We start from the raw sequence: 908,415 nt of genomic DNA, 5'->3' as shown, positions 1-908,415 counted from the left end.
ACTCGAGCTACCCGAGCGATCTCAAAGCCGCCATCCCCTTCTACGTGACGCCCGAATGCAAGTCCAACGCGCATGGCGGCACGACCTGTAGCGAGATCAAGAACCCGATGTTCCCGTTCGACTACACCCGCGACGAGAACTCACCGGGCGACCCCAACCCGCCCGCTGAGCCACCGGACACACCGCGGCCCACCGATCCGCTCAAGGTGATGGTGGTGGGCGATTCGATGACACAAGGGCATGAGGGCATGAGGGCGACTGGACCTGGCGATATCGGCTGTGGCAATGGTTCAGGGACCAGCGTGTGGCCGTGGATTTCGTGGGCCCGTACACGGGAACCGTGCCGCCCGACCCCGCGTCGGCACCACAGCCTCCCCCGCTCCAGGGCAAGCAGCAAGCGGTCACGCGACCGCCACGGACGTCCGGCGGGTACGCCAGGGGCGCGGAGGAGTTCGACAGCGACCATTTCGCCGTGTGGGGAAGGCAGGCGGCCCAGGACAAGACCCTGATCCGTGAGCAGGTGAAGAACCACCGGCCGGACCTGCTGCTGGTCGGGCTCGGGTTCAACGACATGGGCTGGTTCGTCAGCGATGCGAACGGCACCCTGGCGAGCATGAAGTCACTGGTCGACGAGGCCCGCGCCGCCGATCCCGAGTTGAAGTTCGCGCTGGCCAACGTCCCCCAGCTCACCCGGATCGGCGGACGGGACGATCTGATCGCCAACACCGACACCTACAACCAGCTGCTGAGCGATGCGATCCCGCGGTGGAGCACCGACCGGTCCCCGGTCGAACTGGTCGACTGACGCGGAGAGTACTCCTGCGAGCCGGACGGATGCCCCGCCGGTTACGACGGCCTGCACCCCAACGCGCTCGGCGAATACCAAATCGCCCACGCCTTCGAGAAGACCCTGCACGACCGCTACCACCTGGGCACCGCCGTACCGGCCGTCCCGGCGAACGTGCCCGCCCGGCGACACCCGTGCCGGACAACATCATCGTCTCCTCCGAGGACAGTGGCATCAAGGTGACCTGGGATGCGGTCTACGGAGCCATTGGCTACCAGGTCCGCTACCGGCTGGTCGGCGTGACCGACTGGACCGACTGGACCGAGTTCCCTGTCGCGGCGAACCGCTTCGACACCACCTGGACCCAGGACGGAATGGAGTGGGAGTACCAAGTCCGCACCGACAACGGCGACACGGTGAAGTCGGACTGGTCGCCGACCGTCAGGGCCACTGCGCATCCCAGGACCGCTCCACCACCCGTCGGCATCGTCACCACGGCCACCGCGACCGGCGTCGATGTCGTGTGGGGCGCCCCCACCGGCCCGCACACCGACACCATCGACCGCTACCAGGTGATCACCTTCGACAAGGACACCCCGGGCGCCTTCATCGACAGCACCTCGGTCACCGGCAAGTCCATCCACATCGACGGCCTCACACCCGGCCACCACTACGTCGTGGCCGTCGTGACGTGGAATGCCGCGGGCGGCGGCCTGCCGGGCGCCGGGCCGTCACCATCGGGGCGGGTAGCCCGCCTGCGCCCGGCGACCTCCAGGTGACCTCAACCGACCCCACCACGGTGCAACTCACCTGGTCGGGCTCCGCGCAGGCGGCCGGATACCGCGTCTGGGTCCGCAACATCAACGACGGGAGCCGTTCCTCCGCCGACGAGTTCATCGTCGACACCACGCACCGTGACATCGCGTACCTCTTCCCCGGCACCTGGAACTACGAGTTCTGCGTCACCGCCGTCAACGGAGCCCTGAAGTCCGCGAAGTCCGACTGCGTCGTCGCACCCCACCCCGCGAGCGGCTAGTTCAGCAGACACGAGCGCAGACGTCCTTCGGGGGTCAGCGGTGCGTTCCGATGTCCCTTCTGGTGGCGCTCCTGGACTCGGCTGCCGCGTTCACCGGGAGCCCTGGGATCTCAGGGCTCCCGGTGAGCGGCTGTGCGTGGATTCAGCGTGCAAACTTTTCGATGGCCTCCGGGGTGACGGGGGTGAAGAAGTTGACGAGGTTGCCGTCGGGGTCGCGGAACAGCAGCGACCGGTTGCCCCAGGGCATCGTGGTGGGCTCGTTGACGAAGTCGGTGACGAAGCCGGTCAGGTTCTGGTGAACGCGGTCCACGTCGTCGACGAAGAACTCGGTGATCACGCTGTGGTTGTCCGCCGGGCGGGCAGAGCCCGGGGCGAACAGCGGGACGGTGCGGGTGCCGGCGATCGCGAGGGTGGCGCCCGCGGTCTGGAGTTCGGCGAAGTCCTCGGTGGCCCACGTCGCCCGCGCCCCTGTGGCTCGCTCGTAGAAGTCGACGAGGCGTGCGACGTCGCTGGTGATGATGCGGATCGAGACGAAGTCCATGGGAATCTCCTTGGCTGTGCTGGAGGCTTGCTCGTCGCAGGCTAGGAGAAATAGTGGACAGAATCCGTCCTGTATTCGCGCTAGGCTGCCAACATGCCTCGACCAACCGGCCGCGTGCTGACACTCCTGGAGCTGCTGCAGTCGGGCGGCACCCGGACGGCGGCCGAACTCGCCGACCGGCTCGGCGTCGAAGGGCGCACCGTGCGCCGGTACGTGGATCAACTGATCGACCTCGACGTGCCCGTGGAATCGGTGCGCGGCCGCTACGGCGGGTACCGGCTGGCTCCCGGGGGCCGCTTGCCTCCGCTCATGCTCAGCGACGACGAGGCGCTGGCCGTGGTGCTCGGCCTGGTCGCGGGCCGCCGAGCAGGGTTGACGACGACGGAGCGCACGGCAAGCGAGACGGCGTCGGCGAAGATCCGGCGGGTGCTGCCCAAGCACATCGCCCGTCGGCTCGACACACTCCTGGAAGCGCTCGCCTTCACGGATCAGCCCGGCGAGTTCGACACCCCGGACGCTGGGGTCCTGCTCACGATCGCCGATGCGGTGCGCCACTGCCGACCGGTCTCGATCCGCTACACCGACCGTGACGGACGGCGCAGCGAACGCACGCTGCACGCGTACGGGATCGTTGCCCATGCGGGCCGGTGGTACGTCACGGGCAAGGACGCCCAGATCGGCAAGGACCGAACCTTCCGGCTCGATCGCATCGCAGACGCGCGGACCCTGCCCGGCTCGTTCGAAGCGCCAGTGGGTCCCGGTCCGGAACAGCGCGTGTTGTCCGGGTTCGCCACGGCCGAGTACCAGCATGAGGTGACCTTGCGGATCCACGGGACAGTTGAGCAGATCCGCGCCCACCTTCCGGCTAGCGTCGCGAGCCTGGAGGAGCACGAGTCCGCGGCCGGCGAGGATCGCGCGACCGAGCGCTGGCTGCGCGTCGAGCTCCGGGCGGAGCGGCTCGACTGGATACCCCGGGTACTCGCCTCACTCGACCGGCCGTTCGTCATCGAGCGCTCCGATGAACTCCGCGACCTCGTCATCGCACTCGCCGATCGTCTCAGGTCCTACGCCGCCGAGCCTGACCGCGAGGAACCAAAGTGAACCGACTCCGCCGGCGGATGGTGCCACTGGTGTGGCCTTCGCCGACTGCGCATCGCAGTCCACCTCTTCGCTCGCGGGGTGCACGAACTGGATCTGCCGCTGACGACCGTGATGGCCAACGCCCACGATCCGCCCGACGCCTGGACCTGGTCTCCTGGTCTCCTGGTCTCAGACGGGCCCCTCCGACAGACGCGGCCTCGCTCGCGGCGACCCTGCCGCCTACGGGCCAGGGACGTACGCCCAGGTTCTCGCCTCCGGGCAGGTCACCGCCGGCCTATCCCCGACAGCAGCCCAGCAGCTGACCGAGGCGCTGAATACCCGCCACAGAGCCAACTCGCCGAACCCGTGCGGCCCCCTCCTCACGTCACGGTCCGACTGCCGCCGCTCCCAAGGTCGTTAGCGGAAGTCGTAGTCCTCATCCATGCCGCTCGAGAGCCAAATCTCCTCGGCGCCAGCGAACGAGTGGCCCTCAGTCTCCTCCTCGTAGTCACCCAAGTCCGCGCCCTCGATGTGATCGTCACCGATCATGCACCGGCAGGGGAAGACCTCCTGTGTGGGTTCACCGTTGACGATGCTGTTGACGGCGCGGTCATGCAAAGGTCCCGTAGGCATAGCCCCAGGCTACCGAGTCGGACCAAAGCTTCCTCTAGCGCTGTCCCGTAAATGATCTCCGAATCGTTGGTTCACATAGGGCACCCCTCACGTGATCTGGCGCCGCATGGGCACCCACTCGATCCTCGCCGGGCCCTGACTGCCGGGTGTGCCCGCCGAGACGTATCGACAGCGATCACGGGGTGCCAGCATCGCGCTGACTGGCTGCACCTGTTGGGCGGGATACGAAGCACTTCACCTCCTTGGATCCGCTAGCCGAGAGCGCGGTGGTCGCGGTGTGTGCACTCGCCGACGCCGCCGGACCCGAGCGGTGGACTGCCGGCGCCATAGAGGACGCGGCCACCGCGCTGGAGGTACTCGCCGGGGCGCTGTCCGAGCTCGGCCGGGAGGCCACCGAGCTCCTGGAAGTCATCCCGGCCGCCGTTGCCGCGCTCCGAGAACGCGTCGAACACGTACCGGCGACAGCCGGGCCGGCCCGCCGAGTCGACCACGCAGAGGACCCGGTGGTGTTGAGCCCGAGCCTGCGGCGAGCTCTCGGCGGGCACAGCCTCGGCGCGCACCGGGTTCACCCAGCTCGGTCCCGCTCTGCTGACCGTCGCGCTGGACGCGACTCACGCCCAGGCCCTCGCCGTACTCCTCGCCGCACGCCGCGAACTCCCCCGCCAGGCGCCCGCCGCCGAGGACGGACCCCGCTGGGGCGCAGGGCCGGCCGAGACAGCCGCGGCCCCGTCGCCGCGGGCTCGGGCACGGCTGGAAGGGCATCGACGCAGGGCGTTGACGGGTGGACAGCGGAAGGGCCCGGCCACCCATAGGTGGCCGGGCCGGGCAAATTCCGCCGGAGCGGTCATGGCCCTGCTTCGGCCGAGTCGGCAGGGATGGGCTGCCGAGCACTGGAGACGATCGAGTGGCCGACCTGGTCGCCGTCGCGGACACCACCCCATGCTGTACCGCTGCGCGAGCGGCTCTACCGGTGACGTTGAGGCACGACGCCGGCTTCGGCGGAACAGAGTGTCGCCGTGCCGGCGCACCGAAAGGCCGGTCACCAATTCCATTCCGCCTTCACCGGTTGCTCCGGGAAGGCGCCGACCGCGATCTTGAGGGCGACCCGTCGGGGTTCGGGCAGCGGCCCCAGCACGCATACTGGGCCCCAGTTACCGTCACCGGGATCCACCGGGTCGACTCCTCTATGCCATCCGGCAGGGAGCATGGCGTTATCCGCCGTACAGATACTGACCGGCCTGGCGACACGGGCGGCCACGGCGGCGCGGAGCGAGGCGGGCCCCGCGAGGGCGGCGCGGCCGTCCTCGGAAGTACCCAGCCGCGCCCGCACGAGGTCGCCCACGGACGGGGTCAGCGCCGACCCCGCGGATCCTTCGGCAGTCCGGGGGTTGCAGGAGGCGATCCGGGACGCGCTGGCTGCCGATCTCACGTCCGGGCGCAGCCGCTGGAAGCGGAGCGGGTGGCGGTAGACGCCGCCGTGGTCGATGGCGCGATCCGTGCTGAACTCGGCGACCAGGCGGGGTTGGACGAGGGTTTCAGGTGGGGTGCGCGGCAAGCACGAAGTCTCCCGGCGACGGACGATCTTCGCCGAAGTCATCCCCCCGACCAGCATGGACATCCCGAACATCCCGGATATCACGCACACCAGGCTCGTGACCTGCAACTTCACAATGCACAGTGCTCGATGGCCCAAACGACAGCCCCTGAGCTACTTGCCATTCAAGTGAGCGGTCAGGCGTGACAGCAGAGGCAGCGCCGCCTCAAGCGTCTTTCGTTCATCGGAACTGAGGACATCGTTGATCGCGGTGCCGAGCCGGTCCGCACGCCTTCGGCGCTCGTCGGCCAGACGGCCACTTCCCGTCGGCGTGAGGCGGAGCAACAGCTTGCGCCCGTCGCTGGGGTGCGCCTCGGCATGTACAAGGCCCTGGGCCAGGAGTTCTTTGACCGCCTTGGCAGCCGACTGGTGACTGACTCCCCGCTGTTGTGCGATATCGGCGGTAGTCAGCGGGCCGCTGCGGTCCAGGTAGCCCAGGACGGCGGCCTCGCCGGACGGCATCTCGTCGGCAGTGCGCACAGTGCGTACGAGCCGTCCGATGGTCAGGCGAAGTTCTTCAGCCAGCTGATTCTCGTCCACGATGCCAGCTTACCCACATCCATCAACCAAACTGTACACCTTGACTCCATTGTTTGCTTTGGCGCTACAGGAGCGCCACCGGCCCTCGCCGTAGCGAGGGGCGGTGGCGCCGGAGTCAAGTCGCAGTCGACACTCACGGCGCTATGTCTACAACCACACTGTACAGTCTGGTTGTAGACATTCGGTTGGCTCGGAAAGGACCCGCTGTGCAGCTCACCAAGCACGCCCATGCCTGCGTCACGCTCGAGAAGGACGGCACCCGCCTGGTCATCGACCCCGGCACCTTCACCCCGGACGCGGCGGAGGCCGTCACCCAGGCTCACGCCGTCCTGATCACCCACGAACACTTCGACCACTTCGACGAAAAGCTGGTCGCCGCCGCTCTCGCAACCCAGCCCGGGCTGCAGGTCTACGGCACGGCCACGGTCGCAGCCACCCTCGGCAGCCACGATGGCCGCGTCCACGCCGTCGCCGCGGGCGACACCTTCAGCGTCGGTTCCATCACCGCCACCGTCCACGGCCACCGCCACGCGCTGATCCACGCCGACATCCCGTGCCCCGACAACGTCGGCTACCTCCTCGACGACGGAGCCGTCTACCACCCCGGCGACGCCTACTTCGCGCCCGACGCTCCCGTACGCACCCTCCTGCTGCCGACCAGCGGCCCATGGACAAAGCTCGGCGAAGCCGCCGACTACGTCCGGACCGTCAAGCCCGAGCGCATCATCCAGATCCACGAACTCATGCTCAGCGACCTCGGCCAGCACTCCACCGCCAATCTCCTCGGCGAGAAGGGCCTGACCGGCACCCCGATCGACCGCCTCGAGCCCGGCACCACCGTCCAGCTGTAAGAGCTCGTTCCCAACGGATGCGGAGCCGGCGGAAGCCACGGAGCCAGGCGATGGTCCGCCACATCCCGGACCATCGACACCATCTGGGAGTGCGTCGCCGGGTGCACCTGCAGCTACTTCAGGGCGCGGGCCCGGTTGTTGAGGTCGAGGTCGCGGGAGACGTCCATGCCCTCGGCGGCCCCAGGAGCGTTTCGCGTCCGCGCGCCAGCGGTGACGCCCACCCGGTACCGCCACCCGCGCTCACACAAACGCGGCGTAGTAGCTGCGGCAACCGCTGCTACGCCGCCTCCCGCCGTCCAGGTCAACTCACCCCGGCGTGATGTATCCCGCGCTACGTCGATGTTGCGCTGTGAATGAAAGGCCTTGGCCGTCGATCGGGGCCGAGACTAGTTTTGCCGCCATGCGCGAGTTGATCACCGACGACTGTCGGACGTTGGCGGTGGAGGAATGGGGGGACCCCACCGGAATACCGGTGGTCTACCTGCACGGCACCCCGATGAGCCGACTGGCCCGATACCCGAACGATTCCCTGTTCCACGAGCTCGGCGTTCGGCTGATCACCTATGACCGGCCCGGGTTCGGGGGCTCCACGCGGAACCCGGGGCGTCGGGTCATCGATGCCGCCGCTGATGTCGCCGCCATCACCGCCGCACTCGGCCTGCACCGCCTCGCGGTGTTCGGGGTGTCCGGGGGCGGCCCGCATGCCATGGCTTTCGCGGCCCGGTATCCCGAACGAGTGACCCGGCTGGGGGCGCTGGCGAGCCCGGCGCCGCGTGATGCGGCTGGGCTGGACTGGACCGCCGGCATGAGCGAGGGAAACCGCCGCAGCGCCGCCGTGGCGCTGATCGGAAGGCAGGCCGTCACGGAACACCTGGCAAACGTCGGAACGGCCGGTTTCCCGACGCTGCCGGAGATCGAACAGGCGGTCGTTTCCCGACCGGAGATCAGCGCGATGATGGGCCCGGCGTTCGCCGAAGCGGTCCGGCCGGGGCTGGACGGCTGGGCGGACGACGTCACCGCCATCTTCGGCACGGAATGGGGGTTCAACCCGGCAAGCATCACAGTTCCGACGCGGATCTGGCACGGTGGCCTCGACACTCTGGTGCCCCCTGCGCACGGCGAGTGGCTCGCTGCACGCATGCCGACCGCGACGCTGATCAGGCAAGCCGATGCCGGGCACGGCGGCCACTTCGACGCCACCCCCGCGATGCTCGCCTGGCTGATCAGCGACATCAACGACATCAACGACGAAGCCCACGCCCCCGGAAGCTGACCTCAACATCACAAGTGCGGCGGTCACGCTGACCGGCTTGAAGAGGCCGGTGTGACGGCTCTCCGGGTGCGGGAGAGGCTGCGGAAAGTGCTCCGCGAAGGAGGCGCCCATGTGGCACTTCTTCCGCCCGCCGTACCCGTGGTGGGCCGACGGGCCCCAGGTGCCCCGCATCGCGGCGGGCCAAGGCCGAGGGCCAGCGCACTCGGTGGCAGCGGTGGGCGGTCGTGGAGGCGGCCGTGAACGGGTACGTGCTACGCGAAGTGCTACTCGGACCGAACGGGTCCGACCACCACCTGGCGAACCGTGCGCCGCGGGTGCCGGTCCCGGTCCGAGCCGAGGAGGCACGGTGACGGTGGTGGCGCTACCGCAGTGGGCGCGTGAAGATCACGGCTGGTGGGTCTGGGCGCACACCGGGTGGCCGGTGGACGCCCCCGGGCGGATCGAGGACCCTCCGCAAGCGTTCGCTCCGTCCGCCGAGGTGTGCTGGAAGGTCGCGGTGTGGCTGGACCTCAGCTGGGAGAACGGCGAGGTGCTCGGCGGAAACTACGGGGGCGGGTGTCCGCGTGGCAGACCGTGGGATGGTGCGCGACCGGGCAGAGGCCCAGCTGATCGCCCGGTCCTACGCCGCGCATCGCGGTCCGTACGCTCGGGCCGACGTCCTACAGCACGGCCCCGACCTCGGGTACGCCTCCCTGGTCCACGACAGCTACGTCCGGCCGCTCGACGCCCTGGAGCGCCCCCGCCCCGCGGTGGTGCCCGGTCCGCGCCCGGTCTCCCGGGACCGGACGGAGATCCCCGAGCCGGTGTGGCACGTCGCCGAGAGGCACCCGCCCACGTCCTCGCTGATCGTGTGGACCGGCACCGGCTGGCAAACCTGGTCTGGACGGGCTGGCAGACGTCCGCCATCGCGGCCGCGGTCGGCGTAGGGGCCGACGGGGCCTTCGCGTGGGCGGAGAGCTGGGGGCCGCAGCACCCGGACCGGGTCTGGCGGCCGCGGCATCCGGACCGGGTCCTGCACGACTGGACGCAGGAACGCCGGGAGCTGTGCGCCCGGCTCCCCGACACGACCTACGCGGAGCGCTCCGCGCTGATCGACGCCGAACGGGCCGCCCAGGAAAACGGGCTGGTGGCTGCGCTCGCCGACCGCGGCGCGATGACCCGCGAGGAGTCGTCCGCGCGGCTGGAGCGGGGCGGGACGGTGTACCGGCCGCTCCTCGACGTCGGGCAGGCCACCATCTGCCGAGCACTGCACACCGCCCGCCGGGCGCTCCCGGAGGGGCCGGAGCTGACCGCGGTCCGGCACACCATCGACGAACTGATGTACCGGCACGTGCGGCCCGCCGGGGCGGAGGGAATCGCCGGGGCGGAGCGGATCGCCGGCGCGCAGCTCGACACCGAGATTCTGGCTGGCCGCGTGTTGGAGAAGCGCGGCAGGCTTCGCGGAGGAGATGGCCTCGGAGGGGGACGGTGGCTTCCCCCACGTGGGGGAAGCCACCGTCCCCCTCTCGTTCCACAGGACCGTCTGAGTCGGCCGCGCAGGCTGATGAAGCCTGTCTGGCGAAGCGTGACGATGTGTGGCGTGAGCATTCAATCGAGCGACTCGACGGTAATCTCCGCAGCGGCGCCGCCCCGCTGGGCTGTCTGCGCTGCGCACCTGACGACATGGGTGGTCCTGCCGAGCGGACTGTGGCGCATTGCCCTGGTGCTCGGATACCCCGCCGGATACACCGACGTTGGCTTCGAGAGCTTCCAGACGATCGCCGCGAAGGTATGGATGCTGTCACTCAGCGTGCTCTGCGAGCTCGCAGCTTTCCTCACCATCGGTCTGGTACGGCCGTGGGGCGACGTCGTGCCCCGCTGGATACCGCTGATCGGAGGGTGAAGAGTCCGCCCCATGGCCGCCGTGGTCCCTGCCGCCCTCGGCGCGGCGGCCCTGACCGCACTCTGGGCCTTCACCCCGTGGTGGTGGACCTTTCCTCACGATGACATGACGCCCACCGGAAGCCTCGTGGTCGGCATCCTCTACCTACCGCTGTTCCTCTGGGGCCCGCTCCTCGCCGCCGTCACCATCTCCTACCACCGCCGCCATCGCACCCCGCGCCGCCCAGCAGGGATCGCCGTGTGAGCGCCCGCCCAGCGGCAATTCAGTGGCTGGCTTTGTACGCGTCGAACAGCAGCGTGCGCACAGCAGTTCGGGACTCACTCTGGCCGTAGGCGCCGGGACGTAGCGCCAGCGATCCGGGCGTCCGCGGGAGCCGGGTCACCAGGGACAAAGCGCTGGCTACGGAGCCAGGTGACCGATGGCCCGGCTACGACGCCGTCCCGCGGCCGGCCGTGGCGTACTGCCTCCGGTTCTCGTGAAAATCGACCTCCGGTCTCAGCCGGTGCCTCCCGAAGTCATGACGAACGGGCTTCGCGACCCGTGTACGAAGCCAAGGCGGAGTGTGGGCGGCTCGGCCGTGTCCTGCAGCGTTGGTGTGTCGGCCTTCGTCACTGCTGGCCGGCGATGGTGGGCGATCAGGAAGCGGCGTCGGCAAGGATCGCACGACGGGCGTCGATCGCGGCGGCGAGCAGACTCTCGTCCAGCATCATCTCGCCGTCCCGCGTGGAGTCGTTGACCGGTATGCGGGTACGCCGGTCGATCAGTGCCGTCAGCGACGGCAGCGCGGGCAACGCGTACCGGCCCATTCGTGCCAGGCCTCCCGAGTAGTACTCGCCAACCCCGTAGTCACCGAGGTGCGGTGTCATGAGAGCGAGAATGCGGGGCAGGACGGTGGGGCCGGCGTGCCGCAGCCATAGTGGAGCGCATATCGCCTGCATGCGTCCGGGCCGTTTGAAGGTGAGGTTGTACAGCTGGGCAGCCTGCCGGAAAGTCAGCGGACCCGCGTCCAGCAGGGCCCCGAAGATCTCAGGGGCTCGGTGAAGCCGCCCGGTGTCCACGGGCTTGGCTTGAAGGACCGCGGTGGCGGTGGCGCTGTCGTACGACGGCGCCGGACTGCCGTCAGGCCGACGTGCCTTGGGGTACGGAGTGAAGGGAACCCTGGCGACCAGCGCGCCATGCGCGTGCATCGCGGCCTCCGAGATGGAGGCGGTGGTGAGGGCTTTGGCCATGGCCGGGCTGATTCCTCGTCCGCAGTGACGGACGAGGAGGGGCAGGAGCTCGATCGGGGCCGCCCGCCAGTCATGACAGGCCTCCCGGGCCAGGTCGGCGCCGATGTCCTGGGTGGCGGGATCGGCAAGGAGCCGCGCCACCAGGGCGTAGACGTGATGCTCACGCCCCAGCCCGTACAGGACCCGGCCCCAGCGCCACCCGACGCCGTCCAGGTGGCGCGAGGCCTCCCGGGCCTCGGCGAGCAGCGCCCTGTCGATCGGGAGCCATTGCTGCGCAGTGGCGACGCTCAGGGTCTCCAGCCGGGCAAGGAAGCGGACGGAGGCCAAGGAGTCGTCCTGCAGGCGCGTGACGGAGCCCCGCAGCCACTCGGCGAGGGCAGTACGCACCACGGGCTCGGTGAGTTCGCCGAGAGCCCTGAGCGCAGCATCGTTACCTCCGGCGTGCACGACGAGATACGCGGCTCGGCGCCGTACCACGGCGTCAGGGTCGGTGAGCCGAGCGAGCGCGGCCTCGGCGGCATCAGGCCAAGGATGTCTGGCCGCGGCGGATGACAGGAGGTCCATGACCTCACGGCGTACGAACGCGTCCTCAGCCCGGGAGAGCTGAAGCAGCCGGACGGGCACGGGACCGGTGCGGTCGGCGCGGATCGCGTCGAGGACCGCGATGCGGGCAGGGTGGGCGGCAGTCGTGGCGTGTCCCGCGGACACGGCCTCGTCCAGCCACTTCATCGGACGGGGCGGTGGCCGCCCTTCCGTGCAGAGAATTCGCTCATGCGGCTGATCATGTCACGCGCGGCAACCGCCGGGCCACGGCATTGATCCTCCGAGGCAGTCCCCCTCGGCCACTGCCGCCAGCTGGAACACTCCCGTCCCACGGTCACCTGCGGAACGGCGGTCATGTACGTGACGGCCGGCGGCACCCCCGCCGGCCCCAGCCGCGAACGGCTCCGCGCCCTCGCCCACGAGCCGCACGACCCCCACAACACCACCGCCCGCATCGGAGCGAGGGGCAACACCAGGGCTACGGCAAGCGCATGATCACTTCTCGACCCGCGGGGACCATCCGCTCCAGGCCGGTTAGTCTCGGGACATGCGGATCTCCGTTTCCTCGGACATGGACGAACCCGTGGCTCGCGCACTCCTCGGGCAACTGCGCGACCGCGGACACGACGTGGTGACGTACGGCGCGCTGAACCCCGGCGACGATCCGCAGTGGGCAGCCTGCTCGGAGGCGGCCGCCCGCGAGGTCGCCGCCGGGAACGCCGACCAGGCCGTCGTGTGCTGCTGGACCGGTACGGGTGCGTCGATCGCCGCGAACAAGGTTCCCGGCGTACGCGCAGCCCTGTGCACGGACGCCTACACGGCGGACGGTGCGCGCCGCTGGAACGACGCCAACGTGCTCGCGCTCAGCCTGCGCCTGACCTCGGAACCGCTGCTCAAGGAGATCCTCGACGCCTGGTTCGCCGCCGAGGCGAGCACGGACGCCGAGGACCGAGAGAACGTAGCGCGCGTCAAACGGCTCGACAACACCAGCACCACACCCTGAATGAACGCGGCGAGCCTCCAGCCGCGAACGCGGAAGGTCTCGTTGGCGAGCTGCGTGCGGACGATGGCCGCCAACCCGGAAATAGCGCCTCGGCCGATGCCAACACGGCCTGCGGAACGGACTCTCACTCCGCCGGAGGAGTGGATACACCGCAGGAACGACGCGCTGCCCCGCCATGACCGTTCCAGGCTCGCGGGCTTCGCCGCACGCAGCGGGTTCACCTTCATCCCTCGGAACTGGTGAGCCTCTCGATCTTCCGGGCCGCTGCCTCCGCCTGGTGCCGCGCCTTCGCGGCGGCCCGCCCGGCATCCCGCAAGGCGGTGGCAGCGTCCGCACTCACCGCTCGTGCCGTCTCCAGCCGCTCCCCCGCGGCCCGTACATCCTCCTCGGCCTCCCCTACCGCCGCACCAGCCCGGTCTGCCCGCTCCTGCGCGGCGGCGTGCTCCTCCTCCAGACGCTCCGCCTCCCCTTGGGCCTCGACCAACGCCGTGCGGGCCGCCTCCACACGCCCGTACCGCGCCCGTCCCGCAGCAGCATCCGCGTCCGGTGCCGGTGCCGGTGCCGGTGCCGGTGCCGGCTCTGCTGGTGGCACCGTCTCCGACCGGGATCCGGCGGGGCCGACAGGTTGCTTCCACCGTGGCGGTGCGACGCCCGGATCCGGTTCCAGGCCCGTGAACCCCGACACCGCATCCGGAGCCTTCACCAGCCGGCCTTCCGCCCACCGCTCGGCGACGTCGGGATCGACGAGGACCGCGTGGAGGATCCGCTCGACCTCGTGCAGCACCGGCTCGCTCACCACCTGCCCGGCCTCGGCGGCCAGTGTGCGCGCCGTACGCGCGAGCTCGCCGATCACCACATGCTGATCATGCGACAGCTTTCGCAACCGTCCCGCGTCCAACGTCCGGTGCGCGGCACGCAGCGCCTCACCGAGCTGGATGAGGCTGTGCGCTTCCTCCGGCCGACGGCGCGCCAGAAGACCGGCCGTCCACGCCGCGATCGTCGGCCTCCGCAACGCCGCGACCGCGGCGGCGAGCTGCCTGTCCCCGGCCTTGCGGGCTCTGGCCGCGTACGCGTCCCGGACCTTGGTGAACTCCGACGGCCGCAGCCCGTACAACTCCACCGCCACCGACTCCACATCCATGGGCGGAAGTCTCCCGCCCAGGCCCGGGACCGTCCGACACCTGCCAGGACACCGCGCGTCGCGCGTGCGGGCTCCTCGCCCTCACCGCCGTCCGGCACGCCCCGGCACTGGTCGAACGGCGCACCACCTTCGGATGGATCCCCCTCGTCGCCTCACTGGTGGGCCTGGCGATATCCGTCCTGCGCCTGCCCATGCCGCCGATCGTCGTCCTCGCCGCCACCAGCTGCGCCTTCCCCCTGTCCTTGCGCCGGGCGACGCCCTGATCCGGTCACGGCGGGACGTGCGGCGCACGCCCCGCCGGTCGGCCCGGCCCCCTCCGCACCAGCCGCCGGGCAACCGGGTGCACCACCTCGACGTCCCGTACGAGCACGTGGAGACGGAAGGGGCGTCCCCGCTGGGACGGTGGCTCTCCGATCAGAGGCGGGCCTACCGGGCCGGGACGGCGGCCGGGGAGCGGGCGGCCGAGCGGACGGCCGAGCTGGAGGAGCTGGGGATCGTGTGGGACACCGCCGACGCCGCCTTCGAGCAGAACCTCGCCGCCGCACGCGCCTACTACGAGCTGCACGGAACCCTCGCGGCCCCACGGAACGCCACCATCCTGGACATCGCGATCGGGCAGTACCTCACGAACATCCGCCGCCCCGGCGGACTGGGCAAAAACCCGGGCCGGGCGCTGCGGCGGGCCGCCGCGCTCGCCGCCATCGCCCCCGACTGCAACCCCCGCGAGCTCGGGTGGACGGTCGACCGGCAACGCCACTACGCCTACCTCGCGCAGCTCCTGGCCGAAGGTGCGCGGCTGACGGCCGTCGTCCCCGGCGTCACCCGGACGGCGAAGACATCGGACGCTGGCTCACCGCCCAACGACGGAACTGGGCTCAGCTGAACGAGGAACAGCAGCGCCCACTCGCCACGCTCGGCGTGAAGAAGGCCCGGGCCCGCAGGGTGGTGGCGAAGACGGCTGCGGCGTTCCGGGCCGCTCGCGGGCGGCGAAGCCTTCCAGAAGGCCTCCAAGCCCTCGCGCAGTACGAGGCGCAGGAAGGCCGGCTGCCGGGCGGGCCGTCGTCGAACGGCTCCCCGACGGCACCGAGCATCGCACCGGCATCTGGATCGGCAACCAGAAGGCCCGACGGGGACCAGCTCGACGCCAGCCAGCTCGCCGCGCTCGCCGCGCTCACCGAGTTCGGCGAACTCGGCGAACTCGGCGCCGACTGGGCTGCAGGATGACCTCCGGGCTCGGGAAACGAGCTCGACGCCGGACGCGGACCATCCCCGCCGGCGCGAAATCGGCATCCGCTGTACTCCTGAGGAGTGACGCAGAACCTTTCCGGCCCTCTGTGGCGCGTTGACAGGGAAGGGATTCGCCTGGCCTAAAAGATCGGCGGCATCCCGCGCGGGCGCCGCACGACACAAGTGGAGTCGACCATGGCACCCGTACCGAACGGCACCTACACGATCACCCGCCCTCCCGAGCAATTGCTCACGTTGCTGGACGGGGCATCGGAACCCAAGACACCCGTTGTCCTGCTGCCTCCCACCGGCAACCCCGGCGAGCAGGAATGGCAGTTGGAGAGACTCAGCAACGGCAACTACACGATCCGCAACCTGCGCAGCGAAACCTATGTCTCCTACGACGGCGACCCGGAGATGAACAAGCCGGTCGTCGGATACCCCGAGCCCCGCGAGTGGGCCCTCTACCAGAGCGACAAGCCGCACACCTTCCACGTCGTCGTCCCCGGCGGCCCCGTCGATGGCGAGGAGCTGGCCCTGGACCTCAGCCTGCTGCGGATCTTCCCGCCCCGTATCGCCCTGAGGCCACTCGAGGTCAGCGACCGAAACCAGGCGTGGACCTTCCAGTTCATGGAGTAGATGCGTGAACCGGGTGCCCGGGTCGGCAGCCGCCCCGGGCACCACTCCGCCAGCACAGCCCTTTCGTCCGCCGGTTCAAGTGCCTCAGCCCCGGATGCCCGACGGTGACCATCGCCGAACAGATACCCAAGGGCTGCTGGACGTGTGGTCCGTATGTCCCCGGCCTCGTCGGCTCTGGGGTCAGGCGATGTCTGCGTACCAGATCCGGCTCGGCGGGCCCCCCGGGTCGGAGTCGAAGCGCTTGGGCATCCCGGGCCTCAGCACGGAGCGCACCAGCTGCCACGTCCGCTCGATCGCTTCGCCGGTGAAGCCGCCGAACTCCGGCGTGACCTGGAGCAGCACCGCGCCGTCACGCAGGGTCTCGACCCGGTGGAAGTCACCGGCCGCGGCGATGCCGTCGCCGCCACCGAGCTGCGCGGCGATCTCGCACGGGATCACCATCAACCACTCGTACCCGCGCAGCAGTCGCCGCGAGTCCGGCAGCGTCATGGAGGGCAGCGGCGGGCCGACCCGCTCCTCGTGCTCGGTGCGGCCCAGCGACAGGCCGTACCCGAACTGGGCGTAGGACGGGTTCACCTCCTGCGAGAAGTCTCGCAGCAGCCCCGTCATGCTCGCCTGGGCAGCCGGCCCGAAGCGCCGTTCGGAAGTCTCCGCGCTGAGCCTGACCCAGCCCTGGAGCTCTCGTCGCGCGCGACACCCATCCGCAGCAGCTCTCCACCGGGCATGCCTTGGTCGTCCAGCCAGTAGACCGCGGTCTCGGCCAGCTGCACGTCCAGGGCCAGCCACTTGCGCAGCATCGGCAGGTTCTTGCGGGTCAGCACCCGGGAGCGGTTGCTGACCCGCCCGCGACTGACAATGTGGGCGCTGAGGAAGCCCCAGAGCGACCCGGGCGGGCCACACGGCACCGACTTCTTGAGCGACTCCTCCACCTGCCCGGTGGAATCGAGGACCGCCGGGAAGGACTCTCCCTCCAGGCGGACCGCGCCTTCGGTGAGCCAGCGCCAGGCGAGATCGGCCAGCGCCTCGGTACCGCGGTACTCGGTGTCGATCTCACATCGGATCTCGCGCATGCCGGCTCACCATTCCTTTCGGGGCAGCTGCCGGTCGAAATCGGACGTCGCCCCAGCCGCGCAGTGAAGACCGAACTCACCATCATGGCGTGCACCCGTCGCGGTGCCAGCACGGTAGCCGCCCGGACGGGGGGCGGCTGACAGCGCGAAGGGGTTGGCGGGCCGGCGTCGTGCCTTGGTGTCCAGGCAGGATGCAGGGCTGCTCCGTTCGTCACGGAGGACATGATGCCGTCCAGGTCCGTTGCCCTTGAGGCCGGACGCACCAGCCGGTCTTTGCGGAACAGCACTTGCACACGAGATGGGGTCCTGGCTCAGGTTCTGTGGATCGGCCACGCTGAGTCTCGGATCGGCACGTGGATGGCGCGGCCCTCGAGAGCCCGCCCTCCGGAACCGGGCCGCAGCTCGGAAGGGGCTGCCTCTTACACGCGTGACCTGATACGCGTTGATCATGAATGCTGAAACTCTTGACCCGACGGAACGCCTGCTCGCAGAACGGGCCTGTGAGCGGCTGACCGTCGGGTTCGTCCATCGGCATGACCAGGACATCGCCACCGTGGACTTGGCGGCCAGTGCCGTGAGCCGCAATGGGGCTGCCGGCAGCCGGCAGCCCCATTGCGGCGGCAGAGAAGACGGTATCGGGGGGGACAAGGTGGGCTCGTGGTCGCGGGCTTCGAGGTGGCCTGCCCCGATGGGGTGAACCGTCCCGAGGCTCGCCCGCCACCTCGCTGGCCCGGCCTGCCGGACGGATAGCGTTTCATCCTGTTCTGTTCACAAATGAGGCAGGTGTGGCATGACCCAGGTCCTTGAGTATCAGAGCAACGCCATCGTCGAGCTGCTGAGTGTTCTCCCGGCGGACCGCGATGCGGAGTGGCTGAAGAACTCCCTTCAGCAGGCGATCATGGTGGAGATCGCGACCATCGGCCCGTACGCGAGCGCCCTGTGGTCGATCAAGGAATCGAATGCGGCGGTTGCCAAGAACATCCGGGAGATCATCTTCGATGAGATGACCCATATGGGACTGGTGTGCAACATGCTCACCACCATCGGAGGGACACCGGTCCTCGCCGATCCCAAGGTGGTGCCGAAGTACGAGCGCGCGCTGCCCGGGGGCGTGCGGCCTGAACTCATCGTCTTCTTGGAGGGGCTGACCAAGGACTCGGTCGAGATGTTCTCCGAGATCGAGCGTCCGGATCGCCCGGTCGCCCAGTTCGGGACCTTCGCCACCATTGGGGCCTTCTACACCGCGATCGAAGAGGCTTTCGAGGCCCACCAGCATCTGATCAACGGCGACCGGCAGATCGACTTCTCCCTTGAGAGCCACGGCCAGGGCAACAAGATCGTTGCGCTCGACAGCATCGAGAAGGTGCGAGCCGCGATCGAGATCATCAAGGAGCAGGGCGAGGGCACCTCCGCCTCACCCGAGAACCCCTTCCCCGGCAAGCCCGGCGAGCTGGCGCACTTCTATGTGTTCCGGGAGATGTTCCGCGGCAAGAAGCTGATCAAGACGTCGGAGAATCCGGCCGTCTGGGACTTCAAGGGCGACGATGTCCTGCTGCCCCCGGCCTTCCCCATGGGGCGTGTGCCCGAGGGCGGTTGGACCAACGGCGGGCTGAACGCACCCACGCCCGAGGTTCAGCAGGTGCTCACAGCGTTCAACACACATTTCAGCGAAATGCTGCGGGCGCTGCAGGCAGCCTGGCTGACGGGTGACTCGGACATGCTGTTCCCGGCGATCGGCCACATGGGCCGGATGCGCACCGAGGCGCGGAAGCTCGTTCAGCTGGAGCTGCCCGACGGCAGCGGGAAGACCTACGGGCCGGAGTTCCTGTACGTCGAGGAGTGAGAGCCTGCTGCCTGCTGCCTGCTGGCAGCGACCGGCCCCTCTTCCGACAGCCCGTTCTGGGCCAGTTCCGCCGTGCGGACCTCTGGCCTCTCCTTGGTCCAGCGGTGCAGCAGCCTCACCAGATGGCCCAGTGCCAGGGGCACCGCCGTCACGACGACAGCAGGATCTATCCGCGTGCTCCTTCACGATGGCGGTGCTGTGCGCTCTGCGTCTGCCCCCCCTAAAGGGTGTACAGAAGGGTGAGTGCGGGCAGGTCGGCGTGTCGTCTGACCTGGTGTTTCACCGTGTCATGGCGAGGTTGTACATGGTGGCGCCGCTCTGGACGATGTGGCGCGGGTCCTCCCCGCGTGCGCGGGGAGGACCCCGGTGCTCAGCTCGTGGGTTCCCACGGACGTGCTGCTCCCCACGAATGCAGGGATGACTCCCTCCGCGAGATCCGAGGACGGCTCGCGTTCATCTGCTCCCTGTGCACGCGGGATGGCCCCCACGGGTAGCGTGACTGCCAATGTGATGAGCGTGGTGGCTCTCGGCCAATCAGTGTCTGCCCCTGTGCCCCATGCCGGATGGCGGAAGGGGCCCGGAACCTCTGTCCCCTGTGGTTGGTGTGGAGTGTTCACCGCGTCCGCGGAGCAACCGAAACGAGACGCGGTCCCTGTCGAGGGGGAACGAGGTCGGCATATGAACGGATACGGTCGGGCCCGCCAACGCCGGCAGCACTCGCTACGGCGGCTGCCCAGCGGCATGCGCCGAAGCGAGGGGTGTCACCCCCAGCCACGCAAGCCGACCCTGCTGTGTCTTCTACGGACCAGGGACCGACGAACAAGGGATGAGCGCGCAGATGAAGACGACGATCCAGTCAGCATTGGGCACCGGACTGCTGCTCCTGGCCGCCATGACGGCCACCAGTGGCTCTGCCGCCGCCCAGGTGGCGGGAGCAGACGCCCCGGCCGCACACCAGGCCCGGCTGACAGGGCAGTGGACCGAGTCCGTCGACAAGGACCGCCCGGGAATCACCCTCTACATCCAGAAGCTGACCTTCACCGCGGACGGCCGCTTCGAGCAGATCAACAACGTGATCTGCAACCTAGACAATTGCCCCGTGTTCAAGATCGGCGTCAACACGGGCACCTACCGCACGGAGGGAAGGACCATTCACCTCGACGGCAACCTCTCGGACCTCCACGGCGCCGTCCGAAGCAGCAACACCATCGTCCTGGACAAGCACGTTCTTCACCGCACGGCCGCCGACGCCTCGGAATAGCTCACCGGGCTTTGGTCTCGAGCCCGACGCAGAGCAGCGGCCTCAGACGCCGTATCTTCGCGGCGCCGTGCCCGGGCGGCCTCAATGGGAGCTACGCCGCTGGGCTGGGATGTCTGGCCCATCGCTCCACCTCCCCGGCGAGCTCCTGGGAGCGGTGGGTGAGGCAGACGCTGCGGGTCGGTAGGGCCCTGCGGGCGCAGAGCGTCGCACCGTCACGGCCGGAGCATGTCCCCGGCACCGACGGCGCGGCCAAGACATCGGCCTCCTCGCGGCAGAGCCTGTACAGGCCAGTGTCGACGGCCCGGCCGGTCTGGAGGACCACGCATCCACAGCCGGCGCACGAAGTGTGCTGTGGGCCTTCGGGCTCCCGGGGTACCGGGACCCGCGCCGGGCGCCGGGCGCCGGATCGCGACTTCCAGCTCGCGGTCGGCGCAGTGCCCGGACGGACCAGGCCGGGTGCCATGCTGGGGGCATAGGCCCTGCTCGAGGCTCTTCTCGCGCTGGCGGGCGGCGTACCGGTCTTGGACGGTCTCGGCGCACAGCTCGCACACCGCGCCGGTCCGCCAGATGATGCCAGCCTCGCAGTCCTGGCAGCCGCAGCCCCGGGGCAGGGCCACCCCGAGCAGCCACCGGTCCGGGTCGCGGATGTCAGAAACCGCCCCCCGGGGCCGGGCGGGCCGCCAGCCGGTGCTGGAGACGGTCATCGGCTGTGCCCTCACACAGCTGACGCCCCACCTCACGGGCGATCTTCCGGACGACGAAAGCCCTGGTGACGCGTTCCGGCAGCACGTGGACCGGCTCCAGCACGGAGTAAAACTCTGGGCTCATGGCCAGCTGTGGTCCGGCGTACGACGACCCGGACGACCCCCCGCCCTGCTGCTGCGCTTTTCGCCGTCCGGCTTCGGGGAGGGCTGGCTGATCTCACTCGCGCGCAGCGCGACACCACCCTCGCATTCCGAGGCCTCGGCCTGGTCCAGCCGTACCGAGGGGTGATGGCCGAGCAGGAGCGGGCGCTGTCGGGGAGACCCGGGGCCGGGAGGCGGCCGCGTGCCGTCGCTCTCCCCGACCTGCTGCATGCGGCCGGTGAGCAGGGGCCACTGGCGTGAGCCGATCAGGAGACCCGCTTCCCGATCCGGCAGGACCTCCCGCACCATCGACACCCTCTGGGAGTGCGAGGGTGCGGACCATCCCCGCAGGCGCGGGGTCGACATTGTCTGAGCTGCGACTCTATCGGCCAAGGTAGCTGTCTTCGTTCCGTTGCCTGCTTCATCAGGAAGCCTCCCCCACCCCCCAACAACTGCCGGTCCCTTCCCGCATTACGCGCTCCTGCCACATACCGACCGGCCGATCGGCCAAGGCATGGTCGTCTGGCGCCTCCGGTTGAGGGACCGATGACGCAGAGCGCCCCTCCGGAGGGAGGGGTGCTCTGGTTGTGCGTGCCGGTTCAGGCAGGTGGGTCAGGTGCGCTGCACCAGGTGGTCGACCGAGAAGAGGAGGTGGTCCTCGCCATAGTGGAAGCGGCTGGCGAGGGCCTCGTAGCGGGTGTACTGCTCCACGGTGAGCGGCAGCTGGAGGACCTCCACTGTGCGCAGGAGCAGACGGAACCCGAGGTCGGGGTCGACCTGGGTGGCGATCTGTTCCAGGGCTTCCATCACCGTGGTGCCGTCAAGGGGGTGGAAGTCGGGGCTGACCGCCGTGCTCGCGGCGAGGGGGGACATGTCCCGGATCTCTCGCAGGACCTCGTCGCCGGCACCAGTGGCCGGCGGCGGGGCCGCCGGGACGTAGGCGGGTGCGACCTCGGTCAGGTGCTCCTCGCACACTTCGGCGACCTGCTCCAGCCACTTCCGGCCGCTGACGCCGGACCGGTCGATGTTGTAGCCACGGTCCGTTGCCGCCAGCCACGAGACGGTGATCGCGTCATCGGACAGGCCGGTGTCGAGCACCCGACGTGTGTCCTCCAGGAGCACCGCTGCCTCCGAGCCCGGAGGGCGCTCGTAGCCGTCGGCCTTCACGGCAGCCGCGACTGCCTCGCGGGGCGTGCGGTAGTGCCAGCCCGCCGTGAATTGCCTGGCGAGTCGGGAGAGCCCGAAGTCCCCGTTGAGGCCCTGCCGCGAGGCGGTGCTGACCGGCGGCCAGGTGATTGCGAGGCCGTCGTGAACGGCGCCCGGGGGGAGGCCGAACTGCCAGCCGAGGGCCAGCAGGCGGTGGTACTGCCCGTACGGGACGGGCACGGAGTGCGACTTGAGCGCGCGGAGCAACAGGCGCATGCCGAGATCGGCGTCGGCGTCGGTCACCACGTGTTCCAGGCAGTCGACGAGCTGCGGCAGCGGAGAAGCGTCCATCAGGGCCGGGGTCGTGACGCGGAGTTCCGCCACGACCGCCTGGCACAGCTGCGAGTCCCGTACCGGCCGCACCGGCGGTTGCGTGCAGGACGCCTTGTTCTGCCGGAGCCGTGCGGTGGACACTTCCGAGATCCGCTCCAGCCAGGCACGGCAGGTCATGCCGTGGCCGGTCGGGTCGAAGGCGTTCCCGGTAGAGGCCAGCCACACCGTGTGAAGGACAAGTTCCGAGAGCTCGGACGCCAGCAGGCGGCGGGCGTCCTCGCCCAGCTCGACGGCTTCCTCGCCCTCTGATCGGTCGGCCAGCTCCTCCGCGAACCGGAGCGCGGCGGCCGGGCTGGTGGCGGAGCCGGGACGGCTGAGGCGTTCGGTCAGGGCGGTCAGACCGAAGTCCTCGCCGTAGCCGAGTTCGTAGTAGGCAGGACGTTCCCGGGTCATGGAGCCACCTCTGTGGGGAATGCGGTCATGATGGCGTAGATGCGGCGGCCTTCGGCGAGCGGTGTGCGTGCGGTGGGGTGGTCGCCGCGGGGGGCGGCTGTGTGGGCCTTGCCGAAGACGGCGTTCAGGAGGCTGAGGGAGGGTCTGTTGTTGCTGAGGGCGATGGCTTGGTCGGTGATCAGGTCGGCGATCGGGTAGTGCCGCGCCTTCGTGGACGAGGGCGATCTCGGCGCGGTCGCGGACCCCGACGCGGGTGTCGAGGTCTTCGGAGGCGTCGGCGGCCTTCGCGGCCATCCGGTACCGGTACACCGCCCTCGCGTCGTCCGAGCCGGGGAACGTCTTCGCGTACGGGGTCATCGGACGGGCCGCGACCGGTCACCGGCGCCGGTCGTCGAGCTGCTGCTGGACGGTGGCGAGCTCGGCGCTGACGCGGCGACGCGGCGCTGGATGTCGGCCGCGCCCAGGCTCATGTACTCGGTGCCGTAGACGGCCAGCTTCGCCTCCCACGCCTGCACTGTGGGGCCGCCGGTCAGGCGCGCGGCGAATCCTGCGGTGAGGAGGTCGGCGGCTATGGGTGGAACCGGCGGGCCGGTGGACGCCGCCGTGGCCCGGGCCGGTGAGCGGCGTCGAGTCGTCCCGTGCGGGGCGTTGAACCGCCCCGCACGGGACTCGCCGGCGTCCCTCACGGGCGTCGGCGCGGTGCACGGCGTGTGCCGTTACGCCGAACGGCGCCGACGGGCCATGGCGTACAGGGCTCCGCCGAGCGTCAGGGCCGCAGCGCCGAGTCCGCCGGCGGCCAGCGCGGCGGATCCGGTGTTGGCCAGGTTGCCGCCGGTACCGCCGTTCGGGCCCGGGGTGTTGCCGGTGCCCGTGCCGGTGCTCGCGGAGGCCGAGGCCGAGACCGAAGCCGAAGCCGAAGCCGAGGGCGTGGTCGAGCCGGACGGGCTCGGGGAGGCCGAGGCGGACGTCGACGGGGTGGGCTGCGGGTCGCTGGCCGGCGTCACGGTGATGGTGAGCGCGGCCGTGTTGTTGCCGAGGTCACGGTCGATGTCGGCGATCTTGAGCTGGCCGAGGCCGCGGTCTGCCTTGTACCGGTACTCGCCGTGGTACGTGCCCGGCTTGACCCACGATTCGATCTTGAAGATCCCCTTGACCGAGCCGCCGGTCCCGCCGAACACCCGGCGCCCTTCCGGGCCCGGGCGGCCGCTGACGAAGCTGATGCCGGGCGGCAGCACGAACTCGGTTTCCACCACGGTGCCGTCGAGGGCCGTGGTGGCGACGGACCCGGTGCCCTTGATCTGCCAGCCGGGGTTGAGCAGTACCTGGCCGCCGGCCGGGCCGCTGCCGGTGGCTCCATCCACGGTGAAATCGGGCTGGTTCGCGGGGTTTCCGACCGGCACCTCGCGGCCCCAGAAACCCCACTCCTTGAACGCCTCGGACGGTGTGACCTTGATGGCGGCGGCGGTTCCCTTGACCCCGCCCTGCTCCGGCTTGTAGATCTGCTTGCCGCCCGGGGTCCAGGAGACGTAGAAAAGGTCCCGCCACAACTCCGGGGTCGCGGTGATGTTCAGCCCCGTGTCGAGCCGGTAGTACTTACCCGGCTCGAAGGTGCCGGTGAAACTGCAGAACAGGTACTCGTCACGGTACTCCCGCACGGGGTCGACCTTGAAGTGTTCGCAGTTCGACGGCCGTTCCTGAGGATTCAGTTCCAGGCCCGGCGGCAGGTGGACGCTCAGCTCCGCCCCCTGGACGGGCTTGTCGCCGGAGACTTTGAAGCCCAGACGGAGGCTCTGCTTCTGGCCGTTCTCGACCGTGGTGTCGAGGAGCTCCTCGGAGGTGACGAGACCGCCGAACGGGTCCGTGTCGCCCTCAGGCCGGTTCGGGCCCTGCTTACCGACCTCGGTGGCCGGCTTCACCGGGGTCGGCACCGGCGCTGCCTGGGCAGTGGTCGCGGCGCCCAACACCACCGTACCGGCGGCCAGAGCCGCTCCGATCCGCCGCGCTGCAGTGCTGTGTGTGCGGTTCAACCGCATCAAGATGGTCCCCCTCGTGTCACATGGGTCAGGCGTTCGAGCACACCCGACTCCTGTACGACCGACAGGGGGCCCGATCGGTTGCCTGGAATGATCAAGAAATCGGCGGACGGAGCTGGGCGCCCGACTCACCCGGGCACGCTCCGAACTCGCCGCAGTCGGGCTTTCGTCGAAGAACAAGACATTCCCGTGGCCGACGCACTCACGATCCAGACCTACGAGAGCGAACTACCGGCGCTGAACGAACAGTTCCGGGCCCTGGACGAAATTGGGCAGGCCGGACCCGTCCACCCAGCGTGAGCGCCGCGAGCATCAGCAAGCCGGCTGCGCGCCCGGCGAGCCGCCGGCGCCGTACGCGACTGCGAGACACCGCCCGCCCGCATGATGCCGCTACGGGTTCAGTACGCGGACGACCTCGTCAAGCCCAACATGCCGGCCGAGGCGCAGCACCTGTTCGCCTCTCTGAGCGTCACGACCTGTCCTGCCTGGCTGCCTACACCGGCTTCCCTCTCCCCCGTCGGCGGAGAACGACCATTGCGGCCTGTGCAGCCACGAGTTGCCCCACGACGACGACGGGCACCTGACGCTCGGCACCTCCGACGTCGAACGCCGGCCGGATGGGGGGTGGCTGGATGGGGCCGGCTGGATGTCGCCTCCGAGATTCAGGACCACCAAGGCCCGCTTGAAGGAGATCACCGCGTGCGGCGAAAGCCCCGACAGCTCACCCGCCGCGCTGAAGCTCCAGGCGGAAGACGCCGCACTCGCCGAGGAGCAGGCCGCCGCCGCGGTCGGCCGGGCGACGTTGCCCAAGGTCGCCCCGTTCCTCGCCGCTCGTGACGACCTCCAGCGCCGGGGCGAGGACGTCCTTCGCCACCTTCAGCACGCCGAGTACGCGATCAAGCTCCAGAGCGGGCTGGAGAAGCGAGCCGCGCTGGTGGAACGGCACGAGATGCAGATCGCCCGCCTGCGGGAGGAACGCGACCGGCTGGGAGATGCCGCGCAGGACCGGGACCTGATCATCGGCCGCATCAGCGGCCGGTACAACGAGCTGCTGCGGCAGTGGCGGTACCCGAAGTTCAGCCAGTCGATGGTCGATACGAACTTGACTCGTACGTGCGCGGCGACTCCTACCGCGAGGCCTCATCCGGCGCCCGAACGCTCCTGACCCTGGCCTGGCAACTGGCCGTCTTCGAAGCGGCCATCGAATCCTCGGCCACCCACCCCGGCTTCCTCATGATCGACAGCCCGCAGAAGAACCTCGGTCACTGCGACACCCGAGACGCGGTGATCGCAGACGCGATCGCTATCGCCCCATCGCTATCGCCATCGACGACTTCTACCGCCACCTGACCAGCCAGCTGGCGGAGGAGGGGGCCGGAGCACAAGTGATCATCGTTGACAACGGTCCGCCATCGCTCGGGAACCGCCCGATACCCCGTCAAGGTCCGGGTGGTTTGGTGTGTAGTTGCACATGCCGTAGCGGCATGTGGTGTCGTCGAGGGCACCACAGCACGAAAGGCCCTGTCTGCGATGTACCCCTCCGCCACGCCTCCCCGCGAGGTCAAGATCGGCGATGCCGCCGCGTTCGCCGGAACCACCCCGCGCGCCATTCGTCACTACCACCAGATCGGTCTGCTGCCGGAGCCCGAGCGAGGCGGAGACGGACGCCGCCGCTACGGCTACGACGACATGATCCGCCTGCTGTGGATCCGCAAGATGTCCGAGGCCGGCATCAGCCTGGACGACATGCGGGCCGCCTTCGACGAAGCCCGGGACGTTGAAGACGTCCTGGGCCGGCTGGAGGAGACCCTGGCCGCCCAGGAGGCCGACATCAAGCGTCAGCGCGCGGCAGTCCAGCGCCTGCGGGTCGTGGGCAGCCCACTGGGCTTGCTCTCCCCGTTGGTCACGGACCGGCTCAGCCACCTGCCTTCTGGCGCACTGCGCCCCTCCGACCTGGACACCCTGCTGGTCACGGAACGGATCTTCGGGCCGCTGGGAGCCGCAATTCAGGCCAGCGTTTTCATCACCCTGGCGACCCATCCCGACCTACGGGCCGAGGCAGACCGCCTCGACGCGGCCGACGCCGCCCTCGATGACACCGTCGACCCCCACGACCCGCAGGTCGAGGAACTTGCCGCGCAACACTGCGCCCACCACAATGCCCTGCTCCAGGCCATAGAAGCCGCCGGACTGGAGGTGGCTGAGGAGAAGCTCTTCGAGATCTACGACGACGAGGCGAGCGGCGAGGAGGACGCCCGGATGAGTGCCTTCGAAGCGGTAACCAAGATGCCCTATGGCTTCTCCGCGGCCCGGACGCGGTGCATGGAACTCACGGCACGGCTCCTTCACGGGGACCTCTCCGCAGGAGGCAGCTGATCGCTGGTGTGGCCGTGCGTGAGGGTCCCGGATTGGCCGCCGACACGAAGCCGGCGTCTCGACACGGCCCGCACACTCCACGAGGGACCCCAAGCCGCCGACCCGGGGACGCTCATTGAAACTGGCGCTGACCAGAGTTTCGTGAAGTCCCAGGTCAGGGGCCGCATGCTGGAAGGTTTCGGCAGGGCATGCGGGGCTGGTGGGGGTTTGCTCTCTGGATGATGTGCTGTTCCCGGACGTCGATGTGCGTGTGGAGGCCGTGCAGTTCACGGCGGAGGCCCTGGTCGTGGTGGCGGCCGCTTGCGGGCCGCAGCCCAGATGCCCGGGATGCCGTGCCCGAGCCCGGCGGGTGCATTCGTGCTACGAGCGGTTGCTGGCCGAGCGGCCCTTGTCTGGGAGAAAGCTGCTCGTGCGGGTGCGGGTGTGGGTCCGGGTACGGGTGCGGGTCCGGCGGTTCTTCTGCGACTGGGCCTCGTGTCCGTGGCGGACGTTTGTCGAGCACGTCGGCGGGCTGAGCGAGCGGTATCGCCGCTCCAGCCTCGGGCTGAAGACCTGGCTCCGCCAGGTCGCGGTCGAGCTCGGCGGGCGGGCCGGCGAACGGCTGTGCCGCCGCAAACAGCTCGCCGCTGGACGCACGCGACTGCCGGAGCTGCTGGATCCGCCGACGGCGCCGGAACGGTCTCCGCGAGTGCTCGGAGTCGACGAGTTCGCCTCCCGTGAGGGCCACACGTACGGCACGATCCTCGTCGACATGGAAGCCGGCCGCGTCGTGGACGTCCTGCCCGACCGCACCTCCGAGACCTTCGCTGCCTGACTGCGTGACCACCCCGGCGCCGAGATCTTCTTGCCGCGACCGGGCTTCGGCCTACACACGAGCGATCAAAGCAGCGGCCCCTGGCTCCCTGGAAGTCGCCGACCGCTGGCACCTGCTCCAGAACCTTGCTGCCGCGGTGGAGAAGCCCTGCCACCAGCACCGCGCCTGCCTGCGTAAACGCGCCGACGAAGAGACCAACCGCAGCCCGCAGGCGCCGCCTCTCTTGCAACTCCCTCTGCACAAGCTGCCGCGGACGCCGATCATCGACCGGACGCGACTGCCGATACGCAAGCGTCCAGGAACTCGTTGCCGCAGGCTGGACCATCAGCGCCATCGCCCGCCGACTCAACCTCGACCGTAAAACTGTCCGACGCTTCCGTGACACCGACCTTGACCAGCTCCTGGCCTCCGCCCACGAACGCCAGCCAGCCAGAGTCCTGGATCCGTTCAAGCCGTACTTGAACACCCGGTTCACCGAGAGTCTCGGCCAGGTCAGCGGCAGCCGCCTCTTCCTGGAGATCTGCGAACGCGGCTACCGCGGCAGCCGCCAGGTCGTCCGCAATCACCTCGCCCCGCTCCGCGCCGGGCACGCCGAACCCGACCGCGCAGACATACCCAGCCCCCGCAAGATCACCAGCTGGATCATGCGACCGCAGGACACTCTCCCACCCGAACTCGAACGAGGCCTGCTCGGCGAGCGCGTCGCCTGCCCGGACATCGCCCGGGCCCGCGACCTCGTCCGAGCCTTCGCCGAGCTCCGCCGCCACAGGCGCGGCTTCCTGCTGACCCAGTGGATCCGCCAGGCGGAGCAAGACGCTCCGAAGCAGGCCAGCGGTTTCGCAGGATTCCTCCGCCAGGACCTCGACGCCGTCACCGCCGGCCTCACGCTTCACTGGAGCTCAGGCGTCACCAAAGGCCATGTCAACCGCGTGAAAACACTCGAGCGACCGATGTACGTCGGGCCTCCTTCATGCTCCTCCGGACCCGGATCCTCACTCAGCTTGGTGTTTAACCTCGCTGCTGTTTCAGGCGGACGTGTTCGGTGAGGGTTTCGGCTCGTTTTACGGTCTTCCCGGGTTCGTAGCGTGGTGCTGGCCTGCGGTTTCTGGAGCCGGGTGGGCGTCCGGGACCGGGACCGGAGGGTTGTGGCGCGCCGGTGGGACGGGCGGTCTTCGCGCGGAGGTGGCGGAACCCGCGGCGGACCCGGGCGGGGGTGAGCCGTCGTGGCTCGGCGGGACGTTCCCAGGGGCGGCGGAGGTCCTCGGCGAGGGGGCGGGCGAGGCGGAGTTGGGTGTGGGCGGCGATGATCAGCCAGGTCCACAGGTCGGCGGTGTGGGGATCCCGGACCTTGGGGACGGTCCAGCCGAGGGTCTGCTTGAAGAGCCGGAAGGTGTGTTCCAGGTCGAATCTGCGCAGGAATGCCTGCCAGCGCAGGTCGACGTCCGCGCCGGTCATCCCGGTCTTGGAGGACCACAGCCAGACCGGTTTCGGGTCGCGGTCGCCGGGCAGATGCTCGACCTTCAGCCGGATCAACGTGCCGTGGATCAAAGGGAGTTCATCGCAGTGATCGAGCCACGGGCCGCGCGCCGTCAGACGCGGGTGCATCCCGTTCCAGGCGAGGGCCTCGGCCGTGCCGTAGCGGGTGGTGCCGCACGTAGTGGCCTGGTCGGGGGTGTGCCAGGACTCGGGCTTGGCGAAGGTGAGGACACCACCGTGCTTGCGGGGCTGCCCGCCGCGCGGAGTGGAACGGCGCGGGCCGGCGTCACGGAGCATCACCCGGTCCGAACGCAGACGGCCGACCAGCTCGACGGGAAGATCCGCCAGGACGTAGGCGAGGCGGGTGACGTCGTAGCCGGAGTCCATGACGATGAGAATGTCCTGGTCACCAGGCTTCCACTGGCCGGCCCGCAGGAGCCGGGTGAAGACGTTGCGGAGCTGGGCGGCGGTCACCGCCGTGGCGTCGTCGGCGGGTCCCAGCCGGATCGCGTCCAGCACGGCGGTCCACGATGTCCGCCCGGTCTCCAGCGCGGCGACGAAGGAGTAGGGCCAGCCGGGGATCATCTGGTCGGCACTGCGGCCCCGCCCGTAGACATGGCAGAACAGCAGGTCCGGGCTGGTCGGAGCGTCGGGACGCAGCCAGTTGCTCACATCCACCGCGAGGACGATCCGCCCGTCGGCGGCCCGCGGCAGCGGTGTAGAGGCAAGGAGCCTGCGCAGGCGGCGCGGTTCCAGCCAGCCGTGGTTGACCGCGTCGTACATCGCCCCGTGCCCGCGCCGGTGCTCGGCCGTCAGCGTGAGCTCGGCCAGCGACGTCACCGGACCATCGGCGCACAGCACCGCGTCGGTGAGCTCGAAAAGCGCATCCGCCCGCTTGTAGAGGCAGTCGTAGAACTCGACACGAAAGTGGGACAGCACGCTCAGCGCGGCGTCAGCGGGACCTGCAGAAGCCAGACTCTTCACAGCGGCCGTTCCTTCACGCGACGTTGCTCGACACCTCGAAGCGTGAAGAACGGCCGTCCTGCTGTCTCAGGAAGAAGCCAAGATCAGCAGGTCAGGTGACCCGGCGAGGTTAAACACAAAGCTCAGAAGCCGTTGCCATACCGATCATGGAGTCTGTCGATCGACCGGGAGTCTCGATCGGGTGATCGCGGGCACTGCCCGGCATGAGAGCAGGGCCTGGCGGTATAGGGGGGAAATCCAGGGGGAGCGGACGGCCGCGCGCTGCTACGGTCGGGCGCTATGAGCTGGCTCCCCGATAACTTCGTCCATCCCGTCCTGATACCGCTGCCGGGCAGTGGTCATCACCTGCGGCCGATCCGGGAGACGGACACCCCGCTCGACTATCCGGCTGTGATGGGTTCGCGCGAGCGGCTGTGGACCATCTACGGCCCAGCCTGGGGCTGGCCCGCAGCCACCATGACCTACGAGGCAGACCAGGCCGACCTGTTGCGGCACGAGAAGGAGATCGCCGCACACCAGTCTTTCAACTACGCGCTGTTCGACGCGGCGGAGACAGCTCTGCTCGGCTGCGTCTACATCGACCCGCCGGAGAGGGCTGGCGCGGACGGCGAGATCTCCTGGTGGGTGGTGGACGAGCTGGTGGACAGCAAGGTCGAGCAGGCCCTCGACGAGCTGGTGCCGCGGTGGATCGCCGCCGACTGGCCGTTCGAGCAGCCGCGCTTCCTCGGCCGAGAGATCTCCTGGTCGGACTGGCTCGCCCTGCCGGAGCACCCCGACGCGTAAGTAGCTTTTGTCGTCATGCTCTGGGGGCTTGGTGCTCGGACGGCCGTCTCGATTGGGTGGTCGACGGGTGCTCGGCGCATGCGAGAAGTACCTCCGTCTTGCGTGCCGATGCCCGTGCACTCCACCGCAGGTACTCGGGAGTGTGGCTGTCTGGCTCACCGGTTCGGAAACGCTGCCGATAATCGCCTGCGAGCGCGTCGGTATCCGAGCGACATGACGGACGCGGAGTGGGTGGTGGTGCAGCCGCTGCTGCCGGTGCCAGGTTGGATGCAGAGCAAGGGCAGGCAGCCGGAAGCGTACTGCCACCGGGCGATGCTGGACGCGATCGGCCATCTCCTGGACAACGGCATCAAGTGGCGGGCGATGCCGGCCGACTTCCCGCCGTGGGACCGGGTCTACGCGTTCTCTGCCGTTGGCGCGATCGCGGCCTGATCCGGGAGTTCCATGACCGGGTGCGCGGGCAGGTCCGGGAGGCAGAACACGATGCCCTGCCGACGGCCGGGATAGATTCGCAGTCGGTCGAGGCGGATGCCGTGGTCGGCGCCGGCACCCGTGGCTTCGACGGCGGCAAGCTGGTCAACGGACGCAAGCGGCACGTCGTGGTCGACACCCTTGGCCTGCTGCTGGGCGTCATGGTCACCGCTGCGGATGTGGGCGATCGCGCCGCTGCCCACATCCTGCTGGAACAGGTGGCTGCCGCTCACCATCGCCTGGCCCTGGTCCGGGCCGACGGCGGCTTCACCGGCTGTCTGATCGAGCACTGCCTGGCCGCGTTCGCCCTTGGTCCTGGCAACCGTCAAGCGCGGCGACAGCATGAAGGGATTCGTGGTGCTGCCCAAGCGGTGGATCGTCGAGCGTCTCTTCGCACACCTGATGCGAAGCCGCCGCCTGGCCCGCGACTTCGAGCGTCGTATCGCCAGTGCCGAGGCGATGATCTACTGGTCGATGGCCGCCCTCATGACCCGTCGCCTGGCCCGGCCACACCGGGGCCGAGGGTGAACCGGCCGGGTGCGGGCTCGGCCAGCCAGCCTCGGGCGACCAGGCGTTTCGCCTCCGACGGCAATGCCTCCACCCGCGCCGGCACGACGTCCATGCCGAACACTGCGGCCATTTCCTGGCAGGTCAGCGGCCCCTGGCCGAGACGGACACGGTCCGCGACGGCTTGAAGGATGCGCTGGTAGTCGACCGACAGCACCGAAGAGGCGACCTCCTCACGCCACACCGGCACCTGCCATTTCGGGCTGGCCGCATCACGGGACGCCGGCTGCCTGTCCGCCTCCCGAGGCCCGGCGGCGGCTCGGGGGCTGGCGTCAGCGGCGCTGTCCGGAGCCAGAACCGCACGGGTCTACCGCACCTATCCGCAATCAGCGGAAACACGCCAATCAAACCAGAAAGACAACAGCTTCTCAGGGTGAGTAGCGGTCAGGCGACCGCGGTGGTTCGAGGATCCTGCGGGCTTGCCCGCTCACGGCGTTGTCCGAATCCGATGCCAACGCTGAGCACAGTGCCGCGAGCCGTTCCCCGTCCTCCGTGGACTGACCGCAGACGTTGAGGATTGCAGCGTCAAGGTGATCGGCAGTGTCGCGATCCGCGCTGGCGAGCGCGGCCAGCACCATGCGCAGACCAAGCACGTCCCAGCGTCCGAGCAGAGCCTCCGCCGTCTCTTGAGTGACGAAAGTGTCGCGACCATCCAGCAACAGCCGGCGCAAGACCTCAGCTGCTTCGGGAACCTCCGCGACGGCGGCCAGACGCCGGCCTGAGGCCGCTCTAACAGACCATGACGCCGAAGTAGACCCCTGAAGGTATGGGGTCAGCTCGTCATCAAACTCGCAACGGGTCATGGTTCTCACTCTGGCATACCCCCTTTCGTCCGCACTTTCGGCCCTCACGCAATCGCGGTCAGAGCCGTTTTCAAGGATCCCCATCAGCGGCTGCGGAGCGAGGAAGAAGGTGCGGTTCTCCTTGTCCTCTCCGAGACCGATGATCAGCGTGCCGCCGTCGACGGCGAACGAAGCCATGTCCCGGGCGAGCCCCTTGTCGTCGCCCTTCGTAGCGCTCAGGCCCTCCTTCAGGTCCAGGTGGTGGCTCTCCTCCAGCAGGCCGCCGTCGATAGCGGCCCGGAGATCAGCCTCCGTTCGCGGTGACCAGCCGGGGACTTCGGGCGACAGGTAGATCGGCATCACAGCAGGCCTCCCCCATCGGATCCGCGGGCGCACCGGGGCACGGCCCGCCCAGGACTTGAGCCTAGAGAAGCGGAGCAGGTCAGGATCCGTAGATTTCCTGGAGGTACAAGGCACGGGCTTCATCGGCCGATCCGGCTGTTCGCTTTGGCATCGCGATCAGGGTTGCCGGTTCTTCGGCGCGTTCACGGGTGTAGCGGGACTCGGGGGTGGGCCACACCGGCCGACTGGCCGACCAGGGCAGGTGACGTTGGGGCGGCCCCGGTGGTACTGCTACCCGCACCCTGTGCGGCGGCGTCACGCCGCACACCGTGGAACGGGCCGGCGTCCTGTGCCGCAACGTTCAAGGCGCGTGAGTCCTGCGCGGGCGGGACCGAGGCGTCGCTGCGGGTTGGCTGTGCGGCGGCTGTGTGGTGGGGCGGGCGGGCGGGCGCCAACGATCGCGCTTTGTCTGACGATCGGTCATTACGATGCAATTCCGATCACGTGTTGGTTCTCGGGCCAAGGCTTCGTAGGACAGGGATGCAGGCGCGGAGTGCGCCGGTGAACCGAGGGTCTGGGCACGGCCACCCCGGTGCCGTCTTCCGCCTCGCCGTCCTGGCCGCTCGCCTGGGCGGACCCGCGCTGCACACCGAGGCGACGTACCTGGTCGCGGCCGCCGCCCAGCTCGGCCATGGTGACGCGCTCGCGTTGCGTGCGGACATGGCCGCGTTCCCGGCCGACGGCCAGGCCGTCGAGGACACCGAGTTCGCCAACGAACTGTGCACGGCGCTCCTGTCCGGCGCGGGCAGCATGCCGGGGCGCAGCGTGGAGTACTCCGCCTCGCCATTGCGGGCGCCGCGGTTGACGGTGGCGGCGCGGCAGGTACCCGGGGAGGTGTCGGCGCCGGCGCAGTGGAAGCCGGTGGAGCGGGCGCTGCGGCGCCTGCACGTGCTGCACGGCTCCTCCGTGGCGCTGAGTCCGGCGCAGTTGTCGAAGCAGGGCCCGATTGTCGAAGGGGGTGGTGGAGCGGCTGCTGCCGTGGCTGTGCCAGCGCGGTGTGGCGGACGGACTGCCTGACGGCGGGTACGCGCCGGGCCCGGATCTGCTGGCGCTGGCGCAGCCCTCGGGTGGCGCGGCCGACAACGCGCTGCAGCAGACGCTGGCCACGCTGCGGGACGCGGTGGGCACCGCGGTCTACGTCAGCAGCTACACCGACGGCGAGGTGCACATCTCCCGGCTCTCCGACGGCCCCGAGGCGCCCAGAGGCGCCCCGTGTCTACGAGTGGATCGACTTTCGGTTCGCCGGGCATGCCAGCGCCGTCGGCACGAGCCTGTTGCAGCAGCTGCCGTTCGAGGCGCGTATGGACCACCTCGCCCGCCGCCACCCCGTACGCCTGACTCCGCGGACCATCGCCGACCAGGCCGGCCTGTTCCGCAGCATCGCCCACGGCGGTCCCCGCTCGGTGCAGTTCGACGGGCAGGAGCACTCCCCGCGCGAGGTGTGCGTTGCGGTGCCCCTCAGCTTCGGCCAGGCCGAAGCCCTCGCACTGTCCCTGCCCGCCTCACAACGCCACCGCCGCACAACGCCCCCGCCTCCCGGAAGCCGCCCGGACCCCCACCCGACCAGACCCCACAGCCCAGTCCGCCACCGTCCTGCTCAGCCTCCTCCTCAGCGGCAACTCACACGGCCGGCCGCCATCACGGTGCGGACCGGACCGGACCGGCACCCAGCCGGCCCGAAACCGCACAGCGACGTGTGTGCCGGACCCCGTGGCCGGCGCTCTCCTTGACATCCGCACCCTCCTCAATCCACTATTCACTACTCAAATAGTGAAAGGGTGTTTGCCGGGATGATCGAATACCGGATCGACCGGCGCAGCGGGGTTGCCACCTACGTACAGATCGTTCAGCAGACCAAGCAGGCCTTGCGCCTGGGCCTGCTGGAGCCCGGCGACAAGCTTCCGGCCGCCCGAGAGGTTGTGGAGGCCACGGCAGTCAACCCGAACACGGTGCTCAAGGCCTACCGGGAACTGGAACGCGAGGGCCTGGTCGAGGCCCGGCGAGGCCTCGGCACGTTCGTGCGCAGGTCACTCGGTACCACACCGAGCGACTCGCCGCTGCGGGGCGAGCTCTCCGAGTGGGCGTCGCGCGCTCGGACGGCCGGCCTGGAGCGGGATGACGTGGCGGCACTCTTCGCTGTCGTGCTGGACGAGCACTTCGATACCACCGAGAAGGAACAGGATCACTGATGACGAGCAGTGCCATCGAGGCAACCGGGCTGGGGAAGGCGTTCCGGCGGCGCGGCGGGTGGGCCCTGCGTGACTGCACGTTTCAGCTGCCAGCCGGACGTGTCAGTGCGCTCGTGGGGCCCAACGGCGCGGGCAAGTCGACGCTGCTCGCCCTGGCGGCGGGGCTGACCGCCCCCAGCGAGGGTTCGGTCACGGTGCTCGGCGGGCACCCGGCCCACGTGCGGCCGCGGATCGGCTTCGTCTCCCAGGACAAGCCGCTGTACCCGCAGCTCACCGTCGCCGAGACGCTCCGCATGGGCGCCGATCTCAACCCCGACAGCTGGGACGCGGACACCGCGGAGCGGGTCGCGGCGGGCGGCGGCCTGGACCTCGGAGCCCGCGTCCGCTCGCTGTCCGGCGGCCAGCGCACCCGCGTGGCGCTCGCCCTCGCCCTCGCCAAGCGGCCGGAACTGCTGCTGCTGGACGAGCCGGTGGCCGACCTCGACCCGCTGGCCCGGCACGAGCTGATGGGCACGCTCATGGCCACGGCCGCGCGGTACGGCACCACCATCGTGATGTCCTCACACGTCATCGCCGAACTGGAGGATTCCTGCGACCACTTGCTGCTGATCGGCGACGGCCGGGTGCGTCTGGCGGGTGACATCGACGACTTGCTCGCCGTGCACTCCCTGATCACCGGGCCCGCACGGGAGGCCGCCACCGGCGCCGACTTCGACCTGGCACCGCACACCACGGTGGAATCCCGCATCACCGGTCGCCAGGTCACCGCCCTCGTCCGCCCCGCAGGGCCGCTGCCCGCCGGCTGGCAGACGAACGACCTGTCCCTGGAGGCGCTGATCCTCGCCCACCTGCGCAACCCGGCGGCACCCCCGCTCACTCTCGGACCCGCTTCCGCTTCCGCTTCTGATTCCACTTCTACCTCCCCCACGTCCCAGGAAGCGGCTTCCGCCTCCGCCATGCCCCAGGAGGAGCCCGCATGACCGCCGTTGCCCCCACCGCTCCCGCGGCCACCCGGCATCCGTCCCCCGCGCCCCGTCTGACCCGGTGGCTGCTGCGCCTGCACCGCCCGGCGCTGTGCGTCTGGGTCGGCCTCGTGGTCCTGCTCTCGGCCGCGCTGCTGTGGCTGGGCGGCCCGCTCACCGACGCCTCCGCGGCGGCGTGGGAGCAGTACAACGCGTGTGCCGGGGCGTCGAAGTGCACCTACGACCAGCCCGCGATCATCCTCTACAAGGAGGTCTACTCCGCCACCACCTTCGCCGTCCTCGCCCTCCCCTTCCTCGTAGCCGCCTGGGCCGGGGCCACGCTGACCAGCAGGGAACTGGAGACGGGCACCGCTCAGCTGACCTGGGCCCAGTCGGTTTCCCCGGTGCGCTGGCTCACCGCCAAACTCGCCCTCCCGGCCACCCTCGTCGTCGCAGGCACCGGACTGGTGGTCACGCTGCACCACCTTGCCTGGTCGGCCGGGAAGGGCCGCATAGACACCGCGAAGTCCTGGTCCGACTTCCCGACCTTCTACTCGGGCGGGCCGCTCACGGTCGCCCTGGCCCTCCTGGGCCTCGTCGTCGGAGTCCTGGTCGGTCTGCTCTGGCGCCGCTCCCTGCCCGCCCTCGGCACGTCCGTCGCCGCCACGACCGGTGTGTTCGCCATCGTCCACACGGCACTGCCCTACCTGTGGCCCAGCGTGACCCAGGTGCGCAACCTGGTGCAGGACGCTCCGTCAGGCACGGGGATCGTGGTCGACGAGGGCATCCTCACCTCCACCGGCGCCCGACTGCCGAACCCCTACTGCGGAAGCGACGTCTTCCCTGACTGCCGCGCCACGTACGAAAAGCTCGACGCCGTCGGCTACTACCGCGACTTCCACCCCCTCGCCCACTACTGGCCCCTCCAGCTCGTGGCGACGGCCCTCACCTGCGCCATCGTCGCCGTACTGGTCTTCGCCGCGTACCGCGTGCTGAAGAGCTGTACGGGTGGCACCCCGCGCGGCGCGAGCACCACCGAGTGAGCACCGCCCTGCGGCCAGTAGGCACTGCCTCGCCAGCACTGCCTCGTGAGCACCGGCTTGTAAGCACCGGCTTGTAAGCACTGCCGTGTGAGTGCCGCCGTGTGAGTGCCTATCTACCCGGTCCCCAGCCGCCCTGGCAAACCGGCGAACCGGCGGGCGGTACGAAGTCCCAGGTCAGGCGGGGCCGGTCGCCGAGCACGGTCCCCGCGATCGCGCCTGCCCTGGCGTCTGCCACCGCGCCGTCGAGACCCGCGCGGCATGTGTCCGGCTCCGCGTACGACGCCACGGCGATGACGTCCGATCCCCAGCCGACAGCGGTTCACCGACACCGGACTCGACGACGGGACCGCGCCCCCTGGGGACCGGCGCGATGACGGTCGTCGGAACCCGCGCCGGAGTAAGAGCCTTACGTGCGGTGCGCGGCCTCCATACCGGGGGAGCACGGACCTCCGTCACGGACCGAGCCACCGGAACCCGGCTCCCGGCAGTTCACCGTCGCTGTCGCCGGACCCTGCCACGCGTCTCAAAGCGGTGATGCGAACCCCTACGGAAGCACTCCGGTACCGGCGGCACCCTCCCTCTTCCCCCCTCACCCTCACCCCCACTTCGTCATGCCCTCATGCCCTCATGCCCTCATGCCCTCACCTCTTCTTCAAAGGTTGATGCCTGATGTCGCAAGCTGATCGGAAACAGGAGCCTCGGTCTCGGTCTCGGTCTCGCTCCGCAGCCAAGCCCTTCGCCGGCGGGCGACGGTGGGACCGACTGGTACTGCTGGCGTGCGCGGTGTCGGCACTCGTGGTGGGGCTGGCGTCTCCCGACCACACCTCGCAGAAGGTGTGGGGCCTGGTCGGCGCGGCGGGATACGCCTGCGCGGCTCTGGTCGCGGCGCGGTCGTCCATGCCGTGGGCCCGCACTCCCGCCGTGGTCGCCGTCACCGGTGCGGCGGCCATACCGCTGCTGTACCTGTCGGTGATCGGCAGGGCGCAGATGGAAGTCGGCGTCGTGGAACGGGCGGCCGACCTGCTGTTCTCCACCGGAACTCCATACAACCCCACGCCGCACGCCGTACGGGACTTCAATCCCTACCTTCCCGGCATGGCGCTCTTCGGGATACCTCACCTGCTGTTCGGTGACACCCCGTTCGCCAGCGCCCGCGTGTGGTTCCTCGTCGGCTTCCTCGCGGCCGTAGCGGGAGCCGTGCGGGTGCTGACCAGGGGCGTGGACCTCGCTACGGGGCCGAGCGGCACCGCGCCCAGCGCCACCGCGGGGCTGACGGGCGCCCTGTGGCTGATCGCCTGTCCTGTCGTCGCGCTGCCCCTGAGCATCGGCGGCGTGGACCCGCCGGTCATCGGACTGCTCTGCCTGGCCCTGGCCTTCACACAGCGGGGCCATGCCGGGCGCGCGGGGCTGGTCGTGGGGGTAGCCGCCGTTCTGAAGTGGACCGCCTGGCCGGCCATCGCGGTGATCGTCGCCGTACTCGCCGTACGGGGCGGAAGGCGCGCCGCGTTCAGGTGCGCGGCAGCGGCCACCGGGCTGGCCGCGCTGACCATCACGCCCGCGGTGCTGGTCGACACCAGCGCCTTCTACCAGAACGTCGTCCTCTACCCGCTGGGCCTCGGCCCCACGGCGTCATCCGCCCAGAGTCCCCTCCTCGGGCACCTGATCGTTCTGCTGCTTCCTCACGGCAAGGCAGTGACCACGGCGCTGATCGCGTTGAGCGCGGTGGGTGTGGGGGCGTCGCTGCTGGTCCGCCCGCCGCGAAGCACCGTCGCCGCCTCCGACAGGCTGGCCCTGGGGCTGCTCCTGGCGATAGCGCTATCCCCGGCCACCCGCATCGGCTACGCCATCTACCCCATCGTCCTGATCGCCTGGCCCCGCTTCACCGCCCGCCTGTCGGCCGACCGCCCCGCCGCGCCCCACCCCGCGAGCGAACCGCCGCACCACCGGCGGACCGTGGCAAGCCACCTGTGCACCGCCACCCCCGCCACGGCCGGCCCCCTGTCCCCGCACCGCTCCCCAGCCGGCCGCGATGCCCGCCGCCGACCGCACCGGGAGCACCATGAAACCGGCGCGCGCCACTCGGCGGGCGCAGACGATTCCGGCCGAGCTGGTTGATCTCGTCACCTCACACCCCTTCGGCAAAGAGCCGGCCACCAAAGGCGCTTGCTGCACCGCCTGCTGCACGGCCTGCGCTGCCTTTGCCGACCGAGCCGAGGGGGCTGGACCGCATCGCGAACGGGCAGTACCTCACGGACATCCGCCGCCCGGCGAACTGGGCAAGGACCAGGGCCGGGCCCGCCGACGGGCCGTCGCGCTCGCCGCGATCGCCCCCGACCGGAACCCGCGCCCGCTGGGGTGAATGGTCGACTGCCAGCGCCACTACGCCTACCTCACCCAGCTCCTCGCCGAAGGCGCCCGCCTGACGGCCGTCGTCCCCGGTGTCACCCGGCACGGCGAGGACGCACTCCGCGCTCTTCCCCCGCCCCGACGCCACGTCATATCCCGCGCCCCGCTCCCGTACCGGGCGCAACGCGCTACCGGTGAGCAGGGAACCGTAGCCTCGGCCGGGGCCGCACCTGCCCGACCGAGGCTACGGCGGCGGGGGTCGTGGTGGAGCAGGAGCGGGCGGCCGCCGGTGAAACCTGCGGTGCTTGGGGCGGCCCGGTGGTACTGCTGCCACCGGAGCGCTCTGGGCACCGGGCCTCGCCCACGCACGCCGTATCGGCGCGGGCTGACCACGACCCTCACCGCCACCCACACCCGCCGGATCACAGCCCGGAAAACTGGTCCTGACGCCTGACACTGCCACCACGACGAACGGCGACATCCTTCCCCCAACGACAGCAACAGGGAACGAAGGCGCCAGGCACCAGGACCCGGGCCCGCCCCGGGCAGGCCAAGGAGAACGGCACGGCGAGCCCGGGACGGGGTGCGACCCAGGACCTTCCACGACCGGGCACACCACCGGTTCCGCACCTCGGCCGCCGGATGCGAACCTCGCAGTTCTCCGCGGCGGGGACGGGTCAAGACACGCTCCTGGGCGCTCAGCGTGCCGTAGGGCGGCTGACGATGCGGCCGATGCCGTCGGGGTTTGGGCAGATGTGGTAGCCGAAAGCCAGTCAGGACGGGGGCGAGCGCGATGTTCAGGGCCTCGCAGACCGCCCCGAAACGGGTGGCGTCACCGCCTTCATAACCCTGGCCCCGACCGCCGTTGGGGTCTCGGCACGTCCTCACACACAGACTCACCGAGTATGTGAGACCAAGCACTTTCCAGCGGATCCCGGGACCTACCCGTGCTCCTCCACGTCTGGATCACGAAGGGGCAAGAACGCACGGGGACGGTCGGCCATCGGCCCGAGGCACCCGCTGGAAGGAAGGGTCTGGTCTCAGTGACCAAGCTGCCACGAAGGTTCTACTGGTACTTAATAGCCTCCGCCGGGCTGGCCATCGCAGCACTGATCGGATTCCTCTGGAGTCTGACCAAGGACCAGAGACCTCCGCTCACTCCCACCGACGTCCAGGGAATCTGGACGGCCTGGTCCTCCCCCGGCGGCGACGGACGCCTGACCGTCCGGCCGGACGGCACCGCAGACCTGCAACGGGTGGCGAAACCGGAACCTGGCTGCGGAATGCCCTCCGATCCGGTTCCCTCCACCTACAGCGGCCCAGCAACGTGGGTGTTCGACACCTACCCAGATGAGTGGCCGGGCATCAGGTTCGACTACCAGTCCCCGCTCAACGGGAAGACATGCAAGATCTACCTCCCCATCCTGATCTCCGAACAACACGGCCCCCTGGGATTCTTCACCCACGATTCCCACTCCCACTACAAGCGCGACACCGCACACCCGAGCTGACACCGGCCAACCCTGGATGCCCGAACCGAGGCCTCGCGAGGCGGTCGAGTTCAAAGAGCAGGCGGCAGCTCTGAGTGCTGCGGGTGGCCGGGTCTACGAAGTGCATGATCGCGCTCTGATGGATGAGGCCGGTCTACTTGACGCCTTTCCTGCGCGCGGGCGTCGAAAAGGCGCTGCGCGCATGCTGGTGGGAGGTGGACGGTGAGGCGGCGCATGTGACCGTCGTCGGTCGTGCCGACCGGTGCCGTGCAGCCGAACCGAGCCCGCGCCTGCACCGTGTTCGCGGTGCTGGCGGCGGCCTGTTTGCGGCGGCGTCCGCGGACCACGGGCTGCCAGCGGGCCCGCACTGCTGTGTCGATGCGGGCGGCGATGGCCTTCGGTGGGGGCTTCCGGCCGCCCTTGCGGTAGCACTCCACCGACCGCTGACTCACCCCGAGCGCCTCAGCGACGACCTTGGTCGACTTCAGCTGCCTGACCGAGAAGTTGATCCGTCCCTTCAACGTCTTGGGCGGCTCACACGTGAACCCTTCACGGTCGGCGCGGTCCAAGGCGTCATCGATGTCCCGCACCAGCTGCATTCCCTTCCTACGTCACGTTCCACAGCCGCACACCGACCGGGCCGGGCTGCACCGCCGCTCTTTCTACGGCTACGGCCGTGTGGCCCGGCTCGGCCTCGGCCTGCGCAGCGCGGCCACCAGCGTCCAGGAGGGGTTGTCCGAGTCCAGGTCCTGGGCGTCGTCTTCGCCCAGGTAGGCCTCGATCGCCTCAGGCAGGACATCAGCCTTCGTCATCCGTCAGGCCCGCAGTGTGCCCGAACGCCCGTGTGAGGCTGGCCATCGAACTTGTGTGAGGTGGCGGCAAGGTTTCACGGGTTCGGCCTGGTGGAGACGTCGAAGTGGGTTGGTCGTGCCCTATCTCTCCGCGCTGATGACGTAGTCGATCGCGGTGGCGACGTCCTCGGCGACATGGGTGGGTTGGTAGGAGTCCTGGGCCCATGCCTGTCCGTTGGCTACCCAGATGCTTCGAAGCCCGAGCGCGTTGGCGCCAGCGATGTCGGCATGTGGGGAATCGCCGATGACCCATGCGCCGGTGAGGGGCACTCCGACGGTAGCGGCGGCAGCGTGGAAGATCTCCGGTTCGGGCTTCTTGCGGCCGACCGCCTCGGAGATCACCCAGCCCTGGACGAGTTGGTCGAGTCCGGTATGGCGGATCTTGGCTTCTTGCTGGGTTGTGCGGCCGTTGGTGACGATCACGCAGGTCCAGCCGTCAGCCTGCGCCTTGTCCAGGGCTTCGCGGGAGGAGTCCGTCAGCACGACGCGATCGGCGGCGCCACGGTCGAGCAGGGCGTGGATGGCCGTGGCGGGCACGTTGTCCCGGTATCGGTCGGTCATGGCCGCGGCGACCTCGTGGCGGGCGGTATAGCCGCTGGCGTCGAGGGTCATCACCCACGTCAGGTCCGTGTCGGGCAGAGCGTGCTCTGTGAGGAGTGCGGTGACGGCGTCGCTGAAGGCAGCGTCGCGGTCGACCAGGGTGTTGTCGAGGTCCAGCATCAGCAGCGGCATGATCGGCAGTAGATCACGGGCGGTGATCTCGGGGCAGGCGGGTTGCCCGTCCAGGGGCGACGTGGTCGGCGAGGTAGATCAGGGTGGCCTGCGGGGTCCATCTACCGACAACCGTTCCTGCTTCTGACCTACGCAGCCATGAGGCCGTTGTCCGGTGACAGCGAACCTGGACGAAGCTGGATGGCCGGGGCCAGGTGAGCGACGCTGCACACATGGCCCGCGTTCGCTTCTGTGCCTCCTGTGGGGCTCGGTTGCCAGGGACGCCCCACCCCAACGCCTCTACCGCGACGACGTCTGCCGAACCCATGCGCACCGGGAGCGCAGGACCGTCGGCAGCATGGTGGGGCTCGGGCTGATGCTGGGTGGGCCACAAAGACCTCCGTGTGTGGTGTGGAGCCTAGACACCTCCACCACACCGGAGGTCTTCGCCATGATCAAGACCCGGCCCCGTCAACAACGTTCGTGATCAGTACATCTAGGGCTTGCCGAAATTCGTTCGCGCCACCGTCCCGTGTGCAGGCACGATGGGCCGGTGGATCTGCCCTCACTGCTGGCTGCTATCGAACGTGAAGACGACGGCGCGGCGCTCGAACTCCTTTTTGACGCCACCGCGGACGACCTGGCCGGCGATGATGCCGTGGCCTTGCTGGCCGCTGCCGCGAGGGCCGGACGCGAGGTGGTCGTCGATTATCTGGTCTGGAACGTGGATGTGACCCGTCCCTGGGACGACGGCGTGGACCCCGTGACATGGGCAGCGGAGAACGGCCGGTACTGGGTGCTGCGAGCCCTGCTGTCCCGCAGCCGCGACCCGCTGAGCAGCGACAGTCCGCACCGGCGGGCGCTGCGCACCGCGCAGGAAGCCCTCGCGTCCGGGGTGGGGGCCGGGAGCGAGCCGCCGCCCGCGCACTGGGCGGTCATCACCGATCTGGAAGCCGAACTGGGCGTCCACCACTCGCCGGACGAGCTGATGGCCCGCGCCCTGGTGCACGCCGACCCCGACCATGACGACTGGCTCACCTCGGTCTTCCGCCTGGGACTCCGGACCAGCCGTGAGACCTTCGACTGGGCCCTCGAAGCCGCGCAGGACACATCAAACCTCGACCGCAGGCGCTTCGGCCTCGACACGATGGAGTATCTGGCGATCGGGTTCAGCGTCGACGTGGAGCAGGAGCACGACGCCGAACTCCCCTTCGCCCGCGAGGCGGAGGACTTCCTGCGCCCGCTGCTGGACAGCGAGCAGGACCCGCGCACCCTCGCCATCGTCATCGCCGCCTTCAACTCCTACTCCTCCGTCGACATGGTCCCGGCGATCCTGGCCCACGCCGATCACCCCGACCCGCGGGTCCGGAGGACCGTCTCCGTGATGCTCCACACCAACACGCCCAAGCATGAGGAAGCCCTCGCAGCCCTGACTCGCCTGGCCGACGACTCCACGCCGACGACCCGAACGAACGCGCTCAGTAGACTCGCCACATCCGCCCTCGACACCCCGGAACTGCGCGCCGTCTTCGCCGCGCACTTGGCGGACCCGTACTTCGACGCCAGGCTCGAAGCCGCTGCGGGACTCGCCCTGCGCGACGACGAACGCGGCCTGACCGCCCTCGACAAGATCCGCTCCGGCATCAAGAACAGATACAGCCCTGGCTGGGGCCGCCTATCCGACATCCACCACCTGCTGAGCGTGCGCGCCGAAACAGCCGAACCAACGGGCCGGGGCCGCTGACAGCCCGTCACCGGTCACGACCGTGGCAGAAACCTCTCGTCATTCGAGATCCCCTGGCAAACGGTCAAGATCGCCTGTCAGAGCTCAGCAAGGGTCCAGCCGTGACGTGCAGCCGATGCAGTTTCGGGCTCTACCAGCGGGTATGACGTCTGTGCGTCACGATGGCCCGCCGCGCGCCCACCCTGCACGGCGACTGTGCGCTCTGGAGACGAGCCGGGGGTGGCGCCAACGGCGGCACCCCCGGTTTACGGGCCGCACGGGCCGTGCGGGCCGTACGGGAACCCTCGGGCGCGGCTAGTGACCTGAGTGCGAGATTCGGTGGCAGTGGGCCGGAGCGAACCGCGTAGGCGCGGAAGATTCAGACCTTCACCAGGTCGTACGTACCCGTGCCGTCCTGCCTGCCGCTGGAGTACTGGCGGATCAACTCCCCGTCCGCGTAACGATCGTGGCCCAACATGGAGCCTGTGTACTTGTTTTGCACACCGATCTTCGAGCTGCCGGGCACGTCGCGGTAGATGTAGAACCGCTGGAGGTCGTCCTCCCCGCAGGTGGCCGTCGTCAGGTAGGCCTGTTCCTGGTTGGCGATGTTCGCGGGGATGGTCGCGCATCCGCCGTTGCCCCAGTTCCACAGGGACGCCTCGATGACCCCGTTGCGTTCCGTCACGTTGCACAGCCGCCAGTTGTCGAGGTGGGCGCTGAAGAAGTTCGATTCGCGCAGGCGGATGCCGTCGTTGGCCAGGAGCGGTGCGCTCCAGTTCAAGGGCTTGCCGGGGACGTGGATCCGGTAGACGGCGGGTTGGCAGTCCAGGGTGGCCCGCGTGGCGGGGGCCGGGCTCGCGGTGGCTTTCCCGCTCTTCTCGGCCTTGGCGGCGTTCTCTGCTTCGTGCCGGGCCTCGTCGGCCTTCGCCGAGGAGACCGGCCCGGCCGGGTGCTTCGCTGCGGCGGTGGCGGAGCCGCAGTCGAGGAGGCCCTGGGCCTTGGCCATGATGCTGTTGGCGGGGACCTTGTCCTCGCAGCGCACCGCACCTTCTTCGAGAGCGGTGTAGGTGGTGTAACTGCCGGTGTCGGCCCCTTCGATCCACTTCAGCGCCCAACTGCCGTCGTTCTGTTGAACGCGGTTGCAGTTGAGGCTGCCGTAGGTGCCGGTGACCTTCTTGGTGCCCTTGTACACGCCGTAGTAGCCGGGCTGGTAGAAGCTCCAGTTCACCGTGTCGGACACGCTGGACGTGGAGGAGTAGTCGACCTGCACGTTGAGGCCCAGAGCCGCGCCTACGCTGCCGAGGGCCTCGACGGCGAAGCTGCCCTGGATGTTGGCGTTGAGGCCCACCGAGACCGAGATGGTGGTCTGCGTGCTGGTGGTGACGGAGTGACTTCCGGTCGTGCCCTGGGTGACGTACCAGCCCTTGAAGTGGGTCACGGTGGGGGCGACTTCGCTGGTCTTGATGAAGGGGTGGCGCTTGCCGAGGTCGGCCGTCGTGCATGCCTGCCCAGCGGCGACGGACGAGGCCGCAGTGGTGGTGGTTGATTGGGCGGTGGCCGGTTGGGCGGCGGCAAGGCCCATGGTGGTGAGCGCGGCAGCGGCGCTCACGGCGGCGGTGATGGATCCGCGTATTCGGCCAGCTGGGTTTTTGCGGCGCATTGTTGTCTTCCCCCTGCTTCTCCGGGTCGGTTGGGCGGGTGGTCGGTCGCTGGGGCCCGGCTGACAGTAGTTCACCAACGGGGAGCGGCGGGAGATCACAATGAGCCGCAAACAATCAGTAGGGGGTCTCGCCGCTGGTGCGGGCTGTAGCGTGCGGATTCGGTCCCCGATTGGACCAGATCATGTCAACTCGACCCGAGGGAAAGCCTGTTGAAACGCCTGCGATCACTCCTGGCGGTGCTTGCCTCACTCGCGCTAACCGCGACGCTGCTCGCCCTGACCGGCTCACCGGCCGTCGCCGCCCCTGCTACGAGCCGGGCGGCCCCCAAGGGCCACGGCACGTGTACGGCGACCGCGCCCGGCTCCGAGCCCCAGCGCCGTGGCATGGCGTGGTCCTGCCTCGAGGTAGGACCCGCCCCCGCCCGGGTCGTCTCCCGCATGACCCACAAGGCCGCACCGGCCACGTCCACGGCCCGGGCCGCCGGCCCCGGCGGCGGCCAACACGACGGCCGCACCCCGGAAGAGCTCTGCGCCGATAAGTCCCCCGACGCGATCGTCTCCAACCGCCTCGCCTACTGCGTACGCGGCGCAGCCAGATACACACGCCTCGGTGCGGACAGTAGGCCCGTGGGCGAAGCCATCGTGGGGTTCCTCATCAGCTCCGGAATCAAGGAGACCCCGAACGCGGCCTGGAAGGAGAAGGTCGTGGTCGAGGCCATCAAGATGGAGAACATGCCTGACGGCGTGACGCTAGCCGTCAGCTCCACCTGCAGCGGAATATGCACTACTGAGGGACCCGCCTGGGGCGGCTCGGCCGTGATACTGCGCGAAGATGGCATGGGCAGGAGCGACGGTGTACTCAGCTACAGCTCTCCTGTCGGCAAGGGCAGCAAGGCACCGCACATCCAGCCCTCTTACCACTTGGACGGAAGAATCCTCGGCGGCGGCATACCCCAACCCCCGAACAACGTGAACCATCTCGGCCCCTCCCTGCGCTGTGACGCGCAGGTCACCAGCTGGCCCGGCTGCATCGTGGAAGGGCACATGGCCGATGTGACGTTCCGCAAGTCGCTCCATGGGGCCGCCGCCGTCACCTACGAATGGGCACAGAAGAACCTGAGCAACCCCACCAACAACTACGGCACCGAGGAGCATCCCCTGCACCGCGACGGCACAGGGGACCGGAAACAGAAGAGCGCCATCACCTGCGACTACGCCCCCAGATTCGTGAGGGACAACCTTCTGGTTCCGGATGACCAGTGTGACGAGTTCCCCTTCGCCCTGTCCGTGGAAGGAGGCAAACCCGGGTCCATGTGCGTCGACATCCTCCCTCAGCAGGTAGGCGGCGTGTGGGACGTCGCGAACGTCAGGATCTTGCGGGGCGACAAGGCCACCGCCATCTGCGTGCGCTCCCACGTCACGGGGAGCCAGAACGGGGCGGCGGGAAGCGAACTCGGCAACGCTACGACGTCTGCCCGCATCCTCGACCGTGAGCCCTACCAGGTGATCATCGCTGACTGACCGTCCGCGGCGTGTCCCGCGGACACCTGGGCGGCCGCTGCCGGCGATCTTTCTGGCGGGCGATGCCATGTTAGGCACGCCAAACGACGGGCCCCACGCTGCCGCAAGCGTGCCGCGTGCACGCGGCACGCCTCGCCCGGTCTGACACGGGCGACGCTGGGACGGACCCCCCGGCCCCGCCCCAGCGGTACCGCGCAGGCCGGCCGGCCACGTCGGCGTCAACCGCGGACCTCCCGACCCCGACCGGAACCGGTCGACCACGACCACGCGTGCCTCGCCGAGGACGGCGCATGGCGGCATGCCGGGCGCGGCTCGGTGCTTGACGGTCAGCCCGTACGCGTCCGCAGGCATTGCGGCGAGGGTGTCGGCGTCCTCGTCGGTGGTCCAACCGGCCAGACGGTCCTCGCCTGCGGCGTCGTCGGCGAGGAGCAGGTGGGGGTCCTCCAGCGGGAACCGGTGCGTATTGCGGCTGTTGGATCGCCGGGCAAGAACAGCAGTTCAGCAGCGCTGATCAGCGTCAGCGAAACGCGGCGGCATTGCGGGCGGCCCAGTCTGCGAAGGGGCGCGGGGCGCGGCGGAGGACCTGCTGGACGTCCGGGCTGACGCGCAGTTCGGCCGGGCTCGGGGAACCGAGGATGTCCAGAGTGTCCTCGGCGAGCTCCGCCGGCATGCTCTGAGTCATGGCGGTCTTGGCTTCGTCACGGGTGAGTTCGTGGAACCTCACCGGTGAGCCCAGCGCGGTGGCGATGGCCTGTGCCTGTTGGCGGGGAGTGATGACCTTCGGGCCGGTCAGCTCGTACACGCTGCCGGTGTGCCGGTCATCCAGCAGGCAGTCCGCCGCCACCGCGGCGATGTCCGCCGGGTCGATGATCGGCACCCCGATGTCGCCGAAGGGCGCGGCGACGACCCTTTGTGCGCGGACGGACTCGGCCCACCACAGGGCGTTGGAGGCGAAGCCGCCCGGCCGCAGGACGGCCCACTCCATGCCAGACGTGCGCACCGTGTCCTCCAGCGCCCGCATCGCGATCCGCGTCGGGCCGAAGGGCCTGGTAACCACGCCCAACGTGGAGAGCAGGACGACCCGGCGGACCCCGCTAGCCGCAGCTTCGCCGATGATGTCGGCAGGGCTGGCTCCGGCGGAGTGCAGATCGCCGGACAGCAGCAGGAACAACGACTCCGCCCCGGCCAGCGCAGGCCTGAGGCCGGCCGGCTCGGCCAGGTCGGCCACCACGTGCCGGACCCCGTCCGGCACCGGCGCCGTATGCCGCGAGACAGCCGTCACCTTCTGGCCCGCCTCCGCCAGCGCCTGCGTCAACGGTCGGCCGATGTTCCCGGTAGCCCCGGTAACCACGATCATGATCAGCTCCTAGTCGGAAGTCCTCTTTGGCCTTGACGCTAGGAGCCGGGCTAACTATTGGTAAGGACATACCTCTGGGTAAGCTCATCCCATGACGGAAAGCGCGCAGCTCAACCATGTCGGGCCGGTGCAGCGGTATGACGTGTTTCACACGGACTGTCCAGCGCGCAGTGTGGTCGACCACGTGACCAGCAGGTGGGGCATCTGGGTGCTGATCTCCTTGCGCAGCAACGACCTCCGGTTCTACGAGCTGCGCGAGAGCATCCACGGCATCAGCGAGAAGATGCTCGCCCAGACCCTGCGCACGCTGGTCCAGGACGGCCTGGTCTGGCGGGAGGTCGAGCCGACAACGCCGCCCCAGGTCACCTACGGGCTGACCGAGTTCGGCCGGGACCTCGGCGAGCCTCTGACCGAGCTGTTCGACCGGATCACACGGCGGCTGCCACCGCGCAGCGCGAAATAGCGCGGTAGTCGCCCCTGGCGCCCATCAGGACGGCGCACATCGTCCAATCTGCAGTCCTGCACCCGGTTGTGACTGCCGTCGGCCATCGGACGACTCGGGGGGCCGCGTCGTGCTCGCCGTTCGCATACATAGCCACGACGGCAAGCCGGGCGCGGTCGGGCAGTCGGATGCCCCCTGGTGTGGAGTGCGTTGGTTCGGCCGCCGAGTTGGGGATGTTCAATCAGTCGGTCAGCGGCCCGTGCTACCGCTTGATGTCCCCGCCGGGTCGGCGGTTGGCGGGTGCGGGGCCGGCACGCCGGCCCTGGACTGGTCCGCCGTGGTCGACGACCTCATCGACCACGGCGTCGTCCACCTCATCCCCGTCGCCGACACCCACGCCTCCGCCGTGTGACCTACGCGCCTGCCGCAAACCGCGCGTCTGGAGGCGCAGTGTGAGTGCGGACCGCGGGCTCTCGCCGGGACGGCCCCGGAGGGGACGGTCACACCTGGTGGGCACTCCTCGACGCCCAACTCGGACCGAAGGAGCGCCTGGTGTAGGAGAGAGCGACGGGCCTGGCAGCCGCACTTCCCGGTCGAAGCCTGTGCTTGTTCACAGCTGGACGGCCAGCCAGATGGTCACGGCTGTGGCCACGATGAGTCCGGTGTTGAGTGCGATCCGGCGGTCTTGGCCGCTCATGTGGAGGGTGATCGCGCCGATTTGCAGGAGTGCGAAACCGATGGCCGCGGCCGGCGCGAGTGCCCTGGGGGCGGGCAGGGGTATGCGGGCGACCCAGGTCATCATCGGGCGGAGTTGATCGCGGCTGCGGATCACCTTCAGTGTGCCTGCGTAGAAGTAGAAGAGCGCGAGCAGTCCCCCGACGATCCAATAGACGATGTTCATCGTTCCCGTTCATGGTCCACCGCTTCATGGGGACCCGTCGATTGCGTTGTGTTGTCAGAAGAGCCCCGGCGAAGGCCGCCTTGCCTGAAAAGAGGGTGGCCGTGCCATGTGCTTGCGCCGGATGCACTGAAAGGTGCACGTCCGATTCTGAGGGGCCGGAGATCAGCAACGGTCTCCGGCTACCCGACCTCACCTACGACCGATGACTGAAGCGTGGCACTCGCACAATAAATCGAACACATGTTTCACTTGGAGGGTGAGACCATCCTTCCGATTCCCCGAGGATCTGATCACGCTCCAAAGGGCGTGGCAGCAGACCTACGCCGAGCTCGCGCAGGCCCCCGCCGGGGCCGGTACGACCGCGCTGCGGCGCCGGCTGATCACCCTCTCCGGGACCCTGTGCACCCATCCCTACTGGGCGGCCCCCACCGCCTGGCGGGCCGGCAGCGTCGAACTACGGCGCATCGCCCGCACCCGCACCTCCGCACCGGGGGACGGGGAAGCAGCGGCATGAACGAGCGGACCACCATCAAGCCCCGCCCGCAGGTCGCCATCTGAGCACCCAGCCAGACCGGCCCCTGCGCCCGGTGCCGCACGCTCTGTACCGGCCCGAAAAGGCTCTGAGCGTCTGCGCGAGACGTTAGGCCGGGGTGCGCAGTCCCGCCAGGAGCTGGTCGAGCGCCTGCTCCGTGGCCTGCGGGTCTCCGCCTCGCGCGATCCAGAGCGCCGCCTCGTTCATCGCCCCTGAGAGCAGCCGCGCCAGGGGCTCCACCGGCTGATCAGCGATGATCCCGGCTGCGGCAACCGCCGTCAGGGCCTCCGCGAGGTGCCGGGCGGAGGACTCCTCGTCGAGGGCCCGCCACTCATCCCAGCCCAGCACGGTCGGCGCGTCGACCAGCAGGATCTGCCGCACCGCCGGGTCGCTCCCCGCGGCCAGGAAGGCCCGGCAGCCGGCCCGGAGCTGCTCCCAGAGGTCCTCGTACTGCTCTGCTGCGGTCGCGACCTGTTCGCCCAGTTGCTGCTGGACCTCGGCGACCACCGCCCGGAAGAGCCCTGCTTTGCTGTCGAAGTGGTGGTATGCGGCTCCCTTGGTGACTCCGGCGGCCCGCGCCACCTCGGCCAGCACCACCTGGTGGTACCCGTCTGCGGCGAACCGGCGCCGCCCTTCGGCCAGCAGCGCCTGCCGCGTGGCCGCCCGCTGCTCCGCCCGGTTGATCGCCATCGCGCGCACCGCCCTTTCCATTTCGCATACCCGGGGTATGCTAACGCCACGGTTCACATACCCCGGGTATGCGAAATGGAACTGAAGGAACTGAGGGACCTCTGCCATGACGAACGAGCCCACGACCATGCCCACGACCAAGCTCGGCGGCTTCTACCCGGTGCTCGCCACCCGGGACGTGGCGGCCTCCCGCGACTTCTACACCCGCCACCTCGGGTTCAAGGTGACCTTCGAGTCGGACTGGTACGTCAGTCTGCGCCGCCCGGACGCCCCGCAGTACGAGCTGGCGCTCCTGGACCACGCCCACTCGACCGTCCCCGAGGGGCACCGGGTCGCGCTCCAGGGCGGCCTACTGCTGAACTTCGAGGTGGACGACGTGGACTCCGAGCACCAGCGGCTCGTGGCGAAGGCCGGCCTTCCCGAGGTACTGCCACTGCGTACGGAGGAGTTCGGCCAGCGCCACTTCATCTTCGCCGCCCCCGACGGTGTGCTGATCGACGTCATCACCATCGTCCCGCCCAGCGAGGAGTACGCCGCCCAGTACACCGACGCCTCATTCCCTGTGTCGACCTGATCCATCAGATAGTGCGGTCAACAGACCCTTCCATGTGCCGCTACGGGGTGGGCGGGAAGCGGATTCTCTGGGGCTACGGCTGTGGCACGAGGCAGCGGACGGAGCGTTTGTGCAGCTCGACGCGCGGATTGCGCACCGTAGTTGGTGCAACAGGTGTGGCGCTATCGCCGGTTCGGGTGAGTCGCTCCTTTGTCTGGTTGAGGGCGTGCCCCGAGCGCGGTGGCAGCAGCCGCGGCCGAGAGGACGGCGAGCAGGGTGAACAGGGCGGGGTATCCGCCGAGGGGTCCGGCCAGGACTGCGCCGGCGAAGGGAGCAAGGGCGGCTGCGGCGTGTGCGGGTGCTCCGAGGAGGCCGGAGAGTCGTCCGTAGTGGGTGGTGCCCCAGCGGTCGGTGACGGCGGTGGCCTGGAGGAGGGTGAGGTTGCCGCGGATCACCCCGGCGAGGACGGATACGGCGACGAGCAGGGCGTAGGGGCCGGCCACGGTGGCGAGGGCCGCGGTGGTGAGGGTGCCGAGGGCGATCAGAGTGACGGTGCGGGCGGTGACGCCGAGGTGGCGGGCCAGGGTCGCGTACAGGGTGCGGCCGAGGGTCTGGCCGGCGCCGCCGAGGCCGAGGGCCCATGCGGCCTGGGTGGTGGTGTAGCCGAGTTCGAGGAGGAGGGGGACGAGGCCGATGACGACGGCGTACATGGCGAACGCGGAGAGGGTGAAGGTGACGGCCAGCATCCAGAAGGCCCGGCTGCGTACGACCTGCTCGTGGCCGCTGGTGACGTGCGGCGGGCTCGGCGGGGCCGGCGGCCACGGAACTTTCAGCGCGATCGCGTGGGCCGGAACGGTCAGGACGGCGAGGATGCCGGCGAGGACTACGTATGTGGCACGCCAGGACATGTGGTCGGCGAGGATCGCGGTCAGGGGTGCGAAGACGGTGGAGGCGAGGCCGCCAGCGAGGGTGACGATCGTGAGTGCGCGGATGTGGTCGGGGGCCCACCAGCGGGTGAGGGCGGCGAAGGCGGGCTGGTAGAGGATGGCGGCCATGGCCGCTCCGGCGAGCAGCCATCCGGCGAAGAAGACGGCCAGGTTGGGGGCCGCGGCTATCACCAGCAGGCTCAGCGAACCCAGGACGGAGCCGGCGGTCATGACGGTGCGGGGGCCGCGGCGGTCCAGGACGCGGCCGACGCAGATCCCGGTTATGGCGGAGACGACGAGGGCGGCGGAGAACGCCGCGGTGGTTGCGCCCGCGCTCCAGCCGGTGTCGGCGGTGATGGCCGGGTTGAGGACGATGAAGGCGTAGTAGACGATGCCCCAGCTGGTGATCTGGGTGAGGCAGAGGGCGGGCAGGACGGCGCGTGGCCGCGACCGGACCCCCGTCCCGGCCGCGGCCACGCCGCTTTGAAGGTCGCTCACCTCAGCAGCCGCCAGAAGAAGCAGGAGCGGCGCCGATGGTGAGGGTGGCCGGGGCCGAGCAGCATCCGCCACCGTTCTCTTCCGCGGCTGCGGGCTCGTCGAAGAGGCCCGCGCCGCCGCACACCCCGGTTTCGGGGAGGGTGAGTTCGACGCGCTCGGCGGCTTCCTGGTCGCCTGCGAGGTGGGCGGCGATGGAGCGGACCTGCTCGTAGCCGGTCATCGCGAGGAAGGTGGGGGCGCGTCCGTAGGACTTCATGCCGACGAGGTAGACGTCCTTCTCGGGGTGGGAGAGCTCGTTCACGCCGTGGGGGTAGACGGTGCCGCAGGAATGCTGGTTGGGGTCGATCAGCGGGGCGAGCGCGGTCGGGGCCTGGAGGCGCTCGTCCAGGCCCAGGCGCAGCTCGCTCAGGAAGGACAGGTCGGGGCGGAAGCCGGTGAGGACGATGACCTCGTCCACCGGGTCGAGACGACGGCCGTCCTCACCGACCAGGATCACGCGGCCCTCCCCGTCACGCTCGAAGGCATCCGTGCGGAACCCGGTGACCGCGTCGGCGTAGCCATCGTCGACGGCCGCCTTGGCCGCCAGGCCGAGGGCGCCGCGGGCGGGGAGTTGGTCGGCCTCGCCGCCGCCGAACGTCGAGCCGGAGATCCCGCGGCGCAGGATCCACGTGGCGTGAGTCCCCTGGCCGTCCTCGGACTTCGCGAGATCGGCGAGGTAGGCCAGGGCGGTGAAGGCCGAGGCCCCGGAGCCGATGACGGCAGTGCGCTTGCCCGCGTAGCGGGCACGGACAGCGTGGTCCTTCAGGTCCGGGACCCGGTAGGCGATGCGGTCGGCGGCTGCCTTCTCACCGAGGGCGGCCAGTCCGCTGCCGCCGGCAGGGCTGGGGGTGGACCAGGTGCCGGAGGCGTCGATGACGGCGCGGGCGAAGACGCGGTGCTCGCGGCCGTCGGCAATCTCGTAGTGGACGACGAAGGGCTGGGAGTCGCGGTCGGCGTCGACGATGCGGTCGCGGCCGGTGCGGGAGACGCCGGTGACGCGCGCTCCGTAGCGGACCTGCTCGCCGAGTACGTCGGCCAGCGGCTGGAGGTAGTCCTCGGCCCAGTCCCCGCCGGAGGGGTAGGCGTCCTCGGCCGGCTTGACCCAGCCGGTCGGGGCCAGGAGCTTCTCGGCGGCCGGGTCGACGACCTCGCCCCAGCGGGAGAACAGCCGCACGTGAGCCCACTCGCGCACGGCGGCCCCGGCGAGCGATCCGGCTTCCAGGACGAGGGGCGTGATGTCGCGGTCGAGGAGGTGGGCGGCGGCCGCGAGTCCGGCGGGGCCGGCCCCGATGACGACGACGGGCAGCTCGGTGGTGGTCTCGCTCATGGCATGTCTCCGGGTCTTCGTGCAGGCGGGCGGGTGGGGACTTCGGATGGTCAGCAGCAGCCGGCGCCGGTGGCGACGGCCTCACTCTTGGCCTGCGGGGCGCAGCAGGTTCCTGCGGCTTCCGCGCCCTCGCTGGTGCCGCAGCAGGGTGAGGACTTGACGGGCGCCACTTCGGCGGCGGGTACGGGGGCGGTGCCGCAACAGGAGCCCGTCGTCGCGGCGCGGTTCGGGCTGGTGGGGCTGATCGGCTCGTTCATGACGACTCCCTTGTGTTTCGAAGTTTGTCTATGGCTTGCGTGATCAGCATGGCACTTGTATCGATAGACGTCAACATAGACATTCATCTAATTCCTAGGGGCTGCCGTGGAACACGCGAAAGCCGTCGTCATCGGGGGCGGGCAGTCGGGACTGGCCACTGCGCATGCGCTGGTCAGGGCGGGACTGAAGCCGGTGGCGCTGGAGGCGTCGGACCGGACGGCGGGGTCGTGGCCGCGCTATTACGACAGCCTGACCCTGTTCTCCCCTGCCCGGTTCAGCGCGCCGCCCGGCATGCCGTTCGGCGGGGATCCGGACCGCTACCCGCACCGGGACGAGGTCGTCGCCTACCTGACCGCGTATGCCGCCCGCCTGCGGGCGGACATCCGTACCGGCTTGCGGGTGGTCGCGGTCCGGGCCGACGGCGCCGGGTTCACGGTCGAAGTGGAGGGCGGTGGGCAGCTTTGGTCGCGGGCGGTGGTCGCCGCCTCGGGCAGCTTCGGTCGCCCGCACCGCCCTGACCTGCCGGGCCTGGAGGCCTTCGCAGGTCAGGTCCTGCACGCGGCCGACTACCGCGGCCCGGCTCCGTTCGCCGGGCAGCGCGTGGTGGTGGTCGGGGCGGGGAACTCCGCGGTGCAGATCGCCGCCGAGCTCGCCCGCGAAAGCCGCACGAGCCTGGCCACGCGGGCGCCGGTGAAGTTCGCCCGGCAGCACCCGTTGGGCAAGGACCTGCACTTCCGGCTCACCCGCACCGGCCTGGACACCGCCCCGCCAGGACGGCTGCTGAAGACTCCGCCCGCCCCGCCGGTCCTGGACGACGGCCGCTACCGCGCCGCCCTCGCTGTCGGCGCCCCCGACCGGCGCACGATGTTCACCCGGCTCACCGACGGCCGGGGCGCATGGGCCGACGGCACCGCGGAGCGGCTGGATGCGCTGATCCTCGCCACCGGCTACCGCCCCCATCTGCCCTACCTCGCCGGACTCTGCGGCGCCCTCGACCCGGCCGGACACCCCCACCACCGCGGCGGCGCCGCCCCGGCCCATCGGGGCCTGGCATTCGTCGGGCTGGAATGGCAGCGCAGCCCGTCCTCGAACACGCTGCGGGGGGGCGGCCGAGATGCCGCTCGGGCGGCCCGCCGCCTGGCCGCCCACCTGGCCCGCAGCCGACCCCCTGCCTTCTTAGTTCGATGTGTGTCAACATAGACGTATGTCGAATGTGAAGGTTCTGCCACTACTGGAGCCCGACGTCGTCGCGGCCTGCTGCCCGCCTCTGAACGAGCGCCCGATGTCGGCCGAGGAGGCCGAGGTCGCGGCGAAGATGTTCAAGGCCCTCGGTGACCCCGTGCGCCTGCGCCTGTTCTCCGCCGTCGCCTCCCACGAGGGCGGAGAGGCATGCGTGTGCGACATCTCCGACGTCGGGGTCTCCCAGCCCACCGTCTCCCACCACCTGAAGAAGCTCAAAGAGGCCGGGCTGCTGTCCTCCGAGCGCCGGGGCACGTGGGTGTACTACCGGGTCGAGCCGTCCGTGCTCGCCGCCATGGGCGCGCTGCTGGCCGGCGCCGCGAAGACCGCATGACCGCGGTGCGCATCGAGGCGCTGCTTGCCGAGCACGCCGAGCAGGTGCTGGACATCTACCAGTCGGGAATTGACGAGGGCAACGCGACCTTCGAGACGCAGGCCCCCGACTGGGCCGCGTTCGACAAGGCCAAGCTGCCCGACTACCGCTTCGTCGCCCTCGACGACGACGGCCGGGTGTCGGGCTGGGTCGCGGCGAGCGCCGTCTCGGACCGGTGCGCGTACGCGGGAGTGGTCGAGCACTCCGTCTACGTCCACCCCAAGGCACGCGGCCGCGGCGTCGCCCGCACCTTGCTGGACGCGCTGATCTCCTCGACCGAGACCGCGGGCATCTGGACCATCCAGTCCGGGATCTTCCCCGAGAACACCGCCAGCCTGGCCCTCCACGCACGCGCCGGGTTCCGGATCATCGGCACCCGGGAGCGCATCGGCCGCCATCACGGGGTCTGGCGCGACGTCGTGCTGCTGGAGCGCCGCAGTTCCGCGACGGGCTGAGGCACGGTACGCGGTTTCGGTGTCGGCGAGCGGGTGCACACTGCCCGGCATGAGCATCGACATCGCATGGGCCCGCGCCGAACTGGATCGCTTCCTGGAGCTGACCGAGCTGCGGCCGCTCAGCAATTCGCCCGGCGACCTCGCCTATACCTCGACGAGGAAGATCACCAGCGGTGCAGAGAAGGACGTCGTGGCCAGCGCCCAGGTGGTCGAACAGATCCTGGACCGCCTGCTGCCCAAGTGGCGGGACGAGGTGCCTGGCAACTCCCGGGTCAACCGCTGGCACCAGCACCGCGAAGCCGTTCACCGCGGGATCGTCGTCCTGGAACGCGACGCGGAGATACGCCGTGGCCTCGGTGACGACGCCCCGCAGGTGAGCGCCGGCACCATGCACCTGGGCCTGGGAGGGCGCGCGCCCCCTATGGCAGAGCGGCCACTTTCGGGAGGCGGTCACAGCGGCCGCACGAAAGATCAACGCCGAAGCGCAGAACAAGCTCGGCCGCAAGGACATCAGCGAGACCAGCCTGTTCAAGCAGGCCTTCTCCCAGGACCTCCCCAAGCCCGGCCAGCCGCGGCTCCGGCTCATGGGCGACGACGGCAGCGACACCTGCCACAGGGTGCACCGCGGAGCCATGGCCTTTGCGGAAGGCTGCTACGCGGCCATCCGCAACCCCAACAGCCACGAGGACGGACTGCCCGAACTCCCCGAGCACGAGGCGCTGGAGCACTTGGCGGCCTTCAGCGTTCTGGCCCGCTGGGTCGCCGGTGCCACCGTCATCACCTGAACCCCGGACCGCTTGGGTATGCCGGCGGTCATCGGGTGTCTGGCGCGACGGGCAGCGCTGCGGGGTATCGGTCCGAATGCGGAGTGAGGGCGGTCAGGGCGCCGGCGTCACCCTGTGGCCGGTGCTGCCGGGGGCTGTTCGGCTCGGTTGTGGTCGACCACCTCGCCGTCCTCGAAGGCGCGGTTCCACACGTCGCTGTAGATCTTCAGGTCCTCCGGCGGGATTTCGCTGCGGTGTGTGTTGCCTCTTCGGCTCCCGGCCCGTGGTCGATGTGCGCCGGCAGGGGCAGCGCGGGCGGGATGCGGCGTATGTGGGTGCCCTTGGGGGTGTCCACGACGAGCGTGAGCGTCTCGGGGTCACCGTCTTGGACGGGAAGCCACAGGAAGAGTGCTTGAGGGTTCGTCACACCGGCCATTAGATGCGCGATTCAGCCACCCTGTCTTGATATTTACCTGCATCAATGGCGCAGGAAGTCAGCGATGTCCCGGGCGGCCTCTCGCGCCGGGCGGCCGACGCCGATGAGGGTGGCGGATGCCGGGCCGGTCCAGTCGCCGTAGCCGAGGAGGTGCAGGCGGGGCTCGTCCGCGGCGCGGGTGCCGTCCAGGGCGATGCGGCCTCGGGTGCCGCGCAGGCGCAGGGAGGCGAAGGGGGCGAGGGCGGGGCGGAATCCGGTGCACCAGATGACCGCGTCCGCCTCGGCGCAGGTGCCGTCGGCCCACTCTGCCCCGGCCGCCGCGAGGCGGGCGAACATGGGTCTGGCGCTGAGGAGTCCAGTGTCGCGGGCGGCGCGTACGGACGGGACGGCGACGATGTCGCCGAGGGAGGCGACGCCGCCGGTGTCGGTGCGGCCTTCGTCGAGGGCGCGTCGGCGGGCGGTCGCCGCGTCGAAGAGGGCTCGGCCGTCGATGTCGTCGGCGAGGTAGCGGGGTGGGCGCTGGGTGACCCAGGTCAGGTCGATGCCGGCGTGGGCGAGGTCGGCGGCGATCTGGGCTCCGGAGTTGCCGCCCCCGACCACGATCACGCGCTGCCCGGCGAACTCGGACGGGCTGCGGTACTGCACGGTGTGCAGCTGGCGGCCCTGGTAGTCGCGCCGGCCGGGAACTGCCGGGAGGAAGGGGCGGGTCCAGGTGCCGGTGGCGCTGATGACCGCCCGCGCCGTCCACGATCCGGAGTCCGTCTCGACCCGCAGGTGGGGCCCGTCGCGGTGCACGCTCTCGACCCAGGTGCCTCGCTGGATGGGGAGTTCGTACCGCTTCTCGTAGTCGGTGAGGTAGTCGACGACGTGGGCGGCATCCGGGTAGGGCTCGCCCTCCTGGACGGGCATGAGCCGTCCGGGCAAGGAGGAGTACTGGGCGGGGGAGAAGAGGCGCAGGGAGTTCCAGGTGTGCTGCCAGGCTCCGCCGGGCGCCGCCTGGGCGTCGAGGATGACGTGCTCGATGCCCAGGCGGCGCAGGTGGTAGCTGGCGGCAAGCCCTGCTTGGCCGCCGCCGATCACCACCACGTCCGTGCGCTGCGTCATGCCGCAGGCGTTCCGTTGTCCGTCTTGCCGCGCATGAAGATGACCGCCACCAGGGCCAGGCCCACCACGGCGCCGACGAGTTGCATGCCGATGAAGCCGGGCACCGAGGCCGGGGCGATGCCCGCGAACGTGTCGGTGAAGGCGCGGCCGATGGTGACGGCAGGGTTGGCGAAGGAGGTGGAGGAGGTGAACCAGTACGCGGCGCCGATGTAGGAGGCCACCGCTACGGGGGCGAAGCGCAGGCGGTCCGTGCGCGCCAGGCCGAAGATCAGCAGGATCAGGCCGGCCGTCGCGACGACCTCGCCGAGGAGGAGGTTGCCGGCGGAGCGGTCGTGGGTGGACCACTTGACCAGGGGCTCGCCGAACATCGCGTCGGCCAGGATCGCGCCCGCGATGGCGCCGATCATCTGCGAGGGCACGTAGACGGCGACCTCGCGGGCGTTGACGCCGGCGCCGCCGCGGCGGGCGGTCCACCATTCGGCCAGGGTGACTACCGGGTTGAAGTGCGCGCCGGAGACCGGGCCGAGGAGCGCGATGAGGACGCCGAGGCCGAAGACGGTGGCGGTGGAGTTGGCCAGGAGCTGCAGGGCCACGTCCTGGGTGAGTTTCGTGGCCTGGATGCCCGAGCCGACGACGACCGCGACGAGCGCTGCCGTGCCGACCACCTCGGCGGCGGCGCGGGCGATCAGCGGGGTGCGGGGCGGGGTCGCGCCGGGGGCGCGCTGGGGCGCGTCGGCGGCTATGTCGCTCTCCGCTGCGGGGGCGGCGACGGGCTCGGTGGCGGTCAAGACGGGTTCTCCTCGGGCAGGTGAGGCAAAGCGCGGAAGGCTACGGGCAGGACCGCTTGAGGTTCGCTTCTGCGGTCGCTCGCGCGGTCTGGGCGAGGTCGGCGAACTGACCGGCGAGGGCTTCGATGACTTCCGGGCGCAGGCGGTAGTAGATGTACCTCCCGCATGGCTCCGTCTCCACGATGCCCGCCTCCCGCAGCACCTTCATGTGGTTGGAGAGGTTCGTCTGCTTCGCGCCCGTCTCCTCCACGAGGTGGGTGGTGCAGAGCGTCTCGCGGGCGAGCAGGGTCACGATCCGGAGCCTGAGCGGGTCGGCCAGAACCCGGATCAGATCAGTGTCGACTGACGTCATCATGGACTGATACTGTCACATCAGTTGGGGCTGACACCAGCCCGAGCTGATCCTATTGGCTCCTTTGAACAGGATCGCCATGCCCACGCCTTCCTCGCCCCTCCTGCCGGACGAACGTCTGGCCGCCGGGGCCGCCCGCCTCGCCACCCGATACGCAGGCCACTTCGCGCCGGAAACCGTGTTGGGCCTGCTCGCCGACTCCTACACGCGTCTCGCCGAGCAGGCACGGATCCGTACGCACCTGGTCGTGCTGGCGGAACGGCTCACCGCCGACCACCTCGACGCCCTCGCCCACACCCAGGGGCTGACGAGCGGACCGGCTCGGGTGCTGTTCGTGTGCAGTCAGAATGCCGGCCGCTCCCAGATGACCGCCGCCCTCCTGGCCCACCGCGCGGGCGAGCGGGTCACCGTCTCCTCCGCGGGCACCCACCCCGCAGGCGAGGTGGCGCCGCACATCGCCCAGTCCCTCACCGAGGCCGGCGTGGACCTGGCCGACGCCTGCCCCAAGCCGCTCACCGAAGAGGTCGTCCAGGCCGCCGACATCGTGATCACGATGGGCTGCGGCGACGCCTGCCCTGTGGCGCCGGGCCACCGCTACCTCGACTGGCCCGTGGCCGGCCCTGACGGAGCCCCGATCGCCGCCGTCCGCGACATCCGCGACAAAATAGACATCCGCATCACCGAGCTGCTCACCCAGCTCGCCCCCTGAAGCCCCCGCAGATCCCCACCGCAGTCGTCTCACCCCAAGGAAGAACAGATGTCCTCCGCTCCTGCCGCCTCCGTCCTGTTCGTCTGCATCCACAACGCGGGCCGCTCCCAGATGGCGGCCGGGTTCTTGCGCCACCTCGCGGGCGACCGCGTCGAGGTCCGCTCTGCCGGCTCCGTGCCCGGTGAGCAGATCAACCCCTCCGCCGTGGCCGCCATGGCCGAGCTGGGCATCGACATTTCCGACCAGAAGCCCAAGGTCCTCACCCCCGAGGCCGCCCAGGCGTCCGACTACATCATCACCATGGGCTGCGGCGACGCCTGCCCCTACTTCCCCGGCAAGACCTACCTCGACTGGCAGCTCGAGGACCCGGCCGGCCAGGGCGTCGAGGCCGTCCGCCCCATCCGCGACGAGATCAAGGGCCTCATCGAGGGCCTCATCGCCGAGATCGACGCCAAGTCGAAGGCCTGAGGCGCACGGACGTGACCGAGACGAACCCGACCACTGACGTACGCGACGTCATCGTCATAGGCTCCGGCCCCGCCGGATACACCGCCGCCCTCTACACCGCCCGCGCACAGCTGAAGCCCCTGCTGTTCGGCAGCTCCATCTTCGTCGGCGGCTCCCTGACCACGACCACCGAGGTGGAGAACTTCCCCGGCTTCCCCGACGGGATCGACGGCCCGGACCTCATGGTCAACATGCGGGCCCAGGCCGAGAAGTTCGGCGCCGAGATGATCGACGACGACATCGTCTCCGTGAACCTCACCGGCGACATCAAGGAAGTCACCGACTCCGAGGGCACCGTCCACCGCGCGAAGTCCGTGATCATCGCGACCGGCTCCGGCTACCGCAAGCTGGGCCTGCCCAAGGAGGACGAGCTCTCCGGCCGCGGGGTGTCCTGGTGCGCCACCTGCGACGGGTTCTTCTTCCGAGACCGTGACATCGTCGTGGTCGGCGGCGGCGACACCGCCATGGAAGAGGCCACCTTCCTCACCCGCTTCGCTCGCTCGGTCACCATCGTCCACCGCCGCTCCACCCTGCGCGCCTCCAAGGTTATGCAGAACCGGGCGTTCAGCGACGACAAGATCTCCTTCGCCTTCGACAGCGAAATCGCCGAGATCAAGGAAACGAACGGCATGCTCTCCGGCGTCGTCCTGCGAGACACCTTCACCGGAAAGCTTCGCGACCTGGACGTCACCGGCCTGTTCATCGCCATCGGACACGACCCGCGCACCGAACTGTTCACCGGACAAGTCGACCTCGACGACGAGAGCTACATCAAGGTCGCCTCGCCCTCGACCCGCACGAACATCCCGGGCGTCTTCGCCGCCGGCGACGTCGTCGACCACACCTACCGCCAAGCCATCACCGCAGCCGGCTCCGGCTGCACAGCGGCCCTCGACGCCGAGCGCTACCTCGCCGCCCTCAGCGACCAGGTACAGAACGCGGCCGAAGTCCTGGCCTGAACCGCCAGACCAGCCACGAAACCCGGGCACGGACCGCCTGCCGACAGGACGCGGCAGACCGTGCCCGGGTTCGCCCGTGTCGGGCGCGGTCGGGCTATCCGCGCTGGTTCAGGGCGCGGGTCAGGTCCCGGTTCGCGGCCCGCGCGGCGTCGAGTTCACCCTGGCATTCCTCCAGCGTCCGCTTCAGCTCGGTGTTGGCCTGTTTCAGCTGGGTGATCGTGCTCTGGAGCTCGCCCACGTCCGTGGGAGGGTCAAGTCCCGAAACATGCCACGCCTGTTCTCCCAGGTAGCGGGAGAGACGGCCCTCCAGCTGTTGGACGCGCGCTGACAGGCGGGAGGCGCGGGCATTGGCGTTGGCCAGGTCCGCCTGGAGAGAGGCACGGGTGACGGCGGGGACGCCTGCCGACCCAGGACCGGCGGGTTCCTGTTCGGCGCAGTGGAGGGCGTCCAGCAGGTCCCGGTGACGGTAGAGGAAAGTCCTGTCGACGCCGGCGGCCCGGGCGACTGCCGCGGCGGTCAGCGGTGCCCCGTCGCGCCGGGCCGTCCTGATGGCCGTCTGCACACGGGTGCGGCGGCGTTCGGTGTCGGCCTGGCGACCGTCGTTCATGGCGGTGGTCGGCTGGCGGGTCCTTGGGGGCGGACGTCGGGCAGTGGCTGGCCGACGCGGGGCATTCCGAGGTGCACGGTGCGGGAGCGGCGTACGAGGGTGACGGCCTGCTCGATCTGCGCGCGGTCCTCGGCGGTGAGCTGGTCGAGGTCGTTGGTGACGCGGTCGATGAGTCGGCGGACCCGGTTGATCTCCTCGTTGCTGGGCGTGGCCTGGGTGCGGGCCCAGTCGTCGGCTTCGAATGCGGACATCAGCCGTTCCCGGCTGCGCAGCAGGTCGGCGAGGTGGGCCTTCAGGTCGGGGAGGTGGGAGACGTCCGTGGAGAAGTGCTCGCAGCCCAGGCAACGGAGCCGCAGCGGGCAGGCGTGGCCGCCAGCGGCGACGTTGGACGGTTCGCGGCAGACCCCGTACGGGGTGGCGACCTCCCCGATCGCACGGCGGCCGTGCTCAGAGTCCAGCAGGCTCTGCGCCGCGCGCCAGACCCGGTTGCCGTGCCGGTCGAACTGGAGCGCGGTGACCCGGTCGACGGCTTCGCGGCGCCGCTCGGCGCCGATGCGGTAGTAGCCCTGGGTGGTGGTGATCACCCGGTGGTCCATCAGTTCCTTGAGGACGTCCGGCGGTACCCCGGCGTCGGCGTGCCGCTGGGCGTAGCAGTGCCGGTAGGCGTAGGTGAAGATGCGGGCCTTGTCGAACGGCACCAGGTGCGTCACCTGGGCGCCGGCCTCCACGGCGATGACCGGAACGGTGAGGTCGGGAAGGGAGTCCACCCACTTTCGGTGGCTGCCGGCGATGTCGCTGACCGGCTTGGTGCCCTCGGGGTTGGTCTTCGACCTCGGCAGCAGCTTCAGACGGGCCGGTGCGACATTGGGGAAGCGGGCCCTGACGCGTTGCTGTTGGCGTCGGATCACGTCCGCGGTCTCGCCGCCGATGGGCAGTCGGCGGCCGAGCCGGTACGCCTTGTGGTTGTCGTAGATCAGGACGGGTGACCCGTCGGGATCGGTTTCCGGGCAGTCCAGCTTGAGGGTGTAGATCTCGTCGGGGACGAGGAGTTCGGTCGCCACACGGACCTCGGTGGTGCTCATCTCCTCCAGCAGGTCGAGGTTCGCGCACAGGACACGCATCACCTCCTCGGGCAGGTCACGGCCGGCCTCGGTGTGTTCCGGCTCGTCGGGCATGTCCTCGGGCCAGAGCGCGAAGTCGACAGGCATGCCCTCCAGCAGGCCGCCCGGCCCGGCCAGGCCCAGGGTGCGAACCCGCAGCAGGACCCGGCGAACGAAGCGGGTGAACGCCAGACGCCGGGAGGCGCTCATCTTCCCGCTCGCGGTCAGGTGTCCCATGCGGTTGGTGAACGCGACGATGTCGCCCCGACCCCACCCGGCCGGTTCTTCCCCGCGATCGGGGCGTTGCAGACGCAGGCTCTCGGAGAGCATCGCCACCGCGGCCACGACCGCGCGGGCGTGGTGGACGGCGTTCTTGTTCCGTCGGCGCGGCAGATCGTCGTAGACCCAGACCTTCATCGCCTTCCGCAGCGCCGACGGCGTGATCGCGGTGAACGGCACCGTGCTCGTGTGCCCGAACACGGCCATGTCCCACACGTCCTTGACCCGTTCCGTCTCCGGCGTGCTGTTCAACCGGACGAGCGCGATCTGGGCGGCACGGATCATCGTGGCTTGCTCACGGCCGAACCCCACGGCCTCCGGGTCGGTTACTCGCACCAGGCTGGCGGCCTGCAGGACGCGCAGCCGGTCGTAGAGCGGCCGCAGGCACTCGGGCCGCAGCTTGTAGCCCTTCTCGACCCGGGACCACAACGCGTACAACGCTTCGGCGACCAGCAGATCCGGCAGCCCCCGCAGACTCACCTCCCGCGTGGAGGAGACTGCCCTCTCCGTCCGCCGCCACCACGCCTCGTCGAAGCCGGGTTCCTGACGGACCACGCGCAGGCGCTGCGTGTGGGTCTTGCAGTACGGATGCCGGCGGCCGACCCGGTCCAGGTAGCAGGCGGCGATCAGGCACGGGCCGAACCCGGCAAGGCCCACGACCCGCGGGTGGGACAAGAACTCCTCCAGCCCGATCCCGCCCAGCGCCTGTGTCCGCTGGAGGCGACGCGCCGCGCACAGCATGGCGATGGCGCTGTCCCGGGGCCGCTCGCACCGGGCAACACCACGCGGTTGCTGCCCCGCCCCCGTGGAAAAGGCCTTCGGCATCCGGCGGAAATCCTCCAACGGCATGCAGGTCTTGCGCCACCGCTCCACGCAGCCCCGGCACATCGGATGGGTGAAGACCGTGATGGCCAGCGGGCAGTTCGGCACCGGGCAGTCCGCCAGCCCGATCACCGGATGCACCCGGATCGAGGGCGCCAACGATCTCCTCAAAGCGCCCCTCACCCATTGGGGCCTCGATCGCCGGCCACACGGGCACCGACTCGACCGTCACCGGCTCTCCTCCCGCCCTGTGCCAGCCCGCGGCGTCGGGACCCGCTCGACAGCCGCCCGCACCCGGCCCAAATCAGGAAACCGGTACGGCCCCGACGAGTCCGGGCTCCGCTGCCCGAGCAGCGCCTGCACCTCGTCCGGCGTACCGCCCGCGTCCGCGACGTTCGACCCGAACGCCCTCCGCGCCATGTGCGGACCCACCCGCCGGCCCAGCCCCGCCCGCTCTCCGAGCCGCGCGAACAGCTCCCCGATCGCCTCCGGCGACATCGGCGCCCCAAGCGGCGCACGGAACAGGTTCACCAGCAGCAGGTCACTGCCACCGTCCCCCTGCAGACGGTGCCGCTCCTCGTAGTACAGGTCGAACGCGGACACCGTCAGGAAGTCCAGCGGCGCCACCCACGAATGCCGCGACATCGACCAGACACCGTTGCAGTTCTCCCGCCGCCGCACATGCACGTGCGCCCCCGGGTACTCGCAGCCCAGCCCCCGCGAGTCCGGCAGCAGGTGCACATCGCTACGCCGGAGCCCGGCGGCCTGCCCGCGCCGCAGGCCCACCCGGCCGAGCAGCAGCACGGTCAGACGGTCCCGCGCGCTACGGCACGCGACGAACATCGCCACCAGCTCGGTGTCGGCCGCCCGGTCCACGTCGACGACCGGCTCCCGCAGGCGGTGAACCGGCCGCATCCGGTAGAACAGGCCCCCGTCCTCGCCCGTGGCCTCCGCCGGCAGATCCCGGCTGTCGGCGAGCTCGTAAATCTGCCCCAGCACCCCACGCGGTGCCTCACCAGCAGTGACCGCGTACGACAACAGCCCCCGCACCGCGACCAGCACCCGGTTGATCCGCCGTTCTCCCCGCACCGGCGCCGCCCCCGGACCGGGCTGCGCCACCGGCACCACCCCGTCCCCGGCAGCCGGGGTGTACTTCAGCCAGACCATGAACAGGCCCAGATCCCGGCCCGCCTCGGGCCACTGCCGATCCGTCGCCCTGCACCACCCCAGGTACAGGGCGACCCCGCCGGCGTACGACTTCGTCGTCAGCTCGGCCAGGTCCCGGCCGAACCGAAGGTTCCGCAGCCAGTGATCGGCGACGGGGACGACCTCCAGGTCGTCATCAAGGACCGTCCAGTACCTCTGCCCGGACGGCATCACCACGGGAAACGCCCGCATCAGCAACTCCTGCATCGAGTCGTGCAACAACCCGCCGCAGAGCCACACCCCCCGAGAACGAGTCCCAGGAGCTCAACGAACCGACTTCACCCCACGTCACACCACAGCCCATCCACCCCAAGAGAAACCCCCTGTGCAAGCAGTGCCAGCAGGCCCGGCAGGAACGGCCGGCCCGCCCCTGACCGTGTCCGACCCTTCCTCGGCGGCCCCGCTCACTCTGGCCCTCCCCGACGGGCAGGCCATCGAGCAGGTACGGCTCCACCAGCGTGGATGGAGCACGGCCTTCACTGTCGCCGACATGGTCAACCAGTGGGCATGGCTGGTACGAGAAGTCGAGCGCGGCTACACGGACGTAGTCGAGGAGTACAGCAACGACCTCTACTGCAGGAACTGGCTCCACGAGGCGTGGTTGCTGCTGGACGACCGCACCGTATTGGTGTGGACGCAGAGGATTCGGGAGCTGGACAAACGGTTCTGCGCCGCGACGGTCGATGACGACGGCATAGCCATGGCACAGTGCCACGGGTCATTCTCCCCGGAGATGTGGTGGTGGCGGCGACACCCCCGCATCCTCGCCGCGAACCTGGGCCAAGCACTCCAATCCGCAGGCGCCATCGGTACCGAGCTGGACACCCCATGACGCAAATGCAGGTTTCATCCACCAGTGAGCCTTCAAAGCTCATGTTGAGGTCGGTGGGCGGCGCCCTGCTCACAGACGTTCCAGCAGCCCAAGCTACGGCCGGCCTGAGGGGCAAGTCGGTGCCCGTGCGGCCTGGAGTCAGGAAACCTTCGGGCGTCCGGCTGCCTTGGGCCGCCGTACTCGTCGGGCACCGATGGCCCGGGAGTGATGCTGCGTCAGCCGAGCGCACGGTCGAGGTTGAAAGCGGCGCTGATCAGTGAGAGGTGGGTGAAGGCTTGGGGGAAGTTGCCCAGTTGTTCGCCGGTCGGGCCGATCTCCTCTGCGAACAGGCCGAGGTGGTTGGCGTAGGTGAGCATCTTCTCGAAGGCGAGCCTGGCCTCCTCCAGCCGGCCTGCGCGGGCCAGTGACTCCACGTACCAGAAGGAGCAGATCGAGAAGGTGCCCTCGGGGCCGCGCAGGCCGTCCGGGCTTGCGGTCGGGTCGTAGCGGTACACCAGCGAGTCGGAGACCAGGTCCGTGGTGAGCGCGTTTAGGGTGGAGAGCCACTTGGGGTCGGTGGGCGAGACGAACTTGGCCATCGGCATCATCAGCAGCGAGGCGTCCAGCACGTGGTCGTCCAGTCCCTGGACGAACGCCCCTCGCTCGGCCGACCAGCCACGCCGCATGATCTGTCGGTAGATCGCGTCCCGGGATTCCCGCCAGCGGGTCAGGTCCGCCGGCAGACCGCGGCGGTTCGCCATGCGCATCGCGCGCTCCAGTGCCACCCAGCACATCAGACGCGAGTACACGAAGTTCCGCCGGCCCGCTCTGGTCTCCCACACGCCCTCGTCGGGCTGGTCCCAGTGCTCGCACAGCCAGTCCACCACGGCACCGACCTCGTCCCAGCGGTCACTGCTGATCGGCTGCCCCCACTTGTCGTAGAGGTAGATCGAGTCGATCAGCGCACCGTAGATGTCCAGCTGGAGCTGTCCGGTGGCGGCGTTGCCCACCCGCACCGGTGCGGAGCCGAGGTATCCCTCCAGGTGCGGCAGCTCATATTCGGGCAGGTCGGTGCGTCCGTCGATGCCGTACATGATCTGCAACGGGCCGGTCTCCCCCGTGCCCCGCAGGATGCCCCGCTCGGAGATGAACCCCATGAACGCCTCGGCCTCCGAGGTGAATCCCAGGCGCAGCATCGCGTAGACGCAGAAGGCGGCGTCGCGGACCCAGACATAGCGGTAGTCCCAGTTGCGTCCGCCGCCGATCTGCTCGGGCAGGCTGGTGGTGGGTGCGGCAACGATCGCACCGGTCGGCGCGTAGGTGAGCAGTTTCAGCACCAGCGCGGAGCGGTTCACCATCTCCCGCCACCGCCCGTGATAGCGGGAACCGGCGAGCCAGTGGCGCCAGAACCGGACGGTCGCCTCGGCCTGCTCCTGCGCCTCGGCGCGCGGGCACGCCCGGGGCGGGACGCCGTCGCCGATCTGGTCGAGGGCGAACACGTGGGACTCGCCCTCGAGGAGCTTGAAGTGCGACCACACGTCCAGGCCGTCGGCTTCCAGCGGTGCGGTGGCGGTCAGCGCGAGCGCCAGTGACGGCGAGCGGAACACCGCCGTATGGCCTTCGAGGTGCGTGGTGTGCGTTTCGGCGCCGTAACCGAAGCGGGGTGCGATCCGCGCCCTGAACGGAATGGTTCCGCGGACGCAGACCACCCGTCGGATCAGCCGGTGCCGGGCCGCCTCGCGCGACTCGTCGACCACGGGCATGAAGTCCTGGATCTCCGCCACCCCGTCCGCGGCAAAGAACCGTGTGATCAGCACGTTCGTGTCGGGGAAGTAGAACTGCCTGGTGCGCGTCGGGACCTCGGCGGCCAACTCGAACGAGCCGCCCCGGTCGGCGTCGAGGATGGCCCCGAAGACACTGGGCGCATCGAAGCGCGGGCAGCAGTACCAGTCGATGGTGCCGTTCGTGCCGACCAGAGCGGTCGTACGAAGATCGCCGATCAGGCCGTGCTCGGAGATCGGGATGTAACGGCCGCCGTCCGCCTGCTCGAAACCAGTCGTGTCGAACGCCATACCAGCCTCCTGCCGCTATGGGCCGGGCCAGGAGATGAAGCCTCGCTCTTCATGCTAGACCGCTACTCGTGGCAGGATTCCGGCGAGCCGTGCGGACAAACTCGGCAGCCAGCTCGCTCCGGGCCACGCTAGCTCCCCTTGCTCCGAGGGCAGTGCTGAGCGCCTGCACCAACGGCTCGGCCCTGACGCCCCGCGGTGGGAACCGTGTCAGGACCAACCATGTTGCAGCCCCTGGAACTCCAGTGTCGGCCATTGCAGCCCCGGCCTGGACCACGTCGAGCAGCATAGTTGGCCGTCTCGATCGGGCAGTCTCGATCGAGCGGTACGCGGGCGCGGAGCTGCTGGAGCGGCGGCGTACGGCTGACCGCGGCCGGACGGGGCGTGATGCGTCGCGCGGCGGTCGTGCTCGACGAGATCGACGCCGCCGTCCGCGAGCTGTCCGGCCTGCCGGAGGCGGGTGACACCGTGCGCCTCGGCTGGTTCCCCAGCGCGGGTACGCCCCTGGTGCCGCACGCCCCTCGCCGCGCTGTGGCACAGCGATCCCCACGTGCACGTCGGCAGCCGCGAAGGCACCGCTCCGGCGCTGTGCCGGGCCTGTGGCCGGGCAGCATCGACCCCGCATTGCTGGTGTCGATGCTGCCCTTCCGCACGCCGGACGAGGAATCGCCCCCCCGTTGACGTGGGAGACGGTCACCGAACGCGCGCTGTGTCTCGTCGTGCCGTCGGCGCATCCGGTGGCCCGCGGGGTGTTCGTCGACGTGGCCGACCGGCAGCAGTGGATCGGCGGTTCGATGTCGGGCGCGGACCGTTGCTGGGGGTGTGGCCGGGCTCGCCGAACGGCCCGAAATCGTACACACGGCCAGGGACTGGCTGGCGAAACTGCCTCTTGTGGCCGCAGGTTGCGGCCTGACCACCGCGCCCTTGGCATTGACCTTGACCTTGACCTTGGTCGCCGCGGCGCCGCCCGGCGTACGCGTCCTCCCAGTGCAAAGGCCCCGGTCTCCGTGAGGAGGCCGGGGCCTTGATCGAGCGCTGGGCAGGCCTTGCACCTGCATTCCCCCACGGGAAGTGGGATGTCTTTCCTTGGACCACCAACGCCAGGCTCCACAACCGTCATCGACGGCCGCGAGCGCAAGATCCAATATACAGCAGGAACCGTGCGCCCCTCCCCCGGTCAGCCGGCCGGACGCCCCCGCCCGGTCGACTGCCGCGGAGAGGGCCCGTCTGAGGCAGCCGGAGGACCGCCGCCCCGTTGGTGGAGGACCGCCACCCCGTTGGTGTCGATGCGGCACCCCGTTGGTGTCGGTGCGGAACATCGAGCTGTCGTTCTGTCCCACGCCGAACGCCTCCATCCGTCCTGTGCCATCGCAACGACGACCGGCCGCCTCCGCATGCACACCACGAATTGGCCATCCGGGAGGGGGTTGGTCAGTCGGTGTCGCCCAGGTCCAGGCGGTCGCCGAGGCCGGCTGCGGTGAAGGCCGCGATCAGCTGGTCACGGCCTTCGGTGAAGTGGGCCCAGCTGTCGTAGTGGACGGGGACGACCCGGCGGGCGCCGAGGATCTCGGCGGCTTCGGCGGCCTGGGCGCTGTCCAGGACGAGCGGTTCGCCGTCGAAGAGGACGGGGATGCGGGGAGCGCCGGCGAACAGGATGGCGGTGTCTATGGGGGCGTAGCGTGCGGCGATCTCCTTGACCAGGTCGAGGGAGGCGTTGTCGCCGCTGACGTAGATGGTGGGCAGTCCTTCGCCGGTCAGGACGAAGCCGACGACCTGCCCGGCGATCGGCTCGATCTCCTCGCGCGGTCCGGGGCCGTGGATGGCGGGTACGCCGGTGACGGTGACGGTGCCGCCGTCGGGGCGGTCGAGCTCGATGGACTCCCAGTCGGCCAGGCCCCTCGCGTTGACTCCCAGGCGCTGTCCGCCGCCGGGGGTGGTGAGGGTGAGGGGGACGTCGGCGAGCAGGGCCCGGCCGGAGGTGTCGAGGTTGTCGGCGTGCTCGTCGTGGGAGAGCAGGACCACGTCGATGCGGCCCAGGTCATCGGGGGTGCCGTTGGAGGGTGCGGTCTTGACCAGGAGCGGGGCGCCCGACCTCCGGTAGTCGCCGGGAGCGTCGAAGGTCGGGTCGGTCAGGAACCGCAGACCGCCGTACTCGAGAAGGGCGGTAGGGCCGCCGAAGACGCGGACGGGGAACTGTTCGGGGGTGGTGCTGGTGGCAGTCACGAAACACGCGCCTCACGGATAGGTGATAGTTCATCCGTGAGTGACGATAGGCGGTTCTCATGGATGAACACAAGCCTTAACGTGAGCATCATGGAAAATGTGGGGTTGTACCATGAGGGTCATGGACGAGATCGCGACCCCCGAACCGCCCCCCGCGCCGGGCGCCGAGCAGTACCCCGCCCTCGACCTCGCCAACAGCTGCGTCACCCTGCCCGGCGGACACTCCGTCGACCTCCTCGCCACCCCCGCCGCCGCCGAACAGTGGCTCGTTGACCGGGGTCTCGCCCCCGCCGACACCGGGCTGATCGAGACGTGCGCCAGCCGGCTCCGCTCCCTGCGCGAACAGATCCGCGCCCTGCTCGCCGCCCATGCCGCCGGGCTGCCAGCCCCAGCCGCCGCGCTGACCGCCGTCAACGACGCCCTCACGCGAGCCCCCGCCGCCTCCCTCCTCCACTGGGACCCGGACCGCGGCCTGTACCGCGAGGCAGCCCACCCCGTCACCCAGATCGTCGAGCACGCCCTCGCCGTCCTCGCCGCCAACGCCGCCGACCTGCTCACCGGACCCGACGCCGAGCGCCTCACCGCCTGCCGCTCCGCCCCCTGCAGCCGCTACCTCCTGCGCCACGGACGGCGCCACTGGTGCTCCACCCGCTGCGGCGACCGCGCCCGCGCGGCCCGCGCCTACGCCCGCCGCACCCAGACCAAAACAGACTGACCCACGTCAGCGACCACACCCGCGGCATCCTTGGCACGTCGCCCCTCACACGGATCGCCATCCGCCCACCACACACCCGAGGTCAGCAGCCCCTGATGTGGGCGGCGTTCCACCGTGACCTGGGGTTGTCCCCAGCACGGACGAGACACTGCGCCTTCTGGACAACCTCCTCGACTGCGTCACCGAACCACGCCTGAAACTCATCAGCGCAGACGAGGCGCGGGCGTTGATGGGGCTCCTCAGACTGCTCGATGACGTCACCCGGAGCGAGGAGATCCGCCGGGCCGCCGGCAAGATGTGGTTCCGGATCGGCTCCCACCTCGCCTGCCCCTCCCCCGGCACCGGGCCGGCTGCGGATACGGCGCGGGCGCGTCACGAAGGCCCGCTTCGGTGGCGGGCTGGAGGCTGCTGACCGGGGCGGTGCCCGGCGACGTCTGACGGCTGCCGGACCTGCCCACAGCCAGCAGCGCCACGGGGCTGAGAGCGGCCCCTCCTGGTGCGGCTCCCCGCACTCGCTGTCCCACCTTCTTGCGGGTGGGGTCTCCAGTTGACGCACCGGGTCGGGGAGGAGCCCGACCCGGACAGAGGCACGGGCCGCTCTCCTGTGCTCCTGTCAACACCGGGTGGAACGGGGGGCCATCGTCCGGCGAGTGTCTGCACGCGGTCCATCAGGGCGTCGGCGATGTCGGCGAACTCGCTTCGGGCGACGGACTGGAGCATCTCGCGCAAGGGCGGCCAGTTCCCCGATCCGGCCCGCCGGCAGGTCGAGGATGTCGCCGAACCGGGCCCGAACGCAGGCCGCGACCTCGGGGACGCGCAGGCCGTAGACGTGGAGCAGGCCCGCGTCGAACCCGACGGGCACGCCGTCCCCGCGTTCCCCACCATGCCCCTCAACGGCTGGCCGGTGAGGGTGGCCCAGTGCGGATCGGCGTGTCCCGTCACGCGCTCGACCCGGCCCGGGACGTCGATGCCGAGTTCCAGCGGGAACGACCGTACGGCCAACTCGCTCTCAGCACTTGGGAGAACACTCTCGCACTTAGGCATTCCGGCGGGCGGGCGTGCGGCAGGGGCGGGCGGACACTCGGAGAGCGAACCGTGTAGGGCTCTTGCCTTGGCATGACGTTCAACGCGGGGCCGATGCTCAACCGCTGCCCGTGCGCGGAGCCGGTGGCCGCATGAGCGTGGCCATGGCGTACACGCTGTCTACGGGCTTCAGTAGCGCGTCCGGAGCTGTAACGGGATGCCGGGGCCTCACTGCCCGCTGCGCTCTGGACCTCGGCAAGGTTCCGTACTCCTGATCCAGGCTCCACCCGCGTAACAGGGCCCGTGCCGACCTTCTCACGGAGCCTGCCCGATGACTCCCATGGAAACCAGGACCTCAACGGGCAGCAGCAGCCCGCCGCCCCCGTTGCGCGTTCTGGCCCCGATCAACCCCGCGAACGCACCTTCTCCCGTGAACGCCGGGGCTCCTCCCAAGCCAGGCTCCACTTCTCCTGACACGCGCAGCCAATCCCCGGTCCGGCCTGCGACCTCGAGTCGGCACGAGAACCGCCCCAACTCGGTGTGCGCGCTCACCACCAGCCGGGTGCCGGTCGGCAGACGCCCAGCGAGGACCAGCGGCCGGGCCGGGAAGAGAACGGGCTCCGCCAGGCTCAGCGCCGCAAGGGGCCGAAACTTCTGGTGCTCCCCGAGCCCTGGAACGGGCCTGGCGGCGGCCAGCCCGGCCATGACCCTCCGCGCACCGGCGTCGACCATGAAGGTGTCTCCAGGCTTCGCCGCCTCTTCGGATTCCACCAGGCTCGTCGCGATCACGGTGTCACCGTCGAGCAGCAAGCCATTACCGAGGTGCCGCTCACCGCTCGCGTCCCACAGCCGGACGCTGATCGACGCGACGAAGTCTTCATCCACCTCCCAGCCATCCCCGGGTCCCAGCTGCACCACACGCCCCTCCGCATGAGCGAGCTGGCGCTCCAGCCGCTCGCACCGCTGCTCCGCCTGCCGGTGCAGCTCCCGCACCCGCGCCAGCTCCGCGTTCAACTCGTGGATCTCTTCGCGCAGCTCGGCGTACTCGCCCGCCGCCCCATCGGCAGGGTCCGACGCCTGCACCGGACCCGATTCCAACTCCCGGTAGCGCAGCTGGAGATCGCGCAGGCGGTCCTCACAGTCCTGGAGGGTGCCCTCCAGCCAGCGTTCCCGAGCCATCGCCCGCCTCGACTCCCGGTCGGCATCGGCCAGCCGCCGCTCCAACAGCTGCACCCTGTGTCCGGGTGAGCCGCCTGCCTGGAGCGCAGCGCTGTGCAGCGAACGGAGCATCCCGAGAGTTTCTTCGGTCGGTACGGTGCCCCGCTCCTCGGCAACGTCGTGCAGCAGGTTGCGCACGAAGTCCCACGGCGGGAGGCGGCGCCCGCTGAGGTAACGGGAGACGGTGGCGGAGTCGTACGCACGACGTGCCGCATAGCGGCGGGTCGAGATCCGCAGACCCGCGAAGAGGGCCCGCAACGCCTCCGCGAGCGCGCCCGTCTCGGGCGAAAGCCCGTCGTCGATCGGTTTCAGCTCGCCCACCGTAGCCAGCTCCCCGTCCCGAAGTGTCGTCCGCTGCCGTCCGTCCGGCAGCACCGCTGCGCCTGCCGCAGCACCCCTCCACTGCGTGAGTCTGGAGGCATTCCTCGAGCGGCGCCACCGTCCACCACGAATGGAGACTGCTCAATGCCCGATCCCACCAAGCGCGGTCAGGATCTGATCATCTTCCTCGCCGTGCTCGCCACGGGCGCGGCCCTGGTGCTGCGCGGCACGACACCGGAGTCGCTGGCGACGATCGCCGTCGCCGTGTCCAGCCTCTACGCCGCCTGGCGGGGCGGCGGCCCGCCTCCCCGCCCTCCCGCTGACTGACCCCCTGTCCCCGTCCGGGCTGCGGGGCGGCCCCAACCTATTGGTCGACAGTGAAGACGGCCGCGCGACCGTTCTGCGCCGCGGTGCGGTAGAAGTTCTTGAGCCCCGGTAGGAAGCCCTGGGTGTAGGCGATGTCCTCTGCGTCGCCTACACCCTGGTAGGAGTCGAACGTCAGCGTGACAAAACGGTTGCTCAGCCACTGCTCGTCCAGGGGTTCCAGGGCTACCGCAACCTCGCGGACCTGGTCCGCGGCGACGTAGCAGACGATGTAGTCGCCCTCGTGCAGGAGTCTCCCTCCGAGGATGACGTGCGACAAGGGGTACTCGCCGTTCTCGAAGGCGAGATCACCGTCGGTGAAGCAGCGGTGCAAGGCGTCCCAGGACTTGTCGAGTTCGAAGAGATGGTCCCTGTCCCAACCCTCCTCGACCTCTTCGACCACGGCGATGACCTCGTCATCACCCCGGCAGGCCAGGATGCGTTCAGCCTCCAGCGCGTCCAGGGCGAAAAGCACCCCGCGAGCCCCCATCGTGTCCCCCCACCGCAGAAGATTCAGTCAAGCGTGATCCAAGCACACGACGCCCGGTCGGACGCGTGCACGTCCCGCCACCGCCCGGGCGGGCGGCCCAGGCCCAGGCCCAGGCCCAGGCCCAGGCCCAACACGCCAACGTCACCGCGGCCACGATCAGGGCCATGTTGAGCAGCAGCGGCACAGCCAACTGGCAACCGGACACGAATGCCTGCCGCATCTCCCCGGAGAGCGACGGGGCGTCCAGTGCGCCCGCGCTCGGGCGCGGTGCGTACCTGACGTGGCCCACGCCCCAGCCGGCCAGTGCCAGGAGGAACGTCGCCCCCATCCCGCCTCATGCGCCCGCCCCTCTCGCCCCGCTCCGGCACGGCCTCTTCGCCGGCAGCCATGTCCGGCCTACCCACCGGACAACGACCTCCGGCCCCGACCGGCACGACCGACGGCCCGGGGAGCTCGATGGCCCCGGGCACCGGAGGTCTGCCGCGTGAACATCGGATGAGCAGGGGCAACAGGAACGAGCTCCTGGCCATCCTGGTCGCCACCAAGACAGCCGTGCTGCTCTTCATGGTGCGGGCCGAAGACATCCCCCCTTGTGGTTTCAGCTCGGCCAAGTCCTTCGGGACGCAGGCTCGGATTCGGGCTCGGTGGGAGTGGTGGCTACGCTCCGCGGCGTGACGGGATCGACAATGGTCATCGCCCAGTGCCGGGCATCGCTCGGCGAGGCGCCGCGCCGCTTCTCCTGGTTCGACAAGTTCCGATGCCTGCGCATGCCCAGGTCCGACTGCGTGGAGCGGGAGGATCCGCTGGCGGAGATCTTGAAGGCCAGGACGTGCTGCTGACCGAGGGCCAACTGGTTTGGGGAGCCGTCGTGCAGGCGAACAACGATCTGTTCGTGCGCGGCTGGCACGACCTCCCGGCTGCCGTGATCTAGCCCTGACACCACGGTTTTCGACGACATCCCTGACCTACTCCTCGACATCGCGCGGAAGCCGTACCGATTGAAGGGGACCCGGCAGACAGATCCTGCGCGGGCACATGAAGTCAGTCGATGACGCCAAGAGAGCGCACCCGGCAGCCAGGTGGCAGCCGGCGCAGCCCTCTGGGACCGTGGTGTGTGGGGGCTCCCCCGGAATCCGCTCCTGCGGTAGGCACACGCCGAGTGGGGCCCGGCCTGCCGCACGGGAAACACGGAGGCCCGTATGACCACACGGACGCGGAAGCACACCCTTCTCGCGGTCGCCACCGGGGCAATCCCCCTGGTGATCGCTCTGGCCGGGGTGCCGATTCAAGCCAACGCAGCACCCTGGCTGACCTGTGCCAACGGGAACAGCCCTGTCTACGGTCAGTCGTCCGCGACGGTCACGCTGACCAACGGCGAATTCCGGTTCCAGGCGTGCAAGACACCGAGTGGCTCCCTGGAGAGGGTCAAGCTCTCCTACATCAAGAAGCAGGGGCCGCCCGTCGACGTCGCCCTCGGCTGGGAATGGTCGACCCGTGACGGGAAGGAGAGCTTCATCCCACCGGAGCCCAACGGCGGGGACCATTTCCCCGTGCCACTCTCCGCCGGGCAGACCCACACCAACGACTTCTCGTTCGCCCCGGCGGGCGCCGACGGCAACCGGCCCGCCTCCCGCTTCACCTGTATCGAGGGCATCCTCCAAATCGGCCCTCCCGACACACCGGCGAAGACCCACATGACAGCGAAGGGCTGCTTCTGAGGTTCACGCCCGGGCAGCCGCGGCATCCCGCTCTCTCTCCACCCGCTCCCACGCCGCACCCGCCCCGACGCCGCACCCGCCCTGACACCGCATCACCTCCCGCGTCCCACCTCCCTGCCCCGCGCAGCCCGCTGCCGGTGGGCGCAGACCGCGGCCTCTGACCGACCTACACCTGTCTGGGTCCTGCCCATGCGGGTGTTGTCGGCGGCCCGGCCGGCGAGCACGCGCAGGGCATTCTCCGATGGTGATCCGGTTCGAGGCTTCGAAGCCGAGGGCAAGGTCTCCGGCAAGCGGGGGTGATAGCGCTTGGAGCCGTACTCGGGCTGGTACACGTCGTGGTCGGACCACCATGGGCGCTGTGGTGCGTGCCGTTACCCGTCCTGCGCGGACAGGAGCAGGACCAGGGCCTTGGAGTAGGTGGTGCCGAGGGCGGTGGCCACCGATTCGGCGGACAGGCCGTCGTCGCGCAGCCCGCCGGCGGCCGTCCGGCCGGCCCCGGCAGCGATCCGTTCCAGCACACCCGCGGCGCGCAGCGCGGCCAACGGCGCGTCCGCGGCCGTAACGGTCAACTGCTCGGCCACGGCGCCAAGGAGCGTGGCCAGCGTCTCGGGCAGCGGCACGGCCGCCTCGCGGACGGCGGACAGGTGCGCGGTCCAATCGGCCAGTGGCCCGGCGAGGTCGACGTCTGCTTCGTACAGGGGCTGGTAGCCGATCGTGCCCCAGTCCAGGGGATACTCCGCAGCCCCGCGCCATCCGCACGTGCACACGGCCCGGAGGGCCTCGGCACGCGGGCGGCGGGCCCGGCCGTCGTAGGCCGACCAGTGCGTGGTCGACGGCACGTCCGGGCCGCTCCCGACGTCGAAGTACACCGGGCCCGGCTCGCTGCCGCCGACGAGCACACCCGCCGCGCCCGCGTGCGCGTCCCCGAAGTCCACCGTCCACCAGCCCCAGCCCCAGCCCCAGCCCTTCAGCACACCGCCCCCGCTCCCCCGCCGACGGACCGGCCGGATCCCGTCTGCGACCCTGCCCCGCCCGCGTACCCGCCCACACCCAGGCCGTCCCAACACCTCCCGCAGTTGGATCCTCCACCGGCAACCGACACTACGAAGGCGGCGAAACGACCCGCGTGGGACGCGGTGCGAGGGAGAGGGCCAGCGAAGAAACGGGACGACGGAAACAGGCCGGCCGCGACCCACTGGCCGGCGGCTCAGACACCCACGCCCCGGACCTCCCGCAGCATCGTGAGGCGGATCGGATGCTGCTGTTGCAGCACTCACTCCTGATGTTTGGATCACCGGTGCGGTGGGCTTGTCAGTGGTGGGTGAGCGCGGCGAGTCCTGCACGGGTGGAGACCAGCAGTCGGCCTCGTGGTGTCAGTGCCTGGGCTTCGGAGAACCCTGGACCGTCCACCACCTGTCCGACGGGCTCCCAGCCGATCAGGTCCCACACCTGCAGGACCTGGCTCGCCATGCGCCGCCCGTCGGTCAGGCCGGGCTCGGCGGTGGTGACTGCGACCGGACGGCCGTCCACCAGTCCGGCCGAAATCGCGAGCGGCTCGGGGGTGGGCCGGCTGTAGAGCGTTTCGCAGGTGGCCAGGTCCCATACACGCATGGTGTCGCCCGCGCCCCCGGTGACGGCGATCGGGCGGCCGTCCAGCACCGCCATGGCCACCGCACACACGTCACTGTAGGCGTAGACGAGATGGTCGCCGATCTGTTCGCAGGTGGCCAGGTCCCACAGCCGCGCCGTCCCGTCATCGCCCGCAGTGACGGCAGCCGGACGGCCATTCAGGGCTGTCGTCGTCAGGCCCCGCACGGAGTCTTCGTGGCCGGTCAGGGGTTCGCCCACGGGCAAGCCCGTGGCCATGTCCAGCATCCGCACCGTCGCGTCCGAGGTCCGGACGACGGCGACCTCACGGCCGTCCAGGACAGTGCTCGCCACCGCATGACCCAGCCGTTCCCCGAGACAGGCTCGATCCTGCTGTCCCAGTCCGTCTGCTCGGCGGGCGTACCCCCGGAACCCGCCGGGAACACCGTTCCTTCCCGGGCCTGGGCCGCCGAGGCCGGGAAACCGTCACTCTGCACAACGTGGGCCATGCATGCCACCGTAAAACGGGCCACCGACAGCCGTGAGACGGTCATCTCTCCCGCATGGGCGGTGTGTTCAGCAGTGAGCCGATGCCGGTGGAGCCGTTCACCGGGCAGCGGACCTGGCAGTCCGAGCGGCCGTTCAAGGCGGTATCAGCCGGTGGAAATCAGCTCAGTACAGGCGGGCAGCACGGGGCTGAAGGGCCAGGCCAGGCGGGGCCTGCCCCTACTGCCGCGGTGGGCGGGAGCGCTCGTGTTTCCAGGCGAGGACGTTCCCGCCGAGTGCCTGGCGCTACGAGGCGATATCGGCCGGACCCGGCGCCTCCTGGGCCTCCGGTCCGCCGGCAGCGATGATCCGGCGCAGGACCTCGTGGTAACCCGGCCAGTCCTGGCTGCGAAACCACCAATCCATCTCAACCACGTGATGCAGGTGCCTCTGCATCTCCCGCAGCGCCGTGTCCGTCGCCTCAACCACACGCTGCCGGCTCTCCTCGCAGTCGGTGGCACCGTCAAGGACGACGCGCAGAGCCCTCTGCCAGTCGTGGACCCACGTCGCCGCCCCCAGCATTTCGTGGCCGCTCATGTGGTAGCCGATCTTCAACAGATCCGACTACTGGCGTGTCAGTTCTCCCCCGAGCGCCCAGGAAAGAGCGACCGCGGCCGCCTCCTGAACCAACCTCACTTCGTCAGGACCATGGTTGTAGGTGTTTATCTCATCCATGATCGCGATCGGATTCCGAGCGGGGTGTGGTGGTGCGCGACCCCTACCCGCGGGCACTGCGTCTCCCCAGTTCCGCCGGGGCGAAGAAACCGAAGGCGAAGAAGCCCAAGGCGTCGGACCCGGCCGCCGGTGCCGAGGGTCGGCAAGAATCCGGTCCGGCCGATCGCTCGGCTTGAAGCCTCAGCCGTTTTGGCAATGTACGAACTCAGCGTCCAAGTCCGGTGAGTCCGTCGCCCAGGATGCTGGCACCCAGAAGGAGGAGCACGATCGCAGTGATCACGGCGCTGTTGGTGATTATGAATTGCCTGACGCTGTCCAGGAACAACGCCGCGCGCTGTCCGCCGAGGAGATGAATGACGACGGCTCCGAGAACGGTGCAGGATCCGATGAGAACGAAGACGGTGACGGCCACGACGAGGTCGCCGTGGTGAGCCCCGGCTTCGACGATCGACGTGGCCGCCGAGGCCGTCAGGACGAGGTTCTTCGGGTTGGCGCCCGACAGCAGCAGGCCCAGGAGCAGCGCCCGCGAGGCCGATAGGTCATCGAGTGACGCCATCCAGCGTGGCGTCCCGGTCTCGTCACCGGCCCGCGGACGCTGCCACCATGTGCGCGCCCCCAGCACGATGAGTGCCGCTCCGGCGAGCACGCGTCCCCAGTCCGCGATCGCGGACGAAGGGCTTTCGGGGTCGTCTGCTCCACCGAACACGACCACGACGAGCGTTGCCGCGATCCCGAGCCCGACGATCCACCCGGCCGTGAACAGCAGGCCGTTACGCCGGCCGTGCCGGCCGGCCAGGATCAGCACGATCCCGATCAGAGGGAACGGGCTGAGGGCGACCGCCAGCGCCGCCGGCAGCACCGCTCCAACTGCCTGGATCAGCAACGTCCCTCCCCTTCCGCACCCCACGACCAGAGCGCTACGACATGCCCCTCCCGGGACAATATCGAGCGCACCCGTCCGGCAACCTCTTGCACCGCCACCCAAGTGGGACATCGAGTGTTCCTGTCTGCGGCAGCCGTGACGGGATCAGCCTCCTGAACCACCGTTGAAACGCTGCCTGCCCTCGTAAGCCCCACCGCACCCGAAAGGCACCCGCAAGGATTGAACTCAGCAGACCGGACCGAGTGGTATGCGTACGACGGCGCCGGAAGCCATACGGAGGCGTCGCGGCCGGTGCCCCACCCGTCGTACGCCGCGACTGGCGCCCCCTGGAACGGCACGACCTCTGCGAGCAGAGGACCGCGAACGTCGTGCTCACTTGGGATCACGCGGGCCAGCGGCTCATGGATCGGACGACTTCAAGATCATCCAGCACCGCAGCAACCGAATCAGGCAACACTGCATCTTTCCCAATCGGCCGAAGGAGCGGCGAGAGCGGTCGAGCAGGTGCGACTCGCCGATACCTGCCCGCCTGCCGTCACCACGTCCTTCCGGACTCGCCGAACCCTAGGAACAGGACCCGCGCCGTGACCAACGCCCTAACCCGTCTTCTCGAGATCGCCCCGGCGCCGGGCCAGCCCCGCCACAAGGATTGGGTCGAAGTCGAACGTACCCTCGCGGTCGAACTCCCCGACGACTACAAGGAGCTCATCGGCGTCTACGGGGGAAGCAACTGGGACGACTACCTCTACGTCCTGGAGCCCGACTGCCCCAACCGGCACTACGACCTCCTCAAGTGGGCCAAGTACCAGTTCGAAGACCTGGTGGACCTGTGGAGAGTCGAGAAGAAGCCGGCAGAACTGGACACCGAGGGATCCGTAGTCATCCCATGGGCGACCACGGACAACGGAGAATGCCTGTACTGGCTCGTCCTTCCGGGCCTTGAGCCGAACGAATGGACCGTCATGGTGAACGAGGTGAGCGACCGATGGGAACATTACCCCGTATCATGTTCAGAATTTCTCGCATCCGTCCTTACCGGAGAGCTTCAGTCGAACATTCTCTCGTCGTTGTTCCCTCTGGCCACCCATGAATTCCGCCGCCTCGGGGCGGTGTGACGATTCGGCACTCTGCCCACCCCAACAGCTGCGGCGCCAGTGCTGAACTGAGAGGCCCTCAGCTGACCTGATCCGGCCGGTCGACTGAGGGCCTCGGGACCCACCGAGTGGGATCGGTGGCGGCATGCCGGGCTTCAGTAGGGTGCGCCGCCAGCGCATTGGCCGCCTGTGACGACAACCGTTCGCACAGGAGCGGCCGCTCCCGGCTGCGCACACGTCGATGCCCCCTGCACGTACCGTGGTCGGCATCGACATGTCACCGCGCGCCATCGCACTCACCGCCTCCCGAGCCCCGCATCCCTTCCTTCCTTCCTGCCTGCCTGCCTGCCTGCCTGCCGGCAGGCCCACGTTCAGGGTGGGCACCGTGGGGCCGATCGGAATGCCCGACACGAGCGCCGGCAGCGTGGTGCGCGTGGACGCCCTTGGTCACGCATCCGACCCCGTCGCCGGGCTCGCCGAGGTCCGTCGCCTCCTCACCCCCGGCGCCCGGGCCGTCGTCACCGGTGCCGTACACCGCAACACCGAGCCGTCCGGCAGCACCGGGACGAGGCAGCGGGGCTTCAGATCGAGCACGTCCGGGAGCGCTCCGACGAGCCCGCGACATGGCGCCACCTCTCTCAGCCGTGGCAGGCGCCGGCCGATGACCTCGCCCGCCACTTGGGCGAGGACCAGGCCTGCGCCGTGCTCGCCGACGCAGCCCGCCGCCTGCCCTCCCTGGGTGGCCGGCGGGAGGTCGCTGTCACGCTCCGCCGCCCACTACGCTGCACCGACGCGCCTACCACCTTGGAGAGCCGATGACCCGCATCGCGGTCCTCTCAGCCGGATCATGGGGCACCAGCATGGGGGCAGTCTTCGCGGACGCCGGCAACCAGGTCGTTCTCCACGCCCGCCGCCCCGAACTCGCCGACGCGATCAACTCCCGGCACGAGAACCCCCGCTACCTCTCCGGCATCTCCCTCCCCGAACGGGTGACCGCCACGACCGACGAGGCCGAGGCCGCCTGCGGCGCGGAGGTCGTCGTGGTGTCGATCCCCGCTCAGGCCCTGCGCACGAACCTCACCCGATGGGCGCCGCTCATCCCCGAGAACGCCGTGGTCGTGAGCCTGATGAAGGGCGTCGAGACCGGTACCGGCATGCGCATGAGCCAGGTGATCACCGAGGTGACCGGGATCCCCTCCGACCGCGTGGCCGTCCTGTCCGGTCCGAACCTGGCTCGCGAGGTCGCCGTACGGCAACCCGCCGCCTCCGCGATCGCCTGCACCAGCGACACCGTAGCCACCCGCCTCCAAGCCCTCGCCCAGACTCCCCACTTCCGCCCGTACACCACCCCCGACGTCATCGGATGCGAACTCGGCGGCGCCGTCAAGAACGTCATCGCACTCGCCGTCGGCCTCGCCACCGGCATGCGGCTCGGCAACAACTCCCGCGCCGTCCTCATCACCCGGGGGCTCGCCGAAACCGCCCGGCTCGGCCTCGCCCTCGGCGCCGACCCCCTCACCTTCTCCGGCCTCGCGGGAGTCGGCGACCTCATGGCCACCTGTTGCTCCCCCCTCTCGCGGAACCGGACCTTCGGCGAACACCTCGGCCGCGGCCTCACCCTCGCCCAGGCCACCGCCGCCACGCGCCAGACCGCCGAGGGCGTGGCGTCCGCCGAGTCGGTACTCCAACTCGCCCGCCGCCACGGCGTCGACATGCCCATCACCGAAGTCGTCGTCAACGTGCTGCACGGCCGCATCACCACCGGACAAGCCGCCGCCCGTCTCATGGAACGAACCCCCAGAGCCGAGCGATACGCCGCCTGATCGCCGCCGGTTCCGCGGGCCGGCAAGTGCCCGAAGCTACGCCTCCCCCGCAGTACCAGGCCTTCCCGTGGTGGATGCACGTGCCGGCACGCAGCGGAACGCCCCGCCCCCGCCATCCGCGGGGACGGGGCGTCGCTGCGCGCCGGGTGTCCTACAGCAGGGCCACCGAGCTCGCCCGGTCGTTCATCGCGTCCCCGACGTACGAGGTCGACTGCTGGTACTCCTGGTGAACACCGGAGGTGTTGGGTGCGTCCCACAGCTCCAGCCAGCAAGACAGCGTGGTCAGCGAGCTGACGGAGTTGTTCCAGGTACCTTCGAGGTTGATTTGAGCGTCACGGCCGTTGCCGCTCTGACAGCCGCTGCCGCCGGTTAACACCAGGGCGGAGCCGCCGTAATTCGAGTCCGTGTAGATGACGCCGAGCTGCACGGCGTCCGCCGTCGTGGTGCCCGCGGATCCCTTGAGGCGGTCAGCCAGCTTCTGGTCGATGTGCTTCGCCGACAGCGGGGCGTCGGTGATCCGTCCGTTGGTGGAGGCAGTGACGGCCTCCCGGAACGTGTCATAGCACTGCATGCTGCCGGAATCGATGTTGAGCACGCAGTTCTTCGGGGCGGGCGCTGCGTTCGCGGTGGCGGCGGCCGCACCTAGGGTCAGGATGGTGGTAGCTGCTGCAATAGCGATACGTGACGTACGAGCGAACATGGTCTCTCCTGGCTCGTGGTCGTTCTACCGACGGCCTGGATGCTTCCGTCTCCCTCCCGCATGAGCCAGAGGCACATTCGGCCAGAGTCGGTGTATAAGGCATGCGTTGCCTCGAGTCAGTGGGCGCCGCGTCGCGCTACGCGTGATTCGTGACCTGCCGTGACACGCTGAGCAGGTCGTCGGCAGCAGCCTGAAGGGAGAGGCCGAAGAACCGGCGCGAACTGTTCGAAACGGCAGCTGCCGGACTGCCGGCAGTCACACCACCTCACCGCGGTCGCGACGCAGGGGGCGCGCCGATCGCGACCGGAACGCGGCGCTGGTCGGCGGTGCCATCGGCGAGCTCGGCAACGGCGTCGGTGAGGCACCGTGTTCGGGCGACGCGCTCGGGTGCAGCATCGCCAAGAGGGGCGAGGCAAAAGCCAACGGAATCCATCACGTACGACACGTACGACACGTACGACACGCACATCGCGGACATGGTCGAGAGCCTCAAGGTGAACAAGAAGCTCCAGAAGATGCCGGGAAACAGGAGTGGACAATAGACCACGAAGTGCTCAAGTAGACAATCGGAGAAACTGCATGGATCTGCTCCTGGCACCGCCGACCGCCGCCGGACCCGTACGCCTCGGCAGTCCGTACGAGGAGGCTCTGGCCGCGGTCCGACGCTGGGGCGAGCCGCGGGTGGTCGGTCCCACGTCCCGGCGGGCGCGTCGGATCATGGGCGACTTCGACGGGGTCGGCTACACCGTCTTCTTCGATGCGGAGGACCACGCGACGGCCGTGGAACTGTGGTGGCCCGGCGAGGGCCGGCAATGCACCGCGCGTGTCCTCCTGGACGGACACGACGTCTTCACGACGCCAGCCGACACCATCCTCGCGGACCTGCGCGAGCGCGGGTGGACCGTGGACGCCGAGGACCCGGAGAACGTCTTCGTGCCAGGGGTCTCGCTGGGGTTCACCCGCCAGACCTCCCAGGAAGTACCGCGCGACGGGAAGGGCCTGCCCGTCTCCTTCACTTCGGTCCTCGTCGCGGGCAAGAGCTACTACGACTTCCGCTCCGCGCAGTAGGGGCGGCAAGCATCCGCCGCCACCCGTCGGCCCACTGCGCCCCTCGACGAGGCGGGCCGGGAACGACGAGGAGGAAGCCGCCGCCCGGGGGGCGGCTCCCTCCCTCACCCGCAGGTCAACGACCTCAGCAAGAGATGTTCAAGGGCAACGGCCCCCGCTGCGCTGCCGTTCGGTCACCGTCCCGGCCGCGGCCCGGCCCTGACCGGCGGCCGGACGTCGCGTGCTCGCCGGGCCCGGGCCGGGCGCAGGGGGCGTCAGTAGGCCCGGATGAAGTACTTGGTGGTCGTTGCGCTGATCGAGCAGTCGTTGGTGCTCTGCGTGGAGATGTACGTGTACCCCGGGGGAACCGTGCACGCCCACATGTTCGACTCCGGAGTGCGCAGGTAGTACTTGGTGCGGGTCCCGCTGGTCGAGCAGGTCGTCGTGCCCTGCACGGAGATGTACGTGAAGCCTGCGGGCAGGGTGCACGCCCAGAGGTTGGTCGCTGGGGTGCGCAGGTAGTACTTGGTGCCGGCCCCGGGCCCGCAGTCGAGGGTGTTCTGTACGGAGATGTACGTGAACTCGGCGGGCGTGGTGCATGCCCACAGGTTGGTCACCGGGGTGCGCAGGTAGTACTTGATGCTGCTGCCGCCGGGCCCGCAGTCCGAGGTGTTCTGCACGGAGATGTAGGTGAAGCCGGCGGGGAGCGTGCATGCCCACAGGTTGTCCGCGGGCGGCTGGACGAAGTACCGCGTGCTGCTGATTCCGCAAGTGGAGGTGTTGGAAGTCGTGGTGTACGTGTAGCCGGGCGGAACGGTGCAGGACCAGAACCCGGCGGCGGGACCGACGTGCGTGCCGGCCGCCGCACCCCGGGCGTCCGCGGCGACCGGACCCGAGGGCGGGGCCGCGGCGGACGCGTCGACGGGGAGGAGGACGGCGGCCAGCATGACGGCCGCACTGCCGGCACCGAGCAAGAACGTCCGCAGTTTCGATCTGACCATGAGGAATGCACTCCTGGCTGTCTGTTCGTTCACGGGACGGAACCATGACATGAGGAGTGCCGAAGGCGATCCGCCCCGGCCCCCCAAGGATGCGCGGTGGAATGTTTCCACGCGCACAGGGCCCGGACAAGTACTCGATCGGGCAAGTTGGTTCGCATCAGGTCGCATGCACGCGGCCCCGACCTGGACCGTCCTCAGGCCCCCACTCGGCGGACCCGCTACCTCGGCCAGAAAGCACCCCGCAGAGCACCTCACGGCAGGCTCTACATGTGCCCATGGCTTTCGAGGACGGATGTCCGGCGGCACCTGAGCCCCGGCGACTTCACCCACCAGTGCTATCGCTCCGCTTTCGACCCCGCGAACGATCGGGAACAGGCCGGGGCGACGCGGCAACAGCGCTGTCCGCGTGGTCGTCCCGTCCGAGCTCGTCGGGAAGGAGACCTGTCATGCGTAGTGCCCCACCAGAATCTGGGCAACGTCACCCAGGAGCCGATCGAGTTCGGGGTAGGTGAGGTCCATGTCCTCGGCGTTCTCAGGCCCGGCCTCGGCGAGGAAGGCGAGGCGAGGCGAGGCGAGCGCGGACGTCGTATGGCCGGCGGGCGACCCCGACGGCGGTGCCGTCGTAGCGGACCCGGCGCCCACACCACCGGTCGCCTCGGCGCTCTTCGTCCGGCTCCAGCACGGCGCCGACGCGCTTGCACCGACATGTCGGCCGGCGCGCTTCCTTTCCATGGGCGAGGAAGCACGGTCGAACCGTCATCCGACGGCTCCGTGGGCACTGCCTCCCACGATGCCTGGTCTGCGGGGCATGATCTCGAACATGAACGCATCGGAACGGGAACGGCTCTCACGGCTTTGGGAAGAACACATGCGCACGCCATTCCCAGCAAACATGTGCCGTCGAGAGATCGAAGGCGAAGACATGGTCTATCTCGACGCGTCGATCGCCGTCGGTGTCTCCTCGTCGCTGTCGGAACCCTTTGATGCGGAGCGCCGCGATGCCCTGCTCAGCTGTCTCGCGGCCGTTGAGAAGGTCCTGCCGTTGATCGATGATGAGGGCGGCGCGATTGAGCACTACGAGCGCCTGCGCGCGATGGCCGCGTTGGCAGTCGAAATCGGCAACGCCGGCCCCCGGTAGCGTCGCGTGGTGGGCAGTGGATCAGCTGCCGGATCGCTGTTCGGCACGGGCGCGGTGGTAGCGCCCTGTACTCGATCGTGTCCGCGCTGACGGCCGCCAAGATCGCTGATCCGAACACCATCGGCGGTACTGGGGCGGCGCTGCGCGCCGGGCTGCCCGTGTGGGTGCCGGTGCGGGTGCGGGTGCCGAAGTCGTGGCCAGCCGGCGGACGCGGCGGACGTGGACGTGGACGTGAGAACGCCCGGCCGGGAAGTCCGGGCCGGGCGTTCTCATCAGTTTGGTTGTCCGCTGGTGGCTTAGTACCAGTGGTTGGCGGACCAGAAGTTCCAGGCGCCGACCGGGCTGCCGTAGCGGTCGTTCATGTAGTCCAGGCCCCACTTGATCTGGGTGGCCGGGTTCGTCTTCCAGTCGGCGCCCGCGGAGGCCATCTTCGAGGCCGGCAGGGCCTGGGCCAGGCCGTACGCACCCGAGGAGGGATTGGTCGCGGTGTGGTTCCAACCACTCTCGTGGGAGATGATCTTGTCGAACGCGGCGAACTGGGCCGGGTCCTTGATCATCTGCTGCGCGATCGCCTTGGCGCTCATCGGCGCCGCCTGAGCGGGAACCGTGGCGAGCATGGAACCGGCGACACCGAGGGCGACGACGGTGCCCGCGAGGGCCTTCTTGGAGGTGGCGATGCGGCGGATGATGGCGTTGGACACGGAGGGGAACCTTCCACAGGGAACAAGGGCGGTCGCAGGCATGTCGAAGACATGCGTGAGCCACTCACGCGGTGGAGAGGGGTTCGTCGGCGGCGGGTGAAGCACCCGTGCCGCCTGGCGACTCATCCAGTTCTACAGACGGCCCGACCCCCTGGCAACGACCCCTCTTACTAACGACCCTCGCAGTCCCCGACCACCAGCGGCACCCGCGGGTGGGAAGAATCCGCGCAGGTGGGAGCCCACACCAAGGGTCGATATGAGACCTTTAGAGGCTACTATCCCGGTTCGTATGTGACGTGGGCCCTATGGGGCGGGTCACCCCTGAGGCACCCGGATCTCACCGACCGCGATCGGCCGCATCCCCTTCGAAACAGCCACCCGGATACCGCAACCACCCCACGACCGAAGGAAGACCCCGACCGGCCCCCATCAAGGCAAGCCAGACGCGACCACAGAACCCCACCGGCCAGGCAGCCGGGCGGACCCGGCCTTCCGCGTTCCGGGCGCGCCCGGGCCGATCCCGACATCGCAGTACGCCGGACCCGGCTCACCACCGCCGCCGAGCACACCTGCCGTGCCCGCGTGCGCGTCTCCGGAATCGACCGTCCACCAGTCTCGGGCCATCAGCACACCGCCCTCTGCCACGCCGCCGCCCCCGGCGACAGACCGGCCGGTTCCCGACTCCGACTGCGACTCCGACCCGGCCCCGCCCCGCCCCGCCCGCGCACACGCCCAGGAGCCGGGAGCGTCTATCGGCGCGTACTGGCCGCGGGGTCGGCGGTTGCCGTCAATGGCCCGGGGCCCATGGGTCGTCGCACCATGCCGGATCGGGCTGTTCGGGGTGGAGCATCCTTCGGGCGCAGTGCTGCAGTCCCGTCTCGCCGGATCCGCCGGCGGTGGCCATCCAGGGCAGGTCGTCCATGGCGTGGGCGCGCTCGTCGGTGGTGAGCTCGTCGACGGCGGCGCGCAGGTCGCCGGGGACGGGTTCGTCGGTGAGGCAGAGCCAGCCGATCGCGGCGGCCAGCCGGACCTCGGACGCCTGTGTCCGGTCCCGCCACTGCTCTCGCATCCACGCGGTGGTCGGCGGGTGGGGGTGGGCGCGGGTGGATTCGGCGGTGGCGAGAACCAGAGCGGCGCGGACGATCGGGTCCCGCTCGGCAGCGAACCGGGTGCGCAAGGCGGTACGGACCGTACGGTCGGGGTCGATTGCCGTGGCCAGTGCGTAGGCGGCGTCGATACGGATCGACGGGGCGGGGTCGCCGAGCAAGGGCAGCAGGAGGGCGACGTCGGCGGTGATCGCGGCCCGGGCGGCGGCCACCGACCAACCCGCCGGGTAACCGGTCACCTCGACGCCGTAGTCGTCGTAGAGGTCGTCGTCCTGGGTATCGCCACGATGAAGCAGCAGTTCGTCGCGCGAGGCGACACCGAAGTGGCGGGCGCGGGCCGGGGAGGAGACCGCGGCAAGCGCGTCGCCACGGTGCGGGTGGTGGGTGTCGGCGGCGATCCGGATCAGGAACGGCACGGCGAGCACGACGGCGGCCCTCATGTCGTTGCCGCACATTCCGTGCACCACGCCCGTTCCTGTGCGGACGGGTGAGCCTCCGGAATGCAGGAAGTGCACGGCCTCCCTGACCCGATTCCCCTGAGGGAAGTGCGTCCAGGGCACTTCGCCGAACAGGAAGCCGTCCTTGACCTCGGGCCGCATACCGGCCACCACCTCCCGCACGTCGAACGGCCCGCCGGCGAACGAGGACAGGTCCGCCCCGCCCGCCAACGCCCTGCACATCGCAAAGGTCGGATTGGTCTGCCACTCGCCCACGTCATGCCACCCCACCGCCGAGTCTGATCGGAGTCGATCATGCCCGAGCGGGCCGACATCGGTGCCGACGCCCAACACCCAACGCTCTGCGTTCGCACCGCAGGACGGCTCGCCCACCCGGACCAGGGCACCCGTGGGCCCGGTCCTCCAGCCGTACTGTCGCACGTCAGCCCCGCGCGATGGGCGTACACCCACCGGTCCTGCCACGCCGATCTCGCCGGTCTCGCCGGTCTTGCCCCGAGACGCAAAAGCTACGGGCAGGACTCCTCCGCTTTGGCGACGGTGAACGCGAGCGGCTGTCCGGTCAACGCGGTCCCCGGCTTCGGGTCCTGCGAGCAGACCTTCCAGTTCGACTCCTGAAGGACCATGCGGCCCTGCAGCGCGTCCTTCACCGTGATGCTCGCGTTGGAGGGGAGCGCGCCACGGACCGCCTTCATGCCCTGCCCGACGAAGTCCGGCATGGTGCTGCCGACCGGCTTCGGAGCGGGCGCGTCGGCGGCCGGGCAGGACTCCTCCAGCTTCACAGCGCCGAAGTCCACGGTGGTGCTCGTGTCGACCTTCGCACCGGGGGCAGGGGTCTGGCTGCATACCTTCCAGTTCCGGTCGAGGGCTTGGAGTCGGTCGCGGCCGAGGGCGTCGTGGGACTTGAGGAGGGCGAATCCGGCCGCCTGTGCTTCGTCCTGGGCGACCTGGAGGCCCTTGCCCACGAAGCTGGGAAGGGTGGCGGTCTTCGCAGCGGGCGCGGAACCGGCCGGCGCCGGACCGGCGGGGGCGGGCGTGCTGGGCGCGGCTGGCTTATTGGTCTCGGTGGTCTGCGGGTTGCAGGCAGTGAGGGCGAGGAGTGCGGCAGCCGTGACGGCGAGGGCGACGGTGTGGTGTGGGCGCATCGCGCCATGGTGGCTGATGCGTAAGGGGTGTGAGGTGGCTTTGACGTTCCCGTGACGCACGAAAGCCCCAGGCGGTGGCGGGGCTTCGCAACTCGGCCGCCCGCTTGTTCGGTCGATCGTGTTCGGAGCCAGATGGTGAGGGCTGCGGCAGTTTCGGCAGTTGCGACAGTTGCAATACCGGGGTTGACGTAGCGGTCTTCGTCGAAGCGTGGTGGACATCCGCCATGCGAACACTTTGACCAGGCGGGCCGCCTGTCGGCCTTCTGGCCTGGCCTTCTGGCCTTCTGGCCTTCTGGCCTTCTGGCCTTCTGGCCTTCTCAGGGATGGTGTGCCGGCAACCGCGCCTTCGCAGGTACTCGCGGCAGGAACCGTTGCCGGAGGCCTTGCCGGCCGGGATGTTGTCCGGCGCCTTGCGCGTCCGGCCCGGCCGGTGCTCCGGGACGCGGATCATCTCCAGGACGGTGCTGGCTGGCCTTCAACCGGGTGCAGTCCGCACGCCGACCTCGTGTGACGATCCCACGTCGTCCCGCCACCGGAGAGTCGCGTCCACGAGACGGCCCACCGGGCAGTACCCGAGCTCCGCGTTCAGGTCAGCCGCGTGTCCGCTGTCGGGAATCGGCAGTGGTCAGGAACCAGCGGGGCGCCGAAGAGCGGCCGGCTCCACGCCGAGCGCCGCCAGCAGCCGGGCACTGCGGTTTCCCGGCTCGCTGAGCAACCGGTCCAGCAGGTCGGAGGTGCCGCCGGCCATCGTGTCCTTCAGGAGCTCGCGCGGCGGCACGGCGTCCTGGCCGAGGTCTGCCCTCTCCATCGCCGCACGTACCCGTACGTGGTCCACTCCGGTCTCGACCAGGACCCGGCCTCCGTCGTAGTCGCCCTTCGCCCCTCTCGTCAGGTGTGGGTAGGCCTGCGCGACCGCGTACGTCCGCAGCATGCCCAGGAGAACATCGTCGGTGCGGACCTTCCCACGGTGCTGACCGGCAAGTTCCCCGGCTTCCAGGCGCGCCCACAGCACCGGGTGCGCCGCGACGTTCATCGGCAGGACCTTCACCAGCAGCGTCGTCCAGAACTGCCCCAGCTCACGCGGCTTGTAGCGGCGACGGCCCACCAGGGCGTCGCGGGTGGAGCGCAGCTCCGGCGGGACGGCGTCCGCCACATCAGGGACCTGTCCCGCCCGCACGGCCTGTTGCAGCGCAACGACGTCCACGCCACATCCGCTCAGGTATCCCACCGCACCGCAGGCCGCGTCGTCCAAGATGGCTACCAGCAGATCGGCCGGCGAGCGCTCGACGCCCTGGCCGGTCACGGACGGTTGCTCCTGGCACCGGGCGAGCGCCTCTGCCCCGGCGGCACTGAGCGTGAGCGAGCGGCCCTCCTGCTCGGCCAACGCGACCTCGACCTCTCCGGGTTCCTCGTCCGTCCCCCCAACGCCCTGGCGGATCACGTGTGACGTGAGGTCGTACGGGGCGAGGCACTCCTGGACCCGGTCGTCCTTGCTGATGCAGGCCAGCAGGTGGTGCGTGCTGACGCGGCGCCTTGCGTAGACCGGGCCGAGCACAGTGAGCAGGGCCTGGTCGGCGCGGAAGTCTGAGGTCATGCGGAAATCTTGGTCGAGGCACAGGCGCGTTGCATCAGCCTACGGGCGGAAAGCAGTGCGAAGAATGTCGGGAACCGGCGCGACGAAAGTCGAAAACCCGCGCGACGAAAGGGGGAATCACGACGCAGGCTTCGCCCCGGACTTCGCGGCTGCGCGGGCCTCCTACGTCGAACACGGCACGCTCACCGCGATCGCCCCCGACGGGAAGCGGCGCGATCGCGGGTGGATGGTGGACGGTGGACGGTGGAGAGCGGAGGACTGCGGCCGGTCCGGGCGGTGGTCACCGCCCCATCAGTCGACCAGCGGCCGAACGACGGGGGCAGGCCGGCCTCTTGGGCGGAGTAGAGCTGCTGCACCGTGGTCCACCTGCCCTGTCGTTCGTCGTCGATCTCCACCGTGCCGGCCGGGGAGAGCAACCCGAGCCGCCGGGCGGCCTGGTCGGGTCGGGTCGGGCCCATTCAGGTCCGAGGGGAACTCCACGTCCGGCCTGCTGGCCGCTGTCCTCACCGTTCTCGCCCCCATCTCCAGCGCCTCCCCCCGCCCGGGCCGCCGAAGTCACGGTCATGGACGGGATCACTGCGCTGCCGATCGCCGAGAAGATCCACGACGGCTACCAGTGGGAGTCGTACTCGCGCTGGAAGGACGTCGACGGGAGCGGCTGCGGCGCCCGCAACGACGTCCTCATCGGGCGACCATCGAGTGCCGGCGTGCCGCCGGTGGAACTTGGTCGCGGTCCACTCCGACGCGTAGCGGCGCCCACACGCGTACCGGGCACAGTTGGGCAGGAACCACGGCGCGCCGCCGCTCACGTCACCAGGTGCAGCGACGTTTCCGCGATGCCCAGCCGTACGCTCTGGCCCCAGGTCAGCTCTAGGGCGTCGCTCTCCATCCCGTCACCGAAGACCACGATCCGGTCCGACTCCACGGTCAGCTGCAGCCCCTGCCCCCGCCCCAGCTCACCGGCGACCTTCGTCGTTCCGGTCGTGGGCGAGGGCCAGGCCTCGCGCACGAACCACAGGAGTCGCCGGTCGGAAGGTGCGGGCAGCCCCGCGGGGCTGCCGCGTTCCAGCCACAGGGAACGAAGCCAGCCGGTGGCGCCCGTACCGGTGCCCACCAGCACCCCGGAAGATGCCTGGGCCTCGCCCGGGCCCTTGTCGCCGTCGGAACCCAGGCGGTAGCGGGCCGTCTGGTGACCGGGCGAGCCCAGATAGATCTCGTTCAGTGCGAGAAGGCGCTGGGTGTCGTCGGCGACGGCCTCGACCATGGTCAGCTCCTCCGCCCGGCCCCCGGCGGCGATCGCCGCACGCAGCAGGGCGGCCGTGTCGGCCCAGCGGTGCCGGACCAGGACCCCGGGGTTGCGCCCCGGGTCGGTGTCGATGCCCACCACCGGCTGTCCGCGCAGGTACTTCGCGGTGTTGGCGACCAGGCCGTCCTGGCCGACCACGACCACCACGTCCTCCGGGGCGAACAGGAAGCGGTCCAGGTCGGCCCGCTCCACCCGGGAGTTGCGCCAGGTGAGCGGCACCGCCGCGGCCACCTCCCGCAGCGCCTGGCGCGTGCGCTCGTGGCGGCGGGCCACCTCGTCGATCGACCGGCCCCGGCTGGACAGGAAGAACGCGGCCTGCCCGTGCGTCCCGTGCCGGGCGAGCAGTTCCTCGTACTCGGTCCTGCGGTGCACGAGCACCGCCCGCGGGGCCAGGCTCACTCGCCCGTGCCGCCTTCCGGACGTCCGAGCCTGGTGAGGAGCCCGGTGAGGACGTCAGGAGAGACCGTGATGCTCTCGATCCGCGGCAGGTTCTCCGCGAGCCGGGTCGCGGCCAGGGCGTGCAGCGTGCCCGGGCCGGCTTCGTCGTGCACGCGCAGCCAGGCTGCCTGGGCCTCGGCGCGCGCCGCGCCCGTCTCGCGCGCCGCCTCGGCGTCCGCGCGGGCCAGGCGGACCTTGCGGGCGGCTTCGGTCTCGGTGCGTATGCCGTCCGCCGCCGCCTTCTCCTCGGCCTCGCGGCGGGCGTTGGTGCCGCGCTGGTCGATCAGCTGCTCCTCGCGCCTGGCCAGTTCGATCTGACTGGCCAGCTCGTTCTCGGCGATGGCACGCTCACGCTCGACGGCGACGGCCCGCCGTTCGTACGTGGCCCGGTCCGCCTCCTGCTGGATCTGCTCGCGGGCCGGGGTGCGCAGGGCGCGCTCCACCTCGGCCTCGGGGCGGATCGCCACGACCCGCACGGCCACCACATCGATGCCGGTGGCCGGGAGCCTGGGCTCGGCGGCGAGACCGGCGGCGACGCGCTCCCGCACGGAGGCGACGCCGTCCACCAGGGCGACGGCCAGCGGGGTCCGGGCCAGTACGTCCAGCGTGTGCTGCTGCGCGGTCTCGGTGAGCAGGGTGGCGATCTGCTCCAAGGGAGCGCCGCGCCAGCTCCCGGTGTCCGGGTCGACCGAGAAGTCGAGTCGGTCCGCGGCCTCGGCCGGGTCACTGATCCGGTAGGTGACGGTGGCCTGCACGGCGACGTCCTGGAAGTCGGACGTACGGGCGTGGAACGCCATGGCCAACTCCCGGTCGTCGACCGGCACTTCGGAAAGCGCCGCCGAAAGCGACCGGTACCAGAAGCTGAGCCCCCGCCCGTCGTGGACGAGTCGGCCGCGCTTGTGGTGGCGGATGTGGGCAGTGGGCGCGGAGCGCAGATGACGCCAGCCGAAGCGCCGAGTGATGTCGGCCATGGCGAACCCCCTTCATTTCGTCAGTGCGACGATAACGAGACCTGTCCATATCGTCAAGAGGACGAAAAGAAGGTTTCCGGGGGCACTGTCACTGCTCGCTGAGGAAGCCCGCCCGGGGCGCTCCGCCCTCGACCGGAGCACACTGACCCGCTGGGCCCTCGTTGCGCCGTTCGGCCTCAACGTCAACAAGAAGCAGCAGGAGACGCTGGAAGCCGTCCGGACCGTCGAGTACGTCGCCTGCACCGCGGCCCGTTCCACTTCCGTCTGCCCGTACTCCCGGGACCGTGGCCGCCGCCGCGGCGGCGGCCCTGCGATGAGTACCGCGGGATCGCGGCGCCGCGTCTTCGGTTCCACGACTCCCGTCCCGGCAGGCCGCGTTGGGTGTGGCACCGACCCGCACGACCCCTGTTCCCGCAGGGAGCCGCCTGCCTCAAGAACCGAATGCTCCCCTAGGAGGCACTGACCCGCCGCAGCGCCCGTCCGGTGCCGACTCGGGAAGCGACCCATCGCGGGCGTGATGTCCGGCCAGGCCGGGGACGCGAGGGCCTCGCCCAGGACCCGGCCCTGCGGCATCGCGCGGCGCAGAGGATCGGCCCACCGGTCGGTGCCCTCGGCCCTGGTGTTCGCAGCGTTCGCAGCGTTCGCGGTGTTCGCGGTGTTCGCGGCGACGGCCTGATGGGCGCCGACGAGCCGGCGGGTGAGCCTGACCCGCAGGTACGGCCAGCGGACCAGGCATCTGCACTCGACTCTGGCCGCGATCGGTCTCGCCTCGCGGACCGGGCCGGTGTCCGCTAGGCCGACATCGTCGGTGCACGGGTCGGCCGCAGCACCGTACTGCGGCCGCGGGGAGCGACCGCGACCGTGACGCCGTCAGGATGGAACGGGAACGGCACCACCCCCCGGCCGCGTCCTCGTGATCGAGGAGAGCCCGCCCCGGCCGGCGGGGCGGGGCGGGGCGGGGCGGGGTACGGAGGGGAGCGGCATGGGGGCATCGGGATTCGCCGAATGGACGCATCGCTTCGAGACCGAACGGGACCGCCGCGCAGCCGGGCCCGACCCCCAGGGGGAGTCGGGGGCTTCGCTGCCCCCGGCGGTGCGGGCGAGCATCCAGCGATTCCAGGCAGGCGAGGACGGCGACAGCTCGGGGCTGTTCGCCAAGGCTGACGCGGCGGGCGACCCGGCGTACTCGGCAGCGGTGCGGTTGTTCGTCGCCGAGGAGAAGAACCACGCGCGGCTCCTCGCTCTCCTGCTCGAGGCGGGCGGGGCGACGACGCAGGCCGGGCACTGGAGCGACGCGGCATTCGCGCGACTGCGTCGCTTGCCGGGGCTACGGACGGAGTTGCTGCTCCTGATGGTCGCGGAGGTGGTGGCCCTGCACTACCACCGGGCGCTGCGTGAGGGGACCGACGATCCCCTGACGTCGGAGGTCGCCGGCCGCATCCTGGCAGACGAGGAGCGGCACGTCCCGTTCCACTACGAGCGGCTGCGGGCGTCGGTCGCGGAGCTGCCGCGGGCGGCCCGGCGGGCGGTGCTGGCGGGGTGGCGGGTAATGCTCCTCGGCGCGGGTCTGGTCGTAGCCGCCGACCATGGGCGGGCGCTGCGCACGCTCGGGGTCGGGCGAGGGCGTTTCGTGGCGGAAGTGGTGGGGTCGGGCGGTCCGGTGGTCTCGGCGGTCCTCGGGACCACCCCGATGCGGGTGCCCACCGTCTCGGCGGAGCCGGTCGGCGGCGCCGCCGGTGTCCTGCCCGACACACGAGGACCGAGCGTCGACTCCGAGCAAGGACCGCCCGGCCCAGGCCTTGCGCTCGCACGGCTACGGCGGTTCAGCTGACCGGCCGGCCGGTACGTACGCGCATCCCCGCGCTTGCCCCAGCCGAGAGCTGCACCCCCCCGTCCGCACCCCCCGGGACAGCACGCCTAGGAGGCGTCCCGGTCGGGGTCGTGGGCGGTGTACAGCGAGACGAGGACGCCGTGCACCGGTTCACCCTCCGGAGCCTGTTCGGCGTCGTCGACCAAGCGGGCGAGGGTTTCGCCGAGTTCGCGGGCAGCGGCCGGGGTCAGCCGCAGGTGGCGCAGGCGCAGCAGGTGGTCGGCCGGGGAGCGGTCGATCTCCTGGGCGAAGGCGCTGAACAGGGCAGCGGTGCCGACCGCCTGCGGCTCGGCGACGAGCAGTTTGCGGGCCGTCCGCCCGTAGTACCGCTCGGTGCCGCCGCGTACCGTGCGGGTGCCGGCGATCCCGATCAGTCCGGCGTCGCTCAGCACCTTGAGGTGGTGGGCGAGGTTGCCCTTCTTCGCGTCGAGGAGCACCGCGAGCTGGCTGACCGTGGCCGTCCGCTGGGTCAGGGCGAACAGCAGCCGCTGGCGCAGTGGGTGGGCCAGGGCCGCGTACTGCTCGGGCGCGCCGATGTGTTGGACGTCCTCCGGGGGCTCCCAGGCCGCCTCGTCCCCGCCGGCGTCCCCGCCGATCTCCGCGTCGTTGTGCGTCATGACTCAAGTGTCTAACGCTCTTGACTCTTTCGCAAGGCCGGTGATCTACTCCTCGCCATGCCGACTCTGACATCCCTTCAGCCCGCCCCCGTCGTCGAGGAACTGGCCCGGCTGCTCGCCGCGCACTACGTCTTCCCCGAACTCGGCCAAGAGCTCGCCGGCCTGGTCCGGGACCGGCTGGCCGCCGGCGCCTACGACGTCGCCACCCCCGAAGAGCTGGGCCGGGTGGTCACCGCCGATCTCCAGTCCCGCAACGGTGACCGGCACCTGCGGCTGAAGTACCACGCCGACCGGGTACCCGAAGAGCAGGGCGCTGCGATGCTCGCGGAGATGCGGCGCGACTTCGAGGCGTCGCTGGGCGGCGTAACGCGCCTGGAGATGCTGGACAGCGGGGTGGCCGTGCTGGAACTGACGCCGAACCTCTTCCCGCTGGAGTGGGCCGCCGAGCCGCTCGGGGCCGCGCTGGCGGTGGCCTCCCGGGCCCGGGCGCTGATCCTGGACCTGCGCCGCAACCTCGGCGGCTCGCCCGACACGGTGGCCTTCGTCTGCGGCCACCTGCTGGACGAGCGCACCCTGCTGAACACCATGCACTGGCGCGAGGGCGACCGCCGCGAGCAGTCCTGGTCGCCGGCGTACGTCCCCGGCCCGCGCTTCGGGGGTGAGAAGCCGGTGTACGTGCTGACCAGCCCACGCACCTTCTCCGCCGCCGAGGAGCTCGCGTACGACCTCCAGCAGCTGGGCCGGGCGGTCGTGGTGGGAGAGACCACAAGGGGTGGGGCGCACCCGCGGGAGGGCTGGACCCTGCATCCACACCTCGAGGCGTCCATCCCGGTGGGCCGGTCGGTCAATCCGGTCTCGGGGACCAACTGGGAAGGCACCGGGGTCGTCCCGGACCTCCCGTGCCCCACCGCCGACGCCCTGGCCCGCGCCCATGAGCGGGCCCTGGCCCGCCTGGAACGGTCGGCCTGACGGTCCAGCCGGAGTCTGCGGTCTGACGGGCGTCGGCCGGCCGTGCGGCGGGAGCGGGCGCCGGGACGGCAGGCGCGGCGGGGGCGTCGTGCCGGCGGCGGCCGCCATGTCCGGCCAGGCCGGGAACGCGTGGATCACGTAGCGGACCAAACCTGCGGGCACCGTCGTCTTCGAGAGGTCGGCCCAGCGGTCGGTGCCCTCCGCATCGATGCGCGCGGTGTTCCCGGTGAGGGTCCAGCCGACGCCCGCGGTCATGCGGCCCAGCTGCGGCAGCAACACCGCCAGGTCGACACCGGCCCACTGAAGACCGGCGAGCTGACAGGCCATCTGCGGCCAGCCCGCGCCCTGCATCAACACGGCCAAGCCTTCGCCGCCGAGGTGGCCGCGGAGCCGGCCGCCGATCGGCCCGGCGCCGTCTTCTCCGCGTCCTCGCCGAATTCCGCCGCGGTGCCGGTGAGGCGTTTCCGGGTGGCGCGGCGGACCTCGTCCGTAGACGTCCTTGAACGTCGACTGCGAGTCAGCACAGGTCAGCGCGTTGGGCTGTCCCGGCTCGAGTCGGCTCGTGTCGGGCGAGTGGTATCCCGTGGCCCCGGACGCGTCGATCGCCCGCGCCGTCGACCCACGGCTGGACGTGCTCCAGAGGCTCGCGAGGCGGCTCGGAGGTTCGGAGGCTCGGAGGCTTCTCGTTCAGGAGCCAGTGGACAGGAGCCAGTAGAGTGGCGGCAGACAAGAGAAGAGCTCCTCCGATGGACTCCCGCATATCACGCATACGCTCCAAGTTGGCGAGAGCGCCCTACCAGGCACAGCGCAGCCACTCGATGGGTGCCGAGCGCCACCAGTTTCGCGTTGGCCCGCGAGTCAGTTCCGCGCAGGCGGACACCTTCGAGCGTGAACACCACATCTCCTTGCCGGCAGCCTACCGAGCGTTCCTCGTCGGGCTCGGAGGCAGCGGTGCCGGCCCCTTCTACGGCCTGCTCCCGCTGGAGGATTGCAGGCTGTTCACCATGGACCGACAGCCCCCGGACGGCACCCCGCGGGGGTTCCATCACGTGGACCACCCGGACGCGCTGCAAGGAGATCGGTTCCTCCACATCATCGAGATGGGCTGTAGCGACCTGTGCCTCATCGGCGTGACCGGCCCACTCACCGGCCGCATCGTCACGGGCAACGCGGACGGCTTCTGGCACGCGAACGTCTCCTCGGCCCAGGACTTCCTGAGCTGGTACGAACGCTGGCTCAACCACATGCGGGACGGCAAGGACAACCGCGCGCTGGGCCTCACCTCTCCCCCGACCGTCGCAAGCACCCCTTGGGGCCCCCGGGCCATGGCCCGGAGAACTGGGTGACCGTACGCCGCAGAGGGCCCAGGGGACGAGTGACGAGTCCCACCCCCTCGCGCACGCGGCAAGTCCTCGCCGCAGGGCGCTTGCTTGCCCGGGTCCTGAGCCCATGTCCATCTCCGCTCCCCTGGGTGGGGTGAGGGGTAGACGAAGGGTCAGGCTCCCGCGCTCTCGCAGGGTTCGCCCCCCAGCGGGGGTGTGGCAGAGCCCGGCCACCGCCTCGTCGTACTGCTCAGGTCGCAGTGCCGACGGCCGGAAATCATCATCAGGGCGCACCTGTCGCACGGGGGGATGCCGCCATGATGTCCGTCATGGCACAAGAACTCGCAACGCTCGCCCAGCAGACCGCGGACCGCCTGGCTGAACAGCACGTCGGTGTGGTGGTGGCCGCGGTGGCGGATGACGTCGTGGAGATACGGGGTGCCGGAACCACCGGTACGGACCACGGGCGTGTCCCGGGCCCCGACACCCTGTTCGAGATCGGCTCGGTGACCAAGGTGTTCACCGCCCTGGCCCTGGCCCGCATGGCGTCCGCCGGTACGGTGCGCCTGGACGAGCCGCTCGGTGACCTCCTGCCCGCCGGGACGGCCGTTCCGTCACGGGACGGCCAGACGATCTCCCTACAGCATCTGGCCACGCACACCTCCGGTCTGCCGCGCCTACCGAAAGGCATGCTGCTCCAGGCCCTACTGCGCCCTTCGAAGCCGGATCCCTACGCCGACTGCACGGCCGACGTCCTGCTGGCCGGGCTGGCCGGAACCCGTCTGGGGGCCACTCCGGGCAAACGATTCCGCTACTCCAACCTCGGAGCCGGGTTGTTGGGGCTGGCCCTCGCCCGCAGGGCGGGCACGGAGTACGAGACCCTCATCACCCGTGAGATCTGCGCCCCCTTGGGCATGACCGACACCATGGTGACGGTGGACGGCACCCGCTCGGAACGCTCCGCGCAGGGCCACGTGCGCCGCGGGCGGCCCGCCGCACCGTGGCACCTCGCAGACCTGGCGGGAGCGGGGGGCCTGCATTCGACCGCGACCGACCTGGTGGCCTTCGTACGGGCACAGCTGGACGGCGGCCCCGCAGAGCTCGCCGAGGCGATCCGCCTGAGCCGTGCGGTCGAGTACCGCAGGAGCCCCTTCGCCCAGGTGCACCTCGGCTGGATGGCGCACCGCCTGCACCCCCGGCAGGGCGCCCACCTCCAGATCTGGCACAACGGAGGAACAGGGGGCTTCTCCTCCTTCGTGGGGTTCGACCCGGAGAAGCGGCTCGCCGTCATCGCCCTCGGCAACACCCAGCGCCCGCTGGACGGCCCGGCCTTCGACCTCCTGCGCACCCTGCAAGCAGAGCGTGCGGCCAAGTCGAACTGACCACGGCTCGGGGCGGGCCCGGCCGAAGGGCGTCGTCCCATAGGGCAAGGGAGAGCGCGAGGGCACCGATGTGTCCTCCGCCGAGCGCATTACCGACCCCATGGGCGACCGTGTCTCGCTGAACCCGCCGAACGGATGCCGTCTTGTGGCTCTGCCTTCTTCACCACCGCACCCGCACGGTGTCGTTGTGCGGCTCCCGCTCTCGGTGGCTTTGGTGCTCGGCCATCGTGTCAACGGCACCGCCGTCGGGCGTTGGCGTCGGGGACGCGGTTGCCCGCGTCCCCTTGGGGTTGTGCCGGGCCCGTGAGCGGGTTCAGGCGAAGTACAGGAGCTGAACCCTGACAGGGAGTTCCTCCGGCCAGCCCGAATCCACGCGGACGATCACTTGTTCCCCATCCAGGGGAACTACGTTGTGCACGGTCATGGCCGCGCTTCCCATGAAGGACTTGCCGGTGTCGGCGTAGAATTCCGTGACGCTGGCGAACACCTGACTGAAGGATCCTCCCAGGCCGGGCGTTTCCAGAGTCCTTTCGAAAACACCTTGGCCCGAGAGGTCATAGTAGTAGTAGGCCTGCTGCAGACCCGCTTGTGCCCTGCTCGCGCTTCCGCCCGTGGGCGGGACCGCTCGCCCGGATCCGGCCTTTCCACCGTTGCCGCTTGCTGTGTTCCCGATCGCGGGTTCACGAAGATTGCTGTGGGTCATGTCCGTTCCCTTCCATGAGGAGGGGATCCCGACATGGCAGGGACGTGTCAGTGTCCGCACGTCACGCCTGTGCGCCCTACCTGTACGCCATGCCTGTACGCCATGCCTGTGCGGGGATCTCCATAAGACCGGCCCTGGGTACGCCAGCCGCTCGATGAGGGAGGACGTTTCTACCTCGCCGTGCGAGCCGACCGCCTTCGCTCCGGTCTCCTTTCTCATTCATGGTGGGCCGGATCCCTGGCGCCGCGACCCCCTGAATTCGGGGATGTACAAACCGCGGATCGGAAGGCTGTAGATCAGCGGGTCATCGGGTCAGCGCGGCGCTGAGTTCGTCGCGCCCGTCTGCTCCGGTCTTGCGGAAGACCGCCTTGAGATGGTCGTTGACCGTGTACGCGGACAGGTCCAGTCGGCGGGCGATCTGCTTGACGGACGCCCCCGTGCGGAGCTGCGCAACGACGTCGCGCTCTCGGGGGGTGATGCGATACCACTCGCACAACGACGGCAGGACCAGGTCCCACGTGGCCCCCTGGATCACGAGGGCGACATCCCCCGTGGCGTCCGCGTCGAGCACCTGGCCCTGGCAGGTGGTCCAGCGGCCGGAGGCGGCCGGGGGCGCACACACCAGGGGAATGGCCCCGTCCTGACGACGGGCTTCCGCCCGGGCCACGAGGGAGAGCGACACGAAGAAGGCTCCCGGGACCCACGAGGGGATGGCGTGCGCCGACCACTGGTCCAGCCACAGCTGCGCCTGAGGGCTGACGGCCTTGATCCGGTGGTCGGAACCGACGGTGATCACCCCCGCCGAAAGAGGGGGGACCTCGGGGCAGAGAGGACCACCCGTCGCGTACCGGCGCAGGGCGGCCAGCAACGCCGGTACGAGCCGGGCCGCCCGCTGGGCATCGTCCTGACTGAACGGTGCTGCGCCCTCGCAGCGGAGCAGCCCGAGAGCCCCCCACACGCCGCGCCTGTCCTGGAGGAGCAGGCGCAGCTCGGAACTCGCCCCGTGGGCGGCGAGGATGTCATGCGCACGCGGGTCGGGCACGGGCGACCTATCGGTGGCGGCGCCCACGACGACGGCCGGGGTCCGCAGGAGGGTCGGAATCGCCGACCTCTGCGGGTCGCCCCCCAGATGCCGGTGCATGACGAGGTCCCTGACCAGCGCGGGGTCGTACTGGTGCCAGAAACTGAAACTGCCCAGCCCAGGACCGGTTGCCGGGTCGGTTCCCACCAAGCTCAGCGCGTCATGGGCCACGATCGGGTCGAGCACACGGGAGATCCCTGCTCCGACGAGTTCGGGGCCGGTGTTCTGGCTCGCCGCGGCATAGAGGTCACACGCGAGACGCCGGTCGTCGAAGAACGTAAGGCGGCCCATATGGCCCGATTATCCCTGAATGTGCGGGGTGGGGCCAGACTGGGAATCGCCGCCCGAACGGCTTCCGCCCCATGGCTGTGACCAGCACGCTCGCCCATCACTCGGATCCGGCCCGGCGAACCTGCGCCGATTGCAACACCCCGACACGCGGTGACGTCGTATGTGCGCAGGAGGTTCACTGTGCCGTCGACGTAGGACAGGTCGCCGCGGTGGTCCGGGACGTGTCGGGCAAGGGCGCGGCGGACGCTGTCAGCGACGTGCTGTCCGTCCAGGTGGCACGTCCAGGTGGCACGTCCCGCTCGAGAGGCCGTCCGGCGCGTACGGACCGATGAGGGTGCCGAAGATCAGGTTCCACCGAGGACGGACGGGCGGGCCTCGATGGTGTGCGGGTCGAGGCGGTACCTGGTGCTTGTCGGCCATGGTGGTCGAGGCACCAGAGCGCGATCAAATCGCCCTTCTGCGACAGAAGACGGCACAGCGGGGGCCAGCAGTGGTTCGGCGGGTTCGCAGCCGATCAGGTGCGCGGGCTGGGTAGGTCGCCGCGGACGCAGGGTGAACAGGCCGTCGATGGAGCGGCAGCTGCCCGAAGGACCACCGTGACCGTCCTCGAGGAGCGACGGGAGCCACAGGTCGAACCGCGGGCTCGAAGGCAGCCGCTTGCTGCCCCGGAGGTCGTCCTAACTGACACCCCTGCCCCCGACGATGTCCACGCGCCCGGGATCGCAGTGCGTGGGCCACTGGGCCAAGACGACCGTGTCCTCCAGCCCCGTCAGCCCCGTCAGTCCCGTCCCCCAACACGCTCGCCCGCTCGGCGCTGCCCACCACGGCCCGGGCCTGGGCCAGCAGGCTCTCGCGCGGGCAACCACGCAGCATCAGGACTTCCCGCGGCAGCGGAGGCGGGTCCATGAACAAGCCCCCCACACACAAACACACACCGGGAAGTCCCGCTCCCACCCCACATGTTCCTCGGACCGCCACTTCTCTCCTGCTACCGGGCTGCCTCGGCGCTCACACCCCCACGGCTCGCGGACGCCGAAGCCCGCCAAATTCCGCCCGCTCGGCCTGGCACCTCGTACGCCAACGACCAGGACGGGCCCGCTCGTTGACCGCAGTCGCCGCGAAGTCCAACTGGGTCAAAGCCGACCATCACCCGGCCGAACGGCTGCCCCGGCCGACGCCAAGGCACTCGCCTCGCCCTCACTGACCGGCTTCAGGCACGGCTCGGCAACCCCGGCGAGGAGCACAGCAGCATGTCGTCCATGTCCGGAGCGACGCCCGACCGCGCCGCGCGTTACACGCATGGTAGGGGACGATCGCACCCGCTCCGCCGACACCCTGGGGTGGACTACGCCGGAGCGGCCCCGGATCACCCACGCCCACGCGGAGGCTCGGGACCGGAAACTTCCGGCCCGGACTCCGCCCCGGAAGGCGTTGCCGCCACGCACGACGGCGGCGGCCGCGGTGGTCGACACAGCGCTCGCGTTCGTGGATCCAGGGCGACGGCTCTAGTTTTCTTGCCTGTCGTTTGCTTGCAGCTCTGCAAGGGTGCACACTTGCGCGAATTCCGGTCGGGCGCAGCGTCGCACCCTCATGACGGATGTGCCCGGAACCGAGGCCCGGGTCATCAGCAAGCCACACGGGAGCACGTGTTGAGTACACCAGGTACGGCCCGCCAGCAGCATCTCCGAAGCCTCAGCGACGGGGAACTTTGTGCCCTGCTTCGTGGGCACACCTCGGAATCTGATGCGGCCGTCAGCGACGTGATGGATGAGGTGTTCGCCCGTCACCATCCCTCGGTGCTGGCCTACGCCCGCACGTGCTGCCGAGACCTGTCCACCGCCCAGGACCTCGCCGCCGAGGCCTTCGCCCGTACCTACCGGGCCATCACCTGGGGTGCCGGACCCGAGTACGCCTGGCGGCCGTACCTGCTGACCTGCGTGCGCCGGCTGGCGGCCACATGGGCGCAGAACGCCGCCCGAACGCGGCTGTCCGACGATTTCGAGGAATGGGCCGCTCAGCTCTCGGACGGCCAGGACACCGAGGACGCCGTCTTCTCGGCGGAAGAGGGATCACTGGTCCTGAGTGCCTACCGGTCGCTGCCGGAGCGCTGGCAGGCCGTGCTGTGGCACTCCGTCGTCGAACACGAGCCGGCGTCCGAGACCGCAGCACGCCTCGGGATATCGGCCGGAGGCGTCGGCTCGCTGGTCTCGCGTGCACGGGAAGGCCTGCGTGAGGCGTACTTGCTCGCTCACCTGAACCAGGCGGCGAGTGACGAGTGCCGGCACTACGGGAGGCAGATCGCCGCCAGGCTGCGCCGACCGGGCAAGCGCCTCACCCGGGACCTGGGGCACCACCTTCAGGGGTGTGACCGCTGTGCACGGGCCGAGCGCGACCTGCGCGATGTCAACGGCCGTCTGGGCGTCCTGCTGCTGGGTGGAATCCTGCTGTGGAACCCCGCCTCCTTCCTGTCGGCCCTGGGCGGGGGCGGCACGCAGCTCGCCTCAAGCACGCTGAGCGGGACGCAGGTCGCCGGAGGCAAGGTCGGCGCCGTGAAATGGGCCACTGCGGCAGCCGTGGCCGGAACGGCGGTCACCGCGATCGTCCTGCTGCCGGCAGACTCCGAGAACGACGGGTCCGTCCAGGCAGCCGCTCCTGCCAGAACGGCCGCGGCCCCGGGCGGCCCCTTCCCGGAGTCCACACCGCTCACGGTCATCGGCCCGGCGGCTTTCGCCACCGCTCCCGCCACGCCCTTCCCTTCCGCCTCCCCGTCCGCCTCGGCCTCCGCCTCGACCTCGGCCTCGGCCTCCGCCGTGCCGACTTCCGCGTCGCCCTCGACCGGTCAGACGGGCACCGCCCTGGTCAACGTGGCCTCGGGGCTGTGCGTCGGCCTCGGCGGCTCCGGCTCCGGCGGCCCGTTGCAGCTCGAGAAGTGCACCGGACAGGCCAACCAGGGCTGGCAGCGGCTGCCTGCCCGTCAGAACACGTACCAACTCCGCAATGCGGGCACCGGCACCTGCCTCGACGGCACCACCAGCGGCGGAAATCTCGTCGCGGTCACCCTTCGCGCCTGCCGGACCGACGCGGACCGCGCGACGCAACTCTGGCGGTTCGAGCCGGACGCATGGCCCGGCGCCTACCGCGTCTGGTTCGTGCCGAAGGTCCCGCACAGTGACTACGCCGACCATCTGCTGGGCCCGCGGAACTGGCCGAAGGCCGACCCGCCGCGTCCGGGATCACAGATGGTGCACCTGCCCAACTACTACAACTCGGTCAACCTGCTCTTCACCCTGAAGTGAGCGCCCGCACTGGCCCGATCCCTCCCGGTCCGCGTGCTGTTGGTTGCCGACGGCGCCTCGAGGCGCGTCATCACCGGGCGGGGAGAACGGCTGGTGCCGGCAACCGCATCCGTACGCCTCGCTGGGCTCCACCTCGCCGCCTTCTCCATCCGGTCGGCGAGGTGCTGCGAAAGGCAGAGCCCCGAGCAACGCCCTATGCGACGGTGCAGATGACCCAGGCCGACGCCCTGTTACTGACGTCGGCGGTGTTCTTCACACCGACTGACCAGCCCCCGCTGTTCGGGAGGGAGTCGGTGATGAAGGTGAGCGTGCTGGTGGTCTGGCCGCCTCCCCCGGTGGGCACCGTGCCCGCTGGACAAGCCACGTGCGCGAAGCCGAAACCACCAGCCGGGATGGACACCTGTTCGCCCTGGTACTGCGGGTGCGCGCTCAACGGCGCAACGACACCGGAGTCGGCGGGGAGAGGGGGCTTGGGCGGATCGTCCCTTGCATCCATCGCGTTGGCGGAGATCACGCCGCCGGCGAGGAGCGCGAGGGCGGACACGACGGCCACGGTGAGGGGGCGGATGGTCTTCATCAGTCTTCCTTGCTCTTTCGGGTTCCGGACAGCCTCGGACTTCCCGAATTCCGCAAGGGGATACGCTCGACCACTCGTTCGGCTCAGGCAGAAACGTATGCGCGCGTGCTGAAAGAGTGACCCGACCAGGTCGAACGTCAAGGCCAGGTAGGAACGTTCGTCTGGCAGTCGTGTCGCACCGGTTGGGGCGACGGCAGGGAGTTCCTGGGTCTACTCGGTCGCGCATCTGGGTGTCATTCGGGGCGGCTGAAGCGGTGGGCGGCCCAGAGCAGCGCCGCGACGCCGCCGGCCACCAGCAGGGCGCCTTCCAGGAGCAGGGGAGGTTGCCAGCCGGACCACTCGATGCCCACGGTGGCTGCCTGGTCCGGTACCCGTAGCGTGATGCAGCGGCGGAGCAGGTCCACTCCGTAGGCCAGCGGATTGGCGGCGGCCAGTGCGTGGGCCCAATCCGGCAGGTTCTGGAGCGGGAAGAAGCCGCCGGAGAGGAACAGCAGCGGCATCATCACCAGGCCGAGCAGCATGTGGAAGACCTCGGGCCGGCCCAGGCTCACGGCGAGGGCGAGGGACAGGGCCGTGATGGTGAAGGAGGTCACGATCATGCCGCCGAGGAGCAGTGCCATGAGGAGCGGGTCGTAGGGCAGGCCGACGGCGCCAGCCAGGCCGAGCAGGACGGCGCCCTGCACCGTGGAGACGATGGTGCCGCCGGCGCAGCATCCGAGGAGCAGGGTGGAGCGGCGGACCGGGGCCATCAGGAGTTCGCGCAGGTAGCCGCTCTGCCGGTCGGTGATCAGTCGGATGCCGACCATGATGGCCGGCGTCTGTACCGTCATCATCAACATGCCCGGGAAGAGGTAGGTCTGGTAGCCGACGCCCAGTGAGGAGTTCGGGATCAGGGCGGCCAGGCCACCCCCCAGGACGAAGAGGTAGAGGACCGGCTGGAGCAGCATCAGGGCGGTGTGGGTGGGCTGGGCGGACAGGCGCAGCAGATCGCGGTGGACCAGGCCGTGGATGGCGCGCAGTTCGTGCCGCAGGCGGGACCCCGGCTCGCGGCCGGCGCCGTCGCGGGCGCCGGGTTCGTCCGGGGTGCGGGAGGCGTCCGGGGCCGGGAGGGCGGGTGCGGTCATGGGGCCTCCTCGGGCGCTGCCGTGCTGCCACCCGGGACCGGGGCGGCCGGTGTGCGGTGGGGCCGGGGGGTGTGGATGCTGCGGCCGGTGTGGTGGAAGAAGACGTCGTCGAGCGTCGGTGCGGTCGCGGACGCGGCGTGCACGGCGATGCCGTGGGCTTCCAGCGCCGCGCACAGGCGGGGGATCCACGCGCTGCCGTTGGGTAGCCGCAGGGACACCCCGTCGCTGTCCAGGGTGATGTCGAGGTCCGACGGCACGGTCCGGCCCACGACCTGCCGTGCTGCCGCGTCGTCGCTGGTGCGCAGCGCCACCCGGTCGTCCCCGATCGCGGTCTTCAGCGCGAGCGGCGTGCCCTGGGCGACGAGCCGTCCGTGGTCGATGATGCCGAGGCGGTCGCAGTTCTCCGCCTCCTCCAGGTAGTGGGTGGTGACGAAGAGCGTGCTGCCGTGCTGGTCGCGCAGGTCGCGCAGGTGTTCCCAGACCTGGGCGCGGGCGTGCGGGTCGAGTCCGGTGGTCGGCTCGTCAAGGAACAGGATCCGGGGTGCGTGCAGCAGGCCGCGGGCGAGTTCCAGGCGGCGGCGCATGCCTCCGGACAGGGTGCGGACCAGGGAGCGCCGCCGGTCGGTCAGGCCGACCACTTCGAGCATCTCGGCGGTGCGCAGGCGGGCGTGGCGGCGGCGCAGTCCGTAGAGGCGCGCGTGGATGTGCAGGTTCTGCTCGGCCGTCAGGTCCGGGTCCAGGGCGCTGTGTTGGAAGAGCATCCCGACCAGTCTTCGTACCTGGTCCGGGCGGCTGAGTACGTCGACGCCCGCCACCGTGGCCTGTCCGGCGGTGGGGCGGGCCAGGGCGCACAACAGGGCGAGGGTGGTGGACTTTCCCGCTCCGTTGGGGCCGAGGAAGGCGAAGGTCTCTCCCTGGAGCACGTCGAGGTCCAGGCCGCGAACGGCGTGGGTGGTGGTGCCGTCCGGCCGCGGGTAGCTCTTGACCAGGCCGCGCGTGCTGATGGCGTGGACCGGCTGGGCAGCGGACCGCGTGGCGTCCGGATGCGTCGGTACGGTGGTCAGGAGGCTCGCCCGGGGGCGAGTGTCGTCACCGGCATGTGGCTGCATGGTCAGGTCCTCGTCGACGGGAATGTCCTTGCGCGGGCCTGCCGGCCGCACCGGTCGTGGCTCCGGCCGGTGGCTGCCTCATGGACAGCCACCGGCCGGAGAGCTTGGTCAGCCGGCGCAGCTGATGCCGATACAGACGGTGTTGAGCAGCGTCAGCAGGCCGACGCACTCACACGTCGCGGCGAACGGCGCTCCGTCGACGCCGACCGGGTCGGTCTCCGGAAGGGCGTGCAGGTGAGCCAGCAGTTCGAGGTCGCGGTTCTCCATGACTTTCTCCTTCTCTCTGAGGTTGCGACAGGGGTTCCCGTCGCTCAGCCCGGCTGCTGGATCATCCAGTGCCGGGAGTCTGTGTGGTGGGTCCGCAGGAGGAACGCCAGGATTCCTGCGGACCCGTCGCTCCAGCTCGTCGAGACGTCCCCGTACTCGTTGGGGAAGACGACGTGGCCGGCGCGGTGGGCCCGTTCGGAGACGAGGAGGCGGGCCAGGTCCTCGGCCATCGCACGGTAGGCGGGGTCCCCGGTGGCGTCGGCCATGTCGAGGAGGAAGTCGCCGTTCCCCGCCAGCCCGTGGCACTGGGCGAGAGCGGCACGGGACGCACGCTCGACGACGGCGTGGGTCGCGCCGCGGGCGAGGTCGCCGAACCGCTTGTCCCCGGTCCGCCGCCAGAGGCGGACGAGGAAGGAGCCGATGCCCGCCGAGCCGTGGCACCAGTACGGGGCCGTGGGTACGTTCGACGCCTGGGCGGGCCACTGGGCGGCTGGGCCGACCATGACGGCGTGGGCCACCAGGAGCTCCCCTGCCGCGACGGCCAGCTCCAAGTGCTCGGAACGGTTGGAGATGTCGGCGGCGGCGAGGAGGAAGCAGCCGATGCCCGATGTTCCGTGCGCGAAGCCCAGATAGCGTTTGCCGGCCTCTTCGGAAACGGCTTCGGCGGGGACGGGCCAACTCACGCCGGACGGTTCGGGCTGTGCGGCGGCAGCCAGCCGGTCGGCTGCGTCGACGACCAGTTCGGCCAGGCGCGGGTCGCCGGTACGGTGCCACAGGTGGGCGGCGGCGAGGCCGCTGCCCGCGGAGCCGTGGGTGATGTCGTGGCTGGGTGTCGACTCCAGCGGGGCCAGCGCCAGGGCCAGCGCGTGGCCGGTGAGCGCGCGGTCGTCGATGGCGCGTCCGGCTTCGTACAGCGCCCAGGCGGTTCCGCGGCCTCCGAAGTGCAGCCCCGGGCGTATGGAGCGGGTGTCGGTACGGGCGGCGATCCAGTGACCCGCGGTGGAGATCACGTCCGGCAGCCGTGGGTCGCCGGTGAGCTCGAAGTACCGTGTCAGGACTGCCAGAACGCCTGCCGCACCTTGCTGCACGGTGCAGGGGTCGGTCTCTCCGGCCAGGGTGGACACGGGCCACAGCCATTGGTCGTCGGTCGGGGTCATCGAATCGACGAGGTGGTTCACCATCCCGGTGACCGCGGCCTGCGTCGCGGGGTGCGGGTCGACCGTAGGCTCCGGCCCGGCGGCGGGACGCGCCGGTCGCGCCGGTCGTGCCGGTCGTGCCGGCTCCGTCTCGCGGAGTGCCTCGCGCGCCCTCGCGGGGTCCCAGCGCTCGCCGGGATCGTCCTTCATCAGCCCGCGGATGATCTCCGGCAGACCGTCCGGCAACCGCAGCGTTCCGGCGCAGGCGCTCAGCCACTCGGCGAACCGCTGCTCCGCGGGCCTGGTGGCCGGCTCCTCGGGCAGCAGGTTCGGTACCTTTCCGGCGAGGACGAAGCACACGGTGGCGCCGAGGCTGTAGTAGTCCGCGGTCGGGGAGACGGGAGCGCCCACCAGGCGCTCGGGGGCGCTGAAGCCGGGGGTCCCCACTTGGGTCGGGAGCGGGACGTCGTCCTGGAGGACGGCGAGCTCCAGGTCGATGAGGCGCAGCTCTCCGTCGGGGCGGACCATGACGTTGCCGGGAGTGAAGTCCCTCAGTACGCAGCCGTGGGCGTGGGCCGCGGCGACCAGGTCCACCAGACGTCCGACCTGGGCCAGCGCCTCCGCTCGGTAGCGTTCGCTTCCGACGTCGCGCATGCGTTCGGCGACCCAGGTGCGCAGGGGCACGCCCGGCACTTCTTCCTGGGCGAGGAACAGGTGCCCGCCCGTTTCGAACATCGCGAGCGGTTCCGGTGCCAGTCCCGTGCCCTTGAGCTTCTCCAGCGTCCTGGCCTCGGCCCGCAGCCAGTCGCGTACGTCGGATCCGGATGCGTCGCCCTCGACGTGCGGCCGGGCCTCCTTGATCACCACAGGGGCGGCGGTGGTGACGTCCGTGCCCCGGTACACGCCGCCCTTGTTGGTGTGGCGGATCGCTTCCCTTACGGAGAACCGGCCGCTCAGCAGCACGGGGCCACTCGCCTTCTTCTCCTGTTGCGGCGGGAGCGGCACCGAGGCGGGGAAGGGGCTGACCGCCCAGGAGGGCGGGGAGTACTGGCCGGTGCGCTTGTCTTCTACGGGATTGCCGTCGGGGTCCTCGATGCACCACACCAGCAGGCCCTGCTCCGACAGCTGCCGCCGGCCGATGAAGGCGCCGTAGCGGTAGTGCACGAGGCTGTGCGGGGCGTACGGCTGGTCGGACAGGATCCGGGGACCGGCCAGTCCGGCCGTGGCCCTGTGCAGCTCCAGCGCTATTCGGGCCGCGTCGTCGTCCGAGGACGGGTAGACGGTGATGAACTTGCCCGAACTCCCCCGCGGCGTGGCACGGGAGTTGAGCGCGCTCACCTGCTCGAGGAAGCGGACGAACTTGAATCCCGACTCCTCGCGCAGCAGCACGTCGAGAGCCTTCGCGAGGACTTCCGGTGCGGAAGCGGCCGTGGCGGACACGTGCAACTTCCAGCCCTGCCGGCGCCTCGTACCCGACTCCGACTCTCGTACGAGGCGGCACCACATGTCGTCCGCGTCGATCGTCCAACGCGCTTCCGTACCCGTGTCCTGTAGCGCCTGGCGGAGCAGAATTTCGAGGTCGACTTCGGTCGATTGACTCGTCATGCGCGTCCCTCTCAACGGCGAAAACCGCTGGTCAAAATATGCCTTCGGCACGAAGAAACGTACACCTTGAACTCGATGGAAGTTGCTCGGTTCCACGAGCGCATGGTGTTGTTGCGACGAAAGTTGGTGCAGTCCGGCGCAATGTGAGGCGCGCAGATATCAACGAGCCCGAAATGCTCTACGCGTTCGATGGAATGGCTGGTTTCATCAGGCGGATAGTTGTTTCGTCCCGAATCCCACAGGGCGTTCTGTATCGATTCAGGTCAACTGCGGAAAACACTGACCCCGCCTCCCCCAACAGCCCCTTCACGTGCGGCAACAGGGGGCGCCGCTCTCACCTTAGTCACAGCTGACTCCCTGGAGTGGATCGAACGATGAATTGACCATGAGCCACTTCTGCGACCACGGCGAAAGCTATCGGCCCGAACTTCCGCCGTACAGCCTCCCCCTCGCCCGCCCCGCGGAAAAGAGTTCGATTCCGCCATCGCCCCAACCAGCGAAGGGGTGCGAATCGAAGCAGCAAGACCTCCACGATCAGCAACGTGAGCTGCATCTACTCACACTATTTAATATTCAACGACACTTCGGGGGTCGCCGGATAATGACTCAATTGACGAATTTTGGTTTTCCGGGTTTGGCGATGCATCTGGCGACCTCTGATGTGGCCGATGCGGGCGAGGCGTGCGGTGCGCGCATGTCGGCCCGGGCCGAGCGCTGGGGGGACACCGGCGCACAATGACGAACGTGCGCCCGGTCGCGTGCGCCTGCGCAGCGGTACGGACGCGGCCGCCCCGGGCCGGATCCGCGCACCGGATCCCGCCACGGGGTGCCACTGCCTTCGCGCACGGCACACCGCGTGACCTGCGGTACCAGGGCGGGGACAGCGGGGCGAGGGCAGCGGGGTGAGGGCACCGGCGCGAACGGGGCGGTGCCCGCCCGCCGTATCAGACCCTGACCCGGCGCACGAGCACCCCCAGTGCGGCCGCCCCGAGCAACGAGAGCAGGGCGGCGGCACGAAGGACCAACTCGATGGCGGGGCCGTCGGAGGCCGCACTGCCTGCGGAGCCGCTGATCACTTCCAGCACGGTGGAGGCCACGGCCACCGCCACGGCTCCGAGCAACACCAACGAGGTCAGGACGAGGCCCGAAGCGGCGGCGAGCCGGTTCGCGGGCACGTAGGACTGGGTGGCCACATTGGTCAGTGCCCAGCCGAGGCCCACGCCGAGGCCGACCACGGCGAAGATCGCAGTGTAGAGGGCGAGCGAGGTGGCCCAAGTGAGGGCGAACAGGCTGACGCCGCAGAGCAGCATCCCTGCGGCCATCAGCGATTCGGGGCGCCTGTGTTGTGCGAGGTGACCCGCCCCATAGCTGGCGGCTCCGGCTCCGACGGACAGGGACAGGAAGACCAGTCCGGAGTCGAGCGGGGAGAGCCCGCGGGCCTGCTGGAGGTAGAGCGCGGACAGCACCGCGACCAGGCAGTACACGATGTTGGACAGCGAGCCGGCCAGCGTGATGACGACGAACGGGCGGTTGCGCAGCAGCGCGAGGTCGAGGAGGGGTTCGGCGGTACGCCGCTCCAGTCGTACGAACACGGCCAGGAGCGCGGCCCCGCCGACGAAGCAGCCCAGGGTCGCGGGCGAGCTCCAGCCCCAGTGCTGGCCCTGGTCCACCCCGATCATGACTGCGCTCAGCCCGGCCGCGAGCGAGATGACCCCGGGGAGGTCCAGGCCCCGGGCGGCTTCCTCGTCCCGGGTCTCGGGGACGTAGCGCAGCATGAGTACGGTGGCGGCGACGCAGAAGGGCACGTTCAGCAGGAACACGGCACGCCAGCTGACGTGTTCGGCGAAGGCACCTCCGATGAAGGGGCCCAGGGCGGTGCCGATGGCACTGAAGGCGAGGACGGTGGCGACGGCCCGGCCCTGGCGGGCGTCGCGGAAGTAGGCCGTCACCACCGCGACGGAGACGGGGAAGATCAGGGCGGCCGTGCATCCCTGGACGACCCGGCCCGTGGTGAGCCACGCGGTGTTTTGGGCGGCAGCGCACACGACGGAAACGACGCCGAAGCCGAGCAGCCCGGTGACGAGGACGCGCCGCCGGCCGAGCAGGTCGGCGGCCCGACCACCCGTGATCATGAGGGCGCCGAGAGCGAGCATGTAGCCGCTGACCAGCCACTGGAGATCCGTGGTGGGGGTGCCGAAGTCGCGGGCGATGACGGGGAGCATGAGGTTGAGGGCGAACCAGTCCATCTGCACCAGCAGCATGGAGATGGCCGCGGCCGCGATCACCGCCCGGTCGCGCCCGGAGAAGAGCCCCCTGCCCGGATCCGCCTGTGCGGATGTGCTCATGCCACCGCCCGCCTTCGATCTTTCCGACCATCGTGGCACCGCCCGACGCGCCCGGCGCGCTCGCAGGCCCGGCCGGCTCGTGCAGTACCCACGATCGGCCGCCGCGGCGGGCAGGGCGTTGGGGGCGTTCGTTCACCTGGGCGTGTCGTCGAGGCGGCCCGGTTGTGGTGCAGGGGCGGCGCGTGGTGACGACGACTGCCCGGCACCCGCTCTCGGCGCCGGCCCGGGGAACGGTCCGCGACACGAGCACGGCGGCTGGAGTCTCGCCCTGGTCTGCCGCTTCACGCCCTACTCAGGCCCTCCCCACCGGCGGAGGGCGGGCGGACAGGGTTGACTTCGACCTCGATTGCGGCTCCCCACCGGGCGGCGGTCCCAAGACTCCGTGCCGCGGCATGTACGGATCCGCACAGCACGGGCGGTGGGGCCGATGGGGCCGATGGGGCCGGTGCCAGGCTCCTTGGCGGTGGTGGTCATGCCGTGTCGCCCCGGGTCTCGCTGAGGCAGCAGGCGGGGGCCAGTTCGGGTCGTGTCGGCGAGGAAGGCGCGGGAGTGCCTCAGCTGGCCGGCTCTTGATGTCTGGGAGCCAGCCGCGGCGCCGAGTTCGCCGTCGCCGACGACTCCCCCACACCGAGCTCCGGTCATCGGTTGCTGGGACTCAGCAGCGTTGCAGCCGCGGCAATGAACGTGCCGGATGCTTCCTTGGCTGCATGCCGCTGGGCGTCCAGCTCGGTCCGGTCGGCAGCCTTGCGCAGCGCGTACGTGGCATCTGCGGCCTGCTGAGCGGGGCCGGCCAGCTCGGGGACCAGGACCTGAAGGCGGATGTGGGGCGCGGTGATGGCCGCCCGGGTGTCGTGGGACCTCGTCTGGGCCTCCAGCTGGTGCTCGGTACCCGCTTCGGCCAGGGCCAGACGCTCCCGATGGAACATCGCCGAGCGGTGCGCGTCCAGGGCGGCCGCGAAGTCGGTGACGGCGCCGAGCTGGTCCTGGCGGTGGCTGTCCGCGCGCTCCTCGGCGCGGGCGGTGCGTGCTGAACGGTGCTGGAGGAGTCCGGCGGTCAGGGCACCGGCGAGGGTACCGAGCACGGCAACGATCGAAGTCCATAGGGACATCAGGCGTTGGGTCCTTTCGGGTAGTCGGATTCGGCGGCGGGGTCGGCAGACGGCGGATGGCGGATGGCGGATGGCGAGGTACGCGACGCCTCCGGTGACGGGGTTGCGCCAGCGCGCACCGGCCCCGCCGTGACAGCCGGTTTCCGGGTGGGGGCAGAGACCAAGATCAAGGATCCAGCGCAAGCAGTGGAAGCAGTGGAACACCGTGCTAGAACCCGATCTGATGACCCGTCGGCGTGTGATCGCGTCTGCGCAGGTCAGCGGGATAGTACTGCGGGTGTTCGCGAACTCGTACGACCGTCCGCGAAGCCCTCCCCACCCTCGGATGCGTCATCATCTGCCGGCGCCGGTCGGCAGCAGGTCAGCGCCGCCACTCGTAGACACCCGGTGAGGACTCGAGGACCTCGCTCGGCCACTGCTTGCGGACCAGCTCGAGAAGCCTCCGTTGTTCGTCGATCCATCCGTCCTGAAGGCCCATGGGAAGGAAGACGGAGGCGCACGAAATGCCGAGATCTTCCACGCGGACAGCGACGCACCCGTGCTCTTCGTTGCGCGGCTGGATTCTGATCTCGGGGCTGTGATCGTCGTCCCTCCAGCAGACGTCGCGCCCGCCAGCGAGTTCGTCCAGCGCCCGCGACCAGTCCTCCAGGTCGGAAGGGATCAGCGTCATGGCCAAGCGGCCGGTGACGAAGCTGCTCGTGACGAGGACCTCCGCGTCGAGCCGGTCGTGAAGATGGAGCAAGCCCGCTGAGCTACGCCCCAGCACCCTCACCCGGAAGCTGTTGTCGCCATCCGAGAGGCTGATCAAATCCACTGCGTACCCTCTGCTCCGCTCACCGACATCTGTCAGGGCTCATGCTGCTGAACCGCTCTTTGTGACACAACCAGGTTGTCCTAGCCCCGTTCTGGTTGAAGGACCACCCCGACGAGGCCAACGAGTTCACACGTTTCCGCGGGAGCTGACCGACGCGCATGCGGTCAACGAGCTGGAGGCGCGCTACGAGGGGGCCCGTTCCGGCGGCGGTCTCGACCGCCGCCGGACCTGCGCCGGACCTGTGCCGGGAACGGCTACTGGCCGGGTTCCGACGAGGAGACGCGCCTCCTGCTCAGCGGCAGAGTCGAGCCACCCGCTCCAGTTCGTCCGCCAGCAGCGCCGGGTCGCGGGGGCCGATGTGCGGGGCGGCCAAGGACCGTACGCGGAAGCGGTTGTCCGGGGTCGTCTCGTCAGCCTCCCGGATCATCAGGTCCTGGAGGGCCAGTGGGAGCGTCCGGTCTTCGGTGAACCGCACGAACGTGCGCGGGATTCGACCCCACTTGTGCGCCAGACCACGACCGTCGGACGCCCCGATCGCGGCCGACTCGTCCGGTTCGAGGATGTTGAGCATGGCCCTCACCTCGGTGTCGGAGTAGTCGGCCGCCATCGCCTCTTTGGCGATCTGGAAGAACGCCGGATCGTTGCTCCGCCAGTTGACCCGGGTGACCCCGAGCTCCGGAGGGGTGGGGACGGGGGTCATCTTGAAGATGTAGCTCGTGGCCGCTTCCGGGGTCGCCATCAGCTCGCTCACCGAGGCCCGCTTCGACGGGCACAGGGCGGAGACGTACACCAGGTGCGAGATGAGCTCGGGCACCAGGTCGGCCGCCGCGTTCACGGTGACACCCCCCAGGCTCTGGCCGGCCAGGACCACCGGGCCGTTGCGATGTGCCCGCCGCACCACCGCGGCCACATGTGCGGCACAGTCGGCCAGGGTCGTCCCGGCGATCGGGGAGGGCTCCGTGCGCAGCCGCTCCAGGTCCTGCGGCGCTTGGTACGAGAGCGGAAGGTAGGCGCCGGGGCCGTGGCCGGGCAGGTCGACCGCGACCACGCGGTGCCCGCGCAGGCCCAGTTCGGCCGCTACGGGAGACCAGCCGTAGGCATTGCTGCCCGATCCATGGACCAGGACGAAAGTGACCGACGGATCGGCCGCATCCATTAAGTTACTCATGAGTACATGCTATGTCCATGGCCGCTGCGAGGTCGATACCCGTCCGCCACGCTCGACGGGACCACCCCACATGACGACCGGCCCGCCCCACCGGACGGCGCACCGCCTGACGCCCGACCAGGACCAGCGCGGAACCGAACCGGAGTCGAGACGCATCATTGAACATGTTCAGTGATCATCTTTTGGGAGTTCCCTTGTCCACGCAGCGCAGAAGGATCGCGATCTGGCTCTCGGCCGGAGCAGTGGTGACCGCCCTGACGTCCGCCAGCTGGTGGCTGTACCAGGCCAACCTGGAACTGGACGGGAAGTACCCGGTCTCCTGCGGTGAAGCCATCCACTTCCTCCAAACCGCCCAACCTCCCGGGACCGCACGGAACAGGCAGTGCACGAGGGGCCAGTGGCAGACCACTTGGTACAACATGGACTTCCAGGCCCCACGAACAGAGGCGGAAGCATGGCTGCGCAGCACGTATCCCGACGCGCGGGTGACGAGTGACTGCGTCAATGCCGATCTCTGCTCTCGGCCCTCCGCCCCTGCGGGCGGCCCCGGGGACGACAGCGCCGACCACCTACGGGTCGACATCCGCTTCGAGGAGCGCGACTCCGCACACGTGCACGTCTACGGAGGTACGTCGAACTGACCGCATCCTGGCGGCCGTCAAGGGAAAGCGGTGCCGGCCACTGCGCCACGCCAAGCCCATGCTCGTCAACTCTCCCGCGCCGTCCGCCGCCCACCGGCCGCCCGGCGCGGCAGCCCCGCCACTCTGAACCACACCGGAGAACAGAACCAGATGAAATACCGCCTCTTGGGACAGACCCGCGTCAGCGCGATCGGCTTGGGTGCCATGCCCTTGTCCATCGAGCACCGGCCGGACGAACAACGAGCCGTTGCGACCATCCACGCAGCCCTCGACGCCGGCGTCACGCTCATCGACACGGCCGATGCCTACCATTGGCACGCCGACGAGCGCGGTCACAACGAACTCCTCATCGCCCGCGCCCTCGCCCGCTACAGCGGCGACACATCCAACGTCCTCATCGCCACCAAAGGAGGCCGGGGCCGCTCCGGGGACGGCGGCTGGACCGTCACGGGTACTCCGGCCCATATCAAGCGCGCCGCCGAAGGCTCCCTCAAGCGCCTGGGTTTGGAAGCCATCGGCCTGTACCAGCTGCACAAACCCGACCCTGATGTGCCCTGGGCAGAATCGGTCGGCGCGCTGCGCGAGCTCCTCGACGCCGGCACCGTCCGTGCCGCCGGCATCTCCAACGTGTCCACCGAGCAGATCAGGGAAGCGCACGCCATCCTCGGAGATGCGCTCGTCTCCGTACAGAACCGGTACTCTCCCGCCGTTCGCGAAACCGAACCCGCGCTGGAGCTGAGCACCCGACTCGGCCTGGCCTTCCTACCCTGGAGCCCGTTGGGCGGCATCTCGCGCAGCTCCCTGGACGGCCCGTCCGGCCCGTCCGGCCCGTCCGGCCCGACCTCCGTCGGCACCGCCTTCCACCGCGTCGCGGCCGAGCGCGGCGTCAGCCCGCAGCAGATCGCACTGGCTTGGCTCCTGGCCCGTTCCCCCAGGGTCATCCCGGTACCGGGAGCAAGCCGCCCGGCCTCGATCCAGGACTCGGCCCGGGCCGCGGAGATCGAACTGGAGGCAGCAGAACTGGTGGAACTCGAAGCCGCACTACCGAGCTGACACGCGCATGCCTACCGAGCCGGATGCTGTCCGGTCTCGTGCAAGCTGGCAGCTCCTCATCGCATCTCATGCGATGTGGCGGGCACTCAATCGGTCACGGCTGGTCTGAGTTGTGCAGTACGGCTGTCCGGGAGGAATCTGGTCGCGCCCCGGCTGCTGAGACGCCAGGATGCGGCCATGGCTGACGATCCCTTACTCCTGCGTGCCCGCGAGCTTTGGGCGGAGCTGGCGGGCGCGCCAGTCGAGTTCTGTCCACCGGCTCCTTCAGGAGGGGCAAAAGTCGTGGTCGCGCCCGGGTCGCAGTTGTGTCCGCCTTCGTGGACCGGGTTCGTGCGGATCGGTGACGCCGCCCTCGTCACTGCGCCGAGCGTGCAGGCCGCCAGGATGGTGGACGACGCCACAAAGAAGATGACCCACGAAGAGGTCGTTGACATCGCTCGTCTGCGTGCGGTGCTGCCCGTTCTCGATGTTCTCGGGCCGGCTTCGCTCTTCTATCTCGGCCGGGAGGACTTTCTTCCTGCGCATGGAGGAACCGACGTCGAGCAGTTGCCGATCGGTGATCGCGGCCTGGCCGCGCTGCTGGCCCTGGCCGGGGAGGAGGAGGCCGGCGAGAGCGGTCTGGAGGACATCTCTTCACCCGCGTTCTGCCTTCGCCGGGGCGATGCAGTGGTAGCCGCAGCCGGGTACCGTTCCTGGCCGCAGTCGGTTGCCCACCTGAGTGTGCTGGTGAGCCCGCACTGTCGGGGCCGGCGCCTGTCCCGGGCCGTGGCGTCCGCAGCAGTGGCCCATGCCCTCGGTGCCGGGTTGCTGCCGCAGTGGAGAGCGCGGCTCCAACCATCACAGCGTGTGGCCGTAGCTCTGGGGTTCCACGAGCTGGGCGCCCAACTCAGCGTTCGGCTTGGCGACGTCCCTCTCGGGCGGCATGGCAACGACGCGGGTCAGCATCGTGGCTCTTCCGCCGATTGCGCTGCAACGGGGCAGAGTCGCCGTGTCTGGTGATGATCTCCTCGGCGGTTGCGTTCTTGCGCTCGCTGCGTCGGAGGACCCGGTCCCAGGACCGCCGCCTGACCTGCAGCTCGATTTCTCCAAGGACGGGTGGGACAACAGCTTTACGCCCCTGGACCGGGACACGGCCGGCCGTGTGGTGGTCGCCGGGGGCCCATGGGCCGGTGCGCCCTGGCCCGAGGGAATGCTCAATGCCGGGCCGGGCCGTATCGGTGGTCTGGAATGTGCGATCGTCAGTCCACAGGCCCAGATCGAGATCAAGCGGATGATGCCCATCTGGGATCCCTCCAGGCCTCGACGGACCAAGGACGCCGAGGACATCGCCCGACTGGAGGCAGCCCTCAGAGCACGGGACAACCGGTCTGAGTGAGGTACTTGGGCGTCGGTCGTCACCTACCCCCGAGGTGTCCTTCACCAGCGGTGACCGGGTACGCGATGTGATCCACAACTTCAACACCCAACACCGACGGTTTCGACTCGCTGTATCCGAAGTACAAGGGCGGCCGCCCGAAGACGTTCACGCTGCCCGACATCATCTGGCGAAACCGCCACGCCGACGATCGGTGCCTACGCGCCGTCGCGACAGGGCGAACGTAGCCATGGCCTGCTACTCAAAGCCGAGATTCCGCAGGTGGTGGTGGCTGCGGTCAGGCAGTGGGTCCGCGCTGCGGATCACCTCAGGGCTCCAACGAGTCGTTCGTACTGGGCGTCGGAGAGCGTTGGACACCGCTGCACGCCAAGAGCTCGGTCCCGGTGGCGTCGAAGTACAGGGTGAAGAACGAGAGCCCGTCTGCTGCGAGGATGGTCCCGGTCCGTAGTTGCTCGCCGCGGTGCCGCGCGAGGATGTCAACGGTCTCGTCGAGGCCGAGGGTCTTCGGCAGGCCGCGCTTCAACGACCGTTTCAGCCTCGTTGCGGCGATGCCGTGAACCATCCAGTGGGGCACCTCCCCGTCCGAGACCTGTACCTCGCCGCCGGCGGCGATGGCGTCGCGTGCTGCCTTGCACGCGCTCGTCTGGTCGGTGAGCATCGCGGCGATGTCGGGGTGAGTTGCGTGCTCGTCCTCGGTGGCCATGCGCTGACTTTAGAGACTGAATGCGGGCGCTTCTACAGGATTCGGCGCGGCCTACGCGGGGCGTCAGGGGAGGATGGAGCATTCGCGATGTTGTGCCGGACGTGTGCCGGGCGCAGTGGAACGATCGTGTGGTGGCTGGTGTGTTCACGGCGTCGGAGTCGCCTTGGCTACCCCATTCAGCAGGCTGAAACGTTCCTTCAAGAAACTAGTAGTGCTTTGTTAGCTGGTGTCGTAGGGCTGTCGGGGGACGGTTTGTTGGCAGGTGGGGCAGGTGCCGGTCCAGGTGGCGATGAGGTGTTGGAGGAGGTCCAGGGCCTGGTAGAGGGTCAGGCCCTGGCAGGGGCTTTTGGGGTCCTCCGCTGTTCGGTCAGGAACAGATGGGCTGCGGTCACGAGGGTGACGTGCCGGTGCCAACCGACGAAGGATCGGCCCTCGAAGTGGTCCAGGCCCAGGCAGGTTTTCAGCTCGCGGTAGTCGTGCTCGATCCGCCAGCGGGACTTCGCCAGGCGGACCAGGTCCTTGGCGGGAATGTCGTCGGGCAGGTTCGAGACCCAGTACCTCACCGGCTCGGCCTCGTCCTCGGGCCACTGGGCGATCAGCCAGCTGAGCGGGATCGTGCCGTCGGCGGCGGGTTTGGGCCGTCGGCCGGCGAGGCGGACCCGCAGGAGCACGAAGTGCGAGCTCATCGCCGCCTTGGAGCCCTTGCGCCAGGTCAGGGTCCCTCCCCGGTCTCGGCCCGCGGCCATCACGTGTTCGCGTAAGGAGACCGGGCGGGTGCGGTAGCGCGGCAGCGGGCGCGGCCCGAGCCCGCTATAGGCGGGCTGGTGCGGTTCGGCGTCCTTGCCGTGGGCGGTCATCTCGCTCTTGACCTGCAGCACGTAGGCCAGACCCCGGTCCTCCAGGCCGTGGCGGAAATCGGCGTTCGCGCCGTAACCGGTGTCCGCGACCAGCGCGGCGGGCCGCAGACCAGCGCCGGCCAGTTCGTCAAGCATCTCCAGCGCGAGCTCCCACTTCGGGCGGTGGTGCTCGGTATCGGGGATCCGGCAGGCCTTGCGCCGCCCGGCCGCCTCGGCCCTGTCCCAGCTCTCGGGCAGGAACAGCCGCCAGGACAGTGGGCACGAGGCTGTGTCGGAAGCGGCGTGGACACTGACACCGATCTGGCAGTTGCCGACCTTGCCCAACGTGCCCGAGTACTGTCGCGCCACCCCGGGTGATGCGGTGCCGTCCTTGGGGAAACCGGTGTCGTCCACCACCCACACCTCGGGCCGCACCGCCCGTACCGCCCGCCATGCCAGCCGAGCCCGCACGTCCTCGACCGGCCAGGTCGAGGACGTCATGAACTGCTGCAACCGCTGATGGTCCACCCCGAGACGCTCGGCCATCGGCTGCATCGACTTGCGTCGGCCGTCCAACAGCAGGCCCCGCAGATACAACTGGCCCTTCTCCAGCCAGTCCCGCCGCACCAACGGCGCGAACACTTCGGAGGCGAACTCCTCCAACCGGCCCCGCACCGCAGCAAGCTCCCCAGCCCTCATACAACCAGCGAACTACCGAACACCCGACGTGACAAGACCCAGTAACAAAGCACTACTAGGGCCTGTCTCTCCGATCATGATCGGAGCCAGATGAGGAGTGTGCGGCGGCGGTGACGGTGCCGAAGTAGACGTATCCGCGCTTGTCATACCGAGTGGCGACGGCTCTGAATTGCTTGAGCTTGCCGATGGCCCGGTCCGCTGTGTTGCGATCTTTGTACCGGTCTTTATCGAATCCCGAAGGCCGTCCGCCGCGTGAACCCCGGCGCAGGCGGGCAGCCTTGTGGCCCTTCTTCTCCGGGATCGCGTGCCGGATGCCGCGTTTGCGGAGGTAGGCGCGGATCTTGCGGTTGCTGTACGCCTTGTCGGCGCTCACGCTATCCGGCGTGCGACGGGGACGGCCGCGTCCCGCGCGGGACGCGGATCTTGTCCATGACCGGCTCGAACTGCGCGCAGTCCGCCTGTTGTCCCGGCGTGATCAGCAGAGACAGCGGGCGGCAGCGGCCCTCTGCGGCAATGTGAATCTTGGTGGCCAGGCCACCGCGGGACCGGCTGAGGGCCTCCCCCGGGGCACCGCCCCCTCCAGGAGGCCGTGCAGCATCCCGATGACCGGCAGCCGCCGCACTGGCCTTCGGCGGCCCCTTTTGAAGGGCTCGGTGGCGCGGGCGGTGGAGTCTGAGGTGCTCCTGCGGCGTGCGCTTGAGCGCGCGTGATGGTGGAGTCGACGTTGATGTTCCAGTCGATGCCGCCTTCGGCGTCGACGGCGGACTGAACGTGCCGCAGGAGCCTCTCCCAGGTGCCGTCGGCCGACCGCAGCAAGTGCCGCTTGTGGACGATCTACAACGAGCCGAAGCGTTCGGGCAGCTCCCGCCACTGCACCCCGGTGCCCAGCCGGTGAATGATCCCGTTGATCACCTGCCGGTGATCGCGCTACCGGCCGCACCGGTTGTTACTTACCGGCAGCAGCGGCTCCAACACCGCCCACTCGCCGTCCGTCAGATCCCCCGACTCAACATGGCCAGCCCCACGGTCTCCCTGCTCGCAGCGACGGCTATTCGATGACCGCAGTGGCTTCGACCTCGACCAGGAGGTCCGGTTCCCCCAGCGCCGCAACACCCAGCAGGGTGATCGGCTTGACCGGATCGATGCCCAGCTTCGCTGCGGCCCGACCCACGCCCTCACCCAGCAGCGGCATCTTCTCGGGACTCCAGTCGACGACGTAGATGGTCAACTTCGCCACGTCATCGAAGGAGCCGCCGATCCCGGCCAGAGCGGTGGCGATATTGAGATAGCACCGCTCGACCTGAGCGGCGAAATCTCCCTCGCCCACGGGCCGGCCGTCGGCATCGCGGGCGACCTGCCCCGCAAGGAACACCAGCTTCGATCCGGTGGCGACCGACATCTGTCGGTAGACCTCGGGCTTCGGCAACCCCTCGGGATTGACCAGCGTCACGGACATGAACGGCCTCTTCCTCTTGGCGTCAGGAGCAGCAAGATCAGCACCCCATGAAAGCATAGCGATGCTATGTATTGTGGAGCCATGGCAAGGACGAAAGATCCAGCGGTCCGCACCCTGCTGCTCGACCGAGCCGCACACATGCTGCGCTCGAGGCAACCGCTCACACTCCGCACCCTGGTCGCCGGAACCGACGTGTCAACGATGGCCGTCTACACCTACTTCGGCGGCATGGACGGCCTGTGGAAGGCGCTGCGGCAGGAAGGCTTCACACGCCTGGCCGCCCAACTCGCGGTCGTCAAGATGTCCGCAGACCCGGTACGAGACCTCGCCGCACTGGGAGCCGCCTACCTGGCCAATGCCATGGAGAACCCCGACCTCTACCGCGTCATGTTCGACGCGAGTTTCGACCTCGAAGACACTGGTGCCGCGGACGAAACCCTGCACCACCTCGTCCGCGCCATCGAACGGGCCAAGGCGAACGGCCGCTTCCGCAACGAGGTCGACCCGCTGGAACTGGCAACACAGAGCTGGACCATCGGACACGGACTCGCCTCACTCGTCGCCACAGGCCCCCTACCGCCCCAGACACTTGCTCACGGCGTGCCCATGCTGACCGCACTGTTCACCAGCGCAGGAGACGAACCCGACCGATGTCGCCGGTCGGTTGAGCACGGCTGGGCTGGGGCCGGATAGCCCCAGCCCGGTCCGGCTCTCGCGATCGGAGAGACAAGCCCTAGTGATCGCGCTGCGTCGCGAAGCCGCGGATCCAGTCCGCTCGGCCTACAGACGCACGCTGTTCGACATCTCGAAGTCCGCGGCCGGCTGGATCGTTCCTCCTCGACTTCGGCTACGGGAGCGGCTTCCCCTTCCTCAACTCCGACCACCGCGGCGACCGGTTCATCTGGGCTTGCAGCTAGGGCGATACCTTCAGACCGCAGTGTGGCCGCCACAAATCGACTGCTGCCTGGGGCGGGCTCGGCTACCGTCCATCCGAGTGACGAGTGACAGGGGGCCTGATGACGATGCCAGCATGGGAAGAGGCGCTTGAGCGGCTGTGTGCCGTGCAGGTGCCGGAACAAGATGACACCGATCTCCCTGATGAGCTCTTCGACCGCGTAGACGATCTCATTGACGCCTACGGTGCCGACGACATTGCCGGGATCGTCGCCGAGGCTGTGGTAGCAGGCCGGGCGACGCTAGAGCAAGCAATCGTGTTCCTGAACGTGGCAGCGTGGTCGGGGACGGACAACGGTGCGTCCATGACGCGCACTCTGGACGAGTGGGTACGGCAGGCAGACAACACTCTTCGTCTGGGTATCGCACTGCACCACGAGTACTACCCCTTGGCCACACGTACGGAGATGCTTGAAAAGCTTGCCGAGATCGCCCTGCGCTTTCCGGAGCACCGGGCGATTTGCGAGCGTCACATGGCCGACCGGCCCGCGGACCGACCCCGCAGTTGACGCACGGAGCTCCTACCCGTGCCAGGTCGTTGGTCAGCTTGCGACGCTGTCCGAGGTTCAGTGGGCCAGGATCGAGCCGTGGCTTCCGGCCGCGCGATCACTTGGCTCGTGGAGGAAGGGTTACCACCGACTGCGGTGTCCAACGCTCTTCTTGCGCGAGCCCACGCCGAAGGTGATCTGGACCGGATCGTGGCAGTCAACGCCCTCGGGCGGTCACGTGGTGGGCTGACCCCAAAGGCGCACTTGGCGGCCGACGGCAACTGCCGTCCGCGGACCTTCGTGCTCACGCCAGGCCGGGCCAAGCCAGACCGGCCCGGCCCGGCCCGGCCGGGAAGCGCCCGCATTCGGGCGATCACTGCTGCGACGCGTGTGCCCGTCCCCTGGGTTGACCCCGGGCGCGACCGGCCATCGTTCCTGCGGACAGGCCGGCTTCTCTGGACCGGGGCAGAGTGTCTTGCCTGCCCGTCCGACTGGGGCCGGGCCCCGATGTCCGAGCGTGGGTCCATCGTCGTGAGTTCTGATCGGGTCGTGGTGGGGACGCAAGGTGGCATACGTAGGGGATGGTCGACTGGTTGCGACACCGGAGGTTCGCGCCTATCTCGATGCGGTGTTCACACCGGGCAGCCTGTTGGGGCGCGAAGTGACCACCCGCGGCAGCTCGTTGAGGTGGTGGAGGTGACACGGCTCTCGTCGATCCGTGTGCCAAGCGGCCGGCTCGTGTGGACACCCCATGGCTGGAGGACGAAGACGGGGAGCCGCGGGAGCTCGCGGTTCGCATTCCTCCCGGCGTGTACGGGTGGGTGCGGCATGGACGGAGGCACCGTACGAGTTCATGGGGAAGTACTTCTCCGTCCGCGAGGTAGCCGCGACACGTCTGTGCGTGCGGGAGGGCACGGTGGCCGTCTGGGAAATGGGGCTCGCCCTGGGCGACGACATCGAGCGTCTTCGTCGGGGCGACGAGGTCGGATTCAACACGGACGCCTCCACGGGCGCCTTCGGCGACGCGACAGCCTGGCCTGCGCTGACAGCGCCGTTCCGCAACTTCTGGGAGCAGCGCAGGACGGCACCGGGCACGCTCGTGTCCCGTGCCACCGAGAGCCTGGGCGACGGCCAGTTCGAGAGGTCCGTGATGAGGCCCGGGGCGCAGACCTCATCACCTTCTCCGTCACTGAAGGACTTTCCGTAGCCTGGCTCGGCCGTACAGAAGACGGAGAACTCATCTCCATCGTGGTCATGGGCCACATGGGCATGGAAGCGCTGGCCTGAGGACCATTCAGCACAGCTCTCTGGTGACGGCGGCTTCTCGCGAACAGGGAGGTTCGACGACGCTTCGGCTGGCCGCCGCAGACCTGCACCGGCAGGTTCAGAATCGGGCAGTACGGGCGTACCGGTCCATGGTGGGGTCGAGCGGTGTAGCGCGTGGTGCGGGTACGAACGAGGTTACGGGCGCCAGGGGTCCGGACAGGCCCGCCGGGGGTTCCCCCTTCGCCGTCGCCGAGCGGGACCACCCGCTGCTGGAGGGGCACGACGTCCTCGAGGCCGTCCACGGCGACCACCTTGGCCCGCAACCAGGCGGGGCTGGGGGGGAGCCGACCACCTATCCGGCTCGGGGAGCGGAGCACGAGGGCGGCCGGGTCCGTATCGGTTTGCGGTGCCGCGGGAGGGCCGACGGTACCCAGGTCGAAGCGCAGCCGGTCGACCAGCGGACGAGAACGAGAATGAGAACGAGACGTCGACGTAGCCGATGTCCGTGAATTCGGCTTCGCGGCGTCCAGGCCACCCACAGCCTCGGTGAGCGACGAGGAACGACGAGGAGTGCGGACGCCCTCCGCCCGGATCCTCTCAAGCCAGGACGTTCACGGCCCTGGCGACGACGAGGCCCAGGATCATCAGCGAAAGGACGGACTGGAGGGTCATGACGCTCTTGGCCCAGGGGACGAGCGGCATGACGTCGGTGGGGCTCAGTGCGGTGGAATTGGTGAACCCGAGGTAGAGGTAGTCGATGTAGTGGGGGCGCCAGTGCGGGGCGTTGAGTTCGGGGCTGAGCTGCTGGGGAAAGGCGAGCGCTGGAGTGGGGGGCATGTGGTGGGCCCGGGCGGCCGGCCCGCCGCTGTCGAGTTCGAAGTACAGCAGGGAGAAGGCGAGAACGGTGGAGGACCAGACGCTGCCGCCGGCCAGCAGGAGGGCATTGGCGGAGTTGGTCTCGTGTCCGCCGTGGATGAGGTCGTCGATCAGCTGGATGGTCGACCAGATGGCGCTGCCCACGAGCACGACGACCAGGGCGACCGCCACTGAGCGCAAGACGGTGGAACGGCGGCTGATCCGACCGGGGTCTCCCGAGATCAGCGCCACCAGCAGGAGGCCTTCGGCGAGGGGAAGCGCCCATCGGGGCCCAAGACGCAGGTCGTCGGGCAGAAGCAGGGTGAGCACCGCCGAAGCGACGACCGCTGCGGCCATCGGCCAGCGGCTCTCCGTGCGGACGGCAGATCGCGGATGCGGCTCGCTCGGGCTCCTACGGTCCGTGTCGGACGTGTTCTGTCGGGTCACGGCCGATCGCCTCCCGAGCCCGGTGGCAGCTCAGATCGCATGTGCCGTCAGGGTCGTACGGCGTCGGGCGTCGCGGATCGTACCGGTCACCCTTGATTTCGGGTTCATGTGCCGCTCCTCGCAGGTGAAGACGTACGGGGCCGCTCCTTCGGCGACCTCGACGACCTCGACGACCGCGACCGGGACGCACGCTCGGGATGACGCAGCGCTGGACCGTAGATCCACCGTAGACCGGGGGTGGACGTGGCCCGCGGCCGACACGCTCCGCGTTCACACGCCTGCTGAAGCGGCAACCCGGCAGGCTCAATGCAGTGGGTCGAGCAGCGTCAGACGGAGTCGGTGTGTTTGTGCAGCGCGGCGCTCGCCCGGAATCGGATGCGGCCACACCGGTCCCTTTCGTCGGGTGACGCGTCTTCTGGGCAGCAACAGTGGCGCGCCAGCCACCGAAGGTCCTCTGCTGTGAGCCAGAGAGCTATGCGCCCTTGCGCGGCTTCTTCCTGCGAATTGGTGGGGATGACATCGGCCATGTGCACCACCCTATAGAGGTCTGATGTGTTCACGACGGGGCCCGTGGTGGCGGAGGGGGCCGGCGACTTCGACCTCGATGCCGAGGCTGGTGCCATGGTCGATGACTGCGGTGCGGTAGCCGGTACCGGCGCAGGCCTTTCCCCGAGTCGAGGCGCGGGGCCCTTCGCTATCTGCGAGAGCGTCGGATGCCGCCGGCGTTGTCGGAGGCACGGCCGCGGCACCGAGGGCCACCAGGAGGGCTGCCCACGAGTACCGCGGACCGGCGGACGCTTCGCGAGCCGTCGAAGATCACTTCCCATCCTTGAGGTGATCGCTTCCTCGATAGAATCGACGAATGCCGCTGACACGTTCGGACATGGTCGATGTGAGCGTGGCGCTCGACCTCGCAGGCACGAAGTTCCACGCGTCTGCCGTGGGAGGAGCCACGGTCGTCGTCGGGACGATGGCGACCGTGATCATTGCGCATGTCGTGGACGACCCGGCTGCCAGCGGCGTATGGAACGACCAGGAGTTCCGCCTGCACGGTCCCACGCCTGACCTGGCTGCATCGAGACTCACCGAGCCAGCCCCGTTCACCACGACCGGGCCAGCGCCGTTCACCACGACCGGGCCGGAGCGCGGCCACCCGGTGCACCTGTTCGTCCGGATCGACGAGCTCTGCACCTACCTCGGACTCGTTCGCCACTCTCAGAGCAAGTGGGCCGACGGCGAGCTCTACAGCTGCCACCTGCGCATCGATCCGCCGTTGAGCCGTGAGCTGTTGGACAAGGTCCGACCCCCGGGCACCCAGCCGGCCCTACCGGGCCTCGGCTGGCTCGACCATGTGGAGACCGAGCCCGGCAGGGCCGTGGAGCTCTTCGTCACCAGCTGGTATCCCAACAAGGCCGAACCACGTCCCGCCGCCGCGATACCCGGCTCCGTTCCGCCGGCACTGGCCGGCTTCTACCGGCTCGCCGAGAAACACCCGGCGATCCTCGGAGGGCAGAACTTTCTCGCACCGCCGGCAGAACTCACGACCGACGAACGCGCAGAGCGCCTGATCTTCGGCACCGAGAACCAGGGCGGATGGGAGTGGTCGATCCCCTGGGATCTCGACGCCGCCGACACCGACCCGGAGGTCTGGCTCACCGAGGAGGACGAGCCGGTCCCCGAACAGGAGCCGCTGAGCGGATTCCTCCTGCAGTTCTCGCTGTACGAGGCCTCGATGACCGCACCGTACAAAGCGTTCGCCCGCGCCCTCCCCAGGCAGTTGCTGCCCCGGCTGGAGAGCTGCTTGCACCGCGTGCCGCTACGACCGTTCCTGTCCCCCATCTCCCCGAAGGACTTCCTCGTCGGGCCCGGCGTGATCGCCCACGTGTCACCGGGCTGGCACGACGAGGACGAGGACGAGGTCGACGTCTGGATCGGCGCCCACCACCGCAGCGCACTGCGCCCGCTTGGTGAGGTCGACATTCGCTGGTCTCGGTTCGACGGCTGACCGTCATCTCCCGGATTCCCACGGGCGTAGTCGAGTTGGGCTGTCCCACAGCTCCCGAAGCCGTTGACGACCGCTTCCTGTCCGCGTGATGACCGAGCGGCAGCCGAGATGATCGCGGGGTGGTCAGATCAGGCGGAGCTGCTCTCCTGGGAGACTGGGCAGGAGCGTGTTCTGCAGGCGGCGAATGTTCGCACGCCAGGGGGCCCCATCCGGTCCCGCCCATAGCTCCATCAGTTCGGACGGCTCGGTCATGACCCGGTCGAGGGCCTGGAGGGCGAGATCGCGCAGGCCGGCGACGACGTCGGGAAGGGGCTCTTCCGGCCCGTAGACGGGATGGGCCGGCTCACCGCCGGGGCATTGTGCGGCAACGAGGGCGGCCGCGGCTACAGCTCGATCGGATTCGGGTGCTTCGAGGTAGCCGCTCGCGGTGTCGATCACACGAGTGAGAGCGCCTCGGACGATGCCCTCGCGTTCACCTGCTGCCGCCTCATCGAGGTCGTCGCAGAAGTCTGCCGCGGTGTCGTTGTCGAAGGGCCCGGCGTCCCACGTCCCCATGTGTCTCTCCCACTCGTGATCCGAATGTGGGCATCCTGGCAGAGGGCACTGACAGCGGAGACCGCGCTGTCCGGGACGGTGAAGTGGAGGCGCGGGAGCTAGCCTTCGCCCTCAGAACGGGGCGCTGGCTACTCGTCGTGGAGTTGCTGAAGGATTTGAGTGAACTCTCCGGTCTCGAGCAGGCCGACGAGCACCTGGGTCATGTTGTCGATGCCGGGCTCCCGGACGATCAGTCCGTCTGGACACCAGAAGAAACTGCCGCCCAACTCTTCGCCGGTGTGGGACCACCTCTCCATCAGCCGCTCGACCTCGGCGAGTGTGAACACGGTCGCGCTCCAGCGAGAGTCGTCCGCGTCAGCCGTCAGCCGCACCTCTACGTCGATGTTGCAGACGGCATCCAGATCTTCGCCGACCCTGGGAAGGAAGGACGCCTGGAACAGATCTGTGCGGACGCGGTACCAGGGTCCGCCCCACCCCTGGTCAGTGACCTTGCCCCCAGTGTTGGTCATCCCGGAAGTCTGTCGATCTGGGTCGGCGTGCTCAATCAGTTTCCCTGGCGAGCCGCAGGCGCGTGAAAGTGAACCTCGTCCCTGACGATCTCAAGGACCGGATGGCCCCGGTGTTGCTGGTGCACCAACGGCGGCACCGCCACCCGGGAGGCTCCCGGTGCCCGACCTGGTCGGACTGTCTGGCATCGCTTACGTGCTGTGCAAGGGCGTGGCCCGGCGCGACCAACCCAGCGAACTCGTCAACCGCGATGGCACCCCGCCCGCCGTCACGCGCACCAGCGGCATCATCTGCCTTCGACGCCTCCGACGCCTCCGTAGAACATTCCGGAACGGTCAGCATGGCGCCGGAACGCCTCGCCGACCGGCACCGGACCCGCGCCGAGCCGTCGCTCCGGTCTCGCGATCTGCCGAGAGCCGGCCGGCTGCGAGCAATTGAGCGCGGCAGCCGCCGCCGACAGCGACCCGACCGATCCGATCCAATCCGACACACGGTCACGAAGGTTCGCCACATCGTCAGTTCCTTTGGACCAGCATGACCAGCAGGTATGCGCATCGCGCAGGGCTGACCTGCGATCTCTGCGCTTGTCGCAGCTATCGCTGTACACCAATCTGGCGCCCATGACCTCACCGCACACGATCGCCGTCCTTGGCTCGGGACGCATGGGCGACGCGATCGCAACACGACTGGCTGGCAAGGACTGGGACGTCGTCGGCTGGACACGCTCCGGGCACACGTCGGGCGCCGTCGAGACGGCCGGCGATCCGCACGAGGCCGTGGCGAAGGCCGGCCTCGTGATTCTGGCCTGGTTCGACGGTCCGGCCTGCCGGCAGGTCCTCGAAGACGTCCGTGGCTCGCTGCGAGCAGACACGATCGTGCTGAACACCTGCACGATCGCTCCGACCGAGGCGTCGGAACTGGCCCGGCACATCGGCAAGTCCTACGTGCACGCTGCCGTGTTCGGCTCTGTACCTGCTGCCTCCGCCGGCACCCTCCAGATCTTCACCGCTGCCCACCAAGACGCGTTCGATCGAGTACGACCGGTTCTGGAAACGCTGGGCACCGTGCGGCGCGTCGACGACGCCTGCACCGCCGCTTCGCTCGCGCTGATCGCCCACCACGGCCTCGCCGGCGCCGAACCGGCGCTACACGACTCGCTGCGGCAGTCCGACGCCCTCGGACTTCCCCGCGCCCAGGCGCTGGACGTCCTCGAACTCGGCCAGCTCGGCAGGCTCGTATCCGGCCAACGCCCTTTTCTCGTAGGTGAGTCGGGCGCGGCCGCCGCTGAGTTCGCCATCAGCGCGCTGGCCAATGACACGGCCCATCTGGCTGCCGCGCCGAACACCCCCCTTCGCAGCGCAGTCATGCCGGCCGACACCCCTGCCGACCCCGAGTCCGAGATCGCTGTCGCCGCCACGGTCCCCGCCGTGCACGACTCCGTACTCGAACCGCTCCGCGCCTACATCCGCGGACACTCCACCGGCGACCCGACTCACTTCCGGGGCGCGTTCCTGCCCACAGCCCACATCGAAGGAGTCCGGGACGGCACATTCGTCTCGTGGCCCCTGGACGAATACTGCGCTCTCTTCCCCGGCCGGCCGGCCCCCGACGAACCGACCCGGTCTCGGCGCATCGACACCATCGATGTCCACGACACCGTCGCGACTGCCACCATGTCGCTCTCGCACGGCACGGACACGTTCACCGACGTCTTCTTGTTGGTCCGAGTCGACGAAGACTGGCGCATCGCCAACAAGGCGTACCACCGCCATTCCTGAGAGAGTGTCAGCGAAGGTTTACGGCCCAGGCTGCGGCGGATGCTTCGCACAGGGCGACGCGGCGAGGTGAGGCGAGTGCCGACGGTAGATGGTCCCGCGGATCGAGCCGGTGATCGGCCGAGGCTGATCCATCACCGGCTGCCTTGCGGAGACAGCCTGACCAACAACCAAATGAGCAACGGCACGACACCACGAGTCCAGCCTTTAGTGGTCGGTTCTATCCCTCGCCCTCCTGAGACCGACGTTCCTGCTGTAGTCGTAGTCCTCGACGTTCGCAACGAGCAGTTCTCGCGTGGTGTCAGAGGTGACGTTTTCCGCCGGGTGGACGTGCGCGGTGGGGACACACCGGCCGGGACGGAACCGTCCACTCCCGGTGCGGACCTCAGGACCGGTCCCGCTCCTCCCCCTCCAGCAGGAGCCGTTTCTGTGGCTTCCCCATGGCGTTGCGCGGCACCGCCTCGATGAAACGGACCTCACGCGGTCGCTTGTGGACCGACAGGCGCGCCGCGACGAATTCGGTGAGCTCACCGCCACTGACGCCCTCAGCCACGACGAACGCCACGATCCGCTGGCCCAGATCGGCATCCGGGACACCCACCACCGCTGCCTCCCGCACCCGGGGATGGTCCAGGAGCGCGTTCTCCACCTCGCCCGCCCCGATCCGGTACCCCCCGGACTTGATCATGTCGGTGGAGGCACGCCCCACGATCCGGTGCACACCCTCCCCGTCAACGGCCGCAATGTCACCCGTACGGAACCATCCGTCCTCCGTGTACGCGGCCGCCGTCGCCTCCGGCCGGCCAAGATAGCCCGAGAACAGCGTCGGCCCCTTCACCTGGAGCTCACCGATGTCCGCGCCCGGCTCGGCCACGACCCGCGTGGCGACACCCTCCAGCGCGGTGCCGACGGTGCCGGGAGCCACCTCACCTCCCGCGCGCCCGCTCACCGTGATCAGCGTCTCCGTCATCCCGTACCGCTCCACGACCCTGTGCCCCGTCAGCCGTTCCAGGTCGTGGAAGACCGGAGTCGGCAGCGCCGCGCTCCCGGACACCAGCAGCCGGGCCCCCGACAGTGCCGCCGCCGCACCCGGCGCCGCCGCGATCCGCGACCACACGGTCGGCACACCGAAGTACAGGCTCCCGCCCGCCGCCGCAGCCGCCGCGTACGCCTCCGGCGTCGGCCGGCCCGTATGCACAAGTCGGCTCCCCGTCCGTAGAGCCCCGAGCACGCCCAGCACCAGCCCATGGACATGGAACAACGGCAGCCCGTGCACGAGAACGTCCTGCGCGGTCCATTCCCATGCCCCGGCCAGCGCGTCCAGGTCCGCGATGATCGCCCCCCTGCTCAGCACCACGCCCTTGGGCACACCGGTCGTCCCCGACGTGTACAGAATCAACGCCGGATCCCCCAGCCCCGTCGCACCCGCCGCCGGTAGGGCACCGGGCGACGGCGCACGGCGGGCGAAATCCACCTCCAGCAGCCGGGCACCCGAATCCCGCAGGATGTGGTCGCGCTCCACCGGCCCCGCGTCAGGCGGTACCGGCACACAGGGCACGCCCGCCAGCAGACCGCCCACCACCGCGGCCACCGTCTCCAACGAAGCAGTCGCGGTCACCGCGAACGCCGGAACCGGCCCCCACCCGGCAAGATCCGCGGCCACCGCCCCCGCCGCACCCAGAACGTCCTCGTACGACGCGGCACGACCCGCGACTGAGACGGCATCCGCACGGTCCCCGAAAACCCCGGTAAGAGCAGTCAGCACAACAACACCCCCAAGAACAACAACAGGAAGAGACAACCTCACCACACCACAGGGCCACACACACCACTCCGCCCTTATGATCAGCCACACCCCATACCACCGCACGGCACGACCCGGCACACCCCGCCCGGCACAACCGCCAGGCCCGGCACCGCACGGCCCTGCACAGCACGCCCCGCCGGCCCTCGCACGGCCCTGCACGGTCGCGACCGTCGCGACGGTCGCCAGCCACGACCCAGCACCGCCCAGGGCCCGGTCCTGGAACGGGCAACCTGCCGCCCCGGCCCGACAGGGCACCGCACGGCCCCCACGGCCCGGAGGCACCTACCGGAAGACCACGGAAAGGAACCACGTGGAAATCGCACGAACCTTAATCCTGATCGCCGCAACCATCACCGCCGGACTCATCAGCGGCCTCTTCTACGCATTCACCGTCGCCGTCATGCCCGGCCTCGCCCGAAGCACCGACAAGACCACCATCGAAACCATGCAGAACATCAACAAGGCCATCCTCAATGGCTGGTTCATGCTCGCCTACCTCGGCGCACCCCTCTTCATCACCATCGCCCTCATCCTCCACGCCACCGACCCCGACACGCGGAACGCCCTCCTCCCACTCGCGGCCGCACTCGCCACCTGCCTCGCAGCCATGGTCATCACCGCCCGCATCAACATCCCCCTCAACAACGCCCTCGAAGAAGCCGGGCCCCCCGAACACCACACCGACCCCACAACCACCCACACCACCCGCACCACCTACGAAGCCCCCTGGAACAACGCCAACACCTGGCGCACCGTCCTCACCACCCTCACCCTCGCCCTCCTCGCCTACACCCTCACCCTCCACTAGGCCGTTTCCCGCGGAGCACCTCGCCGCCCAGATGAGGATGGCTGCGAGGCGGAGGCAGGCGAGGTGCATGGTGGTGGTCTTGTCGTTGCGGGGCGGCCGGACGCCGGATTGGCCGCGCCGCTTCGGCTTGGCGATCTGGTCGACGGGCTGTGGGAGGACTGCCCGAATCGCGTGGGAGGAGTAGGCCTTCTCAGCGATCACGGTCTCGGGACGGATGCGGGGCGGCGCAGTTGCCGGGGCACCGGTGCTGCAGCCATCACCTCGTCGAACGCGGATGCATCACCCACCTGCCCCCGTGTGACGTGGAACGTCAGGGTCCGGCAGAGGCCGTCGGCCGCGCGGTGGATGGGGGCATGGTGCGCGGGTCGTTCTCGAGAGCCCTTCTGTCGAGCTCCGGCTGCGTCTTGGTGGGCGCGGACGATCGCTCCCAAGTGCCGTCAGCGGCCCAGTTCCGCAGCGTGGCGGTGATCCCGCCAGCGGCCACGTGTCCTCTGTGTCCGGTCCGACGACGGCAGCAGCAGCAGCAGCAATCCTGGCCCATTGGGCTGTACTTAACGACACGCCAGACCGACGAGCCAGTGGTTCGAAGGACGCGATACCCGTGCGGTCGCGCCAATCCCGAAGGTCACGCCGGTCTCGGTGATCGGTCCGTCATCGGTGTTGTGCGACCAGAGGGTGACCGTCCCCGCCACCACCTCGGGGGTGGCGGGATCGGGGACGGTCATCGTCATGTTCATCAGGGATCTTTGCACGGCATCGATCGCGGAACGGTTCCGGCCGGAGAATCGGGCTCGAGACCAGCCGCCGGGCACGTCGAAGCAGGCCACGTGCCGGAACCTGTCACCGCCCCCTGCTGCCCTTCGCGGGCCGCAGGGCCGATTGCCGCTGTCCGGCTGGAGCACCACCGACTCAGGGACTCGGTCCAGTCCGCGGCTCTCACTGCCTCACACGTTCGCCATGCAATCGGGCGCACCCCGACGCGTGGGATGAACGACGTCTGGGAGTCATGAGACCTCCCGGTTGCCGCAGGATGCCCCCCCCTCCCCCCGCTACGGACTGAGCCTGACGCCCTGCTGCTGGCGGCCTGCTCGGCGGCGACCACCTTCTCGTGCACTCCGGGCAGGTTGAGCATCGCGTACGCCCCGGCTCTCCCCGTCGGGACAGTGGTCCGGAGCTCCAGGCCGAGCACAGAAGGGTCCTGTCCGTTCTCGTGGCCCAAGGCTCCGAGGATGGCCGGCGGGCTGGTAGGGGAACGTTGGGAGCTCGTCCTCGTCCGAAGGTCCTGACCTTGATTCTGCCGGCCGTCTGCGCCGCCTACCCGAGTCTCGCGCCGGCGACCCTCAGTTCCGGCCCTCGACTGCTGGTGCTCGAACTCCTCCGCAGAGATCTCGGATCTCGGATGCCTGCGGCTGGTTGTGCCAGCCGTCGAGCACGGCCTCGGCCGGAGGCCGTGCTGCGGTTCATCGCACTCGGGCGAACCGGCCGGGCCTGCACCGCGGCGGCGGGTCGGGTGGGCCCCTGCGTCCTCGCGAACCTCCGCGAGCGCAGCAGGCCCGCCCGACCCGGCCGAGCGCAACGTGATCGTCGGATCAGATGACGCCCTGCGCCAGCATCGCGTCCGCGACCCGCTCGAAGCCGGCGATGTTCGCACCGGTGACGTAGTCGCCCGGGGCGCCGTACCGCTCGGCGGTCTCGTGCGCGACGGCGTGGATCGAGCGCATGATGGCGGCGAGCTCGTCCTCCACCCGCTGCCCGCTCCAGGCGACCCGGCCGGCGTTCTGGCTCATCTCAAGGGCACTGACCGCTACGCCGCCCGCGTTGGCCGCCTTGCCGGGCCCGAACGCGACCCCGGCCTCCTGCAGGATCCGTACGGCCTCGGGCGTGGTCGGCATGTTGGCGCCCTCGGAGACCGCCTTGACCCCGCTCGCGACGAGCGTACGGGCGGCCTGCGCGTCCAGTTCGTTCTGCGTGGCGGAAGGGAAGGCGATGTCCGCCGGCACCTCCCAGACACTCCCACCAGGGACGAACCGCGCCGAGGATCCGCGTCGCGCCGCGTACTCGCTCACGCGCCCGCGCTCGACCTCCTTGACCTGCTTGAGCAGGGCGAGATCGATGCCCTTGTCGTCGACGACGTAGCCCCGGGAATCCGAGCAGGTCGTCGGGTTCGCGCCGAGCTGCTGGAGCTTCTCGATCGTGTACAGCGCGACGTTGCCGGAGCCGGAGACCACCGCTGCCAGTCCGTCCAGCGACTCGCCCCGGACCTTCAGCATCTCGGCGGCGAACAGCACGCTGCCGTAGCCGGTCGCCTGCGGCCGGATCGCGGAGCCGCCCCAGCCCTGCCCCTTGCCGGTCAGGACGCCGGCCTCCCAGCGGTTGGTGATGCGCCGGTACTGGCCGAAGAGGTAGCCGATCTCGCGGCCGCCGACACCGATGTCCCCGGCGGGCACGTCGGTGTGTTCTCCGATGTGCCGGTGGAGCTCGGTCATGAAGGACTGGCAGAACCGCATGACCTCGGCGTCCGACCGGCCGTGCGGGTCGAAGTCGCTGCCGCCCTTGCCGCCGCCGATTCCGAGGCCGGTCAGGGCGTTCTTGAAGACCTGCTCGAAGCCGAGGAACTTCACCACGCCGATGTCCACCGACGGGTGGAAGCGCAGACCGCCCTTGTACGGCCCGAGCGCACTGTTGAACTCGACGCGGTACCCGCGGTTGACGTGGACGCGGCCACGGTCGTCCTGCCACGGGACACGGAAGACGATCTGCCGCTCGGGCTCGGTGAGCCGCTCCACCAGGGCCACGGCCGGGTCGGCGTACTCGGGCCGGGCGGTGAAGACGGGGGCCAGGGTCTCGAGGACCTCCCGTACCGCCTGGTGGAACTCGGGCTGTGCGGGATTGCGGCGCTCGATCTCGGCCCGCAGTGCTTCCAGCCTGTCCTTCGAGTCCTTCACGTGTGTCCCTCCAGGGAGTGCGCGGTGCGCAGACGACGGCAGGTCCATGGTGTCCGCGGGGGCGCGGATACCAGTTGATTTCGGGCTCGACGCGCTCCGAACACTCGCTTTCGGAAAAGTTTTTCCGGAGCGCGCCCCTCTTTCGGAGGCTACCCCGCAGGGCGCTGCTCTGGGGAAGGCTTCTGTTCCGCGGACAAAAACCTGCCATACGCAGGTGTGTGCCGGCCGGCCTGAGCAGCAGACATTTCTGCGAATCCCACGCACCACCGGGCTCCACTGCCCCTACCAGCTGCAAGCTCGACAATTCGATCACCCACGCGCACCCGCGCACCACGGGGATGGACGGACATCGAGTCGGCCATCTGGTGACGTCCTGGTGGTGGACCGGTGACGGCGGCCGGGCGGTCCACGGATGCCGGTCAGGCTGCGGTTGCGCAGTCCTTCCCGAGTCGTCGGGCGAATGCCCGGGCGGCGACCAAGTCGTCCTCGTCGGGACGCTGTTTGTTGATGCCCCCGATCAGACGGAACGGCATCCACGTGTCGAGCGCGCGGCAGGTGAAGGTGTCCACCACCGCGAAGCCCCTGCCTTCGAGCAGGCGCACCAGCGGACGGGTGAACGGTGCGAACGCCAACTCCGGCAGGCCGCTCGTGGCGAAGACGAAAGCCGGCCCCCTCGACGTCGTCGCCCTCGACCCCGATCCCGGCCTCGACCCCGTCCCCGGCCGTGGCACGGCCCGGACGAACCCGAGCAGGTCCCGGTGCATCCGCTGCGAGAAGACACCGGAGCCGAAGCCCACGAGGTCGTAGCCCGGCAGGTCCGAAACCTCCACCTCGTCCGGCGCGGCCACCCGCGCATCGAGCACTTCGGCCATCGCCCGCGCCACCCGCCGGGTGTTGCCGTGGGATACCGACGTGCATACGAGCAGAGTCTTCATCAGCGTTCCCTTCGTCCGTCGCCTCCTAGCAGAGACCGAAGGGGCGTGCCGAATGTGACAACGTCGCCCCAGGGAACCCCGCTGCGCCCCCGGCCGGGCCCTCCCCGCCAGTGGCGTACGACCTGCACTGTTCCTCAACGGCGTTTTCTCACCGGATCCGGGCCGATCAGCCAGCGCGGAGCGCTATCGTGCCTCACTTGCAGGCGTGCGCAAGTCGGCGAGCAGCTGGTGCGCGTACTCGTCCTCAGGTCCCAGGTCCTCAACCGCCCGACAGGCTTCCTGCGGCCGACCTGTCCCGTACAGCCACCTCACGAGGTGGTACGGGGCCCCGCCGTCGCCATCACCAGCGCGGTTGCGTAGCTCCGTCTCCATGCCACGCTCGTAAAGCGATCTGTTGAGTCTCCGACATGCGTGGACGTCTGTGACCGCGAGTTGGGCAGGGGGCTCCCTAGGGAGGTCTGCACCAGGGACGGGGCGATGGGGCCCGGCTGTGTCGCGCGCTGGCCTCGATGTCGTTGCCGAGGGCGGCGCACGGTCGGATCGTACTGGCCGCGGACGTCCCGCCGTGGCTGCGGCCGGACGCCAACGCCTGCCCTGACCGGTCCTTTTGCCACACCTTCGGCCGGGGGGAAAGCACCAGGTGGTGCCGGGCTGACCGTACTCGATCGCGGCTACGCTGGAAACCGGCCGGACTTCGTGGACGGCGGTCCTGGACGCGGTCCGCCTGGAGCCCGGCGCGGACCTCGCCCCAGTGACCACGGTCCAGCTCCGCGAGGTCGAAGCGGGGTGGCCCGGAGGTCCTGGCCGTGCTGGACGGCGGATACGACGCTCCCCGCACCGCTCACCTGCTGAGCGACCCGCCCGTCGAGTTCCGCGGCCGGCTCCGTTCCGACCGCGCAGGCGCGGGACCGGCTGCACCCCCGACTGACCCGGCGGGCGGCCCCGGATCGAGTACGACGGGCCGTTGCCCATCATCGAGGCACCGCCATCCGCCTGGCCGTGGAGGAACGGCCGAGCGGCGGTGTCAACAGGCCCGTCTGGCCGCGGTGGTCGAGAACCGGCGCCGGCACCGCGGACGTCGACCGCCGCCGGGGCGACCACCAGGGTCGAAGTACCGCCGCCCGGCCACCCGTCGCGACGTGGGACGCGCTCTCGCCACCGGCGACGCATTCAGCCGTTCCACCCACCACGAAGTCGGCACCGAGCCCCTCAGAGCAGGCTGACAAGCCCCTCGCCTAGCGGCTCATTTGTCCTTCCCGGTGATCATGTCGATCAGGCCGTGGGACGTGTTGTCGTCCGAGAAGATCTCGGAGAGCTCGACGCCTTCAAAAGTGGCGGGCTCGGCGCTGCGGAGGAACATCGCCTGCTCGTACTCGGTGAGCGCGGCCTCGATGTCGTCGGGGTGCGCGGCGATGGCTTGGCCGAGTTCGGCCCCGTCGAGGAGGGCCAGGTTGGCGCCTTCGCCGTTCGGGGGCGCGAGGTGGGCTGCGTCGCCGAGCAGGGTGACCCCCGGCACCCGGTCCCACCGGTGCCCGGTCGGCAGGGCGTAGTGGGGGCGGAGGACCGGCGCCGTGTCGCCGTCGGTGATCAGGGCGGTGAGTTCCGGTGCCCAGCCGTCGAACTCCCGCGCGATCCGCGCGGTGGCCGCGGCGGCATCGGTGAAATCGATGGCGTCGAACCAGTCCTGCGGCCTGGCCAGCGCCACGTAGGTGTGCAGGGTGTCGCCGCTTTCCCGGTGCGCGAAGATCTCCCTGCCCGGCGCGGGCGCGATCAGCATCCCGCCGCCGACCGCCTTCGCGGCGGCGGGATGCCGGGTGTCGGCGTCGAAGAGGTACGTCTCGACGAACGACGTGCCGGTGTACTCGGGTGTGGCGGTGGAGAGCAGCGGCCGGACCCGTGACCACGCCCCGTCCGCACCGACCAGCAGGTTGGTGGAGACGGTGCCGCCGTCGACGAACGTCACCTCGTAGCGGCCCTCGCCGAGGGCCCGGGTACTGCTGGCCTTGCGCCCCCACCGGACGGTGCCGGCGGGGAGCGAGTCGAGCAGGATCCGGCGCAGTTCACTGCGCTGCACCTCGGGGCGTCCACCCGTGCCGTCGTCGGCCTTGTCGAGCAGGACGGTCCCGTCCCGGTCGAGGACCCGCATCGCCTGGCGGCCCTCCAGCACGATGGTGTGGAACTCGTTCATCAGGCCGGCCGCCTTGAGGGCGAGCTGCCCGTTGTAGTCGTGGATGTCGAGCATCCCGCCCTGCGTGCGCGCCGACGGGGAGGACTCCGCCTCGTAGACCGTGACCGGGACTCCGCGGACGTGCAGGACGCGGGCCAGCGTGAGTCCGCCGAGTCCTGCGCCGATGATCGTGACGGGCGTGTGCATGATGACTCCTTCGAGATCGGGCCGCCCGGTGAGCTCCGGGCGGCCGTCTCCGGAAAGGTGTCAGGCCCAGCCGACGAGCCGCCGACGAGCCGCCGACATCGGACCGACAGCCCCCGACAAACGGCTGACACCGGGGCTCCGCCACCCGCTCACCCGGAGCACAGCCCGATCCGCCAGGAGGAGGCCTGCCGCACGGTCTGACGCGGATGTTCCACGGGCCCCCGAGTTGGCCGAGTGCGGCACGAACGGTGGCCGTGGTCCGCACCAGGGCCCTCCTGAACCCGAGGGTGACCACTGTGGCGGGCTGGAGCCCGACGCTGACCACCGTGGCGGGCTGGAGGCCGCCTCGGAACGGAGGCCCAGTTCGGCACCGCCAGGGGTTCAGGAGCAGGCACTCGGCTGAGGCGCCACGGGTGCGCCGCGTCGGTACGACGCGACTGCGCAGGCTATCCCTTATCTTCCCTTTTGCCGGGCAGGCTGGTGCGCGCCGGGAGCGTCAGCGCGCGGTCGGCTCGGCCGGCCCTCGACAGGCAGGAGCAGAGTGATGGCGGAGAGCCCCGAGGTGTCCGACAGCCCCGCGCAGCCGCCTCCGCGCGACTGCGTCAACGAGCCGATCGCCGGGATCGTGGCCGAGTTCGTGGGCGAGCGGATGGGGGACCGCGTCGCCCAGGGGCAGGATCCCCTCCTGCGCCCGGTCTTCACCAAGTTCCACGGTGCGGCCCGCGGTGTGCTGACGGTCGCCCCCGACCTGCCGCCCGAACTCCGCATCGGTTTTCTCCAAGCCGCGGCGGACGGAGGCGGGCTGACCGCCTGGGTGCGCATCTCCAGCGACACCCAGCCGGAACGGCCGGATCTGCGCAGGACCGTCGGATGGGGCATCAAGCTGTTCGGCGTGCCGGGGCCGAAGCTGCTGCAGGACGACACCCGGGCCGACACCCAGGACCTCGTGCTGCAGAACCACGACGTCTTCTTCGTCGACACGGCCCGGGACATGTGCGAGTTCCAGCTGGACCCGGCGGCGTACCAGCAGCAGCACCCCCTCACCCGGCAGATCCTCGCGGACATGCGCAAGCCCGTCGAGAGCACGCTCACGTCGACGTACTGGGGCGTGTTGCCGTACTCGTTCGGGCCGGACCGGCACGTGAAGTACAAGCTCTCCCCGGCCGGCTGCGCGGACGGTGACCCCGGGGCCACGCCGCCGGACGAGGACCCCTCCTTCCTGCGCGGGGACCTGCGCCACCGCCTGGCCGCCGGCCCGGCCGCCTTCGACCTGCTGCTCCAGTTCCGAACGGACCCGGACCGGATGCCGCTGGACCGGGCCACCGTGCGCTGGGAGGAGGGCGAGAGCGCGCCCGTGAAGGTGGCGAGGCTGACCCTGCACCAGCAGGACACGACCGTACGGGGGCAGGAGGAGTACGGGGACAACCTCGCCTTCAACCCCTGGCACGGCCTGTCCGAGCACCGTCCGGTCGGCAGCATCGCGGAAGCCCGCAAGGTCGTCTACCACGCGGCGGCGGCCCGGCGGCGCGACGCCAACGGCATTCCGGCGGCGGAGCCCGGTCCCGCGCGGCCGGCGGCCACCGAACCGCACGGACGCGACACCCGGATCGTACGGGCCGCCGTGCACCCGGCGATCGGGGTGGCCCGGGTCGGCGACAGCGCGGAGGGGTTCTTCCTCGCTCCGGAGGTCGACGGGGCTCCCCCACCGGCCACCGGCACGTACAAGGACGCGAGCGGCGCGCTCAAGCGGCAGGCCGTCCGGTTCCGGGTGTACGGCTACAACGCCGCCGGCGAGGCGGTGGCCGAGCTGACGGCGGACAACGCCGACCTGCACTGGACCGTGGAGGTGGCCAACAAGAAGGCCGCCTGGTACCAGTTCCAGCTGGCCCTGGACATCCCCGAGGCGGCACAGGCACCCGCGACCACGCTGCGCAACCTCACCACGGTGCCCGCCGGGGAGCGCCACCGGCTGGCCATCACCCCCGGGCGCCGCTCGATCCGGGGCCGCGAGCGCGCGGGGAAGCCCGAGTACGCCTTCGACTCGGGCACGTTCTTGGGGCATCCCGTCTATCTGGGCGAGCTGCGCACCGATGGCGCCGGCCGCCTGCTCTTCCTCGGCGGACGCGGCGTGTCCGCCTCGTACCCCACCGCCCAGGCGACACACTTCGCCAACAACGACGGCTGGCACGACGACACCTGCGACGGCCCGGTCACCGCGCGGGTCCGCATCGACGGCAGGGACGTTCCGGTCGATCCGGCTTGGGTGGTGGTCGCTCCCCCGAACTTCGCACCGGAGCTGAAGTCGGTGCGCACGATGTACGACCTGATGTGCGACACCTTCGTCGCCGCGGGCATGCTGGCACCCCCGGAGCGGGTCTCGTTCACCCACGACGTGCTGCCGGTGCTGCGCCGCCTGTGCGAGCTCCAGTGGGTCAACCGCGGCATCGCGGCCCTGTTCGGTCATGGTGGGCGCGAGCACTTCCTGGCCCCCGAGCGGCTGACGGAGCTGGCCGGCCACGGCGCCCGGCGCGACGAACTGCGCCGGCAGATCTGGGCGATGATGCGGGATCCCGACCGCGACGGGCTCTCCCCCGTACCCTGGCCGCCGATCTACGGCGACTCGATGAGCGTGCGACCGGTCTCCGCGCGGCAGCACCTGGCGCTCTCCCCGTTGCAGTACGACATGCTGGCCCGCTGGGCCGCCGGGGACTTCGACGCCGACTACGTTCCCGGGGCCGCGCCGCCCACGGCCCTCGACGGCCTACCGCTCGCCCAGCGCCCGGCGGCCCTCGACCGGGCCGCCCTGTCGTACTGCCTGGCCGACGCTTTCCACCCCGGCTGTGAGCTCACCTGGCCGATGCGGCACGCCACCTTGTACTCCTCGCCCTTCCGCGTGCGCCACCGCGACCCCGCCCGGCCCGAAGCCGACTACGGCTCCACGCTCACCCCGCAGACGGCGCTCGCCGTCGACGGTCCGGTGTACGCGCAGGAGCCGGGCGGTCTGACCCGCTGGATGGCCGTGCCCTGGCAGACCGACACCGCCCGCTGCCGCTCGGGGTACTACCTGGGCTTCGGGCCGCGGTACGACCCGTACCTGCCCACCTTCTGGCCGGCACGGGTGCCCAACCACGTGTTGACGGAGGAGAACTACCGGACCGCCATCGACCCGGCCGCCGCCCCCGAGGACCGTCGTACCGCTTTCGAGGACAGGGCGGTGTGGGACAGGTGGCTGCCGTCCGACCGCATCGCCCAGATGAACGCCATGGTCAAGGACTTCGGCAAGCTCGGCATCGTCGCACGGCGGGAGGGCCCCGCCACCGGTAGCGGCTCCGGTGACGGCTCCGGCTCCGGCTCCGGCTCCGGTGCAAGCTCCGGCTCCACCTCCAGTGACGTGGTGAATCTCCCGGCAACCATGCTGGTGGAGTCCGAAGTGAGCTTCCATCCCGAACAGGCTCCGCCACCGCTCCGGAACCTGGTGTGCCTGCACGTGCCCGAGGCCGCCGATCCCGCGGTGCGGGAGGAAGCGGTGGCCGCCGCCATCGCCGCGGCCGGCCGACCCGACGGGGAGGTGCTGGCGGGGTACTTCGAGAAGGTCGCCCGCTTCCCGGAGACGCCGTGACCGCTCGGACCGGCCCGGTTCCCCGCGCCGGGCGGTTCGAGGCCGTCGTGGCCGGGGGCGGCCCGGCCGGTGCCGTCGCCGCCCTGGTCCTGGCCCGGGCCGGCCGACACGTCCTGCTGGTGGACGGGGGCCCACCGGGCACGGCCTCCGCCGCCTTCACGATCGGCGAGACCCTGCCGCCCGCGGCCCGGCCGCTCCTGCACGACCTGGGGCTCTCGGCCGCCTTCGCCTCCGACGCGCACCTGAGCTGCCCGGGTACCGACGCGTCCTGGGGATCGGCGCAGTTGCACGGCCACAGCCACCTGTTCGACCCGCACGGCCACGGTTGGCACCTCGACCGGGCCCGTTTCGACGCCTTCCTGCGCGAAGCCGCGGTGGCCGCGGGCGCGCTGATCCGGCGTGCCGTCGTGATCGACCACCGCAGCACGGCCGGCGAGCAGCACCTGCTGGTGCGGGAGCGGGACGGCACCGTACGGGAGGTGTGCTCCGACTGGGTCGTGGACGCGACCGGCCGCCGCGCCCTCATCGGCCGCCGTCTGGCCCTGCGCCGCCGGCAGGATCGCCTCGTGGCCGCGTTCACGCTGCTCGGCGCGCGCGGGGCGGACGGTCACGCCGGGGACCTGGAGTTGCGCACCCTCGTCGAGGCGGTGCCCGAGGGCTGGTGGTACACCGCGAGGGTTCCCGCCGGGCGGGTGGTCGCCCATCTCACCGACGCCGACCTCGCCACTGCCCGGCTGCGCACCGCGGACGGATTCCGGTACGCGGCGACGCGCACCCGGCACGTACGGGACCGGCTGAGCAACTACGACCCGGCCGACTCCCCCGCGCCGCGGTGGACGGCCGCCCACGGGCTGCGGCTCTCCCCGCCGGCCGGCCCCGGATGGGTCGCCGCCGGGGACGCCGCGATCGCCTTCGACCCCCTGTCCTCCCAGGGCATCCTCACGGCCCTGCACACCGGGGTCCGCGTCGGCCGGACCGTCGACCGGTGCCTGGCCGGCGACACGGGCGCCCTCGCGTCCTACGCCTCGTTCCTGGACGGCATCGCGGACGCCTACCACCACCATCACGCACAGTCCTACGCCGAGGAGCGACGGTGGCCGGCGCACCCGTTCTGGCGCCGCCGGAACGGGTGGCCGCAGTGACCCGGAGGGCGGCGGTGGGGGGCCCTGAGCCCTGTCGTCACAGTCCCGTCGGGCCCGCCACTTTGACGACAGGACCCGGGCGTTCACTCGTCATCGGCCCCATCGGCACCGTGGGTATTCAGGGATGGGGATGACACCATGCGGTGTCATGACAGATGACAGCACCAGTGCGTTTCAGGCGGGCCAGACGGGGCTCATCGTCCGGATCCCGGAGGCCGAGCCGTCCGTCCGCAGATGGCGTGAACGGCTCGACCCGTCGGCCCGGGCCGGGGTGCCGGCCCACGTCACCGTGCTCTTCCCGTTCCTCGACGAGAGCCGCATGGACACGCTCGTCCACTCCGCCCTCGCGGACGTGCTGGGCCGGCAGCCCGCATTCGACCTGCGGTTCGAGAGGTGTGGGCGGCTTCCGGAAGTGCTGTACCTCGTGCCCGAGCCGGACACGCCGTTGCGTCGGCTCACGGAGGCGATCGCCGATCGTTGGCCTGAGGCTCCTCCGTATGGCGGCCGGTTTGCCGAGGTCATACCGCACCTGACCCTCGCTCAAGGCCAGGAAGACCCCCTCCTGGAGGAGATCGAGACCGACCTCGCGGACAGGCTCCCGTTCACCTCTCACGTCTCCTCGGTCGAACTCATGGTGCACGACGGAACGAAGTGGCAGGAACGGGCGTCGTTCGCCCTCGGAGCACGACGCCGGCCATAGGCCCGGGGGACCCGCCGGAGGTCCGGTCCTCGCGCGGAAGCGGTGTCGGACGGCGGGCGGCCGCCCGGCACGGCCGAAGCCCCCTACGGCCGCTCGAAGAGCTGCAGCAGCCCGCCGAGCGAGAAGCACAGCGCACCGGTCAGCGTCCCCCAGTTGGCGATGTCGACGTTGACCAGGCTTCCGGTCGCGGGGCGGGTGAAGGCCGCCAGCGCCGAGACCATGAAGAGGACCGAACCGAACTGGTTCACCGCCACGACCCACCACCCGAGACTGCGGGAGCGGATGCACGGCCAGGGCCGATGGCAGATCTCGGCGAAGGCGAGGTGCCCCGAGACGAGGAACAGCACGCACCCGATGACGTCAGGGGTCCAGATCAGCCGATTGACCTGCCGGGCGGTGAGGCCCTCCAGGAAGGAGTCCAGCAGGTTGACGCCGAACACGAGCGTTCCGGTGAACAGGACGAAGGTGCTCAGCCAGTCCAGCCGCATCGGCTCGTACCCCCACCACCGCCAGCCCGCGGTGATCAGGAAACCGCCGCCCGGGGCGTGACGGGGCGCGTTCAGTACCTGAAGGACCGATACGTAGCCCCCGGTGCTGAAGAACAGGCCCCCGACGAGGTACACCCACGCGCTGACCAGCGGATCGCCGGAACCGAACTGCGAGGCCGCGGCGCCGACGGCGAACAACGCCCCGCCGATGACGAACGCGCCGGAAGCCAGGACGTTGAGCCTGCGCAGACGGCGCAGTGCCCCGGGATCGGCGGTCGAGACCTGGCCGGCCGCATCTCCTGGGCCCCGCACCGACAGCGTGCCGCGCTTGCGCGCCAGCCGCGAATCCCAGACCACCGTGTCCCCCTCGGGCCGCCGCCAGGTACGCCGGGTGACGAACGGTCCTGCGCCTTCGACGCTCTCCAGAGGCTGTCCCACGATCTGAGGTTAGTGCCGGGGGCGACACCCGACCGTCAGCGAAACGAACCCGCATCGATCGCCCGGCCGGACGAGGACCGCGCGTCCCGTCCCCGTGCCGTGACCCGGTTGGCGCAGTCCCGGGCGCCGGATCCGTGGTGAACGCGCACAGTGGGTGGTCAGGGCGGTGCGACCGACCGGAACGGAAGTGTGGCGAATGGCCTCGGGCACACACGTACACCTCGTACGAGTCGGACTCGGGCGGATGGATACCGGTCCCGTACGTCGTGCCAGTGCCAGTGCCAGTGCCATGGAGCGCTCCGGCGCCGACGCGTGAGGATGCCCGCCATGACCCAGCCCACCCAGTCCGCGGAGCCCGCGCAGTCCCCCGGGTCGAGCCCGGACGACCACGTCATCGTCCTCTTCGGTGCTACGGGAGACCTGGCCCGGCGCAAGCTGCTGCCCGGCCTGTTCCATCTCGCCAAGGCGGGGCTGATGCCACGGCGCTACCGCATCGTCGGCACCGCCCCGGCGGCCGTGGCCCTGAGCGACCAGGATTTCCGCGCCCACGCACGGCAGGCCGTGACGGAGTTCGGACGCTCGCGCCCCGAGGGTCCCGTATGGCAGGAGTTCGAGTCCGCCCTGTCCTTCGGGGCGGCCGACCCGCAGGCCCCGGAGCCGTTGGTGGCGGCGGTGCGCGCGGCCGAGCAGGCCGTCGGCGGCACTCCGCGACGCCTCTTCCACCTGGCCGTCCCGCCCGTCGCGTTCACCTCGATGATCGAACTCCTCGGCGCCACGGGCCTCGCCCAGGACGCCCGTGTCATCGTCGAGAAGCCCTTCGGGACCGACCTCGCGTCCGCCCGCGCGCTCAACGGGGCCATCCACGCCGTGTTCGACGAGTCCCGCGTGTTCCGCATCGACCACTTCCTCGGCAAGGAGGCGGTGGACAACATCCTCGCCCTCCGGTTCGCCAACGGCCTCTTCGAACCCCTCTGGAACCGCGAGCACATCAGCCACGTGCAGATCGACGTGCCCGAACAGATCGACATCCAGGGCCGTGCGCACTTCTTCGAAGGCACCGGAACCTTCCGCGACATGATCGTCACTCATCTCTTCCAGCTGCTCGGGTTCGTCGCGATGGAACCACCGGTCGTCCTCGACGCCCAGTCGCTCCGGGACGAGCAGGTCAAGGTCTTCCGCAGCCTGCGGCCGCTGGATCCCGCGCACGTCGTGCGCGGACAGTACACGGGCTACCGCGCCGAGCCCGGGGTCGATCCGGCCTCGGACACCGAGACCTTCGCCGCCCTGCGCGTCGAGATCGACAACTGGCGCTGGGCCGGTGTCCCCTTCCTCCTGCGCTCGGGCAAGGCCCTGGCCGAGGGCCGCCACGTCGTCACCCTGGGGCTGCGCGAGCCCGTTCTCGGCATGTTCCCCCTGAACGCGCGTGCCGCCGTCGACGGTCGGAGCAACGAACTCGTCATCGACTTCGCCGATCCCGGCTCCATCAGCGCCCGGTTCCTCGTCAAGGAGCCCGGCCCCTCCATGCGGTTGGCGGAGGCGGACATGGTCTTCGGCTACCGGAGCTCCTTCACCGCCGACAACTCCCTGGAGGGCTACGAGCACCTCCTCCTGGAGGCCATGCTCGGCGACCAGTCCTTCTTCACCCGCTCCGACGGCATCGAACGCCTGTGGGAGGTCTCGGCCCCGCTGCTGGAGGCGCCCCCTCCCGTGGAGCCGTACGCCCCCGGAACCTGGGGGCCCGACAGCATCGACGCGCTCGTGGCCCCGCACCGCTGGCACCTTCCCGACCGAGGCTGATGCGAGGGGTTCCGGGCGAGGAACCGGCGTGGGGGGGAGACGCCACCGAGGGGGCTACGTGAAGGCGTGCCCGGTGGGGACGAACCGGCCCGTGGTCAGAGGGGCTGGAGCCGCCTGTGGAGGAGGCAGAATTCATTGCCCTCCGGGTCAGCGAGGACGTGCCAGTTCTCGGTGCCGGTCTGGCCGACGTCGGCGGGCCTGGCGCCGAGGGCGAGGAGCCGCTCCAGCTCGGCGTTTTGGTCGCGGTCGGTGGGATTGACGTCGATGTGCAGTGGGAGCTTCCCGGTCCCCGGGGCGCTGCTCGGGCTGAGGATGAGGGTCGGCTGCGGGCCGCCGAAGCCGGCGCCGGGCGGCCCGATCTCGATGCTTCCGTCGTCCTCCCGGCCGAGTTCGACGTAGCCGAGGACCTCGCTCCAGAAGGCGGCGAGTCGCTCGGGGTCGGCGGCGTCGATGACCAGCTCACTGATGCGGCATGCCATGCCCGTCAGTGTAGGGAGCGAACCCGGCAGTCGACCGTGGGCCGCGCACTTGGCTGCCCGGGCTTCGGTCGGGTTCTGGCTTCGCCGGGCGGCGGCCGGACGGACCCGGGTTCGGCAGCCCAGTGGCCCGGGCGAGGAGTTGCCGGACGTCCTCGCCCCGCAGCCAGAACATCACGGCGCGGGGCGAGGATCGGGATCGGGCCCGCTACTACGAGGCGGACGGGGCGGCGGGGTGGAAGTTGACGCGCTCGCGAACCACGGGGAAGCCGGCCTTCGCGAAGTTCGCCGCCATGGGGAAGTTGCCCCGGTCCGTGGCTCCGGTCACGGCCTCGGCGCCGTGCTCCACGAGGAGGTGGGTGCACTCCGCGAGGAGGTCGTAGGCGTAGCCGCGGCCGCGGTGTTCCGGGAGGACGCCGATGAAGCCGATGGTCGGCCCGGAGGGGTTGTGTGCCGGGATGTGGATGCCGGCCAGGTCGCCGTCAGGTGTGCGGGCGACCTGCCACCACTCCCGCGGGGACGGGCACCAGTGGAAGAAGTCGAGCTCCTCCTGCGCGGCCTGGTCGAGGCCGCCCTCCGCTATGGCCTTCAGCGCGTGGGCGTCCAGGGTGGCCGCATGGATGCGGCGCAGCGCGTCGAAGAAGACCGCGTCGTCGGGTTCGGCGCCGAAGACGAGGCGGCCGGGCCGTTCGGGGAGTCCGCGCTCCGGGGTCCAGCGGTAGAGGAAGCGTTCCACCAGGAGCTCGTAGCCGGCCGCCCGGGCGGCGGCGAAGCGCGTCTCGGTGGCGGCGGTCAGGTCGGGGTGGTCGCGCCAGTCGCCGGGGAGGTTGATTTCGAGCTCGACCTGCCAGGGGGCGGAGCGCAGGAGTTCGGCCCCCGCCTCCACCTCTCCCTCGGCAACATCGAACCAGTTGACGTTGACGGGTTCCTCGTCGTCGGTGCCGCCCCACCAGGCGCCGCGGGCGACGACCGTGCCGTCGCGCAGGGCCACCCGCTTCCAGTCGGGGCGGTGCGTGGTGCGCTCGTGGGCGGCGCGGGCGTTCAGTGGATCGGGGTGTGCGTCGAACAGCTGGGCGTCGCTCTCGTCGAGCGCGCGGATGACCAGATCGGTCATGGATTCCTCCGGGACGTGTACTGCGTGGTGCGCTCCCGGCCTCGGATCAGACGAACCACACCGGGGTAACGAGGAGGGAGCGCTGGATGGTTGAGAACTGCACGGCACTCGCCTCCTTCCGTTCGTCTCGCGCGACGTGGTCCGAAGTCGGACGATACTTGATCACCGAGAGTCCGTCCACGCACTATTTTGAGCCGGCCCGAGGGGCTCCCCCGGTGCCCGCGTCCACGCGGAGCGGGCGGCGGGCGGCGGGCGGCGGGCGGCGGGCGGCGGGCGGCAGATCACCGCTCAGACGAGCGTGGCGACGGCGTCGCGCCGGAGCAACGTGCCGCCCGCTTCCGGGAAGTCGTCGGGGCGTTCGACCCGACAGCGTTCACCGACGAGGAGTCCCAGGAGAACCTCGCCCTGGAAGAGTTCGAGCACGGGATCTGGTGACGTGTCAGCGGGGTGTGGCTTTCGGGCGGCGCCGCACGGGTGTCGTGCAGCCCCGCGCCTGCGCGGCGGTCCGCGGCGGAGGATCCGCCGCCACCCCGACCGCGCCCCGACGGACTTCGGCGGAACGGTCGCACGCCGTGTGAAGATCACTGGGTTGATGCCGACCGTGAGGAGGGCGCATGGCCGCTGTGGTGCTCGTTCACGGCCTGTACCACCGTCCTGAGCACTTTGCCGAAGTGACAGAGCGTTTGCGGGCTTCCGGAACCGTGGTTGCGGTTCCCGAGCTCCACCGGGGTTCGTTGCGCGCCGACACCGCCGCGGTCCAGGCAGCCGTCGACGCGCTGCGGGAGCCCGCGATCCTGCTCGGTCACTCCTACGGCGGTTCGGTGATCACCGGGGTGCGCGGAGCAGGACACTTGGTGTACCTGGCGGCCTTCGTGCCGGATGCCGGCGAGAGCGCGGCCGCTCTGGGCGGGGCGTCCTCGTTGCTCCAGGAGGCGATCCGGCCCGGGCCCGACGGCTCGACCAGTCTGTGCCCCGATCTGGCTGCCGCCGCCCTCTACGGCGACTGTCCCCCACCGCTCGCCGCCCGGGCGGTCGACCTCCTGCGGGCCCAAGCCCCCGGCTGCGGGCGAGGAGTTCCGGAGCGCCAGAGCTGGCAGGACACCCCCTCCACCTACGTGGTCTGCGCACGGGACCGAGCCGTCGACCCGGGTCTCCAGCGGAGGATGGCCTCGCGCTGCACCGACGTGCGCGAGTGGCAGACCGACCACTCGCCGTTCGTGGGACGGCCCCGGCTCGTCGTCGGACTCCTCCAGGAACTGCTCGCATCCGCTTTCTGACGCGGTGCGCGCATATGAGACCGCGGTGCCGTGAATTCGGATGGCCGGAGCGGTGCTGACCTGCGACTATCTGCGGATGCTTATCCTTACCGACGAACTCGGCCACCTTTCCTACACCGTCACCGGCGAGGGTCCGCCCGTGGTGCTCGTGCACGCCGGCGTCGCCGACCACACCATGTGGGACGCGGTCGTGCCCGCCCTCGCGGAGCGGAACACCGTCATCCGGTATGACCTGCGCGGCTTCGGTGAGTCCGCGCCCCCGACCGGGCCGTTCACGGAGACCGATGACCTGTGCCGGCTCCTGGACCACCTCGGTCACGAGAGCGTCCGGCTCGTCGGCGCGTCCTGGGGCGGGCGGGTGGCCGTGAACTTCACCCTCGCCCACCCCGGCCGGGTCGAGTCGCTGACGCTGCTCGCCCCGCCGTGGCCCGGCTACGACTGGTCGGCGGACATGGTGGCTTACGACGAGGCCGAGACGGCGGCCCTGGCCTCGGGCGACCTGGACGCCGCGGTCCGCGTGAACCTGGACATGTGGCTGCGCGGGCCCGGCCGCGGCTGGGAGGACGTCGCTCCGGGGCTGGCCGACCGGCTCCGTACCCCCGTACGGACGTCGCTGGTGAACCAGGACGCGGTCGGGGAACACTCCCGGGGCGGCCCGGCGGGCGACGTCGCGACGATCGCCGTTCCCACACTGGTCGGGATCGGTCTGCTCGACGTCGCCGACTTCCAGGACATCGCCCGCCGGTACGCCGCCGAGATCCCCGGCGCCACCCTGGTCGAGTTCCCCGCTGCCGCCCACCTCATCGCACTCGACTCCCCCACCGAACTCGTCACGGCGCTCCGGTCGTTCCTCGCCCGCTGACGCGGGGACGCGGGCCGGCCGAAACCCAAGTGCCCCCGCGCGCCGGGACGGTGCAGGATCCGTCCATGGACCACAAGGACAACAAGGTCGTGGCACGGCTCGCCGAGGCGCTGTCGTCAGGTGCTCCGGTCCGCGTCCACCGGTCGGCGATCCGGGGCGCGGATCGGCTCGACGGTTTCGTCGTGGGCACGGGCGCGGCGTGGACGCTGATCGCCCTGTGCAGTGACGTCCAGCTCGACGGCTGGGCGGCGGTGCGTACCGCGGACGTCACGAAGGTCGGGTGGCGGGGCGGTACGGACTGCCTGACCGTCCGGGCGCTGCGGCGCCGTGGACGCTGGCCGGCCCGGGCGCCCGAGCCCGAACTCGTCCTGGACGGGTTGGCGGACCTGGCGGAGGGTGCCTCCCGGGCCTTCGGGCTGGTGTCCCTGCACGTCGAGCGGGACGCGCCGGACGCCTGCTGGATCGGCGAGGTGGCCGCCGTACGGAAGAAGTCGCTCCGGCTGCGGGAGGTCGACACCGAGGCGCGGTGGCGCCCCCGACCGTCGAAGTTCCCGTTCGAGGACGTCACCCGGGTGGGCTTCGGCGGGCGGTACGAGCGGACGCTGCTGGAGTTCGCCGGGCCGTACCGCTGACCGCGGGCACCCTCGGGCGCGCCCTCAGTCGCCCTCGGGCCGGCGTGCGGGTGCGGTGATCCGGCGTACGGCTTCCACCACCGCCGCACGGTGCTCGGCGAGCCGCTCGGCGGCCCAGCCGGTGCCCGCCGCGTTCGCCGCCGGACCGCCCACCGCTGCGAACCAGGCCTGTGACAGGCCCATGACCAGCGTCAGCACGTCCGCCGCGGGCACCGCGGCATCGATGCGGCCCGCTTCCTGCGCCCGCCGAACCGCCTCGATCTTGCCGTCGTAGGACGCGGACTCCGCATCCGTGGATCCCGGGCGCTCCAGTTGCTTCCACAGCACGAGGCGCATCAGCGCCGGCCGCTCGACGAGGTGGTCGAAGACCGCCCCCGCGTAGCCGGGCAGGTCCTCCACCTCGAAGGGAACGGACTCCGATCCCGTCGCGAGGGCCCGCTGGAGCACGGCGTCGAAGAGCTGCTCCTTGTTGCCGTAGTAGACGTAGATGAGCCGCTTGTTCGCCTGCGCCGCCTCGGCGATCCGGTCGACGCGCGCACCCGCGATGCCGTACGTCGCGAACTCGGTGAAGGCGGCGTCGAGCAGGCGCGCCTTCGTCGCATTGGAATCCCGTGCCATGGGCCGCAGCCTAGCAAGTAACTATCTGGTTATTGACAAGCGAGGCCGACGCGTCGCAGACTCGAACTATCCAGTTAGTTACTTTCTTGTGAGGAGCACACCATGGAGATCCGCGCACTGGGCGGCCAGGGACTGGAGGTCGGCGCCGAGGGCCTCGGCCTGATGGGCATGAGCGCCCACTACGGCGCCACCGACGAGACCGAGTCCCTCGCCACCATCGACCGCGCCCTGGAGCTGGGCGTCACCCTCCTCGACACCGCCGAGGGCTACGGCCCCTTCCGCAACGAGCAGCTGCTCGGCAAGGCCCTGGCCGGGCGCCGTGAGGCGGCCGTCGTGGCCACGAAGACCGGGGTCGAGTTCAGCGACGAGGGCGTCTTCCTCGGCCACAACGGGAGCCCCGAGTACATCCGCCGCTCGGCCGACCGCTCCCTGCGCCACCTGGGCACCGACCACATCGACCTCTACTACCTGCACCGCGTCGACCCGAACGTGCCGATCGAGGAGAGCGTGGGAGCCCTGGCCGAGCTGGTCGAGGCCGGCAAGGTCCGCCACATCGGGCTGTGCGAGGTCTCCCCCGCCACGATCGCCCGCGCCCACGCGGTGCACCCGCTGGCCGCCGTACAGACCGAGTACAGCCTCTTCGAGCGCGGCATCGAACACGACGGCGTACTGGACGCCCTCCGCGAGCTCGGCATCGGACTCGTGGCCTACTCCCCGCTCGGACGCGGATTCCTCTCCGGTGCCATCACCAGCCCGGACGACTTCGCCGCCGACGACTTCCGGCGCACCGACCCGCGGTTCCAGGGAGAGAACTTCCACCGCAACCTGGCCGTCGTCGACCAGGTCCGCCGGCTCGCCGCCGAGAAGGGCGTCACCCCCTCGCAGCTCGCCCTGGCCTGGACCCTCCACCAGGGCGCCGTCCCCATCCCGGGCACCAAGCGGCGCCGCTACCTGGAGGAGAACATCGCCGCCACCGCCGTGACGATTACCCCTGCGGAGCTGGCCGCCATCGACGCGGTGGCGCCGCACGGAGTGGCCTCGGGCGAGCGCTACGCACCCGAGCTGATGGCGTCCCTGAACGGCTGACCCCGTGGGGGGGACCCTGGCGGGCTCACAGCATGACGTGCTTGACCTGGGTGTAGTCCAGGAGGCCCGCCATCGAGAGGTCGCTGCCGTAGCCCGAGTGCTTGACCCCGCCGTGGGGCATCTCGGAGACGGTGGTGCCGTGGGCGTTCACCCAGACGATGCCGGTGTGCAGGGCCCGGGTCGCCCGCATGGCGCGGTCGTGGTCCCTCGTCCACACGCTGGCGGCGAGGCCGTGGCGGACGTCGTTGGCCAGGTGCAGGGCCTCCGCCTCGTCCGCGAAGGACTGCACGGTCACGACGGGGCCGAATGCCTCCTCCTGCACGATCTCATCGCCTTGGCGCACGCCGGCGACGACGGTGGGTGCGTGGAAGAAGCCCGGCCGCGGGAGGCGGGCGCCGCCGGTGACGATCTCGGCGTGCCGCGGCAGCCGGTCGAGCAGGGACCGGACCGACGCCAGCTGCGCCGCGTTGTTCAGCGGGCCGAAGTCCGCGTCCGGCTCGTCCGGAGCGCCCGGGCGCAGCTTGGCCGTTTCCGCCGCGAAGGCCGCGAGGAACGCGTCGTGCACCCGGTGGTGGACCAGCAGCCGGGTGGGCGCGGTGCAGTCCTGTCCCGCGTTGTAGTAGGCGACCGCGGCGAGGGCGGCTGCGGTCGCCTCGACGTCCACGTCGTCGTGGACGAGCACCGGCGCATTGCCGCCGAGCTCCAGGTGGACCCGTTTGAGGTCGGCGGCCGCGGCCGCGGCGATCTGTCGGCCGGCGCGCACGCTGCCGGTGACCGCGATGAGGGCCACGTCGGGGTGGGCGGTGAGCGCGCGCCCTGTGTCGCGGTCGCCGCAGACCACGTTGAGCACGCCCGGCGGCAGGTGCTCGGCCGCGACGCGGGCCAGCAGCGCGGACGACGCGGGGGTGGTGTCGGCGGGCTTGAGCACGGTCGTGTTGCCCGCGGCGACGGCCGGGGCGATCTTCCACACCGCCATCATCAGTGGGTAGTTCCACGGGGTGATCTGGGCGCAGACCCCGACCGGTTCGCGCCGCAGTACGGAGGTACGGCCTTCGGCGTACTCGGCGGCCGCGAGGCCCGGCAGGTTGCGCGCGGCTCCGGCGAAGAAGCGCAGGGTGTCGACGATCGCGGGCAGTTCCTCGGTCCTGAACTGCCGGGGCGGCTTGCCGGTGTCGCCGGTTTCGGCGGCCACGAAGGCCTCCGCGTGTTCCTCGATCGCGTCGGCGATGCCGAGCAGGGCGCGCTGGCGTACGGCCGGTGTGGTCGTGGACCAGTGCGCGTACGCGGCTGCGGCGGCCGCGCAGGCGGCGTCCGTGTCGGCCCTGCCGGAGCGCGGGGCGTGGCCGTGCACCAGGCCGGTGGCGGGGTCGACGAGCTCCATCGTCCCGCCCGAGGCGGCGGGCAGGTCCACGCCCGCCACGTGGTTGAGCACGGGGTCAGCCACGGCGCAGCGCCTCCCTGGCGGCGTCGCGTCCGGTGCGTACGGCGCCTTCCATGTAGCCGGCCACCCACTGGTCGGATCCACAGACGTAGAAGGGTGGTTCGTGGGTGCCGTGGCGGGGGCCGACGGCCGTGACGTCGCCGGGGGTCCACTGGGTGACGTACCCCTGGGTCCACGGGTCGGTGCCCCACATCCGGACGTAGGTGGCGAGCGGCCGGTGGGCCTCGTCGCCGTAGAGGCGGGCGATGTCGTCGAGGAGTTCGCGGGTGCGCAGCGCGGCGGGAGTGCCGAGCAGGACGCCGATCCTCTCGGGTGGTACGAGGGCGGAGAGGATGCCGTCGCTCTGCGGCCAGGTGCTGCCGAGGACCCCTTCGCATTCGGAGAGGCCGCTCCGGCCGAGCTCGCGCCAGAACGGCCGGTCGTACGCGGCGACGAACTTCGCGGCGAGGGCCTGGCGTTGGCGGTGCAGGGAGGCGAGCCGCTCGTCGCAGACGCCGGTGACGGCGATCTGGCGCAGCGGGCCGACGGGCAGGGCGCTGACGACGGCGCCGGCGGTGAGGGTTTCGCCGCCGGCCAGCCGTACGGAGCAGTGGCCGGGCCGGCGGACCGTGACGGCCCGGGCAGGCGCGCCGGTGCGGATGCGTCCGCCGAGGGCGGCTGCCATGCGCAGGGCCACCGTGGCGGAGCCCTCGGCGACCCGCAGGCCCTCCCACGCCTCGTAGTCGTAGGCGCCGGGGCCGGGGACGGCGGCGTGCTTGCGCAGGGCGGCGAGCAGGGACGTGCGCTCGTACGAGCCGTCGGCGAGGGCGAGTTGGCCTATCTCCCAGAGGCGGACGACGGCCGGGGTGGCTCCCTGGGCGCGCAGCCAATCGCCGACGGACGTCCGGTCGAGGGCCGTCGCGTCGGGGTGGGACCAGGGGTCGGCCGGGTCGACGGTCTGGGCGAGTGCGCGGAAGGCCGCGGTGACCTTCTGGTGGCAGGCGTCGTCGCCGGGGCCGAACCAGTGGGGCGGCTCGCCCGCGGAGACCCCTTCGGGCGTGGCGCGGGTGAGGGCGCCGGGCTCGGCGACATAGCTGGGGACCAGGGTGAGGCCGAGTTCCGCGGCGAGGTCCAGGTAGGCGGTGTGGGCGCGGCCGACGACCTCTCCGCCGAGCTGGACCAGCCGGCCGTCGGGGAGCCGGGTCTGTTCGACGCGTCCGCCGACCCGGTCCCGGGCTTCGACGACGAGGACGTCGGCTCCGCCGGCGGCGAGGTCGCGCGCAGCGGCGAGGCCGGCCAGGCCGGCGCCGAGCACGATGACGTCGTGGTTCATGGGGGTGTTCCTTCGGTCGGACGGAGTCGGGGCGGAGCCGGGACGGAGCCGGGACGGCTTCGGCTTCAGTCCAGGACGAGGCAGTGTTCGGGCTTCCAGCCGATCTCGACGCGCTCGCCGCCGCTCCAGCGGTCCTCCCTGCGGGACCGGACGGTGTTCTGCTCCAGTACGGACACCGTGACGCCGGGGGCCAGTTCGATCAGGTACGTGGTGGTCGGGCCGCAGTAGACGGTCTCGCGGACGACCCCGGTGGCGCGCGCCATGTCCGGCTCCAGGTCGGACAGCCAGATCTTCTCGGGGCGGATCGACAGGTTCACCCTGCTGCCTTCGGGCACGGACGGCCGCTGTCCCACGGGCAGTTCGGGGCCGTCGTCGAGGACGACCCGGCCGGAGCGGTAGGTGCCGGGCACGAGGTTGGAGGTGCCCATGAAGGAGGCGGTGAAGCTGCTGGTGGGGCGCTCGTACACGTCCTCGGGCGTTCCGCACTGCTCGACGCGGCCGTCGTTCATGACGGCGAGGCGGTCCGACATGGTCAGGGCCTCGTCCTGGTCGTGGGTGACGAAGACGAAGGTGATGCCGACCTCGCGCTGGATCTGCTTGAGCTCGACCTGCATGTGGCGGCGCAGTTTGAGGTCGAGGGCGGCCAGCGGCTCGTCGAGGAGCAGGACCTGGGGCCGGTTGACGAGGGCGCGGGCGAGGGCGACGCGCTGCTTCTGGCCGCCGGAGAGGGTGGCCGGCTTGCGGTTCGCCAGGTGCCCGAGTTGGACGAGGTCGAGCATGTTCGAGACCCGTTCGCGGATCTCGGCGCGGCCGACGCCCTTGCGCTTGAGGCCGAAGGCCACGTTGTCGGCGAGCGAGAGGTGGTCGAAGAGGGCGTAGCTCTGGAAGACGGTGTTGACGTTGCGCTTGTTGGGCGGCAGGTCGGTGACGTCCTGGCCGTCGAGGAGGACGCTGCCCGCGGTGGGGGCGGAGAAGCCGCCGATCATCCGCAGGAGGGTGGTCTTGCCGCAGCCGGAGGGGCCGAGGAGGGAGAAGAACTCGCCCGGTGCGATGTCGAGTTCGACGTCGCGTACGGCGTGGGCGCCGCCCGCGGCGGGGTACTGCTTGCTGACGTGGTCGAGCCGGACGGCGGGGGTCGGATGGATGGGCGTCGGGGTCAGCAGGGGCGCCTCGGTCGGGGTGGTGGTCGTGGGGGTCGGGTGCTCGGGTGTCGCGCGCATGGGTGTCACTTCCCGGAGAGCAGGTCGAGGCCGCCCTTGCGCCCGAACAGGCGCGGGATGGCGAGGGCGAGGACGATGAGGCCGATGGAGCCGGCCAGCATCAGGGTGCCGACGGCGTTGATGGTGGGTTGCACGCCGAACCTGATCGCCGAGTAGATGCGCACGGACAGCGGTTGCGGGTCGACGCCGGTGGTGAAGTAGGCGAGGACGAAGTCGTCGAAGACCAGGGCGAAGATCAGCACCGCGGAGGCGAGGATGCTGGGCAGCAGCGCGGGCAGGGTCACCAGGCGCAACGCCTGCCCGCGGGTGGCACCGAGGTCCATGGCGGCTTCTTCGACCTCCGGATGGAGGGCGGCGATGCGGGAGCGGAGGATGACCGTCACGTAGGAGATGGAGAAGGTGATCTCGGCGAGCATCACGGTGGTGGTGGAGAGGGTGATGCCGAGGCCCTTGAAGAGGAGCATCGCCGCGACGCCCGTGACGATCTCCGGGGTGATCAGCGGGACGAGCATGATCAGGCCGGCGAACGAGCCGAGGCGGCTGCGGCTGCGTACGAGTCCCAGGGCCAGGGCCACCCCGAGGACGAGCGAGCCGGCCATGGCGACCAGGGACACCCGCAGGCTCATGCCGAGCGAGTCGAGGAGCACCTCGTCGTGGAGGAGGGCCGTGTACCAGCGGAGGCTGACGCCGTCGAGGACGGTGAGGGACTTCTGGGAGTTGAAGGAGAACAGGACGACGACGGCGACGGGGAGGTAGAGGAGCGCGAAGAAGAGGGCGGTGACGGCCAGGGCGAAGCGGGGGCGGCGCTCGGCTCCGCGCCGGCGGCGCTGCGGGGTGCTCATCGGGCCGCCTCCGCCTCGTCCTTGCGGGTGCGCCGCAGGTAGCCGAGCATCCCGAGGAACAGGACGGCCATCAGCAGCATGGTGAGGGCCGAGCCCAGGGGCCAGTTCTGGCCCTGGAAGAACTTGTCCTGGATCAGGTTGCCGATCATGATCTGGTCGGGGCCTCCCATGAGCTGGGCGCTGACGAAGTCGCCCATGGCGGGCAGGAAGACGAGGACGCAGCCGGCGGCCGCTCCCTGCCGGGTGGCGGGGACGGTGACGAAGAGGAAGGTGCGCAGGGGGCCTCCGTAGAGGTCGCGGCCGGCCTCTATGAGGGAGGTGTCCATGCGTTCCATCGCCGCGTACAGCGGGATGATCATGAAGACGACGAAGCCGTAGACGAGTCCGGCGATCACTCCCGCACCGGTCTGGAGGATCTTGGTGCCGTCGTCGGCGAGACCGATCGCGCGCAGGGCTTTCAGCAGCGGGCCGTCGTCGGAGAGAACCACCGACCAGCCGTACATCCGGACCAGGTAGTTGGCGAAGAACGGGACGACGATCGCGGCGATCAGCAGGTTCTTGAACCGGCCGCCGCGCAGGGCGATGGCGTAGGCCACCGGGTAGGCCATGGCCAGGCTGATCAGGCAGGTGATCAGCGCGTAGCAGAGGGAGCGCAGCAGGACGGTGCGGTAGGCGGGGTCGGCCAGTGCGGTGAGGTTGGCGAAGTTGAGTCCGAAGCGCGGGTTGCCGAGGGGGTCGGTGGTGCCGAGCGCCAGGGTGGCCACGAGGAGGAGGGAGACGACGAGGAAGCCGGTCATCCAGAGGGTGCCGGGGAGCAGGAGCCAGGTCCACAGGCGCGGCTGCCGGGTCCGGGTGCGCGTACGGGCGCGCGGCGTGGACTGGGGCCCGGTCCGGTCCGGGGGCGGCGTTTTCGGCTCGGCCGCGCCCCGGGGCGGCCGGACCGCGGTCCCGGTGCGGTTGCTGCGCGTCGCCATGTCAGCCGGCCTTCACGTCGGTCCAGGCGGCGTCACGGGCCCGTTCGGTCCCCGCGTCGCCGTTGCGGAAGAAGAGGTCGGCCGCCAGGTCGTCGGCGGTCACCACGCACTGCGGGAACGGCTCGACGAGCGCGGCGTAGGTGTCCTCGGTGCCGCGGACCGGCATCGGGTAGCCGATGTACTCGATGTTCTTCTTCACGTTCTCCGGGCGGAGCATGTAGTCGATGAAGAGCATCGCGGTGCCGGGGTGCTGCGCGTTGGCGGGTATGGCGTAGCAGTCGGAGTTGACGGGGGCGCCCTCGCGGGCGACCTCGAAGCCGAAGACGGCCGGGTCCTCGGCCTGGGAAAGCATGGCGGCCATGTCTCCGCTCCACGCCTGGGTCATGTCGGCGTTGCCGTTGAGGAGGTTGTTGTAGCTGTCGCTGGAGAAGCCGCGCAGGCGGGGGCGGAGCGAGCGCAGGGTGTCCGTGACGCGGGCGAGGTCACCGGGGTCGCCGGTGGTGAGGTCGACGCCGAGCTTGAGCGCGCCGAGGCCCAGTACCTCGTCGCGGTCGTCGAGGACGAAGACCTTGCCCTTGGCCTGGTCGTTCCACAGGTCGTCCCAGGAGCCGGTCAGGTCGCCGAGCCGGTCCCGGCGCCAGCCGATGCCCGTTTTGTACATGGTGAACGGGACGGTGTGCGCGGAGCGGGGGTCGTACCAGGGGTCGGCGAAGTAGCCGTAGCCGCCGAACACCGCCTCGGCGCCCCTCAGCCGGGAGTGGTCGATCGTACGGAGCCGGCCGCCGGCGGCGAGGCGCTCGGCCCATTTCGCGGTGGGGAAGATGATGTCGTAGCGGTTGCCGGCGTTGAGTTTGGCGGCCATGCCCTCCATGGAGTCGTAGTTCGACTGGACGACCTTGACGCCGTACTCCTTCTGGAAGCCTTCGAAGACGCTGGGGTCGACGAAGTCGGCCCAGTTGAAGTAGACGAGGTCGCCGTCGACCTTGACGTCGATGGGTGCTTGCGCGGTCGCCCCGCCGGCCGGGTCGTCCGCGGTGGCGAAGCCGCAACCGGAGGCGGCGAGGGCGAGGGCGGCGGCGGTGCCGGCGCGGAGGAACGAGCGTCTGGTCGGGGGGAGTGCCTCGGGGGACATGGGGTCCTCTCCGTAGGGGCCGCAGGGGGACGGCGGGAACGAGCGGTACGTGGGGGCTCGGTCGTGCGGCGGGCGCGGCGCGGGGGTGGGAGCGGGGGGCGCTGCGTTGCGTTGCGGTCACGCGGTCACGCGGTCACGCCGTGGTGGGCGCGGCAGGTGGGGCGGGTGGGGTGGCCTCAGTCGCCCGGGTCGCCCAGGTCGGCCCGGATGCGGCCGGCGAACCAGCCGACCGCCGACTCGCGGCGCGACAGCGGTCCGGGCTCGAACCCGGGGGTGGAGAGACCCTTCTGCACGCGGGCGACCAGCTCGGCGTCCTCGTCGTTGGTGATCCAGCCGATGTGGATGTTCAGGCGGCGGGCCAGGCGGGTGCGCAGGCTGGTGCCGCGGCGGGTGTAGAAGGCGCCGGGTACGGCCACGCGGTCCACCGCCGTGGGGATCGCGGTCCAGGCCAGTACGTGGTCGGGGTAGAAGTCGATGAGGGTGTTCGGGTAGATCACCGCGTACCGCCAGATCCGGCGGTCGGCCTCGCCGAGGCCCGGCATCGGGGCGGCGATGCGCTGGTAGAGGCGCTCGGCCCAGTTCGAGGAGGGCTTGTCGCGCAGCGGTGAGGCGAAGAGCGCGTAGGACTCCTCGATCTCGCAGGTGTAGCCCTGGTAGTCGAGCAGCCGCATCAGGCCGGGGTGGGCGACCGGGACGTGGTAGCCCTCGAGGTAGTTGTCGACCGCCACCTTCCAGTTGGCCTGCTGCACCTCGGCGGCGGCCAGGTCGTGGATGCGGGCTCGGCCGAGGGGCACCAGGTCGGCTCCGGCGTAGTGGCCGACCGCCTCCGCGAGGCCCGCGCAGCTCGTGGCCAGCGGTACGGCGTCGGGATCGAGGTTGACGAAGACGAAGCCAAGGAAGGACTCGACGCGGGCCGGGAAGAGGCCGAGCTTCGGCTTGTCGAGGCAGGGGATCTGGCGGGCCTCCGGGGCGCCGACCAGGCTCCCGTCGAGGCGGTACGTCCAGCCGTGGTAGGGGCAGCGGATCGCCTTGCCCGTCGGTTCGGGGGTGGTGACCAGGCGGGTTCCGCGGTGGCGGCAGACGTTGAGGTGGGCGGCGAGGCCGCCGTCCTCGGTGCGCACCACGAGGACCTCGCGGTCGGCGACCGTGGCGGCGAGCCGCGCTCCTGGGTTCGGTAGGTCGGACTCGTGGCAGACGAGCTGCCACGAGCGGCCGAAGACGTGCCGGGTCTCCGCGGCGGCGGTCCCGGGGTCGGTGTAGTAGCGGGCCGGGAGGGCCGGTCCGGGGACGTCGGCGGCGGGAGCCTCACGGGCGGGGGGCCCGGGAGCCGGCGGCTCGGGAGCGAGGGTCTCAGGGGCAGGGGCTGGGGCGGGGGCGTGGCCCGGCGGCCCGGTCCGGTCGGCGTGGGCGGTGCGGCCCGTCGGTGTTTCGGGAGCTCTTGAGTGCATCGGTGACTCCTCCGTGCCGGCGTGCGGCGATCGGTGTCGGCGTTCGATGACGAGGCAGAACGGGGCGAGGCGGGGCGGGCGAGGCAGGGCGATCCAGTGGCGGACAGGCGGTCGGGGCGGGAGAGCCGGAACCGGGCTGACCGATTGGACAGCCAGATTGCTGGCTCATTTCCACCGGGTCAAGACTTGTTCACTGACCGATCGGTCAGCTAGCGTAATTCTTGCCTGACCGATCGGTCAGCAAACGTGCTTTCCTGTCGCCGCACCGGCCCTGCTCCGCATTCGTCCTGCTCACCAGGGCGGACGCAGCCGTGCGGGCCCGCCAGGCCCGACCGGGCCCGCACCCCGATCCCCTCCGATCCCCCGCCCGCCCACGGCTCCCGCCGGGCGCCGGGCCGGCGGCGGAATCCCACCTCCCGGAGGCACGCATGAGCGGTCGTCGGCGTCTGGACTGGCTCGGGCTCACCCCCGAACCGGAGCGAGAACTCCCCACTGCGGTCGCCGCCCTGCGCGCCTCGTCACACGGTGCGTCCGCGGGGCCACCCCCGCACGACCTCGCGGCCGAGGAGCGGCGCCGCGTGGAACGCCTGATCCTGCGCGGCAGCCGGCACAGCTGGCTCCGCTACCTCGCCGAGGTCACCGACCTGGTGACCGGCGTCGCCGCCGGGTCCCGGTCGGGCGACCGGGCCGCCGCCCTGCTCGCCGGCGAGGTCGTCCTCGACCACCACCGCATGCTCATCGGCCTCCCGGGACCGGGATACGGCCGCACCGCCCGGGACCGCACCGCGCTGGAGCGCGCCGTACGGACCCTGCGCACCCCCACCACGACAGGAGCCGGCCGATGACCACGATCCGTCTTCCGACGGCGCAGCCGCCGGGCACCGTCCTCGGAGCGGCGCCGCAGGCCGCCGAGAGCGCCGACGCCTACCGCGCCACCGGCGGCTACGACACGACCACGGGCCCGGAGGAACTGCTCGCCCACCTCGCCGCCTCCGGGCTGCGCGGTCGCGGCGGGGCGGGATTCCCTGCCGCCGTCAAACTGCGCTCCGTGCGCGGCCGCGGCGGCTCCCCCGTCGTCGTGGCGAACGGCGAGGAGGGGGAACCGGGCTCGGCCAAGGACCGCTGGCTGCTGCGGGCCCGGCCGCACCTCGTCCTCGACGGCCTCGCCCGCGCCGCCGCGGCCACCGGCGCCGTACGCGGCTACGTGTACCTCTCGGACCCGGCGGCGGGCGAGAGCGTGCGCCGCGCCCTCGCCGAACACCCGCCGCCGCTGCCCGTGGAGGTCGTCGAGGTCGGCCACGCCTACGTGGCCGGTGAGGAAACGGCGGTGGTCCGCCGGATCGACGGGGGCCCGGCGCTGCCCACCGCCAAGCCGCCCCGCCCCTTCGAGCAGGGGGTCGGCGGTGCGCCGACCCTGGTGTCCAACGTCGAGACGCTCGCCCGGATCGCCCTCACCGCCGCCCGGCCCGACCTGCGGCGCACCATCGCCCGCAGCACCCTGGTGACCCTGTCCGGCGGCCCGGCCGCACCGGTGCTCACCGAGGTCCCCTACGGAATCCCGCTGCGCACGCTGGCCGCGCGGTACGGGACTCCGGACGCGGCCGGAGCCCTGATGGGCGGGCTGTTCGGCGGACTCGTCGACGCCCGCGCCCTGGACGGCCTCCCCCTCGAACCCGGCGCGCTCACCGCCGCCGGCACCGCCCTGGGGTGCGGAGCCGTCCGCTTCCTCCCCCCGGGCACTTGCCCCGTGACCACCGCCGCCGACGCGGCCGCCCACCTCTCGGCCGAGAGCGCCCGGCAGTGCGGGGTCTGCGTGACCGGAACCGCCGCCGTCGGCAAGGCCCTGTACGGCCTCGCCGCCGGGACCGCCGGCCCGGACACCACGAACGGCCTGCTCCGCTGGTCGCAGGGCCTGACCGGGCGCGGCGCCTGCGGACTCCTCGACGCGGCGGCGGGCATCGCGGGCAGCCTGCTCCGCTCCTTCCCCGGGCTCGTCCGCTCCCATCTCGCCGCACCGTGCCCGGTGTGCGCGGACGCGACGCCCGAGGACGGCCGCCACCGTCTCACCGTGGCCGTACCGGAGGTCGCCTCCCGGTTCACCACCGCCCCCGACACCCCTGTGCCCGCGCTGAAAGGAACGCCATGAAACTCCTGCTGGACTCCACCCGCTGCCAGGGCTACGGACTGTGCCAGGAACCCGCACCCGACCTGGTCGAACTCGACGAATGGGGCTACGCGAACGTCATCACCGTCCTGGTCCCGGCCGGCACCGAGGACGCCGCCCGCGCCTGCGTCGAAAGCTGCCCCAACTCCGCCCTCCGCGTGGAGGGATGACATGGGACGCGACCTGACCGCCCTCTTCGACCCCCGCTCGGTCGCCGTCGTCGGCGCGAGCGACGACCCCGCGAAGTACGGCCACGCGGTGGCCGCCCAGGCCCTGCGCGCCCCCGATCGGCGGCCCGTGCACCTGGTCAACCGGCGCGGCGGCAGCGTGCTCGGCCGCACCGCGGCCACCTCCCTGACCGCCGTCGGCGAACCGGTCGAGCTGGTGGTGATCTCCGTACCCGGCGCCGGCTTCGAAGCCGCCGTCGACGAGGCCCTGGCCTGCGGGGCGAAGGCGATCGTCGCCATCACCGCGGGCTTCGCCGAGGCCGGTCCCGCGGGCCTGGCCCGGCAGCGGTCGGTCGCCGCCCGGGTACGGGCCGCCGGAGCCGTCCTCGTCGGCCCCAACTGCCTGGGCATCGCCGACAACACCACCGAGCTGTACCTGGCCTCGGACCGCTTCGCCCCCGGCGGCGTCGCCCTGCTCAGCCAGAGCGGCAACCTCGCCCTCGAACTCCAGCTCCGCGGTGAGCCGCACGGCCTGGGCTTCTCCCGGTTCGTCTCCCTCGGCAACCAGGCCGACGTCACCCTCGTCGACCTCGTCGAGGACTGCGCCCGCCACGGGGCCACCTCGGCGATCGCCGTGTACGCGGAGGACTTCGGCGACGGCCGGGCCTTCGCGGCGGCCGCCGCCGCGGCGGGCAAGCCGGTGGTACTGCTCACGGCCGGCCGAGGCACCGCCTCCGCCCGCAGCGCCCAGTCGCACACCGGGGCCCTCACCACCTCGGCCGACGTGGTGGCCGCCGCCTGCCGCGACGCGGGGGTCGAACTCGTCCGCACGCCCAGGGAGATGACGGTCGTACTGGCCGCGCTGGCCGCGGGGGTGCGGACGGGCGGCCGGCGTACCGCAGTCTTCACCGACGGCGGCGGCCACGGCGCGGTCGCCGCCGACGCGGCCGAGGACGCCGGGCTCGACGTACCGGAGCTCGGCGGGCCGACGCAGGACGTGCTGAGGACCGTGTTGTGGGAGCAGTCCTCGGTCGGCAACCCCATCGACCTGGCGGGGATGGGCGAACAGCGGCCCCTCTCCTACGCGGACACGGTCGGAACGCTGTTCGCCGCCGACGAGGTCGACGCCGTCCTGATGACCGGGTACTTCGGCGGGTACGCCGCCTCCGAGGGCGGGCTGGGCGGCGGACCGGCAGGGGGCTCCGTACTCGCCGAGGGCGAGGCCCGGGCCGCCAAGGAGATCGTCGCGCACCTCGCCGCCGCGCCGAAGCCGCTGGTCGTGCAGTCGATGTACCCCCGGTCACCGAGCTGCCGGGTGCTGGCCGAGGCCGGGGTGCCGGTGTTCGCCGCCACCGAGGACGCCGCCCGCGCGCTGGCGGCGATGACCGGACGGAGGACTGCGGACGCCGAAGGCCCCGGCGTGCCCCCGCTGCCGCCCGCCGCCGCACCGCTGGCGGACCCGGGCTACCACGGGGTGCGGGCGCTGCTCGACGCCGCCGGCGTGCCGTTCCCGGCGGCGCGCGAGATCACGGACGAGGCCGGACTGCTCGCCGCGGCCGCGGAGTTTGACGGCCCGTACGTGCTCAAGGCCCTGCACGTCCTGCACAAGTCGGACGCCGGCGGTGTGGCGCTGCGGCTGGCCGACCGGGACGCGCTCCTCGCCGCGTACCGGGAGATGCACGCACGGCTCGGAGCGCACGCCCACTCGGTCGAGGCGATGGCCGACCTCACGGACGGCGTCGAGCTGATCGTGGGCGTGCACCAGGACCCTCGGTTCGGGCCGATCGCCCTGGTCGGGCTCGGCGGCGTCCTCACCGAGTCGCTCCGCGACGTCGCCTTCGCGCTGGCGCCCGTACCGGCCCGGCGGGCCGAGGCCCTGCTGCGCGGGCTGCGCAGTGCGGCGCTGCTGGACGGCGTGCGCGGCCGGCCGGCCGTCGACGTGGCCGCGGCCGCGGCCGTCATCGAGCGCATCACCACCGTCGCGGCGGCGCACCCGGAGATCGCCGAGCTGGAGGTCAACCCGCTGCTGGTGCGCCCGGACGGTGCCCTCGCCCTGGACGCGCGGGCCGTCCTGCACTGACCGCCCCACCCCCACCCCACCCCACCCGCACCCCCGCCCCCTGTGCTCTGGAGGACTGACGCCCCATGGACTTCCGCTACACGCCCGAACAGGCCGACCTCAAGGCCCGCGCCGCCGCCTACGCGCGGCTCCTGATGACCTACGAGGACCGGTCCGAGGAGGCGGGCGGCCCGCTGCCCGCCGACACGGTCCGCGAGCTGACCCGCGCGGCCGTCGACGCCGGTGTCTACGCGATCAACATGCCGGCCGAGTGGGGCGGCGCCGGGCTGTCCCTGCTGGACCAGGTCATCGTCGAGGAGGAGTTCGGCAAGGTCACCAACTGCCTGTGGGACATCCCCTGGCGGCCCGCGAACGTCCTCGCGTACGGGACCGAGGCGCAGCGGGAGAAGTACCTGCTGCCGGTCATCCGGGGCGAGCGGTTCGACGCGTTCGCGGTGACCGAGCCCGGTGCGGGATCCGACCCCGGTTCCGGCACGAGCACGGCGACCCGTACCGACGGCGGTTGGCTGCTGAACGGCGAGAAGTGGTTCGTGACCTGCGGGGACATCGCGGACTTCCTGCTGGTGCAGGCGGATGCGGGGCCCGAGCGGGCGGCGACCCTGTTCTTCGTGGACAAGCGGGCGCCCGGGGTCGAGATGACCCGGGTCCCCCGCTTCATGCACTCCGCGGTGAACGGGCACCCCGAGTTCACCTTCACGGACGTCTTCGTCCCGGACGAGGACGTGCTGGGCGGTGTCGGCAACGGTTACGAGCTGACCAAGGAGTGGTTCACCGACGAGCGGCTGATGATCGCGGCCCGGACCGTCGGCGCCGCCGAGCGGGCCCTGGAGCTCGCGCGGGACTGGGCGGTCGAGCGGCGCCAGTTCGGCTCCCCCATCGCCGACTTCCAGCTGATCCAGGGGATGCTCGCCGACAGCGCCGTCGACATCGCCGTCAACCGCGCCTACACCCACCAGGTGGCCTGGGAGGCCGACCGGCCGGAGACCGACCGCAAGACGCTGCACGCGAAGGCCTCGACGGCGAAGCTCGCGGCGAGCGAGGCGGCGGGGCGCGTCATCGACCGGTGCGTGCAGCTCTTCGGTGGGCGCGGCTACGACCGTACGTACCCGGTCGAGCGCATGTACCGGGAACTGCGCGTCGACCGGATCTGGGAGGGCACCTCCGAGATCCAGCGCCTGATCATCGCCAACGAGCTGATCAAGCGCGGCACCCGGGCCCTCGCCCTTCCCGTCACCGCTCCCGCCGCCCCTCCCGCCACCCTGCCCACCTCCTGACGACCGCTCCCCCACCACGACCGAAAGAGGACAGACAGCCATGGACTTCCGCCTCACCGCCCGTCAGGAAGAGCTCCGGAGCACGGCGCGCGCGCTCACCGACTTCATCACGAAGTACGAGCTCGACTGCGAGGAGAACAACGGGCTGCCGCCGCAGGCCCACACCGAGATCCGCGACGCGGTCCTCGACAGCGGGCTGCAGGCCGTCAACATGCCCGAGGAGTGGGGCGGCGCCGGCCTCACCATCATGGAGCAGGTCACCGTCCAGGCGGAGCTCGGCCGGCTCACCGGAGCGCTGTGGGACATGGTGTGGCGTCCGGCCAACGCCCTGTCCTTCTGCACGCCCGAGCAGCGCGAGCGCTACCTCGTCCCGGTGATCCGCGGACAGCGCCGGGACTGCTACGCGGTGACCGAGCCCGAGGCCGGCTCCGACCCGCAGAGCCTGCGGACCACGGCGACGCGGACCGCCGGCGGCTGGGTGCTGAACGGCGAGAAGTGGTTCGTGACCGTCGGCGACCACGCCGACTTCATGATCGTGCTGGCCGCGGCCGGGGAGGAGCGCGCACCGACCCTCTTCCTCGTCGACAAGGACACGACGGGCATCGAGATGACCCGGGTGCCGCGCTGGATGCACACCTTCGTCTACGAGCACCCCGAGTTCACCTTCACCGAGGTGTTCGTCCCCGACGACGCGGTGCTCGGCGAGGTGGGCCAGGGCTACGACATCACGCGCTCGTGGTTCACCGAGGAGCGGCTGATGATCGCCGCCCGGACGATCGGGGCGGCGGAGCGGGCCCTGGAGCTCGCCCGGGACTGGGCGGTAGAGCGGCGCCAGTTCGGCTCGCGCATCGCCGACTTCCAGCTGATCCAGGGGATGCTCGCCGACAGCGCCGTCGACATCGCCGTCAACCGCGCCTACACCCACCAGGTGGCCTGGGAGGTGGACGAGGGCGTCGTCGACCGCAAGACGCTGCACGCGAAGGCGGCCATCGCCAAGCTGGCGGCGAGCGAGGCATCGGGCCGCGTCGTCGACCGGTGCCTGCAGATCTTCGGCGGGCGCGGCTACGACCGCTCCTACCCGGTCGAGCGGCTCTACCGGGAACTGCGCGTCGACCGGATCTGGGAGGGCACCTCCGAGATCCAGCGCCTGATCATCGCGGGCGAACTGGTCAAGCGCGGTACGGGCGTTCTGCGGATGCCGTCCTCGCAGTGAGGGGCGGGGAGTGACGGGCGGGGAGTGACGGGGGCGGCCCGGGCCGGCGGTCCGGGCCGCCCCCGCCCCGTGGACAGCAGCAGCAAGAACCCCGGAATCGCCAAGCACCAGAGGAGGGAGGACCGATCGATGACCGATGTCGAACGGGTCGGGATCGTGGGCTGCGGACTGATGGGGTCCGGTATCGCCGAGGTCTGCGCCCGGGCCGGGCGGGAGGTCGTGGTGGTGGAGACGACCCGTACGGCCGCGGACGCCGGCCTGGAGCGGATCACCCGTTCCCTGGCTCGCGCCGCGGCGTCCGGCAAGCTGACGGCCGCCGAACGGGACGCCGCCGTCGGCCGGATCGCGGTGACCACGGACGTGGCGCGGCTGGCGGACCGGGACCTCGTCGTCGAGGCGGTGGCGGAGGACGAGCGGGCGAAGCTGGAGGTCTTCGCCCTGCTCGACCGGGTGGTGGAGCGCCGGGACGCGGTGCTCGCGACGAACACCTCCTCCATCCCCGTCATCAGGCTGGCCGCGGCCGTCTCGCGGCCGGAGCAGGTCGTCGGCCTGCACTTCTTCAATCCGGTGCCGGTGCTCGCGCTGGTCGAGCTGGTGCCGTCCCTGCTCACCGGCGACGAGACCGTCCGGCGGGCACGCGCGTTCGCCTCCGAGGTGTTGGGCAAGGAGGTCGTGCACGCCCGGGACCGGGCGGGGTTCGTCGTGAACGCGCTCCTCGTGCCGTACCTGCTGGCCGCCGTACGCATGGCCGAGCACGGCGCCGCGTCGGCCGAGGACATCGACCGGGGCATGACCCTGGGCTGCGCGCACCCGCTGGGACCGCTCGCCCTGGCCGATCTGATCGGCCTGGACACCGTGCAGGCCATCGCGCGGTCGATGTACGCGGAGTACCGGGAGCCGCTGTACGCCCCGCCGCCCCTGCTGGCCCGGATGGTCGACGCGGGCCGGCTGGGCCGCAAGACGGGCCGGGGCTTCCACACCTACGGCGACCGCGGGGGCGGCGCGATGCGCGAGGATGGTGGTGTGGTGGCCACGGCAACCGGGCCCACCCGCCCGGTCCACGGGCGCCGACACGGGGAGCAGCCAACGTGACCAAGGCCGAGCGCGCACTCGAGACGCGTGAGCGAATCCTCACGGCCGCGTGCGAAGTCATCGCCGACATCGGCTTCGAAAACGTCAGCATGCGCAAGGTCGCCGACCACGCCGGCGTGTCGAAGGCCCTGCTGCACTACCACTTCGACACGCGGGAGAAGCTCTTCGCCGAGGCGATGACGCACTCCTTCGCCCAGACCGGTACGGACACCGAGGGCGTCCCCGACTCGGTGCCCTCCTCGGTCGTCCTGGCCCGCATCCTGCGGAGCATGCTGCCGTCCGACGCGGAGCTGCGCCAGGACTGGAAGCTCTGGCAGGAGTTGTGGGTGCGGGCCCAGCGCGACGCGGCGGCCCGGCACTTGGCCGTCGACCTCTACGACCAACTGCACGCGTGGGTCGGCGGGGCCGTGGAACGGGGCATCCGCTCGGGGGAGTTCGCCGACTGCGACGTCACCGCGCTCGCCACCCTGGTACTGGCCCTGTGTGACGGCCTCGGCATCCGGCTGATGCTCGACGATCCCCGGGTGGACCTCGCGGCGGCCCGGTCGACGATCTGGCGGGCCATCGCCCCCACGCTGGGCATCGCTCCGGAGTTCCCGGACGTGTGACCGAACCGGTGCGGGCCGGGCCGGGTCGGGTCGGGTCAGCGCGGACCGTGCACGGTCTGGACGCGGCCGGTCGGGTCGACGGTGAGGGCGACGCGCTCCGTCTTGTTCCCCAGGGCCAGCACGATCCACACGACGCCCCAGAGCAGGCAGGTGAAGATGGTCAGGATCGCGTGCAGGAGGTGGTTGACGTTGCCGCCGCGCACCAGCACCGCCTGGGTCGGGGAGCGCGATTCGACGCGCCATCCGAGGGCGACGTACTGGTTCACCGTCCAGTCGAGGACCGCGGTGCGCCGTGCGTCGTCGAGCGGCTCGCCCGGGGGTACGTTGAACAGTTCCGGGGGCGGGTCCGGAAGCGGCCCCCAGCCCTGCGGTTCGTCGGACTTGGCCATGGGTTCTGCCTCCCCACGCGTCGGGGCCGCCGGAGGGCGGCACCGGGGGCGGGACGGTTTCGGTACGGTCCCGCACATCCCAGGGTGCGCCGGACGGGCGGGTCCAGCATTCCGAGCCCGCCGGACCGGGCCGATCCTCGGATGTGCGTTCGAGTTCACGCGCGGCCTTCCGGGCATTGTCAGTGGCGCGTCCTACAGTCGGAGCATTCCCATTCAAGGGTTGAGGCGGGCTGCCTCGCTGCACGATCCCGCCCCACCGGACCCCCTCGGGGGACAGCGCCCGGTGGGGTGGCGCGCGGCCCTGCCGAGGGCTCGCCGGCGGCCCTGCGGGGTTCAGTCCCAGAACTCGCCGTCGTGCGGCAGGGCGGCGAAGTGCTCCGGGTCGTGGGAGAGGAAGACCCGGATGCCGGACCGGGACAGGGCGCGCAGGCGCCCGTAGGTCAGCATCTTCTCCTGGGTGTTCCAGTCGCTGAGCATCGGCACGTCGTGCTCCAGCCCCTGCTGGAGGTGGGCCGCGTCGCCCATGAGCGCGATCCGCCCGTGGTGGTCGAGGTCGAGGATGACTCCCTGGTGGCCGGGGGTGTGGCCTGCCGTGCGCACGAGGGTGAGCGTGCCGTCCCGGAACAGGTCGGTGTCACCGCTCAGCTCGAGGAAGTCGTAGTTCCGGCCGCCCGCGTAGTCCTCGAAGGCGTAGCCCCGGGCCGTCCAGCGGTCCGGCCACCACGCGTGGCGCAGCTCGTCGTGCTGGGCCACGTGCACGGCGTGCGGGAAGTAGGTCATCCCTCCGGCGTGGTCGAGGTGCAGGTGGGAGTAGAGGACGTACCTGACGTCGGCCAGCCGGTAGCCGAGCCGCTCGAGTTGCGCGTCGACGGCGTGTGCCCGGGTGAAGCCCTCGGCGCCGTACGCCGCCCGCAGGCCCGGACCCCAGTGGGCTTCGGCCGCCTCCGGATCCGCGACGCGGTGGTTGACGCCCGTGTCGAAGAGGATCGGTCCGTGGGTGGCGTGCTCGATGACGGCGACCGTCGAGGGCACGGTGACCGTGCCGCTCGCCCCGTACAGGAGGTCGCTCTTCGGCAGGGTGAAGGGTCCTGCGTCCAGTGTGGTCACGCGCAGTCTCGGGGTCACCACGGGGACCTCCCTCCCCCCGTGCCGGCGGGCGGACTCCTCCCGTCCAGGCTAGCTCCGGTGCGGCGGGACCACGCGTCGGAGGGCCTCCGCGAGGGCGTGCGGCGAGTCCACCGAGACGTACACGGTCGCCGCCACCACCGGCCCGGCCGGGCCCAGGTCGAGGAGTACGGGCGGGTCCAGGTGCACGGCCACGTTCAGTGCGCTCTCCACCGAGCAGGCCACCGCGCCCGGTTCGCCGGGCACGGGCCTCGGACCGCGGCCGGGAACGGTGCGGACCACCGGGGAGGTGGAGCGGACCGCCGGGCGCGGCAGGACCACGTCGCCGAGGAAGGCGGTCCGCAGGGCCACCCGTTCCTCGTCGACCTCGTGCGGGTGCCGGGCCAGCGCCGCCACCAGGCCCAGGCCGCCCAGCACCAGCAGCAGCTCCAGTGCCGCGTGCACCGGCCTGACCGCGGGCGGCAGCATCGAGGAGAGCAGGAAGGCCGCCACGATCTCCGTCGTCGCCAGGACCAGCACCACCTGTCGCGTCCCGGCCGAGTGCCGCGGCCCCTGCGCCGGCGGGCGCCGCAGCACCACCGCCGTGAGCGACCGGGCCCATATCCGTACGATCCCGGCCCGGGTCGGCCGCGGTGTCACCTCCCCGGTCGTCGGTCCGGTCGTCGGTCCCGGCACCGTCATGGCCGCCCCCCTGTCCCTCGTCGCTCCGCTTTCTTCCCCTCCTCCAGGCTCGCGCGCGTTCCGCGGGACGGACAGTGACGAATGTCAGGGGTGCCGGGAACGTGCCGGGGGTGCGCGGACGGTACCGCCCGCGGGTCCCCCGGGGCTGGGGAATCGGCGAATCAGGGGCGGCGCCCCGCACCGGTCGGCAGGATGGGGCCATGGACCGTGGGGACATGAGGCCGCGCGGGTCGCGGCCGGTGGTGGTGCGGGTGCCGGTGGAACCGGTGGAAGCCGCAAGGGAAGCCGACGCGCTCGACGCCGCGGCGCGGACGGGTGACGTGGTGGTGCGCGGCCCGCTGTTCGGGGTGGTGGCGCAGTCCGCCGAGGACGGGCCGCGGTGGCGGGTGGTGCTCGAAGTGACGGCCGGCTGCCCGCAGCAGGCGCGCGACGGGCTGAACTCGCGGCTGTGGTTCCACGCGAAGGACGGGGCGCAGGACCGGGCGGAGCGGCGGGAGCTGCTGGCGGCGGTGGCCCGGCTGGAGAGCGAGCGCGTCGACGAACTCCTCGTGTCCGGGACCCGGTACCGGGTGGTGCGGGCCGAGGAGTACGCGGCCTCGGGCCCGGGCGGTATCGAGGCGCCGCGCCCGACGGATCCGGAGCCCCTCGTCCCCGACTGGGACCGGACCGTCCGGGAGCCCGGGATCGATGACGGTCTGGTCGTGGATCCGGACGCGCCGGTCACCCCGACCCAGGCGTTCGAGCAGCTGGCGCTGCGCAGCCTGTGCTACACGGGCGGGCGGTTCCCCGATGAGGTGCGCGCCGATTCGCGGCGGGCCCTGGACACCCACCCGGACGTCCTGCTGATGCCGCCGACCTTCAGCGTCGTGGAGCGGACCACGGACGGCTGGCGGCCGATCAGCGGCCCGCACGCGACTCCGCACGCCGCCCGCAAGTCGCTGGACTTCGCCCTGACCTGGATGTGGCCGCGGATGCGCGGTCACATCCCCGAGGACGCCGACCCGCGCACGGACGCCCGTACGTGGCGTGCCGCGGGCGGCGGGGAGAGCGCCGACCTGCGGGCCGCGAAGCTGGCGGCTTACGCCGGGGCCGCCGACACGCTCCGGGGCGGACGCGTCGACCGGCTGGATTTCCAGGGCGTCCTGTACCAGATCGTCCGTACCCGCCGCCTGCTGCGCTGGGGGCCCGACGGGCCGGAGGGTCCGCGACCGTCCGACGTCAACAGCCAGGACCCCGCGCGCATCCACCTCACGCTCGACGAGGACGGCCGCGTCCTCCCCGACGACTGACCCGCGACACGGGTCTGCCCGTGCCAGAAGTCGGCGCCCGCCGGGCGTTTCGACGTGCGCCACCGGCCCTCCATGGGAAACGGTGGACCCGCCCCGCTGTGCGACCCGCTGATGCCCCGAGGGAGACACCCATGAACTGGACGCTCGAAGTCGTCCCCGTCCCTGTCACCGACATGGACCGCGCCAAGAGCTTCTACGCCGACCAGGTCGGCTTCGGCGTCGACCTCGACGACGAGGTCTCCCCCGGCGTGCGCATCATCCAGATGACCCCGCCCGGCTCCCGGTGCTCCATCGCCATGCTCCAGGGGATGCCCGGGACACCCGGCGGCCAGGTCATGGCGCCCGGCACCCTGCACGGCCTCCAGCTGTGCGTCACGGACATCGAGGCGGCCCGCGAGGAGCTGGTGGCCCGGGGCGTGGACGTGTCGCCCGTCCGGAACCTCGGCGCATCGGGCTGGCAGGAGGGCAAGGGCGGCACCTGGAACTCCTTCATGACCTTCGACGACCCCGACGGCAACAGCTGGGTCATCCAGGAGGCCCCGTCGGAGCTGTCCGAGCGCTGACCGGCCGGCGTCGGCGCCGCCGCTGCGGCGGGCAGATGTACCAAGCCCGCCCCCTGCGGGGAGGAATCCCGGCGCGTACAGCCCGGCCGCTCGCACAGCGGACCAGTACATTCCCCATTTCAGCCGGTTCGTTCTATTTTGGGGATGTGCCTTGCGTCGTACCGCTGTTGCTCTGACCCTGCTGACCGCCCTCTCCTGCGGTTCCTTCGTGGGATCCCAGGCCGTTTCGGTCGCGAGTGCGTCGGCAGGCGTCGGTGGCGGTGGCGGTGGTGGCGGCCGGGGCACCAACATCCTGGTCGTCGGCATCGACAGTCGCGCCGGACTCTCCGCGGCCGAGAAGCGGCGGCTCCACGTGGGCGGCAAGGGCTGCAACTGCACCGACGTGATGATGCTCGTCCACCTGTCGCAGAACCGGCGCCGCGCGAGCATCGTCTCCATCCCGCGCGACTCCTACGTCGAGTACGCGGCCACCAGCGCCACGGCCGCCGCCCCGGCCCGCAGCGGCAAGATCAACGGTGCGTTCGCGCTCGGCGGTGGCCCGCTCACCGTGGCCACCGTCGAGAAGGCCACCGGTCTGCACGTCGACCACTACCTGGAGACCGGTTTCACGGGCTTCGAGCAGACGGTCGACAACCTCGGCGGCGCCACCGTGTGCACGGACAAGCCGCTCAAGGACGAGAACTCCGGGCTCGACATCGGCTCCGGCCGCCACCTCGCCGACGGGAACCGGGCCCTGCGCTACGTCCGGGCCCGGCACGTCAACCTCCGGCCCGGCGACCTCGGCCGGGTCCGCCGGCAGCAGCGCGTGGTCAACGACCTGCTGGCGCGGCTCACCGCGGAGGGCGCCCTGGCCGGCCCCATCAGCACGGCGCGCACCGTGCGGACCCTGCTGAAGACCGTACGCACGGACGCACGGACGGGCCTGGACGACCTGGTGCGCATCGGCTGGGCCCTCGGTCGCCTCCGGGCGGACCGGACGGAGTTCGCGACCGTCCCCATCCGGCTCTTCGACCACCGCGTACCCGGTGTGGGTTCCACTCTGGTGTGGGACGAAGCCCGTTCCGCCGCGTTGTGGGCCGCGCTCGGCGCGGACCGCCCGATCACGGGCGACACCCGGATCCAGCCCGTCGCGCAGAACCCGGCCCGGACGGATCCGGCCCGGATCGCCGTCCGGGTGGACGACGCCGAGGTCGCCGCCGCCCTGCGCGGCAGCGGGTTCGTGGTCACCGACACCTCCGCGACCGCACCGCCCGAACGCCCGGCGGGCCCGCCGCTCATCCGGTACGCCACCGGCCAGGAGGACAACGCGGCGACCGTCGCGGCCGCGCTGCCCGGCGCCCGTCTGCAGACCGACCCGGAGCTCGACGCGGTCGTCGAGGTCACCGTCGGCGCACGGCCCGTCCAGGTCAAGAGCGTCACCTTCGACCGCAACGTGGCCGACGGCGCCCCCGTGACCGCCGACCGCCTCCGCTGCGCCGAAGCCCCGGCGGCGGCCGGGGCCGCCCGGCCGGGGAGCGCCGTGGGGCCATCCGGGCGACGATGAGAGATGTGGACCACGCACAGTCGCATGCCGCACCAGGTGAGTGGCCGCAGGGGCGGACCGTGGCGCGGCCGCGGCGCCGGGCCGACGGTGGCGTACGCCGCCCCGGTGGGGCCGCCGCGGCGCGAGGCCGGGGCTGCCCCGGAGGAGCGGGTGCAGGATGCATGAGGAGATGCCGCTCGACGATCTGATCAGCAGCGCCGCCCAGGACGCCGGAGGATGGCTGGGCGCCCTGCCGGTCGCACTCGTGGCCACCAGCAACGACGGGATGATCGTGCGCTGGAACCAGGGCGCCCAGCAGCTCCTCGGCTACGCCCCGCCCGAGGTGCTGGGGCGGCACATCTCCGATCTCCTCCATCCGGGAGCCGATCGCAGCCTGGGCCGGTCCCTGTGGGAGACGGCCGCCACCGGGCGCGGGGTCATGGGTACGGTCACCGCCTGGCACCGCAAGGGTCACCCGCTGGAACTGGAGATCTGGGCCTGCCCCGTCCCGGACCGCCGCCACGGCGCCTCGGCCGTGCTGGTCTTCGCCGCGGACGCGCACGCGGCCCGCCGTATCCGCGGCTCCTCGGCCGTCTGGGACGGGCTGTTCGCCCGCTCGCCGGTCGGGATCGGGGTCCTCGACACGCAGCTGCGGTTCCTCCAGGTCAATCCGGCCCTCGAAGCGATGAACGGCCTCGCGGAGTCCGCCCATGTGGGGCGGCGGCTGGCCGAGTTGCTGCCCGAGGTGAACGCCGACGAGATGGAGGGGGCGATGCGCCAGGTCCTGGACACGGGTGAGCCGGTCCTCGACCGGCGCCGGACCGGCCGTACCCCGGCCGACCCGGACCACGACCACGTGTGGTCGTGCTCGTACGTGCGCGTGGAGGATCCCGGTGGCCGGCCGATCGGCGTGATCGCCTCGCTCCTCGACATCACCATGCAGCAGCGTGACCACACCGAGGCCGAGGCGGGCCGCCGCCGCCTCGCCCTGCTCAGCGAGGCGAGCTCCCGCATCGGCGCCAGCCTCGACCTGGAGCGCACGGCGCAGGAGCTCGCCGACCTCGCCGTCCCGCACCTCGCGAGCGCCGTCACGGTCGACGTCCTGGATTCCCTCGCCCGCGGCATCGAGCCCGGCACGGGACTGGCCGGGGGCGTCGCCCTGCGCCGTCTGGGCAAAGCGCCGCTGACCGGTTCCGCCATCACGCAGACCCTGGCCCCCTTGGGGCGGACCCTGATCTTCCCCACGACCGCCCCTTACACCCATGCCCTCGCGGCCCGTCAGCCGTTCCTGATCGCCCAGCTCGACGACCGGGCCGTCGCCCCCGCGGCCCGGCACTCCCCCAAGCCGGCCCAACTCCTGGAACTGGGCGTGCACTCGTTCATGATGACCCCGCTGATCGCCCGCGACATGGTCCTCGGCGTCGCCACCTTCTACCGCACCGGACACACCGGCCCCTTCGGGTCCGACGACGTCACCCTCGCCAGTGAGCTGACGGCCCGCGCGGCCATCAGCATCGACAACGCGCGCCTCTACCACCACGAGCACGAGACCGCGGTCGTCCTCCAGCGCAGCATGCTCCCCCAGCACGTCACCCCGCCGCCCGGCATCGAGATCGCCCACCGCTACCTGCCGGCCAGCGACGTCAACGAGGTGGGCGGTGACTGGTACGACGTCCTGCCCCTCAGCGGAGGCCGGGCCGCGCTCCTCATCGGCGACGTCATGGGCCACGGCATCGCGGCCGCCGCCGTGATGGGACGGCTCTCCGCGACCGTCCGCGCCCTCGGCCGCCTCGATATGCCTCCCACGGCCCTGCTGCACCAGCTCGAAGCCACCCTTGCCGACCTGTCCGACCCGATGCTCGCGACCTTCCTCTACGTGGTCTGCGACCCCGCCACCGGCCAGTGCACGGTCACGCGCGCCGGACACCCGCCGCCGGCGGTGGTCCAGCCCGACGGCACCGTCTACCTCGTCAAGACCCCGCCGGGCGTCCCCCTGGGCGTCGGCGGCATCTCCTTCACCACCACCGACATCGCCCTTCCGCCCGGCAGCACCCTGGTCCTCTTCACCGACGGCCTCATCGAGGCGCGCCGCCGCGACATCGACGAACGCCTGGCCGAGCTCACCGGCCTGCTCGCCGCGCCCCAGCAGTCCCTCGACCACCTCTGCGACTCCCTCATCGCCCACCTGGTGCCCGCCTCCGCCGACGACGACATCGCCCTCCTCGCGGCCCGCATCGGCGGGCCCGCCCCCCAACCACCCGCGTGAATCGGGCCATCAACCCTCCGCCGCTGTCACCACACGCGCCCGTCCCCGTACAGTCCGTGATGTCGACGTACCCTCGGGCGCCGTCCCGACAGCCGGACAGGAGAAGAGCCGTGGCCATCGACGCCAGCAGTGGGCCGTCCGCCGCGCAGCGGTCCGGGGCGGGGCGACCGCTCCCCGAGGCCGACGCCGACTGGGTGGAACGGTGGCGCACCCAGCAAGGTGAACTGGTCGACCTGCTGGGGCTGGTACGGCAGCGGCTCGGCGGCGTCGCCGCGTTCCGACTCGGGCCGCAGCCCACCGTCCTGGTCACCGGGCCCGAGGCCGTGCAGCACGTCCTCGCCCTGCACCCCGACCAGTACGTGAAGCGCTCCCACCGCGCCCGCCTGCTGATCGGCGACGGGGTGCTCGCCGCGACCGGCGAGGCCTGGAAGCGCCAACGGAAGCTGCTGCAATCGCAGTTCACCGGGAAGGGGATGCGCCGCTACGAGGAGCGGATCGCCGGGGCGGCCCGCACCACGGCCGGTCGGTGGGCCGAGCACGCGCGCACCGGGGGGACCTTCGACCTCGGCGAGGAGATGCGCCGCTTCGCCCTGGACACCATCTGGCGGGCGCTCACCGGGAACCCGCTCGACGACACCACGGCGCACGAACTGACCGCCGTGGCCACCGTGGTGGCCGCGCTGCCGAGCCTGCCGGCCGACCAGGTGGACGCCCGGGACGCCGTCGCCGACGACCTGGCCAGGATCGATGAGGTCGCCCGGCGGGCGGTGGCCGCGGCCCGGGACGGCGCCCCGGGGCGCGACGGGCCGGGGCTGCTCCAGGTGCTGGTCGACGCATCGGCCGAGCGCCCCGAGTACACCGACCGGCTGGTGCGGGACGAGCTCGTCACCCTGCTGGTGGCCGGCCACGAGACCACCGCGACCACGCTGACCTGGCTGTACCTGCTCCTCGATCGTCACCCCGCGGCCCGCGGGTGGGCCCTCGCAGCCGGCTCTGAGGGCTCGGCGAAGCGGCGCGAGGCGATCCAGGCACTGGTCAGCGAGACGCTCCGGCTCTACCCGTCCGCGTGGATCCTGCCCCGGCACGCCGCCGAGGACGACGTCCTCGCGGGATACCGCGTCGAGGCGGGCACGGATCTGCTGGTCTGCCCCTACCTCACCCATCGCGATCCCGAACTGTGGCCGGATCCCGAGCACTTCGATCCCCGGCGCTTCACCGTTCCCGGCGGCCGTCCCACCCGGCCCGGCGCCTACGTGCCGTTCGGCATCGGCCCCCGCGCCTGCCTCGGTCAGCAGTTCGCCCTGCGGGAGTCGGTCGCCCTGCTGGAACTCCTGCTGCCCGCCCACGTCCCGGACTTCCGGGCCGTCCCCACCGGGGCGTCGTACAGCATCACCGTCCGCCCCGACGGCCCGACGCCCGTCACCCTCAGCGACGGTGGGGCGGAACGGCGCGTCGACCAAGATCCGCAACGATAGGGTGAGGGGCCCGTGCCGTTGTCGGCAGGGCAGTGGGACGTGCCGGAAAGCCGGGGAATCGGGGATGGCTGGCATGCGCGTGCGGATCGAGTCCGGTGGCGGGGAACCGGCTGCGGCCGAAACCGCCGGATTGACCGGCGATTTCGCCGACTGGCTGACGCAGGACCGGGAGGTGTCCCGGTACGCGGCCGTTCGGCGGGTCCGCGCGACGGCGCCGAGCGGTGCCATGTCGGGCGATCTGGTCGAGTGGATCAACCTCGCGGTCTCTTCCGGGTTCTCCACCACGGCGCTGGTGTACGCGCACCGGACGTTTCGCGCCTCGCTGCCGCCCCGGCAACGCTCCGGGGCGCGGCTGGTGGTCGAGCACGACGGCGTCCGTGTCGTCGTCGAGGACGGTACGGCGGAGGACGCGGCCCGCGTCGCGCGCGCCCTGGCGGGCGGGCCGACCGCCCCGGTCCCCTCGCCCGACGCGCCGCAGGAATCCCCCGGTGCCGGTTCCTGACCCGACCGCCAGCCGGGCCGTACTGATCGGGGTCGACGGCTACGCCCACCCGGACCTGGAGCAGCTGCCCGCGGCCGCCGCGGGGGCCCGGCGCCTCGCCGAGCTGCTGCGGGACCCGTCGGTCTGGGGCCTGCCCGCCGCGCACGTCACGGTGCTGGGCACGGACGCCCCCGTCTCCCGCATACTGGGCGCGGTGCGGGACGCCGCCCTGGAGGCCACGGAGACGCTCCTCGTCTACTTCGCCGGGCACGGGCTGCGCGACCGCGACGAGAAGCTGTACCTGGCGCTGGCCGAGGCGGATGCCGATCACCCGCAGATCGGGACGCTGCAGTACCGGACGTTGCGCGACGTGGTGCGCCAGGCCGGGTACCGGGCACGGCACCGGGTGACCGTGCTGGACTGCTGCTACAGCGGCCTGGCGGGTGCGATGTCCGGCGCCGAAGTTCCGACCCGCGTGGATCTCGCGCACGCCCTGGACGAAACCGCGCACCCCGACGGGCATCGGGCCGACGGCTGGGAAGCGGCGGACGGGGACGACCACGGGGACTGCGTCCTGACGTCGGCTCCCGCGACGCGGCGCTCCTTCGTGCCGCCGGGTGCCCCGTTCCCGGAGTTCACCGGCGAGCTGATCTCCCTGCTGGAACACGGCTTGGCCGGCGCGGGAGCGGAGTTGAGCCTGGAGGACGCCTGGCGGGCCGTCCGGCGCCGGATGTACCGGCGCGGCAGCGCCGAACCACAGCAGTTCGCCCAGAACGCCGTCGCCACCCGGATCCGTCTGCGCAACCGGGCCGCCGGGCCCGCCACCGCGGTGCCACTGCCCTTCGAGAACGGGCCGCTGGCCGTCGTCGATGTCGAGGACGGCACGGTACGGGCGTACTGCGCCGGCGGCCGCGTGCTGTACTCCCCCGCGACGACGCTCGACGAGCTCCTGGAATGGACGCTGACCCGGGCGGGGCTCGGCGCGCCTCGGCTGCACCGCCACGGCAGGGAGGCCGATCCGCTGCTCGCCCTCACCCGGGCCGCCGCCGAACGGTTCGGGCTCCCGCGCAGTCCCGGCGGCGGCTCCCGGGGGACCCTTCCGGACGGCCACAGGGTCCTGGCCCGGCTTCGGCGGGCGGGCGGGCTGGCAGCCGACCCGGACCGGCTTCGGTCCCTGGGCCCGGCTGTACCGCCCCGCCGCGGCAGGCCAGTGGCAGTGCGTACAGCTGTGCGTACTGCCCTGGGGCGCGCTCGACCCCCGCCACTGGGGCGCCACCGCGCAGCTCCCGCCCGCCGAGACCGCCCGCGTGCTCGGCACCTACGCCGAGCGCGTCATCACCCCGAACGGCTCTCCCGGAACCACGGGGCTGTCCCTGATGACCGCGCTGCGCCCGCCGACCCGTTCGATGAGGGACAAACGGACCGGGGCCCAGGTGTCCACTCCCAACCCCGCGGCCCTCACGGATGCGGTGGACTGCGCGCCGTGCGAGGCCCCGGACGGGCACCCCGTGCTCGCGGGCCTATACCCGCCTTTCCACCGGCGCACCCCTGCTCAGGTGCTGATGGCGGAGGCGCACTGCTGGTCGCGGCCGCCGACCGGCGCCGAGCTCCGCGCGTCCCACGTGGTCGGCATCAGGGTGAACCTGGCACCGGCCGCGGCGGCGAGTCGGCTTAGCCTCGGGCTCGACGCCCCCGTGAACGTCGAGCGGCCGGACTTCGACAAGGCACTTCCCGGCAGTTGGCTCGTGGACCTGTCCCGCACCACATTCGACGAGCGCCTGCCCTCTCCGTTCACACCGCACGGGCGACCTCCGACAGGCGCGGCCTGGTACACCACCCCGACCCTCGCCTACGCGGTGGAACTGGGCTTCGCGGTCCGCCCCCTGGCGGCGTACGTCCGTACCAGGAGCGGCCCCGTACCTCGACGCCTGGTACGAGCGGCTCCGGGACGCCCACGTGGCCACCATGGCCGACCTCGGCATGGGCCCCGGCCTCACCGACAAGGAGTTCCTGGACGCCATGGCCCGCCGGCACCGGACCGATCCCGGGGCGGCGGCCGTGCTCGGCGCGATCGAGGCGACCGCCGGGGATGGTCTGGCGCTGCTCGGCGAGCATCCGTGGCCGGTCCCGCAGAGCCCGACCTGGCGACCCGACATCCGGGCCGCCGTCACCGCGAGGGCCCGGGTCAACATGCACCGCAAGATGCTCACGTCGGCGCGCAGGACCGGTCTGTATCCGCTGGCGGTCTTCGACGACTGCGTCGTGTACGCGTCGAACGGCCCGTCGTCCCTGGCCCTCCTCCCCCGCACGCCGGAGGGCGAACCGCTCCTCGGAGGCTTCCGGCTGGGCGTGTCGCCGGGGATGGTCACGTACGCAGGTGCCCGCACCACGAGGTGGTACGAGGACATGCGCGCGGAGCACGGCCCGGACTTCAACGTCGCACGCGACATCGCGGCCGGCGCGGGCGAGGGGCCTTGACCTGTCCTCATGTCCCGTCGGACGCGCGGCGGATCGCGTCGAGGGTGTGCGTGACGTCCTCGTCGGTCGTCGACCAGTTGCTCACCGAGATGCGCATGACGCGGCGGCCGTGCCAGGTGGAGCCGCTGATCCAGGCCGCGCCCTCGTCGAGGAGTCGGGCCAGGACCCGGTCGGTGCGTTCGTCGTCGCCGAACTCGGCGCAGACCTGGGTGAAGACCACGTCGTTGAGGACGGTCGCGCCCTCGATCGCGGAGATGCCGGCGGCGAAGGCGCTGGCGTGCCGGCACAGCCGGTCGACGAGGTCGGCCACGCCCTGGCGGCCGAGGGACCTGAGGGCGGCCCATACGGTGAAGGCGCGTCCGCGGCGGGAGAGTTCGGGAACCTTGTCGACGGGGTCGCCGTGTTCGTGCTGGATGAGGTAGTCGCCCCGCTCGCCCATCGCCGACCGGAGGGCGGCGGGGTCACGGACGATGGCGAGGCCGCAGTCGTAGGGGACGTTCAGCGTCTTGTGGGCGTCCGTGGCCCAGGAGTCCGCCCCCGCGCAGCCGTCGGTGAGGTGTGCGCGGTCCGGCGAGGCGGCCGCCCACAGGCCGAAGGCGCCGTCCACGTGCACCCACGCGTCGGCCTCGCGAGCGGCACGGACCGTCTCGCCGAAGGGGTCGAAGGCGCCGGAGTGGATGTCACCGGCTTGGAGGATCACGATGGTGGGGCCGGTGCCGGGGCCGGGGCCGGTGCTGGGGCCAGTGCCGGGGCCGGGGGCCGCCAGGGTGCGGCGCAGGGCCCCGGGGTCGATGCGTCCTTGCACGTCCGCCTCGACGAGCTCGGGCCGGCCGAGCCCGAGGTAGCGCAGGGCCAGGTCGATGGACATGTGGCGGTCCCGGCCAGCGACCACGCGTACGGGCGGTCCGCCGACGAGGCCGTCGCGGGCCACGTTCCAGCCGGAGCGCCGCAGCACCGTGTCGCGCGCGGCGGCGAGGCAGGTGAAGTTCGCCATGGTGGCGCCCGTGGTGAAGCCGACGGCGCTGTCGGGTGGGAGCCCGAGCAGGTCGAGCAGCCAGGCGCCGGCGATCTCCTCCGCCGCCGTGTACGCGGGCGAGACCGCGCGCATCACGCAGTTCTGGTCCCAGGCGCTGACCAGCCAGTCCGCCGCGAGTGCGGCCGGCTCGGTGCCGCCGATCACGAACCCGTAGAAGCGGCCGCTGGGGAAGGCGGTGAGCCCCGGCTCACAGGCCGTGGCGAGCAGGTCGACGACGTCGGCGGGCGTGCTGGGTGCGTCGGGCAGCTCGGCGCCGAGCGCGCGCACGATCTCGTCGACCGGGGCGCGGGCGGGAACCGGGCGGTCGGACAGGCTGGCCAGCCAACGGACGGCGTGGCCGTGCGCCTGTCGGAGCGCCGCCTCGCGCTCGTCCATACCTCGGACTATGAAACAGAGCCCGCCCGCCCGCAAGCGGCGGGCGGCCGGGTCGGCGGGTCGGCGGGGCTGCGGGCAGGGAGGGCGCGGGGTCAGTGGATGACGCTGAAGCTGCGCCAGGGCAGGCTTACGGGAGCCGTGACGTTCGAGAGGGTGGTGGCCACGTAGATCCCGTCGGCGTTGTCGGTCTTCTGGCAGTCCGGCGTCCGGTACAGGACGACGTCGACGAGGGTGTTGTTCTCGACGTGCGTGGCCCCCTTCGGGATGCCGATCTTGTGGCAGCCGACGACCAGCGTGTTGGAGTAGCTCAGCTCGACCGGCGAGTCGTGTCCGCGGAAGGTCAGCATGCCGACGGTGCTCCGGCCCAGGCCCGAGCAGGCGCTGGCCGTCAGCAGCAGTGCTGCGACGCCCACGATGGTGCTGATACGTCGGCTGTGGGACATGGGCTCGGTCCTCGTCTGTGCGGTGGTGACGGTCCTTGTCCACAGCCTGACCCGGCGGGGCGCGGCCGGCCCGCGTTGCTCGGCCGACCGGATGAACGCCGACGTGCGGCGGCCCGTCGCCCCGCCCGGCGGGCGGGCCTACAGGCTCAGCGCGTCCTCCGCGTTGTTCATCCAGGCGGTCACGGAGTTCTTGTCGGGCGAGACGTACAGGCCGGGGGTGGACGCCTTCAGCGGTGTCTGACTCAGATCGGACTCGGTGTTCATCGTCAGCTCGATGGAGTTGACGGTCTTGCCCTTGCCGTCCTTGGCGCCGCCCATGAGCCCGGCGTAGGCCGACTGGCCCGGTTCCAGCCGGAGCGCGTCCTCGATGCCGGGCGCCGCGCCCCGTTCCGTTGCCTGACCGTCCAGGTCGCCGAAGGTGACGACCGGGTGCCCGAGCGCCCTGCACGCCTTGGTGCCCTTGTTGGTGATCTTCAGCAGGTAGCTGCTGGTCGTGGGCTCGGCCAGGGTAGCGGTGAAGGTCACGTCGAACGTGCTGCACGGGAAGACGTCGAAGTCGGGGTCGGTCGAGCCCGACTTCGGGGGCTTCGACGGGGTCGCGGTCTTCTTCGGTGCCGCGGACTTCGACGGACTCGCGCTCGGGACGGCGCTCGCGCTCCCGCTGGGGCTTGCGGTCGGACTTTCGGTCGGCGCCACGGACCCGCCCGCCGCACCGTCCTCGGTGGGGCCACAGGCCGTCAGGGCGAGCGCGGATACGGCGGCGAGGGCGATGGCGGCCTTGCGTACGGTGCTCATGATGGTGGTCCCCCCTGGGGAATGCGCGGAACGCGCCGGGCCGGGCCGGTCTGGCTGAGCACCAGCGTCCCGCAAAAGCTTCACAGCTTGGTGACGGCGCGTCGTCGGATCGACCACGGATGCGGGCGGAGCCGGTCCGACACGGCACCCCCTAGCATCTGGGTCCATGGGGACATCGCAGGAGGACGGCCGGTCCGGCGCGTGGCGGGTCACGGTGCGGGCGCGGGGGCGCAAGTCCGGTTTGCCGCCGGGCGCTCCGTCCCGTCCCGCGGGCCGGCCGCTCGCCCGGCGGCAGGATCTGCGGATCCACGGCACCGCCGGGAAGATCAGCTGTATCGACGACTCGGGCCGCACCCGCTGGACCGCGCTCTGTTCCGGCCTCCCCAACGCCGCCCACGTTTCCGGCGGCCGGGTCCTGGTCACGACGGACTCCCTCGCGTACACGGCCTGGGGCAACCTCGGCCCGGCCGTGCTGCTCGACCTCGCGGACGGCAGCCGGATCGCCGAACTGCGCGGCGCACGCGGTGCGGCCCTGGGCGGCGGCCGGTTCGTACTGGGCCTGGAGGGCTACGACGCCTTCGACACCTGGGCGTACGACCGCGACGGCACCCCGTACGACTCCTGGCGCAGCTACGGGCACTACGTGGTCGGGACCGGCATCCGCGTCGTCGAGACCGACCGCACCGTCCCCACCAGCAGCCGGGTGGTCCGGCTGCTGCCCGGTGGCACCGTGGAACGCGGACCGTCGCTCTGCGACCCGCAGGCCCCGGAGCCGCTCGTCCTGACGGACGGCACCATCCTGGTCCTCGACGCCGGAGTGCTGCGCGCCGTCGGCCGCCGCCTCGAGGACACGGTCCTCGCCGAGTTGCTGGCCATCGACCCCGGGGAAGCGTGGCGCTACCACGGCGCGCTCCACCGCGCCGGCGACGACATCACGGCGACCATCACCGAACAGCATCCCGACCGGCCCGGCACGTACGGCTACCGGACCTGGACGCTCACCCTCCACCAGGGCGGATGAGCCGGCGCTCACCCGGGGACCGCGGGGCCGGCCGGGTAGGCCGTCAGTTCGCCACGACGGTCAGCACGGCCGAGACGACCGTGACCGCGGACGCGACGACCATCCAGTTCCGGGCCCGGCCCGACAGCACCGGGATCCCGTCAGGGTCGGCGTCGGCGTCGGCGTCCTCCGATTCCTCTCCCGGCCTCCGCAGTCGCGGACACGACCGGCAGGCCGGATCGTGGACCAGTGTGTCGAGCCAGACGACACCGTCGAGCGGCGCCCGAGCGAACAGCATCCCGTCAGATTCCATAACCGGACAACGCCATGATCCGCATCAGGCCACTGCCGGCGGCCGGACCGAGGCCCAACCGTTGCCGACCAGCCGATCACACAATGGGCTGAACGCACCGGATGGCTCCGGGGCGCGCCGGCGTCAGCGGCCGCGGCGGTGGTCGTAGATGGTGAGGCAGAGCGCCTTCATGGCGGTCTCCGCCCGCCCCGGGTCCGCGCCGTGGTCGATGGCTTCGAGGGCGGCCGCCGCCGAGGTCTGCACCGGGTACGGCAGGCCCTCGTAGGCGGAGATGCGGTAGGCCATCGTGCGGCGGGCCTCCCGTTCGGCCTCGCTCACCCCGTCGGGGGTGAGCGGGAAGACGGCGGCCTGGTAGGTCGCGATGCAGACGAGCGCGGCGTCGGCGAGGCCCTCCGCGTAGCCGTCGGCCGGGACGGCCGACTGCTCGGGCTGGAAGAGGGCGAGGACCTGCCGGCGGGAGAAGAACGATCCCAGTCCGGCCCCGAGACCGGCCACGGCCGCGAAGACCACGGCCATCAGCCGGCCGGACAGGAGCAGGCCGAGGCAGGCTCCGGCGACCGCGCCGCACGTCACCAGGACGAAGGTGATCATCAGGTGAATGCGCGACGCGCCGAGCGGGGACTTCATGGCAGCAGTATGCACAGTGCCGTTGGCGCCGGAGGAATCCGACGACCGTCCCCGCGCCGGCCGTCCCCGCGCCGGTGGTGTCAGGCGCGGCGGTCGGCGGCGTCGAAGCGGGCCAGGGTCAGGGCTCCGGCGTGCAGGCATTCCTCCAGTGCGCGGTACGTCGTCCCGTCCAGGCCGCCCAGCGCCTGCGCGACCTCCTCGGTGGCGTCCCGGGCGATCTCGGCGGCCAGGTCGCCCGGCGGGGTGCGCGGCCCCAACTTGCTCACGGCGGACGCGGCCCGGGCCGGGGTGAGCAGGCCGGTGCCGTGGGCGAGCAGCCAGCCCGGGACGCCTGCCGCGCCTTCGGCGGGTGCCTGATAGGGGCGCGAGCCGTCGAACCGCTCGTCCTCGGCGAAGGCGGGCTGCTTGAACTTGGCCATGGGCCGCCCGGGTTCGCGGGATCCGTCGGCGGGTTTGACGACGAGTCCCTCGGCGAGGTTGTCGGGCAGCGCGGGCAGACCCAGCAGTGCGGGCAGCCGAGTGGGGAAGACCGCCGGCAGCTCCTGGAGGCGCCCGAGCGGGCCTTCGGCGAGCAGCGGGACGCAGAGCAGACCCGCCTCGGTGGCCGCCGCGCGCAGCGTCCGGTCCCCGACCCAGCAGGGGCCGTCGTCGTCGGTGACGGTGGCGTCGAAGGGGAGCCAGAGGAGTTCCGGCGCGTACCAGACGCCGGTCTGGACGGGCTCCGCCCCCGGCGTGGCGGGTACGTCGGGGTGGGGGTAACGGCCGCCGGCGAGTTCGCCGTAGACGGTGACGACCGCGGAGGCCGGGGCTCCGGTGTCCTCGCGCAGGCGCTGCGCGCAGCGCGTCGCGGCGACCGCCAGCGCGGGCCAGATCCGGCCGACGCCGAAGAAGTCGTCCAGCCCGCCGTCCGCGAGGAGTTCGCGCCGCTTGGCGGGGTGCGCGCCCGACGCGTCGCACACGATGGCGAAGTTGGCGCCGTGGATCTTTTCGTGGGCCACCCAGTTCCGCCCGCGGGCCTCTCCGAGCCGGGTGTTCGCGGGGATCTTCGGGTACGGGGTCCAAGGGCGGGGTTCGGGGTGCACCAGGCGATGGTAGCGAGCGCGTTCGAGGAGGTCCCCGGGTTTGTTCGGCGCCTGCTCGGCGGGGCCTGCGGGACTGCCCTTAGGGTGGCCGGGAAGATCCACATCCTAATGCGGGAGGTATCCGGGCGTGTTCGCCGTGATCTACCGGTGGCGGCTCCGGCCGGGCACGGAGCAACAGTTCACCGAAGGCTGGCACCGGGTGACCGCGGCCATCCACGCGCAGTGCGGCAGTTACGGGTCGCGGCTGCACCGGGCGGACGACGGTACCTGGGTGGCGTATGCCCGCTGGCCCGACGAGGAGGCGCGCGAACGCTGTTCGGCGTCCGATCCGCAGGGGGTCGCGATGATGGTGGAGGCGATCGCGGAGCGCCTGCCGGAGATCCGGATGCAGATCGTCGACGACATGCTCGCGGAACCCGGCGGCGACCCGGACACGGCGCCCGGACCGGGCGCCGGCCGAGGTTAAACCCCTTGGTCGCCGGGGTGTTGGCGGCCTAGCTTGGCTCCTCATGGCCAAGAACGAAGAGATCATCGAACGCGCTCTGGACCGGATCGGCTCGGGCTACGTCTTCCCCGACAAGACCGTTGCCATCGGGGCCGCGATCCGGGGCCGTCTCGCGGCGGGTGCCTACGAGGGCTTGGACGGCCCGGCGCTCTGCGGGACGGTGACGGCCGACCTCCAGGAGGTCTGCCCGGACCAGCACCTGCGCCTGTTGTGGACGGATGAGCCGCAGTCGCTGGACCCGGTGGACGAGGACGGCGGGGAGGCCGCGTTCCTCGCCCTGCTCCGGGCGGAGAACCAGGGGATCTAGCGCGTCGAGCGGCTGGAGGGGAACATCGGGCTCATCGAGATCCGGCGCATAGCGAGCGCCACCGAGGGCGCGGACGCGATCGGCGCGGCCATGCAGCTGGTCGCCCACAGCTCCGCCCTCGTGCTGGACCTTCGCAACTGCCTTGGCGGGGCTCCCGAGGGGGCCGCGATGTGGTGCAGCTACTTCTTCCCCGACGACCAGGTACACCTGAACGACATCTACGACCGGACCTCGGACACGACCCGCCAGTACTGGACGGCCGCGCACCTGCCCGCCCCGCGCTATCTGGACCGGCCGGTCCACGTCCTCACGAGCGGGGTCACCTTCTCCGGGGGCGAGGACGTGGCGTACACCCTCCAGGCCCAGGGGCGGGCTGTTCTGGTCGGTGCCACGACGCGGGGCGGCGCCCATCCGACGGCCCGGCACGCGGTCGCCGAGCACGTGCTCGTGACGGTGCCGACGGCGCGGACGATCAATACCGTCACGGGCGGCAACTGGGAGGGCGTGGGAGTCGTGCCCGACGTCCCCGTCCCGGCGGAGCAGGCGCTCGACGCGGCGCTGAAGGCCCTTCGCCCGGGCATCTGACCCCCGGGGCCGCAGGGGGCCCAGCGGCACCACGGCGGCGGGTCCCGTCGTCAGATCGGGTCCACGTCCAGGAAGGCCGCGAGGGCGGCCTCCGTGCCGCCCGCGGCGCCCGGCAGGGCCAGCTCCGCCCAGATGACCTTGCCCTCGGGCGTGTACCGGGTGCCCCAGTGTTCGCTGAGCTGCGCGACCAGGAACAGGCCGCGTCCGCCCTCGTCCGTGGTGGCGGCGTAGCGCAGGTGGGGGGCGGTACTGCTGCCGTCCCACACCTCGCAGGTCAGGTTGTGGTCGTGGAGCAGGCGTACCCGTACGGGTGCACTGCCGTGCCGCAGGGCGTTGGTGATCAGCTCGCTGAGGATCAGTTCCGTGGCGAAGCCGAGGTCCGTCAGGCCCCACTCGTCGAGCTTCTTCGCCGCGGCGTTGCGCATGGCGCCCACCGCGCTCGGCTGGAAGGGTACCTCCCACTGGGCGACCCGGTCCGGGCCGAGCGTCCGGGTCCGGGCGATGAGCAGGGCCACGTCGTCGGTGGGCCTGGGCGGCAGCAGCATGTCGAGCACGGCCCGGCAGCTCTCGTGCGGGTCCCGGTCGGGGTGGCTGAGGGCCGCGCGCAGCAGTTCGAGCCCCTCGCTGATGTCCCGGGTCCGTTCCTCGATCAGCCCGTCCGTGTAGAGGACGAGCTGGCTGCCTTCCGCGAGGTCCAGCTCCGCGGTCTCGAAGGGCATGCCGCCCAGCCCCAGCGGGGGTCCGGCCGGCAGCTCCACGATCTCCGTCGTGCCGTCGGGGGCGACCACCAGGGGTGGCAGGTGGCCGGCCCGCGCCATCGTGCAGCGCTGGGACACGGGGTCGTAGACGGCGTACAGGCAGGTCGCGCCCAGTACGCCGCCGTTCACGTCGTCGCCCTCCCCGTCGTGGTCGATGCGCTGTACGAGGTCGTCCAGGCGGGCCAGGATCTCGTCGGGCGGCAGGTCGAGGGAGGAGAAGTTGTGCACGGCCGTGCGCAGGCGCCCCATGGTGGCGGCGGCGTGCAGGCCGTGCCCGACGACGTCTCCGACGACCAGCGCGACGCGGCAGCCCGCCAGCGGGATCACGTCGAACCAGTCGCCGCCGACCCCGGACTGTGCGGGCAGGTAGAAGTGCGCCACGTCCATGGCGCTCTGCTCGGGCAGGGCGCGCGGCAGCAGGCTGCGCTGGAGGGTCACGGCGAGGGCGTGCTCCCGGGTGTAGCGGCGCGCGTTGTCCATGCTGACCGCCGCGCGGGCGACGAGTTCCTCGGCCAGGGACAGCTCGTCCTCGTCGAAGGGCTCCTGCTTCTCCGACCGCCAGAAGTTGACCACGCCGAGTACGGCGCCCCGGGCCATCAGCGGGGCCGCGATGAGGGAGTGGATGCCGTAGTCCACGATGGCCTGGGCGCGCGGCGGGTCCTGGGCCTGCCAGCCCGGTGCTTCGGCCAGGTGGGGCACCAGCTCGGCCCGGCCGGTGCCGTAGCCGCGCGCCTGGGGGGTGGACGGCAGGAAGTCGATCAGCCGGCCGACGGGGTAGAGGGGATGGTCGGAGCGGATGCCGTAGACCGCGGTGCGCCGCATGTCGGAGCCGGCGCGCGGCTCCTCGCCGTCGATGACCTGGTCCGCCAGGTCGACGGTGACGAAGTCCGCGAAGCGGGGGACGGCCACGGCGGCGAGCTCCTCGGCCGTGCGCACCACGTCGAGGCTGGTGCCGATGTCGCCGCCGGCGTCGTACAGCAGCTTGAGGCGTCTGCGGGCCGTCTCCGCCCGGCTGGTCAGGACCTGCATCTCGGTGGAGTCGCGGATGGTGATGGCGGCGCCTTCCGGGCGGCCGCGGGGGTGGGTGGGGCGCTGGTTGACGACGAGCAGCCGGTCCCCGCTCTCCAGGACCTCGTCGGTGGCCTCGCGGCCGGAGAGCAGCAGGTCCGCCATCCGGCGGTCCAGGCCCGGTACGTCGGCGATGTGGCGTCCGTCGGCGTCCTCCGGGAGCCCGAGCAGGCGTTTGGCCTCGTCGTTCGCGAGCAGGAGCCGGCCTTCGCCGTCGGTGATCAGCACCCCTTCGCGGACGGCGTGGAGCACCGCGTCGTGGTGCTCGTACATGCGGGTCATCTCCTGCGTGCCGAGCCCGTGGGTCTGGCGGCGCAGGCGTCTACTGATGAGCGCGGTCCCGACGGTGGCCAGGGCCAGGCCGGTGGCGATGGCCAGGAGGATGACCGGGAGCTGGCGGTCGACGACGCCGGTGACGTTCTTGACCGTGAGGCCCGCCGAGACCAGTGCGTTGACCTTGCCGTCGGGCCCGGTGACCGGCACCACCGCCTGGATCTCCTTGCCGAGCGGGCCGTCGACGCTCTCGGTGTGGACCTGGCCCTTCAGCGAGGGCTCGATGGTGCCGACGAATCGTTTCCCGATGCGGTCCGGCTGGGGATGGCTGTACCGGATGCCGTTGGTGTCCATCACCACGATGAAGTCCACCCCGGCGGCCTTGCGCGTCGTCTCGGCGAGGGGTTGGAGCGTCTTGGACGGGTCGGACGTCTTCAGGGTGTCCTGGAGGCCCAGGGAGTGGGCGAAGGTCTGGGCCACGGACACCGACCGGTTGCGCGCCTCGCGTTCGGTGTCGTGCTTCGACTGGAGGACCAGGGCCAGCAGGGCCCCGGCCGCGAGCAACACCACGATCGCCACCTGGAGGACGAATACCTGTCCGGCGACGCTCTTCTTCCGGTTGCCTAGAGGTGACCGCACCGACGTGCCCGGCACGGGTGGCGAGGAATGGTCACGAACCCAGTTGTAGCACTTCCGGGCGCCTGCGGCCCCCGACATGCACAGTAAGCGCCCGGATTGTCACACCTGGTCCCCCGGTGACGTCAGTCGGCGTGGCGCTCTGCCTCGGCCCGGACGCCGTTCGCGGCGGCGGAGGACGGGGTCTGCGCGGGCTCCGGGGTCTGCGCAGTGGCGCCCGGGGTGGCCCCGGGAGAGGCCTCCGGCGCACCCTCCGGAGTGCAGGTGACCTCGTCGCGCGGCGTGTAGTGGGTCTTGAAGTCCTCGTGCTTGACTTCCTTGCCGCCCTGGACGAAGGTCCGGCCGACGGTGACGTCGAACCCTTCCAGGGGCGTCTGCACCTCGCAGGTCTCGCCACTGCCGGTCCGCTTCCCGGGCGGCGTGATGTTGGTGCGCGGGCCCTTGGTCGCGCGTATCTCGTCGTACTTCTTCGTACCGAGGAAGGAGATCGTCAGCGACGTGTCGGTGGACCGGGCCTGGATGTAGAGCGGGTGGCCGGAGTCGTTGATCCAGCGAAGGTCGAGGGTGCCCCAGGCGACGGTGGCTTCCCGGCCCTCGGGGTAGCGCTCGATGTAGAAGGAGTGCGCGCCGTGCTCGACGGGCTTGACGCCCGCGAAGAACGCGGCGTTGTACATGGTGGTGGCGACCGCCGAAACACCGCCGCCGGGCGATTTCACGTACTGGCCGTCGTTGATCATGATCCCGTCGACGAAGCCGTTCTCGGGGGTGCGCTCACCGACCGTGCGGTTGAAGCTCCACTCCTGCCCCGGCATGACGACGGAGCCGTTGATGAGCTCCACGGCGCGGCCGATGTTGGTCGTGCGGTACGGGGCGGCCGGGAATTCCACGGTGAAGGAGGAGACCTTCTCCTTGATGCCGAGCCGCCGCGCTTCGTCGGCGGTGAGCTCCGGCTGGACCGCCACGGTGGCGACCTCGCCGCTGCGTGCCGGGCCGGTGCGGGTCAGCAGCGGCAGCACGGCCCGGCCGAGCGCTTCCTGCGTGACCTTCCGTCCGGCACGGCCCTGGTCGGCGATCACGACGCGACCGTCGGCGGCGAGGCCGGGCACGGCGTTGCGCGGAGTACGGGTGACCTCGTCGATCGTGGGCGCCACGGCGGGATCCGCGAGCAGGCCCTTGGAGTCGAGGGCGGGCACGAGGCGGCCCTGTCCGTCGGCCCGCATCTTCAGGTGCTCGCCGAGGACGGCGGGGGTGAGGGACATGCGCCGGCCGGCGACGGTGAGCGTGACGGGTCCGGACATCGCGGGCTCGGCGAACTGCCGCATGGCCCGTCCGGTCTCCGCGGCGCCGACGCGCGGCTCGGTGCGGGTGACCGGGAGCACGACGGGGCCCGTGTGCGGCCGCAGGTAGGCGTCGCGGAGGGTGCCGAGGGCCTGCTCCTCGACGAGGGAGACGCCGGGGAGCGGGGTGACGGCCTTCGCCGTGCCCTTCTCGAACGCGATCGCCCCGTCGCGGACGTGCTGCTCGGTGGTCAGCCCGAGGCGGTCCACGGCGGCACGGGCGGTCTGCTCGTTCATGCGGATCACCGGCGCCACGTCGTGGCTGCCCGAGGCGAAGAGGCTGCCGATGACGGTGCCCGGACCGTAGTCGTTCCGTACGGCGCGGTCGACGGTCGCCTCGGTGTCGAGGGAGAGCCCGAGCGCGGCGGGGTCGGCCTTCTCCACCCGGTCGCCGATCTTCACCGTGATCGGCGCCGCGGCGGCGGGCCCGAGCTCCCGGGTCAGCGTCTGGCGCGCCTCGGCCCGGCTCATGCCGCCGAGGTCCACCCCCAGGACCCGGGTGCCCTGCTCGATGTCACCGCCGACCGCGAGGGCGGTCCCGTAGAGGCCGCCCAGCGCGAGGACGACGGCTCCGCCCGCCACCACCGGCAGAGCGATCCGTCGGTTGACCGTCCAGCTGCGCACGCGTCCCATATCTCTCCCGTGGCGCCCACCGGTCCCTCAGGTGGCGCGGGCCGCAATGGCAGCCATATACGACAATTACGGGAAATAATGATCCCTGCTGGATGCTCGATTTGGGGCTGAATGTAATCGTTGTCACGAATCTCGCCCGGTGGAGGCCCCCGCTGGGCGGGGGCTCTCAGACCTCCGTCACGTGGGTGCCGTCCACGGCCTGCGCGGCGTCCGTGCCCTCCGGTCCGGCGACGACGAAGACGTCGGACAGCGGGGCCGTGTCGGCGCCGGCGCTGATCAGCAGGTCGTACGTGCCGGCGGGCAGCACGCCGATGTCGACCCGCTGCCGCCGCCGCGCCACCGTGAGGTCGCGGGCGACCACCGCCCGACCGGTGGTGCGGGCGGTCACGGACAGTCGCGCCGGCACCTCGGGCAGTGCGTCCTCGCTGAGCGCGCTGATGGCCCCGACCTCGCAGACGACGGGTTCGTCGGCGAGGTAGAGGTCGTCACCGAGGTAGCTGAACCACGAGGTCACGGCCGCGCGCAGGTCGTCGATGCGTACGTCGTGCAGGGACTGGAGGATGCCGCCGAGGTGGTCGAGCATCGCGTCCTGGTTCTGGAGGCTCCCGTGCTTCTGTGGGACGAAGGTGCGGGCGTCCTCGGTGCCGGAGAGGGCGGCGGAGAGCTTGGGCACGGTGCCGTCGCCCCCCTCGTCCGCGTCCCCGCGGACCATGAGGGTCTCGACCTTGTGGTCGGTGAGCCGGGCCGACTGCCGGGTGGGCTGGTCCATGCCGACGATGGGGTGGTAGACCACCTGGTTGGACTCCCAGGCGGACTTCTCCCGGTTTTCGGTGGCCGCCGTCTCCATCTCGCCGAAGAAGTCGGCGAGGTGGCTGCTCCACTGCGGTTGCCAGTCGGGCAGTCCGGCCTTGGCCGGGGTGGCCGCCTCGCCGTCCGGCCCGTACACGCACTTGTAGACGGGTACGAGCTGGTGGAGGCTGGGGAAGGAGCGCAGGAGGCGTGTGAGGTCCTTCTCGAACGGGCCGATCCGCTTGTGGAAGCCGTTGCACAGGAACTCGACGGCGTTGAGCGAGCCGTAGTAGGGGGTCCCGAAGGTGACGATGGCCCGGGTGTCCTTCCAGCCGCCCAGCACCTCGACGAAGTACCGGGAGACGAGCCCGCCCATCGAGTGCCCGATCAGGACGAGCTGGGCCGCGGAGTTGCCGCTCGTCCCGCGCCAGTCCCGCAGCCAGGTGGCGCTCTGCTCGGCGAGCCTGCGGGCGGCGGCCCGGTTGTCGCGCCGCCAGTCGTACGGGAACGGGAAGTAGTTCCGACCCTTCTGCAGGTCGAACCGCGCCAGCAGGAACTTCTCGATCGCCGTGTACCCGTCGATCTTCCACAGTCCGGGCAGGGTGTGCAGATCGGGCACCAGACGGTCGGCGGCGACTCCGTCGCCGAGATCGTCCACGAGCCAGTCGTCCGCACCGAGCTCCAGGGACTCCAGCGAGCCGCCCAGGCTCGCCAGCGCGCCCAGTACCGCCGAGGCGGAGGGCGCCCACACGTCCTTGCCGTTCCTGGTCAGCACGCTCCCTCCGATACCGGGGAGCAGTACGACGACATCGGCCATCGGGATCTTGGCCATGGAAGACACCTCCTAGCTGCCCCCTGGTCGGACGAACGGATCGGCCGCGTCCCCGTAGTGCTGGTACGCGGCCCAGGAACTCCAGCGCTGCCCGCTCGGCGTGACGTCCGGGCCCTCCGGGCGGTCCGGACCGCCCGGGCCGCCCGGGCCGTCGGGACCCTGCTCCGGCTGCCCCGCGGCGCGCAGCCCGTACAGGCGCCTGCGGGCCGCGCGGACGGCGCCGCCCACCGTCGGAGTCGCCTCACCGGACCCGCCCTGGAAGAGGTGCGTGTAGAACTGGTCGGCGAAGGAGATCCCCTGGTCGTCGGGGATCCGCCAGGCCGCCCCGATGTAGTGCCCCACCCCCATGCGCAGGAACTCGTCGGCGAGGCTCGGCACCAGCGCGGCCTGCGGGTTCCCCCAGGGGCTGCGGCCGGCGAGGCCGGGAGCTCCGGCCTCGGCGCCGGGGCTGGCGGCGTCGCCGAGGCGGGCCGTGTAACAGGCATTGGCGACGACGATCAGCGGCGGGCGTTCGAGGAGGGCGAGTTCCTGGGCGGTCAGCAGGCCGTCGGCGAAGACCCAGCCCGAGCGCCGTCCCGTACCGGAGAGGTCGAAGTCGCTGTGTCCGCAGTAGTGCACGATGTGGTTGCCCCCGCACAGCAGGACCCGCAGCACGTCCAGGCGCCGGGCGGGGTCGACGCCCGGCTGGCGCAGCGCGTTCGCGGCGCCGACGAAGAGGCTGACCTTGGCCCCGAGCTCCTTGAGCCGGGAGGCCACCGCGAGGGCCTCCTGGCGGGCTCCCGGCAGGTGGAAGCCCTTCTCCGGGTCTCCCGGGTCGCCGATCACCAGCGCGCGCAGCGGTCCGTCCGCCAGGCCCTCGGTCATCACCCGTGAGTAGGTCGTGCGCAGTTGCCTGGACAGTTGGGTTCGGATCGCGAGGGGATCGCGCTTGTCCACGCCGGCCTGCTGGATCTCGGCCAGGAACTCCCAGGGGACGGAGGCCGTGTCTCGATCCAGTTCCAGCAGCACCGTGGAGTCGTCGGTGAGCAGCCGCTGGAAGTCCGGCGGCACCACGAACCGGGACAGCAGGTCGGGCAGTTCGCTCGCGTCCTTAACGCTCGGTTCCGTGAGGCGGTCCACGAGTTCCCGCAGCAGGTCCATGTCCACCGGTACGAGCCGCTCCGGTACGGTGGCCCGCCCGGTCAGCGCCGCCCAGCGCAGGCCGCCGACCCCCGACTGGACGGACATCCGGACGGGCACCGCGTCGTCCTGGGCCTCCGCCGGCCTGCGGACGGTCAGGGACAGCTCGGTGCGTTCCACCGCGGCCAGGTCCGCCAGCTGCTCGCGGATCTTTCCCTGGATGTTGGCGTCGAAGCCGGCGAGCACGGTGTGCAGGACGTCCTCCCCGGCCGGCGGACCGGGGCCGCCCGGAGCGCCGTCACGGGCGGCCGCGCCCGTCGGCCCGGCGAGCCCGGTCAGCGCCGACAGGGCGTACACCGCGGCGGAGGGCCCGAACAGCTCGCCGCCGCTCTCCTCGCGCAGCCCGGGGACGATCCGTAGCTGCGGGAGCTTCGCGGCGGAGTCCGTGAGCGCGAGGTGGAGCTGCTCCGCGCGCAGCCGGTCGACTTCCATGAGGAGTACGTCGGTGAGCCGGGGCGGCGGCGCGGGCGGGCCCAGCGGTGCCAAGGCGTCCGCGAATCCCCGGACGAGGGCGCGGGCCGCCTGTTTGACGGTCAGATTGCCCGTGCCCGAGCCGATGAGCACGGTCGCCATGGTCCCGACGTGGCCGAGCCCGAGCGCTTCCCCGAGCAGGGAGGCGTACAGCTGGACGGCACGGCGTTCCGTCAGGGTGCCCATCGGCCCCATGCCGACGACGGCCGCGCAGCGTACGGGGCCCTCTTTGCAGGGGAAGTACGTGACTTCGCCCAACTGGGCTTCGATCCAGCCGAGCTTGGTGTGCTCCGTGATGGTGCGGCGGGGTTCGACGGAGATGGCCCGGTCGAGTGCGAGTTCCGCGGCCGCGGGCACTACCGACTGGTAATGACCCGTGACGTGCAGCTCGGCCGCGATCTGCGCGATGTCGCCCCAGATCACGGTGATGTTGAGCGTTGGACCATCGGTGCGGGGCGGTCGGTCGGGGGCCGGAGCGGGAAACCGAGCGGGCGGGTTCGAGGCCGTCGGTACGTCCTCCAGCAGGTCAGCGATGCGAGCGGCGGCGGGGGTGCTCACCACGCTCCTCCCTTCGAGTCGCCCGAGCTTCTCGATCCGAGTGCGTCACATCCGTCTCCCCAACCGGATTATCCCACCGGAAGGGCCCGGTCGTCGCGTGGTGCGCCGGGGCGGGCCCGAGGTCCGAGGTCCGAGGTCCGAGGTCCGAGGTCCGAGGTCCGAGGTCCGGCGGGCCTGCCGACGTTCGCGGTCGCCGCCCATGGCTGCGCGCGGAGCGCGGCGGCCGCGTCCGCCGGGCCGACCCCTCCAGGGCGCAAGGGATCCGATGGCACGGTGCGGGGGGGGCGCGCCCGGTCCGGGCAAGAGCAGGATCAACTCGCCTTTCGGCGGCCCGCGTTGCCCTCTCAGGATCATCAGGGATAGATTTCTAGAAACTTCTCCAATTCGAGTGGGGCTGGACTGACGTGTTAGAGCTGACGGGGAGCGGGGCCGAGCCGCTCGAGGCGGGGGATCCGCGCCGCATCGGGTCGATCCCGCTGGCGGGCCGGCTCGGGGCCGGGGGCATGGGGCGCGTCTACCTCGGCATCCGAGAGGGGCGGTACGTCGCCGTCAAGCAACTGCTGTCCTCCGTCGTCGGCGAGGACCAGGACTTCCTGCGCCGTTTCGGGCACGAGTTGGATAACCTCGCCCGGCTACCCGCGGACGCCACCGCGCCGCTGCTCGACAGCGACCGCACCGCCGCTCCCCCGTGGTTCGCCACCGCTTACATCCCGGGGCTCACCCTGCGGGAGGCCATCGCGCTGCACGGCGGCCCACTGCCCGCGCGGGCACTGTGGCTGCTGCTGCGGGAAGCCGCGGCGGGGCTGGCGGCGGTGCACGCGCTGGACATGGTGCACCGGGACCTCAAGCCGTCCAACGTCATGCTGACCCTCGACGGCCTCACCCTCATCGACTTCGGCGTGGCCCGGGCCGCCGAGCAGAGCCAGCTGACCCGGACCGGCATGGTCGTGGGTACGCCGGCCTACATGGCACCCGAACAGGCCTCCGGCCGACGGCGGTTGAGCGGCGCCACCGATGTGTTCGCGCTGGGCTCCGTACTCGCGTACGCGGCGTGCGGTCAGCCGCCGTTCGGCGACGAGTCGGGGCACGGGGTGCTGTACCGCATCGTCCACGAGGAGCCCGATCTCGAGCCGTTGCGGGAGTTGGAGCCGGACCTCGCCGAGCTCGTCGCGGCCTGCCTCGACAAGGACCCCGAGGGACGTCCCACCGCCGTCGAACTCCTCGAACGCGCCCGCCGGCACGGCCCGTTCGCCGCCCCGCTGTGGCCGGAGGCCGTCACCGAGCGCCTGACCGAGCGGGCCGCCTTCGCCGCGAACGTACCGGAGGCCGACGTACCGACGGTCCCGCTCACCGGTGAGCGGCCCGAACCGGCGCCGGAGGAGGAGCCGGATCCCGCTCCCCCGGTCACGGCCCGGCCGGAACGGGCCGCGCCCCGCCGCCGCGCCCGCGTCCTGCTCGCCGTCGTGCCGGTCGTCGTGGTCGCGGGCGGTACGACCCTCGCCATCCAGCACCTGCCGTACGCCTCCGCGCCGCAGGCCGGAGCCGGGAGTTCCGCGTCCGCTCCGGTCACGGCGCCGGCCGACCCGACGGCAGCGGCAGCCGCAGCGGGTGCGACGGGTACGGCAGGTACACCGGGCGGCAGCCCGTCGGATACGGCGTCGCCTGCACAGCCGCCCGCCCAGGACCCGGGAGCGGCGGCCGCGGCCGCCGGGGGCGCCGGAGGCGCGGGCGGCACCGGCCCCGGCACCCTCCCCGGCAGCGGTTCCCAGCCCGGCTCGGACAGCGCCGGGAACTCCGGCAACCCGGCGAACGCGGGCGGCCCGGGCAGTACGCGCCCCGGCGGCGGCGGAACGTCCACGTCGCCCACGACCCCGCCGCCCCCGGCGCCTCCCGCTTCCGGCATTTACCGCTTCCGCAACGGCAACAACAGCAAGTGCATCACGCAGGTCTTCGGGGCTTCGGACCACGGCGACTGCGCGGACGCGAGCGCCCGGTGGACCGTCCAGAGCGGACCGGACGGCAGCTTCAAGCTCGTCAACCAGCAGGGCGGGGGCTGCCTGTACGCCAACATGCTCGGCCAGGCGGTCTTCGTCGGCGACTGCTCCCAGGGCACCGCCCGACTGTGGCGCACGGGGTCGGGCGGCAGCCTCCGCAACGACTTCAGCGGGGGCTGCCTCGACCTGGGCATGAGCAGCGGTCTGGTGACGAAGACGTGCGGCGGGGAGGCGTCGCAGCGCTGGACGAAACAGGGCTAGACCAGCCAGGCCGAAGTGGGTGGCGCACGGGGCGGTGCTCGGGCAGGCTGAGCCTCATGTTCTCAGTGGTGCAGAACGTGGCGATCGACTGTTCGGATGCGTATGAGCTGGCTCGGTTCTGGAGCGAGGTGACGGGTAGTCCGCTGCATCCGCAGGCCGAACGAGGCGACCAGGAGACCGTGGTGATGCTTGCGGAGGGCCCGCTGCTGTACTTCAACCAGGTGCCGGAACCGAAGACGGTCAAGAACCGGATCCACCTGTGCCTGCGTCCGACGACCTCGCGCGAGGAAGAGGTCGAGCGGCTGTTGAAGCTCGGAGCCACCCTGGTCATCGACCGCCGGCAGCCCGACGGTACGGGGTGGGCGGTCCTCGCCGATCCTGAAGGCAATGAATTCTGCGTCCTGCGCAGCGAGTCCGAGCACGCCGCGACGCCTTCCTGAGGCCCGGGCGCTCGGACCGCGAGCGCCACGGCAGCCCGCCCTTGCCCTCAACCGCACTTGAGGTCCTACGGTCCCTTCATGGCCTGCACCGCGTGCAGGCCCCGCGTCGAGGTACCGAAGAGGGGCATGACATGACCACCCAGCAGATGTCCGACGTCGAACTCGCCGGCCAGCCCGCCGCCTATTGGACCGGTCTCGCCTACGAGGCGCTCATCGCGTACACCCGGGCCCGGACGGCCAAGAAGGGCTACACCCAGCCGCAGTTCTGGCTGCTGCGCAATCTGTCGGCGAACGACATCTCGCCCGACGGCGAGGGAATGACCCTGCCCGAGCTGCGGGAGGCCATGGCCTCCTACATCCGGCACGAGGACGATCTGGCGGCGGAGGCCGAGGTCCTCCTGGAGCGCGGCTGGCTGACCCGGGACCCGGAGAACCGGCTGTGGCTCACCGAGGAGGGTGAGCGGGCCCGCGTCGATCTCGCGCGCAACGCCCCCGCGATCCGTGCCGCCCTCCACGAGGGCATCGACGACGCGGACTACGTCACCACGCTGAAGGTGCTCCGGCAACTGATCCACAACGCGGGCGGGCCGGGCACGCACTCGCGGTAGCAGCCGGTGCGCCGGCAGGTTCACCTCTCGTCCGCGGCCAACCACTCCGCGAGCGTGGCGTGCAGCCGCTCGACCTGGGCTCGATCGAGGATCGCGGTCGCCCGACCCGGTCGGCCGTCCGGGCAGGTCCCGGCAGACTGGGCGAGGGACACGCGCAGGTACTCCACCGGCAGGGCCTCCGCCGCCACGGGGGCGGCTGCGGCGGCCGGCTCCTGGTTCCGGACCCCGGGATGACAGTGATTCGGTACCGCGGCGATCTCCAGCCAGCCCGCGCGCGGGTGGTCGTCCGCCGGGTTGACGTGCGACCCCTGGTAGACCAGCGGTGCGGCCCCGTCGCCGTCCTCGGCGAGCAACAGCCAGGTAGCAAAGATCGACATCGGTCTTCCCCCAGCAGGGTCTCGGTTCGCGACCGTCGCAGGCTACGTCAATCCCCAGCCATCGGGCTCGTGGGTAGAGAGGGACCGGGCGGACTGATGATCTAATCTGCGCGCTATGTGGTCTCCTCTCCTCCGCTTCCTCGCCGTTCCCGGCAGGGCAGCGGTCCTGCTGCGGTCCCTCGCAGCCTGTGTGCTCGCGGCCGCGGCCTGGGCCGACGTACGCGCCGGGACGTTCACCGGACCGGCGTCGCAGGGCCGGCTCGCGCTGTCGGCCACCGCCGTGGGCGCCGTCCTCGTCGCACTGCCCCTGCTCAAGGAGGCCTGGTCGTACGCCTATGCCGGAGGTGCCGCCGCCACCGTCTCGCTGGTCTGCTCCGCGGCCGTGCACGTGAGCCACGCCGCCGTCGGCGCCTCGTCCGCCTACGGGGCGTTCGAACCGGTCGCCCTCCTGGTGGTGCTGGCCTTCGTCGCCCGGCGCGGCCCGGCGGCCTCCGCCGCGCCGATCGCGCTGCTGCTGGCGGCGGCCGTCGTCCTACGCCCCCTGTCCATCGGCGTGCAGGAGGGAAGCCTGACCGTTGCGTTCGGCCTCACCCTGGTCACCGTCCTCGTGGCGGGGGCGAGCGTGACCGCACGGGTGGTGAAGGCGGACCGGCGGCAGCGCGCACACCGCATCCGGCTCGAACAGCGGATCGACCTGGCCAGGGATCTGCACGACCACCTCGCCCACCACGTGGCGGGCATCGTGGTGCAGGCACAGGGCGCCCGCGCGGTCGCCGCCAGGCGGCCGGACATGGTCCTGCCCGCCCTGCAGCGCATCGAGGAGACCGGGGCAGAGGCGCTCGCGTCCGTGCGGCAGATGGTCGCCGGGCTCGGGGCCGGCGAGGGCGACGCACCCCCGGCCGCGCCCGCCGGCATGGACGACCTGCGGGCCCTGGTGCGGGGGTTCGCCCTGAACGGCGTACCCGCGCACCTGACCGAGGAGGGCCCGACGGACACCGTTCCGCCCGACGTGGCCGCCACCCTGCACCGGGTGACGGTGGAGTCCCTCAGCAACATCCGCAAGCACGCCCGCCACTGCCGCCACGTCAGCGTCCACGTGCGCGTCCGTCCCCACGAGGCCGCCGTACGGATAACCAACGACGGGACGGCACGCCTGACCTCCCGCCCGGGCTACGGGCTGAAGGACCTGCGCGAACGCGTCACCCTGGGCGGGGGCACCTTCCGTGCCGAGCCCACGGCCGAGGGCGACTGGCAGGTGCGGGCCCGGCTGCCGCTCACCACCCCCGGAGGGCGCTCGGCCACTCCTTAGCAGCCGGAGAGGGGCGACGACATGCCCCCCGGGGGGCCCGAGCGATCAGGACGGCTCAGAACCGCCCTCAACTGCCGTGCGCTGACGCCTGTAGTGGCGAGCCGCCCGGGCGCGGTTTCCGCAGGACGGCTTGCACCACTCCTGCCGCCCGTGGCTCTTGACGAAGTAGCGCACGCAGCGGGGCGCGGTGCAGGACCGCAACTGCGTGCACTGCGGGCCGCTGAGGAAGTCGATGGCGGCTCGGGCCAGGGCCGCGACGAGCCGGACGTACGGATCGTTCTCCGCCGATAGCAGTCGGGTGGTGGGGACTCCTTCAGCGGGCCAGTCGAGCTGCGGGGCGACCGGTTCCCGCGCGGCAGCCGTATTGAGTCGGGCCCGTGCCTGGTCGGCCGTCATCAGGCGATGGGCGTCCGCCGGGCTGGGGGGAGCGGGACTGACCGCTCGGGCGAACAGGGCCCGGACCGCCTGCCGAAGCTCGATGATCGCGAGCCTGAGGTCTTCGTCCGCTGCGAGGCCTCCAGCCGGAACGTGTCCGGCCAGCAACTCCCCCTGCTCCTGGACCCAGTGCGTCGTTCCCCGGACCGTGGCGAGGTCATCGGCGACGCCGCCCTCTCCGTCGTGGCGGATCGTGCTCGCCAGTTCCAATGCCAGCCAGCGCTCCACGAGGCATCCCCTTCCGTCTCGGTGCCCGGTCGTCAGCCACTTGATCACATCCCTGCACACACCCTAAAGTCCCTAACGGAAAACGAAAAACTTCCGTTAGGGACGGGAGCGGGTGGAGACACCTGCTCCGGTACGGGACGGCGGCTGAGCCCGCCATGGGAGGCGACTGCGGAATGACGCTGCTTGCACAGATCAGCGACCTGCACCTGGACGGCAGCGAGCGGGCGACCCGACGTGCCACCCGCGTGATGGACTACTTACGAGCCCTGCCCCGCCCGGTGGACGCGCTCCTGGTCACCGGGGACATCGCCGATCACGGCGAGGAGGCCGAGTACGAGGAAGCAGCTCAGATCCTGACCGCCCCGTTCCCCGTGCTCACCTGCCCCGGAAACCACGACGCGCGACCGGCCTACCGCAAGGCCCTGCTGGGAGGGGCACCCGACCCCGGACCCATCAATCAGGCCCACCACATCGCCGGCACCACCATCTTGATGTGCGACTCCACCATCCCGGGCCGCGACGAGGGACGTCTCGACGCCCACACGCTCGACTGGATCGACACGACCCTCACCGCGCTGCCGCAGGACGCCGCGGCGCTGATCGCCTTCCACCAGCCGCCGGTCGAACTCCACCACCCCCTGCCCGACTCCGGCATGCTCGAAGAGCCGGGCCAACTGGCCGACCTGCTCGACGCGCACCCGCAGGTCGCCGCCGTCCTCACGGGACACGCCCACACCGCGGCCGCCTCGACCTTCGCCGCGCGTCCGCTGATCGTCGGACCGGCCATCACCTGGACCTTGCGCATGCCCTGGGAGGGCGACAAGGCCGCAGACCGCGACCAGCCGCCCGGCCTCGCGTTCCACGTCCTGTCCGACGACCGGCGGCTGACCACCCATTACCGCGTGGTGCTCTGATCCCCCGCTCGGGCGATCCGGAGGCATCGTGGTCCATCCCCACGCCGTCGCCGGGTTCCTGCTGGCGGCCCTTCCCCTGATCGCCGCTCCCGGAGCCGGCCTGGCCCTGCTGGTCCAACACGTCACCGACAGCGGCCGCCGTCAGGCTCTGCCCGTCGTCCTCGGCACGGTCACCGGCCTGTACGTCCACGCCGCCCTCGCCATGGCCGGCCTGTCGGCCCTGGTCGCCAACGTCCTCATCACCCTCGGCATCCGGAGCGCCGTGACGCAGGCGGACGGGGCGCTTCGTCAAGGGCGTTGCAGGAGGCTAGGCCGAGGCCTTGCCCCGGCCGCCCTTGGAGCCGCCGTTCGTCGGCGGGTATCCGGGCCTGGCCGGTATCGGGGGCCGGGGCGGCGCCGGCAGGGGCGGGAGGGCCGGTTCGTGGATCCAGGCGGTGAAGAGGTCGTCCAGCGGATCGGCCGTGTAACGGGCCACGTGGTGGGTGAGGGCCACGGTGGACACCACCCCGTGGCGGTGCACGGTGGCCCAGTCCCGCAGCATGCGGAAGAACGCGCCGTCGCCCAGCGCGCAGCGGATCGCGTGCAGGGTGAGGCCACCGCGCTGGTACAGGCGGTCGTCGAACATCAACTTGCGGCCGGGGTCGGCCAGCCGCAGGTCCCGTGGCTGCGAGGCCAACAGCCGGTGTGCGGCGGTCGCCAGCTCGTGCGCGGTGCGGCCGCCGGAGCGCTCCGACCAGAGCCATTCGGCGTACTTCGCGAATCCCTCGTTCAGCCAGATGTGCCGCCAGTCGGCGATGGTCACACTGTTGCCGAACCACTGGTGCGCGAGTTCGTGGGCGATGAGGCGTTCCGAGCCGCGGACGCCGTCCACGTGGTTGACGCCGAAGCTGGACAGGCCCTGTGCCTCGACAGGGACGTCCAGTTCCTCGTCGGCGACGACCACCACGTACTCGCCGAAGGGGTAGGGCCCGAAGAGTTCCTCGAACAGGCGCATCATGGCGGGCTGCCGGGCGAAGTCGCGGGAGAACTGCGCCAGCAGGTGCGGCGGCACGTGGGCGCTCTGCGGTACGCCGCCGAGTCCGGGGTCGCCGAGGAGCACCGTCTGGTACATGCCGATGGACAGGCCGACCAGGTAACTGGAGGTCGGCGCCGACTGCTCGTAGACCCAGGTGGTCGTGCTGGCCTTCGTCGTGCGCGTGAGGAGCCGGCCGCCGGCCACGACCGTGTAGGGGGACGGCGTGTTGACCGAGATGTGGTACGAGGCCTTGTCGGCGGGCCGGTCGTTGCACGGGTACCAGGAGGGCGCGCCGACGGGCTGGCTGGCCACCAGCGCGCCGTCGGTCAGTTCCTCCCAGCCGATGCCGCCCCAGGGGCTGCGCACCGGCTTGGGGTTGCCCGCCCAGTGCACCTCCACGGTGAAGGCTGAGCCGGCGGGCAGCGGCTTGGCCGGGCGGATGCGCAGTTTGCCGCCGCGGTGGGAGTAGTGCGGCGCCCGGCCGTTCACCAGGACCCGGCCTATTCTGAATTCGGCCAGGTTCAGGTGGAACTCGGTGAGCGGCGCCCGCCCGGCGATCGCGCTGAGCCGGGCCGTGCCGGCGAGCCGGTTGGGCCCGGGACGGTATTCCAGAGCGAGTTCGTACCGGTGCACTCGGTAACGGGAGTCGCCGTTGGCCGGGAAGTACGGGTCCGATGGCTCTGTTCTCTGGCCGCTCACTGCCGCTTCCGCTCCCTGCGCTGTGCTCGTACGACGTGCTGGTGTGCCGGCGTACCGGTGGTGTGCCGGTGCCGCCCTGCTGCCTGCCGCGGCACGGAAGGCCCGGTCAGGACCGCCATGCCTCGATCGGGTTGCCCAGCCAGCGGGTGTCGGCGGGGACCGATTCCCCGGCCATCACGAGGGATGCGGGGCCCAGTGTGCTGCGGGCCCCCACCGTGCTCCCGGGCAGGACGATTCCGCCCGGGCCCAGGGTGGCGCCCTCACGGAGCACCACAGTATCCGTCCTCAAGATCCGGTCGTGGAAGAGGTGCGTCTGCAACACACAGCCGCGGTTCACGCTGACCCCGTCGCCCAGCACGACCAGGTCCGTCTCGGGCAGCCAGTAGCTCTCGCACCACACGCCCCGGCCGATCCGGCCGCCGAGCGCGCGCAGCCACAGGGCCAGCACCGGCGTGCCGGGCACCGATCCGGCCAGCCACGGTACGGCCAGGACCTCCACGAAGGTGTCGGCCAGCTCGTTGCGCCACACGAAGCCGCTCCACAGCGGGTGCTCCCCGGTCCGGTGCCGGCCCACCAACAGCCATTTGGCGGTCACCGCGACCGCGCAGGCGGTCCCTCCGGCGGTGAGCAGGACCGCTCCGGAGAGCAGCGCGGCTCCCCAGATCCCCGGACCGCTCCACGTGATCAGCGCGCACAGCGCCGCCGCGGTCAGCACGGCCAGGGCGGCCGAGCAGAACACGGGGACGAGTCGGCACAGCTCCACCAGGCCGCGCGCCCACAGCAGCCGCGCGGGCGGCTCGTACGTCCGGCTCTGGTCGGCGTCGGCGGTGGACCGGGGCAGCCGGACCGGCGGGAGCCCCAGGTAGGAGCTGCCCTTCTTGGCCTTCTTCGGGGTCGCGGACAGGACGCCGACCAGCCCGTCGTCCGGCACGCTGCGGCCCGGGGCGGTCATGCCGGAGTTCCCGAGGAAGGCGCGGCGGCCGATCTCGGAGTGTCCGATGCGCATCCAGCCGCCGCCGAGCTCGTAGGGGGCGGTGAGGGTGTCGTCGGCGAGGAAGGCGCCTTCGCCGACGGTGGTGAGGCTGGGGAGGGCGAGCACGGTGGACACCTCGGCGCCCCGGCCGATCTTCATGCCGAGCAGCCGCAGCCAGACCGGTGTGATCAGCCCTGCGTACAGCGGGAAGAGCGTCTCGCGGGACAGGTCCATCAGCTGGGTGACCGTCCAGGCCTGCCAGCCGATCCTGCTGTGCGTCGGGTGGGTTCCGGTCCGCAGGCCGAGGCTGAGCAGGCGTACGGAGACCAGCAGCAGGGCCGCGTACGCGAACCCGTAGGCGAGCGCCGCGGGCACCACGGCGAGCAGCGCTCCGCGCAGGGCTTCGGCGAGTCCGGCGTCGGTGGGCACGAAGCGGCCGGCCACGAGGAGGGCGGGCAGGGCGGCGAGCACGGGCAGGGCGGTGAGTCCGAAGCCGGCCGCCCCGTAGGCGGCCCGCCAGGGGAGTCCGCGCGGCGGGCGTTCCCCCGGCCAGTTGTGCTTGGCCTTGCCGAGCTTTCCGGCGGGTGCTCCGGCCCAGCGCTGGCCGGTCGGGATCTGTCCGACGACGGCGGAGCCGGGGGCCACCTCGGCGCGCTTCCCGACCCGCGCGCCGGGGAAGAGGATGCTGCGGGTGCCGACCACGGCGCCCGCGCCGACCTTGATCGCGCCGATCTCCAGGTGGTCCCCGTCCAGCCAGTGGCCGCAGAGGTCCACCTCGGACTCCACGGCGCTGCCGCGGCCGAGTTTGAGCATGCCCGTGACCGGGGGCAGGGAGTGCAGGTCCACCTCGGGGCCGATCTTGGCGCCGAGGGCCCGGCCGTAGCGTTCCAGCCAGGAGCCGGTGAGGGAGGTGGCGCCGGCGCATTCGGCCAGCCGCTCGGCCGTCCACAGCCGCAGGTGCACGCTGCCCCCGCGCGGGTGGCGTCCGGCCTGCACGCCGCGCAGCAGGAGACGGGCGCCGCCGGCCGCGATCGCGAGCCGGCCCGGCGGGCTGAAGAGCAGCAGCGCGCCGGCGGCGACGAGCCACCACGAGGCGGTCGGCGCCCACGGGAAGGTCCCGAAGCCGTGCAGGACGTTGCCGAGGGTCAGCAGGACGACCGTCCAGCGCAGGCCGACCAGGGTGAACAGCGGGAGCAGCAGGAGCGACTGCGCCACCTGGGAGCGCAAGGGGACCGGTGTGACGGTGCGGGCCGCTCCGTCGTTCTGGGCGGACTTCTCCAGGTGGCGGGCGAGCTTGCGCAGGGTGGGCTGCTGGTAGATGTCGAGGACGGCGGCGCTCGGGTAGCGGGTGCGCAGCCGGGTGGTGAGCTGGGCGGCGGCGAGGCTGCCGCCGCCGATCGCGAAGAAGTCGTCGGAGGCGCTGGTGACGGTGACCCCGAGGGTCTCGCTCCACTGTTCGGCGAGCCAGGCCTCGGTCCCGTAGAGCTGCTCGGTGGGGCCGGCGGTCTCCAGGTCGGGCAGCGGCCAGGGCAGCGCGTCGCGGTCGACCTTGCCGGAGGTGCGGGTGGGCAGCTCGGCGACGGGTGCGAGCAGCGGGACGAGGGCGGCGGGCAGCTCGGCGCGCAGCCGGGTCACCGCTGCCGCGTGGTCCCAGCCGTCCTGGGTGACGAGGTAGCCGACGAGCAGCTGGTTGCCGCTGCGCGCGGTGCGGACGGCGGCGGCGGCGCCCGCGACGCCGGGCAGGGCCTGGAGCGCGGCGTCCACCTCGCCCAGCTCGATGCGGCGGCCGCCGAGCTTGATCTGCTCGTCGGCGCGGCCGAGGAAGACCAGGCCTTCCGGTTCGGCGCGTACGAGGTCGCCGCTGCGGTAGGCGCGCTGCCAGCCGAGGGATTCGAGCGGGGCGTACTTCTCGGCGTCCTTGTCGGGGTCGAGGTAGCGGGCGAGGCCCACCCCGCCGATCACGAGCTGGCCGCTGCCGCCCATGGGTACCGGTTCCCCGGACTCGTCCACGACGGCCAGTTCCCAGCCGTTCAGCGGGAGGCCGATCCGGATCGGCTCCTCGCCGGTCAGGAGGGCGGCGCAGGCGACGACGGTGGCCTCGGTGGGTCCGTAGGTGTTCCAGACCTCGCGGCCTTCGGTGACCAGGCGCTGGGTGAGCTCGGGCGGGCAGGCCTCGCCGCCGAAGATCAGCAGTCGGACCTCGTTGAGTGCCTCGGGCTCCCACAGCGCGGCCAGGGTCGGCACGGTGGAGACCACGGTGATCTCCTGGTCCACGAGCCAGGGGCCGAGGTCGGCGCCGCTGCGCACCTGGGAGCGGGGTACGGGCACGAGGCAGGCGCCGTAGCGCCAGGCCAGCCACATCTCCTCGCAGGAGGCGTCGAAGGCGACGGACAGTCCGGCCATGACGCGGTCGCCGGGGCCGATCGGCTCCTCGGCGAGGAAGAGCGCGGCCTCGGCGTCGACGAAGGCGGCGGCGCTGCGGTGGCTGACGGCCACGCCCTTGGGCTTGCCGGTGGAGCCCGAGGTGAAGATGATCCACGCGTCGTGCTCGGGGCCGGGGCGGGAGGCGGCGGCGCGGGCACCGGGCTCCGCGGGCCGGCCGGAATGGATGCGCTGTCCGCCGCCGAGCACCGCCCGGACCCCGGCTTCGCCGAAGACCAGGTCGGCGCGCTCGTCCGGGTCCTCGGCGTCGACGGGTACGTAGGCGGCTCCGGCGGCGAGGACGGCGAGGACGGCCACGTACAGCTCGTTGGTCCCGGACGGTACGCGGACGCCGACCCGGTCGCCGAGCCCTACGCCGGCGGCCGCGAGGGCCCGGCGCCGGCGCTCGACCTCGACGGCGAGCGCCCGGTAGGTCAATCGGGTGGTTCCGTCGTCGAGGGCGAGCTCGTCGGGGTGCGCCCGTACGGTGGCCTCGAAGACGTCGACGAGGGTGCGGGTGGGGGCGGCGGGCCCGGCGGTGAAGCGGGCGGACTTGCCGGACTCCTCCAGCGTCTCCCCGTCGTCGAGCAGAGTGAGTTCACCGTGCTCAGGTGTGACTGCCATCGGCCCTCGCGTCTCGATCCCGGCAACATCCGGGTCGCCGGCGGAGCCCGGGTCTGCCCAGGTTGTTCCGGCCCAGCGCCAAACAACCCACCAGTCTAGTGCGGTATCAAGGATTTTCTTGTTGAAGCCTTGTGCGTGGCTGGGAAAAGACTTGCGGCTGCGGAATGCGGGGGCGCTCGCACGATCCGGGGGGGGGCCGTGCGAAGGGCGGACGGAGGATCGAATACCGTCGGCCGACATGACCGATCATGAGGTGCCCACGCAGCGTTTTCTCGTACTCCATGACTACGGCATGGGCGGATCGTGGTGGTGGGTCCACGCGAGGTCGGTGCGCGAGGTGCGTGAGACGTTCGCGGACGTGGAGGTCGTCGACACCGCGGACGCCCTCCGGCGGGCCGAGAGCTGGGACTTGGACGAGGCCCGGGTCGACGGGACGACCACACCGGAGGGGCTGGACGAACTGCGGGCCAAGCGCGAGGCCCAGCGCGGCCTCGACGGCTTCGGCGCGTTCGCCGACCGGGAGATCGTGTGGCTGCGGCGGCGCTGGGACTACGGGGACGACGAGGACCTGACGCTCTACCTGATGGAGATCGGGGCCGACGGCCGTAGGCTGCGCCAGGTCGAGCTGGCCCCGGACGGTCCCGGTGTGCGGAGCGACCCGGACGATTGGCCCTTCAATCCGCCCGTCGTGGATCTGTTCGACCCCGAGCTGGTGGGCATGGAGATCAGCGAGGCCGAGTTCGAGACGGCCTGGCTCGGCGCCCGACCGATGGAGTGGCCGCAGGACGAGGGAGAGGCCGCGGGAGCGACCGCGGGGCAGGACGAGTGAGGGACCGGGGCGCGGGGGCGCCTGCGTGCTACGCGCAGTCCGGGCACAGGCCGCGGTAGGTGACCTCGACCCCGGACACCGTGAAGCCGAAGCGCTCGTCCGCCGGGAGGCCGGCCAGGGGGTCGTCCGTCGGGTGGACGTCGCGGATGAGGCCGCAGGCGGAACACACCAGGTGCTGGTGCGGGTGGTGCGCGTTGGGGTCGTAGCGCTTCGCCCGGCCGTCGGTGGTGACCTCCACGACCTCGCCGAGGGCGACCAGCTCGCCCAGGGCGTTGTAGACCGTCGCCCGGGAGATCTCCGGCAGCCGCTGGGCCGCACGTGCGTGCACCTCGTCCGCCGTGAGGTGCACGTGGTCGCCGTCGAGGACCTCCGCGACCACGCGCCGCTGGGACGTCATTCGCCAGCCACGCCCGCGCAAACGCTCCATCAGGTCACTCATATCGGCCCACCTATTCAGGTTCGACGGGGTGCCCCGAAGTTGATCGGCGGACATCCGGGATCCGGTCGAATGTGGACCTGGTGTCCTTCTTGACTTGGATTCCGTCCATCGTAGGATCGGTTTCGTAGATAGCCAAGAGACAGGAAGACTCCAGAGCGGCAGGTGACAAAGACGTGACGGATCACCGCCGAGGAGCTGCCCGGTGCCGACACGCGTGCACCGGCCACCGGCGTCCCCTTGCGCGCAACCGTCCGGGACGGTGACCCCTCGGCGTCGAGGCGATCGACGGAGCCGAGCCCATGAGACGGGGCCCTGCGCCCCGCCCGTTCCATCGCATTCAGTCGCATTCAGTTCCTGAACACCGTGATCCGCCTGGTACGGAAGGATTCCCATGTCTGAGAACCATGATGCAATCGTCACAGATGCCACGTCGGAGGGTGGGGACGGCTGTCCGGTGGCCCATGGGCGAGCCGCACACCCGACCCAGGGCGGCGGGAACCGCCAGTGGTGGCCCGAGCGGCTCAACCTGAAGATCCTCGCCAAGAACCCCGCCGTCGCGAACCCCCTCGGCGAGGAGTTCGACTACGCCGCGGCGTTCAACACCCTCGATCTTCCCGCCGTCAAGCGGGACATCGCGGACGTGCTGACCACCTCCCAGGACTGGTGGCCCGCCGACTTCGGCCACTACGGCCCGTTCATGATCCGTATGGCCTGGCACAGCGCGGGCACCTACCGCATCAGCGACGGCCGTGGCGGCGCCGGGGCCGGCCAGCAGCGCTTCGCCCCCCTCAACAGCTGGCCGGACAACGGCAACCTCGACAAGGCCCGCCGTCTGCTGTGGCCGGTCAAGCAGAAGTACGGCCAGAGCCTCTCGTGGGCCGACCTGATGATCCTCACCGGCAACGTGGCCCTGGAGTCGATGGGCTTCGAGACCTTCGGCTTCGGCGGCGGCCGCCCGGACGTCTGGGAGCCCGACGAGGACGTCTACTGGGGCCCCGAGACCACCTGGCTCGACGACGAGCGCTACACCGGCGACCGCGAGCTGGAGAACCCCCTCGGCGCGGTCCAGATGGGCCTGATCTACGTCAACCCGGAGGGCCCGAACGGCAACCCCGACCCGATCGCCGCGGCGCGCGACATCCGTGAGACCTTCCACCGGATGGCGATGAACGACGAGGAGACGGTGGCCCTGATCGCGGGCGGCCACACCTTCGGCAAGACCCACGGCGCCGGCCCCGCGGAGAGCGTCGGCGCCGATCCCGAGGCCGCCCCGATGGAGGCGCAGGGGCTGGGCTGGAGCAACTCCTTCGGCACCGGCAAGGGTGGCGACGCGATCACCAGCGGCCTCGAGGGCATCTGGACCACCACCCCGATCACCTGGGACAACACCTTCTTCGAGATCCTGTTCGGCTACGACTGGGAGCTGTTCAAGAGCCCCGCCGGGGCGCACCAGTGGCGGCCGAAGGACGGCGCCGGGGCGGGTACCGTGCCCGATGCCCACGACCCGACCAAGACCCACGCCCCGACGATGCTGACGACCGACCTGTCGCTGCGGGTCGACCCGGCCTACGAGCAGATCTCGCGGCGTTTCCTCGCCAACCCCGCGGAGTTCGCCGATGCGTTCGCGCGCGCGTGGTTCAAGCTGACCCACCGCGACATGGGCCCCGTCGTGCGCTACCTCGGCCCGGAGGTCCCGACCGAGACGCTGTTGTGGCAGGACCCGCTCCCCCCGGTGACGCACGAGCTCGTCGACGCCGCCGATGTCGCCGCGCTCAAGCAGCAGGTCCTCGACTCGGACCTGACGGTCTCCCAACTGGTATCGGTCGCGTGGGCCTCGGCCTCGTCCTTCCGCGGCAGCGACAAGCGCGGTGGCGCCAACGGCGGTCGGATCCGCCTCCAGCCGCAGAGCGGGTGGGAGGTCAACGACCCGGACCAGCTGGCCGGGGTGCTGCGCACCCTGACCGGGATCCAGGAGTCCTTCAACTCCGCGCAGAGCGGCGGCAAGCGGATCTCGCTCGCGGACCTGATCGTGCTGGCCGGCGCGGCAGCCGTCGAACAGGCCGCCGAGGACGGCGGGTTCGCCGTGCAGGTCCCCTTCACTCCGGGCCGCACGGACGCGGCGCAGGAGCAGACGGACGTGGAGTCGTTCGCCGCACTGGAGCCGGCCGCCGACGGGTTCCGCAACTACCTCGGTAAGGGCCACCGGCTGCCGGCCGAGTACCTGCTGCTCGACCGGGCGAACCTGCTGACCCTCAGCGCCCCCGAGATGACGGTCCTGGTCGGCGGCCTGCGCGTGCTGGGCGCGAACCACCGGCAGGCGCCGCACGGCGTCCTCACCACGACCCCCGGGACCCTCACCAACGACTTCTTCGTCAACCTGCTCGACCTGGGCACGACGTGGTCGGCGACGTCCGAGGACGGGACCGCGTTCGAGGGCCGCGACTGCGCCACGGGCCGGGTGAAGTGGACCGGCACCCGTGCCGACCTCGTCTTCGGGTCGAACTCGGAGCTGCGCGCCCTCGCGGAGGTCTACGCGAGCGACGACGCGAAGGAGAAGTTCGTGAAGGACTTCGTCGCGGCGTGGGACAAGGTGATGAACCTCGACCGGTTCGACCTCGCCTGACCGTGACGTCCGGGCCGGCCGCCGCACCGGCCGGCCCGGACTACGGCTCCGCGTGGACGCGGCCCACGACGAGCCGGACGGCGCTGATCGTCAGGTCGGGATCGTGCACCTGTACGTAGTGATCGCTCCCGGTGGCCAGGAACTGCGGGGTCTGGGACCCCAACTCCACCAGCTCCTGCTGGACCCGGGGCCAGGCCCGCTCAAGGGTGTCCAGGAGGTCCTTCGGGGACCCCGGCGGGGCTGCGAAGGGTTCCGTCTTGCTGAGGACGGCCATGGGGACCGCGGGCAGCGGGTGCGCGGCGGTGACGGAATCGATCGAGCCGTCGATGTCCACCCTCTCGAAGGCGGGTTGCGCGTCGAAGGGCGTGCCGGGGCGGTCGAGCAGCGTGCGGTACGCGGCCCACCGCGCGCCGAAGAGCGCGCGGATGCCGGTGCCGAAGGCGTCGACGAAGACCAGACCCGCCGTCTTCTCGGGGTGTCGCTGGGCGTACAGCCGGGTGATCATCCCGCCGAAGGAGTGGCCGACCAGCACGTAGGGGCCCGGCAGGCGGGCGGACGTCACCAGCTCGTCGAGATCGTCGGCCATCGCGCTGAGGGAGCGGGCGCCGTCGACCGGCGTGCTGCGGGTGGTGAGCGCCGGCGGGTCGGCGTACCGGACGGTTCCGGGCCGGTCGTAGACGCAGACCCGGGTGAACGCCGCGACGCCGGGGAACACCGCCGGGGACTTCGGTACGGGCGGCCGGGTGTCGGTGAACGTCCAGGTGTCGGAGGAATCGTGCAGCCCGGATTCCAGCAGGACGAGGGGGCTGCCGCTGCCCTTGCAGCTCAGATAGATCTTCCGGCCGCCGCCCACCTCGACCTGGCCGGAGAAGTCGCCGGTGGCCGGGACGGTGGAGGGCGCGGGCGGTGAGCCGCGCAGCGCCGAGGGGCCGACGCACCCCGCAACGGCGGCCAGTACCGCCGCGGCCGCCACCACCAAGGGCAGGAGCGGAATTCGGTGTCGCATCGGTTCTCCGGGTCCCTCGTCGGTGCCCCTCCCCCGTCTTCCCCCGTCTCCCCCGATCATCCGGCACGAGGGGCCGCGCGTCCGGCATTGCCGGACGGGGAGTCGCGGCCCCTCGACCACCGGGTTGCTACGCGCCGGTGCCGGCGGCCACCTGGGCCATCTCCCGTTCCACGGCGCCGAGTTCTTCCTTCCGGTCCATGAGCACCAGCTGCTCCCGGTAGCGCTCCAGCGCCTTGATGAGCAGGAGGTCCCGGCTCGGCTCCATGGTGTACATGCGGCGCGCGGCGGCGACGGCCTCGGCCCGCAGGGCCAGCGCGATCTCGGGCAGATGTGCGAAGTCCTGGCGGCTGTATTCGTACAACGCCTCGGCGAGCAGCGGCAGATACGCCAGCGGACTCACCTGGACGAGCACGCGGTAGGCGGCGACCTCCTGCCGGGCCGGCAGGGTCTGTGATCCGAGGAGGGCGACTCGGGCTCGGAGTACCGCGTCGTGACTGGCGTGCGCTGAGTAAGTCATGACGGTGATTCTGAAAGCCGCACAGGGGTCCGAACAAGGGCAATTCACTGTGCCCTTGGTCCTACGAAAACAGCCTCTGACCTGTCATGATTGATACGTCTTCACCCTTGTGGCCGTGGGAGCCCGGCGGTCTCCGCGTCGAGGACGAGCCCGTGGACGGGGCACTGCTGCCGAGCCCGCACGCTGTACGACGGTCCGGGTCACAGCCGCGGCCAGGCCGACACGACCAGGAAGCCGGAGCGCAGGGTTCCCGTGGTGACGGCGCGTGCCGCAGGAGGGCTATCCGAGGAACGACAGCCGCACCTGACGCTCCGGGTTGTCCTTGTTCGTGTCCACGAGGGTGACGGACTGCCAGGTTCCGAGCTCCAGCACTCCGTCGATCACCGGCAGCGTCGCGTGGGGCGGGACGATCGCGGGCAGTACGTGGTCCCGGCCGTGGCCGGGGGAACCGTGCCGGTGTCGCCAGCGGGCATCGGTCGGCAGCAGCGAGGCCAGGGCTTGCAGGAGGTCCTCGTCGCTGCCCGCTCCCGTCTCGATGACGGCGAGTCCGGCGGTCGCGTGCGGCGTGAAGATGTTGAGCAGTCCGCTCCGGCCCCGCGCCACCTCCCCGAGGAACGACGTGCAGGCGTCGGTCAGGTCATGGACGGTCTCCCGGTCACCGGTCGTCACGACGATGGTGCGCGAGGCAAAGATGTCGGCCATGACCGCATCCTTGCGCCCAGCCGCCCCACCGGCACGCATCCTCGGCCGGTGTCGGCCGAACCGGCCGGCCGCCTACGATGATCGCAGGGGGCTCGATCCGGCCCCGCTCACGCTCCGGGGGGAATCGTGACCGAGGTGACCGACCGGCCCGTACCCCGTATGCCGTTCGCTGCTCGTCGAGGACGAGGAATGACGGAGGGGGACGACCTCACGGCCTTGGCGCAGGAACTCGTCGCGCTCGATGTGGCGGCCGGGGCGCGGTGGGCGGTGGGTCCGGCGCTGGCGGCCGTACGTGCGGTCGGCCGGAGCCGGCCGGAGCCCCGCGAAGGCGTCGCGGAGCGGGCCGCGCGTGCCGAGCTGTACCAGGTCGCCGCGTGGATCGCCTTCGACGCCGAACGGCACGGCGTCTCGCGGCGGCTCCACCTGCGGGCCCTGGAGTTGGCCCGGAGCGACCCGGCGGAAGGGCCGGACGCCGCCGTGGAGCCGCTGATCCTCGCGGTACTGGCGATGCAGGAGGAACACCTGGGGCGGCCCGCGCACTCCTTGCGGATCGCCTCGTCCGTGCTGGCCCGCGAGGCGCTTCCCGGCCGGGTCGCGGCGATCTTCCACGTTCGGGCGGGGCGCGCGCTGGCCCGCATGGGGAACGGACCGCTCGCCGGGAGGGCGCTGGGGACCGCCGCCGAGCTGCTGGCCGACCGGCCCACGGACCGGGACCCCGCCTGGGCCTGGTGGTTCGACCGGCACGAACTGGACGGCCACCACGGCCTGGCGCGGGCCGCGCTCGGGGACCTGGGCGCGGCGGCCGCTCTCCTCCACGACGCCGCGCACGCCGGCGGCGGTGACGGCGGTGACGGCGGCGGCCCCGCCTACCGGGTGCTGTTCGCCGCGGAACTCGCCCTGGTGCAGGCCCGGGCGGGTGACTGGCGCGAGGTCGACGCGGCCATGGCCACCCTGATGGACGGGGTGTCCTGCGTCGGGTCCGTGCGCGCGCTACGGGTTCTGGGCCGGGCCGCCCGGCTCGTCGAGGACGGCCGTCGCGTCCCGCGCCGTACCCGCGACACGGCCCGCCACCTCGCCCTGGCCCTGCGCGACACCGGTACCGGTATCGGTGCCGGCGCCGGATGAGCGGGGCGCAGGACACCCGGCGGACGTCGGCGGCGTGGTGGTCCGGTCAGGCCCCGGCCAGGCCCGTGACCTCCTGCACGTGGCGCAGGCTGGGCGGGGCGAGCGCCTCGTTCAGCTGCTGGAAGACCTGCCGCGCGGCGACCGCGTTCCAGTCCGCGGGAAGCAGTTCGGCGGGCAGTCCGGGGTCGAGGTAGGGCAGGCGGCGCCACTGGGTGAGCATCGGGACGTAGTGGCGGAAGGCCTCGGCGCCGTCGATGGCGGGCCGCTCGGTCAGCCCCGCGGCGACGGGCCCGTAGGCCTCGGTGAATCCGGCGTACTGCTCCTCGATCGCCGGGAAGTCCCACCACGAGCTGACCGTCCCGGGCAGGTCGCTGAAGGCCGCGTATTCGGCGGCGAACAGGTGCACGTACTCGCTGAGTCCGAGCCGGACGAGCACGTCACGGGCGTCACCGAGGAGGCGGCCGGGCGCCAGCCACACGCCCGGGGCGATGTTCCCGAAGCCCAGCCAGGTCAGCCGGGTGCGCAACTGGTAGCGGTAGGAGCGCTCGGACTCCGGTACGGAGAAGACGGCCATGACCCAGCCGTCGCTCAGCTTCGCCGGTTCCAAGCTGCCAAAGATGCGCCGGTCGCCCTCGTCGAAGACGGGCTGCGCGTCCGGGCTGAGCCGGTACCCGGTGGCGCCCCGGCGTTCCGGTTCCAGGACGCCCTTCTTCTTGAGTCGGGAGATCGCCGAGCGCGCCGCCGGACCGTCCACGTCCAGCTCGGCCATCAGGGTGATCAGGTCGGCGACGGAGATCCAGCCGCCGAGGCGTCGCAGGAACGCCCCGTAGACCGTGTTGATCAACGAGCTGGGCCTGAGGGGACTGTCCGCCATGATCACCTTCCGTCGTGTGCGGTGGTGATCCTATCGACCTGGGCGAACGCGATGCCGCCCAGGTCACGGCCCCGGCGGCGGGGCCAGGGCCGGGGTCAGAGGCGGGCGGCCCGCTTCAGCCGGCCCAGGTCCACGAACTTGAAGTCGGTGTCGGTACGGGCCTGACCGTCGGCTCCGGTGGTCCGGGGGGTGTTGTGGCCGTCCTGGACGACCAGCAGGCCGTTCGGGAACCTCTTGCCCAGCGGTGCGCTCGTGACGGCGGCGCCGTCGCACTCCTGCGAACCGTCCGGCGAGCCGGGCACGGCGGCGTCGCCGATGCGGAAGCCGCGGACGTACGCATGGTCGTGCTCGCGGTCGAAGACGGCGAAGGTGTCGTCGCCCTGGCTGGACGCGAGCAGGTAGCCGCCGCGGCCGGGCCGCTTCGGGTCGCGCCAGATGGTCAGGCCCTCCACGTCGGCGGAGACGTGCCGGCCGCCGAAGCCCGGGTCCGCGCCCGCGTCGCACTCCTCCGTCCCGGGGTTCCAGGTGCCGGGCACGCCGAAGGAGCGGACCTTCTCGATGAGGCGGGCGGGCGAGCGCAGGTCGGCGTCGAGCTTCCAGATGCCGACGTCCTCCTGACCGGCGTAGAGGTCACCGGTGTCGGGATCGACGACCATGCCCTCGACCTGGGGCCGTTCCCCCGGTTCGCCGCACGGCGCCCAGCCCTTCCCGTTCGGCAGGGTGAAGGAGGCGGGCAGCGAGGTGGTGCGGACGGTGCGGTAGCCGACCTTGCCCTGGGCGTTCGGCAGCAGTTCGGCCAGGGCGAGGTCGGTGGCGTGGCGCCGGCTGGTGACCGCGTACGAGCGACCGTTGCGGCGGTCGGTGTAGGCGGCCAGGCCGTAGGCGGTCCGCTGGTCGTTGACCTCGTCCTGGCTGGCGGAGAAGACCTGCGGGGCGGCCGCCTCGTCGGTGACGTCGACCAGCGGGGCGGTGCGCCGCTTCGGGTCGATCCGGTAGACGCGCAGCTGGTCGCGGCCGCGGTCGGAGACGACGGCCACGTCGTGGCGGCCGTCCGGGAAGCGGAGTCCGGTGATCAGGTCGACGTTGTTGAAGCGCCCGGGCTTGTCGCCGTCCCTCGGCGGTGCGGGCGCGGGCAGGGCCTGCACCTGGCGTCCGTCCAGGTCATAGACGCGCAGGCCGCCCTCCTTGGCGGTGGCGATGACCAGGCTGGCGTCGGGGTCCTTGGCGTTGCGCCAGATCGCCGGGTCGTCGGCGTTCGCGTTGCCGCCGGCCTCGTCGTCGAAGAGGGAGGGCGTCTCGACGGAGGCCGTCACCCGGGGCAGGGACGGTGCCGTGCCGCCGTGGTCCGTCTGGGCGTGCGCCGGTACGGCGATCACGCCCAGGACCACCACGGCCGCTGCGGCCACGGCCGGGGTCCGCCTGCTCGGGATCACGCGCATCATGCCTCCTATTGGGGGGTACGAGGGGGCCGGCCGCGCGCCGGCCGGGCTCTTCCGGCGGTCCGCGACGGGCCGCACCCACCGTGGGCCACGTTCGGGTGACGACCATGGAGCAGGCATGACGTGCACATGACTGAACGGTGAAATCCGGCGGCCCCGGGGCCGTCCCGGGAGCTTCCTTAGCGGAACGTTAGATCTGCGTGGCGGACCTTGTCCGGCTACGACGGCCGCCGCATGCTCTGGACACTCCCCCACCGCCGGGGCAGTTCTGCCGTCCCTCATCAGGGAACATTCCTCTGGAGCCGCCATGTCCCCGTCCGTCGTCATGCCCGCGTCGCCGCCCGGGGACGAGCGCAGGAAGCGCCGTCTCGCCCTGGTCGGCGGCTCGCTCGGCAATCTCGTCGAGTGGTACGACTGGTTCGTCTACGCCAGCTTCGCGATCTACTTCGCCGATTCCTTCTTCCCCGGCGACAACCCGACCACCCAGCTGATGAACACGGCCGGGATCTTCGCCGTCGGCTTCCTGATGCGTCCCGTCGGCGGGTGGATCCTGGGCCGTGCCGCCGACCGGCACGGGCGCAAAAGCGCGCTCACCCTCACCGTCACCATGATGTCGGTGGCCGCCCTGCTCATCGCCGTCGCCCCGACCTACGGACAGGCCGGGTACTTCGGCGCCCTGGTGCTGCTGCTCGCCCGGCTGCTCCAGGGGATGAGCATCGGCGGCGAGTACGCGGCCAGCGCCACCTACCTGACCGAGGCGTCGGCCCGGAACCGGCGCGGGCTGGGCTCGTCCTTCCAGTACGTGTCCATGACCTGCGGCCAGCTGCTCGGACTGGGCATTCTGATCACCCTCCAGCACACCCTGACCACGGCCCAGCTGGAGAGCTGGGGCTGGCGGCTCCCCTTCCTCCTCGGGGCGCTGTTCGCGGTGGTCGTCTTCTGGCTGCGGCGCCGGCTGCAGGAGACCGACGCGTTCAAGGAGGAATCGTCGGCGTCGGCGGAGGCGGGCGGGGACGCCCACGACGACAGCACGCGCGGCACGCTGAAGGCCCTGTGGCAGTACCGGCGGCAGGCGGGGCTGGTCATGGCGCTCACCCTCGGCGGGACCGTGGCCTACTACACGTACACCACCTACCTCACCAAGTACCTGGTCGGCAGCGCGGGCATGGAGAAGACCACCGCCACGCTCGTCAGCTTCACCGCGCTGACCCTCTTCGCTGTACTGCAGCCCTTCGCCGGCATGCTGTCCGACCGGATCGGCCGCCGACCCCTGCTGATCACCTTCGCAGTGGGGTGCACCGTCGGCACGTACCCGATCATGACCGCGCTCGGATCGGCGTCCTCGTACTGGTCCGCGCTCGGGCTGTCCCTGCTGGCCCTGGTCATCATCACCGGCTACACGTCCATCAACGCGGCGGTCAAGGCCGAGCTGTTCCCGACCCGGGTGCGCGCGCTGGGCGTGGCGCTGCCGTACGCGATCGCCAACGCGCTGTTCGGCGGCACGGCGGAGTACGTGGCCCTGTGGTTCAAGAACAGCGGGCACGAGAAGATGTTCTTCTGGTACGTCTCCGGGTGCGCGCTGATCTCGCTCGTCACGTACGTGCTCATGCCGGACACCCGCAATGCCGCGCTGAGCCGCGCCGAGGCCGAGGCCGACGGTGAGCCCGGGCAGGAGCGGCCGGCAGCGGCTCCCGCCGAGGCGGCACGCTGATCCGACCCGGTGAACCGGCGCGTCGGCTCCCGTAAGCTGCTGCGCCGGGTCACGGGGCGCCGGCACGTCGGTGCTCCGGCACGTCGGGGCTCCGGTACACGGGGCTCCGGTCACAGGTCGTGAGGGACTGTCTATGCACGCGCTTCTCGTCGAGGACGACGACCGCATGGCCCAGGCCCTGGGCACGGCCCTCGCCCAGCGCGGGCACACCGTCCGCCGGGTCGGGCGCGCCCTGGACGCCCTGCGGCACGTCCGCGAAGCCGAGTTCGTCCTGCTCGACCTGGGCCTTCCCGACCTCGACGGGCTGGAGCTGCTGCGGCGGCTGCGCACCGTCTGCGACGCGCCGCTGATCGTGGTGACCGCGCGCTGCGAGGAGCGGGACATCGTCCAGGGGCTGCGGGCGGGAGCCGACGACTACGTGGTCAAGCCGTTCCGGATGGCCGAGCTGATGGCCCGCATCGACTCCGTGCGGCGCCGGACGGATCCACCCCCGGGCCGGGACCCCGCCCCGACCGGGTCCCGGCCCGTGCGCACCGGCGATGTCGAGGTGGACCTCGCGGGTCGCACCGTCACGGTGGCGGGCGCCGCGGTGCGCCTCACCCGACGCGAGTTCGACGTCCTCGCCTTCCTGGCCGCCCGCCCGGACGAGGTGCATTCCCGCGAGGTGATCCTGGACCGGATCTGGGGTGACGCCTTCCTCGCGGCCTCCCGCTCCCTGGACGTCCATGTGGCGGGCATCCGCGCCAAGACCGGGCGCTCGGGCCTGGTGCGTACGGTCCGGGGGTTCGGCTACCAGCTCGGCTTGCCGGCCCCGGCCCCGGTCCCAGCCCCGCCCCCGGGCGCCGACCCCGCCCCCGACGTGCGGGGCGGCGAGCGGTGAGGCGCAGGCTGCTGGCGGTGCTGATGGTGCTCATGGGGGCGGCGGCGCTGCTGCTCTGCGTCCCCCTGGCCGACGCCTACGCGCGCGGGCGCACCGAGCACCTGCTCCTGCAACGGCGTTCGGAGGCCGTACGGTTCGCCGACCTCGCCGACCGGATGCGTACCGCCGCCGACCGGGCGGAGCTCTCGGCCGAGATCGGCCGCTACGCCCAGCTGTACGGGGCCGGAGTGGTCGTGGTCGACTCCGCGGGGGCGACGGTGGCCCGGGCCGGGACCGGACCGGCGGCCAGGGCGGCCACGAACGCGGCCACCGACGCCGATTCCCCCGAGGGCGGCTCCTCCGAAGGGACGGAGTCCCGTCGCCGCGCCCTCACCGGCCGCTCGACCGACCGGCTGCCCACCCTTCGCCCCTGGGGACCGCGCACCGTCGTGCTGGCCGAGCCGGTGGGCCGGGACGAGCGGGTGAGCGGGGCGGTCCTGATGGCCGTGCCCACCGGGGCCGCCCGCCGGGACGTGGCCGTGCGCTGGTCGCTCATCGCGGCCGGTGCGTTCGGCGCCTTCGCGGCAGCCGCACTGGTCGCGGCCGGGATCACGCGCTGGCTGATGCGCCCGGTACTGGACCTGGACCGGGCGGTCGGGCGGCTGACCGCCGGCAGCCTGCAGGCGCGGGCCGTGTCCGACACCGGTCCGCCGGAACTGCGCCGTCTGCGGCAGCACTTCAACACCATGGCGGAGGCGATGGCCGACTCCATCGGCCGACAGCGCGACTTCGTCGCGGATGCCTCCCACCAGCTGCGCAATCCGCTGGCCACCCTGGTGCTGCAGCTGGAGAACGTCGAGCCGCACATCGCACCCGGGCCGGGCCTGGCCGAGCACGGCCGTGCGCTGGACGAGGCGGAGCGCCTGGAGGAGCTGCTCGACGGCCTCCTGGCGCTCGCCCGTGTGGAGTCGGGCACGGCGGAGCTGGGCGACGAAGACGTGTCGCGGGCGGTACGGGACCGGGTGACGGCCTGGACCCCGGTCTTCCGCGCCGCTGGGGTGGAGCTCGTCGCCACCGGCCTCGCCGGGGGGCTGCCGGCGCGCGCCCTGCCCGACGCGGCGGGCCGGATCCTCGACGCGCTCCTCGACAACGCCGTGAAGTTCGTCCCGCGTGGCGGCCGCGTCGAGGTGTGCGCCGGCCGCGCGGCGGACGGGAGCGCCGACGCCGTCGTACGGGTCGCGGACGACGGCCCGGGGGTGCCGCACGAGCAACTGCCGCTGCTGTTGCGCCGTTTCGCACGCTCCCCGGAGCACCAGAACGTCCCCGGCAGCGGCCTGGGGCTGGCCATCGCCGACGAGATCGCCCGGATCAGCGGCGGCCGGCTCGACGTCCGCGGCAACGAGCCGCACGGCCTGGTGGCCGAGCTCCGGCTCCCGTCCCCTCCTCCCGCGTGAGGTCTCAGCCGTACACCGAGCGGTAGTGGGCGGCCGCTCCCGGGTGGAGCGGGACCTCGCCGGTGGAGATGGCGAAGCGGGGCTCCAGCCGGGCCCCCGCCGTCACCTCCCGCAGCAGGTCGCGCCACCGCTCGAACACCACCTGGAGCAGGTCACCTACCGCGCCCTGCGGTACGTCGGTCCGTGCCAGGAGGTAGTTGCCGACGCCGATGGTTCCCACCGGCTCCGTCAGCCCGTACACGCCGGCCGGCAGCGTGACCTCCGTGTAGACGGGGCCGTGGCGCTCACGCAGCGCACCGACGTGTGCGTCGAGCGGCAGGAACCGCAGCGGCAGCTCGCGCGCCAGGTCCGCCAGGGCCGGTGTGGGCACCCCGCCGGACCAGAACAGCGCGTCGACCGAGCCCTCGCGCAGGGCGCTCACGGAGGCGGCGAGGCCCAGCTGTCGCTCGTCCGCCGCGGGCGCCGGTGTGGATGCCGGTGCCGGTGTGGATGCCGGTGCCGGTGTGGATGCCGGTGCGGGTGCACCGCTCAGCCCGGCCGCCCGCAGGACCCGTTCCGCGACGACCTGTACCCCGGAGCCTGCCGCGCCCGCCGCGACCGGGCGCCCGGCGAGATCCCGCACCGAGCGCACCGGCCCGTCGGCCGGGACGACCAGGTGCGTGTAGTTCACGTAGACCCTGGCCAGGGCAGTCGCTGCGGCCGGCCGGAGGAACGGCTCCCGCCCCAGCACTGCGTCCTCGGCCACGTCCGCCATCGCCAGGGCCAGCTCGACGGAGCCCTCGTCCAACTTCCGCAGGTTGTTCACGCTGGCCGCGGTGCTCACCGGGACGATCTCGATCCGGCGGCCGCTCGTGGCAACGGCCCGCGCGAGGGCCTGCCCGAACGCGTTGTACGGTCCACCCTCGGGACCGGTCGCGAGCCGCAGTCGCCGTACCGGTCCGGAATCCCCCGAGCAGCCGGCCGGCAACGCCGCAAGGGCACCGAGGCCGAAACCCATCACCCGTCGCCGGGTCATTTCTGAGCTGGTCACGCCGGAAGCCTAGGCCCAGATGTCAAGCCACGGGAGTTCGGGCCATGCCCTGTCCTTTCCCATCCTTTTCCCTGGCAGAGCCAATTCCTCAGGATCGAACAGGAGAAACTCTTGCGCATCGCGATGGTCATGGGCGCCGCTGCCATCGCGGCGTTCGCCAGCGTCATCTACATCCGATACCTATCAAAGACCGGCTGCCGAGATCGGTACATTCTCCCGACGTTCCTCAACCACGGAATCGTTCCGTTCTGGATCGAAATCACCTACGGGTTCGTGTTGGGCGTGAGCCTGGTGCTGCTCAACAACGTGCTGCCGCTATGGGCGGCCTCGCCGTCTTCTTGGCAGCGGTACTGCCCTCCACGGAACTGACACGCCGCCGCCACAATCGCCGTGTCGAAAACCTCACCACATCGGCCGGCGGTTCCGACGCCCCCTAGTTGGTGTTCGACGTTCGCGGCGGTCCCCATGTACCCCACGGGACGTACGGGGCGCACCCGTTACCGGTGGAGCGAGAACAAGTAGGCGGGACCAGTACGGCATTCGGGAGCCGGAGGACGGAGCACGGCGGCGCGGCGACTGCCTTCCTCCCGTCCTGGACGGTGGAATGCGAGTACTCCTCCTGGCCGAGTACGTGGAGGACGTGCTCGGTGGCCCGCTGTCGGTGACCGCGCTCTCGGAGTGAGCGGTACGGCGCCTGCGCGGCCGGCACGGGATCGCCCTGCCCTCCGCGCCGGGCCGGTGACCGCCCCGTACGGACCCGGCCTGCCGGGCATCCCCCGGTAGCGTCGCCGCCATGCGCTACCACCACGTCGACGTGTTCACCGACCGCCCGTACAGCGGCAACAGCCTCGCCGTGTTCCCCGAGGCCGATCCGCTGACCGGCGCCCAGATGCGGACCATCACCCAGGAACTGCGGCACTTCGAGTCCGTCTTCCTCATGCGCGACGGCTCGCCCGGGCGGCCGCGCTCGTGGCGGGCGCGCGTCTTCGACCTCGCGGGGGAGCTGGACTTCGCCGGGCACCCGCTCATCGGCGCCGCCGCCGTCCTGCACGCCCTCCACGGTGCGGCCGACCACGAGGCCTGGACCCTGCGCCTGCCCGACCGTCCGGTGGACGTCGCGACCGAGCGCCGGGGCCCCGGCCTGTACGCGAGCCTCCTCGACCAGGGCGCGGCCGCCTTCCTCGGCCGCCCCGACCCCGACGGCCTGGCCGCCCTCTTCGCCCTCGACCCCGGTGACCTGGACCCCAGCCTGCCCCCGGAGGTGGTCTCCACGGGCCTGCGCTACCTGGTGCTCCCCGTCCGCGGCGGCGCGCTCGCCCGCGCCCGCGTCACGCAACCGCTCGACGCACCCCTGGCCCGCCTCGGCGCCGAGTTCGCCTACCTGCTGGACGCCGCGGCCATGGAGGGCAGGCACTGGAACAACGACGGGATCCTCGAGGACGTCGCCACCGGCAGCGGTGCGGGGTGCGCCGCCGCCTACCTGCGCAGCCACGGCCGGATCGGCGCCGGGGAGCCGGGCCTGCTGCATCAGGGCCGCTTCACCGGGCGCCCCAGCGCGATGACCGTCAGCGCCGACGGCCACGGCCGGGACATCCGCTCGGTACGCGTCGGCGGCGGTGTCGCCCTGGTCGGGGAGGGGCGCCTGCGCGAGCTCCCGCCGCCCTGAGGCCCTCCGGCGGCGGGACGGGCCCACCTCGCGACCGGGGGCCCGTGGACCTAGCCTGAGGGTGTTGCCCGGGGCCCTCGGACGGCAGGAGACCATGCCGTGAAGCCAACCCACCTCCGGCTGCGCCGGGCCTGTGCGGCCGCCGCCGCAACAGGAGCGCTCCTCGCGCCGGCCGCGGGCTCCGCAGCCGGGACGGCCCTTCCCGGGCGCTCCGCTCCCGCCTCCGTGGCCGCCGCCACTCCCACTCCCACCCCTCCCCCGCCCCCTTCCCCGGACACCGGTACGGGCTTCACACCGCTCACACCGGCCGTGGCGGCGCAACTGGACGCGGCCGTGCGTCAGGTCATGCGCGAGGCTCAGGTGCCGGGTGTGACGGTCGGGCTGTGGGCCCCCGGCAAGGGGAGCTACGTACGGTCCTTCGGCGTGGCGAACAAGGCGACCGGCGCGCCGATGGCTCCCGACCTCCACGTGCGCATCGGCAGTGAGACCAAGACGTTCACGGTCACCGCCCTGCTCCAGCTGGTCGACCAGGGGAAGGTGGGCCTGGACGACCACATCGGCGCCTACGTCACGGGGGTTCCGAACGGTGACCGCATCACCTTGCGGGAACTGGCGGGCATGCGCAGCGGACTCTTCAACTACAGCATGGACGGGGACTTCATCACGCAGCTCCAGGCCCATCCGGAAAAGTACGTCGCGCCGCGGCAGTTGCTCGACTACTCCTTCAAGCACCCCGTGCAGTTCGAGCCGGGCGCGGAGTTCGAGTACAGCAACACCAACCTGATCCTGCTCGGCCTGGTGGTGGAGAAGATCACCGGCCGGCCGCTCCACGACGTGATCGCCAAGGACGTCCTGGGACCGGCCGGGCTCCGCAGCACGGTCTTCCCGACGAGCCCGGCCCTACCGGTGCCCTACGCGCACGGCTACACCGACCAGACGGCCTCGGGCAAGGTCGAGGACTCGACCCGCTGGAACCCGTCCTGGGCCTGGGCCGCCGGAGAGATGGTCTCCGACCTCCAGGACCTGCGCAGCTGGGCCCGTACCCTCGCCACCGGCACGCTGCTGAAGCCCGCGACCCAGGCGGAGCGCCTGAAGACCACCCCGATGGACATTCCGGGTGCCGGCTACGGACTGGGCATCTTCGACGTCCAGGGCTGGATCGGCCACAACGGCTCCATCCCCGGATACGAGGTCCTGCCCGTCTACCTGCCGTCGGCGCGGGCGACGATGGTCATCGTCTTGAACACCGACAGCCAGTACAAGGGCCAGGAGCCCAGCACGCTCTTCGGCGAGGCGGTCACCAGCATCGTCACCCCCGACCACGTCTATCCCGGTCACAAACCGGTCGCGCCCAAGACCGGCTGACGGCCGCACGCACGACCGGCCCGGAGTTCAAGCGGACCTTGACGGTCCATCAGCGTCGAATCCCGGACAGAATCGGCCGGGAGAAATTCCGATCGGCCGACCGATTTCACACGGGTGACCGTTCCGGAAACACCTGGTGAAACGCGGTCAACAGGCCGCCGCCAGGGCCGGATCGGCCATGCTCAAAAGGTGCCCGGGTCAACTGTGTTGTCCGACAGATGAGTTACTACCCAGAAGACATGGAACGTCGCTCACAGTTCGGGTAGCTTTCCCTCACGTCGCCGCCACACCCGGGGCACAGGGCCCCATGGGACTAGCGGCGCAAAGGACCCGACCCCTGTTGACGACAGCAACCGAAGTCTTCACAGTCCGGCCGTACACCCCGCATTGCCAGGTGATCAGCACCGAAGGCGATCACGCCGTCATAGGCATTTCCCCGGGGAACAGCTACTTCTCGGCCCAACGCGTCAATGACCTTGCCCACTGGGGCCTGCGCAACTTCGAGCAGGTCGACCTCATCTACACCGACATGCACGTGGCCGAGATGTACGAGGCGCTCGGCTACGGCGAGGACGAAGCGCGACGGAAGGCGGTGAAGAACCTGCGCGGCGTCCGCGCCAAGGTGAACAACGCCGCCGCAGAGGCCGATCCCACCGGCACCCGCCTCCGCGCCCGCCCGATGTCGTCCCTCACCGACATCCCGGCCTACCGGGCGCTCCACGGTCACCTGACCACGCTGCTGGACACCGACCCGGAGTTCCGCAGGACCAGCAACGCGCTGGTCGACGCGTTCCTCTCGTCCAAGGTCCTGAACGGGAAGGCCGCCACCACACGGCAGCGCGACGTGTGCCTGGAGTACGTCTGCGCCGAAATGCCGCTCTTCCTCGACACGCCGGCCATCCTCGGCGTGCCGTCCTCCCTCAATTGCTACCACCAGCTCCTGCCCATGGCGGAACTGCTCTACTCACGCGGCTCGGGCCTGCGCGCCTCGCGCAACCAGGGTCACGCCGTCATCACCCCCGCCGAAGGAGCTCCCGATGTCCACTGACACCCTGCTCGACTTCCCCTTCTCCGCGCGCGGCGACCAGCTCCCGCCCGAGGTCGAGGAGCTGCGCGCCGAACCGGTGAAGCGGGTGCGCACGATAGCCGGGGACGAAGCCTGGCTCGTCTCCTCCTATCCGCTGGCCAAGCAGGTCCTCGAAGATCCCCGGTTCAGCCTGAAGGACACCTCGGCCCCCGGTGCGCCCCGCCAGTACGCGCTGACGATCCCGCCCGAGGTCGTCAACAACATGGGCAACATCACCGGCGCGGGACTGCGCAAGGCCGTCCTCAAGGCGATCAACCCGAAGACGGACGGGCTCACCGACTGGATGCGCGCCCAGGCCACCAGCCTGGTCGACGGTCTCCTGAGCCACGGGGCGCCGGTCGACCTGCGCGGCCAGTTCACCAACCCGTACGCCGAGAACCTGCACTGCCGCATCCTCGGCATCCCCGAGTCCGACGCTCCGCGCCTGGCGGCCAGCCTCGACATCGCGTTCATGAACTCGGCCTGCCCGGTCACCGGCGCCAAGCTCAACTGGGACCGCGACATCGCCTACATGGTGGAGCGCCTCGACGACCCCACCACCACCGGCCTGATCGCCGAGCTCGCCGCCCTGCGCAACGACCCCGACTACGACCACCTGACGGACGAGATGCTCGCCACCGTGGGCGTCACGCTGTTCGGCGCGGGGGTCATCTCCACCATGGGCTTCCTGACCATGGCGATCTTCTCCCTCCTCCAGAACCCCGAGATGTGGGAGCGGCTGCGCAAGGAACCGGAGAAGATCCCGGCCGCGGTGGACGAACTCCTGCGCATCAACCTGTCGATCGCCGACGGCCTGCCCCGACTCGCGCTGGAGGACGTCACCCTCGGCGACGTCGAGGTGAAGAAGGGCGAGCTGCTGCTCGTCCTGGTCGAGGCCGCCAACACCGACCCGGACGTGTACCCCGACCCGCACGTCGCGGACATCGACCGGCCGAACGCCGGCACGCACCTCTCGTTCGGCGGCGGACAGCACTACTGCCCGGCCACCGCGCTCGGCAAGCGGCACACCGAGATCGCCATCGAGGTGCTCCTGGAGAAGATGCCCCACCTGGCCCTCGCCGTGCCGGTCGACCAGCTCGTGTGGCGCACCCGCTTCATGAAGCGCATCCCGGAGCGTCTGCCCGTGCTCTGGTGATCGCGCGGGCGCGCGGGACGACGCGCCTGCCCGATGACGGCCCCGGCCGGGGGGAATCCGGCCGGGGCCGTCCCCCTGCCCGCCCGACCCGAACCGCCCCGGGCGCGGGCGCGCGGACGGCCTAGGTGTATTGCCTCGTTAGGCCAGGAACGTCGCGGTGGTCGCCACGAACCGGTCGGCGTCGTCGAGCCACGGGTAGTGGCCCGCGCCCCGCTGTACGACGAGGGTGGCGCCCGGGATCAGCTCGGCGACCTCGGCCACCGACCGAGGGGGGCTGTTCAGGTCGAACTCCCCTGCGAGCAGCAGCACGGGGCCCCTCCAGGTGGTGAGCGCGGCGCGCGTGGCCCGCGGGTCGAAGGCGCCGTCGGCCGCGAAGAGGGTGACGGCCTCCGTGTTGTCCGGGCGGGCCGCCGCCTGGTGCTGCCGGGCCGCGGCGTCCCACCGGCCGTGGAAGAAGGGGCTGATGGCATCCCAGTCGCTGCCGGTGCCCCCGGTGATCGCCTCCAGCGCCGCGAACGCCTCGGGGAACCACGGCTCGTCCTTCCGCAGCCGCGCGAGCCCCCGCCGGTCCTCCCCGGTGATGACCACGCCGACGGCCCGGGTGCCGGGGGTGATCAGGGCGAGCCGGCGGACCCGGTCCGGGTACCGGGCCGCGTACTGCGTGGCGAGGTTCGCCCCGGCCGAGTGGGCGAGCAGGTCGATCCGGGCGCGTCCGAGGTGCTCGCGCAGGGCCTCGAGGTCCTCGACGAGGCGGTCGCAGCGATAGGAGGAAGTGTCCTCGGGGACCGCGGACCGGCCGGTGCCGCGCAGGTCCAAGGCGATCAGCCGGCGGTGCGCGGACAGGCCCCCGAGGTCGCCGAGGTAGGTGGAGTCCGCGGGGCCGCCCGGGACGCAGACGACCGGGTCGCCGCTCCCGTGGATGCGGTAGGCGAGCCGGGTTCCGTCAGGTGCGGTGAAGGTGGGCATGCCGCGGATCCTGCCAGTCATAACCTGGTTATACAACCTGGTTATGATGCTTGGTGGGCCCCGGTGTATAACCGAGTCGTGGCAGACCGAGAGAGTGCGGAGCATGCGGAGCGTGCGCAGCGGACACCCGGCGCGCTGACCGAGGAACAGGCCGTGCGGATGCTCGCCGGCATGAACGAGGTCATCCGCGCGGGTGAGGAGATGCGGAAGCTGCGCGCCGAGATGATCAAGCTGTTCGCCGGCTTCGGCTGGACCCAGGACACGATCGCCCGGATCGCCGACATGAGTCAGCCCGCCGTGTCCAAGCAGGTGGCGAAGCACGCGCTCGACGACCCCGCGCCACCGATGGGGCTCGACCTCGACCAGTACGACACCCCATGGCTCGAAGGGCGCCTGTGGGGACTCGCGGAGGCGGTCGCCGAGACCCTCGACGCCGCGCGCTGCACCCGCTGCGTCGACGCCCTCGCCCGGGGCCGGAAGCGCTTCACGCCCCGGACCGTCGACGAACTGCGGCGCCTCGTCGAAGCGGACCTGACGCTCCGTCGCGCGGAGCTGCCCGCGGCGTTCCGGGCCGCGTACGACGAGATCAGCCGCGCTCTCGACGTCCCGCCGAAGGCGACGGCCGGCACGCCGGTGACGGTTTCGGCCTCGGTACGCCGCACCCTCGCCCACCAGGTGCAGCGCGACCGGCTCCAGGACGAGCGGCCTCCGGACGAGCGGCTCCCGGGCGGCGAGCACTGATCGTTCCGCCCGCGCCACCCGGACGAACGCGCGGCCGACCGTCCCGTACCGGACAGATGTGCCGCTCGGCCTGCGCGGGCCCGACTCCCGCTGCTGAAGTGGGTGTTGTCAGCACACCGATCCGGAGAAGGAGAAGACCCTCATGCGCATGCGAGTCGGCGGCACCCTCGCCACCACCTTCGTCGGCACCACTGCGGCCCTCGTCGCCCTGCTCGTTCCCGGCACCGCGCACGCCGCCCCGGCGAAGCTCAGCCATGCGTCGGCGGTGAGCCAGCTGAACGCGACGGGCGGCATCGGCCTGTCCTCCAGCGGTGGTTGCAGCAACCGGAACAACAGCACCTGTACCTCGCTGGAGCAGGTCAACGCCGCCACCATCAGCGACGTCATCACCCTGCGCAACGCGAGCCGCTGCGCCCTCACGATCACGGGCGGCACCGAGGTGGGACACGCCTCGGGCACCTACAGCCACTGGAACGGCTACAAGATCGATTTCAGTCCGACCAGCTGTGTCAGCAACTACGTCACCGGCAGCTTCACCCGGATCGCCGACCGCGGCGACGGGGCCGCCCGCTACCGGTCGGCCGCGGGCAACGTCTACGCCCGGGAGGGCAACCACTGGGACGTCACCTTCTGCGGCGGTAGCGCGGCCTGCACCTCCGCGGCCAGTTCCTGAGCGCACCCGGCCGCCGGACGCCGGGCCCGGCGCACCTCCGCCGGGCCCGGCCCGGCCTCACCGTCGGTCCTCTCCCAGCACGGCCCGGATCACGTGCCGGGCGTTGGCCGCCATCGCCGCGTTCGTCGTGCGGTAGTAGGGCAGCGCGATCAGCGCCTGCGAGAGCGTCCTCCCCCGGCCGCGGCGCCAGGTCGCGTCGTCCACGCCGAGCTCTTCGCGGAAGACCGTCCTGGCACCGGCCGGCAGCAGGTTCCATGCGGGGAACAGATCGCAGGCAGGGTCTCCCACCCCCGCGCACCCGAAGTCGATGACCGAGGTCAGCCTCCCCCCGTCCACCAGGAGGTTGCCCGGCATCAGATCGGCGTGCAGCCATACCGGCGGCCCGTTCCACTCCGGGGCCCGCAGCGCGTCCTCCCATACGGCGGCCACTGCGTCGCAGTCGACGCCCTCCGCCGGGATCCCCCGCAGTTGCTCGATCGCCGCCCGGGTCGCCGCATCGAGGGAGGCGAGCGGCCCCCCGCGGTAGGCCTTCGGTGCCCCCGGCAGGGTGATGCTCCGCATGGCCGCCACGAAGGCCGCCAGGTCACGGGCCAGCGCCACGGGCTCCTGCACCGCCCCGGCCTCGGGGTTCTCGCCCGTCAGCCACCGGTACACCGACCACGACCACGGGTAGCCCTGCGCGGGCTCCCCGGCCCCGAGGACTTCGGGGACGGCCGTCGGCAGCCGGGGCGCGAGGCGGGGCAGCCATTCCCGTTCCATCGGCACGTCCTCGGCCCCGCCCGCCAACATCGGCAGCCGTACGACCATGCCGTCGCCCAGCCGGTACATCCCGTTGACCGTGCCGCCCGACGGCAGCCGCTCCACGGTCAGCCCGGCCCACTGGGGGAACTGCCCGGCGATCAGGCGGCGTACGAGGTCTTCGTCGACGGGGTGTGCGTCGGGATGCATCGGTGCGGTGGTCATGGACCACCATCCGATCGCCGACCGCCCACGGGGTCAAACCCTTTTCCCCACCGCACCGGCACCGCAACCCGCATCCGCACGCGCGCGCCGCACCGTTGCCCGACCGGGGGTGTGATCGTTTGCGTGGCTGACGGGACATTCGGGGCAGTCATCGACGGACGGGGCGAGTGGTCGGGTTGCGAGTTGCGCGAAGGACCGTACTGCAGGCGGCATCGGCGGGCGCCCTGACGGCACTGCTCGGCCGCGCGTCCCTGGCGGCGTCCGGCGCGGGCGGCGCCGCTGAGGACCCGGTCAGACTGCGCTTCACCCGGGCGACCAACGGAGCGGCCACCGCCTCCGCCACCGGGGAGCGGGTCGTCGCCGAGGTCCAGGGCGTTCTCTGGTCGCTGCCCCCGGACGGTTCGCCCGCGACCCCGCTGACCCCGCCCGATCTGGAACCCGGCCGCCCGGTGTTCTCCCCCGACGGAAACCAGGTGGCGATGAGCGCCTACCGGGGCGGCACCTTCCACATCTGGGTGATGAACGCTGACGGCTCCGGCCTGCGCCCGCTCACCGACGGCTCGTTCGACCACCGCGCGCCCGCCTGGTCGCCCGACGGCCGCACCCTCGCCTTCTGTTCCGAACGCGGCGGGGATCCAGTGGCCGGGAGCCCGTACCGGATCTGGACCGTCACCGTGACCGGCGGCCCCCCGCGCCGGCTGACGGGCCTGCCCGGGCAGGACGGCCCCGGCCAGGACGGGGAGTGGGAGGACTTCGACCCGGTGTGGTCGCCGGACGGCTCGCGCGTCCTGTTCGTACGCGGCACGCCCACCGGGGAAACCTTGACCTCCCGGACCATCGCCTCCGTGGCCGCGGAACCCGGTGCCGGGGGGCCGGTCCGGGTCGAGCACACCGTCACCGACGGCAGGCTGCTGGCTCCCGCGCTCTCCCCGGCCGGACGCACCGCCTGGCTGTCCGCGGCTCCCGGCCCCCGCAAGGCCGAGACCCTCTCCCTCTTCGCCGACGGCCGTCAGGTCCCCCTCGACGGTGATCTCGCACCCGCTCCCCCGCGCTGGATCGGCGACGACCGGCTGCTGATCACCCTCGACGGGCGGTTCCGGGTGGTCCGCCCCCACCGGGACGCAGGCGCCGACGGCGCCGGCGGCCGCGAGATCCCCCTCGACGCCACCCTCGAAGTGTCCCGGCCCCGCTACCGGGTCAAGGAGTACGTCCTGGAGGCCGAACGGAGCCTTCCCGTCCGGGGCATCCACCTGCCGGCCCTCTCCCCCGACGGCCGCCGCGTCGCCTTCGCCGCACTGAACGCGCTGTGGGTCGCGCCCGTCTCCGGCGGCGCGCCCCGCAAGATCGTCCAGGCCCCCGTCACGGCGTACGTCCAGGGACCGGTATGGAGCCCGGACGGCCGCGCGCTGGTCTACACCGACGACCGCGACGGCCTGAACACCGTGCGCCGCCGGGAACTGGACAGCGGCAGGGAGAGCGTCCTGGCCGCGGGCGGCCGCGTCTACGGGGCCCTGTCGCCGGACGGCACGAGGCTCGCCGCCCTCGACCTCTCCGGGCAGCTCCTCGTCCGCGATCTTACGACCGGGACCGAGACCCCCCTGGTCGCGGCCCTCGGCGGCGGCGGTCTGCCCGGCGCGCCCAGCTGGTCGCCCGACGGCCGCCACCTCGCCCTCTGCGACCGCAACCGGCTCAGCCGGCGCTTCCGCGAGGGCTACAACCTCATCCGGATCGTCGACACCGCCACCGGGACCGACCGCCTGCACGCGCTGGCCCCGCACGCCTCGCTCGCGGACCGCTACGCCTCCGGCCCGGTCTGGTCCCCCGACGGCCGCTTCCTGGCCTGCGTCAGCGAGTCGGCCCTGTGGCTGCTGCCCGTCGGCCCCGACGGCGCCCCGACCGGACCGGCCCGGCGCCTGACCGACGAGCCCGCCGACCACCCTTCGTGGTCCGCCGATTCCCGCACCCTGCTCTACCAGTCCTGCGCCCGGCTGCGCCTGCTCGCCCTCGACGCGGCCGGCGCACCGGCCGGAGCGCCCCGGACCGTACCCGTCTCCCTGAACTACCGGCGCCCCGCACCCGTCGACACCGTCGTGCACGCGGGACTGCTGTGGGACGCCACCGGCTCCCCGCCCCGCGCCGACGTCGACGTCCTGATCAGCGGCGGCCGGATCACCGCCGTCGAACCGCACCGACCGGGCCGCCGCGCCACCCGCACCGTGGACTGCTCCGACGGCACGGTCCTGCCCGGCCTGTGGGACGCGCACGTCCATCCGTACCCCTACACCTACGGGGCGCGCCAGGGCGGCCTGCACCTCGCGTACGGGGTCACGACCGTCGTGTCGCTCGGCGGCTCCGCCTACGAACAGGCCCGGCTGCGCGAGGACATCCGGGCCGGCCTGCTCGCCGCACCCCGGCTGCTGGCGGGCGGGGAGCTCCTCGACGGCTCGCGGGTCGCCTACAGCATGGGGCGCGCCCACCGCACGCGCGCCGGGTTCGCCCGCTCGCTGGCCCGGGCCGCCGCGCTGGATTGGGACTTCGTCAAGACGTACGTACGGGCGCCGTACCCGTACATGGCCGAGGCGGCCCGCTTCGCGCACGAACGGCTCGGTGTCCTGGCCGGCTCCCACCTGTGCGCCCCCGGCATCCGGTCCGGCCAGGACCTGACCACGCACCTGGTGGCGACCGAGCGGGCCGAGTACGGGCACGGCGCCACCCCGCGGGGGCACACGTACCAGGACACCCTGGAGGTCTACGCGCGCGGCGGTTTCGGCCTGATCGCCACCCCGTTCACGGCCCTCCCCCTGATCGGCGCCGATCCGGCGCTCGCCGACGACCCGCGGGTGACGTCCCTGATGCCGCCGTGGGACGTGGCGGCCGTCCGGGCCGCGGCCGCCGGGCCGCCGAGCGCGGAGCAGAGCGCGGCGCTGGAGCGGGAGGTCGGCGTCTACCACCGCGTCATCGAAGGCGGCGGGCAGCTCGCGCTGGGCACCGACGCGCCGCTCACCCCGGTGGGCCTCCACCTCCACCTCTCCCTGCGGGCCCTGCACCGGTACGGCCTGACGCCTGCGGAGGCCCTGACGACGGTGACCTCGGCCCCGGCCCGGATGTTCGGCGTCGCGGACCGGCTCGGCACGGTCGAGCCCGGCCGGATCGCCGACCTCACCCTGGTCGACGGCGATCCGTTCACCGACTTCGACGACCTGGTCCGCGTACGGTCGACCGTCCGCGGCGGGAACCTGCGTGAACGCCCGGCCCTGGAGCGTGCCTTCGCACCGTCCGCCGAGCCCTCGGCCCCGGCCCCGGACCCGGCCGACTGGCGCGCGGTACTGCACCAGATGCTGCGCGACGGCTGCTGCACGCCGCACGTCTAGGCGTTTCGAACGGGCCCGTTGTCAGAGGTTGCTGGCAGCATCGACCTCATGAACGTCACCTTCACCACCCCCCGGCGACCGGTCGAGGTCACCGCGCTGTTTCCTCAACTGGCCCCGCTGGCACGCCCGGCCGTCCGCTTGCACCCCCGCGCCGGTTCTCCGTCGGCGCACGACAGTTCGGTCGGCGGGCCGCTGCTGTGGCCCGCCGACGAACCGTGGCCGTACTGTCACGAGCCGCACGACCAGGTGGATCAGATGTACGAGGCGTACGGGGTGAACGTCAGTTCGGACATCGAGTGGCGCCCGGGTCCCAACCCCATGGTGACCGTGGCCCAGCTGTACGTGCGCGACATACCCCTGCTGCGGCCTCCGGGGCAGGCTGACCTGCTCCAGGTGCTGTGGTGTCCCTTCGAGCACGAGCCGGATCTCAAGCCTCCGACCGCACTGTTCTGGCGGTCTTCCGCCGAGGTCACCGACGTCCTCGCCGCGCCGCCCGGGCCGTTCGCGGTGGAGTACGAAGAGTACGTGCCGCGTCCGTGCGTGCTCGCGCCCGAGCAGATCGCCGAGTACCCCAACCCCCTGGAACTGAAGCCGGAGTTGCGCGAGCAGCTCCGGGACTGGAGCCGGTGGCAGGCGGCCGGATCCGGAGTGGACAGCTCCCACGCTCCCCACCCGGAGTCGTTCTACGACAGCCACTTGTCCCTCGCCCCCGGCTGGAAGGTCGGCGGCTGGGCCCCGTGGGGCCTCACCGATCCCGTCGCCCGGTTCTGCTCCGCCTGTGACGCCGGCATGGTCCCGCTGCTGACCATCTGCTCGGGCGAATGGGACAGCGGCACCCACAATTGGATCCCGTACGAGGACCAGTCCGTCGCCCAGCAGGGCGGCGAGCTCGAGTCGAACCCGCCCGAGGTGCAGGTCTCCAAGGGGGACCACCTCCAGCTGTACGTCTGCCCGGAGTCTCCGGAGCACCCGCACACCAGCCTGATCCAATGAGCCGTCGCTGAGGCCCGGCCGGCCCTGTCAGTGGTCGCCCCTACAGTCGCCGCATGACGGTGAACGACCGGACGGCGACGGCAGGGCCCGGCCGCGCCGCCCTCGACCATCTCCTGCGGCTGATATCGGAATCCGCGTGGGGCGACGACCTGGTCCTACGCGGCAGCATGGTCATGCCCGCGTGGGTCGGTGGCCGGGCCCGGCCACCCGGTGACCTCGACTTCGTCGTGCCGCCACCATCGCCGGTCCCCGTCGATCAGCGGGACCCCCACCCGTACGTCCCGGCGTACGACACCGTGCAGCAGTGGCCGGAGGCCGCCGACGGTGCGGCCCGCTACGAGATCTGGGCGGACGGGGAGGAGGAGTTCGAGACGCGGGGGCTGCGCGCGAACGTCCCGCCGGATGGCCTGGTCTGGCAACCGGAGCCGGAACCGGCGGATTTCCCGCCGTACGAGGACCTGCTGGAACGGGTCCGTGCCCGCCCGCGGGCCGCCGCGGGCGTCCTGCTGGACGCGGACGGGGCGCGCCGGGACGGTACGTGGGCCTACGCGTACACGAACGGCGAGGTCGGGCCCGCCGGGATCAGGATCCTGATCCCGTGGCGGGCGGACTCCGGCCCGGTGGGGGTGGCGCAATTGGACTTCTCCCGTGATGAGCGGCTGCCCGAGGCACCCGTCTGGACGGCCGTGCCGCGCGGCGACGGCGGGGTCACGGTGGCCCGGACGGCGAGCCGCGAACTGTCGCTGGCCTGGAAGCTGCGGTGGCTGGTGGCGGACGCCGCGGCCGAGGACGGTCCGCAGTGCAAGGACCTGTATGACGCCGTGCTGCTGGCGGAGGTCTGCCGGGAGCGGCCCCTCCCGGAGCCCCCGCGCCTGGCCGGCGTGCGGCTGGACGAGCGGGCGTGGCAGCGCTTCTGCGCGGCCCACCCCGGGGTGCGTGGCTCTGCCGCCGACTGGCTCGCCCGACTCGGCACCGCGCTGGCCCCGGCGCCGGCCCCGGCCCCGGCTCCGACTGGCCGATAGGGGCCGGTCGGTCAGGCGTCGGCGTCGGCGGTCCGCCAGCGGCGCAGCCCGATGGTGGAGAGTTCGATCAGCTCGCCCCGGGCGTGATCGTGGTGCGTGGGGCGGAATCCGGCGAGGGCCCCGAGGCGGGTCCCCGTGGTGGGGTTCCAGATCTCGAACCCGGACTCGGAGGAGGAGAACAGCAGCCCGTCCGCGGCGAAGAAGCGGCCCTTGGGCCCGCCGAAGGCCGCGATCTCGGCGGGCTCCCCGGTTCCCCCGGGTCCGCCCGCTTCGCGGCGGCCGAGGTCGAAGACGCGCGCCCCGGGCGCCAGTTCCACGTCGTCGTCGCCCAGGCCTTCCAGGACCAGGCGGTCCTCGTCGAGCCACACGACGGAGCGGTCCCAGTAGTACGCACAGGCCGGAAGGCCGGCCCAGCCGATGTCCCCGGCCCAGGCCTGTTCGCCTTCGGTGAGCCACTGGTCCAAGTTCCAGGCGACGGGCCGGCCGAGCGGGTGCCACACCCAGGCGTCCGACGCGATCCTGGTGCCTGCCGGGCTGGGGTGCAGGGCTCCGTGGAAGTGACCCGACCAGACCGAGGAGTCGTCCTCCACCGCGGGCATGCGGGCGACCTGGGCGCCCGTCGCGGGGTCCGTGGCTTCGATGAGGCTCCAGCTGCGGCGGTGCAGGACGACGGCACGTCCGGCGTGTTCGGTGAACGCCAGGGAGAAGGGCACCGTGTTGCTGTGGTAGCCGTCGTTCTCCAGCCGGACGGTGACGCGGCCGGTGGAGAGGTCTATGACCTCCCCCGTGCGGCCGTAGTCGATGACGACGGCGGCGAAGGCGCCGTCGCGCGAGGCGTGCAGCCGGAGGGTCTGGGCGCGGTCGCACCACGGCTCCTCGCCCGTCGGTACGGTGACCGTGCTGCGGGCGACCTCGGTGCAGCGCCCTGCGTCGGTGTCCCAGCGCAGGATCCTTCCGTCGTCGCACAGCAACAGGATCCCGTGGCCGGTGGGCGCGATGTCCACCACCGTTCCGGCCTCGTCGGGCAGCGCAGCAGTCTCCACCAAGCCGCGTACGGGCCCGGCTGCGTCCAGATTCTCCGGGTCCCCGACGACACCGAGCGAGCCGCCCTCGGTCGCGTCGAAGCAGTCCTCGCAGACGGCCGCGGCGCGGACGGTGGCGGGCTCGTCACGGCACGTCCCGCAGATGCGCTTCCGCTCCAAGCCCCGGCCGGTGTAGTGGAGGTAGTGGTCGATCGGTGCCGCGGTCGCGGAGCGGATGTGTTCGCACACGGGCAGACCGTAGGCGGGCGCGTCGTGACCGCAGATGAGGGCCATGCTGAGGACTCTCCTTGGAAAGTGATGGGTGCCGGTCCATGATGGCTCCGGGGCGTTGACACCGGCTCGGCATCGACTTGGCATGCGGTGCCGCACGGTTACCCGGGGAGCCCCGTAGGCCGTCCGGTCCCGTGCCCGCAGGGAGGTGGAGGCCAGGGCCCCACCGTGCATGCCGGCGCGCGCCGCCCGCTCCAGTACGTCCAGCTCGCGCTCGCGCCCGACGAAGGGGTGGGGCGGAACGCGTCTGCGCCGGCCGCGCTGCAGGGTGCGCGGGCACGCTCGGCTCGGCGGCGGCGGGCGGTTCGAGGAGCGCGACGGCGCCGCCCGGCCCGGGCGACGGGACCGCGGTCGACAGCACCTTCGGGTCCCGGGAGAGGAGCGCCCGTTCCAGCTCGACCAGCCGGGTACCGGGATCCAGCCCGAGCTCTTCGACGCAGACGGCCGCCGCGCGCCGCAGCGCGGACAGCGCGTCCCCCTGGCGGCCGGTCGCCCACAGGCCGGGGGCGAGGAGCCGCCAGCCCTCTTCGCGCAGCGGATGACGGCGTACGTGCGCCTGCCCGGCCGGTACGACGTCGTGGGGCCGGCCCGCGCCGAGGCCGCGCTCCCTCGCCAGTTCCTGTGCCATCAGCCGCAGTTCGTCGAGACGTACGATCTCGGCGCCCGCCCACGGGTGCGGCCCCCACTCACCGTAGGCCTCCCTCTCCCCGCCACAGTCCGAGCGCCTCGTCGAGCAGTGGGCTCGCCTCCGGGGGCGGGAGCTACCGGGCCCTGCGGGCTGCTGACCAGGACCTGGGGCGCGGTACGGGCCGGCCGGGCCGGTTCCAGGGCGCCCAGCAGGTTGGAGACGTAGGAGTGCAGGGACGTGCGCGGCGTGGCCGGCGGGCATCGGTCCATACGGCCTCGATGAGCCGGTCGGCGGGTACGCTCCGTCCGCGGGCCGCGAGGAAGGGGCACAGGACGGTCCACTGCCGTCGCTGTCCGATCACTACGGACTCCCCACCGACCGGGACGTCCGGCGGACCGAGAACTCCCACGCGCACCATGATCGGCCCAATGTACCAACGGCCCTGCGTTCGAACGCGCCTTGCGACCGGCGGCCCGCGGTGGGCCGGGGCCGGGGCTGCCGGCCGGCTGTGATCAGGGCTGGTCGTACCAGGCGAAGGCCGCGATCCGCCAGCCGTCCGGGGTGCGGACGAACTGGATGGTCTTGGTGCCCGCCCCCTCGAACGGCTTGCCGTCCAGGAGCCCGGACTTGCGGTACTCGCCAAACCGCGACGCGATGTCGCCGGCGATCTCGGTCCGTTCGGAGGTCTCCCACTCGGAGAACTCGGCCAGTCGTCCGCCGGCGGCCAGCAACACGCGGCGCGGCTCGATGAATTCGTCCACGGTCCAGACCGTGAACTGCGGGCCGGTCATGGTGATCACTCCGCCCGGCAGGACCAGTCGACGGATCCGGTCCAGATCGGCGGCCTTGCCGCCCCGGTTGTCGAAGGCGCCGAAGAACTCCGCGGTCACCACGTCTATTTCGACCTTGGACGACATGGCGCGACCTTAACACCGGGGTGCATCCTGCGCGGCGGACGGGCCGCATCGGGATCGCTGCGGTCCGTCCGATCAGGCCGCGAGCGCTGTCGTGATCACCAGCGGCGGTCGCGCCCGCTCCGCCGACCACGCGCGACCGGCCGCGAAGTCCGCGTCGGCCACGGACAGTGCCTCGTCGACGGTGGGCCGGTGCTGGACGACGTCCCGGAATCCCGCGCGCTCCAGCAGGGGCGGGAGGACCGCGACGGGCCACGCGTGGTTGCGTACGTCCTGCCAGGTTCCGTCCGTGCGCCGGAGCCGTACGGTCAGCTCCTCGCCCGGCCCGTACGCCCCGCCCGGGTCGCCGATGCGCAGCGAGGCGTACTCCGTTCCGCTGCACGCGGGATCGGTGGCCAGCAGTACGAACGGGGCGCCCGGGCGCAGGAGCCGGCGGATCTCGGTGAACACGCCGAGCACGGCCTCCTCGGTCGGCAGCGAGGCGAGTACGTGGTTGCACATCACCGCGTCGGCGCAGCCGTCCGGCAGGCCGGTCACGCGTCCGGCCTCGACCAGGTGGTACTCGGCCACCGCGGTCGCCGAGCCGCGGGCCAGCGCCAGCATCTGCGGGGAGGTGTCCACCGCCAGCACCCTCGCCCCCAGCTGCCGGGCCGCCGCGTCGGCCACCTTGCCCGGCCCGCACCCGTAGTCCACCAGGACCTCGCCGGCACCGATCCGGCGGGCCAGGGCCCGGAAGACGAACGGATACCCGAGCAGCCAGTCCGTGGCCGCCTCCACCGCCGCGAATGCCCGCGCCCCTTCACGTCCGGACCAGGCGGTGCCGTCTTGGGCACCGCCGGGCCCGGGTCCCTCCGGCTTCTCGCTCACCGTCCCACTATCGACCCACCGCGGACGTACGGCAGCGGAACGACACGGGGCCGCCGCGAGCCCGCCATGATCGGCAAGACGCCCCTCTAGAGGTCGATCCAGTAGCGCCGCTTGGGGCCGATCAGGGTTTCGCGGACGTCCTCCAGCACCCCGCCGTTGCCCTCGATCGTGCGGACCGACGCCTCGTTGTCCGGGTCGCAGGTCAGCAGGACCCGGTCCATCCCCAGGACGCGCGCCTCGTGCAGGACCGCCGCCAGGGCCCAGGTGGCCAGCCCCCGACGGCGCGCCGAGGGCCTGACGCTGTAGCCGATGTGGCCGCCCGCGTCGAGGAGGAAGCCGTTCAGGTAGTGCCGCAGGTCGATCGCGCCCAAGTACGTGTCGCCCTCGGCGATCCACCAGTACGTCGCGTGGACCCGGCCGTGGTCGACCGGCAGGGTGCGGTCCGACTGCCTGCGCAGTCGCTCCGCCCAGGCCGCGAAGCCCTCCGGGGTGTCCACGTCGTCGTCGGAGCCGAGCCCGGCGCCGTCCAGGTGGGCGTCCGGTCCCCATTCCCGCTGCGCGGCGAGCCAGGAAGCGTGCAGGTGGGGGGTGGGGGCTATGAGCTCGGGCATACCTCGGACGATAACAGTCGGCCGGGCCGGGTTCGTGCAGCAAGATCCGTAAGGAATGGCCTAGGCGGAGCCCGTCGGCAGGGGTCGTGCACGGGCGATGACCAGGGCGACGTCGTCGTGGTCGTCCGTGCGGCGCAGGGAGTCCAGGAGGCGGTCGCAGGTCTCCTCCAGTGGACGTCCGGTGTCGGCGAGCAGGGTCAGCAGGAGGTCGAGGCGTTCGTCGATGGGCTGGTCGCGGGTTTCGACCAGGCCGTCGGTGTAGAGGACGAGCTGGTCGCCGGGGTCCATGGCGATGGTGGTGGACTGGAAGGGGATGCCGCCCACGCCGAGCGGTGCGCCGGTGGGCAGGTCGAGCAGTCGGGGCCGCCGGCCGGAGCGGATGAGGACGGGGGGCAAGTGTCCGGCGAGGGCGACCCGGCACCGGGCCTCGTGCGGGTCGTAGACGACGTAGACGCACGTGGCGATGGTCTCCTCCAGTGCGGCGGTGGTGTGGTCCAGCTGGTGGAGCACCTGGGGCGGGTCGAGGGCGAGTTCGGCGAGGGTGCGGGTCGCCGTGCGCAGTTGCCCCATGCTGGCCGCGGCGTTGATGCCGCTGCCCATGACGTCTCCGACCACGAGGACGGTGGTGTCGTCCGGTCCGGCGATGGCGTCGAACCAGTCGCCCCCGATCTCGCTGCTGGCCGCGGCGGGCCGGTAGCGGTAGGCGACTTCCAGGCCGGGCGTGGGCGGCGGGTGGTGCGGCAGGAGGTGGTGCTGGAGGGCGAGGGCGGTGTGGTGCGCGTTGCGGTACCAGCGGGCGTTGTCGATGCACACGGCGGCGCGGGCGGCGAGTTCGCCGGCCAGCACGATGTCGTCGTCGTTGAACGGCAGCGGGTTGCGGGTGCGTTTGAGGTCGAGCGCGCCGAGGACCTCGCCGCGGGCGATCAGCGGAACGGCCAGGTAGGAGCGCAGGCCGGCGCGGCTCAGGAGGTCGGCGGCGGTGCTGTCGCGGGCGATGCGCGAGATGTCCTGGGCCTGTACGTGCGCGACGAGGACCGGGTGGCCGGTCGTCACGGACTGGGTGACCAGCCGGTCCGCGGCGTAGCGGGCGATGTCCCCGGGCGGGTCGGCGGCGCGGACGGCGTCGCTGGGGTAGGCGGCCGCGAGGGCCAGCGCCCGGAACACCGCCGGCTCGTGGGCGGAGGACCTCAGGGTCGGCCGGCCTTCGAGGACGGAGTCGAGGATGTCGACGGCGGCGATGTCCGCGAGCTCGGGCACGACGACGTCGGCGAGCTCGCGGGCGGTCTGGTCGAGGTCGAGGGTGGTGCCGATGCGGACGGTGGCGTCCGCGATGAGGGCGAGGCGGCGGCGGCTGCGGGCGATCTCGATGGCCGCCCGGTGACTCTGGGTGACGTCGACCACGGAGGTGGCGAGGCCCAGTACCCGGCCGGTGGCGTCCTCCAGCCGGTAGTACGACACCGACCAGGCGTGTTCGGTGCGGTCGCCGCCGTGGGTGCGGCCGGCCGTGAACTGTTCGAGCAGCGGCGTTCCGGTGGCCAGGACCTGGCGCATCGCCGACTCGGCGGCCTCCGCGTCGTCGAGGAAGGCCAACGCCTCGCGGACCCCCCGGCCGATGTGGTCTTCGGCGGGCAGCCCGTTGATCCGCTCCAGCGTCGGGTTGACGAGCACGTACCGCAGCTCGGTGTCCAGGACCGCGAGGCCGATCGGGGACTGGGCCACCAGGCGCGCGGACAGGGCGAGGTCCCGCTCCAGCTGGCGCAGCCGGGTCCGGTCGGTCGCGATGCCCAGGGCGTACATGTCGCCGTGCTCGTCGAGCAGCCGCATGTTGCGGAACTCCACCAGGCGCGTGGTGCCGTCCCTGCGCCGCACCGGGAACGCCCCCGCCCAGTCCCCGGCGCCGCCCATGACGCGCGCGAACAGCTCCGTGACCAGGCCCACGTGGTCGTTGGCGGCCAGCAGCCGGGCAGCGGGTCGGCCGAGTGCCTCCGCCGCCGTCCAGCCGAACAGCTGCTCGGCCTGCGGGCTCCACAGCGCGACCCGTCCTTCGGAGTCGAGGACGACCGCCGCGACGTTCAGGACGTCGAGCAAACCGCTCGGCGGGGAGACCCCGGCCATGCCGGGTCTGATCCCACCGGTCCCCGCCCCGTCGATCGCACTCATCGGCGACGCTCCTTCCGGCATCGTCGGCCCTGCGCCGCCCGCCGCCACCCGCCCTGGGGCGGTCCGAGGCGCACGGCTTCCTCTCATCGTGCCCCCGAACCTGCCCGGCAGCGTCCGGAGCGTCCCCGCCGGGACCGCCGCGCACCCGCCGCCCGCTCGTCACGCACGGAACGGCGGACGTCGCAACCCGACGTTCGTCGGGGTCCGGGCCGGCCGTTCGGCCGGGGCGGACGGGCCCCGGCATTCCTACGGTCGGGCCCATGAAATCGAACACCCGATACGGATGGGCCCGACGGCTGCCGCTCGCCGGCGTGACGGCCGGGGCGGGCGCCGCGGCCGTCGCCTGGGCGGCGCCCGGCGGCGCGCTGGGTACGAACGAGCCGGTACGCGTCACGGAGGGCGCCTCGGCGACGGCCTACCGGTCACTCGCCGGGAGCGTGGCGGGCGACCGGCCCGCCTGGGCCGGCACGGCACTGGAGGCGGCGAGCGAGGGCACCCTGGTGCTCCTGGCCCTGCTGCTGCTCGCGGCGGGCCTGTACTCCTTGCGGCGCCGCGATGCGCCGGGCCTGGCCGGGGTGGCCCTGGCGGCCGCCGGGACCGTGGCCGCCTACGCGCTCAGCGAGGCGCTGAAGCTCCTGGTCGACGAGGAACGGCCGTGCCGGGCCGTGGCCGGGGCCCTGGCGGCCCGGCCGTGTCCCGCGCCCGGCGACTGGTCGTTCCCGAGCAATCACGCCACCCTCGCCGCCGCGCTGGCGGTCGGGGTGACGCTGGTACGTCCCCGGCTGGCGGCCCTGGCCCTGCCGGTGGCCGTGGCCGCCGCCCTGCTGCGGGTCCTGGTCGGCGTGCACTATCCGCACGACGTCCTGGCGGGCGGGGCGCTCGGGGCGGGCGCCGTGCTCACCGTACGGATCCTCCTGCTGCCCGCTGCCGGACGCGCGGCGTCAGCGCTCCTCGTACGGAGCCCGGCCCACGGGCGGCGCCGGGACCGCGCCGGCCTCGTGGGCGACCACCGCCGCCGCGGCCCGGTTGTCGACGCCGAGGCGGGCGAGGATCGAGCTGACGTGGGCCTTCACCGTTCCTTCGGCCAGGTGCAGGCGGCGCGCGATCTGCCCGTTGGACAGCCCGCCGCCCAGGAGGCCCAGCACGTCCCGTTCCCGCGCGGTCAGGGCGTCGACGCGGGCGCGGGCCGCGGAGCGGCGGCCCGCCCGGGCGCCGGCGCCGTCGGCCGCGAGATGGGCGACGACCCGGGCCGCGACCTTCGGTGAGAGGTAGGCGGCGCCGTCGGCGACCGCCCGCACACCGGCCTGTAGCTCCTCCGGATCGCCGGACTTGATCAGGAAGCCGGTGGCGCCCTCGCCGAGCGCGCGCAGGATGTAGTCGTCCTCGCCGAAGGTCGTCAGCATCACGACTCCCGTCGCCGGTACGGTCCTTCGTATCTCGGCGGCGGCCGCGATGCCGTCCGTGCCCGGCATCCGGATGTCCAGTACGGCGACGTCCGGGCGGTGGTGCTGCACGAGCCGCACCGCCTCGTGGCCGTCGGCGGCCTCGGCGACGACGGTGATGCCCGGATCGGTGGCGAGGACGGCGCGGACACCCGCACGGATCATCGGCTCGTCGTCGGCGATCAGGATCCGGATCATCGGACTTCCCTCCCGGTGAAGGTGTCGGTGGAGACGAGCCGGCCGGCGCGGAAGCAGAGCCGGTAGATGTCGCCCGAGCGGTCGTCGAAGGGGTCGGCGGTCTGTACGTAGAACTCGCAGGTCGCACCGCTCGGTTCGGAGGTGGGGTCGACCGGCCTGCGGGGCGTCTGTCGTGCCGGCAGGTACGGCGCCACCTCGGCGCGGGGCTGTCCGACGCTGAGCCGGACGTGGTCCTGCGGGGCGAGGACCGACTGCCGGGCCGACACCGTGTCCCAGGCCCGCACCCCGAGGACGAGCACGGCCGCGGTGGACAGCGGCACCAGCACGGCCGCGACGGCGGTACGGCGCAGCCGGCGGCGGGCACTGCGGTGCTCCGGGGGCAGTACGACGCGCGGGCGGGCAGGCTCGACGGGAGGCGGCGGGGCCGCGCCGGGCCGGTGCGGGAGCACGGCGCGCACGGCGAAGCCGTCTCCCTCGGGGCCCGCGGTGAAGGAGCCGCCGGCCAGCCGGACCCGTTCGTCCAGGCCGAGGAGCCCGAGTCGATGGGTCGCGCCGGGGGCGCCCGAGGGCGGGGCGGTGGGCGCCGGGCCGCGGACCGGCCCGTTCGTCACGACGACCTCGGTCCGGCCCGCCCCGTCCGACCCGTCCGACCCGTCCGACCCGTTCGACCCGTTCGACCCGTTCGACCCGTCTTCCCCGTCCGCCGTGCCCACCGTGCCCGCCCCGTGCCGGACGACGACCGTGGCGCGGGTAGCGGGCGCGTGCTTGGCGACGTTCGTCAGCGCCTCCTGGACGACGCGGTACGCGGCCCGGTCGACGGCCCGCGGCAGCGCCGCGGCCCCCGGTTCCCCCTCCACCCGCAGCCGGACGTCGAGTCCCGCCCCGACGGCCCGGTCCACCAGGCCCCCGATCCCGGCGAGCCCGTTCTCCGATCCGCTCTCCGACCCGGGCGCCGGGTCCGAGGGTCCGCGCAGGACCCCGATCACCTCCCCGAGCCGGTCCACGGCGGCTCCCGCCCTGGACCGGATGTCCCGCGCGGCGGTGCGGTGGGCCTCGGGGAGGCCGGGGGCCAGCTGCAGCGCTCCCGCCGACAGGGCGACGAGACTGAGTTCGTGGCCGAGGAGGTCGTGCATGTCCTGCGCGATCCTGGTCCGTTCGCGCAGTCGGGCCTGTTCGGCGAGCAGGAACCGTTCCCGTTCCAGCCGCGCGGCCCGCTCCCACCCGGCGCGCACCAGTTCGCGGTACTGGCGTCGGAAGCGGCCCGCGAACCACGGGAGCACCGCCGCGGCGAGCAGCGTCAGTACGAACCGGGTCGCCCACGGAAGCCACCCGGGCACCAGGATCGCGGCGGGCACGGCCGCCACGAGCACCACGGCCAGGGCCACGGCCGCGCTCCGGCCCGGCCCCGGTCCGCGGCCGGCGAGGTAGGCGCTGACCACCGCCGGTATCCCCCACCACGGGTCGGCCACGCTCGCACCGACGGCGGCGACCGCCGCGATGAACAGCCCTGCGGGTAAGACCGGTTGCGGGACCCGGGGCTCAATGATCACTGATCTCACGCACCTGACCCTACGGAACTCCCCCGGACCGGCGGCACTGCCGAAAGTCCACCTTCGGGCCTCATCGGTCCCGACGGCTGCGCGCCGCCAGGTCGCCGCGGCCCTCGGCGGGCCGGGGCGGGTTCGGCGGGCAGCTCCGCAGGAAGGCCCGGCGGGCGGGCCGGCGGGCCTTTCGGCGGGCGGGCCCGGCCGTACCGGCGCCGGGGTCCCGACCGCGTAGGCTCGGCGGATGGCGAAATACTTCGACGTACACCCCGAGAACCCCCAGCGGCGCACCATCGACAACGTGGTCGACATGATCCGCGGCGGGAAGCTCGTCGCATACCCGACCGACTCCTGCTTCGCGCTGGGCTGCCAGCTCGGCAACCGCGACGGCATCAGCCGGATCCGGTCGATCCGGAACCTGGACGACCGTCACCACTTCACCCTCGTGTGTCAGAACTTCGCGCAGCTGGGCCGGTTCGTGCAGATCGACAACGACGTGTTCCGTGCCATCAAGGCGGCGACCCCCGGCAGTTACACCTTCATCCTCCCCGCGACCTCGGAGGTGCCGCGCCAGCTGCTGCACCCGAAGAAGAAGACGGTCGGAGTCCGGATTCCCGACCACGTCGTCACGCAGGCCCTGCTCGCCGAGCTCGGCGAGCCGCTGCTCTCGAGCACCCTGCTGCTGCCCGACGAGGCCGAGCCGATGACCCAGGGCTGGGAGATCAAGGAGCGGCTCGACCACGAGGTGGACGCCGTACTGGACTCGGGTGACTGCGGTACCGAGCCGACCACCGTCATCGACTTCTCCGGTGGTGAGGTCGAGATCGTGCGCCGGGGCGCGGGCGACACCACCCGGTTCGAGTAGTCGCACCGGCCGCACCGGCCGCACGGGAGCCTCAGGAGATCCCGGCCGCCGTTCACCGCCCCGCCCCGGGAGCCACCTTCGGGTAGATGCCCAGGTACCGGTACGCACCGGATTCGACCTGGTAGAGGTGGGCGGTACCGGCTCTGGTCAGCACGTGGTTGTTGGAGTCGAAGGACAGCGGTTTGGCCAGGCCCTCGTGGGCCGTCCGGAAGATCCGGCGGGTCACGCCCGCCCGGTCCCGCCCTTCCTCCGCCAGGCCGGTCAGGGTCGCGGCGAGCAGCCCCACGGCGTCGTACGCCTCCGTGGCCCAGCGGGCGGGCGGTTGCCCGTACGCGGCGCGGTGGGCGGCGACGAACTCGGCCGCGGCGGGGACGGCCAGCGGGTCGGTGAAGAGGGCGGCGAACACCCAGCCGTCGGCGGCCGGACCGGCGGCCGTGAGGAAGGCCGGTTCCATGGCGAACTGGAGGCCCATCCGGCGGCCCTGGAATCCGCCCTCGGTCAGGGCGCGGGCCAGCTGGGCCGCGCGCTGCGGTGAGGTGCCGGCGTAGACGACGGCCTCGGCCCCGGCCTCGGCCAGCGCGCGGACGGCGCCGGCGAAGTCGGAGCTGCCCGCGGGGATCCGGTGCACGCTGAGCGTGCCCTCCGACGGCGGTGTCTGCTGTAGGTGCTGGACGACCAGGGCAGCGGGCTCGCCGCCTTCGACCTCCTCCACCAGGCCCGTGCGCTGGACGGGCCGGATCCGGCTGAAGTAGTCGATCACCGGGAGGGCGAGCTGGTCGCCGGCCGGGCGGGTGGCGACCACCGTGCGCCATTTCTCCCGGGAGAGGACGTTCGCGGGGCTGTCGGCGGACACGAGCACCAGGGCGAGGTCGGCCGTGCTGGAGGCGACGGCCAGTTCGGGTACGGGGGCGTCCCAGGTGGGGCCGGCGAGTGCGACCACCGCGGGGTCGGCGGCCAGTTCCGTGAACGCCTGCGCGGCGCGCGCGGCGTCCCCGCCGTCGTCGGCGATGCGCAGGGCCAGCCGGAACGCGGCGTCCGACCGGCTGTTGTGCCGTTCCACGGCGAGCTTCATGCCGCGCTCGTGGGCCTGGCCGATCTCCTTGCCGGGCCCGGTCAGGTCGGCCAGGAGGGCGAGGGTGTGGGTGGCGAGGGCGCGGGCGGGCGGCGATGTCGTGCCGCGGGCCCGGCCGCGGGTGGTGAACCAGGCGACCGGCGCGCCGATGACGGCCAGGCCCGCGCCGGCCCCGAGCAGCCGTCTGCGCGTGAGGCCCCGACCGGCCGCCTGCGGGGCATCGATCCGGGTCGGCTCCGGGGCGGGCAGGTCCAGGGCCCTGGTGGAGCGTTCGGCGATGAGGCGGGGCAGCGGGGGCGGCAGCCAGTCCTCGCCGTCCGGGCCGGGGAGGTCGTCCCCGAGTACGGCGCCCAGCTCGTCCGGGGTCGGCCGGGCCGCCGGGTCCTTCGCCAGGCAGGCCAGCACGGTGTCGAGCAACTCCGCCGGCAGCCCGGAGAGTTCGGGCTCGTCGTGCACCGTACGGTAGACCACCGCAGCCGCGTGCCCGCCGCCGAAGGGACCGTGCCCGGTCGCCGCGTACGCCAGGACGCAGCCGAGGGAGAACACGTCGCTCGGGCCGCCCGCCGCGGCGCCGTCCGTGCGGGCCTGCTCCGGAGCCAGGTAGCCCGGCGTGCCGAGGACCGCGTCCACGGCGGTCAGCGTGACCGCACCCTCGGCGCGCGCGATCCCGAAGTCGATGAGCCGGGGCCCGTCCGGGGCGAGCAGGATGTTGCCCGGTTTGACGTCGCGGTGGACCAGCCCGGCGGCGTGCACCTGCGCCAGCGCCTCGGCGAGCCGCGCACCCAGGGTCCGTACCGCCCGGACGGGCAGCGGACCGTACCCTCCCACGGCCTCGGCCAGGGAGGGCCCGGGGACGTAGGGGGTGGCCAGCCAGGGCTCGCGCGCCAGTGGGTCGGCGGCGACGACCGGGACCACCCAGCGACCGGTCAGCTGCCCGGCCGCCTCCACCTCGCGCCGGAACCGGGCGCGGAAGTCCGGGTTCGCGGCGTGGTCGGCGCGGATGACCTTGACGGCGACCAGGGTGCCGGCGGCGGAGCGGGCGAGGTACACGGTGCCCATGCCGCCCGAACCGAGGCGTCCCAGCAGCCGGTTCCCGCCGATCGCGGCCGGATCGGCGGGGGTGAGGGGGCGCATCCCGGGCTATCCCGCCGCGGGCGGGACGGCCGGGCCGATGTAGCGCATCCGGCCCCCTTCCACCTTGTGCATGAAGTAGGTGTTTCCCGTGACCTGTCGTCGCTCGTTGAAGGCGTATTCCTTGGTCAGGCCGCGGAAGGTGCCCTGGGTGAGCGCGGTGAGCAGCCCGGCACGGGTCGGGCGGTTGCCGCCCGCGGCGGCGGTGACCAGCCGGTCGATGATCAGTTGGGTGGCGTCGTAGGCCTCCGCGGTCCAAATGTCGGGGGCGGACCCGTACGCAGCCTGGTGCGCCCGGGCCACCTCCGCGACCTCGGGGGCCTCCGGGCCGGTGTACGGGGTGAAGAACTGCCAGCCTTCGGCCGCCCGGCCGGCCGCGGCGAGGAACTCGGGGCCGGCGATGGTGTAGTCGGCCACCCGCGGCGCCTGGAAACCGGCGGCGGCCAGCAGTCCGGCGACCTTGGCCCCGCCGGCCGGGGTGCCGGTGTAGAAGAAGCCGTCGATGCCGTGCGCGAGCAGGTCGGTGATCACCGGGGCGAAATCGCCGGCTCCGCGGGGGACGACACGCCCGTAGTAGGTGGCCTCGGGTGCGAAGTAGCCGATGGTGCGGCTGATCAGCTGGGCCGCCTGCCAGGTGTCCGTGTCCCCGCCGCGGTCGCTGAGGATGCCCATCCGCTGGACGCCCTGCTTGCCGGCGAGTTGCAGGTTGACCGCTGCGGCCTGGGCCGAGGAGATCGGGCAGCTCTGGAAGAAGCTGCGCCGGTCGGTGATGCTGAAGGTCGTCGCCAGGGCGGAGACGGTCACCAGGGGGACGGAGTTCTCGCCGTAGAGTTCCAGGCACGGGATCACGGAGTCGTTGCCGGTGGGGCCGACCACGGCGAACAGGTCGCGGTTGGCGATGAGTCCGGTGGCGGCGGCCACCGAGCGGTCCGCCTTCCCACCGTCGTCGGCGGTGGCGACGGTGAGCGCGAAGGGCTTGTCCTTGCGGGAGTTGAAGGCGTCGACGGCGAGCCGCACCCCGCGCTCCTGGGCCTGACCGGCGGCCTTCTGCGGGCCCGAGAGGTCGGCGTGCACACCGATCACCCACTGCCGCGGGGCGTCCGCGGCCGGGGTGCGGGGCTCGTCCTGGTCGCGCAGCGCCAGCCAGGCGGCCAGGCCGCCGCCGGCCGCGAGGACGGCGCCGCCGGAGGCGAGGGCGAGGAACCGCCTGCGGGTGGGCGCCGGCGCGGCCGTGCCGGGCGCGGGGGCGGCGTCCGGGTCGGCGACGGTCTCGTCGATGCCGGGCAGGGCGAGCAGTGCGGCGGCCCGTTCGGCGATGGTGGCGACGACCGGGTCGGGCAGCCAGTCGGTGCCCTCCCCCGGCGTGTCCTCGGTCAGTGCCGCGTCCAACTCGCGCGCGCCGGGCCGGATGTCGGGGTGTTTGGCGACGCAGGTGCGCAGCAGCGCGGTGAGTTCGGGGTCGGCGAGGACCTCGGGGCCGAAGTCGGGCTCGTCGTGGACCGTGCGGTAGAGCACCGCGTCCACGGTGCCGGTGCCGAAGGGCAGCCGTCCGGTGGCGGCGTACGCGAGGAGGCAGCCGAGCGAGAAGACGTCGCCGGCCGGTTCGGCGGGGCGGCCCTCGGCCTGCTCGGGCGGGAGGAAGCCGGGGGTGCCGAGTACGGCGCCGTCGGAGGTCAGGGCGGTGTGCTCGCCGCCGCGGGCGATCCCGAAGTCGATGAGCCGGGGCCGGTCCATGCCGAGGAGGACGTTCCCGGGCTTCACGTCGCGGTGTACGAGGCCCTGCTCGTGCATCACCGCGAGGGCTTGGGCCATGGCCTTGCCGAGGATCCGTACGGCGCGCAGCGGGAGCGGACCGTGGGCCCCGACGGCCTCGGCGAGGGAGGGTCCGGCGACGAAGGAGGTGGCGAGCCACGGTTCGGTGGCGTCCGGGTCGGCGCCGGTGACGCGGACGGCCCAGGGGCTGTCCACCTCGGCGGCGATCTCGGCCTCGCGCCGGAAGCGGGCCCGGAAGTCGGCCTCTTCGGCGTACTCCGCGCGGATCACCTTGACCGCGGCGAGCGCGCCGTCGTCGGTACGGCCGAGGTAGACGACGCCCATGCCGCCGGCGCCGAGGCGCCCGAGGAGCCGGTGGCCGCCGATCCGGGAGGGGTCAGAGGGGTGGAGCGGCTCCATCAGCCCGCCGCCTTTCCGAGCTCCTGCTTGGCCTGGATCATCATCAGGCTGGTGCCGTTGGCCACGTAGCCGGTCAGGTCGTCGTTGGTGACGCCCTGCGCGCCCTTGGCGGCGATGGCCACGGTCACGGGTCCGAACTGGGCCTGGGACCAGGTGTAGGGGTAGGGTCCGCCGTCCTGCTCGCTGACGTACTCGCCGGTTTCGGTGAAGGCGTCCTCGGTCCATTCGTTCATTTGCTCGCCGAGGTAGAAGGCACCGCCCCACAGCCTCTTGAGGTCCTCGCCCTCACGCAGCTTCTGCTCGGGGCACCGCAGGACCTCTTCCATGGCGCGGGCGGTCTCCCAGCCGGATTCCTCGCGGTTGTGGTGGACGGTGACCGTGGCGTTGATCCGCACGCGGCCGCGGCCGTCCTTGGCCGGGATGTGGAAGTGGCGGGTGCTCGTGGCGAGCACGTCGGGCGGCAGGCCCTCGGTCTGCCAGACGCAGCTCTCGTCGAGCACGGGCCAGCGGCCGGGACCGCTCTCGAACGGGGTGCTGCGCACGACCTCGGGTCCGAGGTCCTGCTCGGCGATGATGATCCGGCCGAGCAGGTCGCGGGCCTCGGCGGCCGTCTTCGGCTGCTTGGACTCGTCGACCGGGGGCATCGCGACCCGGGCGGAACTGCTCGGTCCGGCGGCCGGGGCGCTGGCGCCGGTGCCGCCCGTACCCGAAGCGCCCGTGCCCGACGGCGTGGCCGACGTGCCCGGGCTGCCGCTCGCCGCGCCGCCCTTGGACGTGCCGTCGGCCGTACACCCTGCGATGAGGAACAGACCCGCCACCGCGCAGCCGCAGGCGCGCAGGACGGCCTTCCCCTTGCTCTCTCCCACCAGTCCCCCCACGGCACGGATCGTACCCCGCCGTGGACCCGCTTAACTGGCGTATGGAAAAGGGATGTTGAGGCCCCTCATGGCCCACCCCCTGCCCCTGGTGGGCGACGTCGACGAGGTGGGCTCCGGCCAACATCCGGGCGAAGCGCTCGACGTCGCCCGCGGGGCGGCGTTCGGCGAGGGTGGAGGCCCGGTAGACGCCGAGGACCTGATGCAGGTCAAAGACAAACCGGTCCACCGGTATGTAACGCACCGCGACCGGGCATGCTCCAGGAGCGTCAATCCATGGGGAAGGAGCCGCTCGTGCTCACTCAGGTTCTCTCTTGGCTCCGACGGCTCACGGGACGCTCCACCGGTACCACCACCGGTGGGGCCGCACCGCTGAGCGCCCGGGCCCCGGTCTTCACCGCGGACTTCAGGTCGACCACCCAGTGGGTCGCCGGCCGGTCCTGGGCTTATCCGAACGGTGGACCCACCAACACCGGTGACAACAAACTCGACTACCTGGTGGCCGACCCCTCCTACAGCCGCACCGGCACCTTCCGGGCGACCCGCCGCCCGGACGGCAAGTGGAACGCGGGCCTGCTGACCACCGAGGGCAGCGAAGAAGCGTTCATGGTGCGGACCGGTGACGTACTGGAGTCCCGGGTGCGGCTGCCCTCCGAGATCGGTGCCTGGCCCGCGATCTGGACCTGGCGGGACGGCGGCAACGAGATCGACGTCTTCGAGTACCACCCCGACAACCCCGACCTGCTCGAACTCTCCAACCACGTCAAGGGCGGCTCGCGCTACCACCGGGACTCCGCCATCGCCCCCGGCAGCTGGATCGACCTCAAGGTCGAGTTCGGCTCGCGCTCGGTCGTGTGGTGGGTCAACGGCACCCGGGTCTTCGCCGACCGCCGGGGCGTCGGGCGCAACTGGCGGGCGTCCCTCATCGTCAACCTGTCCGTGTGCGCCGGGCGCTACCACCCGGCGCCCGAACCGGGTGTCTCGCAGATGTCCTACGAGGTGGCGTACCTACGCGTCCACCGGCCCTAGCGAACCGCAGGCCTGGTGGCCCCACCGGCTGCCGTTCTTGGTGATCATGTCGCCGGCCGCGTAGGGCTTTCCGCAGGCGCAGCTGCCGGGGAACTTCGCCTTGATGGCCCGGGATCCGCCGCCGCCCGTCACGGTGCGCGCGGACGAACGCTTCCCCGGCGCGGCCGCCTTGCGGCGCGCAGGGGAAGCCGCGGCCGGTGCGGGAACCGGCATCTCCGTGCTGCCGAGGGCGGTTCCCGCGGCCTCCTGCCTGGTCGCCGCGTCGCTGGCGGCCTGGTCGACGATCGCGTTCAGGTTGTCGCCGTCCTCGCGGTGTGCGGGAACGTACTGGAAGGTGACGTCGCGGTCGGCCAGCAGCCGGTCGATCGCCTCGACGAGTTCCCGGTTGGCGACGGGCTGACCGGAGGCGGTCTTCCAGCCGTTGCGCTTCCAGCCCGGCAGCCACTGGGTCACGGCCTTCATCGCGTACTGGGAGTCCATCCGCACCTCGACGGGCGTCCCCGGATCCACCGCCTCCAGCAGCCGCTGGAGGGCGGTCAGCTCCCCGATGTTGTTGGTGGCCCGCCCCAGCGGACCGGCCTCCCAACGCTCGGGGCGTCCTTGGGAGTCGGCGATGACCCAACCCCAGCCGGCCGGCCCGGGATTACCTTTGGCCGCTCCGTCACAGGCGGCGATGATGCGATCAGACATCCCCCGATCATGCCTCATCCGCCGGGGCTCCCCGATCGCTCAGCCGGGCAGCACGTCTTGGGCCGCCGGCCGGGAGCCCGCGCGACGGAGCCGGTGGACGCCGACCTGATCGAGGTCGTCGCCGAGGCCGCCGCGTACGGGGCCGGGCCGGCTGCACCGGTCAGGAGCCGGGGCCTTCGGCGGAGAGCAGCGCGCACTTCTCGAAGTTCATGCATCCGCAGGCCAGGCAGTCGGCGACGGCGTCCCGCAGGATCTGCGTCTGCTCGATGAACCGGTCCAGTTCGGGGAGCTTGCTCTCGGCGAGCGCACGCCACTGCCGGGTGGCACCGCGCCCGGCATCGCCGTCGAGCAGGCCGCGGATCTCGGCGAGGGTGAATCCCGCCCGCTGGGCCATCTTGATCAGGGCGAGCCGCCGCACGGTGCCGGCCGGGTAGACGCGCCGGCCCGCGGCCCGTTCGGCGGGCGGCAGCAGGCCGACGCTCTCGTAGTAGCGCAGCGCCGAGGGTCTCATCCCCACCTGCCGAGCGAGCTCACCGATCCCGAGGTGTCGCACCCGTCACTCCCCCTTGACTTCACGTGCGCTTGAACCATGAGTCTGACCCGGTGACTCGCGTACAGACAACTCGTCTCCTCCCCCGGTCCTATCGGCCGCTGTTCGCCCATGCCGACTTCCGGCGGCTGCTGCCCGCGCTGGCGGCCTCCGATCTCGGTGACGGGATGAGCGTGGTCGCCGTGGCATGGCTGGCCATCGAGATCGCTCCCCCGGGGCGGTCCGGGATGCTCCTGGGGGCCGCGCTCGCCGCGTACGCGCTTCCGGGCGCGGCCGGAGCACTGCTCTTCGGGCGGTGGTTGCGCCGGCTTCCGGCAGGGCGGCTGTTGGTGGCCGACAGCCGGATCCGCGCGGTGCTCCTCGGCTCGGTACCGCTGGCCTGGGCCGCGGGGGTGCTGCACCCGGTGCTGTACGTGGCCCTGCTCGCGGGCTCGTCCGTCCTGCACGCCTGGGGGAACGCGGGCAGGTACTCCCTGATCGCGCAGATACTTCCGCCCGACCAGCGGCTGGCCGCCAATGCGTTGGTCAGTTCCAGCGTCTCGGCCTCCATCGTCGTCGGCCCCGCGCTCGCCGGGTTCCTGGCGGCGGTGATCAGTCCCGCCTGGCTCATCGGCCTCGACGCGCTGTCCTTCGCCGTGCTCGCCGCCCAGGTCGGGCGGCTGCGGGGCGCGGCGGCCGGGCAGGACGGGAAGGGGGCGACGGCCGCGACGGCCGCGCCCGTCGACGCCGACGGGTCGGCGGTCGGCCTGCGCCTGCTGCGCAAGCAGCCCGAGCTCCTCGGCGTCCTGGCCTTGACCTGGTTCTTCAACTTCCTCTACGGGCCGGCGGAGGTCGCGCTCCCGTTGCACGTCACCGACGACCTGCACGCCGGGGCGGGCCTGCTCGGGCTGTACTGGACGTTGTTCGGAGCGGGCGCCGTGCTGGGCGGGCTGGCCGCGGGCGCACTGCGCCGGTTCCCGCTCTGGCCGGTCACCCTGGGGATCGTCGCGGGCTGGGGGCTGGCGCTCGTACCCTTCGGCCTCGGTGCGCCCGCGGCCGTCACCCTGGTCTGCTTCACCCTCGGCGGCCTGATCTACGGACCGTTCACGGCGCTGTCCTACACCCTCTTCCAGGAGCGCACCCCGGCCGCCTCGCTGACCACGGTCCTCGCCGCCCGCAGCGCCGCCCTCCTGACCGCCGGGCCGGTGGGCACCGCGCTCGGCGGCCCGCTGGTCGCGCTGCTGGGGCCCCGACAGGTGCTGGCCGCATCGGGGATCGCGACCGTCGCGCTCGCCGTGATCGGAGCCGCGGTACGGGTCCGGGGACTGCGTCGCGTCAGGACCCCTTCGCTCCTGTGATGCCCGACTGGATCTCGTCCGCCAGCATCCGGGCGGCCGTGTCGGCCGCGCCGCCCACCAGGCGCGTCCGGGTGAGGCTGAAGGCCAGGCCGCGGGCGCGGTCGGCGAAGGCGATGCTGCCGCCGCTTCCGTGGTGGCCGAAAGCCGTGCGTTCACCTGCCATCTGGGGCAGGCCGACGAAGTAGCCGAGTCCCTTGGCGTACCTGCCGAGGAGCATCAGGTCCTTGCCCTCGACCGCCACGTCCGCCGCCAGGGCCACCCGCCCGGGTGACAGCAGCCGCACACCCTCGACCTCGCCGCACAGGGCCGCGTACAGCCGGGCGGCGGCCCGGGCGGTCGTGGTGCCGCACGCGGGCAGGTCCGCCAGCAGGTACGCGCGACGGTTGGCGAGTTCGGCGACGGTCCACACGCTGCGGTTCGGGGCGACGTACCGGCGGAAGGGCGCGGAGGGGGAAAGCGCCTCCAGCCCGGCCGCCCAGTTGCCCTCCACCAGCGGCGCCGTACGGGCGAGCTCGCTCTCGGGCAGGCCGAAGTAGAGCTCGTCGGCCACTCCCAGCGGTTCGCTCACGTACGTGCGCAGGGCCTCGGCGGGGGTCAGGCCGGTGATGCGGCGCACGGTCTCGCCGAGGATCCAGCCGAAGGTCCAGCCGTGGTACCCGCTGGCCGATCCCGGCTCCCACAGGGGCTCCGCCGCAGCGACGACCGCGCACATGGTGTCCCAGTCGCACAGCTCCTCTGGGGTGAGGGCGGCGGGGAGCTGCGGTACTCCGACGGCGTGCGTCAGGGCGTGCCGTACGGTGGCCCGCTCCTTGCCGTGCGCACCGAACTCGGGCCAGTAGTGGGCGACGGGGGTGTCGTAGTCGATCAGTCCGCGTTCGGCGAGCACGTGCACCAGGGTCGCGGTGAAGCCCTTGCCGGTCGAGAAGCTGTGGATCAGCGTGTCGGAACGGACCGGTCGGCCGCCGGGCCGGTCGATCCAGCCCGCGTGGGCATCGACGATCGACTCGCCGTCCACATAGGCCGCCACCTGGAGGCCGCTCTCCCGACCGGAGTCGACGAGTTCCTGGAGCATTCCGCTGACCCGTGCCTGCGCATCCGTGCTCGCCCCGTGGTCCACCCGGGCATCATGGCACCGCGCGGAGCCGGGGAGACGGATCAGGGCCGTGCGGCGGCGCCGCACGGCCCTGGTCTTCCCCGCGGCCCGTTCAGGGAACGGGCGGGACGGGGAAACGGTTCTCCGGAGCCCGGTGGTCACACCGGGCCGTCGTCCGGGACTAGGCGGGGGTGATGTTCTCCGCCTGCGGGCCCTTCTGACCCTGCGTGATGTCGAAGGTCACGGCCTGACCCTCCTGCAGCTCACGGTAGCCAGAGGCGTTGATCGCCGAGTAGTGGGCGAAGACGTCCGGGCCGCCACCGTCCTGGGCGATGAAGCCGAAGCCCTTTTCCGAGTTGAACCACTTCACAGTTCCCGTAGCCATGTTCATGCCTTCCCGTTGACGTACGTCTTCCACACGGCGTGGAAGACGGAGGTGATCGCCCTGGTCCTACGGCACAACACAGCAAAACTGCCCACACCAAAAGGCACGGGCAAGGCACTTGGAACCACGACAGCTACCCGTGAAGGTACACGCCTGCACGCACTGTCACCAGGGGGAATGATCTCGCCTTCGGGACGAGATTCAGCCCTTTCGCCCACACTCCGGGCACGGCCGCCCGTAAATGCGTCGAGCACCGCCCCCGGGATGCCGTAAGGTGAGGTCTACCGACGCGGGGTGGAGCAGCTCGGTAGCTCGCTGGGCTCATAACCCAGAGGTCGCAGGTTCAAATCCTGTCCCCGCTACTGATCGGAAGGGCCCGGATCCTCATGGATCCGGGCCCTTCTGCTGTGCCGGGCCCTTCTCCCTCGCGCAGCGCGGCACGTCGGCCGGCGCCGGATCCAGGTCCGGGAGCGGGTCCCGCTCCGGGTCCTCGCGTCGTCCGGACCCCGGGGCCGGTGCCGGCGCAGGACCCGGAGCCGCGTCACCCGGTGGCCCGTGGCGCCGCCGCCCCGCCGCGCCGTGGCCGCCGCGACGATGAGTACCCCGACCGCCGTGTGACGGCACTCACACAACGATCTGTCGTCCGGTGTCGACCGGGCGGGGTGCGGCGGGCGTATGCCCGGTGAGAGGGACACATGGATTCGGGAGCGATTTTTTGACCATCGAGGAGTTCGAGGAGTTCTACGCGCAAGCGGCAGGACGGCTCACAGGACAGCTCTACGTGATGCTCGGCGACCACCACGAGGCGCAGGACGTGGTGCAGGAGGCCTTCGTCAGGGGGTGGGGTCGCCGGCGTCAGCTGGACCGTGACGGCCGGCCCGAGGCGTGGATCCGCACCGTCGCGTGGCGGCTCGCCGTCAGCCGGTGGCGCGGGCGGCGGCGCACCGCCGACGCCTGGCAGCGCACCGCCCCCGCCGGTCACGTGGAGGGGCCGGGGCCGGAGGTGGTGGCGTTGGTCGAGGCGCTGCGCCAACTGCCCCTGAAGCAGCGCCGGACCATGGCGCTGCACTACGTGTGCGATCTGAGCGTCGAGCAGATCGCCGCCGAGACCTCGCTGTCCACGAGCACGGTCAAGACCCACCTGTCCCGCGGGAGGACCACGCTCTCCCGCCATCTGCAGGACCCCCGCATTGAGGAGGCTCCCGATGCATGACTCCCACGACCCGCTGCGGTCCCTTTTCCAGGAAGCAGCCTCCGCCGGACAGTCCGCGAGCACGACCCCGCCCGTCGCCGTGATCGAGCGGCGCGGCGAACGGCACCGCCGGCACCGGATCGTCGGCATCGCCGCCGCCTGCTTCCTCGTCCTCGCCGGATCGGGTGCGGTCCTGTCCGCCTTCCTCCCCGGGGACTCGGGCCCGACCCTGCCCGCGACCACTCCCTCGCCCGTAGCCCCGTCCCCGACGTCCGCACCGCCCCCGCCATCCAACTCCACGCCGCCGACGCTCAATTCCATGACGCCGCCGCGCAACACCACACCTCCGCCGCCGCTCAACAGCATGATGCCGTCCGGCAGTAGAACGACGTCGCCGGTCGATCCCACCGGGACCGCGACCATGTCGGCCATGCCGCCCCAGTCGCCCCGATAGCCCCTTCTCCCGTCCCCCTCCCCCTTCTCCCCCCTCTCCCCGCAACACACCGCCCGCGGACACCGGCCTGGACCAGGGCCGGTGGCTCAGTACGCCTTCAGACGGTCAGGAGATTCCGATATGCCCGTTTCTGCCCCCCGTCGGTCGGTCGAGCTTCCCGGCTCGCCCACCACCTGGCCGCCCGTGCACGAGGGCGGTCGCCGTCCCCGCCGCACCCTGCCGGCGTTCCTGCGGCTCGGCCCGGGCGAGCGCGAGGTGGTGTGGCTGTACCTGCTGACCCGCGTCGGCATCTGGGCCACCGCGGGCGCCGTCACCTGGCTGTTCCCCTCCGACGGCGAGGCCCGCCGGCCCGCTTCGCTGCTCGCGCCCTGGCAGCGATGGGACTGGTGGCATTACCTCCACATAGCCCAGGAGGGCTACTTCCCCGACCAGGCGGGCCCCTGGACGGCCGGCTGGGACAACCGGGAGGCCTTTCTGCCCGGCTTCCCCCTCACCCTGCGCGCCGTCCACACCGTGGTTCCCGACTGGGCCGCGGCCGGAGCTCTGATCTCGTTCCTCTCGGGAGGCGTCGCCGTCCTGGCCCTCGCCCGGATCGCCCGCCATCACCTGGCCGACCTCGAAACGGGCCGCCGTGCGGTGGCCTTCCTCCTGCTCTCGCCGTGCGCCGTGTTCCTCGCCGCGGGCTACACCGAGGCGCTCTTCCTCGCCCTGGCCCTGCCCGCCTGGCTGGCGGCGCAGCGCCAGAACTGGCCGGCGGCGGCCGTACTGGCCTGCCTGGCCTGCTCGGTCCGCATCACGGGCCTGTTCCTCGCGGCGGCCCTCGCCCTGCACTTCGTCCTCACCGCCCGCGGCCGCACCGCCTGGCGCGCGGCTCCGTGGCTCTTCCTGCCGGCCCTCGCCCCCGCCCTCTACAGCTGGTACCTGCACAGCTGGACCGGCGACTGGATGGCCTGGAAGCACTCCCAGGAACGCGGCTGGTACCGGGACTTCCACGCACCGTGGGAAGCCTGGGCGAACACTTGGGAAGCCGGCTTCCACCACACCCACCCCACCGGGTACGCACTGATGTGGCAGGCCGAACTCCTGGCCATGGTGGTCGGCGTCGTCCTCCTGGTCCTGCTGGTACTGGGCCGCCGCTGGCCCGAAGCCCTCTACATGGGCCTCACCCTGTGGGCCCTGGGCACCTCCTACTGGTACACGTCCGTGCCCCGCTCCACCCTCCTGTGGTGGCCGCTGTGGATCGGCCTGGCCTCCTGGAGCGTGAAGCGCCCCCGGATCCAGACCGCCTACCTCTACGTCGTGGCTCCCCTGTCCACCGCGGTCGCCATCACCTTCCTCACGGGTCGCTGGGCCGGCTAGGCGGCCCAGCTCCGGTGGTCGAGGTGGCGTCGACTGGCCGGTCGGGCAGGGTGGGCGTTCCATCGAAGGGTGGGCCTCGCCCCGAGGGGCTCTTTCGCGGCAGGAGATCGCCATGACCGGAGTGAGGACCGCGCACCCGGGCCGCGCCCGGACGGCGCTGCTGTGCGCCACCGCGCTCCTCGGCACGGTCCTGCCGGCCGGTGGCGCGTGGGCGGCGACCGGGGCGGCGACCGCGACCGCGTCCTGCGCGGCGTCCCCCGAGCCCTCGGGCGGCGAGGCGAAGCAGATCCTGGACATCGCCAAGGCGGCGCAGAAGGAGCTGGACCTGAACGCCGTCGTCCTGCGGGTCACGCGCGACGGGCGGGAGATCGTCACCGGAGCACTCGGCGAGTCGATGACGGGGGTCCCGGCCACGGCGGACATGCACTTCCGGGCCGGTTCGGTGGCCATCGTCTACATGGGCATCGCCATGCTGCAACTCGTCGAGGACGGCAAGGCCGACCTCGACGACCCGATCTCGCGCTGGCTCCCGGACGCGCCGCACGCCGACGAGATCACCCTGCGCATGCTCGGCGCCTCCACCTCGGGCCTGCGCGACTACGTGCCGGACCCGAAGTTCCTCGCGGCCCTGTACGCCGACCCGTTCCGCCAGTGGACCCCGGCCGAACTCGTGGGCATCTCCGCCGCCCACCCGCTGCTGTACGAGCCGGGGACGAGCTGGAGCTACTCCCACGCGAACTTCGTGCTCCTCGGGCAGGCCCTGGAGAAGATCTCCGGCATGCCGCTGGCGAAGGTGATGGAGCAGCAGATCACGGGGCCCGCCGGACTGGACAACACCCGCAACAGCTTCACGCCCCAGATCGAGGAGCCCGTCCTGCACTCCTTCGACGCCGAGCGCGGCAAGTACGAGGAGTCCACCTACTGGAACCCCTCCTGGACCACCGCCCCCGGTGCGGTCCTGAACACGCACATCTGCGACCTGGCCCGCTCTGCCGAGGTCGTGGGTACGGGTGAGCTCCTCTCGCCGCAGAGCTTCAAGGTCCAGCTCGACCCGGGCACGGTGGGCCTCGGCGGCAACACCCCCGGCTGCGCGCCCAAGGACTGCTTCCGCCAGCTTCCGGCCCGGCACTTCGGCTACGGCGTGATCGTCCAGAACGGCTGGATCCAGTCGAACCCGTCCTTCGCGGGCTACGCGGCGATCCAGGCGTACCTCCCGAGCGAGCGCCTGGCCATCGCGGTGTCCACCACGGTCGGCCCCAAGAGCCCCGAGAACAACACGGCGCAGACCATCGCCGGCCGGATCGCCGCCGTCCTGGCCCCCGAGAACTCCCTGACGGGATGACGGTCCCGCCCCCGCACGGACGCACCGGACCGGACGGGCGCACCGGACCAGGCGGGCGCCCGGTCAATCACCCGAGAAGGCGATCCTCAGGTCCGTCTCCCGCCGGCATCGCAGGCCCCAAGTCAGCAGCGTGGTCATGACCTCGCGTTCCGCGCCTTGCAAGCGGGCGAGGTCCGAGGCCTCCAGTTCCCGCACCATCCGGGCCACCGCTTCACCGCGGAGCACGGTGTCCCCGTACGGTTCCACGTCCGCAAGGGTGGGCAGCCCGGGGCGCCCGAGCCGTTCGATCGCCGCCCGGAGGACGTCATCGGCGATGACCCGCTCGAGCATTCCCGCTGCCGGACGCGGCCCGGGCGTCCGGCGCGTCCGAGCCGTGGACACCCCACGCCGAAGTTCGATGACGAGCGTCACAGCGCCACTTCCTCGCATCGCAGTCATGACAGGACCGTCTCGTCCCAGCACACGTGCAGTTGTTCCCGCAGGTCCGGAACGGATGCCGGCGCACAAGACATGACGATCACGAGCCTACTGAGGTCGAGGCCGTCGAACCGCCGCGTGAAGGACCATCGCCGGCCTGCCCGCAGAAGGGTCCTGAAGAGCAGGTGGCGTGCGTCGGCATCGTCCGGCAGCACCTCGTCCGCAGCCTCGACGATGCATACGTAGCGGTCCGCGGGCAGCAGCCAGTGCAGGTCCCGCAGGCAGTCGAGGAGTGCGTTCCAGTTCCACCCGAAGTAGTCCGGCAGCTTCAGTCGATCGTAGAACTGCAGGAAGACCGCGTCGGTGTCCCGCATCTCGCGGCCGTCGAGGCGCACCACGTACGTCCTACCGGTCGCGGGTAGCAACAGATCGACCGGCAGCGCGCCTTGCTCCGGAACGACGTGCACCCAGGGCACGGTGTGCACATCGCCACCTCCCCTTCCGTTCCGGCGCCGTTTCCACCATATCCGGTGCCTCGCACGCGCGTTGAGCAGGAGCGGAGCCGGACGTCCCGGCGGTGCGGTGCGGCATCATCGAGATCATGACTCATCCCTCCCTGCCGACCACCGAGTCGGCCGTCGCCGCGATACGGGCCGTCGCGGACGAGTACCGGCTGGCCGTGTCCGTCACCGACGACATCGGCGCCGACCAGACGTCGCGGCGGACCTCCTCGGCCCCGTTCGCCGTCCTCGACCCCGACGGATCCCTGCCCCACGAGGCGTTCGTCGAACTGGGCGGCAGCCCGACCGTCAGCGTGCGGATCTACCCCGAGGACGACGCGAAGGTCACCGTCGACGGGGTGGAATTCGACGACGTCCCCCGGGATTCCGTCCCCGCGTTCCTGAGGTCCGTCTACGGCGGACTGGCCTTCGTGAAGGGGCGGTTCTTCCCGCCGGGCTACTGGCTGTCCGTCCCCCTGCCCGGTGACGAGACGTACCGGGAGAAGGTCGGGGGCCCCTCGCTCACGCCCTGGCTCTCCGGCCGCGTCCGCAGCTAGGCAGGGGCGGACGGCCTGGAGCGGGCTTTGGTCGCGGGCGTTGACGGCGGCGTGCGTGCGGTCGCGCAGGCCCGGGCGGGACGGCACGCGGGAGATGTGGTTCTTGACCGTGCCTTCGCTGAGGAAGAGGCGGCCCGCGATCTCGCGGTCGGTGGAGCCGGTGGCGATCAGGCGCTGTACGTCGGTCCGCGCTCGGTGAGCGCCGAGAGGGCGGGGGTCGGGGGCGCCGGGCGGGAGGGTCCGGCCGCGAGCCTGCGGGCCACCGCGGCGTCGAGCTGGGCCACGCCCGCGCGTGCCGGGCGTACGGCGACGGCCAGTTCGGCCGAGGGCAGGTTCTTCAGGAGGTGGCCGATGGCGCCCGCCCCCAGGGCCCGGCCGACGTACTCGTCGTCGTCGAAGATCGTCAGCGTGATCGCCTTGCAGTCGGGGGGCGCGGTCGGCCGGTTCGGCAACGGCGAATACCCCGTCCATGACGACCACGTCCGGGTGGTGGGCCACGGCGGCCCCGATCACGGTCGTGCCGGGCAGGATCCCGAGGATCGAGGCGATCCCCTCGCGGACGAGCTCCTGGTCGTCCCCGACCAACACCCGTACCGCGCCGGCGGCGGAATCCGCCGTCCTCGTCCGGCCCGCCCTTCCGGTACGGAGGCGGGCGCAGGTGCGGGTGCGGGCGCCGGGACACGGGGCCTCGACCTGGACCCGGCCCCCGAGCGGGGCGAGGCGTTCGCGCAGGCCGCGCAGGCCGAAACCGCCCGGGCCCGGTGACGGGTCCGCGGGGAAGCCGCGGCCGTCGTCGGCGAGGACGGCCGGCCGTACCGGGGCCCGTTCCCCGTAGGCTGCACGCCTGCGCCGAACGGGCCCCCGCCCGGTCACCGGGCGCGCATACTCGGAGCATGGCCGACACCACCACCGTCGAGGTCGACACCGATGTGCACGACCGCCTCAGCGTGCTCGCCGCGGACCGCGGACTGAGCCTGCGCGCGTACCTCGCCGAACTCGCCACCGCCCAGGAGAACGAGGCCGCGCTCGCCCGGGCCGCGCTCGCCTTCGAGCGGGCCCTGGAGCGGCCCGGCTTCCGCGAGGGCTTCGCCCGCGACTTCGGCCGGCTGGCGTCGCGCGACTGAGCCGGCCCGTGCGGGCCCGCCGGCGCCGGAGGGGCGCCCGGGGGACCGCCGACGGGCCGGTTCCACGAAACGTACCTATGCTCGGAGAAGGGGCTGCACCGAGCCCTGAAGGACGGCTGTCATGACCGAGGCGAGCGATGCGGCCCAGGCGGACCGCACTCTGAAGGCCCGGCACCGCGCGATGTGGGCGCTGGGCGACTACCAGTCGGTGGCCTCCCACGTCATTCCGGATCTGGGGGCCGTGCTCGTGAAGGAGTGCGGCGTACAGCGCGGCGACCGGGTGCTCGACATCGCGGCGGGCTCGGGCAACGCCGCCATCCCGGCCGCCCTGGCGGGGGCCGACGTGGTGGCGTCCGACCTCACTCCCGAACTGCTGGAGATCGGCCGGCACCTGGCCGCCGTACGCGGGGCCGCGCTGGAGTGGCAGGAGGCGGACGCCGAGCACCTGCCCTTCGCCGACGGCGAGTTCGACGTCGTGATGTCCTGCGTCGGCATCATGTTCGCCCCGCACCACCGGCCCGCCGCCGAGGAGATGCTGCGCGTCTGCCGCTCCGGCGGCACGGTCGGGCTGATCAACTGGACCCCGCAGGGCTTCGTGGGCCGGATGTTCGCCACGATGAAGCCGTACGCTCCCCCGCCGCCGCCCGGGGCCCAGCCGCCCCCGCTGTGGGGGGAGGAGGAACACGTGCACGAGTTGCTCGGCGACGCGGTCACCGACGTGGACTCCCGTCGCCGGACGGTGCGCGTGGACCGCTTCACGGGGCCCACGGACTTCCGGGAGTTCTTCAAGGCCTGCTACGGGCCCACCGTCGCCGTCTACCGCGCCGTCGCCGGCGATCCGGACAAGGTCGCCGAGCTGGACGCGGCGCTCGACGCCCTCGCCGCCGAGCACACGGTGGACGGGGCCATGGAGTGGGAGTATCTGCTGCTGACGGCCCACCGCCGGAGCTGACCACCGCCGGAACTGACCACGGCTGGAACTGACCCCACCGTTGCTGAACGCCGCCGGAGCTGGCTGCCCACCGGTCAGTCGAGCACCGGATGCACTTCCGGATGGGCGTCCCACCACACCTTGTGGAAGGGGTTGTTGTCCACGTTGGCCAGGTAGGCGCGGGCCGCGGCCCGGTAGAGCAGTTCCGCCTGCCCCGCCGAGAGCGCCGCACGGCTCCACGCGAGGCGGATGCGGCCGATGATGGGGGTGCCGACGAGCGGGCGCATCACCGTGCCCTCCCCCGACGGGGCCGTCGGCTGGCTGAGCGCGACCGCGCGTCCCGCGGCGATCAGGTCGTGCTGCATCTTGCGGTCGGTGATCCGGTAGCGCAGTGAGGGACTGAATCCGGCCTTCGCGCAAGCGGTGACGAGCGCCTCGGGGCCGCCGTCGTCGTCCTCCACCAGTGTCATCCACGACTCCCCGGCCAGGTCGGCCAGTTCGATGCGGTCCAGGCCCGCGAGGGGGTGCGCGGCGGACAGCCGTATGCAGAACGGCTCCTTCGGGATCAGCGTCCTGGCCAGGGTTCCTTCCGGCAGCGGCACCTCGTGGTCGTTGACCTCCCCGTACACGATGGCGTCGTAGCGTCCGGCGCCGAGCATCCGGGCCAGGACGGTGACCGAATCCTCCAGGTCCACGGCTATCTCCCGGCCTGACATGGACAGGTCGGTCTGGGCGAGGAGGCCGTCGAGCAGCACGAGCATGATGCAGCCCAGCCGCAACGGGCCGCCGGTCGACATGGCGCGCGCCTGCGCTCCCAACGCGTCCATCTCGCTGAGCACGCGACGCGCCTTGGCCAGCACGAACTGGCCCAGTGCCGTGGGCTCCACCCCACTGCGGCCCCGCACGAAGAGCTCGCCCCCGGTGACGCGTTCGATGCGGCGCAGCTGGGCTGAAAGTGCGGGCTGGGACACTCCGAGCCGCCTCGCCGCGCCCCCCAGGCTGCCCGCCTCCGCTATCCGGCAAACGGCTTGCAGATGCCTCAACTCCAGCTGCATCCGGGCAGCGTACGAGTCGGGCCGCCGCGGCACCATAACGCGGACCTTATGCCCCCCGAGATGTCCCAATCTCGTCATGTTCACGCTCATACTCGGCCGCGAACGACACTCATCCCCGACCCCCCACGATCGGAGTGGACGTTGCATCCCAGCAGATGGACGGCGGCCGTGGCAGCGATGGCGCTGACCGCGAGCCTCGCCGGCGCTCTGGCCGGGACGGCATCGGCGGCGCAGCCGGCGCAGCCCTCCCCGTCCCAGAAGGACACACCGGCCGCACGTGCGGTCGCGGCCGCCGACCAGGCCGTCGACAGCGGCCTGGACTCCCTGGTCAACTCCTCCCAGGAACAGTACGAACGACGTCTCGTCACCCCCTGGGTGAAGGACCTCTACTCCGTCTCGTACGAGCGCAGTTACCGCGGCCTGCCGGTCGTCGGCGGCGACGCGGTCGTGCTCGCGGACGGCACCGGCAAGGTGCGGGCCCTCCAGTCCGCCTCCTCCGTGCGCATCGACGTCTCCACCCGGGCGTCGGTTTCCGCGAAGGACGCCGAGTCGACCTCGCGGGCGAAGCTGGCCTCGGTCGACAAGGTCGAGAGCAGCCGGCTCGTCGTCCGCCTCAAGGACGACCAGCCGGTGCTGGCGTGGGAGACCGTGCTGGTCGGCCGGACGAAGACCGCGCCGAGCAGGCTGCACGTCTTCGTGGACGCGCGGACGGGCGCCTTCGTCGACAGCTACGACGAGGTGGTCGCGGGCACCGGCAACAGCAAGTGGAACGGGCCGGGCCCGGTCACCATCGACACCACCAACTCGGGCTCCACGTACACGCTGCGCGACCCGGTCCGGACCGGCCTGAGCTGTGCGGACTACAGCACCGGCACGGTCTTCTCGAAGTCCTCCGACTCCTGGGGCACCGGCAACCCCACGAGCAAGGAGACCGGCTGCGTCGACCTGATGTTCGCTGCGCAGAAGCAGTGGGACATGCTCTCCCAGTGGCTGGGCCGCAACGGCGTCAGCGGCAACGGCCGCAGCTTCCCCGCCAAGGTGGGCCTGAGCGACCTCAACGCCTACTGGGACGGCAGCTCGGTCACCATCGGGCGCAACAGCGCGGGCGAGTGGATCGCCGGGATCGACGTGGTGGCCCACGAGTACGGGCACGCGATCGACTCCAACACCCCGGGCGGCACCAGCGGCCAGGAGTCCGGGCTCGGCGAGGCCACCGGCGACATCTTCGGCGCGCTGACCGAGGCCTTCGCCAACGAGCCGGCCCCGTACGACACCCCCGACTACACGGTCGGCGAGGTCATCAACCTCCAGGGCCGGGGCCCGATCCGGAACATGTACAACCCGCCGGCCGTCAACAACGACCCGGCCTGCTACAGCTCCGCGATACCCGGCACCGAGGTGCACGCGGCGGCCGGCCCCCTGAACCACTGGTTCTACCTGCTGGCCGAGGGCACCAGCCCCGGCGGCGGCAAGCCGAGCAGCAGCACCTGCAACGGCACCACCCTGACCGGGGTGGGCGTGCAGAACGCCGGCAAGATCTTCTACGGCGGCATGCTGCTCAAGACCAGCGGCATGTCCTACAAGAAGTACCGGACGGCGACGCTGAGTTCCGCCAAGTCGCTCGACGCCACCTGTGACCTCTTCAACAAGACCAAGGGGGCCTGGGACGCGATCAGCGTGCCCGCCCAGACCGCCGACCCGACCTGTACCCCGAGCGGCCAGAACAACGACTTCTCCATGTCGCTGAGCCCCTCCTCGGGCACCGTCCAGCAGGGCGGTTCCGTCACCACCACGGTCGGCACCGCGGTCACCACGGGCAACGCCCAGTCGGTGACGCTGACCGCCTCCGGCCTGCCGGCCGGCGTGAGCGCCTCCTTCAACCCGGCCACCGTGCAGTCCGGCCAGTCCTCGGTGCTCACCCTGACCGCCACGGCCAACGCGGCTCCCGGTGCGTCCACGGTCGTCGTCAAGGGGCAGGGCGCGGCCCTCTCCCACACGGTCGACTACTCGCTCAACGTCGGCGGGACCCAGCCCGGCAACGACCCGCCGGACATCGACGTCGCCAAGGTTCAGGCGCACCTGACCCAGTTCAACACCATCGCGAGCCAGAACGGCGGCCACCGCCGTGCGGGCAGCGCCGGCTACACCCAGTCGCTGGCGTACGTGAAGGGCAAGCTGCAGGCGGCCGGTTACACCGTCACCGAGCAGAACTGCACCTCCTGCACCTACCCGTCGAACAACCTGATCGCCGACTGGCCGGGCGGCCCCGCCGACCAGACCGTCATGTTCGGCGCGCACCTCGACGGCGTCTCGGCCGGCCCCGGCATCAACGACAACGGCTCGGGCTCCGCGACGCTGTTGGAGAACGCCCTCGTCCTCGCCCAGAAGAACCCGACGATGACCAAGCACGTGCGCTTCGCCTGGTGGACCGACGAGGAACAGGGCCTCAACGGCTCCGAGTTCTACGTCAACCAGCTGAGCAGCGCCCAGCGCAGCGCCATCAAGGGCTACTACAACTTCGACATGGTGGGCTCCACCAACGGCGGCTACTTCATCAACAACGTCAACTCCACCACCGCCGCCCCGCTGAAGGCGTACTGGACCTCCCTGAACCTGGCGCCCGAGGAGAACACCGAGGGCCAGGGCCGCAGCGACGACTACTCCTTCCAGCAGGCCGGTATCCCCACCTCCGGCTACGCGGCCGGGGCCAGCGCCCGCAAGACCTCGGCGCAGGCCACGAAGTGGGGCGGCACGGCCAACGCCGCCTACGACCCCTGCTACCACAGCTCCTGCGACACCACGAACAACATCAACGCCACGGTGCTGAACCGCAGCGCCGACGGCGTCGCCTACGCCGTCTGGAAGCAGGCGGTCGGCGGTGAGACCCCCGCACAGGACTTCTCCATCGGCGTCAGCCCGTCCGCGGGCAGCGCGGCCCCCGGCGGTTCCGCTTCCGCCACGGTCAACACGGCCACCGTGAGCGGCGCCGCCCAGACCGTCGCGCTCTCCGTCTCCGGCGCGCCGGCCGGTGTCACCGCGACGCTCAGCCCGACGTCCGTCCAGTCCGGCAGCTCCTCGACGCTGTCGCTCCAGGTCGGCGCGGGCACCGCGCCCGGCAGCTACACCCTGACGGTCACCGGCGCCGGCACCGTCAGCCACACCACCACCTACACCCTCACCGTCACCGGTGGCGGCTCCTGCACACCGCGCCAGCTCGTGGTCAACGGCGGCTTCGAGAACGGCTCCAGTCCGTGGAGCGCGACCGCCGGTGTCATCACCAACCAGTCCGGCCAGACCCCGCACGGCGGCAGCTACAAGGCGTGGCTGACCGGGTACGGGTCCACGCACACGGACAGCGCCGCGCAGACGCTGACCATCCCGTCGGGCTGCTCCACGTACCGGCTCGGCTTCTTCCTCCACATCGACACGGACGAGGACGAGAACGTCGTCTACGACCGGTTCACCGTCTCGGTGGCCGGCCAGACGCTGGAGACCCTCTCCAACCTGAACGCGAACTCCGGCTACGTGGAGAAGTCCTACGACCTCTCGCAGTTCGCCGGGCAGACCGTCACCCTGAAGTTCAACGGCACGGAGGACCAGTCCCTGCAGACCTCCTTCGTCGTGGACGACGTCACCCTCCAGGTGAGCTGACACGCCCACCTGAGCGCTCGATCGCCTGAAGCCCGGCCCGGCCCCCGCAGCGCGGAGGCCGGGCCGGTACCGCGACCCGAGTTCTCCAAGCCCGAGCTGCGCACCTACAACCAGTGGCGCGGCTACGCCTCGGTACTGATCCGCAAGGGCGTCACCGGGAACACGGGCAAGCCGGACGCCACCGAGCAGTCGCAGAACCGGATCCGCTTCTTCCGCGGCATGTCCGGGGACGGCGGCCGCGCGAAGGTCTTCGTCAAGGACTCCACCGGCACCCAGGACCTGAGCGAGGGCCTGCCCAGTCTCCAGGGCCTCGACGCCGAGTCGATCGCCTACACGAAGGCCGACGGCACCGTCGACTCGCGCGAGCTGACGTGGCCGACGAGCAAGGAGACGGCTCCCTCCCCCGGCCCGGTACGACCGACCTGAAGGCGTACCGCACCGGCACCGAGCGCACCGAGAAGATCCAGGCCGTCAGCGGCGGCAGGACCTTCCTCTCCCGGATCCGGAACACCTACGACGCGACCTACGGTCTGCCGACGAGCAGCCAGAAGGAGACGCTCAGTTCCAACGGCACGGGCTGGACGACCGAGGAGGTGACCTGCTCCACCTCCAGCTACGTCCACAACACGGCGGCGCACCTGATCGGCCTCACCCATCAGGTACGCAGCACGGCCGGCGACCGCACCCAGACCGCCACCGGAACCGTGCTCGCCGACGCCCGCACCGCCTACGACGCGCTGAACGCCTTCGGCGTCGCGCCGGTCAAGGGCAACCCCGTCCAGGTCGACACCCTCAACGGGGCCGGCACCGGATGGGTCACCACCAACCGCACCGAGTACGACTCCACAGGCCGTGTCGTCAAGGTCCTCGACGCGGCGGGCAACCCGACGTCCACCTCCTTCGACCCGCCCATGGGCACCCCGTTCAGCGTGACGAGGACCAACGCGCTCGGCCACACCACGACCAGCAAGGTCGACCCCGGCCGCGGCAGCGCGCTGGAGGCCACCGACGCCAACGGACGTACAAGTTCGAGTACCAGGTCAGCGAACACGAGCCGACCGTCGTCACGAGCAGGACCCTGCGTGACAACGGAACGTACGAGACCGCCTTGGCCTCTTCGACGGACTGCTGCGCCCGCGGCAGAACCAGACGGAGGCCCTCGGCGGCGGGCGCCTGGTCGTCGACACCCACTACAGCGCCAACGGCACCGCCCGCCAGGTCGACAACAGCTACTACGCGCAGGGCGAGCCCTAGAAGAAGGTCTTCGTCCCGGAGACCGCCTTCCACATTCCCAGCTCCACGCAGACCGCCTATGACGGCCTGGGCCGCACCGTACGTTCGACCAACCTGTACAGCGACGCGACGCAAACCCCCTACTCGACCACGACGGAGTACGGAGGCGACTGGGTCCTGACCCGCACGGCCATGTCGGCCGGCGCCAACCCGACGCCGCTACAAGGCAGCAAGGCGGTCAAGACCACGGTCGACGCGCTGGGCCGCACCGTCAAGCCGCAGCACGCCCTGACCACCAGCAGCCCGATGACCTGGCGCGACACCACGTACGCCTACGACGTGCGCGGCAACCAGAAGACCGCCGTCGACCCCGATCTGGGCTCGGCCGAGTTCACCTACGACAACCTCGACCAGGTCAGCTCGGGCCGCGACGCCACCGGGCGGCCCCAGCACTTCAAGTACGACGCCCTCGGGCGCAAGGTCGCCCAGCGCAACGACGCGGCGGACGGCCGGCTGGTGGCGACCTGGACCTTCGACACCCTCCCCGGCGGCAAGGGCCAGCCGGTCGCGGCCACCCGGCTCGACGAGAACGGCAAGGCGTTCGTCTCGGCGGTGACCGGCTACGACAGCGAGTACCGACCCACCGGAACCAAGACCGTCATCCCCGAGACCCCGGCCACCACGGGCCTGGCCGGCACCTACACGTACACGAACACCTACACGCGCACCGGCAAGGTGCAGTCGTCCACCCTCCCTTCCACCCCCGGCGGTCTGGCTGCCGAGAAGCTCATCACCCGCTACAACGCCGACGGTGCCGCGGTCACCATGTCGGGCCTTTCCTGGTACACCGCCGACACGGTCTACAGCCCCTTCGGCCAGGTCCTGCGCACGGCGTCGGGCAACGCCCCGTACCGGGTGTGGAGCACCAGCCTGTACAACCAGAACACCGGCCGGCTCAAGGAGTCCATCGCCGACCGGGAGACGAAGGACCACCGGGTCAAGGCGCTCTCGTACGACTACGACGTGGTCGGCAACATCAACTCGATCACGGACACCCGGCCGGGCGGCAAGATCGACCGCCAGTGCTTCAAGCACGACACCCTGGGCCAGCTCACCCAGGCCTGGTCGGGCAAGACGTGCACCGGCCCGGTCAAGGACGACGTGACGGCCTGCCCGGACGGTGACGGCTACCGCCAGTCGTACGAGTTCGACACGATCGGCAACCGCACCAAGCTGACGTCGCACGACCTGACCAACGCAGCGTTGGACGACGAGTACACCTACTCCTACGGCGTCACCGTCCCCGGCGGCGGCTCCCTGCCGCCCGTCACCACCAAGCCGCACGCGCTGACCCAGGTCGACGCGGTCACCCGGGACCCGGGCTCCACCGTCACCCTGCAGTCCACGTACGGGTACGACGCCGCGGGCAACACCACCCGCCGGACCATCGGCGGTGACACCCAGACCCCGGAATGGGACCGTCACAACAAGCTCACCAAGGCCGTCAGCCCGGGCATACCCGATCACCAACAAGTGCGTGGACGTGCCCAACGGCAACAGCGCCGACGGCACGGACCTGATCCTGTTCGCCTGCGCCGGCGGACCCAACCAGCAGTGGTCCTTCGGCGACACCACCACCTATGTCCACGGCGCCGACGGCAACCGTCTCATCCAGGAGACCGGCTCCAGCCGGACCCTCTACCTGGGCGAGTCCGAGATCACCGTGAACAAGGCCCGCACCTTCGGCAAGGCGACCGGCCACACGCTCACGGTCACCCTGTCCGACCACCACGGCACCGGCACCACCTCCATCGACCAGGCCGCGGGCCAGGCGATCAGCAACCGGAAGTTCGACCCGTACGGCAACGTCCGCGGCGGGGACCAGAACAAGTGGCCCGACAAGCGCACCTTCTTGGGCGTGGGCACCGATGACAACACCACGGGCCTGACCCACATCGGGGCCCGCGAGTACGACCCCTCGACCGGCCGCTTCCTCTCCGTCGCCCCGATCATCGACATCACCGACCCGCTCCAGATGAACGGGTACACCTACTCCAACGGCGACCCGGTCAACCAGAGCGACCCGACGGGGCTGGAGAGTGCTTCGGCGTTGCGTACTGCTCGGGAAGCAACGGGACGTACGGAGACTTCGACCCGGACTACCACGAGAAGGCCACGGCACCCAAGGGCAACGGCAACCCGAGCGGCAAGGGTCCGCAGGCAACGGTCAAAAAGCAGGGCAAGTCGATCAGCGTGAACGGCAAGTACATCCCACTCACGAGGAGATGATTGCCAAGTACCGGTTCGCCAGCCCCCAGCACAGCTACGAGGCCGACCTTGAGACCTGGACCCGCGCGACGTACACCGTCAGGGGGTCGTCGGCGAAAGACGAAGACGCCGGCTTCTGCCAGGCGGCGGGCCAGATGGGCTGGATGGGCACCACCCCGGATGTCGACTACCTCGAAGTGATCGGACTCAGGGATCCGCTCGACTGCGCGGGCGGTGAGGGTCAGGCGTGCAAGGACGCGGCAGTCAGCATCTCCATCGACCTGGCCATCTCGGCGGCCACCTACGGTATCGGCAAGGTCGGCAAGGTCCTCTTCAAGGGCGTCAAGGCCTCGATGAAGAAGGGCAACGGCGGGGTACCGATCCAGCGCCTCGTCAACGCGGCCAGCGTGGTCAACAGCTTCCAGGCCGGCACCCATGTCCAGTTGGCCGACGGCAGCTCGAAGCCCATCGAGGAGCTGGAGAACGGTGACCTGGCCCTCGCCACGGATCCGGAGACCGGCAGGACGGAAGCGCAGCCCGTCGCTGTCGTCCTGAAAGCCACCCGCGCCTTCGGCGCTGAGCAGCGCACCTACAACCTGAACGTCGCCAGCCTCCACACGTACTACGTGCTGGCGGGCGGTACTGCGGTCCTGGTACACAATGACGGTGGATTCGACTGGGAGAAGGGACTCGAAGAAACCTCGACGATGACGGCAAGAAGTCTCCGCGAGGAAATCAGGCGGAGAACAAGGAGTTCAAGGATGCGGTGCGTGCCATCGAAGGCAAAATCAAGCGAGAGATAACGCCTGCCGAGCGCCGCTCCTTGCACGACAGAATCACCGGACGCGGGTATGACTATCACCGCATCGTGGAAGAGGGCAAGGGAATGTTCCGTGGTTGCTGATCAGCAAGCTCTGGAAATCGGTCGGCTCCTGGAAGGGGCGGAGGTTCGCTCTGTCGGCAGGGCGGCCGGCATGGGTGTGGTCGAGCTCGCTTCCGCTCATGGCGACATCGTCATGGCCCATGTTCAGTGCCCTTTCCGGATCTTGCACGAAGGAAAGGCACTCCTGGGTTCCCGCGACATGAGATACCCGCAGCAGGGAGCCGGGGACGATGCCTTCGACCGGTTCCGGACGGTCTACGACGCACGTGCCGCGACCCTGAACGGAATCCTCGGACAGCTGCGTCCACGAGTCAGGGAGGTGACGTTCGGCGAGGCAGGAAGCCTGACGGTGTATTGGGAACCCGGTTTTCGGCTTCAGCTGTTCCCTGACTGTTCCGGGAGCATGGAGGCCTGGCGGGTCTTCATTCGGAACGGGCAGCACTACGGATATCCGGAGAGTTCCGTCTGATATGCCTCTCGGGACCGTCCTCCGCATGAGGGCGGCTCGCCGTAGAGGGTGATGTAGCACCGATGGCCCCCGTTACCGCACCGCGGTAACGGGACCGCCTATCCGGTCTTCGGCCCCACGCCTTAGCGTCACCATTGGCGCGAATCTCGCTTTCGCGAAAGGATCAATCGCAGTGCCATTTGAATTCAGAATCTCATGCCCCTCTGGTTCGGTCGCTTCATCGATAGCGCTCGAACCGCTAGAGGACACGGCCGACTATGAATACCTGGTGATGCAGGGATGTCGGATCTTGTCCGACGTGGGCTGCAGTTTTCATATCGCGGGATTCGGAAGTACGGATTGGAGTTTCGATGTGTCGTACGACATGTCGACTTTGATCGAACAGGTACCCGCCCTGGTCGAAAGCTTGAAGCTGAACGACACTGGTAAGGTTGACTTCTATTCGCAAGGCGTGGAACGGAGCATCACCTTCGAGCGAGTGAATGACTCATATGAAATTCGCTGCCATTCCAGGACTTCCTGGAAACCGTCGCCCAGTGTCGAGTATGCCAATTGCGCCAGCATGGAAGACATGCTCGATAAGTTGACCTTCGATTTCTCGATGATCCTTGAGCGTGCAGCCTCTGAAATTTCCACTTTGGAACCATTTCGATCTTGGCGTAGGGCACACGAGAGTCCCTGATAGCCATGCGATTCGCTCATCAAGCCCGGTAGATGAACGGCGTTTGACGGCAACGGTGACGGCAACGTCGGGGATGGGTCGGGGAGGTTGGTTGCGTCTGAACCCATCCCTCGGGCTGACCAGGTCACAGCCCCAGCCGTGCATCTCCACCAGCCGTTGCGGCGTAGCGTCAAAGCCGGGTGCGTCCAAACTTTCCCTACGTCTTCAAGGCGACCCGCTGACGCGGGCCGGCCAGCGACCAGGCCGCGCAGAAACAGCACAGCGTTGTACCGGAAGCGCGGAGAAAGCCTGACGTGCCCGCACGGCGAGCGCCAGGCCGACGGCGAGGCGACGGCGGGGAGTTGGCCGGGGCGGAGGCCCGGATGTGGGGTCGGTCGGCTCCGTGGGCTTTACCCACCTCCCCCCTCGCGCGCGTAGCCGTCTGACGGCACGCCGACGGCAACAGGGGCGCACAGCACGGCACTTCCACGCACTCCCACGGACTGGCCGAATCGCGCTGACCTGCGAAATTGCAGATGACGCCACCCCAGCGCGCACACGTACTATGTGCTGGCTGAAGCCACTCCAGTCCTCGTTCACAACACGACCCCGACCTCGGTGTTCAACTCTCGGGCCGAGGCCGACGCCTATTCCGCGTATGCCTGGGAGCACGGAACTCCGGTTCCCGGCCGACCCCGAAGGGGCAGGAACACCAATGGGCCGGAGCAAGGCCAAGAAGTTCGTCCGATCCGTCTACGAGGAGCAGCTGCGTAGTTCCTACGGCGATCTCAGCTCCCCGCATTTTCAGTTCGTCAGGAACTCAGTTACCAACCGGGAGCCGTTCGACACCATTCTCCGCGAGCTGGGTCACATCGGCCCGGTAGAGGACGACACGGACACCAGTTGCGACGTCTGTTTCACCTACGTCGTGAACGCTGCACGCCCGCTGATCGTCAAGTTGTCGATGGTCGGGCCCTACGCCGTGATCCTCACATTCGGCGAGGACGGTCTCGGCGTGGGGGCGCTGGTGTCACCTCTGGGGCACATGGGACCGGCGGAGTCCGACGTCGCGTCGGTCCTGACCACTCATGGGTTCACCCTCCTGCCGTCCGACCACTTGGAACAGGCGGTTTCCATCGCTCTCGTCGAGGGTCGGGACCAAGTGTCCCTCTACGCGGCTCTCTTCGAGCCCGAGGGGCAGATTCCTTGGACCTCGGGAGACTGATGATCGTCTGAGGGCCACGCATGCCCTCCGTCACCGCAGCGCGGTGACGGAGGGCATTGTCGTTTTACCGCCCCGCGGGCTACGGCATCAGCTGGTACTCGGGGAAGTTGCCGGGCAGCCGTTCGCCGTCCACGCCGTCGGTGACGGCGTGCACGAGCAGTTCACCGCCGACGAACGCGCCGCGCCAGGATGCGCCGAACCCGCCGAAGAGCTCCTCGCGGTCGCCGCGCGAGCGGGGCTTGCCGTGGCCGAGTTTGAAGGCCCGGATCTGCGGGGCGAGCCGGGCGAAGGTGGCCGGATCGTCGGTGGACAGGGTCGCGACGAGGGCGCCGCCCGAGGCGTTCATCGCGGCGAGCAGCTCCGCCTCGGTGTCGACGAGGACGATGGTGTCGACGGGCCCGAAGGGTTCCGCGTGGTAGAGCGGGGAGGAGGCCGGCGGGCTGAGCAGCGTGAGCGGGGCCATGTACGCGGAGGTGTCCTGGCCCTCCAGGAAGCGGGCCGGGTCCAGCGTGCCGCGGTAGAGCGGTACGGCGCCCCGCTCGATGGCCTCGGCGGCGTGGTCGGTGAGCTCCTTGGCCTTGGCCGCGTTGATGAGGGGGCCGAAGTCCAGCTCGGGCAGCGGGTCTTCGGGGTGCGCGACGGCGAGCGGGTGGCCGGTGCGGATGGACGCGACGGCCGGCAGGTAGGCGGCGAGGAAGGCGTCGAAGGCGGTGCGCTGGACGACGAAGCGCGGGTAGGCGGTGCAGCGCTGCTTGCCGTAGTCGAAGAGCTTGGGGATGACCGCCGTCAGCGCGGACCAGTCGGTGTGTTCCCAGATGCCCCAGGTGTTGAGGCCCTCCTGCTCCAGGATGTGGCGCTTGCCGAGGTCGGTGACGGCGGTGGCGATCCGCGCTCCGGTGTCGCGGCCGCCGACGAAGGAGACGCAGCCGATCTCCGGGGAGCGTACGAGGGCCTCGGACAGTTCGGCCCCGCTGCCGCTGACCAGGGTGACGGGGATGCCCTCGCGGCGGATCAGCGCGCCGGCGAGGGTGAGGCAGGCGAGGCCTCCGTCGGTGGGGGTCTTCGCGATGACCGCGTTGCCCGCGAGGGCCTGTACGAGCATGGCGTGGACCAGCACGGACATGGGGTAGTTCCAGCTCGCGATGTTGGAGACGGGCCCGGCGAGCGGGGAACGGCCGTCGGCCATGGCCTCGATGTGCTCCACGTACCAGCGGACGCCGTCCACGGCCCGGTCCACATCGGCCCGGGCGAGGTGCCAGGGCTTGCCGATCTCCCACACCAGCAGGAGGGAGAGCAGGTCCCGGTGCTCGGTGAGGGCGTCGAGGGCGGCGGTGACCCGGGCGCGCCGTTCGGGCAGCGGGACGTGCCGCCAGGCGCGGTGCTCGTCGAGGCAGGCCCGTACGGCCGCGCCCGCGGTCTGCGGGTCGAGCCGCGGGGGGCCCGCGACGGGGCTGCCGTCGACCGGGCTGGTGGCGGGCAGGCTGCGGCCGTCGGGCTGCCAGGAGCCGGCCCAGAGGTTGAGGACGCGGTCGTCTCGGAAGGCTTCGGGGGCGGCGGCCAGGGACCGCCGCCACGCGTCGGACCAGGCCGTACCGGGCTTGAGGGCGAGGGTGGGTGCCATCTGTGGTTCTCCGCTCAGGGGGTGGGCGGGGCAGGGAGGTGGCTCGCGTACGGCGGCCCTTCGCACGGGGGCGGCCGCACATCGAGGCTACGGGGCATCACCGCGACCGTACGTACCGTGCGTGCGAAATGGCCGGTGCCGGCTCGGAGCGGCGCGTCGCCCGTCCCTCCTCCCGGGGTCCGGATCCCGCGCCCAGGTCCTGTCGTCAACGTCCCGTCGGGCCCGCGACGCCACTGTGACGACAGGACCTCGGGACACCCCTTCAGCGCTTGCCGCCGCCCCGCTCCCGCTCGGGAGCGATCATGGCGACCAGCCCGTAGTCCAGCTCCGCGCCGTCGACCAGCAGGGCCTCGACCGTGCGCGTGCTCGGGTCGATGTCGGCCTCCACGCCCTGCCCGCGGTAGCGGGGATAGCCCGAGGCACCCGTTTCGCCGGTCGCCTCGACCGTGGCCGACCGCAGGGCCCGGTCCGCGGGGGACTCACCGCGCAGGTTCTGGATGTGCCCGGGCACCAGCAGGATCTCAAAGCTCTGCGGCTCTGTGCTCATGGACCGAAGCTACCGGATGGGGTGCCCCGGAGCGGGCGTGCACACGCGCCGCCTCGTAGGCTCTGCGGGACCCCCACACGGATGAAGAGGACAGACATGAGCGGCGACACCCCGGACAGGATCCTCCTCGTGGCGAAGGAGACCACCCTCCGGGGCCTGCTGGAGCGCCTCCTCGTGGCCCGCGGGTTCACCGTGGTCGACGGCGGGACCGGGGCGGACACCGTCTCCCTGCTGGGCAGCGCCGGCCCGATCTCCCTGGTGATCTGCGAGCGCACCGGGCCGGGCCTGGACGAGGTGGCGCTGTTCGAGGAGATCCGCCGGCACCCCGAGCACGGGCGGGTGCCGATCCTCGCGCTGCCGCCGGCGGATCCGGAGTGCACGGTGCGCGCGCTGGAGGCCGGTGTGAGCGACTGTCTCGCGAAGCCGTTCCATCCCGCGGAGTTCGTGGCCCGCGTCGAGCGGCTGGCCCGGTCGACCGCGGCCTGATTCCGCTCTTCGGCCTCCGGCCGGTCGTCCGGATCCGGCCGGTCCGGGCGGGGCCGCGCGATTGGCCGGACATCGCCCTGGTCGGGGCCGCCCGGGGTTCCTACGATTCGGGCACCCGGTCTTCACCGATCGGGAATTGTCAGGGACATGCCCAAATTCCCCTTCTTGGGCCTGCCCCGTTCCACCCTGCACACCGGTCTGTGACGACCCGGCCCCGCTCTGGCCGGCCGCACCCCCCACCCACCGGCACGCAGGCACCCCCGCCTGCGCGCCGCCCGGTACCGAAGCAGTGGATCGGAGAACCATGTCCGGCGGATTCCTCGTGAGCGGCGCGATCGGCGCCCTGCTCACCGCCACCCTGCCCACGCACGCCACCCCCTCCACGATCGTGAACCCGCCGCCCGACCGCATCGTGATCGAAGTCGCCACGGTCAACGGATCCGGGTGCCCCAAGGACACCGCTCAGGTCGCCGTGTCCCAGGACAACACCGCCTTCACCGTGACGTACAGCCAGTACCTGGCCCAGATCGGCGGCGGCGCCCCGCCCACGGCAGCGCGCAAGAACTGCCAGCTCAGCCTGATCGTGCACGTGCCCCACGGATTCACCTACGCGGTCGCCAGCGCCGACTACCGCGGCTACGCCTCGCTCGCGCCGGGCGCCAAGGCCACCGAGAAGGCCTCGTACTACTTCCAGGGCTCGCCGGACACCGCCGCGCGCACGCACAACTTCAGCGGCCCCCAGGAGGACAACTGGCAGGCCACCGACGTGACCGACTGGGCCCAACTGGTCTGGGCGCCGTGCGGGGTGCAGCGGAACTTCAACATCAACACCGAACTGCGCGTGACCAGAGGCACCTCGTCCCCCTCGTCGACCAGCTACATGACGATGGACTCCACCGACGGCAGCATCAACACCATCTACCACCTGGCCTGGAAGGAGTGCCCCGGCAAGTGATCCACCCCGCTCCCGGCCGCCCCCCGTTGCGCGTGCGCGCGCGGCGGGGGGCGGTAGCCGCGGGCGCGCACCGGCCGGCCTAGGTGTATTGATCACGAGCGTTGTTAACGGTGTCGGGTCTTGATCATGGCGAAGACCTCCGGTGTGGTGGAGGTGTCTAGGCTCCACACCACACACGGAGGTCTTCGTGTCCCACCGTAATGCCCGGCTGACCGTGCACGGCAGGCGGATCCTGGTCGAACGTGTTCTGGCCGGGCGTCCGGTCGCGCACGTGGCCGCGGAGATGGGGATATCGCGTCCCACGGCCCACAAGTGGGTCCGCCGCTGGCGTGCCGAGGGCGAAGCGGGCCTTGCGGACCGCTCCAGCAGGCCCCGCACGACGCCGCACCGCACCCCGGCCACGGTCGAGGACCATGTGTGCCGGCTGCGGACCGACCGCAAGCTCGGCCCGGCCCGCATCGGCCCGATCCTGGGCCTGCCCGCCTCCACAGTGCACCGGATCCTCGTCCGGCACCGCCTGAACCGCCTGGCCTGGCTCGACCGGCCCACCGGCGAGCCGGTCCGCCGCTACGAGCGGACCCGGCCCGGTGAACTGGTCCACGTGGACATCAAGAAGCTCGGCAACATCCCCGACGGCGGCGGATGGCGCGTCGTGGGCCGGTCAGCCGGCGACCGCAACCGCCAGGCCACCACCGGCCAGCGCAAGAGCAACACACCGGTGATCGGCTACTCCTACGTCCATTCCGCGGTCGACGACCACTCCCGCCTGGCCTACAGCGAGGTCCTGACCGACGAACGCAAGGAGACCGCCATCGGCTTCTGGGAGCGGGCGAACGCATTCTTCGCCGACCACGCGATCACCGTCGAACGCGTCCTGACCGACAACGGCTCCTGCTACAAGTCGAAGCTGTTCACCCAGACCCTGACCAAGGCCGGGATCACCCACAAACGAACCCGGCCCTACCGGCCGCAGACCAACGGCAAGGTCGAACGCTTCAACCGCACCCTGCTGGACGAGTGGGCCTATCTCCGGCCCTACACCAGCAACACCGAGCGGACAGCAGCCCTGGCAGACTTCCTCCACACCTACAACCACCACCGCTGCCACACCGCACTCGGCGGACACCCACCCATCAGCCGAGTCAACAACGCTGCGGGTCAATACACCTAGGCCGGCCCGTCGGCGCTCGGGGCGGCTACGGGCCGCCGGAGAATTCCCGGTCCGGGGTCCGTTCGGCTTCGCCGTACCGGCGTGGCCGCACATGGCTGGCGAGGGCTCGAGCAGGGCATGCCTTCCATGGGAGTCGCGACGGACGAGGGGGCGGGCCGATGACGGCCGATACCGGGCTCTGGCAGGGACGTACGGAAAGGGGCGCCGGCGTCATCCTCCGACTGGCTTCGGCGGCTGCCGGCGTGGCGGTGGCCGCCGTCTTGGTCGTCGACTTCCGGCTGACCGGTTCGACAGGCCGGCAGGTACTGGCGGTGGCGCTGATGGCCGCCCTCGTCAGCGCAGGCGTGTGGGCGGCGTCGAGCCTGACGGCCCTGCTGGTGCGGCCGTCCCTGCGACGGGCCCGGGGGCTCCTCACGGAGGAGCCCGACGTCTGGGGCTCGGACCGGGAGTTCTTCGCCCCGGTGCGCCGTCTGGTGTTCCTCGGCGTGCTGCATGCCTTGGTCCGCTCGTTGGCCTTGCTCGCTGCGTACCCGCTGGCCCTCTGGGCCGGCGTACGGGTCTGCGGCGCCGCAGGGCTGTCCGCGCACCTGGCCGGACTGTGGCCGGTCTTCGTCTCGGGGCTGCTGGTGGCGGCCGTTGCCACCACGGTCGGAACCTGCTTCGCCCTGTTCCGCCGCCGTACCAGCCGCGCGGCTGCGCGCTCGCTGGCCGCCGTACTGCTCAATGCCGCCGGACTCGCGCTCGCCTCGCTCGTGCTGGACGGAGTCCGGCTCGACGCTGCGCCGGGGTGGCGGCAAGCGCTCGCCCTGTGTGCCGTGGCGTCCCTCTTCCTGCTGCCGCGCATCACGCTGTCCCTGCCCGTACCGGGAGCCGCCTCGATCGTGCTCGTCGCCTACCACTGCCTGGTGCTGTGGCTGATCTGTGCGGCCTCCGCGTTCGTGGACCCCCGTCTGCACGCCGACGGCTTCTGGGCGCTGGCGGGAGCCGCTGCGATCATGTGGGCGATCGAGTGGCCCGCGCGCCTGGCCGTCCGGCGCGCGCAGGGAGCCGCCGCTCAGCCGGCTCCCGTCCTGCCCGATCCCCTCCCGCCGGATCACGGGTTCCCTTCCGGCCCGCTGTACTGAGGTCCCCGGCGACCGGATCCCCGCGCCGGCCCGAGCGGGGCCACGGCCCCGGTCCGTGCGTTCCCCCGGCGGACGGGCACCACCCCCGGCGCGTACCGGGCCCGGGGCGCGGGCTCCGCACGAACACGAACACGAACACGGCCACGGTCACCCGGTCACCCGGTCACGCCCGAGCCGTCCCGGAGGCACAGGAAGGACACAACCCGCGGTAGGTGACCTCGACCGCGGACACGGTGAAGCCGAACCGCTCCTGCGGCGGCAGATCGGCCGGCGTGCCGGCCGCGTGCACGTCGCGGATGGTGCCGCAGCCCGTGCACACCAAGTGCTGGTGCGCGTGGTGCGCGTTGGGGTCGAAGCGCTTGACCCGACCCTGTACGGAAACCTCCACCACCTCCCCCATCGCGACCAGCTCGCCCAGGGTGTTGTAGACGGTCGCCCGGGCGATCTCGGGCAGCCGCTGCGCCGCGCGGGCGTGCACCTCGTCCGCCGTGAGGTGCACGTGATCTCCGTCGAGGACCTCCACGACGACACGCCGCTGGGACGTCATCCGCCAGCCACGCCATCGAAGTCGCTCCAGCAGGTCACTCATATCGGCTCACCTTTTCGGCTCGGCGGGACAGCAGAACGTTAGCGACATAGATCAGGGCCCGGCAGGAAGCGGAACCGTCGGGCCGTGACACCGATCCGAATTCCGAGTGTTTTCTACGCGCCCACGCCCTGCGTGTTCTCGTAGCGACGGGCCCTTCGGTGCGCGAACATACGGACGCGCCGACGCAAGCAGCCAGCAGATGGAAACATCGACACAGGAAGAAGGACGGACGTGTCCGGCAGCGACAGCGAGAACCCAGTAATCCCTGCCCCGACCACCACGCCGACCCGCCCCAGGTCGAATCGGGACTGGTGGCCGAACCAGCTGGACCTTCAGGTTCTGCACCAAAATTCGCCCCTGGCCAATCCGATGGGGGACGATTTCGACTACGCGGAAGAGCTCGCGACCCTGGACTTCGACGCCCTGAAGCGGGACGTCTTCGACGTGATGACGGCGTCGCAGGACTGGTGGCCCGCGGACTACGGCCACTACGGCCCGCTCTTCATCCGGATGAGCTGGCATGCGGCGGGAACGTACCGCATCGCCGACGGCCGGGGTGGCGGCGGAGCCGGCGCCCAGCGGTTCGCCCCTCTCAACAGCTGGCCCGACAATGCGAGTCTCGACAAGGCACGCCGTCTGCTCTGGCCGGTCAAGCAGAAATACGGTCGGAAGATCTCATGGGCCGACCTTTTGGTGTTCGCAGGAAACTGCGCCATGGAATCGATGGGTTTCAAGACGTTCGGCTTCGCCTTCGGGCGGGAGGACATCTGGGAACCCGAGGAGATTTTCTGGGGGCCCGAGGACACGTGGCTCGGCGATGAGCGCTACAGCGGCGACAGGGAACTCTCCGGCCCCTTCGGCGCCGTGCAGATGGGCCTGATCTACGTCAATCCGGAAGGGCCCAACGGCGACCCGAACCCGGTCGCCGCCGCCCGGGACATTCGCGAGACGTTCGCGCGCATGGCCATGAACGACGAGGAGACGGTCGCGCTCATCGTCGGCGGCCACACGTTCGGCAAGTGCCACGGTGCGGTCGGCCCCGACTACATCGGGCCCGAGCCCGAGGCCTGCCCGATCGAGCAGCAGGGGATCGGCTGGAAGAACACCTACGGCACCGGCAGCGGCGCCGACGCGCTCACCAGCGGGCTGGAGGGCGCATGGACCACCGAGCCCACCACGTGGGACAACGGCTACCTGGACAACCTGTTCCGGTACGAGTGGGAACTGACCACGAGCCCCGCCGGTGCCCAGCAGTGGACCCCCAAGGACCCCGCGGCCCAGGGCACGGTGCCGGACGCCCATGATCCGTCGAAGAGGCACGCGCCGATGATGCTGACGACGGACCTCGCGCTGCGGATGGACCCGGTCTACGCACCGATCGCGAAGGGCTTCCACGAGAACCCGGACCGGCTCGCCGACGCGTTCGGCAAGGCCTGGTACAAACTGCTGCACCGCGACATGGGTCCGGTCTCGCGCTTCCTCGGCCCGTGGATCCCCGAACCGCAGCTGTGGCAGGACCCCGTACCCGCGGTCGATCACGAGCTGGTCGCGGCCGAGGACGTCGCCGCCCTCAAGCGCACGATCCTCGCCTCGGGGCCGTCCCTTCCCCAGCTGGTCACCACCGCCTGGGCGGCGGCGTCGAGCTTCCGCGGCACCGACATGCGGGGCGGGGCCAACGGAGCCCGGATCCGGCTCGCGCCGCAGAAGGACTGGGAGGCCAACGACCTGCCCGAGGTCACCGAGGTGGTGCGGAAGCTGGAGGGGATCCAGCAGGACTTCAACCGGGCGCAGGGCGGAGGGAAGAAGGTCTCGCTCGCCGACCTGATCGTGCTGGGCGGCTGCGCGGCCGTCGAACAGGGCGCGAAGAACGCCGGGTACGACATCGAGGTGCCGTTCGCACCGGGGCGCACGGATGCCTCGCAGGAGCAGACCGACGTGGAGTCCTTCGCCGTCCTCGAACCGGCGGCGGACGGGTTCCGGAACTACCTGCGGGCGGGCGAGAAGCTGTCGCCGGAGGCGCTGCTGCTGGACCGGGCCAGCATGCTGAACCTGACCGCTCCCGAGATGACCGTGCTCATCGGCGGCATGCGGGCCATGAACACCGGGTTCCGGCAGGGCCGGCACGGCGTGTTCACGGACCGCCCGGAGGCGCTGACCAACGACTTCTTCGTCAACCTGCTCGACATGGGTACGCAGTGGAAGGCGTCGGAGTCGGCGGAGAACGTGTTCGAGGGCCGGGACCACGCCACGGGCGAGGTCAGGTGGACGGCGACCGCGGTGGACCTCGTCTTCGGTTCGCACGCCCAGCTCCGGGCGCTCTCGGAGGTCTACGCGTCGAAGGACGCGGAAGAGAAGTTCGTCCGTGACTTCGTCTCCGCCTGGGACAAGGTGATGAACCTCGACCGGTTCGACCTCGCGTAGGGCGTCGATTCCTGCCGCGCGGTCGAAGGGCGACGGTCGGCCGCCACGACTGCCCGGCCGCCGTCGGTCTGCGGCCCGGTCGGCGGGCTGCGGGATGACCGCCCGGATCCCGCACCCGCCGGGTGGCCGCACGGGGCACGGTCCGGTGCCGGTGTCGGGCCCGTTCCGTACGCTGGCCACATGCGTACGCGCCCCACTCTGAGCTGGACCCCCGCCGAGGACCTGCGGCCGGGCACCACGGATCCGGAGCCGGTCGCCGCCGCGCTGAGGACCGGCGGCGTGCTGGTACTCAGCGGGGCGGGCCTTTCCACCGAGTCGGGCATCCCCGACTACCGGGGCGAGGGCGGAAGCCTGCGCCGGCACACCCCGATGACCTACCAGGAATTCACCACGAGCGCCCTCGCCCGGCGCCGCTACTGGGCACGCAGTCACCTGGGCTGGCGCACCTTCGGCCGCGCCCGGCCCAATGCGGGGCACCGGGCCGTGGCCGCGTTCGGGCGGCACGGCCTGCTCTCGGCGGTGATCACCCAGAACGTCGACGGCCTGCACCAGGCCGCCGGCAGCGAGGACGTGGTGGAACTCCACGGAAGTCTGGGCCGGGTGCTCTGCCTTTCCTGCGGCGCCTCCAGCACGCGCCGGGAACTCGCCCGGCGGCTGGAAGGGGCCAATGCGGGCTTCGAGCCCGTGGCCGCCCCACTGAATCCGGACGGTGACGCCGACCTCACCGACGAACAGGTCGGAGACTTCACCGTCATGCCCTGCTCGGAGTGCGGCGGCATCCTCAAACCGGACGTGGTGTTCTTCGGCGAGACCGTTCCCCCGCGCCGGGTCGAGCGCTGCCGCGCACTGGTCGATGCGGCGACCTCACTCCTGGTCCTGGGGTCCTCGCTGACGGTGATGTCCGGCCTCCGGTTCGTCCGGCAGGCAGCCCAGGCGGGAAAACCCGTACTGATCGTCAACAGGGACCCGACCCGAGGCGACCGGCACGCCGCCACCCGCGTCGCGCTCCCCCTGGGGACGACCCTCGCCGCCCTCGCCGACGGGCTGGACATCCCCGTCGACGGCCGTACGGCGGATTGAACCGGGGCCCGGCCCCGTCGGGTCCGGGCCCCTCCCGCACGGCGGGTCAGACGAACGGGCCGCCGAAGGGGCCGGCGGGGCCGTAGTAGAGGGCCAGCTGCTCGCGGTAGCCCGCGTCGCCGAGGTGCGCGTCCCGGTGGAACTCCGGGGAGCCCTTGATCTGTTCCTTGGTGCGCTCCACGTGGATCGTGCGCTCCTCCGGGTCGACGGCGATCACGGTGCCGGCCGGCAGGAGCACTTCCTTTCCGAAGATCCACACCCCTGTATCGACGACCAGGTAGGCGTCACCGACCTCGTCGGAGTGCTTGTCGACCTTGCCGATGCTTCCGTCGACCGCCTCGACCTTGTAGCCGGTGAGATCGGTACCGGCCAGGTGGCCCGACGTCGACTTGTAGCTCCACACGTGCTCGGTCACGTGAAACCAACTCCTCCGGTGTGCACGAAAGGATCAACCAACCTCTTGAACGGCGTCTGCCCCGCCTTCCCCGTTGTGCACGTACGAATTCAGATCGAGTCCGCTCCCGAGTTCCGTCGGGACGAGCACCTCGGGTACGCCGACCGTCGCGAGGCCCCGGGCACACACCACCGCTCCGGCATGCCGGTCGTCGGAGCGCTCGGCGCCACCGGCGAACCCGGCACGCGGTCAGTGCTCCGGCGGATCCTGGTGGGCAGGTGCCCAGAACGCAGTCAAGTGACCACCGTGGCCGTCGCCCGGGGTCAGGTCCTCCCACCCGCCCGGAAGGTCCACCACCACGACACCCGACGTCGGGAGCTCCTCCCTCAGCCGTTCCAGCAGTTCGGGCGGGCCGGTCCCGCACAGCGACGTGGCCAGCTCGTGGATGCCCGTGTTGTGGCCGACCAGCATCACGTGGCTCAGCCCCGCTCCCCGCTCCGCCAGTACGGTGGCCAGGGCTTCCGGGGCCGCATCGTAGACCGTGTCGTCGTAGACGGCGGGTGGCACGTCCGGCAGGGCCGGGGCGATCAGCTCCCACGTCTCCCGCGTCCTGCGGGCCGGGGAACACAGCACCAGATGGAACTCGAAGCCCGATGCAGCGAGCCAACGGCCCGTCTCCGCCGCTTCAGCTCGTCCGCGGTCGCTCAGGGAGCGTTCGAAGTCCTCGGCCACGTGTTTGGGCACGGCCTTCGCGTGGCGGACCAGCAGCAATCGGCAGGGGGCCGCTGAGTCGGACGAGGAGGAGGAGGAGGAGGTCGCGTGTGGCGCGGCAGCGGAGGACATGGTGCTCACCTCCACCACGGGACGGGGTGCGCGACCAGGTGCCTGCCCTCGTGCGCCCGCGTGGGTCCGGAGCCGCTGCTCGACTCGCCCGGCGGAGTCTCGCCCGGGGGTACGCCGCCGCCCCGTACGGTCGGTCGAGGCGTGTGGCGTGGTCCCGGGTCCGGAGCACGTGCGGACATGTCTGCCTCCTCGCCGCGCAGGCCGGGCCCGCCCTTCCAGCAGCTCGGCCGGGACTATCCGGCGCCTACCCGCCACCCGGCGGTTCACTCCTCGCGGCCGCCCGTCCAGACCCGGATGCGAGGCGGCCCGGAGCACCTACGGAGAGGGCGCCGCCGGGCACGGCGGATTCCAGCCGGGTGCCGATGACGGCTCCGCTCGACCGACGGTTCGAACGGGACCGGCCACCGGGTGTCCGTGCTGCCACCCGGCGCCCGTTTCGGGTCAACGGGTGACCGGGGCCGCGGGGCCGAACCCGTGACGGCGCTCCGGTCGAGCTCACCGCGCCCTGGAAGGCGGTCGAGACGGCCGGTCGGATCCCCCAGCTCGTACCGACGGAGCCCGGACGGGTGCAAGCCCTCAACCACCTCGACCGGGCACCTATCCGTCGACAACGGGCCGTCGGGTTCTTTCGGAGCTTCTTCGACACGGGCGAGCCGGCCGCGGCGATCTGCCACGTGTGCCGCGCGGCCCCAGCGACGCTCACGACCAGCCCCGAAGGGAGCGAGCGCGCCGTCCTCACCTGCGACAGCAAGTACCTTCCGGTGCACTCCTTCTGACCGTGCCTCAGGACGGGTGGCCCGCGCCGCGCTGGTCACCGCGTTGCCAGAAGAGCCGGTTGTCCAGGCACTCGGCCAGGTACGGGACGCCCGCCGTGTAGCCCGATCCGTGCGCCCCGCCGAGCATGCGAGCGGCGAGGCTCCGGTGGGTGGACTTCCAGCGCTGGTGCCGCTCCTCCAGCCCGCCGAGCGCGTTGCGGAAGCGGTTCCACTCGGCTTCGTCGAAACGGGCCGAGCGGCGCAGGTCGAGGTAGGCCCGGACGACCGTGTCGTGGGCCTCGCCCTCGGCCTCGCCCCGTACGGAAGGGACGCTGGTGAAGGCTGCCGACCGCATCCGAGCGGCGGTCGGCAGGCCGCACAGGATCTCGAAGCGCTTGTACTGTTCGGACTGGATGGCGCTGGCGCCCTGGGTGAACTGCCGGAACGCGGAGAAGTGCCCGGGGCGCATGGTGGCGACCATCCGGAACAGCGCCGAGGCCCGGTCGAAGAGACCGGCCGCACGGTCCACGTGGTCCGCCGCCGCGTCCAGCCGGCCCGCGCGCAGCGCCTCGATCGCCGCCCGCACGTCCGCCGCGATCGCCGTGAAGATCATTTCATGGGCCTGGAGCGCCCGGATGAAGAAGTACTCGTCGTGCAGCACGTACACGGGCTGAACCGTCAGGTCGAACCAGTGGCCGGCCTCGGTGGCCGTAGGCCGGGGCAGGAGCTCGGCGATGTCCGCCCAGCGGGACCACGGGGCGTGGGCCCCCGCTGAGACCAGGGCATCGGCGTCCGGACCGTCGAGGTCGTGCGCCACGAAGCGCAGCGCGTGGTGCAGCCGCTTGCGCAGGGTCACCGGATCCGGCGGGTCCCGATCCACGGATTCCCGCGCTTCCCGCGCTTCCTGCGGTTCCCGCGGTTCCCGCGGTTCCCGCGCCGGAGTCTCCGTCTGGGTCTCGAAGCGTATGACGTCGGATATGAGCAGCGTGGCCATGCGGTTCGGGTCCGGCGCTTCCCCCGTTTCGCCCAGGAGGAGCTCCAGCAGCGGCAGGGAAAGGTAGGTCCGGTTCCAGTAGCGCCCCTCGTGCTTGTCGAGCATGCAGTCGAGGAACGCCTGGAGATGGGGCGTGCGGTCCGCCGCGCGGTGGCCCCGGATCTCGCTGAGCCGAAGCAGCAGGGGCTGCGGCAGGAAGTGCTTCCCGGTCCGGCGCACCTCTTGCGTGACGGTGCGCGCCAGGTGGATTCCGTCCGGTTCTCCGCCGTCCCCGTCCAGGCGTCCGATGGCCGCCCAACGGTCCGCCTCTGCGCGTTCCGGGTTCATCTCGACTCGCCTCCTGGACCTGCCGGGCCCCACCCCATCCGGGTGAAGCGGAAGATTCAAGTGGGCATGATCGGAACACTGCCCGTCACGTCGCGAGCATTCGTGTCTTGACAAGGGCGGCGGGGACGCGCAAAGAGCCTCCGGCCCGATCGGGCGGAGGCTCTGTGGCGTACGGTTCGGTGCCCACCCCGGCGGCCGGTCGGCCGCCGCGCGCCGGTGGAGGAGGCGGATCCGGGAAACCGCGGATCCGAGTGGAACAAGCCGGGGCCCCATGGGCACTCGCGCAGGCGTCGGAGGCCCCGGCTCGCAGAAGGGGACTGCGTCAGCTGTTGGCCGAAACGTTGCCCGACAGGACCGGGATGTTGTCCAGGATGTGCGAGAGCGGCTCGTCGCCCTTGGCCTGGGTGGAGTTCTCGGTGCACTGCTGGTTCTGCGGGTTGGACAGGACGTTGACGTCCTGGACGCCGACGTTGGCGAGGACCGCGAGCAGGGACTGGGCGTTGACCTTGACGGGCAGGCCGATGCAGGGCTTGTTCAAGGTGCCCTGGATCGCGCCGAGCTGCGGGCTCAGGTCACCGCGGGTCTCCTGGTTGCCGTAGATCTGCGCGGCGCCGTTGCCCTGAACGGTGTTGACCCCGTTGTCGTTGCCGATGGCCATGGCCGGGGCGGCCATGGCCGCGCCCGCGCCGACGATCGATGCGGTGACGGCGGCGGTGGCCATGAACTTCTTGATCATCAGTGGTCCTTATGTCGCACGAGTGCACGGTGATAAGCACCTTGATCAACGGTCGGGGAGAACACAGGTTGCGCCGCTTCACCCGAACGGCCCCTACCGCGTCTCATGCCCCCGGACGGCCACGCTCAGCTCGACGACGTAGTGCTCCTCCACCCAGCCGTCCGGGAACCGTTCCATGAGGAGGGCGCGCTCGTCCTCCAGGAAGGCGTCCGTGCCGGGCTCTCCGACGAGGAACAGGGAGTGGGTGGACAGCTTGGCCAGATGCGTGTCGACCGGGACGCGGCGCGACCACGACAGCCGGCGGTCGGTGAAGCGCAGCCCCTCCTGGGAGAGGGCGCGCTCGTTGATGTACCAGCCCGGGCCGAACCGCTTCTCGATCCGGTCCTGCTGATCGGCGATCCAACCGACCCCGGTGTCCGGGTCGTTCTGCCACACCGCCAGGGCCCCGCCGGGGCGCAGCACGCGCAGGGCCTCGGGGACCGCGTGCGCCGGGTCCGTCCAGTGCCAGGACTGCGCGTACGTCAACAGGTCCAGGCAGCCGGAGGCCAGCGGCAGCCGGTTGCCGTCCGCGCGGACCAGCGGCGTGCCGGGGTTGCGGCGGCGGAACTCCTGCGCCATGCCCTCGCCCGGCTCCACCCCGACCACCAGGGCCCCTCGGGCCTCCAGGAGGGCCGTGGCGATCCCCGTTCCGGCCCCGACGTCGGCGACCCGTGCTCCGGCCAGTGGAAAGCCGGCCATCTCCGCCAGCGTGTCGAAGAGCTCGGGCGGGTACGCGGGGCGATGGGCGGCGTAGCGTGCGGCCGCGGAGCTGAAGGAACGAGCACGGGATTCGTTCGTCATGACGTCCATCATGCCGGTGTCCCGGAGCGGCGCGGAGAGGCAGTCCCCCATGGTGGCCGCTCGGTATGTCACGTCGCTGGTAGGGGCGTTGGAGCGGTACGCCGGACAGCCCGCGCTCGGCGCCGGACCGGTCGTCCTCGGATTCCAGGAGGTGCTCGACGGGGCCTGCCGGCTGGCCGGGGCGCTCTCCGGGGCGGGGATCGGGCGCGGCTCGGGACTGGCCTGCGTCACGGGCTCGAACCGGCCGGAGGTGCTGCTGGTACGGATCGCCGCGCACCTGCTCGGCGCCCGGCTGACCCAGGTGCTCGCCGGCCCCGCCCAGAGCGGGCTCGACTTCGTCCTGCGGGACTGCCGGCCGGACCTGGTCGTGCACGACGTGCCGGTGCCCGCGACCGGGGCGCCCGGGCTCGGCCTGGCCGAGCTGCTCCGCCGGGCCGCCGGCCGGGACGGGCCCGGCGCGGTGCCGGTGCGGGCGCGGGAGGACGACGTGGCGCGGGTGACGTACACGGGCGGGACCACGGGGCGGCCCAAGGGGGTGGCCTCCACCTTCGGGGCGATGGCCGCGCGGAACGCCGTACGGCCGGCGGCCTGGGCGGAGTCGGTGTACCTGTCGGTGACCTCGCTGGCGCAGCGGTCGGGCGGGCGGTGCCTGGAGCAGTGGCGGGCCGGGGGCCGGGTGGAGGTCCTCGAACCCTTCGCTCCCGCGGAGTTCGCGGCGGCCTGCCGGCGCCTGGGGCCGGTGGCCACGTACCTGACGACCTCGATGGTCTACCGACTGCTGGACGACCCGGCGACCGCCCACGGTGTACCGGGGCTGGAGGCGGTCTCGTACGGCGATTCGCCCGTCCACCCCGAGCGGCTGCGCGAGGCGGTGACCCGGTGGGGCGGCCGGTGGCGGCAGGGCTACGGCACGAACGAGGCGGCGGTGATCTGCCGGCTCTCCCCCGCCGATCACGATGCGGCGGTGGGCGGGCGGCCGGAGCTGCTGTCGTCGGTGGGACGGCCCGTCGCGGGGGTGGAGGTGGAGGTGCGCGACGGGCGGGGCAGGGCGGTGGCGGCCGGCCGCACGGGCGAGGTGTGGACGCGGTCGGCGGCGATGATGACCGGGTACTGGGGCCGGCCCGGACTGACCGCCGGGGTGCTGCGGGACGGATGGCTGCGGACGGGGGACCTCGGGCACTTCGGCGCGGACGGCTACCTGTACCTGGACGACCGGATCCACGACGTGGTGATGGTCCACGGGGACAACGTGTACTGCGTGCCCGTCGAGGCCGCGCTCACCCGGCATCCCGCCGTCGCACGGGCCGTCGTGGTGGGGCGGCACAGCGACCTCACCGGCGAGGAGGTGTGCGCGTTCCTGGTACCCGCGGCGGGGTACGGGCCCGGCCCCGGGCCCGCCGCCGAGGCCTGTGACCTGGTGGAGGCGGAACTGGCCCCGGCGCACCGGCCCACCGCGGTGTTCTGGGAACGGGCAATCCCGCTGACGGCGCGGGGCAAGCCGGACAAGCGCCTGCTGCGGGAGCGGGCAGAAGGGGCCGCCGGCCGACGGGCGTAGGAGCGGCGGGTGGTCGGGGCGGCGGGGGCCGGCGGACTGGTCAGGAACCCGCGGGGAGGTCAAGGGCGGGCGGCGGCGTAGGTCCAGAACTCCCTCATCACCTCGGGCGCGGCCGGGCCGGCCAGTTCCCGCTGGGTGAGGAGCAGGGTGAGCGTCCCGGTGGCGGGGACGACGTGGGCGGCGGTGCCGGTGCCGCCGATCCAGCCGTACCGGCCCGGTACGTTCCAGGGGTCGAGGCGGGCCACGTCGACCGAGCCGCCGAAACCCCAGCCCTGGCCCTCCAGGAACAGGGTGCCCGCCGCGCGCTGGGGCGCGGTGAGGTGATCAGTGCTCATCTGCCGTACCGAGTCCGCCGAGAGCAGCCGCCGGCCACCCCCGTACGCGCCTCCTGCGAGCAGCATCCGACCGAAGGCGTACAGGTCGTCGACGGTGGAGACGAGGCCGCCCGCGCCGGACGGGAAGGCGGGAAGGGTGCTCCACTCGCCGTCGGGCGCGTCCACGAGCTCCAGGGCTCCGCCGTCGGGGGCGGCCCGGTAGTGGCTGGTGAACCGGTGGAGCTGCGCCGGCGGTACGGAGAACGCGGTGTCCCGCATGCCGAGCGGCTCGAAGACGCGCTCGGCGAGCACGTCCTGGAAGGGCTGTCCGGTCGCTCGGGCGATCAGCACCCCGAGGATGTCGGAGCAGGTGTTGTAGAGCCACGCCTCGCCGGGCTGGTGGAGGAGCGGGATCCGCCCCAGGGTCGCCATCCAGACGTCCGGCTCCGGCACCTCCTGCGGCCTGGGCGGCCCCTGCTTCAGCCGGCCGAACAGCGGGGCCACGGCGGGCAGCGAGAAGTCGGCGGGGAAACCGTAGCCGGCGCGGAAGGTGAGGAGGTCGGCGACGGTGATCGGACGATCGGCGGGCACCACGTCGTCGAGCGGCGCCGAAGGGGTACGGACCACCGTCGGAGCGGCGAGTTCCGGCAGCCAGCGGGCCACGGGGACGTCGAGGGCGAGCAGTCCGTCCTCGACCAGCATCATGGTGGCCGCGGCGGTCACGGGCTTGGTGACCGAGGCGATCCGGAAGAGGGAGTCGCGGGCCATGGGTGCGGTGCCGGCCGTGTCGACGGAGCCGACGGCCGCGAACTCGACGTCCTCGCCGTGTGCCACCAGGGCCACCGCGCCGGGCAGTGTTCCGTCACCGACGTGGGTCTCCAGGAGACTGCGCAGGTCGCTCATGGTCCACCTTCTCGTACGTGCGGATGCTCGTAGGGAAGACTGCCGCCGGACGCCGGAATCATCGGTCCGACACGACCGGTGCGACACGACCGGTGCGGCCGGACCGGTGCGGCCCGACCGCGCGGGCGCGGGGCCGGCCGGGGCGTGACCGACCGCTATGCGGCCGGGACCACCGACGCGCGTATCGCCGAGGCCCACTCGCCCAGCAGGGCGGCATGGCGGATCCGCTCCGCGTCGGAGAGGCGGCCCTCGGCACGTGCGAACAGGCAGCGGATGTCGGCGTTGATCTCGGCGAGGGAACGTTCGGGTACGAGGTGGTCATCAGAGGTCGGGCTCACGTGATCAAGAGTAGGCGGCGCCTCCGACAACGGTGGACCGTGTCCGTCATGCGGACGCCCGGAGCGGGGGCCGCCCGTTCACTGCGCGAGCCGGGCGGCCCGGAACAGGAGGTAGCGGCGCTCCGGAAGACTGAGCGTGAGCCCGGCGGCCTTCGCGTAGGCGGCCCGCGCCGCCGCCTTCTCGCCCGCCATCTCCAGCAGGTGGGCCCGTACGGCTTCGAGGCGGTGGTGGCCGGCCAGGCGCTCGTCCCGGTCCAGGTCCGCGAGCAGGTCCAGGGCCCGCCGGGGCCCGTGCACCATGGCCACCGCCACCGCGTGGCCCAGGCGCTCCACGGGGCCGGGGACCATGCGGACCAGTACCTCGTACAGGGCGAGGATCTCCGCCCAGTCGGTCTCCTCGTCGCTCGGCGCCTCGTCGTGCACGGCCGCGATCGCGGCTCGCAGCTGGTACGGGCCCAGCGGCGCGTGCGTGAGGGCGTCGCTGACCAGGGCCACCCCTTCGGTGACGGCGGCGCGGTCCCAGCGCGTGCGGTCCTGCTCGGCAAGGGAAACCAGGTCGCCGTCGGGCGTGGTGCGGGCACTGCGGCGGGCGTCGGTGAGCAGCATCAACGCCAGCAGGCCCGCCACCTCGCCGTCGGCCGGGAGCTGCGCGTGAACGGCGCGGGTGAGGCGAATCGCCTCGGCGGCGAGGTCGGCGCGCTGCAGATCGCGGCCCGAGGTGGCCGTGTAGCCCTCGTTGAAGATCAGGTAGAGCACGTGGAGGACGTCGGCGAGCCGTGCGGCACGGTCTTCGGCGGCTCGCGTACCGGTCCCGTCGGTGCCGTCCGTGGCGCGGGTGCCGTGAGTGCTGTCCGTGCCGTCGGTGTCGTCGGACCCGATGCCGAAGGGGGTCCCCGAGGCCTTGATGCGGCGTTTCGCCCGGCTGATCCGCTGGGCCATCGTGGCCTCGGGCACCAGGAGGGCGCGGGCGATCTCCGCGGTGGTGAGGCCGCCGACGGCGCGCAGGGTGAGGGCGATCCGGCCGGCGGGAGGCAGTTCGGCCCGGCAGCAGAGGAAGAGCAGGGCGAGCGTGTCGTCCTCGGCGGGGGCCCGGCCCTCCCCCGGCGGCGGAGCCACGAACTCGTCGCGCGGGGTCAGCGCGGCGGCCGTCTCCTCGCGGCGCCTGCGCGCCTCCTCGCTGCGCAGCTGGTCGGTGAGCCGGCGGGACGCGACGCGGATCAGCCAGCCGCGCGGGTTGGCCGGGCGGCCCTCCTCGGGCCACTGCCGGGCGGCGGCGAGCAGGGCCTCCTGCACGGCGTCCTCGGCCTCGTCGAAGTGCCCGTAGCGGTGGACGAGCGCTCCGAGGACCTGCGGCGCCAGTCGGCGCAGCAGGTCCTCGCTCGCGGGTGCGGGGCCGGGGGTGGTCAACACATCTCGGTCCCCGAGCGGCTGTCGACGGGGTGGACGACGACGGGGTAGTTGGGTGCGCCCTCGGGCACCGGGCAGGCGTAGGCGCGTGCGGCGATCTCGGCGGCGCGGTCGAAGTCCGCGACGTCGACGATCCAGTACCCGGCGAGCACCTCCTTGGCCTCCCCGTACGGCCCGTCGGAGATCACGGGGGTGCCGTCGGCGGCCGCGGTGACCAGGCGGGCGTGCCGGGGTTCGGCCAGGCCCTGCCCGTCGACCCACTCGCCCGACGCGGCGAGGTCGTCGTTGAGCGCGCGCATGTAGTCGAACATCGCCTTGAGGTCGGCTTCGGACCATCCGGGGCCGTCGCCGTTCGCGGCGCCGCCCATGGCGTCGTAGTCGGCCTGCTTCCCGAGAACCATCAGCATGTACTTCATGGGGTGCCACTCCTTCTGTGCTGCGCGGCGGCTCCGGGACCGGAACGAGATCGGGATCGGGACCGGGAGCCTTTCGTACGGGACGTCGGAGCCGTCCCTCCCATTTCGACACGTCGGCCGCGGCAGCGCGCGACGGCTTCGGCCCGGGGCCGTTCCGTACGCCCCAGTAGGGTGATCGCATGAAGATCATCGACCTTGAGCCCGGCGACCCCCGGCACACCTCCGACCTGCTCCCCGTCCTGTGCGAACTGCGTCCCCACCTCACCGAGGAGCTGTTCCTCAAGATCCTTGCGGAGGCGCACGGCCAGGGGCTGCGCTTCACCGCCGCCTACGACGCGGACGGCGGGTGCGTGGGCGCGGCCGGCTGGCGGATCGTCGTCAACACCGCGGCGGTCCGCTCGCTCTACGTCGACGACCTGGTCACCGCCGCCGCCACCCGTTCCACCGGCGTGGGCCACGAGCTGCTGGCGCACCTGGAGCAGCACGCCCTGGCCGCCGGTTGCACCGCCCTCACGCTGGAATCCGGCACCCAGCGGACGGACGCACACCGCTTCTACTTCCGCGAGCGGATGGCCGTGACCGCCTTCAGCTTCGAGAAGCCGCTGGGCTGAGGCGTGCACCCGTGAGGGAGCCGTGGACCCCGGGCGGGGTGCGGGTGTAGTGCCCGCCCGTCCGGCCGCCGCCCTGGCACCATGGCGGCATGGAACGTGTGCTTGGAATCGGCGGGTACTTCATCCGGGCGGCCGACCCGGCGGCCCTCGGCGCGTGGTACCGCGACTGCTTGGGCCTGGACGCCGACGAGCACGGCCTGTGGCAGCAGGACGCCGGGCCGACGGTGTTCGCCCCGTTCGAGTCCGAGACCGACTACTTCGGCTCCCGGGCTCAGCAGACCATGCTCAACTTCCGGGTCCGCGACCTGGACGCGATGCTCGCGCAACTGCGCGCCAAGGGCGCGGACGTGGACGAGAAGACGCAGGACATGGAAGGGGTCGGTCGCTTCGGCTGGGTCACCGATCCTGCCGGCAACCGGGTCGAACTGTGGCAGCCCGCCTGACCGCGTCGCCCGGTCGGCGGTCATACCTCCCGCACGGGGCCGCAGGCCACTCTCCCCGAATTGGCCTTGCCCGGAGGTCGATTGGCCTCGATACGTTCGCAGCATGCGCATCCAGATCGTAGACGCCTTCACCAGCCGCCCCTTCACCGGAAACCCCGCCGGTGTGTGCCTGCTCCCGGCCGGCCCCTGGCCGGACGACGCGTGGCTGGGGCAGCTCGCCGCCGAGCTGAACCATCCCGAGACGGCCTTCGCCCTGCCGCTCCCGGCCGGGGCCGGAGCCGACTGGGAGATCCGCTGGTTCACCCCGCTCGTCGAGGCCAACCTGTGCGGCCACGCCACGTTGGCCACGGTGCACACGCTGCGCCGGGAGGGGTTGCTGACCGGCGGCCCCGTGCGGTTCCTCAGCCGGTCCGGCGGTCTGCTCACCGCGTGGGCCGAGGACGGCGAGCCCGGGGAGGACGGGGAGGACGGGGAGATCACCCTGGACTTCCCGGCCGCCCCCGTGACCGAGGTCGTGGTACCCGCGGGTCTCGCCGACGCCCTGGGGATCCGGCCGGGGGCCACGTTCCGTACGGGGGCGCTGGGCGATCTGCTCGCCGTACTGCCCGACGAGACCGCCGTACGGGCCCTGCGGCCCGACCTCGCGGCGATCGCGGCCCTGTCCCTGCGCGAGGAGGCGCGCGGGGTCATCGTCACCGCGGCGGCCGACGCGGTGGAGTCCGGGTACGACTTCGTCTCCCGGTTCTTCGCTCCCGCGCGCGGCATCCCCGAGGACCCGGTCACCGGCAGCGCCCACACCGCGCTGGCCCCGTACTGGGCGGCGCGGCTGGGACGCGCCGACGCCCTCACCGGCCTCCAGGCCTCGGGACGCCCCGGGTTGGTCAAGGTCGCGCTCCACGGGGACCGGGTACTCCTCACCGGCCGCGCGGTCACCGTCCTCGAGGCCACGCTCCGCGTCTGACCGGCCCCGGGCGGCCGTGACCGAACCGTCGCCGCCTCGAAGCGTGATCGACCTCGTCGGCAGGGGCGCCCCCTTGCTAGCTTCCTGGCGAAGCCGACCCCTGGAGGACCGATCCCATGCCAGTATCCCGAGGCCACCGCAGTGCACTGAGCGCGGCGGCAGTGGCCGCCGTCCTGCTGGCGGGCGCCACCGGGTGCGGGGACGAGGACGGCACGGCCGCGGCGGCCTCCGTCTCGGCGTCCGCAGAGGTGTCGGCGTCGGTGTCCCCGTCGGATTCCGCCTCGGTGTCGGCTTCCGCCTCGCCGTCGGCCCCCACCTCCTCGCCGCCCGGGTCCTCCGCATCCGCATCCGCGACCCCGGCCACGGCCGTGCCCCGGGCCGTGACGCCTCCCCCGGCCCGGACCCGGCTCACGGTCGCGGTCGACACCCGGGGCGGTCGGCTCGCCCTCGTACGGGGCGGCGCCCCGCAGGAGTTCACCGTCACCCTGCGGAACGGCAACTCCGCCGCGTACCGGCACCTGCTGGTCGCCTTCCAGATGGAGATGCTGGTCGGCGAGGCCGGCGCCGGGGCGGGCAGCGGGCCGGGGTTCCTGCTGGAACGTTTCGACCCGGCCTCGGGCAGCTGGCGCCCGGCCGACTTCCGCATCGCCAATGACGTCAAACCGCCGTCCCTGTTCTCGGGTGGCGGCCCGCTCGCCCGCGAGGCCGTCCGCACCGAGCGCTACCGGCTGCGCGCCACGGCGGGCGGACCCACGGGCAGCAGCCCGGTGGTGGTGTCCTTCATCGACACGGACGCCGGCGGTGAGGCCGTGGCCCATGTGGTCCTCGGGCACAGCACCCGCTGAGTGCCGTGCCTAGGCCCTGCCGCCCGGGATCGTCCAGGTGAACTTGCCGCCACTGACCCAGCGGACCACCTCGAGGTCGTCGAGGTCGTGGATCGTGATCCCGGCCTCCGCGGCGATCAGGAGCACGTCCGTCATCGAAGTCGCCCTGCCGACGAACTCGCCGTCGACCTCCACGATACGGAAGGGCGGGTTTCCGGGTTGCACCCCCAAGACGGTGATCCGCGCCGAGGAAATGTGTGGTGTCGAGCCTTCGGTCATGCGGAGACGTTCGCATGCCGTGACCGGTGACGGGCTCGGCGACACGGTCCGAGGGGCCGATCTTCTTCCTCCGCGGCAGCGCCCAGAGCCACGGCGCACCTCCGCGGGAACGGCCTCAGGCCGTCTCCCGACCCGCCTCCCCGAGGGCGAACGCCGCGGTGCGCCAGGCGGCCGTGACCGCCTCGCGAGCCCGGTCCGTAGCCTCCGGCACCCGGTCGGGCAGGTGCAGCGGCGAGCCGATGTGGACGTGGAAGCAGGGCCTGCGCAGCGGGGCGGTGAAGACGCCGGCGAGCTGCTTGGCGCCGCTCCCGGAGCAGAGGCGGCGGGCACCCGCCTGGCCGACGGGCACGACCGGGGCGCCCGTCGCGGCGGCGAGCCGGGCCAGGCCGCTACGGAAGGGGCCGGGGGCCGTCTCCCCCGCGTCGCGGCGCACGGGCAGCCGGCCTTCGCCGTAGAGCAGCACGCTGCGGCCCGAGGCGAGGGCGACAGCCGCCGCGTCGAGGGAGTCGGCGGCGCGGGCGGTGCCGCGGTGGACGGCGATGTGGCCTTCGCGGCGGAGCGCGGAGCCGAGCAGCGGTACCCGCCAGAGGCCGCTGGTGGCCAGGATGACCGGCTCGATCCCGTACCGGCGCAGTGCGGCGACCACGACGGCCGGGTCGGCGAGGGAGGTGTGGTTGGCGACCAGGATGGCGCCGGGGGCGGGCCGGTCCCCGGGGTCGGCGGTGACGGTCAGCCGCCCGAAGGCGGGCACGAGGGCGGCGGCGATTCGGCTGAGCATGGACGACCCCGTTCGGACGGTGCGGTGCGGTGGTGGTGCGGTGCGATGTGTCCCATGGTCGGCCGGTGGGCGGGCGGGGTCATGAGTAGGCGTACTCAGCGAATATGACCGAACGGTCACAAGATCCAGCGGATGGAACGGGCGGCGTACCGGGGGCATCTGGCAGTGCGGCGGGGCCCCTGGGGCCTCGCCGGTCGTATCGGCATGATGTGAGCAGCAAGGCGGGGCTGGGATGAAGTCGGTAACGGTGGCGGGCGGTTCCTCGGACGACCCGGAGATCGAGGCAGTGACCACCGCTCTGGAGGGGGAGCCCGAAGCTACGGCCGGGACCGGAACCGAGGCCGAAGCCGGTGCGGAGCCCGGGAGCGAAGCCGCCCCCCTGGCCGACGCCGACTCCGAACTCCCCGGCGATGCCGGTCCCGAAACGGACTCCGCCCCCCACGGCGCAGCCGACGCCGAGGCGGACGCAGAACCCGCGGGCGAAGCCGCCCCCCGGACCGAGCCGAAGGCCCAGGCCGGCTCCGAACTCCCGCACGATGCCGACCCTCAAGGCGCAGCCGAGTCCCAGCCCGCGAGCGAAGCCGATGCCGGACTCCCGCGCGACACCGAACCCGAGGACCAGACCGACCCGACCCGCTCCGCGGCGGAAGCCGATGCGGCGGAGCCAAAGGCCGACGCGGAAGCGGACACGGAACCCCAGGCCGACGCCGAACCCGAAGCGGAAACGGAAGCCGAGAGCACCGCCGACTCCGAGGCGGAAGTCGTTGCCGCGGCGCCGACCGCCGACGCCGACGCCGAACCCAAGGGCGAAACCACCCCCCGGGCCAAGCCGAAGGCCCAGGCCGGCTCCGAACTCCCGCACGATGCCGAGTCCAAGGGCGACGCCGAACCCGAGGACCAGACCGACCCGGCCCGCTCCGAGGCGGAAGCCGATGCGGCGGAACCGAAGACCGACGCCGGGCCCGAAAGCGGCTCCGAACTCCCGGACGATGCCCGTCCCCAGGCCAACGCCGAACCCGAGGCGGAAGCCGTTGCCGCGGCGCCGAAGAGCGACGCCGAGGCGGGCGTAGAGCCCGAGGGCGAAGCCGCCCCGCGGGCCAAGGGGAAGGGGCAGGTCGGCTCCGGGCTCCCGGACGATGCCGAGCCTGGGGTGGACGCCGAGGGCGCAGATGCCGTTGGGCTCCCGAGCGCAGCCCGTTCTGAGACGGACGCCGAGCCCGAAGCCGGGGGCACGGCCCGCTCCGCGGCGGAGGCCGACGGCGAAGCCAGTGCTGGGGACCGGGCAGACACCGGACCCGAGCCGGAGGCTGAGGGCGACGTCGTCGAAGCCGCGTCCGACGAGACGATGCTCATCACCCTGCCCAAGCAGAAGCCCGTCGAGCCGGACGCCCCGCGGAAGGCGCCCTCCTGGGCTCGGGAGGTGGAGCCGGACCCCGAGCGGACGAGCCAGTTCGTCGCGCTCAAGGACGTCGACCTGCCCGCCCCCGTCGCGCCGCGAGCTCAACCGCACTCCCCCGAAGCCAAGGTCGCCGGGCCGGCCCCCGCCGCGCCGCTGCCTCCGCTCGACCTGCTGGCCGAGCTCACCAACACCCGGCCCCCGGCGGAGACCCCGCGCCGGACCGCGCTGCGCCGCGTCAAGATATGGACGCCGATCCTGCTGCTCCTCGCGGGCGCCGGCGCCGGCGCGCAGCTGATGCGCCCCCTGCCCGCCCCGCAGCTCGTCGCCGCCGAGACCGACCGCACCGTCGACGGTCAGTTCTCCGTCCCGTGGCCCGCCAAGGGCCAGGGCGCCGTGCGCGTCTCCGGCTCCGGCGACATCGGCACGTTCGGTGAGCAGAAGCCCGTCCCGACGGCCAGCGTCGCCAAGGTGATGACGGCCTACGTGATCCTCAAGGGCCACCCGCTGCGCAAGGCCGACCCCGGTCCGGACATCACGATCGACGCGAAGACCGTGGCGGACGGCAACTCGGAGCACGAGTCCCGCATCACGAGCCTGACCCCCGGGCAGAAGTTCAGCCAGCAGGACATGCTCAAGATGCTCATGATCCCCTCGGGTAACAACGTCGCCCGCCTGCTGGCACGCTGGGACACCGGCACCGACTCCGAAGCCGCGTTCGTCGCGAAGATGAACGCCGCCGCCAAGGAGCTCGGAATGACGAACACCACGTACACGGACCCCAGTGGTCTGGACGCGGGCACCGTCAGCACCGCCGTCGATCAGCTGAAGCTCGCCGAAGCCGTCATGAAGGACGAGGTGTTCCGCTCGATCGTCGCTCTGCCGAACGCCTCCATCAAGGGGTTGCCCACGCGGCTCGAGAACAACAACACCCTGCTCAACAACACCATCCGGGGCATCAAGACCGGTTCCAGCACACCCGCCGGCGGGACCCTGATGTGGGCGGCGTACAAGTCGATCGATGGCAAGGACCAGTTGATCCTCGGCACGTTGATGGACCAGCGGGTGGACGGGCCGGACGAGGACGCCGGGAACAGCCTGAAGCTGGTGCTGGCGAACAGCAAGACGATCATCGAGGGGGTGCGGACGGCGCTCGCCTCGGCTCCGGTGATCCGCAAGGGCGACGTCGTGGGCCATGTGGACGACGGGCTCGGCGGCCGTACGCCGCTGGTGGCCACCAAGGACCTGAACGTGATCGGCGTCCCCGGCCAGAAGCTGAAGCTGTCCCTCACCACCGGTGACGGTGCCGGTGCGGGCGCCGGACCGCTGCCGCACAGCGCGAAGGCCGGTTCCGAGGTGGCCGTGCTGACGGTGGGCAGCGGGGAGGGGGCCCGGAGCGTGCCGGTCGCGGTCAAGGGGGCCCTGGTCGAGCCCGGCTTCGGCACCCGGCTCACCCGCGGTCGCTGAGCGGTCGGCCGGTCGGTCGGCCGACCACCGCCGGCCCCGGCAGAGGGGGAGGCCGCGCCCGTCGGGCGCGGCCTCCGCCGTTTCTCAGGCGCCCGGCGGAACCCTGGACGGGCGGCCCGTGCCGCGCGTCAGGGAGTACCCGAGGACGCCCGCGAGGGCGGCGATCACGCCGCCCGCGGCGGTCCAGATCCAGCGGTCGGACCACCAGCCGCCGGACCAGCCGTCCTCCGGCTCGCGCAGGGTCGCGGTCACGGTGCCGGCGACCAGCGGGGTGGAGAGGGCGCCGTCCACCGCCTGGACGCCGCCGGTCTCCTTCACCTCGGCCTCGACGGCCGCGCGCACCGGCAGGCCCTTGTCCTCGTCCGGCAGGTCGACGACCGTCAGGCGTACGTAGTAGCTGCCCGGCAGCGGATCGTTGGCCCACGGCTCGGCTCCGGCGCGCACGGTGCGCAGGGTGCAGGACAGTTCGACCGTGGCGGCTTCCTTCGCCGCGGCCGCGGTCTGCGTACCGTAGGCACAGGCCTGCCGGCGGCGCAGTCCGTCGTACACGTCGAGCTGCCAGGTCGAGGCGCCGTGCCGGGCCGCCGGCTCGGGCAGGGTGACGGCGGCCTTCACCGTGGCGCGCTGCTGCGCGTCGATCGGCACCACCCAGTAGAGGTAGTCGCCGCTGGACGCGCCGGCCGTGGCCTTCTGGCCCGGGCGGAACGCCGCTGCGGTACGGAAGCTGGTGCCGGCCTCGGTCGGGGCGGATTCGGCCTTGGCCCCGCCCCCGCCCGGACTCGCGCTGGCGCTGGCGCTCGGCGAGGGCGTGTCCGCGACGGCCGTACCCACGGCCGTGCCCGCCACCGTGAGGGCGGCGGCCGCGGCCAGCAGGGACGCGGTCAGTGTGCCTACTCTACGCATCAGTTGGTCCTCCAGACGGAGATGCGCCAGCGGGAGATCCATCCCCACACCAGGCCGGCCAGCAGTCCGGCGAGTGCCAGCACGGCCAGGAGCCACCAGCCCCGCCCGAGGCCGAACGCGGCGACGTCGGAGGCCCCGTCGGGTCCGTCCACCAGGTCGATGGTCAGCTCGACGGGCATGCCCGGGGTCGTCTTGACGGAGGCGGGAGCGGAGAAGGAGTTGCTGACCTGGAGGCAGACGGTCTCCGGCACGGGCTTGGCGTCCGAGTCCAGGCCGTCGATCTCGGCCTTCGGGTAGCGCAGGCCGGTCGAGAGGACGTCGGTACGCCCGTTGCCCGCTTCCGAGCCGCGCACGATCTCGCGGCCGTGGACGGTGGTGGCGCGCAGCAGGACGCCGTAGTCGTTGTTGACGGCGCGGTCGGCGCCGATGCTGACCGAGGCGCGCAGTTCCTGCCCCGGGAGCACGTCGACCCGGTACCAGCGGTGTTCACCGAAGGTCTCGCGGTCGCTGTAGAGGCCGGCCTTCAGCTGCGGGGCGCCCTGGCACTGCTTCGCGCCCTCGGTCGCCACCGGGTTGACGACCGGGTCCGCGGCCCGGTCGACGAGTTGTTTCACCCTGTTGGAGAGGTCCGCCTTGTGCTGCACCGAGGTGTAGGTACCGCCGGTGGCCTCGGCGATGCAGGTCAGCTGGGCCCGGGTCTTGGCGTCCGGGACCAGGCCGAGGGTGTCGATGACCAGGTGGATGCCCTTGGCGGCGATGTCGCGCGCCACTTCGCACGGGTCGAGCGGGGCGCAGGTGTCCTCGCCGTCCGTGATGAGCACGATCCGCTTGGAGCCGTTGCCGCCCTCCAGGTCCTGGGCCGCGCCGAGCAGGGCCGGTCCGATCGGCGTCCAGCCGGTGGGGGCCAGGGTCGCCACCGCGGTCTTCGCCTCGGTCCGGTCGAGGGGGCCGACCGCGTAGAGCTGCTTGGTGTCCTTGCACCCCGTGGCCCGGTCGTCGCCCGGGTAGTCGGCCCCCAGGGTCCGTATGCCGAGGCGCACTTCGGCCGGGACCGCGTCGATGACCTCGTTGAAGGCCTGCTTGGCCGCGGCCATGCGGGACTGTCCGTCGATGTCGTTGGCCCGCATGGAGCCGCTCACGTCGAGGACGAGGTCGACCTTGGGGGGTTCCTTCGCCGTCGGTTCGTCGGCGGCGGTGGCGCTCGCCGGGAAGAGCCCGACGGCCAGGGCGGCGAGCAGGCCGCACGCCCCGACCGCAAGCCGTTTTCTTGTGATCATCGCCGGATCGTATTGAGGATCGTCCGGCAAATCCAAAACGGGCTCCCCGCGGGGGCTTTCCGGGTGTCCAAGCGGTGTACGCGGCCCTGCGCGACCGTCCGCGGGGTGGTGGGCGGGGGCGGACCGGCGGATATCCAGGTGCAGGGGGACCGTGCCCGACCTAGGCTCCGGGGATGAGCGCTACCCGTACCTTCCGCATCACCGTCCGCGGCTCGTTCGACGGTCTGACCGACGACCAGAGGGCCGAGCTGCTCGCCGCCGCGCCCGAGCACGACATGCTGCGCGCGGAGTTCACTGCCGAGGGGCACCTCACGTACGACCTCGCGGCCCGTCCCTTCTTCACCTTCCGCTTCGTGGACACGGGTGAGGCCGAGGAGGACATCCTCGACGCGACGGCCCGGGCGGAGCTGGCGGCGGAGAGCTGGCTGGCCGAGCGCGGGTACGGGTTCAAGCAGCTGAAGTCGCAGGCCCAGGACATGTCGCTGGCCCCGCTGGGCAAGCGACAGCGCCGCGAGGCCTCCCGGGCCGTCGTTTAGGTCCTGTCGTCAAAGTGGCGTCGGCCGAGCCCGCGGCGTCCGGTGCCAAGGGATCTCTCCAGGCCCGCAGGGCCGAGAGGAAACATCGCAAGGCGGAGGGGCGCCCGTGTATTGGACGCACTCGGGCGCCCCGACCATGCTGCCAGGTGCGGTGCCGGGCGTCGCGGGCCCGACGGGACTGTGACGACAGGGCCTGGGCCGGGGGTGCCTTCCGTGTCTTGCCCGGCCTGACCGGTCAGTTCGGCGGGCTCGCGGCGAAGACGCCCGCGAGGTGGGCGGCCAGTGGGCGCGGGGCGGGCGGAGAGAGCGGGAGCCGGGCGCCGAGGTATCCGTCCGGGCGGATCACGAAGGCCGTGGGCTCCTCGGCCGCGTAGAGGCGGGCGAACTCTCCCCGGCCGTCGGTGTAGACCGGCAGTGTCGTCCCGTCAGCCTCGATGATGGCGTGCGCGTCGGCGCCCGTGCCCGCGTCCGCCGCGAGCACCAGGCAGACCTGCATCCGGCCGCCCGAGGACTCCCGGGCCGTCCGGACGAGTTCGTCGAGGCCCGCCCCGGTTTCGGAGCCGGGCCCGAACCCGGCTCCGTAGAGCAGCAGTACGTGGTCCCGCTCGCGCAGGACGTCGTACAGGCGCAGCGGGTAGGCGGTGCCGGGCCCGGTGAGGCCCGCGCAGTCCGGTGCCCGGTCGCCGGGCCGGGGGCCCCTGCCGTCGCCGGCCGGGTCCACGGTCGGGCTTCCCCGGTAGCCGACGAGGAGTTGGGCCTCGCGCATCATCACCGTCGCCGGGTCGTCGGGGTCGTTCTCCATTCCCTCGACGGCGTGTCGTACGGTGCGACCGACGACTTCCTCGCCGACCGGCCGGCGCTCGGCGTCGTAGCCGGCGAGCAGGCCGGGGTGGGCCGCGCCGGCGCACGCCAGGGCGAGCTTCCAGGCCAGGTTCCAGGCGTCCTGGATGCCGGTGTTCATGCCCTGGGCGCCGGTCGGCGGGTGGATGTGGGCCGCGTCCCCTGCGACGAAGACCCGGCCGTCGCCGTAGCGGTCCACGATCCGGTGGCTGATGCGGAACACCGAAGTCCAGCGGATGTCGAAGGCGGTGGTCGGCTGCGGTGAGAGCCGGTCCAGGACGGCTTGGATGTCGGCCAGTGCGGGGCTCCGGCCGCTCTGCAGGCCATGGGTGATGCCGTCGGAGGCGGCCGCGTCCTGCCGTGCGGTGGAGAGTTCGGGCGGCACCATCATCGACATGCGGTACCGGCCCCGGCCGGGCAGCGGGATGCAGACGAGCACGTCGTCGACCGCCCCGTCGTCGTCGAGGTGCATGGCGCGCAGGTTGTACCCGGGCGGCAGGTCCCAGTCGACGCGTACGTCGGCGAGCATGTACTCCTCGGCGAAGGCCCCGCCCTCGAAGGTGAGGCCGAGTCCTTTGCGGACGATGCTGTGCGCGCCGTCGCAGCCCACCAGGTACCGGGTCCGCAGCTCTTCCTGCGCCCCTGACGGGGTGTGCAGCCGGCAGGTCACCCCGTCGGCGTCCTGGGTGAACGACACGAGTTCGGTGCCCCGTTCGACGGCCGTTCCGAAGCGGCCCAGGAACTCGTCCAGGATGCGCTCGGTCTCGTACTGCGGCAACGCCGCGAATCCGTAGGGCACTTCGGGCGGCACGGAGAGCTCGGTGCGGGCCTTCTCGACGCCGTTGACGTACAGGAACTGCCCCCGCATCGGGACGGCCGCCTCGAGGGCGGCGCGGACCATCCCCATGCGGTCCCACACCTCCAGCGTGCGCGGCTGGATGCCGACGGCCTTCGCGAACGGCAGCCGGGCCGGCAGCCGGTCGACGATCCGACAGGTGACGCCGCGTCTGCGGAGCTCCGCGGCGGCGGTCAGCCCGACCGGGCCGGCGCCGACGACGAGGACGTCCGTTGCGTAGGTGTGCGCCACTGGCGCCTCCTGGCGTGCGGCCCCCGTAGAAGTGGATGCCCTTCCATGGTGGCCGCCCGCCAGGTGTCCGGCATCTTTACTCGATCACGAGGTCCACGTCGATGTTGCCGCGGGTGGCGCGGGAGTACGGGCAGACCTCGTGGGCCTGCTTGACCAGCAGGGCGCCCGTCTCGCCGGCCAGGGATTCCGGGAGCTCGACGCGCAGGGTGACGCCGAGGCCGAAGCCGGCACCGTCCTTGCCGATCGAGACCTCCGCGGTGACCGAGGCCTCGCTGGTGTCCACCTTGGCCTGGCGGCCGACCAGGCCGAGCGCGCTGGCGAAGCAGGCGGCGTAGCCGGCGGCGAAGAGCTGCTCGGGGTTGGTGCCCTGCCCGTTGCCGCCGAGCGCCGGGGGCATGGCCAGGGCGAGGTCGATCTGGCCGTCGGAGCTGACGGCGCGGCCCTCGCGGCCGTTGGCGGTGGCGACAGCGGTGTAGAGCGCGTCCATGAGAGTTCCTCTCGCAGAAATGAACCGTGGCGGCGGCCGGTGGTCGACCGCGCTCCACCAGTAGAGCACGCAATTCAGTTGTGCACAATTCAATGCCTTCCAAGTTCTGCCCGGGTACACTGGCCGACATGACCGAGCAGCCCACCGCGACCCACTCCGACCAGGGCTTCCTGCGCCTGGACGGCCAGATCTGCTTCGCGCTGAACGCGGCGAGCCGCGCCTTCGGCGGCCTCTACCGCGTCGTCCTCAAGGACCTGGGCCTCACCTATCCCCAGTACCTGGTGATGCTGGTGCTGTGGGAGCACGGCGAGATGCCGGTCAAGGAGATCGGGCAGCACCTGCGGCTGGACTCCGGAACGCTGTCCCCGCTGCTCAAGCGGCTGGAGGCGGCCGGACTGGTCCGCCGCGAGCGCAGCACCGAGGACGAGCGGTCCGTGCACGCCCACCTGACCGAGGAGGGCGCCGCGCTGCGCGCCCGCGCGGTGGAAGTACCCCGGCGGATCGCGGCCGCGACCGGCTTCGATCTGGCCGAGGTCATCGACCTCCAGGCCCGGCTGAACCGCCTCACCGCCGCCCTCGACGCCGCCGTGCCCCGGGAGGCCGGAGAGGCCGGAGAGGCGTAGCGGCCTCCCGCACCGGACACTGGGTCCGGGAGGCGGGCTGCGGGGCGGGGCGGCGGGCAGGAGGTGCGCGATGGACCCGGTTGCGGCGCTGGACCGGATCGCCTTCTTGCTGGAGCGTGCGCAGGCCCCCACCTACCGGGTACGGGCCTTCCGGTCCGCCGCGGCCGCGATCACTCGGATGGGCGGGAACGAGGTGGCCGAGCGGGTCGCGGCCGGTTCCCTGGAGACCGTGAAGGGCATCGGCCCCAAAACGGCCCAGGTCGTGCGGGAGGCCCTCGGCGGGAACGTGCCGGCGTACCTACAGGCGCTGGAGGACGAGATCGCCGCGCTCCCCGAAGGACCGCCGCCCACGCCCGCCGCCACCGCGCTGCGGGCGGCCCTGCGCGGCGACTGCCACGTGCACTCCGACTGGTCCGACGGCGGCAGCCCGATCGAGGCGATGGGGCGGGCGGCGGCCGCACTGGGCCATGACTGGGCCGTCCTGACCGACCACTCGCCGCGCCTGACCGTCGCCCGCGGGCTCTCCCCGGAGCGGCTGCGCGAGCAGCTGCGGGTGGTGGCCGAGCTCAACGCCACCTGGGCGCCCTTCCGGCTGCTCACCGGAATCGAGTGCGACATCCTCGACGACGGAGCGCTGGACCAGGAGCCGGAACTGCTGGACCGGCTCGACCTGGTCGTCGGCTCGGTGCACTCGAAGCTGCGGATGGACCCGCCGGCGATGACCCGGCGGCTGCTGGCGGCCGTGCGCAACCCGCTGATGGACGTCCTGGGCCACTGCACGGGGCGGCTGGTCACCGGCCGGACCCGGCCGGAGTCGCAGTTCGACGCCGAGGCGGTCTTCGCGGCCTGCGCACGGAGCGGTACCGCCGTGGAGATCAACAGCCGGCCCGAGCGGCTGGACCCGCCCCGGCGGCTGCTGCGCCTGGCCGTAGCCGCCGGCACCTTCTTCGCGATCGACACGGACGCGCACGCCCCGGGCCAGCTGGACTGGCAGATCGTCGGCTGCGAAAGGGCCGTGGAGTGCGAGGTTCCGCCCGGGCGCGTCATCAACACCTGGCCCGCGGAAGCGCTCCTGACCTGGACCCGCACCCGCGAGATGCCCTGAAGGCTGCCTACGGGTGCCCAGTGCGTACCGGGAGCGACCGCAGACCCGTCTCGTACGCGGCGATCACCGCCCGGGGGCGGTCGCGCAGGCCGCGCGTGCGGCGCGCCGGGGCCCACGCGGATCCGCGCCGGGGCCCACGGGGGATCACGGCGCGGTGCCCCGCCCGTGTCGGCCCCGACAGACCGTCGTCCAGGTCCTGACGGGCGCGGCCGTGATCATCCGGGTCGCAGGGCGGTCGGGGCGCCGTTGGGCACCGCCGAGACGGGCGGCCCCCACCCGTACGGCGGCGCGGGCCCTGCGCGTAGAGCGGACCCTGCGCGCCGAGCGGGCCCTGCGCGTAGAGCGGGCCGGAGCGCACGGCCCACCTCGTGGCGATGGCTCACGGGCGGAGTTCGACGACCAGCAGGATCACATCGGCTCCGGCCACCGCCATCGTGGCCAGGAAGGGGAGCCTTCCGGCAGGCCGGCGGGCCGCGAGGAGCAGCGCCGTCGCGGTCGCGGCGAGCAGCGTCCAGCCGTACGCCGTCACCCGCCCCGGTGGTCCGACGACCAGGGTGACGGTCGAACCGAGGACGAGCAGCCCGGCCAACGCGGCCGAGAGCCGTAGGCCCAGCCGCTGCGGCAGCCCCGCCACACCGGTGGCCAGGTCGTCCTCGATGTCCGGCAGCACGTTGGCGAAGTGCGCGCCCGCACCGAGGAGGGCCGCGGCAGCCGTGAGCCAGGGCGGCGGCCAGGGGGCGCCGGGCAGGCCCAGGGTGACGAAGGCGGGCAGCAGGCCGAAGGCCAGGGCGTACGGGACCCAGGAGGCGGCCGTGCTCTTGAGCCGGAGGTTGTAGGCCCAGGCGGCCGCCACGCCGACGAGGTGCGCGGCGGCGGCCAGCAGCCCGCAGGCCAGGGACAGCGGGACGCAGAGCAGCAGCGCCGCGGCCGCGGCCCGGGTCACGGCCGCTGCCGGCACCGTACCGGCGACGAGCGGTTTGTCCCGTCGGCCCGTGGCCAGGTCGCGCCGCAGGTCGGCCCGGTCGTTGCACCAGCCCACCGACAGCTGTCCGGCGGCCACCGCGCCCACGGTGACGGCCGCCCGCGCCGGGCCGTGCCCCGCGGCCGCCGTCAGGGCGGCGGCGAAGAGGGTCACGGCGGCCGCGGGCAGCGGGTGGCACGCGGCGGCGAGGCCGCGCACGAGGCCGGGGCCTGGGCCGGGCGCTGCGTTCCGGGTGGCTTCGGTGTTCTCGCGGGTCTGGGCGGTTCGCGCGGGCACGGCGACACGCTACGCGGCGCCGCGCCCGGTTCGCCTGATTCATAACGATGTGTCAGTTGTTTTCTATGGTGAACGAATGACACGTGTTCTGGCAGTGCGCAGCGTGTTCCCGCCCCATCACCATCCCCAGTCCGAGATCGCGGAGGCGCTCGCCCGCTTCCTGCCACCGGGCTCCGACACCGCCCTGCTGCGCCGCGTCCACGGCTCGGTGCGCGTGGACGGCCGACATCTCGCGCTGCCGTTGGAGCGGTACGGTCCGGGGAACGACTTCGGCGCGACGAACGCCCTCTTCATCGAGACGGCCCTCGAACTCGGCACCCGGGCCCTCGAACTCGCCCTCTCCGACGCCGGCCTGGCGGCCCGGGAGGTCGACCTGGTCATGTCGACCACCGTGACCGGGCTCGCGACGCCCTCGCTGGAGGCCCGTCTCGCCACCCGTGCGGGCCTGCGTCCCGACGTACGGCGGGTGCCGCTCTTCGGCCTCGGCTGCGCGGCCGGCGCCGCCGGAGTGGGCCATGTCCACGACCATCTGACGGGGCGCACCGGCCACGCGGCCCTCCTGCTGTCCACCGAGCTCTGCTCGCTCACCCTCCAGTCCACCGACGCCTCGATGGCCAACCTGGTGGCCGGCGCCCTGTTCGGCGACGGCGCCGGCGCCCTGGTGGCGGTGGGCCGCGACCATCCCCTGCACGCCACCGGCGCCGGACCCGAGGTGGTGGCCGCCCGCAGCCGCCTGTACCCGGGCACCGAGCACCTCCTCGGCTGGGACATCGGCCACTGGGGGATGCGCATGGTGCTGGGCCGCGAACTCCCGGACCTGGTCCGGCTGCACGTCGCCGAAGAGGTCGAATCCTTCCTCGCCGCGCACGACCTCAAGCCCGCGGACGTCGACGCGTGGATCTGCCATCCCGGCGGCCCGAAGATCCTCGACACCCTTTCGGACGCCCTCGCGCTGCCGGAGTCGGCCTTCGCCGCGAGCCGGCGCTCGCTCGCGGCCGTGGGCAACCTCTCCTCCGCCTCGGTCCTGCACATCCTGGACGGCGTCCAGAGCGCGGGACCGCCGCCGCCCGGATCGGTCGGGCTGATGCTCGCCTTCGGTCCGGGCTTCGCCTCCGAACTCGTCCTCCTGCGCTGGTGAGCCCGATGAATTCGATCCCCGCCCTGCCCGCCTCCACCTCCCTGGCCCCGTACCTCCTGCTGATCGGGCTCGTCGCCGCCGAGCGCCTCGCCGAGCTGATCACGGCCCGCCGCAACGCCGCGTGGAGCCTGGCCCGCGGCGGTCGCGAGTACGGCCGCGGCCACTACCCGGCCATGGTCGCCCTGCACACCGCGCTGCTCCTGGGCTGCGTGGTGGAACCCTGGGTGGCCGGGCGGCCGTTCGTCCCCCTGCTCGGCTGGTCGGCCCTCGTCGTCGCCGCGGCCGCCCAGGGCCTTCGCTGGTGGTGCATCGCCACCCTCGGCAAGCGCTGGAACACCCGGGTGCTGGTCGTTCCCGGGCTGCCGCTGGTGGAGTCGGGACCGTACCGGCTGCTGCGCCACCCCAATTACGTGGCCGTGGTCGCGGAAGGCGTCGCGCTGCCGCTGGTGCACTCCGCCTGGATGACGGCGCTCGGCTTCACCGTGCTCAATCTGCTGCTGCTGCGCGTACGGATCGGCTGCGAGGACGCCGCCCTGACCGACGGCGGCCGGCTGCGCGCGCCCGCCTCCGTCCACTCGGCCGGCGCCGCCTCGTGATCGACCTGCTGATCGCGGGCGGTGGCCCGGCCGGACTGGCCACCGCCATCCACGGCGCGCTCGCCGGCCTCGAGGTCGTGGTCGTGGAGCCGAGGCCCACCCCCATCGACAAGGCCTGCGGGGAGGGCCTGATGCCGGGGGGCGTGCGCCACCTCCGGGAGCTGGGCGTCACCGTGGCCGGGCAGCCGTTCCGCGGCATCCGCTACGTCGACGGAGAGAGCGGCCGCTGCGCCGAGGGGCTCTTCCGGTCCGGCCCGGGGCTCGGCGCACGGCGTACGGAACTGCAGGCCGCGCTGGCCGAGCGCGCCGCACGGCTCGGCGTACGGGTGCTTCCCGGGCGCGTCGGCCAGGTGCGCCAGGACGTCCACCAGGTCAGCGCGGCCGGGCTCACCGCCCGCTACCTGGTCGCGGCGGACGGCCTGCACTCCCCCGTCCGTCGCGGGCTCGGCCTGTCGGCGCCGCTCGCCCCCCGCCGACCGGCACGCTACGGGCTGCGCCGCCACTACGCCGCCCCGCCGTGGAGCGACCTCGTCGAGGTGCACTGGTCGGCGCGGTGCGAGGCCTACGTCACCCCGCTGGCGCCCGACCGGATCGGCGTGGCCATCCTGACCTCCGACCAGGCCCCGTTCGACGTGCAGTTGGCCCGCTTCCCGGCACTGGCGGCGCGCCTGGCCGCGGCGGAGGGGACGCCGGTGCGCGGGGCCGGGCCGCTGCGCCAGGGGGCCCGCGTACGGGTGGCGGGGCGCGTGCTGTTCGTGGGGGACGCGGCCGGGTACGTGGACGCGCTGACCGGTGAGGGACTCACCCTGGCCGTGACGGCGGCGGGCGAGCTGGTGCGGTGCGTCCGGACGGGGCGCCCGCAGGCGTACGAGCAGGCCTGGCGGGACCTGTCGCGCAACTACCGCACGCTCACCGCGTCCCTGCTGTGGGCCCGTCACCAGCCGCGGCTCGCGCCCCGGATCGTCCCGCTGGCCGCCCGGCTCCCCCGCATGTTCACCGGGGCGGTGAACATGCTCGCGTGACGGCGGCATCGGCGCCGGCTGCCGCTCCGGTGGAGCCTGCGGCCGGTCAGGGCTCCCGGCGGTTGCGCAGGGCAAGGCCTGCGAGGACCGCACCGACCGCCGCGCACGGCACGACGGCGACACCGGCCCAGGCCAGGGTGCCGCCCACCGCGCCCGCCAGCGGGTCGTACCGCAGCGACCCGCCCAGCACGTGCAGGGCGACCACGCCGAGAGCGGTGGTCGCGCCCGCCCGCCACACGTTCGCGGTGTCCCGGAGCGCCACCAGCGCGCCGCTCACCAGGCAGAGCACGGTGACGAGGAGGGGCAGGTAGTCGGCGGGGGCCGCGAACTGCGGGGCCGTCAGGTCGTTCGGCAGGTGCAGGGCTCCACTGGCCAACAGGGCGATCGCCACGGGCCAGCGCAGGACGCGCCGCGGCGCCCGGTCGCGGGACGCGACGGGCGGGGCCACTGCGGGCGGGTCCACGGGGGCGGTGAGCCGGAGCGGCGCCTGGCGCGGGGCGTCGGACAGCTCTGGGTACCGCGGCTCGTGCGGCTCCTCGTATCTCTGCTCGCACCTCGCCGCGTACGGCTCCGCGGGCGGCCCGGCGCGGCCCCGGCGCTCCGCCTCGGCCGCGTCCTCCTTGCCGAGGACGGTCACCAGCAGGGCGACGTCCTCGGCGGACCGGCCGACGGCGGCGGCGGCGCGCAGCGTGGGGTCCGCCTCGGCCACCTCGTGCGGCGACTCGCCCAGGAGGGTGACCATCCGTCGTACGTCCTGCACCGCTCGGGTCACGGCGGCCGGGCGCAGCGCGTCGTGTCCGGCGTCGGGCAGCGGGCCGCCCTCCTTGAAGAGGCTCACGAGTGCGGTGACCTCCTCGACCGGACGGCAGGTGGCCGCCGTCTCCGGCCGGGTCCGCACGGGCGGCGTGTTCGGCTCGTCCGCTGCTATGGGTTCGGGGGTTCCGCGGCGGTCTTCGTGCCGTCCCGCCGCGAGGGTCATGGGGTCGTTCATGGAAAGCTCCGTTCGCCGACGCGCGCGTCTACGCAATCGCACGCCGGTCATCGTGCGTCATGGAAAGCGCACGCTTTGTTACATTGAGTGCCACTTCCGCCCACTGCGCCATTCGGGGCGGGCAACCGGGGGTCTCCACTCGGGCCCCGAAGGGAAAGGGCGTCGGCCGTGTCCGACTTCTACCGGTTCCGCCTCCGGTGGGCCCTGCTGCTGCCCGTCGTGTTGCTGACGCTGTTGGGCGTGGCGCCCGGTCCGGAGGGGCCCGTCGTGGAAACCGACCGGGGCCCGGTGCGGGGCCGGGGGCACGGCGCGTACGACACCTTCGAGGGGATCCCCTTCGCCGCCGCCCCGACCGGTCGGCTGCGCTGGCGGCTGCCGGAGCCGGCGCCGCGTTGGGAGGGCGTACGCGATGCCGGGGCGCCCGGTCCGCGCTGTGTGCAGCTGCCCGCGATCGGGCCGGGCGGGCCGACCGGCTCGGAGGACTGCCTGTACCTGGGCGTCACCGCTCCGGCGGGCGGGGCCGCCGCCGGGGGCCGGGGGCGGCCGGTCATGGTGTGGTTCCACGGCGGCGGCTTCTTCAGCGGCTCGGGCGACGCGTACCGGCCCGACCGGCTGGCCACCCGGGGCGGCGTCGTGGTCGTGACCGTGAACTACCGGCTGGGCGTCTTCGGGCTGTTCGGCCATCCGGAGCTCGGCGGGGCGCCCGGTTTCGCCCTCGCGGACCAGCGGGCGGCGCTGCGCTGGGTGCGGGCGAACGCGGCCCGCTTCGGCGCGGACCCGGGCGACGTCACCGTCTTCGGCGAATCGGCGGGGGCCCTCAGCGTCTGCGCGCACCTCACTTCCCCCGCCTCTGCGGGCCTGTTCCACCGGGCGATCGTGCAGAGCGGATCGTGCTCGACCACGGCACCGCCGCGGTCCCTGCTGCCCGGCCTCGGCACGTACGAGCCCTTCGTGCCGGAGCGGCGCACGGTTGCGGACGGCGCCCTGGTGGCGGCCCGGCTCGGCTGCGACCGGCCCGGCGGGGTGCTGGACTGTCTGCGCGGGCTGGGCACCGACACCCTGGCGACCGCCGAACTGATGCAGCGCTTCTCGCTGGTCTCCTACGGCGGCGACGCGCTGCCGCTGGAGCCCCGGCGGGCGCTGGAGGCCGGCCGGTTCCACCGGGTGCCGGTCGTCCAGGGCACCACGCAGGACGAGATGCGCCTCTTCCTCGCGCAGACCCTGGCGGCGCATCCGATCCCCGACGAGGTCGCCTACCGGGCCCGGCTGGAGCTGTCCTTCGACGGGCCGACCGCCCGCGCGGTGGAGGCCGACTATCCGGTGTCCGCCTTCGCGACCCCGGCGGTGGCGTGGGCCACCGTACTGACCGACGCGTCGTTCGTCTGCCCGACGCTGCGGGACGGCGCGGCGCTGGGCCGGCACGTGCCGGTGTACGCGTACCGGTTCAGCGACCGGGGCGCGCCCGACTTCACGGGCCTGCCGCAGCCACCGGACCTGCCGTACGGCGCGTCCCACGGCTTCGAACTGCCCTACCTGTTCACGATCGCGCCGCTGACCGGACCGCAGCGGCAGCTCGCCGACCGGATGACCGACTACTGGACCGCCTTCGCCCGCACGGGCGTTCCGGCGGCGCCGGGAGCGCCGCGATGGCCGAGCGACCGGACTTCGGCCTCGGCGCTGTCGTTGGCGCCGGGGGCGGGCGGGATCCGTACGGTGGACGCGCGGGCGGAGCACCACTGCGCGCTCTGGGACGCGCGGTGGCCCGGGGTCACCAGGGCTCGGTGATGCTCAGCTGCCCACCCGTCGCGGTCTGGAGCGTCACCGTGCCCGAGTCCCCGTAGACCTCGTGCCGCCAGGCGGCGAACAGCTTGGCGATCTCGCGTGCGGCATCGCCCCGGCTCTTGCCCACTTCCTCGGTGGTGAAGGTGATCGTCGCCTGGCCGACCGTGCGCACCTTGCGGACGCGGACCTCCTTGATCACCTCGGGATCGTCGTAGCCGTCGTCGGCCTTGTGCTTCACGTAGTGGGCGGTGAAGTCGCGGGTCATGTCGAACCAGTCCGCCGGGCCGCAGGGGCCACCGCCGTTGGCCACCTGACCATCGGTCGGCGGGCCCACGTAGGCGCCCGTCTCCTGATCGGTGGGCGGGCCGGCGTAGGCACCCGTCTCCTGGTCCGTAGGCGGACCCGCGTAGCTACCCGTCTCCTGATCGGTGGGCGGGCCGGCGTAGGCACCCGTCTCCTGGTCCGTAGGCGGACCCGCGTAGCTACCCGTCTCCTGATCCGTGGGCACGTCGAGATCGCACTCCGCCTGAGCGAGCACGGATACGCCCGCGGGCGGCGCGGCCTGTCCCGGCCGTGTGGTCCCGCAGGCCGCCAGGGCGGCGCACAGGAGCCCCGCCACCACCAGCCGTCCGGTCACGGACTCCGCTGTCTTGGTCATGTCCATCCCCCCTTTGTCAGCAAGAGGCGATCGCGGCGGCCGGGGTTCCACCTCGTGGTCGCGATCCGCCTCACATGGGCTCGCCCCCTGGGTCTGGGACGGGAGAAGGGTCCACGGGCCGGCTGGGTCCGCTCCTGACGCCGTCCGCCTCGCTGCACCCCCAGGGAGGGCTCATGCGCACGCGCATGTGCACCGGAACCGCGTCGACGCCGCTGAGGTACGCAGCGCGGAGGGCACGATCCGGCGCCCTCAGCCGAGCACGACGCGGTCCCCGACCCGGGCCGTTCCCGGCGTGACGATCCTCGCGAGCGCATCGAGCCGGTTGCCGTGCGCCCTGGCGATCGCCTTCAGGACCAGCGGCGAGTGCGGCAGGTCCTGCTGGGCCTGGTTCGTCATCACGCACCGCTCGCTGGAGCGCAGGAACTCGATGCGGAGGGCCTCCCCCACGACGGCCTCGCGCCCGATCCACTCGTCCTCGACGAAGGGTGGGGTGCCGGGCGGGGTACGCACGAGGACGTTCGGGCGGAACCGGCGCTCGTCCACCGGTACGCCCGGCACCTCGCGGCGGATCCAGTCGAGGGTGGCCGTCGTCAGGACGCTGAGCGGCAGTTGGTCGAAGTGCGAGACCTCCCCCTCGCGGGCGAGCTCCACATCGTCACGGCCGACGTGGGTACGCAGGTACGCCGCGGGGTCGGCCACCACGTTCCCGTGCGGGTCGAGCAGTTCCGGCGGACCCGGCTCCGGGGTGCTGCGCGGGTAGCGGGAGCGCAGGTGGAGCAGGCCGTCCATCCGCCGGAAGCGCCGGGTGTTCTTGCCCGAGCCGAACTTGCCCTCCGCGTCGCGCACGGCGTACAGCCGGTCGCCCACCAGGCCCCGCTCGTCGACGTCCACGCTGTCCAGCCGTTCGCCGCCGGTCGACTTGATCGGGTACCGCCACAGCCGCTCGATCACGCCCGCTACATCAAGATCGTTTCCCATGCCCGGGAGGACTACGGTGGCCGTATGGCCGGTTCCACGCCCCTCCCCCTGCTCTACCTCGATGTCGACGGCCCCCTGATCCCCTTCGGCGCCGGCCCGTACCCGCCCGGCGACGACGCCAATCCCCTGCTCGCCCGGATCGATGCGACGCTCGGGCCCCGGCTGACGGCGCTGCCCTGCGAGCTGGTGTGGGCCACGACCTGTACCGTTAACCTCGCGCTTTCATGAAGCGGGCTGTCCGACGGGTGGTCAGGTAAGCGAGAAGTGCCTCTGACCAGCAAGAATGAGGATTGTCGAGGTCCTTGTTCCTGCCACCGCCGGAGGCACTTCCCAGGTGAAGAAGCGTATCGGGTCCTACCCACGCGTCCGCATCGAGGGCGGTGGCCGTGGGGTGGTGTCACAGGCCGGGGCCGTGCTGCTGGTCGAGACGGTCCGCAAGGCCGGGCTGGACCAGGCGATATCGGCGGCGCTCGCGCCGTGGCGACGGCCGCGGGCGGTGCACGATCCGGGCAAGATCCTGCTGGACGTGGCCCTCGCGGTCGCGCTGGGCGGGGACTGCCTCGCGGATGTCGGGACGCTGCGGGCCGAGCCCGGCGTGTTCGGGCCGGTGGCCTCCGACCCGACGGTCTCCCGGCTCGTCGACGCCCTCGCCGCAGCCGGGCCGAAGGCCCTGTCCGCTATAAGGGCCGCTCGGGCCGAAGCGCGTGAGCGCGTCTGGAAGCTGGCCGGCGCTGCGGCGCCGGATGCCGCGGGGCAGGTGATCGTGGACCTGGACGGGGTGCTCGTGCTGGCCCACTCCGAGAAGCAGGACGCCACCGCGACCTGGAAGAAGACCTTCGGACACCACCCCCTGATGGGCTTCGTCGATCACGGAAGCGGCGGGAGCGGTGAGCCGGTCGCCAGCCTGCTCAGACCGGGCAACGCAGGCAGTAACACCGCCGCCGACCACATCACCACGGCTGGGCTCGCCTTGGCGCAACTGCCGAAGAAGTACCGGCGCGGACGCCGGACGCTGATCCGTACCGACTCCGGCGGCGGCACCCACGAGTTCGTCGCCTGGCTCGCCCAGCGCGGACGGTGGCTGTCGTACTCGGTCGGCATGACCCTCACCGAACAGATCCACCAGGCCGTACTCAAGGTCCCCGCCCCGGCCTGGACGGCAGCGATCGAGCCCGGCGGCGAGATCCGGGACGGGGCCTGGGTCGCCGAGATCACCGGCGACTGCCTCAAGGGCTGGCCGAAGGGAATGCGGCTGATCGTCCGCAAGGAACGGCCCCATCCCGGCGCCCAGTTGCGCATCACCGACGCTGACGGACTGCGGCTGACCTGCTTCGCCACCAACACCACCGACATGCCGATCGCGGCACTGGAGCTGCGGCACCGCCAGCGAGCGCGAGCCGAGGACCGCATTCGGGCCGCGCGGGCCACCGGCCTGCGCAACCTGCCCCTGCACGACACCGCACAGAACCAGATCTGGCTGGAGATCGTCCAGCTCGCCCTGGACCTGCTGGCCTGGATGCCGATGCTCGCTCTGACCGGCGAAATCCGCAGGTGGGAGCCCCGCCGTCTCCGGTTCCGCCTTCTCTCCGCCGCCGCCCAGATCGTCACGACCGCCCGCCGCCGGCACCTGAGGTTCGCACGCCACTGGCCCTGGACCGACGTGATCACCGACGCGCTGGCGCGGCTCGAAGCTCTCCCAAACCCCGACTGACCAGCACGTTCCCGTCCCTGCGAGCAGCATCACCCCGACCGGAGCCGTGGAATCCGGCGCCCACCCGACGCGACAGCCGGGCCATCAGCGTGCCCGCCACCGACCCGAACAACCGAAACGGCCCGCCGAAGAAGCCGACGGACCGTCACGAAAGATCGAGGCTAACTGAACCAACTTCGGTATCTATGCAGGTCAGTGACCTTTTGGCATAAGCCACAGTTAGTCCGTCCATGACCGAGCCACGCACGACATCCCGGGACCTGGCCGCCCTGGTGATCCCTCAGCAAGGACATCTGCAGGAGACTGACGATCCTTGGGAGCCGTACCAGTTGGTCGATCCCAGGGGGCAGGTCGTGGAAGCAGTCGCGGCCTACTTTCGTGATCTCCAGGGTGCCAGTTCTCCAGCGACGACTATCCGCTCGTACGGGAATGATCTTTTGAGATGGTTCCGGTTCTTGTGGGCCGTTGATATCCCCTGGGACCGAGCAGCCAGGACGGACGCCAGAGATTTCGCTCGCTGGCTGCAAACTGCGGACAAGCCGGCCCGTGCGCACTGGCGGCGTAAGGGCGACTCGGATGCGGGCGGCGTTCCATTGCCAGCGCCGCGATCAGGCCGCGCGGAGCCCGGAAGCCCTAACCCTGTTACGGGGAAAACGAGTCCGGGACGCAAGTACGCGGCGGCGACCCGGGCTCATTGTGAAACAGTTGTCCGGATCTTCTACGACTTTCACCTCGAGAGCGGGAGCGGGCCGATCATCAACCCGTTCCCGCTACATCGATCGAGGAAGTCGGGTCGCGCTCACGCCCACCAGAACCCGATACAAGAACAGCGCAATGAACGGCAGGGTCGTTATCGTCCGAAGGTTCCGAAGAAGTTGCCGCGCCGGATCCCTGATGACAAGTTCAATGAGATCTTCGCTGGGCTGAAGTCGAACCGCGACCGTGCACTCCTCGCCTTCTAGGTCTCCACGGGCGCTCGCTCAGAAGAGCTGCTGACCTCACTACAGCGCGACGCCGACCCTGGACAGCAGATCATCGGGGTGATTCGTAAGGGGAGCCACGAATATCAACAACTCCCCGCTTCTGCTGACGCTTTCGTGTGGCTGCGCCTATATCAAGAGGAATCATGGAGGGCAGGGGTGCCGCGCGGGAGAAGAGACCACCTCTGGTGGACCCTGAGGAGGCCCTGGCGCCCACTCAACTATGCCGCGGCCCGAGCCATGTTCAATCGGGCCAACGAACTCGTTGGCGCGAACTGGACACTGCACGACCTACGGCACACCGCGGCATACCGCATGGCTCAGGACCCTGCGATCTCACTCACCGATGTTCAGTGGGTGCTCGGCCACGCGAAGCTGACAACCACTCAGATCTACCTGTCACCCAACTGCGACGAGGTAATTGAGAACGTCATTGCCCATCACGTCCGCCAGGCACGCAAGCTCACTGCGCCGGCACCGCCCCCTCCACCGGGTCCAGGCTATAACCCGGTCTCGCTCGACGTCCTCTTCGGACGGGCCTGATGGAAACCAAGATCAGTTCATCCGCTGCCGCCAGCACTGCGGCCACTGTTAATCGAGCCGTGAAAATGTCCGGCGTAGCCCTGGACATCCTTCGCAAGAAGTTCCCTGCACGGCCTGTTCCGAACGAATGGCACACCTCGGCGCTGTCTCGCACTCAGGTGTTGGACCTGCTTTCCGCACCGCCCTTCAGCTACGGAACGAGTGGCAGCCACCAGTCCCGCCTGGGTGCAGTTCGGGCGATCCTGATGTGGCTGGAGTCATTTCCGGGTGAGAGTTGGCAGGTACGCTGGCAAAACTCAAGAGCCGAAGAAATACCTCACGCCGAACTGCCACGGGCAATTTCCGACTGGTTCCTACAGCGCAGGAAGAGATTCAAGCGCGACAATCTCGGGACCGGCGTCTTGGTGCTTGCCTGCGCTGACGTCATCCGCGTGAATCCCGGCTGGCTGCTGTCGCGTGGATCGAATCTACGCGAAATGATCTTCAAGACGCGCGACCCTCTTGGCTTCGAAGATCTCCGCAAGGTGTCACAGCTGGATGATGAGTGGGAACAGCGAACGGCGCGCTGGGCTCAGCGGAAGATCGCGGCGATGATGGCCCTCAAAGGCGGCGGCGTCACGGACATCACCGTGGGAGACTGCCTTGAGTTGCTGGATATTCCTGGGAAGTCGCCTTCCTGGCGGTATACGGGAAACTCTCTTCTCTACTCGTGGCTACATGCCCTCGGGTGCTTCCCACCGGATGCCCCGACGAGCCTAAGGGGCATTCGACTCCAGTCCGGCCAACTCACCCCGGAACAGCTCGTCGACCGGTTCCCCCTGGACAATAAGCCGGTTCGCGACCTCATCGTTGACTACTTGAAGGAGCGGCAACCCGGAATTGACTACAGCACCCTGGAGAAGCTCTCCCGGACGCTCGCCCAAAATTTTTGGCGAGAGGTAGAAGAGATCAAGCCGGGCATTAATTCCCTGCGGTTCGACGCCGACGTCGCGGCGGCTTGGAAGGAGCGGATCCAGACCAAAATCAGCCGCGTACGAAAGTCAGACGGAAGCTCAGTCGAAGTCATCAGCCCTCGGATGGGTGCACGGCATGAGATGCTCCTGGTGAGAGCGTTCTATCTCGATATTTCCCAGTGGGCTGCACACGATCCAGCGCGGTGGGGCCCATGGGCCTCACCATGCCCCATTAGCGACTCCGAAGTTAACCTGCGGAAGGAAGCTTCGCACCGCAAAGCGAGATTGCACCAACGCACCCGAGAACGATTGCCTGCTCTCCCCACTCTGGTGAGCGGCGTGGCTGAGCATCGCAAGTCGGCAGAGAGGCTTCTTGTGGCAGCGCAGCGAACGCCTCCTGGCGGCACATTTTGGTTCGACGGAGATGAGTTCCTTGTTCCTCCTGGAAACCGCATTGACACTCGCGTCCTCGAATTGAAGACAGGGTGCCGGCGTAACCTAACCCACGAAGAGCATTGTGCGTTTTGGACATGGGCCGTGGTTGAGCGAGGAGCTGCTGGAACTCAGCCACCACAGCATCACCCAGTACCGACTACCAACGACTGACGAACTGGTTCCACTGCTACAGATCGCCCCGTCGAAGACCGATGAAGAGCGCGTGCTGCTCGTGACGCCAGAACTTGCCGACGTACTCAGCACAGTGGTCAGTCGAGTCCGCGGGCCAGCAGGGGCAGTTCCGATCATCCCGTGCTACGACCACCTGGAGAGGGTTTGGAACTCTCCTATGCCCCTGTTGCTGCAAAGGAAGTTTGGCGGCGAAAATAGGCCTCTTACCCGCCAGACCATCAACAACATGCTAGATTCCGCGCTAGGACGCGCTGGAATCGTTGATGTAACCGGAGAGCCGATCAAGTACCGGCCGCATGATTTCCGGAGAATGTTCGTCACGGAGGCGGTGATGAACGGTCTGCCACCGCACATTGCCCAGGTGATCTGCGGCCATAAGAACATCAACACGACAATGGGTTACAAAGCCATTTACCCGGCCGAAGCGATCGAGGCGCATCGTGCCTTCATTGCCCGCCGTCGCGCCTTGCGACCCAGTGAAGAATACAGGACCCCAACTCCAGAAGAGTGGGATCAGTTCCTTGGGCACTTCGAAAAGCGTAAGTTGTCCATCGGAACGTGCGGTCGGGCATTCGGCACTTCCTGCATCCACGAGCACGCCTGCGTCCGCTGTTCAATGCTCCAGCCGGACCCAGCACAGCGACCCCGTCTCGTCGATATTCGCGACAACCTGATCGCCCGCATTGCGGAGGCTGAACGAGAAGGATGGCTCGGCGAGATCGACGGACTTCACGTAAGCCTTGCCGGCGCCGAGGGAAAGCTCGCCCAGCTCGATGCTGAGGCGAGACGTCTGGGGGGCACAGTGAGCCTCGGCATGCCCACCTTCAGTCAGATCGCTGACCAAGACGTCGGATAGATGACCGAGACCTGCGCGCGCCCCTGAAACACGCATGCCGACGAGGCGCACAGGTCACTACCGTGATGGGCGGGCATCCACATGGAGAGCGCGGAGACTACGCAAGGGCGGGCAACATGAAGCAAGTTGAGCTCGTCATAGTGCAGTTTGAGGGGGTCAAGAGAGTCATAGAGATCGGCCGAGTGCCGGCGAAGTGAAGGGACCCTGACGAGCGCAGTCCCGAGCGGCGGCGGGCGGACGGCGAACCAGGCCAGCACAGGCCGCTCCTTCGGATCACCTGCAGGCGTGATCTCCGGCGCACACTTTGGTGCGGATTCCCCCGCCCCCGTGTTAGGGAAACAGTCAAGTGACCTCGGCGATAATATCGGCAATTATTTTGGCGGCCTCGTCGCGCGTGATGTAGCCCAGGCGTTCGGCCTCATAAACTCTGGCGATTCGGTCTTTCACGCCCTGCGGCAGCGTTGCCCCAGTGCCACTGTCGTCAAGTTTGCGTCTTTTTGGATCTCTCCACTCGCCCGTATTTCCGTTCCATATGGCATAGGGGTATCGGTCTTTGATCTGCAGATACACCTTGGTGACAGCCTCAAAGAGGCTAGGAAAGAAGAGGTTGGGCGACCACGTGTTATACCCGTTCTTTCCGCCTGGCGGAAATTCTCGAAGTACATACTCTATATGCGAATTGGAAGTATCCGCCGAGATTGCATCCAGGGTCCAGTCATCTGCCTGGAATCTCCACCACTTTGCATTGAATGGCTGCCATCTCCAACGTTGGGGGTCGTCCGAACCATCCACGTGAGCGTGTACCCCCTCAACGAACTGCATGTAGGAAGGGTGAGGTGGTACTCCACCGAAGGTATTTGTGAAATCTGGAACGTTCGTCATATCCCCTATTATGAATCGGATTTGTCGGTTCCGCTCCTCGGCGCCAAGGGTAGCTGCCCTATCCTGTCGCGATCGATGTCGAGGGCTAAGGGGTGTCCCGTAAATGATCTTTGAGTCGCCCTGGGCAGGGTCGGTCGCGGTGCGATCCGCTCGCCTATCCGGCGATGGCGAGGTTGAGCATCCGGGCGATGCCGAGCATGGCGTGGTGGACCCCGTCGCCTTTGAGGCGGCAGTCGCGGAGGATCTTCCAGGTCTTCATGCGGGCGAAGGTGTGCCAGACACGGGCTCGGACCTGCTTGTGGGACTTGTTGTGCGCCTGCTTCCAGTCGGGCAGGTCTTCGCCTTTGCGGCGGCGGTGCGGCATGACGAGTCCGGTTCCGGGGTAGCCGCCATCGGCGATCGTAAGTGTTCTGCCGACGGCGGCTTTCGCTCCGGATTCCTCCCATGCCTTGCAGTCGTTGCGGTTTCCGGCAAGCGGCCGGCCGACTGCGACGACCAGGCGGGTGTAGGCGTCGATGACGATCTGATGGTTCGTGGAGTAGCGGTAGTTCTTGGACTGCTCTGCCACGGCGTGGTCTCGGGTGGGCACGAGAGTGCCGTCCACGATCAGCACGGTGTCCTTGGCGAACCGCTTGCGGGGCTGCAGGGCGAGCATCGGCCCGAGGTGGTCGATGATGCGGTCGGCCGCCGACTTTGAGACCCCGAAGAGTGGAGCGAGCTGGCGGATCGTCAAGTTCGTGCGCCAGTACGCCGCCACCAGCAGTGCCCGGTCCTCCAGCGGAAGGCTCCACGGTCGGCCCTTGCGGACCGCGTCCGCACCCTCGCGCCGCAGCACGGTCACCAGCTTCCCGAAACAGCGCGGGCTCAGCCCGGTGAACGGGGCTATCCAGGACGGCTCCGACGCAGTGATCACACCAGCCACACCAAGATCATCTCACCCGTGACCAGCAGTTACGGGACAGCCCTTAGCCGCGCTTGGGCGGCTTCTGCCACGAACTCTGCCGAGCAAGATCCGTTCTGTGTGAGCGCACCGCGTCATGCTCCCATCCAACAACTGCACCACGACGTACTCCCGCCGAAAGAGATGTCCTGCAGTCCGCCTTCTTCGTGCCGATAGATGGCCCCCACCTTCTGCAAGTGCTTGTGGAACGCGGATCCGACTTCCTCGGGATAGACGCTCTTATTGCACGAACCACAAGAGCAGTACGCCTTGCGGGTTTCCAGTCATGATGCGATGAATGCCCGACCCACGGCATTAGGGCCTCCTAGGAGTTCCACGAGGACCATCGCTTTTCATTCCATCTCGAGAGCCGCACTGCGCATCCTGAGCAGGTGCAGGCTCGGGGATCAGAAGTCGACGGGGGGTGATGGGCTTAGGCCCATGTGCTGCACGGTGGGCTGGGCTGCGCGGGATCGTGACCAGGTTCAGGCAAAAGTAGTGCTAATCGGCTTCGACGAGGCGCTGCGAGTTCACATCCACTCGGAACGCTGTGCAAATCTCGTCCAAGCGAGATTCGAGCGCAGTCTGGGGGACATCGTATGTGCCAACCGTGGCGCCTTCGGATGCTACGGGAACGGGGTCGTGTTCTGGGTCCGTCCTCACTACGGCAGCCAAGATTGTTCCGTCAGCGTTGGAAAGTGCTGTGATTCTCATGCTCCACTCACCCAAATTACGCTAGCTCGATAGATGTTCCCTGATGACACGCGCACCGTTAGAAGATCTGTATGGGCTAGATTATTGTCGGAGGTCGTAACACGCCTGAGAATCTCTACACCGTTTTCATTTGCCTGGAATGGGCGGAAAGAGAACTCCCAATGATGCTCGCGTTCGGCGTCCCGGAACGCCCAGGTTACTGTTGTTCCTCCCGCTTGAAATACGTCTTTCCATCGATGTCCTACGCCTGTTGACACTTCACTCTCCTAAATCTTTTCCGTGCCATATCGGTCGAGGAGCTCCGCCGCCTGGACCGTCAACTGTGCCTGGTTTGCCTCCTGGGCGAGTTCGCGCTCGGAGTTGATGTGACGGCTGCGTGGTTGGTGGTAGCTTTCGGGGTACAAGTACAGCCCCCTTTCCTCCTCAGGCTTGTCTTCCTCCGGGATGATTCGGTTTTGGGCAGCGTAGGGGTCCTTGCGCACCCCTGTGACTTGCCATGACACCTTGACATTGGGCGCGTCGGTCCTGATCGAGAATTGGTTTTTATCGACTTCCTCGGCAACAATCGCCTGCGCGAACTGCCCGATGCACGTCAGCTGATAGGCGAAATCCTGATTGAGTGCGTCGAAGTAGCTGGGGAGCGGCACTACCGCGTCGCCATTGTCGTCTGTTTCGACGTTTCCGGAGTAGACATTGAGCATGTCGGGTGATTCGACGAACGAGTGGACTAGGTACTTATTCTCCGGATCGAGCGGGTGATCGATCTTGAATCCCCCAGAACCCTTCGTCAACGCGCCTTCCACATGGACCTTGCCGGAGAAATATCCCGCATAGCCTTCGACGCTTCGACCCCAGATTCCATAGGCTATCGCCCCTCTGTCCGCTTGACCCATTACGCCCGAGTTGTTCACAGCTTGTCCGTAGCCGACCACACCCGTGGGCACTGCGCCGTCACGCAGGGTCAAACCTTGGACACCGTAGGTGTGGCTGACCCCCCAACAACCAAGCTGCCCGATTCCGCAAGCACCTACCCCCATCGGATGACCGTTTGGTGGGAGCGCCTGATTTCGACGATTTACGATGACCAGTGTCTTACCGAGCCTGTCATTTTCGAGGGATGTCTCGTGTTCGCCGGCATTCTGAGATGTGCCGAAACGCATCTGACCTACTACCATTTGAACCCTCCTTCGAGGTGCGGGCTTAGAGCCAGCCCACGCTAACTGAGCCCGCCCTCTGTCTGCGCGGCGGACGCCGGTGCTAAATTGCTTCCGGTTCTCGCTGGCGACGAAGGTCGTGCACCTTGGATTCAGGGCACCGTATTGCTGTTCCCAGCGGGGCGAGTCCGAGATCGAAGAACGTCGGGGCCAGTGCTTGCTTCTACCTGTCCCGTAATCCGCGGCGGGTGCACGGCGACAGTTACGGCGCCTTGCCGAATTGTCGGAATGCCCTGATACGCCCGGCACGAGGACGCCCCTCCGTGTTCCGATGCACGGCATCTGACGCCGCCAATCCACCGGGGATTACGGGACAGCTCTTAGTGTGATGCGCCAGTGAAGATGGACGTTGCCGTCTGGGCGTAATCGCTGCGGAGGCCTTGAGCATGCAGCACCTGGATCACCGTGGGTCTCCCCGTGATGTACGGGGCAGGACCTCTCTATCAGGGTCACCCAGCTAGCGGCCATTCGCATCTGGGCCACGAGCAGGGAGAACGGGTGGTCGGACGGACCTTTGCGGGGGACGCGCAGGTTAGCGTGTTGACTGGTCGAGGCGGGCGGAAGGTAACGTGACAGGGGTGAGAGAAGAATCAGCTAAGACTTGTCCCGCAAACTGCCTGCTCAGGGCCTGATGGCGTGATCGAAGCGTGATCAGTGAACCCGGCCAGTCTGGTGTGATGAGGTATGTCCTGTTTGATGTCGATGGCACGTTGATCGACGCGGTGGACAATCAGCGCCTTGTTTGGCGAACGTGGGCAGAGCGATACGGACTGGACCCCGATGAGGTCTACCGGGTGGCACTGCGGACGAGGCCGATGGAGACCTTTGCGCAGGTTGCTCCGGACCAGGACCCCGGGGAGTGCCTTGCCGCACTGCACGAGCTGGAGGACGAGGACGTCCGCTCCGGCGCTTATGCCGCCTTCGGCGGAGCCTCGGAGCTGCTGAGTGCTCTGCAGCCCGGGTCCTGGGCACTGGTGACTTCGAACTATGAGCACCGGGTGCGGGGACGCTTCGCACGGACGGGCTTGCCAGTCCCGGAGGTCCTCGTGGATGCGGCCGCCGTGGCAGAAGGCAAGCCGTCGCCGGTGCCGTATCTGCAGGCAGCCGCGCGACTTGGTGCCAAACCGGAGGACTGTCTGGTCATCGAAGACGCCCCTTCCGGGGTGGAGTCCGGGCTCCGTGCCGGGATGACGGTGTGGGGTGTCAACGCCCCTGCGGCGGTGGACGGCGTGCATCGTCACTTCGGCAGCCTGCGCGAAGCGGTCCGCGACGTCCTTGGCTTCGCGTCCGGACCCCGCCCTCACGGGCTGGAGGGCTCAGCCGCGGTGAAATGATCTTGACGTGGCTGGTGTGATCACGGCGTCAGAGCCGTCTTGGATAGTCCCGTTCTCCGGGCTGAGCCCGCGCCAGTTCATGAAACTGGTGACGGCGCTGCGTCGCGAGGGGGCCGACGCCACCCGCCGGGGCAGGCTGTGGAGCCTGCCGCTGGCAGACAGGACACTGCTGGTCACGGCGTACTGGCGCACAAACTTGACGATGCGCCAGCTCGCCCCACTGTTCGGCATCTCCAAGTCCGCTGCCGACCGCATCATCGACCACCTCGGTCCGCTCCTGGCGCTTCAGCCTCGGCGCCGCTTCGCGAGAGACGCCGTGCTCATCGTGGACGGCACCCTGGTACCCACCCGCGACCACACGATCGCCGAGCAGTCCAAGAACTACAGGTACTCCACCAACCACCAGGTGGTCATCGACGCCGATACCCGCCGGGTCGTCGTGGTCGGCCGGCCTCTACCGGGCAACCGCAACGACTGCAGGGCGTGGGAGCAATCCGGCGCCAAAGCCGCTGTCGGGAAGACTATGACAATCGCCGATGGCGGCTATCCGGGCACCGGGCTCGTCATGCCCCACCGCCGCCGCAAGGGCGAGGAACTCCCCGACTGGAAGCAGGAGCACAACCGCTCGCACAAGCAGGTCCGCGCCCGCGTCGAGCACACTTTCGCCCGAATGAAGACCTGGAAGATCCTCCGTGACTGCCGTCTCAAGGGCGACGGCGTCCACCACGCCATGCTCGGCATCGCCCGCCTGCACAACCTCAACCTCGCCGGATAAACGAACGGGTTCCACACCGGCCGACCCGTCCAGCTCGACTCGAAGATCTTTTGCGGGACAAGCCTTACGAGCTCGTGCATGGTTGGCGATGAGACGTCGAAAGGTGCAGGTCGGCTCGGTGGTCACTGTGGCTGACGGGCCCCGCGGGTGGCGGTCTGCTGGTGTGAGAGCAGTCCGGCGATGGCTTGGATCGTGTCGCTCATGTGCTCGCGGCGGCCCAGGTGCCGTGCGAGGGCTCGCCAGTTCTTGAGGTGTGCGATGCCGTGCTCGACGCGGATACGGCGGGAGGAGTGCGCCTTGCGCTGGCGTTCGTAGATCTCTTCGTACCAGTCCGGCGGGTTCTTCTTGAACTTGCGGTGTGGTGGCGTCACGATGCGGCCGCCGGTCTGGGCGCCCAGGCCCTGGTAGCCGGCGTCGGCAAGGATCTCCACGAAGGGTCCGTCGGTCAGGTGCTTGACCACGCCTAACTGTCGGGCGTGGGTAATGTCGGCGCAGCTTGCCGGCTGGGCTGGACTGCAGAACAGGAGTCTGCCGGTGGCGTCGGTGAGGACCATGGTCTTGACGGCGTTCTGCTTGTTCTTGCCGGAGGTGAACTTGTCCCGGTCCTTGCGGCCGACGGCGGGCCTGCGGACCCGGATTTCGGTGCCGTCGATGATCCCGGTCTGTCCGCTGGCGCCGAGGTGGTCGAGACCTCGGCGAGGGTGCGGAGCCGGATGCCTGCCGCGATAGTGCAGCCGCGGGTTGCGAGCAGCGGCCGCACCTCGCCGATGGCGCGGGTGATCGTGGAGCGGTCGACGTCGAACCAGCAGGCCAGCACGTCGTGAGTGGCACCGTGGCGGAGGTGGATGAGCGTGGCCAGGAGCCGGTCGATGAACGCCAGCCGGTGCTTTGCGCCGGCGCCGATGGCCCGCTTCCGCGGCCTGGACTCCAGTCTCGCCTGGTGTCGTTCATGCCATAACGGACCTACCTCGGCGATGAGTTCGGCGATCACGTTGGCCGAGAGCCCTGTGATCCTCTGATCGCTGATGATCGCTGCACGAGTCCCGTTCCCCACCACACGAACATGATCAGCGATCACGATCCAGCGTCGCACCGCCAACCATGCACGAGCTCGTTAGGGCACTAGCAAGTGGGCATGTCGGCCGTGGTGAAGTCGCCTACGGGAGTGAAAAGACTGGCTTCGTACCAGTAGTTGCCAGCGGCGGTCTTGAGCCAGAGTTGACCCTCATCGTCCCTTGCGTTGCACTCAAAGTCGTAGCTCTGGCCGGTGGGCAGGAACTGCCCACCGGTCTGTGGCGGCCCGCCAGGCTTCCCAGCTGACGGAAGGGTGGGGATCTGATCGCCCTCCAGGTAGAACGGAAAGGTCGAGCGGTGGTCGGAGTCAAAGAGGCCGTGATAGGCCCATGTTCCGGTCGGCAGTACGAGAGCCACGCCCAGGGCTGCCCACAGCCACCGCACCCGTTTGTCGGGGGTGTCGGCAGTCGCCGCCCTCTCGATGACGAGGAAGAGCGCCGCCACCAGCATGCTGAGGACGACCATCACCCAAAGAGGGAGGTCTGCGGCGCCAACGATGACTCCCACGCCTCCCGAGACCAAACCGATGACTAGTGCCGTCGCATCTCGTCGTGCGGGCGAGGCGAAGAAGCGCCGCACTTCAGTCGTGAGGCGGACAGAGAGCGAGGCCAGTGGGTTACCCGCGTCGTCCGTCGAGTCGTCTGGCAATTTGCCCTCCCCGGTCTCTACCGGTCTAGGACTGCTTCCAGGGCCTTCTTGATCTCGAGGATGGCCTCTCCAACAGTGGGGATCGCGCTGATCAGACTCTCGAAGAAGTCGTCGATGGTCTTGAGTAGCTTGGCCAGCTGTTTGCGAGCTCGCCGCCAGAGGGCGCGGCGTTGTGGATCTGGATCGTCGGGCGGATTTGTAGCGTTGAAGGTCGGATCGTCATCCAGATCGGGCCCCGTCGGCGGACCAGCTTCACGAGCAAGTTCCCAGGCTCCATAGGCGTGAGCGGCGGCCCAGTCGACGACCCTGAGCTTCAGCTGGAGGCTCTGCCCGAGCAGCCCCACACGATTCAGGCCAGCCTCTAGCTGCTGAACACGTTCGCCACCCTCGTTAAGGCGTAGGGCGTTGGTCACTTCGCTGTAGGCGCCGCGCTCGTCAAGCTGCATCAGCGCGGTCTGAAAGCCTTCTCGGAGCGGTTCAGGGACGAGCGGGCCCTGCTCTTTGACGATGTCGTACATGAGTCCACGGAGGCGCTGCACGCGAATGGCGAGTTCTCGACGGTCTGCGATCGACACCTGGTCACCTCCGACCAACTGACATCAGTGACCCTATGCCCACGTTATGGGCCGATGGAGGCCGACGCATCCCGGCGCGTTGCGGCCGAGGTGCGGCTCCGAAGATGGCTCAAGCCGGTTAGTTCGGAGAAGGATGACGGAGGCCAACGAGTGCGTCGCGCCCCGGCTCGGCTTGCCGGAGCTGCCCATGGTGGTCTGGCCGGAGCCGTCCGAGGAGGACGGGCGGGGCGGGATCCACTGGAAGGCCCCCGCGCTCCTCGACCACGCCGCCGGGCGGCCCTTCATCTGGGTCGACGACGAGATCACCGGCGCCGACCGGGCCTGGATGGCCGACCGGCACCCGGGCCGGGCGCTCCTGCACCGGGTCGATCCGGGGCGGGGGCTGACGGAGGCCGACCTCGGCGTGTTGCGGGCCTGGTTGCGCTCGGAGTAGCCGCCGACCGGCACCGCGCAGGCCCTGGAGGAGATCACTGGCCGAGGAGCGTCTTCAGCGTCTGCGCCGTCGCCCGGGGGAACGCGGTGTTCCCGTTGTGACCGCCGGGGAACTCGACCGGTTCCACGCCCAGCCGCGCCGCCAGCGCCAGCGCGCAGCGGTAGGTGTGGACCGTCCGCCGGGTCGTCCGTCCCGTCGCCGCGACGATCCTCGTACCGGCACGCGCCGCGGCCCGTACCGGCTCCGCCGGGTCCAGGGCGTCCGTGGTGACGGCCGTGAACTCCGTTCCGATGAAGAAGCCGAAGTTGGCCCGTCGGCGCGGGGTCAGCGGCTGGGGGATGAGGCCGCCCTCGGTCTCGTCGTGCGCGGGGTCGATGCCCAGGTGGCGGGCGATCGCCGGGAACGCCGCCGGCAGGCCCCCGGCCGCGTAGACGTCCTGGATGGCCGTCAGTTCGGCGATGTGCTCCGCGCGGTCCGCCCCGGCCAGCAGGTTCGGCATCACGGGCTCGTGTGCGATCAGGGTGCCCAGCAGGCCCGGGTGGCGGACCACGGCCTGGAGGCCGATCGCGGCGCCCATGCTGAACCCGGCCATCAGCGCCGGCCCGTCGGTGACCTCGGCGAGCAGCCGGGCGACGTCGTCGGCGTGTTCGGCCATGGTGACGGGCCCGGCGGGGTCGTGGAGGGTGCTGCGCGACAGGCCGCGGCGGTCGTACGTGACGACCGTGAAGCTGTCGGCCAGGTGCGGGACGAGGTCGACCGTGCGGTCCGCGTCGCCCTCGCCGCTCTGGGAGAGGAGGAGGACGGGGCCGCTCCCCTCCACCCGGAAGTGGAGGGTGGCGCCCGGGACGGCGAGGGTGCGGGTGACAGCGGTGGTGGCGGCGGTGGCGGTCGTGGGCATGGCGAGTCCCCCTTGCTGAGGTGTCATCGGTCCTTCCGGCTGACGACACGACAGTAATCCATCTAAATAGATGCATCAAGATGGATGTATCTATTTAGATGTACCCTGCTGCTCATGAACGGAGTCGAAGCGTTCCTCCTGGGGCGCACCCTCATGAAGATCGGCGAACAGGCGATGCCCCAGCCCGAGGCGGGACCGCCGGGATCGGTCCGCTCGGTGGTCGTCGTCCTCGGCGACGTCGTCTCCCACCCCGGGACCACGGTCGGCGAGATCGCCGCGCGGACGGGCCTGCCACAGAGTCAGGTCTCCACGGCCGTCGCCCGGTTGGAGCGGGCGGGCTCGGTCGACACGGAGCCCGACCCGGCCGACCGGCGCCGCCGGCTCATCCGGCCCGCCGCCGAACCCTCCGCCCGGGTCGCCGAGGTCCGGGCCACCACCATCGACGACGCCCTTGCCGCGGCGCTGACCGGTCCCGACGGGAGCGCCCCGGACCCGGACACCGTCCGCGAGGTCACGGCGGCCCTGGACCTCCTGGCCCGCAAGCTGACCCCGGCCGTCAGCGCCCGCTGACCGGGGCGGCGTTCGGCGTCGCCGCCCAGGACGCGGCGATCAAGCAGCGTTCCGCCGCCGCCAGGTGGGTGGCCGCGGCCAGCCAGGCCCAGGCGTAGCCGTCGGGCGAGGGGTCGGCCAGCCGGCCGAAGGCGTTGCGGGGACGGCGGTCGGCCTCGGCGGCCAGCGCGGCGGCCAGGTCCGCCGCCCCGGTGAGCCCGGCCCGGCGCAGCGGGCCGTACGAGGCGGCGGCCAGGGACTCCGTGCCGCGGGCCGCCTCGGCGACGGCGCGGCGGCCACCGGCGACCCCGGTCTCCAGCAGGCGGCGCACCCGCCACAGCGGGGAGTCGGCCAGCGGGTCCGGGCCCTCGGCTGCCGGGAGCGGTACGGGGGCGGCGTCCCCCTGCGGGAAGTGCGCGCCCTGGAGGCGGTCGTAGCCGAGGTCGGCCCGGCCCAGCCATTCCTCGGGCAGCCGCAGCGTGTGCTCCGCGCCCGGCACCGGGCCCACCGCCAGGGGGCGCAACGTGGCGGTGCGGTCCAGGTCGGGGCGGCCCAGGACGCGCAGCACCAGCCCGGGGTACGAGGCGATGCGACGCAGGTTCTCCGTGTGCGCGAGCTCCGGGTGCGGATGCGCGGGCAGCAGCCGCAGCAGGGGCGCGTCCGGGCGCGTCTCGCGCACGAGGAGGTGTTCGCCGGCCGCGCCGACGACGGTGACGTCGCAGCCGAGCAGCGCGGACTCGGCCGCGTCCGGGGCGGCGAGCAGCTCGGCGACGGCCTCGGCGGCCGGCCGGGCGAAGAGCGGCGCGGCGGGCCCTTCGGTCCAGGCGGTCCCCGGCAGCGGGGTCGCCCTGACCCCGCGTCCGGCGCCGAGCCGGCCTTCCGCGGAGACGGTCGCGCCGACGATGCGCAGGCCACCGCGGGCGAGGCCGGCATGGTCGAGGGTGGCGCCGCCGAGCGCCACCGAGGCCGAGCCGGCGCCGCGGGCGCGGGCCAGGCCGCCGGGTCGGACGTCGGAGACCGAGTAGGGGGTGCCGTCCGGGGACAGCAGGTGGGTGACCACTCCGCCGTAGCCGGTGGCGGAGAGCACGGGTTCCCGGCACAGGCCGTGCACCTGGAGACTGCCGCCGGGCGCGTAGGCTCGGCGGGTGGTGCCGGTCAGCGCGGGGTCGGCCGAGCCGGAGGCCAGCATCCCGGCGGTGTGGAGGAGCTCGCGGAAGGCCCCGGTGAGGTCGCCGAGCCGCTGGCCGGCCCGGCGTTCGCGGGCGGCGCGCAGGCCGCGCACGACCCTCAGGGCGGCCGCCTCGGCACGTGGCAGCCCGGCGAGGCGGGCGGTGTGGGCGGCGCGCAGCAGCTCGGCCTGGACCACCGCTCCCCCGGCGGTGACCCCGGCGGCGAGGGCTTCGGCAGCCACGTGCCAGAGGGCGCCGGCGGCACGCAGTTGGGCCGGCGTGAGGACCGGAGCGGGCTCGGCGGTCCCCATGGGCTCGAGGGACGCGACGGACGCGACGGGTTCCGCGGCCCCGGCGGGCGCGGCGGGCTCGACGGCCCCGGCGGGCTCGGCCGTCGCGACCGGCTCCGGCGGGGTGTCCGCGAGCGGGGCCGCGCCCAGGGCGGCGGCCCGGTGCAGGCAGCGGGGTGCCAACAGGCAGCTGCACGTGGCCTGGTCCGCCGTGGTGATCGTGCCCACCGGGCCTGGGCTCAGGGTGACGAGGGCGTCCTCGCCGAAACGGAGGGTTACGGTGCCGTCGGCCGCGAGGACGGCGCTCGCCGCGCAGCCCTCGGTGGCGGCGTCCAGCTTCTTGCGCAGGCGGGGCGTGAGGTTCTCGACGGCTTCGGCGAGCACCTCGGGGGCGACGGGCGGCAGTTCGGTGCTCAACGGGACTCTCCACGGAGGCGGTCGCCCACCCAGCGGGCGAGGGCGAGGGGACTGAGGGCGGCCACGGGCATCCCGGCCGCCACGAGTTGCCGCGCGACCGGGACCGAGTACCGGGGCGTCCCCTCGTCGTCGAGCGCGGCGCAGCCCAGCAGGTGGGCGCCCGAGGCGGCCAGCGCGCGGACCTCGCCGAGGAGCCCGCCGATCGGCGCGCCCTCCTCGAAGTCGCTGACCACGACGACGAGGGTGCGGCTCGGGACGGTGATCAGGGAGCGGGCGTGCGCGAGACCGGCGGCGATGTGCGTGCCGCCGCCGACGCGGACCTCCAGCAGCAGGGAGAGCGGGTCCTCCACCCGGTCGGTGAGGTCCACGACCTGCGTGGAGAAGGCGAGGAAGTGGGTGGACAGGGTCGGTACGCCGCCCAGCACGGCCGCGGTCAGCGCCGACCAGATGACGGAGGCCTCCATCGACCCGGAGACGTCGACGACCAGGATCAGCCGCCAGTCGGCCTCGCGGCTGACCCGGGTGCTGAAGACGGGCCGCTCCGGGACGACGACCACGCTGCCGTCGGCCCGGCGCCGGGTGTGCGCGAGGTTGGCGCGCAGGGTGCGGGCCAGGTCGAGCTTGCCGCCCGGCCGCCGGGTGGGGCGCGGGGTGGCCAGGCCCGAGAGGGCCGGACGCAGCCGGGTGGCGAGCTCCTTGGCGAGTTCGTCGACGAGCCTCCTGACCAGGGGGCGCAGTCGGGCGAGTTGGGCCTCCGGCAGCCCGCCGGCGAGGGACAGTACGGAACTCAGCAGCTCCACCGAGGGCCGTACGGCCGCCGGATCGAGCTGGGTGAGGACGTCGGTGCGGCCCGCTTCGGCCGCTCCCGCCAACACCTCCTCCCGTACGTCGGCACCGAACAGCGCCTCCAGCTCCTGCGACCACTCCCGGGCGGTGGGGAAGGAGGCCTCCTGGCCGCCGCCCTGGCCGCGCCCCTGGCCGAGGTCGAGGTCGGAAGCGCCTTCGCCGCGCCCCGCTCCGTACAGCTCGTCCAGCGCATGGGCGTAGCGGCGGGCGCCCGCCGGGAGCCGGTCCCGCTCGCGGCCGAGCAGCAGCCGCCAGCGGTCGGCGGGGGCGAGCCGCGGGCCGCCGGCCCGGGGGGCCGGAGCGCACGGAGCGCACGGGGCTTCCGGCGCCTCGGCGGCCGGCGTCGACGTCGGCGTCGGTGTCGGCGTGTCCGTTCCGGGCAGCGGGAGGGCCTTGAGGGCGGCGAGTCCGGCCGCGTCCGCCGCGGCCCAAAGGGCGAGGAGGGCGGGTGACGCGTCGAGCGCGAGGTCGATCCGGTCGCCGAGGCGCTCGGTGACGGTGTCGAGCAGCCGGTCCCGGGCGGCGGGCGACAGGGCGTCGAAACCGCCGCGCAGTGCCGGGAGCCGATCGAGGAAGTCCTGGTCGGCGAGGTGCTCGACGCGGTCGAGGAGCGGGGTGAGGGCGGCCGGGGAGGACTGCAGCAGGGGCCCGGCGGCGGTGAGGAGTCCGCCGAGCCGCCGGGTCAGGGCGCGCCGGCTGTCGGCGGTGCCCGCGCCGTCGATCCATCCGGCGGCGCGGCCGCCGAGCTCGGCGGCCGGGTCGAGGTCGAGCAGGACCCGTACGGCCAGGGCCGCACCCTGCATCATCGGCGCCGCGGTGGCGGCCAGGTCGGCGAGGGCGTCGTCCGTGCGCAGGCCCAGGTGGTGGGCGGCGGCCCGGTCGGCGAGGGCCACGAGGGCGGCCGCGTCGGCGGGGTCCTCGCTCCCGGCGAGGCCGGGCAGGCAGCGCACGGCCGCTTCGAGGAGGTCCCCGGCGAGGTCCGCGGCGCAGGTGCGGGCCGCGGCGGAGGTGCCGGGCAGGTGGCCGCGGTGGAGGGCCTCCAGGAGGTCGAGGGCGTCGAGGAGTTCGGGCAGGGTGGCGGTCTGCGGCAGGACGGTGGCCGCCTCGTGGAGGCGTACGTCGACCAGCTCGGGCAGATCGCACCGCGCGGCGGCGGCCAGACCGGCGAGGATCTGCGCCGGGGTCGGCCCGCCGTCGGCGGCGGCGCGGCGGGCGGTGTCCCGCAGCGTGCCGGCGGCCGCCTGGGCGGCGGTGACTCCGCGTACTCCGGCGAGGTCCAGCCGGGCCGGTACGGAAGGCGTCCAGGACAGCCGCCACTTGGTGCCGAGGGCGGTGCCGTCGCCGGTGGCGGCGACGGTGAGGGGCTCCCCGTAGGAGGCGCCGCACACGAGGAGCCGTTGCAGCAGGACCTCGCGGCGACCGTCGAGGGCGGAGCGGAGCGGGTCGAGGCGGATCTCGCGGGGCGCGGGGTCCTCGGGGGACGGCAGCCGCAACGCGGCGAGTTCGGACTCGACGGAGGGGCCGAGGCCGGAGCGGGGGGCGTGCGGGGTGATCCGGCCGCGGGCGGTGCCGACGAGCACGGCCTCCAGGGCGCGGGCCAGCGCCCGGCCGCGGCCGAGCGGTTCGCCCTGGCCGAGGACGGTCGTGACGGCTTCGAGGAGCTCGCCGCGGCCGGGCGCGGGCAGCGCGCGCAGGGCGGCGAGGTCGCAGGCGAGCCGCAGGGTCTCGGCGGCCTCGCCGGTGCCCGCGGTGTGGCCGGCCCGACGCAGCTCCCGGCAGAGCCCGGTGACGGCGACGGAGGCGGCCTCGCGGACCCGTTCGGGGTCACCGGCGGCTTCGAGTACGGCCTGCTGCCAGCGGGGGTCCCGAATCCCCGCGGGGTAACCGGAACGGGAGTCGAGCAGGTCGAAGGAGTACGGCACGAAGGAGGTGACGGCCGGGGCCGCGCCCGCGGCCGGCGTCCCGGAAGCGGCGGTTCTGCCGTGCCGGGGGCCGGGGACGACCGGGTCCGGCCCGAGGCCCGTAACCGCGTCGGCCCGGTGGGCGGAACCTGCATGAGCACCGGACCCGTGACCGAATCCCGAACCGGCATCGCCGCCCGTTCCGGTGCCGGAGCCGGAGCCGGTGCCAGGCCCGGAGCCGGACGCGTGGCCAGAGCCGACGTCAGAAACCTGGCCCTCACCGCTGCCGGAACCGACATCGCCGCCCGGGCCCGCGCCCGTGACGGAAGCGGAGCCAGTGCCCCTGCCCGCGCCGGTAGCGGAGCCAGTGCCAGAGCCGGACGCGTGGCCGGAGGCGAGGTCAGAAACCTGGCCGTCGCCCGGGCCGTGGGCGGAGCCAGGCCTGGGGCCGGAGTCCATGGCGGGAGCGTGACCGGAACCGCAGCCGAGGTCGCCGGAACCGGCATCGGAGCCGTCAGCTGGGGCGGAACCCGAGCCGGAGCCGTGTTCGGCCGTGCTCGGGAGGACCGGGGCGTGGAACGCCCCGATCACCGCCGCCACGCGGTGGCCCGCGGCGACGGCGCCCGCGATCACGCTCCGCATGTGCGCCTCGCGGGCCAGGTCGGTCGCCGGTACGGCGCTCGTGTCCGCCCGCAGCGCCCAGCCGACGCCGAGCGCCGCACGGCGTACGGCCTCCGGAGTGCAACCGGGGGCGAGGACCTCGACGGCGCGGTCCCACAGGTCGTCACCGTCGCGCCCCGTACCGGCAGCTGTCAGAGCGTCAGCGAAGGAACCACCGGCAGGGGCCGCGCCCCGGACCGGGGCCGTGGCCGAGACCTGGCCCGCGCCCTGCTCGGATCCCTGGTCCGAGAGCCCGTCCCGGTACCGGGCCGGGTCGGTGGCCCCGGTCGAGACTGCGTCCGTGGCCGGGGACGAACCGGGGTCCGAGACCGAGTCCGTGCCGGTGGCCGGGGCCGAGTACGGACCGGGAGCCGGTCCCGAACCCGAGTCCAGTGCCCGGCCCCCAGCCTGCCCGTAGCCCTCGCCCGAAGTCGCGTGCTGGCCAGCGGCCGTGGCCACGACGGAGTCCGGGGTCCGGTCCGGCGCCCCGGTCAGGGCCGAGGTCCGGTCCGAAGCTGCGGCAGGATCCTGGGCCGGCGCACCGGCCGGGGCGGGGCCAGCGGCCGTGGCCACGACGGAGTCCGGGGTCCGGTCCGGCGCCCCGGTCAGGGCCGAGGTCCGGTCCGAAGCTGCGGCAGGATCCTGGGCCGGCGCACCGGCCGGGGCGGGGCCAGCGGCCGTGGCCACGGCGGAGTCCGGGGTCGGGGCCGCGGGCGGCTTGGTCCAGCCGCGGTCCGACAGGGGGAGGTCGCAGCAGATGACGGCCGCGCCGGCCGCGCGGGCCCAGCGGATCGCGGCCAGTTCCGGGGAGAAGTCCGCGAACGGGTAGAACGCCAGGCGGCCGTCCTCCCCCGTGCCCGCGAGGGCGACCGGGGCGACGGTCTCCGGGTCGGCGAGGTGCTCCAGCCAGGGCTGGAACTCCGCCGGGAGCTCGACGCAGACCACGTCGGCGCCCGAGGCGTCCAGCAGGGCCGGTACCACCGCGGCCAGCGCGGGGCTGTGGTGGCGCACCCCGATGAGGTACGGCTCACGGGCCGCGGCGAGGGCGTCGACCGCGGCGCGCGGGTCGGTGTGCGTCAACGCAGGCTCCCGCGCAGGTCCCAGAGGCGGCGCCACATCGGCGAACCGTCCTCGGCGCGGCGCCGGACCGGCCCGTCCCAGTACCCCAGCAGCCGCCCGTGGTCGGCGGGGTCGTCCTTGCGTACGACGCCCAGCAGGTGCCCCGGCAGCAGGTCCAACACGTCCCCGCCCGGCAGGTACGCGGCGGCGACCCCGAGCGAGGCCGCCACCTGGACGGCTTCGGCGGTGGACATGACCGTGCCGGGGCGTTCCACGTCCCAGCCCTCGGCGGAGCGGCCGGAGCGCAGGTCGCGGAAGACGGTGACGAGCGCGTCGAGGACGGCGTCGTCGACCCCGAAGGCCGCGCCGGCCCGCTGGACGGCGGCCACCGCCTGGCGTCGGATCAAGGTGGCCTCCGCGTCCGCGTCGGCGATCGGGGCGACCGTCTCGAAGTTGAAGCGCCGCTTGAGGGCGGCGGACATCTCCGAGACGCCGCGGTCGCGCAGGTTGGCGGTGGCGATGACGGTGAAGCCCGGGGCCGCGGAGACCACCGCGTCCTCGGTGGCGGTCAGTTCGGGCACGCTGAGGCGCCGGTCGGACAGGATCGACACCAGCGCGTCCTGTACCTCGGGCAGGCAGCGGGTGATCTCCTCGACGCGGACGACGCGTCCGGTGCGCATGGCGGAGAGCACCGGGGAGTCGACCAGGGCCTGCGAGGTGGGGCCCTGCGCCAGCAGCAGCGCGTAGTTCCAGCCGTAGCGGAAGGCGTCCTCGGTGGTGCCGGCCGTGCCCTGCACGGTGAGGGCGCTGGTGCCGCTGACGGCGGCCGCCAGCAGCTCCGACAGCATCGACTTGGCGGTGCCGGGCTCGCCGGTGAGGAGCAGGCCGCGCTCGCCGGCCAGGGTGACGACGCAGCGCTCCACGAGGGCGCGTTCGCCGACGAACTTGGGCGCGATGACCAGCTTGGCGGGGAGTCCGGCGCGGCGGCGCCCCGGCAGCGCGAGCTCGGCTCCGTCGCTGCCGCAGACGAAGGTGACGACGGCGCGCGGGGTCAGGGCCCAGCCGGGCGGGCGGGGGCCCGGGTCCTGGGCCGCGAGGAAGGCGAGCTCGGCGGCGTGGCGCTCCTCGGCGGGCAGCACCTGCCGGGCGGCGGGGGCGGTTTCTTCGGTGACGGTCATCGGTTCCTCTGGCAAACGGGAAAGGTGGGGCGGGAGATCGGTGCGGGGGCGCGGCGCACCTGCGGGCAGGTGCGCCGCGCCGTACGGGAGTCCCGGGAGGCCCGGGCGACCCGCGTCGGCCCGGGACGGCCGGTTCAGCGGCGGCGGGCGCGGGTGCGCTTCACCTTCAGCTCCTCGAAGCGCGGCAGGTCGCCCTCCAGGACCCGCTGCCAGGCCCGGCGGTAGAGCTCCGCGGCCGGTTCGGCCGGGACGAGCACGCCCAGCGGGGGCCGGCCACCGGCGCCCAGGCCGTACATCGGGAGCTTCCACTGCTCCACCGGCAGCGTCGGAGAGGGCATGTCGGCCCAGCCGCCGGGCAGGAACAGCGAGCGCCCGGCCCGGCTGCGGCCGGCCGTCACCACCAGATCGGTGGCGGACAGTTCGGCGCGGGCGGCCTTGAGGCGGGCCGGCTTCCAGCCGGTCCACCGCGCCGTGTTGCGGTCGGTGGGGTCGGGCATGGCGAGCAGCATGAGGTAGAGGGTGGCCGCGTCGGCGCCCAGGCCGTGCCGGGCGCTCGCCTCCTCCACCAGTTCGGGGACGGAGCGGCTCGGGTCCTGCGGCCACCAGGTGCCCTCCGCGTCCGTCGCACCGGCCGCCGGAGCGCCCGGATCGGCGAGCAGCGCGGCGAAGCGCGGGTCGTGGGCGGTGCGCAGCGCCGTCTCGGCGGCGGAGGGCCGCTGGTCCTCGCCGCGCAGCGCCGGCAGGTACGGGTCGGAGCCGGTGGAGTCGAGCAGGGCCGGGCGCAGGGCGGGCTTGGGCTGGTCGTCGTGGGTGGCCATGACGACGGCGCCGTACCGCTCGTAGCCCTCGCCGGTCTCGGTCGGCGTGCCGGCCGCCTTCCGGAAGTCGGGAAGGCTGGTGTAGTGCCCGATCTCCAGGAGCAGTTCGGGCGCGGCGAGCCGCTGCCGTACGGCGGTCAGTACGGGCGGCAGGGCCGCTCGTACGGAGTCGCCCGCGGGCAGCCGGTGGGCCAGCCAGGACGCCATGGCCAGGGTTCCGGTCAGGACGGACCCGGTGAAGGGGTCGGTGGCCGGCTCGGCGGGCTCCACGTGGTCGCCCTTGACCGTCCAGGCGACGTCGACGGAGAGCTCGCGCGAGGCGGCCGGGTCGAGCAGCGCGGCCAGTGCGCGGTGCGCGGGCCAGCTGCCGCCCACGGCGCGCGCCGCTTCCGTGGCCAGCCAGTCGGGCACGGGGGTACGACGGCCCACGCGCCGGTTCCAGAGCTCCGCGGCGGCGGCGACGTCGGGTCCCTCGCTCCACAGCCGAGCCGGATCGGCGGGGAGCAGGGCCCCGACGACGGCACGCCGCAGCTCGATGTCGAGGTTCTTGAGCTCGTCGCGGGCGTACGCGGCATCGGTGGCCTTGACACCGAGGGTGGTGCGCAGTTCGGGGGTCAGGAAGTTGCGTTCGTAGCTGTCGACGCCCGGGAGTCCGGCGACCACCAGGCGGGCGAGGGCGCCGGAGACCCCGGTGAGGCCGGCGAACTCCTCCGCGGCTTCGGGGCGGAAGGGCACGGGCCCGTGTTCGGCGGCCGCGGCGAGGAACGCGGTCAGCCAGTCGGCGCCGCGTTCGCGGTCGCCGAGCGGGGCGTCGCCGCGGACGGTGTAGGGGCCGGGGACGGTGAACCGGCCCGTGGGGTCGTACAGGAGCGCACCGAACTCGTGGCCTTCGGGCACGGATTCGCTGTGCTCGGTCAGCGCGAGGACGGCTCCGCCGCCCAGCGGCAGCACGCTGCGGTGGTGGACGTTGCGCTCGCCGTCCGGGGTGAGCAGGTGCTGCCGGTCGAGGCGGAGCAGGACCCGGCGCCAGCGGTCCGCGGAGCCCTCGGCCGAGGCCAGGCCGAGGGCGTCGACCGTGCCGAGCAGGGTGAGCAGCCCCTCCCGCTGCTCGTCGGTGGGTGCGACGGTGACGGCGCGGTAGGCGACGGCCGCGGGCTGGTCCAGCAGCGGGGTCCACGTGAAGGACCAGTACGGCAGTGCGGGCGTGTCGAAGTGCAGCAGGCCGGGCACCGGGGCGGCATCGGTCCGTGCGCGGGCGGCGCCGAGTTCGCTCAGCGTGTAGTGGGCGGCGTCGCTCTCGCCGCCCCAGCGGTAGTAGCCGGAGCCGATGAGACCGCTGAGTCCGTCGGCGATCAGCCGGTCGCCGGGGCCCTGCTCGCGCTCCTCGACGGGGGTGTCGTCCGGGTGGAGCCGGGCGGCGATCGCGTCCAGGGCCTTCTGCTGGGTGAGTGTGAAGCGGAGGACCTCGACGATGCCGCCGATGAGCGCGGGGGCGGTGACCTTCGGCAGGGCCGCGCTCACCAGCTCGGGCAGGTCGGCGGCCTTGTCGGCCGCGGCGGCCGTCTTGAGCAGGGCGGCCACGGTCTCCCGGTCGGCGGCGCGCAGGACGGCCGAGCCCTCGGTGTCGCGGGGGCGCAGGGCGTACCAGTGCGACAGCGGCGGAAGGTCCACGCTGCCCGTGCCGAAGGCGGAGCGCCGGCGGTGGCCGTCGCGCGAGCGGGCGGTGACCACCCCGTCCGGGTCGGTGATGCTCAGCTCCTGCCAGTGCTGGGACAGTGCGCGGGGCCGGTCGTCGCCGGGGAAGGCGAGGGCGGCGACGGGCACCTCGCGGCCCTCGGGCACGGCGACGGTGCGGCCGCCGGTGTCGGTGCCCTCCCAGCCGTGGTCGCGGATCCATACGGTGCGCCAGCCGAGCAGGCCGTCGGTGGGCTCGCCGAGGACCGAGCCGGCCACGGTGGGAGTCGGCCGCAGCCGGTTGGAGGACCCGCCGCGGCGGCCGCTGTCCGGGTCGGCGCGCAGCGCGTCGGCGAAGAACGCGGGCAGGGAGGAGCGCCCGTAGGTCCCGCCGACGGGGTCGTACTCGCGCCAGCCGGTGTCGTTCTCCTCGTCGCGCCGGTGCCACACCCAGTACGAGGTGCCGTCGGACAGCAGGGGCCGCTCGTCCGGCAGCTTCGTGTCGCCGCGGTGCAGGACTCCGCCGCCGGTGGTGCGCCCGCCGCCGGGGAGCGGCAGGGAGAGGTGGTCGCTGCGCAGCGACCAGTGGCTGCGGTCGGTGTCCAGGGTGAGGACGGTGCCGGGCGAGTGGTGCCAGTAGCCCTGCGTGCCGTTGCTGCTCCAGGAGGACCAGAAGACGAGCAGTTCACCGTCGACGTAGTGGAAGCCGTGGTTGTACGAGGTACCGGTCGGCACGCGCAGGTCGTGGGTGAGGACGGTGGAGTCGGCGTCGATGACCCGGACCTGGGTCTGGTTGGCGACGATCAGGTAGGGCCAGGCCTCCGTCACGGTCAGGTCCTGCCGGTCCTGGCCGGGGCTCAGTTCGGCGAGGGCCTCCTCCCAGGAGGGCCAGGCCAGTTCCTCGAAGAGGCCGCCGCGCAGGGTGCGGGCGAGGGTTTCGGCGAGGTCCGCGGCCGCGGCGGCGGCCACCTCCTCGGGGGCGAGTTCCAGGGCTTCGGTGGGCAGCCATCCCAGCCGCGCGATGGCTTCGGGGACCCCGGGCAGGCCGGCGGCGGTGGAGGCGAGGGCGACGTCGCGCATCCATGCGGCCAGCAGCGGGCGGCCGCCGGGCGAGGCGGCGACGCACCGGACGACATCGGCGTGGCCGGCGCCGAAGGCGTACAGCGCGCGCCGGAAGGCGGGGTGGAAGCGCTGGTCGGCGGCGAGGGCGAGCAGGTCGCGGCGCTGGTCGCAGTCGGCCCACTCGGTCAGGTTCAGGTGGTCGTGCCGGTGCCGGCGGTGCTCGCTCTCGGCCTCGGGGTCGGCGACCGGGACGTCCAGGGCGAGCAGCAGGTCGAGGAGGTCGGCGTCCTCGACGCCGATCCGCAGGCCCGCTTCCCGTTCGGGCCGGGCGAGTTCGGTGCGCAGCTGCCCGGCGCATCGTTCGACGAGGTCGAGGAGGAGCGGGAGCGTGGGGCGGCTGCCCCAGCCGGAGTGGCGGGCGGTGTGGAAGCGCTCCAGCCAGCCGGCCGTGCCGTCGGCGCAGCGCTGCTCGGTGGGCAGGTCCCCGTCGGCGAGGCCGGCGGTGGCGCCGGACTCCTCCAGGATCTCCAGCCACAGGGCGGTGAACTCGCCGCCGTCTCCGCTGGGCGGGGTCAGCCCGAGGAGCGTGCCGCGGACGGCGGGGATGCGGCGGGCGAGGGCCACGAGGGCGCCGCGGTGTGCCTTCCACCAGCCGAGCGCGGCGCGCAGGGTGGCGGGCAGGGGCAGCAGTTGGGCGAGGTAGTCCTGCTCGGGTTCGGTGCCGGTCAGGCCCGCGGCGCGGGCGAGCCGGCGCAGTTCGGTGGCGGCCTGGGCGGAGGGCGGCAGCCCGCCTGCGGTGCGGCGCACGCACAGGCGGCGGAAGCGCTCGTGGGCCTCGGCGGGGGTGACGCGGCCGGCGAGGGCCTTGCCGTAGCCGGTGAGCACCTTCACCGGCAGGGCGCCGACGAGTGCGAATTCGAGGAAGACGGCGTCGAGGCGGTCCTCGTCGATGGCCAGCCCGTACTGGGCCTCGGCGTCCCGGGCCCGCCCGAACAGCTGGGCGGCGTAGGTGGTGTTCTCGACGGCGAGGAAGAGCCGCGCGGCCTGCTCGTGGAAGAGGGGCAGGAAGTGCGGGACGGCCGCGGCGAGGCGGCCGGCCAGTTCCAGGCAGGCGTCGAGGGCGGCCTTGGGCTTGGTCTTGGCCTGGCGGGCGATCCGGTCCAGCTCGGGAACGACGGCGAGGGCGTGGTGGCCGTCGTCGGGGTGGTGCACCAGGACCCATTCGGGGAAGCCGAGCGCCTGGCGCTTGCTCAGCCCGACGACGGGCGGCTCGCCCTCCTCCCGTACGAGTCCGAGGAAGCCGGCGGCGAGGTCCTCGGCAGCGCCCAGTTCGCCGGGAGCGAGCCGGACCACGACGCGGTCGTCGCCGAGGCCGGGGTGGCGGTAGGAGCGCGCGGTCAGTTCCACGACGTCGGGACCGGCGCCGGTGGTGTCCCGCGGCAGTACGGCTCCGGCCTTGAGCAGCAGTTCGGCCTTGTTCATGTCGGTGTCTTCCTGGTGGGTGCTCACGCGTCCCCGCCCTCCTCGATCTTGCGCCCGGCGTACAGCGCCGCGGCCATCCGCATGCCTTCGGACCAGGCCACCGGTCCGACCTCCGTCAGGCGTACCGCCCGGCCGTCCTCGTCGTGCCAGCTCAGTGCGCCGGTGGTGGTCTCGTCCTCGTAATAGGGTTCGCCGATCCACACGGCGGCCTCGGTGCCGATCCCGGAGTCCCGGACCTTGCAGGTGGCGTAGCCGCCGGAGACCCGGTAGCCGAGGCCCGTGGCCCGGGCGGCGAGGCTGAAGCGGGTGGGGAAGGCCCCGCCCGCGTAGTCGCGGACCTCGGTGGCGGTGGCGGCGACCTCGCCGGGCTTGAGCCAGGTGGCCCGGTGGATCTGCTCGACCCGCTGCACGATGCCCAGCTCGGCCGCGAAGTCCCGTACGTCGTCGAGGTCGGGCAGCAGCACGGGGTGCGGCAGGGTCACCGTACGGGGGGAGAGCCGGACGGTCTCGCCGTCGAGGTTGACCACCTTCAGCTCACCGGAGGCGGTGGCGTCCCGCAGGAAGCCCACCTCGTCGGGGTCGTCGCCGACGACGGCGACATCGCGCAGGGCGCTCTGCCAGGCCTCGTCCGGCCAGACCCGGGCGAGCAGTTCGGTCGGCACGGGCAGCGAGGAGACCATCCAGCTGTCCACCTGCGCGGCGCAGGCCGCCTCGTGCCGGTCGAGCCATTCGGCCAGCCTGCGCAGCCGGTCCACCTCGGGATGGTCCTTCAGGGCCTTGGGCAGCGTCTTCAACTGCCTTCCTGCCGTCCGCCCGGTGGCGGACCTCGCCGCCACCCGTCCCTCCACCAGGGCGATCTCGTACCCCTCGCCCGCCGCCAGCCATGCCATCAGACCGTGCCCCTCCGCCTGTCCCGTCCGGTTCCGCGCAGCCCTGACAGGGGGGAGCCGACCCCCCTGAGCTGCGGTATGTCGGGAGACTAGCGAGAGCCACTGACAACGCCCGCCGGAGGGCCCTCCGTAGGTTGATTGTCCGGTTCTGGGTAGTGTTTCCGGGACAGCGTGCGGAGCGGTACCGGCTCGGGGTGGGGTTATGGGACGTCAGATACGCGTGCCGGGTGCGGTGCTGGTGGCGCTGCTGCTGGCCGCCGCCACCGGGTGCTCCGGTCCGATCGCGCCGGACGGCGGGAACCCCGAGGCGTCCGCGCCGCCCGCGGGCTCGTCGTCCACCGCGGCGCCGAAGTCCCCGAAGGCGCCGAACTCACCCGGCGACGACGCCAAACAGGCCGGTGGGGACGTACTGCCCGGTATGGCCACCGCCGCCGTGGCACGGACCCAGTTGGCGGCGCTCGAGGTGGCGCCGGTGGGCACGATGGCCGGCTACAGCCGGGACAAGTTCACGCACTGGGCGCAGCAGGGCAACAAGTGCGACACCCGTGAGGTGGTCCTGGAGCGCGACGGCACCGGGGTCGCCCAGGACGCCGAGTGCAAGGCCGTGTCCGGCAACTGGAAGAGCCTCTACGACGGGGTGGTCGTCACGGACGCCGGGAAGATGGACATCGACCACGTGGTGCCGCTCGCCGAGGGCTGGCGCTCCGGCGCGGCCGGCTGGGACTCCGCGCGGCGCAAGGCCTTCGCCAACGACCTGACCCGTCCTCAGCTGCTGGCCGTGACCGCGGCCTCGAACCGTTCCAAGGGCGACCAGAGCCCCGACCTGTGGCAGCCGCCGGACCAGGCCAGCTGGTGCCAGTACGGGCGGGCCTGGACCACCGTGAAGTCCGCGTACGGACTGACCGTCACCGAACCGGAGAAGAAGATGCTCACCACGATGCTGGACACCTGCGCCTCATGACGCGTCCGCACCGCTGGCAGGACCAGGTGCTCGCCGGGCCGGGCGGCGCCATGACCGACGAGGTCGGCGTGATCACCGGCCCCCTCACGCTGCGCAGCACCGAGGCGTCCGAGGGCCTGCTCCGGTTCGACGTCCAGTACGTGGACGCCGACGAGTGGTACACGCTCACCGGGAGCCCCCGCGCCCACCGGGGCGACCCGGCCGCCCTGCACGCCGCCGCCCTGGCGGCGATCCGCGCGGGCGGCGGGGCCGAGGCGCCGGGCTGAGTCGCCGGCTCGGAGGACGGGCCGGGGACGGCTCGGGGACGGCTCGGAGGACGACTCGGGGGGACGGCTCGGAGGACGGCTCAGAGGACGGTGATGCCCAGGGGCCGGGCGCCCGCCGCGAGTCGGCGGGTGGCTCCGGTGTCGAGGTCGACGACCGTGATGCCGTTCCAGTACCCGTCCCGGGTGTAGCCGCCCGTGACGTAGGCGGTCCGGCCGTCGCGGGATACGGCCACGTCCTCGTGCGGGCCCTGCAACGGGTACACCCGCTCGGCGCCGTCCGGGGAACGGACCGTCAGCGAGGGACCCCGGCCGTCGCCCGGCCGCACGGCGCCCGTGCCGACCACCAGGAGCCGGCCGTCGGCCGTGCCGGCGGCGCCGTGCTGGTGGGTGTCGGCGGTCATCGGTTCGATCCGGGTCCGCCCGGTCCGCGGGTCGACCACGGCGAGCCGCTCGCCCTCGAAGGGGAGCAGCAGTTGCCCGTCGGAGGGGCGTACGACGGCGTAGTGCGGCTTGAGCCAGGAGCCGAGCCCTCCCCCGGTGCCGTAGGGGGCGACCTCGATCCGGCGGGGGCTCAACGAGCCGGCCGCGACGACGGTGACGTCGAAGGAGTCGTGGCCGGTCACGTAGACCTCGGCGCCGTCCGGTGACACGTCCACGTCGAAGGGGCGCCGGCCCACCGGTACGGCGGCGGTGACCTCGCTCCTCGCCGTGTCGAGGACCTCCAGGACCCCGGTGGTGCCGGGGACGTTGACCCCGACGTAGGCGTGCGCGCCGTCGGGCGAGAGCGCGATGCCCATGCCGCCGCCGCGGTACTCGCCGTCGGTGACCGGGCCGGTGGCGGTGCGGTGCGGGATCAGGGCCAGCCGTACGCGGGTGCGCGTGTCGACGACGGCCACGCCCTCGGCGGTGGCGACCCACGCCCGGCCGTCCGTGCCCACGGCCAGACCGTAGGGGGCCCTGCCCACGGTGACCGAAGCGACCGCGCCGCGCTCCGGGTCGACGAAGGTCACGGTGTCGGCCCCGAAGTCGGCGGTCAGCAGCAACCCCTGCGGGGTGGGGGCGGTGGCGGGCAGCGGGGAGGCGGCGGAGGGCGCCGGGCCCTGCGGCACGGGCACCGCGTTCGGGGAGCAGGCGCCGAGCAGCAAGGCCGCGGCGAGCACCGCGAGCGCGCCGCACCCGCGGGTATCGGCGCGGGTGCGGGTACGGGTACGGGTACGGGTGCGGTCGCCCGGCGCGTGGGGGTTCACCGGCTCCGCCCGGCTTCCGCCGCGTCGGCCGCCGCCTTCAGGACCCGCGCCATGCCGTCGAAGCCCCGGCGGGCGGCGTGCTCGTACGCGGTCACCCCCTCGTGGTCGGGCAGCAGCGGATCGGCGCCCGCCGCGAGGAGAACCGCGACGACCTCCTCGTGGCGCGGACCGCCGTCGCCGAGGATCACCGCCTCCAGCAGGGCGGTCCAACCGAGCCGGTTGACGTGGTCGACGTCGATGTCCGTCGCGTCGAGCACGGCGCGCACGTACGCGGTGTGCCCGCGCTCGGCGGCCGGGATGAGGGCGATCCCGCCGAAGCGGTTGGGCTGCTTCAGGTCCGGTCCGACGGACAGCAGCAGGCGCATCATCCGCACGCTGCCGGTGACGCCGGTGACCAGCCAGGGGCTGTCCTCCCGGGAGTCCGGGGCGTTCGGGTCGGCTCCGGCGGCGACCAGCAGTTCGGCCACGGCCACGTGGTCGCCGAGCGCGGCGAGCAGCAGCGGCGTGCGCAGCTCCTCGTCGCGGGCCTCCACGGCGGCGCCCGCGGCGAGCGCCGCGCCCACCGCCGCCGCGTCGCCGCGGCGGGCCCCGTCGAGGAGGAGTCGGTCGTGCGCGTTCATGGTGTCCCTCTCGGCTCCGGGGCGGGAGGGCCGGGTACGTCCTCCCGCTCCCCCGGGTCCATGCTCGCCGCGCCGGAGCCCCGGCGGGTCCGACCGGTGGACGGATCGGGCGGGAGGTCCGGAGGACCGCGGGGTCGGCCGATCGGTTGATGCGGCCGCGCGGATCAGGGGCGCGGATCAAGGACGCGCATCAGGGACGCGGATCAGGCCTCGTACTCGGTGAGGTCGATGCCGTGGACGCGCACCGAGGTCCCGTAGCGGGGGTCGACGGTGTCCCGTTCCATCACCATGCCCAGCTTGCGGATCACGTTCTCGGAATCGGTGTTGCTCATCCGGTTGATCGCGACGACCCGGTCCAGGCCGCGGTCCTGGAGCGCGAACTCCAAGGTGGCGTGCGCGGCCTCGGAGGCATAGCCCTGGCCCCAGTACTGGCGGCCGAGCCGCCAGCTGATCTGGACGTCGGCGCGGGCGTCCGGCAGGTTCTCGAGGACCGAGAGGCCGACGGCACCGATGAGCTCGCCGGAGCCGAGGAGCTCGACGGCGAAGAGCCCGAACCCCTCTTCGTCCCACTCCTCCTCCCAGCGCTCGATCTCCTCGGCCGTCTCGTCCAGGTCGAGGGTCTCGCCCTCGCCGATCCAGCGCATCACCTCCGGGTCGGCGTTGATCTCCGAAAGGGGGACGAGGTCGTCTTCGCTCCAGCGGCGGAGGAGGAGTCGGGGGGTAAGGATCTCGGTCATGCCCACATCCTGCCGAATCTCCGCCGACCAGCGGTAATCGGCGGTTGCGGCAGTGTTGCGGGTTCGTGGACATCGGCGTGGGAAGGTTCCCGCGGCCCGTCCCGGGCCCTACGGTCCGTGGGAACCGCGACCAAGGAGTGCTCCTGCCATGCCCCTCGATCTGTCCGACGAGAGCCGGTACGACCGCACGCGCCTGCGGCAGTGGGCGCGCGGCCGCGCCCGCTCCGCCGGGCTGGACCGCCGTGATCTGCTGAAGCTGTTCGCGGTGGGGGCCGCCGCCGGACCGCTGGGTGCGGCCGCGGGCGGCGGCGCGGCCTCGGCCGCGCCGGGCGGGCCCGTCGCCGACCCGGTGCCGCGCACCGTCAAGCCGCTGCCGCCCGAGCTGTTCACCCTGCGCGGTACGAACGCGGAGACGAACTTCGCGGCGCTGCGCGGCACGGGCCCGCTCACCCCGATCGACCGGTTCTTCGTGCGCAATCACACCTCCACCCCGCGGATCGATGTCGCCGCGTGGGGGCTGAAGGTGTGGGGCGACGGGCTGGCGGGCGGCCCGCTGGAGTTGTCGTACGAGCGGCTGCGCGCGCTGCGGCCGGTGGAACGGACGCTGTTCATCGAGTGCGCGGGCAACGGCCGCAGCTTCTACGCCACGCAGCAGGGCCAGGCCGTCACCGGCACCGCGTGGACCCTGGGGGCGATCGGCGTCGCGCGCTGGCGCGGCGCGCGGCTGTCGGACGTACTGCGCCTTGCGGGCGTGACCCCGAGGGCCGTGGACGTCCTGCCGCGCGGGCTGGACGACGAGGTGGTGGCGAACGGGGTGAACCTGGGCCGGGTGCGGCGCCCGCTGCCGGTCTCGAAGGCGCTGGACGACGTACTGCTGGCCTACGAGATGAACGGGCAGCCGCTGCCGCCCGACCACGGCGGGCCGGTCCGCCTCGTGGTCCCGGACTGGGTCGGGATCTCGTCGATCAAGTGGGTCGGGGACATCGAAGTGAGCGGGGAGCCCCTGTACTCGCCCTGGAACACCGACCTGTACCGGCTGTTCGGGCCCGAGCACCCGGCGCAGGGCAGTGCCCCGCTGGCCCGGCAGACCCTCAAGAGCGCCTTCGAGCTGGAGCTGGGGGCCTCCGTCCCCGTGCACCGGCCGCGGCTGCTGACCGGGCGTTCCTGGTCGGGCGCGGCCCCGGTCACCCGGATCGACGTCAGTACGGACGGCGGCGTCCACTGGCGGCGGGCCCGGCTGCACGACACCCCGCGCCGGGGCGGCTGGGTGCGCTGGTCGGTGCCGTGGACCCCGCGGGCCACGGGTGCCACCTCGCTGCTGGCGCGGGCGACCGACGCGACCGGACGGACGCAGCCCGATCGGTCGGTCCACAACACGCAGGGCTACCTCTTCGACGCGGTGGTCCGCCACCCGGTGACGGTGGTCTGATGCCTGGCCCCCCGCTTCCCGCCCCCGGAATCGGGGGCCCGCGCCCCCGTCAGGGGGTGTGGAAGGCGACCTCCGGTGCGTCCGGCGACGGGCCGTCGAGCACGGGCTGCGGGCGGCCTCCCAGGTGCTGGTCGAAGAAGGCGGCGACGTAGCGCCGGGTCAGTTCGACGGAGCGGCCGCCGGGCAGCGGGGCCTCCTCGTCGGGCAGGCCCAGCTGTTCGCCGATCGCCGGGAAGTCGGTGAAGGTGAAGTGGGCGGAGCCGGCGAAGGTGATCCAGCGCTTCCAGCCGTCGAGCAGCGGCCAGTCGCGGTCCCAGCTCGCGTTGCCGCCGGGGCTGCGCTGCTGCGCGCCGAGCAGCATGAAGGGGCGGCCGCCGAGTCCGGCCGCGGGGACCGGCGTGGAGAAGCCGCCGTCCATGTTGATGCCGGCCCGGATCCGGCCGTCGGCGGCCATCGCGGCGGCGGTCGAGGCGCCGCCGATGGAGTGGCCGGCCATCGCGATGCGGCTCTTGTCGATGAGGCCGGCGTGGCGCCAGACGGGGTTGCGTCCGGTGAGGCGGTCCATGAGGAAGGACACGTCGCGGGCGCGGGTGTCGCTGACGGTCCGGTAGCCGGCCTCGTCCTGGACCTTCTCGCAGGCCAGGCACGTGAGCACGCGCCCGCCGGGGAAGGCGGTCCCCACGCTCTCGTACGCGTGGTCCACGGAGGCGACGACGTACCCGCGGGAGGCGAGGTCCTCGGCGAGCGCGGTGAGGGTGGCCCGGTGGACGCTGAAGCCCGGGGAGAGGACGATCAGCGGGTACCGGCCTGCGACGGGACGGGCGCCCGTCCGGCCGTGGGTCCGTGTGCCGGTCAGGGTCTCGACGGGGATCGCCTGGTCGAGCCCGCGGTCGACCAGCAGCAGCCGGGCCTCCTCGGGGGTGAGGTAGCGGGTGGCCCGGCCGCTGTCGTGGCGCGCCGGGTAGCGCATGGTGACCATCAGCTCGCGCGGCCCGGATCCGGCCCAGGGGTCGGTGCGGCTGCGGTCCACGAGGTGCAGGTCCTCCCGGCCGACGGCGAACCGGCCGGTGGGGCGCGGGAGTTCCACGGTCGTGCGGCGGCCGTCGGTCCCCACCGGCCCGGCGGCCACGAAGGTGTCGGCGGCGACCGAGGTGCCGGCGGTGGCGAGCGGGAGGGGCAGGAGGATCGCGGCCAGGGCCAGGGCGGCGGCGGTTCTGCGGTTCGTCATGAACTTCACGCTATGCGGGCGCTTCTGGTGGATCGTCAGCCTCTGAGTCGGATCCTCCGTCAGCCCCCGGAGGGAGGCGGGGGCGCCGGGTCACTCCTGAGGCGTAGCCACGCTGATGGCGTCGAGCTGGCCCCGCAGGTAGGTGTGCGAGTCGACGGGTTCGTGCACGATCCGGCCGACCGGGGCGGGCAGCGACTCCACCCGGGTGTGCGGGTCGCACTCGTAGAAGTAGACGAGGGAGATCAGCTCTTCGGCCGGGGTGTGGGCGGGCGGGGGCAGTACGCGGTGGCGGCCCGCGCACCAGCGGTCGCCGGTCCAGCGGGCCATCAGGTCGCCGATGTTGACGGTGAGCGCCGCGGGGTCGTAGGGCGCGTCCTGCCAGCCGTCGGCCTCGGTGTGGATCTGGAGCCCGCCCGCGCCCAGCTGCCGGTCGAGGACGGTGACGGTGCCGAAGTCCGTGTGGGCCCCGATGCGGAACTGGCCGGGCAGGGGCGGGCCGACGGTTTCGGTGCCCGGGTACCAGTTGAGGTTGAACCCCCAGGTGGGGTGTGAGGTGTGGCGGGTGAAGTGGTCCTCGGCGAGGCCCAGGGCGACGGCGAGGAGTTCCAACAGTTCGTCGGAGAGGGACCGCATCAGCCGCAGGTACTCCGTCACCAGCGGCCGCAGCTCCGGCACTTCGGCCGGCCACACGTTGGGCGCGAACCATTCGGCGTCCACGGAGGGGATCCCCGTGGGGTCCTCGGCCGCGAAGGACCAGGACTCCTTGAGGTCGGGCGGCGAGGCCGCCCCCTCCGCGTAGCTGTTGGCCTCCGCCCCCGGGCCGAGCCAGCCGCGGCCGCCGACCGGTACGGCGTACGGGGCCTTCGCGCTCGCGGGCAGCCGGAAGAAGCGGCCCGCCGCCTCCCGGATCCGCGCCGGGAGCGCCGGGTCCACGCCGTGCCCGGCCACCAGCAGGAAGCCGGCTTCGCGCAGGGCCTCGTCGACGCGGGCGGCCGTACGGGCGCGGGCCGCGGGCCCGCCGGACCGCCACGGCCCGAGGTCGATCACGGGAATCTGGGATGCGGCCATGGGAGACCTGCCTTCCGGGGCTGCGGGCGCGTCCGGAACCGAGGCTATCGCCGCGCACCACCGGAGGGGATCGCCACGGAGCGTGATTCTCGGACACCTTCTGTGTGCATTTGCCGTCGTGGATCGCGAAGATCGTCACCATAAGCACCAGAATGGGAGGGGAAGCGGTGGCTCACCAGGGACGGAGCGAACGGTGGAGATTTCGACGAAGGAAGTCTTCGGGGCCCCGTGCTGGGTGAGCCTGATGACGCGCGACCTCGGCACGGCCCAGCATTTCTACGGTGCGGTCGTGGGCTGGAGGTTCCGCCCGACCCGCCTCGGCGAGGCGTTCTCGGTGGCCTTCCAGGGCCGGGTGCCGGTCGCGGGCATCGGGGCGCTGGCCGCGGACCTGGGGGTCGCGGCGGCCTGGACCCCCTACTTCGCCGTCGACGACGCCGATGTGGCGGTGGACCGGATCCGGGAGCGGACGGGAACGATCGCGGTCGGCCCGGTCTCCTTCGAGTCCGGCGGCCGCGCCGCGCTCGTCGCCGACCCGGACGGCGCCGTCTTCGGGATCTGGGAGGGCAACGTGGAGGCGGACTGGCGGGTGGGCAGGGGTCCGTCACCCGCCTGGCTGGAACTGCGCACCAGGAACGCCTTCGACGCGGCGATCTTCTACGGCGCGGTGCTGGAGTGGGCCACCGGCCGCGCCGGCTGCTGCGAGGTCTCGTACGAGGAGGACCAGGTCGTGCTGCGGCAGGACGGCGAACCCGTCGCCCGCCTGAACAGCGGCCCGGTGGAGATCGCCTCCTACTCCCCGCACACCCGGCCGCGCTGGCACGTCCACTTCCGGGTGCCGAAGCTCCGTCCGGCGATGGAGGCCGCCGTCTCGCTGGGCGGACGGGCCGTCTCGGACATCACCTCGAACGCGACGGAGCGGTGGGTGACGCTCCGCGACCCTGACGGGGCCCTGTTCACCCTCACCACCACCCTCGGGTCGGACACGGACTGACCGTCCCCGTCGGCCGTCGGCGGGGGGCGCGACTCACACTCGGTGGCGCTTCGAGATGCGGGCGCACGGCAGGACTGGTTCGCTGAATCCGCCCGCTCTCCCCCACAGATCCAAGGAGCGATCATGAGCGTTTCAGGTGAGTCCCGCGGCCGGTCCCAGCAGATGCGCGCCAAGGCCAAGGAGCTGAACGACGCGGCCGAGCGGTCCACCGACCCGGAGGAGCGCCGTCGGCTGAAGGAGAAGGCCCGTCGCCTCCAGGAGCAGAGCGAGCAGGAGGGCCGTATGGACGACCGGGGCATGGACCCCATGTAGCCCGTGCGCCTCCCCCACGCACCCCCACCGGCCGGTGTCCGCCGCGACCCCCGTCGCCGCGGCCACCGGCCGGTGCCCGTCTCGGGGGCCCGTCGCGGGCTTGGACCGTAGGGATCATGGATTTAAGCTGCTGCCCCGGATCGCCTTCCTCCAGGAGTCACCCGTGGCGCGCTCGCTCGACGGCCTCGTCTTCGCCCCCGTGGCCGACCAGTCCCCCGGCCAGGTCGGCCGGCGGACCCGGTTCGAGTACCACGAGCAGGACGACCGGGTCTGGGCCGAATACCGGGGCGGCGACGTGGCCATGGGCTACCTCGTCGGTACCCGGGCCGGCCGCACCATCGACTTCCGGTACGTCCAGCTCCGCCTCGACGGCACGACCGCGTCCGGGCACTGCACCTCGCTCCTGACGGAGCTTCCCGACGGGCGCCTGCGCCTGGAGGAGACGTGGACCTGGGAGTCCCAGGAGGGCAGCGGTACGAGCGTGGTCGAGCAACTGCCGCTCTGACCCCTGGGTTCGCGGCCCTCGCCGGCCCGGCCGGGTGACGGCGGGCTCGTTCAGAGCATGATGAGCAGCCGCGTCTTGGCCTTGAGCTTCCGGTTGACCGAACGGCTCTGCACGTACACCTCCAGCTTGGGATTGCGCCCCGCCTTCACGGAGACGGTCCCCTGGATGCCCGTGCCGAACAGGAGACTGCGCGCCGCGTCGCCCGTGTACGCGCGGTCGGTGTCCTTCTCGACCACGATGACTTCCTTGTCGGGCTGAACCTGGACCCGGGTGCCCAGCTGGTAGTAGCACGACCCGCGTTCGTACGTCACGCCCGGGTGCGAGTCGACGAAGGTGCGGATCGCGACCTCCTCGTCGACCTTCAGGAGCCGGTACTTGTCGGCCGGGACCGGTTCGAGGTTGGCCCGCACGTCGTCCACCGAGAGGTCCTGGCCGACCGCGAACAGGTTCTTCGTGCCCCGCACCCCCTTCTCGCGGCCGCGGAGGAAGCTGGTGGCGGCGGCGCGGACGGTGCCGATCGCCTCCTCCACGCCCTCCTGGGAATCCGCATCCCATATGGCGATGTTTCCGGCCGGGAAACCGTAGTTCTGGGCGGTCCGCTTCGCCAGGGAGTTCGGAACGAGGATCGCGGACGTCCAGTGGCCCGGGAGCGCACCCATCTTCGCCGCGATCCTGTCCAGCCAGGGGCCGAGGATGGTCATGTCGCCGTCGTGCCGGCGGTCGCCGCCGGAGGCGTTCTCCTCGCCGTCCGTCACCACGATCTGGAGGAAGCTGTGCTCGCCGTACTCCTCCCAGATGTGGCCCAGGTCGTCCAGTGACTTCAGCGAGGCTTCGATGAGGGCGGTCGCACCGTTGTTCACCTTGTAGAGCCCCCGCATGGACGGCAGGTGCTTCACGTCCATGTCCCAGACCAGGTTCTCCACCTTGTGGTCGAAGGAGTAGAGGCTGATCCGGGTCTCGTGACCGAGACTGTCCGACTCGGCCTTCAGGCCGGCCACGAACTCGTCGACGACGCGGATCAGTTGACCCTGGTGCGGGCGCATGGAACCCGAACAGTCCACTACCAGCGCGACGTGGTTCACCTTGTGCTGGATCTTGTTGGCGGACATGTCTGTGCTCCTTCTCAGAGGCTCCCCGAGTGATGTCTCCACACTAGGAGGAGCCTCTGACAACGGAGCTTGACGGACGATCACCCCGCGGGAGAGGGATCAGAGCCGGACGTTCCAGTCGACGGAGGAGCGCAGGGTGCGCACCACCTTCGGGTCGCGCACCGATGCGGTGCGGTCCTCGGCCGTGACCGTCAGGCGGTGCGTGCGGAAGTCGAAGAGCCACAGCTCCGCCACCGACACCTCGGTGCGGCCGTGGAAGCGCTTCAGCTCCCGGCCGTCGAGGTACCAGCGGACCACGAGCTGTCGGCCGTCCGCGCCGGCCAGCTTCGGTACGGAGGCCTTCGCCGTGTGGCGCAGCCGCAGGGTGCGGTCGGTCGGGGTGAGCGGGGTGACGATCCGAGCGTGCTGGTAGAAGCCGGCGATCATCGACTCGACGCCGGGCAGGTTGAAGGGCTTGCCCAGGACCCGCATGAGGGAGTTGTCGGTGGGCCGGTACAGCCCGGTGACGAAGTAGTTGCCGCCCTCGTACGCGCCGACCGTGCCGCCGTCGGGAGATTCCTCGCCGAGCCAGCGGTACCACTTGGCCCGCTGCGCGGCCATGCGGTCGGCCGGCAGGGTCGAGCTGTTGGATTCGCCGGGCTCGGGACCGGTGTACTTCTCGTAGTCCGGGACGCCCGGGTAGAAGTACTCGTCGGCGAGCTTGCCGAGGGAGTGGCCGGTCTCGTGGATGGCGACCTGGCCGGACTTCGGATGTCCCGCGGAGGCCGTCGATATCCCCTCGTACCCGAGGGTGGCGCTGGGCTCGTTGTAACCCGCTCCGCCGTACTTGGCGCTGTTGGCCAGCACGATGACGAGGTCGGCGGCGGGCGCCTTCGCCACGTACGCGTCCACCTTGGGCTGGTCGACGCAGAGCAGTCGCTCGATGTTCTCGCACCAGAAGTACGAGCCGAGGGCGGTGTCGCGGACGGTGGCCGGGTCGGGGTCGCCGGAGACTCCGGAGTCGTGCGAGACGGCGTCGACCGTCCAGACGTTGAAGAGGTTCCGGTACGTGGTGTAGGGCTCGACGGCGGTCACCTCGGCCCATTTCTGCTCGGCGTCGGTGTGGAACCGGGCCAGTTCGGCCGCGGTGTACCCGTCGCCGATGACCACGACGTCGAGGCGGTCGGCGGTGGGGCCGTTGTCGATCATCTTGGTCACCTGGCCGTCGGCCGACCGCTCGGCCGGGGACAGTCGGCCCTGGGCCTTGGCGGGGCTGCCGGCGGCCAGGACCCGGGCGTGGCCCGAGCCGGCGTCACCGCCGTGCTCCGGCCCGGGTATCTCGACCTCGACGCGCGGCCCCGCCGGGGCGGTGGCCGCGCCGGCGGGGCCGGCCGGTCCGGCGGCCACCAGCGCGGCGGTCGCGCAGATCGTCGCGACGGCCGCGCGCCACGCCGAGCGCACGGCGGGACGACGGTCCGGACGCCGGCCCGAACCTCTGACTGGATCCATGAAGTGCTCCCCCGGGAACGGAAGTTAAATGGTTTGTTAAGCACGTTGAATCGGTTGCTTAAACTAGGTGGCGCACGGGACGTGCGCAATGCCTGCTCCCGCTGAATACTGGGGAGTTCGAGCGACCAGGGGGAATTCATGGACGAACCGGCCCGGATCGGCCGCAGGGTACAGCGCATGCGCGGTAAACTCGGCCTGACCCAAAGACAGTTGGCCGAGCCCTCCTACACCTCGGCCTACATCTCCACGCTGGAGTCGGGCAAGGTCCGCCCCTCCGAGACCGCACTGCGCTTCCTCGCCGCCCGCCTGGGCACCTCGTACGAGGAGCTCGCCACCGGCCGCCCCGCCCACTTGGCCACCGAGCTGCGGCTCGCCCTCACCGACGCCCAGCAGACGCTCGCCACGGGCGCGGCCGACGAGGCCGCCGCGCGCTACCGGCGGCTCTTCGCCGAGGCCGAGGAGCTCGGGCTGGTCCCCGAACAGGCGGAGGCCCGGCTCGGGCTCGGTGACTGCGCGCTGGAGTCCGGCGAACTGCCGGACGCGATCGGTCACTTCGAGGCGGCCGAGCGCCTCCTCGCGGACGAGCCGCTGCCCCGACGGGCCCGGCCGATCCGCGGCCGGGCCGTCGCGCACTTGCTCGCCGGCGAGCTGCGCTACGCCTGCTACCTGCTCGAATCCACCATCGACGAGCTGGGTGCGAGCGGGCTGGCCGATCCCGAGGCGCTGGTGCTGCTCAACGCCGCGATCATCGGGCCGTACCTCGACATGGGCGCCCACGCCCGGGCCGCCCGGGCCGCCGAGCTCGCCCTCGCGCTGGCTCCACAGGTCAGCGATCCGGCGCTGGTGGCGGGCATGCACCGGCAGGTGGCCCGGACCTTCCTCGCCGGAGGGCGGGTGGCCGACGCCGACGCCTCACTGGCGAAGGCCCAGGAGATCTACGGGCAGTTGCGGCTGCGGACCGATCTGGCGCACTGCCACTGGATGCGCGGCTACGTCCAGGCCCAGAACGGTGAACTCGCCTCTGCTGAGCGGGAGTTGCGCATCGCCCGGGACATGCTGTCGGCCCGTCGCGCCGGGCTCTACACGGCGCAGGTGGAGGTCGAGCTGGCCGACGTACTGCGCCAGCTCGGCCGGTACGAGGAGGCCGCCGGGCTGCTCTCGGCGCTGCTGGAGCTGGGGGACAGCCACGGCGCCGTGCACGCGGGCGGCGCGCACCGGCTCCTCGGCCTGATGGCCGAGGAGCGCGGCGAGCCGGAGGCGGCCGAGGAGCACTACGTACAGGCGTTGGCGCTGCTGGAGCGCAGTGGGGCGTCGGGCGATCTCGCGGACCTGTGCCGGCTGCTGGGGGATCTGCTGCGACGTACGGGCCGGGTCGAGGCGGCCATGGACGCGTACCGCACGGGCCTGGGGCACCGGGCGGCGCCCGGCACCACCACCCTGGGCCCGGCGCCCGCCGCGCCCGCGGTGCGGCCCGCCCGGGTCAGTGGTTCTCGGTGGGTTGCAGGTCCCGCGGAATGAGCGTCCAGGTCGTGGCCGCCGCGGTGACCGCGAGTACGGCGGCCAGCAGGAAGGCCGGAGTGATCGCCAGGGTGTAGGCGTGCGAGGCGGTGTCGAGCAGGGCCTGGCCGACGGCGCCGCCGATGCGTTCGGCGGTGTGCGCGGCCTCGCCGACGGAGCCCTGTACGGCGGCGGCGCTCGGGCCGTCCAGCTCCAGGGCGGGCAGGTTGCCCCGGTAGAGGGCCGCAGCAGTGGAGCCGAGGACGGCGACGCCCATGGCCGAACCGAGTTCGTAGCAGGTCTCCTCGATGGCGGCGGCGCTGGAGACCTCGGCGGCGGGCGCGGCGGAGACCAGGGTCACCGAGGCCACGGTGGTGGCGAGGCCGGCACCCAGGCCCATCACGGTCAGGGCGCCGGCGAAGGCCGGGTAGCCGAGGTCGGTGAACTGCTGGAAGGTCCAGGGCAGTGCCATGCCCACGGCCAGGACGACCAGCCCGGCGCCGAGCACGTGGCGGATGGCGAAGCGGTGCATCAGCGAGGGGGCCACCATCGAGGCGGCGATCAGCGCGAGCGGGGCCGGCAGCAGCCGGACTCCGGCCTCCAGCGGGGTGTAGCCCTCGCCGTACTGGAACCACTGGGTGACGAGGAACAGGATCGCGCCCATGCCCACCATGGGCAGGAAGATCGCGGTGGCCGCGACGCTGAAGGCGGGCTTGGCGAACAGCCGCACCTGGAGCAGCGGGTTGTCCAGGCGCAGCTGGCGGCGCACGAAGACGGTCAGCAGGGCGGCTGCGACCAGGAGCAGGGTCCAGGGCAGCGGGTCGGCGATTCCGCTCTTGCCGAGCTGCTTGATTCCGCCCGCGAGGGCGAGCATGCCGACGACGGACTGGCCGACGCCCCACCAGTCCCATTTGCCGCTGCTGCGCGGGGAGCGCGATTCGGGCAGGTAGCGCAGGCCGGCCGCGACGATGACGGCGGCGACGGGGAGGTTGAGGAGGAAGGCGGAGTGCCAGCCGTAGTCCTCGACCAGGAGTCCGCCGACGACCGGCCCGAAGGCCATGCCGCCGCCGAAGACGGCCGCCCAGACGGCGAGCGCGAAGGCGCGCTCCTTGGCGTCGGTGAAGACGGTGCGCAGGATGGACACGGTGGCGGGCATGATGGCCGCGCCGCCGATGCCGAGCAGGGCGCGGGCCGCTATCACGTGCCAGGCCTCGGTGGAGAGCACGGCGATGAGCGAGGCGAGCGAGAAGATGCCGAAGCCCGCCATGAGCAGCCGCTTGCGCCCCCAACGGTCACCGAGCGCCCCGGCGGTGACCAGCAGTCCGGACAGGGCGAGCGCGTAGACGTCGATGATCCACAGCTGCTGTACGGCGCCCGGCTGGAGGTCTCCGACGAGCGAGGGGAAGGCCACGTTGAGGATCGTGGTGTCCATGGAGATGAGCAGGAGGCTGCCGGAGAGGATCGCCAGGACGATCCACCGACGGGGGTCCAGCGCGGGGGTGTACATGAGGTTCCGTTCAGAGGTGCGCACGGCGCGCACGGCGGTGCGGGGTTTCAGGGCGCGGGAGCGCCGGCGGGGGGCTGCGCGAGCGGCCGCGTCCCGCTGAGGAAGGAGGTCAGCACCAGGTGGCCGATCTGGCGCGGGGCGAAGTGGCCGTCGCGCACGCCCTCGGCGGCCGCGTCGAGCAGGCCCCAGAGCGAGTACCAGATCCAGTACGGCGGCAGGTCCGCGCGCAGCCGGCCCAGCCGCTGGCCGAGGGCGATGAAGGCCACGGCCCGCTGGTCCTGCCGGTCCACGCCGGCCCGGAACTCCGGGTCCGCGAGCACGGTGGCGTCGCGCGAGGTGAAGCCGTAGAGGTGGGCGGCGGGCATCAGGGCGATGACCAGTTCCTCGATGGCGGCGTCGAAGGCGGCCGCGTCGGCGCTCGGGGTCAGGTCGAGCGGGGCCAGGCACCCGTCGACGACCTCGATCGCGCGGACGGCGACGGCCTTGAGCAGGGCCTCGCGGGTCGCGTAGCGGCGGCTCAACGTGGCGCGGCTGGTGCCGATGCCGGCGGCGATCTGCACCATCGAAGCGCTGTGATCGCCGGCGAGGACGCGGGCGGCACCGTCCAGCAGTTCTTCTTCGTTCACCATGAGTGAGCCTCCTTCGCCTCGAACGATACAAGATTGTCTCATCCGAGGCAAAGACCACCCTCTCACGCGCCCTTATTGAAAATGGCATTCATTTCGGTATACTGCCTTCATGGCACGCAACGAAGTACGCCCGATCGTCAAGCTCCGCTCCACCGCGGGCACCGGCCACACCTACGTCACCCGGAAGAACCGGCGCAACGACCCCGACCGCATGGTGCTGCGCAAGTTCGACCCGGTCGTCCGCCGGCACGTCGACTACCGCGAAGAGCGCTGACCCGCCCCACCCCTACCGAAGGAGCGCACCGTGAAGCCTGGAATCCACCCCTCCTACGGCCCCGTCGTCTTCCGCGACAAGGCCGCTGACTTCGCCTTCCTCACCCGGTCGACCGCCACCAGTGACAAAACGGTCGAGTGGGAGGACGGCCACACCTATCCCGTCATCGACGTCGAGATCTCCTCGCAGAGCCACCCCTTCTACACCGGCACCGCCCGCGTCCTGGACACCGCCGGCCGCGTCGAGCGCTTCCAGCGCCGCTACGGGAGCAAGCCGTGACCTTGCCCGTCGTCATCGTCGGCGGGCTCCACGGCGACGCCCGCCGCAGCGCGGTGCGGGAGCTGCTGGCCTCCGTACCGGGCAGCGTCGCCCTCCACCACGACCTGGCCACGGCGGCCGGGGGGACCGTACGGCGCCTGGTGCGGGACTCCTCGGGCGAGCTGTCCCGGGGCGAGGCCCCGCTCGTGAACGGCTGCGCGTGTTGCGCGCTGCGCGAGGACCTGCTCCCGGAGCTGTGGCGCCTCGCCGCGGACGGACTGACCCGCCTCGCCGTCGTCGAACTGTGGGACTCCGTCGAACCGCGCGCCATGGCCGAGGTCGTGGCCGCGCACGGCGGCGAAGCCCTGGAGCTCGCCAATGTCATCACCGCCGTCGACCCCGCCCTCGTCCTGCCGTACCTCGCCAACGGGGACGACCTGACCGAAGCCGGGCTCGCCGCGGCCCCCACGGACCGGCGGACCGTCGGGGACACCTGGGCCCGGCAGCTGGAGTACGCCCCCGTCCTCGCGCTCGTCGACGGCGCGGACGCGGGCGACGAGGACCGCGCCCTGCTGGCCCAGCTGCACCCGACCGCGCGACGGGTGGAGACCGGGTCCGGCGAACTGGCGCGCGCGGCCTTCGCGGGATTCGACGTCGCGGCGGCGGCCGCCGCCCAGCATCCCGCCTGCGCGCTGTTGCCGCAGGAGGCGGACGAGGCCGGGGTCGCCACGCTCGTGTGGCACCGCCACCGCCCCTTCCACCCGGAGCGGCTCTACGAGGCCCTGGAGGACCTCGTGGGCGCGGCCGCCCGCAGCCGCGGCCGCTTCTGGCTCGCCGACCGCCCCGACACCCTGCTGGCCTGGGACGCCGCGGGCGGCGCGCTCCGCGTGGACAACAGCGGCCCGTGGCTGGCCTCGCTGCCGGACGCCGCGTGGGAGATGGTGCCGGCCGTGCGCAGGGCGGCCGCCGCGCTCGGCTGGCACCCCGAGCACGGCGACCGCTGCCAGCACCTCGTCTTCACCTCGCCCGGCCTCGACCGCGACGGGCTGGTGGAGCTCCTCGACTCGTGCCTGCTGACCGAAGCCGAGTTCGCCGCCGGGCGGGAGGCGTGGAAGCGCCTGCCGACCGCCTTCGGCGCCCTCCTCGACCCCGTCTCCTGACCGTCCGAAACGCCGGGCCCGGACGAGAGGGCCTAGTCCCCGGCGCTGCGGGCGCGGGCTCCCGAGCGGGTGCGGCCCGCGGTCTGGGCCCGCTGCGGGTGGCGGCGCACGTACTCGTGCTCCAGCTCGTTCATCCGCTTCGTGTGGGTGACCAGGGCGTCGTCGGACCCGTGCAACAGGGTCTCGTGGCGCGTGCGGTGGATGGCCTCCAGCTCCTTGAGCAGCCGGCCCTCCTCCAGTTTCTGCGCCGACGGACCGCCGTCGTGCTCCGTCATGGCACGTGCACCTCCTCCACCGGGCCGCGGGATCAGACTGGGCCTACCTCCCCGGCCACTCCATCATGCCCCGCACCACGGGAGCGGGCCTCCGGGGCCGGGCGCGTCGCGCGGAAGGTGCGGCGGTACGCGTGGGGAGGGACGCCGATGGTGGTGCGCAGGTGCTGGCGCAGCGAGGCTCCGGTGCCCAGGCCCGCGCGGGCGGCCACCGTGTCGACCGGCCAGTCCGTGGTCTCCAGCAGGTACCGGGCCCGCTCGATCCGTTGCTGCACGAGCCATCGCCCCGGGCTCGCTCCGACCTCGTCCCGGAAGCGGCGGGTGAAGGTCCGGACGCTGACCTTCGCGTGCGCGGCCATGTCGGCGAGGGTCAGGGGGTCGCCGAGCCGCTCCAGTACCCAGGCGCGGGTGGGCGCGGTACCGCCGGCGGTGGGCGCGGGAACGGGTCGGCGGATGTACTGCGCCTGCCCGCCGTCGCGCCACGGCGGTACGACACAGGCGCGCGCGACCTCGTTGGCGATCGCGCTGCCGTGGTCGCGGCGGACGATGTGCAGGCACAGGTCGATGCCGGCGGCGACCCCGGCCGAGGTCAGGACGTCGCCGTCGTCGACGAACAGCACGTCGGGGTCGACGCGGACCCGGGTGAACGTCCGTCGGAGCCGGTCGGCCTCGCGCCAGTGGGTGGTGGCCGGACGGCCGTCGAGGAGACCCGCCGCGGCCAGGACGTAGGTGCCGGTGCAGATCGCCACCATGCGCGTGCCGGGGCGGACGGCGGCGAGGGCGGTGCGCAGGGCGTCCGGGAGGCGGCCTTCGGTCCGGATCGGTCCGAGGTCGCGGGAGGGCGGGATGACCACCGTGTCGACGCCGGCCAAGACGGACGCGTCGTGGCTGACGGCGAGTCGGTAGTCGGCGTCGGTCCGTACCGGGTGACCGTCCAAGCTGCACGTGGTCACGGAATAGAGGGCGTTGCCCTCCGGGTCGCGTGCCACGCCGAAGACGCGGGCAGCGATGCCCAGTTCGAACGGCATCACACCGTCCAGGGCGAGGACTCCGATTCGGTGCATGACCCGATCCTTTCAGGTGTTGACCATCGGGCCACTATCCGGCCCCTCCCGCTCACGGCAGCCTGGGAACGTACCCCGGCGAAGGGGTGCGAACTCACCGATATCCCCTGAGAGCGATCACCATGACCCACGAAGCCCGTCCGATGATGCGAGCCGTCACCCAGGACCGCCCCGGCGGACCGGAGGTGCTGCGGCTCATCGAGACCGAGCGGCCGAGTCCCGGCCCGACCGAGATCCTGGTCCGGGTGCACGCCGCGGGCGTCAACCCGGCGGACTGGAAGATCCGGTCGCGCGGCGCGTTCTCCACGGGCGCCACGACCCCGTTCACCCTGGGCTTCGACGTGTCCGGCGTCGTCGAGGCGGTCGGCCGTGGCGTCACCGTCTTCCGGCCCGGCGACGCCGTGTTCGGCATGCCGCGCTTCCCGCACCCGGCCGGCGCCTACGCCGACTACGTCACGGCCCCGGCCCGCCATTTCGCCCACCGCCCCGAACGGCTCGACCACGTCCACGCGGCGGCCCTTCCACTGGCGGCCCTCACCGCCTGGCAGGCCCTGGTCGACACGGCGGACATCGGGCCGGGCACGCGCGTCCTCGTCCACGCGGCAGCGGGTGGGGTCGGCCACCTCGCCGTGCAGATCGCCAAGTCCCGGGGCGCGTACGTGATCGGCACCGCCCGTGGGGCCGGGCACGACTTCCTGCGCGCACTGGGCGCCGACGAACTCATCGACCACACCCGCCAGGACTTCGCGAAGGCCCTGAGCGGCGTCGACGTCGTCCTCGACGCCGTCGGGCCCGCCTACTGGTCCCGCTCGCTGAGCACCCTGCGGCCGGGCGGGACGCTCGTCTCGATCGTCCCGCCGGACGAGACCTTCCCCGCCGAACGGGCCCGCGCGGCCGGGGTGCGCGCGGTGTTCATGCTCGTCGAACCCGACCAGGCCGCGCTGCGCGCGGTCGCCTCCCTGGTCGACAGCGGCCGCCTGCGGGTCGAGGTCGGCGCGGTGGTCCCCCTGGAGGAGGTGTCCAGGGCGCACGCGCTCGGCGAGGGCGGGCGCACCCGGGGAAAGATCGTCCTGTCTCTGACCTGACGCTCCGTCGCCACCTCCCCCCACAGGTCCACAGCACGTCAGGAACGAGTAGACACTGTCTACTCGCCCTGGTAGACAGTGTCCATGGACCAAGAGGGACCGCTCCGGGAGCGGCTGATCGACGTCGGTGTGGAACTCGTCATGAGCGAGGGCGCCGGCGCTCTCGGGCTACGGGAGATCGCCCGCCGGGCGGGTGTCTCGCACGGGGCGCCGCGCCGGTACTTCCCCACCCACCAGTCCCTGCTGTCGGCGATCGCCCGGCGCGGGTTCGAGGATCTCGGGGTGCGCATCGCGGCCTCGGCCGGTGCGCCGGAGCTGTCCCCGCGGGAACGGGTGCGGACGATCGGGTGCGCGTACGTCGGCTATGCGCTGGAGCACGCGGGGATGTTCGCGCTGATGTTCCGGCACGACCTGCTGGACAGTACGGGCCGGGGTCCCTCCGAGGGGCCGCGGCTGCGGGAGTCGACGCTCCCGATGTTCGATCTCCTCGTGACGCTCGTCCGTCGGTGCGGGGCGGCCGAACCCTCCGTCACCGCTGCCGCGTTGTGGGCCAACCTGCACGGCATCGCGCAGTTGTGGCGCTGGGGCAGCCTGCCGCTGGTCCTCGGCGGCGCGCCGGTCGACGGCGTCGAACGGCTCGTCGGAGCCGCTGTCGACGCGCACCTCGGTCCGGAGCCCCGATGAGGCAGCGGATGTCACTCCTCGTCAGCGTGGCGGGAGCCATGCTCGTCGCGCTGGACGGCACCGTGCTGACCGTGGCCCAGCCGAGTCTCCGGCGCGACCTCGGGGCGAGCGTGGCGCAGGTCCAGTGGACCAGTACCGCCTATCTGCTGGCCGTGGCCGCGTTCCTGGTCGTGGCCGGGCGCCTCGGCGACCGGTACGGGCACCGCCGACTCTTCCTCGTCGGCGTCCTCGGCTTCGCCGCGGCTTCGGCCGGCATCGTGTGCGCGCCCGGCGTGGGCTGGGTGATCGCGCTGCGCGCCGTGCAGGGCGTGTTCGGCGCGCTGCTGCAGCCCGCGACGCTGGCGCTGCTGCGCCTCGCGTACCCGCCCGACCGGCTCGCCACTCCGGTCGCCGTGCGGACCAGCGCGATCGGACTGGCCGCGGCGGCCGGCCCGCTGCTCGGGGGCCTGCTGGTCGCGCGGTGGGACTGGCGGGCGGTGTTCGTGATCAATGTGCCGGTGGCCCTGGTGATCGCCGCGCTCACGCTCGCCGTACGGGCCCCCGCGCCGCCGCGGACGGAGCGCGGGCAGCTGGAGCTCACCGGCGCCGCCCTGCTCGCCACCGCGCTCGCGGTGTTCGTACACGCGCTGGTCGGCGTGCCCGAGCACGGGTGGACCGCTGCGCCCACCGTCATCGGTTTCGGGGCCGCAGCCACGCTCGCGGCCCTGTTCGTACGCCGTGAGCGGCGGGCCGTGCTGCCGTTCGTCCCGCGCGCCGTGGCCCGGTCCACGGCGGTGACGGCCTCGATCGGGCTGCTGCTGATCGTCTCCGCGGGCATGTTCGGGGCGCTGTTCACGGCCACGTTCCAGCTCCAGGACGTCGAGGGGCTGGACCCGCTCGCCACCGGTGTGCGGGTGCTGCCGCTGACCGCGCTGATGGTGGCGGGCGCGCCGGTGGCGGGCCTGGCCCTGCGCCGGTTCGGTGCGCGCCGGACCGCGCTGGCCGGTACGGGGCTGGTCGTCGCCGGCATCGCCGGGCTGGGCTCGGCGTCCCCGGTGGCCTTCGGGGTGCTCGGCGCCGGGTTCACCACCGTCATGGTCACCGCCACCGGGGCCGTGGTCGGCGAGGCCCCGGCCGGGTACGCCGGGGTCGTCGGGGGGCTCAAGCAGACGGCCATGAACGTCGGACCGGCCCTCGGGATCGCGGTCGCCGCGGGCGCCGGGCCGCACGGCTCGTCGTTGGTGGCGCTGGCCGCGCTGACGGCCGTGGGTCTGGTGGTGGCCTCACTGCTGCCCGGCGGCGCGCGCCCGACAGTTGCGGGCGACCTCGTCGGCGAAGACCAGGGCCGGCGGGGCGAGGGCGGCCCAGCGGCGGACGGCCCAGCCGACCGCGAGCGGCGGCAGGGCGGGGATCGGCACGAGGCGCAGCGGGCCGGCGGAGCCGGGGACCCGCCAGCCGGGCAGCGCGGGCACGACGGCGTGTCCGAGGCCTAGTTCGGCGAGCAGCAGGGCGGTGTCCCAATCGGCCACGCTGGTGTCGGAGCTGACCCGGATGCCGGATTCGGCGAAGGCGGCGTCGAGGTGGGCGCGGGAGGCGGAGTTCTTGGGGAGCCGGATGTGGCGGATGCCGGCGAGGTCGGCGGGGTCGATGCGGGGACGGGCGGCGAGGGGGTCGTCCGCGCCGACGGCGAGTACCCAGGGCAGTTCCATGACGGGGCGCAGCTCGATGCCGCGGACCGGGCCGCCGATGGTGATCCAGGCGAGGTCGAGGTCGTCGGAGGCGAGGGCGTCGAGGCAGCTGCGGATGGAGTTCTCGGTCTGGAACTCCAGGTTCACCTCGGGGTGGCGGCGGCGGAAGGTGACGACGGCCTCGGACATGAAGTGCCGCACCGTCGTTGCGCCGGTGGTGACGCGGACCGTGCCGCCGCCGCCCCGGACGAGGTCCTCCACGCGGCGCAGGGCGCCGTCGAGTCCGGCGATGCCGTCGGCGGCGGCCCCCTGGAGGATGCGGCCCGCCTCGGTGGGTACGACGCCGCGGGCGTGGCGCTCCAGGAGGCTCGTGCCGGTCTGCTTCTCGAGGCGGCGGACGTGCTGGCTGACGGCCGACTGGGTGCAGCCGAGGTCGCGGGCCACTGCGCTGAGGCTGCCGGCCCGGCAGACGGCCACGAACACACGAAGATCGTCGAGGGTCATGAGGCCCAAGTTATCGCTTGGAGGTTGGGAGCAAATCGGAGGATTGACTTGGGTTTTGGATGGGATCAAGATCGGTGCAGGGCCCGGGCGGCAACCCGTCCCTGCCCGCGCCACGGGGTCCGGAACCCAGGCACGGGCGGGGCCGGGTGTCGACCCACCCGGCCCGACCACTTCGACCGGAGGGACACGTCGGTGTCGGATCACGCCGTCGCGTGGCTGCGGACGCTCGGCGCGCAGGAGATCGCCCATCCGGGTGGGACCCTCCTCACGCACCTCGAGCGCGTACAGGGGCTCCTCTGGGGGGGCGCGGCCCGCGCTCCAACGAGCGGGCCTGTGCCACGCGTTCTACGGTACGGACGATTTCCCCACCACCCTGCTGCCGCTCGCCCGGCGGGCCGAACTGGCCGCGGTGATCGGCGACGAGGCCGAGGAGATCGTGTACCTGTACGCCGCCTGCGACCGCGCCGCTTCGTATCCGACGCTCGCCAGCGAAGAGGCGGCCTACCGGGACCGGTTCACCGGCCGCGTCCACTCCCCCACCCCGGGGCTCCGGCGGGACCTCGCCGAGCTGTCGGCGGCCAACGAGCTCGACCTCGCGCGGATCGATCCCGCCTTCCGCGAAGCGTGGGGAGCCGAACTCCTCGCCCTGTTCACGCGGCTGCGCGGGCTGCTGAGCGAGCCGGCCCGGCGGGAGTGCCGGGCCGTGCTCGGTGACCGTGAGCGTTGATCAGGGGGCGGGCCGGCCGGTGAGGGTGATCTCGGCGGCGCTGGTCCACGGGCCGCGGCCGCCCGCCTCGGTCAGTGCTTTCAGGCGGAGGTAGCGGCCGCTCTTCGGGGTGAGGGCCACGGTCTTGGCGTCCGCGCTGTCGGTGAAGGTGCCGCTCGCCACCGGTGGCCCCCAGTCGGTGGTGGTGTCGCTGACGTAGACCTCGTAGCCGCCGATCCGGCCGTTGACCCCGCCGTCCTGGCGGGGCAGGTGACCGAGGCCGTCCACCGTGTAGCGGGCCCCGAGGTCGACCTGGATCTCGTGCGGGAGCGGGGCGGGCTTCGCCGAGGACCAGGCCGTGTGCCACAGGGTGGCCGGGTTCCCGTCGAAGGCGCGTGCGGCCGCGCCGTTCTCGGCCGCGGTCTCCTGGCTGTCGGCGTGGGCCAGGGACCATGCCGACCGGTCGAGCGGACCGGACGGGGGCAGGGCCGCGGCGGCGGGGACGCTCGTGCCGGTGGCGGAGACGCTGAACGCGCCCGCCGTGTCGGGCGTCTTGATCCACAGGACGCCGGAGCGGTCCGCCGGGTCGAAGTACCAGCCGGACGCGGCCAGGTCGTAGGCGGCCTTGGAGGCCAGGCCCGGCAGGGGGGTCCCGTCCCGGGTGACGGTGGTGGGTGCGGTGGCCACGTGCAGGGTGAACTCGTAGCCGCGTGAGGCCGGTTTGCCGGTGTAGCTGCCGGTGGGGGCGCCCACGGAGACGGTGACCGTGCCGAAGCCGGCCGTCGGGGCGGTGACGTCGACGCGCTGGCGCGCGTAGGCGCCGGACCGGTACGCGCGGGTGCGGCCGTCGTCCTCGTAGAGGCTGAAGGTGGAGGTGCCGCGCGGGTGGATGTCGTAGGTGAGGGTGGATACGGGCTTCTCGCCGGTGTAGTTCATCTGCGGCCACATCGGGACGACGGCGCCGCCCTTGACGAAGAGCGGCAAGGTGTCGAGCGGTGCCCGGTACCCGTTCAGCCACCCCGGGCCCGCGTGCGTACGGCCGGTCCAGTAGTCGGTCCAGGTCCCGGCGGGCAGGTAGATGCCGTCGCGGACCGAGGTGTCGGAGACGACGGGTGCGACCAGGAGGGAGTCGCCGGCCATGAACTGGCCGCTGGTGAGGTTGCCGCGGGCCACCGGGTCGTCGGGGTACTCCAGGACCATGGCGCGGGTGCTGGGTACGCCGCTCTCGTGCGCGACGCGGCTCATCGTGTACAGGTACGGCATCAACCGCATCTTGAGCTGGAGGTACTTGCGGTTGATGGACAGGTACGGCTCGGCGAAGCGCCAGGGCTGCTTGTCCTGGTAGCCGGCGGACGGGCCCGTCGCGCCCCAGCCGGACATGGTCATGAAGGCCGGGGTGAAGGCCTTCCACTGAAGGTCCCGGGTGTACGTCTGCGGGCTGCCGCCGAAGATGCCGTCGATGTCGCCGGCCGCGTAATTGAGCGCGGAGAGGCCCGCCCCGGTGATGGCGCGGACGTGCCAGCGCATGTCGTCCCAGGTGCCGTGGGTGTCGCCGGTCCAGACGACGGCGTTGCGCTGGGTGCCCGCCCAGCCGTCGACGGTCCAGACGTAGCGCCGGGCGTCGGAGTTCTCCTCGATGCCGTCGACCGCCTGCTGGACGCCCTGGAAGGCGGTCTTGTAGCCGCCGCCGATCCAGGCCACGTCGGTCTTGACGCCCCGGCTGCCGGCCGCGGCGACCTCGTCGGCGATGGAGCCGAGGCCGGTGGAGGTCCACAGGCCCGTCTGGAAGCCCTTGGTCTTCAGGGCGTCCACCGTCGACTTGAGGGGCGCCGTGTAGCCGCAGCCGTAGCCGTCGTTGGGCAGGAACCAGCCCGAGGGCATGTCGGCGGCCCGGGCGTCGGCCGCGTAGCCGACGACGTCGGGGGTGGTCTGGTGGCGGGGCCGGTCGTGATCGCCCTGGTAGTCGGGGTTGGAGGCGTTGAAGCAGTCGGCGTTGCCGAGCTCGAATCCCCACATCGGCGCCATGAATGGCTTCCCGCTGACGTCGGTGTACGCGTCGAGCACGGACTTGAGGGAGTCGCCGGTGAAGTACCAGGCGTCGAAGCGCTTCTCGTCGTGGGTGAGGGCGGTGGGCGCGTTGAAGCCGTAGGAGCCCGGGGCCCAGGTGTTGCGCATGGCGCCGTAGCCGTTGGTGGACAGGTAGAAGGGTGCGGGGCTGGCGTTGTCGTTCTCGCGCCACGTGTTGTCGACGGCGATCGGGACGGTCTTGCCGCGCAGCGCCCACTCGCCCAGCCGCAGGCCGGTGCCGTAGAACTGCTCGTCCGCGCCCCGGGCCAGGTACTGGGTGGTCCGGCCGCCGGTCCAGCTGGTGGGCCGGGCCTCCTGCCAGACGGGGGTGGTGTCGTCGGCGCGGAAGACGGAGAACCGCAGCGGCTTCTTGTAGACGCGGATGGAGAGGGATCCGGTGGTGATCCGGTAGTACGCGCCGGCGTCCGAGCGGCTCGTGGCCACGGGGCCGAAATCGGTGGTGGGCGCGAGGTCGGTGCCGGCCGGGTCGTCGGTGAAGGACCCGTCGGGCGAGAGCCAGAGGCGGAAGACGTCGGCGCGGGCGACGACCACCCGGGCCTTGGCTCCGCCGGATGCCGTGACGGTGAAGGTGTTCCCGGACCGGGTGAAACCGGTGACGTCGCCCGCCGTCGCCGTGGCTCCGGCGGGGGCGGAAGAGACGGCGGGGGCGGCGGGGGCAGCCGCAGCGGGGGCGGGGGCGGCCGCTGCGGGTAAGGCGACCGGTCCGGCGGCGGCCAGACCCGCCACGGTGAGGGCGGCGGCGAGCAGGGCGGCGGCCGGGGTGCGCCGCCTGCGCCGCCGCGCCGCGTGAACGCGGCTGCCCATCGGGCCTTGCCGACCCTGGCTCCTGCGGATGCTTGGCAGTCTCATGGGGCAGCTCCTCGTGCGGTCCGGGACACGGACACAGCTCCTTGGCATGCTCCCGGCAAGATAGCCCTCCGGTGGGCCTTGATGAAAGATGATGCTCGAAGACGAGTTCCCCCAAGCACCTTTGAGCATCTGTCAGGCTGCGATGCGACCTGGATAGGGTGCGGGTCATGGTGGGTTACGACGTCGATGTGGCCGTGGTGGGGGCGGGACCGGTCGGGCTGAGCGCCGCGCTACTGCTCGCCCGGGCCGGTCTCGGGGTGGTGGTGCTGGAACGCCGTCCCGGGCCGGTCACCGAGTCCCGTGCGACCGACCTGCACGCGCGGACCTTGGAGGCCCTCACCCCGAGCGGACTGGCCGGATCCCTGCTCCCCCTCGGCCGGCGCGTGGACGCGGTGGAGATGTGGTCGGGGCGGCGCCGGCTCGGCGGCTTCGACCTGGCCCGGCTGCGCTCCCCGTACCCGTACATCCTCACCGTGCCGCAATGCGCGACCGAGGGTCTGCTCACCGCGGAGGCCGAGCGCACGGGGGTGCGCGTCCACCGCTCGACCGCCGTCCGGTCGGTCGACGAGGACGCCGACGGCGTCACCGTACGGTCGGACGCCCTCGGGCCGGTGCGCGCCCGCTGGGTCGTGGCGGCCGACGGCGCGTCCAGCACCCTGCGCGCCCTGGCCGGCACGGCCTTCCGCGGCCGGACGTACGCGGGCGCGTGGCAGCTCGCCGACCTGTGGGTGGAGGATCCCTCGCTGGATCCGGCCCGGGTCCACATGGTCGGCGGTCCGCGCGGCCTGCTCGTCGTGCTCCCGATGCACCTCGACGGCTGGGCCCGGGTCGTGCTGCACCTGCCGCACGGCCCGACGGGCGGCGGCTCGAGCGGCCCGGAGGGCATCGCCGCCGAGGCGGCGGCCCGGGGGTGGACGGCGACCGTCCGCGCATGTCGCTGGACCAGTACCTTCCGCACCCACCGGCGCCTCGCCGCGCACGACGGGCGGCGGCGGGTGCTGCTGATCGGTGACGCCGCCCACGTGTGCAGCCCGATCGGCGGTCAAGGGCTCAACCTCGGGCTGCGGGACGCCGTCTCCCTCGCCGCGGCGCTGCCCGACGCCACCGCCCGCGGCGGCCCGGCCGACGCCGGACTCGCCGCCTGGCGCCGGGCCCGCCGGGCCGACGCGCTGGGCGTCCTCGCCCGCACCGACCTCGCCACCCGTGCCTGGACCCTGCGCTCGGCACCCGCCCGCGCCGTACGGGACACGGCGGTACGGGGCGCCCTCACCACGGCGGCCGGCCGCCGCCTGCTCGCCGAGGCGGTCGCCGGCCCCCGCCCCGGACCAGCGAGGACGTCTCCTTCGCAAGGCGGCGGACGAACCCGCGGCGTCTGACGCCTACATCGCAAGGGCGGCCGCGGGGGACAGGCGCGGGACAGGCGCGTTCCGGAAGGGACGGCCCGGCGTCCGTGCGACGGTCGGGCGGTGGTGTGCCGGCTACGATGTTCTTGTCATGATCAGACTGAAGGTGCTCGGTCCGTTCCGGGTGGAGGTAGACGGCCGAGAGGTCGACCCGGGGGGTCGGCTCGCACGGATGGTCCTGGTCCAACTGCTCGTCGCCCGCGGGACGGTGGTGCCCACGGAACGGATCATCGAGCGGTTGTGGCCGACGCGGGTCCCCTCGAGCGCCCAGGCCTCGCTCCACGCCTACATCGCCCGTCTGCGGCGCACCCTCGAACCGGGACGGGCCCCCCGTACGCCTGCGCGACTCCTGGTCAGCGCGCCCTACGGCTACGCCCTTACCCTGGAGCAGGACGCCGTGGACGCCTGGGCGTTCGAGGACGGCGTGGCGGCCTGCTCAGGGGCGGATCTGCCGGCCCACGTCGCCGCCGAGGGCCTGGCCGGGGCGCTCGCCGCGTGGGGTGGGCAGCCGTACGCGGAGTTCTCGGACGAGCCGTGGACCGCTGGTGAGCGCGCCCGGCTGGAGGAGGTGCATCACACCGCCCGCGAACGGCTCGCTGCGGCCCGGCTGGGCTGCGGACAGGCCGCGCAGGCGCTCTCCGACGCGGGCGCGTTGACCCGGGAACAGCCGTTGCACGAGGAGGGCTGGCGGCTGCTGGCCCTCGCCCTGTGGGCCCGTGACCGCCAGGGGGACGCCCTGGCCGCCCTGCGGCGGGCCCGGCACGCCCTCGACGAAGAACTCGGCGTCGAGCCGGGGCCCGCTCTGCTGGAGCTCGAACAAGCCCTGCTGCACCAGCGTCTGGAGGTGCTCCGCCGGGCGACCGGAGCGCCCGCCCCGGCCACCGCCCCCGCCCCCGCCTGGGTGCCGAGCATCGCGGTGGCGGCGCAGGAGCCGGCTCCGACCGCGGCTCCGGCTGGCGCGAGCAAAAGCGAAAACAGTAGCGGTAGCGGTAGCGGGACGCCGACGGTACTGGCGGCCGACCGGCTCCTGGGCCGGGACGAGGAGCTCGCCCGGCTCGCCACTGCGGCCGATCGCGCACGGGGCGGCCGGGCCCAGGTGGTCGTGGTCTGCGGTGAGGCCGGTATCGGCAAGTCGAGCCTGCTGGACGCCGCCGTCCGTCAACTGCCCGAGCAGGGCTGGCTGGTCGGGTCCGGGCACTGTCCGGAGACCGACGGCGCCCCGCCCGGCCGGGCCTGGTTCGACATGCTGCCGGGTCTGGCGGAAGCCGCACCGCCGGGCCCGTACGCCGATGAGCTCGCTCCGCTCCTGGCTCCGGGCACGGAGAGGGACTCCGGGCAGCCGGACGGCAGCCCGGCCCGGCGCTTTCGCCTGCACAGGGCGCTGCTCGGCTGGCTGCGCGACACGGCTCGGCGACAGCCGCTGGCGATCGTGCTGGACGACCTGCACCGGGGTGACCAGGAGAGCATCGAGCTGTTCCTGCTCTGCGCCGAGCAACTGCGCGACGTACCGCTGCTGCTGGTGGGCTCGTACCGCACCGGCGAGGGCGATCTGACCGGGTCGCTGGCCCGCCTGGCCGACTGCTCGCCCGTACGGATGGCGCTCGGCGGCCTGTCGGACGCCCAGGCCAAGGAGCTGCTCCAGCGCGGCGCGGCCGGTATGAGCGAGCACGCCGCAGCGGCCCTGGCCGAACGGGCCGGGGGCAACCCCTTCTACCTGCGCGAGAGTTCGCTGCTGCTGGCCGGTGAAGGCGAGCAGCAGGCGCTGGGCCGCGTGCCGCAGGGGGTCCGGGACGTGCTGCGCCGACGGCTGGCGCTGCTCGCACCGACCGTCACGGCAGGACTGCGCCTGGCGGCCGTCGCCGGCCGCGAGGCTGCGGTGGCCCTGCTGGTGCGCGCCTCGGACGGGGACGCCGATCAGCTCCTCGACGCCCTGGACGCGGGTGTCACCGCCGGACTGCTGACCGAGCCGCGTCCGGGCACGGTCCGTTTCACCCACGCCCTCGTGCGGGACGCGCTGGAGGGCGACCTCACCCGCCTGCGGCTGGCCCGGATGCATTCCCGCCTGGGCAGGGCCCTGATCGCCCTCGGCTCGGACGACGTCGCCGCAACGGCCCACCACCTCCTACAGGCGGCCCCGGTCGTGACCACCGACGCCGGGCCCGCGGTCCACCATGCGCGGCTGGCGGGCGAGCAGGCGGTGCGCCGCTACGCCCCGCAGAATGCCGAAGTCCTGTTGACCGCGGCCCTCGGGCTCCTCTCCGACCATCCGGCCGCCTTCGCCGACCAGGACGCCGCCGTGTTGCGCGTGAGGCTGTTGGGCCAGCTGGTGGAGTGCCGCATCCGGATGGGAGCCGTCGCACCCGCCCGCGAGGCGCAGGAGCAGGCCGTGCGCGTGGCCCGTCGGGAGGGCCGCGCCGACCTGCTGACCGCTGCCTACACGACCTGGACCGAACCGACGCCCTGGCGCGTCCGTGCGTACGCGGCGTCAGACCCCGAGGCCGTCGAGGAACTCGGGAAGCTGCTGGCAGAGCCCGGTCTGACCGACCGGCAGCGCTGTCTGCTCCTCGACCAGCTGGCCGATGCGCTCGACGACACCGACCCCCGCTCGGTGGCCGTGTCCCAGCGGGCCGTGGAGCTCGCCCGCCCCCTGGGCGAGCCCCGGCTCTGCGGCCTGACGCTGGCCTCGCTGCTGCGCCGGGTCGACTGCGAGCTCGAACCGGAGGCCTACCTCGAGCTCCACCGGGAACTCGGCCGGGTGGCCGACTCCCAGGACAGCCCCGAGTACTCCTGGATGACGGCCTACACCGCCGCCCGCATCGCCGCCGCCCGCAACGACCCGGCGGCGATGGAGCGGGCTCTCGTACGGGGCGACGAGATCGCCCGCACGTACGAACTCCAGGGCGCGTTCGCGGTGGCCAGGCTGCGTCGTCCGCTGCTCGCCATGGCCCAGGGGCGCTTCGAGGAGGCGGAGCGGGACCTGGGGGCGGCGGTGGCGGAGCTGCGGGCGCGCGGGGCGGTGGACCTCACCGGACTGGCGGCCCTGGCCGTCGGGTGCATCCGGCTGCAGCAGGGCCGGATCGCCGAGGTGCTGCCCGTGCTGCTCGCCGTGTGGGAGCGGTACCAACCTCTCAACGAGGCCATCACCGCTCTCGCGCTGCACGCCTCGGGCCGCCCCGAAGAGGCCCGCGAGGTGTTCGGTCGGCGCGTGCCGATCCGGCGGGACTTCTGCTACTCCATCCTGGCGGCGCTGCGCGGCCGCGCCGCCATCACCCTCGGCGACCGGGCGGCGGCCGCCGAGGTCTACGAGGACCTGCTGCCGCTGCACGGGCTGGCGGGGAGCGCGAGCAGCCTCAGCCTCGTCTTCCGGCCCGTCGCCCAGACCCTGGGCGAGCTGGCCCAGTTCCTCGAGCGTCCCGAACAGGCCCGCAGCCACTACCTCGAAGCCGCCCGGGTGGCCGCCGCGTGGGATTCCCCCCACTGGGCGGGCGCGGCGCGGTCCGGGCTGGCCGGACTGCCGCCGGCGCCCGCGTAGGGGCGGCCCTCGGGCGCGTCGCCGCGGGGCGGTCGGGGCGGCGACGGCTCGGCCGGCTGGGCCGGTGGGGACAGTTCGGCCGGTTGGGCCGGTCAGGCCGGTGGGGACAGTTCGGCCGTGAACGCCGCCGCGAGGTCCAGGAACTCTTCGGGCGAGTCCGTCGTCAGCTGGAGGTCCACGAGCACCTCGTCGGTCTCCGCCGTGCACATCTGCTCGAGGTGGTCGCAGATCTGGCGCACGGTCCCGCGGTGGTGGGCCTCCGCGGGGTCGGCCTCGGTCGTGGTGACCTCGGGGTTGACGCGGAACACCCGGCGCAGCCCCGCCGGGTCCCGGCCCGCCCGTTCGGCGGCCTCGACGGCGACCGCCCAGAGCGCGTGGAAGTAGGGCAGGGGCATCGAGGCCGCGAGCCAGCCGTCGGCGCGCCTGCCGACCCGCTCCAGGGCGTACGGGGTGAAGCCGCCCAACAGGATCGGCGGCCTCGGGCTCTGGAGGGGTTTGGGGAGGACGGTCGACTCGGGGACGGTCCACAAGGGGCCGGTGTGGGTGACCGGATCGCAGCGCCATACGGCATCGAGGACGTCGAGGGTCTCCTCCAGCCGGGCCCCGCGGCCCTTCCAGGGCACCCCTGCGGCCTCGTACTCCTCACGCATCCAGCCCAGCCCGATGCCCATGTCCAGGCGCCCGTGGCTGATCAGGTCGAGGGTCGTCAGCGCCCGGGCGAGCACGAGGGGCGGCTGCCACAGGGCGTTGAGGGTGCTGCTGCCCAGACGCACGCGTTCGGTGGCGGTGGCCGCCAGGCCCAGGGCGAGGAGCGGGTCGAGGTGGGTGCCGTACCGGGCGGGCATCTGCTGTCCGCCGGGGTAGCCGTCGGGCGGGGCGAGCGGGGCCAGGAGCCGGTCGGCCACCCAGAGGCTGTGACAGCCGAGTGCTTCCAGCGCCGCGCACATCGCGGCGGTGCGGTCGGGGTCGGCGAACGGGCCGAACTGGGGGACGGAGAATCCGATGCGCATCGGTGGGAGTTCCTCGATCGGTACGGGGCGGGGGTCGCCGCGGCGCTGCGCCGGGGCGGCGGGCGGGGATTCGGGGCCGGGCCGCAGGGGCGGGCGGCCGGACCGGGACGGCACGGGCACGTCAGGCGGACGTGTGCCGGCCGCGGATCCGGTCGGTCTCGCGGCGGTACTGGCGCCGGCCGACGAGCTTCCACAGCACCCGGGCCGGGAGGGGCAGCCGGCCGAGGAACTCCTGCCGCTCGTCGGGCGAGCTGTCCTCCAGGATGGCGCCCAGGGCGATCATCAGGCGGTTCCGTGGCGTCTCGGCGAGGCCCCGCTCCCCCAGCGCGTGCCACTGCTCCTCGGTCACGTGCAGCGCGACCAGGGGCATGACCTCCCGCTCTTCCTCGTCGAGGTGGGCGCACAGCTGCCGGTGGTGCGTGCGCAGCGCCTCGGCGAGTTCGTCGCGGTCTTCGGGGCGGGCCTGCGCCTCCCACCGGTCCATCAGGCGCTGGACCTCGGCGATCCCTTCGGCGAGTGCGTGGTGCTGCGCCTCCATCGCCAGGACCTGCTCGGCATCGAGGTCCAGGTGGGGCAGCAGGACCGGCCAGAGCATCTCGTCCTCGCCGGTGTGATGGGTGTGCAGGCCCACGGAGTACAGCCGCCAGTGTTCGGCGAGGATCCCGGAGCGGGCGGTGTCGGCGGGGCGGACCTCCTGGACGAGTTCGGCCAGGAGGCGCGACTCGCGGCGGAACACCTGGTGGATCATCGCCATTTCGCGGGTGTAGGGGTGGACGGTGGTACTGGAGGGGTGGTTCGCGTTCATGAGGACCAGTCTTGGGAGCCCGGTTGCACGGCACTTGCAACCGACTTGCCACGACCGTCAGGACGGCGGGAGCGGTGGGGTGACCGCCAGGACCGGCGGGGCCGGGGAGGACCAGCGGTGGCCGCAGGGGTCGAAGACCAGGGTCACCGGCCGCCCCGGCCGCTGGCGCCAGGAGATGCGTTCCGGTGCGCCGGCGCACACCGGGCAGCAGGGCAGCGGGCGGGGCTCCGGCAGGCACTCGGGGGCGGCCGTGAGCGGCGTGGCGTGCGGATCGCGCATGGAGGCTCCCTGGTCGCACGGTTGGGCTGATCGCACTGTGCCATGGACGGGCCCGTGCGCGCACGGGCGAATCCTCCAGTGTTCTGGCTGGTCACAGGTGCGGTCCGCAGGAGGAATCCGGTCCTCTTCCGGGCACTTGGTGATCAACCGTTCCCGCTACCGGCCTCCACCAGGCCCGATTCGTACGCCGCGATCACCGCTTGGGCACGGTCGCGTACGCCCAGCTTGCCGAAGATGCCGGTGATGTGGTTCTTGACCGTGGAGATGCTGATGTCCAGTTGCGCGGCTATCTCGGCGTTGCCCCGGCCGGCGGCCATGAGCCGCCAGATCTCCAGCTCGCGCGGGGTGAGTTCGAGGGGGGTCTCGGCCGCCCACGACCGCGGCCGCGCGGGGGTGCGCACGTAGGCGGAGAGGAGTCGGCTGAGCAGCCGCGGCGCGACGGCGGCCTCGCCGGTGTGGACGATGCGGACCGCGGCGATCAGCTCCTCCGGGGAGACGTCCTTGGGCAGGAAGCCGTACGCGCCGGCGCGCAGGGCGGCGACCACGTACTCGTCCATGTCGAAGGTGCTGAGGGCCAGGACGCGGGTTCCGGGGAGCGTGCGCGCGAGTTCCTCGGTGGCCTTGACCCCGTCCATGACCGGCATGCGGATGTCCATGACGACCACGTCGGGCCGTACCTCGTGGGCGAGTGCCACGGCCCGGGCTCCGTCCTCGGCCTCGCCCACGACCTCGAACTCCGGGTCGGGGCCCAGGATCAGGGCCAGGCCGCGCCGGACCAGCGGCTGGTCGTCGGCGATGAGTACACGGATCATCCGTGCGGTTCCTCTCTTCAGGCGGGGTCTTGGACCGGGAGAGGGATCCGGGCCGCCACCCGGAATCCGCCGCCCGCGAGGGCTGCGGCCTCCAGGGTTCCGCCCTGCAGGGCGACCCGCTCGTGCATACCGATCAGACCGTACCCGGAGCGCGCCGTGAGGCGTGCGGGCGGTGCCTGCGCTCCCGCTCCGTCGTCGCGCACCTCGACGCCGACCTCGTCCCCGCGGTACGTGAGCCGTACGTGGGCCCGCGCCCGGCCCGCGTGCTTGCGGGTGTTGGTCAGGGCCTCCTGGACGATCCGGAAGACGGTGAGGCCCACGGTCGGCGGGAGCGGGCGGACCGGCCCGTCCACGGTGAACTCGGTCTCCGTTCCGGCCAGTCGGGACTCGGTGATGATCCGGCCGAGATCGTCCGCCCCGGGTTGCGGCGCCGGCGGGGTCTGTTCCGGTTCTTCCCCGGCCCGTAGTACGTCGAGGAGTTGGCGCATCTCGCGCAGCGCCATCCGCCCGGAGTCCTCCAGGGTGACCAGCGCCTCCCGGGACACCTCGGGGTCGTGCGCGAGGTTGGCCCGCGCCCCGCCGGCCATCAGCTGCATGGTGGTGATGTGGTGGGCGACGATGTCGTGCAGTTCGCGCGCGATCCGGCGGCGCTCCTCGGCCACCGCCCGGTCGGCGAGCAGCGTCCGCTGGGTCGCGGCCTCCCGTTGCCGGTGGTTGACCACCACGGCCGCGGTGACGGTGATGAGGGCGGCCACCGCGTTTCCGGCCAGACCCCACCACCCGTAGGGCAACGGCCAGCCGCGTTGGCCCGCGGATACGAGGGGTACCGCCGCGACCACCGTCACCGCGACCACGGCGGGGCGGCTCACCCTGACCACCGAGTAGAGGGCGATCGTGAGGCTGAGGGTGAAGTGCGGGGACAGCGGGGCGGCCATGTTCACCAGGGCGCCGAGTGCCAGGACCGCGGCGAGGACCGGCAGCGGGTGGAAGCGCCGGGCGAGCAGGGTCATCGCCGAGACGACCAGCAGGGCGGCCGCGGTCACGCTGAGGGACCCGCCCTCGGTCAAGGAGCCCAGGGAGAAGCCCACGAGGTCGGTGGCACCGGCGGCTATCGCCACGAGCGCGTCGTTGCGCGTCCACGGCCCCCGCTCGGCGGCCCCGTCCGCACCCGCACCCGCGACCGCATCCGTAGTCGTAGTCGTGCTCGCACGCGTACCCGCACCCATGCCCACCCCCATGCCGCCCGTCCTGTCCCCCGGTGATCCATTCTGGCACCGGCCGCCGGCCAAGCCACCCGACCACGGTCGGGGCCCGTACCAGGACCGGAGTCCTGTTCGGCGCGGACGGCCGGACCCTGGTCCCGGGGTGCGGATCCTCCCCCGACCCGATGTTTCGTCCGCTCCCTCCTGATGGTCTGGAGTCAGGCCGGGAACCCCTGGCCGGCACCGCACAGACCGGAGGAAATGTGATCCGCGCCCTGACCGGATTCTCGACGCGAAGTCCGTGGAAGGTGATCGCCCTGTGGGTGGTCCTGGGATTGGCGGCGGCCGTCCTGGGCCAGGCGTTCGTCTTCCGCGCCGTCCAGACCGGCAACGGCGGGTTCCTTCCCGCACAGTACGACTCGGCTGCCGCTCTGAAGATCGCCGAGGAGCGGTTCGGGGCGAAGCCGGACGCCAACCTGCTGACCGTGCTGGTGGCCCGGTCGGACGGGGCGCCGCTCACCGCCGCCGACGAGCAGCGCATCGACGCGCAGGCCGCAAGGTTGGCCGAGAAGCGCGTCGTCATGCCGAGGACCGAGGAGACGATGCCGCTCGCACAGGACCACTCGCAGGTCCCCCGGGTCAGCCCGGCCATGACGGCGCCCGACCGCTCGTTCCGGCTGCTGTCCGTCGAACTGAGGGGGAACCCCGCCGATCCCGGGGTGCAGGAAACCTACCGGGCCTTCCGGGACTCGGCCCGGGACGCCCTGGCGGAGGACGACCTGCGCACCGGTTTCACCGGCGGCATCGCCGACCGGGTGGACACGACGGACGCGGAGAAGACCCGCTCGACGGTCGTCGGCATCGCCATGCTCGCGGTCATCGTCCTCCTGCACGTGCTCGTCTTCCGCAGTGCCCTGGCGGCCCTGCTGCCGCTGCTCGCGGTCAGCGTCATCGGGGGCGCCGCGACGGGCGCGGTGGTCGGCGCCGCGCTGCTGACCGGGATCGGACTGTCCGAATCCACACCGAGTTTGATCAGTGTCGTTCTGATGGGCATCGGGATCGACTACTTCCTGTTCCTCCTCTTCCGCTTCCGGGAACACCTGCGCGAACACCCCGACCAGTCCGGGCGCGAAGCGGCCGCCCACGTAGCCGGGCGGGTGGGTACGGCCATCACCTCCGCGGCGCTGACCATCGTCGCCGCCTTCGCCACCCTCGGGGTCGCCTCCTTCGGCCAGTTCCGGGTCCTCGGACCGGCCATCGCGCTGTCCGTACTGGTGATGCTGCTGGGCAGCCTGACCCTGATGCCGGCCCTGCTGGCGGTCACGGGCCGCAAGATGTTCTGGCCTTCCCGGTCCCTGGAGCGCGAGCCCCGCCCGGGGGCCGCCGCACGGATGGGCGACCGGGTGGCGCGCCGCCCGTTCGTCCTGGTCCTCGCCTCGGTGGCGCTGCTCGGCACGCTGGCCGCCGGCGTCGTGGGAATGCGCATGGACTACGGGCAGGGCGGTGGGGGCGGCGAACGCACCGCCGCCGTCGCCACCGCGGCCGAGGTGGCCCGCGCCCTGCCGGCCGGGGTGTCCGACCCGACCAGCGTCTTCGTGACCGCTTCCGACGGCGCCGCCCTGACCGTCGAACGCCTCGGCGGACTGTCCAAGGCGCTCGCCGGGGTCGGTGGGGTGGGCCGGGTCGCGGACACCGTGCTGAGCGAGGACCGGCGGGCGGCGCGGATCGACCTGTTCCTCACCTCCGACCCGCAGCGGCAGGAGGCGCGCGACCTGGTGACCGGCCCGGTCAGGGCCACGGCCCTGGCTCGGACCCCCGCGGGTACGGAGGTGCACGTGGGCGGCACCGCGGCGATCTTCGCCGATATCTCGACGGCGGTGGACAAGGACCTGCGGGTGGTCTTCCCGGTGGCCGCGGCGCTCATCGCGCTGATCCTGCTCGCCCTGCTGCGCAGCCTGCTGGCACCGGTGATCCTGCTGGCCTCGGTCGGGCTCGGCTTCGCCGCCACCCTCGGCGCCTCGACCCTGGTGTTCCAGCACGCGCTGGACCGGCCCGGGGTGGACTTCACCCTGCCGCTCGTGCTGTTCCTGTTCGTGGTCGCGCTGGGCACCGACTACAACATCCTGATGAGCGACCGGATCCGGGAGGAGATGGCACGGCCCGGTCCGGCCCGGGCCGCGGTGGGCCGCGCCGTGCGGCACACGGCGCCCGCCATCGCCACGGCGGGCCTGGTGCTGGCCGCCTCCTTCGGGAGCCTGGCCGTCACCCCCGCCCCCTCCACCCAGCAGATCGGCTTCGCGACGGCCCTCGGGATCATGCTCTCCGCCTTCCTCCTGTCGATCGTGCTGGTGCCCGCGCTGGCCACCCTCCTGGGGCGGTCCATGTGGTGGCCGGTGCGCCCGCGCCCCCGCACGCAGGACACCGACCCGGACGCGCGACGCACTCCGGACCGGGTACTGGTCGGCTGAGCCGCCCCGGACGCACGAAAGGCGCCGCCGCGCGCAGGACCGTACGACGGTACGGGTCCTGCGTGCGGCGGCGCCTTCACCGGGGGGCGGCCGCCAGGCCGACCGGCCGCCCGCGGTGTTACGCGAGCCGGTCGATCTCGGGGTGGTCCTGCAGCCAGGCACGGACCGCCTGCTGTTCCTTGCCCTTTCCGGTCTGCTGGATCTTCGCTTCCAGACCGGTCAGCTGCTCCTCGGTGAGCTTGAAGGACTTCAGCCATTCGGCGACCTTCGGCTCGTCCTCACCGAAGCCCTTGCGGGCCAGGGTGTGGATCCCGTCGCCCTTGCCCCAGGCTCCCTTGGGGTCTTCGAGCTTGGTCAGCTCGTAGGAGGAGTACGCCCAGTGCGGGGACCACAGCACGACCGCGACCGGCTCCTTCTTCTCGTAGGCGCGCTTCAGCTCGGCGAGCATGCCGGGCGTGGAGCCGTCGACGACCTGGTACTCACCGTCGAGGCCGTACTCCTTCAGGACCTTGTCCTTGAGGATCGACATCTCGCCGGCGCTCGGCTCGATGCCGATGATCCGGCCCTTGAACCGGTCCGCCTTGCCCTTGAGGTCCGCGAGCGAACGCACGTCCTTCATGGAGGAGGGCACGGACAGCTCCAGCGAGGTGGGGCCGTACCAGGAGCCGAGGTCCTCCAGCTTGTTCCCGTACTTCTCCCAGTACTGGGCGTGGGTGACGGGCAGCCAGGCGTCGGTCTGGAAGTCGAGCTGGCCGCCGGCCAGGCCGGTGTAGAGCGCCCCGGCCTCCAGCTGGCGGGCGTCGACCTTGAAGCCGCGGCGCTCCAGGAGCTCCTTCCACAGGAAGGTGGAGGCGATGCCCTCGTCCCACGGGATGTAGCCGACGGACAGGGTGCGGCCCTTGCCGATGTTCGCGGCACCGGCCGGGCCGTCCTCGGCGGCGGAGCCGCCGAAGGTGTTCAGGCCGCCCGCGACGAGCGCCAGGACGACGGCGCCGCTGATCGCGTACGCGGGCTGGGGGCGGTGGTTCCACACCTTGGCCGCGCCGGTCGCGGCGGCCCGCGCCTTGGCGAGCGTACGGCGGCCGATCGGGGAGACCTGACGACCGAGCGCGCCGGTCATCCGGTCCAGGTACATGGCGAGGATGACGATGGACACGCCGGCCTCGAAACCGAGGCCGATGTCGACGTTGCCGATGGCCTTGTAGACGGCGCCGCCGAGTCCGCCGCCGCCGACCATGCCGGCGATGACGACCATGGACAGGCCCAGCATGATGACCTGGTTGATGCCCGCCATGACGGTGGGCAGGGCCAGCGGGAGCTGGACGCGTACGAGGGTGTCGCGCGGGCTGGTGCCGAAGGCCTCGGCGGCCTCGACCAGTTCCCCGTCGACCTGGCGGATGCCGAGCTCGGTCATCCGCACGCCCGGGGGCAGCGAGAAGATGATGGTCGCGATGATGCCGGGCACCACGCCCACCCCGAAGAAGATGATGCCGGGGATCAGGTAGACCATGGCCGGCATGGTCTGCATGAAGTCCAAGACCGGCCGCAGGAGGGCGCTGACCCGGTCGGATCTGGAGGCCCAGATACCGAGCGGGATTGCGAAGGCCAGGGTCACGAGGGTCGCGACCAGGACCAGGGACAGGGTGGACATGGCGTCCTCCCACAGTCCGAGGGAGTCGACCAGAGCGAAGCCCGCGAAAGCGAGCAGGCCCGCCAGCAGACCGCGCAGCCACCAGGCGGCGACGGCCAGGATGCCCGCGAAGAGCAGCGGGGCGGGGGCGGAGAGGACGGCGTCGATGCCGTCGTAGAGGCCGGTGACGAGCACGCTGATGGCCTCGAACAGCCAGGAGAGGTGGCTCTGGAGGAAGTCGACCCCCCGGTCGACCCAGGCGCCGAGATGGAGGCGGGGCATCAGGCGGCCACCTCCGCGCAGTACATCGGGGGTCGCTGCTCGTCGCCGATGAAGGCGATGAGACGGTCCTGGGGCACGGAGCCGATGACGGCGCCGTCCGCGCCGGTGACGGCGACCGCGTGCGGGACGCGGGCGCTGACCGCGCACAGGTCGGCGAGCGGGGTCCCGGCGGTGACGGTGGGGCAGTCACAGGCGTCGGCGGCCGGTTCCGGATCGTCCATGACGGCGTCGGCCGTCAGGACCCGGGAGCGGTCCACGTCCTGGATGAAGGAGGCGACGTAGTCGTCCGCGGGACGGGTGAGGATGTCCTCGGCGGTGCCCTGCTGGACGATGCGGCCGTCGCGCATGACGGCGATGCCGTCGCCGAGGCGCATGGCCTCGTTGAGGTCGTGGGTGATGAAGACGATGGTCTTCTTCAGCGTGCGCTGGAGCTCCAGCAGCTGGTCCTGCATGTCGCGGCGGATCAGCGGGTCCAGCGCGCTGAAGGACTCGTCCATCAGCAGGAGCTCGGCGTCGGTGGCCAGGGCCCGGGCGAGACCGACCCGCTGCTGCATGCCGCCGGAGAGCTCGTCGGGCCAGGACTTCTCCCAGCCTTCCAGGCCGCACAGGGCCAGGGCCTCGGCGGCGCGCCGCTCGCGCTCGGCGCGGGGCACGCCCTGCACCTCGAGGCCGTAGCCGGCGTTCTCCAGCACGTTACGGTGCGGGAACAGCGCGAAGTGCTGGAAGACCATGGAGATCTTCGTGGACCGTACGCGGCGCAGCTCGTTCGCGCTCAGCGCGGTGAGGTCCTGGCCGCCGAAGAGGATGCGTCCCGCGGTGGGTTCCAGCAGGCCGTTCAGCATGCGCAGCAGAGTGGACTTGCCCGACCCGGACAGACCCATGACGACGAAGATCTGGCCGGGCCGGACGTCGAAGGAGGCGTCGATCACGGCAGCGGTGGTTCCGTCGGCGCGCAACTCTTCGCGGCCTACGCCGCTTTCGAGCGCGCGGACGGCGGCCGCGCTGTCGGCGGGGCGCCTCCCGAACACCTTGTAGACGTGCTCGGCCTGGAGCGTGGACACATACACCTCACGGGTCGTACCAAGTACGGCGCGCGCCGACGGAGCGGCGGGCCGCGGAGCGGGACGGGATCTGCCCGTGTGCGCCGTGTCCTCCGCCGCGATGGGCCGGAGGACATGGTTCCGCTCCAGCAGCGCCGATGCCCTGCATTCACCTGAGCAAACGCCGGGGTGATCCTCCTCACTTTCGGGGCACGGGGGCCCCGTTGGCGGATCCGCGCGCGGGGGCGGTCGGTCGCGGATGACCGCCGCCGGGTACGCCCCTTCCCGGGAGGGAAGTTGGGGCTGCGGCCCGGCGGTCGGTCCGGCCGCCGGGCCCGGTGCGCCGCCGCCCGGGGTGTGGTCGAGGCCACAGCGCGGGTCCGGCCGTTACGTGATGCGGAAACCGGTGGTCGCGCGGTCGCGCCGGTCACGGTGGAAGGTCAGGCGGTCCCAGGTGGGGAAGGCCAGGTCGGTGACGGCCAGCAGCCGGCCGGAGCTGTCGTGAAGGGTGCGGCGCACGGTCAGCCCGCAGACCGGAGCGGAGGCCGGGGCGACGGCCTGCGGGTGGGTGACGCGGGTCATGGTGAGGGTCTCGGCGACCCGGCCGGCCGTGGCGGCGCGGTCCAGCCAGCGGTGCAGGGGGGTCAGGTCCTCCCCGCGGGCGGTCGCGGTCGCCGCCCGGTTCCGGAGGGCGGTCAGCTCCGGACTCCGCGCGACGGCTCCGGGGCTGATGTAGGTGACGGCGTCCCGGAGGGTCTCACCGGCCGGGCCGCGTTCGCGGTGGTGATGGACCACGGTGCGGTCTCCCCCGGCCATGCCGAGGAACGCGCCGAGCGAGGGCGGGACGGTGACGAAGGTGACCCAGCTCCGAATGTGCGCGGGCCCCGCGGAGGGCTCCTTGGCCGGGACGACGGAGACGGCGGCCAGGGCGGGGACGGCGGGGCGGGTGCCGCGGCGGCCGGTGACGACGAGGCCGTCCTCGCGCAGGTACTGGAGGGCCGCCCTGATGGTCTGCCGGTTGACCTGGTAGCGGGCGGCGAGGCTGCGTTCGGACGGCAGTCTGCCGCCGGGGGTGTGCGCGGCGCGGTCGAGATCGCGGCGCAGCGCTGCGGCGATCCACTGGTACTTGGGCATGGCGGCCTGGCCGCCGCCCCGCGAAGGGGAGGGCATGACTTCTCCTCTGACGGGTGGTCAAGGACTGCGCGGTCTGCCCGACCAACGTAGCATTGGTCTATACCTTTCGTGAGGGCGGATCGGGGCACACGACCCGGATTGGCCGATTCCGCCCCCACGCGCGACCACCCCCACAAGGACCCGAACCCCTTGACGGGGCATGTGGTTAGCCGCCATATTACTTTCATGACGAGGGACGGCATCGACGGCGAGGCGCCCACGCTGGACCAGGCCAGACGGCAGGTCGAGCACTACGGCCTGGAGGTCGATCCACAGGCGGTACTGGTCGCGGTACGACTGATCTCGGCGGGTGCGCGGGTCGGCCGGGCCGCCGAGGCGCACTTCGCCCGGTTCGGCCTGTCGACGGGGCGCTACCGCCTGCTCGCCGACCTCGAGGACCACGGCGGGGAGAAGTCCCCCTCGCGCCTCGCGGTCGACCTCGACGTCTCCAGGGCCACGGTGACCGGACTGCTGGACGGCCTGGAACGCGAAGGCCTGGTCGCACGCCGCCCGTCCACCGAGGACGGCCGGGGCACGGCGGCCGTCCTGACCGCGCGCGGGGCGCAGCGCCTGCGGGACATGGCGTCCGAGCACTTCGGGCGGCTGGAGGCGATGGTGGGCGACCTTTCCGTCGAGGAGCGTGCCGTATTCCTGGACCTGCTCGCCCGCGTCGTGCGCGGCAGTACGGCCCTGACGGCGGACTGACCCCACCCCACCCCACCCCACCCACGGCCGTTTCGGCTCCGTTCCGCAGGACGGGGCCCTTTTTACACAGTAATAGTTAGCTGCCTAATTAACTGGGTGGAGCAGGTCGACACCCCACCGTCGCACCCCCTCGCTTCCCTCAGCCGAACGAGAAAGAGGCCAGCATGACCGCGCAGAAGCACAGAACCAGCCCCGACCGAGCAGCCTCCCGGCCACCGCGGCCGCCGCGGCCAACCCGGCCGTTCACCCTGTGGCGTGAGGTACTGACCGCTTACGCCGCCCCCGCGCTGACGGCCGGTGCCGCCGGGGCCGTCACCGGGCAGCGGGACCTGGCCGTGGCCTCCTGCACCTCCATCGCCGGCACGTCCGCCGTAGTGGCGTTCCTGATCGGCACCTGGCTGCGCCACGGCGGACGGCCCCGCCGGTGGACCCTCGCCGCGCCGCGCGGCGTCCTGACCGCCGTACTCGTCATCACCGCCGTCGGGGCGGCGGCCCTGCTGGGGTGGTTCACCGCCCAGTGGCTACCCGCCCACACCCCGGTCCCGTCCACCCCGTGGCTGGAGCGCCTGCGCGTGGACCTGCCCGTCTCCGCAGCCCTCGCCACCACCATCGTCACCCTGCGCTGGCGCAGCACCACCACGGCGCCACCGGCATGACCCGCCCCGGCGACACCCGTCGCCGGAACACCACAAAGGAATGAGCACACGATGATCGTCGTCATGGGAGCGACCGGAGCGACCGGGAACGCCCTGGTCCACAGCCTCCTCGCCCTCGGCACACCCGTCCGCGCGCTGACCCGCACCCCGCACGCGCCGATCCCCGGCACGACCGGCGCGCACCAGTCGCGCGTCGAGGTCCGGTACGCCGACGCCACCGACCCCGACTCCCTGCGCACCGCCTTCGAGGGCGCCGGCCAACTCTTCCTCACCATGGCCAACGGCCCCGCGCAGGTCGAACTCGAAACCCGCGTCGTCGACATCGCCGTTCGCGCCGGCATCGGACACATCGTCAAGATCTCTGCACCCGCCGCCGAACCCAACTCTCCGGTCGCCGTCTCCCGCGGACACCACGCCGTCGAGGAACACCTGCGCGCCCGTGGCCTCACCCACACCATCCTGCGCCCGTACGCGTTCACGCAGAACCTCCTGCGGCTGGCTCCCGCAGTCGCCGAGGGAGTCATCCTCGGCACCATGGGCGACGCGCCCTGCAACTACGTCGACTGCCGCGACATCGGCGACGTCGCCGCCGCCGCCCTCACCCGGCCGGACCTGGCCGGCGGCACCTACGCGCTGACCGGACCCGAAGCCGTCTCCCACCCCGAACTCGCCTCGCGGCTCACCGCCCTGACCGGCTGCCGGATCCGCTACGTCGACCTCGCCCCGGACGAACTGCGCCACCACCTCATCCGCAACGCCCACATGCCCGGCTGGCTCGCCGAGCACGTGACGGAGATCCAGCAACTCGCCGTCACCCGGCCCGAAGCCCCCACCACCACCGTCAGCGACGTCTTGGGCCGCCCGCCCCGCACCCTCGACGCCTTCCTCCACGAACACCGCGCCCACTTCCGTCACTAGGACCCCGCGGCGGGCGGAGCGAGGAGGGGATGGGGCGGGCGAGGAGGGGCGGTCGGGGCGGAGGTCCGTCGGATCCTGCCGGTCACGGCGCCGGGAAGCCCGCGGGAGCCCGGTCGACTGGCCCGCGCCGTGCGAGAGGCGTTCCATCGAAGGGTGAGCGCTCTGCGCATCGACGTCCACGCACATCTGTGGACCGTGGACTACCTCGACCGGCTCGAACGGCTGGGCAAGACCGACACGGGCACCCAGCGTGAGCTCGGCGCCGACGCGACCGCGGCCGATCTGGACCACCGGTTCGCTTTGATGGACCGGGCCGGAATCGACCTCCAGGTGCTCTCCGTGGCGCCGCAGTCCCCGCACCTGCCCGGCGAACCCGAAGCCGTGGCGCTGGCCCGTGCGGCGAACGACTCGTACGCCGAGCTGGTGGCCCGTTTCCCGGGACGGTTCCGGGCCTTCGCCGCGCTGCCCCTCCCCCACGTCGACGCCGCGCTGCACGAGGTCACCCGGGCCTTCGACGACCTCGGCGCGGTCGGCGTCGGCGTGACCACGATCGTACTCGGCCACACCCTGGCCGACCCCCTGTTCCACCCCCTCTACGAGGAGCTCGACCGGCGCAGCGCCGTCCTGTGCATCCATCCGTCCGGCGAGGGTGCCGCCAGCCCGCTGATCACCGAGCACGACATGACCTGGATGGTGGGGGCACCGGTCGAGGACACGGTGGCGATCATGCACCTGATCCTCGCAGGCCTTCCGGCACGCTATCCGCGGATGCGCATCCTGGCCTCGCACCTGGGCGGCGCCCTCCCCCTGCTGCCCCGCCGGCTCGACGACCATCTGGCCTTCGAGTCCCCACGGACCCCGGAACTCCCCTCGGTGGCCGTCGGCCGCCTCTGGTACGACACGGTCAGCCATGTGCACGGACCGGCACTGGCCGCCGCGGCCGCGTCCTTCGGGGCCGGTCGACTCGTGCTCGGCACGGACTTCCCGTACGAGGACGACGAGGTCTTCGTACGGTCCGTGGACTACGTCTGCGAGTCGGGGCTCACCCAGGAGGAGGCCACGGCGATCCTCGACACGAACGCTGCGGACCTGCTGGGCCTCTCCGCGGCGTAACCCCCCGAAGAAGGTCCGGACACCGTGGGCCCGGCGCGATGGGCCCCGCCTACACGGCCCGGATCCAGGGTGTCCTCGTGACCGTGCTCGTGGTCGCGGTCCTCGCCCTCGTGTTCCGTGCGCGCCGGACGGCGCTGTCGCAGTTGCTCGCCGCCGCCCTGGCGGGAGCGTCGCTGGTGATCGCGCAACACCGCTGGGACCGTTCTCGTCCCGACCCGGCCCGTAGGGCGTCGGAAGGTGCGGATTCGCGCCAGCGCGAGAACAGCGCTTTCCCGGTCGGTTTCCCCGAGGAACGGTTCGGGCCGAAGGGCGAGCGGCTCGGCGGGACCCCCACCGTGCGGGAGGTGGAGCCGCGCTACGAGACCGAGGTCGTCGTCGCGGCCGGCCGAACGTCGAGCCCTCGCAACCCACTTCGATGCCCCGGCGTCCCCCTACACGACGGACGGCTGCGATCACCTGGAGGAAAACGTGGCGAAGAAGGACCGGACGACGGACGCGGCGAAGGACAAGGACCGCGAAAGGTGGATGGCACGCTTCCAGGTACGGCTGGCCATGCAGCCCGGCGTGGACCGGGCCGTCGTGCTCCAGGCGGTCAAGGATGTCACGGCGCACTGCGCCGAGACGGGAGAGCACCCGCAGACCGCCTTCGGCGACCCGGACGCCTACGCCGTGCAGGCCGCCGCGCAGCTGGTCCCGGCGGACCGGGCGGCCCGCACGAGGCGGCACGACTCCGTGGTGAACGCGGTCGACTCCGTGCTCAAGAGGGCCGGCGACATCGCCGGTCTGTGACCGGTCGGAACGACTCCCGGTCGTGGTGGACAGCCGCCACGCGTGGCAGTCGGCCGGTCGCGCAGGACGAGCCTTCGGCTCAGCGTCGGGCCGGGGCGGCTGCGGCCGGCGGCTGGTCGGTGTCGCCGTGCCCGGTGGGCCCGGTGGGCCAGGTGGGCCAGCCCAAGAGGTGGGGGCGTTCGGTGACCCAGGCGCGGGTGTCGGTGCCGATCTCGGCGCTGATGAGGTCCTCGAGCAGGGCGTCGCAGGCCGCTGGACCACGCGGCTCCGGTCCGAGGACGGGGACGACATGACCGACGACGATCTACTGGCCGTCCTGCGGGGAGTCGCCCGGCTCGCGGCGTCTGCGGTGAACACGGGTGGCGGCCTCTACAGCTGGAGCTTCTGACCGCCCCTCTGCGAGGGCGCTCGTGGGTGACGCCGCTGCCCGCCGGGAGCTCGGTCCCCGTGGCGTCGAGGTACGGCGTGGAGGGCCACGACCGGCCCACTGCGTCGATGGTGCCCGTGCGCACCTGCTCGTCGCGCGCCGCCTTGCAGGCGAGGGGTCCGGTCGGTGGGGGACGCGATGCCGGCGGGCCGGCGCGGGACGGACGTACGCGGTTCCGCTACGCGGTTCGCGGATACGGGCCGGGGGCGGATCAATCGCGCCCACCCGAGCGAACCAGAACCAGACCTGATCACATCGGCATCACATCGGCACCACATCGGTCAGGGGCCGCCCACCCCGATCAGGAGGCACGGGGGACGCCCCTCAGCCGCGCAGCGGGTTCGGCAGGGGCAGGTAGCGGGCGTCCGCGCCGTCCGCCCGGGTCCAGCGCAGCAGCAGGTTGGTCTTGCCCGGCAGGGTCGCGGCGGCGAGCAGTTCCGCGATCTCGGGGAGCCCGCGGACGGCGTCGTAGCTCAGGAACTCCTCCCGTGCGGCCCGCCACAGCAGCGGCGAGACGTCCGGATGCCGTCCGGACAGCGCGCCCGCGATCTCCGTCAGGTTGTTGACGACCAGGCAGTAGACCAGGCGCTGCCAGGCATCCGCCCGCGGCAGGTCCGCCGGCAGCTTGACCCCCTCCGCGTCCCGGAAGAGGGCCTGCACCGGCAGGCCGTCCGCGTCGACGGCGACCAGGGTGTTCTGGAGGTGGGCCTCCAGCACGATGCCGTGCCGGGCGAACAGTTCCAGCACCGGCGGCACGACCTGGCGCAGGTACGCCCGCCACCAGCCGACCGGGTCGGTGGTCCCGGCCGGCGGGCTCCCCGGGTAGCCCTCGGCGAGCGCGGCGGCCAGCAGCGGCGTGGCCCCGGGCACGGTGTGCGCGTGCAGGCCGTCGCGGACCAGGACGGCGAGCTCCTCGAAGGCGAAGGCGGCGGTGCGGTAGCCGCGGTCCGGGAGCCAGGCCGCGGCCGATCCGGTCGGGCGCAGGGCGGCGAAACCGGCCTCGACGGCCGCATCGGTGCGGCGCAGCTTCAGCAGGTCGTGGCGCCACAGCCGGCGCACGTCGTTGGTGATCCGGACGTCGAGGCTGAACTTCACGAAGAGGTCGGCCGCCGCGTCCGGTACGTACAGGGTCCGGATCGATGCGGTCGGCCAGGCCGGCCGGCGGGTCGTGCCGAGCCGCAGCAGCCGCCCGTCGGCGAAGGCCTCGCGCACCGCGGGCCGCTCGCCGACCAGGTCGAGCTGCCAGGGGTGGGCGGGCAGCAGCCGGTATCCGGCGGGCGGGCGCGGCCCGTCGAGGGCGTCGGCCAGGGCGTCGACGGCGGCGGAGGCGGCCGGGCCGCCCTCCTCGACCATCTGGTCCTCGCGCAGCCCCAGGAAGACCAGCGGGAACCGGGCGTGGGCCTCGGGCGCGTACGGCAGCCAGCTCCCGGCCGGCGCCCCGCCGCGGGCCTTGGGGGCGGGGTGGTGGGGGTGGCCCATCACCAGGGACTGCTCGGAGAACAGGTACGGGTCCGCCGGGGGTTCGGCGGTGGCCCGGGCGGCCAGCAGCGCGGCGATCGCGTCGCGGCTGTCAGTGATCTCGACGGGGAGCTCGTCGTTGGGGACACCGGTGAACCGGCCCAGTTCGTCGGAAACGAGTTTGGCCAGTTCGGTGTGGCTGAGCAGGTGCCAGCCGTCCGCCGTGCGCAGTTCGGGGCGTTCGGGCCGGCGCCCCCCGCGCACCCGGAGCAGCCGCCCGCTGCCGCGCAGCCGGTGGACGCGCACATCTGTTCCCGCGCCCGCGTCGGACGCCCCGACGGGTTCGGCCGCCTCCCTGAGCAGGCAGTTCAGGAGCGGGGCGGCGGCGTACGCGTCGGCGGCGGTGTTGACGTCCACTGATTCCATTCGGTCCATCCGGTGCGCCGGAGGTTCGCAGGGCGTAACCACCAGTCGTGATCTTCGGTATCCGCAATCATTACTTGATCATCCCGTAAAGCGATATTCCGATGCCGGAGCCCCAGCATGCATCTTTCCCCCTCCCCGGCCGAAGAGGCCGTCGCCGCCGAACTGGCCGACGTACGCCCGTTGCTCGGACCCTCGTACGCCGCCGCGCTCGATGGCGCCCGGGCGGCCGTGCTGACCCGGCTGTGGCGGGCCCTGGCCTTCGAGCCCCTGCCCTGGGTCGTCGGCCGCGAGCACGCTCCCGACGGCCTGGCGCTGCTGCTGGCCGGGGGCGCCCGGCTGGAGGGCCCGCTGCCGGACCCCTACGCGACCGGGTCCTACGTGAGCGAGCTGCTGCTCGACGGCAGGCCCTACCGGCAGGCCGCGCGGCTCGTGACGGCCCTCGGGGTGCCGCACGGGGAGCAGTTCGCCGCCGAGCTGGACGCCTGTACGGCCTCCCTCGCGCTCTCCCGGGCCGGTCAGCCGTCCACCGGGGAGGACCCCGCCCCGCTGACCACCTGGGAATGGGAGCAGCGGGTGGTCGACGGGCATCCCTACCACCCGAACTGCCGTTCCCGGCCCGGTTTCTCGGTGGCCGAGCAACTGGCGTACGCGCCCGAGCACCGGCCGGTGGTGGACGTCGGGCTGGTCGCCGTACGGGCCGAGGAATGCCTGGTCACCGGCGACTGGCCGGAGGAGCTGCGGGACGCGGGGCGGGTCCTGGTGCCGGTGCACCCCTGGCAGGCGGCACACGTCCTGAAGCACGAGCGGGTGCGGCCCGGCTTCGCGGCGCATCCGCTGATGGCCCTGCGCACCCTGGCCCCCGCCGACGGCGGGGCGCACGTGAAGACCGCGCTGAGCGCCCGGCTCACTTCGTCCATGCGGGACATCTCCGTCTACTCCATCGAGACGGCGGCGGCCGTCTCGGCCTTCGCCCAGGGCCTGTCCGAGCGGCTCGACGGCCGGCTGCACATCACCGCCACGCTGGGCGCCACGACCGCGCACAGTCCGGACCTGGCGGCCGTTCTGCGCGAGCCGCCGGAGGTGTACGCGGACGCGGCCGCCGGTGAGCGGGTGCTGCCGGTGGCGGCCCTGGCCTCCTTCGGCCCGGCGCGCTCGGCGGCCTGGCGGGCCGAGTTCGCCCGGCTCGCGCTCTCGGTGTGCCTGCGGGTGCTGGAGCTCGGGGTGGCCTTGGAGGCGCACGGCCAGAACCTCCTCGTCGTCCTCTCCCCCACCGGCGCCCCGCTGCGGTTGGTCTACCGCGACCTCGCCGACATCCGGATCAGCCCGGCCCGGCTGGCCCGGCACGGCCTGCCGGTGCCGCCCCTGTCCGGCAGGCTGGTCACCGACGACGTGACCGTGCTGCGGCGCAAGCTGTTCGGGTCCTTGCTGACGGGAGCGCTGGGGGCGACGGCGGGCTCGGCCGGTGCCTTCGCCGAAGCCCTCGCGGAAGTGGCCGCCCTGCCGGCCACCGCGGACACCGAAGCGCTGCTGACCGGGCCGCTGCCCACCAAGGCGCTCAGCCTGATGCGGCTGAGTCCCGGGGTTCCTGGCGATCAGTGGGCGGAACTGCCCAATCCGCTGCTCGGAGGGTGAGCGGGAGCACTCGGTCGGTTTCCCCTCGGAGGGACTCTGGAGGCTACTGTTCAGGGGCATGACAGAGACCTCGTACCTCAGCTCCGTACGGGCGTCCTACGACGCCGTCGCCGTCGACTACGCGCGGCTGCTCAGCACCGAACTGGCCGGAAAGCCGCTGGACCGGGCCATGTTGGCGGCCTTCGCCGAGTACGTGCGCGACGACGCGGGCGGCGGCGGCCGGGCGGTGGCCGACCTGGGCTGCGGCCCGGGCCGGGTAACGGCGCATCTTGCCGGTCTGGGCCTCCGGGCCTTCGGCGTCGACCTGTCCCCGGCGATGGTGGCGGTGGCCCGCCGGACGTATCCGGGGCTGCGCTTCGAGGTGGCGTCGATGGCCGCCCTGGACGTGGCCGACGGGGTCCTCGGCGGGGTGCTCGCCTGGTACTCCACCGTGCACACCCCGCCCTCCCAGCTCCCCGGGCTGTTCGCGGAGTCCGCCCGGGTGCTGGCGCCGGGCGGCCATTTCCTGATCGCCTTCAAGTCGGGCGACGAGCTGATCCGGCTGGAGCACGCGTACGGGCATCCGGTCGACCTCGACGTGTACCGGACTCCGCCCGAGCTGATCGCCGGCCTGCTGGCCGGGGCCGGGCTGACCGAGGTGGCCCGGCTGGTCCGCGGGGCGGGGCCCGGTGAGACGTGCCCCCAGGGCTTCCTGCTGGCGCGCAAGGGGTAGGCCGGCGCTACCCACTGCCACCGTGGACATCGACGACGCGGTGGGAGCGGGAGCCGAAACGGAGTCGGGGGCGGGGGGCGGAGTCGGGGGGCTTCGTCCTGCGGCGTTTCCGGGACGGCGACTCGGTGGAGGAGCTGACCGCCCTGCTCCACCGGGCCTCCGCGGACCGCGCCGCCGCCGGGCGGGTCTGCTTCGCGTCGTACCGGTCGCCCCTGGACCGCCTTCCACCGGCTGGGCCAGGGCGAGCGCGCGGCGGTTCGAGGGGCGCGGGAGGCGGGGCGCGGTACGGCGATAGGACAAGCCGAACCGTTTCGGCTGTGCGCCGTTCAGGGGGCACCCCGGTGCGTGTGGGACCCGCCTGCACGACTATCGGCCCGGGCGGTGGCAGGAAGGAGGTATGAGCCTCCATCGCCGCCAAGTCCTGGGCAGCGCGGCCGCGGCCGTCCTCGCCTCCGTCGGGGCGGCGGCCCGGACCCCGGACTACGGGGCGCTGGCGCGCGGGATCGACGGGCGCGTGGTGCTCCCCGGAGACCGGGACTTCCCGGAGGCCCGCCGGCTGTTCCAGCCCCGGTACGACACCGTCGCCCCGGCCGCGGTGGCCTATCCCGCGCACGCCGGGGACGTGGCCGTCTGCCTGGACTTCGCCCGTCGCTCGGCCGCGCCCGTGGTCCCGCGCGGCGGCGGGCACAGCTACGCCGGCTGGTCCACGCGATCCGCCGGGCTGGTGGTCGACACCGGAGCCATGGCCGCGGTGTCGGTCGACGGCGACGGCGAGGGAGGCGGTGTACGGATCGGCGCCGGGGCCCGGCTCGGGGACGTGCACGCGGCCCTCGCCCGGCACGGCCGGTCCGTCCCGACCGGGCTGTGCCCCTCCGTCGGCATCGCCGGACTCACCCTCGGCGGCGGCCTGGGCCTGGCCTCGCGGGCGTACGGGACCACCTCCGACCGGCTCACCGGGGCCCGGGTGGTCACCCCCGACGGGATCGTCCGCGAGGTTTCCGCCGACCGGGATCCGGAGCTCTTCTGGGCGCTGCGCGGCGGTGGCGGCGGCAACTTCGGCGTGGTCACCGAGTTCCGCTTGCGCACGCACCCGGTCGACGCGTGTGCCTCCGCCGAACTCCACTGGCCCGGCGCCGACTCCGCGGCCGTGCTGCGCGGTTGGCAGCGCTGGCTGGCCGGGCTCCCGGACCCGTTCTGGAGCCAGGTGGAATTCACCGTCGAGGTGGGCGCCGGGGCCGGGGCGCCACCGGCGGTACGGGTGGTGTGCTTCGACGGGCGCCAGGAGCTGGAGCGGCAGTTGACCCGGCTGTCCGACCTGGTCGGCGGGGCACCGCAGGACAGCTGGATCACCGTACGCAGCCACGAGGACACCGTCCGGGCCATGTCCGGCTGCTTGGAGCTCGGCCCCGCGCAGTGCCGGCTGCCGGGCACCCTGCCCGGCCGGGACCCGCAAGGGCGGCTCGGCCGGGATTCGTACGCCGCACGGTCCGACTTCTGGGCGGGCGGCGGACTGCCGGACGGGGCGATCGGCGCGGTCCTGGACGCCGTGCGGCGGTACGGGACGAGCGTGCCCCGGGGCGGCCTGGGCGTGGTCCAGTTCGACGGGGCCTGCGGCGGCGCGGTGAACCGCGTCCCGGCCGGCTCCACCGCCTTCGTCCACCGCGACAGCGCCTTCCTCGCCCAGTACCTCGTCTACTGGCCCGCATCCGCAGCGGCGGCCGAGGTGGCCCGGCACCAGGGCTGGCTCGACGGGCTCTGGCAGGACCTGCGCCCCTGGGCGAGCGGCCGCGCGTACCAGAACTACACCGATCCGAAGCTCACGGGCTGGCGCGAGGCCTACTACGGCCCGAACCTCGCGCGCTTGCAGGAGGTCCGGCGTGTCTACGACCCGGACCGGCTCTTCCGTTTCCCCCAGGCCCTTTAGGGAGTGTCCGGCATGCGACGTACGTTGACGATGGCCGTGGTGGCGGCCGCCCTGCTGGTGTCGGGAGGGCCGCTGCCCCTGGCCGAGGCCGGGAGCGTCAACGCCCCGGCGTCCGTGGGCCGCTGGTCGGCGCGTGAGGCGCAGTCCTTCTGGACCGCCGAACGGATGGCCTCCGCCGCCCCGTTGCCGCCCGTGCCGCCCGAACGCGCGGAGCCGGCGGCGCCCGAGGTGCCCGAACCGCCGGAGCCGGCCGAGCCCGCCGAACCGGCTGAACCGGCTGAACCGACCGAGCCCGCCGAGCCGGACGGGGCGATCCCGGCCGCCACACCCACGCCCGCCCTGACGCCCGCTCCCACCCCCGCTCCCACCCCCACTGCCGTTCCTGCGCCCACCCGCGCGCCGTCGGCTCCGGCTCCGCTCCCCGCCCCGGCACGCCCGGCCGTTCCGCGGCTGCCGGCCCTCGCCACCGGCATCGGGCAGAACTTCGACGGCATCCCCGTCGCCGGCCGGATGTTCCTCGTCAAGGCCGGCGGGACCTACTTCTGCACCGCGAGCGTGGTCTCCTCCCCCGGCCGCGACCTGGTGCTCACCGCGGCGCACTGCCTGCTCGGCTCCGACACCCAGCAGGTGGCCTTCGTACCGCAGTACACGCGGGCGAAGCCGCAGCCGTACGGCATGTTCCCGGTCCTGCGGGACGCGGGCGGGCGCTCCAAGATCTGGATCGACCCGCGCTACCGCTCGCAGGGCGTCGACCGCGCGGCAGCCCTCGACGCGGCCTTCGCCCAAGTGGGTCCGGACGCCCGCGGCTTCCCGGTGGAGGACGTGGTCGGCGGGAACCGGCTGAAGACCGGGGCCGGTTACGCGCACGCACGGGTCACGTTGATCGGCTACCCGGCCTCCGCCGCCCGCCCGCGCGTGTGCGTCAACCGAACGACGAAGTTCACCAGTGCCGACGCGCGGATCCCGGGATCGTTCCTGCGGATCGACTGCACCGGCTATCCCGGCGGGACCAGCGGCGGTCCGTTCCTGACCCGCTACGACGCGCGCACGGGGACCGGCGACGTGGTGGGGGTCATCGGCGGGTGGAAGACCGGCGGGGACAAGGTCGACACCTCGTACAGCTCCTACTTCGGCACGGACATCAAGAAGTTGTACGAGAAGGCGGTTGCCGGGGCGAAGGCGCGGCGGTGAGCACCCGTACCCAGCGGGTCCGGCGCGGGTTGCCGACCGTGCGCGGGGTCGCCGGGAGCCCGTCGCCGGTCAGCGCGTCGGCGGGCGCGAGGCCGAGCCGGCGGCGCAGGTCGGCCAGGGCCGCGTGGACGGGCGCCAGGACCACCTCGGCGCCCGGGTCGACGGACGCGAGGGCGTGCGCGGTGGTCTCGATCGCCTCCGCGGCGTCCTCGGCGGCGGCCCGGCTCCATCCGCCGGGCGCGCCGGTACCCCAGGGGGCGATGGTGTCGTAGAGGTGGCAGGCGGCATCGGCCACGGCGTCGGCCCGTTCACCGACGCCCGGCGCCGCGATGGTCGGCAGTTCCATGCCGGGTCAACGAGCCGATGCCGCCCGGGGTACGTCCGGGCGGATGCCGCAGGACCGGGGACTAGCGCGCGGACGCGGCCCGGCGGATCCGACGGGCGACGGCGTGCGAGGCCGCGGTGGCCGCGCCCGCGAGGGCCAGGCCAGAGGCGATGTCGCGCGCCCGCGTGGGCCGCAGGACCCCGGCCCGGCGCAGTCGGCCGCGCGCCCACAGGGTGAAGGGGACCACGAGCAGCGGTGAGGTGACCACGCCGGGGGTGTAGCCGCGGGTGGCGGCGGCCTGGGCGACGTGGACGAGGCCGTGCAGGCCGAAGCCGTTCAGCGAGGTCTGGTAGAAGGCGGAGCGCCCGCCGGTGCGGTAGCCGTCGGCCGAGGCGGCCGCGACGATCAGTCCCATCACGGCGACCGCGGTGGCGAACTCGCGGCCGTTCACCGCTTCCATGCTCCGCCAGACCCGGTCGGGGACCCCGGGGTGGCGCTCGCGCAGGACGGGGACCCGGGTCCGGGACCAGCGCGCCACGGTGGCCACTTCTTCGAGGTCGTGCACGGCCCAGGCGGCGAACAGTCCTAAGGTGACGGCGCTCGGCGCTATCGAGGGGCTGGAAGCATCAGCGTTCATGCGACCACAGTTTGCAGCCACACGGGCAGCAGCAGAAGCGACACGAGCGAACTCTTGATCACGATCGACGCGGAGAGGTCGACGCCGACGTCGTAGCGCTGGGCGAAGATGAACAGGTTCTGCGGGGTCGGCATCGCCGCGATCAGGACGAGGTACGCGAGCCACTCGCCCCGCACGCCGACGAGCAGCCCGCACACCGCCCAGGTCAGCAGCGGGAACACCAGGCACTTGAAGCCTATGAGGGCGAGTTCCTCGCGCGTGGTGCCCCGCAGGTCGAGGCCGAGGCCGCCCAGGTGGAGGCCGAGGGCGAACAGGGCCACCGGGGAGGCGCTGTCCCCGACGAACGCGGCGCCGTCCAGGACGACGGCCGGCACCCGTACCGAGAGCAGGTTGAGCAGGATCCCCGCGTTGCAGGCGAGGACCAACGGCGTCGCGAGCGAGGCGCCGACGGCGCGGGAGAGACGGCGGCCCGGGCCGCCGGCCGCCGGACCCGCGCGGCCCAGCTCCATGAGGGCGATGACGACCAGGGACAGTACGCAGACCTGGAACAGCAGGATCGGGAAGATCGGCGCCGCCGTCCCGAACACGGTGATGAAGACGGGGACGGCGAAGTAGGCGGTGTTCACCTGGACTCCCGCCATCACCCGCAGCGCCACGTCGCGGGGCTCGCGCAGCCCGTGGGCGACCGCCGCCACGGCCACCGCCACCACGGCGAGGGCCGCGGCCCCGGCGTAGCCGCCGATCGCCCGCCAGTTGAACAGGGCCCCGAGGTCGCTGGCGTAGATGTTGCCGAAGAGGTAGCAGGGGACGGCGAAGAGGAAGGCGTAGTCGGAGAAGACCTTCGAAGCCTCGGCCGGAACGATCTTCCGGCGGGCGAGCAGCACCCCGCCGCCGAACGCCAGCAGCACCGGCACCAGTTTCTCCAACGCCGCCGCGCCACCCATGCCCGCATCCCCCGTGATCGACAGGCAAGCAGCCTAGCCCCCACCACCTCCGGCCCCCCGGCGCATAGGCTGGTCCGATCATGAGCGACGAACCCCGCACCCGGCCGCGCAGCCGCACCCGCGAAGGCATCCGTACCTCCTCGGCAGCCGGTGCCCGGGTGCCCGGCGCGCTGGCGCGGCTCGCCGTCGTCCTGCGCACGCCCGCCGGGGCGGCGCAACCCTTGTTCGCGCAGGCGCCCAAGCGGTGGCAGCGGGCGATGCCGTTCCTCGTCGTCGGCGTCTTCGTCGTCACCCTGCTGCCGGTGACGATCACGGTGCTGTCCGACGACTACGGGGTCGGCGGCGGCTGGGCGGGCGCGCTGGGGGTGGCGCAGACCGTGCCGCTGCTCCTCGCGCTGACCCGGCCGCTCCACGCCTGGATCGTCGTCCTGGCCGCCGACACCGTCGCCGCGGTGCTGCTCGTCGGTGCCGACAAGGTGGCCGGGCATTCCTGGCCGTGGCCGCCGATGACCATCGTGGGCTATCTGGTGCTGATGGCCTGCCTGGGACTGCGCGAGCCCGTACGGACCCTGGTCGGGGTATGGCTGGTGACCGGTGTCGTCGGTACCGTCCTGGGCTTCTCCCAGCCCGAAGGCGTGATGAACACCAACGCCCTGCTCTTCGTGCTCGGCGGGGTCATGCTGGTCCTGACGGGCGCGCTGCGGGGGGTCGGTGACGCGCAGCAGCGGGTCGCCGAGCAGGAGAGCATCAGCGAGGCGGAGCGGTCCCGGCGGACCCTGCTGGAGGAACGGGCCCGGATCGCACGCGAGTTGCACGACGTGGTGGCCCACCACATGTCGGTGATCACCGTGCAGGCCGATTCGGCGCCGTACCGGGTTCCGGGCATGTCGGAGCCCGTACGGGAGGAGTTCGCGGCGATCGCGGCGAGCGCGCGGGAGTCGCTGGGCGAAATGCGGCGGCTGCTGACCGTGCTGCGCGGCGACGGCGCGGGCGGGGCGGACGGCGCGGGCGGCGCCGACGGCGAGCGGGCCCCGCAGCCGGGGATCGACCGGCTCCAGCAGCTGGTGGAGGCGACCGTACGGGCCGGGCAGCCGGTGGAACTGTCGCTGGCGGCCGGGGCGGTCGGGGCGGCGCCGCCGGCGGTGGACCTGTCGGCGTACCGGATCGTGCAGGAGGCCCTGGCCAATGTGGTGCGGCACGCACCCGGCGCGCCCACCCGGGTCTCGGTCACGGTGGACGAGGACGAGGTCCTGGTGCTCGTGGTCAACGGTCCGGCGCGGGACGCCGTGGTGGAGCTGGAGGGTTCGGGCACGGGGCACGGTCTGGTGGGGATGCGCGAGCGCGTACGGTTGACCGGCGGGACGCTCGACACGGGCCCGCTGCCCGACGGCGGCTTCCGGGTCGCCGCCCGGCTGCCCTTGAACGCTCCGACCGAGGACCCCAGTTGACCATTCGCGTGATCATCGTCGACGACCAGGCCATGGTGCGGGCCGGGTTCGCGGCCCTGCTGTCGGCACAGGCCGACATCGACGTGGTGGGCGAGGCCCCCGACGGGCGGCAGGGGGTGCAGGTGTCCCGCTCCACGCACCCCGACGTGGTGCTGATGGACGTGCGGATGCCGGAGATGGACGGGCTCACGGCCGCCCGGGAGATCCTCGATCCCCCGCCGGGGGTGGTGCACCGGCCGAAGGTGCTGATGCTGACCACCTTCGACATCGACGACTACGTGTACGAGGCGCTGCGCGCGGGCGCCTCCGGGTTCCTGCTGAAGGACGCCCCGCCGGCCGATCTGATCTCGGCGGTCCGGGTGGTCGCCTCGGGCGAGGCGCTGCTGGCGCCCTCGGTGACCCGGCGGCTGATCGCGGACTTCGTCCAGCAGCGCCCGGCGCCGCGCAAGGACCCGGCGCTGCGGCTGAAGGGGCTCACGCCGCGCGAGACCGAGGTGTTGGAGCTCATCGCGCGCGGGCTGTCGAACCAAGAGATCGCGGGGCACCTGGTGTTGGCGGAGCAGACGGTGAAGACGCACATCGGGCGGGTGTTGGCCAAGCTCGACCTGCGGGACCGGGCGCAGGCCGTGATCTTCGCGTACGAGGCGGGGCTGGTGCGGCCGGGCGACTCCGGCTGAGTCCGCCGGTCCGGCCCCGCGAGCCCGGACTGACCGGCATGACCTAGGGCAGGCCGGCCAGGGTCTCGCAGCCGGTGGCGAAGTCGGTTCCGCCTTCGCCGTCGCAGGCGTCCGGGCCGTCCGGGCCGTCCGGGCCGTCCGGGCCGTCCGGGCCCCCGGAGAGGAAGTCGCCGGCGGGGCCCGCCTTGAGGGTGTCGATGCCGTCGCCGCCGTCGAGGAAGTCGGCTCCTCCCGCCGTTCCCGCGCTCGCCGTGCCGGTGAGGTCGACGTTGTCGCCGAAGACGCGGTCGTTCCCGGCGCCGCCGCTGATGGTGTCGTTGCCCGCGGCGGTGCGGCGCGCGTCGGACGGGCCGCTGTCGCCGACGAGGAATTCGTCGGCGGCGCCGCCGATGATCCGGTCGTTCCCGGCGCCGATCGCGCGGCCCCCCGCCGGGTTGGTGACGGTGTGGTCGCCGATCGCCGAGACCCCGCCGTCGGCGCCCAGGTCCAGCAGGTCGTTGCCGCCGCTGCCGAGCGCGTTCTGCGCGGCCTCGCTGTCCCCCGTCATGGTCTCGACCCCGGGCCCTCCGAGCAGTACGTCGCTCCCGGCACCCGTGGCGTTGCCGGCGAACGCGCCGGAGTCACCGAGCAGGGCGTCGTCGCCGGGGCCGCCGTCGATCCGGTCGACTCCGCCGCCCACCGCGTTCTGTCCTCTGCTGTCCCCCGTCAGCCGGTCGTTGCCGGGGCCGCCGATCAGCTGGTCGTTGCCGCCGCCCTCCGCGGTGCCTCCGGGGGCGTAGCTGTCGCCGGTGAACTGGTCGTCCCCGTCGCCTCCGAGGAGGCGGTCGTTGCCGCCGCCCGTGGCGTTGCCGGACGGGCTGAAGCTGTCGCCGCGCAGCTGGTCGGCGCCCGCGGAGCCGTCGATCTGGTCGTTGCCGAGTCCGCCGATGAGGACGTCGTCGCCCGTGAGCCCGCAGATCAGGTCGTCGCCGCCCTGGCCGTGGATCGTGTCCGGGCCCGGAGTGCCGACGATCACGTCGTTGCCCGGGGTCCCGTCGGTGGTCGCACCGGGGGTGGTGACGACGAGGGTGGCGGGCACGCCGAAGCAGGTCACCGCCCGTGCGCTGACGTTCCCGGTCCCGAGGAGGACGAGGGATCCGGCGGCCAGGACGCAGGCGAAGCCGGCGGCGGCCACCCGGCCGGGGCGACGTCCCGGCTCGGCATCCCGCTGATGTTCCCGGTGGGGCATCATCTGCACTCCCTTTGCCGCAATTAATCGGACTATCGCCATAACTACTCGCGGCATGGGCCCCGGCGCCGCCGACACACTGACGCGCTCGGGCAGACGGCTGACGCGGATCGCACCCGTGGAGCAACGTCGGGGCCGTTCAGACGGACACGTCGGCGGGCCGGCCGAGGGCGCCGTCTCCTCCACCCCCTACCGGGGTATGACATCCGACTTGGCTCCACGGTCGGACGTGGAGGCGGACACCCCCTACCTACCTTCCCCCTCGTCACGAGGAGAGGAGAAGGGGCATGCGCCGCTTCGGAAGGACGCTGGTCACGGCCACACTGGCGGTGACCCTCGTCGGGGGGACCGCCGGATGGGCCTCGGGCGACAGCCAGGCGGCGGTCACCGGCCCGCCACCGGGCACCGCCGCCTGGCGGGCCGACACGGTGTCCGGCCGGGCGCTGCCCGATCCTGCGACCGCCGCACCGCGCGAGGTGGCCGCCTTCTTCGCCGGGCTGGACGACACCGCACGGCAGCAGCTGCTGCGGTCGCACCCGCTGGTGGTGGGCAATCTCGAGGGGGCGCCGCTCCCCCTGCGGTACGAGGCCAACCGGATCGCCGTCGCCGCCACGGGTGAGGCGCGGTACGCCTCCCTCGCCGCGCCGGACCGGCAGATCCTGGCCTTCGACCCGCGCGGCCGGGGTCAGGTGGCCGAGGTGTTCGGGGACGTGGAGCACGCGGAGCACGTCTCGGTGATCGTGCCGGGTTCGGACAACGACGCCGCCACCTACGACGCCCCGCGCACGCCCCGCACCGGCCCGGCCGGGATGGCCCGGGCGCTGCGCGAGGCGACCGGGTCCGGGGCCGCGACCGGGACCGGCGGGGGCACCGCCGTCGTCGCGTGGATCGGTTACACCACCCCGGTCGGCGTCGGCCTGGACGCGGCCGACGGCCGCCTCGCCCGGGCCGGGGCGGTCCGACTGGCCCGTTTCACGGCGGGACTCGACGCGGTCGGCGCGCCCGACCCGGTGCTGTTCTGCCACAGCTACGGCTCGGTGGTGTGCGGGCTCGCGGCCCGGCACACCGACGCCACCGACCTCGTGGCCTTCGGTTCCCCCGGAATGCGCGCCGACACCGCGGCCGCCCTCGGCACCGGGGCCCGCGTCTGGGCGGCCCGGGGACCCTCCGACTGGATCGCCGACGTCCCGAACGTCGAGTTCGCCGGGATCGGCCACGGCGCCGACCCCACCTCCGCGGCCTTCGGCGCCCGCCGGGTGCCGGCGGCCGACGTACAGGGCCACACCGGCTACTTCATGCCCGGCACCCAGTCCCTGGCGGCCTTCGCCGCCATCGCGAAGGGAACGGCCCGATGAGCGCCCACGCCACCCCGGCCGCGCTGCGCAGGGCCGCCGCCCGGATCGACGGTCGGACCCCCGCCCACCGCGACCGCGCGGTCGACGGGCTGCGCGCCCTGGCGCTGCTGGCCGTACCCACCGGCCACTGGCTGCTCGGCGGCTTCACCCTCGACTCCGACGGCGGCCTGCACAACGCCAGCCCGCTGTCCGCGTTCGGCGGCCTGGCCCCCGCCAGTTGGGTGCTCCAGATGCTGGGCGTCTTCTTCCTCGTCGGCGGGTACGCCTCTGCGCTCTCCTTCGGGCGCCGCACCGGTTCGACGGGCGCCTGGCTGAAGGGCCGCGTCGTCCGGCTGGGGCGGCCGGTGCTCGGGGTGACCGCGGTATGGGCGCTGGCCGCGCCCGTGCTGTACGCGGCCGGGGTGCCGGAGGCGTCGCTGCGGACCGGGGCGACGCTGGTGGTCCAACCGCTGTGGTTCGTCGGGGTGTACGTGGTGGTCACCGCGCTGACCCCGTACTGCGTGCGGGCGGCGCGGCGCCTCGGCGGCTGGGCGGCAGCCCCGCTGCTCGGCTCGGTCGCCGTGGTGGACTTCCTGCGCTACGGACCGCTCGCCGAGTCCGTACCGTCGTGGCTCGCCCTGCTGAACGTCCTGCCCGGCTGGCTGTTCGCGTACCAGCTGGGCGTCTCCTGGGGCGAGCGGCGGATCGGGCGGAGCGGGGCCTGGCTGCTGCTGGCGGGCGGGACGCTGCTGTTCGCCGCGCTGCTGGCGGTCTTCCACTATCCGGCGTCGATGGTGGGCGTCCCGGGTGCGGCGCGCACGAACTCGCACCCGCCGTCGCTCCTGGTGCTGGCCCTGGCCTCGGCGCAGTCGGGCGCGGCGATCCTGCTGCGCGACCGGCTGGCGAAGCTGTTGGCGCGGCCCGCCCTGTGGGCCCCGGTGGTCGTGATCAACCTGTCCGCGATGACGATCCTGTGCTGGCACCAGACGGCGATGCTGGCCGCAGCCGTGCCCGGCTCGTTCGTGGGTGAACTGGCCGGGCTCACCACGGCGCCGGACAGCCTGGGCTGGATCGCGGCTCGGCTGGCGTGGATGCCGGTGTTCGCGGTGCTGTTCGTCGCGATCGCCCGCTCCGCGCGGCGGTTCGAGGTGCCGCCGCAGGAGGGACGCCGGGCGAGCGGGCTGCGCCGTACCGTGGCCGGGCTGCTGGCGGCGGGGTTCGCGGTGTTCGCGCTGGGCCTCGCCTGAGCGGGTCCCGATGGATCCCGGATACGGCGAGAGCGCCGCTCCCCCGGGGGAGCGGCGCTCTCGTCACGTACGGGTGCTCCGCGTCAGGCGATCGAGGCGGCGACGATCGCGGCCACGGCCAGGTTGCAGGCGGCCGAGACCCAGACCGCCGGGTGGGGCTCCGGGTCGACGACGATGGCGCCGAGCTTGCCGGGGGTCACCACGTCGAGCACGAGGAAGGCCACCGCCATCAGGATCAGGCCGAGCACGCCGAACGCCGCGGTGGACAGCAGGCCCTTGCCGAAGTCCGCGTACGTCGTCCAGATCGAGGTGAAGACGATGCCGCCGATGCCGAGGAGCGCGGAGCTGAGGAAGAGGGCCGCGTTGCGGTTGCGCTCCTCCCAGATCTGCTTGGGGAGCTTCCCGGGCGTCAGCACGTCCACGAGGACGATGCCGAGGATCAGCAGCACCAGGCCGAGGGCGCCGTAGGCGCTGGTGCGGCCAAGTCCGTTGATGATGTCGCTCATTGAGAAGCCTGTCTCCGCGTGGATGGGAAAGTATGTGCCGTGGGGAGGCCGAATCTATCGCACGGCCTTGGCGCGGACCATGGGGAGGTCAGCAAATGGTAAAGGTCAGGGCCGCGCGGCCCGCCGAGGCGGAGTACCTGACCGGGCTGGTGATGCGGTCCAAGGCGCACTGGGGGTACGACGCCGCCTTCCTGGCCGCGTGCGCGCCGGATCTACGGATCCGGCCCGACGACGTGACGGCCCGCCGTGTGGTCGTGGCCGAAAACGGGCGGGGGGAGGTGCTCGGGATCGCCTCCTTGGAGGGGGCTCCCCCGCGCGCGGCGCTCGGGCTGCTCTTCGTGGAGCCGTCCGCCATCGGGCAGGGCGTGGGCCGGCTGCTGTATCGGGACGCGCTGCGGCGGGCCGTGGACCTGGGGGTGCGCCGGCTGGTGATCGACTCCGATCCGCACGCGGCCGGGTTCTACCGGGCGATGGGGGCGGTGGCGGTGGCGGTGGCCGCACCGGACGTGGAAGCCGACGCTGCGGCCCTGGTCCGGTTCGAGGCGGCTCCCGTCCCGCTCGCCGATTGGGCGCGGGCGTGGACCGGTGGCGGGCGGGCCGTGCACCTGGGCAACGTCGGCGAGTTCAACGCGCAGTTCGCCGACGCCACCTTGGACCCGGAGCAGCGGCCCGCGCACCACTACGCGTGCCTCGCCGCCTTCTACAGTCCCTACCCGGCCGCGCTGGTGCTGCCGCGGCCGGTTCCGCGGGGCTGGAGCGAGCTGGTCTGCCGCCAGCTGGGCTGGACCGGGGTCGAGGTGTACGACGGCCTGCTGGACGCGGATCCCGGTCTCGCCGATGCCGTACGGGCCCGGCCGGCGCTGGCCGGGCTGCTCACCGGGGCGGGGCTGCCCCTCGTACCGTGGGGGCGCACCCGGCCGTTCGGACGGCTGGCGGGCCGGCCGTGGCGGCCCGGGGAGCTGCGCTACGAGTCGAAGTCCGCGGCGCACGCCCTCTTCGAGCGGATCCTGGCGGACGGCGGGCATCCGGGGATCGTGCTCCCCCGGCAGTGGCGGGCGGACGGGCGGTGGGCGGCGGCCCGGATGCTGGCGGCCAGGACCAGGGCGGGCGAGAGCACCGTTTTGAAATCGGAGCACGGTGTCGGGGGTTCGGGCACCACGGTGGTCACCCCCGAGCGGGTCCGCGCCGCGGGCGGGGCACGGGCCGTGCTGCGGCGGCTGCCGCGCGGGCCGTTGCTGGTGGAGGAGTACGTCGGCGGTCCGGCGTCCGGGGCCGACGAGGAGCCGCGGGACCTGACGTACGACGGCTTCGTCGACGACGCGGGCCGTGCGCACGAGGTGGGCGGGGCGGTGATGGACGTGGCGGACGGCTGCTACCGGGGTGCAACGGTGGGCCCCGGGGTGGTGCCCGCGTGGGCGGAGAAGTCCCTCACGGCCTTCGGTACGGCGGTGGGCCGGGCGCTGGCGGAATCCGGATACCGGGGCTGGTTCGACGTCGACTTCGTCGCCGACGGGGCGGGGCGGCTCGCGCCGACCGAGACGAACCTGCGGCTGACCGGGCCCTCCATCGCCTTCATGGTGGCGGCCCGGCTCGACGCGCTGCGGGGCGCGGGGCACCTCGTACGGATCGCCGACCGGGTGGAGCTGGGCGCGCGACTGCCCGAGGCCCTGCTGGACGAGTGGTGCGCAGCCCTGGCCCGGCGCTGCGCGGAGCTCGGGGCGGTGTTCGTCCCCGCGATCCCGACCGCGGCCTTCGAACCGGCGCCCTGGCTCGGTGTGTTGGTGGCCGCGCACAGCAGGGAGGTGCTGGACGCGGCCGAGGCGCTGGTACGGGCCGAGGCCCTGGCGGTCGGGGCGATGTTCGGCTCGCCGTAGCGGGGCCGGACCACTCACGGGCCGACCGGCCGGTGAGTGGTCCGGCCCGGTGTTCCGGTCAGCGATCGGGCCAGTCGTCGGTGGGGTCGTGGAAGTCGAAGGGGTCGGCCGGTTTGCTGACGACGTAGGCCGCGACGACGACGCCCGCGATCATCAGCGGGATGTTGAAGGCGTAGACCAGCGCGGCCTGGCGCGGCCAGTCCTGTTTGGCGGCCAGCCGGTAGAAGTTGTCCTGCGGCCACCAGGACAACAGCAGGTAGGACACGGCCAGATGGGCGGCCACGGTGAGCGAAGGGCCCCGGCGTTGGCGCAGCATCCGGGCGCGGCCGCCGAACAGGAACACCACCCCGATGCCGAAGGCGACGCACTCGAACAGGTACAGCACGAAGAACAGGAACGCCCAGGGCTGCGGCACCCCGGTGAGGTCGGTCGATCCGGGCCAGAGGAAGTTCGTCAGGATCAGGGCGACGAGGCCCAGTGCGGCTCCCCCGCAGCCGGCCGCGTAGCCGGCCGAGGTCTCGCCCACGGGCGCGGCGGACCCGTACTTGCCCGACTTGCTCCCCGCACTCCGCGCCGCCGCGGGCAGGATGGGCAGCGGCAGGGCGTCCCGGTCCTCCTGACCCGCCGTGGTGCGGGGCAGGGTGCGCAGCCGGATCACGGTGCGCGGGCACTCCTCCCGGAGCACCTTGCCCGCCAGGTGGTCGCGCAGCTCCTCGATGTCCGGCATCGGGGCCCGGGGCGGCCCGCCGGGCGGTGGGGCCACGTACGCGACGAGCCGGCGCGGGCCGCGGGGGCCGTCGACCCCCTTCAGGATGACCGCGCCGATGCCCTCGTGGCTGCGGATGGCGGATTCGACGGGGTACGGGTCGAGCAACCGGCCGCCGGGCAAGGTGATCCGGTCCCGGAGCCGGCCGCCGTACTCCAGCAGCCCGTCCTCGCGCAGCAGGCCGAGGTCGCCGGTCGGTACCGCGTCGGCGCCGTCCGGCGGGACGAGGCGGATCTCCCCGCCGTGCACCTCGGCCCGGAAGCCGGGGAACGCGGTGCCGAGCAGGGAGATCTCTTCCGCGTCGTCCAACGGGTGGGGCAGCTGGGGCAGTTCGAACCAGGTGCCGATGCCGGCGCACTCCGCGGAGCCGTAGACGTTGAGCACGCGCGCGCCGGGGCGCAACCGGACCTGCAGGGTCGCCTGCTCGTCGAGGTAGAGCCGGTCGCCCGAGACGGCGAGCAGCCGCAGGGACCGGCAGGCCGGGTCGGCCCCGCGGTGGGCGGCCGGGGCGAGGGTTCCCCGTTCGGCGTCCTCGAGCAGCAGTCGGGCGGCGCCGGCCGGGTCGGTGTGCAGCACGGTGACGCGGTCGGTCTCGACGGCCGTGCGGACGTCCCCGGGCTGCCAGGCGGAGCGCGGGGAGAGCACGAGGGCGCCGCCCGAACACAGGGCCCGGGTCCACCCCGCGGCGAAGGCGGTCACGTCCGTACCGACCGTGAACAGGTGCCGGTCCTGCGGGGTCGGCCGGGCCACCTCGGCCCAGGCCTCGTGGGCGGCGAGGAGCAGTCCGTGGCTCACGGGGACCGCGCGCGGCTCGGCCGCCCCGGTGAACAGGACCGCGGCGGTGCGGCCGGCCGGCGGGGCGGCCGCACCGGGAACCCGGTCCGCGGGCGAATCCGCGGGCAAATCCGCAGGCCGGTCCGCGGGTCCGTCCGAGGGTCCGTCCGCAGGCGCGTCCGGGGGTTGTTCGGTGCGCGGCCCGCCGATCGCCGCGGCCTCCGCGTCGAGCCGGATCACCCGGGGGCCGCCGCCGTTCTCGAGGGCGGCCTGCTGGGCGGCATCGGTGAGCAGGACGACGGGCTCGGCCGCAACGATCTGCCGGCGCCCGGAGCGCGGGCTCGCCACGTCGATGACGGCGTAGGACCCGCCGGCCTTGAGGACGGCGAGGAGGGCGACGAGCAGTTCGGTCTGCCGGGCGGTGCCCACGGCGACGAGTGCGCCGGGCGGCAGGCCGGAGTCGAGCAGACGCTGCGCCAGCCGGTCGGCGCGCGCATCCAGTTCCCCGTAGGTGAGGCCGCCCGGGCCGGCTATGAGCGCGCGGGCGCCGGGGGTGTCCCGGGCCCACTGCTCGAAGCGGTGCAGGACGGTGTCGGTGGTTCGTTTGCCGAAGCGTACGGACTCGGATCCCTGCGTCATGGACCGATGATGCCACCGGGCGCCGACATCGGACGGGGGTCGTCACAATCGTTCGTGCGCACGGGAGTTGGCGCCCCGTGCGGGCGATCCCGGACGGATCCTTGACCTGAAGTTTGGTTGAGGTCCTAGCGTTCGGGCCATGGACATGGAAGTCACCGCCTGGACGTCGCTGCACAGCGCGATCAACGCACAGCAGGACCGTCGCCCGCTCTCCCGGGCCGGCCTGCGCCGCGTCGCCGCCTTCGCCCGCCCGCACCGCCGCGGGCTCACCCTCTTCCTTCTGCTGAGCGTGGTGACTGCGCTGCTCGCGGTGGCCACCCCGGTGCTCGCCAGCCGGGTCGTCACGGCCATCGTGGACGGCCGCGACAGCTCCGCGGTCACCCGGCTGGCCGTGCTCATCGCGCTGATCGCGGTCGCGGAGGCCGGGCTCGGACTGCTGACCCGCAGACTTTCCGCCACCCTCGGCGAGGGGCTGATCCTGGACCTGCGGACGGCGGTCTTCGACCACGTGCAGCGGATGCCGGTCGCCTTCTTCACCCGGACCCGGACGGGGGCCCTGGTCAGCCGCCTCAACAACGATGTGATCGGCGCCCAGCGGGCCTTCAGCAACACCCTGTCGGGGGTGGTCGCCAATACCGTCACCCTGGTGCTGACCCTCACCGTGATGCTCAGCATCTCCTGGCAGATCACCCTGCTGGCACTGGTGCTGCTGCCGGTGTTCGTGCTGCCGGCCCGCCGGATGGGGGCGCGGATGGCGGCGATGCAGCGGGAGGCGTCCGCGCTGAACGCCGCGATGGGCACCCAGATGACCGAACGCTTCTCCGCCCCCGGCGCGACGCTGGTCAAGCTCTTCGGGCGGCCCGCGGACGAGTCCGCGGAGTTCGCGGCCCGGGCGGCACGGGTGCGCGACATCGGGATCCGTACGGCGATGGCCCAGTCGGCCTTCATCACGGCCCTCACCCTGGTTTCGGCGCTGGCCCTGGCGCTCGTCTACGGGCTCGGCGGGTTCTACGCCCTGCGCGGTTCCCTGGACGCCGGCTCCGTCGTCGCCCTCGCCCTCCTCCTGACCCGGTTGTACGCCCCGCTGACCGCGCTCGCCGGCGCCCGCGTCGAGGTGATGAGCGCGATGGTGAGCTTCGAGCGGGTCTTCGAGATCCTCGACCTGAAGCCGCTCATCGCGCAGAAGCCGGACGCCCGCCGGGTGCCGCAGGGGCCGGTGGCCGTGGAGTTCGACCGGGTCTCCTTCGGCTACCCGGCCGCCGACAAGGTCTCGCTCGCCTCCCTGGAGGAGGTCGCCACCCTGGATGCCCGGGGCGGTGCGCAGGTGCTGCACGAGGTGTCCTTCCGCGCCGAGCCGGGCCAGATGATCGCCCTGGTCGGCTCGTCCGGCGCCGGCAAGTCGACCATCGCGCACCTGCTGCCGCGGCTGTACGACGCCGACGCGGGCGCGGTCCGGCTCGGCGGGATCGACGTACGGGACCTCACGGCCGACTCGATCCGCGAGACGCTCGGCATGGTCACCCAGGACGGGCACCTCTTCCACGAATCGGTGCGCGCCAACCTGCTGCTGGCCCGCCCGGAGGCCTCCGAGGAGGAGATCTGGGAGGCCCTGCGGCGCTCGCGACTGGACGGGCTCGTCGCCTCGTTGCCGGACGGACTGGACACGGTGGTCGGGGAGCGCGGCTACCGGCTCTCGGGCGGGGAACGGCAGCGGCTGACCATCGCCCGGCTGCTGCTGGCCCGGCAGCGGGTGGTGATCCTCGACGAGGCCACCGCGCACCTGGACTCCACCTCGGAGGCCGCAGTGCAGGAGGCTCTGGGCGAGGCCCTGGCGGGCCGGACGGCGGTGGTGATCGCGCACCGGCTGTCGACCGTACAGGCGGCGGACCTGATCCTGGTGGTCGAGGACGGCCGGATCGTGGAACGGGGCACGCACACCGCGCTGCTGGCGGCGGGCGGGCGGTACGAAGAGCTGTACCGCACCCAATTCGCCGTGTCGGGCGGCGAGGCACCGGTGCCGGGCGCATGATCCTGTGATGGACATCAAACTGGAACTCGTCGCCGTCCCCGTCACCGACGTGGACCGGGCCAAGGCCTTCTACGAGAAGCTCGGCTTCAACGCCGACCACGACGTCACCGTCAGCGAGGACATCCGCTTCGTCCAGCTGACCCCGCCTGGCTCGGCCTGCTCGATCGCGATCGGCAAGGGACTGACCCGGATGACCCCGGGCTCGCTGGACAACATGCAGGTCGTCGTCACCGACATCGAGGAGGCGTACGAGGACCTGCGCGGCCGGGGCGTGGAGGTGACGGAGATCCAGGACCTGCCGTGGGGCTCCTTCGTCTACTTCTCCGACCCCGACGGCAACGGCTGGGCGGTCCAGCAGACCACGCCCCGCAAGTCGGTGGGCACGGCCTAGTTGTATTGATCACGAGCGTTGTTAACGGTGTCGGGTCTTGATCATGGCGAAGACCTCCGGTGTGGTGGAGGTGTCTAGGCTCCACACCACACACGGAGGTCTTCGTGTCCCACCGTAATGCCCGGCTGACCGTGCACGGCAGGCGGATCCTGGTCGAACGTGTTCTGGCCGGGCGTCCGGTCGCGCACGTGGCCGCGGAGATGGGGATATCGCGTCCCACGGCCCACAAGTGGGTCCGCCGCTGGCGTGCCGAGGGCGAAGCGGGCCTTGCGGACCGCTCCAGCAGGCCCCGCACGACGCCGCACCGCACCCCGGCCACGGTCGAGGACCATGTGTGCCGGCTGCGGACCGACCGCAAGCTCGGCCCGGCCCGCATCGGCCCGATCCTGGGCCTGCCCGCCTCCACAGTGCACCGGATCCTCGTCCGGCACCGCCTGAACCGCCTGGCCTGGCTCGACCGGCCCACCGGCGAGCCGGTCCGCCGCTACGAGCGGACCCGGCCCGGTGAACTGGTCCACGTGGACATCAAGAAGCTCGGCAACATCCCCGACGGCGGCGGATGGCGCGTCGTGGGCCGGTCAGCCGGCGACCGCAACCGCCAGGCCACCACCGGCCAGCGCAAGAGCAACACACCGGTGATCGGCTACTCCTACGTCCATTCCGCGGTCGACGACCACTCCCGCCTGGCCTACAGCGAGGTCCTGACCGACGAACGCAAAGAGACCGCCATCGGCTTCTGGGAGCGGGCGAACGCATTCTTCGCCGACCACGCGATCACCGTCGAACGCGTCCTGACCGACAACGGCTCCTGCTACAAGTCGAAGCTGTTCACCCAGACCCTGACCAAGGCCGGGATCACCCACAAACGAACCCGGCCCTACCGGCCGCAGACCAACGGCAAGGTCGAACGCTTCAACCGCACCCTGCTGGACGAGTGGGCCTATCTCCGGCCCTACACCAGCAACACCGAGCGGACAGCAGCCCTGGCAGACTTCCTCCACACCTACAACCACCACCGCTGCCACACCGCACTCGGCGGACACCCACCCATCAGCCGAGTCAACAACGCTGCGGGTCAATACACCTAGTTGTATTGCCCAGTGAGGTTGGGGATGCGGCTGGCGGGTGGTTTGCCTGCGAGTGCGGTGTGTCCGCGGTGGTGATTGTAGGTGTGCAGCCATTGCGGGAACGCGTCGCGTCGTTCCTGTTCTGAGCGGTAGGGGCGGGCGTAGGCCCACTCGTCGAGGAGGGTCCGGTTGAGGCGTTCGACCTTGCCGTTGGTCTGCGGCCGGTAGGGCCGGGTTCGTTTGTGGGTGATCCCGGCCGCCGCCAGTGCGTCGCGCCAGAGGTGGGACTTGTAGCAGGAGCCGTTGTCGGTCAGGACGCGTTCGACGGTGATCCCGCACGAGGTGTAGAAGGCCTGGGCCCGCTGCCAGAAGCCGGTGGCGGTCTCCTTCTTCTCGTCGGCGTGGATCTCCGAGTAGGCGAGGCGGGAGTGGTCGTCAACGGCGGTGTGGATGTACTGGTAGCCGGCTCTGGACTTCTTTTTGCGGCCCGCCGGGCGACCGAGGACCTTGTGGCCGCCGCCGTCGGGGATGTTGCCGAGCTTTTTGATATCCACGTGCACCAGTTCGGGTTTCTCGCGTTCGTAGCGGCGTATGACGGTGCCGGAGGCCCGGTCCAGGTGAGTGAGGCGGGCGATTCGGTAGCGGGTCAGGACGCGGTGCACGGTCGAGGCCGGGATGCGCAGGAGTCCGGAGATGCGGGCCGGTCCCCAGCGTCGCAGGACGCGGATCTTGATGATCCGGCGTTCGGTGCGGGTGGGGGTCCGGCGCGGGCTGTGGTGCGGGCGGGAGGACCGGTCGGCCATCCCGGCCTCTCCGAGCATCCGGTACCGGTCCGCCCACCGCTGGGCGGTGGTGGGCGAGACCTGGAAGCGTTCGGCTGCCCTGCGGTAGGTCCAGCCGTCCACGACCACGCAGCGGGCCAGCCGCAGACGTCCGGTCTCGGTCAGGGGTGCATTACGGTGGGGCACGAGGGCCTTTCGGTCGGTGTAGACGTCGCAATCCACACCGAACCCGGAAGGCCCTCACCCGTTCAAGAAGCCTCAGCCGAGACCTGCGTCACCCGTCCACAACCTCCCGGGACAGAACACCTAGTCCTTCCCGTCGGGGACGCCGATTGGACGTTCCGCTGAGGGCGGGGCGCGACCGTGGTCGGGAAAGCGCCTTGCCCGCAGGGCCGTTGGCGGCTTGGCTCACCGGGGTCGTGACATCCATGCGCGACGGCTGCACGCCGTGGCCCGCCGAGTTCGTCGACCGTTACCGGGCGGCCGGGCACTGGCGCGGCGCCACGCTCGACGACCTGCTGCGCGACTGGGCCCTCCAGTACGGGCCGCGGACCGCGCTCGTGCACGGCGCCACCCGCGTCACGTACGCGCACCTGAACCGGCGCGTGGACCGGGTGGCCGCCGGGTTCCGGCTGCGCGGCCTGCGGCCCGGGCAGCGGGTCGTCGTCCAGCTGCCCAACGTGCCGAGTTCGTCATCACCGTGTTCGCGCTGATGCGCGCCGGCGCGGTCCCCGTGTTCTGCCCGATGACGCACCGCGCGTCGCAGGTGTCCCACCTCGTTCGAGTCGGCCAGGCCGTCGGATACGTCGGGCCCCCGACCCACCAGGGGTTCGACCTCACGGCGATGGCCGCGGGCATCGCCGCCGAAGGCCCCTTCCTGCGGCGGGTGTTCACCTTCGAGGGGCCGGGCGGATCGTCCCCGTACGGCAGGTTCACCGTCGACCCGGCGCGGGCTGCCACTCCGTGGCTCGACTCGCTTCCTGCGGTCCGGGCCGAACCGGGCAGTCTTCGGCTGGTGCAGATCGGCGGCGGACCTGTGGACCGGGCGACCGCCGAACGGGTGGGTCCCGCGTTGGGCTGCCGCCTGGAGCAGGTCTTCGGCACGGCCGAGGGGGTGCTCACCCTCACCCGGCCCACCGATCCGGACGAGACCGTACTCACCACGCAGGGCCGCCCGCTCTCGCCCGACGACGAGATCCGCTTGGTCGACCCCGACGGCAAGGACGTGCCCGACGGGGAAAGCGGCGAGCTCCTCGCCCGTGGTCCGCGCACGGCGCACCGCGGACGGCTGCCTGGTGGTGACCGGCCGCCCGGAGGACCACTGGTCCGCCCTGTGACGGACGGAGCGTCAGTGGGAGGATGCACCGATGCCGACACCGATGCCGATGCCGATGGGCCGTGAGCCGATGGACCGTGAACCGATGGACCTCGCAGCCTACGTCGAACGGACGCGCGGCGGACCGTGCTTCGTGTGCACCTTCCTCGCCGGGGATCCCGACTACGCGCACGAGACCGTCTTCGAGGACGAGCACCACGTGGCCTTCCTCGACCGCTGGCCCACGCTCCCCGGAAAGGTCCTGGTGGCCCCCAAGGCGCACGTAGAGCACGCCGTGCGCGATCTGGACCCCGCGGCCTACACCCGGTTGATGCTCGTCGTGCGGGAGGTCGCGCTCGCCGTCGAGGACGTCTTCGACAGCGAACGGACCTACCTGTACTCGCTGGGGAGCCGACAGGGCAACGCCCACCTGCACTGGCACGTCGCGGCGCTGCCGCCCGGGGTTCCGTACGAGCGGCAGCAGTTCCACGCCCTGATGACCGAGAACGGGGTCCTGTCGCCGTCGCCCGCGGAGCAGGCCGCCACGGCCGGGCTCCTGCGCGCGGCCGTCACCGCGCGCGGAGTCCTCGAACCTCCGCGCTGAGCTCAGGCCTCCGCGTGGTGGTGGTCGAGTTCCCACGCGTGGTGCTTGAACTCGTGGCGGAAGTCGGTGTGGTCCTCCCACTGGCGGGCGATGCCGCGCAGTACGTCCCAGTTGTGCTCCACCGACTGGTCGATGACGCGGCGCATGGCCGGCTCGGCGGATTCCCGCTTCTCGATCAGGCCCTTGATGGCGGATGCCTCCAGGACGGAGTTGCGCAGCGCGCGCAGGGCGCGGGAGGTGTCGTCCATGGCGAAGCCGTGTTCGCTGCCCTTCGCCTCGTCGAACAGCGGGGTGAGCCGCGCCTCGATGAATGCGGTGATCCGCTCGAAGTGCTGCACGTCCATCGGGGGCTCCCTCTCCTGCCGGACCACGCGGGGTATCCGGCGTCTCCACTCGCTTGTGCTGTTCAGGGGCCATTATCCAGCAGTGGGCCGGCCCGGTCGGTCCCGGCCGGGTCCGGTACCAACTCCCCTCCCACCAGGGCCTTTTCTGCGTGATCTATGTTGATGACCCGGCGTGTGCGAGCGATACGGGGGACCGGTGGACGAGAATTCGATGCTGACCGAACGGTTCGAAGAGCACCGTTCTCATCTGAGAGCGGTGTCCTACCGCATGCTCGGCTCGCTCACCGAGGCCGATGACGCCGTCCAGGAGGCCTGGCTGCGCCTCAACCGGTCCGATGTCAGCGATGTCGAGAACCTCGGCGGCTGGCTGACGACGGTCGTGTCACGGGTCTGCCTGAACCTGCTGCGCTCGCGCGAGTCCCGGCGCGAAGACCCCATGGAGGCGTACCCCTCCGACCCCGTCGCCAGCCGCGCCGACGCTCTCGGCCCCGGCGGCCCCGTCGACCCCGAGCAGGAAGCCCTCCTGGCCGACTCCGTCGGGCTGGCGCTGCTGGTCGTGCTCGACCAGCTGGCACCGGCCGAGCGGCTCGCGTTCGTCCTGCACGACCTGTTCGCCGTGCCCTTCGACGAGATCGCCCCGATGATCGAGAAGTCCCCGGCGGCGACCCGTCAGCTGGCCAGCCGCGCCCGCCGCCGGGTCAAGGGGGCCCCGGTGGTGCCCGAGGCCGATCTGACCCGCCAGCGCCGCGTCGTGGACGCCTTCCTCGCCGCTACCCGCGGCGGGAACTTCGACGCGCTCGTCACCCTGCTCCACCCCGACGTGGTGCTGCGGGCCGACAAGGCCGTCGGCCCCACCCCCGCCCCGGTCCTCGTCCGCGGCGCCGTCACCGTCGCCACGGGCGCGATGGCCGCCATGCAGCGCGCCCGGTCCACGGCCCCGGCCCTGGTCGACGGAGTGGTCGGCCTGGCGATGGCCCCGCTGGGACGCCTGTTCCTGGTGCTCGGTTTCACGATCGAGGACGGCCTGATCACCGAGATCGACGTCGTGGCGGAACCGGAGCGTCTCGGCGCCCTCGAACTCGCCGCGCTCGACGTCTGAGGGCGGGCCGTCCGGCGCCCGGAAGCGGGTGGAGCGGTTCCGTGCCGCGGCCGCCCCTTCCGGGCCGCGGCACGGCGCCGTCAAGCACCTGCCCACGGGGGCGATACCCGCAGCGTGGGGCGTCGCCAACGCCCCGCGCTGGCTCCTGGGCCGAGGGGCCCGGCGTTCAGGGCGCGAGTACGTCCAGTTCCTCCAGGGCGCCCACCGCGATCCGGCGGGTCAGTGCCTCCGCGCGCGCCGCGTCGCCCTCGCGGACCGCCTCGGCGACCTGGACGTGCAGGGTGACGGCGGCGGGGTCGGGATCGTGGAACATCACCGCGTGCTCGGTGCGGCCGGTCAGGACCTCGGCGACGACGTCCCCGAGGCGGGCGAACATCTCGTTGCCGGAGGCGTTCAGCACGACGCGGTGGAAGGCGATGTCGTGCCGCAGGTAGCCCTCCAGCTGGTGGCCGCGCGAGGTGCGGACCATGCCGAGGGCCGCCTCGGTGAGTTCGGCGCACTGCTCCGGTGTGGCCAGCGTCGCGGCCAGCCCGGCGGCGACCGGCTCGATCGCGGAGCGCAGCACGGTGAGGGACCGCAGCTGTCGGGGCCGGTCGGTGCCGGCCAGGCGCCAGCGGATCACGCGCGGGTCGTAGACGTTCCACTCGTCGGTGGGGCGCACGGTGACACCGACCCGGCGGCGGGACTCGACCAGGTGCATCGACTCCAGCACGCGGACCACCTCCCGTACGACGGTGCGGGAGGCGTTGAAGCGTTCGGCGATCTCGTCGGTGCGCAGGACGCTGCCCGGAAGGTACTCCCCCGCCGTGATCGCGAGGCCGAGGGTGTCCAGCACGTGGGTGTGGAGCCCGTGCCCCTGGCCGGGACTGCCTTCGGTGGTCATGGCGTAAGCGTACGGTGACGCTTCCACCGACAAAAGATGTGATGTTTCCGACCTGAAGCTTGAATACGTAGTACTTAATGCGCTTCAGTGGTGCCACACGAACGATGTCGACGAGGACAGCGAGGTAGGCGTGAGCACCCAGCGCGTCATTGTGGTGATGGGCGTGGCCGGTACGGGCAAGACGACCGTGGGGCAACTGCTCGCCGAGGCCCTCGGCATTCCGTACGCGGAGGGCGACGCCTTCCACCCGGCGGCCAACGTCGCCAAGATGTCGGCCGGCATCCCGCTGGACGACGCGGACCGGTGGCCGTGGCTCGACGCCATCGGCGAGTGGATCCGCAACCGCGCCGACCTGCGCGGCGGCGTGATCGCCGCCTCCTGCCTCAAGCGCGCCTACCGCGACCGGCTGCGCGCCGCGGCCCCCGGGGCCGTCTTCGTCCACCTCTCCGGTGAGCGCCCCCTCATCGAGAAGCGCATGGCGGAGCGCAAGGGCCACTTCATGCCCACCACCCTGCTGGACTCGCAGTTCGCCGCGCTGGAGCCGCTCCAGGACGACGAACTCGGCGTCGTCGTCGACGTGTCCGGGTCCCCGGAAGACATCACCGAGCGGGCGCTGGCCGCGCTGCGCCGGCTCCCCGCACAAGAGAACTGAGGAATCCCCACCGTGACCGGTCTCAGCGTCGAGACTCTGGCAGCGGCCGCCCCCGGACCGATCACCTCGGCCGGGAACACCCAGCTGGGGATAGCCGTCCTGGCGGGCATAGCCGTCATCGTCCTGCTCATCACCCGCTTCGCACTGCACGCCTTCCTGGCCCTGACGGTCGGCTCGCTGGCCCTCGGGGTCTTCGCCGGCGCACCGCTGGCCAAGACCATCGCCAGCTTCACCGCCGGACTCGGCGCCACGGTCGCGGGCGTCGGCGTACTGATCGCGCTCGGCGCGATCCTCGGCAAGCTGCTCGCGGACTCGGGCGGCGCGGACGAGATCGTCGACACGATCCTCGCCCGGGCCAAGGGCCGGGCCATGCCGTGGGCGATGGTGCTGATCGCCTCGGTGATCGGGCTGCCGCTCTTCTTCGAGGTCGGCATCGTGCTGCTGATCCCGGTGGTGCTGCTGGTCGCCAAGCGGGGGAACTACTCGCTGATGCGGATCGGCATCCCGGCGCTGGCCGGCCTGTCGGTGATGCACGGGCTGGTCCCGCCGCACCCCGGACCCCTCGTCGCCATCGACGCGCTCCACGCGAACCTCGGGGTCACCCTCGGGCTCGGGGTGCTCGTGGCGATCCCGACCGTGATCATCGCCGGGCCGCTGTTCTCCCGTTATGCGGCGCGGTGGGTGGACATCCCGGCGCCGGAGCGCATGATCGCGGCGCGCCCCTCGGCCGAGTTGGAGCACCGCCCCCGGTTCGGGGCCACGGTGTTCACCGTGCTGCTCCCGGTGGCGTTGATGCTCGTCAAGGCCCTCGTCGACATCGTGGTCGACGACCCCGCCAACCCGGTGCAGCGCGTGACCGACGTCGCGGGCTCCCCGATGATCGCGCTGCTCGCGGCCGTCCTGGTGGCCATGTTCACGCTCGGCCGGGCCGCCGGCTTCACCCGGGCGCGGATCTCGGCCACGGTGGACAAGTCCCTGGCCCCGATCGCGGGCATCCTCCTGATCGTGGGCGCGGGCGGCGGCTTCAAGCAGACGCTGATCGACGTGGGCGTGGGTCAGATGATCCTGGACGTGTCCAAGGACTGGGCCGTGCCGACCCTGTTGCTGGCCTGGCTGATCGCCGTGGCCATCCGCCTGGCCACCGGCTCGGCGACGGTGGCCACCATTTCGGCGGCCGGGCTGGTGGCCCCGCTCGCGGCGGACATGTCCACGACCGGGACCGCACTGCTGGTCCTGGCCATCGGGGCCGGCTCGCTGTTCTTCAGCCATGTCAACGATGCCGGCTTCTGGCTGGTCAAGGAGTACTTCGGGATGACGGTCGGTCAGACCCTGAAGACGTGGTCGGTGATGGAGACCATCATCTCGGTGGTCGGCCTGGGCCTCGTGCTGCTGCTGTCACTGGTCCTGTAGCTGGGCGGCGGCCAGCGCGAGCCCGCCCGCCGCCGTGGCGCAGCGCGCGGCGAGCCTGGTGACCTCGGCCCGCAGGGCCTCGGTCTGCGGACCGTGCCACTCCCGCGTTCCGGCCACCCCGTACAGCCGGAACGCGTGCGTGCGCAGTGCGGCGGCGTGACCGCTCAGGCCGCCGTCCGGCGGCCGCGGCGCCGGCCGGGGCGGCCGGTCCGTGACCCGGCGGCGGGCCGGGCCGCGGGTGGGCGCGGCCCCCGTCGCGGCCGGCCCTTCGGGTAGACCCGTACCTCGGTCGCAGAGGGCCCAGAAGGCGGCGCCGAGCCCGAGGGCCGGTTCGGCGGTCTCGGCCCGGCCGGTGGCGACCTGCCAACCGGCGTGGTCGTTGAAGGGGTTCGCGTCGGTCAGTGCGTGCCAGGCGAGGATGTCGGCGAAGGACGGGGCGAGCAGCGCGAAGGCGTGCTCGGCGCCGCGCTCGCGCATGATGGCGCGGAACAGCCGGACGGCCTCGCCCTGGCGGCCCGCTCGGACGGCTCCCAGGACCGCGGCCGCGCCGGGATCGTCGAACAGTTCGGGGTGGCCGGCACTCGCGGCCCGGATCCGGGCCTTCAACCCGCAGACGGCGATGCTGATCGCGAGGCTCTCCCGGCCCGCCAGGATTCCGGCGAGCCGCCCGGCCCGGGCCACGCCCCGGCCGCGCGGGGCCCAGCCGAGGCCCGACGGGTCGGTGAGCGTACGCAGTAGGGTGCGCCAGCCGAGCCGGGTACGGCCGCCCCGAGCGAGGGCGACCGCCGGCAGCCGGGCGCCGAAGGCCAGGCCGGAGGCGTAGCGGGCGGCCTCGCCGACCGCGTCGGCGGCCTCGGCGAGGGCGCGGCACGGGGCGTCGAGCAGGTCGATGTCCGGGGCGGTGGACGCGGAGGTCGCGGCGTCGGGCATGTGATCCTCGTGGGGTTCGGCAGGGGCTCGGGGACGGACGGGGTCGGGCAGGGACGGACGGGGTCGAGCACGGACGGGGTCGAGCACGGGCGGACGGGGTCGGGCAGGATCCGTCAAGGTCCGACGAGAGCGAACGACGTCGGGCGCGGACGGGGACCGGGTCGGGCGCCGCGGCGCCCTCAGCGGCGGGTGAGCGTGAGCCGGATGCCCTGTGGGGCGAGCGTCGCGGGCAGCGGTCCCACCGGGTCCAGCACCGGCCGGGTGCCCGTGACCCGATGGCCGCGCAGCACCTCGGCGCAGAGCGCGGCGGTGGCCATCAGGCCGAGCTGGTCACCCGGGCAGCGGCCGCCCCCGTGGCTGAAGGGCGCCATCCGGATGTCCTGGTCGGCACCCGGGTTCTTCCACCGGCCGGGCACGAACACGTGCGCGGCCGGGACCCGTTCGGGGTCGCGCTGGTGGAACGCGGCGGGCACCAGCACCGAGGTGCCGGCCGGGTAGCGCACGCCCCGCCATTCGGTCTCGGCGCGGGTGACGCGGATCAGGTCGGGCACCACCGGGTACAGCCGCAGGGACTCCCGGACGCAGGCCCGCAGCCTGGGCAGTTCGCCCCGCTCCGCACCGGCGGCGACTTCGGCGGCGGCCTCGGCCACCGCCAGGTCCTGCTCCGCGGGGTGCGCCCCGAGCAGGAGCAGGGTGCGCAGCAACGTGTCCGGGACGGCGTCCATGGCCAGCAGCCAGTGCTGGGCCTGGCCGACGGGGTCCAGGGTTCCGGTCGGATCGGCGAGGCGGGCGGCCCGACCGACGAGGGTGTCGCCGCCCGCCCGGGAGGCGTACTCCTCGATGCGGGCGCGGGCCTTGTCGTGTACGGAACGGGCGGCGCGCACCCGGCCACCGCGTGTACCCCTGCCCTCGGCGCGCAGCTGGGTGAGCCATCCGCTCAGCTGCTGGTCCGCGGCTGCCGCGTCGCCGAGCACGATCCGCCGGGCGGCGCGGTGCACGGCGTAGCGGGCGCGGGCGAGGTCGAGGGTGATGGGGCCGGTGCGGGTGGAGGCGGCGGTGCGGGTGGAGGTGCCGGTCGCGGGTGCGGAGCCGGTCAGGTGCCGGGCCTCCTCTGCGAGGGCCGCGAGGAAGGGCCCGCAGGAGGGGTGCACGGGCCGGCCCGTGGCCAGCACCTCGGCGCTGACCTCGCGCCGCTCCGCGCCGGGCTCGCCGCGCGAGCAGCCGGAATCGTCGGGTTCCTCGGGGTTCGAGCCCCGGCACTTGTCCGGCGGGGCCGCCGCGAGGACGCTGACGGGTTCGGCGTAGAAGCGGCGCAGGTCCTGCGGGTCGAGGAGGACGAGGACGGTCCGCCCGGAGCGGGTGCGGACCAGGGCGGGCGCGTCCCCGCGCCGTGCGCGCAGGGCCCGCAGTGCGGCGGCCGAGGTCCGCACCTCGCCGGGGCGGGGCCGGACCAGGGCGTGCAGCAGGACGCCGAAACCGGCGAGGGCCGCCCGGGCGGCGGTTTCCGCGGCCGGGGCGGGGGCCGGGGCGGTGGCCGGGACCGCGTACCGCAACGATTGTTTTACGGACGTCCGCCGGCCGGGGGATTCCGCGCCCAGCCCCGGCACCGCGGGCCCGCGGTCCGCGAGCGGGGCTCCGCTGCGGGGTGACCGACCGGCCCGCTCGGGGCGGCGCCGGGCGGCGAGGGCCCGTACCCGTGCTCGGAGCCCGTCGAGGGCGGCCCCTTGGACCGTACGCATCCGTGTACCTCCGCAGCGGGAGCGACAACACTCGGCGACAACGGCATCACCGTACGTCCCACCTGCGCACTCCGCGCCCCGAGGACCACGTCAGGGGTCCAACCCGACCAGCAGCGCCGCGACGTCCAGCCCGGCGGTGAGGTAGGAGTGAAGGCCTCGTTGTTCAGGGCCCACGGCGAGCGGCCGCGGCGCACTCGGGCGACGGCCTCGGCGGGTGTCAGTCCCCCGTCGACGAGGCACTGGGCGACGACGAGGCCGGACCTGTTGTAGCCCGAGTGGCAGCGGACCAGCGTGGTGAGGCCCGAGTCGAGGGCAAGTCCCGCGGTGCGGGCGAGGCGCTGCACGGTGTGGAGCTGGTCGGCGGTGAGCTTGGCGTCCGGGATCTCCCCCACGACGTGCTCGGCACGTGGTCCCGGGCCGTGGCCGGTCCGGGTGAAGAGGCTGATGACGAGGTCGAACTCGTCCCCCACCACGACGGGCCACAGCTCACCGGCCGGGTCGGTCCAGTAGTGGCCGCCCATCCACAGGCCCGGTACGACCTCGTCCCACGGTGAAGACGGCCCGGGTACGTCCCGGTCGCGCCGGCGGGTCTTCTTCATATGGCCGTGACCTCCTGGGTGCGACCTCCAGGATCTCACACAACAGACCGTCATTCAGCGGTAGTTGGGGCGAAAGCGGCCTCGCGGAAGGCGTGGCGCGGCGCGGCGCGCCCGGCGGTCGGCAGCAGGACCGCCCAGCGGTGGTGGCGGGGGGAGACCCAGAGGGCCGGGCCGGCGTCCTGCGGGGCGTGGTGGGTCCAGACTCCGTGCGGGGCGGGGTCCCAGAGCAGGCCGCGGGCAGGGGTCAGTTCGCCGGTGCGGATCCGGAGCGACTCGGCGGTCCAGGCGCGGCTGATGCCTGCCGGGACCGCCGGAGCAAGCGGGTCCACCGGGTCTCCCGGATGCAGGAGGTGGCGCAGGAAGCGGAGGAGGTCGGCGAGGGGCGCACGGAGGGCGCCGTCGACGAAGCGGGTGCCGGTCATGCCCAGGGGGTGCCAGACCCGGGTGGCCGCGAGGTCGGCGAGCGGGCTGCCGGAGAGCTGCTCGGCGAGGCGGGTGAGGTGGGTGAGGTGGGTGGGGGCGGCGGTCCCGCCCGGGTGCGTGAGGAGGTGGTGGGCGGTGGTCCCGGCGGGGACGCCCTCGGCGGCCGTGTCCCCGTAGGCGGCGAGCGGCGTGTGCAGCCGTAGTGCGCCCTCGTCGACGAGGCTGCCGATGACCGGCCAGAGCGCGAGGACGCCGCTGAGGCCGTCCACGTCGAGGGCGGCGTCGGCGGGGTGCCCGCCGTCCGAACCCGCTCGGGGGCCCTCGGGTCCGCCGACGGCCCACACCGCCCCGGGGTCGGCGGACTCCACGAGGGCCCGAACGGCGGTGGCCTGGTCGCACAGGGGGGTCATGGTCGCCCACGTTAACGAGCCGGGTGGCGGCCCGTCGGCAGGCCGCTGCGGATCCCGCGCTCCCGCCACCCGAATGCCCCCGCGGAGCAGCAGCGAGCGGGAAGGGGCGGGGCGCCCGCAGGCACCCCGCCCCCGCGTCCTACCGGCCGGGCTAGCTCTTGTCCGGGCGGTCCGTCACCCGCAGGGTGTTCAGCAGGGGCTTGCCGAACTTGCTGTGCGTGACGAAGCGGACGTTGAGCACTCCGTCCGTGACCGTGACCGTGTACGTACGGGTCAGGGCCGTGTACGTGCCCGCCTCCAGGGAGATGTCCAGGGAGGGCAGGACCTGCGTGCCCTCCGCCAGGACGTCGAAGACGCGCTTGTTCGGCTTGGTCGAGGAGAGCTCCGCGAAGCCCAGCTCCACCGTGTAGGTGCCGTTCGGCACGTTGTCGAAGCGGTACTCGTACATGCCCTCCCGGGCGTTGCGGAACATCCGCTGGTCGTCCGTGCCGGCGATGGTGCGGCCGGTGGACTGGACGGTTCCGTCGCCCTGGTAGCCGTAGGAGCCCTTCGTGTACTTGCGGTCCGGGGACCAGGCGTCACCCAGGCTGTCCGTGGTGGCGTAGCCGGATCCGGCGTCCACGCCGACCTGGTAGCGCGGAACGACGACCTTGACCGGGACGGAGAGGACCGGGGTCCGGCCGCTCGCCGAGGTGATCTTCAGGTCGGCGGTGAGGACCGCGCCCGGGGTCAGTCCGGTGGTGTCCACCGAAAGGGTGACCGGGACCTTCGCGCCGGTCGCGAGGGTGCCGGTGGCCGGCGTGGCGGTCAGCCAGGTCGCGTCCTCGGACACCGTGAACTCCGTGCCCAGGCCCGGGTTGGTCAGCTCCAGCGTCCGTGTCCGCTGCTGGTTCGCCGTGAGGACGACCTCGACGGACGGCTTGGAGGCCGTCACCTTTCCGGTGCGCAGGGACTGGGTCACCGCCGTGACGTCGGCGGCCTTCACGTTCACCGTCGCCGTGGCGGACTCGTACTGCGGAGCCGTCAGCGAGACGGGGAGCGCGCCGGACGGGCTCTGGACGACGTATCCGCCGTCCGCCGCCGTGGTGGCGGAGACCGCCGTGTCACCGGTGCCGACGGTCACCGTTGCGCCCGCGACGCCGTTGCCGTCGTTGGCGTCGAGCACCCGGCCCGCCACCACACCGCTCTTGGTGGTCCGGAAGGCGATGGAGAGGCCGTCCGTGATGACCGCGGTGTTGAAGGAGTACTTGAAGGCGTCGGTGCCGGCCGCGTTCTCCACGCCGACCGTGGCCGTGGAGCCGCCCTTGATGCCGGTGCCGCCGGTCCCCTTGTAGGAGTAGGAGACGGTGCCGTCCTCGCCGATCGTGGCCGAGAAGGAGAACTTGTCGGCCTGGGCCGACCAGTGGGACACCTGGCGCCACTCGATCACGTAGCTGCGGTGCGGAGCGGTGCCGGTGACGCCGGTGAAGACGCCCGAGCCGCTGCCCGCGGCGCCGACGACCAGGTCGTCCCAGAACGGGTACAGGGCCGCGTTGGGCGTGGCCGTGCTCGGGAGGTCCCCGTTGATGTCGCCGGTGTTGTTGCCGCCGAAGCTGACGGTGCCGTTGGTGCCGATCCAGGCCTGGCCGTACGTCTTGCCGTACAGGGGCAGCGGGAAGGGTAGGTCGACGCGCTCGGTGGTGTTGTCACCGGTGAGCGCGAGCTGGCGGGTGCCCTCGACGTACGGGCGGTCGCCGGCGGCGGCGCAGGCGTAGCCGTAGCCGTCGGTGCGTTCGGGCAGGTTGACCGCGACGGTGGCGTCGCCGGCGACGGTGACCTTCGCCGTGCCGCCGGTGACGCAGCGGGAGGCGAGGGTGGCGTTCACGTCGTACGTGCCGTGCGGCAGGGTGACCTCGAAGCGGCCCTGGGCGTCGGTGGTCGCGGTCACCGGGGTGTCGGCGATGGTGACGGAGGCTCCCGCGGCGGGGCCGGCGGCCGAGGAGACGGTGCCGGTGAGCTTGCCGGAAGGCGCCTGGGTGAGGGTGAAGTCGCCCGTGGCGGTGCCGTTCTCGGTGACCGTGGCCGTCCCGGTCTGCTGCCCGTAGCCGAACTTGGCGGCGGTCAGGACGTAGTCGCCGACCGAGAGGGAGGCGAAGCGGTAGCTGCCGTCGGCCGCGGTGGTGGTCGTACGGTCGATCGGGCCGTCGGCGGTGATCTTCACGCCGGCGACGGGCTGGTCGCCGGAGCGTACGGTGCCGCCGAGCGAGCCGATGGCGCCGCGCGGGGCGGCGTTCACGGCGGCGAGGACGTCGAGACGACCCTCGCCGAAGACGTTGTTGTCGGCGGCGTTGCCCCCGCACTGGCTGCTGTCGGTGTCCAGGGCGGTGCCGTCCAGGAGCGACTCGGTCTGCGCGATGTCGCCCTCCAGGGCGGGCGCGGCGGACCAGAGCAGGGCGACCGCGGCCGCGGTGTGCGGCGAGGCCATCGAGGTGCCGGAGAAGGCCTCGTACCCGCCGCCGGGGACGGAGGAGCGGACGTTCACGCCGGGGGCGGCGATGTTCGGCTTGACGATGCCGCCGGGGCCGGCGCCGCGCGAGGAGAAGGACGCGATGGCGTTGTTGATGTCGAAGGCGCCGGAGCTGTAGGAGCTGGCGTAGTCGCCGGGCGAGCCGGCGGTGTTGCAGCTCGGGCCCGCGTTCCCGTTGGAGAAGGCCGGGAAGATGCCGGCGGCCCGCCAGGTGTCGACGATCTGCTGGTACCAGGTGTCGCCGCCGCTCCCGCCCCAGGAGTTGTTGACGATGTGCGGGGCGAGATCGGGCCGCGGGTTCTGGCCGCTCGGATCGGTCGGGGCGACGATCCACTGGCCCGAGGCGAGGAGGGAGGCCTCGGAGCAGGAGTTCGACTCGCAGCCCTTGGCCGCGATCCACTTGGCGCCGGGGGCCACGCCGATCTTGTTGGCGCCGCCGTCGTCGCCGACCATCGTGCCCATGGTGTGGGTGCCGTGGTCGTTGTTGTCGCAGGGGGCCGCGGTGGTGCACACGCCCGCCGGGTCGAACCAGTTGTAGGCGTGGTCGTAGGTGCCGTCCGCCTTCTTGCCGCGGTACTGGTTGTTCACGGCCGGGTGGGTGTAGTCCACGCCGCTGTCGATGTTGGCGACGACGATGCCCTCGCCGCGCACGCCGACCTGGTCCCAGACCTGCGGGGCCTTGATCCGGTCGATGTTCCACTCGACGGCGTCGGCGACGGCCTTCTCCCGCTGGCCCTCGGTGGGCTTGGGGAGGTCGACCTTGTCGTCGGCGTCGATCCGGGCGACCTCGGGCCGCTGGGCGAGGGTCCCGGCGAGCTTCTGGCTGCCGACGACGCGCACGGCGTTGACGATCCAGTACGAGGTGTACTCGGCTCCGGCGCCCTGCAGGGCCTTGACGACCTCGGCCTGGCTGCGCGCGGCGTGGTCCTTCTTGATCCGCAGAACCGTTTCGGCCTTGGCGGCGCGGGTCTGCTGCTTCCCCGCGGCGGTGAGGTCGGCGGCGCTGTCGAGGTAGACCCAGAAGGCCGCCTTGGCGGAGTCGTCGAGCTGGGCGCGGAGCCGCGGTTCGATCTTGCGCTCGGCCGCGGTCGGGGCGGCGGGGCCGGGGTCCGGCGCGGCCGCGGCGACGCCCGCGCCGATCGGCAGGAGCAGGACCGAGGTGAGGGCGGCGAGTGCCGCGCGTAAGGACCGTGCGGGCCTGGCCGGCCTGGTGGGCCGCAAGGCTCGTGGGGACCGGTTGTCGCGTTGGGCCACGTGTTGTCTCCTCGTACGCCGTGTGCGGGATGTGCGGGAAGGGTGCGCGTGACGTGCGCGGGTCATGGTGAACGAGGCGTCATGCTCATTACAAGGGTGACTTTTCGGCCGTCCCCGGCCCGCCCCGGTGGCCCGCACGGGCCGCGCGCGCCAGCCTGAAGACATGACTGCGCCCGCCGAGCCGTCCGGAGCCGGCATCCCGATCGCGTCCGCACGCGGCCGGTGGATCCTGCTGACCACCGTGCTCGGGTCGACCATGGCCATGCTGGACGGCACCGTGGTGAACGTGGCGCTGCCGCGCATCGGGGAGGACCTCGACGCCGATCTGGCCGTGCTCCAGTGGACGGTGAACGCCTATCTGCTGACCCTGGCCGGGCTGATCCTGGTCGGCGGATCCCTGAGCGACCGCTTCGGGCGGCGCCGGATCTTCGTGCTCGGCGTGGTGTGGTTCGCGGTCGGCTCGCTGCTGTGCGGCATCGCGCCGAACGCCGGGGTGCTGATCGCCGCCCGGGCCCTGCAGGGCATCGGCGGGGCGCTGCTGGCGCCCGGCTCCCTGGCCCTGATCCAGGCGTCCGTCCGCGCCGAGGACCGGGGGCGGGCGATCGGCCTGTGGTCGGGGCTCGGCGGGGTGGGCGCGGCCGTGGGACCGTTCCTCGGCGGCTGGCTGGTGGACGGGCCGGGCTGGCGGTGGGTGTTCCTGCTGAACGTGCCGCTGGCCGCGGTGTGCGTGCCGGTCGCCCTGCGGCACGTACCGGAATCGCGGGACCCGCAGGCGCACGGGCGGTTCGACGTGGCCGGGGCGGCACTCGGTGCGAGCGCCCTGGGACTGGTCACCTACGCGCTGATCGAGGCCCGGTCGGGCGCGCCGGCAGTGATCGTCGCCGCGGTGCTCGGGGTCCTGCTGGGCATCGCCTTCGTCTACGTGGAGCGGCGGCGGCCCGATCCGATGGTGCCACCGGACATCTTCGCGTCCCGACTGTTCACCGCCGTCAACCTCGTCACCCTGTGCGTGTACGCGGCGATCGGCGGGTTCTTCTTCCTCGTCGTGCTCCAGCTCCAGGTGGTGTCCGGCTACTCGGCGCTGGCCGCCGGGGCCGCGATGCTCCCGACGACCCTCCTCATGCTCCTCCTGTCGGCGCGCTCGGGTGAGCTCGGGGAGCGGATCGGGCCGCGCGTCCCGCTCACGGTGGGTCCGCTGCTGTGTGCGGCAGGGACGCTGCTGATGCTGCGGGTGGGACCTTCGGCCTCGTACGTACGGGACGTGCTGCCCGCGATGGTCGTCATGGGCATGGGCCTCGTGGCCCTGGTGGCCCCGCTGACGTCGACCGTGCTCGCCTCGGTGGATCCCGGTCGGGCGGGCCTGGCCAGCGGCATCAACAACGCGGCGGCGCGCGTGGCCGGGCTGCTCGCGGTGGCGGCGCTGCCGCTGCTGTCCGGAATGGGGCCTGAGTCGTACCGCTCGGCGACCCAGTTCGACGCCGCTTTCGGTCGGGCGATGCTCTGGTGCACCGGGGCGTTCGTGGCCGGCGCCGCCCTGGCCTGGGCGACCGTGCGCTCCCCCGCGCCCGAGGCGTGCCACCCCCAGTGCCACACGTACTGCGCGGTGTCGGCCCCGCCGCTCGAACCGCGTGAGGGGTCCGGCTGATCCCGCGTGCTGGAGCGCGACGGCCGACCTGGTGGCGGGCGCGGCGATCTACGCCGTCGGGATCGCGTGCGTGGCGCGGGTGCGGCGGGCCCGCGACCTGCCCGTCGCCGCGCTGCCGCTGCTCTTGGGTGCGCACCAGCTGGTGGAAACCGCGGTGTGGGGCACGGGCGGCGGCTGCTCCCCGGCCGCCACGGCCTGGGCGGTGATCGCCCTGCCGCTGCTGGTGCTCTGGGTACCGGCCGGGGTCCTACTCGCGGCCCCACCCGAGGCCCGGCGCCGGCTGTGGGCACCGCTGGCCGCGGGTCTGGCCACCGCCGCGGTGCTCTCGTACTGCCTCGCGACGCGGCCGGTGACCGCCGAGATCCGGGGCCACACCATCGGCTACGGCGTGAATGTTCCGTGGATGCCGCTGGTGCTGGCGGGCTACCTGTTCGCCACGCTGGGCTCGCTACTGCTCTCGGGCGACCGGCGGCTCGGGACCCTCGGCGTGGTGCTGGCGGTGGGGGCGCTGGCCTGCTCAGCGCTGTGGCGGCTGGAATTCGCCTCCACCTGGTGCGCCTTCGCGGCGGTCGCGTCACTGCTGGTCTGGGGCTGGGTCCGGCGGCCGGAACCGGCTCCCGCCGCCTCGTGATCGACCGAAAGTTACCTAGACGTATGTAGTGACTTCACACGCGGGCAGCAGTAGAACTCGTTCCCATTCCCCCACGAGTGAGGAACGTCACGTGAGCGACAACATGCTGCCCGGAAGAGGCTCGAACGGAATCTCCCGTCGCGGATTCCTCGGTAGAACCGGTTCCATAATCGGCGCCATGGCCCTGGCCGGTCACCTCACCCCGGCGCAGGCGGCCTCCCCATCCGCCACGATCGCGGACGGTGCCCGCGTACCGGCCCTGATCATCGGCACCGGCTACGGCGGGTCCGTCGCCGCCCTGCGACTGGCACAGGCCGGCGTGGACGTGCAGATGATCGAGATGGGCATGTCCTGGGACACGCCGGGCCCGGACGGCAAGGTCTTCCCCAAGGTGACCAGCCCTGACTACCGGTCCTTCTGGCTGCGCACCCGGACCAAGGCGCCGCTCAGCAATTTCCTCGGTTTCCCCATCGACAAGGACGTCCCCAAGTACACCGGGATCCTGGACGCCGAGGACTTCGCCGGCATCACGGTCTACCAGGGCCGCGGCGTCGGCGGCGGTTCGCTGGTCAACGGCGGCATGGCGGTCACGCCCAAGCGCGCGAACTTCGCCGCCGTCCTCCCCTCCGTGGACGCCGACGAGATGTACGACACCTACTACCCGAGGGCCAACGCCGGCCTCGGGGTCGGCATGATCGACCCGGCCTGGTTCGACACCGCCGACTGCTACCAGTTCTCCCGGGTGGGCCGCAAGCACGCCCAGCGCTCCGGCTTCGCCTGGACCTTCGTACCCGACGTGTACGACTGGGACTACATGAAGAAGGAGGCAGCCGGCACCGTCACCAAGTCGGCCCTGGCCGGCGAGATCCTCTACGGCAACAACGCCGGCAAGAAGTCTCTCGTCCAGACCTATCTCGCGCAGGCGAAGGCCACCGGCAGGGTCACCATCTCGGCACTGCACAAGGTCACTTCGGTCTCCCCGGCCGCGGGCGGGGGCTACGCGGTCGCCATCGACCAGATCAACACCACCGGGGACACCGTGGCCACCAAAACGGTGACCGCGGACCGGGTCTTCTTCGCGGCCGGCAGCGTCGGCACCAGCAAGCTCTTGGTCAAGCTGAAGGCCACCGGAGCACTGCCGAACCTCAACGGCGAGGTCGGCAAGGGCTGGGGGGAGAACGGCAACGTCATGTGCGGCCGCGCCAACCACCTGTGGGACCCGACCGGCAGGCTCCAGTCGACCATCCCCTGCTCTGGCATCGACAACTGGGACGCGGGCGGCGCGTTCGCCGAGGTCGCACCGCTCCCCACCGGGATCGAGACGTACGCCTCGTTCTACCTGTCGATCACCAAGAACCCGAACCGCGCCGAGTTCACCTGGAACGCGGCGACCGGCACGGCCGAGCTGAGCTGGCAGTCCGCCTGGAAGCAGCCGTCCATCTCCATGGCCAAGACGATCTTCGACAAGATCAACTCCAAGGAGGGCACGATCTACCGCACCGACCTGTTCGGCGGCAACAAGATCTGGAACGACACCCTCACCTACCACCCGCTCGGCGGCGCGGTCCTGAACAAGGCCACCGACAACTACGGCCGCCTGCACGGCTACACCGGGCTGTACGTGATCGACGGGGCGCTCGTCCCCGGCAACGCCAGCGTGAATCCCTTCGTCACCATCACGGCGCTCGCCGAACGCAACATAGAGAAGATCATCGCTACCGACCTGTAGCCGTACGCCCGCCCGGGCCGGGCCCCGCGCGGGTCGGGCCCCGCGCGGGTCGGGCCCCGCGCGGGTCGGGCCCGACCCCGGTCCGGCCCGACCCGCCCCGGAAGCAGGGTCCTACCGCCCTTCGTTCCGGCGGCCTCCACCGCCCTGCCCGGTCTCCACCCGGCGAGGGGCCTTCGGCGACCGCCGACCTCCGCGGGTGCGTGCCGCGACGTAGCCGGTCAGGGAGGACAGGCCCAGGCACAGCGGCGAGTACAACCGGAGGTCCATCGCCGTGTACCGGGCGGGAGCCTGCTGGAGGTCCAGGCCGGACACGAGCAGCCCGCCCAGCCCGCGCGCCGCGAGCACGCCGGAGACCGTCCACAGCCCGGCCCGGACGAGCCGGGCGCGCCCGAGCGCGGAGTCCGGCCGGGCGCCGGCCAGCACCAGACCCGCCGCCGCCGTCAGCAGACCGGCGACCGCGGCCGTCGCCGCCGCGGACGGCAGCTCCTCCTCTGCCGTCCCCACCACGACCTCGGCCAGCTCCGCCGGGGAGCTCAGCGGCCAGGGCGAGCGGGTCCAGACCGCGTGCAGGGCCGCGGCCGCGGCCAGACCGCCCGCCGCCACGACCGCCGCCGTCCGGACCGAAGCCGCCGCACCCGCACCGCCCCCGACCCGGTGCTCCGTACCCGCGTCCGCGCCCGACCCCCGGGCCGTTCCCGTCTCGGTGTCCATCGGTACCCCTTCCCCACGATCCCGCCGGTTTCCATACAGTGCTGTATGGATGATCCATACACTACTGTACGGATCATGGCGAAGGGACGAGTGAGCAAAGAGGACTGGACGATGGCGGCGCTGCGGGCGTTCTCCCGGGGCGGCGTCTCGGCCGTCGCCGTGGACGTCCTCGCCCGTGAGCTCGCAGTCTCACGCGGCAGCTTCTACTGGCACTTCGAGAACCGGGACGCCCTGATCGTCGCCGCGCTGGAGACCTGGGAGCTGCACGCCACCACCGAGGTCATCACCGCCTCGGACGCCCACGAGGACCCCTGGACGCGCGCCCGCTCCCTGTTCCTCGCCGCACTCGGCGACGAGGAGATCGCGGGCCTGGAGCCCGCACTGGGCGCCGCCCGCGACACCCACCCGGCCGTGGCCGACGTGGTCGACCGGGTGACCCGCACCCGGATCGCGTACCTCGGCAGCATCTTCGCCGACCTCGGCTTCGCTCCGGAGGACGCCCGGCACCGCGCGCTGGCCGCCTACGCCGCCTACCTGGGCTGGCTCGACCTGCGCCGCACCGCACCGGCCATCGCCCCCGAAACGCTGCCCGGCACCCCGGCCGCGGAGGCGGCGCTCGACCACGTGATCGCCATGCTCGGAACCCTGCCCCGGCCGGAGGGAACGGCGGGCGGCGGAGCCACGGATTGAGCGGTCCGCGGCATCCGGCGGGCCAGCGGGCCGCCCGGGCTGCCCCGGCATCGCGCAGGGTGACCCGGACGGCGGGGGCGGACGCCCCCTCAAGGTCGGGCAGCCCTCAGGGCCCGGGAGCCGGCTGACCCGGCAACATGCACACGCTGTCCAGGCCGAGCACGTGGTTGAGCCGGCCGAAGGCCAGCCAGGACCCGATGCTCATCGTCAGCTCCACGATCTCCAGCTGGCTGTAGTGCGCGGTCATCCGCTCCCAGAACTCCTCGTCGAGCCCGTGGTGGTCGAGGGTGTACCGCTCGGCGTACTCCGCCGCCAGCCGGGTGCGCTCGTCGAACGCGTCGGTCGTGCGCCACGCGGTGACCGCCTCGGAGAACTCCTCCTCGACCTTCTCCCCGTCCCGCTCGGTGCGCCAGTCCAGACAGAAGACGCACCCGTTGATCTGCGCGACGCGCAGCCGGGCCGCCTCGAACTCGCGCAGGCCCAGGGTGGTGTGGGCGTACACCGACAGGGAGAAGTTCGCGGCGGCCATGCCGATGCCGGGGACCAGGTCGCCCCACACGTACTCGATCGGGTGCTGGCCTTCAGGGACGTCGATCCTCATGACTGTTTCCTTCCGAGTCTGCCGATGGCGGGGCGCAGCGGGACGTCGAGGGCGTCGTAGAGGCCCGGTTCGGCCTCGACCAGCCAGTCGATGGCGCCGACGAGGCGGCCGACGGCGGTGGCGTTGCCGCCCGCCGAGCGGTTCTCGCCCTCGTCCGTGGCCTCGATGGTGACCTCGATGCGCGGGCGGCCCTCGATGACGACCCGGTGGGCTCCGTCGCCGCCGTCGGGCGGCACGGGCCAGTCAGGTGCGCACGAGGCGTGGATGCGGGTGACGTGCTCGATGACGATGCGGGGCTCGCCCTCGACGATGCCCTGCACCTCGAAGCGGATCGCGCCCTGCGTGCCGGCCTCGAACTCGCCCATGGTCCGGGTGGTCACCGTGGTGTCGAGCGCGCGGCGGTCCGACGTCTCGCGGATCTCGTCGAGTTCGACCCCGAGCGCCCGGGCCATCATCCGTATCTGCCCGCCCCACACCATGGTGGGGATCGAGGGCATGAGCATCATCGGCTCGTGGTCCATGGGCTGCCCCATGCCCACGAGGTGGCGGACGGAGTCCGGCTGGTCGTAGGTGGAGTAGTCGAAGATCTCCTGGCAGCGGATGACGTCGATGCTGGTGCCGAGCCCGCTGAGCAGGAGCGGGAGCACGTCGTTGCCCCACCCGGGGTCGACGCCGGAAGCGAAGAGCGAGCCGCCGCCCTCCGCGACGGCGGCGAGCACCGGGTCGCGGAACTCGGGCGGGGCGCTCCGGTGGTCGTAGAGCGGGTACAGGGCCGGGCTGACGACGACCGCGCCGGAGCGGACGGCGCGGGTGATGTCGGCGAGCGCCTCGTCGGGCCGGACGTCTCCGGACGCGGCGTACACCACGGCCCGCGGGCGGGCGGCGAGTACGGCTTCGACGTCGTCGGTGGCCTCGACCCCCAACAGGCGGTCGAGCCCGCCGAGTTCTCCCGCGTCGCGGCCGACCTTGGCTGGATTGTGGACGATGACTGCGCAGAGTTGGAGCGCGGGATGGGCCTCGACGGCACGGATCGCCAGACGGCCCACGTTGCCGGTACCCCAGACAACCGTGGAAATCATGCGCGGAGGGTAGCCACAGGTCCCGTACGTTGCCAGAGTCGCGCGGCCCGAACTCGTCCGCCTCCTGCGGCTACTGGTTCTGGCCTCCCAGGACGAAGAGGAGGTAGACGAAGAAGGCGAAGAGGTGACCGACGAACAAGTAGGCGATCAGCCGGATGATCAGGCCGCGCGGGAACTTGGACTCGAAGCGGGCCCGCAGGGTCGCAGGCGCGGGCTTCTCGGCTTGGGACATGGGTACGGCTCCTCGGCTATCGGTGGTGCGTGGTCGGGGGCGTCGTGGGCGTCGGCGGGTTCGCGGCCGGGTTCGCGGCCGGGTTCGCGATCGGGTTCGCGGGCGCGGTCTTGGTGGCGCCGCCGAGGCAGAGTCCGGCCAGGCTGCTCTGCAGCAGCGTGTGGACGAAGAGCAGGTCGGCCCCGCCCACGGAGGCCGCGCCGATCCGGTGCGGGGTGAGCGAGTCGAAGTGCGCGCTGTCCCCGGGCTCCAGTAGGTGCTCGGCCTCGCCCAGGTGCAGCCGCAGCCGCCCTTCCAGGACGTACAGCCACTCCTCGCCGGGATGTACGCGGACCAGCTCTCCCTGGCTTCGGCCGTGGGGCACGTGCACGCGCAGCGCCTGCATCCCCCGACCGGAGCCGCCGGCCTGCCAGTACGTCCAGCCGTCGGCCTCGCGGGCGCCCGGACCGCCGGCCCGTACGATGGGATCGGCTGCGGCGGGGGTCTCGCCGAGCAGTTCGGAGACGGTCGTACCGTAGGTGCGGGCGAGTCCGAGCAGGAGCGGCAGCGAGGGCTGGCGCCGACCGGTCTCCAGGCGGGACAGGTGGGCGGGCGAGAGCCGGGCCCGTGCGGCGGCGGCCTCCAGGGTGAGTCCGGCGCGGCGGCGCAGGTCCCGTAGCTGCGGGGCGACGGCGGGCAGCTCGTCCGCCGGTTCGTCGGGGCCCGCCGCGCCTTCGGGGCCGGTGTCGGATCCGGGTGTCATACCCCGATTGAGCCAGAGTCTTACCTTTCTGGCAAACCACCTTGCCTCTGAGGCAAAGCCCGGCTGCCGCGCGGCCCGGCCTCACCTGTTCGAGGGCCCGCTGCCGGGCGAATGCGTCACCACGGTTGCGCGGGGTCCTCCGCCGTCCAGGCTGGGAGCCACGGCACCGGAGGACCTACGGCGAGGGACGATGATCGTATCGATGCTGTCCATGCCGGAGGGCACCCTGACCCGCGGACACGTGACGGAGGCCCGCGAGCGCCTCGCCACGTCCCGCTTCCTGTTCGTGGACGTGGAACTGCCCGAGGACGGCGCATCCGACGGACCGCCGCTCGCCCACCTGCTCGGTCTGGAGGCCGAGGACCTGGCGTGGCTCGGGCGGAAGGGGGAAACCGCCCGGGCGGAGATCTTCGGGGAGAGCGGCGCGTTCGTCGTGCCCGCGGTCGACGCGGACCGGGTCATCCACGTCCACGCCGTGGTGACCGAGCGCTACCTCCTCACCGTGCACCGGGGGTCTGCGCCCCTGATCGGGAACGTCACCGCCCGGTTCCCGCTCGAGAGCCCGCCGGACTCCGTGGCCATGTTGTTCCTGCTGCTGGACGAGGCCATGGAGACCTACCGCCGGGCCGCCGTCCAGGCGCTGCTGGAGGTGGAGGACCTGGAGGACGCCATGTTCCGCCGGCGCGATCCCGAGCAGCTCTACCGCCTGTCACGGCTGCGGCGCACCGCGGCCCTGCTGCACCACACCCTCCTGCCCTACCACCGGGTGGCGGAGGAGAGCGTCACGCGCCGGGTGATGAACCGCGGCTTCCACCAGGAACGCCAGCAGCTCGTCCGCGAGTACCGGCGCACCGCGAATCTGGTGCTCACGGACATCGAGTCCCTCCAGGAAACCGCCCGGCGGGCCTTCGGCAGCTACTCCTCCCTGGTGTCCGGCGACCAGAACGGCGTGATCAACCGCCTGGCGGTGGTGTCGACGATCTTCCTGCCGCTGACCTTCCTGACGGGGTTCTTCGGCATGAACTTCGCCTACCTGACGGACGAGCTGGAGAGCAGCGCCGTCTTCTGGCTGCTCGCCGTGGGCATGCAGGTGGTCTTCCTGCTCGTGGCCCTCTACGTCCTCCACCGCACCCGCCTGTGGCGGATGCTGCGCGAGGACGACAGCGACCCCGACGACGAGTAGGCGTGACCGAGCGCCGTTCCTGGCCCCGTACCAGGGACCCGTACCCGGTCCCGTGCACGACTCCGGTGCTCGTCCGGTGGCGAGTGCGGGCCGACTTCGTCACCGCTGCCCGGGCCCGACGACCGTGAGTCCCAACTGGTCGGCGAGCCAGTGCGCGTACGGCTCCCGAAGCTGGCGTCCGTCGACGAGGGCGCTGCGGACGTGGAGGAGGACGGTGTGCTCGTCAGCGGGCTCGTCGAGGTCACGGGTGGTGGTGTTGAAGAGGAGCGTCACTTCGGCATGCTTGGACTCGCCGTGGAAGCCGGCCCCGGGCGCGTCCGGCCAGCACAGCAGCTCCCAGTTGATCTCACCCCTGCTCGGACCGATCGCCGCCGTGAAGGCGTCCTCGATGCTGCCGACGGGCACGTTGAGCAGCTCCCACTCCAGCGGGGGGCGGTCCTCGAGCGGCACGCCGTCGAACTCTCCGTACTCCTCCCGACCCCGGAACCACCCTGTGGGCAGCTCCTTCGCCAGGGCCCGCACCTCGGCGACGGAGTGGAACTCTGCGTACGTGGAGACCCTCGAGTACGCGCAGCGGCCGAACTCCACGAGGCTGCGCGCGGTGCTCAGGGCGAGTGCGGGGTCGGGGGTACGGAAGACGGGATAGGCGATGGCGTCGGACATGCGGTGACTGTGCCACGGACCGTCCGTGCAGGTCATCGCATGTGCGGCACGCCTCCGGTCGGCGTCCGCCCGGAGCCGACCCCCGCGCTCGGTCAGGAGGGCTGCGATCCCCTGCCCGGGGGGCTAGGGGGTGTGTGCCGCCAGGACCGCGGCCACCGTGTCCGCCTCGGCCGCCGGCTTGTCCGGGCGGTGGCGCAGGACGCGGGCGAAGCGGAGGGTCACTCCGGCCGGGTAGCGGGAAGAGCGCTGGAGGCCGTCGTAGGCAATCTCGACGACCAGTTCCGGGCGGACCCGGACGGTGAAGCCGTCGTCCTCGACCGCCAGCTCGCGCAGCCGCTGCGTCTGCCAGCGCAGCATCTCGTCGGTGAGCCCCTTGAAGGTCTTGCCGAGCATGGCGTACGTCCCGTCGCCGGTGGGCGCCCCCAGGTGCAGGTTCGAGAGCAGGCCGGTGCGCCGCCCGTGTCCCCATTCCGCGGCGAGGACCACCAGGTCGAGGGTGTGCACCGGTTTCACCTTGAGCCAGTGTTTGCCGCGCCGCCCGGCCGCGTAGGACGAGTCCAGCGACTTGACGACGACCCCCTCGTGTCCCCGGCGCAAGGTCTCGGCCCAGAACTCCTCGGCCTCGGCGCCCTGCTCCCCCGGGTCCTCGACGGCGAGGCGGCGGACCCGGGCGCCCTCGGGAACGAGCGCGGTGAGGGCCGCGTACCGCTCGCGCACCGGCAGGTCGAGGAGGACGTCCTCGCCCACGGCCAGGACGTCGAAGAAATAGGGGGCGACCGGGAGCGTGCGCCGGGCGGCGTCCACGTCGACCCGGGAGCCGACCCGGCTCGCGATCTCCTGGAAGGGGACGGGGCGGCCGTCCGCCGCCCGTCCGATGACCTCCCCGTCGAGGATGAACCGCTCCCTCTGCAGCGACCGGGCCAACTCCGCCACCTCCGGCAGCCGCCCCGTGATCTCGTCCAGGGAGCGCGTGTACACCCGTACGTCGTCGCCCTCGCGGTGGACCTGGACCCGGATCCCGTCCAGCTTCTCCTCCACCGCGCACGGCCCGAGCACCTCCAGCGCCTCGGCGACCGACTTCGCCGTGCCCGCCAGCATCGGCTGGACGGGCTGCCCCACGCGCAGCGTGACCGAGCGCAGCGCCTGCGCGCCGTCGGCCAGTACGGCCGCCGCCACCCGCGGCAGCGAGCCGTCCAGCATCACCGCCCGGCGCAGCGCGGCGGCCGGTACGCCGGCGGCCGCGGCCACCCCTTCCAGGGCCACGGCGTCGAGCGCGCCCTGACGCACCTCGCCCGACAGCAGGGCGCGCAGGAACACCTGCTCGGCCCCGGTGGCCCGGCCCAGCAGGTCGGCGAGGATCCGGCCGCGCCGCTCCACGGACCCGGCGCCCGCCACCGCGGCCAGTTCGCCGACCGCGGTGTCGACGTCGCGGACGGTCAGGACCGGTTCCGCCGCCGGCGCGACGTCCTGGCCGAGCGCGCGCCAGCCGATGCCCGGGCGGCCCTGCGGGAGGCGCCCGGAGAGGTAGGAGATGACCAGGCCGGCCTCCTCGGGGGGCGCGGCGGCGAAGAGTTCGGCGAGCAGGGCGCTCTTGCGGGACCGGGCGGAGGTGTCGGCGACCTCCCGGGACACGCGCGCGACGTCGGCCAGCAGCATGCGGCCATCCTCCCGCCCGCGGACGCACCGCGCAGGTCGGTACCGGGTCGGTACCGGGTCGGTTCCAAGCCCGGGGCGCGTACCGCAGCTGCGGTACGCGCGGGGCCCGACCTACGCCTCGAGGAGGTGGGCGGTTCCGCCTGTGGGTGCTCGGAGCCCGGGGAACGGGCCCTTAGGGTGCCCCTATGAAGCTCCGAATGCCCCGGCGCCGCCGAGACCGTCTGCTCGCGGGCGCCGCCGCGCTCGCGGTCGTGGCGGGGGCCGGTACGTGGACGGCCGCGTCCGCGACCGGTGACGAACCCGCCGTGCACCGCCAGGACCAGGTCGTGAACATGCCCGGCGCCGGGATCGACACCTCCTACTTCACGGCGGGCGGCGGTGCGGAAAGACGTCCCTCCGTCCTGCTCGGGCACGGTTTCGGCGGCAGCAAGGACGATGTCCGCGAGCAGGCCGAGCGCCTCGCCCGGGACGGGTACGCCGTCCTGACCTGGTCGGCGCGCGGCTTCGGCCGCTCCGAGGGCCGGATCGGCCTGAACGACCCCGCGTACGAGGTCAAGGACGTCTCCCGGCTCATCGACTGGCTCGCGGCCCGGCCCGAGGTGAAGCTCGACGCGGCCGGCGATCCGCGCGTCGGCGTCTCCGGGGCCTCCTACGGCGGCGCGGTCTCGCTGCTCGCGGCCGGTCACGATCCGCGGGTCGACGCGATCGCCCCGGTGATCACCTACTGGAACCTCGCGGACGCCCTCTTCCCGAACGGCGTCTTCAAGAAGCTCTGGTCCGGCATCTTCTTCACCAGCGGCTCGACCGACGGGATGCAGGGCGCCGTGCCCGGACGGCGGCCGGACTCCTCGGCCGCGCCCGGCTGCGGACGGTTCCAGCCCGAGCTCTGCGCGATGTACGAACGCGTCGCGGTGGCGGGCAAGCCCGATCCCGAGGCCCGCACCCTGCTGGAGCAACGCAGTCCGTCGGCCGTGGGCGACCGGATCAAGGTGCCGACCCTGATCGTCCAGGGCCAGGACGACTCCCTCTTCCCGCTGGACCAGGCCGACGCCATGGCCAAGGCCATCGCGGCGAACGGCGCGCCCGTCTCCGTGGACTGGACGGCCGGCGGGCACGACGGCGGGATGCGCGAGGCCGACCGGGTCGAGGCCCGGGTGGCCTCCTGGTTCGACCGCCACCTCAAGGGGGACGGGGCCGCCGACACCGGCCCGGCGTTCCGGGTCACGCGCTCCGGAGGCATCGACTCCACCGACGGCACGGTCACCCTGCGCGGCGCGACCGGCGACCGGTACCCCGGGCTGGAACCGGGCCCGCGGGAGTTCGCCCTGACGGGGCCGGAGCAGACCTTCGCCAATCCGGCGGGCGGCGCTCCCCCCGCCCTGTCCTCGCTCCCGGGCATCGGCGGGCAGCTCGCCGCCTTCGGGGCCGGGCTCTCGCTCGACTTCCCCGGGCAGAACGCCCGGTTCGAGTCGGCGACGCTGGCCGAGGACGTGACGATCACCGGCACCCCGACCCTCACCCTCAAGGTGAGGTCGAGCGCCGCGGACGGCTCGGCCGTCCTGTTCGGCAAGGTGTACGACGTGGGGCCGGACGGCCGTCAGCAGGTGCTGCCGAGCCAGCTGGTCGCCCCGGTGCGGGTGGAGAACGCGCAGGAGGGCACCACCGTGCGACTGCGGCTGCCCGCGATCGACCACTCCGTCGAGGCCGGGCACCGGCTGCGGCTGGTGATCGCCGCGACCGACCTCGGCTACGCGACCCCCGCGGCTCCGGCCACCTACACCGTCTCCGCGGAGGGCCCGCTGGCCGTGCCCGTCGCCGCGGGAGTGCGGACCGCCGCGGCCGGGCTGCCCGCCTGGACCTGGTGGCTGCCGCTGGGCGCGGTGGCCCTGGCCGCGGCGTTGCTCGGGATCCGACGGACCGGCCGGGGCGCCGGCGGGTCGGGGCCGGGCGCCCCGCAGCCGGACCCCGCACTGGCCGACGTACCCCTGGAGATCACCGGGCTGACGAAGCGCTACGCGAAGGCGCAGGACCGGTACGCGGTGCGGGACCTGTCCTTCCGCGTCGAGAAGGGGCAGGTCCTGGGACTGCTCGGGCCCAACGGCGCCGGCAAGACCACCACCCTGCGGATGCTGATGGGGCTGATCTCGCCGGACGCCGGGGAGATCCGGGTGTTCGGACACGCCGTACGGGCCGGGGCGCCCGTACTGTCCCGGGTCGGGGCCTTCGTGGAGGGCGCCGGATTCCTCCCGCACCTGACGGGCCGCGCCAATCTGGAGCTGTACTGGCGGGCCACCGGCCGCCCGGCCGAGGACTCGCACATGGCGGAGGCCCTGGAGATCGCCGGGCTCGGCGACGCGCTGGAGCGCGCGGTGCGCACCTACTCGCAGGGCATGCGCCAGCGCCTCGCGATCGCGCAGGCCATGCTCGGCATGCCGGACCTGCTGATCCTCGACGAGCCGACGAACGGTCTGGACCCGCCGCAGATCCGGGAGATGCGGGACGTGATGATCCGCTACGCCGCGGGCGGGCGGACGGTCATCGTCTCCAGCCACCTCCTGTCGGAGGTGGAACAGTCCTGTACGCACCTGGTGGTCATGGACCGCGGGCAGCGGGTCGCGGCGGGCGAGGTGTCCGAGATCACCGGCGGCGGGGACACGCTGCTGGTGACGCTGGCGGAGCCGGTGGACGAGGTGAGCGTCGAGAAGGTGGCGGCGCTGGAGGGAGTGGGTTCCGTGGTGGCCGCCGATGACGGGCTGCTCGTACGGCTCGAAGGCGCGACGGCCGCGGGGCTGATCGCCGAACTGGTACGGCTGGAGGTGCCGGTGAGCGGAGTGGGACCGCACCGGCGGCTGGAGGACGCGTTCCTCACCCTGATCGGAGGTGCGGCGTGAGTACGGCGACGACGGTGCAGGAGGTGGCTCCGGGCTACCGGGCGAGCCGTACGCTGCCGCTGCGCGTGGAGGCGCTGCGGCAGTGGCGCCGGCGGCGGACGCTGGTGATGGGCGGGGTGCTGGCCGCACTGCCCTTCATCCTGATGATCGCGTTCGCGGTGGGCGGCGGGCCGGGCAGTCGGGGCGGCGGGAACGGCCGCATCACCCTGATCGACACGGCCACGGCCTCGGGCGCGAACTTCGCCGCGACCTGTCTGTTCGTCTCGGCCGGCTTCCTGCTGGTGGTGCCGGTGGCGTTGTTCTGCGGGGACACCGTGGCCTCGGAGGCGAGCTGGTCCTCGCTGCGCTACCTGTTGGCTTCACCGGTGCCCCGGGCACGGCTGCTCTGGAGCAAGCTGGTGGTGGCGCTGGGCTTCAGCCTGGCGGCGATGGTGCTGCTGCCGGTGGTGGCGCTGGCGGCGGGCACGGCCGCGTACGGGTGGGGGCCGCTGAAGCTCCCCGCGGGCGGGGCGTTGGCTGCCGGGGACACCGTGCCGCGGCTCGCGCTGGCGGTGGCCTTCGTGTTCGTGTCGCAGCTGGTGACGGCTGGTCTGGCGTTCTGGCTGTCGACGCGGACGGACGCCCCGCTGGGCGCGGTGGGCGGGGCGGTCGGGCTGACGATCGTCGGCAACGTGCTGGACGCGGTGACGGCGCTCGGGTCGTGGCGGGAGTTCCTGCCGGCGCACTGGCAGTTCGCGTGGGCGGACGCCCTGCAGCCGCAGCTGGAGTGGGGCGGGATGGTCAAGGGAGCGGTGGTGTCGGTGTCGTACGCGCTGGTGCTGTTCGCGCTCGCCTTCCGCGGGTTCTCCCGCAAGGACATCGTGTCCTGACCCGGCGCGGACGGCCGACGGCCCACGGCCCGCTGCCCGGAGGTCTCCGGGCGGCGGGCCGTGGGCCGTTCGTGGGCCGTCCGTGGCGATGCGGCCGCGCCCGTGTGTGGCTGCGGTCCGTTCGCCCCCGGCACGATGGACCATCGCGGTCATCACGACCGCGGGGTACCGCCCGTGCGCACAGCAGCACGTCCGGCCCGTAGGGCCGTGCTGACCGGTGGTCTCGCGGCCGCCGCCGTGCTCGCGGGATGCTCCTCGGCCGGCACCCCGAAGGAGACGACCGCCGCACCCGAGCCGCGACCGGATGCGCCCGGGCCGCGTTCGCCCGCGTGATGGACGGCAATGCGCGCTGGGTGAGCGGGGATTTCGATCACCCCGACCGGGATCCCGAGACTCCCGGGTGGCGCTCGAGCTCGTCTTCGACACCGGGCTCGGCGACCTGTGCGTCCTGCGTACGGGCGGGCACGCGATCGGCTCGGTGGTCACCGGTTCCGTCGAGTACGGGCCCGTGACGGGCGGCACCCCGCTGATCGTCGTGCTCGGGCACCAGCGCTGCGGCGCCGTCGAAGCCGCGTACAAGTCGCTGAACGACGGCCCTGTGCTGCCGGGGAACCGCCAGGCGATCGTGAAGGCGGTGGAGCCGGCGTACCGGTTGACGGTCCGGATCCCCGGTGCCGACCCCGTCGACACCATGATCCACCAGCAGAGCCGGGTCACCGCGGACGATCTGCGTTCCCACTCCGAGCCGGCGCCCCTCGTGAAGAAGGGCGCCTCGGCCGTCGTCGGCGCCCGTTACTCGCTGGACACCGGCACGGTGGACGTCCTGACGGGGGCGCCCGTCCGAGCGGTCACTCGGGACCCCGCGCCCCCGGGATCGCGGCGATCGCGGCGAGCAGCTCGGCGTCCAGCGGACGGTCGGCGACGGCCGCGTTGGCGCGCACCTGCTCGGCGGAGGTGGCTCCCGCGATGACGGAGGCGCAGCCGGGCTGGGCGGAGAGCCAGCCGATGGCGAGTTCGAGGACGGTCCGGTCGTGCTTCTCGGCGAGCGCGGCCAGCGCCTCGACGACGTCGAGGCGCTCCTCGGTGAGGTACGAGTCGCGGCCTTCGAGCCGGGAACCGGCCGGCACGGGCGCACCCCTGCGGATCTTGCCGGTCAGCAGGCCGTTGGCGAGCGGGAAGTACGGGAGCACGCCGACGCCGTAGTGGAGGGCGGCCGGGACCAGCTCCCGCTCGACCGACCGCTCCAGCAGCGACCACTCGTTCTGCGCCGACACGAAGGGCACCGAGCCGGTCTCGCGGGCGAGGTGGGCGGCTTCGGCGAGCTGCCAGCCGGAGAGGTTGGAGTGTCCGACGTACCGGACCTTGCCCTCGGCGACGAGCTCGGTGAGCGCGGCCAGGGTCTCGGCCATCGGGGTGGCCGGGTCGGGGCTGTGCAGCTGGAAGAGGTCGATGTGGTCGGTGTCGAGGCGGCGCAGGGACTCCTCGACGGCACGCCGGATGTAGGCGCGGCCACCGCGGGAGCCGGCGGCGGGCCCGTACTTCATGTCCACGCCGTCGTAACCGAACTTGGTGGCGAGGACGACCTGGTCGCGACGGCCCTTGAGGGCCTGCCCGAGGTAGACCTCGGAGCCGCCGGCGCCACCGTAGATGTCGGCGGTGTCCAGGAGGGTGATGCCCGCGTCCAGGGCGGCGTCGACGACGGCGCGGGTGGCCTGGGCGTCCAGTCGGCCACCGAAGTTGTTGCAGCCGAGGCCGATCGCGGAGACCTGGAGTCCGGAACTGCCCAGGGGGAGATAGCGCATGCGTTTCGTTCCTCCGACTCGACGAGTACATGATCAACTGAGCGTCCAGTCTAGGGCGCCGGACCCGAATCCCGGCAACGGGCTGTGAACACCTTGTGACACGCGCGGGCCCCGTCCCCCACCGGCCTCCCGGCCCGCCCCCGGTAATTTGACCGTATGGATCATGACGTCGCCGCGCCGGTCGCGGCCGCGTCCTGACCGGAGTTCCCCCCGCCCCAGCCGGGCCGGGGGCAGCCCGACCCGAAGGAAACCCGTGAACCGCAAGCTGATACCGGCCGCCGGCGTCGCCACCTGCGCGGCCGCCGTCCTCGCCCTATTCGCCGGGCCCGTCAACGCCGACGAGACCCCCGGCCCCGGCCCCAGCGCCTCGCCCACCAGGGGGCCGTCCGCCCCGCCGACCACCCGCCCCACGGTCATGCCGTCGGGCACCCCCGTTCCGGGCGCCACCCCCACCCTCGTCCCCCCGGCCACCCTGGCCCCCACCCCCACTCTGGCCCCCACCGCCGCCCCGAACCCGACCGTCAGCCCGAGACCCGGCACGCCCACCGGCCGTCCCGGAGGCGGAGGCACGGGCGGGGGCGGCGGCGAGACCCCCGCGCCCGGGCCCGGCTGCGCGCGCACCGTGCCCCAGCTCCCCACCCCCGAGAGCGTCCCCGCGTACGGCACCGTCACCGTCGACACGTGCGCCACCGACCACCGCACCGCCCGCGGCAAGCTGGTCTTCACCGCCGGGTACGGCGACGACCCCGTCACCTACCGCGTCACCCTGCGGTGGACGTTCGAGGGCAAGCCCGAAGCGGGATGCGAAGGGTGCTGGTCCCCGGCCCGCTACGACTACACCGAGGACGTCTACGTCAACGACGCCGTCCGGGCCGTACCGCTCGCCGTGGGGTTCGTCATGCGGCACCGCGGCGAACTGATCGGCGAGCAACAGCCCGGTGCCGGAGTGACCGTGGTCGACGTCCAGCCCATGGAACCCGCCCGGCAGGACAACCCGAAGCTCGTCGGCCCGGTGCCCGGCGCCCCGCAGCCGTCCCGGCCGTCCCCGACCCCCTGACCCTCCCGCGCCGGCGTCACCGCGCAGGGCCGCCTCCACCACCGGTGGAGGCGTGCGGTCGCCGCGCTACAGGAGTCGGGTGGCGCCCGGCGACGGGGAGGCCGTCGTGATGCGCGGGGGTGTGAGGTCCGCGCGGAGGAAGGCATCGGTCACGGCCCGGGTCACCGACCGCTCGGCGTCCGCATCGATCAGGGACAGCGCCGAGCCGCCGAAGCCGCCGCCCGTCATGCGGGAGCCGTACGCGCCCGCCGCGTCCGCCGTGGAAACCGCCAGGTCCAGCTCCGGGCAGGACACCTCGTAGTCGTCGCGCAGCGAGAGGTGCCCCTCCGTCAGCAGCGGTCCCGTCTCGCGCAGTCGGCCCGCGCGCAGCAGTTCCTCAACGCGCAGGACCCGCTGGTTCTCAGTCACGACGTGCCGGACGCGCCTGCGGCCGACCGGATCCTCCAGGCGGGCCAGGGCCTGCTCCAGCTCCTCGTACGGGAGGTCGCGCAGGGCGGGCAGACCCAGGGCCGCGGCCGCACGGTGGCAGGAGGCCCGGCGCTGGGTGTAGGCCCCGTCGGCGAGCGCGTGCTTGACCCGGGTGTCGATGACGAGGAGGCGCAGGCCGGCCGCCGCGCAGTCGAAGGGGATGTGGCGCTGTTCGAGGCTGCGGGTGTCCAGGTGGAGGGCGTGTCCGCCGGTCGCACAGGCCGAGGCCGTCTGGTCCATGATCCCGCAGGGGACGCCGACGTACGCGTTCTCGGCGCGCCGGGCGAGTGCGGCCAGTTCGGGGCGGGTGAGCGGGATCCCGTACAGGTCGGTGAGGGCCAGCGCGGTGGCCACCTCCAGGGCGGCGGAGGAGGACAGGCCGGCGCCGGTCGGCACGTCGGACCGTACGTGCAGATCGGCGCCGCCGACCGGAAGGCCGGCGTCCAGCAGGGCCCAGGCGACCCCGGCGGGGTAGGCGGCCCAGCTCGCGGCGCCCTGCGGCGGGCGCGCCGGATCGAGCCCTGCGAGGTCGAGGGTGACCGCGCCGGAGGGGGCGTCGGTGGAATGGACCCGCAGGATCCGGTCGGTGCGCCGGGCCACGGCCACCTCGGTGCGCTGCGGGAGGGCGAAGGGCAGGGCGAAGCCGTCGTTGTAGTCGGTGTGTTCGCCGATCAGGTTGACCCGGCCCGGGGCCGCCCAGACCCCCTCGGGCGGGTACCCGTACAGCTGCTGGAAACCGTCCTGTGCCGACCGGGTCACGCGCTCGCCACCTCCCGCAGTCGCGCGGCCGCGTCCTCGGGCCGGACGTCGTTCATGTAGGCCTCCATGCCGGACTCGGTCCCGGCGAGGTACTTCAGTTTGTCCGCCGTCCGGCGGATCGTGAAGAGCTCCAGGTGGAGCGCGAAGTCGGACCGGCCCTCGCCCGCCGGGGCCTGGTGCCAGGCGGAGATGTACGGGGTCGGCTCGGGCCGGTCGAAGAGCCGGTCGAAGCGGCGCAGCAGCTCCAGGTAGACCCGGGGGAACTCGGCGCGGGCCCCCTCGCCGAGGGCGGGCAGGTCGGGGACCCGGTGGCGCGGGTAGAGGTGGACCTCGTACGGCCAGCGCGCCGCGTAGGGCACGAAGGCGGTCCAGTGCTCCGTTTCGAGGACGACGCGGGTGCCTTCGGCGCGCTCGGCGGCCAGGACCTCCTCGAAGAGGTTGCCGCCGGTGCGCTCGCGGTGTGCGGCGACGGTGGTGAGCATCCGGGTGGTGCGCGGGGTGACGAAGGGGAAGGCGTAGATCTGGCCGTGCGGGTGCCCGAGGGTGACGCCGATCTCGGTGCCGCGGTTCTCGAAGCAGTAGACCTGCTGGACGCCCTCGCGGGCGGAGAGGTCGGCGGTGCGGTCGCTCCAGGCGGCGAGGACGAGCGCGGCGCGGTCCTCGTCGAGGTCGGCGAAGGAGGTCAGGTGGTCGGGGGTGAAGCAGATGACCTCGCAGCGGCCGGTGTCGCCGGCGAGGGAGGGGAAACGGTTCTCGAAGACGGCCACCTCGTAGTCGGGAGCCGGGATCTCGCTCGCGCGTCCCCCGGTGGAGGGGCACAGCGGGCAGGCGTCGGCGGGCGGGTGGTAGGTGCGGCCCTGCCGGTGGGAGGCGATGACGACCCGGTCACCGAGCAACGGATCGCGCCGCACCTCGGAGCTGCTCGCGGTGGCGGACGCGTCGAGCGGACGCGTGTCGGGGAAGGCGCGGGCGGCGCCGTCGCCGGTGTCGTAGTAGATGATCTCGCGGCCGTCGGCGAGGCGGGTGCTCGTGCGCTTCACGGAAGGAACTCTCTCACTCCGGGGTGACGACCGTGGTGCGGCCGAGGTCGGGCTGGTCGGGCAACGGCAGGACGGGGCCGGGGCGCTCCGGTACGAGAACGATGATCTCCTTCTCGTCCGCTGGGTCGTGCCACGGGGTCCGGGGGCGTAGGGCATGCCCCAAGGCCCCCGGGCCGCGCACCGACCGGCAGGTAGAGGTGGTCCAAGAGCGGCACGCGGCACGTTGTGTGCCGATGGCTTCGCGGAACCCGTGGCACTCGGGGGTGAGTTCGCCGGCCTCGCCGTGGGCCATGCAGAGGTTGAAGGGGCGCCGGTGTCCGGGAGTTCGTCGAAGGAGGCGGCCACGTCGGCGACGGAGCGGACGCGATGGTCCTCGTCCCCGTGGTCGAACCAGCCGAATCAGGACCCCGCGGCGGCCGAGCGGGCCGGTCCACTGGTAGCGGCTCAGGGCGTCCCGGTGTTCGGCGGGCCGGGCGCCGGAGGTGGCCGCGGCGAGCCGGCCGGGGACCGTGCCGCCCTGGAGCATTGCGTCCTCGGGACCGTCCGCGGTGAACGGCGGGCCGTCCACACCGCGTGCGCCGAGGGGCCCGTTCCACGTGGGCGCGGCAGCGAGTGTCGTTGCCGTACGAGCCGCACTCGCTCTGACCGGCACGACAACGAGGTCGAAGCAGCCGTCCGCCTCGAACTCGAAGCGCGGGACGGGGCGGGAGGGGGCGGGACGGGGCGGGGCGGGGCAGGTGGAAGCCTTCGACGGCAAGGGTCGGGCGGGCGGACCGTCACAGTCCCCTTCGGAAATACGGTTCGCCATCGCATGCATGAACGCATCGACCGCACCGTCGACGATCGCTCGATCGACTCCGAAGGGCTCCGATCGGATCGCTCGCACCCCTCGAAACGATCGGATCGGTTCCTTATGATGCCGCTGCCGGGAGGGACCGCGCAGACCGCAGGGGGACACTTTGAGACCGCACGTGAACCAGCGTCGGACCCGCGTACTCGAACTCGTCCGGGCCCGGGGCACGGTGCGGGTGACGGACCTGGCCCGGGAACTCGGCGTCTCGCCGGTCACCCTGCGGCGGGACATCGAGGCGATGACGGCGCGGGGCGAGGTCCGGCGGATGCACGGCGGGATCGGCCGGGTGGAACCGGGGAGGCCGGCAGCCGCGGTGACGGGGCGGACGGCCGGGCTGCGGGTCGGGATGGTGGTGCCGACGGTCGACCACTCCTACGCCGATGTGGTGCGCGGGGCCCGCGAGGCGATCGAGGCGCGGGGCGCCCGGCTGACCGTGGGCCTGACGCGGTACCTGACGGGCGAGGACCGGATACAGGCGGACCGGCTGCTGTCCACGGGGGCGCACGGGCTGCTGTTGACCCCGAACTGGGAGACCGGATCCCCCCGGCCCGGGGAGGGCGCCTGGACCGCGGAACTCCCGGTTCCTGCCGTACTGGTGGAGCGCTGGGCCCCGCCGGGGCATCCGGCGGCCGCCTTGGACCGGGTGGCGTCCGACCACGCGCACGGCGCGGCCGGGGCGGTCCGCCACCTGGCCGGGCTGGGGCACCGGCGGATCGCACTCGCCGGCCGGGACACCCCGGCGACGGCCCGGCTGCGCGCCGGGTACGAGGCCGCCGTGGCCGCCCTCGGTCTGGAGCCGGCGCCGCCGTGGCCGCCCGCCGGACCGGTCCCGCTCACGGAGGCCGGCCTGTTCGCCCGGAGCCTGGACTACCTGTGCGGGGCGGTGACGGCGGGCGGGGTGACCGCGGCCCTGGTCCACGGCGACACCGACGCGATCATGCTGATCCCGAGGCTCCAGGCGCGGGGCGTACGGGTGCCCGAGGACCTGGCGTTGATCGCGTACGGCGACCAGGTGGCCGGGCTGGCCGGTGTACCGCTGTCGGCGGTGGCACCGCCCCAGCACGAAGTGGGCAGGCGGGCGGCGGACCTGCTGCTCGACCGGCTGACCACCACCGGCCAGGAGACCGGCCCAGAGACCGGCCCGGAGACCGGCCCAGAGACCGGCCCGGAGACCCGCCAGGAGACCTGCCAGGAGACCGGCCCCCGGCAACACGTGGGGTTGCTCCCGCACCTGACGATCCGCTCGTAGGGCGTGTCCGCACAGTGGGTCGGTGGTTGCGTCGAGGCCGCGATGGCCCGCCTCCGCGTCGAGCGGTACGGGCCGGGACGGCGTGCGTCCGCCACCGGCTCCCCGCAGGGATCGGAGCCGGCGGCACTGGGCGACGGGGACCCGCCCGGCCGGACCGGAAGGCCGAGCTTGTCCGTCGCGGCGGCGCCGCACTACGGTGCCGGTGTGGACCTCTTCACCCGTTCCTGGACGGCCTTGCGCACGGCGGTCGCCGAGATCCCCGACCCGGACTTCGGGCGCCCGTCGGGCTGCGCCGGCTGGCTCGTACGGGACCTCGTGTGCCACCTGGTCATCGATGCCCAGGACGTCCTGATCACCCTCGCCACCCCCGCCGCGAAGGAGCCGACCGTCGACGCGGTGACCTACTGGCACGTCGCGGACCGGCCCCCGACCGGCGAGGACCCGCTCGAAGCCCTCACCGTCCGGCTGGCCGCCGCGTACGGGGACCCGCACCTGCTCCGGTTCCACCTCGACGACGTCGGCTCCGCCGCCGGCCGCGCCGCCGAACTCGCCGACCCGAGGACCCGGGTGGGCACCCGAGACGAGGTCCTCACCGTCAGCGACTACCTCGACGCGTACGTCCTGGAGTGGACGCTGCACCACCTCGACCTGATCGCCCACCTCCCGGACGCACGGACCCGGCCGCCCGAGGAGGGCCTGGCCCGCTCCCGCGCCGTGCTGGAGCGGATCGCCGGGGCGGCGTTCCCCACCTCGTTCACCGACCGGGACGCGCTCCTGGTCGGCACCGGCCGCAGCGCGCCCACCGACGCGCAGCGGGCCGAACTGCGCGACGTGACGGTGAAGCTCCCGCTCGTGCTGAGCTGAGCCGCCCCCGCCGCAAACGAGTAGCGGGGCCGTGCCTGGTCAAGGGGTGCTGATCGCCCTCCGGGCGATCGAGGCGCTCGTTCCGCTGAACGGATGCAGTCGTCGAGCATCAGGACGTCCGCAGGGATCACAGCGGCACCATCCCGCGTTGAACCGTCAAACGGTGCGCTCCGCACTAGCGCACCGCACCGCTGGCCCCTGGGATGAGGAGAATCCGATGCATGCCGCCGAGGAGAACCGGCCGGAGCTGGACTCGGTCAGCGTCCTGAACGCGAAGAGGACGCTGCTCCAGCTGCTCGGTCGGGCGGGGGTCTCCGCCGACGATGCGGAGGTCCTGATCGCCCTGGTCGAGGCGGGCGCCTTGGCCGGCGCGTGCGAGGAGGTCGGCGCGCTCGGGGGGTCCGCCCCGGGGGACAAGGGCGAGCCGTACGAGTCGGGCTGGCTGGACGGTGCCCGTGCCGCAGCCGACGAGCTCGGCGCGCTCGCCGATCGGGCACTGGGGCGAACCGTCGACCCCGACGGACCGAGCGCCGCCCCGGCCGCCCGGCCACCGGTCGGGCGCGTGGAGGTGGAGCAGGCGAAGGCAGCCGTCACCCCCCTCTACCTCACCTTCACCGCCGCCTCCGACCTCGACCCCGAGGTCACCGAGGAGGTACTCCGTGCCGTCCTCGCCACGATGACTCCCCGGCAGAGGGCCCGGTACGCCGGCCGGCTGGCAGATTTCGCCGCAGCGCACCGGGCCCGCCTGGAGCGGTTGTACGTGGAGTACGGGCCCGGCAGTGCCACCGCCATCCACGGCCGCTACTCCCTGCTGCACTCCGCCACCAGCGTCGCCGTGCTGGAGCGACTCGCCACGCCAGCGGCCGCACTGCGGGAGGAGTGGGAGGCCGCCGAGCTGCCACCCGCCTGGCTGGACGGTCCGATGAGGGCCTGGGACGCGGTGGGCTGACCCGCGCTCCGACGACGGCCCCGGCCTGCTGAGGGGGCACGCCGGAGGGAAGCAGCGCCCGGTCCGGTGCGCGGCCGGAGTCGGCGGGCGACGGCCTCTCTCCTCCGTACGACGCGGTCACTGCGCTAGCCGTCGGACGGCCGTCACGACGCTGCCCCCTGCCTCCTCCGTCGACATGTGGTGCGCGGCGACCGCGGCCGCCTTCGCGTACGACGGCTCTCGTACGGCAGCGGTGAGCGCGTCGGCGAGGACTTCGGAAGTCAAGGAGCGGAAGGGGATCGGGGCCGGCGCTGCGCCGATCGCAGTGAGCCGGGCGGCCCAAAAGGGCTGGTCAGCGGCGACCGGTACCGTGACGGAGGGGATCCCGGCGCGGACTGCCGCCGCCGTGGTGCCGGCTCCGGCGTGGTGGACGACGGCGGCCAGCCGCGGGAACAGCAGAGCGTGCGGTACGGCGCCGACGGTCAGGACGTCGTCCCCGTCGGCGGCGAGCCCAGCACTGCCCGACTGGAGGATCCCGCGCAGCCCGGCCTTCCGCAGGGCACCTACGGCGATCTCGCTCAGGCGGTCCCCGTGGCCGGCGGCCATGCTGCCGAAGCCGACCAGCACCGGTGGCGGTCCGGCAGCCAGGAAGTCCTCCAGGTCCGCGGGCAGCCGACGGCCGGCGTCGACGTACGGCCACCAGGAGCCGGTCACGGTCAGATGGGCCGCCCAGTCGGACGGGCGGGGTACCAGCGCCGTGCTGAAGCCGTGCAGGACGGGCCAGCCGGCTTCGTCCTGCCGCCGGCGCATCCGTGCGGCAGTCAGCGCCGGCAGGTCAAGGCGTTCGCGCAGCCGTACCACCGCCGGCTCGAAGACCCGGTCGGTCATGCGCAGGGCGAACCGTCCGGCGGCGCGGTTGCCGAACCGTCCCAGCGAGCGGGTCCCCATCAAGGTCGGGGCGAAGTCGCCGGTCGGGGCGGTGGGCTGTAGGTACACGCCCATGCTCGGTACCCCGGTGGCTTCGGTGAGGTGCCAGCCGAGCGGAGCGGTGGTGGCCGACAGCAGGAGCAGGTCCGTGCCGTTGCCCACGGCATCGGCGAACCCCTCGCCCAGGTCCGTGATGAACGCGCTGGCGGCCCGCAGCAGTTGGCGCCTTCCCCGGACGTCACCGTGCGCCTGCGGATCGGCGGGCAGCGGTCGGAATTCCAGCCCGGCTTCCTCGGCAAGGGGTGCGAACGACTCCGTGGCGGCGAGGGCGACTTCGTGTCCGGCGTCGCGAAGGGCGGCGCCCAGGCCGGTGTAGGGTGCGACATCACCGCGTGATCCGGCCGTGGCGATCAGGATTCTCATCAGTGTTCCTCATACGTGATCCGTGATACGTGATCCGTGATGCGTGGTTCTTCGACGTGGATGTGGCGCAACGCGTTGGCGCGTACCGCTCGGGCCAGGTAGGCGGCCAGGCCGGGCCGTTGCTGCGAGGGCGGCACGACGAGGGCGAACGCGCGAGGATCGGCGGCGAAGTCGTCCGCGATCCGCCGGTGCATCTGGGGTGGGCAAGGCGTGAACCAGCGGGACACGTGCAGCCGGTGCTCCTCGGCGATGTCCATGGCCCGTTCACCGTCGGCCGGATCGCCGTCGTCATGGGCGGCGAGCAGGTCCGCCCGCCATGCGGCGGCCTCGGCCATCAGCCGCCGCCAGTCCTCCTTGGTGTGGGCGGAAGCCCGCGCCATCGCCTCCCGGTGCCCGTTCGAGTCCCGCCACTTCGCTTGGGCGTCGGTGGCGTAGGTGAGGTCGAAGGCGACCTCCCCGAAGACCTCGAAGCGTTCCTCGGGCGTCAGGGACACGCCGGTCTGCTGGACCTCGATCGCCCGCTCGGCCACCTCGGCCAGGCGCTGCAGTCGGGTAATCTCCTCCGTCAGTTGCCGCTGCCGGGTCCGTAGGTGCTCCAGCGCACTGGCTTGCGGGTTCGCGAGGATCTCGGCGATCGCGTCCAGGGGAAAGCCCAGTTCGCGGTAGAAGAGGATCTGCTGGAGCCGCGCCAGGTCGGCGTCGTCGTAGCGGCGGTACCCGGCCCGGCTGCGGTCGCCGGGCGAGAGCAGCCCTGCCTTGTCGTAGTGGTGCAGCGTGCGCACGGTCACCCCGGCGAAGGCCGAGACCTGACCCACGGTATAGCCCATGGACCGCCCTTTCGTTCGTCTACAGCCTCAAGCCTGACGCAGGGGGAGGGTCAAGCCGGGATCTTGTGGCGCCACCGGCACGGGCGCCGTCACGGGCACTGCCGGCGGCACGGGCGCTGCCACCGGGACGGGACGCGTTGTCGGAGGGGCGCTCTAGCATGGGCAAGGCCTGATCATCCCCGGGCCGCGCAGCCGGTGACGCTGCCTCGGCCCCCGCGCGAGGAGCCGCACCATGCCGTCCAGCACCACCGCCCCGCCGCCGTACGTCGTCCCCTGCGCGGGGCCGGACGGTTCCGGGACGCGGTACGCCCTCGTCGGCGCCGACGGGCGACTGGTGCGGGCGCCGAAGCTGAGCGCGGTCGGGGCGTTCCACCCGGACGGCGGGGGCGGGTTCGTCGCCCCCGCCGCCGACCTCGAGGGCCGGTGCGGCTACCTCGACCACCGCGGTGCGTGGCTGGCCGAACCGGCGCTGCCCTACACCGAGATGTTCGAGGACGACGGACTCTCCCGGTTCCAGGCGCAGGACGGCCGCTGGGGCTACGCCGGGACGGACGGCACACCCGTCATACCGGCGACCCTGACGGAGGCCCACGTGTTCCGCCACGGCCTGGCCGCCGCCCGCACCGAGGACGGGACGGGCTACATCGACGCCACGGGCCGCTTCGTGATACGCCCGCAGCACGCAGGGGCGGGGCCGTTCGCGCCGAACGGGCTCGCCGGCGTACGGATGGCCGCCGGCGGACTCTGCGGCTACATCGACCGCACGGGCCGTACGGTCATCGAGCCGCGGTTCGACGGGGCACGGCCCTTCGGGCCCGACGGCACGGCGCCCGTGCGAGTGGGCGACCTGTGGGGCCTGATCGACGAGAAGGGGAACTGGATCGTCGAGCCGTCCTTCCGGATGTTCAACCCCTTCGCCGCGAACGGCCTCGCCTACGTCCTCGGCGGCACCGTCGGCGACCACTTCCGGGGCTTCCTGAACGCCCGCGGCGAGCTGGTGATCAAGGCGGAGAGCAACCGGCTCTCCGAGGAATTCCGGTGCGGGCTGGTCCGTTTCGACAACGGCTACGCGCACGGCTACCTCGACGCCGCCGGCGAGGAGGTCATCGAGCAGGAGTACGAGTGGGCGGAGGACTTCGACGACGCAGGCGCCGCGGTGGCCCACTACCTCGAACCCCTGGACGAGGACGACCCCGAGGAGGCCCGCGCGGCCGCCGCCAACCGCCCCTCCGGGCGGGCTTGGGGCGTCCTGCGCTCAGACGGCCGCTTCATCCCCGTCCAGCATCTGGAGCCCCTCACCGACGCCGGGGGCTGGGTCCTCGGATTCGGCTACCGGACCGGACTCGCCGCGTTCGTCACCCGCGACGGCGGGGTGGCCCACGTGGACCGCGACGGCATGGACGTCTGCCGGGTCGAGGCCAGCGCGGACGGTGCCGTCCTGCGCCTGGTGAACCGGGCCGGGACGACCCTCTGGGAGACCACCGAGGCCGAGGGCACCTTCGCGTCCGTGGAGCCCGCCCACTGCCAAGAGGCCCACTCGTACTTGGTCTACCCCGGCGCCCCGGAACGGGACGTTGCCGACCTCGCGGGCGAGCTGCTCGCCGCCGAGCCCCGCCCGTTCGAGCCCTGCTCGCTGATCTTCGACAGCAGGGAGGACCCGTACGAGCCCGCCGAGGCCGAGGACGACCCGGACGCGGACGGCATTTCGTTCGGCGCCATGAGCGTGGTCGCGGAGACCTTTCTCTATGCCGAGCACCAGCACGAGTTCTCCTTCCTCCAGGACTGGGCGAACGAACGGTTCGGTGAGATCGAGGCCGACATGATCGGCCGGCTCACCGCCCGCTTCGGTAACCCGCTCCCGGGAGCCGAGCTGTGCCTGCGCTACGGCGACGGCGAGTCGTCCACGGTGTGGCAAGTCGGCACCCAGCAGCTCGTCCTGCAGTCCTACTTCCTGGTCGGCGACGGGGACGTGGAGATCCAGCTCTGGCTCGCCGCCGTCGCGCAGTCCGACGAGGCCGCGCAGCCCTAGCCGTAGCCACCGGCCGTAGCGGCGCGGTGTGCGCCGTGCGCCGTGCGCCGTGTTCCGCCTGAGTGACGTTACGGGTGGACCCTACTGACCACGCGGGCCCGCACGCAGTGATGGCGGAGCAACAGGAGTACCCCGTGACATCGGGCGCAGGCCAGCGAGGCGAAGGCCTCAGCCGACTCGTCGACGAAAGCGCACAGTTGCTTCACGGCCTGCTGGCAGGAGCGTCCCGAGGACGGCGCTGGTTGGTCGTAGTCGAGGTCGGGACGCGACAAGTAGCGATCAAGGTAGGCACTGGCGAGCAGGAGCCGGCCGATGAGGTCGCGGAACTCGGTCCTGTGGGCCACAGCGACCAGCCAGGCGGCTCGGTCTTGCGCTCGCGCCAGCCACCCTCGAAGAGGACGCCGAGCCCTGCGGGAGTGAACTCGTAGGCAGCCTGCGCCAGGTCCCGCACGAACGTGGAACGCTCGGCCGCGTTCATCCGGTGCAGACTCCCGCCCACCTGACCCGGGACGGTACGTACGCGCCACGGGTTTGCCCACCGCCTCGACGGCAGGTGGTCCTGGTTCCGAGAAGCAACCAGGGCGAACGAGACGGCGCGCCGGACCAGACGGGCTGGACCTCGCCGACCGGCCGGGGGAGTTGGATCCCTCACCCCGCGGTGAGCCCCGACCGCGTCCTTGACGTGCACCGTGGACCGCGCCGCCGTCCGTGAGCGGGGCCTTGGATCACCGCAGGCCTTCTGCCTCCCCTTCGGGCCGCCTACGATGGCCACCACGGCGCGCCACAGGGGGCGGAGCTCGGAACACCATGAGTCGCGAACCAGACCCAGCCGTCCTCTACCCGGACGTGGCCGCCCACGGCAGTCTCGCCGCTGCACTCCAAGCCGCAGCCGCTGACCAAGGCCTGTCCCTTCCCCTGGCCGTCACCCCGTCCAATCCACTGCGTCATGCCACGATCACCAGTGTCGTCCCGCAACGCCACTCGTCCTACGTTCTGGCGCATCAATACGAACGAAGCTGGACCATCTGGGGCTCGTTCAACGACAGGCTCATGATCTGCGGCAGCACCGAGGACATGCGTGCACTTCCCCCAGTGATCCGCGGCTGGGCGGAGGGGGCCGGCCTCGACGAGATCAGGCGGGCTGCGACCTTCGACCTCCTGACCGGACGTTTCGAGGTCCCCGACAAGAACCCCGCCGACGTCATCTCCTCAGAGTGGCAATGGCTACTGAAGGATGCCGATGGCGCCGACTGGCCGGAGTACCAGGCGCTCATCGAGCCGCCCACGCCGAACCGAAGCTCCGCAGGCTCTACCCCTACACCGGCTACTGGGCACTGGGCTTCGCCCACACGCCCGACGGCCCGTTCTCCCCGTCCTTCGTGTCGATCGACTCCCCCCTGGGAACCGGCGACTACACCATCAGGGAGTGGTGGAACGGCCCCGCCCTGCACCAGGTCGCCACAGTCGCCGAAGCGATCGCCATCGCCGTCGACCGGATCCCTGCCGACCTACTCCAAACGTCCTCTGAGAACCCTGTACGAGACTCCTGAGCGCGGCACCGGCGCCACAGGAGGGAAAACGATCGGGCAGGGCCGACCGCGTCCACCTTCGGCGTTCCACCGGCTAGGTGGCTGAACGGCTGCGGGTGCGGGTGCGGGTGCCGGTGCGGGTGCGGGTGCAGGAGATTGGCGACGACGAGGGCCAGAGGCTGCTGCGGATCATTCGCCTGGGCACCGGGTCGGTGGTGACCTGGCGGCGTGCCCAGGTGGTGCTGTCGTCCGCGCAAGGGATCTCCGTCGCCGAGGTCGTGACGGTGACGTTCACCAGCCCGGATCGGATCCGCAACGTCCTGCACAACTTCAATGCCGACGGTTTCGACTCGCTCTACCCGAAGTACAAGGGCGGGCGGCCCCGCATCTTCACGCTGCCCGAGCGCCGCGAGATCAAGAAGATCGCGAAGTCCAAGCCGGCCGAACCCGGCCTGCCGTTCTCGACCTGGAGCCTGGTCAAGCTGGCCGACTTCGTGGTCGCCGAGGGGGTGGACGACGAGGGGGTGGTCGACGACATCGGCCACGAGGGCCTTCGGGCCCGTGAAGACCTGGCAGGCCTCGAGCGACCCCGGCTACGAGGCGAAGAAGGCCCGGGTCTAGCACCTGTACGCGATCGCTGACGGCGAGGTCGTCCCCGAGCACGGGAGCCACGGCCACGTCGTCGGTCCACCTACACCCGCCCACGCGGCGTCCGGCATCTGTTCGCCGCCTACGACCCGGGCAAGGACCAGTTCTACGGCCACATCAAGAAGACCAAGAACCGCTCCAAGTTCCTGGAGTTCTGCCGCTACCTGCGCTCCCTGCACCCCATCGGGAAGCGCATCGCGATCGTGTGCGACAACCACTCGTCGCACCTGACCACGAAGCGGTGCCGCCAGGTCGTGTACCGGGCCGAGGCCGCAACGTCGAGATCGCCTACACCCCGACCAGCTCCTCATGACTGAACCGCATCCAGGGCCAGTTCGCCGCCCTGCGCTACTGCACCCTCGACGGCACCGACCACGCCAGTCACAAGGAGGAGGGAAGCATGATCCGCCGCTACATCATCTGGCGGAACGAGCATGGACAGGGCGAGCGTCTACGCGGGGTCGTGAACAGGGCGAACGTCGCCTGCCGCAGCCGCGCCCCGACGGAACAACGCGGTCCATAGGAATGTCACGCCGAACAGTGCCGACTCGGGTGGTTCCTCACGCATGCGGCGCAGTTCGACCTCTACCAGGTCAGAGAAGATCCAGCGCAGCGATTCGGGTGTGTAGGCGAGGCCGCCCTGCAACTCGCGTTCACGGTAGAGGTCCGCGTCGGCGAGTTCCGACCCCGTTCCCGCCTCGCCGGCGGCGAAGCAGGTGAGTGCGAGATGGCCGCCAGGTGCGAGGACGCGGTCGAGCAGGGCCAGGTAGCTGACGCGGCGGTGCGGCGGTAGGTGGTGGAAGCATCCTGAGTCGACGACCAGGTCGTAGGGGCCGTTCAACTCGCTGGCGGGGAGGGCGAATGCGTCACCGCACAGGAAGCGGATGTCGACTCCAGCCTCGTGGGCCCGGTCCTCGCTCCAGGCGACGGCAACGGGAGAGAGGTCGACGGCGTCCACCTCGAAGCCGCGCGATGCGAGGTACAGAGCATTGCGGCCCGGCCCGCACCCCAGGTCCAGGGCCCGACCGGGAGCGATCAGGCCCCGGTCGAGGTAGGCGGCCAGGTTCTCGTCCGGCTTAGACACGAAGAACGGGACGGGCCTTGACCGGTCGGCATAGAAGCGGTCCCAGAAGCCCTTGCCGTCGCCCGTCGCCAAGCGGCCGGCCTCGGTTGTGGAGGCGAAGAGCCCGTCCAAGAGCGCGAGAACGTCCTCGACAGTGCGTACGGTCCGGTCCATCCGGTCCCCCCTTTCGACCGAGACAGATGATAGGAACGGCGGGCGTGAAAGGCCAGGTCAGACGACATATCACGACGGCCGGAGTGGGCTGCTGCGACCCCCGGAGAAGGCAGGGAAGACCCCCTCCAGACGTCGCCCCGGTGTCCACCCAAGCGCCCACCAGAGGCCGGAAAGGGGCCATCCTCGGCCGCGTCGGGGAGACTATTTCCAGGAGTTTTCCAGCGGCACTACAGGGCGAACGTTGTCTGATGCGGCAGTAGGGCCTGTATCGAAAGTGGATCTTCCCCGATGAATGATCTTCGTTCATGGGGCGGGGTGATCTCACCGATGAACAGTGGGCAGTGTTGGAGCCGTTGTTGCCGACGGGGGCGAAGGCGGGGCGGCCGCCTGTCCGGTCCCGGCGGCAGTTGATCGACGGCATGCGGTTCCGGGTCCGAACGGGCGTTCCGTGGCGGGACGTGCCCGTCGAGTACGGCCCGTGGGGCAGGATCTACGACTTGTTCCGCCGATGGCAGCGAAACGGCACCTGGCACCGGGTCTTCAGCCGGCTCCAGTCCCCGGCCGATGGGAAGGGTGCGATCGTGTGGGATCTGAGCGTCGGTTCCACGGTGTGCCGCGCCCATCAGCACGCGGCTGGAGCCGGGAAGCAGGGCGACCTTCAGAAGGAACCGCCGGGTGGTGTCGTCACCGAGTCCCGTGATCATGGGCTGGGACGCTCGCGCCGCGGGTTCACCACCAAGGTGCACCTGGCCGTCGAGCAGGGCCAGAAGCCCATGTCGATCGCGGTAACGGCCGGGCAGCGCGGCGGCCGGCCGCCGAAGTTCGACCCGGTCGACCACCGTGAGCGCCACGCGGTCGAGTGTGGGATCAACCGCCTCAAGAGGTACCGCGCCGTCGCCACGCGATACGACAAGCTAGTGGTCCGCTACGAGGCGACCGTCCTCATAGCGGCCATCGACGAATGGCTGCAACCAGTACACATCAAGCGCGTCCACAACCAGCCCGCAGGCATGGAGGTGCTCTCACTCCACGGCAGCATCGAGGAGAATCTGCGCCAGCTCGCGCGGCTGGGAGAACATCGGCCAATGGCCGGTGTCCATCTTGACCAGCCGCCAGCGCTTGCTGTTCAGCAGCTCAGCCACATCTTCGTCGGGCTCGGCGTCGTCGGGCTCGGCCCCCGGCATCACGCACAGGATGTACGTCGCCGGAAGTTCACCGAGCGGCCCCGCCAGCACAGCGGGCTCGGTCAGCGTGGCACCGGGGTGAGGCGTCGAGCCACGCACGAGGCGTGCGATCTGCTCATCGGTGAGACCTTCGCCGTCGTAGTGAGCAGCTGGCGCAAGCGGCCAGAACCCCCCGTTCTCGGCGATCGATGCCTCCACTGCCTCCCCGCCGTCCGGCCAGGCGGAGACAAACGACTCGCCGTCCGTTGGAACACTTGAGTCGACGAATACCACGCGGGCCAGTCGGTCACCGATCCGCTCCGCAGCCTGACCGACCGGGATGCCCGAGTAGCTGTGACCCACCAGGACTACGTCACGCAGACCCTGGCGTTCTACCTCGGCAACGATGTCCTGGACGTGAGTCGCTTGCCCCGCCGGTACACCCCGCTTGTCAGCAAGACCGGACAGCGTCAGCGGATAGACGCCGTGGCCAGCCGCACGCAGAAACGGCACCACCTCGCCCCACGCCCACGCCCCGAGCCGTGCACCTGCAACCAGCACGAAATTCACCATGCCCGCACCGTAGCCCGGCAGCCTGACGATCTCCTAGAAGATACTTTCGATGCACGCCCTAGCAGACCGCCGCCCGCCAACGGCACGCCCCGGCGGCGCTGCTGGCCGCCGGGGACACGTGGGCCGGTGCTCATCCGTCGCAACCTGCACCTGCGGGTGGAGTCCGGGGTGCTGTCCGGCATCGACCTGGCCTCGGTCCTCCCCGCCGTACTGGAGTTCCAGCGCGACATGGTCAGCGAGCCCTCCCGCGAGGGCATCGCCGCGGCCGCAGCCTCCGGCAAGACGCTCGGCCGGCCCGCCGGGTCCTGGACGCCGCCGGCGCCCGCGACCTGCCCGAGCAACTCGACGTCCTCCCGGCCGGAGCCGATGAGCAGCACCAACAAGGCAAGGCCGCGCCGAAACCGGAATTCACCCTCGGCCTGCCCGGCCGGCTCGCCGACCACCTGCGCACCGCAGGCGACGAGACCATCCGCCGTCCTACGCCGCCGGACGCACCCGCCGTCCGCCGCTACGCGGACACCTCCAAAACGGTACTGCTGTGCCCGTAGCGGTACCGATCCCAATCCTGCATGGGATCTGACGCTCTGCAGGCACTCACTGGGCCTCGTCGCTTCGTACGTTTCCCCGGTACGTCACTGCGTCGGGGCCGATGCCCAGGGCGGTGAGAAGGACGTTGATCGCGACTTCGTCGTCCTCGGTGTCCTTGAGGACCGACACGATGGTGTCCTTCAGAAGGCTGGTGTTCAGCCGGTAGAGGGCGAAGTGGATCCCTCTGATCTGGACCATCGCCACATCGACCTCGGAGAGCTCTTCCCAGCCGTGCTCGATCGACAGCCTCAGTCGGTGCGCCAGGACCTCCAACGGAGGCGCGAGACAGGCCACTTCGCGGAACAGGCCTGCGACGTACCACCACATGCTCGTCTGCCACGCGGGGTTCGGGTTCGGGCACGCTGAGACGGGTGCCTCCAGCCAGGCGGCTTCCGGGCCAGGCACATCGAAGTTCAAGATCTTCCACCCCCGTTTTGACCGCAGCCTACTCGGGTCGTCCAGCCGAACCATTGAGGCCCTGCCACAGCCACACGCTGAGGAAATGGGGTGTGGGAAGGAACCACTACGAGCGGCCATGGCTACGGGTGAGGCCGCCCAGGTTCTCGCAGCGCTCTCAGACGAGCGCGTGCCCCTGGGGCCTGAGCCAGCTCACCTGGAGGTCCTCCACCGCTGTGACCGTAGCGGGTGACGTCGGGTGGCCGGTTGGGCTGGGGTGTCCGGCGGTCATACTCGTGGTGCCCGTTGTCGATGACCCGCCGGGTCGGTCTCCGCCTCGGTCGGTCCAGGCGTCTCCGGCACGAGCACTCGCAGACATTGCCGGTGCTGGGCGATGCTCCGCTCGGCACCACCAGGCTCGTACGACATCTTCTCCGACTGCCGCGTTGGGCCGGATCGGGTCCGGCCGATCATCCGCTCCGCCATGCGCCTGCCCTTGAGGCGGGCATGGCCAGAATCCGGATCCCGCGGACCGGGCCGTGGAGGCCGAGAACTCGGCCGGCCGTCGTCCCCGCTGATCGCGCCTACTCCTCCCGCGCAATCCGCGGTCATCTCCGTCGACGCGGTATCCGCGCTGTCATCCCGCAGCCCGCTGACCAGATCGGTCACCGCCACCGGCGAGGCAGGGCAGGGGTCTCCCGCCTGGCTTCGACGGCGCGGTATACGAGCAGCGGAACACGGCCGAACGCTGCATCGCCCGCCTCAAAGCAGCGGCACGGCCTGGCCATGCGAACCGACCAACTACCTGGCCATCGCATACCAAACCGCGCTTCACCTCGCCGACCTCCTCAATCGTCAGCCTGTTGCGTGGATGACCAGCCGGTTCTGAGGTGGCTCGAAAATTTCGGCCAGTGCCCGGCCTTCCCGCCGACTCCCGTCGAAGAGCCCCCGCTTGTCTACATGCATGACAAGGACGTCATGGCTGTCGATCACGTCCGAGATACCTCGGGTGTTGATGGTGTCCGACCATGCGTCCAAATTCCCACCACACCACTCCGGCAGCCCGCACGGCTCGCTCACCGCGTCCCAGAAATCGTTGAGTGTCTCGATCCGCCGACCCCGCAGGTCAATGATCAACTCGCTGTCCGTCATCGCAACGGACTAATCAACCAGCCACCAGTCAAAGAGACAGGCTCTAGACGTGCTCGTCGCCCTAGCGCCGGCCTTCGTCACGATGACAGCCGGAAACATTGCCCGCGGCGTGCTGGCTGGCCTCGGCCGGTCGGCCCCTACGGATGGCAGCTGGGCTTCGACCGCGTCGTTCGCCTTGAACTCGACGCACCCCGAACCCTGTTGGGTATCCACTCCCCCGCCTGCCTTCGCCCTGATCCTCACGGTGACAACTCCCGCGCCCGGCGATCGGGCGGGCTTCGCCAAGCTGCGGGGCCGCACCCGCCTGGTCGTGACCCGCCTCGGTGTGTGCGGGGTCATCCCCGCCACGTTGCGTCTGCCTCCGACTGACCCTTTCAGCCAAGACTTCGGCCGCCATGCCGCGTTCGGGACGGGAGCGCGGGATGGTGCGAGTGCGCGAAGGTCGCACTCTCCGGCGGCAGGTCGTGCGGGCGGGTAGACCCACTGACGGCCGGTCCGGCTCTGGTAGGGGATCGCGTTCACGACCTCATCGCATAGGCGCCTTGGTGGCCGCTGACCGAGCGGTGCCGGTCCTTCCAACCGTAATCACCGGCTCGATCAACTACCACGGTCCATCCGACAAATCGCTCGGGTACGGCTTCCGTTCGCTCGCCCCGCCACCCCAACAGACCACCGGCTACGGACCAGCCGAGACCCAGGTCAGCTCCCTTGTACGCGGCTGGCGGCGTGGGCGTTGTCGTCCTTTGTCTGGGCGCGGGTGCCGGGCGTGACACAGACGAGGTCGTTCGCGGTCGCCTCGCGCCATACATACCCGGAGATGCAGGTGGGGTCACTGGGGCTGACCCGTCGACCTGCGGCATGGGCGTTGTCGTCCTGAGCCTGGGCGCGGACACCGGGCGTGACGCAGACATGATCCCCGGGTCCAGTTGCTTCACGCCACACATACCCCGACTTGCACGTGTCCGGCTGCGAGAGCAGGTTCGGGACTGCGACTGCGGCGGCTGGTAGCACCATGCTCCCAGCGACGGCAATGACCGCCGCCGAAGCAGCGGCAACAGCAGGAAGGCGCTTGCGGATACTGGCCATGCCTCTCACGCTCCCTTTCAAGGATCTTCCCGCTCAATGAGACGTCCGCCCGGTGCAAAGAGGAGCCCGCACTGGCTCGAAGCGCGGCGATCCTGTCACCGCATCACCGCGCGAGTCGGACGTGAGGTAGACCTTCGACCTCGTCCCCGAGTGGGACGTATGGGTCGGCTTTCCACACATGTCCTTCTTTAGCTTCGCTCTGCACCTTCTAGGGCGCATCTTGAGCCTCGCCATCGCACGTTCGACGGGTACCCGGGCCGGGGCCAGTACTCGGTTGACCGCGCTCTGGGCCAGGAGCAGTTCGCCGCCGGGAGGCCGTTTACCTCCGGTGGTCACCCACGGTCCACCTCCCTGATAGGCCCGGTCGGCGAGGACAGCAACCACGGCGGAGGTGTAGGCAAGGGCGGTGCCGACGGAAATCCCGAAGCCGGCGGCCATCTGTGCAAGGGGGGCGTGCTTGCGCAGGTACACCAAGGCGACCAGCGCGTGCGGGAGTCCGAGTGCGGCAGGATGGGGAACCAACGGGGCTCCTGTGCCCATGAGTAGAGACTTCGAACACCTCCCTCAACGGCACGGGGTCTCGTGCGTTGCGCGCCCTGCCGCTGTCACCCGATCAGTGCCCAGGTTGAAAGAGCTCACTGGGCGGGACGCCCCGTTCCCGGTCAGGAGCGGCCGCCGCTCGCGGAGGCCGCTCCGCTGGCGGAGCCGTCAGGGAGAAGCGATGCCGCAGGCTGCGGGCACGAGGTGCAGCCGCGCCTGGGAGACCTGTGTCAGCGGCGGGACAAGCAGGGTGGCTACTCCAGCTTCAACAGCCGCGCCATCGTAGCCGGAGCGATCGCCGACCATCAGGGCCTCGCAGGGCTGCACCCCGAGCGCGTCCAGGGCAACGCGGAAGATGGCGGGATCGGGCTTGCAGAGGCCGTGCTCGAAGGAGAGCACGAACTGGTCGACGTAACCGTCGAGGTCGTTCTTGACGAAACCCGGGCGGATGTCGAAGTGGATGTCGCTGATGACCGCCACCTTCAACCCCGCCGCTTTCACGGTTCTGAGACTGGACTCGGTGTCGGTGGCAAAACGAGCGTCGGTGGGGTCGGACAACGCCGCGTACATCTCCTGGGCCAACGCGGAGTCGATACCAGCAGCGTTCACCCAGCGGTCGTAGCCCCGGCGGTGCGACTCGGCTGACGCGTCGGCTCGGACCCAGCCCTGCTCGACGTCCGGCCGCTCACCCGCCGTACTCAACGCCGAGCTGATCCGCTGCACCTGCGACTGCGACGCGTCACGTCCGAGCTGCCGCAATGAGCGCTCGATCCACAGGCCCCCTTTCGGCTGCCCCTGGGCCGGCCCCCACTTGGGGACGATGAGCGTTCCCACCCAGTCGAACAGGACGGCTTTGAAGAACGGCATGTCTCCCCCGAGGCAAGGCGATCCAAGATCACGAGCAGGCTTCCACACCCGTCTTCGGCAAGTCAATCACGCCGCATCGGCCACGATGCCCGCCCTCATCGGCCGCGTCGCCTGGGCAAGGAGGGTCCGGCGGCAGGGTGGGATCACTGCCACGGCTACGGCTACGGCTACATCCGCGGGCCGCTGTGCGTCAGCTGCAACACCAGCGAGGGCGAACCCACGCCCTCCAAGAGCGCGCCGTAGCGAAGGGCTTGGCCCGCCCGCCGGGTTGCCGCGGCGGGCGGGCCAGGACGTGGCCGGAGGTACGTATTTTTGCTTTCTGCAGGTCGCAGATGCGGGGCCTGGGAGTCGGGGGGGCCGGCTGCACGCCGAAGCCCACGCCGGACACGCCGGGCGAGACCCGAGTCCGCCGAACGTCAGGCGGAGAAGCTGTCGCCCGCGTCGCTGGGACCCGGCTGCTCGACAGCCGCCAGGATTCGTCGAGTTCGACCTCGAGGAATCCGGTGAGACCGGCTCTCTCGAGGGCCGGTCTCACCGGGGAACGCCTAGTTCAGGGCTGCACCTGCTGCTGCTGGTCCCAACGGCTGTTGCAGTCCCACAGCGTGGCAGTCAACGCAGCGTCCTGGGTGGCTTCCTTGTAGATGCCGAGGCACTTGTTGGAGCCGGCGAACCTGGCCGCCAGACTGCGGATCGTCCGGTACTCCGGTGGGTTCACGACGGGGTCGACGAACCACCTCTGGTCGTTGGCTCCGTTGCACTCCCGCGCAACGATGTCCGTGCCGTTGCTGGTGCCTCCCGCCAACGTGCCGAGACACGGGCCGTCACCGTTCTTGATCTCGTAGAAAGTGCCCCAGACACTGCTGCCCTTGGCCCACTGGATGCTGAGCACGTGGTATTCGGCCGCCCAGTCGACAGCGAGGCACTTGCCGCTGCCCCGGTTGACGACGTCGTACTCGGTTGAGGCGGCGGAAGCAGTGGATGCGGACGATACGGCCAGCCCGGCAGGCAGTTCGGCAGGCAGTACGGCCGCGTGGGCAGCTGACAGAGCAGCCAAGCCGCAAGGACCTTCACGAGCCCCCCAGGGTATGGCCTGCTCAACGGTCGCGCGGACCTTGCGCGTTGGCCCAACGGCCCCTACCGAGAGCGATCTTGACGGTTCGGTCGAGCTGGCCGGCTGACGTTCGTGCTCCTGCGGGCGAGCGCGTGGGCGGCGGCGTCCTCGCCGACCGGGGCGATGACGTGCCGCACGTCGGCCAGAGCCTTCGACGCGACCAGCGGCTGCTCGGCGGCCAGGCCGTCGAGCTGGCGGACGAGTCCGGTGAGGAGCACGGTGAGTTCCGCTGGGAGTGGACGGGCGTCCTGGATGACCGACAGGTGCGCGTCACACTCCCCGATGGGCCTGGACAGGCTTCCCGCGCGCGGGAGCAGAACGGCCGCCGCGCACGTGGCCGGCTTTGTGGTGCGCCGGAGAGCGGTTGGCGGGATTCGCTGGAGCGGTCGGGTCAGCCCGGGCTCCGGCTGTCGTCGCTGAGGCTCGGCGGCAGGGGGTCGGCGAGGTAGTGCTGGATGGTGGGGGCGATGAGGTCGGTGACGGAGGAGGCGGGGAGGGTGGCGATGGCGCCGATCTGCCAGATGTAGCGGTTCATGACCATGCCGACGATCTGGGTGGAGATGAGGCTGGCCCGCAGGTTGCGTTCGGTGTCGGGCAGGCTGTGGGAGACGACGGCCAGCACAAGTTCGGAGAACAGCTGCCGCAGGCGTTGCAGGGCGGCGGGTTCCTGGGCGGCAGTGAGGATGATGGAGCGCAGGGTCTCGGCAGAGACGGGGTCCTCCCACAGGCTCAGGGCGGCCTGCACGAAGGCGTGCCCCCGGCGTTCCAAGGGCTGTTCGGCGGCGGCGGCCACGGCTGCGCCGAACGCCTCGGGGGGTTGCATCACCTCTTCCAACAGCCCGATCTTGGTACGGAAGTAGTAGTTCACCAGGCCGGGGTCGACACCGGCCTCCTGCGCGACCGACCGGAGCGAGGTCGCGGCGTAGCCGCGCGTGGCGAAGGATCTGCGGGCGACAGCAACGATCTTGTCCGCCTGCACTCCCCGTTCACCCCGAGGTCCTCGAGGGCCTCGACCAGTCACACCGCATCACCTTCCGTAACGGTTACAGGAGGGACTTCCCCTCGGCGAGAGTTTCAGCATACGTTGAAATTAGTTTCCACATGTGAGGAAATTACGAAGACGTCCTCCCCCCGGGGGGGCGAGACCCTCGTGGCCGTCTTCGCAACCTGACCGACGACCCCGCGCTCAAGGTCCAACCCCGGAGGCGCCGCAATCGCCGCGTTCCGCACCGCATCCGCCCCACCCCGCCCCACCACCTCACCGCCTCACCGCCCCGCCCCACCCCGCCCACGACCCATGGACCCCGCACAACAGCTCACGGGTGCCGTTCCAGCCCCTCGCCGTGTCCGCGTGCGTGAGTATTACTGCGACCCCGGACAAGGAGTCCCACCCCCGTGAACCGCACACCCGACGTCGTCACCCTCGCCTCCCTCGACACCCATCGCCTGATCGTCACCCTTCCGAACCAGGGCCCTGCCGACGTCCGTTCGAACCTCCCGCGCGCCACCGCCGCCGCCATGCTGCGCCGCCTCGCCAACGAGCTCGACGCCGAGCAGCCCCTCCCCGCCCTGCCCGGAGAAGCGTTCGCCGCCCTCACCCAGCAGCTCGCCCGCCGCCACCGCCCCGCCGAGGCGGCCCGGCTCGCCGCCGACGCCCTCGCCCACCACACCCGCGAACTCGCCGACATGCTCGCCGCCACCCTCGATCGGGGCATCCCCGCCGAAGGCCCGTCTGTCGGCCGGCACCTGGTCTCGATGCTGCGAAGTCACGCCGCCAATCTCGACAGCACACCCCGGGAGCCCAGCGACAACGTGCTCCACCTCGCCGCCGCCCGCCTCACCCGCCGCACGCAGCGATGAACAGCGGCACCACCCTCGTCGACGTGAGCGAGGGTGAGCTCCAGCCAGCGGCGTACCAACAGGAGTTGATCCAGGGCCGGGGCTGGCGGCAGGGGGCAAGAGGGGGTCCGGCGTGACCGACTACGCCGTCTCGGCCACGCTACTGGCTTCCGCCGGGCGGGCCTGCCTCTTGAGCTGCATGCGGGTGTCCATGAGGCGCTCGCGCGGGACGCTCGCCCAGTAGGCGTGGTCGACGACGGCGATCGACAGCTCCCGGAGCTCGGCCCGCATCCGGTCGACGGTCTCCTTCTGCTCGTCGCTCCAGCCGGGGCTGTCGGGCACGTCGCCGCGGTGGGAGAACCGCTCGCCCCGCTTCCACCCGACCACGGGTTCCACGCTCCAGGGCAGCCCGGCCAGGTAGGCACGGTGGTCGGCGTGCGCGCGGTGAAGGCGTTCCTGCAGCTGCAGGAGGTGGTCGGGGAAGGAGCCTGCATCAGTCACCCTCGAATCGTAATTCCGTTCGATTTCAGATGGGAAGCCGGCGCTCCGGTTGGTCACCCGGTCGGCCGACCCGCCTGGACCCCGATGGCGCTGCGAGGTCGGACGGCGCAGAGCTGATAGGGGCCGTGAGTTGGAGAGGGGCTCTCGGACGACCGGCTCCGACGGCCAGCCGAGCACGGTCAGCTCAGGCCACTGCTGTTGCCAGCGGACCGCCGTGGCCTCGTGCACCTCGCGCGGGACATGACCAGCCCGGTGCCCTCTCTCGCGATCTCGGTTCAGCCGGGGCCAGTCGGGTGCAGTCAGGTTCGGTCGGCGTTGTCCGCCAGTTCCCGGCTGCGGCCCGCCCACTGGATCACGTACGGCATGGTGAGACCGGAGGCGACGAAGACGCCGCCCATGAGGAGCCACCCCGGTGTCCCCCAGGTTGTGCAGAGCAGGCCGAGCAGGCTCGATGCGAGGGCGTAGCACAGTCCCATGCGTGTGGCGATCGGGGCCACCGCGACGAGCGCGCCGCCGTACCCGGAGGCGGGCCTGGTCGTACCGGGCCATCGCCAAGCGGGTGGCCGGTACGCGCTGCGCGCCGGTATCCGCCTCCCGGGTCGGCCGGATCCTGACAGATCTGGACCTCGAGCCGCACGAGGTCCGCGGCTGGCTCACCCGCCGGGTCCTGCGGCACGGCGACTTCGCCAGCCGCGAGGGCCTGATCGAGAGGTCCGAGACGTACGCGATCGGGCACAACGAGACCGCCGAGCCCTACCGGTGGACGGACGAAGGCACCCCACTCAAGGCGGCCTGATCAACCCCCACTGCTGTGACCCGAAGGGTTCGACGGGGCCGGGAGCCCGAGGGGCCGGCCGAGCGGTTCGAGGGATCGGGCAGCCCGTGTACTGGGCATGCGATGATCGCATCGTGACGATGAACCTGCATGACTTCGACGGCGAGCACTCGCTGACGATGTATGCCGGTGGCCTGGCTGCCGATGCCGCAGTCGTTGCCGCCGGGTACGAGCCGAACGGGTACTTCTGGGAAGGACTCATGCGGTTTGCGTGGCCGGACGTTGCCGAGCGCCTCGATTTCGACAGCGAGGCCGGCATGTTCTGCGCGACAGGGAGCCTGGGCGACCTCACGCGCCTCAAGACGGTCGTTGAATCCGTCATCACGAGCCCCGACGCGGTCGCCGACATCCTTGCCCGTGCGGAGACTTCGGGCTTCGAGTTCGACGATTAGTGCGGTGACCTGGGCCAGCCCTTTTGGATCTCGTCGGCCGAGCCCGCGGCGTCCGGTGCCGTGCGGGGGAAAGCGGAGGGGCGCACCGAGATCACCCCGCGCGTTCGTTCCGCGGGGCGGGCCCAGCTGCTGCCGGAGCCGGAGGATGCACGGGCCGGGCGCTGCCGAGGTCAGTCGGCCCAGACGTCCCACCATTGCTGCGACTGGAAGTTCTTCTGCCACAGCTGGACGCGGGCCCCGTTGCCCAGGACGTTCGCGTCGCGGTCCATGACGATGTTGCCGCCGTTGTAGAAGCGTGCGTTGTAGATCGCACGGTCGCCCGACGGGTGGGACCAGCTCTGCTGCGGGGTGTTGTTGCAGTCCCAGATCTGCACCTTGGTGCCGTTGCGGCCACCGCCGCCCAGGTCGGCGTCCAGGCACTTGCCGGGGAAGCGGTAGCTCTCCAGCGCGCCGTTGTTCCACAGGTACCAACGCTGCTGGGTGGTCCCGTTGCATTGCCAGACCTGGACGACCGTGCCGTTGCCGCCGCCGTTCGCATCCACGTCCAGACACTGGGTGGTGGGGCGTTTGGCGAAGTCGTTGGTGATCCGCACGGGTTGGTTCAGTAACCGCTGGGGCGCGGCGACCGTCACGCCCTGTGCCGGTGCGGCCCAGTACACGGGCCGGGGTACGACCTGGGCCTCGGGCGCGGTCACACCGGTGGCATCGGCCCCGGCGGTACCGGTCAGAGCGGCGGCGAAAGCGACGGCGGTGGCTGCGACGACCGCCGCCGATCGAGTGGTGCGAGGCATGTTCTCTCCCAAGTCCTCGGGTGCATACCGGCGGTGCGGCACCGGACCGATGACGCCCGGCAGGTGCCGGCAAGCAGCTGAACACAGCCCGGCCCCTCTCTGTCAGAAGGCCGATTCGGCCATGGAGGCTCGGACTGGCCCAGGTACGCGGCGCGGGTACGCGGCGCGGGTACGCGGCGCGGGTACGCGGCGCGGGTACGCGGCGCGGGTACGCGGCGCGGGTACGTAGGCCGGCGGCGCGCTCAGCCGCCGGGCACCGCTCCGCCGGACCACCGCGCTACCTCACTGCCGGGCCAGCGCGCTGCCGCGCTGCCCGATGCGCAGGGGTTCCCCGGTGTGGGCGCGCCGTGCGCGGCCGTCGAACCCGTGGGTCGCCGCGAGGGCGGCGCTGCGGCCCGGCGGTGTCACGGGCGGGCCGAGCGTGGAGAACGCGTACGTCGCGGGGGTTTCCCGCGGGCGCCGGATCAGGCCTCGTAGTCGTACTTCACTCCGATGCCCAGGGTCCCCTGGGTCGGGAGGATCCCGGCGCCGACGATGTCGAGGACCGGCGGGACGAGGAGTTCCGCGAGCCGGGCCACTTCCTGCGGGGTCAGCTCCGACCACGGGTCCGAGGCGAGCTCGTCGGTGAGCTTCTCGACGCCGGTGCGCAGCGCCAGCCCCGCCCCGGTGGCCGCGCCGTCCTCGGCCAGCAGGCCCCGGGAGGCGAGCCGCTCGCGGGCGGCGTTCCACTCGCCCGCGGACCACTGGCGGCTCTCGAACCACGGTGCCGGTGCGGCCCCCACGCCGGACTGCAGGACCAGGGACTCGACCGGGTCGAGCTGGTGGGCCTGCAGGGCGGCGAGATGGCCGTCCCCGCGGTGCTCGCGCAGGATCGTCGCCGCGTGCCAGAGCACGGTGTGCGGTGCCGAGGGCCAGGGCAGGGCGGCGTTGGCGGCGGCCAGCGGGCGCCCGCCGGTGGTGACGGCCTCGGCGGCGCGCCGGGCGAGCCGGGCGGCCTCGGCCAGGTCCGGTGCGGCGGTGCGCTCGCCGAGCAGGGCATGGAGGGAGCGGTCGGCGGCGACGGCACGGGCCGCGAGCACCCGGGCAGGCGGGGCGGTGTCCCAGGACCGTGCGAGGTAGTGGTCCACCATGCGCGGGCTGAAGCTGTAGAAGAGGGCGTTCACGAGCCCCGCTCCGGCCGGGCCCAGCGGTGCGGCCCGGTAGGCGAAGTACATCGGCCACCTGTCGTCGGTGGCGTAGCCGAGCGCGCCGGCCTCCTCGTAGGCCTCGGGGGCGAAGTAGACGACGGCGTGTACCGGTTCGAGCAGCTGCCACAGCTGCCGGACCGCGCCCGGTGCGTGTGCGGTGTCGTACGTCATCTCGCGTTCCCCCGTGGTCAGTTGGTGGCCGGAACAACCGGGGGTCAGCCTAGGCCATGTCCGTCGAACAGGCCGGTGGAAGTCCGGGCCAGAGCATCACATAACGTGCACTCCATGCATCAGATGTACTCGGCCGGGCCCGGCTCGGACGGCGAAGACGCAGGCAGGCGGCGGTTCCTCGCGATCGCGACGGGGGCGGCCACGGCTGCGGGGTTCGGGGTCCTGGCCGGTTGCGCGAACGGCGACGGCGACCGTTCCGGCGGCTCCGGCTCCGGCTCCGCATCCGCATCCGGGTCGGAGCCGCGGTCCGCGGCGGCCTCGGAGTCCGCAGCGCCGGGCAAGAGGCCGTCGGCGGCCGCGGCACGGGGTCTCGACGTCAAGGCCGAGAACGCCCGCCCGGGCCACGCCGACTGGCCGGTGGACAAGGCCGGCCCGGCACGCGCCATCGAGGGGTTCGCGGACAAGGTCAGCGTCCTGCCCGGCGAGTCCTTCGGGCTGCACGTGTCGACGACCGCACCCCGGTTCACCGTCTCCGCCTACCGGATGGGCTGGTACGGCGGGGCCCGGGCGCGGCTGGTGTGGCGCTCCGAGGCCCTGCCCGGGGTCCGACAGCCGGAGCACACGGTGGACGCCGGGACCAGGATGGTCCGCACCCGGTGGACCCGTACCGCCACGGTCGAGACGAAGGACTGGCCGGAGGGCAGCTACCTGCTACGGCTGGACGCGCAGGGCGGCGAGGGCCGACGGTTCGTACCGCTCACCGTGCGGTCCGCGGTGACCGCCGGTCGTACGGTCGTGGTCAACGCGGTGGCCACCTGGCAGGCGTACAACCGGTGGGGCGGCTACGGCAGCTACGACGGTCCCAGCGGCGGCTTCGCCTCCCGCTCGCTCGCCGTGAGCTTCGACCGGCCGTACGAGTACGACGACGGCGCGGGCCTGTTCCTGGTCTACGAGGCCCCGCTGATCGCGCTGGCCGAGCGGCTCGGCATACCCCTCGCCTACACGACCACCACCGACGTGGCACGGGAGAAGCGGCTCCTGGAGGGAGCGGCGGCGGTGCTCTCGCTCGGGCACGACGAGTACTGGTCTCCGGAGCAGCGGGCCCATTTCACGGCCGCCCGCGACGCCGGTACCAACATCGCGATCCTGGGCGCGAACTGCTGCTACCGCCGGATCCGGCTGGAGCCCTCCGACCTGGGGCCGGACCGCACGCTGGTCTGCTACAAGTCGTCCTACGAGCAGGACCCGGGGTTCAAGCGCGGCCAGCCCGCGACGGTGGACTTCCGCTCCGTGCCCGGCGCTGACCCGGAGAGCTCGCTGCTCGGCGTGATCTACGACGGCTACCCGGTGGACGCCCCGTACGTGGTCACCAACCCCGGACACTGGCTCTTCGAGGGCACCGGGGTGCGGGCGGGCGACCGCTTCGAGCACCTGGTCGGGGTCGAGTACGACAAGGTCGACACCAGTTTCCCGACGCCCCGGCCGATCGAGATCCTGGCCCACTCCCCCGTGGTGTGCGAGGGGCGGCCCAGCCACCAGGACACGGCCTACTACACGGTGGCGAGCGGGGCGGGGGTGTTCGCGACCGGCACGATGCGGTGGGTGGAGGCCCTGGACGCGACCGGGGACGGCCGCAGCGGACGCAACCACGGTCTGGACGCGCGCTCGGGAGCGCTGACCACCCGGGTGACGGAGAACCTCCTGCGGGTGTTCGCGGCGGGCCCGGCCGGCCGGACCCACCCGGCGCAGGACAACGTCAACGCGGTGTACGGGAGTTCGTGACCACATACGGGCCGCAGCCGGGCAGCGGGCGGGGTCGGGTCAAACAGGGTGGACTTCGCCCGAACGGGGTGGACTTCACCCGAACGGGGTGTTTAGGATCGTGATCACGGCATCGCGTGTCGGTCACCGACCGGGTGAGGCATGGAGGTGCCGTGACGTGCCTTTCGGAGGCATTCACTCATGTCCGTCCATCTGAACCACACGATCATCCACTCCCGTGACAACCGGGAGTCCGCCACCTTCCTGGCCCATGTCCTCGGCCTGGAGGTCGGGACCGAGTGGGGACCCTTCATCCCCGTGGACACCGGGAACGGCGTCACCCTGGACTTCGCGACCATCCCGGCCGAGTCCATCACCCCGCAGCACTACGCGTTCCTCCTCTCGGAGGAGGAGTTCGACGCGGCGTTCGAGAAGATCCGGTCGGCGCGGGCCCCGTACTTCGCCGACCCGCACGGCCGGCACCCCGGCGAGATCAACCACAACGACGGCGGCCGCGGGGTGTACTTCACGGACCCGAGCGGCCACGGGATGGAGATCATCACGCGCCCGTACGGCTACCAGGAGCCGGGCGCCAAGGAGCCCTCGGCCTAGCACGCGCGCAGCGGGGGACGAGCACCACGAGCACCACTGCTCATCCCCCGCCGCCGTCGGCCCCACAGGGTCGGCGGCCCCTCTCGGAGGGCGGTACGTGAGCTGATGTCTGTTTCGGTGTCGCCTGATCGCGTGACTGCGGGAGCTTCCGGCTGGCCGACGGATCTGTCCGTGTTGCAGTCGCAGGGTGAGCGAACTCAGGCCCTACAAGAGCGACTTGTCCGACGAACGCTGGGCACTGATCGAGCCGGTGACCACTGAATGGAAGGCCAAGCACCCCTCCGTCAGAGGCCATCGGGACAGATACGAGATGCGGGAGATCGCCAACGCGCTCCTGTACCAGTCCCGTACCGGCTGCCAGTGGGATTGCCTGCCGCACGACCTGCCACCGCCCGGCGCGGTGAAGTACTACTTCTATAAGTGGCGCGACGATGGCACTGACGAGGTCATCCACGACCTACTGCCTGGCAGGTGCGTGAGGGCCGGGGCCGGTTAGCCGACCCGAGCCTGGTGGTGCTCGACACGCAGAGTCTCCATGCCGCCGCCGGAGTGCCCGCGGCCACGACCGGGCGGGAAGCCTCGAGGAAGGTGCCAGGCCGCAAGCGCGGGTTGGCCGTAGACGTGCTGGGCCTGGTGGTCGCTGTGGTGGTGCTGGCCGCCTCCGTACACGACAATGCCTTCGGCACCGCGCTGCTGGACAAGGTCGCGGCCGGGACCTCCACGGTGACGAAGGCCCTGGTGGATCAGGGATTCAAGAAGACCGTGGTTGACCACGGCGCCGGCCTGGGCATCGCGGTGGAGATGGTCGAGCGCAACCCGGCCGACCGTGGCTTCGTTCCGCAACCGATCCGCTGGAGGGTCGAGCAGACCAACGGGATCTCGATGCTCCACCGCAGGCTGGTCCGCGACTACGAACACCGCCCGGCCTCGGCCGGGTCACGGGTGTACTGGGCGCTGAGCGACGTGATGGCCCGTCGGCTGACGGGCACCTCCGCCCTGGCCTGGCGCGGCGTGTGAGCGGCCACCCGTAGCAGACCCTCGGCGCCCTGCTGGCCCGCCTGGAGGTCCGCGAGCGGCAGATCGCCATGGAAACGGAGGCTGCTCACGAGCAGATCGCACTGCTGGACGGACTCGCCCGGGCCGCCGAACACATCGCGATCACCCGCAAAACGCTCCTGGAACTGACGGACGAGGTACCCCTGGCGCCGGCTGCGGCCCTGCCGGACGGCCCCGCCTACCAGCAGAATGGCCGTGTTCGCCGAAGCCGACGCCCCCTTGCGTGCGCGCAACGTGTGCGAAGCGATGGACCTGAACGTCGCACCGAACAACGTCAACAACGTCCGCGTCAAACTGAAGCGTTTGACCAGGCCAGAATCCTGGCCGAAACCGAGCCGGGACTGTTCACCAGGCCACGACCGCAATCGCCCGGAATTCAGCCCTGCCCAGCGCGCCTACTCGAGGTCCATGGCCGAGTCGGCCGATGCCTCACGACCCATCGCCTCGGACGGCGCGGTCTTGATGCTGCCCGGAGCCCAGCCGAGGACTTCCTCGAAACTTCGCGCAACGATCGGGGTGGGCAGGTCTCCCCGGTCGCGTTCGAAGGTCCTGATGGTCGCTCACTCAGCCAGGTGCGGCGCGCGAGTTCACGCTCCGAGATGCCTTCGGCCTCATGGAATCGATGAGGGCTTTCGCCAGCCGTGTCGATTCCTCTCCACTCATGACCGCGGTATGTCGCAGAGCCCGGGCTGGGACAGCCCTCTGGCCCGGCCCCATGCCAGGGGCGCCCGGCCGCGGCAACACGCCTGCCAGACCGTATCCCAGTCGATTTGCTCGTCCTCGCCGCGCAACCGGCGCTCGTCAACAGCCCTGACCTGCGCTCATCCCATAACAGAGTCAGATCTCAGGCAAGAACTCGCATACAGCCCTCTAACAGTCGTCTCAGGTTCGCTCGGTAGGAAGTAGGCGTCCAGATAAGCGATTCAACCCGTATGCAGGAGGCTAGTGATGGCAGTCAACGCAGCGCCGTCCGGGGAAGCGCCGGCCGGTCGGTTGGCAGGCCGGTGGGTGCCATGGTTGGTGATCGGCCTGTGGCTGGTGCTGGCGGCGGGCATGGTGCCGCTGAGCGGAAAGTTGAGCTCGGTCACCACCGACAGCGCCGTAGACACCCTGCCGGCCAGTGCCGAGTCCACCAAGGTGGCGGTGCTGGACGACAGTCTCCCCGGCGGTGACAACAACACGTTCGTCTTCGTGTACCACCGCGCCGGCGGCATGACCGACGCCGACCGCGCGACGGTCGAGCGCCACTACGACACCCTTGCCAAGCGGTACCCGCCGAAGACGACGGCGGCGGCCGGCGAGGACGACGAGGGCTCACCGATGAGCCCCTCCACCGACCGCAAGGCGATGATGTTCACCCTCGAGGTGAGCACGACCTACGGCGCACCGGAGGACATCGTCGGCGCGTTGCGTGACGCCGCGAAGGACCGCCCCTCCGGCCTGGAACTCGACGTGACCGGCCCGGCCGCGATCGACGGCGACATGGATGCCGTCTTCGACGGCATCGACGTGCAGGTCCTCCTCACCACCATCGTCGTCGTCACGCTCCTGCTCATCCTCACCTACCGCAGCCCGGTGTTGTGGATCATCCCGCTGGTGGCCGTCGGCGTGGCCGCACTGACCGCGATGGGGACCGTCTACCTGCTCGTCAAGGGCTTCGGCATCGTGGTCAACGACCAGAACTCGGCGCTGCTGACGATCCTGGTGTTCGGCGTCGGCACGGACTACGCGCTGTTGCTCATCGCCCGATATCGGGAGGCACTGCACCACCATGAGAACGTCCGGGTCGCGATGGTCCACGCGCTACGCGGCGCGGCGCCGGCCATCGTCGCGTCCGCGGCCACCGTGGTCGCCGGCCTGCTCTGCCTGCTCGTCGCGGACCTGAACAGCACCAGCGGGTTGGGCCCGATCGGTGCGGCCGGCATCCTGTGCGCGCTGGTGGCCATGCTGACGCTGTTCCCGGCGGTGCTCGTGGTGCTCGGCAGGCGGATCTTCTGGCCGGCCATCCCGCGGTTCAGCACGGCCGTGGAGGAGAAGCCGGGGCTGTGGGGACGGCTCGGCACCGCCATCAGCCGCCGCCGGTGGGTGGCGACGCTCGGCTCGCTCGGAGTCCTCGGCGTGTTCGCCCTCGGGCTGGCGGGCAACACCGGCGCCCTGCGGGAGCAGGACCAGTTCCTGTCCGCGCCGGAGTCGGTCACCGGCTTCACCGTTCTCCGCCAGCACTTTCCGGAGCTCGGCGGCCAGCCGATGACGATCTTCACGCGGCCGGCGCACCAGGAGCGGGTGCTCGACATCGTCAGGGACACTCGCGGTGTGGCCCTGGCCATCCCGGAGCAGACCAGCGGTGGCTGGGCCAACATCTCCGTGTACCCGAAGGACGCGCCGGACACCGTCGCAGAGTACGACACGATCAAGCGGGTGCGCACCGCCGTGCACGCGGTGAGCGGGGCGGAGGCGATCGTCGGCGGGCCGAGTGCGGAGAACCTCGACACCGAGGTGACCACCAAGCGCGACGAGAAGCTGGTGATCCCGCTGGTGCTCGCCGTCGTCCTGATCGTCCTCGGGCTGCTGCTGCGCGCGATCGTGGCCCCGCTGGTCCTGATGGCCACCGTGATCGTCTCGTTCGCCGCAGCCTTCGGCGGCAGCGTGTTCGTCTTCGACACGATCCTCGGGTTCAAGGGTGTCGACCATTCGGTGCCGCTGCTGGCATTCCTGTTCCTGGTGGCGCTCGGCGTCGACTACAACATCTTCCTGGCCAGCCGGGCCCGGGAGGAGACCGTGCGTCTCGGCACCAGAGAGGGCATGCTCAAAGCCCTCTCAGCCACCGGTGGCGTCATCACCTCGGCAGGCCTGGTCCTGGCGGCCACGTTCGCGGTCCTCGTCACGCTTCCGCTGGTGATGCTGATCGAGGTCGGGTTCCTGGTGGCCTTCGGCGTGCTGCTCGACGCCCTGCTGGTGCGGTCGGTCCTGGTGCCCGCCCTCACCTTGCTGATCGGCCGGCGGATGTGGTGGCCGAGCCGGCTGTCCCGTCCGGCGGCGGAGCTGCCGGACGGTCAACAGTCGCTCGCCGACGACGAGGAGCCCGCGCTGCAACGGTGAGCGCGGCGGCACGGACGAGTTCCGGGACGGGCCCCAGGCCCGTCCCGGATTTTCATGGGCCCGCGACCGCCGCCCTTTGGTCCTGCGCCACGCGCCGGGGCCGGGGTCGGCGCATCGCGGTGCCCTGCCCCGACGGTGAGCCGTGCAGGGCCATGCCCGAGGGCCGCCGTCCCTTGTCCTGCGCTGCGCCGCCGGGGCGGGTCAGCGCACCGCGGTGTCCTCCCCGGCGGTGAGCCGCGCGATCGGGGCGGGCGGGGCCGCGGCCGGAAGGTCGACCCGAAGCAGCGCGCCACCGCGTGCGGAGCGGGCGACGGTGGCCCGGCCGCCGTGGGCGTCGACGACCCGCTGCACGATCGACAGCCCCAGACCGGATCCCGGCAACGCCCGGGCGCTGTCGGCACGGTAGAACCGGTCGAACACCCGCGGTACGTCGGCGGCGTCGATGCCCGGCCCGGCGTCGTCGACCTCGAGCACCGCCGACGCGCCCTTGGCACGGAGCCGGACCTGGACCGGCTGGTCCGCGGGGGACCACTTGCTGGCGTTGTCGATGAGGTTGAGCACCGCCCGCTCGAGCGCAGCGGGACGCCCGCTCACCCACACGGAGGTCACGTCGAGCGTGACCTCGATGTCGGGCACGCGGGAACGCGCCCGGGTCGCGGCGGCCACCACCACGTCGGCGAGGTCGAGCACCTCGGTGCTCTCGTCGCTGGTGTCACCGCGCGCCAGGTCGGTCAGCTCGGCGACAAGGGTGCTCAACTCGGCCACCTGGGCGCCGAGATCGTTGAGCAGCCGGGTCCGGCTCTCCGCCGGCAGTGCGCTGTCCAGGGTGCCGCGCCGATCGAGCCGGATCAGCAGCTCGACGTTGAGGCGCAGGCTGGTGAGCGGGGTCTTGAGCTCGTGGGCGGCGTCCTCGGCGAGCAGCCGCTGGGCCCGCCGGGAGTTCCGGAGCGCGGCGAGCATGTCGTTGATCGACTGGATCAGCCGCCGGATCTCCCCACCGCCCTCGTCCGGGATGTCGGCGTCGAAATCCTGGGTGTGCGCGACACGTACCGCGGCGGCGGTCAGCCGGTCGATCGGTGCCAGCCCTGTCCGCGCCACGGTCCGCCCGACAAGGGCGCCGCCGACCACGCAGAGCAGCCCGATCAGCAGCATGCCCAACCCGAACCGGTTGATCGGGCTGTCGTCGACGACGCGGGCCACCTGGACCGCGCCGTCGCCCGCCCGCAGCGTGTAGATGAGGTAGCCGTCGTCGTCGCTGTCGTTCGACTCCATCAGGTCGGCCGACACGCCCTGCGCCACGCGCCGGGCGTGCTCGCTGACCGGGGGCAGCGCGGGTTGGCCGGCCGGTGTCCGGATCGAGCCGTCGGGCAGGATGACTCGCACCAGCCGACCGGATCCGGGATACGGCGGTAGCTGGACCTGCGCCGGACCGGCGCGCTCCGCGTTCGTCGCCAGGACGCGGGAGTCGGCGCGCAGCTGATTCTGGGCGGTGTCCTGCAGCTCCCAGTCCAGTAGCTCGCTGGCCACCTGGAAGGCCGCGAACACGCTGACCGCGATGGCCGTCGCCGCGATCACCGTCAGCCTGGTCCGCAGGGACCGCCGGCGCCACCATCGAGTCAGCCGGCGCGGTTCCCGGCCGGCGGGCCTGCTCACGGAGGAGTCTCCCGCAACACGTATCCCAGGCCGCGCAGCGTGTAGATCAATCGCGGCTCACCCTCGGCCTCCATCTTGCGGCGCAGGTAGCTCACGTATACCTGGAGGTTGTTGGCGGTGGAGCTCATGCCGAAGCCCCAGATCGCCTCGAAAAGCGCGTCGCGGGTCAAGACCCGGGTCGCGTTGCTCACGAGGACCTGCAGGAGGGAGAACTCGGTCCGGGTCAGACCCAGCGGCCGCCCGCCCCGCCACGCCTCGAACCTGTCGGGATCGAGCCGGACGTCGGCGAACGACAGGATCTGCGACTCCTCGTCGGTCGGCGTGCGCCGGCGCAGCAGGGCCCGCACCCGGGCCAGCAACTCCTCGGTGGCGAACGGCTTGGGCAGGTAGTCGTCGGCGCCCGCGTCCAGCCCCGCGACCCGGTCGGAGACCTGGTCACGGGCGGTCAGCATCAGCACCGGCAGATCCCGACCCGCGGCCCGCAACCGCCGGCAGGTCTCCAACCCGCCGAGGCGGGGCATCATCACGTCGAGGAGCAGCAGATCCAGCGTGTCACCGCTGGCCCCAACGACCCCGTCGAGCACGGCGAGACCGTTGGCGACGGTGCTGGTGTCGTAACCCTCGACCTGGAGCACCCGCTCCAGCGACTCACGGATGGCCACGTCATCATCCGCGATCATGATCCGCACGTCGGTCCGCCCCCTTCCAGTCGATGTTTTTGCCGCTCATTGTCCCCGATCAACCTGAGGCCAGGATTAGAACGTCGCTGGGGACCGCGCTCTTACGGACGGATGCCTTAAGAAATGGAACCTACCTCGGCTCATGAGCAGGGGAGGACCGGATGACCAGCACCGCACCCGGCAACCAGACAGTAGATCCTCCGCGCCGGCGCACGAGAACACCGTCGGGATCGCGCTGTTGGACAAGGTCGCCGCCGACACCGACGCCGTGGAGAAGGCCCTGGTCGACCAGGGCTTCGAGAACGCCGTCGTCGCGCAGGCGCGCCTATGGGATCTTGATGCTGCACCGCAGGCTGGTGCGCGACTACGAGCATCTGCCCCGCAGTTCGCAGTCGCGGGTGGACTGGGCGATGACCGCGGTGATGCTGCGTCGGCTGACCGGGGCGACCACACCGGTCTGGCGCACCGCATGACCGGCGGGAAGCTGACGCTCGGCGCGGTGCCGGCGCGGCTGGAGGAGCGGCTGGAGGAGCGGCTGGAGGAGCGGGAACGCGAGATCACCGCACAGGCCGAGACGATGCGGGAACAGGTCGCGCAGCTGACCGCACAGCTCGACGAACTCGGCCGGGCCGCCGAGAAAGTCTGGATCACCCGCAAGACACTGCTGGGGCTACCCGACCCCGGGCCGCCCGCGCTGCCGGCACCGAAGCTGCCGGATCATCTCGCCTACCAGCAGATCATGGCGGTGTTCAGCGCGGCCGACCACCCGCTGCGGGCCCGGCAGGTGTGCGAGGCCATGGACCTGGCAGTCGCGCCCAACGACATCAACAACGTCCGCCTCAAGCTCAAGCGGCTGGCCGACCGCGGGATCCTGACCGAGACCGAGTCAGGCTGGTTCACCCAGCCTCGGCCATAGCCGACCGACGTCGCCACGACCTGCCCGCTCGTCCCGCACGAAACGAAGAATGGGGCATCAGGTCTCATACCGCCCTCTCACGGAGGTCGCGGCGAGCATGGCGGGCCTCCGTGGCGGTCATCCGGTCCATGACGGCCACCGGGAGTGCCGGGTTCCGGGCCGCGGCCCCCGCCGCGTCCTCGTCGCCGAGCAGCGCGACGAGGACGGGTACGGGCACGCGTGGGTGCCGCGCCGCCATCGCGCGCACCCCGCCGTCCGGGTCGTCGAGCATCCGTACCACCGAGTCCGGCGACAGCCGGGGATCGGTGGCGGCGCGCAGCCGCACCTCGGCGTCCCCGTCCCCGCTGAACCGTTCCACCAGAGCGGGCGTCGAGTCCGGGTCGTCGAGGGCCAGTTGTCGCAGCCGCGGGTGCGGGTGGTCGGCGTAGCGGAGCAGATCGCGCCGCGGGAAGTTCGGGTGCCCGTAGGGCCGGTCGGGGGTGGAGTAGCTCCCGTTCCACCACTGCCACACCTCCAGCAGCATGTCCGCCGGAGCATCGTCGCACCGCTCGGCGAGGAAGAGGCGTACGACCCGGTCTTCGTCCCGGGCCAGCCGCTCCACCACGTCCGGCGGCAGCCGCCGGGCCGTCGCGACGCTGCTGCGCAGCAGGAGGTGCGCAGATGCCGCGAGGCGGCGCACGGCCTCCTCGTCCTCGTGCAGTGCCACCACCCACGCGATCGGCCCCCGCACCGTCCGCGGGTCGATGTCGACCGGTACGGCGGCCCGCTGCTCCTCCGTCAGCTCGGGTCGCGTGGACACGGCGAGGCGTACGTCGCCCTCGGGATCGGCGGCAAGTACGGCGACCAGATCGGGGTCCACGTAGGGGTTGCGGGCCAGGTCCCGGCGCAGCCGGGGGTCCGCGTCGGCGCAGAGCCGCAGGACGAGGTCGCGATCCAGCCGGTGCCCCTCGACGAGGCGGCGCGCCCCCTGCTCGGCGTCGTAGAACTCCGCCGTGAGCGGCGCCTCCTCGTGCCGGGCGAGCGTGACCGCGGTCCGCACGGCGGGGTCGGGGTCCGCCATCAGCTGTGCGCGGGTCCCTTCGTCGAGGTCCCGCCAGCCGGCTTCGCACGCAGCGGCCCGCACCCGTGGGAGCGGATCCGCCAGCAGGGCGGCGCGCAGCGGGAGGGGCAGTGCGGGCAGCATCCAGGCCAGCTCCTCCCGGACCGGACCGAAGGGGTCCGCGGCCAGCGTCCGGTACGCCTCCCGCGTCAGCCCCCGCCCGGCCATGGCCGCGGCCTGGAGCACCAGCTCGCGCCGGGCACCGCTGGATTCGCCGAGCACCAGCCGTGACCACTGGGCGGCGGAGAGCCCGCGGGATGCGGGCCACTCGGTGAGCCGGCCGCGGACCCGCCAGTCCGGGTGGTCGACCGCGGCGTCGAGGACGGCGGGCGGCAGGTCACGCCGCGCCAGGACGTACGGGGCCATGTCAAGGTCCAGCAACCGGATCCGGACGCGGTCCGGTGCGGCCGCGTTGAAGCTCAGCCCTTGGAACCAGGTCTGCCGCAGCCTCGGCCCGGCTTCCGGCCCCCAGTCCCGACCCAGCCACGGGTCGTCGCGGTGTCGTACGTCTGTCCCCATCCGCAGGACGGTAGACGATGTCCGGCGTGCCCGTGTCCGGTGTACCCGTGTCCGGGGGCACCTCGGCGCGGGTCCCGTACCCCGGACACCCGCGCCGGTGGACGACCCTGGAGGATGTCCTCGTGAGCCGCATCGACCGCGTCCGTGCGGGCGGCGGGGCATCGAGGGAGGGACACGCCATGTCGGACAACACCCCGCTGGGTGACCGGATGAAACGCTACGAGGCGGTGCACCGTGCGGTCCTGCCGCGCCGGACCTACACGCTGCTGCGGGTGGACGGCCGTGCCTTCCACACCTACATGCGCGGCGCGGCCCGGCCGTTCGACGAGGCCTTCATGGCCGACATGGACGCCGTCGCCGAGGCACTCTGCGCGGAGATCGCCGGAGCGCAGTTCGCGTACACCCAGTCCGACGAGATCAGCGTCCTCCACACCGACTTCGACAGCCCGGGCACCGAGCCCTGGTTCGGCGGCGTGGTCGCCAAACAGCTGTCGGTCGCCGCGTCGCTGGCCACGGCCGTCCTGAACGAACGCCGACCGGGCAAGCGCGCCTTGTTCGACGCCCGCCTGTTCACGATCTCCGATCCGATCGAGGTCGCCAACTACTTCCTGTGGCGGCAGCGGGACGCCGTGCGCAACAGCATCAGCATGGCCGCGCAGGCGCACTTCCCCCACGAGCGCCTCCAGGGCGTCTCCTCCGGTGGCCTGCAGGAACTGCTGTGGTCGCAGGCCGGGGTCAACTGGAACGAGTACCCGGACGGCTGCAAGCGGGGGCGGGTCGCCGTACGCCTGACCGGTGAACGGGAGACGGCCTACGTCGACCGGCGCACGGGCCGGGAGGAAACCACCACCGCGGTCCGCTCCTGGTGGGAGACCTCTGCCGCGCCGCACTTCACCACGAGCTCCGAGGGTTGGCTGGCCGCCACGATCCCGACGATGCCGAGCTTCGCGCCGGCCGCCGTCTGATCGCGGCCGGTCCGGGGAAACAGCGACGCCCGGCCGGGAGCCGTGCTCTCGGTCGGGCGTTCTCGACGAGCGTGCCGTCGGTGTTGCAGGGGCGGCAGGATTCGAACCTGCGGCCTTCGGTTTTGGAGACCGGCGCTCTGACCAGCTGAGCTACACCCCTTCGGTGGGACCAACCATGGCACGAACGGGCCCGGAGATCCAATCAATTCCTCGCTCGACCGGGTGCGAGTCCTTCCCCGGAGTATGTTCTGACGGTGGACCACGCACCGATCACCATAGAACTCACCCGGGACGAGGCCCTGGTCCTGTCGGACTGGCTGGAGCGGGTGCAGATGACGAACCTCAGCCGCCTCGTGGAGGACGAGGCGGTGTGGGCCCCCATCCACAGGCTCGCGGGAACGCTGGACACGGCCCTCCCCGAGATCTTCGCGGCCGACTACGCGGAGCGGCTCGCGGCGGCGCGCCTTCGTCTCCTCCCCTCCGACGACACCGACACCGACACCGGCACCGACAGCGCCGCCACCGGTGAGGGAGCCGCCACCGGTGAGCAAGACGCCCCCAAGCGGCCCTGAGGGCGGCGCCGCACCGGACCGGCGCGGGTGGCGAACCCGCGGGGTGGGGAGGATCGTGGTGAGGGGACCCATGGAGCGGGAGGTTCCGTCATGCCCCGAAGTCGACGACCGGGGCGGGTGCGGGGCTCGCTCCTCGCGCCGGCGCTCCTCGCGCTCGCGCTCCTTGCGCCCGCCCTGTTGGGCGCGGCCCCGGGCGGCTCGGGCGAGACGATCTCCCTCTCCGGGAACGGGCCCGGCCAGCGGCTCGACGTCACGTTGACGCAGGTGGTGGACCCGGCGGCCCCCGCAGGTCCGGAGCCCGCCGGGAGCGACCGGCTCGTCGCGGCCCGCTTCCGCCTGGAGAACACCGGGACCGCCGTCTACCAGGACTCCCCCGCACCGGCCGCGCACCTACTGGACTCCGCCGGGCAGCGGTACACCGGCGACGACGTCCCCACCACCGCCGGGCCCGCCTTCCCCGAGACCGTCACCCTCGATCCCGGCGGCACGGCGGAGGGCTTCATCGCCTTCCGGCTCCCGGCGGACGCCGACCCGGCCGCGGTTCAGTTCGCCCTGAACACCGGCCTCGCCGACGACGTCGGCCAGTGGAGCCTGCCGCTCCCGTAGCGGGCGGGTTTCGGCCGCCCCCTTGACCACTCTGGTCCAGACCAATAGTTTCCGGCATGCACAGCGCACGCGCACACGCCCCGCTCCTCGCTCCCCGCATCCGCAAAGGAAGCCCATGCGCCGCAGCATGCTCGGCAGGCTCGCCGTCGCCGCCTGCTCCCTCTCCCTGCTGACCGCCTTCGCGCCCGCCGCCGCCGCGCAGGCCGACGGCGGCCACGACCGTCCGTACAAAAAGGTCGGCTACTTCACCCAATGGGGGGTCTACGGACGGGACTTCCAGGTCCAGGACCTGGAGGCGAACGGCTCCGCCGGCAAGCTCACCCACATCAACTACGCCTTCGGCAACGTCAGTCCGCAGGGCAAGTGCTTCACCGGGAACGTGCCCGGCGAGGCCGACGCCTGGGCCGACTACGTACGCCCGCTCGACGCCGCGAACTCCGTCGACGGGGTGGCCGACACCGGCGAGCAGCCGCTCGCCGGCAACTTCAACCAGCTGCGCGAGCTCAAGGCCAAGCACCCCGGCCTCAAGGTGCTGATCTCGCTGGGCGGCTGGAGCTGGTCCACGCACTTCTCGGACGCCGCGCTCACCCCGGCTTCCCGCAAGGCCTTCGTCGAGTCCTGCATCGACCTCTACATCAAGGGCGACCTTCCCCAGGACGGCGCCCGCGGCGGAGCCGGAGCGGCCGCCGGCGTGTTCGACGGGATCGACCTCGACTGGGAGTGGCCCGGTTCCGCGGGTGACACCGACACGAAGTACCGGCCCGAGGACAAGCAGAACTTCACCGCGCTGGTCAAGGAATTCCGCACGCAGCTCGACGCGTACGCACGGAGCCAGAAGAAGAAGACCGCGTACGAACTGACCGCCTTCGTCCCGACCGCCCCCGCCAAGATCGACGCGGGTTTCGACGTCCGCCGGATCATGCGCGACCTCGACTTCGTGACCCTGCAGGGCTACGACTTCCACGTCTCCGGCGAACCGAGGACCGCCCAGCAGTCCGCGCTCCGCGCCCGGGGCGACTTCAGCGTCGACGGGACGGTTGACGCCTGGCTCCGGCGCGGCGCGCCCGCGCACAAGCTGGTGATGGGCATGCCGTTCTACGGACAGGGCTGGACCGGCGTCAGCGGTGGCGGGGACGGCATGGGGCAGCCGGCCACGGGCCCGGCACCGGCCACCTGGTCCGCCGGGTACGAGGACTACAAGGCGCTGAAGAAGCTGGCCGACTCCGGCGCCTACACGCTCCACCGGGACCGGCGCGGCGGTCACGCCTGGCTGTTCGACGGCACCACGCTGTGGACGTACGACGACCCGCAGGTGCTGCGCGCCAAGACCCGGTACGTCCGCGAACACGGCCTCGGCGGTGCGATGTTCTGGTCGCTCGACGCGGACACCGCGGACGGCGAGCTGATGACGGCCGTCGACCGGGGCCTGCGCGGCCGCTGACCGGGGCCGCACCAGACCGGCGCCGCCGGGCCGCGGAAAATCATCCGGCCCGGCGGCGCCCCTCCACGTACGCTCCCCCGCATGAGGAACTCGACGGTGCGGGCGGTCAATCGGCTCACGACGCACTGGGCCGCGGCCGCGCAGGCCCCGGCCGGGAGCACGGGCACGGTGTTCACCGCGGCCGGGCTATGGCCGCTGCTCGCCCTGCTCGCGGACGGCTCGGGCGGACCGGCCCGCGCCGAGCTGGCGCAGGCCCTGGGCATACCCGCCGAGGCCGCGGGCCAAGGCGCCCGGGAGCTGCTGGCCGCGTTTGCCGGCGTACGGGGCCTTCGGACGGCGACCGGCCTGTGGACCGGTGCCGGTCTCCCGCTGGAGGAGGGCTGGTCGGCGAAGCTCCCGGCCGGCACCCGGGGGACGCTGACCGGGGACCCGGACGCCGATGCCAAGGCGCTCGACGCGTGGGCATCGGACCGGACGGACGGGCTGATCGAGCGCATGCCGGTGGTTCTGGAAGAGGACACCCTGATGGTCCTCGCCTCCGCGCTCGCGCTGCGGCTGCGGTGGATCCAGCCGTTCGACGAGTGGGAAGGGGAGCTGCACACCGGCCCGTGGGCCGGGCGCCGCATCCGCACGCTGTACCGCAGCACCTCGCTGCTCGACCGGGTCCGGGTGGCGCACGGCCCCACCGGTGCGGTCACCCTGCTGGAGGTCGTCGGGTCGGCGGGCGTGGACGTCCACCTCGTGCTGGGCGAGCCCGAAGCGCCGGCCGGTGGCACGCTCACCACCGGGATCGCCGCCGTCACAAGGGTCCTCCCCGCCACGGGAGCGAGTCTGCTCCCCGACGGGCGCCCCGGTCCGGGGCTGGGGGTCGCCACGGTGGCCGCCCACTCCCCCGAACCCCGGCTGGACATCGAGACGGTGGCCTTCGAAGTCCGGTCGGAGCACGACCTCCTGGACCACGCCGGGCTGTTCGGGCTGGAGACCGCCACCGACACGGATCGCGGCCACTTCCCCGGCGTCAGCTCCCAGCCCCTGGCCATCACTTCGGCACGGCAGTCCGCACTGGCCCGGTTCGACGCCGAGGGCTTCGAGGCCGCCGCCGTCACCGCCTTCGGCATCGCGGCCGGCTGCGCGGCGCCGGCGCGGCCCAGGTACAGGGCCCGCCGGGCCGAGGTGCACTTCGACAGGCCGTTCGGGTTCCTGGCCGTCCACCGGACCTCGCGGCTGGTCCTGGCGGCCGGCTGGGTGGCCGAGCCCGAAGCCGCCTAGGTCCTGTCGTCACAGTGGCGCCGGCCGAGCCCGCGGCGTCCGGTGCCACGGGGTCTCCCCGGGCCCGCAGGGCCGAGGGGAAGCAGGGCAGCGGAGGGGCGCCCGTGAACGGGACGTACTCGGGCGCCCCGACGACCTGGGGTCCCCCGGACGGAGTCTGGGGGATCAGGTGCGGCGCCGGGCGGCGCGGGCCCGACGGGACCTTGACGACAACAGGGCCTAGCCCGACGTCCCCCGGCCGGAGCGGCGGTGGACGGCCGCCAGCGCCGCCGTCTCGCTGAAGGCGGGGACGCGCCCGGTGCCGCCGCGGCCGGAGACCGAGAGGGAGGCGGCGGCGGTGCCGTACGCCACGGCGTCCTCGAGGGTGTCCCCGAGGACGAGCCGGGCGGTGGTGGTTCCGGTGAAACAGTCCCCCGCACCGGTCGCGTCCACCGGCTCGGGATTGACCGGCACGGGAAGGTACGCCGCCCGCGTGCCGTCGTCCAGCAACAGCCGGTCGGCGCCCGTGGTGACCACGACCGTACGGGCGCCCAGTGCGCGGCAGCGGGCGGCGGTCGTACCCGGGTCGGCGGTGTCCACGAGGGCCCGCGCGTCGGCCGGGGAGGAGGCCTTGAGCAGCCCGGTCAGCGGCGCGATCTCCGCCAGCAGCTCCCGGGCCTCGGCCGGTCCGGTCAGTCGGGAGCGGAAGTTGGGGTCGTACGTCACGTGCCCGCCCGCCCCGTGCACCAGGCGGGCGGCTGCCAGTACGGCATCGCGGCTGCTCGGCGACAGGGCGCCGGTGATGCCGCTGGTGACGAGCGCGCCGCAGCCGGACAGCAGGTCCCGCCAGGATGCGACGTGCCGGGGTCCCAGGGTGGATCCGGCGCTGTGCGTGCGCCAGTAGACGAACTCGCGGTCGCCGTCGGTGTCGGCGGCGAGCAGGTAGGCGCCGTTGGGGCGCGGGGCGCGGCGGACGTGGGAGACGTCCACGCCGAGTGCGGCGGCCCGGTCCAGCAGCGGGACGCTCAGTTCGTCGTCGCCGACCACGGCGAGCAGGGCGGTACGGGCGCCGGCCGCGGCTGCGGCGGCTGCCGCGTTGAGGGCGTCCCCGGAGTAGGAGATGCGGGCCGGGGTGCCGTCGGCGGCCTCGCGCAGGGCGGTGCCCGCGTGGATCTCGACCAGGACCTCACCGAGTACGAGCACGTCGTAGTGCACGTCGTCGTGCGGGTCGTCGTGCGGGTCGGTTCCTCCGGCCACGGTCAGTGCCCCGCGCACGGTCAGTGCCCCGCGGCGGCGTTGCAGGAGCCGCAGCACGGCGCGGCCGCACCGGCGAACACGGCGGCCAGTTCGCCCGGGTCGCACGGCAGGCCGCCGCCGATCCCGACGGCCGTCGCGCCGGCGGCGAGCCAGTCCGGGACGTCGGCGGGCCGGATGCCGCCGGTCGGGACGATCACCGCCCCGGGCAGGACGGCCCGGAGGGAGCGCACGAACCCCGGGCCGCCGACGTGCGCCGGGAAGACCTTGGCGGCTCCTGCGGCCCGGACGGCGGCGGCGATCTCGCCGGGGGTGAACCCGCCCTCGATGAACACGGCTTCGCGGCGTACGGCCACCCCGCGGACCTCGGGGGCCGGGTAGGGGGAGATCAGGAAGGCGGCGCCCGCGTCGAGGGCCGTCTCCGCCTGCGCGGTGGTGGTGACCGTGCCGACGCCGATCAGCGCCGGGCGGCCGTGGACGTCGTTCAGCGCGGCGGTGCGGGTCACGGCGGCCGCCCAGCCGGGGGTCGAGGTGGTGAGCTCGACCGCGCGGCAGCCGGCGGCGAGCAGGTCGGTGGTGTGGCGCACGGCCTCGTCGGCGTCGGCACTGCGCAGCACGGGCAGCACGCGCTGGGCCGCCAGCACCGCGTAGAAGTGTCCCGACGGATCGCCGGGCAGGTGGTCCGACGGATCGCCGGACCGGTGGCCTGACGGCCGGCCGGACAGATGGCCTGACGGGTGATCGGGCAACGAACCCTCCCCTTCGCTCCACGCGCTTGTTCCACGTAGTGGAACGACGTACCGTGTGACGGAACCATGTGGTCGAGACCCTACCCAGGCCGGGAGCACTCGTGTCAATGGATGAAGCGGCAGCGGGCGGGCGCGCGGGGCGGACCTCCGCGGCCGGGTCCGCCCTGGAGAAGTCCCTGCGCGTTCTGGAGGCGGTGGCCGCGCCCGGCGGCCCGCACCGCCTCGCCGATGTGACGGCCGCGGCCGCGGTGCCCAAGTCGAGCACCTTCCGCATCCTGGCCTCGCTGATCGACCAGGGCTTCGTACGCCAGGAGGCCGACAGCCGGTACGGGGTGGGGCCGCGGCTGCGCGGGCTGTCCGCCCTGGTCGGCGCCGGGGAGCCGGCCAGCATCGGGCACATCCTCGGCGAACTGCGGCGGGCCACCGGCCAGACGGTCCATCTGGCCCTGCACAGCGGGCGGACCATCACCTACATCCGCAAGCTGGAGAGCGAGGACCAGCCCTTCCGGACGGCCTCCCGCGTCGGCATGCGCATGCCGCTGCACACGACCGCGATCGGCAAGAGCATCCTGGCCCTGCTGCCCGCCGAGGAGGTACGGGAACTGATCGACGTGACCGGGCTACCGCGCCGGACGCCGCACACGCTCACGACCGCACGGGCGCTGCACGCCCAACTGGCGGCGGTCCGTGCCCGGGGCTTCGCCGTCGACGACGAGGAGAACGAGCCCACCATCCGCTGCATCGGCGCGGCGGTCCTCGGTCCGGCGGGCCGGCCGATCGGCGGGGTCAGCGTCACCACCGTCACGTTCCTGGTCTCCCGCGAGGAGATCGAGGCGTACGCACCGGCCCTGCGCGCGGCCGCCGAGGCCCTGGCTCCGCTGCTGTGACCCCCGTTGGAGGGCCCCGGTGGAAGGCGCTGGAAACTCTTCGGGAAAATTCTTCCGGATAACTGTTATCGACGTCCCCGTCGACGGTCTCCCATGTATCGGGCATCATCGACCGCCGGTACGGACAGGGAATCACATGACTACTCAGCACACCGCAGCGCTCGTGGCAGCGGCCCGCGCGGGCGACCTGCGCGCGCAGGACGAGCTCGTCAGCACCCATCTCCCGCTCGTCTACAACATCGTCGGGCGGGCCCTCAACGGGTCCTGCGACGTGGACGACGTGGTGCAGGACACGATGCTGCGGGCGCTCGACGGGCTGGGCGGCCTGCGCGCGGACGAGAGCTTCCGGTCCTGGCTGGTGGCGATCGCGATGAACCGCGTGCGGGCGCACTGGCAGGCCCGGCAGAGTGGTTTCGGCGAGAGCACGCTGGAGGCCGCGAGCGATGTCGCCGACCCGGGTGCCGACTTCGTCGACCTGACCGTCGTCCGCCTCCAGCTCGCCGGGCAACGGCGCGAGACGGCCCGCGCCACCCGCTGGCTGGAGCCGGAGGACCGGGCGCTGTTGTCGCTGTGGTGGCTGGAGTGCGCCGGGGAACTGACCCGGGCCGAGGTGGCCAGTGCGCTGGAGCTGTCCCCGCAGCACACGGCGGTCCGGGTGCAGCGGATGAAGGCGCAGCTGGAGTCGGCCCGCGTGGTGGAGCGCGCGCTGGATACCCATCCGGCGTGCGAGGAGCTGCGGACCATGATGGCGGGCTGGGACGGGCAGCCCTCGGCGCTGTGGCGCAAGCGAATAGCCCGGCACGCCCGTGAGTGCGTACGGTGCTCCGGCCTGTGGAGCGGGCTGGTTCCGGCGGAGGGCCTGCTGGCCGGTCTGGCCCTGGTACCGGTCTCGGCGGCCCTGCTCGCAGGGGTCAAGACGGCGGGGGCGGCCGCCTTCGACCCCACGAGCGTTGCCTTCGCCGAAGGTGTCGACGGGGGCTTCGGCGGTGGCTTCGACGACGCGGCGACCCAGCTCACCCCGGTGGCCGACGTGGGCGGCGGTGGCCGCGGCGCGCTGCGCAAGCGCCGGCAGGGCCGCCGCCGGGTGGTCGGCGGTGCGGTGCTCGCCGCCTGCGTCGCGGGCGGCGGGCTCGTGTACCTCGGGGGGCTGCCCGGTTCCGGTGACACCAAGGAGGGCGCCGCCGCGCCCGCGACCCCGCTGGCCGCGCTCTCGGCGACCGAATCCGCCGCTCCGCCCTCGGAGTCGGCTTCCCCCTCCGCGTCCCCCTCGCCCTCCGCGTCGGCCTCCGCCTCGCCGAGCCCGTCGGCGAGCCCGAGCCCGACGCAGTCCAAGAGCAAGTCCCCGAGCCCGAAGGCCTCGACGGCCAAGCCGGCGCCCGCCCCGCCGTCGGGCGTGGCCGGCCAGGTCGTGGCCCTGGTCAACAGCGAGCGGGCGGCGGCCGGCTGCGGCCCCCTCAAGGAGGACCCGCAGCTGCGTGCGGCGGCTCAGGGGCACTCCGACGACATGGCGGCCCGGGACTTCTTCGACCACACCAGCCCCGACGGCAAGGACCCGGGGGCCCGGACGACCGCGGCCGGCTACCGCTGGTCGACGTACGGGGAGAACATCGCGCGGGGCCAACAGACGGCCCAGTCGGTCATGGACTCCTGGATGAAGAGCCCGGGCCACAAGGCGAACATCCTCAACTGTTCCTTCAAGGACATCGGCGTGGGCATCCACCAGGGGGCGGGCGGCCCCTGGTGGACCCAGAACTTCGGCGCACGGTAGGAAGCGGCACAGCGCGGTACGGATCGGTACGGAGCGGTACGGATCGGTAGGGGGGCGGTACGGAGCGGTCGCCCGGCCCGGTGGCGCCGGGCCCGCGCGTCAGGGGCGCAGGCCCCGCAGCTTCTCCGGGTTGACGGTGACGCGCAGCGCGGTGATCCGGCCGTCGGCGGCCTCGAAGGTCATGGCGCCGACGGTCGCGCCGTCGTGGACGAGCAGCAGGCCCGGCTCGCCGTTGATCTCGGCGAGGCGCATCGCCCCGTCGCGGACCTCGGACTTGGCCAGGACGCCCAGCCACCAGCGGGCGACGTGGTCGGCTCCGTGCAGCGGACGGCGGGCGGCGGTGACGATGCCGCCGCCGTCGGCCCAGGAGACGATGTCGGGGGCGAGGACCGTGAGCACCTCGCCGAGGTCCCCGCCGAGGCAGGCCCGGCGGAACTTCTCGACGATCTCCCGCTGTTCGGCCGCCTTGGCGGTGAAGCGGGGGCGGCGGGCCCGGACGTGTTGGCGGGCCCGGTGCGCGGACTGGCGGACGCTCACCTCGGACTTCCCGACGACCTCGGCGATCTCGGCGTAGGAGTACCCGAACACCTCGCGGAGCATGAACACCGCCCGCTCGGTCGGGGTCAGCGTCTCCAGTACGACCAGGACCGCCATGGACACGGTGTCGGCGAGTTCGGCCTCCTCGGCGATGTCGGGCGAGGTCAGGAGGGGTTCGGGGAGCCAGGGCCCGACGTAGGCCTCGCGGACGACCTGGGCCGACCTGAGCCGGTTGAGGCTCAGGTTGGTGACGGTGCGCACCAGGTAGGCCCTGGGGTTCTCGACGGCCGTGCGGTCGGTGCGGTGCCAGGCGAGCCACGCGTCCTGCACGATGTCCTCTGCGTCTGCGACGCTGCCCAGCATCCGGTAGGCCGTACCGAACAACAGGCGCCGGTGCTCCTCGAAAGTCTCGCTCATGGTCACCACGGTGTCATTCGCCGACCCGGATGATCAAGGGAGGTCCACGGGGCGGCTCCCGGCGAGGGCGCGCAGCCCTTCGGCGCAGTCGGCGTGGCCCGGCGCCCAGCCGAGCTCGGCCCCGGCCCGTGCGTGGGAGACGCGCATGCTGGTCGTGACCATGCGGTGGGCGTAGGGAAAGGGGCGCATCAGCCAGGCGGGCGCGCCCATCGGCTTCGGGGTGCCGTACGCCTCGGCGACCTCGCGGATGTGGGCGCCGAATCCCGTCGGGGTGTCGTCGACGATGTTGTACGCCCGCCCCGGGCGGCCGCGCTCGACGGCGAGGGCCACGGCGCGGCCGGCGTCCGCGAGGTCCACCCAGGGCAATACGCGTCCGTGGTCGGCGACCGCCGGTACCTTGCGCCGGCGCAGCATCTCCACGAGCGGCTCGGTGGCTCCGGCGCCGTAGAAGAGCCCGAAGCGCAGCGCGATGCCCTCGATCCCGGCGGAGCCCAGCATCAGTTCCTCCTTGACCCGCATGCCTTCGAGGTGGCGTTCCACCGCGCGGTCGCCGGTCGGGGCGAACGGGTCGGTGTCCTCGGTGATCACGTGGTCGCCGAAGTCCCGGTAGCCGTAGCCGAAGACCATCGACTCGGCGATGACGCGGCGGGCGCCGAGCGCGCGGGCGGCCTCCATGAGGTTCCTGGTGCCGGTCACCCGCAGGTCGTCGGTGGCGAACATGTCCTTGTGCCGCATCGGCGCGGTGCGCAGGGCGGTGGCCGCGTGCACCACCGTGTCGGCCTCGATGCCCTCGACCGCCCGCAGCAGCCCGTCGCGGTCCATCAGGTCGGCGCGCACCTCGGCCCCGGCTCCGCGGCCGAGGCCGATCACGGTGTGGCCGGCGCGGGTGAGCGCCCGGGTGATGTGGCGTCCCAGGACTCCGCTCGCCCCGGCCAGCAGTACCTTCTTGGTCTCGTTCATACCCGGGGGACCGGGTGGCCCCGGCGAACGTGACGCCTGCGGGGTGCGACGCGCGTCACAGCCCGGTGCGGGTCAGTGGTGGAAGCCGGACCGCGGCGCGGCGGCCGGTGCGGGCGGGGGCGTGGCCGTCAGGTGTTCCACGGCCGCGCGCAGGTCGGTGACGAGCAGGGCCATCTGATCGCGGGTCACGCCGTGCCGGACGAGGACGCGTTGGATGACCGTGTCGTCGCGGTCCGCGGGCAGCGGGTACGAGGGCACCTGCCAGCCGCGCATGCGCAGCCGGTCGGAGAGGTCGTAGAGGTTGAAGGGACTGGCGTCGGGGTCGGTGAGTTTGTAGGAGACGGCGGGCAGGGCGCCCTGGCCGTCGTAGAGGAGGGTGAAGGGGCCCATGTCGGCGATCTGCCGGGCGAGGTACTGGGCGGTGTCGGCGCACGCCTCCTGGACCCGCCGGTAGCCGGCCCGGCCCAGGCGCAGGAACAGGTAGTACTGCGCGATGATCTCGCCGCCCGGGCGGGAGAAGTTGAGGGCGAAGGTCGGCATGTCGCCGCCGAGGTAGTCGACGTTGAAGACGAGGTCGGCGGGGAGGAGGTCGGCGGTGCGCCAGACGATCCAGCCGACTCCCAGCGGCGCGAGACCGTACTTGTGGCCGGAGGTGTTGACGGAGGCGACGCGCTCCAGCCGGAAGTCCCACACCACGTCGGGGTGGAGGAAGGGCGCCACGAACCCGCCGCTCGCGCCGTCCACGTGGATGGGGACGTCCCAGCCGTGCTCGGCCTGGATCCGGTCGAGCTCGGCGGCGATCTCGGCGACCGGCTCGTAGTCACAGGTGTAGGTGACGCCGAGGATGGCGACGACGCCGATGGTGTTCTCGTCGACGTACTCGGCGAGCTGATGGGCCCGTAGGCCGGTGGCGCCGGCCTCGATCGGGATCTGTCGCAGTTCGACGTCGAAGTAGCGGGCGAACTTCTCCCAGCAGATCTGGACGGGTCCGCACACCAGGTTGGGGCGGTCGGTGGGCAGGCCCGCGGCTCGGCGGCGCTCGCGCCACCGCCATTTGAGGGCGAGGCCGCCGAGCATGGCGGCTTCGCTGGAACCGGTGGTGGAGCAGCCGGCGGCGGTGGTTCCGGCGGGGGCGTTCCACAGGTCGGCCAGGATGTTGACGCAGCGGGACTCGATCTCGGCGGTCTGCGGGTACTCGTCCTTGTCAATCATGTTCTTGTCGAGGCAGACGTTCATCAGGCGGTGCACGCCCTCGTCCGACCAGGTGGTGCAGAAGGTGGCCAGGTTCTGGGCCGCGTTGCCGTCCAGGAGCAGCTCGTTGCGGAGCAGTTCGTAGACGACCTCGGTGGGTGAGTGGTCCTCAGGAATCCTGTACTTGGGGAGGATCTGGCCGCTCAGGGTGGACGTGAACACGTCCGTGTCGGCGTCCTGAGCGCGTGCGTCCTTCGTCTCATGAAGAGCCATATCGGGACTATAGGGTACAAATTCCCCCAATCGCGGATGAGATCGAAAGCGGCGCGAGCCGCCGCCGGGGTATCGATGACGCTATGCTTCCGGCCGACTCTCCAGTGTGACCCCACCCATACAACCCCCGAGTAACCCCAGAAATTACCGTTCAATAGACTCAACGCCGAAGATCTTCCGGTCCAGACCCCCGGAGCCGCTCTGGACAGGAAGATCATCTAACTTGTTCTATCGGCAACTTATCGCCCCATGTCCGGATACAGGCCACCCCCCTCCCGAGCCCTGATACCTCTTCGGACCATGAACAAGATCACTCGCCGTCAGGCCTTGGGGACAACTGCCGGTGCCCTCACCGTCCTTGGCCTGACTGCCGCTGCCGCGGGCGCCACGCACGCCGCCGCGACTCCCACCGAGCCCACCACCCCGGGCACGGTCGACGAGGTCTACCAGGGCCGTCGCATACAGATCACCGCCGGCGGGGGCGGCCACCACGGCGGCCACCACTCGCCCGGCCAGCCCACCGTCCGAATAGACGGCCGGGAACTGCACGTCATGCGCAACGCCGATGGCACCTGGATCAGCGTCATCAACCACTACGAGACCTTCGCCGACCCGAAGCTGCTCGCGCGCGCGGCCGTCCGCGATCTCCAGGGCGCCGCCCTCGTTCCCTTCGGAGGTGCGGCATGACCGTCCGCAAGAACCAGGCCACGCTGACCCCCGAGGAGAAGCGCGCCTTCGTCTCGGCCCTGCAGGAGCTCAAGCGCACCGGCGTCTACGACCGCTTCGTCACCACCCACAACGGCTTCATCATGAGCGACACCGACTCGGGCGACCGCGTCGGCCACCGCTCCCCCTCCTTCCTGCCGTGGCACCGGCGCTTCCTCCTGGAGTTCGAGGAGGCGCTGCAGAAAGTGGACGCGAGCGTGGCGCTCCCGTACTGGGACTGGACGGTGGACCGGACCTCTCGCGCCTCCCTCTGGGCCGCCGACTTCCTCGGCGGCACCGGACGGGCCCGCGACGGGCAGGTCATGGACGGACCGTTCGCGTACGCGACGGGCAAGTGGAACATAAACGTGCGGGTGGACGGGCGCGCCTACCTGCGCCGTGACCTCGGTGCGGGCGTCGCCCAGCTGCCGACGAAGGCCGAGGTGGACTCCGTACTCGCCATGCCGGTCTACGACATGGCGCCCTGGAACAGCTCCTCCAACGGCTTCCGCAACAACCTGGAGGGCTGGCGCGGCGCCAACCTGCACAACCGCGTGCACGTGTGGGTCGGCGGGCAGATGTCCACCGGGGCCTCCCCCAACGACCCGGTGTTCTGGATGCACCACGCGTTCATCGACAAGCTGTGGGCCGACTGGCAGGCCAAGCACCCCCGGTCCACGTACCTGCCGGGCGCGGGCACGCAGAACGTCGTCGACCTGAACGACACCATGCGGCCCTGGAACGACGTGACCCCGGCGGACATGCTGGACCACCGGAAGTTCTACGCCTTCGACACCGAACCGGCGGCCGCACCCGCCGCCAGCCAGCGGTAGTGCAGTTCGGGGCGGCCGACCTGGCCGTACCGGGGGGTGCGGTCCGCGCGGCCGGTGTCCACCAGGTGCTCCAGGTATCGGCGGGCGGTGATCCGGGAGATCCCGGCCGCCTCGGCCGCCCCCGCTGCGGTCAGCCCCTCGGGCGCCGACCGCAGCAGTGCGGCGACCCGGTCCAGGGTCGGCGCGCTCAGCCCCTTGGGGAGCTCGGCCGGGCGGGGTGCGCGCAGGGCGGCCATCGCCCGGTCGACGTCGTCCTGGCCGGCGGCCTCGCCCGCCGTCTGGCGGAACTCGGCGTACCGCAGGAGCCGTTCGCGCAGGGTGGGGAACGCGAACGGCTTCAGTACGTACTGGACGACACCGAGGGAGACGCTCTCGCGGACCACGGCCAGGTCCCGCGCGGAGGTCACCACGATCACGTCGACGGGATGTCCGGCGGCGCGCAGCCCGCGCGCGAAGCGCAGGCCGTGTCCGTCGGGCAGGCCGAGGTCCAGGAGCAGCAGGTCGACACGGGTCCGCTCCAGGAACCGGGTGGCCTCGGCGAGGGACTGGACGGCGCCGACGGCGGTGAAGCCGGGCACCCGGCCGATGTAGAGCGCGTGCGCGTCGGCGGCCACCGGGTCGTCCTCGACGATCAGTACGCGCACCTCGCCCCCGCTCATCGCGGACCTCCCGGGTCCGCAACGGGTGCGGGCGTGATCGGCAGGCGGACCGTGAACTCCGCGCCACCGCCCGGGCCCTGCGCGGCGACCACCGCGCCGCCGTAGCGCTCCGCCACCTGCCGGACCAGCGCGAGGCCGAGGCCGCGCCCCTCGCCCTTGCCGGACCAGCCCCGGCGGAACACGTCCACCCCTTCGGGCAGTCCGGGTCCGTTGTCCGCGACCCGCAACAGCAGTTCGTCCGGCTCGGGCCGCAGGGTCACCGCGATCCGGGCCCCCGGTACGGCGGTGAGCGCGTCGACCGCGTTGTCGATGAGGTTGCCCAGCACGGTGACCAGGTCCCGGGCCGGCGGCAGCCCACCTCCTTCGGCGAGACTGCGGCTGTCGGCGGTGACGACCAGTTCGACGCCCCGCTCGTGCGCCTGGGCGGCCTTGCCCAGCAGCAGCGCCACCAGCACCGGCTCCCCCACCGCGGTGACCACCTCGTCGGTGAGGGCCTGGGCGAGTTCCAGCTCGGCGGTGGCGAACTCGACCGCCTCGTCCGCACGACCGAGTTCGATGAGCGAGACCACGGTGTGCAGTCGGTTGGCCGCCTCGTGGGCCTGGGAGCGCAGCGCCTGGGTGAAGCCCCGCTCGTGGTCCAGTTCGCCGGTCAGCGCTTGCAGTTCCGTGTGGTCGCGCAAGGTGACCACGGTGCCCCGGCGGCCGCCGCCCGCGACCGGCGAGCTGTTGACCACCAGCACGCGGTCCGCGGTCAGGTGCACCTCGTCCACCCGGGGCCGGTCCGCGAGCAGGGCCCCGGTGAGCGGGGCCGGCAGACCGAGGTCGGCGACCCCGGTGCCGGTGACCTCCCCAGGTAGACCCAGCAGTTCACGTCCTGCGTCGTTGATCAAGGTGATCCGGCGCTGCCCGTCGAGCATCAGCAGCCCCTCGCGGACCCCGTGCAGGGCCGCCTGGTGGTAGTCGTACATCCGGCTGAGCTCTGCCGCGTTCATGCCATGAGTGTGACGGCGCAGCCTCGCATTGACGACGTACGTGCCCACGCCGCCGAGGGCGAGCGCGCCGCCCGCGACCCAGGCGAGGGCGGAGAGCTGCGCGGCCAGCCGGTCGCTGATGGCGCGGACGGTGATCCCCGCGCTGACCAGGCCGATGATCCGGCCCTCGTCCTGGAGCGGGGTGACCACGCGGATGGAGGGACCGAGGGTGCCGGTGTACGTCTCGCTGAAGGTCTCGCCGCGCAGCGCGGGGGCGGTGTTGCCCATGAAGGGCTCGCCGATCCGGCGGGGGTCGGGGTGGGTCCAGCGCCGCCCGTCCGGGGACATGATCGTCACGAAGGCCACTCCGGAGTGCGCCCGGACCTGCTCCGCGTAGGGCTGGAGCAGGGCCGACGGGTCGGTCCCGCCCGCCGCTCCCCGTACGGCCTCGCGTACGGACGGGGAGTCGGCGACCGCGCGAGCCACGGCTCCGGCCTGGCGCCGGGCGGCCTCCTCGGCCTGGCCCCGGGCCGTGGCGTACGCGAAGACGGCGCAGCCGGCGACGACCACGGCGACCAGCAGCACCTGCATGGCGAAGAGCTGGCCGGCGAGGCTGCGCGGGGGGCGGGGGAAGCGGAACATGGCGCTCAGTGTGCACCGGGTCGTGAACTCAATGAACGCAAGGGTGACCGGGGTCACAGCCCTGGGCGATGGTCTCCCCGGACGACTTCACCACCAGGAGGCATCGTGGCCGCCAGGCGCGACAGAACGCACTATCTCTACATCGCGGTGATCGGCGCGGTGCTGCTCGGCATCGCCGTCGGCTTCGCCGCCCCCGGCGTGGCCGTGGAGCTCAAACCGCTGGGCACCGGCTTCGTCAACCTCATCAAGATGATGATCTCGCCCGTGATCTTCTGCACGATCGTGCTGGGCATCGGATCCGTGCGCAAGGCCGCCAAGGTGGGTGCCGTGGGCGGGCTCGCCCTCGGCTACTTCATGGTCATGTCCACGGTGGCGCTGGCCATCGGCCTGCTGGTCGGCAACCTGCTGGACCCCGGCAGCGGGCTGCACCTGACCGAGGCCGCGCGCAGTGCGGGCGAGGCGCAGGCCAAGGCCGGCGGGGCCGAGAGCACGCCGGAGTTCCTGCTCGGGATCATTCCGACCACGCTGGTGTCCGCCTTCACCGGGGGCGAGGTGCTGCAGACGCTGCTGGTGGCACTGCTCTGCGGATTCGCGCTCCAGGCCATGGGCACGGCGGGCGAGCCGGTGCTGCGGGGCATCGGGCACGTCCAGAAGATGGTCTTCCGGGTACTCGCGATGATCATGTGGGCGGCTCCGGTGGGCGCCTTCGGGGCGATCGCGGCGGTGGTCGGGGCCACCGGCATCGACGCGCTGAAGTCCCTCGCCGTCATCATGATCGGCTTCTACACGACCTGCCTGGTCTTCGTGTTCGTGGTCCTCGGCACGCTGCTCCGGGTGTGCACCGGGGTCAGCGTCTTCGCCCTGCTGCGCTATCTGGGACGGGAGTTCCTGCTGATCCTCTCGACCTCCTCCTCGGAGTCGGCGCTGCCCCGGCTGATCGCGAAGATGGAGCACCTGGGGGTCTCCCGGCCGGTCACCGGGATCACCGTGCCGACCGGATACTCCTTCAACCTGGACGGGACGGCCATCTATCTGACGATGTCCTCGCTGTTCGTCGCCGAGGCGATGGGCAAGCCGCTGGCGCTGGGCGAGCAGATCTCGCTCCTGCTGTTCATGATCATCGCCTCGAAGGGTGCGGCCGGCGTCACCGGCGCGGGCCTGGCCACCCTCGCCGGCGGACTGCAGTCGCACCGGCCGGAACTGGTCGACGGCGTCGGGCTGATCGTGGGCATCGACCGGTTCATGAGCGAGGCCCGGGCCCTGACGAACTTCGCGGGCAACGCGGTCGCAACGGTGCTCATCGGGACGTGGACGAAGGAGCTCGACCACGCGCGCGCCCGTGAAGTCCTCGCAGGACGGCTGCCGTTCGACGAGAGCACGCTGGTGGACGACGGGCACGGGGCACCGCAGCAGGACGCACCTGCGCGGTCCTCCGCGGCCGACGGCTCCGATGGCTCCGATGGCTCCGATGGAACCCCGAGTTCCGTACCGCAGCCCTCGGTCACCCCCAAGGACGGGGTGCCGGTCTAACCGGCACGCCCCCACGGGCCGACCGGGCAGGGCTCGCCCCCACGGTGCCCAGCCCGGTCGGCCCGCCGCATTCTCCGTACTTGCACCCATAGTCGGTATTCGGCCACCGATATCCGAACCCCCCGGCTGTAAAAGGTACTTCCGTAGCAGGCCGTGTGCATGACATCTTGCGTCCACCACTCGTTTCGTTCGACCCGGCCTGACCACCGGGTCTTCGGAGGACGCATTGATACCCCACATATCCAGCCGACCTCGACGTACCCTCGTGCTGGCCGCCACGCTCGGCGCGGCACTCGCTTTCGGGGCCCCCGCCGCGCTCGCCGGCACGGCCCCCGTCTCGCCGGGCGGCTCCTCGGCCCCCGCCCCCGCGGCGGCCCCCAAGGCTGCGGCCCCGACTTCCCAGAGTGCGACCTGGGTTGCCGGTACCCGTGCCTACCTCGTCATCACGGCCCCCGGTGACACCACGGCGGTGCGGGGTGCCGTAACCGCCAACAGCGGCACGGTGTTCCAGTACTACGACGCGATCGGCGTGATCGTCGCCCACTCCGCGTCCGGCTCCTTCGCCACCACCATGCGCGGTGTGAGCGGCGTCCAGCAGGTCGGCGCCACCCGCACCTCGGACGTGCCGGCGGACGCCTACAACCCGGCGCTGCCCGCCAACCCGACGCAAGCCACGACGCCTTCGGGCGAGCCGGTCCGCGCGGACATGACCCAGATCAAGGCCGACCAGGCCTGGGCCGTGACCACCGGTTCCGCCTCCGTCAAGGTCGGCATCCTGGACACCGGTGTGGACGACCAGCACCAGGACCTGGCCCCGAACTTCAACGCGGCGGACTCCGCCTCCTGTGCCTACGGCAAGCCGGACACCCGTACGGGTGCCTGGCGGGACGTCGGCACCCACGGCACGCACGTGGCCGGCACGGTCGCGGCCGCCAAGAACGGCAAGGGCGTCATCGGCGTGGCCCCGGGCGTGAAGATCTCCTCGGTGCGCATCGCCGAGCCGGGCTCCTCGCTCTTCTTCGCCGAGAACACGGTCTGCGGCTTCATGTGGGCCGGTGACCACGGCTTCAAGGTCACCAACAACAGCTACTACACGGACCCGTGGCAGTTCAACTGCCCGGACAACGCCGACCAGGCCGCGATCATCGAGGGCGTCAAGCGCGCCCAGGAGTACGCCGAGGGCAAGGGCTCGCTCCAGGTCGCAGCGGCCGGCAACTCCAACCTCGACCTGGCCAACAAGACGACCGACACCGAGAGCCCGAACGACTCGACGCCGGTCACCCGCACCATCACCAACGCCTGCCTGGACATCCCGACCGAGCTCCCGGGCGTGGTCACGGTCTCGGCCATGGGCACCACCGCGAAGGCCTCGTACTCCAACTACGGCCTGAACGTCGTCGACGTGACGGCCCCCGGCGGCGACACGGTCGGCGTCTACAGCACCCTGCCGGGCGGCAAGTACGGCTCCATGAGCGGCACCTCGATGGCGTCCCCGCACGTCGCCGGTGTGGCGGCGCTGCTGGTCAGCACCAACCCGGGCATCACCCCGGCGCAGCTGCGCGACAAGCTGGCCACCCAGGCAAACGACGTCGCCTGCCCGTCGGACAGCCGCTGCAAGGGCACCACGGCGAAGAACGGCTTCTTCGGCGAGGGCCAGGTCGACGCGCTGAAGGCCGTCGGCAGCACCCCGCCGCCCGGGAAGTACTTCGAGAACACCGGTGACGTCGCCATCGGCGACAACACCACGGTGGAGAGCCCGATCACCGTCAGCGGTGTCACCGGCAACGCCCCGGCCACCCTCAAGGTGGGCGTGAACGTCGTGCACACCTACATCGGTGACCTCAAGGTCGACCTGGTCGCGCCGGACGGCACCGTCTACACCGTGCACAACCGTTCGGGCGGCAGCACGGACAACATCAACCAGGTCTACACCGTGAACGCCTCCTCCGAGGTCGCGAACGGCACCTGGAAGCTGCGGGTCAACGACAACGCCGGCGGCGACACCGGCAAGGTCGACTCCTGGAACCTGACCTTCTAGGAGGTCCTCCAGACGTCCTGCTAGCGCTGGAGCACGTCGGCGAGCCAGTCGAAGACGACGTCGCAGTGCTGCTGCGGGGCCATCGGGGAGCAGTGCAACTGCGCCCCGGTGGCCTCTGTCAGTTTCACGTACTCGCGGCGCGTGCGCAGGAGGTCGTACATCTGCTGCGGCTGGCCCGGGTAGAACAGCTCGAAGTCGTAGTCCAGGACGAGCGTCGGGGCCTTGATCCTCCCGACCACCTTGGTGATGTCGAGGCCCATGGCCACCTGCGCCGGGGTCCAGATGTCCGTGGGCACGACGCCCTCACGGGCCTGGCGCAGTGCCTGCCCGTCGAAGATCTCGAAGCGCTTCTTGACGGTGAAGGCGAGCTCCGGAGTCAGTTCCGGGACGACCTCCTCGTTCCAGACCCGGTTGGTCTCCTCCTTGTCGGGGGTGACGATGGCGCGCAGCTCCGCGTCGAAGCCCAGCCAGGGGCTGACGCAGCCGGGCTGGCAGGCGACGGCGGCGAGCCGGTGCTCGAAGGCGGCGGCGCGGGCGACCAGGTTGCCGCCCATGCTGAGGCCGGTGAGCGCGATCCGGCCGCCGTCCACGTCCTTGCGGTGCTCCAGCCAGTCGATGAGCGGGGCGACCACCTTCTCCCAGCGGGTGGTGAAGGGGATCTCCTCCACGAACAGCAGCTGCCCCTGGCCGGGTCCGTCGTACACGAGGGCGTTCCAGCCCCGGCCGAGGGCGGCGGCCACGCCGTAGGTCCACATGTCGAGGTTCTGGCCGTCGCTGCCGTTGGTGAGGATCACGGTGGGGCGCGGCTCGGCGGGACCGTCCGGACGGAAGAACCACACCGGCAGGTGGGTCTTGCCGTACGGGACCTTCGCGCGGACGGCGGCCGGTGAGCAGAGCTCGGCGAAGGTGTCCCAGGCTCCCCGCCCGGCCAGGTAGACGGCCTCCTCGTCACCGGGGTGGTCGGTGCCGAGCACGTAGAAGAGCGCCTGCGCGTAGTACTGGGCGGCGCGCAGGGACCGGAAGCGGCGGGTCTGCGAGGGGGTCCCGTGGCCGTGGCGGCCGGCAGCCGGGGGCGCGGCGAGCCGGTCCCCCCAGGCGCGGAAGGTGTCGCTGAACGTCTGCTCGGACAGACCCGCCGCATTGATGGTGTTGACCGCGGTCAGCACCTCGCCCACCTCGGAGGCACGCATGCCGGCGGCGCCGAGCGCGAGCAGGCCCGCGAAGTTGAAGCCGGGATCGGCGAAGAGCTTCATCGCTCCGGGTGTGGGATCCACGGCCTTGCCGGACGGCTTGGGCGCGGCGGCCGCGGTGCGGGCCCCGCCCCCGACGGCGAGCGCCCCGGCCCCCGCGGCGAGCCCGGTCAGGGCCGCGCGGCGGGTGAGTGCGGAGGGCTGGTGCGGTGTACGAGCGGTCATGCAGCGGACCGTACGCGGGGCCCGTGGCGGGCCGGGGCGAGGCGCGCCCTCCCTTGCTCCGAACGGCCGCGCGCCGACCGGGGCCGTCGGGCCGCCTGTCGTGCCGTCTGCCAGGCCGTCTGCCGGGCCCGCCGTCAGCCCGTCCGCCGCCCGGTCCGCAGTACGCAGTCGCCGCAGAGCCCGCCTCCGGGGACCTGGTAGTAGAGGCAGCAGCTGCGCCGTACGAACGCCACCCCGAGCCCCTCCTCGTGCACGAAGGTGCCGGTGCCCGCCAGTGCTCCGCCGTCGGCCAGCAGGGCGCCCGCCAGCTCCACGGCCGCACCGCCCGGCACCCGGTCGATGAGCACGCGCAGCGCCCCGACGAGCCCGGACGCCGCGTTCCCCCGAAGGACCTTCGGCGAGACCCCGAAGCGCTCGCGCAGACCCTCGTCGAGCACCGCCAGGTTCGCCAGGACGTTCTCCCCGAGCGCCCCGGCCGGCAGGCCGGGAGCGGGCTCGGGCAGCCAGAGCTGGAGCGATCCCGCGTCCGGCAGTCGCCACCACACCCGGTCGGCGGCCAGGTCCGGCACCCGGCCCGCCAGCGCCGCGCACCCGAGCCCCAGGGACCAGAGCCGGGAGACGATCCCGAACTGTGCGGTCGAGGCGGCCACCCGGCCCGGTCCGGTGCCGATCCGCCGGCCCACCTCGGCCACGTACGGCCCGAGCTGCTCCCCGTACAGCGCGGTGAGCGGCCGGAAGCCGGGGCCGGGCGGTTCCTTCCCGTAGGGGACCGTGAAGAAGGGTCCTACGGCGGCCAGTCGCCGCAGTACTTCGTCCATACCCGAAATGATCTCAGCGGCGCGGGACCGGGGTCGGGCCGGGTCCCGGGTCAGGCCGGGTCCGGGGTCGCCCCTTCGAGGACCTCCAGGTAGTGCGGGTTGCGCATGATGCCGAGCACGTTGCCGAAGGGGTCGGTGACGGCCGCCGTGACGAAGCCGGCGTCGCCGTGCGCGGTCACCGGCTGGTACTCCGTCGCCCCCAGGTCCAGGAGCCGCCCGTGGACCGCGGGAAGATCGTCGACGGCCCAGTACGCCACCGCGCCGCCCGGGTCCTTCGCCGCGCCCGGCGGGGCGTAGCGGCGGTCGACGATGCCCAGCTCGTGCTGGTAGTCGCCGAAGCGGAACTCGGCGTATCCGGGCCGTTCGAAGTACGGGGCGATCCCGAGGAGCTCGGTGTACCAGGCCTTCGCGGCCTCCAGGTCGTCGGCCCAGAAGTTGATCGTCGCAAAACCTCGCAGCATGAACGCCCTCCTCGACTCACGGAAGCACCGCACCGACTCTACGGCGGCTCTGCGGGAGCCGTACCGGACCCGGGTGGCGCAGTCGTACTCCTCCCGTGATCGGACCGCTCACGGACACACCACCGACGACCATGCGTTCGACGGTCGGGCGGGCCGGCGAAACGGCGGACCCGTCCGCGGGATCCCCCACTGGGGCCCTAGCCGGGAGCACCCGACTCCATCGACATCATCGCAGGTCAGGCATGATCGCACGGCAATCGACGGCGGCCGGGGCGGCCGTCTGGGGGGCCCACGCCGTGCGGTTGGAGGGATGTCCGTCGATCATGATTACGGGCCCTCCGGGGCCGGGACCCAAGTCCCCGGAAATCAGTGTCACGCCATTGCCAAATTGGGGGTTCATGAGAGGACTTTAAGGAGCTACATTGAGCCACTCGCGTTCACCTGACAGCCGGTTGCCTTTCACTCGTGTTTTGCACGGGGGGCGACGTCATGGACGCAGACTGTGCAACCACCCCACCGCCCAGAAGGACCGAAGGCTCCGTGCCCGTACCCGTACACCTCGCGGGCCGCACCGTGCGGCTCGAGCCCCTCGCCCCCCACCACACCGAGGCTCTGGCCGTGGCCGGGGCCGAGGATCGTACGACTTACGCCTTCACTCCCGTGCCCCACGGGGTGCAGGCGTCACACGAGTACATCGAACGTGCCCTCGCCGATCAGGCAGCGGGTCGATCGCTCCCGTTCGCGGTGGTCAGAGCCACCGACGGGCGGGTCGTCGGTTCGACCCGGTTCCTGGAACTCGACTACTGGCAGGGGCCTCTGGTCTGGCCCGCCGTGCCCGGAGTCCCGTTCGGCGATCCGGCGACGGCGATCCCCGATGCCGCCGAGATCGGCAATACCTGGTTGTCCCCGGGCGCCCAGGGAACCGGCATCAACACCGAGGCGAAGCTGCTCATGCTCCGCCATGCCTTCGAGACCTGGGGGGTACGGCGCATCTCGTTGCGCGCGGACGCGCGCAACGGCCGGTCGCGGGCCGCCATGGAACGTCTGGGCTTCACCTGCGAGGGGGTCCGCCGGGCCCATTCGCGGGGGCTCGACGGCGCCGTCCGCAGTACTGCCTTCTACTCGATCCTCGACGAGGAGTGGCCGGCCGTGCGGTCGATCATCGAGCTGAGGCTGTCGGCGGGCGCGCAGCGCAAGCGGCGCCGCAAGACCCTGATCCCCGCGTAACCGCGTCCAGCCGGACCGAAGAACGGAAGGACGCTCCTGCCCCGGCCCTCGCCGCGGCCTCCTCAGCCGAGGAAGGCCGGGGCGAGGGCCGAGTCCAGGAGCCGGGCGGGGGCGCCGCTCCCGTCGGCCGGTACGGCGTACAGGTCGGCGCCGAAGTCCCCCGGCAAGGCGTAGACGACGGTCCGGTCGTCGGTCCACACCACCTGGTCGTCCGCGCTGCGCTCCTCGGCGAGCGGGGTCTCGGCTCCGGACGCCAGGTCCAGGACGTACAGCCGCCACGGCGCCTCGGCCGGCAGGCCCGGCACGCGCTTCTTGAAGACCACCCGGGTCCCGTCCGGTGACAACGACGGGCACTCGACGTTCTCGCGCAGGGTGGTCACGGTGCGCTCGCCCAGGTCCCCGCGGACCAGGTGGGTCCGGCCGCCGGTGGCGAGGGTCGCGTAGAAGGTCCGCTCGTCGGCGGCGAAGGTGACCCCCCAGAAGTTGACGTCGGCGCTGCGGTACGGCTTGCCGTCCTTCAGGATCGTGAAGTCCTCCAGCGAGGCGTCGAGCGTGCCGGTGCGCAGGTCGAGCACCGAGGTCCGCGTCGAGAAGTTCGTACCCGCGTACGAGTCCCCGCCGACGAAGACGGTCCAGGCGGCGAGGTGCCCGCCCGGCGAGACCCGGGCCCGGGTGGGCAGACCGCCCAGCGGGTGTGCGGACACCTCCTTCAGGCGGGCGTCGAGGACGACGGCCCGGTAGCCCTCCTGAACCCCGCCGCGGTCCGCCTGGAGGCAGATCCCGGTGCCCCGGGCCGCGTGGAAGCGCAGGCAGCTCACCCCGGACGCGGTACGGGCCCCCTGTGGCGCGCCGGCCGCGACGGTGGCGAGCTCGTCCCGGTGCGGCCCCCAGGCCATGTTGCGGAAGACGATCCGCCGACCGCCGTCGCCCGGCGCCAGCGAGACCGCACCCGGGGCGACCTGCGGGCCGCCCGGTCGGGCGCGGTCCTTCTCGTCGGCGCGGGAGGAGGCCCGCACGACGGCGAGCACGCCCACGGCCGCGAGCAGGGCCACGGCGGTGACCAGGATCAGGATCCGGCGCTGGAGCGTCATGGGATGACTCCGGGGCGGGGTGGGGTTCCGGGGGGCGGCGCGGGGGCACCATACCCAGCGACCTGCACGAGGGCCAGGCACGGACGGGGGCGGGTCCGTGAACTCCACCGGCGCACGGGCGCCGGGCAATGGCCTCCCCCAGGGCACCCCAAGAGTAGGGAAAATACGGAACCCTGACATGCTTTCGTTCATCCTTCGAACGGAAGGACCCAGCAGTCAGACCACCCCGCCCCTCTGGGGCAGCACCAGCCGGAGAGCCACCGCACATGTCGTACGCACCCGACGGGCAGCAGTACCAGCCGTACCGGCCGGAAGGGCAGATCCCGCAGCCGCCCCACGGCGACCAGTACGGCCAGCCGTACGGACAGCAGCCGCCGCCCGGCCGCCCCCAGCAGCCGTACGGGCAGCAGGCGCAGTACGCACCGCAGGAGCAGTACGGGCAGCAGCCGCAGTACGAGGAGCCCGAGCCGCCGCGCCGCCGGTCGCGGGGACGCCGCTGGCTGATAGCGGGCGCCTCCGTGCTCGCGCTCGCCGGCATAGCCGCGCTCGTGCTGAACCACTACGAGATACCCCCGTTCACCGACAAGGGCTCCTCGGTGTCCTTCGGGCAGGCGCCCGCGGGCGGCAAGAAGAACGACGCTCCGCCGCCGAACTCCAAGATGCTCATGCCGACCGGGCCGGCCGCCGAGTTCAAGAACACGATGACCCTCCCCGACGGCACGCACGTGGCCGTCACCACGCTGGACGGCAAGAAGTCCGGTTTCAAGGGCAAGGTCTGGGTCTGGGCCCCCAAGGAGTACAACGACCCGAAGTTCGCCAAGAGCGGCTTCCCGGTCATGATCGCCCTGCCGGGCGGCGCCGGCTACCCGAGCAACTACTGGATGGGCACCGACCTCGGTCTCCAGACCAGCATCAGCAAGTGGTACGCGGAGGGCAAGAGCAAGCCGTTCATCCTGGCGATGCCGGTCCTCAACCCCGCGCCGGACGACAAGGGCATCTACTGGGACGGCTCCGACATCCCCGGCCAGCCCAAGATGGGCACCTGGCTGACCGAGGACGTCCCGGATCTGATGAAGGCGAACTTCCGCACCGTCAAGTCCCGTGACGGCTGGGCCTTCATGGGCTCCTCCACCGGTGGATTCGCAGGCCTGAAGGCCGTGCTGAAGCACCCGGACAAGTTCAAGGCCGTGATCGCCTCCGGCCCGGACGTCGTCCCGGACTCCTCCCTGTGGAAGGGCCACGACAAGGAGAAGGCCGAGAACAACCCGGAACTGCTGGCGAAGCAGCTCATCGACACCAAGGGCCCGGAGGTCTACCTCGCCTTCCAGGTCGGCGACAGCGAGAACAACAAGAAGACCCTGCCCGACGTGCAGAAGTTCGTCGCCACCTACGGCAACAAGGGCCCCATCCATGCCGAGTTGAAGGTCATCAAGGGCGGCCAGCACAACGCCAAGACCTATGTGCCGAACATGGGCGAGGGACCGGTCCAGTACATCAGCAAGGTCATGGAAGGGCCGGTCGAGTAACCACCGACGCCCCCGCACCATCGAGCGACGGCCCGCCGAACACCTTCGGCGGGCCGTCGCCGTTCCAGGCCGCCCAGCCCGGGCGGCCCGTCACCGCGAACCGCACCCAGGCCTCGTGCATCTCGTCCGCCAGCGCCTGCGGGGTGTCCGGACCGGCCAGCCAGGCGGCCTCCGGCACGGCGAGCGTGTCGAACACGAAGCCCAGCTCCAGGGCGTGGCAGGAGCCCAGACCCGGAACGCCGGAGGGCCAGCCGAACTCGTACAGGAAGCTCGGCGCCGCCCGCCGCGCCCCGGCGAGCCGGCGCAGCGGATCGCGCAGCAGCCGGTCGGTGAGCAGCTGTCCGGCGACCTCGGCAGCGCTCGCCGCGGGCAGCGCGGCGCGCAGCGCACGCACGGCCGCCCGGTCCTTGCCGGAGCGGGCACGGGCCAGCGCCACGGCGACCGGACCCAGCCGGTCCAGCAGCCGCATCCCGCCGGTGGGGGCGAGCCACAGCCGGTACTCGTCACGGGTCCAGCCGAGGAGCAGCGGCACCTCGCTGGAGGCGGCCGCGGCGCACAGGATGTCGAGGGGGTCGGCCGGGATCGTGTCCGGGTCGGTGACCAGACCGAAGGCGGGTCCGCCGAGGAGGGGACCCGATCTGCGCAGGACGGCCGCCTGGGCGGCCATCAGGTCGGGCAGGGAGGCGGCGGTGAAGGCCGCGGCGGTGGCTTCCACCTTCAGCAGCGAGGCCATCCGCCGGACCATGGCGCGCACCCGGGGGCGCGGCAGGGCCTCGGGGGCCCCGCTCTGCAGGACCGCCCGGTGGAAGAGGCCGACCGCGCGCGGGGCGGCCAGGAGGGCGCCGATGCTGATGGCCCCGGCGGATTCGCCGAAGACGGTGACCCGGTCGGGGTCCCCGCCGAAGGCCCCGATGTTGTCGCGGACCCATGCGAGGGCGGCGATCTGGTCCAGCAGGCCGCGGTTGGCCGGGGCGTCGGGGAAGAGTCCGTAACCGAGGACGCCGAGGCGGAAGTTGAAGGAGACGAGCACGACCCCGTCGCGGGCGAAGGCGGAGCCGTCGTACACGGGGACGGCCGCGGAGCCGCGGGTGTGGGCCCCGCCGTGGATCCAGACCATGACGGGCAGTCGGGCTCCGGGGGCCGGATCGGGAGTCCACACGTTCACGTTCAGGCAGTCGTCCCCGGGGATCACCGGGTCGGGGAGCAGGGCGGCGAAGGCGTCCGGGTAGGGCACCTTGGGCGCGGTCGGCCCGTAGGCGCCGGCATCTCGTACGCCGTCCCAGGCGGCCGTGGGCGCGGGCGCCGCGAAGCGCAGGGCTCCGACGGGCGGGGCGGCGTACGGGACGCCTTTGAAGACGGCGGTCCCCCCGGGCCCGGTCCGGCCCTCGACGACTCCGGCCGCCGTCTTGACCTGCGGCCGGCGGTGGCCGTCGGCGGCGCCCTCTGCGCTCATCTCGTCCTCCTGCGATGACGGTGCCGGTCACACCGTCGCACCGTCGCACAGCCGTCCAACGGGTGACAAGGCGTGACCGGGCCCACGCCCGGCCCGGTTGGACGGGCATGCGATTCCTGCGTATCCACCATGCCGTGCCCGTCGCCCTGCTGCTCGCGGGCGCCGCGCTCGTGTCCGGCCCGGCCCTGGCCGCCGGGGCGGACTTCCAGTACGTCGGCCAGGACGACCGGGTCCACGGCCTCACCGCGCCGAGGGGCTGCGTCGAGGCGGAGGGCGGCGGCGCCCGGGCGGTCACCAACGGGACCGGTAGCTCGGCGACCCTCTTCGAGGGTCCACGGTGTTCCGGCCGGGCCCTGCGGGTCCTGCGGCCCGGGGAGGTCGGCCAGGTGCGGCCGTACTTCGCCTCCGTCCGGTTTTCCGTCACCGGGTAGGCGCACGGGCCGTGACCCCTTGGCCTCCCCCGCGTTGTATGCCATGTCAAATGCCACAGAGATCCTGTGGCGCCCCACACATCTCACGAGGAGATCTTGATGTCGCGTATCGCGAAGGCATTCGCCATCACCGCTGTCACCGGTAGCGCCGTGGTCGCCGGTGCGGGTCTGGCTGTCGCCGATGCCGGAGCGCACGGTGCGGCGGTCGGCTCCCCCGGTGTCCTGTCGGGCAACCTGCTCCAGGTTCCGGTGCACGTCCCGGTCAACGTCTGCGGCAACACCGTGAACGTGATCGCCCTGCTGAACCCGGCGTTCGGCAACACCTGCGTCAACGCCTCCGGCGGCGGCGGCAACCACCACACCCAGGGTGGCGACTACGGCCACTGATCGACTGATCGGCTGATCGCCTGATGGATGGAAGGGCCCCCGCCGGGTGGCGGGGGCCCTTCCCCTGTGTCCGCACGTCCGCACCTCCGCGCGCACGGCGGGTACGCACCGGGCCGCGCGCGTCATTCGTAGCGGTACAGGCCCTGGTGGCCGGACATCTCGCGCGGGGTGACGTTCCACGGCGGCATCGGCTCATCGAGGGCGATCACCCGGCCGCGTTGGAGGTCGCCCAGGGCGAGCGGAGCGGCGGGCAGGTAGCCGGAGCCGGGGTGCTTGGCCTGCCAGCGGTCCCAGATCAGGTCGACGAAGGCGTGGTGCAGCCAGAACGCCGGGTCGTTGGGCGCCGTCCCGCCGGTCATGTGGCCACCGATCCACTGGTGGACCTTGTTGTGGTTGCGCCAGCGCTCGCTCCTGGGTGCCGACCAGCCCTCCAGCTTGTTGCGGAAGCCGCCCGCGGTGGCCGTGGAGTCCCAGGGCGAGACGTCGTAGGTCGGGTCGTCGATCGCCCACTGGAGTTCGGCCGCGGTGGGCAGGGTGATCGGATTCTGCGGCCGACCGAGGTTGCGGGTGAGGAACGCGGACTCGGTGATGCCCACGGTCACCGTCCAGTTGCCCGTGTCGTAGGCGAACGGCCCGGTCATCACCTTGCGGTCGCTCGCCCGGCCGGTGCCGCCGAGGAAGTCGTCGGCCCAGAGGGAGGAGACCGGGCTGGTGTCGGCGGTCCAGTCCCAGTACGGGACGCTCACGCCGGGGTCGATCTCCTGCAACTGCCGTTCGAACTCCAGCAGATAGCGCCGGTGCCACGGGAAGAAGGACGGGGACATGTGCCCGACGCGCAGCTTGCGGTCGCGGTCGGGCACGAAGTACTTGTCGTGGGTGCGCACGAGGGCGTCGTAGGCGCCGCTGCGCTTGAGCTCCAGGACCGCCGCCGTGAAGCGCTTCTTCTGGGCGCCGGTGAGGTTCTTCTGGTTCTGCCGGGTGTGCAATGCGGGGTTCCTCCCGTTCCCGTGGATCTGTCAGCCGTGGTGCGGGGCCGCGAGGGCGAGCTGGGCGGTGCCCAGTTCGTCGACGGCGGCCCGGGCCAGTTCCAGTGGCGTGGAGTAGGACTGGAAGTGGTTGATCCCGCTGAGGTAGGTGCCGTCGGCCCGGCGCATGACGTGCAGCGGGCGGCCGTCGATCCGGACCCCGGCGACGTCCACGGCGATGTGCCGCCCGCGGTAGGTCTCCTCCTCCGCGAGCGGCGCCGGGGTGAGGGTCTGCCGGGGACGCCGGGCGCGCAGCACGGGGGCCAGGGCCGCGGCCGTACCGGCGAGCACGGCCGCGGTGAAGGCCGTACGGAGAAGCGCGCGACGGGTCAGTGGTGCGGCGGGCGATGCTGCGGACATACGGTCTCCCTCGCTCGGTGGCCGGCGGCTACGGGTCTAACGCCGCGCGGCGGACGAGGTCACCCGTGGGTGTCGCGGAGCTGCTTGTAGAAGAGGGTCGTGGGGCGGAGCCGGCCCGCCGGGTCGGTGGCGTAGTCGGGGATGGTGCCGGCCTCCGTCCAGCCCGCACGGCGGTAGACCCGCTCGGCTCCGCTGCCGGTCTCGGTGTCCAGGAACAGCAGCACCACTCCGGCCCGGGCGGCGGCCGACTCGGCCTCGGCGAGCAGGGTACGGGCGGTGCCCCGGCCGCGGGCGGCCGGGTGGACCATGAGCTTGCGCAGCTCGGCGCGGTGGCGGCCGTTCGCCTTGGTCTCCCGGTACCAGCTCACGGTGCCGTCGATCCGGCCGTCGTCGCCGGTGCGGGAGACCCACAGCGCGAGGGAGCCCTCCTCGACGGCGGGCAGCAGGGAGTCCCACCAGGCGGCGGCGCCCTGCTGGTCGAGCCCGGCGAGGAGCCGAGGGACGATCCGCCGTCGACCACGGCCAGCAACAGGGCGGCGAGTTCGTCGCGGTGGGCGCGCAGACCGGTGGCGGAGAGGGCGGTGATGGTGGCCGTCATGGGGCGAGCATACGGATCATGCGATCCGGCCCTTCGCCGGACCCCTTGCCTCATCTATCGAGAATCGATAGATTCCCATCGTAAGTCGATGGAGGGATGGGTCATGGGAAAAATGACGGTGGGTGCGCTGCGCGCCGTTCTCGCGGTGGTGCTCGTCGGCACCACGTTGGTACAGGTGTTGATGGTGTGGGCGTTGGCCACCGACCCGGAGGACGGCACGCTCCCCCTGACCCCGATGCGCCTGATCACGATCCTGGGCATGGTGTGCGCCCAGGTCGCCCTGGTCTGCGTATGGCGGTTGGTGACGATGGTGCGGCGCGGAACCGTGTTCTCCCACGCCGCCTTCCGGTACGTGGACGGCGTGATCGGCGCGATCGTGGCGGCTGCCCTGTTGTGGTTCGCGGTCACGGCCGTCAATGCGCCGGGCCAGCGGGAGGACCCGGGCGTCACCGTCATCATGGCCGGGATCGGCGTGGCCATCCTCGGGGTCGCCCTCATCGTGCTCGTCCTGCGGATGCTGCTCACCCAGGCCGTCGCGCGCGACGTCGAAGCGGCACAGCTGCAGGCCGAGCTGGACGAGGTGATCTGATGCCGATCGCCGTCGACATCGACGTGATGCTGGCCAGGCGGAAGATGTCCGTGGGCGAGCTCGCGGACCGGGTGGGGATCACACCCGCCAACCTGGCGGTACTGAAGAACGGCCGCGCCAAGGCGGTGCGCTTCGCGACGCTGGCCGCGCTCTGCGAGGTGCTCGAATGCCAGCCGGGCGACCTGCTGCGCTGGGAGTCCGAGGACGTCGCCGACGGATGACGCGGCCCGGGGCGGACGGGACGTACGGGGTGCACGGGGACCCTTCACGCGTGTGCCGCACCGCACCGCACCCCGTGCCGCTCCGCACCGCGCCCCGTGCCCGCACCGCGCCCGTGCCCGCACCCCGCTCCGCACCGCGCCCTGCTCCGCACCGCGCCCCGCACCGGCCGTTCGGCCGCTGCCCGGCCGGCCCGGTGCCGGGCCGGCCGGGGCGACACGCCCTACGGCGCCGGGAGTTCCGCGAAGTCCGCGACCAGGCCGCGGTGGTGGCCCGCCGTACCGAGGGCCAGGGAGTCGGCCTTGGCCCGCTTGAGGTAGAGGTGGGCCGGGTGTTCCCAGGTCATGCCGATGCCGCCGTGCAGCTGTACGCACTCCTCGGCGGCGCGGACGGCCACGCCCGAGCAGTAGGCCTGGGCCACGGCGACCGTCAGCGGGGCGTCGGGGGCCGCGGCGGCCAGGGCGTCGGCCGCGGCCCTCGCCGCCGCGCGCGCGGAAGCCACGTCGAGCCAGAGCCGGGCGAGGCGGTGCTTGAGGGCCTGGAAGGAACCGACGGGGCGGTTGAACTGGTGGCGGCCCCGGACGTGGCCGACCGTCTCCGTCAGGCACCACTCGGCGAGCCCGAGCTGCTCGGAGGCGAGCAGCCCGGCCCCGGAGAGCAGGGCTCCCGCGACGGCCGCCCGGGCCGTTCCGGCATCGGCGAGGCGGGTGCCGGCCGCGGCCTCCAGGCTGACGGTGGCGAGCGGGCGGGTGAGGTCCAGCGGGACCCTCGGGGTCAGCCGGGCCGCGGCGGCCGGGACGGCGTACAGCCCGGTGTCGGCCAGGACCAGCAGGACGTCGGCGGCCACCGCGTCCGCCACGGAGGTGACCGTCCCGGTCAGGACCCCGCCGCCGAGGTCCCGGACGGTGGCCGGGAGGGGCGCGCCCGGAGCGAGCGTCAGCGGCACGGCCGGGACGCACACCGTGCTGCCGGAGGCCAGCTCCCGCAGCAGCGGGGCGGATTCCGCGGTGTCGCAGCCGAGCAGGATCTCCGTGGCGAGCACGGAGCTCGTCAGGTACGGGACGGGCGCCACGGCCCGGCCCAGCTCCTCCAGGACCACGGCCGCCTCGCGGTGGCTCGCGCCCTGTCCGCCGAGCTTCTCGGGGACGAGGAGTCCGGCCGCGCCGATCCGGGCGGCGAGGGTGTGCCAGAGCGCCGGGTCGTGCGGCCGGCCCGTCTCGGCCCGGTCGAGGACGCCCTTCGCGTCGCAGCGGTCGGTGAGGAGCGCGCGTACGGCGGAGCGCAGCTCCTCCTCGGCCTGGGAGTAGAGCAGGTCGGTCGGTGCCGCCGCGGTGGTCATCGGCTCAGGTCCTTCCAGGCGAGGTCCTTGTCGTCGCGCGGCTCGGGGGGCAGGCCGAGGACGCGTTCGGCGACGATGTTGAGGAGGATTTCGCTGGTGCCGCCCTCGATGCTGTTGCCCTTGGCGCGCAGGTAGCGGTAGCCGGCCTCGCGGCCGGTGAAGTCGACGCCGTCGGGCCGGCGCATGGTCCAGTCGTCGTACAGGAGGCCCTCCTCCGCGAGGAGTTCGACCTCCAGTGCGCTGATCTCCTGGTTGAGCCGGGCGAAGGTGAGCTTCATGCCCGATCCTTCGGGGCCGGGCTGTCCGGCGACGAGCTGCTGGCGCAGCCGTTCCCCGGTGAGGCGGGCGACCTCGGCCTCGACCCACAGTTCCAGCAGCCGCTGGTGGAGGGCGTGGGTGCGCAGCTCGGGGCGGTCGCGCCAGGCGGCGGTGACGGGGGCGATCATGCCGCCCTCGCGCGGGATGCGCATGCCGCCGATGGAGACCCGCTCGTTCATCAGGGTGGTGCGGGCGACCGCCCAGCCCTCGCCGACGGCGCCGAGGCGGTGGGAGTCGGGGATGCGGACGCCGGTGAGGAAGACCTCGTTGAACTCGGCCTCGCCGGTGATCTGGCGCAGCGGCCGGACCTCGACGCCCGGGGCGTGCATGTCGCACAGGAAGTAGGTGATGCCCTGGTGCTTGGGGAGCCCGGGGTCGGTGCGGGCGATCAGGATGGCCCAGCGAGCGGTGTGGGCGCTGGAGGTCCACACCTTCTGGCCGTCCACGATCCAGTCGCCGGAGCCCGTCTCGCGGACCGCGCGGGTGCCGAGCGCGGCGAGGTCGGATCCGGCGCCGGGCTCGCTGAAGAGCTGGCACCAGACCTCCTCGCCGACCCACAGGGGCCGCAGGAAGCGCTGCTTCTGCTCCTCGGTGCCGTACGCGAGGATCGTGGGTGCGGCCATGCCGAGGCCGATGCCGATGCGGCGCGGGTCGTTGTCGGGTGCGCCGGCGACTTCCAGTTCGGCGTCGACGACGGCCTGGAGGGAGCGGGGCGCGCCGAGTCCGCCGAGGCCTTCGGGGTAGTGGACCCAGGCGAGTCCGGCGTCGAACCGGGCCCGCAGGAATGCGGTGCGGTCCGTGTGGGCGGGCGGGTGCGCGGCGAGCAGGTCGTGGACGCGTGCGAGCAGGTGGTCGGCGGTGGTCGCGGTCATCGGGACGCACCCGGCTGCCGGGGCATGGCCAGGACGACCCGGCCGGTGGTGCTCCCGTCGGCGAGGCGCTGCACGGCGTCGGCGAGGCCGGGGAGTGCGACGAGTTCGCTGATCAGGGGCTTGATGGTGCCGTCGGCGGCGAGGCGGGTGAGTTCGGTGTGGCAGGCGAGGATCGCGGCCGGGTCCTTGGTGGCGTAGAGGCCCCAGTGGAGGCCGAGGATCGAGTAGTTCTTGACGAGGGCGTGGTTGAGGGCGGGGGCGGGGATGTCTCCGCTCGCGAAGCCGACGACTACGATCCGGCCCTCGAAGGCCACGCACTTGGTGGAGGCGGTGTACGAGTCGCCGCCGACGGGGTCGTAGACCACGTCGGCGCCGCGCCCGCCGGTGAACTCCTTCACCCGGGAGACGACGTCCTCGGTCGTGCGGTCGATCACCAGGTCGCAGCCGAGCTCCTCGGCGGTGCGCACCTTGGCCTTGCCCCCGACGACCCCGATGACGGTGGCACCGGCGGCCTTGCCGAGTTGGACGGCGGCGCTGCCGACCCCGCCGGCGGCGGCGTGCACGAGCAGGGTTTCGCCCGGCTGGAGGCGCGCCCGGCGGTGCAGACCGAACCAGCCGGTCTGGTAGCCGATGTGCAGGGCCGCGGCCTCGGCGTCGTTCAGGCTCTCGGGGGCCGGGAGCAGGGCCCGCTCGGACGCGATCACGTACTCGGCGAAGCCGCCGTGGGGCAGGCTCGCGGTGGCGATGACGCGGCGACCGTCGTCGGTGAGGCCGCAGATCTCGACGCCGGGGGTGAAGGGCAGCGGCGGGCGGATCTGGTACTGGCCGCGGACGAGCAGCGCGTCGGGGAAGTTGAGGTTCGCCGCGAGGACCTGGAGACGCACCTCGCCCTCGCCGGGTACCGGTTCGGGAATCTCTTCGAGGCGGAGTGCCTCTCGGGGTTCGCCGGGGGTATGTACTCGCCATGCCTGCATCCGGGGCCTCCAGCCGCCGTCGGGGAACCACACGCTCCGCGGGCATACTAAGCAGTCGCTTGCCTCCCTGGGAACCACCGTTCAGGGGGGAGACCCTCCGGAACGAATCAACACGCGTCATTCAGGCCACATCCGCCTCAAGATCAGGCAACATGTGGCGTGCACGTGTCATGACTCAACGGGGAACAGCACCTGTCCAGGGGGGACCACCACATGAGAAGAAGCATGTCCGCGGCCGGAGCCGCCATCGTTCTGGCGAGCCTGATCACCGCGGCCGGCCCGGCCGCGGCGGCGGACACGACCGCCTCCTGCACCCCGGGGATCGAGATCCTCCCCGGGCTGGCGGGGTCCACCGGTTCCACGGCAGTGGGCTTCGGCACCGGCGGGATCGTGGTCGGCGACAGTGCCGGCCTTCCCGTCTACTGGACCGGCGCCGAGCACACGGTCCACGCCGTCCCGCTGCCCGCCGGCTTCGACCGGGGCAGCGTCAAGGCGGTCAGCGCCAAGGGCCTGATGGTGGGCACGGCCACCCGCACCTCGGACCAGGCCGTGGTCGCCTTCACCCACCAGCGGGGCTCCACCACCTCCGAGCCGCTCACCGCGCCGGGCAAGGAGGGCCGATTCGCCGATGTCGACGTCAACGAGTCGGGGCGGGTCGTCTTCGCCGACGGGGGCGTCGCCAAGGAGTGGGTGAACGGGAAGGTGGTGCGCGAACTGCCGGTCCCGGCCGACGCGATCGCCGGCAGCGAGGTCACCTCGCTGAACGGCATCAACAAGCGCGGTGACATCGTCGGCACGGTCTCCGGCTCCTACTTCGACGCCGAGAACGACATCATGGTCACCAAGACCTTCCCGGTGGTCTGGCCGGCCGGCGGCGGCTACCCGCCCTACAGCCTCCAGGTGTGGAACGGCTACCACTCCTCGTTCGTGACGGTCGGCCGGGACATCGACGACCGCGGCCGGGTGGTGGGCCTGGAGGACTACTACTACCGCAACGACCCGAAGCTGACCCCGGCCGTCTGGAAGAAGCCGTACGACGCCCTGCCCACCGACCCGGGCCGGGCCAAGGGCTACCACGACCTGGAGCTCTCCGGCAGCAGCCCGACCACGAACGTGGCCGTCGGCACGGCCACCAACTTCGAGGAGAGCTGGCCCAGCTCCTTCCAGGCCGTCTACTGGCCCGGCAAGGGGGAGCCGCTGGTACTGCCCTTCCCCGCCGGGACCCCGGGCGTGCCGCTGAGCCGGGCCTTCGCGGCCACCGACGACGACCGCGTCGCCGGCGTGATCACCGACCGGGAGACGCGGGACAGCAAGGCCGTGGTCTGGACCTGCGCGAGCAAGCAGGCGTACGCCCCGAAGGGCTGACCGCCGGGGGTCCCGGACCCCTGGTCCCGAGCCGGTCCCGAGCCGGTCCTGTCCGGGGGATGGTCATCTCGGCGCCCGCGCGCTATCGATGCCCCATGACGGACGAGAACCGGCGCGGGCTGCCCGCGCCACCCGCGCTCGGCGCCGCCGCCCTGCCCTCCGCGACCTTCGAGGGCCAGGTGGTCCTCGTGACCGGCGGCGGCACCGGGCTGGGCAAGGCCATCGCCGCCGAGTTCGCCCGGCTCGGCGCCGATCTGGTGATCGCGAGCCGGCGCGCCGAGCAGCTCAAGGCGGCGCGCGAGGAGTTGGCGGCCGTTCCCGGCGCGGGCCGGGTGACGGCCGCCGTCTGCGACATCAGGGACCCGGAGCGGGTCGCCGAGGTCTTCGACGCCGCGCAGGCGGCCTTCGGCCTGCCGGACGTGTTGGTCAACAACGCCGCCGCGAACTTCCCCTCCCCCGCGGAGGACCTCTCGCCGAACGCCTGGCGGGCGGTCGTCGACATCACGCTGACGGGCACTTGGCTGATGACCCGCGAGTTCGGCCGCCGCCACCTCGCCGCGGGCACCGGCGGCTCGATCGTGAACATCGGCGCCTCGTACGCCTGGACGGGCGGGCCGGGCTTCGCCCACAGCGCCGCGGCCAAGGCCGGGGTGAAGAGCTTGGTGGAGACGCTCGCCGTCGAGTGGGGCCCGTACGGCATCCAGATCAACGGGCTCGTCCCCGGGCTCGTCCCGCACGCCGACATGACCGAGGACATCCGGGGCGGCCTGGAGCGCGCCGCGCCGGGCTCGAGGGACGCCCGGCAGCCGGCCCTGCGGGTCGGCGCCCCGCGCGAACTGGGCTGGGCGGCCACCTTCCTGGCCTCGCCGTACGCCCGGTTCATCACCGGGCACACGCTGGTGGTGGACGGCGCGAACTGGCAGCGCCGGTCGGTGGTCAGCCCCGAGGTGGTCCCGGTCCGCACGCAGTTGGGCCGCGGCCCCTTCACCCCCTCCCCCTGAACACCGGTTGTCAGTGGGCGGTGCGAGGATCGGACCATGTCGCTCGCAGATCTGACCCTTGACCGCTGGCGTTCGCTCGACCCGGCCGCCGCCGGACGCCTCGCCCACGAGGCCGCCGCGCAGGTGGGCGGCCGGGTGGTGCTGCTCGACGCCGTCGGACACCTGGGCGGGACGCTGCACCGCGTGCGCATCGAGCGCGAGGGACGGGAGTTCGCCCTCGTACCCGGCGGGACGGTGCGGCTGGGGTTCGACCTGGACGCCTGGGAGCCGACGCCCGCGCAGGCCGCCGACTACGCGGCGAGCGTGGAGGAGGGGTACGGGTACGGGCACGAGGACCTCACGTCCTATCTCGCCGACGTCCTCAGCCCGCCGCGCACCGCGACGCTGGCCACCGTGTTCATGGCCGTGGAGGACGAGGCCCTGACCGAGTCGGCGGCCGACATGCCGGCCGCGCTCGCGGCGCACGGGCTGCGGATGCCCGGCGCCGACGAGTGGGAGCACGCCTGCGGAGCCGGGGCGGACACCCTGTTCCGATGGGGGAACGCGTGCCCCCTGGACGAGCCGTCGTACGGGAACGGCCGCGTGCGCCACGAGCCGAACGCCTTCGGACTGCACATCGCCTACGACAGCTACGGCACGGAGCTGAGCGCGGACCCGACCGCGGTGCACGGCGGTGACGGCGGCGAGGCCGTCTGCGGCGGGTACGGCGATCTGCTCGGCTGGCTGCCGCTGGCCACCGCCAACCGCAATCCGTACGCGGCCGAGTTCACGTACGGCCCGGACGGCGAGGGCATGTACGAGGAGTTCTCGACCCGGCCGGTGCTCAGCCTCCACTGAAGCGCGGGGGCCGGCGGGCCGCCTTGGCGGTGTAACCCTCCCGGCAGTCCTCCGAGGTGAGGGTGAGGGCCGCGGTCATCGCCGCCCGGTCGAGGGCCGCGGGGAGGGCGGCATCGGCGTAGCCGTCGATCGCGCGCTTGATGCCCTGGACGGCGAGCGGCGCGTTGGCGGCGATCTCCCGCGCCACGGCGCGGGAGGCGGCCTCCAGCTCCTCGCCGGGGACGACCAGCTGGACGAGATGGAGCCGCTGCGCCGTCGCGGCGTCGACCCGCCGGCCCGTCAGGGCCAGGTACTTGGCCCAGCCCGCCCCCGCCTCGCGGGCGATGCGCAGGTCGCCGCCCGCGTCCACCGCCACGCCCAGCCCGGCTTCCGGGAGCGCGAAGACGGCGTCCTCGGCCGCCACCCGGACATCGGCCATCAGCGCCAGCTCGAAGCCGAAGCCGAGGCAGTAGCCCTGGACGGCGGCCACCACCGGCTGCGGGAGGCGGGCGAGGACGGCGAACCGCTCGTGCACCCAGCGGATGCCCTCGTAGTAGTTGCGGGTGCGCTCGGCCGGGGAGGAGCCCGTGATGCCGCCGCCCGGGGCGGTCACGTCGATGCCCGCGCAGAAGGCCCGGCCCTCGGCCCGCAGCAGCACCGCCCGTACGGACGCGTCGAAGCGGATCCGGTCGGCGAGCAGGCCGAGCTGGCGGGTGGACTCCCAGCTCCAGCCGTTGAGCTTGTCCGGGCGGCACAGGGTGAGGACGGCGAGGCCGTCCGCGACCTCCAGCCTGATCCGCTCCTCGCCCTCCGCGATCTCCGTGGAGATGGTGTCGATCACCGTGTCCCGCACCCCCGGCCCCGATGGCTGACGACCCGCCGAACTGGCGGATCGTCAGACTAGGGGCGGCCGGTCAGCGGGGGAAGACCTCGAACGCCACGGCCGGACGCCCGCCGAACCGGGCCGCGGCCTGCTGGGCGTTCCCGGTGAGGAAGGTGCGCACGTACTCCTCGGGGTCCTGGTCGGTGAGCACCTCGATGTACGCCTTGTGCTCCAGCAGGGACTTGATCGAACGCTCCAGCCCGGGGCCGGCGTCGACCGCGTGCGTCGGGGTGGCGGAGCCGGCCACCGCGACCCAGCGCACGCCGTTCCACGGCTCCAGGCCCTGCTCGATCAGCTCGGGGAAGATCCAGCGGTTCCCGGCGTCACCGGCCGCGTCCAGCACGGCCCGCCCGACGGCCTTGTGGTCGGGGGTGTTCCAGTAGCCGCCGCCCTGTGCGCCGCCCCACGTGTCGCGGTGGTTGAGGGTGACGATCAGCTCGGGCCGGTGCCGCCGGATGGCGGCGGCGATGTCCCGGCGCAGGTCGAGGCCGTACTCGACGACGCCGTCGTGGTAGTCCAGGAACTCCACCTCGGACACGCCGACGACCGCGGCGCTCGCCCGCTGCTCCGCCTCGCGCAGGGGACCGCAGTCGGCGGGGGCGATGCTGTCGATGCCCGCCTCGCCGCGCGTGGCCAGGAGGTAGACGAACTCCCGGCCCCCGTCCGTCCAATGCGCGATGGCCGCGGCGCACCCGTACTCCAGGTCGTCGGGGTGCGCGACGACTGCGAGGGCGCGCGTCCAGTCGGTGGGCATGGGCTGCAATGCGGGCTGCTGGTCAGGTTGTTCGGTCATGTCTCGCACAATAGGCGAATGGACCGACACGGGCGGGTGGTGGCGCTGCTCGACGCCACGGGGATCTTCTTCGAGCCGGCGCGTACCGCCTTCCCCGGGGCCGGCGAGGCCGCGTGGGAGCGGGCCGGGCGGTTGGATCCGGGCGCGACCGGGCCGGACGGGACCTGGGCGCTCGATTTCCGGTGCTTCGCGATCGCCCGGCCCGGCGGCCGCTGGGTGCTGGTGGACGCCGGGGTCGGGCCGGCGCAGTCCCCCGCCGCCGCCTGGGCGCCGGTACCGGGGCGGCTGCCGGACGCCCTCGCGGCGGCCGGCATCGCTCCGGCCGATGTGGAGGCGGTGGTCCTGACCCACCTTCACGAGGACCACGCGGGCTGGTCGTCGGGGGCCGACGGGCAGCCGTTCTTCCCGGCGGCCCGGTACGTGGTGCAGCGCGCGGAGGTGGCCGGGCTGGACCGGGCGGACCCGGTGTGGGACTGGACGGTGGCGCCGTTGCGGGCGAGCGGGCAGCTGCACGAGGTGGACGGGACCCACCGGCTGGCCCCCGGCATCACCTTGCTGCCGACGCCCGGGCACACCCCGGGGCACCAGTCGGTACTGGTGGACCAGGGGGGCGCCGGGGCCCGGGACGTGGTGGTCACCGGGGACGTACTGGTGCACGCGGTGCAGCTGGGCGACCCAGCGGTCCCGTACTCCCACGAGCGCGACCGGGAGACCGCCCGGGCCTCCCGGGAGGACCTGCTGGCGCGGGCCAGGCGGCGCGGCGCCCTGCTGGCCACCGCGCACCTGACCCGCGCGTTCGTGGAACCCGGCTGACTCGGGCCTCGGCCGGCTCAGGCCTCGTCGCGGACCAGGGACAGCAGGCGGTCCAGGACGCGGGGGCCGCTGGCACGGACGCCGTCGTGCTCGAACTCGTCCGTCACCCAGGTCCGCAGGCCCCGGACGGAGCGGGCCGTCTCCAGCGAGTGCGCGGTGTCCACGTACATGTCGTCGTGGTAGACGGCGGCGGCCACCGGCACCTCGTTGGCGGCGAGGCGGGCCGGGTCGTAGAGCGGCTGCCAGCCGGTGCGGGCGGCCAGCAGGTCCGCGGTCTCGCGCAGCGGGGCGAGGAACGGGTCGGTGGTGAAGTGCCAGGGGTGGATGGTCTCGCCGGTGAAGAGCAGCGGCTCGTCGCCCACCAGCGTCTTGTCGGCGTCGAAGCGGGGGTGACCGGCGCGGACCCGTTCGGCCGCCCAGGCGGTGGGCGCGGCGGGGTCCTGGGCGTAGATGGCCTCGTGGACCAGCGCGTAGAGGGGGTGCCCGGCGAAGGAGAGCTGGGCGCGGACGCCCTCCAGGAAGGCGTCGGACAGGGCGGGTCCCGCGGGTGTCGCTACGAAGGCGTCCTCGAGCAGGTAGTGGAGGTGGTGGCTGCCGTCGCCCCCGCCGAGGAGGATGCCGAGGGACTGGAAGCCCTCGACGGTGAGGCGGTGGCCGCCGGGGAGTTCGGTCGGGTGCTCCGCGAGGTGGGCGGCGATCCGGCGGGCGCGCTCGACGTCCATCGGGTACCGGGCGTAGTGGGCATGGTTCTTGCGCTCGATGCGGGGGTACGCGGCCTCGTACACCTCGTCGGCGGTGGCGGTCAGGGAGGGGAGGCCGCCCGTGATCAGGGCTGCGGTGAGGCCTTCGGGCGCGGTGGAGAGGTAGTGGGTCGTGCAGAAGCCGCCGAAGCTCTGGCCGAGCACGGTCCAGGGAGCACCGCCGGTCAGGCCGGGGCGGATGGCCTCGGCGTCGCGCACGATGGAGTCGGCGCGGAAGTGGGCGAGGTACTCCGCCTGCTGCGCGGGGGTGCCGCGCAGCGGCAGGGTCTGCCGGTTCACCGGGGTGGAGCGGCCGGTCCCGCGCTGGTCGAGGAGCAGCACCCGGTACTCGGTCAGCGCGCGCTGCAGCCAGGCCTGGCGGCCGATGAAGCGGCGGGCGCCGAAGCCGGGACCGCCCTCCAGGTAGAGCAGCCACGGCAGCGTCCCGGGGTCCTTGCCGGCGGCCACGACCTCCCGGGCGTACAGCTCGATCCGCTCCCCGTCCGGGCGCGCGTGGTCCAGGGGGACGGAGAACCGGTGGTCGGTGAGGACCGTGCCGGGCTGGCGGTAGCTGTGTGCGGTGGTCACGGACGCCCCCAGGGGTACGAGGAGATGAAGGACCGCGCCCCGGCCGGGTGGCGGCGGGGGCGCGGGGGTGTGGCGGTGCGAGTCTAGGCAGGACCGGACCTGGCCGGGCGGCCCGGCCGGGCGTGACGGGGCGGCCGGGGGGTCAGAACTCGACGACCGAGCGGAGGACCTCGCCGCGTTCCATCCGGGCGAAGGCGTCCTCGATGCCGTCGAGCGGGATGGTCTCGGAGACGAAGGCGTCCAGGTCGAGCCGGCCCTGCAGGTAGAGGTCGATGAGCAGCGGGAAGTCGCGCTCGGGCAGGCAGTCCCCGTACCAGGAGGACTTCAGGGCGCCGCCGCGGCCGAAGACGTCCAGGAGCGGGAGTTCGAGCTTCATCTCCGGGGTCGGTACGCCCACCAGGACCACCGTCCCGGCCAGGTCGCGCGCGTAGAAGGCCTGCTGGTAGGTCTCGGGGCGGCCGACGGCGTCGATGACCACGTCCGCGCCGTTGCCGCCGGTCAGGGCCTGGACGGCCTTGACCACGTCCTCCGTGCGCCCGTTGACGGTGTGGGTGGCGCCCAGGCCCCGGGCCCACTCCAGCTTCCGGTCGTCGAGGTCCACCGCGATGATCCGCGAGGCGCCGGCGAGGCGGGCTCCGGCGACGGCCGCGTTGCCCACTCCGCCGCAGCCGATGACGGCGACGGAGTCGCCCCGCCCGACGTTGCCGGTGTTCAGGGCGGCGCCGAGGCCGGCCATCACCCCGCAGCCGAGGAGTCCGGCGGCGGCCGGGGCGGCGGCCGGGTCCACCTTGGTGCACTGGCCGGCCGCGACCAGGGTCTTCTCGGCGAAGGCGCCGATGCCGAGGGCCGGGGAGAGCGGGGTGCCGTCCTCCAGGGTCATGGGCTGGGTGGCGTTGTGCGTGGCGAAGCAGTACCAGGGGCGTCCGCGCTTGCAGGCCCGACAGGTGCCGCACACCGCACGCCAGTTGAGGACCACGAAGTCGCCGGGGGCCACGGAGGTGACGTCCGGGCCGACCGACTCCACGATTCCGGCGGCCTCGTGGCCGAGCAGGAAGGGGAATTCGTCGTTGATGCCGCCCTGGCGGTAGTGCAGGTCGGTGTGGCAGACCCCGCAGGCCTGCACCCGGACGAGGGCCTCGCCGGGTCCCGGGTCGGGCACGAGGATCGTCGTCGTCTCCACCGGTGCGCCCTTGCTCCGGGCGATGACCCCTCGTACGCGATGTGTCACGTCGTACCCCGCTCTGATCGTATCCGTCTGGATCACCGAACGTACACGGACGGCACGCGGTACGGGAGTTGTGTCACGTTCCGGCGCGCGACCCGGCCAGATCCGGTGGTACGGCGGCCCGAAGGGCCGTGCCGAAGGCCGCCACGGCCGGGTGCGCCCCGGCTCCGCTCCGGAAGGCGAGGTTGGTGCGGCGCTCCATGAGCAGGCGGGTGAGGCGTACGGCCGGATCGGTCGGGCCCGTGACCCCGAGCTGCGGTACGACGGCCACCCCCTGGCCCGCCGCGACGAGGGCGAGCACGGTGGCGAACTCGTCGACCTGGTGGCGGACCCGCGGGGTGAAGCCGGCGGCCTGGCAGGCCCGGACGGTCATGGCGTGGCAGAGGGTGCCGGGGGTGGCGGTGATCCAGGGCGCCCGGGCGTGCGTGCGCAGGACCGTGCCCTGGTCGGGTCCGTCGGACCCGGCGGGTCCGCGGGGCGGGGCGGGGGCCCCGGCAGCGGGCTCGGCCAGGTACATCGCCTCGACGTAGAGCGGTTCGGTGGCCAGTCCCGGTTCGGGCTCGGCGGGTACGAAGTCGTACGCGTGCACCAGGGCCACGTCCAGGTCCCCGGCCCGCAGGGCGTGTGCCACGGCCGCCGGGTCCGTCTCCGAGACCATCGGCTCCAGCCCCGGGTGGCGCCGGGCGAGGGCGGTCAGCGCAGCCGGGACGATGGCGCGGGTGGCGGTGGGGAAGGCGCCGATCCGCAGGGCTCCGGCCAGGCCCCCGCGCGCTTCGGCGAGGTCGGCGTCGGCCCGTTCCAGCCGTTCGAGGACCGCCTCGGCGTGGCCGACCAGGTTCTGGCCGGCCGGGGTGAGGCGGACCCCGCGGCCGGTGCGCTCCAGCAGGGGCAGGCCGGCCTCCCGTTCGAGGACGCTGAGCTGCTGGGAGACGGCCGAAGGGCTGAAGCTGAGGGCCTCGGCGACGGCGGCGATGGTGCCGCGGCGGGCGAGTTCGCGCAGCAGGCGCAGGCGTCGTACATCGAGCATCGGCTCAGCTTACGGGTTGGGTAAGAAAAGCGAACTGGATTTGATGCTTCTGACCGGCAAGGCTCTGGGGCATGGCACTGGACATCGCAGAGGACCTCCCGTTGCACGGGATCCACGTACCGCTGATCACTCCTTTCACCCGCACCGGGGACGTCGCGGCCGAGGCGCTGGAGGCGCTCGCCCACGAGGTGCTCGACGCCGGCGCCCGCGGCATCGTCGCGCTCGGCACCACCGCGGAGGCGGCCGGCCTCGACGAGGCGGAGCGCGACCTCGTCACCGGGGTGTGCGCCCGGGTCTGCGGGGAGCGGGGCGCACCGCTGGCCGTCGGTGCGGGGGCCGGCGGCACCCGGGCCGCCGAGGCCTCGCTGGCCCGGCTGGCCCGGTGGCCCGAGGTGCGGGCGGCGCTGGTGACGGTGCCGCCGTTCGTCCGCCCCTCGGCCGCCGGGGTGCTGGCGCACTTCGCGCGGCTGGCCGAGGTGAGCCCGGTACCGCTGATCGTCTATCACATCCCGTACCGGACCGGGCAGCCCCTGGACGCGGCCGCGCTGCGGGCGCTCGGGGCGCTGCCGGGGGTCGCCGGCGTGAAGTACGCGGGCGGCGGCATCGGCGAGGACGCCGTGGCGCTGCTCGGTGACCTGCCTGCCGGGTTCGAGGTGCTGGCCGGTGACGACGCGTACCTGTCCCCGCTGCTGGCACTGGGTGCGGTGGGCGGGATCCTGGCCTCGGCGCATCTGGCGACGGACCGGTTCGCGGAGCTCGACGCGGCCTGGCGGGCGGGCGACGTGGCCCGGGCGCGACCGCTGGGGCACGCGCTGGCCCGGATGTCGACGGCCACCTTCGCCGAGCCCAATCCGGTGGTGCTCAAGGGCGTCCTGCACGCCCAGGGGCGGATCCCGACCCCGGACGTCCGACTGCCCCTGCTGCCGGCCTCCCGGGAGGCGGTGACGGCGGTGACGGCCGCCCTGGAGCGGCTGGCGTGACCCCGGGCGCACACCGGCCGGGAATGTGCCCGAAAGAGTCCCAGATGGGCGATTCGACACCTAAGGGCAAGTCACCCGAATCAGGCGCTTAGAGGGTGGACTTGACCGTATTGGCCATCCGGCCGACAACCCGTGATGTGAGCCACACCGGACATCTCAACATCATTTCCGGCAAACAGCCGATTCCCTTTTCCCGGAAAGGGAATCGGCTATTGCGCCGATACCCCTTCAAGGTCATTTACCCGACCGATAGCGAGATGTCGATCTATCAGTGGAATTCGGGTCTTGTTCCCGCGCGGCGAGCTCGCCTACGGTCACCTCGTTCCTGGTGGTCAGCTGCCGATTAAGGCCGCCGCCCGGGATCTCCCGTCCCCCCACGTGAGGAATTCCGCCATGCCTGCAAAGGGTAAGCACCGTCGGCCGAAGCACTACCGGATCACCCGCAAGCTCGCTCTTGCCGGCACCGGCGGCGCGGCCCTCACTCTCCCGCTGATCAGTGCGACCACCGCCGGGGCGGTGGAGACGGCCGCCGCCCCCACGACGTACTCCGTGGTCGCGGGCGACACCCTTTCCGAGATCGCGGCGAAGCACTCCGTGAGCGGTGGCTGGCAGCAGCTCTACGCGGCGAACCGGAGCGTCGTCGGTGACAACCCGTCGATCATCCGGCCCGGCATCAAACTGAAGCTCGGCGTCCAGGCGGAGGCCGACCGTGCGAGCAGGTCCGCCGCCCGGACCACCCTCACGCCCGCGGTCAAGACCGCCGCCGCCAAGCCCGCCACCGCCTACCCGAACAATCTCGACGGGTGGATCCGCGAGTCCCTCGCCGTCATGGCCAAGCACGGCATTCCCGGCTCCTACAACGGAATTCACCGCAATGTGATGCGGGAGTCCTCGGGCAATCCGCTGGCGATCAACAACTGGGACATCAACGCCCGCAACGGCATCCCCTCCAAGGGGCTGCTCCAGGTCATCGATCCGACCTTCCGCGCCTACCACGTTCCCGGCACCTCGACGAACTCCTACGACCCGGTCGCCAACATCACCGCCGCCTGCAATTACGCGGCCGCGCGCTACGGCTCGATCGACAACGTCAACGGGGCCTACTAGAAACCGGGGAACTCCCCGCGCCGGTTCACACCGGGCGACGCCGGGCGGCGCGGACGAGGATCCGCAGGGGCGCCGCCGGGCCGTAGCCGATGTCCCGGCGCAGGGCCGCGGCCCCCGCCCGCTCCACGGCGGTCAGCTGGTGCGCCATCAGTCCCGTCATGGTCGCGATGACGGGACGCAACCCGGGTTCGGCGAGGTCGCCGATGCCGTGGGCGGCGTCCAGCGCCGTACGGGCACGCCCGCACTCGGCGGCCAAGAGGGCGCGCACGGCCGGGGTGTCGCGGGCCCGTTCCAGGTCGGCGCGGGTCACGGAGTGCTCGTCGAGCCGGGAGCGCGGGATGCAGAGCCGGCCGTCCGCGAGGTCCCCGCAGAGATCGGCGAGGAAGTCCACGCGCTGGGCGGCGTCGACGAACCGCCGCCAGCCCGCGGCCTGTTCCGGGTCGGGACCGCCCTGGTACTGCAGTCCGGTGAAGACCAGCACCCCGGGCCACGCGTAGGCGTCGAGGTAGGCCTGGAAGTCCTCCTCCGCGGCGAAGCCGTCGAAGCCGGCCTCGGCGGTGGCGGCGCCCTCGAGGAAGCGGGAGACCCAGTGCGGGGGCAGTCCCCGGGAGTCCACCGCGTGCGCGTAGGCCCGCAGGAGGGGATCGGGGCTGTCCCCGGACTCCAGGGCCGCCTCCACCCGTTCGGACAACGCGGCGAGACCGGCGGCCCGCTGCTGCGGGGTACCGGTCTCGGCGACGTCGTCGACCAGGTTCATGAACGCGAGACCCGCGGCGAGAGCGGGCACCAGCGGCGGCGCGGCGAGCAGCCGCAGCGCCAGGTAGGGGGCTGGCTCGCGGCGGAGCACCCGGCGCGCGGCGCGGGTGTAGTCGTCGCGCAGCCGGGGGCCGGAAATGCCGGCCCCCGTGAGGGTGGTGCGCCAGCTGGGCATCGTGGTCGTACTCCTGAACGCGTCGGTCCGTACGTGCGTACGGGTAGACGATGTCAGAACTTGGTGACCTTCTTGACCTTGCCGTCGACTCCGGCGAGCGCGTAGCCGCCGCGGCCGTACTCGTCGATGAGGTAGGGCCGCATGCAGGGCACCTGGTCCATCATCCAGGGCTCGACGATCACATAGGTCGAGGTCGGCTTCTCGATGCCCACCTCCTTCTTGGTCTGCTCCAACAGGCCGGGCAGCGCGTCCCAGTTCACAGCGGCCATGTCGATGAGCGGCTCGCCCTCCTCGACCGTGCCGTCGGGGCCCGTGCGCTTGGCGGCGCCGTCGCGGTACTGCCAGGCGTCGACGGTATCGGCGCCGGGAGCGGTGGGGACCTTGGCGAGGACGTAGCCCTCGTAGACCTTGAGGTCCACGAAGGTGGTGGTGCCGGTCTTCTCCTTGAGCGCGTCCAGGGCGATCCGGATGTTCTCCGGGGTGAGCATGCTGCCGCGGGCCGCGGCGGCCTTGGACGTACTCGCCTTCGCAGCGGGGGTGGCAGCCGGGGTACCGCCCGAGGTGGCGACGGCGGGCCGGGTGGCGCGGGAGTCGGCCGCGCCGTCGTCCCCGGACTTCCCGTCGGGAATCAACTGGACGATCCCGACCACCGCGGCGGCCAGCACCACGGTCAGCGCTGCGCCGATCAGGGCCGTGCGCCTGCGCGGGGCGGGCGTCAGCGCGACGGGCGTGGTGGGGGCCGCGTAGGGGGAGGCGCCCTGGCCGAACGGCGGCGGGGTGGGCGAGCCGTACGGGCCGCCGTACGGGCCGTACTGACCCGGGACGCCGGGCGCGGCCGGTGCGCCCGGTCCGGCCGGCGCGGAGACCGCCGGTACGGAGACGGCGGGCGCGGCGGCACCCGGTGCGGCGACGACCGGCCCGGCGCCCGCCCCGTAGCCGGATCCGAAAGCGGCGCTCGCGGCCCGGAGCAGTTGTTCCAGCTGAGCCCCGTCGGGCCGGGCGGCCGGGTCCCGTACGAGCAGCCGTTCCAGTACGGGTGCCAGCGGGCCGGAGCGCACGGGCGCCGGGATCGGCTCGTCGAGCACGGCGACGACCGTCGCCAGGCTGGTGGCCCGGCGCAGCGGGTTGGTCCCCTCGGCGGCCACGTAGAGGAGCATGCCGAGCGACCACAGGTCGGAGGCGGCCAGCCCCTCCTCCCCGCGGACCCGTTCGGGCGCGATGTACTCCGGGGAGCCGATCAGCACGCCGGTCGCGGTGAGTCCGGTGGAGTCGTGCAGCGCGGCGATGCCGAAGTCGGTCAGCACGGCCGACCCGTCGGGACGCAGCAGCACGTTGGCGGGCTTCACGTCACGGTGGAGGACCCCCTCGGCGTGGGCGGCGCGCAGCGCGGACAGCACGTCGAGGCCGAGCCGCACCACCTCGGCGGGCGGCATGGGGCCGGACTCCAGGCGGTCGTGCAGGGACCCGCCCCGGACCATCTCCATGACGATCCACGGGTGCCCGTCCGTGCCCTCCGCGGGCTCGACGATGTGGTGGATCGTCACCACGTGGGGGTGGGCGAGACGGGCGAGGGCGCGGGCCTCGCGGACGGCGCGTTCGCGCATCTGGTCCGCGAGGCCCGGCTGGGCGGCGGCGGTCGCAGGGTCCGGCGGGCGCACCTCCTTGAGGGCGACCTCGCGGTGGAGGGCGATGTCGCGGGCGCGCCACACCGTACCCATGCCCCCGCTGCCTAGCGGTGCGACCAGCTCGAAACGGCCGTCGATCAGCTGTCTGCCGGCCTCACTCGTATCCATGGGCGCTCATCGTAGGGGGCGGCCGGATCAGCAGCGTCGGCGGTCCACCGTCAGCGTGCCCTGAGCGGTGGCCACCGTCCGGTCGTAACACCCACCAGGCGCTGCGGACCCGTACGACCGGTAGCGGGCGGACGTGGTGGCGACCGCGTGCCGCTGGTCGCGCGGGACGTTCGCGGTGTAGGTGGCGTCGCCCGTGTACCGGTCGTCGAGCCGGGAGCGGTCGACGGCCTTGCCGCCGCGCAGGGTGACGGTGTCGGCGCGGTCGCCGAGCGAGAGGACGGTGCGCAGCCGGTCGCCGGCGCCGAGGGTTGTCTCGCCGTCCATCGTGTAGGTGCGGTCGGTCCGCGTGGTGGTCGGCCCTCGCGTCACGCTCTCCTCGTCGGTCCACGTGGCGGTGAGCGCGTCCTGGTTCTGGCCGTCGGTCCAGCGGTGCACGGAGGTGCCCCGTACGGCGCGGGTGACGGTGGTGGCCACGCGGCCGCGGGAGGTGTTCAGGTGTCCGGCGACGGTGAGCCGGTGTGCGCCCTCGGTGTCCAGGCGGTGCTGCGCACCGGGGGCCGCGGGGGTCCATCGGGAGTGGCCGGTAGGATCGCCGGGCTCGTAGCGGGTCAGGGCGCCGGTGACGACCTCCCGGGCCCCGTCCTGCCAGAGCAGCAGGTTGGTGGGGGTGCTCCAGCCGCTCTGTCCGGCGGGGACCCCGGCGACGGAGACCTCGATGCGGTGCGGTCGGCCGTCGTTGAGGAGGGCGGCGTAGGGGGTGAGGTCGTAGCGGATCGGCTGGACGTCGAAGGCGCGCGGGCCGGGGGTGACGTACCAGAGGAAGGGAACAGGTAGCAGTAAGGGAGCACGTCTGACCTGCGGTTTCCCAGGAATCCCTCGGGATATCACCACACTTGGTGTGCCCGGAGTAGCCCCAGGTCACCCCGTGGATTCCCCGATCTTGCGCACCGCCAGGTGCCCGGGAGTGCCCGGAATCCGACGGTGCGTCAGAACCAAGGGGCGCGTCCTCATGCCGCGGTCGAGTCGTCGCGGGGCCCCGGGCGGCCAAGTCTCCTGAGCCATCCAACGGCGTCACTGTGCCAGCCATACCCAGGACCCCTGGGTCCCACCGATCTAACGAATGACCAGTTCAGACCCACAAGAAGAAGGTAGGACAGCGGTGAGTGCGGGGGCGCGGTCGAGCGTGATCCACCCCGCGACGGTCGGTGGGCCTGCGCCCTGGCCACGAGAGGACTCTCGTGGCCAGGGCGGTGCTACTTGGTGGTGCGGATGTCGACGAGGACGTGGTCGCGTCGCTGGGGGTCGGCGGCCTCGCCGACCGGCTTCCACTGGTTCTTGTCCACGTCGATGTTCTGCTCGGGCGCACCCTCCGCGGTCAGCGTGACGCTCGTCCGGTGGGTGGCGTCGCCCCGGATGCCGTAGACGGCGGGGATCTCCACGGTCAGTTGGCCCGAGCCGCCGGCGGCGCGGAAGCAGATCGTCCCGTTGGTCCGGGAGAAGACCTGGATCTGGCTTTCCGAGGAGGCGCAGTCGGCGAGCATGATGTGACCGTCGCCCCGCTTGAGGACGATGCCGAGTTCGGCACCGATCCGCGCGCCGTCGGGGTACTCGAACGTTTCGATGGCGTAGCCGGGGCCATCGGCGGCCACGGGCACCGCGGCGGGAGCCTGGGGGGTCTGAGCGGTCGCGATGGTCACCGCCGCTGCGGCGCAGATCGCGGTCGCTGCGGCCGTGGCGATGATCCGTCGTGAGATCTTCATCGTTCTTCCTTCTTTGTCTTTGTCGGAACGGCTCTTCAGATGAGATAGGCGACGCCGATGAGCGCGGCCAGGAATGCGAGGAGGAACACGAAGGTCTGTCCGCGGGACATGTCCTCCATGGGTTTCCCCGCGCGCTTCAGGTCGAGCTGGCGGGTGACGTACCCGGCGAAGACGATTCTCAGAATGACCAGAATGATCATGGTGGCGGTGTAGAGCACCAGCGGTGTCCTGCCCGCGTAACCGCGTGCGGCGGAGCCGCCGGCAATGGACACGGCGCCGACCAGGGGCAACGACCAGGCGATCAGCCGGTCCCGTGGGGTCGTGGTCATGGACTGCGCGGCCAGGCCGAGGGCGAGGCCGGACACGAGCGCGGCGATCCACCATTGACCGGCGGACAGGTTCGAGGTCAGCACGGAATCCCTTGTCGTGTGCGGCGCGTCTGCGGCGCGTGTACGACCCGGGCGGGCGGGGAGGGACTAGCTACCCTTCCCGCCCACCCGGGGAGGTGACGGTCTACCAGGTGAGCCAGCCGACGACGGTGGTCGTCCCGTCGGCCACCGCGCCCGCGGCACTGGACACCTTCTGGCCGACCGTCTTGGACACCTGCTCGCCCATCTTGCCGAGCAGCTTCCCCTTGCCGGTCAGGATGCCACCGAGCACGAACGCGCCGAGTGCCTGGTGGAACCGCGCGTCGTCCCAGCCGTAGCTGATGCCGTTGAGCAGCGCGCTCGCCCCCTGGAGTCCCAGGGAGACGAGGCCGACGACGCCGGCGGCCGCGGCCAGGGGCGGGAAGAACAGGGCGCCGACGCCCAGGACGACCGCAGCGCCTCCGGCGACCGTGCTCCAGTGGCCCGTGACCAGGGCCCAGTCCTTGGTGTCCTTGACGTCCTCCGGCCACAGCCCCCAGAGCTTGGTGTCGCCGTCGTCGTCGGCCTCCGTGGCCGGGGTGGTCCCCGCCTGCTCGTGGTGCTTCGCCTCCACGGCGGCCTGCTTCGCCGCGGCCACGATCTCGGCGTCCCGCTTCGCGGTCGCGATCCGATGGGCGTCACTGGCGGCCGTGGCGGCTTCCTGCGCGTCCTTGCCCGCCTGCTGGGCCGACGCCTGCGCCTGGGTGGCGGAGGACTGCGCATCGGCCGCGTAGGCCACCGCCTGCTGCGCGGACGCCACGGCGCGCCGCATGGAGTAGTTCGCCGTGCGGGCGGCGCCACGGGCGACGGACGCCGCGCTCTTCGCCTGCTGCGCCGACTGCGCGGCGGAGGCCGCCGACCTGTCGGCCGCGTCCGCGCTGTCACGCGCTTCCTTGGCAGAGTCCGCGGCGTCCTGGGCGTAGCCCTGCGCCTTGAGCGCCCAGTCAGAGGCCTCCTGCGCGGCCTGGCGCGCCTCGGCCGCCGCCTGGGCGGCGAGTGCGGCGTCCTGCTGCGCCTTCGCGGCGATCCGCGCGCCGTGGGCGATGGAGGCCCGAATCGCGGCGATGTGAGTGGCCCGGTCGTGGTCGAGGCGGGCGATGTTGTACTGGTCGTGCAGCACGAAGTAGCGCCGCATGCGGGCGGAGCCCTCCAGCACGATCTTCGCCGCGGACTGCATGTAGGGGCCGCCGCTGCCGAGGAGGCGGAACACCTCGACGTGGTCGTCCTCCTTGACCGCCTCCGCCAGCTCGATGTTGAGGAAGCGATGCAGCGCTTGGGCGCTGCCGTCGCGCAGCGCCGCCTCGGCCTTCGCCGTGACGGCCTTGCCGGGGTTCTCGCCCAGGATCCTGAATACCGTGACCCGGTTGTCCGTGGCGGCCGCCTCGATCACACCCTGATCGAGGAACCTCCGGGCGGCGTCGGGGTCGCCGCTGGCCAGGGCCTGATGTGCGGCCCCGGCGACCGCGGAGGTCGTCACCCGGGCGACGGCGACGACGTTCTCGCGGTCGTCCTGCTTCTGCGCGAGCAGGCGGTCGGTGTCGATCCAGTTGGCCACGTCGGCGTCGGTGCCGGCAAGAGCGAACTCCGCGGCCTCCCGCGTCCACGTACCGCCCGAGTGCAGGAGCCTGACGGCGGCTTTCCGGCCGGACGCGGCCGTGTCGGGGGCGCCTGCCTTCAACGCCGCCTCCGCGGCGGCGATCAGGTCCTTGGTCTCCGTCGTGGTCTGGTCCGCCTGTGTCCGCGCCCGGTCGGCCCGGACCGCGTCCTCGGTCTCCGCCTGCGCCCGCAGCCGCGCCTCCAGGACACCGAGCTTGGTGTCTTCCTCGATACGGGCGCTCTCAGCAGCGCGGGCCGCGACCTCGACCGCCTGGGCCTCCTTGATCGCGTTGGCGGCGGTGGTGGCCGCATCCATCGCGGCCTCCGCGTAGGCCGTGGACCGCTTGGCGTACTCGATCGCCTCGCCCGCGTGGTCCGCCGCTTCCTCGGCCGCTTCCGCAGCCTTGATCGCGTGGGCGGCGGCACTGCGGGCAGCGTCACGGGCGACACGTGCGGCGCTTGCCGCCCGGTTCGCGAGCGACTGCGCGGTGCTCGCGGCCCGCGTGGCCCGCGCGGCGGCGGCGTCGGCCTCGGCGGCAGCCTGCCGCGCCTTGGCGGCCTGCGACTGCGCGATGCCCGCCGAACTCGCGGCGTCAGCAGCGGCGTTGGCAGCCTGCGCGGCGTTCTGGGCCGCACCCGCCGCGGCGGAACCGGCCGCCGACGCCTGCTGCGAGGCGGAAGCCGCCTGATCGGCCGCGGCGGCCGCGGTGGTCGCGCGCTCGGCAGCCGCGCGCGCTCCCTGCGCCGCCTGGCGTGCGGCGCCGGCCTTGCTCGCGTCCGCCGAGGCGGCGATCGCGGCGTGGTAGGCGCGCGCGGCCGCGTTGCCTGCGGACGCCGCCGCGGCAGCCGCGGCCTGCGCCGCAGACGCGGCCCGACCGGAAGCGGCCTGCGCCATGCGGGAGGCCCCGATCGCGGTGGCAGCGGCGTCCGCGGCGCCGCGGGCGGCACTCGCCGCGTCGTTCGCGGCCGAGGCCGCCTTGCTCACGTCCTGCTGGGCGGCCCTCGCCTCGTCGGCCGCCTTCAGCGCGGCGGCCTTGGCCTCGGAGGCGGCCTTCTTCGCGCTGTCGGAGGCGGCGACGGCCTGCTCCGTCTGCAACTGAGCCCGCAGGCCCTCCCGCTCGACGATGGCGACCAACTGGTCGATGGTCGCGGCTTCCTCGTCACGGGCCCGCGCAATGTGCTGGCCGGCGCTCAGGAACTGGCGGATCGCCTCGGGCGTCCCCTCATTGAGAGCCCGTTCCGCGTACTTCTTCACCTCCGGCGAGGCGGTGGAGAGCACGGAGAAGACCTCGAACCGGTCGTCCTCCTGCTGCGCGGTGTACTGGGTGGTCGTCAGGAAGGTGTCGTACGCCTTCGCCGTCCCCAGGTCCAGCGCCTTCGTCGCCGCACGCTTGACGCCGCGACCGCTGTAGCTCATGACGGTGAAGACGGCGGCCCGCAGATCCGTCTCGAGCGCCTTCGAGTAACCGCCCGCCAGGAAAGCGGCGACGGCGCCCTCGCCGGCGGACAGTGCCGCACCGGCCGCCTGCTGCACCGACTTCCCCGCGTAGGGAAGGGCGGAGAGGATCGCGAAACGGTTGTCGTCCGCCTTGGCGGCGGGCAGTTGCGAGGTGAGGAACGCGGTGACGAACGCGGGGGATCCGGCGAGCGCTGCGGCAGCTCCTTCGCGGACGGCACGGCCCCCGGTCTTGTACGCCCATACGGCCTTGCCCCGGTCGGTGCCGGGCAGGCCGGTGGCCCCGCTCGTGCCCTCGGCGGCCCGCGCGGGCGCGGCGGCCAGGGTGAGGAGGGAAGGCAGCGCGGGAACGGCTGCGACACCGGCCGCGGTGCTGAGAACCCGGCGCCTGCTCCAGAATGCCGGCGGTAAGTCGTTCATGGTTTCCCCCGTTTTCGAACAGCGGCGCAGGCATGACAGCGGCATCCCCATTGCGCTGTTCAGTGAAGGTGGTTGGGCGACTGCGACATCGGTCTGCAGTGCGAATGCGCTTACCGTATGCCGCGGCAATCTGGAAATCAACCGTGGCTGATTGGCAGTCATTTTCAGACGAGACTGTCCGGAAACGAGCCAATGGGTGCCCCGAGGCCTCTTGGTGAGTCGATCGAACTGAAATCGGAAGACGTAATTCAGCCTTGTTCTGACGGGCAGTCCGATTGCATGCGGTAGCAACTGATCATTGTGGAATCCGCTTGCGGGCCGACGCGTGGTAGCCGATGCTGAGCCCGGTCATGCCGACGGCCTGCGCCCGACGCCCGACTGCCGGCGCAGCATAGGCTGTGCGGCAATTGTGCCGCTGATCTTGAGCGTGCATGATGGCGCAGTGGGCGGCTGCCGACAGCCTGTGGAGCCGCGCCCCAGGGGGAGACTTCATGATCCGGCTTTCCGCAACACCCGTAACCCGGGTGGACACCGGGGGCGGCATCACCCGGTCCAGCCCCGCTTTTAGGAACCCCCGCCCGTCGTCCGTATCCGTGGCGGAACGCATCAGGGCCGCGGATTCCATCTGCGTGCATCCACCGATGCGGAATCAGCGCTTTCGGGATGGTGCGCAGCCACCCGAAGGCCTTTCGCCTCGGTCGCCGGCGCCGTGAAAGCACGGTTGCGCGAGCAGGTCGAATCTCCGGTCGACGCCCCACCAGACATGAGCACGCGACGGAGCATCGCCGTGTGCCGGAATTTCGAATTCAAGGAGGAAGCATGCTCGCATTCCGTTCGCGCGCGGCGCGGATCAACGGCGCCCTGGCCGCCACCGCGTTAACGACTCTCGTGATGGTCCCCGCGACTTCCGCGACGGCGGTCACGGGTCCCGAGCCCGCCGCCGACACGCACCCCTACGCGGTGCGGCTCCAACTGGGCGGCGAAGTCGATTCCCGTGCCTGCACAGGCACTCTGGTCGACCGGTTCTGGGTCCTGACCGCCACCAGCTGCTTCGCGCCCCTACCCGGCAGCGAGGTCGCCGCCGGCAAGCCGGCCCTCAAGACCACGGCCATCCTGGGCAACGGCCAGGCTGTCGAAGTCACCGAGATAGCCCCGCGCAGCGACCGCGATGCCGCCCTCGTCCGGCTGGCCACGCCCGTCACCGACATCAGGACCGCTCGGCTTGCCACCTCGGCCGCGGCTTCCGGCGCCGACCTGACGGCCGCAGGGTTCGGCCGTACCAAGACCGAGTGGGTACCGGGCAAGCTCCACACCGGCGCCTTCAGCGTCACCGCCACCGACGCCACCTCCCTCACCGTCACCGGCAAGGGCGCCGACGCCCTCTGCAAGGGCGACACGGGCGGCCCGATGCTGAACGCCGCAGGCGAGCTGGTGGGCGTGAACAGCCGCTCCTGGCAGGGGGGATGCCTGGGCACGCCCGCCACGGAGACCCGTACGGGAGCCATCTCCACGCGCGTCGACGGCCTCGCCGACTGGGTACGGCAGGCCGGCCTCACCACCGCTTCGGTCCGCAACGCCCACAGCAACCTCTGCCTGTTCGTCGGTTGGCGCACGCCCGACAACGGCGCCCCAGCCCAGCAGGCCGACTGTGACCCGAAGTACGCCGACCAGCTGTGGAAGTTCGAGCCGGTCGCCGGTGGCGGCTACCAGATCCGCAACACCCACAACAACCGATGCCTCCTGGTGTCGTGGCGCACCCCGGAGCCGGGCGCGCCCGTAACGCAGTACGACTGCAACCCCGCGTACGCCGACCAGGTCTGGAAGCTCGATCCCGTTGCCAGTGGGGGCTACCAGATCCGCAACTCACTGAACAACCGGTGCATGTACGTATCGTGGCGCACCCCGGAGTGGGGCGCCCCCGTGGTGCAGGTCGACTGCGACGCGCAGTACGCCGACCAGGTCTGGAGGATCTGACCGGCCACCGGTGTTCTGCGAGGTTCCCGGCCTGCCACACCCGGTCGGGGACCTCGCCACGCCTTGGCGCAGACGGATGAAGCCCGCAAACCCGCACACGCCTGACGAAGGAAGAGACATGCCTGCGCCCCGCCCGCGCACCGCGCGGACCCCCGGCCTGCTGACCGTCCTCACCATGGTCTTGCTGCCCCTCGCCATGCCGGTGGCTCCCGCCATGGCCGTGAGCGGCCCCGAAACGGCCGCCGGACAGCTTGCTGCCGTCGTCAAACTCACCATCGGCGATGAAGACCGTGCACGTGCCTGCACGGGCACTCTCATCCATCAGCTGTGGGTCCTGACCGCCGCGAGCTGCTTCGCGGCCACCCCCGGTACGCCGGTCCCAGCCGGCAGGCCGGCCCTGAAGGCCACGGCCGCGCTCAGCGACGGCACGACAGCGGACATCCTTGAGATCGTCCCGCGGGACGACCGAGATCTCGCCCTGATCCGGCTCGTCACTCCCGTCACCACTGTCCGGCCCGCGATCCGGGCGCTTGGCCTGCCGCCCGTGAGCACCGATCTGACCGCGGCCGGGTTCGGCCGAACCAGAACCGAGTGGGTGCCGGACAAGCTCCGCGCCGGAACGTTCACTCTCGACGCGAGCACTCCCACAGGTCTGGGGATCACCGGCAAGGGTACAGACGTTCTATGCAAGGGAGACACGGGCGGCCCACTCCTGAACGCCGACGGACAGATCGTCGGTGTCAACTCCCGGTCCTGGCAGGGAGGCTGTCTCGGGTCCCCCGCAGCCGAGACCCGCACCAGCGCCCTTTCCGTCCGCGTCGACGACCTGGCCTCCTGGTTCCAGCAGACCCAGACCGCCGACTGGAAGGGCCCGCTGGTAAACGCCAACAGTGGCAAGTGCCTGGAGATCGAGAACTCACTGCGGACCAACGGCGCTCGCGTCCAGCAGTGGACCTGCCGCGACATGCCCACCATGCGATGGAACCTGCACTGGGCCGGAAACGGCTGGGAAGTCCGCAACGTCAACAGCGGTATCTGCCTGGAGATCGAGGACTCGCAGATGACCGACGGCGCCCGGGCCCAGCAGTGGACCTGCCACGACATGCCCACGATGCGTTGGGACCTCGTCAAGGGAAAGTGGGGCTACTGGCTCAAGAACCGCAACAGCGGCAAGTGCCTGGAGATCGAGGACTCGCAGATGATCGACGGCGCCCGGGCCCAGCAGTGGACCTGCCACGACATGCCGACCCTGGAGTGGACCTTCACGTCATGACCGGACCACTCACGGCACAAGGCCCCGGCTGCGATGCACCGGTTTGGTGTCAGAAGCCGTTGTCCTATCGATCTTGAGTGCGGTGTGATCGAAAGTGGCCGGTGGGGCGGGTGATTCTGCCGTGGCCGTGCATGAAGACAGGGCCTCTGGTGCAGTTCGGAGTTGCTGAGACACCGATCACGCCAGGAGGCCCTGTTGTCACCGTTGTACGTGGTCGAGGGTGTCCGGTTCAACTCGTCCGGCGGGGCGTGCGATTGCCTCGTTCACCGGTTCGGGAAGGCGGCTGATCAGCCCGACCGGGTCCGGGCCTATGGCACGGACCTGACGGACGCCAAGTGGCAGGAGATCCGGCCGCTGCTGCCGGTGCCGGCATGGATGGAGGGCCGGGGTGGCAGGCCGGAGAGCTACTGCCATCGCGTGATGTTGGACGCGGTCTTCTACGTTGTCGACAACGGCATCAAGTGGCGCAATCTGCCGGTCGACTTCCCGCCTGGGACCGGGTCTACGCATTCTGGCGGCGCTGGCGCCGATGCGGGCTGATCGGTGAGCTCCACGACCGGCTGAGGGGGAAAGTGCGCGAGGCGGCCGGGCGCGATCCGGAGCCGACGGCCGCGGTGATCGACTCACAGTCGGTGAAGGCCGACGCGGTGGTGGGGGCCGACAGCCGCGGCTATGACGGAGCCAAGAAGATCTGAGTCGAGGTAGTGCTCGGCGGGCTTCAGCCCGCGCTCGGTCAGCGCCTGCTGGATGGGGGCGGTCGCCTTCACATCGGGCACGGTCGCCTCGGTCGTGAACAGCAGCAGGGCAGCTCCCCCGCCGACCTCAACGAACCGCGCATGGAAGCCGGCTTGGCATCGCGGCTCTGGACCTCGACTGCACCGCAGACCGAGGTGATCAAGGCCTGCAACCGACACGCTCCATGTTCACACACCCGCCGAAGCCGGGCTGGACTCGCCGCCGCCGACAAGAACACCCGCCGCGCCCGCGTGCACCTCCCGAACTCCGCCGTCCACCAATCCCACTCCACCAGCACGGGACCCCGGTCAAACGGCTCCGCCTCGCCTCCGCGGCAGCGCACCCCGGCAGCGGCGTCCAGGGAGCTGCAGGCGCGAACGCCGCCCGGGCCGCCCTACGCCTCCACGGACTGCCGGCCGTCCTCCACCGGGCGCAACGCGCCTGATGGGCCGTGTGCGCGGGCTGGACGGTGCCCGGTTGCGAGACGTTTCTACCCCTTGGGCGTGGGCAGGACCGCCAGTGCGGTGCCTGCGACACTCCGCAGCGTCTCCGGGTCCAGGCCGGCCTTGCCTACCGCCTCGATACCCCGGACCACGGTCAACAGCAGTGCCGCCAACCGCTCCGGATCCGCAGCGCTATCGATGTCGCCGTGGCGCTGGGCGGCGCTGATCTCCGTCCGCAGCAGGGTCAGCAGTGCCGTCATGGTCTCGGCCGACCGTCCGGCGACCGTCGGATCGTGCTGGGCCAGTTCCGCCGCACCCTTGGCCAACAGGCACCCGCGGCGCTCGGTGTCGGAGGCGGCGTTCTCCGCCATGAGATGCACGTATCCCGACAGCCGGGCCAAGGCCCCTTCGTCCGGGCCACCTGCCAGCCGCCCTTCGGCCACCTCGACGACTGCGGTGCACCAGTCGCCGAACACACGGTGGAACAGCTTGCCCTTGTCGCCGAACGCGCCGTACAGGCTGCCCTTGCCCAGGCCGGTCGCCTGGGCGATGTCGTCCATCCGGGTTCCTGCATAGCCCGTCGCCCAGAACTGTTCCCGGGCCCGCTCCAGGACTTGACGTTCGTCGAATGCGCGTGGTCTCGCCATGCTCTCAGCCTACCCATTCTTGACTCGATCGTCCATTACTGACTAGGTTGTGGACGATCCATTCCACAACTGAAGGGGCTCGACATGCCAGGCGTGTTGCAGGAGAAGGTGGCCGTGATCACCGGAGGGACCAGCGGGATCGGGCTGGCCATCGCCCACCGCTTCGTCCGGGAGGGCGCACGGGTCTTCGTGACCGGCCGGGACATCGAACGCCTCGAAGCGGCGGTCAAGGAGATCGGCCCTGCGGCCACCGGCGTACGATCCGACGCCTCGGTCCTGGCCGACCTGGACGCGCTCTACGCCCGAGTCCGCGAGGAGGCCGGACGCATCGACGTACTGGTGGCCAACGCGGGAATCGTTGCGGACGCCGCGCTCGGCGCCCACACCGAGGCGAACGTCGACCTGACGCTCGCCGTCAACGTCAAGGGCCCACTCTTCACCGTCCAGAAGGCGCTTCCGCTGTTGGCGGAGAACGCCTCCATCCTGGTCATCGGCTCGAGCAACAGCGTGCGGCCCAATGAGCACCTCGAGGTCTACAGCGCCTCCAAGGCGGCGCTGAGCAACCTCGTGCACAACTGGGCCCGGCAGTCACGGGAGCGCCGATTCCGGGTCAACGTCCTCAGCCCGGGACCCACGCGAACCCCTGCCCTGCTGCGCGCCGCGGGGCCGGACGCCGACCGGTTCGCCGAGGCCGTCGTGCCACTGGGACGGCTGGCCGACGCCGAGGAAATCGCCGAAGCCGCCCTCTTCCTGGCTTCGGACGCCTCCTCGTTCGTCACCGGCGCCGAACTCTTCGCCGACGGCGGCTACACCCGGGCCTGAAAAGCCGGTCGGCCTGGCCCTGGGCGCCGCGAGCGGCATGATCACCGGCGGGCCCTCAAGCAGGCGTGGAAGATGATCGGCCACGACGACGATGCCCCTGACGCCACCGGCGAGGACCGCACCTGGCGGGAGGTCCGGTTCGCCGCGGCCCCGCAAGGTGCGATCTTCGCCGTCGTCAAGGCCGCCGTCGACCGGGCAGGAGCCGCCACGACCAGGCGCCTGACCGGCACCTGGCCCGGCTGAACCCCTCCAAGGGCGGAGCCGGCCCAGATCTCGAGGGCCAGCGCCCCCCAAAACCCGTAGCCCGAAACCATGGAGGAATGTCGTGGCCGCGCACCACCGGGTGATCCTGTGTCGTCGTCTCATGGGCCCGCAGTGAAACCCGGCCCGCCGGGGCCGGGCCAGGGTCGGTGCTCCGGCCCTGGCCGGTTCTGGACCGCCCCGGCCCGCCGCGCCGGCTCCGGTCCGGACGTCAGCGGGGCAGGACGACCACGCCGTCGTCGTCCGCGTGGACGGTGTCCCCGGCGCGGAAGGTGACGTCGCCGATGGTGACGGGCTCGTCGACCGCGCCGTCGCCGGTCTTGCCGCTCTTGCGGGGAACCGTGCCGAGCGCCTTGATGCCGAGGTCGAGCCCGCCGAGGGCGACGCTGTCGCGGACCGAGCCGTTGACGATCAGGCCGGCCCAGCCGTTGGCCTCGGCCGCGCCCGCGATGAGGTCGCCGACGAGGGCGGTGCGCGGCGAGCCGCCGCCGTCCACGACGAGGACCGCGCCCTCGCCCGGCGTGTGGAGGAGGGTGCGCAGCAGCGCGTTGTCCTCGTGGCAGCGCACGGTCCGTACGGGACCGGCGAACAGCCGGCGGCCGCCGAACTGGCGGAACCCGGTGGCGCAGATGGCCAGGGTCTCGCCGTACTCGTCGTACAGGTCGGCTGTGGGGACGGGGGTGACACTCATCTGGCTACCGGTTTCTTCGCTGCTCGTGCGCGTGCGTCGCGGTGGTGCGGCCAGCGTAATCCGCCGGTCGTCCGGCGCCGCGGGGCGTCTCGCAAACGCGGCGCGGGCGGCCCGAATCGGCTGGAACGTGACGGGTGGGCGGGCGGCCCGGGCGGTGGCGGGGTCCGGACCGGACCGCGTGCGGCCGGGTCAGTTCCGGGAGTTGCCGAACAGGATGCGGTAGCCGATCAGCAGGACCAGTGAGCCCGCGATGGCGGAGCCCCAGGTGGCGAGGTCGAAGAACTCGGTCTGGATGGGCTTGTCCAGGACCTTCGCCGACAGCCAGCCGCCGATGAAGGCTCCGGCGACGCCGATGAGGGTGGTCCCGATCAGGCCACCGGGATCCCGGCCGGGCAGCAGGACCTTGGCGATGCCCCCGGCCAGCAGTCCCAGGATGATCCAGCTGACGATCCCCATGTCCAGTCACTCCGCTTCGGTCGTTCGGGTGTTCCCCCGGGAGGACGCGCCCGGTGGCGGATCGGTTCTCCGCCGCTCAGACGGCCACGCGGCCGGCCACTACGGGGAGCTCGGCGCCCGTGACGGGGCCGGTGCCCGGACCGGAACCGGCGGAGGGCGTCCGGGTGAGCAGGACCACCCCGCGCGCCGCCAGGAAGGCTCCGGCGCCGGCCAGCAGCAGCCCCGGCACTCCGCCCTGAAGCCGTTCGCCGAGCAGGACCATGCCGATGGCGGCCGCGGCCAGCGGGTTGGCGAGGTTCACCACGGCCAGCGGGGCGCCGAGTCCGCCGCGGTAGGCCCGCTGCGACAGGAGCATCCCGCCGACGGCGAACACCATGACGAGCAGGGCCACGGAGACGACCCGGACGCTGAGCAGGGCTCCGCCGCGACCGGCCGCAACGGCCACCGTCTGGGTCAGCGCGGAAGCCGCCGCGGAAGCCAGTCCGGAGGCGGTCGCGTGGCGCAGGCCCGAGCGCGGGTCCTTGTCCGCGGTCAGCATCATGATCACGGCGAGGGTAGCCGTGGAGACGACCAGCGCCTCGATCAGCGTGAGGGTGTCGTCGGGGGCCGGCCCGGAGGCCGGGAGCAGCAGCAGGCCGAGTCCGGCGACGGTGGCCAGGGTGCCCCGCCATTCGGTGGCCGCCACCCGGCGGCCGGACCGGCGCGCCCCCAGCGGGACGGCGGCCACCAGGGTGAGCGCGCCGAGCGGCTGCACCAGGGTGAGGGGGCCGTAGCGCAGGGCCGCCGCGTGCAGCAGCGCGGCAGCGGCGTTCAGCCCGGCCGACCACCACCAGGCGCCGGAGCCCAGCAGGGCCTTGGCGGTGCGGGCGACGGCGGCCCGGGCGAGGCGTTCCTGGGCGACGGCGGCGGCCGCGTAGGCCACGGCCGAAGCCAGGCAGAGTCCGACGGCGAGGGCGGTGTCGTTCATTGTCCTGCTCCTACGGCCGCGTCCGCGCTCCGCGGGCGCGGCAGGCCTCGTACGGGGATGTCCTGGCCGGGCTCCGGGCCCGTTCGCGCGTCCGGACCCGGGCCCGGGCCCGCTCCCCGGTCCGGATCGGGGTCGCTCGTGCGCGGCTTGGGGACGAGCAGCAGGGCCGCCCACAGCAGGACGGCGGCCACGACGGCGTCGAGCCAGTAGTGGTTGGCGGTGCCGACTATCACGAGCAGGGTCAGCAGCGGGTGCAGCAGCCACAAGAAGCGCCACCGGGAGGAGGTGGCGGCGATCATGCCGAGCGCGAGCATCAGGGCCCAGCCGAAGTGCAGTGAAGGCATGGCGGCGAACTGGTTCGCCAGGGTGTCCTCGGCCGGTGCGGCCTTGTAGACGGTGGGCCCGTAGACCTGTGCGGTGTCGATGAGCCCGGCGGCGTCGAGCAGTCGCGGCGGCGCGAGGGGGAAGGCCAGGTGCAGGGCGAGGGCGGCTCCGGTGAGTCCGGCGAGCACGCGGCGCGTCCACAGGTAGTGGGCGGGGCGCCGGACGTAGAGCCAGATCAGGAAGAGCGCGGTCGCGGGGAAGTGGACGCCCGCGTAGTAGGTGTTCGCGGTGGTGACGAGGGCGTCCCCGTGCAGCAGCAGCCGCTGTACCGCGCCCTCGCCGGGCAGGTGCAGGAAGCGCTCGGCGTCCCACGTGCGCGCCGCGTTGCGGAAGGCCTCGTCGGTGCGGTCGGTCGAGAGCAGCCGGCCCGCCTTGTAGACGGCGAAGAAGCCCACGACGAGCAACAGCTCGCGTATGAGGCGGCGGCGCGCGGCTCTCGGTCCGGCTGCCGGCTCGGCAGGTGTGGTGTGGGAGGTCATCCCCCGGTCTCTCTTCCTGTTTACGCGCACAGCGACACGCCAGTGTATCGATACATTGGCGTATCGATACACTGGTGTACCGATACGGTCGCGTTCCCGTACACTTCCGTAGTGGAACCTGCAGCCGAGGCGCCCCCGAGGAGAGCCGCATCCATGACGTCGACACCGTCCCCCGCGCGCCGCTCCAAGATCACCCCGGAGCGTGAGCAGGAGTTCTACGACGCCGTCCTGGAGCAGCTGCGCGAGTACGGCTACGAGGCCCTGACCATGGAGGGCGTCGCCGCCCGGGCCAGCTGCGGCAAGTCGACGCTCTACCGGCAGTGGAAGACCAAGCCCCAGCTCGTCGCCGCCGCCCTGCGCGCCGGCCGCCGCGGCACCCTCGTCGCCGTGGACACCGGGTCACTGGCCGGCGATCTGCGCGAGGCGGCCCGGATCGCGGCCGGCACCTCCGGCAGGGACACCCGGCTGACCCAGGCCCTCGGGCACGCCGTCCTCAGCGACGAGGAACTCCAGGCCGCGCTGCGCGAGGCGCTGGTCGAGCCGGAGCTGGCCGCGTTCGCCGAGATGGTCGGACGGGCCGTGGCGCGCGGCGAGATCGCCGCCGACCATCCGGCCGTGGAGTTCCTCCCCGCCCAGCTGATGGGCGTGCTCCGGATCCGGCCGGTGCTGGAGGGACGGTACGCGGACGCCGACTACCTGGTCCGGTTCGTCGACGCCGTGATGCTCCCGTCCCTGGGCCTCACGCCTTCACGCCCCACCGCGCCCCTGGCCGACCGGGCCCCCTGAACCGGCGGGCCGCCGTCCTGATGACCTGACGGCGACCCGCCCGCGCTGCCTCGTGGGGACGGCGGCAGCGCGCCACCCGGACCGGGCGGCGGCCACTCACCCCAGGAGTGGCCGCCGTCCGATCCGTGCGGCTCCGCACCGGCCCGGACGACCGACTTCAGCGGAGCGCGCCCATGGTCCGGGCGAACGCCTCGGGGTCGGCTTCGAAGCCGTGCAGTCGCAGGTCGAAGGACCAGGGACCCGAGGCGTCTCGGGTAAATTCGGCGACGGTGGCCGCGGTGGCGGCGGTCACGGCCGCGAAGTCGCCCTGGGCCAGGTCGGTGTGGCCCTCACGGATCCGGAACCCGGCGCCGCCGATGTCGGCGAAGGTCCTGGTGGGGCCCGCGGCGCCGGCGTCGGCGTTCTGGATGACCACGCCGACCACCACCCGGCTCGACTCCGGCGCGATCCGGTGCAGCTCGATGGTCATCACCTCGTCGAAGCCGAAGCCCTGGCCGGTGTGGCTGTCCCGGTTCAAGGTGATGGTGCCGTCGGGCGACCGGCTGCCGAAGTGCACCAGCTGGACGGGCGTCCCGTGGAGGTCCGCGGCGCCGTAGACCGCGGCGACTATGTCGAGGTCGTTCGCGGGCGCGCCCGTCGGGCTCGGGTCCCACCGCAGCGCGAACTCCACCTTGGCCAGGCCCTTGCGTACACCGGTCACCGAACTCCCCCTTCGTTCACGGGCATTGCCCGTCCATGATCCCACGAGCCCCCCGGCCCGGCCCGAACGACCGCACGCTTCCGGCCACCTCGGCCGGTTCGACCGTGCGGCCCAGCCCGTTGCGGTCCGCCGCGCGCCGCGACGGAAATCCCCCGGTCGCGGCGGGAACGCGCGCGTAACCGGATGCGAACGGCCGCCCGTTACGGACAAAACCGATTTACGCCCCTATACCCGAGAGCGACCCGATAGCGGCACATTCCCGTCCGGTCGCACCGGACCCACCGTCGCGCCGCCCCTTTCCCCCGATCCGACCTCCGCCAACCGCACGATCGACGACTGTCCGGATCGTTATCCTCAAGTTTTGCTCAAATCTAGTGACGATAAGCCGTTCCGCTTCCTAGCTTCCTCGTACACGCGTCCAGACGTCCCCCACGTTCGCGCGGTTCCACGCGCCCCGGCAATCCCGGTGGCGCGCCCCGTGTTCCCCAGGAAAGAGTGCAGCATGAAGGTTCCCCAGGCCGGTGCGGTCGCCGCAGTGATCGCGATCGCCCTGACCGCCTCCGGGTGCGGCGTCTTCGACGATGGGGACCAGGGGGAGGGGACCCTCGCCATCGGCATCAAGTTCGACCAGCCCGGCATCGGCATGCGCGAGACCGACGGCACCTTCACCGGATTCGACGTCGACGTCGCGACGTACGTGGCCAAGGAACTCGGCTACAAGTCGAACAAGATCGAATTCAAGCAGGTCTACAGCAACGACCGCGAACTGCTGCTCCAGTACAACGAGGTCAAGTTCGTCGTCGCGAGCTATTCGATCAACGAGAAGCGCAAGGAGAAGGTCGACTTCGCCGGACCGTATTTCGTCGCGCACCAGGACCTGCTGACGCGCGCCGGCGACGCTTCGATCACCAAGGCCGAGGACCTCAATTCGAAGAGCCTGTGCTCGGTCTCCGGCTCCACCTCGGCCGAGAACCTCCGCAAGAACCTCGCCCCCAAGGCGGGCCTGCTGGAAATGGGCGGCTACGCGGACTGCGTCGTCGCGCTCCAGGAGGGCCGGGTCGACGCCATGACCACCGACAACTCCATCCTGGCCGGGTACGCCGCCCGGAAGGGCAACGAGAACAAGTTCAAGCTGCTCGGCCAGAACCTGAGCAACGAGAACTACGGCATCGGCGTCAAGAAGGGCAACAAGGAGCTCCAGCGCAAGATCAACGACGCGCTGAAGAAGATGGTCGCGGACGGCTCCTGGGAGGCTGCCGTGAAGAAGAACTTCGGCGAGAACTACCGGTACGAGCCGGCTCCGGCGATCATCCCCGTGAGCTGACGTCCGGCGCGGCGGTGGCCGCGCCCGACCTCCTGCCGACACGACCCGACGGCCGTGACCCCTCGCACGGGGTCACGGCCGCCCGTGTGATCCGTGAGCCCGCTCAGGCCACTGGGGCCTTGCCGCGCAGCACCGTCAGGAACTCCCGCATCCAGCGCGAGTGGTCCGGCCAGGCCCGGGCCGAGACCAGGGTGCCGTCGACCACGGTCTCGGAGTCCTCGAACTCGGCCCCGGCCGCCTTCATGTCCAGTTCCAGCGCCGGGTACGCGGTCACCCGGCGGCCGGCCAGGCCCCCGGCCGCGGCCGTGATGAGCGGGCCGTGGCAGATCTGGGCGATCGGCTTGTCGGACTCCGCGAAGGCGGCCAGGATCCGACGCACTTCGGGGTCGTTGCGCAGGTACTCCGGCGCCCGGCCGCCCGGGACGACCAGGGCCGCGTAGTCCTCGGTGACGACGTCCGCGAAGGCCAGGTCGGCGGGCCAGGTGTAGCCGGGCTTCTCGGTGTAGGTGTCGAAGCCCTCCTCGAAGTCGTGCACCACGAACCGCAGCTTCTTCACCTGCGGCGCCGCGATGTGGACCTCGTACCCCTCCTCGCGCAGGCGCTGGTACGGATACAGGACCTCCAGCGATTCGGCCGCGTCGCCGGTCACGATGAGGATCTTCACTGCCATGGGCTGCTCCAGAGGGGGCTGGTCACGGTCGTTCCGGCCCCACCGGGGCCACCGCTACCCTGCCCGCGGCGCGCGACCGGCACACACGAAGGTCCCCCATTCCCGACACACGGTTTTCACCTGTTCGGCACATGACAATGTGACCCTCGCACTGCCACTGACACTCCGCCAATTCCCCGGGCGGGGACGGTGCGTATGGAGAGGTACCCCCCACCCGATGAGAATCTCGCGCCTGACCCCTTGGGCTGCCGGCCTCGCCGCCGCCGCCCTGTTCGCCGTACCGGCGGCCGCGTCCGCCGGCCAGCAGCGCCAAGCCGCCGCGGAGAACCCGGCGGCCGCCGCGGCGGACCCGTACGCGGACTACTACGCGAGCGCCCGGGGCAAGACCGGGCCCGCCCTGAAGACCGCCCTGCACGACATCATCAAGAGCCAGTCCAAGGTGACCTACGAGGGCGTGTGGAACGCCCTGAAGGTGACCGACGAGGACCCGGCGAACCCGAACAACGTCATCCTGGTCTACTCCGGCCGCTCCCAGTCCAAGACCACGAACGGCGGCGGGGTCAACGACTGGAACCGCGAGCACGTCTGGGCCAAGAGCCACGGCGACTTCGGCACCGCCACCGGCCCGGGCACCGACCTGCACCACCTGCGCCCGGAGGACGTCACCGTCAACAGCACCCGGGGCAACAAGGACTTCGACAAGGGCGGCAGCCCGGTCGGCGAGGCACCGGGCAGCCGGACCGACGCCGACTCCTTCGAGCCGCGCGACGCGGTCAAGGGCGACGTGGCGCGGATGCTGCTGTACATGGCCGTCCGCTACGACGGTGGTGACGGCTTCGCGAACCTGGAGCTGAACGACAAGGTCAACAACGGCTCCACTCCCGCGATGGGCCGGATCAGCCTGCTGAAGCAGTGGAACCAGATGGACCCGCCGGACGCCTTCGAGCAGCGCCGCAACCAGGTCATATTCGACCGGTACCAGCACAACCGCAACCCGTTCATCGACCACCCGGAGTGGGTCAACTCCATCTGGTGACCGGGGCCCGCAGTCACGGCGTCCTCCGGGGTTGGGCCGCGTCAGGCAGGGTATTCCCCTGGCCAGAGGCTGCGACCCGCGCCCGACGGCAGCAGCCGGCGGAGGTACGCCGTGATGGACGGAGCCGGACTCTCCGATCGCGAGCAGCGCGCCCTCTCGGCGATCGAGGCCGAACTCAAGGGTGACCGTTCCCTCGACCGGATCCTGCGGTCCGCCACGTCGCACCGGCGTCACCGCACGGTGGCCGCCTGGCTGCTCGGTGCGACGGCGGCGGTGCTGTTCGTGGCGGCCTCGCTCACCGTCTCCCGGCTCCTGATCTGGGTCTTCGCCGCCGTCTGGACGTCCGCGGTGCTCCTGGCGCTGCCACTGCTCGGCCAGTGGGTCCAGCGCCGCCGCGTGCGCGTCGACCGCACGGGGCGGCCGTAGGACCGGTCAGAGCCGGTCGGCGAGGGCCTTGAAGTCGGTCCAGGGCAGCTGGGGCGTGCGCGCGTCCCACACCTTCTGGGAGAGCGCGGCCAGCGGAGCCTGGATGCCCGCGGCCACCTGGGCCTGGGTCTGGGCGCCGGCGAGGTCGCTCCAGACGGCGAGGCGCCCGCCCAGGATCTGCGGCCCGTACGAGGCCGGGACGGGGGTCGTGCCGCGCAGGACGAGCGGGGTCCACTGCTCGTAGATCCGCTTCCCGGTGGGGTACGTGAACTCGTTGGGCTCCCCCAGCACGTAGTAGAGGAACTCGTCGTTGAGGTTGACGACCTTGCGGCCCTCGCGCAGGTACTCCAGCGGCGGCCGGGCGCCGTTCTCCTTGCCGGTCCAGTACTCGACCTGGATGTCCTTGGCGGCGCTCGTCACCCCGCCCGCGAAGAACCCGTCGTTCCACGCCTTGAGCGCCTTGCCCGACGGCCGGACCACGGCGGCGCGGTCGTTCAGCCAGCCCGTCGCCAGGTCCTGGACCCGCGCCGAGGGGCCGTACCGCTGCTGGGCGGCCCGGGCGAGCTGGGGGAAGGAGGCCTGCGGGTCGCGGTAGACCAGCGCCTGGTACTCGTCTGCGCCCAGGTGCCAGGACCCGCCGGGGAAGAGCGGAAGGTACTCGCGCAGCAGCTCGTCCACCAGCTTGGCGGAGGCCGGGTTGGAAATGTCCACGGCCCCCTTGACCGCCCTCCCCTGCGTGTCGCGCAGCTGCAGGTCGGGGTGGGCGCGCAGGACCGCGCCGAGGTGGCCGGGCGAGTCGATCTCGGGAACCACCGTGATGTGCAGCCGGGCGGCGAGCGCGTTGATCTCGCGGACCTGGGCCTTGGTGAGGTGCGGGGTGGAGACGATCTCGGGGTGCGTGTTGGACTGGATGCGGAAGGCCTGGTCGTCGGAGAAGTGCAGGCCGAGCTGGTTGAGCTTGAGGTCGGCCATCTCGCGCAGCCGGTCCTCGATCCAGTCCGGGCTGAAGTGCTTGCGGGCTATGTCGAGGTTGAGGCCGCGCTGCGGTTTGGCGGGGGCGTCGCGCACGGTGCCCTCGGGGGCCGAACCGGCGCCCTTGACCGCTTGCTTGAGGGTGCGGGTGCCGTAGAAGACCCCGGCCTGGTCGGGGCCGTTGATCCGGACGCGGCCGTCCTTGACGTCCATGGTGTACGACTCGGGCCCTCCCGGGGAGCCCGCGTCCAGGGACAGCTCCACGTCACCGGCGCGCGGCGCCGTCGACGCCCCGTATCCGATGCGCAGTTCACCGGCGAGCAGCTTGGCCTCGTCGGAGAGCGCTGCGGTGTCGTCCGGGGCGACGACGACGCGGGCGTCGGGGGTGGGCTTCCAGCCGGGCCCACGGGCGGGCACGTGCTCCCGTACCGCCGGGATGGTGCGCGGGGCGGTGGACAAGGGGTAGGTCGGGCTCGGCGTGGGGGTGGGGGTGGGGGCGGCCTCGGCCGGGACCGCCGCCGTGGTGGCGGAGGCGGTGGATGAGCCCGGGTCACCGGGGGCGCGCGCCTCGTCCGAGGCGGCCGTGCAGCCCGGGAGGGCAAGGGTGACCAGCGCGGCGACCGTTGCCGTCGCGATGGTGCGGAACCTCTCGTGCCGTCTCGGTGTGCTCATCATCTGCCCCTGTCCCCCGTACCAACGTGGCACGGGGGACACGGGTGCGCGACCCGGCGGTCTCAGACGAGGGCGTCCCGCGCGGCGGCGGCGAAGCCGTGGTCCTGCTCGGGGGCGCCGCCGCCGACGCCGATGGCGCCGATGAGGCGGCCGTCGCGGTGGACGGGCAGCCCGCCCGCGATGAACAGCAGGGGCCGGTCGAGGGCCGTGGGCAGGGTGTGGAAGGGGCCGCCCGGCCGGACGGCATCGACGAGGTCGGCGGTGGGCGCGTTCAGCTGGAGCGCGGTGTAGGCCTTGCGGGTGCTGGTCTCGCCGGAGATCAGCACGGCGCGGTCGTCCCGGCGGAAGGCGAGCAGGTGGCCACCGGCGTCGAGGACGGTGACGCTGACCGTGGCCCCGGCCGCTGCGGCAGCGGCCGTGGCGGTGGCGACGAGCAGCTCGGCGTCCTCGGTGGTCAGCGGGGCGACGGCGGTACGGGTGGTGGTGGGCGCGGGGGTGGACATGCGGTGCTTCTCCTTGCGGGCGGGGGTGCGTGCGTACGGGGGAAGGGGGCGGATCAGTGGTGGGCGGGGACGGCCGCGGTCGCCCCGGGTGCGCCGGCCGCCACGGCCGTGCCCCGGGCGCCGGGGGCCGCGCGCCGCGCCGTACGGCGTTCCAGCGCGCCGGAAGCCAGGGCGAGCACCAGGGCGGAGGCGGCCAGCGCCGCGCCGACCCAGTTGGGGGCGGTCCAGCCGAGGCCGGCGGCGATCACCAGCCCGCCGAGCCAGGCGGCAAGGGCGTTGCCGAGGTTGAAGGCGCCGATGTTGACGGCCGAGGCCAGGGTGGGCGCCCCGGCGGCCTGGTCCAGGACGCGCTTCTGGAGCGGCGGGACGGTGGCGAAGCCGAGGGCGCCGATCAGGACGAGGGTGAGCGCGGCACCGACCTTGGTGTGGGCGGTGAGGGTGAAGACGGCGAGGGTGACGGCCAGGGCGCCCAGGGCCACGTACAGCATCGGCATCAGCGCGCGGTCGGCGTACCGGCCGCCGATGAGGTTGCCGACGACCATGCCCAGGCCGAAGAGGACGAGGAGCCAGGTGACGGAGGCGTCGGCGAAGCCGGCGACGTCGGTCATCATCGGGGTGATGTAGGTGATCGCAGCGAAGACGCCGCCGAAGCCGAGGACGGTCATCGCCATCGCGAGCAGCACCTGGACGTTGCGGAAGGCGGCGAGCTCGCGGCGGATCCGCACCCCGCCCTCGGGCCGGGGCAGCTCGGGTACCAGCCGGGCGATGCCGAGCAGACCGGCGACGCCGAGCGCGGCGACGATCAGGAAGGTGACGCGCCAGCCGAGGGTCTGCCCGACGAACGTGCCGAGGGGGACGCCGACGACGTTGGCGACCGTCAGTCCGGTGAACATCATGGCGATCGCGCCGGCCTTCTTCTCGGGGGCGACGAGTTCGGCGGCGACGACCGCGCCGATGCCGAAGAAGGCGCCGTGGGCGAGCGAGGCGACGACGCGGCCGGCGAGCATGACGCCGAAGGCGGGGGCGAGGGCGGAGAGCACGTTGCCCGCGACGAAGAGGCCCATAAGCAGCATCAGCATGCGCTTGCGGGGAATGCGGGTGCCGAGCACGGTCATGAGGGGCGCGCCGAGGACGACGCCGAGGGCGTAGCCGGTGACCAGGAAGCCCGCGGTGGGGATCGAGACCCCGTACGTGCCGGCGACCTCGGGGAGCAGGCCCATGATCACGAATTCGGTGGTGCCGATCCCGAAGGCCCCGACGGCGAGGGCGAGGAGTGCGAGGGGCATGGGGAAGGTGTCCTTCAGGGGAGGTGGTGGTGCGGGGTGCGGCGGGGCGACGGCGTGTTCGCGATCGAGGGCGATCGAGAGCGATCGGTTGCGGTCGAGGGCGATTCATTGCGGTCGCCGCTTGCATGCGTCCAACGTTAGTTGCAGACGCGGGATATTTGCAAGCGCGGGCTATTGCACATGTGGACTATCCTGGTGGTCACACACCCCAGCCCTGGACGCTTCGACGGAGGAACCCATGACGGCCACGGACGGCGCGCTCACCGCCCTTTCCCAGGGCTGGTGCGCCCTCTCCCTCCTGCACGGGCGGATCGAGGCGCACATCGAACGGGCCCTGCAGGCCGGCCACGGCCTGAGCGTGCGCGAGTACTCACTGCTCGACGTCCTCAGCCGCCAGCACAACGGCCCGGGCGGTCACCTCCGGATGCACCAGGTCGCCGACTCGGTGGTGCTCAGCCAGAGCGCGACGACCCGGCTGGTGAGCAGGTTGGAGGACCGCGGCCTGCTGAACCGCTACATCTGCGACACCGACCGTCGGGGCATCTACACCGACGTCAGCGAGGCGGGCCTGACCCTCCTGGCCGCGGCCCGCCCCACCAACGACACCGCCCTGCGCGAGGCCCTGGACGACGCCTCGCGCATCCCTGAACTCGCCCCGCTGGTCACGGCGGTGGAGAACCTCCGGGGCTGACCGGGCGGCCCCTCTGACGGGGCCTACCGCGGGGTGGGGCTCGGCGGGGGCGAGGAGGTGGTGATGCCTCCGGTGATGCCTCCCCGTGCGGCGGACGGGCTCGCCGATGGGGGCTCCGCCCCCGACCGCGACGCCCTGGGCGAGGCCGGGACCGACGGGGACGGGCTCACCGACCCGGTGGGAGGCGAGGACACGGACGGGGTCCGCCGCCCCGATCCGGAGGGTTGCGGCGCGGGTGACGTCGGGTCCTGCGGGGACGGGCCGGGAGCCGTGATCCGCGGCGGGGTGGCCGGCAGCCCCGGCTCGGGCGACGGATCCGGGGCGAGCAGCAGGTACCCGATCCCGGCGGCCGCTGCCGCCGCCAGGCCCGCCAGCGGCAGCGCGAACCGCCGCAACCCGGCCATCGGCAGCCGTCCCAGGTGTGCCCCCGGCGGCTCCGCGGGCCGCAGCCGGCGGACGTCGATGCCGTCCGCGCGCGCATCGAGGGCCTGCCGCAGCCGGCGCTCGACGGGGCGCTCGCCGTCACGCGTCATATCCGTCCCTCCAGAATCCGTTCCAGGGCGTCCAGTCCGCGGCTCGCGTTGGACTTCACCGCTCCCCGGCTGATCCCGAGGGTGGCCGCGATCTCCGCTTCGCTGAGATCGGCCCAATACCGCAGCACCAGCACCTGACGCCGGCGCGGCGTGAGCCGGCCGAGCGCGGCGAGCACCTCGCGGTGCGCCTCGTCCAGGACCACGTGGTCCTCTGCGGACGGTATGTCGGCAGCCGCGGGCGGGGTCCAGGCCCGGACGGTGCGCCGACGGCGCAGCACCGAGCGCGAGGTGTTGACCACCGCGGTGCGCAGGTAGCCCAGGGCGTTGTCGACCTCGGCGATCTGCTCCCCGTGCCGCCGGTAGAGGGCGGTGAAGGCGTCCTGGACCACGTCCTCGGCGGTGGCCAGGTCGTCGACGAGCAACACCGCGAGCCGGACCATCCGCAAACGGTGCGCGTGGTAGAGCTCGGTGACGGTGGGCGGCCGCTGGTCGCCGTGGCCCGTGGGGTCGTAGGGCGACGAGGAGCCGTACGGGGACCCGTACGACCGCGGGGAGGCCGGCGGGGCGGAACGGTCCCGGCGCAGCAACGACCAAAGGCCCCGCCACGCCCGGCCGAAGCCGGGCGTGAGGGGGCCGCCGGGTGAAGCGAGTTGGAGCACGGGGTTCCTCAGCTGTTCGCGCGGCGCCGTACGGCGTACAGGGCTCCCGCGCCGGCGAGGACCAGGACCGTGGCCCCCGCTCCCATGGCGATGGTCGTCGCCGAGGAGCCAGTATGCGCGAGCTCCGCCGCGCCGGGTGCGGCAGGTGCGGCACCGGGCTCGGAGGGCGACGCGCTGGGCCGGGCGTCCGAGGGGGCCGACGGACGGGCACTGGGCGCGGCGCTGGGGGACGCGCTCCGGGTGTCCGAGCCCGCGCTCGGCGGGGTGCTCACCGACGGGGAGGGCTTGGGCCCGCCCGCGGTCGGCGACGCGCTGGCCGGCACGCTGACCGACGGGGAGGGCGCGGCCGAGCCCCCGCTCGCGGCGAAGGCGGGACCCGCGAGGGCGACGGCCGCTGCGGCGGCGGCAGCGGTGACGGCCGTCCGACGGAAGGCCGGGGGGACGGGCTTGGGGTTCTTCACGGTGGTTCTCCACGGTCGGGGCGAGGACGCGGTTCTGCGCCCTTCACCCCCGCACGACGCGCGACCCCCCGGGAGGTTGCCGCCGTTCCGGAAAAACTTTCCGACCGGTTTCCGGGGGCCCGCCCGGGACCCCCTTCAGGGCCTTGGCCAGGGTGGCGATGCCCTCTTCGATCTCTCCGGCCGAGCCCGCCGCGTAGCCGAGGATCAGGCCCGGCGGGCCGGGCCGGACCCGGTGCCAGGACAGCGGGTGGGTCTTGACCCCCAGGGCCAGGGCCGCCGTGGCCAGGGCCGTGTCGTCGAAGCCGGCGCCGTCGAAGGTGATCATCAGGTGCAGCCCGGCCGCCGCGCCGTGCACCCGGGCGCCGGGCAGCAGCTCGGCGACGGCCCGGAGCATGGCGTCGCGGCGGCGGCGGTGGCGGCGCCGGACGAAGCGCAGGTGCCGTTCCAGTTCGCCCGAGTCCATCAGCCGGGCGAGGACCAGCTGCGCGAGGACCGGATTGCCGAGGTCGGCGTAGCGCTTGGCGGCGGTCACGGCGTCGCGCAGGTGCGGCGGGACCAGCAGCCAGCCCAGGCGCAGGGCGGGGGCGAGCAGCTTGGACACGCTGCCGGCGTAGCAGACCGCCTCGGGCAGCAGGGCGCGCAGCGCGGGGACGGGGGCCCGGTCATAGCGGTGCTCGGCGTCGTAGTCGTCCTCGATGACCAGTCCCCCGGCGGCCGCCCAGCCGAGCAGCTCCCGGCGGCGCTCGCCGTCGAGGACGACCCCGGTCGGGAACTGGTGCGCCGGGGTGAGCAGGACGGCCCCCGCCCCGCTCGCCCGCAGCGCCCCCACGTCCAGCCCGGCCTCGTCCACCCGTACGGGGACCGCCTCCAGGCGCCCGTACTCCAGTTGCTGCCGGGCGCCCAGCGAGCCCGGGTCCTCCACCGCGATCCGCTGGACGCCTTCCTCCCGCAGGACGTGCGCCAGCAGCGCCAGCGCCTGGGCGACGCCCGCGACCACGACCACCTCGTCGGGGTCGGCCCGGATCCCTCGGTTCCGGGCCAGCCAGCCGACGACCGCCCCGCGCAGTGCGGGCGCGCCCTGGGGGTTCCCGTAGCCGAAGTCGGCCGGGGTGAGCGAGGCGAGGACCCGGCGCTCGGCTTGCAGCCAGGCCGTACGCGGGAAGGCGGTGAGGTCGGGGACCCCGGGCGAGAGGTCGATCCGGCACGGCACGGCGCGCAGGGCGTCGACGAGCCCACCGCGCTCCGGTGGGCGGGAGGGGGTGGCCGCCGGTGGCGGGGCGGCGACGACCACGGTGCCGCCCCGGCCGCGGCCGCTGACCTGGCCGGTCTCGGCGAGGCGCTGGTAGGCCTCGGTGACGAGCCCCCGGGAGACGCGCAGTTCGGCGGCGAGGACGCGGCTGGCCGGGAGCCGGCTGCCGATCGGGAGGGTGCCGTCGGCGATGGCTGCGCGGAGCCGGCCCGCCAGCCATTCGGTGCGGCCGCCCGGTGGGGCCTGGCCGACGTCGAGCTGTAGGAAGTCCGAGCCGCTCGGGCTTTTGGACCCCTGGGTGACGCCTTCTTTGGACCTGCTCATGGGGCCATTGTGCGGCCACGCTGAATCCCATGCAGACACCGCCCGCTTCCACCGCCGCCCCTTCGTCCGCCTCGACCACGGCCTCCGAGTCGACCACCGCCTCCGCCTCCCCCGCCGCCTCCGCCTCCGCCTCCCCCGTCGGATCCGCCTCCCCCGTCGGATCCGCCTCCCCCGCCGGATCCACCGCGTTCCGTGACCTGGTTCCGGGAATCGCTGGGATGGCGCTGGTCGGCAGCAGCGTCACGGTCTCGCGGGCGCTCGTCGACGCCCCGCTGTTCGCCACCCAGGCCGTCCGGTACGCGGCCGCCGCGCTGCTGCTGTGCGCTCTGGCCCGGGTCGCCCGGGTGCCGATCCACCGGCCGCGCGGACGGGAGTGGCTGTGGCTGGCGGGGATCGCGGCGACCGGGCTGGTGCTGTTCAACGTGGCCGTGGTCCGCGGGGTCGCGCACGCCGAACCGGCCGTCATCGCCGTCGCCGTGGCCTCCGTACCGATCCTGCTGGGTCTGCTCGGCCCCGTCCTGGAAGGGCGACGGCCCAGCCGCCGGGTGCTGCTGGCGGCTCCAGTGGTGGTGGCCGGAGCGGTGCTGGTCGAGGGAACGGGCCGGACGGACGCCGCGGGAGTGGCCTGGGCGGCCCTCGCACTGGGCTGCGAGGCCGCCTTCACCCTGCTCGCGGTACCGGTGCTGCGCCGGCACGGGGCGTGGGGGGTGTCCGTGCACGCGGTGTGGCTGGGCGCGCTGATGCTGGCGGGGCTCACGGTCGTCTTCGAAAGCCCTGCCGCGCTGTCGTCGCTGGGGCGGGCCCAGTGGGCGGCCACCGGCTACCTCGCCGTCATGGTGACGGCGGTGGCCTTCCTGCTCTGGTTACCGCACGGTGGCCGCCGTGGGCGCCGGTCGCGCCGGCCTGCTGACCGGGATCGCACCCCTGGCGGCGGCCGGTGCGGGGGTCCTCACCGGCAGCGGGGTCCCGGGCCCGGCCGTGTGGCTGGGCCTGCTGGTGGTGATCGTGGGGCTGGGCGCGGGCCTGCGCCCCGACCGCGCCCCGCGGTCCACGCCTACGCTGCCGGTGTGAAGTCCGCGGTCAGCCGCTCCAGCTCGCGCACCGCGGCGTCGACGTCGTAGGTCCGCAGGACGGGCTCGCGCGACGGCTCCTGCGGCCAGACGTCCCAGACCCAGTACTCCGGTCTGCGGTCCGGGGCCTTGAAGTCGTCGTAGCAGTACACGATGCAAGGGCCCAGGGTCTCGGCGGTCGCGAAGAAATCGGAGCTCGTCGCGAGGCGCAGGCAGTTGTGGCTGGAGAAGGGGAAGAAGCGTACGAGCGTACTGGCCCGCGCCGTGCGCCACAGCAGCTCCTCGACCGGGGGAACCCAGGAGTTGATGGACCGGGAATCGCTGTCGGACACCGGCGCGTGCCGGACGCGTGCGTCCCACTCGAGGTCCGTCTCCGTCATGAACCCACGCTCCGGCGCGCGTAGCAGAAGAGGTGCTCCTCCGGGACCGCCCGGGCGTCGGCGGGCTGGAACTGCGCGGTGTGGTGGTGCAGCACCTCCAGGCCCAGGTCGGCGAGCCGGGCCAGGTGGTCCGCCGTGGAGAGGCTGCTGACGGTGACCTCGTGGCCCATCCACTCGATGTCCAGGCCCCGGATGTCCCCCGGCACCGTGGCCATCACGAAGTACCCGCCGGGCGCGACCCAGGACGCCATGCGGTCCAGTGCACCCTGGACCTCCGGCTGGTCCATCACCAGCAGCGGGAAGAAGGAGCACACCGCGTCGAAGCCGGCCCGCTCGGGCGTGTAGGTCCGTACGTCGGCCTGCTCGAAGCGGGCCTGCGGGACTCTGGCGCGGGCCAGTTCGACCATGGCCGCCGAGACGTCGATGCCGGTGACGACGCAGCCGGCCCGCACCAGCGTCTCGGCGGTGGGCCGTCCCGTACCGCTGCCTACGTCCAACACCCTTGCTCCGGAGGGCAGTCGACCGGTGAGCCAGTCAAGGGCCGCCAGTTGGCCGGGAACCCGCCCGAACACCTCCTCGTAGCGCTCCCCCAGCGCGTCGAACACCTCTGCCGCCGACTTGCGTTGCCTCATCGGGCCGCCCCTTCGTCTTCGGAGCACCACCGTACTCGCGCGGTGCCGTGGCAGGCGATGCCCCCCGTTAGGATCTGAGGCCAGTGATCATCAAGGGGGAGCCCATGTCCACTACCGACGACGCCGTACTGAGACCGCTCGGTCCGGGGGATCCGCAGGAAATTTCCGGCTACCGGCTGCTCGCGAAGATCGGCGAAGGCGGTATGGGTTCCGTCTACCTCTCGCGGACCCGCGGGAACCAGCCGGTCGCCCTGAAGGTCATCCGCCGCGAGTTCGCCCAGGAGCAGGACTTCCGGGTCCGCTTCGAACGCGAGGTGCAGGCGGCCCGCCGCGTGCAGGGCTACCACATCGTGCCGGTGCTCGACCACGACACCAGTGGTGAACAGCCTTGGCTGGCCACCGCGTTCGTGCCGGGCCTGGCGCTCGACGACGCCCTCGCCGCGCACGGTCCGCTGCCGCTGCCCGCGGTGTTCCAGCTGATCGGCTGCACGGCGCAGGCCCTGCACTCCATCCACGCCGCCTCGGTGGTGCACCGCGACCTCAAGCCGAGCAACATCCTGCTCGGTTCGAACGGCCCGTGGGTGATCGACTTCGGTATCGCGCGGGCCACGGACACCACCCAGCTGACGCGCAGCGGCGGGTTCATCGGGACGCCTCAGTACATGTCCCCCGAGCACGCGCTCGGCCGGACGGTCACGGCGGCGACCGACGTCTTCGCGCTGGGTCTGATCGCGGCGGTCGTGGCCACCGGCCGCCACCCGTACGGCGACGGCGCGGGCCTCTCGATCGCCGCCGCGATAGCCAACACCCCGCAGCAGGCCCCGGACCTGAGCGGCTACCCGGAGCCCCTGCGCCAGCTGCTGGAGCGCTGCCTGCACTCCGATGCCGCGCAGCGGCCCGGCCCGGCCGAGCTCGCCGAGTGGTGCGGCCGCGTCGCGGGCCGGGAACTGCGCGACTTCGACGGCTGGCTGCCCGAGCCGCTGACCGCGGAGATCGCCCGCCGCGAGCGGTCGGCCCAGGCGCAGGCGCAGGCACCGGCCCCGTCCCCTGCGCAGGTCCCGCCGGCGCCGGTGCAGGCCCCGCCCCCGCCCGCGTACGCGCCCACGCAGGCGTCCGGTCCGGTCCCCTCGGCGTACGCGCCGACCCAGGGCCCCGGCCCGGTGGGCGCCCCGCACCCGCCGTCGTACGGCGCGCCCACCGCCGCGCCCTCCTACGCTCCGGCCTACGCCGCTCCGGCCGGACCGGCCGCCCCCGCCCCGGCGGCGCGCCGCAGCCGCGTGCCGCTGGTCGTCGGCGCGGGTGTCCTGGCCGTCGCCCTGGCCGCGGGCGGCACCTGGTACCTGACGCGCGAGGAGGACAGCGGCGCGAAGCAGACCGCGGGCGACAGCAAGGAGAAGCCTGCGGACGCCCCGAAGGACGCGGCGCCGGCGGCACGGTCGGGCGGCTCGGCACCCTCCGCATCGACGTCGGCCTCGTCCTCCGCCGCGCCCTCCGGGCGCACCTACACCGCGGTGTACAAGGACAAGCCGTTGAAGCTCCTGGCGCCCAGGGAGTTCGGCAAGGTCAACGACGTCGACCTCGACTTCCCCAAGGTGGCCACGAACGGAGAGATCGGCTGGCAGGACCAGGAGCTGGCGATGGGCTACGACGGGGTCAGGAGTTCGACCTCGTTCGGCAAGAGCAAGGGTCCCACCCCCGAACAGTGCGAGACCGGGGCCGCCACCGACCCCATCCCCAACCGGCTGCGGGAGTCGGACCTCACCGGCGCTGACAGCGCCATCGTCCAGGGTGACCTGCTGTGCACCGTCACGACCAAGGGCAACCTGGCCATGGTGAAGATCGTCAGCCTCGAACCCTCGACCGACAAGAACTACACGGTCCCGACCTACATCACCGAAGTGACCCTCTGGAAGCGGTAGGCCGTCCCTAGGCCGCGGGCGGGGCGTGGGCCCGACGGGCCGGACCGGCCCAGCAGTAGCGGCGTTCCCCTCACACGGAACGTTCCATGCAGACCAGCCGGTCCCGCTCGTCCCACGACCCGGTGACGGTGAATCCGAGCCGTTCGTACAGGGCGATCGCACCCGCCCGCCACTGCCACACCGAGAGCCGCACCGCGCTGAGGCCGCTCTCCTCGGCATGCGTCAGCGCGGCGCCGACGAGGCGGCGGGCGACGCCCAGCCCGCGGAACTCCGGGGCCGTCCAGAGCCTCTTGTCCTCGGACCGCCCGTCCACGGGGGCGGCCACCACCAGGCAGCCCACCACGGTGTCCCCGATCGACGCCAGTAGCACGGCGTCGTCGGCGAAGGCCGCCTGCGGATCCGTGATCTCCGCGCGGTAGCGGTCGGGCAGCCCGTCCACGCCGGCGACGGCCTCGCCCTTCTCCTCCTGCGTGCGCAGGTGGTAGGCGGCCAGCAACTCGGCCAACCCGTCCCGGGCGGAAAGGGCATGCCCCGGCCGGCGGACGACGACCTCGCGTGGTTCGCTCACGCAGGGAGCATCGCACCCCGGTGCCCGCCCTCGACGGCCGGGAGGAGGGGTCAGGTCGAGGCGGGGACGAGGACCACGGCCGTTCCGTACGCGCACACCTCGGTCCCGACGTCCTGTGCGTCGGTGACGTCGAAGCGCATCATCAGCACGGCGTTGCCGCCGCGCGCCTTCGCTTGTTCGATGAGCCGGTCCATGGCCTGGTTCCGGGTCTCCACCAGGGTCTTGGTGAGGCCCTTCAGTTCGCCGCCGATCATCGACTTCAGGCCCGCGCCGATCTGGCTGCCCAGGTGGCGGGAGCGGACGGTGAGGCCGAAGACCTCGCCGATGACGCGCTCGACCCGGTAGCCGGGGACGTCGTTGGTCGTGACGACGAGGACGCCGGTCTCGTGTGCGCCGGCGCCGCCGCCGTAGTCATCGATACCCATGGCACCCACTCTCGCCCGGGCCGCCACCGCCCGCACCCCGGACCGCGCGAGCAGGGTACGAACAGGGCACCCGGTACGGATCCGGACCGCCGCCGAACGTGTACCCACGTGCACATCACCCCCTTGCGTACCACCCAGGTTGTACGTCGCCACCTCCTTGCGTGGTACTCCGGCCTCATCCCCCGGAAGGGCGCGGGCGAGGACGGCGGGCCCGTAGATTCTCTTCCGCCGGCTCTCCGGCCGGCGCCGCCCTGTCCTTCCGGGCCCGCTGCTCGGCCGTGCCCGTTCGGGGGCGGGCACGGCCGCGCACCCCGATAGGGCAAATTGGTCATATCGGGTTAAACGACGGTGAGCCACCGGGGCTACGCGCCCCGCCCTCGTCATAGTCGTCCCTGGTAACCGCCTGGTTGCCGCCCCGTGCCGCGCGCCGCGGCCGGGTGGATGTCTTCGTAGAGGAGCCGGCTCATGCTGAAGCCCACCAGAACCACCCTCGCTCTCGCCACCGGCAGCCTGGTTCTCGGTCTGGTCGGAGCGGGCGCCGCCGTCGCCGACGACGGTCCGGAGAACCTGCCGCCGCGGGAGATCGTCGTCGGCGGCGGGTCCGCGGAGCCCGGCGCGTACCCCGAGAAGTACGTCATCGGCAAGGTCGTCTCGAAGGGCCCGCTGACGGTCCGCAGCAAGCCGAGCACACGCTCGCAGTCCCTCGGCCACGTGTACCCGAACAGCAAGGTCGAGATCGAGTGCAAGAAGTACGGTGACAAGGTCGACGGCAACCGCATCTGGTACCGCCTGGCCGACAAGAACGGCAGCTGGGAGCACGACGCCGCGGCGCCCAAGCGCGCGTACGAGAAGGAGCGCTGGGTCTCCGCCCGTTACGTCAAGAACCTCTCCGAGGTCAAGTACTGCCGCTGACCCCGTCCCTGTCTGCCGGCCGGTAGGCAGGCAGGCAGGAAGCAGTCAGACTGGGAGCAGTCAGTCCACCGGGCGTACGGCACGCGGCCCCACGCACTCCACGCCGTACGCCCTGACCCGTTCCCGCAGTTCACGGTCGGCCGTGACCACGACACAGCCGCGCTCCGCGTACGCGGCGGCCAACTCCACGATCCGGTCGTCACCGCTCCCGGGCGCCGGGTCCACCCGGACACCCGGAACGGACTCGACGCCCCGGGCGGCGCCTTCCACGACGAGGACGATCTCCTCGTCCCCGCCCCGGCCGGCCAGCACGTCGCGCAGCCGGACGGCCGCGCCCCGCCGGTCCCGCCACCAGCCGTCCGGCACCGAGCCGACGACGTTCGCGCCGTCCACGATCAGCACCTTCCGCACGGCGTTCACGGCGGCCGGGCCCTCAGAAGTCGCCGTAGTTGACCTGCCAGGTGGGCAGGCCCATCCGGCGCCAGATCGCGACCACGCGGTCCCGGTCGTCGAGCGAGACCCGTACCGCGTACCGGTGGCGCACATGCGTGTCGAACAGCTCCGCCTTCACCACGTCGTCGCGGCGCGTGTCGCCCGCCGCGCGCATCCACAGCTCGTCGTACGGCACCTCGTGGCGCCGCAGCCAGGACTCCGTCTGCTGACGGTACTCCTCGCCGCGCCCCGACAGCAGCACGATCGCGTCGCCGTCGGCGCGCCGGAAGGCGTCGAGCGCGTGCCGTACCGGCTCGTTGAGCAGGTCGAGCTCGCAGCGCGAGAAGTCGTACGGGCCCCGGTCGCCGGTCAGCGCGAGCGTGCCGTCGATGTCGCACATCACCGCGGCCGGCAGATCCGGGTCGGGCACGTACTCCGTCACGGGCGGTGCGGCCACCCCGCTCGACCCACCGTTCATCCACTCCGACGTCAGCCGCCAGCCTCCCCGCCGGGCCTTCTCGTGCTTCTCGGCCAATATGCGGATGATCTCCTCGCCGACCTGGCGCTCGCGCGCGGCGTCCCGGCGCAGGCACTCCTCCAGCGGGACGTCGGTGAAGTCGTGCACGACGAAGGTCGCGAGACCGCCGACCGCCGCCTTGAGCCGCTTGGGGATGTTCTTGGTCAGGTGGGTGTTGTCGACGACCACGTCGAAGCCGCCGTCGACCGCCGCGCGGACCGCCGCGTCCTGGACGGCCAGCACGGTCTGCTCGTGCTTGAAGCTGCGGCCCCGCGCGGGGTCCGGGAGGTCGAGCATGAGCCGCAGGTCGTCGAGGTTGACGCGGCGCATGCGGCCACGGGCCTCGGCCTGTAGGGCGCGCGCGGCGGTCGTCTTGCCGGAGGCCGGCAGGCCCGTCATGACGTGCACGACGGGCAGCGGGGCCTCCTCGGCGGCGGCCACGGCCGGGGTCACGGTCGGGGTCGCGGTCGCGTTCACGGCCGGGGTCACGGTCGCGGTCTCGGCCGGCGTCGCGGTCGCGTTCACATCCGTGTTCACGTCCGTGTGCGTGGGTGTGCCTTCGGACACGGGTCAGTTCTCCTCATCGTTCGTGAAGGGGTCGGACGTCTCCGGCCGCACGTTGCGCCATACGGCGAGTTCCGTGGACCGGCCGTCCAGGCGCAGGAACATCGCGGCCCGGACCTCCCGGTCGGGCAGTGCCTTCACGGCCCGGGCGAAGGCCCCCCGGTCGGCGGCCAGGTGCGCGAGTCCCGCGTACGCCTCGTCGATGGCGCGCTCGCGCCGCGCGGCCTCGCTCTCGAGCCGCCCGATCACCTCGCTCACCCAGGCGTCGAACTCGTCCGGCACCTGGTCGAGCAGCGCGTCGAGCGGCTTGCCGCCCGTGGCCTCGATCTCGGCGACCGTGGTGCCGAGGCCCTGGGCGAGCTGCTTGAGCGGCAGGCCGGCGAACCGCTGGATGCCGTGGGCGCGCCAGATGTCCCGCTCGGTGGCCTTGGTCAGCAGGCGGTGGAGCCGTACGTACTCGGTCAGCTTGGCCTTCGCGCGCACGCCGGAGGCGAAGCGCAGCACGAAGCCCTCCGCCTGGGTGCCGGTCGCCGTGGCGCCGCCGGGCAGGGTGTTGGACTCGGTGAGGGCGATCAGCTCGTCGATGGGCGTGGCGGGCCAGACCGTGACAACGGAACCGATCCCCTCCCAGTGGGACGCGGCCTCGGCGAGCGGGACCTCGGTGCCGTCCTGGCCGAAGGCCGCGAGGAGGACGAGGTCCCGGCGGTCGCCGTAGTCGACGACGATGCGGTTCTGCGGGTACAGGATCTCGGCGAGGTAGGTGGTGCCGGGGCGTAGGGCCGCGGTGTCCCGGCCGTCGAGCAGGCGCTGCGCCCAGGTCGCCTGGGCGCTGATGAAGGACCCCTTGGAGGCGACCCGCCAGCGGTCCGCGTAGTGGAAGACGACGGCGAGGCTGCCGTCGACCTTGTCGTAGACCTCGAACGGCTCGTCCGGGAGGGCGGGGGCGTACGGTTGGCCCGACTCGTGCTCGCCGACGTTGAAGAACTTCGGCAGCGGCAGCGCGACGATCGCGCCGGTGGCGTCGTCGGCGACGAGTCCGCGACAGCGGGTGGTGACGTCGTTCCAGACGCGTTCGTACTGGGCCGTCCGCGTGTAGGTGTAGATGGACAGCGGCAGTTCGGGATGCGACTTGCGGGTCACGTACCCGGCGTCGATCGAGTCCGCCAGCGCCTGTGCGGGCAGCAGGTCATGCAGAGTCAGGGTCTCCTGGCTCATGGGGTCCTCCCGGTTTGAGATGGCTCATTCTCACGCGCGGGAGGGTGTGCCCGGTAGTCAATTATGCCTGGTCGGCGCAGTGCCCAGGCGGTTGATGTCGGCGGGCCGCAGAATGTGCGCGGGGATCTCGGTGCCGGGTGAGGCGACGGCGATCATGGCGCGGCCGAAGGCCTCGGAGGTGATGACGAGGTTCGGGGCGACCTTGCGCACGAGGGGGACGAGGGGACCGAGGACGGCGTAGAACACTCGGGACAGCCGGGCCTTGGAGGGCACGCCGCGGACCGGCTGGACGATGCCGGGGCGGAACATGTACCCGCGGAAGGGGAGTTCGAGCAGGTCGTTCTCGGTCTTCCCCTTGACCCGGGCCCACATGGAACGGCCCCGCTCGGTGCTGTCCGTTCCCTCGCCGGAGACGAAGACGAAGGTCATGCCGGGGTTGGCGGCGGCCAGCGGCCGGGCCACGGCGAGCGTCAGGTCGTAGGTGACGCGCCGGTACTCCTCTTCCTTCATGCCGACGGAGGAAACCCCGAGGCAGTAGAAGCAGGCGTCGTACGCGGCCGGGTCGATCCCGGCGGCGGCCAGGTCGGACGGATCGCCCTGGACGCACTCGCGCAGCTTGGGGTGGCTGACGCCGAGCGGGGTGCGTCCGACGGCGACGACGCTCTCGACCGCATCGCTGCGCAGGCATTCGCGCAGGACGCCCCGGCCGAGCATGCCGGTCGCGCCGAAGAGGAGGACGTTCACGGAGGTCAGTCTAGGCGGTGCCCCATCGGTCGGGCCGGATCGGCGAGCCGCGAGCTCGGCCTGACCCGACGTGCCCGTGGGGATCGTCCGGCGAACCGATCGGGTCCGTCGACACCGCCCGCAGGGGACGAACGCACTCGGCTCACTGGCCGTCGGCCCCGCTCTGGCCGTGAGGGGATGGGGCTGACGGGGCGGATCCCTCGGAAGTGGAGCGGTGGCTGGTCGAACGCTGGTGGTGAACGTGCAGCAGCTGGGCGATCGGCTGGTCACCCGACCGGTGATCTTCGCAGAACCCGTGCTGGATCACGCGCGCCACGTCCTTCCGCCCGAGGCGTGAAACATCGAGTGAGCGTGCGGGCCACGACAACCACGCGGAGCCGTGCGAGGACCTCGCCGGGGCGGTGGTCGCGAGGCGTCGTCCTTTCCTCCCGGCCCTCGGGGCGGTCGTGCGGGCCCGCCCCGTACCCGGCCCGACGACCGGACAAGACGTCAGCCACACGATCTGCCGGGCAGGGACCAAGGGGAAGGGCGACGCGCCGGAGTCGGTGGCGGGTGCGCGGAGTCGGGTTCCTGCCCTTGGGGGCTGAACTCAGGTGAGGTCGAAGGTGACGTTTGCGGAGCCGTCCCGATCCGGTGCCTCCGTGAGCGAGAGGGTTCCCTTCTCTGCCTCGACGACTCGCACCGTGATCCCGCCGCGATCATCGCCGGGAAACGCAAGGGAGAAGTGGGGATCCATCTCCATGAGGAAGGCCCAGCCCTCACGCTGGGTCGTGTCGAGGGACTTGGCATGCCGCCCGGTTGCCCGCAACTTGCCGGCCGCGTCGACAGTGACGGTGATGTCGATGTCGTACATCTCAAGGCAAGTCGATTGATTGGCCCACCATTCGAGGCGGGCCTGACCCACGAATCGATTCATGAGGTCACTATGCACGGTGCCCAGGTCGGGGACGGGTGAGTCCGTGAGGCTGCCGGCCGTCGTGGGTCGGGCCGCGAGACAGAGCTGCATGGGGCAGACGGGACAGGCCCGCGCTTGAACCGGCTGCGGGAGGTCCGGGCCCTGCTGATCGCGGTGTACTGGCCGCGACCACACCGTGGCCGAGCACCACCAGATCGCCATCGAGGCGTGGGAGGGGTCCGGGTCCGGGTCCGGGTCCGGGTCCGGGTCCGGGTCCGGGTCCGGGTCCGGGTCCGGGTCCGGGGGCCGGGGCCGGGTCCGGGTCCGGGGGCCGGGGCTGTCGCCGGCAACGCGCTCACGATCGCTGACGGCAGACACCTGGGCACCGGACTCGTCGTCCCGCACCGCCACGAGCGCGGCCAGGGTGGTGGTGACAGAGCGCCGGGGTGGAGTCGATCTGGCGCGCCGCCAGCGACTTTTGGACGTCGAGTTGTCCGGCCCGGTCGACCTGGGTGGCAGCACGCGCAGCACCGTGTTGCGGTGTGCAACGGCCGGTGGCGGCAGTGTGATCGTCAAGGCGTTCAGCAACGAGCCGGAGTCTCTGCACTACTTCACGGCTGAGGCCGCCCGGCTGCCCCTCGGGAACGCGCCCCCCTTGGCGGACGTCCTGCTCGGGAGCGATACCGGTCGAGCCCGGTTCCTTCCTCGTGCGGTTCCTGCGGGACCAACAGGACTGCGTCATCTGGTACCTCTACCTCCGTCCCTCCGGCGAAGCGTTCGTGGTGCACTCCCACCTCGACTACGAGCACGAGTTCGAGGCCCGGCGCGCCGCGGAGGAGACGCGGGCGACCTCGATGACACCGGGGAGCAGACGGCCGCGATCCTCTGGTGTGCACCGTCGTTCGAGGAGTTCGCCCATCGCTTCTGGATCGAGAACCGTCTCTGGCATGCGGTCAACGGCGCCAACCCGTCCCGGCTCGAACCGCAGTTGCGCAGCTACTTGCATCACTACGCACCATCCGAGGCTCCGGCGGGACCCGGAGGTTTCCCGTGAGGCCCGTCCTCGTAGGTTGGGCCCTCGGGTACGACGAAGAGCCACACCGTGCGGGTGGCGAAGCGAAGGGCGTGGCATGCGAGGGACGGACGCGGTGGCGGTGCTCGCCGAACTCATTCCGGTGGCTCACGGGGTGGACGAGCGGATCGACTGGGCCGAGGTCGAGGCGGCCTGGGGAACTCGGTTCCCCTCGGACTACGTGCGTTTCATGGAGGTCTACGGGGCGGGGGCGATCAGCGACGGCATCAGCATCCTGCTGCCGTCGCTACAGGCCGACGGGTACCCGTACACGGACGGCCCCGGGCTGCGCGACGAGACGGAGAACGCCCGCGAGACCTGGGAGATGTGCGGCGACGACGCCGACTTCGACGTGGAACCCGAATCGATCGTGGCGTGGGGCGTGACGTCGGGGGCGGACATCTACTGCTGGGTGACCACGGATGACGACCCGGACCGTTGGCCGGTCCTGATCTGCGGGAGGCACACCAGCCCCGAGATGCAGTTGCACCCGCTCGGCATGGCCGAGTTCCTTCACAAGCTCCTGAGCGACGGGGCGTTCCGCGAGGACACGATCAGCGTGACCCTGGAGGAAGAGGTGTCCTTCGTCAACTGGCGCAAACCATAGGAGAGCCTCCGTCGTACACCGTGCGGACCCGATGGCGACAAGGTTGCGCCGTTGGTTCGTAGGCCTTGCCGGCCAGGCCGGTCGTGGTTCAGGGAGCGACGGGCTTGTAGAAGAAGCCGGTCAGCGGTGCGAGGACCTTCCAGTCGAGCGTTTCGTAGAGCGCCCGGCCCTGGACGGTCGCGCCCAGGATGCCGGTGGCCGCCCCGTTCTCGACGGCCGCCTCGGTGAGTGCGCCCATCACGACCGTCCCGAGGCCGCGGCGCTGGTGAGCCTCCTCGGTGATGATCTGGTCGAAGACGCAGGCGGTCCCTGTCAGACCGGTTTGGCCGCGTGCGGCGAGCTCCCCGTCGGCGGCCAGAACGCGCACGCTGACGACATCGCCGTCCCTCTCGGCGGTGGCCGTGTAACCGTCGGGCGCGCGCACGACGGACGGACGCAGGTCGATGGCCATCAGGAAGCCGGGATCGGTCGGCTCCCAGTCGGGCGAGAACCACGGCTCCATGACGTCCGGTTCAAGAAAGGCCTTGATGCAGGTGGTCGGTTCGGTGACCGCGTCGATGAGCCCGCGTGCGGTCTCGGCATCGGTGTCGAGCAGGACGTGACGGACCGCCTGGGCCGGTAGCCCGACCTGGATGCTCAGGCCCCACGGCACGTCCACCGGCCTCGGTGCTCCCCGCGAGACGGTCCATCCGTCGACCCACGAGCGCGCGAACTCCCACATCCGGACACCCCTCCGAGTAATGACTGCGATCGGAATGCGGATGTTACACAAGTGCGCTGACGGTCGGACCCTCGCACTCGATCACCTAGTGGGAGACACAGAGCTCGTTGCCCTCCGGATCGGCGAGGGTCGTCCATTCGCTGCCGCCCAGACGGCCCTCGTGGAGGTGCTTGGCACCGTTGGCGATGAGGCGTTCGACCAGCGCCTTGGGGTCGTCGGAGCCGGTACGGACGTCGAAATGGGCCCGGTTCTTGACCGTCTTGGGTTCGGGGACGAACTGGAAGAGGACACGGGGTGCGCGCTCCAGGCCCTCCGGGTGGCGGATCGCGGCGCCCACCTTCCAGACGAGGGCGCCCCGGTGGATCTTGGTGTCGTCCTCGCTCGCGCGGCCCGCCTCGATCAGGCCGCGAATGAACGGCTCGTCGCTCGGTTCCACTTCCCAACCGAGCGCCTCGGCCCACCAGTCGGCGAGCGCGTGCGGGTCGGTCGAGTCGATGGTCACTTGGAATGTGTATGCCATGCCGGGACCCTACTGAGGCGGCGCCGCCATCGCCACACGACACAAGGGGGCGCGGGACGCGGGGCACCGGGCGCGGGTGTCATCGGTCCCTCGCCCCGCTCCCGGCGGTGAGGTGCGCGGCGACCAGCGCGGCGAAGGTCAGCAGCCAGGCGCCCACGGCGATCCAGAGCAGGACCTCGCCCAGCGTGCGCAACCAGGCGACGCCGGCCGGTTCCGCCACGGAGAGGCAGGCGGTGGCCGTCATGCCCAGCGGGAAGACGGTGGCCCAGCGCCGGATGTCGTAGCGCGGCCGCGGGTGGCGCAGTTCGGCGGCGAGGAGGACGACGTACCAGACGAGGGACAGGGCGAGCAGGACCAGCGTGACGGTACGCAGCGTGGTGTGTGCCGAACCGGTCCATACAGGTGACGCCGTGAGTTTGGATCCGGCCAGGGCGGAGATGGAGAGCGCGCCGCCCGCCACCCAGTGGTCGCCCTTACCGCCCACCACCTCGCGCAGGTCGAAGCGGAAGAGGGCCGCCAGGTAGAGCAGCAGGCCGAGGCAGAAGGCTGCCAGCGCCGCCCGCGCCAGCAGGTCGTGGTGGGCGGCGTCGGCGAGGGACGCGGCAAGGAGGGAGAGTCCCTGGGTCGCCACGCAGCCGAGGAAGGCCGCTCCCGGCATGCGCCGCCGCCAGTGTCGCAGGACATTGAAGAGCAGCCCCGGCCAGAGCACCGCGGCCACCACGAACAGCACGGCGGCCGCCGTCTGCCAGCCCTGTTGCAAGAGCCGGGCCCCGATGACGGTGGTGGCGGCGACGGCCGTCAGCGCGGCCGGTGTGTCGGCCTCGGCGCGGAACCGCCCGCGGTCGCCCAGCAGCCGGGAGGTGAAGTCGGCGGCGAGTACGAGCCACAGCGCCGCAGCAACGACCAGCGCGGCCAGTGACGCCGCCTCGTGCCCGGTCAGGTGCAGGCCGACGGAAAGGATGCCGGTGGCCATGACGGCGGCTCCCGCCGCGGGCGGGAGCCCGGTCCACCAGTCACGGCCGGGGAGGATGCTCACGCGTCCAGCGGACCCCACGGGTCGGCCGGCTCCCGGCGGACGGGGCCGACGCGCCGCGGGAACCACACGGCCGGACGCGAAACCTCCTGCGCGCAAGATCAAGCAAACCTGCGCGCGATGCACAGGCGGGGATGCGGGCCCGTCCTAGGCTCGGACTCAGACGCGGACCTGCCGGTCCGTCACAGGGGAGTGGACCGGCAGGTTCCCGATTCCGCGCGCCACCGGTGCGGCGTCGAAGGTGCGGGGGTAGCGCCGGGCCTCCTCGGCCGGTGGCCGGAACTCGCGCTTGCCGGCTCGGTTAGGCGTTCCTAACCTATGGCTCACCCGCGCTCGAGAACGTCGGCACGACTTCGGGACCCGTCCTCAACCGAAAGAGCCTCCCCCCATGAACGCACGTCTCGACCATGCCCAGCCCTACGCCCTCGGCCTGTTCCGGATCGTCACCGGACTGCTCTTCGCCTCGCACGGCGCCGCTTCCCTCTTCGGTGTCCTCGGCGGTGCGCACGGTGGCGGAACCGTTGCCACCGGGTCTTGGCCCGGTTGGTACGCCGCCGCCATTCAGCTCGTCGGCGGTGTCCTGGTCCTGCTGGGTCTCGGCACTCGGTCGGCCGCCTTCGTCGCCTCCGGTTCGATGGCGTACGCGTACTTCACCGTGCACCAACCCGACGCGCTGTGGCCGCTGCAGAACGGCGGCGAGGCCTCGGCGATGTTCTGCTGGGCCTTCCTCCTGCTGGTGTTCACCGGCCCCGGAGCCCTGGCGGTGGACGGGCTGTTCTCTTCGCGTTCGGCAATCTCCTCCGGGCGGCGGGACGAGAACCGCCCCGAGGCCGTCAGCGCCTGAGGAATCGATTCAGCGCCACGCGCGTCGACACCGTACGCCTCGGCACCACGGGCGCCCCGGCGCCCGGGCCCCTCAACGGGGCGGTGCGACCAGCCCCATCTCGTAGGCGATGATGACGAGTTGGACCCGGTCCCGGGCGCCGAGCTTGGTGAACAGACGCGAGACGTGCGATTTGGCCGTGGCCGCCGAGATGAACAGCTCCTCGGCTATCTCGCCGTTCGAGCGGCCCCGACCCACCAGGGTCAGCACCTCCCGCTCGCGCTCGGTGATCCCCGCGGCGGGTCGCGGCGCCCGCACCTCGGGCGCCTCGAGACCGAGCGCCGCGCGCCCGGGCCCCGCTGGCCCGGGCGCGCGGACGAAGTCCGCGATCAGCCTGCGGGTGACGCCCGGCGCGATCAGGGCGTCCCCCGCGGCGACCACCCGGATCGCCGCGAGGATCTCCTCCACGGCCATGTCCTTCACGGCGAACCCGCTCGCGCCGGCGCGCAGCGCCCCGTAGACGTGGTCGTCCTCGTCGAAGGTGGTCAGCACGAGCACCTTCACGGCTTCCGTCGCCGTGGTGATCAGCCCGGTGGCCTCGATGCCGTCCATGCCCGGCATCCGGATGTCCATCACCACCACGTCGGGGCGCAGTTCGGCGGCGAGGCGGACCCCGTCGGTGCCCGTACCGGCCTCGCCGACGACCTCCAGGTCGGCGGTGTCGGCCATCAGCACCCGCAGACCGGACCTGACCAACGGCTGGTCGTCCACGAGCAGGACGCGGATCGCCCGCGCGGGAGCGGCGGTCATCGGAGCCCGTCCACGGCCGCCGCTCCCAGGGGCAGCGGCAGCGCCGCCTCGACCCGGAAGCCGCCCCCGGCCCGGGGACCGGCACTGAAGCGGCCGTGCAGCAGGCTGACCCGCTCGCGCATGCCCGTGATGCCGAATCCGGTACTTCCGATGCCGTCGGGCGCGCCGCGCCCGTCGTCGACGACCTCCACGGTCAGCTCCTGTTCCCCGTATCCGATGATGACCCGGCAGTGGCCGGTGCCGGCGTGGCGGACCACGTTGGTCAGCGCCTCCTGCACGATGCGGTACGCCGAGAGGTCCGTCTCGGGCTGCAGTTGACCGCGCTCCCCCTCCCACCGTACGTCGACCCGCACGCCCGCGTCGGCGGTGGTGGCCACCAGCGCGTCGAGGTCCGACAGCCCGGGGGCGGGACCGAGCGGCGCCTGCCCCCGGGGGCCGTCCGGCTCGGCCCGACGCAGCGCGATCAGCGTACGGCGGAGGCCGGACAGGGTCTCGCGGCTGGTGGCCTCGATGGCCCGCAGGGCGGCGCGGGCCTCTTCCGGCTGGGTGTCCATGACCCTGCTGCCGACGCCGGCCTGGATGGCGATCACGCCGATGCTGTGGGCGACCATGTCGTGCAACTCGCGTGCGATGCGCAGCCGTTCGGCGGTCACGGCCTCGGCCACCTGCTGCGCGCGCAGTTCGGTGGTGTGCTCCCGGCGCTCGCGGAAGCGCAGACCGGTCGTGTAGACGGCGCCCAGCGACAGGAAGGCGATCAGGCTCGTGCTCATCAGGTCGTACGGTCCGACCGAGATCAACCCGACCGCCGGGAGCTCCACGACGAGCACCATGGCGAGGGCGATGACCGCGTCCCGCCGGGGGCGCGTGGCGACGACGAGGCCGAGGACGAGGTCCGAGGCGAGGAAGACGAGGAACCGGCCCGGGCTGTGGTCCCGGGCGGCTCCCGCGACGAGCGTGCCGCCGAGGAGGGTCAGGGTCAGTGCCGCCAGGGGCCGGTGCCGCAGCAGGGGGACGAGCGGGGTCACGGCCAGCAGCAGCACGGCCCCGAGGAGCGGCCCGGCGGCGTACGGGACCCCGCCGATCAGCAGGCCCACGACGAGGACGTAGAGGCCCGCCCCGCCCCAGGCCGCGCGGGCCGCTCCCGGCCCTGATGTCGAACTCCGCGCGGTCTTCGGGTCCTTCGGGGTGTTCGCGCTTTTCGGTGGGTTGTCCATGGCGTGACCGTAGTCAGCCGTGTCCGGCCCGGGCATCGGCCCCCGGGCTTACGCCCCCGGGCGGAGGCCGCCGGGCGTTTGTCGCCGGCGGTGCGATGTCCGCGGGCCGGGCGCCCCGGCAGAGTGGGCCGGGTGATCGAGGTCAAGGAACTCACCAGGACGCACGGCGACCGGACCGCCGTGGACCGGCTCTCCCTCACGGCCCCGCCCGGCGCGGTCACCGCGTTCCTCGGCGCCGCCGGGGCCGGCAAGACCAGCGCGCTGCGGCTGATCCTGGGGCTGGACTCCCCCACCGCGGGCACGGTCGCCGTGTGCGGGGTCCCGCTGCGCGGCCGGCCGCGCAGTCCCCACCAGGTCGGGGCCCTGCCCGATCCGGCCGGATTGCGCGGCCGGCGGACCGCCGGGGCGGTGCTGGGGGCGCTGGCCCGCGCGCACGGCATCGGGGCGGGCCGGGTGGCCGAGGTGCTGGCGGAGACGGGCCTGGCGCAGGAGCCGCGGCGGCGCGTGGGTACGTACTCCCCCGCGATGCGGCAGCGGCTGCGCATCGCGGGGGCGCTGCTCGGGGATCCGCCCGTGCTGCTCCTGGACGAGCCGCTTGCCGGGCTGGACCCCGAGGGGGTGCGGTGGGCCCGCCGGCTGCTGCGCGCACTGGCCGCCCAGGGGCGTACGGTCGCGATCACCGGTGACCGCGCGGCGGAGATGGCCGAGACGGCCGACCGGATCGTCGTCCTCGACCGGGGACGGACGGTGCTGGCGCAGTCCGCGGCCGAGTTCACCGCCCGGAGCGCCGCGCCCCGGGTCGTCGTGGGCGCTGCGCGCCACGCCGAGTTGGCCGCCGTACTGACGGACGCGGGCGCGACGGTGGTCCGGGCCCGCCTGTCGGGGCCGGGCCGGCTCGCCGTGACCGGTATGACGGCGGAGCGCGTCGGCGCCCTGGCCACCGAGCACGGGATCGTGATCCTCGAACTCGACACCCGCAGGCCCACGTTGGAGGAGGTGCTGGGCGAACTGTGCGCCGGTTCCCGGGCCGTGTCGGCCCGATGCCGCCCGGACGGCGGGCGATAGCCTGGGCGCATGGAGGAACTGGGTGGGGTGGAGATCATCGGCTTCGTGGACGCCGAGGCGTTCGAGAGCTGGTTGGCCGAGCACCACACGCGCCACGAGGGCGTGTGGATCAAGCTGGCCAAGAAGCGGTCCGGGATCGCGTCGGTCACCGATGACGAGCTGGTCGACATCGGCCTGTGTTACGGCTGGATCTCCGGGCAGCGGCGCGCCCTCGACGAGCGGTACTACCTACAGAAGTACGTGCCGCGCCGGCCCAGGAGCCTGTGGTCCCAGGTGAACGTGGACAAGGTCGCGGAGCTGAGCGCCGCGGGGCGGATGCGTGAGCCCGGGCTCGCCGAGGTGCGCAGGGCGCAGGCGGACGGACGGTGGACGCACGCCTACGAGTCCCAGCGGACGGCGGCGGTGCCACCGGACCTCGCGGCGGCCTTCGAAGCGGATCCGGCGGCCGCGAAGGCGTTCGAGGCGCTCGACCGCACCGGGCGCTACCAGGTGATCCTGCCGTTGCTCCAGGCGCTCACCCCGGAGACCAGGCGGGCCCGGCTCGAGCGGGCGGTGCGGCTGCTGGGGGGAGACGGGACTGCCGGGTGATCCGGCCGGTGGTCTCCCGCGAGCGCAGGGGGTCTGGAGAGGGTACGGGGTAAGGGCGGAGCGGGCCGGGAGAAGGCGTCAGGCCCGGCCTCCGCACGGGGAGACCAGGCCTGACGGAAGGAGCAGTCGCAGGTCAGGACTGCTGACCGCGGGCCTTCTCGGCCTTCTCGGCGTTCTTCTCCTTGATCCGGACCGTCTCCTTGCGGACCTCGGCCTGGGTGGCGCGCTCACGCTGGAGCCACTCCGGGGCCTCCTGCTTCAGTGCTTCGATCTGCTCCGTGGTGAGGGGCTCGGTGACCCCGCCGCGGGCGAGGCCGGCGATGGACACGCCGAGCTTGGCCGCCACCACCGGTCGCGGGTGCGGACCGTTGGCGCGCAGCTCCTTCAGCCACTGGGGCGGATCGGCCTGGAGCGCACTCAATTCGCTGCGCGAGACGACACCCTCCTGGAACTCTGCGGGGGTGGCCTCGAGGTACACGCCCAGCTTCTTCGCCGCGGTCGCGGGCTTCATCGTCTGGGTGTTCTGGTGCGACGTCATGGTGTCAAGAGTATCGAGCGTGTGCGCTACCTCCGACCACGACCGGTAACCTTGCGGGGTGACAGGCTCGGAAGTACCCCATTCGTTCCGGCTCGCTTATGTCCCGGGGGTCACACCCAGCAAGTGGGTGCGCATCTGGAACGAGCGGCTGCCCGACGTCCCGCTGACCTTGGTCGCGGTGTCCCCGATCGAGGCGTGCGGCGTGCTGCGGGCGGGCGGCGCCGACGCCGGTTTCGTGCGGCTGCCGGTCGACCGCGACGACCTCAGCGCGATCCCCCTCTACACGGAGACCACGGTGGTCGTGGTCCCCAAGGACCACCTCGTGGCCGCTGCGGAAGAGGTGTCCACCGAGGATCTCGCCGACGAGGTCGTGTTCCACCCGCTCGACGACACCCTGGACTGGGAGCAGCTGCCGGGCAAGCCCGCGATCGAGCGGCCCGAGACGACGGCGGACGCGATCGAGCTGGTGGCCGCCGGAGTGGGCGTGCTCGTCGTCCCGCAGTCCCTCGCCCGCCTGCACCACCGCAAGGACCTGACCTACCGGCCGGTGTCCGACGCGCCCGCCTCGCGGGTTGCGCTGTCGTGGCCGCAGGAGGAGACCACCGATCTGGTGGAGGAGTTCATCGGGATCGTCCGCGGCCGGACCGTGAACAGCACGCGGGGGCGCACACCGACCCCGCCGCAGCCCAAGGCGAAGCGCAAGCGCCCGGACGCGGGTACGGGTGGCGGCGGTGGCGGGGGCGCACAGCGGAAGTCGGGGGCGGGGAAGTCGGGGGCCGGGAAGTCCGCGTCCGGGAAGCCGGCCGGCAAGAGCCCCCGCGGGGCGTCCGGCGGTCCCAAGGGCGGTAAGGGTGCGAAGGGCGGCAAGGGCGGTAGGCCCGGCCGCCGCCCGTAGGTAGGACCGGCCGCCGCCCGTAGGACCGGCAGGGCCGAACGCGACGGCCTGGCTTCGGGGATCCGGCTCACCGCGCGGTGTATGCAGGAGGGATGGATCTCCGGTCGCCGTCGCACCCCCGTCACCTCCGGTTCCCCAAGGTGAGCCACGCGCAGCTGGCGGTCCCGTTCGCGCTGATCGCCCTCGTGACGTTGATCGACGTGCTCGCCCCGCCCGAGGTGCACCTCGGTCCGTTCCTGGCCGCCGCACCCGCGGTGACCGCGTCGTTCGCGGGGCCCCGGATGACGGCCTTCGTCGGTCTGGTCGCCGTACTGGCCCAGGTGGTGGTCGCCACCGCGCGCACCAGCCTGACCGATCTGAACCACACCTTCCAGATCATCGCCCTCGTGATGATCTCGGTGTTCGTGACCTTCTTCGCCCACCTGCGCGAGGAACACGAGAAGGAGCTGACCCAGCTGCGCTCGGTGGCGGAGACCGCCCAGGAGGTGGTCCTGCGGCCGCTGCCCGACCGGATCGGCCCGCTGGGCGTCGCCTCCGTGTACCTGGCCGCCGCGGCCGAGGCCCAGATCGGCGGCGATCTGTACGCCGCCGCCCGGACGGCCACCGGCACGCGGATGATCATCGGCGATGTGCGGGGCAAGGGGCTGGAGGCGGTCGGGGACGCCGCGCTCGTCCTGGGCGCCTTCCGGGCCTCCGCCCACCAGGAGGCCGGTCTGCCGGGCCTGGTGAACTACCTGGAGGCGGCGGTCTCCGGGGACCTGGACGGTGCCGGGGACGAGGGCGAGAGCTTCGTGACCGCGGCCGTCCTGGAGATCCCCGACGCCGAGCCGGTGCTGCACCTCGTCAGCTGCGGCCATCCGCCGCCGCTGCTCGTGCTGCGCGCGGGCGGCGCCGAGCAGCTGGAGGTGGACCGGCCCGCGCCGCCGCTGGGGCTCGCCGGGCTCGTGGCGTCGGCGGTCACCGCGCAGACGTTCGCCTTCGCCGAGGGTGACGTCCTACTCCTGTACACGGACGGCGTCCTGGAGGCGCGCGACCGGGCGGGGGCCTTCTACCCGCTGGCGCGACGCGTGAGCGCGTGGTCGGGACTGCGCCCGCAGGCACTGTTGGACCTGCTGTGCCAGGACCTGCTCGCGCACGCGGCCGGCCACACCTTGGACGACGACGCGGCGATGGTCGCGATCGAGCGGCCCGCGGCACCTTAGGGCGCGCCTCCCGGCCGCACCCGGTTTGCCAGAATCGGATCATGCTGACCCTCGGAACGATCGTCATGGGAGCCGCGGACGTGCGGCGGGCCGCGGAATTCTGGAGCCGGGCGCTGGGGTACGTACCGCGTGACGGCCAGGTGGACGAAGGCTGGACGGTCCTGGTGCCGGCCGACGGCGGCGGGCCGGGCCTGGCGCTCGGCCGCAGCGTCACGCCCGTACAGGAGCGGCCGCGCGTCCACCTCGACCTGTACGCGGCGGACGCCGCCGAGCAGGCGGCGGAGGTGGAGCGGCTGGTCTCCCTGGGCGCCCGGCACGTCGACTGGGATTCCTACCCGGAGGACCCGGACTTCGTGGTGCTGGCCGACCCCGAGGGCAACCGCTTCTGCGTCATCGACGCCGCTCACGGCTGAGGCCGGGAACCGCGGGAGCAGGACGCACGCCCTCGGCATCCTTGGCCGGCCCTTACCGCCACCTTAAGCGGAACGTAAGACTCATCAGGGCCGCACCGAAACGAACGAATGTCCGTTTCGGTGCGGCTAGCGTGCTGCCGGATCCCCCAACTCCCCAGTAACACAGAGGTAGGCACGCGATGGGCAGCACAGTCGGGCACCGGCGCAGGACGAGCCGTACGGCCAAGGTCACGGGCGCCGTCGTGGCGGCGGCGGTGATCGGTGGGGCGGCCTTCGCCCTCACCGGGACCGCGCAGGCGACCTCGGTCGGGGCCGTGTACACGAAGTCCAGCTCCTGGAGCGGCGGTTACACCGGCCAGTACGTCATCACCAACAGCACCAGCACGGCGCAGTCGGACTGGACCCTCCAGTTCGACCTGCCGGAGGGCACGAAGATCGACTCGCTCTGGAACGGCACCCACACGGTCTCCGGCCGCCGCGTGACCGTGAAGCCCGCGAGCTGGAACGGGCAGTTGGCGGCCGGGGCCTCCGTCACCGTCGGCTTCGTGGCGAGCGGAACCGGCACCCTGGGCAACCCCACGGGGTGCCTGATCAACGGGGTGAAGTGCTCGGTGGACCAGGGCGCCACGACCCAGCCCAGCGGGCGCCCCACCGTCCGGCCCACCGTCACGGCGAGCCCGGCCCCGACCGCGCCCACCACGTCCGCAAAGCCCACCGGGACCACGTCGCCCTCCCCCACCGCGACCGCCCCCACCCACACTCCCGCCCCCGGGGGCACCGGCGCGCGCTTCGCCCCGTACGTGGACACGTCCCTGTACCCCGCCTACGACCTGCTCGACACCGCGACGAAGACGGGTGTGAAGGAGTTCCACCTGGCCTTCATCACCTCGGGCGGCGGCTGCGCCCCGCTGTGGGGCGGCGTCACGGATCTCGCGAACGACAAGGTCGCCGCCCAGATCGGTGCGCTGCGCGCCAAGGGCGGCGACGTCCGGGTGTCGTTCGGCGGGGCCGCCGGTCACGAACTGGCGCTGAACTGCGCCACCGTGGACGAGCTGGCCGCCGCGTACGGGAAGGTCGTCGACCAGTACCGGCTCACCAAGGTCGACTTCGACATCGAGGGCGCGGCCCTGCCGGACACGGCGGCCAACGCGCGCCGCGCGCAGGCCATCGCCCGGCTGCAGAAGTCCCACCCGGGCCTGGACGTCGGCTTCACCCTGCCCGTGATGCCCGAGGGCCTGACCCAGCCGGGTGTGGCGCTGCTGGCCGATGCCAAGAAGAACGGTGTGCGCGTCGACGCCGTCAACATCATGGCGATGGATTACGGACCGGCGTACAGCGGGGACATGGGGCAGTACGCGATCCAGGCCGCGACGGCCACGCAGGCGCAGATCAAGGGCGTGCTCGGGCTGTCCGAGGCGGCGGCGTGGAAGGCCGTGGCCGTCACGCCGATGATCGGCGTGAACGATGTCGCGAGCGAGGTCTTCACGGTGGAGGACGCGACGCAGCTCGTGCAGTTCGCCGCGTCGAAGGGGATCGGCCGGCTGGCCATGTGGTCTTCCACGCGGGACAAGCAGTGCGCGGCCGGGGCCGTCAACCACGCCGACGCGACGTGCAGTTCGATCCTCCAGCAGCCGCTGGCCTTCACCAAGGCGTTCTCCGCGCTCAAGTAGGTGCGCGGGGCCCGATGGGGAACGGCCGCCGGGCCCGCCGCACATCGCGTGCGGCGGGCCCGTCGGCCGTGGCCCTACGCGAGGATGCCCGCGCGGGCGGCGAAGTCGAGTGCGGCGTCGAGGCGCGGGGCCGGGCAGCCTTCGGTGTGGGCCGCCGCCAACAGCGCCGCCACGGCGTCCGCGTCGGCCTTGCGTTCCCGTGCCAGTGCCGCGAACCGGGCGACGGCCTCGGTCAGGCTCCGCTCCAGCGCGTAAGGGGCGTCGAACGAGGACACGGTGAGGCCGAGGAACTCCTCCTCGTCCGAGCCCACCCAAGCGGCGGCCCCCTCCAGTCCGTCCTCGCGCACCTCGTCCGGGTACGGGATGCGGTGCCACGCGCCGTTCTCCCACCAGTAGACGAAGCCGAAGAGATTGCCGGCGGCGTCGTCGCGCAGGAGGTCCCAGGGCAGCCAGTCGGGGCCGCCCGCGAGGAAGTCGATCTGCTCGCCGCCGACGTGGGTGTGGCTGCCGTCGGGGTCCTGCCCGCAGAACACCGCGTGCCCGCCCTCCACCATGGTCAGGCGCCACCAGCCGTCCCCGCCGGTGGAGTGGCACCACAGCCCGTCGTCGTCGAGGGCGAACTCGGTGCTCGTCGAGCACGCGGTGTCCACCATGGCCATGGTCACCGCTCTGGCCCAGAGCAGTTCGGGGTGTTCTAGGTCTTCCGGCCGGCTCGGCGCGTGCATCGTGATGTCTCCTCCCGGGTGCTGGCCAAGCCTCGCACGCGGGCCCGGGTCGGCCGAAATTCCGATGCCGGACGGGCTCGGGGCCCGGCGGCTCGGCAACCTGCGGTGGCGGGCCCGGCGCCAGGACCATCCGCACGAGTCCGCGGCGGTGCGCCGCCGCGTGGTCCGGGGCCAGCAGCCCTTCGCGATCGTGCTGGCCTGCGTAGATTCGCGCGTTCCGCCCGAGCTGGTCTTCGACCAGGGGCTGGGTGACCTGCTGACCGTGCGGTCGGCGGGTGAGGTGCTGGACGAGGCGGTTCTGGGGAGCATCTCGTACGGGGTCCTGGAGCTGCGCATACCGCTCGTGCTCGTCCTGGCCGATCAGATACGGCCTTCCATCGATCACGGTCAGTCCGGCGAGGCCCGCGTCGACGCGACGATCAACGCACACGTGCGCAACGTCCGCAGACGGCTCGCGGCCGAGCCCGACCTCGCAGGGGAGGTGGCCACGGGCGAGCTGGCCGTGCTCGCCGCCCGCTACGAGCTGCGCGACCAGCACGTACGCAGCCTGGCCTGGCGGTGGTGCCGCGTGCGGGCCCGTCCCGGCCGAGCCTCCGACCGGGACGGGCCACGGTTCACGACCGTCAGGCGTTGACGCAGACGTTGCCGGCGGCCGGGTTGAGCGCGCCGATCACGTTGATGCTGTTGCCGCACAGGTTGATCGGAATGTGGATCGGGATCTGGACCACGTTGCCCGAAAGCACACCCGGCGAGCCGACTGCGAAGCCCTCCGCGTTGGCGTCGGCGGACGCCGAGGACGCACCGCCGATGACCGCCAGGCCGAGCACCAGGGCAAGACCCGCACTCTTCAGAACACGCGACACGTGACATCTCCTTGTAACCGCACAGCGGTGCCGGAGCACCGCACGGCCCCGAGCGGGGTCGTCGCCCTCTACTTCGGCAGCTGACGGCCTCGCAGCCTGGTTGCGACCGGCCGGTTCCCTCGAATAGGTGGACCCCCGCCTCCGTTCGGGGGTACGGGAGCACGGTCGAGCCCGGGCGACCCGGACTGTTCGTCAGACCATCCGACTGACACCCCGGTCGGCGCCCCGGACGGATTTCACCACCGCGCCGTTGCCGCAACCGGGTGGCTCCGGCCGGGACCGCGTTCGTCCACCGGGACGCACGGAGCCCGGTTGGCGGAGCTGCGGAATCCCGACCGTCAAGATCGACCACTGTTCCGCCGTCGCCCGAGGAGCCGGCCTTGTTCCCGCTTCAGGCCGGCGAACCCGCTCCGCGCGTATGCGGCTATCTCCTCGCTGGGGAAGGGCACCACGGACTGGTGCTCGTCGTACCTCCCCTGCTCCCACCGGGCGACCGTGATCTCGTAACCGGAGACGTGGGCGCAGAGCTGAAGCAGGATCGGAGGCATTTCCGCTTCGCCGAGGAGGTCGGCGTGCTTGATGACGAGATCGCGCATCCGCTGGATGTTCGGAAGGAAGACGGTCTTGACCCACAGCCGCCACTCGGCGAGTTCCTCCTCGGTGGGCGGGAGCTCATGGACGAAGGGCGATCGGCCGTCGGCACGGGCGTGGCGCTCCATGAACGCGCCGAAGATGCGGCCGTTGGCCTCCGTGAGGGCGAACAGCGGTCCGTAGAGCTCGCTGAGCTGCCGGTTGACGCGTGCGAGGCGCTCTTGTCGCTGGGCCAGGCGCAGGCCGTTGAGGTAGGTGACGGTGTAGCCGACGAACGCCAGGACGATGGTGACGAGCCATGTGATCATGAGGGCAGATGGTAGTAAGTGCCTTCCACCGTGGCCCGGTTGGAGACCCGGACCCGGGACCCCGTCGGTAGTCTGCCGCGATGCCCCTCTCGGATGCCTTGTCCCAGGCCCTGCACGCTCCTGCCGATCCGCCGCTCCGGCCGCTCCCGTCCCCGGTGGTGGACCTGCTCCGGTCCCTCGACGCACCGCCGCGACTGGCCGCCCATCTGCGCGTCGTCCACGACGTGGCGGTCGAACTGGTCGATTGGATGGAGCATCGCCATCCGCGGATCGCCGTGGACCGCGCGGCCGTGCTCTTCGGGGCGGCGACCCACGACATCGGCAAGACGGTGCACACGGCAGAGCTGTCCGGGCCCGGCTCCTCGCACGAAGGGGCGGGCCGCGAGCTGCTGTCGGCCCACGGGTTCGGCCCGGAACTGGCCCGCTTCGCCGCAACCCACGCCTCGTGGACGGCTCCCGGTACGACGCTGGAGGACCTGCTGGTGAGCACGGCCGACAAGGTCTGGAAGAACAAGCGCCTCCGGGAACTCGAAGACCTCGTGATCGCGCGCCTGGCGCAGGCGACGGGCGGCCAACCCTGGGAGGAGTACCTCGCGTTCGACGATCTGCTCGCGCGCATCGGCGAGGGAGCCGACGGCCGGCTCGCCTTCCAGGCGGCCTTCCCGGTGCACGCGTAGCCCTGACGGCATTTCTTAGCATCAGAGGTCAACTATTCGTCCGGTCGCCGCCCGGACGACTACAAAGGTCGAGACCGAACCGGACCGGACGGTCGACGGGGACCATGTCACCATCGACCACCGGAATGATGTCTAAGGCGGTGTATGCGCGTGCGTAGATGCGGCAGAAACGAATGGATAGCGGTCAGATTACTTACAGGGAGACCAGGTTCCTACTCCTCCACCTGACGCACTCGGCCCCGCCGCGGACTGTGCCGATAGGCGGGTGCAATGCCGATCTAGGCGCAGGGAGGAGGGCTTCCCCGACCTCCTCCCTGCGTTTGCGCTGTGCGTGTCGTTCAACGAATTCCCCACTCCCCGGCGAAAGCTCCGCTGCGGCCTGACACAGGCCGCTGACGTGCACCGGCAGGGGATCCCACCTTGGGCCGCGTCCTGGGCGACGCGATGATCCGGTTGCCGCGTGAGCGCGTTCCGACGTGCACCGCACACGGAATTGCGCCGGTTCCGGAGAGCCTCTGCAAGCTGCCTCCATCCCGCAGCCGAACAAACTCACCTGAAATTTTTCAAATGGGCACCCATCCGCAGGCGTTGGGGCACCGAAGGAGGAGCGAGAGCCCCTCCAGGGCCTCGTGTAATCCCGTACGATCTGCGATTCCCGTCCTGGGGATCCACGGAACAGGAGCGAATGTGATAGTCAAGCGCGCCGGTCGCCACGTGGTTCTCGCCGCCATACCCGCCGCCGTGGCCCTGACCCTCGGCCTTTCCGGACCAGCTCTCGCGGAGGGCGGAAAGGCGTACCAGATCGACCTGGCGCAGCTGAACAACTCGGGCTCCAGCGGTACGGTCATGCTGACCCTCAAGGGCAACCAACTCACCGTCCAGATCGAGTCCAAGGGCATGGTGCCCGGTCAACCGTCGGCCCAGCACCTGCACGGATCGACGAAGGGGCACGACTTCAAGTGCCCGGACGCGACCGACGACAAGGACGGCGACGGGGTCCTCAGCAACACCGAGGCCACGCACGACTACGGCGACATCAACATCTCGCTCACCACGGGCGGGGACACCAAGCCCACCAGCGGCCTCGACGTGCTGCGCATGCCGGTCGCCGATGCGCAGGGCACGATCCGCTACAAGCGGACGATCGAGGTCGGCCAGGACGTGGTCACCCACATCAAGGACCTGCACGTCGTGCAGCACGGCATCGACCGCAACAAGAACAAGAAGTACGACTTCGAGGGGGCCGGCAAGAGCGAGCTCGATCCGAAGCTGCCCCAGGAGGCCACGGCTCCGACCAACTGCGGAGAGGTCAAGGGTGCGGCCGTGGGGTCGATCCCCGTCGGCGGCATCGAGACCGGCGGTGGCGCCGAAGAGCACACGGCGGTACCGGTGACGGTGCGCGACGGCGTGGCGATGACCGTACTCGCGGTGGTGGCGGGCGCAGTGATCATCGGGCGGAAGCGGGCCGGTGTCGGCCCCGTCCGCCAGGAGACCACCGGGGGCGGCGCGTGAAGCAGGCACCCGCGCGGCTCCGCCGCCGAACCGTAGGCCCTCTGGCAGCCGTCGTCCTCGCCGGGCTCCTCCTCTCGGGGTGCGGCGGCGGCCAGGACGCGGCGAAGCCCGCCGCCCCGGCGGGGCAGGACGCCCAGGGCGGGCAGGCGCCCGCCGCCGACGCCCCGCCCGCCGGGCAGGCGCCCGCCCAGGGATCGAAGGGCAGCGCGAGTCCCGGTACGGACGCGGGCGCGGGTTCGGGCCAAGCCAAACAGGCCCTGGCCCGGTCGGCGCCCCAGAAGATCACGATCCCCTCCCTCAACGTGACCAGCACCCTGGAGACGCTGCAGCAGAACCCGGACGGCACCATGCAGACCCCGAAGGACCCCGCGCTCGCGGGCTGGTACGAGCCGGGTCCGACCCCCGGCTCCCAAGGACCGGCCGTGATCGCCGGGCACGTCACGTGGAACGGCGCATCCGCGGTGTTCGAGAAGCTGAAGACGATGAAGGGCGGTGACACCATCAAGGTGACCCGACAGGACGGCAAGACAGTGACGTTCACGGTGGACAAGGTCGCGGAGTACCCGAAGGCCGAGTTCCCCACGCTGGAGGTCTACAAGAACGTCGACCACGCGGGTCTGCGCCTGGTCACCTGCGGCGGCAACTTCGACCCCAAGACGCACTATTACGACAGCAACGTCGTGGTGTACGCCCGTATGACGGGCGCCGCCTAGCCAGGACGTGGGGGCCGGGAACGCGCCCGTCGGCCGCAGCGCCCCACTGCGGCTGACGGGCCCGGCCCCGCCCGGCCGGATGATTATCCGTACTCATGGCGTGAGCATGACTGCAGAGCCACGATGGAGCACCGGAACGGATCTTCATCGAGGGGGACGACAGGCATGGTGCGACCGTGGGGGAACGTGGTGTCGAGAGCGGCGGGGCAAGGGAGCGCGGAGCCCGGGCGGTGCTCGACCCGTTGGCCCGGCCCGCCGGTGTGGGTGCGCTGCTGGGCACCTTATGGCTCCTGGTGGCGGTGCTGCCCTGGGACTTCGACGACTTGTGCCACAGCGAGGAGCCCTGGGGGTGCCTGGGGTTCGGACTGCTGATGCTCGCGGTCATCCCGCTCGTCACCACGGTGGCCGGCTGGGTGCTGCTGCGCGTGGCAGGTGTCCGTCCCGCCTGGCGGGTGGCCGCTCTGGGCGGGGTACTGGCATGGGCTGCCGAGTACCTGTTCTCCCGGGCGGGGGGCGGGTCCCTCCTGGCTTCGTACTCGATACCGCTCGTGCTGGCCGCGGCCTATGCGGCGGCAGCGGCCGTCGCACTGCCCACCGTCGGCTCCCTCCGGCGCTGGGGGGTGCTGGGCGTCGCACTGCTGCTGATGTGGCCGTTGACGGGAGCCCTCGGCGAACGCAGCATCTCGCAGCACACCGAACGGCAACTCGTTGCCTCCAAGGTCCCGTTGCTGGCCCCCGAGCTGCGCGGCTACCGGATGTTCTTCCCGGAGGCCAACGCCTACAGCGGCACGTTCGGCTATCTCCTGCTGCCCAGACCGGTGGAGACCAGCGCCGCCGACCGGGAGCGGCTCGGTGTCTGGGTGACCGTCGCCCCGCAGGCCGCCGGTTTCGCACCCCCGGACGCGTGCGAGGTCTACCGCGGTGTCACGCAGATCGACGCGGGCCCGTGCGAACAGGTGGCCCCCGACACCTGGCGCTCCTCCCGGTCCGGGGCCATCCGCTACATCGCGCGACGCGAAGGCGCCGTCGTTCTCCTCGATGGCGGTGGGCCGACCGTTTCCGACCAGGACCTGAGGGCCATGGCCGACTCCCTCACCGTCCGCAAGCCCGCCTTCTTCCTCCATCCGAACGGCTAGGTCGTCTCTTTCGGATCTCGCGGGCCCGGCAAGATCCGAAAGAAACGGCCTAGGGGCCGGCCCTGGGACCGTCTTGACGCGGCGGCACCCGACCCGTCGCCGGATCGGGTGCCGCACGTGGCCCGCGTCAGTCGGTGGCGTGCGTCCAGCTCGTGCACAGCGCCCAGATGATGAACACGTCGATCGCGATGATGATGATCGACCACCAGGGCTGGTACGGCAGCCACATGAAGTTGAGGATCACGCTGATGCCGGCCAGTGCGATACCGGCGCCCCGGGCCAGGTTCGACCCGGCGAACAGGCCCACTCCGGTGAGGACGACGATGATCCCGACGATGAGGTGGATCCAGCCCCACGCCGTGAGGTCGAATTCGAAGACGTAGCTGCCGATGCGCGCGTAGACGTCGTCGTTGGCGATGGCCGCGATGCCCTGGAATATCGCGAGGCACCCGGTCACCAGGAGGAGGACCGCGGCGAACATCGTGCCCACGTTCCCCGCGCCCGGGCCGTCGCCGCTTGGGAACGACGGTGCGTTGCTGCCCGGCGCAGGGCCGGTGTTCCAGTTTCCCCCGGTCGGTGTCGGCTGGCCCATGGAATTCACCTCACAGTTGGCGGTGCAGCGCAGGACCGTCCTGCTCCGGCACGTCAGTCACAGGCTTCGGTGCCCACATCGCAGTGTCGTCCGGCGGTCCGGTTCCTGTGATCACCCGAAGCGGGTGGTCTTCACCCGAACCCGCCCCGGGCCCGCCCGGAGGCTCCCGCTCAGGCGGGCAGGCGGCGCATTTCGAGCACCCGCAGGCCCAGGGACTGGAAGCGGGTGAGGAGCCCGTACAGGTGGGCCTCGTCCGCCACGCTGCCGAACAGGAGCGTCTGCTCCGGAACGGGGGTCCGGTCGAGCTCGGGAAAGCTCGCGGCGAGCGCGTCCGGTACGACCCCCGAGATGCGGAATTCGTAGCGCATGAGAGCACTCACTCCTCTCGGAACGAAGGCATCGGAGCCCGGGCCGGTGCGAGGGCCCGGGCTGCTCCCGGCTTCCCCCGCCATCGTCGGCCTCCGCCCCGCGCGCGGCATCGCCCGGTCCGGGCGAGAAGCGCGTCCCCGGCTCACGGCTCACGGCTCGCGGCTCGCGGCTCGCGGCTCGCGGCTCAGAGCATCCCGAGGTCCTGGGCCCGGTGGACGGCCTCGCTGCGCCGGGTGACGCAGAGCTTGCGGTAGATGCTCTTCAGGTGGGTCTTGACCGTGTTGGCGGATACGTACAGCTCGGCCGCGATCTCCTCGGTGGACAGCAGATCCGCCGCCTTGCGCAGCACCTCGGTCTCCCGCGCGCTCAGCGGTTCCACCACCGCCGGCCGGCCGTCGGCCTGCGGCGCACGCGCCGTACGGGCCGGGGCGCGGGGGGTCAGCCAGCCGTGCGTCCGTGCCCAGCGCGGGTCCCGGCCCAGGGTCCGGCGCACCCATGGACCGCTCTCGGCGAACATCCGGCGCAGTTCCTCGGGGCGGGCGAGCGCCAGCGCCTCGCCCAGGTGCCGGTCGGCCTCCCGGGAGTCGCCGGCCGCCGCGGCGATCTGCGCGTGGAGCAGGCACGCGCGGGCCCGTACCGGGGTGGCGACGCCGTCGTCTCCCGGTACGCCCGCCAGTGCCCCCGCCGCGCACGCGCCGCGGCCGGCGGCCAGCAGGGCCCGGGCCCGGGCCACCGCGTGCTCCGGCCGGTCGCCGTCCGGGGCCTGGACCGCGTCCAGGACCCGCAGGGCCCCCTCGGCGTCGTCGCGTGCCAGGTGTACGGCCGACTCGGCCACGGCCAGCTCGTCCACCGCCCAGGCGGGCAGGTCCTCCGGGTCGACCGCGCGCAGGGCGGCGAGCGCGGCCTCCCCGTCGCCCTCGGCCACCGCGAGCCGGGCCCCGATGACGGCGGCGCGGGCGGCGGTCGCGGGATCCGGGCGCGGCCCGGGCGCCGCGGTGGCCAGGTCGAGGTGGCGGCGGGCGGCCGGCAGGTCGTCCTGCTCGAGGGCCACGCCCGCCAGGACGAGGTGGACGGTCGCGGCCCGGCGCTCGGGCGGAAGGGCGGACCGCTCCGCGACGGCGAGCGAGGCATGGGCGTGGGCGGCTGCCTGCCGCAACCGGCCGCGCAGCAGTTCGGTCAGGGCCAGTGAACCGAGGGCGTCGCAGTGCGGGGACTCCGTGCCCGGCTCCCCGCACGCGGCGACCGCGGCCGCGAGGGTGGATCCGGCCCGGTCCGGGCGTCCCGCACCCAGCTCGACGGCGCCGAGGTGCGCCAGCAGCAGGGCGCGCAGCTCGGGGCGCTCGGCGACCAGGGGCGGCGGCAGCTCCCGCAGCAGCCGGTCGGCGTCGGCGGCGGCCCGTTCGACGGCCGTCACGTCATCGGCCGGGCGTCCGGCGAGCACGCCGAGGAAGGCACGGGCGAACCGGGTCACCGGACCGCGGGGATCGGTGAGCGAGCCGTCCGTAGGGGGTGCGTCCGCCAGGACGGCGTCCGCCCGCCGCAGTGCGGCCTCGCATCCGGGCAGGTCCTGTTCGGCGAGTCGGCAGGCCGCCTCGACCAGTGCGGGCGCCACTCCGGTCGTCCCGGCCGGCATCCCGGCGAAGGCCCGGCCGAGCTGATCGGCCTCCAGGCCGGTGAGGAGGCGGCCGATCGCCAGGTTGTCGACGAGCTGCGCCGCCGCGAACGGCCAGTCCCCGGCGGCGGCGCCCTGGAGCACCGCCTCCGTGAGCCGCCCGGTCCGGGCGAGCCAGCGCGCCGCCCGCCCGTGCAGCCGGGGTTCCAGCCCGGGGCAGCGTTGCCGCAGGTGCGCGCGCAGCACCTCGGCGAACAGGGGGTGCAGCCGGTACCAGGCGGAGGCGTCGATCTGCTCCAGGAACGCGTTGTCGCGGGCCAGTCCCGCCAGGGTCCGTGCGCCGTCGTCCCGGCCGGTCAGCGCGTCCGCGAGGTCCGGGTGGACGCGGTCCGTGACGCAGACGCGCAGCAGCAGGTCCTGGGTGGGCGGCGGCTGTGCGTCGAGCACCTCGGTGAGGAGGTAGTCGGCGATCGTGGTGCGGTCGGCCGCGAACTGGCGCAGGAACGCCTCCGGGTCGGCGCTGCGCTGCATCGCCAGGGCGCACAGGCGTACCCCGGCCGCCCACCCCTCGGTCCGCTCCATCAGCAGGCGGATTCCGGCGGGTGAGACGTCCAGCCGGTGCTCGCCCAGCAGCGCCTCGGCGTCCGCGTCGGTGAACCTGAGGTCGGCGTGCCGGATCTCGGTGATCTCGCCGGCCGCCCGGTAGCGGTGCAGGGGCAGCAGGGAGTCCGACCGACTGGTGAGCACGATGCGCAGGCCGCCGGCCGCGTGCCGGAGCACGAAGTCCAGTCCCTCGCTCGTCGCGGGCGGCTGGGCGGTGTCGAACTGGTCGAGGACGAGGACGGCGGGCTGTGCGGATGCGGCCAGCCCGTCCGCCAGGCGCACCAGGAACGAGCGGGTCACCCCTTCGGCGCGGGTCGGCCTGCCCACCGCGGCCGGCAGGGCCACCCCGCCCCGGTGGAGGGCCTCCAGGACGTACGCCCAGAAGGCACCGGGGGCGTCGTCGGGTTCGACGGTGAGCCACACGGGGGGACGCGGCGCGCGTCCGTCGGCCGCCCAGTGGGCGGTGAGGACCGTCTTGCCCGATCCGGCCGGGCCGTTGATGAGGGTGAGCGGCCCCTGCGCCCCGGCCGTCAGCCGCCCCAGCAGCTCGGGCCGGTGGACCAGCAGCTTGGGCACGGCCGGAGGGGCGAACCTGGCCGTGAGCATGGGGTCGCCGGTCGGGGCGCGGTGGCCCGTGGAGGTCACCGGGGTTCCTGCGGGGGTACGGACTGTGATCGGCCCACGCTCACCACTGAACCGGTGATCGGTGGTGATCACCAGTTGTGTCACCTGGTCCGGGGGATGCCGGGGCGGACGGCGGCCCGGAGCATGGGCACCGCTCGCCTTCCCCGTGCGGGACGGCCGTCCAGGAGGTCCGATGAACGCTCTCGCGGCGGCCGGATGGGGCGCTCTCGCGGCCTTCTCCCTGGTCATCGGGGCCTGGCTGGCGCTGCGCTGGCGTCCGTCGGCGAGGGTGACCGGACTGGTGCTGGGGTTCGGCGCGGGAGCGCTGATCGCGGCCGTGGCGTACGAGCTGGTGCCCGAGGAGCGCTTCGAGAGCGCATGGGACTTCCTGGCCGTCGGGGTCGGCGCCCTGACCTTCTTCCTCCTCGACGGGGCCCTCGCGCAGAAGGCCACGGCGCAGCGGTCGGCCGGGAGCGCGCACAACGCGAACCGCTCCATCGTGCTCGGGGCCCTGCTCGACGGGATACCCGAGTCCCTGGTGCTGGGGATGGGCCTGGCCGCCGGCGGCTCGATCAGCGTCCCGTTCCTGGCGGCGGTGTTCCTGTCGAACCTCCCCGAGAGCCTCGGCGCCACCGCGGGCATGCGGGAGGAGGGCCGGCAGCCGGGCGTGGTGTACCGGATCTGGTGGGGCATCACCGCGATCTCGGGCGCGTGCGCCGCGCTGGGCTACGGGCTGGTGGGGTTCGTACCCGGCACCGAGGGCCGGCTGGTGCAGGCGTTCGCGGCCGGGGCGGTCCTGACCATGCTCGCGAACTCGATGATGCCGGAGGCCTTCGAACTGGGCCGCAGGCTCGCGGGTCTGTCGACCGTGCTCGGCTTCGCGGCCGCCGGGGCGCTCTCCCTCCTGGAGTGAACGCCGCCGACGGCCGCTCGCTCAGACCTCCGGGGTGAATCCGATCCAGCGCGGCTCCAGGTTCACGCCGAGCAGGGTGAGGCGTACCTCGTCCCCCACCTCGAAGGTCCTGCCGGAGAACTCGCTCTCGTGGACCACGCAGTCGACACCCGGTGCGATGCGCACGGACACACCGAACGGAATGATCTTGGTGACGGTACCCGTGAGGTTGTCGCCGATCTGGTGGGCTCGGACGAAGGCGCGCCGGGGGTCCGGGAGCAGTGCTTTGACGGACAGGTTCGCGCGCTCCCACTCCAGGTCGACGTGGAGGACCTCGGCGCGGATCCGCCGGCCGATCGGGGCCACCTCGGCCACGTCCTCGAAGTACTCCCAGGACATTTCGGGGACGCGCAGGAAGCCCATGGGGCACTGCCACTCGTGGTCCAGGTCCAGGTCCAGGTCCACGTGCACGCCGACGTCGTCCAGACCGCTCACGACGGTGCCGGTCACCACGTCCCCGGTCTTCAGCGAGCCGAGCAGGGTCCGCCGCTCGTCGGCGGGGGTGCGGTTGGTACGCCAGCGCGCCCGTACGACGCCGTCGGCATCCGGCAGCACTCCGGAGAGCAGGGGCCGGCGATCGGCCGGTAGCAGCGGGACCAGGCCGGCCCGTCGGTGCGCTCCGGTCCTGATCATCGGGTGGGAGTAGTCGGTGCGGGCCATCCACGGCTCGGCGATGCGCGACCAGCGCATGTTCCCGTCGGGATCCTGTTGGACCAGGAGTTCGAGCCGTTCCGAGCGGAGGACGGCGGCGCGGACCGCCTCGATGTCGTCGGTCAGGTCCGGCCAGACCGCCAGCCGGGCCCGCGGGGTCAGCAGCGCCCGTACCCGGGTGATCTCGGCGGCCGTGGTCGGCCGGTGCCACCGCTGGTCGCCGCCGACGTACCGTTCCTCGACCAGTACCCCGCCGTGCTCGGCGACCAGGCTGTGGACCGCCGTCCAGAAGGCTCCGTCCGCGGGCGGCTGGGGGTCGGTCTCGTCGAGGGCGGGGTCGTACGGGGAGCGTTCGACCGGTTCGACGGTCAGCCCCGATCGGCGGGCGTGCGCAGCGGCCTGCGCGTACGGCGCCGGACCCCCGATGTAGAGGTCGTGCCGTTCCCCGACGTGGAGGAAGAACCCTTCCTCGGCGTGCAGTCGGCACCAGGGGCCCTCGCGCAGCAGCACGGCCCGCAGCAGTTCCAGGCCGGTGTCGAGCGGAACGTGCGCGCCGTCGTGGTAATCGGACGGTGGGAGGGGGCCGGACGAGCCGGGCCGGTCGGAGGGCAACAGCCCCGCCAGCTCCGGGGCGCTCGGCGCCGGACGGGATCGGAAGGAGAAGAACCCCCGCGCCATCGGGTTGTCGATCGTCAGCCGGTCGATGCCGGCTTGAACGGCGAAGCGGCGTGCGGCGGCGACGAAGGTCTCGGCCAGCTGTTCCCGGAGGGCGAAGGGGACGGCCGCGGCGGGGGTGAGCCGGTAGGTGAAGGGCGGCATCTCAGCGCCCCCGGCGGCTCGAAGTTGCCCTGAGGGCCGGTCGCGGACGGACAGAAGGTTGGATCATGCGGCCCAGCGTAAGGTACCCAGATGATCGAGACACCGGAAATGTTCACGCGCTGCACCGTCGAGCGCGAGGGAGCGGCCGGAGCCGCATGGCTCGCCGAACTGCCGGCAATCGTCGACGAGTTACTGGAACGCTGGGAGTGCGTACCGGACGGCGAGGTCATGCACGGGGGTGTCGGGATCATCGTTCCGGTGCTGCGGCGGGACTCGGTGGCGGCCGTGCTGAAGGTCTCCTTCCCGCATCCCGGCAACGTCCACGAGCCGGACGCGTTCGAGGCGTGGGGCGGGCGCGGGGCCGTCCTGCTGCACGAGCGCGACGACGAGCGTTTCGCGATGCTGCTGGAGCGGGTCCGGTCGGTGACGCTCGAGGGGGTCGAGGACGGCGACGAGGTGGTGACGGTGGCGGGGCGGCTCAGCCGCCGGCTGGCCGTCCCGGCGCCGGCCCACCTCCCCCGGCTGCGGGAGCAGGCCGACTCCTGGGAGGAGCAACTACGCAAGGACGAGGGCGACTGGGCGCACGCGCTGCCCCGGTACGTGGTGGACGCGGCGGTGGCGACCGTGCGCGAGCTGGGGCACACCCAGCCGGACGTCCTGATCCACGGCGACCTCCACGCCCGGAACGTCCTGCGGGCGGACCGGGAGCCGTGGCTCGCGGTCGACCCCAAGGGCTACGTGGGGGACCCCGCCTACGACGGCGGCACGCTGCTCAAGACGCGCGCACTGTCCCTCATCGGAGCCGAGGACCTCGGCAAGGCGGTCCACCGCACCGTGGACGTCTTCGTCGAGGCCGCGGAACTCGAGCGCGAGCGCGTCCGGCGCTGGGCCCAACTCCACGCGGTACAAGCCGCGTTCTGGGCGCGTCGGCACGGATTCCGGGTCGCCCGAGGCGGCCCGCTGCTCGACCGGATCACGGAATTCGCCGACCATCTCGCGCAGTTGCTGACGCGGCCCGCCTGATCGCCTCCTGCGATCCCGCACCCCCCGCACCCCCGCACCCCCGTACGCGGAGCGGCGCGGGTGCGGCGACACCACTCGCCCCACCCGCGCCGTCCCGCACGTCCCCGGCGCACCCTCTGCCCGGGAGACCCGCCGGGGCTCCTCAGCCCCGGCCGTATGTGTGGAACCCGCGGCCGCTCTTGCGGCCGAGCAGACCCGCCTGCACCATCCGCTGGAGCAGCGGGGGCGGCGCGTACAGGGGTTCCTTGAACTCCTCGTAGAGGGATTCCGCGATGGCCGCGACCGTGTCCAGGCCGATCAGGTCGGCGAGTTTGAGCGGGCCCATCGGGTGGGCGCAGCCCAGTTCCATTCCGGCGTCCACGTCCTCGGGGGCGGCGAACCCGGATTCGGCCATGCGGATGGCCGAGAGGAGGTAGGGGATCAGCAGCGCGTTGACCACGAAACCGGCCCGGTCCTGGGACCGGACGGTGGTCTTGCCCAGGGCGTCGCGGGCGAAGGCCTCCACGGCGTCGAGGGTGTCGCGCGAGGTGTGGAGGGAGGAGACGACCTCCACGAGCGGCAGGACGGGAACGGGGTTGAAGAAGTGCAGGCCCACGACCCGGTCGGCGCGGCCGGTGGCCATGCCCAGGCGCATGATCGCAATGGCCGAGGTGTTCGTGGCGAGGATCGCTTCCGGGTCCGCCACGATCTTGTCGAGGCCGGCGAAGACCTCGATCTTGGCTTCGGGGTTCTCGGTGACGGCCTCGATGACGAGCTGCCGGTCGGCGAGGTCCTCCAGGTCGCCGGTGAAGACGAGCCGGGCCAGGGCGTCCTCGGCGGAGATCCGGTCCAGCTTGCCGCGCTGCACGGCCCGTTCGAGGGAGACGGCGACGCGTTCCCGGGCGACCCGGGCGGCGGTGGCGTCCGACTCGGCGACGACGGTGTCGAGGCCGGCGCGGGCGCACACCTCGGCGATGCCGGCGCCCATCTGGCCGCCGCCCACGATACCGACCCGGTGGATCGGCGCGATCGGCGCGTTCGACGTGATCGACGTGATCGACGTGATCGACGTGATCGACGTGGTCATGAGCGGTTCTCCGTCCGGCGGACGAGGTGGCGGGTGTAGGCCTCGGGGGTGAAGAAGGCGGCCAGGCGGGGGGTGAGCGCGGTGTTCACGAAGACCTCCCGGGCCTCGGCGACCCGGGCCCGCGGGTCCTCCTCCTCCAGTGCCGCGCATTCGGCGTCGAGGAGGTCGAGGACCGCCGCCCGGTCGGCCAGGTCGTGGCGCAGCCACTGCCAGATCTGGACGCGGGCGATCTCGGCGGTCGCGGCGTCCTCCATCAGGCCGTACAGGGCCACGGCGCCGCTGCCGCGCAGCCAGGCGTCGAAGTAGTGCAGGGCCACGGCGACGTTCGAGCGGATGCCCTCCCGGGTGGGGGGCGCGGCGATCCGGCGCACGGACAGCAGGTCGGCGGCCGTGATCTCGACGTCCTCCCGGGTCCGGTCCAGCTGGTTCGGCCGCTCCCCCAGGACGCCGTCGAAGACCTCGCGGCAGACGGGGACCAGTCCGGGGTGGGCGACCCAGGAGCCGTCGAAGCCGTCCTCGGCCTCCCGCTCCTTGTCGAGTCGGACCTTGGCGAGGGCGGCGGCGTTCGCCTCCGCGTCCCGGCTGGGGACGTGGGCGGCCATCCCGCCGATGGCCTGGGCGCCGCGCCGGTGGCAGGTGCGGACCAGCAACTCGGTGTAGGCGCGCATGAAGGGGGCGGTCATGGTGACCTTGGCCCGGTCGGGCAGCTGGAAGTCGGTGCGGTGGCCGAAGGTCTTGATCAGGCTGAAGAGGTAGTCCCAGCGGCCCGCGTTCAGCCCCGCGCTGTGCTCGCGCAGCTCGTGGAGGATCTCCTCCATCTCGAAGGCGGCGGTGATCGTCTCGATGAGGACGGTGGCGCGGACGGTGCCGCGGGGGATGCCGAGGAGTTCCTGGGCGAGGAGGAAGACGTCGTTCCACAGGCGCGCCTCGTACCGGTTCTCCAGCTTGGGCAGGTAGAAGTACGGGCCGTGGCCCGCGTCGATCTGCCGCTGGGCGCAGTGGAAGAAGTACAGGCCGAAGTCGACGAGGGACGCGGACAGGGGCCGGCCGTCGATCTCCAGGTGCTCTTCGAGGAGGTGCCAGCCGCGCGGCCGGACCATGATGGTCGCGAGCTGCTCGCCGAGGCGGTACTCCTTGCCCTCCGGGGTGGTGAAGTCGATGCACCGTTCGATGGCGTCGAGCAGGGTCAGCTGGCCGCCGATGACGTTGGCCCAGGTCGGGGCGGTGGCGTCCTCGAAGTCGGCCATCCACACCTTGGCGCCGGAGTTCAGGGCGTTGACGGCCATCCGCCGCTCCGGCGGGCCGGTGATCTCGACGCGGCGGTCGGTGAGGCCGGGCGCGGGCGGGGCGACGCGCCAGTGCGGGTCCTCGCGCAGGGCCCGCGTCGCGAGCGGGAAGTCGAGCGGGGTGCCGCCGGCCAGGTGGCCCGCGCGGCGGTCGCGTTCCTTGAGGACCTCCAGGCGGCGGTCCGCGAACGCGGTGTCGAGCCGGCCGATGAATTCCAGTGCCTCGGGGGTCAGGATCTCCTCGTGGCGCTCGCCGGGCGCACCGAGGACCTGGACGCTGCGGGTCAAGGGCGAGAGGGGCATGCGGTTCTCCTCAGCGGGAGCGGTGGGCGGTGCCCGAGGGGGAAGTCCCTCGGGCACCCGTCGGAAGGAGTCGGCACGACACCCCCCTTAGTGGAACTGCTCTTCCTCGGTGGAGCCGGAGAGCGCGGTGGTGGAGGAGGCCGGGTTGACGGCGGTGGAGACGAGGTCGAAGTAGCCGGTGCCGACCTCGCGCTGGTGCTTGACGGCGGTGAACCCCTGGGCCTGGGCGGCGAACTCGCGCTCCTGGAGGTCGACGTAGGCGGTCATGCCGTGCTCGGCGTAGCCGCGGGCGAGGTCGAACATGCCGTGGTTGAGCGAGTGGAAGCCGGCCAGGGTGATGAACTGGAAGCGGTAGCCCATCGCGCCGAGCTCCCGCTGGAACTTGGCGATCTGGTCGTCGTCCAGCGCGGCCTTCCAGTTGAAGGACGGCGAGCAGTTGTAGGCCAGCATCTGGTCGGGGTACTGGGCGTGGATCGCCTCGGCGAACTCGCGGGCCTGCTCCAGGTCCGGGGTGCCGGTCTCCACCCAGATCAGGTCGGCGTACGGGGCGTAGGCGAGACCGCGGGCGATGACCGGAGCCATTCCGCCCCGGACGTGGTAGAAGCCCTCCGCGGTGCGCTCGCCCGTGCAGAACTCCGCATCGCGCTCGTCGACGTCGCTGGTCAGGAGGGTGGCGGCGAGGGCGTCCGTACGGGCGATGATCAGGGTCGGGACGTCGGCGATGTCCGCCGCCAGGCGGGCCGCGTTGAGGGTGCGGACGTGCTGCGCGGTCGGGACGAGGACCTTGCCGCCGAGGTGGCCGCACTTCTTCTCGGAGGCCAGCTGGTCCTCGTAGTGGATGCCGGCCGCACCCGCCGCGATCATCGCCTTGGTGAGCTCGAAGGCGTTCAGGGGGCCGCCGAAGCCGGCCTCGGCGTCCGCGACGATCGGCGCGAGCCAGTCCGTCGTGTCGGTGCCGCCCTCGGCGGTGGCGATCTGGTCGGCGCGCAGCAGCGCGTTGTTGATCCTGCGCACCACCTGCGGGACCGAGTTGACCGGGTACAGGCTCTGGTCCGGGTAGGTGTGCCCGGCCTGGTTCGCGTCGGCGGCCACCTGCCAGCCGGAGAGGTAGATCGCCTGGAGTCCGGCCCGCACCTGCTGGACCGCCTGGCCGCCGGTGAGCGCGCCGAGGGCGTGGATGTAGTCCTGCTCGTGGAGCTGTCGCCACAGTCGCTCGGCGCCGCGCCGGGCGAGGGTGTGCTCCTCGCGGACGCTGCCCGAGAGCCGCACCACGTGTTCGGCCGTGTAGGTGCGCTCGATGCCCGCCCAGCGGGGGTCGTCGGCCCACCGCTGCTTGAGCTGCTCGGCCGCCGCCGTCGTGTTCGCCTCTGCCATGACCGTCACCGTTTCCATCCGTCGCTTGTCTTGCCAAGGGGCCGGGCCGTGGACCCGATGCGTTGGCACTATGTGCCTCGTAAGGAGATGCGGCCGCCGAACCCGGCCATGGGCCGAAGCTGAGCAATGCTGCCGAGCCGCCGGGGAGAACTGCCTGGATGGCCGAAATCAGGGCGTGAAGCGGGCCAGTTGGTTCGTCCCGGCCACCGTGTCCGGCGGGCCGCACCACCGACTTTGACACTGACACCGAGTGCCATCAAGGACGTACATCTGCCAAGGTATGCGAATCTTCGGCCCCGAAATTGCCAAGCTTGCGAAGCCCACCGGTCGCGAAGATCGCCGTATCCTGACGGCGCGTGGCCGGCGCGTGGCCGGCCCGGCAGACGGCGAGGGAGTGCGGTGAGCAAGACGTACGCGGGAGCGCGGCTGCGGCGGCTGCGCGAGGAGCGGCGGATGACCCAGGCCGACCTGGCCCGCGTGCTCGCCATCTCCCCCAGTTACCTCAACCAGATGGAGCACGACTCCCGGCCGCTCACCGTTCCGGTCCTGCTGCGGCTCACCGAGGCCTTCGGCGTCGATCCGGGCTTCTTCTCCGAACGCGACACCAGCCGGCTGGTCGCCGACCTGCGCGAGGCGCTCGCGAACGAGGTGGCGCAGGCCCGCGTCTCCCCCTCCGACCTGGCCGAACTGGCCACCCGGATGCCCGCGGTCGCCTCGGTGCTGCTGGACCTGGGCCGGCGCAGCCAACTCCTGGCCGAGCGCCTCGCCGACGCCGCCGACGGCCGGGACGTGGCCGCCGACGGCCCGCGCTCGCCCCACGAGGAGATCCGCGAGTTCTTCTACCGGCGGCAGAACTACCTCCACGACACCGATGTCGCCGCCGAAGACCTCGCCGCCGAGATCGGCATCCGCCCGGGGGACGTCATCCGCGCGCTGACCCGCCGGCTCTCCGACCGGCACGGGATCCGGACGGCCACGGACTCCGACCGGCTGCACCACTACGACCCGGCCGCCCGGGTACTGCACCTGTCGAACCGGCTCCGGCCGGGACAGCAGGCGTTCCGGATGGCCACCCAGCTGGCGCTGATCGAGTACGGGGACGAGCTGGACCGGCTGGCCGCCGAGGACTTCCCGCCCGGCACCCCGGTCCACGCCCTCGCGCGGATCGGCATCGCCAACCACTTCGCGGGCGCGCTCATCCTCCCGTACCGCGCCTTCCATTCGGCCGCCGAGGAGTTCCGCTACGACATCGAGCGACTCACCGATCACTTCGGGATCGGCTACGAAACGGTCTGCCACCGCCTCAGCACCCTGCAACGGCCCAGGCTGCGTGGGGTGCCCTTCTCCTTCGTCCGGGTGGACCGGGCCGGGAACATGTCGAAGCGGCAGTCGGCGACCGGATTCCACTTCTCCCGTGCGGGCGGCACCTGCCCGCTGTGGAACGTGTACGAGGCCTTCGCCGTGCCCGGCCGCATCCACGTGCAGGTCGCCGCCATGCCCGACGGGCAGCGGTACCTGTGGACCGCCCGGGCCGTCACCCGCCACCGCGGCGGCTGGGGCGAGCCCGGCAAGACCTTCGCGATCGGGCTCGGCTGCGAGATCCGGCACGCCTCACGGCTCGTGTACGCCGACGGGCTCGACCTCGACAACACGGCGGCCGCCACGCCCATCGGCATGGGCTGCCGCCTCTGCGAACGCCTCGACTGCCCGCAGCGGGCCGTACCACCGCTCGGGCGGGCGCTGGCCGTCGACGAGAACAGCAGCACCTTCATCCCGTACCCGGTGACCAAGAACCCGGTCACCGCACGGGACTGAGCGGGCGTCAGCCCGCGGGCCCCGGAGGGTGCGCCCGGACGGAAGGCGCGCGGACGGAAGGCGCGCGGCGGTGGCTCTGGACTTACTAGGACGTCCAACTATATGTTCGTGGCACAAGGTCCGCGGTGCAGGGAAGCCGGTGAGAAACCGGCACGGTCCCGCCACTGTGACCGGGGAGCGTGCTGCCATCCACACGCCACTGACGAGGTCTGTCGGGAAGGCGGGCGGCGCGCGGAGATCCGGGAGTCAGGATACCGGCCGCGGATGTTCCGTGTTGTCCACGAGGATGGAGCAGACACGCATGGCACCGGTTTGTACCCACGACCCTGGTGATCCGGCGGAGCGCACGCACACGTTCGCGCGCTCATAGGTCGTCCCTTTCGACCCAGTCCCACGGCCTTCCCCAGCGGCGCACCCGATCGGGTGCCGTCCGCCGGTCGGCCGTGCCATCCCCGGATCCAACCTGACGAGAGCAGGCACCCATGGTCCGCGAACTCACCCATTTCATCGGCGGCAAGCACACCACCGGATCCTCCGGTCTCTTCACCGACGTGTACGACCCCAACACCGGTGCCGTCCAGGCCCGGGTCCCGCTCGCGGGGCGGGCCGACACCGAGGCCGCCATCGCGAACGCCGAGGAGGCACAGGCCGACTGGGGGCAGTGGAACCCGCAGCGCCGCTCGCGCGTACTGCTGCGCTTCCTCCAGCTGATCGAGGGCGAACGGGACTCCCTCGCCCGGCTGTTGTCCTCCGAGCACGGCAAGACCGTCGCCGACGCCCACGGCGACCTGCAACGCGGCCTGGAGGTGGTCGAGTTCGCCGCCGGCGTCCCGCACCTGCTGAAGGGCGAGTTCACCGACAACGCGGGCACCGGGATCGACGTGCACTCCCTGCGCTCACCGCTGGGCGTGGTCGCCGGGATCACCCCCTTCAACTTCCCCGCGATGATCCCCCTGTGGCAGGCCGCGCCCGCCCTGGCCTGCGGCAACTCCTTCATCCTGAAGCCGTCCGAGCGCGACCCCTCCGTACCGCTGCGCCTCGCCGAACTGTTCCTGGAGGCCGGTCTGCCGCCCGGCGTGCTCAACGTGGTCAACGGCGGCAAGGAAGCCGTCGACACCCTCCTCGAAGACCCGCGCGTGCAGGCCCTCGGCTTCGTCGGCTCCACCCCGATCGCCGCGCACATCTACGCCACCGCCGCGGCCCACGGCAAGCGCGCCCAGTGCTTCGGCGGCGCCAAGAACCACATGATCGTGATGCCCGACGCCGATCTCGACCAGGCCGTGGAGGCACTCATCGGCGCCGGCTACGGCTCCGCGGGCGAGCGCTGCATGGCCATCGCCGTCGCCGTCCCCGTCGGTGAGGAGACCGCGAACGCCCTGGTGGCCAAGTTGGCGGAGCGCATCGCCACCCTGCGCGTGGGCCGCTCCGACGACCCCGAGGCCGACTTCGGTCCGCTGGTCAGCCGGGACGCCCTCGACCGGGTGAACCGCTACGTCGGCATCGGAGCCACCGAGGGCGCCGAACTCGTCGTGGACGGCCGCGGGTTCGCCCTGCCCGGGCACGAGGACGGCTTCTTCGCCGGAGCCACCCTCTTCGACCGCGTGACCCCGCAAATGCGGATCTACCGCGAGGAGATCTTCGGCCCGGTGCTGTCCGTCGTACGGGCCGCCGACTACGAGGAGGCCCTGCGCCTGCCCACCGAGCACCCGTACGGCAACGGCGTCGCGATCTTCACGCGCGACGGCGACACGGCCCGCGACTTCACCCGCCGGGTGGGCGCCGGCATGGTCGGCGTCAACGTGCCGATCCCCGTCCCCGTGGCGTACCACACCTTCGGCGGCTGGAAGCGGTCCGGCTTCGGCGACCTGAACCAGCACGGCCCCGACTCGATCCGCTTCTACACCCGTACCAAGACCGTCACCTCGCGCTGGCCCTCCGGGGCCAAGGAGGGCGCGAGCTTCACCATCCCGACGATGGGATGAGCCCGGTGACCCTCACCCTCAGCCCCGATCAGCTCGCCCTCGCCGAGGTCACCCTCGACTTCGCCCAGGAACAGCTCGGCCCGTACGCCGTCACCTGGGACCAGGACAAGCACTTCCCGCTGGACGTGATCCGCAAGGCGGCGGACCTCGGGCTCGGCGGCGTCTACGTCCGCGAGGAGCACGGCGGTTCCGGCCTCAGCCGCAGCGACGGCGTCCTCATTTTCGAGACCCTCGCCACCGGTTGCCCCTCCATCGCCGGATACCTCTCCATCCACAACATGGTCGCCTGGATGATCGACCGGTACGGGGACCCGGACCAGCGGGCCCGCTGGCTCCCCGACCTGTGCTCCGCCCGGTCGCTGGGCAGCTACTGCCTGACCGAACCCGGCGCCGGATCCGACGCTGCTGGGCTGCGCACCCGGGCCGTGCGCACGGACGACGGCTACGTGCTGACCGGGGTGAAGCAGTTCATCTCCGGCGCCGGCGCCTCCGAGGTCTACATCGTCATGGCCCGCACCGGCGGGGAGGGCCCGGGCGGCATCTCCGCGTTCGTCGTCGAACGCGCGGATGCCGGGGTCTCCTTCGGCCCCAACGAGCGCAAGATGGGATGGAACGCCCAGCCCACCCGCCAGGTGGTCCTCGACGGGGTCCGCGTCCCGGCCGATCGGCGGCTCGGCGCCGAGGGCGACGGCTTCCGCATCGCCATGAACGGCCTCAACGGAGGCCGCCTCGGCATCGCCGCCTGCTCTTTGGGCGGTGCGCAGAGCGCGCTGGACCGCAGCCTCACCCACCTGGCCGACCGGGAGGCCTTCGGGGCCCGGCTGCTGGACGCGCAGGCCCTGCAGTTCCGGCTCGCGGACATGGCCACCGAGCTGGCCGCGGCCCGCGCCCTGGTCCGCCAGGCCGCCGACGCGCTGGACCGGGGGGATCCGCTGGCCCCGCAGCTGTGCGCGATGGCCAAGCGGTTCGCCACGGACACCGGGTACGCGGTCGCCGACCGGGCCCTCCAACTCCACGGGGGTTACGGCTACTTGAGCGAGTACGGCATCGAGAAGATCGTCCGCGACCTTCGGGTCCACCAGATCCTGGAAGGCACCAACGAGGTCATGCGCATCATCGTCGCCCGCGGGCTCACGGAGGCCCTGCGATGAACCACGGGAACCCCGGGGAACAGGACCGGGACCACGTGCTCCTGCGGACCGAGGGCCGCACCGCCTACATCACCCTCAACCGCCCCGGGGCACTCAACGCGCTCACCCACTCCATGGTGCTGCGCATCGACGGGGCGCTCGCCGGCTGGCAGCAGGACCCGGACGTCGCGACCGTCGTCATCGAGGGCGCCGGTGAGCGCGGCCTGTGCGCGGGCGGTGACATCCGCGCGATCTACGAGGACGCCCGCACGGGCGGCACGGCCTCGGCCGGCTTCTGGCGCGACGAGTACCGGCTCAACGCCCGCATCGCCCGCTACCCCAAGCCGTACGTCGCCCTCATGGACGGCATCGTCATGGGCGGCGGCGTCGGGATCGCGGCCCACGGCACCGTACGGATCGTCACCGAACGCTCCCGCGTGGCCATGCCGGAGACGGGCATCGGCTTCGTCCCCGACGTCGGCGGCACGTACCTGCTGGCACTGGCGCCGGGAGAACTGGGCACCCACCTGGCCCTGACGGGGGCGCCGGTCGGTGCGGCGGACGCACTGCTGTGCGGGCTCGCCGATCACTTCGTGCCCTCGGAGCTGCTGCCGCGGCTGGCCGCGGACCTGGCGGGGGCCTCCGTACACGAGGTGCTGGAGCGGTACGTCGGTCCGGCGCCCGGTGGCGCGCTCGACGGCGACCGCGAGTGGATCGACCACTGCTACGCGGCGGACACGGTGGAGGACATCGTGGAGCGCCTGCTCGGCAGCGGTGTCCCGGCGGCGAAGGAGGCCGCGGCCACCCTTGCGGCCAAGTCGCCCACGGCGCTGAAGGTGACCCTGGCCGCCCTGCGCCGGGTGCGCGGACTCGGCCCGCTGGAGCGGGCTCTGGAGCAGGAGTACCGGATCTCCTGCGCGGCGCTGTCCTCCCCCGATCTGGTGGAGGGGATCCGCGCGCAGGTCATCGACAAGGACCGCAGCCCGCGGTGGTCGCCGTCCGCCCTGGCGGAGGTGGGTCCGGCGGACGTGGAACGGTTCTTCGCCCCGCTCGGCGCGCTCGAACTGGGGCTGACCCGTACCGATTCGACTCAGGAGGTGCCCTGGTGAGCAGGACCGTGGCGTTCGTCGGACTGGGCCACATGGGCGGCCCGATGGCGGCCAACCTGGTGAAGGCCGGACATCGCGTCCTCGGCTTCGACCTGGTGCCGGAGCTGCTGGCCAGCGCCGCCTCGACGGGGGTGGAGCCGGCGGTGTCGGCCGCCGCGGCCGCCGCCGGGGCCGACGTGGTGATCACCATGCTGCCGGCGGGCGGGCACGTCCTCGCCCTGTACGGGGAGGGCGGGCTGCTGGCCGCCGCGCGGCCCGGCACCCTCTTCGTCGACTGCTCGACCATCGACGTGGCCGACGCGCGGGCGGCCCACGAGGCCGCCGGGGCCGCCGGTCACCGGTCCCTCGACGCGCCCGTCTCGGGCGGGGTGGTCGGCGCGCGGGCGGCGAGCCTCACCTTCATGGCGGGCGGTGGCGCCGAGGAGTTCGCGGCGGCCGAGCCGCTGCTCGGCGCGATGGGCAAGAAGGCCGTGCACTGCGGGACGGCGGGCGCCGGACAGGCCGCGAAGATCTGCAACAACATGATCCTCGCCGTCTCGATGATCGGGGTGAGCGAGGCCTTCGTCCTCGCCGAGAGCCTCGGCCTGGACCACCAGGCCCTCTACGACGTGGCCTCCACCGCCTCCGGCCAGTGCTGGGCCCTCACCGTCAACTGCCCCGTGCCCGGACCGGTTCCGGGCAGCCCCGCCAACCGCGACTACCTGCCCGGCTTCGCCGCCCCCCTCATGGCCAAGGACCTCGCCCTGGCGGCGAACGCCCTGCGGGCCGGCGGGGTGGAGGCGCCGCTGGGCCTGAAGGCCGCCGAGCTGTACGCCGACTTCGCCGCCGGCGAGGGCGCGGGCCTCGACTTCTCGGCGATCGTCCACACCCTGCGACCCCGGAACGGAACACCCGCATGACCTACGAAACCATCCTGCTGGAGCGCAAGGGGCGGGTGGCCGTCCTCACCCTCGACCGACCGGAGGCCCTCAACGCCCTGAACCTCCAGGTCATGACCGAGGTGGTGGCCGCCGCGGAGGGACTGGACCGGGACCCGGAGGTCGGCTGCATCGTCCTGACCGGCTCCGCGAAGGCCTTCGCGGCCGGCGCCGACATCAAGGAGATGCGGCCGCGCAGCTACATGGACATGTACCTCTCGGACTGGTTCACGGCGTGGGACCGGCTCGGCCAGGTCCGTACGCCCACCCTCGCGGCGGTCTCCGGCTACGCCCTGGGCGGCGGCTGCGAGCTCGCCATGATGTGCGACATCCTGCTCGCCGCGGACACCGCGAAGTTCGGGCAGCCCGAGATCAAGCTGGGGGTGATCCCGGGGATCGGCGGATCCCAGCGGCTCACCCGGGCCGTCGGCAAGGCCAAGGCCATGGAACTGTGCCTGACGGGCCGCACCATGGACGCGGTCGAGGCCGAAAGGGCCGGCCTGGTCTCCCGGATCGTCCCCGCCGACGAACTGCTGTCCGAGGCCCTCGCGGTCGCCGAGACCGTCGCGGGAATGTCCAAGCCGGTTGCGATGATGGCCAAGGAGGCCGTGAACCGGGCCTTCGAGACCACCCTCACCGAGGGCGTCCGCTTCGAACGCCGCCTGTTCCACGCGGTCTTCGCCACGGCCGACCAGAAGGAGGGCATGTCCGCCTTCGTGGACAAGCGCCCGCCCCGCTTCAGCCACGGCTGAGCCACGCGCGAAGGCCGGGTACGGCGCAGTCCTGCGCGCCGTACCCGGCCTTCGGCCTGCTCACGACAGGTGGCCTAGCGGCGGCTGCGTACGAGCAGGTGGAGGAAGTACGGAGTGCCGATCACCGCGGTCATCAGGCCGGCGCCGAGCTGGGCCGGTGCGATCACGGTGCGGCCCACCAGGTCCGCCGTGCAGACGAGGACGGCGCCGAGGAGCACCGCGACCGGGACCACCCGGGTGTGCTGCCGGCCCACGAGCGCGCGGGCGGCGTGCGGTGCGACGAGCCCGACGAAGCCGATCGTGCCGGCGGCGGCCACGGCGGTGGCACTGAGCAGGACGCCGAGCAGGAGGAAGCCGAAGCGTCCGCGGCCGCTGCAGCCGGGCTACCGTGCGCAGCACCGTGGACTTGCCGCTGCCGTTCGGTCCCACCAGGACGGTCACTTCGCCGGGTCGCAGCGTCAGGGAGGCGTCGTGGACGACGTCGACGCCGTCGTACGCCACCGTGACGCCCTGGGCGGAGAGTTCATGACCCCGGGGACGTGTGGTCCCGGTGGTCTCTTCAGCTGCTTGCACGACGGTTAGGTTAGCCTAACCTCAGGAAATGGCAAGCGCTTTCAACCAAACGACCACAAGGCGAGAACCAGCCAAAGACATCGTTCGGACATATCCCTCCATCTCGTGGCACGGCCGGCGCATTGTTCGGGGAATGTACGGATGGCGGCGCGCCCACCGGAAGGGCGGGTCGGCGCGGTTAGCATCGATGCTGCCAACCGCGGCCGGGAGGAAGTGATGACGGAGTCCAGGGGCCTCGTGCTGATCGTCGAGGACGAGCGCCACATCTCCGACGTGCAACGCCTCTACCTGACCCGCGAAGGCTTCGGCGTCCACGTCGAGGCCGACGGGGCCACCGGTCTCGCGGCCGCCCGGCGCATGCACCCGGTGGCGATCGTCCTGGACATCGGCCTGCCCGGGATGGACGGCATCGCCTTCTGCCGCGCCCTGCGGGACGCCGGCGACTGGACACCGGTCCTGCTGGTCACCGCCCGCGGTGAGGAGGCCGACCGGATCCTCGGCCTCGAACTCGGCGCGGACGACTACCTGACCAAGCCGTTCTCGCCGCGCGAGCTGGTCGCCCGGGTCAAGACCGTACTGCGCCGGGCGGCGGGGCCGCCCGGACCGCCGCCCGGGGACACCGGCCGGCTCAGCGTGGACCCGGTCAGCCGCACCGTGCGCCGCGACGGCGAGCCGGTCGAGCTCACCGCCACCGAGTTCAACCTGCTCTCCCACCTCCTCCAGCACGTGGGCCAGGTCTTCACCCGCGAGCAACTGCTCGCCCAGGTGTGGGGGTACCCCGGCTACCGCGACACCCGCATGGTCGACGTCTTCGTCTCACAGGTGCGCGCCAAGCTCGGCGACGCGAGTCCGATCCGTACGGTCCGCGGCGTCGGGTACAGCGCGACGGCCCCCGGCCCGTGACCCGCCACCCCCGCACCGGTCCGCGCCGCGGCTCCCTCGCCCGCAAGATCGTGGTGCTGACCACCGTGGTGGCGGCGCTCGCGGTGGCCCTGACCGGACTGATCGCCTGGCAGACCGCCGCGCACGGCGCCGAACAGCGCGAACGCGACCAGCTGACCCGTCAGGCGACGGTGCTGAGCCGGCTGCCGGCCGTGTCCGAGGCGCTGTTCACCGGCGCCCAGGTCCTGGCCGGGCCGAACGGGGTGCAGCTCGCGGTCATCGCCCCGGACGGCACCGTGAGCGGCACCGCCGGCCCGGCCGTCGACCGGAGGTCCACATCGGCCCTGCTGGCCGGGGAGCCGGTCTCCACCACCGGCATCCTCGGTGGCCAGGAAGTACTGCTGGTGGGGCAGCCCGGCGTACGCGGCGGCGCCGTCGTGCTGACCGAGCCCTACGCGGTCGTCACCGAGAACACGAGCCAGATCCGCCGCAACGTCATCGTCCCGCTGGTCGTCGGCATGCTCGGCGCGGCCCTGGCCGGAGCGCTCCTCGCCCGCCGCATCGCCCGTCCGCTCGTGACGGCCGCGCAGATCGCGCACCGGCTCGCCGACGGCGAACGCGGCGTACCGGCCCCGGTCGACGGGCCCCGGGAGACCGCGGACATCGGGCGCGCCCTCAACGCCCTGGACGGGGCGCTGGCCCACAGCGAGAACCGGCAGCGGGAGTTCCTGCTCTCCGTCTCCCACGATCTGCGCACCCCGCTGACCGCGCTACAGGGCTATGCCGAGGCGCTCGCCGACGGCCTGATCGAGCCGGAGCGGGTACCCGAGGTCGGCTCCATCCTGGCCGACGAGACCCGGCGCCTGGACCGGTTCCTCGGGGACCTGCTGGACCTGGCCCGGCTGGAGGCCGACGACTTCCGCCTGGACGTGGCCCCGGCCGACCTCCGCGCGTTGGTCTCCGACGCCGCCGCGTTCTGGACCGGCCTGTGCGCACGCCACGGCGTCGATCTCCGGCTCGAACGGCCGGACCGGCCCGTGGTCGTCGCGACGGACGCCTTCCGGGTCCGGCAACTGGTCGACGGCCTGGTGCAGAACGCGCTGCGCGTCACGCCCGAGGGCGCGCCGCTGGTCCTCGCCGTCCGTCCGGCCGACGCGGGCGGCGGGGCCGAACTACAGGTCCGCGACGGCGGCCCCGGCCTCACCGAGGACGACGTCCGCATCGCCTTCGACCACGGCGCCCTCCACGAGCGCTACCGGGACACCCGCCCGGTCGGCAGCGGCCTGGGGCTGGCCATCGCCCACCGCCTGACCGGCCGGCTCGGCGCCGGCATCCGCGTCGAGGGGCACGGGCCGGAAGGCGGCGCCTGCTTCACCGTCACCCTCCCGCCGGCGCCCGCCGCCTGAGCACTTGGAAGCCGGCCCCCTTATGTTCCCCGAACAATGCGCCCACGCCCCCCTTACACACGCCGCGCACAGTGTCCCCATGAACACTGAATCGGCCCGGCGACCGGGGCTGCTCCACCGGAGCGGGCGCTGGTGCGCCCGGCACGCCTGGCGGGTCGTCGCCCTGTGGGTGCTGGCACTGGTCGGCCTCGGGCTCGCCAACCACACCTGGGGCGGCACCTACGCGGACAGCTTCTCCCTCCCCGGTACCAGCACCCAGATCGGCGCCGACCTGCTGACGGCCCACACCACCGCGTCCGGCGGCACCGCCTCCGCCATCGTGATCACCTCCGACGACGGCGCGGTCACCGATCACCGGGCGGCGATCGAGGCGGCCGTCGCCAACCTCGGCCGGCTTCCGGACGTCCTCTCGGTGGCCGACCCGCTCACCACGCCCGGGGCGGTCTCCGCGGACGGCGGGACCGCCCAGGTGACCGTCCGCTTCGACGGCAACCCGGCGAGCTTCGACCCCGCCTACCTCGACGAGGTCGACACCGCCGTCGAGCCGCTGCGCGCCGACGACGTCACCGTCGAGTACGGGGCCCCGCTCGGCCAGCTGGCCACCCCCAAGTCCGCCGACCGCGCCTCGGAGGCCATCGGTCTGGCCGTCGCCGTGCTCGTGCTGCTGATCGGCTTCGGCAGCGTCGCCGCCACCGGCCTGCCCCTGGTGACGGCCGTGATCGGCCTGTCGGTGAGCCTGGCCGGGCTGGGCGTGCTCGCCGGGCACTTCAGCTTCTCCCAGGCCGCCCCGACCCTGGCCGCGATGATGGGCCTCGGCGTCGGCATCGACTACGCGCTCTTCCTCGCCACCCGCTACCGGGCCCTGCTGCACGCCGGAGCCGAACCCGCCGAGGCGGTCGGCCGTACGGTCGCCACCAGCGGCCGGGCCGTACTGGTCGCCGCCGCCACGGTGGCCATGGCCCTGGCCGGGCTGTGCGCCTCCGGCGTGGGCTTCATCGGCGCCCTCGGCGTCGCCGCCGGACTCAGCGTCCTCGTGGCCGCGGCCGCGTCCGTGACCCTGACGCCCGCCCTGCTCGGTCTGCTCGGCCGCCGCATCGACCGCTTCCACGTCCGCCGGCCGGTCGCGGAACCCACCGGCGAGGCGGACGTCTGGCACCGCTGGGCCGTCAGGGTGAGCCGCCGCCCGTGGCTCTTCCTGGTCAGCGGCCTGCTCGTGCTCGGCGTACTCGCGGTCCCCGTCGCGTCCATGCAGCTCGGCCACGTCGACGCCGGTGCCCAGTCCACCAGCAGGACCGACCGCCGCGCCTACGATCTGATCACCGAGGGCTTCGGCCCCGGCGCCAACGGCCCGCTCACCGTCGTCACCCACCTCGACAGCCGTCACGTCGAGAGCGAGAGCCTGCGCCAGGACCTCGCGGCCTCGCTCCGGCGCGAGCTGGCCGCCGTACCGGGCGTCGCCTCCGTCACTCCCCCGGTGCCCAGCCCCGACCGCGCCCTGCTCATCACCACGGTCGTGCCCACCACCGGCCCGCAGGACGCGGCCACCGCGGACCTGATCCACACCTTGCAGGACGAAACGGTGCCGCGGACGCTGTCGGGCACCGGAGCCACCGGCTACCTCACGGGCACGGCCGCCGCCGCCCAGACCTTCACCGACACCCTCACCGCCAAACTGCCCCTGATCATCGCCGTGGTCGTCGCCGCCGCCTTCCTGCTGCTGCTCACCGTCTTCCGCAGCCCGCTGGTGGCGCTCAAGGCCGCCGTGCTCAACCTCTTCTCCATCGCCGCCGCCTACGGCGTGGTCGTCGCGGTCTTCCAATGGGGCTGGGGCGGCGCGCTGTTCGGCGTCACCGAGAAGGTGCCCGTCGAGTCCTACGTACCGATGATGATGTTCGCGATCGTCTTCGGGCTCTCCATGGACTACGAGGTCTTCCTGCTCTCCCGGATCCGCGAGACCTGGCTGAGTTGCGAGGACAACCACCGGGCCGTCGCCACCGGCCTCGCCGCCACGGCCCGCGTCATCACCTGCGCGGCACTGATCATGACCAGCGTGTTCCTGGCGTTCCTGCTCTCCACGAACGTCGCCGTCAAGATGCTCGCGCTGGGCCTCGGCGTCAGCGTCATCATCGACGCCACCGTGGTCCGCCTGCTCCTGGTGCCCTCGTCCATGTACCTCTTCGGGCGCGCCAACTGGTGGCTCCCCGGCTGGCTGGACCGGTTCCTTCCGCACCTCGACCCGGAAGGGCCCGCCCCCGGGCCGGAGCCCCTTGCCGGATCGGAGCCCCTCGCCGAATCGGATCCGGGGGCACCATCCGCTACCGCACCCGATCTCGCACCCGCCCGAGGAGAACGGCGATGAAGCACCACCTGACGAGGACCCGGGCCGCCGTGCGCCGCCGTCCCGTCCTCACGGTCACGGTCGCCGTGGTCCTGCTGGCCGTCGGCGCCACCGGCGCGGCCGAGTACACGGTCCGCCACCACATCCACGACCGTGTCGCGCAAGCGGCTCCGGGCCTCGGTGACGACGTGGCGGTCGGCATCGCCGGCGGCTGGGCCCTGTGGGACCTGGCGCACGAGGGCATCCCCCGGCTCGACATCAGCAGCGACGACGCCCGGGTGGGGCGGCTCTCCCACGTCCGCGTCCGGGCCCGGCTGGACGACGTCCGCCTCGGCGGGACGACCACGGTCGGCGGCACCCACGCGGACGTGACGGTCTCCCCGCAGTCCCTCGCCGCCGCGATCCGCGGCGCCGTACCGTCCGTGGCCGTGGCCGCGGTCACCCCCGATCCGGCGGCGGGGACGATCCGGGCGGACGTCGGCCCGGGCGGCCTCGGGCGGCTGACGCTGCGTCCCGTACTCGCGGACGGCAAGGTCACCCTCGCCGTGGACGGGCTCACCCTGTTCGGCCGCTCTGTCCCCACCGACCGGCTCGGGATCGGTGCCGGCGGCTTCGGCCCCCAGTCGGGCGCGCCGAAGGAGTATCCGCTCGGGCTCGCCGCCACCTCCGCCGAGGTCCGGGCGGACGGCCTGCACGTCGCGTTGACCGGCGGCCCGAGCACCCTGCCCGACCGCTGACACCCACCGCTCGACCGCATTCGCCCGGAACGTTCCGCACCCGCCCGATGGCCGGATCACAGCACATGACCAGGGCGTTCGAAAAACCGTACGCACGGCCGCAGTTGCCGGCGGGTACGGTTCCGGCATGGATGTTTCCGCAATCAGTTCGACCGAGGACGACGACATCGCGCGGGCGGTGATGATCAAGGACATCGCGCGTCAGCAGCTGGTGAAGCTGGGCGCCGCCGGGCTGTCCCTCGAGGCCGTGGCGCGCGACGGCGGCCTTCCCGTCGCCGATGTCGAAACCACCTTCGCGCACCGCGACGACCTACTGACCGCACTGGTCATCGACGCCTACGACGCGTCCGGCGAGGCGATGGAGCGGGCCGACGCGGCCGCCGCGGCGGCCGCGGCGGCCGGTGGGTCCGGGGGCGCACGGCTCCTCGCGGTCACCCGCGCGTTGCGGCAGTGGTCCTTCGACAACCCGGCCGAGTTCACCTTGATCTACGGCTCGCCCGTGCCCGGCTACCACGCCCCGCAGGACACGGTCCCGTCGGCCTCGCGCACCCCCGCGGTCCTCGCCGGCATCGTGCGCTCCGCGCTGGAGGCCGGTGAACTCACCCCGCCCCGACGGGCGGTGCCCGGCCCGCCGCTGCTCCTGCCGGAGGCCGTGCAGCTCTTCGGCGGTGCGCCCGGGGCCCCGTTCTCGGACGTCGTCGAACGCGGCATCGTCCTGTGGAGCACTCTGATCGGCCTCCTGGTGTTCCAGGTCTTCAGCCGTACCCACGACAGCGTCCGGGACGAGGCCGCGTTCTTCGACTACGCCATCGCCGTGTCGGCCGAGAGCATCGGCCTCGTGGTCCCCCTGGCCGAGAGCACCGACTGACCCGTCCGTCGCCCGCGCGGCACCGGCAGAAAACCAGGACGTGAACACCACCAGAACCCTCTGCTTCGTCATAGCGGCGCTCTCGTCGTACGCGGCGCTCGTCTACCGGCTGTGCCAGGCGCGGCGCAGCTGGAAGGACGGCGCCTACCGCACGCTGATCGCCACGCTGCTGCTCCAGTGCCTCACCTTCACCATGGGCGCCCTGGCCATGGGGGGCGCGCCCCTCCTGGGAGTCGGCAACCTCGCCGTCCTCCTCATGCACTTGTCGGCGGTCGCCTTCTGCGTCAGCGCCCAGATCATCCTGCTGCGGTGGGCCGCCGCGGACGAGGAGGCCGTACGCAAGACCCGCTACTGGGTGATCACCGGCATCGCGCTCGACGTGCTGCTGACGGCCCTCTTCTTCCTCGCCGACGGCACCGGCCGGCCGGCCTCGGACTTCGACGGCACCAGCGAACCGCTGCTGCTCACCTACCTCCTGGCGTTCATCGTCTCCCAGGCGATCCCGTGCGTCACGATCTACCTCCAGTGCGGGCCGTACGCGCGGATGACCGACAACGCCTCGCTGCGCCAGGCGCTGCGGCTGCTCTCGGTCACCGCGGTGGTCCTGTTCCTCTACTGCCTGGCCAGGACGGTCAACATCCTCACGGCGGCGGCCGGGGTCGACATCGGCGCCTGGAAGGTCGCCGCGTCGGTCTTCAGCGCCGCGGGCATCGTCATGCTCTCGATCAGCCTGACCAACTCCTGCTGGGGCCCGGCGGCGACGCGGCTGTGGGAATGGGCCCGCACGTACCGGTCGTACCGGGCGCTGTACCCGCTCTGGCGGGACCTGTACGAGTCCTCCCCGGACATCGCCCTGGAGCCGCCCGGCGCCTCGGTGTCCGACCTCGACTACCGCCTTCACCGCCGGGTCGTCGAAATACGGGACGGGTGGCGGGACTTGCGTCCGTACATCGACCGCACCGCCGACGAGGGTCGCGATCCGGCCAAGGAAGTGAGCGCGGAATCGCGGCAAGCCTTCACCGAAGCTGCACAGATCAAGCGCGCCTTGCAGGCAAAACTGACCCGCACGGTGCCCCTGAACAACAAGGACGCCGGCGACTTCGACGACCGCGATACGAACAACTTCGCGGCAGAGCTGGCATGGCTCACCCAAGTGGCAGCCGCCTACAGTAAGCTCGACAAGGCGAGTTGAGAACTCCCGCCCGGTTTGCATCCCCCGTCAAACCGGGCGGGTATCCCGTTTCCCCGCTTTCGCGGCGGACGGACGGGTTGCTCCCGCCCGTACTGGCCCGGCCCATCCCCCGAGGGCCGGGCCAGTCCGATATCACCGGCGCCCAACGTGCGTCCCCCGTGAGCGCAAGTTAGCTGCCAGCTATCGGCCGAACCCCACGTTCGCCGAGTCCTGGCCAATTGTCAACTGACCGCTAATCTGTGAAACTTGCGTGTAGCTGAGGGCTATTCCGAGGGGCGACGGGAGGATGGTTCACCATGACCGGGACCGAGAACGACACCGAGAACGGGAGTGGGGAGCGCCCCCTGCTCGCGATGCGCCTCGACGACCTCTTCCGAACGGTCCGTCCCAAGGGCAAGCACTGGACCAACGCCGAGGTCGCGGACGAGTTGAAGCGGGTCAATCCCGAACTCAAGGTCGGGGGCGTCTACCTGTCGCAGCTGCGCACGGGTAAGCGCTCCAACCCGTCACCGGACCTGCTCTCCGCCCTGGCCCGTTTCTTCGGGGTCTCGGTCGCCTACTTCTTCGACGACAAGGTCGCCGAGTCCGTGCTCGGCGAACTCGCCGCCATCGAGGCGCTGCGCCAGTCCGGGGTGCGCGCCGTGGCGATGCGGGCGGCCGGGATGAAGAAGGAGAACCTCCAGGCCATCACGGCCATCATGGACCAGTACCGGCAGATGCAGGGCCTGCCGCCGGTGGCCGACCCCTCCGAGTCGGGATGAAGGGCGCCCGCAAGGAGCGGGCGGCCGACCACGAGCGCCGCAGCCGGCTCAAGAAGCTCCGGAAGGCGGGCGCGCAGCGGATCGCCGAACTCGATCTGCCGGCGGCGACCGACGTGGCCGAACTCTGCCGCCACCTCGGCGAGGTGCGCGACCGTCCGATCACGCTGGTTCCGATGCAGATGCCCTCGTCGCATCCGTGCGGCATGTGGGTGGCCGCTCGCGACGAGGACCTCATCTTCTACGACGCCAACACCACCGGCGCGCATCAGGAGCACATCATCTTGCACGAGCTGGGCCACATCATCTGCTGCCATCGCGGGGCAGGCGGGCTGGACGAGGCGGCCGCGCGCCTCCTCTTCCCCAACCTCGATCCCCAACTCGTGCGCGACATGCTCCTGCGGGCGACCTACGACGACGTCCAGGAGCAGGAGGCGGAGATCATCGCCTACCTCCTGTCCCAGCGGATCGGCGACGCCGGGCAGCACCACGCGGCGGCCGCGGCCGCGGCGTCGGGCGAGGACGGCAACCCCGCCAAGAGCGCCACGTTGAGCCGCATCGAACGCACCCTGATCTGAGATGGATCTCTTATCGCCCCGCGGTCGCCACTTCCTCGGCCAGGATCGACACGGCCCGTCCGATGTCGTCCTCGTGGTGTTCGCTGGTGATGAAGAACCGCAGTCTCGACAGCCCCTCCTCCACCACGGGGTGGAAGATCGGGTCCGCGACGACGCCCCGGGTGAACAGTTGGTCCGCGACGCGCAGGGTCCTCGCCGAGTCGCCGAGGATGCACGGCACGATGGGCGTGCCGGCGCTGGTGCCCGTCGCCAGACCGGCCCCGACGGCGAGCCGGAGGAAGAGCTCGGAGTTCCGCCTGAGCGCACGCACGCGCTGCGGCTGCGCGGTGAGCAGCTCGGTGGCGGCCAGCGCCGCGGCCGCGTTGGGCGGAGTCAGGCCGACGCTGTAGACGAATCCGGGGAGCGTGTGGCGCAGCCAGCGCACCGTCCGGGCCGAACCGCCGAGGTATCCGCCGCAGCTGGCGAAGGCCTTGGAGAGGGTGCCCATCCACAGGTCCACGTCGGACCGGTCGACGCCGAAGAACTCGCCCACCCCCCGGCCGCGTTCGCCGACGGTGCCGATGCTGTGGGCCTCGTCGACCATGAGCAGGGCTCCGTAGCGCTTCTTCAGCTCGATCACGGCGGGCAGGTCGACGAGGTCGCCGTCCATGCTGTAGGCGCCCTCGACGGCGATCAGCACCCGCCGGAACCTGGACCTGTTGAGCCGCAGGACGTGCTCCAGCTGCCCCATGTCGTTGTGGGCGAAGGGGCGTCGCGCCGCACCGGACAGGGCGCAGCCCTGGAGGATGCTGTCGTGGGCGAGCGCGTCGTGCACCACCAGGTCTTCGGGGCCGACGAGGTGGCCTATCGCGGTGACGTTCGTGGCGTGGCCGCTCACCAGGGTCAGGCAGTCGCCCACGCCGAGGAACTCCGCCAGTGCCCGCTCCAGCCGTACGGTCAAGTCCCGTTCGCCGGAGAGCACGCGGCTCGCGGAGACCGAGGTGCCGTACCGGTCCACCGCCCGGTGCACGGCTTCGTCGACCGCGGGATGGCCGGAGAGCCCGAGGTAGTTGTAGCTGCCGAAGGACAGCAGGGTGCGGCCCCCGATGACGGTCGTGTCGCGGACGTTGCCCTCGTGGATCCGGAAGTATGGGTTGGCGGCGCCGCTACCGGTGATCTCTCCGAGGCGCCGCTCGAACTCTGCGACTTCCGGGAACGCGTCGATGAGGGCCGTCCCGGCGCCCCGTGCCGCGCGCTCCTGCTGCGGGCCGGGTCCGGCGGGCGCCGGCGTCCGCGTGCGGTCGGGATCGGCGTGCGGATCGGCGTGCGGATCCACGAGTTCGATCAACCGGCCGACGGTGAGCTCGGGCGAGAACAGCTCCTCGTCCCGGAAGCCCGGTATCCGCTTGGCGATGTTGACGGCGAGCTCCTGCAGCATCAGGGAGTCGAACCCGAGATCGGCCACCAGGGTCAGGTGCCCGCTCAGCTCGGAGAGCGGGATGACACCGGTCCGCGAGACCTCTTCGAGCACGAGGGACACGGCGGGTGCGGCGGGTGCGGCGGGTGCCGCGGGTGCCGCGGATGCCGCGGATGCCGCCTCGGCCGGATCCGGGAGTTCGCGCGCCGAGTCGTCCACGACCCAGTGGCGGCGCGGGGCCAGCGGGCTCGGCGGCAAGGTGCACGGAGGCGTCCGCACCGTCCCGGGCTGCCGGGGCACGGTACCGGTGGCCCCCGGGTCCGCGAGCCCCTCCGTTCGACCCGCCGCGACGCCGTCGGCCACCGCCCTCAGCTTGGCGGTGGCGTCGGCGGCGTCCCGGGCCACCAGGGTGAGGTGCTGTGCGAGGGGCGTGCGACGGGCGAGGGTGTCCGCCACCGCGGCCAGCGGGGGCCGGTCCTCGGCGAGGGTATCGGCGAGCTCCCGGGCGTAGCGGGCCAGTCCGTCCCGGTCGCGCGCGCTGAGGGCCAGTACGTACGGTCCGTCGTCTCGTGGCGCGGGCGCCGCCGGGCCGGCCGGGGCCGTGGTGCACTCCTCCACCACCAGGTGGACACCGGTACCGCCGAAGCCGAAGGCGCTCACCCCCGCCCGGCGCGGACCCGCGCGGTCCGGCCACGGTGTCGGGGTCGTCGCCACGGTCAGCCGAGCGGCGTCGAGCCCGGAGGGGTCGGCCAGGTCGCACTCCGGCTGCGGGGGTATCACGCCCCGCTGGACCGCCAGGACCGACTTGATGAGCCCGGCGATCCCCGCGGAGTTCAGCGAGTGACCGACCACCGCCTTCACGGCGCCGAGGTAGGCGGGTTCGGCGCGCTCACCGCGCAGCTCGCGCAGCACGCCGAGTTCGACGGGGTCGCCGACGGTGGTTCCGGTGCCGTGCGCCTCCAGGTAGCCCACCGCGTCCGGGGCGAGGCCCGCGTCCCGGTAGGCCCGGCGCAGTGTGCGGAGCTGACCGGCCGCCTGGGGGTGCATACCGCCCTGCACGGTCCCGTCGTTGGCCGTTCCCACGCCGCGGATCACGGCGTAGACCCGGTCGCCCGCCGCCAGGGCGTCGGTCAGGGGCCGCAGCACCAGCACCCCGGCTCCCTCGCCCAGGACGAAGCCGTCGGCCTGCGCGCCGAAGGGCAGGCAGCGGCCGCTGCGCGAGATGGCTCCGATCCGGCACAGCCCGACCAGCAGGTCGGGGGCGAGCACCAGTTGGGCACCGCCCGCCAGGGCGATGCGGGTGCGGCCCGCGCGCAGTGCGTGCACGGCGTTGGCCACGGCCATGAGTCCGCCTGAGCAGGCCGAGTCCAGGGCGTAGCTCTCGCCGTGCAGGTCGAAGACCGAACTGATGGTGTTGGGGCCCATGTTGAGCAGGAGCCCGGCCACCGAGGTGCCGTTGAGTCCGTCGACGGCCCGGACCGCCTCCAGCGGGCGAGGGTGGGCGAGGCGCGCGCCGAACTCGCCCCCGGCCAGCTGGCGCATCCGGATCCGCATGGTGCTGAGCTCGCGGTAGCCGCTCTCGGTGAGTGCCGTGATCACCGAGGTCTCCTCGCGGTCGAAGCCGTCGGCCTCCCACCCCGCGTCCTGGATGGCCTCGCGGGCGAGGTCGATCAACAACCGGGCCTGGGGGTCCATCGCCCGGGCCCGCCGCGGCGGGATGCCGTAGTGGGCCGCGTCGAAGTGGCCCACGTCCGGCAGGAGCGCCATGGTGTTCGTGTACGCCGACGAGGTGTCACGGAAGTCGTCGCTCGTGAAGGCCGCGGTGCGCCACCGCGAGTCCGGGATCGCCCCGAACTGTGCCTGTGGGGCCGTCAGGAGCCGCCAGTACTGGTTCACATCGCGTGCTCCAGGGAAGCGGCACGCCATCCCCACGACGGCGATCTCTTCCCGCCGCGGTCTCCCCGGGTCCTGCATGAGGCCCATCCCCGTCCTGTCACCCGTGTCGGTCACCGGCCGCGAGTCGTTCGCGCCACCAGTCCACGGTGGCCTCGACCTGCTCGTCGACGGGGGTGGACCGTACCGCGAACGCCGCCTCGTAGGCGCTCGAATTTACGACGAACGGACGGTCGAACTGGTAGCGGACCTCCTTCAGTTCGCGGATCAGCGGGGAGAAGAGCGATGCCACGCCGACCACGGCGGACGGGAGTCCGCGCACGGCGACCGGTCCCGTTCCCGCCCGGGCGCACAGTCGCGCGACCATCTCGCGCACGGACAGCGCCGGCTGGGTCGGGACGTGCCAGGCACGTCCCCAGGCGCGCTCCTCGTCCGCGACCTCGACCAAGGTCCGGGCGACGTCGGGGAGGTAGGTCCAGCTGTGCGGGGCGTCTGGGTCCCCCAGCGTGGTGACCGGCTTGCCGCGCAGCAGTGGCGGCACGACCCGTGCGGCCAGGTGGCCGCCCTCGGTGACGCCGGGCCCGAAGAAGTCCGAGGCGCGTACCTCGACCGCCCTGATCCGACCCTGCTCGTGCAGTTTCCGCGCCTGCTCCCAGACCGCGGCGCGGACCCGCCCCTTGGTGCCGGTGGCCGCGAGCGGAAGGTCCTCGGTCATGGGGCCGTCCACCGGGCCGTAGCCGTAGAGGTTCCCCAGCATGACCAGTACGGCCCCGGTCGCCTCGGCCGCGGCGCAGAGCGACGAGGCCAGCGGCGGCCAGTCGGCCGCCCAGCGCGGGTAGGGCGGTGCGGCGCAGCTGTGGATCGCCACCGCGCCCCGCGCGGCTTCGGTCAGCCGCTGCGTGTCCGTCGCGTCGAGCGCGACGTGTTCGATCCCGGGTTCCGGGCTGCGGCCCGATCGGGTGACGGCCCTTACGGTATGGCCCTGTTCGACGAGGAGCCGAGCAGTGGCGGCGCCGGCGGGTCCCCAACCTATGACGACGTGGAAGCTCACGTGCGCACCCTAGCGCGAGCGGCCGGCGCCCCCTTCTGCGGAGAACGTCTCCCGGCCAGCGCCGGGGCGCGAACCGCCGGACACTGGGAGCATGAGCGGCGACCCCACCGGTACCCCCACCGACGCCCCGGACGACGGGCCGGCGAAGGGGCCGGCCAACGGGCCCGCCGTCTCCCGCCGGGAGTTCGACGCGCTGTTCGCGTCGGTCCGTACGTGGGGCCGGTGGGCGGCGGCCGATCGCGGGGCCTGGAACGGGGTGACGGCGGAACATGCGCGCAGGGCGACCGCCACGGTCCGGGACGGGACCGTCGTCCCGATGGCACGGCCCTGGGACACCCGCCCCGGCCCGGACAACGCGAAGCCCGCGCTGCACTACATGTCCGACCTCGGCGACGTGCAGGCCCCGGAGCCGTCCGTCCACAAGGACTTCCTGGCCGCCGACTATCACGGCAAGGCCGTGACGCACCTCGACGCACTGTCGCACGTCGCCTACCGAGGGCAACTGTACGACGGGCGCGCGGCGCGCGAGCACGTCGGTGCGGCCGGTGCCCGCTTCGGCGCGGTGTCGGCGCTCGGCCCCCTCGTCACGCGGGGCGTCCTGGTCGACCTGCCCGCCGTGCTCGGGGTCGAATGGCTCGAACCGGGCCGTGCGGTGCACGCACGGGACCTCGTCGCCGCGGAAGAGGCGCTCGGAGTGACCGTCGGGGACGGCGACGCGGTGCTGCTGCGCTCCGGGGCGCTGCGCCGACGCCGGGAGTTCGGCGCCTGGAACCCCGACGCGGCCAGCGCGGGCTGGCACGTGCACGCCCTACCGCTGCTGGCCGAGCGCGCCGTCGCGCTGCTGGGCGGTGACGGGGACAGCGACGTACGGCCTTCGCCGGTCGAGGGGCTGCACTCCCCCGTCCACGCGCTCGCCGTCACGGCGATGGGGGTGCCGCTGCTGGACAACCTCGACCTCGAACCGCTCTCGGCCGCGTGCGCCGAAGCGGGCCGTTACGCGTTCCTGCTCGTCGTGGCGCCGCTGAACGTCCCCGGCGGAACGGGCTCACCCGTCAATCCGGTCGCGATCCTGTGACGCCATCCTGTGACGCCCGCGCCCGCTGATCGTTCCACTCCCTTACTCATTGCCGAAATGTGAGGAATATACTCAAATCCTGTGATCGGGGGCGCTCCGGTGAGGGGAAGTGGTGCACATGGGGGTCGTCGGGGACCGCATCGGCCCCGTGCGCTTCCGTGACCGATTCCTGCAGGGCGAGTCGGTCGAGGGGAGCGTGAGAAGTCCGATCCTGAGTTCGTGGCAGCGCAGCCGTCTGCTGGGGCTGTCGCCGGACCAGTCCGAGCTGCCCTTCCAGCAGGACTTCGACGTGGACGGTCCGCTGCTGCGCGCCGCCGAGCCGGTGCTCGACCGGCTCCAGGCCATCTTCGCGGGCAGCCAGACGAACATCTGCCTCGCCGACGGTCACGGCATGGTGCTCGCCCGCCGCTTCGGCGAGAAGTCGATGGCCCGGCGTCTCGCCCCGATCCAGACCGTCCCGGGATTCGTCTTCGCCGAACAGTTCGCCGGGACGAACGGCATCGGCCTCAGCCTCGCAGAAAGGCGACTGTGCCAGGTCTACGGCGCCGAGCACTTCGCCGAACGGTCCCAGTCGAGCGCCTGCACCGCGATCCCCCTGCGCGACCAGCTCAGCGGGCACATCCAGGGCGTCCTGTGCCTCGGCTACCCCTACACCGAGGCGGACCCGGCGCTGATCCCCGTGGTGCGCAAGGCAGCCGAGGCCATCGAGCGACGGCTGATGGACCAGAGTTCGGCGCGCGAGCACGGTCTCCTGCAGGCCTACCTGGACACCGCGAGCCTCGCCCTGAGCGGCGAGCACGGCCTCGACGGGCACCCGGTCGCGATGGCCGACTTCCTCCAGAGCGAGCTGGAGCAGAGCGACCAGGCGACCCTGAAGGAGAAGGCCACGGAGCTGATGTCCGGGGACCGGCGGGCCGCCGCCGAGGTGCCCCTGTCCCGCGGCCGGTGGGTCACCCTGGTCAGCCGCCCCGTGACGAGCGCCGCCGGGGTGGAGGGGGTCGTCGTAGAGGCGCTGCTCCCCGAGGACTCGGAGCGGCACGCCCCCGCCCCCTCCCATGCCCACGCCCCCGCTGCGACGCCGACCGCGCCCGGCCCCCTCGTCACCCCCGGTCCGGAGCCGGCGACGGTCCGCGCACGCGGCGCACCGCTCGCCGGGCGCCCCGCCGGGGACGCCGCCCGGGGACCCGCCGTGGGCCCCGCCCAGGGCCGGGTCAGAGGGCTGGTGCTGGTCGGCGAGCCCGAGGTGGGCAAGTACGCCGTCGCGGCGCGCCGGCGCCTGGAACTGCTGGCCGAAGCCAGCAACCGCATCGGCACCACGCTGGACGTGAGCCGCACCGCCTGGGAGCTCGCCGAGACGGCCGTCCCGAGGTTGGCCGATTTCGTCACCATCGACCTGCCCGGGGGCGTCCTGCTCGGGGAGGAGTCCCCCCACCCGACCACCGAGATGCACCGCACGGTGGTCCACGGCATCCGCGAGGACTGCCCCTTCTACCCGGTCGGCACCCAGGTCAGCCTGCGGCCCACCACGCCCCACATGCGCTGCATCGCCACCCGCCAGCCGGTGCTCGAACCAGACCTGAAGGCCGCCTTCGGCTGGATCGCCCAGGACCCCCGGCACGCCGAACTGCTCCTCGCCCACAACATCCACTCCCTGATCACGGTCCCCCTGCTCGCCCGTGGCGCCGTCCTCGGCGTCGCGAGCTTCTACCGCTCGCAGGACCCGGCCCCCTACGGGGACGACGACCGCTCCCTGGCGCAGGAACTCGTCGCCCGCGCCTCCCTCTGCATCGACAACGCCCGCCGCTACACCCGCGAACACACCCTCGCCCTGTCCCTCCAGCGCAGCCTGCTCCCGCGCGGCCTCCCCGAGCAGAGCGCCGTCGAAGTCGCCCACCGCTACCTGCCCGCCGAGTCGGGCGTGGGCGGCGACTGGTTCGACGTCATCCCCCTGTCCGGGACCCGGGTCGCCCTCCTCGTCGGCGACGTCGTCGGCCACGGACTGCACGCCGCCGCCACCATGGGCCGGCTGCGCACCGCCGCCCGCAACTTCGCCGAGCTGGAGCTGGCCCCCGACGAGCTCCTCACCCACCTGGACAACCTGATGGTGCGCCTCGACCGCGAGGAGGGCGAGGACGGTCCCGGCTCCGGCAGCACCGGCATCGTCGGCGCCACCTGCCTGTACGCCATCTACGACCCCACCTCCCAGCAGTGCACGATGGCCCGGGCCGGCCACCCTCCGCCCGCGCTGGTCCAGCCCGACGGCACCGTGTCCCTCCTCGACCTGCCCGCCGGTCCCCCGCTCGGCCTCGGCGGCCTGCCCTTCGAGTCGGCCGAGATCCGGCTCCCCGAGCACAGCCAGCTCGTCCTCTACACCGACGGGCTCATCGAGGACCGCCACCGCGACGTCGACGTGGCCCTCGACGCACTGAACCGGGCGCTGGCCCACCCGGACCGGGCCCCCGAGGAAACCTGCCAGGCCGTCCTCGACGCCGTGGCGCCCGAGCACCCCGCCGACGACATCGCGCTCCTGGTCGCCCGCACCCACGCCGTGCCCGCGGACCGGATCGCCACCTGGGAGCTGGCCGCCGATCCGGCGCTCGTCTCCGAGGTCCGCGCCGCTTCGGTGGAGCAACTGAACCGGTGGGGTTTGGAGGAGTCCGCGTTCGCCACGGAACTGCTGCTCAGCGAGCTGGTCACGAACGCCGTCCGCTACGGGACCGCGCCCATCCGGGTACGTCTCATCCACGACCGCAACCTGATCTGCGAGGTGCACGACGCCAGCAGCAGCGCCCCGCGCATGCGCCAGTCGGCCACCACCGACGAGGGCGGCCGGGGCCTGTTCCTCGTCGCCCAGCTCGCCCAATCCTGGGGCACCCGCTACACCACCGGCGGCAAGGTCATCTGGGCCGAGTGCACCCTGGCCGCCGCATGACCCCCGAACCCCCGGCCGTTCGGCCACCTGGGTCAGACAGCGCCCCGATATGCCGGGAATGGTCCCCCATGTCCCCGTAGAGTGCCCCGTACCGTCGGGAAGAACTCGGAGGCCGACCCCCGGAGAAGTCCGTGCATGACGCTCCCGACACCTGGGCGAGCCCACCCTCGCAGTCCGGTGCCGCACCCCTCGTCCGCCTGCGCGGCCTGAGCAAGCGGTTCGGCGGCACGCTCGCGCTGGACTCGGTCGACCTCGACATCCGGCGCGGCAGCGTCCTCGCCCTGCTCGGCCCCAACGGAGCCGGAAAGTCCACCCTCATCAAGGTGCTCGCCGGGGTGCACCGGGCCGACAGCGGCGAGGTCACGGTGGCCGGCCACCCCCTCGGCAGCCACGCCGCGGCCCGGAACATGTCCTTCATCCACCAGGACCTCGGGCTCGTCCCGTGGATGACGGTGGCCGAGAACATCGCCCTGGGCACCGGCTACCCCCGCCACCGCGGACTGATCTCCTGGCGGCGGACCCGCGAGCGCTGCGACGAGGCCCTGCGGATCGTCGCCGGGCACCTGGACGCCGACGCCCGGATCGCCCGCCTCGGCCCCGCCGAGCGCTCGCTCGTCGCCATCGCCCGCGCCCTCGCCACCCGGGCCGAGCTCATCGTGCTCGACGAACCGACCGCCACCCTCCCGGCCGCCGACTGCGCGCGGCTCTTCGACGTGCTCCACACCCTGCGCGACCGCGGCCACGGCATCCTCTACGTCAGCCACCGGCTCGACGAGGTCTACCGGGTCGCCGACGCCTTCGCCGTACTGCGGGACGGCCGGCTGGTCGACCGGGGCCCGCTCGCCGGTCACAGCCCCGACCGGCTGGTGCGCGCGATCGTGGGCCACGCACCGGCCGGCCGGGCGCCCGCCGCTCCCCCGGCCGCCGGCGCGCCCCTGCTGAGCCTCGACGGGGTGCGGACCGCGTCCACCGCAGAGGTGAGCCTGGACCTGCGCGCCGGTGAGGTCCTCGGCATGGTGGGCCTGACCGGCGCCGGCCACATGGAGCTGGGCCGCGCCCTCGCCGGCGCCGGGCCGGTCCTCGGCGGGCGGGTGCTGCTCGACGGCCGGCCGTACCACCCGCGTACGGTCCACTCCGCACTCGACTCCGGCGTCGGCTTCGTCGCGGCCAACCGTCAGGAGGAGGGCTGCGCCGCCGACCTGACCGTACGGGAGAACTTCTTGGCGAACCCGCGCGCGTCCGGCGCCCCGGCGGTCCACTGGATCAGCCCCCGCCGCGAGCGCGCCCGGGCCACCGCCCTCATCGACCGGTTCTCGGTGCACCCCCGCGACAGCGAGGTGCCGATCGCCACCCTGTCCGGCGGCAACCAGCAGAAGGTCATGGTCGGCCGGTGGCTCCGGGGACACCTGCGCCTGCTCGTCCTGGAGGAGCCGACCGCCGGTGTGGACGTCGGCGCCAAGGTGACCATCCACCGGCTGCTCGACGACGCACTGGCCTCGGGCCTGGCGGTCCTGCTCATCTCCACCGATTTCGAAGAGGTCGCGGACGTGTGCCATCGCGCTCTGGTGTTCGTCCGCGGGAGCGTGAGCGCCGAGCTGAGCGGTACGGCGCTCACGGTCGCCGAACTCACCCGAACCGCCTCGGCCATGCCCGCGATCACCGGACCCACGACGGACCGATGACCATGCCCCCTTCCCCCTCCCCGCCCCCTTCCCCGTCCCCGTCGCCCCCGCCTTCTCGTTCGTCCCCACCGCGGTCCCTGCTGGACCACCTGCGGGGTCACCACCTCGGCACGTACGGCCTGCTCGTCCTCGCCGTCCTGCTCTTCCTGGTCTTCTCCCTCGTCCTGCCGGACACCTTCCCCACCCGGGACAACGTCTCCTCGATCCTGTCCAACCAGTCGATCCCGGCCATCCTGGCCCTCGGCGCGACCATCCCCATCGCCACCGGCAAGTTCGACCTGTCCATGGGCTACGGCCTCGGCCTGGCCCATGTGATGGCGATGCAGCTCATCGTCAACACGGGCTGGCCCTGGCCGCTCGCCTGCCTCACCGTCGTCCTCGGCGGGGCACTGGTCGGCGTCCTCAACGGGGTCATCGTCGAGTACGTGCGGATCGACTCCTTCATCGCCACGCTCGGCACCGGCAGCATGATGTACGCCGTCACCGGCTGGATCACCGACGGCTCCCGGATCGTCCCCGGCCCGGACGGCCTGCCCTCCGCCTTCACCGGCCTCTACGACTCCCGGTTCCTCGGCCTGCCGCTCCCCGCCTATTACGTCCTGGCCCTCACGGCCGCGCTCTGGGTGGTCCTGGAACGGCTGCCGCTCGGCCGGTACATGTACGTCATCGGCTCCAGCCGGCGCACCGCCGACATCATCGGCATCCCCAGCCACCGGTATTCCGTCTACGCCTTCGCCGGATCGGGCCTGGTCACCGGCTTCGCCGGGATCCTCCTCGCCGCCCAGCAGCAGACCGGCAACCCGAGCGTCGGGCTGGACTACCTGCTGCCCGCATTCGTCGGCGCCCTGCTCGGGTCCACGACGATCAAACCCGGCCGCGTCAACGCCCTCGGCACCGTCGTGGCGGTGGCCGTCCTCGCCATCGGCCTCGCCGGCATCGGCCAGCTCGGCGCCGATTTCTGGGCCACGCCCCTGTTCAACGGGGCCACCCTGCTCATCGCCGTCGGCCTGGCCGGCTACTCCGCCCGGCGCCGGCTGCGCACCCCCTAGGAAAGTTCGTACGCGCACCGCGTCAGGAGCACCGTGTACCCGAAGGACTCGCAGTCGCACCCGCACCGCAGGACCACCCTCACGACCGCGGCCCTGCTGGCAGTGGCCGCCGCCGCCCTCGTCGCCGGCTGCGGGAGCGGCGGCCCCTCCACCGGCGCCGCGCCGCCCCGGGCCGGTTGCCCCACCGCCCTCGCGAGCGCCAGGGCGGCCGTCACGCGGGCCGAGAACACCGACACCGCCTGGCACGGCCCCACCACCGGCCCGGCGGCGGTCCCCGACAAGTCGATCGTCTACGTCGCGCAGACCATGACCAACCCCGGTGTCGCGGGCGTCGCGAAGGGGGTGGAGGAGGCCGCGAAGGCCATCGGCTGGCAGGTGCGGGTGATCGACGGGGACGGCACCCCGGCCGGCATCCAGGCGGCGCTCAGCCAGGCCATCACCCTGCGGCCCTCGGGCATCGTCATCGGCGGCTTCGATCCCCAGCTGACCTCGCAGCAGATGGCGCGGGCCGAAGCGGCGCACATCCCGGTGATCGGCTGGCACGCAGTGGCTTCCCCCGGCCCGAGCGAGCGACCGAAGCTGTTCACCAACGTCACCACCAAGGTGGAGGACGTGGCGAAGATCAGCGCGGACTGGATCATCGCCCGGTCCGCGGGCGATGCCGGAGTGGTCCTCTTCACCGACGACTCGATCCCGTTCGCGAAGAACAAGGCGGAGCTGATCCGCAAGGAGCTCGCCACCTGCTCCGGCGTACGGCTCCTGAGCTACGAGAACATCCCCATCCCCGACGCCGGGATCCGCACCCCGCAGGCGGTCTCCTCCCTGCTCTCCCGCTTCCAGGACGAGTGGACGTACTCCGCCGCCATCAACGACCTGTACTTCGCGGACGCGGCCCCGGCCCTGCGCGCGGCGGGCAAGCCCGGCTCCGGTCCGCCCTTCAACATCGGCGCGGGCGACGGCGACCCTTCCGCCTTCCAGCGGATCAACAGCGAGCAGTTCCAGGCCGCCACCGTGCCCGAGCCGTTGAACCAGCAGGGCTGGCAGATCGTCGACGAGTTCAACCGGGCCTTCGCGGAGCGGCCGGCCAGCGACTACGTGGCCCCCGTGCACATCGCCACGGCCGACAACAGCGACGGCGCCACGTCCTGGGACCCGTCCGGTTACCGCGAGGGGTACCGCAGGATCTGGGCGGGCTGACGACACCGCGCAGGGGCGCCGGTCCCGCTCGGTGCGGGGCCGGTACCCCCTGCGCGCCGCGCGTTACTGGTACGGGTCGAAGGGGATGCCCGCCGGCTTGGCCTCCGCCAGGTGGGAGGCGAAGGAGCCGTCCTTCAGGCCGAAGTGCGCGCTGCCGAAATCGGCCTGGGTGAGCTTGTCCCGTACGGTCGCCGGGTAGCCCGACCAGCCGACGAGGGTGGGGAACTGCCAGGCCCGGCGGTGGTTCTCGGGCGGTTCGTCGTTGGTGTTCGCGGCGCGGAAGCAGTGCGTGCCGATGCCGTCCTTGTGGTAAACGATCTTGGGGTGGTTGCCGTCCCAGCGGATCTGGTCGCGCGCGTGGACGTTGAAGTCCCCGTGGGCGGAGGTCGCGACGTACTTGGCCTCGTTGCCCTGGATCCACACGACCACGTGCTCCCAGTCGTGGCGGTGGCCGCCGAGCTCGATGCCGGGCAGCGCCTGGTCCTTCTCGAAGTAGAGCGCGTACATGACGGCGCACCAGCCGTTGTTGCAGGCCCAGCGGGAGTAGCCGTTGGTGTTGTCGAGGTCCGAGGCGTCCCGGCAGCTGCCGTTGAGGGCGCCGGTGGGCTTGAGTCCCCCGTTCAGCACCCCGCTCGCACTGATGGCGGGCGTGGGGTAGCAGCCGTCGGTGTCGTAGTCGTACGCGGGCTGGTAGGTCAGCTCGATCGCTTCGGCCCTGCCGGGGAGCGCCGGGGGCGGCGCCGCGAAGGCGACTTGGGGAACGGCGACGACCACCGCGAGGGCGGCACCGACGACGACCATCGATCTCCGGATGTGACGGTTCGTCCGCAAAACAGGCCTCCTGGCCGACCGGATGCGAGGGGGGTGGGCGCATCGCGGCGGAACACCGCCGACCGACGCGCCGCGAGCATCATTCGCGAACCGGGTCGACACGGCAAGGGGCCGGACAGACTCCGTTCCTTGTATGCAGGAGGGCCGTAAAAGCTTCCCACACAAGGAATTTGACGAAATATCAGGAACGGGCCACGGGCTACCGGACCGGTCGGCCACCGCGGGGCAGTCGCGTGTACGGGGCGGAGCACCTACGACGTTGAGGACGGGGGGCTTCCCCGTCCGGGCTCGCCCGGGGCGGCCTCCCGGGCGACCGGGCCGGCCGGGCCGGCCGGGAGGTGGACGACATCACGCCAGGTCCGGAGGCAGATCAGGATGACCTCCTGGCAGCGGCAGACGCTGAGCCCGAGGGCCGTCGTAGGCGAACGGGCGCGGCCGTGACCGAGGCTTCTCGACGGTCACTTCCGAGGGCTCGCCGAGCGCTGCGGTGACCGCGGCCCGGGGTGCGCCGTTCGAGACCGGCCCCAGACGAGTGGCCCCGTGGTGCAGGAGCCCGTCGGCCGCGGCGACGGGCTGTCCAACCGTGTCGGCGCGGCCGGGAGGCCGTCGACGACGGCATGCGGTGCCTTGATCGGCGCAGCCGCGTGTGACGAGGCTCGCCCCGGACGAGCGACGATCAAGCAGGTGGGGCGCATGGCGGGGCGGGACGAGATGGTGCAACTGTTCGGCCCGCCGCCGGCCCGCGAGCCGTCCGCCGACGACCGGGTCGAGGTCGAGACCTACGTCGGCTCTTCGCTGCCCGGCGACCTCAAGAGGTTCCTCGACGCCTACGGCACCGGTGTGATCTCCGGAGAGCTGGTGGTCTTCCACCCCCGAGGGTCGAGCCCGCTGTTGGAGCGGATGCGGGACATCCACGCAAGGTTCGGCCGGTCACGGCGGCGCGAGCCGGGCAGGTATCCGTTCCGGTTCCACCCCGACCCGGGCGGCCCAATCTCCTGGGGGTACGACCACTCCGGCGACGAGCACTTCTTCTGGCCGTGCGACCCGGAACCGGGCCTCTGGAAGATCGTCACGAACATCAACGGCGCCGATCCCGAGGTCTTCGACGGACCGTTCGCCGACTTCGTGCTCGCCTTCGCCGGGCGCCTGCGCGACGTGGACCCGCACCACGGGATCGACCCCGACCTCGTGGAGTTCCTCGAACCGGAGGACCTGGACGAACGGGCGGGGAGCGGCGGAATCGGTCCGGTCGAGCCGAGCTTCGAGCCGATCTGATCAGATCTGATCAGATCGGCGGGCCCGTCGGCGGCGCCGGGCGGAGGGGCAGCCCGGCGGTCGACCTGCCCGCGCCCGCCGTTCAGCCGAGGGTGTTCATCAGGATGATGGCCAAGAGGTCCAGGAGGATGACGGCGATGACGACGCCGATCATGAACCAGGCCCTGCTCGATTCGTCCATGCCCACGAGCCACCTCCGGATTCGGGCGTGCCGCCGCGTGCGGCCCGGGGACCGCACCGGGGACTCGTCCACCTCCGGCCATCATGACCCGGATCCGGGCGGAGCACAGGTCGGGGACCCGGCCCCGACGGAGCCCGGGCCCCGACGCTCGCGGCAGGTCAGGCGACCCAGGTTCCGGTCACGCCGACGACCGCCGAGCCGTCCTGGTCGGCCAGCTTGGTTCCCGTGAAGTCACGGGCCCACTGCGAGGTCTGGATGCGGAAGGCGGGCCGGTCGGCGGTGAGCGCCTCCATGACGGACTCGGCCGCGCCGGCCGGGGTCTGCGCGCCGTTCAGGAACTGGCCGACCGTGCGCTCGACGTAGCGGCGCAGTGCGTCGGAGTACGGGCCGGCCGCGGCGATCCGGGCTTCGAGGTCGAGGCCGATGTTGTTCACGAACTCCGTCGCCACGGCGCCGGGCTCGATGACGGACACGCTCACGCCGACGGCGCCCGCGACGGGGGCCAGGCTCTCCATGTACCCCTCCACGGCGAACTTCGCGGCGCAGTAGGCCTCGTTGAAGGGCTGACCGATGACGCCGCCGACGCTGGTGACCGTGATCAGGCGACCGCCGGTGGCCCGCAGGTGCGGCAGCGCGGCCTTGGAGACGTTCAGTACGCCGAAGAAGTTGACCTCCATGACCTCGCGGACGTCGGCGACGGATTCGAGCTCCAGGGTGCCCACGTGCCCGGCGCCCGCGTTGTTGACGACGGCGTCCAGCCGGCCGTAGTCGGCGATGACGCCTTCCACGGCGGCGGCGACGGAGGCCTCGTCGACGACGTCGAGCTGTCGAACGTCGAGCTCGACGCCCGCCTCGACGGCGGCCTTGCGCAGCGCGTCGGCGCGGCCGGTGTCGCGCAGGGTGGCGATCGTGCGCCAGCCGGCCCGGGCGGCGGCGATCGCGGCCGCCAGACCGATGCCGGAGGAGGTGCCGGTGATCAGGACGGTGCGGGCGGGGGTGGCGGAGGCGGCGGTGGTCGACATGGCGGGGCCTTTCACGAGGATGATTTATGTGCGTGCACACACACTATAAAATTATGTGCGTGCGCACGCAAGCTCTAGACTTCCGACATGCCGAAGAAGCTCACCGAATCCGAGATGCCGGCGGCCGACTACGCCTTCTACGGGCTGGTGTGGGCCGGAACGGTCATGACCGATCGCGTCGACCGGGCCCTGGTCAAGGCCCACGACCTCCCGGTGTCCTGGTTCGAGGTCATGCTGTGGTTGGCCTCCAGCCCCGAGCCGGTGCCCGCCTCCGTGCTCGGCAACAGCACCCTGCTCAGTCGCAGCCAGGTCTCCCGGGTCGTGGACGCCCTGCAGGCACGGGGCCTGGTGACCCGCACGCCTTCGGCGCGCGACGCCCGGTCGGTGGAGGTCTCCCTCACCGAGGCGGGCCGTACGGTGTTCGCCGAGGCGGACGCCACCCGGCGCGAAGCCCTGGCCCCGGTCTTCACCGAGCTCCTCGACGAGCGGGACCTGGAGGCACTGGGCACCGTGTGGCGCAAGCTCAAGGCCGCGAAGGCGGCAGAGGCCGCACAGGCCGAGCAGCAGCGCGCCAAGTAACCCCCTTGAGCGGCGCCCCTCAGCCGGAGTGACCGTCGGGCGTGAGGGTGGCGGCAGCCGCGAAGAGGCGGGCACAGCGCTGCGTCATGGCCTCCGGAGTCTGCTCCGGGTGCTTGACCCACCAGCGGACCAGGGTGGCGACCAGGTCCCGCCAGACGTACTTCAGCGCGTCGGCGTCCAGCGGATCGGTGGATCCGGCCGCGCGCAGCAGCTCCGCGGTGCCGCCGGCGGCGAGCCGGTCGATGGCCGCCCAGTATTCCGAGGCCCGGCGCGCGGCCTCTCCGCCGGGCGGCAGGGTGGTGTCGTAGAGCACGAACCACGCCTCCCGCCGCCCCTCCAGCGCGGTGAAGATGCCGTGCAGCACGCGCAACGGCGTGTGCGGGGCGGCCCCGCCCTCCCCCATGGCCGTGCGGACGGTGTCCAGCAGCCGGTCCCCGACGGGGACCAGGCAGGCCACGTACAGCTCCTCCTTGGTGCCGAAGTACTGGTGCAGCAGCGTCTTGGTCACCCCCACCCGCGCGGCGATCGCGGGGAGCGAGGCGGCCGCGTAACCGCGCGTACCGAACTCCTCCGTGGCCGCCTCCAGCATCTGCCGGCGGCGGTGCTGCCGCGGGACTCCCTTGGTGCCGGCCTTCGAGGAATGCGAGGAGGGGGTTGCCATGGACGGATATTATCAGTAGGTAATTTACCGCTAGGTAAATTACCTCGACCCCTGGAGCGCCGCCATGGCCGGCACCATCCCGCAGCCGACGCAGCCCCCGTCCCGCACCCGCTCCTGGTGGGGCTGGGGCTGGACGGACGCGCATCCCGACGACGCGGAATGCACCGCGCTCGGCGCCCTGCTCCCCGGCACCCTCAGCCGCCCGCTCCCTGTGCCCCGCGTCCGCGACCTGGCCGTCGCCGGCCCCGCCGTCGAACCCCCGCACAGCCTCGCCCACCTGGTCAGCACCGATCCCGGGGACCGCGCCGCGCACGCCATGGGCAAGGCCTACCGCGACGTGGTGCGCGCCCTGCGCGGACGCCCCGGCCGCATCCCCGACCTCGTCGCCCGCCCCACGGACGACCGGGGCGTGGCCGATCTGCTGGACTGGGCCGGTGAGCGGCAGGTCGCCGTCGTCCCGTACGGCGGGGGTTCCTCGGTCTCCGGGGGCGTCGAGTACCGCGGCGACGCCCACCGGGCCGTCCTGTCCCTGGACCTGACCGCCATGGGCCGCGTCCTGGAGGTCGACACGGAGGGCCGGGCGGCGCGCATCCAGGCCGGCACGCTCGGGCCGGGCCTGGAGGACCAGCTGCGTCCCCACGGCCTCACCCTGCGCCACTTCCCGCAGAGCTTCGAGTTCTCCACGCTGGGCGGCTGGCTCGCGACCCGGGCCGGCGGCCACTACGCCACCGGCCGGACGCACATCGACGACTTCGTCCAGTCGCTGCGCGTCGTGACCCCGGCCGGCACCAGCAGCTCGTGGCGGCTGCCCGCCTCCGGCGCTGGCCCCTCCCCCGACCGCATGTTCCTGGGCTCCGAAGGCGCCCTTGGCGTCATCACCGAGGCGTGGGTGCGCCTCCAGGAGCGCCCCCACCACAAGGCGTCCGCCGCGGTCGCGTTCGCCGATTTCCAGGGCGCCCTCGGAGCGGTGCGCGCCCTCGCGCAGTCCGACCTCTCCCCCGCCAACTGCCGGCTGCTGGACCCCGGCGAGGCCGCGCTCTCGGGCGCGGCGCACGACGGCGGTTCCGTACTGGTCCTGGGGTTCGAGTCGGCGGACGAACCGGTGACCGCCCGCCTCGAACGGGCCGTGGCGCTGGCCCGCTCGCACGGCGGGCGCTGTGGCGGGACGGGCGGGACCGGCGGCCCGGAGGAGGGCCGGGACGGCGACGCGGCCGTGCGCGCCTGGCGCTCGGCGTTCCTACGGATGCCCTACCTCCGCGACGGTCTGGCCCGGATGGGCGCGGTCGCGGAGACCTTCGAGACGGCGGCCACCTGGGACCGGATCCCCGGCCTGATCGACGACGTGCGCAGGGAGGTCGGCGAGGCGGCGGTCAAGGCCACCGGATTCCCGGCGACCGTCAACTGCCGTCTGACGCACGTATATCCGGACGGCGCGGCGCCCTACTTCACCGTGCTCGCGGCCGGCCGGCCCGGTGACGAGGTCGCCGTCTGGGACGACCTCAAGGCCGTCGCGAGCGAGGTCCTGCACCGCCACCGGGCCACCATCACCCACCACCACGCGGTCGGCCGGGACCACCGCCCGGGCTACGACCGCCAGCGCCCGGAGCCCTTCGCCCTCGCCCTGCGGGCCGCGAAGGGGGCCCTCGATCCGCGCGGCATCCTCAATCCCGGTGTGCTCGTGGACTGATCGGGGTCCGTCCGCACGCCGGCCGGACGGGAGGCCGGTGCCCCCGGGGACACCCCGAAGGGGCCGGGTCCGTCGGACGACGGCCCCGGCCCCTTCGGTCCGCGGTGGGTCAGACGCGGTCGGCCGCGATCAGGACGTACTGGAAGGAGCCGTCCTTGTAGGACTCGATGAACGCCTCTTCGATGCCGGTGACCAGCGAGGACGTGGCCCGCAGCTCCCAGTAGGGCAGGGTCTCGGGGGTCAGGTCGATGACGGCCTGCGGGACGAGACGGTTGTCGGCCATCGCACGCAGGTACTCCCGGCGGGAGTGGATGTTGCACTCGAAGTGCGCGTTGATCTGGGAGACCCACTTCGAGGGCTGGCCGTACTTCGGGTTCCAGCAGCCGGTGATGGTCACGTACCGGCCGCCGACCTCGAGAACGCGCGAGTGCTCCGCGAAGAGGTCGTGCAGGTCGACGTACATGCTCGACTCGTTGTTCCACGAGCCCGCGGCCTGCCCGGTCTCGAGCGGCGTGCTGAGCATGTTGCAGACCCGGGCCCGGACGTGGTCGTCGATACCGAGTTCCTGGGCGCGCCGGTTGGCGAAGTCGGCCTGCTTGGCCGACAGGGTGACGCCCTCCACCTTGCATCCGAAGCGCTTGTGGGCCATGACCATCGAACCGCCGCGGCCGCAACCCGCGTCGACGAGGGTGTCGTCGCGCCCGATGGGGCCGAGGTGCTCAAGGAGGAGTTCGGCCTGGGCCGACTCCAGGCGGTGGAGCTCGGCGATCAGCTTCTTCTCGTATGCGCTGTCCTCGGTGTCGCCGAGGGCGGCGTGGTCGATGTCACCGATGCCGTAGTGGTGGTGGTAAAGGCCGTCCACGTCGCCGAGACGGAGGTTCACGGGCCTGGCCTCGTGGTCCCAGTAACGGGCGATGTCACCTTGATAAGGAGTCGCCGGGCCGGGGATGAACACGGAGGAGGTACCGGCGGCGGTGAGATCGATGCTAGTCATGAACAATTCCCATCTTTACCAGAAATCGGGCAGGCTGTAGCGATAGGTGTTGGTCTGGTGCCAGTAGTGGTTGCCGTCGACCCACACGGCCACCCCGCGCAGGAAGCGCTGGACGCTCGGGACGGGGCAGGCGAGGGCGAGCTCGGCGGCCGCGGTCTCGAAGTCGCGCATCAGGTCGTTGTGGACCTCGACGGCCTTCAGGTAGGCGTCCTTCTCGGAGCGGCCCTCGCGTTCGGCGATCACCACCGGCAGGTTCAAATGCCGTCCGGGACTGGCCAGTTCCTTGGTGTAGGAGTACAGATCGTTGACGATCGTCGTGGCGTTCCCGGCGAGCGCGATCACCCGTTGCATGGCGGGCTGCGCATGGAGGTCCGCCGGCAGTTCGTAGCCGCCGACGGAGTCGGTGATGGTGGGGCAGGGGCGGAAGTTGTTGAACTGGCGCATCGCCAGGTACTCCCACACCTCGGGGACGTACTCCGTCTGCGCCCAGGCCCCCTCGGCGAGGTAGCCCATGTGCAGCCGGGCCATGTCGTGCCGGAACCGGTCGGCCTGCGAGGGGGTGGTGGCCTGGAGGAAGTACTCCATGGCGGAGCGGTAGGCGCGCCGGGGAGCGTCCGAGAGGAGCGACGCCTCCCAGTCCGGCGCGTACTCCTTCGTCGTGTGGACGGGGTCGAGGGCGGTGTGCGCCAGCAGCAGCCGCCCGCCGAGACCGACCGGCGAGCCGCCGTGGTCCTCGCAGTAGCAGTCGTCGACCGCGTTCTCGGCGACCATCAGCCGCGTGGCGAGCATCAGGTGCTCGATGCTGGGGGCGTCCGGATGGCAGGCGACCATGTAGCGCCCGACGGAGAATCCGTCGAACTGGTCCTCCCAGTCCTCCGGGTAGAGCGACACCTCGTCCAGCGCCCAGGCCTTGATCCGGCGGCTGAGCTCCTCCACCCGCACCGGATCGGGCTCCGGCACCGGGTGGTAGTAGAGGCCCGGGATCGGGTTGCCCGCCGCCGGCGCGGGCCCGGCGGGCGCCGCGGCTGCCGCCCCGGCTGCCGCGGGTTCCTCGCTCCGGGCCCAGTGCAGGCTCGCCGTGCCCAGACCGCTGGGCCCGCGCAGGATCCGTTCGAGGGCGGCACTCGGCTGCGGCGCGGCGGCCGCGGCCGCACCCTCGTCGGGTACGGGTGCGGGTACGGGGGTCAGGGCGGGCGGTCCCGTCGGCGGGGCGGGCGAAGGCGGCGGAGGGGGCTCGACGGGCCCCGCGCCGACGGGTTCGACGCCGACGGCGAGGGCGTTGGCGAGGACGTGGGCCCCGAAGGACGCCACGGCGGCGGGCAGGCTCGACTGCAGGGGGGAAGGCCCAGGATCGGGCATCCGTAACTCCTCGGGAAGGTAAGTGGGTTGTCCCGGATCCCGGGCGTGCTCGGCGGGCCAGGACAGGCAGGGGTCCTGGCTGTCACGGCCGTCGGGCAGGTCCTCTTAGTCCCGCCTGCGGGCGATCTGCACGTTCTCCAGCACACCGAGCGCGTCGGGCACCAGGATGGCGGCGGAGAAGTAGGTGGTGACCAGGTAGGAGATGATCGCCTGCTCGCTGATCCCCATGAAGCGCACCGAGAGGCCCGGCTCGTACTCCTCCGGCAGGCCGGTCTGGCGCAGACCGATGACGCCCTGGTTGTCCTCGCCGGTTCGCATGACGAGCACCGAGCTGGTGTTCTCCTTGCTGATCGGGATCTTGTTGCAGGGCAGGATCGGGACCCCGCGCCAAGCCGGGACCGACTGCCCGCCGACGTCGACGTGGTCCGGGTAGAGCCCGCGGGCGTTGAACTCGCGCCCGATCGCGGCGATCGTCCGGGGGTGGGCAAGGAAGAACTTGGAACCGCGGCGGCGGCAGAGCAGCTCGTCGAGGTCGTCCGGGGTCGGCGGGCCGGAGTGGGTCTGGATCCGCTGCTTGAAGGCGGCGTTGTGGAGCAGACCGAAGTCCCGGCTGTTGATCAGCTCGTGCTCCTGGCGCTCGCGCAGCGCCTCGATGGTGAGCCGGAGCTGTTCCTCGGTCTGGTTGTGCGGCCCGTTGTAGAGGTCGGCGACCCTGGTGTGGATCCGCAGCACGGTCTGCGCGATGGAGAGTTCGTACTCGCGGGGCTTGAGCTCGTAGTCGACGAAGGCGCCGGGCAGGTCGGCCTCACCGGTGTGGCCGGCGGACATCGCGATCTCGGCCTCGCCGTGCCGGTTCTGGCGCTGGTGCGGAAGCGAGCTGAACCGGTTGATGTGGTCCTGGAGTTGCGGCGCCGCGGCGAGCACGGAGGCGAAGTCGCCGCGGGAGAGGGTGAGCAGGATGCCGGGGGTCTCGGCGGTGGCCGTGTAGTCCCAGGTGGCGTCCGCGTCCAGCAGGGCGTTCTCACCGAAGCGGTCGCCGTCGGCGAGTACGGCGACGGCGACGTCGTCGCCGTACTTGCCGACGGAGGTCTGGCTGATCCGGCCGTGGGCGATCAGGTGGATCTGGTCGGCGGGGGTACCGCGCTCGACGATCACCTCACCGGCCCGGAAGTCGCGCTGGACGCACCGGCCCGCGATCGCGGTCAGCACCTCGTCGTCCTCGAAGCCGCGCAGCAGGGCCAGTTCGCCGAGCTCGCGCGGGATCACCCGGACGTTCGCGCCGTCCTGGACGAACTCGATGGTGCCGTCGCCCACGGTGTACGTCAGCCGGCGGTTGACCCGGTAGGTGCCGCCCTTGGTCTCCACCCAGGGAAGCATCCGCAGCAGCCAGCGGGAGGTGATCTCCTGCATCTGCGGGGCGGACTTGGTCGTGCTGGCAAGGTTGCGGGCAGCCGCCGTGCTCAGGCTGGACTGCCGCGGCGGCTCCAGCTGGGCTTCCGGGCTGGTGTCAACGGTCATCGGGCGAGCTCTCCTTCGTAAGGGTGGTGATCGGCGGATGCGCGCGTCACCGAGGAACGAGGAAAAAAAGGGGGCGAATTATCCGGGAATCCGTCCAGATCCGGGGGAACAGTAACGGCCGGTACGCCCGCCTTGAGCCTGAAAACCGTTGGCATTACCTCGATGCAGTGATCTTGCATCGCAGGTGGTTTGCCGGGGTTATTAACGATATTCGGCCTTGTTCACGAACACGGCCGAAAAGCGGCGCGGCGGTCCCTTCGCGCGGCTGCCCTCATCTGCTAGGACACGTCGGCTCGGGCTGGGTCCCGTCGCCAAAGTGGCGTCGGCCGAGCCCGCGGCGTCCGGTGCCATGGGGCCTCCCCAGGCCCGCAGGGCCGAGGGGAAGCATCGCAAGACGGAGGGGCGCCCGTGTACTGGACGTACTCGGGCGCCCCGACAACGCGGCCGTGTGCGGTGCCGGACGCCGCGGGCCCGACGGGACCTTGACGACAGGGCCTAGGCCGGCCGCCACATCGCCGTCACCTTCAGCGGGCCCACCGTCAGGCGCCGCAGGACGGTGAAGCCGAAGCGGTGATAGAGCCGGACGTTCGCCTCGTCGGCGGTGGTGAGGAAGATGCCGCCGGGCGCGGGGGTCGCGGCGAGCAGGTGGCCGAGGAGCCGCCCTCCGGCACCCCGCCCGGCCGCCTCGGGCTGCACGCCGATGAACTCGAGGGTCCAGGCCCCGGCTGGGATCCCGGCCTCGGCGGCGTGCAGGTAGCGCAGCGTCCGCACCAGGGTGCGCGGGCCGCAGCCCACCAGGGTGCGGGCCGCCCAGGCCGCCCGCGCCGCACCCGAGGGGACGGCGGCCGGCGGGGTGAGGACGGCGGCGGCGACGGGCCGCCCGGCGCCGTCGGTCAGCAGGTGGCGGCGGGCTCCGGGGAGCGTGGCGTGCGTACGCAGCGTGGCACTGAACCATGCCCGCCGTGCGCGGTCTGATCCGCCCGCGATCCAGGTCATGGCGGGTTCGCGGACGAAGGCGGCGGCCAGTACGGGCGCGCACCGCGCGGGCGGCGGGGCGTCGTCGCGGTCCAGGCGGTCCGGCCCGGCACTGCCACCGGCACTGGCACTGGCACCGGCGTCGGCGTCGGCGTCGGGGCCGGGGCCGGGACCCGCGTCGGGCTCAGACATCGCGCCGCCGTTCCAGCGGTGCCTCCGGTACGAGGTGGCACACCAGGAGCTTCAGGAAGAAGAGCGGTGCGAACCAGGCGAGGGCGGCGGGCACGGGCAGCCAGAACAGGTTGACCACCACGGCCGCGGAGTAACAGGCCATGGCCACCGGGCGCTTGAGATGGACGGGCGCGAACTCCACGACCACGGCGGCGCAGAGCAGCAGCGCCGTGTTGCCCAGCGTCCAACCGCGGTCCCCGCCGAGCACCAGCAGGCCCATCGCGGCGAGGTGGAGCACGTGCGCGCCGACGAAGAGCAGGCGGGCGCGCCGGGCCCCGGGGTCCTGGCGGTGGTACCAGCGCTTGGCGGAGTTCGTGGCGTTGGTGAGGATCCCCCCGAGCAGATCGAGGCCGATCAGCACCACCACCACCCACTGGAGTCCGTTCCAGTCACGGTGGATCCCCGACGACCACACACCGGCCGCGAGCAGCACCGCGCACCCGCCCGCGCCGAGGATCTCCACCGCCGACTCGGAGCGGGACTTGCCCGGCCCCATGAACCGTTCCAGGCGGCCCAGCGGCCCCGGGGAGGTGGGCGGTATCTCCCAGTGGATCTCCAGATCAGTGCGCACGCCCCGCTCCTCCGTCCGTGCCGCCGTTCCACAGCCCCCGCAGCAGGCTCCAGACCTGCTCGTTCCCGGGCGACGCGGGTTCCGTCGGCTGCGCCGTGCGCAGTGCGGTGAGCGCCCATTCGTCGGCCGCCCGCATCACGGCCGCGGTCGCTCCGGCCAGCAGGGCCGCGTCCACGTCCGTCCGGATGAATCCGAGGCGCTGTCCGTCCACGACCACGGCCCCGAACCAGCCGAGCCAGACCTCGCCCCGAGCCCGACCGACGGCGGCGTCGGCGAGGGCCAGATCGTCCGGGTGGGCGCGCAAGTGGGTGACCAGGGCACTCGATCCGGCTTCCAGCCGGGCCCAGAAGTCGGCCTCGTCGCGGGCCGGGGTCCACGGGCCGAGCACACCGAGGAGGCGGTCGAGCACGTCGTCGAGGACGGCGGCGAGGAGGTCCTCACGGCCGTCGAAGTACTGGTAGGCGGCGGTCTTCGAGAAGCCTGCGGCCTCGATGATCTTGTTGTACGAGGCGGACGCGGGGCCGTGCTCGGCGAAGTGCACACGGGCGACGGCGAGGATCGCCTCCTGTCGCTCGGCCGGCAGGCGGTGGAATCGAGGGAGCGGAGTCATGTACTTACGGTACACACCAGCAGGGTGTACCACTAGTACACCTCGCCGGGAGATCAATGACGGGGAACCGAATTGATCACGTTCGGCGTCTTCGAGGGCATATGACCGGCGAGGAAGAGGAGAACCTGACGTGAGGATCCCGGACACATCGACGTCCCGACGCGCGCTGCTGAGCGTGGGTGCGGGGGTGGCCCTGGCCGCCGCACTACCGGTGGGCACGGCCCGTGCCGCCGCACCGGTGGCGGGGCTGCGCGCGCTGGAACGCGAATACGGGGCGCGGCTGGGCGTGTACGCGCTGGACACCGGCACCGGCCGGACCGTGGTCCACCGGGCCGACGAACCGTTCCCCATGTGCTCGGTGTTCAAGACGCTGGCGGCCGCGGCCGTGCTGCGGGACCTCGACCACGACGGCACCCGTCTCGCCCAGCGCATCCACTACACGCTCCAGGACGTCACGGACGCGGGCGGCGGGTCGATCACGGAGCGGCCCGAGAACGTCGCGGGCGGCCTGACCGTGGCGGAACTCTGCTCGGCCGCCATCGCCCAGAGCGACAACGCGGCCGCCAACCTGCTGCTGCGCGAGCTCGGCGGCCCCACCACGATCACCCGCTTCTGCCGCTCGCTGGGCGACCGTACGACCCGGCTCGACCGGTGGGAGCCCGAGCTGAACACGGCCGAGCCGTGGCGGGAGACGGACACGACCAGCCCCCGCGCGATCGGGCGGACGTACGCCCGCCTCTCGCTCGGCGACGCGCTGGAAATCGGGGACCGGGAGCAGCTGAACCGGTGGCTGTTGTCGAACACCACCAGCGGCGATCGCCTCCGGGCCGGCCTGCCGAAGGACTGGGCCGTCGGGGACAAGACGGGGGCCGGTTCGTACGGGACCAACAACAACGTGGGCATCGCGTGGCCCCCGGGGCGCCCGCCTTTGGTCCTGGCGATCCTCTCGACCATGCCGGAGGCGACGGCGCCGCGCGACAACACGCTGATCGCCAGGACCGCGAAGCTGCTGGCGGACACGCTCGCCTGAGCCCTTGGCCCCCGTCCCCGTCCCCGTCTCCGTCTCCGTCTCCGTCTCCGTCGGTAGGGCGGTCGCCGGCCGAGCGGGGAGGCGGGGATCGGGATGACTGCGTGGGGACAGGTCGACATGGCGCGCAGTCAGGTGTTCGGGGAGGTGGCCGAGCTCTACGCCGCCGCCCGCCCGGGATACGCGGACGCGCTGGCGGCGGAGGTGCTCGCGTACGCGGATCCGGGTGGGCGCACGGCCGTGGAGGTCGGCGCGGGGACCGGCAAGGCCACGGTGGCGTTCGCGGCGCCGGGCCCGTCCGTGGTGTGCATCGAGCCCGATCCGCGCATGGCCCGGGTGCTCCGCCGCAACACCTCGCGCCACCCCGGGGTCCGGGTGCACGGCGGCAGCTTCGCGGAGCGGCGGCCCGGCGGCCGCCGCTCCGGGCTGCTCTTCGCCGCCGCGTCCTGGCACTGGGTGGACCCGGTGCGGCGCCGGGACCTGGTCCGGGACGCCCTCGCGCCGGGCGGGGCGGTGGCGTTGTTCTGGAACCCGCAGGGGTGCGCGACAAGCGGGTGACCGGTCGCCGCACCGTGAACCGGCCTCCGCCTACGGCGACGTGCCCGGGAACCGGGCCGGGCAGCCCGGCTGGCCCGAGCAGGAATGCCGCCGCGACGGGCGCTTCACCGACCTGCGTGCCGTCCGGTACCGGCAGGAGCAGCACGACGACACCGGCCGCTACCTGGGCTACGCGGCCCCGCTCTCCCGCTACCGCGTCCTGCCGCCCGACCGACACGGCGCAGGTCCTCGACGCCCACGGCGGCGGCATCGAGATGGACCACTTCAGCGACCTCTTCCTCGCCCGGGCCGGGTGAACCGGGAGTCCGGGGGCCGCCCGGGCCGGGGGCCTTGATCGTGCCCGCCTCATGACGGGGCGGCCCGCCCTGCCGGAAGGCACCGGGGCAGTCCTCGTCGTCAGGGGAGGTCCGGGCACTCCTCGACGAAGCCCTGGGAGACGGGCTGCCATGCACCACGGGCCTCACGCACGTCCAGTCGGTCCGCCTCCTCCACGCTCGCGATCAACTGGGCGGTGGTCAAGGGGACGGCCGCTGCGTAGACCCGTCCGAGGTGGTGGCAGTGCACCATCGGAGCGATCTCCTTCGCGTACGGCTCGTCGGCAACCGCGAAGAGATCGGGCAGGGTCCAGCCCAGCGGTCCTGCTACGGCGGACAGCAGCTGCCAGCGGTGCGGACTGGGGTCGCTGCGCCGCACCATCTCGTTCAGCGTGCTGAAGGACAGTCCCACGAACGGCAGTTCGCGGATGCCGAAGCCGCGATTGCGGATCAGCCCACCGAGCACGGCGGCAAGCCTGGTCTCGGCGGGGCGGCTGTACGGCCACGGCGGCTGCACGAAGACTCCTGGAGCGGGGAGGCGGGGCAGCGAGCGGACGAAAGCCTCCAGCGCGGCGAGTTGCGCATGGTCGCAGTGACTCACGCGGTGTGCGAACCGCCTGACGACCTCGGCGGCACGCCCCGGGGGTGTCTCAGGACGACCCTCCGGCACCTCCCGCGCGCCCCTGCACCAGCGGGAAGCACAGTCCGTCCAGGTTGAGGTCGAGGAGGCGTTCGGCCTGGGCCCGCTGCTCGGGGCCGGCCGAGGTGAGGGCGATGCCGGCGAGGGCGGCGAACATGTCGGTCGAGCTGATGTCGGACCTGATCGCACCTGCGGCGGTGCAGGCCTCCATGAGGGACGTGAGGGCGTCCTGGATCATCCGGCGGCTGTCGGCGTAGGGGTTGGTACCCGCCGCGAGGACGGCGCGCATCGCGTCGGCCATGCCCATCTTGGCGGTGGCGTAGTCGATGAAGCGGCGCGTCCAGGCGCGCAGGGCCTCGTACGGCGGCAGGGTCTCCAGGAGGGTGGGGACCGAGTCGCACAGGCGCGCGACCTCGTTGCGGTAGGCCGCCTCGATCAGGGCTTCCCGGGTGGGGAAGTTGCGGTAGAGGGTGCCGGTGCCCACACCGGCCTCCTTGGCGATGCGCTCGAAGTGCGCTTCCAACCCCTGCTCGGTGAACACGCGCACCGCGGCAGCCAGGATCTTGTCCCGGTTGCGCTGCGCGTCGGCCCTCAGCGGGCGTCCTGCATCTGCGGCCATCAGCGGCTCCCTCGTTCCTCACTTGCTAAGTGGAGGAGCCTCCACTTAGTGTGAGCTGAAGTGGCGGCGCCTCCACTTTCACTCTAGGGCATGCCCTCGGCCTGCCCTTCCTCTTCTTCCTCTTCCGAAGGGACGGCCCGTCATGTCGGGAACTGCGCAACTCTCGGGGATCGCGGACATCACTGGTATTGCGGGAAAGGTCGTCGCCATCACCGGCGCCGGCAGCGGCATCGGCGAGGCGACCGCCCTCCTGCTCGCCGAGCGGGGCGCGAAGGTGGTCCTCGGCGCACGGCGCACCGAGCGCCTCCAGGCGCTCGCCGCACGGATCGAGCGGGCCGGTGGTGGGGCCGCCTGGATCCGTACGGACGTGACGCGGCGCGGCGACGTGACCGGCCTCGTCGACCTGGCCCGGGAGCGTTACGGCAGGCTCGACGTACTCGTCAGCAACGCCGGGGTCGGACTCATCTCCCCGCTCGACGAACTGCGCGTCGAGGACTGGGAGGAGATGATCGACGTCAACCTCAAGGGCGTCCTCTACGGGATCGCCGCGGCGCTCCCCCTCTTCCGGGAGCAGGGCTGCGGACACTTCGTCAACATCGTGTCCACCGCCGGTCTGCGCGTCGTGCCGCTCCAGTCGGTGTACGCCGGCACCAAGAACGCCGTGCGCACGATCTCCGAGGGCCTGCGCCAGGAGGCCGGGGACCGCCTGCGCGTGACCGTCGTGTCGCCCGGGGCCGTCCGTACGGACTTCACGGAGCGCATGGGACCGCAGGCCCGGGCCCGGATCGACAAGATGATGGAGACCGCGCTGTCGCCGGACGCGGTGGCCCGCGCCGTCGCCTTCGCCGTCGAGCAGCCGGACGGTGTCGACGTGGGCGACATCGTCGTACGCCCCACCGCGCAGGCCTGAGCGGGGGACCGGCTCCGTCCGTGACGGGCCGTGCCGGTCCCCCGGAGGCCGCGTTCCTACGGGGCCATCTCGTACGTGCCGGACAGCGCCTCGACCCGCGCCCAGACGCGCGCCGCCCGCTCCTCGTCGACGACCGGACGTCGGACCGCGCCCAGCGCCCATTCCTGCTGGGCCGCCGTCGCGGAGTCCTTGCCGTACAGCTCGACCGCGTGGCCGGAGAAGTCGCGGACCAGGACGGAGAACAGCTCGTCGAGCACCGACCCGTCCAGGTCCGTCAGACGGGCCTGCTCCAGGATCAGCTGTCCGTACACGACCAGCGCGAAGAGCTGGCCCACGGAGAGGAGGAAGTCGAGGTCGCGGCTCTGCTCCTCGTCCGGAGCGACGGTGGCCACGAACGCGCAGAGCGCGTCGGCCTGCTCGCGGAACCGGGCCACGTTCGGCACGTCGGCGTACGCGTCGTAGGCGGTCCGCCAGTCGTGGAACTGCACGGCGCCCAGGCCGCGAGCCGGGCCCTGCTGGAAGAGGAAGGCGTCGTCGGCCGCGTCGAGCCGGGTCGGTACGGCCGGGTACTCGGCCGGGTTCAGCAGGTGGTTGCGCATGAACTTGAGGATCAGGGCGAGGTTGACGTGGACCGTGCCCTCCAGCTTGGGCAGTCCGCGGATCTCGATGGCCGCCTGCGCGAAGTAGTTGTCCTTCTCGAAGCCCTTGGCGGCGATGACGTCCCACATCAGGTCGATGACCTTCTCGCCCTCCGTGGTCACCTTCATCTTCGTCATCGGGTTGAAGAGGAGGTAGCGGCGGTCGTCCGGGCCGGCGGAGCGGAAGTAGTCGACGGCGCGGTCGCTGAAGAGCTTCATGCCGACCAGGCGGACGTACGCGTCGGCCAGCTCCCGGCGCACGTGCGGGAAGGCGGTGACCGGGCGGCCGTAGAGGACCCGGTTGTGCGCGTGGGTCACGGCCTCGTACATCGCGTGCTCGCAGATGCCGATGGAGGCGGTGCAGAGGTTGAACTTGCCGACGTTGACGGTGTTCAGGGCGGCGTCGAAGGCGGCCTTGCCGGTGTGCAGGACGTCCTCGGCGCGGACCGGGTAGTCGTCGAGGCGGAACTCGCTGACGTACTTGGAGGAGTCGACGACGTTCTTCACCAGGTGGTACGCGGGGTGACGGCTGTCGGCGGCGAAGAAGACGTAGCCGTCGGGGCCCTCTATGTCGGTGCGGCGACCGAAGACGGAGACGAGGCCGGCGGCGTTGCCGTTGCCGATGTAGTACTTGGAGCCGCTCGCGCGGAAGCCGCCGGCACCGGCTTCGTCGACGTACGGCCGCAGCAGCATGTCGGTGGAGTAGATGTCGGCGCCGTGGGTCTTCTCGGACAGGCCGAAGGCGAACACCTCGCCCTCGGCGAGGAGCTGGGCGGCGCGGGCGCGGGCGTCGGCGTTGTCGCTCTGCCAGACCGGGCCGAGGCCGAGGATGGTGACCTGCCAGGCGTACCAGTAGTCGAGGCCGTAGAAGCCGAAGATCTCGTTCAGGGCGGCGATCCGTGCCGTGTCCCAGCGCTGGTCGGACTCCCCCTCGCCGGCCTCGGTGGCCGGGGTCAGGAAGGTCGCGAAGAGGCCCTCCTTCGCGGAGAAGGCGAGGAAGTCGGCGAGCCAGGCACGGGAGCGGTAGTCCTCGATCAGCCGGCGCTTGCCGCGGCTCTCGAACCAGTCGACGGTGGCGCGCAGCAGCCTGCGGGTCTCGGGGTCGAAGTGCGCCGGGTCGTACGTGTGCGGGTTGAAGAGCAGGGCGTCTGCCATGGAGGTTCACCTTCCGAGGGGTTGACGGAGGAGGGCTGGAGAGGGGGCCGGGCAACTGCACGGGGGCGGGGCCGTGCGGCGGGGTCGTGCGGCGGGGTCGCGGGCGGTGCGGCTGCCGCGGCGTGACGAGGTTCAGGCGGGGGCGGTCGGCGGGGGCCCGCCGAGCCGGTGGAGGGTGGCGAGGACGTCGTCGAGCCAGGCGATCGTCATCCGCTCGAACGCGATGCCGCCGCGCAGCACGACGTGCTGGAGCTCCTGACCGGCGTCGAGCGGTGCGGGGGCGTCCGGCCCGGTGAAGTCGCGCAGTTCACCGGCGAGGTAGCGGGCCAGCCGTTCGCTGTGCGCCCGGTGGTGCCGCTCGACCTCGTGGATCAGCGCGGCCGGGTCGTCGAAGGCCGCGCCGCGGATCTTGACGGCGAGGTCGTGGCGGAGGCTCTCGGGCTCGATCGGCTCGTGCAGCCACTCCGCGAGGGCGGTGCGGCCGGGGCCGGCGACGGAGTACTCCTTCTTGTCCGGCCGGCCCTGCTGCGGGACCGCGCGTACGGCGAGCAACCCGTTGCCCTCCATACGTGCCAGGACCCGGTAGATCTGCTGGTGGGTGGCGGTCCAGAAGTAGCCGATGGACCGGTCGAAACGGCGGGCCAGCTCGTAGCCGGAGCCCGGCTTCTCCAGCAGGGAGACGAGGATCGCGTGGTCGAGCGCCATGCCCCGATCTTTCTATGCAACTCGTTGCATAGACAAGCGGCAGGGGTCAGGTGAGACGCGGCTCACCCGGGCGCGGGCGGCGCTGCCGGAGGCCGCCGGAGGCCGCCGGCTCACTCGGCCGTGAGCCGCGCGCCCGTCCAGACGAGCGCCGGCGGGATCTCCCGCAGCCAGGTGTTGAAGCTGTGGCCACCACTGTCGAGGATGATCGACGAGACGTGGGCGGGTGCCTTCACCTTGCGGATGAACTCCTGCGTCTCACCGTAGTTCGGCTCGCCCCGCAGCGAGGAGGTCACCAGGAACGAGGAGTTTCCCTGGGGCAGGTGGTCCAGGTGCCACAGCAGGTCGGACCGCTTCTCCTCGTCCTTGTTCCCCTTGAACAGGTCGCCGGAGTCCTTGTCGATCTCGGGCCGGTACTCGGCCGACAGGCCCACGCCGACCGCGTACGCCTCCGGGTGCTGCACCGCCATCTTCAGGGCGCAGTAGCCCCCGGTGGAGTCGCCGATGATGCCCCAGCTCCGCGCCGACGTGCCCACGCGGTACGTGCCGGAGACCGCCTTGACGACGTCCGCGCCGAAGAAGGCCTCGCTCTGCGGGCCCCCGGGAACGTCGACGCACTGGGTGTTGGGCGCGGCGATGGTGGGCCGCATCATCACCAGGACCATCGGCTGCATGCGCTTCTGCTTCGCCAGGCTCCACGCCAGCCTCGGGTAGTGCAGCTTCTTGATGAGGTTCTCGGCCATGCCCGGGTAGCCCGTGAGGACGACTGCGGCCGGGAACCTGCGCCGCTCGTCGCTCTTGTCGAAGTACTCCGGCGGCAGGTACACGTACGCCTCGGCGGCGGCCCGGGACCGCTCACCGTGGATCTTCACCTTCTCGATCACCCCGCCCACCTGCGGGTTCCGGCCGCCGGGCACCTCCGGGGCCTGCCGGCCCAGCACTTCTACGGCGGCACCTCCCGGGACGGCCGGGGCATGCTGCTTCGTACCGGCGAGGTCGGCCCAGGAGTCGTAGAGGAGGAAGGTGCGGTTGGCCGCGGCACCGACCGAGGCGAGGACCGCCAGCTGCACGAGCACGAGCAGCCCGACGCGCCCCAGCACCCGGCGGGCGCCCGGGCGTCCGAGCCGGGGCCACAGCCATACCGTGAGGGCGAACAGCAGTGCAGTGCACAATGCGACGCTCGCCATGAGCGTGCCACTCGTCAGACCCATGAATCCGTGAACCCTCTGCGCCGTCCCCGTCCGGACGTTCGGGTCCGGAGCGCTACCAGTGGGTAGCGCACCAGGCAAGAGGGGTGAAGCGGGCGCCGCGTTCCCTCACGGAGGGGGCGGTATCGGGCAAAGGGGTGGTGCGGGCCGGGTAACCCGGGGGCCGGGTGCGGCGCCGGCACCCGGGTGTCGGCCCGGAACGGCGGGATCCAGCACCCGACCTCGGGTGAAGCCAGTGAACCAGCGCCCGGGCGGGGAATCGACGGGACGGGTCCACTGGACGGGCCTACTGGACGGGTCTACGAAAGGGCCCCGCACCGGGCATCCCCCCTGTCGAATCCACCAGCACGGCCGGCTCGACTCCCCTTTTGTGCAATGCCACATGAAGTGCTGACGGCGACACGGATCCCCTGACGAAATCCCTTTCCGACGCTGTCGGCATTTGACAGTCCTCCTGTATGTTTCACGCGGCAAATCACCTTCCCCATGCCGATTTTCCCTTGCAGATGCGCTCAAGAAAGCGCTCTGACCTCGGTGGACGGCAGTCGCTGACCAGGAGATCCGCATGACGCAGGACGAAGACCGCCGGATACGCGCGGGCCGGGCAGCGCAGCGCGTGGCGCACGTGTGTGCCGCCGCCGCCACCGCCCTGCTGATCACCTCCTGCGGCACGGCCGACGACCCGAAGGGCGCGGCCGCTCCGTCCGCCCCCGCGTCGGCGTCGGCATCGGCATCGGCATCGGCATCGGCATCGGCATCGGCATCGACATCGGCTTCCCCCAAGGCCTCGTTGGCTCCGATCAAGCCGGGCGAGGTACGCATCGCGGGCGAGGTCGACAAGCCGTACACCATCACCCTGGCCGACCTGCGCAAGCTGCCCCAGGCCGAGGCCTCGGTGGAGTTCGTCAGCGCCAAGGGCGACCAGAAGCACACCTACCAGGGCGTGCTGCTGCACGAAGTGCTGAAGGCGGCCCAGCCGCGCTTCGACCAGAGCAAGAAGAACGGGCAGCTGCGCGGGGTGGTCGCGGCCACCGGCGGCGGCGACTACCGCGCGGTCTTCGCGTGGGCCGAAATCGATCCGGGATTCGCCAAGTCCCAGGTCCTGCTGGCCGTTTCCGAGGACGGGACGGCCTTCGAGGACTCGGCCGGCCCGCGCCTGGTCGTCCCGCAGGACACCCGCGGCGGCCGCTACGTCTCCGAACTGAACCAGTTGTGGGTCGGCACCGTCGATCCGGTGGTCGACGGTGCCCACTGAGGCATCCGGAGCGCCCGGCCGCCGGCAGCCCCTGACCCGGCGCGCGCTGCTCGGCGCCGCCGGGCTCGGGGCCGCGGCGGGCGGCGCCCTCGTCGCGGCCATGGTGCGCGAGTCCCCGGCCGCGCCGGGCGGCGCGGGGGCGGCCGTCCCCTTCCACGGACCGCAGCAGGCCGGGATCCTGCACCCCCGTCAGACCCACGCCCACCTGGTCGCCTTCGACTTCGGGGCGCGGACCGACCGGGGCCGGGCCACCGCGCTCCTGCTGCGCTGGAGCACTGCCGCCGCGCGCCTCACCCGCGGCGAACCGGTCGGCGAGGAGATCAGCCCACCGGGTTCCCGGGCCGTCGACACGGGCGTCGCGCTGGGCTCCGGGCCCGCTTCGCTCACCCTCACCTTCGGTTTCGGCGCGAGCTTCTTCGACCGGGTGGGCCTGGCCGCGGCCCGCCCCGAGGCGCTCGCACCGCTGCCCTCCTTCCCCGACGACCAGCTCGACCCCGCACGCGGCGGCGGCGACCTGTTCGTCCAGATCGCGGCCGACGACCCGCTCGTCGGCCTGCACGCCCTGCGCACCGTGCAGCGCCTGGCGCACGGCGAGGCGAAGACCCGCTGGGTGATGTCCGGGTTCACCACCGCGCCGGTGCCCGGCCGTACCGCGCCCACGCACCGCAACCTCATGGGACAGCTCGACGGCACCGCCAACCCCTCCCCCGCCAGTGCCGCCGCGCGCGACCGGATCCTCGTGACCGCCGCCGGTGCGCCGCCGTGGCTGGTGGGCGGCTCGTACGTGGTGGTCCGCCGGATCCGGATGCTCCTCGACCACTGGGACACCCTCCCCCTGGAGCACCGGGAACAGGCCGTCGGACGCCGCGCCGCCGACGGCTCCCCGCTCACCGGCGGCGGCGAACGCACCGCCCCCGCCCTCGCGGCCAACCGTCCCGACGGCGTCCCGGTGATCGCGTACAACGCACACGTCCGGCTGGCCGCACCCGCCACCAACGGCGGCGCGACCATGCTGCGCCGCGGCTGGTCGTACTACGACGGCCTGCGCCCGGACGGCACACCGGACGCCGGGCTGCTCTTCGTCGCCTGGCAGTCCGACCCCCGCACCGGATTCGTCCCCGTACAGCAGCGCCTGGCCCGCGGCGATGCACTCGGCCGCTACCTGGTCCACGAGGCGTCGTCGCTGTTCGTGGTCCCCGGCGGCGTCCTCCCGGGCGGCTACGTCGGCCAAGCCCTGCTGGACGAGTAGGCCTACCGGGTGGATCCGGGAACCAGTCGGCCGTCGCGGGCGTTGGTGCGACCATAGGTAGGTGATCAGCCGGCCCCACCGGCCGGCTGGCCCCCGCCGGTATCCGCGCCTTCCGACCGATTGCGAGGGGAGCCGTTCATGAGCACGGCGAAAGACCTGTTCATCATCGCGATGGACCCGCCGCCGGACCGTTCCGTCGGGCAGGGCGACCTGTCGCTCGCCCTGGCGGGAGCCGAGCTGATCGACCTCCTCGACGCGCAGGCCGCCGCCCTGGACGGCGACCGCATCGTGCCCGGCGGGGAGCAGGAACTGCACGACCCCTTGCTGGCCGAGGCCGCGTCGGCGCTCACCCGCCAGGTGCCGTACGAGCGGGTCGACGACTGGCTGTGGCGCCGCGGCCGTGATCTGTCCGCGGCATACCAGGCCGCTCTGGAGGAGGCCGGCGAGCTGACGCGGGGACGGCGCGGCCTGCTGCCCTTCGGTACCGACCGCCTGGAGCTGTCCGATACGCCCGCCCGCCGCCGGGCACTGGGCCGCCAGGAGGAGGACGAGCCCGTCCTCGCCGCGCTCGCCTCGGTCGTGGGCATCGGCAGCGGCGACCCCGAGGCCGAACCGCGCCCGGGTGACGATGCGGTGACGACCGTCCTGGCCGTCGTCAACGACGCGGTGATGGAGCTGGAGGCCGTACGCCAGCGGCGCACCATCGAGAACGCGGCGTTCGCCAACATCTGGCGCGGCCCCTGAGACCACCCCGTCCGTGAGGTGCGTTACGCCCGGTCAGAACCACGGCGCGGCCCGACTATGCTCGCCGGAGTGCCGTCCGCCCCTGTGTACGAACGGCGGATGTCCTCCCGTTGAGAAGGTTCGGAATAAGCGTGTTGATCGGGCGTCAGGAAGAACGGGCGACCATCGCCGCCGCGTTGTCACCGAAGGCGGCCACCGCGTCGCTGCTGCTGCTCGGTGAGCCCGGGGTCGGCAAGACCCTGCTGTTGGACACGACCGTCGACGACGCGCTCGCGGCGGGGACCCGGGTGCTGCGCGTCCGCGGCAACGCGGCGGAGACCGAGCTGGCCTTCGCGGGGCTGCACCAGTTGCTGCTGCCCGTGCTGGACCGGGCCGACGACCTGCCGGTCCGTCAGCGCGGAGCCCTGATGGCGGCCTTCGGCCTGGGCGACGACCCGGCCCCGCCCGACCCCATGATGATGAGCCTGGCCGTACTGACCCTGGTCTCGCACGTCGCGTCGGCCGGGCGGGTGCTGCTCGTCGTCGACGACGCCCAGTGGATCGACCGCGGGAGCTGCCAGGTACTGGGGTTCCTCGCCCGACGTCTCGCGGGCGAGCCGATCGGGCTGCTCGTCGCCTCGCGCGGTACCTGCCGACCGGAGTGGCTGGACCGGTCGGTCCCGGAGCTGGTGGTGCCCGCGCTGTCGCCGGCCGAGGCCGAGGAACTGATCGGCGCGCAGCCGGATCCGCCCCTGGGGGCCGCCCGGCGCCGCGTGCTGGAGACCGCCGCGGGCAACCCGCTGGCCCTGGTGGAGCTTTCGCGCTCGGCGGCCCGCGACGGCGTGCTCCGGACGGACGGGCCCCGGACGGCCGTGCTCCAGACGACCGGGCTCCACGCGGCCGGTCACCTCCCGGTCACCGAGCTGCTGGAGCAGACCTTCGCCGCCCAGGTGGACGAGCTGCCCGCGGCGACGCGGACCGCGCTGCTGGTCGCGGCGGCGGCCGAGGGCGTCGGGCCGGCCGGCGTACTGGCGGCCCTGCCGCCGGGCACGGACATGGACGTCTGGCTGCCTGCGGAGCGGGCGGGCCTCGTCCGGCTGCACAGCGACCGCATCGACTTCCGGCATCCCCTGGTCCGCTCCGCGATCTACGGGGCCGCCCCGTTCGCCGAGCGCCGGCGGACCCACCTGGCGCTGGCGGCCTCGCTCGACGGCGATCCCGACCGGCGGGCCTGGCAGTTGTCGGCCGCTACGGTGGAACCGGACGCGACGGTGTCCGCCGCGCTCGAGGCCACCGCCATGCGGGCGTTCACCCGCGGCGCGCTCGCCGAGGCCCTGGCCGGCCTGGAACGCTCCGCGCAGCTGAACGCCAGCCCTGCCGAGCAGACCCGGCTGCTGACGACGGCGGCGTACGCGGGCATCCTGACGGGCGACATCGACCGGGCGGAGGAGCTCGCGGCGAAGGCCGCCTCGGTCAACGAGGACCCGGCGGCGACGCCCTGGATATCGGCGCTCACCGCCCTGGTGGAGATGCTGATGATGCGGATGGAGCGGGCGTTCGCCCTGATCGCCCCCGACACCCTGCCCGACGTGGCGCACCTCGACGAGGGCAGTTCCACGATCGTCACCGGGATCGCCTACCACTCGGGCAGTCCGGTCCAGCGCGAGCGCGTGCTGCGGCTGCTGGCCGGCCGCGACCTGACGGGGCCGACCCCGCCGCATCCCTTCCACCTCTGGGACGCCGGTGTCACGGACCCCTTCGGCAAGGGCGAGCTGGTCCGGTCGCACCTGCCCGCCGTCACCTCCGCGCCGGGCCGCGCGCCCACCGAGAACCATACGCTCGGCGTGCTCTGCATGATCCTCGACGAGACCGAGACGGCGGTGAGCCTGCTCCGTGAGGTGGCCAACCCGCAATGGGAGGACGCCGACGCCTTCCACGCCGGGATGACCGCCGCCGATCTGGCCTGGGCCAATCTGGACCGGGGCCGATGGGCGGACGCCCGGCTCGGTGTCGAGCGGCTCGCCGGCCGGTTCCTGGGCGGTGTCCACACGCACGGCTCCGCGCGGGCGCTGACCGTCCTGGCCACCCTGTGCGCGCTCACCGGCGAACCGGAGCTCGCCGTACGGCACGCGACGGCCGCCCTCGCCGTCACGGAGCCGGCCGGGGTGCTCGGCGCCGTCGTCCGCGCCCGCCGGGCGGCGGGTCTCGCCGCCACGGCACTCGGTGACCACGCCTCGGCCTTCCGGCACTTCCGCGCCCTGTTCGACGGGGAGGGAGCGCCCGTCCACTACCACCTGTCGTGCTACGCCGTCGCCGACTACGCGGCGGCCGCGGTGCTCATCGGCCGCGCCGAAGCCGCCTCGGCCGCCCTGGAGCAGGTCACCGCCGTGGTCGCCGGCGGCGGCTCCGCCCGGCTGCGGCAGCTCCTGGGCCGGGCCCGGGCGCTGCTCGCCGATCCGGCCGCGGCCGGCCCGTCCTTCGAGAGCGCGCTGGCGGACCCGGCCGGCCACCGCTGGCCCTTCGAACACGCCCAGACCTGGCTGGAGTACGGGGAGTGGCTGCGCAGGCAGCGCCGGATCGCCGAGGCCCGGGCCGCCCTGATCAAAGCCCGTGAGATCTTCGAGGGGTTGGGGGCGGTGCACTGGAGCGAGCGGGCACAGGCCGAGCTGCGCGCAGCCGGCGTGGCCGTCGAATCCGCCCCGCGCAGCGCGTTCCGGACCCTGACGCCGCAGCGTCAGCGGATCGTCCGGCTGGCGGCCGAGGGCCTGACCAACCGCGAGATCGGCGAGCGCCTGTTCCTCTCGCCGCGGACCGTCGGCACCCACCTCTACCAGGCCTTCCCGGTGCTGGGCGTCACCTCGCGCGGCCGGCTGCGGGACGTGGTGGAGCCGGAGTCGAGCGACTGAGGCACAGGGCTGAGGCACGGGGCTGAGGCGCGCGGCTGAGGCACAGGGCAAGTCATGTGACGGATGGCAGCGGCGGTGGTCGTTCCGAGACTGGGGGGAGGAAAGCGCCCCACCCCCCTCGGAGTTCCCATGAGCGTCGTATTCACCACCTCGCTGCTGTCCCCGTACGAACGGGCGGACTACTGGCACAACCTGGTGTCGGAGACGTTCATCCCCCTCGACGTCACCCTGCACGAACCCGTGCCGTCCGCATGGAGCATCGCCAGCGAACGTCTCGGTCCCCTGCAGATCTCGGTGGTCCAGGCGGGCCGGCAGAGCGTGTCGCGCAACCGGCGGCTGATCTCCCGGGGCGGGGAGGAGTTCCTCACCGTCACCTTCCAGCACACCGGCACCGCGCGGCTGACCCAGGACGGCCGCCGGGCCCTGGTCGGGCCCGGGACCTTCACCTGCTCGGACGCCGGACGCCCGTACGAGCGGGAGCAGCCGGACCACTTCCGCTTCACGGCGATCCGGGTCCCCAAGAGCGGGCTGGGCGTACCGGAGTCGGATCTGCGGGCGGTCACCGGCACGGTCTTCAGCGGTGACGGCGGGACCTCCGGGCTGGTCGCCGGCTTCCTGGGGCGGCTGGCCGAGCGGGCCTCCGGCTTCGACGCGTACACGGGCCAGCAGCTCGCCATGACCGCCATGGACCTGCTGACCGTGCTGGTGCGCGAGCGGCAGGGGCGGCTGGATCCGTACGCCTCGGACACGGCTCGGGGCATGCTGGCGCGCGTCAAGGCGTACGTCCTCACGTCCTTGGCCGATCCCGACCTGTCGCCGGAGCGCATCGCGGCCGCGCACCACATCTCGGTGCGGTACCTGCACAAGCTCTTCCAGCCGGAGGGGACCACGGTGGGCCGCTGGATCCGGCAGGAGCGGCTGGAGCGGTGCCGGCGCGACCTGTCGCGGCAGACGGGGTCGGCGCCGGCGGTCACCGCGGTCGCCCAGCGCTGGGGGTTCACGAACCCGTCCCACTTCAGCCGGGCCTTCCGCGCCGCCTACGGCATGTCGCCCCGGGAGTGGCAGTGCGGCGCCCGGGGCGAATGACCATCTCACAGGGTGCGCCGTACCCCGGCCTGGCGTTCCAGGTTCCGCAGTTGCACGACGAGGTCCCCCTCGACCGCGGTGTGGGCGGGGCCGCTGCGGCCGATGGGCAGTACCTGTTCGCCGCGCATGTCCTCCAGCATCAGGGCGAAGGCGGCGTAGGTGGCGACCAGGGCCACGAGGAGGCCGAGGGCTCCCGCCAGTTGTCCGGGCCATTCGGCCCCGGTCAGCCCCGCCAGGCCGGTGGCCGCCCAGCGCGGCAGGGAAACCACGATGACCAGCCACAGGGCCCGCTTGGGCCGGGTCACGAGGGCCATCAGCGCCCCGAAGCACAGCAGTGCCAGATTGAACACGCCCAGCACCCGGTGGCCGCCGGCCGCGCCGGTTCCCGTCACGAGGGCGTACGCCAGCCAGCTGCCGGCGAACGTGCCCATGAGGGTGGCCGCGATCACGTCTCGGGCGCCGAACGCGAGGAAGCTCACCAGGAGTTGGAGGGCGAAGGCGGGCAGCACGCACAGGGCGACGGCCCTGCGGTCGGCGGCCTCGAAGACCCCGAGCTGTAGGCAGCCCGTCATCACGGAGGCGATCGCCACCGTGAAGAAGCCCAGGGGCATCGGTGAGGCGATGGGGTGCAGGTTGATCCGTGTCATCGCCCGGAGGTCCGGTTCGTGGCGGCGCCCGGGCGGTGCCCCGTCCGGGGCGCCCGCGGCGGTGTTGCCCGGGACCGTACTCATGTGGTGGGTTCCCCTGTTCCGTGGGTCAGTGCGCGAAGCACGGGTCGACGAAGGGTTGCGGCGCCGTCTCGGGCGCCGATCCGCGCGCCCGTCGCCACAGCCGGTGCCGTTCGGACTCGGCGACGGCTTCGGCCATCAGCTCGGCCTGACGTACGCCGCCGCCCGCCTGGTACCCGCCGAAGCGGGCCACCGGCGCCCACTGCGGGCTGACCGGCGGGAGCGGCTCGTCCAGGCCCTCGTACTCGGCGGTCCCGTACACGATGCGGCCGCCGACGACCGTGCACACGGACTCGATGCCGGGGATCGCGGCCTCGGGCACGGTGAAGTAGTCCTCCGACAGGATCGCGAGGTCGCCGTAACCACCCTCCCGCAGCACCCCCTTGACGTCCCCCTCGCCGGTGAGCTGCGCACCGCCGCGGGTGTAGAGGTCGAGCGCGGTCTCCCGGCTGATCGGGCTCCCGGCCGGGTGGAGCGGCGTACCGCCCACGGTGCGGCCGGTCACCAGCCAGTGCAGGCAGACCCACGGGTTGTACGAGGACACGCGCGTGGCGTCGGTACCGGCGGCGACGGTGAGACCCCGGTCGAGCATGGCGCGTACCGGCGGGGCGTGGGAGGCGGCCTCGGCACCGTAGCGGTCGAGGAAGGCGGTCCCCTGGAAGGACATCCGGTTCTGCACGGAGAGGGCGCCGCCGAGGGCGGCGATGCGGTCCAGGCTGTCGGCCGAGACGGTCTCGGCGTGGTCGAAGAGCCAGCGATTGCCGCCGGGGAAGAGCCCTTCGGCGGCGAGCTTTTCGAAGACCGCCAGGTCGCGGCGGATCGTCTCGTCGTAGGTGGCGTGGAGCCGGAAGCCCCAGCCGTGCTCCATCAGCAGCCGGACGGCCTGCTCGAACTCGGCCTCGTACCCGCCGGCGAGCGCCGGGCGGGGCTCGGAGAAGTTCTCGAAGTCGGCGGCCGCCCAGGTCAGGTTCTCGCCGGCGCCGCCGAGGCGCAGCCACTCGTCACCGTCCCCCGGCTTGACGGTCTCGGTCCAGCGTTTCAGATCGGCGAGCTCCTGCCCGGCGGTCTGCGGGAACAAGTGGTAGGTGATGCGCAGCGACAGCTCCCCCGACCGGGCCAGGTCGATGACGGTGGCGTAGTCGTCGGGGAAGTTCTGGAACCCGCCGGCGGCGTCGACCGCCGAGGTCAGCCCGAAGCGGTTCAGCTCGCGCAGGAAGTGCCGCGTCGAGGTCCGCCGGTCGGCCGCGTCCAGCGTCGGTGCCTTGGCCAGGGTGGAGTACAGGACGAGCGCGCTCGGCGCCGCCAGGAGGACCCCGGTGGGCTCGCCGTCGTGGCCCCGGACGATCTGGCCGCCGCGCGGGTCGGGGGTCTCGCGGGTGAATCCGGCGGCCCGCACGGCCGCCCGGTTCATCAGCGCCGACTGGTAGAGGTGCAGGACGAACACCGGGGTGTCGGGCGCCGCGGCGTTCAGCTCGGCCACGGTCGGCATCCGGCGTTCGGCGAACTGCTCGGCGGTCCAGCCGCCGACCACCCGGATCCACTGGCCCTTGGGGGTGCGGCCGGCCTGCTCGCGCAGCATGGCCAGCGCCTGCCGCAGGCTGCGTACGCCGTCCCAGCGCAGCTCCAGGACGTAGTTCAGGCCGCCCCGGATGACGTGCAGGTGCGAGTCGTTCAGTCCCGGGACCACGCGGCGGCCCAGGGCGTCGACCACCCGGGTCGCCGGGCCCACGAGCCCGGCGAGGTCGTGGTCGTCGCCGAGGGCCACGATGCGGCCGTCGCGGATCGCGACGGCCCGGGCCTCGGGCCGGGCCGGGTCCCCGGTGTGCACCTTCGCGTTGCGCACGAGCAGGTCCGCCGCCGGGCGGACGGCCGCCGGATCCTCCGGGCGCCGGGCGGGGCCCACCCCGGCCACGGGCATGCTCGTCGTACCGGCCGGGGCCGTCATGCCAGGGCCTCGCGCAGGGTCTCGACGGCCTGGCCGATGGCGAGCGACGCGGCCCGCGTCTCGCGCAGCGCGTTCAGCATGACGAAGTCGTGGATGGTGCCCAGCACGCGCAGGGCCGTGACCGGCACCCCGGCGGCGCGCAGCCGGGCGGCGTACGCCTCGCCCTCGTCGCGCAGGACGTCGGCCTCGGCGGTGATGACCAGGGCGGGCGGCAGACCGGTGAGCTGGTCGAGGGAAGCGCGCAGCGGGGAGGCGGTGATCTGCGCCCGCTCGGCCGCGTCGGTCGTGTACTGGTCCCAGAACCAGCGCATGGCGTCGCGGCGCAGGAAGTAGCCCTCGGCGAACTGCGCGTAGGAGTCGGTGTCGAAGGCCGCGTCGGTGACCGGGTAGAAGAGGACCTGGTGGAGGATGTGGACGTCACCGCGCTGCTTGGCCATGAGGGTGAGGGCGGCGCTCATGTTGCCGCCGACCGAGTCGCCCGCGACGGCGATCCTGGAGCCGTCGAGGTCCTTGTGGTGTCCCTCGCGGGCCACCCACTGGGCGACGGTGTAGTTCTGCTCGATGGCGACCGGGTAGCGGGCCTCGGGTGACAGGTCGTACTCGGGGAAGACCACGGCCGCCCGTGCGCCGACGGCCAGTTCGCGGACCAGCCGGTCGTGGGTGTGGGCGTTGCCGAAGACCCAGCCCGCTCCGTGCAGGTAGAGGATGACGGGCAGCGGGCCGGTGACGCCGAGGGGGCGGACGATCCGGGTGCGGACGTCACCGGTGGGGCCGCCCTGGACGGTGGTCCATTCCTCGTCGACGGCGGGCAGGGCGACGCCCTCGCCGCTCTGCACGTCGTCCACGGCCTTGCGGCCGTCGGCAACGGGGATCTGGTAGAGGTACGGCGGCTGGGCGGTGGCGTGGGCGAAGGCCTGGGCGGCGGGTTCGAGTACCGGCTCTTCGGGCATGGGGGTTCTCCTTCAGTGGGGGAATCGGGGGCTGGTGGCCGTGGCCGGGGCCGGGGCCGTGCTCGTGCTCAGCGGAGGAAGGCGAGCAGGGCGGTGTTGACCTCGGCGGCGTGGGTCCAGGTGAGGCCGTGCGGGCCGCCGGGGACGACCGTGAGCTGGGCGCCGGCGATGCGCTCGGCCAGGGGGATCGCCGTGGCCTCGATGGGCAGGGTGCGGTCGGCGTCGCCGTGGATGATGAGCGTGGGCACGTCGATGCGGGGCAGGTCGGCGCGGAAGTCGGTGAGCCAGGCCTGGACGCAGTCGAGGGTGCCCTTGGCGGATGCGCCGACGGCCACGTTCCAACTGGCGCGGACGGCCTCCTCGCTGATGCGTTCGCCGCCGAGCACGTCGACGTTGTAGAAGTCGGCGAAGAAGGAGCTCATGAACGCGAAGCGGTCGGCGGTGATGGCGTCCTCGATGCCCTTGAAGACGGCGGCGTCCACCCCGCCGGGGTTGTCGTCGGTCTCCAGCAGGAAGGGCGGAACCACGCCGATCATGACGGCCTTGGCGATGCGCTCGCTGCCGTAGGTGCCGAGGTAGCGGGTCACTTCGCCGGTGCCCATGGAGAAGCCGACCAGGACGGCGTCGCGCAGGTCGAGCGCGGTGAGGACCTCGTTCAGGTCGGAGGCGAAGGTGTCGTAGTCGTAGCCGTCGGCGGGCTGGTCGGAGCGGCCGAAGCCGCGCCGGTCGTAGGTGATGACCCGGTGGCCGGCGGCGAGCAGGGCGGCGGTCTGCTTCTCCCAGGAGGCTCCGCTCAGCGGCCAGCCGTGGATCAGCACGACCGGCGCTCCGGTGCCGTGGTCCTCGTAGTAGAGCTCGACGGGGGCGGTGCGGCCTTCTGCGACCTTGATGTACGGCACGGGTGGTGCTCCTCTTTCGGATGTGTACGGGTGGTGCGGGTGGTGCGGATGCGTAGGTGCGTGGGTGGGGGGCCGGGTGGGCCCGGCCGGCCGGCGCACAGGGGTATGCGCGGACGGCCGGGCCCGGTCCGTGCGGCGGGGGTGCTCAGCCGTGGTCGGCGGCCGGGGCGCGGTGCAGGACCAGCCGGGTGAGCAGGCCGCTGCCGACGCCCGCCGCGAGCACGGGGGCCGTCCACCACAGCGGGTACGGGGTGAGGCCGATCGCCGCGTCGAGGGAGAGGGCGCCGGGCCCGGTGGCCGCGAGCGCGGCGGCGCTGACGATCAGCACCAAGGGGTACTCGTAGCCGTCGTTCTGCACCCAGAGGCCGCCGGGCCACTTCACGGTGAGGGCGACGGTCATGACCCCGATGACGCCGGTCGCGGCGAGCGGTGTCAGCAGGCCCGCGGCCAGCAGGAGGCCCGATCCGATCTGGCCGCCGCCCGCCGCGAGGGCGGTGAGGACGCCGCCGCGGAAACCGTCGGCGCGGAACTCGCGCGCACCGCCGTCGAGGCCCTTGCCGCCCAGGTGCCGGCTGACCTTCTGCACCCCGTGGGCCGCGACGAGCAGCCCCACCAGCAGACGCAACATCAGGATGCCGGTGTCCAAAGGGGTCAGCCGGCCGCGTGCTCGCCGATGACGGCCTGCGCGTAGACGACGCCGAGGCCGTAGGCACCGGCGTGGGCCTTGACGATCTCCATGACGGCGCCGTACGTCTCCTGGCGCGCCCAGTCGCGCTGGAGCTCCAGCAGTACCTGCACCCAGGTCACCGGCACGGCCCCGGCGGCCAGCATCCGCTGGACGGCGTGCTCGTGGGCGGTCGGGCTGACGCCTCCGGAGGCGTCGGAGACCACGTAGACCTCGTAACCCTGCTCCAGTGCGGACAGGGCGGGCAGCACCAGGCAGACCTCGGTCCACAGGCCCGACAGGACGATCTTCTTGCGTCCGGTCGCCTTGACGGCCGCCACGAGCGCCTCGTCCTCCCAGGCGTTCATCGACGTACGGTCGATGACCTCGTGTCCGGGGAACACGTCGGCGAGCTGGGGCAGCAGCGGACCGGAGAAGGATTCGGCGGCGACGGTGGTCAGCACGACCGGCACGTCGAACGCCTTGGCCGCCTTCGCGAGGCCCACCGTGCTGTTGATGATGGCGGTGCGGTCACCGCTGCCGGTACCGAAGAACATCTGCGGCTGGTGGTCGACGAAGAGCATGACCGCGTTGTCGGGCGTGAGCAGGTCCGCGCTCGGAGCGGCCTGGACCTTGCTGATGTCGAACATGGGGGGTGTCCTCCCGGAGCACTATGGATCATCGCCGTCCGCGATCGATCCGCGGCCCGGCACACCCCGAAACTACGGACGCCCCTACCGTCCGACTTTCCTTACCGTGCACGGGTGTTGGCACGAGAGTGCACGACGCCGACCCGCCGCGCACGACGCCGCGCGTGCCCGACCCGCCGCGCATGCCCGTCGGGCGCCGTCAGTCGGCGTCGAGGACGAGGTCCGCGCGGTGCCGGCCCAGGGCGACGAGGCGGGCGTTGTGTTCGTCCGAGCGGGCCACCCATGCGCGTGCGTGCGCGGGGTCCTTGCCGTGTCGTACGTGACGGCCGATCAGCCGCTCCAGGCGGAGGTCCTCGGCCGGGGCGAGGTACCAGGCCTCGTCCACCAGGGGGCGCACCGAGGCCCACTCCCCCACGTCGTGCAACAGGTAGTTCCCCTCGGTGATCACCAGCGGTACGTCCGGGGGCACGGGGATGCTGCCCGCGATCGGCTCCTCCAGGGAGCGGTCGAAGGCAGGCGCGTACACCGTGGGTCCGAGCGGTGCGCGCAGCCGGCGCAGCAGGGCGACGTACCCGGCGGCGTCGAAGGTGTCCGGGGCGCCCTTGCGGTCGGCGCGGCCCAGGCGGTCCAACACGGCCTGGGCGAGGTGGAAGCCGTCCATCGGGACCACGACGGCGCGCTCCGGCCCGAGCGCGTCCGCGAGCCGGGCGGCCAGTGTCGACTTTCCGGCCCCCGGCGGCCCGGCAATGCCCAGGACGCGCCGCTCGCCCGCGGTGGCCAGCGCCCGTGCCCTCGATACCGCTTCGGTCGTGTCCATCCGCACATCCTGCCCGAGGAGCAGCGCCCGGCACCCCTCCCCGCGATCGGGAGAGGGGCGCCGGGCCGCCGGGTCAGCAGCGGGGACAGGCGTCGCGGATCACGCGCCAGGTGAAGGTGGCGGAGCCGGTCGCACCCGTGGCGTCCTTGGCGGTGACGGTCACGGTACGGATGCCGCTGCCGCGCAGGAGGCCCGAGATCAGGCCGGTCGAGGGATTGATCGAGGCACCGACCGGCAGGTTGACCGCCGACCAGGTGTAGGGGGCCGCGCCACCGGTGGCGCGCATCGGTAAGTACGCGGAGTCGTACTGGAGGGACACCTGGTTGCCCGGGTTGACCACGGACGGGGCGGCGGCGGCCACCGTGCGGGTCACCGCCGGGCCGGTCGAGCCGTGCGGCGCGGCGACGGACGGACCGACCGACGCTGCCAGGACAGCGGTCAGGCCGACGGCCAGCGCCGCCAGTCTGCGCGGGGTGCGTGTACGTGTGCTCAACAGGACCTCCGAACTCGTCGGGCGAGGACGGCGTTCCCGGTACGCGTCCCGGAAACCGTCATCGCCCGTTGTGGGCATGCATGTTCGAGGTGCGTGGCGCGTCGGAATCATAGGCGGGCCCGGCCGTCCCGTCGATGGCGCCGCGGTCGGCCGGCCGGGCCTACGATGTCCGCCATGCCCGGTACGGTCCCCGTCCCGCTCGCCCCGCCGCCCCGCGCTCGACTGCGCTCCGCCGCCCGCCTGATCGTGTGCGCCGCCGTGCCCTGGTTCCTCTGCCTGTGGTGGGGCACGAGCACGGTTCCGGTGCCGGCCGCCCTACCGGCCGTACTGATCCTGCGCGACGACGTGTACGACGCCCCGCGACGGGGCTGGGAGCGGCTCGTGGGCGTCGTCGTGGGCGTGGCGCTGACCACCCTCGTGCTGCACTGGCTGCCGCCGCCCACGGCCTCCTCGGTGACCTCGGTGTCGGCGGCCGCCTCGGTGTCCTTCCTCGCCGTACTGGCCTGCGGCTGTGCGGGCATGTACCTGATGTACCAGGGCGGCGCCCCCAACCAGCAGGTCCTGGTCAGCGCGCTGGTGATCTACGCGACCGCCCTCCCCGGCTACGCCCTGGCCCGCCTGGCGGAGAGCGCCGTCGGCATCGCCGCCGTCGTCCTGTTGGGGCCGCTGCTGTGGCCGCCGGACCCGTACCGGTCGGCCGCGGCCGGCCTGCGCACGTACCGGGGCGAACTCGATGACCTCCTCGGTACGGTCGCCGCCCGGCTCGGCACCGGCGGACCGCCCACCGCCCGGGGGCTCCCCGAGGACGCGGAGCTGTGGCTGCGGCCGCGGAACGGCCTCGCGGCGTACGAGCGGGCGGCTCGACGCACCCGGCTGCCCCGGCTGTACCTCCGTACGCCGAAGCGGCCGCCGGACGGGCTGGAGGAACGGCTGAGGCTCGCCGACCGGACCGCCCTCACCCTCCAGTACTTCACCCGGGAGCTCCGCGAGCGCGCCCGGACCGACGGCTGCGCCCCGCCTCCCGGAACCGGGTCGGACACCGCCCTGCGCGAGCTCGCCCCGCTGGTCCGGGCCACCGCCCGGACCGTGGACACCGCCCTGCGCGGCGGGGACTGCGCCGCGGACCTCGACCGGGCCCGCGCCCTGGACCTCGCCCACCGCGCGGCCCACCCCACCCGGCACGACGCCGTCCTGCGGGCGGGCCTCCACCTGACCCACGAGGCCGTCGCCGACCACGTGGCGGCCCGCCCCTGAGGACCGTCCGGGGCAACCCCGCGCGGGTCGCCCGCCCCTGACCGCCCGTGTGCCCGTGCACCGGGCACAGTGGCCCCGCAGGAAGCAGCGGCCGTGCGCGGAGGAGGACGAGGATGCCGTGGGACCTGGCGCTGGCGCCCGACACGGTGGCCCGGTGGCAGTTCGGCATCACCACCGTCTACCACTTCCTCTTCGTACCGCTGACGATCTCCCTCGGCGTGCTCGTGGCCGTCCTGCAGACGGCGTGGGTGCGGACCGGTGAGCGCACCTACCTGATGGCCACCACGTTCTGGGGCCGGCTGTTCCTGATCAACGTCGCGATGGGCGTGGTCACGGGCATCGTGCAGGAGTTCCAGTTCGGGATGAACTGGTCGACGTACTCGCGGTTCGTCGGCGACGTCTTCGGCGCGCCCCTGGCCTTCGAGGCGCTGATCGCCTTCTTCCTCGAATCGACCTTCATCGGCCTGTGGATCTTCGGATGGGATCGGCTGCCGAAGCGGATCCACCTGGCCTGTGCCTGGGCGATGGCCGTCGGAGCCCTGCTCTCCGCCTGGTTCATCCTCGCGGCCAACTCGTGGATGCAGCACCCCGTCGGCTACACCATCTCGCCCGAGACCGGGCGCGCCGAACTCACCGACTTCCTCGCCGTGCTCACGCAGGAGACCACGCTCGTGGTCGTCTACCACACGCTCGCCGCCGCGTTCCTGACCGGCGGGGCCCTCATGGCGGGCGTGGCGGCGTTCCACCTGCGGCGCGGCAGGCACGTTCCCGTAATGCGGGCCTCGCTGCGCCTGGGCCTGGTCACCCTGGCCCTCGCCGGCCTGCTCGTCGCCCTCAGCGGGGACACGCTCGCGAAGGTCATGTTCCAGCAGCAGCCGATGAAGATGGCCGCGGCCGAAGCCCTGTGGGAGGGCCAGACCTCCGCACCCTTCTCCGTCTTCGCCATCGGCGACGTGTCCGAAGGTCACAACACGGTCGAATGGTCCATCCCCGGGCTGCTGTCCTTCCTCGCCGAGGGCAACTTCACCGCCTACGTCCCCGGGATCAACGACACCGCCGCCGCCGAGGAGGCGCGGTACGGCCCCGGCGACTACCTCCCGAACGTCCCCGTCGCCTTCTGGGGCTTCCGCTTCATGATCGGTTTCGGCATGGCCTCCTTCGGCCTGGGCCTCCTCGGACTGTGGCTGACGCGGCGCCGCTTCCTGCTCCGGCCCGCCCTGCGCACCACCGGGGACGAGGTGCCGCAGCTCGCCCTCACCCGCGGCCGCCTGCTTCCCCCGAGGGCGGCCGCCTGGTACTGGTGGCTGACCGTGTGGACCCTGGCCTTCCCGCTCGTCTCGACCTCCTGGGGCTGGATCTTCACCGAGATGGGGCGCCAGCCGTGGGTGGTCTACGGGCTCCTGCGCACGGTCGACGCCGTGTCCCCCGAGGTCTCCCAGGGCGAGGTGATCGCCTCCCTCACGGCCTACACCGCGCTGTACGCGGTACTCGCCGCGATCGAGATCACGCTGACGGTCCGGGCCGTGCAGGCGGGCCCTTCCGAACCGGCCCCGCACGAACTCGACCCGCCCACCCGGATCGGCGGCGACCACGACGACCACGACCGGCCGATGGCGTTCTCGTACTGAGCGGTCCCGGTCGGCCCCGGCGTGCGCGCCACCGATAGGCTCGGGCACCGACCGGGGAGATGAAGGATCGATGACGTTGAACGAAGGCCTGCGGGTGAAGCTGGCCGCGGACCTCACGCTGGCCGGTTCGCTCACGGTGGCGGGGGACGCGGTCGCCGGGTTCCTGGCCTTGGCCTCGGGCACCGGGGGCACCGTCGAGCGGGTGGACGAGCACCGGCCGCAGCGCGGCGAGGACGTCCGCGAGTACGAGCGGCTGAAGTCGCTCCTCGACTCCTTCGGCCATCAGATGCCCGAGGGGAGCCGGAAGCAGCTCCAGGAGCAGGTCGCCTCCCTGGAGCCGGCGTGGACCGCCTTCCACGAGCAGAAGCTCCGCGTGACGGTCCGCGTCCGCTTCGACAACGGGTTCGTCCTCGACGGCGCGCACGAGGAACTCTTCACGTCCGCCTGAGGCCGACCGAAACCGACCGAGACCAGCAAGGGCCGGACGAGGCAGGCCCAGGCAGACCGGACCCGCCTGGCAGGCCCACCCGGCGCGCGTTTCACTGGAAGGTGCCTTAGCAGCGCGCCCACGGAGGAGCGCGCACCGGGAGGTCCTGTGAACACCTATGTGCCACCCCGCTTCGACCCCACCCGCGTCCCCCACCTGCTGGGGTCCTTCGCACCCGTGTCCGAGGAGGTCGACGTCGCGGACCTGGAGGTCACGGGCGAGCTTCCGGACACCCTGGACGGCCTGTACCTGCGCAACGGCCCCAATCCGCGCTTCACGCCGATCGGCTCGTACCTGTACCCCATCGACGGCGACGGCATGCTGCACGGCGTGTGGCTCTCCGGCGGGCGGGCCCGCTACCGCAACCGCTTCGTACGCACCCCCGCGCTGCTGGCCGAGGAACGGGCCGGCCGCGCCCTGTGGGGCGGCCTCGAATCGATGATCGTGCCGGAAGCCGACCAGGTGGGACCGGAGCTCGCCGGCACCTTCCGGGACATGCCCGACATCAACGTCGTCCGGCACGCCGGCCGCCTGTTGGCCCTCGCCGAGTCGGCCTGCCCGTTCCGGTTCGACACCGACCTGGCGACGCTCGGCCGCGAGGACTTCGGCGGGGTGCTGCCCGCGGGCATCACCGCCCACCCGAAGATCGACCCGGTCACGGGCGAGATGGTCGTCTTCTGCTACGGCCTGGAGCCGCCCTACCTGACCTGGTCGGTCATCGACCGCGACGGCACGGTCAGCCGCGGGCCCACGCCCGTCGACGGGGTGGACGAGCCGATGATGATCCACGACATGGCCCTGACCGGCCGCTACGCCGTCCTCGTCCTCGCCCCGGCCTTCTTCGACCTCGCCGCGGCCATGAGCGGCGGCTCCTTCCTGGCCTGGCGCCCCGAACGCGGCACCCGGGTGGCGCTGATCCCGCGCGACGGCGGACCGGTGCGCTGGGCGGCCGACGAGGCCTTCTGGACGTGGCACACCGTGAACGCGTACGACGACGGCCCGGGCACGGACGCCCCCGTGGTGCTCGACTACGTGCAGTGGAGCAGGCTCACCGTCGGCGGCCCGGAAGGGGACGGCGAACCGATCAGCGGCGGCCTGGTGCGGGCGCGCCTCGACCCGGCCACCGGCAGCATGCTCCGTACCCCGCTGGACGACTCCCGGGTGGAGTTCCCACGGGTCGACGACCGACGCATCGGGCGGCGTCACCGGTACACCGCGCTGGCCACCGAAACCGGGCGGAGGGACCTGCTGCCGGGCGAGTTCGACGCCGTGCGCTGGTACGACGTCGAAAGCGGCACCTCCTGCGTCTGGCCGGCCGGGAACCTGTCCGTCGGCGAGCCGGTCTTCGCCCCGGAGCCGGGCTCCGGGACCGGCTCCGAGGAGGGTGGCCACTGGCTGACCTTCGCCACGGACCGCACGGACGGTTCGAGCTGGTTCCTGGTCATCCCCGCCGAGGATCCCGCGTCGGGGCCGGTGGCCCGCGCCCGGATCCCCGTACGCGTCCCGCTCGGCCTGCACGGCTGCTGGCTGCCGACCGAGGAGTGAGACCGCCCGGCGCGCCCGCCCGGAGGGTCCGTGCCACGCTGTTCTCCCGGCCTCGGGAGGAAACAGCCGCGACGAACGGAGCGCGCTGTGAGCAGACCGATCCACTCCGCACCGCTGCGGCGCGGTACGGCCGCCGCCTGCGCCGCCCTGCTGTTCCTGGCCCTCGCCCCGAACACCGCGACCGGAGCGGACCCGACGCCGGCCCCGCCCCCTTCCCCGTCGGCGACCACGCCGTCGGCGACCGGTGACACGGGACTCGCCGGCCTCGACCCGCGCATCAGGGAGATCATGCGCAAGCCGGACTACCGCAATGCCCAGTGGGGCCTGCTCCAGACCGACCCGGACAGCGGCCGCGTGGTGCACAGCCTCTTCCCCGAGCAGTTCTTCATCCCCGGATCCACCGCGAAGCTGATCAGCGTCTCGGGCCCGTGGCACACCCTCGGCGCCGACCACCGCTTCGTGACCCCGCTCTACGCGGTGGGCGCGCGCGACGGCGCCACGCTGACCGGCGACCTCGACCTCGTCGCCCAGGGCGACCTCACCATGGGCGGCCGGACGCGCCCCGACGGCACGGTCGCGTACACCGACCTCGACCACACCTACGCCAACGACTTCCCCGGCGCGACCCTCACCCCGGAGAACCCGCTCGCCGGGATCGACCAGCTGGCCCGGCAGGTGCGCGACTCCGGCATCACGCGCGTCGACGGCGACGTGATCGTCGACAGTCGGCTGTTCGTCCCCGACCCGGAGCTCGTCCCCACCCCCACGCCCCTGATCATCAACGACAACCTGATCGACCTCATGACCACCCCCGGGGACCGGCCCGGCGCGGACGCCCGGCTGGACTGGCGGCCCAAGGTCGCGCCGTACGAGGTCACCTCGGCGGTGAAGACCGTGGCGGCCGGGAAGCCGACCGCGGTCACGGTGACGGCCACCGACGGCGGTACCCGGATCCGCCTGACCGGGACGATCGCGGCGGACTCCGCGCCGCTGCTGCGCACCTCGCCGATCGGCGACCCGGCCGCCTTCGGCCGCGTCGCGCTGATCGAGGCCCTCGAACGCGCCGGGGTGCACGTCACCGCCGACCCGTCGGGCCCCAATCCGGTGGGGCGGCTGCCGCGCGACTACGACGGACGCCCGCGCGTGGCCGCGTACACCTCCCCGCCCTACGCCCAGTACGCCAAGCTGATCCTCAAGGTCAGCCACAACCTGGGCGCCAACCTGGGCATTTGCCTGCTCGCCGTGACCGCGAAGAGCGACCAGTGCCCGGCCGGCTTCCCGGTGCTCGCCGATTTCCTCGACGAGGCCGGCGTCGACCGCGAGCAGGCGCAGCTGATGGACGGCCGGGGCGGCAACCCCGCCGACCGGGCCACTCCGCAGGTGCTGGTGCAGATGCTGGCGTACTGGCAACGGACCCCGGACGCACGGCTGTTCCGGGAGGCCCTGCCCATCCTCGGGGTCGACGGACTGCTGGCCGAGAACTGCCGCAGCTGTCCGGCCCGGGGGAAGGTGTTCGCCAAGACCGGCGCGGCCGTCGGCGGTGACGCCCTCAACGACCGGCTGGCCGTGGGCGCCATCACCATCGCGGGCTACCTCGACAAGGGCGGCGGCCGCTTCGACACCTTCTACGCGGGCGTCAACGGCGCCTCCACACCGGGCGCCGACCCCACCGAGGTGCTGGCCATCACCAACGACCTCGCGATGATCGCCGCCTACCTCCAGGAGTCGTCCTAGACCCCTCCCCTACGCTGGACCGACGTCATCGATCAAGAAGTTCCGTGGGACGAGTTCACGCGCTCGCTGCCGCCCGAGGAGCAGGACGCGTGGTTCGTCTGCACCGACCCGTCGGGCGCGGGTCCGCGGCTGTACTTCCAGCGCGTCCCGGAAGGGAAGGCCGCCAAGAACCGGCTCCATCTCGACGTGCGGGTCGGCACCGGACTCGTGGGGGAAGAGCGCCTGGCCGCGCTCGAGGACGAATGCGCACGGCTGGTCCCGCTCGGCGCGGTGCGCGGGCAACTGCTGCTCGCCGATGGAGTCAACGAGTCGTGCCTCACCATGCAGGACGTCGAGGGCAACGAGTTCTGCCTCGACTGAGCGGGGGAACCGGCTACGGCTGTGCCCACGCGTGCAGCAGGGCTTCCCGCGCCCGCGGATCGGGGGTGCCCTCCAGGGCGTGCTCCCGACCCCACTCCTCGACGGCCCGCGGGTCCGCGGTCCCCGCCACGAAGCGGTCGAGCAGGTCCTGGGAGAGCCGTACCTCCTCGGCGGGGTAGCCGGCCGCCGCCGCGTGGACGGTCACCTCCTGCACACCCTCCTCCGTCTCCAGTCGCAGCGTCATCTCCGGCGGCCCCTCACCGAGGTAGTCCGTTCCGATCGCGGCCGAGAGCATCGCGCCGAGGGCCTTCGTCGCACGGCCCACGGGGTTGTGCCCGGGCACGTCCTCGACCACGGCGGAACGCAGCTCCGCCCAGGTCCAGGCCCGGGGGCTGTCGGGGTCCATCGCTTCCAGGCCGCCGGCGGTCAGCCGGACGCCGATTCCGATGGCGTTCGGCGGCGACCCCACGTACACCGCGTCCGGAGTGACCCAGAACAGTCCGACCATCGCCGCCACGTGCCGCTCCCCGCTCTCGTCCCCGACCCACCATCCATACCCGTCGCCGGGAACGGACCGTCGTAGACACACCGTGCGGACGCCGTACCGAGGGCGGGCGTGGCCCCGGCGAGGAGGCGGGCGGCGCATGAAACCTCCGCTCGCCGTCCGAGCGCGTGCGGGTGCCCCGCGGCCCCGTTCACCCGCCTGGACGCACCGGTTACCGTTCCGATCATGAGACCACCCGAGGAACTCGACTCCGTCGACTGGGCGTCGCTGCGGCACGGAATGCGGGCGGACGCCTCGAACGTTCCGCGGATCATCCGGGCGCTGTACGCGGACGACGGGCGGTCGGCGCGCGAGCGGGTGCGCTCGCTGTGGGTGCTGAACCGCTGGGCCGAGGTGTACTCGGCCACGCTCGCCGCGATCCCGTTCCTCGCGCACGCGGCCGCGCACGTGCCCGCCGTACGGGCGGAACTGATCCACTGGCTCGCGGACATCTGCGACGGGCGCGGTCCCGGGTCGCATGGATGCGGGCACGGAGACACCCGGTTCCGTACGGGACGTTGTCATGGGATGCACCAGGTGCGGCCGGGGCCGGTCCGGGCGGTCTCCGCCAGTCGTGCCGCGGGTCCCGAGAGCGGTGACGTTCCTGGCAAGATCCTCGTACGGCGCTGCTCGCGATGCGGAGCGCGACCGCCGTGCCGCCATCCCGCCGTCGCCACCGGAAGAGGACCACCGCCCCGTGGGAACCGAACCGCTCCCTCCAGGACAGCGCCTCGCCAAGGGCTGGCCCGCGCACTACGGCCCCGTCCCGAAGTTCCGTCCCGACCGTTGGAACTTCCAGGTCTTCGGTGCCACGGCCACCGGCGGCAAGTACTCCTGGACCTTCGACGAGGTCTCCGCGCTGCCGGGCGTCACGATCGAGACCGACCTGCACTGCGCGTCGGGCCCGACCTCCACGGACCACGAGTTCTTCGGCGTCGCGGCGCACACCGTCCTGGAGCTGGCGCCGCCGGCCCCGCAGGTCACGCATGTGATGGCGTGGGCGGAGTACGGGTACAGCGCCAACCTCCGTCTCTGCGACTTCGCTTCGGACCGGACCCTGTTGGCCACCCACCACAACGGGGAGCCGCTGACCGTCGAGCACGGCTTCCCGCTGCGCCTGGTCGTCCCGCACCTCTACGGCTACAAGGGACCCAAGTGGCTGCGCGCGGTCGAGTACATGACCGCCGACCGCCGCGGCTTCTGGGAGGAGCGCGGCTACCACAACATCGGCGACCCCTGGAAGGAGCAGCGCCACTCCTACCAGGAGGAGTAGCCGCTGTCAGGAGGAGCAGTCCGCAACTCGGCTCCGTCCGCCAGCCTTCGGCCGATAGGGTGAAACCCGACCCTCCGTACGGAAAGGCCCTGCGGCTCGCTGTGACCGAATCACGCACGCACACCCTGTTCTCCTTCGGCACGCTGATGGACGAGCGGGTCCAGACCGCTCTCTTCGGCAGAGCCGTGCCCACCTCCCCGGCCTCGCTGGCCGGTTACACCACCCGACCCCTGAAGATCACCGATCCGGCCGTGATCGCCGCCAGCGGGCTCGACGTGCACCTGATCCTGGAGCGCAGGCTCGGTGCCTCGGTCGAAGGCGCGGTGCTGCACCTCACCGACCGGGAGCTCGCCGAGGCCGACGCCTACGAGGTCGACGACTACACCCGCCGGCGGGTGGTCCTCTCCTCCGGCAAGAGCGCCTGGGCCTACCTGGACGCGAAGCCGCTGCGCCCGGCGGAGCGGATCGTCATCGTGGGCGACAGCATCGCCTACGGACGCTGCGACCCGCGGGGCGGCTGGGCGGGCCACCTGGCGGCGGCCCACATCGCCGGGAACGAGACCGAACGCCGGCTCTTCAACCTGGCGGTCCCCGGCAGCACCCTCGCCGACGTCAGCGAGCAGACGCCCGCGCTGCTGGCGGCCCGCCGGCCCGACACCCTCCTGGTCGCCGCCGGCATCAACGACTCCGCCGTGCCGCTCGCCGACGCGCAGGGCGAGGCCGACACCCGCACCGACGCCGACGCCGACGCCGACGGGACCGCTGGTTTCGCGCAGCTCACCGGCAGCCTCGACGCGCTGGCCGCCACCGCCCTCGACCACAACGCCCGGCTCGTCGTCGCCGGACCCTCCTGGCTCGACGAAGACCGCACCCGCGCCTACGAGGGGCTGCGCTTCACCCGGGCGCGCGCGCTGGCCCTGCGTACCTTCCTCCGGGCCTGGTGCGGGGCGAACCACATCGACCACCTCGACCTGTGGGAGCCGCTGCGGGAGAGGAGCGACCTGCTCGTCGACGGCCTGCACCCCACGGCCGAGGGGCACCGGGCGCTCTACGAGCACCTCGACGCGCTGGGCCGCTGACCACCTCACCGCCCGTGGTGATCTTGACGAAGCCGCTTGTAACCCCCGGGGGGCACCGCCCGTCACCTGCGCGCAACAGGGACTTCCTACGGTGGGCCGCAACGGGACCGACCTGCACACGGCCGCAACGGCCCGGACCGGTGCGGTGTCGGCCGAAGGTGCGAGGAGGTCTGCTGTGGCGGAGGCGGGGGCGGAGACGAAGGCCGCGGCCGGGCAGCGGGTGCGTACGGTCTGCTCCTACTGCGGGGTGGGGTGCGGGATCGTCCTGGACATCACCACGGGCGGCGACGGCCGCCGTACGGTGGCCAAGGTGGCCGGGGACAAGCAGCACCCGGCGAACGCCGGGCGCCTGTGCACCAAGGGCGCCACGCACGCCGATCTGATGGCCGCACCGGGACGGCTGACCACCGCGCTGATCCGCGGTGAGCGGGGTGCCGGGCCCGCCCCCGCCGCCGTGGAGGCGGCCGTCACCGAGGCGGCCGCGCGCCTGAGGGAGATCCTCGACGCGCACGGCCCGGACGCGCTGGCGCTCTACGTCTCCGGCCAGATGTCCCTGGAGGCCCAGTACCTGGCGAACAAGCTGGCCAAGGGCTTCCTGCGGACGAACCAGATCGAATCCAATTCGCGGCTGTGCATGGCGAGCGCGGGCACCGGCTACAAGCTCTCGCTCGGCGCCGACGGACCGCCCGGCTCGTACGAGGACTTCGAGCGGGCGGACGCCTTCTTCGTGATCGGCGCCAACATGGCCGACTGCCACCCCATCCTCTTCCTGCGGATGATGGACCGCGTCAAGGCCTCCGGTGCCAAGCTCATCGTGGTCGATCCCCGGCGCAACGCCACCGCCGACAAGGCGGACCTGTTCCTGCAGATCCGGCCGGGCACCGACCTGGCCCTGCTCAACGGCCTGCTGCACCTCCTGGTCGAGGGCGGCTGGACCGACCCGGCGTTCATCGCCGAGCACACCGAGGGCTGGCAGGACATGCCCGCCTTCCTGGAGGACTACGCGCCCGACCGGGTCTCCCGGATCACCGGCATACCGGAGGCCGACATCCGGCTGGCCGCCCGCTGGATCGGTGAGGCGGGCGAGTGGACCAGCTGCTGGACCATGGGCCTCAACCAGTCCACCCACGGCACCTGGAACACCAACGCCCTGGTCAACCTGCACCTCGCCACCGGTGCCATCTGCCGCCCGGGCAGCGGCCCCTTCTCCCTCACCGGGCAGCCCAACGCGATGGGCGGCCGGGAGATGGGGTACATGGGACCGGGGCTGCCCGGCCAGCGCTCGGTCCTGGTGGCGGAGGACCGCGGCTACGTCGAGGAGCTGTGGGGCGTGCCGAAGGGCACCCTGCGCACCGACGTCGGCCGGGGCACCGTCGAGATGTTCGAGAAGATGGCCGCCGGTGAGATCAAGGCCTGCTGGATCATCTGCACCAACCCGGTCGCCTCCGTCGCCAACCGCAGCACCGTGATCAAGGCCCTGGAGACCGCCGAGCTCGTCATCACGCAGGACGTGTTCGCGGAGACCGAGACCAATGCCTACGCCGACATCGCACTGCCCGCGACGCTGTGGGCCGAGGCGGAGGGCGTGATGATCAACTCGGAGCGCAACCTCACCCTGGTGCCGGGGGCCGCCGACCCGCCCGGCGAGGCCCTGCCCGACTGGCAGCTGATCGCCCGGGTCGCCTGCGCGATGGGGTTCGCCGAGGCGTTCACGTACACCTGCGCGGAGGAGGTGTTCGAGGAGCTCCGGCAGGCCTGGAACCCGAAGACGGGCTGGGACCTGCGCGGGGTCACGTACGAGCGGCTGCGCTCGGGCCCGGTGCAGTGGCCGGCCGCCCCGGGCGGGCCGGACCGCAACCCGGTCCGCTACCTCAACGACGGGGTCAGCCAGACGCCGGCCGAGCGCCCGGACGGCACCCGCCCCCGGCTGGTCTTCCCGACGTCCACGGGACGGGCCGTCTTCTTCGCCCGTCCACACCTGCCGGACGGCGAACTCCCCGACGACGACTACCCGTTCGTGCTCAACACGGGCCGCCTGCAGCACCAGTGGCACACCCTGACCAAGACCGGCAAGGTCGCCAAGCTGGGCAAGCTCAACCCCGCACCGTTCGTGGAGATCCACCCGCAGGACGCGGCCGCGCTCGGCATCGAGGAGGGCGACGGGGTGGAGGTGGCCTCCCGGCGCGGGCGGGCCGTGCTGCCCGCCGTCGTCACCGACCGGGTCCGGCCCGGGAACTGCTTCGCCCCCTTCCACTGGAACGATCTGTTCGGCGAGTACCTCAGCGTCAACGCCGTCACCGACGACGCCGTCGACCCGCTCTCCTTCCAGCCCGGATTCAAGATGTGCGCGGTGACCTTGGCCAAGACACGGGCCCCGGTCCCCGTGGCGGCCCTGCCGGCCGGCGCGGGCGCAGGATCGGGGGCCGCGGGGGCCGCCGGGGCCGGACTCGGATCCGGCATCGTCACCGCCACGCTGGCCCGTCCCGCGCCGGCCCCCACGGCCGCCCCCGCGACGGCCGCCCTCGCCTCCGTGTTCGGGCTGGAGGACCGGACCCCACCCGCCCTCTCCGACCGGGAGCGCCAGTACCTCGCCGGTTTCCTCGCCGGGCTCGCCTCCGCCCCGCCCGGCCCGGGAGTCCCCTCGCTGCCGGCCGGCGCCCCGTTCGAGGCCGGACACGCGCTCTGGGTCGACGGTGTCCTCGCCGGCACGTACTCGCGTACGGCGGCCGCCCTGGCCGGCGCTCCCCCGGCCGCCCCGGCCACCGCTCCCGCCGCCCCGGACCGGCCGGCCCGGCAGACCATGGTCCTGTGGGCCTCGCAGACGGGCAACGCCGAGGACCTCGCGGCCACCGTCGGAGCGGCCCTGGCCGGGAGCGGCTCCCCGGCGAGCGTGCACGGCATGGCGGACTGCACGGCCGCGGCCCTGACGCCCGGCACCGATCTGCTGGTCATCACCAGCACCTTCGGCGACGGCGACGCGCCGGACAACGGAGCCGCGTTCTGGGAGTCCCTCACCGCCGCCGACGCGCCCCGCCTCCAGGACGTCCGGTACGCCGTGCTCGCCCTCGGCGACTCCACCTACGACGCCTTCTGCGGCCACGGCCGCCGGCTCGACCAGCGCCTCGAAGAGCTCGGGGGCCGGCGCCTGCTGCCCCGCGTGGACTGCGAGCCCGACTACGAGGAGTCCGCGGGACGCTGGCTGGAGCAGGTGCGCGGGGCGCTCGCGACCTCCCCGGACCCGGAGCCCGTCGCCAAGCCCCGACCCGCGGCGGACCGCAACCACCCCTACACCGCCGGGCTGTCCGGCAACCGGCTGCTCAGCCTGCCCGGAGCCGCCAAGGAGGTCCGCCGGTTCACCTTCGACCTGGGCGAGGACGGCCCGGCGTACGAGGCGGGCGACGCCCTCGGGGTCCAGCCGGTCAACTGTCCCGGCCTGGTGACGGAATGGCTGGCCGCCACCGGCCTCTCCGCGGACGCGGAGGTCGCCGTACCCGGCCGCGACCCCATGCCGTTCGCCGAGGCCCTCCACCGGCACCTGGACATCACCCGGCTCACGCCCGACCTGCTGCGCTTCATCACCGAGCACACCGGCGACCGCACGCTCAAGCGGCTGACCCGCCCCGACAACAAGGACGGCCTGGCCCGGTGGACCTGGGGGCGCCAGCCCGTCGACGTCCTGGCCGAGTTCCCGGTCCGGATCGGTGCCCAGGAGTGGGCCGAGCGCCTGCGGCGCCTGGGACCGCGCCTGTACTCGATCTCCTCCAGCCCGCTCGTCGACCCCCGCCGGGTCAGCCTGACCGTCTCGGTCCTGCGCTACGAGGGGCCGGGCGGCCACCACCGCAAGGGCGTCGCCTCCACCTTCCTCGCGGACGCCGAACCGGGCACGCCCGTACCGCTGTTCGTGCAGAGCTCGGCGCACTTCCGCCCGCCTGCGGGCCCGGACACCCCGGCGATCATGGTCGGTCCGGGGACCGGCGTCGCACCGTTCATGGCCTTCCTCGAACACCGCCGGGCACTCGGCCACCGGGGCGGGAACTGGCTGTTCTTCGGCGAACAGCGCCGCGCCACCGACTTCTACTACCGCGAGGAGCTGGCGGAACTCCACCGGCACGGCACGCTCACCCGGCTCGAGCTGGCCTTCTCCCGCGACCAACGGACCAAGGTCTACGTCCAGGACCGCATGCGCGAGCACGGCGCCCAGTTGTGGTCCTGGCTCCAGGACGGCGCCCACTTCTACGTGTGCGGTGACGCGAGCCGGATGGCCAAGGACGTGGACCTGGCGCTGCGCGAGATCGCCATGACGCACGGCGGCCTCGACGCGGACGAGGCCGCCGCGTACCTGAAGCAGCTCTCCGCCGCCAAGCGGTACGGCCGCGACGTGTACTGAGCGCGCGGGATGCTCAGGCGAGGTCGAGCAGCTGCTCGTAGAAGCCGCCGAAGCCCCGCTCCCGGTCCACGAGGTGGAGTTCGAGGATCCAGTGGCAGGTCCGGCCGGCGCGGTCGGTGCCGCGCAGCGGGGTGTCGTTCTCCGGGGTGATGTAGGAGTCGGCCTTGGCCCCGTCGTTGGTCTCGTGGGGGAACTCGCCGACGAGGTGTCCGGCGTGCCAGATGCCGATGCTCCAGCCGGCCTCGGCGGCCAGCCGCTCGACCTCGGCGTACAGCTGTCGGCCGGTGATGTCGGGACGGGCCGCGAAGTGGGCCCGTCCGGCGTCGAAGATGCGCGGCAGGTCCGCGAGGAGACGGTGCTTGTGCGGGTCGTCCCCGAAGACGTAGGTGCGGCCGAAGTCCGCCTCGTACTCCTCGAAGATCGGACCGAAGTCGGCGAAGGCGATGTCGTCGGCGGCGATGATCCGGTCGGGCGGGGTCTCCCGGTACGGCAACAGGGTGTTGGGGCCAGACCGGATGATCCGTTTGTGCCAGTGCTTGGTGGTGCCGAACATCTCGTTGGCCAGGTCGCGGATCAGGTCGCTGACCTCGCGCTCCCCGCGCCCGGGCGCCACGAGCCCGCGCGCCTGTACCTCCTCGAACAGCGCGATGGCCTTCTCCTGCGCCGATACCAGCCCGTGGACGCGCCGGCCCTCCGGCACGTCCGTCGTTCCGAGCGTCACGAGGGGTTCCCTCCGTCGTAGTGGGCGCCCGGCCCGGTCCGGCCCGGCGACACACCCGAGAGATTGCCGACTCATCCCATCTCACCCACTCAAGCGCAGCGCGATTTGGGGCTTCGGACGAGCATTTGCCAGGTGATTGTCGAATATTAGCCGCAGATGCAGGATGGTGTCGGAAGGTTATCGGCGGAGGAGGTCATCTGATGGGCGAGGGAGATCACGGCGACGCCGTCCGTGGCTGGCTGCGGGGCATCGAGGTGTTCGCAGGCCCCCTTGCCGCGTTCGCACCGGAGCGGGCTCCGGCCGATCCCGTACGGCTCTTCCTGTCCTGGCTCTCCGACGCCGTGTCGGACGGCCTGCGCGATCCGCACGCGATGACCCTGTCCACCGTCGACGAGGCCGGCGACCCGGACGCCCGCGTGCTGGTCCTCAAAGGGGTGGACGGCGCCGGATGGCAGTTCGCCGGGCACGGTTTCAGCCCCAAGGGACACCAGCTGGCCGTCCGTCCGCGGGCCGCGCTCACCTTCTACTGGCCCGAGCACGGCCGTCAGGTCCGCCTGCGCGGGCCCGTGACGCCCGGCTCCGCCCAGGACAACGCGACCGACTTCCTGGGCCGGTCGGACACGGCGCGCGCCCAATCCCTGCTGGGCCGCCAGAGCCAGTACCTGACGGACACGGCGGAACGCGACCAGGCCCTGGAGAAGTCCCTGGCACTGATCCGGCAGGAGCCCTCGCTCGTCGACTCCGACTGGACCCTCTACACCCTCGCCCCGACCGAGGTCGAATTCTGGCAGGCGGCCCGCAACCACGTGCACACCCGGCTCCGCTACGAGCGGGCCGGGGACGGCTGGGAACGCTTCCGGCTCTGGTCGTAGGACCCCACGAACACCCGCACCCGATGGCACAACCGCCGGCGTGCGGGTCCCCTCCCCCGTTCCTGCTCACAAGGCGAGGCAACACCGTATGACCACACGGACCCCGTACGGCGGCGGAGCCATCGGCTCCCTCTCCACCGACCGTTCCCCCCACCGCCGCCCGGACGAGCGCATCGCCCGGTTGATCGCCGAGGCCCTCGGCGACTCCCGGACCGTTCTCGACGTCGGTGCCGTCGCCGAGGACCTGCCCTTCGCCGACGGCGAGTTCGACGCGGCGATGACCCTGTTCGGCGTCCACCAGTGGCCCGACGTACGGGCCGGGCTGCGCGAGATGCGGCGCGTGACCCGAGGGCCGGTGGTCATCTTGACCCGTGACCCGGACCTGGTCCGGGACTTCTGGCTGTACCGGTACGCGCCGGAGGTCCTCGACACCGAGGCCCTGCGCCTGCCGACCGTCGAGGAACTGGCCTCGGCCCTGGGCGGCTGCGGCACCGTCCAGACCGTGCCCATCCCCCTGGACTGCACCGACGGGTTCAACGAGGCCTACTACGGGCGCCCGGAGACGCTGCTCGACCCGGCCGCCCGGCAGGCGTGTTCGGCCTGGAGCTTCGTCGACGACCGGGTCCGCGAGCACTTCGACCGGACCCTGCGCGCAGACCTGGAGTCCGGCGCCTGGGACGAGGAATTCGGCCACCTGCGCAGTCGGCCGACCTACGAGGGATCGCTCGTGATCGTGCGCGCGACCCCGTAGGAAGAAACGGCGGTCGGGCCGGATCAGGTGCCGGACACCGCGAGCCCGGCCCGACCGGCAAGCCCTCCCCCAGGGCTGGTGGAGACCCAGCTCATGGCCCACGCGCCGGCCGTCAGGCGGCCGTCAGGCGGCCGTCAGGACCAGGGGCGCCGGAGCGCCGTCCGTCCAGTCCGGGGGGATCGCGGCGAGCGCGTCGCCCACGGCGGCCCCCTGGAGGTAGGCGGCGCGGTGCCCGTCGGCGATCCTCGCCCGCCCGCCGTCCCAGGCGACCGGTACCAGCCGGGTCAGTCCTGGGGCGGGCCGCGCCCGCCCGTGCACCGGTACGCACGGCAGGGGGCCGAGGGTACGTCCGGACAGGCCCGCGATCAGGGGGCCGAGCAGGGTGCGGGCGGCGACCAGGGCGGCGTACGGGTTGCCCGGCAGCCCCACCACCCAGCGGTCCGGGGCCAGTTCGGCGAGCAGCATCGGGTGGCCCGGCCGGCAGGCGACCGTGTCGACGACCATCCGCGCCCCGGCATCGTCCAGCAGCCGGCGCAGCTGGTCGGTAACACCGACGGAGGTGGAGCCGGTGACCACGACGATGTCGGCGCCCCGCACCGCGTGCACGGCCCCGGCGAGCCGTCCGCTCGGCCGGTCGGGGACGTACCGCACCTCTTCGGTCTCGCCGCCGAGTTCGGCGACCAGCGCCGGCAGCAGCGGTCCGAGGGCATCGCGCACCCGCCCCGGTCCCGGAACTCCCGCGTGCTCCAGCTCGTCCCCGGTGACCAGTACGCCGACCCGGGGGCGCGGCCGCACCGGCAGGGTGTCGTGGCCGCACGAGGCGGCGAGTCCGAGCAGCGCGGGACCGATCCCGGTGCCGGCGGGGGCGAGACGGCGGCCCGCGGGGGCGTCCTCGCCCGTCCGCCGGATGTGCCGGCCCGGCGGCGGCAGCGGGCCGGACACCCGACCGTCGCCCGTGGTCACCGCCGACTCCAGCGGCAGCACGGCGCGGGTACCGGCCGGCACCTCGGCCCCGGTGGAGATCTCCACGCACTCCGCCGCGCCGAGCACGCCCGCCCAGGGCGCGCCCGCGCGGACGGCGGCCCGTACCCGCCAGGGGCCGGTGCCGGACACCGCATAGCCGTCCATCGCGGCCGTGTCGAAGCCCGGGAGCGGCTGCAGGGTGGGCAGGCCGGCGGCCAGGGTGAGTCCGGCGGCGTCGCGCAGGGGCACCGTACGGGCGGGCAGCGGGCGGGCCGCGCCGTGGGCCAGGACCCGGGCCCGCGCCCAGGACACCACCGGGGGCCGTGCCGCGGCCCGGAGCGCGGCGGCGGGGACCGGGGCCGCAGCGGGGTCGGGCGTGGGCACGGGCGCGGGGGCGGGTACGAGGGCGGGTGCGGTCGTCGGAGGCATGAACACGACTGTCGACCCGGGGCGTTTCCGGATCCCCCCGGGAGGATTGCGGTTGCGCTCCGATCCGCTCACCTCCCGCGTCTCGCGGGTGTGAAGCTCGCGAGCACGCCTGCGGGCGGGAGGGGGGATCAGGCGGCGGCGAGGGAGATCTCGGTCGACTTGATCAGGGCGACGACGGAGGTGCCGGAGGCCAGGCCGAGGGCCTCGACGGCGTCCTTGGTGATCGCTGCGGTCAACTCGCCGCCCTCGACGGAGACCTTCACCGAGCCCATGGCGCCACCGGTCGCGACGTCCGTGACGGTGCCGGCGATCTGGTTGCGGATGGACAGGCTCATGGAAAACACGCCTCACATGGTCGGAAACGAAACCGCAAGCACTTCTGTGACCTGCGTCATGGCCGAACGTACCCGATGGAGGAGGGGGTCCGGAGCGCCCCCATATCATTCGCCAACCGATTGGACGCAACCTCCTCGCGAATTCCAGAAAGGCCCGAGGTCCTCTTTTTTCATGGGCCTTTCCCCTGCCTGAACTGGGACTTCTGACCCGGTTGGCGGAATCTGGACCTCATCGAGCAGGGGGCGACGAATTGCAGATGCCTGCCTGCCAATGGTCCATTGGCAGCAAATGCAGCACCGTTCCCCTATCTCATGCCGTGCGTGCGTGGGATACGGATGACCGGACAGGAGAACACATTCCGCCATGCGCTTCCTCCAGCACGTCCGACTGCGCCGGGCGGCCGCCGGCCTCCTCGGCGGCGCCCTCCTGGTTCCCGTCCTGGTCGCCTGCGGCGGTGGCAGCACCGGCCTCTCCGCGGCCGCCGCACCGACCGCCTCCGCACCGACCGCCTCCGCATCGGGCTCCGTACCGGCAGCGAACCTGACCGTGCTCGCCGCCGCCTCCCTCACCGACGTGTTCAAGACCATGGGCGCGGAGTACGAGAAGGAGCACCCGGGTACGAAGGTCACCTTCTCCTTCGCCGGATCGCAGGAACTGGCCGCACAGGTCAGGCAGGGAGCCCCGGCCGATGCCCTGGTCACCGCGGACACCAAGACGATGGACGGCCTCAAGGCGGAGACCGGGACCCCGACGGTGATCGCGAAGAACGAGCTCGTGATCGCCACCGCTCCGGGCAACCCCAACAAGATCGACTCCCTGAAGGACCTGTCCGATCCCCAGCTGAAGGTCGTCCTGGCCGCCCCGGAGGTCCCCGCCGGGCGCTACAGCCAGGAGGTCCTCGACAAGCAGGGCATCACCGTCAAGCCGGTCTCGCTGGAGCCGAACGTACGGGCCGTGCTGTCCAAGGTGGAACTGGGCGAAGCGGACGCCGGCCTCGTCTACAAGACCGACACGACCGCGGCCAAGGGGAAGGTCGGCGCGGTCGACATCCCGCCCGACCAGAACGCCATCGCCTCCTACCCGGCCGCCACGTTGAAGGCCGCCAAGAACGCCGCCGCCTCGGCTGCCTTCGTCCAGTGGCTGTCCTCGCCGGAGGCCCAGAAGATCCTCCAGGAGGCGGGCTTCCAGCAGCCGTGACCGAGCGCCGCACCGCCGGGCCCCGCCCGCCGCTCCTCCTGGCCCTGCCCGCGCTCCTCGCGATCGCGTTCCTGATGCTCCCGCTGGTCGGCATCCTCGTACGCACCCAGTGGAGCGAGCTCGGCGCGCACCTGACCACGCCCGGCTCCCTGGAAGCCCTGCGGCTCTCCCTCGTCGTCTCCTTCTGGGCGCTGGGCCTCAGCCTGGTCATGGGCGTACCCCTGGCCTGGCTGCTGGCCCGGATCGACTTCCGCGGGAAGACGGTCGTACGGTCCCTGGTGCTGCTGCCGATGGTGCTGCCGCCGACGGTGGGCGGTGTCGCGCTGCTGCTCGGCTTCGGCCGGCGCGGTCTGCTGGGCCCCTTCCTGGACGACGCCTTCGGCATCACCCTGCCCTTCCACACCTTGGGCGCCGTCGTGGCGGCCACCTTCGTGGCGATGCCGTTCCTCGTCATCAGCCTCGAGGGGGCCCTGGGCGGGCTGCGTCCGGGCTACGAGGAGACCGCGGCCTCCCTCGGCGCCACCCCGCTGCGGGTCTTCTTCACCGTCACCCTGCCGATGGTGGCCCCCGGCCTGATCGCCGGAGCCGCCCTCACCTGGGCCCGGGCGCTCGGCGAGTTCGGGGCCACGATCACCTTCGCCGGAAACCTGCCCGGCGTCACCCAGACGCTGCCCCTCCAGGTCTACCTGCTGCTCCAGGACGACCCCGAGGCCGCGACCTCGTTGTCCCTCCTCCTGCTCGTCGTGGCGATGGCGGTCCTGGTCGCCCTGCGCGGCCGCTGGACCTCCGGCCACGCGGTACGCGACACCCACCACGCGACTCCCGCCGAGGACCCGGTCGCCCGGGCGCCCGAGCCGGACGCGGACGCACTCGCCCCGTCCGCGCCCGCCGGCCGCTGGTCCCTGCACGCCGAGGTCACGGGCTTCAACGAGCTCACCCTCGATGCGGAACCCGGCACCACCATCGCCGTGGTCGGCGAGAACGGCGCCGGCAAGACCACCCTGCTGCGCGCCCTGCTCGGCCTCACCCCGCGCGCCCACGCCGAACTGCGGCTCGGCGACACCGACGTCACCGCCCTGCCGCCGCACCGGCGGGGCGTGGCCTGGGTCCCCCAGGACGGCGCGCTGTTCCCCCACCTCTCCGCGCTCGGCAACACCGCCTACGGCCTGCGCGCACAGGGCGCAGGCCGCGCCGAGGCCCGCTCCCGGGCACGCCTGTGGCTCGACCGGCTCGGTGTCGGCCACCTCGCCGAGCGCAAGCCCGCCCAGCTGTCCGGCGGCCAGGCCCAACGGGTGGCGCTGGCCCGGGCGCTGGCCGCCCAGCCCCGCCTGTTGCTCCTGGACGAACCGCTGGCCGCGCTCGACCAGACCACCCGGGCCCGGGTCCGGCACACCCTGCGCACCCACCTGGCCGGCTTCGGCGGGGTCTGCCTCATCGTCACCCACGATCCCGTCGAGGCCGTCTCCCTGGCGGACCGGGTCCTCGTACTGGCCCACGGCCGGGCCCTCCAGGACGCGCCGCCCGCGGAGGTGGCGCGCAATCCGCGTTCGCCGTGGGTGGCCCGCATGCTCGGCCGCAACGCGTGGCCGGGGACGACCACGGTGGACGGGCTCAAGCTGGTGGCCGGCGGGTCCGTCGTGGTGGCGGAACCCGTGGCGGAGGGCTCCGAGGCCCTGGCCATCGTCGCGCCCGAGGCCGTCTCCCTCCATCGCGACCAGCCGTCCGGCAGCCCGCGCAACGTGTGGCCCGGAACCGTCCGTGAGATCACGGCGGCGGGCAGCCGGCTCCGGGTCCTCGTCACGTCACGGGCCGCCGCCGACGTCGTCGCCGAGATCACCCCGCAGGCGGCCGCCGACCTGGCGATCGCCGACGGCACCGCGGTGTGGTGCAGCGTCAAGGCCACGGAGATCACCCTCGTACCCCTGTGATGGTGCGATGCTCCGAGCGGCAGCGCTCATGAGAACGGGCACATACCACGAGAATCGAGCGATGCACCTCGTATATGCCACTCACTCTGGCTTGTTCACCTCGTGGATGATTAACTGCCTCCAGGCAGGCCGCTTCGGTCCGCCTCCGTGTCCACGTCCAGTCGCCCTGCCGGGTCGACCTCGACCGAACGACACGCGCACCGGCCCCGTGACGGTCGAGCGGCTCTCGCCGCCATGGGGAACACCGGCAAAAGAGGCCCCTGCCCGCCGATCGCGGTGTTCGGTACGCGGGGGCCCCTTTACGTTCCCGCCGACCGTCACGGACCGGAGCGCCTCTGGCACATGCGGTCCCGATGTGGGCATGCTTGCGCAGATACAGCCCGGAACAGCCGCTCCGGCTCGAATGTAAGGACTGAGGTATGGCGGTGGTCGTCGTGCAGCCCGCGGCCGGGCATGCTCCCAGTGCCGTGAGCAGGGTGCTCGCCGCGGCGGATCTGACCTCCCGGGCCGTCCCGCTCGCCGACGGTGCCGGTCCCTGCGCCGACCTCGCCGGGGTGGAGGGCCTGATCGTCCTGGGCGCCGCCGATCCCGGCCTGGTCCGGGAGGCCCTCGCCGCCGAGGTGCCCGTACTGGCCCTGGAACCGGGAACCCGACTGCTGGTGCGGGCCGCCGGCGCCGCCCCGGGAGACCGCCCCGCCACCGCCCCCGACCGGCCGCCGGTGGAACTCACCCGGGCCGCCGGCTCCGATCCGCTCTTCGCCGGGGCCACCCGGCCCTCTCCGGGCCTCCGGCCGGCTTGCGACCCCCTGGAACTGCCCGCCGACGCCGTGGTCCTGGCCTCCTGCGACGGGTACCCGGAGCAGGCGTTCCGGATCGGCACCAGCGCCTGGGGCGTCCGGTTCCTGCCGCAGGAGCTCCCGCTGGACCCCTGGGGTGAGCAGCTCCTGGGCCGGTTCGCCACCCTCGTGGCCGCCCGCGCCGAACACACCGCCACCCGGGCCTTCTTCACCCGCCGGGCCGACGCCTGGGAGGAGCGGTTCGCCTACCAGACCCCCGCCTACGAGGCTGCGGTCGCCCGGTTGCGGCTGGCACCCGGCGGGCGGGCCCTCGACCTCGGCTGCGGCACCGGGCGGGCGATGCCGGCGCTCCGGGCGCAGGTCGGACCCCGCGGCCAGGTGCTCGGCGTCGACCTCACCCCGGCCATGCTGGCCGCCGCCGCCCGGCACGGCCGCGCCCGCCACGGATCCCTCCTCGCCGCCGACTGCACCCGGCTCCCGCTGGCCGGGGCGTCCGTGGACGGCATCTTCTCGGCGGGTTGCTCGACCACCTCCCGGACCCGGCCGCCGCCCTGCGCGAATGGGCCCGCGTCAGCGCGGCCGACGGCGTCCTGCTGCTCTTCCACCCGTCGGGCCGCGCGGAGCGCGCCGCCCGGCACGGCCGCTCCCTGGACCCCGACGACCTCCTCGCCGAGGACAACCTCCGCCGTGCGCTGGGGACCACGGGGTGGCACCTGGAGGAGTACGAGGACGCCGCCGGTCACTTCCTGGCCCGGGCGGTGCCGCGCGGCTGAGCCCGTACGACCGTGCTCAGAGGCGGTGGATCCGCTCGATGCCGTACCAGTTCGAGACGCAGGCCGCGACCCAGTCCCGCTCGTAGGCGGAGGTGAAGAAGGGTTCGGCCAGGCTCCCGATGTGCAAGGGGTGGTACCCGAGGTCGGTGGCACCGGCCGCGGCTTCGGTCCGGATGCGGAAGTTCTGGGCGTCCCAGGCCACCGCGCGGGTGACCGTGGCCGTGGTGAGCTGCTTGACGCTCGGGACGAGCACGGCCAGCGAGGCCAGCCCCAGTCCGGCCGCGACCACGATGCCCGCCGGCAGGGCCACGGCGGCGGCCCCCCGGCGCGCCAGGTACCGGCGGGCCCACACCCCCAGCAGGACGCCGTAGGCGCACAGCGCCAGTTCCATCGGTACGAGGTAGTTCGTCCAGGTGCGGGCGTACGTCCACCCGGTCGGTCCGTAGCCGCTGCGCAGCCCCACCACCACGGCGAACGATCCCAGCACCACCACGAGCACCGGCAGCAACAGGAGGGCGACCAGCATCTTCCGCGGGACGGCCCGGCCCGACTCCCGTTTCCCGGGCGCGGGCACGGGCGCCGCGAGCCCGGCCCCCAGGCCCAGCAGGAGGCCGACGGCGGCGGCTCCGAGGTAGGCCCACTGGCCGGTGACGGTGTCCCACATGTGGAGCCAGTCCTCGTAGGTGCCCCGGAGTTCGCCCGGGGAGAGCATGGACTCCTTGGCCGGCTGCTGGGCGCGCCGCCACCGGGCGCCGGGGGACGTGGTGAGCACGATCAGCCCGCAGACGACCCCGGAGCACCAGAGCAGGCACCAGGTGAACGGGTGCCAGGTCCGCGCCAGCTTCAGGCGGGGCACGGCCAGCAGCCCCACGCAGGCCGCGAGGAGTCCGCTGACGAGGGAGAACGACTCGCTCAGGGTGCCGATCGCGAACCCGATGAGGAACGCCGCGGCGAAGCCGCCCGCGCGCACGGCGGCCCGGGGTTGGCGGACGGTCCAGATGCCCAGCAGCAGCGCCCACACTCCGATGACGCTCGGAACGGTGTGGGAGATCGTGGCCGGTGCCCACAGCAGGACTTGATAGCTGCGCGTGCCGCCGTAGTAGATCACGGCCTGGACGGCCAGGGAGGCGGCGACCAGGAGCAGCACCGGGGGTTTCACGCCGAGGCACCGGAAGAACTGGATCCCGAGCAGGACCAGGCCGACGGTGAAGGCGACGGCGATGACGGTCGGCAGGATCTTCATCCCTGTGAGTCCGTCGCCGTAGACGATGCCGCTCAGGAAGGCGTTGGTGATCCGGCCGTTCTGGGTGGCGTAGAAGTCGTGCGTGATGCCGAGGACGCCCAGATCGCGGGACTTCCATGCGGCGCACCAGTCGTCCGAGGTGGGCCGCAGGTAGAGGCCGAGGAAGCAGCCGACGGCGATCAGGGCTCCGGCCGCCGCCACGAGGGAGCCGCCCGCGACCGGCAGGAGCCTGCGGACGAACCGGCGGTTCCCCTCGGTCGAAGCAGTGCTCATTCACCAGTCCTTCGCAGCGGGGTGCGGCCGGACCGACTTCCGACGGCTCGTGCGCCTGCCGGTTCCGGTGACACCAATGTGCACGGTTCACCGCAGACCGGCATCCGAGAGGAGGGCCGCCGGGGCCGGGCCCGCGGGCCTGCTGCCGTGCGCCACCGGCGTCTCCTCCCCCGCCGCGGCCGCAACTCCGTCGCGCGTCGGTTGCTCCGTCCGTTGCCGCGTCCGTTGCTCCGTCCGTTGCCGCGTCCGTTGCTCCGTCCGTTGCCGGGGGCGGGGACGGACGGCCCCTTCGGGCCCTTCCCCTCCCGTCACCCGGGCGGCGGGCATGTCGTGGCGGGCTCCGCACATCCGGCCCACGATGGGTGCCCCGGGGGCCCGCGCGCTCGGAAGCCCGACAGAAGGAGTGGCGATGCCCGCTGCCCTGCTCGTCCGCTGGGCGGCCGTCGTGGCGTCCCTCGCGAGCGTCGCCCTCCCGGTGTGCGTCGTGGGGAGCCCCGCCGGCCGGCCCTCCGAGGAGGAGCGGCCGGTGTTCTTCGTCCGGCCCCTCGGACACCAGAGCCACGGCGACGCAGAGGGCCGCTACGCGCCCCTGTCGATGCTCGTCACCCCCACCATCGGCCTCCTCGCCAACACCACCGCCGTCGAAGGCGTCACACCTGCCGTCGCCGGGGGAGCGCGGTACGTCGAGCGGAGCCACGTACTGCGCCTGCTGTCCGGCCGGTGGAGGTACCTCCCCGTCGGCCGGACGGCATCGGTCGTGGCGGCCCCGGAGGACCCGACGGCACGACTACAGATCGCGGAGAGCCACGACTGGCTCGCTGCCGGCCGGGTGCCCGGCAGCACGGCGGCCCAGCGCGCGGCGGCCGAGCGGGCCCTGCTGGCCATGCGCGCCCTGCTGCGGCCGAACGGGGCCATGGCGGCGGGCTGGACTCCCGGCTGGATGTACTCCTGGCCGCGCGACTCCAGCTTCGCCTCCGCCGCGTTCGCGCACACCGGCCACGACGCCGAGGCCTACCGGATCCTGCGCTATAGCGCCGCGACCCAGCGCAAGGACGGCACGTGGGACGCGCGGACGGAACTCGACGGATCCGGCCCGCCGGACAGCAGGCGGTGGCAGCTCGACGCCAACGGCTGGGTCCCCTGGGCCACCTGGCAGTGGTACCGGACGGCGCCTGCGGCCACTCGCCGCGCCCGGCTGACCGCCCTCTACCCGATGATCCGCAAGGCCGCCGACCGCTCGGCGGCCTCCCTCGGGCCGGGCGGGCTGCCTCCGGCCTCCCCGGACTACTGGGAGGTGATGACGACCACCACGAACATCGGTACGGCCGCACCCCTGCTCGCCGGACTCCGCGCCGCCGCGGACCTCGCCGACGCGCTGGACCGGCCGGGGGACGCGGCCCGCTGGTCCGGCGCCGCCGGGCGGCTCTCCGCCGGGATCTCCCGGACGTTCGCCCCGCTCGGCTATCAGCGCACCGTCGACGGACAGCACGGGCAGGACAGCGCGGTGGCCTTCATGGCACCCCCCTTCAACACGGCCCCGGCCGACCTGCCCCGGGCGCTGGACACCACGTACAAGGCGCTGCTGCTGCCCAACGGGGGGCTCACCCCCGGGAACGATCCGACCGCGCCGTGGGGTGCGAACGCCTGGACCCCCAGCACCTCGTTCTTCGCCCTCGCATGGGCGGGCACCGGGCAGCCGGCGAAGGCCCGCCGGGTCCTGGACTGGGTCCTCGCCAAGCGGAACCCGCTCGGGGAGCTGCCCGAGAAGGTGGACCGGGCGGGTAGGCCCTCGTCGGTCGCACCGCTGGGCTGGACGGGCTCGATCGTCGTCCTCGCGCTGGTGGCACTCGACGGCGGGGGGCTCCCCACCCCACCCACCCCCGGAGGCAGTAGCGACGTGGCCCCGTAGCCCTTTCATCCCTTCGGCCCCTTCGGCCCCTTCAGCCCCTTCAGCCCCTTCAGCCCCTCGACCTTGCGGCCCTTGCGAGCTGCGGGGCCGCTTCAGACCGGGTCCGTTCCGTCACCGGGCGGCGGAGCGGTGCGCAGCCGCTCCAGCTCGTCGAGCAGCCGCTGGTACGCGAGCTTCTCGGCCGCCACCGCGCGCGCGAGGGGGAGGTGGTGCGGATCCTGCCGGGACCGGGCCTCCTCGGCCGCGGCAGCGCGGAGCTCCCGCGCCCGGTCCAGTTCGTTCATCGCCGCCACGGTGCCGACATCGAGCAGTTTGTGCTCCAGGACCTGGGCGAATGCCCGCTCCGTCGGCGCCGTGAGCCGGTCGAGGTCCTCCGCGCAGCTCTCCGGGGTCTCCGTCGGCCCGCAGGCCCCGTCGACATCACGGTTGAGCGATCGCAGGCTCTTCCCGAGTTCCGGGTACCCCCAGTCGGGCGCTGTGTCGCCGCCGCAGCCGGCCACCAGGGCCGTGCAGGCGGTGAGGGCGGCCACGGCGCGCCTCGTTGCGGGTCCTGCGCACATGCGTCGGAACGAGATGAGAGGAGGGGTCATGGAAGCCCCGATCGCCCGTTGGTCCGAGTGCGGCCGCCCCGGCTGCGCGAGCTGGTCCGGCTGCCATCCTCGCCCGCGCCCCTCCGCCCTGCCACCCGGCGGCCGGGGGCGCCGGGGCCGCGGGTGGAGCTGCGGCGCAGGTCACCGCGGGGGCTGTCCCCCGGCGACGGTCGTGCCCGGGCGGCCGGCTTGCGCGAGCGTCCAGGGCTGGACGGCCCGGTGCCACGGGGCGGGGGTCCGGCTGCCGGGCAGGGTTGCGCCGCCCGAGGGGACCGTCGTGATGACGTGCAGGTCGGCGTCCAGGCCGAGCGCCGCGGCGACGGCCGTACCGGCCCCCTCGGCCACGCCGGCGGGGGCGCCCGTGTACAGCATCTGGGACTCCTGCCAGGGCTGCGGACCGCCGGTGGCCGCCACGCCGACCGTGCCCGCGCCCGCCCGGCCCGCGAGCAGGTCGCCGGCGATGCCCACGGCACCGTAGCCGCCCAGGCCGCCCGCCTCGGCGACCGGGGAGAACTCCGGTGCGGGACCGCCCGCGCGGGCCAGGCTCGTGGCGACGGTGCCGATGCCGGGCCGGCGGAAGAACAGGCGGACGCCGTCGCCCTCCGGACGCACCGAGAGCGCGCCCGTCGTCTGGGGCAGCCCGGTCGGGACGGGGCCGGCGAACGGGGCGCCCGGTGCCGGCTGGACCCAGGCCAGCACGGACCCGGCGGTGGCCGCGTACACGTGGCGCCGCCCCGACCCGTCGGTCGCGGTGACCGGATCGCCCTGGAGGCCGGCGCCGCCCAGGGCCTGCCACCCGCCGAAGTCGCCGCCCGGGGTCTCCTGGGCGCGGGCGCGCAGCGTCCGGCGGGAGTCGCGGACGTAGACCGTCATCCGTCCCTCGGGGTCCACGGCGACGGACGGGCCGCTGATGGCCGAGGTGCCGGACCTGTCCACGGCGTCCGGGGTGCCCAGCGACCGCCACGGGCCGAATCCGCCGTCGACCTCGCTCTGGACGGCGTAGACGACCTCCCGGCCGTACTCCTCGGGCGTCGCGCCCAGGGTGGTGCGGGTGGCGAACACGCCGATCCGGCCGTCCCAGAGGCGGACGGCCGCGGCCCCGGAGTCGATGCCGTCGCCGGGCAGGAACTCGGGGCCCTGCCAGAGGGCCTGCGGGCCGCTGCGCGACCAGTACGCCATACGGCCGTCCAGCGCGGCGAAGGCCCACAGCCGTCCGGAGACGCCCTCGGTCATCCAGGAGGTGCCGTCGCCGCGGCTGTAGCGGATGGTCTGGCTCCAGCCGGCGCCGGTGGGCCGGGTCGCGGTCTTGCGGTCGCCGCATCCGGCGGGGCTGCCGCACCAGTCCTGGTGGTCGGTCCAGGCGTAGGTCTTCAGGTAGCCGAGCTTCTCCTCGGCCGTCTGCGGGTCGAGCGTCGGGGGCAGCGAGCTGTTCGGGTAGCTCACGTAGTTCTGGACCGAGAAGTGCGGCCGGGCCGTGGTCTTGGCGTAGCGCTCGACGGCGGCCTGCACGAAGCGGGCGCCGTACATGTGGTCCTGGTGGTCGAGGAAGGCGCCGCCGCCCTCCGCCCGGCCGGGGGTCGGGTCCTGCGTGCGTATCGTCGTCGGCCGGTACGTCTCGAACACGCCCGCGATGGCGGCCACGGTCTGGTCCTTGGTGTAGGAGAACCAGTCCTTGACCGGGGTCCCGGAGGTCAGCTGGGCGCCCAGGGCGGGGGTCCGGCCGTCCCACAGGCCACGGAGGCTCTCCGGGTTGTCCCCGGAGATGCTGCGGGCTTCGCGCAGCTCCATCCACACGAGGTTGACCTGGGGCCGGGCGACCAGGACGTCCACTTCGGCGCTGCCGCCACCGGCGGTGGGTACGGACTTGCGCTGCCAGGCGCTGGCGCGGTCGCCGGTGGCCATCTGCGCGTAGGCGGCGCGTATGCCGTTCTGCCGGGCCTCCGCGTAGGCGGCGCGGTCGGCGGGGCCGGCGGCGTCCTGCAGGTGCGGGCTGTGGGCCTCGTTCCTGCCGTCGGACTCGCCGGAGGTCAGGTAGACGGTGGTGACCTTGATGCCCGTCGATATGGAGCGGCTGAGGTCGGGGTTCATGAAGAAGAGGTCGTCGTCGGGGTGCGCGACGACCTGGAGGGTGGCGCCCTCGGTCACGCTCGGGGTGACCACCGCCTCGGGGGCGGCCTGCGGGAGCTCGGTCCCGTTTCCATAGGCCCAGGCCGTCACACCGGCGGTGCCGACGGAGAACGCGGCGAGCAGGGCCGCGAGTCGGGTGCGGCGGGCCAGGGACATGTACAGCGCCTTGGGGGTCGGTCCGGTGCGGCGATCCGCCTGGGAAGTCGATCGGTGTCCCGATGGCTCCACTGCTTCCGGAGACGACCGGGGCCGATTATGGCCCGGCCGTTCGGGACTGACACACCATCAAGTCCCATATGACCACAAAGGGAGTTGTGACAGAAAAGTGCATTTTGTCCCTTTTGGTAGTCCATGCGTAGTTGACTAGGAAAACCGGCCGAAACCGATGTATGTGCTGGCCACCTGCAGGTTGTCGGGGATCGGCGGGGCCGTCGAGCGCACCGGCCCCTTCACCACCGACCCCCACAAGTGGCGCATTCCACACCTCGGCCGACCGGCACCGACCGCCATCCACAGGCCCCGGCAGTGACGCGGCTCTCACCGGCCGACGGGTCGACCGAGAGCGACGGGGCCGGCACGTCGTCGTGTGGGACGAGGCCCTGCGGCCCGACGGATGGACCCCCGCCGAGGCCGCCGGCCCTGCCGTCCTCCCCGGCCTGGAGCCCGTGCCGTCGTCATCATCGAGCCCCTGGCGCACCTGTCACCGCGTGAGCCGCTCGACCGGCGGCCGACGGTCGTCGGGGCGCGGACCCTGGTGACCATCGTTCCCGATGCGGAAGCGGTACGGGCGTTCGGGCCCGACCTGGACGACCGGGCGAACTGGGCAGCGGCCCACCGAGCCGGCCTCGCCCAGGCGCCCGCTGCCGCCGAGCGGCTGCGCCCCGTGTGGGAGCCCGGATCCGGTCCGGGTGGCTCCCAGGTATGAGACCGCGGACCGCTCCGAAGAGTGATGACGCCGAGTCACAGGAAGTGGGACTCTCAACGTGTCAGACGAACGAACGACGGGAGCGATCGATGCGACGAGGGCGCAGGTGAGCCCCTCCCCGCGCAGGCGGGAAAGTGGCGCTGGAAGATGAGCACATGGACGACCTTCTGACGTTCCTCATAGCGCGCATCAATGACGACAACCATGCCTACGCCTACGTGTCCGAAACGATGGGCGGCGAGGCCCTTCTCGACAGCCATCTGCCGATGCTCGACCTGACCGAGCAGTTGGCCCACGAGTACCGGGCCATGGATCCCGCCGACCCCCGTGCGGCCGGCCTCGGATACGCGATCCGAGTCCTCGCCCAGTCGTACGCCGGGCATCCCGCATATCGCCAGGAATGGCGCCCTTAAGCCCGCCTTCAGGGAGATCGGACACCCCCCAGCGTGCTCAACCCGGTACGCGGGGATGCGGCTGAGACCACGACGCGGCTCGCAGCGATGCGGTCCGTCCGTCCCCCAGGTCAGCCGTGGTCCTCCCATCCCGCCTTGCAGAACCAGGCCTCGCTCACCACGGTGTCCCCGGCTCTGAGGGATACCGGCCGTGCCGAGCCGCCGGCCCGATGCCCTCCAGCGGTGTCCGGTCCCAGGGACCGGCCGGCAGCGCACGGGTGATCACCGTGTGTGGCGCTGGCCCCCCGATCAGGTCGATGTCCCGCAGGCGCACCAGCGCCTTCCCGGAGTCCGGCTCCACGTACGGCAGGGCGGCAAGGCGGCAGGGCAGCAGGACGGCAGAGGAACCGCATCGGCGCCGGGCCAGCACGTTCGCGGCCGTGCCCGAACCGGAGGGTCCCTAGTGGGCGCCGTCCGGGCGCAGTTCGATGTGGTCCGGGGCCAGGTCGACCGCCACGCGGTGTTCCATGCCCAGGGCCTCCAGGAACTTCGGGGGGAGCTGGACGCGCCCGGAGCGGTCGAGGACGACGTACTCGCGTTCGCTGATGGATTCCTCGCCGTGCTCGTCGGTGACCAGGCGGCGCAGGACCTCGCTGCTGGTGCGGCCGTCGCGGATCGCCACGGTGCGGCGGACCTCGCCCGCCACCATCGGGTCGTGCGTCACGATCACCACCGTGACGCCGAGCTCCTTGTTCACGGTCCGGAAGGTCTCGAAGACCGCCGCGGCCGTCTCCGAGTCCAGTTCGCCCGTGGGTTCGTCGGCGAGCAGCACCTTGGGGTCGTTCGCCATCGCCACGGCGATCGCGACGCGCTGCTGCTGGCCGCCGGACAGTTCCGCCGGGCGCCGGTGCGCCAGGTCGCCGATCCCGAGGGCCTCCAGGACCTCCCCGACCCTGGCCGCGCGACGTGCGCCCGCGCCGCGGCGGGGGCCGTCTCCCTTCAACTGCATGGGCAGGGCGACGTTCTGGGCGGCCGTCAGGAACGGCAACAGGTTGCGGGCCGTCTGCTGGAAGACGAACCCGACCGCCTCGCGCCGGTACCGCAGCCGGTCCCGCGCCGACAGTTCCAGCAGGTCGTAGCCGGCGACCGCCGCGCTGCCGGCCGTGGGGACGTCCAGGCCGGCCAGGATGTTCAAGAGGGTGGACTTGCCGCTGCCGGAGGCGCCGACGAGGGCCATCAGGTCGCCCTGTTCGACCGTCAGCTCCAGTCCCTGGAGGGCCTGTACCTCGATGCCGTCCTGGCTGAAGATCCGGACCAGGCGGTCACAGGCGATCGCGGCGTCCGCCGCCGGGGTGCGCGGCTCCGCGGCGGCCGTCGCCCGGCGGCGCAGCTCCTCGTACGTCGGCTGGTCGGTGTTCAACGCTGGTCTCCCGCTCTCAACTCGGTGGTGATCTGCCGTCGCCCGGATGTCGCCGCCTCCACGCACACGGCCGCGGCGACCAGGGCGGCCAGGCCCAGGGCCTGGGTCAGTACGGGCCCTGCCGTCAGCTGCACTCCGTTCGGCACGTGCGCGCCGACCAACGTGGACAGGTCCATGGCCGGGCCCAGCAGGGCCACGGCGGCCGCCGCCACCAGGGCCCCGCCCAGCGTCGCGGCCAGGGTCTGCGGCAGGGTTTCGGCGAGGATCAGCGCCACGCCCTGCCTGCGGCGCAGCCCCATGGTGCGCAGCCGGGCCAGCAGCGCCGCGCGTTCGGGGACGGTCCGCATCAGCGTCAGCAGTACGGCCAGCAGGGCGAAGCCCGCCGCTCCGGCCATGGCGGCCCAGAAGAGGCGCTGCGCCGAGTGCTGGAGCGGATCGGCGCCCAGGGCGGTGACGGCCTCGGCGCTGGTGTGTACGGGGTACACCTCGTCGAGCGGGGCCGGGCCCGCGGAAGAACCGGAACCCGGGATCGGGGCCGGGGCGGGCGTCGCGGACGGCGCCGGGAGCTTGGAGCGGACCAGCTCGCGCAGCCGGTCACCGTCTATGTCACCGAGTCCGAGCCACCGGTTCGGGTGGTCGGCGCCGCTCATGAGGGCGGTTGCGGCGCCCGCCGGCACGACGACGGTCGCGGCGTCCCGCGCCGGATGGGCCGGGGTGCAGTCGACCGTGCCCGCGACCCGTACCTTCAGCTCCTTGCCGTCGCCGGGCTGCACCGTGTACGTGCCGCCCTGCCGGGCCTGCGCGGCCAGCCCCGAGCTGAACAGCGCGGGCACCGGGGCATCGGCGGGCTGTGCACCGCCGGTGGCCAGCAGGGAGGGCTCGAAGGAGCCGCAGCCGAGGACCCGGGACAGCTCCGCGTACGCGGCCGGCTCGGCCACGATCACGGTGACCTGGCTGGACCTCACGGTGGTGCCGAGCAGGGCGGAGTCGTGGTCGATCCACAGCGGCACGGACGTCCGTACGCCCGGCAGTTCGCCGGCGGCCTTCGCGAGCCCTTCCGGAAGGGGGGACTTCCCATGCGCGGAGATCGCCGCGTCGCCCCCGACGGTCAGCCGGGCCACTCCCAGCCGGGACGAGTCCACCGACTGCAGGACGGCGGCGCCGAATCCCCCGGTGGTGATGGCGACGAGCAGCGCGACCATGGGCAGGACGGAGGGGCCGGTGCGGCCGCGGGCCTGCGTGCCGGTCGTCGCCGGGCCGCGGGCGGCTCGCGCGAGTCCCAGGAAGCCGACCAGTCCGGAGCCGCGGCCGGCCGCCCGGGCGAGCCATCCGGTGACCACCGGCTGGAGCCGGGCCAGCAGCAGGCCCCCGCACAGGGCGAGCAGCAGCGGGGCCGCGATCAGCAGCGGGTCGAGGTCGCTGCCGGGCGGGGCGACCCCGCGGCGGCGGACCTCCACCACGGCGGCGGCGGTGGCGATGAGCACGAGCAGTTCGGCCACGGGCCTGCGCCACTTCCCGGCCGGGCGGGCCGGGGTCAGCAGTACGGCTGCCCGTACGGGGAAGGCCAGCAGTGCGAGCAGGGCGACGGCCGCGGCCGAGAGCAGTGTGGGTGCGAGCCGGGGGGTGGGCAGCAGCAGGACGGCGAGCGCGGTGGCGGCCGCGGCCGCCGGGAGCACGGTGACGGCGCCCTCGCCGAGGAGCCGGCCGACGATGGCGGTGCGCGAGCCGCCGCGCGCGAGCAGCAGCCGCAGTTCGGCGTCGCGGCGGTCGGCCGCGAGTGCTCCGGCCAGGCACAGGACGACGAAGGCGACGCCGCCGACCCCGGCGGGTCCGATCGCGGCGAGCGGCGCCGCGGCCTGGGTGCGTACGCGGGCTTCTTCGAACCGCTCGGGCAGCCACGAGGTGGTGTGCAGCCGGGGGCGGCCGGTCTCCCGGGCGAGGGTGGCGGCGGTGGGCCCGGCAAGGTACGAGGCGATGTCCTTCCTCGTGGCGTCGAGCCGGTCGGCCCGCAGGTGGCCGATGTCCACCGGCAGCCGCCAGAAGTCCTCGGCGGTACGGCTCCAGGTGCTCATCCGGTCGAGGTCCCCGGTGCCGACGAAGGCGTCGACGTCCCAGGCGAGGCTCTCGCCGTAGTAGTGCTCGCAGGCGCGGGCGAGGCACCCCAGGTTGTCCGTCCAGAAGTCGTCGCTCTCGTCGAGGACCGTGTAGAGACCGACGACCTCGACGGACGGTGTGCCGTCGACTCTGGTCTCGCTCGTCAGGACGGATCCGAGGCGGGCGCCGAGGGTCGCGGCGGCCTTCTGCGAGAGGACGACCTGTAGGGGCGCCATCTCCCCGGGGGCGGGCTTCGCGGGGGCCGTGGGTGTGCTGCTCGGCCAGTGCCCTTCCGCGAGCTTCACATGGGCCTCTGCCTCGCGGACGTGCAGGAGGTTCATGCTGGGCGGATAGCCGGAGGGGCGGGAGAGTTCCGGGTTCAGCAGCAGCTGCCGCTTGGTGGTGCGCGCGCCGTGGACCGTCGACTCCGCGTCCACGCGGAAGGTGGATCCGGTCGGCGCGAGCAGTTTCTCCAGCGTGGCGTCCAGGGCCTGGGCGCTCTGCCCGCTGTCCGGGGAGGGCGCGGTCACCTGCAGGCTGGCGTTGCCGGCCGCGCTGTGTTCCAGGAAGGACCGCAGGGCCTGGTCGGCGCCCCGGTCCTGGGCCCGGGGCAGCGCGGCGGCCAGCAGGACGGCGACGAAGGCCAGTGCGGCGCCGAGCAGGGTGCTCAGGGGCGCCGCCCGCAGCCGGGTCCTGATCCAGGGCGCGGGTCGCGGGGCGGTGGGCTCGGGCGAAGGGGCGGTCAGCCGGGCGGACGACGCCGGGGTGGCGGACGGCGGGGTGGTCACATCTCCTCCACGGGACGCAGCCGGGCGGCGATGTCGCGGCCCCGGGGGCCGCTGAGCGCGGCCGACAGCAGGGGAACGGCTGCGATGGCGGCGACCGTCAGCACGGTCTGCCAGAACGGCATGTCCACTCGTACGGGCGGGAACGGCCGCCCGGCAGCGGGTGTCAGCACGACCAGGGGCGCCATCAGATGGACGAGGGCGATGCCCAGTCCGGTCCCGACCGCGGACCCGATGGCGATCAGCACCCCGCCCTCGGCGGCGGACGCGAGGGCCAGCGAGCGGCGCGGGGTGCCGAGTGCGAGCAGGACCGAGAACTCCCGTCCGCGCACGCGTCGTTCGGCGGCGGTGGAGGTCGCGAATCCGATGGCCGCCAGGACCGCGCAGGCGGCGGCGAGGGCGGCCAGGGCGCTCTGCGGGCCGGCGCTGAGCGGGTCGTCCAGCAGCTGCTCGGTGATCTCCTCGCGCAGTTGGACGCGTTCGATCCGGGCGCCTTCGCGCAGCTTGTCCGCCGCGCGGGCCGGGACCGGGTCGGCGGCCGAGCCGGCGGGGAGCCACCACTCGGTGGGCGTGGGCGGCTGCTGGCCGACGGACTCCACCAGGAACCGGCCGAGCACCTGAAGGTCGACGGCGAGCGCCGAGCGGCCGGCCACGGGCAGGGAGTCCACGGAGGCGGTGATCCGCATCTGGACGCTGGCGCCGTCCAACGTGACGGGGACCGTATCGCCCACGGCAGCGCCCAGGGACCGCAGGTAGTCGGTGGTGGCGACCGCGGGGACGGCGGTGGGGGCCGGCGCGCCGGGCGCCGGGAACACCACGGTGTTCACGCCCTGCAGGGTGCTGAAGCCGCCCCAGTAGCGCAGTCGCAGCAGGTCCGTGGAGCCGGCCGGGACCGGGACCGGCTCGGGGGCCCTCTTGGCGCTCGTCCCCTGCGGGAGCGAGGTCCGCCAGCCGGCGGCGTCCGCGGGTGCGGCGACGCCGGTGGCGGCGCCGTCCGCGGTGTCGGAGACGGCGATCCGGCGCAGGGTCAGCTCGCTGCCGTCGCCCGGGGCGTCGCCGTCCCCGGCGTACGAGAGGCGTATCCCCGCCAGGGTCAGCGGGGTGGCCGCCGATCCGACCGGGGCGCCGGTCAGCGCGTCGAGGAGGAAGGGGAGGGTGACGTCGCCGCCCTCGGGCAGGGTGACCGAGGGCGTTCCGTACGTCGCTCCGAACCGGTCGCGCAGCAGCAGGCTCACGGCGGCCCAGCTGATCCTGGAGGACCGGACCGACACGTCGAGGTCGATCCGGCGCGGGGAGCCGGGCAGGGCGACACCGGGGCCCGCGGGGGCGGCCGCGGCGCCCGGGTCACCGGTGGCGAGCGGGGTGAACAGCTGGTCCATGGTGTGCCCGCCGCGCAGGTCCGCGCGCAGCGGCACGCGTTCGCCCGTCTTGGCGGCGTCCAGGGCGACGAGGTCGGCGGGGCTCCCGTCCGGCAGCTTCTGCTCCCGGCGGACCACCGGAATGAGGCGGTCGCCGCCGGGCAGGGCCGCGTAGCGTCCGCCCTGCCCCATCGGGGACATGCTGCTGCCGGAGATCCGCAGGCCGCCCGCGGTGGCGAAGTCGGCCTGGTCGCGCTGGGAGGCGGACCAGCCGGTGTGCTGACCGAGCGCCAGGATCCCGCTGGCGACGGCGAGTACGAGCAGCAGCACGGGCCCGGTGGCCCGGCCGGGTCGTCGGGCGAGCTGCCAGCCGAACAGGGCGGGGCCCAGGCTCCGGCCGCGCGCCGCCAGCCGTCCCCCGGCCCGCGCGGCGAACGGCAGCAGGCGCAGGACCAGCAGCGTGCCCCCGCACAGGGCCAGGGCGGGAGCGGCGACCAGGACCGGGTCGACACCGAGCCCGGTGCTGGCGGAGGCGCCGGACGCGGGGGCGTCCGTACCGCCGTACTGCGCGAGTTGCTGGTAGCCGAGGACGGCGAGGACGACGACGGCCAGGTCGAGGCCGGAACGGGCGGCGCCCGTCACCAGAGCCTGGCGGCTGCCCACGCGGCGCAGTACGGCGGCGGAGGCCCCGCGCAGGACGGAGGGCAGGGTCGTCAGCAGGACGCAGGCCAGGGCGCAGCCGCCCGCGACCGGCCAGACCAGCCAGGTGTCCGGGATCTCCAGGTGGACCCGCCCGAGCGGTCCGAACCGGCCGAACAGGCGCAGCAGGGGCGGCGTGAGCAGGGGGGCCAGGACGGCCGCGGGCAGGGCGAGGAGCAGGGATTCGGCTGCGGTGAGCGCGCCGAGGCGGCGGCGGGAGGCGCCGCGCGCGGTGAGCAGGACCCGTTCCGGTTCCTGGCGGACGGTCAGGATGTGGGAGACGAGGAGCAGTGCGGCGGTCGACAGGACGGCGAGCTGGAGCGCGCCCATCAGCAGGGTGGAGCGGGCGACGACCGTACCGGCGCTCAACTCGGCCAGGAGTTTGGGTAGTTCGGTGGCCGCCCGCAGCGAGCCGGCGCGTTCGAGGGCGGCGCTCGCGGGGTCGATCGCGGTCCGGACGGCCTCGGCCTCGGCGCTGCGGACCGTGGACAGGTCCGGGGTGAGCAGCGTGAGGCGGTGGTTCTGTAGGAGGCCGCCGGTGGTGAAGGCGCTGTCGTCCACCAGGAGCGGGCCGTAGATGGCGAAGGTGTCGGCCTGGACCTCGCGGCCGCCGAGGGGGTCGAGCCGCCAGTAGGCGGCGTCCGGGTCGGTGGCCCGGTACACGCCGGTGACGAGCACGGTCAGCGGCGCTCCGCCGAACCGGTCGTCCAGCCGGACCGGTGCGGGCAGCGCGGACTCGGCCAGGCCGAGCCGGGCGAGCGCCGCGCGCGGCACGGCCACCTGGGTCGGCGCCGGCGGGGCGCCGGCGCCCGGGGGTGCGGTGACGGGCGCCGGCCACTCGCCGGCGAGCAGCCGTACGTGGTCCTTGCCGAGGGCGGCGAGCAGGGTCAGGTCGGCGTCGCGGCCGGAGGCGGCGACACCGGGCAGTCCGTACGAGCGGCTGCGCGCCACGCTCTCGGTGGCCACCGGGAGCCGCCCGAACACCTCGTCCGCGAAGGCCCGTACGGACGCGTCGTCCTTGGCGCGGGAGTCGGCGGGACGGCCGCTGGTGATGACGACGGTGGTCCGGGGTTGTGCCGTCCCGGTCAGGGCCCGCCGGAGCCCTTCTTCGCCCACGCCACGGGTGAATGCCGTCAGCGCGGTCAGTGTGGTCGCGGTGATCAGTACGGTGAGCAGCACGGCGACGGCGAGCGGCCATCGCCCGCGCAGTCGGCGCACGACGAAGCCGAGCACGTGTTGAATTCCTCCCCCGTCCGGACCCGAAGTACCGGATAGCGGACGATGCTGTCAGATGTGATCGGTGGAGGGAAGGGGCTTGCGTGATTGGTGCGACGGATGCGCAAATGCGGTCAGGAAGCTACAACCGCAGAGGGTGCGGGACGCGGGGCCGGGCGCCCTGCGTCGACAACGCGACGGGGGAACAGACGCGATGAGGGATCAGCAGGCACCGGCGACGGTCGCGACGCGGGCAGGGCGGGAGCGCGACGGCTCCCCGATCGTGGTCGTCGACGACGTGCACCACAGCTTCGGCAGCGGACCGCAGGCCGTCCACGCCCTGCGCGGCGTGTCCTTCGAGGTCCGCCGCGGCGAACTCACCGCGCTCCGGGGCCGGTCGGGCTCCGGCAAGACCACCCTGCTGAACCTCGTCGGCGGCCTCGACTCCCCGACCGGCGGCCGGATCGCCCTCGACGGCACCGACCTGGCGGACCTCGACGAGCCGGGACTGCTCGCCCTGCGCCGCGACCGCATCGGCTTCGTCTTCCAGTCCTTCGGCCTGATACCCGTCCTGACCGCCGCCGAGAACGTCGGCGTTCCGATGCGGCTGCGGCGCGTCCCCGCGAAGGAGCGCGAGGAGCGCGCCCGGACCCTGCTGGCCCTGGTCGGGCTCGCGGACCATGCCGAACAGCGGCCCGGCGAACTCTCCGGCGGCCAGCAGCAGCGCGTGGCGGTGGCCCGCGCCCTGGCCAACGACCCGGACCTGATCATCGCGGACGAGCCGACGGGCCAGCTCGACTCGGAGACCGGCCGCTCGGTCATGGAGCTGCTGCGCGCGGTGGTGCGCAGCGAGTCGGTGACCATCCTCGTCGCCACCCACGACCCCAACCTGATCGAGCTCGCCGACCGGGTCGTCGAACTGCGTGACGGCCGCATCGTCCCGACCGACTCATGAGCCGAGCGCGTCCGCGCTGCTCCGCTGCCAGTACGTGACCGACAGCGAGCTGTCGTAGGCGACACCGGCCGGCGGGAGGGGCGGGGTCGCGGACGCGCCTCCGTCGCTGAGGGGCGTCCGGCCCTGGAAGGCGATCGTGAGCCGGTGTCCGGTCGTCCCGCCCTCACCGCTGCCGTCGGCCGCCGACAGCAGGGCTGCGGCGTAGCCCGACTCGCCCGGAGCGAGGGACACCACGGCCTGGGGCCGGGTCTGCTGCTGCGCGGCCGGCACCCACTGCATCTCGTCGAAGCGGAGCACCGGGTAGTAGGTCAGGTCGCAGGTCTTCGAGCCGGTGTTCTTCACCGTGATCAGCATGTGGTTGAGCGGCCGGGAGACCGGCTGCACCGTGACGCCGGTGTTCGCACCGTTGCACGGGACGCGCTGCTGGTCCCCCGCGTTCGTCGGGGCGGAGGGAGCCGCGGCGGTCGGCGAGCCCTTGGGTGCCGCTGCCGGGGTCGAGGCGGCCGGAGTCGAGGCCGGAGTCGAGGCGGCCGGGGGAGCAGCCTCCGGGGCCGGGCTCGAAACGGCTGCCTCTCCCCCGTCCTTGAAGCCCGTGTCGTCCTGGCACCCGGTGAGGGAGAGGACGACGAGGGCGGCGGCGGCCGCACCCGCGAGGCGCCGGACGGCGTGCGGGCGGGAGGTGCGGGCGGTGCGGACGAGGGGTGCGCGGTGGAACGCGTGCATGGCTGACGGCCTTTCATGGGCATGACGGAAGCGCCCGGTCGGGGTCCGTCGGGACCGGCCGCCGGGAGCGGTGTGCTTGGATGACCTCAGCCTGAGCGATCATCCGTCCCAGCCGCCACATCCGCTGGGCCATCAGGAACGCTGGGATGCCGGCATGGGCTCTGAGCTGCACGAACAACCTGTTCCTGGGATGCGGGACAGGACACGGGTGGGAGGAACGGTGTCGGAGGACACTGCTGGATCCGGGTTCGCCGGGCTGCTGCGGGAGTTGAAGGACCGGTCCGGCCTCAGCTACGGAACGCTCGCCAAACGGCTCCACATGAGTGCGTCGACCTTGCACCGCTACTGCAGCGGCGAGGTCGTCCCGGCGGACTACGCGCCGGTCGAACGGCTCGCCCGCCTGTGCAAGGCCTCGCCCGAGGAACTCCTGGCCCTGCACCGGAGTTGGGTGCGGGCCGATACGAACCGCCCGCGCAAGGGCGCGGACACGAGCGGCACCGTGCAGGAGAGGTCCGGGGCACCCGCTGGAACCGGAACCCTTCCGGTCGGCACGTCCGAGGTCCACGACGCGACGGACCCACCCGAAGTGGCCGAGGTGGGAACCGCGGTGGGGGCCGCGGTGGGGGCCGCGGTGGCGGCCCGGGTCGCAGGAGTGACCACCGCCGCCGAACCGACCGCGCCGCCCCGGCGTCCTCGCCCGCGCGGAGCCGTGCTCGCCGCGATCGCGGTGACGGTCGTGGCCGCCGCCACCGCCCTGGCCGGCGTGCTCACCCTCGACTCGGGCCCGCCGGAACGCGGCACCGACGTCCGCGACAGCCCCGCCGGTGCCACGAGCCGGTCCCGCGCCGGGGAGAAGTCCCCTGACGGCCAGGACGCCCCGCCCCCGTCCCCGTCCCCGTCCCCATCCTCGGGCCCGTCCGCCCCGTCGTCGCCGTCCGCGTCCGCGTCCTCGTCCTCGGACGCCACGCCCGCGACCCCCGCCGCGGGAAACGGCAGCAGCCGGGCCGGCGACACCGCCGCCGGCGCGCCGGTGAAGGTGACCACCCGCCCCCACACCTGGGAGGCCCCCTGCGGCCAGCACTACCTGATCGACAAGCCCCCGGCCCAGGTGGGACCGCCCCCCGTGGAACGGGACGCACCCGCGTGGGTGGCGGCAGCCGGGGCCGTACCCGCGGGCGAGCAGTACGTCACCCTCACCCTGCAGGGCTCCGGCGCGGACACGGTGGTGCTGGACGGCCTGGCCGTGCGTACGGTCGCCAAGCGTGCGCCGCTCCCCTGGAACGACTACGCCATGGGCTACCCGGGGGTGGGCTGCGGAGCCGGCGTCCCGACCCGCTCCTTCGGCGTGGCCCTGGACTCCGCGCGCCCGGCCGTCGCGCCCCTGCCGGGCCAGCGGGACTTCCCCTTCTCGGTGAGCGAGTCAGAACCTGAGGTGTTCTACATCAAAGCCGCCACCTCCGCCCACGACGTGAGCTGGTACCTGGAGCTGTCCTGGTCCAGCGGCTCCCGCCACGGCACCCTCAAGATCGACCACAACGGCAATCCGTTCCGCACCAGCGGACGCGAGGGGCGGACCGGCTACGAGTTCCCCCTCGGCGGCGACGGATGGGTCGGGGCGGGCACGACGGTCCGTTGACCGGTCCATTGACCAGGAGCGACCGGGTGTGTACCTGGAGCGCACGGTCCGCATCGTCCCGGAGCGGTCCCGGAGGATCGCCCCTACGATGGGCGGGAACCGGCGCGGGCGGCTCGCCGGGCCGCCCGCCCAGAGCACTCGGGGTGGAGACGACGTATGGCACAGGCCGCCGACACAGCGCGGACCGTCATCCTGACCGTGGACGACGACCCGGGAGTTTCCCGGGCCATCGCCCGTGACCTGCGGCGGCACTACGGCGCCGAGTACCGGATCGTGCGGGCCGAGTCGGGCGAGTCCGCGCTGGACGCGCTGCGCGAGCTGAAGCTGCGCGGCGACCTGGTGGCGGTGATCCTCGCCGACTACCGCATGCCGCAGATGAACGGCATCGAGTTCCTCGAGCAGGCCCTGGCGGTGTACCCGGGCGCACGGCGCGTGCTGCTCACCGCGTACGCCGACACCAACGCGGCGATCGACGCGATCAACGTCGTCGACCTCGACCACTACCTGCTCAAGCCCTGGGACCCGCCGGAGGAGAAGCTCTACCCGGTCGTGGACGACCTGCTCACGGCCTGGCGCACCAGCGACTACCGTCCGGTACCCGCCACCAAGGTGGTCGGGCACCGCTGGTCGGCGCGCTCCTCGGACGTGCGCGAGTTCCTGGCCCGCAACCAGGTGCCGTACCGCTGGTACTCCTCCGACGAACCGGAGGGGCGGCGGTTGCTGGAGGCGGCCGGGGCCGACGGGCAGCGGCTACCGCTGGTCATCACGCCCGAGGGCACCGCGCTGATCGAACCGGAGGCGCCCGAGCTGGCCTCCCACGTGGGGCTCGCGACGACGCCGGCGGCCGACTTCTACGACCTCGTCGTCATCGGCGGCGGCCCGGCGGGGCTCGGTTCCGCCGTGTACGGGGCCTCCGAGGGGCTGCGCACCGTACTGGTCGAGCGGTCGGCGACCGGCGGACAGGCCGGTCAGAGCTCCCGCATCGAGAACTACCTCGGTTTCCCGGACGGCGTGTCGGGTGCCCAGCTCACGGAGCGTGCCCGCCGCCAGGCCGGCCGGTTCGGCGCCGAGATCCTCACGGCGCGCGAGGTCACGGGACTGGAGGTCAACGGCGCGGCGCGCGTCGTCCGCTTCTCGGACGGCTCGGCGATCGCCGCGCACAGCGTCATCCTGGCGACCGGGGTGTCGTACCGGCAGCTCCGCGCGCCGGGCTGCGACCAGCTGACCGGCTGCGGGGTGTACTACGGCTCCTCGCTCACCGAGGCGGCCTCCTGCCAGGGGCAGGACGTGTACATCGTGGGCGGCGCCAACTCGGCCGGGCAGGCGGCGATGTACCTGGCGCGGGGCGCCAAGTCGGTGACGCTGCTGGTGCGCGGGGAGTCCCTGACGGCGTCCATGTCGTACTACCTGATCCAGCAGATCGAAGAGACGCCGAACATCACCGTGCGGACCCGGACCGTCGTCGAGGCGGCGCACGGCGAGGGGCACCTGGAGCAGCTGACCCTGCGGGACGTGGACGGCACGGGGAGCGAACTCGTCGACGCCCAATGGATGTTCGTGTTCATCGGCGCGGCCCCGCTGACCGACTGGCTGGACGGTACGGTGCTGCGCGACGAACACGGTTTCATCCTGACCGGGCCGGACCTCACCCCGGACGGGCGGCCGCCGGCCGCATGGGAACTGGACCGGCCGCCGTACCACCTGGAGACCAACGTTCCCGGCGTGTTCGTGGCGGGCGACGCGCGCGCCCAGTCCGCGAAGCGCGTCGCGTCCGCCGTCGGAGAGGGAGCCATGGCTGTGATGCTCGTCCACCGGTACCTGGAGCAGTCATGAGCGGGCAGGCCGTGCCGTGCAACCCGCAGGAGATCGCCTCGCTGTTCCTGTTCGAGAAGCTCACCCCGGAGCAGCTCGGGCGGCTGTGCGACGAGGGGCGGGTGGAACGGTTCGAAGCCGGTCCGGTCTACACCGAGGGTTCCCCGGCCACCTGCTTCTACGTGATGATCGAGGGCACCGTCGTGCTGTACCGCCGGGTCGGCGGCGACGACGTCGAGGTGAGCCGCACTTCGCAGCGCGGCGTGTACGCGGGGGCCATGCAGGCGTACCTGGGCGACCAGGTGCCGCAGACGTACACCAACTCGATGCGGGTGACCGAGCCGACGCGGTTCTTCGTGCTGCCCGCGCAGTCGTTCGCGGACGTCATGCAGGAGTGGTTCCCGATGGCGGCGCACCTGCTGGAGGGGCTGTTCTTCGGCTCCAAGAACACCCAGCGGGCCATCGGGCAGCGCGAACGGCTGCTGGCGCTCGGGTCCTTGTCCGCCGGCCTCACCCACGAGCTCAACAACCCGGCGGCGGCGGCCGTCCGGGCCACGGCGACCCTGCGGGAGCGGGTCGGCAAGATGCGGCACAAGCTGGCCCACATCTCCCAGGGCCAGTACTCGCGCGAGACGATCGCCGACCTCATCGAGATCCAGGAGCGCACCGTCGAACGCGTCGCGAAGGCGACGGCGCTCAGCCCGCTGGAAGCCTCCGACCGGGAGGACGAACTCGCCGACTGGCTCGACGACCACGGCATCGCGGAGGGTTGGCGGCTCGCCCCGACCTTCGTGCAGGCCGGGCTGGACACGGACTGGCTGGACCAGGTCGCGGCGACCGTGGCGGAGGAGATCCTGCCGTCGGCCATCGGCTGGCTCAACTACACGGTCGAGACCGAGCTGTTGATGGACGAGATCGACGACTCCACCACCCGCATCTCCCACCTGGTGGACGCGGCCAAGCAGTACTCGCAGCTCGACCGGGCCCCGTACCGGGTCGTCGACGTCCACGAACTCCTCGACAGCACCTTGCTGATGCTGTCTGGCAAGATCGGCTCCCGGGTGCGGCTGGTCAAGGAGTACGACCGCTCCCTGCCGGACGTGCCCGCCTACCCGGCGGAGCTCAACCAGGTGTGGACCAACCTCATCGACAACGCCGTGTTCGCCATCGGGAGCACCGGCGGCGAGGGCACGCTGACGGTCCGCACGGCGCGCGAGGGCGACCGCCTGCTGGTGGAGTTCCGCGACACCGGACCCGGCATCCCGGCGGACATCCGCAGCCGCATCTTCGACCCCTTCTTCACCACCAAGCCGGTCGGCGAGGGCACCGGTCTGGGCCTCGACATCTCCTGGCGGATCGTCGTGAACAAGCACCACGGCAGCCTCCAGGTCGAGTCCACCCCGGGCGACACCCGGTTCCAGGTGCTGCTGCCGCTGACCGCCCCGGCCCCCGAGGCCGAAACCGAATCCGGATCCGCGACCGAGACCCGGACCCAGACGGCTGAGGAGCCCGTATGAGCGACATCGAGGGAATCGACCCGAGCGCCGCGCCCACCGGCACCGGCTGCGTCGAGTGCGACGAGCTGGGCGGCTGGTGGTTCCACTTGCGGCGCTGCGCCCAGTGCGGCCACATCGGCTGCTGCGACTCCTCGCCGGCCCAGCACGCCACCGCCCACTGGAAGTCCTCCGGCCACCCCCTGGTGCAGAGCTTCGAGCCGGGCGAGGAGTGGTTCTGGAACTACGACACGGACGCGCTGTACGACTCCGGCCCCGAACTGACCGCTCCGCGCGATCATCCGGCGGAGCAGCCGGCCCCGGGCCCGGCCGGCCGGGTACCCGAGGACTGGACGCGGCGACTGCACCGCTGACCTGCGGCTACCGCCGAGCGGCGGGCGGGGTCCACACCGTGCCGCGGGCCTCGTATTCGAGCATGGTCTCCACGCCGGTCGCCGCGTCGGCACCCAGTTCCCGGCGTACGAGCCACAGGGCGAGGTCCAAGCCGCTGGTGATGCCACCCGCGGTGACCAGGTCCGCGTCGTCCACCACACGGGCGTTCTTCAAGACGCCGCCCTGCTTCTCCAGGTCGGGGCGCGCCTTGTGGTGGGTGGTGCAGGGGCGGTTCGCGGTCAGCCCGGCGGCGGCCAGCAGCATGGTGCCCGTGCAGACGGCGCTGACGGTCAGGCCGGGGCGCACCGCCGCGGCCAGTTTCCGCGGGAGGACGCCGCTGCGGATCTCGGCCCACACTCCGGGGCTGTCGCGGCGTGCGTATCCGCCGCCGGGCACGAGGAGCACGTCCGCGGTGCGCGGGGCCCAGGCGTGCTCCACGTTGACCTGCGTGCCGTAGGCGGCGCGTACGGGGCCGGGCCCGGAGGCGCTGACGTAGCGGACGTCGACCTCGCGGTCGGTGAAGAACCGGGCGGCCGAGAAGACCTCGTAGGGCGCGGCGAAGTCGAGCTCCTCCACGCCGTCGTACATGACGACGTGCACGCGTAACGGCCCCGCCGGCTTCCCGGCGGGTCGCGGTTCCGCCGCCGCGGCCACCCCGGCGGCACCCCCCAACGCGGCTACGGCGCCGACAGCGACTTGGGCCCGGAGCACGTTCCTGCGGTTCATCCGATGGTTCCTTCCGATCGCCCGGCCGATACGCCGCTCTACGACAGGAGTCGAAGCCGCCGGAGGCCGGGTTCCCGGGCCCGGCCGTGACGGGCGCCACACGTCGACCCCTGGCGGCGCTACCGCCCACCGCGCCGGGACGCAGCAGCATCCGTGAGCCCCCGGGCGCGGCATTCGTCGCTGGTGGTATCGGGAAGGAGGCGGACGGCCGTGCGGAGGGCAGGATCCGGACGCACGGCGCACCGCACCGGGCCGCCCGGTGGAAACGGGTGTCGCCGACGTCACCGCCGAGGGTGGCCACCAGCGCCACTCCCCCGGCCGCCGGCGCCACGGGGCGGGCCGCGATCGTCCGCAGCCAGCCGACGGCCGCTCCCGGTGAAGGAGCCCGCCGCACGACCGGATGCGTCTCCTGCACGACCTCGGCGATGACCTGCGGGTCGGTGCAGCAGCAGCGCAGCCGCACCGCCAGCCACGCGAGGTGCACCGGTACGGCTGCCCGGCCCGCTACTGTCCGAAGGCGCCGTGCCGGCCCTCACCGGCGGCGAACCGGCCCGCACCGGCCTGGGTTTCACCCGCGGTCAAGGGCACCAGGCCGTGCCGGAACTCCCCCGCCAGCGCGTCCTCCTCGGCCAGTCCGTGCTGTTCCAGGACGGACGACCGGTCGTGGCGCAGGCAGGTCTGGGGGAACCCCGCGATCTCGTGGGCCAGTTCCTCTGCGGCGCGCCTCGATCGGCCCGTGGGGACCACGCGGTTGGCCAGCCCGATCGCATGCGCTTCGGCCGCCGGGACCGGACGGCCCGTCAGGATCAGGTCCATGGCCCGGCTCTCGCCGATGAGGCGGGGCAGCCGCACCGTACCGCCGTCGATCAGGGGGACGCCCCAGCGGCGGCAGAACACGCCGAACACCGCATCCTCCTCCGCGACCCTCAGGTCGCACCAGAGCGCCAGCTCCAGGCCGCCCGCCACCGCGTGCCCCGCGACGGCCGCGATCACCGGCTTGCCGAGCCGCATCCGGGTCGGCCCCATGGGTCCGTCGCCGGAGGCGAGCACCCGGTTGCCGCGCTCGGTTCCGATGGCCTTGAGGTCGGCGCCCGCGCAGAACGTTCCGCCCTCGCCCCAGAGCACGGCGACGGCCGCACCCTCATCGGCCTCGAACTCCCGGAAGGCATCGGCCAGTCGTGCCGCCGTCGGACCGTCCACGGCGTTGCGTACCTCCGGCCTGCTCAGGATCACCGTGTACACGGGGCCGTCCCGCTCCACCCGCACCGAGGCCTGCTCGTCCGCCATGCCCGCTCCCCTCCCGCTCGTCGGCCTCCATTGTGGGGGCGGGGAGGCCGCTGCGCGCGGGACTCCCCCGGACGCTCAGCCCGACCCGCCCGCAGCGGGGCCGGAGCCGGGGAGGCTCGTCGGGCCGCCCGGGGTCACGAGCGCCGTCTCGTAAGCGAAGACGACGACCTGGGCGCGGCTGGAGAGCCCGAGCTTGGCCATCGCGCGGTTGAGGTGGGTCTTCACGGTTGCTTCGCTGATGAACAGCTGCCGGGCGACTTCCGCGTTCGTCGCACCCGTGGCGACGAGGCGGAGGACGTCGCGCTCGCGGCCGGTCACGGTGTGCCACTCCGGGGCGATCGCCCCCGGCGGTGTGGGCCCGGGGTGGTACGCCTCGATCAGGCGTCTGGTGACGGTCGGCGCGAAGAGCATGTCGCCCGAGGCGACGGTGTGGATGGCGGCGATCAGGCGCTCGGGGGGCGTTTCCTTGAGCAGGAACCCGCAGGCGCCCGCACGCAGCGCGTTGTAGACGTATTCGTCGAGGTCGAAGGTGGTCAGCACCAGGATCCTGGGCGGTGTGTCACCCCTGTCACCCGCGCGGCGCAGGATGCGTTCCGTCGCGGTGATGCCGTCCGTGCCCGGCATCCGAAGGTCCATGAGGACGACATCGGGTGCGGTGGCCTCGGCCAGCCGGACGGCTTCTTCCCCGTCGCACGCCTCGCCGGCCACGGACAGCCCCGGCACGGCGTTCAGCAGGGACACCAGTCCGGCACGGATGAGCAGTTGATCGTCGACCACCAGTACCGTGGGCATCGGGGAATTCGGTCCTCATCGGATATGGACGTCCCCGGTGCCCGGGGCCGGAAGACCACCCGGCCGGTCACTGGTGGTGGGCGCCGGAAGGGTGAGCCGTACCTCGAATCCGCCGAGGGCGCGGGGGCCGGCGGTGACCGACCCGCCGTAGATCTTCGCGCGCTCCCTCATGCCGATCAAGCCGTGACCAGGTGACATCTCCTTGTTTGGCCGGAACGTGCCGTCCCCCTCGTTCGTCACGCGCACCACGATGGTGTGGCGTTCGTAACGGATGGTCACGGCCGCCCTGGTCGGTCCCGCGTGCTTGAGCACGTTCGTCAGCGCCTCCTGGACCACTCGGTAGACGCACAGGGCCATGCCCTGCGGAAGCCGGATCGGGGATCCCGCGACCTCCATGGTGACCTCGACCCCCGCGCCCCGCACCCGCTCCAGCAGCCTGTCCAGCAGGTCGAGCCCGGGGGCCGGGGCGTACGCGGCGCCGTCCTCCCCCGGTCCGTCCCGCCGTCCTTCCTGGCCGACGCGCAGGAGTACGAGCATCCGACGCATCTCCTCCAGTGCCTCCCTGCTGGTGTCGGCGATGGTGTCCAGGGCCCGCCGGCTCGCCGCCGGGTCGGTCGGGAACACGTACGAGGCCATGCCCGCCTGGAGCGAGATCACCGACATGTGGTGTGCGACCACGTCGTGCAGTTCCCGCGCGATGCGCACCCGCTCCTCCGTGAGGGCCTGCCGTGCGCTCTCCTCCTGTTGTCCGCGCAGCTGGAAGGTGAGTTCGGCGAACTGCCTGTTCCGTTCGGCGAGTGCTGCCGAGCCGCGCCCGACGACGAGGACGACGGCCGGGAACAGGACCGCCTGGGCGAGGACGGTCGGCATGGAGCTGTGTTCGATGTTGGCGATCCCGGCGTACAACCATGCTCCCGCCACGACGGCCGCGCACACGACCGCGGTGCGGGGGCGGCGGGTCGCCGCCACCGTGTACAGGCCCAGGAGCGGGGGCATCGAATTGACCACGGGCCAGTACCCGCAGGCGATGAACAGGACCCACAGTGCACCGCTGGCGGCGAACACCGTGACGGGCGCGAGGCGGCGGGCCACCATGACCAGGCCCACCAGGGCGGTCAGGGCTGCTCCCAGCCCGTCCACGGGCCGCCATCCGGCCGGCGGTTGCTCCTGCCCCAACAACAGCCCGGCGCCGACGTAGCCCAGCGCGAGCAACGAGTCGACGGCCAGCGGCCGGTACCTTCCCCCGAGCCCGTCGAGGAATCCCGATCCAGCGTGCATCGGCGCAGCTTACGGTCCATCAGGCGGCCGGGCCATGGGCCTGCCGCAGGCCCGGGGCTACCGCGGCCGCACGGTCGGGCTACCGCCGGAGTTGCAGGGAGGGCGCCCGCCACCCGCACCGGGTGGAGACCCGAATCATCCCGGTGCGTGCCGCCGGGCGGCATCCGGCCCGCCTAGCTTTCTCGAGAAGCTCTACTCCGGATCGTTCCAGGGCGCCACGGCCAAGGACAAGGTGGCGGGCTGAACTGCCGCGCCGCCTGGTAGGCCCGTCCCGCAGTCGCCCGCCGGGCGCCCGAGCCGGAGGCCACACGGGGGGCGTCCGGCTCCCTTGCGTTCCCTGAAGTGCCGGAGGGCGGGTCGTCACCCCTGCGACGGCCCGCTCTCCGGTGCTGGAGTGCGCCCTGAAGCGCTCGGTGTTCCCGCCCGGTCACGCCTTGAGCATGCGCCCCGCCACGGTCAGCGCGAGGCGGCGGGGTGCCAGGGCGGACGCCGTGGCCGAGAGTCGGTTGCCGAAGCCTACGACGATGCTGGGCGGGGTCGTGCCGCGTTCCAGTGCCCGGCGCGTCGCGGTGACGACCTGCTCCGCAGTGGCCATGCGGCCCACGGCGGCGTCCCGGCTGCCGACGACGTCGAAGAACTCGGTGCGGACCGGCCCCGGCGAGACGGCGAGCACCCGCAGGGAGGAGGCGCGCGTCTCGTACGCGACGGCCTCGGTGAAGTTCAGTACGAAGGCCTTCGTGGCGCCGTAGACCGCCATCGCCGGGGTCGGCTGGTAGGCGGCCGCGCTGGCCACGGTGACGAGGGCACCCCGGCCGTCGGCGGTCAGGCCGGGCAGGAACTCCCTGGTCAGCTCCGTCACCGCGAGCACGTTGAGCTGGATCATCTCGCTGATCCGGGTGGGGTCCTCGCCGGCGAAGGGGCCGTGCGTGCCGAAGCCCGCGTTGTTGACCAGCGTGTGGACCGGTACGCCGAGTGCGTCGAGCTCCGCACGCAGCGCCGCCGCGGCCCCGGGCCGGGCGAGGTCCGCGGCGATCGGGCGGGCCGTGACCCCGCACCGGCGCTCCAGGTCGGCCGCCAGCTCCTCCAGCCGGTCGACGCGCCGGGCGACGAGGACGACGTCCGCTCCGCGCTCGGCCCACTGCCGGGCGAACTCGACGCCGAGGCCTGCACTCGCCCCGGTGATCAGGGCTGTGGTTCCGCGGTATGTCATAGACATGGGTCGGCGCTCCGTTCCGGGACTCCGGGTGATGGTCGATACTTGAATGTAGACAGAGCAAACATTGTTGTCAATGACAACATCGAGGGAGGAGACCGCCTTGGCCGACGCCGATGCGCCCTATCACCACGGCAATCTCAGGGAGGCCCTGCTGGCGCGCGCGGAAGACGTGCTCGCGACCTCGGGGGCGGACAGCCTCTCCCTCCGCGCCCTCGCGCGGGACCTCGGCGTCAGCCACGCGGCGCCGGGCCGCCACTTCCGCGACCGGCAGGCGCTGCTGGACGCGCTCGCCGTGGGCGGCTTCACCCGGCTCAACGCACGCCTGCGGGACGCCGTGGACGAGCCCGGCCCCGTCACCGGCCGGCTCGCCCGCATGGGCCGCGCGTACATCGACTTCGCCGTTGCGCACGCCCCGCTGCTGAGCCTGATGTTCACGGCCAAGCGCGCCGACCACTCCAGCGCCGAGCTCCGCGAGCTCGGCCACCAGAGCCTGGACATCGCCGCCGGACTGCTCTCCCTCGCCCAGCAGGAGGGCGTCGTACGGGCGGGCGACCCCGCCCGGCTCGCCCAGGTCGCCTTCTCCGTGGTGCACGGCCTCGCGGCCCTGGCCGTCGGCTCCCTGCTCGAGGACACGCCGCTGGACGAAGCGACCGACCTCGCCCTCGACGTCCTGGTCACCGGCCTCGGCCCGGCCGCGCCCGAGCCGCGCTCCTAAGAGGTGCCCCGCCGATCGAACCGGGCTCGCGCCGCCCGGTCCGATCGGCGGGGCACCCCTAGCGCATTTCCGTCCGGGGCGCCACCGAAGGACGGGGCGATGCGGCCGAACCGGTCGGAACACGACCGCGGATACCCGCGCCGCGCACGGGGTCGGCACGCCGCCGACCTCCCGTTACGCCGCCGCACGCCGCACGCGCCCCCCCTTCCCTTGCCGGAATTCGACGCCATCGATGGCGCATATCGGTTCCTCCGGTCCGATGAACTCCAACGAAAGCCCACATCAGCGAAGTTGGGCGTAGTTATGCTCCCGCCCACCGGTCAGAAGGTCCCCCTTTTCGATAGTTCGAGGACGCCGATGGAGCAAAGAGGTACTCCCCCCGAAAGTCCCCACCTGGAGGGAAGAGCGAGCCGGATGCTGCCCGCGATCGCGGTCGTGGCCGCCGCCTGCCTGGTGGGCGCGCTGGCTTCCCCCTCGGCACCGCTCGGCACCGCCTTGATCGCCGTCGGCGCCGTGTGCACCGCAGCGGTCTTCGTCGAGGCACGCCGGCGCGGCCGCGCGCTCGCCGCCGGGCGCGCCCAGGTCGCAGCCCTCCAGCACGCCCTGGCCCGGCAGCAGACCGAGACGGCCCGGCTGTCCGAGGCGGTCCTGCCCGAGGCCATCGAGCGACTGCGCAAGGGCGAGCCGGCCGAGGAGGTGCTGACCGCCCTGGGAGGGCGCGGCGGCCACGGCACCCGCTGGGGCGACGACGAGGCCCTGACCCCGCGCTTCAGGGCCGCCCTCCAGGCCGTCCTGGCCCACGTCGTCGACGCGGTCGACAACGAGGAGAGCCTGCGCGACTCGGCACAGCGGGCCTTCGTGAACGTCGCCCGACGCGTGCAGGCGATCGTCCACCAGCAGGCGCACGAGATGCGCGAGATGGAGGACCGGCACGGGAACAACCCGGACGTCTTCGGTGACCTGCTGCGGCTCGACCACGGCACCGCCCTGATCGGCCGGCTCGCCGATTCCATCTCGGTCCTCGGCGGTGCGCGCCCCGGCCGCCAGTGGAGCAGGGCCGTCACCCTGTACAGCGTGATGCGCGGCGCGATGTCGAGGATCATCGACTACCAGCGGGTGGATCTGCACTCGGTCACCGAGGTCGCCGTCGTCGGTCCCGTCGTGGAGCCGCTGATCCACACCCTGGCGGAGCTGCTGGACAACGCCACCCGGTACTCGCCGCCGCACACCCGCGTCCACCTCACGGCCGTCGAGGTCCAGTCGGGCATCGCCGTGGAGATCGAGGACGGCGGACTGAGCATGAGCGAGGAGGCCCGCGCCCGGGCGGAGAAGATGCTCGCGCAGGCGCAGTCCGGCATCGACCTGAACGACCTGGGCGAGACGCCGCGGCTGGGCCTGGCGGTGGTCGGCCGGCTGGCGCAGGCGTACGGGTTCCAGGTGTCCCTGCGTTCGTCCGCGTACGGCGGCGTCCGCGCCGTGGTGATCGTGCCGCAGCACCTGATCACCACGGCGACCTCCGCGACCGGTCTCGCCCACGGCATCGGCTCCTCCTCGGGGCCCAGGGCCGTGGCCGCCACCCCGCGCGAGCACCCCTTCGACCGCTCGTCGCAGGGCACGGGCACGCCCCGGCCGGCTCCGGTGCCCAGGCCGGCACCCGTCGCCGCCGGGGAGGCGGAGGTCGGCGCACGTACCGCGAACGGCCTGCCGCAGCGCCGCCGGAAGGACCGCGTGGCCACCTCCGACGCCCGGCCGGCCGCGGAGCCCCGGTCGGCGGACGACGGCGGCCCCGGAATGTGGCTGGAGGCGTTCCACAGCGGACTGTCCGGCACGCCCGGCCACGAGGTGCCGGGCACCGAAGGAACGTCGGGTTCAGCGACCAAGGGGGCGTAAGCATGATGACTCAGCGAATCAGCAGCATGGACTGGATGCTCAAGGACCTCGCGGCCGGAGTGCCGCAGACGCGGCACGTGATCGTGCTGTCCGCGGACGGGCTCTGCGTGGCGCAGTACGGGGCCGAGACCGACACGGCCGACCGCCTGGCAGCGGCCTGCGCGGGCCTGCAGAGCCTGGCCGGAGCGGTGGCCGCGGAACTGCCCCGCTCGGAGGGCAGGATGCGCCTGGTCGTGATCGAGATGGACGGCGGGTTCTTCTACCTGATGGCCGCCGGCGACGGCTCCTACCTCGCGGTCCTCGCCGACGAGGGCGTGGACGCGGGCCTGATGGGCGCGCAGATGCGCAACCTCGTGACCCGAATGGGGGACCACCTGAGCAGCCCGCCCCGACATGACGGGCAGCCCGCGTGAATGAGCCGCCCGCGAGCTGGGAGGACGCCAGCCCCGAACGGCTCTACGTCATCACCGGCGGACGCAGTGGACCCTCCACGGCCGTCCATCTGGACCTCGTGACCTTAGTCGTGGCCAAAGGGTCCGCCCGGCCCGAGATGCAGCCCGAACAGGCGGCCATCCTGCGGATGTGCCAGGCACCGCTGTCGGTGGCCGAGATCGCCGCGTACGCGGGCCTGCCCGTGAGCGTCGTCACCGTGCTGGTCGGGGACCTGATGGCCGCTCGACGCGTGTACGTCCGCCCGCCCGTTCCCGCCGCGCAGCTACCCGACCTTGCTCTGATCGAGGCAGTGATCGATGGACTTCAGAAGCTCTGACCCGCCCGCCGGGCCGCGCGAGGCGGACATGCTCCCGCAGACGGCGGCGGCCGCCGTGAAGGTCGTCGTCGTCGGCGGATTCGGCGTGGGCAAGACGACGATGGTCGGTGCGGTCAGCGAGATCAGGCCGCTGACGACCGAGGAGACGATGACCAGGGCCGGCGTCGGCGTCGACGACACCTGGGGCGTGGACCGCAAGGTCACCACCACCGTCGCCATGGACTTCGGCCGCGTCAGCATCAACGACGAGCTCGTCCTGTACCTGTTCGGAACTCCCGGCCAGGAGCGCTTCTGGTTCCTGTGGCGCGGGCTCTTCGAGGGCGCGCTCGGAGCGGTCGTCCTCCTCGACACCCGTCGACTGGAGATCAGCTTCGACGTCATCGGACGGCTGGAGGAGCGGGGCGTCCCCTTCGTCGTGGCCGTCAACTCCTTCCCCGGCGCACCCGAGCATCCGCTGGAGGAGCTGCGCCAGGCCCTCGACCTGCCCCCCGCGGTCCCGATCCTCGTCTGCGATGCCCGACGGCGGGACTCGTCCCGCGATGTCCTGCTGACCCTCATGCGCTACCTGCACGCCCAGGCAGCCACCCAGGAGGCAATGTGAATACCGGCCCCACCAGCCCCACCCCACCGCCCGAGTGCCCCGCCCACGCGGCGGCGGCGACCGCCGGCGGCCTGTACCGGCTCCACGGACCGGAGGCCCAGGCCGATCCCCTCGCACTGTACGAGAAACTGCGCGCCGAACACGGGGCGGTGGCACCCGTCTTGGTGAGCGGGGACCTTCCGGCCTGGCTGGTCCTCGGTCACCGGGAGAACCTGGACGTGGCGCGCACGTCCTCGCGCTTCGCCCGCGACCCGCGCGGGTGGCGCGACATGAAAGAGGGCCGGGTGCCGGCCGACACCCCGCTCGGCCCCATGGTCTCCTGGGTGCCGGTGTGCAACTTCACCGACGGACCCGTTCACGAGCGGCTGCGCTCGGCCGTGGTGGAGTCCCTGGAGCGCTTCGACAAGCGCGGCATCCGCCGCTACGTGACGCGCTTCGCCAACCAGCTCGTCGACCAGATCGCGGGTGAAGGGTACGCCGACCTGGTGTCCGCCTTCTCCGACCAGCTCCCGATGCTGGTCATGACCCAGCTCATCGGGGCACCCGACGAACACGGGCCCCTGCTGGTCAACGCGGCGCGCGACATGCTCCAGGGGACCGAAACGGCGCTCCAGAGCGACCGCTACGTCACCTCCACGCTGGAACAGCTGGTCGTGGAGCGCAAGGCCAGGCCCGTGCGCGACCTCGCCTCCTGGCTGATCGAGCACCCCGCGAACCTGAGCGACACCGAGGTGCTGATGCACCTGCGCGTCGTATTGATCGCGGCCTACGAAACCACCGCGAACCTGATCGCCAACACGTTGCGGACCGTACTGACCGACCCGCGCTTCCGGGCCAGCCTCTCCGGGGGCCACATGACGCTGCCCGACGCCCTCGAGCAAGTCCTGTGGGACGACCCGCCGATCAACACCATCATCGGGCGCTGGGCCACCGGTGACACCCTGCTCGGCGGCCGGCAGGTGAAGGCCGGCGACATGATCCTCCTCGGGCTGGCCGCGGGCAACGCGGACCCGCTGATCCGGCCGGATCCCGCGGCCTCCGTCCATGGCAACCGTTCCCACCTGGCCTTCAGCAGCGGGCCGCACGAGTGCCCGGGCCAGGACATCGGCCGCGCCATCGCGGACACCGGCATCGAGGTCCTGCTGGACCGGTTGCCCGACCTCCAACTGGCGGTCGACGCGAGCGAGCTGCAATGGCGCGGCACCCTCATGTCACGCCACCTGCTGTCCCTGCCGGTACGGTTCGCCCCGCGCCCCGTAGCGAAGGCGCAGCCCGAGGCCGAGCAGCCGGCGGGGGGCCCGGTCCACGCGGCCGTCCCGCCGCAGCCCGTGGTAGCGCCCGCGGTCGCGGGTCGCCGCCACCGCGCCGTCAGCTGGTGGCGGCGGCTGCTCGGCCTCGGCTGACGGCTGACGGCTGACGGCTGACGGCTGACGGCTGACGGCTGACGGCTGACGGCTTCCAGCCTCCGGGCCGAGGGCCCCGACCGCATCGGCCGGGGCCCTCGCCACCCCTCAGTCGTGCAACCGCTGCCACCAGGAAGCGAGGGCCGGCACGTCCGGCGGCTCGGTTCCGGCAAAGCTGGGGGCTTCGGCGAACCGAATCGCGAACCGGGCATCCAGCAGCGGCAGTTCGTGCCGGTTGCGCGGGCTCGCGTACCGGGGTGCCCGGCTCTGCCAGGTGATGGAGCCGGCCACGTAGTGGCCCAACGCCGCCAGGTGCCGGCGCAATTCCGGGTTCGCGCCGGCCTCCGCCCGCGCCCGCAGCGTCATGAAGAGGACCATCACCCGGTCGCGCAGGGCCACCGCGAGCGGCACGGCCTCGGCGGGCGAGCAGTTCTCCTGGTGGGCGAGGACATTGACCAGATTCACCTCCCTCGGCTCCAGGTGGTCGTCCTTGTCGTAGGAGAACAGGTCGTTGTCCGCGCTGACGACGAATCCCGCCGCATCCGTCAGTGCCGTCAGAGCACGGGAGCAGAGCACCTCCGGCGGCAGCCGGTCCCCGCGTGCGACGTCGGACCAGGTCAGCGAGAAGCGCGTCCCGTTCGCCAGCGGACCCATGGCGACGAAGTCGTTCAGCCCCGGCATGATCCCGGCCTCGGCCCGGGCGGCCCGCCAGGCCGCTCCGAGCAGCCAGTCGCGCGTCCCCTCGACGAACCTGCGCAGCTCGTAGGGCGTGAGCGCCGCATGGGTGCGGCGCACCAGGTCCAGCAGCGCACGGGTCATCGGTCCGTCGGGCAGGACCGAGGCCCCCGGGTCCTCGATGGTGCGCAGCAGACGTACGCCGTGTTCGACGACGGCGCCCGTCCCCACCTCGTCGGAACCCGAATCCTGCCAGTCGTCGACGGCGTTGGCCCAGTAGTTCCACTGGGCGAACAGCAGGACGGCGTCCACGTTCCCGTCGGGGACGATGCGGCAGGAGAAGTCGGCGCTGTGGGTGGCGAGACCCCATGCGCGCTCGACCGGATCGGGATAGATGCCGAAGGCGTCCAGCCACTCGACCGCCAGTTCCTCCACCTGCTTCGCCTCGGGATGGACGAGGTCGCGCTCCAGGGGGCAGTAGAAGGACGGCAGGCGCGTACCGAGGAGCGAGGGGCGAGGGGTGGGTTCGGGTGCCGGTGCCGGTGCCGGTGCGGGTGCGGGTGCCGGTGCCGGTGCCGGTGCCGGTCCGGGTGCGGGTGCGGGTGCGGGTGACGCCGTCATCGGCGGCTCCGAAGCCGGAAGCGCAGCAACCGCGTCTGCACCGCGTGGTCGCGCCAGAGCCGGAAGAACCTGCTGTGCGCGAGCGTCGACTGTTCGAGCCGTTCGCCGGTCCAGGCGCCGGGCTCGGCGCCGGCGCCCGCGCGGAGCCGGTCGAGTTCGGCGGTGTTCCACGCCATGGACTGCACCCAGAACTCCGCCACCGAGTCCGTCACGTCCTCCTCGTGCACGAGTTCAAAACCGGCGGTCTCGGCCGCGGCAAGGTACTCTCCTCTCACTCCCAGTCGCGTTCTGTAGTAGCCGTCGATGAACTCGCGCCAGGTGGAGCGGCCCACGAAGTGTTCCTGGATCCCGAACCATCCGCCGGGCTCCAGCGCCTTGGCGACGACCTGGAAGAGTCGGGTCCGGTCGGTGTAGCCGCTGCTCTCGTTGGCGTAGACGGCGTCGTACGCGCAGGTCTCGTCCAGCTCGTGCACGTCCGCCAGTACGGGCTTCACCCGCTGCCCGACCCCGGCGCGCCGCGCGAAGTGCCGGACGATCGGGATGTGTTCCGCCGCGACGGTGAGACTGGTGACCGACGCTCCGTGCTCCTGCGCCCAGTACAGCGACGTCCCGCCCAGGCCGCAGCCGATGTCCAGCAGGCGCCGGGGAGGCATCTCGTACGCGCCCCACGACCGGGCGGCGTGCTCGACGATCCGCTCCTGTGCGTCGAACAGGCGCTGCTTCAGCACGTACTGGGGGACGGTGCTGTCCGGCGGGCCGTCCGGGTAGAGCCCCACGTGGAAGTGGACACGGGGGCCCGGACCGTACTTGTGCAGGATCTCTTGCGTCTTGTGGCTGTAGTAGAGACGTATGGGGTCGTCCGCGGCCGAGCCTTGGTCACTGCCCAGGGACGGTAAGAGGGGGGTGACGCTCATGGGGTGTCCGCCCTTTCGTGGGGTAGGGCTGCCTCCGGGACACGCTGTCACCGCACTCACCGCGTCCCGTCCGGCACACTGCTGAAGCACGGATCATCGTGGCACTTCGGCTCCCTCGCGTCAGCCCACTGGAGTAACACGGAGCACATCCGGTCCCGCCGTGAGCGGGCTGACCGGCGACGGTCGTCGTCCGACCGGTCCTGGGACGACCGGACCACCGTGCCGCACGGGCCCCACGTGCCGGACCGACCGGTCGGACGGTGCGGCCGACGTAGGTGGCGGGCCGGTCTCGCGCGGGGCCGTCCGCGGGAGCGTCGCCGGCACGGTCCTGCTCCCTGCCCCGGTGGCGCGGCAAGGTCCCCCGGCTGCCGCTCACCGCTGTGGTCCCGGGCGAACGGCTCGGAGTCGCCCGACACGCCGAGAGCGCACCCCCTTGCGGACAGATACTGTCCGCAACCGGAGGGCCGGGCCCTGACCGTCAGAGCGCTATGACCCGATTACGTAGATATCCTGTGAAGTGTGATCGAGTCTGGACGGCCGCGGCTACGCAGGCGCCCCGGCCCGGGACGACTTGTGCGGCTGTCGCCGGTCATCCTGACCGTCGTCATCGCCAGCCTGGCGTACAACACTCCGCCGGATATGGCCTTCAGCCGTCTCCTGCCCGCGGCGCCGGCCCTTGCCGCCGCCATGTGGCCGGTGCTGCCCACTGTCCTGCTCGGGACGGTCTGTCTCATCCTGATGATCGGCCTCAGCTTCGTCTTCCCGGACCTGGGGACGTGGTGGACGGCCGCCGGGATCATCGCGGTCACCGTGGCCGCCGCGTACGGGAGCCACGTCCGGCTCCAGCGGGAGCGCACCCTCTTCCAGGTACGGCTCGTCGCCGACGCGGCGCAGCAGGTGGTGCTCAGCCCCCTGCCGCGCCGTTTCGGCGGCATCGAGATCGAGTCGCTGTACCTCGCGGCCGCGGCCGAGGCCCGCATCGGCGGGGACTTCTACGAGGTGGTCGACACGCCGTTCGGGGTCAGGCTGCTCATCGGTGACGTCCGGGGCAAGGGCCTGCCGGCGGTGGGGGCGGCCGCGGCGATCGTGAACGCCTTCCGGGAGGCCGCGTACGGCGAGATCGACATGGTCGACGTCGCCCGCCGCATGGACGCCAGCAGCACCCGTTACAACGGCGCTTTTCCCCCCGAGGGGCCGTTGGAGCGCTTCGCCACCGCCCTCCTCGTCCAGATCCCGCACGGGGGGAGACGCATCGACATCCTCAACTGCGGACACCCTCCGCCCCTGCTCCTGAACCGCGGGAAGGTCCTCACCCTCGAGTCCACCACCCCCTCCCCCTTGCTCAGCCTCGCGGAGCTGATCGGCGACCACTACAGCGTCGACACCTTCGACTTCGCCCCCGACGACCTCCTGCTCCTCTATACCGACGGGATCGCCGAGGCCCGCGCCCGCGACGGCGAGTTCTTCCCGTTGGCGGCCTGGATGCGCCGGCAGCCCCCGACCCCGCCCGACGAACTGCTCACGGCGCTTCACCGCGACCTCCTCCGCCACAGCAAGGGACGCCTCGACGATGACATCGCCGCCCTCGCTGTACGCCTGTGCGAGCCTTGAGCCTGCGGCCGTGCTCCCGTGGCCACTCTTCGTGTGCGCCCCGGCGGCGCGCGGCTCGGTCTGGGCGGCGAATGCGCTGGTGGGAGCCGGCTAGCTGGTTGAGCGCGGCTCAGTCGTCCGGGCAGATGACGAAGCGGGCGAGGGCGAGCCGGCGGGGCTGGTCACCCATCTCGTCGAGTGCGGCGCGGATCTCGTGCAGGTGGCCGGTCGTCATCTGCAGTGGGGGTTCGTGGGGCTGGTACGTGGTGCGGACCGGGTACTCCACGCCCGGTTCGGTGGTCATCTCGATGTGACAGCCCATGACGTGGGTGACCGGTCTGCGTTCACAGAACTCGATCAGGCGGTCGATGGTCCGGGCGAAGGCGTACCAGTCCTGGACGTAGAGGCGGCCCGGATAGACCGTGTCGCCGGTGAGCAGGAACCCGGTCCACGCGTCGTAGAACGTGACGGCTGCCTCGTGGTGCCCGGGGGTGGCCAGGCACTCGAGCGTGCGGCCGCCCAGATCGACCCTCGCCACGGCCGTGGGGTTCTCGTCGAATCCGAAATACGTCCAGGCCGTGGGGAGTTCCGCTGCGACCACCGTGGGGCGGGGGCGGTCGGCGAACTGGCCGTCGCCCGCGATGTGGTCGCCGTGGGCGTGCGTGTGCAGCACCAGGAGGTGGTACTCCGGGCGGGGGTGGCGGGCGAGCCAGTCGTCGACGAGCCGGTCCACCACCACGCGCAAGGGGAAGAACGCAGGTGACGCAGTGGCCCCGGTATCGATGAGCACGGCCCGGTCGTTGCCGAACAGCAGGAACAGGAACGGCGCTTCGTAGTGGATCGCCTTGTTCTGCCGCAGGATGACCGTGTGCTCGTCGTACTCGTAGACCTGGATGTCCGGGTCGGTGTTGTGCTTGGACGACGGTGAGCCGTGGATCCAGCGGACGTCCAACGCGCGGGGCCGAGAAGACTGGCCGTCGAAGTCGATGAAGGACGTGTCTGCAGCCATGACGCCTCCTGAGTGCGTCGTCTTAGCGGGCCGGGTACGGCGCACATCTCGTCCGGGGCGGGCACCTCTGAGCCTCCGCAGCGACGCTACCACGCGATTGATCCACAGCCCTGCTGCCCGGAGTCTCAGTGGCGGGACGTGCCGAAGGCGTGGTCGGCCGTTTCGAACCAGTGCTCCGTCGGCTTCGGCACCTCGCTCAAGTGGCCGAAGTATTCCGTTTCCGCCGTTCCCGTGAGCACCGCCAGAAGGAAGTCCGAGCACCCCGTGTCGTGGGCCTCCCACAGGGGGCCGCGCCCCTCGTTGTAGAGCACGGTCCACTCATCGGGCTGCTGGCCGGGCCTCGCCAGCCAGTACAGGAAGGCCCCCGTGCCCTCCTCGAATGCCCACGGCAGGACCCGGGCCCCCGTTTCCAGCAGGCCGACGGGCTTCGCCTCGAACTCCCATAGGTTGGCCAAGATCTCGTCCCGCTCCCTCGTCTGCGCGTACAGGTCGCAGTCGTTGTGGGCGGAGTGGGGGACGAGCAGCCAGAGCGTGTCGTCGAAGAGGCCGTCGCCGTAGGTCTCGACGAGCCGCTTGTAGTCGGTGGGCAGAGCCACTCCCAGGGTGCGCTCCGCCTGCACCCAGTCCACTGCGGGCGGCGGATCGGCGGGCGGCGGGCAGAGGCGGACGAGGGCATCGAGGGCATCAGGGGTGATCATGGAACCGACGCTACTGGAACCCCTGGTCGATGCCCGCAGATCGGCGTACGCAGCCACCCCGATCTCGCACACGACGTCACCGCTGTCCTCAACCTGCCGGAGGGACGGCGGAACCCGAGCTGAAGGCACCGTACGGCGGGCTCGGCCCGGGGCGGCGCCTGCGTCGTGTGCTCTGCTCCAGGTCGTGCCGCTTCAGGCGCTTCGGGGGAAGTCAGGGTGGTCGGCGTAGGGCGAGGCAAGGTCGAGCAGGTCGTCGCACGGCCAGGGTTCTCCGTCGAACTGGCAGTCATCACGGTCGTCCCACGGTGTTTCCGGGTCGCCCACGGCCGGACTGAGGACGTGGCGGGCCAGAATGCTTCGCTTGGCCCCGACCTCGCGCAGGACGCGGGCCGGATCGTGCAGGGCCACATGCGAGGCGATCGTGGGGTGGAAACCTGCGAGCTCCGCCTGACAGAAATCGACCGTGTGCCCGTGGGCGGACCATCGCCCGCATCCGTCACCGTCGCAGCGCCGGGCCAGGTCGGCCTCCTCGTCCAGCCGTGCCTTGAGGAACGCCACCAGGGCTTGCCCCCTGTGGACGCCCTGGCTGGCGCGCCTGGCTTCACTACCGCCGACTCGCCCGCTCATGTGGACCCGCAGCAAGTCCAACGCCAGGTGGTGACCGTACCGACTCGCCTGCTCCACGGGCGTACGGCCGCCGGGGGCCGCGAGCTCGGGGTCAGCTCCGAAAGCCAGCAGGACCGCCGTGGTGTGAACCGTGAGCGGTTCGCCCGTCTGCTGGGCTCCATCGCCCTCGGTATCGATCGCGTGCGTCAGCAGCGTCATGTTGCTGAAGACCTCATCAGGATCGGCCCCTTCGGCCAGCAGCCGCGCCAAGGACTCGGCGTCCTCTTGCTCCACTGCCTGATGGGCAGGTGTCCAGTAATCCCTCATCAGAACATTCAACTGCCGGCGCACCGTGTCTACCAGCGATTTTCCGTTGCGCTCCACGCCGGGCGCTGGCACTCGTCCAGGTCGGCGCCGGGCATCCCGTGGAACGGGGCGAGTGCTTGGCCGTCGTCGTCGATGCTCACGGCCTTGTACAGGTCGTCCAGCTCGCTGGTGCAACAGTTCTCCCACCTCGGTTTCCGTAGCCACGGGGTGAGGCTCGCAGGCCGCGTCGGTCCGGGCCACTGGGATACGTCCCGCGGGAGGCCCACTTCGTCGACGTCCGGGCGCGGCCTGGCTGCAACTGAGGCGCTGTCAGTGGGGGCCGATACCTTCACCCGCATGACGACGCGTTCCACACCGCTGACGGTGCTGTTGACCGACCCAACGGGCGAAACGTTGGGCCTCGGCCTGCCCCCGGGCTCGCTGGTGACCGAGACCCACGACGGCCCTTGGCGTGAGCCGCTGCTCTGGGTGGCCGACGGGACCGCAGTGCCCGGCGCCTGGGCCCGGTACCGGTCCCGGTCCCGGTCAGTCCGGGATGCAGATGCCCTGGGGCTCCAGCCCGTCCTCCTTCAGGACGCATCGGGCTGTGCGGAGTGGTGGGGCGGTGAGCTGGATCCCGGCATGATGTCGGCCCCCGGCGATCACCGTGCCGAGGACGTTCTCCAGGCCCTGTGGGAGTCGGCGGTATCGGAAACCGAGGAGAACGAAGACGAAGAGGACTCCGGCGAGGCCATCGCCCCGTTCACCGGTCCCTGGCCCGGGCTCGCGCCGGTGGGAGGGGCGCCGGCAGATCCGGAGACGACCGCCGGGAACGTCGCCGATGCCTTGATCGGGCCCTGGCTCGAAAGCCCCCGGCTCGCGCTGGTCCCGGCGGGCCGGCCTGCGGACATCCCTGCGGCGATCGGCTGGTCGGGGCCGGTCAACCACGTCAACGACGTGGCGCGGCTGTGTGCCGTTCTTCGTTCCTGGGAGGACCGCTTCGGAGCCCGGGTGGTCGCTCTGTCGTACGCGCGGCTGGACCTGTCCGTGGCGGCTCCACCGCAGTCACCGGACGAGGCCCTCGCGGTCGCCGCGGAACACTTCGCTTTCTGCCCGGACAACGTCTGGCAGGGGTACGAGAGCATCCGGTGCTACGCGGAGCAGGCGCTGCTGGGCAACGCTCACTGGACGTTCTGGTGGGACTGAGGCCGCCTGCCAAGGGTCCTCGCAGCGGCTGAGGACCGCCCGGCCCGGCACGGGCGGGTCCTGCCGTCAGGGCCAGGGCACCGGCTGGAGGGCGGTCTCCTCGAGGACCTTCAGGAAGGCTTCGACCGGGGCCGGGAGCGGTGGTGCGCCGTAGACGACGGCGTCGACGAAGCGGTGGTCGTCCGGTAGGCGGTCGATCCGCACGCCGGGGTGGAGATGAGCGCGCAGGGCGAGGCCGGGCAGCGTACTGACGCCGAGGCCGGCGGCCACGAGTGCCTGGGCTGCGACGTAGTCGTCGGTCTCGAAGGCGATCGTAGGAGCGAAGCCGCGTTTCCCGCACACTGACAGCAGGTGCGTACGGCACCGCTCGCAGCCGGCGATCCACCGTTGTCCGCGGTAGGTGTCGAGCTCGGTGCGGGGACCCGGCCAGGATGCGCCGGCCCGGCTGACGACGTAGAGCGGCTCGTGCAGGATCGGTGTCACGGTGTGGCCCTCGCGGCCACCGGGCGGACCGTCACCGTGGTGGAAGGTGAAGGCGACATCGGCCTCGCCGCGCCGTAGGGCCGCCAGCGCTTCGGGAGGCTCCGCTTCCGTCAGTGCCAGCTCGATGTCCGGGTGTGCGACGCCGAAGGCGGCGGCCACCGGGGGTACGAGCGTGGCGAGCGCCGAGGGGAACGCGGCGAGGCGGACCCGTCCGGCGCTGAGTCCGGCGTGGGCGGCGAGTTCGGTCCGGGCCGAATCGATCCGGCCGAGGATCTCCTCCGCGCGATCGGCGAGCAGCCGGCCGGCCTCGGTCAGCCGGATGCCACGACCTGCCCGCTGAACGAGCGGCACGCCGGCTTCGGCTTCGAGCCTGGCGAGGTGGTGGCTGACGGACGGCTGCGCGTAGTGCAGCGCCGCGGCCGCAGCCGTCACCGAACCCTCGCGCGCGATGGCGGCGAACACCCGGAGTCGGTTCTCGTCGAACATTCATCGATGATATCGATGAATGCATCGGAAACTGACATTTGTCCTATGGATTGCCTGCTGCGCAGCATGAGGGCATGCACACTCCCACGATCTCCGACGTCCTTCGTGCGCATCGTCTGCAGCGCCCGCACCTGTCCCCGACCCCTCTGCTCTCCTATCCCGCCCTCGACTCCACCGTCGGCGCCGGGATCCGCGTTCTGGTCAAACACGAGAACCTGCAGCCGACCGGCGCCCTCAAGGTCCGCGGAGGCGTCACCCTGCTGGCCGCGATGGACCCCGCCGGGCGTGCGCGGGGCGTCCTCTCGTACTCCACCGGCAACCACGCGCAGTCCCTCGCCCATGCCGCGGCGCTCTTCCACGTCCCCTGCACGATCGTCATGCCGAAGGACCCGAACCCCCTGAAGGCCGAAGCCGTGCGGCGCCTCGGCGCCGAACTGGTCGAACACGGCGCGGACTTCGAGGAGGCCCGCCGCCACGCCGAGGAGCTCGCCCCCCGGCGCGGGATGCGCTTGGTCAGCGCGGCGAACGAGCCGGCTCTGATCGCGGGCGTGGCCACCACGTTCCTGGAGGTCTTCGAACAGGAACCGGACCTCGACGCGGTCATCGTGCCGGTCGGTGGCGGCAGTGGCGCCGCCGCCGCTTGCCTGGTGGCGGCGGCGGTCAGCCCGCGCTGCCGCGTCATCGCGGTGCAGTCCCGCCGCTCGCCGGCCGCGCACGACTCCTGGCGCTCGGGCCGCTGCGTCGAGCGTCCGAACACCACGACGGCGGAGGGCCTGGCCACCGGGTCGGGCTTCGAGCTGACGCAGCGCCTGCTCCGGGAGCACCTCGCGGACTTCCAGCTGGTCGGCGACGACGACATCCGGTGGGCCCAGTGGCTGCTCATGCGCGATGCCCGAACGGTGGCCGAGGGGGCTGCCGCCGCACCGCTGGCGGCGCTCCTCGCCGCGCGCGACGGCCTCGCCGGACAGCGGGTGGCGATCATGTGCACGGGCGGAAACGCCGGCGAAGCCGAGCTGCGGGCCTGTCTCTCTGCCGTGCCCTCGGGCGGATGAACCCGTTCGGGGGCTCCCGCCGAGCGGAGGCAGGCACTCCCCCGACGTGCTGGACCGGATCCGGGCGGCCGGGGCCGTGATCGATACTGATCTTCATGCACGTCAACGTCACGGCCACCACCCTGGAACGCGTCGCCGGTCACCGGATCCGCTTCGACGCCCGGTTCGAGCAGTACTTCGACAGCCTCGGCGAGCGTTTCGACGTCCCGGTGCCCAGCCGGTACGTCCCCCGCTGCCTGGAGCTCCTACGGGAGTTCTCGATGCGCGGCGGCAAGCGGCTGCGGGTCGTCCTGCTGTACGAGGCGGCCCGGCTGGTCACCGCCGACGAGGTACCGGGGCTCGCCGAGGCCGCGCTGAGCATCGAACTGCTCCAGACGCACGGGCTCGTCCACGACGACATCATCGACGACGCGCCCCTGCGGCGCGGCGGCCCCTCGACGTACTACGCGTACCGCCGGGAGTTCCCCGGCCAGGACGCCACCGCCCTCGGGCTCGCGATGCTCGCCGGGGACCTCGCCGCGTTCCTGTCCACCCAGGTGCTGCTGGAAGCCGAGGTTCCCGCCGAGCTCCGCCAGGCCCTGCTCGGCGTGCACACCCGTACCGCGGCCGAGACCGTGGCCGGGCAGATCGCCGACCTGGAGCGGGACTCCCACACCTTGCCCGACGAGGAGTTCCTGCACACCGTCACCGACTTCAAGAGCGCGCGGTACTCGATCCTGGCGCCGCTGACGATGGGCCTGCTGGCCGCGGGCGGGGACCCGGCGCCGCACCGCGCCCGACTGCACCGCTACTCCCGGCTGGTGGGCGTCTCCGAGCAGATGCGCGATGACTTCCTCGACTTCTTCGGCCCGTCCGGCGACGACCCGGCGGCCGAGGTGAAGTCCACCGGGGCCGACATCCGCTCGGGCCGCCGCACCTACGCCGTCCGTGCGGTCCTGGCCGCGGCGACCGGGGCCGACGCAGCCCTCGTCGAAGCCGCGCTCGGCGATCCCGGCTGCCCGGACGAAACCCTCGGCCGGATCAGGGAGATCGCCCGCGCCGCCGGCGTGGACCGGCGGCTCAAGGCGGAGATCCGGCGGCACGCGGAGGCCGCCGCCGCGGAGGCCGCGTCCTGGGAGCCGTACTGGCGCGCGGAGGCCGTGGAGTTCTTCCGGGGCCTGCCGATGTGGAACGTGGACCGGATGTCCTGAGGGACGACGAAGGACGACGAAGGACGACGAAAACCGACGGGGGCCGACGGGGGCCGACGGGGGCCGTCACTCGGCGTCGGCTCCCGCGTCGAAGCCCTTGCCGAGCAGCCGGACGGCCAGCGTCACCTCCCAGGCGAACACAGGAAGCGCCGCGAGCGAACCCGCCACCGACACCTGTTCGTAGGCCCCGAAGAGCACGGCGGTCGCCGACGCGCAGATCATCGTCCCGCCGACCAGTCCCAGGACGGCGATCGACCGCGGTACGAGCCGCGAGGTGTACATCAGGCCCGCCAGCACCAGGGTGTTGGCCCCGAGGACGAAGTTCGGCCCGAACAGGAACGTCCAGTCATGGAACGCCACCAGGCCCTGGCCGGCCGTGACCAGGGAAGCCCCGTCCGTGCTCGCGGCGCCCTCCGCCTGCCTCCTCAGCGTCACCACCGACAGCACGCTGATGATGCCGACGACGATGACGGCCGCCTCCAGCAGGCGCCCGCAGACGTAGCCGATGGCGGCCCCTTCGTTCCGCCTCCGCAGGACCGGGTACAGCGCGGCCCCCGTACCCGTGACCGCCAGCGCGAGCACGAACTCGCACAGCGCCCCCAGGAACACCCGGGAGTCGGCGCCCGGCCCCAAGACGTAGCCGGTGTCGTGCAGAACGGGGCGGTAGAGCGCGAGGCCGCCGATCGCGGCGACCTCGGTGACGAGGAACAGCACACCCGTGACGATCGCGGTTCTCCTGGTTGAGCCCATGCGGAACAGCCCCTCCCTTATGGGTGTACGGCGTACACCCGACGGTTGGCGCTCACCCTAGGTGTACGCCGTACACTCGTCAAGGCGGTTCGGACGCCGCCCGCACGACCCCGGGAACGGATCGAGGGAGAAGCCCACATGCCCGAGCAGCCGCAGGAACCGCGCCGGACCCCGCTGAGTCGGGACCGGGTGCTGCGCGCCGCCGTAGCCTTCGCCGACGGCGCCGGGATCGAGGCGCTGAGCATGCGCAGACTGGCCCAGGAGCTGGGCGTCGTACCGATGGCGCTCTACAAGCACGTGGCCAACAAGGAAGAGCTCTTGGACGGCATGGTGGAAGTCGTCGTCTCGGGCATCGCGCCCCAAGTCCCCGGATCCGACTGGAAGAGCGCGGTCCGCGGGCGGATCCTCGGGGCGCGCGGCGCCCTCCTCGCGCACACCTGGGCAGCTCAGGTGATCCGGTCGCGCACCAGCCCGACGCCGGCGGTGCTCACGTACCTCGACTCGGTGATCGGAACGTTCCGGGCCGGCGGCTTCTCGACCGACCTCACCCACCACGCGATGCACGCCCTCGGCAGCCGGGTGCTGGGCTTCACCGAGGAGCTGTTCGACGACCCGGCGGGCACCGCGCCGCAGGACGAGCGGGCGCGGGCGGCCGCGTACGGGGCGATGGCCCGGCGGTACCCCCACGTCACCGAACTGGCCCGGGCGGTGGCGCACGACCGGCGGTCGGTCGTCGGCCAGGGGTGCGACGACCAGTTCGAGTTCGAGTTCGCGCTCGACCTCCTCCTGGACGGATTCGAACGGCTCCACGGGCAGGGCTGGAAGTCCACGCCCTGAGCCGACCCACGACCCCCGGCATGACCGGGCCCGCCCCCTTAGGCCGGGACCCGGGGCCGGGACCCGGGCCGGGGCCGGGTCAGTTCCTCCGCACCTCCTGGCAGGCGTTCGACATGGCCGACATCCAGACGAACGCCGCCTCGCACTGCTCCGGCGTCAGCCCCGCCTCCAGTTCGGCCTCGCGCCGCTGGACGGCCGGGAGCGCGTCCTCGTAGCGCGCGTGTCCGAGCTCCGTGAGGCTCAACTGGTGCGTCCTGCGGTCGGTGGCGTGCGGGGCCCGGACGATCAGGCCGTCACGTTCCAGCGCCGCGAGCATCTCGTTGGCGGCCTGACGGGAGCTCCCGACCAAGCGGGCCAGTTGGGCCACCGAGATGCCCGGGGACTCCCCCACGATCATCAGGGTCGCGAACTGCGGCACGGTGAGACCGAATTCCTCCAGCTCCGCCCCGATCGCCGCCCGCATGCTGAGCCAGGCGTGGCGCACCACGAAGCTCAGCACCCGACGGTGACTCTGCTCGCCCATCGGACGACCTCCGGATTCACGATTGACAGGTACTTTACGAGTTTGCCACGATGAGTGAACCGTCAGGTACCTGACGATTCTTGGGCGGCGCGCCACCGTCGCGCGCTCCGGGATGCGCGCCCCCGAAACCCAACTCGTCCCGATGCGGAGGCAGTCACGCATGTCCTCACCCACGTCACCGGCGTCGTCCACCCCACCACCGGACCGTCAGCGGCTCATCCTCGGCGTCCTCGTCTTCGCCCAGCTCCTCATCTGGCTCGACGGCACCATCTTGACCACCGCGTTCGAGACGCTCTCCGACCCCGTGCGGGGGTTAGGGGCCACCCCCGGGGAGCTCCAATGGGCCACCGGCGCCTACACACTGGCCTTTGCCGGCCTGATGTTCACCGGAGGCGCCCTCGGTGACCGGTTCGGCCACCGCAACCTGCTGCTGACGGGCACGGCGCTCTTCGGCGCCGCCTCCGCCCTCGCCGCCTACGCCACCACGCCCGGCCAACTCATCGCCGCCCGCGCCGTGATGGGCGCCGGCGCCGCGCTGCTCGTCCCGGCCACCATGGCGGTGGTCAGCTGGACGTTCGAGCCGGCGCAGCGCCCGGCGGCCTTCGGCACCCTGTCGTCCTTCGCCGGGGTCGGCCTCGCAGCGGGGCCGATCCTCGCCGGAATACTGCTCGCGAGGTTCTGGTGGGGGTCGGTGTTCCTCGTCAACGTGCCCGTCGTCGTCCTCGGCCTCGGCTTCATCGCCCGGTACGTGCCCAACTCCCGCAGCCCGCAGGTCCGCCGCCTGGACCCGGCCGGGCTGTTGCTGTCGACCGGCGGGCTGGGCATCCTCGCGTACGGCTTGATCCGCGCCGGCCAGGACGCCTCCTTCGCCCAGCCGCGGGTCTGGGGATCCACCCTCGTCGGCTTCGCACTGATCGCCGCGTTCGTCGTCGTCGAGCTGCGGATCGCCCACCCCAGTTTCGACCCCCGGCTGCTGGCGCAGCGCCGCTTCGCCGCCGGGAACCTGACCCTGATGACGGTCTTCTTGGCCATGACGGCCGGATCCTTCTACCTCGCCTTCTACGTGCAGGGCGTCCGCCAGTTCTCCGCATTGGACGCCTCGCTCCTCGCGCTCCCGGGAGCCCTCGGGGTGGTCGTCGGCTCCCCGATCGCCGTCCGGCTGGCCCGGCGGACCTCCGTCCGGCTCGTCTCCTCGATCGCGCTGACCGTCGCGGCCGCGGCGATGGGCTCCTTCGCCCTGTTCGGGGCGACCACACCGATCGTCTGGTACGCGGCGGTCGTGCTGGTCCAGGGCACCGCGATCGGCATGGTGATCGCTCCCGTGACGGGCGCGGTCCTGGGCTCCCTGCCGCTGGAGCGGTCCGGCGCGGGCAGCGCGGTCAACAGCACCCTGCGCCAGACCGGCAGCGTGCTGGGCATCGCGGCCGGCGGCACGATCACCTCGATCGTCTACCGGCGTGCGATCGACGGCTCGCTGACCGGCCTCCCCGATCCGGTGCGGGAACCGGCGCGGGTCTCGGCCGAACTCGCCCGGCACGTGGCGGCGGCCACGCACGACACCCGGCTCGCAGCGGCCGCCGACACCGCGTTCCTGCACGCCATGCACGTCGGGGCGCTCTGGACGGCCGGGTTCGCCCTGATCGGCGCGGTCGTGCTGGCCGTCGGATTCCGGCCGGACCGGCCCACGGGGCGAGGGCGGGAGCGGGAGCAGGAGCGGGAGCAAGGACGGGCCCGGGAGGTGGAGCGTGCGGGGAGCGCGGGGAGTTCCACGCCCCCGTGACGCGCAGCCGCACGGCGGACCGGTGCGGCACCGGGCGCGGCATTCGGGTGGCGGACCGCCGTGTCGGGCCGCCCGCTCCGGACCGGTTCGCCATCCTGGGCCGGGCACGGCATCGCGATCGCCGCTGCCTCCCCCACGGCGAGAAGGAGTACGGCATGCCGACGGACGCGGTCGGGCGTTTCCTCGCGGCTCTGGGACCGCAGCAGCAGGAGGCCGTCACCAGCAGACCGCCGCAGGAGCAGGAGCGGCTCGCGGCCGCCTGGGAGCGGGAGTTGGCCTCGGACGACGAGCTCGACACGCTCGACGAACTGTCACCGCCCGCGGCGGAGGCCGAGGCGGCCCGTCGCGTCATGGACCGCGAAGGGTGACCCGACCCCGCGGACCGGGCCGGTCCGGCGCCCGCCCACCCTCCGCCACGCGCGGGCGCCGGACCGGACGTTTCACTGGCCGGGGGTGTCGAGCGGCCGCAGGAAGCGGCGCTCGTACCGCTTGATGCAGCGGGATTCGCGCGCCAGGTCGAAGGCGGCCTGGCACTCGGGGTCGGACATGCTGTCCGTGCGGTACTGCTCGTAGGCGGCGAAGCCGGGGAAGGAGAAGAGGGCGTAGGCGATGTCGCTGTCGCCCTCGCTGGGCAGGAAGTAGCCGTGGTGGGTGCCTCCGAACCGGTTGACCAGCCGGACCCAACGGCGCCCGTACTCCTCGAATTCCGCGAGCTTGTCGACGTCGATCTCGTACTTCAGATGAATGGTGATCACCGTCCCATCATGCCGGGGCCCCACGGCTTCCCCCGGTGCGGAAGCAATCGCCGCCTTCGGGGAGGGGAGCGCACCAATTCCTCGTACGCTGCGGGAGTGGGAGACCTTGAGCGGAAGGGGGACCGCATGTCCATGCGGAAGGGTGCCAACGTACCGGTGCCGAGCGCCACGGTCCGGGTGGAGTTGGGGTGGCGATCGGGTCCCGGAGCGCCCGATGTGGACGTGTCGGCCCTGCTGCTCACGGCAGCGGGCAGGGTGCGGTCGGACGACGACTTCGTGTTCTACAACCAACCCGTGCACCCCAGTGGTGCCGTGCGCCACGAGGGACGGCGCCAGGACGGCACGGGCGTGGTCGAAACGATCGGGGTGACGCTGTCCGGGGTGGAGGAGGAGATCGGGACCGTGGTGGTCGCGGCTTCCACCGACGGCACGTTCGGCCGGGTCTCCGGCCTCTTCGTACGCGTGCTGGACGCGCGGAGCGGCGCCGAGACGGCCCGGTTCGACGCCACGGATGCCACGACGGAGACCGCGTTCGTGCTCGGGGAGCTGTACCGGCGGGCCGGCGCGTGGAAGTTCCGGGCGGTGGGCCAGGGGTACGCCTCCGGGCTGGCCGGACTCGCCACCGACTTCGGGATCACGGTCGACGATCCCGCACCGGCCCCGGCCCCGGCCCCGGCCGCGGCCCCGTCCCCGGCCCCATCTCAGCCCGTACCGGTACCGGTGCAGCGGGCGGTGGATCCTCCCGCGCCCGCCCGTCCGGTACGGCTGTCGAAGATCACCTTGACGAAGGCGGCCCCCGCGGTGTCGCTGACCAAGCAGGGGGCCACCTCTGGGGGCATGCGGGTCAATCTCACGTGGAGCGCCGCCGCGCCGCCGCGCGGCTGGATGCGAAAGGGGCAGGACGCCGTCCGGCTGGAGGACGTCGATCTCGACCTCTCCTGCCTGTGGGAGCTGCGGAACGGCACCAAGGGCATCGTCCACCCCATCGACAACCAGTTCGGCTCCTTCCACCAGCCGCCGTACGTCCAGCTGGACCACGACGACCGGACCGGGGCGAGCGAGGCCGGCGAGAACCTCATGATCAACCTCGATCACTCGGCCGAGATCGAGCGCCTCCTGGTGTTCGTGGTCATCTACACCGGGGCCACCAGCTTCGCGGGGCTCCAAGGGGTCGCCACGCTCCATCCGCCGGTCGGTCCGCCGATCGAAGTGCGCCTGGACGAATGCACCGTCCCGTCGCCGGTGGCCGCGATCGCACTGATCGAGAACGTGGGCGGGGAGCTGATCGTCCGGCGGGAGGCCAAGTACCTCCTGCCGGCGCCCGGCGTCTTCAAGCAGCAGGCGGCGGACATCGAGTACGGCTGGGGCATGAGCTGGCAGTCGGCGAGCAAGGACTGACGCGCCGAACCGCGTCCTATGCGGGGGATCGCCTTCACGTTCGTGCGGGTCCGTACCGGCGCCCGCACGGGCTCGTCCACACGTGTCAAAAGAACGTCGGACGGGATGTCGAGAAGACGTGGCCGGCTCCGTCCCAGGGGTGAACGCGACCACAATGGGTCGCACCAGCACCGAGGAGAACCACCATGGCCAAGTACCTCCTGCTCAAGCACTACCGCGGCGCTCCGGCGGCGGTCAACGACGTGCCCATGGACCGGTGGACGCCCGAGGAGATCTCGGCGCACATCCAGTACATGAACGACTTCGCGGCCCGGCTCGAAGGGACCGGCGAGTTCGTCGACGGTCAGGCGCTCGCCCCCGAGGGGACCTTCGTCCGGTACGACGGGGAGGGCCGCCCCCCGGTCACCGACGGCCCGTTCGCGGAGACCAAGGACCTGATCGCCGGCTGGATGGTGATCGACGTCGACAGTTACGAGCGCGCCCTCGAGCTGGCCGGAGAGCTGTCGGCCGCTCCCGGGGCGGGCGGGAAGCCGATCCACGAGTGGCTCGAACTGCGTCCGTTCCTGGGCGCGCATCCCACCATCACGGAATGACCCCACCGATGGACGAGGCCCTGCTCAGGAGCCTCACCCCGAGCGTGCTCGGGATCCTCGTCCGCCGCGGAGCCGACTTCGCGGCGGCCGAGGACGCCGTCCAGGAAGCGCTGGTCGAGGCGGTCCGGACCTGGCCCGCCGACCCTCCGCGGGACCCGAAGGGCTGGCTGGTCACCGTGGCCTGGCGGCGGTTCCTCGACGCGACCCGGGCGGACACCGCACGCCGCCGGCGCGAGGACCTCGTGGACGAGGAGCCGCCGCCCGGGCCGGCGCCCGCGGTGGACGACACGCTCCAGTTGTACTTCCTGTGCGCCCACCCGTCGCTGACGCCGTCGTCCGCGGTGGCGCTCACGCTGCGCGCCGTCGGCGGGCTCACCACCCGCCAGATCGCCCGGGCCTACCTGGTGCCCGAGGCGACCATGGCGCAGCGCATCAGCAGGGCCAAGCGCACCGTCTCCGGCGCACGGTTCGAGCGTCCCGGCGACGTCGCCACCGTGCTGCGCGTCCTCTACCTGGTCTTCAACGAGGGCTACTCCGGCGACGTCGACCTCGCTGCCGAGGCCATCCGGCTCACCCGGCAGCTCGCGGCCCGGGTCGACCACCCCGAGGTCGCCGGGCTGCTCGCGCTCATGCTGATCCACCACGCCCGGCGCGCCTCCCGGACCGCGCCCGACGGCGGTCTGGTGCCGCTCGCCGAGCAGGACCGCGGCCGGTGGGACACCGGGGCGATCGCCGAGGGCGTGCGGATCCTGCAGGGGGCCCTCGCCCGCGACCGACTGGGCGAGTTCCAGGCCCAGGCGGCCATCGCGGCGCTCCACGCCGACGCGCCCGCCGCCGAGCAGACCGACTGGGTGCAGATCGTGGAGTGGTACGACGAGCTCCTGCTCCTGACCGACAGCCCGGTCGTGCGGCTCAACCGCGCGGTGGCCGTCGGTGAGGCCGACGGGCCGCGCGCCGGACTGGCGGCGCTCGCGGCGCTGGACGACGCGCTGCCCCGCTACAGCGCGGTGGCGGCGTACCTCCACGAGCGCGACGGCGACGTGGTGGTGGCGGCGCGGCTGTACGCCGAGGCGGCCCGGAAGGCGCCCGACCTCGCCGAGCGCGATCACCTGACGCGCCAGGCCGCCCGGCTGAACCGCGCTCACCGGTCCCGCTGAATGGAGTGCGTCAAAGGGCGGCGGAGTTCCGGTACCGGGCCGAGCGGCACGGGCAAGCTGGAGGTGGGCGGGATCCCTCTAGGCCGGGGGCCGGCGCGGCCCTGGACACGTCCGGCCTGGCTCACCGCGGTTGAGCGCCCGGCCCGCGCTGCGCGTCAGGACGGCATCAAGAGCTCCGCTGCGCCCTACGAGGCCGCCGACACCGCCGGGAGCGCACCGCTGACGGCCTGCCCGGCCGGAGCCGGGCTCACCACGTCCCGCCGTCGACCAGGGCCGCCAGCCGGTCGGGGGCCTCCTCCACCACGAGGTGTCCGGCCCCCGGCAGTACCCGCAGTGCGACGCCCAGCGTGCGGGTCACTGCCGGGCCGAGCCGCTCCGGCGGGAGGAACACGTCGTGCTCCCCGGTGAAGACCGTGCGCGGCACCGGCCTCGCCGGCAGCTCCGCCGTGCCGGGCGCCCCGCTGGAGCGGGCGTGCCGGGCCACCAGCGTCATCCACTCCACCAGCCGCTCGCCGGGCTCGTGGTCGGGGGCGAGCATGGCCCGCAGGAGCCTGGCGCTGCTCCTGGGAGCGGGCCGCAGGAACCATGCGGCGGAGGCGGCCAGCAGGCCGGGGGGCAGGCGCAGCCGGGTGAGGCCGCCGGGAGAGACGAGGACGAGGCGTTCGATGTGCCTGGACGCGCTCGACAGGGCGATGGCGGCGCCGAAGGAGTGACCCAGCACCACCACGGGGCCGGGCGAGGTCTTGTCGATCACCTCGTCCAGCCATGCGCCGTACCAGGTCAACCGGCCCCCGCTGAGGTTGCGGTCACCGGAGCTGAGTCCGGGCTGTCCTGGTACGTCCGGCAGCGACACCCGGTGGCCGGCGGCGACGAGGGCGGTGGCCAGGGGCAGCGAGGCGGCCGCATTGAAGTTGGTCCCCGGGACGAACACGACCGCGGTGCCGCCGGTACCGGCGGACACGACGTGGGTCCGCGCTCCGCCCGCATCCACCACGGTCCGCTCGTGCGGCACGTCCCACCCGTCGAGTCGTTCGCCGCACCAGCGCCGGATGAGTTCCCGGCCCGCCGCGCTGCGGTAGATCGTGTTCGACGCCATCAGAGCGGCCTCCGACCGGCCGGTTCGGACGGGGCGAGCGCGCGGTGGAGGAGCCAGCCCACCGCCGCGCCGACCACGTACCAGAACAGGTCGGGTGCGTTGAAGGTGGAACCGAGGACCAGGCGGGCCACGGTGCTGTGCCGGGAGAGCTCCGCGGGTACGGCGGTCAGCTGGAGGAACTCGACGGCCCAACTGGCGGCCAGCGCCGTCCCCGCCGCCCGCAGGGGCGTCAGCCGGGGCGCGATCAGCACGACGAGGGTCAGCAGCAGGACGGTGTAGAGGGCGTCTCCCCCGTACTTCGCCGTGCTCCCCGTCGCGACGGCCCGCAGCCCCAACCCCGCACCCACGGTCAGCACCGCGGCCCCGGCCGCCGCCAGTCGGGTCCGTCGGAGGTCGGGGGCTGCGGCGCCGTCACGGCATCGGAATGGGGAAGTCACGGGGTCATACTGCCGGAGCCCCCCGGACCGGCCCGCACCCGGCCGGGCAGGTCGGGGCAGGGCAGGGCAGGTCGGGGCCTAGCGGGTCGGGTAGTCCGTGTAGCCCCGTGCGTCGCCCCCGAAGAAGGTGGCGGGGTCAGGGGTGTTGTACGGGCCTTCGGTGCGCAGGCGGTCCGGCAGGTCCGGGTTGGCCAGGAAGAGGGCTCCGAAGGCGAGGAGGTCGGCGACGCCGTCCTCGATCAGCGAGAGGGCGCGGTGGTCGGTGGGGCCCTCGGTCGCCGGGTTCAGCACGAGCGGTCCGGAGAACTGCTTGCGCAGGGCGAGGGTGGCCTCCCGCGCCTCGGGGGCGTGCTCCAGGACGTGGAGGTAGGCCAGGCCGAGTCCGTCGAGCTCCTTGACCAGGGCCTCGTAAGCGGGCTGCGGGTCGGGCTCGGAGATGTCGTTGTACGTGTTGCCGGGCGAGACGCGCAGTGCTGTGCGCTCGGGGCCGATCGCGGCGGCCACCGCCTTGACCGCCTCCACGGCGAAGCGGATCCGGTTCTCCACCGGCCCGCCCCACTCGTCGGTGCGCAGGTTCGAGCCGGGGGCGAGGAACTGGTGGATCAGGTATCCGTTGGCCCCGTGCAGCTCCACTCCGTCGAAGCCCGCATCGACCGCGTTGCGGGCGGCCTGCGCGTAGTCGGCGATGGTCTGCCGCACCTCCGCACCGGTCAGCTCGTGCGGGGTGACGAAGTCCTTCATGCCGTCGCCGGTGAAGAGCTGTCCCCGGGCGGCCACCGCCGACGGGGCCACCGGGACGAGACCGTCGGGCAGCAGCGTCGGGTGGCCGATGCGGCCGGAGTGCATCAGCTGGGCGAAGATCCGGCCGCCCGCCGCGTGCACGGAGGCGGTGACCTCGCGCCAGGCCGCGACCTGCTCGGCATCGTGCAGGCCGGGGGTGAAGGGGTAGCCCTGTCCGACGACGGAGGGCTGGATCCCTTCGGTGATGATCAGACCGGCGGATGCGCGCTGGGTGTAGTACTCGGCCACGAGGTCGGTCGCGATGCCGCCCTGACCTGCGCGGCTGCGGGTCATCGGGGCGAGGGCGATCCGGTTCGCAAGGGTGGCGCCGGCTACGTGTACCGGTTCGAATGCGCTGGTCATATCTGCCTCACAAGAATAGTTGGTCGGCCAATGATTGGCTGCGAGATGCAGCGTACCCCATTGCTTGGCCGGCCAAGGTAAAATGGGGGCGGCCGGTAGGATCCCTCCGGAGACCTACCGGACCGACCAGGAGGAGCACGTCCATGACCGCGGAATCCGTACAGGAGCCGCGCTCCGCCACGCACTGCGCAGCGGTGCCGAGTGCGGTGCTGGACGGGCCGGTGAGCCATGCGATCAGCCGGGTCTCGCGGCTCCACCGGATCGCGGCGGGCCGGGTCCTGCGGGACCTGGGGCTGCACCCGGGGCAAGAGTTCCTGATGATGCACCTCTGGGACAGCGGGGCCGTGCGCCAGTCCGAGCTGATCAAGGCGGTCGGCCTCGACCCCTCGACGGTGACCAAGATGCTCCAGCGCCTGGAGCTCTCCGGCCACGTGCGGCGCCGCCCGGACCCCGCGGACCGGCGGGCCTCCCTGGTCGAGGCGACGGAGGCCAGTTGCGGACTCCTGGTCGAGGTCCGCAGGGCATGGGGCGAACTGGAACGCCAGACCCTGGACGGCCTGGACACCTCCGAACGCACCGAACTGGCCCGTCTCTTGGGCAAGGTCGAAGCCACCTTGTGCACGGAGCTCGCCCGCAGCTTCGGTGCGGAGTGCGACGCCACCGACAAGGCAGAGTGATCGACTCGGTTCGTCGGGAACGGGCCGGCGGGATGCCGGCGCGCGGCGCCGCCCCAATGGAGCGGCTCGCCGCGCGCTGAGCCCCGTCCCGGCGGAACGCGGCCGCCCCTTGCCGCCCCGCGCCCGGCTCCGGCATGCGCCGGACCCGGGCGCGGGGCACGCTGGAGCGGGGGACCGGCTCGGGAGGCACCGCACCGTCAGGCCGAGGAGGGCACATGACCGGCTACCCGCCCATCGCCGACCACGGCATGGTGGGCGATCTGCAGACGGCGGCCCTGGTGGCGGCCGACGGCACGATCGACTGGTGGTGCACCCCGCGCTTCGACTCCCCCAGCGTCTTCGCCTCGATCCTGGACCGTGAACGCGGCGGCGACTGCCGGTTCTCCGCGGACCTCCGGGGCGAGAGCGGAGCGACGATCCGGCAGTTGTACCTCTCGGGCACGGCCGTCCTGGTCAACCGGTACCTCGCCCCCGGCGGCGTGGGCGAGGTGGCCGACTTCATGGTTCCCGTCGAGGGCACCGCGCCCACCACCCGGCACCGGCTGGTCCGGGTCGCCCGCGTGGTCCGGGGCAGCCTGCCGTTCACCTTCAGCTGCCGGCCGCGCTTCGACTACGGGCGCGCCCCGCACGCCCTGGACCGGACCGACGACCACGCTGCGGTCCTGCGCGGCCCCGGAACGGACCTCCACGTGCAGGTCACCGCGCCCGCCGTGCTGCACGCCGACGGCGATGACCTCACGGCCGACTTCACCCTCGCCGCCGGCGAGGTGGCAGCGGTGGTGCTGACGAGCGTCGCGAGCGGCGAACCCGCCCCCGCCTCGCCGTCCGTGGACGGCGTCACCGCCGAACTGGAAGCCTGCCGCGCGTTCTGGCTGTCGTGGCTGCGCTCCTCCACGTACCGGGGCCGCTGGTACGACATGGTCAACCGATCGGCGATCACGCTCAAACTGCTCACCTACGCCCCGACCGGCGCCCCGATCGCCGCCGCCACCATGGGACTCCCCGAGCAGATCGGCGGCGAGCGCAACTGGGACTACCGCTACACCTGGATCCGCGACGCCTCGCTGTCCGTCCGCGCCCTGACCGACCTGGGCTTCGACGAGGAGGCCGACGCCTTCCGTCACTGGTTGCGCGGCCGGATCGAGGCGGGCCGGACACCCTCGGGAGCCCCGTTGCAGATCATGTACCGGATCGACGGCGATCCCCACCTCACGGAGGAGGTCCTCGACCACCTGGAGGGGTACGCGGGCTCGTCACCCGTCCGCGCCGGCAACGCCGCTGCCGATCAGGTGCAGCTCGACATCTACGGCGAGGCCGCCGATGCCATGGCGCGGGGCCACGACATGGGGGACATCCGCGGCTGGAAGGCGTTCAGCGACGTACTGGACTGGCTCGCCGACCACTGGGACCGGCCCGACGAGGGGATCTGGGAGACCCGTGGGGGTCAGAAGGACTTCACGTACAGCCGCCTGATGACCTGGGTGGCGTTCGACCGCGGCATCCGGTTGGCCGCCGCGCACTCCCGTCCCGCCGACATCGCGCGCTGGACGGAGGTCCGCGACACCGTCTTCCGGCAGATCGTCGAGCGGGGCTGGAGCGAGCAGCGCCAAGCCTTCGTACAGCACTACGACACGGTGGTGCTCGACGCCTCGCTGCTGCTCATGCCGCGGGTCGGCTTCCTCTCGCCGACCGACCCGGCCTGGCTCAGCACGCTGGACGCCATGGACCGCGAGTTGGTGAGCGACAGCCTGGTCTACCGGTACGACCCGGCGGCGTCCCCCGACGGACTGCGCGGCTCCGAGGGCACGTTCAACCTGTGCAGCTTCCTCTACGTGGAGGCCCTGGCCCGTTCCGGCCGGCTGCACCAAGCACGGTACGCCTTCGACAAGATGCTGACGTACGCCAACCACGTCGGGCTGTTCGCGGAGGAGATCGGTCCCTCCGGCGAGCAACTGGGCAACTTCCCGGGTGAGGCGTGACGGCCCGCGGGCCGGCATGCCGAGGTGATACCGATGGCCGCGACACGAACCCCGCAACGACCGTCCGCAGCACAGCGGCGGATCCTCGCGCCACTGGCGCTCGCGCAGTTCATCTGCAGCTTCGCCGGGTCCAACATGAACGTGATGATCAACGACATCAGCGAGGACCTCGACACCACCGTCCAGGGAGTGCAGATCGCCATCACGATCTTCCTCCTGGTCATGGCCGCGCTGATGATCCCCGGCGGCAAACTCACCGACCGCTACGGCCGCAAGCGCTGCCTGCGGGTCGGCCTCGTCGTCTACGGCATCGGCGCGCTGATGAGCGCCGCCGCCCCGGGCCTGGGCGTACTCATCCTCGGGAACTCGATCCTGGAGGGCGTCGGGACGGCCCTGCTCATCCCGCCCGTCTACATCCTGACGACGCTCATCTTCACGAACCTCACCTCACGGGCCCGCGCGTTCGGCGTCATCATGGCGCTGGGAGGCATCGGCGCCGCCGCCGGGCCGCTGATCGGCGGGCTCATCACCTCATGGCTCAGCTGGCGTGCCGCCTTCGTGTTCCAGGCCTTGGTCATCGTCGTGATCATCGTGCTGAGCCGGAACCTCGAAGACCCGCTGCCGCCCGACCCGACGCGCCCCTTCGACACCACCGGAGCGGTCCTGTCGGCCTTCGGTCTCGTCCTCGTCGTCATGGGCATCCTCGCGGCGGACAACAACGTCTGGCTCATGATCGGCCTGCTCGCCGCCGGCGCCCTCGTCCTCCTCTGGTTCTACCTGTCCATACGGGCGAAGGAGCGCGCGGGAAAGGAGCCCCTGCTGTCCACCGCCCTGTTCCGCAACCGGACCTCCAACCTGGGCCTCGTCACGCAGAACGTGCAATGGCTGCTGCTGATGGGCTCCTCGTTCACCATCGCGACCTACCTCCAGGTCGTACGCGGGTACGACGCGATCCAGACCGGAGTCATCTTCACGGCCGCCACCGTCGGCCTGCTCGCGTCGTCGCTCGCCGCCGAACGCCTGGCGAAGCGGCGACCCCAGAGGACCCTGATCATGACGGGCTTCGTCGTCACCGTCGCCGGGATCGTCGTCCTGACGGCGATGGCCGGCGGCTCGCCCGCCCCCTGGGCCCTCGCCCGCGGCCTCCTGCTGATCGGACTGGGACTCGGCGTGATGCTGACCCCCTCGGTCAACGTCGTCCAGTCGAGCTTTCCCGAAGAGCAGCAGGGCGAGATCTCCGGTCTCTCCCGCAGCGTGTCGAACCTCGGTTCCTCGCTCGGCACGGCGGTCGCCGGCACCATCCTCGTCGCCGGCCTGACCAGCGGCGCCTACGCCGCGGCGCTGATCACCTTGGCCGTGATCGGACTGGTGGGACTCGCCGCCGCGGTGCTCCTGCCGGCGAAACCGCCCCCGGCGTAGCCGCTGGAAGGCGATCTTGTCCGGTTTGGCAGAGAATCGCGATGAAGACACGCTCACCCAATGCTTGCGCGGATCGACGGTCCGAAGGTCGTGGGACATGGCACCTGCAACACTCCAGGGCGCGGAACGGACCGAGGCCTCCCCCGCCATGGAAGATCCCGGGGCGCGGACAACGGAACAGTGGTCGCCCACCCCGGAGGAACTCGCGTCCCTCCGGACCACCGTGGCCCGGCTGAAGGCGGCCTACCCCGAGGTCGACGCGGGCACCGTCGAAGCGACGGTCAGGGCCGCGTACGACTCGTTCCGGCAGGCCAGGGTCAGGAAGTACGTCCCGATCCTGGCCGAACGCCGGTCCCGCAAGTCGCTCGCCGCCGCCGTCGGGAGTGCCCCGGACGTGGTGGGGGACGCGCGGTGACCGCCGTGGGCCGGGAAGGGGGCGAGCGCTGATGTCCGACGAGAGGGCCGAACGCATCGCGGACTTCATCGAGCCGCTACGGGTGCGGCCGGGGTCGAAGGTGCGGCTGGAACGGGACTTCGATCCCCGCTACAAGGCCGGCATGAAGAAGCGGGACGGGGCCGAACTGCTGCGGACCGGGGTGTCGCTGCTCGCCGAGTACCAGGAGCGGCTGGCCGCCCAGGACACCTACGGCGTGGTGCTCGCCCTCCAAGCGCTCGACGCCGGGGGCAAGGACGGGACGATCCGCCACGTGATGAGCGGCGTCAACCCCCAGGGCGTACGGGTCAGCAGCTTCAAGGTGCCCTCCTCCGAGGAGCTCGACCACGACTACCTGTGGCGCTACGCCCGGCGGCTGCCCGAACGGGGCGAGATCGCCATCTTCAACCGCTCGCACTACGAGGAGGTCCTCGTCGTGCGCGTCCACCCCGAGGTCCTCCTCCGGCAGAAACTGCCCGAGCACGTGCTCGGGCCGGACATCTGGGACCGGCGCTACCGGGAGATCAACCGCTGGGAGCGCTACCTCACGGACAACGGGTTCAAAGTGGTGAAGATCTTCCTGAACCTGTCCAAGGAGGAGCAGCGCGCCCGCTTCCTGAAGCGGATCGACCTGCCGGAGAAGAACTGGAAGTTCTCCGCCGCCGACGTCCGGGAGCGGCGCCGGTGGGACGACTACCAGCACGCGTTCTCCGAGATGCTGTCGGCCACCAGCACCACGTGGGCGCCGTGGTACGTCGTGCCGGCGGACCGGAAGTGGTTCGCGCGGATCTGCGCGGCGGCGGTCCTCGCGCACACCCTGATGGACATCGATCCGCAGTACCCCGACGTGGGTGAGGAGGCCCGCAAGGACCTCCTCGTCACGAAGCGGAGCCTGGAGCGGGATGCTCCGACCGGCGCCGCGGCCGATCCGTACGCCGCCCGGCACGGCAAGCCGAAGAAGAAGCGTGGCTAGCGGCCCTCGAACGGCGCGCGACCGGCCCGGATGCGTCCGCGGCCCCGGATCGGAGGCACAACCATGACGGTGCGGTCGGATTCCTTGGCGGAACAGCCCCGGGCTGCCGGGGACCGCTGGTACGCGCGCTCCCCCGAGGAGGTCGTGGCGGCGTTCGGTGTCGATCCCGCGGCCGGCCTGTCCGCGGCGCGGGCCGCGGAACTCCTGGCCGTACACGGCCCGAACGCCCTGCCCGAGGAGCAGCGGACCCCGGCCTGGCGGCGCTTCCTCGCCCAGTACCGCAGTTACATGCAGATCGTCCTGGTGGCCGCGGCGATCGTCTCGCTGGTCATCCAGGAGTGGACCACCGCGATCCTGCTGATCGTCCTGACGCTGCTGAACGCGGTCGTGGGCCTGCGCCAGGAGGGCAAGGCCGAGAGCGCCATGAACGCGCTGAAGTCGATGATGAAGGCGACGGCCCGGGTGCGCAGGGACGGCAGGGAGGCCGAGATCCCCGCCGAACAGCTGGTCGACGGTGATGTCGTGCTCATCTCCGCCGGGGACCAGGTGCCGGCGGACGGACGGCTCATCGAGGCCAGCGCCCTACAGATCGACGAGTCGGCGCTGACCGGTGAGAGCGTGCCCGCCGCGAAGGAGACCGGCCCGCTGCGGGGCAGTGGGCTGTCGCCCGGCGACCAGACCAACACGGCGTTCATGAACACCCCGGTCACCCACGGCAGCGGCGTCATGATCGTCACCGCGACCGGCGCGGACACCGAGCTCGGCAAGATCTCCGGAATGCTGTCGGCCACCGAGAAGGAAGTGCCGCCGCTCACCAAGGAACTCGACCGGCTGACCCTGTGGATCACCGGCGCGGCTGGCCTCACCATGATCGTGATGTTCGCCCTGGGGCGCCAGCGGGACCAGGCCTGGGACGTCCTGTTCGTCAGCGCGGTCTCGCTGGCCATCGCGGCCATCCCCGAGGCCCTGCCGACCGTGACCCAGGCGATCCTGTCCGTCGGGAGCCTGAACCTGGCGAAGCGCAGCGCCATCGTCAAGGAACTGCCGTCGGTGGAGACGCTGGCGTTCACCTCGGCGATCAACTCGGACAAGACCGGCACCCTGACGATGAACCAGATGACCGCCGTCGAAGTGCTGAGCCCCACCGACCGGTACACCGTGTCGGGCACGGGGTACGGACTCGAAGGGAAGGTCCACCACGCCGCCGGGTCGGCCGCGGGGATCGAGGACGCGATCCTGCCGTACGTGGTGGCCAGCGACGCCAAGCTGGTGGGCGGTGCGGTGGTGGGCGATCCGACCGAGGGTGCACTGCTGGTGCTCGCGCACAAGGCCGGCCTGGACACCGACGCCACCCGGGACGCCCTCCCCCGGCTCGCCACCCTGCCGTTCGACCCCGAGTACAAGCTGATGGCCACCTTCCACTCGGCGGTCGACGCCTCCGGGCGGCAGGTCGTGCGCTGTTTCGTCAAAGGAGCGGCCCCTGCGGTGATGGCGCGGGCCACCACCGCGCTCGCGGCGGGCGAGAGCGTTCCGTGGGACGCCGATCTGCTCCGCCGCGCCGAGGAGCAGAGCGAGCGGATGGGCGGTGAGGGGCGGCGGGTGATGGCCGCGGCCATGCGCGATCTGGACCCGGACGGCTTCGATCCCGAGGGCGACCTGCTCGCGTACGTCACCGAGCTGCGGATGACCAGTCTCGTCGGCATGGTCGATCCGCCCCGTGAGGAGGCCAAGGCCGCGGTGGCCGACGCGCAGGCCGCGCACATCCGGGTCCGCCTGGTGACCGGTGACGACGTCACCACCGGGGCGGCGATCGCCCGGCAGATCGGGATCCCCGGCGAGGCCGTGCTCGGTTCCGAATTCGCCGCCATGAGCGAGGAGGAGCAGCTCGCCCGCATCGAGGGGATCGGTGTGGTGGGGCGGGTCGCCCCGGAACACAAGGTGCTGCTCGCGAACACGCTGAAGAAGAAGGGCGAGGTCGTGGCGATGACCGGGGACGGCGTCAACGACGCGCCCGCCATCAAGGCCGCCGACATCGGTATCGCCATGGGCAGCGGCACGGACGTGGCCAAGAACGCCGGACGCATGATCCTCTCCGACGACAACTTCGCCACCATCGTCTACGCCGTCGAGCAGGGCCGGACGATCTACGACAACCTCACCAAGTACATCCGGTTCGTACTGCTGCTGCTGGTCACGTTCGTGCTGACGTTCCTCGGGGCCACCGTCTTCAACATCGCCGCCGGTGAGCCGTTCACCCCGCCGCAGGTGCTGTGGATCCACTTCGTCGTCAACGCCTCCTTCGGCTTCGCGCTCGGCTTCGACCGCGAGAGCGCCGGACTCATGCGGCGCCGGCCGCGTCCGCGCGGAGAATCGGTGCTCACCCGTCCCGTGCTGGTGACGGTCTGGCTCGGCGGGCTGGCGATCACCATCCTCCTGCTCGGCCTGATCACGCTCGGCGAGAGCCACTTCGGCGACATCGAGATCGGCCGGTCGATCGCGTTCACGGCGTTCGCCCTCTGCCTGATCGTGGCGGCGTTCGAATGCCGCAGCGAGACGGATTCCGTGCTGACGACCTCCACCTTCGACAGCAAGCAGATGAACTGGGTCGCCCTGGCCCAGTTCGTGCTCTCCGTGCTGGTGACCCAGATGGACGGCTTCCAGCGGGTCCTCGGGACGACCGACATCGACGCGCGGCAGTTCGGCTGGGCGCTGCTGGCCGCCGTCGTACTCCTGGTCGTTTGGGAGCTGGGCAAGCTGGTGGCCCGCCGGTCGACCGCGTCGAGGGCCGCGTCGAGGGCCGCGTGAGGAAGGCCCGTCCGTGACCAGCCGGCACGACGGCCACCGGGTGCTCTCCCTCTTCCGGGCGGTTCCCGGGATCCGCGCGGCGAAGTCCTACCGGCGCGCGTGGCTGCCCAAGGACCTGGTCGCGGGAGTCGTCCTGACCACGCTGCTGGTGCCGCAGGGCATGGCCTACGCCGAGCTGGCGGGTCTGCCGGCCATCACCGGCCTGTACACGACGATCCTCTGCCTGCTCGGGTACGCGGTGTTCGGGCCGTCCCGGATCCTGGTGTTGGGCCCGGACTCCTCGCTGGGTCCGATGATCGCCGCCACCGTGCTGCCGCTGGTGGCGGCCGACGGGGATCCCGACCGGGCCGTCACACTCGCGTCGATGCTCGCGGTCATGGTGGCAGCGATCATGATCCTGGCCTCGGTGGCGAAGCTCGGCTTCATCGCCGACCTGATCTCCAAACCGACGATGATCGGCTACATGAACGGTCTGGCCCTGACCATTTTCATCGGCCAGCTCCCCAAACTGCTCGGCTTCAAGGTCGAGGCGGACAACCTGATCGGCGAGTGTGCCGGCCTGGCGCGGATGATCGCCGACGGGGCGACGGTACCGGCGGCCGCCGCGGTGGGCCTCGGCGGAATCGCGCTGATCCTGGTCCTGCAACGCTTCCTGCCGAAGGTTCCCGCGGTGCTCGTGATGGTGGTCCTGGCGATCGCCGCGGCCACCGTCTTCGACCTGGCCGAGCACGGCGTCGGCCTGGTCGGGGTCCTGCCCGACGGCTTCCCGCCGTTCACGCTCCCCGATGTGCGGCCCTCCGACCTCGCGCCGCTGCTCGGCGGTGCGCTGGGCATCGCCCTGGTGTCGCTGGCCGACACGATCTCCAACGCGTCCGCGTTCGCGGCCCGCACCGGCCAGGAGGTCCGCGGCAACCAGGAGATGGCGGGCGTCGGTGCGGCCAACCTGGCGGCCGCCCTCTTCCAGGGCTTCCCGGTCAGCACCAGCGGGTCCCGGACGGCGGTCGCGGAGCGCGCGGGGGCCCGGAGCCAGCTCACCGGGGTCGTCGGGGCGGCGCTCATCGTCCTCATGCTCGTGCTGGCTCCGGGTCTGTTCCGCAACCTCCCCCAACCGGCCCTCGCGGCCGTGGTCATCACCGCGTCGCTGTCCCTGGCCGACGTACCGGGGGCCGTACGGCTGTGGCGGCAGCGGCGGGCGGAGTTCCTGCTCTGCTTCGCGGCCTTCGCCGGCGTGGCCCTGCTCGGCGTGCTGCCCGGCATCGCCATCGCCGTGGGCCTGTCCGTACTCAACGTCTTCCGGCGGGCCTGGTGGCCGTACGACACCGTGCTGGGGCGGGTGCGGGGCCTGGAGGGCTACCACGACGTCCGTTCCTACCCCGGGGCCGAGCAACTGCCGGGCCTGGTGATCTACCGGTTCGACGCCCCGCTCTTCTTCGCCAACGCCAAGACCTTCCGGGACGAGGTCAGGCGGCTGGCCGGCGCGGACCCGCGGCCGAGCTGGATCGTGGTCGCGGCGGAGCCGATGACGGACGTGGACACCACCGCCGCGGACGTCCTGGAGGAACTCGACGAAGCGCTCAACGCGGACGGTGTGCACCTGGTGTTCGCCGAGCTCAAGGACCCGGTGCGACGGAAGATCGAGCGGTACGAACTCACCCGGACCATCGACCCCCGGCACTTCTTCCCCACCGTGGAGGCAGCGGTCGCCGCCTTCCGCCTGGGCACCGGAGCCGAGTGGTCCGCACCGGGCCCCGACGGGACGGCCGGTCCCCCGCCCGCCGGCCGCACATGACGGCCCGCGCCCCGGATGGCACGACCGACGCGGCGAGGGCACCATGGCCGTGGAGGACGCCATGAGCCAGGAACCGCCGGAACCTCCCGCGCAGGACGAGCCGGTACCCGAACACCGCCGGTGGCCCCGCCTGACGCTGCCGGGCTGCTGGGGCGCGCTCCTGCTGGCGTGCCTGTCCTTCACCCCGTCGTTGCTCCCCCGCGGAGGCGTGCTCCAGGGCCTGGTCTGCGGCATCAGCGCGGCCATCGGCTACGGGTTGGGCGTGGTCGCGGCCTCCGTGTGGCGCGCCTTCGCCGACCGGGACGCGCGCAACCCGTCGCGCCGGTCGTGGCTCGTCCTGATCGTCAGCGCGATCGTGCTCTTCGGCGTCTCGTTCGGGCTCGGCCAGTACTGGCAGCACGAGATCCGTCTGCTCATGGGGGTCACCGACTACAACGTCCTCTTCACCGTCGCGTGCCCGTTCGTCGCGGCCCTCGTCTTCCTGCTCCTGCTCCTGACCGGTCGGGGGCTCCGGGCCCTGTACCACCGGGCCGCCGACCTGCTGGACCGCTGGATCGGCAGGCGCGCGGCGCGGGTGGTCGGCTGGCTCGTGGTGGCGGGCCTGGCGTGGGCCGCGTTCTCCGGGCTGCTGCTGAACGGCTTCGTGAACGCGTCCAACGAAGCCTTCTCGCTGCGTGACACGGAGACGCCGGAAGGCGTCCACCAGCCCACGACGGCGCTGCGCTCCGGCGGACCCGGCTCGCTGGTGCCGTGGGACTCGCTGGGCAGGGAGGGCCGGGCGTTCGCCGACGGAGGACCATCGGCCCAGGAGATCGGCGCGTTCACCCACCGTACGGCGCAGGAGCCCATCCGCGCCTATGCCGGGCTGGAGACCTCCGACGACACGGAGACCCGGGCGGCCAAGGCGGTCGCGGACCTCGAACGGGCGGGCGGCTTCACGCGCGAGAACCTGCTCGTGATGACCACCACGGGCAGCGGCTGGGTCGATCCCGCCGCTGTGGACTCGTTCGAGTACCTGGGCAACGGCGACGCGGCCACCGTGGCGATCCAGTACTCGTACCTGCCGTCGTGGATGTCGTACCTGGTGGACCAGTCCAAGGCACGGGCGGCCGGCCGCGAGCTCTTCGACGCGGTCTACGACAAGTGGTCCAAGCTGCCCCAGGACCAGCGTCCGCGCCTGTTCGTGGCGGGTGAGAGCCTGGGGTCGTTCGGCGGTGAGACGGCCTTCAGCGGGGAGGCCGACCTGCGCAACCGCACCGCCGGCACCGTGTTCGCCGGCCCGCCCAACTTCAACACGCTGTTCCGCGAGTTCAGTGACCAGCGCGACGCGGGCAGCCCCGAGATCGAGCCCGTCTACCGGGAGGGACGGACCGTCCGGTTCACCGACGACCCGGCCACCGGGACGCCTCCGGCGGACCGGCCGTGGGACGGCCCGCGGGTGGTCTACCTGATGCACCCGTCCGATCCGATCGTCTGGTGGAGCCCGAACCTGGCGCTGACCGAGCCCGACTGGATCGGGGAGCGGCCCGGCTCGGACGTGCTCGAAGCCATGGTCTGGATCCCGTTCGTGACCTTCTGGCAGGTCACCGCCGACCTGCCGTTCTCGACCGGCGTACCGGACGGCCACGGCCACACGTACAAGGCCGCGTACGTCGACGCCTGGAACGACATCGTGCGGCCCGAGGGTTTCACCGCGCAGGACCTGGACCAGCTGAAGGGCATCGTCTCGCCGCAGCACTGAGCCCACCCCACCGCCGGTCAGCGCAGCAGGTATCCGACGAGGTAGCCGAACGCGTTGACCGCCCAGTGCAGGCCCATGGGAGCCAGCAGGCTGCCGCTGCGGCGGCGCAGTTCGCAGAACAGGACGCCGGCCGCCGCCGTGAACAGCACGGCGCCCAGCACCGCTCCGAACGCCGACTGGCCGACGACCGAGCCCACGGCCGGTTTCGCGGTCGCCAGGTGCAGCGACGGCAGCACGTGCCACAGCCCGAACAGCAGGCTCGACACGGCGGTCGCCCAGACCGCCCCGCGGACGCGGTACACGAGGCCGTAGAGCACGCCGCGGAAGGCGATCTCCTCCACCAGGACCGTGCCGACGGGGACCAGCACGAACACGCGGAGCAGCACCTCTGCGCCGCCCATCGCGTCGTACCGCCGGTCTTCGAACAGCCCCCTGGTGGCCGGCAGCAGGGCCCCGGCCAGGTAGACGACGCCGACCAGGCCGATCAGGACCAGCGCCCAACGGGCACCGCGGGCCAGCGTGCCCCGGGCCAGCCCCGCGTCCGCGAGGGTACCGCCGGCCCAGCGGAGCACACCGAGCAGCAGGCCGCTGACCACGACGGCCGTCACCAGGCCCCATGCACCGGTCCAGCGGTGCAGGGCGAGGTTGGCGACGCCGAGGACGGCCACCGTGACCCCCACGGCCGGCCAGGTACCGATGCGCCGCGGGCGTCGATCGTGTCGCCGCCCGGCGTCATCGGCGGTGCTGCGGGGCATGAGAACCCACCTCGGTCATGACGACAGGTCAGTCGGCCTCATCTTGCACCGTCACCCCGGATCTCGACGGCCGCAACCCCGGGATCGCCGGCCCGCCGTGGACCGGGCGGCGGATGACGTGTCGATCCGGCGCCCGGCTCGCGGGGCGTTCCCTGCTGTCCGTGGACGTTCACCTGGTGTTGCGGTGCCGGAAGGTTCCGGCGTCCACAGTGGTCCGGTCGGTCCGGTCCACTCGATGTCGGTCCGAGGCGGACCGCTGCCTCAGTAGTCGATGCGGTCGGTCTTGGCCACCCACGCGTCGAACGGCGCCGTACGGTTGGGCAGGTCCAGCTGCTCTATCGCCAGCGGCCACTTCGACGCGGGCTGCTTTTCGAACAGGTCGTAGAACTTGCGGTCGTCGAAGCCGGCCACCGCGGCGTCGTGCCGGTCGGCGGAGTAGACGATCCGGTCGACCCGCGCCCACAGCGCCGAGGAAAGACACATGGGACACGGTTCGCACGAGGTCACCAACACGCAGCCTTCGAGCGAGAACGTGTCGAGCTCCTTGCAGGCGGCACGCATCGCGCTCACCTCGGCGTGGGCGGTCGGGTCCAGGGTGGAGGTGACCCGGTTGTTCCCGAGCGCGACGATCTCGCCGCCCTTGGCGACCAGGGCGCCGAACGGTCCGCCACCGTTCGCCACGCTGTTCGTGGCGAGTCTGATCGCCTCGTCCAGCCAGGTGCGCTCGAGGTCCTGGACGTTCGCTTCTTGGGTGTGCGCGGTCACGGTCACTCCTTGGGAGACGGTGGGGGATGTCCCTGGTGTCCTGCCCGTGTGGGAGGCGCACCAGGGACGACAGGTGGGTCTCGCGGGTGCCGCTTCGAGGCCGGCGTCCGGGGATCGGCACGGTCTGCGGTACCCGCGGGAGCTCGCTACGGCTGGACGCCGGCGATGTGCTCCGGTGCGACCGGGCTGCGGGTCAGGCCCGCCCCCGGCGCAGTGCGGACGGCGGGTTCCGCGGTGACGGTGACGCCTGGATCGAGCCTGGCCGTGGCGAGCAGCCGGCCGGACAACGTCTCGCTCAAGGCTCCCCCTCCCCCGCTTCGTTGCATCGTGTGTGAAGGAGTACACATGCAATCGAGCGCAGTCAGGCAGGGACGGAAGACATGAAAACGTCTGCTGGCTGAAACCTACTCTTCGTACAGATCTACAAAACGTCTTCCCCTGGCGCGATATGACCTCTGGTCATGGATCCAGCGCACCACCCCGGAAGCGAACCTTCCTGGTGGAAGGGGTGGTTGCTACCGAGGGCACGCCGAACCGGCCGGTGGGGGCGAAGCGGAACGCCCGGGCGGGGGGCGGTGGTTCAGCCGAACACCTCGGCCCCCGGGTAGGGGGCCCCGTCCCGAACGGGCGGAACCAGATACGTGCCTGCCGCCCGCACCGTCAGCAGCCGCCCGGCCGGTCCGTCCGGACCGGGCTGCCCTCCGAAGTTGACGCCACCCAGCCAGCCGCGCTGGGTGAGGATGCGCAGCACCCGTTCGGGGCTGTCCTGGAAGCCGACGAAGTTCAGCCCGGCCCGGAAGCCGGGGGCGGCCGCGACCGGTTCGAAGAACTCGTACCCCTGCCGGAACACCCGCAGCGAGCCGCTCTGGTCGGGGTCGGCGGTGCCGGTCAGATTGGACCGCCGCACATGGCTGGCGAGCAGCACCGGATCGGCGGTGGGCCGTGGCTCCAGGAAGTCCTCGTTGCCCGGTTGCGTCACCTCGGTGGTCCCCGCCACCGGACAGCCCGCGGCCGGTACGGGCAGCCCTTCGCCGTCACGGCCGGTGAGGGGGGCTCCGGTGAGCTTGTCCCGGCCGACGAGGAACTCCTGCTGCACGCGCGGCAGGAGGTGCCACTGGTCGAGGTCGACGGCGAGGCGGGCGAAGACCAGGCAGGTTCCGCCGATCGTCCACGGGTCCGGGCCCGCGTCGGCCGCTCCGATGCTGATGACCCGTTCCCGGTCGGCGCTGTCCAGGTTGGACACGCCGTCGTGGAAACCGATCCAGCTGCGCCGGTCGTCGCGCTGGAATCCGGTGTGGATGCCCGCGATCTCCAGCGCGGCCGTGCGCGAGTCGCCGGTGCGCGCGCTGCGCAGCAGCTTCCACAGCTCCACCACGGCGCGCGAGACCGCGAGTTGGGTCTCCGCGGTGAGCTGCAGGCAGAACTCCTCCGTCGCGTCGTTGCGGGTGACGTCCGCCGCGTAGGACAGGCCCCCGCCGACCAGCAGCGGCCCGCCTCCGGTGGGGCGGGGCGAGCGGAACCGCAGCCGCGGGCCGAGCGCGGCCGGGCAGGGAAGTTTCGCGCCGGTGATGTCGAAGGCCTTCGGGCCGAAGCCGAGCAAGAACTCCAGGCCGGCGCTCGGCACCGGGTGGCCCGGCAGTTCCGGCACGATGCCGTCGGCGAGGCCGCGCAGCATCGTGGTCACCTCGCGCAGCGCGCCGTCGACGGCCGCGGCGTCGGCCTCCGGGTCGGCCCGCAGGAAGACGAGCGCGAGATGGCCGGGCGGGCGCCGGCCGGGCCCGTGGTAGATCCCGTCCTGGAGGACGCTCATCTCCCGCCCCGGGGGCGGCTGCCCAGGGGTCCGGGTCGCAGGGCCTCGGCGTCGAAGGCGTCCTTCAGCGGCCCCACCGTGTCGGTGCACACGCGCGCGTCCCGGCAGCGGATGGGCCCGGGTGAGTCGGCGAGGACCACGAAGTCACCGGGCGGTACGGGCGCCGGTGCGCCGAGCGCGACCACCGGGCCGACCTGCACCTGGCGTACGACTTGGTAGCCACCGGTCAGGGGTTCCTCCGCGTCGCCCTCCACCACGGTGATCTCGTCGAGGAAGTGCGGGTCGTCGTCCGACGGGCCGAACTCCAGCCGCTGGGCCAGCCCCTGCTGGCCGCGGGAGAGCCGGATCCACGGGTCCGGGACGGGGCCGCCCTCGAAGAGGAAGACCTCGGAGGTGAACTGCTGGATGTACATGCCCAGTGGATCGGCGAAGGACACGGTCCGGCCCTGGAAGGCGGCGTCCGCCGCGGCCAGTGCAGCGGCCGGGTCGGCATGGCGACAGGACAGGGCTTCGAGCCCGGGCTGCTGGCGGAAGATCTGGTCCCGTCCGGCGGGTTCGAAGCCGCCCGCGGAATTCCGGCGGGCGTAGGGCTTCGCGCCGAACATCACGATGTAGATCAGGTCGTCCAGCCCGTTGATGGGGTGGGCCATGAACAGGGCGTTGACCGCGTTGAGCGAGCCCGCCGGTTCGGCCGGGACGTCGGCGTCGATCAGGTCGGGGTGCTGTCCGTGGCCGGTCAGGTGGCGGGCGAAGGCCACGCGGCGCTGGGTCGGGGCGAGCAGCTTCGGGTCCGCGACGGCCGGTCCGTAGAGTTCCTGCCAGCGGGGTTCGGTGCCGAGCGTCTCGGCGAGGATTTCCCGCAGGCGGGTCGGGGCGTGCTCGGCGAGCATCAGGTAGTACTCGGGGAGCTCGGTGGTGACCTGCACCCGCTTGGGGCGGACCCGTCCCTCGGTGTCGGTCGCGCTGATGACCGCGTACTCGCAGTACTCGTTGTGCAGGGCGCGTCGGCCGCGCACGCCCCAGTCGGACAACGTGCGGGCCGTGGCGGCGTCGAGGCAGAACTCCGGCTCGGCCGGATTGCCGAACCAGGTGACGGCCACCCGGTCGGCGGCCGGATCGTCGGGTTCCAGGGTGAAGTACTGGCTCCCCAGATCAGGCTCCAGGCGCCTGAACTGGCGGTCGATCTCCTTGTTCCAGCGGTCCAGGAGATCGGGGGTCAGATCGTCGGCCAGTCCGGGGACGGAGAACGGCACGTCGGTACCTCCTGACGGGGCGCAACCCCGTAGGTGACGTCGTGAGCGATGAGGGTCGTGACACAAAGTATCCGAAATGTTTACGGAACGTAGTCAACGGCGCGCCCGCCGCCGCCCTCCGGGCCCGGGGAGGGTGACCGTCAGTCGAGGGCCAACACGACCGGACCGCCCGACCGGTCGACCCGGTCCGTCCACCCCGGCGGCAGCGTCAGCGATCGCGACGGCGTCACCCGGACCGGGAACCGCCGCCGCCACAGCAGCCGGCCGTCCTGGGCCGCCGTCAGCACCGGGGCCATCCGCGGCTCCGCGGACCGCAGCAGCAACGGCCGCCCCCCGATGTCCGTGAGCCGGTTCGGTGTCACCCACAACAGCGGGGCCCGGACGACCAGCGGTGGGCCCGGATCCGGCCACGGCGCACCCGACAGGCGGGCCAGGACCGGGGCCGCGGCCGCGGCGCCCTCCGCGGCCGCGGTGGCTGCGCGTTCGACGCCGTGGAGGGCGTTGCCGACCGCGAAGACCCCCGGCACCGACGTACGGAAGGACGCGTCCGTGCAAGGACCGCGGGTGCTGGGGTCCAGGGCCACGCCACCGCGGCGCGCCAGCTCGTGGTCGGGGATCCAGTCACCGGTGAAGACCACCGTGTCGCACGCGAGGACCCCGCAGCGGCCGTCCTCGTGGCGAACGGCCACGCCCGACAGGCGGCCCCGGCCGCGCAGTTCGACCACCGTCGTGGCCGTGAGCAGCGGGACTCCCGGCACGGCGGTGCCGCGGGAGCGCTCCGTGACCACGGCCACCACCTCCGCTCCCGCCCGGCGCAGGGTGCGTACGGCGTGGCGGGCCACCGGCTCGGCGCCCACCACGACGGCCCTGCGGCCGATGTCCTGGCCGTACAGGTGGACCGACTGCTGAAGCTCCCCGGTGGTCAGCACGCCCGCCGGCCGGGAGCCCGGTACCAGCCGGGCGCTGCGCGGGCGCTCGCGGGCGCCCGTGGCGAGGATCACGGCCCGGGCCGTGATCCGCTCCAGGCCCGCCGGGCTCGTGGTCTCCAAGGTCAGCGGGCCGGCCCAGCCGGTGGCGCTGACACCGGTGCGGACCGTCGCCCCGGCCGCCGTCGCCACCCGCACGGCGCGGCGCGCGTACGCCGGCCCGGTGAGCCAGGGACGTACGGGCCCCCCGAATCCGCCGTGGTGGCAGTGGCGCGGCACTCCGCCCGCGTCCTGCTCGCGCTCCAGGACCTCGACGCGGCCCGCGCCCGCGGCCGCGAGGCGGGCGGCCAGGGCCAGCCCGGCGGGACCGGCACCGACGACCAGGACGTCGACCGTGCGGTCGCGGCTCATCTGCGGGCCTCCTCGAACAGCGCGCGGACGGCGGCCCCGCAGTGGAAGCCCTGGCAGCGGCCGCCCCGTGCACGCGTGCGCCGGCGCAGGCCGTCCGGCGAACCGGGCGGGACGACCGAGGCCAGCGCGTCGCGGATCTCCCCGCGCGTCACGCGCTCGCAGTGGCAGACGATCCGGCCGTACTCCGAGTCCCGTGCGATCAGGTCGGCGTCGCGGTAGGGCCGGAGGAACGCCTCGCCCAGGTTCGGCATCCGCACCGGCTCCAGCTCCCGGGCCCCGACCACCGGCAGGCCGCCGTCGGCGAGCAGTTCCACGACGTGGGCGGCGATCGCCATCGAGGCCGTCAGTCCCGTCGAGCGGATCCCGCCCACCGTGACGTACCGCTGCGCGGGGTGGGCCCGGATCGCGTAGTCGTCGTCGCCGGTGGCGGCCCGTAGGCCGGCGTACACGGCGGTGACCTCCTCCTCCAGGAGGGCCGGCAGGATCCGGCGGCCCTTCTCCCGCAGCAGCGCGAGCCCCTCGGCGGTCGATCCGGTGTCCGCCTTGTCGTCCAGGTCTTCGGCGGTCGGCCCGAGCATGACGTTCCCGTACACCGTCGGCGACACCAGCACCCCCTTCCCGAGGGCGCTCGGTACGGGCAGCAGGACGTGCCGGACCAGGCCGCGGGCGAGCTCGTCGAAGACGATCAGCTGGCCGCGCCGGGGCGTCACGGCGAAGTCCGCGTGGCCGAGGAGCCGGTCGATCTCGTCGGCGTACAGACCGGCCGCGTTGACCAGGTGCCGGGTACGCAGCGGGCCCCGGCTCGTGGCCAGGGTGTGCGTTTCGCCCGACGTGACCTTCTGGACGCGGCAGTTGAGGTGGAGGTCGACGCCCGCGCGGACGGCCTGCGTGGCGTACGCGAGCGTGGTCGTCCAGGGGCAGATGATGGATTCCCCCGGCACGTCGAGGGCTCCCAGCACCCCGGGTCCGAGTTCCGGCTCACGGGCCCGCACCTCGTCGGCCGCGATGATCCGGGCCGCGCGGTAGCCGTTGCGTACGGCCTTCCCCGCGAGCCCCGGCAGTGCGGCCGCCTGTTCCTCGTCCCAGGCGACGAGGAGCGCTCCGAGCGGCTCCACCGGGATGCCGCTCTCGGCGGCGTACGCGGAGAGCAGTCGGTGGCCCTCCCGGACGAGCCGGGACTCCAGGGAGCCGGGCACCGCGTCGAAACCGGTGTGCAGGATGGCGGTGTTGGCCTTCGAGGTGCCGTCACCGACGTCGTCGGACGCGTCGACCAGCGCGATCCGCAGCGGGAGCCGGGCCAGTTCGCGGGCGATCGCCGCGCCCACCACGCCGGCGCCCACGACCGTCACGTCGTACTCCCCGTCGGGCAGGGCGCCGCCGGTGGTGACGGTGGTGGCGTTGGTGGCGGTGGTCATGCCGGTGCGTCGCCGAGCAGGGCCGAGACCGCCGCGCGGAAGCGTGCGCGGCGCTCCGTCGCCTCCGCCGCGTCGGCGCGCGGCTCGTAGACGGCGGACGGCTTCCACTGCGGGACGGCCTCGGCGACGGTGAGCGAGGGGTCGAGCCCGAGCCGGGCGACGGCGCCGACGCCGAGCGCGGTGACGTCCGGCAGCGCCGAGACCTCCACGGGGATCCCGAGGAGGTCGGCCTGGGCCTGCATGAGCAGCGCGGACCGGGTCAGCCCGCCGTCGACGCGCAGGGCGGCGAGCGGGGCGCCCAGGTCGGCGGCGACCGCGTCCGCGAGCTCCGCCACCTGGGCGGCGACGCCGTCGCACAGGGCGCGCACCAGGTGCCCGGCGGTGGTGTCGAGGCCCAGACCGGTGACCGAGCCCCGCAGGTCGCCCCGCCACCACGGGGCGGCGAGCCCGGCGAGCGCGGGGACGAAGGTGACGCCGCCGGCGTCCGGGACGCGCCCGCCCACGGTGTCGATGTCGGCGGCGCCGGAGATCACCCCGAGGTCGGTGAGCCAGCGCACGGCGGAGGCGGCCGTGTACACCTGCCCGTCCAGGCAGTAGCTGGTCCGGCCGGCGAGCCGCCAGGCCACGCAGCCGACCAGTCCGGAGGTGCTGCGCAGGGGACGCGGGCCGGTCTGCGCCAGGAGGAACGCGCCGGTGCCGTAGGTGCACTTGGCGGTGCCGGGTTCGGTGACGCTCTGGGCGAGCAGCGCGGCCTGCTGGTCCACGAGCAGTCCCGTCAGCGGCAGCGCGGGACCGAACGCGGTGGTGGTGCCGACGTGGGTGTCCGCGTCGACGACCTCCGCGAGCCGCTCCCCCGCGAGGCCGAAGGTCTCGAGTGCCGCGTCCGACCAGCGGGTGGTGTCGAGGTCCAGCAGCTGGGTGCGGCCGGCGGTCGCCGCGTCGGTGACGAACGCCCCGGTGAGGCGGTGCACGAGCCACACGTCGCTGGTCGTCACGACGCCGCGCCGGGTCAGGTGGCGGCGTATCCAGGCCATCTTGGGGGCGGCGAAGTACGGGTCGAGCGGCAGGCCGGTCGTCTCCAGCAAAGAGGCTGCGTGGGGGGCCAGTTCGGTGCAGAGCCCCTCGGCGCGCCGGTCCTGCCAGACGATCGCCTCGGTCAGCGGTTCGCCGGTGGCCGGGTCCCAGGCGAGAACGGTCTCGCCCTGGTTGGCGAGGCCCACCGCGACCACGGGCTCGCCCGCCGCCGCCAGCGCGGCGCGTCCTGCGTCGACGACCGAGTCCAGCAGTTCGCCGGGGGTGACCTCGACCCGGCCGCCCGGCAGGTAGCGGGGCCGTACGACGGCGGATCCGGATCCGATGACCCCGCGGACCGGACAGACGACCAGCGCCTTGGTCCCCGAGGTGCCTTGATCGACAGCGAGCACCGGGCCCGTCATCACCACTCCGTCCCTGGTGTCGCCTTGATCGAACGTCGCTCGGAAGCCTTCCCCAGCCGACGTCGCCCGTCAAGATCCGTCCGGGGCCGCGGCACGTCACTGACGCATCCTCATATGTTGATCGTGGCTTGATACTTACGTTCGAACATAGAACTGGATGCGTATGCTCCTGATCGCCATATAGTGATCGCCGATCAACGGGCAGCGACATCGACCGTGGGTCAACGGCGGGGGTTCGACGAACAGTTCTCGCATGGTTCACGCATCCCTGGCACCGGGCACGGCTGCACCACGGCAGTCGGCGGCCGGATGGACCCACCTTCCATGCGATCCGAGGACTGATGATCACGACCACCGTAGAACGCGCCCGCCCGGGCCGCCGCCCGTCGACCGGGACGAGGTGATGGCGGGCAGCGATTTCCGGCCCGTCTACCACCCGGCCGGCCACGACAAGGAGCTGCGTTCCGCCGCTCAGGACCTGCGCACCGGCCGCTGGGTCTCCATGGCGCGCTTACTCGAACGCACCGACAACTGGGGGCTGTGGACCCAACGCACCCAGGTGCTCGCCGCCGTCTCCGCCGGATCCGACGTGGTCCAGGCCTGGCGGGCCGAGCAACCGAACAGCGTCGCCGCGCTCGTGATGCACACGCGCGTCTGCGTCGAACGGGCCGTTCGCGCCCACCGCGCCGGACACCCCCGCACCGGCGAGCTGTGGCAGGAAGCCTGGTCGACCTGCCGGGAGGCCGCCCGCATCAACCCCGCCGACCCCGTGCCCTGGGTCTGCCTGCTCGCCCTCGCCCTCCTCGACGAACAGCGCCAGATGGCCGAGCACCGGATCGCGCCACCCGCCCCGATGCTGCCCCCCGGCCCCTGGGGCATCCTCGCGGAGGTCGACAAGCGCGACCCGCACAACCGCGAGGCCTACCACCGCATGCTCCAGTTCGTGTACGCGGGCGCGCCCGGACCGCTCTCCGAGGCCGCCAACTTCGTCCACTGGGCCGCCAGCGCCGCCCCGCCGGGATCGCCCGTACACGTCCTTCCGCTCTACGTACGGGTCGAGCGCTACCGTCGCGAACGCGGCCAGGAGCGGGCCCTCGACCTGCACTGGGTCGCCGAAGACGCCGTCCGCGACGCCCTGCACGCCCTGGACACCTGGTTCCACCACGCCGATCTGCCGCACGCCTCGCCGCTCGATCTGAACCAGCTCGCCCACGCCCTGTGGGGGGCCCTCCAGTTCGACGAGGCGGCCCGGGTGTTCGACACGATCGGCCCGTACTGGACCACCCTGCCGTGGGCCCACCGGACCCGCGACCCGGCCGACCGCGCCCTGGCCGAGGAGGTGTTCCTGCAGGCCAGGTCCCGCAGCCTGGCCGGCCGGAACTGACCCCCGCCGCCCTCCCCCACGGCGCCGACCCCTCGCTCCCACCGCACCACCAGGCTCCACCTGCACCCCCAGGCTCCACCGTCCCCGTGCTTCACAGACCCCCGGAGGTACCGCCGTGTCCAGAACCGAATGGGCAGCCCGCCAGGACCGCAAGGCTCCACCCCTGCAGGACGAGGAACAGCGCCTCAGGGAACTCGGCTACCAGCCCGTCCTCGCCCGCCGGATGGGCGGCTTCGGCAACTTCGCCATCAGCTTCTCCGTCATATCCGTCCTCTCCGGCTGCATGACGCTGTACGGATTCGGCATGGGCTCCGGCGGCCCGTCCGTGATGCTGTGGGGCTGGGTCGGCGTGGGCCTCTTCGTGCTCTGCGTGGGTCTCGCCCTGGCCGAGGTCACGAGCGCCTACCCCACCTCCGGTGCGCTCTACTACATGGCCGACCGGCTCGGCGGCCGCCGCTGGGGCTGGTACACGGGCTGGCTGAACCTGCTCGGCCTGCTCGGCGCCATCGCCGGCATCGACTACGGCGCGGCCCTGTTCACCGGTGCCTTCCTCAACCTCCGCTTCGGGTTCGTGCCCACTCCCGGCTCCACCTTCCTGATCTTCCTGTGCATCCTGCTGCTGCACGCCGCGCTCAACCTCTTCGGGGTCCGCCTCGTCAGCGTGCTCAACTCCATCAGCGTCTGGTGGCACCTGGGCGGCGTCGCCGTGATCGTCGGCGCCCTGGCCTTCATCCCCGACAACCACCAGTCCGCGTCGTTCGTCTTCACCGAATTCGTCAACGACACCGGCTGGGCCAACCCGTTCTACGTGGCGGCGGTCGGCCTGCTGCTCGCCCAGTACACCTTCTCCGGCTACGACGCCTCCGCGCACCTCTCGGAAGAGACCAGCAACGCCTCCGTCTCCGCCGCCAAGGGCATCGTCCGGGCCATCTGGGTCTCCTGGATCGCCGGTTTCGCCCTGCTCGCCGGCCTCACCTTCGCCATCCAGGACTACGCGGCCGTCCAGAACAGCGCCACCGGCGTCCCGCCCGCCCAGATCTTCATCGACGCGCTGGGCTCCGGCGGCGCCACCGCCCTGCTCCTCGTCGTCATCGTCGCGCAGCTCTTCTGCGGCAACGCCGAGGTCGCCGCCGCGAGCCGGATGGTCTTCGCGTTCAGCCGTGACAACGCGCTGCCCGGATCCGCCCTGTGGCGCAAGGTGAGCGGCCGGACCCAGACGCCGGTGCCCGCCGTATGGCTCTCCGTCGCCGTCGCGGCCGTACTGGCCCTCCCCTCCCTGTACTCCGCCACCGCCTACGGGGCCGTGACCGCCATCAACGTCATCGGCATCACCCCGGCCTACGCCATCCCGATCTACCTGCGCCTGCGCGCCGGCAACCGCTTCGAGCCCGGCCCCTGGAACCTGGGCCGCTGGAGCAAGCCGATCGGCTGGATCGCCGTCCTGTGGGTGGCGTTCGTCACCGTCCTCTTCTGCCTGCCGCAGAAGTCCCCCGTCACCATCGACTCGATGAACTACGCCGTGATCGCCCTCGCGGTGGTCCTGGTCCTGGCCAGCGTCTGGTGGTACGTCGCCCGCCGCTCGTACGGCACCCCGTCCGCCTACGGCAACGCCCGCGAGCAGGCGGAGATCGCCGAAGACATCGTCTGATCCGGCCCGGCCGCCCGGCAGGCCACGCCCGCAGCCGGTCGACCGGGGCGCCGTGCACGGTCGGTCAGCGGCGGCCGGCCGTGCGCCGTTGCGGGGGCGCGATGCGCACCCGCTCCTCGGCGGGCCCGTCATCGAGGTCGTCGAGTTGCGCGACGATCGTGCTGCGCAGGTCGTCGTAGTCGTCGAAGCGGAAGTCGTGGAACAGCGTGTAGCCGGTCCACATCAGGTTGGCGCACACCCGGGCCGGCACCCGGCCGGTCCGGGCGCCCATGCCGACCAGCGCCACCGACCGGATGCTGCCCGGCGCTTCGACGTTCTGCCGGTGGACCGCCTGGAAGGCGGCCGCGCACGCCAGGGCGACGTTCAAGGTCTCGCGCACGTTCTGCGAGGACTGCTCCATCGTCGGCGTCGATATCAGGAACTTCGGTGCGACCGCCCCTGACGCGACGCACACCGCGCTTCCCACCGGGAGGCTGCCCGCGAACTGGGCGCGGATCGCGCGCTGTACGCGCAGCTGGATGCCGGCTCCCAGGTGCCGCTTGATGACCGCGTCGACCCCGCCGTCCATCCGGCCCCGGGAGTTGGTCGGTGTGACCCACGCGTCGACCTCCTCGTCGAGGATCGACCCCTGGCGGATCTCGACCCCGGGAGTGTCGGCGAACGCCGCCCGCCACGCCTGGACCACCTCCGCGTTGACGTCGGTCAGCACCACCCGGAGCGGCGACGGCACACGGTCCACACTCATGATCTACTCCGATCGGGAAAGGGTTCCTGCACTGCTCAGGAACGCTACCGGGAGCCACTGACAACGCCGCTGACGGACGCTTACGGACGTTGACGATGACGCACCGTCACGATTGCGCGCCTCCCGGGCCGGTGTTAGCCTGCCGCCAGATTTCCGTCGGCCACGCCTCCAGGACCGAGAACCCCGGACGAAGCGCTGCCTCCCGCCTGCGCGTACTCCGGTACGCGTGCGGGCCGTTCCGGCCGCTTCCGCCGGCTCGAGGGCCGACGTCTGAACACCTGATGCCTGATACCTGATACCTGCACGGGCTTACCGCCCGTGTCCTCATCGTGCCCGTCGGCACGGTCCCACCCCTCGGAGTGCCTCCCATGAGCGACGCAGCATCCCCGGCCCAGCACCACGCGGACGACCCGCTGGGCCTCGCCGAACTGTTCAAGGGCGGTGGTGAGCCGTGGCTTCCGCTGCTGAAGCCCGTCATCGAGGCGCAGCCGGACGCGGCGGCCTTCATCGGCGCGGGTCGCAGCCCGGAGACCGTGCCCGTCCGCGAACTGACCTTCCAAGCGCTCAAGCCCCATCCGCCGCACAAGTGGAAGGTGGTCGTCTTCGGCCAGAACCCTTACCCGCGGCCGGAGAGCGCCACCGGCATAGCCATGTTCGACAACACCTTCCACGACTGGACGGACAGCCAGTTCGGCAGGGTCGTCAGCATCCGCTGCATCATCAAGGCGGCGGCGATGTGGAAGTACGGGATCCCCAAGAAGACCCCCATCGCCGACGTCCGGGCGCTGCTCAAGGAGCGGGACACCGTCCAGCCCCCGGAGTGGTTCCAGGCGATGCTCACGCAGGGCGTGCTGCTGCTGAACGCGGCGCTCACCGCCGGCAGCGACGGTTCGGCGGCCGTCGACCGGCACACCGCGTTCTGGCGTCCGGTCGCCGAGCGGATCGTCGAGGAGATCCTGCGGGCCAAGCAGGACGCCGACGAGGAGGACCGCGGTGTCGTCTTCGCCTGGTGGGGGGCCCACGCCCGGTCCCTGAAGAAGGTCGTCCTGCGGCTCCAGGAGAAGTACCCCGAGGTGGAGGTACGGCACATCGACCACCCCAACCCGGCCGCACAGGGCGACGTCTTCTGCGAAGGCGACCACTTCGGCACGGTGAACGACGCCCTCGCGTCGCTGGGCGCCGATGAGATCGACTGGCTGCCGAGCAAGGGGTGGAACGCGGCGGGGCCGCAGGCCGGCGGCGCGGGCGACGACGTCGCCGAACGCATGGGCGCCTTCATCGCGTCCACCATGGAACTGCACCAGCTGTACCTCGACCGTCTCGCGAGCGTGAAGGACGAGGGACTCGTCCTCCCCGCGATCAGCGGTGTGTTCGACACCCCGCTGATGGGCTTCCAGGACGCCGCCGCTCCGGTCGTCGAGGTGCTGTCCGGCCTGGACCGGCACGTCAAGCTGTCCCACGAGTTCGCCGCGGGGCGGGCGGACGGAGCGGCGGGCGGCCTGTCCGCCGACGCGATCGCCGCGCTCCACCTCTACACCTGCGAGTCCGCGTTCTACCGGGAGATCAACGCCGTCCTGCGCTCCCCGGACCGCGCCCGGCTCGTTCCCTACCTCCCGTACCTGCGGCTGCTGTTCTCCGCCGTGGCGGAGCTGCCCGCCCGCACGGCGCCGTTGTGGCGCGGGGTCGCACTGGACCTGCGCGCGCAGTATCCGCTGGGCCGGACCGTGACCTGGTGGGGCGTGTCCTCGTGCACCTCGGAGGTGGGCGTGGCACGGGCGTTCCTCGGCGGGCGGGGCAAGCGGACGCTGTTCGAGGTGACTCCGGTCCGGGCGGTCGGCATCCGCAGCTTCTCCGCGTTCACCGGTGAGGAGGAGTTCATCCTCGCGCCGGGTACGCAGCTCCGGGTGACCGACGTGAAGACCGAGCGCGGCGGCCTGTGCACGGTGAGGCTGACCGAGCTGGAGGAGCAGACGCTCGTGTCGTGAGCGGACGGCAGCCGATACGCGTTTGCGTTCCTAGGGACCCTAGTTTAAAACTAGGACCCCTAGGAACGGGGGCGGCATGGCACGGGCAGGGCTGACGGCGGAGCGGGTGACGGTCGCGGGCGCCGAGCTGGCGGACGAGGTCGGGCTGGACCGGGTGACCATGTCGCAGGTGGCGCGGCGGCTCGGGGTGAAGGACGCGAGCCTCTACGCGCACGTGCGCAACCTGGAGGACCTGCGCGGACGCATCGCGCTGCTGGCGGCGGACGAGAAGACGCTCCGCATCGCGGAGGCGACGGCCGGCCGATCGGGCAAGGACGCGCTGGTCGCGTTCGCCGACGCCTGGCGGGAGTACGCCCACGCGCATCCGGGCCGCTACACGGCGACCCAGACCCGGATCCGGATCGACCCCGAGCTCGCCGCACGGGCACCCGGACCGCGCCGCGCGGTCGAGCTGACCTACGGCGTGCTGCGCGGCTACGCGCTGACGGAACCCGATCTGACCGACGCTGTCCGGCTGTTGCGCAGCACGTTCCACGGGTTCGTCGCCCTGGAGGCGGCCGGCGGGTTCGCGCACGAGCGTTCACCGCAACGCTCCTGGGTCCGCGCCCTGGACGCCCTCCACACCCTCCTGGAGCACTGGCCCCCGACCCGAGAAGGAGACCCCTCATGAACGGCCCGGACATCGGCAGCCTGCGCGTGGACGGCGCGAACCTGCACTACGAGGTGCGCGGCCGGGGCCCGCTCCTGCTGCTGGTCCCCGGAGGGACGGGCGGCGCGGCCTCCTTCGACGGCATCGCCGACGACCTGGCCGCCGAGTACACCGTCGCGACCTACGACCCGCGCGGCATGTCCCGGAGCACGCTGGACGACCCGGACGCCGAGCAGCACGTGGCCGAGCACGCCGACGACGCGGCGCGGATCGTGGACCTGCTGTCGCCCCGTGAGCCCGCCCGGGTGTTCGGCACCAGCTCGGGCGCGATCGTCGCCCTGCACCTGCTCACCGTCCGTCCCGAACGCCTCGTTCACGTCGTGGCGCACGAGCCACCGGTGGTGGAGGTCCTGCCGGACGCCCCCGATCACCGGCTGCTCATCGCCCGTGTGCAGGAGACGCTCCGCACCGAGGGGCTCATGCCGGCGATGGCCGTGTTCGCCGCCGGTCTGCGCCAGGACGGCGATACGGCCGGGCCGGGGACCGACGTCAGGCTTCCGCCCCGGGCGGCGGCACGGGCCGAGCAGACGATGGCCGACCTGCCGTACTTCATCGGCCGCATCGTGCCCGGCTTCATGTCCTACGTCCCGGACATCGACCGGCTGGAGACGCTGGCGGACCGGCTCGCGCTCGCCTGCGGCCAGGACTCCCGCGGGGAACTTCCCTACCGTCCGGCCGCCTTCCTGGCCGAGCGGCTCGGCACGGAACTCCTGCGGTTCCCCGGCGGACACACCGGCCTGACGACGCACCCCGCCGGATTCGGCGAGCTCCTGCGGAAGGCCTTCCGCGCGTAGGGGGTGTCTCGTGGATCGGGCCGGAGCGCCCGGCCCGATCCACGAGGGGCGCCCGCCCCGGTCGGCCCCGCGTCCGCGCGCCGGCCCACCCACCGGTCGGCGTACGCCTCGCTGCGCGCGGCCCGATGCATTTCTACGCTGGGTGAATGAGCATCAGATCCTCTGGGCGCAGGACCGGCGCGGGCGCCGCAGCTCTCGCCATCGGCGCATCGGTCCTCCTCGTGCCGACGGCCGCCGCCGCGCGGGCCGAGCCGCTGCCACCGCGACCCGCCCCGGCCGTCGACGCCTCGCTGTTGCACCGGGCCGGGACCCACGTACGGGCGCGGCAGGGGGCGCCTGCCCTGCCGGACGACGTGTCCGCCCTGTCGTGGCTGGTGGCGGATGCCGGAACGGGTGCGGTGCTCGCGGCCCACGACGCACACCGCCGGCTGCCACCGGCCAGCACCCTCAAGACCCTCTTCGCCCTCACCGCGCTGCCCCGTCTGCCCGGCTCGGGCCGGCACACGGTCACCGAGGCCGAGCTGGACGAGGTACCGGAGGGGAGCAGCACGGTGGGTCTGTCCGCAGATCGCACCTACCGGGTGGCCGACCTGTGGCGGGGCGTCTTCCTCAGCTCGGGCAACGACGCCGTGCACGTGCTGGCCGCGATGAACGGCGGCTGGGACGTCACGTCGGCGCAGATGCAGGCCAAGGCGCGCGCCTTGGGCGCTCGGGACACCACCGTCGTCTCCCCCGACGGCTTCGATGCGGACGGCCAGGCTTCCTCGGCCTACGATCTCGCCGTCTTCGGTCGTGCGGGCCTCGCCGACCCCGCCTTCGCCGAGTACGCGGCGACCGCCGACGCCCGCTTCCCCGGCGGTACCAACGCCGACGGCAGTCCCACCTGGACGTACGGGATCGAGAACACCAACCGGCTGGTGACCGGTCAGGACGGGATGGGCCGGTACCCGGGGATCATCGGTGTGAAGAACGGCTACACCTCCCAGGCGGGCTTCACGCTGATCGCGGCCGCCCGTCGGGACGGTCGCACGCTGCTGGCGACGGTGATGAACCCCCAGTGGGGCGGCGCGAACGCCGTGTACGAGGAAGCCCGGTCCCTGCTGGACTGGGGGTTCGCCGCGGCGGGACGGGTGGATCCGGTCGGATCGCTGGACCCCCCGCCGCCGCCCGCGGCGCCGCCCGCGACACCGCGCACCGTCGCCGCGCGCGCCGTCGCGCCCAGCGGGGTCGACGTCGGTACGCCGATGGTCTACGGCTTGTCGGCCGCGTTCCTCGCCGCGGTGGCGGCCCTGACCCGGGCAGCCGTCCTGCGACGTCGCCGGAGCCCGTGACCGCGCGCACCGTACCGGGATCCGACGGATCCGGCATCCAAGGCCATAGAGTGACGGACCGTGAACGACGAGGCGCGCGAGCTCGACAGGCTCGTAGGGGAACAGACCGAACCGTGTGGCGAGCCGGGCGACGTGGAGTACCTGCGGGAGCTGGGCTCGCGGGCCTCCGCAGGACTCGTCGCGGCCCGCGAACAGGCGCGGACGTACGAGCGCAGCCTCGCCCAGGTCGTCCGCGCGCTCGCCCTCACCCCCGGCCGGAACAGCGTGGTGCAGCTGGTCCGGCTCCTCGACGAGCACGGTCCGTTCGGGTGCTCCGGCGCGGACGACCGTTCCGTCGCCTCCCTCCTCGCCGAGGCGCAGCAGCCCGCCGACCTCGCCGAGCTCTTCTACGACCGCAGCGAGCGGGACCGGCTCGACGAGGTCCGCGCCTGCCTGTTCCACGAACTGCTCCTGCGGGGCGTCGACGTGTCGGCCCCGCGGGGGCTGAGCAGTTGGCCCGTGGTGCGGCGGTCGTGGCACACGCTGTCCTGGTTGCCGTCGGACCTGCGCCCCTTCGAGACCGGCTCCCCCTTCCCCAGCCGGTCGATCCGCGGCGGTGCGGGCGCGGCCTGGTCGGGACTTCCCTCCGAGGGCCGTCTGGACCCGCCGACACCCCGCACCGGCGAACGCGCTGCGCTCACGGACATCGCCACCCGCGAGCTGCACGAGCGCATCGTCTCGGCACCCGAATCCGGCGACGTCGGTCACTGCGCGGCCTGGGCCTTCGCACTGGACGCGCCGCTGGATCCGGCCCTGGTGCCCGCACTGGTCCCCACCCTGCCCATGGGCTGCGTGGCGGGACTCGCTCCCACGGCCCGTTTCGAGATCGCGCTCCGCCCCCTCGACGACATCTGGAAGATCCTCTTCAGCGCCGCGTCGATGGGCGGCTCGTACGGCAGCGGGGTACACGGCGCGTGGGGCCGGCGCTGGACCTGGCAGTCGCTCGGGGGCCTCAGCGGCGCGCCCGCGGACGCGAGCGCGCCGGAGGTGGAGCGCCGGGCGAAGGAGAGCACCTGGTTCCATTTCGGGTGCGACTCGCAGTGGTTCCAGAACGAGATCTACGACTACGGGATCGCCGCCCTCTCCCCCGACCGCCGCCGGATCGCGGTACTGGCGGTGACGGACACCGACTGAGGGCGGCGCCGACCTGCCCGGACCACACGCCTCGAGCCGGCGAGCACGACCTGGTGGTGCTCGCGCCGGACGGCCGCGGTCGCGCTGCGCCGGAGTGGCGGCCACGGGTGCGGGCGGGGCAGTCTGTACTCATGAGAGCGCCCGCGCGCTCGCCTCATGGACCGCGAGCCGACGGCCACCACCAGGTCCTCTTCGTCTTGGCGGAGTGTGTGCCCTTCGCGATCGCCCTGCTGGTGCTGCTCGTCGAGTTCACGCCTCTGCACGTCCTCTACACCGGCCCCCTGTTGGTCGCGACACCCGCTCTGGCGGCCGTGACGATGGGTCCCAAGGGCACGCTCGCGGCGGCGGGGGTGGCCGTCGGTGTCAGCGTGGCCACCGCCAGCTACAACAGCGCCTGGGGGACCCAACAGGTCTACACCAACTTCCTCGCCCTGTTCCTGGTCTCGGTGGCGAGTTTCCTGACGAGCCGCTCCGCGCGCACGCGCACGGAGAACGAACTCAACCAGGTCCAGCGGATCGCCACCGCTGCCCAGGACGTCCTGCTGCGGCCGGTGCCGGACCGGCTGGGCTCCGTACGGGCGGCCAGCATGTACCTGGCGGCCGAGACGGGCGCGCAGATCGGCGGCGATCTGTACGACGTGGTCCAGACCCGGTACGGGGTCCGGATGATCGTCGGGGACGTCCGGGGCAAGGGCCTGCCCGCCGTGCGGGCCGCCGCGATCGTGCTGGGCGCCTTCCGGGAGGCCGTGCACTACGAGGACGACCTGATGGAGGTCGTCGACCGCTGCGAGGCGGCCCTGCTGCGGGACGCCGCCGTCTCGGGCGCCGGCAACGCGGACGCCATCCTGGAGGGGTTCGTCACCGCGCTCGTGGCCCAGATCCCGGACGGCCCCCACATCGACGTGATCAACCGTGGCCATCCGCCACCGCTGCTGCTGTGCGACGGCGCGGTCCGGCCCCTGATGCCCACCACCCCCCTGCCGCCGCTGGGCCTGGAGGAATTCGTCAGCGGTCCTCCCGGGCGGGCGGACCGCTATCCGTTCGCGCCCGGGGACCGGCTGCTCCTCTACACCGACGGTGTCATCGAGGCCCGCGACCAGGACAAGACCTTCTTCGACCTGGCCGGAGCGATGGTGACCATGCGCGACCACAGCGGGAAGGAGTTCCTGGAGGGCCTGCACCAGGCATTGCTCCGCCACACCCATGACCGCCTGGCCGACGACGCGGCGGTCGTCGTCGTGGACCGGAGCGCCGACGGAGTACACCGGCCGGCCGGAGGTCCGGCGTAGCGCCCCTGGACTCGCCCGGACGGTCCGGGAGGCGACAGCATGGAGGGAGGACGGTCGGCGCGATGCTCCCGGGAGGAGGTGATACGGACAGTGAACGGCCATCGCTTCTCGTTCTGCGGGGCCGAGCTCGCCGCTGTCTACGTGGTCGCCGACCAGGGCAGGGAACTCCATCTCGCCGAGCTGACCGGAAACCGCGGCGTCCTCTACGGGCTGCCGGCGATCCTCGCCGTGGCGGGCCATTCGCCCGCCGCCAATGCCTTCCGCTCGGGCCGCCCGCTGTGGCTGGCTCCCAAGGAACTCGCCACGTTCATCGAGGAGGACCCCCACCACTTCCCCACCCAGGTGCGGGACGGCGCGCCCCACTCGCCGGCCAGGATCTCGCTGGGCGCGCTGCCGCTGGGGTACGACGACCAGGAGCTCGGCTGCCTGATCGTCGCCGGGCAGGCCGGGGACGGCTTCAGCGCCGACGACCGCAGCCTCCTGGAGCTCTACGCCGACCAGGTGGCCACGGGACTCGAATCGGTCGTCGGACGCTTCACCGGACGCAAGTCCCCGCAGGCCCATCTGGGCCAGTCCCTCGTACCCGACCAGGGCGGCGCCTTCATCCTGGAGCTGGCCACCGGTCGTATGGAGGCCGACGCGCACGTGCTGGAACTGCTCGGCCTGCCTCCCGGGCAGTTCGACGGGCAGGTGGAGACCGTGCTCGCCTGCGCCGTCCCCGATGACATGCCGGCCCTGATGGCGCTCGTGGAGCCGAACCGGCTGGCCGCCGCCGGACAGCAGCTGGCGTTCCGCATCCGCCGCCCGAACGGCGAGCTGCGCTGGCTGGGGCTGCGCTGCCGCGTGGAGGTGGACCCGGACGGTACGCCGCGGCGCGTCCTGGGTGTGGTGGCCGATGCCACCTATCTGCGCCCCAGCGCCGACGAGGTCTCCCTCGTACAGCGCCTGTCGGCCACCCTGGCGGGAGCGGCGACCATCCGGGAGGTCAGCCGGCTGGTGGTCGCCGCCCTGCGCGAGCCGCTCGGCGCCTCCCGGGTCGCGGTCGGCGAGCTGGAACCCGAACGGCTCATCGTCACCGCCCTCGCTCCTCCCGAGCCCGATGCCTGGCCCGACGTCTGGCGCTCGGAGTGGCGGTCCGAATGGCCCGACGTCGCGCTGAGCGACCTGCCCACCCTGCAGAGCGCGCTGCGCGGCGGGCACATGAGCCTGTGGCCGCCGGGGGCGGCCCTGGAGCCCGGCCTGCTGGGCGTCGGGCCCGGTGGTCTCGCGGTGCTGCCGCTGCCCGCCGACGGCCGGATGGTCGGGGTGTGTCTGGTGGGGTGGGACGCGGAGCACCGGTTCGGACCGGAGGAGCGGTCGCTGCTGACCGCGACCGCGGGGCTGGTGGGGCAGGCGCTGGTGCGCGCCCACGCCCTGGACGCGGGCCACGAACTCGCCACCATGCTCCAGCGCAGTCTGCTGCCCCGTAAGCTCCCGGAACTGCCGGGCGGGGTCGCCGTCGCCCGCTACTTGCCCGCGACGGCCGGGCTCGAGGTCGGCGGCGACTGGTACGACGTCATTCCGCTCCGTGACGGTCACGTGGCCTTCGTCATCGGAGACGTACAGGGGCACAGCGCGGGAGCCGCCACCATCATGGGCCAGATGCGTACGGCGGTCAGGGCCTACGCGGTGGAGGGACACCCGCCCGATGTGGTGGTCGCACGGGCCAACCGTCTGCTCGCCGGCATGGAGACGGACCTGTTCGCCACCTGCGGGTACGTGGACCTGGACATGGAGGAGGGCATCGCCAGGGTCGTCCGGGCCGGCCATCTGCCGCCGATCTTGCGCTTTCCCGACGGCGTCGCCGAGGAGATGGTGGTCGAGGGCGGTCCTCCGCTGGGCGTGCTCGCGGAAGCGGAATTCCCCATGACCGAGGCGGGGCTGGTCCCCGGCACCCTGCTCGTGCTGCTCACCGACGGCCTGGTCGAGTCGGCCAGACTGCCCCTGGAGGAGGGCGTACGGCGGGTGTGCGACGTGCTCGCGGTGGCCGACCCGGTCGATGTCGGAGGGATCGCCGACGAGTTGGTCGTCGGCGTGGGCCGTCGCGACGACGACGTGGCATTGCTGGTACTGCGCTACGACGGCCAGGGGGACCGGCCGATGCGGAGCCACTGGACGGTGTGGCGGGTGCCCAACGCGGTCCTGCACGCGCGCCGCTTCACCGCGCGCATCCTGCGGTCCTGGGGGGTGGTGGAGGAGCTCGACGAAGCGCTGCTGGTCGTGTCCGAGCTGGTCACCAACGCCATCGCGCACACCCAGGGCGAGGTGGGGATGGATCTGACCCTGTCGGCGGACCGGCTGCGGATCGCCGTGAACGACGCGTCGCCGCGCAGCCCCGTGAAACCGGTCTGGGTGAGCTGGGAGTCGACCGGCGGTCGCGGGCTGCTCATCGTCGAGGCGACGGCCACGTCCTGGGGCTCGGTGCCGCTCAGCAGCGGCAAGCAGGTGTGGGCCGAGATCCCCTGGCGCCGCGGTTCCTGACACGTTGCGCGGGCAACTCCCGGGGGCTCCGGGGGGGGTGGCTCCCGGGAGCGGCCCTCAGCCGCGGGCCGGGAGGGGGCGCTGCGAGCGGCCGGTGTAGGAGCCGAGGGGGCGGATCAGGGCGTTGTGCTCGAGCTGTTCGGTGATGTGGGCCGTCCAGCCGGTGATCCGGCTCATCACGAACAGCGGGGTGAAGGTCGGGACGTCGAACCCCATCAGGTGGTACGCCAGCCCGGCGGGATAGTCGAGGTTCGGGTGGATCCCCTTGCGGCTGATCACGGCGTGCCGGAGCGAAGCGTGCAGGGTGGCGAGCCGGGTCGCGTCGGGGTCCGCGGCGCGGGCGACGAGACGGTCGGTGGCCTCCTGCATGATCGGCACGCGGGAATCGTCGTTCTTGTAGACGCGGTGCCCGAAGCCCATGATCTTCCTGCGGGCGGCCAGTGCCCCCTCCAGCCACTCCCCGGCCCGCTCCGGGTCACCGATCTCGCCCAGCATGTGCATCACGGCCTCGTTGGCGCCGCCGTGGAGCGGGCCCTTGAGGGCGCCGATGGCCGCGGTGACCGCGCTGTAGAGGTCGGAGAGGGTGGAGGTGACCACCCGCGCGGTGAACGTCGAGGCGTTGAAGCTGTGCTCCGCGTAGAGGATGAGCGAGATCTCGAAGCACCGGACGACCTCGGGGGCCGGCACCCTGCCGAAGCACATCCGGAAGAAGTTCTCCGCGTATCCGAGCGACCGGTCCGGCTGGACGGCGGCGAGCCCGTGCCGCCGGCGGTGGTCGGCCGCGACCACGACCGGCAGCTTCGCCAGCAGCGCGAGGGACTTGGTGCGGTTGGCTTCGGTGCTGCCGTCGTCCTCCGTGGGGTCCTGCGAGCCGAAGACGCTGACGGCGGTGCGCAGCACGTCCATCGGGTGGCAGGTCTCGGGCAGCCGGGCGAGCAGTTCGGCGGTGGTCCGGTCCAGGGGGCGCAGGGCGCGCTCGCGGGTCTGGAACTCGCGCAGTTGGTCCGCGTCCGGGAGTTCGCCGTACCAGAGGAGGTACGCGACCTCCTCGAAGGAACAGCGGGCGGCCAGGTCCTGCACCGGGTACCCGCGGTAGGTGAGGGAGTTGGTCTCCTGGATGACGGTGGAGATGGCGGTGGTGTCGACGACGACACCGGCGAGACCGCGGTGGATCTCGGGCGTGGTGGCGGTCATGGGTGGCCTCCGGTGCGGGTGGTCGGTCGGTCAGTTGCCGGGCGGGAGCGTGAAGTCGGCGACGGTCGAGTCGAAGGCGACGTAGTCCTCGTAGCCGAGCACCTCGTAGAGCCGGGAGCGGGTCTGCATGCGGGGCAGCAGTGACTCCTGGGTGCCCTCGGCGGCGAGGGTGCGCAGGCCGTCCTCGACCGCGCCCATGGCGAGGCGGAAGAGGGTGACGGGGTACAGCGCGATGTTGTAGCCGAGGTTCTCCAGCGTGCGGGCGTTGAGCAGCCGGCTCTTGCCGAATTCCGTCATGTTCGCGAGGAGGGGGACGTCGACGGCCTTGCGGAAGGCCTCGAACTCGGCCTCGTCCGCGAGCGCTTCGGGGAAGACGGCGTCGGCGTCGGCGCGGACCCGGCGGGCCATCGCCTCGCGCGCCACGACGCCCTTGCCGTCGAGGTGGCCGCACCGTTTGGGGTTGATCTGGTCCTCCAGGTGGAGTCCGGCCAGCCCCGCGTCCTCCATGAGCTGGAGGGTGCGGGCGGCGTTCATCGGCTCGCCGAAGCCGGTGTCGGCGTCGATGAGGGCGGGCAGGTCGGTGACGCGGGTGATCTGCTGGGCTCGGGCGGCGAGCTCGGTGGAGGTGGTCAGGCCGATGTCGGGCAGGCCCAGGTCGGCGGCGAGCACGGCCCCCGAGAGGTACACGGCGTCGAATCCCGCCTCCTGGACGAGTCGGGCCGAGTACGGGTTGATCGCGCCCGGGATCCTCAGCAGCCGTCCGGAGGCGAGCCGTTCGCGGAAGGTGCGGCGGCGGGACGCGGCAGTGGTGCGGGTGTGGAGGATCAGAGCAGGCCCTTCGGGAGCCGGGTGTCGGCCGCGGCGACGGCGTTGGTGTCGACGGCGGGGAAGAGGTCGGCAAGGCCCGCGGTGCTCAGCTCGGCCAGTCGGTCCGCGGCCCGCAGGAAGTGGTCCTGGGCCGCGCCGGTGACGATCCCCCCGGTCAGCGTGCGGAACTTGGCGGTGTAGCCGGCCCGGTCGAACGGGCGGGCTCCGGCGGGGTGTGCGTCGGCGACGGCGAGCTGGTCCTCGATGACGGAGCCGTCCTCGAAGGTGATCACGGCACGGCCGCCGAAGGCCCGACGGGAGGGGTCCGGGTCGTGGTACCGCCGGGTCCACTCGGGGTCCTCGGCTGTGGAGATCTTCCTCCACAGCTCGACGGTGGCGGGCCGCCCCGCGCGCTCGGGGGCGTAGGAGTGCTCGTGGTGCCAGCCGCCGTCCTCGAGGGCGACGGCGAAGACGTACGGCACCGAGTGGTCGAGGGTCTCGCGGCCGGCGGTCGGATCGTACTTCTGCGGGTCGCCGGAGCCGGATCCGATGACGTGGTGGGTGTGGTGGCTCGTGTGCAGGACGATCGAGCGGACCTGCTCCAGCGGGCCTGCCTTCTCGCGCAGGGTGCGGGCGAGGTCGATGATCGCCTGTGCCTGGTACTCGGCGGAGTGTTCCTTGGTGTACGTGTCGAGGATCGCGCGGCGCGCCTCGCCGGGCCCGGGCAGTGACACGGTGTACGAGGCGTCCGGGCCGTCCAGCATCCAGGCGAGGAAGCCGTCCTCCCCCTCGTAGATCGGCGAGGGGGATCCCTCGCCGCGCATGGCCCGGTCCACCGCTTCCACGGCGGCCTTGCCGGCGAAGGCCGGCGCGAACGCCTTCCAGCTGGAGATCTCGCCCTTGCGCGACTGCCGGGTCGAGGTGGTGGTGTGCACCGCCTGCTGTACCGCCTGGTACACGGTCCCGGTGTCCAGCCGCAGCATCGCTCCGATGCCGCACGCCGTCGCGGCGCCGAGGTGGGCGACGTGGTCGATGCGGTGCGCGTGCAGGCAGATGCCCTTGACCAGGGCGACGTGGATCTCGTAGGCGGCGATGATGCCCCGCAGCAGGTCCGCGCCGCAGCGCCCGGTGCGCTGGGCCACGGCCAGCAGGGGCGGGATGTTGTCCCCGGGGTGGGAGTAGTCGGCGGCGAGGTAGGTGTCGTGGAAGTCCAGCTCGCGCACGGCCGTGCCGTTGGCCCAGGCCGCCCACTCCGGCGACACGCGGGTCCCGGCGGCGACTCCGAAGACGGACGCGCCGGAGGGGGTCCGGTGGCTGAGCGCCTGGGCCCGGGCGACGGCGACCGGGCGGCGGCGCAGCGAGGCGACGGCGACCGCGGCGTTGTCGATGATCCGGTCGACCGCCGTCGCCGCGGCCCCCGGATCGAGGTCCGGTGCTTCCTGGGTGCCGGTGGCCACGAGGGCCAGCTTCCAGGCGAGCTGCTCCTCGCGGGGCAGGCGGTCGGCGCTGGGGTGGACACGTACCTGATGGTCGATCACGGGGCTCCTCGCAGCGTGCGGTGGGATGGTGGGTGCGTCGTCGTTCGAGGGTGAGTCTTCCCCTCCGGGAGGGCCGGGGCGACGGCTCCACACTGCGTAATCCGTCCCGGCCGAACGTGCGAATCTGCGAATTCTGCGAAAGGTGCGGATGCTAACTTCACAGGTGAGGACGGGTGGAGAGGAGCTCGCGATCCCCATGGGACGGCCTGCCGGACGGAAGATCTACGCACACGCGAAACTGCGCAGGCTGCGCCGTGAGCGGGGCATGAACCAGGTCGAACTGGCCCGCGCCCTGGGGCTGTCCACCAGCTACCTCAACCAGATCGAACACAGCCGGCGGCCGTTGACCGCTCCGGTGCTGCTGCGGATCGCCGAGGTCTTCGGCGTCGATCCGGAGTTCTTCTCCGAGGCCGGCGAGGAACGTCTGGCCACCGATCTGCGGGCGGCGCTCGGGGACGAGGCGTGCGGAAGCCCGGTCCCGGGGGACGAGATCGCCGACGTGGCCCGCGACCACCCCGAGGTGGCCCGGGCCCTCGTCGCCCTCCACCAGCGCTACCGGGACGCCTCCGAGCGGATCGTCGCGCTGGCCTCCCCAGAGGACACCGCGGGCCTGTTGCCCGCCGAACCCCACGACGAGGTGCGGGACTTCTTCTACGCCCACCACAACCACTCCGCCGCCCTGGAAACGGAGGCCGAGCGGACCGCCGAAGCACTCGGCCCCGGCCGGGTCGGCCGCGCCGCCGACGCGCTCACGGGCCGCCTCGCGACCCGGCACGGGATCAAAGTGCTCCAGGCGGGCCCCGAACGCTCCGCCGACGCACGGCGCTTCGACCCCGACAGCGGACTGCTCCTGCTCTCCCCCTGGCTCAGCGAGGGTCAGCGCGCCTTCCAGCTGGCCACGCAGCTCGCGCTGTTGGAGCACGGCCCCCTGCTGACCGGACTGGTCGACGCGGCCGAGCTGTCCTCGCCGCAGGCGCAGGGCCTCGCCCGCATCGGGCTCGCCAACTACTTCGCGGGCGCGCTCCTCATGCCGTACACCGCCTTCCACGCTGCGGCCGAGCGGCTCCGCTACGACATCGAGCTGTTGCAGGCCCGCTTCGGCGTCGGCTTCGAGACCGTCTGCCACCGCCTGTCCACCCTCCAGCGCACCGGGAACCGGGGCGTGCCCTTCTCCTTCCTGCGGGCCGACCGCGCGGGCAACATCTCCAAGCGCCAGTCCGCCACCGACTTCCACTTCTCCCGGCTGGGCGGCACGTGCCCGCTCTGGACCGTCTACGAGGCCTTCTCCTCCCCCGGCCGCGTCCTCACGCAGGTCGCCGAGATGCCCGACGGCAAGAAGTACTTCTGGATCGCCCGCACGGTCACCCGGGGCGGCTTCGGCCACCACGCGCCCCGGGCCGACTTCGCCGTCGCCCTGGGCTGCGAGCTGCGCCACGCCCCGCGCCTGGTCTAGGCGCAGGGCATCGCGCTGCACGACGCGCGCGCCGCCACGCCCATCGGGCTGGGCTGCCGGATCTGCGAACGGCAGGACTGTGCCCAGCGGGCCCGGCCCCCGGCCGGCGGTATCCTCTCCGTCGATCCCGACCTGCGCACCCATGTCCCGTACCCGGTGATCGCGGACCGCTGACACCGGCCCCGGCCCTGACCCCGGTCCCGGCCCCGGCCCCGGCCCCCTAGGCTCGGAGGATGCGCATCGTCTCCCTGCTGCCCGCGGCCACCGACATCGTGGCGGAGCTCGGTCTGGCCGCCGATCTGGTGGGCCGTACGCACGAGTGCGACTGGCCGCCGCGGGCGGTGGCCGGCGTGCCCGTGGTGACCTCGGCCGAGTTCTCGGCGGACACCCTGAGCAGCCGGGAGATCTCCGACGCGGTCGGCGGCGCCGCGCACAGCGGGTCCTCGCTCTACACCCTCGACACCGAGGCCCTCGGCGCACTGGCTCCTGACGTGGTCCTGACCCAGGACCTGTGCGACGTCTGCGCGGTGTCCTACGCGGGGGTGAGCCGGGCGGTGCGCGTCCGGGGCGGCGGCGGGCCCCGCGTGCTGAGCCTGGAGCCGCGCACGCTGGGCGACGTACTGGACTGCCTGGTCACGGTGGGCGAGCTGCTCGGCGTGGCGGAACGCGCACGGGAGCGGCGGCAGGCCCTCGCCGCACGGCTGGAGGTCGTACGGGCGCGGACGGCCGGGCGGCGGCGGCCCAAGGTGGTGGCGATCGAATGGCTCGATCCGCTGTGGCCGGCGGGGCACTGGGTGCCGGAGCAGATCGCGTGCGCGGGCGGTGAGGCGCTGATCGCCGCGCCGGGCGAGCACACCCGGCCGATGGAATGGGCGGCGGTCCGAGCCGCCCGCCCGGACGTACTCCTGCTCATGCCCTGCGGGTTCGGTCCGGAACGCACCCTGCGCGAGCGGGAGCTGTTGACCTCGCTGCTGGGGTGGGAGGAGCTGCCCGCGGTGCGCGCGGGCGAGGTGTGGGTGCTGGACGGGCCCGCCTACTTCAACCGCCCGGGCCCCCGCGTCGTCCGCGGCGCGGAGGTGCTGGCGCACGTCCTGCACGGGGTCGGCGCGGGTGTCCCGGTGAGCCCGGCGGAAGCCCGCCGACTCGGCCCCGGCTGAGGGCATCCCGAATTCGGGGTTCGCTCCCGTACCCCTCGCCGCAAGCCGTACGATGCGTTCTGCTCCGGCCCACCGCGGCCCGAGCCACAACCGAATGCATGCACAACTGGGGGAAGCCGGTGGGAATCCGGCGCTGACCTGCAACCGTGAGCGGCGTCCGAAAGCCGTGAGTCGGAGAACCCGGGGTGCGATGTGCACCGCTTCCCACTGTCACGGTCTGCAGTACGAAGCCCCAGCCCGGCCCGGCACCCCCGTGCGCCCTCCTCAGGGGCGCCCGCACGAGGTGTGCACGGGTGCGGGTCGGAGGGTTCGCGCGAGCAGACCCGAAGATCCGCTCAGGAAGGCACTCCATGCGCCAGACCCTCGTCCGCCGCTCGGTGGTCACCACGCTCGCCCTCGGTCTCGCCCTCGCCACCGCTCCGGGCGTGGCCGAGGCCAAGCCGAAGCCGAACACGAACGCGGCCGTCAAGGTGAACCTCACCGTCCAAGGGCCCGACGGGCTGCTGTTCAAGGGCAAGGTCAAGACCAAGGGCCACGACGTCACCACCGCGACCGGTGGCACCCACAAGTGCGACGGCACCAACGGCGGCGCCAACCCGTCCAAGGTCCCCACCCCGACGGCCGCCCTCGACGACGCCGCCCACAAGAAGGGCTTCACCTGGGACGGCACCTGGTACGCGTCGTTCGAGGACTTCTCCGTCGACACCATAAAGAACGTCAGCGGCGGCGGCTCCGCGTACTGGAGCATCGCCGTCAACGGCACCCCGACCCCGGTCGGCGGCTGCCAGTTCAAGCTCAACGCCGGCGACCAGGTCTCCTTCACCTGGACGTCCTTCTAGCCGGCGCCGGCCCGGCCGCCGTGCCGGTGCCGTACCGGCCCGACAGGGACCGGCACGGCACCGGCGGGGGACACTCCCCACGCCGACCGGTCCGACCAAGCGCTACCGGGACCGACCGGAGTCCGCGAGAAGGGTGTCCCGGACGGTCGCCCAGTGCAGCGAATGGCGGATGCCGTCGACGATCGAGTACTCGGCCCGCCAGCCCAGGAGGCGTTCCGCACGGTCGCTGCGGGTGTAGGCGCCCACGACGTCGCCCGGGCGGGCATCGGCCTCGATCGCCGAGATCGGCGTGTCGGCCACGGAGTTGAAGGCCGCGACGAGTTCCTTGACGGTGGTCCCGGTGCCCGTGCCGAGGTTGATCGCCAGGGAGGGGTCCGCGTCGGTCAGCAGGGTGTCGAACCGGGTGAGGGCAGCAACGTGCGCGGACGCCAGGTCCCAGACGTGGACGTAGTCACGGATGCCCGAACCGTCCCGCGTGCCGTACGTCGTGCCCGTGACGCAGAAGTCGCTTCCGTTCTCCATCGCCTGGATCATCTTGCCGAGGGCGTGGCTGGGGTGGCGGAGTTGCAGACCCGTGCGCATCTTGGGATCCGCCCCGATCGGGTTGAAGTACCGCAGGGAAAGAATCTTGATCGGCTGGCTGGCGGCGATGTCGGCGAACATGGCCTCGCAGACGGCCTTCGTCCGGGCGTAGGGGCTCTTCGCGTCGATCGGAGAACTTTCGTCCACGGTCAGGTCGTCGCCCTCCCGGTAGATCGAGGCCGAGGAACTGAAGATCATGCGGCTACAGCCGTTGCGCAGCAGGTGCGCGACGAACTCCAGGCTCTTGGCCACGTTGGCGCGGTAGTAGCCCACCGGGTCACCGACGGAGTCGGGCACGACGATGAGCGCGGCGCAGTGGACCACGGCCTCGATGTCGGGGTGTTCCGCGAAGACCCGGTCGATCAGCGCACCGTCCGCGATGTCACCCTCGTAGAAGGCCTTGTCCCGGGCGAATTCACGCCTTCCGGTGACGAGGTTGTCGAGGATCACCGGAGTGATCCCGGTGTCCGAGCAGGCCGACGCCACCGTGCTGCCGATGAATCCGGCACCGCCGGCGATCAGAACCTTCATGTGCGATCCCACCCACTTGTCATCGGGACACTGCTGATCCGTCCGAGCCTACGGGCTGTCCCGCGGCCCCGGTGGAGCGGCCCGCCGGGTGCGGGCCCGGAAGGGGCCCCGGGCCCGAAGGCCCGGGGCCCCACCGGGTTTCGCTGCTCAGACGCCCCAGCGCAGGGCAATGGTGTCGCCCAGGTTGATGACCTTGCTGCGGACCGCGCCGGCGAACGCGGAGCCGTCGACGCTGACCTTCCAGGTGTTGGAGCCGCTGTTGGCCTTGCCGTTGACGGCCGTGACGGTGCCCGTGCCCGACGAAGGGGTCACGCTCGTGACGCAACCGGCCGGAGTCGCCCCGGTGGTGGCCGCGTTCAGGACGTCGCCGAGGGTGGTCGTCGTGCCGGTCGGGGTGAAGGCCACCGAGCAGACCTTGAGGTTGCCGGCGCCGTCGTCGACGGTCAGCGCCAGCTTGGTGGCCGTACCGGCGGTGAAGGTGGGCTGGGCGACCCACTGCGGGGCGCCGGGGGTGACCGGGACGGGCGGGGCCGTGGTGAAGCCGCCGCCCGCGACGGCGCGCAGGGCGTCGATGGAGGAGTAGGCGGAGGGGACGGTGTCGGAGGGCTTGTACTTGAAGCCGCCCGCCGGGTTGTACTGGTTGGCTATCAGGAAGTCGATCGGGGTCTTGCCGTTGGCGGTGAGGAAGTCGCCGGTCTGCGGGTTGATGCCACAGGCGTTGAGGCCCGCGACACCCCAGCCGTTGGAGCTGGTGTTGACCCCGTACATGGAGCTGAATGCACCGGAGTTGGCGACGAGCTTGCCCTTGAGGAAGTTCTTGGCCTGGACGACGTCGGCGTCGGTGTTGGGGACGCCGGAGACGCAGAGCGCGGCCATCGCGGCGCCGGTCATGTCGACGTCGCTCGCGGAGTTGAGGACGGTGGGGTTGCCCTCGGCCTTGTTGTAGGTCCAGCCGCCGTCGACGTGCTGGTTGGCACGGATGCGGGTGACCATCGAGTCGGTCAGCGCCTGCGGAACGCGGGCGCCGCCCGCCTGGGTCTTGGCGCCGCCCAGCGAAAGGCCCGCGAAGATCGTGCCGTTGAAGTTTCCGGAGGGGCCGAAGTAGCCCGCCTCGGCGGTCTGCCAGTAGGAGTAGACGTTCGCGATGAGGTTGCGCGAGGCCGACACGCGGGCCGGGTCGATGCCGGCGGCGTACGCGTTCAGGGTGCCGCGCTCGTAGTCGGTGACCACCGGGGAGGCCGACGGCCAGCCCGCCGTGGACAGCAGGTTCCGGTAGACGGTGCGGGCGTTCTTCGTCGTGTCCCCGCCCGGGGCGACGTCGACGACCGCGGTGCCGGCGGCGGCGAAGGTACTGAACGCCCACTCGTTGGACAGACCGGAGCCGGCGTACGAACCGTCGGCCGCCTGGAGCGACTTGAGGTAGGCGACGCCGTTCGTCTTGGACGTGGCGATCTGCGCGGGCGACGAGGTCGCGAAGGCGGGCAGCGCGGTGAGGGCGAAGGCGCCGAGCGTGGCGGGCACCGTGAGCGCGAGGCGGCGGGAGGTACGGGGACGGGACATGGCCTGCTCCTGGAATCGGCGGACGCCGGCCTTCCCGGGCACCTCGCGATCACCGTACGGGCGTACGGCCTGGCAGGGCCGGGGGCCGCCGTCCGGAACGCGTGGTACGGCTGCTGTGCTGCATCGCCGTTTGGGCATTCGGGCTCGGAAACGGCCCTCGCCGCCCCCACACCGCTGCGCGTCAGCTCCGGCATCGCACCGGATTCCCCCATGTGGCAGCCCTGGACGCTACCCGAGTGATCAAGGGACCGCCAGCCACCCGGTCCGTGACGCCGACCGCATCCGTCCGGGTTGGTCCGCTGAGACTTGTGCCACCTTGACGCTGCGTCGGAATCCGTGTTGCACTCCGGCTGATAACTGCTCAGTACCAGGGGAAGCCGGTCGAATTCCGGCGCTGACCCGCAACCGTAGGCCCGGTCAGCCCGGGTGAGCCGGAATGCCTGGGACTGGGTCACAGTACGAAGAGCGCCGTCGCGGATTGCGGTGTGGTCGTCGCAGCCTCTCTCCACGGCAACAGGGCCGTGCGGGGGTGCATCGCCACGTACGCAGCCGCCCGGCAGAGACGAGGGCCGCGGTGGGGACCGAACAACAGGCGGAACGGCAGTCGGGGACGAGGCGGCGATTGCTCTCGCTCGTGACCGCGGGCTTCCTGACGCTCGGCGCGGGAGCGGCCTTCCTCACGGACCCTTCGTCCGCGAACGCCGATCCGATCGAGCAGTGCACGGCCACCACCGGCGCCGTCGTCGCGGTCGACTTCGGGCCTTTCGGCGGGAAGGTCGAACGTGGCTGCGACACCACGCCGACGACCGGCTACGAGCTGCTGCAGACCGGCGGCTTCACGATGGAGGGCACCGTCCACGACGGCCCGGCCTTCATCTGCCGCATAGGCAAGGGCACCGGTACGCAATACCCCACGCCGGACAAGGAGAACTGCGTCCACACGCCGCAGGCCACGGCCTACTGGTCGTACTGGACTGCTTCGCCCGGACAGCGGAAGTGGTCCTACAGCCAGCTGGGAGCCATGGCCCGGACCCCGAAGCCCGGCGATGTGGAGGCCTGGGTCTACGGCGGTACCGACCTTGCCGGCACCAAGGGCAAGCCGTCCTTCTCCCCCGACGACATCCGGGGGTTCACCACCCCCGACCCGACCGTGCCGACGGCCCCGCCCAAGGTGCCCGCCGGTTCGGTCGACGTACCCGCGACCACCCGGTGGGTCACCGGGATACTGGCGGAAGGGGACCGCGTCGTCGACGAAGGCTCCACGACCCCGAACCACTTCCTCACCACGGAGGCCGTGTTCGCCCTCACGGCGGCCGACCGCAAGAGCCCGGTGGCGAAGAAGATCGCCGACTTCCTCGCGACGCCCGCACAGACCGACGCCTACGCCTACCCGGCCGGCAAGGACGGCATCCCGGACGCCACCGCCGCGGCCCGGCTCGCGCTGGTCGCCGAGGCCACCGGCAAGGACCCCCGCGCGTTCGGCGGGCACGACCTGCTCGGCGACCTCGTGAAGTACGCCTGCCCCCGCGACATCGGCGACGGCGAGACGGTCGAAGGCTGCTTCACCAAGGGCGACTTCCGTACGACGGGACAGGCCGACGCCCAGGCCATGGCCGTCATCGCCCTGGTCAACGCCGGTGTGACGCCCCCGGCCGGCTCCGTGGCCCGGCTGACCGTCCTCCAGTGCGAGGACGGCGGATTCACCAGCGTCCTCATCCGGCCCGGAACCGAGGGGGGGTGCGAGAGCGAAGCGGGCGCCACCGGCCTGATCGCCCTGGCCCTGGAACGGGCCGGCGGCCACGAAGCGGTGCTCCAGAAGGCCCGCGGGTACCTGAAGAGGTCCCAGTTGGCGACCGGCGCGTGGCCCGCCGTCTCCTACGAGACGACCGGCAACCCGACCGCCACCGCCTGGGCCGCGCAGGCGCTGCGTGCCCTCGGCGACGAGGCGTTCGCGGACGCCGGCGTCTCCTGGCTCTCCGAGCACCAGCTCGCCAAGGGCGGATTCGGCTTCGCGGAGGACGACACCGATTCAAGGGTGCACCCCACCGCGACCGCCGCTCTCGCGGGCGCCGGCAGCGATCTCGCCTCCGTGACCGCCAAGCCGGCCGAACCCCCGACCACGCCCACGCCGCCGGCCGGTGAGGGACCCGACGCGAAGAAGGGCGTCGCGTACCTGACCGCCCCGTCCCAACTGATCCAGGGCCGTTTCTACGAGAGCCAGCCCGGCACGGGCTTCGCCGATTACGGCATGACCATCGACGGCGCGTATGCCCTCGCCGCCACCGGCGGGAACAACGCCGCCCTGCGCAACATCGTCGATTTCATGGACAAGGGCGGCAAGGACGGCCAGAAGCGCGGCATCCACGACTGGACCCTCATCGGCACGAAGTACGCGAGCGGCGGCGCCATCGGCAAGACCGCCGTACTCGCCGAGGCCGTGGGCCGCGACCCCCGCAACTTCGGGGGACAGGACCTGATCGCCGCCCTCGCCAAGATCACCTGCCGGGCCAAGACCTCGACCCGCCAGGAGTGTGCGGCCAAGGGCAACTACGCCTACGCCACCTCCGTCTTCAAGCAGTCGCTCGGCGTCATGGCGCAGGTCCGCGCCGGCGAGACGGCCGCCGCAGCCGAGCCGATCGCGTACCTCAAGAGCCTCCAGGACCCCTCCGGGGGCTGGGTCAGCCTGATCGGTGAGCCCAGCACGACCGAGGTCGACTCCACCGCCATGGCCGCCATGACCGTGGACCTGCTGCCCGACGCCGCCTCGCAGGCTTCCGTGGACAAGGCGCTGGCCTGGCTCGCGGCGCAGCAGAAGGAGGACGGCGGATTCCAGGGCGCCTCCGGGAACTCCGTCAACTCCGCCGCCCTCGCCATCCAGGGGCTGTCGCTGGACGCGCCCAAGTACGGCGCCCAGATCGCCAAGGCCCGCACGTTCCTGGCGAGCCAGCAGAACGGCGACGGCGGCTTCAACGTCACCAAGGGCGGCCAGCCCGGTTCCGACCTCCGCGCGTCCACCCAGGCGGTCGGCGGCGCCACCGGCATCTCCTTCGGCCTGCTGACCGGCGACCTCAGCGGCACCACCCCCGAGCCCATCCCCAGCACGTCCGGAGGTACCTCTGCGGGCACCTCCGGAGGCACCTCCGGCGGCAACGGCTCGCCGGTCATCGTGACGCCGGGCGAGAGCGACGGCGGCGCGGGTTCTGCCGGTGGCTCCGGATCGGCCAGCGGTCCCCTCGCCTCCACGGGCGCCCGGGTCGGCACGCTCGCCGCCGTCGCGCTGGTCTTGACCGTCGGCGGTTGGGGCATCACCCGCGCCGCGAAGCGCCGCCGCCGGACGGGAAGTGGAGCATGAACCGCAACCGCGCACTACGGGCCCTGTCCCGTACCGCTGCCGCGCTGGGGCTGACGGTGGCGGCCTTCGCCGCCACCGCGGCCCCGGCGGGGGCCGCCCCGCAGCCCATGGGGCAGTGCACCACCTCCTCGGGCGTCGTGCTCGCGGTGGACTTCAGCCGCTGGGGCGGACCCGTCTACCGCTCCTGCGGTACGACCCCCACCACCGGCTACGAGCTGCTCAACCAGGGCGGCTGGGCCACGACCGGCACCGGCCACGACGGGCCCGCCTTCATCTGCCGGATCGGCTACAGCGGCCACCAGGGCGGCAAGCAGTTCCCGACCCCGCAGCAGGACGACTGCGTCCTGACCCCGCCCGCCTCCGCCTACTGGTCGTACTGGCACGCGAACCCCGGCCAGAACACCTGGGAGTACAGCCAGCTCGGCGCCATGCTCTACAAGCCGAAGCCCGGCAGCGTCGACCTGTGGATCTTCGGCGGGACGAACATCGAGGGCACCGAGGGGAAGCCCACGGTCACCCCCGACCAGCTGCGCGCCAAGAACACCAAGCCGACCGGCGGCCCCGCGCCCAAGGACACCCGCACGGCGGCCCCGCTGCCGCCGAACGTCAAAACCGGCCCCAAGCCGGAGAACCCGCCCCCGGCCGCCCCGCCGACGACCACGGCGCCCAGCCCCACGGCCTCGGCGAGCCCCTCGGCGTCGGCAAGCTCCTCGGCCTCGGCGAGCCCCTCCGAAAGCGTCTCGCCCACGCCCTCCGCGCCACCTTCGTCCAGCGCGCCGGCTGTGGCCGCGCCCGGCCCCCAGGTCGTCGAGGCGGCTCCCGCCGCCGACGCGAAGCACGACGTCGGGTCGTACCTGCCCGCCGTCGCCACCGGAGCGCTGGTGCTGCTGATCGGTGCCGCCGCCGTCTTCGCGGCCAAGCGCCGCCGCCGTACGGAGTAGCCGCGTGTCGCGTACCGCCCCTACGGCAACCGCGGCCAAGCCGCCCGCGTCCGGCCTCTCGCCGGACGCGGGCGGGCGCCGTCTGCCCCGTACCCTGCACCCGGTCGCCTGGTGGATCTGGGCGCTGGCCCTGGCCACCGCGGTGAGCCGCACCAACAATCCGCTGCTGCTCTTCCTCGTCCTCGCGGTCCTCGGCTACGTCATCACCATGCGCCGTACCGAGGCCCCCTGGGCCCGCGGCTTCAAGTACTACCTCTACCTCGCGCTCACCGTCGTCGCGATCCGGGTGACCTTCCGTGCGATCTTCGCCACCGGCATCACGCCCCGCGACCACTTCCTCTTCTCCCTCCCCCACATCCCCACCCCCGATTGGTACGCGGGCATCCAGCTCGGCGGACCCGTCTCCCTCGAAGCCCTGCTCTCGGCCGCCACCGACGGACTGCGGCTCGCCTGCATGCTGTGCTGCATCGGCGCCGCCAACACCCTCGCCAACCCCAAGCGGGCCCTGCGCGTCCTGCCCGGCGCCCTCTACGAACTCGGGGTCGCCGTCACGGTGTCCATCAGCGTCGCACCCCAACTGGTGTCGAGCGTCCAGCGCGTCCACCGGGCGAGGCGCCTGCGGGCCGGCCGTACGAAGGGCCTGCGCGCCCTGCGCGGCATCATCGTCCCCGTCCTCGAAGACGCCCTGGAACGGTCCCTGCGGCTCGCCGCCGCCATGGACTCCCGCGGCTACGGGCGCGCCGGAACCGCCACCCGCCGCTCCCGCCGGCTGACCGGAGCCCTGATGCTGCTCGGCATGTGCGGCCTGTGCGCCGGGGCCTACGGGCTCCTCGACGCCACCGCCCCGAAGCTGCTCGGCCTGCCCGCGATGGGCGCCGGAGCAGTGCTGTGCTTCGCGGGACTGCGCCTCGGCGGCCGCCGCATCACGCGCACCACCTACCGGCCCGACCCCTGGCACTTCGCCGAATGGGCCGTCGCAGGCTGTGGGATCCTCTCCGCCGTCCTGCTCTTCACGAACGTCGGCTTCAACGCGGCCGAGCTCAACCCCTCCATCTACCCCCTCAGCTGGCCGACCCTGCCGCTGGTCCCGGCCGCGGCGATCCTGCTCGCCGGCACGGCCGGCTTCCTTGCTCCGCCCCCGACCGTTCCCGCCCGCCCGGCGGTCCCGGCACCACGCACCGAGGAACCCAAGTGATCCACTTCGACCAGGTCACCGTCCAGTACGAGGACACGGCCGAACCGGTCCTGCGCGACGTCGACCTCACCGTCGAGGAGGGCGAACTCTGCCTCGTCGTCGGCCACACCGGCGTCGGCAAGTCCACCCTCCTCGGCGCGGTCAACGGACTCGTCCCACACTTCACCGGCGGCACCCTCTACGGACGCGTCCTCGTCGACGGCCGGGACACCGCCGAGCACCCGCCCCGCGAACTCGCCGATGTCGTGGGCGTCGTGGGACAGGACCCGCTCGACGGCTTCGTCACCGACACCGTGGAGGAGGAACTCGCCTACGCCATGGAACAGTTGGCGATCCCGCCGGCCACCATGCGCAAGCGCGTCGAGGAGACCCTCGACCTCCTCGGCCTCGCCGACCTCCGCCACCGCGCCCTGCACGAGCTCTCGGGCGGCCAGCAGCAGCGCGTCGCCATCGGCTCGGTGCTCACCGCCCACCCCCGGATCCTGGTCCTCGACGAGCCGACCTCCGCGCTGGACCCGACGGCCGCGGAGGAGGTGCTGGCCGCCGTCACCCGTCTGGTGCACGACCTCGGCGTCACGGTCCTGCTCGCCGAGCACCGTCTGGAGCGCGTGGTCCAGTACGCCGACCGCGTCATCCACCTCCCGGGCGACGGGCGCGTCGTCTGCGGCCCGCCCGCCGAGGTCTTCCGTACGTCGTCCATCGCGCCGCCCATCGTGGAACTCGGCCGTGCCGCCGGCTGGGACCCGCTCCCCCTCTCGATCCGCGACGCCCGCCGCGCGGCCGCGCCCGTACGGACCCGGCTCGCCGGCACGACGCCCTCACCGGTACGGCCCGGTCCCGCCGCCGACCCGGTCGAGCTGTTGAAGGCCCGCGGGGTGACGGTGACCTATCAGGGCGTCCCGGCCGTCCGCGAGGTCGCCCTGCACCTGCGGGGCGGCGAAATCACCGCACTGATGGGCCGCAACGGCTCCGGCAAGTCCTCCCTCCTGTGGGCGCTCCAGGGCTCCGGCCCCCGCAAGGCCGGCACGGTGTCCATCCCCGCCGCCGACGGGGGCAAGGACGCCGACCCGCAGAAGCTGTCCGCCGCCGAGGCCCGGCGCCTCGTCGGCCTGGTCCCGCAGACGCCCACCGACCTGCTGTACCTGGAGAGCGTGAAGCAGGAACTCGACCAGGCCGACTCCGAGTCCGAGGTCGGCGCGGACGCCCCCGCGGCGCGCGAGATCCTCGACCGCCTCGCGCCCGGGATCGACGACGCCACCCATCCCCGCGACCTGTCCGAGGGGCAGAAGCTCGCGCTCGTCCTCGCCATCCAACTGTCCGCCGCGCCCAAGGTGCTGCTCCTCGACGAACCCACCCGCGGCCTCGACTACCGCGCCAAGGCGGAGCTGATCCGCATCGTCGACGATCTGGCGGCCGAGGGCCGCGCCGTCGTCATCTCCACCCACGACGTCGAGTTCGTCGCCCGCGCCGCCGACCGCGTCGTGGTCATGGCCGAGGGCGACATCGTCGCGGACGGCCCGACCGGCGAAATCATCGTCGCCTCCCCCGTCTTCGCGCCGCAGACCGCGAAGATCCTCGCCCCGCTCCCCTACCTCACGGTCGCCCAAGTGGCCTCCGCCCTCCCCGACGACGAGACGGACCGGGCCTCATGAGCACCGCCGCACGCACGGCAGCGATCCGCATCAACGCGCGGGCCGGCATCGTCATCGCCATGGCCGCGTTCCTCGGGGTCGTCGCGTTCTTCTGGCCGTTCCTCGTCGCGCCCGGGAAGTTCGGCTCGAACTACGCCCCTCCGCTGATCTTCGGCGTCCTGCTCGTGATCGTGCTGTGCGTGGTGATCTCCGAGATCGCGGAGGGCGGGATCAACTCCAAGGCCCTGGCCATGCTGGGGGTGCTGTCCGCCGTCAACGCGGCGATCCGCCCGCTGGGCGCGGGTACGGCCGGCATCGAGACGGTGTTCTTCATCCTCGTCCTGGCCGGCCGGGTCTACGGTCCGGGCTTCGGTTTCACCCTGGGCTGCACCTCGCTGTTCGCCTCCGCCCTCATCACGGGCGGGGTCGGGCCCTGGATGCCGTACCAGATGTTCGGCTGCGCCTTCGTCGGCATGCTCGCCGGCTTCCTCCCGAAGGCCTCGGGCCGCCGCGAGATCGCCGTGCTCGCCCTCTACGGCTCCGTCTCCGGCTACCTCTTCGGCTTCCTCCTCAACCTCTCCTTCTGGCCCTTCTCCCTCGACCCCAACAGCTCCATCGCGTACCTGCCCGGCCTCCCCTTCACCGAGCAGTTCCAGCGCTACCTCGCCTTCGACCTCGCCACGTCCCTGGGCTGGGACACGGGCCGCGCCGTCACCAACTTCATCTGCATCACCCTCGCGGGACCGGCCGTCCTGACCACCTTCCGCCGCGCGGCCCGCAAGGCCCGCTTCCAGGCCCCGGTCCACTTCCGGACCGGCGCACGCCCCTGACCGGATCCACACCCTCCCTTTATTGCATATAGATTGCAGTTGCATAAGATGAGCAAAAGAAGGTGGAGAGCAGTGAGCGGACCAGTGGTGCTGGGGATCGAGTCGTCGTGCGACGAGACCGGCGCGGGAATCGTGCAGGACGGCAAGCTGCTCGCACACGTGGTGGCGTCGAGCATGGACGAGCACGCCCGTTTCGGCGGCGTCGTGCCCGAGATCGCCGCCCGCGCGCACCTGCACTCCTTCAACCCGGTCGTCCGGCAGGCCCTGGACCGGGCCGGACTGCGGCTGAAGCAGATCGACGCGGTCGCCGTCACCACCGGACCCGGCCTGTCGGGCGCGCTGCAGGTGGGCCTGGCCGGCGCGAAGACGCTGGCGTACGCGGCCGGGGTGCCGCTGTACGGCGTCCACCACCTGGCCGGGCACGTCGCCGCCGACACCCTCGAGCACGGACCGTTGCCCGACCCCTGCGTGGTGCTGATCGTCTCCGGCGGCCACACCTCGCTCCTGCTGGTCCGGGACCTGGTCCGCGAGCCGATCCTGCACCTCGGGGACACCCTCGACGACGCGGCGGGCGAGTGCTTCGACAAGGTCGCCCGGATCCTGGGCCTGCCGTATCCGGGCGGTCCCGCCATCGACCGGGCCGCCCGCGACGGCGACCCGAAGGCCGTGGCCTTCCCGCGCCCGCTGACCCGGCCCGGGGACGACCCGTACGCCTTCTCCTTCTCCGGCCTGAAGACGGCCGCGGCGCGCTGGGCCGAGAAGCACCGGCAGCGCGGCGAGGAGCCGCCGGTGGCCGACGGGGCCGCCGCACTGCAAGAGGCGGTCGCGGACGTACTGACCCGCAAGGCGCTGGCCGCCTGCCGCGACTACGACGTGAAGACGCTGGTCGTGGTCGGCGGCGTGGCAGCGAACTCGCGGGTCAGGGCCCTCGCGGAACGCCGATGCGCCTCGGCCGGCATCGAACTGCGCGTTCCGCCCATGACCCTGTGCACGGACAACGGCGCCATGATCGCGGCCGTCGGTGACCTGCTCGTCCGCTCCGGGGCGCAGCCGGCCCCGCTGAACGTGTCCGTCGACCCGTCCGCACCGCTGGAGTACGCCTCCCTGACCCCGCTCCCCGCCCCGTTGGTCAAGGTCTCCTGACGGACCCCCACCACCGCCCCGCGACCCCGACCGGTCCGCTGCCGACGGGTGCGTTCGGCACGCGACCATCCGACAGAACCGTTGAGAGGAAACACCACATGAGGGGCATACGCCCGCTGTCCGCGCTGCTGGCCGTGGCCGCCGCACTGCTCGTCCCGGCCTGCGGCAAGGCCCAGGACCGCACCGCCGCATCCGGGCCAGGGGTCGAAGGGTTCCCCGTCACCGTGTCCAACTGCGGGGTGGAGAGCACCTATCAGCGCCCGCCGCAGCGCGCGGTGTCCCTGAACCAGCACGCCACGGAGGTCATGTTGGCGCTCGGGCTGGAGAAGTCGATGGTGGGCACGGGCTACCTCGACGACAAGATCCTGCCGGAGTACCAGGCCGCCTTCGACTCGGTGAAGGTGCTGTCGAAGGAGTACCCGTCCTTCGAGGCCCTGCTGGCCGCCGAACCGGACTTCGTCTACGGCGGGTTCGGCTCCACCTTCGCCGAGAAGGAGGGCCGTGGCCGTCCGGCCTTCACCAAGGCCGGGATCAACACCCACCTCAACATCGAGGAGTGCCCGGCCGGGCCGGTGACCATGGCCACCATCGACGAGGAGATCCGCACCGTCGCCAAGATCTTCGGCGTACCGGACCGGGCCGAGCAGCAGGTGGACGCACTGCACGGCACCCTCGACCGGGTCGACGGCAAACTGGCCGGTGTCGCCCCGACCAAGCTCTTCGTCTACGACAGCGGCGACAAGACCGCCTTCACCGCGGGCGGCAAGGGCATCGGCAACGAGCTGATCAAGCGGGCCGGCGGGGCCAACCTCTTCGCCGACGTGGACAAGGCCTTCGGAGACGTGTCGTTCGAGCAGGTGGCCGAGCGTGCGCCCGAGGTCATCGTCATCTACGACTACGGCGACCAGACCGTCGAGGACAAGAAGAAGTTCCTCCTCGCGAACCCGGCGCTGAAGGACGTACCCGCGATCAAGAACGAGCGGTTCGCGGTGCTTCCGCTCTCGTCGACCGTGCTCGGTGTCCGCGTCCCGGCGGCCGTGGAGTCACTGGCCCACCAGATCCACCCGGACCGCTTCCGGTGACCGAGACGACGGACGCGGGCCGGGCGCTCCTCGCTCCGGGGAGCGCCCCGGCGGCCGCGGCCCGCCGCCGAGCCGTTCCCTACCCCCTGCTGCTCGTGGCCCTGGGCATCCTGCTCGCCGCCATCGCGACGGCCGGTATCGCGATCGGTTCGATCAACGTCCCGGCCGGCCAGGTCTGGGGGATCCTGCTCCACCGGATCCACCCGGTCCTCGCCGAACCGACCTGGACGCCGGTCCGCGAGACGATCGTCGTCGACGTCCGGCTCCCCCGGGTGCTGCTGGCCGGCGTGGTGGGTGCGGGCCTGTCCGTGTCGGGCATGGCGCTGCAGGCCCTGGTCCGCAATCCGCTCGCCGACCCGATGCTGCTCGGGGTCTCGTCCGGCGCGTCGGTCGGCGCAGTGCTGGTCCTCGTCTTCCACGTGACCCTGTTCGGGATGTTCTCCCTGCCCGTGGCGGCGTTCTGCGGAGCCCTCGCCGCGCTGGTCGCGGTGTACTTCCTGGCGCGCTCGGGCGGGCGGATGACCACCGTGCGGCTGGTGCTGGCGGGTGTGGCCATGGCCGAGGTCCTCTCCGCCGTGGCCAGCTTCCTGATCGTCACCTCCAACGACCCGCAGAAGACGCAATCGGCCTTGCGCTGGATGCTCGGCGGGCTGGCCGGCACCACCTGGACGACGGTGTGGATCCCCGTCGGTGCCGTGCTCCTCGGCACGGCCGTCCTGCTCGGGGTGTGCCGGTCCCTCAACCTGTTGCTGGCCGGGGAGGAAGCCGCCGCGGCGCTGGGGCTGGACGTCCACCGCTTCCGCGGCGCCCTGTTCGTCCTGGTCGCCCTGATGATCGGCACCATCGTCGCGGTCAGCGGCCAGATCGGCTTCGTCGGGCTGATCCTGCCGCACGTCGTACGCCTCCTGGTGGGCGCCGACCACCGCCGCGCGCTGCCCGCCGCCGCCCTCCTCGGCGCGAGCTTCCTGATCGCCGCCGACCTGGGCGCGCGCACGCTCATGAGCCCGGAGGAGATACCCGTCGGCATCCTGACCGCCCTCGTCGGCGGCCCGTTCTTCCTCTGGCTGATGCGACGGAAGGCGGCGCGATGACCGACGGACCGATCCCCGAGCCCGGCGCGCTCGACGCCGAGGACGTCACGGTCGTGGTGAACGGCCGGACCCTGGTCGACCGCGTCTCCCTGCACGTGGCACCCGGGGAGGTGCTGGCGCTCGTAGGCCCCAACGGCGCGGGCAAGTCGACGCTGTTGCGCACGTTCTACCGGGTGCTGCGCCCCACGTCCGGACGCGTCCTGCTGGACGGCGAGGACGTGTGGCGGATGCCCGGCAAGCGGCTCGCGCAGCGCCTCTCGGCCGTGCTGCAGGAGACCGCGGGCGACTTCGAACTCAGCGTCTACGAAGTGGTGGCGATGGGACGCACCCCGCACAAACGCGCCTTCGCGGGCGACGACGCCCATGACCGCGAGATCATCACGGGCTCGTTGGAGGAGCTCGATGTCGCTGCCTTGGCGCACGCGCCGTTCGACCGCCTCTCGGGCGGGGAGAAGCAGCGGGTGCTGATCGCCCGCGCGCTCGCCCAGCGCACCGGGACGATGGTGCTGGACGAGCCGACGAACCACCTGGACCTGCGCCATCAGCTCGATGCGCTCCGACTCGTCCGCAGGGTCGGGGTCACCGCGGTGATCGCCCTGCACGACCTCAACCTCGCCGCGTCCTTCTGTGACCGGATCTGCGTGCTGGACGGCGGCCGAGTGGTCGCGACCGGAACACCGCAGGAGGTCCTCACCCGGGACCTGCTGGCCGAGGTCTACCGCGTCGAGGCGGAGGTGTCCCGGCATCCGGGCTCCGGGATCCCGCAGGTCACCGTGGTCCCCGAAGTCCGCCGTGACGGTCGGCCCGTGGAACGCGGGCACGCTCCGTGAGCACGGTCCGCCCGCCGCGGGGCGGCGGGCGGACCGCGTGCGGATCCCGGAGGGTGCTGGTCAGGAGCCGGGCTCGGCCAGCGTTCGCAGCCGGCGGGGGCCGGTGCGCCCACCGGTGTGGTCGCGTCGGGGCGGTCGGCGAGCCTCGTGGAGGGGGTTGGTCGTGGTCGGCGCTCCGGTGCCGATGCCGGGCAGGCCGGCTGGCACGGGGAGGTCACCGTAGGAGCGGTCGGCGGTGGCGACGGGGGCGGGCGCGATCGTGCAGACCGGCGGCGGTTCCTGGGTGACGCGGACGTTGATGATGGCGGACGTTGATGATGAGCGGGCCGCAATGCCGTCGGCGGCTGCGGGCAGCGTCCCGCCCGGCCTGCCCGGCCTGCCCACGAGCGCTACCGCGGCGCCGCGTCCCCACCGCCACCGGCCCGGGCGGCGCCCGCGACCCGGCGCCGGACCTGGTCCTCCTGGGCGAGGCGGCGCAGCAGCTCGAACACCGGGGCGCAGATCGCGAAGACGATGACGGCCCGCTCGGCCAGGGCCACCGGGTCGTCCAGGCCGGCCGCCCGCTCCAGGTCCAGGCGGGCCACGGACTCGGCCAGCCTCGCGTAGGCGGCGAGTTCTCCCGGGGCGTACTGGGCGTCCAGCCGGCGCAGCTCCTCCAGCGCCGCCGTCAGCCCCTTCACGTGCGGTGAGGTACCGGGGGCCTGCCAGTCCAGCGCCGTGAGCAGCTCGGCCACCTCGGCACCGGCGGTCGCGTCGGCCCCGGCCTCCTCCCCGGGGCCCGCGGCGCCCTGGGCCGCCACCGGCACCGGGAGCGCGTAGCTGACCGCGCCGAGGGCGCTCTCGGAGCTGTGGGCCTGGTCGACGGCCCCGAGCACCTCGCGGGTGGCGGCGATGGACAGGCCGCCGAGCGTGGTCAGCGCCTTGATCAGCCGCAACCGCTGCGCGTGCTCCTCCCCGTACTCGGCCAGGGTCGCAGCCGTCGCCCGCCCTGCGGGCAGCAGTCCCTGCCGCAGGAAGTACTTGATGCTGGCGACCGGCACGCCGGTCCGCCGGCTGAGCTCCGAGATTTTCATACGGCTTCCCTGCTGGTCATGCGGTCCGGTATCCGGCATCGGCGATTGGACACCACAGCAAGATACTGCCACTATCCAGTAACTGGATACCATAAGTATCCAACCCTAGGAACGCAGCCGCACCGGAGAATCGATGCCTCATCCCACGCCCCCCTCCGTGCTCCGCCGACCCGCACTGTGGATCGGAACGGGACTCATCGCCGCAGTGGTCTCGATGCTGTTCGCCCTGCTCTACGTGGGCGGCAACGTCAACCCCCGGGGCAACCTGCGCGACCTGCCCGTGGCCCTGGTCAACAGCGACGCCGGCGCGGAGATCGGCGGCCGCCCCGTCAACCTGGGCGAGCAGGTCGTCTCCGGCATCCAGAAGGCCGCCCAGGGCGACAAGAGCATCGACTGGCAGGTCGTCAGCCGCGAGGAGGCCGACAAGCGGCTGGGCCGGGGCAAGGTCTTCGGCGCCCTCGTCATACCCGCCGACTACTCCGCCACGGTGGCCGGGCTCACCGCCCCGCAGCCCGCGCCCCAGGGCAAGGCCGCCCCGCCGACCATGACCGTGCTGACCAACCAGGCGGCCGGCAGCATCGGCTCCTCCATGTCCTCCCAGGCCGCCCAGAAGGCCGCCCACGCCGCCTCGGCCCAGCTCGGCCAGGAGCTCCTCAAGCAGGCCGCCGCCCAGAAGACCCCGCTGCCGACGGCCGCCCAGCTCAAGCTGGCCGACCCGGTGACCGTGACGGTCGCCGACGGCCACCCGGTCGGCGCGCGCAGCGCCATGGGCCTGAGCGCCTTCTACTACGCGCTGGTCCTGGTCGTCTGCGGCATGCTCGGCGCCAACGTGGTCAACTCCCAGGTCGACACGGCGCTCGGCTACCTGCACACCGATTTCGGCCCGATCCGCAAGCGCGAACCCGTACAGCACACCAGCCGCGTCCGCACCCTGGCCATCGGCATCGCGCTCATGCTCGGCCTGTCCCTGGTGATGGGCACCCTGGTCGAGGTCGCCACGGTCGGCATCCTCGACATGGACGCCTCCCACCTCGGCCTGCTGTGGCTCTACTCGGTCGCCACCATCGCGGTGGTCGGCATCGGAAGCCTGGCCCTGTTCGCCGCCTTCGGCACGCCCGGCATGCTCCTGGCCACCATCGTCTTCGTGGCGATGGCCGTACCCTCCTCCGGCGCCACCGTGCCGGTCCAGGCACTCCCCGGGTTCTTCCGCGCCCTCGCCGAGTTCGAGCCGCTGCGCCAGGTCACCGAGGGGCTGCGGTCCCTCCTCTACTACGGGGCCCAGGCCGACGCGGGCCTGACCCGGGCCTGGGGCTCGATGGGTGTCGCCCTCGTCGCCGCCCTGCTGTTCGGCTTCGCCGTCGCCCGCCTCTACGACCGCAAGGGGCTGCACCGCATCCCCCACCCCGACACCGAAGCCGACACCGAAGCCGGCGCCGGGGCCCCCGCCGAAACCCCTGAGCCCCCGAAGTCCCCCGAGACCCCTGCTCCGGCCACGGCCTGAGTGGGCTGAGTCGACCTGGCGCGCGGGCGCCGTCGTCGATCCGATCGGGTGATCGGTCCCTGGGATTCCGGCGTCAACGTGCCACTGGTGTTCCCGTCAGGGCGTGCGTGAGGTGGTCGCCGAGGTGGGGCAGCCAATCTGGTCGCGCGTTACCGAGGAGGTGGTCGCCGTGCGGAACGGACAGGTAGGTGCCGTGCGGTGCCAGGCGGGCCAGGGACTCGCCGTTCGTCACGCCGGGGATGACGTCCTGGCCGCCGTCCACGACCAGCAGCGGGGCCGCGATGCGAGGTGCCAGGGCGGCGAGGTCCACGTGGCGTACGAACTCGCGTGCAGCGCCGCCTCCTCCGGCGCGTCGGGCCATGATGTCCCGTACTGGCGGCGGTAGTTCCTCCCAGTCCAGGCGGAAGGGACCGCTGACGGTGGCGACGGCCGCCACCCGCGGTTCCAGCGCCGCGGTCCGGGCCGCGAAGTAGCCGCCCAAGCTCATGCCGACGAGCCCGATGCGTGCGGCGCCAAGGGCGTCGATGGCCCGGCCCACGATCCGCTCGTAGTCCGGCACGAACGTCGTGGTGGCCGCGAGCGCACCTTGTCCGGGCCCGTCCATCGCGAACACCGCCAGTCCTCTGGCCAGCAGCGCGGAGACGAGGTCGAGGAACTCCTCCTTGGCCGAGTCCAGGCCGGGGACGACGACCACGGTCCCCGGCGCGTGGGAGGGGCCGCGCAGCCAGCCGGTGAATCCCTCCCCGCTCACCCGCCGTGCACCGGACTCCAACACGGTGAGAGCCCTGCTCAAGGCGTGATCCGCCTCGGCGGCGGCGCTATGTGCTTCCGGGTACGGCGCCAGCGTGGCCAGGTGGAACCACCGGGCCGCCGTCAACAGGTACTCGCCCGCGGAGCGGGGCGATCCCGCGCCCTGCGCGCGCCGGAGGTAGCCGTGTCCGGTGCGCAGGAAGGCCGGCCCCCAGCCGGCTACCGAGCTCAGGCCGTCGGTGACGCGCCGGTACTCGTGCGGGTCCACGCCCGCACCGGTGGCCCGGGTCCACTGGGCGGCAGCGAATTCGACGGCGCTCATCGTGCTCCTCCGATCAGCAGGACGGCCTTGCCGCGTATCCGGCGCTCGCGCAGGTCGACCAGGGTTTCGGCGGTCCGTGCCCAGTCGGCGATGCGGCCGATCTCCGGATGCAACCGACCCTGTTCCACGAGGCTCACCAGCGCCGAGAGATCGGAGCCGTACGGGGCGCCCGCGTAGTGGAAGTGCTGGATCGTGACGCGCTCGGGCCCGCCCAGGAGTTGGAAGAAGTCCAGGGACACCGGGGTGCGGCTCGCCTGGCCGAACCAGACGAGCAGGCCGCCCGGGCGGGCCTTCGACAGGGCGAGTGCCAGGTCCGGCCCACCCGTGGACTCCAACACGACATCGAACGGCCCCTCGGCCGCCGCGACATCGTGCACCACCTGCGCGCCCAGTTCCGCGAGCCGCGCGCCGCGCACCGGCGTCGCCGTCACTGCGGTCAGCTCGGCTCCGGCACCCACGGCGAGCTCGGTGACGTAGTGGCCGACGCCCCCCGAGGCGCCGGTCAGCAGCACCCGTCGGCCGGCCAGCGAACCGGCCGTACGCAGCAGCCGCAGGGCCGTGATCCCGGCCAGGGGCAGGGCCGCCGCCCGTGCGCTGTCGATGCTGTCCGGGAGAACCGCGAGCGAGTGCGTGGGCACGGCGGCGTACTCGGCCCAGCCGCCCTGCGCCGGGTGCCCGACCACGCGGGTGCCGATGCCGGGGCCGGAGCCGTCGGCCGCCGCCTGCACGACGAGCCCTGCGATGTCCTTGCCGGGCAGCAGCTCGGGTCGGGGGCGTTCGAGGAGGAACGTCTCGCCCCGGTTCGGGGCGAACGCCTCGACTTTGATCAGTGCCTCACCGGGCTCCGGCACGGGCTGGGAGACTTCGGCGAAGGCGACCGGGCGCGCCGCTTCTCCCGTGGGAATCAGTCTTTGCATGGAGGAGATGTAACCCCCGAGGCCGCCCCGCGATCCAACAACGAACGGGCAAGGCCGACAACTTCTGGTTGTCACCTAGGGTGGAAGCCATGGATCTCGACTTGGCGCAGGTACGTGCCTTCGTGCGCGCCGCCGAGGAACTGCACTTCGGTCGGGCGGCCGGCACGCTCGCGATCTCCCAGCAAGCACTGTCCAAGCGGATCGCACGGCTGGAATCCCTGCTCGGCACCGAGCTGTTCCGGCGCGACGGCAACGGCGTGAGCCTCGCTGAGGCCGGACGGCGCTTTCTCGCGCCGGCCCGGCAGACCCTGGCCGCCGCCGACGCCGCGGTCGCGGCGGTGTCCGGGAAGGAACGTCCGCTGCGCGTGGACGTCTGGGGGCACCTCTACGCGCCGATGCGGACGCTGGCCCAGGTTGCCGGACGAGCCGGGGAACTGGCATTGGGGCACGGGCGCGATCTGTCGTCGGTGACGACCGCACTGCTGCACGGCGACATCGACGCGGCCTTCGGCCGAGTCCACCCCCCGCTGCCCGCCGGGCTGACACACCGCCTCGTCCGCCTCGAACCGGTGGACGCCGTACTGAGCGCGGACCATCCGCTCGCAACCGAACCGGCCCTACGGCCGGACCAGTTGCGGGGCAGCGTGCTGTGGGTACCCGGCGTGCTGGACCGGTTCGACTTCCTCCACCGGTTCGCCGATCGGTTCGGCATCCGCAACAAGGCCACGGGCGTCAACCTCGGGCTCCCCCACTTCCTCGCCGAGGTGGCACAGGAGCCGCGATGCTTCTCCCTGGTGCCTGCCGATGTGCCCCTGCCACAGGTTCCCGGACTGCGCTCGGTCCCCCTGATCGATCCCACGCCGCTGTACGCCTGGTCGCTGCTGTGGCGGTCCGGAAACGGACACCCTGCGCTGAACGGCCTCGCCGCCACCTGCGCCGAAGAAGCGGGGCGGAGCCGATGGCTGGAGTACGACCCGACGCGCGACTGGCTGCCCGAACCACCCGCGAGCGGTCCCGCCCCCGCACGAGGATGACCCCGTCGAAGCGGACAACGCCCCGGGGCCCGTGAGCCGTACGCCGGCTGCCCGCCCGCCGCGGCGTCACCGCCGGCGGGCGAGCGCCGTCATCGCGGCGAGGTCCGTCTCCGAACGGGCGACCGGCACCTTGGGCCACAGCAGTTCGTACTCGGTCTGGATCCGGAAGACCTCGTCGGCGAAGCAGCGCACCACCTCGTCGGTGACCGTGCCCCGCTCCGCATGCTCGAAGAACTGCTCGCAGGCCTCCACGGCGCCTTCGCAGTCTTCGTCGAACTCGAACAGCGCACAGATCGCGTCGACGGCGAGCTCACGCGAGGTCAGATGGCCGATCCCGCAGTCGAGTCCGTCATCGTGGAGGTCGTCGGGGTACGGCGCACGGTGCCAGGAACCGTCCTCGAACCAGTAGACGCACTCGACCCTTCCCTGCTCCAGAAGGCCGTGCACCCGTTCATCGCGCACCCACCCGGGCGCCCCGGCGAGGAGATCGATCGGCGGCTCGTACCGCGCGACCTTGCTGGAATCGTCCTGCCCGAAGAGAACGGCGCGCCCGCCATGGGCCCGGATCAACGCCCACCGGCTGCACGCGCCGTCGTCATAGCGCAGCGCGTCGCTGCCGTCGAACCAGTACCCGTACCGGAAGCGCTCCTTCTCCTCCTCGGCGTTCCAGGTGGCCACGGCGAGCGCGGCCCAGCGCGCCCACAACGCGCCCGCTTCCGGAAGGTCCTCCGGCCGCCCCGGACGATGGATCTTCATCCCCACCTCGTACTCCCCAGTCCTCGCATCCGGCCACCGACACTATCCGCGACCGCCAGGCACGCTGACGGTGGACCGGGAGGCGTTTCCGGCCTGCGCCCAAGGGTGATAAGCATCCCGACGTTGCACGTGTGCAGGCAGGGGGGCGCCATGAGGTACGACCTGTCCGATCGCCTGGTGGTGGGGGTCGCCTCCAGCGCCCTGTTCGACCTGACCGACTGCGACGCGGTGTTCCGGGAGCGGGGCGAGGACGCCTACCGGAGCTACCAGGAGGCCCATCTCGACGAACTACTGGCCAAAGGGGTGGCGTTCCCCTTCGTCAGACGCCTGCTGTCGTTGAACGACCTGGCGGATCAGGCCGACCCCCTGGTCGAGGTCATCATCCTCTCCCGCAACGATCCTGACACCGGGATGCGTCTGATGCGTTCGATCAGGGCGCACGGCCTCCCGATCAGCCGCGCGGTCTTCCGGCAGGGCCGTCCCTCGCACCAGTTCATGCCGGCGCTCAACATGTCGCTGTTCCTTTCGGCCGACGGACCTGACGTTCGGGACGCGGTCGCGGCCGGGCTGCCCGCGGGGCACGTCCTCAAGACGGGGCGGATCGACGACGAGAGCGACCCCGAACTCCGCATCGCGTTCGACTTTGACGGAGTGGTGGCGAGCGACGCGGCCGAGCAGGTCTACCAGAGGGGTGGCATCGACGAGTTCCGCGCGTACGAGGTCGGCCATGCCACCACCCCTCACGATCCGGGACCGCTGCGGGACTTCCTGGCCGGCATCAACCGCGTCCAGCGCCTGGAGGAGGAGCGGCGGCGCAAGGACTCCGCGTACCGGCCCCGCCTGCGCGTATCGCTGGTCACCGCTCGGGACGCCCCCGCTCACGAACGGGCCCTGCTGAGCCTCAAGCAGTGGGGGCTGCGGGTCAACGACGCCTTCTTCCTCGGCGGCATCGACAAGGCCGCGGTCCTGAAGGCCCTCGACCCGCACCTCTTCTTCGACGACCAGGTCGCCAATCTCAACGGCACCGCACCGGGCACTCCGAGCGTCCACGTACCCTTCGGGGCGGTCAACGCGCCCCCTGCCGGGACGGTCTGAGCGATCGCCGGCGCCGACGCGGTCACCCCCAGAGGCCGGCCAGGTGCGCATCGAGGACGTCGTGTGCCTCGTGCGGGGTGAGGTGGCCGATGAGGACGTGCGTGGTGAGGCCGTCCGCCAGGGCGAGGAGCGTGCGGGCCTCGCGTTGCGGATCGAGCGGCGCCGCACGGTCGGAGCCCTCACGGGCTTCGGCGATGAGGCGGGTGAACGCCTCGTGCAGGGCCGCGTAGTTCGCCCTCAGCGTCCTTGCCAGCACCTCGCTGACGGCTGCCTGCGCGACGAAGGCGAGCCAGACCCTGGCCTCGGCGCGGTGCTCCTCCCGGAGCAGTGAGATCTCGGCGGCCGCGTGTCCCAGGGCGGTGCCGCCCGACTGGGCCGGGCTCCGGACCAGGCGGGCCCGTACGCGCTCGTCGATCCGCTCGCCGATGTGCCCGAGAGCGAACACGAGCATCTCTTCCTTGGTGCGGAAGCACCGCTGGACGGCTCCCATCGACACCTGCGCGCGGGCGGCGACGTCGCGCAGGGTCACGCCCTCCAGCCCTCGCTCGTCGGCGAGATGGCAGACGGCCTCGGCGATGAGACGGCGCCGGCTCTCGTGATCCACCTGTCGGGGCATGCCCGTCGCCTCCCTGGTCCCCAGTGCTCCGCTTCGCAGCGCAGTTTATTCGATGCGGTCGTATCGAATCCAGGGGTACGATTCGTTTCCGATGCAAGCGCATCGGTACGTGGACACGGAAGGTGGAGCCGTGCAGGACGCCCTATGGAAGATGACGGCCGCCGCGCAGGCGGAGGCCGTGCGCACGGCGGAGGTCTCGGCGGTCGAACTGATCGACAGTCACCTCGATCGCATCGCCGAGGTCAACCCGCAGGTGAACGCGGTCACGCAGCTCCTCGCGGAGCGCGCTCGCGAGGCCGCGGCGCAGCTGGACCGCCGGCGGGCCGCCGGTGAAGCGCTGGGGCCGCTCGCGGGCGTGCCCTTCACGGTGAAGGAGAGCACCGCCGTCGAAGGCGTGCCGACCACGTTCGGCACGGAGCGCTTCCGCGATCTGGTCGCGTCCGCCGACGCACCGCCGGTGGCCCGGCTGCGCGCGGCTGGCGCCGTCCCCATCGGGCACAGCAACATCCCCACCCTGATCCTGGCGGGGATGCACACCCGCAGCGAGCTGTTCGGCGACACGGTCAACCCGTGGGACAGCAGCCGGACGCCGGGCGGCTCCAGCGGGGGCGATGCGGTGGCCGTGGCCACGGGCATGGCGACGCTCGGGCTCGGCAACGACTCCGGCGGTTCGGTGCGCATCCCGGCCCAGTTCTGCGGCGTGGCCGGCCTGAAGCCGTCCACGGGCCGGTTCCCCGCCGACCACCGCGTCCTCGGCCCGGACGACCCCGGCCCCGCCTCCCAGATGTTGGTCACCGACGGCCCGCTGGCCCGGAGCGTGGGCGATCTGAGGCTCGCTTACGAGGTGCTGGCCGGAACCGATCCGCGAGACCCGCGCGCCGTGCCGGTACCCGCCTACGGCGAACCGCTCCCCGGCCCCGTGAAGGTCGCGGTCGTGGCGGACCCGGGCGGGCACGGCGTCCACCCGACGGTTCGCGGAGCCGTCGCTACGGCGGCCGACGCGCTCCGCGACGCCGGGTACGACGTGCGCGAGGTGGGGGACGTACCGCGGCTGGACGAAGCCCTCGACGCCTACGGCCGGATCACCGTGACCGAGTTCGCCCCGAGCTGGCCGGTGGTGCGCAAGCTGCTCGGCAAGGGCGGGGACCGCTACATCGAGATGGCGATGGAACGGACCCCGCCCGCGAGCGCGGACGCCTTGATGAAGTTGATGGGCAGTTGGTTGAGCATCCGCCGCTCATGGGCCGAGTTCCTCCACGAGTACCCGCTACTGCTCGGCCCCGTCTTCACCGAGCCGCCGGTCGAACCGGGACTGGAGTCGCGTGACAGGCCGGGCAGGGACCGGGTCGGATCGGGGATGCGCCTGTGCACCGTGACCAGCTTCGTGGGCGTACCCGGTGTGGCCGTGCCGACCGGGACGGCCGACGGGCTCCCCTGCGGAGTCCAGATCGTCGGGCGGGCGTTCCGGGAGGACCTGTGCCTGGGGGCGGCCCAGGCGATCGAGGACCGGCTCGGCGTCCTCACCCCGGTCGACCCGCGGACGGGCGGCCGGTCCGGCTGAGCTCCCGGGCCGAGACGGGGGGCCGCTGTCGGAGTGGCCGTGACGCTGGTGGCGGCCGGGACCGCAGAGCGCGCCGGCGGGAGTTGAAGCGGCGGCCCGTCCGCCACTGCGACGGCGGCGGCGAAGCCGTCGGTCGCGCCGCCGCCCGCGCTGGTGATCACGCAGGCGGAAGTCCTGAAGGTGACGGCGAAGCGCGCCGGCCGAACCCGGCCGGCCGGCTGTCGCGGGCGACCGCCGGTCCGCGTGGTTCTGTTACTCGGCCATGACATTCCGACACTTTTGAACGCGATCAACAATGGCTAGATTATTGAACATGATCAAAAGTGAGTACGGGGCATGGGTGAGCGAGTTCGAGGCCGAGCGGGAGCGCCGGGCGGCCCTGGGCGACCCCGACTGGGGGAAGGGTGCGCAGTTGCCGGCCGAAATCGTCCGTAGCATCCAGAAGTTCCAGGTCGGCGAGGACGGCGACGGCTCCGCACTCTCCGGCAAGGCCGACCTCGCCGGCGACCCGGTCTACTCCGAGGCGGTCCGGCTCTTCATCGCCGAGGAACAGAACCACGCGCGGATGCTGAAGCTGCTGCTGGCGGCCGGCGGGGCCGGCACGCTCGACGGGCACTGGAGCGACGCGGCCTTCGTCCGGTTCCGGCGGCTCCTCGGACTACGGGTGGAACTGCTGGTGCTGATGGTCGCCGAGGTGGTGGCCCTGGGGTACTACCGGGCCCTGCGCGACGGCGCCACCGACCCCCTGACCATCGAGGTCGCGGGCCGGATCCTGGCGGACGAGGAGCGGCACGTCCCCTTCCACTGCCTGCGCCTGCGGGAGGGGCTCGCCGGACTGCCCCGGCCCGCCCGCCGGGCGGTGACGGCCGGGTGGCGCGGACTGCTGGTCGGCGCCGCCGGCCTGGTCGCGATGGACCACGGTCCGGCCCTGCGCACCCTCGGGGTGGGCCGCGGCGCCTTCGTCGCGCAGACCCTGCGCTCCTCCGCGTGGATGGCCCGCGCGATGTCGGACGGCCCCGTTCCCGAGCCGGCACGAGCGGGCGCCGGCGTCTGACCTGGCCCGCCAACCGACCGACCGCCCACCCCAACCCACCCGGGCCGGGCCGAGCCGAGCCGAGCCGGCCATCACATCGCAGTGCGGGTGGAGGCGGGGACCGGTGTGGGCGGGGTGGACGGAGCCGGCAGGGTCGACAGGGCGGACGCGGCGGACGCTGGGCGCGGTGACACCCGCTCCGCACCGCTGTCGGCGCCCAGGCCCGCGAGCAGGCGCAGACCGTCCTCGGCGGGACTGCCCGGGGCCGCGGACAACACCAGCAGCTCCATGCCCGATTCACCCGGTAGCGCGAAGTTCTCCTGGTGCAGTTCCAGCAGTCCCACCAACGGATGCCGGTAGGCCTTGCGCCCGTGGGTGCGGGCGCGCACATCCGCGCGGGCCCAGAGGCGACGGAAGCGCTCACTGCCCATCGCCAACTCGCCGATGAGCGAGGCCAGTCGGGGGTCCTCAGGATGTTGGCCGGCGGCCAGACGCAGGTGCCCGACCACGTCGAGGGTGCATGTCTCCCAGTCCGCGTAGAGGCCGCGCTCCGCCTCGTCCAGGAAGATGTGCCGGGCGGTGTTCAGGCCCGACACCGACCGGCCGTAGAGGAGCCCTGCGAGGCGGTTCCCGGCCAGCACGTCCAGGCGGTGGTCCATGATCAGCGCGGGCGCGTCGGCGACCAGGTCGAGGACGCGCAGTACCTCCGGCCGGACCCTCCCCCGACTTCCGGCCGGCGGGACCCCGTTCACCGGCGCCTTCGTCCGGCGGCGCCGCTGCCTGGCAAGCCGGTAGAGGTGCCCGCGTTCGGTTTCGTCGAGGTCGAGGACGCCGGCGAGCGCGTCGAGGACCTGCTCGGAGGGTTGGGTCGCGCGGCCCTGCTCCAGGCGTACGTAGTAGTCGACGCTGACGCCGGACAGGTGCGCGACCTCCTCGCGGCGCAGCCCGGCCACCCTGCGGCGGCTGTCGGTGGGGATGCCGACGGCTCCCGGGTCGACCCGGGAGCGCCGGGTCCGCAGGAAGCCAGCAAGATCGTCCATGCGTCCCAGTATGGCCCGGGTGACGCGCGTGAGGGTGGTCCTGTCGGTACCAGGAAGTCCGGTCCGACGGAAGGGGCGCCCCTGAACGCCGGACGCCGCCGCGTCCAGGATCGAGGCATCCGATCCGAAGGAGTTCCCGTGAAGACGCTGATCGTCCACGCCCACCCGGAGCCGAAGTCGCTCAACAGCTCGCTGAAGGACCTCGCGGTGTCCACCTTGAAGGCCGCCGGGCACGAGGTACGGGTGAGCGATCTGTACGCGATGAACTGGAAGGCGGTCGTGGACGCGGCGGACTACGGTCCCCACGCGTCGAGTCCGCTGAGGGTCGCCCTGGATTCGGGCCGGGCCTTCAACGCCGGGGCGCTCACCCCCGACGTCCTCGCCGAGCAGGAGAAGCTGCTGTGGGCCGACACGATCATCTTCCAGTTCCCGCTGTGGTGGTACACCATGCCCGCGATCCTCAAGGGCTGGGTGGACCGGGTGTTCACCTACCGCTTCGCCTACGGCGTCGGCGAGCACAGCGACACCAAGTACGGCGAGCGCTTCGGCGAAGGCACCCTCGCGGGCCGGAAGGCCCTGCTGTCGGTGACCGTCGGCGGCCCGGAGTCGCACTACTCCGCTCGCGGGATCAACGGCCCCATCGAGGACCTGCTGTTCCCGTTCCAGCACGGCATCCTCTACTACCCGGGCGTCGAGGTGCTGCCGCCGTTCGTGCTGCACGGCACCGACCGGATGACCGCCGAGGAGTACGCGGACGCCGCCGGGGCCTGGCAGCAGCGCCTGCTCACCCTGGAGTCGACCGAGCCGATCGCGTTCCGGCAGCAGAACTTCGGTGACTACGAGATCCCCTCCCTGCACCTGAAGGAGGGCCTGGAGCCCGCGGGCCGCACGGGTTTCGGGCTGCACGTGCGCGACTGAGACTGCGCCTGCGCTGTGCCTGCGCTGTGCCTGTGCCTGTGCCCGGCTTAACCCGTGGCTTCAGCGATCCGCTGCCGGCATGCTGGGCGCATGGTTGCTCCTCCCTCCTCCGCCTCGTCGAGCCCGGATGACCGACGGGTCGTCGAACACATCAGGGGCCGGCCCCTGAGCCAGGACTGGCCGGCCGGCGCGCTGGCTGCGGGCAGTCGGGTCACGGTCGTCCACGATCCGGACCGGAACGGCCCTTGGCGGAACGAGTTCCCGGGCACGATCGACGCCATGGGGGCGCCCGAGCTCGTGGAGAACCCCCCTGCACGGGCCGGGGAGATGGCCTACTGGGTCGCCTTCGATGCGCCGCAGTACGACGGCGACGGGGGCGGCCCGTACCGCAAGGCCCAGATCTGGGACCGATATCTGCGGCCCGGGCCTCCCCTTCCGCCCCGGACGTGAGCCCGGCCGGAGGCCCGGCGGACCGGAAGGCGGCCTTCGTCGCGGTCGGGAGGTCGGGCCGTCGAGCGGTCGGGCCGTCGAGCGGTCGGTCTGCGCTAGCTTCGCCCCTATGAATTCACAGGCACAGGTGTACGACAGGGAATTCCGCGTGCGCGGCCTGCGCGAGCAGGGCTGGGGCCGGGGACTGATGGCCGCGGCCGCCCTCATCTGGCTCTGGGTGGCCTACCTGCTCGTCTTCCCCTTCAGCATCGACCGCGGCGAGAACACCGAGCCCATCGAATGTGACTCCCGCGCCTTCCACCAGGACACCGACTTCAAGGTGACCTACCAGAGGGACGAAGGCGAACGCTGTGACGCAGAGCGCGACCTGGGCCCGATGCTTGCCGCGCTGCTCCTCTCCCTCCCCCTGGCCACGGTCGGCACCGGCCTGTACGTCTGCGGCACTTCGGCGGTCCGCACCGCCGCGTACGCCGCCGAGATCACCCGTCTGAACACCGCCCGGGAGGTCTGAGCGACGGCGGGCGGACCAGCGCCCGGGCGAGCTCGGGGGCGTGGGCGGCGAAGGGGCCGAGGTCGGTGGCGCGCGGGTAGGCGGGGTGGTCGCGATAGGCGTCCAGCCGGTCCAGGGCGCGCAGCCCGTAGTACCCGGACGGTTGCGCCGACGCTACGCGTGCGGGGCGGACGGTTCCGGTGGTGACCGCCGGGAGGACCTGCTCGAACAGGGCCTGGCAGGCCCGGATGCCGCGGAGCATGACCTGGTGGTACCGGTCCTCGGGCCCGATGGGGAAGCGGTGTTCGGCCAGGACCGGACCGGTGTCGATGCCCGCGTCGACCTCGTGGGCCGTGGCGCCGTACTCCGTGTCGCCGTGCAGCAGGGCGAACAGGACGGCGACGGAGGGCAGTCCGCGATGGCGCGGCAGCAGTCCGTTGTGGATGTTGAGGATGCGCAGCCCGTCCGCCCGGAGCAGCGGCTCGCGGAAGATCTGCCGGTTGTTGAGGGACCAGATGATGCCGTCGGTACAGGCCCGGGCCAGCGCGTCGGCGTGGGCGTTGACGTCCGCCGCCGCGAGGTGGGCCGCGTCGGCAGCGGCGGCGTCCAGCGGGTCGGCGGAGCAGACCAGGTCGACCGGGTACCCCTGGGTGGCCGCGTGGGTGACGGCGCGGCGGAGCAGCGCTCCCTCTCCGACGAAGATCATGCGGACACCTCCTCGCGGGCGGCGGCCAGGTGCTCGCAGACCTGCTCCAGCGTCAGGTTGCGTACGAGGCAGTCGAGGCGGCCCGTGAACCGCGTGGCCTGACCGGGGGTCAGCAGGTCCGAGGAGACGGCGGTGAGCATCTCGACCAGGGCCAGGGAATCACCGCCGAGGGCGTGGAATTCGGAGTCCGACGACAGCAGCGCTCCGTCGACGCCGAGGACCTCCGCCCAGTGGTGCCTGACCCGCGCCTCCAAGGTGACGGGTTCGGGTCCGCCCGGCGCGGCGTGGGCGAAGGGGTCGGGGAAGGCGTCGAGATCGGTCTTGCCACTGACCGTGCTGGGCAGGGTGTCGATCACCACGACGTGGGCGGGGACGAGGTACGTCGGGAGCGTCCGGGTGAGCTCGGTCCGCAGGGTGCGGGGCAGATCCGCGCGGACTACCGGGTCGTCGACGGTCGGCAGTACGTACGCGCAGAGCACGGTCGCCGTGGAGTTCGGGCGGCGGCGGGGCACGACGACGGCGCGGTGGACGGCCGGGTGGGCTTCGAGGGCGGCGACGACCTCGGCGGGGTCGACGCGGTGCCCGGCGATCTTCACCTGTTCGTCGATGCGCCCCGCGAACTCGACGGCTCCGTCGGCCAGTCGGCGTCCGAGGTCGCCGGTGCGATAGGCGCGGACTCCGTCGGGGCCGGTGCTGAACGGCGAGGGACGGCCGTCGGACGGACCGAGGTAGCCGCGGGCCACCTGGACCCCGCGCACGACGATCTCGCCGGTGCGGCCGGTGTCGCCCGGTCCGCTGCCGATGCTCTCGCCGTCCTCGGTGACGAGGTCGACGCGGGCGTAGGGGCCGGGCGAGCCGATCGGGACGGTGGCGCCGCTCTCGGCGCCGTCCACGGTGTGGGCGAGTACGGCGACGGTCGCCTCCGTGGGCCCGTACGCGTTGATGACACGGCAATCGGCCCCGAAGACGGTGCGCGCGGACCGTACGGCGGTGGGGGTGAGGGGCTCACCGCCCAGCAGCAGGGTGCGCAGGCGGTGCGTGGGGCCGTTGCCCGCGGAACCGTTGCCCCCGGCGCCGTTGCCCCCGGCGCCGAGGAGGGCGAGATGGGAGGGCGTGAGCGCGAGGGTGTCGGCGCGGTGCTCGGCGACGAGCTCGCGCAGGGCGGTGGGCGAGGGCGTGCCGGGGGCGAGGACGGCCGTACCGCCGGCCAGCAGCGGCAGGAAGAGGGGGAAGCACGAGATGTCGAAGGCGTAGGAGGAGGCGAAGCCGAAGCGCGTGCGACCGGTGACCCGGCAGACGCCGCTCATCCAGCGGACGAAGCCCATGAGGCTTCCGTGCTCGATCTGCACGCCCTTGGGTCGGCCGGTGGAACCGGAGGTGTGGATGACGTACGCGAGGTCCGCGGGCCGTACGTCCGCCGCGGCGGCGGATCCCTCCGCTCCCGCGTCCGGGCCGGGGGCGTCGTCGAGGAGGTCTTCGACGGCGAGCAGGGTTCCCGGCACGAAGGGGGCGAGTTCCTCGACCAGGTGTCGTCCGGTCAGGCACAGACCGGTGGCGGAACGCCCGAGGACCTCCCTGATCCGTACGCCGGGATGGCCGGGGTCGAGCGGCACGTAGGCGGCGCCCGCCTTGAGGATGCCCCACAGGGCGCACACTCCGGCGGGCGTGCGGTCGACGACCAGTCCCACCAGGTCCTCGCGTCCCACGCCGCGGCGCCGGAGCCCGTCCGCAACGGTGTCGGAGCGCCGGTCGAGTTCGGCGTACGTGACCACGCCCTCGGGCCCGTCGAGCGCGGGCGCGTCGGGGGTGCGGGCGGCCTGGGCGCGGAAGGCGTCCACGACGGTGAGCTCGGGGACGCCCGGAGCCGAGACGGCCGGAGCCGAGACAGCCGGAGCCAAGACGCCCGGAGCCGGGACGGCTGGAGCCGGGACGGCTGGAGCCGGGACGGCTGGAGCCGGGTGTGCCGACCGGAGTGCGGGGCCCGTGGCTGCGGCCTCCGCTTCGGCGGGGCCGTGCTCCGCGATCGGTTCGAGGCCGGCCAGGACCGCGTCCAGCAACCGCGCGGCGCGGGCGCCGAGATCCGGGCCCCCGCCGCGGACGCCCAGCGTGATCTCGGTCGTCGTGCCGCTCTCGGCGGCGACGAAGGAGAGCGGGACCAGCGGGGCGTGCACCGGCAGTGCGTAGGCCGTGCCGGCCGTGAAGCCGCCGCCGGAGAATTCCGCCAGGTCCAGGCGGCCGAGGTGGGAGACGACGGCCGAAGCGAGGTGGCGGTCGGTACGTGACGCCACGGCCTGTGCGGTGCGCAGCAGAGCGGCTGTCACTGACCTCGGCAGCGGCGCGAGGGCCGTTTCGAATCCGGCCGCGAGTTCGCGGTTCCCGGCCAGGTCGGTCAGCAGGCGGGTGTGCGCGGCCGTCCAGTCCTCCCCGGGGCGCAGGTCCAGGAACAGCGGCAGGCTCAGGTTGCCCGTGGCCGCGATCCCGGGGCGGTGGCGGCGCAGGTCGACGGGGACCATGACACGGGTGTCGATCCCTGCGGCGTCGGCCAGGGCTTGCGCGAGGCGGGCGGTGAGCGCGGGACGGCGGCCGGGCAGGGTGCGGCGCAGCCACAGCGTCCGGATCGGGCGGCCGCCGCCGTCGGTCGGGCCGAGCGGGGAACGCCGGGGAGGCCCCGGCGTGGGCCGCGGCCCGGTGCTGCCGAGCCGGCGCAGCAGCCCGGCGTCGGTGTCCGCGTCGAGCGCGGGCCGGGCGGGCTCGCCGCGCAGGGCTCGGAAGACCTCCCGTACCCAGGTCAGGGCGCCGTGACCGTCCATCACGGCGTGCGAGGCGCTGAAGACGATCGTGGTGGTCGTCTTCCCGTCCGCCGTCTTCCCGTCCGTCTCCTTCCCGTCCGCGCCCGGCACGATCAGCACCTCACAGCCCGGCGGCTCCGTCCGCCGCGACGGCCCGGCGGGCCAAGCGACCGTCCCCGGAGCCGAGTCGGCGTACGCACCGGCGTGCGGTACGTCGTACCGCACCTGCGGCAGCGGCCCCCCGGCGCTCCACGTCGTCCCGACCCGCACGAGCCGCGACCCCGGGCACGACTCGGCGGCCCGTGCCAGGGCTGCCCGGAACGCCTGGGGGTCGGGTACGCCGTCGCCCTCGACGACGATGCGCAGGGCCATGGCCCCGCGGGGGTCTCCGGCGGAGAGGTAGAGGCGTTCGGTGGGCGACACCGGACGCCGGTAGCGGACGCCGGTGCCGCCACCGACGGTTCCAGCACCGGTTCCGACACCGGCGTCGACACCGGCGTCGACCTGATGGGATGTCATGACTTCGTGTTCCCTTGTTCGGTGCGGTCGGGGGTGGGGCGGGCCGGTACGGCGGTGCCGCCGGCGGCGGCAGCGGCCGGGCCCGCGGTCCAGGCGGCGACGCCGCCCACCCCGGTCACCCACTCCCGCAGGGCTCGCAGCCCGTCGGCCTGGCTGCGCGGAGCCGTGTAGCCGAGGTCGTGCCGGGCGGCAGCGGTGTCGTACGTCGCCGAGCGGGTCAGCAGCGCCATCATGTAGCGGCTCAGCGGCGGAGTCGCGTCGGTAGCGCCGCCGGCTGCGGACCGGTGGCGCAGGCGCCAGCCCGTCTCGACCGCCGCGGCCATCCCGCGGCCGAGGAGGAGCGGGATGCGCGGCGCGGGCGGCGGGCAGTCGAACAGGGCGCCGACCCGGGCCAGGAACGGCCACAGGTCCGTCTCCTCGCGGTCCGCGACGAAGTAGGCCTTGCCGCCGACCCGCCCGGCGGGGGCGAGCGCGGCCCGCAGGCAGGCGTCCACCGCGTTGTCGACGTGGCAGAGCGAGACCAGGACCCGTTTGCCGCCCGACAGGTCGGGCAGCCGGCCGGCGCGCATGGCGTCGACCATGCGCGGCAGGAATCCGGCGTGGTCGCGCGGCCCCCAGATGCCGCGCGGCCGTACGGCGCAGGTGGTGAACTCCGGGGCGTCGGCCGCTCGTACGTGCTGTTCGGCGATCGCCTTCGTCTCGCAGTAGAGGTTGAACCACCGCTGCGGGTACGGAGTGCTCTCGTCGATGCCGAGCCGGTCGCCCTCCCGGACCCGCATCAGGGCGCTCGGGCTGGAGACGAACACGAACCGGCGTGCCCCCGCCGACCGCGCCGCCGCGAGCAGCCGCTGCGTGCCGGTGACGTTGGCGGCCTCGAACTGGGCGCGGCTGCCGTGGTCGACGACCCGTGCCGCGCTGTGCAGGACCACCTGGCAGCCCGCTGCTGCCCGCCCGAGCGAACCTTCGTCGGTGAGGTCGCCGGTGACGACCTCGACGCCGGGCAGGGAGCGCAGCCGTACGGCGTCGCTGCCGGGGCGGACCAGGGCGCGGACCTGATGGCCCTGGTGCAGGGCGCCGTCGACCAGGTGCCCGCCCAGGAATCCGGATGCTCCGGTGACCAGGATCTTCACAGCGCCCGCCACCAGGTCGCGCCGTAGAGCATGGTGCGCCCGACCACCGAGGCGGTCCCGTGTCCGGCCGCCCGGCCGCGCGGCAGCGCGAACGGGATCTGCGCGGCGTGCACGCCGATGCTGAGGAAGGCGTCGGTCCACCACAGCCAGCGCAGCACCGGGACGTCGGGAACTCCTCCGGCCGCGGCCCACACCGCCCCGCCGACGAGGTACGCCCATCCGGCGAGCGGCACGATCCGGGCCGCCCGCCGGCCCGCGGACGACGCGGGCCGGGCCTGTTGCCGCTCGGCCCAGCGGGCCAGCTCCTCGCGGCCGATCTTGGCGTTGTGCCGGATGTCCACGGGGAAGCCGGGGTGGCGCAGGAACGCCTGGAGGCCGGTGGTCGCGGCGTGCTCCTCGGCCATCGTGCGCAGCTCGCCGACGAGCTCGGTCCACGCGCCTTCGTCGAGCGCCGCCCCGTCCGCCCCGGTCTCGGTCTCCACGCAGACGACGGGCCGTTGTACGCCGGCCGGCCCGATGCCGACCAGGGCGGTGCGCCGGACCAGCGGATGGGCGTTGAAGACGCCCTCGCAGCGCACGGTGTGCAGGTCCCGGTAGCCGGTGCGGACCCGCTGGGTGGCGCGCCCGCAGAACCAGAGCCGGCCTTCGGCGTCGAGGTGGCCCAGGTCGCCGGTCCGGTGCCAGATGCGCGGGGCTTCGCCACCGGGGCGTTCCTCGGTCGCCTTGTGCGCGGCGTCGGACCCGGGTGCGCGGTGGTAGCGCAGGCTGACGGAGTCGCCCTGCACCAGGATCTCGCCGACGCGCCCGGCCGGCAGGCCGGCCGCGGGGTCGAAGCGGGCGAGCGGGCCGTCGGTGACGGGGGCGATGGCCACCCGGGTGCCGGGGACGGGCCGACCGACGCAGGTCCCTTCGCCGGCGGCGGCCCGGGCCGCGGTGCCGCCGCCTTCGCGACCGGTGTCGGCCTCGTCGTCGCCGAGGATCTCGGCCGCCTCGATCGAGGTGATCGGCAGGACCTCCGTGGCCCCGTAGGTCACGTGGATCCGTGCCTTCTCGTCGAGGACGGAGCGGAGCGCGGCCACGACCGCGTCGGGCACCGGGGCCCCGCCGGACACGACGCAGCGCAGGTCGGGCAGCGGGTGGCGGCCGCGGGCGGCGCCGGTGAGGTGCCCGGCCAGGTTCCGCAGCAAGGCGGGCGAGGCGAACATCGTGGTGACGCGGAATCGTTCCAGCGCGTCCACGAGCAGCGCCGGGTCCGCCTGGGCGACCTTGGCGGGGGCCAGCGGCGCGAGGACCAGGGTGGATCCGTAGACCAGGTCGAGCACGCCGTAGAAGGGCAGGGTCACCAGGGAGACGTCGTCGCGGGTGCGGCCGTGGACGGCTTCTATCTGGCCGGCGATGGACAGCGCCATGCGGTGGGTGTATTCGACTCCCTTGGCCGGGCCCGTGCTTCCGGTGGTGAAGCCGATCATCAGCAGGTCGTCCCCGCCGGGCTGCGCGGTCTCGTCCGCGTACCGCCCGGTCGCGGAGGTGGCGCGCAGCGCGGCCAGCGTGTGGCCGCGGCCGAGCCGGCGCCGCCCCAGGGTGACGGGTACGCGTACCCCGGCGAAGGTACGACGGCCCAGGACGCGCACGAGGTGGGCGAGGGGCGGCCCGATGAACGCCTCGGCGCCCACGGCCCGGTAGCAGTGCAGCATGCGCCGTACGCCCATGCCGGGATCCACGACTACGGGCACGGCCCCGACCCGGAACAGCGCGAAGCAGAGGGCGAACAGCTCCGGCCCGGGTGGGGCCATCAGCACCGTCCTGGTGCCCCGGGTGATTCCGGCGCGCCGGAATCCGCGGGCCAGTTCCTCGACCCTCTCCTGCAACTCGCCGTAGGTGAGAGTGGCGTAGTTGCCGGAGCCCCGGCCGTCGGGGTGGATGACGGCCGGCTTGCCGGGGAACGCGCGGGCGTTCCGTTCGAGCCACCCGGCCACGCCGCCCGTGACGGTGGCCGGGTGCTCCACGGTCGGGTCGCTGGTGAACCCCGTCTGCGGCACGGTGCTCACCACCCCTCGGGCCGGTAGAGGGCGCACGCCGCGCTGGGGCCCGCGCCGACCGACACGAACAGGAACTGGTCGTGGTCGTCGCGGCGTGCGCCGTCCATCGCCCGGAGGTAGCCGAGGACCGGCGCCGCGGTGTGCGGCTCTCCCCGGCCCCCTGCGTCGTCGGCGGCCGTGGACGGACCGATCACCAGGGTCCTGTCGAGGTCGATGCCGATCTCCTGCGCGTAGTCGGCGGCGGCACGCTCCGCGAACGCGCTCAGCCGCTCCGCGTGGCCCGGCTCGCGCCGGACGGTGATCGTGGTCCGCCCGTGCCGGCCCATGGTGCCGGTGTCGAGGTAGCCCTCGACGTCGGTGGGCCGGTCGGCGGTGTAGTGGCGCACCGGCCCGAACCCGGCGCCGGGGTCGGCGCTGCGCTCCAGCAGGAGGGCGCCGGCCAGGTCCGCGTACGGGTAGTCGGCGTCGCGGTCCGCGTCGCCGCCGGGGTGGACGTCGGCAGCGGTGATCAGCAGCCGTTCGGTGGTTCCCGTCTCCAGCAGCGACAGGCCCACCTGGACGGCGTTCAGCACGCCGCAGGCTCCGTTCATCAGGTCGAAGGAGAAGCCCGCGGCCGGTTCGGGGTCGGCGATGTAGTCGAGGTTGATGCCGACCTCCTTCTGGACCAGGGCCGCCATGGCCGGTTCGAAGGTGTTGTGCTCCCGGTAGACGCCGACGTTGATGAGGGTGCCGATCGAGGAGGCCGGCACTGCGGCCCGGGCCAGGGCGTCTCGGGCGGCGCGGCCCGCCAGGTCCACGACGGAAGCCGGGGCGGACGCGTCGGGCAGGGCGGTTGCGGCTGCGGTGATGACCATGCCCATGGCTCACACCCCCACGTTCGTGAGCGTCGCGGACAGGGCACCGGTGACCACGCCGGAGGCGGCCGGCACCATCAGGTACTTGGCTCCGGGGCGGGCTCCGCCCGTCCTGAGGTGCTCGCACAGCGTCAGGAAGTGCGAGGTCGTGGCGGTGTTCCCGTACCGCTCCACCACGGAGAGGGAGGTGGGCATGGGGGCTCCGAACTCGGCCTCGGCCGTCTGGTTGACGTAGTCGATGAAGCGGGTGCCGACTTGGTGCTGGATCACGTAGTCGAACTCCTCACCGGCGAACTCCCGCCCCCTCTTGGCCAGGAAGTCCCCGTGGAACCGCGGCCACAGTTTGAGCCGGTCGCGGTTGTGCATCTTCTTGTTGTCCGTGTAGAGGGAGATGCCGGGGGTGCGGTCGCTGGGCATGCCCATGCACAGGTGGGAGTACTCGGAGCAGGTCATCAGCTCGATGTAGTGGATGCGGTCGGCGGCGTCGGCGGAGACGTCCAGGACGACCGCGGCCGCCGAGTCCCCGACGGAGAGCGAGGCGAACTGCGGGTCGTAGGAGTCGGTCATCTCGCGCGCGGCGGTCTGCGCGACGCGGGTCGCCTGCTCACCGCTGACGACCAGGCCGCGCCGCACGGCACCCGAGCGGATCATCCGGTCGAGCAGCCAGACGCCCGTCATCATTCCGGCGCAGGCGTTGGAGACGTCGAAGTGGATGGCGGAGCGGGCGCCCAGCTCCCGGGCCAGCATCGCGGCGAAGGACGGCTCGAAGGCGAAGCGGCTGCCGTCCTTGAAGCGGGTGATCGAGGCGGAGATGACGATGTCGAGGTCCTCGGCCCGGTAGCGGGAGGACTCCAGCGCGTCCCGGGCGGCGGCCAGAGCCATCCCGAACGAGTCCTCGCCGGCCGCCGGTTCGGGGTCGTACACGCGCCGCTCGGTGATCCCGGTGATCTTCTCGATGTCCACGTCCCCCAGCCCCGGGACCAGGGCGGCGAGTTGAGGAGTGGTCTGGACTGCTGCCGGAAGGCAGACGCCTAAGGCTTCTATTCGGCTGTGCGTGGTGGTGCTCATGTGTGTCGCTCTCCGTAGCGGTCCGCCCGGGGCATGGGAGTGCCAGGGCGGTGGTTGACAGAGGGATTCAAAGGGCGTCCGGGGAATAACGGACAGTCAAGTTACCGTAGCGTACGGAGATGTCGACGATGTGTCAGGGCTTCGCAAATCAGGAACATATGGTCGAATATCGGCCACCCGTCGCCACTCGCCACCGCCGCGACATCGAGCAGGATCCGAGCCTCCGCCTCTCCTCCGCGGCGCCCGCACCCTCGAAAACCTGTCCGGAACCACTCGGTCCACCTCGCGGGGCGTAAGCGGGGCAGGGTCCTGACTCCGGCGAGAGCGGGTCCGCGCGGAACCAATCAGCCAAACTGGTGATCGATTTCCGGTCGTCGGGCGGGTATGATCGCCGGCAGCAAGGCCGTAGCGCAGAGGTCGTCGCGCCCACGCTTCGAGCTGGAGGACGTCGGTTCGAATCCGACCGGTCTTGCGCCTACTTCTACAGTTCTCGCTTCAAGTCGTGATGGACGCCGGGCACCGGCGAATGAAACCGGTGGAGTGGTGATGACACAGCCGACACCCGTACGGTGCCCCGCGATCGAGCACCCCGACCTGCCACCGGCCGACCCGGCCCGCCTCGACCCGCTGCTCGCCCGGCTCGTCGCGGACCGGCCCGTCGAGACCGACGAGACCTTCCCCCTCGGCACCCTGCGCACAGACGGCCGCGTCGACCTGTGCAAGCAAGGGCTCGGCCCGGCCGGCGCGGCCCGCCTGCTGCCGGCCGCCACCGCCTCCGCGCACGCCAAACACCTGCTCCTCGGCACCAATGCCATCGGCGACGCGGGCGCGGGCACCCTGGCCGGGGCCCTCACGGGCGACCACGGGCTGCACACCCTCTACCTCGGCTGCAACCGGATCGGCCCCGACGGGGTGGGCTCCCTCGCCGGCGCCCTCAGCGAGGACACGACCGTCCGCGCCCTCTGGCTCAAGCGCAACCCGCTCTTCGAGGACGGCGCCCGCACCCTGGCCGCGCTGCTGCGCCGCAACACCACCCTGCGCACCCTCGACCTGGTCAACACCGGGATCGGCGCCGACGGCGTACGTCTCCTGCTCGACGCCCTGCTGGAGCGCGAGCAGCCCCTGGAACGGCTCTTCCTCGGCGGCAACGGCCTCGGCCCCGACGCCGCCCCACTACTGGCCGCCCTGATACGCGAGGCCGGGGTGCGCGAACTGTACGTCCCCGCCAACCACCTCGGCGACGAGGGCGCCGCGGCCCTCGCCCGTGCCGCGGCCGACTCCGCCCATCCGGTCCGTCTCGGGCTCGGCGGCAACGGCATCGGCGCCGCCGGAGCGCGTAGCCTGGCCGCCTCCCTCGGTGGCATCGAAGCGCTCGACCTCGGGCGGACCCTGTCGGAGCGCAGCCTCGGGTGCCCCGGCAACGACCCCGGCGACGAAGGCGCGTACGCCCTGGCCGCGGCACTTCCCGGCAGCCCGCTGCGCCGCCTGGAACTGCGCCACACCGGCCTCACCGGGCGCGGTGCGAAGAGCCTGCTCGCGGCGGTGCCCGCGGACGGCCCCCTGGAGTACGTGGGCCTCGGCCCGGGCCTGCCCCGCCGCGTGAAGCGTTCCTTCACCGCACGGCTCCGCCCCGCCCGGGCGGCCCATCCGGACCTGCGCGCCATCGGCAGCGTGTACCGGTGAGCGTGGAGAACGCCGAACTGCCCGGCGGCCTGCAACCGGAGGACCGCCCGGCCTGGCGGCGGATCCGCCGCTACGCCGTGCCCGGCTGGATGATCGAGCAGGCCACCGCGCACCGGCTGGCCGGGGACTGGCGCGCAGCCTGCGCGGCCGCCGCCGTGGACGTCGAGTTCGAGCTGCCCGCAGTGGAGGCCCGCTACGGCGCCGCCGTGGCCGAGGCGGTGGCGGAGGACCTGCGGCACTTCGCCCCGGACCTGCTGCGCTGGCACCTGCCGCGGTACTTGGGCGGCCGCACCACCATCGCCACCGACCGGCGGATCCTGCTCGCCTCCTACGGCGGCCCCGGGGGTCCGACCCTGTCGGTCACCACACCCCACATGAGCGAAGGCCCGCAGCGGCTGCGCCTGCACTGCACGCCGGTCACTGCGAAGAAGCGGAACCTGTACACCGGGAGCGGCTTCACCTCGCAGGACTGGACCGCGGTCCGGCCGTTCTGGGACGCCCGCCACGTGTCCGAGTTGGGCGCGCGCTTCGCCGATGCGGACGGCCTCGCCGAGCGGATCGCCGCGCTGTGGGCCCGCAAGGACGTGGTCGGGGCCTACGCGGCGGCAGGCATCGCGTGTGACCTGACCCTCCCCGCTCCGCAGCAGCACCAGCGACAGAACGACCCGGAGGCGGTCCTCGCGGGGATGACCTTCGACCTCACCCGGCTCGCGCCGGAGGTGGCGCGGCTCGTGGCGGCGGGAGCGGGAGACCGGTACCGGCTCGCGGCCGGCTGGCGTACGTACCTCCTCTTCGAACACACCGGACCGCACGGACTGCGGGCCCGCGTCGTCGAACAGGCCGAGGCACTCGACGTCCCGGCCCTGCCCGGGTACGTCTGGCAGCGGCTGCCCGACCTCGAACTGGTCCGGACCGGCCTGGTCTCCCCGCGCGAACTGCATCCGCTGGTGGCCGCAGCGCTGTTCCCCGGCGCCGGACCCGCCGTGGGTCCGCCCGGCCCCGGCACGGGCAGGTCGGCCCGGGTGCGCTGCCGTGGCGGGTGGCACGAGGTGCACTCGCGGGGCGGCGTACTCGACGTTCCGCACACCCCCGAAGAGCAACAACGCGAGCGTGCCATGCGGGCGTTCGGCGGCGCGGTCTCCGGGTGCTTCGCCGTGCAGCAGAGCTGGACCACGGGCGAGGGGCGGCTGCCGCGCGCCCTCCAGGTCCAGCGGCAGGAACTCTTCCTGTACGCCCAGCACGGTGACACCCCGGGTGTGGTGGCGCTGCTGGACGCGGGTATGGACCCGCGGATCCGCGACGCCCGCGGCCGCGGCCTGCTGCACGCGCTCCACCTGCTCGACCACGAGGTGCTGCTGCCCCGGCTGCTGGCGGCCGGGCTCGATCTGGAAGCACGGGACAAGAACGAACGCACCCCGCTGCTGTCAGCCGTGCACTGGGGCGGTTCGGCTGACCTGGTCAGGGCCCTGCTGGCGGCGGGCGCCCGGATCGACGTCGTCGACGAGCTGGAACTGTCGCTGTCCCAGGAGGTTCTCCGCTACAAGCGCACCGACCTCACCTTCCTGCGGGACCGCGTCGACGAGGAGTTCCCCGGGATCGGCGCCGACTGGTACGACGATCACTTGGCGTACCGCGAGGACGACGCGGACGAGGACGACGAGGACGACGACGCGTGAGTGCGACCCAACCGCAGCCCGCACGGGCCCTGGCCGCCGCCGATGCCCTGGGTGCCCGGCTGGGCGCCACCCGCACCGAACCCGCCACCAACCCCCAACTGGAAGCACTGGCACTGGCCGTGACGGCCAATCAGCCGGTCCTCCTGTGGGGTGAGCCCGGCATCGGCAAGTCCGCCGGCATGCAGCAGCTCGCCACCGCGCTCGGCGTCCGGCTGGAGACCGTCATCGCCAGCGTCCACGAGCCGTCCGACTTCGCGGGGCTGCCCATCGTCGGCGAGGACCCGGCCACCACGGGTGTCCCCATGGCCCCGCCGGACTGGGCGGTACGCCTCGCCCGCACCGGGCACGGGCTGCTGTTCTTCGACGAGCTGTCCTCCGCCCCGCCGGCCGTGCAGGCGGCCCTGCTGCGCGTGGTCCTGGAGCGCCGGGTCGGCAGCCTCGAACTGCCGGCGGCGGTACGGATCGTCGCCGCGGCCAATCCGCCCGCCAGCGCCGCCGACGGCTGGCACCTCAGCCCGCCGCTCGCGAACCGCTTCGTCCACCTCGACTGGACGCACAACCCGCGCACCGTGGCCCGCGGGATGGCCGGCACCTGGCCCGAGGTGGCGATCCCGGCCGTCGATCCCGCCAAGGCCTCCGGGTCGGTCGCCCGGGCCCGCGGCGCCGTCTCCGGCTTCCTCACGGCCCGACCGGGCCTGGTCCACCACATGCCGGCCGAGGCCGCCGGACGGGGCCGCGGCTGGCCCTCCCCGCGTACCTGGGAGATGGCCCTGCGGCTGCTGGCCACCGGATACGCGGCATCGACGGGCCGGGAGGCGCTGGCGGCCGCGCTCACCGGCGCCGTGGGCGAAGCCGCCGGGATCGAACTGCTCTCGTACCTGGAACACCTCGACCTGCCCGACCCGGACCGGGTGCTGGCCGACCCCGACGCCTTCGCCCTGCCCGAGCGCGGCGACCGGCAGCTGGCCTTCCTCATCGCCGTGGTCGCGGCCGTGCAGAGCGAGCTCACCCGTCCCCGGTGGGAGGCGGGCTGGGCGGTCCTCGCCAAGGCCGTGGACGCGGGCGTGCCCGACGTCGCCGCCCGCGCCGCCGCCGACCTCGCCGCGATGCGCGACCTCGACTGGCCGGTGCCCGCCGGCATCGACGCCTTCGTGGAACTGCTCCAGCTGTCCGGCTCGCTGCCGGGCGGCGACTGAGCCCGGTCCTGCGCCGTGCGCCCGGAGTTGGACCGCGCGAAGCTGCTGGCGGCCCGGTACAAGGCCGCCGAGACCCGTCCGTACCTCGCTTCCGCGCTGTACGCCCTGACCGTCGTCCCTTCGGCCGGGGTGCGCACCATGGGCGTCGACCGGCACTGGCGCTGCTACGTCTCGCCCGCCTTCGTCGAGGCGACCCCGGTGGCCCAGCTGGCCGGGGTGTGGATCCACGAGGTGGCGCACCTGCTGCGCGACCACCACGGCCGGGCCGAGCGCCTGCCCGCCGCCGACCAGCGCGATCCGGTCCGGGTCAACATCGCCCAGGACTGCGAGATCAACGACGACCTGCTGGCCGACGGGCTGGCGCTGCCCGAGGGCCGGATGGAGCCAAGGCTCTACGGCCTGCCCACGGGCGGCCTGTTCGAGGCGTACCTGCCGGCGATCCCCCCGACGCCCCACGGGCCGGACTGCGGTTCCGGTGCGCACGGCACCCCCGGGCCCTGGGAGCTGGGCGAGGACGGCGGCCCCGCCCGGGTCGGACCGGTGGAGGCCGAGGCCCTGCGCCGGCAGACCGCCGAGGCCGTACGGGCCCACCGGCGCACCCGGGGGCGGGTCCCCGAGGGCTGGGCCCGCTGGGCCGAGGAAGTCCTGGAGCCCTCCGTCGACTGGCGCCGGGCTCTGGCGGGGGCGGTCCGCGAGGCCGCCGCGTGGGCGGCCGGCGCGGTGGACTACACGTACCGCCGCCCCTCGCGCCGGACGCCCGCGCTCGGCGGCCGGGTGGTGCTGCCCAGTCTGCGCAGGCCGCTGCCACGGGTGGCCGTCGTCATCGACACCTCGGGATCGATGGGCCGAGGCGAGCTCGCGGCCGCGCTGGCCGAAGTCACCGGCGTCCTGCGGGAGGTGGGCGTCGGCGGCAACCGGGTCGCCGTCCTCGCGTGCGACGCCGACGTGCACGCCGTGACCCGGGTGCGCAGTGCCGGCGAGGTGACCCTGGCCGGTGGCGGGGGGACGGACATGCGGGTCGGCATCGGCGCGGCCCTGGCCCTGCCCGACCGGCCGAACATCGTGGTCGTACTGACCGACGGGTTCACGCCGTGGCCGGACGAGACGCCGTCCTGCCGGCTGATCGCCGCGCTGGTCGGGAACGCCCCGCCCGCGCCCCCGTCCTGGGTGGAGACCGTACGCGTCGACCCGGCCACGTGAGGGCGGCAGGTGCGGCCGATTCGCCAAGTGACGTGCATCCGGCAGCCTTTGCCGGCACGGCACCAACACGACCTTGAACGACGCATCTTGTCACCCTCTGTGTTTAACGACCCGCAATTCGGTAACAAGATGTAGTGACAGGCAGTCAACACTCGACGAAAGGCAGGACCATGAACCTCGTCAACGTGCTCATCCTCGTCGCGGTCCTCGCACTTGTCGCCCTTCTGATCGCGGCCCCCAGCGCCACCGTGCGGCGCAACCCGTTCCCGGGCCGGCGACAGCGGGCCGACCGCCGCCGCCCGGGCGCTCCCCGGTCGACCCGGGTACCCGGTCAGCGGGGCATCCAGCACCACGCGCCCTGACTCGGGCGCGGCGGCCGGCCGTCAGACGGCTTCGGTGGCGAAGAGCTCCAGGTGGGCGCAGTGCGGGCAGCGGTACGCCTCGATGCGCCGCCGGGGCTTTCCCAGCCGTTTGGCACCGCCGAACAGGCCGCGTTCCATCGCCCCGGCGATCCAGCGCGCGTACCCCCGGGCCCCCTCGCCGGCGTCCTCGACGAAACCCGGCTCCAGGCCGACGCCACCGCAGTACGTGCATCTCATCTCGTCCACGGGCCGAGTCTAGGGAGCGGGGCCGCGGCGCCGGCGGGCGGGCCGGCGCCGGCCCCGTGAGGAACTTCACCGCGGGGGACGTCCCCGACCGCCGCCCGCATTGCTAGATTGTCCGGCGGCCGGTCCAAGGCCCCGGACGAGATGCGCCGTACCCGGTTACGCACGACGACGCGCGAGGTGCTGCACGAGCAGCGCCGTCCGCTGTCCGCACCCGGGCAGCGTCCTCGTCGAGCAAGATGGGCGTACGCCATGACCGTGCCACTCACCCGCAGCCTGTACCGGACGACCGCGCACGCCGCGGGGGGACGTACCGGATCCGTCCGCACGGACGACGGACGCCTGGACGTCCGCCTCGCCCCGCCGCGCAAGAAGGTGCCCGGCACCACCAACCCCGAGCAGCTGTTCGCGGCCGGCTTCGCCGCCTGCTTCACCTCGGCGCTCGCGGAGGTCGCCGTCGAGTTCGGGGCGGACGCCTCCACCGCACGGGTGGCCTGCGAGGTCCAGCTCGGCACCACGGACACGCCCGCCGGCTACGGCCTCGCGGTGACGCTCACCGTCAGCCTGCCCGGGTGGCGGGCGGCGGACCTCCAGCCCCTGCTGCACCGGGCGGACGCGGTCTGCCCGTACTCGCAGGCCGTGCGCGGCAACGTACCGCTGACGCTCCTGGCCGTGGCGGATGCCGCCGGGGCCACCGAGGCCACCGGGTCCGCCGGGTCCGCCGCCGATGACCGCGCCTGAGCCCGGGCCGGGCGGGCGCCTCCCGGACGGCCCCGGCGTCCCCGTGCCCGAGCACGGCGCCTGGCTGCGGCGCGGCATCAGCCGCGACGGCGGACCCCTCGTCGAGGACCGCGAAGTGGTGTGGCTGCAGGCCGGGTCGTACTACGCCGACAGCCGGGGCTTCGCCGGTACGACGTCCTTCGACGGCTCCCAGGTGCACTTCCACCACCTCACCGGCGAGCCCGGCGAAGACGCCGGCACCTTCCGGTGGGACGGTGCAAACCTCGTCGAGCGGGGCACCAACCCGGACGGCAGCACCTTCCTGGAGATCTGGACCCCGCTGCCCGCTGCCGACGGCGCCTGCGGCTCCTGGTCCGGCCCGGGCCACCACGTGGTGCGCGTCGGCCGCCACGTGGTGCACGTCGATGCCCGTGCCGGTACGTACTGGCGGCTGTAGCCCGGGCGGCGGCGGACCGTCAGGACAGGAGACCCGCCGGGAGGTATTCCGCGTAATCCGTAGCCGGCCGACCGGTGGCCTGGCGGACCAGGTCCTCGATCGGGTCGGCCGCCTCCTGCGACAGGGGCGTGCCGAGTCGGACGGCGACGTCCCTGCGCAGGGTCGGGAGCATGGCGTAGAGGCGGTCGCCGGGGCAGGAGGTGGCGTTGAAGTCGCGGTGGCCGTAGATCTCCGACGCGGGCAGGCCGTACTGGTCGCAGACGTGGGCGCACAGGTCGGCCAGGGCCGCGTACTGCGCCGCCGGCGGGTCCTGCGAGGTGTACGTGCCCTCGTTCTCGATGCCGATCGACACGGTGTTCTGGCCCACGCAGTGTGCCGCCCGCACCTGGCGGGTGCCGGTGCGCAGCTCCGCCAGGCTGTTGTGGCGTCCCTCCAGCACGAAGGCCCCGCGGCTGACGGTGAAGTGCTGACCCGTGTCGATCCAGCCCTGCATGTCCATGTGGTACGTCTGGATGGCGCGGGCGAGGGCGAAGGCGCGCTGCTTCGAGTAGTCCGTCACGTTCGCCGTCGCCGTGTGGTGGACGATGATCCGCTCCGGGCCGTTGGCCAGGACGACGACGGGTTCGGACGCCGCCCGCGCACCCCAGGCGGCACAGCCGATGATGTCCGGGCCGGCGGCGGAGTACGCCCGCCCCGCCGTGGCGAGCGGCAGTGCCGCGGCGGCCGTCAGGGCGAAGGCACCCGTGAGGACCGACCGGCGGGTGTACGGGGCCGCGGCGCGCGCCGACGGCTGGTGCAGTGCGGAGGAGGTCATGCGGCGCCATTGAAGGGGACTCCGCCGCCACCGACCGCGCAGACACACCGCGCAACCCCCGGACGTACCACCATCGGTGGCCCTACCGGGAGTCCTCGGCGTACGACACGGCCTGGGTCGTCTCTTTCGAGCGCGCCGCGTCCTGGACGCACTCGGGCGCCCCGACAACCTGGGGGTCCCCCGGACGGAGTCTGGGGGATCAGGTGCGGTGCCGGGCGCTGCGGGCCCGGCAAGATCCGCAAAAGACGGCCTAGCCGAGGCCCTGGGGCGTCTGCTCCCCGTCGGTCCACCAGACGCCGAGACGCTGGCGGACCAGGAGCCAGCCGCCCTCGGGATCCCGGCGGAACTCCCAGTCGTACGGACCGCCCATGGAGTAGGGCGAAGAGGTCTGCCCGCTTCCGGTCACGGCAACGAACCACATGTACCCGATGCCCGTCGCACGGTCGTCCTTCACCTGGAAGTCCATGTTCAGGATGTGGTGCTGCATGCTCGGGAAGTGCGCCTCCGCCTGCTCCACCTTCGCCCGGACCGACTCCCTCCCCTGGATCTCTCCCCACGGCCCGAAGTCCAGCACCGCGTCATCGGCCCAGCACTCGCTCCAGGTCCGCCAGTCCTTGCGGTCCAGCGCCCGCCAACCGCGGATCATGAGCCGCCGCAACGCTTCCTTGTCCTCCAGGACCCGCAGTCGGCGCAGCAGGTCCTCGTACGTCCCTTCGGTCCCCGTGGTCACTGCGCACTCGCAGCAGGGCGTACGACGATCTCGTTGACGTCGACCTCGGCCGGCTGGGCGACGGCATAGGCAATGGCTCCGGCGATGGCGGACGCCGGCAGCGCCACGGCGCGATAGGCCTTCATGGCCTCGCGCGCGGCAGGATCGGAGATCCCTTCGGCCAGCTCCGACTCGGTCACGCCCGGAGAGACCAGGGTGACCCGGACGGAGCCGTCCGACTCCTGGCGCAGCCCCTCGGACAGGGCGCGCACGGCGAACTTGGTGGCGCAGTAGACGGCCGCAGTGGGCGACACCTCGTACGCGCCGACGGAGGCGACGTTCACGAAGTGCCCGCCGCCCTGGGCGCGCATCACCGGCAGGGCGGCGGCGATCCCGTGCAGCACGCCCTTCACGTTCACGTCGATCGTCCGGTCCCACTCGTCGACCTTCAGCGCGGCCAGCGGCGAGAGCGGCATCACCCCGGCGTTGTTGACCATGACGTCCAATCGGCCGTAGTGCTCCCGGGCGGCGGCCACGAAGGCCTGCACGTCGGCGGCGTCGGTGACGTCCAGCCGTTGGAAGGCCGCCGTACCACCTGCCTCGTTGATCTCCCGGCTGAGCGCCGCGAGCCGATCGCCGCGCCGCGCGCCCAGGAGCAACCGGTGGCCGTCGGCGGCGAGCCGCCGGGCCGTCGCCTCCCCGATCCCGCTGCTGGCTCCGGTGATGGCCACCACTTTGGCTTCGTTCCTCATCGCTGCCCTACTCCTCGTTAAGCGGATGAACCCGCCCGACCGAGTCTGGACAAGCCGCAACAGACCGACCAGGACGCAGCGCACCCTGGCAGCACGCCTCCCCGCGCCCTAGGCTGCGACTCTCTTGCGCCACGTGGTGACGCGGCCGCTACGTGGTGACGCGGCCGAGCCAGAGCAGGTCGCGGGCCCGGGTCATCGCCACGAAGAGCTGGCTGCGGAGCAGTTCCTCACGCTCGCGGGCCGTCTCCGACGTCTCCGTACCGCCCGCCGTACCGCCCGCCGTGCCGGCCGGGGTCCCGTGCGCGAACACCGCGTCGTACTGGGGCAGGAGGACGTTCTTGAACTCCAGGCCCTTGGCCCTGCGGTAGGTGCCCAGCTTCACCGCGTCGACCGCGCGGCCGTCGTAGTGCTCCAACAGGCAGACCGGGATGCCGGACTGGGTGAGCAGCCGCTGGTAGTGGCCGACGGCGCGCATGGAGGGGCACAGCAGGGCGGTGTCCGCCGGCGCTCCGTCGGGCAGGGAACGCAGGGCGTCCAGGAGTGCCCCGTCGTGGGCTTCCAGCGTGGGCCTGGCAACGCGTACGACGTCCCCGTCGTGGTAGGTGAGGTCGACGTCGCGGCGGCCCGAGGTGCGCTCGCCGTCGAGGTCCTCGAAGGCGTCGTCGGCCACGACGGTGAGGGCCGCGTCCAGGATCTGCTTGCTGTTGCGGTAGTTGGTGCGCAGCACCTGGCCCCGGTCGCCGCGGATGTCGATCCCCGCGTCGCTGAGCCGGAAGCCCCCCGGGTACACGGTCTGCTGGCCGTCGCCGACGAGCAGCAGACCGTTCGGCACGTCGCCGACGAGCGCGTGCAGCAGGCGCACGCCGACGAGCGTGAGGTCCTGGACCTCGTCCACGATCACGGCCGCGTACGGGGGCTGCTCGCGCCGGCGGGCCGCTTCGGCCAGCGCCAGGGAGAGGACGTCGTTGAAGTCGTGGACGCCGCGCTCACAGCGCAGCGCTTCGTACGCCTCGTACAGCTCCCACATCGACTGCCGGTGCGCACGGTGCAGGCGCGCCTTCCGCCGCCGCCGGGGGACGCTCACGTACTCCTCGAAGCGGGTGAGGCCCCGCCCCTTGATGACGTAGTCGATCTCTTCGCGCCAGTAGGCGGGGGCCGGGTCGAGCTCGGCCAAGGGGCTCCGGCGGCCGACGTTCTTCCAGGCGAGGCTGAAGGCGGTCTCGGCCTTGTCCCTGTGCAGCCGTACCGGTGTGCCCCGCTCCTGGAGGAACTCCTGCGCCCAGGAGTGGAGGCTGCTGAAGTCCACCCGATCGGCGACGGCCGGGGCCATGGCCCGCAGGAAGGTGCTCTGCACCCGGGGCAGGTTGTTGGCGAAGGTGACGTACAGGATCCGGCCGGTGGTCCGCCGGGCCAGGTGGGCCGCACGGTGCAGGGCGACGACCGTCTTGCCGGTGCCCGCCGGTCCGCTGATGCGGGCCGGGCCCGCCCAGTTGCGGCGCACCAGCGCCACCTGATCGGGGTGGAGGAAGGTCATCCACTGCTCGATCGGCCCCTCCAGCGCCCCCTTCAAGGCCGCGTCACGCAGCCCTTCCAGGTCGAACAGCCCGTCCGGGGAGCCCGGTCGGTGGTGCTCGGGCGCCGGCGGCGGCTGTAGGTCGACCGCTAACCCCGCGTAGCCGGGGAACACCCGCTCCAGATGATCGGCGATCGCACGGACCGACTCCGCGCGCAGCCGGTGGCGCTCGGAGAGCAGCACCGGGCCGATCTCGTGTTCGCCCAGGAGCCGTATCCGGCCGCGGCTCGCGTCGAAACGCCGCCCGGCCAACACCATGAGCGGCTGGACCGCCACCGGTGACATGCCGAGGGACGCCACCGCGCTCTCGGCGGCCTTCGTGGCGGTGAGCAGCCCGGCTGCCCGTCCGTCGCCCGGCTCGCCGCCGGCGGTGACCTGGAGGACGAAGACACCACCGGGCCCCACCAGCAGCACGTCCGCGTCAGCGGTCCGCGCCCCGGACCACTGTCGGTCGACGAGCAGCCGCCACCCGCGCGCGGTCAGCACCAACAGCTGGGCGAGGACGCGCTGTTCGCCCTCGCCGACCGCTCCCCACCGCAGGGCCTGCCGGCGGGCGGCCTCCCACTGTTCCCGGAGCAACCGCTCCTGCCGCCGCGCGTCCTGCGGCCGCTGCGCTGCCGCCCCGCCTGCCCCCATACCAGCCCCCCTCGTACGCGGAGTGACGATCATAGGGCGGAACGCAACCGCGCCGGCAGGGCGCCTACCGGGCCGGCCGGGCCCGGTCCTGCTCGTCCTGCTAGTCCTGCTAGTCCTGCTAGTCCTGCCAGTAGAAGAGCAGGGTGTGGACGTCCAACGGGTCGCGGCTGCCGAAGTAGTACACCCCGAGGTCGGTGACCTGGATGGAGCCGACGGCGTGGTCGATCCAGCGGAAGCCGGCGGACTCGAGGGCACGGCGCACGTCCGGATCGTCGTCGTGATCGGTGGCGAACCGGCCGAGGGTGCTGATGAACACCTTGCTGTCGCTCGGGCCGTAGCCGATCACGTGGTACGTACCGTCCCCCTGTCCGTTGTCCTCTCCGCAGGAGACCGGCGGCTTCGGGGCGAGGCCCGCGGCGCTGAGGGCGGCCATGGCCCGCTGTAGCTGCTCGGCCGGGTCGGAAGCCGGCGGCGGCTGCGTGCACACGGCCTCGATCCGCCACCGCGGATCGGTCCGCTCCTCGGCCCACTGCCCGTACTCGTGGACGATCGCCGCGCGCAGTTCCTCGTCCACGGCCACCTCGACCCGGGGCCGCCCCAGCTCCTCGTACCGCCGCCGGGTCTCGGCGGTGTCATCGGTCAGCCGGTGCAGCGCGTACAGGGCCCACAGCTTCGCCTCTTCGGTCGGCGCCCCGGCGAGGTAGCCGCGCAGCCGTTCGGGGTCGGTCTGGAACTCCTGGGCGCGGTACGCGACCGCCCGGTCGGGGTCGGCGAGCGCATCGGTGACGTCCTCGCCGGCGTGGTGGCGCAGGCGGACGCCGGCGGAGCGGTCCTCGGGCCGGGCCCCGTCGAGTTCGGCCAGCACCGTCTCGAACCAGTACCGGGCGGCCAGCGCGTCGAGGCCCTCCTCGCCGGTTTCCCGCCGGTGACGCCACGGGTTGAAGGCGAGCGTCGCCAGGGCGCCCGCCGCCGTCAGGTCGCCGAGCGCGCCGCGGGCCCCCAGGACCGCCTCGGCCATGCCGTACGCGCCGTCCTGCTGCCGGTCCTCGTGCCGCAGCCAGGGCAGCAGCTCGGGGCGGTCCGCGAGCAGGCCCAGCAGCGCGATGCGCACTTCGCTCACGTCACCGGTGTCCTGGATGCAGGCGATCAACCGGGGCACGCGCCGCTCCGGCACCCGTCCGGCCAGGGCCTGCGCGCAGGCCCGGCGGCGCCACCACGGCTGGCCGGCGTCGGCCGCGCACTTCGCGAGGGCGTCCGCGTCGAACGCGCGCAGGCCCTCGGTGTCGGTCCGCCCCGCTTCCGGGCTCAGCTTCTTGATCGTCTTCGCCATCCCGGGATGCTACTGGGCGCCGCCCGGCGGGGCCCTCCCGTTTTCCGGGTCCGGGCGGACGGGATCCGGTGTCGGTGGGTGTCGATAGGCTTCGTGGATGGCACTCCCCGACGCTTCCCCCGACACCACCGAGACCTCCGACGCCCTGCAGGTACTGCACCGCGTGTTCGGCTACGGCTCCTTCCGCGGTGAGCAGCAGGAGATCATCGAGCAGGTCGTCGGCGGTGGTGACGCCCTCGTGCTGATGCCGACCGGCGGCGGCAAGTCGCTCTGCTACCAGATCCCGGCGCTCGTCAGAGAGGGCACGGGCATCGTCATCTCGCCGCTCATCGCGCTGATGCAGGACCAGGTGAACGCGCTGACGGCCCTCGGGGTGCGGGCCGGTTTCCTCAACTCGACGCAGGACCCGTACGAGCGGCAGGCCGTCGAGCAGGCGTTCCTCGCCGGCGAGCTGGACCTGCTCTACCTGGCCCCCGAGCGGCTGCGCACCGAGAGCACCCAGCGGCTGCTCGACCGGGGGACGGTCTCGCTCTTCGCGATCGACGAGGCGCACTGCGTCGCCCAGTGGGGTCACGACTTCCGGCCCGACTACCTCGCGCTGTCGATGCTGCACGAGCGCTGGCCCAAGGTGCCGCGGATCGCACTGACCGCGACGGCCACCGAGGCCACCCACGCCGAGATCGTGGCGCGGCTCGGCCTGGAGGAGGCCCGGCACTTCGTCGCCAGCTTCGACCGGCCGAACATCCAGTACCGGATCGCCCCGAAGAACAACCCGCTCAAGCAGGTGCTGGAGCTGATCCGCAGCGAGCACGCCGGCGACGCGGGAGTCGTCTACTGCCTCTCGCGGGCGTCCGTGGAGAAGACCGCGGCCTTCCTGGTGGAGCAGGGCATCGACGCCGTGGCGTACCACGCCGGCATGGACGCCCGGGCGCGCGCGGCCAACCAGGCGCGGTTCCTGCGGGAGGAAGGGGTCGTGGTGGTGGCCACGATCGCCTTCGGCATGGGCATCGACAAACCGGACGTGCGCTTCGTGGCGCACCTCGACCTCCCGAAGTCGGTCGAGGGCTACTACCAGGAGACGGGCAGGGCCGGCCGCGACGGCGAGCCGGCCACGGCGTGGCTGGCGTACGGCCTGCAGGACGTGGTGCAGCAGCGCAAGCTCATCGAGGGTTCCGAGGGCGACGAGACGCACCGCCGGTCCCTGAGCATGCACCTGGACGCCATGCTGGCGCTGTGCGAGACGGTCGACTGCCGCCGGGTGCAGCTGCTGGCGTACTTCGGTCAGTCGGGGGCGCCCTGCGGCAACTGCGACACGTGTCTGACGCCGGGCGAGTCCTGGGACGCGACGGTCGCCTCGCAGAAGCTGCTGTCGACCGTATGGCGACTGGCGAACGAACGGCGGCAGAAGTTCGGCGCCGGTCAGATCATCGACATCCTCCAGGGCAAGAAGACGGCCAAGGTCATCCAGTTCGACCACGACGCGCTCTCGGTGTTCGGCGTCGGGGCGGACCTGGGCACCGCGGAGTGGCGGGGCGTCGTACGCCAGCTGCTGGCGCAGCGGCTGCTGGCGGTGGAGGGCGAGTACGGGACGCTGGTGCTGACGGAGGACAGCGGCGAGGTGCTGGGCGGACGCCGCAGCGTCTCGATGCGCAAGGAGAAGGCGCCCGCCGGACCCGCCCGCAAGGAATCCGGATCGCGCTCGGGCAAGGGCGCCCGCGTACCGGTCGACCTGCCGGCCGCGGCCGAACCGGTCTTCCTGGCCCTGCGCGCCTGGCGGGCCGAGACGGCGAAGGAGCAGGGCGTGCCGGCGTACGTCGTCTTCCACGACGCGACGCTGCGGGAGATCGCGACGCGGCTGCCCACCACGACGGAGGAACTGGGCACCATCGGCGGCGTCGGTGAGGCCAAGCTCGCCAAGTACGCCGAGGGCGTCCTCGACACCCTGGCGGAGTGCGCCGCCACGGTCCCGGCCCCCGCCCCCACACCGCCGGCCGAGTCCGCCGCTCCGGCTCACCCGGCGACACCGCCCGCGACACCGCCCGCCGCACCCCCCGCCGCACGGCCCGCGGCGTCGGCACCGGACTTCGACGAGCCGCCCTTCGACCTGGACGAGATGGCTCCGCCGCCCTGGGACGACTGGCAGTAAGCGTTCCGGTCACACGGGGAGTCGGGTCGGGGGACAGCGGCACCCCGCGCCCATGGGCATCCGGCCCATGGGCATCCGGCCCTGGGCGTCCGGCGACCGGGTGTGAGGGGCTCGTCACCCCGCGCTCCCCCGGGAAACCTGCACAGGGCGTTCGCGATCTCGACAGCGCACCTCCCCCGCACGGCGATTTGTCCGCATATGCCCTGTCCGTTTGACGACGCTTCCTCCTGTTCGGTTCCTTGTAAGCAACCTCCCACCCTTATCTGTTACTCGATCTTGTGAAGAAGTCGCCATCATTCCGTGAATCATGCTGCACGTCCGTCGACAGGGGCGGCCGTCCGCACGTGACGGGAAGTCAACGGGATTCGGTGGGGGGCGCGTTCGCGTGCTTTCATCTTGCCCATCGCAGCAGTCAGGAACGGCGGCCGAGTTTCGTGCCGCCCGCCGCGCGGCGATGAATTCCTCCCCCCAATGAAAGGTGCGCGCCATGCGTAACGACCTTGAGACCCGTGAGATCGACGACACCGAGCTGGACGCCGTGTCCGGCGGCATCATCAGTGTGTCTGGCGGCCTGGCCGGCGCCGTGACCAGCGATGTCAACAACGTCGTGGGCGTCGTGGGCTCCCTCAACACCGTCCAGGCCGCAACCGGCATCGTTTCCCACGTCCCCGGTCTCGTCACCGGCATCACCGGCGTTTCGGTGAACTCCGGTCGCGCCGGTCTCTGATCGGAAATAACCCGTGAACCCCGGATCATCCCCCACGGCTCCGGGGTTCACGGCCGTCCGCTCATCCGCCCGACGATACGAATGCAGCCGAAGGAACAGTCCGTGCAGTTTCGCCAAAAGGCTCTTTCCAAGCTGCAATCGCCCGAGGAATTGGACCTACCCGTTCGCCTGGCCCGGCCGCAGGGGCGGCTCGTCCTGGCCGTCACGGTCGCCGTCATGGCGGCCGCGGCCTACTGGGCCTTCACCGGCACCGTGTCCTCCAAGCTGAGCGCATCCGGCATCCTCACCCGGGCGGAGGGCAGTTACGTGCTGCAGACGCCGGTCGCGGGGCAGGTGACCGGGGTCCTTGCCGAGGAAGGCCAGTTGCTGGCTGCCGGCGCGCCCCTGCTCAACGTCCGTACGGAGCAGGGGGAACGACCCGTGCGCGTGGTGACCGGCGGCCGGTTGACGACCCTGGTGGCCAAGGTGGGTTCGGTCGTCGCCACGGGTGCGGACGTGGCCACCGTAGAACGGGCGGAGGGGCCGCAGGACCCGCTGGTGGCCGTGCTGTACGTGCCGGGCGGCAACGGCTTGGCGATCGCCGTGGGCGCCCCGGTCGACCTGAGCGTGCAATCCGTCCCGCAGCAGCGGTTCGGCATGCTGCGCGGGCGCGTCACCTCGGTCGGCCGCGCACCCCTGACGCGGGCGCAGATCGGCGGCTTCCTCGGCGACAGCGGGCTCGCCGAACAGTTCTCCCGCCACGGCAGCCCGGTGGCCGTGGTCGTACGCCTCGAACCCTCCTCCTCCACCCCCTCCGGCTACCGGTGGTCCTCCGCGGACGGGCCCCCGTACGCCGTCGATTCGAGGACGCCGGTCACCGGAGCCGTCCACCTCGCCGCGCAGCGCCCGGTCGACTGGCTGCTGCCGTGACCGCGCCGCACCTCCCTCCCGCCGGGCGCCGGCGCCACCGGCCCGCGCCGAAGGGCGGCTCCCGCCGCAGGCCCGCACCCGTACCCGCGTCCGTACCCAGGGGCAGGACGCCCCGCCCCGTCCGCACCCCCACCGTGCTACAGATGGAGGCGGTGGAGTGCGGCGCCGCCGCCCTGGCCATGGTGCTCGGCCACCACGGCCGCTTCGTACCGTTGGAAGAGCTGCGCATCGCGTGCGGTGTCTCCCGGGACGGCTCCCGCGCCAGCAGCCTCCTCAAGGCAGCCCGTGGGTACGGGCTGACGGCCAAGGGCATGCAGATGGACCTGGCCGCGCTCGCCGAAGTGAGCGCCCCGGCCGTCCTCTTCTGGGAGTTCAACCACTACGTCGTCTACGAGGGCACGGCCCGGCGGCTCGGCCGCACGGGCGTGTACGTCAACGACCCCGCCAAGGGCCGCCGGTTCGTCCCCATGGACGAGTTCGACACCAGCTTCACCGGAGTCGTCCTCACCTTCGAGCCCGGCGACGGGTTCCGCCGCGGTGGCCGCGGACCGGGCGTCCTCGGGACCGTGCCTGCCCGTCTGCGGGGCACCTCGGGCACCATGGCCGCCGCCGTGGTCGCCAGCCTCCTCCTGGTCGTCGTCGGCGCGTCGGTACCGGCCCTGAGCCGTACCTACATCGACATGTTCCTCATCGGCGAGCAGACCTCCCTGCTCGGTGTGCTGTTCGCCTCGATGGCCGTCGCCCTCGTCCTCACCGCGACCCTCACCGCACTGCTGCAGGCCAACCTGCTGCGCGGGCGCATCATCGCCTCGACCCTGAGCAGTGCCCGCTTCTTCCGGCACCTGCTCAGGCTTCCGGTCGCCTTCTACTCCCAGCGCAACCCGGCCGACCTGGTCCAGCGCCTGCAGTCCAACGACGCCGTCGCCGAGACCCTCGCCCGGGACCTGTCCGCCGCGGGGGTGGACGCCGTGGTGGTCGTGCTCTACGCGGTGCTGCTGTGGACCTACGATCCGCAGCTCACCCTCGTCGGCGTGGCCGTGGCGCTGCTCAACGTAGTCGCCCTGCGGATCGCGATCCGGCTGAGGGCCACCGGTACCCAGAAGCTGCGCGCCGAGAGCGCCCGGCTGACCAACACCGCGTACAGCGGTCTCCAGCTCATCGAGACGATGAAGGCGACGGGCGGCGAGAACGGGTTCTTCCGCCGCTGGGCCGGACAGCACGCGGTCACCCTCGACGTGCAGCAGCGGCTCGGCGTGCCCAGCGCCTGGCTGGCGATCGTCGCGCCGACGCTCGCGGCGTTCAACAGCGCGCTGATCCTGACGATCGGCGGCCTGCGGGCAGTGGAGGGCCACCTCACCGTGGGCCTGCTCGTCGCATTCCAGGCCCTGGTGACCAGCTTCACCGCCCCGATCTCCCGGCTGGGCGGCGTCGCCGGCCGGATCCAGGACTTCGCGGCCGACGTCGCCCGGCTCGGCGACGTGGAGAACTTCCCGGTCGACCGGGTCTACTCACGGCGCGAGCCCGCAGCCTCCACCCGACGCCTCAAGGGCCACGTGGAGCTGGACCACATCACCTTCGGCTACAACCCTCTGGACGCCCCGCTGCTCGAGGACTTCTCACTGACGGTCGGACCCGGGCAGCAGGTCGCGCTCGTCGGGGGCTCCGGCAGCGGCAAGTCCACCGTCTCCCGGCTGATCTCCGGCCTCCACGCCCCCTGGGCCGGGGCCGTCCGCATCGACGGGATGCGGCTGGAGGACATCCCGCGCGGCGCGCTGGCCGCTTCCGTCTCCTTCGTCGACCAGGACGTCTTCCTCTTCGAAGGCACCGTCCGCGACAACGTCACGCTGTGGGACCCCTCCATCGCGGACGAAGCCGTGATCGCCGCACTGGAGGACGCCGCCGTGCACGAGGTGGTGGCCCGCCGCCCCGGTGGCATCCACAGCCGCGTCGAACAGGACGGCCGCAACTTCTCCGGCGGCCAGCGCCAGCGCCTGGAGATCGCACGAGCGCTCGTGCGCCGCCCCAGCGTCATGGTGCTCGACGAAGTGACCAGTGCCCTGGACGCGGTGACCGAGCAGGTCATCATCGACAACCTGCGCCGCCGCGGCTGTGCCTGCGTGGTCATCGCCCACCGGCTGAGCACGGTGCGCGACAGCGACGAGATCGTCGTGCTCGACCGGGGCACGGTCGTGGAACGCGGGCGGCACGAAGGACTGGTCGCCGCGCAGGGCCCGTACGCCGCACTGGTCGAGGAGCACTGAGGTGACGTACCCGGAGCACGCGACCACCACCGCCTCCTCGGCCCTCGGCCCGTCGGACGGCCCGTCGGGTTGGGCGGCGGACCCGGTCGTCGCGGCGCTGGGCGCGCTGGGTACGCCCGTCGACCGCGCGGGCGTGGGCAGCCTGTCCCTGGAAGGGCCGCTCGTCCTGTGGCTGGTCGTGGAGGGCGAGCTGGACCTGTTCGCCGTGGACGCCGCGCAGTCCGGGCACTGGCACTTCCTGGGTCGGCTGGGGTCGGGCACACTGCTGCTCGGTCCGGCCGAGGGCCCTGATCACACCCTGGTCGGCCGGCCCCTACAGGGGTGCCGGCTGCGCCGCATCGAACTGCGGGAGCTGTACCCCTCGGAGTACGCGCCGTACCCGGAGCACCCGGAGCACCCGCAGTACGCGCAGTACCCGCAGTACCCGCAGTACGCCGACGAAGGGCAGTACGGCGTCGCTGCCGCAGGCCGGCCGAGCCCGCTGGAGGACGCCTTCGCGCGCGGCATCGGCCGTGGTCTGCGCGTGCTCTACGAAGCACCGCTGGCCGGCACCGCCACCACCGGGCACGGCGGCGCCGACGACGACATCCTGTGGATGCGGATCGCCCCCGGCAGCGTGCGGTACGGCGCCGTGTACGAGGCGGAAGCGGTCGGCACCCTCCTCGTCGACGCGACGATGTGGCAGGGCATGGTCGACCAGCAGTACCGGCTGCTGTACGCCCTGGACGGCTGGATCGAACAGCTGGAGCGCGCCCACGAAGACCGCACGGCCGCCGGGATCGAGGCGGGCCGGGCAGCCCGTACCCAGGCGGACCGGACGCTGCTGGCGTCCATCGTCCGCACCGGCGGCCGCGATCAGCACCGCAGCGCGGACGTCGACGCGACCTACGCGGCGTGCCGCCTCGTCGCGGGCGCGGCCGGCATCACCCTGTCCCCACCGGGCGGGGCGGGCACCCCGTCCGCGCAGCTGGATCCCGTCGAACACATCGCGCTCGCCTCGCGGATCCGCACCCGCACGGTCGCTCTCGGCGGGCACTGGTGGCGGCAGAACAGCGGGCCGTTGGTGGGCCGGCGCGAGAAGGACGGCACGCCGGTCGCCCTGCTGTGGCGGCGCGGCGGCTACGAGGCGGTCGACCCCGCCACCGGCAGGCGCGAGCGGGTCGGGCGGGCCGACCGGGCCGCCTTCGAGCCGCGCGCGGTCATGCTGTACCGCCCCTTGCCCGAAAGGCGGGTGGGCCTGCCCGCCCTGCTCCGCTTCAGCGTGCGCGGCACCTTCCCCGAGCTGCGCAGCCTGCTGCTGGGCGGGCTGGTCGCAGTGGTGCTGGGGGCGCTGGTGCCGGTCGCCACCGGCCAGGTCCTCGGCCGCTACGTCCCGCAGGGCGAGACCGGCCTCATCGTGCAGACCGGGCTGGCGCTGGTCGCGACCGCCGTGGTCGCGGCCGTCTTCATGCTCCTGCAGAACACGTCCCTCCTGCGCATGGAGGGCCGCATCGAGGCCACCTTGCAACCGGCCGTGTGGGACCGGCTGCTGCGACTGCCGGCGACGTTCTTCGCCAGCCGCTCCACCGGCGAACTGGCCGGCGCGGCGATGGGCATCAGCGCGATGCGCCGCGTGCTGTCCGGCATCGGACCGGTCTGCGTGCAGGCGGGCGCGGTCGGCGCGGTGAGCTTCGTGCTGCTGTTCGTCCACAGCGTGCCGCTGGCGATGGCGGCGCTGGCCATGCTGGTCGTCATCGCGGGGATCTTCCTGGGCCTGGGGCTGTGGCAGCTGCGGTACGAGCGCCGGCTGAACACGCTCGGACACCGGCTGGGCAACCAGGCCTTCCAGACCCTGCGGGGCCTGCCCAAGCTCCGTGTCGCCGCAGCCGAGAGCTTCGCGTACGCAGCCTGGGCAAGGGAGTTCGCCCGTACCCGCGACCTACAGCAGCGCATCGGCCGGACCCAGAACGTCAGCACCGTCCTCGGCGCCGTCTACCTGCCGCTGTGCACGCTGGTGATGTTCGTGCTGCTGGCCGGTCCGGCACGCGGCGCCATGTCCGCCAGTGAGTTCCTCACCTTCAGCACCGCGTTGACGATGCTGCTGTCGTCGGTCACGCAGGTGACCGGGGCGCTCGTCTCGGCGGCCGCGGTCCTGCCGATGTTCGAACAGATCCGGCCGCTCCTGCGGGAGGTCCCCGAGGTGGACCGCTCCAGTACCCTCCCGGGACGGCTGACCGGTGCCATCGAGGCCAAGAACCTGTCCTACCGCTACGCCGACGACGGCCCGCTCGTCCTCGACGACGTCAGCCTCACGATCGGACCGGGCGAGTTCGTCGCGGTCGTCGGGGCCAGTGGCTGCGGCAAGTCGACGCTGTTGCGGCTGCTCATCGGCTTCGACAAGCCCCTCTCGGGCAGCGTGCTCTACGACGGTCAGGACCTGGCGGCGCTCGACCGGGCGGCCGTACGCCGCCAGTGCGGCGTCGTGCTGCAGAACGCCCAGCCGCTCTCCGGCTCGATCCTGGACTGCATCCGCGGCACCGGGACGTTCTCGCCGGAGGAGGCGTGGGAGGCCGCCGCGATGGCGGGCCTGGCGGCCGACATCGAGGCCATGCCGATGGGCATGCACACCATCCTGTCCGACGGCGGCGGGACCGTCTCGGGCGGTCAGCGCCAACGGCTGATGATCGCCCAGGCCCTCATCCGCAAGCCGCGCGTCCTCTTCCTCGACGAGGCCACCAGCGCACTGGACAACGCGGCCCAGCGCGTGGTCACCGAGTCCACCCGCGCCCTGCGGACGACGCGCCTCGTGATCGCCCACCGGCTCTCCACGGTCATGGACGCCGACCGCGTGATCGTCATGTCGGACGGCCGGATCGTCCAGCAGGGCCCGCCCGCCGAACTGCTCGCCGACACGACCGGCCTCTTCCACGGCCTGGTCCGCCGGCAACTGCGTTGACGCTACTGGAGCTCGGACAGGTCGACCGAGTCGGCCGGAGCCGGGGGCTCGGGCGTGACGGGCTCGTCGAAGTCGGAGAAGGAGGCGTCCACCTTGCGGCCGGACTCGTCGGTGCCCCGCACCTGCAGGAGGTACGGCTCGTCCTCGGTGGAGACCTGGTACGTGCCCGTCCGGCCGCCCTGCCGGCTGGTGACCGTGATGGCCGGTCGGCCGTCGACGGTGGTCCGGGCGCCCTTGGCCAGCTGTTCGCTCGGCGGCTTCGAGGAGAACTCCTTCTTGAAGAAGTCCAGGTCGCAGACCTGGGCGAAATCGCTCAGCAGGGGGCTGTCCGTGGTGCCGTGCAGGTAGCGGCCGTTGATGAGCGCGATCGCGTCGTCGGCCGCGGGGCCCGGTACCTGGGCCTTGAGCAGGGCGTCGTCGAGCTTCATCCAGACGTCGTCGCCGCGTTTGACGATGTCGGCCGTGCCCGCGCCGCCGGGGGGCGTGACGGTGCCGACGCAGTCGCCCTGCTCGTCGAAGCGCAGGTCGAGCGTGGTGGTGCCCGAGGTGTCGGTCACCTTGCCCACCATGCGCATGGAAGTGAGCTCGGCCATGGCCTTGCGCGAGGCCTGTGCGATGGCCTGGGCGCTGTCGTCGGCGATGCCGTTGTCATCGGCCCGGGCCACACCCCCGCCCGTGAACATCAGCAAGCAGGCGGCTCCGGCGGTCGCGCAGCGGGCCGCCGCTGCCCGGGGTGCGGACATCGGGCATCACCTCCCTCGAGCTGCTGGCGGACGGCGGCATGCATCACCGCTCTTCCGGCGCAGCCGGGTCACCTGATCAGCGTAGGTCCGTACCGCGGCGGGCGCAGTCCGGAGGCCGTCGACGCGGGCGGCGGGGAGGACGCGGGTGACGGCCGGTCCGGGTTCGGCCGGATCCGGACGGGACGGGCCCGGCGTCGGGCAGCATGGTGCCCGATCACGTCCCCACTGCACCGCCGATGGAGGGTTGGATGACCCGTTCCACGTCCTTACCGCCGCTGAGGGCACGCCTCGCCGTGACCGTGACGGCCATCGCCACGGCTCTGACGATGGCCGGGGCCGCCGCCCCCGTCGGGGCGAGCGCACCACCACCCGGGGCGAAGGCTCCGCGCGCGTTCGTGGCACTGAGCTCGGTCGACCCGACGATCTTGCAGGACATGCGGTACGTGCGCCCGCACAACTTCGTCGGCGAGCCGGTCGACGGCTACCGGCAACCCCTTTGCATCCTGACCCGCCCGGCCGCCGAGGCCCTGCACCGGGCCCAGGTGCGCCTGCTGCGCCAGGGCTACTCGCTCAAGGTGTACGACTGCTACCGGCCGCAGCGGGCCGTCGACCACTTCGTGCGGTGGGCCGAGGACCTGGGCGACGAGCGGCGGAAGGCGGAGTTCTATCCGCGCGTCGACAAGTCCCGGCTGTTCGAGGACGGCTACATCGCGAAGAAGTCGGGACACAGCCGGGGCAGCACCATGGACGTGACGCTGGTGCGGCTGCCGGCACTGCCGGCGCCCCGCCCGCGGCCGGGGCAGGAAGAGGTGCCCTGCTACGCGCCCCGGGCGGAGCGGTACCCGGACAACTCGGTGGACATGGGCACGGGTTTCGACTGCTTCGACACGCTGTCGCACACCGACGACCCGCGCGTCCAGGGCGCGCAGCGTGCGAACCGGGACCTGCTGAGGTCGACGCTGACGGCGGAGGGATTCGTCAACCTGCCCGAGGAGTGGTGGCACTTCACGTACAAGCCGGAGCTGTTCCCCGACACCTACTTCGACTTCCCCGTCGCGTACCGGTCGGTCGCCGGACACCGCTCCTGAGGACGCCGTGCGCCGCGGGCCGGCGGGACGTCGTCCACTGCGCGCCGGCCGACCGGTCGATGCGCGGTGGCCGGGCCGCCGCGGCCGCGGGAGCGGCGCCGCCCGCCGGGATGCACGGGACGCCGCGGCGGCGGACAGTGGAGGCGGGGCCTTCGGCAGACCGGGAGGACCCGCGTGACGGACGACGACCCGCTGGCCGACCGGACGGTTTCGCCTTTCATGACGGAGGCGGCCTTCCGGTCCCTGCACGCCGAGCTGTGCCGGCGGACACCCTCCGGCCCCGAGCACCGGCGCGGCACCCTGGCCCACCTGACCCCCGCGCGCGTGGCCGCGGCGGCGGCCGACGTGCGTCACGGGCGCACCGTGTCGCTGGCCTCGCCCATCGAGACGCAGCCGGGTCCGGACGATCCGCAGCCCGCCGTCTACCGGCTGACGGCGCCGACCGCGCCGGAGACCGGAACTCCGGGGGTGCATTTCGCCCTGGACCGGTTCGCCATGAACGTGCACGGGGACGCCCACAGCCATCTCGACGCCCTGTGTCACGTCGTGTTCGACGGCGAGCTCCACGGTGGCGTCCCGGAGAGCCGTCTGGCGGCCGGCGCCGCCCTCGGGATCACCCTGGACCTGGTGCACGACGGGATCGTCGGCCCCGGGGTCCTGTTGGACGTCCCGCGGCTGCGCGGGGTCCCTTGGCTGGAGCCCGGGGACTTCGTGGGCGCCGAAGAGCTCACGGCGGCCGAGGAGGCCCAGGGCGTCCGGATCGGGCCGGGCGACCTGCTGCTCGTACGGGTCGGACACCGGCGCCGGCGCCGGGAGAGCGGCGCGTGGGACGCGGCGCACGCCCGGGCGGGCCTGCATCCCGCGTGCATGCGGCTGCTGGCCGAACGGCAGGTCGCCGTCCTCGGCTCGGACGGCAACAACGACACGGCCCCGAGTCCGGTGCCCGGGGTCTCCTTCCCCGTGCACGTCCTGGCGCTGCACGCCCTGGGCATGCACCTGATGGACTACCTGGACCTGGACGCGCTGGCCCACTCGTGCGCGGAGCTCGGGCGCTGGCGGTTCCTGTGCACGGTGGCGCCGCTGCGGCTGCCGGGGGCCACCGGCTCCCCGGTGAACCCGATCGCCGTCCTGTGAGACGCACCGTCGGGGGCCCGGTCGTCGACCCCGGCGTTCCCGGCCCCGTCGCATCCCCGGGTGCCGCGACGGCGCGGGGCGTATACGTTCGAAGGGGGACCCTGCCGCGACAGGCCCGCCCGGGCGGCGGCACCGCAGGCCTAGGACGGTGATCGGGTTGAACGACGCTCCGCACTACGACGTCATCGTCATCGGATCGGGCGCGGGCGGCGGCACGCTCGCCCACCGGCTCGCCCCGTCCGGCAAGCGGGTGCTGATCCTCGAACGCGGTGGCTTCCTCCCCCGCGAACGCGACAACTGGGACTCCACGGCGGTGTTCGTCAAGGGGAAGTACCGCGCGCCCGAGTTCTGGTTCGACCGGCACGGCCGCGAGTTCCCTCCCGAGGTCAACTACTACGTCGGCGGCAACACCAAGTTCTACGGCGCGGCGCTGTTCCGGCTGCGTCCGGAGGACTTCGGGGAGCTGCGCCACCACGACGGGATCTCGCCCGCCTGGCCGCTGCGTTACGAGGACCTGGAGCCGTACTACACCCAGGCGGAGCACCTCTTCCGGGTGCACGGCCGGCACGGCGAGGACCCCTTCGAGGGGCCGGCGAGTGCCCAGTACGCCCATCCGCCGGTGGAACACGAGCCGCGGATCCAGCAGTTGAGCGACGACCTGGAGAAGCAGGGCCTGCACCCCTTCCACCTGCCCATCGGGGTCGACCTGGACCAGGACGCGGCCGGCCGGGCGACCCCGTCCAGCGTCTGCATCCGCTGCAACCGGGTCGACGGCTTCCCGTGCCTGGTGCGCGGCAAGTCCGACGCCCAGGTGATCTGCGTGGAGCCCGCGCTGCAACATCCCGGCGTCGAGCTGGTCACCCACGCCCACGTGCTGCGGCTGGAGACCGATCCGACGGGACGCACGGTCAGCTCGGTCGTCGCCCGGCTCGCCGGCGGCGAGGAGGCCCGCTTCTCCGCCGACCTCGTGGTCGTGGCCTGCGGCGCGGTCAACTCGGCCGCCCTGCTGCTCGCTTCGGCGAACGACCGGCATCCGCGGGGCCTCGCGAACGGCTCGGACGTGGTCGGGCGGTTCTACATGCGCCACAACAACCTGGCCCTGATGGCCGTCTCCCGGGAGCCGAACGACACGCAGTTCCAAAAGACCCTCGCCCTGCACGACTGGTACCTGGGCGCCGACGACTGGGACTACCCCCTCGGCGGGATCCAGATGCTCGGCAAGTCGGACGCCGAACAGATCCACGGCGAGGCCCCGCGCTGGGCCGGAGCGGTGACCCCGAACATGCCCTTCGAGGTCATGGCCCACCACGCGGTGGACTTCTGGCTGTGCGGGGAGGACCTGCCGCTGGACGACAACCGCGTCACCCTGGACGGCGACGGCCGCATCCACCTCGCGCTCGACGAGTCCCACAACACGGCTGGGCTGAAGCGGCTGCGGCACAAGCTCCAGAGCATGCTGGGCCACCTCGGCATGCACGAGCACCACCTGCTGGACCACAGCCTCTACCTGCACAAGGGCATGCCGATCGGGGCCACCGCGCACCAGGCCGGCACCGTACGGTTCGGCACCGACCCGGCGTCGTCGGCCCTGGACCTGAACTGCAAGGCGCACGAACTGGACAACCTGTACGTGGTCGACACGAGCTTCTTCCCGAGCATCGGCGCGGTCAACCCGTCCCTGACGGCCATCGCGAACGCCCTGCGGGTCGGCGACCACCTCCTCGAACGCATGGGCTGACCCGCGGCGCCGAACACCGCCGACCGGGCGAAGATCCTGCGCCGGGTGGCGCAACGCGGAGTGCAGCGGGCCGCCGCGCCCCGGAGGCGGTGATTGGGTGACGCCGGACCCGCCGGGGTGCCGTCGCCCCGACGGCACGGGGTGGCGGTGCGAAGGAGGCAGTCCGCCGTGAGTTCCACCGAGGGCGTACCCCGGGGCGTGATCCCCGCGCACCTGCTCCGGGGCCAGAAGGCACTGGTGACGGGTGCGAACTCCGGAATCGGGAAGGCCACGGCGATCGGCATGGGCCGGGCCGGGGCGGACGTGGTCGTCAACTACGTGGCCGGCCGGGAGGAGGCCGAGAAGGTCGTCGCGGAGATCGCCTCCTTCGGGGTGCGCGCGGCGGCGTACGAGGCGGACGTGTCCGACGAGGGCCAGGTCGTGGCCATGACGGAACGCATGGTCGAGGAGTTCGGGACCATCGACATCCTCGTCGCCAACGCAGGCCTCCAGCGGGACTCCGCCTTCACCGAGATGACGCTCGCCCAGTGGCAGAAGGTCATCGACGTCAATCTGACGGGACAGTTCCTGTGTGCCCGCGAGGCGACGAAGGAGTTCCTGCGGCGCGGGGTCGTCCCGGAGGTCTCCAGCTCCGCGGGCAAGATCATCTGCATGAGCTCGGTGCACCAGATCATCCCCTGGGCCGGGCACGTGAACTACGCCTCCTCCAAGGGCGGCGTGCAGATGATGATGGAGACCCTCGCCCAGGAACTCGCCCCGAAGAAGATCCGCGTCAACGCGATCGCCCCCGGCGCGATCCGCACGCCCATCAACCGCAGTGCCTGGGACACCGAGCAGGCCGAGCAGGACCTGCTCAAGCTGATCCCGTACGGCCGGGTCGGGGACCCCGAGGACATCGCCCACGCGGCCGTCGGCCTCGCTTCCGACCTCATGGACTACGTCGTGGGCGCCACGCTCTACGTGGACGGCGGAATGACCCTCTTCCCGGGCTTCGCCACCGGCGGCTGACCTCCGTCCGCTCGGCCCCGGGGAGGGACGCATGCACACCACGCTCCACCTGCTGGCAGAGGCTCCGCCTCAGATGCTGCCGGCCCGCTCGCTCATGGCCTTCACCCTGGCCTCGCACATCATCCTGGTGCCCATGGGCGTGGCGCTGCCGCTGATCACCCTGATCATGCACGGCTACGGCCTGCGGCGCGGTGACGCGACCGCCCTGCTGCTGGCGCGCCGCTGGTCGGCGGTCATGGCGGTGCAGTTCGCGATCGGCGTCGTCACGGGCACCGTCCTGTCCTTCGAGTTCGGCCTGCTGTGGCCGGGGCTGATGGGCCGGTGGGGCGATGTGTTCGGGATCGGCTTCGGCGTCGAGGCGTGGGCCTTCTTCCTGGAGGCCGTCCTCATCGCCATCTACCTCTACGGGTGGCGGCGGCTGCCCGCCCGTACCCACTTCCTCCTCGGACTGCCGCTGCCGGCTACGGCCCTGCTGGGCGCCTTCGGCATCCTGGCTGCCAACTCCTGGATGAACACCCCGCGGGGCTTCTCCCTCGACTCCGAGGGCAATCCCGTCGACGTGGACGTCTGGAAGGCGATCTTCACGCCGATGTTCGGGCCGCAGTACTGGCACTTCGTCGTGGCGATGCTGCTCACCGCCGGATACGTCGTCGCCGGCGTCTACGCCGTCGGCTGGCTGCGCGGGCGCCGCGACCGCTACCACCGGCTCGGCTTCACCGTTCCGTTCACGGTCGCGGCCGTGTTCACTCCCGTCCAGTTCATGCTGGGCGACGCCATCGCCCGGGCGGTGTTCCAGAAGCAGCCGGTCAAGTTCGCGGCGATGGAGATCGTCTGGAACACCGACACGCACGTCCCGGAGTACCTCTTCGGCCGCCTCCACCCCGACGGGACCGTCACCGGCGGCATCAAGATCCCGCAACTCGACTCCATCCTGGCCGGCTTCAGCCCCGACACCGAAGTGCACGGACTGACGTCCGTACCGGCGGAGAACCGGCCCACCGTCACCCAGGCCACCCTCATCCACTGGACCTTCGACATCATGGTGGGCATCGGCTCGGTGCTCCTGCTGCTGGTCCTCTGGTACGCGTTCGTCTGGTGGCGCCGCCGCCGGCTGCCCGCCTCGCCGTGGTTCTACCGCAGCGCCGCCTGCGCCGGCGTGGCCAGCGTCATCGCCGTCGAATGCGGCTGGATCACCACCGAGGTGGGCCGCCAACCGTGGATCGTCTACGAGAACATGCGGGTCGCCGAAGCGGTGACCGGGGCCCGCGCCGACTCCTTGTGGACCATGTTCGCCGTGGTCGTCGTCGTGTACGTCCTCATCTTCGGATCCTTCCTGGCCGTGCTCCTGAAGATGCGCACCCGGTGGCGCCTGGACGACGAACGAAGCCGTGAGGCGGACACGATGGCCACACCGGAGACCGACACCCCCTACGGTCCGCGCGCCGCCGTCGCGGCACCGGCCGAGGACGGCAAGCCGTGACCGCCGCCGGTGTGATCGCCGCCGTCCTGCTCCTCGCGGTCGCCGCCTACACCTGCGCGGGCGGCACCGACTACGGGGCGGGCTTCTGGGACCTGACGGCGGGCGGCGCGGAACGCGGGAGGCGCCCCCGGTGGCTCATCGACCACGCCATGGCCCCGGTCTGGGAGGTCAACAACGTCTGGCTCATCTTCGTCCTGGTCATCATGTGGACCGGGTTCCCGGAGTTCTTCCAGACCGTGTTCTCCGCGATGTGGCTGCCCCTGGCCCTCGCCGCCATCGGCATCGTGCTGCGCGGCGCCGGCTTCGCGCTGCGCAAGCCGACCCAGAAGATCGCCGGACGGCGCGTCTACGGCGCCGTGTTCGCGGTCTCCTCGCTCCTGACCCCGTTCTTCCTCGGTGCCGCCGCGGGCGGGATCGCCTCGGGGCGCGTGGGGCCGGGCACCGAGCCGACGGCGCACGCTTGGTTCAACCCGACCTCCGTCTTCTTCGGCCTGCTGGCCGTCGTCGGCACGGCACTGCTCGGTGCGGTGTTCCTGGCCGCGGACGCCGTCCGCTACGAAGCCCCCGACCTGCACGCCTACTTCCGGCGGCGCGCACTGGCCGCCCTCGGCGCCTTCGCCGTACTGGGGGCGGTCACCCTGATCGTGGCCCATGCCGACGCCCCCCACCTGTGGCACGGCCTCACCCACGGCGCCGGGCTCGTCCTCATCATCGTGGCCGTGCTGGCCACCGTCGTCACGGCATGGCTGCTGCTGCGCACCTCCGGGGCGTGGTCCCGGCCGGCTGCCGTGGTCCTCATGGCCTCGTCCGTGATCGCTTGGGGCGCGGCGCAGCGCCCGTACCTCATCCCCGGCCGGCTGACGGTGGCCGAGGCGGCGGGGGCGCCCAGCACCCTGCACTGGCTGATCATCGTGACGGTGGTGGCCGCGGTCCTGGTCTTCCCCGCCGTGGCCTTCCTGTACCGGCTCGACACCCGCGGCGACCTGGAACCCCTCACCGACGCCGACCTGCGCCGCGGCGGCGGTCCGGAACCCGAGGCCTGACGGAGCCCGCCGCGATCCCCGGATCACCGAAACCCCGTACGGCACGCGCAGAATGGAGTCCTCGCCCGCCGTTGCCGCACCGAAAGCGACCGCCGTGAACCGTCTTCCCGCGGACCCGACCGTGCTCCACCCGTTTCCGGACCAGCCGCGCGTGGTGCTGTTGAAGCCGCTGCTGACGTCACCGCTGATCGAGGCCGGGGAGTACTCGTACTACGACGACCCGGAGGACCCGACCGCGTTCGAGACCAGGAACGTCCTCTACCACTACGGGCCGGAGAGGTTGGTCATCGGGAAGTTCTGCGCGCTGGGCACCGGGGTCCGGTTCATCATGAACGGGGCCAACCACCGTATGGACGGCCCCTCCACGTTCCCCTTCCCCATCATGGGCGGCTCCTGGGCCGAGCACTTCGACCTGCTGGCCGACCTGCCCGGCAGGGGGGACACCGTCGTCGGCAACGACGTCTGGTTCGGCTACGGCACGACGGTCATGCCCGGAGTGCGCATCGGGCACGGCGCCGTCATCGCCTCGGGCGCCGTCGTGGTCGACGACGTCCCCGACTACGCCGTCGTCGGCGGCAACCCGGCCCGCCTCATCCGCACCCGCTACACCGACGACGACATCGCCCGCCTGCTGTCGATCGCCTGGTGGGACTGGCCGGCAGCACACCTGACCGCACACATCCGGACCGTCATGTCGGGCACCGTCCGCGACCTGGAGAAGGCCGCGCCCCGGGCGTGAGCGGACCGGGCGTACTGCCTCCTAGGGCCTAGGCCAGGCGGGCCGTCGCCAGGTGGATGTTGAACGCGCAGGGTACGTGCCCGTCCGCTGTCGTCATGTCCCTCACCTCGGCGAAGAAGGCCCGCCGCAGACGCTCCACCGTCGCCCGATCGAGCGGGCCGAGGTCGTAGAGACCGGACACCGCAGTCCAGACCTGCTCCACCGGTCCGCTCAGGTCGAGGGGAACGGTCTCCCAGTCGACCGTCGTGAAGCCTGCCGGTCCGAGGACTTCGTCGAGCCCTTCGCGGCTGCGTGCCCTTCTGTCCCCCAGCGCCGGGATGCGCTGTGCGGGCGGTGCCTCCTCGATCGTGGCCCGCAGCAACGCGAGGAACCGTTCGTACGCCTCTCCGCCCACGGCCCCGCCCCCCCACCACGCAGGCCAGAACCCCTCCTGGAGACAGCCCGCGCGCCACTTCGGCCACGACGTGTTCGATCTCGCCCATCAGCATCAGCGCCATGTGGGAAACGCATGCGTCGAAGATGTCGTCGGCGAAGGAGAGCTCTTGAGCCCGGCCTTCCTCCAATGTCGCTTCGGACAGCGCCGGTCGACGTCGTGCCAGGGCCAGGGAGTGCGCCGACAGGTCCACCCCGGCGAGTTCCCTCCCGCCCCTTTGGGCCAGTAATTCGAGCAGGAGGCCGTCGCCGCAGCCGAGGTCCAGCACGCGCGTGCTTCCGGTCACGCGATCGCACAAGAGCTCATAGCTGGACCGGCCGTCCGGAGCACGGCCGCGCCCGAGCGTTTCCGCGGTCACTGCCGGGTACTCCGCGTGGAACGCCTGGAGGAATGCTTCTTGCGATGCGGTAGTCGTCACTCGCCCAACCTACGGGCATCCCTACGGGACCTATGGGCATCCCTACGGGGTGGAGCGCCGGTTCAGGGCCGCATCGAGGGTGATCGCCGCGTCGATGAGGGCGAGGTGGGTGAACGCCTGGGGGAAGTTGCCCAGTTGGCGTCCGGTCAGGTCGATCTCCTCGGAGTACAGGCCCAGGTGGTTGGCGTAGCCCAGCATCTTCTCCAGGACGAGACGGGCCTGGTCGATCCGTCCGGCCCGGGCGAGTGCGTCGACGTACATGAAGGTGCACAGCGAGAACGTGCCCTCGGAGCCGCGCAGGCCGTCCGGAGACGCTTCGGGGTTGTACCGGTACACCAGGCTGTCGCTGACCAGTTCCTGCTCCATCGCGTCGAGGGTGGAGGCCCACATCGGGTCCTGGGGCGTGAGGAAGCCGACGGTCGGCATGCGCAGGAGCGACGAGTCGAGCACCTCGCTGCCGTAGTGCTGGACGAAGGCGCCGCGGCCCTCGTTCCACCCCTTCTCCATGACCTGTTGGAAGATCCGGTCCCGGGTGGAGTTCCAGCGCTGCATGGGCGCGGGGCGGCCGCCGGCCGCGGCGAGCCGCAGCGCGCGGTCGAAGGCCACCCATGACATCACCCGGCCGTAGGTGAAGTCCTGGGCCCCGCCGCGGGTCTCCCACAGTCCCTCGTCGGCCTGGTCCCAGTGGTCGGCCAGCCAGTCCAGGACGTGGACCATGCCGGTCCATCCGTGGTAGCCGAGGTGGATGTCGTGCCCGTGGGCGAAGGAGATGCTGTCCAGCGCCTCGCCGTAGATGTCCATCTGGAGCTGGGTGGCGGCCCCGTTGCCGACGCGGACGGGGGACGAGCGTTCGTAGCCCTCCCAGTGGTCCAGGGTCTCCTCCTTCAGGTCGGAGGAGCCGTCGACCGCGTACATGATGTTCAGCGGCCCCGATTCGCTCTCGCCGCCCGCCCGTTCCTTGATGCGGTCGTCGAGCCACCCGATGAACGCCTTCGCCTCTTCCGTGAACCCCATGCCGAGCAGGGCGTACACGGAGAACGAGGCGTCCCGGATCCACGTGTAGCGGTAGTCCCAGTTGCGCTCGCCGCCGAGCTGCTCGGGCAGTCCGGCGGTGGGGGCCGCGACGACGGCGCCGGTGGGGGCGTAGGTCATCAGCTTCAGGGTCACGGCGGAGCGCTCCACCGCCTCGCGCCAGCGGCCGGTGTAGCGGGAGGTGCTCAGCCAGGTCCGCCAGTAGCGGATGGTGGCCTGGAAGAGCTCCTCGTACTCGGCGAGGCGGATCTGTCGGGGCGGCCCGTCGGCGGCCGACTCCAGGATCAGGCCGCGCTGCTGCCCCGCCGTGAGGCGCAGGGTGAGGTGCACGTCGCGCTCGCCGGCGCTGAGGAGTTGGCCCAGCCGCTCGTCCTCCGGTTCCCGGATGGTGTGCACGGTCAGGGTGGTGCCGTCGGCGGTGAACACCGCACCGTTCTGCGTGAGGTTCAGGTCGTGCGACTTGCGCCCGTAGTCGAACCGGGGCGCGATGTCGACGTCGAAGGTCATGCTGCCGCGCACGCAACGGACCATGCGGACGAGCCGGTGCCGGGCCGTGACCGTGGTGCCGGTCAGCGGCATGAAGTCGACCACCTCGCCGGCGCCGGCCTCGGTCATGAAGCGGGTCACCAGGACCGCGGTGTCGGGCAGGTACAACTGCTTGGTCGCGTACGTCGCATGGGCCGGTCGGACCGCACAGTGGCCGCCCTTGCCCTTGTCCAGCAAGGCTCCGAACACGCTGGGCGAATCGAAGCGCGGACAGCAGAACCAGTCGACCACCCCGTCGGAGGTCACCAGCGCCGCGGTCTGTAGATCGCCTATCAGGCCGTGGTTCTCGATCAGCGGGTACTCGTCCATCAGGGCGTCCCTTCCGGCATGCGTCGCCGCCCGGATCTCGGCCCCCCGAACCAGCGTATGCCGGGCCCGCTGCACCGTCCCGCCGAGCCGCCGAGCCCCCGAGCCGCCGGACCACCACGACGTACGCCGTGCGGCGCAGATGCTGCACGGCAACCCGATTTGCCTATGGGCTTTAGGTAAATGCATGATGAGTGTCGTCAGATCGAAGGAAGGTGAAGGTCATGGTGAGGGTGGGGCTGACCCCGGAGCGGCTGACCCTGGCGGGGGCGGAACTGGCCGACGAGGTCGGATTCGACCAGGTGACCCTTTCGGCGCTCGCCCGGCGGTTCGACGTCAAGGTCGCGAGCCTGTACTCGCACCTGAAGAGCTCCCACGAGCTCAAGACCAGGATCGCCCTGCTCGCGCTGGAGGAACTCGCCGACCTGGTGGCCGCCGCCGTGGCCGGCCGTGCGGGCAAGGACGCCCTGATCGCCTTCGCGAACGCCTACCGCGACTACGCGCGGGCACATCCCGGACGCTACGACGCCGCCCGACTCAGGCTCGACCCGCAGACGGCTGCCGCCAGCGCAGGGGTGCGGCACGCACAGATGACGCGGGCGATCCTGCGCGGCTACGACCTGACGGAGCCGGACCAGACGCACGCGGTCCGCATGCTGGGCAGCGTGTTCCACGGCTACGTGAGCCTGGAGGCGGCCGGCGGCTTCAGCCACACGGCCGTCGACTCGCAGGAATCCTGGGCCTGGACCCTGGAGTCGCTCGACGCCGTGCTGCGGGCACCGGAACACCCCTTGACCAGCGGCGCCCCGCGCGCCGCCCCGGACCCACGTCCCGTACCCCCCGTACACCCGGATCAGCAGGCTGAGGCAATGAGCAGCGAACAGGGCTGGATCACCACACCCGTCACCGCGGACTTCCTGCGCGGGCACCTCGACGTGGAGCGGACCGCGCACGGCCTGCTGCCACACCGGCTGCCGGCCCGGGCGCGGCAGCAGATCCCCGATGACCGGCTGGCCGTGGCCGAGGCCCAGCCGTCCGGCGTACGACTGGCCTTCCGCACTCGGTCCACCGTCATCGAGCTCGACGCGCTGCCCACCAAGCGGGTCTACAAGGGGTTCCCTCCCCCGCCGGACGGCGTGTACGACCTGCTGGTCGACGGCCGCCTCACCGCCCGGGCCACGGTGGCCGGCGGCAACGTCCGTACGGTCACCCACCTGGTCGGCCAGATCGCAGAGCTGACCGAAGGGCCCGCGGGCACCGCCCGGTTCACCGGTCTCCCGGCGGGTGACAAGGACATCGAGATCTGGCTCCCGCACACGGAGGTCACCGAGCTGATCGCCCTGCGCACCGAAGCCCCCGTCGAGCCGGCACGCAGCAGCGGGCGCAGGGTGTGGCTGCACCACGGCAGTTCCATCAGCCACGGGTCGAACGCCGTCCGCCCGAGCGCCATCTGGCCCGCCCTTGCCGCCGCCCGGGGCGGAGTGGAGCTGGTCAACCTGGGGTTCGGCGGCAGCGCGCTGCTGGACCCGTTCACGGCGCGGGCGATGCGGGACACCCCCGCGGACCTGATCAGCCTCAAGATCGGCATCAATGTCGTCAACGGTGACACGATGCGCCTGCGTGCCTTCGTCCCCGCCGTCCACGGCTTCCTCGACACCATCCGCGAGGGCCGTCCCACGACGCCGCTGCTGGTGGTCTCCCCCCTCCTGTGCCCGGTCCAGGAGGACACCCCCGGCCCGCTCGCGCCGGACTTCGACGGCGGGACCCTGCGGTTCAAGGCCACGGGCGATCCGGCCGAACGCGCTGCCGGGCGGCTCACCCTCAACGTCATCCGGGACGCGCTCGCCGCCATCGTGGAACAGCGGGCGGCCGACGACCCGAACCTCCACCACCTCGACGGACGCGACCTGTACGGCGAGAGCGACCACGCCGAACTCCCGCTGCCGGACGCGATCCACCCCTGTCCCGAAGGGCACCGCCGCATCGCCGAGAACTTCGCGCGGCTGGCGTTCACGGGCGACGGCCCCTTCGCCGCGAGGACCGGCTGACCCGCCACGGGTCGGAGCGGCGCCGCGGGTCGGGCGTGCGTCCGGCGCGGCCTACGAGGTGGCGGTCTACGGGGTGGCGGCCTACCAGCGCATGCGGACGTCCTCGGCCCATCCCAGCAGCCGGTCCACCGCGATCCGTTCGCCGGCGTCCGTGCGGATCGAGCCGATGTAGTGGCCGAAGCACTGGTCCGTGCGGTTGGCGAGGAGACCGATGTCGGTGCGGGTGGACCGGTTGTGGAACGGAGTGAACACCAGGTCCACCCGGTCCGATCCGGGGCTGCGGATCGACCACGGCGCCAGGTGGTCGACCCGGGACCAGTGCCACTCCAGCTCCTGGCCGATCTTGCTGATCCGGCCGTCCACGCACACCGCGTTCTCGGTCGCTCCGGTGCCGCGGGTCCAGCGGCCGCCGAACTGCAGCCCGACGGTGCGGCCGTCCGTACGCCCGGACGCGGCGCCCCAGTTCCACACCACCGAGCGGGGCCACCGCCCGCGCCCGTGGTCGAGGGTGCCCCAGGCGTCGTCGCCGAACGCCAGCAGGTCACCGCCGATGCGCACCGTGCCGGACGCGGGCCGGGCCGTGTGCTTAGAGGTGTACTGGAACCGGCGTTCGCCCCAGGGGACCACCACGGAGAGGGTCTCGTGCCCGGCGGGCATCTCGACGAGGAGGTCCACCTCCACCGGGAGGCCCTGCGGACCCGGACAGCGCGCCCGCAGGCGGGTGCCGGAGCCCTCGCCGTGGATCTCGATCCTCACCCGGCTCCCGGCCGGCCGCGGCGGTCCGACCACGAGCGCAGGAGACCCCGGATCCGGAGCTCCGGCGATGGTGTCGGGGAGACGGACGCCGAATCCGCCGGGCAGGATCGCGGTGCGCTCGAATTCCCTTACGGTCGAACCGTATTCCAGGACGTAGACCGAGTTCAGGGCCAGGTAGTCGAGGTCGCTCACGGTCAGGGCCACCAGGTGCGTGGGCGTGGTGACGCACCAGTACTCCCACCGCTTCGTCCGCCCCCAGCCGGGGATCCGGCAGTGGTGCAGCGGTCGGCGCGACCAGCCGATCGCGCCCGGGGCGATCCTTCCGTCGGTGCGGCACAGGTCGACGGGCGCGACGATCTCACGTTCGTGCGTGGGCATGGCCGGACCCTACCGGCCGCGGGCCCACCGAAGCGGTCGGTCGCGAGAACCCCCGACTGATCGGCCGTACGGGTCGCGGCCGCGCGAACATGACCCCCTGCGGGTCGACGCGCAGCCGCTCCACGTCCTGCGCGAGCCGGGGGTCGACCCCGCCCGATCGGCGCGCCCGGGATGCGGGCGTCGCCCGACCTAGCGCGCGGCGAGCCGCTCCAGTAGGGCGGCGCTCCGTGCCAGCAGCGCCCGCTCCTCCTCCGTGAGTTCGGCCTCGATGGCTTGCGCGAGCCAGCCGGCCCTGCGGCCGCGCTCCGCTTCCAGCGCGGCCCGGCCCGCGTCCGACAGTTCGACCAGCGACTTTCGGCCGTCCGTGGGGTGCGGCCGGCGCGTGATCAGGCTCTGTTCCATGAGGAGCCCCACCGCCCGGGCCATCGACTGGGGGCGCACGCGCTGGTCGGCGGCGAGGTCGCTGGTGGTCATGGCGCCGTTGCGGTCGAGTGCACCGAGCACGGCGGCCTGGCCCAGCGGGATGCGGTCCTCGTCCTTCACACGTCGGGTCAGCTTGCCCATGGCGGTGCGCAGGTCGGCGGCGATGGCGGCGGCTTCCGGGGTGGGCATAGGGCACTTTACCCCGTTGGTCAGCAAAGCTGCGCACCTGACCTGCACAGCCATACTGAACAGCAATACTGTTGAGCAAAACTGAACAGCATTGCTGTACGGTTTGGTTCGTCCGGCTCAGCGCACGGCGCACGACAACGGGGAGCAACTCACATGTCCACCAAAGCAGTCGAGACCGTCAACTCCGGCATCGAGACCATCACCGCCCGCCGCATCATCGACAGTCGGGGCAACCCCACGGTCGAGGTGGACGTCGTCCTGGCGGACGGTTCCCTGGGGCGCGCGGCCGTCCCTTCCGGCGCCTCCACCGGGGCCCGGGAAGCCGTGGAACTGCGCGACGGAGACGCCGCGCGCTGGCACGGCAAGGGCGTCGACCGCGCGGTGGCCCACGTCAACGGGGAGATCGCGGCGGCCGTCCGCGGCCGGGACGCGGCCGACCAGGCGGGCCTCGACGCCGCACTGGTCGCCCTCGACGGCACGGCCACCAAGTCCCGACTCGGCGCCAACGCGGTCCTCGGCGTCTCCCTCGCCGCCGCCAAGGCCGCCGCAGCGGCCAACCGCCAACCCCTCTACCGCTACCTCGGCGGCGCCGGCGCCCACCTCCTGCCGCTGCCGATGATGAACATCGTCAACGGCGGTGCGCACGCCGACAATCCGCTGGACTTCCAGGAGTTCATGATCGCGCCCACCGGCGCGGACACCTTCGCCGAAGCCGTCCGCATGGGCAGCGAGGTCTTCCACACGCTGCGCCGCGACCTGCTGGCCGCCGGGCACTCCACGGGCGTCGGCGACGAGGGCGGCTTCGCGCCGGCGCTGCGCAGTGCCGAAGAGGCGCTCGACTTCGTGATGGCCGCCATCGAGCGCACCGGCTACCGCCCCGGCGCGGACATCGGCCTGGTCATGGACCCGGCGTCGTCGGAGTTCTTCCGCGACGGGGTGTACGCGTACGCGGGCGAGGGCGTGCGGCGCACCCCCTCCGAGAACGTCGACTACCTGGCCAAGCTCGTCGACGCCTACCCGATCGTCTCCATCGAGGACCCGATGGCGGAGAACGACCTGGACGGCTGGCGCGAGCTGACCGCCCGCGTGGGCGACCGCTGCCAGCTCACCGGCGACGACGTGTTCTGCACCAACGAGACGCTGCTGCGCGAGGGCATCCGCACCGGCGTCGGCAATTCGGTCCTGGTCAAGGTCAATCAGATCGGGACCCTGACCGAGGCGCTCGCCACGGTGGCCACGGCCCACCGGGCGGGCTGGACGGCCGTCATGTCGCACCGCTCGGGCGAGACGGAGGACACCACGATCGCGGATCTGGCGGTGGCGACCGGCTGCGGTCAGATCAAGACCGGGTCGCTCTCCCGCTCCGACCGCACCGCGAAGTACAACCAACTGATCCGGATCGAAGAGGAGCTGGGCGACTCGGCGCGCTACGCCGGCCGCTCCGCACTGCCCCGGGCGTGACCGTCGGGCACCGGCCGGGACCCGCCCCCGCAAGGAGCATTTCGTTGCATCACCTGGTAGATGCTTGTCTCTTCGACTAAACGAGCGACAGATGCGATTCTGGGTGATATGGGGGTGAAGGAGGTCCGGTCGTGGTCATGTCCGAGACGTTCCGGTCCGCGCCCGGCCCGGCGAGGGTGGTTCCCTCCGAACCCGGCGGTCTGCTGGACGTTCTGAGCGTGGCCGCGGTGGTCCTGGACACCGACGGACGGATCACGTTGTGGAGCCCCCAGGCACAGGAACTGTTCGGCTGGTCGGCCGAGGAGGCGCTCGGCAACTACGCGGCGAAACTGCTGGTCGCCGAAGAGTACGTGGACCGGGTCCTCGAACTGTTCGGCAAGGTCATGGCCGGTGGCGGTGCGTGGGCGGGCGTGTTCCCCGTACGGCGCAAGGACGGGTCCGCACGCCTGGTGGAGTTCCGCAACATGCGCCTACAGGACGAGCACGGCGGCGTGTACGCCCTGGGGATCGCCTGCGACGAGGCCGTGCTACGGGGCGTGGAGCGCGACCTGGCGCTGGCGGTGCCCCTGGTGGCGCAGTCCCCGCTCGGGCTGGCGGTGCTCGACACCGACCTGCGCTACGTCCTGGTCAACCCGGCCGAACGCCTGGTCACCCGCTGCGTGAGCACCGGCCGTCCCGTCCTGGTGTCGCAGGTCACCGGCGCGGACCTGGCGCACATCGCGCGCGACGCAGCCGCCGCGGACCTCCTCGCCCACGAGGGTGCGCACTCCTACCTGGCCGTACCGCTGACCGCCCGGGGCCAGGTCCTCGGCGCCCTGGGCCTCCTGCGCACCCGCAATCCGCTCCCCTTCGACCACGACGGCGTCACCCTGGCCGGTGAGCTGGCCACCCGCGCCGCCATCGCCATCGACAACGCCCGCTGGTACCAGCACGCCACCGACACCGCCCTGACGCTCCAGCGCCACCTGCTCCCCCAGCCCCCGCCCCGGTCCGCCGGCCTGCAGATCGCCTACCGTTACCAGCCCGCGGCAGCGGCCAGCGGCATCGGCGGCGACTGGTTCGACGCGATCCCCCAGCCACGGGACAAGACCGCTCTCGTGGTCGGCGACGTCATGGGGCACGGCGTCCATGCCGCCGCCACCATGGGACAACTGCGCACGGCCACCCGTACCTTGGCGGACCTCGGCCTCGGCCCGGCCCGGGTCCTGCGCCACCTCGACCACATCACCGCCGAACTGGACGGGACCATCGCGACCTGCGTCTACGCCACCTGGGACCCGCACCGCTCCCGCTGCCGCGTCGCCCTCGCCGGCCATCCGCCCCCCGTCGTCATCCGGTCGGGGCAGGCCCCCCGCCTGCTCGCCCTCCCCGCCGGCGTACCGCTCGGCACGGGAGGCCTCGGCCGCACCGACTTCGAGAACACCGTCCTCGACCTGCTGCCCGGGGACCGGCTGGTCCTCTACACCGACGGCCTCGTCGAAACCCGCGACGACGACCTGGACGACCGGCTCGACCTGCTCCTGCGCCTGCTCGCCGAACCCGGCCTCCCGCCGGAGGCGACCTGCGACCGGCTCCTGGCCGCACTGCGACACCACGACGCGGCCGACGACGTCGCCCTCGTCATCGCCCACGTACGCCCCCACCCGCCCGCGCCTTCGAGGACGCACTGACCCTCCTCCGCCCGATCGCCTCCGCAGCGCGGACGGCCGTCAGGTCGGGTCCGGGCGCAACGACGCGGCGGGCGTAGAGGATGGGGACATCCACCGCTCGTACTCCTCGTGCGTCACCGCGCATCCCTCGCGCGTCAGCCGGACCCGTGTGGGTCGGCGGGCGGCCAGGTTGATCGGCGGCGCGGCGGGCCGGGAGGTTCTGGGGCCAAAGTGGCGATCAGCTCGGGCAGGCGGGCCGCTCGTTGCCGACCTGGGATGGCTCGCCCGCTCTCGTGGCGGGCCCGTGCAACGCGAGGCCGCTCCTCCTCGGTGAGCCTCCGGATGCGGGCGTTGGCGGCTTCGCTCCGCCGCAGCAACGAAGCGTCGGAGCTGTGCTGTTGTGGGAAGCCCTCGAGGCGTGATCCGCCGAGCAGAACCTGGCGGTGAGGCGCTCAAAAACCCAGTGGAACATCGCCACCTCGCGCCACTACCGTGCTGCCGAGCCACGTCGTCTAGGCAAGGACACACCGTTGTACACCCTGTGAGACCTCCCGATTGCTGATCTGTCGCGCGTCGCGCCTGTGCGCCGCGCTGCTTTTTGCTGCGGACTTCTCACTGAAACCGGTGTACTTCTGTGCTCAATACCTGGGTGGTCGCTCCCACCTGCCTGCCGACCGTTCTCCGCCGTTGCCCCGCGTGCGCGTCGGACCGTTTCCGGGCGAACGGCAAATTCCGCGTCAACGCGAACCACAAGCTCCTCGACGCCTGGCTCCTCGTGCTGTGCACCGCTTGCGGGGACACGGCGAAACTCACGATCCTGGAGCGGACAAACGTGCGCTCCATACGGCCTGAACTGCTGGACCGGATGCACGACAACGACCCTGGCCTGGCGGCCGAGCTGCTCCAGGATCCGGTCGTGCGGCACCGCAATCGCATCGCCCTCGACTGGGACAACGCCTGGCGACTCGACACCGGCGGATCGGATCACCTGGACCACGAGGTGATCGACGTCTCGGTCCGCTTCGCGGCGCGGATCCCTGTCCGGCCGGTGCGACTGATCGCTGAAGGGTGCGGTCTTTCGCGGGCCGAGGTCGAGAGGCTGCTCACGGAGGGCAAACTCGTCTCGGCAGTCCGGCTGAGCGGCAAGCTCTCCGGCGACTTCACCTTCACGCTCAAGCGCTGAGCCCTCCGCGGGACCTAGGGCCTGTCCGGCAAGATCCGCCGGACAGGTCCTATCCGGCGGTGACGGGTGGGGGCAGGCCATTCTTCGCGCCGGGTGCGGTCTGGTATCGGGGCGAGGGAAGAAGCGCTTCTTTGCCGAGGACGGGCCGATTCCCTGGTGAGACCATGCCGCGCCGTCTCCGCCCGAAGCCTGCCGGCGATGTCGCACAGGTGGAGGGTCATGGACAGCATCGACTCGTCGGTGACGCCCGCGCGACCGATCGTCTTGCCACGCTTGCGGGCGGACTCGTGGTCCTCCAGGGTGCGGTCGCGGATGTGCTCGCGCTCCATGCCCGACGTCGCGGCCAGCACCGTGAACACGATTCCGGACGGGTCGTGCGAGCCCTTGAGTTCGTCTGTGCGGAACTCCAGCCCGACATCGCTTCTCCGCGAAGATGCGCGTCACTCCGGCCTCGGCGAGTGGGTCGAGCTGCGCGTCGAGGGACTGCCGGGCGGTTGAGGCGCGGGCGTACCGGAGGCGGACGTGCCCGACCGGTTCGGCGCCGGCGCTCACCGGTTGGGGCAGCTCGGCCCACACGGACCCCCGGCTTGCAAACGCCTGGCGTCGGCACGCTCGGTACCGTGCCGAGGAGCCCGCGGGGGCGGCGCAGGTGGACATCGGACGGTCGTGCGATTCCGCGCGCTCGAAGTCGATGCCGCGAAGTCAAAGGTCGCCAGGTAGCTGTCAAGGAGGGTCTGGGGGTTCCGTCCGGATCGAGAGTCGAGGCCTCGTTGGAAGATCGGTCTGCTCTCCCCTGCCGCGCTGCCCTCTCGGCCGAGGGACATCTGGGTGAGCTGACCCAGATGGTTCCGTTCGAGCTCGTGGACGCCGTGCTGGACGAGACGGGACGCACCGAGTGCCGCCTTCGGATACTGCCGTCGCGTGGAGGGGTGTACTTCGCGCTGGCGCTCGGCCTCTGAGCGGGCTGGTGAGCCCGGTCCCGTCGGAGAAGGCACTGCGGGACCTGCGGCGGCGCGTCGGCGCGGCCCCGCTGAAGGCATTGTTCGAGGCGCTGGCGGTCCCGCTGGCGCAGCCGTCCACGCCCGGCGCCCGGTACCGTAGTTGGCGGACCGTCGCCTTCGACGGGTGCGGCTCGTTGAAGGTCCCCGACCATGAGCGCAACCGCAACTGGCTCGGCAAGCTGAAGTCCCGGCTGGGCCCGGCGGGCTACCCCACGATGATGCTGATGGCACTCGTGGAGACCGGCACACGCGGTGTGCTGGGGGGGGCGGTCTTCCGCTCGCCGCGGACCAGTGCGATCACCTACGCCGCACGGCTGCTGCAACTGCTCGACCGCAACATGCTGCTGCTGGCGGACCGCGGCTTCGACAGCAACCATTCCCGGGAAGCGGTGGCCGCCACCGGCAGTCAGTTTCTGACCCGCTGCCGCCCTTACCGACGCCCACCCGTCCTCACGGTGCTGAATGACGGCTCCTACCTCACTCAGATCGCTGGCCCGCGACTGCGGGTGATCGACGCCGAGGTGAAAGGCGAACGGCGAACGGCGAACGGCGCCGACGGAAGCACCATCGCCGACCAGTACCGGCTGGTCACTGCTCTGACCGACCACCGCACCGGCCCCGCTACGTCAATGACCAGGAACGTACGGTGGAACCTGGATCCGGTATGCCCCGGGTGACCACAGCCAGTGATCGCTTCAGGCCGTCACTCTCCTCTTCCCCTCGTCATGGGTCACACCATGTCGGTCCATGGAATGTCCGTTGGCGTGGTACTCCTCGGACGGCGGCCGTTGAAGTGGTACTCCTCGGAGGGCAACGAGTCCCATTCAGTATTCGCGCCATCGCGCGGCACCATGAACAGCGGACGCGATCGGATGACCTCCCCGACCCGTTGCGCGCGCATGACGATTCCGGGATCATCCGGCGCCGCGTAGCCCTCGGGCGTTATGCGAAACTGCACGTCCATCGCCTCGGCATAGGCAATTGCGTTGCTCTCCAGCTCCGCCATGTCCCTCCCGACCAGCGAGAGACCGTCGTATGCGATCTGGGGACCCTGCACGGCGTCGGCAGCGATGCAGAACAAGCCCACGGCTTGGCTCACATAGGCCGTGACGGCAGGCGGAGAAGGAGCGACCCCGCGACGGTGGACTTCGACCTTCCAAGTTGGCGAGAAGATCGCGTGGTCCCGTGGACAATCGCTGACTTTCGTCTGGCCGAGTACCTCAGCTGCCTCGACCACTTCGTCGACGGTCATACCGAACCGAAGCGGTCCGACGCCGACAGCCGGCGCGTAGGACCACTCGCCCCGTTCGGCGACTCCGAATCCGGCTTCGGTCTCGAACGCCATGGTCGCTCCTCTAGAGAACCTGAGCACGTGCCGTCGCCCATCATGCGGGCAGATCACTCAGCGCGAGCCTCGTCCGGGCTCGGCTGCGAATACGCGACACCTGAACATGCGAGCTCACCAGTCCCGAGGCCGGACTACGTCACCACCGGCGTCTCCGCGAGGGGCGCCGTCCACCGACCCCCGGACAGGTGCCCGGCCCGTCACCGGGCGGTCAGGCCGACACCTCGCTCGGGAGGCCGCGGGTGGTGACGACCCGGGCGCTGCCGTCGGCCAGCCGGTAGGACAGGCCCACCACGGCGGTGCGCCCTTCAGCGACCTGGTCGGCGAGGACGCGGGAGCGGTCCAGGAGGAGGTCGACGGTGTGCCGTATGTGCTCGGCGATGATGTCGTCCTCGTCGGTGAGTCCGGCGGCGCGGGCGGCCAGCACGCTCGGGGTGACGCGTTCGATGACGTCGCGTACGTATCCGGTCGCGCTGACGCCGTCGGTCAGGGCAGCGCGGGTCGCGGCGACCGCACCGCACTTGTCGTGGCCCAGCACGACGACCAGCGGGCTCTCCAGCACGCTCACCGCGTACTCGATGCTGCCCAGGACCTCCGGACCCGCGACGTGGCCCGCGGTACGGACGACGAACAGGTCACCCAGCCCGCGGTCGAAGATGATCTCGGCGGCCAGCCGCGAATCGGAGCAGCCGAAGAACACGGCGAAGGGACTCTGAGCCGGTGCGGTCTCGGTGCGTCGGGCGGCGTCCTGGTTCGGGTGCTCGGGTGCGCCCGCGATGAAACGCCGGTTCCCGGCCAGCAGCAGCTCGAAGGCTTCGGACGGAGTCGGTGACAGCGAGGTACTCATGACCGCAGGCTACGACCCCGCCCGGACCGCCACACTGCGGGGTCCCTCGAAGGAGCGGGGTGCGGGCGGCGGCCCGGCTTCGTGCCGGCAGTCCGCGGTGCCACCTGTCCGGGGTCACGGCTCCAGCAGGTCGGGCACGACTCCGCGCAGGGCGTGGGCGCTGATGGCGCCGGCACGCCTGAGGACCGGTGCCGGGCCGGTGAGGTCCACGATCGAGGAGGCGACGGCGGCTTCGGTGCGCCCGCCGTCGAGGTAGACGGCGACGGAGTCGCCCAGCATGTCCTGTGCGGCGTCGCAGTCTTGCGGAGAGGGGCGGCCGGTCAGGTTGGCACTGGAGACCGCCATCGGTCCGGTCTCGGCGAGCAGCTCGAGCGCCACGGGATGGGACGGCATCCGGACCGCGACCGTGCCGTTGGTCTCCCCGAGATCCCAGGTCAGCGAGGGCAGGTGGCGGGCGACCAGGGTCAACCCGCCCGGCCAGAACGCCTCCACCAGGGCCCACCCCTGCTTGGGGAGTTCGGCGACCAGGTCGTGCAGGGCGTCCGGGGAGGCGACCAGCACCGGCGAGGGCATCGCACGGTCGCGCCCCTTGGCTCCGAGCAGTCTGTCCACCGCGTCCGCGTTGAAGGCGTCCGCGCCGATGCCGTAGACGGTGTCCGTCGGGAGCACCACGAGCTCGCCCCGGCGTACCGCCCGGGCGGCCGTGCTCAGCCCGTCGGTCCGGCCAGAAGCCGTGGAGCAGTCGTATCGAAGGGCCATGGCCGATCTCCATCCCACCGGGCTCTCGGCCCGCACCTGCTGGGTTACCCCGGCAGGGTACCGGAACGGGCGGCCCCGCCCGTCCCCGTCCTGCGGTCACCTCACCCGAGCCACGGTCTGCCCGGGGGCCGTGTGGTGGCGGGCCGGGGGGATCTTCCGGCGGGTCCGATGCGTGCCGCACCGCGACGATCACCCGTTCGGGTGACGGACCGATCCGCCGGGCGGGTCGAGCCGACTGCCGGGTGCGAGCCACTTCCGCACCACCCTCCTCCGCACCGCCCGTGGGGCCGCGGGCCCGGTGCGGCCGGACGCCGGCCCCGGACGCCGGGCCGGTGACGGCGATCGCCGGTCGCCGGTGCAGGCCGAACGGCGCGCCGGCGCGAGCGGTGGCACGGCGTCTTCGTCACCGTCCCCGGGGGCCACCGGACCGGCCGCCCCCGGGAGGTCGACTCGACTCCCCCGTGCGGCGGCGACTAGCTGAGACCCGTCTTCGGGCACCCCAGAACAGTCTGGTCCGGGCCCGCGCGGCTCCGATGCCGCTTCGCGGCGGTCGAGTTGTCGGAGGAGAAGGAGGAGGAGGAGGAGGCCCGACACCGTGCTCAGGTTCGAGGCCTGGGCCAGTTCGTCGCGGTGCGGGCGCCGTCGCATTTGCGCGGCTCGCCGTGCATCGTGTCCGACGGTCCCGACGGGCCACCGGCGTCGCTCTCACCGGTGTGTGGGAACCGGGAACAGACCCGTAGGCGAGGAGTTCCGAGGGGTCGAGACGGGTGTGGGTCCGGGGCCCGGCCGCCCCGCGAAGGGGCGGCCGGACCGGTCCGGGCCGCTCGGGTCACAGGCCGTTGACCCGGGCCATCCTTTCCGCGACGAGCGGCGGGAAGTTCGTCGTGATGGCCCGGCCCGTTCTGCGGCCCATCCGGGAGTGCTGGAGCCGTACCTGCGCCATCAGCCGGCGGCTGCGCAGGGCCATCTCCAGCTCGAAACGGGTACGGGGGTCACGCAGCCCCGGCCCGAAGAGCTTCTCCAGCTGCCGCATGCGGTACCGCACGGTCTGGGGATGCACGCTCAAGGCCTTCGCGGCCTCCGGGGCGCCACCGCCTTCGAACCAGGCGAGGAGGGTCACCTCCAACCGCTCGCTCTGGCGTGGGGTCAAGCCGGCCAGGGGTCGCAGCCAATGGGCGGCCAACGCATGGGCCAGCGGCTGGTCCTGGAGGAGGAGCAGCGTGGAGAGGTGGTCGTCGACGAAGACCGGCCGGGTCTCGGCGCTGGGACGGGCCGGGGTGAGGGCGAGCAGGCGCAGGGCCCAACGCAGGGAGGACGCAGTGTCCGTCAGGGGAACCGCGTGGCCCACGGCTGCGAAGCGGCCGCGCAGCGGGAGTTCCAGCGCGGCGCGGGTGTCCGGGTCCGCACTCGGCACCAGGAGACAGGGCTGGCCCGCGAAGACGCCGGCGAGAGGGTTGTCCAGCACGGCCGCCAGCTGCTGCGTCTCGCCGGGGGTCGCCAGTACGACGCCTCGTATGGCTGGTGGCAGCGGCCAGCCGGCCGCTTCGGCCAGCTCGGTGAGGGACTGCTTCGAGGCGGCCCTGTCGTCCGTGAGCACCTTGAACAGTTCCTCGCGGGCCCGGTCGGGCGGTGCGGCAGACGCGTACCGGTCCGCGGCGGTGTCCGCGGCAGCGACGGTGGCGGCCTTCGCGGCAGCGACAGCGGCGGTGTTCGCGGCAGCGACGTTGGTGCTGCGGCGGTCGCGCTGCGCGGGCACGAGGCCGGTCTTCCGTATCACTTCCCGGGTGAATCCGGGGTTTTCCTCCTGTCTGCCGTCATGTCCGTCATCGCTCGCTCGCTCGGGGCGGGGGCGGCCGCCGCTCGGCTCCCGTTCATCGGGTTGCCGGTAGCCGAGGAAGTTGCACAGCGCGTTTTCCACCGAGTGCCTGAGCGATTCGTCGTCGATGGTCTCGTAGTCGTCGACGAGTGCCGTGAATGCGGGAGTCCCGTGCAGGAGCTCCTTCACTATCTCGTCGGCCAGCACGGGCAGCTCCCTGCGCAGGATGCGGGTCCACTCGCCTCGGGGGCGGGACCAGATGCGGTTCAGGAGTTCGCACATCGTTTTCCTCGTTCATGCCGGGGTGAGGCCTGCCCGCGGAAGGCAGGAAGCCGACCGCGGGGCATCGCTATCGTCAATCTCCTTGCCGTACAGGCGGGTCAATGCCTCCGTCGTACCTCATGAGGGCTTCGGTTGCTGCTGTTCCGCCTCAGCCGTGCCTCGTTGCTGTCGTTGGGATCTGGGGGTGGCAGCCAGGGCATGATCTGTCATGAACCCGTCGGAAGGAGATCTTCCGGATTGTTGGATGCCCCGAGACGTGTTGCGGGAAATTATCACCCTTCGATAAATCCTGTGGAGATGCTGTGTGCTTCCAGCATGCTGCTCCTCTCGCCCCGATCCCCTGCGGCTCCCGTGTCGCGCGCAGAACCCCCCGGACGCCGCGGCGCGGTCAGCCACTTCACCGGGCATACGTCCGCCCGCCGCGCCGGTCGAACGGACCGTGCGGCGGGCGGGCGGGTCAGGTCACGTGGTGGTGCGCCGGTACCCCGGTACCCCCGAAATCAGGGGCGGATGCCGTCGCAGGCGATCGGCAGGTGGCGGGGGCCGCGGAGCACCGCGTTCAGGCGGTACGGGGGCGGATCCTCCAGCAGCCGCGGGTTCTCCAGCCTGCGGGCCAGTTCACTCAGGGCCAGCTGCGCCTCCAGGCGTGCCAGCGGGGCGCCGAAGCAGCTGTGGATGCCGCTGCCGAGGCCGAGGTGCTGGATGTCCCCGCGGTCCGGGTCGAAACGGTCCGCGTTCTCGAACCGCTTCGGGTCGCGGTTCCCGGAGGCCAGGATCAGCGAGACCGTGGCGCCCTTGGGGATGTTGACCCCGGCCACCTCGATGTCGTCGATCGTGCTGCGCCGCGGCAGCAGCTGCACGGGGGGCTCGTACCGCAGCAGTTCCTCGACGATCGGCACGGACAGCTGCGGGTCCTCGCGCAGCCGCTGGAGGACGTCCGGGTGGCGCAGCAGGGTCAGCATGCCGTTCGTGATCAGGTTGACCGTGGTCTCGTGACCCGCGATCAGGAGCAGCGCCGCGGTACTGATGGCCTCCAGCGCGCTCATGGACCCGTCCGGCTCGTCGGTGGCGGCCGCCAGTTGGGACAACATGTCCTCGCCCGGCTCCTTGCGCCGCTCCTCGATCAGCCCGGCCAGGTACATGCCGAGCTCCATCTGCGCGTCGGCGGCGGCCTTCGGCCTCTCGGCGGGGTCGGCGTCCGGATCGGGGTCCAGGCTGGCGGCGATGGTGTCGGCCCAGCCGTGGAAGCGGGGCTCGTCCTCGGGGGGCACGCCCAGCAGCCGGCAGATCACGGTCACGGGGAACGGGTAGGAGAACTGGTCGACCAGGTCGATCCGCTCCGGGGAACCCGCGTCGACGATGCCGTCGATGAGGCCGGAGACGATGCCGCCGAGCTCATCGCGCATGTCGTGGACCTTGTGCGGCGAGTGCGGCGGTCCGAAGGGCCGGTTCGTGATGCGGCGCAACCGGTCGTGGTCCGGCGGGTCCAGCTTGAGGAACACCGGGGGCAGCGCCGAGTCGTCACCGTCTTCCTGCGCCAGCGGATCGCTCGACGGCAGCGTCAGGTTGCGGGGGTCGGAACTGATGCGCGGATCGTGCAGCAGGCTCTGTATCTCGTAGTAGGTGCTGACGACGTACGGACCGTCCTCGTCGTGGAACACCGGCGTCTTGCGCAGCTCCTCGTACAGCGGGTACGGGTCGGCGCGGGTGGAGTAGTCGAGGATCTGCCGGAGCATGGCTTGGCTCATGGTGCGTCCTTGTGCGGCTCGCGGGACCGGCCGATCGGGGCCCCTCCTCCGTCGTTCTGACACCGGTCTCCGGCCGACTCCGGTTCCCCGGCTTTCCCAGCATGCACGGAGGCCCCGGGGAACGCCCGCCGGGCGACGGAACAGCAGGTCACACCCACAGTTCGCGCACCGCGAGCCGCACGTCGCCGTTCGGGGCGCGGGACCGGGCCCTCCCACCCCTCGACAGCCCGCCGGCCCCTGCCTCATCATCATGCTTGCACTCACAGTGCAAGCATTCCGGGATGGGCTCACGCTCCCCGCCGCGTCCTCACAGGTCAGCGAATGAAGCGAAGGAAGCGAACGAAGCGAACGAAAGGCCTCCGCATGCGCACGTTCCTCCGTGTCCTGGCCGTCATGGTGGCGGCCGCCGCGTTACCGCCCCTCACCGCCGCCGCCCCGGCCGGAGCAGTGACCCTGCCCGCCCTGTCCATACCCGGGGATCCCCGCGGAGCCGCCCTGCCCCGGTTCACCGGTCACGCCGTCGCACCGCGACCGGTCGCCGTCCCCCCGGTCCCGCAGCACCCGTTCATGGCAGCCAACGGCTCCAGCAACGTGCACGGCGACGCCTATCAGAGCGACGCGTACGAAGGCCCCGGCCCCACCGGCCGCGATCTCGCCGTGCGCAGCAGGCTGCAGGGCGGGCTCTGCGGCTCGGTCACCTTCGACTCGCGGGGGCGGATCGTCACCGTCTGCATGCCCCCCGGGCTCTCGCCCCGGTTGATGCTGCTCGATCCGCACGACCTCGCAGCGGTTTCCTCCCTCACGCTGCCGGGGACGGCGGGAGCCAGCCCCACGGAAGTCTTCGGAGGCGGTTACTTCTACCTCGACCAGCTCGACCGTGCAGTGGTCCCCACGAAGGACGGCACCCTTCAGGTCGTGGCCGTACGGCGCGACGCGCTCGTGACACAGGCGCGCTACGACCTCAAGCCGGTGATCGGCACCAGCGGGATCGTGTCCGTCCTCCCCGACTGGTCGGGGAGGATGTGGTTCGTGACCGGCAGCGGGGTGGTCGGCGCACTCGATCCGGCCACCGGAACGGTCTCCACCCACGTACTGCGGGGGGAGACGATCGCCAACAGCATCGCGGTCGACGAGTCCGGCGGCGTCTTCGTCGTCAGCGACCACGCCCTCTACCGCTTCGACTTCGACGCGTCCGGCCAGGGCCGCCCCGTCGTCACCTGGCGGGCCGCGTACGACAGGGGTTCGCGGCAGAAGCCCGGTCAGCTCAGCCAGGGCAGCGGGACCACTCCCACGCTCATCGGCCCGGCAGCCGGCCCGGGCGGAGGGTACGTCGCCATCACCGACAACGCCGACCCCCGGATGAAGGTGCTCGTGATGGCGCGCGGGAAGGCCGGGCCCGAGAAGGTGTGCGAACAGCCGGTCTTCGCCCCGGGAAGGGGTGCCGACGAGAACAGCCTCGTCGCCGTGGGCGGTGACCTCGTCGTGGAGAACAACTACGGCTACGTCGTCGAGGACCACGCCCTCTTGAGGGGAATGCTCGGAGCGCGCCAGGTCGACACCGAGCCCGGCCTGGCCCGGGTGCACGTCGACTACACCACCCGTACCTGTTCCCTGGCCTGGTCCGACAGCAGCGAACGGGTCCCCAGCGTCGTCAGCAAGGTCTCCCTCGCGACGGGCCTCCTGTACACCTTCACCCACCCCACCGCCGACGAACTGCGGGCCGCCCGCCGCACGGGCACCCCTGCGATGCCCGACGCCTGGTACCTCACGGCGCTGGACGTACGGACCGGCGAGCGGGTGTGGAGCCGACTGGTCGGCGCCGGCCCCCTGTTCAACAACCACTACGCGCCGGTGACCCTGGGCAGGGACGGCTCCGCGTACGTCGGCGTGGTCGGCGGCCTGGTCAAGGTCACGGACTCCTGACCCGGACGGACGGGCCATCTGACCCACTGCCTGACCCGCCGTCCGGGTCGCAGGCTGGGACCGGACGCGTGACAGACCGCGGCGCCCTCGCCCTGACCGGCGTGACGGTCACGAGCGCGGTGGTCCCGGCCCACGCGGTCGCAGTGCCGTACGACACCGCGGCAGGGGGAGTACGGGGCCGGGCTGACCGCGGCCGGCGGCGCCGTCGACGTCACGGCCGGGCCCGCGCTCAGTACGGCAACCGGCCGCCGGGGCGACGAGCCATCGCGGGTTTCTGGGCATGGTGGGGAGGTCTCCTTCGAAAGCGGAGGGGCGCCGGCGCCTTCGAACATGGGCCCGTTGCCCGTGATGCGTAGACGCGTAGACGCGTACGCATCGGACCGAACGGTCGCGCTCCGCCGCCCGTACGGTCGGCACCGGGAAGGCGGGCGCGGGCCGGAACCGTTCCGTCGGCCCCCCGCGCGGCCCGCTCCAGGAGTTGCTCGCCTTCGTTTGCGACAATGGCACCCAGCGAAGTGGGGAGGGGCGCCGTGAACCAGTCGGCCCGACGGCCGCGGTCCGAAGACCGCGCCACGGACGGTCCCGCCCCGGACGGTCGCGCCGAGCGCGGCCGCCAGTCCCGGGTGAAGATCGCCGAGGCCGTACTGTCCCTGCTCGACGAGGGGGAATCCACCTTCCCCGCAGAGCGGGTCGCCGAGCGTGCGGGCGTGTCCCGGCGCCTCGTGTTCCACCACTTCGCCGACATGTCCGAGCTGGTAGAGACGGCCATCACCCGCCGGCTGGAGCAGCTGATCGAGCAGATCAAGCCGCTTCCGACCGCCGGGCCGCGCGATACCCGGGTAGCGGCCCTGACGGAACAGCGGGCCCGGATCCTGGAGTGGATCACGCCGGCCCAGCTGACCCTGATGCGCCTGGAAACCCCGGGGGGCCGGGTTGCCGAGGTCACCCGCGAGGTACTGGACCTGGCCCGGGCGCGACTGGCAGAGATCTTCGCGGAGGAACTCGAACGCCTGCCCGCCGCGCGCAGGGCCGAAGTGCTCTACGGGCTGGACGCAGTGACGACCTGGGGTGCCTGGTACCACTGGCGCAGCAGTGGCCTGAGTGCCGAAGCGGCAGCCAGCACCATGGAAACGGCCGTACACGCGCTGCTCGCCACCACCGACCGGCCCGGGACGGGCTCCTAGGTCCTGTCGTCAAAGCAGCGTCGGCCGAGCCCGCAGCGTCCGGCGCCATGGGGTCTCCCCAGGCCCCCAGGACCGAGGTGAAGCAGGGCGAGGCGGAAGGGCGCCCGTGTACGGGACGTACTCGGGGCGGTACGCGTCACCCGCGGAGGCCGGGGTTCACGGTGTTCGTCCCGGGCGCCTGCTTCTTCGTCACGATGCGCAGGAACCGGGCCTCGCTCGACCTGGCGGCGGCCCACGGCGTCCCCGAGGAGGAGATCGGGCCGGAGCGGTTCCTGGCGGCGACAGGGCGCCAGGACTTCCTCACGCCGCCGCGTCGCCAGCGGGCGTTCCCCCTCGTCGAATTCCTCTGGGGCCCGGCCCGCCCCGACCCCCGGTACCGTGCGACAACCAGTCGTGCAGGGCGGGACCACCGACGGCCACCAGGGCGAACAGGAACCCGGCAGTGATCAGGGTCGGTTCGGAGAACCACATGCCCGCGAGCCAGTCGACGAGCAGGGCCACGGCCACGAGGAGCATCTTCGCCGCCACCAGACCGAAGAACAGACTGCGGTCGACCGGGGTCCTCCCGGCGCGGGCGAGACGGCGGCCGACGAGGCGTCCGGCCACGCTGACACAGAGCACCACCACGAGGACGCGCAGTGCGTGCTCCCACGCGGGCATGTCCCCGCCGAACGCCCAGACGCCGCCCACGGCCGCGCCCGCGGCGGCGTAGGCGAGCATGCGCGCGGGCCGGGCCGACCGCGTGCGCGCCCCGGTGCCGCTCGGCCGGGAACCCGCTCGAACGCTGTAGACGGACATGTCTCGCCTTTCGTTACAGAGAGCAAGAGATAGCCACAAACACACCCAAAACAACTTGCACTCCGAGTGTCATATCTTCAGGCCTGGATCGTCAAGCCCCGGCCCCGGCGACACGGCCGGGTCCAACCGGCGACCCGGCCGGGTGGCACCGCCGCCCCGTGGGGCCCCGCAACGGAAAGTCCCTGGTAGAGCTGGCATCGCGCCACAACTGCGAACGTTGGGAGCCCGGGAAGGGGACACCTGGTACCGGCTCCTGGAACAGGCCTTCGGTGGCCCGCCCACGCCCCCGGAGACGCGTACGTGGGTACCTCCGGCGCCTTCTCGCTGCGCCTGTCGGTACCGGGCTCGGCCCCGGCGACGCGGCCGGGGTGACGATGGTGAGCGCGGCCGCCACGCACCGTAGACGGGGGTGTACGCGGACCAGGTGGCCGACCGTCCGGGCATGCCGGCCCGCCCGCCGGGGTGGGAGCGCCCGGCCGTACTGGTACCCGAGGGCGGCGGCCGCGACGGCGGCTCACCGGTCCAGTGCGTCGTCGCCGAGCGGGACGGGGCGATGGTCGGGTACGCAGCTCTGTGGCGCTTCCTCTTCGAGGGCGACCTGACGTCGACGCTCGTCGCGCAGAACCGCCCGGTGGACGACGCGTGGCGGCACCTCGTTCGTCCGGCTGGTAGACGTGGGCGCCGCACTCGAAGCCCGCACGTACCGCACCCCCGTCGACGTCGTCCTCGAGATCGAAGACTCCTCCTGCCCCTGGAACGAAGGCCGTTGGCGGCTCACCGGGGGTCAGGGGGGCGCCTCGTGCACGCGTACCCGTGCGGCGGCCGATGTGGCTCTGTCGGTACGGACGTTGGCCTCCGCCTACCCGGGCGGCGTCCCACCGACCGCCCTCGCACGAGCCGGGCGGGCCGGGCGGGCTGGCGAGCTGAGGAGGGGAGCCCTCGGGCGGGCCTCGCCGGCTCCTTCTAGGCGGCGCGGAGCGTCGACGCCCGACGAGAACGCGGCGCGTGCGTGCCAGACGCCGAGGCGCCGGTCGGGGGCTGTTCGCGGGGAACGCGGCGCGGGGCCGGGCCGGCCCGGCCCGGCCCGGCCCGGCCCGGAAAAGGCGTCCGACTTTCCTGGACAACGGCCTATGGTGATCACCACCTCCGGACGCGGCGCCCGTGCTGCGCGTCCGCCCGTGAAAACGCCTTCTCCATCCCCACCGGCGCCCAGCCCGAGGGGTGGGGGGAGAGCCGAGAACCACCCATCACACCGAAGGCACCCCATGGACAGTGAGCGCATACAGAGCTGCCTGGACCTGATCCACCAGGCACGACAGCTACCCGTGGACGATGCTCAGCGCCGCCTGCTGGAACAGGCCGCCGGCGAACTCGTCCGCGACGGCCGTCTCCGACGCCGTGCCGAGGCACGCGCGGAGCGGGCCGCGGCCGACGCGAAGCTGCTCGCCGCCACCGCGATGGGCGCCCACGACCGCGTCATGGACGCCGCTCTGCCCGCCCCCGCCCCGTCGGAGCAGGGCCTGACGGTGCGTGAATACGTTCAGCTCCGCCCCGCACCCGCTGCGGCGCGGCCGCAGGCGCAGGCGCAGGCACTGCCGGACCGTACGCCGGACGGCCCCGGGACGTCCCGGCTGCTGAACCGTCCCCAGCGCTGCTACGTCTGCAAGAACCACTACCGGCACGTCCACGACTTCTACCACCTGCTGTGTCCCGAATGCGCCCGCGAGAACCTCGCCCGCCGCACCGCCCGCACCGACCTCACCGGCCGGCGGGCGCTACTGACGGGCGGACGCGTCAAGATCGGCTACCAGGTCGCGCTGATGCTCCTCCGGGACGGCGCCGAGCTCACTGTGACCAGCCGCTTCCCGCAGGACACGGTGCGCCGGTTCGCGGCGGCGCCGGGTGCCGCGGATTGGTGGCACCGGCTGCGGATCGCCGCACTGGACCTGCGCGATCCCCGGCAGGTCCTCGCCTTCACGGACCACATGCTCGCCCAGGGACTCCCCCTGGACGTTCTGATCAACAACGCGGCCCAGACCCTGCGCCGCTCCCCTGAGGCGTACACCGCGCTGTCCGCCGCCGAACCCGCGCCGACCCCCGCGTCACTCGCCGCGCCACCGATCTGGACCGCTCCGGGATTCTCCGTACCCGGCCCCCGCAGCGCACCTCTGCCGTGGACGGCAGAGCTCGCCCCGCGGTTCCGGGCGGCCCACGCCCTGGCCGGTGGCACGCACACGGCTGACGCCCCGGTGGCCGTCCCACTGCCGCGGGAGGCCGTCGACGAGGCGGGTCTGCTGCCCGAGACGGCCGCAGCCAACTCCTGGACCCTACGGCTGGGCCAGATCGACCCGACCGAGCTGCTGGAGGTCCAGCTGGTCAATGCCGTCGCGCCGTTCCTGCTCGCCGACCGCCTGCTGCCCCTCCTCGACGCTTCCCCGCACCCCGACCGCTACCTCATCAACGTCTCGGCGGTCGAAGGCCAGTTCACCGTGCGCAACAAGACCAGCGACCATCCGCACACGAACATGGCCAAGGCCGCCCTGAACATGCTCACCCGCACCAGCGCCGCCGACCTGGCCACCCGCGGCATCCACACCTGTAGCGTCGACACCGGCTGGGTCACCGACGAGAAGCCCCTCCCCGCCCGGGAGCGGCACGCCGCCACCGGTTGGCGCCCGCCGCTGGACATCGTCGACGGCGCCGCCCGCGTCTACCACCCCGTCGTGCAGGGGCAGGCCGGCGCACCCGTCCACGGCGTCCTCCTGAAGGACTACCGGCAGGTCCCGTGGTGAGATCCTTCCGGCATCCGCGGTGAATCCCCGGTCGGACCCGCGTGCCGACGGCGCCCGCTCGGCTTCGACTCCCCCGGTGTCACCCCTCGAGCGCAGGGTCCACCACCGCCGCGGAGTAGACCTGCGCCGCTGCGGCCAGCGGGAACTCCGTCCAGACGGTTTTCCCGTCCCGGGTATAGCGGGCGCCCCATCGTTCGGTGAGCTGGGCCACCAGGAAGAGACCGCGCCCGCCCTCATCGGTGGTGCGCGCCCGCCGTAGGTGGGGAGCGGTGCTGCTGCTGTCGGAGACCTCGCAGATCAGGCTGCGGTCGCGGATGAGCCGCAGGGTGACCGGCGCGCCGCCGCCGTAGCGGTAGGCGTTGGTGACCAGTTCGCTGACGACCAGTTCGGCGGTGAAGGCCAGCTCCTCCAGACCCCACCCGGTCAGCGTGGTCTCAGTCAGGTGCCGAGCACGGGCGGCGGCGGTCGGCTCCGCGGGAAATTCCCAGGAGGCGACCTGCTCCGGCGCCAAGACGCGGGTGCGGGCGAGGAGCAGTGCGACGTCATCCGGCGGGTGCTCCGGCAGCAGGGCGTTCTGCACGGCCGCGCAGGTCTGCTCGAGCGAGCTGCCGGGCCGGGACAGGGCTGCTCTCAGCCGCTCGAGTCCCTCGTCGAGGTCGAGTCCACGGGCCTTGATCAGGCCGTTCGTGTACAGCGCCAGGAGACTTCCCTCGGCGAGTTCCAGTTCGGCGGACTCGAAGGGGAGTCCGCCCAGGCCCAGCGGCGGCCCCTCGGGAAGGTCGGGCAGGCTGACCGTGCCGTCGGAGGTCACCACGGCGGGGGGCAGGTGGCCCGCCCGGGCCAGGGTGCAGCGCCGGGAGGTGGGATCGTAGACCGCGTAGAGGCACGTCGCGCCGACGATCTGCTGGCCCCGCGGGCGTCCGTCGGCGGGTTCCTGCTCGTCCGCCAGGCGGTTGACCAGGTCGTCCAGGTGGGAGAGGACCTCGTCCGGCGCGTAGTCGAGGCTGGCCAGGGTGTGCACGGCCGTGCGCAGGCGGCCCATGGTGGCCGCGGCGTGCAGACCATGGCCGACGACGTCCCCGACGACGAGGGCGACGCGCGCTCCGGACAGCGGGATGACGTCGAACCAGTCGCCGCCGACGCCGGTGGCGGGATCGGCCGGCAGATAGAGGTGCGCGACCTCGACCGCACTGTATTCGGGCAGTTCCTGCGGCAGCAGGCTGCGCTGCAAGGTCAACGCGGCCTGCTGCTGCTGGGTGTAGCGGCGGGCGTTGTCGATGCACAGGGCGGCCCGCGCGGCGAATTCCTCGGCGAGCGTGAGGTCGTCCTCCTCGAACGGTTCGGGCCTCCTGGCCCGCCACAGGCTGAGCAGGCCGAGGAGCAGGCCGCGGGCCGTCAGCGGTACGACGATCAGCGAGTGGGCGTCCAGGGCGAAGGCGCGCCGCCTGCGCTCCGGATCCTGGAAGTACCAGCCGGGGCTGCTCAGGAGCACGGGTTCGAGGATGGGCTGCTGTTCGGCGAGGCACCTGGCGTGCGGGGTGCGCGGGTCGAAGCGGAAGACCTCTCCGGCGGGGTGCATCACCTGCAGCGCCTCCGGCACGACCGAGTGGACGGCCATCCTGCGGACCCGTCCGCCCGCCTCCTCGGCGGTCTCGTCGCCTCGGGCCACCGACTCCAGCAGATCCACCGATACGGCGTCCGCGAGGTCGGGGACGGCGACGTCGGCCAGCTCCCGGGTGGTCTGCCCGAGATCCAGCGTGGTCCCGATGCTGATGCTCGCCCGGTTGAACAGGGCGAGCCGCTGCCGGGCCCGGTAGCGGTCGGTGACGTCCTCCACCAGTTGGGTGACACCGAGGATCCCGCCGGAGGGGTCCTCCATACGGAACGCCGAGACCGATACCACCCGCTCGCGGTCGGGGTCGCTCCTCAGGCGGCAGCGCTGCTCGGTGAAGATCAGGGGGCGCCCGTCTCCAGCACCCGGCGCAGCCGCGTTTCGATGGTCTCCAGGTCCGGACCGATGAGGAAGTCGCCGATGCGTCGGCTCCGGATCTCCGCCGCGGAGAGTTGCGTGAACCGGGCCAGCGCCCGGTTGATCCGCAGGATGCTCAGGTCGGGGGCGTGGACGGAAAGACCGATCGGGGAGCGCCGGAACAGACCGTCCAGGACCGACCGGTCCGTCTCCCACCGCAGGACCTCCTCCGCCGGGGCGACGACGAGGAACCACTCGCGGGCCGAGCCGGCGCGGATGACGGCCCGGGCGCGGAAGCCCAGCTCCACCCGTCGCCCGCTGCGGTGCAGGACGGGCAGGACACCGGACCAGCCCCGGTCGCGCTCGCACGCGGCCACTGCGTCCCGGACCACCTCACGATCACGAGAGTCGAACAGGAACTCGCTGGCCGTGCGGCCCAGCACCTCGTCGGGCGGGTAGCCGAGGTGCTCCTGTGCACGCTCGCTCCAGCCGACGACCCTGCCGTGGTCGTCCAGTACCGCCGAGGCCGAGTTGTGCAGTGCGAACGGGTCCTCGGGCACCTCGCCCGATCCCGGCGCCGGTGCGTCCATCGCTGCCACCCTTCGACCTGCCGAACGGACCGCACAGCGGGCATTGCCCCAGCGACTGCCCAGAGTGATCGCAGACCAGGGGTCGAGCAGTCGGCTCCCTTCAGTATCGCCGCGTCGCGGCACGTCGGCAGCGGGCCGTCCCCCGTGCACCCCCGGGTTCGCCGGGCCCCACCCGCCCGGACCCGGTCGGGGCGCGGATGCGAGCCACCGGCAGGGGGGATCCTCACGACATGAATGCCGCCCTCACGAGCCTCGTCGCCGTGTTCGCAACGCTGGCCGGGTCCACCCTCACCTTCTTGTTCCAACGGCACATAGCCCGTCAGGCGGAACGGTTCGCCCGGGACCAACAGGTGTGGCACGAACGGATCAGCGCGTACAGCGCCTTCGCGGCGGCACTCACCGACTTCCGCCGGAGCCAGAACGACCGCTGGCACTTGGAGCAGGCCGACCCGGACAGCCCTCAGTTCAGCAGTGCGCGCGAGGCGTCCTACCAGCGGCGGGCTGACTCCACGGCAGCACTCTGCCGGGTTCGCCTGATGTGCGGCGATTCCGTCTTGATCGAGTTGGCCCAGGAGGCTCTCGATGCCACGACCGAGATCCATGCGGCACAGGACGAGCAGGACCGCGCAGGGCGGGGCGAGACGGCGCGTCTTGCGCTGGAGAGGTTCCTGACCAGCGCCTCACCGCAGGCCCGCTGACCCGCTGACCCGCTGACCCGCAGGCCCTCTGACCGCGCGGTGCAGGGGTACGCACCACCGGTCCGACCCCGGGGACAGCCACGGGCTGCCCCCGGACGGCCTGGGACGTGCTCAGGGCGAACCCGCCGTCAGCCCTGGGGCCCGGCGGGCTTGGCGTCCTTGGACAGCGGCACGTCTCCGGTGTTGTCGACGTGGCGGGCGGCGACCCACACCGCCTGGTCGCGCAGCAGGTACCAGATGCCGTTGCCGTCGATGATCTGCGCGTTCACCTTGCTGTGCAGACCGACCACGGCGCCGTGGCTCAGGTTGCCGACGAGGGAGGAGTCGGTACTCGGATACTTCCGCAGGTTGACACCGCTACTGCTGACGACCGTTCCGAACGGCTGGGCTGGACTGGGCATCATGACCTCCAAGAGAGCGCCTGGGTGGCGGGACGTGGTCCGCTGTGCGCGGACGGGTTGCTTGCACGGTAGGGCCCCTGCCCGTCGGGGAGCCGGAGGCGTGCGGGGCGTCCCCACGACCGGCGGCGGAGCATCATTCCGATGGTTCCGCCCCGCGACCGCCGCCGGATCGTCGGTCACGACTTCAACGATCCAGCAGAACAATGATGACAGTTCAATCACCCGCTGTGACGGACCGACCCGGCGCCGGGCCGCCGGGTACTCTGCTACGTAGCTCACGTGCACCCCGTACACGGCGTGGAGCAGGGCCAGATGACCGGCACGCCGGATCGCGAACGCGGTGAGCACCCCGCGCTTCCGGTTGCCCCGACCATTACGGTGCGTGACGATTGAGGAGGGGCAGGGAGCCCAGTGTGGGAGGAGCGCAACCCGGCTGAGTCTGCTGCTCGGTTCCCTGCGCGGTTCCCTGCACGGTTCCCCGCGCGGTTCCAACCGGATCATCGGAGGCACCGAGATGACCACGCTCTTCTTCGACATCGGGGCGACATTGGCGGACGGCCGTCTTGAGGCGGACGGCTCCTGGCTGTTGCGTCCTCGCCCCCGCGTCTCCCAGGTCCTCGACGCTTTCGCAGGAGAACCCAAGGGCATCATCTCCAACCCGGGCGCCGAACAGGATGCGGTCGCGAAGCTCACGGAAGCCCTGCACGAGGCCTTCCCCGGCCGGTTCCCGGACGACCACCTCATTCACTTCGGTCCCAAGGACAGCCGCGCGATCTTCGACGACGCGGTCGCGAGCACGGGCAGCGCGGCCGACGACTGCGTCTTCGTGGGCGAGGACCACGACGAGCGCGCGTTCGCCCGCACGGCGGGCATGCGCGTGGCGCCCCACCCCGTGTTCACCCGGGCCGCCATCGAGAACCGCCCGGTCTTCTGGACGAGGATCGACGTGCCGGAAGGTCGGACCCTGGGCGCACTGGAGTCGGTGGCGAACGGCACGGAAGCCGTTCCCGTGCACGTCGCCTCCCCTCGGCTCGTACTCGCCATGGCGACCGCACTCGGGGTCGAGGCCCTCCAACAGGCAGGGTTCACGACCGATGTGCGGGAACAGGTGGAGGACACCGCGGCCTTCCTGGTCAGGGACGACCGCCCGGTCCCGGTGCCGGAGTCCTTCGCGGGCACCTCGGACGGATCCCGGACGGCGGCCGAAGGGGCGATGCGCGCAGCGGCCGCGTTCTGCTTCGCCTCGGGCGAGCTGACCGGGTACCCGCGGCAGATCTCGTCGCTCGGTCCGGCGCCCGGCGGTGTCTACGTCGCTTCGCCCGCCGGTGTCCCGATCGAGGAAGTGCACACGCAGGGAGCCAAACCCGGACACACCGAGCGCCTGCTGCCGGACCCGGCGCTCCTGTCACGCCCCGGTGAGACGCAGGCCGAGGAATTCACCGCGGCCCTGTCCGCCGGGTTCGACGGGACGGGCGACGGTCTTCCCTCCCCCGAGACGCTCGCGGCCGTGCGCGCGACCGTGACGCCCGAGGCGCTCCGTACCCACGTGGCCCGCATCTCCGGCGTCGAACCGCTGGTCCCGGGCGAGCCGCTGAAGGTCCGCAGCCGTGACGCGGCGCATGCCGACAACGGGCTCGTCGTGGACGCGTTGGTCCGGCACTTCCAGGATCTGGGGCTGGTGGTCCGACGGCATGCGTTCAGATGGAGGGGACGCCAATTGTTCAACGTCGAGGCCGAGCACCGCGTCGAGGGGGCCGACTCCGCCGTTCTCCTCACGGGGCATCTGGATTCGACGGCGCAGAGCGGCCACTTCGTCGATGCGAACGGCGACCCCCGCCCCTACGACCCCACGGTGGACCCGGCGCCCGGTGCGGACGACGACGGGAGCGGCACCGCGGCGGTCATGGCCGCGGCGGAATGTCTGCACGCGCTCGTCGCAGAGGGCAGAGCGCCGACGCGCCACGTCCGCTTCGTCCTCTTCAATGCCGAGGAGCAGGCGCTCGTCGGCAGCAAGCGCTACGCGCGCGCCGCCGCGGCGGCGGACGACCACATCGCCGGAGTCTTCCAAATGGACATGATCGCCGGTTTGCAGGACGGCAGCCCGCCCGCGGTGGAGATCCATGCAGGCTCCTCCGTACCCGGGCCGGTCGTGGCCGCCTCCGACGCGCTCGGTGACCTGGTCGCGCGGACCGTCCCCGCCATCGCCTCCGGGTTCGAGGTCCAGCAACTCACCGGAGCTGGAGACCCCGCCTTGGGGCGGAGCGACCACGCGAGCTTCCACGAGCGGGGATGGGCGGCCATCGCCGTTTCCGAGGACCTCTTCCGTGCCGACGGCAGCCAAGGAGGGACCGGTACCCGGAAGTACCACACGCCCGGCGACACCCTCCTCGACGAGGACCACGACACTCAGTACGCGGCCGCGATCGCCCGCTCCGTCACCGCGACCGCCCTGACCTTCGCGGGCCTGTAGCCGCGCCCACCTGATGAAGCCGGTGCCGCGCACCGCTGAACTGCGCGGCACCGGATGCAGGTTTCGCGTCGCGTGGTTACGCGTCGGCCGGAAGGTCAGTCTGCGTACGCCGGAACTTGATCCAGCTCCAGCTCTCGCGGACCGCCGACACGGTGATGACGGCGAAGAGCGCCTTGCAGAACCACTCCAGCGGGCTGAGGCCGGTCACGTTGTCCAGCATGAGGCACGCCGCAAGGGCCCAGATGGACCATGCCTGCACCAGAGCCTTGTTCCGCGGGTTCTTCGCCATGTCGCGCCGTCCTCTCCTGCTTCCCGTCGTACAAGATCCTACCGCCCCCGTTCCGTTGGTTGATCTTGCGGTAAGTGCACGCCGGGTTGCCCGCGCCGCAGGATCCCGCGCGGCTCCGATCCCGCGCGGCTCCGATCCCGCGCGGCTCCGATCGCACGCGGCTCCGATCCGGCCCGGTCCGGAACGCGGAGGCGCCGACGGCGCATTGCTCTCGGGGACGGACGGGGGCCCGGACCGGAGCGGTCTCCGGACCCCCGCCAAACGACGGCGCACGGGGGTGGGCTGCCGTCGGGGAACGTCTCCCCGGAGACCGGGAAGTCGTTTCCGTGCCCCATGCAACCGTCCCGGCACAGCGGCTGCAACGCCCTTTCAGGAAGCTGCCAAGCGAACCCTACGGCCGCGCATTGCCGACCGTTGCCGGCGATCCGGGTGGCGGAAGCAGGCCCAATTCGGTGGCCCGCACCCCAGCCTGGAATCGGGAATTGGCACCGAGCAGCTGCATGATCTCCGCGACGTAGCGACGGTAGGTCCGCACCGATACGGTGAGTTCGCGCGCCGCCACCTCGTCGGTGACCCCGACACGTAGGGAGCCGAGTATCTGGCGGGCGAGCACGGCCCGGTCGCGGCCGCCGAAGACGATGGGCCGCCCGGCCGGCGCCGCATGGCTCCACATGCCCTCGAAAAGGGTGCGGAGGTTGTGCAGCACCTCGGGTACCCGGAGGACCGAGGCCCGGCGCCCCGCCGCGGACTCTGCCACGACCAAGCCCTGGACACCGTCGACGATCAGCGCCTGGAGCGGGGGGATCCGGGCCACCCGGATGGCCACTGCCCGGTCCCTGCCACGTTGATTCCGTACGAATGACTCGTCGAGCAGTGTGGGTGTCGTCAGCAGCCGTACCGAGACCGATCGGGCCGCCTTGTGGATCAGTTGCCGCTGCAAGACGTTCCCGCGCTCGGACAGTTCCTCGGAATTCACGATCCGGGCATACACGATTTCAATACTGTGGCGGGCCTGGCCGATCAGTTGTTCCGCAGCATCGAGCAATTCACCGTAGCCACCATCGACGGCGGTGACCTGATGTTCCTGCTGGTTGCGACCGCGGTGAATCTCCATGGCCGACTCGATGAGCGCCCGCACTTCCAGCAGGGCATGCTCCAAGTCGTCCTCTGATTTTCGGAAAACGCCCATTGGTAATCTGGACACGTCTTACTACACCATCCCCCGATAGGTATTTACCACTGCGGTCCGCAAGCCGCTACGAACCGCCTCCGACTTGCTCCGCGAAGTCGCTGCTACGCCGAGAGCAGGCCCAGTTCCACCGCACGCGCGCCGGCCTGGAACCTGGAGTTCGCATCGAGTTCCCGCATGATTTCCGCTACATAGCGGCGGTACGTCCGCAGGGAAACATTGAGCTCATTGGCGGCGGCTTCGTCGCTGCTGCCCGAACCGAGCTGCTCAAGGATGTTCCGGGCCAGTTCCGTCCGCAGGCGCGGACGCATTTGTAGATGCTCGTCGAGGCTACGACCCCGGGCCCAGACGCCAGCGAAGAGCAGTCCCAGGGCGCGCGCGGCAGCGGCGTCGTCCACAACGGTGGCGGGCGCAGCTGCATTACCCGCCGCGCGCACGAGTGCCTCAGTGCTGTCGACGACCAGGATCTCGCGCAGTTCACTTTCCGAAACCCGAACTTCCACCCGAGTATTGGACATCTGGGCGTACCGGGCCAGGGCGGGATCCGACGACTCATCCGTACACAGCACTCGCACTGCCACACGGGATGGGATCGCGGGGAGTGATCTCATCACGGCGTCGGCGAACTCACCGGTGCCCGTTCGCGCCACGCTGACCGAGTACCGGGCACGACCGATGTGCCGCTCCAGGGCTTCGCCAAGCATCGCGACATCGGTACGCACCACTGCTGACGGCGCGACGGGGCGGCGCCTGTTCAGGGAGACGGTGGATTCGATCAGTTCGCGGGCCTGTAACAGCGCCCGCTCCAGGTGTTCAGCATGATCATCATCCGCCCCCTCCGGTACCTTCTTCATTTCTTGTGGACCCCCGACCACAGTTGGCACTTGCGCTCCCTCGTCAATCCAGGCCGTACACGCTCCGGTCGAGACCTGCATCAGCCGTCCCACGACAACGTTCCGCTAAAACTTGACGGGCACACTCTTGACGTCAACAAGCGATGGCCCACCAGGGCCCAACCGACAGTAGTTTGCAACGATCGAGCCAGTCAACAAAACATTGACCCGCAAGACCGTCCCAAATTCAACAATTCGGCGCCGCCTGCATTGCCTTCCAGTTTAAACACCCCCTGTCAGCTAGCTGCACCACTCCCCGGAAGCAAGACTTCCCCTTATCACTTTCAATAACCAAACGAATCAAATTCATTACAGACCGTCACGGGAGTGGCCGGTAGTGGTCACCCGAGCCCCCGAAAGTGGCTGGTCCTCACCTGCCACGCCCAAGCGGCAAGACGTCACACGCCGCCCAGAAGGGCCCTCCAGCGCGAACAACGACCCCGATACCGGCGACACTTCGGTGCATTGCTGGCGAACTACCACCAAACCGCGCATTTCGGCCGATCTCGCACCGCTCGACGGTACGGACCCAGTGCGCCTACATTCTTTCAAGTCACCCGCGGGTGTTAAATTTCGCCAACCACCGCGCGACCATAAGCCGAGCACTGGCCGAAATACTCCCCGTCCGGCCTCTCATATTTCGCTCGGCCGGAAACCTCGTCCGAGTTGTGAAGATGAAGAGCACGGGCCGCCGGACATATTTCATCCAAACGTTCCCCAACTGACAGTGAGCTCTTTCAGAGTGGCCACTGGTCGAGTGACCCAGGCCGAGTCAGGATGAGGATCGCAACGCACAGGGCTCCCGCGCCGTTGAGGGAGGTGTTCGAAGTCTCAACCCATCGGCACAGGAGCCCTGTTGGTTCCCCATCCTGCCGCGCTCGACCTGCCTCATGCTCTGGTTCGAGTGGGTATCCATGCTCATCGTCACCCGTGAGGGTGACCGCCGCTGCAAGCTGCCGCCCCATCAGCGTGACCTTGTGGGCCTGGTCCACCTCCGCCGGCACGACACGCTCGCGCAGATCGCCGCCGGCTTCGGCATATCCGTCGGCACCGCCCACGCCTACGTGACGGCCGTCGTCCAGCACCTGTCCGGCCGGGCACCCGGCCTCCTGCGGGTCCTGCGCGAGGCCGATCCGGACTACGTCCTGCTCGACGGGACGCTCGCCGAGTGCGACCGGGTCGGCGACAGCCGGGCCGGCTTCTCCCAGAAGCACCGCCGTCACGGAGTGAACGTGCAAGTCGTGGCCGATCCCGCGGGCGACCTGCTGTGGATCTCACCCGCACTGCCCGGCCGCACCCACGACCTGACCGCCGCCCGCACCCACCGCATCATCCGGATCTGCGAACGCCAGGGCGTCCCCGTCCTCGCCGACCGTGCCTACATCGGGGCCGGCCCCTGGGTGACCACACCGTTCATACGGCTCCCGAACCGGGACCTGACCACGACCCAGCAGACGATCAACCGGGCCCTGTCAGCGGCGCGGGCACCCGTCGAACGAAGCGTCGCGCAACTCAAGTCCTGGCGCATCTTCCGCAAAGCCCGCTGCAGCCCCAACCGCATGACGGCCATCGCCGCCGCCGTCCTCACTCTGGAGCGTCAACGCTGAAAATCCCCACTGGGTCGACCTCGACGGATTCACCGCTCCCACGCCGCAACCAGATCATGAGAAGTGCCCCCGACCGTTCTTCGGTTCCGGGGGCACTTCCGTTCACGGCCACGGGGCCTCACGACCAGACAAGTCGCCCTTCGGCAACGGAACAGACCGGATAGTCCCCCGCGCCGATCCTCGTCAGCATCTCCGCCACGGAGTCGAAGTAGTGGGCCAGTGACGGGTACTGGCCGGTGGTCGTGGGCTCACCCACGAACCATCTGCCGATACGTCCGTCCGTCACATCGATGAACCGCCCCGTCCAGGCATCCTGATCCGACAGGAACGGGATCCACTCATCGCGCCATTCGTCCCCACCGGACAAGGGGTGGTTGGCGTGGAGCTTCTCCATCGCCCGGATGCCCAGAAAGAAGCTCGCCTCGTCCGGGAACCCGGCGTAACCGCAGCAGGCGACGTCGTCGTCCACATCGTCCTCGGGGAGATCCAGGTTGTTCTGCAGCAGCCACACGCGCAGGTCCTGAGGCAATGAGAGACTCATGCGCTCCTCGGCGGCCGCGAGCATCCGCTCCGGGGCCGGGCCGGGCAGGTCCGCGTGATCGGCCGGAGCATACTCCCGGAGGAGATTCATTACGCGGGACCAGCTCTCCACCACACTCATTCCCCGCTGCCTCTCTGCACGGATTCGCTATCCCACCAAACGGGCTCACCTACTGTAGTTCGAACACCTCTTTCAACGGCGCGGGAGCCCTGTGCGTTGCGGTCCTCAACCTGACTCGACCCGAGTCACCCGATCAGTGGCCACTCTGAAAAGGCTCAGTAACTCCCGCTGCTCAGGCCTGGGGACGCTCGCCGTTCCCCGGTTCCCCGTCGGGGTCGAGGGAGGGGCCCGCGCTGGCCGCGGGCCCCGCGAACGGTGGCCCCGGGAGATCGGGTTGAAAGCGGCCAGGAGGTGGGCGCCGCTCGTGCCGACGAGCATGCCGGCCACGATCTCCATCTGGGAGGCCTGGACGCCCACGGTGGTTCCGTTGTCGCCGAGGGTGGCGTCGGGGTGGAACTGGCCCATGGTGATCAACGCCCAACAGCCCCGGGCGAGCATCGTGCCGCCGCCGAGCCAGGTCAGGGCGACCAGGAGCCAGTCGGGGGGCGCGACGGGGGACGCGGTGGACGGAAGGGGGAGGCCGATCGCGGCGGCCGCCCGGGCGCCGTGGACGGCGGTGACGGCCGCCGCCAGCCGTGGGTGAAGTCAAGCGCGATGAGCAGGGCTACCCCGGCCGTCCCCAGCGTCGCCAGGTTCGCCACGAACAGGGTTGAACGCTGGGCCATTTCGCGGTCCATGATGCCGAGGCCGCCGCCGCAGACCCAGATGACCTTGAAGAGCCGATACGGCAGCGTGGCGACGACGGCACCGTACCTGAGCACCGTTCACGCCTTCTCGGTCTTCGGACCGGCCGTGGGAGTGACGTCCGGGTGTTCCGCCGCCGCCGAGCGCCATGGATGCGTCGACCGCAGTCGCCGTCATCTGAGGCTCCTGCTGCGTCACTTGTCTCATGACGTCGATCGTCGAAGGACGGTGCGGTCGGAGACTTCCAGCCGGAGAATGAGGTCGGCCTCCCCCATGCGGTGGAGGCCGGTGACCGACTCGATGGTGCAGAGCCTCGTGGCCATCGGCAGTGCGCGAGGAGCCTGACTTCCGCATCGAGGCCCACGACTCGGCGGCGGGTACGAGCCCGACGCGCCGGTACGCGTTGCCCCAGGCGTACGACGCCTCCACCTGGGCTTGGGTGCTGATGCGGGCCGGCCCGCACCGGCACGAGCTGGCGCACCGTTCTCCGTGACGGCCCCCGCACGCACACCAGGTCGGCCGGAGGGCCACACTACGTCGGTGCTGATCAGACGCGAAACCCCCGCCGACCTGGCCGCTGTCCGTGCGGTGACCATCGCCTCCTCCTACAAACCGCACGAGGAGGAACCTGTGGAGGTGATGCTGCGGGACGCACTGCAAAAGGGTGAAAGCTGGATCCCAGCACTCTCGCTGGTGGCCGAGGACGAAGACGGCGCGGTCATCGGCCACGCTCTGTGCACCTGGGGCCGAATCGGTACCGCCCGAGTCCCCAACCTCAGCCTGCTCGGTGTTCACTGCGACCATCGCCGCCGCGGCTTCGGAACGGCCCTGGTCCACGCCGCTCTCGCTGCGGCGGACGCCCTCGACGCCCCGATGGTCGTTGTCCTCGGCGACCCCGACTTCTACGGGCGGTTCGGCTTCCGCCCGAGCACTGACTTCGGCATCGTCGGCGAGGATCCGGCCTGGGAGCACCTGTTCCAGATCCGCACCCTGGCCGCCTACGACCCTTCCGTGCAAGGCGAGTTCATCTACCCCGAACCCTTCGGCAGCATCTGACGCCAACGCTGCTGACGCGATGCGCCACAACGGCGACTGCATCCTTTGGCCTACTGTGATTTCGGTCCTGTGGAGGACGATCTCGTGGCGCCGCCGCGAGAGGGTTGATCCGTGCGAACAACCATCGGATACACCATCGAAAGCATCGGCTACGTCGTAGGAGCCCAGGGGCTCATCAGCTTCGCTTCGCAGACCTTCTTCGGCACGGAGTGGGGCTGGATGCACAAGGTCGTCGACCTTCCGTCCACCGCTTACCTCGGCGTCGTCGTCGTGGGGCTGGCGCTCATCGTCGGCGGGATGAAGACGCGGAAGGCGCCCGAGCGCCAGGAGGCCATCTGACCGCCCTGGCCTCCGGGTACGGGTTCCTGGTACGGGTTCCGGACCCCGTTCGGAGGCCATGGTCCGCTGGTGCGGCGACACGCTCGCGGCCCGCAGATCCAGCGGTGGGCGCCGGCTCATGCGGATCTCGTCGACCGGGCGGACCGGGGCCCGGGGCCCCCGGGGCTGGACGCCGCAACGCGGTGGGCAACGGGCTTGCCGTCCCGGCGCTCGCGGACCGCGTCCAGCAGGAGCGGCGTGCGGACGTGGAGGGCCGGGACGGAAGGATGAGCGCTGGCCTGTGATCGCGGGGCGCGGAGGTACGGGCGGGCACGCGGCCGGGGGGCGTCGGGGCTGACCCCCACCGCAGTAGTGCCGGGCAGGCCGAACCCGGTGGGCCCTCGGCCCTGGCCGCACCGCGCACGGCGCCGTCCCTGTTGCCCCCTGGCTCAGGGGGTGAGGCGGTTCGGGCCGCGGAACAGGAACGAGGCCTCGCGGATGGAGTCCAGGCCGAGCATGACCATCAGGATCCGGCCCAGGCCAGCGCCGAGGCCGCCGTGGGGCGGGCAGCCGAAGCGGAAGATGTTCATGTAGTCCTGCATCGGCTCGGTGTCCATGCCCTTCTCCTCGGCCTGCTTGAGCAGCACGTCGGAGCGGTGCTCACGCTGGGCCCCGGTAGTGATCTCCAGGCCCTTCCAGAGCAGGTCGAAGCTGAGCGTCAGGTCCGGCCGGTCCGCCGGACGCATGTGGTAGAAGGGCCGGATGCTGGCCGGGTAGTGCGTGACGAACACGAACTCGTGGCCCGTGAGCTCCTTCATGTGGGCGCCGATGGCCCGTTCGCCCTCCGGGTCCAGGTCCTCCTTGACGCCCTCGGGGTCCCAGCCGCCGGCCCGCAGGATCTCCTGCGCCTCGGCCATCGTGATCCTGGGGAACGGAGCCTCCGGCACCACGACCTCGATGCCGAAGACCTCCCGGATCGCCTCGCCGTGGACCTCGGCGACCTTCGCGATGGCGTGGGCGAGCATCCGCTCCTCGAAGACCATCACGTCCTCGACGTCGTCGATCCACGACAGCTCGACGTCCACGCCGGTGAACTCGGTCGCATGCCGCGAGGTGTACGACGGCTCGGCCCGGAAGACGGGACCGATCTCAAAGACCCGGTCGATGCCGGCGGCCACGGCCATCTGCTTGTAGAACTGCGGCGACTGCGCGAGATAGGCCGAGCGGTCGAAGTATCCGAGCTTGAACACCTCCGCGCCGGACTCCGAGGCGGTGCCCATCAGCTTCGGCGTGTGCATCTCCGTGCAGCCGTGTCGCACGGCGTACTCGCGCAGCCCCTGCTCCAGGGTCGTCTGCACGGCGAACACCAGTTGCGCGGCGGCGCGCTTGCGCACGTCGAGGAACCGCCAGTCGAGCCGGTGCTCGGGGCCGGTGCGCTCGTCGATCGGCAGGGGCGTCTCCGCCCGGTTCAGCACCTCGACCGACTCGGGGACGAGCTCCAGGCCACCCAGCTTGACCTGGGGCGTCGCTACGACACGGCCGGTGATCCGGACGGCGGACTCGGGGGTGAGCGACTCGATGACGGCTTCGAGCGGGCCGCCGTCGCGCTTGTGGGTCACCTGGACCATGCCGGAGTGGTCCCGCAGGATGACGAACTGCATCGTGCGCTGCAGCCGAAGTGCGTTCACCCAGCCGGAGACGGTCACGGTCTGGTCGACGTGTGCGCGTAGGTCGGAAACCAGTACGCGGCTGGTCGTGTGGATCATCTCAGCCCTCCAGGGGCGTCGTCATGATCCCTTGGAAGCGTGGGCGAGAAGGGTACTCGCGGTGCCACCACGCCTTTGCCACCGCCAGAAAGCGGCGGCCTCGTTCAGCCCGATGACGGGGGCGAACCGGCGGGGCATTGGGCCCGGGGGCCTTTCCTCCCCGCGCTCGGGAGGGTCTTCACCATGGGGCACGAGTCCGCCTTCACAGCTACCGGCGGCTCTCTCTGCTCGCGTGATCCCTGGCTACTCGTCTCCGTCGACGCGTTGAGATGAGGATAGGTACACGGTCAGGTTCGGCACAACGGAAATGATCCGGACACGCTTCTCGCACCAGCCACGGCAGCGAAGCCAGCACGAGGCCCCTCCCCCACCCCTGTTCTCAGGTCGCCTCCGCCGTGAGCTCATCGCCGATGCCGTGAGCGGCGGCCGGCGCGTGAGCCACGCCGGATGCGGAGCCGACGCTGCCGCACGCGCGAGGACCTGCAACGCGGTGTCCTCGAACACGGGCTGCGGGCCGAAGACCGCGCCGTCGAGGACCGTGTCGCCCGGCCTGGTCTCCTCCACGAGGCACAACCTCGCGCGGACCATGTGGTCGGCCATACCGAACATCAGGCCGTGGCCGAAGCGGCCGTCGGCATCAGCCCGCTGCGGGGCCGGGCGCGTGCTCGGGAGACGTAGCCCAGTACCCCCTGGCAGGACGTCGAACCCGTCGACCACTGGCGCCGCTTCCTCGAACGGCCCGGGGCCTGTCGGCCTGTCTGCGGCACCTGTTCTGAGCGGATGTCGGAGGTCCCTGCGAAGATCACGGCCATGGAGCTCCCCACCGCCCTCGCCGGGCTCGACGCCCACCCCTGGGCCACCGTCCACCACGCCTACGGCCCCGCCGAGGACCTGCCCGGGTTGTTGCGCACCTTCGCCGAGGGCGGTGAGGACGCCGAGGAGGCACTGCACGAGCTGTACGGCTCGATCGTGCACCAGGGCACCGTGTACGCGGCCAGCGTCGACGCCGCCCCGTACCTCGCCCGAATCGCCGCCTCCGGCCGGCAGGTCGCAGACGCGCTCCGGCTGCTCGGCTGCCTCGCCGAGAGCGAGGACGAGTACGACGTCGAGCCGGGCGCCGTCCGGGCCGCCGTAACCGCCCAGCTGCCGCTGCTCATATCGCTGCTGGCCGATGAGGACCCCGCCGTCCGGCAGGTGGCCGGCTGGACGGTCGGCCACACCCGGGACACCTGCACCGCCCTGCCCGCCGTCCGGTCCCGCCTGGCCACCGAGACCGAGCCCGCCGTCCGGGCCGAACTCCTCACCGCGTACCGCCGGTTGGACCCCGCGGGCGCCGTCGCCGAGGCCCGCGCCCTGCTCGGCCCGGACACGCCCGCGCCGCTGCGCCTGGCCGCCGTGTTCGCCGCGTTGGACGCCGGGGAGCCGTGGCTCGCCGCGCACCGCGACGCCGTCCTCGGGCTGTTGCCCGCGCGCGAGACGGCCGGGTCCGGCTACGCGGACGAGCACCGGGAGCCGCTGCGCACCATCGTCGGGATCCTGCTGGGGCGGAACACCGACGCCGACCGCGAGAGTGCCCTCGCGCTGCTCGACGCCGCACTGCGTGACGAGCGCCCCGAAGTGCGGGCCGAGGCTCTCTGGGCGGCCGACCGCGCCTGCACCCTGTCCCGCAGCGCCCCGCAGCGACTGGTCCCCGCGATCGCCCCGCTCGCCGCCGACTGGGCGGCCGCCCAGCTGCTGGGCAAGATCGGCCCGGCCGCCGCCGAGGCCGCTCCGGTCCTCGCCGAACTCGCCGCGCAGCCGGACGACGAGGCGGCCGACCAGGCCCTCGCCGCACTCGTCCTGGTGGCGCCGCGGGCCGCCGCCCCGCTGCTGGCCCGGTCCCTCGACCGGCGCCCGCGCGCCATGCAGTGCGCCCCCGGGTCCCACGCCGCGGCCGATGCCCCCTTCCCGTTCGACCCGGAACTGTTCGCCGCGGTCCGCGCTCGCCTGGCCGCCAAGGCGCTGGAGCGTCCCGAGGGGTGCGGGGACTGCGGTTGCTCGACGACCGAGGACCACAACGACAGCGCCGGGCTGGTCCACCTGCTGCGGCAATGGGGCCCGCAGGCCGTCGAGGCGCTGCCCGAACTGTGCGCCGTCCTGCCCCGCTTCCCGTACGCCGCCACCGCAATCGCCGCCGTCGCCGCCGGCACCGGGCCGGAGCAGCGCGAGCTGGCCGCCACCGCCCTGCGGGCCGGCGCCCGGAAGCTGTTCGTGGCGCAGGCACTGCACGAGCTGACCGGCGAGACCGGGCCGCTGTTCGCCGCCGCCGAGGCGGCGCTCGCCGCCGGTGCGCGCGGTGGCGTCGAGGGCGCCCGCGCCTTGGCCGACCTCGGCCCGGCGGCCGCCCACCTCACCCCGGCCCTGCGGACGGCACTCGGCCGCACCACCGACCGCGACACCACGCCGGAGGTGGACACGGACCTCGCCCTGGCGCTCGCCCTGTGGCGGATCGCCGGTGAGGCGGCCGAGGTCGTCCCGGTGCTGGCCTCGGTGTTCGACAGGAGCGAGGGCCGGCAGTGGTTCCACTGGACGGCCGCCCGCGCCGCTCGCGAGATCGCCGTGCTCGGCCCGGCCGGGCGCCCGCTGACCGCCCGGCTCCAAGCTCTCCTCGACGACCCGGCCCAAGCACCGTCGGCCGTCCTCGGGCTGCTCGCCGTCGCCGATCCCGCGGACCTCGACCGCACCCGGCTCGCCGAGGCGGCGCTGCGCTCGGCCGAGACCCGCGCCGACCTCAAGGGCGCCTGCGACGCCCTGCTGGCGCTCGGCGCCGCCGCCCTGACGCCGGAGCAGCACGACCGGCTGGCCGCGCTCGCCACCGGGGACCGCCGCTTGGTCGTCTCCGGGTCCGACCACGCGATGATCCGCGAGGACGAACAGCTGCGCGCCGCGCTGGCGTCTGTTCTCTGAACTACGTGCTTCTTCGGGAGCCGCTCCGCGTTAGTGAGGACGTCGGCCAGCTGACGGCTGGCTCACGCTTGGCCCGCCGGTGTGCGGCATCTGGACGTAGCCTTCGGCCGACATGGGCAGCGCGTCGATGCAAGCCGTCGAACAGGCGTTGACCAGCAAGGGCAGGACGTCAGCGCCCGACGTCCATAGGGAGATCCAGACCTGGCGGAGGTTCACGCCCTGGATGTGCTGGTCGCAGACGCTGCACGTGCGGATCGCTGCGGCACCCCATACGCCAGGGTCGAGGTCTTCGAGGTCAACCCCTTGGAGCCCGGTCGCCGCCGCGGCCGACAGCGCCGGGAACGGGGGCCGTCGCTTGAAATTGCCGTAGACGGCACGGGTGCTCACCGTGCTGCGCCGCAGGTCGAGGCACCGGGTGATCTCGTAAGGGAACCAGTGCAAACGGTGGGAGGTGTACGGGGTGAACTCCTCAAGGCTCTTCATCGCGCCGATCTCAGGCGGGATGCGCACCAGGTTGCTGCCGTACAGCACGAGGTGTTTCACCGAGGTGAGTTTGGAGATGGTCGGCGGGAGCGTGATGACCTGGCGCCGCTGTTCCGCCGTGAGCTCCACCAGCGGCTTGAAGACTTCCCGTCCGTCGGCTGCCGCCTCCTCCACCAGCTCGAGGAGGCGGATCCATCCTGGTGCGGTGGTGTCCTGACGTTCCGGATGGAAAACGGTCGGTAGCTGCGTCCCGGTGCCGTGTTCGATGCACCCGCAGAAATCGCGAGGTGAACCCTGGCCGCTGGGCCC

General features: G+C 72.2%; 809 protein-coding genes, 3 tRNA genes, 42 pseudogenes and 6 riboswitches (2 of these 860 running past the window's edge). Of the genes and pseudogenes, 438 read left to right on the top strand and 416 right to left on the bottom strand.

Annotated features, from left to right (window positions below):
- The 4 genes and pseudogenes from OG594_RS44465 to OG594_RS44450 form a co-directional block, all read left to right on the top strand.
- Positions 1–509: pseudogene (locus tag OG594_RS44465) on the top strand (NPP1 family protein); it begins 661 nt to the left of the window's first position.
- Positions 473–805 (top strand): SGNH/GDSL hydrolase family protein, encoded by a 333-nt coding sequence (locus OG594_RS44460; protein WP_266608268.1) that lies wholly within the window; start codon positions 473–475, stop codon positions 803–805. Before OG594_RS44465 ends, OG594_RS44460 begins: the two are co-directional and overlap by 37 nt.
- Positions 806–981: 176 nt before the next feature.
- A complete protein-coding gene (locus OG594_RS44455; RefSeq protein ID WP_266608266.1) occupies positions 982–1,566 on the top strand; it encodes a fibronectin type III domain-containing protein in 585 nt (194 codons plus the stop codon).
- Positions 1,563–1,823 (top strand): fibronectin type III domain-containing protein, encoded by a 261-nt coding sequence (locus OG594_RS44450; RefSeq protein ID WP_266608265.1) that lies wholly within the window; start codon positions 1,563–1,565, stop codon positions 1,821–1,823. The genes OG594_RS44455 and OG594_RS44450 overlap by 4 nt, the downstream gene beginning before the upstream one ends.
- A gap of 142 nt (positions 1,824–1,965) precedes the next feature.
- Here OG594_RS44450 and OG594_RS44445 read toward each other — a convergent pair whose 3' ends face one another.
- Positions 1,966–2,364, bottom strand: a complete 399-nt coding sequence (locus tag OG594_RS44445) for a VOC family protein (protein WP_266608263.1) — start codon at positions 2,362–2,364, stop codon at positions 1,966–1,968.
- Positions 2,365–2,457: 93 nt separating this feature from the next.
- On the opposite strand from OG594_RS44445, the gene OG594_RS44440 reads away from it, so the two are divergent.
- Positions 2,458–3,465 carry a YafY family protein gene (locus OG594_RS44440; protein ID WP_266608261.1) on the top strand — a complete coding sequence of 336 codons (1,008 nt, stop codon included), beginning with the start codon at positions 2,458–2,460 and terminating at the stop codon, positions 3,463–3,465.
- A gap of 396 nt (positions 3,466–3,861) precedes the next feature.
- Here the strand turns inward: OG594_RS44440 and OG594_RS44435 are convergent, their stop codons facing one another.
- From OG594_RS44435 to OG594_RS44420, 4 genes are all read right to left on the bottom strand, one after another.
- Positions 3,862–4,077, bottom strand: coding sequence for a hypothetical protein (locus OG594_RS44435; protein WP_266608260.1), 216 nt, complete (start codon positions 4,075–4,077; stop codon positions 3,862–3,864).
- 251 nt (positions 4,078–4,328) lie between these two features.
- Positions 4,329–4,637: a hypothetical protein gene (locus OG594_RS44430; RefSeq protein ID WP_266608259.1), complete on the bottom strand. Its 309-nt coding sequence runs from the start codon at positions 4,635–4,637 to the stop codon at positions 4,329–4,331.
- 479 nt (positions 4,638–5,116) lie between these two features.
- Positions 5,117–5,632: a hypothetical protein gene (locus OG594_RS44425; RefSeq protein ID WP_266608258.1), complete on the bottom strand. Its 516-nt coding sequence runs from the start codon at positions 5,630–5,632 to the stop codon at positions 5,117–5,119.
- A gap of 153 nt (positions 5,633–5,785) precedes the next feature.
- Positions 5,786–6,211 (bottom strand): MarR family winged helix-turn-helix transcriptional regulator, encoded by a 426-nt coding sequence (locus OG594_RS44420; RefSeq protein WP_266608257.1) that lies wholly within the window; start codon positions 6,209–6,211, stop codon positions 5,786–5,788.
- 206 nt (positions 6,212–6,417) lie between these two features.
- Here OG594_RS44420 and OG594_RS44415 point away from each other — a divergent pair, with 206 nt between their 5' ends.
- The 5 genes from OG594_RS44415 to OG594_RS47270 all read left to right on the top strand — a co-directional run bounded on the left by OG594_RS44415 (position 6,418) and on the right by OG594_RS47270 (position 10,460).
- Positions 6,418–7,062: an MBL fold metallo-hydrolase gene (locus tag OG594_RS44415; RefSeq protein ID WP_266608255.1), complete on the top strand. Its 645-nt coding sequence runs from the start codon at positions 6,418–6,420 to the stop codon at positions 7,060–7,062.
- Between the two features lie 409 nt (positions 7,063–7,471).
- Complete coding sequence (locus OG594_RS44410; RefSeq protein ID WP_266608254.1) at positions 7,472–8,335, top strand: alpha/beta fold hydrolase; 864 nt, start codon at positions 7,472–7,474, stop codon at positions 8,333–8,335.
- Positions 8,336–8,898: 563 nt separating this feature from the next.
- Positions 8,899–9,261: a hypothetical protein gene (locus OG594_RS44405; RefSeq protein ID WP_266608253.1), complete on the top strand. Its 363-nt coding sequence runs from the start codon at positions 8,899–8,901 to the stop codon at positions 9,259–9,261.
- A complete protein-coding gene (locus tag OG594_RS47275; RefSeq protein WP_323185462.1) occupies positions 9,186–10,217 on the top strand; it encodes a hypothetical protein in 1,032 nt (343 codons plus the stop codon). Before OG594_RS44405 ends, OG594_RS47275 begins: the two co-directional genes overlap by 76 nt.
- 12 nt (positions 10,218–10,229) lie before the next feature.
- Positions 10,230–10,460, top strand: coding sequence for a hypothetical protein (locus OG594_RS47270; protein WP_323185461.1), 231 nt, complete (start codon positions 10,230–10,232; stop codon positions 10,458–10,460).
- A 392-nt stretch (positions 10,461–10,852) separates the two neighbouring features.
- Here the strand turns inward: OG594_RS47270 and OG594_RS44395 are convergent, their stop codons facing one another.
- A complete protein-coding gene (locus OG594_RS44395; RefSeq protein WP_266608252.1) occupies positions 10,853–12,175 on the bottom strand; it encodes a hypothetical protein in 1,323 nt (440 codons plus the stop codon).
- Positions 12,176–12,536: 361 nt separating this feature from the next.
- Between OG594_RS44395 and OG594_RS44390 the strand changes: the two genes are divergently transcribed.
- The gene (locus OG594_RS44390; RefSeq protein ID WP_266608250.1) at positions 12,537–12,992 is read left to right on the top strand and encodes an RpiB/LacA/LacB family sugar-phosphate isomerase; all 456 of its coding nucleotides are present in this window, start codon (positions 12,537–12,539) and stop codon (positions 12,990–12,992) included.
- Positions 12,993–13,215: 223 nt separating this feature from the next.
- On the opposite strand, the gene OG594_RS44385 is transcribed toward OG594_RS44390, so the two are convergent.
- On the bottom strand, positions 13,216–14,133 hold the full coding sequence (locus OG594_RS44385; RefSeq protein ID WP_266608248.1) for a hypothetical protein: 918 nt from the start codon (positions 14,131–14,133) through the stop codon (positions 13,216–13,218).
- A gap of 280 nt (positions 14,134–14,413) precedes the next feature.
- On the opposite strand from OG594_RS44385, the gene OG594_RS44380 reads away from it, so the two are divergent.
- From OG594_RS44380 to OG594_RS44370, 3 genes are all read left to right on the top strand, one after another.
- Positions 14,414–15,016, top strand: coding sequence for a helicase associated domain-containing protein (locus tag OG594_RS44380; protein WP_266608247.1), 603 nt, complete (start codon positions 14,414–14,416; stop codon positions 15,014–15,016).
- 35 nt (positions 15,017–15,051) lie between these two features.
- Positions 15,052–15,357 (top strand): hypothetical protein, encoded by a 306-nt coding sequence (locus tag OG594_RS44375; RefSeq protein ID WP_266608246.1) that lies wholly within the window; start codon positions 15,052–15,054, stop codon positions 15,355–15,357.
- 198 nt (positions 15,358–15,555) lie between these two features.
- Positions 15,556–15,999: an RICIN domain-containing protein gene (locus OG594_RS44370; RefSeq protein ID WP_266608244.1), complete on the top strand. Its 444-nt coding sequence runs from the start codon at positions 15,556–15,558 to the stop codon at positions 15,997–15,999.
- Between the two features lie 180 nt (positions 16,000–16,179).
- On the opposite strand, the gene OG594_RS44365 is transcribed toward OG594_RS44370, so the two are convergent.
- Both OG594_RS44365 and OG594_RS44360 read right to left on the bottom strand, forming a co-directional pair.
- Positions 16,180–16,608, bottom strand: coding sequence for a hypothetical protein (locus tag OG594_RS44365; RefSeq protein ID WP_266608242.1), 429 nt, complete (start codon positions 16,606–16,608; stop codon positions 16,180–16,182).
- A complete protein-coding gene (locus OG594_RS44360; RefSeq protein WP_266608240.1) occupies positions 16,605–17,069 on the bottom strand; it encodes a hypothetical protein in 465 nt (154 codons plus the stop codon). The genes OG594_RS44365 and OG594_RS44360 overlap by 4 nt, the downstream gene beginning before the upstream one ends.
- Positions 17,070–17,859: 790 nt before the next feature.
- Here OG594_RS44360 and OG594_RS44355 point away from each other — a divergent pair.
- Together OG594_RS44355 and OG594_RS44350 are read left to right on the top strand one after the other, a co-directional pair.
- Positions 17,860–18,912: a ferritin-like protein gene (locus tag OG594_RS44355; RefSeq protein ID WP_266608238.1), complete on the top strand. Its 1,053-nt coding sequence runs from the start codon at positions 17,860–17,862 to the stop codon at positions 18,910–18,912.
- Positions 18,913–19,738: 826 nt separating this feature from the next.
- A complete protein-coding gene (locus OG594_RS44350; RefSeq protein ID WP_266608237.1) occupies positions 19,739–20,173 on the top strand; it encodes a hypothetical protein in 435 nt (144 codons plus the stop codon).
- Between the two features lie 648 nt (positions 20,174–20,821).
- Here the strand turns inward: OG594_RS44350 and OG594_RS44345 are convergent.
- From OG594_RS44345 to OG594_RS44330, 4 genes are all read right to left on the bottom strand, one after another.
- On the bottom strand, positions 20,822–21,001 hold the full coding sequence (locus OG594_RS44345; RefSeq protein WP_266608235.1) for a hypothetical protein: 180 nt from the start codon (positions 20,999–21,001) through the stop codon (positions 20,822–20,824).
- A 629-nt stretch (positions 21,002–21,630) separates the two neighbouring features.
- Complete coding sequence (locus OG594_RS44340) at positions 21,631–22,950, bottom strand: hypothetical protein (RefSeq protein WP_266608234.1); 1,320 nt, start codon at positions 22,948–22,950, stop codon at positions 21,631–21,633.
- 353 nt (positions 22,951–23,303) lie between these two features.
- Positions 23,304–23,636: a hypothetical protein gene (locus tag OG594_RS44335; protein ID WP_266608232.1), complete on the bottom strand. Its 333-nt coding sequence runs from the start codon at positions 23,634–23,636 to the stop codon at positions 23,304–23,306.
- Positions 23,637–23,666: 30 nt separating this feature from the next.
- Positions 23,667–24,977: a hypothetical protein gene (locus OG594_RS44330; protein WP_266608230.1), complete on the bottom strand. Its 1,311-nt coding sequence runs from the start codon at positions 24,975–24,977 to the stop codon at positions 23,667–23,669.
- Between the two features lie 652 nt (positions 24,978–25,629).
- Between OG594_RS44330 and OG594_RS44325 the strand changes: the two genes are divergently transcribed.
- The 4 genes from OG594_RS44325 (at position 25,630) to OG594_RS44310 (ending at position 28,173) form a co-directional block, all read left to right on the top strand.
- On the top strand, positions 25,630–26,148 hold the full coding sequence (locus OG594_RS44325) for a hypothetical protein (protein ID WP_266608228.1): 519 nt from the start codon (positions 25,630–25,632) through the stop codon (positions 26,146–26,148).
- On the top strand, positions 26,097–26,333 hold the full coding sequence (locus OG594_RS44320; RefSeq protein ID WP_266608227.1) for a hypothetical protein: 237 nt from the start codon (positions 26,097–26,099) through the stop codon (positions 26,331–26,333). Before OG594_RS44325 ends, OG594_RS44320 begins: the two co-directional genes overlap by 52 nt.
- 180 nt (positions 26,334–26,513) lie before the next feature.
- The gene (locus tag OG594_RS44315; protein ID WP_266608225.1) at positions 26,514–27,359 is read left to right on the top strand and encodes a MerR family transcriptional regulator; all 846 of its coding nucleotides are present in this window, start codon (positions 26,514–26,516) and stop codon (positions 27,357–27,359) included.
- Between the two features lie 388 nt (positions 27,360–27,747).
- Positions 27,748–28,173 (top strand): transposase, encoded by a 426-nt coding sequence (locus OG594_RS44310; RefSeq protein ID WP_266608223.1) that lies wholly within the window; start codon positions 27,748–27,750, stop codon positions 28,171–28,173.
- Between the two features lie 260 nt (positions 28,174–28,433).
- Here the strand turns inward: OG594_RS44310 and OG594_RS44305 are convergent, their stop codons facing one another.
- Together OG594_RS44305 and OG594_RS44300 are read right to left on the bottom strand one after the other, a co-directional pair.
- Positions 28,434–29,066 (bottom strand): hypothetical protein, encoded by a 633-nt coding sequence (locus tag OG594_RS44305; RefSeq protein ID WP_266608221.1) that lies wholly within the window; start codon positions 29,064–29,066, stop codon positions 28,434–28,436.
- Between the two features lie 115 nt (positions 29,067–29,181).
- The gene (locus OG594_RS44300) at positions 29,182–30,594 is read right to left on the bottom strand and encodes an NF041680 family putative transposase (RefSeq protein WP_323185485.1); all 1,413 of its coding nucleotides are present in this window, start codon (positions 30,592–30,594) and stop codon (positions 29,182–29,184) included.
- Positions 30,595–30,912: 318 nt separating this feature from the next.
- On the opposite strand from OG594_RS44300, the gene OG594_RS44295 reads away from it, so the two are divergent.
- From OG594_RS44295 to OG594_RS47260, 4 genes and pseudogenes are all read left to right on the top strand, one after another.
- Positions 30,913–31,416 (top strand): N-acetyltransferase, encoded by a 504-nt coding sequence (locus OG594_RS44295; protein WP_266608219.1) that lies wholly within the window; start codon positions 30,913–30,915, stop codon positions 31,414–31,416.
- Between the two features lie 213 nt (positions 31,417–31,629).
- Positions 31,630–31,848 (top strand): transposase, encoded by a 219-nt coding sequence (locus OG594_RS44290; protein ID WP_266608218.1) that lies wholly within the window; start codon positions 31,630–31,632, stop codon positions 31,846–31,848.
- Positions 31,770–32,120: pseudogene (locus OG594_RS47265) on the top strand (transposase); the annotation flags it as partial. The gene OG594_RS44290 and the pseudogene OG594_RS47265, both read left to right, overlap by 79 nt.
- 109 nt (positions 32,121–32,229) lie before the next feature.
- Positions 32,230–32,415 (top strand): hypothetical protein, encoded by a 186-nt coding sequence (locus tag OG594_RS47260; RefSeq protein ID WP_323185457.1) that lies wholly within the window; start codon positions 32,230–32,232, stop codon positions 32,413–32,415.
- Here OG594_RS47260 and OG594_RS44280 read toward each other — a convergent pair.
- Together OG594_RS44280 and OG594_RS44275 are read right to left on the bottom strand one after the other, a co-directional pair.
- A pseudogene (locus OG594_RS44280) lies at positions 32,372–32,668 on the bottom strand (hypothetical protein); the annotation flags it as partial. The gene OG594_RS47260 and the pseudogene OG594_RS44280 sit on opposite strands and share 44 nt — an antisense overlap.
- A 154-nt stretch (positions 32,669–32,822) precedes the next feature.
- On the bottom strand, positions 32,823–33,596 hold the full coding sequence (locus tag OG594_RS44275) for a hypothetical protein (protein ID WP_266608217.1): 774 nt from the start codon (positions 33,594–33,596) through the stop codon (positions 32,823–32,825).
- A 543-nt stretch (positions 33,597–34,139) separates the two neighbouring features.
- Here OG594_RS44275 and OG594_RS44270 point away from each other — a divergent pair.
- The 7 genes from OG594_RS44270 (at position 34,140) to OG594_RS44245 (ending at position 41,689) form a co-directional block, all read left to right on the top strand.
- Entirely contained in the window at positions 34,140–34,655 is a 516-nt protein-coding gene (locus OG594_RS44270) for a hypothetical protein (RefSeq protein ID WP_266608216.1), read from the top strand.
- The gene (locus OG594_RS47465; RefSeq protein WP_353962638.1) at positions 34,634–35,368 is read left to right on the top strand and encodes an IclR family transcriptional regulator C-terminal domain-containing protein; all 735 of its coding nucleotides are present in this window, start codon (positions 34,634–34,636) and stop codon (positions 35,366–35,368) included. The genes OG594_RS44270 and OG594_RS47465 overlap by 22 nt, the downstream gene beginning before the upstream one ends.
- Before the next feature lie 60 nt (positions 35,369–35,428).
- A complete protein-coding gene (locus OG594_RS44265) occupies positions 35,429–35,827 on the top strand; it encodes a GntR family transcriptional regulator (protein ID WP_266608214.1) in 399 nt (132 codons plus the stop codon).
- Positions 35,827–36,807: an ABC transporter ATP-binding protein gene (locus OG594_RS44260; RefSeq protein ID WP_266608213.1), complete on the top strand. Its 981-nt coding sequence runs from the start codon at positions 35,827–35,829 to the stop codon at positions 36,805–36,807. The genes OG594_RS44265 and OG594_RS44260 overlap by 1 nt, the downstream gene beginning before the upstream one ends.
- Positions 36,804–37,832: an ABC transporter permease gene (locus tag OG594_RS44255; RefSeq protein WP_266608211.1), complete on the top strand. Its 1,029-nt coding sequence runs from the start codon at positions 36,804–36,806 to the stop codon at positions 37,830–37,832. The genes OG594_RS44260 and OG594_RS44255 overlap by 4 nt, the downstream gene beginning before the upstream one ends.
- Positions 37,833–38,615: 783 nt before the next feature.
- Positions 38,616–39,947 carry a glycosyltransferase family 87 protein gene (locus OG594_RS44250; RefSeq protein ID WP_266608209.1) on the top strand — a complete coding sequence of 444 codons (1,332 nt, stop codon included), beginning with the start codon at positions 38,616–38,618 and terminating at the stop codon, positions 39,945–39,947.
- A gap of 1,274 nt (positions 39,948–41,221) precedes the next feature.
- A complete protein-coding gene (locus tag OG594_RS44245; RefSeq protein WP_266608208.1) occupies positions 41,222–41,689 on the top strand; it encodes a hypothetical protein in 468 nt (155 codons plus the stop codon).
- Between the two features lie 50 nt (positions 41,690–41,739).
- Here the strand turns inward: OG594_RS44245 and OG594_RS44240 are convergent, their stop codons facing one another.
- From OG594_RS44240 to OG594_RS44230, 3 genes are all read right to left on the bottom strand, one after another.
- Positions 41,740–42,258, bottom strand: a complete 519-nt coding sequence (locus tag OG594_RS44240; RefSeq protein ID WP_266608207.1) for an XRE family transcriptional regulator — start codon at positions 42,256–42,258, stop codon at positions 41,740–41,742.
- A gap of 78 nt (positions 42,259–42,336) precedes the next feature.
- Positions 42,337–42,480 (bottom strand): hypothetical protein, encoded by a 144-nt coding sequence (locus tag OG594_RS44235; RefSeq protein ID WP_266608205.1) that lies wholly within the window; start codon positions 42,478–42,480, stop codon positions 42,337–42,339.
- Between the two features lie 120 nt (positions 42,481–42,600).
- The gene (locus tag OG594_RS44230; RefSeq protein WP_266608198.1) at positions 42,601–43,251 is read right to left on the bottom strand and encodes an HAD family hydrolase; all 651 of its coding nucleotides are present in this window, start codon (positions 43,249–43,251) and stop codon (positions 42,601–42,603) included.
- Positions 43,252–43,783: 532 nt separating this feature from the next.
- Between OG594_RS44230 and OG594_RS44225 the strand changes: the two genes are divergently transcribed.
- The gene (locus tag OG594_RS44225; protein WP_266608197.1) at positions 43,784–44,974 is read left to right on the top strand and encodes a HEAT repeat domain-containing protein; all 1,191 of its coding nucleotides are present in this window, start codon (positions 43,784–43,786) and stop codon (positions 44,972–44,974) included.
- 358 nt (positions 44,975–45,332) lie between these two features.
- On the opposite strand, the gene OG594_RS44220 is transcribed toward OG594_RS44225, so the two are convergent.
- Positions 45,333–46,613, bottom strand: coding sequence for a hypothetical protein (locus OG594_RS44220; protein ID WP_266608195.1), 1,281 nt, complete (start codon positions 46,611–46,613; stop codon positions 45,333–45,335).
- A 627-nt stretch (positions 46,614–47,240) separates the two neighbouring features.
- Between OG594_RS44220 and OG594_RS44215 the strand changes: the two genes are divergently transcribed.
- Entirely contained in the window at positions 47,241–48,134 is an 894-nt protein-coding gene (locus OG594_RS44215) for a hypothetical protein (RefSeq protein ID WP_266608194.1), read from the top strand.
- Between the two features lie 517 nt (positions 48,135–48,651).
- On the opposite strand, the gene OG594_RS44210 is transcribed toward OG594_RS44215, so the two are convergent.
- On the bottom strand, positions 48,652–49,491 hold the full coding sequence (locus OG594_RS44210) for an SDR family oxidoreductase (RefSeq protein ID WP_266608193.1): 840 nt from the start codon (positions 49,489–49,491) through the stop codon (positions 48,652–48,654).
- Positions 49,492–49,582: 91 nt separating this feature from the next.
- Between OG594_RS44210 and OG594_RS44205 the strand changes: the two genes are divergently transcribed.
- The gene (locus tag OG594_RS44205; RefSeq protein WP_266608192.1) at positions 49,583–49,954 is read left to right on the top strand and encodes a helix-turn-helix domain-containing protein; all 372 of its coding nucleotides are present in this window, start codon (positions 49,583–49,585) and stop codon (positions 49,952–49,954) included.
- A gap of 238 nt (positions 49,955–50,192) precedes the next feature.
- Positions 50,193–50,345, top strand: coding sequence for a hypothetical protein (locus tag OG594_RS44200; RefSeq protein WP_266608190.1), 153 nt, complete (start codon positions 50,193–50,195; stop codon positions 50,343–50,345).
- A gap of 198 nt (positions 50,346–50,543) precedes the next feature.
- On the opposite strand, the gene OG594_RS44195 is transcribed toward OG594_RS44200, so the two are convergent.
- Entirely contained in the window at positions 50,544–50,834 is a 291-nt protein-coding gene (locus OG594_RS44195) for a DoxX family protein (protein ID WP_266608188.1), read from the bottom strand.
- A 256-nt stretch (positions 50,835–51,090) separates the two neighbouring features.
- On the opposite strand from OG594_RS44195, the gene OG594_RS44190 reads away from it, so the two are divergent.
- Positions 51,091–51,348: a hypothetical protein gene (locus OG594_RS44190; RefSeq protein ID WP_266608186.1), complete on the top strand. Its 258-nt coding sequence runs from the start codon at positions 51,091–51,093 to the stop codon at positions 51,346–51,348.
- A 126-nt stretch (positions 51,349–51,474) separates the two neighbouring features.
- On the opposite strand, the gene OG594_RS44185 is transcribed toward OG594_RS44190, so the two are convergent.
- On the bottom strand, positions 51,475–52,056 hold the full coding sequence (locus tag OG594_RS44185) for a TetR/AcrR family transcriptional regulator (RefSeq protein ID WP_266608877.1): 582 nt from the start codon (positions 52,054–52,056) through the stop codon (positions 51,475–51,477).
- Between the two features lie 106 nt (positions 52,057–52,162).
- On the opposite strand from OG594_RS44185, the gene OG594_RS44180 reads away from it, so the two are divergent.
- The gene (locus tag OG594_RS44180) at positions 52,163–52,630 is read left to right on the top strand and encodes a VOC family protein (RefSeq protein ID WP_266608184.1); all 468 of its coding nucleotides are present in this window, start codon (positions 52,163–52,165) and stop codon (positions 52,628–52,630) included.
- 161 nt (positions 52,631–52,791) lie between these two features.
- Here OG594_RS44180 and OG594_RS44175 read toward each other — a convergent pair whose 3' ends face one another.
- From OG594_RS44175 to OG594_RS44165, 3 genes are read right to left on the bottom strand one after another with little or no spacing between them, the layout of a single operon-like run.
- Positions 52,792–54,033 (bottom strand): MFS transporter, encoded by a 1,242-nt coding sequence (locus tag OG594_RS44175; protein WP_266608182.1) that lies wholly within the window; start codon positions 54,031–54,033, stop codon positions 52,792–52,794.
- Between the two features lies 1 nt (position 54,034).
- The gene (locus OG594_RS44170; protein WP_266608180.1) at positions 54,035–55,399 is read right to left on the bottom strand and encodes an NAD(P)-binding domain-containing protein; all 1,365 of its coding nucleotides are present in this window, start codon (positions 55,397–55,399) and stop codon (positions 54,035–54,037) included.
- A gap of 50 nt (positions 55,400–55,449) precedes the next feature.
- Positions 55,450–55,656 carry a hypothetical protein gene (locus OG594_RS44165; protein ID WP_266608179.1) on the bottom strand — a complete coding sequence of 69 codons (207 nt, stop codon included), beginning with the start codon at positions 55,654–55,656 and terminating at the stop codon, positions 55,450–55,452.
- A 106-nt stretch (positions 55,657–55,762) separates the two neighbouring features.
- On the opposite strand from OG594_RS44165, the gene OG594_RS44160 reads away from it, so the two are divergent.
- The 4 genes and pseudogenes from OG594_RS44160 to OG594_RS44145 form a co-directional block, all read left to right on the top strand.
- Entirely contained in the window at positions 55,763–56,857 is a 1,095-nt protein-coding gene (locus OG594_RS44160; protein ID WP_266608178.1) for an NAD(P)/FAD-dependent oxidoreductase, read from the top strand.
- Between the two features lie 4 nt (positions 56,858–56,861).
- Entirely contained in the window at positions 56,862–57,230 is a 369-nt protein-coding gene (locus tag OG594_RS44155) for a helix-turn-helix transcriptional regulator (protein WP_030724816.1), read from the top strand.
- Positions 57,227–57,724, top strand: a complete 498-nt coding sequence (locus OG594_RS44150) for a GNAT family N-acetyltransferase (protein WP_266608177.1) — start codon at positions 57,227–57,229, stop codon at positions 57,722–57,724. The genes OG594_RS44155 and OG594_RS44150 overlap by 4 nt, the downstream gene beginning before the upstream one ends.
- Positions 57,725–58,131: 407 nt before the next feature.
- A pseudogene (locus OG594_RS44145) lies at positions 58,132–58,509 on the top strand (TIGR02391 family protein); the annotation flags it as partial.
- Positions 58,510–58,714: 205 nt separating this feature from the next.
- Here the strand turns inward: OG594_RS44145 and OG594_RS44140 are convergent.
- The 4 genes from OG594_RS44140 to OG594_RS44125 are packed head-to-tail and all read right to left on the bottom strand — an operon-like array spanning position 58,715 to position 61,171.
- The gene (locus OG594_RS44140; protein ID WP_266608176.1) at positions 58,715–58,915 is read right to left on the bottom strand and encodes a hypothetical protein; all 201 of its coding nucleotides are present in this window, start codon (positions 58,913–58,915) and stop codon (positions 58,715–58,717) included.
- A gap of 51 nt (positions 58,916–58,966) precedes the next feature.
- Positions 58,967–60,028, bottom strand: a complete 1,062-nt coding sequence (locus OG594_RS44135; protein WP_266608175.1) for an ArsO family NAD(P)H-dependent flavin-containing monooxygenase — start codon at positions 60,026–60,028, stop codon at positions 58,967–58,969.
- Positions 60,025–60,816, bottom strand: coding sequence for an MIP/aquaporin family protein (locus OG594_RS44130; RefSeq protein ID WP_266608174.1), 792 nt, complete (start codon positions 60,814–60,816; stop codon positions 60,025–60,027). Before OG594_RS44130 ends, OG594_RS44135 begins: the two co-directional genes overlap by 4 nt.
- Before the next feature lie 40 nt (positions 60,817–60,856).
- A complete protein-coding gene (locus OG594_RS44125; protein WP_266608173.1) occupies positions 60,857–61,171 on the bottom strand; it encodes a helix-turn-helix transcriptional regulator in 315 nt (104 codons plus the stop codon).
- A gap of 76 nt (positions 61,172–61,247) precedes the next feature.
- On the opposite strand from OG594_RS44125, the gene OG594_RS44120 reads away from it, so the two are divergent.
- From OG594_RS44120 to trxB, 3 genes are read left to right on the top strand one after another with little or no spacing between them, the layout of a single operon-like run.
- Positions 61,248–61,877: a low molecular weight phosphatase family protein gene (locus OG594_RS44120; protein ID WP_266608172.1), complete on the top strand. Its 630-nt coding sequence runs from the start codon at positions 61,248–61,250 to the stop codon at positions 61,875–61,877.
- A 48-nt stretch (positions 61,878–61,925) separates the two neighbouring features.
- Positions 61,926–62,345 carry an arsenate reductase ArsC gene (locus OG594_RS44115; protein ID WP_266608171.1) on the top strand — a complete coding sequence of 140 codons (420 nt, stop codon included), beginning with the start codon at positions 61,926–61,928 and terminating at the stop codon, positions 62,343–62,345.
- Positions 62,346–62,356: 11 nt separating this feature from the next.
- Entirely contained in the window at positions 62,357–63,343 is a 987-nt protein-coding gene (gene trxB / locus OG594_RS44110) for a thioredoxin-disulfide reductase (RefSeq protein ID WP_266608170.1), read from the top strand.
- A 94-nt stretch (positions 63,344–63,437) separates the two neighbouring features.
- Here trxB and OG594_RS44105 read toward each other — a convergent pair whose 3' ends face one another.
- The 3 genes from OG594_RS44105 to OG594_RS44095 form a co-directional block, all read right to left on the bottom strand.
- On the bottom strand, positions 63,438–63,950 hold the full coding sequence (locus OG594_RS44105; protein WP_266608169.1) for a DUF6262 family protein: 513 nt from the start codon (positions 63,948–63,950) through the stop codon (positions 63,438–63,440).
- Positions 63,947–66,310, bottom strand: a complete 2,364-nt coding sequence (locus OG594_RS44100; RefSeq protein WP_266608168.1) for a hypothetical protein — start codon at positions 66,308–66,310, stop codon at positions 63,947–63,949. The genes OG594_RS44105 and OG594_RS44100 overlap by 4 nt, the downstream gene beginning before the upstream one ends.
- 69 nt (positions 66,311–66,379) lie before the next feature.
- Positions 66,380–67,549 (bottom strand): site-specific integrase, encoded by a 1,170-nt coding sequence (locus OG594_RS44095; protein WP_266608167.1) that lies wholly within the window; start codon positions 67,547–67,549, stop codon positions 66,380–66,382.
- A gap of 184 nt (positions 67,550–67,733) precedes the next feature.
- On the opposite strand from OG594_RS44095, the gene OG594_RS44090 reads away from it, so the two are divergent.
- Positions 67,734–68,189 carry a hypothetical protein gene (locus OG594_RS44090; RefSeq protein WP_266608166.1) on the top strand — a complete coding sequence of 152 codons (456 nt, stop codon included), beginning with the start codon at positions 67,734–67,736 and terminating at the stop codon, positions 68,187–68,189.
- 215 nt (positions 68,190–68,404) lie between these two features.
- Here OG594_RS44090 and OG594_RS44085 read toward each other — a convergent pair whose 3' ends face one another.
- Positions 68,405–70,240 carry a glycoside hydrolase family 15 protein gene (locus OG594_RS44085; RefSeq protein WP_266608165.1) on the bottom strand — a complete coding sequence of 612 codons (1,836 nt, stop codon included), beginning with the start codon at positions 70,238–70,240 and terminating at the stop codon, positions 68,405–68,407.
- Positions 70,241–70,422: 182 nt separating this feature from the next.
- On the opposite strand from OG594_RS44085, the pseudogene OG594_RS44080 reads away from it, so the two are divergent.
- Positions 70,423–71,230 (top strand): annotated as a pseudogene (locus OG594_RS44080) (LysR substrate-binding domain-containing protein); the annotation flags it as partial.
- 438 nt (positions 71,231–71,668) lie between these two features.
- Here the strand turns inward: OG594_RS44080 and OG594_RS44075 are convergent.
- Positions 71,669–72,460, bottom strand: coding sequence for an MBL fold metallo-hydrolase (locus tag OG594_RS44075; protein ID WP_266608164.1), 792 nt, complete (start codon positions 72,458–72,460; stop codon positions 71,669–71,671).
- A gap of 112 nt (positions 72,461–72,572) precedes the next feature.
- Here OG594_RS44075 and OG594_RS44070 point away from each other — a divergent pair, with 112 nt between their 5' ends.
- Positions 72,573–73,175 carry an ABATE domain-containing protein gene (locus tag OG594_RS44070; RefSeq protein ID WP_266608163.1) on the top strand — a complete coding sequence of 201 codons (603 nt, stop codon included), beginning with the start codon at positions 72,573–72,575 and terminating at the stop codon, positions 73,173–73,175.
- A 1,338-nt stretch (positions 73,176–74,513) separates the two neighbouring features.
- On the opposite strand, the gene OG594_RS44065 is transcribed toward OG594_RS44070, so the two are convergent.
- Positions 74,514–75,737 carry a hypothetical protein gene (locus tag OG594_RS44065; protein ID WP_266608162.1) on the bottom strand — a complete coding sequence of 408 codons (1,224 nt, stop codon included), beginning with the start codon at positions 75,735–75,737 and terminating at the stop codon, positions 74,514–74,516.
- A gap of 144 nt (positions 75,738–75,881) precedes the next feature.
- Between OG594_RS44065 and OG594_RS44060 the strand changes: the two genes are divergently transcribed.
- Entirely contained in the window at positions 75,882–76,064 is a 183-nt protein-coding gene (locus tag OG594_RS44060) for a hypothetical protein (RefSeq protein WP_266608160.1), read from the top strand.
- Between the two features lie 37 nt (positions 76,065–76,101).
- Here OG594_RS44060 and OG594_RS44055 read toward each other — a convergent pair whose 3' ends face one another.
- Positions 76,102–76,590: a DUF1877 family protein gene (locus OG594_RS44055; RefSeq protein WP_266608159.1), complete on the bottom strand. Its 489-nt coding sequence runs from the start codon at positions 76,588–76,590 to the stop codon at positions 76,102–76,104.
- Positions 76,591–77,261: 671 nt separating this feature from the next.
- Between OG594_RS44055 and OG594_RS44050 the strand changes: the two genes are divergently transcribed.
- Together OG594_RS44050 and OG594_RS44045 are read left to right on the top strand one after the other, a co-directional pair.
- On the top strand, positions 77,262–77,429 hold the full coding sequence (locus OG594_RS44050; protein WP_266608158.1) for a hypothetical protein: 168 nt from the start codon (positions 77,262–77,264) through the stop codon (positions 77,427–77,429).
- Positions 77,430–77,789: 360 nt separating this feature from the next.
- A complete protein-coding gene (locus OG594_RS44045) occupies positions 77,790–78,308 on the top strand; it encodes a hypothetical protein (protein WP_266608156.1) in 519 nt (172 codons plus the stop codon).
- Between the two features lie 371 nt (positions 78,309–78,679).
- On the opposite strand, the gene OG594_RS44040 is transcribed toward OG594_RS44045, so the two are convergent.
- The 4 genes from OG594_RS44040 to OG594_RS44025 form a co-directional block, all read right to left on the bottom strand.
- A complete protein-coding gene (locus tag OG594_RS44040; protein ID WP_266608155.1) occupies positions 78,680–79,282 on the bottom strand; it encodes a hypothetical protein in 603 nt (200 codons plus the stop codon).
- A gap of 337 nt (positions 79,283–79,619) precedes the next feature.
- A complete protein-coding gene (locus OG594_RS44035) occupies positions 79,620–80,249 on the bottom strand; it encodes a WD40 repeat domain-containing protein (RefSeq protein WP_266608153.1) in 630 nt (209 codons plus the stop codon).
- A 438-nt stretch (positions 80,250–80,687) separates the two neighbouring features.
- A complete protein-coding gene (locus OG594_RS44030; RefSeq protein WP_266608152.1) occupies positions 80,688–80,996 on the bottom strand; it encodes a hypothetical protein in 309 nt (102 codons plus the stop codon).
- Positions 80,997–81,321: 325 nt separating this feature from the next.
- On the bottom strand, positions 81,322–82,110 hold the full coding sequence (locus OG594_RS44025; RefSeq protein WP_266608150.1) for a GAP family protein: 789 nt from the start codon (positions 82,108–82,110) through the stop codon (positions 81,322–81,324).
- Between the two features lie 473 nt (positions 82,111–82,583).
- Here OG594_RS44025 and OG594_RS44020 point away from each other — a divergent pair, with 473 nt between their 5' ends.
- From OG594_RS44020 to OG594_RS44015, 3 genes and pseudogenes are all read left to right on the top strand, one after another.
- Complete coding sequence (locus OG594_RS44020; RefSeq protein ID WP_266608148.1) at positions 82,584–83,114, top strand: SMI1/KNR4 family protein; 531 nt, start codon at positions 82,584–82,586, stop codon at positions 83,112–83,114.
- A gap of 220 nt (positions 83,115–83,334) precedes the next feature.
- Positions 83,335–83,598, top strand: a pseudogene (locus tag OG594_RS47460) (class I SAM-dependent methyltransferase); the annotation flags it as partial.
- A 310-nt stretch (positions 83,599–83,908) separates the two neighbouring features.
- Positions 83,909–84,916: an NAD(P)H-dependent glycerol-3-phosphate dehydrogenase gene (locus OG594_RS44015; protein ID WP_266608146.1), complete on the top strand. Its 1,008-nt coding sequence runs from the start codon at positions 83,909–83,911 to the stop codon at positions 84,914–84,916.
- Positions 84,917–85,067: 151 nt separating this feature from the next.
- On the opposite strand, the gene OG594_RS44010 is transcribed toward OG594_RS44015, so the two are convergent.
- Together OG594_RS44010 and OG594_RS44005 are read right to left on the bottom strand one after the other, a co-directional pair.
- On the bottom strand, positions 85,068–85,616 hold the full coding sequence (locus OG594_RS44010) for a hypothetical protein (protein ID WP_266608144.1): 549 nt from the start codon (positions 85,614–85,616) through the stop codon (positions 85,068–85,070).
- A 265-nt stretch (positions 85,617–85,881) separates the two neighbouring features.
- On the bottom strand, positions 85,882–86,094 hold the full coding sequence (locus OG594_RS44005; protein ID WP_266608143.1) for a hypothetical protein: 213 nt from the start codon (positions 86,092–86,094) through the stop codon (positions 85,882–85,884).
- A gap of 101 nt (positions 86,095–86,195) precedes the next feature.
- On the opposite strand from OG594_RS44005, the gene OG594_RS44000 reads away from it, so the two are divergent.
- The gene (locus OG594_RS44000; protein ID WP_266608142.1) at positions 86,196–86,684 is read left to right on the top strand and encodes a hypothetical protein; all 489 of its coding nucleotides are present in this window, start codon (positions 86,196–86,198) and stop codon (positions 86,682–86,684) included.
- Positions 86,685–86,938: 254 nt separating this feature from the next.
- Here the strand turns inward: OG594_RS44000 and OG594_RS43995 are convergent, their stop codons facing one another.
- Positions 86,939–87,664: a hypothetical protein gene (locus tag OG594_RS43995; RefSeq protein WP_266608140.1), complete on the bottom strand. Its 726-nt coding sequence runs from the start codon at positions 87,662–87,664 to the stop codon at positions 86,939–86,941.
- A gap of 820 nt (positions 87,665–88,484) precedes the next feature.
- Between OG594_RS43995 and OG594_RS43990 the strand changes: the two genes are divergently transcribed.
- Positions 88,485–88,802, top strand: a complete 318-nt coding sequence (locus tag OG594_RS43990; protein ID WP_266608138.1) for a hypothetical protein — start codon at positions 88,485–88,487, stop codon at positions 88,800–88,802.
- Positions 88,803–89,098: 296 nt separating this feature from the next.
- Here the strand turns inward: OG594_RS43990 and OG594_RS43985 are convergent, their stop codons facing one another.
- From OG594_RS43985 to OG594_RS43960, 6 genes are all read right to left on the bottom strand, one after another.
- Complete coding sequence (locus OG594_RS43985; RefSeq protein WP_266601592.1) at positions 89,099–89,545, bottom strand: transglycosylase SLT domain-containing protein; 447 nt, start codon at positions 89,543–89,545, stop codon at positions 89,099–89,101.
- A gap of 745 nt (positions 89,546–90,290) precedes the next feature.
- Positions 90,291–91,322, bottom strand: coding sequence for a HEAT repeat domain-containing protein (locus OG594_RS43980; RefSeq protein WP_266608137.1), 1,032 nt, complete (start codon positions 91,320–91,322; stop codon positions 90,291–90,293).
- A gap of 251 nt (positions 91,323–91,573) precedes the next feature.
- Positions 91,574–92,209: a hypothetical protein gene (locus OG594_RS43975; protein ID WP_266608135.1), complete on the bottom strand. Its 636-nt coding sequence runs from the start codon at positions 92,207–92,209 to the stop codon at positions 91,574–91,576.
- A 625-nt stretch (positions 92,210–92,834) separates the two neighbouring features.
- Positions 92,835–93,803, bottom strand: coding sequence for a Clp protease N-terminal domain-containing protein (locus tag OG594_RS43970; RefSeq protein WP_266608133.1), 969 nt, complete (start codon positions 93,801–93,803; stop codon positions 92,835–92,837).
- Between the two features lie 805 nt (positions 93,804–94,608).
- Complete coding sequence (locus OG594_RS43965; protein ID WP_266608131.1) at positions 94,609–95,508, bottom strand: hypothetical protein; 900 nt, start codon at positions 95,506–95,508, stop codon at positions 94,609–94,611.
- The gene (locus OG594_RS43960) at positions 95,505–96,518 is read right to left on the bottom strand and encodes an SPFH domain-containing protein (protein WP_266608129.1); all 1,014 of its coding nucleotides are present in this window, start codon (positions 96,516–96,518) and stop codon (positions 95,505–95,507) included. Before OG594_RS43960 ends, OG594_RS43965 begins: the two co-directional genes overlap by 4 nt.
- Before the next feature lie 982 nt (positions 96,519–97,500).
- On the opposite strand from OG594_RS43960, the gene OG594_RS43955 reads away from it, so the two are divergent.
- Positions 97,501–98,349 (top strand): ferritin-like domain-containing protein, encoded by an 849-nt coding sequence (locus tag OG594_RS43955; protein WP_266608127.1) that lies wholly within the window; start codon positions 97,501–97,503, stop codon positions 98,347–98,349.
- An 86-nt stretch (positions 98,350–98,435) separates the two neighbouring features.
- On the opposite strand, the gene OG594_RS43950 is transcribed toward OG594_RS43955, so the two are convergent.
- Positions 98,436–99,005 carry a helix-turn-helix transcriptional regulator gene (locus OG594_RS43950; protein WP_266608125.1) on the bottom strand — a complete coding sequence of 190 codons (570 nt, stop codon included), beginning with the start codon at positions 99,003–99,005 and terminating at the stop codon, positions 98,436–98,438.
- A gap of 57 nt (positions 99,006–99,062) precedes the next feature.
- Between OG594_RS43950 and OG594_RS43945 the strand changes: the two genes are divergently transcribed.
- The 3 genes from OG594_RS43945 to OG594_RS43935 all read left to right on the top strand — a co-directional run bounded on the left by OG594_RS43945 (position 99,063) and on the right by OG594_RS43935 (position 102,678).
- Positions 99,063–99,974 (top strand): S41 family peptidase, encoded by a 912-nt coding sequence (locus OG594_RS43945; RefSeq protein ID WP_266608123.1) that lies wholly within the window; start codon positions 99,063–99,065, stop codon positions 99,972–99,974.
- A gap of 905 nt (positions 99,975–100,879) precedes the next feature.
- On the top strand, positions 100,880–101,320 hold the full coding sequence (locus OG594_RS43940; RefSeq protein ID WP_323185454.1) for an SMI1/KNR4 family protein: 441 nt from the start codon (positions 100,880–100,882) through the stop codon (positions 101,318–101,320).
- 305 nt (positions 101,321–101,625) lie between these two features.
- Positions 101,626–102,678 (top strand): serine hydrolase, encoded by a 1,053-nt coding sequence (locus OG594_RS43935; protein WP_266608119.1) that lies wholly within the window; start codon positions 101,626–101,628, stop codon positions 102,676–102,678.
- 313 nt (positions 102,679–102,991) lie between these two features.
- Here OG594_RS43935 and OG594_RS43930 read toward each other — a convergent pair whose 3' ends face one another.
- Together OG594_RS43930 and OG594_RS43925 are read right to left on the bottom strand one after the other, a co-directional pair.
- Complete coding sequence (locus tag OG594_RS43930; RefSeq protein ID WP_266608117.1) at positions 102,992–103,381, bottom strand: hypothetical protein; 390 nt, start codon at positions 103,379–103,381, stop codon at positions 102,992–102,994.
- 304 nt (positions 103,382–103,685) lie between these two features.
- Positions 103,686–104,753 carry a helix-turn-helix transcriptional regulator gene (locus OG594_RS43925; protein ID WP_266608116.1) on the bottom strand — a complete coding sequence of 356 codons (1,068 nt, stop codon included), beginning with the start codon at positions 104,751–104,753 and terminating at the stop codon, positions 103,686–103,688.
- 1,763 nt (positions 104,754–106,516) lie between these two features.
- Here OG594_RS43925 and OG594_RS43920 point away from each other — a divergent pair.
- Entirely contained in the window at positions 106,517–108,049 is a 1,533-nt protein-coding gene (locus tag OG594_RS43920) for a sigma-70 family RNA polymerase sigma factor (protein WP_266608875.1), read from the top strand.
- Between the two features lie 193 nt (positions 108,050–108,242).
- Here the strand turns inward: OG594_RS43920 and OG594_RS43915 are convergent, their stop codons facing one another.
- The 5 genes from OG594_RS43915 to lanL all read right to left on the bottom strand — a co-directional run bounded on the left by OG594_RS43915 (position 108,243) and on the right by lanL (position 113,867).
- A complete protein-coding gene (locus OG594_RS43915) occupies positions 108,243–108,626 on the bottom strand; it encodes a hypothetical protein (RefSeq protein ID WP_266608114.1) in 384 nt (127 codons plus the stop codon).
- A 233-nt stretch (positions 108,627–108,859) separates the two neighbouring features.
- Positions 108,860–109,750, bottom strand: coding sequence for an ABC transporter permease (locus OG594_RS43910; RefSeq protein ID WP_266608112.1), 891 nt, complete (start codon positions 109,748–109,750; stop codon positions 108,860–108,862).
- Complete coding sequence (locus tag OG594_RS43905; RefSeq protein ID WP_266608110.1) at positions 109,747–110,859, bottom strand: ATP-binding cassette domain-containing protein; 1,113 nt, start codon at positions 110,857–110,859, stop codon at positions 109,747–109,749. The genes OG594_RS43910 and OG594_RS43905 overlap by 4 nt, the downstream gene beginning before the upstream one ends.
- A gap of 108 nt (positions 110,860–110,967) precedes the next feature.
- A complete protein-coding gene (locus OG594_RS43900) occupies positions 110,968–111,126 on the bottom strand; it encodes a VenA family class IV lanthipeptide (RefSeq protein WP_266608109.1) in 159 nt (52 codons plus the stop codon).
- Positions 111,127–111,170: 44 nt separating this feature from the next.
- Complete coding sequence (gene lanL / locus OG594_RS43895; protein WP_266608108.1) at positions 111,171–113,867, bottom strand: class IV lanthionine synthetase LanL; 2,697 nt, start codon at positions 113,865–113,867, stop codon at positions 111,171–111,173.
- A gap of 385 nt (positions 113,868–114,252) precedes the next feature.
- On the opposite strand from lanL, the gene OG594_RS43890 reads away from it, so the two are divergent.
- Entirely contained in the window at positions 114,253–114,606 is a 354-nt protein-coding gene (locus OG594_RS43890) for a hypothetical protein (RefSeq protein ID WP_266608107.1), read from the top strand.
- 205 nt (positions 114,607–114,811) lie between these two features.
- Here OG594_RS43890 and OG594_RS43885 read toward each other — a convergent pair whose 3' ends face one another.
- The 4 genes from OG594_RS43885 to OG594_RS43870 all read right to left on the bottom strand — a co-directional run bounded on the left by OG594_RS43885 (position 114,812) and on the right by OG594_RS43870 (position 119,303).
- A complete protein-coding gene (locus OG594_RS43885; protein ID WP_266608105.1) occupies positions 114,812–116,212 on the bottom strand; it encodes an MFS transporter in 1,401 nt (466 codons plus the stop codon).
- A gap of 638 nt (positions 116,213–116,850) precedes the next feature.
- Complete coding sequence (locus OG594_RS43880; protein WP_266608104.1) at positions 116,851–117,321, bottom strand: hypothetical protein; 471 nt, start codon at positions 117,319–117,321, stop codon at positions 116,851–116,853.
- Positions 117,322–117,682: 361 nt separating this feature from the next.
- Entirely contained in the window at positions 117,683–118,135 is a 453-nt protein-coding gene (locus OG594_RS43875) for a DUF5959 family protein (RefSeq protein ID WP_266608103.1), read from the bottom strand.
- A gap of 292 nt (positions 118,136–118,427) precedes the next feature.
- Positions 118,428–119,303 carry an alpha/beta fold hydrolase gene (locus OG594_RS43870; RefSeq protein ID WP_266608101.1) on the bottom strand — a complete coding sequence of 292 codons (876 nt, stop codon included), beginning with the start codon at positions 119,301–119,303 and terminating at the stop codon, positions 118,428–118,430.
- 194 nt (positions 119,304–119,497) lie between these two features.
- Between OG594_RS43870 and OG594_RS43865 the strand changes: the two genes are divergently transcribed.
- From OG594_RS43865 to OG594_RS47255, 4 genes and pseudogenes are all read left to right on the top strand, one after another.
- A complete protein-coding gene (locus OG594_RS43865; protein ID WP_266608099.1) occupies positions 119,498–119,944 on the top strand; it encodes a hypothetical protein in 447 nt (148 codons plus the stop codon).
- 150 nt (positions 119,945–120,094) lie between these two features.
- A complete protein-coding gene (locus OG594_RS43860; RefSeq protein ID WP_266608097.1) occupies positions 120,095–120,997 on the top strand; it encodes an aldo/keto reductase in 903 nt (300 codons plus the stop codon).
- A gap of 177 nt (positions 120,998–121,174) precedes the next feature.
- Positions 121,175–121,996 (top strand): GNAT family N-acetyltransferase, encoded by an 822-nt coding sequence (locus tag OG594_RS43855; RefSeq protein WP_266608095.1) that lies wholly within the window; start codon positions 121,175–121,177, stop codon positions 121,994–121,996.
- A 407-nt stretch (positions 121,997–122,403) separates the two neighbouring features.
- A pseudogene (locus OG594_RS47255) lies at positions 122,404–122,533 on the top strand (IS630 family transposase); the annotation flags it as partial.
- A 146-nt stretch (positions 122,534–122,679) separates the two neighbouring features.
- Here OG594_RS47255 and OG594_RS43850 read toward each other — a convergent pair.
- The 4 genes and pseudogenes from OG594_RS43850 to OG594_RS43835 all read right to left on the bottom strand — a co-directional run bounded on the left by OG594_RS43850 (position 122,680) and on the right by OG594_RS43835 (position 126,066).
- Positions 122,680–123,075, bottom strand: coding sequence for a hypothetical protein (locus OG594_RS43850; RefSeq protein WP_266608094.1), 396 nt, complete (start codon positions 123,073–123,075; stop codon positions 122,680–122,682).
- A gap of 326 nt (positions 123,076–123,401) precedes the next feature.
- Complete coding sequence (locus tag OG594_RS43845; RefSeq protein ID WP_266608090.1) at positions 123,402–124,610, bottom strand: IS701 family transposase; 1,209 nt, start codon at positions 124,608–124,610, stop codon at positions 123,402–123,404.
- A 74-nt stretch (positions 124,611–124,684) separates the two neighbouring features.
- Positions 124,685–125,606 (bottom strand): annotated as a pseudogene (locus OG594_RS43840) (IS5 family transposase).
- 52 nt (positions 125,607–125,658) lie between these two features.
- Positions 125,659–126,066, bottom strand: a complete 408-nt coding sequence (locus OG594_RS43835; protein WP_266608088.1) for a RidA family protein — start codon at positions 126,064–126,066, stop codon at positions 125,659–125,661.
- 81 nt (positions 126,067–126,147) lie between these two features.
- On the opposite strand from OG594_RS43835, the gene OG594_RS43830 reads away from it, so the two are divergent.
- From OG594_RS43830 to OG594_RS43815, 4 genes and pseudogenes are all read left to right on the top strand, one after another.
- Positions 126,148–126,759: a TetR/AcrR family transcriptional regulator gene (locus OG594_RS43830; RefSeq protein ID WP_266608086.1), complete on the top strand. Its 612-nt coding sequence runs from the start codon at positions 126,148–126,150 to the stop codon at positions 126,757–126,759.
- Between the two features lie 323 nt (positions 126,760–127,082).
- Positions 127,083–127,529, top strand: coding sequence for a hypothetical protein (locus OG594_RS43825; RefSeq protein ID WP_266608084.1), 447 nt, complete (start codon positions 127,083–127,085; stop codon positions 127,527–127,529).
- Between the two features lie 198 nt (positions 127,530–127,727).
- Positions 127,728–127,826, top strand: a pseudogene (locus tag OG594_RS43820) (IS5/IS1182 family transposase); the annotation flags it as partial.
- Between the two features lie 535 nt (positions 127,827–128,361).
- On the top strand, positions 128,362–128,715 hold the full coding sequence (locus OG594_RS43815; protein ID WP_266608082.1) for a DUF4241 domain-containing protein: 354 nt from the start codon (positions 128,362–128,364) through the stop codon (positions 128,713–128,715).
- A gap of 656 nt (positions 128,716–129,371) precedes the next feature.
- On the opposite strand, the gene OG594_RS43810 is transcribed toward OG594_RS43815, so the two are convergent.
- The gene (locus tag OG594_RS43810) at positions 129,372–129,986 is read right to left on the bottom strand and encodes a hypothetical protein (protein ID WP_266608080.1); all 615 of its coding nucleotides are present in this window, start codon (positions 129,984–129,986) and stop codon (positions 129,372–129,374) included.
- A gap of 952 nt (positions 129,987–130,938) precedes the next feature.
- Here OG594_RS43810 and OG594_RS43805 point away from each other — a divergent pair.
- On the top strand, positions 130,939–132,081 hold the full coding sequence (locus OG594_RS43805) for a hypothetical protein (protein WP_266608078.1): 1,143 nt from the start codon (positions 130,939–130,941) through the stop codon (positions 132,079–132,081).
- A 123-nt stretch (positions 132,082–132,204) separates the two neighbouring features.
- Here the strand turns inward: OG594_RS43805 and OG594_RS43800 are convergent, their stop codons facing one another.
- The 3 genes and pseudogenes from OG594_RS43800 to OG594_RS43790 form a co-directional block, all read right to left on the bottom strand.
- Positions 132,205–132,636, bottom strand: a complete 432-nt coding sequence (locus tag OG594_RS43800) for a DUF4259 domain-containing protein (protein ID WP_266608077.1) — start codon at positions 132,634–132,636, stop codon at positions 132,205–132,207.
- A gap of 128 nt (positions 132,637–132,764) precedes the next feature.
- Positions 132,765–133,145: a hypothetical protein gene (locus tag OG594_RS43795; RefSeq protein ID WP_266608075.1), complete on the bottom strand. Its 381-nt coding sequence runs from the start codon at positions 133,143–133,145 to the stop codon at positions 132,765–132,767.
- 380 nt (positions 133,146–133,525) lie between these two features.
- Positions 133,526–133,698 (bottom strand): annotated as a pseudogene (locus OG594_RS43790) (LysR family transcriptional regulator); the annotation flags it as partial.
- A 65-nt stretch (positions 133,699–133,763) separates the two neighbouring features.
- Here OG594_RS43790 and OG594_RS43785 point away from each other — a divergent pair.
- Complete coding sequence (locus tag OG594_RS43785) at positions 133,764–134,921, top strand: nuclear transport factor 2 family protein (RefSeq protein ID WP_266608874.1); 1,158 nt, start codon at positions 133,764–133,766, stop codon at positions 134,919–134,921.
- Positions 134,922–135,303: 382 nt separating this feature from the next.
- Here OG594_RS43785 and OG594_RS43780 read toward each other — a convergent pair whose 3' ends face one another.
- Complete coding sequence (locus tag OG594_RS43780) at positions 135,304–136,683, bottom strand: AMP-binding protein (protein ID WP_266608073.1); 1,380 nt, start codon at positions 136,681–136,683, stop codon at positions 135,304–135,306.
- Positions 136,684–137,035: 352 nt separating this feature from the next.
- Here OG594_RS43780 and OG594_RS43775 point away from each other — a divergent pair, with 352 nt between their 5' ends.
- Positions 137,036–137,533 (top strand): DUF1772 domain-containing protein, encoded by a 498-nt coding sequence (locus OG594_RS43775; RefSeq protein ID WP_266608071.1) that lies wholly within the window; start codon positions 137,036–137,038, stop codon positions 137,531–137,533.
- A gap of 551 nt (positions 137,534–138,084) precedes the next feature.
- Here OG594_RS43775 and OG594_RS43770 read toward each other — a convergent pair.
- The 4 genes from OG594_RS43770 to OG594_RS43755 form a co-directional block, all read right to left on the bottom strand.
- Positions 138,085–138,360 carry a hypothetical protein gene (locus tag OG594_RS43770; RefSeq protein ID WP_266608070.1) on the bottom strand — a complete coding sequence of 92 codons (276 nt, stop codon included), beginning with the start codon at positions 138,358–138,360 and terminating at the stop codon, positions 138,085–138,087.
- Between the two features lie 762 nt (positions 138,361–139,122).
- The gene (gene gdhA, locus OG594_RS43765; protein ID WP_266608069.1) at positions 139,123–140,526 is read right to left on the bottom strand and encodes an NADP-specific glutamate dehydrogenase; all 1,404 of its coding nucleotides are present in this window, start codon (positions 140,524–140,526) and stop codon (positions 139,123–139,125) included.
- A 371-nt stretch (positions 140,527–140,897) separates the two neighbouring features.
- Positions 140,898–141,413, bottom strand: a complete 516-nt coding sequence (locus tag OG594_RS43760; RefSeq protein WP_266608068.1) for a flavodoxin family protein — start codon at positions 141,411–141,413, stop codon at positions 140,898–140,900.
- Between the two features lie 1,243 nt (positions 141,414–142,656).
- Positions 142,657–143,787, bottom strand: a complete 1,131-nt coding sequence (locus tag OG594_RS43755; RefSeq protein ID WP_266608067.1) for an NAD(P)/FAD-dependent oxidoreductase — start codon at positions 143,785–143,787, stop codon at positions 142,657–142,659.
- 544 nt (positions 143,788–144,331) lie between these two features.
- On the opposite strand from OG594_RS43755, the gene OG594_RS43750 reads away from it, so the two are divergent.
- From OG594_RS43750 to OG594_RS43740, 3 genes are all read left to right on the top strand, one after another.
- Positions 144,332–147,406 carry a LodA/GoxA family CTQ-dependent oxidase gene (locus tag OG594_RS43750; protein ID WP_266608066.1) on the top strand — a complete coding sequence of 1,025 codons (3,075 nt, stop codon included), beginning with the start codon at positions 144,332–144,334 and terminating at the stop codon, positions 147,404–147,406.
- Positions 147,403–148,548 (top strand): tryptophan 7-halogenase, encoded by a 1,146-nt coding sequence (locus OG594_RS43745; RefSeq protein ID WP_266608064.1) that lies wholly within the window; start codon positions 147,403–147,405, stop codon positions 148,546–148,548. Before OG594_RS43750 ends, OG594_RS43745 begins: the two co-directional genes overlap by 4 nt.
- 148 nt (positions 148,549–148,696) lie before the next feature.
- Positions 148,697–149,248, top strand: coding sequence for a 2'-5' RNA ligase family protein (locus OG594_RS43740; RefSeq protein WP_266608062.1), 552 nt, complete (start codon positions 148,697–148,699; stop codon positions 149,246–149,248).
- An 83-nt stretch (positions 149,249–149,331) separates the two neighbouring features.
- On the opposite strand, the gene OG594_RS43735 is transcribed toward OG594_RS43740, so the two are convergent.
- Positions 149,332–150,174, bottom strand: coding sequence for a hypothetical protein (locus OG594_RS43735; RefSeq protein ID WP_266608061.1), 843 nt, complete (start codon positions 150,172–150,174; stop codon positions 149,332–149,334).
- A gap of 327 nt (positions 150,175–150,501) precedes the next feature.
- Here OG594_RS43735 and zwf point away from each other — a divergent pair, with 327 nt between their 5' ends.
- Positions 150,502–151,971, top strand: a complete 1,470-nt coding sequence (zwf, locus tag OG594_RS43730) for a glucose-6-phosphate dehydrogenase (RefSeq protein ID WP_266608059.1) — start codon at positions 150,502–150,504, stop codon at positions 151,969–151,971.
- Positions 151,972–152,066: 95 nt separating this feature from the next.
- Here the strand turns inward: zwf and OG594_RS43725 are convergent, their stop codons facing one another.
- From OG594_RS43725 to OG594_RS43715, 3 genes are all read right to left on the bottom strand, one after another.
- Positions 152,067–152,450, bottom strand: coding sequence for a VOC family protein (locus OG594_RS43725; RefSeq protein WP_266608057.1), 384 nt, complete (start codon positions 152,448–152,450; stop codon positions 152,067–152,069).
- 208 nt (positions 152,451–152,658) lie between these two features.
- Positions 152,659–153,561, bottom strand: coding sequence for a GNAT family N-acetyltransferase (locus tag OG594_RS43720; protein WP_266608056.1), 903 nt, complete (start codon positions 153,559–153,561; stop codon positions 152,659–152,661).
- Positions 153,562–153,849: 288 nt separating this feature from the next.
- Positions 153,850–153,984: a hypothetical protein gene (locus tag OG594_RS43715; protein ID WP_266608055.1), complete on the bottom strand. Its 135-nt coding sequence runs from the start codon at positions 153,982–153,984 to the stop codon at positions 153,850–153,852.
- Positions 153,985–154,175: 191 nt separating this feature from the next.
- On the opposite strand from OG594_RS43715, the gene OG594_RS43710 reads away from it, so the two are divergent.
- The 3 genes from OG594_RS43710 to OG594_RS43700 all read left to right on the top strand — a co-directional run bounded on the left by OG594_RS43710 (position 154,176) and on the right by OG594_RS43700 (position 156,332).
- Positions 154,176–154,838, top strand: coding sequence for an alpha/beta fold hydrolase (locus OG594_RS43710; protein WP_266608053.1), 663 nt, complete (start codon positions 154,176–154,178; stop codon positions 154,836–154,838).
- A 76-nt stretch (positions 154,839–154,914) separates the two neighbouring features.
- Entirely contained in the window at positions 154,915–155,700 is a 786-nt protein-coding gene (locus OG594_RS43705; protein WP_266608051.1) for an alpha/beta fold hydrolase, read from the top strand.
- A gap of 65 nt (positions 155,701–155,765) precedes the next feature.
- A complete protein-coding gene (locus OG594_RS43700) occupies positions 155,766–156,332 on the top strand; it encodes a hypothetical protein (RefSeq protein WP_266608050.1) in 567 nt (188 codons plus the stop codon).
- Positions 156,333–156,356: 24 nt separating this feature from the next.
- Here OG594_RS43700 and OG594_RS43695 read toward each other — a convergent pair whose 3' ends face one another.
- The gene (locus tag OG594_RS43695; protein WP_266608049.1) at positions 156,357–156,950 is read right to left on the bottom strand and encodes a TetR family transcriptional regulator; all 594 of its coding nucleotides are present in this window, start codon (positions 156,948–156,950) and stop codon (positions 156,357–156,359) included.
- A 102-nt stretch (positions 156,951–157,052) separates the two neighbouring features.
- Between OG594_RS43695 and OG594_RS43690 the strand changes: the two genes are divergently transcribed.
- On the top strand, positions 157,053–158,036 hold the full coding sequence (locus OG594_RS43690; RefSeq protein WP_266608048.1) for an aldo/keto reductase: 984 nt from the start codon (positions 157,053–157,055) through the stop codon (positions 158,034–158,036).
- Between the two features lie 25 nt (positions 158,037–158,061).
- Here OG594_RS43690 and OG594_RS43685 read toward each other — a convergent pair whose 3' ends face one another.
- From OG594_RS43685 to OG594_RS43655, 7 genes are all read right to left on the bottom strand, one after another.
- Positions 158,062–159,480, bottom strand: coding sequence for an aminobutyraldehyde dehydrogenase (locus tag OG594_RS43685; RefSeq protein WP_266608046.1), 1,419 nt, complete (start codon positions 159,478–159,480; stop codon positions 158,062–158,064).
- Complete coding sequence (locus OG594_RS43680; RefSeq protein ID WP_266608044.1) at positions 159,473–160,789, bottom strand: NAD(P)/FAD-dependent oxidoreductase; 1,317 nt, start codon at positions 160,787–160,789, stop codon at positions 159,473–159,475. The genes OG594_RS43685 and OG594_RS43680 overlap by 8 nt, the downstream gene beginning before the upstream one ends.
- A gap of 65 nt (positions 160,790–160,854) precedes the next feature.
- Entirely contained in the window at positions 160,855–162,018 is a 1,164-nt protein-coding gene (locus OG594_RS43675) for an ABC transporter ATP-binding protein (protein ID WP_266608042.1), read from the bottom strand.
- A complete protein-coding gene (locus tag OG594_RS43670) occupies positions 162,015–162,851 on the bottom strand; it encodes an ABC transporter permease (RefSeq protein ID WP_266608040.1) in 837 nt (278 codons plus the stop codon). Before OG594_RS43670 ends, OG594_RS43675 begins: the two co-directional genes overlap by 4 nt.
- Positions 162,848–163,825 (bottom strand): ABC transporter permease, encoded by a 978-nt coding sequence (locus OG594_RS43665; RefSeq protein WP_266608038.1) that lies wholly within the window; start codon positions 163,823–163,825, stop codon positions 162,848–162,850. The genes OG594_RS43670 and OG594_RS43665 overlap by 4 nt, the downstream gene beginning before the upstream one ends.
- Before the next feature lies 1 nt (position 163,826).
- Positions 163,827–164,957, bottom strand: coding sequence for a spermidine/putrescine ABC transporter substrate-binding protein (locus OG594_RS43660; protein ID WP_266608037.1), 1,131 nt, complete (start codon positions 164,955–164,957; stop codon positions 163,827–163,829).
- A gap of 176 nt (positions 164,958–165,133) precedes the next feature.
- Positions 165,134–166,405: an aromatic ring-hydroxylating dioxygenase subunit alpha gene (locus OG594_RS43655; RefSeq protein WP_266608036.1), complete on the bottom strand. Its 1,272-nt coding sequence runs from the start codon at positions 166,403–166,405 to the stop codon at positions 165,134–165,136.
- A 428-nt stretch (positions 166,406–166,833) separates the two neighbouring features.
- Between OG594_RS43655 and OG594_RS43650 the strand changes: the two genes are divergently transcribed.
- The 8 genes and pseudogenes from OG594_RS43650 (at position 166,834) to OG594_RS43615 (ending at position 175,003) form a co-directional block, all read left to right on the top strand.
- On the top strand, positions 166,834–167,250 hold the full coding sequence (locus tag OG594_RS43650; RefSeq protein WP_266608034.1) for a hypothetical protein: 417 nt from the start codon (positions 166,834–166,836) through the stop codon (positions 167,248–167,250).
- A complete protein-coding gene (locus OG594_RS43645) occupies positions 167,247–168,551 on the top strand; it encodes an NADH-ubiquinone oxidoreductase-F iron-sulfur binding region domain-containing protein (RefSeq protein ID WP_266608033.1) in 1,305 nt (434 codons plus the stop codon). Before OG594_RS43650 ends, OG594_RS43645 begins: the two co-directional genes overlap by 4 nt.
- Positions 168,548–168,739: a ferredoxin gene (locus tag OG594_RS43640; RefSeq protein WP_266608031.1), complete on the top strand. Its 192-nt coding sequence runs from the start codon at positions 168,548–168,550 to the stop codon at positions 168,737–168,739. Before OG594_RS43645 ends, OG594_RS43640 begins: the two co-directional genes overlap by 4 nt.
- Before the next feature lies 1 nt (position 168,740).
- A complete protein-coding gene (locus OG594_RS43635) occupies positions 168,741–170,816 on the top strand; it encodes an acetate--CoA ligase family protein (protein WP_266608029.1) in 2,076 nt (691 codons plus the stop codon).
- Between the two features lie 65 nt (positions 170,817–170,881).
- Positions 170,882–172,090, top strand: a complete 1,209-nt coding sequence (locus OG594_RS43630; RefSeq protein ID WP_266608027.1) for an acyl-CoA dehydrogenase family protein — start codon at positions 170,882–170,884, stop codon at positions 172,088–172,090.
- Positions 172,091–172,130: 40 nt separating this feature from the next.
- A complete protein-coding gene (locus tag OG594_RS43625; protein WP_266608026.1) occupies positions 172,131–173,303 on the top strand; it encodes an acyl-CoA dehydrogenase family protein in 1,173 nt (390 codons plus the stop codon).
- Positions 173,304–173,432: 129 nt separating this feature from the next.
- A pseudogene (locus OG594_RS43620) lies at positions 173,433–174,287 on the top strand (3-hydroxybutyryl-CoA dehydrogenase); the annotation flags it as partial.
- Positions 174,288–174,391: 104 nt separating this feature from the next.
- Positions 174,392–175,003, top strand: coding sequence for a TetR/AcrR family transcriptional regulator (locus OG594_RS43615; protein WP_266608025.1), 612 nt, complete (start codon positions 174,392–174,394; stop codon positions 175,001–175,003).
- Positions 175,004–175,038: 35 nt separating this feature from the next.
- Here OG594_RS43615 and OG594_RS43610 read toward each other — a convergent pair whose 3' ends face one another.
- The 3 genes from OG594_RS43610 to OG594_RS43600 all read right to left on the bottom strand — a co-directional run bounded on the left by OG594_RS43610 (position 175,039) and on the right by OG594_RS43600 (position 177,198).
- Positions 175,039–175,392, bottom strand: a complete 354-nt coding sequence (locus tag OG594_RS43610; RefSeq protein ID WP_266608023.1) for a hypothetical protein — start codon at positions 175,390–175,392, stop codon at positions 175,039–175,041.
- A gap of 333 nt (positions 175,393–175,725) precedes the next feature.
- A complete protein-coding gene (locus OG594_RS43605; RefSeq protein WP_266608021.1) occupies positions 175,726–176,520 on the bottom strand; it encodes an N-acyl homoserine lactonase family protein in 795 nt (264 codons plus the stop codon).
- Positions 176,521–176,568: 48 nt separating this feature from the next.
- Positions 176,569–177,198 (bottom strand): hypothetical protein, encoded by a 630-nt coding sequence (locus OG594_RS43600; protein WP_266608019.1) that lies wholly within the window; start codon positions 177,196–177,198, stop codon positions 176,569–176,571.
- A gap of 215 nt (positions 177,199–177,413) precedes the next feature.
- Between OG594_RS43600 and OG594_RS43595 the strand changes: the two genes are divergently transcribed.
- From OG594_RS43595 to OG594_RS43560, 8 genes are all read left to right on the top strand, one after another.
- The gene (locus tag OG594_RS43595) at positions 177,414–178,487 is read left to right on the top strand and encodes a DUF5954 family protein (RefSeq protein ID WP_266608012.1); all 1,074 of its coding nucleotides are present in this window, start codon (positions 177,414–177,416) and stop codon (positions 178,485–178,487) included.
- A gap of 131 nt (positions 178,488–178,618) precedes the next feature.
- The gene (locus OG594_RS43590) at positions 178,619–179,050 is read left to right on the top strand and encodes a VOC family protein (protein ID WP_266608011.1); all 432 of its coding nucleotides are present in this window, start codon (positions 178,619–178,621) and stop codon (positions 179,048–179,050) included.
- A 151-nt stretch (positions 179,051–179,201) separates the two neighbouring features.
- Complete coding sequence (locus OG594_RS43585; RefSeq protein WP_266608009.1) at positions 179,202–180,593, top strand: LCP family protein; 1,392 nt, start codon at positions 179,202–179,204, stop codon at positions 180,591–180,593.
- A gap of 157 nt (positions 180,594–180,750) precedes the next feature.
- A complete protein-coding gene (locus OG594_RS43580) occupies positions 180,751–182,838 on the top strand; it encodes a SpoIIE family protein phosphatase (protein WP_266608007.1) in 2,088 nt (695 codons plus the stop codon).
- A 116-nt stretch (positions 182,839–182,954) separates the two neighbouring features.
- Positions 182,955–184,313 carry a cytochrome P450 gene (locus OG594_RS43575; RefSeq protein WP_266608873.1) on the top strand — a complete coding sequence of 453 codons (1,359 nt, stop codon included), beginning with the start codon at positions 182,955–182,957 and terminating at the stop codon, positions 184,311–184,313.
- A 64-nt stretch (positions 184,314–184,377) separates the two neighbouring features.
- Positions 184,378–184,815, top strand: coding sequence for a hypothetical protein (locus OG594_RS43570; protein WP_266608006.1), 438 nt, complete (start codon positions 184,378–184,380; stop codon positions 184,813–184,815).
- Positions 184,802–186,469: a caspase family protein gene (locus OG594_RS43565; RefSeq protein ID WP_266608004.1), complete on the top strand. Its 1,668-nt coding sequence runs from the start codon at positions 184,802–184,804 to the stop codon at positions 186,467–186,469. The genes OG594_RS43570 and OG594_RS43565 overlap by 14 nt, the downstream gene beginning before the upstream one ends.
- A 281-nt stretch (positions 186,470–186,750) precedes the next feature.
- Positions 186,751–187,272 carry a hypothetical protein gene (locus tag OG594_RS43560; protein ID WP_266608002.1) on the top strand — a complete coding sequence of 174 codons (522 nt, stop codon included), beginning with the start codon at positions 186,751–186,753 and terminating at the stop codon, positions 187,270–187,272.
- Positions 187,273–187,279: 7 nt separating this feature from the next.
- Here the strand turns inward: OG594_RS43560 and OG594_RS43555 are convergent, their stop codons facing one another.
- The 3 genes from OG594_RS43555 to OG594_RS43545 form a co-directional block, all read right to left on the bottom strand.
- Positions 187,280–188,683, bottom strand: a complete 1,404-nt coding sequence (locus OG594_RS43555) for a pyridoxal-dependent decarboxylase (protein WP_266608001.1) — start codon at positions 188,681–188,683, stop codon at positions 187,280–187,282.
- 92 nt (positions 188,684–188,775) lie between these two features.
- Complete coding sequence (locus OG594_RS43550; RefSeq protein ID WP_266608000.1) at positions 188,776–189,126, bottom strand: hypothetical protein; 351 nt, start codon at positions 189,124–189,126, stop codon at positions 188,776–188,778.
- A gap of 138 nt (positions 189,127–189,264) precedes the next feature.
- Entirely contained in the window at positions 189,265–189,921 is a 657-nt protein-coding gene (locus tag OG594_RS43545) for a DUF4232 domain-containing protein (protein WP_266607999.1), read from the bottom strand.
- A 166-nt stretch (positions 189,922–190,087) separates the two neighbouring features.
- Here OG594_RS43545 and OG594_RS43540 point away from each other — a divergent pair, with 166 nt between their 5' ends.
- The gene (locus tag OG594_RS43540) at positions 190,088–190,942 is read left to right on the top strand and encodes a hypothetical protein (RefSeq protein ID WP_266607998.1); all 855 of its coding nucleotides are present in this window, start codon (positions 190,088–190,090) and stop codon (positions 190,940–190,942) included.
- 43 nt (positions 190,943–190,985) lie between these two features.
- Here the strand turns inward: OG594_RS43540 and OG594_RS43535 are convergent, their stop codons facing one another.
- From OG594_RS43535 to OG594_RS43525, 3 genes are all read right to left on the bottom strand, one after another.
- The gene (locus OG594_RS43535) at positions 190,986–191,219 is read right to left on the bottom strand and encodes a hypothetical protein (protein WP_266607996.1); all 234 of its coding nucleotides are present in this window, start codon (positions 191,217–191,219) and stop codon (positions 190,986–190,988) included.
- 138 nt (positions 191,220–191,357) lie between these two features.
- Positions 191,358–191,861: a hypothetical protein gene (locus tag OG594_RS43530; protein ID WP_266607995.1), complete on the bottom strand. Its 504-nt coding sequence runs from the start codon at positions 191,859–191,861 to the stop codon at positions 191,358–191,360.
- Between the two features lie 80 nt (positions 191,862–191,941).
- On the bottom strand, positions 191,942–192,943 hold the full coding sequence (locus OG594_RS43525) for an RNA ligase family protein (protein ID WP_266607994.1): 1,002 nt from the start codon (positions 192,941–192,943) through the stop codon (positions 191,942–191,944).
- Between the two features lie 127 nt (positions 192,944–193,070).
- Here OG594_RS43525 and OG594_RS43520 point away from each other — a divergent pair, with 127 nt between their 5' ends.
- From OG594_RS43520 to OG594_RS43510, 3 genes are read left to right on the top strand one after another with little or no spacing between them, the layout of a single operon-like run.
- Positions 193,071–193,409 (top strand): antibiotic biosynthesis monooxygenase, encoded by a 339-nt coding sequence (locus OG594_RS43520; RefSeq protein WP_266607993.1) that lies wholly within the window; start codon positions 193,071–193,073, stop codon positions 193,407–193,409.
- Between the two features lie 43 nt (positions 193,410–193,452).
- Entirely contained in the window at positions 193,453–193,755 is a 303-nt protein-coding gene (locus OG594_RS43515) for a hypothetical protein (protein WP_266607991.1), read from the top strand.
- A 12-nt stretch (positions 193,756–193,767) separates the two neighbouring features.
- Positions 193,768–194,340: a S41 family peptidase gene (locus OG594_RS43510; protein WP_323185490.1), complete on the top strand. Its 573-nt coding sequence runs from the start codon at positions 193,768–193,770 to the stop codon at positions 194,338–194,340.
- 50 nt (positions 194,341–194,390) lie between these two features.
- Here the strand turns inward: OG594_RS43510 and OG594_RS43505 are convergent, their stop codons facing one another.
- From OG594_RS43505 to OG594_RS43490, 4 genes are all read right to left on the bottom strand, one after another.
- A complete protein-coding gene (locus OG594_RS43505; RefSeq protein ID WP_266607989.1) occupies positions 194,391–197,078 on the bottom strand; it encodes a SpoIIE family protein phosphatase/ATP-binding protein in 2,688 nt (895 codons plus the stop codon).
- Between the two features lie 122 nt (positions 197,079–197,200).
- Positions 197,201–199,045, bottom strand: coding sequence for a VanW family protein (locus OG594_RS43500; protein WP_266607988.1), 1,845 nt, complete (start codon positions 199,043–199,045; stop codon positions 197,201–197,203).
- A gap of 166 nt (positions 199,046–199,211) precedes the next feature.
- The gene (locus tag OG594_RS43495) at positions 199,212–200,666 is read right to left on the bottom strand and encodes a hypothetical protein (RefSeq protein ID WP_266607986.1); all 1,455 of its coding nucleotides are present in this window, start codon (positions 200,664–200,666) and stop codon (positions 199,212–199,214) included.
- 12 nt (positions 200,667–200,678) lie between these two features.
- Entirely contained in the window at positions 200,679–202,874 is a 2,196-nt protein-coding gene (locus OG594_RS43490; RefSeq protein ID WP_266607984.1) for a CHAT domain-containing protein, read from the bottom strand.
- A 404-nt stretch (positions 202,875–203,278) separates the two neighbouring features.
- Between OG594_RS43490 and OG594_RS43485 the strand changes: the two genes are divergently transcribed.
- The 3 genes from OG594_RS43485 to OG594_RS43475 all read left to right on the top strand — a co-directional run bounded on the left by OG594_RS43485 (position 203,279) and on the right by OG594_RS43475 (position 206,177).
- The gene (locus tag OG594_RS43485) at positions 203,279–205,129 is read left to right on the top strand and encodes a serine/threonine protein kinase (protein ID WP_266607982.1); all 1,851 of its coding nucleotides are present in this window, start codon (positions 203,279–203,281) and stop codon (positions 205,127–205,129) included.
- Between the two features lie 56 nt (positions 205,130–205,185).
- Positions 205,186–205,569, top strand: coding sequence for a VOC family protein (locus tag OG594_RS43480; RefSeq protein ID WP_266607980.1), 384 nt, complete (start codon positions 205,186–205,188; stop codon positions 205,567–205,569).
- Positions 205,570–205,700: 131 nt separating this feature from the next.
- Positions 205,701–206,177: a MarR family winged helix-turn-helix transcriptional regulator gene (locus OG594_RS43475; protein ID WP_266607979.1), complete on the top strand. Its 477-nt coding sequence runs from the start codon at positions 205,701–205,703 to the stop codon at positions 206,175–206,177.
- 20 nt (positions 206,178–206,197) lie between these two features.
- On the opposite strand, the gene OG594_RS43470 is transcribed toward OG594_RS43475, so the two are convergent.
- A complete protein-coding gene (locus OG594_RS43470) occupies positions 206,198–206,554 on the bottom strand; it encodes a hypothetical protein (protein WP_266607977.1) in 357 nt (118 codons plus the stop codon).
- Positions 206,555–206,669: 115 nt separating this feature from the next.
- On the opposite strand from OG594_RS43470, the gene OG594_RS43465 reads away from it, so the two are divergent.
- Complete coding sequence (locus tag OG594_RS43465) at positions 206,670–207,863, top strand: sensor histidine kinase (protein WP_266607976.1); 1,194 nt, start codon at positions 206,670–206,672, stop codon at positions 207,861–207,863.
- A gap of 45 nt (positions 207,864–207,908) precedes the next feature.
- Here the strand turns inward: OG594_RS43465 and OG594_RS43460 are convergent, their stop codons facing one another.
- Entirely contained in the window at positions 207,909–208,526 is a 618-nt protein-coding gene (locus OG594_RS43460) for an ABATE domain-containing protein (protein WP_266607975.1), read from the bottom strand.
- Positions 208,527–208,699: 173 nt separating this feature from the next.
- Here OG594_RS43460 and OG594_RS43455 point away from each other — a divergent pair, with 173 nt between their 5' ends.
- Positions 208,700–209,440, top strand: coding sequence for a metallophosphoesterase (locus OG594_RS43455; RefSeq protein WP_266607973.1), 741 nt, complete (start codon positions 208,700–208,702; stop codon positions 209,438–209,440).
- A 28-nt stretch (positions 209,441–209,468) separates the two neighbouring features.
- Positions 209,469–209,666, top strand: a pseudogene (locus tag OG594_RS43450) (LysE family translocator); the annotation flags it as partial.
- Between the two features lie 81 nt (positions 209,667–209,747).
- Here the strand turns inward: OG594_RS43450 and OG594_RS43445 are convergent.
- Positions 209,748–211,154, bottom strand: a complete 1,407-nt coding sequence (locus OG594_RS43445) for a M1 family metallopeptidase (protein ID WP_266607971.1) — start codon at positions 211,152–211,154, stop codon at positions 209,748–209,750.
- Positions 211,155–211,260: 106 nt separating this feature from the next.
- Positions 211,261–215,172: a Pls/PosA family non-ribosomal peptide synthetase gene (locus OG594_RS43440; RefSeq protein ID WP_266607969.1), complete on the bottom strand. Its 3,912-nt coding sequence runs from the start codon at positions 215,170–215,172 to the stop codon at positions 211,261–211,263.
- A 238-nt stretch (positions 215,173–215,410) separates the two neighbouring features.
- On the opposite strand from OG594_RS43440, the gene OG594_RS43435 reads away from it, so the two are divergent.
- On the top strand, positions 215,411–216,001 hold the full coding sequence (locus OG594_RS43435) for a hypothetical protein (protein WP_266607967.1): 591 nt from the start codon (positions 215,411–215,413) through the stop codon (positions 215,999–216,001).
- A 28-nt stretch (positions 216,002–216,029) separates the two neighbouring features.
- On the opposite strand, the gene OG594_RS43430 is transcribed toward OG594_RS43435, so the two are convergent.
- Positions 216,030–216,440 carry a Fur family transcriptional regulator gene (locus OG594_RS43430; RefSeq protein WP_266607965.1) on the bottom strand — a complete coding sequence of 137 codons (411 nt, stop codon included), beginning with the start codon at positions 216,438–216,440 and terminating at the stop codon, positions 216,030–216,032.
- Positions 216,441–216,831: 391 nt separating this feature from the next.
- Between OG594_RS43430 and katG (OG594_RS43425) the strand changes: the two genes are divergently transcribed.
- The gene (gene katG / locus OG594_RS43425) at positions 216,832–219,063 is read left to right on the top strand and encodes a catalase/peroxidase HPI (RefSeq protein WP_266607964.1); all 2,232 of its coding nucleotides are present in this window, start codon (positions 216,832–216,834) and stop codon (positions 219,061–219,063) included.
- 40 nt (positions 219,064–219,103) lie between these two features.
- Here katG (OG594_RS43425) and OG594_RS43420 read toward each other — a convergent pair whose 3' ends face one another.
- From OG594_RS43420 to OG594_RS43410, 3 genes are all read right to left on the bottom strand, one after another.
- Positions 219,104–220,069: an alpha/beta fold hydrolase gene (locus OG594_RS43420; RefSeq protein ID WP_266607962.1), complete on the bottom strand. Its 966-nt coding sequence runs from the start codon at positions 220,067–220,069 to the stop codon at positions 219,104–219,106.
- A gap of 127 nt (positions 220,070–220,196) precedes the next feature.
- Positions 220,197–220,586, bottom strand: a complete 390-nt coding sequence (locus OG594_RS43415) for a hypothetical protein (protein ID WP_266607960.1) — start codon at positions 220,584–220,586, stop codon at positions 220,197–220,199.
- Between the two features lie 279 nt (positions 220,587–220,865).
- Positions 220,866–221,288, bottom strand: a complete 423-nt coding sequence (locus OG594_RS43410) for a secondary thiamine-phosphate synthase enzyme YjbQ (protein ID WP_266607958.1) — start codon at positions 221,286–221,288, stop codon at positions 220,866–220,868.
- 189 nt (positions 221,289–221,477) lie between these two features.
- Here OG594_RS43410 and OG594_RS43405 point away from each other — a divergent pair, with 189 nt between their 5' ends.
- Entirely contained in the window at positions 221,478–222,413 is a 936-nt protein-coding gene (locus OG594_RS43405; protein ID WP_266607956.1) for a hypothetical protein, read from the top strand.
- Positions 222,414–222,459: 46 nt separating this feature from the next.
- Here OG594_RS43405 and OG594_RS43400 read toward each other — a convergent pair whose 3' ends face one another.
- Positions 222,460–223,287: a PaaX family transcriptional regulator C-terminal domain-containing protein gene (locus OG594_RS43400; RefSeq protein WP_266607955.1), complete on the bottom strand. Its 828-nt coding sequence runs from the start codon at positions 223,285–223,287 to the stop codon at positions 222,460–222,462.
- Between the two features lie 95 nt (positions 223,288–223,382).
- Positions 223,383–224,729 carry a phytase gene (locus tag OG594_RS43395; protein WP_266607954.1) on the bottom strand — a complete coding sequence of 449 codons (1,347 nt, stop codon included), beginning with the start codon at positions 224,727–224,729 and terminating at the stop codon, positions 223,383–223,385.
- Between the two features lie 322 nt (positions 224,730–225,051).
- Between OG594_RS43395 and OG594_RS43390 the strand changes: the two genes are divergently transcribed.
- The 3 genes from OG594_RS43390 to OG594_RS43380 all read left to right on the top strand — a co-directional run bounded on the left by OG594_RS43390 (position 225,052) and on the right by OG594_RS43380 (position 228,750).
- Positions 225,052–226,437, top strand: coding sequence for an MFS transporter (locus OG594_RS43390; RefSeq protein WP_266608870.1), 1,386 nt, complete (start codon positions 225,052–225,054; stop codon positions 226,435–226,437).
- 133 nt (positions 226,438–226,570) lie between these two features.
- On the top strand, positions 226,571–227,317 hold the full coding sequence (locus OG594_RS43385) for a response regulator transcription factor (RefSeq protein ID WP_266607953.1): 747 nt from the start codon (positions 226,571–226,573) through the stop codon (positions 227,315–227,317).
- Positions 227,314–228,750 carry a HAMP domain-containing sensor histidine kinase gene (locus tag OG594_RS43380; protein WP_266607951.1) on the top strand — a complete coding sequence of 479 codons (1,437 nt, stop codon included), beginning with the start codon at positions 227,314–227,316 and terminating at the stop codon, positions 228,748–228,750. The genes OG594_RS43385 and OG594_RS43380 overlap by 4 nt, the downstream gene beginning before the upstream one ends.
- Before the next feature lie 4 nt (positions 228,751–228,754).
- Here OG594_RS43380 and OG594_RS43375 read toward each other — a convergent pair whose 3' ends face one another.
- Positions 228,755–229,780 (bottom strand): TAXI family TRAP transporter solute-binding subunit, encoded by a 1,026-nt coding sequence (locus OG594_RS43375; protein WP_266607949.1) that lies wholly within the window; start codon positions 229,778–229,780, stop codon positions 228,755–228,757.
- Positions 229,781–229,891: 111 nt separating this feature from the next.
- Between OG594_RS43375 and OG594_RS43370 the strand changes: the two genes are divergently transcribed.
- From OG594_RS43370 to OG594_RS43350, 5 genes are all read left to right on the top strand, one after another.
- Positions 229,892–230,149 carry a hypothetical protein gene (locus OG594_RS43370; protein ID WP_266607947.1) on the top strand — a complete coding sequence of 86 codons (258 nt, stop codon included), beginning with the start codon at positions 229,892–229,894 and terminating at the stop codon, positions 230,147–230,149.
- 424 nt (positions 230,150–230,573) lie between these two features.
- Entirely contained in the window at positions 230,574–231,446 is an 873-nt protein-coding gene (locus tag OG594_RS43365; protein ID WP_266607945.1) for a PhzF family phenazine biosynthesis protein, read from the top strand.
- A 99-nt stretch (positions 231,447–231,545) separates the two neighbouring features.
- Positions 231,546–232,811 (top strand): serine hydrolase, encoded by a 1,266-nt coding sequence (locus OG594_RS43360; RefSeq protein WP_266607943.1) that lies wholly within the window; start codon positions 231,546–231,548, stop codon positions 232,809–232,811.
- Between the two features lie 307 nt (positions 232,812–233,118).
- On the top strand, positions 233,119–233,859 hold the full coding sequence (locus tag OG594_RS43355) for a tRNA-dependent cyclodipeptide synthase (protein ID WP_266607942.1): 741 nt from the start codon (positions 233,119–233,121) through the stop codon (positions 233,857–233,859).
- Positions 233,849–235,033: a cytochrome P450 gene (locus OG594_RS43350; protein ID WP_266607941.1), complete on the top strand. Its 1,185-nt coding sequence runs from the start codon at positions 233,849–233,851 to the stop codon at positions 235,031–235,033. The genes OG594_RS43355 and OG594_RS43350 overlap by 11 nt, the downstream gene beginning before the upstream one ends.
- 138 nt (positions 235,034–235,171) lie before the next feature.
- Here OG594_RS43350 and OG594_RS43345 read toward each other — a convergent pair whose 3' ends face one another.
- On the bottom strand, positions 235,172–235,999 hold the full coding sequence (locus tag OG594_RS43345) for an alpha/beta fold hydrolase (protein ID WP_266608869.1): 828 nt from the start codon (positions 235,997–235,999) through the stop codon (positions 235,172–235,174).
- Between the two features lie 78 nt (positions 236,000–236,077).
- On the opposite strand from OG594_RS43345, the gene OG594_RS43340 reads away from it, so the two are divergent.
- Both OG594_RS43340 and OG594_RS43335 read left to right on the top strand, forming a co-directional pair.
- Positions 236,078–236,740, top strand: coding sequence for a sigma-70 family RNA polymerase sigma factor (locus tag OG594_RS43340; RefSeq protein ID WP_266607939.1), 663 nt, complete (start codon positions 236,078–236,080; stop codon positions 236,738–236,740).
- 142 nt (positions 236,741–236,882) lie between these two features.
- Positions 236,883–237,413, top strand: a complete 531-nt coding sequence (locus OG594_RS43335) for a hypothetical protein (RefSeq protein WP_266607938.1) — start codon at positions 236,883–236,885, stop codon at positions 237,411–237,413.
- 57 nt (positions 237,414–237,470) lie between these two features.
- On the opposite strand, the gene OG594_RS43330 is transcribed toward OG594_RS43335, so the two are convergent.
- On the bottom strand, positions 237,471–238,376 hold the full coding sequence (locus tag OG594_RS43330) for an aminoglycoside phosphotransferase family protein (RefSeq protein WP_266607937.1): 906 nt from the start codon (positions 238,374–238,376) through the stop codon (positions 237,471–237,473).
- 167 nt (positions 238,377–238,543) lie between these two features.
- Between OG594_RS43330 and OG594_RS43325 the strand changes: the two genes are divergently transcribed.
- The 3 genes from OG594_RS43325 to OG594_RS43315 are packed head-to-tail and all read left to right on the top strand — an operon-like array spanning position 238,544 to position 243,762.
- Positions 238,544–241,747, top strand: coding sequence for an amidohydrolase family protein (locus tag OG594_RS43325; protein WP_266607935.1), 3,204 nt, complete (start codon positions 238,544–238,546; stop codon positions 241,745–241,747).
- A gap of 48 nt (positions 241,748–241,795) precedes the next feature.
- On the top strand, positions 241,796–242,740 hold the full coding sequence (locus tag OG594_RS43320; protein ID WP_266607934.1) for a hypothetical protein: 945 nt from the start codon (positions 241,796–241,798) through the stop codon (positions 242,738–242,740).
- 53 nt (positions 242,741–242,793) lie between these two features.
- Positions 242,794–243,762 carry a nucleotidyl transferase AbiEii/AbiGii toxin family protein gene (locus OG594_RS43315; protein WP_266607933.1) on the top strand — a complete coding sequence of 323 codons (969 nt, stop codon included), beginning with the start codon at positions 242,794–242,796 and terminating at the stop codon, positions 243,760–243,762.
- An 11-nt stretch (positions 243,763–243,773) separates the two neighbouring features.
- Here OG594_RS43315 and OG594_RS43310 read toward each other — a convergent pair whose 3' ends face one another.
- From OG594_RS43310 to OG594_RS43290, 6 genes and pseudogenes are all read right to left on the bottom strand, one after another.
- On the bottom strand, positions 243,774–245,078 hold the full coding sequence (locus OG594_RS43310; protein WP_266607931.1) for a hypothetical protein: 1,305 nt from the start codon (positions 245,076–245,078) through the stop codon (positions 243,774–243,776).
- Positions 245,079–245,463: 385 nt separating this feature from the next.
- Positions 245,464–245,964, bottom strand: a pseudogene (locus OG594_RS47455) (BTAD domain-containing putative transcriptional regulator); the annotation flags it as partial.
- A 251-nt stretch (positions 245,965–246,215) separates the two neighbouring features.
- Entirely contained in the window at positions 246,216–246,620 is a 405-nt protein-coding gene (locus tag OG594_RS43305; protein WP_266607929.1) for a DUF4440 domain-containing protein, read from the bottom strand.
- Between the two features lie 72 nt (positions 246,621–246,692).
- On the bottom strand, positions 246,693–247,484 hold the full coding sequence (locus OG594_RS43300; RefSeq protein ID WP_266607928.1) for a class I SAM-dependent methyltransferase: 792 nt from the start codon (positions 247,482–247,484) through the stop codon (positions 246,693–246,695).
- A gap of 86 nt (positions 247,485–247,570) precedes the next feature.
- A complete protein-coding gene (locus tag OG594_RS43295) occupies positions 247,571–248,095 on the bottom strand; it encodes a GNAT family N-acetyltransferase (protein WP_266607926.1) in 525 nt (174 codons plus the stop codon).
- A 60-nt stretch (positions 248,096–248,155) separates the two neighbouring features.
- Complete coding sequence (locus tag OG594_RS43290) at positions 248,156–250,255, bottom strand: SpoIIE family protein phosphatase (RefSeq protein WP_266607924.1); 2,100 nt, start codon at positions 250,253–250,255, stop codon at positions 248,156–248,158.
- Between the two features lie 260 nt (positions 250,256–250,515).
- Between OG594_RS43290 and OG594_RS43285 the strand changes: the two are divergent.
- Positions 250,516–251,100: pseudogene (locus OG594_RS43285) on the top strand (phosphatase PAP2 family protein); the annotation flags it as partial.
- 96 nt (positions 251,101–251,196) lie between these two features.
- Here the strand turns inward: OG594_RS43285 and OG594_RS43280 are convergent.
- Positions 251,197–251,895: a response regulator transcription factor gene (locus OG594_RS43280; protein ID WP_266607922.1), complete on the bottom strand. Its 699-nt coding sequence runs from the start codon at positions 251,893–251,895 to the stop codon at positions 251,197–251,199.
- Positions 251,892–253,445, bottom strand: coding sequence for a sensor histidine kinase (locus OG594_RS43275; RefSeq protein WP_266607921.1), 1,554 nt, complete (start codon positions 253,443–253,445; stop codon positions 251,892–251,894). The genes OG594_RS43280 and OG594_RS43275 overlap by 4 nt, the downstream gene beginning before the upstream one ends.
- 238 nt (positions 253,446–253,683) lie before the next feature.
- Here OG594_RS43275 and OG594_RS43270 point away from each other — a divergent pair, with 238 nt between their 5' ends.
- Positions 253,684–254,304 carry an L-threonylcarbamoyladenylate synthase gene (locus OG594_RS43270; RefSeq protein ID WP_266607919.1) on the top strand — a complete coding sequence of 207 codons (621 nt, stop codon included), beginning with the start codon at positions 253,684–253,686 and terminating at the stop codon, positions 254,302–254,304.
- Positions 254,305–254,356: 52 nt separating this feature from the next.
- Here the strand turns inward: OG594_RS43270 and OG594_RS43265 are convergent, their stop codons facing one another.
- Genes OG594_RS43265 through OG594_RS43255 form a run of 3 tightly spaced genes read right to left on the bottom strand, consistent with a single transcriptional unit; the run spans position 254,357 to position 259,557 of the window.
- The gene (locus OG594_RS43265) at positions 254,357–256,510 is read right to left on the bottom strand and encodes a bifunctional serine/threonine-protein kinase/ABC transporter substrate-binding protein (RefSeq protein ID WP_266607917.1); all 2,154 of its coding nucleotides are present in this window, start codon (positions 256,508–256,510) and stop codon (positions 254,357–254,359) included.
- Between the two features lie 6 nt (positions 256,511–256,516).
- A complete protein-coding gene (locus OG594_RS43260) occupies positions 256,517–258,679 on the bottom strand; it encodes a bifunctional serine/threonine-protein kinase/ABC transporter substrate-binding protein (RefSeq protein WP_266607915.1) in 2,163 nt (720 codons plus the stop codon).
- A complete protein-coding gene (locus OG594_RS43255) occupies positions 258,679–259,557 on the bottom strand; it encodes a hypothetical protein (RefSeq protein WP_266607913.1) in 879 nt (292 codons plus the stop codon). The genes OG594_RS43260 and OG594_RS43255 overlap by 1 nt, the downstream gene beginning before the upstream one ends.
- Positions 259,558–259,926: 369 nt before the next feature.
- Between OG594_RS43255 and OG594_RS43250 the strand changes: the two genes are divergently transcribed.
- Positions 259,927–260,583: a family 16 glycosylhydrolase gene (locus OG594_RS43250; RefSeq protein WP_266608868.1), complete on the top strand. Its 657-nt coding sequence runs from the start codon at positions 259,927–259,929 to the stop codon at positions 260,581–260,583.
- Here the strand turns inward: OG594_RS43250 and OG594_RS43245 are convergent.
- Positions 260,563–261,273 (bottom strand): ribonuclease H, encoded by a 711-nt coding sequence (locus OG594_RS43245; protein WP_266607911.1) that lies wholly within the window; start codon positions 261,271–261,273, stop codon positions 260,563–260,565. The two genes, OG594_RS43250 and OG594_RS43245, sit on opposite strands and share 21 nt — an antisense overlap.
- 160 nt (positions 261,274–261,433) lie before the next feature.
- Positions 261,434–261,826 carry a MerR family transcriptional regulator gene (locus tag OG594_RS43240; RefSeq protein WP_266607910.1) on the bottom strand — a complete coding sequence of 131 codons (393 nt, stop codon included), beginning with the start codon at positions 261,824–261,826 and terminating at the stop codon, positions 261,434–261,436.
- A 50-nt stretch (positions 261,827–261,876) separates the two neighbouring features.
- Here OG594_RS43240 and OG594_RS43235 point away from each other — a divergent pair, with 50 nt between their 5' ends.
- Entirely contained in the window at positions 261,877–263,160 is a 1,284-nt protein-coding gene (locus OG594_RS43235; RefSeq protein ID WP_266607908.1) for an MFS transporter, read from the top strand.
- Here the strand turns inward: OG594_RS43235 and OG594_RS43230 are convergent.
- Both OG594_RS43230 and OG594_RS43225 read right to left on the bottom strand, forming a co-directional pair.
- Positions 263,138–264,277 carry a serine hydrolase domain-containing protein gene (locus tag OG594_RS43230; RefSeq protein ID WP_266607907.1) on the bottom strand — a complete coding sequence of 380 codons (1,140 nt, stop codon included), beginning with the start codon at positions 264,275–264,277 and terminating at the stop codon, positions 263,138–263,140. The two genes, OG594_RS43235 and OG594_RS43230, sit on opposite strands and share 23 nt — an antisense overlap.
- Before the next feature lie 157 nt (positions 264,278–264,434).
- A complete protein-coding gene (locus tag OG594_RS43225; RefSeq protein ID WP_030384970.1) occupies positions 264,435–264,638 on the bottom strand; it encodes a cold-shock protein in 204 nt (67 codons plus the stop codon).
- Between the two features lie 288 nt (positions 264,639–264,926).
- Between OG594_RS43225 and OG594_RS43220 the strand changes: the two genes are divergently transcribed.
- From OG594_RS43220 to OG594_RS43200, 5 genes are all read left to right on the top strand, one after another.
- Positions 264,927–265,000 (top strand) — tRNA-Met (locus tag OG594_RS43220).
- Between the two features lie 353 nt (positions 265,001–265,353).
- On the top strand, positions 265,354–265,851 hold the full coding sequence (locus tag OG594_RS43215; protein WP_266607906.1) for a SigE family RNA polymerase sigma factor: 498 nt from the start codon (positions 265,354–265,356) through the stop codon (positions 265,849–265,851).
- A complete protein-coding gene (locus tag OG594_RS43210) occupies positions 265,844–266,284 on the top strand; it encodes a hypothetical protein (protein WP_266607904.1) in 441 nt (146 codons plus the stop codon). Before OG594_RS43215 ends, OG594_RS43210 begins: the two co-directional genes overlap by 8 nt.
- 120 nt (positions 266,285–266,404) lie before the next feature.
- On the top strand, positions 266,405–267,643 hold the full coding sequence (locus OG594_RS43205) for a mannosyltransferase family protein (protein WP_266607902.1): 1,239 nt from the start codon (positions 266,405–266,407) through the stop codon (positions 267,641–267,643).
- 112 nt (positions 267,644–267,755) lie between these two features.
- Complete coding sequence (locus OG594_RS43200) at positions 267,756–268,985, top strand: serine hydrolase (protein ID WP_266607891.1); 1,230 nt, start codon at positions 267,756–267,758, stop codon at positions 268,983–268,985.
- A gap of 63 nt (positions 268,986–269,048) precedes the next feature.
- On the opposite strand, the gene OG594_RS43195 is transcribed toward OG594_RS43200, so the two are convergent.
- Both OG594_RS43195 and OG594_RS43190 read right to left on the bottom strand, forming a co-directional pair.
- Positions 269,049–269,315 carry a hypothetical protein gene (locus OG594_RS43195; RefSeq protein WP_266607890.1) on the bottom strand — a complete coding sequence of 89 codons (267 nt, stop codon included), beginning with the start codon at positions 269,313–269,315 and terminating at the stop codon, positions 269,049–269,051.
- 104 nt (positions 269,316–269,419) lie between these two features.
- Entirely contained in the window at positions 269,420–269,887 is a 468-nt protein-coding gene (locus OG594_RS43190) for a barstar family protein (protein ID WP_266607889.1), read from the bottom strand.
- A 116-nt stretch (positions 269,888–270,003) separates the two neighbouring features.
- Between OG594_RS43190 and OG594_RS43185 the strand changes: the two genes are divergently transcribed.
- Positions 270,004–270,459: a hypothetical protein gene (locus OG594_RS43185; RefSeq protein ID WP_266607888.1), complete on the top strand. Its 456-nt coding sequence runs from the start codon at positions 270,004–270,006 to the stop codon at positions 270,457–270,459.
- 167 nt (positions 270,460–270,626) lie between these two features.
- On the opposite strand, the gene OG594_RS43180 is transcribed toward OG594_RS43185, so the two are convergent.
- Positions 270,627–270,911 (bottom strand): hypothetical protein, encoded by a 285-nt coding sequence (locus OG594_RS43180; RefSeq protein WP_266607886.1) that lies wholly within the window; start codon positions 270,909–270,911, stop codon positions 270,627–270,629.
- On the opposite strand from OG594_RS43180, the gene OG594_RS43175 reads away from it, so the two are divergent.
- From OG594_RS43175 to OG594_RS43165, 3 genes are all read left to right on the top strand, one after another.
- Positions 270,868–271,224: a hypothetical protein gene (locus tag OG594_RS43175; protein ID WP_266607884.1), complete on the top strand. Its 357-nt coding sequence runs from the start codon at positions 270,868–270,870 to the stop codon at positions 271,222–271,224. The two genes, OG594_RS43180 and OG594_RS43175, sit on opposite strands and share 44 nt — an antisense overlap.
- A gap of 128 nt (positions 271,225–271,352) precedes the next feature.
- Positions 271,353–271,583: an antitoxin MazE7 gene (locus OG594_RS43170; RefSeq protein WP_266607882.1), complete on the top strand. Its 231-nt coding sequence runs from the start codon at positions 271,353–271,355 to the stop codon at positions 271,581–271,583.
- A 121-nt stretch (positions 271,584–271,704) separates the two neighbouring features.
- Positions 271,705–272,535 carry a class I SAM-dependent methyltransferase gene (locus OG594_RS43165; RefSeq protein ID WP_266607880.1) on the top strand — a complete coding sequence of 277 codons (831 nt, stop codon included), beginning with the start codon at positions 271,705–271,707 and terminating at the stop codon, positions 272,533–272,535.
- Positions 272,536–272,609: 74 nt separating this feature from the next.
- On the opposite strand, the gene OG594_RS43160 is transcribed toward OG594_RS43165, so the two are convergent.
- The gene (locus OG594_RS43160) at positions 272,610–273,569 is read right to left on the bottom strand and encodes a LysR family transcriptional regulator (protein ID WP_266607879.1); all 960 of its coding nucleotides are present in this window, start codon (positions 273,567–273,569) and stop codon (positions 272,610–272,612) included.
- 177 nt (positions 273,570–273,746) lie between these two features.
- On the opposite strand from OG594_RS43160, the gene OG594_RS43155 reads away from it, so the two are divergent.
- The 9 genes and pseudogenes from OG594_RS43155 to OG594_RS43115 all read left to right on the top strand — a co-directional run bounded on the left by OG594_RS43155 (position 273,747) and on the right by OG594_RS43115 (position 283,959).
- Positions 273,747–277,220, top strand: a complete 3,474-nt coding sequence (locus OG594_RS43155; RefSeq protein WP_266608867.1) for a M28 family peptidase — start codon at positions 273,747–273,749, stop codon at positions 277,218–277,220.
- Positions 277,221–277,439: 219 nt separating this feature from the next.
- Complete coding sequence (locus tag OG594_RS43150; protein ID WP_266607877.1) at positions 277,440–277,646, top strand: hypothetical protein; 207 nt, start codon at positions 277,440–277,442, stop codon at positions 277,644–277,646.
- Positions 277,592–278,536 carry a hypothetical protein gene (locus OG594_RS43145; RefSeq protein ID WP_266607875.1) on the top strand — a complete coding sequence of 315 codons (945 nt, stop codon included), beginning with the start codon at positions 277,592–277,594 and terminating at the stop codon, positions 278,534–278,536. The genes OG594_RS43150 and OG594_RS43145 overlap by 55 nt, the downstream gene beginning before the upstream one ends.
- A 109-nt stretch (positions 278,537–278,645) precedes the next feature.
- Positions 278,646–278,903, top strand: a pseudogene (locus OG594_RS47450) (hypothetical protein); the annotation flags it as partial.
- A gap of 1,003 nt (positions 278,904–279,906) precedes the next feature.
- Positions 279,907–280,710, top strand: a complete 804-nt coding sequence (locus tag OG594_RS47445) for an RHS repeat-associated core domain-containing protein (protein WP_353962642.1) — start codon at positions 279,907–279,909, stop codon at positions 280,708–280,710.
- A 28-nt stretch (positions 280,711–280,738) separates the two neighbouring features.
- Positions 280,739–281,524 (top strand): hypothetical protein, encoded by a 786-nt coding sequence (locus OG594_RS43130; protein WP_266607871.1) that lies wholly within the window; start codon positions 280,739–280,741, stop codon positions 281,522–281,524.
- Positions 281,525–281,614: 90 nt separating this feature from the next.
- On the top strand, positions 281,615–282,073 hold the full coding sequence (locus OG594_RS43125; protein ID WP_266607869.1) for a hypothetical protein: 459 nt from the start codon (positions 281,615–281,617) through the stop codon (positions 282,071–282,073).
- A gap of 172 nt (positions 282,074–282,245) precedes the next feature.
- Positions 282,246–282,755 carry a hypothetical protein gene (locus tag OG594_RS43120; RefSeq protein ID WP_266607868.1) on the top strand — a complete coding sequence of 170 codons (510 nt, stop codon included), beginning with the start codon at positions 282,246–282,248 and terminating at the stop codon, positions 282,753–282,755.
- A 694-nt stretch (positions 282,756–283,449) separates the two neighbouring features.
- Positions 283,450–283,959, top strand: a complete 510-nt coding sequence (locus OG594_RS43115; protein WP_266607866.1) for a hypothetical protein — start codon at positions 283,450–283,452, stop codon at positions 283,957–283,959.
- Between the two features lie 79 nt (positions 283,960–284,038).
- On the opposite strand, the gene OG594_RS43110 is transcribed toward OG594_RS43115, so the two are convergent.
- Together OG594_RS43110 and OG594_RS43105 are read right to left on the bottom strand one after the other, a co-directional pair.
- Positions 284,039–285,580: an aldehyde dehydrogenase family protein gene (locus OG594_RS43110; RefSeq protein WP_266607864.1), complete on the bottom strand. Its 1,542-nt coding sequence runs from the start codon at positions 285,578–285,580 to the stop codon at positions 284,039–284,041.
- Positions 285,581–285,842: 262 nt separating this feature from the next.
- Positions 285,843–286,127: a hypothetical protein gene (locus tag OG594_RS43105; RefSeq protein ID WP_266607863.1), complete on the bottom strand. Its 285-nt coding sequence runs from the start codon at positions 286,125–286,127 to the stop codon at positions 285,843–285,845.
- Between the two features lie 96 nt (positions 286,128–286,223).
- On the opposite strand from OG594_RS43105, the gene OG594_RS43100 reads away from it, so the two are divergent.
- The 4 genes from OG594_RS43100 (at position 286,224) to OG594_RS43085 (ending at position 289,863) form a co-directional block, all read left to right on the top strand.
- The gene (locus OG594_RS43100; protein WP_266607862.1) at positions 286,224–286,613 is read left to right on the top strand and encodes a PleD family two-component system response regulator; all 390 of its coding nucleotides are present in this window, start codon (positions 286,224–286,226) and stop codon (positions 286,611–286,613) included.
- A 304-nt stretch (positions 286,614–286,917) separates the two neighbouring features.
- Positions 286,918–287,568, top strand: coding sequence for a DUF4360 domain-containing protein (locus OG594_RS43095; protein WP_266607860.1), 651 nt, complete (start codon positions 286,918–286,920; stop codon positions 287,566–287,568).
- 187 nt (positions 287,569–287,755) lie between these two features.
- Complete coding sequence (locus tag OG594_RS43090) at positions 287,756–288,739, top strand: IS481 family transposase (RefSeq protein WP_266605114.1); 984 nt, start codon at positions 287,756–287,758, stop codon at positions 288,737–288,739.
- A gap of 158 nt (positions 288,740–288,897) precedes the next feature.
- Positions 288,898–289,863: a hypothetical protein gene (locus OG594_RS43085; RefSeq protein ID WP_266607858.1), complete on the top strand. Its 966-nt coding sequence runs from the start codon at positions 288,898–288,900 to the stop codon at positions 289,861–289,863.
- A 163-nt stretch (positions 289,864–290,026) separates the two neighbouring features.
- On the opposite strand, the gene OG594_RS43080 is transcribed toward OG594_RS43085, so the two are convergent.
- Entirely contained in the window at positions 290,027–290,452 is a 426-nt protein-coding gene (locus tag OG594_RS43080) for a Fur family transcriptional regulator (protein ID WP_266607857.1), read from the bottom strand.
- Positions 290,453–290,683: 231 nt separating this feature from the next.
- Here OG594_RS43080 and katG (OG594_RS43075) point away from each other — a divergent pair, with 231 nt between their 5' ends.
- Positions 290,684–292,873 carry a catalase/peroxidase HPI gene (gene katG, locus OG594_RS43075; protein ID WP_266607856.1) on the top strand — a complete coding sequence of 730 codons (2,190 nt, stop codon included), beginning with the start codon at positions 290,684–290,686 and terminating at the stop codon, positions 292,871–292,873.
- 180 nt (positions 292,874–293,053) lie between these two features.
- Positions 293,054–293,953, top strand: coding sequence for an NAD-dependent protein deacetylase (locus tag OG594_RS43070; protein WP_266607854.1), 900 nt, complete (start codon positions 293,054–293,056; stop codon positions 293,951–293,953).
- Positions 293,954–293,999: 46 nt separating this feature from the next.
- Here the strand turns inward: OG594_RS43070 and OG594_RS43065 are convergent, their stop codons facing one another.
- From OG594_RS43065 to OG594_RS43035, 6 genes are all read right to left on the bottom strand, one after another.
- The gene (locus OG594_RS43065) at positions 294,000–294,368 is read right to left on the bottom strand and encodes a PRC-barrel domain-containing protein (RefSeq protein ID WP_266607852.1); all 369 of its coding nucleotides are present in this window, start codon (positions 294,366–294,368) and stop codon (positions 294,000–294,002) included.
- A gap of 228 nt (positions 294,369–294,596) precedes the next feature.
- Positions 294,597–295,190, bottom strand: a complete 594-nt coding sequence (locus tag OG594_RS43060; protein WP_266607850.1) for a histidine phosphatase family protein — start codon at positions 295,188–295,190, stop codon at positions 294,597–294,599.
- 5 nt (positions 295,191–295,195) lie between these two features.
- Positions 295,196–295,369 carry a DUF6480 family protein gene (locus OG594_RS43055; RefSeq protein ID WP_266607848.1) on the bottom strand — a complete coding sequence of 58 codons (174 nt, stop codon included), beginning with the start codon at positions 295,367–295,369 and terminating at the stop codon, positions 295,196–295,198.
- A 604-nt stretch (positions 295,370–295,973) separates the two neighbouring features.
- Positions 295,974–297,266 carry a tryptophan 2,3-dioxygenase family protein gene (locus tag OG594_RS43045; protein ID WP_266607846.1) on the bottom strand — a complete coding sequence of 431 codons (1,293 nt, stop codon included), beginning with the start codon at positions 297,264–297,266 and terminating at the stop codon, positions 295,974–295,976.
- 322 nt (positions 297,267–297,588) lie between these two features.
- Positions 297,589–298,002: a rodlin gene (locus tag OG594_RS43040; RefSeq protein ID WP_266607844.1), complete on the bottom strand. Its 414-nt coding sequence runs from the start codon at positions 298,000–298,002 to the stop codon at positions 297,589–297,591.
- Between the two features lie 93 nt (positions 298,003–298,095).
- Positions 298,096–298,842 carry a class I SAM-dependent methyltransferase gene (locus OG594_RS43035; protein ID WP_266607842.1) on the bottom strand — a complete coding sequence of 249 codons (747 nt, stop codon included), beginning with the start codon at positions 298,840–298,842 and terminating at the stop codon, positions 298,096–298,098.
- Between OG594_RS43035 and OG594_RS43030 the strand changes: the two genes are divergently transcribed.
- Positions 298,841–300,397 (top strand): AMP-binding protein, encoded by a 1,557-nt coding sequence (locus OG594_RS43030; RefSeq protein ID WP_266607840.1) that lies wholly within the window; start codon positions 298,841–298,843, stop codon positions 300,395–300,397. The two genes, OG594_RS43035 and OG594_RS43030, sit on opposite strands and share 2 nt — an antisense overlap.
- A gap of 59 nt (positions 300,398–300,456) precedes the next feature.
- Here the strand turns inward: OG594_RS43030 and OG594_RS43025 are convergent, their stop codons facing one another.
- The 4 genes from OG594_RS43025 to OG594_RS43010 form a co-directional block, all read right to left on the bottom strand.
- Positions 300,457–301,614 (bottom strand): serine hydrolase, encoded by a 1,158-nt coding sequence (locus OG594_RS43025; RefSeq protein WP_266607838.1) that lies wholly within the window; start codon positions 301,612–301,614, stop codon positions 300,457–300,459.
- 155 nt (positions 301,615–301,769) lie between these two features.
- Entirely contained in the window at positions 301,770–301,952 is a 183-nt protein-coding gene (locus OG594_RS43020) for a hypothetical protein (protein ID WP_266607836.1), read from the bottom strand.
- Positions 301,953–302,030: 78 nt separating this feature from the next.
- Positions 302,031–303,359, bottom strand: coding sequence for an RNA polymerase sigma factor (locus OG594_RS43015; RefSeq protein ID WP_266608865.1), 1,329 nt, complete (start codon positions 303,357–303,359; stop codon positions 302,031–302,033).
- Entirely contained in the window at positions 303,356–303,775 is a 420-nt protein-coding gene (locus tag OG594_RS43010) for a YciI family protein (RefSeq protein ID WP_266607834.1), read from the bottom strand. Before OG594_RS43010 ends, OG594_RS43015 begins: the two co-directional genes overlap by 4 nt.
- A gap of 179 nt (positions 303,776–303,954) precedes the next feature.
- Here OG594_RS43010 and OG594_RS43005 point away from each other — a divergent pair, with 179 nt between their 5' ends.
- The 4 genes from OG594_RS43005 (at position 303,955) to OG594_RS42990 (ending at position 306,635) form a co-directional block, all read left to right on the top strand.
- The gene (locus OG594_RS43005; protein WP_266607832.1) at positions 303,955–304,386 is read left to right on the top strand and encodes a GNAT family N-acetyltransferase; all 432 of its coding nucleotides are present in this window, start codon (positions 303,955–303,957) and stop codon (positions 304,384–304,386) included.
- Between the two features lie 89 nt (positions 304,387–304,475).
- The gene (locus OG594_RS43000; RefSeq protein WP_266607830.1) at positions 304,476–304,829 is read left to right on the top strand and encodes a VOC family protein; all 354 of its coding nucleotides are present in this window, start codon (positions 304,476–304,478) and stop codon (positions 304,827–304,829) included.
- A gap of 103 nt (positions 304,830–304,932) precedes the next feature.
- Positions 304,933–305,790 (top strand): PhzF family phenazine biosynthesis protein, encoded by an 858-nt coding sequence (locus tag OG594_RS42995; protein WP_266607828.1) that lies wholly within the window; start codon positions 304,933–304,935, stop codon positions 305,788–305,790.
- 116 nt (positions 305,791–305,906) lie between these two features.
- Positions 305,907–306,635 (top strand): hypothetical protein, encoded by a 729-nt coding sequence (locus OG594_RS42990; protein ID WP_266607826.1) that lies wholly within the window; start codon positions 305,907–305,909, stop codon positions 306,633–306,635.
- Between the two features lie 9 nt (positions 306,636–306,644).
- Here the strand turns inward: OG594_RS42990 and OG594_RS42985 are convergent, their stop codons facing one another.
- Positions 306,645–306,893 (bottom strand): hypothetical protein, encoded by a 249-nt coding sequence (locus OG594_RS42985; protein WP_266607824.1) that lies wholly within the window; start codon positions 306,891–306,893, stop codon positions 306,645–306,647.
- Positions 306,894–307,008: 115 nt separating this feature from the next.
- Positions 307,009–307,671, bottom strand: a complete 663-nt coding sequence (locus tag OG594_RS42980; protein ID WP_266607822.1) for a lysophospholipid acyltransferase family protein — start codon at positions 307,669–307,671, stop codon at positions 307,009–307,011.
- A 232-nt stretch (positions 307,672–307,903) separates the two neighbouring features.
- Here OG594_RS42980 and OG594_RS42975 point away from each other — a divergent pair, with 232 nt between their 5' ends.
- Entirely contained in the window at positions 307,904–310,534 is a 2,631-nt protein-coding gene (locus OG594_RS42975; RefSeq protein ID WP_266607820.1) for a serine hydrolase, read from the top strand.
- Positions 310,535–310,618: 84 nt separating this feature from the next.
- On the opposite strand, the gene OG594_RS42970 is transcribed toward OG594_RS42975, so the two are convergent.
- Entirely contained in the window at positions 310,619–311,437 is an 819-nt protein-coding gene (locus OG594_RS42970) for a hypothetical protein (RefSeq protein ID WP_266607818.1), read from the bottom strand.
- Positions 311,437–312,714 carry a VWA domain-containing protein gene (locus OG594_RS42965; RefSeq protein ID WP_266607816.1) on the bottom strand — a complete coding sequence of 426 codons (1,278 nt, stop codon included), beginning with the start codon at positions 312,712–312,714 and terminating at the stop codon, positions 311,437–311,439. Before OG594_RS42965 ends, OG594_RS42970 begins: the two co-directional genes overlap by 1 nt.
- Before the next feature lie 173 nt (positions 312,715–312,887).
- Between OG594_RS42965 and OG594_RS42960 the strand changes: the two genes are divergently transcribed.
- Positions 312,888–313,250, top strand: a complete 363-nt coding sequence (locus OG594_RS42960) for a DUF6204 family protein (RefSeq protein WP_266607815.1) — start codon at positions 312,888–312,890, stop codon at positions 313,248–313,250.
- Between the two features lie 235 nt (positions 313,251–313,485).
- Here OG594_RS42960 and OG594_RS42955 read toward each other — a convergent pair whose 3' ends face one another.
- Positions 313,486–315,177: an FAD-dependent monooxygenase gene (locus OG594_RS42955; RefSeq protein ID WP_266607813.1), complete on the bottom strand. Its 1,692-nt coding sequence runs from the start codon at positions 315,175–315,177 to the stop codon at positions 313,486–313,488.
- 76 nt (positions 315,178–315,253) lie between these two features.
- Positions 315,254–315,664, bottom strand: a complete 411-nt coding sequence (locus OG594_RS42950; RefSeq protein WP_266607811.1) for an organic hydroperoxide resistance protein — start codon at positions 315,662–315,664, stop codon at positions 315,254–315,256.
- Positions 315,665–315,792: 128 nt separating this feature from the next.
- Here OG594_RS42950 and OG594_RS42945 point away from each other — a divergent pair, with 128 nt between their 5' ends.
- Positions 315,793–316,287: a MarR family winged helix-turn-helix transcriptional regulator gene (locus OG594_RS42945; protein WP_266607809.1), complete on the top strand. Its 495-nt coding sequence runs from the start codon at positions 315,793–315,795 to the stop codon at positions 316,285–316,287.
- A 70-nt stretch (positions 316,288–316,357) separates the two neighbouring features.
- Entirely contained in the window at positions 316,358–317,392 is a 1,035-nt protein-coding gene (locus OG594_RS42940) for a PHP domain-containing protein (RefSeq protein WP_266607808.1), read from the top strand.
- 379 nt (positions 317,393–317,771) lie between these two features.
- Here the strand turns inward: OG594_RS42940 and OG594_RS42935 are convergent, their stop codons facing one another.
- Positions 317,772–318,650: a UbiA family prenyltransferase gene (locus tag OG594_RS42935; protein ID WP_266607807.1), complete on the bottom strand. Its 879-nt coding sequence runs from the start codon at positions 318,648–318,650 to the stop codon at positions 317,772–317,774.
- A gap of 76 nt (positions 318,651–318,726) precedes the next feature.
- On the opposite strand from OG594_RS42935, the gene OG594_RS42930 reads away from it, so the two are divergent.
- From OG594_RS42930 to OG594_RS42920, 3 genes are read left to right on the top strand one after another with little or no spacing between them, the layout of a single operon-like run.
- The gene (locus OG594_RS42930) at positions 318,727–319,788 is read left to right on the top strand and encodes a type III polyketide synthase (RefSeq protein ID WP_266607806.1); all 1,062 of its coding nucleotides are present in this window, start codon (positions 318,727–318,729) and stop codon (positions 319,786–319,788) included.
- Between the two features lie 5 nt (positions 319,789–319,793).
- Positions 319,794–320,384, top strand: coding sequence for an isoprenylcysteine carboxyl methyltransferase family protein (locus OG594_RS42925; protein ID WP_266607805.1), 591 nt, complete (start codon positions 319,794–319,796; stop codon positions 320,382–320,384).
- Positions 320,381–321,406 carry an NAD(P)/FAD-dependent oxidoreductase gene (locus OG594_RS42920; RefSeq protein WP_266607804.1) on the top strand — a complete coding sequence of 342 codons (1,026 nt, stop codon included), beginning with the start codon at positions 320,381–320,383 and terminating at the stop codon, positions 321,404–321,406. The genes OG594_RS42925 and OG594_RS42920 overlap by 4 nt, the downstream gene beginning before the upstream one ends.
- 46 nt (positions 321,407–321,452) lie before the next feature.
- Here the strand turns inward: OG594_RS42920 and OG594_RS42915 are convergent, their stop codons facing one another.
- Complete coding sequence (locus tag OG594_RS42915; RefSeq protein ID WP_266607803.1) at positions 321,453–322,397, bottom strand: hypothetical protein; 945 nt, start codon at positions 322,395–322,397, stop codon at positions 321,453–321,455.
- A gap of 168 nt (positions 322,398–322,565) precedes the next feature.
- Here OG594_RS42915 and OG594_RS42910 point away from each other — a divergent pair, with 168 nt between their 5' ends.
- Complete coding sequence (locus OG594_RS42910) at positions 322,566–324,182, top strand: carboxylesterase/lipase family protein (RefSeq protein WP_266607802.1); 1,617 nt, start codon at positions 322,566–322,568, stop codon at positions 324,180–324,182.
- Here the strand turns inward: OG594_RS42910 and OG594_RS42905 are convergent.
- Together OG594_RS42905 and OG594_RS42900 are read right to left on the bottom strand one after the other, a co-directional pair.
- On the bottom strand, positions 324,166–324,837 hold the full coding sequence (locus tag OG594_RS42905) for a hypothetical protein (protein WP_266607801.1): 672 nt from the start codon (positions 324,835–324,837) through the stop codon (positions 324,166–324,168). The two genes, OG594_RS42910 and OG594_RS42905, sit on opposite strands and share 17 nt — an antisense overlap.
- A 249-nt stretch (positions 324,838–325,086) precedes the next feature.
- Positions 325,087–325,815, bottom strand: coding sequence for an MOSC domain-containing protein (locus OG594_RS42900; protein WP_266607800.1), 729 nt, complete (start codon positions 325,813–325,815; stop codon positions 325,087–325,089).
- A gap of 24 nt (positions 325,816–325,839) precedes the next feature.
- Between OG594_RS42900 and OG594_RS42895 the strand changes: the two genes are divergently transcribed.
- From OG594_RS42895 to OG594_RS42870, 6 genes and pseudogenes are all read left to right on the top strand, one after another.
- Positions 325,840–326,043, top strand: coding sequence for a hypothetical protein (locus tag OG594_RS42895; RefSeq protein ID WP_266608922.1), 204 nt, complete (start codon positions 325,840–325,842; stop codon positions 326,041–326,043).
- 106 nt (positions 326,044–326,149) lie between these two features.
- On the top strand, positions 326,150–327,526 hold the full coding sequence (locus OG594_RS42890; RefSeq protein ID WP_266594891.1) for an IS1380 family transposase: 1,377 nt from the start codon (positions 326,150–326,152) through the stop codon (positions 327,524–327,526).
- A gap of 230 nt (positions 327,527–327,756) precedes the next feature.
- A complete protein-coding gene (locus OG594_RS42885; RefSeq protein ID WP_266607799.1) occupies positions 327,757–328,488 on the top strand; it encodes a site-specific integrase in 732 nt (243 codons plus the stop codon).
- 15 nt (positions 328,489–328,503) lie between these two features.
- Positions 328,504–329,049: pseudogene (locus OG594_RS42880) on the top strand (site-specific integrase); the annotation flags it as partial.
- A complete protein-coding gene (locus OG594_RS42875; RefSeq protein WP_266607798.1) occupies positions 329,049–330,608 on the top strand; it encodes a hypothetical protein in 1,560 nt (519 codons plus the stop codon). The pseudogene OG594_RS42880 and the gene OG594_RS42875, both read left to right, overlap by 1 nt.
- Complete coding sequence (locus OG594_RS42870; protein WP_266607797.1) at positions 330,544–331,485, top strand: site-specific integrase; 942 nt, start codon at positions 330,544–330,546, stop codon at positions 331,483–331,485. Before OG594_RS42875 ends, OG594_RS42870 begins: the two co-directional genes overlap by 65 nt.
- Positions 331,486–331,827: 342 nt before the next feature.
- On the opposite strand, the gene OG594_RS42865 is transcribed toward OG594_RS42870, so the two are convergent.
- From OG594_RS42865 to OG594_RS42855, 3 genes are all read right to left on the bottom strand, one after another.
- Positions 331,828–332,367: a hypothetical protein gene (locus OG594_RS42865; protein ID WP_266607796.1), complete on the bottom strand. Its 540-nt coding sequence runs from the start codon at positions 332,365–332,367 to the stop codon at positions 331,828–331,830.
- 154 nt (positions 332,368–332,521) lie between these two features.
- Entirely contained in the window at positions 332,522–333,289 is a 768-nt protein-coding gene (locus OG594_RS42860) for a transposase (RefSeq protein WP_266607795.1), read from the bottom strand.
- A gap of 998 nt (positions 333,290–334,287) precedes the next feature.
- Positions 334,288–335,196, bottom strand: coding sequence for a hypothetical protein (locus tag OG594_RS42855; RefSeq protein WP_266607794.1), 909 nt, complete (start codon positions 335,194–335,196; stop codon positions 334,288–334,290).
- A 686-nt stretch (positions 335,197–335,882) separates the two neighbouring features.
- Between OG594_RS42855 and OG594_RS42850 the strand changes: the two genes are divergently transcribed.
- Together OG594_RS42850 and OG594_RS42845 are read left to right on the top strand one after the other, a co-directional pair.
- Positions 335,883–336,569 carry an HAD family phosphatase gene (locus OG594_RS42850; RefSeq protein WP_266607793.1) on the top strand — a complete coding sequence of 229 codons (687 nt, stop codon included), beginning with the start codon at positions 335,883–335,885 and terminating at the stop codon, positions 336,567–336,569.
- Between the two features lie 7 nt (positions 336,570–336,576).
- Positions 336,577–337,344 (top strand): transposase, encoded by a 768-nt coding sequence (locus tag OG594_RS42845; protein WP_266607792.1) that lies wholly within the window; start codon positions 336,577–336,579, stop codon positions 337,342–337,344.
- Between the two features lie 122 nt (positions 337,345–337,466).
- Here OG594_RS42845 and OG594_RS42840 read toward each other — a convergent pair whose 3' ends face one another.
- From OG594_RS42840 to OG594_RS42825, 4 genes and pseudogenes are all read right to left on the bottom strand, one after another.
- Positions 337,467–337,982, bottom strand: a complete 516-nt coding sequence (locus OG594_RS42840; protein ID WP_266608863.1) for a transposase family protein — start codon at positions 337,980–337,982, stop codon at positions 337,467–337,469.
- A gap of 152 nt (positions 337,983–338,134) precedes the next feature.
- A pseudogene (locus tag OG594_RS42835) lies at positions 338,135–338,335 on the bottom strand (transposase family protein); the annotation flags it as partial.
- Between the two features lie 131 nt (positions 338,336–338,466).
- Positions 338,467–339,066 (bottom strand): hypothetical protein, encoded by a 600-nt coding sequence (locus OG594_RS42830; protein ID WP_266607791.1) that lies wholly within the window; start codon positions 339,064–339,066, stop codon positions 338,467–338,469.
- A gap of 17 nt (positions 339,067–339,083) precedes the next feature.
- On the bottom strand, positions 339,084–339,641 hold the full coding sequence (locus OG594_RS42825) for a hypothetical protein (RefSeq protein ID WP_266607790.1): 558 nt from the start codon (positions 339,639–339,641) through the stop codon (positions 339,084–339,086).
- A 133-nt stretch (positions 339,642–339,774) separates the two neighbouring features.
- Between OG594_RS42825 and OG594_RS42820 the strand changes: the two are divergent.
- Positions 339,775–340,074: pseudogene (locus tag OG594_RS42820) on the top strand (hypothetical protein); the annotation flags it as partial.
- Positions 340,075–340,108: 34 nt separating this feature from the next.
- On the opposite strand, the gene OG594_RS42815 reads toward OG594_RS42820, so the two are convergent.
- The gene (locus OG594_RS42815; protein WP_266607789.1) at positions 340,109–340,972 is read right to left on the bottom strand and encodes an alpha/beta fold hydrolase; all 864 of its coding nucleotides are present in this window, start codon (positions 340,970–340,972) and stop codon (positions 340,109–340,111) included.
- Between the two features lie 114 nt (positions 340,973–341,086).
- On the opposite strand from OG594_RS42815, the gene OG594_RS42810 reads away from it, so the two are divergent.
- Entirely contained in the window at positions 341,087–341,542 is a 456-nt protein-coding gene (locus OG594_RS42810) for a helix-turn-helix domain-containing protein (protein ID WP_266607788.1), read from the top strand.
- Here OG594_RS42810 and OG594_RS42805 read toward each other — a convergent pair.
- The 5 genes from OG594_RS42805 to OG594_RS42785 all read right to left on the bottom strand — a co-directional run bounded on the left by OG594_RS42805 (position 341,529) and on the right by OG594_RS42785 (position 354,967).
- Positions 341,529–343,397, bottom strand: coding sequence for an SWIM zinc finger family protein (locus tag OG594_RS42805; protein WP_266607787.1), 1,869 nt, complete (start codon positions 343,395–343,397; stop codon positions 341,529–341,531). The genes OG594_RS42810 and OG594_RS42805 overlap by 14 nt on opposite strands.
- Positions 343,394–347,884, bottom strand: coding sequence for a DUF5682 family protein (locus tag OG594_RS42800; RefSeq protein ID WP_266607786.1), 4,491 nt, complete (start codon positions 347,882–347,884; stop codon positions 343,394–343,396). Before OG594_RS42800 ends, OG594_RS42805 begins: the two co-directional genes overlap by 4 nt.
- Positions 347,881–349,041, bottom strand: coding sequence for an AAA family ATPase (locus OG594_RS42795; protein WP_266607785.1), 1,161 nt, complete (start codon positions 349,039–349,041; stop codon positions 347,881–347,883). The genes OG594_RS42800 and OG594_RS42795 overlap by 4 nt, the downstream gene beginning before the upstream one ends.
- 134 nt (positions 349,042–349,175) lie before the next feature.
- Positions 349,176–354,077, bottom strand: coding sequence for a DNA-binding protein (locus tag OG594_RS42790; protein ID WP_266608861.1), 4,902 nt, complete (start codon positions 354,075–354,077; stop codon positions 349,176–349,178).
- Between the two features lie 23 nt (positions 354,078–354,100).
- A complete protein-coding gene (locus OG594_RS42785; RefSeq protein ID WP_266607784.1) occupies positions 354,101–354,967 on the bottom strand; it encodes a DUF4132 domain-containing protein in 867 nt (288 codons plus the stop codon).
- Positions 354,968–355,169: 202 nt separating this feature from the next.
- Between OG594_RS42785 and OG594_RS42780 the strand changes: the two genes are divergently transcribed.
- Together OG594_RS42780 and OG594_RS42775 are read left to right on the top strand one after the other, a co-directional pair.
- Positions 355,170–355,928, top strand: coding sequence for an HNH endonuclease family protein (locus OG594_RS42780; protein WP_266607783.1), 759 nt, complete (start codon positions 355,170–355,172; stop codon positions 355,926–355,928).
- Positions 355,925–356,194 (top strand): hypothetical protein, encoded by a 270-nt coding sequence (locus OG594_RS42775; RefSeq protein WP_266607782.1) that lies wholly within the window; start codon positions 355,925–355,927, stop codon positions 356,192–356,194. The genes OG594_RS42780 and OG594_RS42775 overlap by 4 nt, the downstream gene beginning before the upstream one ends.
- Before the next feature lie 80 nt (positions 356,195–356,274).
- On the opposite strand, the gene OG594_RS42770 is transcribed toward OG594_RS42775, so the two are convergent.
- The 3 genes from OG594_RS42770 to OG594_RS42760 form a co-directional block, all read right to left on the bottom strand.
- Positions 356,275–357,303: a YncE family protein gene (locus OG594_RS42770; RefSeq protein ID WP_266608859.1), complete on the bottom strand. Its 1,029-nt coding sequence runs from the start codon at positions 357,301–357,303 to the stop codon at positions 356,275–356,277.
- Positions 357,304–357,437: 134 nt separating this feature from the next.
- The gene (locus OG594_RS42765; protein WP_266607781.1) at positions 357,438–358,061 is read right to left on the bottom strand and encodes an ankyrin repeat domain-containing protein; all 624 of its coding nucleotides are present in this window, start codon (positions 358,059–358,061) and stop codon (positions 357,438–357,440) included.
- 203 nt (positions 358,062–358,264) lie between these two features.
- Positions 358,265–358,798 carry a GNAT family N-acetyltransferase gene (locus OG594_RS42760; RefSeq protein WP_266607780.1) on the bottom strand — a complete coding sequence of 178 codons (534 nt, stop codon included), beginning with the start codon at positions 358,796–358,798 and terminating at the stop codon, positions 358,265–358,267.
- Positions 358,799–358,946: 148 nt separating this feature from the next.
- Here OG594_RS42760 and OG594_RS42755 point away from each other — a divergent pair, with 148 nt between their 5' ends.
- A complete protein-coding gene (locus tag OG594_RS42755) occupies positions 358,947–360,227 on the top strand; it encodes a sulfite oxidase (RefSeq protein WP_266607779.1) in 1,281 nt (426 codons plus the stop codon).
- Between the two features lie 49 nt (positions 360,228–360,276).
- On the opposite strand, the gene OG594_RS42750 is transcribed toward OG594_RS42755, so the two are convergent.
- Together OG594_RS42750 and OG594_RS42745 are read right to left on the bottom strand one after the other, a co-directional pair.
- Entirely contained in the window at positions 360,277–361,455 is a 1,179-nt protein-coding gene (locus OG594_RS42750; RefSeq protein ID WP_266607778.1) for an alpha/beta hydrolase, read from the bottom strand.
- A gap of 90 nt (positions 361,456–361,545) precedes the next feature.
- The gene (locus tag OG594_RS42745) at positions 361,546–362,523 is read right to left on the bottom strand and encodes an isopenicillin N synthase family oxygenase (RefSeq protein ID WP_266607777.1); all 978 of its coding nucleotides are present in this window, start codon (positions 362,521–362,523) and stop codon (positions 361,546–361,548) included.
- Positions 362,524–362,767: 244 nt separating this feature from the next.
- Between OG594_RS42745 and OG594_RS42740 the strand changes: the two genes are divergently transcribed.
- From OG594_RS42740 to OG594_RS42730, 3 genes are all read left to right on the top strand, one after another.
- Positions 362,768–363,514, top strand: coding sequence for a VOC family protein (locus OG594_RS42740; RefSeq protein WP_266608857.1), 747 nt, complete (start codon positions 362,768–362,770; stop codon positions 363,512–363,514).
- A gap of 123 nt (positions 363,515–363,637) precedes the next feature.
- The gene (locus OG594_RS42735; protein ID WP_030718106.1) at positions 363,638–363,826 is read left to right on the top strand and encodes a DUF6381 family protein; all 189 of its coding nucleotides are present in this window, start codon (positions 363,638–363,640) and stop codon (positions 363,824–363,826) included.
- 163 nt (positions 363,827–363,989) lie between these two features.
- Complete coding sequence (locus tag OG594_RS42730) at positions 363,990–364,331, top strand: hypothetical protein (protein WP_266607776.1); 342 nt, start codon at positions 363,990–363,992, stop codon at positions 364,329–364,331.
- Positions 364,332–364,381: 50 nt separating this feature from the next.
- Here the strand turns inward: OG594_RS42730 and OG594_RS42725 are convergent, their stop codons facing one another.
- Both OG594_RS42725 and OG594_RS42720 read right to left on the bottom strand, forming a co-directional pair.
- Complete coding sequence (locus tag OG594_RS42725) at positions 364,382–365,440, bottom strand: vWA domain-containing protein (RefSeq protein ID WP_266607775.1); 1,059 nt, start codon at positions 365,438–365,440, stop codon at positions 364,382–364,384.
- A gap of 99 nt (positions 365,441–365,539) precedes the next feature.
- Positions 365,540–366,928 (bottom strand): M64 family metallopeptidase, encoded by a 1,389-nt coding sequence (locus OG594_RS42720; RefSeq protein WP_266607774.1) that lies wholly within the window; start codon positions 366,926–366,928, stop codon positions 365,540–365,542.
- A gap of 138 nt (positions 366,929–367,066) precedes the next feature.
- On the opposite strand from OG594_RS42720, the gene OG594_RS42715 reads away from it, so the two are divergent.
- Positions 367,067–368,446 carry a helix-turn-helix transcriptional regulator gene (locus OG594_RS42715; RefSeq protein ID WP_266607773.1) on the top strand — a complete coding sequence of 460 codons (1,380 nt, stop codon included), beginning with the start codon at positions 367,067–367,069 and terminating at the stop codon, positions 368,444–368,446.
- Here the strand turns inward: OG594_RS42715 and OG594_RS42710 are convergent.
- Both OG594_RS42710 and OG594_RS42705 read right to left on the bottom strand, forming a co-directional pair.
- Positions 368,409–369,956 carry an MFS transporter gene (locus OG594_RS42710; RefSeq protein ID WP_266607772.1) on the bottom strand — a complete coding sequence of 516 codons (1,548 nt, stop codon included), beginning with the start codon at positions 369,954–369,956 and terminating at the stop codon, positions 368,409–368,411. The two genes, OG594_RS42715 and OG594_RS42710, sit on opposite strands and share 38 nt — an antisense overlap.
- Before the next feature lie 23 nt (positions 369,957–369,979).
- Entirely contained in the window at positions 369,980–370,561 is a 582-nt protein-coding gene (locus OG594_RS42705; protein WP_266607771.1) for a TetR/AcrR family transcriptional regulator, read from the bottom strand.
- 109 nt (positions 370,562–370,670) lie between these two features.
- Here OG594_RS42705 and rpmG point away from each other — a divergent pair, with 109 nt between their 5' ends.
- The 3 genes from rpmG to OG594_RS42690 are packed head-to-tail and all read left to right on the top strand — an operon-like array spanning position 370,671 to position 372,253.
- Positions 370,671–370,835 (top strand): 50S ribosomal protein L33, encoded by a 165-nt coding sequence (gene rpmG, locus OG594_RS42700; RefSeq protein WP_266607770.1) that lies wholly within the window; start codon positions 370,671–370,673, stop codon positions 370,833–370,835.
- 30 nt (positions 370,836–370,865) lie between these two features.
- Entirely contained in the window at positions 370,866–371,114 is a 249-nt protein-coding gene (locus OG594_RS42695; RefSeq protein ID WP_266607769.1) for a type B 50S ribosomal protein L31, read from the top strand.
- Positions 371,111–372,253 (top strand): GTP-binding protein, encoded by a 1,143-nt coding sequence (locus OG594_RS42690; protein ID WP_266607768.1) that lies wholly within the window; start codon positions 371,111–371,113, stop codon positions 372,251–372,253. Before OG594_RS42695 ends, OG594_RS42690 begins: the two co-directional genes overlap by 4 nt.
- A 32-nt stretch (positions 372,254–372,285) precedes the next feature.
- On the opposite strand, the gene OG594_RS42685 is transcribed toward OG594_RS42690, so the two are convergent.
- Together OG594_RS42685 and OG594_RS42680 are read right to left on the bottom strand one after the other, a co-directional pair.
- Complete coding sequence (locus OG594_RS42685) at positions 372,286–372,528, bottom strand: DUF6158 family protein (RefSeq protein ID WP_266607767.1); 243 nt, start codon at positions 372,526–372,528, stop codon at positions 372,286–372,288.
- Between the two features lie 32 nt (positions 372,529–372,560).
- The gene (locus tag OG594_RS42680) at positions 372,561–373,589 is read right to left on the bottom strand and encodes a GlxA family transcriptional regulator (RefSeq protein WP_266607766.1); all 1,029 of its coding nucleotides are present in this window, start codon (positions 373,587–373,589) and stop codon (positions 372,561–372,563) included.
- A gap of 122 nt (positions 373,590–373,711) precedes the next feature.
- Here OG594_RS42680 and OG594_RS42675 point away from each other — a divergent pair, with 122 nt between their 5' ends.
- From OG594_RS42675 to OG594_RS42665, 3 genes and pseudogenes are all read left to right on the top strand, one after another.
- On the top strand, positions 373,712–374,674 hold the full coding sequence (locus tag OG594_RS42675; protein ID WP_266607765.1) for an NADP-dependent oxidoreductase: 963 nt from the start codon (positions 373,712–373,714) through the stop codon (positions 374,672–374,674).
- Between the two features lie 84 nt (positions 374,675–374,758).
- Positions 374,759–375,358: a TetR/AcrR family transcriptional regulator gene (locus OG594_RS42670; protein WP_266607764.1), complete on the top strand. Its 600-nt coding sequence runs from the start codon at positions 374,759–374,761 to the stop codon at positions 375,356–375,358.
- An 8-nt stretch (positions 375,359–375,366) separates the two neighbouring features.
- Positions 375,367–376,635: pseudogene (locus tag OG594_RS42665) on the top strand (MFS transporter); the annotation flags it as partial.
- Here OG594_RS42665 and OG594_RS42660 read toward each other — a convergent pair.
- Positions 376,621–377,529, bottom strand: a complete 909-nt coding sequence (locus OG594_RS42660) for a LysR family transcriptional regulator (RefSeq protein ID WP_266607763.1) — start codon at positions 377,527–377,529, stop codon at positions 376,621–376,623. The pseudogene OG594_RS42665 and the gene OG594_RS42660 overlap by 15 nt on opposite strands.
- Positions 377,530–377,721: 192 nt before the next feature.
- On the opposite strand from OG594_RS42660, the pseudogene OG594_RS42655 reads away from it, so the two are divergent.
- Positions 377,722–378,256 (top strand): annotated as a pseudogene (locus tag OG594_RS42655) (DUF6817 domain-containing protein).
- Here the strand turns inward: OG594_RS42655 and OG594_RS42650 are convergent.
- Positions 378,257–381,172, bottom strand: coding sequence for a TIM-barrel domain-containing protein (locus OG594_RS42650; RefSeq protein WP_266607762.1), 2,916 nt, complete (start codon positions 381,170–381,172; stop codon positions 378,257–378,259).
- A gap of 167 nt (positions 381,173–381,339) precedes the next feature.
- On the opposite strand from OG594_RS42650, the gene OG594_RS42645 reads away from it, so the two are divergent.
- Both OG594_RS42645 and OG594_RS42640 read left to right on the top strand, forming a co-directional pair.
- Complete coding sequence (locus tag OG594_RS42645) at positions 381,340–382,548, top strand: NAD(P)/FAD-dependent oxidoreductase (protein WP_266607761.1); 1,209 nt, start codon at positions 381,340–381,342, stop codon at positions 382,546–382,548.
- Positions 382,549–382,666: 118 nt separating this feature from the next.
- Positions 382,667–386,107, top strand: a complete 3,441-nt coding sequence (locus OG594_RS42640; protein ID WP_266607760.1) for a BTAD domain-containing putative transcriptional regulator — start codon at positions 382,667–382,669, stop codon at positions 386,105–386,107.
- A gap of 92 nt (positions 386,108–386,199) precedes the next feature.
- Here OG594_RS42640 and OG594_RS42635 read toward each other — a convergent pair whose 3' ends face one another.
- The 5 genes from OG594_RS42635 to OG594_RS42615 all read right to left on the bottom strand — a co-directional run bounded on the left by OG594_RS42635 (position 386,200) and on the right by OG594_RS42615 (position 390,239).
- Positions 386,200–387,117 (bottom strand): TIGR03619 family F420-dependent LLM class oxidoreductase, encoded by a 918-nt coding sequence (locus tag OG594_RS42635; RefSeq protein ID WP_266607759.1) that lies wholly within the window; start codon positions 387,115–387,117, stop codon positions 386,200–386,202.
- Positions 387,118–387,238: 121 nt separating this feature from the next.
- Complete coding sequence (locus tag OG594_RS42630) at positions 387,239–387,922, bottom strand: hemerythrin domain-containing protein (RefSeq protein ID WP_266607758.1); 684 nt, start codon at positions 387,920–387,922, stop codon at positions 387,239–387,241.
- Between the two features lie 57 nt (positions 387,923–387,979).
- The gene (locus OG594_RS42625; RefSeq protein WP_266607757.1) at positions 387,980–388,201 is read right to left on the bottom strand and encodes a hypothetical protein; all 222 of its coding nucleotides are present in this window, start codon (positions 388,199–388,201) and stop codon (positions 387,980–387,982) included.
- A 143-nt stretch (positions 388,202–388,344) separates the two neighbouring features.
- The gene (locus OG594_RS42620; RefSeq protein WP_266607756.1) at positions 388,345–389,013 is read right to left on the bottom strand and encodes a response regulator transcription factor; all 669 of its coding nucleotides are present in this window, start codon (positions 389,011–389,013) and stop codon (positions 388,345–388,347) included.
- Positions 389,014–389,030: 17 nt separating this feature from the next.
- Positions 389,031–390,239 (bottom strand): sensor histidine kinase, encoded by a 1,209-nt coding sequence (locus OG594_RS42615; protein ID WP_266607755.1) that lies wholly within the window; start codon positions 390,237–390,239, stop codon positions 389,031–389,033.
- Between the two features lie 239 nt (positions 390,240–390,478).
- On the opposite strand from OG594_RS42615, the gene OG594_RS42610 reads away from it, so the two are divergent.
- Positions 390,479–392,683: an MMPL family transporter gene (locus OG594_RS42610; protein WP_266607754.1), complete on the top strand. Its 2,205-nt coding sequence runs from the start codon at positions 390,479–390,481 to the stop codon at positions 392,681–392,683.
- 118 nt (positions 392,684–392,801) lie between these two features.
- On the opposite strand, the gene OG594_RS42605 is transcribed toward OG594_RS42610, so the two are convergent.
- The 3 genes from OG594_RS42605 to OG594_RS42595 all read right to left on the bottom strand — a co-directional run bounded on the left by OG594_RS42605 (position 392,802) and on the right by OG594_RS42595 (position 396,805).
- The gene (locus OG594_RS42605; RefSeq protein WP_266607753.1) at positions 392,802–394,595 is read right to left on the bottom strand and encodes an ABC transporter permease/substrate binding protein; all 1,794 of its coding nucleotides are present in this window, start codon (positions 394,593–394,595) and stop codon (positions 392,802–392,804) included.
- On the bottom strand, positions 394,595–395,656 hold the full coding sequence (locus tag OG594_RS42600; RefSeq protein WP_266607752.1) for a glycine betaine/L-proline ABC transporter ATP-binding protein: 1,062 nt from the start codon (positions 395,654–395,656) through the stop codon (positions 394,595–394,597). Before OG594_RS42600 ends, OG594_RS42605 begins: the two co-directional genes overlap by 1 nt.
- A 366-nt stretch (positions 395,657–396,022) precedes the next feature.
- The gene (locus OG594_RS42595; protein ID WP_266607751.1) at positions 396,023–396,805 is read right to left on the bottom strand and encodes a GntR family transcriptional regulator; all 783 of its coding nucleotides are present in this window, start codon (positions 396,803–396,805) and stop codon (positions 396,023–396,025) included.
- A 189-nt stretch (positions 396,806–396,994) separates the two neighbouring features.
- Here OG594_RS42595 and OG594_RS42590 point away from each other — a divergent pair, with 189 nt between their 5' ends.
- The 6 genes and pseudogenes from OG594_RS42590 (at position 396,995) to OG594_RS42570 (ending at position 400,989) form a co-directional block, all read left to right on the top strand.
- On the top strand, positions 396,995–397,513 hold the full coding sequence (locus OG594_RS42590; RefSeq protein WP_266607750.1) for a MarR family winged helix-turn-helix transcriptional regulator: 519 nt from the start codon (positions 396,995–396,997) through the stop codon (positions 397,511–397,513).
- 164 nt (positions 397,514–397,677) lie between these two features.
- Positions 397,678–398,169 (top strand): hypothetical protein, encoded by a 492-nt coding sequence (locus OG594_RS42585; RefSeq protein ID WP_266607749.1) that lies wholly within the window; start codon positions 397,678–397,680, stop codon positions 398,167–398,169.
- 51 nt (positions 398,170–398,220) lie between these two features.
- The gene (locus OG594_RS42580; protein WP_266607748.1) at positions 398,221–399,087 is read left to right on the top strand and encodes an NmrA family NAD(P)-binding protein; all 867 of its coding nucleotides are present in this window, start codon (positions 398,221–398,223) and stop codon (positions 399,085–399,087) included.
- Between the two features lie 153 nt (positions 399,088–399,240).
- On the top strand, positions 399,241–400,200 hold the full coding sequence (locus tag OG594_RS42575) for an amidohydrolase family protein (RefSeq protein WP_266607747.1): 960 nt from the start codon (positions 399,241–399,243) through the stop codon (positions 400,198–400,200).
- 38 nt (positions 400,201–400,238) lie between these two features.
- Positions 400,239–400,412 (top strand): annotated as a pseudogene (locus OG594_RS47440) (DUF6234 family protein); the annotation flags it as partial.
- A gap of 256 nt (positions 400,413–400,668) precedes the next feature.
- Positions 400,669–400,989, top strand: coding sequence for a hypothetical protein (locus OG594_RS42570; RefSeq protein WP_266607746.1), 321 nt, complete (start codon positions 400,669–400,671; stop codon positions 400,987–400,989).
- A 751-nt stretch (positions 400,990–401,740) separates the two neighbouring features.
- On the opposite strand, the gene OG594_RS42565 is transcribed toward OG594_RS42570, so the two are convergent.
- Entirely contained in the window at positions 401,741–403,309 is a 1,569-nt protein-coding gene (locus OG594_RS42565; RefSeq protein WP_266607745.1) for an IucA/IucC family protein, read from the bottom strand.
- 108 nt (positions 403,310–403,417) lie between these two features.
- Between OG594_RS42565 and OG594_RS42560 the strand changes: the two genes are divergently transcribed.
- The 4 genes from OG594_RS42560 to OG594_RS42545 all read left to right on the top strand — a co-directional run bounded on the left by OG594_RS42560 (position 403,418) and on the right by OG594_RS42545 (position 408,759).
- Positions 403,418–404,932, top strand: a complete 1,515-nt coding sequence (locus OG594_RS42560) for an IucA/IucC family siderophore biosynthesis protein (RefSeq protein ID WP_266607744.1) — start codon at positions 403,418–403,420, stop codon at positions 404,930–404,932.
- Between the two features lie 58 nt (positions 404,933–404,990).
- Positions 404,991–405,644, top strand: a complete 654-nt coding sequence (locus OG594_RS42555; protein WP_266607743.1) for a class I SAM-dependent methyltransferase — start codon at positions 404,991–404,993, stop codon at positions 405,642–405,644.
- 397 nt (positions 405,645–406,041) lie between these two features.
- Positions 406,042–407,568 (top strand): FAD-binding oxidoreductase, encoded by a 1,527-nt coding sequence (locus OG594_RS42550; protein WP_266607742.1) that lies wholly within the window; start codon positions 406,042–406,044, stop codon positions 407,566–407,568.
- A 12-nt stretch (positions 407,569–407,580) separates the two neighbouring features.
- Positions 407,581–408,759: a serine protease gene (locus tag OG594_RS42545; protein ID WP_266607741.1), complete on the top strand. Its 1,179-nt coding sequence runs from the start codon at positions 407,581–407,583 to the stop codon at positions 408,757–408,759.
- Here the strand turns inward: OG594_RS42545 and OG594_RS42540 are convergent.
- The 3 genes from OG594_RS42540 to OG594_RS42530 form a co-directional block, all read right to left on the bottom strand.
- Positions 408,710–409,105: a hypothetical protein gene (locus tag OG594_RS42540; protein WP_266607740.1), complete on the bottom strand. Its 396-nt coding sequence runs from the start codon at positions 409,103–409,105 to the stop codon at positions 408,710–408,712. The genes OG594_RS42545 and OG594_RS42540 overlap by 50 nt on opposite strands.
- Positions 409,106–409,166: 61 nt before the next feature.
- Positions 409,167–409,721 (bottom strand): HXXEE domain-containing protein, encoded by a 555-nt coding sequence (locus tag OG594_RS42535; RefSeq protein ID WP_266607739.1) that lies wholly within the window; start codon positions 409,719–409,721, stop codon positions 409,167–409,169.
- Positions 409,718–410,665: an AEC family transporter gene (locus OG594_RS42530; RefSeq protein ID WP_266607738.1), complete on the bottom strand. Its 948-nt coding sequence runs from the start codon at positions 410,663–410,665 to the stop codon at positions 409,718–409,720. The genes OG594_RS42535 and OG594_RS42530 overlap by 4 nt, the downstream gene beginning before the upstream one ends.
- Positions 410,666–410,745: 80 nt before the next feature.
- Between OG594_RS42530 and OG594_RS42525 the strand changes: the two genes are divergently transcribed.
- A complete protein-coding gene (locus tag OG594_RS42525) occupies positions 410,746–412,113 on the top strand; it encodes a sensor histidine kinase (RefSeq protein ID WP_266607737.1) in 1,368 nt (455 codons plus the stop codon).
- Positions 412,110–412,790, top strand: coding sequence for a response regulator transcription factor (locus OG594_RS42520; protein ID WP_266607736.1), 681 nt, complete (start codon positions 412,110–412,112; stop codon positions 412,788–412,790). The genes OG594_RS42525 and OG594_RS42520 overlap by 4 nt, the downstream gene beginning before the upstream one ends.
- A gap of 43 nt (positions 412,791–412,833) precedes the next feature.
- Here the strand turns inward: OG594_RS42520 and OG594_RS42515 are convergent, their stop codons facing one another.
- Positions 412,834–414,021, bottom strand: a complete 1,188-nt coding sequence (locus OG594_RS42515; RefSeq protein WP_266607735.1) for a calcium-binding protein — start codon at positions 414,019–414,021, stop codon at positions 412,834–412,836.
- A 284-nt stretch (positions 414,022–414,305) separates the two neighbouring features.
- Here OG594_RS42515 and OG594_RS42510 point away from each other — a divergent pair, with 284 nt between their 5' ends.
- Both OG594_RS42510 and OG594_RS42505 read left to right on the top strand, forming a co-directional pair.
- Positions 414,306–415,373, top strand: a complete 1,068-nt coding sequence (locus tag OG594_RS42510) for an alpha/beta hydrolase (protein ID WP_266607734.1) — start codon at positions 414,306–414,308, stop codon at positions 415,371–415,373.
- Entirely contained in the window at positions 415,370–416,599 is a 1,230-nt protein-coding gene (locus tag OG594_RS42505) for an acyltransferase (protein WP_266607733.1), read from the top strand. The genes OG594_RS42510 and OG594_RS42505 overlap by 4 nt, the downstream gene beginning before the upstream one ends.
- Positions 416,600–416,682: 83 nt before the next feature.
- Here the strand turns inward: OG594_RS42505 and OG594_RS42500 are convergent, their stop codons facing one another.
- Positions 416,683–417,105: a DUF350 domain-containing protein gene (locus tag OG594_RS42500; RefSeq protein ID WP_266607732.1), complete on the bottom strand. Its 423-nt coding sequence runs from the start codon at positions 417,103–417,105 to the stop codon at positions 416,683–416,685.
- A 95-nt stretch (positions 417,106–417,200) separates the two neighbouring features.
- Here OG594_RS42500 and OG594_RS42495 point away from each other — a divergent pair, with 95 nt between their 5' ends.
- Positions 417,201–418,979, top strand: coding sequence for a GNAT family N-acetyltransferase (locus tag OG594_RS42495; protein WP_266607731.1), 1,779 nt, complete (start codon positions 417,201–417,203; stop codon positions 418,977–418,979).
- A gap of 58 nt (positions 418,980–419,037) precedes the next feature.
- Here OG594_RS42495 and OG594_RS42490 read toward each other — a convergent pair whose 3' ends face one another.
- A complete protein-coding gene (locus OG594_RS42490; RefSeq protein WP_266607730.1) occupies positions 419,038–421,158 on the bottom strand; it encodes an AMP-binding protein in 2,121 nt (706 codons plus the stop codon).
- 139 nt (positions 421,159–421,297) lie between these two features.
- On the opposite strand from OG594_RS42490, the gene OG594_RS42485 reads away from it, so the two are divergent.
- The 3 genes from OG594_RS42485 (at position 421,298) to OG594_RS42475 (ending at position 424,666) form a co-directional block, all read left to right on the top strand.
- The gene (locus OG594_RS42485) at positions 421,298–423,187 is read left to right on the top strand and encodes an ABC transporter ATP-binding protein (RefSeq protein WP_266607729.1); all 1,890 of its coding nucleotides are present in this window, start codon (positions 421,298–421,300) and stop codon (positions 423,185–423,187) included.
- A 7-nt stretch (positions 423,188–423,194) separates the two neighbouring features.
- A complete protein-coding gene (locus OG594_RS42480) occupies positions 423,195–423,578 on the top strand; it encodes a VOC family protein (protein WP_266607728.1) in 384 nt (127 codons plus the stop codon).
- A gap of 104 nt (positions 423,579–423,682) precedes the next feature.
- Positions 423,683–424,666 carry an IS481 family transposase gene (locus OG594_RS42475; RefSeq protein ID WP_266605114.1) on the top strand — a complete coding sequence of 328 codons (984 nt, stop codon included), beginning with the start codon at positions 423,683–423,685 and terminating at the stop codon, positions 424,664–424,666.
- Here the strand turns inward: OG594_RS42475 and OG594_RS42470 are convergent.
- The gene (locus OG594_RS42470; RefSeq protein ID WP_266607727.1) at positions 424,663–425,613 is read right to left on the bottom strand and encodes an IS481 family transposase; all 951 of its coding nucleotides are present in this window, start codon (positions 425,611–425,613) and stop codon (positions 424,663–424,665) included. The two genes, OG594_RS42475 and OG594_RS42470, sit on opposite strands and share 4 nt — an antisense overlap.
- Positions 425,614–425,855: 242 nt before the next feature.
- On the opposite strand from OG594_RS42470, the gene OG594_RS42465 reads away from it, so the two are divergent.
- Genes OG594_RS42465 through OG594_RS42455 form a run of 3 tightly spaced genes read left to right on the top strand, consistent with a single transcriptional unit; the run spans position 425,856 to position 427,346 of the window.
- Positions 425,856–426,140, top strand: coding sequence for an AMP-binding protein (locus OG594_RS42465; RefSeq protein ID WP_266608856.1), 285 nt, complete (start codon positions 425,856–425,858; stop codon positions 426,138–426,140).
- Positions 426,128–426,829 (top strand): AMP-binding protein, encoded by a 702-nt coding sequence (locus OG594_RS42460; RefSeq protein WP_266607726.1) that lies wholly within the window; start codon positions 426,128–426,130, stop codon positions 426,827–426,829. The genes OG594_RS42465 and OG594_RS42460 overlap by 13 nt, the downstream gene beginning before the upstream one ends.
- 19 nt (positions 426,830–426,848) lie before the next feature.
- A complete protein-coding gene (locus OG594_RS42455) occupies positions 426,849–427,346 on the top strand; it encodes an HIT family protein (RefSeq protein ID WP_266607725.1) in 498 nt (165 codons plus the stop codon).
- 2 nt (positions 427,347–427,348) lie between these two features.
- Here the strand turns inward: OG594_RS42455 and OG594_RS42450 are convergent, their stop codons facing one another.
- Positions 427,349–427,690, bottom strand: a complete 342-nt coding sequence (locus OG594_RS42450) for a hypothetical protein (RefSeq protein WP_266607724.1) — start codon at positions 427,688–427,690, stop codon at positions 427,349–427,351.
- Between the two features lie 211 nt (positions 427,691–427,901).
- On the opposite strand from OG594_RS42450, the gene OG594_RS42445 reads away from it, so the two are divergent.
- On the top strand, positions 427,902–428,789 hold the full coding sequence (locus OG594_RS42445) for a sigma-70 family RNA polymerase sigma factor (protein WP_266608854.1): 888 nt from the start codon (positions 427,902–427,904) through the stop codon (positions 428,787–428,789).
- Between the two features lie 166 nt (positions 428,790–428,955).
- Here OG594_RS42445 and OG594_RS42440 read toward each other — a convergent pair whose 3' ends face one another.
- A complete protein-coding gene (locus OG594_RS42440) occupies positions 428,956–429,672 on the bottom strand; it encodes a FadR/GntR family transcriptional regulator (protein ID WP_266607723.1) in 717 nt (238 codons plus the stop codon).
- A 130-nt stretch (positions 429,673–429,802) separates the two neighbouring features.
- Between OG594_RS42440 and OG594_RS42435 the strand changes: the two genes are divergently transcribed.
- Entirely contained in the window at positions 429,803–430,324 is a 522-nt protein-coding gene (locus OG594_RS42435; RefSeq protein ID WP_266607722.1) for a gluconokinase, read from the top strand.
- A gap of 12 nt (positions 430,325–430,336) precedes the next feature.
- A complete protein-coding gene (locus OG594_RS42430) occupies positions 430,337–431,734 on the top strand; it encodes a gluconate:H+ symporter (protein ID WP_266607721.1) in 1,398 nt (465 codons plus the stop codon).
- Here OG594_RS42430 and OG594_RS42425 read toward each other — a convergent pair.
- The 5 genes from OG594_RS42425 to OG594_RS42405 all read right to left on the bottom strand — a co-directional run bounded on the left by OG594_RS42425 (position 431,720) and on the right by OG594_RS42405 (position 439,595).
- Complete coding sequence (locus OG594_RS42425) at positions 431,720–432,664, bottom strand: hypothetical protein (protein WP_266607720.1); 945 nt, start codon at positions 432,662–432,664, stop codon at positions 431,720–431,722. The two genes, OG594_RS42430 and OG594_RS42425, sit on opposite strands and share 15 nt — an antisense overlap.
- Before the next feature lie 179 nt (positions 432,665–432,843).
- Positions 432,844–434,217, bottom strand: coding sequence for a cytochrome P450 (locus tag OG594_RS42420; protein ID WP_266608852.1), 1,374 nt, complete (start codon positions 434,215–434,217; stop codon positions 432,844–432,846).
- A gap of 8 nt (positions 434,218–434,225) precedes the next feature.
- Positions 434,226–435,002: a hypothetical protein gene (locus tag OG594_RS42415; protein ID WP_323185447.1), complete on the bottom strand. Its 777-nt coding sequence runs from the start codon at positions 435,000–435,002 to the stop codon at positions 434,226–434,228.
- A gap of 50 nt (positions 435,003–435,052) precedes the next feature.
- Complete coding sequence (locus OG594_RS42410) at positions 435,053–435,835, bottom strand: hypothetical protein (RefSeq protein WP_266607719.1); 783 nt, start codon at positions 435,833–435,835, stop codon at positions 435,053–435,055.
- Positions 435,836–435,986: 151 nt separating this feature from the next.
- Positions 435,987–439,595 (bottom strand): S8 family serine peptidase, encoded by a 3,609-nt coding sequence (locus OG594_RS42405; protein WP_266607718.1) that lies wholly within the window; start codon positions 439,593–439,595, stop codon positions 435,987–435,989.
- A 163-nt stretch (positions 439,596–439,758) separates the two neighbouring features.
- Between OG594_RS42405 and OG594_RS42400 the strand changes: the two genes are divergently transcribed.
- From OG594_RS42400 to OG594_RS42390, 3 genes are all read left to right on the top strand, one after another.
- Entirely contained in the window at positions 439,759–441,240 is a 1,482-nt protein-coding gene (locus tag OG594_RS42400; RefSeq protein ID WP_266607717.1) for an MFS transporter, read from the top strand.
- A complete protein-coding gene (locus OG594_RS42395) occupies positions 441,224–441,871 on the top strand; it encodes a DUF6629 family protein (protein WP_266607716.1) in 648 nt (215 codons plus the stop codon). The genes OG594_RS42400 and OG594_RS42395 overlap by 17 nt, the downstream gene beginning before the upstream one ends.
- A gap of 103 nt (positions 441,872–441,974) precedes the next feature.
- Positions 441,975–443,600 (top strand): GMC oxidoreductase, encoded by a 1,626-nt coding sequence (locus OG594_RS42390; protein WP_266608850.1) that lies wholly within the window; start codon positions 441,975–441,977, stop codon positions 443,598–443,600.
- Positions 443,601–443,711: 111 nt separating this feature from the next.
- On the opposite strand, the gene OG594_RS42385 is transcribed toward OG594_RS42390, so the two are convergent.
- A complete protein-coding gene (locus OG594_RS42385; RefSeq protein ID WP_266607715.1) occupies positions 443,712–444,311 on the bottom strand; it encodes a DUF3995 domain-containing protein in 600 nt (199 codons plus the stop codon).
- 75 nt (positions 444,312–444,386) lie between these two features.
- Here OG594_RS42385 and OG594_RS42380 point away from each other — a divergent pair, with 75 nt between their 5' ends.
- Positions 444,387–445,001 (top strand): TetR/AcrR family transcriptional regulator, encoded by a 615-nt coding sequence (locus tag OG594_RS42380; protein WP_266607714.1) that lies wholly within the window; start codon positions 444,387–444,389, stop codon positions 444,999–445,001.
- Between the two features lie 106 nt (positions 445,002–445,107).
- Here OG594_RS42380 and OG594_RS42375 read toward each other — a convergent pair whose 3' ends face one another.
- The 4 genes from OG594_RS42375 to OG594_RS42360 form a co-directional block, all read right to left on the bottom strand.
- Complete coding sequence (locus OG594_RS42375; RefSeq protein WP_266607713.1) at positions 445,108–445,602, bottom strand: carboxymuconolactone decarboxylase family protein; 495 nt, start codon at positions 445,600–445,602, stop codon at positions 445,108–445,110.
- Complete coding sequence (locus OG594_RS42370) at positions 445,599–446,681, bottom strand: dihydrodipicolinate reductase (RefSeq protein WP_266607712.1); 1,083 nt, start codon at positions 446,679–446,681, stop codon at positions 445,599–445,601. The genes OG594_RS42375 and OG594_RS42370 overlap by 4 nt, the downstream gene beginning before the upstream one ends.
- A gap of 70 nt (positions 446,682–446,751) precedes the next feature.
- Complete coding sequence (locus OG594_RS42365) at positions 446,752–446,913, bottom strand: DUF6126 family protein (RefSeq protein ID WP_266607711.1); 162 nt, start codon at positions 446,911–446,913, stop codon at positions 446,752–446,754.
- A gap of 16 nt (positions 446,914–446,929) precedes the next feature.
- A complete protein-coding gene (locus tag OG594_RS42360) occupies positions 446,930–447,655 on the bottom strand; it encodes a helix-turn-helix domain-containing protein (protein WP_266607710.1) in 726 nt (241 codons plus the stop codon).
- A 202-nt stretch (positions 447,656–447,857) separates the two neighbouring features.
- On the opposite strand from OG594_RS42360, the gene OG594_RS42355 reads away from it, so the two are divergent.
- The gene (locus OG594_RS42355) at positions 447,858–448,838 is read left to right on the top strand and encodes a CorA family divalent cation transporter (protein ID WP_266607709.1); all 981 of its coding nucleotides are present in this window, start codon (positions 447,858–447,860) and stop codon (positions 448,836–448,838) included.
- A gap of 99 nt (positions 448,839–448,937) precedes the next feature.
- On the opposite strand, the gene OG594_RS42350 is transcribed toward OG594_RS42355, so the two are convergent.
- Positions 448,938–449,501, bottom strand: a complete 564-nt coding sequence (locus OG594_RS42350; RefSeq protein WP_266607708.1) for a hypothetical protein — start codon at positions 449,499–449,501, stop codon at positions 448,938–448,940.
- A 123-nt stretch (positions 449,502–449,624) separates the two neighbouring features.
- Positions 449,625–451,157 carry an ATP-dependent DNA ligase gene (locus tag OG594_RS42345; RefSeq protein WP_266607707.1) on the bottom strand — a complete coding sequence of 511 codons (1,533 nt, stop codon included), beginning with the start codon at positions 451,155–451,157 and terminating at the stop codon, positions 449,625–449,627.
- A 185-nt stretch (positions 451,158–451,342) separates the two neighbouring features.
- Between OG594_RS42345 and OG594_RS42340 the strand changes: the two genes are divergently transcribed.
- From OG594_RS42340 to OG594_RS42330, 3 genes and pseudogenes are all read left to right on the top strand, one after another.
- The gene (locus OG594_RS42340; RefSeq protein WP_266607706.1) at positions 451,343–454,048 is read left to right on the top strand and encodes an alpha/beta fold hydrolase; all 2,706 of its coding nucleotides are present in this window, start codon (positions 451,343–451,345) and stop codon (positions 454,046–454,048) included.
- On the top strand, positions 454,045–454,917 hold the full coding sequence (locus tag OG594_RS42335; RefSeq protein WP_266607705.1) for an ABC transporter permease: 873 nt from the start codon (positions 454,045–454,047) through the stop codon (positions 454,915–454,917). The genes OG594_RS42340 and OG594_RS42335 overlap by 4 nt, the downstream gene beginning before the upstream one ends.
- A gap of 304 nt (positions 454,918–455,221) precedes the next feature.
- Positions 455,222–455,674: pseudogene (locus OG594_RS42330) on the top strand (carbonic anhydrase); the annotation flags it as partial.
- Positions 455,675–455,765: 91 nt separating this feature from the next.
- On the opposite strand, the gene OG594_RS42325 reads toward OG594_RS42330, so the two are convergent.
- Positions 455,766–456,719 carry an aldo/keto reductase gene (locus tag OG594_RS42325; protein ID WP_266607704.1) on the bottom strand — a complete coding sequence of 318 codons (954 nt, stop codon included), beginning with the start codon at positions 456,717–456,719 and terminating at the stop codon, positions 455,766–455,768.
- Between the two features lie 253 nt (positions 456,720–456,972).
- On the opposite strand from OG594_RS42325, the gene OG594_RS42320 reads away from it, so the two are divergent.
- Complete coding sequence (locus OG594_RS42320; RefSeq protein WP_266607703.1) at positions 456,973–457,776, top strand: hypothetical protein; 804 nt, start codon at positions 456,973–456,975, stop codon at positions 457,774–457,776.
- A 66-nt stretch (positions 457,777–457,842) separates the two neighbouring features.
- Here the strand turns inward: OG594_RS42320 and galK are convergent, their stop codons facing one another.
- Genes galK through OG594_RS42305 form a run of 3 tightly spaced genes read right to left on the bottom strand, consistent with a single transcriptional unit; the run spans position 457,843 to position 460,335 of the window.
- The gene (gene galK, locus OG594_RS42315; RefSeq protein WP_266607702.1) at positions 457,843–459,003 is read right to left on the bottom strand and encodes a galactokinase; all 1,161 of its coding nucleotides are present in this window, start codon (positions 459,001–459,003) and stop codon (positions 457,843–457,845) included.
- Entirely contained in the window at positions 459,000–460,043 is a 1,044-nt protein-coding gene (gene galT, locus OG594_RS42310) for a galactose-1-phosphate uridylyltransferase (RefSeq protein ID WP_266607701.1), read from the bottom strand. Before galT ends, galK begins: the two co-directional genes overlap by 4 nt.
- A gap of 13 nt (positions 460,044–460,056) precedes the next feature.
- On the bottom strand, positions 460,057–460,335 hold the full coding sequence (locus OG594_RS42305; RefSeq protein ID WP_266607700.1) for a hypothetical protein: 279 nt from the start codon (positions 460,333–460,335) through the stop codon (positions 460,057–460,059).
- Between the two features lie 667 nt (positions 460,336–461,002).
- Between OG594_RS42305 and OG594_RS42300 the strand changes: the two genes are divergently transcribed.
- The 3 genes from OG594_RS42300 to OG594_RS42290 all read left to right on the top strand — a co-directional run bounded on the left by OG594_RS42300 (position 461,003) and on the right by OG594_RS42290 (position 463,958).
- Positions 461,003–462,145 (top strand): LacI family DNA-binding transcriptional regulator, encoded by a 1,143-nt coding sequence (locus tag OG594_RS42300; protein WP_266607699.1) that lies wholly within the window; start codon positions 461,003–461,005, stop codon positions 462,143–462,145.
- Positions 462,146–462,349: 204 nt separating this feature from the next.
- Positions 462,350–463,009 (top strand): maleylpyruvate isomerase N-terminal domain-containing protein, encoded by a 660-nt coding sequence (locus OG594_RS42295; RefSeq protein ID WP_266608848.1) that lies wholly within the window; start codon positions 462,350–462,352, stop codon positions 463,007–463,009.
- A gap of 217 nt (positions 463,010–463,226) precedes the next feature.
- Positions 463,227–463,958 (top strand): hypothetical protein, encoded by a 732-nt coding sequence (locus OG594_RS42290; RefSeq protein ID WP_266607698.1) that lies wholly within the window; start codon positions 463,227–463,229, stop codon positions 463,956–463,958.
- Between the two features lie 117 nt (positions 463,959–464,075).
- On the opposite strand, the gene OG594_RS42285 is transcribed toward OG594_RS42290, so the two are convergent.
- The gene (locus OG594_RS42285; protein WP_266607697.1) at positions 464,076–465,287 is read right to left on the bottom strand and encodes a glycosyltransferase; all 1,212 of its coding nucleotides are present in this window, start codon (positions 465,285–465,287) and stop codon (positions 464,076–464,078) included.
- A complete protein-coding gene (locus OG594_RS42280) occupies positions 465,287–466,114 on the bottom strand; it encodes a MerR family transcriptional regulator (protein ID WP_266607696.1) in 828 nt (275 codons plus the stop codon). Before OG594_RS42280 ends, OG594_RS42285 begins: the two co-directional genes overlap by 1 nt.
- 232 nt (positions 466,115–466,346) lie before the next feature.
- Between OG594_RS42280 and OG594_RS42275 the strand changes: the two genes are divergently transcribed.
- Positions 466,347–468,143 carry a WG repeat-containing protein gene (locus OG594_RS42275; protein ID WP_266607695.1) on the top strand — a complete coding sequence of 599 codons (1,797 nt, stop codon included), beginning with the start codon at positions 466,347–466,349 and terminating at the stop codon, positions 468,141–468,143.
- 68 nt (positions 468,144–468,211) lie between these two features.
- On the opposite strand, the gene OG594_RS42270 is transcribed toward OG594_RS42275, so the two are convergent.
- Positions 468,212–468,487 (bottom strand): hypothetical protein, encoded by a 276-nt coding sequence (locus tag OG594_RS42270; protein ID WP_266607694.1) that lies wholly within the window; start codon positions 468,485–468,487, stop codon positions 468,212–468,214.
- Between the two features lie 876 nt (positions 468,488–469,363).
- Here OG594_RS42270 and OG594_RS42265 point away from each other — a divergent pair.
- Positions 469,364–469,693, top strand: coding sequence for a DUF6193 family natural product biosynthesis protein (locus OG594_RS42265; RefSeq protein ID WP_266607693.1), 330 nt, complete (start codon positions 469,364–469,366; stop codon positions 469,691–469,693).
- A gap of 101 nt (positions 469,694–469,794) precedes the next feature.
- Positions 469,795–470,843, top strand: a pseudogene (locus OG594_RS47250) (helix-turn-helix domain-containing protein).
- Here the strand turns inward: OG594_RS47250 and OG594_RS42255 are convergent.
- Positions 470,772–471,557, bottom strand: a complete 786-nt coding sequence (locus OG594_RS42255) for a class I SAM-dependent methyltransferase (RefSeq protein ID WP_266607691.1) — start codon at positions 471,555–471,557, stop codon at positions 470,772–470,774. The pseudogene OG594_RS47250 and the gene OG594_RS42255 overlap by 72 nt on opposite strands.
- Before the next feature lie 305 nt (positions 471,558–471,862).
- Between OG594_RS42255 and OG594_RS42250 the strand changes: the two are divergent.
- A pseudogene (locus tag OG594_RS42250) lies at positions 471,863–472,471 on the top strand (IS5 family transposase); the annotation flags it as partial.
- Between the two features lie 108 nt (positions 472,472–472,579).
- Here OG594_RS42250 and OG594_RS42245 read toward each other — a convergent pair.
- Together OG594_RS42245 and OG594_RS42240 are read right to left on the bottom strand one after the other, a co-directional pair.
- Complete coding sequence (locus OG594_RS42245) at positions 472,580–473,293, bottom strand: alpha/beta fold hydrolase (RefSeq protein WP_266607690.1); 714 nt, start codon at positions 473,291–473,293, stop codon at positions 472,580–472,582.
- A 594-nt stretch (positions 473,294–473,887) separates the two neighbouring features.
- Complete coding sequence (locus OG594_RS42240; protein WP_266607689.1) at positions 473,888–474,298, bottom strand: hypothetical protein; 411 nt, start codon at positions 474,296–474,298, stop codon at positions 473,888–473,890.
- A gap of 495 nt (positions 474,299–474,793) precedes the next feature.
- Between OG594_RS42240 and OG594_RS42235 the strand changes: the two are divergent.
- Positions 474,794–475,044: pseudogene (locus OG594_RS42235) on the top strand (IS5/IS1182 family transposase); the annotation flags it as partial.
- 88 nt (positions 475,045–475,132) lie between these two features.
- Here OG594_RS42235 and OG594_RS42230 read toward each other — a convergent pair.
- The 3 genes from OG594_RS42230 to OG594_RS42220 all read right to left on the bottom strand — a co-directional run bounded on the left by OG594_RS42230 (position 475,133) and on the right by OG594_RS42220 (position 477,922).
- Positions 475,133–475,429, bottom strand: a complete 297-nt coding sequence (locus OG594_RS42230) for a barstar family protein (protein WP_266607688.1) — start codon at positions 475,427–475,429, stop codon at positions 475,133–475,135.
- Positions 475,430–476,548: 1,119 nt separating this feature from the next.
- Positions 476,549–477,055, bottom strand: a complete 507-nt coding sequence (locus tag OG594_RS42225) for a transposase (protein ID WP_266607687.1) — start codon at positions 477,053–477,055, stop codon at positions 476,549–476,551.
- Between the two features lie 168 nt (positions 477,056–477,223).
- Positions 477,224–477,922 carry an HAD family hydrolase gene (locus tag OG594_RS42220; RefSeq protein WP_266607686.1) on the bottom strand — a complete coding sequence of 233 codons (699 nt, stop codon included), beginning with the start codon at positions 477,920–477,922 and terminating at the stop codon, positions 477,224–477,226.
- Between OG594_RS42220 and OG594_RS47245 the strand changes: the two genes are divergently transcribed.
- On the top strand, positions 477,845–478,165 hold the full coding sequence (locus OG594_RS47245) for an endonuclease domain-containing protein (protein ID WP_323185488.1): 321 nt from the start codon (positions 477,845–477,847) through the stop codon (positions 478,163–478,165). The genes OG594_RS42220 and OG594_RS47245 overlap by 78 nt on opposite strands.
- A 307-nt stretch (positions 478,166–478,472) precedes the next feature.
- On the opposite strand, the gene OG594_RS42210 is transcribed toward OG594_RS47245, so the two are convergent.
- The 3 genes from OG594_RS42210 to OG594_RS42200 all read right to left on the bottom strand — a co-directional run bounded on the left by OG594_RS42210 (position 478,473) and on the right by OG594_RS42200 (position 480,012).
- Positions 478,473–478,976: an RICIN domain-containing protein gene (locus OG594_RS42210; RefSeq protein ID WP_266607685.1), complete on the bottom strand. Its 504-nt coding sequence runs from the start codon at positions 478,974–478,976 to the stop codon at positions 478,473–478,475.
- An 80-nt stretch (positions 478,977–479,056) separates the two neighbouring features.
- Positions 479,057–479,251, bottom strand: coding sequence for a hypothetical protein (locus OG594_RS42205; protein WP_266607684.1), 195 nt, complete (start codon positions 479,249–479,251; stop codon positions 479,057–479,059).
- Positions 479,252–479,424: 173 nt separating this feature from the next.
- Positions 479,425–480,012: a TetR family transcriptional regulator gene (locus tag OG594_RS42200; RefSeq protein WP_266607683.1), complete on the bottom strand. Its 588-nt coding sequence runs from the start codon at positions 480,010–480,012 to the stop codon at positions 479,425–479,427.
- Between the two features lie 416 nt (positions 480,013–480,428).
- Here OG594_RS42200 and OG594_RS42195 point away from each other — a divergent pair, with 416 nt between their 5' ends.
- Positions 480,429–480,893: a hypothetical protein gene (locus OG594_RS42195; protein ID WP_266607682.1), complete on the top strand. Its 465-nt coding sequence runs from the start codon at positions 480,429–480,431 to the stop codon at positions 480,891–480,893.
- Between the two features lie 120 nt (positions 480,894–481,013).
- Here OG594_RS42195 and OG594_RS42190 read toward each other — a convergent pair whose 3' ends face one another.
- A complete protein-coding gene (locus tag OG594_RS42190) occupies positions 481,014–481,373 on the bottom strand; it encodes a hypothetical protein (protein ID WP_266607681.1) in 360 nt (119 codons plus the stop codon).
- 299 nt (positions 481,374–481,672) lie between these two features.
- Positions 481,673–481,849, bottom strand: coding sequence for a hypothetical protein (locus OG594_RS42185; protein WP_266607680.1), 177 nt, complete (start codon positions 481,847–481,849; stop codon positions 481,673–481,675).
- Positions 481,850–481,932: 83 nt separating this feature from the next.
- Here OG594_RS42185 and OG594_RS42180 point away from each other — a divergent pair, with 83 nt between their 5' ends.
- Both OG594_RS42180 and OG594_RS42175 read left to right on the top strand, forming a co-directional pair.
- A complete protein-coding gene (locus OG594_RS42180; RefSeq protein WP_266607679.1) occupies positions 481,933–482,169 on the top strand; it encodes a hypothetical protein in 237 nt (78 codons plus the stop codon).
- Positions 482,170–482,288: 119 nt separating this feature from the next.
- Positions 482,289–482,600: an Imm51 family immunity protein gene (locus tag OG594_RS42175; protein ID WP_266608844.1), complete on the top strand. Its 312-nt coding sequence runs from the start codon at positions 482,289–482,291 to the stop codon at positions 482,598–482,600.
- Between the two features lie 170 nt (positions 482,601–482,770).
- On the opposite strand, the gene OG594_RS42170 is transcribed toward OG594_RS42175, so the two are convergent.
- The 3 genes from OG594_RS42170 to OG594_RS42160 all read right to left on the bottom strand — a co-directional run bounded on the left by OG594_RS42170 (position 482,771) and on the right by OG594_RS42160 (position 484,749).
- Positions 482,771–483,391: an RICIN domain-containing protein gene (locus OG594_RS42170; RefSeq protein ID WP_266607678.1), complete on the bottom strand. Its 621-nt coding sequence runs from the start codon at positions 483,389–483,391 to the stop codon at positions 482,771–482,773.
- A 282-nt stretch (positions 483,392–483,673) separates the two neighbouring features.
- On the bottom strand, positions 483,674–483,799 hold the full coding sequence (locus OG594_RS42165; RefSeq protein ID WP_266607677.1) for a hypothetical protein: 126 nt from the start codon (positions 483,797–483,799) through the stop codon (positions 483,674–483,676).
- 56 nt (positions 483,800–483,855) lie between these two features.
- Positions 483,856–484,749, bottom strand: coding sequence for a hypothetical protein (locus OG594_RS42160; RefSeq protein ID WP_266607676.1), 894 nt, complete (start codon positions 484,747–484,749; stop codon positions 483,856–483,858).
- Between the two features lie 114 nt (positions 484,750–484,863).
- On the opposite strand from OG594_RS42160, the gene OG594_RS42155 reads away from it, so the two are divergent.
- From OG594_RS42155 to OG594_RS42140, 4 genes and pseudogenes are all read left to right on the top strand, one after another.
- Positions 484,864–486,531: a N,N-dimethylformamidase beta subunit family domain-containing protein gene (locus OG594_RS42155; RefSeq protein WP_266607675.1), complete on the top strand. Its 1,668-nt coding sequence runs from the start codon at positions 484,864–484,866 to the stop codon at positions 486,529–486,531.
- 180 nt (positions 486,532–486,711) lie between these two features.
- Positions 486,712–487,122, top strand: coding sequence for a VOC family protein (locus OG594_RS42150; protein WP_266607674.1), 411 nt, complete (start codon positions 486,712–486,714; stop codon positions 487,120–487,122).
- 187 nt (positions 487,123–487,309) lie between these two features.
- A pseudogene (locus OG594_RS42145) lies at positions 487,310–488,139 on the top strand (IS5 family transposase).
- Between the two features lie 987 nt (positions 488,140–489,126).
- Complete coding sequence (locus tag OG594_RS42140) at positions 489,127–491,277, top strand: MMPL family transporter (protein ID WP_266607673.1); 2,151 nt, start codon at positions 489,127–489,129, stop codon at positions 491,275–491,277.
- 201 nt (positions 491,278–491,478) lie between these two features.
- On the opposite strand, the gene OG594_RS42135 is transcribed toward OG594_RS42140, so the two are convergent.
- Both OG594_RS42135 and OG594_RS42130 read right to left on the bottom strand, forming a co-directional pair.
- Complete coding sequence (locus tag OG594_RS42135; RefSeq protein WP_266607672.1) at positions 491,479–492,930, bottom strand: HAMP domain-containing sensor histidine kinase; 1,452 nt, start codon at positions 492,928–492,930, stop codon at positions 491,479–491,481.
- Positions 492,927–493,619, bottom strand: a complete 693-nt coding sequence (locus tag OG594_RS42130) for a response regulator transcription factor (protein ID WP_323185446.1) — start codon at positions 493,617–493,619, stop codon at positions 492,927–492,929. The genes OG594_RS42135 and OG594_RS42130 overlap by 4 nt, the downstream gene beginning before the upstream one ends.
- 190 nt (positions 493,620–493,809) lie before the next feature.
- On the opposite strand from OG594_RS42130, the pseudogene OG594_RS42125 reads away from it, so the two are divergent.
- A pseudogene (locus tag OG594_RS42125) lies at positions 493,810–494,083 on the top strand (IS5/IS1182 family transposase); the annotation flags it as partial.
- The gene (locus OG594_RS42120; protein ID WP_266607670.1) at positions 494,080–494,526 is read left to right on the top strand and encodes a hypothetical protein; all 447 of its coding nucleotides are present in this window, start codon (positions 494,080–494,082) and stop codon (positions 494,524–494,526) included. The pseudogene OG594_RS42125 and the gene OG594_RS42120, both read left to right, overlap by 4 nt.
- 64 nt (positions 494,527–494,590) lie before the next feature.
- On the opposite strand, the gene OG594_RS42115 is transcribed toward OG594_RS42120, so the two are convergent.
- The gene (locus OG594_RS42115; protein WP_266607669.1) at positions 494,591–496,144 is read right to left on the bottom strand and encodes a PE-PGRS family protein; all 1,554 of its coding nucleotides are present in this window, start codon (positions 496,142–496,144) and stop codon (positions 494,591–494,593) included.
- A 122-nt stretch (positions 496,145–496,266) separates the two neighbouring features.
- Here OG594_RS42115 and OG594_RS42110 point away from each other — a divergent pair, with 122 nt between their 5' ends.
- Positions 496,267–497,109, top strand: coding sequence for a tRNA(His) guanylyltransferase Thg1 family protein (locus tag OG594_RS42110; protein WP_266607668.1), 843 nt, complete (start codon positions 496,267–496,269; stop codon positions 497,107–497,109).
- Between the two features lie 86 nt (positions 497,110–497,195).
- Here the strand turns inward: OG594_RS42110 and OG594_RS42105 are convergent.
- Positions 497,196–497,269: transfer RNA gene (locus tag OG594_RS42105), tRNA-Trp, on the bottom strand.
- A 94-nt stretch (positions 497,270–497,363) separates the two neighbouring features.
- On the opposite strand from OG594_RS42105, the gene OG594_RS42100 reads away from it, so the two are divergent.
- From OG594_RS42100 to OG594_RS42085, 4 genes are all read left to right on the top strand, one after another.
- Positions 497,364–497,681 (top strand): hypothetical protein, encoded by a 318-nt coding sequence (locus tag OG594_RS42100; protein WP_266607667.1) that lies wholly within the window; start codon positions 497,364–497,366, stop codon positions 497,679–497,681.
- Positions 497,682–497,771: 90 nt separating this feature from the next.
- Positions 497,772–498,287, top strand: coding sequence for a hypothetical protein (locus OG594_RS42095; protein WP_266607666.1), 516 nt, complete (start codon positions 497,772–497,774; stop codon positions 498,285–498,287).
- Between the two features lie 115 nt (positions 498,288–498,402).
- The gene (locus tag OG594_RS42090) at positions 498,403–499,728 is read left to right on the top strand and encodes a glycoside hydrolase family 18 protein (protein ID WP_266607665.1); all 1,326 of its coding nucleotides are present in this window, start codon (positions 498,403–498,405) and stop codon (positions 499,726–499,728) included.
- A gap of 81 nt (positions 499,729–499,809) precedes the next feature.
- Positions 499,810–500,997 carry a serpin family protein gene (locus tag OG594_RS42085; RefSeq protein WP_266607664.1) on the top strand — a complete coding sequence of 396 codons (1,188 nt, stop codon included), beginning with the start codon at positions 499,810–499,812 and terminating at the stop codon, positions 500,995–500,997.
- A 219-nt stretch (positions 500,998–501,216) separates the two neighbouring features.
- Here the strand turns inward: OG594_RS42085 and OG594_RS42080 are convergent, their stop codons facing one another.
- Positions 501,217–502,290 carry a sugar kinase gene (locus OG594_RS42080; protein WP_266607663.1) on the bottom strand — a complete coding sequence of 358 codons (1,074 nt, stop codon included), beginning with the start codon at positions 502,288–502,290 and terminating at the stop codon, positions 501,217–501,219.
- Positions 502,254–502,979 carry a bifunctional 4-hydroxy-2-oxoglutarate aldolase/2-dehydro-3-deoxy-phosphogluconate aldolase gene (locus OG594_RS42075; protein ID WP_266607662.1) on the bottom strand — a complete coding sequence of 242 codons (726 nt, stop codon included), beginning with the start codon at positions 502,977–502,979 and terminating at the stop codon, positions 502,254–502,256. The genes OG594_RS42080 and OG594_RS42075 overlap by 37 nt, the downstream gene beginning before the upstream one ends.
- Before the next feature lie 107 nt (positions 502,980–503,086).
- Between OG594_RS42075 and OG594_RS42070 the strand changes: the two genes are divergently transcribed.
- Together OG594_RS42070 and OG594_RS42065 are read left to right on the top strand one after the other, a co-directional pair.
- Positions 503,087–503,866, top strand: a complete 780-nt coding sequence (locus OG594_RS42070; protein WP_266608842.1) for an IclR family transcriptional regulator — start codon at positions 503,087–503,089, stop codon at positions 503,864–503,866.
- A gap of 136 nt (positions 503,867–504,002) precedes the next feature.
- A complete protein-coding gene (locus OG594_RS42065; protein WP_266607661.1) occupies positions 504,003–505,634 on the top strand; it encodes a sigma-70 family RNA polymerase sigma factor in 1,632 nt (543 codons plus the stop codon).
- Positions 505,635–505,733: 99 nt separating this feature from the next.
- On the opposite strand, the gene OG594_RS42060 is transcribed toward OG594_RS42065, so the two are convergent.
- The 3 genes from OG594_RS42060 to OG594_RS42050 form a co-directional block, all read right to left on the bottom strand.
- The gene (locus tag OG594_RS42060) at positions 505,734–506,588 is read right to left on the bottom strand and encodes an RNA polymerase sigma-70 factor (protein WP_266607660.1); all 855 of its coding nucleotides are present in this window, start codon (positions 506,586–506,588) and stop codon (positions 505,734–505,736) included.
- Positions 506,589–506,621: 33 nt separating this feature from the next.
- The gene (locus OG594_RS42055) at positions 506,622–507,548 is read right to left on the bottom strand and encodes an NAD(P)-dependent oxidoreductase (RefSeq protein ID WP_266607659.1); all 927 of its coding nucleotides are present in this window, start codon (positions 507,546–507,548) and stop codon (positions 506,622–506,624) included.
- A 72-nt stretch (positions 507,549–507,620) separates the two neighbouring features.
- Positions 507,621–509,012, bottom strand: a complete 1,392-nt coding sequence (locus tag OG594_RS42050) for a glutamate decarboxylase (protein WP_266607658.1) — start codon at positions 509,010–509,012, stop codon at positions 507,621–507,623.
- A 300-nt stretch (positions 509,013–509,312) separates the two neighbouring features.
- Between OG594_RS42050 and OG594_RS42045 the strand changes: the two genes are divergently transcribed.
- Positions 509,313–509,699, top strand: a complete 387-nt coding sequence (locus tag OG594_RS42045) for a tyrosinase cofactor (protein ID WP_266607657.1) — start codon at positions 509,313–509,315, stop codon at positions 509,697–509,699.
- On the top strand, positions 509,696–510,550 hold the full coding sequence (locus OG594_RS42040; RefSeq protein ID WP_266607656.1) for a tyrosinase family protein: 855 nt from the start codon (positions 509,696–509,698) through the stop codon (positions 510,548–510,550). The genes OG594_RS42045 and OG594_RS42040 overlap by 4 nt, the downstream gene beginning before the upstream one ends.
- On the opposite strand, the gene OG594_RS42035 is transcribed toward OG594_RS42040, so the two are convergent.
- Both OG594_RS42035 and OG594_RS42030 read right to left on the bottom strand, forming a co-directional pair.
- Entirely contained in the window at positions 510,499–511,209 is a 711-nt protein-coding gene (locus tag OG594_RS42035) for a response regulator (protein WP_266607655.1), read from the bottom strand. The two genes, OG594_RS42040 and OG594_RS42035, sit on opposite strands and share 52 nt — an antisense overlap.
- Positions 511,206–512,822 carry a sensor histidine kinase gene (locus OG594_RS42030; protein ID WP_266607654.1) on the bottom strand — a complete coding sequence of 539 codons (1,617 nt, stop codon included), beginning with the start codon at positions 512,820–512,822 and terminating at the stop codon, positions 511,206–511,208. The genes OG594_RS42035 and OG594_RS42030 overlap by 4 nt, the downstream gene beginning before the upstream one ends.
- Before the next feature lie 105 nt (positions 512,823–512,927).
- Here OG594_RS42030 and OG594_RS42025 point away from each other — a divergent pair, with 105 nt between their 5' ends.
- Entirely contained in the window at positions 512,928–514,352 is a 1,425-nt protein-coding gene (locus OG594_RS42025) for a cation:dicarboxylase symporter family transporter (RefSeq protein WP_266607653.1), read from the top strand.
- 265 nt (positions 514,353–514,617) lie between these two features.
- A complete protein-coding gene (locus OG594_RS42020; protein WP_266607652.1) occupies positions 514,618–516,390 on the top strand; it encodes a S8 family serine peptidase in 1,773 nt (590 codons plus the stop codon).
- A gap of 20 nt (positions 516,391–516,410) precedes the next feature.
- Here OG594_RS42020 and OG594_RS42015 read toward each other — a convergent pair whose 3' ends face one another.
- From OG594_RS42015 to OG594_RS42005, 3 genes are all read right to left on the bottom strand, one after another.
- Positions 516,411–517,805, bottom strand: a complete 1,395-nt coding sequence (locus tag OG594_RS42015; RefSeq protein ID WP_266607651.1) for a S9 family peptidase — start codon at positions 517,803–517,805, stop codon at positions 516,411–516,413.
- Between the two features lie 134 nt (positions 517,806–517,939).
- A complete protein-coding gene (locus tag OG594_RS42010; RefSeq protein ID WP_266607650.1) occupies positions 517,940–518,623 on the bottom strand; it encodes a (2Fe-2S)-binding protein in 684 nt (227 codons plus the stop codon).
- A 50-nt stretch (positions 518,624–518,673) separates the two neighbouring features.
- The gene (locus OG594_RS42005) at positions 518,674–519,084 is read right to left on the bottom strand and encodes a VOC family protein (protein ID WP_266607649.1); all 411 of its coding nucleotides are present in this window, start codon (positions 519,082–519,084) and stop codon (positions 518,674–518,676) included.
- 540 nt (positions 519,085–519,624) lie between these two features.
- Here OG594_RS42005 and OG594_RS42000 point away from each other — a divergent pair.
- Complete coding sequence (locus tag OG594_RS42000; protein WP_150261243.1) at positions 519,625–520,311, top strand: GNAT family N-acetyltransferase; 687 nt, start codon at positions 519,625–519,627, stop codon at positions 520,309–520,311.
- 62 nt (positions 520,312–520,373) lie between these two features.
- On the opposite strand, the gene OG594_RS41995 is transcribed toward OG594_RS42000, so the two are convergent.
- Positions 520,374–521,402, bottom strand: coding sequence for a hypothetical protein (locus OG594_RS41995; protein ID WP_266607648.1), 1,029 nt, complete (start codon positions 521,400–521,402; stop codon positions 520,374–520,376).
- A 266-nt stretch (positions 521,403–521,668) separates the two neighbouring features.
- Between OG594_RS41995 and OG594_RS41990 the strand changes: the two genes are divergently transcribed.
- Positions 521,669–522,928, top strand: a complete 1,260-nt coding sequence (locus OG594_RS41990) for an alpha/beta hydrolase-fold protein (RefSeq protein WP_323185444.1) — start codon at positions 521,669–521,671, stop codon at positions 522,926–522,928.
- Here OG594_RS41990 and OG594_RS41985 read toward each other — a convergent pair.
- Complete coding sequence (locus tag OG594_RS41985; protein WP_266607647.1) at positions 522,906–524,381, bottom strand: carboxylesterase/lipase family protein; 1,476 nt, start codon at positions 524,379–524,381, stop codon at positions 522,906–522,908. The genes OG594_RS41990 and OG594_RS41985 overlap by 23 nt on opposite strands.
- Positions 524,382–524,488: 107 nt before the next feature.
- Between OG594_RS41985 and OG594_RS41980 the strand changes: the two genes are divergently transcribed.
- Together OG594_RS41980 and OG594_RS41975 are read left to right on the top strand one after the other, a co-directional pair.
- On the top strand, positions 524,489–524,812 hold the full coding sequence (locus tag OG594_RS41980; protein WP_266607646.1) for a hypothetical protein: 324 nt from the start codon (positions 524,489–524,491) through the stop codon (positions 524,810–524,812).
- 99 nt (positions 524,813–524,911) lie between these two features.
- Positions 524,912–525,199 (top strand): chaplin, encoded by a 288-nt coding sequence (locus OG594_RS41975; protein ID WP_266607645.1) that lies wholly within the window; start codon positions 524,912–524,914, stop codon positions 525,197–525,199.
- A 122-nt stretch (positions 525,200–525,321) separates the two neighbouring features.
- Here OG594_RS41975 and OG594_RS41970 read toward each other — a convergent pair whose 3' ends face one another.
- The 4 genes from OG594_RS41970 to OG594_RS47235 are packed head-to-tail and all read right to left on the bottom strand — an operon-like array spanning position 525,322 to position 527,182.
- On the bottom strand, positions 525,322–526,185 hold the full coding sequence (locus OG594_RS41970) for a tyrosinase family protein (protein WP_266607644.1): 864 nt from the start codon (positions 526,183–526,185) through the stop codon (positions 525,322–525,324).
- A 30-nt stretch (positions 526,186–526,215) separates the two neighbouring features.
- The gene (locus tag OG594_RS41965) at positions 526,216–526,584 is read right to left on the bottom strand and encodes a tyrosinase family oxidase copper chaperone (RefSeq protein ID WP_266607643.1); all 369 of its coding nucleotides are present in this window, start codon (positions 526,582–526,584) and stop codon (positions 526,216–526,218) included.
- Positions 526,585–526,643: 59 nt separating this feature from the next.
- Entirely contained in the window at positions 526,644–526,952 is a 309-nt protein-coding gene (locus OG594_RS47240) for a GNAT family N-acetyltransferase (protein ID WP_323185443.1), read from the bottom strand.
- Positions 526,949–527,182 carry a hypothetical protein gene (locus tag OG594_RS47235; RefSeq protein WP_323185442.1) on the bottom strand — a complete coding sequence of 78 codons (234 nt, stop codon included), beginning with the start codon at positions 527,180–527,182 and terminating at the stop codon, positions 526,949–526,951. The genes OG594_RS47240 and OG594_RS47235 overlap by 4 nt, the downstream gene beginning before the upstream one ends.
- A 103-nt stretch (positions 527,183–527,285) precedes the next feature.
- Between OG594_RS47235 and OG594_RS41955 the strand changes: the two genes are divergently transcribed.
- Both OG594_RS41955 and OG594_RS41950 read left to right on the top strand, forming a co-directional pair.
- Entirely contained in the window at positions 527,286–527,771 is a 486-nt protein-coding gene (locus OG594_RS41955) for a DUF2975 domain-containing protein (protein WP_266607642.1), read from the top strand.
- Positions 527,771–527,992, top strand: a complete 222-nt coding sequence (locus tag OG594_RS41950; RefSeq protein ID WP_266607641.1) for a helix-turn-helix transcriptional regulator — start codon at positions 527,771–527,773, stop codon at positions 527,990–527,992. The genes OG594_RS41955 and OG594_RS41950 overlap by 1 nt, the downstream gene beginning before the upstream one ends.
- 221 nt (positions 527,993–528,213) lie before the next feature.
- On the opposite strand, the gene OG594_RS41945 is transcribed toward OG594_RS41950, so the two are convergent.
- Genes OG594_RS41945 through OG594_RS41935 form a run of 3 tightly spaced genes read right to left on the bottom strand, consistent with a single transcriptional unit; the run spans position 528,214 to position 531,493 of the window.
- Positions 528,214–529,329 (bottom strand): acyl-CoA dehydrogenase family protein, encoded by a 1,116-nt coding sequence (locus OG594_RS41945; RefSeq protein ID WP_266607640.1) that lies wholly within the window; start codon positions 529,327–529,329, stop codon positions 528,214–528,216.
- Positions 529,326–530,519 (bottom strand): acyl-CoA dehydrogenase family protein, encoded by a 1,194-nt coding sequence (locus OG594_RS41940; RefSeq protein WP_266607639.1) that lies wholly within the window; start codon positions 530,517–530,519, stop codon positions 529,326–529,328. Before OG594_RS41940 ends, OG594_RS41945 begins: the two co-directional genes overlap by 4 nt.
- Positions 530,516–531,493 (bottom strand): NADPH:quinone oxidoreductase family protein, encoded by a 978-nt coding sequence (locus OG594_RS41935; RefSeq protein ID WP_266607638.1) that lies wholly within the window; start codon positions 531,491–531,493, stop codon positions 530,516–530,518. Before OG594_RS41935 ends, OG594_RS41940 begins: the two co-directional genes overlap by 4 nt.
- Positions 531,494–531,706: 213 nt before the next feature.
- Here OG594_RS41935 and OG594_RS41930 point away from each other — a divergent pair, with 213 nt between their 5' ends.
- From OG594_RS41930 to OG594_RS41920, 3 genes are all read left to right on the top strand, one after another.
- The gene (locus OG594_RS41930) at positions 531,707–532,858 is read left to right on the top strand and encodes a hypothetical protein (protein WP_266607637.1); all 1,152 of its coding nucleotides are present in this window, start codon (positions 531,707–531,709) and stop codon (positions 532,856–532,858) included.
- Positions 532,859–532,953: 95 nt separating this feature from the next.
- Complete coding sequence (locus OG594_RS41925) at positions 532,954–533,859, top strand: SDR family oxidoreductase (RefSeq protein ID WP_266607636.1); 906 nt, start codon at positions 532,954–532,956, stop codon at positions 533,857–533,859.
- 36 nt (positions 533,860–533,895) lie between these two features.
- Positions 533,896–534,696: a hypothetical protein gene (locus tag OG594_RS41920; RefSeq protein ID WP_266607635.1), complete on the top strand. Its 801-nt coding sequence runs from the start codon at positions 533,896–533,898 to the stop codon at positions 534,694–534,696.
- Here OG594_RS41920 and OG594_RS41915 read toward each other — a convergent pair.
- On the bottom strand, positions 534,683–535,516 hold the full coding sequence (locus OG594_RS41915) for an enoyl-CoA hydratase/isomerase family protein (protein ID WP_266607634.1): 834 nt from the start codon (positions 535,514–535,516) through the stop codon (positions 534,683–534,685). The genes OG594_RS41920 and OG594_RS41915 overlap by 14 nt on opposite strands.
- Positions 535,517–535,589: 73 nt before the next feature.
- Positions 535,590–536,351: a PIG-L deacetylase family protein gene (locus tag OG594_RS41910; protein ID WP_266607633.1), complete on the bottom strand. Its 762-nt coding sequence runs from the start codon at positions 536,349–536,351 to the stop codon at positions 535,590–535,592.
- An 18-nt stretch (positions 536,352–536,369) separates the two neighbouring features.
- Here OG594_RS41910 and OG594_RS41905 point away from each other — a divergent pair, with 18 nt between their 5' ends.
- Positions 536,370–537,164, top strand: coding sequence for an MBL fold metallo-hydrolase (locus OG594_RS41905; protein ID WP_266607632.1), 795 nt, complete (start codon positions 536,370–536,372; stop codon positions 537,162–537,164).
- A 17-nt stretch (positions 537,165–537,181) separates the two neighbouring features.
- Here OG594_RS41905 and OG594_RS41900 read toward each other — a convergent pair whose 3' ends face one another.
- The 3 genes from OG594_RS41900 to OG594_RS41890 form a co-directional block, all read right to left on the bottom strand.
- Positions 537,182–538,492: an alpha/beta fold hydrolase gene (locus OG594_RS41900; protein WP_266607631.1), complete on the bottom strand. Its 1,311-nt coding sequence runs from the start codon at positions 538,490–538,492 to the stop codon at positions 537,182–537,184.
- A 142-nt stretch (positions 538,493–538,634) separates the two neighbouring features.
- Positions 538,635–539,720: an S-(hydroxymethyl)mycothiol dehydrogenase gene (locus OG594_RS41895; protein WP_266607630.1), complete on the bottom strand. Its 1,086-nt coding sequence runs from the start codon at positions 539,718–539,720 to the stop codon at positions 538,635–538,637.
- Positions 539,721–539,793: 73 nt separating this feature from the next.
- On the bottom strand, positions 539,794–540,744 hold the full coding sequence (locus OG594_RS41890) for a LysR family transcriptional regulator (protein WP_266607629.1): 951 nt from the start codon (positions 540,742–540,744) through the stop codon (positions 539,794–539,796).
- Between the two features lie 71 nt (positions 540,745–540,815).
- On the opposite strand from OG594_RS41890, the gene OG594_RS41885 reads away from it, so the two are divergent.
- Entirely contained in the window at positions 540,816–541,724 is a 909-nt protein-coding gene (locus tag OG594_RS41885; RefSeq protein ID WP_266607628.1) for a dihydrodipicolinate synthase family protein, read from the top strand.
- A 393-nt stretch (positions 541,725–542,117) separates the two neighbouring features.
- Entirely contained in the window at positions 542,118–542,831 is a 714-nt protein-coding gene (locus OG594_RS41880) for a LysM peptidoglycan-binding domain-containing protein (protein WP_266607627.1), read from the top strand.
- 25 nt (positions 542,832–542,856) lie between these two features.
- Here OG594_RS41880 and OG594_RS41875 read toward each other — a convergent pair whose 3' ends face one another.
- From OG594_RS41875 to OG594_RS41850, 6 genes and pseudogenes are all read right to left on the bottom strand, one after another.
- The gene (locus OG594_RS41875; protein WP_266607626.1) at positions 542,857–543,762 is read right to left on the bottom strand and encodes a squalene/phytoene synthase family protein; all 906 of its coding nucleotides are present in this window, start codon (positions 543,760–543,762) and stop codon (positions 542,857–542,859) included.
- Between the two features lie 53 nt (positions 543,763–543,815).
- Positions 543,816–545,555, bottom strand: coding sequence for a serine/threonine-protein kinase (locus tag OG594_RS41870; protein ID WP_266607625.1), 1,740 nt, complete (start codon positions 545,553–545,555; stop codon positions 543,816–543,818).
- Positions 545,556–545,582: 27 nt separating this feature from the next.
- Positions 545,583–546,380, bottom strand: a pseudogene (locus OG594_RS41865) (peptide-N4-asparagine amidase); the annotation flags it as partial.
- 428 nt (positions 546,381–546,808) lie between these two features.
- Positions 546,809–547,315: a hypothetical protein gene (locus OG594_RS41860; RefSeq protein WP_266607624.1), complete on the bottom strand. Its 507-nt coding sequence runs from the start codon at positions 547,313–547,315 to the stop codon at positions 546,809–546,811.
- Between the two features lie 35 nt (positions 547,316–547,350).
- Entirely contained in the window at positions 547,351–547,728 is a 378-nt protein-coding gene (locus OG594_RS41855; protein WP_266607623.1) for a hypothetical protein, read from the bottom strand.
- 100 nt (positions 547,729–547,828) lie between these two features.
- Positions 547,829–551,194 carry an ALF repeat-containing protein gene (locus OG594_RS41850; protein ID WP_266607622.1) on the bottom strand — a complete coding sequence of 1,122 codons (3,366 nt, stop codon included), beginning with the start codon at positions 551,192–551,194 and terminating at the stop codon, positions 547,829–547,831.
- An 819-nt stretch (positions 551,195–552,013) separates the two neighbouring features.
- On the opposite strand from OG594_RS41850, the gene OG594_RS41845 reads away from it, so the two are divergent.
- The 3 genes from OG594_RS41845 (at position 552,014) to OG594_RS41835 (ending at position 554,981) form a co-directional block, all read left to right on the top strand.
- Complete coding sequence (locus OG594_RS41845; RefSeq protein WP_266607621.1) at positions 552,014–553,168, top strand: RICIN domain-containing protein; 1,155 nt, start codon at positions 552,014–552,016, stop codon at positions 553,166–553,168.
- A gap of 118 nt (positions 553,169–553,286) precedes the next feature.
- Positions 553,287–554,441: an RICIN domain-containing protein gene (locus OG594_RS41840; protein WP_266607620.1), complete on the top strand. Its 1,155-nt coding sequence runs from the start codon at positions 553,287–553,289 to the stop codon at positions 554,439–554,441.
- Positions 554,442–554,636: 195 nt separating this feature from the next.
- Complete coding sequence (locus OG594_RS41835; RefSeq protein ID WP_266607619.1) at positions 554,637–554,981, top strand: transposase; 345 nt, start codon at positions 554,637–554,639, stop codon at positions 554,979–554,981.
- Positions 554,982–555,064: 83 nt separating this feature from the next.
- On the opposite strand, the gene OG594_RS41830 is transcribed toward OG594_RS41835, so the two are convergent.
- Positions 555,065–555,217 carry a hypothetical protein gene (locus tag OG594_RS41830; protein WP_266607618.1) on the bottom strand — a complete coding sequence of 51 codons (153 nt, stop codon included), beginning with the start codon at positions 555,215–555,217 and terminating at the stop codon, positions 555,065–555,067.
- Between the two features lie 449 nt (positions 555,218–555,666).
- The gene (locus OG594_RS41825; RefSeq protein ID WP_266607616.1) at positions 555,667–556,266 is read right to left on the bottom strand and encodes a TetR/AcrR family transcriptional regulator; all 600 of its coding nucleotides are present in this window, start codon (positions 556,264–556,266) and stop codon (positions 555,667–555,669) included.
- An 84-nt stretch (positions 556,267–556,350) separates the two neighbouring features.
- Here OG594_RS41825 and OG594_RS41820 point away from each other — a divergent pair, with 84 nt between their 5' ends.
- Both OG594_RS41820 and OG594_RS41815 read left to right on the top strand, forming a co-directional pair.
- Positions 556,351–557,088: an SDR family NAD(P)-dependent oxidoreductase gene (locus OG594_RS41820; protein WP_266607615.1), complete on the top strand. Its 738-nt coding sequence runs from the start codon at positions 556,351–556,353 to the stop codon at positions 557,086–557,088.
- A gap of 37 nt (positions 557,089–557,125) precedes the next feature.
- A pseudogene (locus OG594_RS41815) lies at positions 557,126–557,331 on the top strand (DUF4235 domain-containing protein).
- A 229-nt stretch (positions 557,332–557,560) separates the two neighbouring features.
- Here the strand turns inward: OG594_RS41815 and rraA are convergent.
- The 4 genes from rraA to OG594_RS41795 form a co-directional block, all read right to left on the bottom strand.
- Entirely contained in the window at positions 557,561–558,040 is a 480-nt protein-coding gene (rraA, locus tag OG594_RS41810) for a ribonuclease E activity regulator RraA (RefSeq protein WP_266607614.1), read from the bottom strand.
- Positions 558,041–558,229: 189 nt separating this feature from the next.
- Positions 558,230–558,496 (bottom strand): GlsB/YeaQ/YmgE family stress response membrane protein, encoded by a 267-nt coding sequence (locus tag OG594_RS41805; protein ID WP_189744401.1) that lies wholly within the window; start codon positions 558,494–558,496, stop codon positions 558,230–558,232.
- Positions 558,497–558,572: 76 nt separating this feature from the next.
- Positions 558,573–559,463, bottom strand: coding sequence for a DMT family transporter (locus OG594_RS41800; protein WP_266607613.1), 891 nt, complete (start codon positions 559,461–559,463; stop codon positions 558,573–558,575).
- Complete coding sequence (locus OG594_RS41795; protein WP_266607612.1) at positions 559,460–560,326, bottom strand: phosphatase PAP2 family protein; 867 nt, start codon at positions 560,324–560,326, stop codon at positions 559,460–559,462. Before OG594_RS41795 ends, OG594_RS41800 begins: the two co-directional genes overlap by 4 nt.
- Before the next feature lie 153 nt (positions 560,327–560,479).
- On the opposite strand from OG594_RS41795, the gene OG594_RS41790 reads away from it, so the two are divergent.
- Entirely contained in the window at positions 560,480–561,112 is a 633-nt protein-coding gene (locus OG594_RS41790) for a TetR/AcrR family transcriptional regulator (protein WP_266607610.1), read from the top strand.
- 157 nt (positions 561,113–561,269) lie between these two features.
- Here the strand turns inward: OG594_RS41790 and OG594_RS41785 are convergent, their stop codons facing one another.
- Positions 561,270–561,812: a TerD family protein gene (locus OG594_RS41785; protein WP_266607609.1), complete on the bottom strand. Its 543-nt coding sequence runs from the start codon at positions 561,810–561,812 to the stop codon at positions 561,270–561,272.
- A 502-nt stretch (positions 561,813–562,314) separates the two neighbouring features.
- On the opposite strand from OG594_RS41785, the gene OG594_RS41780 reads away from it, so the two are divergent.
- Positions 562,315–563,136 carry a glutamate ABC transporter substrate-binding protein gene (locus tag OG594_RS41780; RefSeq protein ID WP_266607608.1) on the top strand — a complete coding sequence of 274 codons (822 nt, stop codon included), beginning with the start codon at positions 562,315–562,317 and terminating at the stop codon, positions 563,134–563,136.
- Between the two features lie 103 nt (positions 563,137–563,239).
- On the opposite strand, the gene OG594_RS41775 is transcribed toward OG594_RS41780, so the two are convergent.
- Positions 563,240–563,806, bottom strand: a complete 567-nt coding sequence (locus OG594_RS41775) for a DJ-1/PfpI family protein (protein WP_202197863.1) — start codon at positions 563,804–563,806, stop codon at positions 563,240–563,242.
- A gap of 217 nt (positions 563,807–564,023) precedes the next feature.
- Here OG594_RS41775 and OG594_RS41770 point away from each other — a divergent pair, with 217 nt between their 5' ends.
- Together OG594_RS41770 and OG594_RS41765 are read left to right on the top strand one after the other, a co-directional pair.
- Entirely contained in the window at positions 564,024–564,842 is an 819-nt protein-coding gene (locus OG594_RS41770) for an endonuclease I family protein (RefSeq protein WP_266607607.1), read from the top strand.
- A 114-nt stretch (positions 564,843–564,956) separates the two neighbouring features.
- A complete protein-coding gene (locus OG594_RS41765; RefSeq protein WP_266607606.1) occupies positions 564,957–565,268 on the top strand; it encodes a DUF3040 domain-containing protein in 312 nt (103 codons plus the stop codon).
- Positions 565,269–565,274: 6 nt separating this feature from the next.
- On the opposite strand, the gene OG594_RS41760 is transcribed toward OG594_RS41765, so the two are convergent.
- The 3 genes from OG594_RS41760 to OG594_RS41750 form a co-directional block, all read right to left on the bottom strand.
- Positions 565,275–566,912: a glycoside hydrolase family 20 protein gene (locus OG594_RS41760; RefSeq protein WP_266607605.1), complete on the bottom strand. Its 1,638-nt coding sequence runs from the start codon at positions 566,910–566,912 to the stop codon at positions 565,275–565,277.
- A 62-nt stretch (positions 566,913–566,974) separates the two neighbouring features.
- Positions 566,975–567,415 carry a heme-binding protein gene (locus tag OG594_RS41755; RefSeq protein WP_266607604.1) on the bottom strand — a complete coding sequence of 147 codons (441 nt, stop codon included), beginning with the start codon at positions 567,413–567,415 and terminating at the stop codon, positions 566,975–566,977.
- A 53-nt stretch (positions 567,416–567,468) separates the two neighbouring features.
- Positions 567,469–568,701, bottom strand: coding sequence for an MFS transporter (locus OG594_RS41750; protein ID WP_266607603.1), 1,233 nt, complete (start codon positions 568,699–568,701; stop codon positions 567,469–567,471).
- A 238-nt stretch (positions 568,702–568,939) separates the two neighbouring features.
- On the opposite strand from OG594_RS41750, the gene OG594_RS41745 reads away from it, so the two are divergent.
- Positions 568,940–569,392 carry a MarR family winged helix-turn-helix transcriptional regulator gene (locus OG594_RS41745; RefSeq protein ID WP_266607602.1) on the top strand — a complete coding sequence of 151 codons (453 nt, stop codon included), beginning with the start codon at positions 568,940–568,942 and terminating at the stop codon, positions 569,390–569,392.
- A 23-nt stretch (positions 569,393–569,415) separates the two neighbouring features.
- Here OG594_RS41745 and OG594_RS41740 read toward each other — a convergent pair whose 3' ends face one another.
- From OG594_RS41740 to OG594_RS41725, 4 genes are read right to left on the bottom strand one after another with little or no spacing between them, the layout of a single operon-like run.
- Positions 569,416–569,925 carry a hypothetical protein gene (locus OG594_RS41740; protein WP_266607601.1) on the bottom strand — a complete coding sequence of 170 codons (510 nt, stop codon included), beginning with the start codon at positions 569,923–569,925 and terminating at the stop codon, positions 569,416–569,418.
- Positions 569,922–570,584 (bottom strand): RNA polymerase sigma factor, encoded by a 663-nt coding sequence (locus tag OG594_RS41735; protein WP_266607600.1) that lies wholly within the window; start codon positions 570,582–570,584, stop codon positions 569,922–569,924. The genes OG594_RS41740 and OG594_RS41735 overlap by 4 nt, the downstream gene beginning before the upstream one ends.
- Positions 570,585–570,592: 8 nt before the next feature.
- Positions 570,593–571,045, bottom strand: coding sequence for an LAETG motif-containing sortase-dependent surface protein (locus OG594_RS41730; protein WP_266607599.1), 453 nt, complete (start codon positions 571,043–571,045; stop codon positions 570,593–570,595).
- Between the two features lie 43 nt (positions 571,046–571,088).
- Positions 571,089–572,618 (bottom strand): PLP-dependent aminotransferase family protein, encoded by a 1,530-nt coding sequence (locus tag OG594_RS41725; protein WP_266607598.1) that lies wholly within the window; start codon positions 572,616–572,618, stop codon positions 571,089–571,091.
- A 29-nt stretch (positions 572,619–572,647) separates the two neighbouring features.
- Between OG594_RS41725 and OG594_RS41720 the strand changes: the two genes are divergently transcribed.
- Complete coding sequence (locus OG594_RS41720; RefSeq protein WP_266607597.1) at positions 572,648–573,739, top strand: EamA family transporter; 1,092 nt, start codon at positions 572,648–572,650, stop codon at positions 573,737–573,739.
- On the opposite strand, the gene OG594_RS41715 is transcribed toward OG594_RS41720, so the two are convergent.
- Both OG594_RS41715 and OG594_RS41710 read right to left on the bottom strand, forming a co-directional pair.
- Positions 573,673–574,068 (bottom strand): hypothetical protein, encoded by a 396-nt coding sequence (locus tag OG594_RS41715; RefSeq protein WP_266607596.1) that lies wholly within the window; start codon positions 574,066–574,068, stop codon positions 573,673–573,675. The two genes, OG594_RS41720 and OG594_RS41715, sit on opposite strands and share 67 nt — an antisense overlap.
- Entirely contained in the window at positions 574,065–574,700 is a 636-nt protein-coding gene (locus OG594_RS41710) for a bifunctional 2-polyprenyl-6-hydroxyphenol methylase/3-demethylubiquinol 3-O-methyltransferase UbiG (RefSeq protein ID WP_266607595.1), read from the bottom strand. Before OG594_RS41710 ends, OG594_RS41715 begins: the two co-directional genes overlap by 4 nt.
- 104 nt (positions 574,701–574,804) lie before the next feature.
- Between OG594_RS41710 and OG594_RS41705 the strand changes: the two genes are divergently transcribed.
- Complete coding sequence (locus OG594_RS41705; RefSeq protein ID WP_266607594.1) at positions 574,805–576,619, top strand: serine/threonine-protein kinase; 1,815 nt, start codon at positions 574,805–574,807, stop codon at positions 576,617–576,619.
- Between the two features lie 70 nt (positions 576,620–576,689).
- On the opposite strand, the gene OG594_RS41700 is transcribed toward OG594_RS41705, so the two are convergent.
- Positions 576,690–577,187, bottom strand: a complete 498-nt coding sequence (locus OG594_RS41700; protein ID WP_266607593.1) for a GNAT family N-acetyltransferase — start codon at positions 577,185–577,187, stop codon at positions 576,690–576,692.
- 50 nt (positions 577,188–577,237) lie between these two features.
- Positions 577,238–577,612 (bottom strand): YbjQ family protein, encoded by a 375-nt coding sequence (locus OG594_RS41695; RefSeq protein ID WP_266607592.1) that lies wholly within the window; start codon positions 577,610–577,612, stop codon positions 577,238–577,240.
- A gap of 465 nt (positions 577,613–578,077) precedes the next feature.
- On the opposite strand from OG594_RS41695, the gene OG594_RS41690 reads away from it, so the two are divergent.
- The gene (locus OG594_RS41690) at positions 578,078–578,524 is read left to right on the top strand and encodes an SH3 domain-containing protein (protein WP_266607591.1); all 447 of its coding nucleotides are present in this window, start codon (positions 578,078–578,080) and stop codon (positions 578,522–578,524) included.
- 60 nt (positions 578,525–578,584) lie between these two features.
- Here the strand turns inward: OG594_RS41690 and OG594_RS41685 are convergent, their stop codons facing one another.
- The 4 genes from OG594_RS41685 to OG594_RS41670 are packed head-to-tail and all read right to left on the bottom strand — an operon-like array spanning position 578,585 to position 581,996.
- Complete coding sequence (locus tag OG594_RS41685) at positions 578,585–578,935, bottom strand: NTP pyrophosphohydrolase (protein WP_266608839.1); 351 nt, start codon at positions 578,933–578,935, stop codon at positions 578,585–578,587.
- A gap of 22 nt (positions 578,936–578,957) precedes the next feature.
- Positions 578,958–580,040 (bottom strand): AAA family ATPase, encoded by a 1,083-nt coding sequence (locus tag OG594_RS41680; RefSeq protein WP_266607590.1) that lies wholly within the window; start codon positions 580,038–580,040, stop codon positions 578,958–578,960.
- 3 nt (positions 580,041–580,043) lie between these two features.
- A complete protein-coding gene (locus tag OG594_RS41675; RefSeq protein WP_266607589.1) occupies positions 580,044–581,252 on the bottom strand; it encodes an RNA ligase in 1,209 nt (402 codons plus the stop codon).
- 57 nt (positions 581,253–581,309) lie between these two features.
- Positions 581,310–581,996 carry an epimerase gene (locus OG594_RS41670; RefSeq protein WP_266607588.1) on the bottom strand — a complete coding sequence of 229 codons (687 nt, stop codon included), beginning with the start codon at positions 581,994–581,996 and terminating at the stop codon, positions 581,310–581,312.
- Between the two features lie 214 nt (positions 581,997–582,210).
- Between OG594_RS41670 and OG594_RS41665 the strand changes: the two genes are divergently transcribed.
- Positions 582,211–582,333, top strand: a complete 123-nt coding sequence (locus OG594_RS41665; RefSeq protein ID WP_266607586.1) for a hypothetical protein — start codon at positions 582,211–582,213, stop codon at positions 582,331–582,333.
- A gap of 252 nt (positions 582,334–582,585) precedes the next feature.
- On the opposite strand, the gene OG594_RS41660 is transcribed toward OG594_RS41665, so the two are convergent.
- On the bottom strand, positions 582,586–582,912 hold the full coding sequence (locus tag OG594_RS41660) for a hypothetical protein (protein ID WP_266607585.1): 327 nt from the start codon (positions 582,910–582,912) through the stop codon (positions 582,586–582,588).
- A gap of 1,109 nt (positions 582,913–584,021) precedes the next feature.
- On the opposite strand from OG594_RS41660, the gene OG594_RS41655 reads away from it, so the two are divergent.
- Complete coding sequence (locus OG594_RS41655; RefSeq protein WP_266607584.1) at positions 584,022–584,570, top strand: SMI1/KNR4 family protein; 549 nt, start codon at positions 584,022–584,024, stop codon at positions 584,568–584,570.
- Between the two features lie 88 nt (positions 584,571–584,658).
- On the opposite strand, the gene OG594_RS41650 is transcribed toward OG594_RS41655, so the two are convergent.
- The 3 genes from OG594_RS41650 to OG594_RS41640 form a co-directional block, all read right to left on the bottom strand.
- The gene (locus tag OG594_RS41650; protein WP_266607583.1) at positions 584,659–585,228 is read right to left on the bottom strand and encodes a GNAT family N-acetyltransferase; all 570 of its coding nucleotides are present in this window, start codon (positions 585,226–585,228) and stop codon (positions 584,659–584,661) included.
- Positions 585,229–585,376: 148 nt separating this feature from the next.
- Complete coding sequence (locus OG594_RS41645) at positions 585,377–585,811, bottom strand: VOC family protein (protein WP_266607582.1); 435 nt, start codon at positions 585,809–585,811, stop codon at positions 585,377–585,379.
- Between the two features lie 79 nt (positions 585,812–585,890).
- Positions 585,891–586,847 (bottom strand): tellurite resistance/C4-dicarboxylate transporter family protein, encoded by a 957-nt coding sequence (locus tag OG594_RS41640; RefSeq protein ID WP_266607581.1) that lies wholly within the window; start codon positions 586,845–586,847, stop codon positions 585,891–585,893.
- Positions 586,848–587,232: 385 nt separating this feature from the next.
- On the opposite strand from OG594_RS41640, the gene OG594_RS41635 reads away from it, so the two are divergent.
- Positions 587,233–587,688, top strand: a complete 456-nt coding sequence (locus OG594_RS41635; RefSeq protein WP_266607580.1) for a DoxX family protein — start codon at positions 587,233–587,235, stop codon at positions 587,686–587,688.
- Positions 587,689–587,760: 72 nt separating this feature from the next.
- On the opposite strand, the gene OG594_RS41630 is transcribed toward OG594_RS41635, so the two are convergent.
- Positions 587,761–588,477 carry a response regulator transcription factor gene (locus OG594_RS41630; protein WP_266607579.1) on the bottom strand — a complete coding sequence of 239 codons (717 nt, stop codon included), beginning with the start codon at positions 588,475–588,477 and terminating at the stop codon, positions 587,761–587,763.
- Positions 588,474–589,691, bottom strand: coding sequence for a sensor histidine kinase (locus OG594_RS41625; protein ID WP_266607578.1), 1,218 nt, complete (start codon positions 589,689–589,691; stop codon positions 588,474–588,476). The genes OG594_RS41630 and OG594_RS41625 overlap by 4 nt, the downstream gene beginning before the upstream one ends.
- Positions 589,692–589,823: 132 nt before the next feature.
- Here OG594_RS41625 and OG594_RS41620 point away from each other — a divergent pair, with 132 nt between their 5' ends.
- Entirely contained in the window at positions 589,824–590,756 is a 933-nt protein-coding gene (locus OG594_RS41620) for an ABC transporter ATP-binding protein (RefSeq protein WP_266607577.1), read from the top strand.
- 9 nt (positions 590,757–590,765) lie between these two features.
- Positions 590,766–591,344 (top strand): YdeI family protein, encoded by a 579-nt coding sequence (locus OG594_RS41615; RefSeq protein WP_266607576.1) that lies wholly within the window; start codon positions 590,766–590,768, stop codon positions 591,342–591,344.
- A gap of 133 nt (positions 591,345–591,477) precedes the next feature.
- On the opposite strand, the gene OG594_RS41610 is transcribed toward OG594_RS41615, so the two are convergent.
- Positions 591,478–591,882: a DUF5997 family protein gene (locus OG594_RS41610; protein WP_266607575.1), complete on the bottom strand. Its 405-nt coding sequence runs from the start codon at positions 591,880–591,882 to the stop codon at positions 591,478–591,480.
- A 58-nt stretch (positions 591,883–591,940) separates the two neighbouring features.
- Here OG594_RS41610 and OG594_RS41605 point away from each other — a divergent pair, with 58 nt between their 5' ends.
- The 4 genes from OG594_RS41605 to OG594_RS41590 all read left to right on the top strand — a co-directional run bounded on the left by OG594_RS41605 (position 591,941) and on the right by OG594_RS41590 (position 596,062).
- Positions 591,941–592,777 (top strand): LysR substrate-binding domain-containing protein, encoded by an 837-nt coding sequence (locus tag OG594_RS41605; RefSeq protein ID WP_266607574.1) that lies wholly within the window; start codon positions 591,941–591,943, stop codon positions 592,775–592,777.
- A gap of 92 nt (positions 592,778–592,869) precedes the next feature.
- Positions 592,870–593,979, top strand: a complete 1,110-nt coding sequence (locus OG594_RS41600) for a PP2C family protein-serine/threonine phosphatase (RefSeq protein ID WP_266607573.1) — start codon at positions 592,870–592,872, stop codon at positions 593,977–593,979.
- A gap of 41 nt (positions 593,980–594,020) precedes the next feature.
- Complete coding sequence (locus tag OG594_RS41595) at positions 594,021–594,392, top strand: VOC family protein (RefSeq protein WP_266607572.1); 372 nt, start codon at positions 594,021–594,023, stop codon at positions 594,390–594,392.
- 179 nt (positions 594,393–594,571) lie between these two features.
- Entirely contained in the window at positions 594,572–596,062 is a 1,491-nt protein-coding gene (locus OG594_RS41590; protein WP_266607571.1) for a cellulose binding domain-containing protein, read from the top strand.
- A 74-nt stretch (positions 596,063–596,136) separates the two neighbouring features.
- Here OG594_RS41590 and OG594_RS41585 read toward each other — a convergent pair whose 3' ends face one another.
- On the bottom strand, positions 596,137–596,787 hold the full coding sequence (locus tag OG594_RS41585; RefSeq protein WP_266607570.1) for a hypothetical protein: 651 nt from the start codon (positions 596,785–596,787) through the stop codon (positions 596,137–596,139).
- Between OG594_RS41585 and OG594_RS41580 the strand changes: the two genes are divergently transcribed.
- Positions 596,720–597,421 (top strand): carbonic anhydrase, encoded by a 702-nt coding sequence (locus OG594_RS41580; protein WP_266607569.1) that lies wholly within the window; start codon positions 596,720–596,722, stop codon positions 597,419–597,421. The two genes, OG594_RS41585 and OG594_RS41580, sit on opposite strands and share 68 nt — an antisense overlap.
- Here OG594_RS41580 and OG594_RS41575 read toward each other — a convergent pair.
- A complete protein-coding gene (locus tag OG594_RS41575) occupies positions 597,411–597,650 on the bottom strand; it encodes a chaplin (RefSeq protein ID WP_266607568.1) in 240 nt (79 codons plus the stop codon). The two genes, OG594_RS41580 and OG594_RS41575, sit on opposite strands and share 11 nt — an antisense overlap.
- A gap of 338 nt (positions 597,651–597,988) precedes the next feature.
- The gene (locus OG594_RS41570; RefSeq protein ID WP_266607567.1) at positions 597,989–598,549 is read right to left on the bottom strand and encodes a hypothetical protein; all 561 of its coding nucleotides are present in this window, start codon (positions 598,547–598,549) and stop codon (positions 597,989–597,991) included.
- Between the two features lie 80 nt (positions 598,550–598,629).
- Here OG594_RS41570 and OG594_RS41565 point away from each other — a divergent pair, with 80 nt between their 5' ends.
- The 4 genes from OG594_RS41565 (at position 598,630) to OG594_RS41550 (ending at position 602,587) form a co-directional block, all read left to right on the top strand.
- Positions 598,630–599,226 (top strand): HD domain-containing protein, encoded by a 597-nt coding sequence (locus tag OG594_RS41565; protein WP_266607566.1) that lies wholly within the window; start codon positions 598,630–598,632, stop codon positions 599,224–599,226.
- Between the two features lie 687 nt (positions 599,227–599,913).
- Complete coding sequence (locus OG594_RS41560) at positions 599,914–600,738, top strand: hypothetical protein (protein WP_266607565.1); 825 nt, start codon at positions 599,914–599,916, stop codon at positions 600,736–600,738.
- Positions 600,735–601,451 (top strand): class F sortase, encoded by a 717-nt coding sequence (locus OG594_RS41555; RefSeq protein WP_266607564.1) that lies wholly within the window; start codon positions 600,735–600,737, stop codon positions 601,449–601,451. The genes OG594_RS41560 and OG594_RS41555 overlap by 4 nt, the downstream gene beginning before the upstream one ends.
- Before the next feature lie 176 nt (positions 601,452–601,627).
- Positions 601,628–602,587 (top strand): hypothetical protein, encoded by a 960-nt coding sequence (locus OG594_RS41550; protein ID WP_266607563.1) that lies wholly within the window; start codon positions 601,628–601,630, stop codon positions 602,585–602,587.
- A 127-nt stretch (positions 602,588–602,714) separates the two neighbouring features.
- Here OG594_RS41550 and OG594_RS41545 read toward each other — a convergent pair whose 3' ends face one another.
- From OG594_RS41545 to OG594_RS41535, 3 genes are all read right to left on the bottom strand, one after another.
- Positions 602,715–603,179 (bottom strand): hypothetical protein, encoded by a 465-nt coding sequence (locus tag OG594_RS41545; RefSeq protein WP_266607562.1) that lies wholly within the window; start codon positions 603,177–603,179, stop codon positions 602,715–602,717.
- A 170-nt stretch (positions 603,180–603,349) separates the two neighbouring features.
- Positions 603,350–603,547: a hypothetical protein gene (locus tag OG594_RS41540; RefSeq protein WP_266607561.1), complete on the bottom strand. Its 198-nt coding sequence runs from the start codon at positions 603,545–603,547 to the stop codon at positions 603,350–603,352.
- A gap of 185 nt (positions 603,548–603,732) precedes the next feature.
- Positions 603,733–606,408: a LuxR C-terminal-related transcriptional regulator gene (locus OG594_RS41535; RefSeq protein ID WP_266607560.1), complete on the bottom strand. Its 2,676-nt coding sequence runs from the start codon at positions 606,406–606,408 to the stop codon at positions 603,733–603,735.
- Positions 606,409–606,580: 172 nt separating this feature from the next.
- Here OG594_RS41535 and OG594_RS41530 point away from each other — a divergent pair, with 172 nt between their 5' ends.
- Positions 606,581–607,300, top strand: a complete 720-nt coding sequence (locus OG594_RS41530) for a ZIP family metal transporter (RefSeq protein WP_266607559.1) — start codon at positions 606,581–606,583, stop codon at positions 607,298–607,300.
- Between the two features lie 21 nt (positions 607,301–607,321).
- On the opposite strand, the gene OG594_RS41525 is transcribed toward OG594_RS41530, so the two are convergent.
- Positions 607,322–608,809 (bottom strand): S1 RNA-binding domain-containing protein, encoded by a 1,488-nt coding sequence (locus OG594_RS41525; protein WP_266607558.1) that lies wholly within the window; start codon positions 608,807–608,809, stop codon positions 607,322–607,324.
- Between the two features lie 90 nt (positions 608,810–608,899).
- Between OG594_RS41525 and OG594_RS41520 the strand changes: the two genes are divergently transcribed.
- The gene (locus OG594_RS41520) at positions 608,900–609,832 is read left to right on the top strand and encodes an aminoglycoside phosphotransferase family protein (protein WP_266607557.1); all 933 of its coding nucleotides are present in this window, start codon (positions 608,900–608,902) and stop codon (positions 609,830–609,832) included.
- Between the two features lie 142 nt (positions 609,833–609,974).
- Here OG594_RS41520 and OG594_RS41515 read toward each other — a convergent pair whose 3' ends face one another.
- From OG594_RS41515 to aceA, 3 genes are all read right to left on the bottom strand, one after another.
- Entirely contained in the window at positions 609,975–610,898 is a 924-nt protein-coding gene (locus tag OG594_RS41515) for a 3-hydroxybutyryl-CoA dehydrogenase (RefSeq protein WP_266607556.1), read from the bottom strand.
- Positions 610,895–612,487, bottom strand: coding sequence for a malate synthase A (aceB, locus tag OG594_RS41510; RefSeq protein WP_266607555.1), 1,593 nt, complete (start codon positions 612,485–612,487; stop codon positions 610,895–610,897). The genes OG594_RS41515 and aceB overlap by 4 nt, the downstream gene beginning before the upstream one ends.
- 87 nt (positions 612,488–612,574) lie before the next feature.
- Positions 612,575–613,861, bottom strand: a complete 1,287-nt coding sequence (gene aceA, locus OG594_RS41505) for an isocitrate lyase (RefSeq protein WP_266607554.1) — start codon at positions 613,859–613,861, stop codon at positions 612,575–612,577.
- Between the two features lie 399 nt (positions 613,862–614,260).
- Between aceA and OG594_RS41500 the strand changes: the two genes are divergently transcribed.
- The 6 genes from OG594_RS41500 (at position 614,261) to OG594_RS41475 (ending at position 621,566) form a co-directional block, all read left to right on the top strand.
- Positions 614,261–615,676, top strand: coding sequence for a short-chain fatty acyl-CoA regulator family protein (locus tag OG594_RS41500; RefSeq protein ID WP_266607553.1), 1,416 nt, complete (start codon positions 614,261–614,263; stop codon positions 615,674–615,676).
- A 92-nt stretch (positions 615,677–615,768) separates the two neighbouring features.
- Positions 615,769–615,954: riboswitch (cobalamin riboswitch) on the top strand.
- Between the two features lie 204 nt (positions 615,955–616,158).
- Complete coding sequence (locus tag OG594_RS41495; RefSeq protein ID WP_266607552.1) at positions 616,159–617,658, top strand: CoA-acylating methylmalonate-semialdehyde dehydrogenase; 1,500 nt, start codon at positions 616,159–616,161, stop codon at positions 617,656–617,658.
- The gene (locus OG594_RS41490; RefSeq protein ID WP_266607551.1) at positions 617,655–618,809 is read left to right on the top strand and encodes an acyl-CoA dehydrogenase family protein; all 1,155 of its coding nucleotides are present in this window, start codon (positions 617,655–617,657) and stop codon (positions 618,807–618,809) included. The genes OG594_RS41495 and OG594_RS41490 overlap by 4 nt, the downstream gene beginning before the upstream one ends.
- The gene (locus OG594_RS41485; protein ID WP_266607550.1) at positions 618,806–619,897 is read left to right on the top strand and encodes an enoyl-CoA hydratase/isomerase family protein; all 1,092 of its coding nucleotides are present in this window, start codon (positions 618,806–618,808) and stop codon (positions 619,895–619,897) included. The genes OG594_RS41490 and OG594_RS41485 overlap by 4 nt, the downstream gene beginning before the upstream one ends.
- Positions 619,894–620,796: a 3-hydroxyisobutyrate dehydrogenase gene (mmsB, locus tag OG594_RS41480; protein ID WP_266607549.1), complete on the top strand. Its 903-nt coding sequence runs from the start codon at positions 619,894–619,896 to the stop codon at positions 620,794–620,796. Before OG594_RS41485 ends, mmsB begins: the two co-directional genes overlap by 4 nt.
- Positions 620,793–621,566, top strand: coding sequence for an enoyl-CoA hydratase (locus tag OG594_RS41475; protein ID WP_266607548.1), 774 nt, complete (start codon positions 620,793–620,795; stop codon positions 621,564–621,566). Before mmsB ends, OG594_RS41475 begins: the two co-directional genes overlap by 4 nt.
- A gap of 74 nt (positions 621,567–621,640) precedes the next feature.
- Here the strand turns inward: OG594_RS41475 and OG594_RS41470 are convergent.
- Positions 621,641–621,931, bottom strand: a pseudogene (locus OG594_RS41470) (iron chelate uptake ABC transporter family permease subunit); the annotation flags it as partial.
- A pseudogene (locus OG594_RS41465) lies at positions 621,927–622,139 on the bottom strand (ATP-binding cassette domain-containing protein); the annotation flags it as partial. The pseudogenes OG594_RS41465 and OG594_RS41470, both read right to left, overlap by 5 nt.
- A gap of 216 nt (positions 622,140–622,355) precedes the next feature.
- Between OG594_RS41465 and OG594_RS41460 the strand changes: the two are divergent.
- The 8 genes from OG594_RS41460 to OG594_RS41425 all read left to right on the top strand — a co-directional run bounded on the left by OG594_RS41460 (position 622,356) and on the right by OG594_RS41425 (position 630,898).
- A complete protein-coding gene (locus OG594_RS41460; RefSeq protein ID WP_266607547.1) occupies positions 622,356–623,042 on the top strand; it encodes a response regulator transcription factor in 687 nt (228 codons plus the stop codon).
- A complete protein-coding gene (locus OG594_RS41455) occupies positions 623,039–624,427 on the top strand; it encodes a HAMP domain-containing sensor histidine kinase (RefSeq protein ID WP_266607546.1) in 1,389 nt (462 codons plus the stop codon). Before OG594_RS41460 ends, OG594_RS41455 begins: the two co-directional genes overlap by 4 nt.
- 79 nt (positions 624,428–624,506) lie before the next feature.
- Positions 624,507–626,786 (top strand): MMPL family transporter, encoded by a 2,280-nt coding sequence (locus OG594_RS41450; RefSeq protein WP_266607545.1) that lies wholly within the window; start codon positions 624,507–624,509, stop codon positions 626,784–626,786.
- Positions 626,783–627,502: a DUF2993 domain-containing protein gene (locus OG594_RS41445; protein ID WP_266607544.1), complete on the top strand. Its 720-nt coding sequence runs from the start codon at positions 626,783–626,785 to the stop codon at positions 627,500–627,502. Before OG594_RS41450 ends, OG594_RS41445 begins: the two co-directional genes overlap by 4 nt.
- A 127-nt stretch (positions 627,503–627,629) precedes the next feature.
- Positions 627,630–628,370, top strand: coding sequence for a TetR-like C-terminal domain-containing protein (locus OG594_RS41440; protein ID WP_266607543.1), 741 nt, complete (start codon positions 627,630–627,632; stop codon positions 628,368–628,370).
- A 40-nt stretch (positions 628,371–628,410) separates the two neighbouring features.
- Positions 628,411–629,562 carry an MAB_1171c family putative transporter gene (locus OG594_RS41435; RefSeq protein ID WP_266607542.1) on the top strand — a complete coding sequence of 384 codons (1,152 nt, stop codon included), beginning with the start codon at positions 628,411–628,413 and terminating at the stop codon, positions 629,560–629,562.
- A gap of 296 nt (positions 629,563–629,858) precedes the next feature.
- Positions 629,859–630,323, top strand: a complete 465-nt coding sequence (locus OG594_RS41430) for a helix-turn-helix domain-containing protein (RefSeq protein ID WP_266607541.1) — start codon at positions 629,859–629,861, stop codon at positions 630,321–630,323.
- Complete coding sequence (locus tag OG594_RS41425) at positions 630,320–630,898, top strand: toxin (RefSeq protein ID WP_266607540.1); 579 nt, start codon at positions 630,320–630,322, stop codon at positions 630,896–630,898. Before OG594_RS41430 ends, OG594_RS41425 begins: the two co-directional genes overlap by 4 nt.
- A 10-nt stretch (positions 630,899–630,908) precedes the next feature.
- On the opposite strand, the gene OG594_RS41420 is transcribed toward OG594_RS41425, so the two are convergent.
- Together OG594_RS41420 and OG594_RS41415 are read right to left on the bottom strand one after the other, a co-directional pair.
- Positions 630,909–634,277 (bottom strand): aminotransferase class I/II-fold pyridoxal phosphate-dependent enzyme, encoded by a 3,369-nt coding sequence (locus OG594_RS41420; protein ID WP_266607539.1) that lies wholly within the window; start codon positions 634,275–634,277, stop codon positions 630,909–630,911.
- Positions 634,278–634,287: 10 nt separating this feature from the next.
- The gene (locus OG594_RS41415) at positions 634,288–635,238 is read right to left on the bottom strand and encodes an NAD-dependent epimerase/dehydratase family protein (protein WP_266607538.1); all 951 of its coding nucleotides are present in this window, start codon (positions 635,236–635,238) and stop codon (positions 634,288–634,290) included.
- Between the two features lie 91 nt (positions 635,239–635,329).
- Between OG594_RS41415 and OG594_RS41410 the strand changes: the two genes are divergently transcribed.
- The 5 genes from OG594_RS41410 to OG594_RS41390 all read left to right on the top strand — a co-directional run bounded on the left by OG594_RS41410 (position 635,330) and on the right by OG594_RS41390 (position 643,173).
- Complete coding sequence (locus OG594_RS41410; protein ID WP_266607537.1) at positions 635,330–636,313, top strand: cyclase family protein; 984 nt, start codon at positions 635,330–635,332, stop codon at positions 636,311–636,313.
- A 118-nt stretch (positions 636,314–636,431) separates the two neighbouring features.
- Positions 636,432–639,245 carry a SpoIIE family protein phosphatase gene (locus OG594_RS41405; protein WP_266607536.1) on the top strand — a complete coding sequence of 938 codons (2,814 nt, stop codon included), beginning with the start codon at positions 636,432–636,434 and terminating at the stop codon, positions 639,243–639,245.
- A 131-nt stretch (positions 639,246–639,376) separates the two neighbouring features.
- Complete coding sequence (locus OG594_RS41400) at positions 639,377–640,927, top strand: sugar ABC transporter ATP-binding protein (protein WP_266607535.1); 1,551 nt, start codon at positions 639,377–639,379, stop codon at positions 640,925–640,927.
- A complete protein-coding gene (locus OG594_RS41395) occupies positions 640,924–641,976 on the top strand; it encodes an ABC transporter permease (protein WP_266607534.1) in 1,053 nt (350 codons plus the stop codon). The genes OG594_RS41400 and OG594_RS41395 overlap by 4 nt, the downstream gene beginning before the upstream one ends.
- 102 nt (positions 641,977–642,078) lie before the next feature.
- Complete coding sequence (locus tag OG594_RS41390) at positions 642,079–643,173, top strand: substrate-binding domain-containing protein (RefSeq protein WP_266608837.1); 1,095 nt, start codon at positions 642,079–642,081, stop codon at positions 643,171–643,173.
- A gap of 63 nt (positions 643,174–643,236) precedes the next feature.
- On the opposite strand, the gene OG594_RS41385 is transcribed toward OG594_RS41390, so the two are convergent.
- Positions 643,237–643,974, bottom strand: a complete 738-nt coding sequence (locus OG594_RS41385) for an NPP1 family protein (protein ID WP_266608835.1) — start codon at positions 643,972–643,974, stop codon at positions 643,237–643,239.
- A gap of 723 nt (positions 643,975–644,697) precedes the next feature.
- On the opposite strand from OG594_RS41385, the gene OG594_RS41380 reads away from it, so the two are divergent.
- Positions 644,698–645,279 (top strand): hypothetical protein, encoded by a 582-nt coding sequence (locus OG594_RS41380; RefSeq protein ID WP_266607533.1) that lies wholly within the window; start codon positions 644,698–644,700, stop codon positions 645,277–645,279.
- 339 nt (positions 645,280–645,618) lie between these two features.
- Here the strand turns inward: OG594_RS41380 and OG594_RS41375 are convergent, their stop codons facing one another.
- Entirely contained in the window at positions 645,619–646,482 is an 864-nt protein-coding gene (locus tag OG594_RS41375) for an SDR family oxidoreductase (protein ID WP_266607532.1), read from the bottom strand.
- 87 nt (positions 646,483–646,569) lie between these two features.
- Between OG594_RS41375 and OG594_RS41370 the strand changes: the two genes are divergently transcribed.
- Entirely contained in the window at positions 646,570–647,061 is a 492-nt protein-coding gene (locus OG594_RS41370; RefSeq protein ID WP_266607531.1) for a MarR family winged helix-turn-helix transcriptional regulator, read from the top strand.
- Between the two features lie 19 nt (positions 647,062–647,080).
- Here the strand turns inward: OG594_RS41370 and OG594_RS41365 are convergent, their stop codons facing one another.
- Positions 647,081–647,722: a TetR/AcrR family transcriptional regulator gene (locus tag OG594_RS41365; RefSeq protein WP_266607530.1), complete on the bottom strand. Its 642-nt coding sequence runs from the start codon at positions 647,720–647,722 to the stop codon at positions 647,081–647,083.
- 64 nt (positions 647,723–647,786) lie between these two features.
- Here OG594_RS41365 and OG594_RS41360 point away from each other — a divergent pair, with 64 nt between their 5' ends.
- Positions 647,787–649,409, top strand: coding sequence for an FAD-binding oxidoreductase (locus OG594_RS41360; RefSeq protein WP_266607529.1), 1,623 nt, complete (start codon positions 647,787–647,789; stop codon positions 649,407–649,409).
- 109 nt (positions 649,410–649,518) lie between these two features.
- On the opposite strand, the gene OG594_RS41355 is transcribed toward OG594_RS41360, so the two are convergent.
- The 6 genes from OG594_RS41355 to OG594_RS41330 form a co-directional block, all read right to left on the bottom strand.
- On the bottom strand, positions 649,519–650,403 hold the full coding sequence (locus OG594_RS41355) for a geranyl diphosphate 2-C-methyltransferase (protein WP_266607528.1): 885 nt from the start codon (positions 650,401–650,403) through the stop codon (positions 649,519–649,521).
- Between the two features lie 15 nt (positions 650,404–650,418).
- Positions 650,419–651,762, bottom strand: a complete 1,344-nt coding sequence (locus tag OG594_RS41350) for a family 2 encapsulin nanocompartment cargo protein terpene cyclase (protein ID WP_266607527.1) — start codon at positions 651,760–651,762, stop codon at positions 650,419–650,421.
- 105 nt (positions 651,763–651,867) lie between these two features.
- Positions 651,868–653,280 (bottom strand): family 2B encapsulin nanocompartment shell protein, encoded by a 1,413-nt coding sequence (locus tag OG594_RS41345; RefSeq protein ID WP_266607526.1) that lies wholly within the window; start codon positions 653,278–653,280, stop codon positions 651,868–651,870.
- Between the two features lie 495 nt (positions 653,281–653,775).
- Positions 653,776–654,447 (bottom strand): GNAT family N-acetyltransferase, encoded by a 672-nt coding sequence (locus OG594_RS41340; RefSeq protein ID WP_266607525.1) that lies wholly within the window; start codon positions 654,445–654,447, stop codon positions 653,776–653,778.
- Positions 654,440–655,057: a hypothetical protein gene (locus tag OG594_RS41335; RefSeq protein ID WP_266607524.1), complete on the bottom strand. Its 618-nt coding sequence runs from the start codon at positions 655,055–655,057 to the stop codon at positions 654,440–654,442. Before OG594_RS41335 ends, OG594_RS41340 begins: the two co-directional genes overlap by 8 nt.
- A complete protein-coding gene (locus tag OG594_RS41330; RefSeq protein ID WP_266607523.1) occupies positions 655,047–655,667 on the bottom strand; it encodes a TetR/AcrR family transcriptional regulator in 621 nt (206 codons plus the stop codon). The genes OG594_RS41335 and OG594_RS41330 overlap by 11 nt, the downstream gene beginning before the upstream one ends.
- A gap of 136 nt (positions 655,668–655,803) precedes the next feature.
- On the opposite strand from OG594_RS41330, the gene bla reads away from it, so the two are divergent.
- From bla to OG594_RS41315, 3 genes are all read left to right on the top strand, one after another.
- Entirely contained in the window at positions 655,804–656,697 is an 894-nt protein-coding gene (gene bla / locus OG594_RS41325; protein WP_266608833.1) for a class A beta-lactamase, read from the top strand.
- A gap of 93 nt (positions 656,698–656,790) precedes the next feature.
- Entirely contained in the window at positions 656,791–657,252 is a 462-nt protein-coding gene (locus OG594_RS41320) for a trans-aconitate 2-methyltransferase (protein WP_266607522.1), read from the top strand.
- Between the two features lie 116 nt (positions 657,253–657,368).
- Complete coding sequence (locus OG594_RS41315; protein ID WP_266607521.1) at positions 657,369–657,548, top strand: hypothetical protein; 180 nt, start codon at positions 657,369–657,371, stop codon at positions 657,546–657,548.
- 100 nt (positions 657,549–657,648) lie between these two features.
- Here OG594_RS41315 and OG594_RS41310 read toward each other — a convergent pair whose 3' ends face one another.
- On the bottom strand, positions 657,649–658,167 hold the full coding sequence (locus OG594_RS41310; protein ID WP_266607520.1) for a hypothetical protein: 519 nt from the start codon (positions 658,165–658,167) through the stop codon (positions 657,649–657,651).
- A 49-nt stretch (positions 658,168–658,216) separates the two neighbouring features.
- On the bottom strand, positions 658,217–658,825 hold the full coding sequence (locus OG594_RS41305; protein WP_266607519.1) for a TetR/AcrR family transcriptional regulator: 609 nt from the start codon (positions 658,823–658,825) through the stop codon (positions 658,217–658,219).
- Positions 658,826–659,003: 178 nt separating this feature from the next.
- Between OG594_RS41305 and OG594_RS41300 the strand changes: the two genes are divergently transcribed.
- The gene (locus tag OG594_RS41300; RefSeq protein ID WP_266608832.1) at positions 659,004–659,735 is read left to right on the top strand and encodes an SDR family oxidoreductase; all 732 of its coding nucleotides are present in this window, start codon (positions 659,004–659,006) and stop codon (positions 659,733–659,735) included.
- A 56-nt stretch (positions 659,736–659,791) separates the two neighbouring features.
- On the opposite strand, the gene OG594_RS41295 is transcribed toward OG594_RS41300, so the two are convergent.
- From OG594_RS41295 to OG594_RS41285, 3 genes are all read right to left on the bottom strand, one after another.
- Positions 659,792–661,528 (bottom strand): acyl-CoA dehydrogenase family protein, encoded by a 1,737-nt coding sequence (locus tag OG594_RS41295; protein ID WP_266607518.1) that lies wholly within the window; start codon positions 661,526–661,528, stop codon positions 659,792–659,794.
- Between the two features lie 132 nt (positions 661,529–661,660).
- On the bottom strand, positions 661,661–662,233 hold the full coding sequence (locus OG594_RS41290) for a PadR family transcriptional regulator (RefSeq protein ID WP_266607517.1): 573 nt from the start codon (positions 662,231–662,233) through the stop codon (positions 661,661–661,663).
- A 110-nt stretch (positions 662,234–662,343) separates the two neighbouring features.
- Positions 662,344–663,441, bottom strand: a complete 1,098-nt coding sequence (locus tag OG594_RS41285; RefSeq protein ID WP_266607516.1) for an esterase family protein — start codon at positions 663,439–663,441, stop codon at positions 662,344–662,346.
- Positions 663,442–664,003: 562 nt separating this feature from the next.
- On the opposite strand from OG594_RS41285, the gene OG594_RS41280 reads away from it, so the two are divergent.
- The 5 genes from OG594_RS41280 (at position 664,004) to OG594_RS41260 (ending at position 670,657) form a co-directional block, all read left to right on the top strand.
- The gene (locus OG594_RS41280) at positions 664,004–664,693 is read left to right on the top strand and encodes a molybdopterin-dependent oxidoreductase (RefSeq protein ID WP_266607515.1); all 690 of its coding nucleotides are present in this window, start codon (positions 664,004–664,006) and stop codon (positions 664,691–664,693) included.
- The gene (locus OG594_RS41275; protein ID WP_266607514.1) at positions 664,683–665,942 is read left to right on the top strand and encodes a Dyp-type peroxidase; all 1,260 of its coding nucleotides are present in this window, start codon (positions 664,683–664,685) and stop codon (positions 665,940–665,942) included. The genes OG594_RS41280 and OG594_RS41275 overlap by 11 nt, the downstream gene beginning before the upstream one ends.
- Positions 665,943–666,080: 138 nt before the next feature.
- The gene (locus OG594_RS41270; protein WP_266607513.1) at positions 666,081–666,686 is read left to right on the top strand and encodes a GPP34 family phosphoprotein; all 606 of its coding nucleotides are present in this window, start codon (positions 666,081–666,083) and stop codon (positions 666,684–666,686) included.
- A 131-nt stretch (positions 666,687–666,817) separates the two neighbouring features.
- Entirely contained in the window at positions 666,818–669,571 is a 2,754-nt protein-coding gene (locus OG594_RS41265) for an AAA family ATPase (RefSeq protein ID WP_266607512.1), read from the top strand.
- 129 nt (positions 669,572–669,700) lie between these two features.
- The gene (locus OG594_RS41260; protein WP_266607511.1) at positions 669,701–670,657 is read left to right on the top strand and encodes a helix-turn-helix domain-containing protein; all 957 of its coding nucleotides are present in this window, start codon (positions 669,701–669,703) and stop codon (positions 670,655–670,657) included.
- Between the two features lie 5 nt (positions 670,658–670,662).
- Here OG594_RS41260 and OG594_RS41255 read toward each other — a convergent pair whose 3' ends face one another.
- The 8 genes from OG594_RS41255 to OG594_RS41220 all read right to left on the bottom strand — a co-directional run bounded on the left by OG594_RS41255 (position 670,663) and on the right by OG594_RS41220 (position 677,803).
- Positions 670,663–671,388, bottom strand: coding sequence for a GPR1/FUN34/YaaH family transporter (locus OG594_RS41255; protein WP_266607510.1), 726 nt, complete (start codon positions 671,386–671,388; stop codon positions 670,663–670,665).
- A gap of 25 nt (positions 671,389–671,413) precedes the next feature.
- Positions 671,414–673,303, bottom strand: a complete 1,890-nt coding sequence (locus tag OG594_RS41250) for an amidohydrolase (RefSeq protein ID WP_266608830.1) — start codon at positions 673,301–673,303, stop codon at positions 671,414–671,416.
- Positions 673,304–673,326: 23 nt separating this feature from the next.
- Positions 673,327–674,280 carry an alpha/beta hydrolase gene (locus OG594_RS41245; protein WP_266607509.1) on the bottom strand — a complete coding sequence of 318 codons (954 nt, stop codon included), beginning with the start codon at positions 674,278–674,280 and terminating at the stop codon, positions 673,327–673,329.
- A 68-nt stretch (positions 674,281–674,348) separates the two neighbouring features.
- Positions 674,349–675,179 carry an alpha/beta fold hydrolase gene (locus OG594_RS41240; protein WP_266607508.1) on the bottom strand — a complete coding sequence of 277 codons (831 nt, stop codon included), beginning with the start codon at positions 675,177–675,179 and terminating at the stop codon, positions 674,349–674,351.
- Positions 675,180–675,324: 145 nt separating this feature from the next.
- Positions 675,325–675,825 carry a DoxX family protein gene (locus OG594_RS41235; RefSeq protein ID WP_266607507.1) on the bottom strand — a complete coding sequence of 167 codons (501 nt, stop codon included), beginning with the start codon at positions 675,823–675,825 and terminating at the stop codon, positions 675,325–675,327.
- Between the two features lie 5 nt (positions 675,826–675,830).
- Complete coding sequence (locus OG594_RS41230) at positions 675,831–676,493, bottom strand: hydrolase (RefSeq protein WP_266607506.1); 663 nt, start codon at positions 676,491–676,493, stop codon at positions 675,831–675,833.
- Positions 676,494–676,692: 199 nt separating this feature from the next.
- Positions 676,693–677,310 carry a nucleoside/nucleotide kinase family protein gene (locus OG594_RS41225; protein ID WP_266607505.1) on the bottom strand — a complete coding sequence of 206 codons (618 nt, stop codon included), beginning with the start codon at positions 677,308–677,310 and terminating at the stop codon, positions 676,693–676,695.
- A gap of 73 nt (positions 677,311–677,383) precedes the next feature.
- Positions 677,384–677,803 carry an Ig domain-containing protein gene (locus tag OG594_RS41220; protein ID WP_266607504.1) on the bottom strand — a complete coding sequence of 140 codons (420 nt, stop codon included), beginning with the start codon at positions 677,801–677,803 and terminating at the stop codon, positions 677,384–677,386.
- A 174-nt stretch (positions 677,804–677,977) separates the two neighbouring features.
- Between OG594_RS41220 and OG594_RS41215 the strand changes: the two genes are divergently transcribed.
- The 6 genes and pseudogenes from OG594_RS41215 to OG594_RS41190 form a co-directional block, all read left to right on the top strand.
- Positions 677,978–679,057 (top strand): hypothetical protein, encoded by a 1,080-nt coding sequence (locus OG594_RS41215; RefSeq protein ID WP_266607503.1) that lies wholly within the window; start codon positions 677,978–677,980, stop codon positions 679,055–679,057.
- Between the two features lie 113 nt (positions 679,058–679,170).
- Positions 679,171–680,685: a cytochrome ubiquinol oxidase subunit I gene (locus OG594_RS41210; protein ID WP_266607502.1), complete on the top strand. Its 1,515-nt coding sequence runs from the start codon at positions 679,171–679,173 to the stop codon at positions 680,683–680,685.
- A gap of 70 nt (positions 680,686–680,755) precedes the next feature.
- Positions 680,756–681,133 (top strand): hypothetical protein, encoded by a 378-nt coding sequence (locus OG594_RS41205; protein WP_266607501.1) that lies wholly within the window; start codon positions 680,756–680,758, stop codon positions 681,131–681,133.
- A 147-nt stretch (positions 681,134–681,280) separates the two neighbouring features.
- Entirely contained in the window at positions 681,281–682,717 is a 1,437-nt protein-coding gene (locus OG594_RS41200) for a carotenoid oxygenase family protein (protein ID WP_266607500.1), read from the top strand.
- A gap of 87 nt (positions 682,718–682,804) precedes the next feature.
- On the top strand, positions 682,805–684,451 hold the full coding sequence (gene dacB, locus OG594_RS41195) for a D-alanyl-D-alanine carboxypeptidase/D-alanyl-D-alanine-endopeptidase (RefSeq protein ID WP_266607499.1): 1,647 nt from the start codon (positions 682,805–682,807) through the stop codon (positions 684,449–684,451).
- Positions 684,452–684,496: 45 nt separating this feature from the next.
- Positions 684,497–684,811 (top strand): annotated as a pseudogene (locus OG594_RS41190) (VOC family protein); the annotation flags it as partial.
- 13 nt (positions 684,812–684,824) lie between these two features.
- Here the strand turns inward: OG594_RS41190 and OG594_RS41185 are convergent.
- Positions 684,825–685,328 carry a hypothetical protein gene (locus OG594_RS41185; RefSeq protein WP_266607498.1) on the bottom strand — a complete coding sequence of 168 codons (504 nt, stop codon included), beginning with the start codon at positions 685,326–685,328 and terminating at the stop codon, positions 684,825–684,827.
- A 724-nt stretch (positions 685,329–686,052) separates the two neighbouring features.
- Here OG594_RS41185 and OG594_RS41180 point away from each other — a divergent pair.
- The 3 genes from OG594_RS41180 (at position 686,053) to OG594_RS41170 (ending at position 692,094) form a co-directional block, all read left to right on the top strand.
- Positions 686,053–686,628, top strand: coding sequence for a molybdopterin-dependent oxidoreductase (locus OG594_RS41180; RefSeq protein WP_266607497.1), 576 nt, complete (start codon positions 686,053–686,055; stop codon positions 686,626–686,628).
- A 101-nt stretch (positions 686,629–686,729) separates the two neighbouring features.
- Entirely contained in the window at positions 686,730–687,707 is a 978-nt protein-coding gene (locus OG594_RS41175) for a GDSL-type esterase/lipase family protein (RefSeq protein ID WP_266607496.1), read from the top strand.
- A 175-nt stretch (positions 687,708–687,882) separates the two neighbouring features.
- Positions 687,883–692,094, top strand: a complete 4,212-nt coding sequence (locus OG594_RS41170; RefSeq protein ID WP_266607495.1) for a bifunctional nitrate reductase/sulfite reductase flavoprotein subunit alpha — start codon at positions 687,883–687,885, stop codon at positions 692,092–692,094.
- 13 nt (positions 692,095–692,107) lie between these two features.
- Here OG594_RS41170 and OG594_RS41165 read toward each other — a convergent pair whose 3' ends face one another.
- Positions 692,108–692,815, bottom strand: a complete 708-nt coding sequence (locus tag OG594_RS41165; protein WP_266607494.1) for a M24 family metallopeptidase — start codon at positions 692,813–692,815, stop codon at positions 692,108–692,110.
- Between the two features lie 200 nt (positions 692,816–693,015).
- Here OG594_RS41165 and OG594_RS41160 point away from each other — a divergent pair, with 200 nt between their 5' ends.
- Together OG594_RS41160 and OG594_RS41155 are read left to right on the top strand one after the other, a co-directional pair.
- Entirely contained in the window at positions 693,016–693,687 is a 672-nt protein-coding gene (locus tag OG594_RS41160; protein WP_266607493.1) for a pyridoxal 5'-phosphate synthase, read from the top strand.
- Between the two features lie 88 nt (positions 693,688–693,775).
- A complete protein-coding gene (locus tag OG594_RS41155) occupies positions 693,776–694,438 on the top strand; it encodes a class I SAM-dependent methyltransferase (protein ID WP_266607492.1) in 663 nt (220 codons plus the stop codon).
- A gap of 123 nt (positions 694,439–694,561) precedes the next feature.
- Here the strand turns inward: OG594_RS41155 and OG594_RS41150 are convergent, their stop codons facing one another.
- Both OG594_RS41150 and OG594_RS41145 read right to left on the bottom strand, forming a co-directional pair.
- Positions 694,562–695,830 (bottom strand): molybdopterin molybdotransferase MoeA, encoded by a 1,269-nt coding sequence (locus OG594_RS41150; protein WP_266607491.1) that lies wholly within the window; start codon positions 695,828–695,830, stop codon positions 694,562–694,564.
- Between the two features lie 128 nt (positions 695,831–695,958).
- Positions 695,959–696,159 (bottom strand): annotated as a pseudogene (locus OG594_RS41145) (molybdopterin-binding protein); the annotation flags it as partial.
- A gap of 370 nt (positions 696,160–696,529) precedes the next feature.
- On the opposite strand from OG594_RS41145, the gene modA reads away from it, so the two are divergent.
- The 3 genes and pseudogenes from modA to OG594_RS41130 all read left to right on the top strand — a co-directional run bounded on the left by modA (position 696,530) and on the right by OG594_RS41130 (position 700,861).
- The gene (modA, locus tag OG594_RS41140) at positions 696,530–697,363 is read left to right on the top strand and encodes a molybdate ABC transporter substrate-binding protein (protein WP_266607490.1); all 834 of its coding nucleotides are present in this window, start codon (positions 696,530–696,532) and stop codon (positions 697,361–697,363) included.
- Entirely contained in the window at positions 697,360–699,291 is a 1,932-nt protein-coding gene (locus tag OG594_RS41135) for an ABC transporter permease (protein ID WP_266607489.1), read from the top strand. Before modA ends, OG594_RS41135 begins: the two co-directional genes overlap by 4 nt.
- 965 nt (positions 699,292–700,256) lie before the next feature.
- Positions 700,257–700,861: pseudogene (locus tag OG594_RS41130) on the top strand (class I SAM-dependent methyltransferase).
- Between the two features lie 16 nt (positions 700,862–700,877).
- Here OG594_RS41130 and OG594_RS41125 read toward each other — a convergent pair.
- Positions 700,878–702,377: a DUF6056 family protein gene (locus OG594_RS41125; RefSeq protein ID WP_266607488.1), complete on the bottom strand. Its 1,500-nt coding sequence runs from the start codon at positions 702,375–702,377 to the stop codon at positions 700,878–700,880.
- 409 nt (positions 702,378–702,786) lie between these two features.
- Here OG594_RS41125 and OG594_RS41120 point away from each other — a divergent pair, with 409 nt between their 5' ends.
- Positions 702,787–704,286 (top strand): hypothetical protein, encoded by a 1,500-nt coding sequence (locus OG594_RS41120; protein ID WP_266607487.1) that lies wholly within the window; start codon positions 702,787–702,789, stop codon positions 704,284–704,286.
- 92 nt (positions 704,287–704,378) lie between these two features.
- Here OG594_RS41120 and OG594_RS41115 read toward each other — a convergent pair whose 3' ends face one another.
- Positions 704,379–704,816, bottom strand: a complete 438-nt coding sequence (locus OG594_RS41115; protein WP_266607486.1) for a hypothetical protein — start codon at positions 704,814–704,816, stop codon at positions 704,379–704,381.
- Between the two features lie 201 nt (positions 704,817–705,017).
- Entirely contained in the window at positions 705,018–707,159 is a 2,142-nt protein-coding gene (locus OG594_RS41110) for a PIG-L family deacetylase (protein WP_266607485.1), read from the bottom strand.
- Between the two features lie 598 nt (positions 707,160–707,757).
- Here OG594_RS41110 and OG594_RS41105 point away from each other — a divergent pair.
- The gene (locus tag OG594_RS41105) at positions 707,758–707,928 is read left to right on the top strand and encodes a hypothetical protein (protein WP_266607484.1); all 171 of its coding nucleotides are present in this window, start codon (positions 707,758–707,760) and stop codon (positions 707,926–707,928) included.
- Positions 707,929–708,083: 155 nt separating this feature from the next.
- A complete protein-coding gene (locus OG594_RS41100) occupies positions 708,084–708,341 on the top strand; it encodes a DUF6221 family protein (protein WP_266607483.1) in 258 nt (85 codons plus the stop codon).
- Between the two features lie 439 nt (positions 708,342–708,780).
- Here OG594_RS41100 and OG594_RS41095 read toward each other — a convergent pair whose 3' ends face one another.
- The 3 genes from OG594_RS41095 to OG594_RS41085 are packed head-to-tail and all read right to left on the bottom strand — an operon-like array spanning position 708,781 to position 715,909.
- Positions 708,781–709,710 (bottom strand): ABC transporter ATP-binding protein, encoded by a 930-nt coding sequence (locus OG594_RS41095; RefSeq protein WP_266608828.1) that lies wholly within the window; start codon positions 709,708–709,710, stop codon positions 708,781–708,783.
- Positions 709,711–709,736: 26 nt separating this feature from the next.
- A complete protein-coding gene (locus OG594_RS41090; RefSeq protein ID WP_266607482.1) occupies positions 709,737–712,622 on the bottom strand; it encodes a hypothetical protein in 2,886 nt (961 codons plus the stop codon).
- Positions 712,619–715,909, bottom strand: coding sequence for an ABC transporter permease (locus OG594_RS41085; RefSeq protein ID WP_266607481.1), 3,291 nt, complete (start codon positions 715,907–715,909; stop codon positions 712,619–712,621). Before OG594_RS41085 ends, OG594_RS41090 begins: the two co-directional genes overlap by 4 nt.
- A gap of 196 nt (positions 715,910–716,105) precedes the next feature.
- Here OG594_RS41085 and OG594_RS41080 point away from each other — a divergent pair, with 196 nt between their 5' ends.
- Positions 716,106–716,846 (top strand): ABC transporter ATP-binding protein, encoded by a 741-nt coding sequence (locus OG594_RS41080; protein WP_266607480.1) that lies wholly within the window; start codon positions 716,106–716,108, stop codon positions 716,844–716,846.
- On the opposite strand, the gene OG594_RS41075 is transcribed toward OG594_RS41080, so the two are convergent.
- The gene (locus OG594_RS41075; protein WP_266607479.1) at positions 716,841–717,569 is read right to left on the bottom strand and encodes a DUF4232 domain-containing protein; all 729 of its coding nucleotides are present in this window, start codon (positions 717,567–717,569) and stop codon (positions 716,841–716,843) included. The genes OG594_RS41080 and OG594_RS41075 overlap by 6 nt on opposite strands.
- A gap of 220 nt (positions 717,570–717,789) precedes the next feature.
- Here OG594_RS41075 and OG594_RS41070 point away from each other — a divergent pair, with 220 nt between their 5' ends.
- From OG594_RS41070 to OG594_RS41055, 4 genes are all read left to right on the top strand, one after another.
- Positions 717,790–719,205, top strand: coding sequence for a helix-turn-helix transcriptional regulator (locus OG594_RS41070; protein ID WP_266607478.1), 1,416 nt, complete (start codon positions 717,790–717,792; stop codon positions 719,203–719,205).
- Positions 719,206–719,361: 156 nt separating this feature from the next.
- Entirely contained in the window at positions 719,362–721,038 is a 1,677-nt protein-coding gene (locus OG594_RS41065) for an FAD-dependent oxidoreductase (RefSeq protein ID WP_266607477.1), read from the top strand.
- Positions 721,035–722,534 (top strand): ATP-binding protein, encoded by a 1,500-nt coding sequence (locus OG594_RS41060; protein WP_266607476.1) that lies wholly within the window; start codon positions 721,035–721,037, stop codon positions 722,532–722,534. Before OG594_RS41065 ends, OG594_RS41060 begins: the two co-directional genes overlap by 4 nt.
- On the top strand, positions 722,531–722,884 hold the full coding sequence (locus OG594_RS41055; RefSeq protein ID WP_266607475.1) for a UBP-type zinc finger domain-containing protein: 354 nt from the start codon (positions 722,531–722,533) through the stop codon (positions 722,882–722,884). Before OG594_RS41060 ends, OG594_RS41055 begins: the two co-directional genes overlap by 4 nt.
- A 7-nt stretch (positions 722,885–722,891) precedes the next feature.
- On the opposite strand, the gene OG594_RS41050 is transcribed toward OG594_RS41055, so the two are convergent.
- From OG594_RS41050 to OG594_RS41025, 6 genes and pseudogenes are all read right to left on the bottom strand, one after another.
- Positions 722,892–723,629, bottom strand: a complete 738-nt coding sequence (locus OG594_RS41050; RefSeq protein WP_266607474.1) for a DJ-1/PfpI family protein — start codon at positions 723,627–723,629, stop codon at positions 722,892–722,894.
- A 271-nt stretch (positions 723,630–723,900) separates the two neighbouring features.
- Positions 723,901–724,124, bottom strand: a pseudogene (locus tag OG594_RS41045) (RNA polymerase subunit sigma-24); the annotation flags it as partial.
- Between the two features lie 9 nt (positions 724,125–724,133).
- On the bottom strand, positions 724,134–724,916 hold the full coding sequence (locus tag OG594_RS41040) for a crotonase/enoyl-CoA hydratase family protein (RefSeq protein ID WP_266607473.1): 783 nt from the start codon (positions 724,914–724,916) through the stop codon (positions 724,134–724,136).
- A gap of 75 nt (positions 724,917–724,991) precedes the next feature.
- The gene (locus tag OG594_RS41035) at positions 724,992–725,708 is read right to left on the bottom strand and encodes a response regulator transcription factor (RefSeq protein ID WP_266607472.1); all 717 of its coding nucleotides are present in this window, start codon (positions 725,706–725,708) and stop codon (positions 724,992–724,994) included.
- A 15-nt stretch (positions 725,709–725,723) separates the two neighbouring features.
- On the bottom strand, positions 725,724–726,986 hold the full coding sequence (locus tag OG594_RS41030; protein ID WP_266607471.1) for a sensor histidine kinase: 1,263 nt from the start codon (positions 726,984–726,986) through the stop codon (positions 725,724–725,726).
- 427 nt (positions 726,987–727,413) lie between these two features.
- A complete protein-coding gene (locus OG594_RS41025; RefSeq protein ID WP_266607470.1) occupies positions 727,414–728,202 on the bottom strand; it encodes an SDR family oxidoreductase in 789 nt (262 codons plus the stop codon).
- A 73-nt stretch (positions 728,203–728,275) separates the two neighbouring features.
- Here OG594_RS41025 and OG594_RS41020 point away from each other — a divergent pair, with 73 nt between their 5' ends.
- The 6 genes from OG594_RS41020 (at position 728,276) to OG594_RS40995 (ending at position 733,580) form a co-directional block, all read left to right on the top strand.
- Positions 728,276–728,917, top strand: coding sequence for a TetR/AcrR family transcriptional regulator (locus OG594_RS41020; protein ID WP_266607469.1), 642 nt, complete (start codon positions 728,276–728,278; stop codon positions 728,915–728,917).
- A gap of 414 nt (positions 728,918–729,331) precedes the next feature.
- On the top strand, positions 729,332–730,807 hold the full coding sequence (locus tag OG594_RS41015) for a sensor histidine kinase KdpD (RefSeq protein ID WP_266607468.1): 1,476 nt from the start codon (positions 729,332–729,334) through the stop codon (positions 730,805–730,807).
- A 5-nt stretch (positions 730,808–730,812) separates the two neighbouring features.
- Positions 730,813–731,220: a roadblock/LC7 domain-containing protein gene (locus OG594_RS41010; RefSeq protein ID WP_030713382.1), complete on the top strand. Its 408-nt coding sequence runs from the start codon at positions 730,813–730,815 to the stop codon at positions 731,218–731,220.
- Positions 731,217–731,576, top strand: a complete 360-nt coding sequence (locus OG594_RS41005; RefSeq protein WP_266607467.1) for a DUF742 domain-containing protein — start codon at positions 731,217–731,219, stop codon at positions 731,574–731,576. Before OG594_RS41010 ends, OG594_RS41005 begins: the two co-directional genes overlap by 4 nt.
- Positions 731,557–732,177: an ATP/GTP-binding protein gene (locus OG594_RS41000; RefSeq protein WP_266607466.1), complete on the top strand. Its 621-nt coding sequence runs from the start codon at positions 731,557–731,559 to the stop codon at positions 732,175–732,177. The genes OG594_RS41005 and OG594_RS41000 overlap by 20 nt, the downstream gene beginning before the upstream one ends.
- The gene (locus OG594_RS40995; RefSeq protein WP_266607465.1) at positions 732,174–733,580 is read left to right on the top strand and encodes a cytochrome P450; all 1,407 of its coding nucleotides are present in this window, start codon (positions 732,174–732,176) and stop codon (positions 733,578–733,580) included. Before OG594_RS41000 ends, OG594_RS40995 begins: the two co-directional genes overlap by 4 nt.
- 108 nt (positions 733,581–733,688) lie before the next feature.
- Here the strand turns inward: OG594_RS40995 and OG594_RS40990 are convergent, their stop codons facing one another.
- Both OG594_RS40990 and OG594_RS40985 read right to left on the bottom strand, forming a co-directional pair.
- Positions 733,689–734,876 (bottom strand): hypothetical protein, encoded by a 1,188-nt coding sequence (locus tag OG594_RS40990; RefSeq protein ID WP_266607464.1) that lies wholly within the window; start codon positions 734,874–734,876, stop codon positions 733,689–733,691.
- Positions 734,873–735,790: a cyclopropane-fatty-acyl-phospholipid synthase family protein gene (locus tag OG594_RS40985; protein ID WP_266607463.1), complete on the bottom strand. Its 918-nt coding sequence runs from the start codon at positions 735,788–735,790 to the stop codon at positions 734,873–734,875. The genes OG594_RS40990 and OG594_RS40985 overlap by 4 nt, the downstream gene beginning before the upstream one ends.
- Before the next feature lie 519 nt (positions 735,791–736,309).
- On the opposite strand from OG594_RS40985, the gene OG594_RS40980 reads away from it, so the two are divergent.
- Positions 736,310–737,401 carry a PP2C family protein-serine/threonine phosphatase gene (locus OG594_RS40980; protein ID WP_266607462.1) on the top strand — a complete coding sequence of 364 codons (1,092 nt, stop codon included), beginning with the start codon at positions 736,310–736,312 and terminating at the stop codon, positions 737,399–737,401.
- 109 nt (positions 737,402–737,510) lie between these two features.
- Here the strand turns inward: OG594_RS40980 and OG594_RS40975 are convergent, their stop codons facing one another.
- From OG594_RS40975 to OG594_RS40960, 4 genes and pseudogenes are all read right to left on the bottom strand, one after another.
- Entirely contained in the window at positions 737,511–738,389 is an 879-nt protein-coding gene (locus OG594_RS40975; protein WP_266607461.1) for an MBL fold metallo-hydrolase, read from the bottom strand.
- 11 nt (positions 738,390–738,400) lie between these two features.
- Positions 738,401–738,468, bottom strand: a riboswitch (guanidine-III (ykkC-III) riboswitch).
- A gap of 46 nt (positions 738,469–738,514) precedes the next feature.
- Positions 738,515–739,087: a hypothetical protein gene (locus tag OG594_RS40970; protein ID WP_266607460.1), complete on the bottom strand. Its 573-nt coding sequence runs from the start codon at positions 739,085–739,087 to the stop codon at positions 738,515–738,517.
- 192 nt (positions 739,088–739,279) lie between these two features.
- A complete protein-coding gene (locus OG594_RS40965) occupies positions 739,280–739,714 on the bottom strand; it encodes a DUF6221 family protein (RefSeq protein WP_266608826.1) in 435 nt (144 codons plus the stop codon).
- A pseudogene (locus OG594_RS40960) lies at positions 739,706–740,020 on the bottom strand (ankyrin repeat domain-containing protein); the annotation flags it as partial. The pseudogene OG594_RS40960 and the gene OG594_RS40965, both read right to left, overlap by 9 nt.
- A gap of 336 nt (positions 740,021–740,356) precedes the next feature.
- Here OG594_RS40960 and OG594_RS40955 point away from each other — a divergent pair.
- Positions 740,357–741,205: a DUF4253 domain-containing protein gene (locus OG594_RS40955; protein ID WP_266607459.1), complete on the top strand. Its 849-nt coding sequence runs from the start codon at positions 740,357–740,359 to the stop codon at positions 741,203–741,205.
- Positions 741,206–741,271: 66 nt separating this feature from the next.
- On the opposite strand, the gene OG594_RS40950 is transcribed toward OG594_RS40955, so the two are convergent.
- Positions 741,272–742,174 carry a LysR family transcriptional regulator gene (locus OG594_RS40950; protein ID WP_266607458.1) on the bottom strand — a complete coding sequence of 301 codons (903 nt, stop codon included), beginning with the start codon at positions 742,172–742,174 and terminating at the stop codon, positions 741,272–741,274.
- A 74-nt stretch (positions 742,175–742,248) separates the two neighbouring features.
- On the opposite strand from OG594_RS40950, the gene OG594_RS40945 reads away from it, so the two are divergent.
- Positions 742,249–743,226 (top strand): threonine/serine dehydratase, encoded by a 978-nt coding sequence (locus OG594_RS40945; protein WP_266607457.1) that lies wholly within the window; start codon positions 742,249–742,251, stop codon positions 743,224–743,226.
- 95 nt (positions 743,227–743,321) lie between these two features.
- A complete protein-coding gene (locus OG594_RS40940) occupies positions 743,322–744,416 on the top strand; it encodes a polyprenyl synthetase family protein (RefSeq protein WP_266607456.1) in 1,095 nt (364 codons plus the stop codon).
- 66 nt (positions 744,417–744,482) lie between these two features.
- On the opposite strand, the gene OG594_RS40935 is transcribed toward OG594_RS40940, so the two are convergent.
- On the bottom strand, positions 744,483–745,166 hold the full coding sequence (locus tag OG594_RS40935; protein WP_266607455.1) for a DUF4386 domain-containing protein: 684 nt from the start codon (positions 745,164–745,166) through the stop codon (positions 744,483–744,485).
- Between the two features lie 138 nt (positions 745,167–745,304).
- Here OG594_RS40935 and OG594_RS40930 point away from each other — a divergent pair, with 138 nt between their 5' ends.
- The gene (locus OG594_RS40930; RefSeq protein ID WP_266607454.1) at positions 745,305–746,003 is read left to right on the top strand and encodes a TetR/AcrR family transcriptional regulator C-terminal domain-containing protein; all 699 of its coding nucleotides are present in this window, start codon (positions 745,305–745,307) and stop codon (positions 746,001–746,003) included.
- Between the two features lie 79 nt (positions 746,004–746,082).
- Here the strand turns inward: OG594_RS40930 and OG594_RS40925 are convergent, their stop codons facing one another.
- Complete coding sequence (locus tag OG594_RS40925; RefSeq protein ID WP_266607453.1) at positions 746,083–746,526, bottom strand: MarR family winged helix-turn-helix transcriptional regulator; 444 nt, start codon at positions 746,524–746,526, stop codon at positions 746,083–746,085.
- A 160-nt stretch (positions 746,527–746,686) separates the two neighbouring features.
- On the opposite strand from OG594_RS40925, the gene OG594_RS40920 reads away from it, so the two are divergent.
- Both OG594_RS40920 and OG594_RS40915 read left to right on the top strand, forming a co-directional pair.
- On the top strand, positions 746,687–748,306 hold the full coding sequence (locus OG594_RS40920; protein WP_266607452.1) for an MFS transporter: 1,620 nt from the start codon (positions 746,687–746,689) through the stop codon (positions 748,304–748,306).
- 155 nt (positions 748,307–748,461) lie between these two features.
- Positions 748,462–748,674 carry a hypothetical protein gene (locus OG594_RS40915; RefSeq protein ID WP_266607451.1) on the top strand — a complete coding sequence of 71 codons (213 nt, stop codon included), beginning with the start codon at positions 748,462–748,464 and terminating at the stop codon, positions 748,672–748,674.
- A 72-nt stretch (positions 748,675–748,746) separates the two neighbouring features.
- On the opposite strand, the gene OG594_RS40910 is transcribed toward OG594_RS40915, so the two are convergent.
- Complete coding sequence (locus OG594_RS40910) at positions 748,747–749,061, bottom strand: NIPSNAP family protein (protein ID WP_266607450.1); 315 nt, start codon at positions 749,059–749,061, stop codon at positions 748,747–748,749.
- Between the two features lie 126 nt (positions 749,062–749,187).
- Here OG594_RS40910 and OG594_RS40905 point away from each other — a divergent pair, with 126 nt between their 5' ends.
- From OG594_RS40905 to OG594_RS40895, 3 genes are all read left to right on the top strand, one after another.
- Positions 749,188–750,459: a TerD family protein gene (locus tag OG594_RS40905; protein ID WP_266607449.1), complete on the top strand. Its 1,272-nt coding sequence runs from the start codon at positions 749,188–749,190 to the stop codon at positions 750,457–750,459.
- Between the two features lie 185 nt (positions 750,460–750,644).
- Positions 750,645–751,052: a YciI family protein gene (locus OG594_RS40900; protein WP_266607448.1), complete on the top strand. Its 408-nt coding sequence runs from the start codon at positions 750,645–750,647 to the stop codon at positions 751,050–751,052.
- A gap of 8 nt (positions 751,053–751,060) precedes the next feature.
- Positions 751,061–752,209 (top strand): RNA polymerase sigma factor, encoded by a 1,149-nt coding sequence (locus tag OG594_RS40895; protein WP_266608824.1) that lies wholly within the window; start codon positions 751,061–751,063, stop codon positions 752,207–752,209.
- Between the two features lie 247 nt (positions 752,210–752,456).
- Here OG594_RS40895 and OG594_RS40890 read toward each other — a convergent pair whose 3' ends face one another.
- The 3 genes from OG594_RS40890 to OG594_RS40880 form a co-directional block, all read right to left on the bottom strand.
- Positions 752,457–753,305, bottom strand: coding sequence for an alpha/beta fold hydrolase (locus OG594_RS40890; RefSeq protein ID WP_266607447.1), 849 nt, complete (start codon positions 753,303–753,305; stop codon positions 752,457–752,459).
- Complete coding sequence (locus tag OG594_RS40885; protein WP_266607446.1) at positions 753,305–753,742, bottom strand: DUF2809 domain-containing protein; 438 nt, start codon at positions 753,740–753,742, stop codon at positions 753,305–753,307. The genes OG594_RS40890 and OG594_RS40885 overlap by 1 nt, the downstream gene beginning before the upstream one ends.
- Before the next feature lie 78 nt (positions 753,743–753,820).
- Complete coding sequence (locus OG594_RS40880; protein ID WP_266607445.1) at positions 753,821–754,885, bottom strand: alkene reductase; 1,065 nt, start codon at positions 754,883–754,885, stop codon at positions 753,821–753,823.
- A 143-nt stretch (positions 754,886–755,028) separates the two neighbouring features.
- Here OG594_RS40880 and OG594_RS40875 point away from each other — a divergent pair, with 143 nt between their 5' ends.
- From OG594_RS40875 to OG594_RS40840, 8 genes are all read left to right on the top strand, one after another.
- On the top strand, positions 755,029–755,562 hold the full coding sequence (locus tag OG594_RS40875; RefSeq protein WP_266607444.1) for a MarR family winged helix-turn-helix transcriptional regulator: 534 nt from the start codon (positions 755,029–755,031) through the stop codon (positions 755,560–755,562).
- Positions 755,563–755,777: 215 nt separating this feature from the next.
- Positions 755,778–757,541 carry a glycoside hydrolase family 15 protein gene (locus OG594_RS40870; RefSeq protein ID WP_266607443.1) on the top strand — a complete coding sequence of 588 codons (1,764 nt, stop codon included), beginning with the start codon at positions 755,778–755,780 and terminating at the stop codon, positions 757,539–757,541.
- Between the two features lie 33 nt (positions 757,542–757,574).
- Positions 757,575–758,960 carry an MFS transporter gene (locus tag OG594_RS40865; RefSeq protein WP_266607442.1) on the top strand — a complete coding sequence of 462 codons (1,386 nt, stop codon included), beginning with the start codon at positions 757,575–757,577 and terminating at the stop codon, positions 758,958–758,960.
- A 97-nt stretch (positions 758,961–759,057) separates the two neighbouring features.
- Positions 759,058–759,375 carry a three-helix bundle dimerization domain-containing protein gene (locus OG594_RS40860; RefSeq protein WP_266607441.1) on the top strand — a complete coding sequence of 106 codons (318 nt, stop codon included), beginning with the start codon at positions 759,058–759,060 and terminating at the stop codon, positions 759,373–759,375.
- A 31-nt stretch (positions 759,376–759,406) separates the two neighbouring features.
- Positions 759,407–760,366 (top strand): polyphosphate kinase 2 family protein, encoded by a 960-nt coding sequence (locus OG594_RS40855; RefSeq protein WP_266607440.1) that lies wholly within the window; start codon positions 759,407–759,409, stop codon positions 760,364–760,366.
- 63 nt (positions 760,367–760,429) lie between these two features.
- Complete coding sequence (locus tag OG594_RS40850) at positions 760,430–763,171, top strand: HAD-IC family P-type ATPase (protein ID WP_266607439.1); 2,742 nt, start codon at positions 760,430–760,432, stop codon at positions 763,169–763,171.
- A 13-nt stretch (positions 763,172–763,184) separates the two neighbouring features.
- The gene (locus OG594_RS40845; RefSeq protein WP_266607438.1) at positions 763,185–764,960 is read left to right on the top strand and encodes a SulP family inorganic anion transporter; all 1,776 of its coding nucleotides are present in this window, start codon (positions 763,185–763,187) and stop codon (positions 764,958–764,960) included.
- A gap of 61 nt (positions 764,961–765,021) precedes the next feature.
- Positions 765,022–766,701 carry an alpha/beta hydrolase gene (locus OG594_RS40840; protein WP_266607437.1) on the top strand — a complete coding sequence of 560 codons (1,680 nt, stop codon included), beginning with the start codon at positions 765,022–765,024 and terminating at the stop codon, positions 766,699–766,701.
- Between the two features lie 17 nt (positions 766,702–766,718).
- Here the strand turns inward: OG594_RS40840 and OG594_RS40835 are convergent, their stop codons facing one another.
- From OG594_RS40835 to OG594_RS40800, 8 genes are all read right to left on the bottom strand, one after another.
- Positions 766,719–767,456, bottom strand: a complete 738-nt coding sequence (locus OG594_RS40835; RefSeq protein ID WP_266607436.1) for a CPBP family intramembrane glutamic endopeptidase — start codon at positions 767,454–767,456, stop codon at positions 766,719–766,721.
- Between the two features lie 261 nt (positions 767,457–767,717).
- Positions 767,718–768,227 (bottom strand): nucleoside deaminase, encoded by a 510-nt coding sequence (locus OG594_RS40830; protein ID WP_266607435.1) that lies wholly within the window; start codon positions 768,225–768,227, stop codon positions 767,718–767,720.
- A gap of 140 nt (positions 768,228–768,367) precedes the next feature.
- Positions 768,368–768,520: a hypothetical protein gene (locus OG594_RS40825; RefSeq protein WP_266607434.1), complete on the bottom strand. Its 153-nt coding sequence runs from the start codon at positions 768,518–768,520 to the stop codon at positions 768,368–768,370.
- Positions 768,521–768,801: 281 nt separating this feature from the next.
- Positions 768,802–770,031, bottom strand: a complete 1,230-nt coding sequence (locus tag OG594_RS40820; protein ID WP_266607433.1) for a Dyp-type peroxidase domain-containing protein — start codon at positions 770,029–770,031, stop codon at positions 768,802–768,804.
- Entirely contained in the window at positions 770,028–771,284 is a 1,257-nt protein-coding gene (locus tag OG594_RS40815; protein WP_266607432.1) for a hypothetical protein, read from the bottom strand. The genes OG594_RS40820 and OG594_RS40815 overlap by 4 nt, the downstream gene beginning before the upstream one ends.
- A 140-nt stretch (positions 771,285–771,424) precedes the next feature.
- The gene (locus OG594_RS40810) at positions 771,425–772,621 is read right to left on the bottom strand and encodes an NAD(P)/FAD-dependent oxidoreductase (RefSeq protein WP_266607431.1); all 1,197 of its coding nucleotides are present in this window, start codon (positions 772,619–772,621) and stop codon (positions 771,425–771,427) included.
- Positions 772,618–774,036 (bottom strand): FAD-dependent oxidoreductase, encoded by a 1,419-nt coding sequence (locus OG594_RS40805; protein ID WP_266607430.1) that lies wholly within the window; start codon positions 774,034–774,036, stop codon positions 772,618–772,620. The genes OG594_RS40810 and OG594_RS40805 overlap by 4 nt, the downstream gene beginning before the upstream one ends.
- Positions 774,033–775,472 (bottom strand): FGGY family carbohydrate kinase, encoded by a 1,440-nt coding sequence (locus OG594_RS40800; RefSeq protein ID WP_266607429.1) that lies wholly within the window; start codon positions 775,470–775,472, stop codon positions 774,033–774,035. The genes OG594_RS40805 and OG594_RS40800 overlap by 4 nt, the downstream gene beginning before the upstream one ends.
- Before the next feature lie 403 nt (positions 775,473–775,875).
- On the opposite strand from OG594_RS40800, the gene OG594_RS40795 reads away from it, so the two are divergent.
- Entirely contained in the window at positions 775,876–776,856 is a 981-nt protein-coding gene (locus OG594_RS40795; protein ID WP_266607428.1) for a hypothetical protein, read from the top strand.
- Between the two features lie 115 nt (positions 776,857–776,971).
- Positions 776,972–778,504, top strand: coding sequence for an amino acid permease (locus OG594_RS40790; protein WP_266607427.1), 1,533 nt, complete (start codon positions 776,972–776,974; stop codon positions 778,502–778,504).
- A 64-nt stretch (positions 778,505–778,568) separates the two neighbouring features.
- Here OG594_RS40790 and OG594_RS40785 read toward each other — a convergent pair whose 3' ends face one another.
- Entirely contained in the window at positions 778,569–779,249 is a 681-nt protein-coding gene (locus tag OG594_RS40785; RefSeq protein WP_266607426.1) for a macro domain-containing protein, read from the bottom strand.
- Positions 779,250–779,617: 368 nt separating this feature from the next.
- Here OG594_RS40785 and OG594_RS40780 point away from each other — a divergent pair, with 368 nt between their 5' ends.
- The 7 genes from OG594_RS40780 (at position 779,618) to OG594_RS40750 (ending at position 789,050) form a co-directional block, all read left to right on the top strand.
- On the top strand, positions 779,618–781,234 hold the full coding sequence (locus tag OG594_RS40780; RefSeq protein ID WP_266607425.1) for an ADP-ribosyltransferase domain-containing protein: 1,617 nt from the start codon (positions 779,618–779,620) through the stop codon (positions 781,232–781,234).
- A gap of 76 nt (positions 781,235–781,310) precedes the next feature.
- Positions 781,311–781,904, top strand: coding sequence for a TetR/AcrR family transcriptional regulator (locus OG594_RS40775; protein ID WP_266607424.1), 594 nt, complete (start codon positions 781,311–781,313; stop codon positions 781,902–781,904).
- Positions 781,901–782,737: an alpha/beta fold hydrolase gene (locus OG594_RS40770; protein ID WP_266607423.1), complete on the top strand. Its 837-nt coding sequence runs from the start codon at positions 781,901–781,903 to the stop codon at positions 782,735–782,737. The genes OG594_RS40775 and OG594_RS40770 overlap by 4 nt, the downstream gene beginning before the upstream one ends.
- Before the next feature lie 146 nt (positions 782,738–782,883).
- The gene (locus OG594_RS40765; protein ID WP_266607422.1) at positions 782,884–784,068 is read left to right on the top strand and encodes a D-alanyl-D-alanine carboxypeptidase family protein; all 1,185 of its coding nucleotides are present in this window, start codon (positions 782,884–782,886) and stop codon (positions 784,066–784,068) included.
- Between the two features lie 60 nt (positions 784,069–784,128).
- The gene (locus OG594_RS40760; protein WP_266607421.1) at positions 784,129–785,241 is read left to right on the top strand and encodes a DUF6183 family protein; all 1,113 of its coding nucleotides are present in this window, start codon (positions 784,129–784,131) and stop codon (positions 785,239–785,241) included.
- Between the two features lie 131 nt (positions 785,242–785,372).
- Positions 785,373–786,530 (top strand): PP2C family protein-serine/threonine phosphatase, encoded by a 1,158-nt coding sequence (locus OG594_RS40755; protein ID WP_266607420.1) that lies wholly within the window; start codon positions 785,373–785,375, stop codon positions 786,528–786,530.
- 90 nt (positions 786,531–786,620) lie between these two features.
- On the top strand, positions 786,621–789,050 hold the full coding sequence (locus tag OG594_RS40750) for a SpoIIE family protein phosphatase (RefSeq protein WP_266607419.1): 2,430 nt from the start codon (positions 786,621–786,623) through the stop codon (positions 789,048–789,050).
- 57 nt (positions 789,051–789,107) lie between these two features.
- Here the strand turns inward: OG594_RS40750 and OG594_RS40745 are convergent, their stop codons facing one another.
- The 3 genes from OG594_RS40745 to OG594_RS40735 are packed head-to-tail and all read right to left on the bottom strand — an operon-like array spanning position 789,108 to position 792,589.
- Entirely contained in the window at positions 789,108–790,244 is a 1,137-nt protein-coding gene (locus OG594_RS40745) for a bifunctional 2-methylcitrate synthase/citrate synthase (protein WP_266607418.1), read from the bottom strand.
- A gap of 30 nt (positions 790,245–790,274) precedes the next feature.
- Complete coding sequence (locus OG594_RS40740; RefSeq protein WP_266608822.1) at positions 790,275–791,069, bottom strand: isocitrate lyase/phosphoenolpyruvate mutase family protein; 795 nt, start codon at positions 791,067–791,069, stop codon at positions 790,275–790,277.
- Positions 791,069–792,589 carry an MmgE/PrpD family protein gene (locus tag OG594_RS40735; RefSeq protein ID WP_266607417.1) on the bottom strand — a complete coding sequence of 507 codons (1,521 nt, stop codon included), beginning with the start codon at positions 792,587–792,589 and terminating at the stop codon, positions 791,069–791,071. The genes OG594_RS40740 and OG594_RS40735 overlap by 1 nt, the downstream gene beginning before the upstream one ends.
- Positions 792,590–792,785: 196 nt before the next feature.
- Here OG594_RS40735 and OG594_RS40730 point away from each other — a divergent pair.
- From OG594_RS40730 to OG594_RS40720, 3 genes and pseudogenes are all read left to right on the top strand, one after another.
- Positions 792,786–794,216 (top strand): annotated as a pseudogene (locus OG594_RS40730) (short-chain fatty acyl-CoA regulator family protein).
- A gap of 59 nt (positions 794,217–794,275) precedes the next feature.
- On the top strand, positions 794,276–795,199 hold the full coding sequence (locus OG594_RS40725; protein ID WP_266607416.1) for a cobalamin-binding protein: 924 nt from the start codon (positions 794,276–794,278) through the stop codon (positions 795,197–795,199).
- A gap of 109 nt (positions 795,200–795,308) precedes the next feature.
- A riboswitch (cobalamin riboswitch) is annotated at positions 795,309–795,381 on the top strand.
- 168 nt (positions 795,382–795,549) lie between these two features.
- The gene (locus OG594_RS40720) at positions 795,550–796,038 is read left to right on the top strand and encodes a DUF4430 domain-containing protein (protein WP_266607415.1); all 489 of its coding nucleotides are present in this window, start codon (positions 795,550–795,552) and stop codon (positions 796,036–796,038) included.
- Positions 796,039–796,140: 102 nt separating this feature from the next.
- Here the strand turns inward: OG594_RS40720 and galE are convergent, their stop codons facing one another.
- Positions 796,141–797,151, bottom strand: a complete 1,011-nt coding sequence (gene galE / locus OG594_RS40715; protein ID WP_266607414.1) for a UDP-glucose 4-epimerase GalE — start codon at positions 797,149–797,151, stop codon at positions 796,141–796,143.
- Between the two features lie 147 nt (positions 797,152–797,298).
- Positions 797,299–798,711, bottom strand: a complete 1,413-nt coding sequence (locus tag OG594_RS40710) for a hypothetical protein (RefSeq protein WP_266607413.1) — start codon at positions 798,709–798,711, stop codon at positions 797,299–797,301.
- A gap of 132 nt (positions 798,712–798,843) precedes the next feature.
- A riboswitch (cobalamin riboswitch) is annotated at positions 798,844–798,920 on the bottom strand.
- A gap of 162 nt (positions 798,921–799,082) precedes the next feature.
- Positions 799,083–799,152: riboswitch (cobalamin riboswitch) on the top strand.
- A gap of 133 nt (positions 799,153–799,285) precedes the next feature.
- On the opposite strand from OG594_RS40710, the gene OG594_RS40705 reads away from it, so the two are divergent.
- The 9 genes from OG594_RS40705 (at position 799,286) to OG594_RS40665 (ending at position 810,806) form a co-directional block, all read left to right on the top strand.
- Complete coding sequence (locus OG594_RS40705) at positions 799,286–802,063, top strand: prenyltransferase/squalene oxidase repeat-containing protein (protein ID WP_266607412.1); 2,778 nt, start codon at positions 799,286–799,288, stop codon at positions 802,061–802,063.
- Positions 802,060–803,004, top strand: coding sequence for a hypothetical protein (locus OG594_RS40700; RefSeq protein ID WP_266607411.1), 945 nt, complete (start codon positions 802,060–802,062; stop codon positions 803,002–803,004). The genes OG594_RS40705 and OG594_RS40700 overlap by 4 nt, the downstream gene beginning before the upstream one ends.
- 4 nt (positions 803,005–803,008) lie before the next feature.
- The gene (locus OG594_RS40695; RefSeq protein ID WP_266607410.1) at positions 803,009–804,199 is read left to right on the top strand and encodes an energy-coupling factor transporter transmembrane component T; all 1,191 of its coding nucleotides are present in this window, start codon (positions 803,009–803,011) and stop codon (positions 804,197–804,199) included.
- Positions 804,196–805,851, top strand: coding sequence for an ABC transporter ATP-binding protein (locus OG594_RS40690; RefSeq protein WP_266607409.1), 1,656 nt, complete (start codon positions 804,196–804,198; stop codon positions 805,849–805,851). The genes OG594_RS40695 and OG594_RS40690 overlap by 4 nt, the downstream gene beginning before the upstream one ends.
- A complete protein-coding gene (locus tag OG594_RS40685; RefSeq protein WP_266607408.1) occupies positions 805,848–806,660 on the top strand; it encodes an ECF transporter S component in 813 nt (270 codons plus the stop codon). Before OG594_RS40690 ends, OG594_RS40685 begins: the two co-directional genes overlap by 4 nt.
- Positions 806,661–806,708: 48 nt before the next feature.
- On the top strand, positions 806,709–807,803 hold the full coding sequence (tsaD, locus tag OG594_RS40680) for a tRNA (adenosine(37)-N6)-threonylcarbamoyltransferase complex transferase subunit TsaD (RefSeq protein ID WP_266607407.1): 1,095 nt from the start codon (positions 806,709–806,711) through the stop codon (positions 807,801–807,803).
- Positions 807,804–807,901: 98 nt separating this feature from the next.
- Complete coding sequence (locus tag OG594_RS40675) at positions 807,902–808,885, top strand: ABC transporter substrate-binding protein (protein WP_266607406.1); 984 nt, start codon at positions 807,902–807,904, stop codon at positions 808,883–808,885.
- An 86-nt stretch (positions 808,886–808,971) separates the two neighbouring features.
- On the top strand, positions 808,972–809,976 hold the full coding sequence (locus OG594_RS40670; protein ID WP_266608821.1) for an iron ABC transporter permease: 1,005 nt from the start codon (positions 808,972–808,974) through the stop codon (positions 809,974–809,976).
- Positions 809,973–810,806 (top strand): ABC transporter ATP-binding protein, encoded by an 834-nt coding sequence (locus tag OG594_RS40665; protein WP_266607405.1) that lies wholly within the window; start codon positions 809,973–809,975, stop codon positions 810,804–810,806. The genes OG594_RS40670 and OG594_RS40665 overlap by 4 nt, the downstream gene beginning before the upstream one ends.
- A gap of 60 nt (positions 810,807–810,866) precedes the next feature.
- On the opposite strand, the gene OG594_RS40660 is transcribed toward OG594_RS40665, so the two are convergent.
- Positions 810,867–811,190: a hypothetical protein gene (locus tag OG594_RS40660; protein ID WP_266607404.1), complete on the bottom strand. Its 324-nt coding sequence runs from the start codon at positions 811,188–811,190 to the stop codon at positions 810,867–810,869.
- Positions 811,191–811,195: 5 nt separating this feature from the next.
- Positions 811,196–811,879 carry a MerR family transcriptional regulator gene (locus tag OG594_RS40655; RefSeq protein ID WP_266607403.1) on the bottom strand — a complete coding sequence of 228 codons (684 nt, stop codon included), beginning with the start codon at positions 811,877–811,879 and terminating at the stop codon, positions 811,196–811,198.
- Between the two features lie 133 nt (positions 811,880–812,012).
- Between OG594_RS40655 and OG594_RS40650 the strand changes: the two genes are divergently transcribed.
- The gene (locus OG594_RS40650) at positions 812,013–813,380 is read left to right on the top strand and encodes a YhgE/Pip domain-containing protein (RefSeq protein WP_266607402.1); all 1,368 of its coding nucleotides are present in this window, start codon (positions 812,013–812,015) and stop codon (positions 813,378–813,380) included.
- A 73-nt stretch (positions 813,381–813,453) separates the two neighbouring features.
- Here the strand turns inward: OG594_RS40650 and OG594_RS40645 are convergent, their stop codons facing one another.
- Positions 813,454–814,452, bottom strand: a complete 999-nt coding sequence (locus tag OG594_RS40645) for a S9 family peptidase (RefSeq protein WP_266607401.1) — start codon at positions 814,450–814,452, stop codon at positions 813,454–813,456.
- Entirely contained in the window at positions 814,449–815,369 is a 921-nt protein-coding gene (locus OG594_RS40640; RefSeq protein WP_266607400.1) for a zinc-binding dehydrogenase, read from the bottom strand. Before OG594_RS40640 ends, OG594_RS40645 begins: the two co-directional genes overlap by 4 nt.
- Before the next feature lie 89 nt (positions 815,370–815,458).
- Between OG594_RS40640 and OG594_RS40635 the strand changes: the two genes are divergently transcribed.
- Positions 815,459–816,403, top strand: a complete 945-nt coding sequence (locus tag OG594_RS40635) for a LysR family transcriptional regulator (protein WP_266607399.1) — start codon at positions 815,459–815,461, stop codon at positions 816,401–816,403.
- A gap of 66 nt (positions 816,404–816,469) precedes the next feature.
- Here the strand turns inward: OG594_RS40635 and OG594_RS40630 are convergent, their stop codons facing one another.
- On the bottom strand, positions 816,470–817,159 hold the full coding sequence (locus OG594_RS40630) for a hypothetical protein (protein ID WP_266607398.1): 690 nt from the start codon (positions 817,157–817,159) through the stop codon (positions 816,470–816,472).
- Positions 817,160–817,309: 150 nt separating this feature from the next.
- Between OG594_RS40630 and OG594_RS40625 the strand changes: the two genes are divergently transcribed.
- Positions 817,310–818,254 carry a 5'-nucleotidase gene (locus tag OG594_RS40625; RefSeq protein WP_266607397.1) on the top strand — a complete coding sequence of 315 codons (945 nt, stop codon included), beginning with the start codon at positions 817,310–817,312 and terminating at the stop codon, positions 818,252–818,254.
- Positions 818,255–818,276: 22 nt separating this feature from the next.
- Here OG594_RS40625 and OG594_RS40620 read toward each other — a convergent pair whose 3' ends face one another.
- On the bottom strand, positions 818,277–818,870 hold the full coding sequence (locus OG594_RS40620) for a TetR/AcrR family transcriptional regulator (RefSeq protein WP_266607396.1): 594 nt from the start codon (positions 818,868–818,870) through the stop codon (positions 818,277–818,279).
- 130 nt (positions 818,871–819,000) lie between these two features.
- On the opposite strand from OG594_RS40620, the gene OG594_RS40615 reads away from it, so the two are divergent.
- Both OG594_RS40615 and OG594_RS40610 read left to right on the top strand, forming a co-directional pair.
- The gene (locus tag OG594_RS40615; RefSeq protein WP_266607395.1) at positions 819,001–820,431 is read left to right on the top strand and encodes an amidase; all 1,431 of its coding nucleotides are present in this window, start codon (positions 819,001–819,003) and stop codon (positions 820,429–820,431) included.
- Between the two features lie 313 nt (positions 820,432–820,744).
- Positions 820,745–821,485 carry a ferritin-like domain-containing protein gene (locus tag OG594_RS40610; protein WP_266607394.1) on the top strand — a complete coding sequence of 247 codons (741 nt, stop codon included), beginning with the start codon at positions 820,745–820,747 and terminating at the stop codon, positions 821,483–821,485.
- A gap of 71 nt (positions 821,486–821,556) precedes the next feature.
- On the opposite strand, the gene OG594_RS40605 is transcribed toward OG594_RS40610, so the two are convergent.
- Positions 821,557–822,504, bottom strand: a complete 948-nt coding sequence (locus OG594_RS40605; RefSeq protein ID WP_266607393.1) for a helix-turn-helix transcriptional regulator — start codon at positions 822,502–822,504, stop codon at positions 821,557–821,559.
- Between the two features lie 138 nt (positions 822,505–822,642).
- Here OG594_RS40605 and OG594_RS40600 point away from each other — a divergent pair, with 138 nt between their 5' ends.
- The 3 genes from OG594_RS40600 (at position 822,643) to OG594_RS40590 (ending at position 824,383) form a co-directional block, all read left to right on the top strand.
- Complete coding sequence (locus OG594_RS40600; RefSeq protein ID WP_266607392.1) at positions 822,643–823,422, top strand: NAD(P)H-dependent oxidoreductase; 780 nt, start codon at positions 822,643–822,645, stop codon at positions 823,420–823,422.
- A 90-nt stretch (positions 823,423–823,512) separates the two neighbouring features.
- Complete coding sequence (locus OG594_RS40595; RefSeq protein WP_266607391.1) at positions 823,513–823,872, top strand: ferrous iron transport protein A; 360 nt, start codon at positions 823,513–823,515, stop codon at positions 823,870–823,872.
- Between the two features lie 109 nt (positions 823,873–823,981).
- Positions 823,982–824,383, top strand: coding sequence for a hypothetical protein (locus OG594_RS40590; RefSeq protein WP_266607390.1), 402 nt, complete (start codon positions 823,982–823,984; stop codon positions 824,381–824,383).
- Here the strand turns inward: OG594_RS40590 and OG594_RS40585 are convergent.
- The 6 genes from OG594_RS40585 to OG594_RS40560 are packed head-to-tail and all read right to left on the bottom strand — an operon-like array spanning position 824,352 to position 833,467.
- On the bottom strand, positions 824,352–825,068 hold the full coding sequence (locus OG594_RS40585) for a formyltransferase family protein (protein ID WP_266607389.1): 717 nt from the start codon (positions 825,066–825,068) through the stop codon (positions 824,352–824,354). The genes OG594_RS40590 and OG594_RS40585 overlap by 32 nt on opposite strands.
- Complete coding sequence (locus tag OG594_RS40580) at positions 825,065–828,376, bottom strand: non-ribosomal peptide synthetase (RefSeq protein WP_266607388.1); 3,312 nt, start codon at positions 828,374–828,376, stop codon at positions 825,065–825,067. Before OG594_RS40580 ends, OG594_RS40585 begins: the two co-directional genes overlap by 4 nt.
- Complete coding sequence (locus OG594_RS40575; protein ID WP_266607387.1) at positions 828,373–829,506, bottom strand: NAD(P)-dependent oxidoreductase; 1,134 nt, start codon at positions 829,504–829,506, stop codon at positions 828,373–828,375. Before OG594_RS40575 ends, OG594_RS40580 begins: the two co-directional genes overlap by 4 nt.
- Positions 829,503–831,545 carry a fatty acid CoA ligase family protein gene (locus OG594_RS40570; protein ID WP_266607386.1) on the bottom strand — a complete coding sequence of 681 codons (2,043 nt, stop codon included), beginning with the start codon at positions 831,543–831,545 and terminating at the stop codon, positions 829,503–829,505. The genes OG594_RS40575 and OG594_RS40570 overlap by 4 nt, the downstream gene beginning before the upstream one ends.
- Positions 831,546–831,550: 5 nt before the next feature.
- Positions 831,551–832,405, bottom strand: a complete 855-nt coding sequence (locus OG594_RS40565; RefSeq protein ID WP_266607385.1) for a hypothetical protein — start codon at positions 832,403–832,405, stop codon at positions 831,551–831,553.
- Positions 832,406–832,408: 3 nt separating this feature from the next.
- Entirely contained in the window at positions 832,409–833,467 is a 1,059-nt protein-coding gene (locus tag OG594_RS40560; protein ID WP_266607384.1) for a 3-oxoacyl-ACP synthase III family protein, read from the bottom strand.
- Positions 833,468–833,866: 399 nt separating this feature from the next.
- Here OG594_RS40560 and OG594_RS40555 point away from each other — a divergent pair.
- From OG594_RS40555 to OG594_RS40530, 6 genes are all read left to right on the top strand, one after another.
- Positions 833,867–833,939 (top strand) — tRNA-Arg (locus OG594_RS40555).
- Between the two features lie 74 nt (positions 833,940–834,013).
- Positions 834,014–835,150: a gala protein gene (locus OG594_RS40550; RefSeq protein WP_266607383.1), complete on the top strand. Its 1,137-nt coding sequence runs from the start codon at positions 834,014–834,016 to the stop codon at positions 835,148–835,150.
- A complete protein-coding gene (locus OG594_RS40545) occupies positions 835,147–836,826 on the top strand; it encodes an ankyrin repeat domain-containing protein (RefSeq protein ID WP_266607382.1) in 1,680 nt (559 codons plus the stop codon). Before OG594_RS40550 ends, OG594_RS40545 begins: the two co-directional genes overlap by 4 nt.
- A complete protein-coding gene (locus OG594_RS40540) occupies positions 836,823–838,022 on the top strand; it encodes an AAA family ATPase (RefSeq protein ID WP_266607381.1) in 1,200 nt (399 codons plus the stop codon). The genes OG594_RS40545 and OG594_RS40540 overlap by 4 nt, the downstream gene beginning before the upstream one ends.
- 15 nt (positions 838,023–838,037) lie before the next feature.
- Positions 838,038–839,222 (top strand): VWA-like domain-containing protein, encoded by a 1,185-nt coding sequence (locus tag OG594_RS40535; RefSeq protein WP_266607380.1) that lies wholly within the window; start codon positions 838,038–838,040, stop codon positions 839,220–839,222.
- Between the two features lie 170 nt (positions 839,223–839,392).
- On the top strand, positions 839,393–839,584 hold the full coding sequence (locus OG594_RS40530) for a hypothetical protein (RefSeq protein ID WP_266607379.1): 192 nt from the start codon (positions 839,393–839,395) through the stop codon (positions 839,582–839,584).
- A 21-nt stretch (positions 839,585–839,605) separates the two neighbouring features.
- Here the strand turns inward: OG594_RS40530 and OG594_RS40525 are convergent, their stop codons facing one another.
- A complete protein-coding gene (locus OG594_RS40525; RefSeq protein WP_266607378.1) occupies positions 839,606–839,830 on the bottom strand; it encodes a hypothetical protein in 225 nt (74 codons plus the stop codon).
- A gap of 112 nt (positions 839,831–839,942) precedes the next feature.
- Positions 839,943–840,005, top strand: a riboswitch (guanidine-III (ykkC-III) riboswitch).
- A 74-nt stretch (positions 840,006–840,079) separates the two neighbouring features.
- Between OG594_RS40525 and OG594_RS40520 the strand changes: the two genes are divergently transcribed.
- Positions 840,080–840,568, top strand: a complete 489-nt coding sequence (locus OG594_RS40520; protein WP_266607377.1) for an Ohr family peroxiredoxin — start codon at positions 840,080–840,082, stop codon at positions 840,566–840,568.
- On the top strand, positions 840,555–841,004 hold the full coding sequence (locus tag OG594_RS40515) for a hypothetical protein (protein WP_266607376.1): 450 nt from the start codon (positions 840,555–840,557) through the stop codon (positions 841,002–841,004). The genes OG594_RS40520 and OG594_RS40515 overlap by 14 nt, the downstream gene beginning before the upstream one ends.
- A 19-nt stretch (positions 841,005–841,023) precedes the next feature.
- Here the strand turns inward: OG594_RS40515 and OG594_RS40510 are convergent, their stop codons facing one another.
- From OG594_RS40510 to OG594_RS40490, 5 genes are all read right to left on the bottom strand, one after another.
- Entirely contained in the window at positions 841,024–841,818 is a 795-nt protein-coding gene (locus OG594_RS40510) for a peptidoglycan recognition family protein (RefSeq protein ID WP_266607375.1), read from the bottom strand.
- A 250-nt stretch (positions 841,819–842,068) separates the two neighbouring features.
- On the bottom strand, positions 842,069–842,548 hold the full coding sequence (locus OG594_RS40505) for a nuclear transport factor 2 family protein (RefSeq protein ID WP_266607374.1): 480 nt from the start codon (positions 842,546–842,548) through the stop codon (positions 842,069–842,071).
- On the bottom strand, positions 842,545–843,279 hold the full coding sequence (locus tag OG594_RS40500) for an SDR family oxidoreductase (RefSeq protein ID WP_266607373.1): 735 nt from the start codon (positions 843,277–843,279) through the stop codon (positions 842,545–842,547). The genes OG594_RS40505 and OG594_RS40500 overlap by 4 nt, the downstream gene beginning before the upstream one ends.
- Positions 843,280–843,427: 148 nt before the next feature.
- Positions 843,428–845,488: a nuclease-related domain-containing DEAD/DEAH box helicase gene (locus OG594_RS40495; RefSeq protein ID WP_266607372.1), complete on the bottom strand. Its 2,061-nt coding sequence runs from the start codon at positions 845,486–845,488 to the stop codon at positions 843,428–843,430.
- Between the two features lie 118 nt (positions 845,489–845,606).
- Positions 845,607–846,818, bottom strand: coding sequence for a hypothetical protein (locus tag OG594_RS40490; protein ID WP_266607371.1), 1,212 nt, complete (start codon positions 846,816–846,818; stop codon positions 845,607–845,609).
- Between the two features lie 97 nt (positions 846,819–846,915).
- On the opposite strand from OG594_RS40490, the gene recQ reads away from it, so the two are divergent.
- The 5 genes from recQ to OG594_RS40465 all read left to right on the top strand — a co-directional run bounded on the left by recQ (position 846,916) and on the right by OG594_RS40465 (position 855,796).
- A complete protein-coding gene (gene recQ, locus OG594_RS40485) occupies positions 846,916–848,964 on the top strand; it encodes a DNA helicase RecQ (protein WP_266607370.1) in 2,049 nt (682 codons plus the stop codon).
- A gap of 487 nt (positions 848,965–849,451) precedes the next feature.
- The gene (locus OG594_RS40480; RefSeq protein WP_266607369.1) at positions 849,452–849,691 is read left to right on the top strand and encodes a hypothetical protein; all 240 of its coding nucleotides are present in this window, start codon (positions 849,452–849,454) and stop codon (positions 849,689–849,691) included.
- A gap of 102 nt (positions 849,692–849,793) precedes the next feature.
- A complete protein-coding gene (locus OG594_RS40475) occupies positions 849,794–850,600 on the top strand; it encodes an HlyD family efflux transporter periplasmic adaptor subunit (protein ID WP_266607368.1) in 807 nt (268 codons plus the stop codon).
- A complete protein-coding gene (locus tag OG594_RS40470) occupies positions 850,597–852,861 on the top strand; it encodes an NHLP family bacteriocin export ABC transporter peptidase/permease/ATPase subunit (RefSeq protein ID WP_266607367.1) in 2,265 nt (754 codons plus the stop codon). Before OG594_RS40475 ends, OG594_RS40470 begins: the two co-directional genes overlap by 4 nt.
- 97 nt (positions 852,862–852,958) lie before the next feature.
- Complete coding sequence (locus OG594_RS40465; protein WP_266608819.1) at positions 852,959–855,796, top strand: NHLP bacteriocin export ABC transporter permease/ATPase subunit; 2,838 nt, start codon at positions 852,959–852,961, stop codon at positions 855,794–855,796.
- A 2-nt stretch (positions 855,797–855,798) separates the two neighbouring features.
- Here the strand turns inward: OG594_RS40465 and OG594_RS40460 are convergent, their stop codons facing one another.
- Positions 855,799–856,539 (bottom strand): hypothetical protein, encoded by a 741-nt coding sequence (locus tag OG594_RS40460; RefSeq protein WP_266607366.1) that lies wholly within the window; start codon positions 856,537–856,539, stop codon positions 855,799–855,801.
- A gap of 326 nt (positions 856,540–856,865) precedes the next feature.
- Here OG594_RS40460 and OG594_RS40455 point away from each other — a divergent pair, with 326 nt between their 5' ends.
- The 7 genes from OG594_RS40455 to OG594_RS40425 all read left to right on the top strand — a co-directional run bounded on the left by OG594_RS40455 (position 856,866) and on the right by OG594_RS40425 (position 864,769).
- Complete coding sequence (locus tag OG594_RS40455) at positions 856,866–857,627, top strand: M15 family metallopeptidase (protein ID WP_266608817.1); 762 nt, start codon at positions 856,866–856,868, stop codon at positions 857,625–857,627.
- Positions 857,628–857,846: 219 nt separating this feature from the next.
- The gene (locus OG594_RS40450) at positions 857,847–858,761 is read left to right on the top strand and encodes a cyclase family protein (RefSeq protein WP_266608815.1); all 915 of its coding nucleotides are present in this window, start codon (positions 857,847–857,849) and stop codon (positions 858,759–858,761) included.
- A 157-nt stretch (positions 858,762–858,918) separates the two neighbouring features.
- Positions 858,919–860,499 carry a GMC oxidoreductase gene (locus tag OG594_RS40445; protein WP_266607365.1) on the top strand — a complete coding sequence of 527 codons (1,581 nt, stop codon included), beginning with the start codon at positions 858,919–858,921 and terminating at the stop codon, positions 860,497–860,499.
- Between the two features lie 168 nt (positions 860,500–860,667).
- Positions 860,668–861,507, top strand: a complete 840-nt coding sequence (locus OG594_RS40440) for an SDR family oxidoreductase (RefSeq protein ID WP_266607364.1) — start codon at positions 860,668–860,670, stop codon at positions 861,505–861,507.
- Positions 861,508–861,538: 31 nt separating this feature from the next.
- Positions 861,539–862,987, top strand: coding sequence for a cytochrome ubiquinol oxidase subunit I (locus OG594_RS40435; RefSeq protein WP_266607363.1), 1,449 nt, complete (start codon positions 861,539–861,541; stop codon positions 862,985–862,987).
- Entirely contained in the window at positions 862,984–864,030 is a 1,047-nt protein-coding gene (locus tag OG594_RS40430) for a cytochrome d ubiquinol oxidase subunit II (RefSeq protein ID WP_266607362.1), read from the top strand. Before OG594_RS40435 ends, OG594_RS40430 begins: the two co-directional genes overlap by 4 nt.
- Before the next feature lie 94 nt (positions 864,031–864,124).
- On the top strand, positions 864,125–864,769 hold the full coding sequence (locus OG594_RS40425; protein ID WP_266607361.1) for a CatB-related O-acetyltransferase: 645 nt from the start codon (positions 864,125–864,127) through the stop codon (positions 864,767–864,769).
- A 28-nt stretch (positions 864,770–864,797) separates the two neighbouring features.
- Here the strand turns inward: OG594_RS40425 and OG594_RS40420 are convergent, their stop codons facing one another.
- From OG594_RS40420 to OG594_RS40410, 3 genes and pseudogenes are all read right to left on the bottom strand, one after another.
- On the bottom strand, positions 864,798–865,163 hold the full coding sequence (locus OG594_RS40420; RefSeq protein WP_266608921.1) for a hypothetical protein: 366 nt from the start codon (positions 865,161–865,163) through the stop codon (positions 864,798–864,800).
- 76 nt (positions 865,164–865,239) lie between these two features.
- Positions 865,240–865,470: pseudogene (locus OG594_RS40415) on the bottom strand (class I SAM-dependent methyltransferase); the annotation flags it as partial.
- A 192-nt stretch (positions 865,471–865,662) separates the two neighbouring features.
- Positions 865,663–867,507 carry a glycoside hydrolase family 15 protein gene (locus tag OG594_RS40410; RefSeq protein WP_266607360.1) on the bottom strand — a complete coding sequence of 615 codons (1,845 nt, stop codon included), beginning with the start codon at positions 867,505–867,507 and terminating at the stop codon, positions 865,663–865,665.
- Between the two features lie 221 nt (positions 867,508–867,728).
- On the opposite strand from OG594_RS40410, the pseudogene OG594_RS40405 reads away from it, so the two are divergent.
- Positions 867,729–868,253 (top strand): annotated as a pseudogene (locus OG594_RS40405) (TetR/AcrR family transcriptional regulator); the annotation flags it as partial.
- A 120-nt stretch (positions 868,254–868,373) separates the two neighbouring features.
- The gene (locus tag OG594_RS40400; protein ID WP_266608814.1) at positions 868,374–869,552 is read left to right on the top strand and encodes a GDSL-type esterase/lipase family protein; all 1,179 of its coding nucleotides are present in this window, start codon (positions 868,374–868,376) and stop codon (positions 869,550–869,552) included.
- 81 nt (positions 869,553–869,633) lie between these two features.
- On the opposite strand, the gene OG594_RS40395 is transcribed toward OG594_RS40400, so the two are convergent.
- The gene (locus OG594_RS40395) at positions 869,634–870,686 is read right to left on the bottom strand and encodes a DUF2804 domain-containing protein (RefSeq protein WP_266607359.1); all 1,053 of its coding nucleotides are present in this window, start codon (positions 870,684–870,686) and stop codon (positions 869,634–869,636) included.
- Positions 870,687–870,875: 189 nt separating this feature from the next.
- Entirely contained in the window at positions 870,876–871,298 is a 423-nt protein-coding gene (locus OG594_RS40390) for a MarR family winged helix-turn-helix transcriptional regulator (RefSeq protein ID WP_266607358.1), read from the bottom strand.
- Positions 871,299–871,451: 153 nt separating this feature from the next.
- Between OG594_RS40390 and eno the strand changes: the two genes are divergently transcribed.
- The 6 genes from eno to OG594_RS40360 all read left to right on the top strand — a co-directional run bounded on the left by eno (position 871,452) and on the right by OG594_RS40360 (position 877,269).
- Positions 871,452–872,759, top strand: a complete 1,308-nt coding sequence (eno, locus tag OG594_RS40385) for a phosphopyruvate hydratase (protein ID WP_266607357.1) — start codon at positions 871,452–871,454, stop codon at positions 872,757–872,759.
- Between the two features lie 137 nt (positions 872,760–872,896).
- Positions 872,897–874,429: a SpoIIE family protein phosphatase gene (locus tag OG594_RS40380; RefSeq protein WP_266607356.1), complete on the top strand. Its 1,533-nt coding sequence runs from the start codon at positions 872,897–872,899 to the stop codon at positions 874,427–874,429.
- Between the two features lie 613 nt (positions 874,430–875,042).
- Complete coding sequence (locus tag OG594_RS40375) at positions 875,043–875,591, top strand: DUF1062 domain-containing protein (RefSeq protein WP_266607355.1); 549 nt, start codon at positions 875,043–875,045, stop codon at positions 875,589–875,591.
- Positions 875,592–875,810: 219 nt separating this feature from the next.
- A complete protein-coding gene (locus OG594_RS40370; protein ID WP_266607354.1) occupies positions 875,811–876,089 on the top strand; it encodes a hypothetical protein in 279 nt (92 codons plus the stop codon).
- 344 nt (positions 876,090–876,433) lie between these two features.
- A complete protein-coding gene (locus OG594_RS40365; RefSeq protein WP_266607353.1) occupies positions 876,434–876,550 on the top strand; it encodes a transposase domain-containing protein in 117 nt (38 codons plus the stop codon).
- A gap of 8 nt (positions 876,551–876,558) precedes the next feature.
- Complete coding sequence (locus OG594_RS40360; RefSeq protein ID WP_266607352.1) at positions 876,559–877,269, top strand: hypothetical protein; 711 nt, start codon at positions 876,559–876,561, stop codon at positions 877,267–877,269.
- Positions 877,270–877,322: 53 nt separating this feature from the next.
- Here OG594_RS40360 and OG594_RS40355 read toward each other — a convergent pair whose 3' ends face one another.
- The 5 genes from OG594_RS40355 to OG594_RS40335 form a co-directional block, all read right to left on the bottom strand.
- On the bottom strand, positions 877,323–877,937 hold the full coding sequence (locus OG594_RS40355) for a hypothetical protein (RefSeq protein ID WP_266607351.1): 615 nt from the start codon (positions 877,935–877,937) through the stop codon (positions 877,323–877,325).
- Positions 877,938–878,148: 211 nt separating this feature from the next.
- Positions 878,149–878,784, bottom strand: a complete 636-nt coding sequence (locus OG594_RS40350) for a carbonic anhydrase (RefSeq protein WP_266607350.1) — start codon at positions 878,782–878,784, stop codon at positions 878,149–878,151.
- Positions 878,785–878,898: 114 nt separating this feature from the next.
- Positions 878,899–879,543, bottom strand: a complete 645-nt coding sequence (locus OG594_RS40345; protein WP_266607349.1) for an L-threonylcarbamoyladenylate synthase — start codon at positions 879,541–879,543, stop codon at positions 878,899–878,901.
- 829 nt (positions 879,544–880,372) lie between these two features.
- Positions 880,373–881,641 carry a CdaR family transcriptional regulator gene (locus OG594_RS40340; protein ID WP_266607348.1) on the bottom strand — a complete coding sequence of 423 codons (1,269 nt, stop codon included), beginning with the start codon at positions 881,639–881,641 and terminating at the stop codon, positions 880,373–880,375.
- Between the two features lie 500 nt (positions 881,642–882,141).
- The gene (locus tag OG594_RS40335; protein WP_266607347.1) at positions 882,142–883,389 is read right to left on the bottom strand and encodes a cytochrome P450; all 1,248 of its coding nucleotides are present in this window, start codon (positions 883,387–883,389) and stop codon (positions 882,142–882,144) included.
- Positions 883,390–883,752: 363 nt separating this feature from the next.
- On the opposite strand from OG594_RS40335, the gene OG594_RS40330 reads away from it, so the two are divergent.
- Both OG594_RS40330 and OG594_RS40325 read left to right on the top strand, forming a co-directional pair.
- On the top strand, positions 883,753–885,312 hold the full coding sequence (locus tag OG594_RS40330) for a hypothetical protein (RefSeq protein WP_266607346.1): 1,560 nt from the start codon (positions 883,753–883,755) through the stop codon (positions 885,310–885,312).
- 530 nt (positions 885,313–885,842) lie between these two features.
- The gene (locus OG594_RS40325) at positions 885,843–886,496 is read left to right on the top strand and encodes a TetR/AcrR family transcriptional regulator (RefSeq protein WP_266607345.1); all 654 of its coding nucleotides are present in this window, start codon (positions 885,843–885,845) and stop codon (positions 886,494–886,496) included.
- A gap of 300 nt (positions 886,497–886,796) precedes the next feature.
- On the opposite strand, the gene OG594_RS40320 is transcribed toward OG594_RS40325, so the two are convergent.
- Positions 886,797–887,294 carry a hypothetical protein gene (locus tag OG594_RS40320; protein WP_266607344.1) on the bottom strand — a complete coding sequence of 166 codons (498 nt, stop codon included), beginning with the start codon at positions 887,292–887,294 and terminating at the stop codon, positions 886,797–886,799.
- Positions 887,295–887,490: 196 nt separating this feature from the next.
- On the opposite strand from OG594_RS40320, the pseudogene OG594_RS40315 reads away from it, so the two are divergent.
- Both OG594_RS40315 and OG594_RS40310 read left to right on the top strand, forming a co-directional pair.
- Positions 887,491–888,247 (top strand): annotated as a pseudogene (locus OG594_RS40315) (sterol carrier protein domain-containing protein); the annotation flags it as partial.
- A 312-nt stretch (positions 888,248–888,559) separates the two neighbouring features.
- Entirely contained in the window at positions 888,560–890,086 is a 1,527-nt protein-coding gene (locus tag OG594_RS40310) for an SDR family NAD(P)-dependent oxidoreductase (protein ID WP_266608812.1), read from the top strand.
- A gap of 79 nt (positions 890,087–890,165) precedes the next feature.
- On the opposite strand, the pseudogene OG594_RS40305 reads toward OG594_RS40310, so the two are convergent.
- A pseudogene (locus OG594_RS40305) lies at positions 890,166–892,645 on the bottom strand (SpoIIE family protein phosphatase).
- Positions 892,646–892,875: 230 nt separating this feature from the next.
- Between OG594_RS40305 and OG594_RS40300 the strand changes: the two are divergent.
- Complete coding sequence (locus OG594_RS40300) at positions 892,876–893,343, top strand: hypothetical protein (RefSeq protein ID WP_266607343.1); 468 nt, start codon at positions 892,876–892,878, stop codon at positions 893,341–893,343.
- A gap of 128 nt (positions 893,344–893,471) precedes the next feature.
- Here OG594_RS40300 and OG594_RS40295 read toward each other — a convergent pair whose 3' ends face one another.
- Positions 893,472–893,747, bottom strand: a complete 276-nt coding sequence (locus OG594_RS40295) for an SH3 domain-containing protein (RefSeq protein WP_266607342.1) — start codon at positions 893,745–893,747, stop codon at positions 893,472–893,474.
- A gap of 379 nt (positions 893,748–894,126) precedes the next feature.
- On the opposite strand from OG594_RS40295, the gene OG594_RS40290 reads away from it, so the two are divergent.
- Positions 894,127–896,214, top strand: a complete 2,088-nt coding sequence (locus OG594_RS40290; RefSeq protein ID WP_266607341.1) for a M20/M25/M40 family metallo-hydrolase — start codon at positions 894,127–894,129, stop codon at positions 896,212–896,214.
- A gap of 76 nt (positions 896,215–896,290) precedes the next feature.
- Here the strand turns inward: OG594_RS40290 and OG594_RS40285 are convergent, their stop codons facing one another.
- From OG594_RS40285 to OG594_RS40275, 3 genes are all read right to left on the bottom strand, one after another.
- On the bottom strand, positions 896,291–896,503 hold the full coding sequence (locus OG594_RS40285; RefSeq protein ID WP_266607340.1) for a hypothetical protein: 213 nt from the start codon (positions 896,501–896,503) through the stop codon (positions 896,291–896,293).
- Between the two features lie 391 nt (positions 896,504–896,894).
- Positions 896,895–897,662 (bottom strand): TrmB family transcriptional regulator sugar-binding domain-containing protein, encoded by a 768-nt coding sequence (locus OG594_RS40280; protein WP_266607339.1) that lies wholly within the window; start codon positions 897,660–897,662, stop codon positions 896,895–896,897.
- A gap of 134 nt (positions 897,663–897,796) precedes the next feature.
- Positions 897,797–898,546: a DNA-binding response regulator gene (locus OG594_RS40275; RefSeq protein WP_266607338.1), complete on the bottom strand. Its 750-nt coding sequence runs from the start codon at positions 898,544–898,546 to the stop codon at positions 897,797–897,799.
- A gap of 895 nt (positions 898,547–899,441) precedes the next feature.
- On the opposite strand from OG594_RS40275, the pseudogene OG594_RS40270 reads away from it, so the two are divergent.
- A pseudogene (locus tag OG594_RS40270) lies at positions 899,442–900,192 on the top strand (transposase family protein).
- A 118-nt stretch (positions 900,193–900,310) separates the two neighbouring features.
- Here the strand turns inward: OG594_RS40270 and OG594_RS40265 are convergent.
- Positions 900,311–900,853, bottom strand: coding sequence for an SMI1/KNR4 family protein (locus OG594_RS40265; RefSeq protein WP_266607337.1), 543 nt, complete (start codon positions 900,851–900,853; stop codon positions 900,311–900,313).
- Positions 900,854–901,865: 1,012 nt separating this feature from the next.
- On the opposite strand from OG594_RS40265, the gene OG594_RS40260 reads away from it, so the two are divergent.
- The 3 genes from OG594_RS40260 (at position 901,866) to OG594_RS40250 (ending at position 902,932) form a co-directional block, all read left to right on the top strand.
- Positions 901,866–902,030: a hypothetical protein gene (locus OG594_RS40260; RefSeq protein ID WP_266607336.1), complete on the top strand. Its 165-nt coding sequence runs from the start codon at positions 901,866–901,868 to the stop codon at positions 902,028–902,030.
- Between the two features lie 47 nt (positions 902,031–902,077).
- Entirely contained in the window at positions 902,078–902,593 is a 516-nt protein-coding gene (locus OG594_RS40255; RefSeq protein ID WP_266607335.1) for a GNAT family N-acetyltransferase, read from the top strand.
- 111 nt (positions 902,594–902,704) lie between these two features.
- The gene (locus tag OG594_RS40250; RefSeq protein ID WP_266607334.1) at positions 902,705–902,932 is read left to right on the top strand and encodes a hypothetical protein; all 228 of its coding nucleotides are present in this window, start codon (positions 902,705–902,707) and stop codon (positions 902,930–902,932) included.
- A 428-nt stretch (positions 902,933–903,360) separates the two neighbouring features.
- Here OG594_RS40250 and aspS read toward each other — a convergent pair whose 3' ends face one another.
- Positions 903,361–904,677, bottom strand: coding sequence for an aspartate--tRNA(Asn) ligase (gene aspS, locus OG594_RS40245; protein WP_266607333.1), 1,317 nt, complete (start codon positions 904,675–904,677; stop codon positions 903,361–903,363).
- Between the two features lie 780 nt (positions 904,678–905,457).
- Here aspS and OG594_RS40240 point away from each other — a divergent pair.
- Positions 905,458–907,623 carry a HEAT repeat domain-containing protein gene (locus tag OG594_RS40240; protein ID WP_266607332.1) on the top strand — a complete coding sequence of 722 codons (2,166 nt, stop codon included), beginning with the start codon at positions 905,458–905,460 and terminating at the stop codon, positions 907,621–907,623.
- A gap of 30 nt (positions 907,624–907,653) precedes the next feature.
- Here the strand turns inward: OG594_RS40240 and OG594_RS40235 are convergent, their stop codons facing one another.
- A protein-coding gene (locus tag OG594_RS40235; protein ID WP_266607331.1) for a leucine-rich repeat domain-containing protein crosses the window boundary here: on the bottom strand, positions 907,654–908,415 show its 3' portion. It continues 54 nt past the right edge of the window; 762 of the gene's 816 nt are visible here — the last part of the coding sequence; the start codon falls outside the window, past its right edge; the stop codon is at positions 907,654–907,656.

It is taken from the genome of Streptomyces sp. NBC_01214 (genome assembly GCF_026340975.1).
GTDB lineage: Bacteria > Actinomycetota > Actinomycetes > Streptomycetales > Streptomycetaceae > Streptomyces.
This window is presented reverse-complemented; position numbering and strand designations above follow the sequence as displayed.

Excerpts from the sequence above, each read along its gene's own strand:
- OG594_RS43435 (WP_266607967.1), top strand. The coding sequence starts at position 215,411 with ATGACCGATCATGAGGTGCCCACGCAGCGTTTTCTCGTACTCCATGAC.
- OG594_RS42990 (WP_266607826.1), top strand. The coding sequence starts at position 305,907 with ATGCCAGTATCCCGAGGCCACCGCAGTGCACTGAGCGCGGCGGCAGTG.
- OG594_RS40240 (WP_266607332.1), top strand. The coding sequence starts at position 905,458 with ATGTCGGAGGTCCCTGCGAAGATCACGGCCATGGAGCTCCCCACCGCC.
- OG594_RS42510 (WP_266607734.1), top strand. The coding sequence starts at position 414,306 with ATGCGCCGCTTCGGAAGGACGCTGGTCACGGCCACACTGGCGGTGACC.
- OG594_RS42340 (WP_266607706.1), top strand. The coding sequence starts at position 451,343 with ATGAAGCTCCGAATGCCCCGGCGCCGCCGAGACCGTCTGCTCGCGGGC.
- OG594_RS40285 (WP_266607340.1), bottom strand. The coding sequence starts at position 896,503 with ATGGCGAAGAACCCGCGGAACAAGGCTCTGGTGCAGGCATGGTCCATC.
- OG594_RS42745 (WP_266607777.1), bottom strand. The coding sequence starts at position 362,523 with ATGGCCGCATCCCAGATTCCCGTGATCGACCTCGGGCCGTGGCGGTCC.
- OG594_RS43810 (WP_266608080.1), bottom strand. The coding sequence starts at position 129,986 with ATGGCCGCAGCGGTCGTCGCTTCGGCGGTGCTCACCCTGCTTCTGCCC.
- OG594_RS41410 (WP_266607537.1), top strand. The coding sequence starts at position 635,330 with ATGAGCGGCGACCCCACCGGTACCCCCACCGACGCCCCGGACGACGGG.
- OG594_RS40515 (WP_266607376.1), top strand. The coding sequence starts at position 840,555 with ATGACCGCGCCTGAGCCCGGGCCGGGCGGGCGCCTCCCGGACGGCCCC.
- OG594_RS40755 (WP_266607420.1), top strand. The coding sequence starts at position 785,373 with ATGAGAGCGCCCGCGCGCTCGCCTCATGGACCGCGAGCCGACGGCCAC.
- OG594_RS43515 (WP_266607991.1), top strand. The coding sequence starts at position 193,453 with ATGGCCAAGAACGAAGAGATCATCGAACGCGCTCTGGACCGGATCGGC.
- OG594_RS41545 (WP_266607562.1), bottom strand. The coding sequence starts at position 603,179 with ATGGGCCAGCCGACACCGACCGGGGGAAACTGGAACACCGGCCCTGCG.
- OG594_RS43690 (WP_266608048.1), top strand. The coding sequence starts at position 157,053 with ATGGAGATCCGCGCACTGGGCGGCCAGGGACTGGAGGTCGGCGCCGAG.
- OG594_RS41430 (WP_266607541.1), top strand. The coding sequence starts at position 629,859 with ATGACCGGGACCGAGAACGACACCGAGAACGGGAGTGGGGAGCGCCCC.
- OG594_RS43205 (WP_266607902.1), top strand. The coding sequence starts at position 266,405 with ATGCCCGTTTCTGCCCCCCGTCGGTCGGTCGAGCTTCCCGGCTCGCCC.
- OG594_RS42795 (WP_266607785.1), bottom strand. The coding sequence starts at position 349,041 with ATGACCGTCACCGAAGAAACCGCCCCCGCCGCCCGGCAGGTGCTGCCC.
- OG594_RS43290 (WP_266607924.1), bottom strand. The coding sequence starts at position 250,255 with ATGAGTGCGATCGACGGGGCGGGGACCGGTGGGATCAGACCCGGCATG.
- OG594_RS42915 (WP_266607803.1), bottom strand. The coding sequence starts at position 322,397 with ATGAACGACCCCATGACCCTCGCGGCGGGACGGCACGAAGACCGCCGC.
- OG594_RS43345 (WP_266608869.1), bottom strand. The coding sequence starts at position 235,999 with ATGCCCACCTTCACCGCACCTGACGGAACCCGGCTCGCCTACCGCATC.
- OG594_RS40370 (WP_266607354.1), top strand. The coding sequence starts at position 875,811 with ATGGACAGCATCGACTCGTCGGTGACGCCCGCGCGACCGATCGTCTTG.
- OG594_RS41515 (WP_266607556.1), bottom strand. The coding sequence starts at position 610,898 with ATGACCACGTCGATCACGTCGATCACGTCGATCACGTCGATCACGTCG.
- OG594_RS40650 (WP_266607402.1), top strand. The coding sequence starts at position 812,013 with ATGCCTCATCCCACGCCCCCCTCCGTGCTCCGCCGACCCGCACTGTGG.
- OG594_RS41720 (WP_266607597.1), top strand. The coding sequence starts at position 572,648 with ATGCAGACACCGCCCGCTTCCACCGCCGCCCCTTCGTCCGCCTCGACC.
- OG594_RS41850 (WP_266607622.1), bottom strand. The coding sequence starts at position 551,194 with ATGAACGACTTACCGCCGGCATTCTGGAGCAGGCGCCGGGTTCTCAGC.
- OG594_RS41675 (WP_266607589.1), bottom strand. The coding sequence starts at position 581,252 with ATGAGCCAGGAGACCCTGACTCTGCATGACCTGCTGCCCGCACAGGCG.
- OG594_RS40595 (WP_266607391.1), top strand. The coding sequence starts at position 823,513 with ATGGTTGCTCCTCCCTCCTCCGCCTCGTCGAGCCCGGATGACCGACGG.
- OG594_RS43060 (WP_266607850.1), bottom strand. The coding sequence starts at position 295,190 with ATGTCCTCCGCTGCCGCGCCACACGCGACCTCCTCCTCCTCCTCCTCG.
- OG594_RS40580 (WP_266607388.1), bottom strand. The coding sequence starts at position 828,376 with ATGACATCCCATCAGGTCGACGCCGGTGTCGACGCCGGTGTCGGAACC.
- OG594_RS40775 (WP_266607424.1), top strand. The coding sequence starts at position 781,311 with ATGGCACGGGCAGGGCTGACGGCGGAGCGGGTGACGGTCGCGGGCGCC.
- OG594_RS43740 (WP_266608062.1), top strand. The coding sequence starts at position 148,697 with ATGACAGATGACAGCACCAGTGCGTTTCAGGCGGGCCAGACGGGGCTC.
- OG594_RS40340 (WP_266607348.1), bottom strand. The coding sequence starts at position 881,641 with ATGTGCGAACTCCTGAACCGCATCTGGTCCCGCCCCCGAGGCGAGTGG.
- OG594_RS43710 (WP_266608053.1), top strand. The coding sequence starts at position 154,176 with ATGGCCGCTGTGGTGCTCGTTCACGGCCTGTACCACCGTCCTGAGCAC.
- OG594_RS44155 (WP_030724816.1), top strand. The coding sequence starts at position 56,862 with ATGTCGAATGTGAAGGTTCTGCCACTACTGGAGCCCGACGTCGTCGCG.
- OG594_RS40330 (WP_266607346.1), top strand. The coding sequence starts at position 883,753 with ATGCGCACGTTCCTCCGTGTCCTGGCCGTCATGGTGGCGGCCGCCGCG.
- OG594_RS41990 (WP_323185444.1), top strand. The coding sequence starts at position 521,669 with ATGTCGTACGCACCCGACGGGCAGCAGTACCAGCCGTACCGGCCGGAA.
- OG594_RS43085 (WP_266607858.1), top strand. The coding sequence starts at position 288,898 with ATGACGGCCGATACCGGGCTCTGGCAGGGACGTACGGAAAGGGGCGCC.
- OG594_RS40890 (WP_266607447.1), bottom strand. The coding sequence starts at position 753,305 with ATGGCGTCGAACACGATCTACCGCAGCGCGGCGGGCCGGGAACTCATC.
- OG594_RS42375 (WP_266607713.1), bottom strand. The coding sequence starts at position 445,602 with ATGAGGATCGACGTCCCTGAAGGCCAGCACCCGATCGAGTACGTGTGG.
- OG594_RS42810 (WP_266607788.1), top strand. The coding sequence starts at position 341,087 with ATGAACGGAGTCGAAGCGTTCCTCCTGGGGCGCACCCTCATGAAGATC.
- OG594_RS43665 (WP_266608038.1), bottom strand. The coding sequence starts at position 163,825 with ATGGCGACGCGCAGCAACCGCACCGGGACCGCGGTCCGGCCGCCCCGG.
- OG594_RS43910 (WP_266608112.1), bottom strand. The coding sequence starts at position 109,750 with ATGACCGCACCCGCCCTCCCGGCCCCGGACGCCTCCCGCACCCCGGAC.
- OG594_RS40665 (WP_266607405.1), top strand. The coding sequence starts at position 809,973 with ATGACCGACGGACCGATCCCCGAGCCCGGCGCGCTCGACGCCGAGGAC.
- OG594_RS43320 (WP_266607934.1), top strand. The coding sequence starts at position 241,796 with ATGAACGTCACCTTCACCACCCCCCGGCGACCGGTCGAGGTCACCGCG.
- OG594_RS42530 (WP_266607738.1), bottom strand. The coding sequence starts at position 410,665 with ATGGGTGGCGCGGCGGCGTTGGAGAAACTGGTGCCGGTGCTGCTGGCG.
- OG594_RS42245 (WP_266607690.1), bottom strand. The coding sequence starts at position 473,293 with ATGGTGAATTTCGTGCTGGTTGCAGGTGCACGGCTCGGGGCGTGGGCG.
- OG594_RS41890 (WP_266607629.1), bottom strand. The coding sequence starts at position 540,744 with ATGCTCGATGTACGACGCCTGCGCCTGCTGCGCGAACTCGCCCGCCGC.
- OG594_RS44115 (WP_266608171.1), top strand. The coding sequence starts at position 61,926 with ATGTCCTCCGCTCCTGCCGCCTCCGTCCTGTTCGTCTGCATCCACAAC.
- OG594_RS41750 (WP_266607603.1), bottom strand. The coding sequence starts at position 568,701 with ATGCCCCTCGCACTCCTCGCCCTCGCCGTCGGGGCCTTCGGGATCGGC.
- OG594_RS43650 (WP_266608034.1), top strand. The coding sequence starts at position 166,834 with ATGAGCGGTCGTCGGCGTCTGGACTGGCTCGGGCTCACCCCCGAACCG.
- OG594_RS40520 (WP_266607377.1), top strand. The coding sequence starts at position 840,080 with ATGACCGTGCCACTCACCCGCAGCCTGTACCGGACGACCGCGCACGCC.
- OG594_RS43245 (WP_266607911.1), bottom strand. The coding sequence starts at position 261,273 with ATGTCTGATCGCATCATCGCCGCCTGTGACGGAGCGGCCAAAGGTAAT.
- modA (WP_266607490.1), top strand. The coding sequence starts at position 696,530 with ATGCGCTTCCTCCAGCACGTCCGACTGCGCCGGGCGGCCGCCGGCCTC.
- OG594_RS40765 (WP_266607422.1), top strand. The coding sequence starts at position 782,884 with ATGAGCATCAGATCCTCTGGGCGCAGGACCGGCGCGGGCGCCGCAGCT.
- OG594_RS42970 (WP_266607818.1), bottom strand. The coding sequence starts at position 311,437 with ATGCGTAGAGTAGGCACACTGACCGCGTCCCTGCTGGCCGCGGCCGCC.
- OG594_RS41710 (WP_266607595.1), bottom strand. The coding sequence starts at position 574,700 with ATGAGGCAACGCAAGTCGGCGGCAGAGGTGTTCGACGCGCTGGGGGAG.
- OG594_RS42635 (WP_266607759.1), bottom strand. The coding sequence starts at position 387,117 with ATGCGCATCGGATTCTCCGTCCCCCAGTTCGGCCCGTTCGCCGACCCC.
- OG594_RS42285 (WP_266607697.1), bottom strand. The coding sequence starts at position 465,287 with ATGAGAATCCTGATCGCCACGGCCGGATCACGCGGTGATGTCGCACCC.
- OG594_RS44045 (WP_266608156.1), top strand. The coding sequence starts at position 77,790 with ATGACCACACGGACGCGGAAGCACACCCTTCTCGCGGTCGCCACCGGG.
- OG594_RS43025 (WP_266607838.1), bottom strand. The coding sequence starts at position 301,614 with ATGAGCGACCTGCGCAGTCTCCTGGAGACCCACGTCGGTGACGGAACA.
- OG594_RS43915 (WP_266608114.1), bottom strand. The coding sequence starts at position 108,626 with ATGAAGACCATCCGCCCCCTCACCGTGGCCGTCGTGTCCGCCCTCGCG.
- OG594_RS43010 (WP_266607834.1), bottom strand. The coding sequence starts at position 303,775 with ATGAAGTACATGCTGATGGTTCTCGGGAAGCAGGCCGACTACGACGCC.
- OG594_RS42040 (WP_266607656.1), top strand. The coding sequence starts at position 509,696 with ATGACCGTCCGCAAGAACCAGGCCACGCTGACCCCCGAGGAGAAGCGC.
- OG594_RS40365 (WP_266607353.1), top strand. The coding sequence starts at position 876,434 with ATGGTTCCGTTCGAGCTCGTGGACGCCGTGCTGGACGAGACGGGACGC.
- OG594_RS41065 (WP_266607477.1), top strand. The coding sequence starts at position 719,362 with ATGGCACAGGCCGCCGACACAGCGCGGACCGTCATCCTGACCGTGGAC.
- OG594_RS40635 (WP_266607399.1), top strand. The coding sequence starts at position 815,459 with ATGGATCTCGACTTGGCGCAGGTACGTGCCTTCGTGCGCGCCGCCGAG.
- OG594_RS42605 (WP_266607753.1), bottom strand. The coding sequence starts at position 394,595 with ATGCCCCGCCTCCATCTCGGCGCCTGGGTCGACCGGGGGGTCGACTTC.
- OG594_RS43470 (WP_266607977.1), bottom strand. The coding sequence starts at position 206,554 with ATGTCGATCTTTGCTACCTGGCTGTTGCTCGCCGAGGACGGCGACGGG.
- OG594_RS44205 (WP_266608192.1), top strand. The coding sequence starts at position 49,583 with ATGACGGAAAGCGCGCAGCTCAACCATGTCGGGCCGGTGCAGCGGTAT.
- OG594_RS43990 (WP_266608138.1), top strand. The coding sequence starts at position 88,485 with ATGAACGCATCGGAACGGGAACGGCTCTCACGGCTTTGGGAAGAACAC.
- OG594_RS41590 (WP_266607571.1), top strand. The coding sequence starts at position 594,572 with ATGGGCAGCACAGTCGGGCACCGGCGCAGGACGAGCCGTACGGCCAAG.
- OG594_RS43870 (WP_266608101.1), bottom strand. The coding sequence starts at position 119,303 with ATGAGTAACTTAATGGATGCGGCCGATCCGTCGGTCACTTTCGTCCTG.
- OG594_RS40940 (WP_266607456.1), top strand. The coding sequence starts at position 743,322 with ATGCACGTCAACGTCACGGCCACCACCCTGGAACGCGTCGCCGGTCAC.
- OG594_RS42815 (WP_266607789.1), bottom strand. The coding sequence starts at position 340,972 with ATGCCCACGACCGCCACCGCCGCCACCACCGCTGTCACCCGCACCCTC.
- OG594_RS44275 (WP_266608217.1), bottom strand. The coding sequence starts at position 33,596 with ATGCCGATCTACCTGTCGCCCGAAGTCCCCGGCTGGTCACCGCGAACG.
- OG594_RS41035 (WP_266607472.1), bottom strand. The coding sequence starts at position 725,708 with ATGCCCACGGTACTGGTGGTCGACGATCAACTGCTCATCCGTGCCGGA.
- OG594_RS41060 (WP_266607476.1), top strand. The coding sequence starts at position 721,035 with ATGAGCGGGCAGGCCGTGCCGTGCAACCCGCAGGAGATCGCCTCGCTG.
- OG594_RS41385 (WP_266608835.1), bottom strand. The coding sequence starts at position 643,974 with ATGGTCGTCGTCGGTGCCGCCCTCGCGGTGGTCGTCGCCGTTCCCCAA.
- OG594_RS42755 (WP_266607779.1), top strand. The coding sequence starts at position 358,947 with ATGCCCCTCGATCTGTCCGACGAGAGCCGGTACGACCGCACGCGCCTG.
- OG594_RS43905 (WP_266608110.1), bottom strand. The coding sequence starts at position 110,859 with ATGCAGCCACATGCCGGTGACGACACTCGCCCCCGGGCGAGCCTCCTG.
- OG594_RS42705 (WP_266607771.1), bottom strand. The coding sequence starts at position 370,561 with ATGGTGAACGAAGAAGAACTGCTGGACGGTGCCGCCCGCGTCCTCGCC.
- OG594_RS41420 (WP_266607539.1), bottom strand. The coding sequence starts at position 634,277 with ATGGGCCTCATGCAGGACCCGGGGAGACCGCGGCGGGAAGAGATCGCC.
- OG594_RS41485 (WP_266607550.1), top strand. The coding sequence starts at position 618,806 with ATGAACCACGGGAACCCCGGGGAACAGGACCGGGACCACGTGCTCCTG.
- OG594_RS42550 (WP_266607742.1), top strand. The coding sequence starts at position 406,042 with ATGAGCCTCCATCGCCGCCAAGTCCTGGGCAGCGCGGCCGCGGCCGTC.
- OG594_RS41870 (WP_266607625.1), bottom strand. The coding sequence starts at position 545,555 with ATGGATACGAGTGAGGCCGGCAGACAGCTGATCGACGGCCGTTTCGAG.
- OG594_RS41600 (WP_266607573.1), top strand. The coding sequence starts at position 592,870 with ATGGATCTCCGGTCGCCGTCGCACCCCCGTCACCTCCGGTTCCCCAAG.
- OG594_RS40490 (WP_266607371.1), bottom strand. The coding sequence starts at position 846,818 with ATGGCGAAGACGATCAAGAAGCTGAGCCCGGAAGCGGGGCGGACCGAC.
- OG594_RS42985 (WP_266607824.1), bottom strand. The coding sequence starts at position 306,893 with ATGACCGAAGGCTCGACACCACACATTTCCTCGGCGCGGATCACCGTC.
- OG594_RS41250 (WP_266608830.1), bottom strand. The coding sequence starts at position 673,303 with ATGCCCGTGGCCGGGGTGGGCCCCGCCCGGCGCCCGGAGGATCCGGCG.
- OG594_RS42615 (WP_266607755.1), bottom strand. The coding sequence starts at position 390,239 with ATGGGTGCGGGTACGCGTGCGAGCACGACTACGACTACGGATGCGGTC.
- OG594_RS44395 (WP_266608252.1), bottom strand. The coding sequence starts at position 12,175 with ATGAAGTGGCTGGACGAGGCCGTGTCCGCGGGACACGCCACGACTGCC.
- OG594_RS44265 (WP_266608214.1), top strand. The coding sequence starts at position 35,429 with ATGATCGAATACCGGATCGACCGGCGCAGCGGGGTTGCCACCTACGTA.
- OG594_RS41780 (WP_266607608.1), top strand. The coding sequence starts at position 562,315 with ATGAAGGTTCCCCAGGCCGGTGCGGTCGCCGCAGTGATCGCGATCGCC.
- OG594_RS42345 (WP_266607707.1), bottom strand. The coding sequence starts at position 451,157 with ATGCTGCTGGCCGACGTCGCGCGCGTGTCCCGGGAGGTCGCCGACACC.
- OG594_RS41100 (WP_266607483.1), top strand. The coding sequence starts at position 708,084 with ATGGACGACCTTCTGACGTTCCTCATAGCGCGCATCAATGACGACAAC.
- OG594_RS41790 (WP_266607610.1), top strand. The coding sequence starts at position 560,480 with ATGACGTCGACACCGTCCCCCGCGCGCCGCTCCAAGATCACCCCGGAG.
- OG594_RS41055 (WP_266607475.1), top strand. The coding sequence starts at position 722,531 with ATGAGCGACATCGAGGGAATCGACCCGAGCGCCGCGCCCACCGGCACC.
- OG594_RS42505 (WP_266607733.1), top strand. The coding sequence starts at position 415,370 with ATGAGCGCCCACGCCACCCCGGCCGCGCTGCGCAGGGCCGCCGCCCGG.
- OG594_RS44185 (WP_266608877.1), bottom strand. The coding sequence starts at position 52,056 with ATGGCGATCAACCGGGCGGAGCAGCGGGCGGCCACGCGGCAGGCGCTG.
- OG594_RS42170 (WP_266607678.1), bottom strand. The coding sequence starts at position 483,391 with ATGCCTCGCACCACTCGATCGGCGGCGGTCGTCGCAGCCACCGCCGTC.
- OG594_RS41635 (WP_266607580.1), top strand. The coding sequence starts at position 587,233 with ATGAACGCACGTCTCGACCATGCCCAGCCCTACGCCCTCGGCCTGTTC.
- OG594_RS42595 (WP_266607751.1), bottom strand. The coding sequence starts at position 396,805 with ATGCCCTCCCCTTCGCGGGGCGGCGGCCAGGCCGCCATGCCCAAGTAC.
- OG594_RS43610 (WP_266608023.1), bottom strand. The coding sequence starts at position 175,392 with ATGGCCAAGTCCGACGAACCGCAGGGCTGGGGGCCGCTTCCGGACCCG.
- OG594_RS41010 (WP_030713382.1), top strand. The coding sequence starts at position 730,813 with ATGACTCAGCGAATCAGCAGCATGGACTGGATGCTCAAGGACCTCGCG.
- OG594_RS41340 (WP_266607525.1), bottom strand. The coding sequence starts at position 654,447 with ATGTCTGAGCCCGACGCGGGTCCCGGCCCCGGCCCCGACGCCGACGCC.
- OG594_RS41995 (WP_266607648.1), bottom strand. The coding sequence starts at position 521,402 with ATGACGCTCCAGCGCCGGATCCTGATCCTGGTCACCGCCGTGGCCCTG.
- OG594_RS42865 (WP_266607796.1), bottom strand. The coding sequence starts at position 332,367 with ATGACGAACGTTCCAGATTTCACAAATACCTTCGGTGGAGTACCACCT.
- OG594_RS41885 (WP_266607628.1), top strand. The coding sequence starts at position 540,816 with ATGGCACTGGACATCGCAGAGGACCTCCCGTTGCACGGGATCCACGTA.
- OG594_RS43860 (WP_266608097.1), top strand. The coding sequence starts at position 120,095 with ATGAAATACCGCCTCTTGGGACAGACCCGCGTCAGCGCGATCGGCTTG.
- OG594_RS43005 (WP_266607832.1), top strand. The coding sequence starts at position 303,955 with ATGAAGATCATCGACCTTGAGCCCGGCGACCCCCGGCACACCTCCGAC.
- OG594_RS44055 (WP_266608159.1), bottom strand. The coding sequence starts at position 76,590 with ATGGGGGCTCGCGGGGTGCTTTTCGCCCTGGACGCGCTGGAGGCTGAA.
- OG594_RS40805 (WP_266607430.1), bottom strand. The coding sequence starts at position 774,036 with ATGACCACCGCCACCAACGCCACCACCGTCACCACCGGCGGCGCCCTG.
- OG594_RS41585 (WP_266607570.1), bottom strand. The coding sequence starts at position 596,787 with ATGCACGCGCCGAGCCGGCCGGAAGACCTAGAACACCCCGAACTGCTC.
- OG594_RS41940 (WP_266607639.1), bottom strand. The coding sequence starts at position 530,519 with ATGACCGCGACCACCGCCGACCACCTGCTCGCACGCGTCCACGACCTG.
- OG594_RS42140 (WP_266607673.1), top strand. The coding sequence starts at position 489,127 with ATGGCAGTCAACGCAGCGCCGTCCGGGGAAGCGCCGGCCGGTCGGTTG.
- OG594_RS41725 (WP_266607598.1), bottom strand. The coding sequence starts at position 572,618 with ATGAGCAGGTCCAAAGAAGGCGTCACCCAGGGGTCCAAAAGCCCGAGC.
- OG594_RS43925 (WP_266608116.1), bottom strand. The coding sequence starts at position 104,753 with ATGGGCCGCCTTACGTTCTTCGACGACCGGCGTCTCGCGTGTGACCTC.
- OG594_RS42515 (WP_266607735.1), bottom strand. The coding sequence starts at position 414,021 with ATGATGCCCCACCGGGAACATCAGCGGGATGCCGAGCCGGGACGTCGC.
- OG594_RS42660 (WP_266607763.1), bottom strand. The coding sequence starts at position 377,529 with ATGACCCTCGACGATCTTCGTGTGTTCGTGGCCGTCTGCCGGGCCGGC.
- OG594_RS43760 (WP_266608068.1), bottom strand. The coding sequence starts at position 141,413 with ATGAAGACTCTGCTCGTATGCACGTCGGTATCCCACGGCAACACCCGG.
- OG594_RS41745 (WP_266607602.1), top strand. The coding sequence starts at position 568,940 with ATGACGGCCACGGACGGCGCGCTCACCGCCCTTTCCCAGGGCTGGTGC.
- OG594_RS44150 (WP_266608177.1), top strand. The coding sequence starts at position 57,227 with ATGACCGCGGTGCGCATCGAGGCGCTGCTTGCCGAGCACGCCGAGCAG.
- OG594_RS42410 (WP_266607719.1), bottom strand. The coding sequence starts at position 435,835 with ATGACCCCCCTGTGCGACCAGGCCACCGCCGTTCGGGCCCTCGTGGAG.
- aceA (WP_266607554.1), bottom strand. The coding sequence starts at position 613,861 with ATGGCAGAGGCGAACACGACGGCGGCGGCCGAGCAGCTCAAGCAGCGG.
- OG594_RS44010 (WP_266608144.1), bottom strand. The coding sequence starts at position 85,616 with ATGTTCGCTCGTACGTCACGTATCGCTATTGCAGCAGCTACCACCATC.
- OG594_RS43200 (WP_266607891.1), top strand. The coding sequence starts at position 267,756 with ATGACCGGAGTGAGGACCGCGCACCCGGGCCGCGCCCGGACGGCGCTG.
- OG594_RS40685 (WP_266607408.1), top strand. The coding sequence starts at position 805,848 with ATGAGCACCGCCGCACGCACGGCAGCGATCCGCATCAACGCGCGGGCC.
- OG594_RS44370 (WP_266608244.1), top strand. The coding sequence starts at position 15,556 with ATGGCACCCGTACCGAACGGCACCTACACGATCACCCGCCCTCCCGAG.
- OG594_RS44095 (WP_266608167.1), bottom strand. The coding sequence starts at position 67,549 with ATGCGGGCGTTTCCCGTGGTGATGCCGTCCGGGCAGAGGTACTGGACG.
- OG594_RS42525 (WP_266607737.1), top strand. The coding sequence starts at position 410,746 with ATGAGCGACGAACCCCGCACCCGGCCGCGCAGCCGCACCCGCGAAGGC.
- OG594_RS47270 (WP_323185461.1), top strand. The coding sequence starts at position 10,230 with ATGGCCGCCGTGGTCCCTGCCGCCCTCGGCGCGGCGGCCCTGACCGCA.
- OG594_RS42365 (WP_266607711.1), bottom strand. The coding sequence starts at position 446,913 with ATGTCCCAAGCCGAGAAGCCCGCGCCTGCGACCCTGCGGGCCCGCTTC.
- OG594_RS41905 (WP_266607632.1), top strand. The coding sequence starts at position 536,370 with ATGGACCGACACGGGCGGGTGGTGGCGCTGCTCGACGCCACGGGGATC.
- OG594_RS42485 (WP_266607729.1), top strand. The coding sequence starts at position 421,298 with ATGGACATGGAAGTCACCGCCTGGACGTCGCTGCACAGCGCGATCAAC.
- OG594_RS43890 (WP_266608107.1), top strand. The coding sequence starts at position 114,253 with ATGAGCCACTTCTGCGACCACGGCGAAAGCTATCGGCCCGAACTTCCG.
- OG594_RS41295 (WP_266607518.1), bottom strand. The coding sequence starts at position 661,528 with ATGGCAGACGCCCTGCTCTTCAACCCGCACACGTACGACCCGGCGCAC.
- OG594_RS43945 (WP_266608123.1), top strand. The coding sequence starts at position 99,063 with ATGCCGACTCTGACATCCCTTCAGCCCGCCCCCGTCGTCGAGGAACTG.
- OG594_RS41775 (WP_202197863.1), bottom strand. The coding sequence starts at position 563,806 with ATGGCAGTGAAGATCCTCATCGTGACCGGCGACGCGGCCGAATCGCTG.
- OG594_RS43570 (WP_266608006.1), top strand. The coding sequence starts at position 184,378 with ATGGCTGGCATGCGCGTGCGGATCGAGTCCGGTGGCGGGGAACCGGCT.
- OG594_RS44295 (WP_266608219.1), top strand. The coding sequence starts at position 30,913 with ATGAGCTGGCTCCCCGATAACTTCGTCCATCCCGTCCTGATACCGCTG.
- OG594_RS42390 (WP_266608850.1), top strand. The coding sequence starts at position 441,975 with ATGCTGCCCGGAAGAGGCTCGAACGGAATCTCCCGTCGCGGATTCCTC.
- OG594_RS42060 (WP_266607660.1), bottom strand. The coding sequence starts at position 506,588 with ATGAGCGAGACTTTCGAGGAGCACCGGCGCCTGTTGTTCGGTACGGCC.
- OG594_RS43720 (WP_266608056.1), bottom strand. The coding sequence starts at position 153,561 with ATGACCGATCTGGTCATCCGCGCGCTCGACGAGAGCGACGCCCAGCTG.
- OG594_RS42160 (WP_266607676.1), bottom strand. The coding sequence starts at position 484,749 with ATGACGTACGACACCGCACACGCACCGGGCGCGGTCCGGCAGCTGTGG.
- OG594_RS43405 (WP_266607956.1), top strand. The coding sequence starts at position 221,478 with ATGACGGAGGGGGACGACCTCACGGCCTTGGCGCAGGAACTCGTCGCG.
- OG594_RS43310 (WP_266607931.1), bottom strand. The coding sequence starts at position 245,078 with ATGGCCCTCATCTGCGGTCACGACGCGCCCGCCTACGGTCTGCCCGTG.
- OG594_RS42275 (WP_266607695.1), top strand. The coding sequence starts at position 466,347 with ATGCCGTCCAGCACCACCGCCCCGCCGCCGTACGTCGTCCCCTGCGCG.
- OG594_RS42120 (WP_266607670.1), top strand. The coding sequence starts at position 494,080 with ATGACCGGCGGGAAGCTGACGCTCGGCGCGGTGCCGGCGCGGCTGGAG.
- OG594_RS43850 (WP_266608094.1), bottom strand. The coding sequence starts at position 123,075 with ATGGCCACCGAGGACGAGCACGCAACTCACCCCGACATCGCCGCGATG.
- OG594_RS41525 (WP_266607558.1), bottom strand. The coding sequence starts at position 608,809 with ATGCCGCCCTTCACCTACCGGCTCACCCCCGCCGCGGCCGTCCCCTTC.
- OG594_RS40390 (WP_266607358.1), bottom strand. The coding sequence starts at position 871,298 with ATGCCCACCCCGGAAGCCGCCGCCATCGCCGCCGACCTGCGCACCGCC.
- OG594_RS40955 (WP_266607459.1), top strand. The coding sequence starts at position 740,357 with ATGACGACGCGTTCCACACCGCTGACGGTGCTGTTGACCGACCCAACG.
- OG594_RS40655 (WP_266607403.1), bottom strand. The coding sequence starts at position 811,879 with ATGAAAATCTCGGAGCTCAGCCGGCGGACCGGCGTGCCGGTCGCCAGC.
- OG594_RS43095 (WP_266607860.1), top strand. The coding sequence starts at position 286,918 with ATGTCCGGCGGATTCCTCGTGAGCGGCGCGATCGGCGCCCTGCTCACC.
- OG594_RS42790 (WP_266608861.1), bottom strand. The coding sequence starts at position 354,077 with ATGAACAAGGCCGAACTGCTGCTCAAGGCCGGAGCCGTACTGCCGCGG.
- OG594_RS40350 (WP_266607350.1), bottom strand. The coding sequence starts at position 878,784 with ATGAGTACCTCGCTGTCACCGACTCCGTCCGAAGCCTTCGAGCTGCTG.
- OG594_RS40905 (WP_266607449.1), top strand. The coding sequence starts at position 749,188 with ATGTCCATGCGGAAGGGTGCCAACGTACCGGTGCCGAGCGCCACGGTC.
- OG594_RS43655 (WP_266608036.1), bottom strand. The coding sequence starts at position 166,405 with ATGCACTCAAGAGCTCCCGAAACACCGACGGGCCGCACCGCCCACGCC.
- OG594_RS40930 (WP_266607454.1), top strand. The coding sequence starts at position 745,305 with ATGCCCGAGCAGCCGCAGGAACCGCGCCGGACCCCGCTGAGTCGGGAC.
- OG594_RS43265 (WP_266607917.1), bottom strand. The coding sequence starts at position 256,510 with ATGCGCCCCCTCACCCCCGCCGATCCGGCCGCGATCGGCGGGAACCGG.
- OG594_RS42440 (WP_266607723.1), bottom strand. The coding sequence starts at position 429,672 with ATGACCACCGAAGGCAGTCCCGGCCAGGGGCACGGGCTCCACACCCAC.
- OG594_RS41160 (WP_266607493.1), top strand. The coding sequence starts at position 693,016 with ATGGGCGAGGGAGATCACGGCGACGCCGTCCGTGGCTGGCTGCGGGGC.
- OG594_RS41395 (WP_266607534.1), top strand. The coding sequence starts at position 640,924 with ATGACCATGCCCCCTTCCCCCTCCCCGCCCCCTTCCCCGTCCCCGTCG.
- OG594_RS42360 (WP_266607710.1), bottom strand. The coding sequence starts at position 447,655 with ATGACACCCGGATCCGACACCGGCCCCGAAGGCGCGGCGGGCCCCGAC.
- OG594_RS41825 (WP_266607616.1), bottom strand. The coding sequence starts at position 556,266 with ATGGCGAGACCACGCGCATTCGACGAACGTCAAGTCCTGGAGCGGGCC.
- OG594_RS42450 (WP_266607724.1), bottom strand. The coding sequence starts at position 427,690 with ATGGACGTGCAGCACTTCGAGCGGATCACCGCATTCATCGAGGCGCGG.
- OG594_RS41795 (WP_266607612.1), bottom strand. The coding sequence starts at position 560,326 with ATGACCTCCCACACCACACCTGCCGAGCCGGCAGCCGGACCGAGAGCC.
- OG594_RS43170 (WP_266607882.1), top strand. The coding sequence starts at position 271,353 with ATGGCCGACACCACCACCGTCGAGGTCGACACCGATGTGCACGACCGC.
- OG594_RS43630 (WP_266608027.1), top strand. The coding sequence starts at position 170,882 with ATGGACTTCCGCTACACGCCCGAACAGGCCGACCTCAAGGCCCGCGCC.
- OG594_RS44435 (WP_266608260.1), bottom strand. The coding sequence starts at position 4,077 with ATGCCTACGGGACCTTTGCATGACCGCGCCGTCAACAGCATCGTCAAC.
- OG594_RS42620 (WP_266607756.1), bottom strand. The coding sequence starts at position 389,013 with ATGATCCGTGTACTCATCGCCGACGACCAGCCGCTGGTCCGGCGCGGC.
- OG594_RS40645 (WP_266607401.1), bottom strand. The coding sequence starts at position 814,452 with ATGAGCGCCGTCGAATTCGCTGCCGCCCAGTGGACCCGGGCCACCGGT.
- OG594_RS41625 (WP_266607578.1), bottom strand. The coding sequence starts at position 589,691 with ATGGACAACCCACCGAAAAGCGCGAACACCCCGAAGGACCCGAAGACC.
- OG594_RS43545 (WP_266607999.1), bottom strand. The coding sequence starts at position 189,921 with ATGAGCACCGTACGCAAGGCCGCCATCGCCCTCGCCGCCGTATCCGCG.
- OG594_RS43800 (WP_266608077.1), bottom strand. The coding sequence starts at position 132,636 with ATGGGGACGTGGGACGCCGGGCCCTTCGACAACGACACCGCGGCAGAC.
- OG594_RS40495 (WP_266607372.1), bottom strand. The coding sequence starts at position 845,488 with ATGGGGGCAGGCGGGGCGGCAGCGCAGCGGCCGCAGGACGCGCGGCGG.
- OG594_RS41615 (WP_266607576.1), top strand. The coding sequence starts at position 590,766 with ATGGAGGAACTGGGTGGGGTGGAGATCATCGGCTTCGTGGACGCCGAG.
- OG594_RS41490 (WP_266607551.1), top strand. The coding sequence starts at position 617,655 with ATGAGCCCGGTGACCCTCACCCTCAGCCCCGATCAGCTCGCCCTCGCC.
- OG594_RS40915 (WP_266607451.1), top strand. The coding sequence starts at position 748,462 with ATGCCGACGGACGCGGTCGGGCGTTTCCTCGCGGCTCTGGGACCGCAG.
- OG594_RS42565 (WP_266607745.1), bottom strand. The coding sequence starts at position 403,309 with ATGGACCGAATGGAATCAGTGGACGTCAACACCGCCGCCGACGCGTAC.
- OG594_RS44210 (WP_266608193.1), bottom strand. The coding sequence starts at position 49,491 with ATGATCGTGGTTACCGGGGCTACCGGGAACATCGGCCGACCGTTGACG.
- OG594_RS47235 (WP_323185442.1), bottom strand. The coding sequence starts at position 527,182 with ATGACGGCCACCATCACCGCCCTCTCCGCCACCGGTCTGCGCGCCCAC.
- OG594_RS43355 (WP_266607942.1), top strand. The coding sequence starts at position 233,119 with ATGGGACTAGCGGCGCAAAGGACCCGACCCCTGTTGACGACAGCAACC.
- OG594_RS42585 (WP_266607749.1), top strand. The coding sequence starts at position 397,678 with ATGACCGCGCAGAAGCACAGAACCAGCCCCGACCGAGCAGCCTCCCGG.
- OG594_RS41965 (WP_266607643.1), bottom strand. The coding sequence starts at position 526,584 with ATGTCCGCAGCATCGCCCGCCGCACCACTGACCCGTCGCGCGCTTCTC.
- OG594_RS47260 (WP_323185457.1), top strand. The coding sequence starts at position 32,230 with ATGAAGGGATTCGTGGTGCTGCCCAAGCGGTGGATCGTCGAGCGTCTC.
- OG594_RS40640 (WP_266607400.1), bottom strand. The coding sequence starts at position 815,369 with ATGCAAAGACTGATTCCCACGGGAGAAGCGGCGCGCCCGGTCGCCTTC.
- OG594_RS42545 (WP_266607741.1), top strand. The coding sequence starts at position 407,581 with ATGCGACGTACGTTGACGATGGCCGTGGTGGCGGCCGCCCTGCTGGTG.
- OG594_RS41015 (WP_266607468.1), top strand. The coding sequence starts at position 729,332 with ATGCTGCCCGCGATCGCGGTCGTGGCCGCCGCCTGCCTGGTGGGCGCG.
- OG594_RS43455 (WP_266607973.1), top strand. The coding sequence starts at position 208,700 with ATGACGCTGCTTGCACAGATCAGCGACCTGCACCTGGACGGCAGCGAG.
- OG594_RS43900 (WP_266608109.1), bottom strand. The coding sequence starts at position 111,126 with ATGGAGAACCGCGACCTCGAACTGCTGGCTCACCTGCACGCCCTTCCG.
- OG594_RS41660 (WP_266607585.1), bottom strand. The coding sequence starts at position 582,912 with ATGAATCGATTCGTGGGTCAGGCCCGCCTCGAATGGTGGGCCAATCAA.
- OG594_RS43955 (WP_266608127.1), top strand. The coding sequence starts at position 97,501 with ATGGGGGCATCGGGATTCGCCGAATGGACGCATCGCTTCGAGACCGAA.
- OG594_RS43660 (WP_266608037.1), bottom strand. The coding sequence starts at position 164,957 with ATGTCCCCCGAGGCACTCCCCCCGACCAGACGCTCGTTCCTCCGCGCC.
- OG594_RS40920 (WP_266607452.1), top strand. The coding sequence starts at position 746,687 with ATGTCCTCACCCACGTCACCGGCGTCGTCCACCCCACCACCGGACCGT.
- OG594_RS40720 (WP_266607415.1), top strand. The coding sequence starts at position 795,550 with ATGCGCCAGACCCTCGTCCGCCGCTCGGTGGTCACCACGCTCGCCCTC.
- OG594_RS41030 (WP_266607471.1), bottom strand. The coding sequence starts at position 726,986 with ATGCACGCTGGATCGGGATTCCTCGACGGGCTCGGGGGAAGGTACCGG.
- OG594_RS41630 (WP_266607579.1), bottom strand. The coding sequence starts at position 588,477 with ATGACCGCCGCTCCCGCGCGGGCGATCCGCGTCCTGCTCGTGGACGAC.
- OG594_RS42750 (WP_266607778.1), bottom strand. The coding sequence starts at position 361,455 with ATGACGAACCGCAGAACCGCCGCCGCCCTGGCCCTGGCCGCGATCCTC.
- OG594_RS42725 (WP_266607775.1), bottom strand. The coding sequence starts at position 365,440 with ATGTCCGCCAACAAGATCCAGCACAAGGTGAACCACGTCGCGCTGGTA.
- OG594_RS43930 (WP_266608117.1), bottom strand. The coding sequence starts at position 103,381 with ATGACCCACAGCAATCTTCGTGAACCCGCGATCGGGAACACAGCAAGC.
- OG594_RS40950 (WP_266607458.1), bottom strand. The coding sequence starts at position 742,174 with ATGTTCGACGAGAACCGACTCCGGGTGTTCGCCGCCATCGCGCGCGAG.
- OG594_RS43530 (WP_266607995.1), bottom strand. The coding sequence starts at position 191,861 with ATGAAGTCCCCGCTCGGCGCGTCGCGCATTCACCTGATGATCACCTTC.
- lanL (WP_266608108.1), bottom strand. The coding sequence starts at position 113,867 with ATGACGAGTCAATCGACCGAAGTCGACCTCGAAATTCTGCTCCGCCAG.
- OG594_RS43100 (WP_266607862.1), top strand. The coding sequence starts at position 286,224 with ATGAGCGGCGACACCCCGGACAGGATCCTCCTCGTGGCGAAGGAGACC.
- OG594_RS41655 (WP_266607584.1), top strand. The coding sequence starts at position 584,022 with ATGCGAGGGACGGACGCGGTGGCGGTGCTCGCCGAACTCATTCCGGTG.
- OG594_RS43480 (WP_266607980.1), top strand. The coding sequence starts at position 205,186 with ATGTTCTCAGTGGTGCAGAACGTGGCGATCGACTGTTCGGATGCGTAT.
- OG594_RS44000 (WP_266608142.1), top strand. The coding sequence starts at position 86,196 with ATGGATCTGCTCCTGGCACCGCCGACCGCCGCCGGACCCGTACGCCTC.
- OG594_RS41520 (WP_266607557.1), top strand. The coding sequence starts at position 608,900 with ATGATCGAGACACCGGAAATGTTCACGCGCTGCACCGTCGAGCGCGAG.
- OG594_RS40355 (WP_266607351.1), bottom strand. The coding sequence starts at position 877,937 with ATGGCGTTCGAGACCGAAGCCGGATTCGGAGTCGCCGAACGGGGCGAG.
- OG594_RS40700 (WP_266607411.1), top strand. The coding sequence starts at position 802,060 with ATGAACCGCAACCGCGCACTACGGGCCCTGTCCCGTACCGCTGCCGCG.
- OG594_RS41985 (WP_266607647.1), bottom strand. The coding sequence starts at position 524,381 with ATGAGCGCAGAGGGCGCCGCCGACGGCCACCGCCGGCCGCAGGTCAAG.
- OG594_RS44120 (WP_266608172.1), top strand. The coding sequence starts at position 61,248 with ATGCCCACGCCTTCCTCGCCCCTCCTGCCGGACGAACGTCTGGCCGCC.
- OG594_RS41595 (WP_266607572.1), top strand. The coding sequence starts at position 594,021 with ATGCTGACCCTCGGAACGATCGTCATGGGAGCCGCGGACGTGCGGCGG.
- OG594_RS44025 (WP_266608150.1), bottom strand. The coding sequence starts at position 82,110 with ATGTCCCACTTGGGTGGCGGTGCAAGAGGTTGCCGGACGGGTGCGCTC.
- OG594_RS42425 (WP_266607720.1), bottom strand. The coding sequence starts at position 432,664 with ATGCCCGACGCCGCGACCTCCGCGTCCACCGCCCCGGACATCGACCTG.
- OG594_RS42115 (WP_266607669.1), bottom strand. The coding sequence starts at position 496,144 with ATGGGGACAGACGTACGACACCGCGACGACCCGTGGCTGGGTCGGGAC.
- OG594_RS40945 (WP_266607457.1), top strand. The coding sequence starts at position 742,249 with ATGCACACTCCCACGATCTCCGACGTCCTTCGTGCGCATCGTCTGCAG.
- OG594_RS42535 (WP_266607739.1), bottom strand. The coding sequence starts at position 409,721 with ATGAACGCTGATGCTTCCAGCCCCTCGATAGCGCCGAGCGCCGTCACC.
- OG594_RS41460 (WP_266607547.1), top strand. The coding sequence starts at position 622,356 with ATGACGGAGTCCAGGGGCCTCGTGCTGATCGTCGAGGACGAGCGCCAC.
- OG594_RS40835 (WP_266607436.1), bottom strand. The coding sequence starts at position 767,456 with ATGCCCCGCAGCACCGCCGATGACGCCGGGCGGCGACACGATCGACGC.
- OG594_RS42095 (WP_266607666.1), top strand. The coding sequence starts at position 497,772 with ATGCCCCGAAGTCGACGACCGGGGCGGGTGCGGGGCTCGCTCCTCGCG.
- OG594_RS41740 (WP_266607601.1), bottom strand. The coding sequence starts at position 569,925 with ATGACGCGTGACGGCGAGCGCCCCGTCGAGCGCCGGCTGCGGCAGGCC.
- OG594_RS42085 (WP_266607664.1), top strand. The coding sequence starts at position 499,810 with ATGAGGAACTCGACGGTGCGGGCGGTCAATCGGCTCACGACGCACTGG.
- OG594_RS43040 (WP_266607844.1), bottom strand. The coding sequence starts at position 298,002 with ATGATCAAGAAGTTCATGGCCACCGCCGCCGTCACCGCATCGATCGTC.
- OG594_RS42305 (WP_266607700.1), bottom strand. The coding sequence starts at position 460,335 with ATGGCCCACGGCGAGGCCGGCGAACTCACCCCCGAGTGCCACGGGTTC.
- OG594_RS42070 (WP_266608842.1), top strand. The coding sequence starts at position 503,087 with ATGGATGAAGCGGCAGCGGGCGGGCGCGCGGGGCGGACCTCCGCGGCC.
- rpmG (WP_266607770.1), top strand. The coding sequence starts at position 370,671 with ATGGCACGCAACGAAGTACGCCCGATCGTCAAGCTCCGCTCCACCGCG.
- OG594_RS40985 (WP_266607463.1), bottom strand. The coding sequence starts at position 735,790 with ATGAGCGTCACCCCCCTCTTACCGTCCCTGGGCAGTGACCAAGGCTCG.
- OG594_RS40380 (WP_266607356.1), top strand. The coding sequence starts at position 872,897 with ATGTCCGAGACGTTCCGGTCCGCGCCCGGCCCGGCGAGGGTGGTTCCC.
- OG594_RS42780 (WP_266607783.1), top strand. The coding sequence starts at position 355,170 with ATGGGACGTCAGATACGCGTGCCGGGTGCGGTGCTGGTGGCGCTGCTG.
- OG594_RS44340 (WP_266608234.1), bottom strand. The coding sequence starts at position 22,950 with ATGACCCGGGAACGTCCTGCCTACTACGAACTCGGCTACGGCGAGGAC.
- OG594_RS41975 (WP_266607645.1), top strand. The coding sequence starts at position 524,912 with ATGTCGCGTATCGCGAAGGCATTCGCCATCACCGCTGTCACCGGTAGC.
- OG594_RS44085 (WP_266608165.1), bottom strand. The coding sequence starts at position 70,240 with ATGGCGTTCGACACGACTGGTTTCGAGCAGGCGGACGGCGGCCGTTAC.
- OG594_RS41355 (WP_266607528.1), bottom strand. The coding sequence starts at position 650,403 with ATGACTAGCATCGATCTCACCGCCGCCGGTACCTCCTCCGTGTTCATC.
- OG594_RS43935 (WP_266608119.1), top strand. The coding sequence starts at position 101,626 with ATGGCACAAGAACTCGCAACGCTCGCCCAGCAGACCGCGGACCGCCTG.
- OG594_RS42225 (WP_266607687.1), bottom strand. The coding sequence starts at position 477,055 with ATGGGCACAGGAGCCCCGTTGGTTCCCCATCCTGCCGCACTCGGACTC.
- OG594_RS43985 (WP_266601592.1), bottom strand. The coding sequence starts at position 89,545 with ATGCCTGCGACCGCCCTTGTTCCCTGTGGAAGGTTCCCCTCCGTGTCC.
- OG594_RS40780 (WP_266607425.1), top strand. The coding sequence starts at position 779,618 with ATGAGCGACGCAGCATCCCCGGCCCAGCACCACGCGGACGACCCGCTG.
- OG594_RS42950 (WP_266607811.1), bottom strand. The coding sequence starts at position 315,664 with ATGGACGCGCTCTACACCGCTGTCGCCACCGCCAACGGCCGCGAGGGC.
- katG (WP_266607964.1), top strand. The coding sequence starts at position 216,832 with ATGTCTGAGAACCATGATGCAATCGTCACAGATGCCACGTCGGAGGGT.
- OG594_RS40265 (WP_266607337.1), bottom strand. The coding sequence starts at position 900,853 with ATGAGTGTGGTGGAGAGCTGGTCCCGCGTAATGAATCTCCTCCGGGAG.
- OG594_RS41760 (WP_266607605.1), bottom strand. The coding sequence starts at position 566,912 with ATGAGCACACCGAGACGGCACGAGAGGTTCCGCACCATCGCGACGGCA.
- OG594_RS42090 (WP_266607665.1), top strand. The coding sequence starts at position 498,403 with ATGCGCCGCAGCATGCTCGGCAGGCTCGCCGTCGCCGCCTGCTCCCTC.
- OG594_RS42480 (WP_266607728.1), top strand. The coding sequence starts at position 423,195 with ATGGACATCAAACTGGAACTCGTCGCCGTCCCCGTCACCGACGTGGAC.
- OG594_RS41350 (WP_266607527.1), bottom strand. The coding sequence starts at position 651,762 with ATGCCCGATCCTGGGCCTTCCCCCCTGCAGTCGAGCCTGCCCGCCGCC.
- OG594_RS43590 (WP_266608011.1), top strand. The coding sequence starts at position 178,619 with ATGAACTGGACGCTCGAAGTCGTCCCCGTCCCTGTCACCGACATGGAC.
- OG594_RS41860 (WP_266607624.1), bottom strand. The coding sequence starts at position 547,315 with ATGAAGATCTCACGACGGATCATCGCCACGGCCGCAGCGACCGCGATC.
- OG594_RS42975 (WP_266607820.1), top strand. The coding sequence starts at position 307,904 with ATGAAGTCGGTAACGGTGGCGGGCGGTTCCTCGGACGACCCGGAGATC.
- OG594_RS42895 (WP_266608922.1), top strand. The coding sequence starts at position 325,840 with ATGGCCGGTTCCACGCCCCTCCCCCTGCTCTACCTCGATGTCGACGGC.
- OG594_RS41205 (WP_266607501.1), top strand. The coding sequence starts at position 680,756 with ATGACGTTGAACGAAGGCCTGCGGGTGAAGCTGGCCGCGGACCTCACG.
- OG594_RS42855 (WP_266607794.1), bottom strand. The coding sequence starts at position 335,196 with ATGGTAGTAGGTCAGATGCGTTTCGGCACATCTCAGAATGCCGGCGAA.
- OG594_RS42015 (WP_266607651.1), bottom strand. The coding sequence starts at position 517,805 with ATGACCGCTCGTACACCGCACCAGCCCTCCGCACTCACCCGCCGCGCG.
- OG594_RS41305 (WP_266607519.1), bottom strand. The coding sequence starts at position 658,825 with ATGGCCGCAGATGCAGGACGCCCGCTGAGGGCCGACGCGCAGCGCAAC.
- OG594_RS43070 (WP_266607854.1), top strand. The coding sequence starts at position 293,054 with ATGCGTACGCGCCCCACTCTGAGCTGGACCCCCGCCGAGGACCTGCGG.
- OG594_RS40295 (WP_266607342.1), bottom strand. The coding sequence starts at position 893,747 with ATGATGCCCAGTCCAGCCCAGCCGTTCGGAACGGTCGTCAGCAGTAGC.
- OG594_RS40745 (WP_266607418.1), bottom strand. The coding sequence starts at position 790,244 with ATGACCGCCACCACGCCCGAGATCCACCGCGGTCTCGCCGGTGTCGTC.
- OG594_RS43785 (WP_266608874.1), top strand. The coding sequence starts at position 133,764 with ATGACCTCACCGCACACGATCGCCGTCCTTGGCTCGGGACGCATGGGC.
- OG594_RS41380 (WP_266607533.1), top strand. The coding sequence starts at position 644,698 with ATGGCGGGGCGGGACGAGATGGTGCAACTGTTCGGCCCGCCGCCGGCC.
- OG594_RS43465 (WP_266607976.1), top strand. The coding sequence starts at position 206,670 with ATGTGGTCTCCTCTCCTCCGCTTCCTCGCCGTTCCCGGCAGGGCAGCG.
- OG594_RS43535 (WP_266607996.1), bottom strand. The coding sequence starts at position 191,219 with ATGCTGTTCGCTCGGGCGCCGCTCGACGGTGTCGTCTGGCTCGACACA.
- OG594_RS42715 (WP_266607773.1), top strand. The coding sequence starts at position 367,067 with ATGGACGAACCGGCCCGGATCGGCCGCAGGGTACAGCGCATGCGCGGT.
- OG594_RS40925 (WP_266607453.1), bottom strand. The coding sequence starts at position 746,526 with ATGGGCGAGCAGAGTCACCGTCGGGTGCTGAGCTTCGTGGTGCGCCAC.
- OG594_RS41440 (WP_266607543.1), top strand. The coding sequence starts at position 627,630 with ATGGATGTTTCCGCAATCAGTTCGACCGAGGACGACGACATCGCGCGG.
- OG594_RS43960 (WP_266608129.1), bottom strand. The coding sequence starts at position 96,518 with ATGGCCGACATCACTCGGCGCTTCGGCTGGCGTCATCTGCGCTCCGCG.
- OG594_RS43130 (WP_266607871.1), top strand. The coding sequence starts at position 280,739 with ATGATTGCCAAGTACCGGTTCGCCAGCCCCCAGCACAGCTACGAGGCC.
- OG594_RS42385 (WP_266607715.1), bottom strand. The coding sequence starts at position 444,311 with ATGGACACCGAGACGGGAACGGCCCGGGGGTCGGGCGCGGACGCGGGT.
- OG594_RS43635 (WP_266608029.1), top strand. The coding sequence starts at position 168,741 with ATGGGACGCGACCTGACCGCCCTCTTCGACCCCCGCTCGGTCGCCGTC.
- OG594_RS43500 (WP_266607988.1), bottom strand. The coding sequence starts at position 199,045 with ATGGGACGCGTGCGCAGCTGGACGGTCAACCGACGGATCGCTCTGCCG.
- OG594_RS43845 (WP_266608090.1), bottom strand. The coding sequence starts at position 124,610 with ATGAGGGCTGGGGAGCTTGCTGCGGTGCGGGGCCGGTTGGAGGAGTTC.
- OG594_RS41610 (WP_266607575.1), bottom strand. The coding sequence starts at position 591,882 with ATGACGTCGCACCAGAACACCCAGACGATGAAGCCCGCGACCGCGGCG.
- OG594_RS42980 (WP_266607822.1), bottom strand. The coding sequence starts at position 307,671 with ATGCTCAGCCGAATCGCCGCCGCCCTCGTGCCCGCCTTCGGGCGGCTG.
- OG594_RS41330 (WP_266607523.1), bottom strand. The coding sequence starts at position 655,667 with ATGACTCCGCTCCCTCGATTCCACCGCCTGCCGGCCGAGCGACAGGAG.
- OG594_RS43270 (WP_266607919.1), top strand. The coding sequence starts at position 253,684 with ATGGCGAAATACTTCGACGTACACCCCGAGAACCCCCAGCGGCGCACC.
- OG594_RS43410 (WP_266607958.1), bottom strand. The coding sequence starts at position 221,288 with ATGGCCGACATCTTTGCCTCGCGCACCATCGTCGTGACGACCGGTGAC.
- OG594_RS40820 (WP_266607433.1), bottom strand. The coding sequence starts at position 770,031 with ATGAGCGTCCTCCAGGACGGGATCTACCACGGGCCCGGCCGGCGCCCG.
- OG594_RS42350 (WP_266607708.1), bottom strand. The coding sequence starts at position 449,501 with ATGTCCGACGCCATCGCCTATCCCGTCTTCCGTACCCCCGACCCCGCA.
- OG594_RS40850 (WP_266607439.1), top strand. The coding sequence starts at position 760,430 with ATGACGGTGCGGTCGGATTCCTTGGCGGAACAGCCCCGGGCTGCCGGG.
- OG594_RS43995 (WP_266608140.1), bottom strand. The coding sequence starts at position 87,664 with ATGGTCAGATCGAAACTGCGGACGTTCTTGCTCGGTGCCGGCAGTGCG.
- OG594_RS42775 (WP_266607782.1), top strand. The coding sequence starts at position 355,925 with ATGACGCGTCCGCACCGCTGGCAGGACCAGGTGCTCGCCGGGCCGGGC.
- OG594_RS42155 (WP_266607675.1), top strand. The coding sequence starts at position 484,864 with ATGCATCAGATGTACTCGGCCGGGCCCGGCTCGGACGGCGAAGACGCA.
- OG594_RS43045 (WP_266607846.1), bottom strand. The coding sequence starts at position 297,266 with ATGAACCCGGAACGCGCAGAGGCGGACCGTTGGGCGGCCATCGGACGC.
- OG594_RS44325 (WP_266608228.1), top strand. The coding sequence starts at position 25,630 with ATGTCGCCTCCGAGATTCAGGACCACCAAGGCCCGCTTGAAGGAGATC.
- OG594_RS41155 (WP_266607492.1), top strand. The coding sequence starts at position 693,776 with ATGACCACACGGACCCCGTACGGCGGCGGAGCCATCGGCTCCCTCTCC.
- OG594_RS41495 (WP_266607552.1), top strand. The coding sequence starts at position 616,159 with ATGGTCCGCGAACTCACCCATTTCATCGGCGGCAAGCACACCACCGGA.
- OG594_RS43305 (WP_266607929.1), bottom strand. The coding sequence starts at position 246,620 with ATGTCGTCCAAGGTCGAAATAGACGTGGTGACCGCGGAGTTCTTCGGC.
- OG594_RS44180 (WP_266608184.1), top strand. The coding sequence starts at position 52,163 with ATGACGAACGAGCCCACGACCATGCCCACGACCAAGCTCGGCGGCTTC.
- OG594_RS40345 (WP_266607349.1), bottom strand. The coding sequence starts at position 879,543 with ATGGCCCTTCGATACGACTGCTCCACGGCTTCTGGCCGGACCGACGGG.
- OG594_RS40320 (WP_266607344.1), bottom strand. The coding sequence starts at position 887,294 with ATGTCCGTCTACAGCGTTCGAGCGGGTTCCCGGCCGAGCGGCACCGGG.
- OG594_RS42685 (WP_266607767.1), bottom strand. The coding sequence starts at position 372,528 with ATGACGGAGCACGACGGCGGTCCGTCGGCGCAGAAACTGGAGGAGGGC.
- OG594_RS40400 (WP_266608814.1), top strand. The coding sequence starts at position 868,374 with ATGAGCAGCGAACAGGGCTGGATCACCACACCCGTCACCGCGGACTTC.
- OG594_RS42325 (WP_266607704.1), bottom strand. The coding sequence starts at position 456,719 with ATGCGCTATCTCCCCCTGGGCAGTTCCGGACTCCAGGTCTCCGCGATC.
- OG594_RS42590 (WP_266607750.1), top strand. The coding sequence starts at position 396,995 with ATGACGAGGGACGGCATCGACGGCGAGGCGCCCACGCTGGACCAGGCC.
- OG594_RS43725 (WP_266608057.1), bottom strand. The coding sequence starts at position 152,450 with ATGGCATGCCGCATCAGTGAGCTGGTCATCGACGCCGCCGACCCCGAG.
- OG594_RS40530 (WP_266607379.1), top strand. The coding sequence starts at position 839,393 with ATGAACCTCGTCAACGTGCTCATCCTCGTCGCGGTCCTCGCACTTGTC.
- OG594_RS40565 (WP_266607385.1), bottom strand. The coding sequence starts at position 832,405 with ATGGGCATGGTCATCACCGCAGCCGCAACCGCCCTGCCCGACGCGTCC.
- OG594_RS40610 (WP_266607394.1), top strand. The coding sequence starts at position 820,745 with ATGATCAAAAGTGAGTACGGGGCATGGGTGAGCGAGTTCGAGGCCGAG.
- OG594_RS42490 (WP_266607730.1), bottom strand. The coding sequence starts at position 421,158 with ATGACGCAGGGATCCGAGTCCGTACGCTTCGGCAAACGAACCACCGAC.
- OG594_RS40510 (WP_266607375.1), bottom strand. The coding sequence starts at position 841,818 with ATGACCTCCTCCGCACTGCACCAGCCGTCGGCGCGCGCCGCGGCCCCG.
- OG594_RS41225 (WP_266607505.1), bottom strand. The coding sequence starts at position 677,310 with ATGGACACGACCGAAGCGGTATCGAGGGCACGGGCGCTGGCCACCGCG.
- aceB (WP_266607555.1), bottom strand. The coding sequence starts at position 612,487 with ATGCCCCTCTCGCCCTTGACCCGCAGCGTCCAGGTCCTCGGTGCGCCC.
- OG594_RS42930 (WP_266607806.1), top strand. The coding sequence starts at position 318,727 with ATGACACGTGTTCTGGCAGTGCGCAGCGTGTTCCCGCCCCATCACCAT.
- OG594_RS42540 (WP_266607740.1), bottom strand. The coding sequence starts at position 409,105 with ATGGAACTGCCGACCATCGCGGCGCCGGGCGTCGGTGAACGGGCCGAC.
- OG594_RS42945 (WP_266607809.1), top strand. The coding sequence starts at position 315,793 with ATGACCGAGCAGCCCACCGCGACCCACTCCGACCAGGGCTTCCTGCGC.
- OG594_RS43580 (WP_266608007.1), top strand. The coding sequence starts at position 180,751 with ATGCATGAGGAGATGCCGCTCGACGATCTGATCAGCAGCGCCGCCCAG.
- OG594_RS43550 (WP_266608000.1), bottom strand. The coding sequence starts at position 189,126 with ATGTCCCACAGCCGACGTATCAGCACCATCGTGGGCGTCGCAGCACTG.
- OG594_RS41845 (WP_266607621.1), top strand. The coding sequence starts at position 552,014 with ATGCTCGCATTCCGTTCGCGCGCGGCGCGGATCAACGGCGCCCTGGCC.
- OG594_RS40860 (WP_266607441.1), top strand. The coding sequence starts at position 759,058 with ATGGCACCTGCAACACTCCAGGGCGCGGAACGGACCGAGGCCTCCCCC.
- OG594_RS43795 (WP_266608075.1), bottom strand. The coding sequence starts at position 133,145 with ATGACCAACACTGGGGGCAAGGTCACTGACCAGGGGTGGGGCGGACCC.
- OG594_RS42005 (WP_266607649.1), bottom strand. The coding sequence starts at position 519,084 with ATGCTGCGAGGTTTTGCGACGATCAACTTCTGGGCCGACGACCTGGAG.
- OG594_RS40630 (WP_266607398.1), bottom strand. The coding sequence starts at position 817,159 with ATGAAGATCCATCGTCCGGGGCGGCCGGAGGACCTTCCGGAAGCGGGC.
- OG594_RS41075 (WP_266607479.1), bottom strand. The coding sequence starts at position 717,569 with ATGCACGCGTTCCACCGCGCACCCCTCGTCCGCACCGCCCGCACCTCC.
- OG594_RS44015 (WP_266608146.1), top strand. The coding sequence starts at position 83,909 with ATGACCCGCATCGCGGTCCTCTCAGCCGGATCATGGGGCACCAGCATG.
- OG594_RS43950 (WP_266608125.1), bottom strand. The coding sequence starts at position 99,005 with ATGACGCACAACGACGCGGAGATCGGCGGGGACGCCGGCGGGGACGAG.
- OG594_RS41125 (WP_266607488.1), bottom strand. The coding sequence starts at position 702,377 with ATGAGCACTGCTTCGACCGAGGGGAACCGCCGGTTCGTCCGCAGGCTC.
- gdhA (WP_266608069.1), bottom strand. The coding sequence starts at position 140,526 with ATGGACCTGCCGTCGTCTGCGCACCGCGCACTCCCTGGAGGGACACAC.
- OG594_RS42255 (WP_266607691.1), bottom strand. The coding sequence starts at position 471,557 with ATGGACCGGACCGTACGCACTGTCGAGGACGTTCTCGCGCTCTTGGAC.
- OG594_RS43645 (WP_266608033.1), top strand. The coding sequence starts at position 167,247 with ATGACCACGATCCGTCTTCCGACGGCGCAGCCGCCGGGCACCGTCCTC.
- OG594_RS43150 (WP_266607877.1), top strand. The coding sequence starts at position 277,440 with ATGTCCGGGGACGGCGGCCGCGCGAAGGTCTTCGTCAAGGACTCCACC.
- OG594_RS43035 (WP_266607842.1), bottom strand. The coding sequence starts at position 298,842 with ATGACGAACGAATCCCGTGCTCGTTCCTTCAGCTCCGCGGCCGCACGC.
- OG594_RS43835 (WP_266608088.1), bottom strand. The coding sequence starts at position 126,066 with ATGTCCGTGACGCTGGTCAATCCCGAGGGGTTGCCGAAGCCCGAGGTC.
- OG594_RS43755 (WP_266608067.1), bottom strand. The coding sequence starts at position 143,787 with ATGCACACGCCCGTCACGATCATCGGCGCAGGACTCGGCGGACTCACG.
- OG594_RS40935 (WP_266607455.1), bottom strand. The coding sequence starts at position 745,166 with ATGGGCTCAACCAGGAGAACCGCGATCGTCACGGGTGTGCTGTTCCTC.
- OG594_RS42650 (WP_266607762.1), bottom strand. The coding sequence starts at position 381,172 with ATGAGACTGCCAAGCATCCGCAGGAGCCAGGGTCGGCAAGGCCCGATG.
- OG594_RS44125 (WP_266608173.1), bottom strand. The coding sequence starts at position 61,171 with ATGATGACGTCAGTCGACACTGATCTGATCCGGGTTCTGGCCGACCCG.
- OG594_RS43495 (WP_266607986.1), bottom strand. The coding sequence starts at position 200,666 with ATGGCCAAGATCCCGATGGCCGATGTCGTCGTACTGCTCCCCGGTATC.
- OG594_RS42045 (WP_266607657.1), top strand. The coding sequence starts at position 509,313 with ATGAACAAGATCACTCGCCGTCAGGCCTTGGGGACAACTGCCGGTGCC.
- OG594_RS43350 (WP_266607941.1), top strand. The coding sequence starts at position 233,849 with ATGTCCACTGACACCCTGCTCGACTTCCCCTTCTCCGCGCGCGGCGAC.
- OG594_RS40410 (WP_266607360.1), bottom strand. The coding sequence starts at position 867,507 with ATGGACGAGTACCCGCTGATCGAGAACCACGGCCTGATAGGCGATCTA.
- OG594_RS42495 (WP_266607731.1), top strand. The coding sequence starts at position 417,201 with ATGGTAAAGGTCAGGGCCGCGCGGCCCGCCGAGGCGGAGTACCTGACC.
- OG594_RS44345 (WP_266608235.1), bottom strand. The coding sequence starts at position 21,001 with ATGAGCCCAGAGTTTTACTCCGTGCTGGAGCCGGTCCACGTGCTGCCG.
- OG594_RS41935 (WP_266607638.1), bottom strand. The coding sequence starts at position 531,493 with ATGCAGGCATGGCGAGTACATACCCCCGGCGAACCCCGAGAGGCACTC.
- OG594_RS43390 (WP_266608870.1), top strand. The coding sequence starts at position 225,052 with ATGCCCGCGTCGCCGCCCGGGGACGAGCGCAGGAAGCGCCGTCTCGCC.
- OG594_RS41345 (WP_266607526.1), bottom strand. The coding sequence starts at position 653,280 with ATGACCGTTGACACCAGCCCGGAAGCCCAGCTGGAGCCGCCGCGGCAG.
- OG594_RS41375 (WP_266607532.1), bottom strand. The coding sequence starts at position 646,482 with ATGTCGACCACCGCCGCCTCCGCCACCCCCGCCCGCACCGTCCTGATC.
- OG594_RS43815 (WP_266608082.1), top strand. The coding sequence starts at position 128,362 with ATGGGGAAGTACTTCTCCGTCCGCGAGGTAGCCGCGACACGTCTGTGC.
- rraA (WP_266607614.1), bottom strand. The coding sequence starts at position 558,040 with ATGAGTGTCACCCCCGTCCCCACAGCCGACCTGTACGACGAGTACGGC.
- OG594_RS44070 (WP_266608163.1), top strand. The coding sequence starts at position 72,573 with ATGAGGGTCATGGACGAGATCGCGACCCCCGAACCGCCCCCCGCGCCG.
- OG594_RS44355 (WP_266608238.1), top strand. The coding sequence starts at position 17,860 with ATGACCCAGGTCCTTGAGTATCAGAGCAACGCCATCGTCGAGCTGCTG.
- OG594_RS43920 (WP_266608875.1), top strand. The coding sequence starts at position 106,517 with ATGGATGAGGTGTTCGCCCGTCACCATCCCTCGGTGCTGGCCTACGCC.
- OG594_RS42765 (WP_266607781.1), bottom strand. The coding sequence starts at position 358,061 with ATGAACGCGCACGACCGACTCCTCCTCGACGGGGCCCGCCGCGGCGAC.
- OG594_RS42050 (WP_266607658.1), bottom strand. The coding sequence starts at position 509,012 with ATGGCTCTTCATGAGACGAAGGACGCACGCGCTCAGGACGCCGACACG.
- OG594_RS44360 (WP_266608240.1), bottom strand. The coding sequence starts at position 17,069 with ATGCGCGAGATCCGATGTGAGATCGACACCGAGTACCGCGGTACCGAG.
- OG594_RS43750 (WP_266608066.1), top strand. The coding sequence starts at position 144,332 with ATGGCGGAGAGCCCCGAGGTGTCCGACAGCCCCGCGCAGCCGCCTCCG.
- OG594_RS40310 (WP_266608812.1), top strand. The coding sequence starts at position 888,560 with ATGGACAGTGAGCGCATACAGAGCTGCCTGGACCTGATCCACCAGGCA.
- aspS (WP_266607333.1), bottom strand. The coding sequence starts at position 904,677 with ATGATCCACACGACCAGCCGCGTACTGGTTTCCGACCTACGCGCACAC.
- OG594_RS42875 (WP_266607798.1), top strand. The coding sequence starts at position 329,049 with ATGGAAACCAAGATCAGTTCATCCGCTGCCGCCAGCACTGCGGCCACT.
- OG594_RS42885 (WP_266607799.1), top strand. The coding sequence starts at position 327,757 with ATGACCGAGCCACGCACGACATCCCGGGACCTGGCCGCCCTGGTGATC.
- OG594_RS42630 (WP_266607758.1), bottom strand. The coding sequence starts at position 387,922 with ATGAACGCGAACCACCCCTCCAGTACCACCGTCCACCCCTACACCCGC.
- OG594_RS42230 (WP_266607688.1), bottom strand. The coding sequence starts at position 475,429 with ATGACGGACAGCGAGTTGATCATTGACCTGCGGGGTCGGCGGATCGAG.
- OG594_RS43000 (WP_266607830.1), top strand. The coding sequence starts at position 304,476 with ATGGAACGTGTGCTTGGAATCGGCGGGTACTTCATCCGGGCGGCCGAC.
- OG594_RS44385 (WP_266608248.1), bottom strand. The coding sequence starts at position 14,133 with ATGGATGTGGAGTCGGTGGCGGTGGAGTTGTACGGGCTGCGGCCGTCG.
- OG594_RS40625 (WP_266607397.1), top strand. The coding sequence starts at position 817,310 with ATGAGGTACGACCTGTCCGATCGCCTGGTGGTGGGGGTCGCCTCCAGC.
- OG594_RS41150 (WP_266607491.1), bottom strand. The coding sequence starts at position 695,830 with ATGCCTCCGACGACCGCACCCGCCCTCGTACCCGCCCCCGCGCCCGTG.
- OG594_RS43475 (WP_266607979.1), top strand. The coding sequence starts at position 205,701 with ATGACCACCCAGCAGATGTCCGACGTCGAACTCGCCGGCCAGCCCGCC.
- OG594_RS43970 (WP_266608133.1), bottom strand. The coding sequence starts at position 93,803 with ATGACCTCAGACTTCCGCGCCGACCAGGCCCTGCTCACTGTGCTCGGC.
- OG594_RS43595 (WP_266608012.1), top strand. The coding sequence starts at position 177,414 with ATGAGGCCGCGCGGGTCGCGGCCGGTGGTGGTGCGGGTGCCGGTGGAA.
- OG594_RS40880 (WP_266607445.1), bottom strand. The coding sequence starts at position 754,885 with ATGACCAGCGCATTCGAACCGGTACACGTAGCCGGCGCCACCCTTGCG.
- OG594_RS41705 (WP_266607594.1), top strand. The coding sequence starts at position 574,805 with ATGTCCACTACCGACGACGCCGTACTGAGACCGCTCGGTCCGGGGGAT.
- OG594_RS41840 (WP_266607620.1), top strand. The coding sequence starts at position 553,287 with ATGCCTGCGCCCCGCCCGCGCACCGCGCGGACCCCCGGCCTGCTGACC.
- OG594_RS43195 (WP_266607890.1), bottom strand. The coding sequence starts at position 269,315 with ATGCTCGAGCGGGTCATCGCCGATGACGTCCTCCGGGCGGCGATCGAA.
- OG594_RS44350 (WP_266608237.1), top strand. The coding sequence starts at position 19,739 with ATGAGCGCGCAGATGAAGACGACGATCCAGTCAGCATTGGGCACCGGA.
- OG594_RS41570 (WP_266607567.1), bottom strand. The coding sequence starts at position 598,549 with ATGATCACATGGCTCGTCACCATCGTCCTGGCGTTCGTCGGCTACACC.
- OG594_RS42670 (WP_266607764.1), top strand. The coding sequence starts at position 374,759 with ATGGACCAAGAGGGACCGCTCCGGGAGCGGCTGATCGACGTCGGTGTG.
- OG594_RS43105 (WP_266607863.1), bottom strand. The coding sequence starts at position 286,127 with ATGAGCACAGAGCCGCAGAGCTTTGAGATCCTGCTGGTGCCCGGGCAC.
- OG594_RS42680 (WP_266607766.1), bottom strand. The coding sequence starts at position 373,589 with ATGCACCGAATCGGAGTCCTCGCCCTGGACGGTGTGATGCCGTTCGAA.
- OG594_RS44220 (WP_266608195.1), bottom strand. The coding sequence starts at position 46,613 with ATGCGCCGCAAAAACCCAGCTGGCCGAATACGCGGATCCATCACCGCC.
- OG594_RS41690 (WP_266607591.1), top strand. The coding sequence starts at position 578,078 with ATGCTGAAGCCCACCAGAACCACCCTCGCTCTCGCCACCGGCAGCCTG.
- OG594_RS40975 (WP_266607461.1), bottom strand. The coding sequence starts at position 738,389 with ATGGCTGCAGACACGTCCTTCATCGACTTCGACGGCCAGTCTTCTCGG.
- OG594_RS42415 (WP_323185447.1), bottom strand. The coding sequence starts at position 435,002 with ATGAAGAAGACCCGCCGGCGCGACCGGGACGTACCCGGGCCGTCTTCA.
- OG594_RS44260 (WP_266608213.1), top strand. The coding sequence starts at position 35,827 with ATGACGAGCAGTGCCATCGAGGCAACCGGGCTGGGGAAGGCGTTCCGG.
- OG594_RS40620 (WP_266607396.1), bottom strand. The coding sequence starts at position 818,870 with ATGCCCCGACAGGTGGATCACGAGAGCCGGCGCCGTCTCATCGCCGAG.
- OG594_RS40335 (WP_266607347.1), bottom strand. The coding sequence starts at position 883,389 with ATGAGCCAAGCCATGCTCCGGCAGATCCTCGACTACTCCACCCGCGCC.
- OG594_RS41050 (WP_266607474.1), bottom strand. The coding sequence starts at position 723,629 with ATGAACCGCAGGAACGTGCTCCGGGCCCAAGTCGCTGTCGGCGCCGTA.
- OG594_RS40435 (WP_266607363.1), top strand. The coding sequence starts at position 861,539 with ATGCACACCACGCTCCACCTGCTGGCAGAGGCTCCGCCTCAGATGCTG.
- OG594_RS41255 (WP_266607510.1), bottom strand. The coding sequence starts at position 671,388 with ATGAGTACGGTCCCGGGCAACACCGCCGCGGGCGCCCCGGACGGGGCA.
- OG594_RS43880 (WP_266608104.1), bottom strand. The coding sequence starts at position 117,321 with ATGTCCCTATGGACTTCGATCGTTGCCGTGCTCGGTACCCTCGCCGGT.
- OG594_RS40865 (WP_266607442.1), top strand. The coding sequence starts at position 757,575 with ATGGCCGCGACACGAACCCCGCAACGACCGTCCGCAGCACAGCGGCGG.
- OG594_RS40605 (WP_266607393.1), bottom strand. The coding sequence starts at position 822,504 with ATGGACGATCTTGCTGGCTTCCTGCGGACCCGGCGCTCCCGGGTCGAC.
- OG594_RS40560 (WP_266607384.1), bottom strand. The coding sequence starts at position 833,467 with ATGAGCACCACCACGCACAGCCGAATAGAAGCCTTAGGCGTCTGCCTT.
- OG594_RS42580 (WP_266607748.1), top strand. The coding sequence starts at position 398,221 with ATGATCGTCGTCATGGGAGCGACCGGAGCGACCGGGAACGCCCTGGTC.
- OG594_RS42785 (WP_266607784.1), bottom strand. The coding sequence starts at position 354,967 with ATGGCATGGCTGGCGGCGGGCGAGGGGTACGAGATCGCCCTGGTGGAG.
- OG594_RS40870 (WP_266607443.1), top strand. The coding sequence starts at position 755,778 with ATGACCGGCTACCCGCCCATCGCCGACCACGGCATGGTGGGCGATCTG.
- OG594_RS43855 (WP_266608095.1), top strand. The coding sequence starts at position 121,175 with ATGGCTGACGATCCCTTACTCCTGCGTGCCCGCGAGCTTTGGGCGGAG.
- OG594_RS43825 (WP_266608084.1), top strand. The coding sequence starts at position 127,083 with ATGACGATGCCAGCATGGGAAGAGGCGCTTGAGCGGCTGTGTGCCGTG.
- OG594_RS42640 (WP_266607760.1), top strand. The coding sequence starts at position 382,667 with ATGATCAGACTGAAGGTGCTCGGTCCGTTCCGGGTGGAGGTAGACGGC.
- OG594_RS42900 (WP_266607800.1), bottom strand. The coding sequence starts at position 325,815 with ATGGGAAACGATCTTGATGTAGCGGGCGTGATCGAGCGGCTGTGGCGG.
- OG594_RS43365 (WP_266607945.1), top strand. The coding sequence starts at position 230,574 with ATGCGCTACCACCACGTCGACGTGTTCACCGACCGCCCGTACAGCGGC.
- OG594_RS44390 (WP_266608250.1), top strand. The coding sequence starts at position 12,537 with ATGCGGATCTCCGTTTCCTCGGACATGGACGAACCCGTGGCTCGCGCA.
- OG594_RS42445 (WP_266608854.1), top strand. The coding sequence starts at position 427,902 with ATGCTGACCGAACGGTTCGAAGAGCACCGTTCTCATCTGAGAGCGGTG.
- OG594_RS40460 (WP_266607366.1), bottom strand. The coding sequence starts at position 856,539 with ATGTCCGCACCCCGGGCAGCGGCGGCCCGCTGCGCGACCGCCGGAGCC.
- OG594_RS44315 (WP_266608225.1), top strand. The coding sequence starts at position 26,514 with ATGTACCCCTCCGCCACGCCTCCCCGCGAGGTCAAGATCGGCGATGCC.
- OG594_RS42355 (WP_266607709.1), top strand. The coding sequence starts at position 447,858 with ATGCTGTCCATGCCGGAGGGCACCCTGACCCGCGGACACGTGACGGAG.
- OG594_RS40480 (WP_266607369.1), top strand. The coding sequence starts at position 849,452 with ATGCGTAACGACCTTGAGACCCGTGAGATCGACGACACCGAGCTGGAC.
- recQ (WP_266607370.1), top strand. The coding sequence starts at position 846,916 with ATGGCACTCCCCGACGCTTCCCCCGACACCACCGAGACCTCCGACGCC.
- OG594_RS43210 (WP_266607904.1), top strand. The coding sequence starts at position 265,844 with ATGCATGACTCCCACGACCCGCTGCGGTCCCTTTTCCAGGAAGCAGCC.
- OG594_RS41370 (WP_266607531.1), top strand. The coding sequence starts at position 646,570 with ATGCCGAAGAAGCTCACCGAATCCGAGATGCCGGCGGCCGACTACGCC.
- OG594_RS43165 (WP_266607880.1), top strand. The coding sequence starts at position 271,705 with ATGACCGAGGCGAGCGATGCGGCCCAGGCGGACCGCACTCTGAAGGCC.
- OG594_RS43540 (WP_266607998.1), top strand. The coding sequence starts at position 190,088 with ATGGGGACATCGCAGGAGGACGGCCGGTCCGGCGCGTGGCGGGTCACG.
- OG594_RS41450 (WP_266607545.1), top strand. The coding sequence starts at position 624,507 with ATGAACACTGAATCGGCCCGGCGACCGGGGCTGCTCCACCGGAGCGGG.
- OG594_RS44195 (WP_266608188.1), bottom strand. The coding sequence starts at position 50,834 with ATGAACATCGTCTATTGGATCGTCGGGGGACTGCTCGCGCTCTTCTAC.
- OG594_RS40675 (WP_266607406.1), top strand. The coding sequence starts at position 807,902 with ATGAGGGGCATACGCCCGCTGTCCGCGCTGCTGGCCGTGGCCGCCGCA.
- OG594_RS43555 (WP_266608001.1), bottom strand. The coding sequence starts at position 188,683 with ATGGACGAGCGCGAGGCGGCGCTCCGACAGGCGCACGGCCACGCCGTC.
- OG594_RS43440 (WP_266607969.1), bottom strand. The coding sequence starts at position 215,172 with ATGGCAGTCACACCTGAGCACGGTGAACTCACTCTGCTCGACGACGGG.
- OG594_RS41820 (WP_266607615.1), top strand. The coding sequence starts at position 556,351 with ATGCCAGGCGTGTTGCAGGAGAAGGTGGCCGTGATCACCGGAGGGACC.
- OG594_RS41025 (WP_266607470.1), bottom strand. The coding sequence starts at position 728,202 with ATGTCTATGACATACCGCGGAACCACAGCCCTGATCACCGGGGCGAGT.
- OG594_RS42940 (WP_266607808.1), top strand. The coding sequence starts at position 316,358 with ATGGACCCGGTTGCGGCGCTGGACCGGATCGCCTTCTTGCTGGAGCGT.
- OG594_RS42010 (WP_266607650.1), bottom strand. The coding sequence starts at position 518,623 with ATGGACGAAGTACTGCGGCGACTGGCCGCCGTAGGACCCTTCTTCACG.
- OG594_RS40810 (WP_266607431.1), bottom strand. The coding sequence starts at position 772,621 with ATGAGCCGCGACCGCACGGTCGACGTCCTGGTCGTCGGTGCCGGTCCC.
- OG594_RS43625 (WP_266608026.1), top strand. The coding sequence starts at position 172,131 with ATGGACTTCCGCCTCACCGCCCGTCAGGAAGAGCTCCGGAGCACGGCG.
- OG594_RS40900 (WP_266607448.1), top strand. The coding sequence starts at position 750,645 with ATGGCCAAGTACCTCCTGCTCAAGCACTACCGCGGCGCTCCGGCGGCG.
- OG594_RS43705 (WP_266608051.1), top strand. The coding sequence starts at position 154,915 with ATGCTTATCCTTACCGACGAACTCGGCCACCTTTCCTACACCGTCACC.
- OG594_RS41530 (WP_266607559.1), top strand. The coding sequence starts at position 606,581 with ATGAACGCTCTCGCGGCGGCCGGATGGGGCGCTCTCGCGGCCTTCTCC.
- OG594_RS44290 (WP_266608218.1), top strand. The coding sequence starts at position 31,630 with ATGACGGACGCGGAGTGGGTGGTGGTGCAGCCGCTGCTGCCGGTGCCA.
- OG594_RS41210 (WP_266607502.1), top strand. The coding sequence starts at position 679,171 with ATGCCGTGGGACCTGGCGCTGGCGCCCGACACGGTGGCCCGGTGGCAG.
- OG594_RS43225 (WP_030384970.1), bottom strand. The coding sequence starts at position 264,638 with ATGGCTACGGGAACTGTGAAGTGGTTCAACTCGGAAAAGGGCTTCGGC.
- OG594_RS41425 (WP_266607540.1), top strand. The coding sequence starts at position 630,320 with ATGAAGGGCGCCCGCAAGGAGCGGGCGGCCGACCACGAGCGCCGCAGC.
- OG594_RS40895 (WP_266608824.1), top strand. The coding sequence starts at position 751,061 with ATGGACGAGGCCCTGCTCAGGAGCCTCACCCCGAGCGTGCTCGGGATC.
- OG594_RS43830 (WP_266608086.1), top strand. The coding sequence starts at position 126,148 with ATGGCAAGGACGAAAGATCCAGCGGTCCGCACCCTGCTGCTCGACCGA.
- OG594_RS41930 (WP_266607637.1), top strand. The coding sequence starts at position 531,707 with ATGAGAAGAAGCATGTCCGCGGCCGGAGCCGCCATCGTTCTGGCGAGC.
- OG594_RS44440 (WP_266608261.1), top strand. The coding sequence starts at position 2,458 with ATGCCTCGACCAACCGGCCGCGTGCTGACACTCCTGGAGCTGCTGCAG.
- OG594_RS40500 (WP_266607373.1), bottom strand. The coding sequence starts at position 843,279 with ATGAGGAACGAAGCCAAAGTGGTGGCCATCACCGGAGCCAGCAGCGGG.
- OG594_RS42030 (WP_266607654.1), bottom strand. The coding sequence starts at position 512,822 with ATGTTCCGCTTCCCCCGCCCCCCGCGCAGCCTCGCCGGCCAGCTCTTC.
- OG594_RS42735 (WP_030718106.1), top strand. The coding sequence starts at position 363,638 with ATGAGCGTTTCAGGTGAGTCCCGCGGCCGGTCCCAGCAGATGCGCGCC.
- OG594_RS43680 (WP_266608044.1), bottom strand. The coding sequence starts at position 160,789 with ATGAACCACGACGTCATCGTGCTCGGCGCCGGCCTGGCCGGCCTCGCC.
- OG594_RS41910 (WP_266607633.1), bottom strand. The coding sequence starts at position 536,351 with ATGACCGAACAACCTGACCAGCAGCCCGCATTGCAGCCCATGCCCACC.
- OG594_RS43110 (WP_266607864.1), bottom strand. The coding sequence starts at position 285,580 with ATGGCACCCACCCTCGCCCTCAAGCCCGGTACGGCCTGGTCCGACGCG.
- OG594_RS42150 (WP_266607674.1), top strand. The coding sequence starts at position 486,712 with ATGTCCGTCCATCTGAACCACACGATCATCCACTCCCGTGACAACCGG.
- OG594_RS41230 (WP_266607506.1), bottom strand. The coding sequence starts at position 676,493 with ATGTTCGACATCAGCAAGGTCCAGGCCGCTCCGAGCGCGGACCTGCTC.
- OG594_RS42065 (WP_266607661.1), top strand. The coding sequence starts at position 504,003 with ATGACTACTCAGCACACCGCAGCGCTCGTGGCAGCGGCCCGCGCGGGC.
- OG594_RS42290 (WP_266607698.1), top strand. The coding sequence starts at position 463,227 with ATGCATGCCGCCGAGGAGAACCGGCCGGAGCTGGACTCGGTCAGCGTC.
- OG594_RS41945 (WP_266607640.1), bottom strand. The coding sequence starts at position 529,329 with ATGACCACCGCGGCGGCACCGACCGACCTGCTCTACTCCCAGGCCGAG.
- OG594_RS42185 (WP_266607680.1), bottom strand. The coding sequence starts at position 481,849 with ATGGGACTGTGCTACGCCCTCGCATCGAGCCTGCTCGGCCTGCTCTGC.
- OG594_RS44165 (WP_266608179.1), bottom strand. The coding sequence starts at position 55,656 with ATGAACGAGCCGATCAGCCCCACCAGCCCGAACCGCGCCGCGACGACG.
- OG594_RS43055 (WP_266607848.1), bottom strand. The coding sequence starts at position 295,369 with ATGTCCGCACGTGCTCCGGACCCGGGACCACGCCACACGCCTCGACCG.
- OG594_RS43420 (WP_266607962.1), bottom strand. The coding sequence starts at position 220,069 with ATGCGACACCGAATTCCGCTCCTGCCCTTGGTGGTGGCGGCCGCGGCG.
- OG594_RS40590 (WP_266607390.1), top strand. The coding sequence starts at position 823,982 with ATGAATTCACAGGCACAGGTGTACGACAGGGAATTCCGCGTGCGCGGC.
- OG594_RS42400 (WP_266607717.1), top strand. The coding sequence starts at position 439,759 with ATGACTGCGCCCGCCGAGCCGTCCGGAGCCGGCATCCCGATCGCGTCC.
- OG594_RS42035 (WP_266607655.1), bottom strand. The coding sequence starts at position 511,209 with ATGAGCGGGGGCGAGGTGCGCGTACTGATCGTCGAGGACGACCCGGTG.
- OG594_RS42720 (WP_266607774.1), bottom strand. The coding sequence starts at position 366,928 with ATGGATCCAGTCAGAGGTTCGGGCCGGCGTCCGGACCGTCGTCCCGCC.
- OG594_RS42905 (WP_266607801.1), bottom strand. The coding sequence starts at position 324,837 with ATGACCAAGACAGCGGAGTCCGTGACCGGACGGCTGGTGGTGGCGGGG.
- OG594_RS40840 (WP_266607437.1), top strand. The coding sequence starts at position 765,022 with ATGAGCCAGGAACCGCCGGAACCTCCCGCGCAGGACGAGCCGGTACCC.
- OG594_RS41950 (WP_266607641.1), top strand. The coding sequence starts at position 527,771 with ATGCCGATCGCCGTCGACATCGACGTGATGCTGGCCAGGCGGAAGATG.
- OG594_RS41580 (WP_266607569.1), top strand. The coding sequence starts at position 596,720 with ATGGTCACCGCTCTGGCCCAGAGCAGTTCGGGGTGTTCTAGGTCTTCC.
- OG594_RS40395 (WP_266607359.1), bottom strand. The coding sequence starts at position 870,686 with ATGCCCACGCACGAACGTGAGATCGTCGCGCCCGTCGACCTGTGCCGC.
- OG594_RS40300 (WP_266607343.1), top strand. The coding sequence starts at position 892,876 with ATGAATGCCGCCCTCACGAGCCTCGTCGCCGTGTTCGCAACGCTGGCC.
- OG594_RS43155 (WP_266608867.1), top strand. The coding sequence starts at position 273,747 with ATGGCGCTGACCGCGAGCCTCGCCGGCGCTCTGGCCGGGACGGCATCG.
- OG594_RS41765 (WP_266607606.1), top strand. The coding sequence starts at position 564,957 with ATGGACGGAGCCGGACTCTCCGATCGCGAGCAGCGCGCCCTCTCGGCG.
- OG594_RS42175 (WP_266608844.1), top strand. The coding sequence starts at position 482,289 with ATGAACCTGCATGACTTCGACGGCGAGCACTCGCTGACGATGTATGCC.
- OG594_RS41110 (WP_266607485.1), bottom strand. The coding sequence starts at position 707,159 with ATGTCCCTGGCCCGCCGCACCCGACTCGCGGCCCTGCTCGCCGCGTTC.
- OG594_RS40875 (WP_266607444.1), top strand. The coding sequence starts at position 755,029 with ATGACCGCGGAATCCGTACAGGAGCCGCGCTCCGCCACGCACTGCGCA.
- tsaD (WP_266607407.1), top strand. The coding sequence starts at position 806,709 with ATGAGCAAAAGAAGGTGGAGAGCAGTGAGCGGACCAGTGGTGCTGGGG.
- OG594_RS42995 (WP_266607828.1), top strand. The coding sequence starts at position 304,933 with ATGCGCATCCAGATCGTAGACGCCTTCACCAGCCGCCCCTTCACCGGA.
- OG594_RS41880 (WP_266607627.1), top strand. The coding sequence starts at position 542,118 with ATGCCTGCAAAGGGTAAGCACCGTCGGCCGAAGCACTACCGGATCACC.
- OG594_RS42220 (WP_266607686.1), bottom strand. The coding sequence starts at position 477,922 with ATGCCGTTCTTCAAAGCCGTCCTGTTCGACTGGGTGGGAACGCTCATC.
- OG594_RS42760 (WP_266607780.1), bottom strand. The coding sequence starts at position 358,798 with ATGACCGAGATCCTTACCCCCCGACTCCTCCTCCGCCGCTGGAGCGAA.
- OG594_RS42455 (WP_266607725.1), top strand. The coding sequence starts at position 426,849 with ATGGACCTCGCAGCCTACGTCGAACGGACGCGCGGCGGACCGTGCTTC.
- OG594_RS42675 (WP_266607765.1), top strand. The coding sequence starts at position 373,712 with ATGACCCACGAAGCCCGTCCGATGATGCGAGCCGTCACCCAGGACCGC.
- OG594_RS40990 (WP_266607464.1), bottom strand. The coding sequence starts at position 734,876 with ATGACGGCGTCACCCGCACCCGCACCCGCACCCGGACCGGCACCGGCA.
- OG594_RS41080 (WP_266607480.1), top strand. The coding sequence starts at position 716,106 with ATGAGGGATCAGCAGGCACCGGCGACGGTCGCGACGCGGGCAGGGCGG.
- OG594_RS41925 (WP_266607636.1), top strand. The coding sequence starts at position 532,954 with ATGACGGACGAGAACCGGCGCGGGCTGCCCGCGCCACCCGCGCTCGGC.
- OG594_RS41405 (WP_266607536.1), top strand. The coding sequence starts at position 636,432 with ATGGGGGTCGTCGGGGACCGCATCGGCCCCGTGCGCTTCCGTGACCGA.
- OG594_RS44105 (WP_266608169.1), bottom strand. The coding sequence starts at position 63,950 with ATGAACGACGGTCGCCAGGCCGACACCGAACGCCGCCGCACCCGTGTG.
- OG594_RS43885 (WP_266608105.1), bottom strand. The coding sequence starts at position 116,212 with ATGAGCACATCCGCACAGGCGGATCCGGGCAGGGGGCTCTTCTCCGGG.
- OG594_RS41320 (WP_266607522.1), top strand. The coding sequence starts at position 656,791 with ATGACTGCGTGGGGACAGGTCGACATGGCGCGCAGTCAGGTGTTCGGG.
- OG594_RS43335 (WP_266607938.1), top strand. The coding sequence starts at position 236,883 with ATGCGCATGCGAGTCGGCGGCACCCTCGCCACCACCTTCGTCGGCACC.
- OG594_RS41365 (WP_266607530.1), bottom strand. The coding sequence starts at position 647,722 with ATGGCAACCCCCTCCTCGCATTCCTCGAAGGCCGGCACCAAGGGAGTC.
- OG594_RS43295 (WP_266607926.1), bottom strand. The coding sequence starts at position 248,095 with ATGCCCGAGCTCATAGCCCCCACCCCCCACCTGCACGCTTCCTGGCTC.
- OG594_RS40550 (WP_266607383.1), top strand. The coding sequence starts at position 834,014 with ATGACACAGCCGACACCCGTACGGTGCCCCGCGATCGAGCACCCCGAC.
- OG594_RS41360 (WP_266607529.1), top strand. The coding sequence starts at position 647,787 with ATGGCCGGCACCATCCCGCAGCCGACGCAGCCCCCGTCCCGCACCCGC.
- OG594_RS42280 (WP_266607696.1), bottom strand. The coding sequence starts at position 466,114 with ATGGGCTATACCGTGGGTCAGGTCTCGGCCTTCGCCGGGGTGACCGTG.
- OG594_RS40585 (WP_266607389.1), bottom strand. The coding sequence starts at position 825,068 with ATGATCTTCGTCGGAGAGGGAGCGCTGCTCCGCCGCGCCGTCACCCAC.
- OG594_RS43400 (WP_266607955.1), bottom strand. The coding sequence starts at position 223,287 with ATGGCGGACAGTCCCCTCAGGCCCAGCTCGTTGATCAACACGGTCTAC.
- OG594_RS40785 (WP_266607426.1), bottom strand. The coding sequence starts at position 779,249 with ATGAGTGTGGACCGTGTGCCGTCGCCGCTCCGGGTGGTGCTGACCGAC.
- OG594_RS43385 (WP_266607953.1), top strand. The coding sequence starts at position 226,571 with ATGCACGCGCTTCTCGTCGAGGACGACGACCGCATGGCCCAGGCCCTG.
- OG594_RS41260 (WP_266607511.1), top strand. The coding sequence starts at position 669,701 with ATGAGCGTCGTATTCACCACCTCGCTGCTGTCCCCGTACGAACGGGCG.
- OG594_RS41770 (WP_266607607.1), top strand. The coding sequence starts at position 564,024 with ATGAGAATCTCGCGCCTGACCCCTTGGGCTGCCGGCCTCGCCGCCGCC.
- OG594_RS42500 (WP_266607732.1), bottom strand. The coding sequence starts at position 417,105 with ATGAGCGACATCATCAACGGACTTGGCCGCACCAGCGCCTACGGCGCC.
- OG594_RS41215 (WP_266607503.1), top strand. The coding sequence starts at position 677,978 with ATGCCCGGTACGGTCCCCGTCCCGCTCGCCCCGCCGCCCCGCGCTCGA.
- OG594_RS41000 (WP_266607466.1), top strand. The coding sequence starts at position 731,557 with ATGGACTTCAGAAGCTCTGACCCGCCCGCCGGGCCGCGCGAGGCGGAC.
- OG594_RS44235 (WP_266608205.1), bottom strand. The coding sequence starts at position 42,480 with ATGACGAAGGCTGATGTCCTGCCTGAGGCGATCGAGGCCTACCTGGGC.
- OG594_RS42265 (WP_266607693.1), top strand. The coding sequence starts at position 469,364 with ATGGCTACTGAAGGATGCCGATGGCGCCGACTGGCCGGAGTACCAGGC.
- OG594_RS41920 (WP_266607635.1), top strand. The coding sequence starts at position 533,896 with ATGTCGCTCGCAGATCTGACCCTTGACCGCTGGCGTTCGCTCGACCCG.
- OG594_RS41120 (WP_266607487.1), top strand. The coding sequence starts at position 702,787 with ATGCCCGCTGCCCTGCTCGTCCGCTGGGCGGCCGTCGTGGCGTCCCTC.
- OG594_RS44060 (WP_266608160.1), top strand. The coding sequence starts at position 75,882 with ATGCCCGATCCCACCAAGCGCGGTCAGGATCTGATCATCTTCCTCGCC.
- OG594_RS40275 (WP_266607338.1), bottom strand. The coding sequence starts at position 898,546 with ATGAAGAAGGTACCGGAGGGGGCGGATGATGATCATGCTGAACACCTG.
- OG594_RS44135 (WP_266608175.1), bottom strand. The coding sequence starts at position 60,028 with ATGACGCAGCGCACGGACGTGGTGGTGATCGGCGGCGGCCAAGCAGGG.
- OG594_RS41805 (WP_189744401.1), bottom strand. The coding sequence starts at position 558,496 with ATGGGGATCGTCAGCTGGATCATCCTGGGACTGCTGGCCGGGGGCATC.
- OG594_RS40970 (WP_266607460.1), bottom strand. The coding sequence starts at position 739,087 with ATGATCACCCCTGATGCCCTCGATGCCCTCGTCCGCCTCTGCCCGCCG.
- OG594_RS44170 (WP_266608180.1), bottom strand. The coding sequence starts at position 55,399 with ATGAGCGAGACCACCACCGAGCTGCCCGTCGTCGTCATCGGGGCCGGC.
- OG594_RS40965 (WP_266608826.1), bottom strand. The coding sequence starts at position 739,714 with ATGAGCGGGCGAGTCGGCGGTAGTGAAGCCAGGCGCGCCAGCCAGGGC.
- OG594_RS42965 (WP_266607816.1), bottom strand. The coding sequence starts at position 312,714 with ATGATCACAAGAAAACGGCTTGCGGTCGGGGCGTGCGGCCTGCTCGCC.
- OG594_RS43280 (WP_266607922.1), bottom strand. The coding sequence starts at position 251,895 with ATGATCCGGATCCTGATCGCCGACGACGAGCCGATGATCCGTGCGGGT.
- OG594_RS42740 (WP_266608857.1), top strand. The coding sequence starts at position 362,768 with ATGACGCGCGACCTCGGCACGGCCCAGCATTTCTACGGTGCGGTCGTG.
- OG594_RS43080 (WP_266607857.1), bottom strand. The coding sequence starts at position 290,452 with ATGAGTGACCTGCTGGAGCGACTTCGATGGCGTGGCTGGCGGATGACG.
- OG594_RS41755 (WP_266607604.1), bottom strand. The coding sequence starts at position 567,415 with ATGTCCACCCCCGCGCCCACCACCACCCGTACCGCCGTCGCCCCGCTG.
- OG594_RS43115 (WP_266607866.1), top strand. The coding sequence starts at position 283,450 with ATGGGCCGGAGCAAGGCCAAGAAGTTCGTCCGATCCGTCTACGAGGAG.
- OG594_RS44230 (WP_266608198.1), bottom strand. The coding sequence starts at position 43,251 with ATGCCGCTGCTGATGCTGGACCTCGACAACACCCTGGTCGACCGCGAC.
- OG594_RS42380 (WP_266607714.1), top strand. The coding sequence starts at position 444,387 with ATGGCGAAGGGACGAGTGAGCAAAGAGGACTGGACGATGGCGGCGCTG.
- OG594_RS43430 (WP_266607965.1), bottom strand. The coding sequence starts at position 216,440 with ATGAGTGACCTGATGGAGCGTTTGCGCGGGCGTGGCTGGCGAATGACG.
- OG594_RS42370 (WP_266607712.1), bottom strand. The coding sequence starts at position 446,681 with ATGATTTCCACGGTTGTCTGGGGTACCGGCAACGTGGGCCGTCTGGCG.
- OG594_RS40855 (WP_266607440.1), top strand. The coding sequence starts at position 759,407 with ATGTCCGACGAGAGGGCCGAACGCATCGCGGACTTCATCGAGCCGCTA.
- OG594_RS41285 (WP_266607516.1), bottom strand. The coding sequence starts at position 663,441 with ATGGGTCTGACGAGTGGCACGCTCATGGCGAGCGTCGCATTGTGCACT.
- OG594_RS42560 (WP_266607744.1), top strand. The coding sequence starts at position 403,418 with ATGCATCTTTCCCCCTCCCCGGCCGAAGAGGCCGTCGCCGCCGAACTG.
- OG594_RS41800 (WP_266607613.1), bottom strand. The coding sequence starts at position 559,463 with ATGAACGACACCGCCCTCGCCGTCGGACTCTGCCTGGCTTCGGCCGTG.
- OG594_RS44365 (WP_266608242.1), bottom strand. The coding sequence starts at position 16,608 with ATGACGGGGCTGCTGCGAGACTTCTCGCAGGAGGTGAACCCGTCCTAC.
- OG594_RS43600 (WP_266608019.1), bottom strand. The coding sequence starts at position 177,198 with ATGACGGTGCCGGGACCGACGACCGGACCGACGACCGGGGAGGTGACA.
- OG594_RS42555 (WP_266607743.1), top strand. The coding sequence starts at position 404,991 with ATGACAGAGACCTCGTACCTCAGCTCCGTACGGGCGTCCTACGACGCC.
- OG594_RS43975 (WP_266608135.1), bottom strand. The coding sequence starts at position 92,209 with ATGCGCCCACACCACACCGTCGCCCTCGCCGTCACGGCTGCCGCACTC.
- OG594_RS41955 (WP_266607642.1), top strand. The coding sequence starts at position 527,286 with ATGGGAAAAATGACGGTGGGTGCGCTGCGCGCCGTTCTCGCGGTGGTG.
- OG594_RS43670 (WP_266608040.1), bottom strand. The coding sequence starts at position 162,851 with ATGAGCACCCCGCAGCGCCGCCGGCGCGGAGCCGAGCGCCGCCCCCGC.
- OG594_RS43330 (WP_266607937.1), bottom strand. The coding sequence starts at position 238,376 with ATGACCACCGCACCGATGCATCCCGACGCACACCCCGTCGACGAAGAC.
- OG594_RS42645 (WP_266607761.1), top strand. The coding sequence starts at position 381,340 with ATGGTGGGTTACGACGTCGATGTGGCCGTGGTGGGGGCGGGACCGGTC.
- OG594_RS41270 (WP_266607513.1), top strand. The coding sequence starts at position 666,081 with ATGAGCACGGCGAAAGACCTGTTCATCATCGCGATGGACCCGCCGCCG.
- OG594_RS41695 (WP_266607592.1), bottom strand. The coding sequence starts at position 577,612 with ATGGGTATCGATGACTACGGCGGCGGCGCCGGCGCACACGAGACCGGC.
- OG594_RS41715 (WP_266607596.1), bottom strand. The coding sequence starts at position 574,068 with ATGACGGAGACGGACCTCGAGTGGGACGCACGCGTCCGGCACGCGCCG.
- OG594_RS40770 (WP_266607423.1), top strand. The coding sequence starts at position 781,901 with ATGAACGGCCCGGACATCGGCAGCCTGCGCGTGGACGGCGCGAACCTG.
- OG594_RS41290 (WP_266607517.1), bottom strand. The coding sequence starts at position 662,233 with ATGGCGCTCGACCACGCGATCCTCGTCTCCCTGCTGGAGAAGCCGGGC.
- OG594_RS43415 (WP_266607960.1), bottom strand. The coding sequence starts at position 220,586 with ATGACTTACTCAGCGCACGCCAGTCACGACGCGGTACTCCGAGCCCGA.
- OG594_RS43640 (WP_266608031.1), top strand. The coding sequence starts at position 168,548 with ATGAAACTCCTGCTGGACTCCACCCGCTGCCAGGGCTACGGACTGTGC.
- OG594_RS42960 (WP_266607815.1), top strand. The coding sequence starts at position 312,888 with ATGAGCGCTACCCGTACCTTCCGCATCACCGTCCGCGGCTCGTTCGAC.
- OG594_RS42625 (WP_266607757.1), bottom strand. The coding sequence starts at position 388,201 with ATGCGCGATCCGCACGCCACGCCGCTCACGGCCGCCCCCGAGTGCCTG.
- OG594_RS41875 (WP_266607626.1), bottom strand. The coding sequence starts at position 543,762 with ATGCCCAGCTGGCGCACCACCCTCACGGGGGCCGGCATTTCCGGCCCC.
- OG594_RS41245 (WP_266607509.1), bottom strand. The coding sequence starts at position 674,280 with ATGCCCGAAGAGCCGGTACTCGAACCCGCCGCCCAGGCCTTCGCCCAC.
- OG594_RS41445 (WP_266607544.1), top strand. The coding sequence starts at position 626,783 with ATGAAGCACCACCTGACGAGGACCCGGGCCGCCGTGCGCCGCCGTCCC.
- OG594_RS43315 (WP_266607933.1), top strand. The coding sequence starts at position 242,794 with ATGACGGTGAACGACCGGACGGCGACGGCAGGGCCCGGCCGCGCCGCC.
- OG594_RS41040 (WP_266607473.1), bottom strand. The coding sequence starts at position 724,916 with ATGGCGGACGAGCAGGCCTCGGTGCGGGTGGAGCGGGACGGCCCCGTG.
- OG594_RS42055 (WP_266607659.1), bottom strand. The coding sequence starts at position 507,548 with ATGAACGAGACCAAGAAGGTACTGCTGGCCGGGGCGAGCGGAGTCCTG.
- OG594_RS43030 (WP_266607840.1), top strand. The coding sequence starts at position 298,841 with ATGACGTCCATCATGCCGGTGTCCCGGAGCGGCGCGGAGAGGCAGTCC.
- OG594_RS40800 (WP_266607429.1), bottom strand. The coding sequence starts at position 775,472 with ATGACGGGCCCGGTGCTCGCTGTCGATCAAGGCACCTCGGGGACCAAG.
- OG594_RS41280 (WP_266607515.1), top strand. The coding sequence starts at position 664,004 with ATGACGCAGGACGAAGACCGCCGGATACGCGCGGGCCGGGCAGCGCAG.
- OG594_RS41540 (WP_266607561.1), bottom strand. The coding sequence starts at position 603,547 with ATGCGCTACGAATTCCGCATCTCGGGGGTCGTACCGGACGCGCTCGCC.
- OG594_RS41645 (WP_266607582.1), bottom strand. The coding sequence starts at position 585,811 with ATGGCATACACATTCCAAGTGACCATCGACTCGACCGACCCGCACGCG.
- OG594_RS43700 (WP_266608050.1), top strand. The coding sequence starts at position 155,766 with ATGGACCACAAGGACAACAAGGTCGTGGCACGGCTCGCCGAGGCGCTG.
- zwf (WP_266608059.1), top strand. The coding sequence starts at position 150,502 with ATGACCCAGCCCACCCAGTCCGCGGAGCCCGCGCAGTCCCCCGGGTCG.
- OG594_RS42925 (WP_266607805.1), top strand. The coding sequence starts at position 319,794 with ATGAATTCGATCCCCGCCCTGCCCGCCTCCACCTCCCTGGCCCCGTAC.
- OG594_RS43805 (WP_266608078.1), top strand. The coding sequence starts at position 130,939 with ATGCCGCTGACACGTTCGGACATGGTCGATGTGAGCGTGGCGCTCGAC.
- OG594_RS44445 (WP_266608263.1), bottom strand. The coding sequence starts at position 2,364 with ATGGACTTCGTCTCGATCCGCATCATCACCAGCGACGTCGCACGCCTC.
- OG594_RS44255 (WP_266608211.1), top strand. The coding sequence starts at position 36,804 with ATGACCGCCGTTGCCCCCACCGCTCCCGCGGCCACCCGGCATCCGTCC.
- OG594_RS42465 (WP_266608856.1), top strand. The coding sequence starts at position 425,856 with ATGCGCGACGGCTGCACGCCGTGGCCCGCCGAGTTCGTCGACCGTTAC.
- galE (WP_266607414.1), bottom strand. The coding sequence starts at position 797,151 with ATGAAGGTTCTGATCGCCGGCGGTGCCGGATTCATCGGCAGCACGGTG.
- OG594_RS43185 (WP_266607888.1), top strand. The coding sequence starts at position 270,004 with ATGACTCATCCCTCCCTGCCGACCACCGAGTCGGCCGTCGCCGCGATA.
- OG594_RS43695 (WP_266608049.1), bottom strand. The coding sequence starts at position 156,950 with ATGGCACGGGATTCCAATGCGACGAAGGCGCGCCTGCTCGACGCCGCC.
- OG594_RS40795 (WP_266607428.1), top strand. The coding sequence starts at position 775,876 with ATGGCGGGCAGCGATTTCCGGCCCGTCTACCACCCGGCCGGCCACGAC.
- OG594_RS43160 (WP_266607879.1), bottom strand. The coding sequence starts at position 273,569 with ATGCAGCTGGAGTTGAGGCATCTGCAAGCCGTTTGCCGGATAGCGGAG.
- eno (WP_266607357.1), top strand. The coding sequence starts at position 871,452 with ATGTCCACCAAAGCAGTCGAGACCGTCAACTCCGGCATCGAGACCATC.
- OG594_RS44005 (WP_266608143.1), bottom strand. The coding sequence starts at position 86,094 with ATGTCCGCGATGTGCGTGTCGTACGTGTCGTACGTGTCGTACGTGATG.
- OG594_RS41020 (WP_266607469.1), top strand. The coding sequence starts at position 728,276 with ATGACAACATCGAGGGAGGAGACCGCCTTGGCCGACGCCGATGCGCCC.
- OG594_RS41565 (WP_266607566.1), top strand. The coding sequence starts at position 598,630 with ATGCCCCTCTCGGATGCCTTGTCCCAGGCCCTGCACGCTCCTGCCGAT.
- OG594_RS43260 (WP_266607915.1), bottom strand. The coding sequence starts at position 258,679 with ATGGAGCCGCTCCACCCCTCTGACCCCTCCCGGATCGGCGGCCACCGG.
- OG594_RS40455 (WP_266608817.1), top strand. The coding sequence starts at position 856,866 with ATGGCCGGGGCCGCCGCCCCCGTCGGGGCGAGCGCACCACCACCCGGG.
- OG594_RS41980 (WP_266607646.1), top strand. The coding sequence starts at position 524,489 with ATGCGATTCCTGCGTATCCACCATGCCGTGCCCGTCGCCCTGCTGCTC.
- OG594_RS40450 (WP_266608815.1), top strand. The coding sequence starts at position 857,847 with ATGACGGAGGCGGCCTTCCGGTCCCTGCACGCCGAGCTGTGCCGGCGG.
- OG594_RS41475 (WP_266607548.1), top strand. The coding sequence starts at position 620,793 with ATGACCTACGAAACCATCCTGCTGGAGCGCAAGGGGCGGGTGGCCGTC.
- OG594_RS43395 (WP_266607954.1), bottom strand. The coding sequence starts at position 224,729 with ATGATGCGCGTGATCCCGAGCAGGCGGACCCCGGCCGTGGCCGCAGCG.
- OG594_RS40710 (WP_266607413.1), bottom strand. The coding sequence starts at position 798,711 with ATGTCCCGTCCCCGTACCTCCCGCCGCCTCGCGCTCACGGTGCCCGCC.
- OG594_RS40725 (WP_266607416.1), top strand. The coding sequence starts at position 794,276 with ATGCGCATCGTCTCCCTGCTGCCCGCGGCCACCGACATCGTGGCGGAG.